Annotated in this window: 852 protein-coding genes, 6 tRNA genes, 5 pseudogenes and 2 riboswitches (2 of these 865 only partly in view); of the genes and pseudogenes, 452 read left to right on the top strand and 411 right to left on the bottom strand. The window is 64.5% G+C overall.

From position 1 onward, the window contains the following. Positions 1–618, bottom strand: partial view of an exodeoxyribonuclease VII large subunit gene (gene xseA, locus FNV92_RS30560; protein WP_168213481.1) — the 5' end (the start) only. Its footprint begins 1,005 nt before the window's first position; 618 of the gene's 1,623 nt are visible here — the first part of the coding sequence; the start codon lies at positions 616–618; its stop codon lies beyond the left edge, outside the window. A gap of 137 nt (positions 619–755) precedes the next feature. Here xseA and FNV92_RS30555 point away from each other — a divergent pair, with 137 nt between their 5' ends. The 5 genes from FNV92_RS30555 (at position 756) to FNV92_RS30535 (ending at position 4,538) form a co-directional block, all read left to right on the top strand. Beyond that, on the top strand, positions 756–1,865 hold the full coding sequence (locus FNV92_RS30555) for an alpha/beta hydrolase (protein ID WP_168213482.1): 1,110 nt from the start codon (positions 756–758) through the stop codon (positions 1,863–1,865). Positions 1,866–2,153: 288 nt separating this feature from the next. Next, positions 2,154–2,708, top strand: a complete 555-nt coding sequence (locus FNV92_RS30550) for a hypothetical protein (RefSeq protein ID WP_143843311.1) — start codon at positions 2,154–2,156, stop codon at positions 2,706–2,708. Next, a complete protein-coding gene (locus FNV92_RS30545) occupies positions 2,708–3,007 on the top strand; it encodes a winged helix-turn-helix domain-containing protein (protein WP_100176495.1) in 300 nt (99 codons plus the stop codon). The genes FNV92_RS30550 and FNV92_RS30545 overlap by 1 nt, the downstream gene beginning before the upstream one ends. A gap of 247 nt (positions 3,008–3,254) precedes the next feature. Further along, positions 3,255–3,485, top strand: coding sequence for a hypothetical protein (locus FNV92_RS30540; RefSeq protein WP_143843312.1), 231 nt, complete (start codon positions 3,255–3,257; stop codon positions 3,483–3,485). Positions 3,486–3,809: 324 nt separating this feature from the next. Further along, positions 3,810–4,538 carry a hypothetical protein gene (locus tag FNV92_RS30535; RefSeq protein ID WP_143843313.1) on the top strand — a complete coding sequence of 243 codons (729 nt, stop codon included), beginning with the start codon at positions 3,810–3,812 and terminating at the stop codon, positions 4,536–4,538. Between the two features lie 85 nt (positions 4,539–4,623). On the opposite strand, the gene FNV92_RS30530 is transcribed toward FNV92_RS30535, so the two are convergent. Together FNV92_RS30530 and FNV92_RS30525 are read right to left on the bottom strand one after the other, a co-directional pair. Further along, positions 4,624–5,118: a nucleoside 2-deoxyribosyltransferase gene (locus tag FNV92_RS30530; RefSeq protein WP_143843314.1), complete on the bottom strand. Its 495-nt coding sequence runs from the start codon at positions 5,116–5,118 to the stop codon at positions 4,624–4,626. Positions 5,119–5,132: 14 nt separating this feature from the next. Further along, complete coding sequence (locus FNV92_RS30525) at positions 5,133–5,750, bottom strand: hypothetical protein (RefSeq protein ID WP_143843315.1); 618 nt, start codon at positions 5,748–5,750, stop codon at positions 5,133–5,135. Between the two features lie 725 nt (positions 5,751–6,475). On the opposite strand from FNV92_RS30525, the gene purD reads away from it, so the two are divergent. Next, positions 6,476–7,759 (top strand): phosphoribosylamine--glycine ligase, encoded by a 1,284-nt coding sequence (gene purD, locus FNV92_RS30520; protein ID WP_143843316.1) that lies wholly within the window; start codon positions 6,476–6,478, stop codon positions 7,757–7,759. 192 nt (positions 7,760–7,951) lie between these two features. After that, positions 7,952–8,857, top strand: coding sequence for an alpha/beta fold hydrolase (locus FNV92_RS30515; RefSeq protein ID WP_143843317.1), 906 nt, complete (start codon positions 7,952–7,954; stop codon positions 8,855–8,857). Here FNV92_RS30515 and FNV92_RS30510 read toward each other — a convergent pair. Further along, positions 8,854–9,312 carry a nucleoside deaminase gene (locus FNV92_RS30510; protein WP_143843318.1) on the bottom strand — a complete coding sequence of 153 codons (459 nt, stop codon included), beginning with the start codon at positions 9,310–9,312 and terminating at the stop codon, positions 8,854–8,856. The genes FNV92_RS30515 and FNV92_RS30510 overlap by 4 nt on opposite strands. Before the next feature lie 119 nt (positions 9,313–9,431). Between FNV92_RS30510 and FNV92_RS30505 the strand changes: the two genes are divergently transcribed. After that, positions 9,432–11,597 (top strand): pseudouridine synthase, encoded by a 2,166-nt coding sequence (locus tag FNV92_RS30505; RefSeq protein WP_168213483.1) that lies wholly within the window; start codon positions 9,432–9,434, stop codon positions 11,595–11,597. Positions 11,598–11,737: 140 nt separating this feature from the next. Further along, positions 11,738–12,292, top strand: coding sequence for a 16S rRNA (guanine(966)-N(2))-methyltransferase RsmD (rsmD, locus tag FNV92_RS30500; RefSeq protein ID WP_143843320.1), 555 nt, complete (start codon positions 11,738–11,740; stop codon positions 12,290–12,292). 116 nt (positions 12,293–12,408) lie between these two features. Here the strand turns inward: rsmD and mutL are convergent, their stop codons facing one another. Beyond that, on the bottom strand, positions 12,409–14,220 hold the full coding sequence (gene mutL, locus FNV92_RS30495; protein ID WP_143843321.1) for a DNA mismatch repair endonuclease MutL: 1,812 nt from the start codon (positions 14,218–14,220) through the stop codon (positions 12,409–12,411). A gap of 248 nt (positions 14,221–14,468) precedes the next feature. Between mutL and FNV92_RS30490 the strand changes: the two genes are divergently transcribed. Continuing rightward, positions 14,469–14,777, top strand: a complete 309-nt coding sequence (locus FNV92_RS30490) for a ribbon-helix-helix domain-containing protein (protein ID WP_143843322.1) — start codon at positions 14,469–14,471, stop codon at positions 14,775–14,777. 226 nt (positions 14,778–15,003) lie between these two features. Here FNV92_RS30490 and FNV92_RS30485 read toward each other — a convergent pair whose 3' ends face one another. The 11 genes from FNV92_RS30485 to FNV92_RS30435 all read right to left on the bottom strand — a co-directional run bounded on the left by FNV92_RS30485 (position 15,004) and on the right by FNV92_RS30435 (position 27,129). Beyond that, positions 15,004–16,572 (bottom strand): GMC family oxidoreductase, encoded by a 1,569-nt coding sequence (locus tag FNV92_RS30485; protein WP_143843323.1) that lies wholly within the window; start codon positions 16,570–16,572, stop codon positions 15,004–15,006. A gap of 30 nt (positions 16,573–16,602) precedes the next feature. After that, complete coding sequence (locus FNV92_RS30480; protein ID WP_015688574.1) at positions 16,603–17,151, bottom strand: hypothetical protein; 549 nt, start codon at positions 17,149–17,151, stop codon at positions 16,603–16,605. A gap of 35 nt (positions 17,152–17,186) precedes the next feature. Beyond that, complete coding sequence (locus FNV92_RS30475; RefSeq protein ID WP_143843324.1) at positions 17,187–17,582, bottom strand: VOC family protein; 396 nt, start codon at positions 17,580–17,582, stop codon at positions 17,187–17,189. Further along, on the bottom strand, positions 17,583–17,969 hold the full coding sequence (locus FNV92_RS30470; RefSeq protein ID WP_186355523.1) for a c-type cytochrome: 387 nt from the start codon (positions 17,967–17,969) through the stop codon (positions 17,583–17,585). 154 nt (positions 17,970–18,123) lie between these two features. Further along, positions 18,124–18,540: an alternative ribosome rescue aminoacyl-tRNA hydrolase ArfB gene (gene arfB, locus FNV92_RS30465; RefSeq protein WP_143843326.1), complete on the bottom strand. Its 417-nt coding sequence runs from the start codon at positions 18,538–18,540 to the stop codon at positions 18,124–18,126. A gap of 115 nt (positions 18,541–18,655) precedes the next feature. Then, the gene (locus tag FNV92_RS30460; protein WP_168213484.1) at positions 18,656–20,023 is read right to left on the bottom strand and encodes a M16 family metallopeptidase; all 1,368 of its coding nucleotides are present in this window, start codon (positions 20,021–20,023) and stop codon (positions 18,656–18,658) included. After that, positions 20,020–21,414, bottom strand: coding sequence for a M16 family metallopeptidase (locus tag FNV92_RS30455; RefSeq protein WP_416377739.1), 1,395 nt, complete (start codon positions 21,412–21,414; stop codon positions 20,020–20,022). The genes FNV92_RS30460 and FNV92_RS30455 overlap by 4 nt, the downstream gene beginning before the upstream one ends. 202 nt (positions 21,415–21,616) lie before the next feature. After that, positions 21,617–22,345 carry a hypothetical protein gene (locus tag FNV92_RS30450; RefSeq protein WP_015688568.1) on the bottom strand — a complete coding sequence of 243 codons (729 nt, stop codon included), beginning with the start codon at positions 22,343–22,345 and terminating at the stop codon, positions 21,617–21,619. A gap of 106 nt (positions 22,346–22,451) precedes the next feature. Then, a complete protein-coding gene (lspA, locus tag FNV92_RS30445) occupies positions 22,452–22,946 on the bottom strand; it encodes a signal peptidase II (RefSeq protein WP_143843328.1) in 495 nt (164 codons plus the stop codon). A gap of 9 nt (positions 22,947–22,955) precedes the next feature. Continuing rightward, entirely contained in the window at positions 22,956–25,955 is a 3,000-nt protein-coding gene (gene ileS, locus FNV92_RS30440; RefSeq protein WP_143843329.1) for an isoleucine--tRNA ligase, read from the bottom strand. Positions 25,956–26,157: 202 nt separating this feature from the next. Next, positions 26,158–27,129, bottom strand: a complete 972-nt coding sequence (locus FNV92_RS30435; RefSeq protein ID WP_143843330.1) for a bifunctional riboflavin kinase/FAD synthetase — start codon at positions 27,127–27,129, stop codon at positions 26,158–26,160. A 227-nt stretch (positions 27,130–27,356) separates the two neighbouring features. Between FNV92_RS30435 and FNV92_RS30430 the strand changes: the two genes are divergently transcribed. Continuing rightward, entirely contained in the window at positions 27,357–27,752 is a 396-nt protein-coding gene (locus tag FNV92_RS30430; RefSeq protein WP_007596883.1) for a response regulator, read from the top strand. Between the two features lie 174 nt (positions 27,753–27,926). Here FNV92_RS30430 and FNV92_RS30425 read toward each other — a convergent pair whose 3' ends face one another. The 3 genes from FNV92_RS30425 to FNV92_RS30415 all read right to left on the bottom strand — a co-directional run bounded on the left by FNV92_RS30425 (position 27,927) and on the right by FNV92_RS30415 (position 32,006). Further along, positions 27,927–28,781 (bottom strand): TIGR01459 family HAD-type hydrolase, encoded by an 855-nt coding sequence (locus FNV92_RS30425; protein ID WP_143843331.1) that lies wholly within the window; start codon positions 28,779–28,781, stop codon positions 27,927–27,929. A 15-nt stretch (positions 28,782–28,796) separates the two neighbouring features. Further along, positions 28,797–30,284, bottom strand: coding sequence for an EAL domain-containing protein (locus tag FNV92_RS30420; protein ID WP_143843332.1), 1,488 nt, complete (start codon positions 30,282–30,284; stop codon positions 28,797–28,799). A gap of 159 nt (positions 30,285–30,443) precedes the next feature. Then, positions 30,444–32,006, bottom strand: coding sequence for a winged helix-turn-helix domain-containing protein (locus FNV92_RS30415; RefSeq protein WP_168213485.1), 1,563 nt, complete (start codon positions 32,004–32,006; stop codon positions 30,444–30,446). A 120-nt stretch (positions 32,007–32,126) separates the two neighbouring features. Here FNV92_RS30415 and FNV92_RS30410 point away from each other — a divergent pair, with 120 nt between their 5' ends. Next, the gene (locus tag FNV92_RS30410; protein ID WP_015688561.1) at positions 32,127–32,966 is read left to right on the top strand and encodes a class I SAM-dependent methyltransferase; all 840 of its coding nucleotides are present in this window, start codon (positions 32,127–32,129) and stop codon (positions 32,964–32,966) included. Between the two features lie 42 nt (positions 32,967–33,008). On the opposite strand, the gene FNV92_RS30405 is transcribed toward FNV92_RS30410, so the two are convergent. The 7 genes from FNV92_RS30405 to uvrC form a co-directional block, all read right to left on the bottom strand. Continuing rightward, positions 33,009–34,133, bottom strand: coding sequence for a YihY/virulence factor BrkB family protein (locus FNV92_RS30405; RefSeq protein ID WP_143843333.1), 1,125 nt, complete (start codon positions 34,131–34,133; stop codon positions 33,009–33,011). Further along, complete coding sequence (locus FNV92_RS30400; protein ID WP_143843334.1) at positions 34,133–34,732, bottom strand: phage holin family protein; 600 nt, start codon at positions 34,730–34,732, stop codon at positions 34,133–34,135. The genes FNV92_RS30405 and FNV92_RS30400 overlap by 1 nt, the downstream gene beginning before the upstream one ends. 90 nt (positions 34,733–34,822) lie before the next feature. Next, positions 34,823–35,782 (bottom strand): 50S ribosomal protein L3 N(5)-glutamine methyltransferase, encoded by a 960-nt coding sequence (gene prmB / locus FNV92_RS30395; protein WP_143843335.1) that lies wholly within the window; start codon positions 35,780–35,782, stop codon positions 34,823–34,825. Further along, positions 35,782–36,264 (bottom strand): molybdenum cofactor biosynthesis protein MoaE, encoded by a 483-nt coding sequence (locus tag FNV92_RS30390; protein ID WP_143843336.1) that lies wholly within the window; start codon positions 36,262–36,264, stop codon positions 35,782–35,784. Before FNV92_RS30390 ends, prmB begins: the two co-directional genes overlap by 1 nt. Before the next feature lie 3 nt (positions 36,265–36,267). Next, complete coding sequence (gene moaD / locus FNV92_RS30385) at positions 36,268–36,519, bottom strand: molybdopterin converting factor subunit 1 (protein WP_143843337.1); 252 nt, start codon at positions 36,517–36,519, stop codon at positions 36,268–36,270. Further along, entirely contained in the window at positions 36,516–37,133 is a 618-nt protein-coding gene (pgsA, locus tag FNV92_RS30380) for a CDP-diacylglycerol--glycerol-3-phosphate 3-phosphatidyltransferase (RefSeq protein WP_041748548.1), read from the bottom strand. Before pgsA ends, moaD begins: the two co-directional genes overlap by 4 nt. Before the next feature lie 96 nt (positions 37,134–37,229). Then, the gene (uvrC, locus tag FNV92_RS30375; RefSeq protein ID WP_143843338.1) at positions 37,230–39,293 is read right to left on the bottom strand and encodes an excinuclease ABC subunit UvrC; all 2,064 of its coding nucleotides are present in this window, start codon (positions 39,291–39,293) and stop codon (positions 37,230–37,232) included. Between the two features lie 255 nt (positions 39,294–39,548). On the opposite strand from uvrC, the gene FNV92_RS30370 reads away from it, so the two are divergent. Continuing rightward, a complete protein-coding gene (locus FNV92_RS30370; protein ID WP_168213486.1) occupies positions 39,549–40,172 on the top strand; it encodes an outer membrane protein in 624 nt (207 codons plus the stop codon). 83 nt (positions 40,173–40,255) lie between these two features. Here FNV92_RS30370 and FNV92_RS30365 read toward each other — a convergent pair whose 3' ends face one another. The 4 genes from FNV92_RS30365 to FNV92_RS30350 form a co-directional block, all read right to left on the bottom strand. After that, on the bottom strand, positions 40,256–40,471 hold the full coding sequence (locus FNV92_RS30365; RefSeq protein ID WP_008544396.1) for a cold-shock protein: 216 nt from the start codon (positions 40,469–40,471) through the stop codon (positions 40,256–40,258). 253 nt (positions 40,472–40,724) lie between these two features. Further along, complete coding sequence (locus FNV92_RS30360) at positions 40,725–41,585, bottom strand: 23S rRNA (adenine(2030)-N(6))-methyltransferase RlmJ (protein WP_143843340.1); 861 nt, start codon at positions 41,583–41,585, stop codon at positions 40,725–40,727. A gap of 145 nt (positions 41,586–41,730) precedes the next feature. Further along, positions 41,731–42,435 (bottom strand): ribonuclease T2 family protein, encoded by a 705-nt coding sequence (locus tag FNV92_RS30355; protein WP_143843341.1) that lies wholly within the window; start codon positions 42,433–42,435, stop codon positions 41,731–41,733. Between the two features lie 119 nt (positions 42,436–42,554). After that, entirely contained in the window at positions 42,555–43,016 is a 462-nt protein-coding gene (locus FNV92_RS30350; protein ID WP_168213487.1) for a hypothetical protein, read from the bottom strand. A gap of 181 nt (positions 43,017–43,197) precedes the next feature. Between FNV92_RS30350 and FNV92_RS30345 the strand changes: the two genes are divergently transcribed. Continuing rightward, positions 43,198–43,491 carry a hypothetical protein gene (locus FNV92_RS30345; protein ID WP_015688549.1) on the top strand — a complete coding sequence of 98 codons (294 nt, stop codon included), beginning with the start codon at positions 43,198–43,200 and terminating at the stop codon, positions 43,489–43,491. Positions 43,492–43,536: 45 nt separating this feature from the next. Further along, on the top strand, positions 43,537–44,067 hold the full coding sequence (locus FNV92_RS30340) for a DUF3617 domain-containing protein (protein ID WP_143843343.1): 531 nt from the start codon (positions 43,537–43,539) through the stop codon (positions 44,065–44,067). A 13-nt stretch (positions 44,068–44,080) separates the two neighbouring features. Here the strand turns inward: FNV92_RS30340 and FNV92_RS30335 are convergent, their stop codons facing one another. From FNV92_RS30335 to FNV92_RS30325, 3 genes are read right to left on the bottom strand one after another with little or no spacing between them, the layout of a single operon-like run. After that, a complete protein-coding gene (locus tag FNV92_RS30335; protein WP_015688547.1) occupies positions 44,081–45,466 on the bottom strand; it encodes an ATP-binding protein in 1,386 nt (461 codons plus the stop codon). A gap of 22 nt (positions 45,467–45,488) precedes the next feature. Next, positions 45,489–46,220, bottom strand: a complete 732-nt coding sequence (locus FNV92_RS30330; RefSeq protein WP_143843344.1) for a response regulator — start codon at positions 46,218–46,220, stop codon at positions 45,489–45,491. Then, positions 46,217–46,759: a MarR family winged helix-turn-helix transcriptional regulator gene (locus tag FNV92_RS30325; RefSeq protein WP_051026618.1), complete on the bottom strand. Its 543-nt coding sequence runs from the start codon at positions 46,757–46,759 to the stop codon at positions 46,217–46,219. Before FNV92_RS30325 ends, FNV92_RS30330 begins: the two co-directional genes overlap by 4 nt. Before the next feature lie 338 nt (positions 46,760–47,097). On the opposite strand from FNV92_RS30325, the gene FNV92_RS30320 reads away from it, so the two are divergent. The 5 genes from FNV92_RS30320 (at position 47,098) to FNV92_RS30300 (ending at position 51,263) form a co-directional block, all read left to right on the top strand. Then, on the top strand, positions 47,098–48,180 hold the full coding sequence (locus FNV92_RS30320; protein WP_015688544.1) for a branched-chain amino acid aminotransferase: 1,083 nt from the start codon (positions 47,098–47,100) through the stop codon (positions 48,178–48,180). Positions 48,181–48,295: 115 nt separating this feature from the next. After that, positions 48,296–48,820, top strand: coding sequence for a YegJ family protein (locus FNV92_RS30315; RefSeq protein ID WP_143843346.1), 525 nt, complete (start codon positions 48,296–48,298; stop codon positions 48,818–48,820). Positions 48,821–48,868: 48 nt separating this feature from the next. Next, a complete protein-coding gene (gene hisS / locus FNV92_RS30310) occupies positions 48,869–50,389 on the top strand; it encodes a histidine--tRNA ligase (protein WP_143843347.1) in 1,521 nt (506 codons plus the stop codon). A gap of 99 nt (positions 50,390–50,488) precedes the next feature. Further along, positions 50,489–50,692 (top strand): tautomerase family protein, encoded by a 204-nt coding sequence (locus tag FNV92_RS30305; protein WP_008144861.1) that lies wholly within the window; start codon positions 50,489–50,491, stop codon positions 50,690–50,692. A gap of 178 nt (positions 50,693–50,870) precedes the next feature. Beyond that, positions 50,871–51,263, top strand: coding sequence for a thioesterase family protein (locus tag FNV92_RS30300; protein ID WP_143843348.1), 393 nt, complete (start codon positions 50,871–50,873; stop codon positions 51,261–51,263). A 3-nt stretch (positions 51,264–51,266) separates the two neighbouring features. On the opposite strand, the gene proC is transcribed toward FNV92_RS30300, so the two are convergent. Together proC and FNV92_RS30290 are read right to left on the bottom strand one after the other, a co-directional pair. Continuing rightward, the gene (gene proC / locus FNV92_RS30295; protein ID WP_143843349.1) at positions 51,267–52,091 is read right to left on the bottom strand and encodes a pyrroline-5-carboxylate reductase; all 825 of its coding nucleotides are present in this window, start codon (positions 52,089–52,091) and stop codon (positions 51,267–51,269) included. 175 nt (positions 52,092–52,266) lie between these two features. Then, positions 52,267–52,767 (bottom strand): type III secretion system chaperone family protein, encoded by a 501-nt coding sequence (locus FNV92_RS30290; RefSeq protein ID WP_015688539.1) that lies wholly within the window; start codon positions 52,765–52,767, stop codon positions 52,267–52,269. A 420-nt stretch (positions 52,768–53,187) separates the two neighbouring features. Continuing rightward, a riboswitch (FMN riboswitch) is annotated at positions 53,188–53,347 on the top strand. A gap of 74 nt (positions 53,348–53,421) precedes the next feature. Between FNV92_RS30290 and FNV92_RS30285 the strand changes: the two genes are divergently transcribed. The 9 genes from FNV92_RS30285 (at position 53,422) to FNV92_RS30245 (ending at position 63,010) form a co-directional block, all read left to right on the top strand. Continuing rightward, positions 53,422–53,982, top strand: coding sequence for a 6,7-dimethyl-8-ribityllumazine synthase (locus FNV92_RS30285; RefSeq protein WP_143843350.1), 561 nt, complete (start codon positions 53,422–53,424; stop codon positions 53,980–53,982). 236 nt (positions 53,983–54,218) lie between these two features. Further along, entirely contained in the window at positions 54,219–55,409 is a 1,191-nt protein-coding gene (locus tag FNV92_RS30280) for an MHYT domain-containing protein (RefSeq protein ID WP_143843351.1), read from the top strand. A 312-nt stretch (positions 55,410–55,721) separates the two neighbouring features. Then, a complete protein-coding gene (locus tag FNV92_RS30275; RefSeq protein ID WP_143843352.1) occupies positions 55,722–56,585 on the top strand; it encodes an FAD binding domain-containing protein in 864 nt (287 codons plus the stop codon). 13 nt (positions 56,586–56,598) lie between these two features. After that, a complete protein-coding gene (locus FNV92_RS30270) occupies positions 56,599–57,099 on the top strand; it encodes a (2Fe-2S)-binding protein (protein WP_015688535.1) in 501 nt (166 codons plus the stop codon). Further along, entirely contained in the window at positions 57,096–59,516 is a 2,421-nt protein-coding gene (locus tag FNV92_RS30265) for an aerobic carbon-monoxide dehydrogenase large subunit (RefSeq protein ID WP_143843353.1), read from the top strand. Before FNV92_RS30270 ends, FNV92_RS30265 begins: the two co-directional genes overlap by 4 nt. A 106-nt stretch (positions 59,517–59,622) precedes the next feature. Beyond that, the gene (locus tag FNV92_RS30260; RefSeq protein ID WP_143843354.1) at positions 59,623–60,489 is read left to right on the top strand and encodes an AAA family ATPase; all 867 of its coding nucleotides are present in this window, start codon (positions 59,623–59,625) and stop codon (positions 60,487–60,489) included. Next, positions 60,486–61,694: a vWA domain-containing protein gene (locus tag FNV92_RS30255; RefSeq protein ID WP_143843355.1), complete on the top strand. Its 1,209-nt coding sequence runs from the start codon at positions 60,486–60,488 to the stop codon at positions 61,692–61,694. The genes FNV92_RS30260 and FNV92_RS30255 overlap by 4 nt, the downstream gene beginning before the upstream one ends. A 10-nt stretch (positions 61,695–61,704) precedes the next feature. Beyond that, on the top strand, positions 61,705–62,544 hold the full coding sequence (locus FNV92_RS30250) for an XdhC family protein (RefSeq protein WP_143843356.1): 840 nt from the start codon (positions 61,705–61,707) through the stop codon (positions 62,542–62,544). 10 nt (positions 62,545–62,554) lie between these two features. Beyond that, on the top strand, positions 62,555–63,010 hold the full coding sequence (locus FNV92_RS30245; protein ID WP_015688530.1) for an SRPBCC family protein: 456 nt from the start codon (positions 62,555–62,557) through the stop codon (positions 63,008–63,010). On the opposite strand, the gene FNV92_RS30240 is transcribed toward FNV92_RS30245, so the two are convergent. The 8 genes from FNV92_RS30240 to FNV92_RS30205 all read right to left on the bottom strand — a co-directional run bounded on the left by FNV92_RS30240 (position 63,002) and on the right by FNV92_RS30205 (position 70,882). After that, entirely contained in the window at positions 63,002–64,036 is a 1,035-nt protein-coding gene (locus tag FNV92_RS30240) for a D-alanine--D-alanine ligase family protein (protein WP_168213488.1), read from the bottom strand. The two genes, FNV92_RS30245 and FNV92_RS30240, sit on opposite strands and share 9 nt — an antisense overlap. After that, positions 64,033–65,061, bottom strand: coding sequence for a putative zinc-binding metallopeptidase (locus FNV92_RS30235; protein WP_143843358.1), 1,029 nt, complete (start codon positions 65,059–65,061; stop codon positions 64,033–64,035). The genes FNV92_RS30240 and FNV92_RS30235 overlap by 4 nt, the downstream gene beginning before the upstream one ends. A gap of 257 nt (positions 65,062–65,318) precedes the next feature. Continuing rightward, positions 65,319–66,272, bottom strand: coding sequence for a ribose-phosphate pyrophosphokinase (locus FNV92_RS30230; RefSeq protein WP_168213489.1), 954 nt, complete (start codon positions 66,270–66,272; stop codon positions 65,319–65,321). A gap of 194 nt (positions 66,273–66,466) precedes the next feature. Continuing rightward, on the bottom strand, positions 66,467–67,075 hold the full coding sequence (locus tag FNV92_RS30225) for a hypothetical protein (protein ID WP_041748545.1): 609 nt from the start codon (positions 67,073–67,075) through the stop codon (positions 66,467–66,469). A gap of 122 nt (positions 67,076–67,197) precedes the next feature. Then, positions 67,198–67,965: a peptidoglycan editing factor PgeF gene (pgeF, locus tag FNV92_RS30220; protein ID WP_143843360.1), complete on the bottom strand. Its 768-nt coding sequence runs from the start codon at positions 67,963–67,965 to the stop codon at positions 67,198–67,200. Further along, a complete protein-coding gene (locus FNV92_RS30215; protein WP_143843361.1) occupies positions 67,962–69,080 on the bottom strand; it encodes a class I SAM-dependent methyltransferase in 1,119 nt (372 codons plus the stop codon). Before FNV92_RS30215 ends, pgeF begins: the two co-directional genes overlap by 4 nt. A gap of 21 nt (positions 69,081–69,101) precedes the next feature. After that, on the bottom strand, positions 69,102–69,947 hold the full coding sequence (gene lgt / locus FNV92_RS30210) for a prolipoprotein diacylglyceryl transferase (RefSeq protein ID WP_168213490.1): 846 nt from the start codon (positions 69,945–69,947) through the stop codon (positions 69,102–69,104). A gap of 203 nt (positions 69,948–70,150) precedes the next feature. After that, positions 70,151–70,882, bottom strand: a complete 732-nt coding sequence (locus FNV92_RS30205; protein ID WP_143843363.1) for a dienelactone hydrolase family protein — start codon at positions 70,880–70,882, stop codon at positions 70,151–70,153. A 155-nt stretch (positions 70,883–71,037) separates the two neighbouring features. Between FNV92_RS30205 and FNV92_RS30200 the strand changes: the two genes are divergently transcribed. The 4 genes from FNV92_RS30200 (at position 71,038) to ychF (ending at position 74,130) form a co-directional block, all read left to right on the top strand. Next, positions 71,038–71,289 (top strand): accessory factor UbiK family protein, encoded by a 252-nt coding sequence (locus FNV92_RS30200; protein ID WP_015688521.1) that lies wholly within the window; start codon positions 71,038–71,040, stop codon positions 71,287–71,289. A gap of 345 nt (positions 71,290–71,634) precedes the next feature. Next, positions 71,635–72,363: a 50S ribosomal protein L25/general stress protein Ctc gene (locus FNV92_RS30195; protein WP_015688520.1), complete on the top strand. Its 729-nt coding sequence runs from the start codon at positions 71,635–71,637 to the stop codon at positions 72,361–72,363. Between the two features lie 58 nt (positions 72,364–72,421). After that, a complete protein-coding gene (gene pth, locus FNV92_RS30190; protein ID WP_143843364.1) occupies positions 72,422–73,027 on the top strand; it encodes an aminoacyl-tRNA hydrolase in 606 nt (201 codons plus the stop codon). 5 nt (positions 73,028–73,032) lie between these two features. After that, on the top strand, positions 73,033–74,130 hold the full coding sequence (gene ychF / locus FNV92_RS30185; RefSeq protein ID WP_143843365.1) for a redox-regulated ATPase YchF: 1,098 nt from the start codon (positions 73,033–73,035) through the stop codon (positions 74,128–74,130). Positions 74,131–74,249: 119 nt separating this feature from the next. Here ychF and FNV92_RS30180 read toward each other — a convergent pair whose 3' ends face one another. Beyond that, positions 74,250–74,546 carry a DUF4282 domain-containing protein gene (locus tag FNV92_RS30180; protein ID WP_015688517.1) on the bottom strand — a complete coding sequence of 99 codons (297 nt, stop codon included), beginning with the start codon at positions 74,544–74,546 and terminating at the stop codon, positions 74,250–74,252. Positions 74,547–74,712: 166 nt separating this feature from the next. On the opposite strand from FNV92_RS30180, the gene FNV92_RS30175 reads away from it, so the two are divergent. The 3 genes from FNV92_RS30175 to FNV92_RS30165 all read left to right on the top strand — a co-directional run bounded on the left by FNV92_RS30175 (position 74,713) and on the right by FNV92_RS30165 (position 75,992). After that, on the top strand, positions 74,713–75,165 hold the full coding sequence (locus tag FNV92_RS30175) for a MaoC family dehydratase (protein WP_168213491.1): 453 nt from the start codon (positions 74,713–74,715) through the stop codon (positions 75,163–75,165). Continuing rightward, positions 75,165–75,647 (top strand): MaoC family dehydratase, encoded by a 483-nt coding sequence (locus tag FNV92_RS30170; protein ID WP_143843367.1) that lies wholly within the window; start codon positions 75,165–75,167, stop codon positions 75,645–75,647. The genes FNV92_RS30175 and FNV92_RS30170 overlap by 1 nt, the downstream gene beginning before the upstream one ends. Positions 75,648–75,845: 198 nt before the next feature. After that, positions 75,846–75,992, top strand: coding sequence for a hypothetical protein (locus FNV92_RS30165; protein ID WP_015688514.1), 147 nt, complete (start codon positions 75,846–75,848; stop codon positions 75,990–75,992). A gap of 65 nt (positions 75,993–76,057) precedes the next feature. On the opposite strand, the gene FNV92_RS30160 is transcribed toward FNV92_RS30165, so the two are convergent. From FNV92_RS30160 to FNV92_RS30135, 6 genes are all read right to left on the bottom strand, one after another. After that, on the bottom strand, positions 76,058–76,195 hold the full coding sequence (locus FNV92_RS30160; RefSeq protein ID WP_168213492.1) for a hypothetical protein: 138 nt from the start codon (positions 76,193–76,195) through the stop codon (positions 76,058–76,060). A 274-nt stretch (positions 76,196–76,469) separates the two neighbouring features. Continuing rightward, a complete protein-coding gene (locus FNV92_RS30155) occupies positions 76,470–76,895 on the bottom strand; it encodes a hypothetical protein (protein WP_015688512.1) in 426 nt (141 codons plus the stop codon). A 189-nt stretch (positions 76,896–77,084) separates the two neighbouring features. Next, complete coding sequence (locus FNV92_RS30150; protein WP_143843368.1) at positions 77,085–78,011, bottom strand: hypothetical protein; 927 nt, start codon at positions 78,009–78,011, stop codon at positions 77,085–77,087. 251 nt (positions 78,012–78,262) lie between these two features. Further along, the gene (locus tag FNV92_RS30145; RefSeq protein WP_143843369.1) at positions 78,263–78,703 is read right to left on the bottom strand and encodes a nuclear transport factor 2 family protein; all 441 of its coding nucleotides are present in this window, start codon (positions 78,701–78,703) and stop codon (positions 78,263–78,265) included. A 230-nt stretch (positions 78,704–78,933) separates the two neighbouring features. Continuing rightward, positions 78,934–80,970, bottom strand: a complete 2,037-nt coding sequence (locus FNV92_RS30140; RefSeq protein ID WP_143843370.1) for a YadA family autotransporter adhesin — start codon at positions 80,968–80,970, stop codon at positions 78,934–78,936. Positions 80,971–81,117: 147 nt separating this feature from the next. Then, positions 81,118–81,570 carry a nuclear transport factor 2 family protein gene (locus tag FNV92_RS30135; RefSeq protein ID WP_015688508.1) on the bottom strand — a complete coding sequence of 151 codons (453 nt, stop codon included), beginning with the start codon at positions 81,568–81,570 and terminating at the stop codon, positions 81,118–81,120. 282 nt (positions 81,571–81,852) lie between these two features. Between FNV92_RS30135 and FNV92_RS30130 the strand changes: the two genes are divergently transcribed. The 3 genes from FNV92_RS30130 (at position 81,853) to FNV92_RS30120 (ending at position 83,007) form a co-directional block, all read left to right on the top strand. Next, positions 81,853–82,101 (top strand): hypothetical protein, encoded by a 249-nt coding sequence (locus FNV92_RS30130; RefSeq protein ID WP_143843371.1) that lies wholly within the window; start codon positions 81,853–81,855, stop codon positions 82,099–82,101. A 149-nt stretch (positions 82,102–82,250) separates the two neighbouring features. Next, positions 82,251–82,637 carry a hypothetical protein gene (locus FNV92_RS30125; RefSeq protein ID WP_143843372.1) on the top strand — a complete coding sequence of 129 codons (387 nt, stop codon included), beginning with the start codon at positions 82,251–82,253 and terminating at the stop codon, positions 82,635–82,637. A 7-nt stretch (positions 82,638–82,644) separates the two neighbouring features. Beyond that, positions 82,645–83,007, top strand: a complete 363-nt coding sequence (locus FNV92_RS30120) for a hypothetical protein (protein WP_143843373.1) — start codon at positions 82,645–82,647, stop codon at positions 83,005–83,007. An 82-nt stretch (positions 83,008–83,089) separates the two neighbouring features. On the opposite strand, the gene uvrB is transcribed toward FNV92_RS30120, so the two are convergent. The 4 genes from uvrB to FNV92_RS30100 form a co-directional block, all read right to left on the bottom strand. Then, on the bottom strand, positions 83,090–86,047 hold the full coding sequence (gene uvrB / locus FNV92_RS30115; protein WP_143843374.1) for an excinuclease ABC subunit UvrB: 2,958 nt from the start codon (positions 86,045–86,047) through the stop codon (positions 83,090–83,092). A 93-nt stretch (positions 86,048–86,140) separates the two neighbouring features. Continuing rightward, positions 86,141–86,371 (bottom strand): hypothetical protein, encoded by a 231-nt coding sequence (locus FNV92_RS30110; RefSeq protein WP_015688503.1) that lies wholly within the window; start codon positions 86,369–86,371, stop codon positions 86,141–86,143. Between the two features lie 36 nt (positions 86,372–86,407). Continuing rightward, on the bottom strand, positions 86,408–86,632 hold the full coding sequence (locus tag FNV92_RS30105) for a hypothetical protein (protein WP_015688502.1): 225 nt from the start codon (positions 86,630–86,632) through the stop codon (positions 86,408–86,410). A gap of 117 nt (positions 86,633–86,749) precedes the next feature. Beyond that, positions 86,750–87,667: a LysR substrate-binding domain-containing protein gene (locus tag FNV92_RS30100; protein WP_015688501.1), complete on the bottom strand. Its 918-nt coding sequence runs from the start codon at positions 87,665–87,667 to the stop codon at positions 86,750–86,752. A 268-nt stretch (positions 87,668–87,935) separates the two neighbouring features. Here FNV92_RS30100 and FNV92_RS30095 point away from each other — a divergent pair, with 268 nt between their 5' ends. The 3 genes from FNV92_RS30095 (at position 87,936) to FNV92_RS30085 (ending at position 89,754) form a co-directional block, all read left to right on the top strand. Beyond that, positions 87,936–88,715 carry a sulfite exporter TauE/SafE family protein gene (locus tag FNV92_RS30095; protein ID WP_015688500.1) on the top strand — a complete coding sequence of 260 codons (780 nt, stop codon included), beginning with the start codon at positions 87,936–87,938 and terminating at the stop codon, positions 88,713–88,715. Next, positions 88,712–88,942, top strand: a complete 231-nt coding sequence (locus FNV92_RS30090; RefSeq protein WP_143843376.1) for a hypothetical protein — start codon at positions 88,712–88,714, stop codon at positions 88,940–88,942. Before FNV92_RS30095 ends, FNV92_RS30090 begins: the two co-directional genes overlap by 4 nt. A 113-nt stretch (positions 88,943–89,055) precedes the next feature. Beyond that, positions 89,056–89,754 carry a glutathione S-transferase family protein gene (locus FNV92_RS30085; protein WP_168213493.1) on the top strand — a complete coding sequence of 233 codons (699 nt, stop codon included), beginning with the start codon at positions 89,056–89,058 and terminating at the stop codon, positions 89,752–89,754. A gap of 18 nt (positions 89,755–89,772) precedes the next feature. On the opposite strand, the gene FNV92_RS30080 is transcribed toward FNV92_RS30085, so the two are convergent. The 3 genes from FNV92_RS30080 to FNV92_RS30070 all read right to left on the bottom strand — a co-directional run bounded on the left by FNV92_RS30080 (position 89,773) and on the right by FNV92_RS30070 (position 91,238). Beyond that, a complete protein-coding gene (locus FNV92_RS30080; protein WP_143843378.1) occupies positions 89,773–90,252 on the bottom strand; it encodes a hypothetical protein in 480 nt (159 codons plus the stop codon). Next, positions 90,249–90,845, bottom strand: a complete 597-nt coding sequence (locus FNV92_RS30075) for a hypothetical protein (RefSeq protein ID WP_244623605.1) — start codon at positions 90,843–90,845, stop codon at positions 90,249–90,251. Before FNV92_RS30075 ends, FNV92_RS30080 begins: the two co-directional genes overlap by 4 nt. A gap of 195 nt (positions 90,846–91,040) precedes the next feature. Beyond that, positions 91,041–91,238 (bottom strand): cysteine-rich CWC family protein, encoded by a 198-nt coding sequence (locus tag FNV92_RS30070; protein ID WP_143843380.1) that lies wholly within the window; start codon positions 91,236–91,238, stop codon positions 91,041–91,043. 114 nt (positions 91,239–91,352) lie between these two features. Between FNV92_RS30070 and FNV92_RS30065 the strand changes: the two genes are divergently transcribed. The 3 genes from FNV92_RS30065 to FNV92_RS30055 all read left to right on the top strand — a co-directional run bounded on the left by FNV92_RS30065 (position 91,353) and on the right by FNV92_RS30055 (position 94,520). Continuing rightward, complete coding sequence (locus tag FNV92_RS30065; RefSeq protein ID WP_168213494.1) at positions 91,353–92,900, top strand: DUF1800 domain-containing protein; 1,548 nt, start codon at positions 91,353–91,355, stop codon at positions 92,898–92,900. A 2-nt stretch (positions 92,901–92,902) separates the two neighbouring features. Continuing rightward, on the top strand, positions 92,903–94,120 hold the full coding sequence (locus FNV92_RS30060) for a DUF1501 domain-containing protein (RefSeq protein WP_168213495.1): 1,218 nt from the start codon (positions 92,903–92,905) through the stop codon (positions 94,118–94,120). Between the two features lie 76 nt (positions 94,121–94,196). Next, positions 94,197–94,520 carry an antibiotic biosynthesis monooxygenase family protein gene (locus FNV92_RS30055; protein WP_015688492.1) on the top strand — a complete coding sequence of 108 codons (324 nt, stop codon included), beginning with the start codon at positions 94,197–94,199 and terminating at the stop codon, positions 94,518–94,520. Between the two features lie 69 nt (positions 94,521–94,589). Here FNV92_RS30055 and FNV92_RS30050 read toward each other — a convergent pair whose 3' ends face one another. The 6 genes from FNV92_RS30050 to FNV92_RS30025 form a co-directional block, all read right to left on the bottom strand. Further along, positions 94,590–95,531 (bottom strand): aldo/keto reductase, encoded by a 942-nt coding sequence (locus tag FNV92_RS30050; RefSeq protein ID WP_143843383.1) that lies wholly within the window; start codon positions 95,529–95,531, stop codon positions 94,590–94,592. Between the two features lie 260 nt (positions 95,532–95,791). Beyond that, a complete protein-coding gene (locus tag FNV92_RS30045) occupies positions 95,792–96,247 on the bottom strand; it encodes a GNAT family N-acetyltransferase (RefSeq protein WP_143843384.1) in 456 nt (151 codons plus the stop codon). Between the two features lie 72 nt (positions 96,248–96,319). Continuing rightward, entirely contained in the window at positions 96,320–97,132 is an 813-nt protein-coding gene (locus FNV92_RS30040) for a PAS-domain containing protein (RefSeq protein WP_143843385.1), read from the bottom strand. A 129-nt stretch (positions 97,133–97,261) separates the two neighbouring features. After that, positions 97,262–97,420, bottom strand: a complete 159-nt coding sequence (locus FNV92_RS30035; protein ID WP_168213496.1) for a hypothetical protein — start codon at positions 97,418–97,420, stop codon at positions 97,262–97,264. Between the two features lie 85 nt (positions 97,421–97,505). After that, entirely contained in the window at positions 97,506–97,682 is a 177-nt protein-coding gene (locus FNV92_RS30030) for a hypothetical protein (protein WP_168213497.1), read from the bottom strand. Between the two features lie 153 nt (positions 97,683–97,835). Further along, on the bottom strand, positions 97,836–98,486 hold the full coding sequence (locus tag FNV92_RS30025) for a glutathione S-transferase family protein (RefSeq protein ID WP_015688486.1): 651 nt from the start codon (positions 98,484–98,486) through the stop codon (positions 97,836–97,838). A 588-nt stretch (positions 98,487–99,074) separates the two neighbouring features. Here FNV92_RS30025 and FNV92_RS30020 point away from each other — a divergent pair. From FNV92_RS30020 to FNV92_RS29980, 9 genes are all read left to right on the top strand, one after another. Then, positions 99,075–100,277, top strand: coding sequence for a pyridoxal phosphate-dependent aminotransferase (locus FNV92_RS30020; RefSeq protein WP_015688485.1), 1,203 nt, complete (start codon positions 99,075–99,077; stop codon positions 100,275–100,277). Between the two features lie 279 nt (positions 100,278–100,556). Beyond that, a complete protein-coding gene (locus FNV92_RS30015) occupies positions 100,557–101,039 on the top strand; it encodes a DUF992 domain-containing protein (RefSeq protein WP_015688484.1) in 483 nt (160 codons plus the stop codon). A 194-nt stretch (positions 101,040–101,233) separates the two neighbouring features. Then, positions 101,234–103,282 (top strand): elongation factor G, encoded by a 2,049-nt coding sequence (locus FNV92_RS30010; protein WP_143843387.1) that lies wholly within the window; start codon positions 101,234–101,236, stop codon positions 103,280–103,282. Positions 103,283–103,578: 296 nt separating this feature from the next. Next, complete coding sequence (locus FNV92_RS30005; protein ID WP_015688482.1) at positions 103,579–103,851, top strand: helix-turn-helix domain-containing protein; 273 nt, start codon at positions 103,579–103,581, stop codon at positions 103,849–103,851. A 110-nt stretch (positions 103,852–103,961) separates the two neighbouring features. Continuing rightward, entirely contained in the window at positions 103,962–105,722 is a 1,761-nt protein-coding gene (locus FNV92_RS30000; protein WP_143843388.1) for a SulP family inorganic anion transporter, read from the top strand. Between the two features lie 66 nt (positions 105,723–105,788). Further along, positions 105,789–106,433, top strand: coding sequence for a YoaK family protein (locus FNV92_RS29995; RefSeq protein ID WP_143843389.1), 645 nt, complete (start codon positions 105,789–105,791; stop codon positions 106,431–106,433). 53 nt (positions 106,434–106,486) lie between these two features. Beyond that, a complete protein-coding gene (locus FNV92_RS29990) occupies positions 106,487–107,326 on the top strand; it encodes a shikimate dehydrogenase (protein ID WP_143843390.1) in 840 nt (279 codons plus the stop codon). Between the two features lie 56 nt (positions 107,327–107,382). Further along, a complete protein-coding gene (locus FNV92_RS29985) occupies positions 107,383–108,009 on the top strand; it encodes a hypothetical protein (protein ID WP_143843391.1) in 627 nt (208 codons plus the stop codon). 13 nt (positions 108,010–108,022) lie between these two features. Further along, positions 108,023–108,643, top strand: coding sequence for a single stranded DNA-binding domain-containing protein (locus tag FNV92_RS29980; RefSeq protein WP_143843392.1), 621 nt, complete (start codon positions 108,023–108,025; stop codon positions 108,641–108,643). 111 nt (positions 108,644–108,754) lie between these two features. On the opposite strand, the gene FNV92_RS29975 is transcribed toward FNV92_RS29980, so the two are convergent. Next, positions 108,755–109,891, bottom strand: coding sequence for an alpha-hydroxy acid oxidase (locus tag FNV92_RS29975; protein ID WP_143843393.1), 1,137 nt, complete (start codon positions 109,889–109,891; stop codon positions 108,755–108,757). Between the two features lie 99 nt (positions 109,892–109,990). Between FNV92_RS29975 and FNV92_RS29970 the strand changes: the two genes are divergently transcribed. From FNV92_RS29970 to FNV92_RS29910, 13 genes are all read left to right on the top strand, one after another. Next, positions 109,991–110,158 carry a hypothetical protein gene (locus FNV92_RS29970; protein WP_015688475.1) on the top strand — a complete coding sequence of 56 codons (168 nt, stop codon included), beginning with the start codon at positions 109,991–109,993 and terminating at the stop codon, positions 110,156–110,158. Between the two features lie 221 nt (positions 110,159–110,379). Beyond that, a complete protein-coding gene (glmM, locus tag FNV92_RS29965; protein WP_015688474.1) occupies positions 110,380–111,723 on the top strand; it encodes a phosphoglucosamine mutase in 1,344 nt (447 codons plus the stop codon). Between the two features lie 292 nt (positions 111,724–112,015). Further along, positions 112,016–113,263, top strand: a complete 1,248-nt coding sequence (locus tag FNV92_RS29960) for an MFS transporter (protein ID WP_143843394.1) — start codon at positions 112,016–112,018, stop codon at positions 113,261–113,263. Between the two features lie 227 nt (positions 113,264–113,490). Beyond that, entirely contained in the window at positions 113,491–114,321 is an 831-nt protein-coding gene (locus FNV92_RS29955) for an outer membrane protein (RefSeq protein WP_015688472.1), read from the top strand. A gap of 138 nt (positions 114,322–114,459) precedes the next feature. Next, positions 114,460–115,350, top strand: coding sequence for an outer membrane protein (locus tag FNV92_RS29950; protein ID WP_334266075.1), 891 nt, complete (start codon positions 114,460–114,462; stop codon positions 115,348–115,350). 69 nt (positions 115,351–115,419) lie between these two features. Next, entirely contained in the window at positions 115,420–116,010 is a 591-nt protein-coding gene (locus tag FNV92_RS29945) for a glutathione S-transferase family protein (RefSeq protein WP_143843396.1), read from the top strand. 29 nt (positions 116,011–116,039) lie between these two features. Beyond that, positions 116,040–116,504: a GNAT family N-acetyltransferase gene (locus FNV92_RS29940; protein ID WP_015688469.1), complete on the top strand. Its 465-nt coding sequence runs from the start codon at positions 116,040–116,042 to the stop codon at positions 116,502–116,504. 159 nt (positions 116,505–116,663) lie between these two features. Next, positions 116,664–116,870 carry a hypothetical protein gene (locus FNV92_RS29935; protein ID WP_015688468.1) on the top strand — a complete coding sequence of 69 codons (207 nt, stop codon included), beginning with the start codon at positions 116,664–116,666 and terminating at the stop codon, positions 116,868–116,870. 79 nt (positions 116,871–116,949) lie between these two features. After that, positions 116,950–118,122, top strand: coding sequence for a phosphoserine transaminase (locus tag FNV92_RS29930; protein WP_015688467.1), 1,173 nt, complete (start codon positions 116,950–116,952; stop codon positions 118,120–118,122). Positions 118,123–118,291: 169 nt separating this feature from the next. Then, positions 118,292–119,881 carry a phosphoglycerate dehydrogenase gene (gene serA / locus FNV92_RS29925; protein WP_143843397.1) on the top strand — a complete coding sequence of 530 codons (1,590 nt, stop codon included), beginning with the start codon at positions 118,292–118,294 and terminating at the stop codon, positions 119,879–119,881. Between the two features lie 309 nt (positions 119,882–120,190). Further along, positions 120,191–121,363: a thiolase family protein gene (locus FNV92_RS29920; protein WP_143843398.1), complete on the top strand. Its 1,173-nt coding sequence runs from the start codon at positions 120,191–120,193 to the stop codon at positions 121,361–121,363. Positions 121,364–121,635: 272 nt separating this feature from the next. Next, positions 121,636–123,177 carry an FAD-dependent monooxygenase gene (locus FNV92_RS29915; protein WP_143843399.1) on the top strand — a complete coding sequence of 514 codons (1,542 nt, stop codon included), beginning with the start codon at positions 121,636–121,638 and terminating at the stop codon, positions 123,175–123,177. 148 nt (positions 123,178–123,325) lie between these two features. After that, positions 123,326–125,302: a methyl-accepting chemotaxis protein gene (locus FNV92_RS29910; RefSeq protein ID WP_143843400.1), complete on the top strand. Its 1,977-nt coding sequence runs from the start codon at positions 123,326–123,328 to the stop codon at positions 125,300–125,302. Positions 125,303–125,317: 15 nt separating this feature from the next. Here the strand turns inward: FNV92_RS29910 and FNV92_RS29905 are convergent, their stop codons facing one another. After that, the gene (locus FNV92_RS29905; protein ID WP_143843401.1) at positions 125,318–126,484 is read right to left on the bottom strand and encodes an AI-2E family transporter; all 1,167 of its coding nucleotides are present in this window, start codon (positions 126,482–126,484) and stop codon (positions 125,318–125,320) included. A gap of 152 nt (positions 126,485–126,636) precedes the next feature. Then, the gene (locus FNV92_RS29900) at positions 126,637–130,026 is read right to left on the bottom strand and encodes a PAS domain-containing sensor histidine kinase (protein WP_168213498.1); all 3,390 of its coding nucleotides are present in this window, start codon (positions 130,024–130,026) and stop codon (positions 126,637–126,639) included. Positions 130,027–130,676: 650 nt separating this feature from the next. On the opposite strand from FNV92_RS29900, the gene FNV92_RS29895 reads away from it, so the two are divergent. From FNV92_RS29895 to FNV92_RS29865, 7 genes are all read left to right on the top strand, one after another. Continuing rightward, positions 130,677–131,111 carry a phasin gene (locus FNV92_RS29895; protein ID WP_015688458.1) on the top strand — a complete coding sequence of 145 codons (435 nt, stop codon included), beginning with the start codon at positions 130,677–130,679 and terminating at the stop codon, positions 131,109–131,111. 312 nt (positions 131,112–131,423) lie between these two features. Further along, positions 131,424–131,500, top strand: a tRNA-His gene (locus FNV92_RS29890). 117 nt (positions 131,501–131,617) lie between these two features. Continuing rightward, the gene (locus FNV92_RS29885; RefSeq protein ID WP_143843403.1) at positions 131,618–132,241 is read left to right on the top strand and encodes a hypothetical protein; all 624 of its coding nucleotides are present in this window, start codon (positions 131,618–131,620) and stop codon (positions 132,239–132,241) included. Positions 132,242–132,367: 126 nt separating this feature from the next. Continuing rightward, positions 132,368–133,096: a hypothetical protein gene (locus FNV92_RS29880; protein WP_143843404.1), complete on the top strand. Its 729-nt coding sequence runs from the start codon at positions 132,368–132,370 to the stop codon at positions 133,094–133,096. A gap of 192 nt (positions 133,097–133,288) precedes the next feature. After that, a complete protein-coding gene (gene tenA / locus FNV92_RS29875) occupies positions 133,289–133,963 on the top strand; it encodes a thiaminase II (RefSeq protein WP_143843405.1) in 675 nt (224 codons plus the stop codon). A gap of 289 nt (positions 133,964–134,252) precedes the next feature. Then, entirely contained in the window at positions 134,253–134,549 is a 297-nt protein-coding gene (locus FNV92_RS29870) for a hypothetical protein (RefSeq protein ID WP_143843406.1), read from the top strand. 11 nt (positions 134,550–134,560) lie between these two features. After that, entirely contained in the window at positions 134,561–135,418 is an 858-nt protein-coding gene (locus tag FNV92_RS29865; RefSeq protein WP_143843407.1) for a hypothetical protein, read from the top strand. A 10-nt stretch (positions 135,419–135,428) separates the two neighbouring features. On the opposite strand, the gene FNV92_RS29860 is transcribed toward FNV92_RS29865, so the two are convergent. Then, positions 135,429–135,725: a hypothetical protein gene (locus tag FNV92_RS29860; protein WP_143843408.1), complete on the bottom strand. Its 297-nt coding sequence runs from the start codon at positions 135,723–135,725 to the stop codon at positions 135,429–135,431. 448 nt (positions 135,726–136,173) lie between these two features. Beyond that, complete coding sequence (locus FNV92_RS29855; RefSeq protein ID WP_143843409.1) at positions 136,174–137,118, bottom strand: AEC family transporter; 945 nt, start codon at positions 137,116–137,118, stop codon at positions 136,174–136,176. Positions 137,119–137,419: 301 nt separating this feature from the next. Here FNV92_RS29855 and FNV92_RS29850 point away from each other — a divergent pair, with 301 nt between their 5' ends. Together FNV92_RS29850 and FNV92_RS29845 are read left to right on the top strand one after the other, a co-directional pair. Further along, the gene (locus FNV92_RS29850; RefSeq protein ID WP_143843410.1) at positions 137,420–137,764 is read left to right on the top strand and encodes a hypothetical protein; all 345 of its coding nucleotides are present in this window, start codon (positions 137,420–137,422) and stop codon (positions 137,762–137,764) included. Between the two features lie 422 nt (positions 137,765–138,186). After that, positions 138,187–138,864: a ParA family protein gene (locus FNV92_RS29845; RefSeq protein ID WP_015688444.1), complete on the top strand. Its 678-nt coding sequence runs from the start codon at positions 138,187–138,189 to the stop codon at positions 138,862–138,864. Positions 138,865–138,936: 72 nt separating this feature from the next. On the opposite strand, the gene FNV92_RS29840 is transcribed toward FNV92_RS29845, so the two are convergent. The 5 genes from FNV92_RS29840 to trxB form a co-directional block, all read right to left on the bottom strand. Further along, positions 138,937–139,101, bottom strand: a complete 165-nt coding sequence (locus tag FNV92_RS29840) for a hypothetical protein (protein WP_143843411.1) — start codon at positions 139,099–139,101, stop codon at positions 138,937–138,939. Positions 139,102–139,231: 130 nt separating this feature from the next. Next, positions 139,232–139,381, bottom strand: a complete 150-nt coding sequence (locus tag FNV92_RS29835) for a hypothetical protein (protein WP_015688442.1) — start codon at positions 139,379–139,381, stop codon at positions 139,232–139,234. A gap of 306 nt (positions 139,382–139,687) precedes the next feature. After that, positions 139,688–140,596: a 4-hydroxy-tetrahydrodipicolinate synthase family protein gene (locus tag FNV92_RS29830; protein WP_143843412.1), complete on the bottom strand. Its 909-nt coding sequence runs from the start codon at positions 140,594–140,596 to the stop codon at positions 139,688–139,690. Between the two features lie 448 nt (positions 140,597–141,044). Further along, entirely contained in the window at positions 141,045–141,968 is a 924-nt protein-coding gene (locus tag FNV92_RS29825) for a LysR family transcriptional regulator (protein WP_041748541.1), read from the bottom strand. Between the two features lie 5 nt (positions 141,969–141,973). Beyond that, positions 141,974–142,939 (bottom strand): thioredoxin-disulfide reductase, encoded by a 966-nt coding sequence (gene trxB / locus FNV92_RS29820; protein WP_143843413.1) that lies wholly within the window; start codon positions 142,937–142,939, stop codon positions 141,974–141,976. A gap of 267 nt (positions 142,940–143,206) precedes the next feature. Between trxB and FNV92_RS29815 the strand changes: the two genes are divergently transcribed. Continuing rightward, positions 143,207–143,686, top strand: a complete 480-nt coding sequence (locus tag FNV92_RS29815) for an Lrp/AsnC family transcriptional regulator (protein ID WP_008135853.1) — start codon at positions 143,207–143,209, stop codon at positions 143,684–143,686. 275 nt (positions 143,687–143,961) lie between these two features. Here the strand turns inward: FNV92_RS29815 and greA (FNV92_RS29810) are convergent, their stop codons facing one another. The 3 genes from greA (FNV92_RS29810) to FNV92_RS29800 form a co-directional block, all read right to left on the bottom strand. Beyond that, positions 143,962–144,435 (bottom strand): transcription elongation factor GreA, encoded by a 474-nt coding sequence (gene greA, locus FNV92_RS29810; protein ID WP_015688438.1) that lies wholly within the window; start codon positions 144,433–144,435, stop codon positions 143,962–143,964. A gap of 209 nt (positions 144,436–144,644) precedes the next feature. Further along, a complete protein-coding gene (gene carB / locus FNV92_RS29805) occupies positions 144,645–148,109 on the bottom strand; it encodes a carbamoyl-phosphate synthase large subunit (RefSeq protein ID WP_143843415.1) in 3,465 nt (1,154 codons plus the stop codon). A 143-nt stretch (positions 148,110–148,252) separates the two neighbouring features. Then, the gene (locus tag FNV92_RS29800) at positions 148,253–149,422 is read right to left on the bottom strand and encodes an MFS transporter (RefSeq protein ID WP_143843416.1); all 1,170 of its coding nucleotides are present in this window, start codon (positions 149,420–149,422) and stop codon (positions 148,253–148,255) included. A 109-nt stretch (positions 149,423–149,531) separates the two neighbouring features. Between FNV92_RS29800 and FNV92_RS29795 the strand changes: the two genes are divergently transcribed. Then, positions 149,532–149,909, top strand: coding sequence for an ArsR/SmtB family transcription factor (locus tag FNV92_RS29795; RefSeq protein ID WP_143843417.1), 378 nt, complete (start codon positions 149,532–149,534; stop codon positions 149,907–149,909). A 288-nt stretch (positions 149,910–150,197) separates the two neighbouring features. On the opposite strand, the gene FNV92_RS29790 is transcribed toward FNV92_RS29795, so the two are convergent. After that, on the bottom strand, positions 150,198–150,899 hold the full coding sequence (locus FNV92_RS29790; protein ID WP_143843418.1) for a class I SAM-dependent methyltransferase: 702 nt from the start codon (positions 150,897–150,899) through the stop codon (positions 150,198–150,200). 112 nt (positions 150,900–151,011) lie between these two features. Between FNV92_RS29790 and FNV92_RS29785 the strand changes: the two genes are divergently transcribed. Beyond that, positions 151,012–151,536: a Dps family protein gene (locus FNV92_RS29785; RefSeq protein WP_143843419.1), complete on the top strand. Its 525-nt coding sequence runs from the start codon at positions 151,012–151,014 to the stop codon at positions 151,534–151,536. 92 nt (positions 151,537–151,628) lie between these two features. On the opposite strand, the gene FNV92_RS29780 is transcribed toward FNV92_RS29785, so the two are convergent. Further along, positions 151,629–153,083: a DUF1254 domain-containing protein gene (locus FNV92_RS29780; RefSeq protein WP_143846170.1), complete on the bottom strand. Its 1,455-nt coding sequence runs from the start codon at positions 153,081–153,083 to the stop codon at positions 151,629–151,631. Positions 153,084–153,442: 359 nt separating this feature from the next. Beyond that, entirely contained in the window at positions 153,443–153,970 is a 528-nt protein-coding gene (locus FNV92_RS29775) for a cupin domain-containing protein (RefSeq protein WP_143843420.1), read from the bottom strand. Between the two features lie 146 nt (positions 153,971–154,116). On the opposite strand from FNV92_RS29775, the gene FNV92_RS29770 reads away from it, so the two are divergent. Continuing rightward, a complete protein-coding gene (locus tag FNV92_RS29770) occupies positions 154,117–154,332 on the top strand; it encodes a hypothetical protein (protein WP_011090107.1) in 216 nt (71 codons plus the stop codon). A 39-nt stretch (positions 154,333–154,371) separates the two neighbouring features. Here FNV92_RS29770 and carA read toward each other — a convergent pair whose 3' ends face one another. Continuing rightward, on the bottom strand, positions 154,372–155,562 hold the full coding sequence (gene carA / locus FNV92_RS29765) for a glutamine-hydrolyzing carbamoyl-phosphate synthase small subunit (RefSeq protein WP_015688429.1): 1,191 nt from the start codon (positions 155,560–155,562) through the stop codon (positions 154,372–154,374). Positions 155,563–155,709: 147 nt separating this feature from the next. Here carA and FNV92_RS29760 point away from each other — a divergent pair, with 147 nt between their 5' ends. The 7 genes from FNV92_RS29760 (at position 155,710) to FNV92_RS29730 (ending at position 161,313) form a co-directional block, all read left to right on the top strand. Beyond that, entirely contained in the window at positions 155,710–156,438 is a 729-nt protein-coding gene (locus FNV92_RS29760) for an alpha/beta fold hydrolase (RefSeq protein ID WP_143843421.1), read from the top strand. A 33-nt stretch (positions 156,439–156,471) separates the two neighbouring features. Beyond that, entirely contained in the window at positions 156,472–156,927 is a 456-nt protein-coding gene (locus FNV92_RS29755) for a GatB/YqeY domain-containing protein (RefSeq protein ID WP_143843422.1), read from the top strand. Between the two features lie 131 nt (positions 156,928–157,058). Continuing rightward, the gene (locus FNV92_RS29750; RefSeq protein ID WP_143843423.1) at positions 157,059–158,195 is read left to right on the top strand and encodes an epoxide hydrolase family protein; all 1,137 of its coding nucleotides are present in this window, start codon (positions 157,059–157,061) and stop codon (positions 158,193–158,195) included. 120 nt (positions 158,196–158,315) lie between these two features. Further along, complete coding sequence (locus FNV92_RS29745; RefSeq protein ID WP_143843424.1) at positions 158,316–159,926, top strand: acyl-CoA synthetase; 1,611 nt, start codon at positions 158,316–158,318, stop codon at positions 159,924–159,926. Between the two features lie 25 nt (positions 159,927–159,951). Beyond that, positions 159,952–160,419 carry a MarR family transcriptional regulator gene (locus FNV92_RS29740; protein WP_143843425.1) on the top strand — a complete coding sequence of 156 codons (468 nt, stop codon included), beginning with the start codon at positions 159,952–159,954 and terminating at the stop codon, positions 160,417–160,419. Between the two features lie 79 nt (positions 160,420–160,498). Beyond that, complete coding sequence (locus FNV92_RS29735) at positions 160,499–160,867, top strand: YybH family protein (RefSeq protein WP_143843426.1); 369 nt, start codon at positions 160,499–160,501, stop codon at positions 160,865–160,867. Positions 160,868–160,869: 2 nt separating this feature from the next. Continuing rightward, the gene (locus FNV92_RS29730) at positions 160,870–161,313 is read left to right on the top strand and encodes a hypothetical protein (RefSeq protein ID WP_143843427.1); all 444 of its coding nucleotides are present in this window, start codon (positions 160,870–160,872) and stop codon (positions 161,311–161,313) included. On the opposite strand, the gene FNV92_RS29725 is transcribed toward FNV92_RS29730, so the two are convergent. Beyond that, positions 161,314–163,542, bottom strand: a complete 2,229-nt coding sequence (locus tag FNV92_RS29725; RefSeq protein WP_143843428.1) for an ATP-binding protein — start codon at positions 163,540–163,542, stop codon at positions 161,314–161,316. A 204-nt stretch (positions 163,543–163,746) separates the two neighbouring features. Between FNV92_RS29725 and FNV92_RS29720 the strand changes: the two genes are divergently transcribed. Together FNV92_RS29720 and FNV92_RS29715 are read left to right on the top strand one after the other, a co-directional pair. Beyond that, complete coding sequence (locus tag FNV92_RS29720) at positions 163,747–164,520, top strand: DUF2189 domain-containing protein (protein ID WP_168213500.1); 774 nt, start codon at positions 163,747–163,749, stop codon at positions 164,518–164,520. Positions 164,521–164,775: 255 nt separating this feature from the next. Continuing rightward, the gene (locus FNV92_RS29715; RefSeq protein WP_015688419.1) at positions 164,776–164,952 is read left to right on the top strand and encodes a hypothetical protein; all 177 of its coding nucleotides are present in this window, start codon (positions 164,776–164,778) and stop codon (positions 164,950–164,952) included. 18 nt (positions 164,953–164,970) lie between these two features. Here FNV92_RS29715 and FNV92_RS29710 read toward each other — a convergent pair whose 3' ends face one another. From FNV92_RS29710 to FNV92_RS29700, 3 genes are read right to left on the bottom strand one after another with little or no spacing between them, the layout of a single operon-like run. Next, positions 164,971–165,483, bottom strand: a complete 513-nt coding sequence (locus tag FNV92_RS29710) for an SRPBCC family protein (RefSeq protein WP_143843431.1) — start codon at positions 165,481–165,483, stop codon at positions 164,971–164,973. Then, positions 165,480–165,950 (bottom strand): SRPBCC family protein, encoded by a 471-nt coding sequence (locus FNV92_RS29705; RefSeq protein WP_143843432.1) that lies wholly within the window; start codon positions 165,948–165,950, stop codon positions 165,480–165,482. The genes FNV92_RS29710 and FNV92_RS29705 overlap by 4 nt, the downstream gene beginning before the upstream one ends. After that, positions 165,943–166,257 (bottom strand): ArsR/SmtB family transcription factor, encoded by a 315-nt coding sequence (locus FNV92_RS29700; RefSeq protein WP_015688416.1) that lies wholly within the window; start codon positions 166,255–166,257, stop codon positions 165,943–165,945. The genes FNV92_RS29705 and FNV92_RS29700 overlap by 8 nt, the downstream gene beginning before the upstream one ends. 112 nt (positions 166,258–166,369) lie before the next feature. On the opposite strand from FNV92_RS29700, the gene FNV92_RS29695 reads away from it, so the two are divergent. Continuing rightward, positions 166,370–166,990, top strand: a complete 621-nt coding sequence (locus tag FNV92_RS29695; protein WP_186355473.1) for a LysE family translocator — start codon at positions 166,370–166,372, stop codon at positions 166,988–166,990. 83 nt (positions 166,991–167,073) lie between these two features. Continuing rightward, positions 167,074–168,057, top strand: coding sequence for a DUF3592 domain-containing protein (locus FNV92_RS29690; protein ID WP_143843433.1), 984 nt, complete (start codon positions 167,074–167,076; stop codon positions 168,055–168,057). Here FNV92_RS29690 and FNV92_RS29685 read toward each other — a convergent pair. Further along, positions 168,054–168,860 (bottom strand): N-formylglutamate amidohydrolase, encoded by an 807-nt coding sequence (locus FNV92_RS29685; RefSeq protein WP_143843434.1) that lies wholly within the window; start codon positions 168,858–168,860, stop codon positions 168,054–168,056. The two genes, FNV92_RS29690 and FNV92_RS29685, sit on opposite strands and share 4 nt — an antisense overlap. A gap of 90 nt (positions 168,861–168,950) precedes the next feature. On the opposite strand from FNV92_RS29685, the gene FNV92_RS29680 reads away from it, so the two are divergent. The 3 genes from FNV92_RS29680 to FNV92_RS29670 all read left to right on the top strand — a co-directional run bounded on the left by FNV92_RS29680 (position 168,951) and on the right by FNV92_RS29670 (position 171,144). Next, positions 168,951–169,862 carry a transglutaminase family protein gene (locus FNV92_RS29680; protein WP_143843435.1) on the top strand — a complete coding sequence of 304 codons (912 nt, stop codon included), beginning with the start codon at positions 168,951–168,953 and terminating at the stop codon, positions 169,860–169,862. Continuing rightward, complete coding sequence (locus FNV92_RS29675; protein ID WP_143843436.1) at positions 169,863–170,678, top strand: transglutaminase-like domain-containing protein; 816 nt, start codon at positions 169,863–169,865, stop codon at positions 170,676–170,678. 67 nt (positions 170,679–170,745) lie between these two features. Further along, positions 170,746–171,144, top strand: coding sequence for a gamma-glutamylcyclotransferase family protein (locus FNV92_RS29670; RefSeq protein WP_143843437.1), 399 nt, complete (start codon positions 170,746–170,748; stop codon positions 171,142–171,144). Here FNV92_RS29670 and FNV92_RS29665 read toward each other — a convergent pair. Beyond that, on the bottom strand, positions 171,141–171,704 hold the full coding sequence (locus tag FNV92_RS29665) for a chlorite dismutase family protein (RefSeq protein ID WP_143843438.1): 564 nt from the start codon (positions 171,702–171,704) through the stop codon (positions 171,141–171,143). The two genes, FNV92_RS29670 and FNV92_RS29665, sit on opposite strands and share 4 nt — an antisense overlap. A 347-nt stretch (positions 171,705–172,051) precedes the next feature. Between FNV92_RS29665 and dnaG the strand changes: the two genes are divergently transcribed. Further along, positions 172,052–174,067 (top strand): DNA primase, encoded by a 2,016-nt coding sequence (dnaG, locus tag FNV92_RS29660; RefSeq protein WP_143843439.1) that lies wholly within the window; start codon positions 172,052–172,054, stop codon positions 174,065–174,067. Positions 174,068–174,445: 378 nt separating this feature from the next. Continuing rightward, positions 174,446–176,587, top strand: a complete 2,142-nt coding sequence (gene rpoD, locus FNV92_RS29655; RefSeq protein ID WP_143843440.1) for an RNA polymerase sigma factor RpoD — start codon at positions 174,446–174,448, stop codon at positions 176,585–176,587. A gap of 111 nt (positions 176,588–176,698) precedes the next feature. Here rpoD and FNV92_RS29650 read toward each other — a convergent pair whose 3' ends face one another. From FNV92_RS29650 to FNV92_RS29635, 4 genes are all read right to left on the bottom strand, one after another. Then, complete coding sequence (locus FNV92_RS29650; RefSeq protein ID WP_015688406.1) at positions 176,699–176,935, bottom strand: hypothetical protein; 237 nt, start codon at positions 176,933–176,935, stop codon at positions 176,699–176,701. Between the two features lie 551 nt (positions 176,936–177,486). Beyond that, a complete protein-coding gene (locus FNV92_RS29645; RefSeq protein ID WP_143843441.1) occupies positions 177,487–177,843 on the bottom strand; it encodes a hypothetical protein in 357 nt (118 codons plus the stop codon). Positions 177,844–177,909: 66 nt separating this feature from the next. Beyond that, positions 177,910–178,851, bottom strand: coding sequence for an OmpA family protein (locus tag FNV92_RS29640; RefSeq protein ID WP_168213501.1), 942 nt, complete (start codon positions 178,849–178,851; stop codon positions 177,910–177,912). Between the two features lie 121 nt (positions 178,852–178,972). Further along, complete coding sequence (locus FNV92_RS29635; protein WP_143843443.1) at positions 178,973–179,500, bottom strand: hypothetical protein; 528 nt, start codon at positions 179,498–179,500, stop codon at positions 178,973–178,975. Positions 179,501–179,674: 174 nt separating this feature from the next. On the opposite strand from FNV92_RS29635, the gene FNV92_RS29630 reads away from it, so the two are divergent. Further along, positions 179,675–180,481: a lytic murein transglycosylase gene (locus FNV92_RS29630; RefSeq protein WP_143843444.1), complete on the top strand. Its 807-nt coding sequence runs from the start codon at positions 179,675–179,677 to the stop codon at positions 180,479–180,481. A gap of 138 nt (positions 180,482–180,619) precedes the next feature. Here FNV92_RS29630 and FNV92_RS29625 read toward each other — a convergent pair whose 3' ends face one another. Continuing rightward, positions 180,620–181,450, bottom strand: coding sequence for an SDR family NAD(P)-dependent oxidoreductase (locus tag FNV92_RS29625; protein WP_143843445.1), 831 nt, complete (start codon positions 181,448–181,450; stop codon positions 180,620–180,622). Between the two features lie 129 nt (positions 181,451–181,579). Between FNV92_RS29625 and FNV92_RS29620 the strand changes: the two genes are divergently transcribed. The 5 genes from FNV92_RS29620 to FNV92_RS29600 all read left to right on the top strand — a co-directional run bounded on the left by FNV92_RS29620 (position 181,580) and on the right by FNV92_RS29600 (position 185,199). Continuing rightward, entirely contained in the window at positions 181,580–181,954 is a 375-nt protein-coding gene (locus FNV92_RS29620) for a response regulator (RefSeq protein WP_015688400.1), read from the top strand. 93 nt (positions 181,955–182,047) lie between these two features. Further along, complete coding sequence (locus tag FNV92_RS29615) at positions 182,048–182,659, top strand: LysE family translocator (protein ID WP_143843446.1); 612 nt, start codon at positions 182,048–182,050, stop codon at positions 182,657–182,659. A gap of 57 nt (positions 182,660–182,716) precedes the next feature. Further along, entirely contained in the window at positions 182,717–183,223 is a 507-nt protein-coding gene (locus FNV92_RS29610) for a hypothetical protein (RefSeq protein WP_143843447.1), read from the top strand. Between the two features lie 100 nt (positions 183,224–183,323). Continuing rightward, positions 183,324–184,535 carry a GGDEF domain-containing protein gene (locus FNV92_RS29605; RefSeq protein WP_143843448.1) on the top strand — a complete coding sequence of 404 codons (1,212 nt, stop codon included), beginning with the start codon at positions 183,324–183,326 and terminating at the stop codon, positions 184,533–184,535. A gap of 34 nt (positions 184,536–184,569) precedes the next feature. Further along, on the top strand, positions 184,570–185,199 hold the full coding sequence (locus tag FNV92_RS29600) for a peptidoglycan recognition protein family protein (RefSeq protein WP_143843449.1): 630 nt from the start codon (positions 184,570–184,572) through the stop codon (positions 185,197–185,199). Positions 185,200–185,261: 62 nt separating this feature from the next. Here the strand turns inward: FNV92_RS29600 and FNV92_RS29595 are convergent, their stop codons facing one another. Together FNV92_RS29595 and FNV92_RS29590 are read right to left on the bottom strand one after the other, a co-directional pair. Then, on the bottom strand, positions 185,262–185,537 hold the full coding sequence (locus FNV92_RS29595; RefSeq protein WP_244623606.1) for a hypothetical protein: 276 nt from the start codon (positions 185,535–185,537) through the stop codon (positions 185,262–185,264). 358 nt (positions 185,538–185,895) lie between these two features. Next, positions 185,896–186,237 (bottom strand): hypothetical protein, encoded by a 342-nt coding sequence (locus tag FNV92_RS29590; protein WP_143846172.1) that lies wholly within the window; start codon positions 186,235–186,237, stop codon positions 185,896–185,898. Positions 186,238–186,346: 109 nt separating this feature from the next. Between FNV92_RS29590 and FNV92_RS29585 the strand changes: the two genes are divergently transcribed. Further along, a complete protein-coding gene (locus FNV92_RS29585) occupies positions 186,347–186,868 on the top strand; it encodes a hypothetical protein (protein WP_143843451.1) in 522 nt (173 codons plus the stop codon). A 125-nt stretch (positions 186,869–186,993) separates the two neighbouring features. Here the strand turns inward: FNV92_RS29585 and rpoH are convergent, their stop codons facing one another. Together rpoH and FNV92_RS29575 are read right to left on the bottom strand one after the other, a co-directional pair. Continuing rightward, a complete protein-coding gene (rpoH, locus tag FNV92_RS29580) occupies positions 186,994–187,893 on the bottom strand; it encodes an RNA polymerase sigma factor RpoH (RefSeq protein ID WP_015688393.1) in 900 nt (299 codons plus the stop codon). A gap of 219 nt (positions 187,894–188,112) precedes the next feature. Further along, on the bottom strand, positions 188,113–189,120 hold the full coding sequence (locus FNV92_RS29575) for an RluA family pseudouridine synthase (protein WP_143843452.1): 1,008 nt from the start codon (positions 189,118–189,120) through the stop codon (positions 188,113–188,115). Here FNV92_RS29575 and FNV92_RS29570 point away from each other — a divergent pair. The 6 genes from FNV92_RS29570 (at position 189,119) to FNV92_RS29545 (ending at position 194,173) form a co-directional block, all read left to right on the top strand. Continuing rightward, positions 189,119–189,460: a hypothetical protein gene (locus FNV92_RS29570; protein ID WP_143843453.1), complete on the top strand. Its 342-nt coding sequence runs from the start codon at positions 189,119–189,121 to the stop codon at positions 189,458–189,460. The genes FNV92_RS29575 and FNV92_RS29570 overlap by 2 nt on opposite strands. Positions 189,461–189,517: 57 nt before the next feature. After that, positions 189,518–189,592, top strand: a tRNA-Glu gene (locus FNV92_RS29565). A 294-nt stretch (positions 189,593–189,886) separates the two neighbouring features. After that, entirely contained in the window at positions 189,887–190,102 is a 216-nt protein-coding gene (locus FNV92_RS29560; protein WP_015688390.1) for a hypothetical protein, read from the top strand. A 275-nt stretch (positions 190,103–190,377) separates the two neighbouring features. After that, positions 190,378–191,586 carry an alpha/beta hydrolase family protein gene (locus FNV92_RS29555; protein ID WP_168213502.1) on the top strand — a complete coding sequence of 403 codons (1,209 nt, stop codon included), beginning with the start codon at positions 190,378–190,380 and terminating at the stop codon, positions 191,584–191,586. A gap of 166 nt (positions 191,587–191,752) precedes the next feature. Continuing rightward, a complete protein-coding gene (locus tag FNV92_RS29550) occupies positions 191,753–193,243 on the top strand; it encodes an amidohydrolase family protein (RefSeq protein ID WP_244623608.1) in 1,491 nt (496 codons plus the stop codon). Between the two features lie 3 nt (positions 193,244–193,246). Next, complete coding sequence (locus FNV92_RS29545; RefSeq protein ID WP_143843454.1) at positions 193,247–194,173, top strand: CobW family GTP-binding protein; 927 nt, start codon at positions 193,247–193,249, stop codon at positions 194,171–194,173. Between the two features lie 19 nt (positions 194,174–194,192). Here the strand turns inward: FNV92_RS29545 and FNV92_RS29540 are convergent, their stop codons facing one another. Further along, complete coding sequence (locus FNV92_RS29540) at positions 194,193–194,570, bottom strand: tautomerase family protein (RefSeq protein WP_143843455.1); 378 nt, start codon at positions 194,568–194,570, stop codon at positions 194,193–194,195. A gap of 177 nt (positions 194,571–194,747) precedes the next feature. On the opposite strand from FNV92_RS29540, the gene FNV92_RS29535 reads away from it, so the two are divergent. After that, the gene (locus tag FNV92_RS29535) at positions 194,748–195,347 is read left to right on the top strand and encodes a TetR/AcrR family transcriptional regulator (RefSeq protein WP_143843456.1); all 600 of its coding nucleotides are present in this window, start codon (positions 194,748–194,750) and stop codon (positions 195,345–195,347) included. On the opposite strand, the gene FNV92_RS29530 is transcribed toward FNV92_RS29535, so the two are convergent. The 7 genes from FNV92_RS29530 to FNV92_RS29500 form a co-directional block, all read right to left on the bottom strand. Further along, positions 195,344–195,817, bottom strand: coding sequence for a hypothetical protein (locus FNV92_RS29530; RefSeq protein ID WP_143843457.1), 474 nt, complete (start codon positions 195,815–195,817; stop codon positions 195,344–195,346). The two genes, FNV92_RS29535 and FNV92_RS29530, sit on opposite strands and share 4 nt — an antisense overlap. Before the next feature lie 11 nt (positions 195,818–195,828). After that, on the bottom strand, positions 195,829–196,329 hold the full coding sequence (locus tag FNV92_RS29525) for a hypothetical protein (protein ID WP_143843458.1): 501 nt from the start codon (positions 196,327–196,329) through the stop codon (positions 195,829–195,831). Positions 196,330–196,527: 198 nt separating this feature from the next. Then, complete coding sequence (locus tag FNV92_RS29520) at positions 196,528–197,475, bottom strand: polysaccharide deacetylase family protein (RefSeq protein ID WP_143843459.1); 948 nt, start codon at positions 197,473–197,475, stop codon at positions 196,528–196,530. 2 nt (positions 197,476–197,477) lie between these two features. After that, entirely contained in the window at positions 197,478–198,287 is an 810-nt protein-coding gene (locus FNV92_RS29515) for an ABC transporter permease (RefSeq protein ID WP_143843460.1), read from the bottom strand. Continuing rightward, a complete protein-coding gene (locus tag FNV92_RS29510) occupies positions 198,277–199,134 on the bottom strand; it encodes an ABC transporter permease (RefSeq protein ID WP_143843461.1) in 858 nt (285 codons plus the stop codon). The genes FNV92_RS29515 and FNV92_RS29510 overlap by 11 nt, the downstream gene beginning before the upstream one ends. Continuing rightward, on the bottom strand, positions 199,135–200,184 hold the full coding sequence (locus tag FNV92_RS29505; RefSeq protein WP_143843462.1) for an extracellular solute-binding protein: 1,050 nt from the start codon (positions 200,182–200,184) through the stop codon (positions 199,135–199,137). A gap of 1 nt (position 200,185) precedes the next feature. After that, on the bottom strand, positions 200,186–201,310 hold the full coding sequence (locus tag FNV92_RS29500; RefSeq protein ID WP_143843463.1) for an ABC transporter ATP-binding protein: 1,125 nt from the start codon (positions 201,308–201,310) through the stop codon (positions 200,186–200,188). A 199-nt stretch (positions 201,311–201,509) separates the two neighbouring features. Here FNV92_RS29500 and FNV92_RS29495 point away from each other — a divergent pair, with 199 nt between their 5' ends. The 4 genes from FNV92_RS29495 to FNV92_RS29480 all read left to right on the top strand — a co-directional run bounded on the left by FNV92_RS29495 (position 201,510) and on the right by FNV92_RS29480 (position 208,346). After that, entirely contained in the window at positions 201,510–202,280 is a 771-nt protein-coding gene (locus tag FNV92_RS29495) for a GntR family transcriptional regulator (protein WP_143843464.1), read from the top strand. A 1-nt stretch (position 202,281) separates the two neighbouring features. Then, a complete protein-coding gene (locus FNV92_RS29490; protein WP_143843465.1) occupies positions 202,282–202,950 on the top strand; it encodes an aspartate/glutamate racemase family protein in 669 nt (222 codons plus the stop codon). Positions 202,951–203,076: 126 nt separating this feature from the next. Continuing rightward, positions 203,077–206,382 (top strand): acetyl-CoA carboxylase family protein, encoded by a 3,306-nt coding sequence (locus FNV92_RS29485; protein ID WP_143843466.1) that lies wholly within the window; start codon positions 203,077–203,079, stop codon positions 206,380–206,382. A gap of 95 nt (positions 206,383–206,477) precedes the next feature. Then, the gene (locus FNV92_RS29480; RefSeq protein ID WP_168213503.1) at positions 206,478–208,346 is read left to right on the top strand and encodes a sigma-54-dependent Fis family transcriptional regulator; all 1,869 of its coding nucleotides are present in this window, start codon (positions 206,478–206,480) and stop codon (positions 208,344–208,346) included. 198 nt (positions 208,347–208,544) lie between these two features. Here the strand turns inward: FNV92_RS29480 and FNV92_RS29475 are convergent, their stop codons facing one another. Both FNV92_RS29475 and FNV92_RS29470 read right to left on the bottom strand, forming a co-directional pair. Beyond that, a complete protein-coding gene (locus FNV92_RS29475; protein WP_143843468.1) occupies positions 208,545–209,099 on the bottom strand; it encodes a flavin reductase family protein in 555 nt (184 codons plus the stop codon). Positions 209,100–209,157: 58 nt separating this feature from the next. Then, positions 209,158–210,255 (bottom strand): LLM class flavin-dependent oxidoreductase, encoded by a 1,098-nt coding sequence (locus FNV92_RS29470; RefSeq protein ID WP_143846175.1) that lies wholly within the window; start codon positions 210,253–210,255, stop codon positions 209,158–209,160. A gap of 218 nt (positions 210,256–210,473) precedes the next feature. On the opposite strand from FNV92_RS29470, the gene FNV92_RS29465 reads away from it, so the two are divergent. The 3 genes from FNV92_RS29465 to poxB all read left to right on the top strand — a co-directional run bounded on the left by FNV92_RS29465 (position 210,474) and on the right by poxB (position 213,851). Beyond that, positions 210,474–211,388, top strand: a complete 915-nt coding sequence (locus FNV92_RS29465) for a 2-dehydro-3-deoxygalactonokinase (protein ID WP_334266074.1) — start codon at positions 210,474–210,476, stop codon at positions 211,386–211,388. 13 nt (positions 211,389–211,401) lie between these two features. Continuing rightward, positions 211,402–212,034 carry a 2-dehydro-3-deoxy-6-phosphogalactonate aldolase gene (locus tag FNV92_RS29460; protein WP_143843469.1) on the top strand — a complete coding sequence of 211 codons (633 nt, stop codon included), beginning with the start codon at positions 211,402–211,404 and terminating at the stop codon, positions 212,032–212,034. 80 nt (positions 212,035–212,114) lie between these two features. Continuing rightward, positions 212,115–213,851, top strand: coding sequence for a ubiquinone-dependent pyruvate dehydrogenase (gene poxB / locus FNV92_RS29455; protein WP_143843470.1), 1,737 nt, complete (start codon positions 212,115–212,117; stop codon positions 213,849–213,851). Positions 213,852–214,050: 199 nt separating this feature from the next. Here the strand turns inward: poxB and FNV92_RS29450 are convergent, their stop codons facing one another. Further along, positions 214,051–214,416 carry a hypothetical protein gene (locus FNV92_RS29450; RefSeq protein WP_015688368.1) on the bottom strand — a complete coding sequence of 122 codons (366 nt, stop codon included), beginning with the start codon at positions 214,414–214,416 and terminating at the stop codon, positions 214,051–214,053. A 67-nt stretch (positions 214,417–214,483) separates the two neighbouring features. Next, the gene (locus FNV92_RS29445) at positions 214,484–215,407 is read right to left on the bottom strand and encodes a PaaI family thioesterase (RefSeq protein ID WP_143843471.1); all 924 of its coding nucleotides are present in this window, start codon (positions 215,405–215,407) and stop codon (positions 214,484–214,486) included. 115 nt (positions 215,408–215,522) lie between these two features. Between FNV92_RS29445 and FNV92_RS29440 the strand changes: the two genes are divergently transcribed. After that, positions 215,523–215,843, top strand: coding sequence for a hypothetical protein (locus FNV92_RS29440; RefSeq protein WP_143843472.1), 321 nt, complete (start codon positions 215,523–215,525; stop codon positions 215,841–215,843). 40 nt (positions 215,844–215,883) lie between these two features. Here FNV92_RS29440 and FNV92_RS29435 read toward each other — a convergent pair whose 3' ends face one another. Together FNV92_RS29435 and atzD are read right to left on the bottom strand one after the other, a co-directional pair. Further along, a complete protein-coding gene (locus FNV92_RS29435; RefSeq protein WP_168213504.1) occupies positions 215,884–217,353 on the bottom strand; it encodes an amidase in 1,470 nt (489 codons plus the stop codon). A 108-nt stretch (positions 217,354–217,461) separates the two neighbouring features. Then, positions 217,462–218,568: a cyanuric acid amidohydrolase gene (gene atzD / locus FNV92_RS29430; RefSeq protein ID WP_143843473.1), complete on the bottom strand. Its 1,107-nt coding sequence runs from the start codon at positions 218,566–218,568 to the stop codon at positions 217,462–217,464. Between the two features lie 653 nt (positions 218,569–219,221). Here atzD and FNV92_RS29425 point away from each other — a divergent pair. Further along, positions 219,222–221,558, top strand: a complete 2,337-nt coding sequence (locus FNV92_RS29425; RefSeq protein ID WP_143843474.1) for a Tex family protein — start codon at positions 219,222–219,224, stop codon at positions 221,556–221,558. 10 nt (positions 221,559–221,568) lie between these two features. Here FNV92_RS29425 and FNV92_RS29420 read toward each other — a convergent pair whose 3' ends face one another. Continuing rightward, complete coding sequence (locus FNV92_RS29420) at positions 221,569–221,940, bottom strand: response regulator transcription factor (protein WP_143843475.1); 372 nt, start codon at positions 221,938–221,940, stop codon at positions 221,569–221,571. Then, entirely contained in the window at positions 221,937–222,803 is an 867-nt protein-coding gene (locus FNV92_RS29415) for a S1C family serine protease (RefSeq protein WP_143843476.1), read from the bottom strand. Before FNV92_RS29415 ends, FNV92_RS29420 begins: the two co-directional genes overlap by 4 nt. Positions 222,804–222,976: 173 nt before the next feature. On the opposite strand from FNV92_RS29415, the gene FNV92_RS29410 reads away from it, so the two are divergent. Continuing rightward, the gene (locus tag FNV92_RS29410) at positions 222,977–223,942 is read left to right on the top strand and encodes a VOC family protein (protein ID WP_143843477.1); all 966 of its coding nucleotides are present in this window, start codon (positions 222,977–222,979) and stop codon (positions 223,940–223,942) included. A 15-nt stretch (positions 223,943–223,957) separates the two neighbouring features. Here FNV92_RS29410 and FNV92_RS29405 read toward each other — a convergent pair whose 3' ends face one another. Next, positions 223,958–225,094 carry a GGDEF domain-containing protein gene (locus tag FNV92_RS29405; protein ID WP_168213505.1) on the bottom strand — a complete coding sequence of 379 codons (1,137 nt, stop codon included), beginning with the start codon at positions 225,092–225,094 and terminating at the stop codon, positions 223,958–223,960. Positions 225,095–225,282: 188 nt separating this feature from the next. Between FNV92_RS29405 and FNV92_RS29400 the strand changes: the two genes are divergently transcribed. After that, complete coding sequence (locus tag FNV92_RS29400) at positions 225,283–226,158, top strand: dihydrodipicolinate synthase family protein (RefSeq protein ID WP_143843479.1); 876 nt, start codon at positions 225,283–225,285, stop codon at positions 226,156–226,158. Between the two features lie 113 nt (positions 226,159–226,271). Next, positions 226,272–228,596 carry a xanthine dehydrogenase family protein molybdopterin-binding subunit gene (locus tag FNV92_RS29395; protein ID WP_143843480.1) on the top strand — a complete coding sequence of 775 codons (2,325 nt, stop codon included), beginning with the start codon at positions 226,272–226,274 and terminating at the stop codon, positions 228,594–228,596. Positions 228,597–228,823: 227 nt separating this feature from the next. Here FNV92_RS29395 and FNV92_RS29390 read toward each other — a convergent pair whose 3' ends face one another. The 3 genes from FNV92_RS29390 to FNV92_RS29380 are packed head-to-tail and all read right to left on the bottom strand — an operon-like array spanning position 228,824 to position 232,043. Beyond that, the gene (locus FNV92_RS29390; protein WP_143843481.1) at positions 228,824–230,020 is read right to left on the bottom strand and encodes an acyl-CoA dehydrogenase family protein; all 1,197 of its coding nucleotides are present in this window, start codon (positions 230,018–230,020) and stop codon (positions 228,824–228,826) included. A gap of 15 nt (positions 230,021–230,035) precedes the next feature. Beyond that, the gene (locus FNV92_RS29385) at positions 230,036–231,184 is read right to left on the bottom strand and encodes an acyl-CoA dehydrogenase family protein (protein WP_143843482.1); all 1,149 of its coding nucleotides are present in this window, start codon (positions 231,182–231,184) and stop codon (positions 230,036–230,038) included. 4 nt (positions 231,185–231,188) lie between these two features. Next, entirely contained in the window at positions 231,189–232,043 is an 855-nt protein-coding gene (locus FNV92_RS29380) for an enoyl-CoA hydratase (RefSeq protein WP_143843483.1), read from the bottom strand. A 158-nt stretch (positions 232,044–232,201) separates the two neighbouring features. Between FNV92_RS29380 and FNV92_RS29375 the strand changes: the two genes are divergently transcribed. The 6 genes from FNV92_RS29375 to FNV92_RS29350 all read left to right on the top strand — a co-directional run bounded on the left by FNV92_RS29375 (position 232,202) and on the right by FNV92_RS29350 (position 237,365). After that, positions 232,202–232,810, top strand: coding sequence for a LemA family protein (locus FNV92_RS29375; RefSeq protein ID WP_143843484.1), 609 nt, complete (start codon positions 232,202–232,204; stop codon positions 232,808–232,810). A 135-nt stretch (positions 232,811–232,945) separates the two neighbouring features. After that, positions 232,946–233,842 (top strand): TPM domain-containing protein, encoded by an 897-nt coding sequence (locus tag FNV92_RS29370; RefSeq protein ID WP_168213506.1) that lies wholly within the window; start codon positions 232,946–232,948, stop codon positions 233,840–233,842. Positions 233,843–233,847: 5 nt separating this feature from the next. Further along, entirely contained in the window at positions 233,848–234,345 is a 498-nt protein-coding gene (locus FNV92_RS29365; protein ID WP_015688350.1) for a TPM domain-containing protein, read from the top strand. 242 nt (positions 234,346–234,587) lie between these two features. After that, entirely contained in the window at positions 234,588–235,547 is a 960-nt protein-coding gene (locus tag FNV92_RS29360; RefSeq protein ID WP_168213507.1) for a hypothetical protein, read from the top strand. Positions 235,548–235,640: 93 nt separating this feature from the next. Then, a complete protein-coding gene (locus tag FNV92_RS29355) occupies positions 235,641–237,176 on the top strand; it encodes a P-loop NTPase family protein (RefSeq protein ID WP_143843487.1) in 1,536 nt (511 codons plus the stop codon). 24 nt (positions 237,177–237,200) lie between these two features. Then, on the top strand, positions 237,201–237,365 hold the full coding sequence (locus FNV92_RS29350) for a hypothetical protein (RefSeq protein WP_168213508.1): 165 nt from the start codon (positions 237,201–237,203) through the stop codon (positions 237,363–237,365). Positions 237,366–237,492: 127 nt separating this feature from the next. On the opposite strand, the gene FNV92_RS29345 is transcribed toward FNV92_RS29350, so the two are convergent. Next, the gene (locus FNV92_RS29345) at positions 237,493–238,140 is read right to left on the bottom strand and encodes a glutathione S-transferase family protein (protein WP_143843488.1); all 648 of its coding nucleotides are present in this window, start codon (positions 238,138–238,140) and stop codon (positions 237,493–237,495) included. A gap of 95 nt (positions 238,141–238,235) precedes the next feature. Between FNV92_RS29345 and FNV92_RS29340 the strand changes: the two genes are divergently transcribed. Next, on the top strand, positions 238,236–238,826 hold the full coding sequence (locus FNV92_RS29340) for a TetR/AcrR family transcriptional regulator (protein ID WP_244623610.1): 591 nt from the start codon (positions 238,236–238,238) through the stop codon (positions 238,824–238,826). A gap of 6 nt (positions 238,827–238,832) precedes the next feature. Here the strand turns inward: FNV92_RS29340 and FNV92_RS29335 are convergent, their stop codons facing one another. Further along, a complete protein-coding gene (locus FNV92_RS29335) occupies positions 238,833–240,038 on the bottom strand; it encodes a CaiB/BaiF CoA transferase family protein (protein WP_143843489.1) in 1,206 nt (401 codons plus the stop codon). A gap of 116 nt (positions 240,039–240,154) precedes the next feature. Beyond that, complete coding sequence (gene putA, locus FNV92_RS29330) at positions 240,155–243,151, bottom strand: bifunctional proline dehydrogenase/L-glutamate gamma-semialdehyde dehydrogenase PutA (RefSeq protein WP_143843490.1); 2,997 nt, start codon at positions 243,149–243,151, stop codon at positions 240,155–240,157. Positions 243,152–243,265: 114 nt separating this feature from the next. Between putA and FNV92_RS29325 the strand changes: the two genes are divergently transcribed. Beyond that, positions 243,266–243,727 (top strand): Lrp/AsnC ligand binding domain-containing protein, encoded by a 462-nt coding sequence (locus FNV92_RS29325; RefSeq protein WP_015688342.1) that lies wholly within the window; start codon positions 243,266–243,268, stop codon positions 243,725–243,727. Positions 243,728–243,897: 170 nt separating this feature from the next. Here FNV92_RS29325 and FNV92_RS29320 read toward each other — a convergent pair whose 3' ends face one another. The 4 genes from FNV92_RS29320 to FNV92_RS29305 all read right to left on the bottom strand — a co-directional run bounded on the left by FNV92_RS29320 (position 243,898) and on the right by FNV92_RS29305 (position 247,901). Further along, positions 243,898–244,098 (bottom strand): cold-shock protein, encoded by a 201-nt coding sequence (locus FNV92_RS29320; RefSeq protein ID WP_008134691.1) that lies wholly within the window; start codon positions 244,096–244,098, stop codon positions 243,898–243,900. A 208-nt stretch (positions 244,099–244,306) separates the two neighbouring features. Next, positions 244,307–244,615: a SorB family sulfite dehydrogenase c-type cytochrome subunit gene (sorB, locus tag FNV92_RS29315; protein WP_168213509.1), complete on the bottom strand. Its 309-nt coding sequence runs from the start codon at positions 244,613–244,615 to the stop codon at positions 244,307–244,309. Positions 244,616–244,627: 12 nt separating this feature from the next. Beyond that, the gene (gene sorA, locus FNV92_RS29310; RefSeq protein ID WP_143843492.1) at positions 244,628–245,827 is read right to left on the bottom strand and encodes a SorA family sulfite dehydrogenase catalytic subunit; all 1,200 of its coding nucleotides are present in this window, start codon (positions 245,825–245,827) and stop codon (positions 244,628–244,630) included. Positions 245,828–246,164: 337 nt separating this feature from the next. After that, positions 246,165–247,901 carry an adenylate/guanylate cyclase domain-containing protein gene (locus FNV92_RS29305; RefSeq protein WP_143843493.1) on the bottom strand — a complete coding sequence of 579 codons (1,737 nt, stop codon included), beginning with the start codon at positions 247,899–247,901 and terminating at the stop codon, positions 246,165–246,167. Between the two features lie 193 nt (positions 247,902–248,094). Between FNV92_RS29305 and FNV92_RS29300 the strand changes: the two genes are divergently transcribed. Then, positions 248,095–249,762 (top strand): glycosyltransferase family 39 protein, encoded by a 1,668-nt coding sequence (locus tag FNV92_RS29300; protein WP_244623823.1) that lies wholly within the window; start codon positions 248,095–248,097, stop codon positions 249,760–249,762. 11 nt (positions 249,763–249,773) lie between these two features. On the opposite strand, the gene FNV92_RS29295 is transcribed toward FNV92_RS29300, so the two are convergent. Both FNV92_RS29295 and FNV92_RS29290 read right to left on the bottom strand, forming a co-directional pair. Continuing rightward, on the bottom strand, positions 249,774–250,802 hold the full coding sequence (locus FNV92_RS29295) for a YcjF family protein (protein WP_143843495.1): 1,029 nt from the start codon (positions 250,800–250,802) through the stop codon (positions 249,774–249,776). Beyond that, positions 250,799–252,268, bottom strand: a complete 1,470-nt coding sequence (locus tag FNV92_RS29290; protein WP_143843496.1) for a YcjX family GTP-binding protein — start codon at positions 252,266–252,268, stop codon at positions 250,799–250,801. The genes FNV92_RS29295 and FNV92_RS29290 overlap by 4 nt, the downstream gene beginning before the upstream one ends. A 177-nt stretch (positions 252,269–252,445) precedes the next feature. Here FNV92_RS29290 and trhA point away from each other — a divergent pair, with 177 nt between their 5' ends. Further along, positions 252,446–253,141 carry a PAQR family membrane homeostasis protein TrhA gene (trhA, locus tag FNV92_RS29285; protein ID WP_015688335.1) on the top strand — a complete coding sequence of 232 codons (696 nt, stop codon included), beginning with the start codon at positions 252,446–252,448 and terminating at the stop codon, positions 253,139–253,141. Positions 253,142–253,191: 50 nt separating this feature from the next. Further along, complete coding sequence (locus FNV92_RS29280) at positions 253,192–253,986, top strand: SDR family oxidoreductase (RefSeq protein ID WP_143843497.1); 795 nt, start codon at positions 253,192–253,194, stop codon at positions 253,984–253,986. Positions 253,987–254,159: 173 nt separating this feature from the next. Here the strand turns inward: FNV92_RS29280 and FNV92_RS29275 are convergent, their stop codons facing one another. Next, positions 254,160–254,621, bottom strand: coding sequence for a MarR family winged helix-turn-helix transcriptional regulator (locus FNV92_RS29275; protein WP_143843498.1), 462 nt, complete (start codon positions 254,619–254,621; stop codon positions 254,160–254,162). 75 nt (positions 254,622–254,696) lie between these two features. Here FNV92_RS29275 and FNV92_RS29270 point away from each other — a divergent pair, with 75 nt between their 5' ends. After that, positions 254,697–255,473: an SDR family NAD(P)-dependent oxidoreductase gene (locus FNV92_RS29270; protein ID WP_143843499.1), complete on the top strand. Its 777-nt coding sequence runs from the start codon at positions 254,697–254,699 to the stop codon at positions 255,471–255,473. A gap of 171 nt (positions 255,474–255,644) precedes the next feature. On the opposite strand, the gene mdlC is transcribed toward FNV92_RS29270, so the two are convergent. The 4 genes from mdlC to FNV92_RS29250 all read right to left on the bottom strand — a co-directional run bounded on the left by mdlC (position 255,645) and on the right by FNV92_RS29250 (position 260,528). Then, the gene (mdlC, locus tag FNV92_RS29265) at positions 255,645–257,267 is read right to left on the bottom strand and encodes a benzoylformate decarboxylase (RefSeq protein ID WP_143843500.1); all 1,623 of its coding nucleotides are present in this window, start codon (positions 257,265–257,267) and stop codon (positions 255,645–255,647) included. Positions 257,268–257,378: 111 nt separating this feature from the next. Continuing rightward, complete coding sequence (locus FNV92_RS29260) at positions 257,379–258,230, bottom strand: HTD2 family dehydratase (protein ID WP_015688330.1); 852 nt, start codon at positions 258,228–258,230, stop codon at positions 257,379–257,381. Positions 258,231–258,245: 15 nt separating this feature from the next. Further along, positions 258,246–259,349 carry a CaiB/BaiF CoA transferase family protein gene (locus FNV92_RS29255; protein WP_015688329.1) on the bottom strand — a complete coding sequence of 368 codons (1,104 nt, stop codon included), beginning with the start codon at positions 259,347–259,349 and terminating at the stop codon, positions 258,246–258,248. Between the two features lie 9 nt (positions 259,350–259,358). Next, the gene (locus tag FNV92_RS29250; RefSeq protein WP_143843501.1) at positions 259,359–260,528 is read right to left on the bottom strand and encodes an acyl-CoA dehydrogenase family protein; all 1,170 of its coding nucleotides are present in this window, start codon (positions 260,526–260,528) and stop codon (positions 259,359–259,361) included. Positions 260,529–260,653: 125 nt separating this feature from the next. On the opposite strand from FNV92_RS29250, the gene FNV92_RS29245 reads away from it, so the two are divergent. After that, a complete protein-coding gene (locus FNV92_RS29245; protein ID WP_143843502.1) occupies positions 260,654–261,574 on the top strand; it encodes a LysR substrate-binding domain-containing protein in 921 nt (306 codons plus the stop codon). A 227-nt stretch (positions 261,575–261,801) separates the two neighbouring features. Here the strand turns inward: FNV92_RS29245 and FNV92_RS29240 are convergent, their stop codons facing one another. Together FNV92_RS29240 and FNV92_RS29235 are read right to left on the bottom strand one after the other, a co-directional pair. After that, entirely contained in the window at positions 261,802–263,076 is a 1,275-nt protein-coding gene (locus tag FNV92_RS29240) for a cytochrome P450 (RefSeq protein WP_143843503.1), read from the bottom strand. A gap of 240 nt (positions 263,077–263,316) precedes the next feature. Further along, positions 263,317–264,582, bottom strand: coding sequence for a cytochrome P450 (locus tag FNV92_RS29235; protein ID WP_143843504.1), 1,266 nt, complete (start codon positions 264,580–264,582; stop codon positions 263,317–263,319). Positions 264,583–264,895: 313 nt separating this feature from the next. On the opposite strand from FNV92_RS29235, the gene FNV92_RS29230 reads away from it, so the two are divergent. Both FNV92_RS29230 and FNV92_RS29225 read left to right on the top strand, forming a co-directional pair. Then, the gene (locus FNV92_RS29230; RefSeq protein ID WP_186355524.1) at positions 264,896–266,041 is read left to right on the top strand and encodes a YjgN family protein; all 1,146 of its coding nucleotides are present in this window, start codon (positions 264,896–264,898) and stop codon (positions 266,039–266,041) included. Between the two features lie 3 nt (positions 266,042–266,044). Continuing rightward, the gene (locus FNV92_RS29225) at positions 266,045–267,154 is read left to right on the top strand and encodes a M48 family metallopeptidase (protein ID WP_041748532.1); all 1,110 of its coding nucleotides are present in this window, start codon (positions 266,045–266,047) and stop codon (positions 267,152–267,154) included. A gap of 3 nt (positions 267,155–267,157) precedes the next feature. On the opposite strand, the gene upp is transcribed toward FNV92_RS29225, so the two are convergent. The 4 genes from upp to FNV92_RS29205 form a co-directional block, all read right to left on the bottom strand. Further along, entirely contained in the window at positions 267,158–267,787 is a 630-nt protein-coding gene (gene upp, locus FNV92_RS29220; protein ID WP_143843505.1) for a uracil phosphoribosyltransferase, read from the bottom strand. A gap of 136 nt (positions 267,788–267,923) precedes the next feature. After that, positions 267,924–269,162, bottom strand: coding sequence for a URC4/urg3 family protein (locus tag FNV92_RS29215; protein WP_143843506.1), 1,239 nt, complete (start codon positions 269,160–269,162; stop codon positions 267,924–267,926). A gap of 7 nt (positions 269,163–269,169) precedes the next feature. Further along, positions 269,170–270,426 (bottom strand): GTP cyclohydrolase II, encoded by a 1,257-nt coding sequence (locus FNV92_RS29210; RefSeq protein ID WP_143843507.1) that lies wholly within the window; start codon positions 270,424–270,426, stop codon positions 269,170–269,172. A gap of 276 nt (positions 270,427–270,702) precedes the next feature. Further along, positions 270,703–271,347 (bottom strand): VOC family protein, encoded by a 645-nt coding sequence (locus tag FNV92_RS29205; protein ID WP_244623611.1) that lies wholly within the window; start codon positions 271,345–271,347, stop codon positions 270,703–270,705. A gap of 101 nt (positions 271,348–271,448) precedes the next feature. On the opposite strand from FNV92_RS29205, the gene FNV92_RS29200 reads away from it, so the two are divergent. Next, on the top strand, positions 271,449–272,576 hold the full coding sequence (locus FNV92_RS29200; RefSeq protein ID WP_143843509.1) for a threonine synthase: 1,128 nt from the start codon (positions 271,449–271,451) through the stop codon (positions 272,574–272,576). A gap of 26 nt (positions 272,577–272,602) precedes the next feature. Here FNV92_RS29200 and FNV92_RS29195 read toward each other — a convergent pair whose 3' ends face one another. The 3 genes from FNV92_RS29195 to FNV92_RS29185 form a co-directional block, all read right to left on the bottom strand. Next, positions 272,603–274,663 (bottom strand): glycosyltransferase, encoded by a 2,061-nt coding sequence (locus FNV92_RS29195; RefSeq protein ID WP_334266073.1) that lies wholly within the window; start codon positions 274,661–274,663, stop codon positions 272,603–272,605. Positions 274,664–275,108: 445 nt separating this feature from the next. Continuing rightward, the gene (locus tag FNV92_RS29190) at positions 275,109–275,945 is read right to left on the bottom strand and encodes a DUF2927 domain-containing protein (RefSeq protein ID WP_416377738.1); all 837 of its coding nucleotides are present in this window, start codon (positions 275,943–275,945) and stop codon (positions 275,109–275,111) included. 91 nt (positions 275,946–276,036) lie between these two features. Further along, a complete protein-coding gene (locus FNV92_RS29185) occupies positions 276,037–276,615 on the bottom strand; it encodes a L,D-transpeptidase (protein WP_143843512.1) in 579 nt (192 codons plus the stop codon). Between the two features lie 281 nt (positions 276,616–276,896). Between FNV92_RS29185 and FNV92_RS29180 the strand changes: the two genes are divergently transcribed. The 3 genes from FNV92_RS29180 to FNV92_RS29170 all read left to right on the top strand — a co-directional run bounded on the left by FNV92_RS29180 (position 276,897) and on the right by FNV92_RS29170 (position 280,034). Beyond that, positions 276,897–278,444 carry an acetolactate synthase large subunit gene (locus FNV92_RS29180; RefSeq protein WP_143843513.1) on the top strand — a complete coding sequence of 516 codons (1,548 nt, stop codon included), beginning with the start codon at positions 276,897–276,899 and terminating at the stop codon, positions 278,442–278,444. Between the two features lie 41 nt (positions 278,445–278,485). Then, positions 278,486–279,004: a hypothetical protein gene (locus tag FNV92_RS29175; protein WP_143843514.1), complete on the top strand. Its 519-nt coding sequence runs from the start codon at positions 278,486–278,488 to the stop codon at positions 279,002–279,004. Between the two features lie 139 nt (positions 279,005–279,143). After that, complete coding sequence (locus FNV92_RS29170) at positions 279,144–280,034, top strand: L,D-transpeptidase (RefSeq protein WP_143843515.1); 891 nt, start codon at positions 279,144–279,146, stop codon at positions 280,032–280,034. Between the two features lie 10 nt (positions 280,035–280,044). On the opposite strand, the gene FNV92_RS29165 is transcribed toward FNV92_RS29170, so the two are convergent. From FNV92_RS29165 to FNV92_RS29150, 4 genes are all read right to left on the bottom strand, one after another. Continuing rightward, positions 280,045–280,572 carry a hypothetical protein gene (locus tag FNV92_RS29165; RefSeq protein ID WP_143843516.1) on the bottom strand — a complete coding sequence of 176 codons (528 nt, stop codon included), beginning with the start codon at positions 280,570–280,572 and terminating at the stop codon, positions 280,045–280,047. Positions 280,573–280,618: 46 nt separating this feature from the next. Next, positions 280,619–281,113, bottom strand: a complete 495-nt coding sequence (locus tag FNV92_RS29160; RefSeq protein ID WP_143843517.1) for a DUF302 domain-containing protein — start codon at positions 281,111–281,113, stop codon at positions 280,619–280,621. Next, the gene (locus tag FNV92_RS29155) at positions 281,110–281,997 is read right to left on the bottom strand and encodes an alpha/beta fold hydrolase (RefSeq protein WP_143843518.1); all 888 of its coding nucleotides are present in this window, start codon (positions 281,995–281,997) and stop codon (positions 281,110–281,112) included. Before FNV92_RS29155 ends, FNV92_RS29160 begins: the two co-directional genes overlap by 4 nt. A gap of 79 nt (positions 281,998–282,076) precedes the next feature. Continuing rightward, the gene (locus FNV92_RS29150) at positions 282,077–282,847 is read right to left on the bottom strand and encodes an alpha/beta fold hydrolase (protein ID WP_143843519.1); all 771 of its coding nucleotides are present in this window, start codon (positions 282,845–282,847) and stop codon (positions 282,077–282,079) included. Positions 282,848–283,060: 213 nt separating this feature from the next. Between FNV92_RS29150 and FNV92_RS29145 the strand changes: the two genes are divergently transcribed. Then, positions 283,061–284,023: an AraC family transcriptional regulator gene (locus tag FNV92_RS29145; RefSeq protein WP_168213510.1), complete on the top strand. Its 963-nt coding sequence runs from the start codon at positions 283,061–283,063 to the stop codon at positions 284,021–284,023. Between the two features lie 100 nt (positions 284,024–284,123). Here the strand turns inward: FNV92_RS29145 and FNV92_RS29140 are convergent, their stop codons facing one another. The 3 genes from FNV92_RS29140 to FNV92_RS29130 all read right to left on the bottom strand — a co-directional run bounded on the left by FNV92_RS29140 (position 284,124) and on the right by FNV92_RS29130 (position 287,413). Further along, positions 284,124–285,662 carry a peroxidase family protein gene (locus FNV92_RS29140; protein ID WP_143843520.1) on the bottom strand — a complete coding sequence of 513 codons (1,539 nt, stop codon included), beginning with the start codon at positions 285,660–285,662 and terminating at the stop codon, positions 284,124–284,126. 267 nt (positions 285,663–285,929) lie between these two features. Further along, the gene (locus FNV92_RS29135; protein WP_143843521.1) at positions 285,930–286,874 is read right to left on the bottom strand and encodes a hypothetical protein; all 945 of its coding nucleotides are present in this window, start codon (positions 286,872–286,874) and stop codon (positions 285,930–285,932) included. 305 nt (positions 286,875–287,179) lie between these two features. Then, positions 287,180–287,413, bottom strand: coding sequence for a DUF3551 domain-containing protein (locus FNV92_RS29130; protein WP_041748529.1), 234 nt, complete (start codon positions 287,411–287,413; stop codon positions 287,180–287,182). 295 nt (positions 287,414–287,708) lie between these two features. On the opposite strand from FNV92_RS29130, the gene FNV92_RS29125 reads away from it, so the two are divergent. The 4 genes from FNV92_RS29125 to FNV92_RS29110 all read left to right on the top strand — a co-directional run bounded on the left by FNV92_RS29125 (position 287,709) and on the right by FNV92_RS29110 (position 289,955). Next, entirely contained in the window at positions 287,709–288,056 is a 348-nt protein-coding gene (locus FNV92_RS29125; RefSeq protein WP_143843522.1) for a hypothetical protein, read from the top strand. 150 nt (positions 288,057–288,206) lie between these two features. Further along, positions 288,207–288,731: a hypothetical protein gene (locus tag FNV92_RS29120; RefSeq protein WP_143843523.1), complete on the top strand. Its 525-nt coding sequence runs from the start codon at positions 288,207–288,209 to the stop codon at positions 288,729–288,731. Positions 288,732–288,768: 37 nt separating this feature from the next. Beyond that, positions 288,769–289,281 (top strand): transcription elongation factor GreA, encoded by a 513-nt coding sequence (greA, locus tag FNV92_RS29115; RefSeq protein ID WP_143843524.1) that lies wholly within the window; start codon positions 288,769–288,771, stop codon positions 289,279–289,281. Then, a complete protein-coding gene (locus FNV92_RS29110) occupies positions 289,278–289,955 on the top strand; it encodes a hypothetical protein (RefSeq protein WP_143843525.1) in 678 nt (225 codons plus the stop codon). Before greA (FNV92_RS29115) ends, FNV92_RS29110 begins: the two co-directional genes overlap by 4 nt. Before the next feature lie 369 nt (positions 289,956–290,324). Here FNV92_RS29110 and FNV92_RS29105 read toward each other — a convergent pair. The 3 genes from FNV92_RS29105 to FNV92_RS29095 all read right to left on the bottom strand — a co-directional run bounded on the left by FNV92_RS29105 (position 290,325) and on the right by FNV92_RS29095 (position 292,581). Continuing rightward, positions 290,325–290,399: transfer RNA gene (locus FNV92_RS29105), tRNA-Val, on the bottom strand. Positions 290,400–290,555: 156 nt separating this feature from the next. After that, complete coding sequence (locus FNV92_RS29100) at positions 290,556–291,854, bottom strand: coiled-coil domain-containing protein (RefSeq protein WP_143843527.1); 1,299 nt, start codon at positions 291,852–291,854, stop codon at positions 290,556–290,558. Between the two features lie 118 nt (positions 291,855–291,972). Further along, positions 291,973–292,581, bottom strand: a complete 609-nt coding sequence (locus FNV92_RS29095) for a DUF1134 domain-containing protein (RefSeq protein ID WP_015688296.1) — start codon at positions 292,579–292,581, stop codon at positions 291,973–291,975. A gap of 139 nt (positions 292,582–292,720) precedes the next feature. Between FNV92_RS29095 and FNV92_RS29090 the strand changes: the two genes are divergently transcribed. Beyond that, a complete protein-coding gene (locus FNV92_RS29090) occupies positions 292,721–293,206 on the top strand; it encodes a YHS domain-containing (seleno)protein (RefSeq protein WP_143843528.1) in 486 nt (161 codons plus the stop codon). Here FNV92_RS29090 and FNV92_RS29085 read toward each other — a convergent pair. After that, on the bottom strand, positions 293,200–294,030 hold the full coding sequence (locus FNV92_RS29085) for a 3'(2'),5'-bisphosphate nucleotidase CysQ family protein (protein ID WP_143843529.1): 831 nt from the start codon (positions 294,028–294,030) through the stop codon (positions 293,200–293,202). The two genes, FNV92_RS29090 and FNV92_RS29085, sit on opposite strands and share 7 nt — an antisense overlap. Before the next feature lie 171 nt (positions 294,031–294,201). On the opposite strand from FNV92_RS29085, the gene chpT reads away from it, so the two are divergent. The 6 genes from chpT to FNV92_RS29055 all read left to right on the top strand — a co-directional run bounded on the left by chpT (position 294,202) and on the right by FNV92_RS29055 (position 300,929). Next, the gene (gene chpT / locus FNV92_RS29080) at positions 294,202–294,855 is read left to right on the top strand and encodes a histidine phosphotransferase ChpT (protein ID WP_143843530.1); all 654 of its coding nucleotides are present in this window, start codon (positions 294,202–294,204) and stop codon (positions 294,853–294,855) included. 197 nt (positions 294,856–295,052) lie between these two features. Then, positions 295,053–297,857 carry a hybrid sensor histidine kinase/response regulator gene (locus tag FNV92_RS29075; protein ID WP_143843531.1) on the top strand — a complete coding sequence of 935 codons (2,805 nt, stop codon included), beginning with the start codon at positions 295,053–295,055 and terminating at the stop codon, positions 297,855–297,857. Positions 297,858–297,878: 21 nt separating this feature from the next. Next, entirely contained in the window at positions 297,879–298,349 is a 471-nt protein-coding gene (locus FNV92_RS29070; protein WP_015688291.1) for a chemotaxis protein CheW, read from the top strand. Between the two features lie 73 nt (positions 298,350–298,422). Beyond that, positions 298,423–298,788, top strand: coding sequence for a response regulator (locus FNV92_RS29065; RefSeq protein WP_007600538.1), 366 nt, complete (start codon positions 298,423–298,425; stop codon positions 298,786–298,788). Between the two features lie 75 nt (positions 298,789–298,863). Next, entirely contained in the window at positions 298,864–300,060 is a 1,197-nt protein-coding gene (locus FNV92_RS29060) for a protein-glutamate methylesterase/protein-glutamine glutaminase (protein ID WP_015688290.1), read from the top strand. Further along, positions 300,057–300,929, top strand: coding sequence for a CheR family methyltransferase (locus FNV92_RS29055; RefSeq protein WP_143843532.1), 873 nt, complete (start codon positions 300,057–300,059; stop codon positions 300,927–300,929). Before FNV92_RS29060 ends, FNV92_RS29055 begins: the two co-directional genes overlap by 4 nt. A gap of 56 nt (positions 300,930–300,985) precedes the next feature. Here FNV92_RS29055 and FNV92_RS29050 read toward each other — a convergent pair whose 3' ends face one another. The 4 genes from FNV92_RS29050 to ctrA form a co-directional block, all read right to left on the bottom strand. Then, positions 300,986–302,146 (bottom strand): glutathionylspermidine synthase family protein, encoded by a 1,161-nt coding sequence (locus FNV92_RS29050; protein ID WP_143843533.1) that lies wholly within the window; start codon positions 302,144–302,146, stop codon positions 300,986–300,988. 3 nt (positions 302,147–302,149) lie between these two features. Continuing rightward, positions 302,150–302,524 carry a hypothetical protein gene (locus FNV92_RS29045; protein ID WP_143843534.1) on the bottom strand — a complete coding sequence of 125 codons (375 nt, stop codon included), beginning with the start codon at positions 302,522–302,524 and terminating at the stop codon, positions 302,150–302,152. A 14-nt stretch (positions 302,525–302,538) separates the two neighbouring features. Further along, positions 302,539–302,943 (bottom strand): DUF350 domain-containing protein, encoded by a 405-nt coding sequence (locus tag FNV92_RS29040; RefSeq protein WP_039146000.1) that lies wholly within the window; start codon positions 302,941–302,943, stop codon positions 302,539–302,541. 168 nt (positions 302,944–303,111) lie between these two features. Continuing rightward, on the bottom strand, positions 303,112–303,813 hold the full coding sequence (ctrA, locus tag FNV92_RS29035) for a response regulator transcription factor CtrA (RefSeq protein ID WP_015688285.1): 702 nt from the start codon (positions 303,811–303,813) through the stop codon (positions 303,112–303,114). A 427-nt stretch (positions 303,814–304,240) separates the two neighbouring features. Between ctrA and fliI the strand changes: the two genes are divergently transcribed. From fliI to FNV92_RS29010, 5 genes are all read left to right on the top strand, one after another. Further along, positions 304,241–305,566, top strand: a complete 1,326-nt coding sequence (gene fliI, locus FNV92_RS29030) for a flagellar protein export ATPase FliI (protein WP_015688284.1) — start codon at positions 304,241–304,243, stop codon at positions 305,564–305,566. A 126-nt stretch (positions 305,567–305,692) separates the two neighbouring features. Further along, positions 305,693–306,112 (top strand): flagellar export protein FliJ, encoded by a 420-nt coding sequence (fliJ, locus tag FNV92_RS29025; RefSeq protein WP_008138882.1) that lies wholly within the window; start codon positions 305,693–305,695, stop codon positions 306,110–306,112. Between the two features lie 311 nt (positions 306,113–306,423). Next, the gene (locus FNV92_RS29020; RefSeq protein ID WP_143843535.1) at positions 306,424–306,969 is read left to right on the top strand and encodes a sigma-70 family RNA polymerase sigma factor; all 546 of its coding nucleotides are present in this window, start codon (positions 306,424–306,426) and stop codon (positions 306,967–306,969) included. A 37-nt stretch (positions 306,970–307,006) separates the two neighbouring features. Further along, a complete protein-coding gene (locus FNV92_RS29015; RefSeq protein ID WP_143843536.1) occupies positions 307,007–308,077 on the top strand; it encodes an anti-sigma factor in 1,071 nt (356 codons plus the stop codon). A gap of 204 nt (positions 308,078–308,281) precedes the next feature. Further along, a complete protein-coding gene (locus FNV92_RS29010; protein ID WP_143843537.1) occupies positions 308,282–309,241 on the top strand; it encodes a helix-turn-helix transcriptional regulator in 960 nt (319 codons plus the stop codon). Positions 309,242–309,348: 107 nt separating this feature from the next. Here FNV92_RS29010 and FNV92_RS29005 read toward each other — a convergent pair whose 3' ends face one another. Both FNV92_RS29005 and FNV92_RS29000 read right to left on the bottom strand, forming a co-directional pair. Beyond that, positions 309,349–309,498 (bottom strand): hypothetical protein, encoded by a 150-nt coding sequence (locus tag FNV92_RS29005; protein WP_168213225.1) that lies wholly within the window; start codon positions 309,496–309,498, stop codon positions 309,349–309,351. A 153-nt stretch (positions 309,499–309,651) separates the two neighbouring features. Next, positions 309,652–310,575: a LysR substrate-binding domain-containing protein gene (locus tag FNV92_RS29000; RefSeq protein ID WP_143843538.1), complete on the bottom strand. Its 924-nt coding sequence runs from the start codon at positions 310,573–310,575 to the stop codon at positions 309,652–309,654. 371 nt (positions 310,576–310,946) lie between these two features. On the opposite strand from FNV92_RS29000, the gene FNV92_RS28995 reads away from it, so the two are divergent. Together FNV92_RS28995 and FNV92_RS28990 are read left to right on the top strand one after the other, a co-directional pair. Further along, positions 310,947–311,765, top strand: coding sequence for an alpha/beta fold hydrolase (locus FNV92_RS28995; RefSeq protein WP_143843539.1), 819 nt, complete (start codon positions 310,947–310,949; stop codon positions 311,763–311,765). Positions 311,766–312,214: 449 nt separating this feature from the next. Further along, positions 312,215–313,294 carry a transglycosylase SLT domain-containing protein gene (locus FNV92_RS28990; protein WP_143843540.1) on the top strand — a complete coding sequence of 360 codons (1,080 nt, stop codon included), beginning with the start codon at positions 312,215–312,217 and terminating at the stop codon, positions 313,292–313,294. Positions 313,295–314,320: 1,026 nt separating this feature from the next. Here the strand turns inward: FNV92_RS28990 and FNV92_RS28985 are convergent. The 8 genes from FNV92_RS28985 to FNV92_RS28950 all read right to left on the bottom strand — a co-directional run bounded on the left by FNV92_RS28985 (position 314,321) and on the right by FNV92_RS28950 (position 321,779). Continuing rightward, positions 314,321–314,521 (bottom strand): hypothetical protein, encoded by a 201-nt coding sequence (locus tag FNV92_RS28985; RefSeq protein ID WP_143843541.1) that lies wholly within the window; start codon positions 314,519–314,521, stop codon positions 314,321–314,323. Between the two features lie 293 nt (positions 314,522–314,814). Then, positions 314,815–316,956: a flagellar biosynthesis protein FlhA gene (gene flhA, locus FNV92_RS28980; RefSeq protein WP_168213511.1), complete on the bottom strand. Its 2,142-nt coding sequence runs from the start codon at positions 316,954–316,956 to the stop codon at positions 314,815–314,817. A 239-nt stretch (positions 316,957–317,195) separates the two neighbouring features. Beyond that, entirely contained in the window at positions 317,196–317,498 is a 303-nt protein-coding gene (locus FNV92_RS28975; protein ID WP_168213512.1) for a copper-binding protein, read from the bottom strand. 15 nt (positions 317,499–317,513) lie between these two features. Beyond that, on the bottom strand, positions 317,514–317,966 hold the full coding sequence (locus FNV92_RS28970; RefSeq protein ID WP_168213513.1) for a cupredoxin domain-containing protein: 453 nt from the start codon (positions 317,964–317,966) through the stop codon (positions 317,514–317,516). 32 nt (positions 317,967–317,998) lie between these two features. Continuing rightward, positions 317,999–319,330 carry a copper oxidase gene (locus FNV92_RS28965; protein ID WP_143843545.1) on the bottom strand — a complete coding sequence of 444 codons (1,332 nt, stop codon included), beginning with the start codon at positions 319,328–319,330 and terminating at the stop codon, positions 317,999–318,001. Positions 319,331–319,343: 13 nt separating this feature from the next. Further along, positions 319,344–320,768: a TolC family protein gene (locus FNV92_RS28960; protein ID WP_143843546.1), complete on the bottom strand. Its 1,425-nt coding sequence runs from the start codon at positions 320,766–320,768 to the stop codon at positions 319,344–319,346. Between the two features lie 9 nt (positions 320,769–320,777). Beyond that, positions 320,778–321,059 (bottom strand): hypothetical protein, encoded by a 282-nt coding sequence (locus FNV92_RS28955; RefSeq protein ID WP_143843547.1) that lies wholly within the window; start codon positions 321,057–321,059, stop codon positions 320,778–320,780. A gap of 75 nt (positions 321,060–321,134) precedes the next feature. After that, entirely contained in the window at positions 321,135–321,779 is a 645-nt protein-coding gene (locus tag FNV92_RS28950) for a hypothetical protein (RefSeq protein ID WP_244623835.1), read from the bottom strand. On the opposite strand from FNV92_RS28950, the gene FNV92_RS28945 reads away from it, so the two are divergent. After that, a complete protein-coding gene (locus tag FNV92_RS28945) occupies positions 321,728–322,993 on the top strand; it encodes an MFS transporter (RefSeq protein WP_143843548.1) in 1,266 nt (421 codons plus the stop codon). The two genes, FNV92_RS28950 and FNV92_RS28945, sit on opposite strands and share 52 nt — an antisense overlap. Here the strand turns inward: FNV92_RS28945 and FNV92_RS28940 are convergent. Both FNV92_RS28940 and FNV92_RS28935 read right to left on the bottom strand, forming a co-directional pair. Beyond that, the gene (locus tag FNV92_RS28940; RefSeq protein ID WP_143843549.1) at positions 322,990–323,397 is read right to left on the bottom strand and encodes a DUF4864 domain-containing protein; all 408 of its coding nucleotides are present in this window, start codon (positions 323,395–323,397) and stop codon (positions 322,990–322,992) included. The genes FNV92_RS28945 and FNV92_RS28940 overlap by 4 nt on opposite strands. Before the next feature lie 66 nt (positions 323,398–323,463). Further along, positions 323,464–324,102, bottom strand: a complete 639-nt coding sequence (locus FNV92_RS28935) for a TetR/AcrR family transcriptional regulator (protein ID WP_186355525.1) — start codon at positions 324,100–324,102, stop codon at positions 323,464–323,466. Between the two features lie 239 nt (positions 324,103–324,341). On the opposite strand from FNV92_RS28935, the gene FNV92_RS28930 reads away from it, so the two are divergent. The 3 genes from FNV92_RS28930 to FNV92_RS28920 are packed head-to-tail and all read left to right on the top strand — an operon-like array spanning position 324,342 to position 328,145. After that, positions 324,342–324,839, top strand: coding sequence for a (2Fe-2S)-binding protein (locus tag FNV92_RS28930; RefSeq protein ID WP_015688268.1), 498 nt, complete (start codon positions 324,342–324,344; stop codon positions 324,837–324,839). Then, positions 324,836–325,891 carry an FAD binding domain-containing protein gene (locus FNV92_RS28925; protein WP_143843551.1) on the top strand — a complete coding sequence of 352 codons (1,056 nt, stop codon included), beginning with the start codon at positions 324,836–324,838 and terminating at the stop codon, positions 325,889–325,891. Before FNV92_RS28930 ends, FNV92_RS28925 begins: the two co-directional genes overlap by 4 nt. Next, a complete protein-coding gene (locus tag FNV92_RS28920; RefSeq protein ID WP_143843552.1) occupies positions 325,884–328,145 on the top strand; it encodes a xanthine dehydrogenase family protein molybdopterin-binding subunit in 2,262 nt (753 codons plus the stop codon). The genes FNV92_RS28925 and FNV92_RS28920 overlap by 8 nt, the downstream gene beginning before the upstream one ends. 42 nt (positions 328,146–328,187) lie before the next feature. Here the strand turns inward: FNV92_RS28920 and FNV92_RS28915 are convergent, their stop codons facing one another. Together FNV92_RS28915 and FNV92_RS28910 are read right to left on the bottom strand one after the other, a co-directional pair. Beyond that, entirely contained in the window at positions 328,188–328,340 is a 153-nt protein-coding gene (locus FNV92_RS28915; RefSeq protein WP_015688265.1) for a hypothetical protein, read from the bottom strand. Positions 328,341–328,486: 146 nt separating this feature from the next. Further along, a complete protein-coding gene (locus tag FNV92_RS28910; RefSeq protein ID WP_015688264.1) occupies positions 328,487–329,035 on the bottom strand; it encodes a cupin domain-containing protein in 549 nt (182 codons plus the stop codon). A gap of 149 nt (positions 329,036–329,184) precedes the next feature. Between FNV92_RS28910 and aptA the strand changes: the two genes are divergently transcribed. Beyond that, entirely contained in the window at positions 329,185–330,513 is a 1,329-nt protein-coding gene (gene aptA / locus FNV92_RS28905) for an omega-aminotransferase AptA (RefSeq protein ID WP_015688263.1), read from the top strand. Between the two features lie 70 nt (positions 330,514–330,583). Then, on the top strand, positions 330,584–331,849 hold the full coding sequence (locus FNV92_RS28900; protein ID WP_143843553.1) for a D-amino acid dehydrogenase: 1,266 nt from the start codon (positions 330,584–330,586) through the stop codon (positions 331,847–331,849). A gap of 102 nt (positions 331,850–331,951) precedes the next feature. Here FNV92_RS28900 and FNV92_RS28895 read toward each other — a convergent pair whose 3' ends face one another. Then, complete coding sequence (locus FNV92_RS28895) at positions 331,952–332,590, bottom strand: helix-turn-helix domain-containing protein (protein WP_168213514.1); 639 nt, start codon at positions 332,588–332,590, stop codon at positions 331,952–331,954. A gap of 180 nt (positions 332,591–332,770) precedes the next feature. On the opposite strand from FNV92_RS28895, the gene FNV92_RS28890 reads away from it, so the two are divergent. From FNV92_RS28890 to FNV92_RS28875, 4 genes are read left to right on the top strand one after another with little or no spacing between them, the layout of a single operon-like run. Further along, entirely contained in the window at positions 332,771–333,529 is a 759-nt protein-coding gene (locus FNV92_RS28890; protein ID WP_143843555.1) for an ABC transporter substrate-binding protein, read from the top strand. Positions 333,530–333,574: 45 nt separating this feature from the next. Further along, positions 333,575–334,228, top strand: coding sequence for an amino acid ABC transporter permease (locus FNV92_RS28885; RefSeq protein WP_143843556.1), 654 nt, complete (start codon positions 333,575–333,577; stop codon positions 334,226–334,228). Next, a complete protein-coding gene (locus tag FNV92_RS28880) occupies positions 334,225–334,956 on the top strand; it encodes an amino acid ABC transporter ATP-binding protein (protein ID WP_143843557.1) in 732 nt (243 codons plus the stop codon). Before FNV92_RS28885 ends, FNV92_RS28880 begins: the two co-directional genes overlap by 4 nt. Positions 334,957–334,968: 12 nt before the next feature. Next, positions 334,969–336,255, top strand: coding sequence for an NAD(P)/FAD-dependent oxidoreductase (locus tag FNV92_RS28875; RefSeq protein ID WP_143843558.1), 1,287 nt, complete (start codon positions 334,969–334,971; stop codon positions 336,253–336,255). Between the two features lie 90 nt (positions 336,256–336,345). Here FNV92_RS28875 and FNV92_RS28870 read toward each other — a convergent pair whose 3' ends face one another. Then, a complete protein-coding gene (locus tag FNV92_RS28870) occupies positions 336,346–337,935 on the bottom strand; it encodes a gamma-glutamyltransferase family protein (protein WP_143843559.1) in 1,590 nt (529 codons plus the stop codon). Between the two features lie 89 nt (positions 337,936–338,024). Here FNV92_RS28870 and FNV92_RS28865 point away from each other — a divergent pair, with 89 nt between their 5' ends. Further along, the gene (locus FNV92_RS28865) at positions 338,025–338,798 is read left to right on the top strand and encodes an enoyl-CoA hydratase-related protein (protein WP_143843560.1); all 774 of its coding nucleotides are present in this window, start codon (positions 338,025–338,027) and stop codon (positions 338,796–338,798) included. Between the two features lie 22 nt (positions 338,799–338,820). Here the strand turns inward: FNV92_RS28865 and FNV92_RS28860 are convergent, their stop codons facing one another. Both FNV92_RS28860 and FNV92_RS28855 read right to left on the bottom strand, forming a co-directional pair. Then, entirely contained in the window at positions 338,821–338,997 is a 177-nt protein-coding gene (locus FNV92_RS28860) for a hypothetical protein (RefSeq protein ID WP_168213515.1), read from the bottom strand. 9 nt (positions 338,998–339,006) lie between these two features. Next, positions 339,007–339,240: a DUF6894 family protein gene (locus tag FNV92_RS28855; RefSeq protein WP_015688253.1), complete on the bottom strand. Its 234-nt coding sequence runs from the start codon at positions 339,238–339,240 to the stop codon at positions 339,007–339,009. A 207-nt stretch (positions 339,241–339,447) separates the two neighbouring features. Here FNV92_RS28855 and FNV92_RS28850 point away from each other — a divergent pair, with 207 nt between their 5' ends. From FNV92_RS28850 to FNV92_RS28840, 3 genes are all read left to right on the top strand, one after another. After that, positions 339,448–341,523: a PQQ-dependent sugar dehydrogenase gene (locus tag FNV92_RS28850; protein ID WP_143843561.1), complete on the top strand. Its 2,076-nt coding sequence runs from the start codon at positions 339,448–339,450 to the stop codon at positions 341,521–341,523. Next, complete coding sequence (locus FNV92_RS28845) at positions 341,480–342,421, top strand: SMP-30/gluconolactonase/LRE family protein (RefSeq protein WP_168213516.1); 942 nt, start codon at positions 341,480–341,482, stop codon at positions 342,419–342,421. Before FNV92_RS28850 ends, FNV92_RS28845 begins: the two co-directional genes overlap by 44 nt. 133 nt (positions 342,422–342,554) lie before the next feature. Then, entirely contained in the window at positions 342,555–343,580 is a 1,026-nt protein-coding gene (locus FNV92_RS28840; RefSeq protein ID WP_143843563.1) for a histone deacetylase family protein, read from the top strand. Positions 343,581–343,625: 45 nt separating this feature from the next. On the opposite strand, the gene FNV92_RS28835 is transcribed toward FNV92_RS28840, so the two are convergent. From FNV92_RS28835 to FNV92_RS28820, 4 genes are all read right to left on the bottom strand, one after another. Then, entirely contained in the window at positions 343,626–344,606 is a 981-nt protein-coding gene (locus FNV92_RS28835; RefSeq protein WP_143843564.1) for an LLM class flavin-dependent oxidoreductase, read from the bottom strand. Next, the gene (locus FNV92_RS28830; RefSeq protein ID WP_143843565.1) at positions 344,603–345,334 is read right to left on the bottom strand and encodes a 4'-phosphopantetheinyl transferase family protein; all 732 of its coding nucleotides are present in this window, start codon (positions 345,332–345,334) and stop codon (positions 344,603–344,605) included. Before FNV92_RS28830 ends, FNV92_RS28835 begins: the two co-directional genes overlap by 4 nt. Positions 345,335–345,551: 217 nt before the next feature. Beyond that, positions 345,552–345,719, bottom strand: coding sequence for a hypothetical protein (locus FNV92_RS28825; protein WP_015688246.1), 168 nt, complete (start codon positions 345,717–345,719; stop codon positions 345,552–345,554). Between the two features lie 139 nt (positions 345,720–345,858). Continuing rightward, positions 345,859–352,308: a non-ribosomal peptide synthetase gene (locus FNV92_RS28820; RefSeq protein WP_143843566.1), complete on the bottom strand. Its 6,450-nt coding sequence runs from the start codon at positions 352,306–352,308 to the stop codon at positions 345,859–345,861. Between the two features lie 136 nt (positions 352,309–352,444). Between FNV92_RS28820 and FNV92_RS28815 the strand changes: the two genes are divergently transcribed. From FNV92_RS28815 to FNV92_RS28805, 3 genes are all read left to right on the top strand, one after another. Continuing rightward, complete coding sequence (locus FNV92_RS28815) at positions 352,445–355,909, top strand: ATP-binding protein (RefSeq protein WP_143843567.1); 3,465 nt, start codon at positions 352,445–352,447, stop codon at positions 355,907–355,909. A gap of 1 nt (position 355,910) precedes the next feature. After that, positions 355,911–356,705 carry a protein-L-isoaspartate O-methyltransferase family protein gene (locus FNV92_RS28810; RefSeq protein ID WP_143843568.1) on the top strand — a complete coding sequence of 265 codons (795 nt, stop codon included), beginning with the start codon at positions 355,911–355,913 and terminating at the stop codon, positions 356,703–356,705. A gap of 95 nt (positions 356,706–356,800) precedes the next feature. Next, positions 356,801–357,751, top strand: coding sequence for a DUF6492 family protein (locus tag FNV92_RS28805; protein ID WP_143843569.1), 951 nt, complete (start codon positions 356,801–356,803; stop codon positions 357,749–357,751). Between the two features lie 20 nt (positions 357,752–357,771). Here the strand turns inward: FNV92_RS28805 and FNV92_RS28800 are convergent, their stop codons facing one another. Next, a complete protein-coding gene (locus FNV92_RS28800) occupies positions 357,772–358,839 on the bottom strand; it encodes an endo-1,4-beta-xylanase (RefSeq protein WP_143843570.1) in 1,068 nt (355 codons plus the stop codon). A gap of 104 nt (positions 358,840–358,943) precedes the next feature. Next, positions 358,944–360,029 (bottom strand): glycosyltransferase, encoded by a 1,086-nt coding sequence (locus FNV92_RS28795; RefSeq protein WP_143843571.1) that lies wholly within the window; start codon positions 360,027–360,029, stop codon positions 358,944–358,946. A gap of 286 nt (positions 360,030–360,315) precedes the next feature. Here FNV92_RS28795 and FNV92_RS28790 point away from each other — a divergent pair, with 286 nt between their 5' ends. Further along, on the top strand, positions 360,316–361,752 hold the full coding sequence (locus FNV92_RS28790; protein ID WP_143843572.1) for a lipopolysaccharide biosynthesis protein: 1,437 nt from the start codon (positions 360,316–360,318) through the stop codon (positions 361,750–361,752). Between the two features lie 454 nt (positions 361,753–362,206). Continuing rightward, a complete protein-coding gene (locus tag FNV92_RS28785; RefSeq protein WP_168213517.1) occupies positions 362,207–362,377 on the top strand; it encodes a hypothetical protein in 171 nt (56 codons plus the stop codon). Between the two features lie 30 nt (positions 362,378–362,407). On the opposite strand, the gene FNV92_RS28780 is transcribed toward FNV92_RS28785, so the two are convergent. The 3 genes from FNV92_RS28780 to FNV92_RS28770 form a co-directional block, all read right to left on the bottom strand. After that, the gene (locus tag FNV92_RS28780; protein ID WP_015688237.1) at positions 362,408–362,635 is read right to left on the bottom strand and encodes a hypothetical protein; all 228 of its coding nucleotides are present in this window, start codon (positions 362,633–362,635) and stop codon (positions 362,408–362,410) included. Positions 362,636–362,689: 54 nt separating this feature from the next. Further along, positions 362,690–363,367: a Crp/Fnr family transcriptional regulator gene (locus FNV92_RS28775; RefSeq protein WP_143843573.1), complete on the bottom strand. Its 678-nt coding sequence runs from the start codon at positions 363,365–363,367 to the stop codon at positions 362,690–362,692. 130 nt (positions 363,368–363,497) lie between these two features. Continuing rightward, positions 363,498–363,773: a hypothetical protein gene (locus tag FNV92_RS28770; protein ID WP_143843574.1), complete on the bottom strand. Its 276-nt coding sequence runs from the start codon at positions 363,771–363,773 to the stop codon at positions 363,498–363,500. A gap of 966 nt (positions 363,774–364,739) precedes the next feature. Between FNV92_RS28770 and FNV92_RS28765 the strand changes: the two genes are divergently transcribed. From FNV92_RS28765 to FNV92_RS28725, 9 genes are all read left to right on the top strand, one after another. After that, positions 364,740–365,768, top strand: coding sequence for a fatty acid desaturase (locus FNV92_RS28765; RefSeq protein ID WP_143843576.1), 1,029 nt, complete (start codon positions 364,740–364,742; stop codon positions 365,766–365,768). A gap of 261 nt (positions 365,769–366,029) precedes the next feature. Beyond that, positions 366,030–367,262, top strand: coding sequence for a branched-chain amino acid ABC transporter substrate-binding protein (locus tag FNV92_RS28760; RefSeq protein ID WP_015688232.1), 1,233 nt, complete (start codon positions 366,030–366,032; stop codon positions 367,260–367,262). 114 nt (positions 367,263–367,376) lie between these two features. Beyond that, positions 367,377–368,324 (top strand): branched-chain amino acid ABC transporter permease, encoded by a 948-nt coding sequence (locus FNV92_RS28755; protein WP_015688231.1) that lies wholly within the window; start codon positions 367,377–367,379, stop codon positions 368,322–368,324. Then, entirely contained in the window at positions 368,321–369,613 is a 1,293-nt protein-coding gene (locus FNV92_RS28750; RefSeq protein WP_143843577.1) for a branched-chain amino acid ABC transporter permease, read from the top strand. Before FNV92_RS28755 ends, FNV92_RS28750 begins: the two co-directional genes overlap by 4 nt. Continuing rightward, positions 369,610–370,359 (top strand): ABC transporter ATP-binding protein, encoded by a 750-nt coding sequence (locus FNV92_RS28745; RefSeq protein ID WP_143843578.1) that lies wholly within the window; start codon positions 369,610–369,612, stop codon positions 370,357–370,359. The genes FNV92_RS28750 and FNV92_RS28745 overlap by 4 nt, the downstream gene beginning before the upstream one ends. Further along, positions 370,359–371,054, top strand: coding sequence for an ABC transporter ATP-binding protein (locus FNV92_RS28740; RefSeq protein WP_015688228.1), 696 nt, complete (start codon positions 370,359–370,361; stop codon positions 371,052–371,054). Before FNV92_RS28745 ends, FNV92_RS28740 begins: the two co-directional genes overlap by 1 nt. A 222-nt stretch (positions 371,055–371,276) precedes the next feature. Continuing rightward, positions 371,277–372,482: an ABC transporter substrate-binding protein gene (locus tag FNV92_RS28735; RefSeq protein ID WP_143843579.1), complete on the top strand. Its 1,206-nt coding sequence runs from the start codon at positions 371,277–371,279 to the stop codon at positions 372,480–372,482. 103 nt (positions 372,483–372,585) lie between these two features. Continuing rightward, the gene (locus tag FNV92_RS28730) at positions 372,586–373,782 is read left to right on the top strand and encodes a CaiB/BaiF CoA transferase family protein (RefSeq protein ID WP_143843580.1); all 1,197 of its coding nucleotides are present in this window, start codon (positions 372,586–372,588) and stop codon (positions 373,780–373,782) included. 303 nt (positions 373,783–374,085) lie between these two features. Further along, complete coding sequence (locus tag FNV92_RS28725) at positions 374,086–375,651, top strand: L,D-transpeptidase (RefSeq protein WP_143843581.1); 1,566 nt, start codon at positions 374,086–374,088, stop codon at positions 375,649–375,651. A gap of 31 nt (positions 375,652–375,682) precedes the next feature. On the opposite strand, the gene FNV92_RS28720 is transcribed toward FNV92_RS28725, so the two are convergent. From FNV92_RS28720 to FNV92_RS28700, 5 genes are all read right to left on the bottom strand, one after another. Then, a complete protein-coding gene (locus FNV92_RS28720) occupies positions 375,683–376,492 on the bottom strand; it encodes a class I SAM-dependent methyltransferase (RefSeq protein ID WP_143843582.1) in 810 nt (269 codons plus the stop codon). A 76-nt stretch (positions 376,493–376,568) separates the two neighbouring features. Beyond that, entirely contained in the window at positions 376,569–377,105 is a 537-nt protein-coding gene (locus FNV92_RS28715) for a VOC family protein (RefSeq protein ID WP_143843583.1), read from the bottom strand. Between the two features lie 25 nt (positions 377,106–377,130). Then, complete coding sequence (locus FNV92_RS28710) at positions 377,131–378,099, bottom strand: Bug family tripartite tricarboxylate transporter substrate binding protein (protein ID WP_168213519.1); 969 nt, start codon at positions 378,097–378,099, stop codon at positions 377,131–377,133. An 11-nt stretch (positions 378,100–378,110) separates the two neighbouring features. Continuing rightward, positions 378,111–379,004 carry an MBL fold metallo-hydrolase gene (locus FNV92_RS28705; RefSeq protein ID WP_143843584.1) on the bottom strand — a complete coding sequence of 298 codons (894 nt, stop codon included), beginning with the start codon at positions 379,002–379,004 and terminating at the stop codon, positions 378,111–378,113. 4 nt (positions 379,005–379,008) lie between these two features. Further along, positions 379,009–380,217, bottom strand: a complete 1,209-nt coding sequence (locus tag FNV92_RS28700) for an ABC transporter substrate-binding protein (RefSeq protein ID WP_143843585.1) — start codon at positions 380,215–380,217, stop codon at positions 379,009–379,011. Positions 380,218–380,374: 157 nt separating this feature from the next. On the opposite strand from FNV92_RS28700, the gene FNV92_RS28695 reads away from it, so the two are divergent. From FNV92_RS28695 to FNV92_RS28645, 11 genes are all read left to right on the top strand, one after another. Further along, complete coding sequence (locus FNV92_RS28695; protein WP_143843586.1) at positions 380,375–381,073, top strand: TetR/AcrR family transcriptional regulator; 699 nt, start codon at positions 380,375–380,377, stop codon at positions 381,071–381,073. Then, positions 381,051–381,602 carry a carboxymuconolactone decarboxylase family protein gene (locus FNV92_RS28690; protein WP_143843587.1) on the top strand — a complete coding sequence of 184 codons (552 nt, stop codon included), beginning with the start codon at positions 381,051–381,053 and terminating at the stop codon, positions 381,600–381,602. Before FNV92_RS28695 ends, FNV92_RS28690 begins: the two co-directional genes overlap by 23 nt. Positions 381,603–381,612: 10 nt before the next feature. Continuing rightward, a complete protein-coding gene (locus FNV92_RS28685; RefSeq protein ID WP_168213520.1) occupies positions 381,613–382,458 on the top strand; it encodes an SDR family NAD(P)-dependent oxidoreductase in 846 nt (281 codons plus the stop codon). A gap of 155 nt (positions 382,459–382,613) precedes the next feature. Beyond that, entirely contained in the window at positions 382,614–383,111 is a 498-nt protein-coding gene (locus tag FNV92_RS28680; RefSeq protein WP_143843589.1) for a (2Fe-2S)-binding protein, read from the top strand. Continuing rightward, positions 383,108–385,360 carry a xanthine dehydrogenase family protein molybdopterin-binding subunit gene (locus FNV92_RS28675; RefSeq protein WP_143843590.1) on the top strand — a complete coding sequence of 751 codons (2,253 nt, stop codon included), beginning with the start codon at positions 383,108–383,110 and terminating at the stop codon, positions 385,358–385,360. Before FNV92_RS28680 ends, FNV92_RS28675 begins: the two co-directional genes overlap by 4 nt. A 16-nt stretch (positions 385,361–385,376) precedes the next feature. Further along, positions 385,377–385,958, top strand: coding sequence for a hypothetical protein (locus tag FNV92_RS28670; RefSeq protein ID WP_143843591.1), 582 nt, complete (start codon positions 385,377–385,379; stop codon positions 385,956–385,958). A gap of 144 nt (positions 385,959–386,102) precedes the next feature. After that, the gene (locus tag FNV92_RS28665; protein WP_168213521.1) at positions 386,103–386,687 is read left to right on the top strand and encodes a HutD/Ves family protein; all 585 of its coding nucleotides are present in this window, start codon (positions 386,103–386,105) and stop codon (positions 386,685–386,687) included. A gap of 77 nt (positions 386,688–386,764) precedes the next feature. Then, a complete protein-coding gene (locus FNV92_RS28660; RefSeq protein WP_143843593.1) occupies positions 386,765–387,955 on the top strand; it encodes an adenylate/guanylate cyclase domain-containing protein in 1,191 nt (396 codons plus the stop codon). Positions 387,956–388,190: 235 nt separating this feature from the next. After that, a complete protein-coding gene (locus FNV92_RS28655) occupies positions 388,191–388,925 on the top strand; it encodes an outer membrane protein (RefSeq protein ID WP_143843594.1) in 735 nt (244 codons plus the stop codon). Between the two features lie 646 nt (positions 388,926–389,571). Continuing rightward, entirely contained in the window at positions 389,572–389,853 is a 282-nt protein-coding gene (locus tag FNV92_RS28650; RefSeq protein WP_143843595.1) for a hypothetical protein, read from the top strand. Positions 389,854–390,000: 147 nt separating this feature from the next. Next, entirely contained in the window at positions 390,001–390,273 is a 273-nt protein-coding gene (locus FNV92_RS28645; protein ID WP_143846183.1) for a hypothetical protein, read from the top strand. 22 nt (positions 390,274–390,295) lie between these two features. Here FNV92_RS28645 and FNV92_RS28640 read toward each other — a convergent pair whose 3' ends face one another. Beyond that, on the bottom strand, positions 390,296–390,802 hold the full coding sequence (locus FNV92_RS28640) for a hypothetical protein (RefSeq protein WP_143843596.1): 507 nt from the start codon (positions 390,800–390,802) through the stop codon (positions 390,296–390,298). A gap of 152 nt (positions 390,803–390,954) precedes the next feature. On the opposite strand from FNV92_RS28640, the gene FNV92_RS28635 reads away from it, so the two are divergent. After that, the gene (locus tag FNV92_RS28635) at positions 390,955–391,752 is read left to right on the top strand and encodes an adenylate/guanylate cyclase domain-containing protein (RefSeq protein ID WP_143843597.1); all 798 of its coding nucleotides are present in this window, start codon (positions 390,955–390,957) and stop codon (positions 391,750–391,752) included. A gap of 32 nt (positions 391,753–391,784) precedes the next feature. On the opposite strand, the gene FNV92_RS28630 is transcribed toward FNV92_RS28635, so the two are convergent. The 5 genes from FNV92_RS28630 to FNV92_RS28610 all read right to left on the bottom strand — a co-directional run bounded on the left by FNV92_RS28630 (position 391,785) and on the right by FNV92_RS28610 (position 395,038). Then, a complete protein-coding gene (locus FNV92_RS28630; RefSeq protein WP_143843598.1) occupies positions 391,785–392,450 on the bottom strand; it encodes a nucleotidyl transferase AbiEii/AbiGii toxin family protein in 666 nt (221 codons plus the stop codon). After that, complete coding sequence (locus tag FNV92_RS28625; RefSeq protein ID WP_244623612.1) at positions 392,434–393,213, bottom strand: helix-turn-helix domain-containing protein; 780 nt, start codon at positions 393,211–393,213, stop codon at positions 392,434–392,436. The genes FNV92_RS28630 and FNV92_RS28625 overlap by 17 nt, the downstream gene beginning before the upstream one ends. Before the next feature lie 154 nt (positions 393,214–393,367). Continuing rightward, on the bottom strand, positions 393,368–393,496 hold the full coding sequence (locus FNV92_RS28620; RefSeq protein ID WP_007600646.1) for a hypothetical protein: 129 nt from the start codon (positions 393,494–393,496) through the stop codon (positions 393,368–393,370). A 351-nt stretch (positions 393,497–393,847) separates the two neighbouring features. Further along, positions 393,848–394,201 (bottom strand): hypothetical protein, encoded by a 354-nt coding sequence (locus FNV92_RS28615; RefSeq protein WP_143843599.1) that lies wholly within the window; start codon positions 394,199–394,201, stop codon positions 393,848–393,850. Positions 394,202–394,495: 294 nt separating this feature from the next. Beyond that, positions 394,496–395,038 (bottom strand): globin domain-containing protein, encoded by a 543-nt coding sequence (locus tag FNV92_RS28610; protein ID WP_244623613.1) that lies wholly within the window; start codon positions 395,036–395,038, stop codon positions 394,496–394,498. A 273-nt stretch (positions 395,039–395,311) separates the two neighbouring features. On the opposite strand from FNV92_RS28610, the gene FNV92_RS34660 reads away from it, so the two are divergent. Both FNV92_RS34660 and FNV92_RS28605 read left to right on the top strand, forming a co-directional pair. Then, complete coding sequence (locus FNV92_RS34660) at positions 395,312–395,473, top strand: type II toxin-antitoxin system RelE/ParE family toxin (protein ID WP_416377737.1); 162 nt, start codon at positions 395,312–395,314, stop codon at positions 395,471–395,473. After that, positions 395,470–395,703 carry a hypothetical protein gene (locus tag FNV92_RS28605; RefSeq protein ID WP_143843600.1) on the top strand — a complete coding sequence of 78 codons (234 nt, stop codon included), beginning with the start codon at positions 395,470–395,472 and terminating at the stop codon, positions 395,701–395,703. The genes FNV92_RS34660 and FNV92_RS28605 overlap by 4 nt, the downstream gene beginning before the upstream one ends. An 818-nt stretch (positions 395,704–396,521) precedes the next feature. Here FNV92_RS28605 and FNV92_RS28600 read toward each other — a convergent pair. From FNV92_RS28600 to FNV92_RS28585, 4 genes are all read right to left on the bottom strand, one after another. After that, positions 396,522–396,803: a restriction endonuclease subunit S domain-containing protein gene (locus FNV92_RS28600; protein ID WP_143843601.1), complete on the bottom strand. Its 282-nt coding sequence runs from the start codon at positions 396,801–396,803 to the stop codon at positions 396,522–396,524. Between the two features lie 38 nt (positions 396,804–396,841). After that, positions 396,842–397,699 carry a type I restriction enzyme HsdR N-terminal domain-containing protein gene (locus FNV92_RS28595; protein WP_143843602.1) on the bottom strand — a complete coding sequence of 286 codons (858 nt, stop codon included), beginning with the start codon at positions 397,697–397,699 and terminating at the stop codon, positions 396,842–396,844. Positions 397,700–398,146: 447 nt separating this feature from the next. Further along, positions 398,147–398,222, bottom strand: a tRNA-Ile gene (locus tag FNV92_RS28590). Positions 398,223–398,566: 344 nt separating this feature from the next. After that, complete coding sequence (locus FNV92_RS28585; RefSeq protein ID WP_168213522.1) at positions 398,567–399,541, bottom strand: Bug family tripartite tricarboxylate transporter substrate binding protein; 975 nt, start codon at positions 399,539–399,541, stop codon at positions 398,567–398,569. Positions 399,542–399,649: 108 nt separating this feature from the next. Here FNV92_RS28585 and FNV92_RS28580 point away from each other — a divergent pair, with 108 nt between their 5' ends. After that, positions 399,650–400,639, top strand: coding sequence for a TAXI family TRAP transporter solute-binding subunit (locus FNV92_RS28580; RefSeq protein WP_143843604.1), 990 nt, complete (start codon positions 399,650–399,652; stop codon positions 400,637–400,639). 124 nt (positions 400,640–400,763) lie between these two features. Here the strand turns inward: FNV92_RS28580 and FNV92_RS28575 are convergent, their stop codons facing one another. After that, positions 400,764–401,993, bottom strand: a complete 1,230-nt coding sequence (locus FNV92_RS28575; RefSeq protein WP_143843606.1) for an ABC transporter substrate-binding protein — start codon at positions 401,991–401,993, stop codon at positions 400,764–400,766. A 104-nt stretch (positions 401,994–402,097) separates the two neighbouring features. After that, on the bottom strand, positions 402,098–402,991 hold the full coding sequence (locus FNV92_RS28570) for a helix-turn-helix transcriptional regulator (protein WP_143843607.1): 894 nt from the start codon (positions 402,989–402,991) through the stop codon (positions 402,098–402,100). Between the two features lie 387 nt (positions 402,992–403,378). Between FNV92_RS28570 and FNV92_RS28565 the strand changes: the two genes are divergently transcribed. From FNV92_RS28565 to FNV92_RS28550, 4 genes are all read left to right on the top strand, one after another. Further along, complete coding sequence (locus FNV92_RS28565) at positions 403,379–404,212, top strand: ABC transporter substrate-binding protein (protein WP_143843608.1); 834 nt, start codon at positions 403,379–403,381, stop codon at positions 404,210–404,212. Positions 404,213–404,266: 54 nt separating this feature from the next. After that, positions 404,267–405,373 (top strand): molybdopterin-binding protein, encoded by a 1,107-nt coding sequence (locus tag FNV92_RS28560; protein ID WP_143843609.1) that lies wholly within the window; start codon positions 404,267–404,269, stop codon positions 405,371–405,373. Between the two features lie 13 nt (positions 405,374–405,386). Continuing rightward, a complete protein-coding gene (locus FNV92_RS28555) occupies positions 405,387–407,351 on the top strand; it encodes a molybdopterin biosynthesis protein (protein ID WP_168213523.1) in 1,965 nt (654 codons plus the stop codon). Positions 407,352–407,500: 149 nt separating this feature from the next. Then, the gene (locus FNV92_RS28550) at positions 407,501–407,821 is read left to right on the top strand and encodes a hypothetical protein (RefSeq protein WP_041748522.1); all 321 of its coding nucleotides are present in this window, start codon (positions 407,501–407,503) and stop codon (positions 407,819–407,821) included. Here the strand turns inward: FNV92_RS28550 and mobA are convergent. After that, positions 407,815–408,510 (bottom strand): molybdenum cofactor guanylyltransferase MobA, encoded by a 696-nt coding sequence (mobA, locus tag FNV92_RS28545; protein ID WP_244623614.1) that lies wholly within the window; start codon positions 408,508–408,510, stop codon positions 407,815–407,817. The two genes, FNV92_RS28550 and mobA, sit on opposite strands and share 7 nt — an antisense overlap. Beyond that, on the bottom strand, positions 408,455–409,345 hold the full coding sequence (fdhD, locus tag FNV92_RS28540) for a formate dehydrogenase accessory sulfurtransferase FdhD (RefSeq protein ID WP_143843611.1): 891 nt from the start codon (positions 409,343–409,345) through the stop codon (positions 408,455–408,457). The genes mobA and fdhD overlap by 56 nt, the downstream gene beginning before the upstream one ends. 209 nt (positions 409,346–409,554) lie before the next feature. On the opposite strand from fdhD, the gene mobB reads away from it, so the two are divergent. The 13 genes from mobB to FNV92_RS28475 all read left to right on the top strand — a co-directional run bounded on the left by mobB (position 409,555) and on the right by FNV92_RS28475 (position 423,780). Beyond that, positions 409,555–410,082 (top strand): molybdopterin-guanine dinucleotide biosynthesis protein B, encoded by a 528-nt coding sequence (mobB, locus tag FNV92_RS28535; RefSeq protein WP_143843612.1) that lies wholly within the window; start codon positions 409,555–409,557, stop codon positions 410,080–410,082. 9 nt (positions 410,083–410,091) lie between these two features. After that, positions 410,092–411,348, top strand: coding sequence for a molybdopterin molybdotransferase MoeA (locus FNV92_RS28530; RefSeq protein ID WP_143843613.1), 1,257 nt, complete (start codon positions 410,092–410,094; stop codon positions 411,346–411,348). Positions 411,349–411,394: 46 nt separating this feature from the next. Then, positions 411,395–411,658 carry a sulfurtransferase TusA family protein gene (locus FNV92_RS28525; protein WP_143843614.1) on the top strand — a complete coding sequence of 88 codons (264 nt, stop codon included), beginning with the start codon at positions 411,395–411,397 and terminating at the stop codon, positions 411,656–411,658. A 317-nt stretch (positions 411,659–411,975) separates the two neighbouring features. Next, a complete protein-coding gene (locus FNV92_RS28520; RefSeq protein ID WP_143843615.1) occupies positions 411,976–413,631 on the top strand; it encodes an OFA family MFS transporter in 1,656 nt (551 codons plus the stop codon). 91 nt (positions 413,632–413,722) lie between these two features. Continuing rightward, entirely contained in the window at positions 413,723–413,998 is a 276-nt protein-coding gene (locus FNV92_RS28515; RefSeq protein ID WP_143843616.1) for a hypothetical protein, read from the top strand. 245 nt (positions 413,999–414,243) lie between these two features. Further along, a complete protein-coding gene (locus FNV92_RS28510) occupies positions 414,244–415,953 on the top strand; it encodes an NADH-ubiquinone oxidoreductase-F iron-sulfur binding region domain-containing protein (protein ID WP_143843617.1) in 1,710 nt (569 codons plus the stop codon). Next, positions 415,950–418,718, top strand: a complete 2,769-nt coding sequence (gene fdhF / locus FNV92_RS28505; protein ID WP_143843618.1) for a formate dehydrogenase subunit alpha — start codon at positions 415,950–415,952, stop codon at positions 418,716–418,718. Before FNV92_RS28510 ends, fdhF begins: the two co-directional genes overlap by 4 nt. A gap of 110 nt (positions 418,719–418,828) precedes the next feature. Further along, a complete protein-coding gene (gene ybaK, locus FNV92_RS28500; protein WP_143843619.1) occupies positions 418,829–419,302 on the top strand; it encodes a Cys-tRNA(Pro) deacylase in 474 nt (157 codons plus the stop codon). A 297-nt stretch (positions 419,303–419,599) separates the two neighbouring features. Then, positions 419,600–420,004 carry a hypothetical protein gene (locus FNV92_RS28495; RefSeq protein ID WP_244623615.1) on the top strand — a complete coding sequence of 135 codons (405 nt, stop codon included), beginning with the start codon at positions 419,600–419,602 and terminating at the stop codon, positions 420,002–420,004. Further along, complete coding sequence (locus tag FNV92_RS28490; RefSeq protein WP_143843621.1) at positions 420,001–420,858, top strand: alpha/beta fold hydrolase; 858 nt, start codon at positions 420,001–420,003, stop codon at positions 420,856–420,858. Before FNV92_RS28495 ends, FNV92_RS28490 begins: the two co-directional genes overlap by 4 nt. A 16-nt stretch (positions 420,859–420,874) precedes the next feature. Next, positions 420,875–422,071, top strand: coding sequence for an ABC transporter substrate-binding protein (locus FNV92_RS28485; protein WP_143843622.1), 1,197 nt, complete (start codon positions 420,875–420,877; stop codon positions 422,069–422,071). Between the two features lie 63 nt (positions 422,072–422,134). Continuing rightward, positions 422,135–423,016, top strand: coding sequence for an NAD(P)-dependent oxidoreductase (locus tag FNV92_RS28480; RefSeq protein ID WP_143843623.1), 882 nt, complete (start codon positions 422,135–422,137; stop codon positions 423,014–423,016). Between the two features lie 8 nt (positions 423,017–423,024). Beyond that, on the top strand, positions 423,025–423,780 hold the full coding sequence (locus FNV92_RS28475) for an IclR family transcriptional regulator (RefSeq protein ID WP_143843624.1): 756 nt from the start codon (positions 423,025–423,027) through the stop codon (positions 423,778–423,780). 5 nt (positions 423,781–423,785) lie between these two features. Here FNV92_RS28475 and FNV92_RS28470 read toward each other — a convergent pair whose 3' ends face one another. Next, the gene (locus FNV92_RS28470) at positions 423,786–424,469 is read right to left on the bottom strand and encodes a GntR family transcriptional regulator (protein WP_143843625.1); all 684 of its coding nucleotides are present in this window, start codon (positions 424,467–424,469) and stop codon (positions 423,786–423,788) included. A 161-nt stretch (positions 424,470–424,630) separates the two neighbouring features. Between FNV92_RS28470 and tcuA the strand changes: the two genes are divergently transcribed. The 4 genes from tcuA (at position 424,631) to FNV92_RS28450 (ending at position 427,916) form a co-directional block, all read left to right on the top strand. Beyond that, positions 424,631–426,022 (top strand): FAD-dependent tricarballylate dehydrogenase TcuA, encoded by a 1,392-nt coding sequence (gene tcuA, locus FNV92_RS28465; protein WP_143843626.1) that lies wholly within the window; start codon positions 424,631–424,633, stop codon positions 426,020–426,022. Further along, entirely contained in the window at positions 426,009–427,115 is a 1,107-nt protein-coding gene (tcuB, locus tag FNV92_RS28460; protein WP_143843627.1) for a tricarballylate utilization 4Fe-4S protein TcuB, read from the top strand. Before tcuA ends, tcuB begins: the two co-directional genes overlap by 14 nt. Before the next feature lie 71 nt (positions 427,116–427,186). Then, complete coding sequence (locus tag FNV92_RS28455; RefSeq protein WP_041749040.1) at positions 427,187–427,345, top strand: DUF5993 family protein; 159 nt, start codon at positions 427,187–427,189, stop codon at positions 427,343–427,345. 19 nt (positions 427,346–427,364) lie between these two features. Next, positions 427,365–427,916, top strand: a complete 552-nt coding sequence (locus FNV92_RS28450; RefSeq protein WP_143843628.1) for a disulfide bond formation protein B — start codon at positions 427,365–427,367, stop codon at positions 427,914–427,916. Here FNV92_RS28450 and FNV92_RS28445 read toward each other — a convergent pair. Beyond that, entirely contained in the window at positions 427,909–428,586 is a 678-nt protein-coding gene (locus tag FNV92_RS28445; RefSeq protein WP_143843629.1) for an esterase/lipase family protein, read from the bottom strand. The genes FNV92_RS28450 and FNV92_RS28445 overlap by 8 nt on opposite strands. A 5-nt stretch (positions 428,587–428,591) precedes the next feature. Then, positions 428,592–431,996 carry an acyl-[ACP]--phospholipid O-acyltransferase gene (locus FNV92_RS28440; protein WP_143843630.1) on the bottom strand — a complete coding sequence of 1,135 codons (3,405 nt, stop codon included), beginning with the start codon at positions 431,994–431,996 and terminating at the stop codon, positions 428,592–428,594. Between the two features lie 679 nt (positions 431,997–432,675). On the opposite strand from FNV92_RS28440, the gene FNV92_RS28435 reads away from it, so the two are divergent. Further along, positions 432,676–433,296: a TetR/AcrR family transcriptional regulator gene (locus FNV92_RS28435; RefSeq protein ID WP_168213526.1), complete on the top strand. Its 621-nt coding sequence runs from the start codon at positions 432,676–432,678 to the stop codon at positions 433,294–433,296. A gap of 14 nt (positions 433,297–433,310) precedes the next feature. Here the strand turns inward: FNV92_RS28435 and FNV92_RS28430 are convergent, their stop codons facing one another. The 3 genes from FNV92_RS28430 to FNV92_RS28420 all read right to left on the bottom strand — a co-directional run bounded on the left by FNV92_RS28430 (position 433,311) and on the right by FNV92_RS28420 (position 437,172). Then, positions 433,311–434,618, bottom strand: a complete 1,308-nt coding sequence (locus tag FNV92_RS28430) for a GGDEF domain-containing protein (RefSeq protein WP_143843632.1) — start codon at positions 434,616–434,618, stop codon at positions 433,311–433,313. 251 nt (positions 434,619–434,869) lie between these two features. Beyond that, a complete protein-coding gene (gene pncB, locus FNV92_RS28425) occupies positions 434,870–436,174 on the bottom strand; it encodes a nicotinate phosphoribosyltransferase (RefSeq protein WP_143843633.1) in 1,305 nt (434 codons plus the stop codon). 80 nt (positions 436,175–436,254) lie between these two features. Next, positions 436,255–437,172, bottom strand: coding sequence for a LysR family transcriptional regulator (locus tag FNV92_RS28420; protein WP_168213527.1), 918 nt, complete (start codon positions 437,170–437,172; stop codon positions 436,255–436,257). A 102-nt stretch (positions 437,173–437,274) separates the two neighbouring features. Between FNV92_RS28420 and pcaH the strand changes: the two genes are divergently transcribed. Continuing rightward, the gene (gene pcaH / locus FNV92_RS28415; protein ID WP_015688161.1) at positions 437,275–438,063 is read left to right on the top strand and encodes a protocatechuate 3,4-dioxygenase subunit beta; all 789 of its coding nucleotides are present in this window, start codon (positions 437,275–437,277) and stop codon (positions 438,061–438,063) included. Between the two features lie 4 nt (positions 438,064–438,067). Next, a complete protein-coding gene (pcaG, locus tag FNV92_RS28410; protein ID WP_143843635.1) occupies positions 438,068–438,694 on the top strand; it encodes a protocatechuate 3,4-dioxygenase subunit alpha in 627 nt (208 codons plus the stop codon). A gap of 67 nt (positions 438,695–438,761) precedes the next feature. Here pcaG and FNV92_RS28405 read toward each other — a convergent pair whose 3' ends face one another. Next, positions 438,762–439,151, bottom strand: a complete 390-nt coding sequence (locus FNV92_RS28405) for a nuclear transport factor 2 family protein (RefSeq protein WP_143843636.1) — start codon at positions 439,149–439,151, stop codon at positions 438,762–438,764. Positions 439,152–439,183: 32 nt separating this feature from the next. Further along, positions 439,184–439,897, bottom strand: a complete 714-nt coding sequence (locus FNV92_RS28400) for a DJ-1/PfpI family protein (RefSeq protein WP_143843637.1) — start codon at positions 439,895–439,897, stop codon at positions 439,184–439,186. A 60-nt stretch (positions 439,898–439,957) separates the two neighbouring features. Between FNV92_RS28400 and FNV92_RS28395 the strand changes: the two genes are divergently transcribed. Then, the gene (locus FNV92_RS28395; protein WP_143843638.1) at positions 439,958–440,986 is read left to right on the top strand and encodes a GlxA family transcriptional regulator; all 1,029 of its coding nucleotides are present in this window, start codon (positions 439,958–439,960) and stop codon (positions 440,984–440,986) included. An 18-nt stretch (positions 440,987–441,004) separates the two neighbouring features. Here FNV92_RS28395 and FNV92_RS28390 read toward each other — a convergent pair whose 3' ends face one another. Continuing rightward, positions 441,005–441,907 carry a helix-turn-helix domain-containing protein gene (locus FNV92_RS28390; protein ID WP_143843639.1) on the bottom strand — a complete coding sequence of 301 codons (903 nt, stop codon included), beginning with the start codon at positions 441,905–441,907 and terminating at the stop codon, positions 441,005–441,007. Positions 441,908–441,956: 49 nt separating this feature from the next. Between FNV92_RS28390 and pobA the strand changes: the two genes are divergently transcribed. Further along, complete coding sequence (gene pobA / locus FNV92_RS28385; RefSeq protein ID WP_143843640.1) at positions 441,957–443,129, top strand: 4-hydroxybenzoate 3-monooxygenase; 1,173 nt, start codon at positions 441,957–441,959, stop codon at positions 443,127–443,129. Between the two features lie 18 nt (positions 443,130–443,147). Here the strand turns inward: pobA and FNV92_RS28380 are convergent, their stop codons facing one another. The 3 genes from FNV92_RS28380 to FNV92_RS28370 all read right to left on the bottom strand — a co-directional run bounded on the left by FNV92_RS28380 (position 443,148) and on the right by FNV92_RS28370 (position 447,312). Continuing rightward, positions 443,148–445,298, bottom strand: a complete 2,151-nt coding sequence (locus tag FNV92_RS28380; protein ID WP_143843641.1) for an adenylate/guanylate cyclase domain-containing protein — start codon at positions 445,296–445,298, stop codon at positions 443,148–443,150. 18 nt (positions 445,299–445,316) lie between these two features. Then, on the bottom strand, positions 445,317–445,985 hold the full coding sequence (locus FNV92_RS28375) for a hypothetical protein (RefSeq protein WP_168213528.1): 669 nt from the start codon (positions 445,983–445,985) through the stop codon (positions 445,317–445,319). 187 nt (positions 445,986–446,172) lie between these two features. Further along, positions 446,173–447,312 carry a response regulator gene (locus FNV92_RS28370; RefSeq protein WP_143843643.1) on the bottom strand — a complete coding sequence of 380 codons (1,140 nt, stop codon included), beginning with the start codon at positions 447,310–447,312 and terminating at the stop codon, positions 446,173–446,175. 286 nt (positions 447,313–447,598) lie between these two features. On the opposite strand from FNV92_RS28370, the gene FNV92_RS28365 reads away from it, so the two are divergent. From FNV92_RS28365 to FNV92_RS28310, 12 genes are all read left to right on the top strand, one after another. Next, a complete protein-coding gene (locus tag FNV92_RS28365) occupies positions 447,599–447,922 on the top strand; it encodes an STAS domain-containing protein (protein ID WP_063692297.1) in 324 nt (107 codons plus the stop codon). Continuing rightward, positions 447,922–448,287, top strand: coding sequence for a response regulator (locus FNV92_RS28360; RefSeq protein ID WP_143843644.1), 366 nt, complete (start codon positions 447,922–447,924; stop codon positions 448,285–448,287). Before FNV92_RS28365 ends, FNV92_RS28360 begins: the two co-directional genes overlap by 1 nt. Next, a complete protein-coding gene (locus FNV92_RS28355) occupies positions 448,284–450,359 on the top strand; it encodes a chemotaxis protein CheA (RefSeq protein ID WP_143843645.1) in 2,076 nt (691 codons plus the stop codon). The genes FNV92_RS28360 and FNV92_RS28355 overlap by 4 nt, the downstream gene beginning before the upstream one ends. Next, positions 450,359–450,820 carry a chemotaxis protein CheW gene (locus tag FNV92_RS28350; protein WP_143843646.1) on the top strand — a complete coding sequence of 154 codons (462 nt, stop codon included), beginning with the start codon at positions 450,359–450,361 and terminating at the stop codon, positions 450,818–450,820. Before FNV92_RS28355 ends, FNV92_RS28350 begins: the two co-directional genes overlap by 1 nt. A gap of 40 nt (positions 450,821–450,860) precedes the next feature. Beyond that, positions 450,861–452,558, top strand: coding sequence for a methyl-accepting chemotaxis protein (locus tag FNV92_RS28345; protein WP_143843647.1), 1,698 nt, complete (start codon positions 450,861–450,863; stop codon positions 452,556–452,558). A 47-nt stretch (positions 452,559–452,605) separates the two neighbouring features. Beyond that, on the top strand, positions 452,606–453,094 hold the full coding sequence (locus FNV92_RS28340; RefSeq protein WP_015688146.1) for a chemotaxis protein CheW: 489 nt from the start codon (positions 452,606–452,608) through the stop codon (positions 453,092–453,094). Between the two features lie 54 nt (positions 453,095–453,148). Beyond that, positions 453,149–454,951 carry a methyl-accepting chemotaxis protein gene (locus FNV92_RS28335; protein WP_143843648.1) on the top strand — a complete coding sequence of 601 codons (1,803 nt, stop codon included), beginning with the start codon at positions 453,149–453,151 and terminating at the stop codon, positions 454,949–454,951. 140 nt (positions 454,952–455,091) lie between these two features. Next, a complete protein-coding gene (locus tag FNV92_RS28330; RefSeq protein WP_143843649.1) occupies positions 455,092–455,946 on the top strand; it encodes a CheR family methyltransferase in 855 nt (284 codons plus the stop codon). Positions 455,947–455,963: 17 nt separating this feature from the next. Then, the gene (locus FNV92_RS28325; RefSeq protein ID WP_041748515.1) at positions 455,964–457,055 is read left to right on the top strand and encodes a protein-glutamate methylesterase/protein-glutamine glutaminase; all 1,092 of its coding nucleotides are present in this window, start codon (positions 455,964–455,966) and stop codon (positions 457,053–457,055) included. Between the two features lie 5 nt (positions 457,056–457,060). Next, positions 457,061–458,788: a chemotaxis protein gene (locus FNV92_RS28320; protein ID WP_143843650.1), complete on the top strand. Its 1,728-nt coding sequence runs from the start codon at positions 457,061–457,063 to the stop codon at positions 458,786–458,788. 151 nt (positions 458,789–458,939) lie between these two features. Further along, a complete protein-coding gene (locus tag FNV92_RS28315) occupies positions 458,940–459,386 on the top strand; it encodes a hypothetical protein (protein WP_015688141.1) in 447 nt (148 codons plus the stop codon). A 179-nt stretch (positions 459,387–459,565) separates the two neighbouring features. Then, on the top strand, positions 459,566–459,781 hold the full coding sequence (locus tag FNV92_RS28310) for a hypothetical protein (RefSeq protein ID WP_240536089.1): 216 nt from the start codon (positions 459,566–459,568) through the stop codon (positions 459,779–459,781). A gap of 22 nt (positions 459,782–459,803) precedes the next feature. Here the strand turns inward: FNV92_RS28310 and FNV92_RS28305 are convergent, their stop codons facing one another. The 3 genes from FNV92_RS28305 to FNV92_RS28295 all read right to left on the bottom strand — a co-directional run bounded on the left by FNV92_RS28305 (position 459,804) and on the right by FNV92_RS28295 (position 461,097). After that, on the bottom strand, positions 459,804–460,169 hold the full coding sequence (locus FNV92_RS28305) for a VanZ family protein (protein ID WP_015688139.1): 366 nt from the start codon (positions 460,167–460,169) through the stop codon (positions 459,804–459,806). A gap of 267 nt (positions 460,170–460,436) precedes the next feature. Then, positions 460,437–460,703 carry a hypothetical protein gene (locus FNV92_RS28300; protein WP_015688138.1) on the bottom strand — a complete coding sequence of 89 codons (267 nt, stop codon included), beginning with the start codon at positions 460,701–460,703 and terminating at the stop codon, positions 460,437–460,439. 220 nt (positions 460,704–460,923) lie between these two features. Beyond that, entirely contained in the window at positions 460,924–461,097 is a 174-nt protein-coding gene (locus FNV92_RS28295; protein ID WP_015688137.1) for a hypothetical protein, read from the bottom strand. A gap of 716 nt (positions 461,098–461,813) precedes the next feature. Here FNV92_RS28295 and FNV92_RS28290 point away from each other — a divergent pair. From FNV92_RS28290 to FNV92_RS28280, 3 genes are all read left to right on the top strand, one after another. Further along, the gene (locus tag FNV92_RS28290) at positions 461,814–461,969 is read left to right on the top strand and encodes a hypothetical protein (protein ID WP_168213530.1); all 156 of its coding nucleotides are present in this window, start codon (positions 461,814–461,816) and stop codon (positions 461,967–461,969) included. Between the two features lie 266 nt (positions 461,970–462,235). After that, complete coding sequence (locus FNV92_RS28285; RefSeq protein ID WP_143843652.1) at positions 462,236–462,538, top strand: hypothetical protein; 303 nt, start codon at positions 462,236–462,238, stop codon at positions 462,536–462,538. Between the two features lie 51 nt (positions 462,539–462,589). Next, entirely contained in the window at positions 462,590–463,012 is a 423-nt protein-coding gene (locus tag FNV92_RS28280) for a hypothetical protein (protein WP_143843653.1), read from the top strand. Positions 463,013–463,058: 46 nt separating this feature from the next. On the opposite strand, the gene FNV92_RS28275 is transcribed toward FNV92_RS28280, so the two are convergent. Together FNV92_RS28275 and FNV92_RS28270 are read right to left on the bottom strand one after the other, a co-directional pair. Beyond that, a complete protein-coding gene (locus FNV92_RS28275; RefSeq protein ID WP_143843654.1) occupies positions 463,059–463,793 on the bottom strand; it encodes a metallophosphoesterase family protein in 735 nt (244 codons plus the stop codon). A gap of 165 nt (positions 463,794–463,958) precedes the next feature. Then, a complete protein-coding gene (locus FNV92_RS28270; protein WP_244623616.1) occupies positions 463,959–464,237 on the bottom strand; it encodes a hypothetical protein in 279 nt (92 codons plus the stop codon). Between the two features lie 347 nt (positions 464,238–464,584). Here FNV92_RS28270 and FNV92_RS28265 point away from each other — a divergent pair, with 347 nt between their 5' ends. Continuing rightward, complete coding sequence (locus FNV92_RS28265) at positions 464,585–466,009, top strand: undecaprenyl-phosphate glucose phosphotransferase (RefSeq protein ID WP_143843656.1); 1,425 nt, start codon at positions 464,585–464,587, stop codon at positions 466,007–466,009. 85 nt (positions 466,010–466,094) lie between these two features. Here the strand turns inward: FNV92_RS28265 and FNV92_RS28260 are convergent, their stop codons facing one another. The 3 genes from FNV92_RS28260 to FNV92_RS28250 form a co-directional block, all read right to left on the bottom strand. Further along, positions 466,095–466,694, bottom strand: a complete 600-nt coding sequence (locus FNV92_RS28260) for a hypothetical protein (RefSeq protein ID WP_244623617.1) — start codon at positions 466,692–466,694, stop codon at positions 466,095–466,097. 181 nt (positions 466,695–466,875) lie between these two features. After that, entirely contained in the window at positions 466,876–469,101 is a 2,226-nt protein-coding gene (locus tag FNV92_RS28255) for a GNVR domain-containing protein (RefSeq protein WP_143843658.1), read from the bottom strand. A 21-nt stretch (positions 469,102–469,122) separates the two neighbouring features. Further along, complete coding sequence (locus FNV92_RS28250; protein ID WP_143843659.1) at positions 469,123–469,677, bottom strand: hypothetical protein; 555 nt, start codon at positions 469,675–469,677, stop codon at positions 469,123–469,125. A 245-nt stretch (positions 469,678–469,922) separates the two neighbouring features. Here FNV92_RS28250 and FNV92_RS28245 point away from each other — a divergent pair. After that, positions 469,923–470,683, top strand: a protein-coding gene (locus FNV92_RS28245; protein ID WP_416377736.1) for an IS5 family transposase whose coding sequence is annotated in 2 segments (ribosomal slippage) — positions 469,923–470,261 and positions 470,264–470,683 — 759 coding nt in all. Because the reading frame shifts where the segments join, the coding sequence is not laid out codon by codon here. A 222-nt stretch (positions 470,684–470,905) separates the two neighbouring features. Here the strand turns inward: FNV92_RS28245 and FNV92_RS28240 are convergent. The 3 genes from FNV92_RS28240 to FNV92_RS28230 form a co-directional block, all read right to left on the bottom strand. After that, complete coding sequence (locus FNV92_RS28240; RefSeq protein ID WP_143843661.1) at positions 470,906–471,553, bottom strand: transglutaminase-like cysteine peptidase; 648 nt, start codon at positions 471,551–471,553, stop codon at positions 470,906–470,908. A 151-nt stretch (positions 471,554–471,704) separates the two neighbouring features. Continuing rightward, the gene (locus tag FNV92_RS28235; protein WP_168213797.1) at positions 471,705–472,352 is read right to left on the bottom strand and encodes a hypothetical protein; all 648 of its coding nucleotides are present in this window, start codon (positions 472,350–472,352) and stop codon (positions 471,705–471,707) included. Between the two features lie 37 nt (positions 472,353–472,389). Further along, a complete protein-coding gene (locus tag FNV92_RS28230) occupies positions 472,390–473,895 on the bottom strand; it encodes an O-antigen ligase family protein (RefSeq protein WP_244623618.1) in 1,506 nt (501 codons plus the stop codon). A 198-nt stretch (positions 473,896–474,093) separates the two neighbouring features. Here FNV92_RS28230 and FNV92_RS28225 point away from each other — a divergent pair, with 198 nt between their 5' ends. The 5 genes and pseudogenes from FNV92_RS28225 to FNV92_RS28205 all read left to right on the top strand — a co-directional run. Beyond that, positions 474,094–475,329 carry an acyltransferase family protein gene (locus tag FNV92_RS28225; RefSeq protein ID WP_244623619.1) on the top strand — a complete coding sequence of 412 codons (1,236 nt, stop codon included), beginning with the start codon at positions 474,094–474,096 and terminating at the stop codon, positions 475,327–475,329. 132 nt (positions 475,330–475,461) lie between these two features. Continuing rightward, complete coding sequence (locus FNV92_RS28220) at positions 475,462–476,484, top strand: acyltransferase family protein (RefSeq protein WP_143843662.1); 1,023 nt, start codon at positions 475,462–475,464, stop codon at positions 476,482–476,484. Positions 476,485–476,779: 295 nt separating this feature from the next. Continuing rightward, positions 476,780–478,042, top strand: a complete 1,263-nt coding sequence (locus FNV92_RS28215) for a hypothetical protein (RefSeq protein ID WP_244623620.1) — start codon at positions 476,780–476,782, stop codon at positions 478,040–478,042. 95 nt (positions 478,043–478,137) lie between these two features. Then, a complete protein-coding gene (locus FNV92_RS28210) occupies positions 478,138–479,238 on the top strand; it encodes an acyltransferase family protein (protein WP_143843664.1) in 1,101 nt (366 codons plus the stop codon). Further along, positions 479,235–480,143: pseudogene (locus FNV92_RS28205) on the top strand (acyltransferase family protein); the annotation flags it as partial. The gene FNV92_RS28210 and the pseudogene FNV92_RS28205, both read left to right, overlap by 4 nt. Before the next feature lie 192 nt (positions 480,144–480,335). Here the strand turns inward: FNV92_RS28205 and FNV92_RS28200 are convergent. From FNV92_RS28200 to FNV92_RS28175, 6 genes are all read right to left on the bottom strand, one after another. Further along, positions 480,336–481,727, bottom strand: a complete 1,392-nt coding sequence (locus FNV92_RS28200) for a hypothetical protein (protein WP_143843665.1) — start codon at positions 481,725–481,727, stop codon at positions 480,336–480,338. A 242-nt stretch (positions 481,728–481,969) separates the two neighbouring features. Next, positions 481,970–486,310: a toxin-antitoxin system YwqK family antitoxin gene (locus tag FNV92_RS28195; protein ID WP_143843666.1), complete on the bottom strand. Its 4,341-nt coding sequence runs from the start codon at positions 486,308–486,310 to the stop codon at positions 481,970–481,972. A gap of 347 nt (positions 486,311–486,657) precedes the next feature. Further along, positions 486,658–487,860 (bottom strand): glycosyltransferase family 4 protein, encoded by a 1,203-nt coding sequence (locus FNV92_RS28190; RefSeq protein WP_143843667.1) that lies wholly within the window; start codon positions 487,858–487,860, stop codon positions 486,658–486,660. 53 nt (positions 487,861–487,913) lie between these two features. Continuing rightward, on the bottom strand, positions 487,914–489,116 hold the full coding sequence (locus tag FNV92_RS28185) for a glycosyltransferase family 4 protein (RefSeq protein WP_143843668.1): 1,203 nt from the start codon (positions 489,114–489,116) through the stop codon (positions 487,914–487,916). Between the two features lie 40 nt (positions 489,117–489,156). Beyond that, positions 489,157–490,497, bottom strand: a complete 1,341-nt coding sequence (locus FNV92_RS28180) for a glycoside hydrolase family protein (protein ID WP_334266071.1) — start codon at positions 490,495–490,497, stop codon at positions 489,157–489,159. Between the two features lie 113 nt (positions 490,498–490,610). Next, positions 490,611–491,672, bottom strand: coding sequence for a polysaccharide biosynthesis/export family protein (locus tag FNV92_RS28175; protein ID WP_244623621.1), 1,062 nt, complete (start codon positions 491,670–491,672; stop codon positions 490,611–490,613). A gap of 705 nt (positions 491,673–492,377) precedes the next feature. Between FNV92_RS28175 and FNV92_RS28170 the strand changes: the two genes are divergently transcribed. Beyond that, the gene (locus FNV92_RS28170) at positions 492,378–492,521 is read left to right on the top strand and encodes a hypothetical protein (protein ID WP_168213531.1); all 144 of its coding nucleotides are present in this window, start codon (positions 492,378–492,380) and stop codon (positions 492,519–492,521) included. 11 nt (positions 492,522–492,532) lie between these two features. Here the strand turns inward: FNV92_RS28170 and FNV92_RS28165 are convergent, their stop codons facing one another. Both FNV92_RS28165 and FNV92_RS28160 read right to left on the bottom strand, forming a co-directional pair. Then, on the bottom strand, positions 492,533–493,696 hold the full coding sequence (locus FNV92_RS28165; RefSeq protein ID WP_143843669.1) for a glycosyltransferase: 1,164 nt from the start codon (positions 493,694–493,696) through the stop codon (positions 492,533–492,535). Between the two features lie 65 nt (positions 493,697–493,761). Continuing rightward, positions 493,762–494,877 carry a glycosyltransferase family 4 protein gene (locus tag FNV92_RS28160; RefSeq protein ID WP_168213532.1) on the bottom strand — a complete coding sequence of 372 codons (1,116 nt, stop codon included), beginning with the start codon at positions 494,875–494,877 and terminating at the stop codon, positions 493,762–493,764. A 287-nt stretch (positions 494,878–495,164) separates the two neighbouring features. Between FNV92_RS28160 and FNV92_RS28155 the strand changes: the two genes are divergently transcribed. From FNV92_RS28155 to FNV92_RS28145, 3 genes are all read left to right on the top strand, one after another. After that, positions 495,165–496,184, top strand: coding sequence for an NAD-dependent epimerase (locus FNV92_RS28155; protein ID WP_143843670.1), 1,020 nt, complete (start codon positions 495,165–495,167; stop codon positions 496,182–496,184). Positions 496,185–496,352: 168 nt separating this feature from the next. Then, entirely contained in the window at positions 496,353–497,450 is a 1,098-nt protein-coding gene (gene glf, locus FNV92_RS28150) for a UDP-galactopyranose mutase (protein ID WP_143843671.1), read from the top strand. Next, complete coding sequence (locus FNV92_RS28145; RefSeq protein ID WP_143843672.1) at positions 497,447–498,403, top strand: glycosyltransferase; 957 nt, start codon at positions 497,447–497,449, stop codon at positions 498,401–498,403. Before glf ends, FNV92_RS28145 begins: the two co-directional genes overlap by 4 nt. Positions 498,404–498,477: 74 nt before the next feature. Here the strand turns inward: FNV92_RS28145 and FNV92_RS28140 are convergent, their stop codons facing one another. Next, positions 498,478–499,476: a glycosyltransferase family 2 protein gene (locus tag FNV92_RS28140; RefSeq protein ID WP_143843673.1), complete on the bottom strand. Its 999-nt coding sequence runs from the start codon at positions 499,474–499,476 to the stop codon at positions 498,478–498,480. A gap of 232 nt (positions 499,477–499,708) precedes the next feature. Here FNV92_RS28140 and FNV92_RS28135 point away from each other — a divergent pair, with 232 nt between their 5' ends. Continuing rightward, the gene (locus FNV92_RS28135) at positions 499,709–500,785 is read left to right on the top strand and encodes an acyltransferase family protein (protein ID WP_143843674.1); all 1,077 of its coding nucleotides are present in this window, start codon (positions 499,709–499,711) and stop codon (positions 500,783–500,785) included. Between the two features lie 87 nt (positions 500,786–500,872). On the opposite strand, the gene FNV92_RS28130 is transcribed toward FNV92_RS28135, so the two are convergent. Next, positions 500,873–502,312, bottom strand: a complete 1,440-nt coding sequence (locus FNV92_RS28130; RefSeq protein WP_143843675.1) for a lipopolysaccharide biosynthesis protein — start codon at positions 502,310–502,312, stop codon at positions 500,873–500,875. 1,012 nt (positions 502,313–503,324) lie between these two features. Here FNV92_RS28130 and FNV92_RS28125 point away from each other — a divergent pair. Then, a pseudogene (locus FNV92_RS28125) lies at positions 503,325–503,585 on the top strand (capsular biosynthesis protein CpsI); the annotation flags it as partial. On the opposite strand, the gene FNV92_RS28120 reads toward FNV92_RS28125, so the two are convergent. Further along, complete coding sequence (locus tag FNV92_RS28120; RefSeq protein WP_244623836.1) at positions 503,516–503,692, bottom strand: hypothetical protein; 177 nt, start codon at positions 503,690–503,692, stop codon at positions 503,516–503,518. The pseudogene FNV92_RS28125 and the gene FNV92_RS28120 overlap by 70 nt on opposite strands. An 11-nt stretch (positions 503,693–503,703) precedes the next feature. Between FNV92_RS28120 and FNV92_RS28115 the strand changes: the two genes are divergently transcribed. Together FNV92_RS28115 and FNV92_RS28110 are read left to right on the top strand one after the other, a co-directional pair. Beyond that, positions 503,704–503,985, top strand: a complete 282-nt coding sequence (locus FNV92_RS28115; RefSeq protein WP_244623837.1) for a Rossmann-fold NAD(P)-binding domain-containing protein — start codon at positions 503,704–503,706, stop codon at positions 503,983–503,985. A 146-nt stretch (positions 503,986–504,131) separates the two neighbouring features. After that, positions 504,132–505,448 carry a UDP-glucose dehydrogenase family protein gene (locus FNV92_RS28110; protein WP_143843676.1) on the top strand — a complete coding sequence of 439 codons (1,317 nt, stop codon included), beginning with the start codon at positions 504,132–504,134 and terminating at the stop codon, positions 505,446–505,448. Positions 505,449–506,558: 1,110 nt separating this feature from the next. On the opposite strand, the gene FNV92_RS28105 is transcribed toward FNV92_RS28110, so the two are convergent. Both FNV92_RS28105 and FNV92_RS34655 read right to left on the bottom strand, forming a co-directional pair. Next, complete coding sequence (locus FNV92_RS28105) at positions 506,559–506,867, bottom strand: hypothetical protein (RefSeq protein WP_143843677.1); 309 nt, start codon at positions 506,865–506,867, stop codon at positions 506,559–506,561. 353 nt (positions 506,868–507,220) lie between these two features. Then, positions 507,221–507,397: a hypothetical protein gene (locus FNV92_RS34655; protein WP_416377735.1), complete on the bottom strand. Its 177-nt coding sequence runs from the start codon at positions 507,395–507,397 to the stop codon at positions 507,221–507,223. 581 nt (positions 507,398–507,978) lie between these two features. Here FNV92_RS34655 and FNV92_RS28100 point away from each other — a divergent pair. After that, the gene (locus tag FNV92_RS28100; protein ID WP_143843678.1) at positions 507,979–509,211 is read left to right on the top strand and encodes a hypothetical protein; all 1,233 of its coding nucleotides are present in this window, start codon (positions 507,979–507,981) and stop codon (positions 509,209–509,211) included. On the opposite strand, the gene FNV92_RS28095 is transcribed toward FNV92_RS28100, so the two are convergent. Next, positions 509,175–515,651, bottom strand: a complete 6,477-nt coding sequence (locus FNV92_RS28095) for a type I polyketide synthase (protein WP_143843679.1) — start codon at positions 515,649–515,651, stop codon at positions 509,175–509,177. The two genes, FNV92_RS28100 and FNV92_RS28095, sit on opposite strands and share 37 nt — an antisense overlap. 384 nt (positions 515,652–516,035) lie before the next feature. On the opposite strand from FNV92_RS28095, the gene FNV92_RS28090 reads away from it, so the two are divergent. Further along, positions 516,036–521,612 carry a MupA/Atu3671 family FMN-dependent luciferase-like monooxygenase gene (locus tag FNV92_RS28090; protein WP_143843680.1) on the top strand — a complete coding sequence of 1,859 codons (5,577 nt, stop codon included), beginning with the start codon at positions 516,036–516,038 and terminating at the stop codon, positions 521,610–521,612. Between the two features lie 1,575 nt (positions 521,613–523,187). Here FNV92_RS28090 and FNV92_RS28085 read toward each other — a convergent pair. Next, positions 523,188–523,388 (bottom strand): hypothetical protein, encoded by a 201-nt coding sequence (locus FNV92_RS28085; RefSeq protein WP_240536085.1) that lies wholly within the window; start codon positions 523,386–523,388, stop codon positions 523,188–523,190. 586 nt (positions 523,389–523,974) lie between these two features. Between FNV92_RS28085 and FNV92_RS28080 the strand changes: the two genes are divergently transcribed. Beyond that, positions 523,975–524,742 carry a sterol desaturase family protein gene (locus FNV92_RS28080; RefSeq protein ID WP_143843682.1) on the top strand — a complete coding sequence of 256 codons (768 nt, stop codon included), beginning with the start codon at positions 523,975–523,977 and terminating at the stop codon, positions 524,740–524,742. 721 nt (positions 524,743–525,463) lie between these two features. Then, positions 525,464–526,348 (top strand): aldose 1-epimerase family protein, encoded by an 885-nt coding sequence (locus FNV92_RS28075; protein WP_143843683.1) that lies wholly within the window; start codon positions 525,464–525,466, stop codon positions 526,346–526,348. An 8-nt stretch (positions 526,349–526,356) separates the two neighbouring features. On the opposite strand, the gene FNV92_RS28070 is transcribed toward FNV92_RS28075, so the two are convergent. Together FNV92_RS28070 and FNV92_RS28065 are read right to left on the bottom strand one after the other, a co-directional pair. Next, complete coding sequence (locus tag FNV92_RS28070) at positions 526,357–527,205, bottom strand: MBL fold metallo-hydrolase (RefSeq protein WP_143843684.1); 849 nt, start codon at positions 527,203–527,205, stop codon at positions 526,357–526,359. A 74-nt stretch (positions 527,206–527,279) separates the two neighbouring features. Next, entirely contained in the window at positions 527,280–528,437 is a 1,158-nt protein-coding gene (locus FNV92_RS28065; protein ID WP_143843685.1) for an acyltransferase family protein, read from the bottom strand. A 290-nt stretch (positions 528,438–528,727) separates the two neighbouring features. Between FNV92_RS28065 and FNV92_RS28060 the strand changes: the two genes are divergently transcribed. Continuing rightward, positions 528,728–529,543 carry a response regulator transcription factor gene (locus tag FNV92_RS28060; RefSeq protein ID WP_143843686.1) on the top strand — a complete coding sequence of 272 codons (816 nt, stop codon included), beginning with the start codon at positions 528,728–528,730 and terminating at the stop codon, positions 529,541–529,543. Positions 529,544–529,577: 34 nt separating this feature from the next. On the opposite strand, the gene FNV92_RS28055 is transcribed toward FNV92_RS28060, so the two are convergent. Continuing rightward, positions 529,578–530,711: an alpha/beta hydrolase family protein gene (locus FNV92_RS28055; protein ID WP_168213533.1), complete on the bottom strand. Its 1,134-nt coding sequence runs from the start codon at positions 530,709–530,711 to the stop codon at positions 529,578–529,580. A gap of 127 nt (positions 530,712–530,838) precedes the next feature. On the opposite strand from FNV92_RS28055, the gene pgm reads away from it, so the two are divergent. From pgm to FNV92_RS28035, 4 genes are all read left to right on the top strand, one after another. After that, on the top strand, positions 530,839–532,527 hold the full coding sequence (gene pgm / locus FNV92_RS28050) for a phosphoglucomutase (alpha-D-glucose-1,6-bisphosphate-dependent) (RefSeq protein WP_143843688.1): 1,689 nt from the start codon (positions 530,839–530,841) through the stop codon (positions 532,525–532,527). A 296-nt stretch (positions 532,528–532,823) separates the two neighbouring features. Further along, positions 532,824–533,873 (top strand): aromatic ring-hydroxylating dioxygenase subunit alpha, encoded by a 1,050-nt coding sequence (locus FNV92_RS28045; protein ID WP_168213535.1) that lies wholly within the window; start codon positions 532,824–532,826, stop codon positions 533,871–533,873. Positions 533,874–533,876: 3 nt separating this feature from the next. Continuing rightward, positions 533,877–534,623, top strand: a complete 747-nt coding sequence (locus FNV92_RS28040; protein WP_015688081.1) for a GntR family transcriptional regulator — start codon at positions 533,877–533,879, stop codon at positions 534,621–534,623. Positions 534,624–534,633: 10 nt separating this feature from the next. Further along, entirely contained in the window at positions 534,634–535,614 is a 981-nt protein-coding gene (locus FNV92_RS28035) for a PDR/VanB family oxidoreductase (protein ID WP_143843689.1), read from the top strand. Positions 535,615–535,741: 127 nt separating this feature from the next. Here the strand turns inward: FNV92_RS28035 and FNV92_RS28030 are convergent, their stop codons facing one another. Together FNV92_RS28030 and FNV92_RS28025 are read right to left on the bottom strand one after the other, a co-directional pair. Then, entirely contained in the window at positions 535,742–537,703 is a 1,962-nt protein-coding gene (locus FNV92_RS28030) for a putative bifunctional diguanylate cyclase/phosphodiesterase (RefSeq protein ID WP_143843690.1), read from the bottom strand. 284 nt (positions 537,704–537,987) lie between these two features. Then, positions 537,988–539,481 carry an FAD-dependent oxidoreductase gene (locus FNV92_RS28025; protein WP_143843691.1) on the bottom strand — a complete coding sequence of 498 codons (1,494 nt, stop codon included), beginning with the start codon at positions 539,479–539,481 and terminating at the stop codon, positions 537,988–537,990. 50 nt (positions 539,482–539,531) lie between these two features. Between FNV92_RS28025 and FNV92_RS28020 the strand changes: the two genes are divergently transcribed. Then, positions 539,532–540,011 carry a MarR family winged helix-turn-helix transcriptional regulator gene (locus FNV92_RS28020; protein ID WP_143843692.1) on the top strand — a complete coding sequence of 160 codons (480 nt, stop codon included), beginning with the start codon at positions 539,532–539,534 and terminating at the stop codon, positions 540,009–540,011. Positions 540,012–540,335: 324 nt separating this feature from the next. Then, the gene (locus FNV92_RS28015; RefSeq protein WP_244623622.1) at positions 540,336–541,346 is read left to right on the top strand and encodes a hypothetical protein; all 1,011 of its coding nucleotides are present in this window, start codon (positions 540,336–540,338) and stop codon (positions 541,344–541,346) included. Here FNV92_RS28015 and FNV92_RS28010 read toward each other — a convergent pair. After that, the gene (locus FNV92_RS28010; RefSeq protein WP_143843693.1) at positions 541,319–541,684 is read right to left on the bottom strand and encodes a nuclear transport factor 2 family protein; all 366 of its coding nucleotides are present in this window, start codon (positions 541,682–541,684) and stop codon (positions 541,319–541,321) included. The genes FNV92_RS28015 and FNV92_RS28010 overlap by 28 nt on opposite strands. A 100-nt stretch (positions 541,685–541,784) precedes the next feature. Here FNV92_RS28010 and FNV92_RS28005 point away from each other — a divergent pair, with 100 nt between their 5' ends. From FNV92_RS28005 to FNV92_RS27990, 4 genes are all read left to right on the top strand, one after another. Then, positions 541,785–542,375 carry a TetR/AcrR family transcriptional regulator gene (locus tag FNV92_RS28005; protein WP_143843694.1) on the top strand — a complete coding sequence of 197 codons (591 nt, stop codon included), beginning with the start codon at positions 541,785–541,787 and terminating at the stop codon, positions 542,373–542,375. A gap of 53 nt (positions 542,376–542,428) precedes the next feature. Then, entirely contained in the window at positions 542,429–544,054 is a 1,626-nt protein-coding gene (locus FNV92_RS28000; RefSeq protein ID WP_143843695.1) for a GMC family oxidoreductase, read from the top strand. Positions 544,055–544,079: 25 nt separating this feature from the next. Beyond that, positions 544,080–545,060, top strand: coding sequence for a hydroxymethylbilane synthase (gene hemC / locus FNV92_RS27995; RefSeq protein ID WP_015688074.1), 981 nt, complete (start codon positions 544,080–544,082; stop codon positions 545,058–545,060). Between the two features lie 316 nt (positions 545,061–545,376). Continuing rightward, entirely contained in the window at positions 545,377–545,997 is a 621-nt protein-coding gene (locus FNV92_RS27990) for a response regulator transcription factor (protein WP_015688073.1), read from the top strand. Here the strand turns inward: FNV92_RS27990 and hemE are convergent. After that, positions 545,994–547,037 (bottom strand): uroporphyrinogen decarboxylase, encoded by a 1,044-nt coding sequence (gene hemE, locus FNV92_RS27985; protein ID WP_143843696.1) that lies wholly within the window; start codon positions 547,035–547,037, stop codon positions 545,994–545,996. The two genes, FNV92_RS27990 and hemE, sit on opposite strands and share 4 nt — an antisense overlap. Before the next feature lie 110 nt (positions 547,038–547,147). Here hemE and FNV92_RS27980 point away from each other — a divergent pair, with 110 nt between their 5' ends. Both FNV92_RS27980 and FNV92_RS27975 read left to right on the top strand, forming a co-directional pair. Beyond that, positions 547,148–547,363 carry a hypothetical protein gene (locus FNV92_RS27980; RefSeq protein ID WP_015688071.1) on the top strand — a complete coding sequence of 72 codons (216 nt, stop codon included), beginning with the start codon at positions 547,148–547,150 and terminating at the stop codon, positions 547,361–547,363. 186 nt (positions 547,364–547,549) lie between these two features. Beyond that, positions 547,550–549,454: a sensor domain-containing diguanylate cyclase gene (locus tag FNV92_RS27975; RefSeq protein WP_143843697.1), complete on the top strand. Its 1,905-nt coding sequence runs from the start codon at positions 547,550–547,552 to the stop codon at positions 549,452–549,454. Positions 549,455–549,460: 6 nt separating this feature from the next. Here the strand turns inward: FNV92_RS27975 and FNV92_RS27970 are convergent, their stop codons facing one another. After that, a complete protein-coding gene (locus tag FNV92_RS27970) occupies positions 549,461–549,661 on the bottom strand; it encodes a SlyX family protein (RefSeq protein ID WP_416377766.1) in 201 nt (66 codons plus the stop codon). Between the two features lie 7 nt (positions 549,662–549,668). Then, complete coding sequence (gene trhO / locus FNV92_RS27965) at positions 549,669–550,421, bottom strand: oxygen-dependent tRNA uridine(34) hydroxylase TrhO (RefSeq protein WP_143843698.1); 753 nt, start codon at positions 550,419–550,421, stop codon at positions 549,669–549,671. A 233-nt stretch (positions 550,422–550,654) separates the two neighbouring features. Between trhO and ggt the strand changes: the two genes are divergently transcribed. Continuing rightward, entirely contained in the window at positions 550,655–552,241 is a 1,587-nt protein-coding gene (gene ggt, locus FNV92_RS27960) for a gamma-glutamyltransferase (RefSeq protein WP_143843699.1), read from the top strand. 68 nt (positions 552,242–552,309) lie between these two features. After that, positions 552,310–552,774, top strand: a complete 465-nt coding sequence (locus FNV92_RS27955; RefSeq protein WP_143843700.1) for an FKBP-type peptidyl-prolyl cis-trans isomerase — start codon at positions 552,310–552,312, stop codon at positions 552,772–552,774. Positions 552,775–552,843: 69 nt separating this feature from the next. Here the strand turns inward: FNV92_RS27955 and FNV92_RS27950 are convergent, their stop codons facing one another. Beyond that, the gene (locus FNV92_RS27950) at positions 552,844–553,062 is read right to left on the bottom strand and encodes a CsbD family protein (protein ID WP_015688065.1); all 219 of its coding nucleotides are present in this window, start codon (positions 553,060–553,062) and stop codon (positions 552,844–552,846) included. A 128-nt stretch (positions 553,063–553,190) separates the two neighbouring features. On the opposite strand from FNV92_RS27950, the gene FNV92_RS27945 reads away from it, so the two are divergent. The 3 genes from FNV92_RS27945 (at position 553,191) to FNV92_RS27935 (ending at position 554,785) form a co-directional block, all read left to right on the top strand. Beyond that, complete coding sequence (locus FNV92_RS27945; protein WP_143843701.1) at positions 553,191–553,706, top strand: cupin domain-containing protein; 516 nt, start codon at positions 553,191–553,193, stop codon at positions 553,704–553,706. A 118-nt stretch (positions 553,707–553,824) separates the two neighbouring features. Beyond that, complete coding sequence (locus tag FNV92_RS27940) at positions 553,825–554,253, top strand: VOC family protein (RefSeq protein WP_143843702.1); 429 nt, start codon at positions 553,825–553,827, stop codon at positions 554,251–554,253. A gap of 43 nt (positions 554,254–554,296) precedes the next feature. After that, positions 554,297–554,785 carry a VOC family protein gene (locus FNV92_RS27935; RefSeq protein ID WP_143843703.1) on the top strand — a complete coding sequence of 163 codons (489 nt, stop codon included), beginning with the start codon at positions 554,297–554,299 and terminating at the stop codon, positions 554,783–554,785. A 185-nt stretch (positions 554,786–554,970) separates the two neighbouring features. Here the strand turns inward: FNV92_RS27935 and FNV92_RS27930 are convergent, their stop codons facing one another. Together FNV92_RS27930 and FNV92_RS27925 are read right to left on the bottom strand one after the other, a co-directional pair. Beyond that, complete coding sequence (locus FNV92_RS27930) at positions 554,971–556,101, bottom strand: hypothetical protein (RefSeq protein ID WP_168213536.1); 1,131 nt, start codon at positions 556,099–556,101, stop codon at positions 554,971–554,973. An 11-nt stretch (positions 556,102–556,112) separates the two neighbouring features. Beyond that, positions 556,113–556,814, bottom strand: a complete 702-nt coding sequence (locus FNV92_RS27925; protein ID WP_015688060.1) for a FecR family protein — start codon at positions 556,812–556,814, stop codon at positions 556,113–556,115. Positions 556,815–556,998: 184 nt separating this feature from the next. On the opposite strand from FNV92_RS27925, the gene FNV92_RS27920 reads away from it, so the two are divergent. After that, a complete protein-coding gene (locus FNV92_RS27920) occupies positions 556,999–558,291 on the top strand; it encodes a phospholipid carrier-dependent glycosyltransferase (RefSeq protein WP_186355474.1) in 1,293 nt (430 codons plus the stop codon). Positions 558,292–558,347: 56 nt separating this feature from the next. Here the strand turns inward: FNV92_RS27920 and FNV92_RS27915 are convergent, their stop codons facing one another. After that, on the bottom strand, positions 558,348–558,989 hold the full coding sequence (locus tag FNV92_RS27915) for an OmpA family protein (protein ID WP_015688058.1): 642 nt from the start codon (positions 558,987–558,989) through the stop codon (positions 558,348–558,350). A gap of 306 nt (positions 558,990–559,295) precedes the next feature. Between FNV92_RS27915 and FNV92_RS27910 the strand changes: the two genes are divergently transcribed. The 14 genes from FNV92_RS27910 (at position 559,296) to FNV92_RS27845 (ending at position 577,092) form a co-directional block, all read left to right on the top strand. After that, entirely contained in the window at positions 559,296–560,675 is a 1,380-nt protein-coding gene (locus tag FNV92_RS27910) for a caspase family protein (RefSeq protein ID WP_168213537.1), read from the top strand. 253 nt (positions 560,676–560,928) lie between these two features. Continuing rightward, positions 560,929–561,174, top strand: coding sequence for a hypothetical protein (locus FNV92_RS27905; RefSeq protein WP_143843707.1), 246 nt, complete (start codon positions 560,929–560,931; stop codon positions 561,172–561,174). 122 nt (positions 561,175–561,296) lie between these two features. Further along, positions 561,297–561,551 (top strand): hypothetical protein, encoded by a 255-nt coding sequence (locus FNV92_RS27900; protein WP_143843708.1) that lies wholly within the window; start codon positions 561,297–561,299, stop codon positions 561,549–561,551. 119 nt (positions 561,552–561,670) lie between these two features. Beyond that, entirely contained in the window at positions 561,671–562,831 is a 1,161-nt protein-coding gene (locus FNV92_RS27895; protein WP_143843709.1) for a winged helix-turn-helix domain-containing protein, read from the top strand. Positions 562,832–563,017: 186 nt separating this feature from the next. After that, positions 563,018–564,340, top strand: coding sequence for an MFS transporter (locus tag FNV92_RS27890; protein WP_143843710.1), 1,323 nt, complete (start codon positions 563,018–563,020; stop codon positions 564,338–564,340). Positions 564,341–564,549: 209 nt separating this feature from the next. Beyond that, on the top strand, positions 564,550–565,656 hold the full coding sequence (locus FNV92_RS27885; protein ID WP_143843711.1) for an efflux RND transporter periplasmic adaptor subunit: 1,107 nt from the start codon (positions 564,550–564,552) through the stop codon (positions 565,654–565,656). 178 nt (positions 565,657–565,834) lie between these two features. After that, positions 565,835–568,972, top strand: a complete 3,138-nt coding sequence (locus FNV92_RS27880) for an efflux RND transporter permease subunit (RefSeq protein WP_143843712.1) — start codon at positions 565,835–565,837, stop codon at positions 568,970–568,972. A gap of 33 nt (positions 568,973–569,005) precedes the next feature. Then, positions 569,006–569,605, top strand: a complete 600-nt coding sequence (locus tag FNV92_RS27875; RefSeq protein ID WP_015688050.1) for a TetR/AcrR family transcriptional regulator — start codon at positions 569,006–569,008, stop codon at positions 569,603–569,605. Positions 569,606–569,690: 85 nt separating this feature from the next. Next, positions 569,691–570,314: a flavin reductase family protein gene (locus FNV92_RS27870; protein WP_015688049.1), complete on the top strand. Its 624-nt coding sequence runs from the start codon at positions 569,691–569,693 to the stop codon at positions 570,312–570,314. 296 nt (positions 570,315–570,610) lie between these two features. Further along, complete coding sequence (locus tag FNV92_RS27865; RefSeq protein WP_168213538.1) at positions 570,611–572,878, top strand: acyl-CoA dehydrogenase; 2,268 nt, start codon at positions 570,611–570,613, stop codon at positions 572,876–572,878. After that, a complete protein-coding gene (locus tag FNV92_RS27860; protein WP_143843714.1) occupies positions 572,878–574,161 on the top strand; it encodes an acetyl-CoA C-acetyltransferase in 1,284 nt (427 codons plus the stop codon). The genes FNV92_RS27865 and FNV92_RS27860 overlap by 1 nt, the downstream gene beginning before the upstream one ends. 2 nt (positions 574,162–574,163) lie before the next feature. Further along, positions 574,164–576,260, top strand: coding sequence for a 3-hydroxyacyl-CoA dehydrogenase NAD-binding domain-containing protein (locus tag FNV92_RS27855; RefSeq protein ID WP_168213539.1), 2,097 nt, complete (start codon positions 574,164–574,166; stop codon positions 576,258–576,260). A 7-nt stretch (positions 576,261–576,267) separates the two neighbouring features. Further along, positions 576,268–576,678: an acyl-CoA thioesterase gene (locus tag FNV92_RS27850; RefSeq protein ID WP_143843716.1), complete on the top strand. Its 411-nt coding sequence runs from the start codon at positions 576,268–576,270 to the stop codon at positions 576,676–576,678. Between the two features lie 222 nt (positions 576,679–576,900). Further along, on the top strand, positions 576,901–577,092 hold the full coding sequence (locus FNV92_RS27845) for a hypothetical protein (protein WP_015688044.1): 192 nt from the start codon (positions 576,901–576,903) through the stop codon (positions 577,090–577,092). 57 nt (positions 577,093–577,149) lie between these two features. Here the strand turns inward: FNV92_RS27845 and FNV92_RS27840 are convergent, their stop codons facing one another. Continuing rightward, on the bottom strand, positions 577,150–577,632 hold the full coding sequence (locus tag FNV92_RS27840) for a nuclear transport factor 2 family protein (protein WP_143843717.1): 483 nt from the start codon (positions 577,630–577,632) through the stop codon (positions 577,150–577,152). Positions 577,633–577,786: 154 nt separating this feature from the next. On the opposite strand from FNV92_RS27840, the pseudogene FNV92_RS27835 reads away from it, so the two are divergent. Together FNV92_RS27835 and FNV92_RS27830 are read left to right on the top strand one after the other, a co-directional pair. After that, a pseudogene (locus tag FNV92_RS27835) lies at positions 577,787–578,471 on the top strand (HAD family hydrolase). A gap of 88 nt (positions 578,472–578,559) precedes the next feature. Continuing rightward, complete coding sequence (locus FNV92_RS27830) at positions 578,560–579,399, top strand: DeoR/GlpR family DNA-binding transcription regulator (RefSeq protein ID WP_143843718.1); 840 nt, start codon at positions 578,560–578,562, stop codon at positions 579,397–579,399. A gap of 11 nt (positions 579,400–579,410) precedes the next feature. Here the strand turns inward: FNV92_RS27830 and FNV92_RS27825 are convergent, their stop codons facing one another. After that, the gene (locus FNV92_RS27825) at positions 579,411–579,833 is read right to left on the bottom strand and encodes a type II toxin-antitoxin system VapC family toxin (protein WP_143843719.1); all 423 of its coding nucleotides are present in this window, start codon (positions 579,831–579,833) and stop codon (positions 579,411–579,413) included. Then, positions 579,833–580,084, bottom strand: coding sequence for a type II toxin-antitoxin system prevent-host-death family antitoxin (locus FNV92_RS27820; RefSeq protein ID WP_143843720.1), 252 nt, complete (start codon positions 580,082–580,084; stop codon positions 579,833–579,835). Before FNV92_RS27820 ends, FNV92_RS27825 begins: the two co-directional genes overlap by 1 nt. Before the next feature lie 291 nt (positions 580,085–580,375). Here FNV92_RS27820 and glpD point away from each other — a divergent pair, with 291 nt between their 5' ends. The 7 genes from glpD (at position 580,376) to FNV92_RS27785 (ending at position 588,016) form a co-directional block, all read left to right on the top strand. Then, the gene (gene glpD / locus FNV92_RS27815; protein ID WP_143843721.1) at positions 580,376–581,926 is read left to right on the top strand and encodes a glycerol-3-phosphate dehydrogenase; all 1,551 of its coding nucleotides are present in this window, start codon (positions 580,376–580,378) and stop codon (positions 581,924–581,926) included. Next, positions 581,923–582,999 carry an ABC transporter ATP-binding protein gene (locus tag FNV92_RS27810; protein ID WP_143843722.1) on the top strand — a complete coding sequence of 359 codons (1,077 nt, stop codon included), beginning with the start codon at positions 581,923–581,925 and terminating at the stop codon, positions 582,997–582,999. The genes glpD and FNV92_RS27810 overlap by 4 nt, the downstream gene beginning before the upstream one ends. A 12-nt stretch (positions 583,000–583,011) precedes the next feature. Then, positions 583,012–584,097 (top strand): ABC transporter ATP-binding protein, encoded by a 1,086-nt coding sequence (locus tag FNV92_RS27805; RefSeq protein WP_143843723.1) that lies wholly within the window; start codon positions 583,012–583,014, stop codon positions 584,095–584,097. After that, positions 584,097–584,999 (top strand): carbohydrate ABC transporter permease, encoded by a 903-nt coding sequence (locus FNV92_RS27800; protein ID WP_015688035.1) that lies wholly within the window; start codon positions 584,097–584,099, stop codon positions 584,997–584,999. The genes FNV92_RS27805 and FNV92_RS27800 overlap by 1 nt, the downstream gene beginning before the upstream one ends. Continuing rightward, complete coding sequence (locus FNV92_RS27795; RefSeq protein ID WP_143843724.1) at positions 584,999–585,805, top strand: carbohydrate ABC transporter permease; 807 nt, start codon at positions 584,999–585,001, stop codon at positions 585,803–585,805. Before FNV92_RS27800 ends, FNV92_RS27795 begins: the two co-directional genes overlap by 1 nt. 10 nt (positions 585,806–585,815) lie before the next feature. After that, a complete protein-coding gene (locus FNV92_RS27790; protein ID WP_015688033.1) occupies positions 585,816–586,145 on the top strand; it encodes a DUF2160 domain-containing protein in 330 nt (109 codons plus the stop codon). 77 nt (positions 586,146–586,222) lie between these two features. Then, the gene (locus FNV92_RS27785; protein WP_143843725.1) at positions 586,223–588,016 is read left to right on the top strand and encodes an ABC transporter substrate-binding protein; all 1,794 of its coding nucleotides are present in this window, start codon (positions 586,223–586,225) and stop codon (positions 588,014–588,016) included. Between the two features lie 202 nt (positions 588,017–588,218). Here FNV92_RS27785 and FNV92_RS27780 read toward each other — a convergent pair whose 3' ends face one another. From FNV92_RS27780 to FNV92_RS27770, 3 genes are all read right to left on the bottom strand, one after another. Continuing rightward, on the bottom strand, positions 588,219–589,319 hold the full coding sequence (locus FNV92_RS27780; protein WP_143843726.1) for an alkene reductase: 1,101 nt from the start codon (positions 589,317–589,319) through the stop codon (positions 588,219–588,221). A gap of 179 nt (positions 589,320–589,498) precedes the next feature. Continuing rightward, positions 589,499–590,002 (bottom strand): DUF1993 domain-containing protein, encoded by a 504-nt coding sequence (locus tag FNV92_RS27775; RefSeq protein ID WP_143843727.1) that lies wholly within the window; start codon positions 590,000–590,002, stop codon positions 589,499–589,501. Between the two features lie 110 nt (positions 590,003–590,112). After that, positions 590,113–591,429: a lytic murein transglycosylase gene (locus FNV92_RS27770; RefSeq protein WP_143843728.1), complete on the bottom strand. Its 1,317-nt coding sequence runs from the start codon at positions 591,427–591,429 to the stop codon at positions 590,113–590,115. Between the two features lie 175 nt (positions 591,430–591,604). Between FNV92_RS27770 and htpX the strand changes: the two genes are divergently transcribed. Both htpX and FNV92_RS27760 read left to right on the top strand, forming a co-directional pair. Then, positions 591,605–592,549 (top strand): zinc metalloprotease HtpX, encoded by a 945-nt coding sequence (gene htpX, locus FNV92_RS27765; protein ID WP_143843729.1) that lies wholly within the window; start codon positions 591,605–591,607, stop codon positions 592,547–592,549. 135 nt (positions 592,550–592,684) lie between these two features. Next, positions 592,685–593,326, top strand: coding sequence for a tetratricopeptide repeat protein (locus FNV92_RS27760; RefSeq protein WP_143843730.1), 642 nt, complete (start codon positions 592,685–592,687; stop codon positions 593,324–593,326). A gap of 65 nt (positions 593,327–593,391) precedes the next feature. Here FNV92_RS27760 and FNV92_RS27755 read toward each other — a convergent pair whose 3' ends face one another. The 6 genes from FNV92_RS27755 to FNV92_RS27730 all read right to left on the bottom strand — a co-directional run bounded on the left by FNV92_RS27755 (position 593,392) and on the right by FNV92_RS27730 (position 597,558). Next, positions 593,392–593,742, bottom strand: coding sequence for a hypothetical protein (locus tag FNV92_RS27755; RefSeq protein ID WP_143843731.1), 351 nt, complete (start codon positions 593,740–593,742; stop codon positions 593,392–593,394). A 162-nt stretch (positions 593,743–593,904) separates the two neighbouring features. Next, positions 593,905–594,141, bottom strand: a complete 237-nt coding sequence (locus FNV92_RS27750; protein WP_143843732.1) for a hypothetical protein — start codon at positions 594,139–594,141, stop codon at positions 593,905–593,907. A gap of 198 nt (positions 594,142–594,339) precedes the next feature. Continuing rightward, the gene (locus FNV92_RS27745; protein ID WP_143843733.1) at positions 594,340–595,140 is read right to left on the bottom strand and encodes a zinc-dependent peptidase; all 801 of its coding nucleotides are present in this window, start codon (positions 595,138–595,140) and stop codon (positions 594,340–594,342) included. A 164-nt stretch (positions 595,141–595,304) separates the two neighbouring features. Then, positions 595,305–595,766, bottom strand: coding sequence for a hypothetical protein (locus FNV92_RS27740; RefSeq protein ID WP_186355475.1), 462 nt, complete (start codon positions 595,764–595,766; stop codon positions 595,305–595,307). Between the two features lie 12 nt (positions 595,767–595,778). Then, positions 595,779–595,997 (bottom strand): hypothetical protein, encoded by a 219-nt coding sequence (locus tag FNV92_RS27735; protein ID WP_041749017.1) that lies wholly within the window; start codon positions 595,995–595,997, stop codon positions 595,779–595,781. A gap of 115 nt (positions 595,998–596,112) precedes the next feature. Next, positions 596,113–597,558 (bottom strand): helix-turn-helix domain-containing protein, encoded by a 1,446-nt coding sequence (locus tag FNV92_RS27730; RefSeq protein ID WP_015688021.1) that lies wholly within the window; start codon positions 597,556–597,558, stop codon positions 596,113–596,115. 233 nt (positions 597,559–597,791) lie between these two features. Between FNV92_RS27730 and FNV92_RS27725 the strand changes: the two genes are divergently transcribed. The 3 genes from FNV92_RS27725 to FNV92_RS27715 all read left to right on the top strand — a co-directional run bounded on the left by FNV92_RS27725 (position 597,792) and on the right by FNV92_RS27715 (position 600,405). Further along, positions 597,792–599,426 (top strand): isocitrate lyase, encoded by a 1,635-nt coding sequence (locus FNV92_RS27725; protein ID WP_143843734.1) that lies wholly within the window; start codon positions 597,792–597,794, stop codon positions 599,424–599,426. A gap of 30 nt (positions 599,427–599,456) precedes the next feature. After that, the gene (locus FNV92_RS27720) at positions 599,457–599,666 is read left to right on the top strand and encodes a DUF4170 domain-containing protein (RefSeq protein WP_015688019.1); all 210 of its coding nucleotides are present in this window, start codon (positions 599,457–599,459) and stop codon (positions 599,664–599,666) included. Between the two features lie 184 nt (positions 599,667–599,850). Continuing rightward, positions 599,851–600,405, top strand: coding sequence for a hypothetical protein (locus FNV92_RS27715; protein WP_143843735.1), 555 nt, complete (start codon positions 599,851–599,853; stop codon positions 600,403–600,405). A 103-nt stretch (positions 600,406–600,508) separates the two neighbouring features. Here the strand turns inward: FNV92_RS27715 and FNV92_RS27710 are convergent, their stop codons facing one another. After that, the gene (locus tag FNV92_RS27710) at positions 600,509–601,390 is read right to left on the bottom strand and encodes a metallophosphoesterase family protein (protein ID WP_143843736.1); all 882 of its coding nucleotides are present in this window, start codon (positions 601,388–601,390) and stop codon (positions 600,509–600,511) included. Between the two features lie 128 nt (positions 601,391–601,518). On the opposite strand from FNV92_RS27710, the gene FNV92_RS27705 reads away from it, so the two are divergent. Then, positions 601,519–602,010: an NUDIX domain-containing protein gene (locus FNV92_RS27705; protein ID WP_143843737.1), complete on the top strand. Its 492-nt coding sequence runs from the start codon at positions 601,519–601,521 to the stop codon at positions 602,008–602,010. 4 nt (positions 602,011–602,014) lie between these two features. Here the strand turns inward: FNV92_RS27705 and FNV92_RS27700 are convergent, their stop codons facing one another. Together FNV92_RS27700 and FNV92_RS27695 are read right to left on the bottom strand one after the other, a co-directional pair. Further along, on the bottom strand, positions 602,015–602,392 hold the full coding sequence (locus tag FNV92_RS27700; RefSeq protein ID WP_143843738.1) for a DUF2304 domain-containing protein: 378 nt from the start codon (positions 602,390–602,392) through the stop codon (positions 602,015–602,017). Between the two features lie 64 nt (positions 602,393–602,456). Further along, positions 602,457–603,155: a glycosyltransferase family 2 protein gene (locus FNV92_RS27695; RefSeq protein WP_244623623.1), complete on the bottom strand. Its 699-nt coding sequence runs from the start codon at positions 603,153–603,155 to the stop codon at positions 602,457–602,459. A 174-nt stretch (positions 603,156–603,329) separates the two neighbouring features. Here FNV92_RS27695 and FNV92_RS27690 point away from each other — a divergent pair, with 174 nt between their 5' ends. The 3 genes from FNV92_RS27690 to FNV92_RS27680 are packed head-to-tail and all read left to right on the top strand — an operon-like array spanning position 603,330 to position 605,550. Then, positions 603,330–604,502, top strand: coding sequence for a hypothetical protein (locus FNV92_RS27690; RefSeq protein ID WP_244623624.1), 1,173 nt, complete (start codon positions 603,330–603,332; stop codon positions 604,500–604,502). Further along, positions 604,499–605,017 carry a GNAT family N-acetyltransferase gene (locus FNV92_RS27685; protein ID WP_015688012.1) on the top strand — a complete coding sequence of 173 codons (519 nt, stop codon included), beginning with the start codon at positions 604,499–604,501 and terminating at the stop codon, positions 605,015–605,017. The genes FNV92_RS27690 and FNV92_RS27685 overlap by 4 nt, the downstream gene beginning before the upstream one ends. Positions 605,018–605,067: 50 nt before the next feature. Next, the gene (locus FNV92_RS27680; protein ID WP_143843740.1) at positions 605,068–605,550 is read left to right on the top strand and encodes a GNAT family N-acetyltransferase; all 483 of its coding nucleotides are present in this window, start codon (positions 605,068–605,070) and stop codon (positions 605,548–605,550) included. 74 nt (positions 605,551–605,624) lie between these two features. Here the strand turns inward: FNV92_RS27680 and FNV92_RS27675 are convergent, their stop codons facing one another. Continuing rightward, the gene (locus tag FNV92_RS27675) at positions 605,625–607,271 is read right to left on the bottom strand and encodes an ABC transporter substrate-binding protein (RefSeq protein ID WP_143843741.1); all 1,647 of its coding nucleotides are present in this window, start codon (positions 607,269–607,271) and stop codon (positions 605,625–605,627) included. 78 nt (positions 607,272–607,349) lie between these two features. After that, positions 607,350–607,787, bottom strand: a complete 438-nt coding sequence (locus FNV92_RS27670) for a DUF3830 family protein (protein WP_143843742.1) — start codon at positions 607,785–607,787, stop codon at positions 607,350–607,352. 257 nt (positions 607,788–608,044) lie between these two features. Between FNV92_RS27670 and FNV92_RS27665 the strand changes: the two genes are divergently transcribed. Next, positions 608,045–608,965: a LysR family transcriptional regulator gene (locus FNV92_RS27665; protein WP_143843743.1), complete on the top strand. Its 921-nt coding sequence runs from the start codon at positions 608,045–608,047 to the stop codon at positions 608,963–608,965. Here FNV92_RS27665 and FNV92_RS27660 read toward each other — a convergent pair whose 3' ends face one another. The 9 genes from FNV92_RS27660 to FNV92_RS27620 all read right to left on the bottom strand — a co-directional run bounded on the left by FNV92_RS27660 (position 608,966) and on the right by FNV92_RS27620 (position 621,700). After that, the gene (locus tag FNV92_RS27660) at positions 608,966–609,709 is read right to left on the bottom strand and encodes an SDR family NAD(P)-dependent oxidoreductase (protein ID WP_015688007.1); all 744 of its coding nucleotides are present in this window, start codon (positions 609,707–609,709) and stop codon (positions 608,966–608,968) included. A gap of 15 nt (positions 609,710–609,724) precedes the next feature. Further along, positions 609,725–610,867, bottom strand: a complete 1,143-nt coding sequence (locus tag FNV92_RS27655; RefSeq protein ID WP_143843744.1) for a Rid family hydrolase — start codon at positions 610,865–610,867, stop codon at positions 609,725–609,727. Between the two features lie 26 nt (positions 610,868–610,893). Further along, complete coding sequence (gene cnbZ, locus FNV92_RS27650; RefSeq protein WP_143843745.1) at positions 610,894–611,646, bottom strand: 2-amino-5-chloromuconate deaminase CnbZ; 753 nt, start codon at positions 611,644–611,646, stop codon at positions 610,894–610,896. A gap of 168 nt (positions 611,647–611,814) precedes the next feature. After that, a complete protein-coding gene (locus tag FNV92_RS27645; protein WP_143843746.1) occupies positions 611,815–614,175 on the bottom strand; it encodes a TonB-dependent receptor in 2,361 nt (786 codons plus the stop codon). A gap of 143 nt (positions 614,176–614,318) precedes the next feature. Continuing rightward, entirely contained in the window at positions 614,319–614,723 is a 405-nt protein-coding gene (locus tag FNV92_RS27640; RefSeq protein WP_015688003.1) for a DUF2946 domain-containing protein, read from the bottom strand. A 153-nt stretch (positions 614,724–614,876) separates the two neighbouring features. After that, on the bottom strand, positions 614,877–616,940 hold the full coding sequence (locus FNV92_RS27635; protein WP_143843747.1) for a hypothetical protein: 2,064 nt from the start codon (positions 616,938–616,940) through the stop codon (positions 614,877–614,879). 7 nt (positions 616,941–616,947) lie between these two features. Continuing rightward, positions 616,948–619,761 carry a DUF4159 domain-containing protein gene (locus tag FNV92_RS27630; RefSeq protein ID WP_143843748.1) on the bottom strand — a complete coding sequence of 938 codons (2,814 nt, stop codon included), beginning with the start codon at positions 619,759–619,761 and terminating at the stop codon, positions 616,948–616,950. Continuing rightward, on the bottom strand, positions 619,758–620,702 hold the full coding sequence (locus FNV92_RS27625; protein ID WP_143843749.1) for a DUF58 domain-containing protein: 945 nt from the start codon (positions 620,700–620,702) through the stop codon (positions 619,758–619,760). The genes FNV92_RS27630 and FNV92_RS27625 overlap by 4 nt, the downstream gene beginning before the upstream one ends. Then, positions 620,702–621,700: an AAA family ATPase gene (locus tag FNV92_RS27620; protein ID WP_143843750.1), complete on the bottom strand. Its 999-nt coding sequence runs from the start codon at positions 621,698–621,700 to the stop codon at positions 620,702–620,704. Before FNV92_RS27620 ends, FNV92_RS27625 begins: the two co-directional genes overlap by 1 nt. Before the next feature lie 244 nt (positions 621,701–621,944). On the opposite strand from FNV92_RS27620, the gene FNV92_RS27615 reads away from it, so the two are divergent. From FNV92_RS27615 to FNV92_RS27595, 5 genes are read left to right on the top strand one after another with little or no spacing between them, the layout of a single operon-like run. Continuing rightward, positions 621,945–622,556, top strand: coding sequence for a DUF1285 domain-containing protein (locus tag FNV92_RS27615; RefSeq protein ID WP_143843751.1), 612 nt, complete (start codon positions 621,945–621,947; stop codon positions 622,554–622,556). Further along, positions 622,553–623,248: a CoA pyrophosphatase gene (locus FNV92_RS27610; protein ID WP_244623625.1), complete on the top strand. Its 696-nt coding sequence runs from the start codon at positions 622,553–622,555 to the stop codon at positions 623,246–623,248. Before FNV92_RS27615 ends, FNV92_RS27610 begins: the two co-directional genes overlap by 4 nt. After that, a complete protein-coding gene (locus FNV92_RS27605; RefSeq protein ID WP_143843752.1) occupies positions 623,245–623,508 on the top strand; it encodes a DUF6111 family protein in 264 nt (87 codons plus the stop codon). Before FNV92_RS27610 ends, FNV92_RS27605 begins: the two co-directional genes overlap by 4 nt. Before the next feature lie 10 nt (positions 623,509–623,518). Continuing rightward, on the top strand, positions 623,519–624,775 hold the full coding sequence (locus FNV92_RS27600) for a CCA tRNA nucleotidyltransferase (RefSeq protein ID WP_143843753.1): 1,257 nt from the start codon (positions 623,519–623,521) through the stop codon (positions 624,773–624,775). Continuing rightward, positions 624,772–625,542, top strand: coding sequence for a sulfite exporter TauE/SafE family protein (locus tag FNV92_RS27595; RefSeq protein WP_143843754.1), 771 nt, complete (start codon positions 624,772–624,774; stop codon positions 625,540–625,542). Before FNV92_RS27600 ends, FNV92_RS27595 begins: the two co-directional genes overlap by 4 nt. A 91-nt stretch (positions 625,543–625,633) precedes the next feature. Here the strand turns inward: FNV92_RS27595 and FNV92_RS27590 are convergent, their stop codons facing one another. From FNV92_RS27590 to FNV92_RS27580, 3 genes and pseudogenes are all read right to left on the bottom strand, one after another. Next, complete coding sequence (locus tag FNV92_RS27590; protein WP_244623626.1) at positions 625,634–626,002, bottom strand: cupin domain-containing protein; 369 nt, start codon at positions 626,000–626,002, stop codon at positions 625,634–625,636. A gap of 127 nt (positions 626,003–626,129) precedes the next feature. Next, positions 626,130–626,441: a hypothetical protein gene (locus FNV92_RS27585; protein ID WP_015687992.1), complete on the bottom strand. Its 312-nt coding sequence runs from the start codon at positions 626,439–626,441 to the stop codon at positions 626,130–626,132. 235 nt (positions 626,442–626,676) lie between these two features. Next, positions 626,677–627,458: pseudogene (locus FNV92_RS27580) on the bottom strand (IS5 family transposase). Between the two features lie 122 nt (positions 627,459–627,580). Between FNV92_RS27580 and FNV92_RS27575 the strand changes: the two are divergent. Continuing rightward, positions 627,581–627,799, top strand: coding sequence for a hypothetical protein (locus tag FNV92_RS27575; RefSeq protein WP_143843755.1), 219 nt, complete (start codon positions 627,581–627,583; stop codon positions 627,797–627,799). A 168-nt stretch (positions 627,800–627,967) separates the two neighbouring features. Here FNV92_RS27575 and FNV92_RS27570 read toward each other — a convergent pair whose 3' ends face one another. Continuing rightward, positions 627,968–628,270, bottom strand: coding sequence for an antibiotic biosynthesis monooxygenase family protein (locus tag FNV92_RS27570; RefSeq protein ID WP_015687991.1), 303 nt, complete (start codon positions 628,268–628,270; stop codon positions 627,968–627,970). Between the two features lie 324 nt (positions 628,271–628,594). Here FNV92_RS27570 and FNV92_RS27565 point away from each other — a divergent pair, with 324 nt between their 5' ends. Continuing rightward, the gene (locus FNV92_RS27565; protein ID WP_143843756.1) at positions 628,595–628,987 is read left to right on the top strand and encodes a hypothetical protein; all 393 of its coding nucleotides are present in this window, start codon (positions 628,595–628,597) and stop codon (positions 628,985–628,987) included. A 99-nt stretch (positions 628,988–629,086) separates the two neighbouring features. Here the strand turns inward: FNV92_RS27565 and FNV92_RS27560 are convergent, their stop codons facing one another. Further along, on the bottom strand, positions 629,087–629,998 hold the full coding sequence (locus FNV92_RS27560; RefSeq protein ID WP_244623628.1) for a hypothetical protein: 912 nt from the start codon (positions 629,996–629,998) through the stop codon (positions 629,087–629,089). Between the two features lie 95 nt (positions 629,999–630,093). Between FNV92_RS27560 and FNV92_RS27555 the strand changes: the two genes are divergently transcribed. After that, positions 630,094–631,239, top strand: a complete 1,146-nt coding sequence (locus FNV92_RS27555; protein ID WP_244623629.1) for a c-type cytochrome — start codon at positions 630,094–630,096, stop codon at positions 631,237–631,239. A gap of 147 nt (positions 631,240–631,386) precedes the next feature. Here FNV92_RS27555 and FNV92_RS27550 read toward each other — a convergent pair whose 3' ends face one another. Together FNV92_RS27550 and FNV92_RS27545 are read right to left on the bottom strand one after the other, a co-directional pair. Beyond that, positions 631,387–631,953, bottom strand: a complete 567-nt coding sequence (locus tag FNV92_RS27550; protein ID WP_143843758.1) for a SlyX family protein — start codon at positions 631,951–631,953, stop codon at positions 631,387–631,389. Between the two features lie 90 nt (positions 631,954–632,043). Continuing rightward, positions 632,044–632,955 carry a LysR family transcriptional regulator gene (locus tag FNV92_RS27545; RefSeq protein ID WP_015687985.1) on the bottom strand — a complete coding sequence of 304 codons (912 nt, stop codon included), beginning with the start codon at positions 632,953–632,955 and terminating at the stop codon, positions 632,044–632,046. A gap of 102 nt (positions 632,956–633,057) precedes the next feature. Here FNV92_RS27545 and FNV92_RS27540 point away from each other — a divergent pair, with 102 nt between their 5' ends. The 6 genes from FNV92_RS27540 (at position 633,058) to FNV92_RS27515 (ending at position 641,286) form a co-directional block, all read left to right on the top strand. Then, positions 633,058–634,296: an NAD(P)/FAD-dependent oxidoreductase gene (locus FNV92_RS27540; protein ID WP_143843759.1), complete on the top strand. Its 1,239-nt coding sequence runs from the start codon at positions 633,058–633,060 to the stop codon at positions 634,294–634,296. After that, entirely contained in the window at positions 634,293–635,921 is a 1,629-nt protein-coding gene (locus FNV92_RS27535; RefSeq protein ID WP_143843760.1) for a hydantoinase/oxoprolinase family protein, read from the top strand. The genes FNV92_RS27540 and FNV92_RS27535 overlap by 4 nt, the downstream gene beginning before the upstream one ends. Next, entirely contained in the window at positions 635,921–637,555 is a 1,635-nt protein-coding gene (locus FNV92_RS27530) for a hydantoinase B/oxoprolinase family protein (protein ID WP_244623630.1), read from the top strand. The genes FNV92_RS27535 and FNV92_RS27530 overlap by 1 nt, the downstream gene beginning before the upstream one ends. Then, entirely contained in the window at positions 637,552–638,538 is a 987-nt protein-coding gene (locus tag FNV92_RS27525) for a Bug family tripartite tricarboxylate transporter substrate binding protein (RefSeq protein ID WP_143843762.1), read from the top strand. Before FNV92_RS27530 ends, FNV92_RS27525 begins: the two co-directional genes overlap by 4 nt. Before the next feature lie 305 nt (positions 638,539–638,843). Then, positions 638,844–640,877: a methyl-accepting chemotaxis protein gene (locus tag FNV92_RS27520; protein ID WP_244623631.1), complete on the top strand. Its 2,034-nt coding sequence runs from the start codon at positions 638,844–638,846 to the stop codon at positions 640,875–640,877. A gap of 67 nt (positions 640,878–640,944) precedes the next feature. Then, a complete protein-coding gene (locus tag FNV92_RS27515) occupies positions 640,945–641,286 on the top strand; it encodes a hypothetical protein (protein ID WP_143843763.1) in 342 nt (113 codons plus the stop codon). On the opposite strand, the gene mdoH is transcribed toward FNV92_RS27515, so the two are convergent. The 9 genes from mdoH to FNV92_RS27470 form a co-directional block, all read right to left on the bottom strand. Continuing rightward, positions 641,281–643,440, bottom strand: a complete 2,160-nt coding sequence (gene mdoH / locus FNV92_RS27510) for a glucans biosynthesis glucosyltransferase MdoH (protein WP_168213540.1) — start codon at positions 643,438–643,440, stop codon at positions 641,281–641,283. The genes FNV92_RS27515 and mdoH overlap by 6 nt on opposite strands. After that, a complete protein-coding gene (locus FNV92_RS27505; RefSeq protein ID WP_143843765.1) occupies positions 643,428–644,939 on the bottom strand; it encodes a glucan biosynthesis protein G in 1,512 nt (503 codons plus the stop codon). The genes mdoH and FNV92_RS27505 overlap by 13 nt, the downstream gene beginning before the upstream one ends. Positions 644,940–645,080: 141 nt before the next feature. Continuing rightward, positions 645,081–645,728: an Isoquinoline 1-oxidoreductase subunit gene (locus FNV92_RS27500; protein WP_143843766.1), complete on the bottom strand. Its 648-nt coding sequence runs from the start codon at positions 645,726–645,728 to the stop codon at positions 645,081–645,083. Between the two features lie 63 nt (positions 645,729–645,791). Next, positions 645,792–646,001, bottom strand: coding sequence for a DUF2158 domain-containing protein (locus tag FNV92_RS27495; protein ID WP_015687973.1), 210 nt, complete (start codon positions 645,999–646,001; stop codon positions 645,792–645,794). A 351-nt stretch (positions 646,002–646,352) separates the two neighbouring features. Beyond that, entirely contained in the window at positions 646,353–647,093 is a 741-nt protein-coding gene (locus FNV92_RS27490) for an HAD family hydrolase (protein WP_015687972.1), read from the bottom strand. Continuing rightward, positions 647,084–647,971 (bottom strand): oxygen-dependent coproporphyrinogen oxidase, encoded by an 888-nt coding sequence (hemF, locus tag FNV92_RS27485; protein ID WP_186355528.1) that lies wholly within the window; start codon positions 647,969–647,971, stop codon positions 647,084–647,086. The genes FNV92_RS27490 and hemF overlap by 10 nt, the downstream gene beginning before the upstream one ends. 16 nt (positions 647,972–647,987) lie before the next feature. Beyond that, positions 647,988–648,353, bottom strand: a complete 366-nt coding sequence (locus FNV92_RS27480) for a 6-pyruvoyl trahydropterin synthase family protein (RefSeq protein ID WP_015687970.1) — start codon at positions 648,351–648,353, stop codon at positions 647,988–647,990. A 17-nt stretch (positions 648,354–648,370) separates the two neighbouring features. Next, a complete protein-coding gene (gene queE, locus FNV92_RS27475; RefSeq protein WP_143843767.1) occupies positions 648,371–649,003 on the bottom strand; it encodes a 7-carboxy-7-deazaguanine synthase in 633 nt (210 codons plus the stop codon). Positions 649,004–649,022: 19 nt separating this feature from the next. After that, positions 649,023–649,481 carry a tRNA (cytidine(34)-2'-O)-methyltransferase gene (locus FNV92_RS27470; RefSeq protein ID WP_143843768.1) on the bottom strand — a complete coding sequence of 153 codons (459 nt, stop codon included), beginning with the start codon at positions 649,479–649,481 and terminating at the stop codon, positions 649,023–649,025. Between the two features lie 278 nt (positions 649,482–649,759). Here FNV92_RS27470 and petA point away from each other — a divergent pair, with 278 nt between their 5' ends. From petA to FNV92_RS27445, 5 genes are all read left to right on the top strand, one after another. Then, positions 649,760–650,290 (top strand): ubiquinol-cytochrome c reductase iron-sulfur subunit, encoded by a 531-nt coding sequence (gene petA, locus FNV92_RS27465; RefSeq protein WP_041748489.1) that lies wholly within the window; start codon positions 649,760–649,762, stop codon positions 650,288–650,290. Positions 650,291–650,352: 62 nt separating this feature from the next. Next, positions 650,353–652,416, top strand: coding sequence for a cytochrome b/c1 (gene fbcH, locus FNV92_RS27460; RefSeq protein WP_143843769.1), 2,064 nt, complete (start codon positions 650,353–650,355; stop codon positions 652,414–652,416). Between the two features lie 145 nt (positions 652,417–652,561). Beyond that, positions 652,562–653,236, top strand: a complete 675-nt coding sequence (locus FNV92_RS27455) for a dienelactone hydrolase family protein (RefSeq protein WP_015687965.1) — start codon at positions 652,562–652,564, stop codon at positions 653,234–653,236. Positions 653,237–653,464: 228 nt separating this feature from the next. Next, positions 653,465–655,630, top strand: a complete 2,166-nt coding sequence (locus FNV92_RS27450; RefSeq protein ID WP_143843770.1) for an anthranilate synthase component I — start codon at positions 653,465–653,467, stop codon at positions 655,628–655,630. Between the two features lie 9 nt (positions 655,631–655,639). Further along, on the top strand, positions 655,640–656,173 hold the full coding sequence (locus tag FNV92_RS27445) for an adenine phosphoribosyltransferase (protein WP_143843771.1): 534 nt from the start codon (positions 655,640–655,642) through the stop codon (positions 656,171–656,173). A gap of 4 nt (positions 656,174–656,177) precedes the next feature. Here the strand turns inward: FNV92_RS27445 and FNV92_RS27440 are convergent, their stop codons facing one another. The 9 genes from FNV92_RS27440 to FNV92_RS27400 all read right to left on the bottom strand — a co-directional run bounded on the left by FNV92_RS27440 (position 656,178) and on the right by FNV92_RS27400 (position 666,294). Further along, positions 656,178–656,510 (bottom strand): GIY-YIG nuclease family protein, encoded by a 333-nt coding sequence (locus FNV92_RS27440; RefSeq protein ID WP_143843772.1) that lies wholly within the window; start codon positions 656,508–656,510, stop codon positions 656,178–656,180. Positions 656,511–656,596: 86 nt separating this feature from the next. Beyond that, a complete protein-coding gene (locus tag FNV92_RS27435; RefSeq protein WP_143843773.1) occupies positions 656,597–657,265 on the bottom strand; it encodes a hypothetical protein in 669 nt (222 codons plus the stop codon). Positions 657,266–657,326: 61 nt separating this feature from the next. Beyond that, positions 657,327–658,076: a P-loop NTPase family protein gene (locus tag FNV92_RS27430; RefSeq protein ID WP_015687960.1), complete on the bottom strand. Its 750-nt coding sequence runs from the start codon at positions 658,074–658,076 to the stop codon at positions 657,327–657,329. A 193-nt stretch (positions 658,077–658,269) separates the two neighbouring features. Further along, on the bottom strand, positions 658,270–659,478 hold the full coding sequence (locus FNV92_RS27425) for a M48 family metallopeptidase (RefSeq protein WP_143843774.1): 1,209 nt from the start codon (positions 659,476–659,478) through the stop codon (positions 658,270–658,272). A 32-nt stretch (positions 659,479–659,510) separates the two neighbouring features. Beyond that, a complete protein-coding gene (locus FNV92_RS27420; RefSeq protein WP_015687958.1) occupies positions 659,511–660,071 on the bottom strand; it encodes a LemA family protein in 561 nt (186 codons plus the stop codon). Between the two features lie 138 nt (positions 660,072–660,209). Beyond that, entirely contained in the window at positions 660,210–661,190 is a 981-nt protein-coding gene (locus tag FNV92_RS27415; protein ID WP_143843775.1) for a small ribosomal subunit Rsm22 family protein, read from the bottom strand. Between the two features lie 131 nt (positions 661,191–661,321). After that, on the bottom strand, positions 661,322–664,786 hold the full coding sequence (gene smc, locus FNV92_RS27410) for a chromosome segregation protein SMC (RefSeq protein ID WP_015687956.1): 3,465 nt from the start codon (positions 664,784–664,786) through the stop codon (positions 661,322–661,324). Between the two features lie 217 nt (positions 664,787–665,003). After that, positions 665,004–665,675, bottom strand: a complete 672-nt coding sequence (locus tag FNV92_RS27405) for a DsbA family protein (protein WP_015687955.1) — start codon at positions 665,673–665,675, stop codon at positions 665,004–665,006. Positions 665,676–665,802: 127 nt separating this feature from the next. Next, positions 665,803–666,294 carry a DUF721 domain-containing protein gene (locus tag FNV92_RS27400; protein ID WP_143843776.1) on the bottom strand — a complete coding sequence of 164 codons (492 nt, stop codon included), beginning with the start codon at positions 666,292–666,294 and terminating at the stop codon, positions 665,803–665,805. Between the two features lie 122 nt (positions 666,295–666,416). Between FNV92_RS27400 and mutY the strand changes: the two genes are divergently transcribed. Beyond that, the gene (mutY, locus tag FNV92_RS27395) at positions 666,417–667,514 is read left to right on the top strand and encodes an A/G-specific adenine glycosylase (RefSeq protein ID WP_168213541.1); all 1,098 of its coding nucleotides are present in this window, start codon (positions 666,417–666,419) and stop codon (positions 667,512–667,514) included. A 6-nt stretch (positions 667,515–667,520) separates the two neighbouring features. Here mutY and FNV92_RS27390 read toward each other — a convergent pair whose 3' ends face one another. After that, positions 667,521–669,506, bottom strand: a complete 1,986-nt coding sequence (locus tag FNV92_RS27390) for a sensor domain-containing diguanylate cyclase (RefSeq protein ID WP_244623633.1) — start codon at positions 669,504–669,506, stop codon at positions 667,521–667,523. Between FNV92_RS27390 and FNV92_RS27385 the strand changes: the two genes are divergently transcribed. After that, positions 669,484–669,903: a PaaI family thioesterase gene (locus FNV92_RS27385; protein ID WP_015687950.1), complete on the top strand. Its 420-nt coding sequence runs from the start codon at positions 669,484–669,486 to the stop codon at positions 669,901–669,903. The genes FNV92_RS27390 and FNV92_RS27385 overlap by 23 nt on opposite strands. A gap of 3 nt (positions 669,904–669,906) precedes the next feature. Here FNV92_RS27385 and FNV92_RS27380 read toward each other — a convergent pair whose 3' ends face one another. After that, positions 669,907–671,184: a flavin-dependent oxidoreductase gene (locus tag FNV92_RS27380; RefSeq protein WP_143843778.1), complete on the bottom strand. Its 1,278-nt coding sequence runs from the start codon at positions 671,182–671,184 to the stop codon at positions 669,907–669,909. Positions 671,185–671,324: 140 nt separating this feature from the next. On the opposite strand from FNV92_RS27380, the gene FNV92_RS27375 reads away from it, so the two are divergent. Next, positions 671,325–671,945: a glutathione S-transferase family protein gene (locus tag FNV92_RS27375; RefSeq protein WP_015687948.1), complete on the top strand. Its 621-nt coding sequence runs from the start codon at positions 671,325–671,327 to the stop codon at positions 671,943–671,945. Positions 671,946–672,115: 170 nt separating this feature from the next. Here the strand turns inward: FNV92_RS27375 and FNV92_RS27370 are convergent, their stop codons facing one another. After that, complete coding sequence (locus FNV92_RS27370; RefSeq protein WP_143843779.1) at positions 672,116–673,039, bottom strand: LysR family transcriptional regulator; 924 nt, start codon at positions 673,037–673,039, stop codon at positions 672,116–672,118. A gap of 91 nt (positions 673,040–673,130) precedes the next feature. Between FNV92_RS27370 and FNV92_RS27365 the strand changes: the two genes are divergently transcribed. From FNV92_RS27365 to FNV92_RS27345, 5 genes are all read left to right on the top strand, one after another. After that, entirely contained in the window at positions 673,131–673,574 is a 444-nt protein-coding gene (locus tag FNV92_RS27365; protein WP_168213542.1) for a nuclear transport factor 2 family protein, read from the top strand. A 53-nt stretch (positions 673,575–673,627) separates the two neighbouring features. After that, positions 673,628–673,795 carry a YjiS-like domain-containing protein gene (locus tag FNV92_RS27360; RefSeq protein WP_143846200.1) on the top strand — a complete coding sequence of 56 codons (168 nt, stop codon included), beginning with the start codon at positions 673,628–673,630 and terminating at the stop codon, positions 673,793–673,795. Between the two features lie 110 nt (positions 673,796–673,905). Beyond that, a complete protein-coding gene (locus FNV92_RS27355) occupies positions 673,906–674,490 on the top strand; it encodes a biliverdin-producing heme oxygenase (protein WP_143846201.1) in 585 nt (194 codons plus the stop codon). After that, positions 674,487–677,030, top strand: a complete 2,544-nt coding sequence (locus FNV92_RS27350; protein ID WP_143843781.1) for an HWE histidine kinase domain-containing protein — start codon at positions 674,487–674,489, stop codon at positions 677,028–677,030. The genes FNV92_RS27355 and FNV92_RS27350 overlap by 4 nt, the downstream gene beginning before the upstream one ends. Before the next feature lie 270 nt (positions 677,031–677,300). Next, a complete protein-coding gene (locus tag FNV92_RS27345) occupies positions 677,301–679,310 on the top strand; it encodes a methyl-accepting chemotaxis protein (RefSeq protein WP_168213543.1) in 2,010 nt (669 codons plus the stop codon). Between the two features lie 53 nt (positions 679,311–679,363). On the opposite strand, the gene FNV92_RS27340 is transcribed toward FNV92_RS27345, so the two are convergent. Both FNV92_RS27340 and FNV92_RS27335 read right to left on the bottom strand, forming a co-directional pair. Then, positions 679,364–680,050, bottom strand: coding sequence for a glutathione S-transferase family protein (locus FNV92_RS27340; RefSeq protein ID WP_143843783.1), 687 nt, complete (start codon positions 680,048–680,050; stop codon positions 679,364–679,366). Between the two features lie 171 nt (positions 680,051–680,221). Further along, on the bottom strand, positions 680,222–681,352 hold the full coding sequence (locus FNV92_RS27335) for a site-specific DNA-methyltransferase (RefSeq protein WP_143843784.1): 1,131 nt from the start codon (positions 681,350–681,352) through the stop codon (positions 680,222–680,224). Positions 681,353–681,766: 414 nt separating this feature from the next. On the opposite strand from FNV92_RS27335, the gene ypfJ reads away from it, so the two are divergent. After that, positions 681,767–682,699, top strand: a complete 933-nt coding sequence (gene ypfJ, locus FNV92_RS27330) for a KPN_02809 family neutral zinc metallopeptidase (protein WP_015687939.1) — start codon at positions 681,767–681,769, stop codon at positions 682,697–682,699. Between the two features lie 163 nt (positions 682,700–682,862). Further along, positions 682,863–683,426: a molybdenum cofactor biosynthesis protein B gene (gene moaB / locus FNV92_RS27325; RefSeq protein WP_015687938.1), complete on the top strand. Its 564-nt coding sequence runs from the start codon at positions 682,863–682,865 to the stop codon at positions 683,424–683,426. Between the two features lie 8 nt (positions 683,427–683,434). Here moaB and FNV92_RS27320 read toward each other — a convergent pair whose 3' ends face one another. Continuing rightward, complete coding sequence (locus FNV92_RS27320; protein ID WP_015687937.1) at positions 683,435–684,364, bottom strand: bifunctional helix-turn-helix transcriptional regulator/GNAT family N-acetyltransferase; 930 nt, start codon at positions 684,362–684,364, stop codon at positions 683,435–683,437. A gap of 62 nt (positions 684,365–684,426) precedes the next feature. Beyond that, positions 684,427–685,002 (bottom strand): glycosyltransferase family protein, encoded by a 576-nt coding sequence (locus FNV92_RS27315; protein ID WP_015687936.1) that lies wholly within the window; start codon positions 685,000–685,002, stop codon positions 684,427–684,429. 332 nt (positions 685,003–685,334) lie between these two features. On the opposite strand from FNV92_RS27315, the gene FNV92_RS27310 reads away from it, so the two are divergent. Further along, positions 685,335–686,174, top strand: coding sequence for an RMD1 family protein (locus tag FNV92_RS27310; RefSeq protein WP_015687935.1), 840 nt, complete (start codon positions 685,335–685,337; stop codon positions 686,172–686,174). Here the strand turns inward: FNV92_RS27310 and FNV92_RS27305 are convergent. The 4 genes from FNV92_RS27305 to FNV92_RS27290 all read right to left on the bottom strand — a co-directional run bounded on the left by FNV92_RS27305 (position 686,157) and on the right by FNV92_RS27290 (position 693,453). Further along, positions 686,157–687,785 carry a PEP/pyruvate-binding domain-containing protein gene (locus tag FNV92_RS27305; RefSeq protein ID WP_143843785.1) on the bottom strand — a complete coding sequence of 543 codons (1,629 nt, stop codon included), beginning with the start codon at positions 687,783–687,785 and terminating at the stop codon, positions 686,157–686,159. The two genes, FNV92_RS27310 and FNV92_RS27305, sit on opposite strands and share 18 nt — an antisense overlap. A 68-nt stretch (positions 687,786–687,853) precedes the next feature. Then, a complete protein-coding gene (locus tag FNV92_RS27300) occupies positions 687,854–689,782 on the bottom strand; it encodes a hypothetical protein (RefSeq protein WP_143843786.1) in 1,929 nt (642 codons plus the stop codon). 82 nt (positions 689,783–689,864) lie between these two features. Further along, positions 689,865–691,061, bottom strand: coding sequence for an acetate/propionate family kinase (locus tag FNV92_RS27295; protein ID WP_015687932.1), 1,197 nt, complete (start codon positions 691,059–691,061; stop codon positions 689,865–689,867). Between the two features lie 4 nt (positions 691,062–691,065). Continuing rightward, on the bottom strand, positions 691,066–693,453 hold the full coding sequence (locus FNV92_RS27290) for a phosphoketolase family protein (protein ID WP_168213544.1): 2,388 nt from the start codon (positions 693,451–693,453) through the stop codon (positions 691,066–691,068). Positions 693,454–693,664: 211 nt separating this feature from the next. Between FNV92_RS27290 and FNV92_RS27285 the strand changes: the two genes are divergently transcribed. The 4 genes from FNV92_RS27285 to FNV92_RS27270 all read left to right on the top strand — a co-directional run bounded on the left by FNV92_RS27285 (position 693,665) and on the right by FNV92_RS27270 (position 697,789). Then, positions 693,665–694,840 carry a PA0069 family radical SAM protein gene (locus FNV92_RS27285; RefSeq protein WP_015687930.1) on the top strand — a complete coding sequence of 392 codons (1,176 nt, stop codon included), beginning with the start codon at positions 693,665–693,667 and terminating at the stop codon, positions 694,838–694,840. Between the two features lie 23 nt (positions 694,841–694,863). Next, positions 694,864–695,319 carry a VOC family protein gene (locus FNV92_RS27280; RefSeq protein WP_143843787.1) on the top strand — a complete coding sequence of 152 codons (456 nt, stop codon included), beginning with the start codon at positions 694,864–694,866 and terminating at the stop codon, positions 695,317–695,319. A 76-nt stretch (positions 695,320–695,395) separates the two neighbouring features. Beyond that, positions 695,396–696,181, top strand: coding sequence for a ribonuclease HII (locus FNV92_RS27275; RefSeq protein ID WP_143843788.1), 786 nt, complete (start codon positions 695,396–695,398; stop codon positions 696,179–696,181). Between the two features lie 99 nt (positions 696,182–696,280). Next, on the top strand, positions 696,281–697,789 hold the full coding sequence (locus FNV92_RS27270) for a glycosyltransferase family 39 protein (RefSeq protein WP_143843789.1): 1,509 nt from the start codon (positions 696,281–696,283) through the stop codon (positions 697,787–697,789). A 148-nt stretch (positions 697,790–697,937) separates the two neighbouring features. Here the strand turns inward: FNV92_RS27270 and FNV92_RS27265 are convergent, their stop codons facing one another. Further along, a complete protein-coding gene (locus FNV92_RS27265) occupies positions 697,938–698,744 on the bottom strand; it encodes a uracil-DNA glycosylase (protein WP_143843790.1) in 807 nt (268 codons plus the stop codon). Positions 698,745–698,881: 137 nt separating this feature from the next. On the opposite strand from FNV92_RS27265, the gene FNV92_RS27260 reads away from it, so the two are divergent. The 3 genes from FNV92_RS27260 to FNV92_RS27250 all read left to right on the top strand — a co-directional run bounded on the left by FNV92_RS27260 (position 698,882) and on the right by FNV92_RS27250 (position 703,548). Further along, positions 698,882–700,543, top strand: coding sequence for an electron transfer flavoprotein-ubiquinone oxidoreductase (locus FNV92_RS27260; protein ID WP_143843791.1), 1,662 nt, complete (start codon positions 698,882–698,884; stop codon positions 700,541–700,543). 291 nt (positions 700,544–700,834) lie between these two features. Continuing rightward, positions 700,835–702,634 (top strand): tetratricopeptide repeat protein, encoded by a 1,800-nt coding sequence (locus FNV92_RS27255; protein WP_015687924.1) that lies wholly within the window; start codon positions 700,835–700,837, stop codon positions 702,632–702,634. 29 nt (positions 702,635–702,663) lie between these two features. Then, positions 702,664–703,548 carry a 4-(cytidine 5'-diphospho)-2-C-methyl-D-erythritol kinase gene (locus tag FNV92_RS27250; protein ID WP_143843792.1) on the top strand — a complete coding sequence of 295 codons (885 nt, stop codon included), beginning with the start codon at positions 702,664–702,666 and terminating at the stop codon, positions 703,546–703,548. On the opposite strand, the gene FNV92_RS27245 is transcribed toward FNV92_RS27250, so the two are convergent. The 4 genes from FNV92_RS27245 to FNV92_RS27230 all read right to left on the bottom strand — a co-directional run bounded on the left by FNV92_RS27245 (position 703,545) and on the right by FNV92_RS27230 (position 707,721). Further along, the gene (locus FNV92_RS27245; protein WP_143843793.1) at positions 703,545–704,420 is read right to left on the bottom strand and encodes an alpha/beta fold hydrolase; all 876 of its coding nucleotides are present in this window, start codon (positions 704,418–704,420) and stop codon (positions 703,545–703,547) included. The genes FNV92_RS27250 and FNV92_RS27245 overlap by 4 nt on opposite strands. A gap of 143 nt (positions 704,421–704,563) precedes the next feature. Continuing rightward, positions 704,564–705,826, bottom strand: a complete 1,263-nt coding sequence (gene fabF / locus FNV92_RS27240) for a beta-ketoacyl-ACP synthase II (protein WP_143843794.1) — start codon at positions 705,824–705,826, stop codon at positions 704,564–704,566. A gap of 1 nt (position 705,827) precedes the next feature. After that, the gene (locus tag FNV92_RS27235; protein WP_143843795.1) at positions 705,828–706,343 is read right to left on the bottom strand and encodes a winged helix-turn-helix transcriptional regulator; all 516 of its coding nucleotides are present in this window, start codon (positions 706,341–706,343) and stop codon (positions 705,828–705,830) included. 370 nt (positions 706,344–706,713) lie between these two features. Next, positions 706,714–707,721, bottom strand: a complete 1,008-nt coding sequence (locus FNV92_RS27230; RefSeq protein ID WP_015687919.1) for a polyprenyl synthetase family protein — start codon at positions 707,719–707,721, stop codon at positions 706,714–706,716. A 130-nt stretch (positions 707,722–707,851) separates the two neighbouring features. On the opposite strand from FNV92_RS27230, the gene FNV92_RS27225 reads away from it, so the two are divergent. The 7 genes from FNV92_RS27225 (at position 707,852) to FNV92_RS27195 (ending at position 714,910) form a co-directional block, all read left to right on the top strand. Further along, positions 707,852–708,079 (top strand): putative signal transducing protein, encoded by a 228-nt coding sequence (locus tag FNV92_RS27225; RefSeq protein WP_015687918.1) that lies wholly within the window; start codon positions 707,852–707,854, stop codon positions 708,077–708,079. Next, positions 708,072–708,839, top strand: a complete 768-nt coding sequence (locus FNV92_RS27220; RefSeq protein ID WP_143843796.1) for a tRNA1(Val) (adenine(37)-N6)-methyltransferase — start codon at positions 708,072–708,074, stop codon at positions 708,837–708,839. Before FNV92_RS27225 ends, FNV92_RS27220 begins: the two co-directional genes overlap by 8 nt. A 216-nt stretch (positions 708,840–709,055) precedes the next feature. Beyond that, positions 709,056–709,964, top strand: coding sequence for a S49 family peptidase (locus FNV92_RS27215; protein ID WP_143843797.1), 909 nt, complete (start codon positions 709,056–709,058; stop codon positions 709,962–709,964). 107 nt (positions 709,965–710,071) lie between these two features. Further along, the gene (locus FNV92_RS27210) at positions 710,072–710,263 is read left to right on the top strand and encodes a hypothetical protein (RefSeq protein WP_015687915.1); all 192 of its coding nucleotides are present in this window, start codon (positions 710,072–710,074) and stop codon (positions 710,261–710,263) included. A gap of 229 nt (positions 710,264–710,492) precedes the next feature. Next, positions 710,493–711,428, top strand: coding sequence for a glycine--tRNA ligase subunit alpha (locus FNV92_RS27205; RefSeq protein WP_015687914.1), 936 nt, complete (start codon positions 710,493–710,495; stop codon positions 711,426–711,428). Beyond that, positions 711,428–713,533, top strand: coding sequence for a glycine--tRNA ligase subunit beta (gene glyS / locus FNV92_RS27200; RefSeq protein ID WP_143843798.1), 2,106 nt, complete (start codon positions 711,428–711,430; stop codon positions 713,531–713,533). Before FNV92_RS27205 ends, glyS begins: the two co-directional genes overlap by 1 nt. Before the next feature lie 279 nt (positions 713,534–713,812). Continuing rightward, a complete protein-coding gene (locus FNV92_RS27195; protein ID WP_143843799.1) occupies positions 713,813–714,910 on the top strand; it encodes a hypothetical protein in 1,098 nt (365 codons plus the stop codon). Between the two features lie 190 nt (positions 714,911–715,100). Here the strand turns inward: FNV92_RS27195 and FNV92_RS27190 are convergent, their stop codons facing one another. Continuing rightward, positions 715,101–715,454, bottom strand: coding sequence for a DUF1236 domain-containing protein (locus FNV92_RS27190; protein ID WP_162005913.1), 354 nt, complete (start codon positions 715,452–715,454; stop codon positions 715,101–715,103). Between the two features lie 222 nt (positions 715,455–715,676). On the opposite strand from FNV92_RS27190, the gene FNV92_RS27185 reads away from it, so the two are divergent. From FNV92_RS27185 to FNV92_RS27175, 3 genes are all read left to right on the top strand, one after another. Next, on the top strand, positions 715,677–715,832 hold the full coding sequence (locus tag FNV92_RS27185) for a DUF3096 domain-containing protein (protein WP_007607177.1): 156 nt from the start codon (positions 715,677–715,679) through the stop codon (positions 715,830–715,832). A 96-nt stretch (positions 715,833–715,928) separates the two neighbouring features. Next, the gene (ppdK, locus tag FNV92_RS27180) at positions 715,929–718,856 is read left to right on the top strand and encodes a pyruvate, phosphate dikinase (protein WP_168213545.1); all 2,928 of its coding nucleotides are present in this window, start codon (positions 715,929–715,931) and stop codon (positions 718,854–718,856) included. 461 nt (positions 718,857–719,317) lie between these two features. Further along, positions 719,318–720,772 carry a cell wall hydrolase gene (locus tag FNV92_RS27175; protein WP_168213546.1) on the top strand — a complete coding sequence of 485 codons (1,455 nt, stop codon included), beginning with the start codon at positions 719,318–719,320 and terminating at the stop codon, positions 720,770–720,772. A 116-nt stretch (positions 720,773–720,888) separates the two neighbouring features. On the opposite strand, the gene nadC is transcribed toward FNV92_RS27175, so the two are convergent. The 3 genes from nadC to nadA are packed head-to-tail and all read right to left on the bottom strand — an operon-like array spanning position 720,889 to position 724,501. Next, complete coding sequence (gene nadC / locus FNV92_RS27170) at positions 720,889–721,767, bottom strand: carboxylating nicotinate-nucleotide diphosphorylase (protein WP_143843803.1); 879 nt, start codon at positions 721,765–721,767, stop codon at positions 720,889–720,891. Positions 721,768–721,778: 11 nt separating this feature from the next. Then, positions 721,779–723,386, bottom strand: a complete 1,608-nt coding sequence (locus FNV92_RS27165; protein ID WP_143843804.1) for an L-aspartate oxidase — start codon at positions 723,384–723,386, stop codon at positions 721,779–721,781. Between the two features lie 8 nt (positions 723,387–723,394). Continuing rightward, positions 723,395–724,501, bottom strand: coding sequence for a quinolinate synthase NadA (nadA, locus tag FNV92_RS27160; RefSeq protein WP_143843805.1), 1,107 nt, complete (start codon positions 724,499–724,501; stop codon positions 723,395–723,397). A gap of 329 nt (positions 724,502–724,830) precedes the next feature. On the opposite strand from nadA, the gene FNV92_RS27155 reads away from it, so the two are divergent. The 6 genes from FNV92_RS27155 to FNV92_RS27130 all read left to right on the top strand — a co-directional run bounded on the left by FNV92_RS27155 (position 724,831) and on the right by FNV92_RS27130 (position 732,274). Next, positions 724,831–726,084: an MFS transporter gene (locus FNV92_RS27155; RefSeq protein ID WP_143843806.1), complete on the top strand. Its 1,254-nt coding sequence runs from the start codon at positions 724,831–724,833 to the stop codon at positions 726,082–726,084. Positions 726,085–726,123: 39 nt separating this feature from the next. Beyond that, the gene (gene acuI, locus FNV92_RS27150; protein WP_143843807.1) at positions 726,124–727,110 is read left to right on the top strand and encodes an acrylyl-CoA reductase (NADPH); all 987 of its coding nucleotides are present in this window, start codon (positions 726,124–726,126) and stop codon (positions 727,108–727,110) included. Between the two features lie 113 nt (positions 727,111–727,223). After that, on the top strand, positions 727,224–727,826 hold the full coding sequence (locus tag FNV92_RS27145; RefSeq protein WP_015687903.1) for a hypothetical protein: 603 nt from the start codon (positions 727,224–727,226) through the stop codon (positions 727,824–727,826). A gap of 154 nt (positions 727,827–727,980) precedes the next feature. After that, positions 727,981–728,214 (top strand): DUF6894 family protein, encoded by a 234-nt coding sequence (locus tag FNV92_RS27140; RefSeq protein ID WP_143843808.1) that lies wholly within the window; start codon positions 727,981–727,983, stop codon positions 728,212–728,214. Positions 728,215–728,443: 229 nt separating this feature from the next. Next, positions 728,444–730,186, top strand: coding sequence for a methyl-accepting chemotaxis protein (locus tag FNV92_RS27135; protein ID WP_143843809.1), 1,743 nt, complete (start codon positions 728,444–728,446; stop codon positions 730,184–730,186). Between the two features lie 399 nt (positions 730,187–730,585). Beyond that, positions 730,586–732,274: a methyl-accepting chemotaxis protein gene (locus FNV92_RS27130; protein WP_168213547.1), complete on the top strand. Its 1,689-nt coding sequence runs from the start codon at positions 730,586–730,588 to the stop codon at positions 732,272–732,274. A 4-nt stretch (positions 732,275–732,278) separates the two neighbouring features. Here FNV92_RS27130 and FNV92_RS27125 read toward each other — a convergent pair whose 3' ends face one another. The 6 genes from FNV92_RS27125 to ygfZ all read right to left on the bottom strand — a co-directional run bounded on the left by FNV92_RS27125 (position 732,279) and on the right by ygfZ (position 738,918). After that, positions 732,279–734,999 (bottom strand): DUF2339 domain-containing protein, encoded by a 2,721-nt coding sequence (locus FNV92_RS27125; protein ID WP_143843810.1) that lies wholly within the window; start codon positions 734,997–734,999, stop codon positions 732,279–732,281. A 51-nt stretch (positions 735,000–735,050) separates the two neighbouring features. Next, positions 735,051–736,019, bottom strand: a complete 969-nt coding sequence (locus FNV92_RS27120) for an NUDIX hydrolase (protein WP_143843811.1) — start codon at positions 736,017–736,019, stop codon at positions 735,051–735,053. Positions 736,020–736,164: 145 nt separating this feature from the next. Further along, complete coding sequence (locus tag FNV92_RS27115; RefSeq protein ID WP_143843812.1) at positions 736,165–736,671, bottom strand: tyrosine phosphatase family protein; 507 nt, start codon at positions 736,669–736,671, stop codon at positions 736,165–736,167. 131 nt (positions 736,672–736,802) lie between these two features. Then, positions 736,803–737,417, bottom strand: a complete 615-nt coding sequence (locus FNV92_RS27110) for a YfbR-like 5'-deoxynucleotidase (protein WP_143843813.1) — start codon at positions 737,415–737,417, stop codon at positions 736,803–736,805. Then, a complete protein-coding gene (locus tag FNV92_RS27105; RefSeq protein WP_143843814.1) occupies positions 737,414–738,040 on the bottom strand; it encodes a DNA-3-methyladenine glycosylase I in 627 nt (208 codons plus the stop codon). Before FNV92_RS27105 ends, FNV92_RS27110 begins: the two co-directional genes overlap by 4 nt. Continuing rightward, on the bottom strand, positions 738,037–738,918 hold the full coding sequence (gene ygfZ / locus FNV92_RS27100; RefSeq protein WP_143843815.1) for a CAF17-like 4Fe-4S cluster assembly/insertion protein YgfZ: 882 nt from the start codon (positions 738,916–738,918) through the stop codon (positions 738,037–738,039). The genes FNV92_RS27105 and ygfZ overlap by 4 nt, the downstream gene beginning before the upstream one ends. 101 nt (positions 738,919–739,019) lie before the next feature. Between ygfZ and FNV92_RS27095 the strand changes: the two genes are divergently transcribed. Both FNV92_RS27095 and FNV92_RS27090 read left to right on the top strand, forming a co-directional pair. After that, positions 739,020–740,354 carry a dihydroorotase gene (locus FNV92_RS27095; RefSeq protein WP_143843816.1) on the top strand — a complete coding sequence of 445 codons (1,335 nt, stop codon included), beginning with the start codon at positions 739,020–739,022 and terminating at the stop codon, positions 740,352–740,354. A 212-nt stretch (positions 740,355–740,566) separates the two neighbouring features. Further along, complete coding sequence (locus tag FNV92_RS27090; RefSeq protein WP_143843817.1) at positions 740,567–741,433, top strand: sulfurtransferase; 867 nt, start codon at positions 740,567–740,569, stop codon at positions 741,431–741,433. Positions 741,434–741,673: 240 nt separating this feature from the next. On the opposite strand, the gene FNV92_RS27085 is transcribed toward FNV92_RS27090, so the two are convergent. The 4 genes from FNV92_RS27085 to FNV92_RS27070 all read right to left on the bottom strand — a co-directional run bounded on the left by FNV92_RS27085 (position 741,674) and on the right by FNV92_RS27070 (position 743,476). Then, positions 741,674–741,940: a hypothetical protein gene (locus FNV92_RS27085; RefSeq protein ID WP_015687891.1), complete on the bottom strand. Its 267-nt coding sequence runs from the start codon at positions 741,938–741,940 to the stop codon at positions 741,674–741,676. Between the two features lie 162 nt (positions 741,941–742,102). Further along, positions 742,103–742,480: a TIGR02301 family protein gene (locus FNV92_RS27080; protein WP_015687890.1), complete on the bottom strand. Its 378-nt coding sequence runs from the start codon at positions 742,478–742,480 to the stop codon at positions 742,103–742,105. Positions 742,481–742,527: 47 nt separating this feature from the next. Continuing rightward, positions 742,528–742,962 carry an NUDIX hydrolase gene (locus FNV92_RS27075; RefSeq protein ID WP_143843818.1) on the bottom strand — a complete coding sequence of 145 codons (435 nt, stop codon included), beginning with the start codon at positions 742,960–742,962 and terminating at the stop codon, positions 742,528–742,530. A 16-nt stretch (positions 742,963–742,978) separates the two neighbouring features. After that, positions 742,979–743,476, bottom strand: a complete 498-nt coding sequence (locus FNV92_RS27070) for a hypothetical protein (protein ID WP_015687888.1) — start codon at positions 743,474–743,476, stop codon at positions 742,979–742,981. Between the two features lie 61 nt (positions 743,477–743,537). Here FNV92_RS27070 and FNV92_RS27065 point away from each other — a divergent pair, with 61 nt between their 5' ends. Next, a complete protein-coding gene (locus FNV92_RS27065; RefSeq protein WP_143843819.1) occupies positions 743,538–744,302 on the top strand; it encodes an SOS response-associated peptidase in 765 nt (254 codons plus the stop codon). Positions 744,303–744,508: 206 nt separating this feature from the next. Here the strand turns inward: FNV92_RS27065 and FNV92_RS27060 are convergent, their stop codons facing one another. Together FNV92_RS27060 and FNV92_RS27055 are read right to left on the bottom strand one after the other, a co-directional pair. Continuing rightward, complete coding sequence (locus FNV92_RS27060; protein ID WP_143843820.1) at positions 744,509–745,702, bottom strand: CaiB/BaiF CoA transferase family protein; 1,194 nt, start codon at positions 745,700–745,702, stop codon at positions 744,509–744,511. Between the two features lie 38 nt (positions 745,703–745,740). Beyond that, positions 745,741–746,670, bottom strand: a complete 930-nt coding sequence (locus FNV92_RS27055; RefSeq protein WP_015687885.1) for a glycine reductase — start codon at positions 746,668–746,670, stop codon at positions 745,741–745,743. A gap of 292 nt (positions 746,671–746,962) precedes the next feature. On the opposite strand from FNV92_RS27055, the gene FNV92_RS27050 reads away from it, so the two are divergent. Beyond that, the gene (locus FNV92_RS27050; protein ID WP_143843821.1) at positions 746,963–747,826 is read left to right on the top strand and encodes an outer membrane protein; all 864 of its coding nucleotides are present in this window, start codon (positions 746,963–746,965) and stop codon (positions 747,824–747,826) included. Positions 747,827–747,948: 122 nt separating this feature from the next. Here FNV92_RS27050 and FNV92_RS27045 read toward each other — a convergent pair whose 3' ends face one another. The 4 genes from FNV92_RS27045 to FNV92_RS27030 are packed head-to-tail and all read right to left on the bottom strand — an operon-like array spanning position 747,949 to position 751,418. Continuing rightward, complete coding sequence (locus FNV92_RS27045; RefSeq protein ID WP_143843822.1) at positions 747,949–748,530, bottom strand: NUDIX domain-containing protein; 582 nt, start codon at positions 748,528–748,530, stop codon at positions 747,949–747,951. 12 nt (positions 748,531–748,542) lie between these two features. Continuing rightward, positions 748,543–748,983, bottom strand: a complete 441-nt coding sequence (locus FNV92_RS27040; RefSeq protein WP_143843823.1) for a GNAT family acetyltransferase — start codon at positions 748,981–748,983, stop codon at positions 748,543–748,545. Continuing rightward, positions 748,980–750,407 carry an FAD-binding oxidoreductase gene (locus FNV92_RS27035; protein ID WP_143843824.1) on the bottom strand — a complete coding sequence of 476 codons (1,428 nt, stop codon included), beginning with the start codon at positions 750,405–750,407 and terminating at the stop codon, positions 748,980–748,982. Before FNV92_RS27035 ends, FNV92_RS27040 begins: the two co-directional genes overlap by 4 nt. Positions 750,408–750,428: 21 nt before the next feature. Next, positions 750,429–751,418, bottom strand: coding sequence for an L-threonylcarbamoyladenylate synthase (locus tag FNV92_RS27030; RefSeq protein ID WP_168213548.1), 990 nt, complete (start codon positions 751,416–751,418; stop codon positions 750,429–750,431). Between the two features lie 68 nt (positions 751,419–751,486). On the opposite strand from FNV92_RS27030, the gene FNV92_RS27025 reads away from it, so the two are divergent. Both FNV92_RS27025 and FNV92_RS27020 read left to right on the top strand, forming a co-directional pair. Continuing rightward, a tRNA-Pro gene (locus FNV92_RS27025) sits at positions 751,487–751,563 on the top strand. A 514-nt stretch (positions 751,564–752,077) separates the two neighbouring features. Next, a complete protein-coding gene (locus FNV92_RS27020) occupies positions 752,078–752,920 on the top strand; it encodes a tripartite tricarboxylate transporter substrate binding protein (RefSeq protein WP_168213549.1) in 843 nt (280 codons plus the stop codon). 12 nt (positions 752,921–752,932) lie between these two features. Here the strand turns inward: FNV92_RS27020 and FNV92_RS27015 are convergent, their stop codons facing one another. Together FNV92_RS27015 and FNV92_RS27010 are read right to left on the bottom strand one after the other, a co-directional pair. After that, on the bottom strand, positions 752,933–753,259 hold the full coding sequence (locus FNV92_RS27015; protein ID WP_143843827.1) for a hypothetical protein: 327 nt from the start codon (positions 753,257–753,259) through the stop codon (positions 752,933–752,935). A 290-nt stretch (positions 753,260–753,549) separates the two neighbouring features. Then, positions 753,550–753,774, bottom strand: coding sequence for a hypothetical protein (locus tag FNV92_RS27010; protein WP_143843828.1), 225 nt, complete (start codon positions 753,772–753,774; stop codon positions 753,550–753,552). Between the two features lie 237 nt (positions 753,775–754,011). Here FNV92_RS27010 and FNV92_RS27005 point away from each other — a divergent pair, with 237 nt between their 5' ends. The 5 genes from FNV92_RS27005 (at position 754,012) to FNV92_RS26985 (ending at position 758,080) form a co-directional block, all read left to right on the top strand. Continuing rightward, entirely contained in the window at positions 754,012–754,968 is a 957-nt protein-coding gene (locus FNV92_RS27005; RefSeq protein ID WP_143843829.1) for an N-carbamoyl-D-amino-acid hydrolase, read from the top strand. Between the two features lie 352 nt (positions 754,969–755,320). Further along, positions 755,321–755,941: a TetR/AcrR family transcriptional regulator gene (locus tag FNV92_RS27000; protein ID WP_143843830.1), complete on the top strand. Its 621-nt coding sequence runs from the start codon at positions 755,321–755,323 to the stop codon at positions 755,939–755,941. A 52-nt stretch (positions 755,942–755,993) separates the two neighbouring features. Beyond that, positions 755,994–757,187 (top strand): MFS transporter, encoded by a 1,194-nt coding sequence (locus FNV92_RS26995; RefSeq protein WP_143843831.1) that lies wholly within the window; start codon positions 755,994–755,996, stop codon positions 757,185–757,187. A gap of 136 nt (positions 757,188–757,323) precedes the next feature. Continuing rightward, the gene (locus FNV92_RS26990) at positions 757,324–757,743 is read left to right on the top strand and encodes a DUF4118 domain-containing protein (protein WP_143843832.1); all 420 of its coding nucleotides are present in this window, start codon (positions 757,324–757,326) and stop codon (positions 757,741–757,743) included. Between the two features lie 127 nt (positions 757,744–757,870). Continuing rightward, positions 757,871–758,080 (top strand): hypothetical protein, encoded by a 210-nt coding sequence (locus tag FNV92_RS26985; RefSeq protein WP_015687872.1) that lies wholly within the window; start codon positions 757,871–757,873, stop codon positions 758,078–758,080. A 10-nt stretch (positions 758,081–758,090) separates the two neighbouring features. On the opposite strand, the gene FNV92_RS26980 is transcribed toward FNV92_RS26985, so the two are convergent. Next, positions 758,091–759,053 carry a class I SAM-dependent methyltransferase gene (locus FNV92_RS26980; RefSeq protein WP_143843833.1) on the bottom strand — a complete coding sequence of 321 codons (963 nt, stop codon included), beginning with the start codon at positions 759,051–759,053 and terminating at the stop codon, positions 758,091–758,093. A 23-nt stretch (positions 759,054–759,076) separates the two neighbouring features. On the opposite strand from FNV92_RS26980, the gene FNV92_RS26975 reads away from it, so the two are divergent. Then, positions 759,077–759,352 carry an NAD-dependent epimerase/dehydratase family protein gene (locus tag FNV92_RS26975; protein WP_244623635.1) on the top strand — a complete coding sequence of 92 codons (276 nt, stop codon included), beginning with the start codon at positions 759,077–759,079 and terminating at the stop codon, positions 759,350–759,352. Between the two features lie 204 nt (positions 759,353–759,556). Here FNV92_RS26975 and FNV92_RS26970 read toward each other — a convergent pair whose 3' ends face one another. Next, positions 759,557–760,534 (bottom strand): LysR family transcriptional regulator, encoded by a 978-nt coding sequence (locus tag FNV92_RS26970; RefSeq protein WP_015687869.1) that lies wholly within the window; start codon positions 760,532–760,534, stop codon positions 759,557–759,559. 118 nt (positions 760,535–760,652) lie between these two features. Here FNV92_RS26970 and FNV92_RS26965 point away from each other — a divergent pair, with 118 nt between their 5' ends. The 10 genes from FNV92_RS26965 to FNV92_RS26920 all read left to right on the top strand — a co-directional run bounded on the left by FNV92_RS26965 (position 760,653) and on the right by FNV92_RS26920 (position 771,885). After that, positions 760,653–761,690, top strand: a complete 1,038-nt coding sequence (locus FNV92_RS26965) for a class 1 fructose-bisphosphatase (protein ID WP_143843834.1) — start codon at positions 760,653–760,655, stop codon at positions 761,688–761,690. Between the two features lie 12 nt (positions 761,691–761,702). Beyond that, positions 761,703–762,578 (top strand): phosphoribulokinase, encoded by an 876-nt coding sequence (locus tag FNV92_RS26960; protein WP_143843835.1) that lies wholly within the window; start codon positions 761,703–761,705, stop codon positions 762,576–762,578. A gap of 12 nt (positions 762,579–762,590) precedes the next feature. Next, a complete protein-coding gene (gene tkt, locus FNV92_RS26955) occupies positions 762,591–764,612 on the top strand; it encodes a transketolase (protein WP_143843836.1) in 2,022 nt (673 codons plus the stop codon). 14 nt (positions 764,613–764,626) lie between these two features. Next, a complete protein-coding gene (gene fba, locus FNV92_RS26950) occupies positions 764,627–765,712 on the top strand; it encodes a class II fructose-bisphosphate aldolase (RefSeq protein ID WP_143843837.1) in 1,086 nt (361 codons plus the stop codon). A 36-nt stretch (positions 765,713–765,748) separates the two neighbouring features. Continuing rightward, the gene (locus FNV92_RS26945) at positions 765,749–767,209 is read left to right on the top strand and encodes a form I ribulose bisphosphate carboxylase large subunit (RefSeq protein ID WP_015687864.1); all 1,461 of its coding nucleotides are present in this window, start codon (positions 765,749–765,751) and stop codon (positions 767,207–767,209) included. An 11-nt stretch (positions 767,210–767,220) separates the two neighbouring features. Continuing rightward, positions 767,221–767,628 (top strand): ribulose bisphosphate carboxylase small subunit, encoded by a 408-nt coding sequence (locus tag FNV92_RS26940; protein ID WP_143843838.1) that lies wholly within the window; start codon positions 767,221–767,223, stop codon positions 767,626–767,628. Positions 767,629–767,724: 96 nt separating this feature from the next. Further along, on the top strand, positions 767,725–768,639 hold the full coding sequence (gene cbbX, locus FNV92_RS26935; protein WP_143843839.1) for a CbbX protein: 915 nt from the start codon (positions 767,725–767,727) through the stop codon (positions 768,637–768,639). Continuing rightward, positions 768,636–769,373, top strand: coding sequence for a ribulose-phosphate 3-epimerase (gene rpe / locus FNV92_RS26930; RefSeq protein ID WP_143843840.1), 738 nt, complete (start codon positions 768,636–768,638; stop codon positions 769,371–769,373). Before cbbX ends, rpe begins: the two co-directional genes overlap by 4 nt. 263 nt (positions 769,374–769,636) lie before the next feature. Then, the gene (locus tag FNV92_RS26925; RefSeq protein WP_143843841.1) at positions 769,637–771,493 is read left to right on the top strand and encodes a putative bifunctional diguanylate cyclase/phosphodiesterase; all 1,857 of its coding nucleotides are present in this window, start codon (positions 769,637–769,639) and stop codon (positions 771,491–771,493) included. A gap of 179 nt (positions 771,494–771,672) precedes the next feature. Then, on the top strand, positions 771,673–771,885 hold the full coding sequence (locus tag FNV92_RS26920) for a hypothetical protein (RefSeq protein WP_015687859.1): 213 nt from the start codon (positions 771,673–771,675) through the stop codon (positions 771,883–771,885). 21 nt (positions 771,886–771,906) lie between these two features. Here FNV92_RS26920 and FNV92_RS26915 read toward each other — a convergent pair whose 3' ends face one another. After that, positions 771,907–773,274, bottom strand: a complete 1,368-nt coding sequence (locus FNV92_RS26915) for an NAD(P)/FAD-dependent oxidoreductase (protein WP_143843842.1) — start codon at positions 773,272–773,274, stop codon at positions 771,907–771,909. Positions 773,275–773,315: 41 nt separating this feature from the next. Continuing rightward, positions 773,316–774,005: a GntR family transcriptional regulator gene (locus tag FNV92_RS26910; RefSeq protein WP_143843843.1), complete on the bottom strand. Its 690-nt coding sequence runs from the start codon at positions 774,003–774,005 to the stop codon at positions 773,316–773,318. A gap of 111 nt (positions 774,006–774,116) precedes the next feature. Between FNV92_RS26910 and FNV92_RS26905 the strand changes: the two genes are divergently transcribed. Then, the gene (locus FNV92_RS26905) at positions 774,117–775,004 is read left to right on the top strand and encodes a transporter substrate-binding domain-containing protein (protein ID WP_143843844.1); all 888 of its coding nucleotides are present in this window, start codon (positions 774,117–774,119) and stop codon (positions 775,002–775,004) included. 26 nt (positions 775,005–775,030) lie between these two features. On the opposite strand, the gene FNV92_RS26900 is transcribed toward FNV92_RS26905, so the two are convergent. Next, on the bottom strand, positions 775,031–775,867 hold the full coding sequence (locus tag FNV92_RS26900; protein WP_143843845.1) for a universal stress protein: 837 nt from the start codon (positions 775,865–775,867) through the stop codon (positions 775,031–775,033). 210 nt (positions 775,868–776,077) lie between these two features. Between FNV92_RS26900 and FNV92_RS26895 the strand changes: the two genes are divergently transcribed. Continuing rightward, on the top strand, positions 776,078–777,613 hold the full coding sequence (locus tag FNV92_RS26895) for a Do family serine endopeptidase (RefSeq protein WP_168213550.1): 1,536 nt from the start codon (positions 776,078–776,080) through the stop codon (positions 777,611–777,613). A gap of 261 nt (positions 777,614–777,874) precedes the next feature. After that, on the top strand, positions 777,875–778,237 hold the full coding sequence (locus tag FNV92_RS26890) for a hypothetical protein (protein WP_143843847.1): 363 nt from the start codon (positions 777,875–777,877) through the stop codon (positions 778,235–778,237). Between the two features lie 7 nt (positions 778,238–778,244). Here the strand turns inward: FNV92_RS26890 and FNV92_RS26885 are convergent, their stop codons facing one another. Together FNV92_RS26885 and FNV92_RS26880 are read right to left on the bottom strand one after the other, a co-directional pair. After that, positions 778,245–778,529 carry a DUF6496 domain-containing protein gene (locus FNV92_RS26885; protein WP_143843848.1) on the bottom strand — a complete coding sequence of 95 codons (285 nt, stop codon included), beginning with the start codon at positions 778,527–778,529 and terminating at the stop codon, positions 778,245–778,247. Between the two features lie 68 nt (positions 778,530–778,597). Continuing rightward, complete coding sequence (locus tag FNV92_RS26880) at positions 778,598–778,792, bottom strand: DUF3072 domain-containing protein (RefSeq protein ID WP_143843849.1); 195 nt, start codon at positions 778,790–778,792, stop codon at positions 778,598–778,600. A 115-nt stretch (positions 778,793–778,907) separates the two neighbouring features. Between FNV92_RS26880 and FNV92_RS26875 the strand changes: the two genes are divergently transcribed. Then, entirely contained in the window at positions 778,908–779,129 is a 222-nt protein-coding gene (locus tag FNV92_RS26875) for a hypothetical protein (protein WP_143846204.1), read from the top strand. 18 nt (positions 779,130–779,147) lie between these two features. Continuing rightward, positions 779,148–779,342 (top strand): hypothetical protein, encoded by a 195-nt coding sequence (locus tag FNV92_RS26870; RefSeq protein ID WP_015687849.1) that lies wholly within the window; start codon positions 779,148–779,150, stop codon positions 779,340–779,342. A 100-nt stretch (positions 779,343–779,442) separates the two neighbouring features. Here FNV92_RS26870 and FNV92_RS26865 read toward each other — a convergent pair whose 3' ends face one another. Next, the gene (locus FNV92_RS26865) at positions 779,443–779,682 is read right to left on the bottom strand and encodes a hypothetical protein (protein ID WP_143843850.1); all 240 of its coding nucleotides are present in this window, start codon (positions 779,680–779,682) and stop codon (positions 779,443–779,445) included. 95 nt (positions 779,683–779,777) lie between these two features. Next, entirely contained in the window at positions 779,778–780,035 is a 258-nt protein-coding gene (locus tag FNV92_RS26860) for a hypothetical protein (RefSeq protein ID WP_143843851.1), read from the bottom strand. A 144-nt stretch (positions 780,036–780,179) separates the two neighbouring features. Here FNV92_RS26860 and FNV92_RS26855 point away from each other — a divergent pair, with 144 nt between their 5' ends. Continuing rightward, complete coding sequence (locus FNV92_RS26855) at positions 780,180–780,401, top strand: hypothetical protein (RefSeq protein ID WP_015687846.1); 222 nt, start codon at positions 780,180–780,182, stop codon at positions 780,399–780,401. Here FNV92_RS26855 and FNV92_RS26850 read toward each other — a convergent pair. The 3 genes from FNV92_RS26850 to FNV92_RS26840 all read right to left on the bottom strand — a co-directional run bounded on the left by FNV92_RS26850 (position 780,398) and on the right by FNV92_RS26840 (position 788,919). Then, complete coding sequence (locus tag FNV92_RS26850) at positions 780,398–781,888, bottom strand: HWE histidine kinase domain-containing protein (RefSeq protein ID WP_143843852.1); 1,491 nt, start codon at positions 781,886–781,888, stop codon at positions 780,398–780,400. The genes FNV92_RS26855 and FNV92_RS26850 overlap by 4 nt on opposite strands. Positions 781,889–781,902: 14 nt before the next feature. Beyond that, positions 781,903–788,196 carry a HAMP domain-containing protein gene (locus tag FNV92_RS26845; RefSeq protein ID WP_143843853.1) on the bottom strand — a complete coding sequence of 2,098 codons (6,294 nt, stop codon included), beginning with the start codon at positions 788,194–788,196 and terminating at the stop codon, positions 781,903–781,905. A 213-nt stretch (positions 788,197–788,409) separates the two neighbouring features. Next, a complete protein-coding gene (locus FNV92_RS26840) occupies positions 788,410–788,919 on the bottom strand; it encodes a DUF305 domain-containing protein (protein ID WP_143843854.1) in 510 nt (169 codons plus the stop codon). A gap of 95 nt (positions 788,920–789,014) precedes the next feature. Between FNV92_RS26840 and FNV92_RS26835 the strand changes: the two genes are divergently transcribed. The 3 genes from FNV92_RS26835 (at position 789,015) to FNV92_RS26825 (ending at position 789,749) form a co-directional block, all read left to right on the top strand. Next, a complete protein-coding gene (locus FNV92_RS26835; protein WP_015687842.1) occupies positions 789,015–789,209 on the top strand; it encodes a hypothetical protein in 195 nt (64 codons plus the stop codon). A gap of 107 nt (positions 789,210–789,316) precedes the next feature. Then, positions 789,317–789,451 (top strand): hypothetical protein, encoded by a 135-nt coding sequence (locus FNV92_RS26830; RefSeq protein ID WP_283805814.1) that lies wholly within the window; start codon positions 789,317–789,319, stop codon positions 789,449–789,451. Positions 789,452–789,533: 82 nt separating this feature from the next. Beyond that, positions 789,534–789,749, top strand: a complete 216-nt coding sequence (locus tag FNV92_RS26825) for a hypothetical protein (RefSeq protein ID WP_143843855.1) — start codon at positions 789,534–789,536, stop codon at positions 789,747–789,749. Between the two features lie 192 nt (positions 789,750–789,941). Here the strand turns inward: FNV92_RS26825 and FNV92_RS26820 are convergent, their stop codons facing one another. Then, positions 789,942–790,202 (bottom strand): hypothetical protein, encoded by a 261-nt coding sequence (locus FNV92_RS26820; protein ID WP_168213551.1) that lies wholly within the window; start codon positions 790,200–790,202, stop codon positions 789,942–789,944. A gap of 173 nt (positions 790,203–790,375) precedes the next feature. Here FNV92_RS26820 and FNV92_RS26815 point away from each other — a divergent pair, with 173 nt between their 5' ends. Then, positions 790,376–790,534: a hypothetical protein gene (locus tag FNV92_RS26815; RefSeq protein ID WP_168213552.1), complete on the top strand. Its 159-nt coding sequence runs from the start codon at positions 790,376–790,378 to the stop codon at positions 790,532–790,534. A gap of 148 nt (positions 790,535–790,682) precedes the next feature. Here FNV92_RS26815 and FNV92_RS26810 read toward each other — a convergent pair whose 3' ends face one another. From FNV92_RS26810 to FNV92_RS26790, 5 genes are all read right to left on the bottom strand, one after another. After that, positions 790,683–791,171, bottom strand: a complete 489-nt coding sequence (locus tag FNV92_RS26810) for a DUF3147 family protein (RefSeq protein WP_143843857.1) — start codon at positions 791,169–791,171, stop codon at positions 790,683–790,685. After that, a complete protein-coding gene (locus FNV92_RS26805; RefSeq protein WP_015687837.1) occupies positions 791,171–791,518 on the bottom strand; it encodes a DUF3147 family protein in 348 nt (115 codons plus the stop codon). Before FNV92_RS26805 ends, FNV92_RS26810 begins: the two co-directional genes overlap by 1 nt. After that, the gene (locus tag FNV92_RS26800) at positions 791,515–792,099 is read right to left on the bottom strand and encodes a phosphatase PAP2 family protein (RefSeq protein ID WP_143843858.1); all 585 of its coding nucleotides are present in this window, start codon (positions 792,097–792,099) and stop codon (positions 791,515–791,517) included. Before FNV92_RS26800 ends, FNV92_RS26805 begins: the two co-directional genes overlap by 4 nt. Before the next feature lie 78 nt (positions 792,100–792,177). Continuing rightward, positions 792,178–793,176, bottom strand: a complete 999-nt coding sequence (locus tag FNV92_RS26795; protein ID WP_143843859.1) for an SDR family oxidoreductase — start codon at positions 793,174–793,176, stop codon at positions 792,178–792,180. A gap of 93 nt (positions 793,177–793,269) precedes the next feature. Next, a complete protein-coding gene (locus FNV92_RS26790) occupies positions 793,270–793,821 on the bottom strand; it encodes a DUF4142 domain-containing protein (RefSeq protein ID WP_143843860.1) in 552 nt (183 codons plus the stop codon). A gap of 161 nt (positions 793,822–793,982) precedes the next feature. Between FNV92_RS26790 and FNV92_RS26785 the strand changes: the two genes are divergently transcribed. From FNV92_RS26785 to FNV92_RS26770, 4 genes are all read left to right on the top strand, one after another. After that, entirely contained in the window at positions 793,983–794,357 is a 375-nt protein-coding gene (locus tag FNV92_RS26785) for a PRC-barrel domain-containing protein (protein WP_143843861.1), read from the top strand. 27 nt (positions 794,358–794,384) lie between these two features. Next, positions 794,385–794,543, top strand: a complete 159-nt coding sequence (locus tag FNV92_RS26780) for a hypothetical protein (protein ID WP_015687832.1) — start codon at positions 794,385–794,387, stop codon at positions 794,541–794,543. Between the two features lie 188 nt (positions 794,544–794,731). Next, a complete protein-coding gene (locus FNV92_RS26775; RefSeq protein ID WP_143843862.1) occupies positions 794,732–795,886 on the top strand; it encodes an HlyD family secretion protein in 1,155 nt (384 codons plus the stop codon). Further along, positions 795,883–797,496, top strand: coding sequence for a DHA2 family efflux MFS transporter permease subunit (locus FNV92_RS26770; RefSeq protein ID WP_143843863.1), 1,614 nt, complete (start codon positions 795,883–795,885; stop codon positions 797,494–797,496). Before FNV92_RS26775 ends, FNV92_RS26770 begins: the two co-directional genes overlap by 4 nt. On the opposite strand, the gene FNV92_RS26765 is transcribed toward FNV92_RS26770, so the two are convergent. Next, the gene (locus tag FNV92_RS26765; protein WP_143843864.1) at positions 797,493–797,960 is read right to left on the bottom strand and encodes a winged helix-turn-helix transcriptional regulator; all 468 of its coding nucleotides are present in this window, start codon (positions 797,958–797,960) and stop codon (positions 797,493–797,495) included. The two genes, FNV92_RS26770 and FNV92_RS26765, sit on opposite strands and share 4 nt — an antisense overlap. Before the next feature lie 159 nt (positions 797,961–798,119). Between FNV92_RS26765 and FNV92_RS26760 the strand changes: the two genes are divergently transcribed. The 4 genes from FNV92_RS26760 to FNV92_RS26745 all read left to right on the top strand — a co-directional run bounded on the left by FNV92_RS26760 (position 798,120) and on the right by FNV92_RS26745 (position 802,218). Further along, positions 798,120–798,857 carry an SDR family oxidoreductase gene (locus tag FNV92_RS26760; protein WP_143843865.1) on the top strand — a complete coding sequence of 246 codons (738 nt, stop codon included), beginning with the start codon at positions 798,120–798,122 and terminating at the stop codon, positions 798,855–798,857. Between the two features lie 62 nt (positions 798,858–798,919). Then, positions 798,920–799,921, top strand: coding sequence for an NAD(P)H-dependent flavin oxidoreductase (locus tag FNV92_RS26755; RefSeq protein WP_143843866.1), 1,002 nt, complete (start codon positions 798,920–798,922; stop codon positions 799,919–799,921). 109 nt (positions 799,922–800,030) lie between these two features. Further along, a complete protein-coding gene (locus tag FNV92_RS26750) occupies positions 800,031–800,450 on the top strand; it encodes a hypothetical protein (protein ID WP_143843867.1) in 420 nt (139 codons plus the stop codon). A 202-nt stretch (positions 800,451–800,652) separates the two neighbouring features. Continuing rightward, positions 800,653–802,218, top strand: coding sequence for an alkaline phosphatase D family protein (locus FNV92_RS26745; RefSeq protein ID WP_143843868.1), 1,566 nt, complete (start codon positions 800,653–800,655; stop codon positions 802,216–802,218). Here FNV92_RS26745 and FNV92_RS26740 read toward each other — a convergent pair. Beyond that, the gene (locus FNV92_RS26740; RefSeq protein ID WP_143843869.1) at positions 802,215–802,505 is read right to left on the bottom strand and encodes a hypothetical protein; all 291 of its coding nucleotides are present in this window, start codon (positions 802,503–802,505) and stop codon (positions 802,215–802,217) included. The genes FNV92_RS26745 and FNV92_RS26740 overlap by 4 nt on opposite strands. A 181-nt stretch (positions 802,506–802,686) precedes the next feature. Between FNV92_RS26740 and FNV92_RS26735 the strand changes: the two genes are divergently transcribed. Then, the gene (locus FNV92_RS26735; protein WP_143843870.1) at positions 802,687–803,505 is read left to right on the top strand and encodes an aldo/keto reductase; all 819 of its coding nucleotides are present in this window, start codon (positions 802,687–802,689) and stop codon (positions 803,503–803,505) included. A 70-nt stretch (positions 803,506–803,575) separates the two neighbouring features. Here the strand turns inward: FNV92_RS26735 and FNV92_RS26730 are convergent, their stop codons facing one another. Both FNV92_RS26730 and FNV92_RS26725 read right to left on the bottom strand, forming a co-directional pair. Beyond that, positions 803,576–803,797 carry a hypothetical protein gene (locus tag FNV92_RS26730; protein ID WP_015687822.1) on the bottom strand — a complete coding sequence of 74 codons (222 nt, stop codon included), beginning with the start codon at positions 803,795–803,797 and terminating at the stop codon, positions 803,576–803,578. Positions 803,798–803,896: 99 nt separating this feature from the next. Continuing rightward, positions 803,897–804,349: a hypothetical protein gene (locus FNV92_RS26725; RefSeq protein WP_168213553.1), complete on the bottom strand. Its 453-nt coding sequence runs from the start codon at positions 804,347–804,349 to the stop codon at positions 803,897–803,899. Positions 804,350–804,506: 157 nt separating this feature from the next. On the opposite strand from FNV92_RS26725, the gene FNV92_RS26720 reads away from it, so the two are divergent. Beyond that, entirely contained in the window at positions 804,507–804,779 is a 273-nt protein-coding gene (locus FNV92_RS26720; protein WP_015687820.1) for a helix-turn-helix domain-containing protein, read from the top strand. A 6-nt stretch (positions 804,780–804,785) separates the two neighbouring features. On the opposite strand, the gene FNV92_RS26715 is transcribed toward FNV92_RS26720, so the two are convergent. Both FNV92_RS26715 and FNV92_RS26710 read right to left on the bottom strand, forming a co-directional pair. Continuing rightward, positions 804,786–806,018 (bottom strand): aminotransferase-like domain-containing protein, encoded by a 1,233-nt coding sequence (locus FNV92_RS26715; protein ID WP_143843872.1) that lies wholly within the window; start codon positions 806,016–806,018, stop codon positions 804,786–804,788. A 285-nt stretch (positions 806,019–806,303) separates the two neighbouring features. Next, the gene (locus tag FNV92_RS26710; protein ID WP_168213554.1) at positions 806,304–806,831 is read right to left on the bottom strand and encodes a DUF3124 domain-containing protein; all 528 of its coding nucleotides are present in this window, start codon (positions 806,829–806,831) and stop codon (positions 806,304–806,306) included. 67 nt (positions 806,832–806,898) lie between these two features. Here FNV92_RS26710 and FNV92_RS26705 point away from each other — a divergent pair, with 67 nt between their 5' ends. From FNV92_RS26705 to FNV92_RS26690, 4 genes are all read left to right on the top strand, one after another. Further along, positions 806,899–808,629, top strand: coding sequence for a cation:proton antiporter (locus FNV92_RS26705; RefSeq protein WP_143843874.1), 1,731 nt, complete (start codon positions 806,899–806,901; stop codon positions 808,627–808,629). A 169-nt stretch (positions 808,630–808,798) separates the two neighbouring features. Further along, the gene (gene ribB / locus FNV92_RS26700) at positions 808,799–809,875 is read left to right on the top strand and encodes a 3,4-dihydroxy-2-butanone-4-phosphate synthase (RefSeq protein WP_143843875.1); all 1,077 of its coding nucleotides are present in this window, start codon (positions 808,799–808,801) and stop codon (positions 809,873–809,875) included. Positions 809,876–810,035: 160 nt separating this feature from the next. Beyond that, entirely contained in the window at positions 810,036–811,250 is a 1,215-nt protein-coding gene (locus tag FNV92_RS26695; RefSeq protein ID WP_015687815.1) for an acyl-CoA dehydrogenase, read from the top strand. Between the two features lie 181 nt (positions 811,251–811,431). Continuing rightward, on the top strand, positions 811,432–812,355 hold the full coding sequence (locus FNV92_RS26690; RefSeq protein ID WP_143843876.1) for an MBL fold metallo-hydrolase: 924 nt from the start codon (positions 811,432–811,434) through the stop codon (positions 812,353–812,355). A gap of 7 nt (positions 812,356–812,362) precedes the next feature. Here FNV92_RS26690 and FNV92_RS26685 read toward each other — a convergent pair whose 3' ends face one another. Together FNV92_RS26685 and FNV92_RS26680 are read right to left on the bottom strand one after the other, a co-directional pair. Continuing rightward, positions 812,363–813,217 (bottom strand): DUF1499 domain-containing protein, encoded by an 855-nt coding sequence (locus FNV92_RS26685; protein ID WP_143843877.1) that lies wholly within the window; start codon positions 813,215–813,217, stop codon positions 812,363–812,365. Between the two features lie 261 nt (positions 813,218–813,478). Continuing rightward, complete coding sequence (locus FNV92_RS26680) at positions 813,479–815,107, bottom strand: fatty-acid--CoA ligase (protein ID WP_143843878.1); 1,629 nt, start codon at positions 815,105–815,107, stop codon at positions 813,479–813,481. A 64-nt stretch (positions 815,108–815,171) separates the two neighbouring features. On the opposite strand from FNV92_RS26680, the gene FNV92_RS26675 reads away from it, so the two are divergent. Then, on the top strand, positions 815,172–816,257 hold the full coding sequence (locus tag FNV92_RS26675; protein ID WP_143843879.1) for an extensin family protein: 1,086 nt from the start codon (positions 815,172–815,174) through the stop codon (positions 816,255–816,257). A gap of 35 nt (positions 816,258–816,292) precedes the next feature. On the opposite strand, the gene FNV92_RS26670 is transcribed toward FNV92_RS26675, so the two are convergent. Further along, complete coding sequence (locus FNV92_RS26670) at positions 816,293–816,979, bottom strand: L,D-transpeptidase (protein ID WP_015687810.1); 687 nt, start codon at positions 816,977–816,979, stop codon at positions 816,293–816,295. A 317-nt stretch (positions 816,980–817,296) separates the two neighbouring features. Between FNV92_RS26670 and FNV92_RS26665 the strand changes: the two genes are divergently transcribed. Both FNV92_RS26665 and FNV92_RS26660 read left to right on the top strand, forming a co-directional pair. Further along, on the top strand, positions 817,297–818,274 hold the full coding sequence (locus tag FNV92_RS26665; protein WP_015687809.1) for a magnesium transporter CorA family protein: 978 nt from the start codon (positions 817,297–817,299) through the stop codon (positions 818,272–818,274). Positions 818,275–818,480: 206 nt separating this feature from the next. Next, complete coding sequence (locus tag FNV92_RS26660) at positions 818,481–818,714, top strand: hypothetical protein (RefSeq protein ID WP_143843880.1); 234 nt, start codon at positions 818,481–818,483, stop codon at positions 818,712–818,714. A 147-nt stretch (positions 818,715–818,861) separates the two neighbouring features. Here FNV92_RS26660 and FNV92_RS26655 read toward each other — a convergent pair whose 3' ends face one another. Both FNV92_RS26655 and pdxH read right to left on the bottom strand, forming a co-directional pair. Beyond that, on the bottom strand, positions 818,862–819,614 hold the full coding sequence (locus FNV92_RS26655) for an SDR family NAD(P)-dependent oxidoreductase (RefSeq protein ID WP_143843881.1): 753 nt from the start codon (positions 819,612–819,614) through the stop codon (positions 818,862–818,864). Positions 819,615–819,652: 38 nt separating this feature from the next. Then, positions 819,653–820,294, bottom strand: coding sequence for a pyridoxamine 5'-phosphate oxidase (gene pdxH, locus FNV92_RS26650; RefSeq protein WP_015687807.1), 642 nt, complete (start codon positions 820,292–820,294; stop codon positions 819,653–819,655). 113 nt (positions 820,295–820,407) lie between these two features. Between pdxH and FNV92_RS26645 the strand changes: the two genes are divergently transcribed. Both FNV92_RS26645 and FNV92_RS26640 read left to right on the top strand, forming a co-directional pair. Next, a complete protein-coding gene (locus tag FNV92_RS26645) occupies positions 820,408–820,815 on the top strand; it encodes an RT0821/Lpp0805 family surface protein (protein ID WP_041748476.1) in 408 nt (135 codons plus the stop codon). Positions 820,816–820,980: 165 nt separating this feature from the next. Further along, complete coding sequence (locus FNV92_RS26640; protein WP_015687805.1) at positions 820,981–821,949, top strand: DnaJ C-terminal domain-containing protein; 969 nt, start codon at positions 820,981–820,983, stop codon at positions 821,947–821,949. A 317-nt stretch (positions 821,950–822,266) separates the two neighbouring features. Here the strand turns inward: FNV92_RS26640 and FNV92_RS26635 are convergent, their stop codons facing one another. Then, positions 822,267–823,040: an anti-sigma factor family protein gene (locus FNV92_RS26635; RefSeq protein WP_015687804.1), complete on the bottom strand. Its 774-nt coding sequence runs from the start codon at positions 823,038–823,040 to the stop codon at positions 822,267–822,269. 106 nt (positions 823,041–823,146) lie between these two features. Continuing rightward, positions 823,147–823,635: a sigma-70 family RNA polymerase sigma factor gene (locus FNV92_RS26630; RefSeq protein ID WP_015687803.1), complete on the bottom strand. Its 489-nt coding sequence runs from the start codon at positions 823,633–823,635 to the stop codon at positions 823,147–823,149. A gap of 172 nt (positions 823,636–823,807) precedes the next feature. On the opposite strand from FNV92_RS26630, the gene fabI reads away from it, so the two are divergent. The 4 genes from fabI to FNV92_RS26610 all read left to right on the top strand — a co-directional run bounded on the left by fabI (position 823,808) and on the right by FNV92_RS26610 (position 827,769). After that, positions 823,808–824,635 carry an enoyl-ACP reductase FabI gene (fabI, locus tag FNV92_RS26625; protein WP_143843882.1) on the top strand — a complete coding sequence of 276 codons (828 nt, stop codon included), beginning with the start codon at positions 823,808–823,810 and terminating at the stop codon, positions 824,633–824,635. 14 nt (positions 824,636–824,649) lie between these two features. Beyond that, positions 824,650–825,249 carry a histidine phosphatase family protein gene (locus tag FNV92_RS26620; RefSeq protein ID WP_143843883.1) on the top strand — a complete coding sequence of 200 codons (600 nt, stop codon included), beginning with the start codon at positions 824,650–824,652 and terminating at the stop codon, positions 825,247–825,249. A 188-nt stretch (positions 825,250–825,437) separates the two neighbouring features. Beyond that, complete coding sequence (gene aroC / locus FNV92_RS26615; protein ID WP_143843884.1) at positions 825,438–826,523, top strand: chorismate synthase; 1,086 nt, start codon at positions 825,438–825,440, stop codon at positions 826,521–826,523. Between the two features lie 52 nt (positions 826,524–826,575). Further along, the gene (locus FNV92_RS26610; protein WP_143843885.1) at positions 826,576–827,769 is read left to right on the top strand and encodes an adenylate/guanylate cyclase domain-containing protein; all 1,194 of its coding nucleotides are present in this window, start codon (positions 826,576–826,578) and stop codon (positions 827,767–827,769) included. Between the two features lie 7 nt (positions 827,770–827,776). Here the strand turns inward: FNV92_RS26610 and clpS are convergent, their stop codons facing one another. From clpS to FNV92_RS26595, 3 genes are all read right to left on the bottom strand, one after another. Beyond that, positions 827,777–828,082: an ATP-dependent Clp protease adapter ClpS gene (gene clpS, locus FNV92_RS26605; RefSeq protein WP_015687798.1), complete on the bottom strand. Its 306-nt coding sequence runs from the start codon at positions 828,080–828,082 to the stop codon at positions 827,777–827,779. 139 nt (positions 828,083–828,221) lie between these two features. Next, the gene (crcB, locus tag FNV92_RS26600; protein ID WP_015687797.1) at positions 828,222–828,605 is read right to left on the bottom strand and encodes a fluoride efflux transporter CrcB; all 384 of its coding nucleotides are present in this window, start codon (positions 828,603–828,605) and stop codon (positions 828,222–828,224) included. 31 nt (positions 828,606–828,636) lie between these two features. Then, positions 828,637–829,842, bottom strand: a complete 1,206-nt coding sequence (locus FNV92_RS26595) for an MFS transporter (protein ID WP_041748475.1) — start codon at positions 829,840–829,842, stop codon at positions 828,637–828,639. Positions 829,843–829,946: 104 nt separating this feature from the next. Then, positions 829,947–830,024, bottom strand: a riboswitch (Fluoride riboswitch). A 265-nt stretch (positions 830,025–830,289) separates the two neighbouring features. Between FNV92_RS26595 and FNV92_RS26590 the strand changes: the two genes are divergently transcribed. The 3 genes from FNV92_RS26590 to FNV92_RS26580 all read left to right on the top strand — a co-directional run bounded on the left by FNV92_RS26590 (position 830,290) and on the right by FNV92_RS26580 (position 832,672). After that, positions 830,290–831,168: a DUF1194 domain-containing protein gene (locus FNV92_RS26590; RefSeq protein WP_143843886.1), complete on the top strand. Its 879-nt coding sequence runs from the start codon at positions 830,290–830,292 to the stop codon at positions 831,166–831,168. A 177-nt stretch (positions 831,169–831,345) separates the two neighbouring features. Continuing rightward, positions 831,346–831,978: a hypothetical protein gene (locus tag FNV92_RS26585; RefSeq protein WP_168213555.1), complete on the top strand. Its 633-nt coding sequence runs from the start codon at positions 831,346–831,348 to the stop codon at positions 831,976–831,978. A 97-nt stretch (positions 831,979–832,075) separates the two neighbouring features. Beyond that, positions 832,076–832,672, top strand: coding sequence for a hypothetical protein (locus FNV92_RS26580; RefSeq protein ID WP_015687793.1), 597 nt, complete (start codon positions 832,076–832,078; stop codon positions 832,670–832,672). Here the strand turns inward: FNV92_RS26580 and FNV92_RS26575 are convergent. The 9 genes from FNV92_RS26575 to FNV92_RS26535 form a co-directional block, all read right to left on the bottom strand. Further along, entirely contained in the window at positions 832,669–833,748 is a 1,080-nt protein-coding gene (locus FNV92_RS26575) for an Acg family FMN-binding oxidoreductase (RefSeq protein WP_244623637.1), read from the bottom strand. The genes FNV92_RS26580 and FNV92_RS26575 overlap by 4 nt on opposite strands. A 96-nt stretch (positions 833,749–833,844) precedes the next feature. Continuing rightward, a complete protein-coding gene (locus FNV92_RS26570) occupies positions 833,845–835,092 on the bottom strand; it encodes a class I SAM-dependent RNA methyltransferase (RefSeq protein WP_143843889.1) in 1,248 nt (415 codons plus the stop codon). Then, positions 835,085–835,819 (bottom strand): TlyA family RNA methyltransferase, encoded by a 735-nt coding sequence (locus FNV92_RS26565; RefSeq protein WP_143843890.1) that lies wholly within the window; start codon positions 835,817–835,819, stop codon positions 835,085–835,087. The genes FNV92_RS26570 and FNV92_RS26565 overlap by 8 nt, the downstream gene beginning before the upstream one ends. A 25-nt stretch (positions 835,820–835,844) precedes the next feature. Next, a complete protein-coding gene (locus FNV92_RS26560) occupies positions 835,845–836,399 on the bottom strand; it encodes a nucleoside 2-deoxyribosyltransferase (RefSeq protein WP_143843891.1) in 555 nt (184 codons plus the stop codon). 191 nt (positions 836,400–836,590) lie between these two features. Then, entirely contained in the window at positions 836,591–838,519 is a 1,929-nt protein-coding gene (dxs, locus tag FNV92_RS26555; protein WP_015687788.1) for a 1-deoxy-D-xylulose-5-phosphate synthase, read from the bottom strand. 585 nt (positions 838,520–839,104) lie between these two features. Then, entirely contained in the window at positions 839,105–839,356 is a 252-nt protein-coding gene (locus FNV92_RS26550) for an exodeoxyribonuclease VII small subunit (RefSeq protein ID WP_008132970.1), read from the bottom strand. Between the two features lie 73 nt (positions 839,357–839,429). Continuing rightward, positions 839,430–840,359 (bottom strand): histone deacetylase family protein, encoded by a 930-nt coding sequence (locus tag FNV92_RS26545; protein WP_015687787.1) that lies wholly within the window; start codon positions 840,357–840,359, stop codon positions 839,430–839,432. Between the two features lie 134 nt (positions 840,360–840,493). Then, positions 840,494–842,155, bottom strand: a complete 1,662-nt coding sequence (locus FNV92_RS26540) for a bifunctional metallophosphatase/5'-nucleotidase (protein WP_143843893.1) — start codon at positions 842,153–842,155, stop codon at positions 840,494–840,496. Between the two features lie 111 nt (positions 842,156–842,266). Further along, on the bottom strand, positions 842,267–843,025 hold the full coding sequence (locus FNV92_RS26535) for an enoyl-CoA hydratase-related protein (RefSeq protein ID WP_143846206.1): 759 nt from the start codon (positions 843,023–843,025) through the stop codon (positions 842,267–842,269). A gap of 276 nt (positions 843,026–843,301) precedes the next feature. Here FNV92_RS26535 and FNV92_RS26530 point away from each other — a divergent pair. Continuing rightward, positions 843,302–844,536 (top strand): annotated as a pseudogene (locus FNV92_RS26530) (MFS transporter). Between the two features lie 165 nt (positions 844,537–844,701). Here the strand turns inward: FNV92_RS26530 and FNV92_RS26525 are convergent. Beyond that, entirely contained in the window at positions 844,702–846,480 is a 1,779-nt protein-coding gene (locus FNV92_RS26525) for an acyl-CoA dehydrogenase (protein ID WP_143843894.1), read from the bottom strand. 235 nt (positions 846,481–846,715) lie between these two features. Between FNV92_RS26525 and FNV92_RS26520 the strand changes: the two genes are divergently transcribed. Further along, positions 846,716–846,790: transfer RNA gene (locus tag FNV92_RS26520), tRNA-Gln, on the top strand. A gap of 89 nt (positions 846,791–846,879) precedes the next feature. Here FNV92_RS26520 and FNV92_RS26515 read toward each other — a convergent pair. Then, positions 846,880–848,124: an APC family permease gene (locus tag FNV92_RS26515; protein ID WP_143843895.1), complete on the bottom strand. Its 1,245-nt coding sequence runs from the start codon at positions 848,122–848,124 to the stop codon at positions 846,880–846,882. A 341-nt stretch (positions 848,125–848,465) separates the two neighbouring features. Here FNV92_RS26515 and FNV92_RS26510 point away from each other — a divergent pair, with 341 nt between their 5' ends. Next, a complete protein-coding gene (locus FNV92_RS26510; protein ID WP_143843896.1) occupies positions 848,466–849,536 on the top strand; it encodes an AI-2E family transporter in 1,071 nt (356 codons plus the stop codon). A 133-nt stretch (positions 849,537–849,669) separates the two neighbouring features. Beyond that, positions 849,670–849,897, top strand: coding sequence for a hypothetical protein (locus tag FNV92_RS26505; protein WP_143843897.1), 228 nt, complete (start codon positions 849,670–849,672; stop codon positions 849,895–849,897). A gap of 288 nt (positions 849,898–850,185) precedes the next feature. Here FNV92_RS26505 and FNV92_RS26500 read toward each other — a convergent pair whose 3' ends face one another. Next, positions 850,186–850,725: a hypothetical protein gene (locus FNV92_RS26500; RefSeq protein ID WP_015687779.1), complete on the bottom strand. Its 540-nt coding sequence runs from the start codon at positions 850,723–850,725 to the stop codon at positions 850,186–850,188. Positions 850,726–850,839: 114 nt separating this feature from the next. Here FNV92_RS26500 and FNV92_RS26495 point away from each other — a divergent pair, with 114 nt between their 5' ends. The 4 genes from FNV92_RS26495 to FNV92_RS26480 all read left to right on the top strand — a co-directional run bounded on the left by FNV92_RS26495 (position 850,840) and on the right by FNV92_RS26480 (position 857,742). Next, positions 850,840–852,105, top strand: a complete 1,266-nt coding sequence (locus FNV92_RS26495) for an NHLP bacteriocin system secretion protein (protein ID WP_143843898.1) — start codon at positions 850,840–850,842, stop codon at positions 852,103–852,105. Beyond that, entirely contained in the window at positions 852,098–854,263 is a 2,166-nt protein-coding gene (locus FNV92_RS26490) for an NHLP family bacteriocin export ABC transporter peptidase/permease/ATPase subunit (RefSeq protein WP_143843899.1), read from the top strand. Before FNV92_RS26495 ends, FNV92_RS26490 begins: the two co-directional genes overlap by 8 nt. Next, entirely contained in the window at positions 854,260–856,329 is a 2,070-nt protein-coding gene (locus tag FNV92_RS26485; RefSeq protein WP_244623638.1) for an ABC transporter transmembrane domain-containing protein, read from the top strand. Before FNV92_RS26490 ends, FNV92_RS26485 begins: the two co-directional genes overlap by 4 nt. A gap of 225 nt (positions 856,330–856,554) precedes the next feature. Next, positions 856,555–857,742, top strand: coding sequence for a CaiB/BaiF CoA transferase family protein (locus FNV92_RS26480; protein ID WP_143843900.1), 1,188 nt, complete (start codon positions 856,555–856,557; stop codon positions 857,740–857,742). A 65-nt stretch (positions 857,743–857,807) separates the two neighbouring features. On the opposite strand, the gene FNV92_RS26475 is transcribed toward FNV92_RS26480, so the two are convergent. Next, positions 857,808–858,320 carry a YciE/YciF ferroxidase family protein gene (locus FNV92_RS26475; RefSeq protein ID WP_143843901.1) on the bottom strand — a complete coding sequence of 171 codons (513 nt, stop codon included), beginning with the start codon at positions 858,318–858,320 and terminating at the stop codon, positions 857,808–857,810. Positions 858,321–858,411: 91 nt separating this feature from the next. On the opposite strand from FNV92_RS26475, the gene FNV92_RS26470 reads away from it, so the two are divergent. Beyond that, positions 858,412–858,600 carry a hypothetical protein gene (locus tag FNV92_RS26470; protein WP_143843902.1) on the top strand — a complete coding sequence of 63 codons (189 nt, stop codon included), beginning with the start codon at positions 858,412–858,414 and terminating at the stop codon, positions 858,598–858,600. A 1-nt stretch (position 858,601) separates the two neighbouring features. Here FNV92_RS26470 and FNV92_RS26465 read toward each other — a convergent pair whose 3' ends face one another. From FNV92_RS26465 to FNV92_RS26450, 4 genes are all read right to left on the bottom strand, one after another. After that, entirely contained in the window at positions 858,602–859,750 is a 1,149-nt protein-coding gene (locus FNV92_RS26465) for an amidohydrolase (protein WP_143843903.1), read from the bottom strand. Positions 859,751–859,935: 185 nt separating this feature from the next. Then, a complete protein-coding gene (locus tag FNV92_RS26460; protein ID WP_143843905.1) occupies positions 859,936–861,024 on the bottom strand; it encodes a mandelate racemase/muconate lactonizing enzyme family protein in 1,089 nt (362 codons plus the stop codon). A 73-nt stretch (positions 861,025–861,097) separates the two neighbouring features. Next, positions 861,098–862,303: a M20/M25/M40 family metallo-hydrolase gene (locus FNV92_RS26455; protein WP_015687766.1), complete on the bottom strand. Its 1,206-nt coding sequence runs from the start codon at positions 862,301–862,303 to the stop codon at positions 861,098–861,100. A 139-nt stretch (positions 862,304–862,442) separates the two neighbouring features. Further along, a complete protein-coding gene (locus FNV92_RS26450; protein ID WP_244623639.1) occupies positions 862,443–862,784 on the bottom strand; it encodes a response regulator in 342 nt (113 codons plus the stop codon). A 138-nt stretch (positions 862,785–862,922) separates the two neighbouring features. Between FNV92_RS26450 and FNV92_RS26445 the strand changes: the two genes are divergently transcribed. Continuing rightward, positions 862,923–864,113 (top strand): GAF domain-containing sensor histidine kinase, encoded by a 1,191-nt coding sequence (locus FNV92_RS26445; RefSeq protein ID WP_143843907.1) that lies wholly within the window; start codon positions 862,923–862,925, stop codon positions 864,111–864,113. 35 nt (positions 864,114–864,148) lie between these two features. Here FNV92_RS26445 and FNV92_RS26440 read toward each other — a convergent pair whose 3' ends face one another. The 3 genes from FNV92_RS26440 to FNV92_RS26430 all read right to left on the bottom strand — a co-directional run bounded on the left by FNV92_RS26440 (position 864,149) and on the right by FNV92_RS26430 (position 866,080). Beyond that, positions 864,149–864,325: a hypothetical protein gene (locus tag FNV92_RS26440; RefSeq protein ID WP_015687763.1), complete on the bottom strand. Its 177-nt coding sequence runs from the start codon at positions 864,323–864,325 to the stop codon at positions 864,149–864,151. Positions 864,326–864,388: 63 nt separating this feature from the next. After that, positions 864,389–865,663 (bottom strand): MFS transporter, encoded by a 1,275-nt coding sequence (locus tag FNV92_RS26435; RefSeq protein ID WP_143843908.1) that lies wholly within the window; start codon positions 865,661–865,663, stop codon positions 864,389–864,391. Positions 865,664–865,801: 138 nt separating this feature from the next. Continuing rightward, positions 865,802–866,080, bottom strand: a complete 279-nt coding sequence (locus FNV92_RS26430; protein ID WP_334266069.1) for a hypothetical protein — start codon at positions 866,078–866,080, stop codon at positions 865,802–865,804. Between the two features lie 350 nt (positions 866,081–866,430). On the opposite strand from FNV92_RS26430, the gene FNV92_RS26425 reads away from it, so the two are divergent. Further along, positions 866,431–867,642: an efflux RND transporter periplasmic adaptor subunit gene (locus tag FNV92_RS26425; protein ID WP_143843910.1), complete on the top strand. Its 1,212-nt coding sequence runs from the start codon at positions 866,431–866,433 to the stop codon at positions 867,640–867,642. A 1-nt stretch (position 867,643) separates the two neighbouring features. Beyond that, the gene (locus FNV92_RS26420; protein WP_143843911.1) at positions 867,644–870,793 is read left to right on the top strand and encodes an efflux RND transporter permease subunit; all 3,150 of its coding nucleotides are present in this window, start codon (positions 867,644–867,646) and stop codon (positions 870,791–870,793) included. A 65-nt stretch (positions 870,794–870,858) separates the two neighbouring features. Here FNV92_RS26420 and FNV92_RS26415 read toward each other — a convergent pair whose 3' ends face one another. Beyond that, entirely contained in the window at positions 870,859–871,122 is a 264-nt protein-coding gene (locus tag FNV92_RS26415; RefSeq protein WP_143843912.1) for an HGGxSTG domain-containing protein, read from the bottom strand. After that, entirely contained in the window at positions 871,119–871,718 is a 600-nt protein-coding gene (locus tag FNV92_RS26410) for a hypothetical protein (RefSeq protein ID WP_143843913.1), read from the bottom strand. Before FNV92_RS26410 ends, FNV92_RS26415 begins: the two co-directional genes overlap by 4 nt. Positions 871,719–871,852: 134 nt before the next feature. On the opposite strand from FNV92_RS26410, the gene FNV92_RS26405 reads away from it, so the two are divergent. Both FNV92_RS26405 and FNV92_RS26400 read left to right on the top strand, forming a co-directional pair. Beyond that, positions 871,853–872,131, top strand: coding sequence for a hypothetical protein (locus FNV92_RS26405; RefSeq protein WP_168213556.1), 279 nt, complete (start codon positions 871,853–871,855; stop codon positions 872,129–872,131). A gap of 40 nt (positions 872,132–872,171) precedes the next feature. Then, positions 872,172–873,155, top strand: a complete 984-nt coding sequence (locus FNV92_RS26400) for a Bug family tripartite tricarboxylate transporter substrate binding protein (RefSeq protein WP_143843914.1) — start codon at positions 872,172–872,174, stop codon at positions 873,153–873,155. A 33-nt stretch (positions 873,156–873,188) separates the two neighbouring features. Here FNV92_RS26400 and FNV92_RS26395 read toward each other — a convergent pair whose 3' ends face one another. From FNV92_RS26395 to FNV92_RS26385, 3 genes are all read right to left on the bottom strand, one after another. Then, a complete protein-coding gene (locus FNV92_RS26395; protein ID WP_143843915.1) occupies positions 873,189–873,464 on the bottom strand; it encodes a hypothetical protein in 276 nt (91 codons plus the stop codon). Between the two features lie 78 nt (positions 873,465–873,542). After that, entirely contained in the window at positions 873,543–874,400 is an 858-nt protein-coding gene (locus FNV92_RS26390; protein ID WP_143843916.1) for a VOC family protein, read from the bottom strand. A gap of 158 nt (positions 874,401–874,558) precedes the next feature. Further along, entirely contained in the window at positions 874,559–875,749 is a 1,191-nt protein-coding gene (locus FNV92_RS26385; RefSeq protein WP_143843917.1) for a urate hydroxylase PuuD, read from the bottom strand. 234 nt (positions 875,750–875,983) lie between these two features. On the opposite strand from FNV92_RS26385, the gene FNV92_RS26380 reads away from it, so the two are divergent. Further along, positions 875,984–877,321, top strand: a complete 1,338-nt coding sequence (locus tag FNV92_RS26380; protein ID WP_143843918.1) for a PQQ-dependent sugar dehydrogenase — start codon at positions 875,984–875,986, stop codon at positions 877,319–877,321. A gap of 51 nt (positions 877,322–877,372) precedes the next feature. Here FNV92_RS26380 and FNV92_RS26375 read toward each other — a convergent pair whose 3' ends face one another. Genes FNV92_RS26375 through FNV92_RS26365 form a run of 3 tightly spaced genes read right to left on the bottom strand, consistent with a single transcriptional unit; the run spans position 877,373 to position 879,555 of the window. After that, positions 877,373–878,173 carry an SDR family NAD(P)-dependent oxidoreductase gene (locus tag FNV92_RS26375; RefSeq protein WP_015687752.1) on the bottom strand — a complete coding sequence of 267 codons (801 nt, stop codon included), beginning with the start codon at positions 878,171–878,173 and terminating at the stop codon, positions 877,373–877,375. Position 878,174: 1 nt separating this feature from the next. Further along, on the bottom strand, positions 878,175–878,729 hold the full coding sequence (locus FNV92_RS26370; protein WP_015687751.1) for a carboxymuconolactone decarboxylase family protein: 555 nt from the start codon (positions 878,727–878,729) through the stop codon (positions 878,175–878,177). 13 nt (positions 878,730–878,742) lie between these two features. Further along, positions 878,743–879,555, bottom strand: a complete 813-nt coding sequence (locus FNV92_RS26365; RefSeq protein WP_143843919.1) for an SDR family NAD(P)-dependent oxidoreductase — start codon at positions 879,553–879,555, stop codon at positions 878,743–878,745. Positions 879,556–879,787: 232 nt separating this feature from the next. Between FNV92_RS26365 and FNV92_RS26360 the strand changes: the two genes are divergently transcribed. The 4 genes from FNV92_RS26360 to cyoD are packed head-to-tail and all read left to right on the top strand — an operon-like array spanning position 879,788 to position 883,635. Next, positions 879,788–880,621 (top strand): cytochrome ubiquinol oxidase subunit II family protein, encoded by an 834-nt coding sequence (locus tag FNV92_RS26360; protein ID WP_143843921.1) that lies wholly within the window; start codon positions 879,788–879,790, stop codon positions 880,619–880,621. Beyond that, the gene (gene cyoB / locus FNV92_RS26355) at positions 880,611–882,608 is read left to right on the top strand and encodes a cytochrome o ubiquinol oxidase subunit I (RefSeq protein WP_143843922.1); all 1,998 of its coding nucleotides are present in this window, start codon (positions 880,611–880,613) and stop codon (positions 882,606–882,608) included. Before FNV92_RS26360 ends, cyoB begins: the two co-directional genes overlap by 11 nt. Beyond that, positions 882,608–883,249 (top strand): cytochrome (ubi)quinol oxidase subunit III, encoded by a 642-nt coding sequence (locus FNV92_RS26350; RefSeq protein WP_143843923.1) that lies wholly within the window; start codon positions 882,608–882,610, stop codon positions 883,247–883,249. Before cyoB ends, FNV92_RS26350 begins: the two co-directional genes overlap by 1 nt. Then, the gene (gene cyoD / locus FNV92_RS26345) at positions 883,246–883,635 is read left to right on the top strand and encodes a cytochrome o ubiquinol oxidase subunit IV (RefSeq protein ID WP_143843924.1); all 390 of its coding nucleotides are present in this window, start codon (positions 883,246–883,248) and stop codon (positions 883,633–883,635) included. The genes FNV92_RS26350 and cyoD overlap by 4 nt, the downstream gene beginning before the upstream one ends. A 240-nt stretch (positions 883,636–883,875) precedes the next feature. Here the strand turns inward: cyoD and FNV92_RS26340 are convergent, their stop codons facing one another. Continuing rightward, the gene (locus FNV92_RS26340) at positions 883,876–884,664 is read right to left on the bottom strand and encodes a thermonuclease family protein (RefSeq protein ID WP_143843925.1); all 789 of its coding nucleotides are present in this window, start codon (positions 884,662–884,664) and stop codon (positions 883,876–883,878) included. 204 nt (positions 884,665–884,868) lie between these two features. Between FNV92_RS26340 and FNV92_RS26335 the strand changes: the two genes are divergently transcribed. The 4 genes from FNV92_RS26335 (at position 884,869) to FNV92_RS26320 (ending at position 889,825) form a co-directional block, all read left to right on the top strand. Beyond that, the gene (locus FNV92_RS26335) at positions 884,869–886,467 is read left to right on the top strand and encodes a GMC family oxidoreductase (RefSeq protein ID WP_143843926.1); all 1,599 of its coding nucleotides are present in this window, start codon (positions 884,869–884,871) and stop codon (positions 886,465–886,467) included. A 7-nt stretch (positions 886,468–886,474) separates the two neighbouring features. Further along, the gene (locus FNV92_RS26330) at positions 886,475–886,924 is read left to right on the top strand and encodes a gluconate 2-dehydrogenase subunit 3 family protein (protein WP_143843927.1); all 450 of its coding nucleotides are present in this window, start codon (positions 886,475–886,477) and stop codon (positions 886,922–886,924) included. A 91-nt stretch (positions 886,925–887,015) separates the two neighbouring features. Next, positions 887,016–888,035 carry a S1C family serine protease gene (locus FNV92_RS26325; RefSeq protein WP_143843928.1) on the top strand — a complete coding sequence of 340 codons (1,020 nt, stop codon included), beginning with the start codon at positions 887,016–887,018 and terminating at the stop codon, positions 888,033–888,035. Positions 888,036–888,094: 59 nt separating this feature from the next. Then, positions 888,095–889,825 carry an FAD-dependent oxidoreductase gene (locus FNV92_RS26320; protein WP_143843929.1) on the top strand — a complete coding sequence of 577 codons (1,731 nt, stop codon included), beginning with the start codon at positions 888,095–888,097 and terminating at the stop codon, positions 889,823–889,825. Positions 889,826–889,957: 132 nt separating this feature from the next. Here FNV92_RS26320 and FNV92_RS26315 read toward each other — a convergent pair whose 3' ends face one another. Then, complete coding sequence (locus FNV92_RS26315) at positions 889,958–893,434, bottom strand: indolepyruvate ferredoxin oxidoreductase family protein (protein WP_143843930.1); 3,477 nt, start codon at positions 893,432–893,434, stop codon at positions 889,958–889,960. 569 nt (positions 893,435–894,003) lie between these two features. On the opposite strand from FNV92_RS26315, the gene FNV92_RS26310 reads away from it, so the two are divergent. Next, positions 894,004–894,702 carry a cysteine hydrolase family protein gene (locus FNV92_RS26310; RefSeq protein WP_143843931.1) on the top strand — a complete coding sequence of 233 codons (699 nt, stop codon included), beginning with the start codon at positions 894,004–894,006 and terminating at the stop codon, positions 894,700–894,702. Between the two features lie 10 nt (positions 894,703–894,712). Continuing rightward, a complete protein-coding gene (locus tag FNV92_RS26305; protein WP_143843932.1) occupies positions 894,713–896,365 on the top strand; it encodes a regulator in 1,653 nt (550 codons plus the stop codon). 55 nt (positions 896,366–896,420) lie between these two features. Here the strand turns inward: FNV92_RS26305 and soxA are convergent, their stop codons facing one another. From soxA to FNV92_RS26270, 7 genes are read right to left on the bottom strand one after another with little or no spacing between them, the layout of a single operon-like run. Next, complete coding sequence (gene soxA, locus FNV92_RS26300; RefSeq protein ID WP_168213557.1) at positions 896,421–897,200, bottom strand: sulfur oxidation c-type cytochrome SoxA; 780 nt, start codon at positions 897,198–897,200, stop codon at positions 896,421–896,423. After that, a complete protein-coding gene (soxZ, locus tag FNV92_RS26295; RefSeq protein WP_143843934.1) occupies positions 897,197–897,514 on the bottom strand; it encodes a thiosulfate oxidation carrier complex protein SoxZ in 318 nt (105 codons plus the stop codon). Before soxZ ends, soxA begins: the two co-directional genes overlap by 4 nt. Then, the gene (locus FNV92_RS26290; RefSeq protein WP_143843935.1) at positions 897,514–897,981 is read right to left on the bottom strand and encodes a SoxY-related AACIE arm protein; all 468 of its coding nucleotides are present in this window, start codon (positions 897,979–897,981) and stop codon (positions 897,514–897,516) included. Before FNV92_RS26290 ends, soxZ begins: the two co-directional genes overlap by 1 nt. Before the next feature lie 8 nt (positions 897,982–897,989). Beyond that, complete coding sequence (gene soxX, locus FNV92_RS26285) at positions 897,990–898,436, bottom strand: sulfur oxidation c-type cytochrome SoxX (RefSeq protein WP_143843936.1); 447 nt, start codon at positions 898,434–898,436, stop codon at positions 897,990–897,992. Further along, positions 898,429–899,700 carry an NAD(P)/FAD-dependent oxidoreductase gene (locus tag FNV92_RS26280; protein WP_143843937.1) on the bottom strand — a complete coding sequence of 424 codons (1,272 nt, stop codon included), beginning with the start codon at positions 899,698–899,700 and terminating at the stop codon, positions 898,429–898,431. The genes soxX and FNV92_RS26280 overlap by 8 nt, the downstream gene beginning before the upstream one ends. A 52-nt stretch (positions 899,701–899,752) precedes the next feature. Then, positions 899,753–901,939 carry a xanthine dehydrogenase family protein molybdopterin-binding subunit gene (locus FNV92_RS26275; RefSeq protein WP_143843938.1) on the bottom strand — a complete coding sequence of 729 codons (2,187 nt, stop codon included), beginning with the start codon at positions 901,937–901,939 and terminating at the stop codon, positions 899,753–899,755. A gap of 11 nt (positions 901,940–901,950) precedes the next feature. Beyond that, a complete protein-coding gene (locus FNV92_RS26270) occupies positions 901,951–902,400 on the bottom strand; it encodes a (2Fe-2S)-binding protein (RefSeq protein ID WP_015687731.1) in 450 nt (149 codons plus the stop codon). Positions 902,401–902,710: 310 nt separating this feature from the next. Here FNV92_RS26270 and FNV92_RS26265 point away from each other — a divergent pair, with 310 nt between their 5' ends. Then, a complete protein-coding gene (locus tag FNV92_RS26265) occupies positions 902,711–904,330 on the top strand; it encodes a B12-binding domain-containing radical SAM protein (protein WP_143843939.1) in 1,620 nt (539 codons plus the stop codon). A 5-nt stretch (positions 904,331–904,335) separates the two neighbouring features. On the opposite strand, the gene FNV92_RS26260 is transcribed toward FNV92_RS26265, so the two are convergent. After that, positions 904,336–905,464: the 3' portion of an MFS transporter gene (locus tag FNV92_RS26260; protein WP_143843940.1), read on the bottom strand. Its footprint extends 260 nt past the window's final position; 1,129 of the gene's 1,389 nt are visible here — the last part of the coding sequence; its start codon lies beyond the right edge, outside the window; it ends in the stop codon at positions 904,336–904,338.

Raw genomic sequence — 905,464 nt, 5'->3', positions numbered from 1 at the left:
CCGCGGAATCTTGCCGCCCTCCGGCAGCGCGTTGAAGCCGCGGATCGCGGCGGCGACCTGCTCGGCCGAGCCTTCGCCTTGCACCTTCACCGGCCACACCAGCACATGGCGCGGGAAGCGATCTTCCAAGCGGTGCAGGATGTCGCGGATCACCGCGCCGGTCGGCGAGGTCACCACGCCGATCACGTCCGGCAGCCAGGGCAAGAGCTGCTTGCGCGCCTCGTCGAACAGGCCCTCGGCGGCGAGCTTCTTCTTGCGCTCCTCCATCAGCGCCATCAGCGCGCCGATGCCGGCCGGCTCCAGCGCCTCGATCACGATCTGGTATTTCGAGGAGCCCGGATAGGTCGTCAGCTTTCCGGTGGCGATGACCTCGAGCCCCTCCTGGGGCTTGAAGCGCATCCGCCCGTGCACGCCCTTCCAGATCACCGCCTCGATCTTGGCGCTCTCGTCCTTGAGCGCGAAATAGCAGTGGCCGGAGGAATGGGCGCCGCGGAAGCCGGAGATCTCGCCGCGCACCCGGACATGGCCGAAGGCGTCCTCCACCGTCCGCTTCAGGGACTGGGAGAGCTCGGAAACGGTGAATTCGGGGGCGTTCAGCAGGGGTTCCGCAGGCGGCATCGGCAAACGATTCGGCAGGGTGGGGTCAGATCCAACGTTAAGGATTTTCGCGGCGCGGCGCCAATCCCGGGGTTGATATGGAGAGTACTCTGTAATATAGAGTTCTCTATTGATGGTGCATCGAGGGAGATCGAGCCATGGCGATCCGGTTGCTGCGCGGCATGTTCAACGCACTGAAATGGGCCCTGTGTGCGGTCGGCGCCGTCGCGCTGGTCCTGACCGCGATGATCGCGACGCCGCTGCAGCGGCCGCCCGAGATGCGGTCGGTCTCCGACTCATCCAAGGGCATCGACTGGTCCACCCTGCCGCCACTCGAGCGCTTCCAGGCGCGCGACGGCACCTGGCTCGGCTTTCGGCACTACGCCGCCAAAGCGTTTTCAAGCGAAGTGGAAGCCGGTTCGCGTGAAGAAAACGCGTCAAAACAAGAATCAGGAGCCCCGTTCCGATCCCATCGGAACGGAAACGGCTCCGGTGCTGCGACCGGCCGCGGCGCGATCTTCATCCATGGCTCCTCCGGCTCCAGCGCCACCGTCAACCACGCACTGACCCATGCGATGTCAGCGCACGGGGTGGAGACCTGGGCGCTCGACATCCGCGGCCACGGCGGCTCTGGCACCCGCGGCGATATCGGTTACGTCGGCCAGCTCGAGGACGATCTCGTCGATTTCGTCGCCGAAGTGCGCAAGACCGCGCCGGATCTGCCGCTGACTCTCGTCGGCCACTCCGCCGGCGCCGGCTTCTCGCTGCGCGTCGCCGCGACGCCGATCATGCAGGACATGTTCGTGCGCACCGTGCTGCTCGCGCCCTATCTCGGCTATGACGCGCCGACCAACCGTCCGAATTCCGGCGGCTGGGCCAGTGCCGACATCCCGCGCTTCCTCGGCCTCGCTGCATTGCGCAAGCTCGGCATCGACTGCTGCGCGCAGCTCCCGGTGCTGGCCCTGGCGGTGCGCCCGAACATGGAGAAGATCCTCGTCTCCACCTATTCCGATCGCCTGATGCGCAATTACGCGACGCGCGGCTATCGCCTCGATTTGCCGGCGGTGACCCATCCGATGACGATCTTCGGCGGCGCCGAAGACGAGATGATGATCTCCGACAAATATGCGGAAACCGTGCAGGCCATCAAACCGTCGGTCGACGTCAAGCTGCTCGACGGCATCAACCACATGGGCATCGTCACCAACCCGAAGGCGGTCAACGCGATCGCCGAGGACGTCGCCACGCGCGGGGCAGGGCAGTCATGATACGATCCGCCACGCCAGGCGCCTATGAGAGCGAACGATGGAGCGTCATCGGCGGCGGGCTCCCTCCCCCGCCTGCGGGAGAGGGCTGGGGAGAGGGTTGTCTCCGTACAGGGATTGTCGAGAATTGTGGAGACTGTCCCCGCATGGTGAGAACCCTCACCCGCCGCGCGCGGGACGATGCTTCGCATCGCCCGGGGCGCGTCGGCCTCTCCCGCAAGCGGGAGAGGCGGGAGCAAGCTCCGCTGCCACCGCGCAGAACCCGCCAGCCCCGCACCTGAAAGAGCCGACATGATCGACAGCAAGGAAGCCTCCGCGGCGCTGGCCGACATCGACGACATCGTCCAGCGCGTCAAGCAATCGCAGCTCTATGAGCTGGCGAGCCTCGCGGCGATCTGGTGGGGCATCCTGGTGTTCGCAGGCAACCTCGTCACCTGGCTCTGGCCGGTCTGGGCGGTCCATGCCTGGGTCGCCGTGGACGTCGTCGGCGTCCTCGGCATGGTTGGGCTCCGCCTGCTCAACCCGCCGCATCACCCGCGCGCAGCCGGCTTCGACGTCCGCTTGCTGCTGGTCTTCGCGTCGTTCTTCGCCTTCGGCTACCTCTGCACTGACGTCATCGGCCATTTCGGCCCGCGCCAGCTGGGCGCGTTCTGGCCGCTCTACTTCATGCTGTTCTACACTCTGGCGGGCCTCTGGTTCGGCACTGCCTTCGTCGCGATTGGCCTGGGCATCTCCGCACTGACGCTGATCGGCTTCTTCTATATCGGCGAGGCCTTCCCGCTCTGGATGGCCTTCGTCAACGGCGGCGGCCTGATCCTCGGCGGCCTCTGGATGCGGCGGATCTGATGGCCGAACTCGACGACATCATCCACCAGCCGTTGCGGCTGAAGATCATGGCGGCGCTGAACGCGCTGCCTGCGACGGCAGGACTGGAATTCGCGCGGCTGAAGAAGCTCACCGGCGCCACCGACGGCAATCTCGGTGCGCATATCGAGACGCTGGCGAAGGCGGGCTATGTCTCGGTGGAGAAGGCGTTCGTGGGGAAGAAGCCGCAGACGACGGTCACCGCAACGGCTGCGGGTCGCGGCGCGTTCGCGCGGCATGTGGCGACGTTGCAGGAGATTATTGCGGGGAAGCAAGGGTAGGCCCTTTGGCAAGTCCGGCAAAGTTGGGCGGGGACCGCAAAATACCCAAAAGCATTGAAGAAATTGACTTATTTGCCAGCAATCCTTCGTCTTTTGTAGCCGATTTTTATAGTCGCAGTGACACCCAATTTTTTGCGCTGGGGGACATTTTTTTCACGTCGGTGGATTGCCCGCAAGGGGCCGTGATTCCTCTGGACTGTCCCGGCTCGATCCCTCAACTTCCAGTACGAACGGGATGGGGATTGCCATGGTCGACACGGTCAAAATCCGCCTTAGGTCCGGCGACGCAGAAATTGAGCTTGAAGGCCACGAGCCAATGTTGACCAACTCTTGGAGCGGTGGTGGGAGAAGCAAGGAACACCGTACTCCGCTCACCAGCAGCCTGCGCGCGCATCTGAAGGAGCCGGTGGACGCAAGGCCGCTCGACGTCGCAGTTCCGATCAATCCTCTGACGAAATTAAGAGACCAGAGGGTATAGACCCAAATGAAGTCGCCAACGAAGTAAAGGAAAGCGACCAATTCCATCTGATTGAGCGAAAAATCCTTCACACACCGCGCGACAGCTACAATAAAGCTGCATTCGTACTTTGGTTCGTTGGGGACGCCCTTACGTCCGGGGCAGTCCACCGTGTACTCGATGCGCTTGGAGTGCGAATTGATCCAGCTGCGGTCTCGCGCATTATGAAAAAACACTTGCAGCAATTCACCACCACGGGAAGGCGCAAGCGGGGAGGCCCGCCTCCAGCCTACCGACTGACGGCGAAGGCCCACGCTGAATTCGAAAAATGGCTGAACGCTAGCGATGCAGGCTAATTTGCAGCAGTTCGCGCAGAAGATTTCGAGACTGGGCCTCAGCGAAGTTGGCTGCGCAGTCGCTCTCTTGTGGTTTATTGAACGAGAAGGTGTAACTGACGTAACGCCTGCTCGACTGGCAGACCTGATGCACGATTTGGCTTTAAAGGGAAAAATTAATCTGTCCCGCTTCACTCGCCAATTGCTCGAAAACGCGGATGTCATTCGCGGAAAGGTGCGTGGCACAGTGAAACTCAGACTGGTGAGCAAGTCTCGCTTAGACGGTAAATACTTGCCGTTTTGCGGGAGCGCCACACCGACTCTGACTGATGATCACATCCTCGCATCAGACCTCTTCTCGGCGGGTCCAACCTACCTCGCGCGAATAGTCGCTCAGATCAACGGCTGTTACCATTATGGCTTTCACGATGGTTGCGCAGTGCTCTGTCGGCGCCTCATGGAGTGTCTATTGATACTTGCATTTGAAAAAAGGGGGCATGGTTCTGTAATTCGGGATGGTTCGGGCGAGTACAAGGGCCTTGGAGACATCATCCGCCTTGCCGCGTCTGGACAATACCTCAAACTGACCCGCGGGACCGATGCTTCGATGACAGCCATTAAGAAGCTAGGCGACACGGGCGCCCACCACCCTGTCTACGTCACGCGTCAGAAGGACATAGACGCCTATCGGCTCGACTATGCGAAACTGATCTCGGAGCTCGCACATTTCGCGGCCTAGCGCCCCTCCACGTCTTTGCCGAGCCCGCAATTACGGTGACAGTCCACAGCGGCTCTTAGGAGGTGCCCTTATTAAGGCGGCGCAACTAGTCCGCCGTCGGTTGTCCGTACAACTGATGCGACATCAATTCGAATCGATCAGTTCGCGTCGTACGGCCAGCCGCGAAGTCTTGTAGCCAATTATATAGATCATGCTCCGCCTGAAAGACGGCAGTCAAAGACTTGCTCAACATCGGATTGTTACCGGTAGGAAGTTGACGACGCGCATCAGTCTGAAGTCCTACACACGGCTTGCCCAGCGCGTATGCAAATCCCACCTCGAAGGCGACGCCCTCATCGATGTGCGCTCCGTCCAAGACTGTAACCACAACATCAGCCGCGGCGATTGCGCGCAGATCTGTTTCAAAAACGAGACGTTCAGCTGCATCGACCGGCATCCCCTCGTTAACGAGTTTCGTCAATAAGCCGCCATCGCGCTGTGGCAAAAAGACTTTCAGCCAAGCCTCAATATGCTCGACTATTTCTAAGTTGTGCCGTCTCTCCATTGCATTGAAGAGAGGCGCCGCGAAATAGGCGCGCATTCGCTTCTCAACCATCACTTTGCTGCCCCGGCAAACTGCTCGAGGCGATCTTCCAAACTGATGTCGCAGTAGTTATCAAGAAAGATCACTTTCGCCATCTCGCGCGCAACTTGAGCCGCGCTTCGGCCTCTTGTGCAGATTGTCGTTTTTGGAACGTCTTGGTAGACCGAGTCGATGTTGCCCATGAGTTCTTCGATTTCGGCCTCAGTCCAATATTTATGCTTATAGGTGTTTCGCTGCTGAATGTCACCGACATCGCCATCGAGAAATATCAGATGGCCCTTCTCAATTGCGTGTGAGCGTGAGTCCGTAATTGTGTTCAAAAGACTCTTCGCTTTTGCTCGCCGCTCCGACTTTGCTCCGAACGTCAAAGGGTCAAGCGGGCATCGATCGACCAGATGTATCCCGCTTCTATTCTTCTCTAGAGCAAGATTCTTCTTTCTAAACTGCTCAGCTGTCCAAACATTGATCTCCGTGACATGCTTCTTCCTTTGTGAAGCAGGCAAACGCTTCTCTGGGACAGCCATGTCGGAACGACGCTCGTCGATCCATTCGTCGTACGTTGTAAGATTTCGAAAGTTGGAGATTGCTGTCGATTTGCCTACTCCCACGGAGCCAATCAGATAGTACACAAATTTTCGCCGCATCGCGGCATCACGCCACTACCTGCTGACGGCTCGATGGTGGCCTATGCGCGAGCGCCCTCTTTCGTTCGAAGACAGCGGACCAAGTCCGATCCATTAGTTCGACCTTTCGATTTGCACACCATCGGCTCTCGAAGACTCTTGTCATTGCGTCGGCGCGACTGAGCCTATTTCCAAAAATGTGATGTTATTCAAGGAGATGGGACCTCCGATAGTTAATAAGATCTATCAGGGCATGCGCGTGCTTGAGTTGGGGCGGAACAGCAGCCGCCAACGGCACCTCCATGCTATCGAAGGGTATGCCAAGCGCGCCGCTGTTGAGTTGGTGGGCACGTTAAATGATGAGGCATTGAGGGTGATCCCGTCAGCCTATATCGATCCCGGACGACACGCCGACCGCGCTGCTCCCGAGACAGGCGCTAGGAGCTGTCTCTGGGTTCGAGAAGGCATGGACGTCTTGCGAGCAACTCAGCGGACTGTAAGGGGTAACCACCTTTCGGCATAGCAACCGGCTGGGGACAGGCAGCAGCTTCGGCAACGTTCATTATTTCGCCGAAAGCCGAGCGTCGCCAACCCGGTCTGCGCATGGCACGGCGGGTCGCGCGCAAGCGGCGCGCCCCGGAGTGGCGGTGAGTTCGGCGTCCAGCCCCTTGAGCCTCACCCAGATTCGTGCGACCTCCGCTCCAGCCAAACCCCTCATTTCTGAGCCTCTGATGCACATTCTCCTCCTCGGTTCCGGCGGCCGTGAACATGCCTTGGCGTGGAAAATCGCAGCCTCTCCCCTGGTGACCAAATTCTGGTGCGCGCCCGGCAATGCCGGCATCGCGCGCGAGGCGGAGTGCGTGGCGCTCGATGTGGCCGACCATGCCGCCGTGATCGCGTTCTGCAAGACCAATGCGGTCGAGCTCGTGGTGGTCGGGCCGGAGACGCCGCTGGCGGCCGGCATCGTCGACGATCTCACCGCCGCCGGCATCAAGGCGTTCGGGCCGAACAAGATCCCCGCCCAGCTCGAAAGCTCCAAGGGGTTCACCAAGGCGCTCTGCACCGAGTTCGGCATTCCCACCGGCGCCTACAAGCGCTTCACCAATGCCGATGATGCGCGCGCCTATGTGCAGAGCCAGGGCGCGCCGATCGTGGTGAAGGCCGATGGTCTTGCCGCCGGCAAGGGCGTCGTCGTCGCCAAGACCGTGCGCGAGGCCGAGGACGCCATCGCCATGATGTTCGAGGGCGCGTTCGGCGAGGCCGGCGCGGAAGTGGTGATCGAGGAATTCCTGGCGGGCCGCGAGATCAGCTTCTTTGCGCTGTGCGACGGCGAGACCGCGATCCCGCTGGCCTCCGCGCAGGACCACAAGCGCGTGTTCGACCACGATCTCGGCCCGAACACCGGCGGCATGGGCGCCTATTCGCCGACGCCGCTGGTCACGCCTGCGGTCCACGACGCCATCATGGCGAAGATCATCCTGCCGACCGTCGCCGGCATGAAGCAGCGCGGCACGCCGTTCCGCGGCATTCTCTACGCCGGCATCATGCTGACGACGCAGGGCCCAAAACTGTTCGAGTTCAACGTCCGCTTCGGCGATCCCGAGTGCCAGGTGCTGATGCTGCGCATGATGTCGGACATCGTGCCGGCGTTCCTCGCCGCCTGCGACGGGCAGCTGAAGAATTTCGATCTGCGCTGGCATCCGGACGCCGCGCTCACCGTGGTGATGGCGGCGAAGGGCTATCCCGGCGACTACCAGAAGGGCACGCGCATCGAGGGGCTCGATGACGCCGCCAAGGTCGAAGGCGCCGAGATCTTCCATGCCGGCACCGTTGCGAAAGACGGCGCGATCCTCGCCAATGGCGGCCGCGTGCTCAACGTCTGCGCGCTGGGCGCGACCGTGACGGAGGCGCAGCGCCGCGCCTACCAGGCCGTCGACCGCATCCGCTGGCCGGAGGGCTTTTGCCGCCGCGACATCGGCTGGCAGGCGGTGGAGGCGGAGAAGGCGAAGCTCTGAGCCCGTCATTCCGGACGGCGCCGGCAAGGCGCCGATCCGGAACCTCGATGTGGGCGGAGCGATCTCGACATCCCGGAAATGCACAATTAACTGTTGGGGTTAGCCGCCCCGCTGATAATACCGCTACTGTGCATGGGGTTGTTTTCGACGTCTTTTGTTGAGGCCCCCCGGAACGACAAGTGGGAGTAACCCATGTCCGATCTCGCCGACCTCTATCCCGGCTTCGCCTCCGAGTGGATCAACACCTCGTTCGGCCGCATCTTCGCCCGCGTCGGCGGCAGCGGCCCGCCGCTGCTGCTGCTGCACGGCTTCTCCGAGACCAACGTGATGTGGCACCGCGTCGCGCCGCAGCTGGCCGACGCCTTCACGCTGATCATCGCCGACCTGCCGGGCTATGGCTGGTCCGACATGCCCGAGAGCGACGCGCTGCACATCCCCTACAGCAAGCGCGCGATGGCGAAAGCGATGGTCGAGGCGATGGAGCAGCTCGGCCACGTCCACTTCGCGCTCGCCGGCCACGACCGCGGCGGCCGCGTGTCGTACCGGCTCGCGCTCGACCATCCCGGCCGGCTGTCGAAGCTCGCCGTGCTGGATATCCTGCCGACCTATAATTACTGGGAGCGGATGAACCGCGCCTACGCGCTGAAGATCTGGCACTGGACGTTTCTGGCCCAGCCCGCCCCATTGCCGGAGACGCTGATCGCGGCTGAGGGCGAGTTCTTCCTGCGCTTCAAGATGGCGAGCCAGACAAAGTCGAAGACGCTGGACGCCATCGACAAGCGCGCGCTCGAGCACTACATCGCCCCGTTCCGCGACCCCGCCCGCATCCACGCGATGTGCGAGGACTACCGCGCCGGCGCCACTTTCGACTACGAGCTCGACAAGGCCGATGTCGAAGCCGGCAAGAAGATCACGGTGCCGATGCTGGCCCTGTGGGGCAACGCCGGCATCGCCCAAGCCGCCGCGACGCCGCTCGACACCTGGAAGCAATGGGCCACCAATGTCGAGGGCATGCCGGTGGACTCCGGCCACTTCCTCACCGAGGAAAACCCCGATGTGACAGCGAAGGCCCTGCGCGAGTTCTTCCTCGCGCCCTAACGCCGCTCGCGAAAGAAGTCCTTGAGCAGACGCGCCGCCTCGCTCTCCCCGACCCCGGAATAGACATCCGGCGCGTGGTGGCAAGTCGGCGAGGTGAAGAACCGCACGCCCGACTCCACCGCGCCGCCCTTGGGATCGGCCGCGCCGTAATAGAGCCGCCTCACCCTTGCAAAGGAGATCGCGCCCGCACACATGGTGCAGGGCTCGAGCGTCACGTAGAGGTCGCAGTCGACCAGGCGCTCGCTGCCGATCTTCCTGGCCGCCTCGCGCAGCGCCACGATCTCGGCATGGGCCGTGGGGTCGTAATCGGTCAGGGTCCGGTTGGCGGCGGTGGCGATGACCTCGTAATTGCGGACCACCACGCATCCGATCGGGACTTCGCCCGCCTTTCCGGCATTTTCGGCCGTTTTGAGCGCCAAATCCATGAAAGAGGGGGCTTTCAAGCCTCGTATCATCCGAAGAAACCTGCTAGTAGCTGCGCCTTCAGCAGAAGTGCTTATCGAATTTGCCTGAGCATGCGGCCCGCAATGAGCGCGCGCAATGCTTTCCGGCCACCCCCTGAGTGAGATCATTCATGCCTCGCGACAGCGACAAAGACAACGATTCCCGCGGCCGGCGAGGCCCGTCCAGGAACGGCCCGCCGAAGGGCCGATCCGGCAAGCCGCGTGGCCCCGAGAAGAAGTTCGCCAAGCGCGGCCCCGAGGGCCGGGGCGACGCCCGCCCGCCCCGTGGCGACAGCCGCCCGCCTCGCACCGATCGCGGCGACCGTCCGTTCCGCCCTCGCGCGGACGGCGATGCCCCGCGCCGCGACTTCAGCGACCGGCCGAAATTCAATCGCGACGACCGGCCCCGCGAGGATCGCGGCGAGCGCAGCTTCAAGCCGCGTGGCGACCGTCCGTTCTCCGATCGCTCCTCGCGCGATGGCGAGAAGCGGCCGTTCAAGCCGCGCGGTGATCGCCCGTCCTACGGCCGTGACGACCGTCCGCCGCGCCGGGATCGCGACGACTCCCGCCCGGCCGGCCGGACCGGTGACAGGAAGTTCGGCGACAAGAAGCCCTATGCGCCGCGCGGCGACCGCCCGGACCGCAAGTTCGACGGCGAGCGGAAGTTCTCGCGGGGCGCACCGGATCGCGAACGCGACCGTGGGGATCGCGGGCCGCGCGAAGATCGTGGCGAGCGCAGTTTCAAGCCGCGTGGAGATCGCCCGAATTTCGATCGCGGTGATCGCGCGCCGCGTGGCGACCGTCCGGAGCGCAAGTTCGACGGCGAGCGGAAGTTTTCGCGAGGCGCACCCGATCGCGGGCCGCGCAAGGAATTTGGCAAGGATTTCGGCGGTCGTGACCGCGGCGGGGACAAGCCCTGGCAGAAGCGCGAAGGCGGCGAGGACCGGCCGCGTTTCCAGCGTTCGCGCGACGATCGCCCCTCGGGGGATCGTCCGTTCCGCGAGCGTCCGAAATTCGATCGTCCGCACGGGGATCGGCCCAAGTTCGATCGGCCCCGTCGCGACGGCGATGGTAACCGCGGTGAGCGCGGCGGCGACCGTCCGAAATTCAGCCGGCCGCGCGAGCGCTCCGAGGGGCGGTCCGACTGGCACGAGCATCCGCGCAATGAAGGTGGCTTCGGCGATCGTCCGCGCCGGGAAAACGAGGACGAGAGCCGGATCTTCGAGAAGCGCCCCGCGTTCGGCGGCCGCGGCGCCTATCGCGAGCGCGATCGTGATTTCGATCGCCGGCCGCGCCGGGAAGAAGAACCGAAGCCGAAGAAGGCCGGCGAGCGCATCGCCAAGGTGCTGTCGCGCGCGGGCCTCGCCTCGCGGCGCGATGCCGAGGAGATGGTCACGCAGGGCCGCGTCACCGTCAACGGCCGCGTCATCAACTCGCCGGCGCTCGATATCACGCCGAACGACGTCGTCACCATCGACGGCAAGCCGTTGCCGGAGCGTGAGCGCACGCGGCTGTTCCTCTACCACAAGCCGCGCGGCCTGATGACGACGCATGACGACCCGGAAGGGCGTCCGACCGTGTTCGACAATCTGCCCGAAGGCCTCCCGCGTCTGATCTCGGTCGGCCGGCTCGACTTCAACACCGAAGGCCTGCTGCTGCTCACCAATGACGGCGGGCTCGCGCGCACGCTCGAATTGCCCGACACCGGCTGGCTGCGCCGCTACCGCGTCCGCGCCCATGGCGCCGTCACCCAGGCGCAGCTCGACGAGCTCAAGAACGGCGTCGAGATCGAGGGCGTCAAATACGGCCCGATCGATGCGACGCTGGAGCGCGACCAGGGCGCCAATGTCTGGCTGGTGTTCGCGATCCGCGAAGGCAAGAATCGCGAAGTTCGCAACGTCTGCGCCCATCTCGGGCTCGAGGTGAACCGGCTGATCCGCGTCTCCTACGGCCCGTTCCAGCTCGGCGAGGTCCCGGAAGGCGAGGTCGAGGAGATCAAGTCCCGCGTGCTGCGTGACCAGCTCGGCGACAAGATTATCGAGAAGTCGGGCGCGCAGTTCGACGTGCCGCAGAAGTCCGCCTCGACCGGCGACGATGGCGCACCGCGCGAGAAGAAGCCCGCCAGCAAGCGCGACGTGATCGCCGACCGCAAGGGCCGCCGCGTGCTGGTGCAGCGCACCGGCAGCGAGGAGGCGCGCGAGCGCAACGAGGCCGAGGCGAGCGGCTACGGTCCGCCGCGCCGTCCCAAGCGCGGCTATCACGGCAAGCGCGACCTGACGCCGAAGGACGGCGAGTAAGGCCGATGGTTGATACGACGCCGACGCCCTACCTCAGGTCGTCATGGCCGGGCTTGACCCGGCCATCCACGTCTTGCTTGCGTCCACGGCTGAAGAACGTGGATGCCCGGGACGAGCCCGGGCATGACGGAGACATCTAGATGCGCGTCGTCGGCGGTCGTTTGAAGGGGCGCAATCTGGCCTCACCGTCCTCGCGTGACATCCGCCCCACGGCGGACCGCCTGCGCGAGTCCGTGTTCAACATCCTCGTGCACGCCTATGAGGATCCGATCCAGGACGCGCGCGTGCTCGATCTATTCGCCGGCACCGGCGCACTCGGCATCGAGGCGTCCTCGCGCGGTGCGAAGTTCGTGCTGTTCGTCGACAACGGCGCGGAAGCGCGCGCTTTGCTGCGTAACAATGTCGAGTCGCTCGGCCTTGGCGGGGTGACGAAAGTCTACCGCCGCGATGCGGCCGACCTCGGCCCGGCGCATCCGGTCGAGCCATTCTCGCTGGTGTTCCTCGATCCGCCCTACGGCAAGGGTCTTGCGGAGAAGGCGCTGGCGAGCTTGCGCGACGGCGGCTGGCTGACGCCGGGTGCGCTGCTGGTGGTGGAAGAGGCGAAGGCCGCGCAGTTCGCGGCGCCTGAGGGCTTCGAGGAACTGGAGCGGCGCGCGTACGATGATACGGAATTCGTGTTTTTGAAGAAGCCGTAGTCTCGAACTCGGTGTGTAGGGTGGGTTAGCCGAAGGCGTAACCCCCCTCTTTGATCTCCGCGGTGGCAGAAGTGGTGGGTTACGCTGCGCTGACCCACCCTACGCAGATTCCAATCTCACCGCCGCCCGAACAGCTTCTCCACATCGCTCAGCTTCAGCTCGACATAGGTCGGACGGCCGTGATTGCATTGGCCGGAGTTCGGCGTCTCCTCCATCTCGCGGAGCAGCGCATTCATCTCTTCCGGACGCAGTCTCCGTCCGGCGCGCACCGAGCCGTGGCAGGCCATGGTGGCGGCGACATGCATCAGGCGGCGCTCCAGCGGCAGCGCCTCGTCCCATTCGGCCATGTGCTCGGAGAGGTCGCGGAGCAGGCCGCCCGCATTGGTCTTGCCGAGCAGCGACGGCGTCTCGCGCACCGCGACCGCACCGGGGCCGAAGGATTCGATGGCAAGGCCAAACGAGGCGAGCTCTTCGCTGCGCTCCAGCAGGCGCTCCACCGTGGATTCGTCCATCTCGACGATCTCGGGGATCAAGAGGATCTGCCGCTGCACGCCGTTAGCGGCCAGCGAGGCCTTCAGCCGCTCGTAGACGATGCGCTCATGCGCGGCATGCTGGTCGACGATGATCAGGCCGTCGCGGGTCTGCGAGACGATGTAGGTCTCGTGGATCTGGGTCCGCGCCGCGCCGAGCGGACGGTCGACGAGGTCGGCTACCGGCTGCGTCTCGAACCTGATGTCAGCGCTGGGCCCACCGACATCGAACGCAGCCTGCGCGCGCTCGGCAAAGGCGGGCGCGGCGCTGCCGTCGAATGACGGCATCGGTGCGACCGGGGCGGATGGCGAGGCCCGCCAGTCCCAGCTTGCAGGGCGCGGCGTGAAGGCGGGCCGGAACGAGGACAATGCGCTCTCGCCGCTGTTGGCGGCGGTGCGCCGCCCCTCGCGCGCCAGCGCCTCCTTCAATCCGTGCACGATCAACGCACGGACGAGGCCGGAATTGCGGAAGCGCACCTCGGTCTTGGCCGGATGCACGTTGGCGTCAACCTCGCGCGGATCGAGCGTGACGAACAGCGCCAGCACCGGATGGCGGTCGCGCGGCAGATAGTCGGCATAGGCCCCGCGCACCGCGCCCAGGATCAGCTTGTCGCGCACCGGGCGGCCGTTGACGAAGAGATATTGCCCGAGCGCATTCGCCTTGGTCAGCGCCGGCGCTGCGGCATAGCCGGCGACCACGACGCCCTCGCGCTCGGCATGGACCTCGATGGCGTGGCTGCTAAACTCGGCGCCGAGAATGTCGCCGAGCCGCGTCAGCCGCCCGGCGGCGCCGGGCAATGCAGCGGCCCAGGTCACCGGTGCGCGCTCCTCGCCCGCGAGCGTGAAGGCGACGTCCGGCCGCGCCATCGCCAGGCGTCGCACCACCTCACGGATGGCTTCCGCCTCGGTGCGGTCGGTCTTCAGGAATTTCAGCCGCGCCGGCGTCGCATAAAAGAGATCGTTGACCTCGACGCGGGTGCCATGGGCCAGCGCCGCCGGCATGATCTCGGACTTCTCGCCGCCCTCGACGGTGAGCGCCCAGGCATGCGGCTCGCTGGCATGCCGCGTCGTGATGGAAAGCCGCGCCACGGAGCCGATAGATGGCAGCGCCTCGCCGCGGAACCCGAGGGTGCGGATTTGCAGCAGGTCCTCGTCGTCGAGCTTGGAGGTGGCATGGCGCTCGACCGCGAGCGCGAGGTCCTTCGCGGTCATGCCGCTGCCGTCGTCGGTGATGCCGATGCGGCGGCGGCCGCCCCCATCGGTGAAGACGTCGATCCGGCTCGCCCCGGCATCGATCGCGTTCTCGACCAGTTCCTTGACCACGCTCGCCGGGCGCTCGACCACCTCGCCGGCGGCGATGCGGTTGACGACCTGTTCTGGAAGCTGGCGGACGGGCATTAACTCGATCTTGGGCTCGATTGGGATTCGCTGCAGCGCTATTCTAGGCTGTGTTGCGTCAAAAGCATGTGTTGGGCAACAGGAACGTACCGGGCTGGGGAAGAACGGCATCTATCACATTGAAGATATTGGACGTTCGCGAAAATCCTTCCCCACACGCGATCCGCTCGTCTCCCTCGGTCCCGATTGTGAGCCGCCGGGCCGCGGTGTAGCATCGCGAAAAAACGGCAACAGGACGGGAGGACGCCATGTGCCATCTCTTCGCGCATCAGCCCCAACGCGACTACGAATCCCAGACCCGCTCTCTGCGGATCGGCGGACACTGCACGTCGATCCGGCTGGAAATGGCGTTCTGGGACACGTTGGAGGAAATCGCGGCCAAGGAGAACATGAGCGTCGGCAAGTTCCTGACCACGCTCTATAACGAAGTGCTCGACCATCACGGCGAGGTCAACAATTTTGCCTCGCTGCTGAGGTGCTCCTGCCTGATCTATCGATCGAAGACGATGGCACCGGTGCAGCAGTTCAAGGCGCCTATCCTCGATGCGGCCGAATAGCCCCAACCGCGAGAGCCAGCATCCGCATTCTCGATGTCGTCCCGGCGAACGCCGGGACCCATACCGAGGAACCTATCGGGCGTAGGTGATCTGAGTACCGAACGCTTGGACTTCGTCAAACTGCTCCCTGTGGTTATGGGTCCCGGCGTTCGCCGGGACGACACCGTGAGTGTGGATACGCAATCCTCCTCAACGTGGTCCCGGCGAGCGCGTAGGCAACGTAAGATCAAATCTCCTTCTTCTGCATCGCCCCGGCGATGTAGTCCGCCTGCCGGATCGCCAGCGCGACGATGGTCAGCGTCGGGTTGCAGGCCGCGCCGCTGGTGAACTGGCTGCCGTCGGAGACGAACAGGTTCTTGACGTCGTGGCTTTGCCCGAACTTGTTGACGACGCCGTCGCGCGGCTTCTCGCTCATCCTGTTGGTGCCGAGATTGTGCGTGCTCGGATAAGGCGGCGTCGGATAGGTCACGGTAGCACCGACGGCGTCGTAGACCGCCGCCCCCTGCTTGTAGGCATGCGCGCGCATCGCAAGATCGTTGGGATGATCGTCGAAATGCACGCTTGCGACCGGCTGTCCGAACTTGTCCTTCACGACGGGATCGAGCGTGATGCGGTTGGTCTCCTGCGGCATGTCCTCGCCGACCAGCCACATGCCGGCCATCCTGGGATAGCCGTCGAGTGCTGCGGTGAACGGGCGGCCCCAGGCGCCGGGATTGAGGAATGCCGCCATGAACGGCAGTCCGAGCGACAGCGTCTCCATCTCATAGCCGCCGACGAAGCCGCGCTTCGGGTTGTTGGCGGCCTCGTCGCGGATGATGCCGGCCATGGTGGTGCCGCGATACATGTGCACTGACTTCTCGAACACGGCGTAGACGCTGCCGGTCATGTGCCGCATGTAGTTGCGGCCGACCTGGCCCGAGGAGTTGCCGAGGCCGTCGGGGAACATGGTCGAGGCGCTGTTGAGCAGCAGCCGCGGGCTTTCGATCGAGTTGCCGGCCACCGCGACGATACGTGCCTTCTGGCGTTGCATTGCACCGGCCTCGTCGGCGTAGACCACGCCGGTGACCTTGCCGCTGGCGTCGTGCTCGATCTTGATCGCCATGCTGCCCGGCCGCACCTCGAGATTGCCGGTCGCCTCGCCCTTGGGGATCTCGGTGTAGAGCGTCGACCATTTCGCGCCGGATTTGCAGCCCTGGAAGCAGAAGCCGATCTGCTGGCAGGCGCCGCGGCCGTCGCGCGGCTGGCTGTTGATCGCCATGTTGCCGGTGTGCACGGTCTTGTAGCCGAGCTTCTTCGCGCCGGCCTCCAGCACCTTGAAATTGTTGTTGCCGGGAAGTCCGGGAATGCCGTTGGTGCGGGTCACGCCCATCTTGTTCTCGGCCTTGGCGTACCACGGCTCGATCTCCGCCAGCGTCACAGGCCAGTCCAGCAGGTTGGCGCCGGCAATGTTGCCATAGGTGCTCTTCACCTTGAACTCATGCTCGTCGAAGCGCAGCGACGCGCCGGCCCAGTGCGTGGTCGAGCCGCCGACCGCCTTGACGATCCAGGCCGGAAGACCCGAGAAGTCTTTCGCGACGCGCCAATTGCCCGACGTGGTGCGCGCATCGGTCCACGCGAGCTGGGAAAAACTCTCCCACTCGTCGTTGACGAAGTCCTGGTTCTCGATGCGCGGCCCGGCCTCGAGGATGACCACCTTGACGCCCTTCTGCGCGAGCTCGTTGCCCAGCGTGCCGCCGCCGGCGCCGGAGCCGACGATCACCACAACGCTGGAGTCGTTCAGATCGAATTTTGCCATATGCGTTCTCCTGAACCGTTGGGGTGGCCCTTAAGCCTTGGGCAGCCAGTCGATGTCGGCAAAGCCGCGGTTGATGTAGCCGCCGTGTTCGGCGGAGGAGCCCTCGTAGCCGAACCGCGGCCAGACCTCTTTCTGGTTGTAGAGCGAGACGACGAGGTCGCCGCGCACCTTCTGGAAGAAGTCGCTCTGCTCGATCTCCTTCAGCAGCACGACGCGATCGGTTTCCCACGGCACCTCGGCGTAGGGCACCTTGTGGCGATCCCGCGCATTCTGATCGAGCCGCGTGACGCCGTCGCTGATCAGCGACTTGACGGCGGGATCCTTGGCCGCCTTGCCGTCCCACGGCTTGATCGCGGTGATGTAGTAGCTGTCGCCGAGCACATCGTGCGGATAGATGTCGCGCGCGACCTTCAGCAGTGTCTTCATCGTCGCCGGTGACAGCGTGCCGGCCTCATCGGCCCAGGCGTCTTCGATGTTGACGGTGACGCCGGTCGCGACGGCGGCGACCGGCACTGCGGCCGCCGCGCCCTTGAGAAAGACGCGGCGGCTGTGCTTGCTTCGACGATCGACTTCTCTCATGGTTTCCTCCGTTAATTTTGGTTTTTTGATTTTGGCTAGTTGAAACGTCCGCCCCGCTGGATCACCTCGATCTTGTAGCCATCGGGATCGCTGACGAAGAAGAAGCGTGCCAGCGTCCTGCCGTCGTGCTTGAAGTCGCGCAGCGGACCCGGCGCCAGCTTCTCGCGCTCGAAGCGGGCATGTTCGGCATCGAGATCCTCGACCACCACTGCGAGGTGGCCGTAGCCGTCACCGAGCGCGTAAGGCTCCTTGCGATCGAAATTGACCGTCAACTCCACCTCGAAAGGTGACGAGGGGTGACGCAGGTAGATCAGGGCAAAATCGGGAAATTTCAGATGGTCGGCGACCTCGAGGCCGAAGGCGCGTCTGTAGAAGTCAAGCGAACGTGCCTCGTCGGACACGCGGATCATGGAATGAACAGGCTTTGCCATTCAGTTCTGCTCCTTCAGAAAGGCGATGATGGCGGCGCGCGTCTCCGGCTTGGCCTGCCGGTAGACCATGACCACGCCGGGAATGACGGCTTGCGGATTGGTCAGCCAGGCGTCGAGCTTCGTCTCGTCCCAGGCGAAGTCGGCTTTGGCGAGGTTCTCGGAATAGCGAAAGCCCTCGACCTTACCGGCGGGCCGCCCGACGACCTTGACCAGCGGCGGGCCTTGTCGCATCGGCTCCGACGAACTCAACGTGTGGCACACGGCGCATTGCTGCTTGAACAGCGTCGCACCATCCGGCGGCTTTGCGGCCGGCAATGGCATCTGCGCGCCGGCAACCCGCACCACCAGCATCACTGCAGTGCACAATCCCAGCACGACCGCGCGCATCGCCAAAAGCTCGCCCATCCACGTCAAATTCAGCGTGCGCAAACTCTAGGCGCCGCCAAACATGCGGTGGTAGTAGCGGGCTGTTTTGGATGGGAACAAACGTGAAGCGTCCGATGTGCCTCGCACCGATCTGCGGTGCGATCGACTGCCGCGATCAATCGTCGAAATGTCCGCCGCGCTTCGACTTGATATCGCTGCGGCGCTTCTTGCCCTCGAGGCGGCGTTGCTTGGAGCCGAAGGTCGGCTTTGTCGCACGTCGCGGCTTCGGCCGTATCATCGCCTCGCTCAGGATCTCGGTGAGGCGGTCGATCGCATCCTGCCGGTTGCGCTCCTGGGTGCGGAAGCGCTGAGCCTGGATCACGATGACGCCGTCCTTGGTCATGCGCTGGCCTGCGAGACGGGCAAGGCGCAGTGCGGCATCCTCCGGCAAGGTCAGCTTGCGGGTGTCGAAGCGCAGTTGCGCCGAGGTCGCGACCTTGTTGACGTTCTGGCCGCCGGGGCCCGAGGCGCGAACAAAGCCGATCTCGATGTCGTCCTCGTCGATGACGAGATCGCGGGATATCCGCAGCATGGGAACACCATTCGTGATGTCCGGACATATCCCGGACGTCACCATTCGGCAATGGCGCCCATGCCAAACGCAAATGGCCGGGCGAGCCCGGCCATTTCAGGAAACCTAAGGGTCGTCAGTTGGACTTCGTCGCCGGTGCTGCTGCCGGCTGCGCGGCGGCCTGCGGGGCGCGGCCGACGACGACGGTCAGGAGGCCCTGGCCCCAGAGCCGCTTGGCGGCCGCCTTGGCGTCATCGAGCGTCACGGCATCGACGATGGCGTTGCGCTTCTCGATGTAGTCGATCGGCATCTTGTCCTGCTGATATTGCAGCAGCGCCTGCGCCAGCTTGGAGGAGGTGTCGAGCGCCAGCATCTGCGAGCCCTTGAGGTAGGACTTGGCCTCGTCGAGCTCCTTCTGTGTCGGGCCCTCCTCGGCGATGCGGCGCACCTCCTTCTCGATGGCGTCGATGGTGTCGCCGGCGCGGTCGGAGCGCGTGCCGGTATTGCCGATGAAGATCGCCGAATGCTCCATCCAGAGCAGCGATTCGAAGACCGAATAGGCCAGCCCGCGCTTCTCGCGGACCTCGCGATAGAGCCGGGAGGAGAGGCCGCCGCCGCCGAGAATGTGGTTGACGACATAGGCTGCCATGAAGTTCGGATCGCTGCGCTTCACGCCGGGGCCGCCGAAGGTGATGACGGTTTGCGGCACGTCGAGCGGCACGAAGGCGCGCTGCGGCGGCTTGGCCGCCTCGACGTCAGCGACCGGCGTGAGGTTGGCCTTGGCGGGCAGGCTGCCGAAGGTGTGGTCGAGCAGCTTGCCGAGCGTGGCCGGATCGACGTCGCCGACGACCGCGATCTTCAAGGTGTCCCTGGCGAGCACGCGGCCGACATAATCCTTCATGTCGGCGACCGTGATGGTCGGCACGCTGTCGAGCGTGCCGTTGGTCTGCCGTCCGTAGGGATGGTCGCCGAATGCAACCTCCAGGAACTTGCGGCTCGCCAGCGAGGTCGGGTTGGTGGTCTCGCGGCGCAGGCCCGAGATCACCTGCGAACGGATACGCTCGACGTCGGCGGTGTCGAAATGCGGCGAGGTCAGGGCGCTCCGGAGCAGGTCGAAGGCCTCGTCCTTGTTGTCGCGCAGCATGCGCAGGCTGCCGCGGAAGGTATCGCGGCTGGTGCTGAAACTGAGCTCGATGGCGCGGCGGTCGAGCCGTTCGTGGAAGGTCTTGGAATCGAGATCGCCGGAACCTTCGTCGAGGAGGTCGCCGACGAGGTTGGCGACACCCGACTTGTCCCTGGGGTCCTGGGACGAGCCGCCGGCAAAGGAATATTCCATGGCGATCAGCGGCACGGTCGCATCCTGCACGAACCAAGCCTCGATGCCGCCAGGCGAGACCAGGCGCTGGATCTTTGCTGCGGCTTGCGATGGCGAGACGGTCGCGAGCGCGAACGCGGTGCCGGCGGCAAGGGAGAATGCAATGCGTCGAAGGAAGGGATAGGTCACGAACGCTTCTCCTCGCGCTTGGCGGCGCCGGTGTCCTTGATCAGATAGCCCGTCACCGAGCGCTTCTTCTCGAGCCATTTCTGCGCAGCCGTGCGAACCTGCTCGGCGGTGACGGCACGGATGCGGTCGGGCCAGCTTCGGATGTCCTCGATCGACAGGCCCGTCGTCAGTGCGCCGCCATACCAGCGCGCCAGCACCGCCTGATTGTCCTGCGCGTAGATCGCTTCAGCGATCAGCTGCGTCTTGACCCGCTCCAGATCCTCGGCGCGGATGGGATTCTGCGCCACGTCGGCAATGACGCCGTCGATCACCTGCTCGACTTCGGCGAAACTGACGCCGGGTTTCGGCGAAGCCGACACGGCGAATTGGGTCGGATCGAGCGAGATGCTCGAATAGCTGGCGTTGGCCGAGACCGCGAGCGGCTTGTCGACCACGAGCGCGCGGTAGAGATAGGAGTTGCTGCCGCTGCCCATCAGCTGCGCCAGCACATCGAGGGCCGCGCTTTCGCCGGCTGCGGCCGTGGTTGCGGAAGGAACGAGATAATAGCGGCGCAGGCTTGGCTGCTCGACGCGGGGATCGGCCAGCGTGACGGTGCGCGGCGCGGCCGGCTCCGGCTCCTGCGGGCGGACGCGGCGTGCCGGGATCGCGGGCTGGGCCGGGATCGAGCCGAAATTGCGTTCGACCAGCGGACGGATGTCGGCGGCCTCGACGTCGCCTGCGATGACCAGGATCGCGTTGTTCGGCGCGTAGAAGCGGCGGTAGAAGGCGAGCGCGTCCTCACGGTCGAGCTTCTCGATCTCCTGGTGCCAGCCGATCACGGGCCGGCCATAGGGATGATTGAGATAGAGCGCGGCCATGATCTGCTCGTTGAGCCGCGCATCCGGATTGTTGGCGACGCGCATGTTGTATTCCTCGAGCACGACGTCGCGCTCGGGCAGCACGTTCTCGTCCTTGAGGATCAGGCCAGTCATGCGATCGGCCTCGAACTCCATCATGGTCGGCAGCTGCTCTTTCGGCACGCGCTGGTAGTAATTGGTGTAGTCGACCGAGGTCGAGGCGTTCTCGTTGCCGCCGACGCGGAGCACGGTCTGTGAGAATTCGCCGACCGGATGCTTCGAGGTGCCCTTGAACATCAGATGCTCGAGGAAGTGCGCGAGCCCGGACTTGCCCGGCGTCTCGTCGGCCGAACCGACCTTGTACCAGATCATCTCGGTGACCACGGGCGTGCGGTGGTCCGGGATCACCACGACCTGCATGCCATTGCCGAGCGTGAAGCTGGCGGGCGGAGCCGATGTCACCGTGGTCTGGGCGAGGGCCGCGCCGGCTGTCAGGACACTCGTCGAAAGCAGCGCGGCAAGGAGGCAGGCAACCGATCGGTTAGCGGACATCATGATCCCTGGTGAAAGGCCGAGCCCGGACGTCCGGCTCGAAAGGCACGGCATGCTACACCGTGCGGCTGAGGCTTCGCGTCACGAAGCAGAGAACTCAACGCGGTGGCAAGTTACTGATAGGCAATCTAGATCGCGCCCCGGCGTGCATCCGCCGGTGGCGCCGGATTCGCTGCGGTCAGGATACCGCGGCAGGGCGGGAACGCTATTGTTCCTTGTCCTTGCCCGACATGATGTCGAAATAGGTCCGCCGCGACTTGTCCTCTCCAGCGCCATAGGCGTAGCTCGGAGACGGCGTCTGGTAGCCCGGCGGCGGCTCGACCAGCGACTGGCGCGGGGGCTCGGTCGTGAACTGCTTGGTCTCGCCCTTGCCGCCGACGCCCCTCATCATATTCCACAGGCCGCCGGAAAAACCCAGCTCGGCAGGGCTGAGCGACGGGTTGCCGTTGGTGCCCGGCTGGATCGGGTCGTTGCTGGTGCGAGGGGCAGCGGCGACCTCGCCGGCCTTCATCTCGGCGGGCGTCAGCGGCTGGGCCGCCTGCCAGTTCTCGGTGGCCTTGGTGGCCTTCTTGCGCGCGGCGATGGCTTCCTTGCGGCGCTTTTCCTCGGGGTCCTTGGGCCAGTTCGGCGCATTCTTGGCCTGCGTCGCGGGCGGCGGCAGGTCCAGCTTGGGCGGCACGACCAGCGGCGAGCGCTCGCGGTATTCGATGCCGGGCTTTTCCATGCTCTTGGCGCCGATGCCGGACATCAGATTGTCAATGATCTTCTCTTCGAAGGTCATCCCATCGTCGTCCTCGTCGTCGTCACCGGCGCGCACCGGGCCTGCCGACATGACGAGACCGATGCCGAGCACGACAGCGGACAATTTCAACGCCCGCCAGAACCCCGCTTTGGGGTCTCGAACCATCGAACCGCTGGTCTCGGAGCTGCGCATTACTGTACCTGTTCCATATTGTGGCAGATAGCTGCTCTTTGCCGCTCAAACGCGGCCAACCCTCGCAAAAAGCAAGGTTCCACCTGCCAGCCCGTATCGGCCGGGATCAGGGCGCTTTTGCGGCGGGTACCCCCAGGAAGGAATCATACAATAGCCCCGCCACCCCGACAACGATGGCCACGTCCGCGAGGTTGAACACGTACCAATTATAGGTATTTCCGCCGATCTCGATATGGAACAGGGCGAAATCGACCACCGCGCCATAGGCGAAGCGGTCGATGCCGTTGCCGATGGCGCCGCCAATGATCAGGCCCAGCGCGACCGTCGCCAGCAGGGTGTGGGAGCGGACCATCCAGATGGCGAGGGCGACCACCGCAACGGCCTTGACCGCCATCAGCGCGATCTGGGCGGCCTGGCTGTCGTTCTGGAGCCAGCCGAAGCTGATGCCGATGTTCCAGGCCAGTACCAGGTCGAAGAACGGCGTCACCGTCACCACGCCCTTGCGGGCGAGGTCGAACCCGTTCAGCAGCCAGAGCTTTGAGGCCTGGTCGGCCACGAGCGTGACCAGGGCCGTGAGGATGCCGGCGCGGAGCGGGGCCATGGCCGGGGATCAGACGCCCACCCCCAACGCCTTCCATTCGCGCAGCGCCTTGGCGTCGCGCGGGGTGACGTCGGGGTATTCAGCATCTTCGCCGACCGTCGGCGAGATCTTCCAGGACCGGGCGCATTTCGTGCCGACCGCTTTCTCGACGATCACCGCGACACCCGGCACGGCATCGAGACGGAACGCCGATGCCGGTGCTTCACCCTCGCGCACCTCGTAATTCGAGGTGATGCAGATTTCGGCGAGATCGATGTCGAACAGCGTCGCCAGCATGTCGCGGTCGGCGACATAGATCACCGGCGATGCCTCCAGCGACGAGCCGATGTTCTTGGCCGCACGCTCGAGTTCGAGCGCGCCGGTGACGACGCGGCGGACGTTGCGAATGATCTCCCATTTCGCGGCGAGCCTTGCGTCACGGAATTGTTCGAGGCCCTCGGGGAAGAGGGTCAGATGGACGGAAGGCGCCTCATTCGGCCGGAACATCCGCCAGGCTTCGTCGGTCGTGAAGCTGAGGATCGGGGCGAGCCACTTCAGGATGGCGTCGCACAACAGGTCGATCGTGGTGAGCGCTGCCTTGCGGGCCACCGAGGACGGCGGATCGCAATACAGCGTGTCCTTGCGGATGTCGAAATAGAACGCGGACAGCTCGGAGTTCATGAAGGCCGAGAGGCTTGCGACGACGGTCTTGTAGTCGAACGCGGCATAGGCCTTGCGAATGGTTTCGGCATGCCCGGCCAGTTCGTGCAGCATCAACCGCTCGAGCTCGGGCATGTCGGCATGGGCGACCTTCTCGCTCGGTTTGAAGTGATGCAGCGTTCCGAGCATCCAGCGCGCGGTGTTGCGCAGCTTGCGATAGGTCTCGATGGTGTTCTTCAGGATCTCCGGGCCGATGCGCTGGTCGTCGGCATAGTCGGTGGCGCAGACCCACAGGCGCAGGATGTCCGCGCCCGAATCCTTGATTACCTTCTGCGGCTCGACGGTGTTGCCGATCGACTTCGACATCTTGCGGCCGTTCTCGTCGAGCGTGAAGCCGTGGGTCAGCACGATGTCGTAGGGCGCGCGGCCGCGGGTGCCTGCGCTTTCCAGCAAGGAGGAGTGAAACCAGCCGCGATGCTGGTCGCTGCCTTCGAGATACATCACGGTGTCGCTGCCGCCGTCGACCTTGCGGACGATGTTGCCGAGCTGCGGGAAGTTTTGGCGATCCTCGAGCACGAAGGCGTGGGTGGAGCCGGAATCGAACCAGACGTCGCAGATGTCGTCGACCTTCTTCCAGTCCTCAGCCGCACGGGACCCGAGGAAGCGCTCGCGGGCGCCGTCCATGTACCAAGCATCGGCGCCTTCTTCCATGAAGGCCTCGGTGATGCGCTGGTTGACGATCTCGTCCTGCAGGATTTCGGCCGAACCGTCGGCCTTCTCGCGCACGAACACGGCGATCGGGACGCCCCAGGCGCGCTGGCGCGAGATCACCCAGTCCGGGCGATTGGCGATCATGCCGTTGATGCGATTCTCGCCCGACGGCGGTACCCATTGTGTGACCGAGATCGCGTACAGCGCGCGGGCGCGCAGCGTGTCGCCCTTCTTCGCGTGGCCGTCCTCGCTGATGTCCTTGTCCATCGCGATGAACCATTGCGGCGTGTTGCGGAAGATCACCGGCTTCTTCGAGCGCCAGGAATGCGGATATTGGTGCTTGAGGCGGCCGCGCGCGAGCAGCTTGCCGGCCTCGATCAGCGCCTTGATCACGGCCTCGTTGGCATCGCCCTTCTCGCCCTTGTCGGTGAGCACGCGCTTGCCGGTGAAGCCCGGCGCGTGGTCGGTGAGGGCGCCATTTTCGTCGACGGTGTAGGGGATGGTGGTGTTGATGCCGCGTGCTTCCAGTTCTCGCGCATTGGCCATCCAGACGTCGAAGTCTTCGCGACCGTGACCGGGCGCGGTGTGCACGAAGCCGGTGCCTGTGTCGTCGGTGACGTGATCGCCAGGAAGCAGTGGGACCGTGAACTCGTAGCCGCCGCCGACGCCTTTCAGCGGATGCGCGCATTCCACCGCATCGAGCGTGTCGGCCGGGATGTCGCGCACCTTCTTGAAAGCGGTGACGCGGGCCTGCTTGAACACGCCGTCGGCTAGTGCATCGGCCAGGATCAGCAGATCGCCGGTCTTCGCCCAATTGTCTGCGGGCGATTCCGTCACCTCATAGAGGCCGTAGGCGATCTTCGGCGAGAACGAGATGGCGCGGTTGCCAGGCAGCGTCCATGGCGTGGTGGTCCAGATCACGACGCTGGCCGAGGCGAGCGCGCCATGTGCCGGAGACGTGACGGGAAACTTCACCCACACCGTGTCGGAGGTGTGGTCCTCATACTCGACCTCGGCCTCCGCAAGCGCGGTCTTCTCGACCACGCTCCACATCACCGGCTTGGAGCCGCGATAGAGCGTGCCGTTGGCCGCGAACTTCATCAGTTCGCGAGCGATCTGCGCCTCGGCGGGATAGCTCATCGTCTGGTAGGGATGATCCCAGTCGCCAATGATGCCGAGCCGCTTGAACTCCTCGCGCTGGACGTTGATCCAGTGCGTCGCATAGGCGCGGCACTCTTTACGGAACGCCACCATCGCGGCGGAGTCGCGGAAGTCCGGCTTCTGCTTGCCCTTGGAGCGGTAATTCTCCTCCTCGATCTTCCATTCGATCGGCAGGCCGTGGCAGTCCCAGCCGGGCACGTAATTGGAATCGTAGCCGAGCATCTGCTGGCTCTTGGTCACGACGTCCTTGAGGATCTTGTTCAGGGCGTGCCCGATATGGATGTTGCCGTTGGCGTAGGGCGGGCCGTCATGCAGCACGAACTTGGCGCGGCCCTCGGCTTCCTTGCGCAGCTTGTCGTAGAGGCCGATGTCGTTCCAGTATTTCAGGATCTCCGGCTCGCGCTGCGGCAGGCCGGCGCGCATCGGGAATTCCGTCTGCGGCAGGAACAGGGTCTTCGAATAGTCTTTGGCGTCGGACTTTTGCGGCTTTTCGGACATGATGCTGACTGGCTCGGAATGGCGCGGAAACGGATGGCGATGCGGAATCGCGGGGCGGAACGACGAAATCCCGGTCTTGCGCCGAGCCGAAAGCTCAGGCGGAAGCCGGGCCGCTAATCCCTATGATGCGCCGCGCAAACATGGCCCTCCATAGCAGCCGGCCGGGGGAAGCGCAAAGGCCCGGCGGGCCGGTCTTTCGGCCTCAATCAACGGCGCCAAGCCGCGGAAAGGCGTCCGGGGCGGCGGCCAGAATGGTGCGGGCGCGGATGGAATCGTCGTCCATCTGGCGGATCAGGGCCTCCAGATTGTCGAATTTCAGCTCCTCGCGGATGAAGCCGACGAAGGCGCAGTCGAGTGCCTGGCCGTAGAGGTCGCCCTTGAAGTCGAACAGGAAGATTTCCAGCAGGGGCGCGCCATTATCAAAGGTCGGGCGGCGGCCGAAGCTTGCCACCCCGTCCAGCCGCTCGGCGCCGCGCCCGACCCGCACCGCGTAGATGCCGTGCTTGAGGCCGCAATTGGCATCGAGGCGGATGTTGGCGGTGGGATAGCCGAGGTCGCGGCCGCGCTTCTCGCCGTGGATCACTTCGCCGGTGATGAACCAGGGGGCGCCCAGCATGGTGGTGGCCTCGTCGATCTGGCCTTCGGCGAGTGCGATCCGGATGGCGCTGGAGGAGACCGGCCGCTCGTCGATGTCGACATGCGGCTGCACGTCGACCTCGATGCCGAGCCGGGGTGCCTCGTCGGCGAGCAGGCTCGGCGAGCCGACCCGTCCCTTGCCGAAATGGAAGTCGTAGCCGACCGCTATGCCGCTGACACCCAGACGTCCGATCAGGTCATGGTGAATGAAGTCTTGCGCACTGGTGCCGGCCCGCGCCTTGTCGAAGGTCATGACCACGGCGCCGGCAAGCCCGGTGCCGGCCAGCAGCCGCAGCTTCGCCGGCTCGTCCGTCAGGCGGAATTGGGGTGTGTTCGGGCTGAAAAACCGGCGCGGATGCGGCTCGAAGGTCAACGCCAGTGCAGGACGGCCATGCGCTCTGCCCATTTCCAGGGCCGCCGCGATCACCGCGCGATGGCCGAGATGAACGCCGTCGAAATTGCCCATCGCGACCACGGCGCCCCTTAAAATCGCGGAATCCGGCGTGGTGTCGCGAATAACGGTAAAATGCTGGGCCATCAGGGGAATTCTCGAAGCGGCAGGACCTTCGCGGACCGTGGCTTGACCGGCTGGATGAAGTCAAGCGGGAGGGGCGGCCGCATTGAATGCGATTTCAGTACTTCGAGGGCGCCCGCGATTAACGCGCTGTTTAACGCCTTGGTGCTAGTGCTTGAAACGTGGAACCGCGGGGCTAGAGCTGGCGGGTTCTGATTGTAACATTCCTGGTTTGCGTTGGGGGAGTCGAGATGGCGGTTGATTTGTCGATGTCGGTTCTGGTGGTTGACGACTACAGCACCATGATCCGTATCATCAGGAATCTGCTGAAGCAGCTTGGCTTCGAGAATATCGATGATGCCAGCGATGGTTCGGCGGCGCTGAACAAGATGCGCGGCAAGAAGTACGGCCTCGTGATCTCCGACTGGAACATGGAGCCGATGACGGGCTACGATTTGCTGCGCGAAGTGCGCGCGGATCCGAACCTCGCCACCACGCCCTTCATCATGATCACGGCCGAATCGAAGACCGAGAACGTGATCGCGGCCAAGAAGGCCGGCGTGAACAACTACATCGTCAAGCCGTTCAACGCGGCGACGCTGAAGACCAAGATCGAGGCGGTTTTCCCGGACATGGCGAGCGCGTAAGCGCGCTCTTCGCCGGACAATCATTTTCTATTTGGAACGTCATGCCCGGGCTTGTCCCGGGCATCCACGTTCTTGATGCTGGAAGCAAGACGTGGATGGCCGGGTCAGGCCCGGCCATGACGGCGTCTGGAGCTTGGCAATTCGTCTAAGCCTGAGTCGCTGAGAGCTCCACCCTCACCACTTCAGTTCGCGCATCAGCGCCTTCGGCGGGTGGCCGAACAATTCCATCACCGATGCCGGGTCGAGCTGGTCGAGCCCCTCGAACTCCTCGGCATGGATGCCGCGGGTGACGAACAGGCAGTCGATACCGAATTCGCGCGCCCCGGTCAGGTCGGTGCGGACGGAATCGCCGATCGCCAGCACCTTTTTCCGGTCGATCGGGTGGCCCTGGCGCTCGCCGGCGAGCGCCATCGCGCGCTCGTAGATCGGCCGATGCGGCTTGCCGTAGAAGATCACCTCGCCGCCGATCTCGCGATAGAGTTCGGCAATCGCGCCGGCGCAATAGATCAGCCGGTCGCCGCGCTCGACCACGATATCGGGGTTGGCGCAGACCAGCGTCAGCTTGCGCTCGCGCGCCTGCAGCATCATGCCGCGATAGTCTTCCGCCGTCTCGGTTTCGTCGTCGTAGAGCCCGGTGCAGACGATATAGTCGGCCTCTTCCAGCGGCGCGGTCACCGCATCCAGGCCGCGATAGATCGAGTTGTCGCGTTCGGGCCCGAGCCAGAACATCTTGCGGCCGGGATGCTCGGCGACATAGAGCCTCGTCAGGTCGCCGGACGAGACGATGGCATCATAGGTCTCGTCCGCGACGCCGAGCTTGCGGAGCTGCCGCTGTACCGAATCCGCCGGGCGCGGCGCATTGGTGATCAGGATCACCGTACCGCCACGGCTGCGATAGGTGTGCAGCGCCTCGCAGGCCTCCGGGAAGGATTCCAGGCCGTTATGGACCACGCCCCAGATGTCGCTGAGCACGACGTCCACATCGCCCACGAGCTCGCGCAGGCTTTCGGCAAAATGCAGCGTCGTCATGATGCGCGCGGCCGATCAGATACGCCGCGCGAGAGCGGCGCTGCCGGTGGTGATGCGTTGGGCTGGAGGTGCTGAAGACGTCGCACCTGGGCTGGGGGGAGCGGAGCCATTGGATCCCTGAGTGTCCTGCACCTGGTTCGGCGCGGCCCCGCCGGTAGCAGATGCCCCTTCCGGCCGCAATGGCCGGGGCGGCGCGAACAGGAAGCCCTGGCCGAACCGCACGTCATAGTCGAGCAAATCGACCACCGCGCGCTCGCCTTCGATGCGCTCGGCGATTAGGTCGATGCCGAAGCGGCCGAGCAGATCGGAGAGGTCGGAGGGGTGGATGTCCGAGGTCGAGGCCTGCCTGGGGTCGAGCAGGAGCGAGGCCGGCACCTTGATGAAGCGCACGCCGCGGTCGGCGAGCTCGCGCGGCTCGATGCGCAGATCCGTGACGTGGTCGATCGAGAAGCGGAAGCCGCGCTGGGCGAGAGCTGCGAGATTCTCGGTTTCCGCCGGGCCGAGATTGCGGAAGGTCGATTGCTTGAACTCCAGCACCAGCGACGGCGCCAGTGCCCGGTTGGCTTCGAGGAAGTCGAGGCACTGCGCGAAGCTGGTCGAATTGCCGAGCGTGGAGGCCGCGACGTTGCAGAATACGCCGACATCCTTGTTGCGCACCATCAGGCGGCGCAGCACCTGCACGCAGCGCAGCATCACCATGTTGTCGATGCGCCCGATCAGCCCCGAGGCCTCGGCGATGCTGATGAACTCCTCGGCGGCAATCAACTGGTCGCGACCGTCACGTACCCGCGTTACCGCCTCGTAGAACCGCACCTTGCGCTGCGGCAGCGTCACCATCGGCTGCAGGAAGATGTCGATGCGGTTCTCGTCGATCGCGTTGCGCAGCGTCGCCAGCATCTGGGTCTGGTTGCGTCCGTCGACCGCCTGAACCGCGTTGGCGGTCTTGGTCTGAACCGCTGGCGGCGTCGGCCGCGGTGCCGCTGCCGGGAGCGGGGGAGGCGCAAGCGCGCGCTCCTCGGACGTTGCAATCAGGTCGATCGGCGCCTCAGGTTCCGGCATCGGGACCGGAGCGGGAGCAGGAGAGGTGACGGGTGCGTTGCCCGCCAGAAGATCCTCATGGGCCGACACGGTGGTCGCGAGCTGCCTGACGAGCCCGCCGAGCTCGTTAATCTCGCCCGCCACCGACTGGATGCGGTCGGTGTTGGTCGAATTGGACGAGGCGATGCGCCCCTCGATCGCAGCCAGCCGTCGGCCGAACTCGGCGACCTGACGGGCGAGGTCGGCGGTGCCGCGCGAGAGGTCGGCGATCTGACCGCCGACGTCGTTCCGATCGCGCAGCCGCATCGACACCGCGTTGTACAGGATCAGGAAGGTCAGCGCGGTCAGTGCCACGATCGCGGATTCGGTTCCGCTGATGCCGGCAACCGAGTAGAGGACGAGCCCGAGCGAGGCCGCGACCAGAACCATGCAGATGGCGATGAAGATCGTCGAAATGCGAATCATGCCGCGCGTTACGCCTCAAAGAGCTGACTGCCTCACCCCGGGAAAACACGGGCTGCTGTGCGAACCCGTTACGCCTCATGCTCCCCCAAGCGGCATGACCCTAACATCATTGTTGATTCGAGGGGATAGCTGCCTCTGTAAGGCTTATGTCAGCAAAGCTTATGTCAGGCCTGCCCGGCGAAAGCCCTCGAGATAGCGCTCGCGGTCGGGGGCGAGTTTGACCGGTATGAACTCGGCGATCCAGGCGAGCGACACGTTCGGCTGGGCGCGGCGGAGCTCCTTCAGGGCCGCGTGAGCGATCTCGGTTTGCCCGGCCATGCCGGCGGCTGCGGTCAGCACCCGATGCGCGCCGACGAAATCGCTGCGTTGGCGCAAGGCCTCCTGGGCCAGCCGGATTGCCTCTGCGTCGTCGCCGCCGAGGAAGCGGGCATAGGCGGCGATGCCGAAATACACCGGGGCATAGGGATCGCGCGGGCTGAGGCGGATCGCCCTGCGCGCGGCCTCGTCGGCATCCTGCCAGCGGCCGCAATAGCCCAGCGTCAGGCCGTAATAGCCTTGCGCCAGCGCGAAGTTCGGATTGAGCCGCAGCGCAGTCTCGAATTCGGCGAGCGAGTCTTCAAAGCGCCGCGCGAACAGGTGGACATGGCCAAGCGCGTTGTGCGCCCAGGCATCCTCGTCGTCGGCCCGGGTCGCCGCACGCGCGGCGCGCTCGGCGGCGGCTATTGCGCTGGCCATCTCCATCCAGCCCATATGCGCCGTGAACATGTAGCTGGTGCCGAGCAGGCCGAGCGCCTTGCCGTAGTTCGGGTCGAGGGCGATGGCCTTTTCGAGCAGCGCCTGCGCCACGACATGATCCTGCCGCGTCACGCGCCAGTAATGTGATAGCGCGCGCATCACGAGATCCCAGGCGTCCATGCTGTCCGGCGGCTTGCGCTGGGCGCGGAAGTTTTCCGCGGCGTAGAGCTGCGGCTCGATCGCGGCGACGATCGCCTCCGTGATCTCGTCCTGCACCGCGAAGACATCGGCAAGTTCGCGGTCGTACCGCTCGGCCCACAGATGGCTGCCGGTGGCAACGTCGTTGAGCTGGGCGGTGATGCGGACGCGGTCGCCGTCCTTGCGGACGCTGCCCTCGACGACGTAGCGCACGCCGAGTTCCTCAGCGACCTGCCGCAGATGGACCGTGCGGCCCTTGTAGATGAAGGACGAGTTGCGCGCGATCACGAAGAACCAGCGCAGCTTCGACAGCGCGGTGATGATGTCCTCGCTGATGCCGTCGGAGAAATAGTCCTGCTCGGCCTCGCCGCTCATGTTGGTGAACGGCAGCACCGCGATGGCCGGACGATCCGGCAGCGGCAATCCCGTTGGCGGCGCGCTGGACGCCTTGCCTGGCGCTGCGGGCGTGATCGCCGCGGGAATCTCCGTGACTTCGCCGACGAAGCGCATGCCCTTGCGCGCGATGGTGCGGATCAGCCGTTGCTCCTCGCCATTGTCGTTGACGGCACGGCGTGCCGCGTTGATCCGGCTGGTCAGCGTCGATTCCGAGACGACACGGCCGTTCCAGATCGCGTCGAGCAGATTGTCCCGCGTCACGACGCGCTCGCGGTTGCGGACCAGATAGAGCAGCAGGTCGAACACCTGGGGCTCCAGCGCGACATGCGTCTCCATCTGCCGCAATTCGCGGCGTTCGGGATCGAGTACGAAGTCCTCGAAATGGAATGTCACGCTGCCCTCGGCTCCCGCGGGGAAATCAAGGCAGTCTCAGCGTAAAATAACGCCGCTCTCAAGGCCAGCGAGCCGCATGCGCCCTATCGTCCCGGCGTTTTCAACCCCAGGAGAATTGCCATGTCGACATCCGCAGCGCTCAAGCCGGCTCCCGCCCAACCCGATCTCGCCGCCGTCAAGCAGCGCCAGCAAGGCGCCTGGTCGTCCGGCGACTACGCCGTCGTAGGCACCACCTTGCAGATCGTCGGCGAGCAGCTCTGTGAGGCACTCGACTTGCGCGCCGGCAGCAAGGTGCTGGACGTCGCCGCCGGCAACGGCAATGCGACGCTGGCGGCGGCGCGGCGCTGGTGTGACGTCACATCGACCGACTATGTGCCCGCGCTGCTCAAGCGCGGTCAGGAGCGCGCGGCAGCGGATCATCTGACGGTCGAATTTCGCGAGGCTGATGCCGAGGCGCTTCCCTTTGCGGATTCGAGCTACGACGTCGTCGTCTCGACCTTCGGCGTGATGTTCACGCCGGATCAGGACAAGGCGGCCTCCGAGCTCGCGCGGGTCTGCAAATCCGGCGGCAAGATCGGCCTCGCCAACTGGACGCCGCAGGGGTTCATCGGCCAGCTCTTCAAGACCATCGGCAAGCATGTGGCGCCACCGGCGGGTGTGAAATCGCCGGCCTTGTGGGGCACGCAGGCACGGCTCGAGGAGATGTTCATCACCAAGGCCTCGGAGATATCAGCCGAACCGCGCATGTTCGTGTTCCGCTATCGCTCGCCGGAGCACTGGCTCGATGTCTTCAAATCGTACTACGGACCGATGCTGAAGGCCTTCGCCGCGCTCGACGAGACCGGCCAGGCGGCGCTGCGGCGCGATCTCATGACTTTGCTGGGCGAGTTCAACCATGCCGACGACGGCACGGTGGTCGTGCACAGCGAATATCTGGAAGCCGTCATAACCAGGCGCTGAGGGCTGGGTTCGGTCAGGCCGGCTTCGGCCTGACCATCGCCATCAGGACGGCGCGGCGGCGCCGACCGTGTCGGCGGAGACGGCCTCACGGCTGCCGAGCGGCTTCGGCTGCCCGGTGGTCGTGTCGTGCAGGGTCTGCCGCTCGATCTCCGAGTTCAATTCGGCCCCGAACATGATGACGATGACGGACATCCACATCCACATCATCAGGCCGATCGCAGCGCCGAGCGAGCCGTAGGTCGCGTTGTAGTTGGCGAAGGCCGACAGATACCAGGACAGCAGCGCCGAGCCGGCGATCCAGAGCACGGCAGCGGTCAATGCGCCCACACTCAGCCACTGCCAGCGCGGTGCGTCCCGGCTTGGCGCGAACCGATACAGCAGCGCCAGCGCAGCAAGCAGGAACACCAGCAGGAGGGGCCAGCGCGCAATCGCGATGATCAGCTTGCTTTCGGGCGCGAGCCGGAGGTGATCAAGCGCGAGCGGGAAGGCGACGACGGCGCCGACCATCAGCAGGAGTGCCATGATGCCGCCGACGGTAAACGCCAGCGACACCATGTTGAGCCGGATGAAGCTGCGCTTCTCGCGCTCCTCATAGGCAACATTGAGGGCGTCGATGATGGCCTTGACGCCGGCATTGGCGCTCCAGATTGCGAGCACGAGGCCGAACAGGAAGGTCGTGCCCAGCTCGGCGTTGCCGCTGGAGACGACGCGGGTGACCTGGTCGCCGATGATCTGATAGGTGCCTTCCGGCAGCATCACCGCGAGGGTCTGGAGATTGTCGCCGATGGTCACGGGATCGGCAAACAGGCCGTAGAACGAGACCAGCGCGGTGACGGCCGGAAAGATCGCGAGCAGGCCGAAGAAGACGACACCGGCCGCCGTGGCGAGCAGGCGATCATCGTCGATCCGGGGATAAGTCCGCCAGAGGATGTCCTTCCAGCCGGCCCAGGGGATCGTGAACGGGTTGTTCGAACGTCGGCCACGGCCGGGCTGCGCAGCCGCATACGCTGGATTCGTTTCGGGGGAACTGGTTTCAAGGTTGCGGCGGGTCTCGGCCGGCTTCGGCGGAGCGAAGCCCTTGAGATACCGTTCCGCGGTCAGCACGAACACGGTCGTGGCGGCGACCAGGAGCCAACTGTCGAACTGTCCTGATCGCGGCGTGGACATCATATGTCCAGGCGGTGGTGACGGTACTTCCGCCGCACCACGGTCACGCCCAGCAATCCGGCGGCGGCGACCATCAGGCCAAGCTGCAGTGGCCGGCTGTTGCGAGCCGGCTTCGTTCGGCCGTCATGACGTCCTGCGCCCGGTTCTTCGTCTGGCCCGAGCGGCACCAGGGGAATCGCGGTCGCGACCTCCTTGACCGCCTGCTGGACAGTTCCACGGGGGATCCGCGGCGTGGCGATCGCCACGCGCAGACGACTGGCGAGGGGGACGATGGGCCTGGTCTTGCGATTCATCTGCGCCACCGCCACGCCGGCACAGGCACCTGCCAGCACCAGCAAGACGGAAGCAACGGCGCCAAAACCCCAAAATTGCCCGTAGGCGATGGCGACCCAACGGTACAGGGCGATCAGGCCGACAAAGAAGGTCGCAATCACGAACAGCCCGGCCGCGGCAAACAACCCCGCCGCGACCGCATAGGTGGTCACGTGTCCGGTGGCTTGATTGGTGCGGTCACGCAGATAGGATTGCGTGGCCCGCTTGAGATGGTTGAGTTTCAGCGCCATGCCGGCGCGCAGCAATTCGCCCGATGGCGCGAGCATGCGGATATCCTCCGAAAGCGAGAACTTCGTCCGGGGGATGAACGTGGCGGAATTTGACTTGTTCCGCCGGAGCTCGATTGTCGTGACGGATCAGCCGAGATCGGCGGCCGCGATCCAGAACACCTCGCCCTCTGACTCCTCGGTGTCGAGCCAGAGCAGCGGCAGTTCCGGAAACGCCTCGTCGACCAATTCGCGGCCGCGGCCGATCTCGCAGAGCAGCCCGCCATCCGGCGTGAGATGATCGGGCGCGTCGTGCACGATGCGGCGCACCACGTCGAGACCGTCGGCGCCGCCGTCGAAGGCGAGCTTCGGCTCGGCCCGGCATTCCGGCGGCAATGCCGCCATGCCCTCGGCATCGACATAAGGCGGGTTGGTGATGATCAGATCGTATTTGTTGTCGCCGAGCGGGGCGAACAGATCGCCGCGGTGGAGCGTGATCCGCTCGTCGAGCCCGTGTTCGCTGACATTGCGCGCGGCGACTTCGAGTGCGCCCTTCGAGATATCGACGGCATCAATCGTCGCGTTCGGGAAATGATGCGCAGCGAGGATCGCCAGGCACCCTGAGCCGGTGCAGAGGTCGAGCACGCGCTCGACGGCCGTGGGGTCGTCGATCAGGGACCCCACTTCGCCGTCGCCGCCGAAATGCGACTCCAGCAGCTCGCCGATGAAGGAGCGCGGAACGATGACGCGCTCGTCGACATAGAAGGGCAGGCCGCGCATGTAGATCTTGTTCACGAGATAGGCGGCCGGTTTGCGCGTGGTCACGCGCTTATGGATGAGGTCGAGAAGGATCTTGCCCTCCGCTGTCGTGACGCAGGCATGGGCAAAGATCTCGAACTGGTCGGGGTGCAGGTGCAGGGCCTCGCTGACCAGGAAGACGGCTTCGGCGACCGGATCCGTCGTGCCGTGCGCAAAGGCGAGCTTGGCCTCGGTGAAGCGGCTCACTGCATAGCGGACAAAATCGATCAGCGTGAGCAGCTCGCCGCGGCCGACCTTCGCGAGTTTCGGGGCGGCGCGGCCGCGCACGGTCTTCTTGGATGCTCTTGCCATCAGGATCGGGTCCAGCGTGCGGCGGCCTCGTCGTCACGGGCGTGGGCCTCGACCCAGCCGGTGCCGGTGGCGCTCTCTTCCTTTTTCCAGAACGGCGCGTTGGTCTTGAGATAGTCCATCAGGAACTCGGCGGCCTGAAAGGCTGCCTGGCGGTGCTGCGAGGCGGTGAGCACCAGCACGATGTTCTGGCCGGGCATGAACCGTCCCACGCGATGGATTACCGTGACGCCGTTGAGCGGCCAGCGCGAGGTCGCCTCGTCGGCGTGGCGCTTGATCTCTTCCTCCGCCATGCCGGGGTAATGTTCGAGCGTCAGTGACGCGATCTTCGCGCTGTCCTCGTCGCCGCGGCAGATGCCGGAGAAGCTGACGACGGCACCGATGTCGGTACGGCTTTTGGTCAGGACCGCGATCTCGCGCGCGATATCGAAATCGTCCTCCTGGATGCGGATGGTGACGGGGCAGGTGGTGGCAGCGGATGTCATGGATTAGCCGCCGGTCATCGGCGGGAAGAACGCGATCTCGCGGGCGCCGGCGATGGCGGCGTCGGACTTGACGTGGGCGTGGTCGATCGCGGTGCGGATCACCTTCGGCTTCTCGAAGGCATAGGCATAAGCCTCGCTCCGGCCGGACAGCCAGGTGATCAGCTCCTCGACGGTGCGCACGGTCGCCGGCGGCTCGATCGTCTCCTCGGCCTTGCCGACGCGCTCGCGCACCCAGGCGAAGTACTTCACCTTCATGCCTCATCCTCCTTGATGAGGTGATGGATGCCGGAGCTGAAATAATCGTAGCCGGTGTACATGGTGAGGATCGCCGAGGCCCATAGCAGCACCAGTCCGATCATCGAGACGATCGGCACCACCTCGTCGCCGGCCGGGCCGGCGATCAGGAAGCCGATGGCGACGAGCTGGACCGTCGTCTTCCACTTGGCAAGCTTGGTCACGGGAACGCTGACGCGCAGCGCGGCGAGGTATTCGCGCAGGCCCGAGACCAGGATCTCGCGGCACAGGATCACGATCGCGGCCCACAGCGACCAGCCATGGATGATGCCGTCGGCGGCCAGCATCAGCAGGCAGGAGGCGACCAGCAGCTTGTCGGCGATTGGATCGAGCATCCGGCCGAACGCCGATTGCTGATTCCATATCCGGGCGTAATAGCCGTCGAGGTAATCGGTCACTGCTGCGGCGATGAAGATGGCGACCGCCACCCAGCGCAGCCACAGCGGCTGATCCAGAATCGATTGCGCGTAGATGCACCCGACCACGACCGGGATCGCGGCGATCCGGCCATAGGTCAGGATATTCGGGAGGGACATCGCGCGGCTGTTCGTCCCTCGTGTCGTGGCGATGTTCATCCGTCCTACCAATACCGCTGGTGCCTGAAGGTCAACCGTCCCGATCCCAAATGGGGTGCGGGATGCGACGACCATATGACCGCGGCTCCCTTGAGTTCACCCCGGCTGGGGATGGAAAAAGTCGAAAATCCTGCGCGCGCTCTCGGCGCTCACCCCCGGAACCTTGCCGAGATCGGCGATCGAGGCCCGTTCGATCTCCTTCAGGGTTCCGAAATGATGCAGCAAGGCACGTTTGCGTGACGGGCCGATGCCCGGAATCTCCTGCAAGCCGGCCTCGCGAATGTCCTTCTTGCGCAGCTTGCGGTGCGAACCGATGACGAAGCGGTGGGCCTCGTCCCGCAGCCGCTGGATGAAATACAGCACGGGGTCGCGCGGCTCCAGCTTGATCGCCTCGCGCTCCGGCATGAACAGGGTCTCGCGGCCGGCATCCCGGTCCGGCCCCTTGGCGACCGACATCAGCGACACCTGGGTCAGGCCGAGATTCGTGAAGATCTCCCGGACCGCATTGAGCTGGCCGCGGCCGCCGTCGATGATGACGAGGTCGGGCCATTGCGGGAAATCGTCCTCCTTGGTCTTGGCTGCGCCCTCTTCAGGCGGATTGACCAGGCGCTTGAAGCGGCGCTCCAGCACCTCCTTCATCATGCCGTAATCGTCGCCGGGCGTGAGCCCTTCCGACTTGATGTTGAACTTGCGGTACTGATTTTTGACGAAGCCGTCCGGGCCGGCGACGATCATCGCGCCGACCGCGTTGGTGCCCTGGATGTGGCTGTTGTCGTAGACCTCGATGCGCTTGGGCGAATGCGGCAGGCTCAGTGTCGCGGCCATGGCATCCAGCAGCCGGCTCTGCGTCGCGGTATCCGCGAGCTTGCGGCCCAGCGCCTCGCGCGCATTGGTCAGCGCGTGGGTGACCAGCTCCTTCTTCTCGCCGCGCTTGGGCGTCGTGACCTCGATTTTGTGGCCAGCCTTGATCGACAGCGCATTGGCCAGCAACTCGCTCTCCTCGATCTCGTGCGAGAGCAGGATGTGCTTGGGCGGCGGCTTGTCGTCGTAGAACTGTGCGAGGAAGGACCCGAGCACTTCCTCCGGCGTGTAGGTCTTCTCTGCGCGCGGGAAATAGGCGCGGTTGCCCCAGTTCTGGCCGGTGCGGAAGAAGAACACTTCGACGCAGGAGAAGCCGCCTTCCTGGTGGATGGCGAACACGTCGGCTTCTTCCACGGTGCGCGGATTGATGCCCTGTTGCGACTGGATCGCCGACAGCGCGGCGAGGCGATCTCGGTAGAGCGCGGCGCTTTCGAATTCGAGTTCGCCCGAGGCCTTTTCCATTTCGCCCGCGAGCTCCTGCTTGACGGCCTGGCTCTTGCCGGACAGGAAGTCGGTCGCCTCGCGCACCAGCGTCGTGTAGCCGGGGAAGTCGATTTCGCGGGTGCAGGGACCGGCGCAGCGGCGGATCTGGTAGAGCAGGCAGGGCCTGGTGCGGCTCTCGAAGAACGAGTCGGTGCAGGAGCGGATCAGGAACGCGCGCTGCAGGGCCGTGATGGTGCGGTTGACGGCGCCGGCGGAAGCGAATGGGCCGAAATAGCGGCCGGGCCGCGACTGGGCGCCGCGGTGCTTGAGGATTTGCGGCGCCCAATGGTCGCCGGTGATCAGGATATAGGGAAACGACTTGTCGTCGCGCAGTTGCACGTTGAAGCGCGGCCGGAGCTGCTTGATGAGGTTGGCCTCGAGCAGCAGCGCTTCGGTCTCGGTCGTGGTCGAGATGATTTCCACGGTTACGGTGGCGGCGATCATGCGCAGGATGCGCGCCGGCTGCGGCGCACTTTGGCGCGCATAGTTCGACAGGCGCTTTTTGACGTTCTTGGCCTTGCCGACATACAGCACGTCGGCATTCGCACTGAGCATGCGATAGACGCCGGGCGAGGTGGGGGCGAGCCGGACCGCGCGCTCGATCGCCTCATGACCCGTCGCCAGCGGCTCCTCGCCGACCGCGCCGCTCTCCTCCAGGATGTCCGGCAGCCGCGCCTCGTCCTCGTCGTCGCCGCCGGCGGCCGCAGGATCGAGATCCGGCGGCGTCAGCCCCTCGGGCGGCGTGTCGGTCGCAGTGGCCCGCGGCGATTTGCGCGCGCGCGCCTCATCCGGATTGTCGGTGGAATCGTGAACCATGGTGCGAATTTAAGCGCTGGGGATGCCGATTTGAAGTTCCGGCGGTGCGGCACGCACAGGGATGGCGGGCGCGGTTCCCGGTAACGCTTCCTTAAGTCTGTTAACAGCGCGGTAACCCGCCTTAACAGCCCTTTAACTTAAAACTCTCGATAAATCTTACGCGAAAAGTTCTTGGTTCCGTAACCATGCGTTTTTGGCCCGGCGCGGCGGCGCAAGGCAGCATCCGGTGACGGCAGTTGCGTTGGAGAGTGTGTGATGAAGGGGTTCGTCGTGGGCGCAGCCGCGTTGGTTGCTGCCGGCTGGACAGCTTCGGCAGAGGCCGCCGATCTCAGTTACGGGCAGCGTGCGCCCTACACGGTCAATCAGCCGCTCAACGCCTATAGCTGGGCGGGCCCCTATCTCGGCGCCAATCTCGGCTACGAGTGGGGCTCGGTGAGCAACAGTCCCGTGAAGCCCTCCGGCTTCGTCGGTGGCGCGCAGGCCGGCTACAATTTCCAGAACGGTCCGTGGGTGTTCGGTGTCGAGGGCGACATCCAGGCCGCAGGCGCCGACGACACTTTCGCGCCGTGGAAGTTCTCCAATCCCTGGTTCGGTACCCTGCGCGGCCGCGCCGGCTATGCCTTCAGCAACGTGCTGTTCTACGGCACCGCCGGCCTCGCCTTCGGCGAACTGCGCGCGCAGACGTTCGGCTGGACGGAGTCGCACACCAGCGCCGGCTGGACCATCGGTGCCGGCGCAGAGCTCGGCCTTGCGCAGAACTGGAGCGTGAAGCTCGAATATCTCTACATCGACCTGTCGACCAGCCAGTTCGGAATTACGGGCGTGTCAAACGGCTATAGCGCCAGCGTTGTGCGCGCAGGCGTGAACTATCACTTCTGATAGCAACAAGAAAATACCGGACAACAACCTCCCGGCCGCTCGCGGCCGGGATTTTTTTGCGCCAGGTGGTTTGCGCCAGGCCGCTAGGAGAGGATGACCAAATTGACCGCCTTCGGTCCCTTCCCTTTCTTGTCCGGTTCGACTTCGAATGTAATACGCTGTCCTTCGGCAAGGTCCTTCAATCCTGCCCGCTCCACAGCGGTGATGTGAACGAACACATCGCGACCGCCGTCGTCCGGCTTGATGAAACCGTAGCCGCGCTCGCCGTTGAAGAACTTAACCGTTCCCGTCATGGCCATCGGGAAACTCCCCCTCATTGCTCCTCCGTCGCGACGCAGACGCACGCCACGACATGACCGGGCCTTACGGAGCCCGGGAGAGCTGGCCATCCTTGAACGGACCTTGTCGGTCCGGCCGGATCTTTCTTAGGCCTTCACTCCGCCGCAACCATTCGCGGAAGCGGAACGTAAAGCCAGTCACTGAAACAGCATAATACGGTTCTCTGCAGATTGACTACCGCTACTGCATATTTTTCCCAAGAATGCCGGAGCGTTACGGCCGCGGCACTTCTAATCGGAATCTGGCAGCTCCGCCCTGGCCGAGCGGCATTTCCAGCTCGGGCAGGATCGTCTTTAGCTCGCCGTGCAGCGTGTAGGGCGGGTTGACGATCAGCAGGCCGGTGGAGGTGAGGGCGGCGCCGTCGAGCTGCGGCGCGACACTGAATTCGAGGCGCAGACATTTTCCCGGCGGCTTTGCTGCGGCTGCGAGCCGCGCCACGAGCTGCGACAGCGCGTCGGTGGCGCGCCGGCTCTTGGCCGGATACCAGATTACATAGATACCAGTCGGCCATTTCGCGAAGGCCGCTGAGAAGGCCTCGCCGAGCCTTTCGAACTCGTCCTTTGCCTCGAACGGCGGATCGATCAGCACGATGCCGCGCCGCTCCTTCGGCGGCACGAAGGCAGGGAGCGCAACCCAGCCATCGAGATCGACCACGCGGGCCTGTTCGTCGCGGCGCAGCACGCCGATCAGCGCCTTGCGGGCCTTCGGCTCGAGCTCGCAGGCGACCAGACGGTCCTGCGGCCGCATCAGGCTGCGCGCGATCAGCGGCGAGCCCGGATAGGCCTTGAGCTCGGCCTTCGGATTGAAGGCGCGAACGATGTCGAGATAGGGCTTGATCAGCGCGATGGTGTCGTTCGACAGCCGTGCCTGCATCAGCCGCGCAATGCCCGTCAGCCACTCGCCGCTGCGGCGCGCCTCGTCGCTGTCGAGATCGTAGAGCCCGGCGCCGGCATGGGTGTCGATGACGCGGAACGCCCCCGGCTTGTCCTGCAGATAGGTGATGATGCGCGCCAGCACGATGTGCTTGATGACATCGGCGAAGCTGCCGGCGTGGAAGGCGTGACGGTAGTTCATGGAAGGATCTGCGGCTCATGAGAGAAGATGCGCAGCATCTTCTACTCGTCACGGCCGCGCTTGTCCCGGCCATCACGCGAAACCGCACGCAGGAAGGACGTGGATGCCCGGGACAAGCCCGGGCATGACGGAGGCCGTACTGACCTCAACCACCCCTGATCGGCGGCATCGTGACTTGGTCGCGGCGGCAGGCGCGGCGGTCGGTTTCCTCGCAGGCGCGGAACTGCAGATCCTTGCTGAGGCAGATTCGGACTTCGGAGAGCCGTGTCCGGTTGCAGGTGACCGACACGGCCGCATTGCTCAGGCCCGGATTGGCCTTGACGAAGGCCTCTTCCACCTCGCTTGGCGCCACGGTCTTGGCCTGCGACAGGTCGAGATATTCGGCCGGGATCTTCACCACGGCGCGCGCTTTGCGGATCGTCTCGAAATAATTGCGGCCGTCGAGCCCGGAGCAGGTGCCGTGCTTGTCCCACTCGTTGAAGATCAGGCCCGGCGCCGGCATGAGGTCGAGCATCGAGGAGACGATGTTGCGGTTCAGCCGCGGCGACGGCCGCTGGCAATATTCGGGGAAGCCGTTCTCATATTGAGGCCATAGCCCGTGCACCACGAAGGCATAGGGCCGCCCGCCGCACTGCATCTGCGAGCGCCCGCCGCGCTCGACGGCCTCCTCGCAGAACGAGGGCGACCACGACAGCGACAGCACATAGAAATCGAATTCGCCGGGCGCGTTCTGCCGCTTGTCCTGGGCCTTTGCACCGCTCGCGAAGACGACCAGCCCGGCTGCAAGGGGCAGGGCAAGCGTCAGTGAGATCATCAGGCGGGAGAAAGATTGCAATCTGGAATGAAACATGGCGACGCCCCTCAACTAGACTGTGCAATCGAGCCTAGCAGGCGAAAAGAACATTTCAAGAACAAATTTCGAGCGGCGCTGGCTTGGCTCCTGATCGGTCCGAATCAGGGCTGGTCGAATTACGGCTTGGCGGCGCGGCAGGCCGGATTGTAGGCCCAGTTGCGATCGACCCCGACCACGCACCATTCGACACCGTTGCCGTAGCCGGCAAAGCCGCCGTCCTCGATGATCGAGAAATGCACCTTGCGTGCCTTGCCGTCATTGAGCATGGCCTCACCGGTGCAATAGCGGCGCGGAATGTTGTCGGACTGCCAGGGCCGGAAAGCGACCTCGTGAACAGCGGCGAAGCCGGTGATCTTCAACGAGGAATTCCAGAACGAGCTTTCCTTTTCCCAGAACTGGGTGGCGATGGTCGGCAGCGCCTTGTCGCAATCGGCGACGGCGCCGTCATAGCGCGGCCCGCTGAGCCAGAAGTTCAGCTCCAGTGGATTGGCGGCCCTGGCCTCGCCGAGCGACAGCGCTCCGAACATGAGGCCGAACACGGCGGCAAAGCGGAGCGATTTCAGGGAGGGGGCGCGCATGGGCAATCCGGACAGCTGGGTCTTGAAGGCTGGACGGTGCCGCGAAGGCCCGGGCAGGTCAAGTGCAGCGCGGCAACACTTACCCAAGAGTTGACCATAACGTCGCAGCCGGCAGGGCTTCAGTTCTTTTCACTTCCATTCCGGCACCGTAAACTGGCGCCAACCAATTGGAGTAACGGGAATGCGAATCATTGCGGCCGCGGGCATTCTTGCCTTGGGTATTGTGGCGAGCCAGTCGGCGCGCGCCGATCTCCTTCCGGTGCCGCCGTTCAAGGGCAACGACACCGGCGGCATCATCGCCTATTCGATGGCGACCCAGGTCGATGCGCGTCAGGTCGCGGTCGATCACTGCGCGCGCTACGGCAAGGTGGTGAAGTTTCTCGCGGTGCAGGCCTATGAGGGCGGCTACATCTCGTTCTCCTGCCGCTGGGTGCCCTATGGCGCCGCCGAGCAGCCGATCCGCACGCTCTACTAAAGCGCTCTCATCGCGCCGCAATCTCTCAGCCGGGAGCATCGAAACATGACGCGCAAACTCGCTTTGCTCGGCTCGGCCCTTTGCGTCGTTCTGTCGGCAGGCGCGGCTTGCGCGGATGATCTGCCGGTGCGCAAGGCCGGTCTGTGGGAATTGAAGATGGTCAGGACGGGCACGCCTGTCCCTGAGATGACCATGCAGCACTGCACCGACGAGACCGTCGACAAGGAGATGAACAACAACGTCTCCCCGATGGCCAAGCAGATCTGCGCCAAGCAGGAGATCAAGAAGACCGCGACCGGCTATGTCAGCGATTCCGAGTGCAGCGTCGCCGGCATCAGCACGACCTCGCATGCCGAGATTACTGGCGATTTCAACTCGGCCTATACGGTGAAGACCTCGTCGCATGCGCAAGGCGGCGCTGTCGGTGCCGCGGGGCGCGACACCACCATGACCCTCGAAGCCAAGTGGCTCGGCGCCTGCAAGCCGGAGCAGAAGCCCGGCGACATCGTGATGCCCGGCGGCTTCAAGATGAACGTGCGCGACATCGACAAACTGAAGAATTTGCTGCCGAAGTAGGTGGGATCGTAGCCTACACCGGAATCCTCACACTCGCCCTCAATCCCCCCATCGGGCTGTCGCCGAGAGTGATGTCGCCGCCGTGTGAACGGGCGATGTCGCGGGCGATGGCGAGGCCAAGGCCCGTGCCACCTTCGTCCTGGTTGCGCGCGTTGTCCAGCCGCAGGAACGGCTTGAACACGTCTTCGCGCAGATGGACGGGAATGCCCGGCCCGTCGTCGTCGACCGTCACGGTCAAATAACGGTGATCGCGCTGGCCGGTGATGGCGATGCTCTTGCCGTAGCGCGCGGCGTTGGTGACGAGGTTGGCGAGGCAGCGCTTGAACGAGGCCGGCTTCACCGTGACCACAGGCAGGCCGTGGAACGCGACGGTGGCGGTGTGGCCGTGGCGTTCGGCGTCGCTGCGCAGCTCTTCGAGCGCCTGCGCCATGTCGGTCGGCTGCGACTGCTCGCCGGAATCGCCGCGGGCGAAAGCGAGATAGTCCTCAAGCATCATCGACATTTCGTCGACGTCCTTGCGCATGCCCTCGAGCTCGGGACTGTCGCCGATCAACTCCAGCTCGAGCTTGAAGCGGGTCAGGATGGTGCGCAGATCGTGGCTGACGCCCGCAAGCATCGCGGTGCGCTGCTCCATCGTGCGCTCGATGCGCGATTTCATTTCCAGGAAGGCGACCGCTGCGCGCCGCACCTCGCGCGCGCCGCGCGGCCTGAAGTTTGGCGCCTCGCGGCCCTTGCCGAAACTCTCCGCGGCATCCGCAAGGCGCAGGATCGGTTTGATCTGGTTGCGCAGGAATAGCACCGCGACGATCAGCAGGATCGATGACGTGCCGACCATCCAGAACAGGAAGATCTCCGAGTTCGAGGCATAGGCGGCGCTGCGCTGCGCGAACACGCGCATCACGGCATCGTCGAGCTGGATGCGGATCTCGACAAGGTTGGAGCGGCCGACGGTGTCGATCCAGAACGAGCGTCCGATCTGGCGGCCGAGCTGCACCGACAGCGTCTGGTCAAGCAGCGAGAAGAACGGTTTTGGTCCCGGGGGTGGCATGTCGCCGGGGGGCAGAAAATCGACCACCAACTGCAATCGCTGTCCGATGCTCTTGAGCTGGGCGCGGTCCTTGTCCTGCGGATAGCTCTTGTAGACGTCGATCAGCGCGGCGATGTCCTGCACCACCGCGGCTGATAGCCGTCGCGTCACCGTATTCCAGTGCCGCTCCATGAACACGAAGGCGACCACGGTCTGCAGGATCACCATCGGCACGATCATGATCAGCAGCGCGCGGGCATAGAGGCCGGTCGGCATCCAGCCCTTGAACGCGTTGCCCATCCAGCCATTGGCGGCTGAAACGCGGCCGGCAGCGCTCTTGAGCAGCGTCAGGCCGGTATCGATCGTGCTCATCGGTCGCGCTTCACTGATCTTTTTATGGCGAGGCCACCAGGCGATAGCCGATGCCGCGCACCGCCTGCAGGAACAACGGATTGGCCGGGTCGGTCTCGATCTTGCGCCGCAGGCGGTTGATCTGCACGTCGACGGCGCGTTCGTTGACGCTGCCATTGCCGGTCAGCGCGCTGCGCGGAATGGTCTCGCCCGGCGTCTCCGAGAGAATGCGCAGCATCTCGCGCTCGCGGTCGGTGAGGTGGATGACCTCCTCGCCCTGGCGCAATTCGCCGCGGTCGAGATGGTAGACGTAGGGACCGAACGCGATCTTCTCGACCGCCGCGGTTTGCGGCGGCGGTGCGGCACGCTTGAGGATGTTGTTGATGCGCAGCGCCAGCTCGCGCGGCTCGAATGGCTTTGCCACATAGTCGTCGGCGCCGATCTGCAAGCCCTCGATGCGGGCTTCGGCTTCGTGCCTTGCCGTCAGCATCACGATCGGCACCGAGGAGGAGGTCCGGATGAAGCGGGCGAGATCGAAGCCGGTCTCCCCGGGCATCATCACGTCGAGGATCAGCAGGTCGAAATGCAGGCCCAGCAGCTTCGAGCGCGCATCGCCGGCGCTCGCCGCGGTGGTGACGCGATAGCCTTCGCTGGCGAGGAAGCGCGACAGCAGATCGCGGATGCGGCGGTCGTCATCCACCAAAAGCAGATGAGGCGCGTCATCGGCCGGTTGCACCGGTGGGCGGGCGAGCGTGGCAGCGAGTGGCACGGTCACTCCTTTCCGTCTTGATTGACGTTGGCGAAGATCGTCTCCAGCACCTTGTCCGGATCGTCGCGGTCGATCATCGCGCGCAGGAAGCGCTTGACGGTCTCGGCATCCTCCGGCGCCATCTCGGCCAGCGCCCTGGTTATCCGCGTGGTCTGCAGACCGGCGAGCTTCTGCACCAGCGCCTCGCCCTTCGGCGTCGCGTAGAGCAGGCGCTGGCGGCGGTCATTGTCGCCGGTCTTCTGCACGATATAGCCCTCGTCCAGCAGCTGCTTGAGCACCCGGCCGAGCGACTGTTTTGTGATGCGCAGGACGTCGAGCAGGTCGGCGACCTTGAGACCGGGATAGCGATAGACGAAATGCATGACCCGGTGATGGGCCCGGCCGAAGCCAAAGGCCTCCAGCTCCTGGTCGGGATCGCCGACGAAATCACGATAGGCGAAGAACAGCAGCTCGATGATATCCCAGCGCAAATTGCCTCCATCGCCTGCGGCCGGCCGAGGCTCGGCAGCGTCTTGAGGGGGAGTCGCGAAATTTATGTCAGGCATATTGACGTATCTTGGGTTCAATGTTACAAAACGATCGACCCGCACGAAATTTTAGATCGTTTCGCGTGGGGGCGCATCGAAGCAGGCGGCCGGAGTGAGCCGGACAGGCGGCGACGGCCGAAGCAGATCTACCGTGCGATTGTCGAGCGGCATTTCGGCAAAACATACTGGACTTCCGCCTTCCGCAAAAGCATGTCCTCGGCGACATGCTGGCCACGGAAACCGGCCGTAACAAGGCTGGCGGTGGTCCGGCCAGAAACCACATCAAGCCAGCCGGGCCCGAAACAGGGTAGGCAGGCGCCAGGACAGCCGCCACCGGCAGCGGGAGGCCTAAGGACATGAGCATGAAATTCGACATCCAGCCCGCATCCAACCCTACGCCAGAAAAGGACCGCGTCGCCAAGCTGGTGGACCCCGGCTTCGGGCGGGTCTTCACCGATCACATGGCGATCGTCCGCTACAACCAGGCCAAGGGCGGCTGGTACGAGGCCAAGATCGAGGCCCGCACCAACTTCCAGCTCGATCCGGCCGGCGCCGTCCTGCACTATGCCCAGGAAATCTTCGAGGGGCTCAAGGCCTACAAGCGCGACGACGGCGGCGTGAACCTGTTTCGCCCCGACGCCAATGCGCGGCGCTTCAAGGACTCCGCCGATCGCATGGCGATGGCGCAACTGCCCGAGGACGTCTTCATCGAAGCGGTCGAGCAGGTCGTGCGCATTGACCGCGCCTGGATGCCGGGCGGCGAGGGCAGCCTTTACTTGCGGCCCTTCATGATCGCGAGCGAGACCTTCCTCGGCGTCAAGCCGTCGTCCGAATACATCTTCGCGGTGATCGCCTCGCCGGTCGGCTCGTATTTCAAGGGCGGACCCGCGCCCGTCTCGATCTGGGTGTCGGAGAACTACACGCGTGCGGCCGTCGGCGGCACCGGTGCCGTCAAATGCGGCGGCAATTACGCGGCGAGCCTGCGTGCGCAGGCCGAAGCGATCCAGCACGGCTGCGATCAGGTCGTGTTCCTCGACGCGATCGAGCGCCGCTACATCGAGGAGCTCGGTGGCATGAACGTGTTCTTCGTGTTCGAGGACGGCTCGCTGTCGACGCCGCCGCTCGGCACCATCCTGCCCGGCATCACCCGCGACTCCATCATCACGCTCGCCCGGGATGCCGGTAAGACCGTGCGCGAGGAGCCGTACTCGCTCGACCAGTGGCGCAAGGACGCGGCCTCCGGCAAGCTGAAGGAGGCGTTTGCCTGTGGCACTGCCGCCGTGATCTCGCCGATCGGCAAGGTGCGTTCGGTGAGCGGCGATTTCGAGATCGGCGGCGGCGCCGCCGGCCCCGTCGCCATGGGCCTGCGCAAGCAGCTCGTCGACATCCAGTACGGCCGCACCAACGATCCGCACAACTGGATCCGCAAGGTGTTTTGATTTCTTCTCCCTCTCCCCGATTGCGGGGAGAGGGAGAAGAGCGAGCGCCATGAACGCCTCGCCATGATCCTGCGACAAAGCCCGGAGATATCAAGGCATCCCGGACACCGCGATCATGGCATCCACGCTCCCCCAGCCCCTGAAATGGGCCATTCTCGCCGCACTTACCGGCGTCACCATCTTCGGCCTCCTGACCATCGGCCCCGTGCCGGAGGTTGCCGCGGAGGACCGTTCGCCAATCGTCGACGTGCGCACCACCGATCCCGAAATGAACACGGCGATCGCGCGCGCCCGCGGCACGCTCCCGACCTTCTGGGCCTCCTATGAAGCACCAAAGCCGTCGGAAACCGGCCACGCCCTGAAAGTGCGCTTTTCGACCCGCAGGGGCGGCGAGCACATCTGGATCGCCGAGGTGAAGAAGCTGCCGAACGGGGCCTATTCCGGCCGCTTCGCCAACGAGCCGCGCGATCTGCCCGGTAAGCGGGCAGGCGACGAGGTCAAGTTCAGCGAGGCCGACATCTCGGACTGGATGTTCATGCGCAACGGCAAGATCGTCGGCGGGGAAACCATCAAGCCGACGCTGAAATCGCTGCCGAAGGCGGATGCGGATGCGCTGAGGGCCCGGATGGAGCAGCCGTAAGGCAAGCCGCCGGTTGCCGCGTCCCGCGCCGGCTGGTAAACGCCGCGCATGGCCGAAAAACCCAAAAAACCCCAGAAACTGAAGGCGCGCCTGCCGCGCGGGCTCGAGGATCGCGACCCCGCCGCGATCCGGGCGACCCGCGAGATGGTCGAGAAGATCCGCGCCGTCTACGAGCTCTACGGCTTCGAGCCGGTGGAGACGCCGGCGATGGAATACACCGACGCGCTCGGCAAGTTCCTGCCTGACCAGGATCGTCCGAACGAGGGTGTGTTCTCGTTCCAGGACGACGACGAGCAGTGGATCAGCCTGCGCTACGACCTGACCGCGCCGCTCGCCCGCTATGTCGGCGAGCGCTACGGCACCGACGGTCTGGTGTTGCCCTATCGCAGCTACCGCGTCGGCTACGTCTTCCGCAACGAGAAGCCCGGCCCCGGCCGCTTCCGCCAGTTCATGCAGTTCGACGCCGACACGGTCGGCTCGGCGACGCCGGCGGCGGATGCCGAGATCTGCATGATGGCGGCGGATACGATGGAAGCGCTGGGCGTGCAGCGCGGCTCCTATGTCGTGAAGGTGAACAATCGCAAAGTGCTGGACGGCGTTCTGGAAGCCATCGGGCTCGCCGGTGACGAGAATGCGGGCCGCAGGCTGACGGTGCTGCGCGCAATCGACAAGCTCGACAAATTTCCCGCCGACGAAGTCCGCAAATTGCTTGGTCCCGGACGGTGGGATGGGGGCGAAGAAGGCAAGGGCGACTTCACGAAGGGCGCCAATCTGAGCGCGGCGGAGGCCGACGTCGTTCTCGCCATCACCAAGCCGCGGGACGATTGGAAAGAGGCCATTGCCGCGGCAGAAACCTTTCTCGCCAGGAGCGATGTCGGTCAGGCCGGCGTGAGCGAGCTGGAAGAGATTGCCAAGCTGGTCGCGGCGTCGGGTTACGGTGCGGATCGCATCAAGATCGATCCCTCCGTCGTGCGCGGCCTCGAATATTACACCGGCCCCGTCTACGAGGTCGAACTGTTGCTCGAGACCAAGGACGAGAAGGGGCGCCCGGTGCGCTTCGGCTCTGTCGGCGGCGGCGGTCGTTACGACGGCCTCGTCTCGCGCTTCCGCGGCGAGCCGGTGCCGGCGACCGGCTTCTCCATCGGCGTGTCGCGGCTCCAGGCGGCGCTGACGCTGCTCGGCAAGCTCGACACGCGGCCCGAGTTCGGTCCCGTCGTCGTCACCGTGTTCGACCGCGATCGCGTCGCCGACTACCAGAAGATGGTGGCAAGCTTGCGCACCGCCGGCATCCGCGCCGAGCTCTATCTCGGCAATCCCAAGAACATGGGCAACCAGCTCAAATATGCCGACCGCCGCAATGCGCCTTGCGTGATCATCCAGGGCTCCGATGAAAAGGCGCGCGGCGAGGTGCAGATCAAGGATCTGATCGAAGGCGCCAAGGCCGCCGCGGCCATCGCCTCCAACCAGGAATGGCGCGAGAGCCGCCCGGCGCAGTTTTCATGCAGCGAAGTCGATCTCGTCGCGAAAGTGCGCGAGGTGCTGGCGCGCCATGACGTAAAGTGGGGATAGCCATTCCGGCAGGCGTCATGCACGGGCTTGTCCCGGGCATCCACGTCTTGTTTGATGGCGACCGTCAATGGCCGGTGTTCGGCCGCAAGGGAGAGAACGATGCCTGAGATTACTGTCAGCATGGCCGAAGGCCGCACCGACGAGCAGAAGGCCGGCATGATGCGCGACATCACCCAGGCGCTGGTGAAGAATCTCGGCGTCGATGCCGATGCCGTCGTCATCCAGATCAACGAAGCCCCGCTCCGCCATAAGATGAAGGGCGGCAAGACGTTCGTCGAGCGCGCGGCGGCGGCGAAGAAATAGCCACCGGTATATCGGCAAGCACCACTGTCGTCCTCGTGAAAGCGGGGACCCATAACCACAGAGAGTGGTTGTGGAAGCGAACCGGTAACTCCGAGTCTTCGCCAAACTCAATCCTGTGATGATGGGTCCCGGATCGGCGCTTCGCTTGTCCGGGACGACAGCGGAGTTTCAGGCACCCATGGACGCACGCGATTTCATCAAGGTCGGCATGAGTGCCGAGCGCATGCTGGTGGTCCCGGCGGAGCGCACCGTCGGGCATTTCGTGCCGGGTATGCCGATGGTCTATGCGACGCCGATGATGATCCTGGAGATGGAGATGACGTCGGGCGATGCGATCCGCGCGGCGCTGCAGCCGGGCTGGGTCACGGTCGGCACAGAGGTCGACATCCGCCATCTTGCCGCGGCGCTGGTCGGTGCAACGGTGCGGACCACCGCGAAGGTCGTTGCGGTCGAGCGCCGTGTCATCCGTTTCGAGGTTGAGGCGTTCGAAGGCACCCGCAAGCTCGGCGAAGGCCGCCACGCCCGCGGGCTCGTCAATGTCGAGATGTTCAACAAACGACTCGAGGCGTAGCCGCTACTTCGCCAATTCCTTCGACCGCAGCGTCGCCGCGGCGATCGCGCGGATCATCAGGTCACGCAGGCCGGGCTCGCCCATCAGCACGCCGAGGGCCGCGGCAGTGGTGCCACCGGGCGAGGTGACGTTCTGGCGCAACGTGCTGGAGGCAAGCTCCGACTGGTGCAGCAGTTCGCCGGAGCCGGCGACCGTTTCGCGCGCGAGCTTCGTCGCCAGCGCCTCGGGCAATCCCGCCTCGACGCCGGCACGCGCGAGCTCTTCGGCGAGCAGGAACACATAGGCCGGGCCCGAGCCGGAGACGGCGGTCACCGCATCCATCAGGCCTTCATCCTCGACCCATTCGACCGAGCCGGTGGCGCGCAGCAGCGCATCCGCCACCGCGCGCTGCTGTGCGCTGACATCGTTCGCGGCGACCGCAACGGTGATGCCGCGGCCGATCGCGGCCGGCGTGTTCGGCATCGCGCGCACGACGGCGCCGCCGCAGGCCTCCTGAAGCGAGGCGATCGTGGTTCCCGCCATGATCGAGACGACCGAGGTTGTCTCCGAAACGAACGATCTCAGCCTGGCGCCGGCCTCGCGGAACATCTGCGGCTTCACAGCGACGACCATCGTCTCGACGGCACCGGCCGCCTTCACATCGGGATTGAGCGCCACGCCCCTGCCGGCAAGCGCGGTGATCTCGGGCGAGATGTGCGGATCGACCACCGCGACGCGGCGCGGGTCGAGCCCGCCCGCCAGCCATCCGGTCAGCAGCGCGCCGCCCATCTTGCCGGCGCCGGCGAGCAGGATGGTGCCGGAGATGTTTTGGAGAGTGCTGTTTGCCATCGCTGCTGCCACATACTCGTGTCGTCCCCGCGAAGGCGGGGACCCATAAACACAGGCGGTTCTAATGGACGAAGGGCAGAGCAACAAGCGTCGCGAGACAAAGCGAAATTACGCGGTATGGCTCCCGGATCTGCGCTTCGCTTGTCCGAGACGACGGCGGAGAGCGAGGCCGGGCCTACGCCTCTCCCACCGTGTCGAACATCGCGGCGTCCATCGCCTGCGCGGTGGTCTTGCCGGCCCACACCACGAACTGGAACGCGGGGAAGTAGCGCTCGCAGGCGTGGATGGCGCCGGCGAGCATGGCTTCGCATTGCGCGGTCGAGGCGGTGAGGCCGCCCGGCAGCACCAGGGCCTGACGATGCATGATCATGCCGCTGTTGGTCCAGAGGTCGAAATGGCCGACCCACAATTGCTCGTTGACCGCGGCGACGAGCCGCTGCACCTCGCTCCGGCGCGCGACCGGAATCTTCATGTCGAAGGCGCAGGCCAGATGCAGCGCCTCGATCTCGCCCATCCAGGTGAAGGAGATCTGGTAGTCGGTCCATTGTCCCTTGGAGACAATCGTGAGTTCGTCTTCGCCGGAGCGTTCAAACGGCCAGTTGTTGCTGGCAGCAATATCTTCGACCACCGCGAGCGGGTGACTTCTGGAATCGATAGTGCCTTCGAGCAGGGACATGCCGTCTCGACCTCTTGCCTTTTTGTTGTCTTTGATACGCACGCGGTTGGTCCGGCGCGCGCTCCCCCAGTTATCGCTGGGACGATCCCTCGGAGTCGCTGTTGCGGTCCCGGGATCAGCGCGGCTTGTCGCGGATCAACTGATGTGATTTGCGGAATCTGCGCAACTGGCTGCCGAGTCCGTCCACAAGTCAGGACTCGTTCGTCCACAGCTCATCTCACGGCCACAATTCTTAACGAAGAGAACAAACAGGAATCGGATTCGCCAAAGGCGCCAATCGTTAATTCCGCCGCGGGAGGCCCGGACCTTCAGGAGCACCCCCAGGCCGGCATGGGACCATGCGTTTTTCCATGCGGAACACGCTTGCTGCAGCCCCGAACCGGCGTCATATTTCCATCCAGGCCGTTCATTCCGGACGGCCGATGTTCTCAGGGCGGGGTGAAAGTCCCCACCGGCGGTAAGGGCCGAAAGGCCTAAGCCCGCGAGCGCCTTCCCCAAGGTTTCTTGCCAAGGGGAGGGGTCAGCAGATTCGGTGCGACTCCGAAGCCGACGGTTAAAGTCCGGATGAAAGAGAACGGTCGGTGGCAGACGCATCGCGAGGTGCGGCTGTTTGTCGTTCCGTGTGCCCTGATTCTGGTCCTTTAAGGGAAAGCCATGAATCAGATGTTGCAAGACCCCCAAGCTGAAACCTCCAAAGCCGAAACGTCCCAGACACAGCCGCCGGTTCCAGTCACCGAACATCCGCGTTTTGCAAAACCGCAGCGGGTGGCCTTCGTGCAGGCCTGCTGGCACCGCGACGTCGTCGAGGAAGCCCGCATCGCCTTCGTCAGGGAGGCCGAGGCGCGGCATCTCACCCATGTCGACGTTTTCGAGGTGCCGGGATCGTTCGAGATCCCGCTGCATGCGCAGGTCCTGGCCAAGACACGGCGCTACACCGCGATCGTCGCCGCCGGCCTCGTCGTCGACGGCGGCATCTATCGTCACGAGTTCGTCGCCGACACCGTGATCAAGGCGCTGATGGACGTGCAACTGCGCACCGAAGTGCCGGTGTTCTCGGCCGTGCTGACGCCGCAGCAATTCCACGAGACCGAAGTGCACTACGATTTCTTCCGCAGGCACTTTGCGATCAAGGGCGTCGAAGTTGCGGCAGCCTGTGCGGAGACGTTGCTCGGCCTCGAGCGCCTGCGCGGCCAGGTCGCGGCGGGAATTGTGTGAGGACGCAACAGCTCTCATCCCTCATCCTGAGGAGCGCGTAGCGCGTCTCGAAGGATGAAGGCCCGACTATTGCTTCTCGGCCTGCATGGTTCGAGACGGCGCTCGCGCGCCTCCTCACCATGAGGGTCTAGCACCGTGCCAAGTCACGCGCCGCTGATTGTCAATCCCGCCGCCGTCCCTATAAAGTCGGCGGCGGGAGGAGGCCGTGCCGTGGAGACGGGGCGGCCAATAAGATCATGTTCGAAGGACACGATCCCTATCTCGTCGCGCTCTCTGTGGCGATCGCGAGTCTGGGTGGCTATACCGGCTTTGCGCTTGCGGCTCGCATCCGCAACACGCCCGGCGTCAGCAACCGGGTTCTGCTCGCGGGTGCGGCCGCGTTTCTGGCCGTCGGCATCTGGACCATGCATTTCGTCGGCATGCTGGCCGCGCCGCTGCCGCCCGACACGGCTTACCTCGTCCTGCCCACCATCATCTCATTCCTGATCTGCGCATTGGTGGTCGGCATCTCACTGTTCTTTGTCTCCATCGGCGAGCCGTCTTTGAGAAGGGTAGCCTCCTCGGCCGTGCTGCTCGGCGTCGGCATCGCCAGCATGCATTATGTCGGGATTCACGGACTCGCCGGGCCGTTTGCCATCGTGCACGACCGAACCATGGTGCTGCTGTCGGTTCTGGTTGCGATCGTCACCGCCTATGGCGGCCTGCGCGCCTTCCTCGCGCAGCAGGAGGGCGTTCGCCTGATCGTCAGCTCGGTCGTTTTCGGCGTGGCTGTCTCGGGAATGCACTACACGGCGATGCTGGGCATGCATTTCGAGCCGCTGACGGGCGCGGCGCACCACCATGTCGGCGGCCTTGCCGCGTCGCAGCAAATTCTCTCGATCGTGGTCGCCGTGCTGTGCTTCGTGATTGCGGCCGGCTTCTTGTTGTCTCTGGTTCCCGATTCACGGCGGCAGGCTCCGGCGTTAATTGCCGCTGACCCGGCTCCCCCTCCGGCTGAACCTGCCGCTGCGGAGCCGGCTGCCGCACCTGCGCGACCGCTGGGGCCGCTCGGTGGCCTTGGTCAACCGCCCCGCGCGCCCGCGCCGCGGCTTCCGGTCGAGAGCGCCGATGGCACGCACTTCATAGACACCGCCAATGTCCGCAGCGTTCGCGCCGACGCTCATTACACCCGCGTCCATGACGGCACCCGCGAGCGGATGTGCCCGTGGTCGATCTCGGAGGCCGAGGCGCAACTCGATCCCTCGCTGTTCCTCCGCGTGCACCGCAGCCATATCGTCGCCCTCCCCCATGTCGCGCTGGTCCGGAAGGAGGGCGATGGCGCCGTGCTCGAGCTCGACGGCCCGTCGCCGCACCGGGTTCCCGTAAGCCGGGCCAAAATCGCCGAAGTGAAGGCGCGGCTGGGTCTGGCGAACCGGCGGCAGGCGTAGCTGCATCGGAGGTGCGCTCCCTCCCCCGCTTGCGGGGGAGGGTCGGGGAGAGGGTGTCTCCGCAGAGAGATTCCCCAAGAGGAGGGAGCCCCCACCCGGCGCTTCGCGCCGACCTCCCCCGCAAGCGGGAGAGGTTGCAGCGGAGCAAGCTGCCCATACGTCCCCACCCCTGACGCAATTCGTGCGTGCCCACCCGCAATTCGTGCAAAAACCCCCTCTTTGTGCCCGAATGATTGCGGGCCGCCCTGCCGGGAGTGACCTTTCCCGTCAACGTCCGCGCCGTCACGCGCAAAGGACGACGAGGAGGAGATGATGATCCCGGGCTCATTCAGCTATCACCGGCCGGCGAGTGTCGCCGACGCCGTCAAGCTCTTGGCAGACCTCGGCGAGGATGCGCGGCCACTGGCCGGCGGGCACAGTCTGGTGCCGATGATGAAGCTGCGACTCGCCAGTCCCGCCCATCTGATCGACCTGCACGGCATCGCCGGGTTGAAGGGCATCAGCCGCAACGGCGATACTGTCGTGATCGGCGCAATGACCACCCAGCACGATTTGCTGGCCTCCGACGAGATCGCCAGATCGGCGCCAATCCTGCACGAGACGGCGCTCCTCATCGCCGACCCGCAGGTTCGCTACCGCGGCACGATCGGCGGCAATGTCGCCAATGGCGATCCAGGCAACGACATGCCGGCGCTGATGATGACGCTGGGCGCGAGCTACCGGCTCGAAGGTCCCGGCGGCGCCCGTGACCTGCCGGCCGCGGATTTCTACCAGGGGGCCTACTTCACGGCGCTTGAGCCCGGCGAAATCCTGACCTCCGTCTCGTTCCCGGCGCTCGCCGCCGACCACGGCTACGCCTACGAAAAGCTCAAGCGCAAGGTCGGCGATTACGCGACCGCGGCCGCCGCTGTCGTGCTGACCATGGCCGGCGGCAAGGTCGCGAGCTGCACGATCGGGCTCACCAACGTCCACGAGACGCCGCTGCTCGCCGCCGACGCGGCCAAGGCGGTGATCGGCACAAGTCTCGATGCTGCCACGCTCAAGAAAGCGGCCGCAGCCGCGGAAGCGATCATGGCGCCGGCCGCCGATGCTCGCGGTCCGGTTGAATACAGAAAACATGTCGGCGGCATCATGGTGACGCGTGCGCTGCAGCGCGCCGCCGCCAGGGCGAAATGAGGGGAGAGGATCGATGGCAAAAACACACGTAACCATGAAGGTGAACGGCGCCGAGGTCGAAGGCCTCGTCGAGCCGCGCACGCTGCTGGTGCATTTCATCCGTGAAAATCTGCAGTTGACCGGCACGCATATCGGCTGCGAGACCACCCATTGCGGTGCCTGCACCGTCGATATCGACGGCATGTCGGTGAAATCCTGCACCATGTTCGCCGTGCAGGCCGACGGCAGCGACATCATCACGGTGGAAGGTATCGCCAATGCCGACGGCACGCTGTCGGCGCTGCAGGAAGGCTTCCGCATGATGCACGGCCTGCAATGCGGCTTCTGCACGCCCGGCATGATCGTCCGCGCGCATCGGCTGCTCAAGGAAAATCCTTCGCCGAGCGAGCCGGAAATCCGCATGGGCATCTCCGGCAACATCTGCCGCTGCACCGGCTACCAGAACATCGTCAAGGCAATCCAGTACGCGAGCGCCAAGATCAACGGCGTGGAATTCCAGGAGGCCGCAGAATGAATGACCTCACTCCCACGCGGGAACAACGCACCGCCGCGCTCGAAGGCATGGGCTGCAAGCGCAAGCGCGTCGAGGATATCCGCTTCACGCAAGGCAGGGGCAACTACGTCGACGACGTCAAGCTGCCGGGCATGCTGCATGGCGACTTCGTCCGCTCGCCGCATCCGCATGCGCGCGTCAAGACAATCGATGACAGCGCGGCGCTGAAGGTCCCCGGTGTGCTCGCGGTGATCACCGCGGAGACGCTGAAAACCGTCAATCTGGCCTGGATGCCGACACTCGCCGGCGACGTGCAGATGGTGCTGGCCGACGGCAAGGTGCTGTTCCAGAACCAGGAGGTCGCCTTCGTCGTCGCCACCGACCGCTATGCGGCGGACGACGGCATCAACGCGGTCATCGTCGAATACGAACCGTTGCCGCCGTTGGTCGATCCCTTCAAGGCGATGGATGCCGGCGCCCCGGTGTTGCGCGAGGACCTCGTCGGCAAGATGTCCGGCGCGCATGGTCCGCGCAAGCACGACAACCATATCTTTGAGTGGACCGTCGGCGACAAGGACCTCACAGACGCCGCCTTCAGAAAGGCGGAGGTCACCATCAAGGAGATGATCTCCTATCACCGCACCCATCCGTCTCCGCTCGAGACCTGCCAGTGCGTCTGCTCCTTCGACAAGATCAAGGGCGAGCTGACGATCTACGGCACCTTCCAGGCCCCGCATGTGATCCGCACGGTGGTGGCGCTCATCGCGAAGATTCCGGAGCACAAGATCCACGTGATCGCGCCCGATATCGGCGGCGGCTTCGGCAACAAGGTCGGCGCCTATCCCGGCTATATCTGTGCGGCGGTCGCCTCCATCGTCACCGGCAAGCCGGTGAAATGGGTCGAGGATCGCATCGAAAACCTCACCTCGACCTCGTTCGCGCGCGACTATCACATGACAACCGAGATCGCGGCGACCAGGGACGGCAAGGTTACGGGGCTGCGCGTCCACGTGCTGGCCGATCACGGCGCGTTCGATGCCTGCGCCGACCCGTCGAAATGGCCGGCCGGCTTCTTCAACATCGTCACCGGCTCCTACGACTTCCCGACCGCGCATCTGGCTGTCGACGGCGTCTACACCAACAAGGCGCCGGGCGGCGTCGCCTACCGCTGCTCGTTCCGCGTCACGGAGGCGGCCTATTGCATCGAGCGCGCCATGGATATTCTGGCGCAGAAGCTCAAGATAGATCCGGCCGAGCTGCGGCTGAAGAACTTCATCAAGCCGGAGCAATTCCCGTATCACTCGGCTCTGGGGTGGGAATACGATTCCGGCGACTACCACACCGCCATGCGCAAGATGATGGAGACCACCGGCTACGCCGCGCTTCGCAAGGAGCAGGCGGACAAGCGCGCCGCCTTCACGCGCGGCGACACCCGCGAGATCATGGGCCTCGGCATCTCCTTCTTCACCGAGATCGTCGGTGCCGGGCCGTCGAAGAACTGCGACATCCTCGGCATCGCCATGTTCGACTCTTGCGAGATCCGCATGCACCCAACGGGCGCCGGGATCGCGCGGGTCGGCTCCAAGAGCCAGGGCCAGGGCCATGAGACCACCTGGGCCCAGATCATCGCGACCGAAATCGGCATTCCCGCCGACAACATCATGGTCGAGGAAGGCAATACCGACACCGCACCTTACGGGCTCGGCACCTACGGTTCGCGCTCCACGCCGGTGGCGGGCGCCGCGATCGCCATGGCCGCGCGAAAGATCAAGGCCAAGGCGCAGATGATCGCGGCCTACAAGCTCGAGGTCCACGAGGACGATCTCGAGTTCGACATCGACGGCTTCCGCGTGCGGGGCCTGCCGGAGAAATTCATGTCGATGAAGGATATCTGCTGGGCGGCCTACAACTCGGTGCCCCCCGGCATGGAGCCGGGGCTGGAGGCGGTGAGCTACTACGATCCACCCAACATGACCTATCCGTTCGGCGCCTATCTCTGTGTGATGGACATCGACGTCGACACCGGCGTGTACAAGGTCCGGCGCTTCTACGCGCTCGACGATTGCGGCACCCGTATCAACCCGATGATCATCGAGGGCCAGGTCCACGGTGGCCTCACCGAAGCCTTCGCCATCGCGATGGGCCAGGAGATCCGCTACGACGAGGTCGGCAACGTCGTCACCGGCTCGTTCATGGACTTCTTCATGCCGACCGCGGTGGAGACGCCGCATTGGGAGACCGACTTCACCGTCACCCCGTCGCCGCATCACCCGATCGGTGCCAAGGGCGTCGGCGAAAGCCCGAATGTCGGCGGCGTGCCGGCCTTCTCCAACGCCGTCAACGACGCGTTCTCTTTCCTGGGGTCCACGCACATCCAGATGCCGCACGATTTCTGGCGCAACTGGAAGGCCGCGAAGGAGCTCGGGGCGGTGGCGTAATGTTGTCGTCATTGCGAGGAGCGAAGCGACGAAGCAATCCAGACTTTCTCTGCTGCGGCATTCCTGGATTGCTTCGCTTCGCTCGCGATGACGGAGGAGTATGGCGATGAAAGGCCGGGACGAGATCGCGCAAGCTTTGGCCGCATCGGGCTATATCGCCGATGCGGATCTCGCGACCGCGATCTCGCTGATGCAATTGTTGCGGCGTCCGCTGCTGCTCGAAGGCGAGGCGGGCGTCGGCAAAACCGAGGTGGCGAAGGCGCTGGCCAAAGTGCACGCGACCGAGCTGATCCGGCTGCAATGCTATGAAGGCCTCGACCAGTCCTCCGCGCTCTATGAGTGGAACTATCAGCGCCAGCTGCTGGCGATTCAGGCGCATCGCGGCGTCGACAGCATCGAGGACCAGGTGTTCTCGGAAAAGTATCTGCTGGAGCGTCCGCTGCTGGCCGCGATCCGCCGCCCGAAGGCGCCGGTGCTGCTGATCGACGAGATCGACCGCGCCGACGACGAGTTCGAGGCGTTCCTGCTGGAGCTGCTGTCCGACTTCCAGGTCTCGATTCCCGAGCTCGGCACCATCCCTGCGGTCACCATCCCGCATGTGGTGCTGACCTCGAACGGCACGCGCGAGCTGTCCGACGCGCTGCGCCGGCGCTGCCTCTATCACTATGTTGACTATCCCGACGTCGACCGCGAGACCCGCATCATCCTGGCGCGGGTCAACGGCGCAAGCCCATCGCTGTCGCTCCAGATCGCCCGCATGGTCGAGGGTATACGCAAGGAGGAGCTGCGCAAGGTGCCGGGCGTCGCCGAGACGCTGGATTGGGCGGCGGCCCTCGTCGGCCTCGACATTCGCGATCTCAACGATGCGCCCGAGTCAGTGCATGAGACACTGATCTGTCTTTTGAAGACGCATGAAGACCGCGCGCGGGTCACGCCGGAGGTGACACAGCGCTTGTTGGGGAAGGTCGCATGAGTTGCTGCGGATCCAGCCCCGGATATGACGACCTCGACCAGGTCTCCCGCCTGGTCTCTGCAAGGCTTGCCGCCTTCCTGCGTACCCTGCGCGATGCCGGCTTTCGCGTGGGACTGGCCGAAGGGCAAGACGCGGCGACGCTGATGTCGTCAGGCTACGCGGGGCGGCCCGGCCTCTTGCGCGCCGCGTTCAAGCACCTCTTCTCGGCGCGCAAATCCGACTGGGACAAGTTCGACGGTCTGTTCGATGCATTCTGGCTGGGCAAGCGCGTGCGCTCGCGCTCCCGCACCATCGGTTCTGCGCCCGGCGCCAGCAATCCCTCGCTGAAGAGCTTGCAGGATGCGGCAGCGGAGCAGGGCGGCAGCCAATCCATCACCGACCAGCTTCCGTCCTCCGACGACGCGCCGGAAGGCCGCTCCGGCGACGGCCGCATGGAAGGTGCTTCGCCGGCGGAGAATATCGCCGAGGTCGATTTTAGAATGCTCAGCGATCCCGATCAGGTCGCAGAGGCCCACGAGGCCGCAGCGCAGCTCGCACGGGCGATGCGCACACGCCTGACCCGGCGGGATCTGGCGCGCCGGCGCGGCTACCGGCTCGATCTCCGGCGGACGATTCATCGCAACATCAGCCATGGCGGCGTGCCGATCAGCCTGGTGAAACGGCAACGCAAGGACAAGCCGCTGCGGCTAATCGTGCTGCTCGATGCGTCCGGCTCGATGAGCATGTACACGTCCGTGTTCCTGCGCTTCATCCACGGCGTGCTCGACCAGTTCCGCGAGGCCGAGGCGTTCCTGTTTCACACGCGCCTTGCCTATGTCTCCGATGCGATGAAAGAGAAGAACGCCGCTCGCGCGCTCGACCGGCTCTCGATCATGGCGCAGGGCGCAGGCGGCGGCACCAAGATCGGCGAGAGCCTGCAGACCTTCAACCGCTGGCACGCCCGGCGGGTGATCCATTCGCGCAGCTGCGTGATGATCGTGTCGGACGGCTACGAGACTGGCGATGCCGCCTTGCTCGGGCGGGAGATGGCCGTGCTGTCGCGGCGCTGCCGTCGCATCGTCTGGCTCAACCCGATGATGGCCTGGGAAGGCTACACGCCCGAGGCGAGGGGCATAAGAGCGGCACTGCCGCATGTCGATCTCTACGCGCCCGCGAACTCGCTGCAAAGCCTGCGCGCGCTCGAACCCTATCTGATGAAGCTCTGAGGAGGCACCGGTGACCGCTCAAGTCGAAGTGCTGGATCTCGTGGCGCGGATGAAGGCCGCCGAGCGCGCCTTCGTTCTTGCGACCGTCGTGCGCACCGTTTCGGTCACCGCAGCCAAGGCCGGAGCCAAGGCGATCATTGCGGCCGACGGCACCATTGTCGCGGGGTGGATCGGCGGCGGCTGCGCCAAGGGTGCGGTACTGAGGGCGGCGCGCGAGGCGCTCGCCGACGCCGAGCCTCGCATGGTCTCGGTGCAGCCGGAGAATCTCCTGGCCGAGCTCGGCGTCAGCGCCGGCGAGAGCCGCGACGGCATCCGCTTTGCCAGCAACATGTGCCCGAGCAAGGGCACCATGGACATTTTCGTCGAGCCGGTGTTGCCGCATCCCTCGCTGGTCGTTCTCGGCGCAAGTCCGGTGGCGCTGTCGCTGGCGGCGCAGGCGCGCGTGCTCGGCTATCACGTCACGTTCGCCGCGCCCGCCGCCGATCTCACGGCGCAGCCGGATGCCGACACCCTCATCGATGGCTACCAGCTGGGTGAGCTCAACGACGCCAAGCGCTTCGTCGTGGTCTCGACACAAGGCAAGGGCGACGAAGCCGCCTTGCGCGCGGCGGTCGCGACCAAAGCCGACTATCACGCCTTCGTCGGCAGCCGCCGCAAGATGGCGTCGCTACGTGCAAAGCTGATCGCGGAAGGCGCCAGCGCCGCTGCGATCGACGATTTCAAGGCGCCGGCCGGGCTCGATCTCGGCGCCATCACACCGGAGGAGATCGCGATGTCAATTCTCGCCGAGATCACCCGGGAACGGCGGCGCGGCCAGCGTGCCGCCAATCAGTCAGCAAGCAGAGAGTGAGACACCGATCATGCAGATGAACGACAGCCAGCGTATTCCCGCCTCACGCGAGCAAGTCTGGGCGGCGCTGAACGATCCCGCTGTGCTGAAGCAGTGCATCCCCGGCTGCCAGTCGCTCGAGGTGACCGCGCCGAACGAGATGACGGCGACGGTGGTCTTCAAGGTCGGTCCGGTGAAGGCGACGTTCAGCGGCAAGGTGACGTTGTCCGATTTCGATCCGCCCAACGCCTATCGCATCTCGGGCGAGGGCTCCGGCGGTGTCGCCGGCTTCGCCAAGGGCGGTGCTCTCGTGCGGCTGGAGTCCGAAAGCACGGAGGTCACGGTACTGCATTACGAGGTCGACGCGCAGATCGGCGGCAAGCTCGCCCAGCTCGGCGCGCGACTGATCAACTCGACCGCGACGAAGCTGGCGGGCGAGTTCTTCAAATCGTTTGCCGAGGTGGTGAGCGCGAAGGCCTCAGCCTAGCGACACCCCTGCCTTCGCCCGGCTGATTCCAAGCATCAGGATGCGCTGCAGGAGAGCCGGATATTTGAGCCCGGCATGGAGAGCCGCCGTGGCGAACTCCTGGCTCTTGGCAATCTCGGGGTTGGGATTGGCTTCGATGAAATACGGCGTGCCGTCGGCGGCAAGACGAAAATCGATCCGCGCGTAGCCGTCGAGGCCAAGCGCCCGGTAGATGCGTTTCGCGGCCCGCTGGATGCGGGCGGTCACTTCGGGCGGGAGATCTTTTGCCGGCCCGTCGACGATGCCGAGCTTCTCCTGATAGTCGGTGTCGTGCTTGGCTTTCTCCGTGGCGATGTGGCGTGACCTGCGCCCGCCCATGCTGCCGAACTTCAACTCCCACACCGGCAGAACGCGCAGGCGATTGTTGCCGAGCACGCCGACATAAAGCTCGCGTCCCTCGATGAATTGCTCTGCGATGGCGGCGGTTTCGCTCCGATCGTGGATGAAGGCGACGCGCTCCGCGAGCTTTTCGTCGGTATCGACGATGGAGGCCTGAGAAATGCCGGCAGACCCATCCATGTTGAGGGCCTTGACGATCAGCGGCAGCGCAAGATGCTTCGGCCGCTTGACCTTGCGTCGCATCGGGAAGACGGCGAAGGCGGGCACCGCGATGCGGCGATGGTGCACCAGCGTCTTGGACAGATCCTTGCCGCGCGCCAGAATCAGGCCGCGCGGATTGCAGCCGGTATAGGGGACCTTCATCAGCTCGAGATAGCTGGCGATGTGCTGGTCGTAGGCGACGTTGTTGTGGAATTCTTCCAGCAGCGTGAAGGCCACGTGCGGCTTGAACTGCTCGATCGCTTCGCGGACCGGTCTGATTTCCTCCTGGGCACCGAGGACCCGGACCTCATGGCCGGCCGCGCGCAGGGTGCTGACGACGTCGTATTCCGTCTTCCAGTTGTTGATTTCCTGAGGGGTATAACCCTCGGAGGAGTCCGGAGGTATGAAGTCCGGATGCATCAGCACGAGAATACGCAGTCGTCTCATAGCGCGATCCATTTGCGCCGAGACGGGCCGAACATCGTGTGCATCGTCTTGGCGGTCACGAGGACGGTGAAATCGAGAACGAGCTTCTGTTCGGGACCGACTGCGCGCAGGTCGAGCTCGCGGCAGCGGGAGATCATCTCGTCGAGCACGGCATCGAGCGTCAACTGATTCTCGCCCGTCCATCGCGCCACCAATTGCCTGATGTGGGCGCGGTGCCGCCTGATCAGGGCAGAAGCCGGCTTCGACCGGTGATGCCGTGGATCGGCTGAAAACAGCCGGGAGAGATCGCGGTCGTAGGTCTTCGGAGGCGTGAAGGCGTAGAACGCCTGCTTCTTCTTGTAGTGCTCTTCGAGCGTCTGGCTGAGCCGACCCAGCGGGTCGACACGCTCTCGCGTCGTGATCAGCGGTCGCTTTCCCGCGATCTCGCTCATCAGCTCGTCGACATATTCGAGCTTCTTCAGTGCCGGCCAACCCTCATATCGCGTCCGCCAGTTCGAGCGCGGCCGCAGCCACACCGCAAAGGTCTCGGCGAAATCTTCATCCGGATGGCTCTGCGCATACCATAGCCTGAGATGCTGGACGTAGCGCCGGCTCGCCGGATTGGGCCGGTAGTAGCGCGGATAGTGTTTCGATGACGGGCCGAACAGCTGCTGCCAGCGCCGCCGGCGCTGCAGCTGGTAGCCGTGCTGGATGGCGTGGCCCGCTTCGTGACGGAGGATGGCCATGCACTCGCGCCAGGTTCCCCCCTCGACGTCGAACATCATCTTCTTCTCCAGCTTCATCAGGCGGGGATGAGCGAGATAGAACGGAATGGCGATGCCGGGCACGCCGCCCGGACTGAACCATTCGCTCGACATCCAGGTGTGCGGTCGCAGCCGGATGCCGCGCTCTTCCAGCTCCTCGTGGAGCGTACTGACGCAATCCTCCAGCCAGGTGCCTTCGACCGTGACCCTCAGGCTGGAGAGGCGTTGCTTGAGCAACTCGTCATCCGGCAGTTTCTCCCAGGCAAATTTCCGGCTCGGCATCAGGCATCCAGAGGGCAGAGATGACTCGGCATCCGGATGATGTCACGGGCGGCGGCAGGCAACAACCCGTGGGGGCTGCGTAAGGGACGCAAGGAGTTCTCGCTCCCTCGCCCCGCTTGCGGGGAGAGGGTGGGGTGAGGGGGAGTCTCCGCGAGAGAAGTGAGAGTTGGACTCATGAAGAGTCCCCCTCACCCGGAATCCGCGCTTTGCGCGCATTCCGGCCTCTCCCCGCAAGCGGGGAGAGGCGAACAAGAAAATCAGTCGAACAGGCTCGACACCGACTCTTCCGCAGCGGTGCGGGCGATGGCGTCCGAGATCAGGCTGGCGATCGGCAGCGTGCGGATGTTCGGCGCCTTGCTCACCGCGTCCGTCGGCAGGATCGAGTCGGTGATCACGAGCTCCTTCAGCCTGGAGTTGGTGATACGGGCGGCCGCGCCGCCGGAGAGCACGCCGTGAGTGATGTAGGCGTAAACGTCCTTGGCACCCTTGGCGATCAGCGCATCGGCCGCGTTCACCAGCGTGCCGCCGGAGTCGACGATGTCGTCGATCAGGATGCAGGTGTAGCCGGCGACGTCGCCGATCACGTTCATGACCTCGGATTCGCCGGCGCGCTCGCGGCGCTTGTCGACGATCGCGAGCGGGGTGTTGATACGCTTGGCGAGGCCGCGTGCACGGGCCACGCCGCCGACGTCGGGCGAGATCACCATCGTCTTGGAGAGGTCGAACTTGTCCTTGATGTCGCGCACCATCAGCGGCGCGGCGTAGAGGTTGTCGGTCGGGATGTCGAAGAAGCCCTGAATCTGGCCGGCGTGCAGGTCGAGCGTCATGACGCGGTCGACGCCGGCCTGCGTGATCAGGTTGGCGACCAGCTTGGCCGAGATCGGCGTGCGCGAACCAGATTTGCGGTCCTGCCGGGCGTAGCCGAAATAGGGCAGCACGGCGGTAATCCGGCGCGCCGAGGAGCGGCGCAGCGCATCGGTGATGATCAGCAATTCCATCAGATGGTCGTTCGCCGGGAACGAGGTCGACTGGATGATGAAGGCATCCGAGCCGCGGACGTTCTCCTGGATCTCGACGAAGATCTCCATGTCGGCGAAGCGCCGGACCACCGCCTTGGTCAGCGGCAGGTCTAGGCCCTGCGCGATGGCCTGCGCGAGGGCTGGATTGGAGTTGCCGGCGACGAGCTTGATGGAGCCGTTCTTGCCCGACATGGACGCTTCCTCCCGCGCTTTGCTGGATACGACGTTCAACATCCTAGAATACCCACTGGAAGCACGGTTACCGACGGGCGAGCAAATATCAGGCCGGGGGCTCCGATGGCAACCCGGGATGCTACGTTTTCCCTCTGAAATCCTGAGTCGGGCCAACGGTTTGGCCGATAGTTGGGCCTGTGGTTTAGCGGCGGTTATCGTTCGGCGTAGCCGAGCGCGGAGGCCGGCAGGCCCGGCCCGTCCGGGGTCACGCTTGCCACCGCTGGTCCGCGCAGGCCGGGAACAGCGCTCGGGGTATCCGGCGTCCCGGTGATCATGTTGGAAAGTCCACTGAATCCGGCCTGGGCGATCTTCCGCAGCACGAGGTCGTCGGCGGCCGACCAGGGATCGCGCCCACCCTTGGCGGAGGTCGGTTCCTCGCCCGAGACCCGCAGTGCCCGCTGCTGGTTGGCATCGTAGACGTCCCAGACCCAGGCGATCACGGTCTTGCCGCGCACCACCTGCGCGGAGAGGTAGCTGCGCACACGATAGGCAGCCGTCCCCTCGCGAGAGACGACGGACAGGCTGCGCAGCTTGGATTCGCTGTCGAGCACACCGACCATGCGGTCGAACACTTGCGGCGGCGGCCCGTCGATCGATTCGAAGGCGACCGTCGCTCCGGAGCCGGCGCTCGGCGCCATTGCATAGGAATTGGCGGCACCGCCACCGCCGGCACAGCCGGCCAGTGCGGTTGCTGCCGCCAGCAGCATGACCGCCAGCACGCGCGAACCCGCGCGGCGCAAGATGGATGACGCGTCCCTCATTATGGAGGGCAGCGATATCGTTAAAACGCATTAACGTCTAGGGCGGGGGCGACACAGATCCGGGGCATTACGGGCGCGATTTGTGTGCATCGCCCCGGAATGACACGAGGTTGCTCTTGTGTTCACCCTTCCAGCGCGATCGCGTGGACGTGGCGGCCGTAATCCGGCTCCTTGCGATGCACCGAGCGGCGATAGCTGAAGAAGCGCTCGTCGGCGTAGGTGTCCAGGCCAAGATCGTCGATCATCAAGATGCCGGCCACCTCCAGCCGCTTGCGGATGAACCCGGCGAGATCGAACATCGCGTGGCCCTCGCGAACCGACGGGATGAAGAACACGGCGTTGTCCGCATCAGCCTCGATGAAGCGCGCTACGAATTCGTTGCCGACCTCGTAGCTGTCCTGCCGGATCAAGGGCCCGATCGCAGCGATGATGCCGCTGCGCGCGGCGCCGAGCTTCTCCATCGCCAGGATCGTCGATTCCAGCACACCGGTTAGCGCGCCCTTCCAGCCGGCATGTGCGCCGCCGATCACGCGGGCGTTGGGATCGACGAACAGCACCGGCCCGCAATCGGCGGTGGAGACGCCGAGCGCGATCCCCGGCGTCTTCGTCACCAGCGCATCGCCCTTCGGCCGCGGCCCGCTTGGCCATGGCGCATTCGCGACGAGCACGTCGGGCGAATGGATCTGGTGCAGGCTGAGGAAGCGCTCCGGCGCGACGCCGACATGCTCGGCCATGCGGCGGCGGTTCTCCGCGACGAGGGTCTGATCGTCGTTGGAGCCGAGCCCGCCGTTCAGCGCGGAGTAGATGCCGCCGGAGACGCCGCCCTCGCGCGTGAAGAAGGAATGCCGCAGCCCGGGCACGGCCGACAGCAGCGACGAAGCAAGGGTCATGAAGCGTCTCCGGCATGTTCGAGATCGCTGAGGCCCGCAAGGCCTGTCAGCCGCGGCTCGGAGATGCCGAGCACCTTGAACATCGAGCCCATGCCGCTACGCCCGGTGTCGGTCAGGCGCTTGAGCGCGATCGAGATATCGGTGGCGATTTCAGGCGAGGCCTTCTGCATCAGAGCGTTTGCGCGCGTCTCGATGCCGACGCGCTTGAGGAAATCGCCCTGCGTCACCGGGCCGTGCACGCGGGCGCCGACGTCTTCGGCGGCGCGCGCCAGCGCCTGGAAGTCGACATGGGCGGTGACGTCGGCCTGGCCCGGCGCCTTCAGGGGATCGGTGAAGGTGTGGCGGGCGATGGCCTGGAAGGTGTCGCCGGCATCGCTGCGCAGATGTCCGTAGTCGATGATCAGCGCCGCGCCGTCCTGGTCGCGCACGCGCGTGGCGAGCTTCATGATCTCGCTGTCGGGCCGCCATTCGAACACGGCGCCGACGGGCGCGGCCCGCACCAAAGGCGGCAGCAGCACGTCGAAACGCGGCGTCGGCTCGGCCGCCGCGCCGAATTGAAGCTTGCCGTTGGAGTCGACCTCGATCACGCGCTCGTGCCAGCCGTGTTCGCGCTTCACCATCTGGTGAATCGGCAGCACGTCGAAATATTCATTGGCGAGGATGATGCTCGGTCCTTCCGGCACGTCATCGATGCTGTCGTGCCAGGCGATGTTGCGCACACCCGACAGCGTCGCATTCTGCCGCTCGCGCAGGACGGGATTGACCTCGACCATGTGGATGTGAAGCGCCTGATAGAGCGGCGGCAGCACGCGGAGCGCGCGCAGCGCATCCGCCATCATGGTGCCACGTCCGGGGCCGAGCTCGATCAGCCGCAGGAATTGCGGCGAGCCCATCTGCTTCCAGACCGAGGCGGTCCACAACCCCAGGAGCTCGCCGAACATCTGGCTGACCTCCGGCGAGGTGGTGAAGTCGCCCTCGCGCCCGAGCGGATCGCGCGAGATGTAATAGCCATGGCGCGGGTGCATCAGGCACAGCTCCATGTACCGCCAGACCGGCATGGGGCCTGAGGATTTGATCAGCGCCTTGATCTCGTTGAGTAGCGGCTGTTCGGTCACGGTCTGTCTTCTCGAAAGAAATTAACGAATGGCCTCTGCGGGCTTCGGCGCACCGCGCCTCACAGCCAATACAATAAGCATGAGGCCGACAATAAGCATCGGGATCGACAACAGCATGCCCATGGTTAATCCGCCCCAGAGGAAGCCGAGCTGGGCGTCCGGCTCGCGAAAATGCTCGCCGGCGATCCGGGACAGGCCATAGATCAGGATGAAGGCGCCGAGGATCATGCCGGGTCGCTTCAGGGCGCCGAGGCGGATCATGATCGCGAGCACCGTGAACAGCAGGATGCCTTCCATGCCGGCCTCGTAGAGCTGGCTCGGATGGCGCGGGAGCTGTGTGGGGTCGTTGGGGAAGATCATCGCCCAGGGCAGGCTGGGGTCGGTGGCGCGGCCCCACAATTCGCCATTGATGAAATTGGCGATGCGCCCGAGCAGGAGGCCGACCGGAGCAACCGCGGTGGTGATATCGCCGAGCGACAGGATCGAGATGCCGCTCCGGTAGGCGAACCACATCACCGCGACGACGCAGCCGAGGAAACCGCCATGGAAGGACATGCCGCCCTCCCACAATTTGAAGATCGCGGCGGGATGATCGATGAAGAAGGGCAGGTTGTAGAACAGCACGTAGCCGGTGCGACCGCCCAGGATGATGCCGAGCGTCACCCAGAGGATGAAATCGTCGATCTGCACCAGCGACATCGGCGCGGGGCCGCCCCACAGCCGTTCTTTTTTCAGCAGCGACCGCGCATAGAGCCATCCGAACACGATGCCGCTGATATAGGCCAGCGCATACCAGCGGATCGCGAACGGACCGATCTCGATCGCGATCGGCTTGAAGGCGGGAAAGTCGATGAGCAGGAAAAGCATCAGGCCTTCTTAGTGGTGAGTGTCGTTCGCGGCCACGCCGGAAGTGCGCTCCCTCCCCCGCCTGCGGGGGAGGGGTGGGGAGAGGGTGCTTCCCCAGGCGAGAACCCCCAAGAGGAGAAAGCCCTCACCCGCGCCTTCAGCGCGACCTCTCCCGCAAGCGGGAGAGGTGGACCGAGTTCGCGGATGCGTATGGTCCATACAGCTCACACGAGATTGCGGCGATAGAGCGCCAGCAGGCGCTCCCAATGTCGCTCGGCGGCGTCGCGGTCGTAGACCGGGCGCTTGGGAAAGGCGAAGCCGTGATGCGTGCCGGGATAGATCTCGACCTCGGCCTTGGCACCGCTCATGCCCTGCTTGACCTTCTCGATGATCTCCGTGGGTGCGTAGATGTCGGTTTCGGCGCAGGCGAAATAGAGTTCTGCCCTGGTCTTGCCTCCGGCGAGATGCGGGCTGTCGTCCTGGTCGGTCGCGAGCTGCGTGCCGTAGATCGAGGCGGCGGCCTTGACGCGATCGGGGAAATGCGTGGCGGCGTTGACGGCGTAGCGGCCGCTCATGCAGTAGCCGACGGTCCCGACAATCTTCGTGTTCGCGGCCGCCTGGCCCTCGGCATAGGTGAGCAGCGCCCTGGTGTCGTCCATGATCATCGGAATCGTGAGCGAGCCCATCAGCGCGAACATGCGCTTGCGCTCCGGCGCGTTCGGATCGGCCGGCAGCGCGCCGAGCTCCATCACGCCGGAGCGGTAGTAGAGGTTCGGTAGCATCACGTAATAGCCTGACGTCGCGAGCCGCCGCGCCATGTCGCGAAGCTCCTCGCGGATCGCCGGCGCGTCCATGTAGAACAGGATGACCGGAAACGGTCCGCCCCGTTCGGGATGGCTGATGAAGGTTGCGGTGTGGCCGTCCTTGGTGGGGATCGCGATCTGCTGGTCGATCATCTCGTGCGCCTTGTGATTCTTCTTATTCAGGGACGTTGAATACGATTGCAAGGAAACCGGGGCATGACAAGGATACCGCCAATCGGCCCTTGAACCGTTCCGCTCGGATTGCCATTGTCTCCTGCAAGTTCGCGCAAAGTTTATCGGAGGCCGACATGACCCAGACCAACAACCGGTTTTTCGACGAGATCGGCCGCCTGATGAACGACGCCGCTGGTGCCGCCCAGGGCGTCAAGCGTGAGTTCGACACGGTCTTGCGCACTCAGGCAGAAAAATTCCTGCGCGACATGGACCTGGTCAAGCGTGAGGAGTTCGAGGCGGTCAAGGACATGGCCCGCCTGGCGCGCGAGGAGAACGAGACGCTGAAGGCGCGCATCGCAGCGCTGGAAGCGAAGCTCGGGGGGTAGGGGCGGTCTAGGACGTTTCTTACCCTCCCCTGGAGGGGGAGGGTCGCTGCGCATGCAGCGAAGCTGAATGCGTAGCGGGGTGGGGTGATCTCTCCACTCGGGCAGCGCCTCCGTGGAGAGACTGTCACCCCACCCCACCCCGCTCGCGCTGCGCGCGATCGACCCTCCCCCTCTAGGGGAGGGTGGGAAAGCCCGCCCGGCGGCCCAATCTCCTTGTCATTTCCGCGTCTTCCGGGTAAAAGCCCGCCACGTCCGCGGCCCCCGCACCCCTGGAGGCTTGCTGCGGCGAACGCGATGGGCCGCCTTGCGGCCCATTAACTTTTGCAAAAACAAGGACTTAACGTTATGGCGACGACCGTCAAGGAATTGAAGGCGACCGCACGTCCGAAGAGCGGCAAGGGGGCCGCCCGGGCTGAGCGTCGCGCCGGGAAAGTGCCCGGAGTGATCTATGGCAACAAACAGCCCCCGCTTCCGATCTCGGTCGACGACCGTGAACTGCGCCAGCGCATCCTCGCCGGCCGGTTCCTGACGACGCTTGTCGACATCGACCTCGACGGCAAGAAGCACCGCGTGATTCCGCGCGACTATCACCTCGACCCGGTCAAGGACTTCCCGATCCACGTCGACTTCATGCGGCTCGGCGAAGGCGCCACCATCCGCATCAGCGTGCCCCTGCACGTCGTGAAGTCGGAATCCTCTCCGGGCGTGAAGCGCGGCGGCGCCGTCAACATCGTCGCCCACGCGATCGAGCTCGAGTGCGGTGTCGAGAACATCCCGCAGTTCATCGAGGTTGATGTCGGCACGCTCGAAATCGGCCACTCGCTGCATCTGTCCGACATCAAGCTGCCGGCCGGCGTCAAGGCGCTGACCGCCGAGGACGCAACCCTCGTCACCATCGTGCCGCCCTCCGGCTACGCCGAAGAGCAGAAGGCTGCGGCTGCTGCCACGGCTCCGGGTGCTGCTGCGGCTCCGGCGGCTGGTGCTGCTCCGGCGGCTGGTGCTGCTGCTCCGGCGGCTGGCGCGAAGGCTCCGGCGGCGGCTGCCAAGGCTCCCGCCGGCGACAAGAAGAAGTAATCTCTCAAAGCTGGCGCGCGGTCTCTGATCGCGCGCCGAGCGAGGGGCGCGCCGCGTCATGCGACTGTTTGTTGGGCTCGGCAATCCCGGCGCGAAATACGCACGTAACCGGCACAATATCGGCTTCATGGCCGTCGACGAGATCGCGCGGCGTCATGGTTTCGCACCGTGGCGCCGCAGGTTTCAGGGCGAGACCGCGGAAGGTGCGCTCGGCCCTGAGCGCGTGATCCTGCTCAAGCCCACGACCTACATGAACGATTCCGGCCGCAGCGTTCAGGAGGCGACAGGCTTCTTCAAGATCGCGCCCGGCGACGTCACCGTGTTCCACGACGAACTTGAGCTGCCCCCGGGCAAGGTGCGGGTGAAGATCGGCGGCGGCATCGCCGGCCACAACGGCCTGCGCTCGATCTCGGCGCATATCGGCAACGACTACCGCCGGGTCCGGCTCGGCATCGGTCATCCCGGCGTCAAGGAATTGGTGCACGGCCACGTGCTGTCGGACTTCGCCAAGGCCGACAATGACTGGGTCGCGACCCTCTGCGACGCTGTTGCCGAGCACGCCGGATTGATCGCCAAGGGTACCGACGCGACCTTCGCCAACAGGGTGCATCTCGCGATGCAGGCGAAGGGATTTTTGACCAAGGACGACAACGGCAAGGAATAACGCTCGTGGGATTCAAATGCGGGATCGTCGGATTGCCCAATGTCGGCAAGTCGACCTTGTTCAACGCGCTGACCGAGACGGCCGCGGCGCAGGCCGCGAACTATCCGTTCTGCACCATTGAGCCGAATGTCGGTGAGGTCGCCGTGCCGGATCCGCGGCTGGACAAGCTCGCCTTGATCGCCAAGTCCGGACAGATCATTCCGACCCGGCTGACCTTCGTCGACATCGCGGGCCTCGTGCGCGGCGCTTCCAAGGGTGAAGGCCTCGGCAACCAGTTCCTCGCCAACATCCGCGAGGTCGACGCCATCGCGCATGTCGTGCGCTGCTTCGAGGATTCCGACATCACCCATGTCGAGGGCAAGATCGCCCCGCTCGCCGACATCGAGACCATCGAGACCGAACTGATGCTCGCCGATCTCGACAGCCTCGAGAAGCGCGTCGACAACCTCACCAAGAAGGCCAAGGGCAACGACAAGGACGCCAAGGAGCAGCTCGACCTCGTCAACCGCACATTGGTGCTGCTGCGTGAGGGCAAGCCTGCACGCCTGGTCGAACGCAAGGCGGAGGAGGAGCGCGCCTTCGGGATGCTCGGCCTGTTGTCGTCCAAGCCCGTGCTCTATGTCTGCAACGTCGAGGAAGGGGCGGCCGCGACGGGCAATTCGTTCTCGAAGGCGGTGCAGGACCAGGCCGCCAGGGAAGGCGCGATTGCCGTCGTCATCTCCGCCAAGATCGAATCCGAGATTGCCACCCTTTCACGCGAAGAGCGTGCTGACTTCCTCGAGACGCTGGGCCTCGAAGAGGCCGGCCTCGATCGCCTGATCCGCGCCGGCTACACGCTGCTCGACCTCATCACCTATTTCACGGTGGGTCCGAAGGAAGCGCGCGCCTGGACCATCCATCGCGGCACCAAGGCGCCGGGCGCAGCCGGTGTGATCCACACCGACTTCGAGAAGGGCTTCATCCGTGCCGAGACCATCGCGTTTGAGGATTACGTGGCGTTCAACGGCGAAGCCGGTGCCCGCGATGCCGGCAAGCTCCGCCTCGAAGGCAAGGAATACGTCGTCGCCGACGGCGACGTGATGCATTTCCGGTTCAACACGTAAGGTCTCTTCGTCATTCCGGGGCGCGCCTCTTGGCGCGAACCCGGAATCCATTTGTCCGTTAACTCCGAGGCCCGATGGATTCCGGGCTCGCCTCTTCGAGGCGCCCCGGAATGAGCTCCTCACCGCATCCCGCCGCCCTGGTCCCGGATCGCGCCGAGATGCTCGTTGATGCGGAAGATGATCAGGATCAGTTCCGCGATGATGCGCGAGAACACAATGCCGACCACGACACTGGCGATCGACGACAGCAGTAGCAGGAAGCCACCGAACGGGCTGATCGCCATCGCAGCCAGGCCGGAAAAGATGCCGGAGAGGCCGAACAGGCAGATCAGCGCGATCACCAGCCAGTAGAAGGTCTTGATGATCGTCGGCGTGATGAACCGGTCCCACTGAAACAGGTCGCTGAATGAAAACATTGCTCTCCCCAGGGCAAATCGGGCCTTGGCCCTCGGTCGGTCCAGCTCTGGCCACCGACTCAAGGCTAGGCGGCTGCGTCGAATGTAGCACGAGCCATGCGGGCCGGCGGGTTGAGATTGCCGCAAACTGCGGCCACAATCTGTCATTCCCTCAAGCAATCACAAGATGACCCTGACCTTCGAAGATTTTCCGCCCGGCCGCTTCGGAACGTTCGGCCCGCGCCATGTCACCCGCGACGAGATCCTGGCCTTTGCCGCCGAGTTCGATCCGCAGCCGATGCACCTCGACGAGGAGGCGGCGGCCAAGAGCATGCTGCGCGGCCTGTCCGGCTCCGGCTGGCACCTCTGCTCGCTGATGATGCGGATGATGGCCGACGGCTTCATCACCCGTGCCGCATCGCTCGGCTCGCCCGGCGTCGACGAGGTGCGCTGGCTGTCGCCCTTGCGGCCCGGCGACGACCTCATGCTCGACGTCGACGTCGTGGAAGCCCGCGCCTCGAAGAGCCGCCCCGAGCTTGGCATCGTCAAGTTCAAATGCACCGTGCGCAACGCGGCCGGGCAGGCGCTGTGCGAGATGACCTCGCCGATCCTGATCAAGCGGCGCGAGGGGGCGGTCTGATGCGGTTCTTCGACGACATCGAGATCGGCCACCGCCGCGAGATCGGCGCCTACATTTTCACCGCGGACTCCATCAAGACCTTCGCCGCAAAGTTCGATCCGCAGCGCTTTCACCTCGACGAGGAGGAAGGCAAGAACTCGCTGTTCGGCGGGCTCGCGGCTTCGGGCTGGCATGTCGGCTCGGCCTGCATGAGCCTGCTTGTCGCGGACGGCCAGCGTCTGGCGCGTGAGGCCGCGGAACGCGGCGAGGAGATCGCGGTGTGGGGTCCGTCGCCGGGCTTTCGCGATCTGCGCTGGATCAGGCCGGTGCTCGCCGGCGACACGATCAGCTACGTCAACGTCGTCGTCGACAAGCGCATCTCCGCCTCGCGTCCCGGCTGGGGCATTCTGACGGCCCGCACCACCGGCACCAACCAGCGCGGCGAGGAGGTCTATTCCATCACCGCCAGCGCCTTCGTGCCGATGCGCGCAAAGAGCGGTTAGATTCGTTCCAGGATGAACGGCTGAAAACAGCGCGCGAGTGTTGCCCGCGCGCTATGGACGCGATTCGGGGCGGCTGGCATAAGCCTGCGCAACATGGTGACCCGCGAAGAGTTGGCGGAACCATCGAGTTGCTAACCAATTATGAACCTGTCGCTGTCTATTTGAACGAACTGGGCAGAGTACAGGGGAACGAGGACCATGGCAGATCGCGGCGCACTCAAGCTGGTCGGATTTATCTTTGCTACCGCCACGCTGGCCGTGATGCTGGTCGCCGGCATGGTGGTGAAGGGCTATGCCGATGGCGGCTACACCCTGGAAGCCTCGAGCGTCGACGCGAGCCGTTAACGGTTCGTTAACTCCGCGGCGCCGCGACGCGGCGTCCGCGCGGGGCCACAAAGCGGTCTCCGCCCTCAGCGGCTATAGACGAACGCCAATATCGCGATCGCAACCGCCAGCAGTCCGACAAAGCGCAGCATGATCGTGCCGAACTGGTTCGGCGCCGGCTGCATCGGTATCGGGTCCGTGGTGTCGGGCCGTATGCTTTCCATCTGAAATGTCCCCAGGCCCGGCCGTCGGTGGTGCGGGCGCTTGGCGTTAGTCGGTGCGAGGGCGGGCAGGGTTCAATATCGAAGCCCTCCGCCGTCATGCCCCGCGCAGGCGGGGCATCCAGTACGCCGCGACGTCTCGGTTCAATCACTGCCGTCTCTGGAATACTCGGTCGTCCGGTCAAGCCGGACGACCACAGCGAGAATATGGCGACAGAATCAAAACCGCCGCGCCCCTGTCGGAACGCGGCGGCCCGTGATGCGTGACGTTAAGCGATCAGCTGTTGCGCAGGCCGTCGGCGGCGCGCTTCCATTGCGCGACGTTGTCGGCGATCATGCGGGTCGACTTCATCGCGGCCTGGCTGAGCTGGGCGTAGCCGGAGATCTCGCGCTGGACGCGCTGGCCTTCGGCGTGCAGCAAATCGCGCAGGCTCTCGAGCTCGGAGATCAGGTTCTCGATCTCGGCGAGCGAGGTGCCCGCGACGCGCTGGATCAGCGAGTTGACGTTGGTGACGGTGGCCTCCGCGCTCGGATCGAGCGGCGGCGCGTCGGTGGTGGCGGTCGCCGCCGGCCTGCGCAGATAGGCGATGTCGTTGCGGACGAAGTCGCGGATGCCGGCTTCGACCTCGGTGACGGCGGCGAGGTTGGTGTCGACCGTCTCGGTCTCGGTGGTCTCGGTCTTTTCCGGACGCATGGCGTTCATCGTTGTTCCCCTGTTCGCGTTGAGCGCAGCGCGAGTGTCCCCCGCACGACGACGTCTGTAAGGCCGTCGCATCAGGGCGCCGGATTTTGGCCGCAACTTGGCCGAGGTGCGGCAAGGTCGGTCCATTCGGGGGCTTTGCCGTGGCGTATGGTTAGCAGAGCGTGAACGCCATGCGCATGGCGCGTTGAGCTACCAGCTCTTCTTGAAGCCCGCCGACAGGCTCTTGTTGATCGCGCCTTGCGAGGTCTCGCCGACGGAGCCGGAGACGGTGACGTTGTCGAACAGCTTCTGCTCGGCGCCGACCTTGCGCAGCCATTTGTCGTCGGTGGTCGACAGCGTCTGGCCGGCGGTGATGCTGGTGCCGGTGTCGGTGATGGTGACCTTGGCGGATTGGTCGGTCCCGTAATTGCGCGTGATGTGCCCGCCGACGCCGGGCAAGGCCGTCGTGCCTTGCTGGTTGACGCTGTAGCCGTTCTGTAGCGTCAGCGATGTGTCGCCCGACAGCGGCACCGATTTGGTCAGCGATGCCCCGATCTTGCTCTGCTCGGCGCCGGGATCGACGCGGGCTTCCACCGCGGTCTTGTCCCAGATCACGCCCGCCCCCGGCGCGGTCGCCGCCGCCCAGGCGCTGCCGGAGGATTGCGGCACGTTGCCGCCATTGGTGGCCTTCTGCGCCAGCAACTCGGACATCGTTCGCGGCTCGCTCGTCACCGTCATGTCGGCGCCGATGCGGGCGTCCCAGAACGAGGAGACCGACTGCTTCACCGTCACGGCCGAGGAGCCGTTGGCATTGGCGTTCGACGACCAGTCCATGCCGTCCTTGGCGGCGGCTTGGGCGCGCTTCTTGGCGGCTGCGATTTCGCTCGCGGTGCCGGCATCGACCGCGAGCTGGCTCCAGTCGAGCTTGTCGACGTCGATGCCTTTGAGCACGTCGGGGTCGTTGACGTCAGGGGTCGCCTCGGCGGTCTCCGCGGCCTCGGCCTCATCGTCGGGCACGGCCGCGGCGGGGGAGAAGGGCGGAATGATCTGCGCAGAGACCGTCAGCACCGAGCCCAGGACGAACACAACCGCCAGCGCCGGCAGCCTGGTCCAGCCAAAACCTGTCGAAAATTCCATCGTCCTGCCCGCGAGCCCAGTTCGCGCCGAGGATGCGGAACTATCGTTGCAAAATTGTGGCGTGGTGCTGCCTTGCACAAGTACGGGATGCCGCAGCCTCCCCAAAAAATGACGAACCAACGGGCCGCGCGAAAGGCGCGCGCCCGGTGACGAGCTTCTCCACGACGGCGTCCGGCGGGGCTGGAGGCCAGGACGCGCCGCGGCGAGCATCAAGTCGCCGGTCCCGAACTGCGGGGCCCGTTGGTGTCCCTTCAGCCGACGCTGGTCATCCTTGGCAGATGAATGGCGCGGCCGAGTGCCTGCTCGACCAGGTCGAAGCTGTCGACCAGCACGCGCATGCCGATCAGCTTGCCGGCCCTGAACTGGGCGAACTGCGCCACCCGCAAGCTGATCGGCTTGTCGGAATCCAGCGCGGTCAGCGAATACCGCAGCATCGAGGCGGCGGAATCGACGCCGAGCATGATGCTCTCGCGGTCGAAGCGGCGGACACGGAAATTGTCGGCGAGCTGGTGGATGACGTCGAGCACGGCGTCCTTGCCCTGGCGCGCGCCGAGGAACGGAAACATGTCGATCGGGCCGTAGATCGCCCACTCGACGTCCTCGTCGATCAGGGCCTCGATATCCTCGAAATGCCGGTCGTTGATCGCGCGGTGCAACGCGCGCGAGAAACGCCAGAGGCTGTGCTCTGTCATTTTGGGCGTCCTGAAACTGGCTCGCAAAAACGAAAAACAACCCCATGCACAGTAGGCGCCGCGGGGTTGCTTCAATTCGTTCGTGTACAAACAGATAGACTCGATTTGCGGAAATGCAAATCACGATATTGCAATGCACAATTGAGCGCTGTTTGGGGGATTTACAATAGATCCCCGTATTTTACCGGGCCGTATCGCGCGCCGGTTCCCGCTGGGACGAGTGCGGGTGATCAGAACTCGACCGCGACGCCCGCGCGTCCGACATTCATCCCGCCGGAATTGGCGAAGCTGCCATGAACCATCAACGGAATGGCCGAACTCAGGTTGAGGCGATGCGCGACCGCCACGCCGGCGCCGGTCTGCCCCTGAAAAAAGCCGGAGTTGAGCGACACGGTCGTGCGGCCCGGACCCGAGGGCATGGCGGCGACCGCGAGCGCCGCGGTGGCGGCGATCCCGCGACGTGCCTCGGTCTGGTTGGTCGTGATCTGGTTTTGCAAGCCGTTCAGCTGGCCCTGGACTCCGGACGTGATGCTGCCGAGCTGGCTGACATTGACCGCATCGGTCGGCGCGATGCCGGCCGCGACATTGCTGACGCGCCGCTCATTGCCTGCGGACCCGACCGACACCGTGTTCGCGGCGGTCGCTACCGAGCCCGTACCGATCGCCACTGAATTCGTTGCTGCAGCCTGCACGACCGCACCGGCGCCAACCGCCGTGCCTCCGACCGCGGCGACCGTGGCGCTCTGGCCGACCGCGACCGCGTTGGCCGTCGTTGCGCTGGCCGAATTGCCGAGCGCGGTCGCGGACGACACGTTGGCGGTGCCGCCGGTTGCCACGGCAAAGTCGCCGAACGCCGCGCCGCCGTTGGCCGCTTGCGCGGCGTTGCCGACCGCGACCGATCCGGTCGCCACCGCACCGGTGCCGAGCGCAATGGCGTTGGCACCGCTGGCGACGGCGCCGGTGCCCTGCGCGATGGCATTGACGGCGGTCGCCTGCGCGCCGTTGCCGATCGCGATGGCGTTGCTGGCGGACGCAAAGGCGGCATTGCCGGCACCTGTCGCGGCATTGCCGCCGATCGCGATCGCGTTGGCACCCTGCGCCTGGGCGTTGCCGCCGACCGCGGTCGCGTAGGTCTGTCCGGCGGCAGTGCTGCCGGCCTGAGCACCGGCACCGAGCGCGGTGGTGCCTTCGTTGCCGAACGCGCCGCCGGCATTGGCCAGGGCGCCGAATGCGGAAGCAATGCGGCCGGACGCGGTCACGGTGTCGCCGATCGCGATGGCGCTGGTGCCGGTCACAGTCGAGGTGATGCCAATGGCAATGGCGCGGGAGGCATCGACGGTGTTCGACGCGCCGACGGCGGTCGATCCTGCCGAATTGGCGGTGGCGCCGACCGTGTTGGAATTTCCCATCACCTGCACGGCGTTGCCCCAGCCGGCCTGGCTGGTCCCATTGACTGTGTTGCCGTCCCCGAACACGAAGCTGTTGCTGCCGTTGATGGTGTTGGGATCTCCGATGGCGAAACTACCACTGCCGTTGACGGTCTGGCCCGTTCCGAACGCCCCGCTGTTATTGCCGGTCACGCTGTTGTTGCTGCCGGTCGCGATGCTGGACGAGCCGGTGACGGTGTTGGCGGTGCCGAACGCCCCGCTGCTCGCGCCGGTGACGGTCGACACCGACCCCACCACGGTGGAGTCGGTGCTGTTGGCGAGGGTGCTGCCGCCGATGGCCACGCTCCGCGTTCCGAACGACCGAGCCGGCGTTGCGCCGACGCCGTCGCCGCCACCGATAGCCACACTGTAATCACCGCGGGACAGGACTTCGACCAGGCTGGAGGGATTGGAGCCCGCGCCGATCGCCGTCGAGTATACCCCGATGACACCGGTGGTTGAATTGGCATTGGCCCCGATGCTGGTCACGCCCGAAACGTTGGTGGTCGTGCCCGCGAAGCTGCCGATGGTCGTCGTGTTGTCGCCGATCGCGAAAGCGCCATAGCCCGATGCGGTGGCGCCACCCGAAATGCCCGAGGCCGCGCCGGTGGCGATCGCCCCCGTGCCGCAAGCCGTATCGTGCGGGTTGGTGGCGGTCGCACCCGAGCCACCCTGCGGCTCGCCGCCTGTCGCGCTCCCTCCGCAGACGAATTGCGCCGCGGCCGGGCGGATCGCCTCCAGCGAGGCAAGCCCCAGGACGGCGGCTCCGATCATGAAGGCAGCGACAATGTCACGGCGCCGCGCGCCGGCCGAGCGCGAGGACGGAGGCGTGAAGAACATGGTGTTTGCTCCCTGGGACCATCAAATCTGCGGTCACGTGGGGCGAATTTAGCTGTAACGTTTCCCGCAAGAAACATCCGGCAATCCGGACGGCACACGCGCCGGACGAGTGTGGCTGGCCCGACACAGCCAGGCCCGGCCTCCTGCCTAGTCCCGCGGCACTAGCGCCCCCAGGATCAGCGGTCCGATCTCGCGCTCCAGCACCTGCTGCACCAGGTCATAGGAATCGATGATTTCGCGGATCTGCGCCACCAGCCCGCCGCGGAAGCTGTAGAACACGGCCATGTCGAATTGCACGATGCGGTCGTTGCTGCGTTTCCTGAAATAGGTGTGCATGTAGGTCGCGACCTCGTCGCCGTCGGCGAGGATATGCGGCGCCTTGTAGCGGATGTCCGAATAGCGCGACCAGATCGTCTCCCAGAGCGCACGCAACTCGGCCTTGCCATGGCGCGGCACCATGTGGGGCAGCACGTCGATCGGCGCGTGGGTGAGAAAGTCGACGTCGTCGGTGCAGCACGACAGCGCGGCCTCGATATCGCCGCGCGCAAAGCTGTCGAGCAGGTGCAGCACGCGTTGCCTGTTCAGCGATTCAACCGTCATGCCGCTCCCGCCCCATTGGCCGTGGAATGCAACGCTATCGTGCAGCTTGCGGGTCCAGCAATCCGCAAAAAGACAGAGCCCTGTCGCGATTGGTCATGTGTCGATGGACCGCGGTTCACATGCTGCAAGGGCGGGCTGCGCATGCATCCGCCCGCTGGAATTTGCAGGGACGCGATGACGCCGCGCGCACAGCGTCCGGCGCGATCCGCATGCGGCACGCGCTGGAACCGGAACCGCTTGCGCTCGTTGAGATGCCGATCATTCATCCGGAGACACCGATCCATGAAATCCCCGCTTCTCGCCGTCGCCGCCGCGGTTCTCATGCTGGGCGCGACCTCCGCCGCCAATGCCAAGGGCTGCATCAAGGGCGCCATCGTCGGCGGCGTCGCCGGCCACTATGCCGGCCATCATGGCGTCCTCGGCGCCGCCGCCGGCTGCCTCTACGGCCGCCACCACGCCAAGGAACAGCAAGAGCAACAGGAAAAGCAGCAGCAACAGCAGAGCCAGGTCAACGGCCAGGGCAAGCTGTAGCCCCTGTCATTCCGGGGCGCGCCACTTGGCGCGAGCCCGGAATCCATTGCACCACAGTTCCGGCAGCCGATTGGAGCGCGTGACCCATCTCACATCACGCCCGTCCCGGCGCGGCTAACGTCATCGGCATGTCATCAGGGAGACGTGCCATGGCTTCCATCGCCGCCGCAAGAAAGTCCCGCCTGCACAACGCCATCGAAGGCCTCGCGCTGACGACGGTTCTGCAGAGCTTCCCGACCTTCGCCGCCGCCGCCTTCCTGCTCAAGCTCTGCGGCAACCACGACTTGGTCGGCGACCCCGGCGTCGCCATCTTCGTCGCCGTCGCATCGCTCGCCCACGCGATGCTGGCCGTGACTTTCGGCCCGAGCTTCCCCGCCTTCTTCAAGACCGTCTACGAGCCAAAATTCTTCGAGGCTCATCTGTCGCTCGCCGACAAGATCACCGCCTGGCGCACCCAGCCCGTCGCCTCGCTCCAGCTCATGACCATCGTGCTGCTGTTGTCGGTGATGGCCGTGGTGACGGCGAGCGTGGGGTGAGCGCGTCATGGCCTCGATCACCGCGCCGAAATCTGGCCCGCTCAACTGGCTCGAAGGCTTTGCGCTGACCGCAACGCTCCAGGGCTTCCCGATCTTCGCGGCAGCCTCGCTGATGGTGAAGCTGCTCGGCGATGATCGCGGGGGCCAGCGCGTGCTCACCGTTGTCATGGCGACGCTGCTCTACAGCGTCCTCGTCATCTGGCTCGGAACAAAATTCCCGAAATTGAAGAACGGCTACGAGGCGAATTTCTTCGACGCCAGCCTGTCCTTCTCCGAAAAGATCGCGCGCTGGCGCGCCAAGCCCGCGACGTCGGCGCAACTTGTAGCCTCAGTGCTGCTGCTGTCGCTGTTGGCGGTGAGTGTGGGGTGAGGGCTACTTGTCATTTCCGGGCGCCGCAACGCGGCCAGCCCGGAATCCATAGCCACGAATGGCGAGGATGATACCGCGCATCCTACCTCTTCTTCCACCCACCCCTTCGCCCCGGCATCCCGCCCGTCGACTTCGGCGCGGGCCCGAACTCCGGCCCCGACTGCCTTGAGTCCGTCGGCTGGATGATCCGGCTTTCGCCGCCGAACGGCTTTGACGGCAGCGCGCGGTTTTCGCGGTAGGGCAGCGATTCCGGCCCGTGCATCTCGTCGAGATGCGGCTTGTGCACCTTCGAGCCGCTGCCGCCGCCGCTCGCCTTCAGCGCGGAGCTCACTGTCTTCTTCTTCATGGCGCTGACGGGCAGATTGGCGGCGTCGCCGTACTTCTTCGCCCCGGCATAGGCGCCGGCCTTGCCTTGCACGGTACGCTGCTTGGCGGTGGGGTCGTCGACCACCGCGAGCTCGGTGGCGCGCAGGCGCTTGACCTCGTCGCGCAGGCGGGCGGCTTCCTCGAAGTTCAAATCGGCGGCGGCCTCGCGCATGCGGGTTTCGAGATCGGCGAGCACGGCCTCGAAATTGTGGCCGATCGAGATGACGTCGTCGGTCATGTCGTGGCCGCCGATCTCGACCAGCACGTGGTCGCGCTCGTAGACGCTGTTCATGATGTCGCCGATCGACTTCTTGACGCTCTCCGGCGTGATGCCGTGCTCCGTGTTGTACTCGACCTGCTTTTCGCGGCGGCGGTTGGTTTCGGCGATGGCGCGCTCCATCGATCCGGTCATCTGGTCGGCATAGAGGATCACCTTGCCGTCGACGTTGCGCGCGGCGCGGCCGATGGTCTGGATCAGCGAGGTCTCGCTGCGCAGAAAACCTTCCTTGTCGGCGTCCAGAATCGCGACCAGCGCGCATTCGGGAATGTCGAGGCCCTCGCGCAGCAGGTTGATGCCGACCAGCGCGTCGAACGCACCGAGGCGGAGATCCCTGATGATCTCGATGCGCTCGATGGTGTCGATATCAGAGTGCATGTAGCGGACGCGAATACCCTGCTCGTGCAGATATTCGGTGAGGTCCTCCGCCATGCGCTTGGTCAGCACCGTGATCAGCGAGCGATAGCCGGCCTGCGCGGTGGCGCGGACCTCGCCGACGAGATCGTCGACCTGGGTGCGGGCGGGGCGAATGTCCACGGGGGGATCAATCAGGCCGGTGGGGCGAATGACCTGCTCGACGAACACGCCGCCGCTCTCGTTCAGTTCCCAGCTGCTCGGCGTCGCCGACACCGCGACCGTCTGCGGCCGCATCATGTCCCATTCCTCGAAGCGAAGCGGGCGATTGTCCATGCAGGAGGGCAGGCGGAAGCCGTATTCGGCCAGCGTCGCCTTGCGGCGGAAGTCGCCTTTGAACATCGCGCCGATCTGCGGCACGGTGACGTGGCTCTCGTCGGCGAACACCAGCGCGTTGTCGGGCACGTATTCGAACAGCGTCGGCGGCGGCTCGCCGGGAAGGCGACCGGTCAGATAGCGGGAATAGTTCTCGATGCCGGCGCAGCTCCCCGTCGCCTCCATCATCTCGATGTCGAAGGTGGTGCGCTGCTCCAGGCGCTGCGCTTCCAGCAGGCGGCCCTGGTTGTTGAGCTGGTCGAGCCGCATCTTCAACTCGGATTTGATCGACTTGATCGCCTGTACCAGCGTCGGACGCGGCGTCACATAGTGCGAGTTGGCGTACATCTTGATGAATTCGAGCTCGTCCTGCTTGTGGCCGGTGAGCGGATCGAACTCCTCGATGGTCTCGATGGTGTCGCCGAACAGATTGACGCGCCAGGCCCGGTCCTCATAGTGCGCCGGGAAGATGTCGATGACGTCGCCGCGCACGCGAAACGTACCGCGGGTGAAATCGGCCTGGGTGCGCTTGTACTGGAGCGCGACGAGGTCGGCGATGAGCTGGCGCTGGTCGATGCGCTCGCCCTTCTTCAGCGCGAACGTCATCGCGGTGTAGGTCTCGACCGAGCCGATACCGTAGATGCAGGACACCGAGGCGACGATGATGACGTCGTCGCGTTCGAGCAGCGCGCGCGTCGCGGAGTGGCGCATGCGGTCGATCTGCTCGTTGATCGAGGAGTCCTTCTCGATATAGGTGTCGGTGCGCGGGACGTAGGCTTCCGGCTGGTAATAGTCGTAATACGAGACGAAATACTCGACCGCGTTGTCCGGGAAAAAGCTCTTGAACTCGCCATAGAGCTGGGCGGCCAGCGTCTTGTTCGGGGCGAGGATGATGGCAGGCCGCTGCGTCGCCTCGATCACCTTGGCCATGGTGTAGGTCTTGCCCGAGCCGGTGACACCGAGCAGCACCTGCGAACGGTCGTTCCGGTTGATCCCTTCGACCAGTTCCGCGATCGCGGTCGGCTGGTCGCCGCGCGGCTCGTAGGACGACTTGATCTCGAAGCGCACGCCGCCTTCGGACTTTTCCGGGCGCGGCGGCCGGTGCGGCGTCCACACCTTCAGCGAGCCGTCGTTCTTGCGGAACTCGGGACGGCCCTCGCGGATCAGCGATTCCAGCGCATCGGCGGTCGCCTTGACGCCGAGCGCCTCCATCTTGTTGCGCGGCGGCCGCGCCAGCGCCTCGGCGTCGTCCTCCTCGGTGGGAAAACCGAGCTGCCGCGCCAGTTCCGGATCGAGCGTCGGGATCGTGGCCGCGGTGCCGTAATTGGCCTGCGGCGCTTCGTCGAAACCGCTGCCTTCGCGGGCGCCCGGCGGCTGCGGATTGGGACGCAGCGGCATCGGCCGCGCCGCATCCTGCGGAAACGCCTTCGGCGTCGAGGCGCGCGCACGGTGCGCGGCGGCCTCGCCCCCGGAGCGGCGATCGCGCGAATTGTCCGGCGGCGGCTGCAGGCCAGTGCCTGAGCCAAGTCCGGCATCGCCGCGATTGATCGCGGGATTTAGCAGTTCGGCCAATGCCGGCCCGATCGGCTGCACGTCGGGCCGATGAGCCTTGGAGTTCGGCGTCTTGGATTTTGGGGTTTTTGCGGGGGGAGCAGGTTTCTTCGCCATGTCCCGAATATGGGACGAGTCCGCCCCTCAGAAAAGGGCGAAGGACGGTCCGTGATCAGGCTGCTGACAGCAGGTTGGCAGCAGGCCTTTCGATCACGCCGCTGGCCGCGGCCCGTCGTCGTCCTCGGCCACAACGCGCGGCTCGAGGATGTCGAGATGGAGACCCCCGCAATCGGTGCAGCGCATGGCCCAGTACTCGCAGCCGGCACGGCCGGGGATCACGCGGAGCACCGTGAGGTCGCCGTCGCATTCCGGACAATTCGACAGCACATTGCGGGTATAGATCCGCGGCCGCGGCGTGTCCCCGCATTCGATGGCTGACATGACCGGTTCCCCCTGTTGCGCTGCGCTGTCTGCTGCTTATTCGTCGTCGCTGTCGGCGCGCCGGCGGAAGCGATCGATGTGATGCTTGGCGTCGGCGATCGCCGCGTCGGGATCAGGCCAGGCGAAGCCGACTTCCATGGCCGGAAACAGCACGCCGTCGATGGCAACCGGGCTGAAATCGGCGCGCCGGATGCGGGCGTGCCACAGCCCTTGCCCAGCTTCGAAGGATTCGATGTCAAAGCCGTCGTAAAGCGTCGTCATTGGTAGTCCCCAAAAGGTGTCTTGTCGGAGGGTCAGGGGACCACGTTTGCCGGTTTCAGTATGTGAAGCCGTTCACAAGTGGCCGGCTTTTTTGCCCGGCAGACCACAGCAGGGGCGTCACTTCCGCGGCGAGGCGCGACCGATCCGCTTGACGGGGCGGGCAGCGGGCTCCGAGGCCGCACGCATGATCCAGCGGCGGAACGCGGCAAAGTCACGCTGCTCGGTCTGGAAGCTGCGATAGACCAGATACCAGCGCATGCCCTTGGGCACCGAAAGGTCGAACGGCGCGACCAGCCGTCCGGCGGCGAGGTCGTCGTCGATATAGGGCCGGATGCCCATGGCAATGCCGAGCCCGTCGGCGGCGGCCTGCAGCGCTTGGCCGTAGAACTGGAACTCCGGCCCGCGCGGATTGATACGGGGGAGGTTCGCGGCCTTCAGCCAGATCGGCCAGTCCTCGGGCGAATGTTCGACGCGGATCAGGCTCGGGCCCTTCAGGTCGGCCGGCCGTTTCAGCGAGGCGGCGAGCCGCGGCACGCAGACCGGCGTGAGATCGCCGGCGAACAGCGGCTCGGCCACCAGCCCCGGCCAGTCGCCGGTGCCGAGCTTGATGCCGCAACTCCAGTCCTCGCCGAACGGCACCGAGGCGCCGCCGGTGGTGAAGCGCACCTCGATGTCGGGCTCCTCGCTGCGAAATTCCGACAGCCGCGGGATCAGCCAGCGCATCGCAAACGTATGTCCGACGCCGATGGTGAGCACGCGCACGCTGGAGGGCGCCGTCACCTGCGCGGTGAGGCTCGCCAGCGCATCGAAGATCGGCGTCAGCCCGCTCTGATAGGCGCGCCCGGCCTGCGTCAGCACCAGCTTGTTGGCCTTGCGCTCGAACAGCGCGACGCCGAGCCGGTCCTCGAGCAGATGCACCATGCGGCTGACGGCGGCTGCCGACACGCTGAGCTCGAGCCCGGCCGCGGCAAAGCTGCCGGTCCGCGCGGCCGCCTCGAACGCCTTGATGCCGTTGAGAAACAGCAGTCGCCGCAAATGACTGACCCTCAGGAAAGCTGATGCCAGGCCAAGATAACTCAGTTTGCGAAGCCACGGCAAGCGAGGCACGTTTCCCTTCGCCTCTCCCCGCGTGCGGGGAGAGGCCGACGCGCAAAGCGCGGCGGGTGAGGGGCAGTCTCCGCGAGTCTCGCTGCTACCGTCTTTGCGGAGACTCCCCCTCACCCCACCCTCTACCCGCAAGCGGGGCGAGGGGGAGCTGGCAGCTCGCGTCCCTAACCAAGCGCGGCAACCACCGGAGACCTTCGTGACGCCCTTCATGATCGCTGCCCTCGGATTGCTGATGGTCGGCACCGCGTTCCTGTCGGGGCTGTTCGGCATGGCCGGCGGGTTGATCCTGATCGGCGTGCTGCTGGCCCTGATGCCGCTGCCGACCGCGATGGTGCTGCACGCGATCACGCAGATGGCGTCCAATGGCTGGCGCGCGTTGCTCTGGCGCGCGCATATCCGCTGGCGGCCGGTGGCCAACTATATGGTCGGCTGCGCCGTCGCGCTCGCGGCCTGGTCGCTGACCCGCTACGTGCCTGACAAGCCGATGGCGCTGCTGCTGCTCGGCGTCACCCCGTTCATGGCGCGGCTGCTGCCCGCGAATATCAAGCCGGATCCCGACCGTCTCTGGCAGGGCACGGTCTACGGCACGATCTGCATGGGCCTGATGCTGATGACCGGTGTCTCGGGGCCGCTGCTCGACACCTTCTTCCTCGGCGGTGATTTCGGCCGGCGCGAGAAGGTGGCGACCAAGGCGATGTGCCAACTCGTCAGCCACTTCACCAAGCTGATCTATTTCGGCGGTGTGATCGACCAGGCCGCCAGCCTCGATCCCGTGCTCGCCGGCGTCGCGATTCTCGCCTCGATGCTCGGCACCACGCTGGCGCGGCGCATCCTCGAAGCCATGACCGACCAGCAATTCATCGCCTGGTCGAACAAGCTGATCACCACCATCGCCTGCTACTACATCGCCTATGGCGGCTGGCTGCTGCTCCGCACGGACGTCGCGGCCGCCTTCGACAAGGGAGGATTGCAATGAGCGAGACGGCCGATCCGCTGGTGCTGGACTTCGTCGAATGGGTCGCCCGCGAGCCGCGCGCCTATGCCGAGGTGATCGCGACCTGGAAGACCTCGTGCCCGCGCCTCACCATCTGGGAGGACGCCGCGGACCGCGGCTATGTCGCCCGAGAAACGCGGCCCGGTGTGGGGCTGATCATCGCGGTAACGGCGGACGGCGAGAAGCTACTGCAAACGCACCGCCGGTGAGGCGCCCGTCCGTATCAACAACGTCATTGCGAGCGCCAGCGAAGCAATCCAGAATGCTTCCGCGGCGGCAGTCTGGGTTGTTTCGCTGCGCTCGCATTGATGGAACACCAGCCATGTCACTCAAACTCTACGAACTCGTCGGCACCGACGCCGCGCGCCCGTTCAGCCCGTTTTGCTGGCGCACGCGGATGGCGCTCGCGCACAAGGGCCTTTCGGCGGAAACGCTGCCCTGGCGCTTCACCGAGAAGAGCGCGATCGCGCCGCACGGCTCGGAGAAGGTCCCGGTGCTGCTGCACCACGACAAGCCGGTGGTCGATTCCTGGACGATCGCGAATTATCTCGAAGACAATTTTCCAAACCAGCCGTCGCTGTTCGGCGGCGAGGGCGGCCGCGCCATGGCGCGCATGATCAACGCCTGGGGCGACATCGCCATCGTCGGCGGCATCTTTCCGCTGATCATCGCTGACATCCCGAACAACCTCGCCGAGGTCGACGCAGCCTATTTCCGCCAATCGCGCGAGGCGCGCTTCGGCGGCAAGACGCTGGAACAGGTGATGGCGAGCCGCGATGCCGGTGTGGTCGCGTTCCGCAAGTCGCTCGAGGTGATGCGGCAGACCCTGAAGAAGCAGCCCTTCATCGGCGGCAGCGCGCCGAACTATGCCGACTACATCGTGTTCGGCGGTTTTCAGTGGGCGCGGGTGGTGAGCCCGTTCAAGCTGCTGGAGACGGATGATCCGGTGTACGCCTGGCGCGAGAAACTGCTCGACGCATTCGACGGCATGGCGCGGACATCGCCGGGGCATGCGGTGTGAGCCCGCGAGCGCCTCTTCTCACCCGCAGGCTTTCGCCGTGACGCGCTCGTTTTTGACGACGTTTTCGACCATTTTGCGCGCGACGCTGCCCAAGTCGGAGAGCGTGAAATAGCCTTGCGCGTATGCTTCCTGAGTCAGGCGCTCGATGCGCCTGTCCTCGCCCGTCGACCATTGTTTGGCAATGTAGTCGGCACCGGGCTTGCCGAACGTCTCAGGATAGCGCTCCATCTGGTTCTGGCGATGATAGTAGTATGAATCAAGGCCGCCGATGAACTGCTTTCGGCCCTCGCCCGTGCAGCGGGCGCCATAAGGCCGCTCCAGCGCGGCGATCACGCTCTCGCGCTTTATCGCTCTGCCGTCTACCGAATATTTCTCGCTGGTGCCGTATCCAGGGCCATCGATCGGGGCCGCTGGCCGGGCCTTAGGCTCGGGCGCGAACGCCCAGGCTGCGATCTGCCAGATGACGATCGCCCAAACGATAATCCAGATGCGGCTCATTTGCGGCTCGCCGTCGCGCGTTGCCGCGGCAGGCAAATCGGTGATGGATCTGACCACAGACCCGGACCCGCGAATTGCTGGACGGTAAGACGGATGTCCTCCGGGAAATCCTCTTTGACCACGCCCTTCTGTTCGAAGGCCTCCGCGAGCGCGGTCCTGACGCGCATGTCGAGCGGCGTCGAATATGCCGCGTTGGCCTGGTCGCGCTTCTTCTCGCTGCAGAACATTCCCATGGCCGGGGTCGAACAGTCGTAGATCTCGGCGTAGCCGCGCGCATAGGCCGAGGTGGCCGCGATGAGATTGGCTTTCATCGTGTCATCGCAAGGCGACATGGCGTAGGCAGTGCCGGCCTGCAACGCGTCCATGCGCAACGCGTCGAGCTTCGGATTCTTGTCGCTCATCGCGGTGTGCTCCGCTTCCCACATCTTGCGGTCACGTGCCTTGGAGCTTTCGTCGCCGAATGTTGTGGTGAGCGTCGGTCTCAGTTCGCCGATCAGCGAAAAGGAATAGGTCGGAAATCCGCGCAATGCCCAGGAGATGCCGACGAAGGCGGAGGCGAACGCCATGCAGGTCAGGAGAATGAAGCGGCTCATGCGCGGCGTACTCGAATTGACGGGTCGCAACTTAGCCGTGTCTGGTTAAGAGATGTGGTATTTTACGGGCCTCGCCGTGCGAAGGTAAATGGAGCTCTAAGAAGATGGTCTGATCTGGCTTTCATGCGCTTGCTGCACGAGCGGTCGGTGGCGCAGGTCTTCGTCAGGCGCGAGACGCGCCATGGTCACCGCCGGCTATTTCGCGGGAACCGCGGCTGCCTTGCGCAGACACTCCCGGCACAGACAATCCTCGCCCTTGACCGGCATCGGCAGCTTTGCCGTTTCCTCCGCGCACCAGCACGTGCCCGAGAGATCGCAGCCGAACTCGGTGCCGCAGCGGGAACAGGCGAGGCGGCGCGGTTCCGGCGTCGCGGATTCTTTCGGATTTGTCATGATTGCCGCAAAAACTTCGCCGTCATTTTCATGTCGGGTTCATCTCCCGCTGCGGTATATTATGCGCTGCGCATGGACTCGCAAAGCGGTTGGCAACGCGCGAAGGACAAATCGATGGCCCGCGATTCGCAAGCCGCGCTCGTCGCGCTCAACCGTTTCGGCTTCGGGGCCCGCGGCGGGGCGTCCGGCGATCTGATCAACGCAGCCAGCGATCCGCGCGGCTTCGTGAAGGCGGAGCTGGCGCGTCCGAACGGCGTGCTGCTGGAGGCGCCCGGCCTGCAATCGACGCCGCAACTCGGCCAGGCCGTGTTCGCCTATCAGGACCAGCTCAAGCAGGCGCGCGAAGCCGCCAAAGAAACGGCCAAAGCCGCCGCGCCCGCTGAAGCGCCGCAACAGGCGCCAACCGATCCGAAGCCCGCGTCACGCCGCAATCTCTCGCTGAATACGGTCGCAACCGAGATCGCCGGCCAGATGACCGAGGCGAAGCCGGATACGATGCAGCCGAATACGGCCGCGCCGCCCGCCGCAAAACCGGCGCCGCAGCCGCTCAACGTGATCCAGAAAACCTTTCGCGCCGAGGCGCTGGCGCGGCTGCAGCGCGCGACGCTGGCGGAGTGCGGCTTCACCGAGCGGCTCGTCGTATTCTGGTCGAACCATTTCTGCATCTCCGCGAGCAAGGGCGAACTGGCACGGATCTGGGCCGGCGCGTTCGAGCGTGAGGCGATCCGGCCGCATGTGCTCGGGCGGTTCGCCGACATGCTCAAGGCGGTCGAGCAGCATCCGGCCATGCTGTTCTTCCTCGACAATCAGCAATCGCTCGGACCGGATTCGCGTGCAGGGCAGAACCGCAAGCGCGGGCTGAACGAGAACCTCGCGCGCGAGATCATGGAGCTGCATACGCTCGGCGTCGGCGGCGGCTACACACAGGAGGACGTGACCTCGCTCGCGCGCATCATCACGGGCTGGACCTTTGCCGGACGGCAGGGGCAGCTCGGCACGCCCGGCTCCTTCGCGTTCAACGCCAATGCGCACCAGCCGGGGGCGCAAATGCTGCTCGGCAAGACCTACGAGGCGACGGGGCTGGCACAGGGCGAGGCCGCGCTCGCCGACATCGCGCGCCATCCATCGACCGCGAATTTCGTCGCCACCAAATTCGTCCGTCACTTCGTCGCCGACGATCCGCCGCCGGCCCTGGTGGCGCGCCTGCGCGATGTCTTCGTCAAGACTGACGGGGATCTCAAGGCGCTGGCGACGGCGCTGGTCGATTCCGACGAGGCCTGGAAGGCGCCGCTGACCAAGATGCGGTCGCCGTATGACTTCCTGGTCGCGAGCGGCAGGCTGCTCGCGCGCGTGCCGGAGGATCCCGGCGCCTATCTCAGCAGTCTCAATCTGCTCGGCCAGCCCTTGTGGACACCGGCAGGGCCGAACGGTTTCCCCGACACAAGCGCCGCCTGGGCCGCACCTGAGGGCATGAAGCTGCGGCTCGACATCGCCGCGCAATTGGGGGCGCGGCTCGGCAACAACATCGATCCGCTCGACCTGCTGGAATTCGCCGCGGCGGACGCGGCCTCGATCGAAACCCGCAAGACCATCGAGCGCGCGGAATCGCGGCAGCAGGCCCTGGCCCTGCTGTTGATGTCGCCGGAAATGCAGCGGAGATGAAGATGATCGATTGCGTCGAGAACCGCCTCCTCACCTCGCGCCGAGGGCTGCTGCTCGGCGGCGCCTCCTTCGCGGCCTGGGCCTATTTGCCGAAATTCGCGCGCGCGGCCGACGGGCGCGATCCCAGGCTGGTCGTGGTGATCCTGCGCGGCGCGCTCGACGGGCTCTCGACCGTCGCGCCGGTCGGTGACCCCGACTATGCCGGCCTGCACGGATCGATCGCGCTGACGGCGGAAGGTGCGCATACCGCGCTCATGCTCGACAGCTTCTTCGCGCTGCATCCGTCGATGCCCGAGTTCGCGCGCATGTATCGCGATCAACATGCCGCGGTGATCCATGCAGTCGCGACGCCCTATCGCGACCGCTCGCATTTCGATGGCCAGGACGTGCTCGAAAGCGGCTATGCCGGGCCGGGCCGGGTGCAATCCGGCTGGCTCAACCGCGCGCTGGAAGCGCTGCCGCGCGGCGAGCGTGTATCCAGCGGCCTCGCGGTCGGTCCGACCACGCCGCTGGTGCTGCGCGGCAATGCGCCGACCGTCGGCTGGGCCCCGGTCGCGCTGCCGCAGGCCGATGACGACACCGCGATGCGGCTGGTCGATCTCTATCGTCACCGCGATCCCGCGCTGGCTTCGGCGCTGTCGCAGGGCCTCCAGCTCGACAAGGTCGCGAGCGGCGACGACATGAAGCCGAAGCCCGGCAACCAGGTCGCGCAGATGCGGCAGGTGGCGCGCGGGGCGGCAAAGCTGATGGCGGCCGATGACGGCCCGCGCATTGCCGCGCTCGCATTCGACGGCTGGGACACGCATGCCAATGAAGGCGGCCCCGTCGGGCGTCTCGCCTTCCTGCTCGGCGGGCTCGACGGCGCGCTCGCCGAATTCGAAAGCGGTTTGGGCGAGCGCTGGCGCGACACCGCAATCGTGGTCGCCACCGAGTTCGGCCGCACCGCGCGCATCAACGGCACCGACGGCACCGATCATGGCACCGGCACCATCGCGCTGCTCGCCGGCGGCGCCGTGAAAGGCGGCCGCGTCATCTCCGACTGGCCTGGCCTGAAGCTAGCGAACCTTTATGAAGGCCGTGACCTCAAGCCGACCACCGATTTGCGTTCCGTGATCAAGGGCGTGCTGCAGGGTCAGTTCGGCCTGTCTGATCGCGTGCTCGCGGAGACGGTGTTCCCCGACAGCGCGAGCGCAAGGCCGATGAAGGGATTGGTTGCCTGACCGTCATTCCGGGGCCCGCGCCTTGCGGCGCGTCCCGGAATGACGACATGATGTGCCGGGCATCAGGAGACCACCCATGTACATCGCCATGAACCGCTTCCGCGTCGCCAAGGGCTCCGAGTCCGCCTTCGAGCAGGTCTGGCTGACGCGCGACACGCACCTGGACAAGGTGCCGGGCTTCGTCGAATTCCACTTGCTGAAGGGGCCGGAGCTCGAGGACCATACGCTCTATGCCTCGCACACGATCTGGGCGAACCATGCCGCATTCGAGGCCTGGACCAAATCCGAGGCGTTCCGTGCGGCGCACGCGCGGGCCGGGGATCACAAGCCGTCCTATCTCGGCCATCCGCAATTCGAAGGCTTCGAGGTGATCCAGACGGTCGGCGGCGGCGCGAAGTAGCGCCGCGCCGGCTTATTGTTTGAGCATGATCTTTCCGGAAAACCGCTTCACACTTTTCCGGATCATGCTTTAAGCTTGCGTGATCTTGTCGATCTCCGCCATCTCCTCGGCGGTCAGCTTCCACGCGATGGCCTTGACGTTCTGCTCGATCTGCTCGGCGCGGGTCGCGCCGGCGATGACGCTTGAGACCTGCGGGCGGCCGGCGAGCCAGGAGAAAGCGAGCTCGAGCATGGAGTGGCCGCGCGCCTGCGCGAAGGCCTGCAGCTTCTCGACGATGGCCTCGTTGCGCGGCGTGACGTAGCGGTCGCGGAGCCGCGGCGTCTGGCCGAAGCGGGTGTCGCCGGGTGCGGCCTCGCCCTTCTTGTACTTGCCGGTCAGGAGTCCGCTGGCGAGCGGGAAGAACGGCAACAGGCCGAGCTTGTATTCTTGCGCAGCAGGCAACAGGTCCTTCTCGATGTCGCGCACGACCAGCGAATATTCGTCCTGGCACGAAACGAAGCGGCTGATATTCATCGCGCGAGCGACGTACTCCGCCTCCGCGATGCGCCACGCCGGAAAGTTCGAATTGCCGATATAGCGGACCTTGCCTTGCCGGACGAGATCGTCGAGCGCGCGCAGGCTTTCCTCGATCGGCGTCAGCGGATCGTAATCGTGCTGCTGGTAGAGATCGATGTAATCGGTCTTCAGCCGCTTCAGGCTCGCTTCCACGGCCGCCATGATGTAGCGGCGCGAGGCGCCCTGCTTGGTGCCGTCCTCGGCCATCGGCTTGGAGTATTTCGTCGCCAGCACGATGTCCTTGCGGCGATCGCCGAGCACCGCGCCCAGCACGTTTTCCGAGCCGCCCATGTTCGAATAGATGTCGGCGGTGTCGAACAGCGTGATGCCGCTGTCGAGCGCGCGATGGATCACCTTGCGCGAGGCTTCGAGGTCGATGCGCTGGCCGAAATTGTTGCAGCCGAGCCCGACGGCGGACACGCGCAGGCCGGAGGCGCCGAGATTACGAATTTCCATGGGAAGTCCTGTCAGGAGAAAGCAGCGCTCATTGTGACCGCGGTGCGCCGCAGCAGCAAGGCGCCGGCCGCGCTGCTGCCATGCTTGGCAATCGCGGGCAAAAAAATGCGGCCCCTGTCAGACGCGGCGACTGACGGGGACCGCTTTGGGGCGCTTGATCGGTGACGGGGGGCCTGACCAGACGCAGCTGCAACCTAGTCCCGGAGTGTTACGCGCCGGTGACAGGCAAAGTTATCCACAGGGCGTCCGGCTGGCGAAGATCAGAACACCTTGCGATAGACGATGAAGCCCGAGCGCTCGGCAACCTGGTCGTACAGGCGCTGCGCCGTGACGTTGGTCTCGTGCGTCTGCCAGTAGACCCGCGGCGATCCCGCGAGCCTGGCGCGCTCATAGACGCCATGGATCAACGCCGAGCCGACGCCCTTGCCCCGCGCGGCTTCGCTCGTGAACAGGTCCTGCAAATAGCACGACGGCTCGATCGCGGTGGTGCTGCGATGAAACAGATAGTGCGTCAGCCCGAGCAGCTTGCCGTCGCTCTCTGCGACCAGCGCATGCACCGGCTCATAGGCATCGAAGAAGCGCTGCCACGTCATCCTCGTGATCTCGGGCGCGAGCGCGGTCGGGCCCGAGCGGCCGTAAAAGGCGTTGTAGCCGTCCCACAGCGGCAGCCACTGATCGTAGTCCTGCTTGGTGACGGAGCGAATGCTGAGCGACATCTGAAAATTCCCGCGGCCGATGGAGGCCCTTCATACGTGATGATGGGCGCGCCAATCAATCGTGCTCTCGCATCACTCCGCGACGCGCAGATACCGGATCAGCCTGCGGCCGGTGGGATCGCGCAGCGATCGGTAGTAGTCGGCGCGCGAGGGCGCGTCGGTGTGGCGCACGAGGTCGGTCACCGGCGTGTAGCTCAGCATGCGGCCGCCGTCGGGCAGCACGGCGCAGACGAAGCGCAGCACCTCGCCATTGCGCAGATTGACGTTGATCGGTGTGGCATCGCCGATCCGCACCGTTTCCATGCGCTGCGCGATGAAGGTGCCGAGCTCGTCTTCCGGGAGCTCGAATGCGCCGGTGTCGCGGCCGTGATACATCAGCGCGACGAACGGCGGCTTTGCGTCGGCGATTTCGTCCGGCAGCGCGAAATAGTCGCGAAAGGCGCGGTTGATGAATTCGGCTCGCGTCTCCGCATCGAGCAGCACGATGCCGATGTCGACCTCGTCGAGCGCGGCCGACAGCCGCGTGGCGGTGGCGTGGCTCTTTCGCTCGGCGGCGAAGGTGTCGAGCAGCCGCTCACGCATCAGGCCGGTGATGCCTGCGGTGCCGAAGGCTGTCATGGCGAGCAGGCCAAGCCGGACCAGATCCGCTGCTGCGCCGAAGGATACGCCGTGATGGCTGAGGAAGAACAGCCCAGCGCCGATCACGGCGAGCGCCGCGCTGGTCATGGCCGAGGCGAAGCCCGACAGCGTTCCCGCCAGCGCGACGATACCGACGAGCAGCGGCGCGGGCGAGGGGATGGGGACATGACGATCGAGCAGGATCGCCAGCAGCGCGACCGCTGCCGTCAGCACAGGACCGGAGATCGCACGCCATCCGAATCGCATGGGCCTGACTCGTTCCTTCCTGAACGAGATAAGGCCGCGACACTGACTGATCGTTGCGCGGTTGCAGTGCGAAATCGCGCGGAACGCTTAAGAAGCGGCTGTGAGGGCGCGCAAAGCTTTCGGAAGATTTTAGACCAAATGCGTGTGTCTGAGGCGCTGCTGCTGCGCAGGCGCATTCAGCGTCGAGGTCCCCGAGCTTTTGCGCATGCCGGTGAAAATCAGCAGCGATGCCGCGACCAGGATGGCCGCAGTCAGGGTGATTGCAACGACGACCACAGGTGATTTCATCGAAATCCTGTCGCGATACCGGTCGGCGCGGGCCAGATCTAAGGTTTCTTGGCGCCGTGAAGCATGATCCAGGATGAAACGGGGATCAGACCGGCAGACCCATCGCCATGGTCGCTTTGGTCGACAGCACCGTCAGGGTGACGATCAGACACAGCGACAGCGCGGCGATGGCGAGCGAGGCCGCGACCGCGTTGGTTAACCGGGTAGATGCGACGGTATCGGGACGGCCTTGAAAGCCGGCCGTGCCGGACGCCCGAATCATGGTCTAAATCCTTCAACGTGCGGGCGAATCACCCGCGACGCCGAACAACTTCACAATTTCAACCGGCAATATTGCGGCGGCTCATGTGATGAAAATGGCGGGATTGCGGCAAAGATTGGCGATATGCCCGCTATTCCCTAACGACGGAGCCTTTCAGGCGCCCGCCGCGATGCTGGCGGGGTTATCGATGTCGGCCGGCCGCCAGTCCATCGCCACGAAGCCGGGAGCGGCTTCGACGCGCTTCAGCCAGTCCCGGATCGCCGGGAAGGCCACGAGGTCGAAGTCGCAGCGGTCGGCAAGATGGGTGTAGCCGTACAGCGCGATGTCGGCGACCGTGAGTTGGCGGGCCGCGAAATAGGCGTTGGTCTTGAGATGGTTCTCCATCACCTGGAGCGCGCCATAACCGCGCTCCATCCAGTCCTCCAGCGCGTGGGTCTGCAGGTCGCGGCCGCCCTTGACCAGCGACAGCCAGAAATAGGCAGCCCCGATGTTCGGTTCGAGCGCGTGCTGCTCGAAGAACATCCACTGCAGCGCCTCGGCACGGTCGATGCGGTTCTCCGGCGCCAGCGGCGTGCCGACGGCGACGTACCAGAGGATGGCGTTGGACTCGGCGAGATAGCGGTCGTCGCCGACCTCGAGCAGCGGCACCTGGCCCGACGGGTTCTTGGTCAGAAAGTCCGGCGTGCGGCTCTCGCCGCGCAGAATGTCCACCTCGACCGCTTCGTAAGGCACGTTCAACAGCGCCAGCGCAAGGCGGACCTTGTAGCTGTTGCCGGAGCGCTGCATCGAATAGAGCTTGTACATTCTGAAGATGATTCCGGGCACGGGAAGACGCGGCGCTTGTTGCCCCGCAACGCGGCTAAACAATGATGCCGATGCGAATCCGCTGCAAGGGCCAGCCCATAGAAAAACTCGAAAACCCTACCGCATTGCAATGCGGCGGAAGATCATTTCCGTGCGGACATGCAACTCAGTTCACGCTTGCGTCAATGTTCACGACGCATCGCTTCGCGCGATTGTGTGCGTGACGGGCCATAGCGCGCTGGCGCACCCACATCGTCATGCCCGGGCTTGTCCCGGGCATCCACGTTCTTCGCGCCCTAAGGCAAGGCGTGGATGGCCGGGACAAGCCCGGCCATGACGGCGGAGAAACTTCAGCGCGCAATACGCAAAATTGCTCCGAGGACAGGCCTTGCGGGATATGAGCGATTCCGGCGGCAAAGTTTCGGAAAATTGCGGCAAATCGCACCTTGAAACGCTCCAGATCCGCAAACTTTTGCGAGATCGGGCCGAAGTTTCTTGCGGTGCAGCGGCACACGTTTTAGGGTGTCTGCATTCCCACAATCGGAGTCGTGAGGCCAAAGGGTTCACGACGCTTGTCAGGAGATGACGATGTCCTTCCTTGCCGCTGCGCTCGACCGTGTGAAGCCGTCCGCGACCATCGCGGTCACGGATAAAGCACGCGCGCTGAAAGCGGCGGGCCGCAACGTCATCGGCCTCGGTGCCGGCGAGCCCGACTTCGACACGCCGGCCAACATCAAGCTGGCGGCGATCCACGCCATCGAAGCCGGCAAGACCAAGTACACCGCGGTCGACGGCATTCCCGAGCTGAAGGAAGCCATCATCGGCAAGTTTCAGCGCGAGAACGGTCTCACGTACAAGCCGAACCAGATCATCGTCGGCACCGGCGGCAAGCAGGTGCTCTACAACGCGCTGATGGCGACCATCAATCCGGGCGACGAGGTGATCATTCCGGCGCCGTACTGGGTCAGCTATCCCGAGATGGTGGCGCTCGCCGGTGGCGAGCCGGTGCCGGTGGTCTGCACCGCCGCGACTGGCTTCAAGCTGCAGGCCGATGCGCTCGAGCGCGCGATCACGCCGAAGACCAAATGGGTCATCCTGTGCTCGCCGTCGAACCCGACGGGAGCCGCCTACACCAGGGCCGAGCTGAAGGCGCTCACCGACGTGCTGGTCAAGCATCCGCATGTGTGGGTGATGACCGACGACATGTACGAGCATCTCGTCTACGACGACTTCCAGTTCACCACCGTCGCGCAGGTCGAGCCGAAACTCTACGACCGCACCCTCACCGTGAACGGCGTGTCGAAGGCCTATTGCATGACCGGCTGGCGCATCGGCTATGCCGGTGGTCCCGCGCAGCTGATCAAGGCGATGGCGACGATCCAGTCGCAGTCGACCTCGAACCCGTCGTCGATCGCGCAATGGGCCGCGGTGGAAGCGCTGAACGGTCCGCAGGACTTCATCCCCGCCAACAACAAGGTGTTCAAGGAGCGCCGCGACCTCGTGGTCTCGATGCTCAACCAGGCCAAGGGCATCGAGTGCCCGCGGCCCGAAGGCGCCTTCTACGTCTATCCGTCCTGCGCCGGCACGATCGGCAAGACCGCGCCGTCGGGCAAGGTGATCAGCAATGACGAGGACTTCGTCACCGAGCTGCTCGAGACCGAGGGCGTTGCGGTCGTGCAGGGTTCGGCCTTCGGCCTTGGACCTGCATTCCGCATCTCCTACGCGACCAAGACCTCGGACCTCGAAGACGCCTGCAAGCGCATCCAGCGCTTCTGCGGTAATCTGCGGTAGGCTTGTAGCGATAGACTCCGAAAGGGCCCGCTTCGAGCGGGCCTTTTTTGTTTTTGCAGGTGAAGATCTACTCACGGCAAGAGGCGCACCGCTCTATCCCCGTCATTGCGAGCGCAGCGAAGCAATCCAGAATCTCTCCGCGGAAAGACTCTGGATTGCTTCGCTGCGCTCGCAATGACGGAGGATCTGGCACCGTCATCACTCTTGTGGCATAGACCATCGCGCAACGCGGGTGGGGCGCTCTCTCTGCTCGCATCACATTCATCGCCGGAGATATTCATGCGCCGTTCGTTCATCCTCGCCGGGCTCGTCGCAGCCAGCCTCGTTGCCTCTGTCGCCGGCAGCGGCGCACAGCAGCAGCGAATGGTGCGGGTCGGTGTGCTCGAATGCCGCGGCGGCGCCAGCGTCGGCTTCATCGTGGGCTCCGTGACCCATCTCGGCTGCGTGCTGCGCGCTGACGGCCTGCCCGAGGACCGCTACGTCGCAACCATTCGTAAGGTCGGTCTCGACATCGGCATTACCCAGGAGACGGCGCTGGCCTGGGGCGTGTTCGCGCCGGTCGACCGGCTCGGCCCCGGCGACCTCGCCGGCAACTACGCCGGCGCGCAAGGCAGCGCCTCGGTAGGCGTGGGCGGCGGCGGCAACGTGCTGGTCGGCGGCTCCAACAATTCGATCTCGCTCCAGCCGCTCAGCCTGCAAGGCCAGGTCGGCCTCAACGTCGCTGCCGGCCTCGAAAGCCTGGAACTCCGTCCGGGCCGTTAAGCGCGCGCCAGCGGAGGTGTTGCTTCACCTCTCCCGAAGGGAGAGGTGAGACCCGCGCCCGCGCGATAGTGCTAGCAAACAACTGACGACGCACCGCAGCGATTTTTGACGCTTGCCAAATCTTGGGGACGGGCAGAGCATCTGCGTTTGCCGACCCAATCATGGGCCGAGCTCCACACCAAGGAGGCGGCGAAATGGGACAAGACGTCAGAAGTCCCCGAGGTCCACGGTGCATCGCGCTGGTGGGCCCCTTCCAAAGCGGTAAAACCACACTTCTCGAAGCGATCCTGGCGCGAACGGGCGCAATCCCCCGCGCCGGCAGCGTGGACGCCGGAACCTCCGTCGGCGACGCAACGCCCGAGGCCCGTCATCACAAGATGACCGTCGGCCTCACTGCCGCCACCACGAGTTTCATGGGCGACAGCTACACCTTCCTCGATTGTCCCGGTTCCGTCGAATTCGCCCACGACATGCGCGCCGCGCTGCCCGCGGTCGACGCCGCCATCGTGGTCTGCGAGGCGGACGAGAAGAAGCTGCCGCAGCTTCAGATCATCCTGCGTGAGCTGGAGGAACTGAAGATCCCGCGTTTCCTGTTTCTCAACAAGATCGACCGCGCCAACAAGCGCATTCGCGAGACGCTCGCAACGCTTCAGCCCGCCTCGCGCGTGCCGCTCGTGCTGCGCCAGATCCCGATCTGGAAGGACGAGCTGATCGAGGGCTTCGTCGATCTCGCGCTGGAGCGCGCCTTTATCTATCGCGAGCACAAGGCCTCCGAAGTGGTCGCGCTCGAAGGCGGCGATCTCGATCGCGAGAAGGAGGCCCGCTTCTCGATGCTGGAGAAGCTGGCCGATCACGACGACGCGCTGATGGAGCAGCTGCTCGAGGACATCCAGCCGCCGCGCGATGCCGTGTTCGACGACCTCGCCCGCGAATTGCGCGAGGGGCAGATCTGTCCCGTGCTGCTGGGCGCCGCCGCACGCGAAAACGGCGTGCTGCGCCTGATGAAGGCGCTGCGCCACGAGGCGCCTGGCGTCGAGGAGACCGCGAAGCGTCTCGGTGTGCCCGCCGGCAAGGACGCGCTCGGCTTCGTCTTCAAGACGCTGCATTCGCAGCATGGCGGCAAGCTGTCGCTGACGCGGCTGCTCGCCGGCCATCTCGACGACGGCGCCACGCTGCAATCATCCTCAGGCGGGCTCAGCCGCATCTCCGGCATCCTCGCGGTCAACGGCGCCTACGACACCAAGCGTGCCGCGGCGGAGGCCGGCGATACGGTGGCGCTCGCAAAGCTCGATCCCGTCAAGACCGGCGACACGGTCTCGACCGGCAAGACCCCGCCGGACGCGCTGGCCGCCGCGGAGCCGACGCCGCCGGTGCTGGCGATCTCGATCGCCGCCACCGACCGCAAGGACGACGTCAAGCTCGGCCAGGCGTTGGCGCGGCTGCACGAGGAGGATCCCTCGCTCGTCGTCGTGCAGAACGCCCAGACACACGACACCGTGCTGTGGGGGCAGGGCGAAATGCACCTGCGCGTTGCGAGCGAACGGCTCCGCGACCGCTTCGGTATCAAGCTCACCTCGCATCCGCCCGCGATCGGCTATCAGGAGACCATCCGCAAGCCGATCACCCAGCGCGGCCGCCACAAGAAGCAGTCCGGCGGCCACGGCCAGTTCGGCGACGTCGTGCTCGACATCAGGCCGATGCCGCGCGGCGACGGCTTCAAGTTCACCGAGAAGGTGGTCGGCGGCGCGGTGCCGCGCAATTACATCGGCGCGGTGGAGGAGGGCGTCGTCGACGGATTGATGCGCGGTCCGCTCGGCTTCCCCGTCACCGACGTGCAGGTGACGCTGACCGACGGCTCCTATCACAGCGTCGATTCCTCCGACCTCGCTTTCCGCACGGCGGCGCGGATCGGATTGAACGAGGGCCTGCCGCTGTGCCAGCCGGTACTGCTGGAGCCGATCCACGTCGTCGAGATCGTCTGCCCGACCGACGCTACCGCCAGGATCAACGCGATCCTGTCGGCGCGGCGCGGACAGATCCTCGGCTTCGACACCCGCGATGGCTGGAGCGGCTGGGACTGCGTGCGCGCCATGATGCCGGAGGCGGAGATCGGCGAGCTGATCGTCGAGCTGCGTTCGGCCACCGCCGGCGCCGGCAGCTTCACCCGCCAGTTCGACCACATGGCCGAGGTCACGGGCCGCGCCGCCGACCAGATCATCGCCGCGCATCAGCACGCGGCGTGAGCTGGTAGGGACGCAAAGCTCTCTCACTCCCTCGCCCCGCTCTCGCGGGGTGAGGGTCGGGTGAGGGGCTGTCGCCGCGAGCACGATGGAAGTTGAACTCACGCAGTCTCCTCCCCACCGTCATTGCAAGGAGCGAAGCGACGAAGCAATCCAGACTGTTTCCGCGGAGGGATTCTGGATTGCTTCGCTGCGCTCGCAATGACGGGGAGACACTTGCGTTTGGCTCGAAATGATGTATTTTACATCATTGTACATGCGTCAGATATCAATTATAAGATTTGATACGTGAGGCCAAGGTGATCACGTCATTCCAGATGCGGGCAGCCCGCGCGCTGCTCGGCATCGACCAGAAGACCTTGGCAGAACTCGCAGGCGTGTCGCTGCCGACCATCCAGCGGATGGAGGCGAGCACCGGCAACGTTCGTGGCGTGGTCGAGACCTTGATGAGGGTGGTCGATGCGTTCGAGCGGGCGGGCGTCGAGCTGATCGGCGAACAGGCCCGTAGCGAAGGCGGCGGACGCGGCGTTCGGCTGAAAGAGCCGGGGCCGCCACGCCGGGTGGGGGCGTGATCCCGCGATGATCATGCTCGGGAGCCAATTGGACTAACGCACCGGGCGCGCCGAAGCACGCGGCCGCACGATGCATCGGAGCATTGTGGGCAGCGGAGCAATTTGCTGAAATGAGCATCACGGGCGAACACGCAGGCAAGCTGCACCAGCTTCGTCGGCCGACCTTTACCGAACTCTATCTGCCAAAGCTCGTGACCGTATGGCGCGAGGGCTATGGCCTTGCCGATCTCCGCGCCGATGTGTTCGCGGGCCTCACGGTCGCGATCGTCGCGCTGCCACTGTCGATGGCGATCGCGATCGCCTCGGGCGTGACGCCGGACCGGGGTCTCTACACCGCCGTCGTCGGCGGCTTCATCGCATCGCTGCTCGGCGGTAGCCGGTTCCAGATCGGCGGCCCCGCCGGCGCCTTCATCGTGCTGGTCGCGGCGACCGCCGACCGTCACGGTGTCGACGGCGTGATCCTCGCCACCCTGATGGCGGGACTTCTTCTGGTTGCCGCCGGCTTCCTGCGGATCGGCACCTATATCAAGTTCATTCCCTATCCGGTAACGGTCGGCTTCACCGCCGGCATCGCCGTGATCATCTTCGCCAGCCAGCTTCGCGATCTCGGCGGAATCACGCTCGCGGGGAAAGAGCCAAGCGAGTTCGTTCCGAAACTCGTCGCGCTGGCCGGGGGCCTGCCCACCATCAATCCGTCCGCCGTGGCCGTTGCGATCGTCAGCATCGCCATCATTGCCGGCCTGCGGCGCTGGCGGCCGTCCTGGCCGGGCATCCTGATCGCGGTGGTGCTCGCGGCGATCGCCTGTAGCGTGCTGTCGCTGCCGGTCGAGACCATCGGCTCGCGCTTCGGCGGCATTCCGCGCGAATTGCCGTCGCCGGCCTTGCCGGCATTCTCGCTTGCGAAGGCGACGGCGGTGCTGCCGGATGCGATTGCGTTCGCGCTGCTGGCCGCGATTGAATCGCTGTTGTCCGCCGTGGTGGCCGACGGCATGACCGGGCGCCGTCACCGCTCCAATTGCGAATTGGTGGCGCAGGGCGCCGCCAATATCGGCTCGGCGCTGTTCGGCGGCATTTGTGTCACCGGCCTGATCGCGCGGACCGCCACCAACATCCGCGCCGGCGCGCGCGGCCCGCTTGCGGGCATGCTGCATTCGGTCTTCCTGCTGCTGTTCATGCTGATCGCGGCGCCGCTGGCGAGCTACATTCCGCTGGCCGCGCTCGCCTCCGTGCTGGTCGTGGTGGCCTGGACCATGGCGGAGAAGCACGAATTCGCCACGCTGCTGCGATCCTCCTGGGGCGATGCCGTCGTGCTGCTGGCGACCTTCCTGCTCACCGTTTTCCGTGATCTGACCGAAGGCATTCTGGTCGGCTTCGCGCTCGGCGCGGTGCTGTTCATTCACCGCATGTCGGAAATGACCGGGATCGAGGAGCGCACCCCGCTGGTGGCCGACGATCGTCCCGATGACGGCAATGGGACGCGCGTTCCTTACGATCCCGCGCTCGCGGTCGATCGCGATGTGCTGGTCTACCGCATCACCGGCGCGTTCTTCTTCGGTGCGGCATCGGCCATCGGCAGCGTGCTCGACGGCGTCGCCGACGGGCGCAAGGCCTTCGTGGTCGATTTCGCCGCGGTCCCCTTCCTGGATTCGACGGCGGCCAACGTGCTCGGCCGCGTCGCCGCCAAGGCGCACCGCCAAGGGATAAAGCTGTTCATCACCGGGGCATCACCCGCGGTTCGACGCGCGCTGCTGACCCATGGCGTGACGCCGCGGCGCGCGCGCTATCGCACCACGATCGAGCGCGCCGTCGCCGACATCAAGCAGGCCGCGGGCACGACTGCCCCCGCCGCCGAGGATGCTGCCGCGAATTAGCGGCGCTCCCTTCTCAAGCCGGCCGAATTGACCGACACTGCCGCGTCACGGCGGTGGTGGATCGGAATGCTCAATTCGACTCGCAACGTTGCGCTGGCCTGCGCGCTCAGCCTGCTCGCGGGCTTTGTCGACGGCATCGGCTTCCTGCAGCTTGGCGGCCTGTTCGTCTCCTTCATGAGCGGAAACTCGACGCGACTCGGCGTCAGCCTCGCGGAGGCCCAGTGGTGGCAGGCTGCCGGCGCCCTGGGCCTCATCGCGCTGTTCGTCGCCGGAGCGGCGGCCGGAAGCCTCGTCGTGCTCGGCGGCGGCACCGAGCGGCAGCCATGGCTGCTTCTCATCGAAGCAGTGCTGCTGGCGGGGGCTGGACTCTGCCATGCTTACGGACTGCCGAATCTCGCGATCGCGGGAATCGTGCTCGCGATGGGGTTGGAGAACGCCGTGTTCCAGATCGACGGCGGCGCGGGCCTCGGCCTCACCTATGTCACCGGCGCGCTGGTCAAGGTCGGCCAGCTCCTCGCGGTGAGCCTCACCGGGGGGCCGCGCTGGAGCTGGGCCTCGAATTTGTTCCTGTGGGTGGCGCTGGTTGCCGGCGCGGCAGCCGGCGCGCTTGCCTATGCCTGGATCAACCTCGCCGCGATCTGGTTCGCTGCAGGCGCGGCGCTGGCGCTGGGCGCAATCGTGGCCGTGCCGATGCGGCGCCACCGCGCTTGACAGAGTCTGCGGGACGCGAAATGGATCGCCCTCGACCAACGCCCCGAGGGAAGATGACCGCGCCCAAAGCTCCCGCAGCCTGCTTGATCGGATGGCCGGCTGCGCATTCGCGCTCGCCGCTGATCCATCATTACTGGCTGCGCACGCTCGGAATCGAGGGCGGCTATGTCATCGAGGCGGTGCCGCCGGAGGATCTCCGCGACTTCGTGCTGCGGCTGCCGCTGCGCGGCTTCGTCGGCGCCAACGTCACCATCCCCCACAAGGAAGCGGTGCTGGCGCTGTCGACGCCCGATGCGCGCGCCAAGGCGGTCGGCGCGGCCAACACATTGTGGTTTGCCGACGGCGAGCTGCGTTCGACCAACACGGACGTCGAGGGCTTTATCGGCAATCTCGACGCCAGCGCACCCGGCTGGGACAAGGCGGACGAGGCGCTGGTGCTCGGCGCCGGTGGTTCTTCGCGTGGCGTCGTATTCGGCCTGCGCGAGCGCGGGATCAAGCGCATCCATCTCGCCAATCGCACCATCGCGCGGGCCGAGACACTTGCAAACCAGTTCGGGCCGAACGTGCGTCCGGTGACTTGGGACGGCCTGAGCGATGTCCTGCCGCGTGCAAAACTTCTCGTGAACACGACCTCACTCGGCATGCACGGCCAGCCTTCACTCGATGTTGATGTGGCCCATCTGCCGCAGGATTCCGTCGTCGCCGATCTCGTTTACGTTCCCCTGGTCACGCCGCTGCTGGCGGCCGCACAGGCGCGCGGCCTGAAAACCGCCGACGGGCTCGGCATGCTGCTGCACCAGGCGGTCCGCGGCTTCGAGCTGTGGTTCGGCCGGAGGCCGGAGGTCACGGCCGAGTTGCGCGCGCTGGTCGAGGCCGATCTCACGAAGACTTGAGAGAATAGTAAGCGGTCCGCGGCGTTCACCATTCGTGGGGACAATCGGAGACCGTCATGACCATCCACCGTGCAAGTTTCACACGTCCGCTGATCGCCGTCGCGATGGTGGCCGCTTCTACTCTTTGTGCCGTCGCTCAAAGGGCACCGGTGCCGACGCGTGTGCGCGGCACGATCGAGAGCGTCAACGGCGATATCATGCAGGTCAAGTCGCGCAGCGGCGAGGACGTCAAGCTGCATATTGCACCCGACGCGCGCGTGGCCGGCGTCACCAGGATTTCGCTCGCGGACATCAAGGTCGGCTCCTTCGTCGGGGCCACCACCGTGCCGGGACCTGATGGCGGCGACAACGCCGTCGAGGTTCACGTGTTTCCGGAGAGCATGCGCGGCACCGGAGAAGGCTCGCGTCCGTACGACCTCAAGCCGAATTCCAGCATGACCAATGCCACGGTGTCGGAGAGCGTGGTCGGCAATGACGGCCATACGCTGCTGGTGAAATACAAGGACGGCGAGAAGAAGGTGTTCGTCGCCGACAACACGCCGGTGGTGACCTTCGTGCCCGGCGACAAGTCCGAGCTGAAGGCCGGCGCCAAGGTCATCGCCTTCATGAAGCAGCTCCCGGACGGCTCGTTCGAAACCAACCGCGTCAACGTCGGCCGCGACGGCCTGACGCCGCCGATGTGAGGGAGGAAAGAGCATGTCGAAAACAACCTGGATGCCACGCCTGCTCGTGGCCGCGTTCGCTTCCGCTTTGATCGTCTCTGCCTCGGCGCAACAGGCGCCGACGGTCCGCATCCGCGGTACCATCGAGAGCGTCGACGGCAACACGCTCGCCATCAAGACCCGCGAGGGCACTGACGTGAAGGTGAGGATGACCGACAACGTCGCCGTCTTCGCCGTCGTGAAGACCTCGCTGTCGGAGATCAAGGACGGCTCGTATATCGGCGTCACCGGCATGCCCGAGCCCGACGGCACGCAGAAGGCGATCGCAGTGCACATCTTCCCCGAAAACCAGCGCGGCGCGGCCGAAGGTTTCCGCCCCTGGGATGCGCGTGCCAACTCGACCATGACCAACGCCACGGTGGCTCAGACGGTGAAGGGCACCGACGGCCAGAACATCACGGTGAAATACAAGGATGGTGAGAAGAAAGTCGTGGTGCCGCCGGATACACCCATCGTCACCTTCATCGCCAGCGACAAATCCGAGATCAAGCCGGGCGCCAAGCTGATCATCTTCGGCGCCGCGAAGAAGGACGACGGCTCGCTGGAAGCGAACCGGGTCAATGTCGGGCGAGATGGGATCACGCCGCCGATGTGAGGCAGATACTGCCCTCACATCCTCGCTGTCGTTCCGGATCAGCGCTCCGCTTCGCTATGCTTGTCCGGGACGACACCTATGATTGAGGCGCGCTTTTCGCGCCTCAATGCCTCACGCCGCAATGATGTGCTCGTCGATCTCGTCGATCCGGTTGACGCCGCACAGGCCCATGGTCGTGAGCAATTCCTTCTGGATGATCTCGATCGCCTTGGCGACGCCGGCCTGGCCGCCGGCACCGAGGCCATAGGCGTAGGCGCGGCCGATCATGCAGGACTTCGCGCCGAGCGCGAGCGCCCGCGTCACGTCCTGGCCGGAGCGGATGCCGCCGTCGAACATGATCTCCACCTTGTCACCGACGGCGTCGACGATCTCGGGCAGCACCTCGATCGATGACGGCGCGCCGTCGAGTTGCCGGCCGCCATGGTTGGAAACCACGATCGCCTGGGCACCGGTCTTCGCGGCGAGCTCGGCATCCTCGACGTCGAGAATGCCCTTCAGGACCAGCTTGCCCGGCCAGATCGAGCGGATCCAGTCGATGTCCTTCCAGTTCAGCGAGGTGTCGAACTGCGAGTTGATCCAGGTCGACAGCGAGGTGATGTCGTCGCTGACCTTCAAATGACCGGCAAGATTGCCGAAGGTGCGGCGCTTGCCCTGCAGCACGCCCGACACCCAGGCCGGCTTGGTGGCGAAATCGATCAGCTTCGACAGCGACCATTCCGGCGGCACCGTCATGCCGTTCTTGATGTCCTGGTGGCGCTGGCCGATCACCTGCAGGTCGACGGTCAGCACCAGCGCCGAGCATTTCGCCGCGATCGCGCGCTCGATCAGCGCCTTGATGAAGCCGCGGTCCTTCATCACGTAGAGCTGGAACCAGAACGGCTTCTCGACATTTGCGGCGATGTCCTCGATCGAGCAGATCGACATCGTCGACTGCGTGAACGGGATGCCGGCGGCCTGCGCGGCGCGGCAGGCGTGGATCTCGCCGTCGCCATGCTGCATGCCGAGCAGGCCCACGGGCGCCAGCATCAGCGGCATGGTCGAGGGCTCGCCGAGGATCGTGGTCGAGGTGTCGCGCTTGGAGACGTCGACCAGAATGCGCTGGCGGAACTTGATGTGCTGCATGTCGTCGCGATTGGCGCGCAGCGTTTCCTCGGCGTAGGAGCCGCGGTCGCAATAGTCGAAGAACGCCTTCGGCACGCGACGCTGATGCAGGGTGCGAAGGTCGTCGATACAGGTGATGTGCTTCATGGATGTTTTCCCCGGCCCGTCTTGCATCTTGCATCGGAAGATCGAGGGGTCATCTAGCATGGTTGGATGCACAGCCAAATCGTTTGAGAAGAGGGCGCCATGAGCAAACCGCACAGCCAGCCCACGCCGGAAGAGATCAAGGAGAAGCAGGATCTCGAGGATGCGCTGGAAGAAGGCCTCGAGGAGACCTTCCCGGGCTCCGATCCCGTCAACGTCACCCAGCCCGCACCGAGCCGTCAGGACGGCCATGTGAAGCGCTCCAGCTAGGGGCAGGGTTCCGCGCGAAGTGGGCGCATGGGCCGGAAATATAACGTTAACAATACGTTACCGGGGTGCCTTTTCCCCGGGTTCCGTAATGATTCATCATATTTTTTGAAGCCAATTTAGTCTCGCAGGCATTATAAGACCCCAGCAAATCAGGGATGCGGGGCCCATTATGGCACCCGGAGGTTGTCGCGGGGATTCCTGGTTGTTGCGTGGGGGACGATATGAGCCGCAAATATTTCGGGACGGACGGGATTCGGGGCCGCGCCAACGGACTGATCACGCCGGAGCTCGCGCTCAAGGTCGGCCAGGCCGCAGGCCTTGCGTTTCAGCGCGGTGACCACCGCCACCGGGTCGTGATCGGCAAGGATACCCGCCTATCCGGCTACATGATCGAATACGCCATGGTCGCGGGCTTCACCTCGGTCGGCATGGACGTGCTGCTGGTCGGCCCGATGCCGACGCCGGCCGTCGCGATGCTGACCAAGTCGATGCGCGCCGATCTCGGCGTGATGATCTCGGCCTCGCACAATCTGTTCGAGGACAACGGCATCAAGCTGTTCGGCCCGCAGGGCTTCAAGCTGTCCGACGACGTCGAGAAGCAGATCGAGCTGCTGCTCGACGAGCCGATCGAGAAGCGGCTGGCCCAAAGTGCGAGCCTCGGCCGCGCCCGCCGTATCGACGGCGTGCACGACCGCTACATCGAATTCGCCAAGCGCACGCTGCCGCGCGATCTGTCGCTCGACGGCCTGCGCGTCGTGATCGATTGCGCCAATGGCGCCGCCTACAAGGTGGTGCCGGAAGCGCTGTGGGAATTGGGCGCCGACGTGGTGCCGATCGGCGTCGAGCCCGACGGCTTCAACATCAACAAGGATTGCGGCTCGACCTCGCCGGAAGCGCTGTCGCGGAAGGTGCGCGAGATGCGCGCCGACATCGGCATTGCGCTGGACGGCGACGCCGATCGGGTCATCCTGGTCGATGAGCGCGGGCATGTCGTCGACGGCGACCAGCTGCTCGCGGTGATCGCGCAGAGCTGGAAAGAGGACGGACGCCTCTCGCGTCCCGGCATCGTCGCCACCGTGATGTCCAATCTCGGGCTCGAACGTTTCCTGAAGGGCCACGGGCTCGATCTCGTGCGGACGCCGGTCGGCGACCGCTACGTGCTCGAGCAGATGCTGAACGGCGGCTACAATCTCGGCGGCGAGCAGTCCGGCCACATCATCCTGTCCGACTACGCCACCACCGGCGACGGCTTCGTGGCCGCCTTGCAGGTGTTGGCCGTGGTGCAGAAGCTGCGCCGCCCGGTGTCGGAAGTCTGCCACCGTTTCGATCCGCTGCCGCAGATCCTCAAGAACGTCCGCCACAAGGGCGGCAAGCCGCTCGATGATTCCGACGTCAAGTCGGCGATCTCGGACGGCGAGAAGCGCCTCAACGGCCACGGTCGCCTGCTGATCCGCTCCTCGGGCACCGAGCCCGTGATCCGCGTCATGGGCGAGGGCGAGGACCGTATCCTCGTCGAAGACGTCGTCGACACCATCGTCTCCGCGCTCGGACAGGCGGCTGCGTGAGCCTCTCTTACCCTCCCCTGGAGGGGGAGGGTCGATCGCGCGAAGCGCGAGCGGGGTGGGGTGATCTCTCCCCACGGGCACTGTACGAGGTGGAGAGACCGTCATCCCACCCCGTCCCACATTTCGCTGCGCTCAATGTGAGCCGACCCTCCCCCTCCAGGGGAGGGTGAAGCGATCCTGAGCGGCCGAAGATACGCGCATTCCAGCCATCGACGATTGGCGGTGGTTCGGCCGCCGCTATCATTGTACCCAGCAGGTCGCGACCGTTCGCCGCGCCTGCCGGGATGCTCCAGTGAACAAGTCCGTCGTCGTCTCCGAGGAAACGCTGACCGAACCCGTTGTCGTCAGCGACGTCGCGCCCGTCGCCAAGGCGGCGGGGCCGGCCTATGTCGTCCTCGCCGGCATCAGCTTCTCGCACTTCCTCAACGACACCATGCAGTCGCTGATCGCTTCGGTGTATCCGATCCTGAAAGACACCTACGCGCTCGACTTCGCGCAGATCGGCATGATCACGCTGGCGTTCCAGTTCACGGCTTCGCTGCTCCAGCCCGTGGTCGGGCACTACACCGACAAGAAGGCGCAGCCTTACTCGCTGGCGATCGGCATGGCCTCGACCTTCTTCGGCCTGCTGCTGCTCAGCGCCGCGCATCAGTATCTCGTCATCCTCGTGGCTGCCGCGCTGGTTGGTCTCGGCTCGGCGGTGTTTCATCCGGAGTCCGCGCGCATCGCGCGGCTTGCGTCCGGTGGCCGCTACGGCTTCGCGCAATCGGTGTTTCAGCTCGGCGGCAGTTTCGGCACCTCGATGGGACCGGTGCTGGCCGCGCTGATCGTGGTGCCGTTCGGGCAGGGCAGCATCGCATGGTTCTCCTCGATCGCGTTCCTCGCCATCGTTATCCTCTGGCGCATCGGCCGCTGGTATGAGCCGCAGATCAAGGCGAAGAAGACGGCCGCGGTTCAGGTCCACCCCGACGCGCCGAGCTCGCGCCGCGTCGGGGTCGCGCTGCTCGTGCTGGTGGCGCTGCTGTTCTCGAAGCAGCTCTACGTCTCCAGCCTGTCGAGCTACTACATCTTCTATTTGATCGACCGTTTCGGCGTGTCGACACAGACCGCCCAGATCTATCTCTTCATCTTCCTCGCGGCGAACGCGGTCGGAGCGTTCTTCGGCGGTCCCTTGGGCGATCGCTTCGGCCGCAAGATCGTGATCTGGATCTCGATCCTGGGCGCGCTGCCGTTCACGCTGGCGCTGCCCTATGCCGGGCTTTATTCGAGCGCGGTGCTGAGCGTGATCATCGGCATCATCATTTCCTCGACGACATCGTCGATCATCGTGTTCGCGCAGGAACTGGTGCCGCACCGCTTCGGCATGATCTCCGGTGTGTTCTTCGGCGTCGCCTTCGGCATCGGGGGACTGGGCGCCGCCGTGCTCGGCAAGCTTGCCGACCACACCTCGATCGAGTTCGTCTATCAGGTCTGCGCCTATCTGCCGGCGATCGGCCTGCTTGCGGTGTTCCTGCCCAGACTGCCGCGGCACACACGTTAACAAATCTTCTTCGCCGCATTGCGGCTTCATCAATCGTTAGCAATTGCGGCGCCTCGCCGCCGCAATTTTGCAACGCTCGCGCCCCACGCGCGCGAGCGTAGAGAAAAAATCAACCTTAAAAATTAGGGTTAAGTGGCGCTTAAACATTTGGTGCGATCGTCCCTCCTGTGAGTTTCCAGAACGTGAGGCATCTGCATTTTGCCTCACCGGCCATAAGGACGAAGCCAATGCGTAGCGTTAAGTCTCTCCTTGCCGCGGGTGCGGCAACCCTGATCTCGTCGATGGCGTTTGCCGCCGATATGCCGATCGCGGCGCCCCCTCCGATGTACGCGCCGGCGGCTCCGCCCGCCGATTTCGGCGGCTGGTATCTCCGCGGCGATGTCGGCATGACCAACCAGCGCGCCAAGAGCATCGACAGCGCTTTGCCGGCTGGTTATTCGAAGTCGACGGAAGGCCTCGGTTTCGACTCAGCGTCGCTGTTCGATCTCGGCGTCGGCTATCGCTTCAACAACTGGTTCCGCGCGGACGTGATCGGCCAGTACCGTGGCAAAGCCAATCTGCACGGCAGCGACAACGTCTTTGGACCCGGCTTCGTCGGCGTCAACAACTACACCGGCAGCAAGTCCGAGTGGGTCGTGATGGCCAACGCGTATGTCGACCTCGGCACCTGGTGGTGCATCACCCCGTTCATCGGCGCCGGTGTCGGCGGCTCCTACAACAAGATCAGCGGCTTCCGCGACGACGGCGTGTCGTACAGCCCGGGGCTCAACAACAGCGTCGCCTACTTCGCCGACAACGGAAAGTGGAACCTCGCCTGGGCCGCCCACGCCGGTCTTGCCTACAAGGTCAATCCCGGGTTCACCGTCGAACTGGCCTACAGCTACATGAACCTCGGCGATGGCGCGCCAGGCAACTACCGCCTGTTCGACAACAGCGCCTCCGGCCCGACCTCGATCAAGATCAAGGACATCACCTCGCACGACGTGAAGCTTGGCGTGCGCTGGGAGCTCAACAGCCCGCAGCCGGCCTATATGCCGCCGCTCGTCACCAAGGGCTGATCGTCAACTGATCGCTTAAGATTTCTTAACGGCGCGGGATCATCCCGCGCCGTTTTGCTTTGCGTATTTTTCATGGCGCGACGGCGACGAAAGCGTCCGGCGCAACCATTGGTTAAGGTTAACGAGCCATGATCACGAGTGAAAGTTCGAGTTCGATGGAGCGTTGCGATGCGTAGGCTTTTATTGGCTGCGGTGATGTTTGGGACGGTGTCTGCCGCACACGCGGCCGACCTTTCCGATCTGCCCATCCTGCGCGGCAGCTTCACCGACGGTCTGTCGAAGTCATCCCATAATTGGGACGGCTTCTATGTCGGCGGCCAGTTCGGCTTTGCCACGTCGGAAATCGATTTCAGCCACGCCCCGAAATCGATGACCGATTTCATGCTTCGCGACAGCATCCTTCAGGCGCCGGTCGGCGGCTGGTCGCTGCTGCCGAAAAATCACGTCCAGGCGACCGGGTTCGGCGCCTATGTGGGCCGCAACTGGCAGCTCTATGATGCCGTGATGGGCGTTGAGGCCAACTACAGCTACATGAACAATCTCGCGAGCAGTGCAAGCGATTCCATGGCGAGATTGATCCCCGGGGAAACAGCCCCGACGAATCACGCCTATATTTACGATACGACGCTCGGCGGCGGTGCCTCGTTGCAGCTCAAGGACTATGCGACTTTCCGAGGTCGGATCGGATGGGCCGGTGGGGACTTCATGCCTTACGCGTTTGGCGGCCTTGCGATCGGGCGCGCCGAGGTGTCGAGGTTTGCGACCGTGTCGTACGTGAAAAACGACATCTTCACGGATCCCAACAGTGGCGCGACGTCTACCACGGTTGCCGGCACCGGCACGATGACGCAGTCCGAGCGGCGCGCGAACAGCTTCATCTACGGATGGACGGGGGGAATCGGAATCGAATACGCGTTGCTCGACTGTGTGATCCTTCGCGGCGAGTGGGAGCACGTCGGGTTCTCGAACGCCAAGGATATCTCCGTCAACCTGAACAACTTCCGATTGGGCGCCGGCTACAAGTTCTGAGCCGCCCGCTGCCTGTTGACAGGTTCCTTCCGGCCTGATGCTCTGTCGCCCGTAAATGGGGCGGCAGCGATGCAGATCTACGGCGATAGCAATTCCGGCAATTGTCTCAAGGTGAAGTGGGTCTGCGACAAGCTCGCGCTGCCTTACCAGTGGATCGAGATCGACACCCGCAAGGGCGAGACGCGCACGCCGCAATTCCTGAAGATGAACGGCGCCGGCCAGGTGCCGACGGTCGCATTCGACGACGGCCGCACGCTGGCGCAGTCCAATGCCATCATCCGCTATCTCGCCCGCGACAGCGCGCTGATCCCGCGCGATGCCTTCGCTGCGGCCAAGATGGACGAATGGCTGTTCTGGGAGCAGTACAGCCACGAGCCCTACATCGCGGTGTGCCGCTTCCAGCTGGTTTATCTCGGCAAGGATGCATCCGAGCTCGATCCCGAGAAGGTCAAGCGCGGCTATGCGGCGCTCGACCGGATGGAGCGGCACTTGGCCGCAAACCGCTTCTTCGCCGGCGAAGAGGTTTCGCTCGCCGACGTCTCGCTGCTCGCTTATACGCGCCTCGCGCATGAAGGCGGCTTCGATCTCGGCCGTTATCCGGCCGTTCGCCGCTGGATCGGCGAGGCCGAGGCCTCTCTCGGCCTGCCGCCAGCGCGCTGAGTCCCTGCGCCGAGCCTGGAGTTTCCCGTATGAACGATAAGTCCGTTTCCATCCGTCCCGCGCGGCGCGAGGACGTCCCTGCGATGATCGCAATGCTCGCCGACGATCATCTCGGGCGCGCGCGCGAGCGCGTGGAGGATCCGCTGCCGGCGTCCTATTACGAGGCATTCGCGCGGGTCGAGCGCGATCCAAATCTCACGCTCGTGGTTGCCGAGAGCGAGGGCAGGGTAGTCGGCTGCCTGCAACTCGCAGTGCTGCCGGGCATCAGCTCGCAAGGCGGCATCCGCGGCCTGCTCGAAGATGTCCGCGTTGCTTCCGATTGTCGCAGCCGCGGCATCGGCGAGCAATTGGTGCAATGGGCGGTGACTGAAGCAAAAGCGCGCGGCTGCATCCTGGTCGAACTGCTCACGCATGCGAGCCGCGTCGACGCGCAGCGCTTCTACAAGCGGCTCGGATTCACATCGAGTCATGTCGGCATGACTGTCCGCTTTTGAGGCAGCATCCAGCGGCCGTTGCGCGATCAGCGAAAACGGATCGCGCGTTCGTTCATATTAAGAGTGGGTAAACTACCCAGCCGTCGTTCACGTGGAACCAGGAACGAACGGTGCTACGTCAGCGTCTGAAAGCCGAGCTCGGTCGGTTCGGGGATTTCGATGACAAGCTATTCCATGATCAAGGTCGGCAACGACTACGTTGTGCAGGCCAATGACAAATGCATTTTGAAAGTCGGCAGCCGTCGCCGAGCCGCGCAATTGATCAGTGATGCCACGGACTTGCTGAACGCGCTTGCCGTGGTCGAATCCCCTGATATCGCACCGGATGAGCCATCACTCGCGCGTGAGGCCCCGGAACTTCCTTGACGACTCTTCCTGTTTCCCGTATCAGCCGCGGCGGGACACCTCCCCCCAACGGGAGGCTTACTATCTGGAAGGGTAGAATATGACTGTAGCGAAGCCCGCTTCGCGGCCCAACGTGCCGCATTTTTCCTCCGGCCCCTGCGCCAAGCGCCCCGGATGGAACGCCCAAAATCTCAAGGACGCAGCGCTCGGCCGTTCGCATCGCGCGAAGGTCGGCAAGACCAAGCTCAAGCTCGCGATCGATCTGACGCGCGAAGTGCTTGAAGTGCCCGCCGATTATCGCATCGGCATCGTTCCGGCGTCGGATACCGGCGCGGTCGAGATGGCGCTGTGGTCGCTGCTCGGTGCGCGCCCCGTCACCACGCTCGCGTGGGAATCTTTCGGCGAGGGCTGGGTCAGCGACATCGTCAAGGAATTGAAGCTCAAGGACGTCACCAAGCTCAACGCTGCTTACGGTGAGATTCCCGATCTGTCGAAGGTCGATCCGAAGTCCGACGTGGTCTTCACCTGGAACGGCACCACCTCCGGCGTCCGCGTGCCGAACGCCGACTGGATCAGCTCAGCCCGCGAAGGCCTGACCATTTGCGACGCGACGTCCGCCGCGTTCGCGCAGCCGCTCGACTGGCCCAAGCTCGATGTCGTCACCTTCTCCTGGCAGAAGGCACTCGGCGGCGAAGCCGCGCACGGCATGCTGATCCTCTCGCCGCGCGCGGTGGAGCGGCTTGAGACCTACAAGCCGGCCTGGCCGTTGCCGAAGATCTTCCGCATGACCAAGGGCGGCAAGATCAACGAAGGCATCTTCGTCGGCGAGACCATCAACACGCCCTCGATGCTCTGCGTCGAAGATTATCTCGATGCGCTGAACTGGGCCAAGTCGATCGGCGGCCTCAAGGCTTTGATCGCGCGCGCCGACGCCAACACCAAGGTGCTGGCCGACTGGAAGGCTAAGACGCCGTGGATCGACTTCCTGGCCAAGGACGCCGCGATCCGCTCCAACACCTCGGTGTGCCTGAAGTTCACTGACCCCGCACTCACCTCGCTCTCGGACGACGCGCAGGCCGACTTCTCCAAGAAGCTGGTCGCGCTGGTCGAGAAGGAAGGTGCCGGCTACGACTTCGCGTACTACCGCGACGCGCCGGCCGGCCTGCGCATCTGGTGCGGCGCGACCGTCGAAGCGAAGGACGTCGAGCTGCTGACACAGTGGATCGACTGGGCTTTTGCCGAGACCAAGGCCGCGCTGGCGAAGGCCGCTTGATTTCTGACCCTCCCCTGGAGGGGGAGGGTCGACGCACCGCGAGGTGCGGCGGGGTGGGGTGATCTCTCCACACGGCGCACCGGCGATTTGCTTTTTTTGCAGCTTCACCCCACCCCGGCGCTGCGCGCCGACCCTCCCTCTCCAGAGGAGGTGTGAAGGACACATTCCCATGACCAAACCCAAAGTTCTCATCTCCGACGCGCTCTCTCCCGCCGCCGTGCAGATCTTTAGGGATCGCGGCATCGAGGTCGACTTCCAGCCCAACCTCGGCAAGGACAAGGACAAGCTCGCCGAGATCATCGGCAATTACGACGGCCTGGCGATCCGCTCCGCGACCAAGGCGACCGCCAAGATCCTGGAGAAGGCGGCGAAACTGAAGGTGATCGGCCGCGCGGGCATCGGCGTCGACAATGTCGAGATTCCTGCCGCCACGGCCAAGGGCATCATCGTGATGAACACGCCGTTCGGCAATTCGATCACGACCGCCGAGCACGCCATCACCCTGATGCTGGCGCTGGCCCGCGAGATCCCGCAGGCCGACGCCTCGACCCAGGCCGGCAAGTGGGAGAAGAACCGCTTCATGGGCGTCGAGATCACCGGCAAGGTGCTCGGCGTGGTCGGTTGCGGCAACATCGGCTCGATCGTCGCGGATCGCGGGCTCGGCCTGCGCATGAAGGTGATCGCGTTCGATCCGTTCCTGTCGCCGGAGCGTGCCAAGGATATCGGCGTCGAGAAGGTCGAGCTCGATGACCTGCTCAAGCGCGCCGATTTCATCACGCTGCACACCCCGCTCACCGACAAGACCAGGAACATCATCGACGCAGCCGCCATCGCCAAGATGAAGATGGGCGTGCGCCTGATCAACTGCGCCCGCGGCGGCCTCGTCGACGAGCAGGCGGTGGTCGATGCGCTGAACTCCAAGCATATTGCGGGCGCCGCCTTCGACGTCTTCGTCGAGGAGCCCGCCACGTCGAACGTGCTGTTCGGCCATCCCAACGTGATCTGCACGCCGCATCTCGGCGCCTCCACCACCGAGGCGCAGGAGAACGTCGCGCTCCAGGTCGCCGAGCAGATGTCGGATTATCTGCTTACCGGTGCAATCTCGAACGCGGTCAACTTCCCCTCGATCACGGCGGAGGAGGCGCCGAAGCTGAAGCCGTTCATCGCGCTCGCCGAGAAGCTCGGCTCGTTCGCCGGCCAGCTCACCGAGAGCGGCATCCTCAAGGTGCAGATCACCTATGAGGGCCACGTCGCCGAGATGAAGATCAAGGCGATCACCTCCGCCGTGCTGTCGGGCCTGCTGCGGCCGATGCTGGGCGAGATCAACGTGGTCTCGGCGCCGGTCGTCGCCAAGGAGCGCGGCATGGAGATCGACGAGATCGTGCGAGCCGCCCAAAGCGACTATGAAAGCCTGATCACCGTCACCGTCACCACCGAGCGGCAGGAACGGTCGGTCTCGGGCACCGTCTATGCCGACGGCAAGCCGCGCCTCGTCGACATCAAGGGCATCCGCGTCGATGCCGAATTCGGCAAGTCGATGATCTACGTGACCAACGAGGACAAGCCGGGCTTCATCGGCAAGTTCGCGAGCCTTCTGGGCGACGCCAAAATCAACATCGCGACCTTCCACCTCGGCCGCGTCGCGCCGGGCTCCGATGCCATCGCGCTGATCGAGGTCGACGGTGCGGTGCCGGCGGACCTGCTGACCAAGGTGCAGGCCCTGCCGCAGGTCAAGCAGGTCAAGGCGCTGACGTTCTGATTGCGCTTTCTCTGCTTGCCGTCATGGCCGGGCTTGACCCGGCCATCCACGCCTTGCCACTCGGCAGCAAGAACGTGGATGCCCGGGACAAGCCCGGGCACGACGGGGAGTCCCGCCTGGAAATGACGGGCATCATATCATAAATTCCGACCTGCGGAACAACGGCGCCGCCTTCCCTCGAAGGCGGCATTTTTGTTGATGCAGTGCCGCGCTTTATTCTTCCCGTGGCCGCCCAACTTTGTGTACCAATGGCGCCGAGAACACCTTCGTTCCAACGCCTCCGTACCACTGTTCGAAAGGGAGAAAACAATGCGTGAAGCCGTCATCGTATCCTACGCGCGCACGGGCCTCGCCAAGTCCGGCCGCGGCGGGTTCAACATCACGCCGCCGATGTCGCTGGCCGCCCACGCCATCCACCACGCGGTGGACCGCGCCGGCGTCGAGAAGGACTATGTCGAGGATTGCTACCTCGGCAATTGCGCCCATGGTGCGCCGAACATCGGCCGTCAGGCCGCGCTGCTGGCGGGTCTTCCCAAGTCGACCGGCGGCGTCTCGGTGAACCGCTTCTGCTCGTCGGGCCTCCAGACCATCGCGATGGCCGCCAATTCGATCCGTTCGGACGGCGCCGACTGCATCGTCGCCGGTGGCGTCGAGAGCATTTCGATGCCCGCCGGCACGACGGCGAAGGAGACGGTCGATCCGGAGCTGCTCAAGGTCGCGCCCGATATCTTCATGGCGATGATCGACACCGCCGACATTGTCGCCGAGCGCTACAAGCTCAGCCGTGAATACCAGGACGAGTATTCGCTGGAGTCGCAGCGCCGGATGGCCTCCGCGCAGCAGGCGGGCAAGTTCAAGGACGAGATCGTCCCGATGAAGACCAAGATGAAGGTGGTCGACAAGGCGACCAAGGCCGAGAGCATCGTCGACTACGTCGTCGACCGCGACGAGTGCAACCGTCCCGAGACCACGCTGGAGGGCCTCGCCAAGCTCGAGCCGGTACGGGGCCCCGGCAAGTTCGTCACCGCCGGCAATGCCAGCCAGCTCTCCGACGGCGCTGCCGCCGTGGTGCTGATGGAAGCCAAGGACGCCGAGAAGCGCGGCCTCAAGCCGCTCGGCCGCTTCGTCGCCTGGGCGGCGGCGGGCTGCGAGCCCGACGAGATGGGCATCGGCCCGATCTTCGCCGTGCCGAAGCTGCTCAAGCGTCACGGCCTCAAGATCGACGACATCGATCTGTGGGAGCTCAACGAGGCCTTCGCCAGCCAGTGCCTCTACTCGCGCGACAAGCTCGGCATCGATCCCGCCAAGTACAACGTCAACGGCGGCTCGATCGCGATCGGCCATCCCTTCGGCATGACCGGCGCGCGTCTCACCGGCCACCTCCTCCAGGAAGGTGCGCGCCGCAAGGCGAAGTGGGGCGTGGTGACCATGTGCATCGGCGGCGGCCAGGGCGGCGCCGGCCTGTTCGAGATCTACAGCTGATCGAGGCCACGTGAACGTGAAAGGCACGGCGCCGCAAGCGCCGTGCCTTTTTCGTTGCGGACGGACCGGCGCGAAACTATAAGCCCCGTGTCGGAAAAGGCAGATTTGGTCTGGTAAGCCCAAATCCTTTCGGTAACGAAAGCTCTGGTCTTTGGCCTTGTGGTCGAGATCCCCGCGACGAACATCGGACGCTCAGGCGTCCCATCGTTCGTCCGTGTGATTCTCGCATCTCTGGGAACGCTCCGGTCGAACATCGACCACAGGAGCGTCTCATGCAAAATCAATCCCCTGATCTCTACGACGTCGTCATTGCCGGTGCCGGCCCCGTCGGCCTGTTTCTCGCCTGCGAGCTGCGGCTCGCGGGTCTCTCGGTGCTGGTGCTGGAGCAGGCACAAGACCCGCGTTCGCCGCTGAAACAACTCCCGTTCGGCCTGCGCGGTCTTTCGGTCCCGACATGCGAGGCCTTTCACCGGCGCGGTTTGCTGGAAGATATCGCGGCCGCACAGCGCGCGAGTTCAGGTGCGATCAAGTCCGCGGCGCATTGGATGCAGCAGACACGGCGGCCCGCAGGTCATTTCGCCGGCATCCAGTTCTTTCAGGACGACGTCGATGTCGCGAAGTGGCCCTGGCGCCTGCCGACGCCGGCCGATGCGGCCGTCGCCGTCGATATGCAAACGCTCGAAACCGTCCTGGCCGCGCGCGCATGCAGCCTCGGCGTCGAGATCCGGCGCGGCGTCGGCCTCACGACCATTGTCGCTGCAGACGACGACGTGACCGTGCAAGCAGGCAGCGAGACCTTCCGAGGACACTGGCTGGTCGGCTGCGACGGCGGTCGCAGCACGGTGCGCAAAGCCGCCGGCTTTGACTTCGTCGGCACCGAGCCCGAGTTCACGGGCTATTCCGTCGAGGTCGAGCTTGCCGATCCCACAAAACTCCATGCGGGCCGCAATTACACGCAAGCGGGCATGTACACCTATGCGCCATCAGGGACCATCGCGATGGTCGACTTCGACGGCGGCGCTTTCCATCGAACTGAGCCGATCACATGCGAGCATGTGGAGAGCGTCCTGCGCCGTGTCTCCTGCACGGACGTCACCGTCACGGCGCTTCGGCTCGCCGCCACCTGGACGGATCGCGCGCATCAGGCAACGACCTATCGCAAAGGGCGCGTGCTGCTCGCGGGCGATGCCGCCCACATCCATTCGCCGCTGGGCGGGCAGGGCCTCAATCTCGGTCTCGGCGATGCGATGAACCTCGGCTGGAAGCTGGCGGCGACGATCCGCGGGGCAGCACCCGCCGATCTGCTCGATAGCTATTCGCGCGAGCGACATCCTGTCGGCGCACAAATCCTCGACTGGTCGCGCGCGCAGGTCGCGCTCATGCGGCCGGCGCCGGGCAGTCGCGCGCTCAAAGCCATCATGAGCGATCTCATCGAGACACGTGATGGCGCGACGTATTTTGCGGAGCGCGTGCGCGGCGTGTCGCTCCGCTACGATCTCGGCGGCGGTCATCCGCTCGTCGGCCGCAGCGCTCCCGATTTCGAATGGCGCGATGGGACGACGGTCGGAGAACGCCTAAGGCGTGCGAAGGGGATGTTGCTGGACTTCGATGCGCGTGCGCCGCTTCAGGCGCTTGCCGGAAGCTGGGACGGTCGCATCGACTATGTCGGCGTTGACGTGAAGAACCGGTTGGGCCTCAACGCGGTGTTGCTGCGCCCCGATGGCATCGTCGCCTGGGCCAGTGACGGCGCGGCCGATGAGGAGGGGGTGGCTCAGGCCGCGTCGCGATGGTTCGGTGCGCTCCGGTCCGATTGAGCGCTTTTTGAGCAGCGTTGTGCACGCCAAAGTGCACAACGCGTGCATTTTGGTAAAACACACGTAATCCTACGTGCCCGGAAATTAACGGAAGATTTGGTGCGTTAGCGCTTCATCAACCGTATCGGCCACAACCAGCTCCGGCATCATGATGCGGCTTTTCTCTCTCAGGCTCACGCACAAGATCACCGCGATCGGCGTCATTGGCGTCATCGGCGTCGTCCTGATCGGCGGCATTCATCTCTACGGCGAGCGAACGATGGGGGTCTATCGCAACGCCGCCGAAGACGCGCGCGCCGTGTTCGAGCTGAACGGCAGGATCGCGGTCGAGCTGCTCGAGGCGCGTCGCGCCGAAAAGGATTTCCTCCTGCGCAGTGATCCGGCCAAGGCGCAGCGGCAGGCCGAGATCAGCAGGCAGGGGGCCCCGGATATCGAGACGCTGCGCGGCAAGGTCGCAGCGCTCGGCAAGCCGGAGCTGGCCCGGCAGATCGAGGCGATGAACGCGTCGCTGCAGACCTATCAGGCGCGTTTCGCCGCGGTGGTCGAGGCGAGGCAGCGTCTTGGCCTCGACGAGAAGTCAGGCCTCGAAGGCCGCCTGCGTGCTTCGGTCCACGGCATCGAGAGCCAGGTCGACCAGCTGCAGGACTCCTCTCTCAAGGTCATCATGCTGATGATGCGCCGGCACGAGAAGGATTTCATGCTGCGCCGCGACGCCAGATATGGCGACGACATGAAGAAACGCGCGGCCGAATTCGCTGGCACGCTCAGTGCCGCTTCCATCCCCGACAACGCGAAGGCCGAGCTGAAGCAGAAGCTCGCCGACTATCAGCGCGACTTCTCCGCATGGATGGAGACTGCGCTGAAGCTGGCGGCCGAGCTGAAGGCCATGTCGGATGCCTTCTCCGCGGTCGAGCCCGTCATCGAGCAGGTCTCGAAATCGGTCGACCAGATCCGCGTCGAGGCCGATCGTCTCAACGACGCCGAGCGCGACGGCATCCAGTTCTGGATCGCGGTCGCGATCGCGCTGATCGCATCCGGCGTGCTCGGCCTCGGCATCTTCATCGGACGTTCGGTCTCGAAGCCGCTCTCCGCGATGCGGATCGCGATGATCGAGCTCGCCAACGGCAATTTCGCCATCGTGCTGCCCGGGCTCGGCCGTCCCGACGAGATCGGCGAGATCGCGCAGGCCGTCGAGACGTTCAAGATCAATGCCGAGCAGAAGGCGCGTGACGAGGCGGAAGAGAAGATCCGGCAGGACAAGCTCGCTGCGGAACTCCGCCGCGCCGACATGATCCGGATGGCCGACAATTTCGAGCATGCGGTCGGCCAGATCGTCGATGCGGTGTCGTCGGCGGCGACCGAGCTCGAGGCGTCGGCGACGTCGCTCACCACGACCGCCGGCCGCTCGACCGAACTGGCGACGCTGGTGGAGGCGGCCTCCGAAGAGGCGGCGACCAACGTGCAGTCGGTGGCCTCCGCGGCGGAGGAGCTGACCGCGTCCGTCAACGAGATCAGCCGCCAGGTGCAGGCCTCCGCGCGCATGGCCGGCGAAGCCGTCAGCCAGGCCGGGCAGACCAACGACCGCGTCAGCGAATTGTCGCAGGCGGCGGCGCGCATCGGCGACGTGGTCGAGCTCATCAACGCGATTGCGGGCCAGACCAACCTTCTGGCGCTGAACGCCACCATCGAGGCCGCGCGCGCGGGCGAAGCCGGGCGCGGCTTTGCCGTGGTGGCCTCCGAGGTGAAGGCGCTGGCCGAACAGACCGCGAAGGCGACCGGCGATATCGGTCAACAGATCTCGAGCATCCAGGGCGCAACCACCGAGTCGGTCGGCGCGATCAGAACCATCAGCGGCACGATCGAGCGCCTGTCCGAAATCTCGTCTACCATCGCAGCCGCGGTGGAAGAGCAGGGCGCTGCGACCAGCGAGATCTCGCGCAACGTCCAGAACGCGGCGGCCGGCACCACGCAGGTGAGCGCCAACATCAGCAGCGTGCGCCAGGGCGCGACCGAGACCGGTTCGGCCTCCTCGCAGGTGCTCTCCGCGGCGCAGTCGCTGTCGAACGACAGCAACCGGCTGAAGATCGAGGTCAGCAGGTTCCTGGACACGGTACGCGCAGCGTGAGGCCGGGGCGCCGCGTTACGGCGCCTCTCGAACCACGGCCCTCTCGGGGACCGGCCTGAAGATCCATTCGCGCCAGACCACCAGCAAGGCGGCCATGATCACCGGCCCGAGGAACAGGCCGAGCAGACCAAAGGCAGCAAGGCCGCCGAAGATTCCGACGAACGCGAAGAGAAATGGCAGCCGCGCCGAGTCGCCGACCAGGGTCGGCCATACGAAATGATCGCCGGCAAACATGACGATCGCGCCCCAGAAGAAGACCCCGGCCGCTGCTATGCCGCTGCCTCCGCCCGAGATCAGGACCAGCGCCGCAACCGTGAAAGCCAGCCAGGCGCCGAACGGAAGCATCGCGAAGGCGGTGGTGAGGATTGTGAAGACGATGGCATTCGGCACGCCCGCGACGAGATAGCCGACGCCGATCAACAAGCCTTCGCCCGCCGCGACCAGCACCGTGCCGTTCACGGTGCCGCGGGTCGCATCGACCATCTTCTCGGCGAGACCTTCTCCGGCCTCGCCAAACAGTCGATCGCACGTCTCAAGGATGCGATCCGCGATCGACCGGCCGTTGCGCAGCAGGACGAACAGGGCCAGCAGCGAAAACAGCAGAAGAAAGAGACGGTGAAGCAGCTGTCCGCCGAAGGTGCGAAACAGCTCCGATGCGTTGTCCGCATTGACGGACTTCAGCCATTCGGTCGCGGCCTTGGGATCCGACAGGTTGCTGCGCCACCACTGCTGCACGCTCTCCGCCGCGATCGGCAGGCGGGCCAGCCATTCGGGGACCTCGATCCCGCTCTCCCCGGCCTTCTTCAACCAGCCGACGAGCAGATCGCCTTGCTGCGCGATCTGGTAGATCGCGAGCGACATGGGCGTGAACAGGATCAGCGCCACGATGAGAGTGAAGACGAACGCCGACAGACTGGACGGGCTGGAGCTGACGCGAGTCGAAAACTTGACGTAGAGCGGCCACAACGTCGTTGCGAGAATGGCGGCCCAGATCAACGCCGGCAGAAAACCCGCCGCCGTCCATAGCGCGAGTGCGACGAGGACGAGGGCAAGCACGACCCGTGCGTTCATGCGGGCGCCCGCGCCCGTGGGCAACGGCTTTCGTTCGGCGGCGGTCGGCACCGCGTCGTTCCGCTTGGGCGGAGCCTTCTTCGCTGCCGTGGATTTCAGTCGTTCGGACATTGGGATCACACCAGTGCGAGTGCTGCGGCAGCGAATTGGCGTGCAGGAATAGCAAGCTACGCCCAGCTTAAGCCGCAAGGGCGCCTTCGGTTCCGAATCGGGAATAAGCTGCAATCTGGTGGCGGCGCGGCCCGGCAACGCGGGCCGGCCGTTTACGCTCCCGCCACCACCGGTGCGAACACCACCTCGATCAGCGTGCCGGTGTTGGCCGTGGTCTTGATGTTGAACCGGGCGCGGTTGGCTTCGACCAGCGCCTTGGTCAGCGACAGGCTCAGCGCCGAGCTGTCCGAGGCGTCCCCGGGCGGCGGCGTGCGGAACGGCTCCATCGCGGCGGCGACCTCGCGCTCGGTGAGGCCATGGCCGGTGTCGCGGATGCGCAGCGCGATCTCGCCGCGGTCGGACAGCGCGGTCGAGACGATGACCTGGCCGCCGGCGCTGGCGAGCCGGATCGAGTTCGAGATCAGGTTCATGGTGATCTGCCGCATCGCGCGCGCGTCGGCCGTCACCTGCGGCAGCGCATGGGCGAGCGAGGTGCGGATGATGATGCGCTCGCGATTGGCCTGCGGCTGCATCACCGTGACACAGGCCTCGACCAGATCGTTGAGGTTGAGGTTGGCGAAGTTGAGGTCGAGCTGGCCGGTCTCGATCCGCGACAGCTCCAGCAGATCGTCGATGATGGTGATGACGCGCTCGCCGGAGGCGCGGATGTCCTTCATGTATTCGCCGTAGCGCTCGTTGCCGAGCGTGCCGAAGCGTTCGGAGATCATCACCTCGGCAAAGCCGATGATGGCGTTGAGCGGCGTGCGGATCTCGTGGCTGATCCGCGCCAGCATGTCGGCCTTGGCGTTGGCGGCGCCGTCGGCGAGGCGCCGTGCGCTCTTCAGCTCGCTCTCGCCCTTCTTGCTCTGCGACAGGTCGCGGAACACGGCGAAGAAGTTCGGGCCGTCGGGCCGGGTGCGGCCCAGGATCATGGCGAGCGGAATCACGCCGCCCTTCTTCTCGCGTCCCAGCACCTCGCGGCCGTGGTCGAGCAGGCTCGCGATGTCCTGGCTCTTGACGCTTTCGAGATAGTCGATGACGACATGCTGGCTCTCCGGCGCGAACAGCGTCACCAGATTGTGCTGCATCAGCGCTTCGCCGTCATAGCCGAACAGCGCTTCGGCGCTGCGGTTGCAGGCGTGGATGTTGCCTTCGGCATCGAACATCACGATGCCCTCGGCCGTGGTGTCGAGGATCGCGGCGAGATCCTCCGCGTCCGCATCGCCGGCCTCGGTCTCCGGCTCGAGCTCGGGCGCGTAAGGGAAGGACTCCGCGACGACAGATTCAGTGGCAACGGGCGGCGCGAGAACGGGCGCGGCCGCGACAGGCGCGGGTTGCGGCAGCGCGCAGATCAGTGCATGCGCGCTCTCGCCGTCCCAGTCGATCGTGTGCAGATGTGCTTCGGTGGTCGCCAGCGGTTCTTCGCCGTTGGCAAGCGTCGCGCTGATCGTCACCGGCGTGCCGGCCTGCGACGTGCTGCTGACCGGAGACACGCCCGGCTCGATATAGAGCGCATCGAGCCCGCCGGCATCTTCCAGCGCGCTGATGCTGGCGTAGCCCATGCGCGCGAGGAAGGCGGGGTTGGCGTAGAGCAGGCGGTCGAGGCGATAGATCAGCATGCCCGTCGGCACCAGGTCGAGCAGCGCGCGGTCGCGCGCGCTGTGGCCGTGCGCGGGCGGCGCGGGTTCGGTCAGCCACTCGGCCGGCGCGTGCGGCGGCTCGGGCTCCGGCGGCAACGGTTCTGGTGTGGTCTCGGCAGCCGGCGGCTCGACGGTGACAGAAGCGATCGTCTCGCGATCGCGTTCGAGCCGTTCGGACAATTGCCGGGCGAGCTCGTTGAACGCGCTGTTCTCGACGGGCGTCAGCGTCGGCGACGACCGGGGATCACCGGGCGGGCGGAACGGCACGACGTTGGGAGGCGTTTCCACTGGCGTTTCCGGTTCGGTTGGGTGTGAATTCGCTTCGTTGACGGGCTCGGGCAGTTCAGGTTCAGGTGTCGGCTCAGGCGCAGGCGGCTCGGCCGGCGGAGGCGGCGCCTCCGCGACGGGCTCAGGCTCAGGCTTCTCTTCAGGCTCAGATGCGACGATGCCGGCGGAGAGACTCTGCGGCGCCGGCGGTTGGACCAGCAGCTCATAGCGGCGCAGCGCTTCGAGCCGGTTGAGGCCGTCGAGATCGCGGCAGACGCCAAAGCCCCTGAAGCCCGCGAAATTGCGATTCTGGTCGTAGACCGGCAGGCCGGCGAGCTCGACCGGCAGATGCTCGCCGCCGTCGGCCGGCCAGTTCACGGTGATCCCGGCCCAGGTGTCGTGGCTGGCAAGCGCCTGCGCGACGCGGCCCTCGGGATCGAGCGAAAATTCATCGGCGATCTCGCGCCAGGGGCGGCCGAAGCCGGCCGCCGTGTGCGCGCCCATCAGGCGGATGAACTCGTCGGAGCCGAGCACGAAGCGGCCGTCCGCATCCATCTGCCACAGGAAGCGCAGCGGATGCTGGCGCGGTGCAGGCGGCTCCGCTGAGGGCGGTTCGACCATGCCGGATGTGATCGGCGCGGCCTGCGGCGGCACAATGGCTTCGGCCAAGTTTTCAACCGGAGAATCTGGCACGGCCTCGCTCGCCTCGACAGCCTCTGCGATCTCGGGCGTCGTCTCCCGCACCGGCGGCTCAGGCGCAGGTGCGATCGCCTCAGCCGGAGCAGGCGTTTCGACCGGCTCGGCGAACGCATCGAACAGCGCGATCCCGCTGGCAGCCTCGTCCGAGGGCGGCGCCTCGACGCTGTCAGGCGCGTGGTGAACCTGCGCCTCGGGCGCGCTCTCCGTTGGCCTTTCGGAAGCTTCCGCGGCCGGCGCGGCGTGCACGGCCGCAGGCTCGATCAGCGCGATCAGTCCGACATCGGCGCCCGTGCCGACCCGTTGCAGCACCATCTGGCCGATGCCGATCGGCGTCTCGACGCGGCCTTCGCGCAGCGCATCGCTGCGCGCCTGTTCGAGCCCGGCCTCGCCGAGATCGCGAAAGCCGAGCAGGGCGCGCGCGGCTTCGCTGGCGCCGGCGAACATGCCGTCGGGCCCGAACGCCGCCATCGGCACCGTGGCGCCGTCGACCAGGCGATGCAGCCGCTCGATCAGCGGCATGGTGCGCAAGGTGGGGTCCATCGCGGTGACCAGCACGGCACGGCTGCCATCGGCAAACTCCAGCCGCGCGCAGCCGCAGGTCATCAGCGTGCCGAGCCGCGCGCCGAAGCCGCGCAGCCGTTCCAGTCTCATGGCACCGCTCGCGGGCAGCTGCAGGGCGAGCCGGACGATCTGGCGGCGATGGCCGTCGGCGGGGCCGAAGGTCTTGGCCGCCAGCGCAGTCGCATTGGCTGCGCCGAACAGTTTTGCGCCGACCGGATTGGCCCAGAGCACGCGCGTGCCGTCGATCGACCAGAGCCAGGCGGGCAGGGAAGAGGTCGCGTGCACGGCCAGCCGCGGATCGCCGACGCCTCGCAACTGGAAATCCGAACTTGTCATCCGACCGGCTTCAAGTCTCGCTGTCACGCATGTGGGTGCCCGGCTGCCGGGAATGACAGCCTTAAGAAAGGGTTAGTATCGCCCGCCCCCGCGGGCAGGTCCACGGCCCCGGTCTACAGGGAAGCTCCTAAAGCCGCGATAACCTTAATCCCTCCGCCCCCGCAAGCCGCAGCCGGGCCGCATCCGCAGGATTCGGGTGGGGTCGATGCCAGTCACAGGTGCCCATCCTCCCCTGGAGGGGGAGGATCGGTTCGCACGGCGCGAAGCGACATGCGAACCGAGGTGGGGTGACAGTCTCTCCAGCGAAGCGGTGCCCGAGTGGAGGGATCACCCCACCCCGCTCGCGCTGCGCGCGATCGACCCCCGAGCGAGCTACGCTCGTCTCGCCCCCAGGGGAGGGTCAGCACCTCAACCCCCGGTTCCCCCCAGCCCGGAACCTCACCCTCCCCGGGATTAAATTTTGCGTCGCACCCCTGCATCGCGTTGCGCTGCACAATGTTGACATGTTAGGCAGCGATACTACCCGGCGTTGGGCGAGCCGTTTTGTTTCGCGTATCCGGTTTCCGCACCGCTGAATGCAGGCCCAGATTGGGGCCCGGCGGGCGCGCCAGATGGCTCACCACATTTTTCAATTAGCGTGAGGGACAACCATGACAGGTGCGACTGATCCATTCTCTGCCTCCGTCATTCCGTTCGAGGTTCCGGAGCAGGTGCGTGCGTTCGCCGAAAAAGGCGTTTCGCAGGCGCGCGAAAACTACGCCAAGTTCAAGGACGCCGCCGAAACCCATAACGGTACCGTCGAGGCCGTGTTTTCCTCCGCCCACAAGGGCGCGAGCGAATACGCCGCCAAGGTGATGGAGTTCATGAAGGCCAACACCACGGCGCAGCTCGAGTTCACCCAGCAGCTGTTCAGCGTGAAGTCGCCGTCCGACGCGTTCGCGCTGTGGACCGGCCACTCCAAGACCCAGCTCGAGACCTTCCAGGCCCAGGCCAAGGAGCTCGCCGAGATCGCCCAGCGCGCGGCCACCGCCGCCGCCGAGCCGATCAAGGCCAGCGCCGCGAAGTACTACCCGCCCGCCGCCTGAGCGGATCGGCTGTTTGAGTTGAGAAACCCGGGCCCGCAAGGCCCGGGTTTTTTGTCACCTCTCCCACAGGGAGAGGTCGGAGCGGCCCGGCGATGCGCAGCATCGTCCGGTGCGATCCGGGTGAGGGGATCAGGTCTCCTCGGTCAGTCGCGGACAGCCGATCGAATCCAGGGATTTATCGCTCTCAAGAGAGGCAAATAACGGGTTTTGCGGCCTTGCCAAAAACGCCCGTTGCACCTAGTTTCCGCCCCGTCCAGCCCCCCTTAGGTCGCCGGCCCGTCAGGGCGCCCCCAAGGCGCGGCTCGCAAGGATGCAGTTGTAGCTCAGTTGGTTAGAGCGCCTGTCTGTGGAACAGGAGGTCGGTGGTTCGAGCCCACCCAACTGTACCAGTGCCGATTCCATCACCGATCAGCCCGCGCGCCGGTAGTTTGGCTCTTTCAAATATCGAGCGAAGGGCCTGCCTACCTTCGCGTATGTTTCGGCTCTAGGCGAAGAGGGAGAGGGAGTTGAAGATACTTATCATCGAGGCAAGCTACCCTAAGGACTTCTACAAGGACCAGCTCGATGGCCATGTTACGCGGGCATTAACTCGGCTCCTTGGCGTCCAGTCTGATTTGCTCTACGCACTGGATAAGCCCCACTTTGAGAAGGCCATCGCGCACGCGGCGAAAGGTGACTACGACGTTGTGCATATCTCATGTCACGGCGACGAAATAGGAATTGCGGTCACCAATAACAAACCTATCAACTGGCCGGAATTTGTAGGCTTGTTTTGCAAACACAATTGCAATCCCCGGGCTCTGGTCATGTCGTCCTGCTGCGGCGCGACAGACGAACTTGCGAACGAATTCGAGAAGGTGCCGAACGGCCCTTACATCATCTTCGGCTCAATCGACGAGCGGAACTACAACGAGTACGCCGTTGCTTGGACCATTCTCTACAATTTGTTCAAGACCAAGGGCGTGCATCGTGACGTTGCGATGGAGGCATTGCGCGCTATCAAGGCAGTCGCGCACAACAACTTTCGATATTTGCGGTGGAAGGACAACAAGAAGAAATATGTCCAGTATCCGCCAGAAGGACGGCGCTACGTGGTGATGGAGAAACCTAAGAAGGCGAAAGCAGCATAGCGATACTTGCGAGCCGCCACGTCCCGGGCCTAGAGGCTCCGCATTTGTCGTGGTTAAACGCGACCGGCTACTTGTATCCAGGCACTCGTCCCCCAAATTTCTGTCAAACCGCCTAGGAGGGGCGAAATGATTACCGAGGAAGATTTTGCGGCCGTGGCTGACTGCCCGCCGGATTTGGCGTTTGCCCGACTTGAGAAGAAATTCCGCGACCGGCTCGAAACGAACATTGAGCACTCCCAGAATAACAATAGCTGGGCGCACTATGTCATCGAGTATATGAACTACACCCACGCCGCCGCAGAAGCGCTCCGGTTGGATTTCCTTGACTCCTTTTCGGTGCCGGATGAGGACCAAACCTCAAATCTCAACGACATACACAACGCATTCCTTAGGGCTGTCGACAACTACACGGTCCGCGCCCATATTCGAAATGTTCGCCATGGACCCTCAAACTCGCTCCCCCTCGACGAGCATGACAAGAAACACATTCGAGCCTACGTCACGAAGATCAAGGAAATTGTCGAAGCCTCCGCGCTAGAGATCGGCAAGAAAGAAACCTTGATGAATACGCTTAACGCGTTCCTGGCTGAAGTCGATCGCGACCGTACTTCAATGCAGCGGTTCAGCGACTTCATGATGGGGCTAGCCAAGACCACGGCCGATGCAACTGAAGAGTTGGAGCCAACGTGGAAATGGGCGCGCCTTATCGCCGCGATTTTCGGCGCCCGCTATGACGCTGAGAACGCAAAGCTGCCGCCGCCACAGAAAAAGATCGAGTCGCCGAAGCCGAAACTCCCGCCGCCGAGAAGCACAAATGGCAGAAATGCCGACATGGATGACGACATTCCTTTTTAGATCCTGCCTCACATAATCTAGATTCTTGGGTTACGGTGACCGTGCACAAAACTCTCATCGCGGAGAGTGCGCCATCCGCAGCGCTGGTCAAAGCCAATTTTGTTCGCTGTCACCGTAGCTCCTAGGTTCCCAATCCGCTATCGGTGGCGAGCCAAGGACATTCATAGACAAGCCAACTAGGCGAACAAGATCGTGACCTTCTTCGATCGTCTCAAGACAGCCGCATCCGTTGAGTGGCGGGCTTACACCGAGCATCCCTTCACGAACGGATTGGCAGACGGCTCGCTCCCTGAAGCTGCGTTTCGTCACTACCTCGTTCAGGACTATCTGTTCCTGATCGAGTTTGCGCGCGCCTACGCGCTCGCGGTCTACAAGTCGCCCCGGCTTGCCGACATGCGTGAAGCAGCTAGCGGCCTTTCGGCCATCCTCGATGTCGAGATGAACCTGCATGTCAAACTCTGCGGCGAATGGGGGCTGTCTCCGGCCGATCTTGAACAGGCCGCTCCGGCCGCCGAGATGCTGGCCTATACGCGCTACGTGCTGGATGCGGGAATGCGCGGCGACCTGCTGGCCCTCAAGGTGGCGCTTGCGCCCTGCGTGATCGGCTACGCGGAGATCGCAACGCGGCTCGCCGCGCTTCCCCTCGCGGACGCCTCAGCGAACGCCTATCGCGTCTGGATCGCCGAATATGCCGGCGCGCCGTACCAGGAGGTCGCGGCCAAGGCGCAAGCGCACATGGAGCAGCTCGCCGATCGCTACGCCACGCCGGCCCGCGAGGCGGAACTGATCGCAATCTTCAAGGAGGCCACCCGGCTCGAGGCGGACTTCTGGGAGATGGCCTGGCGCGCGGGCCAGCCTGTTCAATAAGCCTTTCGGCCGTCGTCAGGCCATGACGTGAAGGTTCTGCAATGAGGGTGGATGACGGCGACAATACTCGTAACGCCACGACACTACGGGGGATCGAAGCCAGCTCGCTGGGAGTAATTCTATAGCCCGCTCTAGAGGGCTCGGGTTACCTGCAGTAGTTAAGAGGTGTGTTGTAATTTAGAGACAACTAAAGATTTTGAACTTTGATACGCTACTTGTGCTTGCATGGGACGCTTGGTCCGTGGCCTGATTGTACCTATTGCAAAGGAGACATACTCAGGAGAAGAACATGCCCCCTCATCCACCACCGTGTTTGCCTGATGAAAGACAATGGGGAAACTTGTGTTACCCAAAGATCGATGCGCTCCGCATCATGAAGTCCGGCGACAATTTTGATTTTATGCTTGGCGATGTGCCAAGCGAACTGCTTCCTGAGCTCGCCAAGTCGGCCGGTGATCAGGGCGCACTGGTCGTAAAGAAGAACGATCCGGGCTTTGAAGTGACCATCAAGTCCTTGCCGCGAGGCGAAGCAACCGAACTGCTGAAGCGGCTCCAGCCCGATTCCGGCGTCAAGCTGCCCGATTGAGGCGTCGCAAAATGTCCAATCTCTCCTCAAGGACGACCGCAATGGCGCTCATCCTAACTATCCCGCTTGCCGGTTGTGGCTTTACGCCACCCAGGCTCACCGAGGGGTGGGAGGCCCAGGACATCGGCACCGACATGGTGTTCAACATCAAGCGCAACATTTTCTGCGAGACCATTAGGGCCATACGCGAGGTCAACAAGATTCCGACCAGCTTTGGGCCGGCGATACCGTCGGACTATGGTGTCCAACTGCAGATGACATTGACGATCGCGGAAAGCTCGGCCGTCACTCCCAACCTCACCTACAACCGCACGCTGACGGACGGAATGGAATCCGGCAATTCGATCGGTCGCAGCTGGGGCGTCGGCCTTTCGGGCGAGCTGTCATCGACGGCGACGCGTACGGATACGACCTATTCTTATTGGGGCGTCGCCAACATCGCTGGTCCGGGCAAAAACAAGAAGATGTGCGATGTGGTGGATTGGCCAATCGATCAGAATATGAGCTCGCTGTTCGTGAAGTCAGATCTGGGAATCGAGAGGTTTTTGCGGGATCACGTAATGGCCGCGGATCTGCTTTATTCATCGAAGCCAATGGGCGACAAGAAGCCCGAAAAGGTCGATGTCTATAGCTACGATCTGAAGTTCGTAGTGGTATCGAGTGGTGGTGTCAGTCCTCAATTCAAGCTCATTCCGCTCTCTGGAGGAGGGACGCCGATACTTAATGTGAACCGAACGCGGACGCATGAATTGCTGCTGACCTTTGGGCCGACTGGCCCCAACGGATATACGCCCTCGGACATCTCGTTCAGTCAGCACCTCACGAACCAGCTCAATTCCTCGCTCGGCAGAAGAAGGCTCTTGCCTTGACTAAACCGACTTAACGATGGTTAGGAGGTGCGACCGCAGTCCGCGATTGCGAGGCGTACCCGACGCCCGCCTCCCGGATTGGATTGAGCCCCGCGGGTGCGAATTCCTGCTGCTCGCGCTGAGGGCTCAGCCGAGCTAACCCGGCATCGATGATCTCGATGTCTTCCGCGAGCGTGGCAATCGTCCTGCTGGTGTCCATTCCGGGGATGGCCTTCGCCGAGTCCAGCATCGCGGCACGGTGGGCTCGCAGCGTCTGCAGCGCCTCGCGATCTCCCAGTCGCACATAGCCGTCCACGCGATATGGCAAACGACATCCGGGGCCGGCTCAATGCGCGTGCAGCGCGCGATATCCCGCGTTTCGCAGCTTCATCACTTGCAAGGTTGCGGATTCGGCCGCGGATGCGCGCGAGGTCACGTACATCTGCGACGCCATGAAGAGACAAATCGAAAATGCAATCGTCGTCGTCGCACTCGCGATCTGGTGCCAGGCCCGCATCGATTTCTCTCCCGTCGAATAGTTCCGGATTCAGAAGCGGCAGAGCGGCCATTCGTTCCTTCATTCGGGAAAAATCGGCAATTTGCGCGCGGACCTTTTCGGTATCCAAGGGGTTTGTCACTACGGCAGGGACAGACAACGCTGAGGAGCTGAACAATGAACGGAATTATCTATATCGTCGGTCTCGTCGTGGTGGTTGGCGTCATTCTGTCGTTCCTGGGACTGCGTTGATCCCGGCGAGCACGACCTGTCTGGCGGCCTAGTTGAGACGTGCCACCACCATCACCACCACCGGCAACGTCACCGCCGCCAGCAGCGTGCCCAGCGCCACCGCGCCAGACACCGGGTTCACCAGCCGCTTGTACTGAACCGCGAAGATGTAGGCGTTGGCGCCGGTCGGCATCGCCGCGAACAGCACGATCACGCCGGCAGCTATCGGCGGCAGGCCGAGCAGTTTTGCCAGCACGAACGCGGCCGCCGGCATCGCCAGCAGCTTGAGCGCGCACAGCACGACCACGCTCAGCATCTCGCCCTTCACCTCGAACCGGAACAGATTGATGCCGAGCGCGATCAACGCGGCCGGCGATCCCGCCTGCGCCAGCAGCTCGATCGTCCGGTCGACGACGGGGTTGAGGCCGAGGCCGGTGAAGCGCCAGAGCACGCCGAAGCCGATCCCCAGCATCAGCGGATTGCGCGCGAGATCCGCGAGCACGGGCCGGATCACCGACAAGGGCGAGCCGCTCCCTTTGCGGCTGACGAGTTCCATCTGCAGGATTCCGCAGAGCCAGAGCAGTGGCGTGTTCACCGACAGGATCAGCGCCATCGGTCCCGCCGCCTCGTTGCCCAGCGCCGAGAGCACCAGCGGAATGCCGAGCATCACGATGTTGCCGTAGACCGAGCCGATCGCGAACACGACGCCGTCCTCGTTGTCTTCGCGGCGCGCGCGCAGCAGCGTTGAGATCGCCAGCGCCGCGATCCAGATGATCGCGAGCGCGCCGTAATAGGCGCCCCACATTCGCCAGGGGCTGACGTCGGGGAATTCCGATACGACGATGGTGCGGAACAGCAGCGCGGGAATCGCGATGCTGAAGGCGAATTCGGAGATGCCCTTGTGCGCGGTCTCCGAGACGAAGCGGAACAGCACCGCCGCATAGCCCGCCGCGATCAGGGCGAACACCGGCGCGACGATCAGAACGGTGGCCATGCGCCCCTCGCTTCACGGGGACTTGGACTGGCCACCCCTCACAACTCTCGATGATCGCATTATGCCGGTGTTTTGCCCGACGTGTCAAAGGCAAATTCGTAAAATCCGCAGGCGCCTCCGGAATTCGCAGCCTTCGCCTGGGCTTGGCTACTGTGCATGGGGTTGTTTTCGCGGCTTTGTGTTGGAGGGCGCCCGCCTGTTGCCGAGAGCGCACACGTCGCGCCTTTCGCATTCCCGCGCGTTGCCAACGAACCGCCGTTCACCCACACTCCGCCCCGACTCGACATGCAAGGGGGTATCGATGCCGGCGTTCCGTTTTCAGAAGTGCGTTCTTGCGGCCGTCTTCGGGCTTGCCCTGGCCGCTCTGGTCCAGCCCGGCGCCGGCTTTGCCTACACGCAGGAGGAGCAGCAGGCCTGCTCGCCCGATGCGATGCGGCTGTGCGGCGAGTTCGTGCCGAACGTCGATGCCATCACCGCCTGCATGATCCGGAAGAAGGCGCAGCTCTCGCCGCAGTGCAAGGTGTTCTTCCGCCAGGGCCCGGAGCCATCCGAAGCCCGCGCCGGCAAGCCGACCAATATCGCTCCCAAGGCCGCGAAGACGAGCGCCAAGCCGAAGGCGACCAAGAAGAAGAAGACCGAGGGCTGAGCCCGCTTCACCCGTTCCTTTCCTGAAACTCATTCATGCCCGGGCCCGCCCGGGCATTTGCGTGTCGGCCGCCGCGCGTCGAAATGTCCCGGTATCAGCCCCGCGCCAGCCACTGGACTCCTTTTGTTCGCCTGCGCATGCGGACGACTGCGACAATTCCAGACGCGTGCGATGGCGGGCAGGTTTTGCGCGGGGAGGTTGCGTCGCGGTTTTTCGTGGATGACGGCCCGGCAAACGCATGAATGCCTGCATGTAAGGCACTTCGTTGCAGTTTGTATCTCCGTCGCGGGCGGCAGTGTGACTCAAAAGCCAACACGTCTTGTTATTTCGTGGCCGTAACGCAACTCCCGACAAATTTTTCTTTCACGAATCAGAGAGGTGATTCATTTTCGCGGCCTGGGGTCAATCTGGAGGCCAAGGGTATGAACGTTATTGTTTTCGCATCGCGTAAAGGCGGCTCGGGCAAGAGTACCCTCGCCGCACATCTCGCCGCGCAGATCAAGGCGAGCAAGCAGGTGATGCTCGTGGACGCGGATCCGCAGGGCTCGCTCACGCTGTGGCACAAGCTGCGTGGCACCAACGAGCCGCCGATCAAGGCTGCCGTGAACTCGGTCAGCGGCATCGTCTCCGCTGCCAAGCGCGACGGTTATGAATGGGTGTTGATCGACACGCCGCCGAACCTGTCGGCCGTGGTCGACGACGCCATCCGCAACGCCACCATGGTGGTGATCCCCGCCCGTCCCGGCGTGTTCGACGTCAACGCGGTGCAGGAAACGATTCAGATGTGCCGCGCGGCGCGCAAGCCCTACGCGGTCGTGCTCAACGGTGCTCCGGCGCGCCGCGACGAATCCGAAAGCCCGATCGTCACCATCGCCCGCGAGGCGCTTGCCAAATTCCGTGCACCGGTGTGGGGCGGCCAGATCACCAACCGTACCGACCTGCTGATGGCGCTGAGCCACGGCGAAGGCGCGCGGGAATATCAGGCCGAGAGCCGTGCGGCTCAGGAAATCGCAAGGCTGTGGGCGGCGATCGAGCGTTCGGTGAAGGCCATTCGCGGCACGGCGTCGACATCCGGAGCGATGCACAAGCAGGCCGCTTAACTTCAACCAACAATCCCCGGGCGAGAACGCGCGGCGCTCCGCGCGTTTTGCGTTTCAGGGGGTGTTATGAAGTCAAGCCACCATCAGCATGTAGAACACGATCACCGGCGACAGCGTCAGGATCACCGACCAGATGCCGACGGCCCAGAGGATGTCCGCGGTGGTGAAGCTCTCTTCGGTGGGATAGGCCTGTTGTCCGGCGCCGTAATGCGACGCCACTTCGTTCCGACTATTCACTAAACGCCCCCGCGATTTCTTCGCTTATGAGCGTGGACGATACGCACGATGTTTTAAAATTCCGGGTCGCAATCCCCTGCGTATTTGGAGCGCATTCGTGACCTCCGTTTAACCATCGCGCGGGATGTGGTCAGCCGACGAGCCAGACCCGAACCAGCAGCACCGGGATCAGGCCGAGCATCACCGCCCAGAACCCGAACGACGACACGACTAGAATTCCCTGCAAGAGATCGGCGGGCGCGAACTGGCTCGCGGCCGTAGGCCGGGTGCGATGCCCCATGGTCATTCCCCCTTTTGAAAGACTTCGAACGGGAACGATAGGCGCGACCTCGTAAACGAGACGTGGACGCGCCATGCGGCGGCTGCGAAGGCCGTTGGGGCGGGGTTAACCAAGGGCGGCTCTGACCCTCCCCTGGAGGGGGAGGGTCGGCACGCGATCGAGCAAAGCGAGATTGCGTGACGGGGTGGGGTGATCTCTCAACGCGGGCTGTGTTCAATGCGGAGAGACCGTCACCCCACCCCGCTCCACATTCCGCTTCGCTTCATGAGGAGCGACCCTCTCCCTCCAGGGGAGGGTTAAGCGCGACTACGCCGCGACCTTCATCCGCCGCTCGATCTCGCGATCGATCGTGGCGGCAAGCTCGCTGCTGGTCTCCACCATCGGCAGGCGCACTTCGGGGCTGTCGATCAGGCCGCTGCGCCACAGCCAATACTTCGCCGGCGCCGGGCTCGGTTCGGTGAACAACAGGCGCGTCAGCTCGGATACCTCGTGCCAGCGCGCCAGCGCCGCATCATGGTTGCCGCGCGTCAGCTCGGCCTGCACGGCCGCGAACGTCGCGGTCTCGACATGGGCCGACAGCACGATGCCGCCGTCGGCGCCGTCGACGAGCGCCTCGAAGTAATTCGCGTCCTCGCCGGTCAGCACGCGGAATCCCTTCGGCCGGTCGCGCAGCAGCGCGATGGACTGCTCGCGGCTGGCGCCGCAATCCTTCAGCCCGACGATGTTCGGATGCTCGGCAAGCCGCAGCAAGGTCTGGTTGGTGATGTTGACCGAGGTCCGGTAGGGGATGTTGTAGAGCGCCAGCGGCCAGGCGGCATGATCGGCCAGCGCCTCGAAATGCGCCAGCAGGCCGCGCTGCGACGGCCGGACGTAATAGGGGCTCGCGATCAGATATCCATCGATCGGCCAGTCCGCGGTTTCATCCAGCCGCTCCTTCAGCCGCGCGGTGTCGGCGCCTGATAGTCCGAGGCAAACAGGAACGGAGCGCCGTCCGGCCGCCATCTCGTCGCGCACCACTGCAACCAGCCGTTCGAGCTCGGCATCGCGCAGCGTCATGCCTTCTCCGGAGGTCGCCCCGAGGACGAAACCGTCGACGGCGTGTGCGCTGTAGTGCCGCGTCAGCCGCCGCAGCGACGTCTCGTCGAGACGTCCGTCGCGAAACGGCGTCACCAGCGGCAGCCACAGTCCGTGCAAATGATCTTCCAGGCCGGTCATGTTTGTTCTCCTTCTCGTAAAAACCTGAGACGGAGGGCACATGAAAAAACCCCGTCCAGGTGGCGGGGTTTTCGGGATTTGGCTCGCGATGACGAAGTCGATACTAGCGCGCGCAAAAATCCGAGGCCCCGGGATGGGGGCCTTTTTTCGAAACGATTGCGCACGACTTCGTGATCATTTGTAAATGATGCTGGCTAGGCCCAAAACTGTCAATACACGCGGAAAGCGAAGGCCTGATTGAACAGAAAAAAAGCCGGACCCAAAGGGCCCGGCTTGAGGTATTGGCCACGTGAGGCCGACACAATCACCTTCCAAGAGGGATTACTGAACTCCCGCGCCACTGGAGGAGGGGGACAAATGCGCAACGCGAAGGCTCAGCGTGCAAGCAGTATGGGCTTGACGAGCGCCATGCAGCAAGCGTCCAAGCCGCATGTCAGACATGCGGAAATCAGGAAGGCCAGCGCTGCGCCTTGCTCACCACGAAGTCGCGGAATACCTGCACGCGCGCAACCGTCTTCAGCTCCTCGGGATAGACGAAGTACGTGTCGAGCTGGATCGAATCGGATTCACCGAACAGTTGTACGAGCCGGCTCTGTTCTTCGATCAAATAGTCCGGCAGCGCGGCAATGCCGAGGCCCTGCTGGCAGGCGCGCACGAGACCGAGGATGTTGTTGACCTTGAAATAGGCCTCGCGCGGACCCGAGCCGTTGCGGCCGGCCTCGACCAGCCAGTTGCGGTTCTGCAGATGCGGCGCGAAGCTGCCGTCCGAGAGCGTGATGATGCGGTGAGCGTCGAGCTCTTCCAGCGTGCGCGGCGTGCCGAAGCGCTTGATGTAGTCCGGCGAGCAATAGGCGTGGAAGCCCATCGCGAACAGCTTGCGCTGGATGAGATCCGGCTGGGTCGGCTTGCGGGTGCGGATCGCGACATCGGCCTCGCGCATCGACAGGTCCAGCTCCTCGTCGGTGACGATCAGCGAGATCCGGATCTCGGGATAGAGCGCGGTGAATTCGCCGAGCCGCGGGATCAGCCAGTTGATGCCGACGCCGGGCGTGGTGGTGATCTTGAGGTCGCCGCTCGGCCGCTCGCGGCTGTCGGTCAGCTTGGCGCGCGCCGCCTGCAGCTGCATGAACACATCATGCGCGGTGCGGAACAGCAGGTCGCCCTGCTCGGTGAGGATCAGGCCGCGGGCGTGGCGGTGGAACAGCGAGACCGAAAGCTCCTGCTCCAGCGCCGAGACCTGGCGTGACACCGCCGATTGCGACAGGCCGAGCTGCTCGCCCGCATGCGTGAAGCTGCCCGCTTCCGCCGCCGCGTGAAACACCTTCAGCTTGTCCCAATCCATATCCGTAAATCCGTCGCGTGTTCGAGGCATGATCTTTATTCCGCTGCCGCGCGCTCGCTGGCGCGCAGGGCCAAGAATCGTTCGGCCTCGAGGGCTGCCATGCAGCCGAGGCCGGCGGCCGTGACGGCCTGGCGATAGGTTTCGTCGGCGACGTCTCCGGCGGCGAATAGGCCGGGCACGGAGGTCGCGGTCGAATTCGGGGCGACCTCGACATAGCCGGAGGGTTTGAGCTTGATCTGGTCCTTCACCAGCTCGGTTGCCGGCGCATGGCCGATGGCGATGAAGACGCCGTCGGTCTTCAGGTCGGTGAGCGCGCCGGTCTTGACGTTCTTCAGGCGCACATGGGTGACCTTGTTTGGGTTCTCGGTGCCGCAGATCTCGTCGACGGCGGCGTCCCAGACCACCTTGATCTTCGGGTGCTTGAACAGGCGCTCCTGCAGGATGCGTTCGGCGCGGAAGTGATCGCGACGATGCACGATCGTGACCTGCGAGGCATGGTTGGTGAGGTACAGGGCTTCCTCGACCGCGGTATTGCCGCCGCCGATCACCACGACCTCCTTGTTGCGATAGAAGAAGCCGTCGCAGGTGGCGCAGGCCGAAACGCCGCCGCCCTGGAATTTCGCTTCGGACGGCAGTCCGAGCCAGCGCGCTTGCGCGCCGGTGGCGAGGATGACGGTGTCGGCGAGATAGACGTCGCCGCTGTCGCAGGTGAGGCGGAACGGCCGCTGCGTCGTGTCCAGCTTGATGACCAGGTCGGAGACGATCTTGGTGCCGACATGGACCGCCTGCTTCTCCATCTGCTCCATCAGCCAGGGGCCCTGGATCACGTCGGCGAAGCCCGGATAGTTCTCGACGTCTGTGGTGATGGTGAGCTGGCCGCCGGCCTGCATGCCCTGGATCAGGATCGGTTCGAGCATGGCGCGCGCAGCGTAGATCGCGGCGGTATAGCCAGCGGGCCCGGAGCCAATAATGACGACCTTTGCATGAACAGGAGCGGACATTTCGACGGACGCCTTTGTCACGGGGAACTGCAGCGCGGTTGCGGAAAGAGCCAGGAGGCCTCGCGGTGGCGCTGAAATATCAGAGCTAATCTAAGCCTTCTGGTGAGCTATGCAAGAATTGCATTCCCATTCGGCGGATTTTTCCAACAGGGAACAAAAGTCGTCCGAAGTGAACGCGCAATAAAATTGCGCTGGCGGGTGCGACTGGGTATGAGGATTGCACCAAATCCATCCGATACCGCCATAAAGGCCAGGAGTTCCAGTCACGTGTCGCGGAACCTAGACGAGATCGACCTGAAGATTCTCACCGAAATCCAGGCCGACGGTCGAATCACCAATGTCGAGCTAGCCAAGCGGGTCGGTATTTCGCCCCCGCCGTGCCTGCGCCGCGTCCGGGCACTGGAGGAGGAGGGCTACATCCACGGCTATCGTGGGCTGCTGGACGCGCGAAAACTGGGCTTTGACGTCACCGTGTTCGCCGCTGTGCACCTTTCCAGCCAGGCCGAGGCGGATTTGCGCGCCTTCGAGGAGTTCGTCCGCGCCGAGCCCCTGGTGCGGGAATGCTGGATGCTGTCGGGCGAAGTCGATTTCATCCTGAAATGCGTCGCGCCCGACATGGCCACATTCCAGGATTTCGTGACGCACCTGACCGCCGCGCCCCATGTGCGCAACGTCCGGACCTCGCTGGTGCTGCATAATTCGAAGTACGAGGCCGCCGTGCCGCTGGAAGTGAAGGGACGGAGGTAGGGCGCCGACGCGGCCTATCAATTCCGTCATCCTGATGCGCGAGTGATGGGCGCGGATCGTCCCGTCGGTAGCCTCGAAGGATGCTCGGCCCGCGTACATCCACGTGCGGCAACAGCCGGCCGTCGCCCTTCGAGGCTCGCCGAAGAGGCGAGCACCTCAGGGTGACGGTAAAAGAGTTGTGCTCGCAATGACGCGGAGCGACAGCAACACGCCGAAACAAAAAGGCCGCGCATCGCGCGGCCTTTTCGAAACCTCATAACCGCAGCGGCAAATCCTTACCGCCACTCCACCTTGGTGATCTCATACGCCTTGGAGCCGCCGGGTGCGTTGACCTCGACGGTCGAGCCTTTCTTCTTGCCGATCAGCGCGCGCGCGAGCGGCGAGGTGATGGAGATCCGGCCTTTCTTGGCGTCGGCCTCGACCTCGCCGACGATCTGCCACACGGCCTTCTTCTCGGTGTCCTCGTCGATCAGCGTTACGGTGGCGCCGAACTTGATGGTGTCGCCGGAGAGCTTCGAGATGTCGATGATGTCGGCGCGCGCGAGTTTGTCCTCGAGCTCGGCGATGCGGCCCTCATTGTGGGACTGCTCTTCCTTCGCGGCATGATATTCCGCGTTCTCCGAGAGGTCGCCGTGCGAGCGGGCCTCCGCAATGTGCTCGATGATGCGCGGACGGTCCTCGGACTGGCGCTTCTTCAATTCTTCCCCGAGCGCGGCAAAGCCGCCCGCAGTCATCGGAACCTTTTCCATCTCTTCTCTCGTCCTTCGGCCGCGCGCCCGACCAGACAGTGGGCGCGGCAGCCCTGATTCGTCAGTGCTTCCGGCGACTGAATACATGCCCGCCGGAACCGTTATGTGGGGCTGGCGCCGGAACAGAACAACCACATGGCCGGACAGTTCCTCCGGCCATTGTAGCTTCATTGCCAGTCACTTAGCGGAAGCTTCGCCGCCGCTAGCGATCAGGTTTCCGAAAAGTAGCTCTGCAGGGTCCGAACCTCAAGGTCCCCGCCCAGATAGGCGCGGATGCCCTGCGCGGCCGCCACGGCCCCGGAAAGAGTGGTGTAATACGGCACTTTATGCAAGAGGGCCGCGCGCCGCAGCGAACGGCTGTCGGCGAGCGCCTGCGGGCCCTCGGTGGTGTTGAAGACCAGCTGGACGTCGCCATTGGTGATGGCATCGACGATGTGGGGCCGGCCTTCCAGCACCTTGTTCACCTTCTCGGTCGGGATGCCCTGGTCGGTCAGGAAGCGCGCCGTGCCCGATGTCGCCAGCACCTTGAAGCCGAGCGAATGCAATTCGCGAACGGCCTCGGCGATGCGCGTCTTGTCGCTCTCGCGCACCGAGACGAACACCGTGCCCTTGCGCGGCACCCTCGTGCCGCCGCCGAGCTGGCTCTTGGCAAAGGCGACCTCGAAATTGCGGTCGATGCCCATGACCTCGCCGGTCGAGCGCATTTCCGGACCGAGCACCGTGTCGACGCCGGGGAAGCGCGCGAACGGGAAGACCGATTCCTTGACGCCGACATGCTTGAGCTGCGCCTTCTTCAGCTTGAAGTCGGCGAGCTTCTCGCCGGCCATGATGCGCGCGGCGATCTTCGCGACCGGCGTGCCGACCACCTTGGCGACGAAAGGCACCGTGCGCGAGGCGCGCGGATTGACCTCGAGCACGTAGATATCGCCGTCCTTGATGGCGTATTGCACGTTCATCAGGCCGACGACGTCGAGGCCGAGCGCGAGCTCGCGGGTCTGGCGCTCCAGCTCCTCGATCATCCTGGCGTCGAGCGAATAGGGCGGCAGCGAGCAGGCACTATCGCCGGAGTGAATGCCGGCTTCCTCGATGTGCTCCATGATGCCGACGATGAAGGTGTCCTTGCCGTCGGAGAGGCAATCGACATCGACTTCGGTGGCGTCCGAGAGATAGCGGTCGAACAGCAGCGGGTTCTTGCCGAGCACCGTGTTGATCTGCCCGGTCTTGTCATTCGGGTAGCGGGCCTTGACGTCGGCTGGCACCAGCTCGGGCAGCGTGCCGAGCAGATAGTCGCTCAGCTGGTTCTCCTCGCGGATGATCTGCATCGCGCGACCGCCGAGCACGTAGGACGGGCGCACCACCAGCGGCAGGCCGAGATCGGTCGCGACCAGGCGGGCCTGCTCGACCGAATAGGCGATGCCGTTTTTCGGCTGCTTGAGGCGGAGCTTGTCGAGCACGCGCTTGAAGCGGTCGCGGTCTTCGGCAAGGTCGATGGCGTCGGGTGAAGTGCCGAGGATCGGCACGTCGGCAGCTTCCAGCGCGCGCGCCAGCTTCAGCGGCGTCTGGCCGCCGAATTGCACGATCACGCCATGCAGCGTGCCGTTGGTGCGCTCGGTCGCGATGATCTCCAGCACGTCCTCGGCCGTGAGCGGCTCGAAATAGAGCCGGTCGGCGGTGTCGTAGTCGGTCGACACCGTTTCCGGGTTGCAGTTGACCATGATGGTCTCGTAGCCGGCATCGGCGAGCGCGAAGCAGGCGTGACAGCAGCAATAGTCGAACTCGATGCCCTGGCCGATGCGGTTCGGGCCGCCGCCGAGGATGATGACCTTCTTCCGGTCGGAAGGCTGGCTCTCGTCGGCGACGGTGCCGGCGAAGGGCGACTCGTAGGTCGAGTACATGTAGGCCGTGGGCGAGGCGAATTCGGCCGCGCAGGTGTCGATGCGCTTGAACGCCGGGCGAACGCCCAGCGCGTGACGCTTGGCCGTGACGTCGGCATCCGCGATCTGCGCCAGCACCGCGAGACGCGCGTCCGAAAAGCCCATGGCCTTCAGCGTGCGCATGCCGAAGGCATTGCTGGGAAGGCCGCTCTTCTTGATTTTCTCTTCCATGTCGACGATGCCGCGCATCTCGCCAAGGAACCACGGGTCGATCTTGCAGGAGTTGAAGATCTCCTCGTTGGACCAGCCGAGCCGCATCGCCTGCGCGACCTGGAGCAGCCGGTTCGGCGTTGGCGTGCCGAGCGCGGCGCGGATCGCGTTCTTGTCGTCGCCCTGGCCGAGGCCGTCGATCTCGATCTCATCGAGGCCGGTCAAGCCCGTCTCGAGCCCGCGCAGCGCTTTCTGCAGGCTTTCCTGGAAGGTGCGTCCGATCGCCATGACCTCGCCGACCGACTTCATCGATGTCGTCAGCGTGGTGGAGGCGCCGGGGAATTTCTCGAAGGCGAAACGCGGGATCTTGGTCACCACGTAGTCGATCGTCGGCTCGAACGAGGCCGGCGTCGCGCCGCCGGTGATGTCGTTGGCGATTTCGTCGAGCGTGTAGCCGATCGCGAGCTTGGCCGCGACCTTGGCGATCGGAAAGCCCGTTGCCTTCGAGGCCAGCGCGGACGAGCGCGACACGCGCGGGTTCATCTCGATCACGACCATGCGGCCGTCTTCGGGATTGACGCCGAACTGCACGTTGGAGCCGCCGGTCTCGACCCCGATCTCGCGCAGCACCGCCAGCGAGGCGTCGCGCATGATCTGGTATTCCTTGTCCGTCAGCGTCAGCGCCGGAGCCACCGTGATGGAGTCGCCGGTATGCACGCCCATCGGATCGAAATTCTCGATCGAGCAGACGATGATGCAATTGTCCTTCTTGTCGCGCACCACCTCCATCTCGAACTCCTTCCAGCCGAGGACGGATTCCTCGATCAGAACTTCGTTGGTGGGGGAGGCGTCGAGGCCGCGCTCGATGATGTCGAGGAATTCTTCCTTGTTGTAGGCGATGCCGCCGCCGGTGCCGCCCATGGTGAAGGAGGGACGGATGATCGCGGGCAGGCCGATCTCGGACAACGCCATCATCGCCTGGCCCAGCGCATATTCCTGGTAGCGCTTGCGGCGGTCGCCTTCGCCGAGCGTCCATTGCCGGTCGTGCTCTTCCAGAGCCGCGCCCGACAGCTTCTCGCGCTCGGCCTGGTGCTTGTCGCGGAAGGATTTCTTCAGCGCGGAGGCGTTGGCGAGCCGCGACTTCGGCGTCTCGAGCCCGATCTTGGTCATGGCCTCGCGAAACAGCTGGCGGTCCTCGGCCTTGTCGATGGCGTCAGCGGTCGCGCCGATCATCTCGACATCGAACTTGTCGAGCGTGCCCTGCCGGCGCAGCGACAGCGCGCAGTTCAGTGCGGTCTGCCCGCCCATGGTCGGCAGCAGCGCGAAGCCGCCGGGAATGACGTGACGTTCCTTCTCGATGATCTTGGCGACGATCTCGGGCGTGATCGGCTCGATATAGGTCGCATCGGCCAATTCCGGATCGGTCATGATGGTGGCCGGATTGGAATTGACGAGGACGATGCGATAGCCCTCTTCCTTCAGCGTCTTCACCGCCTGCGTGCCCGAATAGTCGAACTCGCAGGCCTGGCCGATCACGATGGGGCCGGCGCCGATGATCAGGATGGTGGTGATGTCTGTACGTTTGGGCATCAACTCTCGCCGAAGTGGAATTTGGGCACAAAAAAAGGGCGCGCTTGCTGCGCGTCCCCTGTGGCCGAGAGCGCGTGGTCTCCCTCGCGCGCGGACGGGTCTTAGACCAGTTTTCGGGGCGGCGAAACCCCGAAAAGCGCCCATCAACCAGCAATTTTGACGGGTTTTGGCCGCGCCTGCCAGCCACGGGCGAGATGCACCAGAAGCGCTGCGGAAACGCTCAATCCGCCGACCCAGCCGAGATCGGTCGGGCTCCACCCCGCAAGCACGGCGCCGCCCAAGACTCCCCCGATCGCGAAGCCGAGATACATGGCAGAGGCGTTGAGCGAGAGTGCGACCATCGAGGCCTGCGGGTCGATCCGGATGATGCTGGCGATCTGGGCCGGATAGAACGCCCAGCCCGAAACGCCCTGGAGAAAGATCGGGCCCAGGATCGCATAATGCGCCTGGCCGGGGAGGAATTTCAGCACCAGTGAATGCAGGAAAAGCGCGCTGGCCATGCCGGTCAGGCCGAGCGCCGCCGTGGCGAGGGCGCCGAGCCGGTCGGCCAACAGGCCGCCGAGCATGTTCCCGATCGCGGCGGCCGCGCCGAAAACCAGCAGCGCGAGGCTGATATGCGAGGCATCGAAGCCGAGCGCGCGCAGCGGAACGGCGAAATAGGTGAACATGGTGAAGCCGCCGAGCGCCCATAGGATCGTGATGAGCAGCGCGATCAGGACGTTGCGGTGGCGCGCTACGGCCAGCCGTTCGGCGAGCGAAGCGGTGTTGCGCGGCAGGCCGCGGGGCAGGCCAAAAAGCAGGCCCGCCATCGCGATTCCGCCGAGCAGGGCGACCATGGCAAAGGTCGCGCGCCAGCCGAACAGGCTGCCGATCCAATTGCCGAGGGGGACACCGATCACGGTTGCGATCGTGAGGCCGGAGGTGACCAGCGCCACGGCGCGGCCGCGCCGTTCTGGGGAGGAGACCGCCACGGAGACACCGAGCGCCGTTGGCATGCACAGGCCGGCGCCGAGTGCCATCAGCATCCGCGCCGTTAGCAGCAGCGCAAACCCGGAGGCGGCCACCGCCAGCAGATTGCCGGCGATGAAGGCCGACAATGCCAGCATCAACACCGTGCGCCGGTCGATATTGTTGAGGGTTACGGCGAGGATCGGCGACCCCACGGCATAGGTGAGCGCGTAGACGCTGACCAGCTGCCCGGCCGCCGGCACCGAAATCTGCAGGTCGGCCGCGATCGTCGGCAGCAGGCCTGCGATAACGAAGGCTTCCGTCCCGATCGCAAATGCCGCGACCGCCAGCCAGAACACGCTCATGCCCGTCATTCCTATGTTCAATAATCATTGAACTATTGAATGGTAGCCTGCTAATGTCAATTAGTTCAAGAACTATTGAACATGCCGGCCGCATCGCTATGATTGCACTATGAGTCGTACACCCCATCATCCCGCGCGCGAGCAGATCGAGCTGCCGATGGTTCTGGATTGCTTGAGTGATCCGATCCGGCTCGCGATCGTCTACCAGCTCGCCCAGCAGGAACGCGTCAGCAGCGAATTGCGCTGCGGCGACTTTAACGGGCTCAGCGGCAAGTCGAACCTCGCCTATCATTTCGCCAGACTGCGCGAATGCGGCGTCATGCAGACGCGCGTGGCCGGCACAAACCGTTTCATGCGGCTGCGCCGCGAGGACCTCGATGCGCGCTTCCCGGGGCTGCTCGACGCGGTGCTAAGTTCCGCGGCCAGGGACGCCGACCGGCTTCAGCTGTTGCCCGGGTGCGAAATGGTCGCTGCGGACCCGAACTGAGTCGATTGCGCGCCGGCCGCTGATTTGCCTGCCGCATCAAAGCCTTCAGAAGATCCAACGCGGGGCACGCCGGCCATCGCCGGCTACTGTGCATGGGGTTGTTTGCGAGCTTTTTGCTTGCGGGGCTGCGCCACGCGTAGCCCCGCAGGGGCGAAGCGTGGAGACCCGGCCTGGATTTGAACCAGGATGAAGAGCGATGCACTGCTCTCGCGTAGACGCTTCCGCCACCGGGCCGCGGAGATCATGTCCGATCGAGGTGCGACAAGCCACCTCAGGTGGTGGTTATGCTTAACGCACCAGAGGCGGCCGCGCGATGAAGGTCATGCGCCAGCGATTATGGCCGATATTGGTATGCGCGCGCTGGACTGCGAAGCCCGCCGCTTTGAGCTTAGCGGTAATTTCGTCCTCGCTGTAGCGCTGCAGCCCGATGCGTGTTCGCAGATGCCGGTAGTCCGATAGAGCGGTGCTGATCAGTCCGATCAGCGCGTCCTTGAGGAAGCCGTGGCGCAGGCCGAAGCTGAGCAGCGCCATCACATCCCTAAACATGCCGACATTGGGCTGGAGAATATCGCCGAGCACCAGCTTGCCCGACGGGGTCAGCAATCGCCGGACGTTGCGGAGCGCGTCATCGAGTTCCTCCGGCGTCATGTATTGCGCGACCGAGTTCATCACGACGAGGTCGATCGACTGGTCCTGCATCTTGCGGACGTCGTCGAGCGAGCGGACGCGGATTTTCGTGTTCGGGGCAAACCGCGCGATCAGCCGGCCGCGCACGCCTGGCGCGGGTTCGGCGAGGATCAGCTTGCCGCAGGCGGCCGCCACTTGGCTCGCCGACAGCGCCTCGCCGCAGGCGTAGTCCAGCACGGTTGCCTCGGGCGAAGTGATGTAGCCGATGATGTCCCGCGCGATGATCTGGAAGTGCAAATCGCGATGCAGCTTGCTGACATAGATCGTGTGCGTGGAGTCGTAGTAATCGATCCAATCGTCCATGATATCCGACGTCCCGGCCAAACGGTTCCTGCACTGGAACCGGCGCTGCCTGTCTGCGTTAGGGGTGCGGCGGCGCGCCGTCAATGTCCGCGTCCTAACAGGAAGGTTTCCCGTGAGCAAAGCCCCCAGCAAGGTCTCCCCCGACCTCGACACCCCCACCGATCTGTCGCCCCAGGCGGTCAAGAAGGTTTCCGAGGCGCTCAACGTGCTTCTGGCCGACGCCTTCGCGCTTTATCTGAAGACCAAGAATTTCCACTGGCACATCAGCGGCCGGCATTTCCGCGACTATCATCTGCTGCTCGACGAGCAGTCCGACAAGATTTTCGCAACCACCGACCAGCTTGCCGAGCGCGTCCGCAAGATCGGCGGCACGACGCTGAAGTCGATCGGCCAGGTCGCAAAGCTCCAGACCATCAAGGACAACGACGAGGACTACGTCCCGCCGCGCGAGATGCTGCGCGAGCTGATGCAGGACAACAAGCACGTCGCCGCGGCGATGCGGAAGGCTCATGAGGTCTGCGACGATGCCGGCGACGTCGCCAGCGCGAGCCTGCTCGAGAACTTCATCGACGACACCGAGCGCCGCACCTGGTTCCTGTTCGAAGCCACCCGTCAGGAAGGCGGCAACGAGGCGTAGCTTTCGTCGCAATGCTTCGACGATGTCGTCCGGGCGCGCATTGGCGCGGGCCCGGAACGACGGTGGTCTGACAAGTGTCCGCTGCAGCGCGCCTACTGCGCCGACAAGCCAACCGTGCCCTGCGTCCTCACGACCGGCGGCGGATTCCATTTTCCGGTGAGCGCCTCCGACTTCGGGCTGTAAAGCCGCATGGTCAGATTGAAGGCCCCCTTCGGTGCCGGCAGCCAGTTGGCCTCCTTGTCCTTTCCGGGACTGTCGTTCTGGAAGTACAGGTCGAGCGAACCGTCCGCATTGTATTTGAACGGCATCCAGCTGCTCACGGCGAAGCGGTTCAGGATGTTGCCGACCTGGAATCCTTCCTGATCGTACAGGGTGATCGACCAGAAGGCATTGACCGGCGGGGTGGCGCCTTTCTCGAATGTGATGGTGTACCTGTTGGCGCCCTCGAGCGGCTTGCCGGATTCGTCACCGAGGTTGAGCGGATAAATGGCGTCCTCGGGCAGGTTGGCACCCAGCCCCATCTGCGAGACGATAGCCCGCTTCAAATAGTAGTTGCCGTAAACGCCCATCGTGTCGGTGTTCATCGACCAGCCATTCGCCACTCGTGCCAGCGTCGGCACTTTCCATGCCATCAGCTTCTGTCCGCCCTGCGGCGCGGTTTCCATCGCGCGTTGCACCACCGGATCCAGCTTGCTGATATCAAAGCTCTTGCCGGGCTCAATGCCGATTCTCCGCATCCGCGCGATGATCGGCTGATCGGTGACATGAGGCGGATGAAGCTTGAGCAGCTCGGCGGCATAGGCGAAATAGATGCCAGACGTCATGCTATCGACCTGGAGTTTTGGCGGCGTCTTCATGTCGATGCTCGGGTCCGGCTTGAATTCGACCGGCTTCGGCGACCTCCCATATTCGGAAAGCAGCGTGACTTTGTAACCGGCCTGGATCTTGTGAACGGCATCGTAGTCTGCCGGTCCGTCCGTCTTGGTGCGGCCGATCACCCAGACATACGGCGTAGGTACTTCGATCCGCTGCGTGTTCTTCGGAAGCTTGAACTCCTCCGCAAACCTGTCGCGCAAATCCGGCCTCCATCCAGCGGGCGTCATCAGGAAAGTCCCCGCTTGGCTGCCCGTCGTCCGCCAGCCCGGCGATGCAAAGACATCGGTCCACATATCGAGCATTAGCAGCAGGTAATATCGCCCGTCGGTATCGGGAACAGAGATGACGACGGGCTCCTTGGTCATGTCCACCCAGGAAACCGAATACAAAGTATCGAAGTTGGAGCGCACGACACCTTTGAAATCTGCCGGCGGGTACTCGGGCACGTTGACGAAGGTGTTCATCGGCCCCTTGAAATCGGTTGTTCCGTTGGTGAACTGCTTCCGCGACACGTCCATGGTTATGATGGGGTAGAAATAGACATAGGCGTCCACCGCGATCGCGTGCGCCTCCTGCTCTGTGATTGCTTGCGCCCCTTGGGCGAGCGCGGCGGGCATGGCTGCCGCGCCCAGGCAAATAGACATTGTCAGGGTCAGAATTTCCCGGAACATATCCAATTCTCCTAATCTGATGTGTACGGTCGTGGTTGAGGCCTCATCTTCGTCATGTTGGAGGTTTTCGACTTCGAAGCGTTCGCGCAGCCGCGCGAGAGACGTCGCGTATGCAAGAAGACCTGCGGCAATGAACGCCACTTGGCGTCTGCAGGATCGAGACGCCGCCGGAATCAAATGTCGGGCCAGCGGCAGGAGAGCGAACTCCAGGGTGCTACTTTAGCACGAGCGGGAAACGAGGGACAGTGATGGTGGTCATTTGATTCGTGACGCCATTCCGTCGCGCGATGCGTGTGGTTAAGCTTGTTTCTCGCAACAGTTTCGGGCATCGCACGGCATTGAGCCGTTCGGCCGCACGGTCAGCCGCGCCGCCACAATCTGACCAGGGCACCGTTGGCCCCCGTCACTGGATCGGTCTCCGGCAGCCTCACTGCAGGAATCGTCTTCAACGCCTTCGCGTGGTTCTCCGGCGTCGGGCGCGTGATCTGCATTCTCGAGCCGGGCGGATAGGCGCCGACCACGCAGAAATCCTTGGCCGCGGACACGAGCTGGTGCCCGGTGCCGGCGGGCAGGATCGCGACGTCGCCGGCGGAAATTTCCAGCTCCTGGCCGCGATTGCCGCCAAAGCGCACGCGAGCGCGGCCGCGTGCGACGCCAAGCGCCTCATGCACGGTCGCATGATAATGCAGATAATCGTAGACGCCGTTGCGCCACATTCCGCCCCAGCCGTTAACGCCAAACAGGTCTTCGACGGTCTCTTCAGGACGTTTTGGATCGAGCGTCACCGCGCCCTGGTAGACCAGGAAGGGGAGAACGTTGTTCGGCACGAGCCCGTCATCCTCAAACGAGATGGCGAGCGGCTCGGCCTTGTCGCGGACGACGGACATGACAGGGCTCCGGTAGCAATCGACCGGGACTCAAGACGGCACAGGCCCCCTTGTTCCTGGCACCAGTCCGCACGCCGGCTTGACGGAGATCAAGGCGCAGGCGGCTATTCAGGGGCACGCAACCCGGATCGAAGAGGGGGACCGCCATGTACGCATCCGACGTTGCGCAGCGTCATTTTTCCGCCGCCGTCGACGAGGCCGAGACGGCCGGCCTCGGACACGAAGCGGTCTGCCGCGCCCTGCTCAGCCTCGTGATTTCGAAATATCTCGAGACGAGATCGGTTGCCGACATCCAGGCGGAGCTGCGCTTCATCGCCGAGAATTGCGATCCCGACACGGACTTCATGTTCATGCGTCCGTGACGGATAGCCGGCGGTCTCGTCCGCCGGCGTCTTTTGGACTTACGCGCTCTTCTTCTGCCGCATCAGATCGGCGAAGCGCTGGAACAGATAGTGAGAGTCGCGCGGGCCGGGCGAAGCCTCGGGGTGGTACTGCACCGAGAACACGGGCTTGCCGTCGAGCTGGATGCCGCAATTGGACCCGTCGAACAGCGAGATGTGGGTCTGCGTCGCGCCCTTCGGCAGCGTGTTCTCGTCCACCGCAAAGCCGTGGTTCATCGAGGTGATCTCGACCTTGCCGGTGGTCTCGTCCTTCACGGGATGATTGGCGCCGTGATGGCCCTGATGCATCTTCTTCGTCTTCGCGCCAACGGCGAGGCCGAGCATCTGGTGACCGAGGCAGATCCCGAATGTCGGCGTGCCCGACTTGATCACGTCCTGGATGACAGGCACGGCGTATTTGCCGGTCGCGGCCGGATCGCCCGGGCCGTTCGACAGGAACACGCCGTCCGGCTTCATCGCCAGAATCTCCTCCGACGAGGTCGTCGCCGGCACCACCGTCACCTTGCAGCCGACGCCGGCGAGAAGGCGCAGAATGTTGCGCTTGATGCCATAGTCGATGGCGACGACGTTGAACTCCGGCTTGTCCTGCCGGCCAAATCCCTTGTCCCACAGCCAGGGCGTCTCGTCCCAGGTGAAGCGCTGGCCGGAGGTGACCATAGGCACGAGGTCCATGCCCTCGAGGCCCGGCCATTCGCGGGCTTCTTCCTTCAGACCATGAAGGTCGAACTCGCCGGTCCTGGAATGCACGATCACGGCATTGGGCATGCCCTTGCTGCGGATCAGCGCGGTCAGCGCGCGGGTGTCGATGCCGGACAGGCCGATGATGCCGCGCGCCTTGAGCCAGGCGTCGAGATGCTTGGTAGCGCGGTAGTTCGAAGGGTCGGTGATCGCGGTGCGCAGGATCACGCCGCGCGCACCGGGCGTCGCGGCCATGTTCACCGTCTCGATATCTTCGTCGTTGGTGCCGACATTGCCGATATGCGGGAAGGTGAAGGTGATGAGCTGCCCGGCATAGGAGGGATCGGTGAGGATCTCCTCATAGCCGGTCATCGCCGTGTTGAAGCAGACTTCACCCACGGCATGGCCTTCGGCGCCAAGACCAAAGCCTTCGAGCACCGTGCCATCGGCGAGCACAAGGAGCGCGGTCGGTTTATGGTCCGGCCAGGCGGTATCGTTTTCATGTTGTGTCATGAGCCCGCTTCATAGTCTCCGCGAGCGCCGCCGTCAAAGCGCAGATGCGCCGATTCACATGCGTTTTTGCATATTTGACAGGTGGTCTCAGGTACTTAAGCTTGCCGGGAATAATTTCCGGCAAATCCTGGGGCTTGCGAGGCAATAATGGACCAGACCGTCCCCATCCTGCTGGTTCCGGGGCTGGCGTCCTCGGCCCGGATTTATGCCCCGGTGATCCCGGTGCTGTGGCGGTTCGGCCCGGTGATGGTCGCCAATCATATCCGCGACGACAGCATGGCGGCGATCGCCCGCCGGGTCCTGAGCGAGGCGCCGCCGCGCTTCGCGCTCGCCGGCCATTCCATGGGCGGCTACATCGCGCTCGAGATCATGCGCCAGGCGCCCGAGCGGGTCGTCAAGCTCGCGCTCATCAACACCCAGGCGCGGCCTGATACGCCTGAGGCGACCGCGCGCCGCCGCGGCCTGATGGAGCGGGCGAGACGCGGCGAGCTGCGCGCGGCACGCGAGGAGATGTTTCCCGAACTGGTGCATCCCTCGCGCCGCGACGATTCCGGCATTCGCCGGCTGGTAGACGAGCAGGGCGAGGATGTCGGCGTGGAAGGCTATCTCCGGCAACAGACCGCGATCATCGCCCGCGTCGACTCGCGGCCCACGCTGGCGACGATCAAATGCCCGACGCTGGTGCTGACGGGCGATCAGGACAACACCATTCCCAATGCATTCTCGAAGGAGATGGCGGAGGGCATTGCGGGCGCGAGGCTGGTGATCCTCGACCGTTGCGGGCATCTGCCGCAGCCGGAGCAGCCCGAGGCGACGGCGCGGGCGCTGGCCGAATGGCTTCAAACCCAGGTTGTCTCAGGGGCGCGAACGGCCTAGATCAGGCCTCGGATATGCGAAGGGATCACGATCATGCTGCGCGACGACATCAACAATGCGGTCAAGGAGGCCATGAAGGCCAAGGACGAGCGTAAGCTCTCCACGCTGCGCATGGTCAACTCCACCATCAAGAACGCCGACATCGAAGCCCGCGGCAACGGCAAGCCGCCGCTCTCCGATGCCGACCTGCTTGGCGTCTTTCAGAAGATGATCAAGCAGCGCCAGGAGTCGGTCGCACTCTACGAAAAGGGCGGCCGCGCCGAGCTCGCCGCGCAAGAGCGCGAGGAGATCGCGGTGATCTCGGCGTACCTGCCGAAGCAGATGTCGGATGACGAGGTCAAGAAAGCGATCGCCGATGCGATCGGCGAGACGGGCGCCGCCGGCATGAAGGACATGGGCAAGGTGATCGCAATGTTGCGGGCGAAATACGCCGGGCAGATGGATTTCGGCAAGGCCAGCGGCTTGGTGAAGGCTGCGCTGACGGGCTAGGTCGTCATTCCGGGGCGACGCGAAAGCGTCGGACCCGGAATCCATCGCGCCGCTGAATCCCTTGCTTAAGGGATTCCGGGCTCGCGCTTCGCGCGCCCCGGAATGACAAAAAGAACAAGGGGAGGCAACCGATGACCGCCATCAAGCCGTTCCGCATCGCCATCAGCGAGGACATCCTCACCGATCTCAAATCGCGTCTTGCCCGCACGCGCTGGCCCGAGGCCGAACTGGTCGATGACTGGAGCCAGGGCGCGCCGCTGAAGTGGATCAAGGAGATTTGCGGCTATTGGGCGAACGACTATGACTGGCGCGCCCGCGAGGCGAAGCTCAATCGCTTCGACCAGTTCACCACCGAGATCGACGGGCTTGACATCCACTTCCTGCATGTGCGCTCGAAAGAACCGTCGGCACTGCCGCTGATCATCACCCATGGCTGGCCCGGCTCGATCGTCGAATTCCAGAAAGTGATCGCGCCGCTGGTCGATCCCGCCGCGCATGGCGGCGATCCCGCGGATGCCTTCCACGTTGTCTGCCCGTCGCTGCCGGGCTTCGGCTTCTCGGCCAAACCCAAGACCACCGGCTGGGGCGTCGATCGCATCGCTGCAACCTGGGCCGGGCTGATGGACCGTCTCGGCTACGCACGTTACGGCGCGCAAGGCGGCGACTGGGGTTCGGCGGTGACGACCTCGCTCGGCGGGCAGGACCCGGAGCACTGCGCCGGCATCCACATCACGCTCGCCTTCAACGCCGCGCCGAAGGTCGAGGGCGAGCCGACGCCGGAGGAGAAGCGCGCGCTCGCCGGCCTCAAGCACTATGTCGATCTCGATTCCGGCTATTCAAAACAGCAATCGACGCGGCCGCAGACACTTGGCTATGGCCTGACGGATTCGCCGAGCGGGCAGGCGGCCTGGATCCTGGAAAAATTCTGGGCCTGGACCGATTGCGACGGCCATCCCGAGAACATCTTCAGCAAGGACGAACTGCTCGACAACGTCATGCTCTATTGGGCGACGGAGACGGCGACGTCATCGGCGCGGCTGTATTGGGAGAGCTTCGGCAAGCGCCGGACGACGCCGAAGGTCAACGTGCCCACAGGCGTTGCAGTGTTCCCCAAGGAGATCATCACGCCGGTGCGGCGCTGGATGGAGCCGAACTTCTCCAAGATCACGCATTGGAGCGAGATGGAGAAGGGCGGTCATTTCGCCGCATTCGAGCAGCCGGAGCTGTTCGTGCGCGATGTCAGGAAGTTCTTCGCGACGGTGCGGTGAAACGCTCTCTCCGTCATGCCCGGGCTTGTCCCGGTCATCCACGCCCTTAAACTCAGGGCCAAACAAGAACGTGAATGGCCGGGACAAGCCCGGCCATGACGCCGCTGCCGGGAAACGACCATGCTCACCGAAGCCGCCACCTACGACGAACTCTACCGCAATTTCCGCTGGGACGTCCCGGCGCGCTTCAACATGGCGGAGGCGTGCTGCGACCGCCATGCCGACGGGACCGGCCGCCTCGCGCTGGTCTATGTCGACGAGAACGGCGCTACCATGCGCACTTCCTTCGACGAGGTCGCGGAGATGTCGCGCCGCTTCGCCAATGTCCTGAAGGCCGACGGCCTTGCGCGCGGCGACCGCGTTGCGGTATTCCTGTCGCAATCGCTGGAATTGCCGGTCGCGCACATGGCGGCGCTCCGTTCGGCGATGATTTCGATTCCGCTGTTCGCATTGTTCGGTGAAGACGCGCTGGAATTCCGTCTTTCGAACTCGCAGGCCAAGGCGATCGTTACCGACGAAGCGGGCTGGGAGAAACTGGCAAAAATCCGTGATCGCCTGCCGGACCTGAAGAACGTCTATGTCGTCGGCGAAAGCGCGCCGGCGGGGACGAAATCATTCTGGGATGCAGTCAAGGCCGCATCGCCCGACTTCGCGCGGGTCGACACCTCGGCCGACGATCCCGCACTGATCATTTACACCTCGGGCACGACGGGCAATCCGAAGGGCGCGCTGCACGCGCACCGCGTCGTGCTCGGCCATCTGCCGAATGTGGAGATGTGTCACAACTTCCTGCCGCGCCCCGGCGATCTCATGTGGACGCCGGCGGACTGGGCCTGGATCGGCGGCCTCGTCAACGGGCTGTTCGCGTTCTGGTATCACGGCATTCCGCTGGTCGGTCATCGCGCCCGAAAATTCGAACCGCAGGCGGCGATGCAGATGATGGCCGAGCTCGGCGTCCGCAACGTCTTCCTGCCGCCGACCGCGCTCAAGCTGATGCGGCAGGCCGGCGTAAAGCATTCCGGTGTGAAACTGCGCAGCATTTTTACCGGCGGTGAATCCCTCGGCGGCGAACTGCTCGGCTGGGTGCGCGAGACCTTCGGCATCGATGCGCATGAAGTGTTCGGCCAGACCGAGTGCAATCTCGTGATCGGCAGCAACTCGAACCTTTTCCCGATCCGCCCGGGCTCGATGGGAAAGGCGACACCGGGTTTCGATGTCCGCATCGTCAACGACAAGGGCGAAGAGCAGCCGAGAGGACAACGTGGCATCATCGGCGTGCGCCAGCCATGCCCCTGCACGATGATCGAATACTGGCGCAATCCCGAGGCGACGGCGAAGAAATATGCCGGCGAGTTCCTGCTGACCGGCGATCTTGGCGTGCAGGATGAGGACGGCTATTTCTGGTACGTCAGCCGCGAAGACGACGTCATCACTACCGCCGGCTATCGTGTCGGCCCGTCCGAGATCGAGCACACGCTGATGAAGCATCCGTCGGTGGCGATGGCTGCGGTGGTCGGCATTCCCGATCCGATCCGCACCGAATCGATCAAGGCCTGGATCGTGCTGCGCCCGGGCTTTGCCCCTGGCGCAGCACTCGCGCGCGAGATCCAGGAGTTCGTCAAGGTGCAACTCGCCGCGCACGAATATCCCCGCTTCGTGGAGTTCGCCGAGACGCTGCCGATGACGGCGACGGGCAAGGTGCTGCGGCGCGAGCTGCGGGCGAAGGGCTAGGTTTTCACTTCAACGCAATCGGATCATGGCAAAGACCTCCCAAGCCGCGGGGCTGCACCGAGCCTCGCTTCCCAAGCTGCACGATCTCGATGCTGCGCTGGAGCTCATGTATTACGGCTGGCGCGGCATGACGCTGGAGGCCGACGAATATCTGGCGAAGCAGGGTTTGTCGCGTCCGCACCACCGTATCCTCTACGTCGTCGCACGCCGCCCGGACATCGCGATCGGCTCGCTGATCGAAGTCCTCGGCATTTCCAAGCAGGCCCTCAATCGGCCGCTCAATTTGCTGCTGGAGCGCAAGCTTCTGACCTCGAAGCGAGCACCCGAGCAACATCGCTCGAAGCTGCTTCGCCTGACGGAAGCCGGACGACGGATCGAGCAGAAGGCCTCGGATCACGAGCGCAAGGTCCTGCGCGAGGCGTTTGATCGCGTCGGAGCACCGGGCGCTGCGGCGTGGATGGCGGTCATGGGCACGATCGCCGACGGCAACTGACAGATCTTAATGTCAATGTAGTTGACATGAGAGGGCGACTTTGCCATTTTCCCGGCAACGAGCCGGGGAGGGCAGCGTCATGAGCGCAACGAAAATGGATCGCGAGGCCGCCGAGCGCTTCGTCGCGGCCTGGCGTGCAAGCTGGTGCAAGGTCGATATCGACGCGGTCGTTGCACATTTTGCCGACGATGCACAGATGCGCAGTCCTTTGGCGTTGACGCTGACCGGTTCTCCGGTCGTCGCGGGGGCCGAGAACATCCGCGCCTATTGGCAGAAGGCCTATGGCCACATCAAGAGCGCCGACCTGAAGATTCTGAGCTGGGGCTGGGACGCGACGATCGCGCGCCTCACGGTGTGGTGGCAGCTGGGCGAGGCCCGCGCCAGTGAATTCATGGATTTCGACGGCGCGGGCCGTGTGGTGCGCAGCGAAGCTTTCTACGGAAGATGACCATGCGCCCTTCTGATGTCGTTCTGCTCCTCAATGCGCTCTGGTTCGGCGGCGCCTTCATTCAGTTCAGCATTGCCCAGAGCAATACGCTGAAGATACTTTTGCCGCGTGAAGAGCGGGGCAATCCGATCGCGCCGACGCTGGCAGCCAGCGTGGCATTCCTGGGCGGGATGAACCTGCCGATCGGACTGTTGTCGCTCTATCTTCTCGCGGCGCGTCCGCTCTTCTTCCAGCCGATCGAGGCGCAGCTTGCACTGTTCCTGTTCTTTGCCGCCTGCCACTTCAGCCAGTTCGCCTATAACCTGCCTGTCCTGATGCGCGGCGGACGTATCGGCGTGGCTTACTGGCCCGTGCTGAAAGGTCCCATGCTCAGGATATTCGTCGTCGACGCGGTTTTGTTCGCGGCCAATCTCGGCGTGGCGCTTCTGCTCGTGTCTCGTTCCTGATCATCGCGGCGGCGCCGACAGGGTGGACCGCAGCATCGCGGCGAGGTCCTGCCGCTTGAACGGCTTCGTCAGAACGCGGGCATCGATTCCGTCAGGCGTCTTGACGGGACTTTGGCTGTAGCCGGAGGTGAAGAGCACCTTGAGGCCGGGCCGCAGGACGAGGGCTTGCCTTGCAAGCTCCGGCCCGAACATGCCGCCGGGCATCACGACGTCGGTGAACAGCAGATGGATATCTCCGGGCTGGCGCAGCACGTCGAGCGCTGCGGGCCCGTTCGATGTCGCGATGACGCGGTAGCCGAGCGTCTTCAGCTCGCTCTCGACATAGGCTCGGACCATGTCGTCGTCCTCGACCAGGAGAACGGTTTCGCTTCCATCGAGGGTGGTGAGCCGCTCCGCTTGTGGCGGATCCTCGCTCAGCGTTGCTGCAATGCGAGGAAAGAACAGCCTGACGACGCTGCCTTGCCCCGGTTCGGACTGCAACTGCACGAGCCCGCCGGATTGCTGCGCAAATCCGTAGACCATGCTCAAGCCGAGGCCGGTGCCCTTGCCGACCTCCTTGGTGGTGAAGAACGGCTCGAACGCGCGGCTTGCCACCTCGCCGGTCATGCCGCTGCCGGTATCGGTCACGGCCACCATGACGTAGTCGCCTGGCCGCGGCTCGCCGTTGACGTCGAGGTCGGATGCACTGAGCGAGTTGTTGCGGACCTCGACCGTCAGCTTGCCACCGTCGGGCATCGCGTCGCGCGCGTTGAGCACGAGGTTGAGCAGGGCCGTTGCCAGCTGGCCGGGATCGACGCTGGTCAACCACAGATCTGGTCCGAACACGAAGCTGCACTCGATGTGCTCGCCCAGCGACCGGCGCAACAACTGCTCCATGCCGACGACCTTCTCGGCGATGTCGATCTCTCGCGGTCGCAGCGGCTGCTTGCGTGCGAAGGCGAGCAGGCTCCGTGTCAGGTCGGCCCCGCGCTCGGCGGCGGTCGCGATGTCGCCGGCGATCCGGTGCAGCTCCTTGTTTCCCGCCAGCCTGTCGGCAAGATGCTCCGAATTACCGAGGATGACGGTCAGCAGATTGTTGAAATCGTGCGCCACGCCGCCGGTGAGCTGCCCCATCGCTTCCATTTTCTGGGACTGGCTGAGCTTGTGGCTGAGGTCGGCGATGGCGGCGCGTTGCTGCTCGAGCGACTCGGCGGTGCCGTTCAGCAGGGTCATCAATCCGCCGAGCTCGCCGCGCGGATAAGGAGGCGGGATTCGTGCACCGAGCTCGCCGAGCCCGAGCTTCTTTGCCATCGTGGCGAGCCGTCCGACCTGGCGCCCGACGCTCATGGTCGCAAGGATCCAGACGCCCGCCAAAAGCAGCAGCGAAGCCACGGCGAGGATCGCCATGTCCTCGTAAAGCCGGCGGCTGGCGGCCGCGACCAGTCCCTCCTTGGAACGTCCGACCATGATGTAGAGGCCGGCGTTGCGGATCGAAGGCGAGCGGGCGACGGCCCAGACCTGCGTGCGGCCTTCGCGATCAGTTACCTCCCGAAACGCTTCACGATCGGGGTTTGCGGCGAAGCGGAACAGGTCGGACCCTGCGATCGAGGCGCCGACGGGCGCACTCCGGCCGCCTTCCTTGGGGGCGACCAGAACGGTCCCCTTGCCGTCGGTGAGGAGGATCTCCTTCTCGGTGAGCAGCCGCTTGTGGTGGTATTCCGCGAACTTGTTGAGGTTGAAGGAGGCAAGCAGGATGAATTTCAACGCGCCCGCCTCCGATCGCACGGGGTAGGCGATCTGGAGCACCGATAGTCCGGTCAGCCGGCCGAACACCGGCTCGATAGCGACGCCGCCGTGCAAGCCCTGGACCTGCTTGAAATAGGCGCGATCCCTCAGATCGAGGGTGCGGTCGGTCCGCAGCGAGTCGCAGAACAGGCTGCCGTCCGGATTGATGGTCAGTATCCCGGTAAACTGCGGGTATTCTTCGCGCACGTCCGACAGAAAGGCCGAACACGCCGCCTTGTCGCGCGTGTCGAGGTCGCGCGCTCGGGCGAGGCCATAGTGAAGTTGGGCGGTGCCCTGGATCTTCTCGTCCAGATCGCCGGCGATGTCGTCGGCCGTCGCAGCCAGATTGGCGAGGGCCGCGTTGATCTCGCTGCTCCTGTTCTGCACGAAGCGCAGCCCGACCAGGCTCGCCGGCACCAGCATGGCCGCGATCACCAATATCAGTAGCCGGGTACGCAAGCTCATCGGTCGGGTGGTCCGCTCTGGTGATCGCATGTGCTGGTCGGAAGGGGCAATCTGCGGCACCATCCTCTGCTCAGTCCATAGGCATCGCGCCGAAAAGCCACCCATGGGGAAAGATTCTGAAGTCGCGCGCGGCGCTCAAGGGCGCTACAATCGAGGTCGATCCGCGTGCGACGAAGATTGCAACGGCAGAGGAGGAGGGAGCCGATGTCCATCTCGGGCAAGGTCGATCCGGTGGTGCGTACCGTTGCGACGACCGACATTGCCGAGGCGCTGGTCGAGGGCCTGCGCGATTTCCAGGCGGTGCCGCTTTACGGACTCTGCTTCGGTGGGCTCTATGCGGCCGGCGGTATCGCCATCATGCTCTGCCTCACCGCCTTCGGCATGGTCTATCTGGTCTATCCCCTCGCGGCGGGTTTCGCGCTGATCGGCCCGTTCGTGGCGATCGGGCTCTACGAAGTCAGCCGCCGGCGCGAGCGCGGCGAGCCGGTCTCGTTTGCTGCGATCTGGTCGGCGATACGCTCGCGCAGCGAGATCGGCTGGATGGCGTTCGTCACGCTGTTCGTGTTCGTGATCTGGATGTACCAGGTGCGGCTCCTGATCGCGCTGCTGCTCGGCCTGCACGCCTCGTTCTCGAGCCTCCAGGAATTCATGACGGTGGTTCTGACGACCAACGAGGGCCTGCTGTTCCTCGCGATCGGCAATGCGGTCGGCGCGGCGCTGTCGCTGATCTTGTTTTCGTTGACCGTGGTGTCGTTTCCGCTGCTGCTCGACCGCGAGGTCGATTTCGTCACCGCCATGGTCACGAGCGTGCGCGCCGTGGTGACGAGCCCGCTGCCGATGATCGGCTGGGCCGCCGTGATCGTGATCCTGCTGATCGTCTCGGCGCTGCCGTATTTCCTGGGGCTGATCGTGACGCTGCCGGTGCTCGGGCATGCGACGTGGCATCTCTATCGGCGGCTGGTGGCGCCGATGGCTTAGAGGGAGCCGGACTCATCGGCAGCGAGCTATTCGCCCCTGGGCGAGAAAACGATAGCTAATTGCCGTGATTGCGCGCACGGTGCGCCAATGTCGGAAAGAGCGGTCGTCCCCGCGCCCACGTGGCGCCACGACTACACGCGCGCGACGTGAAATGGCGCAATCCCCGCACCTCTTGCCGCGGATATCCGAAAGATTCCACTGCGTTTCGATATGAGATCGAACGCCAACCGAAAGCACCTGATGCAAGCTCAACCGATGCAAGCTCTCTCCCCACGGCACGTCAAGACAGACGAAGCGCTCCGGCTCGGCGTGGAGTCAGGCTGGTACGCGATCAAGGTCAGCGGGACCTTCGTCTCGGGCCCGCACGAATCGGAAGGGGATTGCCGCAGCAAGATCGACGAGATTCAGCCGCCGGTGAAGAAGAAGCGATGAAGGCGCAGGTTCCAATCGCTACGGCGTCCTGATCCCCATCGCCTTCAACGCCGCCAGCATCTGCGCTGGCGGCGCCATCGTTATCTGCGGCGCCTTCCCCGTCTCGAGCAGGCTCTTGAGCCCGGACAGGATCGCCGGCCAGCCCGTGCGGCCGCCGGAAAGGATATCGTCGCTCAGCGGACGGTCGTGGCGTTCGCTCATGGTGAGACGGACGGCTTCGCCGGCTTCCTCGATCTCGTAGGTGACGAGTGTGGTGCCGAGTTTTGCGACGAGGTCGGGCCAGTTGACGTCCCACGTTACCGTCAGCTTCCTCGGCGGATCGTATTCGAACACCTCGCCGGAGATGTGTTCGGAGCCGTCGGGCGCGCGCACGATGAAGCTGCCGCCGAGCTTCGGCTCCATCTCCACCGCAAAGCCGGAAAAGTATCTGCGGCTGAACTCGGCCGATGTCAGCGCCTCCCACACCTTGTCCGGCGTCGAGGCGATGTAGATGGTGTAGACCGTCAGCGGCTTGAACTGCTCGAAATTCATGTTGCGTCGAATCCCTTGTTGAGGGCCGCGCGCGGGATGGCGAGCACCTGGCCCCTCTCCAGCAGGCTCTTGAGCCCGGAAAGGATCGCCGGCCAGCCATTGGAGACGGCGCCGAGGTATTTGCCGCCCTCGACAAAGCCGTCATGCAGCACGGTCAAACGCACGAGCGAGCCGAACGGTTCGATGGTGAAGACGACGCGCGAAATCGGCTCGCCGCGGAGCTCTTCGAACTTCTGGTGCTTGAAGCTGTAGGACAAGCGCCGCGGGGGATCGGCCTCGAGGATTTCGCCGGAATCGGTGATCTCGCCATCGAGCGTCAGCGCGAAGGGGGAGCCGACCTTCCAGTCGGATCGGACCTCGGCGCCGAACCAGTATTGCCTCGTGAACTCGCTCGATGTCAGCGCTTCCCACAGTTTTTCCGGCGTGGTCTCGATATAGCTCACATAGACGAATTGCGGCTTACTCATCGCGCTTCTCCAACTGGCGTTTCAATTCGCCGAGCGCGGCGAGCTTGCCGCGCTCGAATTTCCTGATCCAGCGTTCGCCGATCTGATGGATCGGTACTGGATTGAGATAGTGCAGCTTCTCGCGGCCGTGCCTGATCGTCGTGACCAGGTTGGCCTCTTCAAGAACGACAAGGTGCTTGGTCACCGCCTGGCGCGTCATCGCGAGGCCCTCGCAGAGCTCGTTCAGCGTCTGGCCGTTCCTGGCGTGAAGCCTGTCGAGCAGCGACCGTCGTGACGCATCGGCGAGCGCTTTGAAGACTTCATCCATAGTAGCGATAATAGGCAACCAAATGGTTGCATGTCAAGTGCGAGGTCGTGACTTCCGTTGCCGCCGTCGCCGTGCATTAATGTCCCCGAACCACCCTCAGCGAGTCCTTCTCATGATGTCCATGCAAGCCTATCTCGCCTTCGTCGCCGCCTGCGTTGCGCTGGCGCTGCTGCCTGGGCCGATCGTGACCCTCGTCATCGCCAACGGCCTGCGCCACGGTACGCGCGCGGCGCTGACCAATGTCGCGGGCGCGCAGGCGGGCCTTGCCATCGTCATCGGCATCGTCGCGGTCGGCCTGACCTCGCTGATGGCGACCATGGGTTACTGGTTCGACTGGGTGCGCTTCGCAGGCGCGGCCTATCTGATCTGGCTCGGAATCAGGCTGATCTGGGCGCCGGTCGAAGGGATCGATGTCGACGAACCGCCGGCACCGCCGCGCGGCGGGTTCTTCCTGCAAGGCTTTCTGGTGCTGCTGTCGAACCCGAAGGTCCTGATTTTCTTCGGCGCCTTCATTCCGCAGTTCATGGACATGAACCGCGACCACTTCCCGCAGGTCGCGCTGCTGGGCGCGACCTTCATGGTCACTGCGGCGATGACCGATGCGCTCTACGCCATCGCGGCCGGGCGGGCGCGAAAGTTCTTCTCCGCCCGCCGCACCCGTCTGATGTCGCGCGTCTCCGGCGGCTTCATGATCGGCGGCGGCATCTGGCTGGCGCTGACCAGGGCGAAATAGGCCGCTTTCGCGCTTGTTCTGCTTGAACCTTTGTCGGCGGCGATGCGTCCAATCGGGCATTGCCGTTGACGAAGGATATTGCCGTGCCCGATCTGCCCTGGTTCGTCTACGCGATGCTGCTTGCACCGCTCGGACTCATCCTGGTCGCCGCAATCGTCAAGACCTGGCAGGTGCGCGAGGCGCGAAGCTGGCTGCAGGCGCCGGGCAAGGTCGTCACCTCGGTCGCAGAGGTGCGCGAGGTCAAGGTTTTCGACGACGACCGCGAGGGCGGCTCACGCCTCGAGAGCCGCAATTTTGCGAATGTGACTTACGAGTATTCGGTGGGCGGCAGGAAGCTGCGCAACAACCGCATCTCGATCGGCGAGGACCTCGGCAATTTCCAGGTCGCCGAAAAGCTCGCGAAATATCCGGCCGGCAGCATCGTCACGGTCTACTACAATCCGCGCCATCCCGATCAGGCCGTGCTGGAACGCGACCTGCCCAAGGGCCTGTGGGGCTGTCTCGGCATTGGCACGGTGATCGTGCTTGCCATCGTGTTCGGCTCGGTGTTCGGGTTCAATCAGGCCTATGCCTATCTCGCGCATCATATCGGACGGCCCGATCTTGCGGGCCTTGTCGTCGCCTTCGGCGCGTTCGGCCTCGTCATCGCGCTGATGGGGTTTGCCGTGCGAAAGCAGGCGTCGATGGCGACGCGTTGGCCTGTGGTGCCGGGCACGATCAAGCTGTCGGGAATGGAGGAATATCACGCGGCCAGCGAGCCCGGCGAGGCGCGCGGCGTCGAGATGTTCGGCAAGCGCGTGACCTATACCTACCGCTATCAGAACGTCAGCTACACCAATGAATGCGCGCGTGTCGCGGCCGGAACGCCGTCGGCCTCCGAGGAGATGCTGCGGAAGCTGATGTCGCGCTATCAGGACGGCGCGACCGTCGAGGTCCATGTCAATCCCGACAACCCGGCCGAGGCGACGCTGGATGCCCGGGGCGACGGCCGCATGGCCTGGGTGCTGTGGGGCATCGCCGCGATCTTCGCCGCGCTGGCGCTGTTCGTCGCGACGCGCGGCGGCTAGTCGACCACTCTCTCCGCCCTCAGCTCCACCTCGATCTCCGCGAAGATCCGCGCCAGCCGGTCGGCCCATTGTTGCTCACCGGACTGATCCGCGATCAGATCCTGGCGGATCTCGATGCCGGTGTTGACGAGGCCGCGGGCTTCGCCGTGCACGGGGATGGTGTAGTCGGTGAGGTCGTTCACCGCATAAGGCTCGTTGTCGCCGACGACGAGATCGCTCTCGGCGCGGAGATGTTTCAGCAGAAGGTGCGGCAGCACCGTGTCGCGGTTGTAGAGCGTGCCGATGTGCCAGGGCCGCTCCACCCCGGCATAGACCGGCGTGAAGCTGTGCAGCGACACCAGCACCGTGGGTCGCTTGTCGTGCAGCCGGCCGTCGATGACGGCGTTGATGCGGCGATGATAGGGCTCGAAAATCTCGCGCCGCCGCGCCTCGCGCTCGTGCTCCGAAATGCCCTCGTTGCGCGGGATTGCCGTTGCCTCCGAAATGACCGGAATCGAGCTCGCTGCGCCCGGCGGGCGGTTGCAGTCGATCACGAGTCGCGAATAGCGCTGCGCGATCAGATGTGCGTCGAGCATCCTTGCCAGCCGTTCGGCGACGCCGGCGATGCCGATATCCCAGGCGATGTGCCGCGTCAGCTCGGTCCCGGCGACGCCGAGATCGCCGAGCGCACGCGGCAGAATCCGCCCGTAATGATCCGAGGTGAGCAGAAAGGGCGATGCTCCCCCGGCATTCACCTCATGCACCGGCGGAATGTCGCCCTCATCCAGCAGTTGATCGGTCGCGTCAGCCGTATCTAAAGCCATCCAGATTGCCTATGGAAAGAGCAGTCACCCTCACAATTGGGCAGAATCGCTGTAGATTGATCCCCCCAATATCACCATGATTGCCCCACGATGCCGCTGCTGACGATTCATCACAAGACCGAATATCGCTACAACCGCCCCGTGGCGTTCGGCGAACACAGGATCATGCTGCGTCCGCGCGACGGGCACGATCTGCGTGTGCTCGCCTCCAGGCTCGATATCTCGCCCACGCCGATGTCGCTGCACTGGATTCACGACGTGTTCGGCAACTCCGTCGCGATCGCCAATTTCGACGAACGTGCGGAGACGCTGAGCTTCGAGTGGCATGTCACCGTCGAGCACAACCCGGTCGAGGAATTCGCGCTGACGCCGGACGATACCGCCTATTTCTACCCCTTCGCCTATGACGACGAGGAATTTCCCGATCTCGTCCAGTACATCACGCCGCAATACACCGATCCCGGCGGCGAGATCGCGGAATGGGCACGCGGCTTCCTCGACGAGGACGCGCCGACGCCGACTTTCAAGATCCTGAGCGGCATGACGCACGGCATCCGCAAGCAGTTCAAATACCGCAAGCGCCATGAGCTCGGCACGCAGCATCCGCTCGATACTTTGCAGTTGGGCACGGGAACTTGTCGGGACTATGCGCTGTTTATGATCGAAGCGTTGCGCCACCTCGGTATCGCCGCGCGATTTGTCTCCGGCTACATCTTCGTGCCGGAGGATATCGAGCAGCGTCACGTCGGCGGCGGATCGACCCACGCATGGGTGCAGGTCTATCTGCCGAGTGCGGGTTGGATCGAGTTCGATCCGACCAACGGCATCGTCGGCACCCGCGATCTCATTCGCGTCGCGGTCGCCCGCGATCCGCGCCAGGCGATCCCGTTGCACGGGGTCTATATCGGCGCCGGGAATGCCTTCGAGGCCATGGACGTGACCATCAGGGTGGTCTCGGACGACCAGCAGAGCGACGAAGAGATGGAGGCAGAGGTCTTATAGATGGAAATCAGGGTCGGCTTCGAGATCACCTACGCGGCAGAGCAGCCGACCCCGATGGTGATCATGCTCAACATCCACCCCTCGCGGCAGGCCGACATCATCGGCAAGGAGACGGTGGTCGCTGAGCCCGACGTTCCGATCCGCTTCTATCACGACAGCTTCGGCAACGTCTGCGGCCGCCTCGTCGCTCCTGCCGGCGGCGTGACCCTGAAGGGCCGCGCGCTGGTCCGCGATACTGGCTTGCCCGACGAGGTGATGCCGACCGCGCAGCAATCGCCCATCGAGCAATTGCCGAACGAACTGATGCTGTACCTGATGCCGAGCCGCTATTGCGAGACCGACAAGCTCACCGACATCGCCTGGTCGCTGTTCGCCAAGACCAAACCTGGCTGGGCGCGTGTCTGCGCGATCACCGAGTTCGTGCACAAGCACGTCACCTTCGGCTACGAGCACGCCCATCACATGAAATCGGCGCACGACGTCTACGAGCAGAAGACCGGCGTCTGCCGCGATTTCGCGCATCTCGCGCTGACCTTCTGCCGCTGCATGGGCATCCCGGCGCGCTATTGCACCGGATACATGGGCGACATCGGCATTCCGCCGGATCCGGCCCCGATGGATTTTTCCGGCTGGTTTCAGGTCTGGCTGTCAGGCAAATGGTTCACCTTCGACGCCCGCCACAACATTCCCCGCAGGGGCCGCATCCTGATGGGCACCGGCCGCGATGCCGCCGATGTCGCGCTCTCGACCAGCTTTGGCCGGATGGAGTTGAAGAAGTTCGTGGTGGTGAGTGATGAGGTCGTGAAGGCCGGGTGAGTTGTTGCTGCAGGTTCGTCGCAACGGCTCCTCGCAATGACGGAGTTCAGAGGCTATAGACATTTCTATGACCTCCGATCGTCTCTTCGTCTACGGCACCCTGATGCGCGGCTTCGACCATCCGATGGCGCGGCTGCTCGCGGGCCACGCGGATTTCCTTGGCGAGGGGACCTGTCGCGGCCGGCTCGTTCTGGTGAAGCATTATCCGGGATTGCTGGTGTCGGACGCGACCTCCGAGGTCGTCCATGGCGAGCTGTTTCGCCTTCATGTGCCGGACGAATTGCTGCGCGAACTCGACATGTACGAAGCCTGCGGCGAGGGCTTTGCGGAGCCGACGGAATATCTGCGCAAGCTGATCGACGTGACAGGCGCGGACGGCGTCACGTCGAAGGCGTGGACCTATATCTATAACTGGCCCGTGACCGATCTGCCGCGCATCGAGTCAGGCCGCTTCCTCGATCATTAGGCCGACAGCACTTCCTTGACGGCGCGCACGTCGACCTCGCGCTCGACGTAAGTCCATTCCTCGGTTCGCCTGAGCATCCCTACCAGTTCCTCGAACAGCGAGGCGTGCGCGGGGGCGAATTCGAACCAGGTGAGAAAATCGAAGGGCTCGCCGAGGTCGCGGCTATGATAGAGCTGGCGCGCGATCGCAGGCAGGAAGCGCAGGCTGCTGGCGATGTGGTGCGACTTGTCCTCGAAGATCCTGCGCCGCTCTTCCTGCGTCAGCTCCCACCAGGCCTGCGACTTGCGGATCGGGATCAGCGCCGCGGAGGTCGCCTCCAGCCGGCCGAGCCCGGCCTGCACCGCGGTGAGCTGCTGCTTCTCGGCGCGCTCGGTATAGCGGAGCGAGCTCGGCGCGCCGACCAGCCGCCACGCATTGCGCGAGGGCACCAGCGGCAATGAGATGGCCTCGCTGTCGGTGACCGACAGCGCCGGCATGAAGGGCAGGGGCTCGCCCGTCACGGGTGAAATCGAGGTCACGCGCCAGCCCCCGCTGTGGCCGCCTCGAAAGGTCCTGAACATGGCGGTATGGAAGCGTGGAACCGGGCGCGGTTCAAGCTTTTCCCGTCATACGCCGGCCACCTGTTCCGTCATGCTGAGGCGCTCGCACTGCAAAGCAGTGTGAGCCTCGAAGAATGAATCGGCCCGGATGCAGCCGGGCCGTCGCCCTTCGAGGCTCGCCGGAGAGGGCGAGCACCTCAGGGTGACGGTGAAAAACGATCGGTCTCGGCCGCGCTCCGCGCGCCCGGAAGGAGGGAAGGGGCCTGTGAACAGCGCGGATAACCCGCCTAAACCTGACTTCTGGGCAGGCCGCACCTATATCCCTGATCCTTCGCCCGACTCACCCTGGTTCGCGCTAGACACATCCCATGCGCTTCACGCCCCAATTCCTCGACGAGCTGCGTGCCCGGCTTTCGGTCTCCGAAGTCGTGGGCAAGCGCGTCAAGCTGAAGAAGGCGGGGCGGGAGTGGAAGGGGCTGTCGCCGTTCCAGCAGGAGAAGACGCCGTCCTTCTACGTCAACGACCAGAAGGGTTTTTACCACGACTTCTCCTCCGGCAAGCACGGCGACATCATCACCTTCGTGATGGAGACCGACGGCCTGCCGTTCGCCGAGGCGGTCGAGCGGCTCGCCGGCATCGCGGGCCTGCCGCTGCCGGCGGTGACGCCCGATGCGGCGCGGCACGAGCAGCGGCGCCGGACGCTGCACGACGTCATGGATCTCGCCGCGAAATATTTCGCCGAGACGCTGGCCTCGCGCGTCGGCGCCAAAGCGCGCGGCTACCTCGCCGACCGCGCGATCTCGCCGGCGACGCAAGTGCAGTTTCGCCTCGGCTATGCCTCGCCCGATCGCTTCGCGCTGAAGGAGCATCTCGGCAAGCTCGGCGTCTCCGTCGAGGACATGGTCGAGACCGGCCTGCTGGTCGCCGGCGATGACATTCCCGTGCCCTATGACCGCTTCCGCGACCGCGTGATGTTTCCGATCACGGACTTGCGCGGCCGCGTCATCGCCTTCGGCGGACGCGCGCTGGAGAAGGACGTTCCGGCCAAATATCTGAACTCGCCGGAGACGCCGCTCTTCCACAAGGGCGACAATCTCTACAATCACCAGACCGCGCGCAAAGCCACCTATGACGGTAGCCCGCTGATCGTGGTCGAAGGCTATGTCGACGTCATCGCCATGGTCACCGCAGGCTTTGCGGGCAGCGTGGCGCCGCTCGGCACTGCCCTGACCGAAAACCAGCTTCAACTGCTGTGGAAGATGGCGGACGAGCCGATCCTCTGCTTCGACGGCGACAAGGCCGGGCAGAAGGCGGCTTATCGCGCCGCTGATCTCGCGCTGCCCTTCCTCGCGCCGGGCAAGAGCCTGCGCTTTGCGTTGCTGCCCGAAGGGCAGGATCCCGACGATCTCGTGCGCGCCGGCGGCCGGGGGGCGGTCGAGGAGGTGATCGCGGCGGCGCGGCCGCTTGCCGACATGCTTTGGTCGCGCGAGCTCGAAGGCGGCAATTTTGCCACCCCCGAGCGGCGCGCCGCACTGGAGGCAAGCATCAAGGAGCTCTCGAACGGCATCCGTGACGAGGTGGTGCGGCGCTATTATCGCCAGGATCTCGCGGAGCGGCTTCAGCGGACCTTTGCGCCGGACAGCGGCCGCGGCGGCTTTGCCGGGCGGGGCAATTTCCGCCCCGGCGGCGGCGGCCGGCCGTTCCAGCCCCGCGGCGGGGGGCAGGCGAATCGATTCGGCGGCCAGGGATTCGGTGGTCAGGGACGTCGCGGCCCGCCCGGTCCCGCCATGCTGCCCTCCGGCCCCTACCAGGCGGCAAGCCCCCAGCTGGCGACAAGCCCGATCATGCAGGGCCAGCGCAGCGCCATTTCCCGCCGCGAGGCGCTGATCCTGCAAATTCTGATCAACCACCCCTGGCTGCTGCATGAGCACCTCGAGGAGGCCGCGGCCCTGGAGTTCATCCACTCCGACGTCCACAAGCTCCGGGCCGGAATTATCGCCGCCTTCGCCAACGACCATCACCACAGCCCGGACCCTTCCGAGCAGGCCGAGAAGATGCGCGACGATCTCGAGAAGGGCGGATTTTCACAGCTTATTCAAAAGGTTGAGGGGCGCATCACGACCCAGGCGGTGTGGGGCGCCCGCGAGGGCGCGGCCCAGGACGACGTTCTCGCCACCTGGCACCAGCTCGTTGCCTTGCATCGGCAGTACCATTCACTACTTAGAGAACTGAAGGACGCCGAGTTGGCCTTGGGGGACGATCCCAGCGAGGCCAATATGGCGTGGCTTCGTGACGTGAAGGCTCGGTTGGCCGAAGTTGACGGCACCGAGGCCCTGATCGAGGGTTTTGGCGAGCTGTCGGGCCGGTTCCAGAAGAGCGTCTGATGAAAGAATCATGCGGACGGCCGGGGCGGGAACCGCTAAAAGACTCGCCAAATCCAAGGTTTGGCGGCAAAAACAGGGTTAATCGAGGCTTAACGGTCTTGTAGCACTTTGGCCCCCAGGCGGCCGCAGGCAGAACAGACGCGTCAGGAATGAATCCGCGCAATAGCTGTTGGCACTTCACCTGCATCCGCTGTGACAAAGAGGCTCACGAAGCGTTAGGCAAATCCGGCGAGAGAAAGGTCGGGGTGGCGAGAGATATGCGCGCCGCCCTTTCCGTGTCGAGATCTGGCGAAGCGAGAGCGTCGAGCAACAGGTTCAAGTGATTTCACGCGGGCGGGCCGATGTGCCTTCCGCATGAAGCGCGTTTAGGAGCAATGGATGGCCACCAAGGCAAAGACGCTGCAGGCGAAGGACAAGGAAAAAGACGACAAGGCAGCGGACGCTCCGGAGAAGGATTCCCAGGACGCGCCGTCGCCGTTGCTCGATCTGTCCGACGCGGCAGTGAAGAAGATGATCAAGCAGGCCAAGAAGCGCGGCTTCGTGACCTTCGATCAGCTCAACGAAGTTTTGCCGTCCGACCAGACCTCCCCCGAGCAGATCGAGGACATCATGTCCATGCTCTCGGACATGGGCATCAACGTCACCGAAGCCGACGATAGCGGCGACGAGGAGGAAAAGGACGAAGGCGGGGAGGACGAGACCGACAACGAACTCGTCGAGGTCACGCAAAAGGCCGTCACCGAAGTCAAGAAGAGCGAGCCGGGCGAGCGCACCGACGATCCCGTCCGCATGTATCTGCGCGAGATGGGCACGGTCGAGCTGTTGTCTCGCGAAGGCGAAATCGCGATCGCCAAGCGCATCGAGGCCGGCCGCGAGGCGATGATCGCAGGTCTCTGCGAAAGCCCGCTGACCTTCCAGGCCATCATCATCTGGCGCGACGAGCTCAACGAAGGCAAGATCTTCCTCCGCGACATCATCGATCTCGAAGCGACCTATGCCGGCCCCGATGCCAAGGCCGGCATGAACACCGCGATGATCGCCGGTCCCAACGGCGAAGCGTCGGCCGAAGGCGGTCAGGCCGCTGCGGCCGTGGGCGCGCATGTCGCGCCGCCCGCCGCACCGCCGGCGCCGACCCCGTTCCGCGCCGCGCCTGCGTCGGGCAATGCCGGCGAAGCCGAGAAGGATCCCGGCGAGGCCGCCGCCGAAGCCGACATGGACGATGACGACGAGTTCGAGAACCAGATGTCGCTTGCGGCAATCGAGGCCGAGCTCAAGCCGAAGGTCGTCGAGATCTTCGACAAGATCGCCGAGAGCTACAAGAAGCTGCGCAAGCTGCAAGAGCAGGACATCCAGAACCAGCTCGAGAGCACCTCGCATGGTCCCTCGCTCTCGCCGCACCAGGAGCGCAAGTACCGCAAGCTCAAGGACGAGATCATCGTCGAGGTGAAGTCGCTGCGCCTCAACCAGGCGCGTATCGACAGCCTCGTCGAGCAGCTCTACGACATCAACAAGCGTCTCGTGTCCCACGAAGGCCGCCTGATGCGTCTGGCCGACAGCCACGGCGTCGCGCGCGAAGACTTCCTGCGCAACTACACCGGCTCGGAGCTCGATCCGCGCTGGCTCAACCGTGTCTCGAAGCTTTCGGCCAAGGGCTGGAAGAATTTCGTCCACCACGAGAAGGACCGCATCAAGGACCTTCGCCACGAGGTGCATCAGCTCGCAGCCCTCACCGGCCTCGAGATCGTCGAATTTCGCAAGATCGTGCACTCGGTGCAGAAGGGCGAGCGCGAAGCCCGCCAGGCCAAGAAGGAGATGGTGGAAGCCAACCTCCGTCTCGTGATCTCGATCGCCAAGAAATATACCAACCGCGGTCTGCAGTTCCTCGACCTGATCCAGGAAGGCAACATCGGCCTGATGAAGGCTGTCGACAAGTTCGAGTACCGCCGCGGCTACAAGTTCTCGACCTACGCCACGTGGTGGATCCGGCAGGCGATCACCCGCTCGATCGCCGACCAGGCGCGCACCATCCGCATCCCCGTGCACATGATCGAGACGATCAACAAGATCGTGCGTACGAGCCGCCAGATGCTCAACGAGATCGGCCGCGAGCCGACCCCGGAAGAGCTCGCCGAAAAGCTCGGCATGCCGCTGGAAAAGGTCCGCAAGGTCCTCAAGATCGCCAAGGAGCCGCTCTCGCTCGAAACGCCCGTCGGTGACGAAGAGGATTCGCACCTCGGCGATTTCATCGAGGACAAGAACGCGATCCTCCCGATTGACGCCGCGATCCAGTCGAACCTGCGCGAGACTACCACGCGCGTGCTCGCCTCGCTCACCCCGCGCGAAGAGCGCGTGCTGCGCATGCGCTTCGGCATCGGCATGAACACCGACCACACGCTGGAAGAAGTGGGTCAGCAGTTCAGCGTGACGCGCGAACGTATTCGCCAGATCGAGGCGAAGGCGCTGCGGAAGCTGAAACATCCGTCGCGGTCGCGGAAGCTGCGGTCGTTCCTGGACAACTAAGTCGGGTCGTCATGCCCGGGCCTGACCCGGGCATCCATCCAAACGAAAACGGCGGGCCTAGGCCCGCCGTTTTTGTTTGTACTTGACGCTTCGCGTGTCCGGCGCGCAGCGCTATTTCTTCTTCGCCCCGACCCGCTCAAGATCCTTGATCTCCAGCGGCGGACGGCCGGATTTTTCGGCGATCTCGCGGTCCTGCTCCATGATGAAGGCACGGGCGGGCTCGTCGCCGTCGAGGCCTCCGAGCAGCTCCGACGGTACGCGCCGGTTGGAGCGCTGGGAGCCGTCTTCATAGAAGACGTTGAAAAAGGCGAATTCGCCTTTGGGATTGGTTCCGGGTTTTTTGGCCATGGCGGGCTTGTCGTCGATCAGGGCGCCATAGTCAAATGACTTTGGCGGGTTTCCGGGTGTCAGCTACGGCCGCTGCGGCGCCGGAACCGGTTGCGGGATCGATCGACGGCGTCCGTTGGCATTTCGGGGCAGGAGGAAGCGTCCAGCGCTTCGTGAAATCCGATATATCCGGTTGATGGGCCCCGACCTCAATAAACGGCGGGCCGCAAAGCCCGCCGTTTATTTTTGGCTTTCAGCGTCGCCCGGGGCTGGCAGGGCAACAACCTAAAATAGAAGGCTAATACCATCGCCGTGCCATGGCAAGGCAAATCATGACGGCGTTGATGTCGCAGCGTGCGCATCAGATATGCGTCGATCGCGAGCGCGGCCTGTACGAATTTCGAAGCAAATGATCGGATCGTCAAAGCAATTTACTCAACATCTTCGCTCTCGCGATGCAGCGGGAACTCGTGCGGCATGCGTTGAAGCGCGTAGAGTTGCATCTTTTCCGAATGCGCGCGGAGGGTTCTCATTTCCTGCACGCGAGCGCATTCGAATTCGCGTTGTGTATCTCAACGCGTGTGCGTGCGCTGCGCCAGTTCGTGCACGGCGAGCCGCGATCCGTGTCCGCCGCCGCGCTGGCCGTCATCCTCATTATCTTCCTTGCGTCCATGCAGCATGATCGCGCTGCCCATCGCGGCGGAGCCGAAAGTGATGAGGAAGGAGCCGAGCAGGACGAGAAGCGCAATGCCGGGGGCGCGGTCGGCGAAGATCAATTCGCGCAGATGTCCGGGATTGAGCCAGAGCAGCCCGCCGACGAGCAGCGCGGCGGCGCAGGCGCCGATCGCAAGGTTGATGGCGAGCAGGCGGAACAGGGGGATGCGAAGGAGGCCAAGACGTGATGGAAGAGAATGCTGATTGTCGGGCATGGCGTTTCGCCTCCTGCGCAAGCATCGACATCATAGCAGCAGCGCCCAGGAATGACGAGCAAGGCCTCACGGCGCCACCAGTTCCACCCGCCGGTTCAACGCGCGGCCGCTATCCGTTGCATTCGAGCCGACCGGGGCCAGCAATCCGACGCCGGCGGTGCGCAGTCGTGTCTGGGCGATGCGAAAGCTCTTCACCAGCTCGGCTGCGACGGCTTCGGCGCGACGCTTCGAGAGGTCGAGATTGTACTCATAGGCGCCCTGGCTGTCGGTGTGGCCGACGATGAAGACGTTGAGCTGCGGTTGGCTGGCCAGCAGCTTGGCGATCTGCTCCAGCGTCGGGCGGCTCTCGGGTTTCAGCACGGCCTTGTCGGTGTCGAAATAGATGCCGTAGAGCGCGATGTGGCCGGTCTCGCCGAGGCCCTTGGCCATCGCGGCGGCATCGACCATCTTGTTCGCGATCGCCCCCAGCTCCGCGACGGTGACCTGCGCATAGATTTCCTGGTTGTTCTGGCTGACGAGGACGCTGGCCCAAATCTCGCGCCCGCCCTCGGTCTTGCGGCCGGCAACATAGCGGTAGCTGAAGCCGTCGATCCACATCTGCGGGATCGGCAGCGTGTCGATGCTTTCCGTGAACGGAATCGCGCCGCAGGCGTCGGTGTCGCAGGCCAGCAAGGTCTCGAAGCCGGCCTTGGCAAGCTGCGTCTCGAAATTGCGCGACACTTCCAGAATCGAGGGGCCGGGATTGGTGCGGTAGGCGATGCGGACGATGCGGCCCTCGAGCCGCCGCGCATCGGTCGGCTGGCCGTCCTTGAAGCTTGCCGCCTGCATCCGTGCCGCGTCAAAATCCTTCACCACATAGCCGGTGATGATACTGCCAGCGAAGCGGCCGATGCCGGGATAGTCGCGTCCGCCTGCGACGTCACGCGTCTGTGCCAAGGCGGTGACGGCGTGAGCGAACAGCAGGGCGGCAAGGAGAAGCGATCTGGAGATGTTTTGCGGCGCGGGCATCGGCACTCTCTGTCGGTTGAGGAGACGGGGGCGCAGGGATTAGTCGCCTGCACCGCGCCGCCGGTTCTCTCCGCAGGCCGATTTCCTCGCCGAGCGCTCGTAAAGCCGGGGATCCCCCGCTTCAGGCCGCCGGCGCAATCCTGCTGCCGGCCTGATGCTCCCGCGCGGCCTGCTGGCGTTCCATCATGGTCTGCCACAGCATCGCGATGCTGGCCTGGGTCTGCGGCGCGATCAGGCAGTGCCCTTCATTGTCGAAGCCGCAGAACAGCACCGACGGATCCTTCCTCACCTCGGTCAGGGCCCGGTTGATCATCTCCAGGCAGGTCATCACCTGGCCGATGTCCTGCAAGCGGGTGTGATGCAGGATGTCCATCAGGCGGAACGTCATCACCGCAGGCTGCCCGAAGCTGATGCCCGGTCGACCGAGCTCGAACAGCACGTTCACCGCGGGAAGCGCGCCGCGGATATGCTCCAGCACGCCGGCCATGTCGTCCACGCTGCAGGCAACGAGATGGGCCGCCTGCGGCGGAGCGGCCATGGGTGTCCGCGACGCAAGGCCGAGCGAGGTGATCACCTCCTGCTCGATCCATTGCCGCACCGGTGCGGGTGCGTTGCGGATCTGTTCGGCGGTCAAGGTAATTCCGGTCATGGCGGCTCCTGCTCGGCTCGGCTGTTTTGTCCAGTCTAGGAAGGAGGACGTGAGACACGTTGATGCGGATCAAGCGGGCCACTTTGACGGTGGCGGCTTTCCCGGGCATGATCACGCACTGCTTCGCGCTGGGATCGCGTTGCTTCGCGCAAGAATTCTGGGGGATCGCTCCATATGCTGAGATACGCTCTGGCCGTTGCCGGTTTCGTCTGTCTGGCCGGCGGCTCGGCCGAGGCTGCGCGCTGCGGCGGCGACTTCAACAGCTTCGTCGCCAGCATGGCCTCGGAGGCGCAGGCGGCGGGCGTCTCGGCGAGCGTGACCAATGCGGCGCTCAGCGGCGTGCAGCAGGACGGCGCGGTGCTCGCCTTCGACCGGCGGCAGCGCCACACCTTCAACAAGAGTTTTGAACAGTACGTCTCGACCCGCGTCGGCCCCGGCCGCATCAATGGCGGCAAGGCGCTGTTGCAGCGTCACGCCGCGCTGCTCTCGCGCATCGAGCAGCAGTTCGGCGTGCCTCGCCATATCCTGGTTGCGATCTGGGGCCTGGAGAGTGATTTCGGCAAGGGAGACATCGGCAAGATGCCGGTGGTCCGCACGCTGGCGACGCTCGCGCATGATTGCCGCCGCACCGAGCTGTTCCAGGGCGAGCTGCTCGCCGCCCTCAAGATCGTGCAGCGCGGCGACCTGCCGCTGCGCGACCTGATCGGCGCCTTTGCCGGCGAGATCGGCCAGACCCAGTTCCTGCCGTCGTCCTACATCAAGTACGGCGTCGATTTCGACGGCGACGGCCACGTCGACCTCCGCCACAGCGTCCCCGACGTGCTTGCCTCGACCGCGAACCTGCTCCACAGCAACGGCTTCAAGATGGGTCAGCCCTACGGCGAAGGCACCGCCAATTTTGAGGCGATGCGAGAGTGGAACCGGGCGGTGATCTACCGCAAGACGATCGGGTATTTTGCGGATCGCCTGGCGGGGCAGTGAGAGGCGGCATGCCGCCAACCACGGCCGTCATTGCGAGCGCAGCGAAGCAATCCAGAATCCCTCCGCGGAGATAGTCTGGATTGCTTCGTCGCTGTGCTGCTCGCAATGACGGCGGAAAGACGCTGTTGCGTTCCCACCTCACTTCCCCTTCGCCATCTTCTCCAGCTTCCGCTGCAGCGGCGCCCAGTATGTCCCCGGCCGGAAGCGCTGCAGCAGGTCCATGAAGCGGGCGTCGTTGCCGATCAGGATGCGCGGCTCGTTCTTCTCGATGCCCCTGATGATGCGCAGCGCGGCGTCTTTCGGCGTCGTCTTCGCCGCGTTCTCGAACCGCTCGATCGATTGCGCGCGGCGGGCATTGTCGGTGACGCCGACCCCGGTGCGCGAGTTGCGCGCGATGGCGGTGGCGACGCCGCCGGGATGCACGACCGAGAGCCTCACCGGGCTGCCCGCGACTGCAAGCTCATGGCGCACGCTCTCGGAAAAACCGCGCACCGCGAACTTGGCCGCCGCATAGGCGGACTGTCCCGGCGGCGCGATGATGCCGAAGATCGAGGAGAGGTTGACGATATGCGCCTCGCCTAGCGTTTTCAGATGCGGCAGGAAGGCGCGCGTGCCGTGCACGACGCCCCAGAAATTGATGTCGAACAGCCACTCCATCTGCGCCTGGTCGATCTCCTCGAACGATCCCATCAGAGCCACCCCGGCATTGTTGATGACGATGCCGAGCGCCGGATGTGCCGCGATCGCATCGGCCGCGAACTGCGCGATGTCGCCGGCTTCGGCGACATCGACGCGATGCACGCTGATGTTGCGATCCCGTCCGATCTCGGCGGCGAGCATCTTCAGCCCAGCCTCGTCGCGATCGGCGAGCGCGAGGTCGCAGCCGCGGCGTGCGAGTTCGATGGCGAGGGCGCGGCCGATGCCGCTGGCCGCTCCCGTGATGGCGGCCGCGCCGCGAATCGTCGTCATGGATTCCCCCGTCAACCTCTGGATGGGGAACTATGATTTACATTTTTTCAGAATGGAACCGAACTGTATCGGATTTGGCCCCTTAACTTACGCGACTTGAGCGGAGGCGAGCATTCTGGGAGCAGTCAAATGGGACAGGCGCAGCCATATCAAGCGACCGCGTTGATCGTTGAGGACGATGCCATGCAGCGGGAGATGCTGAGTCTCCTGCTGGAAGAGAGCGGCTACCTGGTCATCCAGTGTGAAAGCGCGGAGGCCGCCGAACGCGTGCTGGACAAGAACGCCGGCGCGCTGTGCCTGATGCTCACCGACGTGCAGCTCGCGGGCCGCATGACCGGAGTCGAATTGGCGCACGTCGCCAAGGGCCGGAATCCCAGGCTCGATGTCGTCGTCACCTCCGGTCGCCCTCTGATGCAGCCCTTGCCCGACGGCGCAAAGTTCTGGGCCAAGCCATGGGCGCCGCTGGACGTCCTGCGCGAGGCCGAGATCGCCCAGTTGAATTAACGCAGCACGTGTGGCGGTCGGTCCAGTCGTGCCGGCCCGCATTGATCGGGGCGTGACTTCCCGGTCAGCGTCGGGGGTGATAGGCTTGAGACCATGTCCTGGTCCTTCCTGCTCACCTCGCTCATCGTCGTCGCTTCGCCCGGCACAGGCGTGCTCTACACGCTGGCCGCGGCGCTCACGCGCGGCTCGCGTGCGAGCGTCGCGGCGGCGTTCGGCTGTACTCTCGGGATCGTGCCGCACATGATCGCGGCGACGCTGGGCCTCACCGCCGTGCTGCACACCAGCGCGCTCGCCTTTGCCGTGTTGAAATGGGGCGGGGTGCTCTATCTGCTCTATATGTCCTGGCAGGCGCTGCGCGAGCGAGGTGCGCTTTCGGTCGAGGGCGGGATCAAGGAACGCTCCAGCGGCCGGGTCATCGTGACCGGCTTTCTGATCAACATCCTCAACCCGAAGCTCTCGATCTTCTTCCTTGCCTTCCTGCCGCAATTCATCGCGGTGGACGACGCCCATGTGCTGGCGCGGATGCTGGAATTGAGCGGCGCCTTCATGGCGATGACCTTTGCCGTGTTCGTCGTCTACGGCCTCTGCGCCGCCTCCGTGCGGGAACGCGTCATCTCGCGCCCCCGTGTCATGGCGTGGCTGCGCCGCAGCTTTGCCGCGGGCTTTGCCGCCCTCGGCGCCAAGCTGGCGTTCGCGGAGCGGTAGGCTCTCTCATCTGCGATATCGAAAGGTCGTCACGGCGGGGACAAGCCCGGCCAGGCCATGACGCTGTGGAGCGTTCGTGTCTCCACCACTCAGGCAATAAAAAAGCGGGCCTCGAGCCCGCCATCTTCAAAGTCGCTGACCCGACGCCCGGGCGGAGCGAAACTCCACCCGGGCAAAGAACATGCTGGCTACTTCTTCTTCGCGGCCTTCTTGGCCTTCTTCTTCGTCGCCTTCTTCGCCTTCTTCGCTTTCTTAGCCATAGTATCCTCTCAAGGGTTCATGGTTAAACGCGACACGAGGGATGCTCGGCGGAGGGCCAGCCTCGCAACATCCTCGACGGCAAGCTCAGCAGATTCGCAGGTCTCTGCCCCGCACTGTCACATCTGTGTCATTGCGTTATCCACAGTTCAGATGCCTTTTCGGGTGATTTTTGCCCGCGAATCCGCCTTGCAGCGCGCCGCGGCCGGCGAGGCGACATGGCTAACGATCCGGCAATCACCGGGCGCCGTTCATGATTCCAAAACCAAGGGCGGACTTTCGCAGATCTCAGTGAGGTTCCGTTAAGTGCAACCCGCGCATTCTTCCCCGCAAGAAAACGGGGACGGGTCATGGACGAACGGCTGCCAGAAACGGGGGGCGCGACGCTGCGCGGGCTGCGATCGCCATGCTGAACTTGCCGACACTCTGGACCGTCTTCGTCGTCAACTTCCTGGCGCTCGGTTTGATCTGGGCCTACGTGACGCGCTCCTATCCGAAATTTGCGGCCGCGCGGTTCTGGATGGCATCGTGCTTCGTCGGCGCGACGGGTGCGATGACGGCACTGGTGCGCCTGTTTGTCGATTCCCCCCTGCCGCTTCTGATTGGCGCTGCCGGTGTCATTGCGGCGAGCTGCCTCGCCGCCATGGGCATTCAGCGCTTCTATGATCGGCCGGTCTCATGGCGAGTGCTGACCGCAACGGGATGCGCGAGCCTCGCCGGCGTCGCGGTCTTCATGGTCGGCTTCGAACAGATGCAGCTGCGCATGCTCAGCTACACGCTCGGTCAGGCGCTGCCGCTGGTGCTGGCGCTGCGTCTGCTGTTGTCGCCGCCGAAGGGCCGCGTCAGTCCGGGTGCCCGGCTGTCCGGCATCGTGATCGTCATCATCATCGCGATCTTCTCGGCGCGTTCAGTCGGCAACCTGCTCGGCGGCGACTTCTCGTCGGTGGCCGGCGGTCAGGCCCACGCCGTGATGGTGCTGGGGCTGCTGTTCCTGTCGATGACGCTCAATTTCGGCTTCCTGCTGATGGCGATGGACCGGCTGCGCAACGAGGTCGCCGACCTCGCGCTGCTCGACGACCTCACCGGCGTCGCCAACCGGCGGCATCTGCTGCAGCGCCTGTCAGAGGAATGCGCCCGCTCGGAGCGCAGCGGCGAGCCATTCTCGCTGCTGGTGATCGACCTCGACGGCTTCAAGACCATCAACGACACCCACGGCCACGCCGCCGGCGACGACTGCCTCCGGCACTTCACCCTGATGGCGCAGACGCGGCTGCGGCCGGGCGACATGCTCGCGCGTACCGGCGGTGACGAGTTCTGCATCGTGCTGCCGTCATCGTCCTTACGCGAGGCAGCAATGATCGCCCGCCGCGTGCTCGAGGTCTGCCGTCAGGATGCCGTGGCTTGCGCCGGCAAGGACATCGCGATCGCGATCTCGATCGGCGCCGCCGAATGGGACCGCGGCATCGGCCAATTCCCGGACCGGCTGATCGCGCACGCCGATCACGCCCTCTATGCCGCCAAGAAGAACGGCAAGAACGACTTCGCCGTCTACGACCCGGCACCGCCGCTTTCGCCCGAGTCGCCCGGGCTCGGCGAGGCCGCACGCAAATTCGCTTAGAGCCGTGCTAGGCTCGGTCCGTGATTGGACCTGCATGATGATGTCTCGCCTGCTTCTCGCGGCTGTTCTCGCTGCCTCCGCCCTGGTCATTCCCGCCGCCGCAACCGACGTCGGGCTCGCAAAGCTCGCGCGCAGTCCCGGCACGCCTGATATTCCCGGCCTGAAGATCGTCTGGCTGGCGCCGTGGGGCGACGTCCAGAACGCCCACCCCTGGCGCAACATCATCGTGCACCAGACCGAGGGACCGGCGGGCTCGGCGCGCGGCGGCGCGCAGGAGCAGTCGAAGAATCCGACGCGGCGCGGCGTCACGGTGTGGGTCGAGACCGACGGCACCGTCTATTGGGCGGTCGCGGAGAATCTGGTGCCGACCCATGGCGACGGCGCCAATCGCAACGACAACAAGTATATCGACAACAAGCCGACCTACCGTCAGGTCGTGCGCGGCAATTCGATCGGCGTCGAATTCGCGGGCAACTATCCCGATGTCAACGCCGGTCCGACCGAGGCGCAGGTCGCGGCGTGGAAGATCCTCGTCCAGGTTCTGCGTGCGCGCTACGGCATCCCGCTCGACCACGTCTATGCGCACAACTGGATCGACTACAAGGACGCGCGCTATTGTGAAGGCTGCTCGCTCGCGACCATGGCGAGGACCTGGGGGGAGTAGAGGGGATTCGGATCCTCCCCGGCCGCATCCGGGCAACCGGCGGCAGAAGCCGCCGGTGCCGTTCAGGGGAATGCTTTCGGAAGATCGGCCGAAGGCTTGGTGACGATCTGATGTGCATCGCGCCAGAGCACTTCGCGCTGGCGCGAGGTCGTGATCGTACGCACCGGCAGGCCGCCCTCCTCGAGCAGCCAGGCGCAGTAACGTGCGCGGCTCACCGCCTCGCGGGCCCGAGGGTCGAACCAGCAAATGCCCCAGATCGAATCGCGCCGCTTGAAGTGCCGCGCGATGCGCCCGGGAATAGGCAGATGCTGCGCGAACCAGGCGAACTGGTCGGCCAACTCCTGCCGAATCCAGTCGGGACAGTTGTTCCGCTGGATGTAACAGGACGCACGAAAGAAGCCGCTCTCCACGCGGCTGTGCGGGTGGATGAGCGGTGTAACGAACCGCAAATACATGACGACATGGCGCGCCGCCGTGTTGCGTCACGCCCCTCGTAACCAGATTGAATGAATGGAAGAACAGCCGCGAAGCGGCGTTCAGCTCATGACCGGTCGCCGGTGACTGACAGGCGGCGGTCGGAACGTGTCGATCTCAACTTCATGCCGCCTCCCTCGAGAGCGTGAATATAGCGGCGCGGTACTGCGCCGGGCCGCAGCACATACACCAGCCGTCGTCTTGCGACAAGCGGGGCGAGTTTCACACCGGCTGCGCCATCCAGCCGAAAAACCGCCGGATCAATCCCGGTCGCCGCGGCACTTCCGGCGGTCCGTCCGCCGCCAGGACGCGTCTGAAGAAGTAATCCAGGAACACCATATCGTTCGGCTCGGTGACGGTGAATGTCTCCGCGCCGAAGAACACGCTGTAGTTGAAGAAGAATGGACCGATGATCGGGTACGCCGCGGTGCTCGCATAATCCTTCGAGATCACGAACTCCGCGGGGTCGAGCCCGTGCTCGCGCATCGCCTGCTCGACCAGCGGCAGCTTGCGCATGAACTGGGCGGAGAAGCCGCCGACGGTGGATTGCAGGATGATCGACACGATGGTGTCCATTCAATGGATGCGGCGGCCGGTCCTCGTGGGTCGGTTGACCGGCAGCGCGGGTTCAAGGCAAGCTCGGTTGTAGGACAGGCAAGGAGAGCGGAATGTGATGGCCGTCTCAGTCGTCAGCACGGCGCGCGTCGATTTTCGCGAAGCCGCGGAATCGCGCCGCGCATCGGCGCGGGCCTTGCGCGCCATTGGCGCGATGCCGGCGATCGTGCTTTCGCTGTGCGCCTCGCTGCTGGTGGCGCTGGAGACGCCGAGCAAGCCGTTCCTCGACAAGAACAGCTTCTATCTCGCCTCCGCCGGCTTTCGCGTGCAGGTCGCCAATGACGCCGCGGGCCAGAAGGCGCTGCGCGCGCTGCCTCCGCATCGCTTCGTGATGCACCGGGACGGCGGCGATGTCCGCTATCTCTACGCCGAGCCGCAGCATTGCGTCTGCATCTTCATGGGCACGCAGGCCGCCTACGAAGCCTATCGCGGCATGCTCAGCCGCGGCGCAGACCAGCCCGACGTCGTCTCCGCCGATTACAAGACCCAGGCGAGCGCGCTACTCGACGAGACACCGGCGCAGCTGGACTCGCTGGCTGAGCCGGACACGCTCGCGGATTACTTTCGGGCGTTTTATTGAGTCCTGTCTTCTCCCCCTCCCGCAAGCGCGGCAAGGTGAAGACCATCAGCCAAACAAAAAAGCCGGCGTCACCGCCGGCTTTTCCGTCTCGTTCGATCCGCCAATTTCTGGCGCCGAAGCCTCGCTTAGTGCGCGGCTTCCAGCGCGGCCTGTTCGGCCTTTGCGATCGTGCCCTTGACCGCGGCCTGCACCTTTTCGAAGGCGCGGACCTCGATCTGGCGGACGCGCTCGCGCGACACGCCGAACTCGGCGGCAAGGTCTTCCAGCGTCATCGGGTCATCGGCGAGGCGACGGGCCTCGAAGATGCGGCGTTCGCGCGGGTTGAGCACGCTCATGGCGCCGTTCAGGGCGTCGCGGCGTTCGTCATATTCCTCGTGCTCCGCCAGCATGGCTTCCTGGTTGGGCGTATTGTCGACCAGCCAGTCCTGCCATTCGCCGGCTTCGCCGTCGTCGCGGATCGGTGCGTTGAGCGACGCGTCGCCACCGAGACGGCGGTTCATGTCGATCACGTCCTGATCGGTGACGCCGAGGCGTTTGGCGATGATCTTCACCTGGTCGGGGCGGAGATCGCCTTCGTCCAGCGCGTTGATCTTGCTCTTCGCCTTGCGCAGGTTGAAGAACAGCTTTTTCTGGTTCGCGGTGGTGCCCATCTTCACGAGCGACCAGGAACGCAGGATGTACTCTTGAATCGACGCCTTGATCCACCACATCGCGTAGGTAGCGAGACGGAACCCCTTTTCGGGTTCGAAACGCTTCACCGCCTGCATCAGGCCGACATTGCCTTCCGAGACGACCTCGGAGATCGGCAGGCCGTAGCCGCGATAGCCCATGGCGATCTTGGCCACGAGGCGGAGATGGCTGGTGACGAGTTGGTGCGCCGCGTCGCGATCGTCATGCTCGCGCCAACGCTTGGCGAGCATGTATTCCTGCTGGGGTTCCAGCATCGGGAACTTGCGGATCTCGGCGAGGTAGCGAGAGAGGCCGGATTCTCCATTGAGCACCGGCAAAGCAGCGGTACGGGCCATAGGCGAGCCCTCCAAAGGTTCAGGCCCCCGATAGCGGCGGGCCAGGCAGACGACCGCTTTGTTAAAGCCGGCCGTAGCTGCGATGTTCCGCGTTGGTCATTTCCAACGCAGGCGCAATATACCCTATCGGAGGGCAAAAAGGGAAGGATTGCTGACGTCACGTCCCCGTGTGGCAGCTATAACTTTTTGTAATGTAACGCTTTTCTTAAGAGGCCTGCGTCATAGCGCCGCTTTCAGCGTGCTCTGCAAGAGAAGCAAATCCTCCGGTAGAGCCGCCTCCCAGTGAAGAAGTTCTCCGGTCCTCGGGTGCTCTAATACCAGAAGATAAGCGTGCAGGGCCTGCCGGCCAAGGCTGGCCAGGGCGGCCTGCGATTCCGGTCCGAGCTGGTTCGCCTTGGTCTTGAAATGCGGGCCATAGACCGCGTCGCCCATCAGGGGGTGCCCGATATGAGCGAGGTGGACGCGGATCTGGTGGGTGCGGCCGGTCTCGAGCTCGCAGGCGAGCAGCGTCGCGATCGGCTTTCCGTCGCGCCCGGCAAAGCTCTTGAGGATCTCCCAATGGGTCACCGCCTCGCGGCCGCTCTGGCGCACCGCCATCTTCTCACGCGCATAGGGGTGGCGGTCGATCGGTGCATCGACGGTGCCGCGGTGCCGGCCGGGCACGCCCCAGGCAAACGCCATGTAGCCGCGCCGCATCGGTCCGGTGCGGCCGTGATCGGCGAATTGCGCGGTGAGCGAGGCATGGGCGAGGTCGTTCTTGGCGACCACCATCAGCCCCGTCGTGTCCTTGTCCAGCCGGTGCACGATGCCGGGCCGGCGGACCCCGCCGATGCCCGACAGCGACGTTCCGCAATGGGCGATCAGTGCATTCACCAGCGTGCCGGTCTCGTGGCCGGCCGCGGGGTGCACCACCAGACCTTTCGGCTTGTTGAGGACCACGATGTCGTCGTCCTCGAACACGATATCGAGCGCGATATCCTCGCCCTTCGGCTCGGCGGGCACAGCCTCCGGCACGTCGATTGTGATCGTATCGCCGGAACTGACGTGATAAGCGGGGTCGCGGATCGCGGAGGCCTTGAGGGTCACCGCTCCCGCGAGAATTAGGGCTTTCAGCCTCGATCGCGACAGGTCGGTGAGGTGCGCCGCCAGCACGCGGTCGAGCCGGGCCGAGCCCTCGGAGCCTTCGACGACAACCTCCAACTTTTGCGCAGAGCCTGAGTTTTCCATGACGACGTCTGATACCGCTGTTCCCGAACCGAGCCCCGAGCAAGCCGCGCTGTTTGCGCGGGTGCGGCGGATGATGCTGATCGCGGGGTTGACCACGGCGCTGGCAATCTGCGCCGTCCTGATCGCGGTGGGCTACCGCCTTTTCAAGTCCGAGGGAAGGGCGCCCGAGCCGGTCGGCGACACCGCCACCCTGCCGAAGGGCGCCAGGATCGTCTCGACCGGGGTTGCCGGCGACCGCCTCGTCGTCACCCTCGATGTCGGCGGCATCACCGAGATCCGCACCTTCGACGCCCACACCCTGAAGCCGGCTGGAAAGCTGAAATTTGCGAATGAGCCGTAAAAGGCCCGCCCGGGTCCTTGCGGCGGACAAATTTCGAGGTTATTGGCTAGCCCGCACGCTCCCTTCGTCTAGCGGTTAGGACGCGGCCCTCTCAAGGCTGAAACAGGGGTTCGATTCCCCTAGGGAGCGCCAACTGGCTCCATCGAGCGTTGATATATGCTTCTGGTTGGTCCCAGGCTCTCGCCACACAAAACATAATTTCATCCTGAGGGCCCGCCGCAGGCGGGCGTCTCGAAGGATGCCGCAGGCGAGCCTCCAGCCACGCTTGTCTCTACATGCGATAGCCCCGCCTCGCTGCCCCCCGACTGAAGCGACAATTCACCGCTCGTCGCGACCGGGGTGATCATCGTCACAGCTCTCGCCGGGCGTGTGCGCGCATCCTGTCCGTGCTTGCGGGATGGCCCGCATCACCAACTGGAGACGCCAATGAAAAATCCTGACGACGCCGGTTTTGAAAACCGCGAACTGTCCATCGAAGAGCTCGACGTCATCGCGGGAGGCGGCGTCTGGGGCTGGATCAAGCATGAAGCCGCTTCGGCCGCGAAGTGGGTCGGCGAACAATGGGGCAAAGGCACGGTAGCCGTGGCCTCTCTTCTCGGCGGCGGTGGCCACATCAACATCACCATTCACCGGCAGAACTGAGTAGGCGGCTTGTCCGGCATGCAACCTCCGGGCCTTCGGCCCGGAGGTTTTGAGTACTCGGTAAAGTCAGCCGACGATTTCGATCTCATTCAGCACACACCAGTCGCGTAACGCTCGCTCCGTGGCCTTCGCCTCGAACGCATGCCAGCGATCGATCGCACCTCGTCTGGCGAGCTGCGCCTTGAATTTCGGGCCAGCACCCTGAGGCTAGCCCGAAACAGAATCTCAACCCAAACCGCTTAGGCCTGTCACGTCCTCATCAACGGGTCTTTTGCATGAAATTAGTTCGGTGCTTCTCGCTGCTGCTTCTTGTCCAGCTCTTCCCGGGATTTTCGGCCCGGGCGCAGGATAGCCAGGTCGTCAAATTGTCGGCCAACATCGAATACCAGCGCATCGGTCGCTGGGATTCCGCCCAGCTGAACAAGATCCTGCAGGTCGATACGCCCGCCTTCGCCGGTATCACGGTAACCTATAGCCCGGCGCGCAATGCCGTCAGCCTCTATCGCGTGACGTATGCGTCCGTGGTGCCGGAGCGGGGCAACAAGCCGACGGTCACGTCCGGACTGCTCGCTGTTCCCGATGTCGAGGGCACGTCGTTTCCCATGGTGACGTACCAGCACGGCACGGTTTACGGGAAGCAGGAAGTCCCGTCGTTTCCCGAACAGTCACCGGAGACGCAACTGATGATCGCGCAGTTCGCAGGCCAGGGATATGTCGTGATCGGCGCCGACTATTTCGGACTGGGCACGTCGACCGAGCCGGAAGGCTACATGGTCAAGGCGAGCCACCAGCAGGCGACCTACGACATGCTGATCGCAAGCCGCGCCGTGCTCGATCACCTCAAGCTCACCACGACAAAACTGTTTCTCGCCGGCTGGTCGCAAGGCGGGTTCGTGACCATGGCCATGCTCGAGAAGCTCGAGCAATCGGGCATCAAGGTCAACGCCGCCGCAACCGCGAGCGCGCCGGTCGACGCGTTCGTGGCGCTGAACGGCTTTCTCAGCTTCCCGCGCAAGAACGATGCGAGCTGGGTGAATTCGCTGTTCATCCTGACGGCGTTCTCCTTCGAGAATTATTACGGCGTGCCAGGGCTCGCGCGCTCGCTGATCGCGGATGCCTATTACGACGTGTCGCGCAAGGCCTACATGCGCGAGCCTTTCAACGCCGCGGACGTGCCGACCGATCTGCACAAGCTGATCCGTGCCGACTATTTCGATCCGCAGTTCTTCGCAACTTCGGCCTACGGGCGGCTCGTCGCGCAGACACAGGCTTATCGCTGGATCGTCAAGAGCCCGGTGCGCAACTATTACGGAGAGACCGACGAAGCGATCAGCGTCGGGCTCGGCCAGCTCGCCATGACCTACCAGCGCGCGATCGGCAGCGGCAACCCGGCCGTCGAAGCCGTCTCGACCGGTAGAACGAGCCATCGCGGCACCTTTGCGACGGCGGTGCCGAAATGGAAATCGTGGTTTGACGGGCTCTGACCGCGCGCGCGATTCCGCATGATGCGTCGGCATCAACGGCGGTAGTCGTTCCCCCCAAAATCTGCATCTATGCGCGCCGGGACGGTGCGCGATGCGGCCGGTCTCCGCTTCCAAAGCTGCTGCCGGGCCTTTGGAGGTTTTGGCAATAGCTTTTCGGAGTGACGATATGAGCGGTTTGGTGATCAGCGGCGGCCGGGTGGTGGATCCCGCGAGCGGGATGGACGCCGTTGGCGATGTGGCGGTAGTGGACGGCAAGATCGCTGCCGTCGGCACGGGCCTCGGCGGCGCCGAGCGGGTGATCGACGCGACCGGCCTCGTGGTCGCCCCCGGTTTCATCGATTTGCATGCCCACGGCCAATCGATCCCGGCCGACCGCATGCAGGCGTTCGACGGCGTGACGACGACGCTCGATCTCGAGGCCGGCGTGCTGCCGGTCGGGTCGTGGTATGAGCGGCAGGCCAGGAAAGGCCGTGTGCTGAACTATGGGGCCGCCACCAACTGGGCCTTTGCGCGCATCGGCGCGATGACGGGCTCCAATGCGGAGAGCTCGCTGGAGGCGTTCGGCAACGCCATGCGCGACCGGCGCTGGATCGACAACGTGGCGAGCGATGCGGAGGTCGCCGGCATTCTCGAACGTCTCGAGCGCGGCCTGAACGAGGGCGGCATCGGCATCGGCATCCTGAACGCCTACGCGCCGGGCGCCGGCGTGCAGGAATTGACCGCGGTCTGCCAGCTCGCCGCAAAGCAGGACGTGCCGACCTTCACCCATGTCGCCTACATGTCGCGCGTCGACCCCGAGAGCGCGGCCGAGGCCTATATCCGCCTGATCGGCTATGCCGGCGCTACCGGCGCGCACATGCACATCTGCCATTTCAATTCGTCGAGCAAGACCGACATCGAGCGCTGCCGCGAGCTGATCGCGAAGGCGCAGGCGCAGGGCCTGCCCATCACGGTCGAGGCTTATCCTTATGGCACCGGCTCGACCGTACTGGCCGCGGCCTTCTTCAGCGATCCTGAATTCGTCGAGCGCAACGGCACCGGCTATGATTCGGTGCAGCGCGTGACCGACGGCTATCGTTTTCACGACCGCGAAGAGCTGCTCAAGGCGCAGGCCGAGGAGCCGTCCTCGCTGGTGCTCTGGCACATCCTCGACACCGAGAACAACGCGCATCACCGCGACCTCCTCGACATGTCGGTGCTGTATCCCGGCGGAGCCATCGCCTCCGACGCGATGCCGTGGACCACGTCGGACGGCAAGACTTACACCGGCGATGCCTGGCCGCTGCCGGACGACGCCACCTCGCATCCGCGCTCGGCCGGCTGCTTCACGAAATTCATTCGCGAATGGGTGCGCGAGCGCAAGACCGTGTCGCTGCTGGAAGGCGTGCGCAAATGCGCGCTGATCCCGGCGGAGATCCTGTCGCAGAGCACGCCGGCGATGCGCGCCAAGGGCAGGCTCACGAAGGACGCCGACGCCGACATCGTCGTGTTCGACTACGAGAAGCTCAGCGACTGCGCGACCTTCACGGCGATGAACCGTCCGTCGGCGGGCGTGCGGCATCTGGTGGTCAGCGGCCAGCCGCTGATCAGTGACGGCATTCTCGATATCGCGGCGCGGCCCGGGAAGCCCGTCCGCCGTCCCGTCGTCGAGGGTTGAGACATGCCGGTCCCCGTTATCCTGGTGACGGGCTTTCTGGGGGCCGGCAAGACCACGGTCGTGAACCATCTGCTGGCGCATGCGGAAGGCCGCCGCATCGCCGCAATCGTCAACGATTTCGGTGCGATCAACATCGATGCGGAGCTGATCGCGGGCGCCAGCGACGGCGTGGTGAGCCTAGCCAATGGCTGCATCTGCTGCTCTCTCGAAGGCGATCTGCTACGCACGCTCTCGACGCTGCTTCGGCGCGATCCGAAGCCGGAATATGTCGTCATCGAGACCAGCGGCGTCGCCGATCCCGCCGACATCGTCCGCAATCTGATGGACCCGGTGATCCTGCGCGAGGCGCCGCTGGAAACCGTGCTCTGCGTGATGGACGCGGGCACGCCGCCGGCCGCCCTGGACGACGCGCTGATGCGCTCCCAATTGCGCGTCGCCGACATCGTGGCGCTGAGCAAGCTGGATCTGGCGGAGGAGGGCGCGGGCGGGCGGCTGCGTGAAGCCATCCGCGCCCTGCGCGTCCCCGCCGTGGTGGTGGATGCGAACCACGGCGAGATCCCATCCGCGCTGCTGTTCCCGGCGACCGTCGATCGCGCGCCGGCGCCGCGCGAGCCCGGGCCGAAACGCCCGGCAGAGGAGCGCTTCGAGACGCTGAGCTGGACCTCGGACCAGCCGCTCTCGTTGCCGCGGCTGCAGCAGGCCATCGGCCGGCTTGCGCCCAAGCTTGCGCGCGCGAAGGGCCTGTTCGAGACCGTCGAGCAGCCGGGACGCCTGATGGTGTTTCAATTCGCCGGCGGCCGCGCCACGCTCGCGCCCGGCGATGCGCCCGCGCCGGGTGTGCCGCGCGCGAGGATCGTCTTCATCGCCGAGCTCGGCGTGCTGTCGAAGGCCGAGCTCGACGGGGTCATGGCGGCGTGCGTTGCGGGCTGACCTAACAGCCCGCGCCGCCTCACGCGAATTGCGCGATGCCGTGGCCGACGGACCAGTTCTCCGCGGGGGCGTCGAGCACGTTCACGAACACGTCCTCAGGGCGGATGCCCGGGTTTTCGCCGAGTAGGTCCGCGATCCGGCGGTACAGCGCCTTCTTCTGCTGCGCGGTGCGCGTCGCGAACACGGTGATCTGGATTAGGACGGCGTCCTCGCTGCGCTTGACGCCATAGGCATTGCCGCAGCGGAAGTTTGCAGGCGAAAGCTCGCTGATGGTCATGAACTCGTCGCCGTCAGGCACGTTCAGCGCCTCGCGCATGGCGCGATAGAGGCCGTCGAGGATCGCCTTCCGGTAGGCTTCCGGCTTTCCGGCGCGCATCGAGATGTGAAGGAGAGGCATCGCGAGACCCTTTGCATGCTGTCCGACCGGACAAGGCAAATCGCCCGCGCCGGCGGTTCAACCCATTGACGAAACGGGCTATCAATCCCCTTAGTTTTTGACACGATGTCTAGAAGCATGTTCTTGACGTCGTGTCAAATACTTCGAGCCACCCTCCTTCAAGCCGGGAATTGATCTGTGAGACCGCGCGAATTCGACCACGACGATGTCCTGCGCATCGCGTTCGACCAGTTCTGGCGCAAGGGCGTGCGCGGCAGCTCGCTGTCGGACATCGCGCGCGACGCCGGTGTCCAGCGCGGCAGCCTCTACAATGCCTTCGGCAGCAAGGAGGCGCTGTTCCTTCAGGCCTATGAACGCTACGCGGACGATTATCTCCTTGCCCTGCAAAAGGCGCTCGGTGCCGGCAGCTTGCGAAAACGTCTCACCGCGTTCTTCGACCTGACCATCACCAATTTCCGCTCCGGCTCGCCACCTCGGGGATGTCCGACCACGCGCGGCCTGATGGAGCTCGGTGCGGTCGAAGGCGAGGGGCTGGACGAAGAGGCGCGCCGGGCCTTCGCGAACCTGATCTCGCGCATCACCGCCCTGGTCCAGGACACGTTGACGGCAGGCGCCGAACGCGGCGAATTCAGCGGCAACCCCGCAGCCGCAGCGCTCCACATCATCACGGTGACGCGGGGCCTTGGGGTGCTCGAACGTGCCTATGGCGACGAGCCGCAGCTGCGCAAGATTGCCGCGCACACGATCGATCTCTTGCTCGGCAAGAAGGGCGGCTAGCAGACCGCGAGCGCGTTGACCGCCCGCGTCGTCGCAATCTCGTTCCCGCTGCCGACGAACTGGCAGACGACCGATTCGAGTTCACCCGGCTGCTTGCCGCGGGCGACCGCGAGCAGTCGCATCAATTCCGTCTCGTCCTTCGACAGGCGCCGGCAGGACGGCGGCATGAAGCAGAGATCGCACGGCCGGCCGCTCCGCAAGATTCTCACCAGCGCAGCCGCCCGCGCAACCAGCAGCGGGCTGTCGGCAATGCCGGGCGCCTCGTCGGCAAAGCGATAGGCCGCTTCCCAGCAATCGGAGGCGCCGGTCGCATAGGCGGCGCCGATGAAGCGGAACAGCGACAGCGCAACGCGACAAAAATCATCGTAGTTCTCGACGCAGGGGCGCGTCGCAAGCGCGGCCTGGAGCGGGCAGAGCCGTGACTTGCCGTCGTCCGGGTCGGGCACAAAGCCGCACGCATCCTGCGTCATGAAGGATCTCGTCAGTGCAGGGTGGGGCTTCCGACCAGCCAGCTCTTCATCGCCATCGTCCGGCCATGGTCGAAAGACCGAACCTGCCGGTCGGGCAGGATGAGACCGGCCATGCGGAAGATCGTTGCAAGACCCCGGACCGGCGCCAGCGCCCAGTCGGCACCGACAGGCGGAAGCCAGCTCTCGAATTGCGCGCGCGCAACATCGATGCGGTCCTGCTGTGCCGCTGCGATGGCGTGAAGGATGCCGTGCTCGCTGTCGGACATCTTCGGACAGGTCGGGCAATGGACCTCGATCGCCGTGTGCGCCGTGCAGGCAAAGATCTCGATGATGGAGTCCAGCGAGGGCACGGCATCGCCGACGCGAAAATAGTCAAACACCTCCCGGATATCGGCCGCCGTCGGAACGGCGCCTCCGCTGCGGGCCTTCGCCCGAAATCCCCAGATGAACAATCGCTCCGCGGCGCTCAGCGCGGGGAGGTCGAGGGGTTTGGCGTATGTCGATTGGTGCATGGAGCCTCTTGTCGCTGGCTGCGCTCACGCCCCCGCTGGCGCAAAATATCTGCGCCGATCGTTCCGCCAGAGGCTGGTGCAAGTCAACGCTGGGAAGGCCGATATCGAGGTCTTCTAGATTTGCAGCCACGTGAATGTCGACGAATTCTAAGTCCGTTCACGCCAACGCGACGTCGATCTTGTTGTCCGATCTGGGCATCATCCGGCAGGTTTCGATGCCGGCTGTGATTGGCATCTGCCTTGTCTTGCGAGAGCGGCCTCGCGAAAATGCGCCGCGATGTCGGCGCGTGTCGCAACCCAGACGCGGCTATCGAGCCGCTTGAGCTCGGCGAGAATGGCCTTCACGGCGCGGAAGCGCGCAGGCCGGCCGCAGATGCGCAGGTGAAAGCCGATCGACAGCATCGAGGAGCGGCCGCGCTCGGCCTCCTCGACCAGCGTCGCGAGCGCCGCGCTGACATAATTGGAAAAATCCTCCGGCTGCACGAAACCGTTGGGATGGAAGAACTTCATGTCGTTGGTGTCGAAGCCGTAGGGCAGGACCAGCATCGATCCCTTCGGGGTCCGGCTCCAATAGGGCAGGTCGTCGTCCAGCGCGTTGGAATCGTAGGCGAAGCCGAGCTCGGCCAGCAGATCGCGGGTCCACGCGCTCTGGCTGCCGCGCGTCATGAAGCCGACAGGCGTGACGCCGGTTGCGAGGGTGATGACGTCGCGCGTCCTCTCGATGTCGCGGCGCTCGGTCTCGGCATCGCCGTAGAGCGCGTGCGGCAGCCAGCGCCAGCCATGCACGGCCGGCTCGTGTCCGGCCTCGGTCACGGCGCGCGCAAGGTCCGGCACGCGCTCGACCGCGCGGCCGCACATCATGAAGGTCGAACGGACGTCGGCCTCGGCGAAAGCGTCGAGGAAGCGCCACAGCCCGGCCCGCATGCCGTAGTCGAAGACCTGCTCCTGCACGAGATCGCGAACACCCGGCGGGGATGTCGAAGCGACCTCGCCATAGCGTTCCGTCTCGGCATCGTCCTGCTCGACGGCGAGCTCGGCGCCCTCCTCGAAGTTAACCACCAGCGAGACCGCGACGCGGGCGCCATTGGGCCAGACGATATCCGGGCGCGCCGGGCCGTATCCACGGAGATCGCGTTCGATCGGCATGATCAGCGCTTCCCGATCTGGCGGCTGATGCCGCCGAAGATCTCGGCACAGACGAGGCCGGCCAGTGTCACCAGAACGATCACGCCGGAGACGGCGGCGACGCGGACGTCAAGGCTGCCCTCGAGGATCGCCCAGAGCTTGATCGGCAGCACCTCGGTGCGCGCATCCGCCAGGAACAGCGACACCGGAACGTTGTCGAACGAGGTGAGGAATGCCACGAAGCAGCTCGCGACGATGCCGCGACGGATCAGCGGCAGCGTGATCCGGCGAAAGGTGTACCAGCGGCTTGCGCCGAGGCTGAGCGAGCAGGTGATCAGCACCGGATTGAGCTGCTGCACCGACGCGCCGACCATCCGGATCACGAACGGCACGCAGATGATGGTGTGGCCGAGCACCAGCGTTGCCGCCGACAGGCGGATGCCGAGCAGGTTGAAGACCAGCAGCAGCGACAGGCCGAACGCCATCGCGGGCAGCACCATCGGCGACATGAACAGCGCATCCAGCGCCCGCGCCATCTTCAGCCGGCTCCGGGCGAGCCCAAGCGCCGCCGCGCCGCCCAGCACCGCGGAGAGGAGCGTCGCGGCCGCCGCGACCTTGAGGCTGGTCAGCGCAGGTTCCACGATCTCTCGCGATTGCAGCAGCTCGACATACCAGCGCAGCGACCAGCTCGGCGGCGGGAACTTCAGCGTGATGCCGCCGGTGAAGGAAATGACAAGGACGACCAGCGTCGGCGCGAGCAGCAGAAGCATGCCGAAGCAGGTGATGGCGCCGATGACGGTCGAATAGATCCTGTCGATGAGGCTACGCTGCATCGACGCCTCGCACGAAGCGGCGCGACAGCGCGCCGATCGCAAACACGATGCCTGTCACGGCCAGCGTGAAGATGAGCGACAGCGCCGCGGCGAATGGCCAATCCTGCACGCCGACGGCCTGCTGGTAGATGTAGGACGGCATCAGGATGATGCGCCCGCCGCCGACCAGCGTCTGGGTGATGAAGGCGGTCGCGGCGGCGGCAAAGACGAGCAGCCAGCCGGCGATGGCGCCGGGCAGTGTCAGTGGCAGGACGACCGTGAGGAAGATGCGGACGCGGCTCGCGCCCAGTCCCTCCGCCGCCCGCGTCAGATTGCCGTCGAGCCGCAGCAGGCTGTTGATGACAGGCAGTGCCATCAAGGGGAGCTGGATCTGCGTCAACGCCAGCACCATGCCCTCCCAGGTGTAGAGCAGCCGCGCCGGCGACTGCCAGAGTCCCAGCGACAGCATCGCCGAGTTGACGATGCCGTCGCGGCCGAGAATGACGATCCACGCAAAGGTGCGCACCACCGTGCTGGTCAGGAGTGGCAGCATGATCAGGAAAGTGATCAGGGTGCGCATGAACGGGCCGCTCGCGACATAAACCAGCGCGAGCGGATATGAGAGGACCAGCGTTGCCAGAGCGACCTCCGCGCCGAGCCACAGCGTATCCGACAGCACCTTGATGCTAAATGGGTCCGACAGGAATCGCAGATATTGCAGAAGCGACAGCTCCGCGGACTGCGGGTTCCGGAACAGGCTGATCGCGACGAGCGCGGCCAGCGGCAGCACGAAGGCTGCAAGGAACAGCGCCGCCAGCGGAACCACCGGCAACAACTGTCTTGATGCATTCGTGCTGGCCGGCGTCATCTAGATCTTCACTTCCTTGCTGAAGCGGGTGATCCATTCGCCGCGCAGCGACTGGAATTTGGTCCAGTCCAGCAGCACATTGTTGGCGACGAGGTCGTCGACGCTCTTGGCGACGGTGAGGTTCGCGCCGGTCAGCGGCACCTTGGCGTTGGTCGGCATCATGACCCATGGCGCGGCTTCGATGCCCTTCTGCGTGTCGACCGACATGACCGTGTCGAGATAGTCGAGCACCAGCTTCGGGTCCTGGTTGTTCTTCACGATCTGCGCGCTGGTGCGGATCACGACGGCGCCGGACTTCGGCTTGGCGAAGGCGATGTCGACGCCCTTGGCGGCGAGCAACGCCACGTTGTTCCAGAAGTTGAAGGCGATATCGATCTCGCCCTGTTGGAACAAGGCCGCCAGTGCGCCGGGCGATGCCGCGATCGCGCCGACATTCGGCAGCAGCTTCTTGATGGCCTCGAAGGCCGGCTCGATATTGGTCTCGGAACCGCCGTTGAGCTTGGCGATCTCGACCATGAAGGCAGTGCCGAGGCTGGAGCCGAGCCCGGTGATGCCGACGCGCCCCTTGTATTCCGGCTTCCACAAATCCTCCCACGAGGTCGGCGGCGTCGTGATCTTCTTCGGATTGTATGCGATGCCGATCAACTGACAGGTGATGACAGGCGCGTAACCGTCGGGATGACGGAATGCGCTTGGAATGTCGGCATAGGACTTCGATTGCTCGACGGGGAATTTCTCCAGCACACCACTCGCGATCGCCGGGATCAGCGGGCCCTCGTCGAACAGCACCACGTCGAACGGCGGGGCGTTGCGCGAGGCCTGGATCTTGCCGATCTGATCGACGCCGAGCAGCGGGGTGAAAGTGACGCTGCTGTCGCTGGCCTTCTTGAAAGCCGGCCCGACCACCGAGCGGAAAGCTTCGTCGAAGCTGCCGGGATAGGTCGTCGCCACGATCGAAGTCGCCGCGCGCGACGACCTCGGCCAGCCGAGCCCTGCCGTCACAAGTGCGGCCGAACCTGATGTGAGCAGCGATCTCCGGGATAGCCTCATGTCAAACACTCCTTTGCTGATGCTTTGAAACGTCTTCGATCGGCGTGCTGAAAACGCTGACGCGCGAAGTATCGGAGATCGCGAGCCAGGCCGTTTCGCCCGCCTGCGCCTTCGCGATGCCGGCGGCGCGTGCCTGACTTATCTTCACGGCCTCGCCGCTCGCGGTGACGCCTTCGGTGACGCTGACGGCGCCGAGCGGCACCGTGGCGCGGATCGTGACGGGAATTGCGCCCGGTTGCTCTGCGGCGCCGAACGCGATGTTCTCCGGGCGCACCGAGATCGTCACGGGCGTGCCGCGCCTGCGCTGCACGGATCGTCCGAGGTCGATCTCTGGCCCGGAGTCCAGCAGCACGCGATTCGCCTCGGTGACGGTGCCGCGCAAGAGATTAGTGTGGCCGATGAAGCTCGAGATGAAGAGGCTCGCCGGGCGATCGTAGAGCGCGTCAGGGTTGTCGATCTGCTCGATGCGTCCCTTGTTGAGCACGACGATGCGGTCGGCCATCGACAGCGCCTCCTCCTGGTCGTGCGTGACGATGATGGAGGTGACGCCGAACGTCTTCAGCAGGCTCTTGATCTCGATCTGCATGTCGAGGCGCAGATTCTTGTCGAGCGCCGAGAACGGCTCGTCGAGCAGGACGAGGCCCGGATCGATCGCGAGCGCGCGCGCCAGCGCCACGCGCTGTTGCTGTCCGCCCGAGAGTTCTCCGGGTAGCCGGTGTGCAAATGACACCATCTGGGCGAGGCCGAGCATCTGCTCGACCTTTGTCGTGACCTCGGCGCCCGGCCTCTTGCGCGCGCGGAGCCCATAGGCGACGTTTTCAAACACGCTGAGATGGGGAAACAGCGCATAGTTCTGGAATACCATGCCGATGCGGCGCCGGTTGGCGGGGATGTGCTCCACCCGTGCGCCGTCGAAACGGACTTCGCCCCTGGACGGGCGCAGGAAGCCGGCGATGATCTGGAGCATCGTGGTCTTGCCGCAGCCGGACGGCCCGAGCAGCGCGATCAGCTCGCCGGCGGCAACAGTAAGATCGATCTCGTCCAGCGCGACCGTCGCACCGAATGCGTGGCCTATGCCCTTCAGATCCAGCGAATGTCCGCGTGCATCACTCAACGCCAGCTCCATCCTTTGCGATGTCCTCCGCGAGGGGGATAGCAATCGGCGTGCCAGCGTCGCTCGCCTGCCAAGGTGTTGCAGACGCAGCGATAATTTTTAGGCGCCAAATATTGGCGCCAATACAATGATTATATTGTAAACATTATCGTGGCTGGTTTGTGCAAAAAATGGGCTGCGGCAACATTCCAGAATCCTGTAAAAGCGGCGCATGAAGCGAACCAGCCCCCTCAAGCGTAAGCCGAAGCGACCGGCGCCGAAACCCAGGGAGTCCGATGCCGTCGATCCGCGCAGCATCGACGACGATCCCGTGGTTCAGGGTATCCTGACCGCGATCAGCCAGAAGCGGCTCAAGCCCGGCGCCAAGCTCGGCGAGGACAAGCTCGCGGCGGCGTTCGGCACCACGCGGATCCACATCCGCCAGGCGCTGGCCCATCTGGCGTCGCGCAAGGTCGTGATGCAGATCCCGAACCGCGGCGCGTTCGTGTACAGGCCGAGCTGGGAGGAAGCCCGGGACATCTTCGCGGCCCGACGTCTTATCGAGACAGCAACGGTCGCCGCGGCGATCGACCGGCTGGACAAATCGGGCAAGGCCGCGCTGAAGGCGCATATGGAGCTCGAAGCGCGTCACGACCGCAACGACCGTTGGGCCTCGCTGTCGCTCACGGCGGAATTCCACATCCTGGTCGCCAAGCTCGCCGGCAACCAGGTGCTGCTGGACATGTCGCGCGAACTGATGCTGCGGACGTCGCTGGCAATCGCGACATTCGAGCAGCCTGGCGAGCCGGATTGCTCGCCCGACGCGCACCCCGACATCGGCGCGCTGATCCTCGCGCGCGACAGGGCCGGCGCGGTCCATGCCATGCGCCATCACATCGAGGAGATGGAGCAGCGGATCAGGCCGAGGGAGGGCAAGGACGAGGTCGACGAGCTCACCGCGATCTTCCAGGAAATCGGCGCGCGTGCGCGGGCGGGCAGCTAGCATGGCCGGCCGCCGCATCCTGCTGATCAATCCGAACAGCAACGAGGCGACGACCGCGATGATGGTCGCGATCGCGGCGTTTGCGGCTGGCAACGGCTTCGACGTCGTTGGCGCAACGGCGACGCGCGCGCCGAAGATGATCGTGTCGGCAGAGGCGCTGGAGGCGGCTGCACCTGAGGTCGAAGAGATAGCGCTGGCCCGCAGTGCCGGGTGCGACGGCATCATCGTTGCCGCGTTCGGCGATCCCGGTCTCGCCGGGATCAAGGCGGCATTGAGCTTGCCCGCGGTCGGCATCGGAGAGTCATCCATGCTTGACGCAGCCGAAAGTGGCCGCCGCTTCGGCGTCGCGACCACGACGCCGCTGCTGGGCGCGAAGATCGACGCCTTGCCGGAAGCGCTGGGATTGCAATCGCGTTACACCGGCACCCGCTTTGCCGAGGGCCATGCACAAGAGCTGATGCGCGATCCGGCTCGGCTGCGCGAAGCCCTCGCCGGCGCGGTCGAGGCCTGCATCGTGCAGGACGGTGCCGAGGCCGTCATCATCGGCGGCGGGCCGCTCGGCGAGGCTGCACGCGAGCTGCAGCCGATGTTCACTGTCCCCGTCATCGCATCGATCCCGTCTGCCGTGGCGCGGATTATTCGCCTCATCGGGGCGCGCGAGGCCGACTGATATTCCGGCCGACGGGAGCGGTCGTCGCGTCCGGTATTCCCTCCCTTGACGGCTGCAGCCAAAGCGAAGATGCAGGACCACGAACCTGCTGCCCCTGCGCTCGGCTGCGGGCATGGAGATCGCTGCATGTCGTTCAAGAAACTCCTGATCGCCAACCGTGGCGAGATCGCCATCCGCATCGCACGCGCGGCGGCCGATGCAGGCATCGCGACGGTTGCGGTCCACCCCGCGGATGACGCGCTGTCGCTGCATGTACGTGTGGCCGACGAGGCGGTCGAAATCCCCGGCCGCGGTGCGCGGGCCTATCTCGACATCGGGGCGGTGGTGAAGGCTGCCGGGAGTGCCGGCTGCGATGCCGTGCATCCCGGCTACGGCTTCCTCAGCGAGAACGCGGCATTCGCCAAGGCCTGCGCGGAGGCGCGCATCGCCTTCGTCGGACCGAAGGTGACGGCGCTCGAGCTGTTCGGCGACAAGGTCGCGGCGCGGCAATTGGCAAAGCGCTGCGGCGTACCGATCATCGCTGGCACCAGCGGCCCGTCGAGCCTCGAGGAGATCACCGCATTCTTCGAATCCCTGGGCAAGGGCGCCGCGATCGTGATCAAGGCGATGGCCGGCGGCGGCGGCCGCGGCATGCGCGTGGTGGAGAACGCAGGCGATCTCGCCGAGGCCTACGCGCGCTGCCAGTCCGAGGCCAAGGCGGCATTCGGCTTCGACGGCGTCTATGCCGAGCGGCTGATCCGGCAGGCGCGCCACATCGAGGTGCAGATCATCGGCGACCGTCATGGCGCGATCTCGCATCTCTGGGAGCGTGAATGCACCATCCAGCGCCGGCACCAGAAGCTGATCGAGGTGGCGCCGAGCCCGTCCCTGAGCGAGACCTTGCGCGGCCGGATCATCGAGGCGGCGAAGCAGCTCGCGGCTGCGGCGTCGTATGACAATCTCGGCACGTTCGAGTTCCTGGTCGATGGCACGGCCGAGGACAGCTTTGCGTTCATCGAGGCCAATCCGCGGCTCCAGGTCGAGCATACCGTGACGGAAGAAGTACTTGGAATAGACCTCGTCCGTGCCCAGCTCGCGGTCGCATCAGGGGCGACGCTGGCCTCGCTCGGCCTCGCGCAGAGATCGATTCCGAAGCCGCGCGGCTATGCCATGCAGCTCCGCGTCAACATGGAGACGCTGGACGAGATGGGCGCCACGCATCCGACCGGGGGCGTGCTCGCGGTGTTCGAGCCGCCGTCGGGGCCCGGTGTGCGCGTCGATAGCTTTGGCTATGCCGGCTACAAGACCACTGCCGCGTTCGACTCGCTGCTCGCCAAGGTCATCGTTCATACGCCGGGCGAGGCCTGGCATGACGTCGTCGCGAAAGCCTCGCGAGCCCTCCGCGAGTTCCGGATCGACGGCGTCGTCACCAACATGGCTTTCCTCCAGGCGGTGCTCGCGCATCCCGATTTCAGGACCAACCGCATCGCGACCGACTTCATCGATCACAACATCGCAAAGCTCGTCGAGGCCGCCGATGGCGCGGCCAAGCCGCTGTATTTTGCCGCAACTGAGCGCAGTAGCGTTCACGCTACTGAGGCACCCGTCGCGCAGGTGGTGCCTGAAGGCGCTTTGATGGTCGCGGCGCCCTTGCAGGGGACCATCGTCACCATCCAGGTCAAGGAGGGCGAGATCGTGCGCCCCGGCCAGCAGCTCGCCGTGATCGAGTCCATGAAGATGGAGCATCTCGTCACGGCCGAGCAGGGCGGCCGTGTCATGAAGCTCGTTGCCGGCGACGGCGTCACCTTGATGCATGGCGAGCCGATCCTGTATTTGGAGCCGCTCGACGTCGCGGCCGACGCATCGGCGGCGGAGGTGGAGATCGATCTCGACCACATCCGTCCTGATCTCGCTGAGCTGATCGCGCGCCAGGCCAATACGCTCGATGCCAATCGGCCGGCCTCGGTCGAGCGCCGCCGCAACACCAACCAGCGCACCGCGCGCGAAAATGTCGCCCAGCTCGTCGACGACGGCTCGTTCATGGAATATGGTAGTCTCGCCATCGCGGCGCAGCGCCGCCGGCGCAAGGTCGACGATCTCATCAAGAACACGCCGGCCGATGGTCTCGTCATGGGCGTCGCCACGGTGAATGCCGATAAGTTCGGCCCTGAAGGCGGCCGCTGCATCGTCGTGGCCTACGACTACACCGTGCTCGCGGGCACGCAGGGCCACATGAACCACAAGAAGATCGACCGCATGCTGACTTTGGCGGAAGATTGGCACGTGCCCCTGGTGTTCTACGCCGAGGGCGGCGGCGGCCGGCCCGGCGACACCGACCGGCTCGGCATGACCGGCCTCGACGGTCCGTCCTTCGTGCAGTTCGCACGGCTCTCGGGCCTAGTGCCCGTGATCGGTGTGGTCTCCGGCTATTGCTTTGCCGGCAACGCCGCGATGCTCGGCTGCTGCGACGTTATCATCGCCACCAGGAACGCCTCGATCGGCATGGGCGGCCCCGCGATGATCGAGGGCGGCGGGCTCGGCGTGTATCATCCGGCCGAGGTCGGCCCTGTCTCGTTCCAGTCGCCCAACGGCGTCATCGACATCCTTGTCGAGGAGGAGGAGGAGGCGACGGCCGTCGCGCAGAAATATCTGTCCTATTTCCAGGGCGCGGTGACTGAGTGGCAGGCGGCCGACCAGCGGCTGCTGCGCCGCGCCATCCCCGAGAACCGTTTGCGCGTCTACGACATCCGCAGCGTGATCGACCTCGTCGCGGACAAGGACAGCGTGCTGGAGCTGCGCCGGGAGTTCGGCGTCGGAATGATCACGGCGCTGATCCGGATCGAGGGCAAGCCGTTCGGCCTGATCGCCAACAACCCACGCCATCTCGGCGGCGCGATCGACGCCGACGCCGGCGATAAGGCCGCGCGCTTCCTGCAGCTCTGCGACGCCTTCGACCTGCCCATCGTCTCGCTGTGCGACACGCCCGGCTTCATGGTCGGTCCCGAAGCCGAGAAGACCGCGATCGTGCGCCACGTCTCGCGCATGTTCGTCACCGGCGCGAGCCTCACCGTGCCGCTGTTCGGCATCGTGCTGCGCAAGGGCTATGGTCTCGGCGCGCAGTCGATGATCGGCGGCGGCTTCCACGCCTCATTCTTCACCGCGGCCTGGCCGACCGGCGAGTTCGGCGGCATGGGCCTGGAGGGTTATGTCCGGCTCGGCTTCCGCAAGGAGATGGAGGCGATCGCCGACCCCGAGGAGCGCGAGACCTACTACCGCAACAAGGTCGCCGAGCTCTACGCCAACGGCAAGGCGGTCTCGATCGCCTCGGTGTTCGAGATCGACAACGTCATCGACCCCTCCGAGACGCGGCGCTGGATCATGGCGGGCCTGCGCTCGGTCCCGAAGCCAGCGCTGAGGACGGAGAAGAAGCGGCCGTGCATCGACACGTGGTGAGCGCAGTGCAGCAATAGCTGCGTCCCGGTTCCCGATTGACATCCCCGCCTGTGGTGCCAGACTTTGCACAATAATACAGGGTGGAGACGTCCGCGATGGCCAGCCTTTCGGCCTCGAACCATGTCGCCCGTGTCTTGTCGGTCGCCAATCAGGTTACAGACCGGTTGGCCGACGTCGATGCCTCGTCGCGCATTGCCAGTTCGTGGCGGCGATGCGTCATCAGCCACAAGCTCGATCCGGCCCGCCAGGGCCCGCCGCAGACGCTGACCGAGGCAGAAATCCGCCACGTCGCCGAGCCCATGGAGGAGACGATCAGGTTCGTCACGCCCGAGCTCGATGATCTCGCCCGCGTGCTGCGCGACGCCGGCTATTGCGTCAATCTGGCTGATGCGAACGCGACCATGCTGTTCAGCCGTCTGCCGGGCGAGGCCGACGCGAGACTGTTCATGGACTGGAAGATCTATACCGGCTCGAACTTCGCCGAGGCTTTCGAAGGCACCAACGGGCTAGGCACCGCGCTGGCCGAGCAGAAGCCGATCCTGGTGCATCGCGACGAGCATTTTCGTGCGCAGTGGCACATGTTCTCCTGCGCAGTGGCGCCGCTGTTCGACCAGGCCGGCCGGCTCGCCGGTGCCGTCAACATCACCTCGTGCCGCGAGGATCTCGAACGGACCGCGCACCAGCTTGCGCTTGCGGTGACCATGGAGGCGACCCGGCGGATGGAGGGGGCGATCTTCCGCGGCCATTTCCGCAACGCCTGGATCGCCACCGTACCGGGCGATGGCGGCAGTGGCCTGCTCGCCTATGACGACGATCGCCGCATCGTCGGTGCCTGCCGCTCGGCGCGGGCGCTCTTGGGCCTCACGGACGGATTGATCGCATCCGGCATCGGCCTGTCGCGCTATGTCAAGTTCGACCATCACGCCGCGCGTGGCGCGGACGAGACCGTCGAGCTGCGCCGTGCCGATGGCCGCGTATTAGGGCGGGGACACGTCGCGCCGCCGCTGCGCACGAGATCTCCTGCGCCGCGTCGTGACGCGCCTATCGATCGCTACGACGCGATGCACCGGCTCGCCGGCCGCGACCCCGGCCTGATCAAGAGTGTCAGGCGGCTGCGGAGCATCGGCGATCACAATCTGCCGGTGCTGCTGCACGGCGAGACCGGCGTCGGCAAGGACGTGTTCGCGCGTGCGATTCACGCCGCCAGCAGCCGCGCCCGCAACAACTACGTCGCGCTGAACTGCGCGGCGATGCCGGAGAGCCTGATCGATGCCGAGCTGTTCGGCTACGAGGCGGGCGCCTTCACCGGCGCGCGGCGCGACGGCTCGAAGGGCCTGATCGTGCAGGCCGACGGCGGCACGCTGTTCCTCGACGAGATCGGCGACATGCCGATCGCGCTGCAGACGCGTCTCTTGCGCGTGCTGGAGAACCGCGAGGTCTGGCCGCTCGGTGCGCTGAAGCCCGTGCCCGTCGACATCCGCCTGATCAGCGCCACCCACCGCGATCTCGGCCGCATGGCCGAAGAGGGCGCTTTCCGTGCCGATCTCTATTTTCGTCTGCGCGGCATGGAGGTGCGATTGCCGGCTTTGCGCGAGCGCGCCGACCGCGACGACATCATTCGCCAGATTGCGCGCGAGGAGGCTCCGGACTGTCGCTTGTCTGACGATGCGTGGGTGTTGCTCTCGGCCTATCCCTATCCCGGCAACATGCGCCAACTCCGCCACGTGCTCAGGCTTGCGGGCTGCACCGCGGAGGATGGAATCATCACCGATGCCGATCTCGATCTGCCGCCGTTTGGCGGGCGGACGGCGGAATCGGATCTCGCGGCAGCCGAACGCGCGACGATCGTCGAGGCATTGCGCAAGCACGGCGGCCGCGTCACCGAGGCGGCGCGTGCCCTGAAGCTCAGCCGCGCCACGCTGTACCGGAAGATCAAGCTGCTGAAGATCGAGACGACGCAGTAGGCTCTCTTTCTTCGCCTCTCCCCGCGTGCGGGGAGAGGCCGACGCGCGCCGAGCGATGCGAAGCATCGTCCGAAGCGCGGCGGGTGAGGGGCACTGTCCACGAGTCCAATTGCTACCTTCTTCGCGGAGGCTCCCCCTCACCCCAACCCTCTCCCCGCAAGCGGGGCGAGGGAGCGCACCGCTGCCGCCGCCGCTCCCTTACGAAAAATCGCTCCAGCTCAGATGTCGCGAATCGCGATCGCCGACCGTCACGGTGCCGCGGATCTCGTGGGGCATGTGGAAACTGCTGCGCAGGTACACGAGCGGCGAAGCCCCGTCGGAATGCGACGCGCCGCGGACCTCGCCGACGAAGATCGAATGCGTCTTCGTCTCGAACTCCTGCGCCAGCACGCAGTCGAACGCGGCGACCGCATCCGTCAACACCGGCGCGCCGGTCGTGCCGCGCGTCCATTGGCCGAAAGCAAAACGGTCATCGCCGTTGACGCCTTTCTGGCCGCTGAAGGTCAGCGCCAGCGCCGCGTGGTCCTCGTGCAGGAAGTTGATCGCAAAAGCCCTTTCCTCGCGGATGCGCGCATGCGCGCTGGCGTTGCGGTTGACGCAGACGATCAGCGACGGCGGATTGTCCGACAGCGAACAGGCCGACGTGACTGTCAGTCCCGTGCGCTTGCCGTGTTCGGCGCCCACCGTGACCAGTGCGACCGCGCCGGCGCATTGGCGCATCGCCTGCTTGAAATCCTTCGCGTCCACGCTCACGCCAAAAATCTCCGAAATGAATGCGGGTGCGGCACGATCGCGCCGCACCCGCTGTCGGTCAAGCTGCCTTCTTCGCGGAGCCGAGATGCTTCAGGCGCGGCATCACCTCGTTCTTGAGCAGCGAGAGCGAGTGGTGCCAGGCTTCCGGCTTGTGCTTGTAGTCGAAGCCGAACACGCAGAGCACGCCGAAGCCGCCGACCTCGTCGTAAATCTTCTCGATCTTCTCGGCGACGGTGGCCGGCGAGCCGACGATCCAGTTCCGCTTGGCGCAATATTCGACGGTGACGTCGCTGTCGGGCACGTCGGGCGCGTGCTTCAGATAGTCCTTGAAGCCGAAATGGCCGAGCAGCGGCAGGAAGTACTCGCCCATCATCCGGCCCATCATGTCGCCGGTCGAGAGCTTCCATGCCTCCTCGTCGGTGTCGGCGACGAACACCTCGCGCACCAGGCGCCAATCGGCGCGGTTCGGCTTGCGCCCGGTCTTGGCGGCGCCGATCTCGACCGAGTCCCAATGGCTGCCGACATAGGCCGGGTTGAGGTTGAGGCTCATCGGGATGAAGCCGCGCTCGCCGGCAAGCTTCAGCGTGTCCGAGTTCTTCGACAGGCCGGCGACACCGATCGGCGGATGCGGTGTCTGCAACGGCTTGATGTGCGGCTTGAGGAAGTCGAACATCGTGTCCGGCTTGGAGACCGTCCAGAACTTGCCCTTGTAGGTCCAGGGCGCGGGATCGCTCCACATCTTCAGGATGATCTCGAGCGCCTCGCGGGTCATGTCGCGGTTCTGCCCGCTCATGCCGTCGACGTTGAACATCGCCCAGTCGCTCGGCAGGCCGGATGCGGCGACGCCGAAATTGAGCCGGCCTCCGGAGAGGTGGTCGAGCATGGCGACGCGGTTGGCGAGCTCGGCCGGGTGATGATAGGGCAGCAGGAACCCGCCCGGTCCAATGCGGATATTCTTGGTCTGCATCAGTGCCTGCGCGATCAGCAGGTCGGGGGTGGGATTGGGTTCCCAGGGCGCGGTGTGGTGCTCGCCGATCCAGGCTTCCTGATAGCCGAGCTCGTCGAGCCAGCGCAGGACCTGCAGGTCCCAGTCGTGTCCTTCCTTCAGGCCGCACTCCGGCGGATGCGAAGGCATCGTGAAATAGCCGATCTCCATGGGTTTCCTCATCTGATGTTGACGCGTCTTGTTGCGCGGTTCACGGACGTGAGCGGAGGCAATTCAGCAAGCGCTGTGCCAGCGCGGCGGGCGGCTCAGACCTGCGAGAAAGCGCTGGTTTGCGGCGGCAATTGCCGATATTCCGGGGCGGATTTGCAGGACGTCGTCTCATTGTCGCGAGACGGCGTCTTGCCGGTGAGACGAGGACAAGAGTCGAGATGACCGCACCCGCCTATGTCGCGGTGGACTGGGGCACCAGCAGCTTCCGGCTGTGGCTGGTCGATCGCGCCGGCCAGGTGTTGGCGACGCGACGCAGCGACGAGGGCATGCTGGCGGCGGCCAAAGTGGGTTTTGCCGGCGTGCTGCAGTCGCATCTGGCGGCCGTCGAGGCTCCCGCCCGGCTGCCGGTTCTCATCTGCGGCATGGCCGGTGCCAAGACCGGCTGGGTCGAGGCCGGCTATGTCGATACGCCGGCGCCGCTCGCTGCCGTCCTGAAGCAGGCCGCGCGCGTGGGGGGCGAGGCGCGCGACATCCGCATCCTGCCCGGCATCGCGCAGCGCGACGCCAGCGCACCTGACGTGATGCGTGGCGAGGAGACGCAATTGCTCGGCGCACTCGGCCTTGCGGCCGCAGGCGAGGCGCTGGTCTGCATGCCCGGCACACATTCGAAATGGGTGCGGGTGAAGGACGGCGCCGTCGCACATTTCTCGACCTTCATGACCGGCGAGCTGTTCAGCGTGGTCTCACGCGAGACGATTCTGTCGCTTGCGGTTGCCGGCGCCGACGATGCCGAGGATGTCGCGAGCTTCAAGGCGGCGGTGAAAGCCGCTTACGACGCGCCGGCCTTCGCGGCCAATCTCCTGTTCACCGCGCGGTCGCGGCAGCTGCTGTTCGGCGGCACGCCGGCCGCCGCGCGCGAAACGCTGTCGGGTACGTTGATCGGCGCCGAGCTGGCGGCAGGACTCTCCGGCGCGGTACCGAAGGCAGGCATTACGCTGATTGCCTCAGGGCGGCTCGCGGCGCTGTACCGGCACGCCTTCGATGCGTTGTCGATCGCCGTGCAGCCGATCGACGCCGATGAAGCCGTCCGCCGCGGCCTGTCGATGGCGGCGGCCGCGATCTGGACGAGATAGAAGGACACCGAAGATGAGCGTTCCCTTTCCGCCGATGAAGCGACCGTTGGTCGCGATCCTGCGCGGCGTCAAGCCCGAGGAGACCGAGGCTATCGTCGGCGTGCTGATCGAGGCCGGCATGACCGCGATCGAGATTCCCCTCAACTCGCCCGATCCGTTCCGCTCGATCGCGACCGCCGTGAAGCTGGCGCCATCAGGCGTGCTGATCGGCGCAGGCACCGTGCTGACCACCTCGGATGTCGATCGCCTCAATGACGTCGGCGGCAAGCTGATGGTCTCGCCGAATGTGGATACGCAGGTGCTCGCGCGTGCGCATCAATACGCCATGGTGACGTTGCCGGGCGTGTTCTCTCCGACCGAGGCGCTGCTCGCGGCGCGCTCCGGCGCCTCCGGCCTTAAGTTCTTTCCGGCCAGCGTGCTCGGCGCCTCCGGCATCGCCGCCATTCGCGCCGTGCTGCCATCAGGCGTGCTGATCGCCGCCGTCGGCGGCGTCTCCGACCAGAATTTCGCGGAGTACATCAAGGGCGGTGTGACTGCGTTCGGGCTCGGCTCCAGTCTCTATAAGCCCGGCATGTCGGCCGCCGACGTCGCGGCGCGCGCCAGGGTGACGATCGCGGCCTACGATCGGGCGATTGCGAAAGACTGAAGCAGCAATAAACAAGCCGTGATCTGGTCGCCGCCGCGCGTTATCCTATCGTGCATCACTCGCGGAATCAGGAGACCGACATGGCGATCAACAACGTGGCCGAACTGTTCGTGGCAACGCTCGAACAGGCCGGCGTCAAGCGCATCTATGGCATCGTCGGCGACAGTCTGAACGCGTTCACCGAGGCGCTGCGCCGCCGCGGCACCATCGAATGGATCCATGTCCGGCACGAAGAGGTCGCGGCGTTCGCCGCCGCCGGCGAAGCCGAGATGACCGGAAGCCTCGCGGTCTGCGCGGGCTCGTGCGGCCCCGGCAATCTGCATCTGATCAACGGCCTGTTCGACGCGCATCGCAGCCGCGTTCCGGTGCTGGCGATCGCGGCGCAGATCCCATCGGCCGAGATCGGCGGCGGCTACTTCCAGGAAACCCATCCGCAGAACCTGTTTCGCGAATGCAGCCATTATTGCGAGATGGTCTCGGACCAGAGCCAGCTGCCGTACGTTATTGAGAACGCAATCCGCGCGGCCGTGGGCTTGCGCGGTGTTGCGGTCATTGTCATGCCCGGCGATGTCGCCTTCCGCGACCCGCCGAAGCGTGCGCTGTCGACGGCGCGCGGGCTCGCGCTGGCGGCCCCGAAGGTCGTGCCCCAGGCCGATGAGCTGAAAGCACTGGCGGATCTCCTCAACGGCGCCGAGCGCATCACGCTGTTCTGCGGCCGCGGCTGCGCCGGCGCGCATGCGCCGCTGATGCAGCTCGCAGAAAGCCTGAAGAGCCCGATCGTCCATGCGCTCGGCGGCAAGGAGCATGTCGAGTACGACAACCCCTACGACGTCGGCATGACCGGCTTCATCGGCTTCTCCTCCGGCTACGCCGCCATGCACGCCTGCGACGCCCTCGTGATGCTCGGCACGGATTTTCCCTACAAGCAGTTCTTCCCGACCGACTGCCAGATCGCGCAGGTCGACATTCGCCCAGAAAATCTGGGGCGGCGCTGCAAGATCGATCTCGGCCTCGTCGGCGACGTCAAGCTCACCATCGAGGCGCTGCTGCCGCTGCTGAAGAGCAAGACGCAGCGCAAGCATCTCGACGACGCCATCACGCATTACAAGAAGGCACGCGAAGGCCTCGATTCGCTCGCCAAGGGTACGCCGGGATCAAAGCCGATCCATCCGCAATACCTCGCAAAAGTCATCAGCGACCACGCCTCCGACGATGCCGTGTTCACCGCCGATGTCGGCACGCCGACGGTGTGGGCGGCACGCTATCTCGACATGAACGGCCGGCGCCGGCTGATCGGCTCGTTCGTGCACGGCTCGATGGCCAACGCCATGCCGCAGGCGATCGGCGCGCAGGCCTCTCAACCCGGCCGTCAGGTGATCTCGCTGTCGGGCGACGGCGGCTTCACCATGCTGATGGGCGATCTGATCACGCTGACGCAGATGAAGCTGCCGGTGAAGGTCGTGGTCTTCAACAACGGCGTGCTCGGCTTCGTCGCGCTGGAGATGAAGGCCGCGGGCTTCGTCGACACCAATGTAGATCTGGAAAATCCCGACTTCGCCGCCATGGCGCGTGCGATGGGCATCTTCGCCAGGCGGGTCGAGGACCCCGGCGAGCTTCCGGGCGCCGTCAAGGAGATGCTGGCGCATAACGGACCGGCATTGCTCGACGTCGTCACCGCCAAGCAGGAGCTGTCGATGCCGCCGACCATCACGGCCGAGCAGGTCAAGGGCTTCAGCCTGTGGGTGCTGCGCGCGGTGATGAGCGGCCGCGGCGACGAGGTCATCGATCTCGCCAAGACCAATCTGCTATCGCGCTGAAGCGCACCGAATTTTGGTTGAATTCAGTGCAAGCCAAGAAGGCGGTTCACCTCTCCCGCTTGCGGGGGAGGTCGGCGCGAAGCGCCGGGTGGGGGTTCTCTCGACACGGGGAGTGTCTCGATCGTGGAGGCACCCCCGCCCCAGCCCTCCCCCGCAAGCGGGAGAGGGAGCGCACCAACATCGCGGGAGCAAGTGCGAGCTAACCCCGCTTCGCCGATGGCACCGTCAGCCGCTCGTGGCGGCGCTGGAAGCGTTGCCAGTGCAGCACGATGCCGATCAGCAGCGCCGGCACGAAACCGAGCGCGATCAGGAAATGCGGCAGCTGGGTCGGCGAGATGAACGCGATGGCGATGTCGGAGATCAGCCAGAGCGCTGCGAACATCACCGCAAAATCCAGTCGCGGGCAGCGGAGATAGTAGAACACGGCGGTGATGACGATGGCCGGCCCGATCGCGATGCCGATCATCACCGCCGTCAGCTCCTTCGGCGTCAGCGCATCGAGCACCATCGATGCCAGCAGCCAGAGCGCGGCGAACATGGCGATGATGTCGAGCGGATGCCGCAACCCAATACCTCTCGCAGAAAGCGCGCTATCGTTGTTGCCCGGTCCCCGGTCGTCAAGGGAAAATAGCCTATTCCTCGTCGTTTCCGGGCGTTGGCCGCAGCATGAAATGACCGAAGGCGGAGGCGATCGGCTTGTTCGCGTTGTCTTGCCAGGCCCGCGCCTCGAAGGCGACGATGCGCCGGCCCTGCTTCACGATCGAGACGTTGGCGAAGGTGTCGAGCGCGCGGCCGGAGCGGAGATAGTTGACGGTGAGGCCGATCGGCTTGGGCAGCGCGGCGATGCCGAGCTCGCGCCTCACGCCGAAAATCGCGGTGGTTTCGAGGAAGGCGCCGGTCATGCCGCCATGGATCGCGGGCAGGATCGGATTGCCGATGATCTGCGGCGAGAACGGCATCGTCAGCGTGCCGTCGTCGTTGACGCGAATGCCGAGGGCGCGCGCGAACGGGCTGCTCGCGAACGGGCCGTCCGGATCGTCCGGCGCCTCCAGCGTCGGAATGCTGCGCGCATCCATCCTGCGGTCGGCCAGCATGTTGGTGCGGTTGGCGCCGATCATGAAGCAGGCGGTTGCGGTGGCGACTGGATCGTCCTCGGACTCCTGATAGGCGGTGGAGCGCACGAAGGCGATCGAGCGGGTGGTGCGGTAGCAGACCGAATGCGCCTTGATGTCGAGACCGGGCGTGGCCGGCTTCTGGTAATCGATGCGCAGATCGAGGGTTGCGATCGCGCTCGTGCCGTCGAGCGCGAGTTGCACCGCCATGCCGCAGCTCTCGTCCAGCATCGCGGTGACGACGCCGCCATGCAGCACGCCGGTCTCGGTGTCGCCGACGAACACCGGACGGTAGGGCAGGCTGGACCAGGCCTCGGCCGGCGCGAAGCGGTCGAGCTGGAGCCCGCTGATATGGCCGTAATCGGAGCGGCGGCCCTTGATGGCTTCGGCAAGTTCCTCGAACGGGAGCGTGGCCGGAGAGTTCGACGTCGATGAGCTGGACATGCCAACGTTCTAGACCAGTGTCGGGCGTCGCGCAAAAGCCCGAACAGGCCTCGACACGGCGGGCCGAAGCAACGATGGTGGGCGCTTCGTCCGTCGACCAGCCCAAGGAGAGCCCATGGCCGATCCCGAAACGCCCGCCACCAGCCAGGGGCCAGTCACCATTTCGAGCTCCAGCGCCGAGCGGGCGCCGATCATCTATTTCGACGGCGCCTCCTGCTTCGGCCATCACAACGGCGCGATCCAGATCGAGCTCGCCGCGAACTTGCTGATGCCGGTCGGCGCCGCCGTCAGGGTCGATGTGGTCCAGACCGCACACTTACGTTGCAGCGTGGCCGCGGCGCTTGCCCTGCGCGAGGCGCTCGACAAGGCGCTGGCGATGTTCAGGCAGGGGCAGCAGCAGCCGACAGCGGAGGAAATTCCGATGGTGAAGAACTGAGGTGGGAGGCGCGATCGCTTCTCGATGCGATCGCGGTCTTTCAGCTCACATGCACCTTCGGCTTCTTGCCATCGTTCCACTTGCCGTCGAGCGCGCGCTCGATCTGGGCGGCGAGTTGCAGCAGGAGGCCGTCATTGGCCTGCTTGGCGATCGCCTGGATACCGAGCGGCAGGCCGTGATCCTGGCTCGCCATCGGCATCGAGATCGCGGGCATGCCGCAGAGGTTTGCGAGCGGGGTGAAGGCGAAGAAGCGCCAGAGATTGCCGAACCAGTCGAGCACATCAGGATTGTCGGAGATGGTGAGATATTCCCTGGTGCCGACCTTCGGCGTCGGCAGCGCGGTGATCGGCGTCAGGATCACGTCCCACTGCTCGAAGAACGCGCCGAAACCGCGCGAGGTCGTGTTGAACACGCCCTGCATCTTCGCCCGCTCGGCGAAGCTGGTGTTGCGGCCGGCTTCCCAGATCCGGATGTTCATGGGCTCGATCAGATCTTCCGGCGGCTTGTCCAACCCACGTGCGGCGAGCATGTTGGAGATCACCACCGCGAAGTTCGAAACGTAGCACATCGTCTGCGCCTCGAACGCGGCGCGGAAGTCGAGCTCTGGCAGAGCGTAGTCGACGTGATGGCCGAGACCTTCGAGGAAGCGGCCGGTCTTCTCCAGCTCGGCGGCGATCTCCGGCGTCGCGGTGTAGTCGCCCCAGGTATGCGACAGCGCGATGCGCAACTTCGACGGATCGCGCTTGATCATCTCCGAATAGGGCTGCGCCGTGGTCCAGAACGGCATGAATTCGCCGGGCGCAGGTCCGCGGGCGTGGTCGACGAAGGCGGCGGTGTCGCGCACGCTGCGCGACTGGCAGCCCTGGATCGAGACGAGGCCGGTGAGATCGGACATGTGCGGGGCGAGCGAGAACACGCCGCGCGACACTTTCAAGCCGATATTGCCGTTGACCCCGGCGGGAATGCGGATCGAGCCGCCGCCGTCGGTCGCATGCGCGATCGGCACCACGCCGGCCGCGACCATCGCGGCACTGCCTGCCGACGAGCCGCAGGTGGTGTAGTCGGTATTCCAGGGATTGCGCGTGACGTACACGGCGGGATTGTCGGCCGAAGAGCACACGCCGAATTCCGGCGTCGTTGTGCGGCCGATCAAATTGAGGCCGGCCTGGCGGAATTTACCGGTCAGGAACGTGTCGGCCGCAGCGCGATTGCCGCGCATCAGCAGCGAGCCCATCTCCTGCAGCCGGCCCTTCATGGTCGGCCCGAGGTCCTTCATCAGGAAGGGCAGGCCGGCGAACGCGCCGCCGAGATTGGCGCCGTCCTTGGCCGGATCGGCGATCACGTCCTCGAACAGCTCGACCACGCCCGACAGCGCCGGATTGACCTTGGCCACGCCTGCGGCCGCCTGGCGCGCCAATTCCTTCGCCGTCAGCTCACCCTTGCGGACGCGCGCCGCCAGCCCAACGCCATCGTGCTGCGCCCATTCGTTCCAGCTCATCGGCAAAGTCATGAAGTCATAATCCCTTGAGGTGCGGCATCACCTTTTTCGCAAGGGCCCGCGTGAATCAACTGAGCCGGCGCGAGGGGCAGGGTTGCGCCGGGCGGAGAGGTCTCTGCGTCAGTAAGCCAGTCGGGCGACCACCGCAACCGGCCCACCGCCAGCCGGACCCTGATGCTCGGCGCCGCCGGAAACATAAATCGCGCCGGTGCCGGCAAGGCCCGCGATCAGGCCGCCGACCGCAGCGCGGGCATGGCGTGTCGAACTGATGTCGGTATCTTCCAGCATGGTGTGGCGGAAGCCGCGCACGCTGCCATCAGGCGACGCCTCGGCCTTGGCGAAGATGTTGACGAGCTCGCGGCCCGGCTGCGGATCTGCACCGAGCCCGACGCTCCTCAATGCCGCCATCACCGCCGCGGCGTCGATCGCATCGCCCATCACAGCATGCCCGATCTCGAATTCGCTCGCCGAAGATGCCGAATTGCCGAGCACGATGACGACGTTGTGCATCAGTTCGATCCCGGACGAGGTCGAGGCGACCTTCGAGAACAGATCATAGCGGCGCAGTACGTCGTCGTCGCCGATGTCGGAGGCGATTTCGCCGAGCGCGACCGCAACCCCGAGCGCGGAAGCACCCCGCGAATAGGCCATCGAGCTGTACGCACTTGTCGTTGCGGTCTTGTTGCCGCGCGCGTTTGCCGCCGCGACGCGGTCGCTGGTGAGCAGCGGGCACTTGATCTGCACGAAATGGACGTCGGCCGGTTCGGAAATGCCGGCATCCGCCATCGCGGCCTTCACGGCTTTCGCCGTCTCGGCGATCTGTGCCGAGCGGCCGAGCTCTTCGGGCAGGAAGTCGCGGGTGTGGGCCATGCCGATGCTCAGGCGCTTGCCGGACAGACCCGCTGCTGGCCGATCGATCTCTTGCCGCGTGAACACGGTGATATGCGGGCTGAGCACCCCCTCGGTGCCGCCCGACATCACGAAGGCGATGCGCTGCTCGACCTCGTGCGCGGAAAGGCCGAGCCGCGGCGACAGCGCCGTGCACAGCGCGGCCACCGCATATTCCCGGGTAAAGTCGTTGACGCCGCCATTGCCCTCGGTCTTGCCGAGGATCGCCAGGATCGATGCCGCGTCGATCGCGCCTGAAACGATCATGGCCATGAGGCCGGAAACGTCGCCGGGGCCCCTGGTGGCGATCTTGAAGACGCCGACCGATGTGGCTGGCATGACTGGTCCTCGGAGTGTGGTGGTCCGGCCGGAGCAAACAGGCGTGGAACGGAGGCGTCTGTCAAGTGCAACAGTATGGCGCGCATCCCGGCTTATGAACAGGCAAAGCTCGAGCGAAACACGCCGCGAGGATGCGAAGGCGTGTCTGAGATTCAAGGTGCGAACCGAAAGAGCGGCGCCATTGCCTCATGCTCAGTCATTGCGAGCGCCGCGAAGCAATCCAGAGTCTTTCCGCAGAGGGATTCTGGATTGCTTCGCGGCGCTCGCAATGACGAGGGGGAGAGTGCGCGCGACCCACTCCGCTCTCGCGCCCCGGACGCAGCGCAGCGTCTCCCCGGCGATGCGAAGCATCGTCCGGTGCGACGGTGCGCTGCAGAGCCGGGGCCCATCTCGCCGAGTGCACCCGTGTCGCTTCCTGGCTCCCGGCTCTGCGCCGCAACGCAAGAGCGTTGCAGCGCGTCCGGACACGAACACAATGACCGACGCAGCGGCAAATTCACGATTATGGCGAGATCGCATCGATTCGACAAAAATTCCTCTGTCGACGGTTACGCGCCGCACCTTGATGAATCAACCTTGGTTGGTCCATAAGCGGCGTCCCGCAGCCGGTGGTTCGCCGCCGCCTTGCGTGCTTGGAATAGAGGGATTCTCGCGTGGCAAATATCAACCAGAAAATTGCGCAGGAGCTTGGGGTCCGGGCGGAGCAGGTCGAGGCGACGGTGACGCTGCTCGACGGTGGCGCCACGGTTCCCTTCATCGCGCGCTACCGCAAGGAAGCGACCGGTGCGCTCGACGACGCGCAATTGCGCACCCTGGAGGAGCGCCTGGGTTACCTGCGCGAGCTGGAAGACCGCCGCAAGGCCATCCTCGAATCGGTCCGCGAGCAGGGCAAGCTCGATGCCGCGCTGGAGGCCGCCATCCTCGCCGCCGACAGCAAGGCGCGTCTGGAAGACATCTATCTGCCGTTCAAGCCGAAGCGCCGCACCAAGGCCGAGATCGCCAAGGAAGCCGGCCTCGAGCCGCTCGCCAATCAGCTCATGGCGGAGCCCGGCAACGATCCGAAAGTCGTAGCCGAAACCTTCGTCAATGCCGAGAAGGGCGTCGCGGATGCCGCCGCCGCACTCGATGGCGCCCGTGCTATCCTGGTCGAGCGCTTCGACGAGGACGCCGACCTGATCGGTGCGTTGCGCGAAGATGTCTGGACCAATGCGCGCATGGCCTCCAAGGTGCGCGACGGCAAGAAGACCGACGGCGAGAAGTTCGCCGACTATTTCGAATTCTCTGAGCCGCTGACCAAGCTGCCCTCGCACCGCATCCTCGCGATGTTCCGCGGCGAGAAGGAAGAGATCCTCGATCTGCAGATTCAGGCCGAAGAGCCGCCGCCGCCGGGCGTGCCTGGAGTCTACGAGCTGAAGATCATGAAGCGGTTTGGCATCGCCGACCTCAAGCGCCCCGGCGACCGCTGGCTGATCGACACCGTGCGCTGGGCCTGGCGCACCAAGATTCAGGTGCACCTCAACATCGATCTTCGCATGCGGCTGTGGAACGCGGCCGAGACCGAGGCGGTGCGCGTGTTCGCGTCGAATTTGCGCGACCTGCTGCTGGCCGCGCCGGCCGGCACCCGCGTCACCATGGGGCTCGATCCCGGCTTCCGCACCGGCGTCAAGGTCGCCGTCACCGACGCGACCGGCAAGGTGGTCGATACCGCCGTGATCTATCCGCACGAGCCACAGCGGCAGTGGAACGAGGCGCTCGCGATCCTCGGCAAGCTGGCGCTGAAGCATCGCGTCGAGCTGATCGCGATCGGCAACGGCACCGCCTCGCGCGAAACCGACAAGCTCGCGGGCGATCTCGTCAAGGGCCTCGCCGAGCTGAAGATGACCAAGATCGTGGTGTCGGAAGCCGGTGCGTCGGTGTATTCGGCCTCGGCTTTCGCCTCGGAGGAACTGCCCGGTCTCGACGTCACCCTGCGCGGCGCGGTCTCGATCGCGCGCCGCCTGCAGGATCCGCTCGCCGAGCTCGTCAAGATCGAGCCCAAGGCGATCGGCGTCGGCCAGTATCAGCACGACCTCGGCCAGGCCAAGCTTGCAAAATCGCTCGATGCGGTGGTGGAAGACTGCGTGAACGCGGTCGGCGTCAACGTCAACACCGCGTCCGCGCCGCTGCTGGCGCGCGTGTCGGGCGTCGGCTCGGGTCTCGCACAGAGCATCGTGGCGCATCGTGACGCCAACGGCCCGTTCAAGTCGCGCAAGGCGCTGAAGGAGGTGCCGCGGCTCGGGCCGAAGGCGTTCGAGCAGTGCGCCGGCTTCCTGCGCATCCTCGGCGGCGAAGACCCGCTCGACGCCTCCGGCGTGCATCCGGAAGCCTATCCGGTGGTGCGCCGGATTCTCGCCGCGACCAAGAGCGACATCAAGGCGCTGATCGGCTCTAGCGAGATCGTGCGCACGCTGAAGCCGAAGGATTTCGTCGACGAGACTTTTGGTTTGCCGACCGTCACCGACATCCTGCGCGAGCTGGAAAAGCCCGGCCGCGACCCGCGTCCGGCGTTCAAGGCCGCGGTGTTCAAGGAAGGCGTCGAGGAGATCAAGCATCTCCAGAAGGGCATGATCCTCGAGGGTACCGTGACCAACGTCGCCGCCTTCGGCGCCTTCGTCGACATCGGCGTGCACCAGGACGGCCTCGTGCACATCTCGGCGATGTCGAAGACCTACATCAAGGACCCGCGCGAGGTGGTGAAGCCCGGTGACATCGTCAAGGTCAAGGTGCTGGATTTCGAGGTCGCCCGCAAGCGTATCTCATTGACGCTGCGGCTCGACGACGAGGTCGGCGCCAAGAAGGACGCGCCCGGCATGCAGCGCGACAACAGCACGCGCAATCCCGCCCGCATGACGTCGTCGGCGCCGCGCAAACAGGAGTCCTCCGGCGGCGGCGGCGCCCTCGCCGAAGCGATGCGGCGCGCGGCCGAGAAGAACGGCGGCAAGCGCGCGTGAGGCGCGCTGCCTAGAGCTCGATCACGCCGCGGCGCGCCGCATGCGCCACCGCGTCGGTGCGGCCGGTGGCGTCGAGCTTGTCGAGCAGCGAGCCGACGTGGAATTTCACCGTGTGCACGGAGATGCCGAGCCGGCGTGCGATCATCTTGTTGGAGGCGCCCTCGGCCATCAATGCGAGCACGTCGAGTTCGCGCTGGGTCAGTGTGATGTCATCGGGCATGCTGCGCGGATCGCGGGCAACGATCGTCGCCGCGGCGGTCTCGCCGGGCGCGGCAAGGCGAAGTCCCGCGACACTGCCGAGCAGAGCCGCGAGGCGATCGGAGAGGGCCGGGTCGTCGATCTCCAGCGACAGCACGATCTCCGGCGTGGTGTCGCCGCTCACGCCTCCGGCCTCTCGCCGACCGTGACCTTGAAGCTGACCGGCTCGCCGCCGCGGCGTGCAGAGACATCGACCACGGCGCCGACGCTTGCCGGGCCGAGCGTGCGTGACAGCGCGCGCACGCCGGATAACTTCTGATCGTTGACCGCGATGATCACGTCACCCTGGCGAATGCCGGCGGTGGCGGACGGCCCGGCCTGGTCGACATTCATCACCATCGCGCCCATGCCGTCGTCGAGCCGCACCGGCTGCAGCCCGAGGCCGAGATAGCCGCGCGCGATACGGCCGCGCGTCTCGAGCTGCGCCGCAACGCGCGCGATCGTCGCCGTGGGAATGACGAGCACCCGCCGCGGTCCGAGCACCGCCATGCCGTAGGCCTCGCCCGCTGCATCGAGTGCAAGCCCGCCTTGCTGGCCGAAGCGCAGGCGCGCGTCGAGTTCGATCCGGGCATCGATGTCGCCGCCACGCAAGGAGCGCCAGCCCTTGCCGGATGCCGACACCATGCCGAGCGCCGCGCTCGGCGCGTCGCGATCGGTAGCGACCACGACCGACAGCGTACCGAGGGGCGGGACCGTGGCGGCGAGCTTGACCGGGGCCAGATCGGTGTCGGCGCGCAACAGCGCGATGTCGGTGGTGTGGTCGCGGCCGGCGATCGTCGCGGCGACCGTGCTGCCGTCGGGGAGGCCGATCTGTACCTCGCCCTCGTCGGCCAGCGCTTCGTCGGCGGTGACGATCAGGCCGGGCTTCCAGACGAAGCCGGTGGCGCGGGAGCGATGCGAGTGCACGGAGACGACGGACGGCGCGGTGCGCGCCACGACATCCGCGAGCGCGGACGACAATGAAGACAGAGGCGTGGAATCGGCCATGGGATGCTCCTTTAAGCTGCCTCCAATCTGGGATGCCGCGAAGGATTGCGAAACTGCCCTTGTGGCCAGTGCCCCGCAGGGCTACGGCCGACGAACATGTGATTGGGAGGCGCTCACGGGAACGTGTAGCAATGCCGATACTGCAGCAAATGGCCTCAAGCGAGCCCTGACTGATGACCATCGACCTCACCCGCCGCACCCTGCTTCAATTGACCGGCGCGACATCGCTCGCAATGGCGGCCGCGGCCGCGGCGCGTGCCGAGGGGATGCCGCAGGGCGGCGGACCGACCTATGCCAGCCGGACGCCGATGCGGGTCGGCATGGTGACGCTGCGGGTGAAGAACCTCGACAAGGTCGCCGACTACTATCGCGACGTGATCGGGCTCACCGTGATGGAGCGCTCCGCCGGCGTGGCCAGGCTCGGCGCAGGTGGTGTTGCGCTGCTGGTTCTGGAAGCCCGCCCCGATGCAGTGATCGAGCCGCGCAACGCCGCCGGCCTCTACCACACCGCCTTCCTGATGCCGACGCGAAAGGACCTCGCGCGCTGGCTGGTCGCAGCCGCCTCGCATCGCGTGCCGCTGTCGGGCTTTGCCGATCACCTCGTCAGCGAGTCCGTCTATCTCGACGATCCCGAAGGTAACGGCATCGAGGTCTATGCCGACCGCGATCCCTCGCAATGGCAGTGGAGCGAGGGCAGCGTGAAGATGGCGACCGACGAGCTCAATATCCCCGACCTGCTGTCGCTGACCAACACGCGCGTCGCCGACTTTGCCAGGGCGCCGGAGGGCTTGCGCGTCGGCCACATGCATCTGCGCGTCGGCGATCTCGCGCAGGCCGAGAGCTTCTATCACGGCACGATCGGCCTCGATCCAACCCGCAAGCGCAACGGCGCCGCGTTCCTGTCGTCGGGCCGCTATCATCATCACCTCGGCATGAATGTCTGGCAGAGCCAGGGCGCCGGCCAGCGCGACGATGCCACCACCGGCCTTGCCTGGTTCTCGCTGGTGACGGCGAAGCAGGACATCCTCGCCGCGCAGGAGGAACGCCTGCGCAAGGGCGGTGCACAGCTCACCACGCTTGCGAACGGCGTGGAGGCCGTCGATCCCTGGGGCACGCGGGTGCGGCTGCTCAAGGCGTGATCGAACGCGGCAGCTTCAGCCTGCTGCGCGTTCGAGGCTCAAATCCTCATCCGCCCATGCGAAGCGGCTGCCTCCGGCGCGTTTCGCCGCGTAGAGGGCGCGGTCGACCTGCTCGAGAAGCTGCGCGGTCGCACCGGCGGTCGCAGCGCCGGCGCTGACGAGAATTCCTGCGCTCGCGCCAATGCGGACCGGGATGTCGGTCAGCAGGAACGGGATCGAGAGATCGAGAATGGCCCGGCGCGCCAGGGCGAGTGCTTCCTCGCGGCCGTCTTTGCCAGCGGCAACCGGCTTGAGCATCATGAACTCGTCGCCGCCGAAGCGCGCGGCAAGTCCGGTACCGCCGATGCAGAACGACAGCCGCTCCGCTACCTGGCGCAGCAGATCGTCGCCGGCGTGATGGCCGTGACGGTCGTTGACCGGCTTGAAGCCGTCGAGATCGATGGCGATGATGGCGAAGTCGCCGCGCGTGTCCGCCAGCGCCTGGAGAAACGCGGCCCGGTTCGGCAATCCCGTGAGGAAATCGTGGGTGGCCTGCCGCGCCAGCCGATACTTGGCTTCGAGGCGTTCGACGAAGGCGGCGCTGAGGTGCTTGGAGGCTTCGCGCAGGGTCAGCCAGAAGAACACCAGCATCACCGCGCCGAGCTTGTAGGCGAGCTCGGGCCGCAGCAGGCCAGCCGCAATGGTTGGTGCGAGCAGGATTGCGGCAGTCGTCAGGATAATCCAGGGACGGATTGCCGCGCGTGAGACCATACCTACGCAGAACGACATCGAAAGCCCGAATGCTATCCACGCTCCCGGGTCGTCGTCGATCTGGAGCGCCCGATACGACAGGATGCCGAGGGCAAGGCCGAACGCTGAAGCGCCGGCGCCGTAGAGCCGCTCCCAGCGGATCACGTCGGCATCGGAGAACTGCGCGGCGCGGGACTTGTAGCGGAACAGGGAAAAGATCCGGGCCGCGGCCGTGATGAAGATGAAGGCCGCGATGACGGCGTAGCCGGTATCGGCGCTCATGATGGCAAGCGCCACGGCCCCCGTCACCGACGTGATGCCGATGGCGGACACTTGCGGCAGGGACGTGTACAGGAGATCGACGAGCTCGCGCCGGATGCGCGGATCGGGATGCAAATGCCTGGACAACATTGTAATGGGCATGGCCGGCACCATCACCATCACTCCCTAACAAGGTGTGGGGGAAGGGCGCGACATGATGGCTGGCGCGCAACGTCGTTAAGGAGTGGTCAATGCGCGAGCTTGCTGGCAATTTTGTTGCGTGTTAGCAGCAGACAGGGCGCACGACGCCTGTTTGCCGATATGCTCCAGCCTTCTGCATCGGACCCGCCATGACCGAATTTCACGGGGTGTTTCCCTATCTGGTCTCGCCCGTCGATGCGGACGGCGCTGTCCGCACGAAGGTGCTGGCAAAACTCTGCGACGATCTGATCGGCGCCGGCGTGCACGGGCTGACGCCGCTGGGCTCGACCGGCGAGTTCGCCTATCTCAACGCCGCGCAGCGCACGGCGGTCGTGCAGACCACCATCGAGGCCGCGAAGGGCCGCGTGCCCGTGGTGGCCGGCGTCGCTTCCACGTCGACGGCTGATGCGGTGGCGCAGGCGAAGGCGTATCAGAAGCTCGGGGCCGACGGCATTCTGGCGATCCTGGAGGCGTATTTTCCGCTCGCGGACGCGCAGGTGGAATCCTATTTCCGCAGCATCGCCGACGCAGTGGATATTCCCGTCGTCATCTACACCAATCCGCAATTCCAGCGTTCCGACCTGACTCTCGACGTCATCGCGCGCCTCGCCGCGCATCCGCGCATCGGCTACATCAAGGACGCCTCGACCAATACCGGCCGGCTGCTCTCGATCATGAACCGTTGCGGCGATGCCTTGCGCGTGTTCTCGGCCTCCGCCCATATTCCGGCCGCGGTGATGTTGATCGGCGGGCTCGGCTGGATGGCGGGCCCGGCCTGCATCATCCCGCGCCAGAGCGTCGCGCTCTACGAGCTCTGCAAGGCCGGCCGCTGGGACGAGGCCATGGCTCTGCAGCGCAGGCTGTGGCGGATCAACGAGGCCTTCGCGCGCTTCAATCTCGCCGCCTGCATCAAGGCCGGGCTCGCGAGCCAGGGCTACGAGGTCGGCGACCCCGTCCCGCCGCAGGCCCCTCTGACGGACGACGCGCGCAAGGTCGTGGAGGCGGCGCTCAGGGAGCTAGTTTAGACCCCCGGGCATGACGAATCCACGGTCCCGCCGCCCAAAACCGCGGCTGGTCTCGCCTGCCCCGATCCGCTAAAAGGCTGCCGCATTTCAAGAGACTCTGAGGACCCAGCGGAATGAACATTCTTCCCGGCAATTTGCGTTTCGGAGCGGGCCAGCCCGTCAAGCGTTTGGAAGACCAGCGGCTGCTCACCGGGAAGGGGCAGTTCATCGACGACAAGCCGGAGGAGGGCGCGCTGTGGTTGCATGTGCTGCGCTCGCCACACGCCCACGCGAAGCTTGTCTCGATCGACACCAGCGCCGCGGCCGAGATGCCCGGCGTTGCCGCGATCTACACCGGCGCCGACCTCGTCAAGGACGACATCGGCACCATCCCGACGCTGAGCATCTTCAAGCGTCCCGACGGCAAGCCGATGACGGTGCCGCCGCGCCGCCTGCTCGCCCATGAAATCGTGCGCTATGCCGGCGAAGCCGTGGCCGCCGTGGTCGCATCCTCGCGCAGCGAGGCGCAGAGCGCGGCTGAAGCCATCGTGGTCGAATATGACGTTCAGCCTGCGGTGGTCGATCCCGTCGAGGCCGTCAAGCCGGGCGCGCCCGTGGTTTGGCCGGAGGCGCCCGACAACATCGTCGGCGCGATGAGCTATGGCGATGCCGCCAAGGCGGATGAAGCCTTCGCCAAGGCCGCGCATACCGTCGAGCTGGATATCGTCAGCCAGCGTCTCGTGCCCTCCGCGATGGAGCCGCGCTCGACCATTGCCGAGATCGACAAGAAGACCGGCCGTCTCCTGCTGCATGTGCAGTCGCAGACCCCGGCCTCGACCCACGACGTGCTGGCGGAAGCCGTGCTGAAGCGACCCAAGGACAGCGTCCGCGTGCTGGTCGGCGATATCGGCGGCGGGTTCGGCCAGAAGACCAATCTCTATCCGGAAGACGGCATCGTCGCCTACGCCGCGACCAAGCTTAGCAGGAAGATCCGCTGGCGCGGCGACCGCACCGACGAATTCGTCGGCGGCACCCACGGCCGCGATCTGACCTCGACCGCGTCCTTCGCGCTCGACGAGAAGGGCAAGGTGCTGGCCTATCGCGTCAAGTCGATCGGCTGCACCGGCGCGTACTCTTCGGGTGCGGCGAACATCATTCCGCTGGTGCTCGGCCCGTTCGTGCAGACCGGCGTCTACGATCTACCGCTGGTGCATTTCGAAGTGAAGTCGGTGATGACCCACACCGCGCCGGTCGGTGCCTATCGCGGCGCGGGCCGCCCCGAGGCGGTCTTCATCGTCGAGCGCCTGTTCGACGCAGCCGCGCGCAAGATCGGCATGGATCCGCGTGCGATCCGCAAGGCCAACTACATCAAGCCGGCGCAGCTGCCCTACACCAATGCCGCCGGACAGGTCTACGACTCCGGCGCGTTCGCGCACATGCTCGATCGTGCCGTAAAGCTCGCCGACTGGGACGGCTTTGCCGCGCGCAAGAAGGCCGCGAAGAAGAAGGGCCTGCTCTACGGCCGCGGCCTCACCTCCTACATCGAATGGACCGGTGGCCGGGCCCACACCGAGAAGGTCAGCCTGCACGCGACTTCGCAGGGCCGCGTCATCCTGCATTCCGGCACTATGGCAATGGGGCAGGGGCTGCAGACCACCTACACCCAGATGATCTCCGATACGCTCGGCATCCCCATGGACAAGATCGACGTCGTGCAGGGCGACACCGATCTCGCGCAGGGGTTTGGCAGCGTCGGCTCGCGCTCGCTGTTCGTCGGGGGTACGGCTGTTGCGGTCTCCTCCAATGATCTGATCCAGAAGGCGCGCGAGAAGGCGGCGAACGTGCTGGAAACCTCGGTCGAGGACATCGAGTACCAGGGCGGCATGCTGACCGTGGTCGGTACCGACCGCCGCATCAGCCTGTTCGATTTGGCCGAGAAGGAAGGCGGCGCCAAGCTCAGCGTCGATTCCGAAGGTGAGGTCGACGGTCCGAGCTGGCCGAACGGCACCCATATCTGCGAGGTCGAGATCGATCCGGAGACCGGCGTCTCCAAGGTGGTGCGCTACACCACCGTCGACGACGTCGGCGTGGCCGTGAACCCGATGCTTGTTACCGGCCAGATCCATGGCGGCGTCGCGCAGGGCATCGGCCAGGCGCTGTACGAAGGCGTGTCCTACGATGCGGACGGCCAGCTCCTGACCGCGAGCTACCAGGACTATTGCATCCCGCGCGCCGACGACGTGCCGCCCATCGTGGTGACGCTGGATGATTCCGCCCCCTGCCGCACCAACCCGCTCGGCGCCAAGGGCTGCGGCGAATCCGGCGCCATCGGCGGCCCGCCCTGCGTCACCAACGGCGTGATGGACGCGCTCGCCGAGCTCGGCATCACCCAGCTCAACACGCCCCTGACGCCGCAGAAGATCTGGAAGGCGATCCGGGACGCGAAGGCGGCGGGCTGAACGCAGCCGTTGCGACACATTCAACTGTCGTCCCGGGGCGCGCGACTTGTCCGCCGAAGCTCGAAGAGCGAAGGCGGAAGCGCGAACCCGGGATCCATAACCACAGGGAGTGGTTGTGGCGGAAGCTGACAACTCCGAGTCCCCGTAACCACGTCCGCCTGTGGTTATGGGTCCCCGCCTTCGCGGGGACGACAGCGGAGAATGTCGCTCCATCCGGGCTACAGCCCTCAAATCCCCAGCATCATCTTCGCGATGATGTCGCGCTGGATCTCCGAGGTGCCGCCGAAGATCGTATAGGCCCGGCCGTTGAGATATTCCGGCAAGACTGTCAGCATGTCCTCGGGTGTCGGCGGCTCGTGGTTGAGCCTGTAGAGCGGGCGCATCGGCTCGACGGCGAGCGCGTCGTGGCCGATCACGTCGACCCCGAGCCGCGTCACGGCTTGGCGGATCTCGCTGTTGCGCAGCTTCAGGATCGACGACACCGCGCCGGGATTTTGGCCAGTCTGGAGCGCCGAGAGCACCCGCAGCTCGGTCATCTCCAGCGCGTCGATGTCGACCTCGACCTCCGAGATGCGCGTCGCGATGTCGGGGCTGTCGATCGCGCGTCCCGTCAGGTCCGACTCGGCAAGATCCGCAATCGCCTTCAGCCCCTCGCGCAGCTTTGCCGAGGCGATCCCCGAGCCGCGCTCGAACTCGAGCAGATATTTGCCGTAGGTCCAGCCCTTGCCTTCATCGCCGACGCGGTTGGCGACGGGCACGCGCACGTCGTCGAAGAACACCTGGTTGACCTCGTGGTCGCCGCCGATGGTCAGGATCGGCCGCGTGGTGATGCCTGGCGTCTTCATGTCGATCAGGATGAAGCTGATGCCGTCCTGCTGTCGCGGCCCGTCGCTGGTGCGCACCAGCGCGAACATGCGGTTGGCATGATGGGCATGGGTGGTCCAGATCTTGGTGCCGTTGATGATGTAGTCGTCGCCGTCGCGCACGGCGCGCGTCTTCAACGAGGACAGATCGGAGCCCGAGCCTGGCTCGGAATAGCCCTGGCACCAATAGTCTTCGCCGGAGAGAATCCGCGGCAGGTAGAAATTCTTCTGCTCGGGCGAACCGAAGCCGATGATGACGGGCCCGACCATCTTCACGCCCATCACGTTGACATTCGGCGCGCCGGCCCGCGCGCTTTCCGTCTCGAAAATCCAGCGCTGCGCCGGCGTCCAGTCCGGGCCGCCGTATTCGACCGGCCAGCCCGGCGCGCCCCAGCCGCGGCTGTGCAGTACGCGCTGCCAGGCCATGCCGATGTCGGGGTCGGAGAACACCGAGGGCGTCAGCGCGGTGGCGCGCTTCATCTCCTCGGTGAGATTTTTGGCAATGAAACCGCGCACCTCGTCCTGGAAGGCGCGCTCCTCGGCATTGAACGACAGGTCCATGATGCGCTCCTGGTGTCAGGCGGGGACGATGGTGCGGCCAAGCCGGGCGTGGCGGCCATAATGATGCGCGCTGCCGCCGAACAGGGTGTCGAAGGCGACCAGCCGCTTGAAATAGGCGCCGACCTCGAGCTCCTCGGTGACGCCCATGCCGCCGTGGAGCTGGATCGACTGCTCGCCGACGAAGCGCGCGCATTTGCCGATCTTCGCCTTCGCGCCCGACGCCGCCCGTGCGCGCTCGACCGGCGGACTGTCAACCTTCAGCGCGGCGCGCAACGCCATCGAGCGTGACTCGTCGACCTGCATCGCCATATCGGCGAGCCGGTGACGGATCACCTGGTTGGCGGAGAGCGGCCGGCCGAACTGCTTGCGGATCTTGGTGTACTCCAGCGTGGTGTCGAGCAGCACCTGCATGATGCCGACGGCCTCTGCGCCGAGCGCGGCCATGGCGCGATCGACGGCCCATTCGATCGCCGGTAGTGCGTCGTGCCCATCGCCGAGCAGCGCATCCTCCGGCAGATGCACGTCGGACAGTTCGATGTTGCAGGCGCGCCCGCCGCCGAGGCGCTCATAGTCGCTGACGGCTACACCCGGCGCCGTTGCCGTCACCAGGAACAGTCCGATCCGTCCCGATGGCCCCTTGTGATCGTGAATATGCGCGGAGACGATGATCTCGTCGGCGGCGTGGCCGTCGAGCACGGCGATCTTGCTGCCGGAAAGACGCCAGCCTTGCGCCGTCTTGCTGGCAGCGGTCGCGACCTTGGCGAGGTCGAACCGCGCCGCGCGCTCGGAATGGGCGAAGGCAAGCTTCAATGATCCGCCCGAGATCTCAGGCAGGATTGCCTGCTTCTGAGTTGGGCTGCCGCATCGGTCGATCAGTCCGGCTCCGAGCACCACCGTCGCGACATAAGGCTCGGACACCAGCCCGCGGCCGAAGGCTTCCATCAGAATACCGATCTCGACCGCGCCGCCGCCGAGTCCGCCAAACTCCTCAGGGATCGGCAGCGCCAGCCAGCCGAGTTCGGCGAACTGCTTCCACACCGCAGGGCTGAAGCCGAGCGGATCGTTCGCCGTCTTGCGACGGTGATCGGCATCGTAGCTTTCGGCAACGAAGCGCTCCGCGCTCTCGCGCAACAGGCGTTGCTCGTCACTGAGATTGAGGTCCATGGCTCTACTCCGCGGCCGCCGGCGGCTTGCGCACGGAGGGATGCAGTCCGGATGGATCGACCACCATGCCGAACTCCTGAAGATTGTGAGCGTGACAGAGCTGATGCAGCGCAAAGGCCTGGTCGATCGCGGCCGGCTGGCCCATCACATCGACCGAGCGGTTGACGGCTTCCTTGGTCAGCTTCAGTGCAAACGACGGCTTCGATGCGATCCGGCGCGCCAGATCCAGCACGCGCGCCGACAACTCCGCGCGCGGCACGACCTGGTTCACCATACCGAGCTGATGCGCCTCCTCGGCGCTCCAGCTGTCGGCGGTGAACAGGAATTCCTTGGCTTTGCGCGGCCCGAGCTCCCAGGGATGCACGAACCATTCGACGCCGCAGACGCCCATGGTGACCACGGGGTCGCAGAACTGCGCATCGTCGCTGGCGACGATGAGGTCGCAGGCCCATGCCAGCATCAGGCCGCCGGCGATGCACTTGCCGTGCACCTCGGCAATGGTCGGCTTGGCGAGGTTGCGCCAGCGGCGCGTGATCTGGAGATAGATTTCCTGCTCACGTGCGAAGCGGCCGTGCGCGTTGGGTTCGGCAAAGCCGCCCCAATTTCCCACCGGCGGAAAATCGACGCCTGCGGCATTCTTGCCACCGGGGCGGAGGTCGTGGCCGGAGGAGAAGTGCGGCCCGTTGCCGGCGAGGATGATGACCTTGACCGCGTCGTCCTGCACCGCGTCGTCAAAGGCGGCATTGAGGTCGTAGGTCATTTGCAGGTTCTGCGCGTTGCGCGCATCGGGCCGGTTCATCACGATCCGGGCGATCGCCGGCTCCGGCCGTTCCACGAGGATGGTATCGAACGAGGACATCGCGTTCCCCCTCAGCGTTTCCAGTCTGTCTTATTGTTCCGTCAAGTTGACTATGTCGGCCAGAGATAGGCAAGGGGATAGGCAGGAGGCTTGCGTAAATCGGCTGCTTTTCGTGCGCAATCTGCTAGGTTGCCCCCGATTCCACCGGGAGAAATTTGATGCGCAAGATCCTCACCATGCTGGCGGCGCTCGCCTCGCTCAGCTTGACCAATTGCGGCTACAACGCGATCCAGAGCGAGGACGAGCAGATCAAGGCCAACTGGTCCGAGGTCGTGAACCAGTATCAGCGCCGCGCCGATCTCGTGCCCAATCTCGTCAACTCGGTGAAGGGCTTTGCCCAGCAGGAGAAGGACGTGCTGCTCGGCGTCACCAATGCGCGCGCCAAGGTCGGCAGCATCCAGGCGACGCCGGAGGTGCTGAACGACCCCGCAGCCTTCCAGAAATTCCAGGCCGCCCAGGGCGAACTCTCCAGCGCGCTCTCGCGCCTGCTCGTCGTCACCGAGAATTACCCGCAGCTCAAATCGGACGCGCTGTTCAAGGACCTGATGTCGCAGCTCGAAGGTACCGAGAACCGCATCACGGTGGCGCGCAACCGCTACATCAAGGCGGTGCAGGAGTATAACGTCACTATCCGCTCCTTCCCGAGCAACCTTACCGCGATGGTGTTCGGCTACAAGGAGAAGCCGAATTTCTCGGTCGAGAACGAGAAGGAAATCTCGACCGCGCCGAAGGTTGATTTCAACCCGGCCCCCGCGCCGTCCAAGTAGCGCGCCGTTTTGCGGATGCGCCTCGCCCCACCCACCACTGTCATTCCCCGCGAAGGCGGGGAATCCAGTACGCCGCGGCTTCTCCGCATCCCGCCGGCGTCCCTGGAATACTGGATCGCCCGGCCAAGCCGGACGATGACAGCGAGGTTGTGGCGGGCGATAGCCGTCGTCACACTCCTCCTCACCTTCGCCTTCGTCCTCCCCGCCGCGGCCGACGTCGCCGTCCCCGAGCTCACTGGCCGCGTCGTCGATCAGACCGGCACGCTCTCCAGCGGCGACATCGCCGCGCTCGCGCAGAAGCTGCGTGACTTCGAGACCCGCAAGGGCAGCCAGATCGCCGTCCTGATCGTGCCGACGACGCAGCCGGAGACGATCGAGCAATTTTCGATCCGCGTTGCCGAGGCATGGAAGATCGGCCGCAAGAAGGTCGACGACGGCGCGATCCTCGTTGTTGCCAAGAACGACCGGCATTTGCGCATCGAGGTCGGCTACGGCCTCGAAGGCGTGCTCACCGACGTGACCTCGCGGCGCATCATCGACGAGATCATCACGCCCAAATTCAGGACTGGCGATTTCGCCGGCGGCATCTCCGATGGCGTCGATCGGATGATCCGCGTGATCGACGGCGAGCCGTTGCCGGTTCCCTCGCCGACCGTGAATTTCGGCAATCTGGACGATCTCGCACCGCTCTTCATCGTGACGCTGTTCGCCTCTCTGGGCGTGGGCGGGTTCTTCCGTGCCATGCTGGGGCGGTTGCTCGGATCGTTGGCGACCGGCGGCGTCATCGCCGTGCTGAGCTGGTTCATTCTCGGTTCCTTCTCGATTGCCCTTGCTCTCGGCGCGCTCGGTTTCGTCATCGGGTTCATTGCCGATCTGTTTGCAGCGATCGGCCCAAGCTCGGGATCCTCGCGCCGCGGCTCGTGGTCGAGCGGTTCTTCGGGAGGCGGCTGGAGCAGCGGCTCGTCGAGCAGCGGCGGCTTCAGCGGCGGCGGGGGCAGTTTTGGCGGCGGCGGCGCCTCGGGGAGCTGGTAGCGGTCATGAGCATCAAGCGTATTGCCAGACATCTGGTGCAGCATCATTGGCGAGCGAAGCAGATCTTTCCGCCCGCCGTGCTCGCCCGCATCGAGCAGGCGATCAGGCAGGGCGAGGCCACCCATTCCGGCCAGGTCCGCTTCGTCGTCGAAGGCGCGCTCGATGGCGCGCCGCTGTTCCGCAACCAGCCGGCCCGCGCGCGTGCGCTCGACGTGTTCTCGCATCTGCGCATCTGGGACACCGCGCACAACAACGGTGTCCTCATCTATCTCCTGCTCGCCGATCGCGACGTCGAGATCGTGGCCGACCGCGGCATTCACGCAAAGGTCGGCGGCGAGGGTTGGGAGAGCATCTGCCGCGCCATGGAAGCCGAGTTCGCCTCCGGCCAGTTCGAGCGCGGCGTGATCGGTGGCATCGCAGCTGTATCGCGCGAGCTGTCGCGGCATTTCCCGCCGCAGGGGCCGCATGTGAACGAACTGCCGGATGCGCCGCTGGTCATGTGAGCGCGGGCCGGTCATCCAAGCCGTCAATGACGATGTGGAGGCAGCTATTCCGCGGCCGTTCATCTTGCCCCGGTTACAAACTGTTTCACGCCCGCCACACCGGTTCCACTTTCCCGGCCTAATTCGGCCCCGGAAGACTTCCTAAAATTTCGGTAAGCGGGTCCTAAGGTAAGGATTTCGCAAGCAATGAAAGTTACCAAAAGGTCAATCCAGTGTGGAGTATTTGAGCCGTGAGCGAACCAATGGCTGAGCAGGCTGCCCAACAGACCGGTGAGCAGACCAGCGTCGACGAAGCTGCGAGCGCGCCGCAGGCTTTCGAAGCTGCCGGGATCGAGGCTCCCTCGATCGCCCCTGACCACGAGGCGCCGCCCAAGCCGGATCCCGTCAAGGTCGAGCCGCCCAAGCTCGAGGCCAAGGTGGAAGCGAAGGCCGAGACCAAGCCCGAACCGAAGCTCGGCAAGCTCATCGTCATGGCGCCGTCCGAGCGTTCCTGGGATCGCGAGGAGTTTGCCCCGCATGTGAAGGCGGATGCGCCGCGCGAGACTGGCGACAAGCGCCGCCTGTCGGCGATGGCTGCGGTGGTGGCGATTGCCGCCAGTGTCGGCGCGATCAGCGGCGCGCTTGCGACCGCCGGCATGATGCATTTCGCAGCCCCTGCGCCGGCGCAGGTGGCCGACACCAGCGCGCTGGAATCCTCCGTTGCCCGGATTGACGCCGATCTCGTGGCGCTGAAGGCGAATGTCGAGCACACCTCCAAGACCGGCCTTGGTCAGTTCAACCGGACCAACGACCGACTCGACAAGCTCGAGAAGGCGCAGGCCGAGCCGATGGCCAAGATCGCAAAGCTGTCAGAGACCGTGGACAAGCTCCGTGCGACGCCGCCCGCCGCCGCTTCGCAGGCCGCAGCGGCTCCCGCCAGGGAGACCACCGGCTCGATCGCGCCGACCCAGGTTGCGACCGCTGGCGCTGCATCGGCCCCGGCGCCCGCCGCGCCCAGGACCGAGGTCGGCCGTCTGCCGACGGTCGAAGGCTGGGTGCTGCGCAACGTCGCCAACGGTGGCGCGCTGATCGAAGGCCGCGGCGGCCTCTACGAGGTCTATGCCGGCGACCCCATTCCTGGCGTCGGCCGTGTCGATGCGATCCGCCGTCAGGACGGCCGCTGGGTGGTGGTCACCAGCAAGGGCCTGATCGTCGCGCGCTGAGCGTTCGATATCTGATTTCCAGAGGGGCGCTTCACCACCATGTGAAGCGCCTTTTTGCTTGAATAGGCCGGCACGCGCGGTGTTACTGGAAGCATGAGCCGCGCGTTGCGAATTCTCGTTGCCGTCGTCGCCGTGTTGGGCGGCGCTATTTCGCTTTCGGCCGCGGAGAACGCATCGTACACGCGCGGCACGGTGATCACCGATCCCGATTTCCTCCGCAAGCTCGATCAGGGCGACACACTCACGATCTCGCGGCTGCTGTGGCCGGAGCGGAACGCAAATTCTCCGCTCGCGACCGACTTGCTGTTCGCGTCGCTGCCACAGCTGAAGGACATTCCCCCAGCGATCGATGCTGAGTTCGAGCGCTATATCACCCGGCAGACAGCGGCCTATCCGACCGAGACCATCGGCGTCGGCGAAGGCTTCGACGTCCAGCTGTTCGACCGCGCCAACCTGACATCCGCCAACACGCGTTTCGTGCTCGCCGGTATCGTCAATCGCATGGACCGCGCTTACGTGTCGGAAGAGTCCTGCGGCGAGATCCGGCTGATCTACCGTCTGGCACGTTTCGACGCCGGGCCGGATGGGATCACGACGGCAACGCGCCTGCCGATGACGTTCAATCTGGTGCTGAAGGCGCGCGATCCCCGCCAGGTCGCTTCGAACGGCAAGCCCGTGAGTTGCACCGAGGTCGCGCGGCGCTGGCTCGACAATGGCGACTGGCAAGGGCTGATCGGCAGCAGCTCGCATCCCGACGATGCCATGCTCGACCGCATCGAGACCAACATCCAGATCTCGATCGCGCCGAAATCGGCGCTGCACGATTTTCGTTCGGACTATCTGCTGAAGGTCTTCAAGTACAATGCCGCCACGAAGACATTCGAGGAATCGACGCTGGAGAACCAGATCGACCGTAACAGGATTTTGGTCGACAATGACCTCCGGCGCGATTTTAGGGATTGGCTGCTTGCGCCGGAAAATCTTCGCGCATTCGATCGCGGCACGGTGCTGATCCCCGAAAAGTTTCTGGCCAGGGCCGCGGTCGTGCCGACGCCCGCCGGCCTCGATGCTTCCGCGATGCAGCCGGAGTTCGGCATGATGCAGGGGGAAGGCAAAGGCGAGCCCGTCTTTACCGACAGCGACGTGGTCAACGCGCTGAAGCAGGCTGCAGCGCGCGGGGACATGCAGAACGTCCGCTCGGTCGCGGGCTTCCAGCGTCGTCTCAACGACGTCACCTGTGCCGGCTGCCATCAGACCCGCGGCATCGGCGGCTTCCATTTTCCGGGCGTCGACTGGCTGGCGGACAAACCGTCCAATTCCACCATCGTGCCGGCCTCGCCGCATTTTGTCGGCGACCAGCTCCGTCGCCGCGACATCCTGACCGCGTTCGCCGCGGGCAAACGCCCTGATTTCTCACGCGGATTTGCGAGCCGGCCGCAAACGCGCGGCAGCCGGGAGCTCGCCGGCACCGAATATCAGGACGGCTGGGGCGCGCATTGTTCTTTGCCAGACGCGGGATCGGAAACGGGCGACAGGAGTTTCATGTCATGGAGCTGTGCTAAAGGTCTCGCCTGTCAGGCTGCCGCGGCCTCGCGCCGCATCGGCATGTGCTTCATCAAGACGCGTTAGCAAGAAAACCGATTTGGATGACCCATGACGGATACCAGCGGCGCCAACAAGGAGCGTAATCTCGAGATTGCGCGCAATGAGGAAGCCAAGCAGGTCGCTGGCAGCGCTCGCGTCAGCATCTCGGCCATCGTGGCGGTCGTGATCGTCGGCGGGATCCTGTTCACGCTCGGCTGGCTGGCGTTGAGGTAGCGACGCTTTCTCGTCGTCATGCCCGGGCTTGTCCCGGGCATCCACGTTCTCGTATCCGCGCTCAAGATCGTGGATGGCCGGGACAAGCCCGGCCATGACGTTTCTGAGCGTCCAACGCGAGCCCCTTTCACTTCGCGTATTTCGTCATCCGCCGGCCCGGCAGCAGCTCATAGGCCGGTTTCCAGCCGGGAAGTGCGGCCATGCGGCCGAGCCAGGCATGAATGGCGGGATGGCTCTGCGCGAAATCGTAGCCGTGCTCGTCACTCGGATAATGCAGATAGGCCATCATGGAAAAGTCGGCGACCGTCGGGTTTCCGCCGATCGCAAAAGCGTTGCGGGCAAGGTGCTGCTCGAGGATGCCGATGAAATCGTCGAGCCTGCGCCGGAAATACTTCAGCACCTGCGGATCGCCATCGGGTATGAACGTGCGCATGTAACGGTAGGCCGCCATGTAGCCCGTGAGCTTGTGGTTGTCCCAGAACAGCCAGCGCATCAGCTCGAATTTCTCCTCCGGCGTCTCGCCGCCGAAACGGCCGTATTGGTCGGCGAGCTTGAGCAGGAGCGGCGCGGTCTGCGTCATCTTCAGATTGTCGATCTCGAGCACCGGGATTTCACCCATCTCGTTCACGGTCCTGCGCCAGTCCGCCGTGCGGGTGATGCCGCCGGCAAAATCGGTCCAGACCGGCTCGAACCGCTTACCGCACATCGTCAGCATCAGCGCGAGCTTGTAGCTGTTGCCTGACTCGGGGAAATAGTGAAGGCGGTAGCTGGGCATTTGTACGCTCCTTGCCGACGAAGCCTGGATAACGGTATTACATACGATCCGTATAACAGAACATTTGTTCTGTAATCGGTCAAGAGCGGGGCTGGATGAGCAGAAACCCAAAATCAGAGTCGGGCCAGCGGCTCCTGATGGGGGCAACTTTACGCATCATCGGGCGACATGGGCTCGACGGCGTGACCCACCGGGCGGTCGCGGCCGAGGCAGGGGTTTCGCTCGGTGCGGTCACGCATCATTTCGGAACCCGAGATGCGCTGGTCGAGGCGGCGCTGCAGTTCGCCCTGGCGCGCGAGGTGGGCCGGCTGCGTGCGTTGGCCCTCAGCCTTCAGGACAAGGCATTCGAGGTCGAGGCCTGGATCGATGCCCTGGTTGACTTCTACGTCCGCGAGCTCAGCACCGAAGCCGAGACGCATATCGCATGCTATGAGGCCTTCCTGGCCGCGGCGAGGCAACAGCGCTATCGGCCGGTCGTTGCCGAGTGGTTTGACACGTGGCGGCAGAGTGCCGAGCTTGCGTTGAAGGCGGCGAAGTCACCAAACCCACGCCGCCACGCCGAGTTGTTCGTCTCGGCGTTGATCGGCTTGCTGTTTCGTCAACTCGCCACGCCCAAAGCCGGCTTTCGCCGTGAGGCGAAGGCGGAGCTGTTGGAGTTGGTGGGCGGCTTGATCGCGCTGAAGTAATGCGGCTTATCCCACGGCGCCCGACGACTTCAGCTGCTTGATCGCGGCCTCGTCGTATCCCGCCCCGCGCAAAATCTCGTCACTGTGCTCGCCGACGCCGGGCGGCTTGCGCGGCTGGACTTTCTTGGCGCCGTCGATCCAGATCGGACTGGAGATAGTGAGCATGGTGTCGTTCTCGAACGGCACCAGCACCTCGTTGTCGAGCATCTGCTTGTCGTTCGGGATGTCGTCCAAAATGCCGACGATGCCGAACACGAGGCCGTTGCCGTCGAGGATCTTGCGCCATTCGGCGAGATCCCTGGTCGCAAAGGTCTCGTCGAAGATCTTGATCAGCTCGACCGAGCGGGCGTGACGATCGGCCTTGGTGGCGAAGCGCGGATCGGTGATGAGGTCCTCGCGGCCAAGGCACCTGGCCAACGTGGGAAACTGTTTCTCCTCGCTCAGCAGCGACAGGATCAGCCAGCGGCCGTCCTTGCACTGATAGTGGTTGGCGACCGCATTGAGCGCACGTTCGCGAGGCCGCCGCTCGGCGAACTTGGCGCCGCACAGCTTTGCCTGCGCCAGCACGCTCGCGGCCCACACCCCGTTCGCCATCAAATTGGAGGCAACATGCGAGCCCTTGCCCGTCTTCTCGCGCTGATAGAGCGCGGTGACGATGGCGCCGTAGAACGCCATGGCGCAGGGATGATCACCCATGCCGGCCACCGAGCGGGCCGGCGTGGTGTGGGTGTCGGCGCGGACGAGGTCCATCAGGCCGGAGCGCGCCCAATAGGCGTTGCTGTCGAAGCCGGGCTTGTTGGCCTCCTCGCCCTTTTCGCCGTAGCCGGTAAAGGAGGCGTAGATCAGCCGGTCGTTGAGATGGGCGAGGTGGTCATAGGTGATGCCGAGCTTGGCGCGCACCGGCGGCGGCATGTTGGTGATGAAGACGTCGGCCTCCTCCACCAGCTTGTAGAGCACGGCCTGCGCCTCGGGCTTCGCGAGGTCGAGCGCGATGCTCTTCTTGTTGCGGGCCTCCAGCAGCCAGGCGAAATTGTGCTCGCTGCTTGGATAGCCTGGAATGTTGGGCAGATTGCGGTAGGGATCGCCGGCGCCGGGCGGCTCGATCTTGACGACGTCGGCGCCGAAATCCGACAGCACGGTCGCGGCCGCGGGCGCTGCGATGAAGCTCGCGCAGTCCAGAACCTTCAGGCCTGCAAAAATGCCCTTTTCCATCGCGGCGTAGCTCCCTCGCTCTTGTTGTTTCCCGCGCGCTGGAATTGGCGCGGGCCAGATCATGGCAGCATTAGACCGATGTTTTGCCGGGATGCAACGGCGTCAGGCGCAGGGCTTCACTCACCCCCCGCAAGCAGGGCGGCGTTGCCGCCGGCGGCTGCGGTGTTGATCGTCACGGTCTGTTCCGTGGCGAAGCGCGACAGATAGTGCGGTCCGCCGGCCTTGGGGCCGGTTCCCGACAGGCCGTTGCCGCCGAATGGCTGCACGCCGACCACGGCGCCGATCATGTTGCGGTTGACATAGATGTTGCCGACCTGGACCCGGTCGATGATCGCCTCGACCGTGTCGTCGATGCGGGAGTGGATGCCGAGCGTGAGCCCGTAGCCGGTGCGCTCGATCGCGGTCAGGACGCGCTCGAGGTTTTCGGCGCGGTAGCGCACGACATGCAGGATCGGACCAAAGACCTCCTCGGTCAGCTGGCCGGCGTCCTTGAGTTCGAAGATGTGCGGCGCGACGAAGCAGCCTTCCGGCGCGGTGCCGGCAAAGTGCAGCTTCGCCTCGGCCGTCATTCGCGCGATATGCGCATCAAGCCGCTGCTTGGCTTCCATGTCGATCACCGGGCCGACATGGGTTGCGACGTCGGAGGGATCACCGATCTTCAATTCGCGCGCAGCGCCGGCGATCATCTCGATCATGCGGTCGGCGACATCTTCCTGCACGAACAGCAGCCGCAGCGCCGAGCAGCGCTGGCCGGCCGAGCGGAACGCAGATGTGACGACGTCGTCGGCGACCTGCTCTGGCAGCGCGGTCGCATCCGCGATCATGGCGTTGATGCCGCCGGTTTCCGCGATCAGCGGCACGATCGGCCCGTCCTTGGCGGCGAGCGACCGGTTGATGGCGCGCGCCACCTCGGTCGAGCCGGTGAAGACGACACCGGCGATATTCCGGTGTGCGGTCAGCACCGCGCCGATGCTTCCGTCGCCGGTGACGAGGTGCAGCGCGCTCGCGGGGATGCCGGCCTCGTGCAGCAGGGCGACGGCCTCGCGCGCGATGCGCGGGGTCTGCTCGGCAGGTTTTGTCACGACGCTGTTGCCGGCCATCAGAGCCGCCGTGACCTGCCCGAGGAAGATCGCCAGCGGGAAATTCCACGGCGAGATCGCCACGAAGACGCCGCGGCCGCGCAAGGCGAGCGCATTGCTTTCGCCGGTCGGGCCCGGCATCGCCGTCTCGCTGCCGAACAGCTTGCGGCCTTGCGCGGCATAATAGCGGCAGAAATCGACGGCCTCGCGCAGCTCCGAGAGCGCGTCGTCGAGCGTCTTGCCGCCTTCGGCTTGCAGCAGCGCGATGAAATGCGCGCCGCGGCTCTCCAGCAAATGCGCAGCCTGCTCCAGCGCGGCCGCGCGCGTGCCCGCTGGCGTCCGGCTCCAGGCGGCAAAGCCCGCGCGCGCAGCAGTCACAGCTGCGTTGGCCTGATCCGGCGTTGCATCGGCGATCGGCTTGAGGTCGGCCGTCTCCGCCTTGACGTCCGTCAGCAACTGGTGGAGCGCGGCGCGCGCGCCGAACTCGACGCCGCGCGAATTGCGCCGCTCTGGCGCGAACAGGTCGGCCGGCAATGGAATCTTCGGATGCGTTGCCGCTTGCGGCCGGACGATGGCATCCGCGGGACGCTGCAACAGCGCCGTTACAGGCACGCGTTCATCGGCGGCCTGCGCCACGAAGGAGGAGTTGGCGCCGTTTTCCAGGAGCCGCCGCACCAGATAAGCGAGCAGGTCCCGATGGCTGCCGACCGGCGCATAAGTGCGGTAGGCAATATCGGGGTGATCCTTGGCAAGCTGCTCGTAGAGCGCTTCGCCCATGCCGTGCAGGCGCTGGAATTCGAAGCCGCCAAAGTCCCCGGCGAGTTCCAGCACGGTCGCGACCGTCAGCGCGTTGTGGGTGGCGAATTGCGGGAAGATGCGCGGCCGCAGGGCGAGCAGCTTTGCAGCGCAGGCGACGTAGTTCAGATCTGTCATCGCCTTGCGCGTGAACACGGGATAGCCGTCGAGCCCGCGCTCCTGCGCGCGCTTGATCTCGGTGTCCCAATAGGCGCCCTTGACCAGCCGCACCATGAGCTTTCGATCGTGGGCGCGGGCGAGCGCATCGACATGGTCGATCACGGCGCTGGCGCGCTTCTGATAGGCCTGGATGGCCAGGCCAAATCCGTCCCAGCCGCTGAGCGAGGGATCGGCGAGCGTTGCCGCGATCACGTCGAGCGACAGCTCCAGCCGGTCGGCTTCCTCGGCATCGACGGTGAAATTCAGGTCATGCGCCTTGGCGCGCTGCGCGAGGTCCAGCAGTTGCGGCACCAGCTCGCGCATCACGCGGGCGTGGCTGATCGCCTCGAAGCGCGGATGCAGCGCCGAGAGCTTGACGGAGATGCCGGGCCGGTCGGGCAGGGGATAGCTGCCCGCGGCCTTGCCGATGGTCTGAATCGCGCTGGCATAGGCTTCGAAATAGCGCGTGGCGTCGGCCGCCGTGCGCGCGCCTTCGCCGAGCATGTCGAAGGAGTAGCGCGACTGGCCGGAGCACGGCCGGCCCCGCTCCAGCGCCTGCGCGATGGTCTCGCCCAGCACGAAATGATTGCCCATCAGCCGCATTGCCTGGCGCGTCGCGGTGCGCACGGCCGGCGCGCCGAGCCGCTTCACCAGCCGGCCGATGGTGCCGTCGGGCGTCTCGCCGGGCTGGATCACCCGCGCCGACAGGCCGAGCGCCCAGGCCGAAGCGTTGACCAGGAAAGCCGTGGACCTGGTCTCGTGGTGGATGAAATCGCCCTCGCCGAGCTTGTCCTCGATGAACCGGTCGGCGGTGCGCGCGTCGGGCACGCGCAGCAGCGCCTCCGCCAGCACCATCAGGGCGAGGCCCTCCTTGGTCGAGAGCGCGAACTCCCGCAGCATGTCCTCGACCCCTCCAAGCCGGTCGTCGCGCTTGCGGATCGCCTCGATCAGCCGCGTCGCGGTGCGGTTGATCCGCGCCTCCTGCGGCGGGCTGAGATGCGACGCCGGCAACAGGCGCGCGGCGATCTCGGCGTCATCGGATGCGTAGGGGGCGGTGAAGGGGGGCGGGATGTTCGGCATGGCGTGTCCTGTGACCTGAATTCAGGATAAAGCCGGTGCGACCGTAGTTCGATAGACAAGTTAGCCATATTGCCTTAGGAAATTAACACCATTGGATATTTAGCCGTATAAAATATGGAACTTGATCGAACCGACCGGAAGATCCTCGCGATTCTGCAGCAAGACGGACGAATCGCCAATGTCGAGCTCGCCGAGCGCATCGGGCTGTCGCCGACGTCGATCGGCGAGCGGCTGAAGCGCCTGCAGCGTGAGGGCTTCGTCGAGGGGTATGGGGCACGGCTCAATCCGCACCGCCTTGGCCTCGGCTTGCTGGTGTTCGTCGAGGTGCTGCTCGACAAGACCACGCCCGACAATTTCGAGCGGTTCGCCCGCGCGGTGAAACTCGCGCCCGAGGTGCTGGAGTGTCACATGGTTGCAGGCGGCTTCGACTATCTTGTGAAGGCGCGGCTTGCGGACATGACCGCCTATCGACGCTTTCTCGGCGAGACCCTGCTGTCGATGCCGGGGGTGCGCGAGACGCGGACCTATGCAGTGATGGAAGAGATCAAGCGCGACGCACCGTTGCCGGTGGAGTAACGAAATGCTGTCGCGATTGTCATTGCTGCGGCGTCGAACAAGCGGTCTTCAAAGGCAAAATAGCTATCCTCGTGCAGTCGCAACGCCCGTCGTCGAATGCACTGGCCGTCTTCTGAAATCTTCTTGGCCCGCTCCCGGTTCAATCCGGGAGGCAGCATAGGCTGCCGGGCTTATACTTTGAGGTTTTCTGCGGAGGTCTTGCCCCGGTTTGCGATCTCTTCGTATTCCACCGTCTGTCCTTCGTTGAGCGAGGACAGGCCGGCTTTCTGCACTGCCGAGATATGCACGAACACATCCTTGCCGCCCGACGCAGGCTGGATAAATCCATAACCCTTCGTCGGGTTGAACCACTTGACCGTACCTTTAGCCATCACGACTTCTCCGCGGGTCTTCCTCCGAGATCTCGAACCGCCAGTCCCCGCCAACCGGCCGGTTCGGTCCTAATAAGATACGCGGAATGTTGCGGCCTTCATAGATCAAACCACATTGGCCTTTCGCCGAATTCCGCTCAACTTCGCGGCGTTTTTGCCTATTTTGCCCGTTTCGCGGTCAATCGGCCCGCGCGCCGCAAGCCAGCCATCAATACGTCGCGGCGAGATAATCGACGATCTTGCCGACATCGGCATCGTCGATCGGCGCGCCATAGACCTTGATCATCTTGGTCACCTCGGCTTGCCAGAAGCCCTTCCTGTCTTTCATCGGCGGCTGTGTCGCGATGTAGTCGGCCGAGTGGCACGCCGTGCAATTGCCCTGCACGACGTCGAGGTTGGGGCCGGGCTTGAAGGCGGCGACCTCGTCGGGTGTCTTGTAATTGACCGGTGCGGCAAGTGCCGAACCCACGACGGCGGCGAAGGCGAGTGAGATCGCGAGGAGAACGGTGCGCTGCATGATCATTCTCCTTCAGGCCACGCTGACGCGGACGGTTTCGACGACGTTGCGCAAATAGCCTGCGGGATTCCAGCGCGGCGTATCCGGCTGCGTCTCACCGCCATTGCCGGTGGCGCGGACCTTGAGCTCGTAGCTACCTGCCGCGAGCTTCACCGGCAGCTTCCATTCGCGGAACGAGTATTTGCCGAGGTCCTTGCCGAGCCTGGCGCTGGTCCAGGTCTTGCCGCCGTCGGTGGAGACCGCGACGTCCTTGATGCCCTTGCCGCCGTCGAAGGCGATGCCGCGTAGCGTCGTGCGTCCCGCCTTCAGCCTGGTGCCGTCACTGAGGTTGGTGATGAAGGAGCGGATGGTGAAGCGATTGATCGGGATGGTCGCCTTCGGCGCCGTGCCGGGCTCGATCGCATTGTTCGGCGTATCCGGAATGCGATAGGCCGACTTCATCCAGAAGCCGTCGAAGACGTTGTCGACGACGGTGATCTCGTTGAGGTGCTTGACCCAATAGGTGCCGTAATAGCCCGGCACGATCAGGCGCAGCGGGAAGCCATTGAGGAACGGCAAATCCTCGCCGTTCATGCCATAGGCCAGCATCACCTCGCCGTCGGTGGCGTGATCGAGATCGAGCGCCTTGACGAAATCAGGCGTCTTGTCGCTGACCGGGCCGTCCATGCCGTTGAAGGTGACCTGCTTGGCGCCGCTCTGCACGCCCGCCATCTCCAGCACCGCCTTGAGCGGCACGCCGCGCCAGCGCGCATTGCCCATAGCGCCGTTGGCGAGCTGACCGCCGGCGACGCGCGGCTCGACGAAGCCGCGGCTGTTGCCGGAGCACTGGTTGACGGCGACGATCTCCGTCGCCTTCATCTTCCGGATGTCCTTCAGCGACAGCTTCAGCGGCCTGTCGACCTTGCCCTTGACTTGAAGCGTGAACGTGTCGGGGTCGAGATTGTAGGGCAGATCGGAGAGGTGATAGCGCACGAAGAACGCATTGTTCGGCGTGATCGGGCCGTCGTTGAACACCGCGAACGGCGTCTCGAGCTGCGGCGGCCGGCTGGTCAGGCCGATCATCGGCCGTTTCTGCGGATATTTCACCAGCGGCCGCTCGCCATTGGCGAACGGGAGCGTGACGGTGTCGAGTGCTAGCGCTTTGGTGGAATTCAGTGTGGCCGCAAGCGCGGCAAGCCCCGCTCCTTTGAGCAGGTCGCGTCGATCGAACATTCTGGTCTCCTCCCGGAGCTTTTCGTTGAGTCGCGGTCATCACCGCGATCCCGTGTCCATCTGTCGCAACGAGCGGGATGAAGTCAATTCGTGCTTTCGCAGCAGCCCCATGCCGTTGCGGCGCAACAAGCCGGTGTTACGGTTGGAATGCAATGGGGCCGAGTCCTAGCCCCGCGGGCGGTGCGCTCCCTCGCCCCGCCTGCGGGGAGAGGGCTGGGGTGAGGGGGAGTCTCCGCAAGGGAGGTGAGAGCTAGACTCGCGGAGAGTCCCCCTCACCCGGATTGCATCTACGATGCAATCCGACCTCTCCCCGCAAGCGGGGCGAGGTGAAGAAGAATCACGCCGCCACGCGCGCGCTGCCATCGACGAGTCCCGACAGCATCCTCGCATCCGCAACCACCCGCACGGCCATCGGCTCGTCGCGGCCGCGGATCGCGACGTCCTGCTGCGGCAGCGAATCGTCCGCAAGGCCGGCGGTGCGGCGGACCTCGTCCGAGACGATCGCCTCGCAAGCCAGCATCTTGGTCATGTCCTGGAGGCGGGCGGCGACGTTGACGGCATCGCCGAGTGCGGTGAAGACGATGTGATCGCGATAGCCGATGTCGCCGATGATGACCTCGCCGCAGTGAACGCCGATGCCGAAGCGGATCGGCTGGCGCAGATCATGACTCAGGAGCTGGTTCAACTCGTCGATGTTCGCGGCGATGCCGCTGGCTGCCTTCAGCGCCTGCCGGCAGGCTTCTTGCGGATCGGCCGACAGGCCGAACAGCGCCAGCATGCCGTCGCCGACGAATTGGTTGGGCTGGCCGCCGTTCTCGATCACGGCCTGCGACACCGCGCCGAGGAAGCGGTTGACGATGAAGACGGTGTCGAACGGCAGCCGTTTCTCGGCAAGCTGCGTCGAGCCGCGCATATCCACGAACAGGCTGACCAGATAGCGCTCCTGGCCGATTCTGGTGGGCGCCGAAGCATGCGCGTTGGCCGACAATGTGTGCGGCATGAAGAGCTGGAAGAAGGAGAGGTCGGTCTCCGGCCGCAGCTGGCAGGCGAGCCGGATCGAGGGATCGGCGGTGCCGACCCGCGCGAGCACGAAAGCTTCGCGCTGCGACGGCTCGGGCAGGGAGGCATGATCGCCGATGATGCGGATACGGCAGGTCGAGCAGCGGGCGCGGCCGCCGCAGACGCTGGCATGCGGCAGATTATGGCGCAGGCTTGCTTCCAGCACGGAGAGGCCCTTGGGCACGCGCACCGTCTTGCCGTTGCCGTAGGACAGCGCGATCATGCCGCCGCGGCGTTCGCGCAAGGCGCGTACGCCGCGCGCCGCGAGCGCCAGGGCGAGCAGGCCGAGATAGCCGATGGTGAGGCCGCCGGAGATGCGGTCGAGCGTGTCGGCCTCGGCGACCGTTCCAACCTGGCGCCGCGTCAGATTGTGCGTGCGCCACTCCCCATCGTCGGCTTCGATCGCGACGCTGCGGCCGCCCTGGTAGATGCCGAGCAACGCCAGCGTCGGGATCAGCACGGCGGCCGCCAGCAGGTAGGGCGCAGCGCGGGCGAACAACGGTTTCAGGCGGAGCCAGAAATAGATGCCAATGCAGCCATGGATCCAGGCGATGACGAGCAGGATCGTCATCAGCCAGAGCCGGCCGGGCGCCGCGACGAAGAAGAGGTAAAGCTCCTGCGGATAGAGCTTCTCGTGTCCGTACAGCGTCTGACCCAGCCGCACCCCGATCACATGCGCCATGACGAGCGCTGGGATGCTCAGCCCCAGCACGAGCTGGAGCGGCTCGATCGTCCGCCAGCGGAACTGTCGGCGCTGATACAGCGCGTAGATGCCCAGACCCATATGGGTGAGCGCGGCGGTGTAGAACACGAGCGCTACGGGGAGGAACTGCCAGAACAGGGTATGGTAGATGACCCCGACCTCCATGGCATCGACCGAGATATTGCCGAGCGCATGGTTGAGGAAATGGCTGACCACGTAAGCGAACAGGATGATCCCGCAGACCAGCCGCACCTGGCGCGCGCTGGTCGCACGGAGGAGTTCGGACAATCGTGAAGCGGCGGTGGCGGCCATGATTCGGTTGTATCAGTTCATCAAGGAGAACAGCCAGCCCGGCGTTTCATTCCCGGGGGTGACCGCGGGCCCGATCACATGCGCGACAAGCCCCGCATTGACTCCCCCTCCCAGGTTGGCGAAAAGCGCGGCCGTGACGACAGCTTCCGACATCACCACGCCCACCCGCGGCGCCGCGCGCCGTGTCCTCGTCATGGCCGTGCTCGTGATCGCGGCGATGACCGTGCTCCGCATCGTCTACGCCTCCGCGATCGAGCTGCGCACCGACGAGGCCTATTACTGGACCTGGTCGAAAGAGACCGCGCTCGGCTTCCTCGACCATCCCCCCATGATCGCCTGGTTCATCCGCGTGGGCACCGCGATCTTCGGCGACACCACGCTCGGTGTGCGCTTTGGAGGCATCGTCGCGATGCTGGTGACGCAGCTGTTGCTCGCCGACATCGTCCGCCGCCTCACCCATGATGCACGCGCGATCATGTTCGCGGTGCTGATGCCGGAGGCCGCGCTTTATTACGGCCTGCTGATGGCCAAGGTCGCGCCCGACGTCGCCATGATCCCGTTTGCGATGGCGATGATGTGGTCGCTGGTGCGGCTGGCGCAGAGTGGCGACGGCCGCTGGTGGCTGGCGGCCGGATTGTTCGCGGGCCTGTCGATGCTGTCGAAATTCACCGCGATCATGTTCGCGCCGGCGGTCGCCGCCTTCCTGCTGGTGCCGGATTGGCGCTGGCGCTGGTTGCGCAGCCCCTATCCTTACCTCGCGGTGCTGGTCGCCATCGCGGTGTTCTCGCCGGTGCTGATCTGGAACGCGCAGCACGACTGGGCCTCGTTCCGTTTCCAGGGCGTGCGCGCCACCGCCAATTACGGCATCTCGCTGCGGACGATCGGCGATTACATCGGCCTGCAATTCGGCCTGGTCGGCTTCGTGATGCTGCCGGTGGTGTTGACCGGGCTGGTGACGACGGCATGGCGCGGCTATCGCACGCGCGAGCCGGTCGCGATCCTGCTGTCGACTGCGGTGCTGGTGCCGTTCCTCTATTTCCTTGCCAAATCGACGACGCTGAGGGTCGGCGACACCTGGCCGATGTTCATGTGGCCGGTCGGTTTCGCCGCGGCCGCGGTGAACCTTGTGATGCTGTCGCGTGAGAATCGATCGGCGCGTTTGATCCGGTCGAGCCTGTTCTGGCTCAACACGGCGGTCGTCTCGGGCATCGCCTTCGTCGTGATCGTGTTCCTCTATTACGTCGCCGCGCCCTGGAATTTCCTCGGCAAGATCGATCCGATCGGCGCCGAGGCCGGCTACGAGCAGGTCGCGGCGCGCGCGCAGGCCGCACTCGACGAGACCGGCGCGACCTGGATCGCCACCACGGACTACCGCACCTTTGCGATGATGCGCTGGCTGTTCCGCGGCCGCGTTCCCGTGATCGAGATCAACGAGCGCGGCCGTTTCCAGGATTTTGGCGATCCCGGCATGGACAGGATCAGGGGCCACGCCGGCATCTATGTCGGCCGCGAGCCTGACGATCGCGCCCCGGTGTGGGACGCGATCCCTGCCAGGCGCGAGCAGCTTGGCCAGGTCGAGCGCCGCTGGCGCGGCCTCGTGATCGACACGTATGCGATCGAAAAACTGAGCGGCTGGACCCCGGAGCTGTCACCGCCGAAGGATTCGCCGCTATTCCAGTGGAAGGTGCTGGCGGGGGCTTACCCTCCCCTGGAGGGGGAGGGTCGATCGCGCGAAGCGCGAGCGGGGTGGGGTGATCTTTCCACGCGGGCAGTGTTGGAGGTGGAGAGACCGTCACCCCACCCCGCTACGCATTGCGCTTCGCTCCATGCGCAGCGACCCTCCCCCTCCAGGGGAGGGTAAGCGCGAGCCGCTTACGCCTCGTCGTCTTTCTTCCGCAACAGATCTGTCGCCAGATCCGACAGCTTCGGCGGCGGCAGCGCCGCGAACGGCAACGGCCTTGTGACGTCGATCGCGGCCAGGCCCAGCCGCGCCGTCAGCAGTCCGTTGAGGATCCCTTCTCCCAGCCGCTGCGACAGCTTCGCCGCGATACCGTGGCCGAGCATCTGCTGCACCAGGCTGTCGCTCGCGGCCATGCCGCCGGTGATGGCGAGATGGGCGATGACATGGCGGAGCAGGCGGATCATGCCGAGCGCGCCGGGCCGGCCGCCATAGAGATAGGCGAGCTGGCGGATCAGCCGCAGCGCGGCGACGAACACGAACATCACGTCGATCGCCGCGCGCGGGCTCACCGCCGTGACGATCGAGACTTTCTGCGCGGCTGACGACACCAGCCGACGCGCCTCCGCATCCAGCGGCGACATCAATTCGCGTTCGGCGAGCCGGATCATGTCGGCGCCGTCGATGATTTCGCCGGTATGGCTCTCCAGCGCGGCGCGGGCGCGCGCGAGCTGCGGGTTCTGGTGCGCGAGCTTTAGCAGGTCCTGCACGATGGCGCGGCTCTCCTTGCGGTCGTCGCTGGCAAGCACCGCAGCCGCGCGCGCATGCAGCTTCTCGATGGTCGCGAGGCGCGCGAGCCCGAACGCCTCGCGCCCGATCACGACCGCAAGTGCCAGCGCGGTGACGAAGGCAAAGGCAACGCCGACGAAGCCGAGCGTTTCGCTGCGTGCGAACAGATCCTCGATCAGATGGACCACGCCGAGCCCGGTGCCGAGCAGCGTCAGCCCGGCGAGCCCGGACCAGAACAGTGCGCCCCAGGGGAAGCCGCGCCGCGCCGGCAGCGTGGCTTCGATCGGCACCGGCAGCGCCTGAGGATCGTGCTCCGGCGTGATCTGGATCGTGGTGCGGCCAAGTCGCGCCGCTTCGTCGGCCTCGGTGACGACGACGCCGGGATCGTCGAGCCGGAACGTCGCCGGCCGCCGTGGCGTGGATCGCTCGTTCATGACAGCTTGTCTCCGATCAGGAACTGCAACGCCCGGTCGAGGCGGATGTGAGGCAGTGTCGGTTCGTCCGCGCCCACGCGTTCGAGCTTGGGCGGACGGAAGCGCAGGAAGCGGAAGTCGCTTGTCCCGGCGGTTTCCGTCGACAGACCGCGGAACGCATCCGTGCCGTTGAAGAGCGCCTCGGGATCCAGAGGCAGGTCACCCGGAAAGGTCGCGACCTCCGTGGTGCCGTCGAAAAACTCGCCGCCGGCGCTTTCGCCCGCGGCCGGCGTTCCCAGGATCGACGGCAATTTGTCGCGGCCATGCGCGACCTGCGCTTCGCGCGTGGCGCGTACGGCCGCCAGCGCGACGACGTCGATCGCCGCGCCAGTATCTTCCGCGCGCGCCACGGCGCGGCCGACCGCACGCCGCAGCACGGCCTCTAGCCGGTCGTGGCTGGAATGATGCAGATGATCCGCTTTGGTTGCCGCGAACAGGATGCGGTCGATGCGCGGGCGGAACAGGCTGGAGAGGATCGTGCTGCGGCCGATGTTGAAGCAGTCGAGAATGCCGGCAAGCGCGGCTTCGAGATCGTGCAGCGCCTCGGGGCCCGCGTTGAACGCGGCGAGCGCGTCGGCCAGCACGATCTGGCGATCCAGCCGGGCGAAGTGATCACGAAAGAACGGCCGCACCACCACGTCCTTGTAAGCCTCGTAGCGGCGCACCATCATCGCCCACAGCGAGCCCTCCGGCGCCTGCCCGTCGATGGGCACGTCGAGCGGCGCAAAGGTCAGCGCCGGCGAGCCTGCGAGATTGCCGGGCATCAGGAAGCGGCCAGGCGGCAGCAGGCTCATCGCGAACCGCTCGTCGCGGCAGGCGCGCAGATAATCGGTGAACAGCTTTGCCGCTGTGAGCGTGGCCTGCTCGTCCTCGCGTGCCTCGGGCTTGAGCGTTGCAAGGTGTGCGTGCCATTCGGCGGCGACGTGCGCGCGCGGCGCCTCGCGCGACAGCGCCAGGCTCTCGATGGACCATTGCTCGAAGCTCTTCTGGAGCAGCGGCAGGTCGAGCAGCCATTCGCCGGGATAGTCGACGATGTCGAGCGTCAGGGTGCGGTCGGCGCCGTTCGGGCGCTGGTAGTCGATCACGAGGCGCAACTCGCTGATATCGACGGTCGAGCTCGGCCAGTGCCGATCCTCGATCAGTGCGTGCAGATGGCTTTCATAGGCAAAGCGCGGCACGGCATCGTCAGGCTGTGGCGCCAGATTGGTCCGCGCGATCCGGCCCGAAGCATAGGCCTCGAATACCGGAAACCGGCCACCGCGGGTCAGACCGTGGATCAGCGCGGTGATGAACACGGTTTTACCGGCCCGCGACAGGCCGGTGACTCCGAGCCGCACCGTGGGATTGAAGAAATGCTCGCCATAGTCGATCAGCGCCCGGGCCGACAGGCGCGCCTCTTCGACCATATCCTGAAAGGTGAATGCCATATGAACGCTGGAAATCCCAGGCGGGGAACTGTGAGACTGTTCACAAAAGTGGCAATTGCATCAGGAAAATCAAGCTTCATACTTCCACCGCCATTGTCTGCAATCAACCGATTGAACGACGCGCGGGTGCCGAAAGACCCATAGAAGAGGGCATTGTCTTAGCCTTTACGGATTGTCATGACCGTCTTCCAACTGAAGCAGCTTGCCTCTAACTCCGTCCATGCCGCGGCCGACGCGATCGGCTGGCACTACGACCGCGCCGAACTGATCGCCGACGGCATCATCCACGCCATCGGTGTACTGTCGGGGATCATCGCCGCGACGGTCCTGGTGGTGCTTGCGGTGGTCTATGCCGACGCCACCGACATCGTCGGCGTCTCGATCTATGTCGCCGGCCTGCTCTCGATGCTGGTGCTGTCGGCGACCTATAATCTCTGGCCGGTCTCGCCTGTCAAATGGCTGCTGCGCCGGTTCGATCATTCCGCGATCTATCTTCTGATCGCTTCCACCTACACGCCGTTCATCCTGGAGTTGAAGGACAGCGTGTTTGCGCTGGTGCTGCTGGTCTGCGTCTGGTGTGTCGCGATATCAGGCATCGTGTTGAAGCTTCGCTTTCCCGGCCGGTTCGACCGCGTTGCGGTCGGCATCTATCTTGCGATGGGATGGAGCGGCATCATGCTGTACGACGCTGTGGTCAAGGCGCTGCCCGCGCTGGTGCTGGGCTTCATCCTTGCGGGCGGGCTGCTCTACAGCTTTGGCGTGATTTTCCACGCCTGGCGGCGGCTGCGCTTCCAGAATGCGATCTGGCACGGCTTTGTCTTGGCCGGCGCGGCATGCCATTATACCGCGGTGCTCGACCTCGTGTTGAGCTGAGGAATTCCGCGAAGCGGTACAAGGCAAGATAAGACAAGAGGAGACGTCGCATGCAGGTGACCGACAAGGTCGTGGTCGTCACGGGCGGCGCTAATGGCATCGGCAAGGCGATGTGCGAGGCCTTCCACGCCGCCGGTGCGGCCAAGGTCGTGGTCGCCGATATGGACGCCGACAACGCAAGGGCGGTCGCCGCCACGGTGGATGGTGCCGCCTTCAAATGCGACGTCGCGCAGGAAAGGGATATTTCCCACGTCATCGAGGAGACCGAGAAGCAGTTCGGGCCCATTGCCCTGTTCTGCTCCAACGCCGGCATCGGCGGCGGCTTCGATCCGATGTCGCAAAATGCCGGCGGCGCTTCGGACGAGCCGTGGCAACGGAGCTGGGCGATCCACGTCATGGCCCACGTCTATGCCGCGCGGCATCTCATCCCCCGCATGAAGACGCGCGGCGGCGGCTATTTCCTCAACACCATCTCCGCCGCGGGCCTGCTCTCGCAGGTCGGCAGCCCGGCCTATTCCACCACCAAGCACGCCGCAGTCGGCTTTGCCGAAAACCTCGCGATCTCGCACAGGGCTGACAACATCAAGGTCTCGATCCTCTGCCCGCAGGGCGTCGACACCAACATGCTGCGCTCGATCCCCAAGGGCCCGCAATCCGGCGATGGCGATCTGACGCCCGAGCAGGTCGCAAAGGACGTGCTCGCCGGCCTCGATCAGGAGACGTTCCTGATCCTGCCGCACCCCCAGGTGCTCGGCTACATGCGCAAGAAGACCGAGAATTACGACCGCTGGATCGGTGGCATGGCCAAGATCCAGGCCAGGATGCGGGAAGAGTTCGGGAACTAGATAAGACAGGCGCCAAAAACTCGGTGTCGTCCCCGCGAACGCGGGGACCCATAACCACAGGGAGAAGTTTGGCGAAGACGGGTGGTTGTTCCTTCCCGCGGTACTGGCACTTCCGCTTTACTTATAAATCACGCGGTATGGGTCCCCGCGTTCGCGGGGACGACAGCCGTGGGCTACGCCACCGACTCCACCCCTTCATCCACCCGGCTCTCCCGCAACGCCCGCGCATAGAGCATCATCCCCTCGCGCACCTTGCGCTGTTCGGCCTCCGTGAGCACCGCCAGAGCGCCACTCACCTGCTGCCGGCCGAATGCATGCAGCGCCGCCATGGTGCGCTGGCCTTTCGCCGTCAGCGACAGCCTCTTGCTGCGTGCATCATCCGCGTCCGGCGTCTCGCTGAGCTCGCCGCAATCGATCAGCTTGCGCACCAGGCGGCTGACGCTGGATTTTTCCAGCCGCAGGAAATCGCCGAGCTCGCCTGAATTCATCGGCCCGCGGATTCCAATCTCCAGAATGGTGTGCACGGCCGAGGGCGGATAGTCCGACGCCGCCACCGTCGCATCCATGAAACCGAGCTCGCGCACCATCAGGCGCGAGGCGGCGCGGATGTCGTCGATCAGCGAAAGCCCGGCCATATTGACTTCCTGAGTATAGTTGTATCATACAACTATATGCGCGCAGCGGCGCGCGCAAGCGTTTTGGAGTGAGCCATGAGCGAAACCTTGCCGGCCGGAATGCGGATGAGAGGCAAGGTCTGCCTCGTCACGGGCGGCGGCAGCGGCATCGGCCGCGCCACGGCCCTGCAGATGGCGGCCGAAGGCGCGGAGGCGATCTTCGTTGCGGGCCGGCGTGAGGCCGAGATCGAGGCCACCGCCGCGGCATGCCGCGAACTCGGTGCGAACGCGATCGCGATCCAGACCGACATCACGCGGGAGGACGACGTTGTGCGCCTCGTCCGTACCGCGGTCGAGCGTTGCGGCCGGCTGGATGTCGTCTTCAATAATGCCGGTTTCCAGGAACGCCGCGCGCCGCTGGAAGAGCAGGGCATGGAGATCTACGACAGCGTGTTCGACACCAATGTCCGCGCGCTGTTCCTGTGCCTGCGCCACCAGCTGCCGGCGATGCTCGCGCAAGGCCGTGGCAGCATCGTCGTCAACGCCTCCGTCAGCGGCGTGCGCAATCCCAATCCCGGCTTTTCGCTCTATTCGGCCTCGAAGGCCGCCGCGATCTCGCTGACCCGCTCTGCGGCGATGGAGAACGCCCCGCGCGGCGTCCGCATCAACGCCATCGCGCCGGGCCGCGTCGTCACCGACATGATGCTGCGCGCCGGCGTCGGCGACATCGCAACCGTCAGTGCGGGCCTGCCGCTGCGGCGGATGGGAACGCCGGAGGAAGTTGCGGAGGCCGTGGTGTGGCTGTCGTCCGACGCATCGTCATACGTCGTCGGGCATGTGTTGGCGGCGGATGGAGGATTCCTGGCGTCTTAGTTGGCGGCGCGCGCAACAAACTCAGTGTCGTCCCCGCGAACGCGGGGACCCATAACCACAGGGAGTTATTGTGGCGCGAAGCTGCCCACTACGAGTCTTCGCCAAATGTCTTCCTGTGGGTATGGGTCCCTGCGTCCGTGCGCAATTGCGCACCCGGCAGGGACGACATCTTCAATGCTTCTGCCCGTAAAGCACCGGCACCGCCGAGTCCACGACAACTTCCACCAGGCTGGTGCCCTCATGCGCCATCCCGCCCTTGAGCGCCTCACCCAGCTCGTCCGCCTTGCTCACCCGTACCGCGTGGCAACCCATGCCTTCGGCCAGCCGCACGAAATCGATCCCCGGCAACTCCAGCCCGGGCACGTTCCTCACCTGCATCACCTGGCTGAACGAGCGCATCGCGCCGTAGCCGGAATTGTTGATGACGACGATGGTGAGCGGCAGCTTGCGTTGTGCGGCCGTCCATAGCGCCTGGATCGAATACATCGCCGAGCCGTCGCCGATCAGGCAGACGGTGCGGCTGTTCGGCTTGCCGAGCGCCATGCCGACGGCGGCGGGGAGCGAATAGCCGAGGCCGCCGCTCGCCATGGTGTAGAAACTGTCCTGGCCGCGCATCGGCATGAACTTCTGCATCGCCGGCCGGTGCGAGGGCACTTCCTCGACCAGTGAGCTACCTTCCGGCATCGCCTGCGATAGCGAGTGGAGCAAAAACTCCACCGGCAGCGGATCGGCCGCTTGCGGCGCCGGCGGCAGCGTGCGCCCTTTCGGCGTCGCGCGCTTGCTCTCCGGCAGCAAGTCGAGCAGCAGGCTCAGCGCGGGCTTCATCGTCGCGATGATGCTGGTGCCGACCGGTGTCACCGCCGCCGCATCCGGATCGTCCGTGATCTGAAAGATGGTCGCGCCGCCGTCGAAGATCGCGGCATGGCCCTCGACATGGAAGGTGAACACCGGTGCGCCGACCACGACGACGAGGTCGTGCTCGCGCAGCGCATCGGAGAGTTGCGCGGGCGAGGCGTGCAGGAAGCCCGCGAACTGCGGATGCCGTTCGGGAAACGAGCACCGCGCCGAGAACGGGCTGACCCAGACGCTGGCCTTGGCCTTCTCGGCCACGCGCACCATCAGATCGACAGCGCCGGCGCGATCGACGCCGGGGCCGACGACGAGGGCAGGGTTCTTTGCTGAGCCGAGCGCCGCAACCAGCGCCTTCATCGCGTCAGGCTCGGGTCCGATCTCGCGGCTGACCTTGCGCGCCTCGATCGGCGCTGCGGCATGCGCCCAGTCGTCGACCGGGATCGACACGAAGGTCGGCCCGCACGGCGGCTGCATCGCGGTGTAATAGGCGCGTGCGATCGCGGCCGGCACGTCCTCGGGCCGCGCCGGCTCGACGCTGTACTTGACGTAAGGTCGGGGAAACTCGGAGGCGCGCTCGGCATAGAGAAACGCCTGCAAGGGGAGGATCGAGCGCGCCTGCTGGCCGGCGGTGATCACGAGCGGCGTCTGGTTGCGATGCGCGGTGTAGATGTTGCCAAGCGCGTTGCCGACGCCGGCCGCCGAATGCAGATTGACGAAGCCCGCATTGCGCGTCGCCTGCGCATAGCCATCGGCCATGCCGACCGCGGAAGCCTCCTGCAGCGCCAGCACATAGTCGATGTCGTCGGGCCAGTCGCTCAGGAACGGCAGCTCGGTCGAGCCGGGATTGCCGAACACCCTGTCGATGCCGAAGGAGCGCAGCAGGTCGAGGGTTGCCTGCTTGACGGTGACGGATTTGGTGCCGCTCTTGCCGTTCTTGGCCATGGTCTCCGTCCCCTGATGCCTATTGTTTGGTTCGTCATTCCGGCGCGCGAAGCGAACCCGGAATCTCGAGATTCCGGGTTCGATGCTTCGCATCGCCCCGGAATGACGAACCTACCACACCGCCGTCCCCTTCATCGTCGGCTGCCCTTCGGCGTTCGCGGTCCACAGCTCCATGCCCGCCTCGGTCTCGTTGGCGTTGATGGAGAACTCCGTGCCCTCGAACAGCGGCTGCAAGCCGCGATAGGTGAACTTCCTGGGTGCCTTGCCGCCGCGCAGCTTCGCCGCCAGCTCGACGATGAACGCCGCCTGCAGCGGGCCGTGGAAGATCAGGCCCGGATAACCCTCGACCTTGGTGACGTAGTCGCGGTCGTAATGGATGCGGTGGCCGTTGAAGGTCAGCGCGGAATAGCGGAACAGCAACACCGGATCGGAGACATGGGTCTCGCGATGCTGCGCCTTCGGCGGCGGAGGCGGCGCCTTCGCACTTGCGGGCGCGCTGCTCGTCATCTCGCGATAGACGATGTCCTGCCGCTCGCGGATGGCGACACCGCGCGGCGAGGAAATGCTGTGCTCGACCGACACGAAGCACAGCGTGCCGGTCGATCCTGTCTTCACCTGCACGTCGGCAATGCGCGAGGTTCGCGTCGATTCATCGCCAACCTGCAGCGGCTGCAGGAATTCGATCTCGCCGCCGGCCCACATCCGGCGCGGCAGCGGCACCGGCGGCAGGAAACCGCCGCGGGTCGGGTGGCCGTCGGGCCCGAGCATCGCCATCGGAAACACCGGCTGCGCCAGGCACCAATGCACCGTGAACGGTGCGGCGTCGCCCCTTTTGGGCTCGCCAACCTCCTGGAACAGCGTCGCGCGCAAACCCATGACGAGCTGCGCGGTGACGATGTCGGTGGCCTCGGTGCTGCGGCCGATCCATTGCCGCAAATGGTCGATGTCGAGCTTCTCGCTCATGACGCCTCGCTCTTGTTATGACTTCTTGGCTGGTTTCTCGCCGATCGCGGGCACAGCGCCGTAAGCCCGCGTCTCGCCGACGATGATCGGCGCCGGCGCAGGATAGCTGACACGGCCGTTCGGCGTGTCGACCTCGATGCGGCGCAGATGCGGATGGTTGGTGAGGTCGGCCATGGTGTTGACCTCGGCAAAGGCGATGTCGGCCGCGGAGAGCCGCTTCAGCAGCTCGTCGCGGGTCAGGCTGCCGAAGGCATCGCCCACCGTCTTGTCGGTGAAGTCGCGGTTGCGCACGCGCTCGACGCCATTGGCGACGCGCGGATCGTTCGGCAGGTCGGGGTTATCCAGCACCTTCGCGCACAGCGTCTTCCACTCGCGCTCGCTCTGGATCGAGATCAGGATGTCCTTGCCGTCCTTCGAGGTGAACACGCCATAGGGCGCGATCGAGGGATGGCGCAGCCCCATGCGCTTGGGCGGATTGCCGGCCTCGGAGTTGAGCAGCGGCACGGTGCACCAGTCCGCCATCACGTCGAACATGGAGATGCGGATGTCGGCGCCCTTGCCGGTGCGCGCGCGCCCGATCAGCGCCTCCAAAATCGCGGCATGCGCGGTCGCGCCGGTCGCGACGTCGACGATCGACATGCCGACGCGCGAAGCGCCATCGGGATTGCCGGTGATCGAGGCAAGTCCGCTCTCGGCCTGGATCAAGAGGTCATAGGCCTTGCGCTGCGCGTAGGGGCCTTCGTCGCCATAGCCGGTGATCGTGCAGGAGATCAGCCTGGGATAGTCCTTCAAGAGCCGCTCGCGCGAAAAGCCGAGCTTGTCCATCGAGCCCGGTTTGAGGTTCTGCAGCAGCACGTCGGCGCTCGCGATCAGCTTCTCGAGCTCGGCGCAGCCCTCTTTGGTGGCGAGATCGACCACCGCCGATTGCTTGCCGCGGTTGAGCCAGACGAAATAGCTGCTCTGGCCCTTGGCGGCCGCGTCATAGCCGCGGGCGAAATCGCCTTCAGGCCGCTCGATCTTGATCACCTCCGCGCCGGCATCCGCGAGGCGCGACGAGCAGAACGGCGCCGCCACCGCCTGCTCGACCGCGATCACCCTGATCCCGTCCAATGCTCCCATGGCGAGACCTCAGTACGAGCGGGGCATGCCGAGCACGTGCTCGGCGATGAAGGACAGCACGAGGTTGGTCGAGATCGGCGCGACCTGATAGAGCCGCGTCTCGCGGAATTTGCGCTCGACGTCGTATTCCTCGGCGAAGCCGAAGCCGCCATGGGTCTGGACGCAGGCGTTCGCCGCTTCCCACGATGCATCGGCCGCCAGCATCTTGGCCATGTTGGCTTCCGCGCCGCAATCGAGTCCGGCCTCGTATTTGCGCGTGGCCTCCTTCACCATCAGCTCGGCCGCGCGCATCGCGGCGTAGGCCTTGGCGATCGGGAACTGGATGCCCTGATTCTGGCCGATCGGCCGGCCGAACACGGCGCGCTCCTTGGCGTAGTTCGTCGCCTTGGCGATGAACCACTTTGCGTCGCCGACGCATTCAGCCGCGATCAGGATGCGCTCGGCATTCATGCCGGAGAGGATGTAGCGAAAGCCCTTGCCTTCCTCGCCGATCAGATTCTCCGCCGGCACCTTCATGTCGGTGAAGAACACTTCGGTGGTGGCGTGGTTCATCATGGTGCGGATCGGGCGGATCTCCAGGCCCTTGTTCTTGGCCTCGCGCATGTCGACGATGAACACGGAGAGACCGTCGGTGCGCTTCTTGACCTCGTCCTTCGGCGTGGTCCGCGCCAGCAGCAGCATCAGGTCGGAATGCTCGGCGCGGCTGGTCCAGATCTTCTGGCCGTTGACAATGTAGCCGGCATTGCCGTCCTTGCGCGCGAAGGTCTTCAGCGAGGTCGTGTCGGTGCCGCTGGTCGGCTCGGTGACGCCGAACGCCTGCAGCCGCAATTCGCCGCTCGCGACCTTCGGCAGATATTTCGCCTTCTGCTCGTCGCTGCCGTGCCGCAGCACCGTGCCCATCGTGTACATCTGGGCATGGCAGCCGCCGCCGTTGCAGCCGGCGCGCTGGATCTCCTCGAGGATTGCCGCGGCTGCCGAAAGTTTCAGCCCCGCGCCGCCATATTCCTCGGGGATCAGCACCGAGAGATAGCCGGCCTCCGTCAGCGCGTCGACGAAGGCCTTCGGATAGGCCATCTCGCGATCGAGCTTGCGCCAGTATTCGCCGGGAAACTGCGCGCACAGCTTTGCGACGGCCTCGCGGATGTCGGCGTGATCTTCAGTGTGGTGGTCTTCACTCATGGCGTTTCCTAATGGGTGCGGCAGTCAAGATAACGCCGGCCGATCCCCTGGCGTTGTGAAAACAATGCCAGCCCCCTATGCTCATTTGCTATAGCGTATGGAGTAGCCTTCCAGGATTGGCAAGCATGGATTTCCGTCAGCTCAGGACCTTCAGTTGCGTAGCGGAGCTCGGCAGCCTCTCCAAGGCCTCCGACACGCTGCGCGTGGCGCAGCCCGCGCTGAGCCGGCAGATCAAGCTGCTGGAGCATGAGCTGCGTGTCGAGCTGTTCACGCGCAACGGCCGCGGCATGGTGCTGACCGAGGCCGGCCGCCTGCTGCTGGCGCGCACCTCCGGCATCGTGCGCCAGATCGACCAGATCCGCGACGACATCCAGTCGGCCAAGGGGCCGCCGTCCGGCCAGGTCGTGCTGGGCCTCGTCCCGACCGTGAGCTGTGTGCTGTCGGCGCGCTTTGCGCGGCGCTGCGTCGAAAAATTTCCCGGCATTTCGCTGCGCATCGTCGAGAGCTACAGCGGCCATCTGGTCGAATGGCTGCATCGCGGCGAGATGGACCTCGCCATCCTCTACGGCCGCTCCGCCGATCTGCATCTCAACGTCGAGAGCCTTGGCCGCGACAACATCGTCGCGGTCGGCCCGCGTGGCTGCGGCCTCGCGCGCAAGAAGAGCGTCGAGATCGGCTGGCTGCTGCGGCAGCGGCTGGTGCTGCCCAGTCATTCCCATGGCCTCCGCGCGCTGATCGAGCACGCAGCCGCCCAGCGCAAGATCAAGCTCAACGTCCAGCTGGAAGCGGATTCTTTTCGCGTGCTGACCAGCCTGGTCGAGGAGGGCCTTGGCTTTGCGCTGCTGCCGCCGTCGTCGGTGCACGGCGAGGTCGCCGACGGGCGGCTGGAAACCGCTGTCGTCTCCAGGCCGATGACGCGCGAGCTCATTTTCGCCTCTCCGATCGACCGCCCGGCCTCGACGGCGTCGCTCGCCATCACTGCCCTCCTGCGCGACGAGGTCGCCGCCTGCCGCAAGGAAGGCCTGTGGGACATCAAGCTGAGCTAGATGCTTGCAGTGTCGTAGAACAGCCGCGCGCCATCGTGCCTTCGCATCTGGCGCGACCTGTCATGCCGGAATTTTATAGCTGGGCCGGCACCGCGTTCACCGCTGCGGCCGTGACGCGCATGTGCGGCCAAAACCTCGTCATTGCGAGCGCAGCGAAGCAATCCAGACTGTCTCCGCGGTGGGATTCTGGATTGCTTCGCTGCGCTGGCAATGACGGTGGATAGAGCCTATCCCGGTATCCGCACCGGCAGCGACTCATATCCCTTGATGAAGCTGGAATAGATCCGCTTCGGCTCGCCGACCACCTCGATGCGGTCGAACCGCTTCAGCATCTCCTCCCAGACGATTCTGAGCTGCAGCTCGGCAAGGCGCATGCCGACGCAGCGGTGGATGCCGAAGCCGAAGGAGAGATGGGTGCGCGGCCGCGGGCGGTCGATGATGAACTCGTTCGGCTTGTCGAACATCTCCTCGTCGCGGTTGCCGGAGACGTACCACATCACGACGCGGTCGCCCTTCTTGATGTGCTTGCCGCCGATTTCAGTGTCCTGCAATGCGGTGCGGCGCATATGCGCCAGCGGCGTCTGCCAGCGGATCACCTCCGGCACCATGGAATCGATCAGCTCCGGATTGGCGCGGAGCTTGTCGTACTGCTCGGGATTCTCGTTCAGCGCCAGCACCGAGCCCGTCATGGTGTTGCGCGTGGTGTCGTTGCCGCCGACGATGAGCAGGATGATGTTGCCCATGAGGTTGTCGGGGTCCATGAAACGCGTGGCGTCGTTGTGCGCCATCAGCGACAACAGGTCGTTGCGCGGCGCGGAGTTGACGCGCTCGTTCCAGAGCTTCGACATGTAGGCGTAGCACTCGTCCATCTCGCGGCGGCGCTCTTCGGCGGAGGCGACGATGCCGCTCTTGGGCAGCGCGGTCGCGACATCAGACCAGCGCGTCAGCTTGCGCCGCTCGTCCCAGGGGAAGTCGAACAGGGTCGCCAACATCTGCGTCGTCAGCTCGATCGAGACCCGCTCGACGAAGTTGAAGGTCTCGTTGCGCGGCAAATTGTCGAGCACGGTCTGCGAGCGCTGGCGGATCAGTTTTGCCAGCTCGTCCAGATGCGCCGGCGTGAACATCGGCGACACCGTCTTGCGCTGCGACGAATGACGCGGCTGGTCCATCGCGATGAAGCTCGGCCAGTCATAGCCCTGCGGCACGTCGCGGATCCCGATGCCGCCGAGCGTCGAGTCGGATGAGAAGATGCCGTGATTGGTGTCGACATGCATGATGTCGTCGTACTTCACCACCGACCAGTACGGTTCGATCGGCGCGTTGGTGCAGTGATGCACCGGCTCTTCCTCGCGCAGCCGTTCGAACCACGGCCACAGCGTGTCGTCCTGGAACAGCCTGGGCGCGCCGGGGTGAAACTGCGCCAGCGGCGTCGCATAGGCCTCCTCGCGGGCCCTGCGCATGCGTTCGGCCTTGTCGGTCTTGACCGGAGTCTGGATGTTCATTGGTGGTAGCTCCAGTGTTGGTTTCTAACCTCTCCCGCTTGCGGGAGAGGCAGCGGCCGCCACCGGCGGCCGACCTCTTAAGAAACGCCGAGGCAAAGCCTCGGCTATGGCGCAGCGCCGGGTGAGGGTTTTCTCCTCTTGGGGGCTCTCGATTGAGGAGACACCCTCTCCCCAACCCTCCCCCGCAAGCGGGGGAGGGGGCGCAGCTTCCCCGTGGATTTCATTCGGGCTCATCGTTCCTCACGCCGCAATCTTCACCGGCAGAGCTTCAAAACCCTTTACGAAACTCGAATAGACCCGCTTGGGTTCACCGACCACGTCGATATGGTCGAAACGCTTCAGGATCTCTTCCCAGATAATCTTGAGCTGGAGTTCGGCAAGCCGCAAGCCGACGCAGCGGTGGATGCCGAAGCCGAAGGACAGATGCGTGCGCGGGCGGGCGCGATCGATGATGAAGTCGTAGGGCTTCTCGATCGCCTCCTCGTCGCGGTTGCCCGAGACGTACCACATCACGACCTTGTCACCTTTCCTGATCTGCTTGCCGCGGAACTCGAAATCGGCGAGCGCGGTGCGGCGCATATGCGCCAGCGGCGTCTGCCAGCGGATCACCTCCGGCACGAAACTGTCGAGCAGCGCCGGATTGTCGCGCAGCTTGCGATACTGCTCCGGATGCCGGCTCAGTGCGTGGAGCGAGCCTGACATGGTATTGCGGGTGGTGTCATTGCCGCCGACGATCAAAAGAATGAGATTGCCGAGGAAGTTCTTGGCATCCATGTCGCGCGTCGCGGCGCCATGCGCCATCATCGAGAGCAGGTCGCTTTTCGGCGGCTGCGCGATGCGCTCCTTCCACAGCCGGGCGAAATAGCCGGCGCATTCCGCAAGCTCGGCCTGCCGCTCGTCTTCGGTGGCGACGAGGCCGTCGGGCCCGGGAATGGTGGTGGCGATATCGGACCAGCGCGTCAGCTTGCGGCGGTCCTCCCAGGGAAAGTCGAACAGCACCGCGAGCATCTGAGTGGTGAGCTCGATCGAGACGCGATCGACCCAGTCGAACACTTCACCGCGCGGCAGATTGTCGAGGCACTCCGCCGAGCGCTTGCGGATGTTGAGGGCGAGATTGTCCAGATGCGTCGGCGTGAACATCGGCGCCACGGTCTTGCGCTGGGCGGCATGGCGCGGCGGGTCCATCGAGATAAAACTCTCGCGGCGCAAATCCGGGTCGATGTCGCGGATGGTGATGCCGCCAAGCGAAGAGGCCGAGGAGAACACGGAATGGTTGGTCTCGATCTCCATGATGTCGTTGTAGCGCGTCACCGACCAGTACGGCCCGAACATCGAGTCCTTGCAATAGTGCACGGGATCTTCCCGGCGCAGGCGGTCGAAATAGGGCCAGAACGTATCGGTCCTGAACAATTCGGGATCGCCCGGATCGAACTGCTCCAGCGGCAGTGATGACGCACGCTCGCGCAATGCGTCGAGCTTGGCCGCGCTCTCGATGGTCCCATGCATGACCGTTCTCCCTGACATTTCCCCGCGCGCCTTTTTATGAATTCTGCGCTGCGGTATTTGATTTGCAATTACAGCCCGTTGTCGGCGCCGGAGCAAGGGTGAGTTTCGCCACATCCAACCTTTGCGAGAGGGTTGGATGGCCGTCACGTCGGTCTGTCAACGTGATCTCCCGCACGCCGTTGCCCGTGGAATCATGCAAGAAGCGGACGGAAATCGAGCCAAATCGAACCCGCCCGTCTTGGGGCTCGACTAATCTTTGATCTATAGTTTGAACGCAACAGATCCGCATCCCGAGGTTGCCGCCGTGAACGACATGCAATGGGCCCCGATCGGCTCCGAACCGCTCCCGCCGCCGCTGCCGCCCACGCGGGTCGACTTCACCGGCAACCGCTCCGAATTCCGCAAATTGGTCACCAAGGGTGCCTTGCTGGAGCTCGTCACCTTCGGCTTCTACCGGTTCTGGCTCGTCACCGACATTCGTCGTCATCTGTGGTCGCACACCGCGATCGACGGTGACGCCGCCGAATATACCGGCCGGGCCAAGGAGCTTTTGATCGGCTTCCTGTTCGCGCTCGCGATCCTGGTGCCGATTTACCTCGCTTATTTTCTGGTCGGTATCGAGTTCGAGCGCTGGCAGGGCTTTGCCTCGACGCCGCTGTTCATCAGCTTCTACGCCTTCGGCCAGTTCGCGATCTTTCGCGCGCGGCGCTATCGGCTGACGCGCACGGTCTGGCGCGGCGTCCGGTTCTGGATGGACGGCTCGGGCTGGGCCTATTCGTTCCGCGCCATGGCGTGGGGCTTGCTGGTGTTCCTCACCCTCGGCCTGGCGCTGCCCTGGCGCGAGGCCTCGCTCGAACGCTACAAGATGCGGCACACCCATTACGGCGATCTCTCCGGCGATTTCGAGGGCGACGGCTGGACCTTCTTCAAGCGTGCGTGGTGGCTGTGGCTGCTGAGCCCGATCGCGCTCCTCATCTTCCCGCTCGCGCCGTTCGTCTATGCCGAGTTCAAGGCGCGCGAATGGCGCTGGTGGCTCGACGGTATCCGCATCGGCGAGGTCAGCCTGTCCTCGCAATTGCCGCATGACGCGTTCTATGGCCTGTACTGGAAAGTGATCGGCTGGTGGATGCTGCTCACGACCGTGTTCGCCGCCTATATGGGCGGCGCCGCGTTGCTCGTCGTCCAGCTGAGCGGCGTTCCGGCCGATCAAATGTTCGAAGCCGGCAATACTGCCAGGAGCATCCCGATGGTCGTGATGATGGTCATCGGCTATTTTGCCCTCGCGCTCGCGATCAACATCGTCATGCGGGTCTATCTGCAGCGTGATATCTGGGCCAAGGTGCTGGAGACCGTCGAGGTGCACAACATCGGAGCCGCGGCGGACGTGCGTGGCAGCGGCGAGCTTGCCAGCGCGCTCGGCGAGGGTTTTGCCGACGGGCTCGATGTCGCGGGATTTTGATCTGTGAGTGAGTTGTCACCTGAGTCCCCCAGGCAGTCCGCCAGGCCGACGATCTTCTTCGATGGCGTGTCGAGCCGCAGGCGGCAGGTGACGCTGGCGCTCGGCGACGCGCTCGAGATTGCCGAGGAGGGCGTCGCGCCCGTTCGCTGGGCCTATGCCGACATCCGCCGCGCCGACAGCCCGGCCGGAGTGTTGCGTCTTGCCTGCACCTCCGCGCCGTCCCTGGCGCGGCTCGAAATCCGCGACGCCGCGCTGGCCGCCGACGTCACCGCCCGCTGCCTACGTCTCGACGAGCACCAGACCTCGCGTCGCGGCATCGCAAAAATCGTCGGCTGGTCGGTGGCGGCCGCCGTCTCCATCGTCTGTGTCGTGCTGTTCGGCGTGCCGCTCGCCGCGGACCGTCTCGCGCCGCTGGTGCCGAAACCGATCGAGCGGCGCATCGGCGATGCGTCGGAGGTCCAGGTCAAGACCGTCTTCGGCGGCAAGGCATGCGAGGATCCGGCCGGGAAAGCCGCCTTCGTGAAGCTTGTCAACCGCCTGCGTGATGCCGCCGGTCTCGACGACGATGCCATGACGGCGGGCGTGCTGCCGACTTCGGTGCCAAACGCGTTCGCGCTGCCCGGCGGCAAGGTCTACGTGCTGAAGGGCCTGCTCGACAAGGCGGAGAACCCGGACGAGATCGCCGGCATCCTTGCCCATGAGCTCGGCCATCTCAAGCATTACGACAACATGCGCGGGCTGATCTACAACGGCGGCACCTCGTTCCTGATCGGCCTGCTGTTCGGCGACGTCACCGGTTCCTCCGCCGTGATCTTCGCCTCGCGCAGCGTGGTCGAGGCCTCCTATTCGCGCGAGGCCGAGACCGCTGCCGACACGTTCTCGATCGAGATCATGCACAAGCTCGGCCGCTCGCCGAAGCCCGCGGCCGAGCTGATGTACCGCATCACCGGCAAGGAAGGCGGCGGCCTCACGTCGATCCTGGCGAGCCATCCGCTCACCGAGGACCGGCTCGCCCGCATGACGAAAGAGGACCGCCCCGCCAGCGGCCCGCCGCTGCTGACGGACAAGGAGTGGCAGGCGCTGAAAGGAATTTGCGGCAGCGGGAAGATCTGAAAGTTATCGCGTCCCGTAAGCGCGGTCGCCGGCGTCGCCGAGGCCCGGCAAAATAAAACCGTTCTCGTCGAGGCCTTCGTCAACCGCCGCCGTCCAGATCGGTACGTCCGGATGCAAGCCGCGCAGCCGCTCGAGCCCTTCGGGCGCGGCGATCAAACAGGCGAGGCGGATGTCTTTCGCACCGCGCTCCTTCAGCCGGTCGATTGCGGCCACGGCCGTGTTGGCGGTGGCAACCACCGGCGTCACCACGATCGCCAGGCGCTCGCTGAGATCGGATGGCGATTTGAAGAAATACTCGACCGCCGCAAAGCTGTGCGGCTCGCGGTAGAGCCCGATATGCGCGACCCGCGCGGTCGGCACCAGATCCATCATGCCGTCGACGAAGGTCGTGCCGGCACGCAGCATCGGCACGAACACCAGCTTCTTGCCGGCGATCTTGGCCGAGTGCATCGTCGCCAGCGGCGTCTCGATCACGGTGTCGGCGAGCGGCAGGTCGCGCGTGACCTCGTAGCACAAGAGCATGCCGATCTCCTTGATCAGCTCGCGGAATGATTTGGTCGAGATGGACTTGTCCCGCACCAGCGTCAGCTTGTGCTGCACCAGCGGATGATCGACGATCGTGACGCCTTCCATGATCGGATGCTCCTGAAATTCATCGAGTCGTCATTGCGAGCGCAGCGAAGCAATCCAGAGTCCCACCGCGGAAAGATTCTGGATTGCTTCGCTGCGCTCGCAATGACGTGCGTGGTCGCAAATCTCTGTTCATGATCTAAAACACCGTGCCGTCGCTGATCACCTTGAGCGGCGGCGAACCATCGGGGCGGCGCGCAAAGGCAATGGCGCGGCCTGCGGCCCAGGTGCCGCCTTCCAGGATGCTGGCGAGCGGCAACGAGGCCGGCGTGCGGTCGAGTTTTGCGCGAACGATTTCAGCCAGCCGGTCGAGCAGCGCCACAGTCAGTGCGCGCCACTCGACGACGAGCAGCGAGTCCACCGCATGCGCGCGCCCGGCGTCGGCGGGATCGCGCAGGCGCAGCACCGCATGATCGACGAACAGGCCGCCGTTGCGATATTCGGCAAGCCCAGTCAGGCCGTCGATATCGGTGACGTCGAAGCCGGCACGCTGGAGCGGCTCGATCAGCGAATAGCTCAGCCATTGCGACAGCTTGTGCAGCGGCACCAGGCCGGTGGTCGCATCATCCGTCTGAAGCGCGGGATGGCGCCAGCAATCGCCGAGCGGAATCCCGGCGAGTTCGAGTCGCGACGGCCAGATCGGCCCAAGCTGGTTCAATACCGCGGAGAGGATTGCGGGCGCGGCGATGGCGCCGTCCTTGGCTTGCGCTGCGATGTAGTCGAACAGGCCGCCCGGCCGTGGGCTGTCGTGCAGGCCGAAAACATCCGCGCGCTCCGCGACGAGCCGGCCGAGACGCTGCAGGAGATCCGTACGGCCTTCGAGGCCGAGCAGGGGATTGGCGTCCGTCACCTGAAACGCGGATGTCAGTGCGGCGAGCGGCAGCGTTGCGAGCACATCCGCATCGACCCTGAAGGGGGCGCGCGGATCGCCGGAAAACAGGCCGCTTGCGAACATATCGAGGCTCGCGATCGCGAGCCCCTCGGACCGGCCGATGCCTTCTCCCGTCACCGCGTCGCGGTAGCGCCACACAGCACCCGCGCCGGCATCGAGCAGAACGCTGACGATGGCGAGGTCGAATTCCGCGCGCGCACGTGTGGCGCGGTCAGGCCACGATGCGGCATCCGCCAGCCGCGCCCAGCGGTCGATGCCGCCGAGCACGAAATGCCGCCACCGCGCATGGAAGGGAATCTCCAGCGTCGGATAGGCCTTTCGCGTCACCGCGAGCACGGCTTCCGCGACGGCGTCCATGTGATCGAGATCGACGGTGAAATGCGTGAGACCGCCGTTCAGGCCGATCTCGAGCATGTCGCCGGCCCGCGCGCGAACCGCTTCTGCACTGAGCAGCGAGCGGGCCTGCAGTTCCAGAGCGTCGGTCATCGCTTGATCAATATTTTTCCAGCGATCGCCCGACCACGCCGTTGACGTCCGTCTCGGGCGCGATGTCGGTCGAGTAGTAGCCGGCAGCCTTCTTCGCGGCGATCTCGACATGGGCGTCGGCCGGAATGAGCTCGAGCGGGATCGGCACGCGCTCGACGATATCGATGCCCTGCGATGTCAACGCGTCGTGCTTCATGTCGCTCATCGAGAGGAACCGGTCGATGCGCTTCAGGCCGAGCCAGTGGATCGTATCCGGCATCAATTGCTGGAAGCGCGCATCCTGGACGCCGGCGACGCATTCGGTGCGTTCGAAATAGGCGGCGGCCGCATCGCCGTCCTCCTGCCGCTTGCGCGCATTGTAGACCAGGAATTTGGTGACCTCGCCGAGCGCGCGGCCTTCCTTGCGGTTGTAGATGACGAGCCCGAGCCCGCCCTCCTGCGCGCCGCGCGCGGATTCCTCGATGCCGTGGATCAGGTAGGGCCGGCAGGTGCAGATGTCGGAGCCGAACACGTCGGAGCCATTGCACTCGTCATGCACGCGGCAGGTGATCTTGGTGCGATGATCGGGCAGCTTGGTCACGTCGCCGAACATGTAGACCGTGGTGCCGCCGATCGGCGGCAGGAACACCTTCATGTCCGGCCGGGTCACGAGCTCGGGGAACATGCCGGCGGTCTGCTCGAACAGCGTGCGGCGCAGCTCGGTCTCGCCGATGCCGAAGCGCTCGGCAAGGCCGGGCAGATACCAGACCGGATCGATCGCGATCTTCACCACGGAGACGCTGCCATTGGCATGCACGACCTCACCGTCGGCGCGCAGCCGCTTTGCCGCCAGCGCCTCGCGGATCTCCGGCAGGTCCAGCCGCGCGCGGGTCACCGCGATGCTCGGACGGATATCGATTCCCTCGGCGATGTCCTTGCCGAAATTCTCCGCGACCAGATGCCCCCAGGGATCGAGCGCGACGATCTTTGCGGGATCGCGCCATTGCTCGAATGGCCCGATGGTCGCTGCCGGAAACGTGTTGGTGAGGTCAGGGCGCCGGATCGGATCGAGCGCGCCGGCGGAAACGGCGAGCGCGCGGTACATCGCATAGGAGCCGCCATGGCTGCCGATCACGTTGCGATCCCCGGCGCGCGACACCGTGCCGATGATTGGCCCGCGGGCACGCGCATCTGCGGCACCCCAATGGATCGGGAAGGCGGCCTTCCGGCCCGGCTCTGGATGGGAGGTCAGGCGGATGTGGTCGGTACGGTTCGCGCGGCTCATGACCAAACTCCCAAAAAGCCAACGGCCCGCCGCTCGGACGGGCCTGGCTCGGTCGCGCCGCTACCGGCGGCGCAAGATCAATCCAACATATTGTAGCGGCGAGCCGCGACAGACAAGTTAATGGTGTCGCATGACAGCGCCGTCTCATGGCCGATGCCGTTCATGTGAGCATCGCCATGCCGACCCCGAATGGCGCGCCGGCACCGGCCGTGGCCCCCAGGAATGGCTCACTACATATATGAATTTGTTTGTGTTTTTTAAGGGGGCGGCCTGTGGCTAAACCAACTCCCGCTCACCCCAGGGCGTCCGGATCACCGCGTGAAACGATGGTTTCGGGTCGGGGCGGAAGCGGATGCGGGGGTCGTCCAGAACGCCCGAAAGCGCCGTCCGGATCGTGTCCGCGGCGGGGTGCCGGATCTCGAACGCCACCAGCGCGCAGCCGAGGTCAGGCATGCGCGAAGCTGGATGCGGGCCTTCCGGCCATTCGATCAGGGTTGGAAACGCGCCACCGAACGGCATCGAGCCGTCGGGCGGAACGGAGATCAGCCATTCGAGGTTGCCGCGCGTCACCGTGATCGCCGGCCGGGCGGCCTGCGGGATTTTTACAAGTGCCGATGTGATGTCGGACGTGCTCACGACCCAGGTCATCAGCTTCGGCGAGGATGCGAGCGCCGCGTGCGTCTGCGGATCGTCCAATGCGAACCAGCGTGGCCGAGTCGGCGCGGAGGCCTGTGGGTCCGGCGCGATGACTTCGAGGAAGCTCGTCTCGCTCAGCCGCAGCAGATGATTGTGCGTCCCCATCAGCGGATGCGCACCGCCGGCCGGCGGCGCAATGCCGAGCGCTTTCTCGACATAGGCAACGCCCTCGGCAAGGTCGTTCGCGGCGACGGTGATGTGGTCGAGATGAAGCACGGCCGCCATCTTACACAAATTGCCCGCGTCCACACCCTCCAAACAGGTGACTGGATAAAACGTGCATATTCGGACATATCGACGGGATCGGCTCTGCCCCGGAGACCCCCATGCCCGCCGCCAGCTACATCGATCCCCGCAACGGACAGCTCTATCCGCTCGACCAGCCGCGCTGGTGCTCGGACCAGCGCACGCCGCTGCTGGTGATGCCGGGAACAGGCATTTCGCGCGAGGACATCGAGCCCCGCTCGCGCTCGCTCTGGCGCTACCGCGCAGCGCTGCCGGTCGAGATCGCAAAGCCGATCACGCTCGGCGAAGGCTGCACGCCGCTGGTCCAGCAGGACTGGGGCGACCTGCGTCCGTTCTTCAAGCTCGAATGGTTCAACCCGACCGGCTCCTTCAAGGATCGCGGCTCGGCGGTGATGCTGTCCTTCCTGCGCCAGATCGGCGTCGACGCCATTCTGGAGGACTCCTCCGGCAACGGCGGCTCGTCGATGGCCGGGTTAGGCGCCGCCGGCGGCCTCCGCGTGAAGATCCTGGCGCCGGCCTCGACGTCGCCGGCCAAGATCGCGCAGGTGCGCGCTTACGGCGCCGAGGTGCAGCTCGTCGAAGGCCCGCGCGAGGAGTCGGAAGCCGAGGCGATCCGCCAGTCGAGCCAGACCTTCTATGCCAGCCACAACTGGCAGCCTCTTTTTCTCGAAGGCACCAAGTCGCTCGCCTATGAAATCTGGGAAGACCTCGGTTTTCACGCGCCCGACAATGTCATCGTGCCCGTCGGCGCCGGCAGCAGCCTTTTAGGGTGCGCCTTCGGCTTCCGCGAGTTGTTGAAATCAGGCCAGATCGCAAAGCTGCCGCGCCTGTTCGCGGCGCAGCCGCTGAACTGCTCGCCGATCGATGCGAGCTTCAAGGCCGGCGTCGACACGCCTGTCGTGCGCGAGGTGAACAAGACCATCGCCGAAGGCACCGCCATCAAGGCTCCGCTGCGCCTGCGCGAGATCATCGCCGCTCTGCGCGAGAGCGGCGGCGGTACCGTTGCGCTCACCGAGGACGAGATCGTCGCCGCCTTGCGTCGTCTTGCGCGCCAGGGCCTGTTCGCCGAGCCGACCAGCGCCAGCGCGGCGGCCGCGCTGGAAAAGCTCTCCGCCATCGGCGCCATCAAGGCGAGCGAGACCACGGTCGCGGTCCTCACCGGCACCGGCCTGAAGGCTGCGACCACCGTGGCCGATCTCGTGCAGTAAGAGACGATCCTGGAGGCAGTTGGCGCTCAGGCGTTGGTTGGCTGAAACAGCGCTTTGTCGCCGAACATCTTGCGCGCTCTTGCGACGAGCGCGGCGTGCCAGGGCAGAGGGACGACCTCGATCGTGCGGATGTGCATGCCGAGCACTCGCTCGTCGTTGCCGATGCCGTTCTCGCTGGGGCAGAAGGCGGCCGGACACGACATCTCCAGCTCCACGAAATCGTCGTGGGCGCGATCCTTGAGGTCGAGATTGAATGTCATCGCGCCGGGCGACCTTACCCTTCCCTTAAGAGAGACGCCGCGATGTCTGAGCGTGATCTTCGTGCATTGGAACGACTCCATGAACGTGATCTTGAGCCGGCAGGCCTGCGTCATCCAGGCGCCTGGAAGCCTGACGGTCGCCGACGATCCGTCGCTCCATCGCCCCCCCGGTTCGTCGTTGAGCCAGTTGAGGCCGAGAAAAGGGCGGTCGTTGCCGCCGGCGCCGAAGCGAATGCGCCTCTCATTCAGGTCGATTGGAGGAGGGGGCGATTCCTGTCCGAGCGAGGCCAGGAAGTCCGCGCGACGTCGCGACGTGTCGGGTCCGGCTTCCATCGCCATGCTCAGTGCCCGCCCGTGACCCGTCGCAGGCCAGAGCAGACCGGCCGCGACGGCAACGGCGTTGCTTCGCTGTTCCAGCAGGCTCTCGTCGCTCAACAGCGTCCGAATCTGATCCTGCATTCGGGCAGCGCCAATCGCTGGCGGAATCAGCTCGAGAATTTCGTCGGGCAACCCGCGCAGCGCGGTGGGCGTGGCGACGATGGGGTGGCCGGCCGCCATCGCCGTCAGCGTCTTGATCGCGATGCCCGTGCCGTGCTCGTCGGGGCACACCGAGATGCGGGATGAATCGCGCAAGGAATCGATGTCCGGGACAAAGCCGAACCATCGCGTCGCGGGCAGCCTGTTCTTCCAATGCGCTTCGAGGACCTCGTTGACGCGGCCCACGATGGCGATCCTGAGTTTTGCCAGTTGGGGATCGCATGCGATGACGTCGTTGAGGAAGCGATCGAGCGCCGGGACGTTGAAATGGTGAGGGTTCATCACGATCAGGATGTCCCAGGGGGCATCGGGTCCGGCCTTGAGGGCCGGGCGCGCGTACGGTCTCGGCAGAACGAAGACGAATCGGGACGCGTGCCGCCGGATTTTCCTGAGGTCCGAGAGCGACAGCGCGATGCAGACGTCGACGGTGTGCCAGGCGAGCCGCTCCAGCCTGAGATGCCTCTTCAAGGTTCCGGGGGCGGAGAATGCGGGCGCTTCGGGCAGCACGCGCCACTGTGTCAACCGCATGCAGGTGATGTCGTCGTGGGTTTCCAGGACATATTTCGCGGCGGGACACGCCGTGAGTGCGAAGCCCATGTGATAGACATAGTTGATGACGGCAATGTCGGCGCGCGCGACGAGATCCGACATCAGATCGTCGGGAATAACGAGATTGATCCGGCCACGGATCGCATGGCGTAAATATTCGTCCGCCTCGCGATCGTCGACGATTGCGGGCAAGCCGGTGGCGCATGCCAGCGTGTCGATGTGCGTTGTCGCATCCACGTTTGTCTCCGCGACGAACTTCGCAATGCGCCGCCGCATCGTCGGGCCGGGGCAGCCTTCCGGTTCGACGATGACGCGCAGGACGAACCATCCGCGGTCGAGCATCGCCTCGACCTGGTTGGAGAAAACCGTATGGCTGCCCCCATAGAACCAGGCCGGCTGGAACTGAACAGCGAGCACTTGATCCGCCAGCATGCTCTCGAATGCACCATCCCCACGTTCGAGCAGCGCAGCAAGGCCGTACCGGTTCGCTTCCGCGCGCTCGAGGGCGACCAGGCCCTCGTTGCGCAGTCGTTCGACACAGTCTGGATCTCCGACGAAGAGCGCCGACCGGAACGGCCAGCCGCTGCGCATTCGGTCACCGAGGCGGTGAAAGAACGCCGGTGACGATCCCTGTTCGAGGATGATGATCGAGGGCACGTCATACCGCGCCTGGCGACCGAGCAGCTGCAGCGCGCGGAGATTGAAGAGGGATTCGACTTCCGTGAGCGATAGTCCCGACACGACGAAGCCGTCATGCGACGACGCGACGGCGTCGATGGCCTGAAGCGCCTCGCGATCATTCCCGAATGCAAAGCGGGACGGCGTCCAAGGAAATATTCGCCGCTGGCCCTCCGTCAGCCCCGATGAGAGAGCAAGCTCATCGGCCTCGGTGCTGGGGGATATCCACCCGACTCGGACGGAATCGTCGTGCATGCGTAAATTGCCTGATCATTCTGGAAATGTCGTGTCGTGGCGGCATCGATCCTTGGCGATGCCTTAAATCGTCGTTCTGCAACGGTTCGCGGCCGGGACTAAAAACCAGGTAGCCCGCCGAACAAAGTCATGTCTGCTGGTCTCTCGCAACAGTCGCATTCTTCTGCCGCGACGTCCTGCGTCGGTCACGACGCAAGCCTTTGCGGAGGATACACACTCCCGGCAGATGGGCAACCGGCGGGCGAGAGGCCGCTCACTCTCTCAAATCATTCACCCGCTTCACCCAGCTGCGCACATCGGTGAGCACCTGGGGCAGCACCGCCTTGACCTCGGCGACCGTCATGCCGGGCTTGATGCGGGGGTCGTAGAGCAGGTTGAGGATGTACTGGTCGTAGACGTCGAAATAGCCCATCGAGACGTTGTCGTTGAACATCGTCCACGGCACGCTCGCGGTGTCGTTGATGGGTCCGAGCGATTGCAGCAGCTCCTCATAGGCGCAGTCGAGGAAGGTGAAGTCGCCGTTGTCGACGGTGAGGATGACGTCGGAATGCTCGATCTCGAAATTGTCGTTCTTGCGGAAGCCGGACAGGCATTGCGGATCGAGCGAGGTGCGGATCTCGCGCGCCTTCTCGGCGCCGTAGAAGCTCGAGATGGTGCGGAACAGGTCGCGGTCGCGCACCAGCTTTACCCGCACGTTCGCGGCCTCGTTGGTCTCGATCATGGCAATGTCGAGATGCTGCACGCGCTTGCCGATGTCGGCTACGACCTTGGCCAGCTGCGCCTTGCGGTCGGCGCGGTCGCTCTCGGCGAACACGCGCACCGGCGCGTCGAATTTGCGGATGCGGTCGACGCGGCCGGCGAGGTGGTATTCGGCGCCGAACGCGGTCTTCAGGAAGCCTTCGACGATCTCGCCGTCGGTGAAGTTCTTCTTCTCGGACCGCTGGCGCGCGGCGATCGCGGGCACTTCCCCCGCGACAGCCATGGATACGGTGTCAGGCACAGATGCGAACGTTGCGAGCGCCAGCAGGGCGGTGCGCAGGGAAGTCGAGGGCGAGTTCAATGCGCTCATCGTGTTGCGACGCTGCCGCATTCGCGCCCTGCGCACAAGTCCGCAAATCCACGCCCCACGGGTTCCTAACCTCTCCCACAAGCGGGAGAGGGAGTACAGCGCCTGCGTGGCTCTAGTTGTTCAGCACGACCACGGTGGTGCCGACCCCGACGCGGCCGTAGAGGTCGCTGACGTCGTCATTGGTCATGCGGAAGCAGCCCGAGGAGACTGCCTGGCCGATCGTCTCCGGCTCGTTGGAGCCGTGGATGCGGTAGAGCGTCGATCCCAGATACATGGCGCGCGCGCCGAGCGGGTTATCGACGCCGCCCTTCATGTGGCGCGGCAGGTCCGGCCGGCGGGCCAGCATCTGCGATGGCGGCGTCCAGTCCGGCCACTCCTTCTTGGCGGTGATCTTGTGCACCCCGCCCCAGCGGAAGCCGTCGCGGCCGACGCCGATGCCGTAGCGCAGCGCCTGGCCGTTCTGCAGCACCAGATAGAGGCGGCGCTCGCTGGTGTTCACCACGATCGTTCCGGGCGCATAGGCGCCGTTGTAGTTGACGGTGGTGCGGGGGACCGGGTTTGCGCCGGAGCGGAAGAAGTTCGGGCCGCCGCCCATGATGTCGCGCGAGTCGAACTCTTCGGCGCGCGCGCCGCCCGTAATGGCCGACAGCAATGCGATGGCGGCAATCGGCGCGGCAAAGAACCGGATCATTGTTTCCCCCAGCAAAAAATCGATTCAACGACAGCCAGAGGCCATATTCGCCGGCTTTTCGCAAGCCACGGCCGCGTGAGGCAGGCCCGTTCCGAATGGGCCATCGTTAATGAATGCCGTTCCCGGATCGGCAACCGCGCCAATTTGCCAGAAAGAATTAGCCAAAACGGCGCATCGCCGCGCGGGGCAGGGCGGCGATGCCTCCTATTGCTTTGACGGCACGAGCGAACAATGATTGATCGGACGGATCATTGGAAATTGCCGGTTGCAGGAGCTTTGGGATGAACGGTGCGGAAAGCCTGGTGCGGACGATGGTCAAGGGTGGGGTGGACATCTGCTTCTCCAACCCCGGCACCTCGGAGATGCATTTTGTCGCAGCGCTCGACCGGGTGCCGGGCATGCGCTGCGTGCTCGGCCTGTTCGAAGGCGTGGTGACGGGAGCAGCCGACGGCTATTACCGCATGAAGGGCACGCCGGCCTCGACCCTGTTGCATCTCGGCCCCGGCCTCGCCAATGGCCTCGCCAATCTGCACAACGCCAAGAAGGCGAATTCCGGCATCGTCAACATCGTCGGCCAGCATGCCGTCTACCACATCGGCTACAACGCCCCGCTCACCTCCGACATCGAGGGCCTTGCCCGGCCGATGTCGTCCTGGGTCCGTACCTCGCCGGATTCGAAATCGGTCGCCGCTGACGGGGCCGCGGCGATTGCCGCCGCCAAGAGTGCGCCGGGGCAGATCGCGACCCTGATCCTGCCCGCCGACACCGCCTGGAACGAGGCCGACGGCATCGCCGAGGTGCCCGACGAGCAGCAGCGCGCGAGCTATTCGCCGCAGGCGGTCGAGCAGGCCGCAAAGATCCTCCACGGCGACGGCGAGGGCACGCTGCTGCTGATGACCGGCAGCGCGCTCTCCGAGCAGGGCCTGGCGCTGGCCGAGCGCATCGCGGCCAAGACCGGCTGCACGGTGATGGGCCCGACCTTCCGCCCGAGGATGGCGCGCGGCCGTGGTCGTTACGCGATCGACCGCATCCACTATGTCATCGATCAGGCGCTGCCGATGCTGGCGAAGTTCCGCCATATCGTGCTGGTCGAGTCCGACGATCCCGTGGCGTTCTTCGCCTATCCGAACAAGCCGAGCGTGCTGCGGCCCGAAGGCTGCGACGTGCATCGCATGACGTCGTGGGGCGAGAATTCAGTCGCGGCGCTCGAAGCGCTCGCCGGCGCCGTCAAGGCCAGCGCCAAGGACGTCAAGCCGCAGGCTTTGCAGGAACTGGTCAAGCCGACCGGCGCGCTGACCCATGCCTCGATCGCGCAGGCGATTGCCTACGCGATCCCCGAGAACGCGATCATGGTGGACGAGTCGCTGACCACCGGCCGCGCCTTCTTCCCGCCGACGGCGGCGGCCGCGCCACACGATTGGCTGCAGAACATGGGCGGCTCGATCGGCTTCTCGACGCCGCTGTCGATCGGCGCCGCGATCGCCTGTCCGGATCGCAAGGTGATCTGCATGGTCGGCGACGGCAGCGCGATGTACACGATTCAGTCGCTGTGGACGCAGGCCCGCGAAAACCTCAACATCGTCACCATCGTGTTCGCCAACCGCATCTACCAGATCCTGCGCGGCGAGTTCGACAATGTCGGCGCCGGCGAACCCGGCCAGCGCGCCAATGACATGCTGAAGCTCGACCGGCCGACGCTGGATTTCGTCGCGCTGGCCAAGGGCATGGGCGTGCCCGGTCGCGCCGTCACCAATGCGGACGAGTTCAACAAGGCGCTGGCCGAAGCCGTCGCCGAGCCGGGTCCGCGGCTGATCGAAGTCGTGATGTAGGGCGCTCTTTCGAGGCGGAGCGCCAAAGGCCCGGAGGCGACATGCAGACCGAGCTGAACAAGGTGATCGCGGCGCTCCGGGAGTTCTACGCCCACGAAGGATTTTTGTTCGAGAAGGACATCGGCGAGCGGGCGATCACGCATCGTTTCGCCGTCCATCTCGAGCGGCAGTTTTCGGGCTGGGCGGTCGATTGCAACTACGACCGGCTGGGCGAGCGCACGCTGCATCTGCCGCACGGCACCATCATCTCGACCGACGATCATCTCGGCAAGTCGATCTACCCCGATGTCGTCGTGCATCAGCGCGAGATCCCGAACAATCTGCTCAGCGTCGAGATCCGCAAGGCGAGCAATCACACGTCGCTCGAGCACGACCAGCACAAGCTGAGTGCGCTGACCGATCCGGATGTCTGGTTCGCCTATTGGATCGGCGTGCTGCTGGTGCTGGACAGGCAGCATGTCACGATGTCGGAAGTCTATGTCAGCGGCAGCCTCGATCAGCCGCTGTCGCTCTGGTTCGCGGCGCGGCTTGAAGAGAGCGGTCTGGCGGCGACGCGTTAGGGCCAAGCGGACGTCGCCGCCTCTCGCCAACGGGAATCCGCGTTAACCATCGCCAACGGTTCCAGTCCGGACCCAATCGCTTCGAAGTTTCTTAAATGTTGCTGGTTACCTCTTGAGGCATGGTGACCTGGGACAAGATATGAAGAAGCGGACCAAGCGCGGAAAGGCAAAGCCAGAGACGCTCGCGCTCCCGATGGCCGCGCGAGTTGCAGTTGGCGCCGTCGCCATCGCCGCATTGGGCTACGGTTTGCTGTCCGGACCGATGAGCGTGCAAACGACACGAAAGCCGTCCGCGCGCGAAGCCCAGGCGTCGTCAACCCCGGTGTACGTGGCACCGCCTGTTCGTGTCGCAGCGCCGGTTCCGGCTCCAGCCCCGGCTCCGGTTCCGGCCCCCGCGCCTCTGGTCGAACCGCCCAAAGCCGCCGATGGTCCCGGAGCATTGGTTCGGCAGGTGGTCGACTACGCCAGCCGCCAGACGCCGGGCACCGTGATCATCGATACCAAGAACACGTTCCTCTATTTCGTTCTGAACGACACGCAGGCCCTGCGCTACGGCATCGGAGTCGGCCGCGAAGGTTTCACATGGTCCGGCGAGCAGACCGTGGCCCGCAAGGCGGAATGGCCGGATTGGCATCCGCCCGTGGAGATGATTGGGCGTCAGCCTTATCTGCCGCGCTTCATGGCAGGCGGTCCCGGCAATCCGCTCGGCGCCCGGGCGATGTATCTCGGCGAGACCGAATATCGCATTCACGGCACCAACAACCCCGATACGATCGGGAAGAAAGTGTCGTCCGGCTGCATCCGGCTGACCAATGACGACGTCACCGACCTCTATGAGCGGGTGAAGGTCGGAGCCAAAGTGATCGTGCTTCCGGCAACCGCTGCCCGCCGGCCATTCCAGCCAGCGCCGGCCGACGCCGCTCTGCGATTGCCGGACCCCGCATCGCTGCCGAAACGGCTCTCTTCAGCCAACGCGCAGATGCCGTCATCCGGACCGAAGCTCGCCGAGGCGTCGATGCCGAACAGGTGAGGCCTCGCGCCTAGCCCTTCGCGGCGGGTGCGGGCGGCACCGGCAGAATGATTTCGGAAGCCACCTTCCAGTCGTTCCCGACGCGAAGCCAGTTGATGATCATGAGAAACGGCCTCGCTGTTCCATCCTGCCCCGCATAAGAGACCGTGATGTTCATCGGCACGTAGGACTCGGCGACGTCGCGCGTCAGGCCGACAACCTTCAGCTTCGAATAATCCGGCTCGAGCACGACCGGACCGGAGCTGCCGATATCATGCAGCTTCTGATCGATCGCTTCGTTGCCCCAAAAGCCGGCCCAGTTTCCCTCGGACGGGATCGCGCTCTTGGCTACCAGCAGGGCCGAGGGCGATTGCCAGAACATCTCATGCAGAGCCTTGAAATCGTGCTTGTTGGCCAATTCCATCAGCCTGCCGAACTTCGATTTGATCGCGCCGAGGGTCGCAGCATCCAACGGCTCTTGGCCGGCGGCGGGAGCAGACGCCACAGACCCGGTGGAAAGAGCCGCAGCAGTCAGAGTGACAAGAAGTGTCTTGTACATGCAGGAATGTCCCTTCCGATGTCGAGCTCGCGTCATGGCAACGCTCTTAGCTTGCACATTCGCTTAGCAAGGTCGTGATTTTCGTATCGAGATTGCGGGCGACGGCAAGCGCTTCCGGGCTGCCATAAGGCAGCAGATAGCTCTCCATTTTGTCGTAGGAGACGTGCACGCCATCGGGACGCTCATCAATGAGCACCGTGACTGGAGCATAGGACCCGGCATCCGGCACGTGCTTGACCATCTCTTTCATGATGAGTGGATTGCCGACCACAAGCCGTATGATCCTGGGTGTTCTGGATCCAGTTTCGCGACGCAGAATGTCGCCCAAGTCGAATTCCGCGAAGAGCATGAGGTCCGTCCGACCGAGGCCGCGTCGTACGACGCGCTCCAGATCCGCGAAGGAATTCGTCGCCCGCGTCTCCTTGAAAAATTCGACCATGTTGGGTTGCCCGACCGCCGACTTCAACGCGGCGACCACGGCGTCGAATGGTTTCGAGCTCGTGAGGCTGAAACGCTCGACTTCGACTTTCGCGATTGTCATTTGTCCTCCGTTACAGCCACCGGCTGTGCATCCAGGAAGGTCCGGACGTGGCTGACGAATGTCTCGTGGTATTGAAACAGGGCGCCGTGCCCTGAATCGGGATAGAGGATCAGCTGAGCGTTGCCGAGTTCCCTGGACATGGCATAGGCGTTGTTCGCGGGCAGCATGGTGTCGTGACTGCCGCTGACCACAAGAGCGGGTTGGCGGATGGCGCGCAGAGTGGCGTGCCCGGGGTCGGGTGTGGCGCACCAGGTGATCAGCGCCTTGGCCTGCGGATCGGTGACCGCGCTGCCGTTATCAGTGTCCCGATCGTCCTTGCGCAGCTTGGTCCGCTTCAGGAACGCCAGGCCGGACGATCGGCTGGCGGACGAATTCGTGAAGAACAGCGGCAGGCGTGGGTCCGGCACATCGGTCTGGGAGAACGCTTGCTGCAGAACCGCCAGCAGGTGTTCTTCCCCGCCTTTCGGCGCGGTGCCGACGAGGATGAGCTTCCGAACCAGCCCTTGGTGCTCGGCGGCGATCTGTTGGGCGACGCAGCCGCCGAGGGAAAAGCCCAGCAGGTCGACCTCGGAAAGGCCAAGCAGATTGATGAAGGCAACTGCATCTCTCGCCATCTCCGCGATGTTGTCGGGCGTTTGGCCCGTCGAGCGACCGACCCCGGCGTTGTCGAAGGCGATGACAGGGCGATCGGTGGCGAGAGCGTTGACGACGGCGGGATCCCACGCGTCGATGTTGCCCGAGAAGTGCTGCAGGAGAACCAGCGGCGTTCCGGTCGCGGGGCCGAGGCGACGATAGGCGAAGCGGATTCCGTGGCCTTCGATGTAACGGGTCGGCGCCGTTTCGAGCGTGGCGGCGTCCTGGCTCGCGATGTCGAGTTGAGTCACGTCATCTCCGGATGCTTGGCTTGAAATAATCGAGTGGTGCGTGCGCGCTCCCGGCGCGAAGGCGCCGGGAGCCGTGCCGTCACTTCGCGAGCGCGGCCTTCTCGATGACCTCGGCGACCTGCTTGGCATGGACGACGAGCGAGGCATGGCTGCCGGCGACTTCCGTCGTCTGAGCCTTGATCCTGGCTGCGAACGACTTCTGGGCCTCGGGCGCGAGGACCTTGTCCTTCGTGCTGATCACGTAGAACGTCGGCTTGTCGTGCCAGGCCGCAACATCGACCGGGGCTTCGAACGCAACATGGTTCAGAGGAAGCTGCGAGTTGGCGAGGTGCGTGGCGATCTCCGGAGGAAGGTCAGCCGCGACGGCCGACGGAAATACCTTGGGGTCGATGTACAGATTGCCCTTCGCGTCGGGATGGATCGCGCTGCCGCCTTCGGTCGGCGGGCCGGCCTTGGCCAGCGACGCCAGGGATTCTCCGACCTCCGGCGCGAAGGCGGAGACATAGACCAGCGCCGAAACCTTGGGATCGTTGCCGGCTTGCGTGATCACCACGCCGCCCCATGAATGGCCGACCAGCACCGTTTTGCCATCCTGCTTCGCGAGCGCCTGCTTGGTGGCATCGACGTCGGCGGCGAGCGAGGTGAGCGGATTTTCCACCAGCGTGACGCGGTAGCCTTTCTTGGTGAGAATATCGGCAACCGGCTGCCAACTCGTCTGGTCCACGAAGGCACCGTGCACGAGCACGATGTTGTGGGCTGCTCCCTTGGGCGGTTCGGCGGAATGAGCGGAGCCGACCAATGTCGTTCCGGCCAGGAGCACGCTGGCGGCTGAGAATAGGAGATTTCGCATTGATTGTTCCTGTGGCAGTCGGACGAAATAAGGTCCGGGGGAATGGACAGGCGTTTCCGGTCAGGTCGCGGTTTTTCCATCCGCCGTTGGCGAAATGGTTGCCGCACTGACGTCGGCCCGCCGCGACATCACCTAGTTCGCTGACTTTCCGGACGATAGGGATTGATCGTCCGGATGTTGTGTCCGATCGTCCACCGGATTAGCTTGGGCGGCATGGATATCCTCGCCCAAGTGCTCGATCGCGTTCGCCTCGGTGGGACCCTGCTTTTCCATTTCGAGCTCGGCCATCCCTGGAATCTGGCGCTGCCGGCGCGGCCCTATGCGCTGTTTCACTATCTCAGCCGGGGCTCCGCGACGCTCGCGCTCGAACAGGGAGAGGAAATCCAGATGACCGAGGGCGATTTTGTCGTGATCACACGCGGCGAGCCCCACGTGTTTTATTCGGATCGCCGGGCCAAGCCCTTGCAGATCATGGATATCGATCGATCGTCGCCACGTCTGGGCGTCGTTCGTCATGGCGGCCGTGCAAAGCCGCTCTCCACGATGATCTGCGGCAATTTCACGGTGTCACGTCCGCTGTTTGGCAGCGTGCTGGAGCTGCTTCCGCCCGTGCTCCTGCTGAAGCCGACGGCGGACAGTGGCTGGCTTGAAGCCATCCTGCGCCGCATGGTCAGCGAGTCGGCGCTCGAGCGTCCCGGCCAAAGCGTCGCGCTCTCACGACTGACGGAAGTGCTGTTTGTCGAGGTGCTCCGAAGCTGGATAGCGTCCCTCAGTCCCGGACAAGGCGGCTGGCTCGGGGCCATATCGGACCCGCATATCGGACCGGCGCTCAAGTTGATCCACGAAAACCCGGAACGGCCCTGGACGCTGAGCGACCTTGGCCACCGCGTGGGGCTTGGCCGCTCGGTATTTTCCGCCCGTTTTACCAGGCTCGTCGGCCAGTCCATGCATCGTTATGTGGTCGAACGCCGGATGGCGGAAGCGGCGTTCCTGCTCGAAACCACCGATGAGCCGATCGCACGGATTGCGAGCCAGGTTGGCTACGAGACGGCAGCGGCGTTTTCAAAACTGTTCCACCGGCATCACGGATTGTCGCCCGGCCGCTACCGGGCCGCGCGATACATTGATGCAAGCCACCTGCCGCCGGACTGTTCGGCAGCAACAGTTTCCGATTGATCTCGACCCGGCGTGCCTTGTGGCCCGCCGTCGGAGCGAGGTGGGCCACCAGGCCGCTCGCACCACGCGAGCGGCCCTTGTCTCATCTCACATCACCCGCTCAATGCAGCGGATCGCCCTGTCCCAGCGCGTAGGCGACGAGATCCTTCAGCGCGAAGTTCGATCCGGTCACCGGCGTCCATTGCGGGTCCTGCGACAGCACTGAGGAATTGTCGCCGAACATCATGCCGAGGAAGACTTCGGCGACGATGCGGCCGCCGACGGGGCCGAGCTGCGGTGTGTTGATTCCGCCGGCCGGCGCGCCGGTGGCCGGGATCGTCACCGCGACCTGGAACTGCCTGGCCTCCGCGAGGATGTAGGCCCAGAGCGGACAATTGCCGGCGAACACACCGTTGGCGATGTTTGCGATCTTGGTCTGCGGATCGCCCGCGCCGGGCTCGTCGACCGCCTTGCCGATGATGATCTGATCGTCGGTCAGCGGCGTCAGGTTCATCGCTTTCGCGACGGCCTGTCCGGACGGCAGGCCGAGCCGCCAGCTGCGTTCGAGGTTGCGCAGCGCCAGCGACGACGGATTGGACGCGACCTCCGGCGGCAGCTTGCGCAGCGGGTCGACCAGCGATGCATCGATGCGATAGGCGAATTGCAGCCGCCGCTTGTTGTCGGGATTGGTGTCGTCGTCCTCGACGCCGTAGGCGCGCGTGTCGAGATCGATGAAGCGGCCCCAATCCATCGCGCGCCCGGGGCCCATCGCGCGGAAGCCGGTCAGCGCGTTGTGGTCGGGGTTGTTCGGATCGGGGAAGATCTGCAGCAGCATGTTGTCCGAATCGTTCAGCCGGTAGCCGGGGCGGATCATGGAGTGACCGAGCCGGTAGGCCGCGACCGAGAACTCGACCGGCATGAACGGAAAAGTCTTCCAATGGTAATAGGCGAGCTTGCCGCGGTCGTAGTGGCCCGCGGTCTTCAGCTCGTCGAGCACGCTGGCGTGAACGATGCGCGGCAGGAAGTCGTTCAGCACGACGTATTGATAGTGGAAGCGGACGCGCTGCTGCACCTCCTCGAACGACAGGCTGTCATTGTCGTCGACCATGCGGTTGTGAAAGCGCAGCATCAGGGCCTGGAATTGCGAGACGATGCTGTTCTCGTCGTTGCGGGGATCGCCGATCAGCGCGCGGCCCTTGAAGCGCGGCAGGTCGCTGGCATCGGCGACGCCCGCGCCGGTCAGCTTCTCGCCGAGCCGGAACTTGATGCCGTCATACATGTAGGGCTGGTCGTTCGGACCACGGCCGTAGAGATTGTCGAGGTCGAGCGACGGGGTGCGGAAGTCGACCAGCCCGTCGGGATCCTGCTGCTTGGTCAGCGAGCTGACCGGATCGAACGTGATGTCGTGGTCGATGAACTGGCCGAAATAAGTGTAGAGCGAGGGAATGCCGCTCTCCTCCGCGTCCGGTCCGTCCTTCGGCCCATCGAAGCCGGCGACCATCTTGTCGGCCAGCGCCGAAAGATTGGCGACGGTGTTGGCATCGTTCGAGCCGAATTTAGCCGGTGCGAGCTTGCGGAACATGCGGCCGAAGCGGCCTTGGGAAAGCGACGAACGCGTGGCGTTCAGACCGCGCGGAACAATAGCGTGGCGGCTGCTCATGAAGAACCTCCCTGAAAAGTCGAGATGAAACAGATCGGGCCTGGGTTTTCTGCGCTGGAGTTTGCAGCCTAGGAGCGATCACGCCCGCCACGAGCGAGATGGATCACAATTGCCCGGGGTCAACGACTTTTCGGAGGGAGGTGCCTGCAAACAAGCCACGGCGGCGCATCGTGAATTTGCTGCGCGGCGGTGACGGATAACATTCTCGTCATCGACCGGCGAACAGCGCGTGCTTGCCGGTATAGACGCGAGTCCGCGCTTCCGCGGTCAGAACTTGAAGCTGCTTTGGATGAAGGTGCCGTATCGGTCGACCTGATAGGTCTCCGCCTGCCCCGCTGTGCCGCTCGCAGGCTCGGTGAAGTTGTTGATTCCGGTGTACCAGTACCGGGCGCCAATTCCGACATTTGCGTTGGGCGTCACGGCGTAGGAAATCACCGTCTCGAGCTGGAAGCCATGGCCGTAGCCGCGAGAGGGCTCGGTGCCGAAGGTGAAGTAGTGCGTGTCGAAAGCTCTCACGTCGGAATAAGTGTAGGCGGCGTCGACCGTCAGCTTGAGTGCCGGCGTAAACCAGAGATCGGCCACGGCGCCCGCGCGGGCGGAGTGCAGGATGTCGCGCTCGGTGATGACCTTGACGTTGCCGGCGAGGACGCGGGCGCCTTCGCAGATATCGCCGCCAGGCTCGGTCTGTCGACAGCCCCATGCATTGGCCATTTCGCCGAGGTAATGGTAGCCGACGAAGGCACCCAGACGAAGGCGCGGCTCCGCATTGACGGGGTGGGACTCGTAGAATGAATAGCCGAGATCGAGATTGGCGTAGCCGAGGAATCCGCGCGTCTGGCTCTCCGTCTTCGTGTACGGCCCGTTGAAGAACGGCGGAAAATCCTCGTCGTTCATGGTGCCGCCGGTGATGCCTCCATAGCCTCCGTAGCCCTTCACGAAGAACTTCGTGGGGCTGTCGATCCGGAAGAAGACTTCTCCCGAATGCGTGCTCATGTTGTGATAGTCGAGCCTCGAGATGACCGGGGAAGATCTCGCGCCGCTGGTGTGCAAATCGTAAGCGGTGCGGCCGATGCTGTACCAGTACCGTGCGCCGACCTCGATCTGCCAAAGATTGGGCGGCTCGGGCCTGACGGCCTTGATCGGCAGATCGGCGGCGATTGCCGGAGCGGTGAGCAGGAAGAGGCCGGATGCGATGAATGCTGCCCTGTGCACGACGACGTCCTCAGCCTGCCTGTCATGATGCCCTGCGAATCGGAATGAGCATCCTGATGCCGATTGTCATGACTTGCAGAAACGGGACAACCCGCAGCCTCGAGCGCGCAGGGTTTTCGCGCCCGGTTGTGGCAAGTTCGCACCATACCTGCCCACGACGATATGGCTTCAGCGCCGGTCAACAGCTCGCGGAGGCGCTCGGCGGTGGTGTGGAGATGAAGTGTACGGCGCAAGCCTGAGCCTTGGCCCGCCTGGCGAGCGGCGTGCGCTATCCGGCACGCCGCATGTTTTCAGGCGTCGTCTCGTCAGTAAGCGCGCTGCTGTGAGTAAGCGTAGCGCGGATTGACGCCGCAATAGGCCGACGTGCCGGAGGCCGTGGCCTGACACTGCTGGTAGCTCGCGAACTGGCAGTTGCCGGGATAACCCCACATGCGGCCTTGCAGGCAGTATCTGTCGTTGGCGGCGTGGGCCTGGGTTGCCGGGACGGTCGCGGCGATCAGGGCCGCGAACGATGCGAGGGTGAGGATGGTGCGACGCATGTCGATCTCCTTTGGAGTGGGTGCAAGAACGCTTGAGGACAGGAATGTTTGAATGTGGAACATCAGCTCAGTCCGCATGTTCCAGGGCGAGCCCGACACTTTGTCGTGCTTGTCTTGGTGTCCGCAGTGGGCGCGGCGTTCGACATGAGTCTATGATGGAGCAAGCCGCGGTGAGCTATGTGATCTCGGCCACAGTTCGCGGCCGGCTTCCGCCCTATCGTGGCCGGGCTTGAACAATTCGATCCCGGGGCCGACGCTTTGCCTCATTCGGGATCAGGTCATTTTGGAGGTTTTGATGCAAAAATCATATGTGCTGGCTGCGACCGCAGCGCTGGCGCTTCTCGTGCAAACATCGTTCGCGCTGGCGCAGACCGCCCCGGCCGCCGGAGCAACGGCAGCGCCCGCGGCGACCGCTGCGCCGGCCGCGACCTCCACGCCGACGACAGCGGCGCCGGCTGCAACCACCGACACCTCGAGCCAGCCGACCGACTCCAAAAAGAGCGCGTCGAAGAAGCAGCCGAAGAAGAAGATGACCCGGCAGCAGGAGATCGATCATTCGGTCGACAGCGGCACCGTTCCGGCGCGCTACCGCAGCTCGGTGCCCAAGCAGTACCAGCAGTATATTCCGTTCGATAAGCAGTGACGGATCGCACGGCGGCGCGGCGTGACCAGACGCCGCACTGCCGATGCCATCGAGGACCTGAAGACGGCCTTGGACAGGCGGGGCCCGGCCACACATCCGTTGTGGCGGTCCGCCAGAGGAGTGTAGAATAGCCCGAAGCCGGGGGGAGTAATGAGTGACGACGTGAAGGATGCTGGCCTTGTGGCCATGATCAGCAGCATCCTGGGTGGCAACAAGCGCGCAGATACCATCGCACCGCCGCCGCTGACCGAGGTTCCACCGACAGCGCCGACCAACGGATTTGAGCAGGTCGCGGCCGCCATTCCCGATGAGGCACCGGCCGAATCCGGGAACGCCCCCTCCGAGAACGCCCCAAGTTTCGCGCCAAGTGCCACGCCGGTCGCCACGGGGCCGGTCGAGAAGCCGGTCGAGCCGCCGCCGAAAATCGCCACGACTGCGGACGGCAAGCAGTTGCTGCCCGCGGACGCGATTGCCGATCTCGTGCTTGGCGAGCTGCGCAAGCTGGAGGATTTTCCGGCGACCGGCGCTTCCGTCACGGTCTACGGTTACCGGAACTGGAACGCGATGATCACCTTCGCGCCGTTCTCGACCAGTTTCCCCAACGCGACCCGGTTCCGCCAGGCCCTGCCGGATATCGTGTTCAAGCTGCGCCGCTTCGTCGAACTTGAGGTATAGTCCGCACCTTACGAAACTGTTCGACGGGATTTTCGAGTTGAGCGTCGCCTTTACCAAGGAAGAGAGCGCCGAGACTGCGTCAGAGACGCTGTTGCCGGATCGGCCGATCTCGCCGCATCCAAACCTCGTGACGGAAACGGGCCTGCAGGCATTGCAGGCGCAGCTCCAGGCGGCGCGCGAGGCTTATGAAGCCGCGCAAGCCATCGAGGACGTCAACGAAAAGCGCCGGCAGTCGGCGGTGCCGTTGCGTGATGCCCGCTATCTCACCGAACGGCTGCGCACGGTGCAGCTCATGCCCACCCCTACGTCGACCGATATCGTCGCCTTTGGCAGCAGCGTCACCTTCAGCCGCGCCGACGGCCGCGTGCAGACCTATCGTATCGTCGGCGAGGACGAGGCCGATCCGAAGGAAGGATCGATCTCGTTCGTGGCGCCCGTCGCGAAGTCGCTGATGGGGAAGGCAGTCGGCGATGTCGTGGGCTCCGGCTCGCAGGAGATCGAGATCTTGTCGATCGGGCTGCCCGCGCAACAAAGCCCGATGACTGAATGAGACGGTTTCTGTCGGGGGCATTGCCGTTCTATGCGCTGGCCGGATTGGCCACCTGCATGTACCTCGTCCTGTACAGGACGAACCTGTTCGACCTGAACGCCATCGTCCAGGGCGCGACCGGGTCGTCGTGGTTTCTGGTCTTCATGTTCGTCTGCGTGCTGCTGGAGTCGGTCTTCCCGTATTTCGGCTATTTTCCCGGCACTGCCCTGATCCTGATGTCCGTGGCGCTCAATCCGAAGCCCGCGGATACCTCCGTGTTCATCGTGGCGTGGCTCGCCATCATCGCGGGCGCCATTCTCAGTTACGGACAGGCGCGTTTTTTCAGGCCGCTCCTGCAGCGGGTGGCCTCGAAAGCGGCACTGCACCGCTGCGAGTCTCTCCTCGACGCCTACGGCCGCTACGCGCGCGTCGCCCTGTTCGTTCATCCCAACGCCTGCGCGATGTATTTCACGGCACTCGGACTTCTCGGCCGCAGCCTGACGCGCGAACTCGCCTATCTCAGCGTGGGCGCAGCAGCCGCCGTGGGCATCCTGTTCGTCGTCGTAACCAGACTGGTGTCGTCGGTCGGCACGACCGATGATGGCGAATTGCAGGTGCTGCTGGCGGCAGCGCTGGTCGGGATCGGAACGCTGGTCGGTCTCTACGCGGCCCTGCGGCCGCAGCGGGTTGGTTGAGGCGGTCTCGACCCTTGCTCCGTCATTGCGAGCGCAGCGAAGCAATCCAGTCTGTCTCCGCGGAAAGAATCTGGATTGCTTCGCTGCGCTCGCAAGACGACGAAGCCTCATGCGCAAAACAAAAAGCCGATGTACCACGACACTTCCCGGACGATGCCATCATGCCCCTGTTTCGCCCGACGGCGCAAGCAAATTTCGGAAAATGCGCAATATCTTGATCCGACGGATGTCGGCTACTGTGCATGGGGTTGTTTTCGACATTTTGAGCGGGAGCAAGACGCACCAGTCCGTCGACGCTCTTCGAGCTATGCCGGACACGCTTCGCCATCATTGGCGTGGCTGCGCCACGCGAAGCCTTTTGGCGAAGCGTGGTGGGCGCACAAGGGATCGAACCTTGGACCTCTCCCGTGTGAAGGGAACGCTCTCCCGCTGAGCTATGCGCCCGGGACCATCATGCAGGCGGCCGGACTTTGGCCCGGCCGGCGCATCGAGCCCGCGATTTAGAAGTGCGGGCCGAAAGTGTCAAGTTTCCAGGCCGTCCGAGGCCCGGAAAAGCTGCCGTCAATTGTGCAATCCGCAGGAAACCGGGGTTCGGCCGGCTCACGCGCCCTGCTGGCGGGCGCGGGAGGCGTGGGCCTGCAGTGCGCGGATGCGGTCGGCCAGCGTTCCGCCGCCTTCGGGCAGGCTGGGGGTGGCCGCGCCGTTGGTCGCGGCGTCATTGGCCGGGCGAGGCGCCGGCCGCGGCGGCTGGCCGGCTTCGGCGGCGAGCAGCGCCTCGATCGGCGAGTTCGGGCCTTCGAGCTGCATCGCGAGCTTGGCCACTTCGGCGGCGATGTCGTTGATGCGCTCGCGCAGCAGCGCGTTCTCCATGCGCTCGGTCGCCCAGGAGCTTTCCGCCTGCTGCTGGATCGCATTGAGGTCGCGCTGCAGCTTTGCGCGCTCGTCGCGGGCGGTGCCGAGCTGTTCCTCCAGCGCGGCCTTTTCCGCGCGAAGCGCTTCGACCGCAGCCGAGGACCTGCCGCCGCTCAGGGCCGCGATCTCGACGCGCAGCTCCTTGATGGTGCGTTCGGAGTTCTCGCTTGCCTGGCGGAGCTGGTTGTTCTCGTAGTCGCGCTCGGCGAGCAGCTTGCCCTGGGTGGCAAGCCGGCCCTCGAGGTCGGCGACGCGGCTCGACAGCATCTCGGCTTCCTTGACCTGCAGCATCAGCTGGCGGTCGAGCTCGGTGACGCGCTGGCTCAGATTCTCGACGCGGCCGCGGGCCTCGCCGAGCTCGCGCGAGGCGGTCTCGGATTCGGTCCGCTCCTGCGCGAGGCGCGCCTGCGTCGCGGTGAATTCCTTCTCGGCATCGCCGACGCGGTTCTTGAGCTCCTCGATCTGCGCGCGCACGGCGACCAGCTCGACCTGGCGGGTCTCCGCCATCATCGAGCGGTCGGACAGTTCGGAGTTGATCTTGGCAAGCTCGCTCTGCTTGTCGGTCAGCGCGATTTCGGCGGCGCGGAGCGCCTCGGTCTTGGCGTTGAATTCCTCCTCGGTGGCGCGGAGCTGTTCCTTCACCGCCTTCTCGCGCGCCTCGAGCGCGAAGATCGTGGCGTTCTTCTCGCCGAGCTCGATCTTCATGCGGTTGATGGCGTCGCTCTTCTTGCCGAGCTCGGCGAGCTGGCTCGTGGTCTTGTTCTTGAGCTGGTCGACGCTCATCTCGAGCCGCCGCGCCGACATGGCGAATTCGGCGCGGAGCTGGTCCTTGTCGGCCTGGATCTCCGCCATCGACAGCGGCGTGGCGGCCTCGAGCCGCCGCGTGGTCAGGCGGACTGCGCGGTTATGCACCAACGGCACGATGGCGAGCCCGCACAGCATCGAGAGCAGGAAACCGATCGCAAGGTACATGATCGGTTCGACCATGGGCCACAACTCCCAGACTTTAGGAAAAATTCACCAAGGACAATGCATGGCGGGCCGGCAAAAAGCCAGCCCCGCCCTGTTGTTAACGTGAATCCGGAACTTGAGCGGAGGAGGACGCCTAGAACGGGTTCCAGGTCGCGCGCGGGGTGAATTTCAAATAGCCGATATTGGCTCCCAGGCGCAGGCCGAGGCCCGAGCGGATCGGCACCAGCACGATGTTGTTGGCGGTCAGCGCCGTCATGCCGAAGCCGCCGATGATATAGGCGGAGCCGTCGAGGCCGGCGAAGCGCTGGTAGATCGCATTGGTGGCGGGCAGGTTGTAGACCAGCGTCATGGTGCGCGCGCCGTCGCCGCCCCAGTCGAAGCCGAGCGAGGGGCCCTGCCAGTAGACGCGCAGGTCGCCGGCGTTCTTGGTGTAGAGCGTGCCTTCGCCGTAGCGCAGGCCGGCGACGAAGGCGCCGGAGCCTTCCTCACCCAGGATGTAGCCGTTCGGCAGGCCCCATTGGCTGACCGCCTTCTCGATGATCGAGGCGAGCCCGCGCGAGACGTTGCCGAAGAAGCGGTGGCCGGCGTTGACGAGTTCGTCCGGCCCGTAGGTGCTGGGCGTCGGGGTCCGCTGCGGCGGCGGCAGATTGGGCGCCGGCTCGGCCGTCTGGGCGGAAGCCGGCACGATCCAGCCAGCCAGCGCGATGAGCGCCACTGCGGCAAGGCGTGATGCGAAAGTCATAAAAGAACCCCTGGTATCGAATCCCGCCGCTTCCTTAACCTGACGCCAACAGGCACGGCCCTAGGTTGCGCCGGATGTCCCCTCGACTCGGATGTTATCCGCAGCAACTATGACGGCACAACGGCAGGAAGATAGCCCTTTGCGCCCCGGAATTGCCTTGATCGGCTTCCTGGTCTGCCTGCTGGCGGGCATTGGGCTCACCTGCGCGGGGTTGCCGGCTCAGGCCGCCACCACCGAACGGATCGTCGTCAACCGCTTCAGCGGCGTGGCCATCGAGGGCTTCGACCCGGTCGCCTATTTCGTCGACGGCGCGGCCGTGCAGGGGACGGCGGAGTTCGAGGCGAACCTCTGGGGCGCGGTCTGGCGCTTCCGGAACGAGGGCAACCGCGCGTCCTTCCTCGCCCATCCCGAGGTCTATGGGCCGCAGTTCGGCGGCTACGATCCGGCCGACATCGCCCGCGGCATCGCCATCGCGGCCAATCCCCGCTTCTACGTGATCTCGGCGCAGCGGCTCTATCTGTTCAGCCGGGAGGCCAATCGCGACGCCTTCGCCGCCGATCCGGAGCGCTTCCTCTATGAAGTGCGCAAGCGCTGGCCGGCGCTGCAGAAACAACTCAGTCAGTAGCTGCCTGCCGCCTGCGGGTCGCCCCAGGCGATGAAGTCCGGGATGATAAAGCCGGTATCGCCACGCTGGCCGAACCGGAGCTCGCCGCCCTTGCCGTCGGTGACCCGGCCGCCGGCGGCGGTGACCACCGCGCAGCCGGCCCCGACGTCCCATTCACAGGTGGGTCCGAAACGGGGATAGATGTCCGCGCTGCCCTCCGCGATCCGGCCGAATTTCACGGCCGAGCCGACGGTCTTTCTGACCGCATTGGGCCGGCCATCGATGAACGCCTCGGTCTTCGGGTCGCCATGCGAGCGGCTCACCGCCGCGATCCAGGGCTCGCCCGCAATCGGCAGCCGGCGGGTATGGATCGGCTCGGCGGCACCGATGGTCGCGCCGTCGAATCTGACGCGCTCGGCGCCGCGGCCGACGATGCCGCGCCAGAGCAACCCGAGCGCGGGCGCGCTGACGATGCCGAGCAGCGGCACGCCCCGGGTGACGAGAGCGAGGTTGACCGTGAACTCGTCGCGGCCGGCGACGAACTCCTTGGTGCCGTCGAGCGGATCGATCAGGAAGAAGCTGTCCAGAAATGGCGGCGAGGCGAGGTGGGTTCGCTCTTCCGATAGCGTCGGCACGTCGCCCGCAAGCTGCGCCAGGCCGTCCGCGACGATGCGGTCGGCGGCAAGGTCGGCCTCGGTCACGGGCGAGCCATCCTGCTTGCCGTCGACCCGCATTGCGGAGCGGTTGACCGCGAGGATCGCTTCGCCCGCCTTCACCACCAGCGCGGTGAGCGGCTCCATCAGGCCGGATGCGGCTTGGCCGTCGATGATCCGCTTCACCTGCATGCCTCATTCATCGGCAATTCCATCCCACGCAACTGATTCGCCCGCGGCTTTAGGGCCGCTTCGAACCGATCGCAAGCTAGCTGCCACGGGCTTGCGAATGTTAGAACCTGCGGCATTCGTCAAGCATGCGTGATTCGCCGCGTCCGCGCCGTGCAATTCCAGGAACCCTTTATGTCTGACGTTTCGTCACCCGCTACCGCTACCACCCCAGATGCGCTCGAACTCGCGGCGTTGCTGTGCTCGCGGGTCTGCCACGATCTCATCAGCCCGGTCGGCGCCATCGTCAATGGGCTCGAAGTGCTCGACGACGATCCCAAGCCCGAGGATCGCGAGTTCGCGCTCGACCTGATTCGCAAGAGCGCCAAGACGGCGTCCGCCCGCCTCCAGTTCTGCCGCCTCGCCTTCGGCGCGGCCGGCTCGTCCGGCGCCCAGATCGACCTCGGCGATGCCCAGACCATGGCGCGCGGCCACATCGAGGACGGCAAGTGCACGATCACGTGGAATCTGCCGCGGCTGCTGCTGCCGAAGAATCGCGTCAAGCTGCTGCTCAATATGCTGGTCGTCTCCCAGCATACGATCCCGCGCGGCGGCACGCTGACGGTCGATCCGATCGGCGACGGCGAGACCATGAGCTTCCGCATCACCGCGACCGGACATAATGCGCGCCTGCCGCAGAACATCTCGGAGCTCCTGAGCGGCGAGCGCGGCCCGGCTGCGGATGCGCACGCGATCCAGCCTTATTATACGCGGCTGTTGGCACAGGCTTGCGGGGTCACCGTGAAGCTTGCGCATGAGGGCGAGGCCATCACCGTTACCGCTTCGTAAACGCGCCTGACGCTCGCAAGTCGTTAACCCATCCTTTACGAGGCGCCTCGGCTTGTCCGTGGCGCCTTATCTCTTTGTTGGTCCCGTTCTTTTCCACATACTCAACCAATATTAAACGCTTTGCGGTGAAGCTGGCCTCATTCCGAAATGGCGCATCACACATCGTGCGCGCCCTCCCTGTATGAAGGCCTGTTTTCATGGATGATCTGTTGCGGGAGTTTTTGACGGAGACCAGCGAGAGCCTGGACACCGTCGACAATCAGCTGGTGAAGTTCGAGCAGGAGCCGAACAACGCCAAGATCCTGGATAACATCTTCCGCCTGGTCCACACCATCAAGGGTACCTGCGGCTTCCTCGGACTGCCGCGGCTGGAAGCGCTGGCGCATGCCGGCGAGACCCTGATGAGCAAATTCCGCGACGGCATGCCGGTGACGGCGGACGCGGTGTCGCTGATTCTGGCTTCGATCGACCGCATCAAGGAGATCCTGGCGGGCCTCGAGGCGACCGAAGCCGAGCCCGAGGGCACCGACCGAGATCTCATCGACCAGCTGGAGGCGATGGTCGAGCAGGGCATGGCGGCGATGGCTGCTGCAGCTGCTGCTCCCGTGGCTGAGGCGCCGCCGCTGGTGCCGGAAGCGCCGGCCGCCGCTGCGGCTGCGCCTGCAAAGGAAATGACGCAAGGTTCGCTGATCGACCAGACGTTGGAGCGTCCGCTGCGTCCGGGCGAAGTGTCGCTCGACGAGCTCGAGCGCGCCTTCCGCGAGACCGCGATCGAAGCGCCCGTTGCCGAGGTCAAGGCCGAGCCCGTCGCTGAAGCGCCGGCGCCGGTTGCCAAGGAAGTCGTCAAGGAAGTCGTCAAGGCTTCCAGCGAAAAAGCGCCCAAGGACAAGGCCGCGCCGAAGAAATCGGTGGCCGACGAGGCCGCAGGCGAGGGCGACCGCGTCGCCAACCAGTCGATCCGCGTCAACGTGGATACGCTGGAGCATCTGATGACCATGGTCTCCGAGCTGGTGCTGACCCGCAACCAGCTGCTGGAGATCTCCCGCCGCAACGAGGACACCGAGTTCAAGGTGCCGCTGCAGCGCCTGTCCAACGTCACCGCCGAGCTGCAGGAAGGCGTCATGAAGACGCGCATGCAGCCGATCGGCAATGCCTGGCAGAAGCTGCCCCGCATCGTCCGCGACCTCTCGAGCGAACTCGGCAAGCAGATCGATCTGGAGATGCACGGTGCCGACACCGAGCTCGACCGGCAGGTGCTCGACCTGATCAAGGACCCGCTCACCCACATGGTGCGCAACTCCGCCGACCATGGCCTCGAGACCCCGGCCGAGCGGCTGGCGAGCGGCAAGGGCGAGCAGGGCACCATCCGCCTGTCCGCCTATCACGAGGGCGGCCACATCATCATCTGCATCGCCGACAACGGCCGCGGGCTGAACACCGAGAAGATCAAGGCCAAGGCGATCTCCTCCGGTCTGGTCACCGAGGCCGAGCTCGAGAAGATGAGCGAAGCCCAGATCCACAAGTTCATCTTCGCGCCGGGCTTCTCGACCGCGGCCGCCATCACCTCGGTCTCCGGCCGCGGCGTCGGCATGGACGTGGTCCGCACCAATATCGACCAGATCGGCGGCACCATCGACATCAAGTCGGTGGCCGGCGAGGGCTCCTCGGTCACCATCAAGATCCCGCTGACGCTCGCCATCGTCTCGGCGCTGATCGTGGAAGCGGCCGGCGACCGCTTTGCGATCCCGCAGCTCTCGGTGGTCGAGCTCGTCCGTGCCCGCGCCAACAGCGAGCACCGCATCGAGCGCATCAAGGACACCGCGGTGCTTCGCCTGCGCAACAAGCTGCTGCCGCTGATCCACCTCAAGAAGCTGCTCAAGATCGACGACGGCGCGGCCAGCGATCCCGAGAACGGCTTCATCGTGGTGACGCAGGTCGGCAGCCAGACCTTCGGCATCGTCGTCGACGGCGTGTTCCACACCGAGGAAATCGTGGTCAAGCCGATGTCGACGAAACTGCGTCACATCGACATGTTCTCGGGCAACACCATCCTGGGCGACGGCGCCGTGATCATGATCATCGACCCCAACGGCATCGCCAAGGCGCTCGGCGCCGCCGGCTCCTCGGCTCACGAGATGGGCGACGACGCCTCGGCCCACCACGCCTCCTCGGGCGAGCAGACCACCTCGCTGCTGGTGTTCCGCGCCGGCTCCAGCCAGCCCAAGGCGGTGCCGCTCGGGCTCGTCACCCGCCTGGAAGAGCTTCCCGCCGACAAGATCGAGTTCTCCAACGGCCGCTACATGGTGCAGTACCGCGAGCAGCTGATGCCGCTCGTCGCCATGGAGAGCGTCACCATCGCCTCGCAGGGCGCCCAGCCGATCCTGGTGTTCTCCGATGACGGCCGCTCCATGGGCCTGGTCGTCGACGAGATCATCGACATCGTCGAGGAGCGGCTCAACATCGAGGTCGGCGGCGCCAGCCAGGGCATCCTGGGCTCGGCCGTGATCAAGGGCCAGGCCACCGAAGTGATCGACGTCGGCCACTTCCTGCCGATGGCGTTCTCCGACTGGTTCACCCGCAAGGAGATGAAGCCGTCGATGCACTCGCAGTCGGTGCTGCTGGTCGACGACTCTGCGTTCTTCCGCAACATGCTGGCGCCGGTGCTCAAGGCCGCCGGCTACCGCGTCCGCACCGCGCCGACCGCGCAGGAGGGCCTGGCTGCGCTGCGTGCGCAGAGCTTCGACGTGGTCCTGACCGACATCGAGATGCCCGACATGAACGGGTTCGAGTTCGCCGAGACCATCCGCTCGGACAACAATCTCGGCTCGATGCCGATCATCGGCCTCTCCGCCCTGGTGTCGCCGGCGGCGATCGAGCGCGGCCGTCAGGCCGGCTTCCACGACTATGTCGCCAAGTTCGACCGTCCCGGTCTGATCGCGGCGCTGAAGGAACAGACCGCGGGCGCTGCCGGCGCCTCCGAGCTGAGCCGGGCTGCGGCGTAACGGGACCAGGGGAACACGCACATGACCAACAAGATGCAGACCACCGAAGGCGCCATGGTCGAATACGTCACCGCGATGATCGGCGGGCAGCTGTTCGGGCTGCCGATCTCCCGCGTCCAGGACGTGTTCATGCCCGAGCGCGTCACCCGCGTTCCGCTGTCCTCGCGCGAGATCGCGGGCGTGCTGAACCTGCGCGGCCGCATCGTCACCGTGGTCGACATGCGCGCCCGGCTCGGCCTGCCCAAGCCGGAGGATGGCAAGACCCCGATGGCGGTCGGCGTCGACCTCCGCGGTGAATCCTATGGCCTGCTGATCGACCAGATCGGCGAAGTGCTGCGGCTCGCCGAAGACGGCAAGGAAGAGAACCCCGTCAACCTCGATCCCCGCATGGCGAAGCTTGCCGGCGGCGTCCATCGCCTCGACGGACAGCTCATGGTCGTCCTCGACGTCGACCGCGTCCTCGAGCTTGCACCTGAGATGATGGCGGCCTGATACGGCGGCACCGCCGCCGACGTGCCAGTAATTGGAAGTGCCCCCGCAAAGGGGACAGGAAGCAGAGGTTCACATGCGAACTTGTCTCGTCGTTGATGATTCCAGCGTCATCCGCAAGGTTGCGCGCCGGATCCTGGAGGGCCTCGACTTCCAGATCCTCGAAGCCGAGGACGGTGAGAAGGCGCTGGAGGCCTGCAAGCGCGGGCTTCCCGACGCGGTGCTGCTCGACTGGAACATGCCGGTCATGGACGGCTACGAATTCCTCGGCCATTTGCGCCGCATGCCGGGCGGTGACCAGCCCAAGGTGGTGTTCTGCACCACCGAGAACGACGTCGCGCATATCGCGCGTGCGCTGCATGCCGGCGCCAACGAATACATCATGAAGCCCTTCGACAAGGACATCGTGACGGCGAAATTTCAGGAAGTCGGACTAATCTGAGCGAACATCCGGAGGCTGAACGGATCCTTCGGCGATTGTTTTCAACTGAACCGTTTCAGTCTGAGTTGGTGAGTAATGAGTGTTGCGTTCGCAGGTAATTCGACCACCAGCCCGTCGCGCGAAGCCGGGCCGCTGCGGGTGATGATCGTCGACGACTCCGTCGTCATACGCGGCCTGATTTCGCGCTGGGTGGGAGCCGAGCACGACATGGAGGTCGCAGCTTCGCTGCGCACCGGGCTCGAGGCGGTCAACCAGATCGAACGCATCAACCCCGACGTCGCCGTGCTCGACATCGAAATGCCCGAGCTCGACGGCATCTCGGCGCTGCCGCAACTGCTGGCGAAGAAGCGCGATCTCGTTATCATCATGGCCTCGACGCTGACGCGCCGCAACGCGGAGATCAGCTTCAAGGCGCTGTCGCTCGGCGCGGCCGATTACATTCCGAAGCCGGAGTCGACGCGCGAGGCGTCGGCCGCGGACATTTTCCACCACGACCTGATCCAGAAGATCCGTCACCTCGGTGCACGGCTGCGCCGCAAGCCCGCCGTTGGGAGCCCGCCGCTGGCGCCCGCGAGCCCGAGCCCGGCTCCGGCCGCACGCGGACCAGTCGCGCGGCCCGCTGCGCCGGCGCCTGCCGTGCCCGCGCCGTCGTCGGGGACACTGTCCACGCGCCCGTTCTCGAGCCAGGCACCTAAGGTGCTGCTGATCGGCTCCTCGACCGGCGGCCCGCAGGCGCTGATGGCGCTCGTCACCGAACTCGGCCCGGTGATCGACCGCGTCCCGGTGCTGATCACGCAGCACATGCCGCCGACCTTCACCACCATTCTTGCCGAGCATCTGGCGCGCTCCAGCCGCAAGCCGGCAGCCGAGGCGGTCGACGGCGAGCTGGTCAAGCCGGGACGGATTTATCTGGCGCCCGGCGGCAAGCACATGCGCGTCGTACGCAACGGCGCGGACGCAGCGATCGCACTCGACGACGGCCCCGCCGTTAATTTCTGCAAGCCCGCGGTCGATCCGCTCTTCACGTCCGCCATCGACATCTGGCACGGCAACATCCTCTCCGTGATCCTGACGGGCATGGGCTCGGACGGCATGCGCGGCGGCAAGGACATCGTCGCGGCCGGCGGCAGCGTGATCGCGCAGGATGAAGCCTCCAGTGTCGTCTGGGGCATGCCGGGCGCGGCTGCCAATGCCGGCATCTGTTCGGCGATCCTGCCGCTCAACCAGATTGGCTCCAAGGTCAATCGCCTGTTCGCGGGGGACCGCACGTGACGCCCGCGGACTACGAATATCTGCGCAAGTTCCTGAAAGAGCGCTCCGGCCTCGATCTGTCCGCCGACAAGCAATATCTGGTCGAGAGCAGGCTCCTGCCACTTGCTCGCAGGGCAAGTCTTCCCGGCATTCCCGATCTCGTGTTGAAGATCAGGAATGGCGATGGCCGGCTTGCGACCGACGTGGTCGAAGCGATGACCACCAACGAGACCTTCTTCTATCGCGACAAGATCCCGTTCGATCATCTGCGCGAAACCATCCTGCCGGGCCTGCTCCAGGCCCGGGCGGCGCGCAAGTCGTTGCGGATCTGGTCGGCGGCGTCGTCGACGGGGCAGGAGCCTTATTCGATCGCGATGTGCGTGAAGGAGATGGGCGCAGCCTTCGCCGGCTGGCGCATCGAGATCGTCGCCACCGATCTGTCGCAGGAGGTGCTGGAGAAATCCAGGGCGGGGGTCTACAGCCAGTTCGAGGTGCAGCGCGGGCTGCCGATCCAGCACCTGGTGAAGTATTTCTCGCAAGCTGGCGAAATCTGGCAGCTCAATGCCGATATCCGCGCGATGGTGCAGTTCCGCCAGCTCAATCTGCTGCAGGACTTCTCCCATCTCGGCACGTTCGACGTCATCTTCTGCCGCAACGTGCTGATCTATTTCGACCAGGACACCAAGGCGGTGATCTTCGAGCGCATGGCGAAGTGCTTGGAGGCCGACGGCACGCTGCTGCTCGGGGCCGCCGAATCCGTCGTCGGTATCACCGATGCATTCCGTCCCATCTCCGACCGCCGCGGTCTCTATCAGCTCAACCCCGCGCGATCCGGCCGTCCCATGGGCGGATTGATGCCGCAAGCGCTGAAGATTGCCGCCGCAAGGTGATTTTCTCCTCGTCATTCCGGGCCGCGACTTTGTCGCGCCCCGAATGACCGAGCGCCTCACAAGATCGCGTGCGGCAGAAACCGCGAGCGGTTGCCCGTGATCGGGCTCTCGTCTTCGCGGATCGACAGGCCGCACGGCTGGTGGTTCACCAGCCAGCTGCCCACCACGACATAGAAGCCGGAAAAATTCGGCAGCGGCGACAATGCCTGCCGCACGAACCCTTCTGCGCCATAGGGACCTTCCTGTTGGTCGAGCGGCATGCCGCCGGACACCAGCGTGACATTGGCGCCTTCGCGCGACAGCAGCGGCTTGCGCACGTAGGATGTCCCGAGTTCGGCGGCGCGCGGATCGTCCTCGAAGAAGGCCGGCAGCAGATTGGGATGGTTTGGAAACATCTCCCAGAGCAGTGGCAGGATGCCCTTGTTGGAGAGCACCGCCTTCCACGGTGGCTCGATCCAGCGCGTCGGCGCGCATGCGAGCTTTGCGCCGAAGGCATCGTGGAACATCCATTCCCATGGATAGAGCTTGAAGGCGAACGCGATATCGCGATCGTCGAGATCGACGAAGCCGGCGGACTCGTCGCGCCAGCCGACCTGCTCGATGTCGAGCAGCGTGGTCGATAGCCCCGCCTGGCGCGCGGTGTCCTCGAGATAAGCGAGTGTGCCGGCGTCCTCCTCGTTGCCGGTGGTGCCGGTGAGATGGACATGGCGGCCGGCGGCAATCTCTTTCCACGCCGCGATCAGCCGCTCGTGGATGGAGTTGAACTGGTCGGCTCGTGCCGGAACGATGCGGCGTTCGATCGCCTGCTCGAGCCAGATCCATTGAAACACGGCGGCCTCGAAGATCGAGGTCGGTGTATCCGCATTGTATTCGAGCAGCTTGGCCGGCCCCTTGCTGTCGAACTTGAGGTCGAGCCGGCCGTACAGGCTGCGATCGTGTCGCTTCCAGCTCTCGGCGATCAAGCTCCAGAACGCTTCCGGTATTTTCAAACGCCGCAGATGGCGCTCATCGCCGATCACGCGGCCGGCAAGCTCAAGGCACATTGCGTCGATCTCGCCGGTCGGCGTCTCGACGCCGCGCTCGATCTCGTCGAGCGTGAAGCCGTAATAGGCACTTTCGTCCCAATAGCGCTCGCCGTCGATGGTATGAAAGACGAAGCCGCATTGCGCGGCGGTCTGCCGCCAATCGTCGCGCTCGGGACAGACGATGCGCCGCATGGATCAGCCGCCGCCCGAGAAGCCGTGGCCAAACGAGCCGAAGCCGCCACGGCTCACGCTGCTATGGCCGGAATCGGACGACGTTCCCGACGAGGAGTGGCTCGAGGAGTCGCTGCTGAAGAAGCTCGATCGCGACGAGCCGCCGGAGGGGCCGCGGCCGCTGCTACTGCTGCACGTCGTCTGCACCGTTGGATCCGTGCCGGCGGGCGCGGGCTCGCAATGCTGCCGCGGCATCAGCGTGTAGGCGGTGGTGCCGACCGCGATCGTGCCCATCACCAGCAGCGCGACATGGCCGGAGCGCTTCGCCGAAGGGCGCGGCGGCGGCTCGGCCGGCGGCCGGCGTTTGCCGAACTGTTTGCTGGAGGGTTTGTCAGCCATGTCAGTTGATCACGTCAGTAGATCATGCAGGCGGCGTTCAACAGGCCGGCGGCGAGCGAGGACAGTCCGAGCCAGATCGCCGGGGCAAGCTCGCCGGCGGCGATCCGCGCCGACAGGTTCGGCACCGGCACCTTCACCAGGAACAGCACGATGATCTGCACGATCAGGGCGATCACGGCCCAGATCAGGCAGTCCAGCACATTGGCCGAATGCGCGATCGCGCTGACCAGCGGCGCCACGAAGCCGAGCAGGCTGAGGCCGAGCGCGATCGCCGCGGCCGGCTCGTTGTCGCGGATGAGCTGAAATTCGTCGTGCGGGGTGATGCGGGTGTAGACGAACAGATACGCCACGATCGCGATCAGGCCGGTGCAGAAATAGACCAGGAAGGCGGGCAGGCCGGCGAGTGATTGCAGGATCATCGTTTCCCCATCGTGCAGCGACCATTCGTCGGCTGGGGGAGGGTGGCGGTTCAATTCAGGGAGGACGACGAGGCCGCGTTGGCGTCCAAAAAACAAAACCCCGCCATTTGCGGCGGGGTCCAGGCTGGGAGGAGCGAGCCCCTGGGGGCTCGCGGGTAAACGTAAGGATCAGGCGGGAATGCGCTCTTCCTGCTCGTGCGGCTCGCGCAGCACGTAGCCGCGGCCCCACACGGTCTCGATGAAGTTGCGGCCTTCGGAGGCGTTGGCGAGCTTCTTGCGGAGCTTGCAGATGAAGACGTCGATGATCTTCAGTTCGGGCTCGTCCATGCCGCCATAGAGATGGTTGAGGAACATCTCCTTGGTGAGGGTGGTACCCTTGCGGAGCGAGAGCAGCTCCAGCATCTGGTATTCCTTGCCGGTCAGGTGCACGCGCTGGCCGCCGACTTCGACCGTCTTGGTGTCGAGGTTGACGACGAGGTCGCCGGTCTGGATGACCGACTGGGCGTGACCCTTGGAACGGCGCACGATCGCGTGGATGCGGGCAACCAGCTCGTCCTTGTGGAAGGGCTTGGTCATGTAGTCGTCGGCGCCGACGCCGAGACCCTTGACCTTGTCCTCGATGCCGGCGAGGCCGGAGAGGATCAGAATCGGTGTCTTGATCTTGGAGACCCGAAGCTGCTTGAGCACGTCGTAGCCGGACATGTCGGGCAAATTGAGGTCGAGAAGGATAATGTCGTAATCGTATAACTTACCGAGATCGACGCCTTCTTCCCCCAAATCGGTCGTGTAGACGTTGAAGCTCTCAGACTTCAGCATCAGCTCGATCGACTGCGCGACGGCGCTGTCATCTTCAATCAGCAAAACGCGCATGCCAGTTCCCCATAGTCGCCGCTCCTGGGCGTCAGGTCGGCCGCATTCGCGGCACTCACAAAACGCCTTTGAACAACTGATTCGGATCCTGACAACAGATGGTTAACAAATCCTGATTCTGGAACGCAAGTCCCCCCGGTGCAATTTTTATCGAATCGCCCTAAGGTCTTGCGTACGAAGCAGCTTTCGTCACCCGGTTCCGTTCAAGTTCCACTTTAAGAGACGGGACTAACCGACTCCCGCGACTCAGCCTTCTTCTGAAGGGGAGCCACGCTCAGTCACAAAGACAGTGACGCAATGATTAACGATGCGGGTAAACACGAAGTTAAGCGCCGTTCAGAAATATGGCGAAACTTAAGGCTTTCGCCTCAAAGGCCCTTGGGATGAAGGCACGCACCTTAATGAAGGCCCTCATGAAGGCGGTCCGATGAAGGCTCTTGCCGAACAGATCGGCGATATCGACGGCATCAACATTTACGGCCGCGTGGTCGGCGTTCGCGGCCTGATGGTCGAGGTGGCCGGCCCGATCCACGCGATGTCGGTCGGTGCGCGGCTGGTGATCGAGACCGGCGCCGGCCGCGACATTCCCTGCGAGGTGATCGGCTTCTCCGGCAACAACGCCGTCGTGATGCCGTTCGCCGGCCTCGATGGCGTGCGCCGCGGCTGCAAGGCGGTGATCGCCAACGCCGCCAACCAGGTGCGGCCCTGCGCGGCCTGGCTCGGCCGCGTCGTCAACGCGCTGGGCGAACCGATCGACGGCAAGGGGCCGTTGCCGCAGGGGCCGGCGCCGATGCCGTACCGCAATTCGCCACCGCCGGCGCATTCGCGCAAGCGCGTCGGCGCGCCGCTCGATCTCGGCGTGCGCGCGATGAATACCTTCCTCACCTGCTGCCGCGGCCAGCGCATGGGTATCTTCGCAGGGTCCGGCGTCGGCAAATCGGTGCTGCTGTCGATGCTGGCGCGCAACGTCGATGCCGCGGTCAGCGTCATCGGGCTGATAGGCGAACGCGGTCGCGAGGTGCAGGAGTTCCTGCAGGACGACCTCGGCGAAGAGGGCCTGGCGCGCTCCGTTGTCGTCGTCGCGACCTCGGACGAGCCGGCGCTGATGCGCCGTCAGGCCGCGTATCTCACGCTCGCGATCGCCGAGTATTTCCGCGACGAGGAGAAGGACGTCCTCTGCCTGATGGACTCGGTGACGCGCTTTGCCATGGCGCAGCGCGAGATCGGCCTGTCCGCCGGCGAGCCGCCGACGGCCAAGGGCTATACGCCGACCGTCTTCACCGAACTGCCGAAGCTGCTGGAGCGTGCCGGACCGGGTCTGGGGGAGGGCGCGATCACCGCGATCTTCACCGTGCTGGTCGACGGCGACGATCACAACGAGCCGATCGCGGACGCGGTCCGCGGCATCCTCGACGGCCATATCGTGATGCAGCGCTCGATCGCCGAGCGCGGCCGCTACCCCGCCATCAACATCCTCAAATCCGTCTCCCGCACCATGCCGAAATCGGCCGATCCGCAATTCTGGCCGGTCATCCAGAAGGCGCGGGCGGTGATGGCGACCTATGCCGACATGGAGGAGTTGATCCGGCTGGGTGCCTACCGGGCCGGGTCAAGCCCCGAGGTGGACGAGGCGATCCGCCTGCACGAGCCGCTGGAAGCGTTCCTGAAGCAGCGCAAGGACGAAAATGCCTCGCTCGCGGACGGCTATCGGCAATTGGCGCAAATCCTGGGCAATTTGGAAACGGAACGCTAACTTTGTCAGGTCATCATCCCCAGAGTAGCAGAGCCGGTCTTGGCCTATCAGGGCCTGTGGCGAGACCGGTGACGTCCCAATGTACGTCTGTCTTGCAGCCAAGGGACTTCTGGGGAGTATGAGTCGATGAAGTCACGTGATACCCTCATCCGCCTGAAGAAATTTCAGGTCGACGAGAAGCGCCGCCGGGTCACCCAGATCGAGACCATGATCGCGGACTTCCAGCGGATGTCGACCGATCTTGAACGCGAGATCACGACCGAGCAGGAGCGCGCCGGGATCAACGATCCCTCGCATTTCGCCTATCCGACCTATGCCAAGGCCGCGATCCAGCGCCGCGAGAACCTGACGCGCTCGGCCGACGAGCTGAAGGGCCAGCTCGACGAAGCCAAGGCCGCGCTGGCCGAGGCCTTCGAGGAGTTGAAGAAGGTCGAGCTCCTCGACGAGCGCGACCAGGCCCGCGAACGCGCCGAGGAAAACGCCCGCGAGCAGGCCGACCTCGACAGCATCGGTCTGATGCGCGCCCGGATCGGCGCCGTCGCCTGAGGCGCTCGCCGCCTGAACCTGCAAAAATCTGCAAAACCCGGACCCGCAAGGTCCGGGTTTTCGCATCTGCTATCCACAGCGTGGCGCCCGGCCCCTTGGTGACGGGCTTTGCCGCGCGCTATGGTAGTGGTTGGTTCACCTCGCCCCGCTTGCGGGGAGAGGTCGGATCGCATCGCAAGATGCGATCCGGGTGAGGGGGACTCTCCGCGAATCCGTCTGCAAGCTCTCTTGCGGAGGCTCCCCCTCACCCCAACCCTCTCCCCGCAGGCGGGGAGAGGGAGAAAACGGCGATGGGGCGCATTGGGGGCTGAATGCTGACGCCAGCAGAGCTGGTCGGGCTGATAGAGGCGGTGGCGAAGGGCGATCAGGCCGCGTTCGAGCGCCTTTACGTCGCCACGCGCGCGAAACTCTACGGCGTCGTGCTCCGTATCTTGCGCCGGCAGGATCTCTCGGAGGAGGTCATTCAGGAGACCTACGTCAAGATCTGGAACAGCGCCGGCCAGTTCAATCCGGCTTTGTCGTCGCCGATCACATGGATGGCGTCGATCGCGCGCAACCGCGCCATCGACATCGTCCGCAAGAAGACGGAAGTCTCCATCGAGGAAGAGCCGCAGGCGATGGAGGTCGCGAGCGACAGCCCCGATCCGCTGGCGCGGAGAGAGATGACCGAGGAGTTGAAGCGGCTGCTGGAATGCATCGGCCGGCTTGAGCCGGACCGTCAGAGGCTGGTGCTTCTCGCCTATTACAACGGCTGGAGCCGCGAGCAGCTGGCGGAGAAATTTGCAGCGCCCGTCAACACGGTGAAGACGTGGCTGCGGCGCAGCATGTTGGATATTCGCGAGTGCCTTGGACTATGAGGGTTTCTGTTGTGAGGGTGGTTCTGGACCGCATGTGATGGCCTACACGGAGGACCATATCGCGCTCGCCGCGGAATATGCGCTCGGTACGCTCGACGCCGACGAGCGCGCGCAGGTCGAGACCATGATGGCGGTGGACAAGGCGTTCGCCGACATCGTGCAGGGGTGGGCCTTCCGGCTCAGCGTCCTCAACCAGATGGTCGGCTCGATCGAGCCGCGTCCGATCGTGTGGGAGAACATCAGGCTGGAGCTTGCGCGCACGGCCTTCGCGCAGGAGCCGCCTGCGCTTTCGGAAGCATCGCCATCGCCGCCACCCGCACCGGAGTTTTCCTCGCTCGACGCTGCGCTGCCGCAGTCGTCATTGGACGGCACACCGCAACCGGAGCCGCAGCCTTCTGAGCCGCAGCCTCCCGAACAGGATCAGATAACGCGACCGGCGTCCGAGGCGCTCTCCGACGTCACGCCGATCTTCATGCCGCAGGTCCACGCGCCTGATCCTGAAGTCGTGCGTACGCCGCAGGCGCCGGCCGCCGACAACACCAACGTGGTCTATCTCGAGAGCCGGGTGAAGCGCTGGCGGACGATCGCATCCGCCGCAGGTGCGCTCGCGGCCGCGCTGCTGGTGACGCTGTCGCTTCAGATCTTCCAGCCCGACGCGCTGCCGGGCGGCTTGCGTCCCGCACCGCGCATCCAGAGGGTCGAGGTGAAGACGCCGGCGCCGCTCACGGCGTCGTCGCAATATGTCGCGCTGTTGCAGGGCCAGGGCGGCGGCCCCGCCTTCATTCTCACCATCGACGGCACCACCAAAAACTTTACCGTGCGCAAGGTCGGCGCGACGCCGGAGCCCGGCAAGAGCTTCGAGCTCTGGCTGATCTCCGACAAGCTGCCGCGTCCGCGTTCGCTCGGCGTGATCGGGTCGGACGATTTCACCGCGCGTCCGGTGCTCGGCTCCTACGATGCCGACGTCGTCAACGGCGCAACCTACGCCGTCACCGTCGAGCAGGCCGGCGGCTCGCCCAATGGCCAGCCGACTTCGGCGCCGGTGTTTTCCGGCAAGCTGATCGAGACCGTGCCCCCGTCTCAGCCGCAGGCGCCCGCAAAGAAATAGGTGTCCTGATGTCGTAGCCCGGTGCTCCATCTGGGCTACGATAAGCGCGCAAAGCTGTCGCCACGGTCCATCTTGCCGTCGCATCCCGACAAGCCTCACTGAATCCGCCCCGGATTTGAACCTGCATCCATTTCGCGGCGTCAAATGCCCGGAATTTGCAGTCGGTGCCGACGTTCATGGTGCCGGAGAGGGGCTAGAACTCAGATGGATGCAGCAAGGACGCCGGGCATCTTCGTCCACCAATATGCAGGCCTGCCGAACGGTCCGGCCTTCGAACATTGGCGCGAGCGGGCCTTCGGGTCCTGCGGCCTCGACATCGGGCCGAGCCATGGCGACAGCATCGATTGCCGGCTTCAGGTCAGTGTGGTCGACAACATCGCGCTGGCCATTCCGGAAGGCGCCTCGGCGCAATATTCGCGCACGCAAGGCGGGCTGGCCGACGGCAGCGACGATCTCGTCCTGATCGCGGCCCATGCCGGCCTCGTCTGTGTCGCGCAGAACGGCCATACCGTGGAGCTTGCGCCCGCGCAGATGGTGCTCGTCGACATGGGCGTCACCGGTACCGTCGGCCACACCGAGGAAGACCGCTTCACCAGCATCCGCATGCCGCGCCGCGCGCTGCTCGACATCAATCCGCGTGCCGAGGACAAGCTGTCGCAGCCGCTCTCCGACGGGGCGCTCGCCGAGACGATCTTCCGCTATCATGCGCTCGCCGCCAACCACGCGCCGCATCTGGACGCCGTCGGCCAGCGCCTGACCGCGCAGCACATGGTCGATCTCGTCGGTCTCCTGCTCGGCACCGATGCCGAGCATGCCAGTCTCGCACGCGGGCGCGGACACGCGGCGGCGCGTCTCGATCTCATGCGCGCCGACGTGATGGCCGCGCTCGGGCGCAACGATCTCTGCCTCTCCGAGGTCGCGACGCGCTCTGGGCTCAGCCCGCGTCAGGCCCAGCGTCTGTTCGAGCAGGCCGGCACGACCTTCACCGAATTCGTGCTCGAGCAGCGCCTTCTCCTGGCGCGAAAACTGCTCGGCGATCCCCGCGCGCGGGCGCGCAAGATCAGTGACATCGCGCATTCCTCCGGCTTCTCTGACCTGTCCTATTTCAACCGCGCCTTCCGCAAGCGCTTCGGCGCGACGCCGTCGGAACTGCGCGAGGCCTGAGCTGCGAATTTGTGCAGCAGCCTGGCACCCGCCACAGTCGGTCGCGCGGGGTGATTGCCCATATTGACCGCGCGGGCAGGTCGCAGGATTTTCATCGGAAAGCGAAGTCAGCGGACATGGCGCGTATCGTCGTGCTCGGTGCCGGGTTTGCGGGCTTGTGGGCGGCCATCGGCGCCGCGCTTGATCTTCCAGCCAGTGTTCTTTTCCAGTTCTTCATATAGGGCGTCGAAGCCCCGGGTTTTGCCATAGCCCGTCACGCTGACATATCGAACGGGCCCATTCGTCGAAATAGAATTCAATCGTGCCGCCGCCCAAACTTTCCGCAGGCTTCTGCAATTGGCCTCAAGGCCGACACTTGATAACAAATTGTCCCATCATCAGCCTTCTGCCCCGAAGTCGAACGCCGCCAGCTATTGAGCTTCAACGTAGCGGATGAGGCTCTGGTTCTGGACGTTTGCGACCAGTTCATCCGTGCGGGATAAAAGACGGCGCAGCAAGGGCGACGGATTTATCCGACTGTATCCCAGCGCCAGATCGACCGTTGGCGTGCCGCCATCGAGCGCTCTGGCGACGACGTTCGGTGCCAGCATGTTCTGCGCATAAAGGGGTACGAGGCTGATTCCGCCCGTGGAGGCCACGAGCGACATAGCCGATGAGATGTTTTCGCCTTCGTACTTCGCTTTGAGGGTAATACCGACCCGCGATGCGTAGTTCTGGATGACCTCCTGCAAAACCGGCGACGTTCTTGCCGAGCTGACATAGATCTCGCGGGCGAGATCCTGCGGACGAATCTTCTTCCGCGATGCCAGGCGGTGTTCGGCCGGCAGCACGGCAATCAAGGGCTCCTTCGCCAAGATCTTGAACACGACGCCCTCGTTGTCCTTCTCGGGGCGAAGGAATGCGATGTCCAGCTTTCCCCGCATCAATGCGAGCGCAAGTTCTGGCGACGACTGCGTGCTGAGCGTCACGTCAACATCGGGGGCTTCCTCGCGGAGGATGCGCAGCAGCTGGGGGAGCCACATCACCTCCAGCCCGACGAGAAACCCCATGGAGAGGACCGGCCTTTGCGGTTGCGCCGTCTGCCGGGCGCCTTCCGTTGCCGCCTCGACCTGCAGAAGCGCCAGCCGCGCATGATCGAGAAACACGCGTCCGGCGGCGGTCAGCGCCACGCCGCGCGCCTGACGCTCCAATAACTGAACGCCGATCTCGGTTTCCAGATCGCGGATCTGCCGGCTCAGCGATGGCTGGGACGTGTGCAGTCGCCGCTCGGCCGCGGTCAGCAGGCTGCCTTCTTCAGCGACGGCAACGAAATAGCGCAGGTGCCGGAGCTCCATGGTCCCTCGTATATCTTCCAGGCATAGCTCGAAGCGTACAAGGTCTTGGTCAGCGGCCAAAGCGGGATTTACCGTTTCGCACGCAAACCGAGAAGGGACAAACAGCAATGTCGAGTACGAAAGCCAGCATCGTCTTCTGCCGTGGACCGAGCAGCGCGATCATTCAGCAGGAAGCGCGCACAAATGCGCAGGACCGTCGAATACTGTCGCGCCAATTCGGTTGATAGCGCGTCGGCGATCGGGTGTTGAAGGCAAGGGCTCGCCGGGGCCTTTAATTCGAAAACGCCCGAAAATTGAGTCACGCGTGGCTCAATGGATCAATTGACCGCCATCTTCAATAAAATGTCCAACAGCACAGATGGAGCTACTCGATGGCCACGATCACGACGACAGACGGCGTAAACATCTTCTACAAGGATTGGGGATCAGGTCGGCCCATCGTTTTCAGCCACGGTTGGCCGCTGACGGCGGACGACTGGGATGTCCAGATGACGTTCTTCCTTCGCCACGGCTACCGTGTGATTGCCCACGACCGTCGCGGCCACGGCCGGTCCGATCAGCCCAGCACCGGCAACGACATGGACCACTGGGTTGCCGACCTCGCTGCCCTGACCGAGCATCTCAACCTGCGCGACGCGATCCACATCGGCCACTCCACAGGTGGCGGTGAGGTGGCTCGCTATGTCGCCCGCCACCAGGCGCGCGTCGCGAAGGCGGTACTGGTCGCATCCCTGACGCCGAACATGTACCGGAGCGAGGACAACCCGTCCGGTCAACCGCCGGAGTGGTTCGAAGCGATCCGGGCAGGCGTGCTGGGCAACCGGTCGGAGTTCTACCGTTTCGTTCCTGAGAATCCGTTCTACGGCTACAACCTGGACGGAGCGAAGCCATCGGAGGCTATCATCGCGAATTGGTGGCGCCAGGGCATGGCCGGCGGTGCCCTTGCCCACTACGCCACTGTCGACTCCTGGCTTGAAGATTATACCGAAGACCTCAAGAGGATCACCGTGCCGGTGCTCGTGATGCATGGCGAGGCCGATCAAGTAGTCCCCTTTGCGAGTGCCGTGCCGCGTGCGGTCAATCTGCTCAAGAACGGCTCGCTGAAGACCTATCCCGGTTATCCCCATGGCATGCTGACGACGCATGCGGATGTCCTCAACCCCGATCTGCTCTCGTTCATCAGGTCGTGACGACATCCCTCCTCCGTCATCGCCCCATGTGTCTGGGGTTGTAGATGGAGGAGGGGTCGGGTTTCGTCGTCGTGACTGCCCGTAGCTGACCTTGCAGTGCGGTTCGTTGACGGGGCAGCTTTGATTCCAATTCTGGAAATCTGACATGGAGACGGCTGACCGCGACTTGTTCGGGGGTGCCCAGCCACAAGCCTTTGCGTTGCCCGACGGGAAAAAACTCAGCCTGTCGGTCAATCCGCATCGGTTTGTGGCCCATCGGCGACCTCATGCATGTCTCCCCCGAACGACCGCTTTGACCCAAAGCGGGACAGGTCCGATGAGCGGCGAGGCAGAAGCCTGCTCTCGTTCACCACATTTAAACCTTAAGATTTTACGAAGGAGGCTGACCACAGGCCCTATGGAAACATGCGAACCCCCTTCGTACAGCAGCGATCCGTGGACTTCGGGCCATGAAGGTTTGGCAGACCAGCTGCGTCGTGGGTGTCATCGCATCCGTGGGACTCTATCTGGCCGCCGGAAACAGATCGGCTGCGACGGCGCCGGATGTCATGCGGGAAGCGGCAGCGAACTTTGCAGCATCTGCGAACGTGGCGGCTCCCGCCAACATTGTGACTCCTGCGAACATGGTGACGCCCGCGCTGTACGCGGAGGCATCCGCCAGGCTCGCGGCAGCGCTTCGGGCAGGACGAGCAGAGCTTGACGCAGTGACGTCAGCAAGCTCCGCGCCGTTGAGCGCCGGAGCCGAGATCGCCGATCATCCCGTCGGGCCGAAATTGGCGTCGTTGGGAGATGACATCGTCCAGTCGCTGCCGCCAGCGCGCGATGTGTCCGATGGTGCTCCGAAAGCGGCGTCGACGCCGGATTTCCGTTATCTCATCTACTACGTCTGGTCCGAACTGCCGCCCGCCGAGAAACCGGCGGAGATCGTCTTGCGTGCGTTGAAGGACATTCCGGTCGGAACGCCCGCCGAAGAGATCAAACGCGCGTCCGACGCGTTTGGTCTCGATTTCAATTTCATGATGGCGGTTGCCAAGATCGAATCCGGTTTCAACCCCAATCAACGCACCGGATCGTATATCGGCCTGTTTCAGCTGAGCCAATATGAGTTCGGGAAGTTCGGCTTCGGGCAGATTCGCAATCCACGGGACAACGCCGTTGCGGCCGCCTACAAAATCATGACCGAAGGCGTCCAATTCGGGTGGATCACGCACCGGACGCCGGACATGAGTGATCTTTACCTGATCCATCAGCAGGGCTGGGAAGGTGCCGCCGAGCACATCAGCCGGCCTGCTCGCACCGCCTGGAAATCAATGTGCGCCACCAGCGAGGGCAAGGAGAAGGGTGAGAGGTGGTGCAAACGCGCAATATGGGGCAATGCGCTTCCGGCGTTCAAGCGCGCCTGGAAATCGGTGGACAACGTGACGTCGGAGGCGTTCGTCGGCATGTGGCGCGGCCGGGTCGCCGAGTTCTACACGAAATATGCAGCGACCGCCGCTGCGGCGGCAAGCCAATCCGTTCCTGGCCCGTAGCTGATCTTGCAGTGTAGTTCGCTGACCGTCAGCTTTGCTTCCAGTTGCAGGCATTTGACATCGAGGCGGCTGATCGAGACCCGTTCGGCGGGTTGGCCAGCCACAAGCCCTTGCGTTGCCCGACGGGCAAAACACCCAATCATCGGGTCAACTTGCTTCACCAAAAATATTCCACTTTACCGAAATTCGGAAACGGCGTATGTGTCGCTTCAACCCGGCCCAAGGAAGAGGGGCGTATCGCGATCGTCACGAACGCGGGCCGGGCGGCGGTGGACGTGGGCCACACTGGTGCGACGGTGATCGCAGGGCGGGAAACCGTGAGCGAGGCGCATCGCACGCACGACCAGTGTGATCTGCGTACGGCAAAATCGTGTGGTCCTGGCGCCCGCAGGCTGGCGTCAAGCGTTGCGGTGATGTGGCGGCCCGACCGGGCGCGCGCATCGTCAGCCGCAAGGCGACGGGGGCAATAGTGCATCGCTCCCCGAGGAGAGTACGACATAAGCCGTAAGACCACTGCGCAGGGAAGGCCGGATGTTTGGCTTCACCTGTATGCCGCTGTGCAAATTCTTGTTGCCACCTTTCGCACAGTGGACCGTGGGTGCCCGGCCGGCACCCGGTCTTCCCTGCGCCCTCTTTCAATCGAGGGTGAAATGATGGGCAAAGCTCGGGCGAGATGAGCCGCGAGAGGGCGAACGTATGTCAGCGGTAAAGATGCGAACGATGAAGCGATCAGTGCTAACCCCACACTCCGTCATTGCGAGCGCAGCGAAGCAATCCAGAGTCTTCCGCGGAGGGATCTGGATTGCTTCGCTGCGCTCGCAATGACCAGGATGATGCAGTTGCGCGCTGACAGCGCGTCCGGGAAAACGAGGGGAGATTGCCGCACCATACCCCAGACATGAGAAAGCGCCCGTGGGGGGCGGGCGCTTTCTGTAGTCGACTTGGGGTTGGGGTCGTCTACATATCCACGTGGCGACTTTGGGGGGCTGGTAAAGAGCCGCGTGAATTCCTGAAACTCATGTCTCCTTAGCGAACGAGCGAAACGTTCGAGCTGGTGATGGCAACCGGCTTGCCGGCCTTCATGACGCGAGCGGTCTGGGTCAAGCCTTCGTCTGAACCCGTACGCGCGGTGATGCCGAAGCCCGCCACCGTGATGCCGGCAACGAGCGCAACTATCACGATCTTCAGGTGGGTCGAGCGATCTGCGCTGTAAATCGAGTGGTTCATGGAAGGCTCCTGCCGCCATCTACCCGAAGTAGTCGCCGCCTTGTTGAGGCAGGTTCATACTTCCGATGCCCAACAACCTAATATTGGGGGGATTCGTTCCCAAGAGGCGATCACAAGAGCGTGACGCGGCGTGAAAAGCCGCGATCAGAATCCTTCCTTAGTTGTGCAATTTCGCAATTATTTCAAAGCTGTATCTGTCTCTCACGGGCCCTGTGGGCATTTGGTCGACAGGGCGCCCGGAACTCAAAAACCATTTGCCTGTGGCCGAAAAACACACGGCTTCTTAAGGCAAATCAGATGCTTCCGACCGTTTTCAACCGCGCCCGCGGATGGATCTCGGCCTGCGACAGCACCGTGGTCTGGGCCCGGAACCGCTCGACCAGGGAGCGGACGAAGGGACGAATTGCCGCAGAGGTGACCAGCACCGGCGACTCGCCTTCGCGGGCGGCGCGCTCGAACGCCTCGCGGACGCCGGTCATGAACTCCGACAGCTTCGAGGGCTGCATCGCGAGGCTGCGCTCCTCGCCCTGGCCGATAATGGATTCGGCGAAGGCTTGTTCCCAGCGCGCCGACAGCGCGATCAGCGGCAGGTAACCGCTGTAGGAGGTGTTCTGCGCACAGATCTGGCGGGCCAGGCGGGCGCGGACGTGCTCGACCATGGTGGCGGGATTGCGCGAGAAGGCGAGCGAGTCGGCGATGCCTTCGAGGATGGTCGAGAGGTCGCGGATCGAGATGCGCTCGGCGAGCAGCAGCTGCAGCACGCGCTGGATGCCGGAGACCGTGACCTGTCCGGGCACGATGTCCTTGACCAGCTCGCCCTGCTCCTTCGGGAGCTCCTTGAGCAGCTTCTGGACCTCGCCATAGGAGAGCAGGTCCGACATGTTGGCCTTGAGCAGTTCGGTGAGATGGGTCGAGAGCACGGTCGCGGCGTCGACGACGGTGTAGCCCTTGAGCGAGGCCTCCTCCTTGAGGCTGGCGTCGACCCAGGTCGCGGGCAGGCCGAAGGTCGGCTCGGTGGTGTGGATGCCGGGCACCTGCACCTGGCTGCCGCCGGGGTCCATGACCATGAACTGGTTCGGCCAGATCTTGCCGGTGCCGGCGTCGACCTCCTTGATCTTGATGATGTAGGTGTTGGCTTCGAGCTGGACGTTGTCGAGGATGCGCACGGCGGGCATCACGAAGCCCATCTCGATCGCGAGCGAGCGCCGCAGCGCCTTGATCTGCTCGGTGAGACGATCGGTGCCGTCGGGGCCGTTGACCAGCGGCAGCAGCGCGTAGCCGAGCTCGATCTTGAGGTCGTCGATCTTAAGCGCCGCGGAGATCGGCTCCTCCGCCGCGGCGGCGCCCGGCGCGCCGGGCGTGCCGGCGGCGGGCGCGGACTTGGCGACCTGTTCGGCCCGGGCGGTCGCGCGGTTGCGGTTGCGCGCGTTCCAGGCGAGGAAGCCGGCGCCGCCGCCGAGCGCGAGGAAGGGCAGGGTCGGAATGCCGGGCAGGGCCGCCAGCACCAGCATGACCGCCGCGGACATCGCAAGCGCCTGCGGGTAGCCGGAGAACTGCTTCATCAGCGCCTTGTCGGCGGCGCCGGAGACGCCGGCCTTGGACACGAGCAGGCCGGCCGCTGTCGAGACGATCAGCGCCGGTACCTGGGTGACGAGGCCGTCACCAACCGTCAGCAGCGTGTAGCTGCGACCGGCGTCGGCGAACGACATGCCCTGCTGCGCCACGCCGATGATCATGCCGCCGACGACGTTGATGAAGACGATCAGCAGGCCGGCAATGGCGTCACCGCGGACGAACTTGGAAGCACCGTCCATGGCACCGAAGAAGCCGCTTTCGTCCTCCAGCTCCTTGCGGCGGTGCTTGGCGGTCGCCTCGTCGATCAGGCCGGCGCCGAGGTCGGCGTCGATCGCCATCTGCTTGCCCGGCATGGCGTCGAGGTGGAAGCGGGCGGCGACTTCGGCGATACGGCCCGAACCCTTGGTGATGACGATGAAATTGACGATGATCAGGATGGCAAAGACGATGATGCCGATGACGAAATTGCCGCCCATCACGAAGCTGCCGAAGGCTTCGATGACGTGACCGGCGGCCGCCGTGCCCTCGTGGCCGTGCGACAGGATCAGGCGGGTCGAGGCCATGTTCAGCGACAGGCGCAGCATGGTCGAGATCAGCAGGACGGTCGGGAAGGCGGAAAATTCCAGCGGCGCCTGGATGAACAGCGACGTCATCAGGATCAGGATCGAGAGCGTGATCGAGATCGCCAGGAACAGATCCAGCACGATCGCGGGCAGCGGCAGGATCAGCACCACCAGGATGGTGAGAACGCCCAGCGCCAGCGCGATATCGCCGCGCTTGAGGATGTTCCCGACCTCGGCAAGGGTGGGGAAGCCGGCGTTCGTGCTGCCTACGCCCTGTCCGGCGGTGACGTCGACCATGGTAGCTGCTCCCCCGCGCGAGTGCCGTCCGCGCGCCCCAATTGTCTGCGCGGCGGCCGAAGGGCCGCCGTTCCGAAAGTGAGGCACCGCACTGGCGTCCACGGGGGACCTCCCGTTCTACGCGGCTGACGACACTCGACTTCACTCGGCAATTCTTGCCGGGTGTATGGTTAGCAAAGGGTTAACGGCGGGTGCGGCAGGAGTGCGGGGAGGCGGGGAGCCCGGAAGACCGGGCGTCCCTACCTGGCCTTCTCCATTTTCGTCACCGTATATCCCGAAGCCGCCTCCTCGGCCTCGAAGGTGACCTTGTCGCCGACCTTCACCTGCTTGAGCAGAGCGGGATCCTTGACGCGGTAGACCATGGTCATGGGCTCCTCCATGCCGAGGCTCTTGGCCGGGCCATGCTTGAGCGTGATCTTGCCGGTGCCCTCGTCGATTTTCCTGACCTCGCCGCTGATCGCGGCGCCTCCCGCCGCCAGGGCTCCAGCGGTAAAGCTCAGCGTCAGCGCCAGAGCGGTTGCGAGGCGAATGATGCGGATCATGGGAAGCTCCATCGCTTACTTCACGGTGACGTGGCCGACCATGCCGTAGTCGCGATGGTCGGGGATCAGGCAGGAAAATTCGAAGGTGCCGGCCTTGGTGAATTTCCAGAGGATCTCGGCTGTCTTGCTGGGTGCGAGCCTCACTCCGTTGGGATCGTCGTGCTCCATGTGCGGATGCTTTTTCATCACCTCCGCGTGCGCCAGATTTTCCTTGGGCGTAGCGAGCAGGAATTCATGATCCTCCTTGCCGACATTGCGCAGCACGAAGCGGATCTGCTCGCCGCGTTTGACCTCGATCCGCGAGGGCGTGTAGTCCATCTCGTTCATCACGATCTCGATGGTGCGGGCGGGCCTTTTGGGATTGCCGGGCTCGCCGGCCGAAAAGGTTTCGTGCGCATGATTTTCATGGGCGAGCGCGGGCGCAAGCGGCAACGCCACCAGCGCCAAAGCGAGTTTGATCGTCTTCATCCTGGTCTCCAGTTCGTGGTTCATCAAAACCTTCACATCTTCATTTTGTGCGAGGGCCTGCCCGACTCCCGTACCGGCGCCGCATCGGGCGCCTCGACCTCGTAGGCGACGGTGCCTTGCGGAAATTGATACGGGCCGGGATCGCGATAATCGTCGCGCGCGAGGCCCTCGCGGATCTTCATCACCGTGAACATGCCGCCCATCTCGATCGGGCCGAACTGCCCGGTGCCGCTCATCATCGGCAGCGTGTTGTCGGGCGCGGGCATCTCCATGTTGCCCATCGCCATGCCTGTCGAGCCCATCGCCATGCCATCGGGGGCAAGCTTGCCGACGGCCTTGGCGAGATCCTTGCGCGACACCCCGATCAAATTGCGCATGTCGTGGCCCATCGCATTCATGGTGTGGTGCGACTTGTGGCAGTGGAACGCCCAGTCGCCGGGATTGTCGGCGAGCACGTCGAACACACGCACCGCGCCGACCGGCACGTCCGTCGTCGTCTCCGGATATTGCGCGCTCTCCGGAATCCAGCCGCCATCGGTGCAGGTCACCGCAAAGCTGTGGCCGTGCAGATGGATCGGATGGTTGGTCATGCTGAGATTGCCGATGCGCACGCGCACCTTGTCGCCGAGCCGCACAGGCAACGGATCGATGCCTGGAAACACCCGGGCATTCCAGGTCCACATGTTGAAATCGGTCATCTCGTTGACCTTCGGCAAGTATGTGCCGGGATCGACGCGATAGGTGCTCATCACGAACACGAAGTCGCGATCGACGGGCCGGAAGCTCGGGTCGCGCGGGTGCACCACGACCATGCCCATCATGCCCATCGCCATCTGAACCATCTCGTCGGAATGCGGGTGGTACATGAAGGTCCCGCTCTTCTTCATCTCGAACTCGTAGACGAAGGTCCTGCCGGGCTGGATGTGCGGCTGGGTCAGTCCGCCGACGCCGTCCATGCCGCTCGGAATGATCATGCCGTGCCAGTGCACGGTGGTGTATTCGGGCAGCTTGTTGGTGACGAAAATGCGGACCCTGTCGCCCTCTACCGCCTCGATGGTCGGGCCGGGCGACTGGCCGTTATAGCCCCACAGATTGACCTTCATGCCCTCGGCGAACTCACGCACCACCGGTTCGGCGACGAGATGGAATTCCTTCCAGTCGCCGTTCATGCGGAATGGCAGCGACCAGCCGTTCAGCGTGACGACCGGGCGATAGTCGGGCCCGCTGATCGGGTGCAGCGGCGGTTGCATCACCACCTTGTCCATGACAGGCGCTTCCGGAATCGAAGCGGCCTGCACGCGGCCGCTGACGGCGGACGCGCTGGCAAGCGCGGCGGTGCCCAAAAATCCTCGGCGGGAAAACATCGTGGCCTCCATGTCAGTGACCTCCGTCGGCAGGTGCTGCCGTGGCGATGGTGGCCGAATTGTCGCCCCCGGACGCAGGCGCGCCGCCGCCATTGACCGCGGTTTGCAGGTCGGACTGGGCGAGAAAGAATTTCTGCCTGGCGTCGATCGCGCCGCGCAGCGACGCGAGCCGCTGCCGTGCTTCGGTAAGCAGCGCGAAGATGTCGACCTGCATGCTGGAGAAGCGGAGCTGCATCTCCTCGGTGATGATCTTGCGCAGCGGCAGGATCTCGCGCTGGTAGTGTCCGGCGATGTCGTATGCGGACCGGTAGGTGCGGTAGGCATCGCGCGCCTCGGACCGCACATTGACGGCGCGCTCGGTCAGACGGTTGAAGGCGAGATTGTAGATCTCGGCCGCCTGCCGCACCCGCACCTCGCCGCCGTCGAAGATCGGAATCTGGAACTGCACGTCGAAGCCGCGCTCGCGGAACGGTGCGCCCTCCGGATCCTGGGTGCGACGGGATATTCCGGCGAGATCCAGCAGCGTCACGAAGCGCGTCGCCTCGGTGAGATTCAACGACTTCGCCAGCGCCGTCAGCTCCAGCCGCGCGATCTGCAAGTCGATGCGATGAGCAACCGCGTCGGCTTCGATCGAAGGCAATGCCTGCGGCCGGCGCGGCAATGGCGGCAACTGGTTGGGCAGACGGAAGTCCAGGCCGTCGTCCCACAGCCCCATCAGGCGCGCGAGCCTCTCGCGGGCGCTCGCCGCGGTCTGCCGTGCGGCTGCGAGGTCGGCGGTGGTCTCGGCGTAGAATACCTGCTCGCGGGCCTGGTCGAGCTTGTTGAGCGCGCCGGTCTCGCCGAGCTTGACCGCAAGCTGGGCGGTCGATTCCGCCGTCGCCTTCGCGTCCGTCAGCAGCACCACCATCTCGTTGGCGGCAACGCTGCGGACATAGGCGCGGCGCACATCGGCGGCGAGCCGCAGCGTCGCCAGCGCCGCGCGCAATTGCGCCTGGCGGAAGCGCTCGCGGGCGATGTCGGATCGGAATGGCAGGGTCGCCAGCGCCAGGATGTCGCCGACCACCTGACGCTCGATCTCGCTGGCGCCATTGCCTGAAATCCGGGAGATCGAGAAGACGGGATTGGGCGGCAGGCTCTGCTCGACGAGATCGGTCTCGGCGAGTGCGAGTTCGTTGTAGGCGGCTTGCAGCCCCTTGTTGTTGAGCAGCGCGATCTGGACGGCCGTCTCCGCGTTCAATGTCCGCGAGAGCAATTGGCGAACGCGCGCGTCGACCGCGCCGGCGCCCTCGGGCGTTCGCACGAAGGCGACGTCCTTGTTGATGGTCTGGCTCGTCAGGTCGGAGACCGCGTTCATGCCGCTATCGGGCGAGAAGGCGGCGCAGCCAGAGAGGCCGAACGTCGCAACGAGGAGCAGGTTGCGCGCAAGATGGGGTGCCATGGCGCGCGCCTACCGGTCTTGCTTCGGCTGCGGCGTAACGGCGTCGTTGCGGTCGCGCCATGGTGCCGGCGCCGCAGGCCGCAGGCCGGTGTAAGGCGCGATCGTCGACCGATAGCCGGCAGCCGCGACCTTGGCCGCGGGATCGGCAGGGTCGGCGGTGGCCACGTACGTCGTTGCCGGTATGCAGCCAGTGAGCGCCAGCGCGGCCGCGGCCAGCAGGCAACAGGATAGGAAGTGTCGTCCACGCGCTGTCGATGCAGCGGCGAACTCCGCCCCGAGAAGCGTAATCATGATTGATCCCTGATCTGTCCGAAGACCAAAGGCGCACGCGCGCGGACGCGCGGAGCCTCAATTCCTCTTGTCAGGTCAGGCGATGGGAGGGCGGTAGAGCAGGGGCGGCGCCTCGCTGTGGAGACTCACAACGATATCCGGCGCGCAGGCGGAGATGGGCAGGACCGGCTTGGCGACGGCAGGCAGATCGGCCGGCAGCGCGCTGACGCACATCATCGCGCAGCAGGGGCCCGCTTTGCCCTTGTCGTCATGATGATGCTGGACCGGTGCGTCCTGCGCGGCGATCTGGTGATGCGCGTGCGGTCCCGAATGGTCATGCGACGCGACGCCAGGCATGTGGTCGGCCTGCATCTGATGATGCGCCGGTACCAGGTCGGCGAGGATTGCGCCGTCGAGGCATGGCGCCGCACCGGCGCCCCAGGCGAGGCTTGCCGCCGGCGCGAGCACGCAGAACAGATAGGCGAGGGCGATGATCCGCCCCACCCTGATCCGCATCGATCGCGTCAATTGCAGCAACATACCGTCGATTGGCCCAATGCGCGGCAATGTTGCACACGCAGATTGCAAACTAATGGCAAAACGCCATTTCGCCAAGCTCTTCTTACCGCAGTGCACCGCGCATGCCCAATATCGCGGCACGATGCTTGACCGCAGGGCGATCAGCGAACATGGTTCGCGCCGTGCACGCACCAAATCACCCCGGACAAATACCTGAAACATTCACCCCTGATTCGCGTCAGGCCTGGGTGCGCCTTGTCATTGCGCTTCTGATCGGCTCGATCGGCGGCGTCGGCATGTGGGCGGTGGTGGTCGTGATTCCCGTGGTGCAGACCGAATTCGCCGCCACGCGCGGCGCGGTGTCGCTGGCGTTCACGCTGATGATGTTCGGCTTCGGGCTCGGCGGTGTGATCGCGGGCAAGATCACCGACAAGTTCGGTATTGTGCCGGCGATGGCGATCAGCATCGCGTTTCTGGGCGTCGCCAATGTGCTGGCAGGGCTCTCGACCCAGCTCTGGCAGTTCGTCGCGGCGTATTTCCTGATCGGGCTCGGCACGTCGGCGACCTTCGCGCCGCTGATGGCAGAGGCTTCGCACTGGTTCGAGCGCTATCGCGGGCTCGCCGTGACCATCGTCGCGAGCGGCAATTATGTCGCCGGCACGATGTGGCCGCCGCTTATCAGCACGGGGATGGCGACGATCGGCTGGCGCTACACCCATGTCGGGATCGCCCTCGTCTGCGTCAGCCTGATGACCATCCTCGTGCTGGTCCTGCGCGCGCAGATCGGCGACGACAAGGTCCACGACCACGCCAATGCGCCGCCGCCACGGGTCGATCTGAAGCTTTCGACCAACACGCTGACGGTGCTGCTCTCGATCGCCAGCATCTCCTGCTGCGTCGCGATGGCGATGCCGCAGGTGCATATCGTCGCCTATTGCGGCGACCTCGGCTATGGCGTGGCGCGCGGTGCCGAGATGCTGTCGCTGATGATGGCCTGCGGCATCGTCAGCCGGATCGGCTCGGGCTATCTCGCCGACAAGATCGGCGGCATCCGCACGCTGCTGGTCGGGGCGTTGGCGCAAGGCTTTGCGCTGGTGTTCTATCTGTTCTTCGACAGCCTCACCTCGCTCTACATCATTTCCGCGATGTTCGGCCTGTTCCAGGGCGGCATCGTGCCGAGCTACGCCATCATCGTGCGCGAGGCGATGCCGGCGAGCGAGGCTGCGACCCGCGTCGGCATCGTGATCTTTGCGTCGGTATTCGGCATGTCGTTCGGCGGCTGGGTCTCCGGCATCATCTTCGATGCCACCGGCTCGTATGCTGCAGCCTTCGCCAACGGCGTGGCATGGAACGCGCTCAACATTGGCATCGTCGTGACGCTGCTGATCCGGTCGCGGATGAACGCGGTCAAGGCCGGACCGGGTTTTGCGACCTAGACTTCCCGTCCCACCTTCAATAGCGAGCAGCCGGTGATCTTGTAGCTGCCATTCGGCTGCAACTCGAGCGTATAGAGCGCCTCCCAGGCCTCACCATTGGCATCGACGATGTGAACGTGCTGCGAGATCGAGCCGCCTTCGCTTTTGCTGTCGCCGAACTCGAAGCTCTTGTGCCGGTAGACCGGCGCGTAACCGTTCTGCACCATCGACATGAAGATGTCCGGCGCGGGGAAGATCTCCCGGATCGCCGGCGCGGCATGGGAATAGGCTCCGGCCGCATCATCGCGCGCAAAGGCCTGTTCCTGGGCGCGGATGACGCCTTGTGCCGCGGTGACGTCGTCGGCGTATGCCGCGACGGAGCTGAAGATGACGCTGATAGTGACGAGCAGGGCGGCGATGCGCATGACAGGCTCCGCGTTGAAATCCCGGCGATGCCGATCCTAGCATGGCCTTTTGGAAATACGGGCGCGCTATCGCTTGCGTTTCACCGCCGGCTTCGCGGATCTGGCTGTGCGGGGCCTGGCCCTGGCGGCGGGCTGCACCCGCAGCCCGTCCACGAACACGTCGAGCATGCGCAGCACCGACGATTGCCAGCCGGGCTGGTCGTGCATGTAGCACATGCCGACGAGAGCCCGCAGCAGGTCCTCCGGGCTGACGTCGCCACGCATCTGGCCGGCTGCAACCGCGCGGTCGAGCAGCGAACCGATCGCCTTGGTCAGCCGGTCCATCGAGAACGCCGCGAGTTCCGAGGAACTCTGGAACGTCAGCGCCAGCGCCGCCGACATGCCTTTTTTCGTGGCAACGAATTCGACGTTGGAGCGCAGCCAGCGCCGCAGTGCGTCGACCGGATCCTTGGCGTTCTTCAACTGCTCGGCGAGCTCGCTGAGCTGCTCGACCTCGCGCCGGTACACCGCCTCGAACAGATCCTCGCGCGTCGGAAAATGCCGGTAGAGCGTGCCGATGCCGACGCCGGCGCGCTTTGCCACGGCCTCCAGGCTCGCCTCGGGGCCACCGGCGTTGAACACGGCCTTGGCCGCTTCGAGCACGCGCTCGCGGTTACGCACGGCGTCGGCGCGGGGCTTCCGGGTCTGGTCGGTGTGGTCGTCCATGCCGGCAATGTAGATCACGAATTGGTTAGATTGAACCCTTGCCGGGCTCCATCGCGTTGGTGGCGCACGGGCTTTTGACGAATTCCAAATATTTAGCGGCAGCCCTTGTTAAGCGGAGGGTGCCTCCGTATCTTCGCTGGGATGTTGGCCGGGCTCTGCCTCGCCGACACATGTCGACGGCGGCCACGGAGGTGGCACGCTGGCCGACGACTCATGTCCATATCTGATCGGAGCCTTGTATGAACCACTCCATCAGCCTCACCGTGAACGGTGCGCGGCGCGACTTCGTCCTCGACGATCCGCGCGTCACGCTGCTCGATCTCCTGCGTGAGCGCCTCGATCTGACCGGAACCAAGAAGGGATGCGACCGCGGCCAGTGCGGCGCCTGCACCATTCTCGTCGACGGCAAGCGGATCAATTCCTGCCTCGCCCTCGCCGTCAGCCACGACGGCGCCGACATCCTGACCATCGAAGGTGTTGCGCGCGGCGACCAGCTTCATCCGGTGCAGGCAGCCTTCATCGCCCATGACGGATTCCAGTGCGGCTTCTGCACGCCAGGCCAGATCATGAGCGCGATCGGCATGATGCAGGAGGCCCAGGCCGGCAACGACCCCGAGCGCATCCGCGAATGCATGAGCGGCAATCTCTGCCGCTGCGGCGCCTATGCCGGCATCGTCGATGCCGTGCTCGAAGCGCAGGCCGGCGCCGATGAATCCAACCAGAGGCGCTCCGCATGAAACAGTTCGACTATGTCAGGCCCGCCACGGTTGCCGAAGCCGTCGCCGCCGCCACCCAGCCGGGCGCTGTCTATCTTGCCGCCGGCACCAATCTGCTCGATCTGATGAAGGGCGGCGTGAGCCGGCCGGATCGTCTGGTCGATGTCACACATCTCGACGGGCTCGATCAGATCGAAACGCTCTCCGACGGGTCATTGCGCATCGGCGCGCTCGTGAGCAACGCGGATCTCGCTCATGATGCTGGCTTTGCAAGGTCCTATCCGGCCGTCGCCGAAGCGCTGCTCTCTGGCGCCTCGGCGCAACTGCGCAATGCCGCCACCGTCGGCGGCAATCTCCTGCAACGGACGCGCTGCGCGTATTTCTACGACACGGCCAGCCGTTGCAACAAGCGTGAGGCCGGCTCTGGCTGCGACGCCCGCGACGGCGAGAACCGCACCCACGCCGTGCTCGGCTGGAGCGAGAGCTGCATCGCGACCAATCCGTCGGACTTCTGCGTTCCGCTGCTCGCGCTCGACGCCATCGTCGAGATCGAGGGGAGGAACGGCCGCCGCGAGATCGCCCTCGATGCGTTGCATCGCCTGCCGGGCGATACGCCCGAGCGAGACTTCGCGCTGGAGCCCGGCGATCTCATCGTCGCGGTGCGTCTGCCGCCTGCCGCGCGCGGCTTCGCGGGGCATGCGCGCTACCTCAAGGTTCGCGAGCGCACGTCTTATGCCTTCGCTGTCGTCTCGGCTGCCGCTGCGTTGCAGATCGAGAACGGCAAGATCGCCGAGGTGCGGCTTGCGCTCGGCGGTGTCGCTGCAAAGCCCTGGCGCGCACGCGCCGCGGAGGACGTGCTTAGGGGCGTCGCCCCCACAGCTGACGCTTTTCAGGAAGCCGCTTGGCGTGCGCTCACCGACGCAAAGCCGTCCGGCGACAACGCCTTCAAGATCGAGCTCGCGCGCCGCATCGTCGTGCGCGCGCTGACTCTCGCCGCCGCCGGCACGCCCGCGCGCATTCCCGCGCTGCCGGCGTCTCCCTTTGCCTCGACCTCCGGAGCCATCCATGCCTGAGCTCAATCTCACCAGCGCTCCCGCCCATCTGCGCCACGGCTCGAGCATCGGCCAGCCGCTGACCCGCCGCGACGGCGTCTTCAAGGTCAGGGGGCAGGCGACCTATGCCGCCGACAATCACCCGCCCGGGATGCTGTTCGCCGTGATCGCGGCCGCCAGCATCGCGCACGGCCGCGTGACCTCGCTCGATGTCGCCGCGGCCAAGCGCCATCCCGGCGTCGTCGACGTCATGACGCCGGACCACAAGCCACAGCTCGCCATCGATCCCGAGATCAAGACCAATCCGTTCGTGTTCCGGATGGAGGTCTTGCAGAGCAATGAGGTCCGTTACGCCAACCAGCCCATCGCCGTCGTGATCGCCGAAACGCTGGAGGCGGCGACGGAAGGCGCGGTGCTGCTGGCGCCGCGTTATGAGGTGCTGCCTGCGCTCGTCGGACTCGACGCCGGCGAAAGTTTCGTGCCGCCGGTCGTCGGTGTCGGCAATCCCACGGAGAACCACCGCGGCGATGTCGAGGCGGGCCTTGCCGCGGCCGACAAGCAGATCGACGCGGTTTACGAGACGCCGCCGCAATATCACAACGCCATGGAGCCGCATGCGATCGTGGCTGCCTGGGACGGCGACAATGTGCAAATCGACATGCCGACCCAGGGTCTCATGCTGTCGCTCGCGCGCGTTGCCGAGCTGTTCGGCATCGCGCATGACAAGATCCACATCCGCAGCCCCTTTCTCGGCGGCGGCTTCGGCTCCAAGGGATTGATGGCGGGCCCCCCGGTCCTCGGTCTCATGGCGGCAAAGCTGGTCGGCAAGCCGGTCAAGCTCGTACTGCGCCGCGAGCAGATGTATGGCCCGGTCGGCCACCGCGCGCCGACGCGTCAGCGGCTGCGCATCGGCACTGACAGCGAGGGACGCCTGACCGCGCTCGATCATCATGCGAGAACGGTGTCGAGCACGTTCGACGACTTCTACGAGCCTGCCGCCGATGCCTCGCATACGCTCTATGCGGCGCCTTCGATCCGCACCTCGCACGACGCCGTGCGCGTCAACACCGGCACGCCGCTGTTCATGCGCGCGCCGGGCGAGGCGACAGGCTCCATCGCGCTGGAGAGCGCGATCGACGAGATGGCCTGGGCGTGCGGCATCGATCCGCTTGCCTTCCGCTTAAAGAACTATGCCGAGGTCGAGCCGATCACGGGAAAACCGTTTTCGTCGAAGGCCCTGCGCGCCTGCTACGAGCAGGGTGCAGCGCGGTTCGGCTGGTCGAAGCGGTCGCTGCAGCCGCGGCAGATGCGCGACGATGCCGGCCTCCTGGTCGGCTGGGGCATGGGTACAGCGACCTTCCCGGCGTTGATGTTCCAGGCCGAGGCGCGCGCGGTGATCCGGCGCGACGGCAGCGGGGCGATGGAGATCGGGGCGCATGACATGGGGCAGGGCGCGTGGACGGCGCTCGCCCAGATCGCGGCCGATGAACTCGGTCTCGATATCGACCGCGTCGAGTTCAAGGCCGGCACGTCCGACCTGCCCGATGCCGGCATCGCCGGCGGCTCCGCACACACCGCGACCGCGGGCGCGGCGATCCATAGCGCCGGTGCGGCCGTGGTCGCAAAGCTCGCCGATCTCGCGACCGGCGACGAGCGCTCGCCGCTGTTCGGCGCGGGGAATGCCGGCGTGATCGCGCGTGACGGCAGGTTGATCCGGCGCGACGACGAGAGCCGCGGCGAAAGCTACGTCGAGATTCTCGCACGGGCCGGCTTCGCCGAGGTCGAGGCGCGCGGCACCGGCGCGCCGAACCCCGCGGCGATGGAGGAGTATGCGATGCACGCGCATGGCGCTGTGTTCGCGGAGGTGAAGGTCGATCCCGAGCTCGGCCAAATCCGCGTCAGCCGCATGGTCGGCGCCTTCGCGGCGGGACGTATCGTCAATCCGCGCATGGTGCAGAGCCAGCTGTTCGGCGGCATGATCTGGGGCATGTCCTTCGCGCTGCATGAGGAGGCCGTCACCGACCGCCGCAGCGGGCGGATCATGAACGCCAATCTCGGCGAGTACCACATCCCCGTGAATGCCGATGTGCCGCCGCTCGATGTGATCACGGTCGAGGAGCACGATCCGCATGTCAATGCGCTCGGCATCAAGGGCGTCGGGGAGATCGGGATCACCGGCAGCGCCGGCGCGGTCGCCAATGCGGTCTGGCATGCGACCGGCGTGCGGGTGCGTCGTTTCCCGATCCGGATCGAGGACTTGCTGACGCAGCTTTGAGGCAGCAGGCGGGGCGAGACCGTCTCGCTCCGCCGCGTGCCGTCAATGCAGCTTCTTGCGGAGAGCCTTCAGCGCCTCGCGCTGCGTCTCGATATACTCGGCGATGACCTTGCGCAGCTCCCGTGAATGGAGCTTGTCGGTGTCGCGCAGCACTTCGTCGAGTGCGGCTTCAGCATTGGCGAGTGTGATCTTCATCTGCGAGCCTCGTTGCGAAGCGGCCCCGGAATGCCTCTCGGCTACGGCTCGCAACATATAGAGGTTTCGCGCGTGGAAATTGAGCTGCGTCAAGCTCCGTAAGACACCGGGGGACTCCGTAGGATCCCGGATAACGCGGACGAAATTCAAAACGTCGGCGGCGTGCAGGCCGAGATCACCTCGCACGGCTTGCCGCCGACGCAGCGGAAGCGATGCGGGCGGCGGCTCTCGAAATAATAGGCATCGCCGGGATTGAGGATGCGGCGTTCGTCCTCGACGGTGACTTCGAGCTTGCCGGAGATGACGATGCCGCCTTCCTCGCCGTCATGGACGAGGTGAACGCGCCCGGTGTCGCTGCCGGGCTCGTAGCGTTCCTTCAGGATCTGCAGGCTGCGGCCGAACAGATTGTCGCCGATCTGCCGGTACGAGATCGGCTTCTTGCCGACCTCGGTCAGCTCTTCGGAGCGGTAGAAGATCTTGCGGCGGCTCTCCGGCTCCAGGGCGAAGAACTCGGCGAGCCCCATCGGGATGCCGTCGAGGATGCGCTTGAGCGCGCCGACCGAGGGGTTCATCTGGTTGGATTCGATCAGCGAGATCGTCGAATTGGTGACGCCGGCGCGCTTGGCGAGTTCCCGCTGCGACAGCTTGTGGTGCGCCCGGATGAATCGCAGCCGTCCACCGATGTCGACGCTCATGCCCCTGGTCCCTGTTGCAGGTGTTGCGGATCGCGCAAATATGGACCTGCAGCCCCAGTTAAATCAATGGCTTGCAGCTTACCAGAAAAGGACTTGTTGCGGTTCCGAAGCCGTGCCTCTGCTGTCAGGTCAGCAAAGGAGCGTGGCCCGTGACCCTTCATCAGATTCCGAACACCATCAAGACCGACTCGTTCTGGATGCCATTCACGGCCAACCGGCAGTTCAAGAAGGCGCCGCGCCTGTTCTCTTCCGCCGAGGGCATGCATTACACCACTGTCGACGGCCGCAAGGTGATCGACGGCTCCGCTGGCCTCTGGTGCGTCAATGCCGGCCACGGCCGCAAGCAGATCGCCGCCGCGGTCGAGCGGCAGCTGATGACGCTGGACTTCGCACCGTCGTTCCAGATGGGTCATCCACTGGCATTCGATTTCGCCGAGCGCCTCGCCGAGATCGCGCCGAAGGGCCTCGACCGCATCTTCTTCACCAACTCCGGCTCCGAGTCGGTCGATACCGCGCTGAAGATCGCGCTCGCCTATCACCGCGCCAATGGCCAGGCGAGCCGCACCCGTTTGATCGGCCGCGAGCGCGGCTATCACGGCGTCGGCTTCGGCGGCACCTCGGTCGGCGGCATGGTCGCCAACCGCCGCGCCTTCACGACCCTGTTGCCGGGCGTCGACCACATCCGCCACACCCATGATCTCACCCGGAACGCCTTCGCCAAGGACCAGCCGGAGCATGGCGCCGAGCTCGCCGACGATCTCGAGCGTCTGGTGGCCCTGCACGGCGCCGAGACGATCGCCGCCGTCATCGTCGAGCCGGTGCCGGGCTCGACCGCGGTGCTGCCGCCGCCGAAGGGCTATCTCAACCGCCTGCGCGAGATCTGCGACAAGCACGGCATCCTCCTGATCTTCGACGAAGTCATCACCGGGTTCGGCCGCCTCGGCACGCCGTTCGCCGCCAATTTCTTCGGCGTCACGCCGGACCTGATGACGACGGCCAAGGGCATCACCAACGGCACCATTCCCTGCGGCGCGGTGTTCGCGCATCGCAAGGTGCACGACGCCATGATGATCGGCCCCGAGAACGTCATGGAGCTGTTCCACGGCTACACCTATTCGGCGCACCCGACCGCCTGCGCCGCCGGCATCGCGACGCTCGACATCTACAAGGACGAAGGCCTGCTCACGCGCGGTGCGTCGATCGCCGAATACTGGCGCGACGCGCTGCATTCGCTAAAGGGCCTGCCCAACGTCATCGACATCCGCAATTGCGGCTTGATGGGCGCGGTCGAGCTGTCGCCGCGCGACGGCGCGGTCGGTGCGCGCGGTTACGACGTGATGGTCGACTGCTTCAATCGCGGGCTCTACTTCCGCATGAGCGGCGATAGCTTCGCGCTGTCGCCGCCGCTCATCGTCGAGAAGAGCCACATCGACGACATCGTTTCGATCCTGGGTGATGCCATCAAGCGGGTGGCCTGATAATTGCTCTCGCCGTTGCGAGTTGTTTCCTTGCAGCGGCGAGCGTGATGCCGCGGGAGTTTGACGTAGCGTGAAAGTTCTGATCCTCGGCAGCGGTGTCATCGGCGTCACCTCTGCCTACTACCTCGCGCGTGCCGGCCATGAAGTGACGGTCGTCGACCGTCAGCCCGAGCCGGCACTGGAGACCTCTTTCGCCAATGCCGGCGAGGTGTCGCCCGGCTATTCCTCGCCCTGGGCCGGCCCCGGCGTGCCGGTGAAGGCGATCAAGTGGCTGCTGATGAAGCATGGCCCGCTGGTGATCCGGCCGAAGCTGGATCCCGTGATGTGGGTCTGGCTCACCAAAATGCTGCGCAATTGCACCAGCACGCGCTACGCGGTCAACAAGAGCCGGATGATCCCGATCGCGGAATACAGCCGCGATTGCCTGCGCGATCTGCGCCGCGACATCGGCATTCAATATGACGAGCGCGCGCAGGGCACGCTGCAGCTGTTCCGCTACCAGGCCCAGCTCGACGGCACCGGCGAAGACGTCGCCGTGCTCAAGCAGTATGGCGTGCCTTACGAGACGCTGAACCGCGAGGGTTGCATTGCAGTCGAGCCGGCGCTCGCCGCCGTGAAGGAGAAGTTCGTCGGCGGCCTTCGCCTGCCGCAGGACGAGACCGGCGACTGCCACATGTTCACGCAGGCGCTGGCCAAGCATGCCGAAGCGCTGGGCGTACGCTTCCTGCTCAACACCGGGATCGACCGCATCGTCACCGACGGCGCGCGTGTCACCGGTGTCGCGACCAGTGCGGGCGTGCTGCAGGCCGACGCCTACGTGCTCGCGCTCGGCAGCTATTCGTCGCAGATGGTCGCGCCGCTCGGCATCTCGCTGCCGGTCTATCCGGTGAAGGGCTATTCGATCACGGTGCCGATCAAGGACGCCTCGGGCGCGCCGGAATCGACCGTGATGGACGAGAGCTACAAGGTCGCGATCACCCGCCTCGGCAATCGCATCCGCGTCGGCGGCACCGCCGAAATCTCCGGCTTCTCGACCAAGCTCTACGACGCCCGCCGCGCCACGCTCGATCACTCGCTGACCGATCTGTTCCCGCGCGGCGGCGATCTTGCCAAGGCGACGTTCTGGAGCGGCCTGCGTCCGATGACGCCGGACGGCCCGCCCGTGATCGGCGCGACCAAGTACGCCAATCTCCACCTCAACACCGGCCACGGCACGCTCGGCTGGACCATGTCCTGCGGCTCCGGCCGGGTGCTCGCGGATTTGCTGTCAGGCAAGAAGCCGGATGTCGATGTCAGTGCGCTGACGGTGGATCGGTATCAGCACCGGTTTGGCTAAGACTCCATCCCTCGTCATTGCGAGGAGCGCAGCGACGAAGCAATCCAGACTATCTCCGCGGAGGGATTCTGGATTGCTTCGCTGCGCTCGCAATGACGGGAGCTACCCCGCCCCCGTCACGCAATTCACCCACAGCACCACGGCCTTCGCATCCTCAGCCGGATTGGAAAACCGGTGCGGCCGCCGGCTCGCGAAGCGAAAACTGTCGCCCGTCTTCAGCGACCACGTCTCGCTGTCCACCGTCAGCATCATCTCGCCGTCGAGCACGAGGCCGGCCTCCTCGCCGTCATGGGTGTAGAGCTCGTCGCCGGTGGAGCCGCCGGGCTCCAGGTGCACAAGGAACAAATTGAGCTTATTGTCGGCGCTGGCCGGGCTCAGCAATTGCTTCGAGACGCCGGTGCGCCATAGCTTCAATTCCGGCCGCTGCAGCCCGCGCGTTACCACCTGATCGGATGCTCCGTCGGCGCTCGGGCTCGCGCCGAACAGCGCGGCGATGCCGACGCCGAGCACGTCGGCGAGCGTTGCCAGCACGCGCAGCGATGGTGACGACAGGCCGCGCTCGATCTGGCTGAGGAAGCCGATCGACAGTTCGGTGCGCGCGGCGACCGTCTCCAGCGAGAATTGCCTGACCCGCCTGAGATCGCGGATGCGGCGGCCGACTGCGACGTCCATTGCCGGCTCCGCCGGCTTCGCGCTAGCCTTCGTCGTCTTCACCGCTTTCGCGGCGGCCGGTTTGCGCATTCTTTTGCCACCGCTCACGTCAAACCGCTTCCTTCATGTGCATGAAAACCGCTTGCATCGCCCGCGAAAGTGTGACCAAATTTTCATATTGGTGAAAATAGGCCGAAACGGCTCGGCCCGCAATGTCTGCGATCACGACATTTGCGAGCGCCGCATCGGCCGGACCCAAAGGGGAATGCGATGAAGCGTTTTGGTTTGGCCGCGGTCGCGGCGCTCGCGATTTCGGCCGCTATGCCGGCTTCGGCGCAGCAGGTGCTGAAGGTCGGCTCGACGCCGACGGGCATTCCCTTCACCTTCCTCGACACCAAGACCAATACGATCCAGGGCATCATGGTCGATCTCGTGACTGAAGTGGGCAAGGATGCCGGCTTCAACGTTCAGATCGAACCGATGCAGTTCTCGGCGCTGATCCCGTCACTGACCTCGAGCAAGATCGACATCATCGCCGCCGCGATGTTCATCACCGCGCCGCGCAAGGAAGTCGTCGACTTCTCCGATCCGATCTACACCTATGGCGAAGGCCTCGTGGTGCCGAAGACCGACACCAAGGCCTATGCGACGCAGGACGATCTGAAGGGCGAAACGGTCGGCGCCCAGGTCGGCACCGCCTTCGTCGATGCGTTGAAGAAGTCCGGCCTGTTCGCGGACGTGAAGGCGTACGACACCATTCCCGACATCCTGCGCGACGTGAACACCGGCCGCCTCAAGGCCGGCTACGCCGACTATCCGATCCTCGCCTACAATCTGAAGCAGGGCGGTTTCCCCGAGGTGCGTCTCGTCGACGGTTACAAGCCCGTCACCGTCGGCTCGGTCGGCATCGGCGTGCGCAAGGGCGAAAGCGCACTGCTCGGCAAGATCAACGCGTCGCTGGCCAAGCTCAAGGCCAACGGCACCATCGACAAGATCCTCGACAAATGGGGCCTGAAGGCACAGGGCTGATCCTCAAGGGCCGATCGATGAAGGGTCTTTAGTGAAGGCTTGCCGATGAAAGGCTTCTGGCACGACGCCGTCGAGTTCTTTCCGATCCTGATGAGCGGCGTCGCACTGACGATCGTCGTCACCATCGGCTCGCTGCTGCTCTCGACGGTGCTCGGCCTGGTCTGGGCGATGATGCGGGTCTCCGGCATCAAGGCGCTGTCGCTGCTCAGCGCCAGCCTGATCAACGTGATCCGCGGCATCCCGATCATCGTGCTGCTGTTCTATCTGTACTTCGTGATGCCAGATCTCGGCGTCACGCTGTCCGCGTTGCAGGCGGCGATCCTCGGGCTCGGCATCGCCTATTCGGCCTACCAGGCGGAGAACTTCCGCGCTGGCATCGAGGCGATTGACAAGGGGCAGATCGAGGCGGCGCAGTCGATCGGCATGGGCTGGTGGCTGACCATGCGCCGCGTGGTGCTGCCGCAGGCGGTGCGGATCGTGCTTCCTCCCTACGGCAACGTCATGATCATGATGCTGAAGGATTCTTCGCAGGCCTCGACCATCACGGTCGCGGAGCTCGCGCTGCAAGGCAAGCTGATCGCGTCCTCGACCTTCAAGAACACCAACGTGTTCACGATGGTGGCGCTGATGTATCTCACCATGAGCATCCCGCTGATCCTGCTGGTTCGTCATTTCGAGAAGCGGGCCGGCAAGAAATGATCGAGCTCAACGACGTCCACAAGAGCTTCGGCCAGAACGAGGTGCTCAAGGGCATCACGGCGTCGGTCCAGAAGGGCGAGGTGGTCTGCGTCATCGGCCCGTCCGGCTCGGGCAAGTCGACGATCCTGCGCTGCATCAACGGGCTCGAAAGCTACGACCGCGGCGAGATCAGTATCGAAGGCCTCAAGGTCGATCGCGATGCCTCGTCGATCGTGAAGGTTCGCACCCAGGTCTCGATGGTGTTCCAGCGCTTCAACCTGTTCCCGCATCGGACAGTGCTCGAAAACGTCATCGAGGGGCCGCTCTACGTCAAGAAGGAAGCCCGCGCGCAGGCGCTTGAGCGTGGCCGCGCGCTGCTTGCGCAGGTGGGCCTCGCCGAGAAGGCCGATGCGCATCCGCCGCAGCTCTCCGGCGGCCAGCAGCAGCGCGTCGCGATTGCGCGGGCGCTGGCGATGCAGCCCAAGGCGATCCTGTTCGACGAGCCGACCTCGGCGCTCGATCCCGAGCTCGTCGGCGACGTCCTCGGTGTCATGCGCAAGCTCGCTGACGACGGCATGACCATGGTGGTCGTCACCCACGAGATGGGCTTTGCCCGTGACGTTGCCGACCGCGTGCTGTTCATCGACGGCGGCGTCATCGTCGAGCAGGGGCCGGCCAAGGCGCTGCTCAACCAACCACAGCATCCGCGCACGCAGGATTTCCTGCGCCGCGTGCTGCATCCGCTCTGATCGGTCCTCGCCATGACTGCGCGCCTGCCTCTGCCACCCTCCCTCTATGCCGACACGGCCGTCGCCCCGGTCGCCACGCCGCCGCTCGATGTCGACAAGACCGTCTCCGTCGCGATTGTCGGCGGCGGCTACACTGGCCTGTCCACGGCACTGCATCTGGCGGAGCAGGGTGTCGAGGCCCTCGTGCTGGAGGCGCAGGAGCCAGGCTGGGGCGCATCGGGCAACAATGGCGGCCACACCAATCCCGGCTTGAAGCACGATCCCGACCAGATCGAAGCAGATTTCGGCGCCGAACTCGGCCGCCGCATGATCGACTTCGCCTACGGCACCACGAACTTCACGCACGATCTGATCCGCCGCTACCAGATCCCGTGCGAGGCGCGGCAGAACGGCACGCTGCGCACGGCGTATAACGAGGCCAGCGCCGCTGCGATCGAGGCGACCGCGAAGCAGTGCATCCGTCGCGGCATGCCCGTGACCTATCTGAACCGCGAGCAGCTGCGTGAGATGACCGGCACCGACCGCTATATCGGCGGTATGCTGGACAGCCGCGGCGGCGATCTGCACCCGCTCAGCTACGCGCGCGGCCTCGCGCGCGCTGCGATCTCGGCAGGGGCGAAGGTGCACGGCGAAACGCCGGCGCTGTCGCTCCGTCGCGACGGCAGTCGCTGGCGCATCGAGACGCCGCGCGCGATCGTGCATGCGGACAAGGTGCTGCTTGCCACCAACGGTTTCACCGACGACCTCTGGCCCGCGCTCCGCCGCACCATCGTGCCGGTGTTCTCGTCGATCGCCGCCACCGCGCCGCTCTCGGACGAGGTTGCCCGTTCGATCATGCCGACGCGCCCCGTGCTCTACGAAAGCGGCCACATCACCGTCTATTACCGCATCGACCAGCATAACCGGCTCTTGATGGGCGGCCGCGGCCCGATGCGCTGGATCAGCGCGCCGAACGATGTCGCCTATCTCATGCGCTATGCCGAGCGGCTATGGCCGCAGCTCAAGGGCGTCGCTTGGACCCATGGCTGGAACAGCCGGCTCGCGATCACCGGGGATCATTACCCGCATGTGCACGAGCCCGCGGAGGGCGTCCTGATCTCGCTCGGCTGCAATGGCCGCGGCGTCGCGCTCTCGACCGCGATGGGCGCCCAGCTCGCGCGCCGGCTGATCGGCGGCGCCAGGGCCGAGATCGACATGCCCGTCACCGGCATCAAGCCGATCCCGATGCATGCGTTCTGGCCCGTTGGCGTGACGACCGCCGTGATCGCGGGGCGTGTCAGGGACCGGCTGGGGATCTGAAGCGGATAGATTTACTGTTGCTGTAACGCAAGTGCGCTCCCTCTCCCGCTTGCGGGAGAGGTTAAGGAGCCCGCGGCTGACCGAGTCTGCTCAGCCTTCCGCCACCGCATCGGCCCAGGGCTGGAAGATTTCGACAGCGCCGGAATTGACGTCACCCTCGCGCATCACCACGCTCGGGCAGGCGAATTTCTGCGGCAAGGCCTGCACCTGGGTCTCCTCGTAGTCGAAGCGCGCGGCGAGCGCCTTGCGGGCGTCCGCCGGCAGTCGGGCGTCGCCGATCACGATCGCGCCTTCGCTGGCGTCGATGCGCGGCTGGTGGATGGCGGCATCCAGGTCCATGCCGAAATCCATCACGAACGACGCGAGCTGCATCACCGACGGCAGGATGCGGCGGCCGCCGGACGCACCGATCGCGAGGCGTTTGCCATCCCTGGCCTCGGCGATGACAGGGGTGTAGTTCGTGAGGCAGCGCTTGCCGGGGGCGAGCGAGTTGGTGGTGCCGGGCGTCGGATCGAACCACATGATGCCGTTGTTCATGGCAATGCCGGTGTGCGGCGTCACGTATTTCGAGCCGAAGGACGACAGTAGCGTCTGCGTCACCGCTGCGATGTTGCCGTCGCGGTCGACCACGGAGAAATGCGTGGTGCAGGCCGGCGCGAGATACTCCGCGCCGAGCGAGCGCTTGCCGGCGGCATCGCCCATGTCCTTGAGCCGTTCGGCATAGGCAGCTTGCAGGGCGAGCGCATATTCGCCATAGGCGGCCGCATCGGGCGCGCCTGCCGGTTTCAGATTCTCCTGCAGCAGGCGCAGCGCATGCGCCAGCGTCGGTCCGGCCGTGAGTTCCGGCGTCGCGATGACCTTGCCGCCACGATAGGGGATTGCCAGCGGCTCGCGCGGATGGGCGCGGAATGCGGCGAGATCCTCCACCGAGAGCGAGCCGCCGTCGGCCTTGATGTCCGAGGCGATGCTCTTGGCGAGATCGCCCTGGTAGAAATCGCGCGGGCCGGCTTCGGCAAGATGCGACAGCGTCGCCTTCAGATTGTCCAGCCGCAGCCGCGTCTCGGATTTGATGCCCCATGGCGCGCTCGGCGGCAGGCCGTCCTTCAGGAACGTGGCTGCGCTTCCTGGGTAGCGCCTGAGATCGGCGGCCGAGTTCGCGATCGTCAGCGTGGTCCACCAATCGACCAGCATGCCTTCGCCCGCGAGCGCGACGGACGGCGCGACCAGATCCTTCCACGGCAGCTTCGCGTGGTGGCGATGCGCCTCCTCCATGCCGGCGACGACGCCGGGCACGGCGACCGCGCCGGGGCCGTGGATGTTGCGATCGTCCTTCACCCGCGGCCACGGGAAGAGATCGGAGGCAGCGCCCTCGCCGCTGAGGGGGTAGTCGGCGGTGCGCAGGCTTTGCGGCGCACACATGCCGTAGTCGATCACCTCGTAGCGATTTTCCTTGGCGCGGTAGAGCACCATCGCACCGCCGCCGCCGATACCGCTGTTCCAGGGCTCCAGCACGTTCAGCGCGAAGGTGGTCGCGACGATCGCATCCACGCAGTCGCCGCCCGCCGCCAGCACTTGCGCTCCCACTTCGGCCGCCCTGCGCGATTGCGCGGCGACGATGCCGCCCTTGGACGTGACGGCGGGTTTGCGAACGGTTTGGGCGAGGCTGAACTGATGAGGCATGATGTCGTCTTGTCTGTTGTCTTGGTTGGCGGAGCGCGCGGACAATGGCACATTGCGGCAAACGAGAACAATCCAAAGGGAGAAGCGACATGGCAGGTGTGAAACAGGCGCGGGATGGCGCGGTCGGGATATTGACGCTGGACGAGCCGGCGAGCCTGAACGCGATGACCCCGGACCTGCTCGGCGCGCTCGCCGCTGCGGTTGCCGGGATGACGCGGGACGAAAGCGTTCGCGCCCTGGTCCTCACCGGCGCCGGGCGCGGCTTCTGCTCAGGACAGAATTTGAAGGCATCCGAGGCGCTCGGCGAGGACATCGCCGCCGGCGTGATGCGGTTCTACTGGCCGGCCTTCAGGGCGCTGCGCGAATGCCGCGTACCGGTCGTCGTTGCCGTCAACGGCGTCGCGGCCGGCGGCGGCTTCAGCCTTGCGATGGCCGGCGATATCATTGTTGCGGCGCGGTCCGCGAGCTTCATCCAGGTATTCAGCCGTATCGCGCTGGTGCCGGATCTCGGCTCGACCTGGCTGCTGCCGCGCCTGATCGGCCGGCAGCGGGCGCTCGAGCTGATGCTGCTGAACGAGCCGCTGACGGCCGAGCGCGCCCAGGAGATCGGCCTGGTGCGGCAGGTCGTCGATGATGCGAAGCTGATGGAGGAGGCGATGACGCTGGCGCGCCGCCTGGCGGAGGGGCCGACGCGCGCTTTGGTCGCGACCCGCGCGCTGATCGAGGAGAGCGAGCATGCGACCTACGAGGCGCAATTCCGCCGCGAGATCGAGCTTCAGGCCACGATCCGCAGGAGCGCCGATGCCGTCGAAGGCCGCAACGCCTTCGTCGAGAAGCGCAAGGCGAAATTCACGGGCAAATAGGGGAGGGGGTGGCGGACGGCGCTCAGCGCGTGCGGTCGAGCCGGCTGGCCTGATACTTGGCGTGCCATTTCGGGCCGGGCCCGCGCATGTAGTGAAGCTCGGGGCGGTAAGGGTTGCCGGCAATCCGCACCAGCTTCTGCCATTTGGTGGCGATGAAGCTCAGGGGCTGGCAGAGCAGGGTCAGTGAAGCGAACAGCACGGCATCACCTCAATGCGGCTTGCCGAGCATGGCGGTGAAGGGGAGATCGAAAATCTCCTCGCCGTCAGAGCCGCTGACATGAATCACCCAGTCGCGCCAGTCCTCGGTGCCGGGCGTCTGGATCATCGAGCTCATGATCTGGGCGGCACGGTCGCGCGCCTCGGTCAGGCTGGTTACCGCGGTGCCGCTGCGATCGATCAGCGTGCCGTCGGTATTGGAGCAGTGAAAATAGACCTGAACCATATTCGTCTCCTGTAGGGAGCGATCGGGATGGCAGACCGATACCATCCGAAGCATGCGCGAAACATTCGGGTCGAGCCCGGTAAGGGAATGTACGGATATTGGTCGGCACCAAGGTCGTTACAGGTTTAATCACAGGCGGGTGATGGCCAACTGGACGGCGTTCCCTCGACATGGAACAAGTCTGCACGGAAAGTTTGGGAGGCTGCCGTGCATCACCTCACATTCTGGCGCGAATGCCGCTACAAGCGCCTGTTTGTCGCTGTAGCCACTGGGGTGCTGCTCAGCGTTGCAACGGGAGCCTCCTCCGAACCGGTGAGGAAAAGCGGCTACGCGATCGGCGCGGAGATCTGCGGCAGCGGCGATCTCGCCTTTCCCAAACTCCAGATCGACATGAAGGCGGGATTTTGCGCCGGCCTCGTCGCCAGCGAGGAAGATCACCTCAAGTTTCCGCGTTCGATCGTCCAGGTGCCGGGCCGTGAGCTGTTCGTCGTAGCCGACATGGGCGGCTGGGGCCACACCGATGGCAGGCTGCTGCTGCTCGATCCGCATGCGCCCCAAGGGCAGAGATTCAAGGAACTGCTGACCGGCATCGAATATCCGTTCGGTCTGGTGATCGGTCCGGACAGGAAGCTCTATGCCTCGACCGCCGAGACGATTTTCCGGTTCGACCCGCTCGCGGACAATCCGCGCGGCACGGTCGAGACCATCATCCGTCACATGCCCGGGCGCCGGATCCGGCTGCCTGACGGCACTAGGCTCGACGAGAGCGCGCATCCGCTGAAGCAGTTCGTCTTCGACAGGAACGGGCGGCTGTTCGTCAACATCGGCTCGCACAGCGACGATTGCATCACGCCGGCGCCGATCACGCGGCCTTGCGCGGCCGCCGAAGGCGGTGCCGCGATGGCGTCGATCTGGCTGTTCACGCCGCCCGCGGGCGGCGTCTTTCCATCGTTGAAGCTGAGCGATCCGGATCCGCCTCATCTGGTTTACGCGCGCGGCTTGCGCAATTCGATGGCGCTGGCGCTGCATCCGAACTTTCCCGATGCCGGCTACGCCTTCCTGCAAGGCGAGAACGGCCGCGACCTGCCTGATATCTTCAAGCCGAACGAGGAGATCAACGCGATCGAGCAGGGCAAGCATTATGGCTGGCCCTATTGCTATGATCTGTCGACGCCGAGCCCCGAATTCAGAACCGTGCTGCAGTCCGGCGTCTACAAGTCGCTGTGCACGGCCAACGCGCTCTACAGGCGACCGCTCTCACTGATGCCGCCGCACGGCGCCCCGCTCGCGATGCTGTATTATCACGGCGCCAAATTCCCGGAGCTGGAGGGCAGGCTGCTGGTCGGCCTGCACGGCTATCGCCCGACCGGCAGCCGCGTCCTCGTCTACGACGTCGACGACCACGGCTTCCCCAAGCCGAGCCCTCCGCCGGTGCGCTATCGCGTCAGCTGCGCAGCCGATCCGACCCGCAGCTTCCAGACCGACGCGGGGGAGGTTGCCGCAGCGCCGTTCGAGGAGCTGATCGCCGGCTGGCACCGCGTCAACGGCGCGCGGCCGCAGGGCGCACCGGTCGGCATGACGGTTGCGGAGGACGGCGCGATCTGGCTGGTGGAGGACAAGAACCAGACCGTGATCCGGATCGATCGCGCCGCGGAGGACCCGCCGCCGCCGCTGCCCTGCGATACCCGCAGCCAGGCGGTGATCGACCAGCTCGCAGCCTTCGTCGCCAGGGACGCGCAGAACCGGATTCGGCTGACCACGCTGCGCAAGGGCCTCGTCGAGAAGCACTGCCTCGGCTGTCATTCGGATTTTGGTCTGAAGCCGGGACAGTCGGACGCGGAGAAGGACGCAATGGTTCTCCGCTTCATGCTGGCGCAGGACGGCTGGATCTACCCCGGCGATCCCAACTCGGGCAGGCTGCGCACGCGGCTGCGCGGGATCGGCGCGGAGAAGCTGATGCCGCCGGGCGGCGAGACATTGCCGAAGACCGAACCCGGCTATGCCGGCTTGCTCGATACCGCCGACATGCTCGTTGCGAGAATGGTCCCCGGCACGCGGATGTGGATCAAGGCAGGACCGCCGCAGCGCAAGTTCTTCAGCAGAACCAACAAGGAATGCGGCGAAATACCGGCCTCCAAGGTCGTCGTCGTGACACAAAGGAGCGCTGTAGACAAACCCGGCTTCAGCCGATTCTTCCGGCCGGCCGATCCCTATTTGAATGGCGAGTGCAGCGACGACGATGGCTATTACATCCGGCAGGAATTTCTGGTGCCTGTGCAGTAGCGTTTGTCTCATTCTCGCGGTCTCGTCGGCCCGCGCGGAAACGAAACTGTTCGAAAGCGTGCAGGTCACGCCCGCCAGCGAATACACCTTCGGCATCGAAGGGCCCGCCGCCGATCTCGATGGCAATCTCTTCGTCGTGAACTTCGGCAAGCCCGGCACTATCGGCAGGCTGCCGGCGGGCGGCGCGGCCTCGGAGCCGTTCACGGCACTTCCTGAGGGCAGCGTCGGCAACGCGATCCGTTTCGATCGAAGCGGCGCGATGTTCATCGCCGACTACAAGAAGCATAACATCTTCATCATCCCGAAGGGCGCAACCGAGCCCTCGGTCTGGTTTCATTCCGACGAGATGAACCAGCCCAACGACATCACCATCGCGCGCGACGGCACGATCTATGCGAGCGATCCGAACTGGAAGGGTCGCGAAGGCCACATCTGGCGGATCGCGAGAGCCGCCGACGGTTCGGTGCAGGGGCAGGTGATGTCCGCGCCGCGCGCGATGGGCACCACCAACGGCATCGATCTCAGCCCCGACGGCAAGACGCTTTATGTCGGGGAATCCAGCAGCGGCCAGATCTGGTCTTATGCGATCAACGGCAACGAGCTCACAGGCGCAAAGCTGATCAAGACGTTCCAGCCCGACACCGTCGACGGACTGCGCACCGACGTCGCCGGCCGTCTCTATATCGCTCGCATCCTCAAGGGTACGATCGCGTTGATGAAGCCGAATGGCGCAGTGGAGCGCGAGATCGCGCTGAGGGGCAAGGAGCCGACCAACCTCGCGTTCGGCGGCAGCGACGGCAAGACCGTTTTCGTCACCCAGCGCCAGGGCGGCTTCATCGAGTCTTTCCGCACCGATCAGCAGGGCCGCGAGCACTGCCTCCTGCGCGGGCGCTGCTGACCATCAGAGGCGGTCTGCCTCCGGCGCAGGACAGCGCGGCAGGGACGGCATTCTTCTTGCTTGCATCTCGCCGCCGCAGGGATTTAGACATCTGTGGGCACCGTTAGAGAGCACGTGACCACGGAGTGTTTGAGTGAAAGCCGTCCATACTGAGCTGCATCGCAGCCACGATCCGCAATTCTTCCTGGTTCGCGGTGTCGTCAAGCGCACCACCGAACAGCCCGAGCGCGCCGATCGCCTGCTGAAGGGGTTGAAGGACGGCAAGCATCAACTGGTCGAGCCCACGACATTCGGGCAGGGGCCGCGTGCGCGCATTCACAGCCCGGAATACCTGTCGTTCCTGAGCGAAGCCTGGGACGCCTGGACGGCGCTCGGCGATTCCGGGCCGGAGATGATCGGCAACATCCATCCCGTGCGCCACGCCGCGACCTACCCCACCCACATCGTCGGCAAGCTCGGCTGGCACACCGCCGACACCGCAGCACCGATCGGTCCCGGCACCTGGGCCGCGGTATGTGCGGCCACCGATGTCGCAACCACGGCGGCGCAAATGGTGATGGACGGCGAAGACGCCGTCTATGCGCTCTGCCGTCCGCCCGGCCATCACGCCTATCGCGACATGGCCGGCGGCTTCTGCTTTCTCAACAACAGCGCGATCGCCGCCGCACATCTGCGGCTCAAACACGAGCGCGTCGTGATCCTTGATGTCGACGTCCATCACGGCAACGGCACGCAGGGCATTTTCTACGCGCGCCCCGACGTCTACACCGTCTCGATCCATGCCGATCCCGTCGCGTATTACCCTTATGTGTGGGGCTACGCGCATGAGCGCGGCGAGGGGCCGGGCCTCGGCACCAATCTCAATATCCCCCTGGCGATCGGCACCGGCGATGACGGTTACATCCAGGCCATGGATGTCGCACGCAAGGCGATCGAGTCCTTTGCTCCCGGCGCCCTCGTCATCGCACTTGGTCTGGACGCCTCCGAGCACGATCCGCTGAAGGGCCTCGCCGTCACCACGCCCGGCTTCCGCCGCATCGGCCAGGCCATCGCGAAACTGGGCCTGCCGACCGTGTTCGTGCAGGAGGGCGGCTATCTCTCGGATATCCTTGGGGCGAACCTGACCTCGGTGCTGGCGGGATTCGAAGAGGCGCGGTGAGGCGAGCTCTCCACCTCGCCCCGCTTGCTGGGAGAGGCGAAGAGTTCAGAACATCCCGCTTGTCGCGAGCGCCTTGCAGACATGCTGCATCTCGAACTCGTCCGCCACCATGTCGAGCATGATCGTGGTGAGACCTTTCGCTGCAAACGCCTTCAGCTTGACGCCGATTTCGGCATAGCTGCCGACGAGGTAGGGGCAGTCGGCCTGGAAGGTGAGGAACGGCAATAGCCAGTAGCCGTTGTCGGCGAGCTCGCCGCTCTGGCCGTCGTAGAGGCGCCGCTTCCACACGGAGTCGCTGTTCTCCACGGTGAGTGCGAGCAGTTCGCGATCGTCGGGGTTGTCGCGGAAGCGCGCCTTGGCCGCCTGCCGCGCCTCCTCACGGCTCTCGCGTGCGAAGATGCCGAAATTTATTCCGGGCGCATCCAGCCCGCGGTCGAGATCGGGCGGCAGCATCTGCATCTTGATGCAGCCCGTCTCCTTCGCCACGCGCTGCGCTGCGTCCGATTGACCGGCGATCAGGAATTCCGGCATCAGCTCCGCCGGCAGGCGCGGGCGAAGCTGCAGATTGTGCGCACGGTAGAACCGGCCCTCGAAATTCACCGGCCGCGGGCTCGTCAGCAACTGGCGCATCAGCTCGACGAACTCGCCGAGCCTGACATAGCGGTCTGCATGCGATTGCTCGTCGCCCAGTCCCTGCAGATCACTGACCGCGGTCCCCGTGATCATGTTGAGATAGACTTTGCGGCCGTGGAGCTGGGCAAGCGACGAGACGAACTTCGCGGCCGTGAACGGGTGCATGTAGACCGGGTTGACCGCGATCAGCGGCGAGCTTCGCGTCGTCGCAGCCATGATGTGCTGAGCCATTGCCCAGGGCTCGACGAACACGTCGTTGCCCTCGAACAGCAGGATGCCTTCAAAGCCGTTGCGGTCGGCGAACTGCGCCACCCGCGTTAGCTCTCCGACATATTTGCTGGCATCGCGGTTGCGCGAAATCGCGGGAAAGACGCGCAGCCGCGGGGGCTTCATTCAGCCGCTTCCTGGAGCGGCCAGGGATTGCGGGTGATGGGAAGGCCGCCGTCGGCGCGGGAGCCGTCGGCGATCGCGAGACGATGCGACGGCGACGGCGAGCACAGCGAGAAGCGCCAACCCTGGGGATCGTCGGTGATGTCGGGCTTGAAGCTGATCTCGATGGCATCCCGCGACACCTGCATCGCGAAGGCGTCGAGCGGCAGATTGAGCCCAAAACCCCTGGCCTTCAGGTAGGCCTCCTTGAGCGTCCAGTAGTCGAAGAAGCGCTCGATCGCAGCGGGCTCCGGCAGTCCGCGCAAGGCTTCGACCTCCTCCGGCGCAAAGAAGCGAAGCGCGGTCGACAGCGGCGCGACCCGCCGCGACACGGTTTCGACGTCGATGCCGACAGCCTCATGCTGCGACACGACGCAGGCAACGCAGCCGTCGGCATGGGACAGGCTGAAATGCAGCGCGGCCGATGTTGCGGGCGCTGCGACGAACGGTCGCCCGTAGCGGCCGGCGGCAAAGGACCAGTCGGACGGCGCGACGTTGGGCGCGACCCTGGACAGCGCCAGGCGCAGCATCGCGTGGGCGAAGATATACTGCCGCCGATGCCGCTCGAACATGAAGCGGTCGGCACGGACCCTTTCGTCGACCGAGAGCAAACGTCGGCACGCGTCGACTGCGCCCGGCGCGTCAAAGGTCTCGATCAGTCCGACAAACAGTTCAATTCTATCGTTTGCCATCAAAAGGGCCCATGGCGTCAGGCGGCGGAGGCAAAACTCCGGCTGACAGAAGAATCAACTGAGCAAGAAGCAACTGAGCGAACGCTTCTAGCGATCCACCCGGGCAAATTCTTGTCGATTGCTTGACGGTTTACGGACGCAAGCTTGTGCGAGCCCCCCAGCTCGGCTGGCGTGCGACCGTTGTCCGAAGATTCGTGCGGCGTCTCGCCGACTAATCTTACTTTTTCTTCTTGGCCTTCTTCGACCCGCCCAGCACCGAAAGGCTGGCATCGACATCCTTGAGCGCGGATTGCAGCTTCTTCTTCTCGGCGGCGAGCAGCTTCTGCAGCGCCTTGCGGTCCTTGTCGCTCAACGAGGTACCTTTGGTAAATTTGATGAAACCCATAACACTCCCCCGGTTGAAATAATCGTCCAAATCAAAACGCGAGAATAATCTTGCGCGCTGGAGCCGAAGAATCAAGATGCAACTTGATCATTCACAGCTTTGGCGAGTGAACTCCTATTCGCTCGTTTTGTACAGCGGATCATGCCGCCCTGCGAGCGACCAACCGGCCGAGCGGCGTGTTGGGTTGGGCGATGGCCCTCCCGAGCAGCGCGACGAGATCCGCCATCCACTCGCCGACCATGCGGCCATCGAACGACTCCCTCTTGTAGTTGCATGAGCCGGTAATTCCGGTCGGCCGCTCCTTGAGCATCAACGACAGCCAGGTCTGGTCGATCGGTAGCACCGGCTGGCCCTCGCGCGCGATGTTTCCGATCGATTGCACTGCAATCTCCGGCAACTCGAGCGGCTGGCGTAGTGGATTTTGCAGCGTGAAATAGACCTGGAGCAGCGAGGACGGGGCGATTCCCTCCTGCTCGAGATGCTCGGCCAGGATATTGAAGGGCAGTTCCTGCCGCGCATGCGCGTCGAGCACGCTCTGGCGTACCCGGGCAAGGGCTTCCGCGAACGACAACTCCGGCGTGATTCGCGTGCGGACGATGACCGTGTTCTCGAACGGGCCGACGATCCTGTCGGTATCCGGCTGCGCGCGATTGGCCATGGCGGTGGCGATCGAGATGTCGTTACGGCCGGTTCTTGCCACCAGCAGGGCCTTCAGGCCGGTGAGGAGGCACATGAAGAGCGTGCAATTGTGCTGGCCGGCAAAGGCGGTGAGCCGGCCAATCAACTCGCGCTCGAGGTTGACTGGATGATATCCGGTGGACGCGCCGGGGCTGGCTTCGCCGTCGAAGACGGGCGCGGCGCCGCGTAGATTCTCCGCCCAGTCCGCGGCCTGGCGGCGGGCTGCGTCGGTGCCGCACCACCAGCGCTGCCAGCGCGCGATGTCCGCAAAGGCCAGCGGCAGTTTCGGCAGCGGCACGGACGGACGTCCGGCCAGCGCCGCATAGCGGTTCGACAACTCCTCGAACAGCACGCCGATCGACCAGCCGTCGGCAATGGCATGATGCAGCGTCAGCACCAGCACGTGGTCGTCGGCATGAAGCCGCAACAGCCGTGCCCGCAACAGCGGCGGCCGCGCGGTGTCGAACGGAGCATAGGTCTCCTGCTGGATCAGGAGATCGATCTTCCTGAGCTCGAGCGCTCTGCGCCGCTTGTTATTGTGCGGATGCCCGTCGCCGATGACCTCGACGGTGAGGACCGGTCCGAGCTCGCTGGGTGTGGCGACGCGGCTGACGGGCTCCTCGCCGTTCCAGCCGAATCCCGTCCGTAGCGATTCGTGGCGGCGCACGATGTCGCCGAACGCCTGCGCGAGGGTGGCCGGATCGAGCGGACCCTCGAGCCGGAAGGCGAAAGGCAAGTTGAACAGGGGCAGCCCGGGCAGGTTCTGCTCGATCCTTATCATCTGGTCCTGCGCGAAAGAGAGCGTCGGCCGGCCGCTTTCGGCCAGCCGCGGCACGGTTGTCGTGAGCCCGCGCGGCTTCGCCGTCACGGCTTCGTCGACCCGTCGGGCCAGCTCTTCGATCGTCGGCGCCTCGAAGATGGTCTTGATCGGCAGCGACACGCCGAGTGCTCGGGCGATGCGCGCCATCACCTGGCCCGCCAGCAGCGAATGGCCGCCGAGATCGAAGAAATTGTCGGTGACGCCGAGGCTCTCGACCTTCAGCAGGTCGATCCATATGTCGGAGAGCACCTTTTCGGTGAAGCCTCGTGCCGAAACGGCGGTGTCCGGCGCGGAGACGTCCTGCTGCGGCGGCGCGAGCAGCGCCGATCGGTCGATCTTGCCATGGGCATTGAGCGGCATCTGATCCAGGAACAGGAAAGCGGACGGGATGGCGTAACCCGGCAGCCGGCTCTTCAGGAATTCGCGCAACTCGCTGGCGCTGCTCCGGCTGCCGGACCTTGCGACGATATGGGCGATCAGCCTGACATCGCCGCTTGCCTCGCGGCGCGGCTCGACGATAACGGCCCGCACGCCCGGATGGTCGGCAAGCGCGTTCTCGATCTCCTTGAGCTCAATACGGTAGCCGCGGATCTTGATCTGATGGTCGGCGCGGCCGAGGCATTCGATCGTGCCGTCGGCGAGGCGGCGGGCTAGGTCGCCGGTCCGGTACAGGCGCGCGCCGGCCTTGCGTCCGAATGGATCGGGAATGAAGCGCTGCCGGTGTTGCGCGGGATCGTTGATATAGCCGCGGCCGACGCCGGCGCCGCCGACGCAGAGCTCGCCGGTCACACCGACCGGCAGCGGCTGAAGGTTCTGGTCGAGCACGTAGAGCTGGGTGTTGGGCAGCGGCGCGCCGACCGGGACGTTGGCCGTCGTCGTCGCCGGCGCCTTGGTCAGGCGGTGCAGCGACACGTCGTCGGAACATTCCGACGCGCCATAGGCGTTGATCAACGGCACCTTCGGGCAGCGGGCGAACCATGCACGGCAGAGATCGACCGGCAGCGGCTCGCCGGTCGAGATCAGCAGCCGCAACCCTGCAAAGGCGCGCTGGACCTGCGCTTCGTCCATGCGATCGAGGATCACGCGCAGCAGCGAGGGGACGATCTCGAGCACGGTGATTCCTTCGCGCTCGATCTCCCGAGCAAGCAGGATCGGGTCCTGCACCGTCGCGTTGCCGCAGATATGGACGCGCGCACCGACCATGGGACCGGCGAGGAACTGCCAGACCGAAATCACGAAGGTCTGCGGCGCGGTCTGCGCGATCACGTCCCTGGCCGAGAGGTCAAGCTCGGCAATGAGCGACGCCAGATGGTTCGACAGTCCGCGCTGCTCGATCATGACGCCCTTCGGCGCGCCGGACGAGCCGGACGTATAGACGAGATAGGCAAGGCTCGAAGCAGCGCGGCGCGCCGCACGCGCTGGCTTGGCCGATCCGGGCGGCGTAACCGCATCGTCGATCTCGGCCACATGGATGCGCTCGACCAGCGGTTCGAGCAGCGCTTCGACCTTCTTGGGTGACTGCGCCCGTCCGGTCAGCAGCATGCGGGCGCAGCTCGATCCGAGGATGGTCGCGAGCCGTGCCGGCGGCTGGTCGGGATCGAGGTTCAGGAAGGCCGCGCCCGCGCGCTGCACCCCGATCATCGTTGCGAGCAGATCGGGTCCACGGTCTGCCAGCAGGGCGACGACGCTCTCGGCGCCGATGCCCTCGCGGGCCAGCCAGCGGGCCGCCGCCTGGCTGCGACGGGCGAGCTCGCGATAGGTCAGGGATGTGTGTCCGTCCGACACCGCGATCGCATTCGGTCTCTTCCTCGCCTGGCGGTCGAATCGTTCGCCGAGATTGCCGTCTTTGGTGAAATCGGCCGGAGCGCCGTAGCCTTGCGCCAGCAACTTCCGGCGTTCGGTCTCGGTCAGCAGCGGCAGGCGCGAGATGCGCTGCTCGGGATTGGCGACGACGGCCCTGAGCAGCGTCTTGAACTGCGCCGCCATGGCTTCGATCGTCGCCGCGTCGAACAGATCGGTGGCGTATTCGAAGAAGCCGGTGAAGCGGCCGTCGGCCTCGACCAGTTCGAGCGTGATGTCGAAGCGCGCGACCCTCGGGTCCACTTCCAGCCGCCGTGCCGACAGGCCGGGGAAACGGGCCGCCTCGATCGAGGCGTTCTGGAGAATGAACATGATCCGGAACAGCGGATTGCCGTCGCTCCGGCGCGCGACCTGCAACGCGCGCAGCACCTCCTCGATCGGCAGGTCCTGGTTGCGGTAAGCGTCCAGCGTCACCTGACGTACCCGCCGCAGCACTTCGCCAAAGCTCGGATCGCCGCCGAAATCGTTGCGCAGGATCAGGGTGTTGGCGAACAGCCCGATCAGGCGTTCGCTCTCGATCTGGTTGCGGTTGGCGATCAGCGATCCGGTCGCGACGTCCTCGTGCCCGGTGTGCCGGAACAGCAGGCACTGGAAGGCCGCAAGCAGCGTCATGAAAGGCGTGACGCCCTGGTCCTGGCTCAGCGCGCGCAGATCGGCCGACAGTGCCTTGGAGAATTCGAGATAGTGACGGGCGCCGTGGCCGCTCCAGACCTCCGGCCGCGGCCGGTCGGTTCGCAGCGGGAGCGTGGTGACGCCGTCGAGTTGCGCCCGCCAGTAGTCGAGTTGTTCCTTCGCCGCTTCTGTCTGCGCCCAGCTCTGCTGCCAGAGCGCAAAGTCGCGATACTGGAAGGCAGGCAAGGGCAACGCCGCCGCACTCGTCTTGCGCGCGGCGGCATAATGGGCGGCGAGCTCCTCCCAGAACAGGCGCTGCGACCAGCCGTCGGTGACGAGGTGGTGGACGTTGACAACCAGCGCGTGGCTGGATTTTTCGAGTGACAGCAGCGTGACCTTCAGCGGCGGCTCCTTCGCCAGATCGAACGGATATTGCGCAAGCTCGAGCGCCGCGCGCCTGATCGCCGCTTCCCGCTTGTCCGCGGGGCAGGGCTTCAGCTTGATCCGCTCGAACTGCGGCGGCGACTGCAGCACACGCTGCGTCGGCTCGCCGTGGCGTTCGACGAAGACCGAGCGCAGCGCCTCGTGGCGCGCGCAGATCGTCGTCAGACTCGCCTGGAGCGCGGAGACGTCGACCAGGCCTTTGAGGACGGCGACTTCGACGACGTTGTAGTTATAGCGCGTCTTGTCGAGCCGCGAGAGCAGGTACATTCGCTGCTGCTGGAACGACAGCGGCGCCTCCGGTGCCGCCGCCTGACGCCATGCCGGCAGCATCGTTTCGCGATGCGTTGTCGCGGTCTCGATCCGGGCCGCAAGCGCGGAGACCGTGGCGCAATCAAAGATGTCTTCGAACGAGAAGTCGACGTTGAAGCGTTCGCGCAGGCGCGAACGCATCTGGGTCGCCGCGAGCGAATCGGCACCGAGCGCAAACACGTCCTGGTCGACGCCGACCCGCGGCAGCTCCAGCAGGCCGGCCCAGATTTCCGCGAGCTGGGTCTCCAGCGCGGTGCGCGGCAGCCGCGCCTCGTCGCCATCCTCGGCCCTTGCGATCAGATCGACCAGTGCATTGCGCTTGACCTTGCCGCTGGCGCCCTTCGGCAGCGCCGCCACGGCGCGGATCAGGCTCGGCACCTTGTAGGCCGCGAGGCGCTTGCGCGCGAACTGGCGCAACTGGTCCGAGCTCGTCTCGGAATTCGGCCGCAGCACCACGACGGCGGCGACGTTCTCGCCGAGCTTTGGGTGCGGGACGGCAAACACGCCGGCCTCGAGCACCGCCGGATGGCTCAGCAGGACCTCTTCGACCTCCAGCGGTGAGATCTTCTGGCCGCCGCGGTTGATGACGTCCTTGATACGGCCCACGATGTAAAGATAGCCGTCGGCATCGAGGTAACCGAGATCGCCGGTCCGGAACCAGCCGCCGCGAAATGCGGCCTGCGTCGCAGCGTCGTCGTTGTAATAGCCGCGCGTCATGTTCGGTCCGCGCAGCATGATCTCGCCATGCTCGCCGCTCGCAAGCGCCCGGCCTGTCTCGTCCATGATCGCGATTTCGGGGCCCGCGGCGCGGCCGACCGATCCGACCTTGCGCAGCTCGAATGGATTGGCGGCGATCTGCGAGGCCGCCTCGGTCATGCCGTAGGTCTCGAGCACGGGGACGCCAAACACGGCCTCGAGCCCGCTCAGGATCGCAGGCGCGAGCGAGGACGAGGCCGAGCGGATCACGCGCAGCGACGAGGACCGGGCGCGATCCGGGTCGGCTTCCGCCGCCGTCAGCAGCGCGCGATGAATGGTCGGCACCGCCGTGTACCAGGTCGGCTGCAGCTCTCGCATCCATCCGAAGAAGGACGATGCATCGAACCCGTTGGTGCAGATCACGCTGGAGCCCGCGGCCAGTGCCGTCAGCAGGCCGGAGATCAGACCATGGGCGTGAAACAGCGGCAGGACGTTGAGCAGGCGATCATGGGGAGCCAGCGACAGCCCGCGGCCCGCATTGTGAGCGGACAGGCACACATTGCGCTGGGTCAGTGGTACCATCTTCGGCCGCGCCGCGGTGCCCGACGTCAGCAGGATGAAGGCGTCATCGTCGCCCCGCGAGGCGCCGTGGGCGTTTGCCGGACCAACCGTCGGTCCGGTCAATGTGCATGTGCCGAGATGATCGTCCGGCCCCGGCACGAAATCGATCACCGCGATATCCAGCGCCCTGGCGACGTCGCGACTCGTCGAGTTCATATCGGCGCGGGTGACCAGCCCCCTCAGCTTCAATTCGCTGAAATAGCGTTGCAGCTCGTCTGCAGTCAGATCGGGATTGACGGGGACACAGGCACAGGCCGATGCGACGGCGATCAGCGCAAGCGCACTGTCGGCGCCGCGCGGCAGTGCGACCGCAATCCGGTCGGCCGGGGTGATGCCAAGCCCGCGCAAGGTGCGGACCAAATGCCGGATCAGCTTGTCCAGCTCGCCGTAGGTGAGAGCCGGCCGCCCCGGTGCGAGGAGCGCGGGCGCCGCCGGCGTCTTCCGCCCATGGAAGTCGAGAAGGCCGCTGATATGGGCAAAAGTCCCGGTTTCGGCGCCTCTGCCGTCCGATTCCCCACCCGCTCCGGATGCAATGTCCGACAATGCCATTCCCTTTTGATCTGATTGAGCTATTCTTCCCAAGAGTTAGGGAACGCGTCCAGTCTGAGGTGAAGTTCTGGCCCCAAAATCTGTGGTTGAGGGGCCTAAAGCCCTTCGACGGAGTGATGGGTCGGGCAGAATCACCATGCTGGAGAATGAACCGGGCACGGGGACGGAAGGCGGGCTGAATCGCTGGCTCGAAGGCGTCGGTCTTGGTCACTATACCGATCTCTTCGCGCAGCACCGCCTCGATCTCGATGTCATGGCGGACCTGACCGAGCCCGATCTGGTCGAGCTCGGATTGCCGCTGGGCGATCGCAAGCGGCTGCAGCGGGCCATGGCCGCGCTGTTCCAGGCCGAGACTGCGGAGAAGCCCGAACCGGCGGCACGCCCGCAACCGCGGACGGAGGTCGGCGCCGAACGGCGTCAGCTCACCACCATGTTCTGCGACATGGTCGACTCCACCTCGCTCTCGGTGCAGTTCGATCCGGAAGACGTGCGCGACATGATCGCGAGCTTTCGCGAGACCTGCGTCCGGGTGGTGAAGCATTATGAAGGGTTTGCCGCGCGCTTCGTCGGCGACGGCATCCTCGTCTATTTCGGCTATCCGACCGCGCATGAGGACGACGCCGAGCGCGCGGTGCGCGCCGGGCTCGAGATCGTGCGGGTGCTGTCGACCGCGCGCGCGATCGAGCCGCGCGGCGCGCTGAGCCACGCACCAGCCGTCCGTATCGGCATTGCGACCGGCCTCGTCGTGGTCGGGGACCTCGTCGGACAGGGCACCGAGGAGCGCGATTCCGCGGTTGGGGAAACCGTCAATCTGGCCGCGCGCCTTCAGAGTCTGGCGCCGCCCAATGGCGTCGTGATCTCCGCGTCGACGCAGTCGCTGCTGAAAGGGAAGTTCGACTACCGCAATCTCGGTGCCCATGCGCTGAAGGGCATCTCTGAGAAGGCGCAGGCCTGGCACGTGATGCGGGCATCGCGGGTGGAGACCCGCTTCGCCGCCGCCATGGGCGGGCGGTTGACGCCGCTGGTCAATCGCGAGGAAGAGATCGCACTGCTGATGGGGCGCTGGCAGCAGGTCAAGGACGGCGACGGCCAGGTCGTGGTCAAGTTCGGCGAGCCCGGTATCGGCAAGTCGCGCATCATCCAGGAGATCTTCGAGCGGATCTCGGGAGATCGGCATGGGCAAATCTCGTTCCAGTGCTCGCCCTACTACACCTCCACGGCGTTCTATCCGTTCTCCGAGCAGCTCAAATTTTCGCTCGGCCTCGATCGCGAGGACACGTCCGCGTTGTCGCTGGCCGGCCTGGAGACCGCGATCGCCGCCGCCCATGGTAATATCGAGCAGGTCACGCCGCTGTTCGCCGCGCTGTTGTCGATCCCGACCGGAGATCGCTATCCACCGCTCGACATGTCGCCGCAGCAGCAGAAGGATGCGACCGTCGTGGCGCTGGTCGATCACTTCCTCGGCCTTGCGCGCGAGATGCCGCTGGTGATCGCGTTCGAGGATCTGCACTGGATCGACCCAACCTCCCGCGAGGTGATCGATCTCCTGGTCGACCGGGTGCAGAACCGGCCGATCCTGGTCGTCATGACCGCGCGATCCGAGTTCCAGCCGAGCTGGAGCGCGCACTCGCATATCACCACGCTGGTGCTGAACCGCCTGAGCCGGCAACTGCGCACGACGCTGGTCGAGCGCGTCGCGGGCCGCGAGCTTCCCAAGGAGGTCGTGGAGGAGATCATCGTCAAGACCGACGGGGTGCCGCTGTTCCTGGAGGAATTGACCAAGACCGTTCTCGAATCCAACCTGCTGACCGAGCGGCATGGGCGGTACGTGCTGTCGGGCCCGTGGCGGCAACTCGCGATCCCGGCGACGCTGACGGATTCCCTGATGGCGCGGCTGGACCGGATGGGACCGTTCAAGCGCATCGCGCAGATCGGCGCTACCATCGGCCGCGAGTTCTCCTATGAGACGCTACACGCCGTCGCGAACACGCCGGCGGAGCAGATCGAGGCCGCGCTCGATCATCTGGAAGAGGCGGGGCTGATCATGCGGCGCGGCCATCCGCCCGACGCGCTGTATTCCTTCAAGCACGTGATGATCCAGAACGCCGCGCATGACAGCCTGCTGCACAGCGAGCGGCGCAAGCTGCATTCGCGGATCGCGCAGTTGCTCGCCGAGATGTATCCGGAGAAGACCGAGCGCGAACCGGAGCTGCTCGCCCATCACCTCACCGAATCCGGCCAGAGCGAGGGCGCCGCGAGCTTCTGGCTCAAGGCCGGCAAGCAGGCGGCCAGGAGCGGCGCCAATCTGGAGGCGATCGGCCATCTGCACCGGGGCTTGAGCGTCGTGCAGGCCAATGCGCGCATGCAGGGCGCCGACGAGATCGAGCTCGAGCTGCGCATTGCGCTCGGCAACGCGCTGATCGCAGCCAAGGGCTATGCGGTGCAGGAGGTCGAGGAGAACTACATGCGCGCGCTCGAGCTTGGCCAGCAGCTCGACGACGATGAAAAGGCCTTCGCCGCCACCCGCGGGCTCTGGGTCTGCCATTTCATCCGCGCCGACCTGACCCGCGCGCACGATCTCAGCGTCGAGCTGTTGAAGTTCGCCAAGCGCGAGCGGCTGAACGAGCGAACGCAGCCGGCGCAGCAGACCGGCTACCTGATCGAGGCGCACCGCTCCATCGCGATGACCATGCTCTATCGCGGGCGCTTTGCTGCCGCACAACATCACCTCCACCGTTGCATCAATCTCTACAGCCCCGACCTGCACTCCGATCTGATGGAGCGGCACGGCACCGATCCCGGTGTCGTCTCGCTGTCCTATCTCGGCTATCTCCTGTGGTTCCTCGGCCGGCCTGACGCGGCGCGCCAGCACAGCGAGCAGGCGATTTTGCATGCGGAGAGGATTCGCCATCCCTTCTCGCTCGCTTTCGCGCTGGTCTTCGGCGCCTATCTCTGCCAGCACCTGCGCGATATCGAGGGCACGCGCGACTATGCCAACCGCGCCATGATCATCGCCACCGAGCACAATTTCCTGCACTGGAAGCAGCAGGCCGCGATCCTGCGCGGCTGGGCGCTGACGCAGTTAGGCGAGGCCGATGAAGGCATCAGCCAGATGCGCCTCGGCCTCGACGAATACGAGGCGATGGATTCCTGGCTTGCCGGCTGCTGGTTCCGCTGCCTGCTCGCGGAAGCCTATGCCAAGGTCGGGATGCGCGATGCCGCCTTGCGCGCGCTGGATGGCGCGCTCGCGACCGCGAGAAGGACCGGTGATCATTCCTATCTTGCCGAAGTGTACCGTCTGCAGGGCGAGATCACGCTGTCGGACGGCGATCCCGCATCCGCGCAGGAGGCCGAGGACCTGTTCGCCCTGTCGCTCGAGACCGCGCGCAGGCAGGGCGCGCTGTCCTGGGAGCTTCGCACCGCCGTCAGCCTCGCACGCCTGTCGCATGTGACAGGCAAGCGTGAGCACGCAAGCCTCCTGCTCGTGCCGATCGTCGCCAAATTCAGCGAAGGCTTTTACACGTCGGACCTGAAACAGGCGATGGAGCTGGTCAACGAACTCGGTGCGAGCGCGCCCGTTCGCGAACAGGCCGCTCCCTGACATGAGCGGTGCCGCCGCCGCGCGTGCGCGCTACGTCGCGCTGATTGCCAGGCGGGAGCGGATTTCCTCGCCGCGCCTGCTGGCGGCGCTCGGTGCCGTGCCGCGCGAGGACTTTTTGGCGAAGGGTCCTTGGCGCATCAAGAGCGAGGCGGCGCGCAGCTACCGGCTGACGCCTGACGCCGATCCGGTTCATCTCTACGACAACGTGCTGGTCGCGATCGACGCGCGCCGCAAGCTCGACACCGGGCTGCCGAGCCTGTGGGCGCATTTCGTCGATCTGCTCGACGTCGGAGAGAAGGACCGCGTGGTCCAGATCGGCTGCGGGCTCGGCTATTTCTCGGCGGTGCTGTCGAAGATCGTGGGTCCCAGGGGCAGGGTGCACGCCATCGAATGCGATGGGCGGCTCGCCGCTCGCGCCGCGACCAACCTTCGCGCCTATGGCAATGTCGAGGTCGTGCACGGTGACGGATGCCGGCATCTCGGCGAACCGGCCGACGTGATCATCGTGCATGCCGGCTTCTCGCAGCCGCATCCGCTCTGGCTCCAGTCGCTCCGCCCGCGTGGCCGCCTTCTGGTGCCGCTGACCCAGCGCGACCGCGAAGGCGCCGCGCTCAAGATCACGCGCAAGGGCAAGGTGTTCGAGGCCGAAGCGGTGCAGCAGATCCGGATCTTTCCCGGCAGGGGCCGCGGTAAGACCGCGCTGGATGACCGCGTCGCCGACTGGTGGCAGCGCGCCTCCGCCCTGGCGCCGCTGCGTTTTCGCGGAATAGAGCAGGGGCTGCCGTCGGATGGCTAATGCTTTGATTCATTTTACCTTGATTCAGATTGTGAGTTTCCGGCGTCACCCGGCGCTTGTATGAGTGCTGGGTCATGGCCATTTGAGCACGCATTATGCATTCCGTTGCCCTGCTGACAGCAAGCTACGCCAAGGATATCGAACGGTTTTCGCTGCTCAGCGAGAGCATCGACACCTGGCTGACGGGATATACGCGGCATTATGTTCTCGTTAACGATGAGGACGTGCCGCTATTCGCACCGTTCGCGTCCGACAAGCGCGTCATCGTTCCGGCCTCGTATTATCTGCCGAAATGGCTGTTCGCGGTGCCGCCGGCGCTCCAGTTCATGAGCAGCCGCCGGGTCTGGCTGTCGCTGCTGTCGTCGCCCGTCCACGGCTGGCACATCCAGCAGATCCTCAAGATCGCCGGCGTCCTCAATGCGCCGGAGCAGCGTGTCTGCATCCTGGACTCTGACAATCTGTTCTTCCGCGAATTCGACGTCAGCCGATATGCCGGTGCCGAGAAGACGCCGCTGTTCGTCACCCGCAAGGACATCGACGCCGATCACCCCTTGCATGTGCTGTGGCTCCACACCGTCGATCAGCTTCTAGGCATCAAGGATCGCTCCTTCCCCGCTGACGACTATGTCGGCAACGCGCTGGTCTGGGACAAGGACACCGCGCGCGCGATGACCGACGCCATCAAGTCGGCGACGGGATCGAACTGGGTTCTGGCGCTGTGCCGCAAGAAGAAGTTTTCCGAATATCTGCTCTACGGTCACTTCGTCGCCAATTCGCCGAAGCATCTGGCCGCCCATCGGGTGACGGAAGACAGCATCGCGGTCTCGCACTGGGACGATACGCGTCTCGACCGTCCTGCGATCGAGGCGTTGATGCGTGCCGCTTCGCCCGAGCAGGTCGCGCTCTGCATCCAGTCCTATTCGTCGACCTCGATCGACGACATCCGCGACGTCTTCCGGCTGAATTCGCGCGACCGGCGCGGCCCGAGCCTTTCTCCCGATCACATCGGGGACGTGGCCGAGTTCGAGACGCCGAAGACGCGCTAGAGCTGGACTAAAGCCGCAGCTCAAGCATCCCTGGTGAACTTGCTGATGACGTCCATGAACGGCTTCGGCTTGAACTCGCCGTCGAGCGGCAGCGGGCGGTTCGGCTGCTTGTCCGCGCGGGCGAAGGTGCCGTTGATCCAGCTGTAGCGATCCGAAAGGCCCCAGGTCAGGATCGAGCGAACCGGTCCGCTGGTCGAAACCGCCGTCAGCAGATCGTTGACGCGCTTGGCGACGATGGCGTCGCGCTCCGCCGGACTGCCCGCCAGCTTCTGGTCGTCGACGTCGAGCTCGGTGACGAGGACGTCGAGGCCCCAGGAGCGCAACTCGGTGACGAATTCGGCCAGCCCATGCGTGTCGATCTCGAGCTCGGCATGCAGATGCGATTGCAGTCCCACGGCGTGCAATGGCACGCCCCGGTCGAGCAGGTCCATGATGAGATTGCGGTAGGCCGCGCGCTTGGCGATGAACGAGTCCTTTGCCGACTCGATGTCGTATTCATTGATCGCGAGCTTGACGAAGGGATCGGCCGCGGCCGCCGTGCGGAAGGCCAGCGGAATCCAGTTGCTGCCCAGGTGCTGGGTCCAGAACGTGTCGCGCCGGTCGGTGATCTTCTTGGGATTGTCCGGGATCGGTTCGTTGACGACGTCCCACGACGTCAGCTTGTCCTTGTAGTAGGAGACGACCGTGCCGATGTGGTCGACATAGGCGCGCTCGACGCCCTTAGTATCCTTGATCTGCTTGGTCCAGTCCGGAATGTCGTGATACCAGGCGAGCGTGTGGCCGCGCATCGTCAGATCGTTGTCCCGCGCGAAATCCAGGATGGCGTCGGCGCGCTCGAAGTTGAACGTGTGCGCGTTCGGCCGCAGCATCGGCCATTTCAGCTCGAGCACCGGCACTACCTGCGTGCAATAGGTGCTGATGGCTTCGCCGAGCCTGGGGTCGGCCTGCAGGTCCCAGAGCGTGGCTGCGGCACCAAAACCCGGACGGCGCTGGGCAAGTTTCGACGCTGGCACCGCAGACGCCGATGCGCTCGCCGCAAGCGTTGCGGCGCCGCCGATCAGAAATTCGCGTCTGTCGAGCTTGACCAATTTGGGACGTTCCTTTGGGAGGCAACACGCCAATGTACCAAGCGTCGCGTTGCGACGCCGGTGTTTCCCGTGGTTGGGTTAACCGTTGCCCGCGGCGTCGCGCATCAACGCGCGTGAGGCTGCATCACGGCTTCCGCGATCTCGCAATAGTGAAGCGCGCCCTTTTCGAGCGTCAGATTGTCCATCACATAATCGCGAGGTGCGAAGTCGCCTGCGCCGACATGCGACCAGAAGCCGTTCCAGCCGGCGGCGAAGCCATCCACATCGGTGAAGGTCATGCCGCAGCGGGCGTCGAAATAGGGAACCGATGACACGCCGCCTTCATATCTCACCTTGTCCGGAAAATACTGGGGGTCCTGCCACGGCCCGCCACGGTCCCAGGCGAACACGGGGACGCCGCTCGACAATGCCTGCTGGCAGGCGATGCCCTGGCTCTCATGCTCGCAGAGGAAGATCATGCTGCGGCTGCGCGCCAGCGCCGCCTTGTAGTCGTCTTCCTTGTAGTGGCCGTAGCGGATCACCTCGACCGTGCGGCCGCTTGCTGCAAGATGTCTGCGGATCGGCTCGATCAACTCGGTCTCGTAGCGCGCGTGGTCCCAGCGCACCTTGTCGTAGAGCAGCACGTCGACGCTCTTTTGTTCTGCAGGCGCGGGCGGCCACAAATCCGTCTCGATGCCGACCGGCCAGGCCTCGACATGGGGCCAATAGGGCCGGCACATGTCGGCATACCAGGTGCAAGGCACCAGGATGGCCCTGACGTCGAGATCTTTCAGGCTGTCCAGTGCCTCGATCGGATGGTCGTACATGGCCACTCCGAGCAGGAGCGGGTTCTTCCATGCGAACCAGTCGAGCACGAAGGGGCGCCCGATGATGCAGGCGAGTTCCTCTGGATGCTTGCGGATATGGCCGTAATCGTTGACCCGGTAGCGGACGCCGATCCTGTCGAGCCCGGCGCAGAGATTGAGGAACACGCGCCTCTGACCGCTGATCCAAGACCTGCCGAGCAGCACGCGTCGCAGCAGCGGCCGGATGTAGCGGTCGCCCGGAAACCAGCGGTCGTCCCGCTCCTCGAAGAACAGGTTGAGCATCATCCGCTCGCCGCCGCCTGTGGCCGTCGGAACCAGGGAAGCTTCGGTGCCGCCGCGCGGCAGCGAGGCCAAGTTTGCCTCAATTCGCTCGGCAACATCCATGTCAGTCAATTCCAGGCACCGGAAAACGTCGGACGACGTTTAAAATCATGGTTTCTTTTCTGTGATCGCGCCATGCCGTGCAAGGAAAGGGCAAATTTAACACTAACGCGCGAAATCCCCCGGCTGGTCCCGTTCGCGGCCCGATTTGCAGACTTATGTGACACTCTTCGGGGATGCTGCGCCGCAGTCCGATTGCCAAGCCCCTGATCGTCAAGGCCACCGATCGTCAAGCCAAGCTCCAACTGATGAACGGCCGCGACAGTCGCGCCGCCGGTCCCGTGTCCGCATGCTGAACCGACATTTTTCGATCTATCTCGTCGCCTATATCCTGCCTGCGGCGGTGGGCTTCTTCGCGGTCACGGCGTACACGCGTCTGCTGACGCCGGCGGAGTACGGCGTCTATGTCGTCGGCATCAGCCTTGCCGGCATTCTGGGCGCGATCTTCTTCGCCTGGATCAAGCTGTCGGTGTCGCGTTATCAGGCGATGTCGGCGGAGGTGGATTTTCGCGGTACGGCGATGGTCGCCTTCGGGCTCACGGCTGCGGTCCTCTGTGCCACCACGCCGCTGGTCTTCCTGTTCCGCAGCGATGTCAGCGTCGAGCTGCTGCTCGCCAGCATGTTCGTCGCGATCATGGCCAATGCGGTCGATGTCGGCCAGGAGTTCGAGCGCGCCAAATTGCGGCCTTATCGGTTTGCCGCGATCTCGATCGTGCGCAGCGTGGCGAGCGTCGGCTTCGGCCTGCTCGGCATCTGGCTCGGCTGGGGTGGATTGGGGCTGCTCGCTGCGTTCGGTCTCGGCTCGCTCACCGGCATCGTCCTCAACCTCGTCGGCGATCGCACCAGGATCGCACGCTTCGAGCGCAGCCAGTTCATGCAGTTGGCGCGCTATGGCCTGCCCCTGACGCTGGCCGGCTTGTCCGTCGCGGTCTATTCGGCCTGCGATCGGCTGATCGTCGCTTATCTGCTCGGCAAGGATGCCGCCGGCATCTTTGGTGTGGCCGCCGACCTGCCGCGCCAGTTCATGGTCATGATCGCGTCCAGCGTCGCCGCGGCGACCGTGCCCCTGGTGTTCCGGTCATTGTCGGAGAAGAACAACGAGACGACGCGGCAGCGGCTGACTGAAAGCCTCGAGCTGCTGCTCGTCGTCGTTGCGCCGGTCGCGGTGTGGCTCGCGCTTGCGGCGGACCAGGTTGCGGGCACCCTCGTCGGTATCGACTTCCGCGCCGGCGTGTCGGCGCTGCTGCCGACCCTGGTGCTGGCCCGGCTGTTCGGCATCGCCAATCAGTTCTATGTGCAGATCAGCTTTCAGCTCGCCGAACGGCCCTTCATGCTGGCGGCGCAATCCTTCCTCACGCTCGTCGTCAGCGTGGTCCTGATGTTCGCACTGGTCGCCGGCTACGACCTCTACGGCGCGGCGCTTGCGACGCTCGCGACCGAGGCGATCGGCTTCGTCGTCGCCGTCGCCCTGATGAGGCGCGCCCATCCCGTGCCGTTCGATTTCAATCGGCTCGCCGGCGTCGCGGTTTCGGCCGCAGCGATGGCAGGCGCCATCCTCGTTGCGCGATCGCAGGTCAACGGCACCGGCATCGTCTCGCTCATCGTCGTCAGCCTCGCGGGCGGACTCGCTTATGTCGCCGCGGCGTGGCTCCTCAACGTCGCGAATGTGCGGACGCTCTCGCTGCGCTTCCTGCGGACGTTCAACCGCAAGGCGCTGGGCGTCTAGCCGCCTTCTGCCGCCACCCGCATGGCAATGTCGGCGGCACGGTCCCGGGCACCGACAGTCTGGCCTGCCCGGCGGAGTGAGCAATATTGACCAGAAATGTCCGGTCTGACGGCACATAATGTGTTTATCACCGTCCCTTATCGGTATCTATCGGTGACTGAGAGCGTGGTAGGGCTCCCGCCCGTGATCAGGGTGCATCGCATGCAGTTGCAATATTCCCACCCATTCGGTCCGCCACTGACGCCAGTCCAGCGAACCCATTGTCCCGACTGCGGCGAACGCCTGAGCCGGACGAGAAGCTCGAGCCTCTCCGCATTTGACGTCGGTGCGTTCGCGTGTGCCGGCTGTCATCCCGTCCATACCGCCGCAGGCGAGACAGACCCGATGAAATCCACCGCCGTTCTCTGGCTCGCGAGTCACGATCTCAGGCCGCCGGCCTGAACGAGTGCCCCGAATGGAAAATCTGGAAGAATTCGTCCACCGCGAAAACCTGAGAATCTTCAGGAGGCAGCTCGAACTGGCGAAAGACGACGTCAGACGGCAATGGCTCACGAAGCGTCTCGCCGAGGAAGAGGCGAAAGGCTCGGTCGCGACCGGATTGGCGACGAGCGTTCAATCGTCGTGAAAGAGGACGACCGCGCGCAGGGCGCGGCGACTATTGCAGCGGGGATCTCGTCCTGGTCGCAGCGTCGTAGATCAGGACCTGCAACATGGGAAACCTGCCCAAAAGCTCGGCGCCGGCTTTTCGAGCGGCATCGGCGTCGTCGTAATGCGTCTTGAAGTGACCGTCGACCACCAGCGAGAAGCCGCTGGTCGGCGCGATGTCAGCCCTTTGGATGATTCTCGGTTCAATCTCGTCTGCGGTTATAAGCGGCTTTTTCATCGGTACCTTCATTTCATTGCAGGAGGCGGCTCGAGGCGCTTGCCCAAAACTGTCTCAGTCGTCCCTCACGATCTCGGGTTTGTCATACAAGACCGCGTTCAGGAGAGAATTGTGAACCTCGATCTTGCCGTTGTAGCTAATGAATCCGAGCTTGCGAAACTTGTTCATGAAGAAGCTGACCCGGGATCGGGTTGTCCCGATCATCTCGGCGAGCGTCTCCTGGCTGATCTGCACCGCAATCGGCTGAGGGGCGCCTTCCTTGCCGAAATTGGCCAGCAGCAGGAGCAGACGCGCAAGCCGCTTCTCGCTGGAATTGAACAACTGGTCGATCAGGTCTTCTTCAATGCGGCTGTTTCGGCTGAGAAGATAACCCATGAACAACTCGGAAAACTTTGGTTCGCTCTTGAGCGCGTCGAGCATCGCGGATTTCGCGATGGCCGTGACCACACATTGCTCCATCGCCACCGTTGTTGAAATCCGCAGCGGATGCCCGTTCAGGCAACCTTCGCCGAAGAATTGCCCGGGCTCCATGATTCCGACCACCGCTTCCTTGCCTTGCTCGGAGACGACGAGAACCTTGATCTTCCCCTTCTGGATATAGAAAACGGCATCCGCAGCGTCGCCTTGTGAAAACACGACCTGGTTCTTGTCGAATTGCAATATGGCTTTGCCGTCGCCGACCTTGGCGAGAAAGATCTTTGGATCAAACGTGTTTTTCGGCGCTTTTGGCATGAAGGCCTGATGTGGGGATCCTATTGCAGTTTAGCAGGGCCGGTGCCGGGCGCGTTAGGCAAATCTTGTCTGCCGTTTGTGGTCCAAGCCCCCTTTCGGAACTATTTCGGGCTCGCCGGGCCGTCTTCGCTCAATGCCGCACGATGGTCTGATCCCGATCTTTCATCAGTGCGGCATCCAGTTCCGTTTGGCTGATCGAAAACGACTGGATTCCCGGTCGGGAGGCCGACGTTGCGGGCGTCTGAAATAGCGTTGCGACGCGCCGGTAGGCGATCCTCGACAGCCCTTCAATCTGCTCGTCGTCGACAACGACGACATATTCGCCGGCGGGTTGAACGCCATCGAGATTACAAAGTGTAAAGGCGTTGGCGAATGAAACGGTCGTTCGTGTTGTTCTGATGGTCAAGGCTAAGTCTCCTGGACGAGCCCGCATTGGCGGCCGCCGCGCCATGTGGCAATCCGGCTCATTTCCGGTCGTGAGCGCCGTCAATCAACCTATCGGTTGGGTGGCTTCTCGGCAGAGCAAGATTGATCAAGTCTGTGAGATGAGAGCTGGCAACAGCGGCGAGTGGGGCGGGCTCAGATGATTGGCGTCTGGGCCGTTTTGCCCATCACGTGCCATCACTCAGGGTCTATTGTGATGAGCGGCAGAAGTTCCTCTGTCTGCATCTGAGAGCGCGAAAATGAACGATCCCAAGGCGTGCGCGCACCGCCTCCCTTAGGGCTCTGCTCGGAACGACGTCGCGGGGGTCGCTTGATGATGGCGACCGGATATGTTGCCTGGTCATGATATCCGTTGATGGCGGCCCCGGTTCGCACCCCCGTGCTGGGACCGCTTCCAGATCTTGGCCTATTTGGCCCAGATCACAGGATCGCCGGCAGGTTGTCCGCAAACGTGGCCGCAGCCGGAGCATTCGAAGATGCGCAGGTCTGGAGCGTTGCAGCTTGATCCGATGCGAACCAGCATCATGCGGCGTTGGCACGCGGGGCAGAGTGGCCGGGGGATCGGGATCAGTGTCGGTTCCGGACGAGCATAGACATTGGACATGTGAAGCTCCTGTCCATATGGCGGGGTATGCTGTACCAGAAGCCGCCGATGGCAGCCGATTCGCCGGCTGCGACGGCGTGAGCATGCCGCGAACCGGCGTCAGCCACTGTTCATTATAGCTCATACTCGGGAAAATTTGCTTGCGGTTCGGGACATGCGGAGGTGAATGCTGGACCTTGGACTGTGCAATATTGCTCAGCAAGACGTCCTCGCACGGCTCATTATGAGAGTGCGTGGGGAGCGCGACCTCAGAGCCTCTGCCGAAGGCGTCCATGTGCAAGGACCATGCTTTCCTGGGCGGGCAAATTCAGGAGCCTGCCAGATATGACCCAAAACACGCCGGATATCCGCGCATTGGCGCAGCTGCTCGCCCGCTATCGCGAGCCCGATAGCGCTCGCGGCGTCCTCGAACTCGTAATCACTGCGGTGCCGTTCCTGGCCATCTGGGCTCTGGCTTGGCATGCCTTTGACAGCGGTTACTGGCTTGGCTTGTTGCTCGAGGTCCCGGCAGCCGGCTTGCTCGTCCGCCTCTTCATGATCCAGCACGATTGCGGACACGGCTCGTTCTTCCGCAGCCGGTTCGTGAACGATTGGGTCGGACGCGCCATCGGCGTCGTGACGCTGACGCCCTATGATTACTGGCGGCACAACCATGCACATCATCATGCGGGCTCCGGCAATCTCGATCACAGAGGTCTTGGCGACATCGATACATTGACCCTGCGCGAGTTTCACACACAGTCGCGATGGCGCCGGATGCTCTATCGTCTCTATCGGCATCCCCTGGTCATGTTTGGCGTCGGTCCCACCTACCTGTTCATCTTGAAGCATCGATTGCCGGTGGGGATGATGCGTGGCGGCTGGAAGCCCTGGCTGAGCACAATGGGCACCAATGCCGGGATCGCGATTTTCGTCGCCGGGGCGATGTGGCTGGTCGGATACGGTCCGTTCCTGCTTGTGCATCTGCCGATCGTGGTCCTGGCGGCGTCGATCGGCGTCTGGCTGTTCTACGTCCAGCATCAGTTCGAGGACACGTACTGGTCCCACGGTGAAGACTGGAGCTTCCACGAATCTGCGCTGCATGGCAGTTCCCATTATCATTTGCCGGGCGTGTTGCGGTGGTTCACGGCGAATATCGGCATCCACCACATCCATCATTTATCCAGCCGGATTCCCTGCTATCGATTGCCGGACGTGTTGCGTGACCATCCGCAGCTTGCGAACATCGGACGAATGACGCTGCTGCAGAGTTTGAAGTCCGTGCCGCTGGTTTTGTGGGATGAGGAGCGGCTGCAGCTCGTCTCCTTTGCCGAAGCGCGCGCTCGGGTCCACGCCCGATCCGTCGGGACCTGACGCCCGCCCGTATCCTGGTAAGAGGCCAGTGCGATCCGGCCTGCGATCCATTTCTCAATGCGGAAATTCCTGCAAAAGAGCGGAAATTCTTGCAAAAGAGATGGGCAGTCGCCTTTACATTTTGCCGTAGCGGCGGCCGGAGCCATGTCATGTTGAGCTTGTCAATCAAAGCTCGTTCTGCTCATTAGGGGTCTGAAATTGCGCTGCAATATGCGCATGCACTATCGACTAAAGTCGAAATCCAGCGAGGAAACAAGAACAATGCGCAAGCTCACTTTGGCCATTGCCGTGATCGCCCCGATGCTCGGTCATGCCGCGTCGGCCGAGGATACCATCAAGATCGGCTATATCGATCCGCTCTCCGGCGGCGGCGCCAGCGTCGGCGAAGGTGGCCTGAAGACATTCCAGTATCTGGCCGACGAGCTCAACGCCAAGGGCGGCATCCTCGGCAAGAAGATCGAGATCATCGGTCTCGACAACAAGACCAATCCGCAGGAGAGCCTGGTGCAGGCCCAGAAGGCGATCGACGCCGGGGTTCACTACATCACGCAAGGCAACGGCTCGTCCGTCGGCGCCGCGCTCTCGGACTTCGTCACCAAGAACAATTCGCGCAATCCCGGCAAGGAAGTGCTGTACTTCAACTACGCCGCGGTCGATCCGAGCCTGACCAACGAGAAGTGCAGCTATTGGCATTTCCGTTGGGATGCGAGCTCCGACATCAAGATGGAAGCGCTCACCAACTACGTGAAGGACGTGCCTTCGGTCAAAAAGGTGTACCTGATCAACCAGGACTATTCGTTCGGCCAGTCGGTGCGATCAGACGCGCGCAAGATGCTGGGTGCCAAGCGGCCCGACATCCAGATCGTCGGCGACGAACTGCATCCGCTGCTGAAGGTCACCGACTTCTCGCCCTACATCGCCAAGATCAAGGCGTCCGGCGCCGACAGCGTCATCACCGGCAATTGGGGCCAGGACATCGCGCTGCTGCTCAAGGCCGCCGCCGATGCCGGGCTGAAGGTCAACTGGTACACCTATTATGCCGGCGGCGCCGGCGGTCCGACCGCGATCAAGCAGACCGGCCTCGACCACCAAGTCTTCCAGATCACCGAAGGTTTTGCCAATTCCGGTAACCAGACCGCGATGGACTTCGAGAAGGCGTTCCGCGCCAAGGTCGGTATCTCGCTGTGGTATCCGCGTGCGGTCAACGAGATGCGGATGTTCAAGGCGGCGGCCGAGAAGGCCAACTCGATCGATCCGGTGAAGGTCGCAGCTGCGCTCGAAGACCTGAAGTTCGAGGTTCTCGACGGTGGCCAGGGCATCATGCGCAAGGATGACCACCAGTTCTTCCAGCCGATCTACATCTCCTCCTTCGGCAAGCTCGCCGCCAACGAGCCGTTCGACGAGGAGAACACCGGTTGGGGCTGGCATCTGGTCTCCAAGGTCGACACGCCGCAGGCCATGGTGTCCACGACCTGCAAGATGGCGCGGCCGTAATCGCTGAGCTCGTCGTTCTCCCGCGGCCGTCATGGGCTGCGGGAGGGTGACGGCCGGACGACGTTTGATCGGATTCACCGGGACCGCCGGGCCCCGGCCAGAGACGAGTGCACTGTGCTTGAACTGATTGTCATTTCGACCCTGAACGGCGTGCTGTTCGGCATGCTGCTCTTTCTGCTGTCGAGCGGGCTCACCGTCATCTTCAGCATGATGGGCGTGCTCAATTTCGCCCATGCCAGCTTCTACATGCTCGGCGCCTTCTTCGGCTTCCAGCTCACCAAATGGATCGGTTTCTGGCCCGCGCTGGTGCTGGCGCCGCTGCTGGTCGGCGCCATCGGCATGGCGGTGGAGCGCTACGGGCTGCGTAACACCCACAAGCACGGCCATGTCGCGGAGTTGCTGCTGACCTTTGGTCTTGCCTTTGCGATCGAAGAAATCGTGTCGATGATCTGGGGGAAGAGCCCGGTCGACTACCGCGTGCCGGCGCTGCTCGACTTCCCGGCCTTCACGATCTTCTCGACCAACTATCCCGCCTACAAGATCTTCATGCTGGCCGTGTCGGTCGTGATCTTCGTGGCGCTGCTGCTCGTGCTCAAGCGCACCCGCGTCGGCCTGATCGTGCAGGCGGCGCTGACGCATCCCCACATGGTCGGGCATCTCGGCCACAATGTCGGGCGCGTCTTCATGGCGGTGTTCGGCGTAGGCAGTGCGCTGGCCGGCCTTGCCGGCGTCATTGCCGGTCCCGCTCTGGTGACGCAGTCCGACATGGCCGCATCGCTTGGACCCATTCTGTTCGTCGTCATCGTGTTCGGCGGCCTCGGCTCCTTGCCCGGCGCCTTCATCGCCTCGCTCGTCATCGGGCTGGTGCAGACGTTCGCGGTGGCGCTCGATGGCTCGCTGGCCAGCGCATTCGGCCCGCTCGATCCGTCGTCGGGACCGTCCGTTCTCACCGACATCTGGAACGTCACGATCGCGCAGGTCGCGCCGATCGTTCCCTATATGCTGCTGGTGCTCATTCTGATCGTTCGCCCCCTGGGCCTGATGGGGACGCGCGAGTCATGACGACTGCAACGACTTCGACATCGAACATGACGGGCAAGCCCGCTGGCGACGGCCTGCGCTTCTACGGCGTATGGCTGATCGGCGTGATCGCCCTGATCGTCCTGCCGATGATCTTCTCCTCCGGCGGCTCGCTGACGTCCTTCAGCCTGATCGGCATCGCGATCGTCTTCGCGCTGTCCTACAACATCCTGCTCGGCCAGACCGGCCTCTTGTCGTTCGGCCACGCCGTTCACTACGGCCTGGGCGGCTTCGCGGCCTGCCACATGATGAATGCGGTGGTGTCGCACGGCTGGCCGATCCCGCTGCCGTTCATTCCACTGTTCGGCGGGCTCGGCGGCCTGGTCTTCGCTATGATCATCGGCTGGGTCATGACCAAGCGCGCCGGCACCGTGTTCGCGATGATCTCGCTCGGCATCGGCGAGCTGGTGGCGTCGTCCTCGCTGATCCTGCGCTCGGTGTTCGGCGGCGAAGCCGGCATCACCACGGACCGCACCGCGCTGCCGAAGATGTTCGGCTGGTCGTTCGGGCCGCAGCTCCAGGTGTACTATCTGATTGCGTTCTGGCTGGTGCTGGCGGCGATCGCGATGTACGCGCTGACGCGGACGCCGCTCGGGCGCATCAGCAACGCGGTCCGCGACAATCCGGAGCGCGTCCAGTTCATCGGCTACGATCCCCATGTGGTCCGCTATCTCGCCTTCTGCTTTGCCGGCTTCTTTGCCGGCATTGCCGGCGGATTGGCCGCGATCAATTTCGAGATCGCCAACTCCGCCTATCTCGGCGCGATCCAGTCCGGCCTCGTGCTGTTCTCCACCTTCATCGGCGGCACCGCCTATTTCTTCGGCCCCATCCTCGGCGCGATCCTGGTGACGTATCTGCAGCTCGGCCTGACCAGCGTCACCAGCGTCTGGCAGCTCTATTTCGGCATCATCTTCATCGGCATCGTGATGTTCTCGCCCGGCGGCATTGCCGGCCTGTTGATGATGCACCGGCCGCTGGTTCGCGCCGGGACGCTGTGGACTGTGATCCCGTCCTATTTCGTCGCCGTCGTGCCGACCGTGGCCCTCGCATGCGGCGTCATCCTGACCATCGAGACGGTTGCGCGCTATTCCGGCGGGGAGGCCATCAACCTGTTCGGCATTGCCTTCAATCCGAAATCACCGATGACGTGGCTCAGTGCTGCGGTTCTGGTCTTCGGCGGCGCGTTCCTCGCGCGGCTCACCTGGCGGCGGATCGCCGATGCGTGGGATCGTGCGGCTACGGTTGCTCGCGACCGGGGGTATCTCGCATGACCGCAGCGATCGAAGTCCGCGCCGTCGAGAAGCGCTTCGGCAATGTCAGCATCATTCGCGATCTCAATCTCAGCGTCGCCAAAGGCGAGCGGCACGCCATCATCGGTCCGAACGGCGCGGGAAAATCCACGACGTTCAATCTGATCAGCGGCCATATCAAGCCGACCTCGGGCGAGGTGAAGCTCAACGGCGACGTCATCTCCGGCCTGCAGCCGTTCGAGATCAACCGGCGTGGCCTGTCGCGCTCGTTCCAGGTCACCAACGTGTTTGCCCGCATGTCGGTGTGGGAGAACGTGCGTTGCGCCGTGCTCTGGGCCACCGGACATCGCTATGCCTTCTGGAAGAACGTCGACAGCCTGCCCGAGGTACGCGAGCGCACCGCGCAGATCCTGGACGACATCCATCTGACGCACCGGCGCGATGTCCCGGCCGGTCTCTTGACCTACGCCGAGCAGCGCGAGCTCGAGATCGGCATCACCATCGCCAGCGGCGCCACCGTCGTCCTGCTAGACGAGCCGACCGCCGGCATGAGCAATGCGGAGACCGAGCGCGCCATGGCGCTGATCCGGCGGCTGACCGAGGGCAAGACCCTCGTCATCGTCGAGCACGACATGAGCGTCGTGTTCGGCCTTGCCGACCGCATCTCGGTGCTGGTCTACGGCCACATCATCGCCTCGGGCACGCCGGAAGAAATCCGGCGCGATCCGAAGGTCAAGGAAGCCTATCTCGGCGAGGAAGCGCACTGATGCTCGAGGTCAGGGATCTCCACGCCTATTACGGCAAGAGCCACATCCTGCAGGGCGTCGACCTCGACGTCGCCGCCGGCGAGGTCGTGAGCCTGCTCGGCCGCAACGGCGTCGGCCGCTCCACCACGGTCAAGGCGATCATGGGCGAGGTCGCGCCGCAGGGCACGATCCGCTTCAAGGGCAAGGACATCGTCGGCCTGCCGAGCTACAAGATCGCGCGCCTCGGGCTCGGCTATGTGCCGGAGCATCGCGACATCTTCCCGAGCCTGACGGTTCGCCAAAATCTTCTGCTCGGCGTCAAGGACACACGCCGTCCCGGCAAATGGCGGCTTCAGGACATGCTCGACATGTTCCCTAATCTCGCGGCGCGCGCCGACACCGCGGCGGGCGTGCTGTCCGGCGGCGAGAAGCAGATGCTCACCACCTGCCGCACGCTGATGGGCGATCCTGACCTGATCATGATCGACGAGCCGACCGAAGGTCTGGCGCCGCTGATCGTGCAGCAGGTCGGCGATCTCATCGCACGCATCGCGCAGGCCGGCGTTGCCATTCTGCTGGTAGAGCAGAAGCTGTCGATCGCGATGCGGATCTCCAAGCGCGTCTACATCATGGGCCACGGCCGCGTCGTGTTCGAGGGCACGCCGGACGAGCTCAAGGCGAATGCCGCCGTGCGGCAGGAATGGCTCGAGGTCTGACCTTTCCTTCAGGCGGCGGGCTCGCAGAATAGAACGGCTGCAAGCTGCGCATACGCACCTGAATTCTTCGCTACATCTCCCGCGCCCTATTCGGGCTATCGTCGCAATCGCCGACATCGCGATCGATGCGGCCGATGATAACCAAGAACAGAAGCAGAGGACGTTGGCGACGGCCTTTCGGGCCCGCGTCGATGCGCTCTGCCAGGGAAGGAGATGCCGGGCATGCCTGGAAAACAACTGGTCCGTGGAGCTGTTGCTCTGGTCGCAGTCCTGAGCGGCGTTTCGGCCGCGATGGCCGGAAACTACGACACCGGCGCGACCGATACATCCATCAAGCTTGGGCAGACCATGCCCTATTCGGGGCCGGCCTCGGCCTATTCGGCGATCGGCCGCGCCGAGATCGCCTATTTCAAGATGCTCAACGACAAGGGCGGCATCAACGGCCGCAAGGTCGAGCTGCTCAGCATGGACGATGCCTATTCGCCGGCAAAGACGGTGGAGCAGGTGCGGCGCCTCGCCGAGAGCGACGAGGTCTTTGCGATGTTCTCGATGCTCGGCACCGGCCCGAACATCGCCGCGCAAAAATACCTCAACGCCAAGAAGATCCCGCAGCTGTTCCCGTCGAGCGGCGCCAGCCGCTGGAACGATCCGCAGCATTTTCCGTGGACCACCGGTTCGCAGCCGACCTACCGGACCGAAGGCCGCATCTACGCCAAGTGGATTCTGGCCAACAAGCCGGACGCCAAGATCGCCGTCATCACGCCGAATGAGGATCCCGGGCGCGACTATCTCGCGGGCTTCAAGGAAGGTCTGGGGAAGCACGTCAGCCAGATCGTGGCGGAGGCCACCTACGAGACCTCCGATCCGACCGTGGACTCCCAGATCGTCAAGTTCAAGGCCGCCGGCGCCGACGTTGTCTTCAACGAATGCACGCCGAAATTCGCGGCGCAGGCGATCAAGAAGATCGCGGAGCTCGGCTGGAAGCCGCAGATCATCCTGCCGGCCGTCTCGAACTCCGTCGGTTCCGTGCTGACGCCGGCCGGCCTCGACAATGCCGTCGGCATCGTCACCGGAGCCTTCCAAAAGGACCCCGGCGATCCACGCTGGGAGAACGATCCCGGCATGAAGGCCTGGCGCGAATGGATGAAGACCTACAATTCGGGCGCTGATCCCGCCGACATCTTCAACGTCACCGGCTACACCATGGCGCAGATGATGGAACTGGTGCTGCAGCGCGCCGGCAACGATCTGACGCGGGCGAACTTGATGAAGCAGACGCAGTCCTTCAAGGACGTCGAGCTGCCGATGCTGCTGCCGGGCATCCGGCTCAACACCTCGGCCGAGCAGGTCACGCCGATCCGCCAGCTGCAGATGGCGCGCTTCAACGGCAAGTCATGGGAGCTGTTCGGCGATGTGATCGGCGAATAGGATCGATACATCATGACAGGCGGGCAGGGTGCGGACCTTGCCCGCTTGTCCTGCCCGCTTGCAATTGCCCGCCTTGTTCGCTTGCTCCAGCCCGAGTGAAGACATGACGACACCGACCGGTCCCCTCAGTGGCATCCGCGTGCTCGATCTGACGAGCGTGCTGTTCGGTCCCTATGCCGCGCAGATGCTCGGCGACTGGGGTGCCGACGTCATCAAGATCGAGCCGCCCGCCGGCGACACCTGGCGCTACACCGGCGTGTTTCGAAACCGCGGCATGAGCGGCCAGTTCATGGCGGTCAACCGCAACAAGCGCAGCCTCGCGCTCGATCTCAAGCATCCGGACGGCAAGGCGGCGCTGGCGAGGCTGATTCCGACGGTCGATGCCCTCGTCACCAATGTCCGGCCGGCCGCGATGGCGCGCCTCGGTTTCGGTTATGAGGCCTGCGCGAAGCTCAATCCGCGGCTGGTCTACGCCGCGGCGACCGGCTTCGGCCAGGACGGCCCGTGGGCCTCGCGTCCCGCCTTCGACGAGATCATCCAGGCCGCCTCGGGTATCGCGTCGTCGATCGGATCGGACGAGGAACCGGCGTTCGTCCCGAGCCTGATCGGCGACAAGATCTGTGCGATGGCGATGGTCGGCGCGGTCTCTGCCGCCTTGTTCCGGCGCGAGCGCACCGGGCAGGGCCAGATGGTCGAAGTGCCGATGCTGGAAACCATCGCCGGCTTCAACAGCATCGAGATGCTGGGCGGGCACGCGTTCGATCCGCCGATCGGCCCGACCGGCTATAAGCGGATGAAGAACCGGCGCCCGGTCAAGACCAAGGATGGCTGGCTGACCATGCTGCCCTATTCGGGCGACAATTGGTGCGCCTTCTTCGAGGCCGTTGGCCGCCCCGAATTGAGCGACGAACTCGGCGTGCGCGATCCCGTGCTGCGCTCGCAGAACATCGACAAGATCTACGACCGCATGAGCGAGATCGGGCCGACCCGCACCACCGCGGAATGGGAGGAATTGCTGCTGCGGCTGGACGTCCCGCACACGGCATTCGCCAAGCTCACCGAGATCGGCGAGCAGCCGCATCTCGCCGCCGTCGGTCTGTTTGCGGATATCGATCATCCCACCGAAGGCCGGATCAGGCAGGCGCGCCCCGCGACGAAATTCTCGGAAAGCCCGGCCGGCCTCCATCGCATGGCGCCGCGCCTCGGCGAGCATTCGCGCGAGGTGCTGCGGGAGGCCGGCTTGAGCGATGCGGAAATCCAAGCAGCGATCGACAGCAAGGCGGTCGGCGTCGCGTCGTAAGCTGTTCAGGAACCGGTCACACAATTCTCTGTGATGGCCGTCACATCGCGCTGCCCAAAGCACGGGCCTGACACGCCGTTCATTGTACCAGCGGACATTGTGCCGCAGCGATTCGTGACCAGCCTCGGGCCAGCCTCGGCCTCACGCCACCTTCCGCCTGTGCGAGCCCTCGTATATGAGAGATTTGCCGCCTGACAGGTCCGAATCTTGCCGGATACGGAACGCAAGGTGGCTGCGATTTCTTAATCCAAAGATCGCAATCTGACGAGATTGGCGCGGACTGGTATCGGACCGGGGTATGGCATGAAAGACCTGATGACGACGGCGCAATCCACCCCGGCGATGCGGCGTTGGCGGCCTTCCGGACTCGTGGCGCTCATAACGGTCGCCGCCCTGACGGCGCTGACCGGCAGTGCCGAGGCGGCCAAGCAGGCGCGCCAGCCGGCCGAGGCGGTGGCGCCGCGCGAAGCCGGCGAGCCGATCATGGCGATCGTGTCGATCAAGAGCCAGCAGGTCACCTTCTACGACGCCGACGGCTGGATCCTGCGCGCCCCGGTGTCGACCGGCACCACGGGGCGCGAGACGCCGGCTGGCGTCTTCGCCATCGTCGAGAAGGACAAGGACCACCGTTCGACCATGTATGACGATGCCTGGATGCCGAACATGCAGCGCATCACCTGGAACGGCATCGCGCTGCATGGCGGCCCGCTGCCCGGCTATGCCGCCTCGCACGGCTGCGTGCGCATGCCCTTCAACTTCGCCGAGGGCCTGTTCGACAAGACCAACATCGGGATGCGCGTGATCATCTCGCCGAATGATGCGGCTCCGATCGATTTCACCCATCCCTCGCTTTTCGTGCCGAAGCGGGAGGCCATCGCGGCCGTGCCGGGCCGGGCCGACAAGCTCTCCGCTGAAGCCGAGGAGGCGACCCAGGCTGCCGCCGAGGCCAAGAAGGCTGCGGCAGCGGCCGTGAAGGAGGCGGCGTCGCTTCCTGCATCCCTGCGCAAGCTGGAACAGCAGAAGGCCAAGGCCGATTCCGAGCTCGCCTTCGCCGACAAGAAGATCGCTGCCGCCAAGACCGATCAGGCGCGTGCGCAGGCCGAGGAGCTGAAGCAGAAGGTCGCCACCAAGGCTGCCGACGCTGCGTCGGCGCTCGATGCCGCCAAGGCCGCTGCGCAGCCGAAGCGCGACGCCGTGGCGGCGACGAAGGAAGCCGCCAAGGTCGCGGCGACCCGGAAGGCCGAGGCCGTGACGGCTGCGACCGACGCCAAGCTCGCGCTCGAGCCGGTCTCGGTCTATATCAGCCGCGCGACGCAGAAGCTCTACGTGCGGCGGAACACGCACAAGCCGGCGCCGGACGGCGGCGGCGAGGTGTTCGACACCAGCATCGAGGTTCCCGTCACCATCCGCAATCCCGACCAGCCGCTCGGCACGCATATCTTCACCGCGATGGCGAAGAACGATACCGGCCTGCGCTGGAGCGTGGTCACGATCGAGAACGGCGATGACGCCAAGGATGCGCTCGATCGCATCACTATCCCGCAGGACGTGTGGGATCGCATCGGCCCGACCGCGTTGCCGCGCTCGTCGATCGTCATCTCGGACGAGCCGTTGAGCGCCGAAACCAACTACCGCACCGAGTTCGTGGCGGTGCTGAGCAATCAACCGCAGGGTGGCTTCATCACCCGCAAGCCGACCGCGCCGCCGCCGATGGAAATGGCGAGCGACGACGGCTGGGGCAATGGCGGCAACGGTTTCGGCTTCTTCTTCCAGCAGCGCGACCCGAACCCGCAGCCGGTCAATCCGCGACGCCGCGGCCAGTATCAGTATTACCAGCCGGCGCAGCCGATGCAGCGGAGCTTCTGGTAAGTTGCGCGGGAGCTGAAGCTCCTCGCGACTTCTACCGTGCCTCGATCACCACAGCCTGAATCTTGCCTTCGACCGGTCCGGACCCATGGCGTGTCCGGATCGCCTCGGCAACGATGTCGGTTGCAGCCTGCAGCTTGCTGGCATCCCTTGCCTCGATCTCGTTGCGCAACGGTGTGCCCTGGCAGAGAGCGATCGCGACATATTCGGCCGACGGCGCGTGGCTGATGTCGGATCGCGTTTCGATCGCGATGTCACGGAAGCCGGCACGTTCGAGGTCGGATCTGATGACGTCCCCGTCGTAATAGCCGTGCGGTGTCCGGATCATGAAACGCGGCGGATCGTCGGGAAACATCGTGCCGAGCGCCATGGTCGCCTCGTGCGTCAGCACATTGTCCTCGATCCGGTCCCAGACGTTGAACACGAACGTGCCGCCCGGCTTCAGGACGCGCTTCACCTCGCCATAGGCCTTGACGCGGTCCGGAAAGAACATCGCGCCGAACTGGCAGCACACCACGTCGAACTCGGCGTCGCCGAAGGGCAGGGCCATGCCATCCGCCTGGCGCCAGGTGATGCGGTCGTCGTCCGCCTGACGTTGGGCTGCGATCGCGAGCATCGGCTCGTTGAGGTCGGTCGCGACATAGCGGATGCCGCCCGGCAGCGCCGCCGCCACGGCGCGGGTCACTGCACCGGTGCCCGCGGCGATCTCGAGCAGCGCCGACGGCGAGAGCGCGGCGACGCGCCTTGCGATGTCGTCCGCATAAACGGCGAAGATCATCGGGACCAGATACTCGTCGTAAAGCTTTGGGATGGAACCTGCAAAAACCTTGTCAGTGCTGGACATGATGGCCTCGCTGAAGGTTCAGACACGAGGCTCACGCTAGCATGGATCGCTGTCCAGCGTGCAGAGGTGATCCGTCCTACGACTTCGCGACGACCTCGCGGATCGGCCGCGTGCCGTCCCAGCTCAAAGCCGCCTGCCTGACTTTTTCGAAGAACGGGCCCTTGGTGCCGCTGATGTCGGATATCTCGATGACGGTTCCCGGATGCGCCTGCGTGTCGAAATAGGCAAAGCGCCCCTTGTCGCCGCCGATCTGGCCCTCATGGCCGATCCTGTAGCCGAGCCCCAGTGCCTTGTCGTAAAGCGCCTGGTAGTCGTGACTCCAGTAGGACATATGCTGGAGGCCTTCGTGCCCGGCGTCGAGGAATTCCCTGTACAGCGAGGGCGCGTCGTTGCGCTGCTGGATCAGCTCGATCTGGAGATCGCCCGAGTTCGCCAGCGCGATGCTCATCTCGACGGCGGATTCCTGGCCGCGATGGCGGAACCAGTCGGTTTTGACGCGGTCCATGTAGTACCACGGGCCGACGCCCATGGTTTCGATCCAATGCTTCATCGCGGCGTGGATGTCCCGCACCACATATCCATTCTGGCGTACCACGCCGAAGATGCGGCTCATGCCCGCGCTCCTGTTTTCACCTTGTTCACTTGACCTCGATGCCTGCGTCCTTGGCAACCTGCTTCCAGGCCGCGATGTCGCGGGCGTTGATGTCGCGCTGCTCGTCACCCGGCACGAATTGCGGCGTGATGCCGAGCGCCAGCAGCTTGTCTTTCACCACGGCATCGCCGAGCGCGTCCTTCAGTGCCGCCTGCAATTTCTGTGCGATCGGCGGAGCGAGGCCAGCCGGCGCATACATCGCCCAGGACAGGCTGCGGTCGAACGACACGCCCTGTTCCTTGTAGCTGGCGACATCCGGCAGGCTCGGTGAGCGCTCGCCGCAGGCGGCCAGCGCCTTGATCGAGCCGTCCTTCACCAGCGGCGTCGCGGTCGCCACGTCGAGCGTCGCCAGCGAGATGTGGCCGCCGAGCAGGTCGCCGGCGAGCTTGGCGATGCCGTTGAACGGCACGTGTTCCATCTTGATGCCGGTCTGCTGCATCAGGATTTCCGCACAGAACTGCCCGGTCGAGCCGATGCCCCAGCTGCCGTACTGGATCGGTTGGCCCTTCTTGGCGAGCGCAATCAAATCCTTGATGTCATTGGCGGCGAAATCCTTGGTTGCCACCAGCATGATCGCGGAGACACCGACGCGCCCGAGCGTCGTAAAATCCTTGATCGAATCGTAGGGCAGCTTCGGATAGATCGCGGGAGCCAGCACATGCGTGGTCATGCCGCCGACGGTGATGGTGTAGCCGTCGTTCGGCGAGGTCGCGACCATCTGCGTGCCGAGCGTGCCGGCAGCTCCCGTGTGGTTCTCGATATAGATGCTCTGCCCGAGCGTCTTGCCCATCTTGTCCGCGAGCAGCCGGCCGACCACGTCGCCGCCGCCGCCGGCCGCGTAGGGCAGAAGCATGCGGATTTTATGCGTGGGATAGGCGGCGGGATCTTCGGCGCGCGACGGCAAGGTCGCCGACAGCAATGCGAGAAACGAAAGCGTGACCGTGCGCAGCATCATGATGGCATTCCCTAATCTTCGAAACGAAATCGGTAGGCCTCGCCGTGCCTGACAACGCGGCCTGCGGTCGGTGCCGGAAAATGGCCGGTGAGCAGATAGCTCGGTGTATCCGCGAGCTCTTCCAGCAGCGCCATCCGGGTCGCGAGCGCCGCGGCGGGATCGACGTCGGCGGCATTCGACAGCCAGGGCGCGGCGCACTGGATCGGATGGTGGATGACGTCGCCGGACATCACCGCGTGGTCGTGCCCGCCGTTGAGATGGATCTGCATGTTGCCGGCGGTGTGGCCAGGCGCCGGCGCGAAGCGCAGGGCCGCGTCGCGATCATCGAACAGGCGATGGTCGGTCTCGACAAGCTCGGCGAGGCCCGCCGCGACCACCGGCAGCACCGAATCCTCGAACGAGCCGTGGTTCACTGGGGTCTTCGGCGCAGCGTTGTGCATGGCCTCGAAGGTGCGGTACTCCTCGCGGCCCATCAGATAGCGCGCATTGAGAAAGGTCGGCACCCAGCGGCCGTCGAGGAGCCGCGTGTTCCAGCCGACGTGGTCGACGTGCAGATGCGTGCACATCACGAAGTCGACCTGTTCGGGCGTGACGCCCAGCGCCCGCATGTTTTCGAGATAAGGCTGGTTGAGGTCATTCCACGCCGGCACGCGCGGCCTTGGCTTGTGGTTGCCGCAGCAGGTGTCGACGATGGCGGTACAGCGCGGCGTGCGAACGAGATAGGAGTGGTGGCTGAGGATGAAGCGCCCGGTCTCCGGCTCGATATAGCGGTGGTCGAGCCAGCTGCGGTTCTCCGCGATCACGGCGTCAGTGACGTTGGCGAACAGCCAGCTCTTGTCGAACGCAAGCGAAGCGATCTCGCTGACGAGATCGATCCGCATGCTGCCGATCTTGACCTGCCGCATCGGTTCAGTTCTTCAGGAGATCGCCGAACGGCACCCAGCGCGTGCCGTCGAAACGAATCAGCTGAAGGCTCGTCATCGGCGTATAGTGCTCGGGCGAGTTGTTCACCGCGGTGCCGTTGATCAGCATCGGCAGCTTGACGTCCTTGAGCGTCGTCGCCTGCTTGATCACATTGGCGCGGGTGAGGTCGTTGCCGGAGGCCTTCAGCACCGTGACCAGCGTCTGCGCGATGGTGTAGCCATAGACGTTCAGCCAGTCGTTCTTGTTGGCGTCCGGCATGTACTTGTCCATGAACGCCAGCCATTCCTTGTATCCGGCATCGTCCTTGTTGGCCGGGTCGGTCGCGTCCTTCAGATACTGGCTGGAGATGACGCCGGTGGAATTGTCCTTGCCGGCCGGCTCCAGCACGCCGCTGATCGAGGCCGAGACGTTGGAGATGATGGTCGTGGGCTTCCAGCCGATCTCGCCGATCTTGCGGATCGCTTGCGCCGCGAATTTCGGCGTCGCCGCCACCAGCACCACATCGGCGCCCGCGGTCTTCAGTTGCAGGATCTGGGTGTCGACCGTCGGCGCCGAGGTCTCGTAGGCCGCGCGCACGACGATCGCCTCGCCGCTGCCGAGCCCTTCCTCCAGCGCCTTCAGATAATCCTTGCCGAGATCGTCGTTCTGGTAGAGCACGCCGATCTTCGCCTTGGCGTGGCTCGCCTTGATGTATTTGGCATAGGCGATGGCCTCGTCGCGATAGGTCGGCTGCCAGCCGACGGTCCACGGAAAATTCTTCGGGTCGTCCCACTTCGCCGCGCCCGAGCCCAGGAACAGCTGCGGCACCTTGCGGTCGTTGAGATATTTGTGCACGGCGCTGTTGGTGGGCGTGCCGACGCCGCCGAAGATCAGCAGCACCTCCTCGCTCTCGACCAGCCGCCGCGTCTGCTCCACTGTCTTCGGCGGGCTGTAGGCGTCGTCGGCGATGATCATCTGGATGCGCCGGCCGTTGACGCCGCCGTCGTCGTTCACCTTGCGAAAATAGGCTTCGGCGGATTTCGCGATCTGGGCGAAGGCCGAGACCGGCCCGCTCAGCGGCGCGGTGGTGCCGATCTTGATGGTCTTGTCGTCGGCGCCGGGATCGTACTTGCTTTGGGCAGAGGCGGTGCTGGCCGCAAGCAGCGGCAACAGGATGCAGGCCGCACCCAGGCGAAGGCGGGCAAAGCGCGCCATGACGTCATCTCCCAAAATTGCTCTCCGCCTCTCGAATGAGCGGAGTTGAAACGCGATAACCTCGCCCTTGCGGGCCGCGACCGTTGCCGCCACACTGGCAAACGAACGATCGTTCGGACGGTTGACTAGCGAACGATCGTTCGTTAGTCAAGCCGTCATGGCTGTCCACACCTCCAGCACGGCGGAAACGGCTGCGCCCACCACCCGCGAGCGCATCCTGAGCGAAGCACTCGATCTGTTCGCGCAGAGCGGCTATGGCGGCGCCTCGATGCGCGAGCTGGCGCGCCGCGTCGGCATCCGCGAGAGCAGCCTCTACAACCATTTCTCCGGCAAGGCCGCTATCTTGGAGGCGATCGTCAGCGAGCACGGCCCGGCGAGTTCGGCGAGCCGGCTGGAAGAGCCGCGCTACAAGCAGCTTGCGCGCCAGCCCGCCGCGTTCTGTCGGCAGTTTGCATTGGACCTCGTCGAGCAATGGTCCGATCCGCGCGAGCACCAGTTCCAGAAGGTGATCACCGCCGAGCGCAACCGCGTGCCCGGCATCCGCGCCAAGTTCGCCGATCATTTCTACGCGCGCGAGCAGAGCATGATGACGGACTATTTCCGCGGCTTTGCGCTCGCTGGCCTCGTCTCGACGCCCGACCCGCGCGAGACCGCGCGGCTGTTCGCCGCCGGCCTGATCTACATCCGCCTCGAACATTACGTGATGGGCGCGGCGCCGTCGCCGCGGGCCAAGGTGATCGAGGCGATCGACCGCTACCTCGCCTTCTTCCTGTCGCTGATCGCGGCGGGCAACGACGAAGCCAACAAGAAAAGAAAACCCAAGGGAGAAACGCGTGGCAAGGCTGCCCCTGATTGATCCGGAGACGACGAGCGGCGACATCCGCGCCTCGTTCGACCGCATGCCGGTCAAGCTCAACATCTTTCGCATGATGGCCCACGCCGAGGCCAACATGATCCCGGCGATGCGGCTCGGCAATTCGATCCTGCACAAGCAGAAGCTCAGCGCGGTCAACCGCGAGCTCTTGATCCTCCAGGCCGCCCAGCTCGAGGGCGGCGCCTATGAATGGCGCCAGCACGTGCCGATCGCGCTCGGTGTCGGCTGCACGCAAGGCCAGGTCGATGCGGTGGAGCGCAGCGAATACGATTCCGCAGCGCTGAGCGAGTCCGAGCGTGCGCTGCTGAAGTTCGGCCGCGAGGTCGTCGAGAACGTCCGCGTGCCCGAAGCGACCTTCGCCGCGGCGCGAAAACATTTCAGCGATCAGGAGATCGTCGAATCCATCGTCGCTCTCGGCTTCTACATGATGATGGCGCGCCTGACTGAAGCGACCGAGACCGATCTCGATCCCGCGGCCGGCATGAAGGTCTATGACGGCGGCAAGAAGTAAGGCGGCTGAGATGACGGACAGCGAGAGCAAGACGGAGCGCTACGTCCGCCCGCCCAGCGCGGAGTCGCTGGGCGAAGCGCCGGGCCGGGGGCGCATGAAGGGACGCCGCATTCTGATCGTCGGCGGTGGCCAGCGCGTGTTCGATCCCGCCACCGATCCGGTCGGCAACGGCCGCGCCATGAGCATCCTGTGTGCCCGCGAGGGCGCGAAGGTTGCGGTCGCCGATCTCAACCGCAGCTCGGCCCAGCAGACCGTCAAGCACATCACCGACGAAGGCGGCGAGGGCTTCGCCATCGCTGCCGACGTGACGAACGAAGCCGACGTCGTCCGCATGATCGAGGAAGCCCACCGCGCCATGGGCGGTCTCGACGGCATGGTGCTGAACATCGGCACCTTCGGCAAGGTTGGGCTCGACAACGTCAGCCCCGAGGAGTGGAACGGGATCTACGACGTCAACGTCCGCGGCCCCATGCTGTGCTGCCGCGCCGCGCTACCGAGATTCGATAATGGCGGTGCCATCGTCTTCATCTCGTCGATCGCCGCGCTGAAGGCGGGATCCCAGATGGCCGTGTACGATTCCTCCAAGGCCGCGCTCGGCGGCCTGATGCGCAACATCGCCCATCTCGGATCGCGCCGCGGCATCCGCGCCAACCTCGTCTATCCCGGCCTCGTCGACACCCCCAACGGCCGCGAAGCCGGCGCCGGCCGTCCCAACCGCGGCAAGGGCCACGTCCCCTTCGGCCGCCAGGCCACAGCGTGGGAGATCGCCTATGCGGTGCTGTTCTTCCTGTCGGACGAAAGTGTCTACGTCACGGCACAGACGCTGGCGGTGGATAGCGGCCTGAGCGGGATGTAAGACGCGAGAATTCGGCAGCGGGAGCGCCAGATCCGCCTCCTTGCCATCGCGACCTTCCCGCGCGATAATGCCACCCATATTAAAGCCTTAAGTTGAGGCTGCGCCGGTGGTCCGGCGATCCGTTTTGTCAGAACCATCTGTTTTCCGGAGCCCCCATGCGCGTGATTTGGGTCGACGGAGAGTCGCACAGCGTGGATGTCGAGGACGACATGCCCCTGTTGTGGGTGCTGCGCGACGAGCTTGGTTGCACCGGTCCGAAATATGGCTGCGGCATCGCGATGTGCGGCGCGTGCACGGTGCATGTCGACGACCGGCCGGTGCGGTCGTGCTCGCTCAGGATCGGCGACCTCGCGAACGAGGCCAAGGTCGTCACGATCGCTGGGCTGGGAACGCCGCATGCGCTGCATGCCGTTCAGGCGGCATGGATCGAGCATCAGGTGGCGCAATGCGGCTATTGCCAGCCGGGGCAGATCATGGCTGCCGCCGCTCTGCTGAATGCCAGGATCAAGGGCAAGCCGCTATCGTCTGACCGACAGCTCGACGATCAGATCGATCGCGTGATGTCGGCAAATCTTTGTCGCTGCGGCACCTACACCCGCATTCGCGCCGCGATCAGGACCGCAGCTCGGAAGCTGCAGGAACAACAGCCGTGAGCCGCCTCGGCATGGTCTCTCGGCGTGCCGTGCTCGTCGGGGCGGGCGCGGTCGCCGGCGGCCTCGTTGTCGGCGTTTATTTTTTCGAGCGATTTCGCGTAAATGCGCGGTTGAAGGACGGTCTGGACAAGGGGCAGCTCATGCTGACGCCCTATGTGCGGATCGGAGAGGACGGTGTCACGATCATCACGCCGCGTGCCGATCTCGGCCAGGGAGCCTATTCCGTGCAGGCGGCACTGGTCGCCGAAGAGCTGGATATCGCGTGGAGCGACATCAAGGTCGATCCGGGGGCGCCGAGCTCGGTCTACTACAACGGCAAGGTTCTCAAGGAGGGGCTTCCGATTGCGGCGACCAGCGTGCTTCTCGGTCCGGTGGCGGAGGCGATCAGCCAGGCCGGCGGCAAGTTCCTCAGTCTTCAATGGACCGGCGGCTCGTCGACGGTGGCCGATGCTTACGACCGGCTGCGCATCGCCGGTGCGACCGCGCGCGAACTGCTGCTTCGCGCGGCGGCGAAGCAGACCGGTATTGCAAGGGCTGATCTCAAGACGCGGGACGGTGCGGTCATCGCGCCGAATGGTCGCGCGCTCAGCTATGCATCGCTGGCCGGGATTGCGGCCACGCTGGAGGTGCCGGCCGACGTCAAGCTCAGGGAACGCAAGGATTGGCGTTATCTCGGCAAGTCCATGCCGCGGCTCGACATGGTCGCCAAGTGCACGGGCACCGCCACCTTCGGCATCGATATCCGCCTGCCCGGCATGGTCTACGCCACGGTCTGCACCAATCCCCATCTCGGCGGCACCCTGCGGAGCTACGACGCTTCCAGGGCTGCGAAGGCGAGGGGCGTCCTCAAGATCGTGCCAGTCAAGGGCGGTGTCGGTATCATCGCCGACAACACCTGGCGCGCCTTCCAGGCGGCGAAGCTCATCGGGTTCGATTGGGGCGAGGCGTCCTATCCAGCGAGCAGCGCGGCGATGTTCGAGGAGGTGAGGGCCTCCTTCATCCCGGAGCGCCGCGACAGTCGCTGCAAGGACGACGGCGACGTCGATGCCGCGCTCGCCGGCGCGAAGGTGATCGAGGCCGAATACTGCGTGCCCTATCTCGCCCATGCGCCGCTCGAGCCGATGAACGCAGTAGTCCAGCTCAAGGACGGTCGCCTCGACATCTGGACGGGGACGCAGGCTCCCGTGTTTCTGGTGAAGATGGCGCGAAAGCTGACCGGGCTTGCCGCCGAGGACATTCATCTTCACGCTTTGCCGAGCGGCGGCAGCTTCGGCCGGCGCCTGGAAAACGACTATGTGCGTCAGGGCGTCGAGCTCGCGATGGCCTATCAGGGCCGGCCGATCAAGATGACGTGGACGCGCGAAGAGGACATGACGCACGATTTCCCGCGTCCGCTCGCTGTCGCCCGCATGCGCGGAGCGGTGAAGGACGGAAAGCTCGACGCCTGCGACCTCGCCATCGCCGCGCCATCGGTGACGTCGTCGCAATTCGGCCGGCTGGGCCTGCACATGCCGGGACCCGACATGGCGATCGTCGCCGGTGCCTGGGATCAGCCGTTCAGGATTCCCAACTACCGGGTCACGGGCTATCGGGTGCCCGAGTTGGTGCGCGTCAGTTCCTGGCGCTCGGTCGGCGCGTCCGGCAACGCCTTCCTGCACGAATGCTGTCTCGACGAGTTGATCCAAATAGCCGGCGCCGATCCGCTCCACGAGCGGCTCCGGCTGTGCTCGCACGCTCCGTCGCGCAGGGTCCTCGACGAGGTCCGCAGGATGTCGTGCTGGGACAGCAAGCCCGGCCCTGGCCGCGCCCGGGGCCTCGCGTTTACGCTCTCGTTCGGTGTGCCCGTCGCCGAAGTGATCGAGGTCGAGAAGATCAATGATGCGATCAGGATTGCGCGTGTCTTCGTCGCGGCCGAGGTCGGGGTGGTGCTCGATCCCGATAATCTGAAAAATCAGGTCGAAGGCGCCGTGGTCTGGGCTCTCGGGCATGCGATGAACGCCGAGCTCACCTTTGCCAACGGCCGTGCGGTTCAGACCAATTATCACGAGTACGAGGGCATGCGCCTCTACCAGGCTCCAGAGATCGAGGTCGTGGCGTTGGAGACCACCGGCGAGACGGGAATCCGCGGCATCGGCGAGCCGGCTGTTCCTCCGGCCGCGCCCGCGCTTGCCAACGCCATCTTTGCCGCGACCGGAATTCGTGCGCGCCAATTGCCGCTGATCAAGACCGAGGGCATCAGGTTCGTCTGAGGGAGGGCCTCGCCGTATGATCCGCTACGCGCTCCTCATCCTGCTGATCGCCTGTCCCGCGCAGGCGGTCGCCGAGGCTCAGCCGCCCGCCCGGGATCCAGCGCCCGGCCTCGCGCTCTGGAGCAGGATCAACGAAGTCTTCTCGCATCCGCGCTGCGCCAATTGTCATGTCGGAGAGGACGGTGTGCCGATGTGGTCCGGCGCTAGTAACGGGCGGGTCGCGCGGCCCCATGGCATGAACATCGTTGCCGGCGACAGCCGCAACGGCGCAACCTATCTCGCCTGCACGGCGTGTCACACGCCGCGAAATTCGGAGATGCCGCATGGCCCGCCCGGCGCGGTGGACTGGAAGCTTCCGGCGCCTGAAAGACAATGGTTCGGCAAGTCCAGCGCCGAGATCTGCAGGCAGTTCAGGGATCCGAGGCTTCGCGGCATGGCCTCGATCGATGACGTGGTCGACCACATCCGGAATGACGGCAAGGTCAGATGGGGATGGAGTCCGGGCCCGGGCAGGGCCGCGCCACCTTATTCTGCCGATCAACTGGCCGCCTTCGTCGCGCAATGGGACAAGAGCGGCGCGCCATGTCCGGAGCAATAGCGCGTCAACGAGCTGGGCACCCGGCTGCAGCGGGATGCGAAGGCGTGAGGCCGTCCATCAAATCGGCTGGCAAATCCGCTCCATCGCACGCATGATGCGTGGGCCATATCGGCCCACATGCGCTTCCCGGACGGCTCCCACCACATGAAAACCACGCTGCTCAAATCCGAACACTACACCCGCTCGCCCTGGAAGAACGGCGGCGGCATTTTCACCGATATCGCGGATGCCCATCGTGAAGGAAGCCCGGCCAGGGACTGGGACAGCCTGCTGTGGCGCTTTGCCTCGACGCCGATCGTCGCACCCGGGCCGTTCTCCTACATGCCCGGCATCGATCGCCTGCAGATGGTCGTGGGTGGGCGCGGCCTGGTATTGAAATCGCCGACGCAGGAGTTCGACGAGCGTGAACCTTTCACGACGGTGCGCTTCACCGGCGAGATGGAGATCGTGACCGCGCTCGAGGCTGGCCCGGTCGAGGTGGTGAACCTGATGGCCCGGCGCGGTGCGGCGGAGATCGAGCTTGCCGCGCTGACGCAGCCCGGCGACCTCCCGCTTCCCGCCGGCACGCATCTGGCTTACGCGGCGCGCGGCGATTGCCGCATCCGCCTCGGCGACGAGGATTTTGCGATATCGCACGAAAATACGCTGAAGATCGATCTGGCCGAGGCGTCAAAGCTCGCGCTCGTTTCGGGCCTGGTCGTGCTGGCATCGATCCGGCTGGTCGGTTAACGACGACCAGTCGCTGCGTACAATCCGGGCAATCGGCCAGGTTGACGCCGCGTCGCCGGCGCACGATATCTGCGGCTATGACCTCCCCCGACAAAAATGCCCCCACGCTGTCCGACGGCGTCGTCGACTGGCTGACCAACGGCACCCGCGACGAGCGCTTCATCGACAACATCTTCGCCCAGATGTGCATCCGGCTGCAGCAGGCCGGCATTCCCCTGCAGCGGTCGACGTTTCACGTCCTGATCCAGCATCCGCAATGGCTGGGGGCCCGCTTCATGTGGGCCGACGGCATGCGCGAGGCGGAGATCGCCCTGGTCGATTTCGACGTACGGGAGCGCTCCGAATACATCGGCAGTCCCGCCAACGAGATCCAGGACGGCGCAGCCGAGTTGCGCGAGAACCTCGAGCGCGACGTCGCGCTCGGCCGCAAGCACGCGCTCTATGACGAGATGCGGGCGAAGGGCCTGACCGACTATGTCGCCTGGCCGCTCTACCACACCCTCGGCAAGCGTCATCTCATCACCTTCGCGACCGATCGCCCCGGCGGTTTCGACGAGGCACATATCGCTGCGCTGAAGCGCGTGCTGCCGGTGCTGGCGCTGGTCAGCGAAATCCGCATCAAGAACCGCCTGGCGCGGACGCTGCTGGAGACCTATGTCGGATCCCATGCCAGCGAGCTGATCCTGGCCGGCGCGACACGGCGCGGCACCGGCACCACGGTGCGCGCCGCGATCATGATCTGCGACTTGCGCGATTTCACCAAGATCTCCGACAACTGGCCGCGCGACGACGTCATCGATCTGCTCAACGATTATTTCGACGCGATGTCGGAGCCGATCGCGAAGCACGGCGGCGAGATCCTGAAATTCGTCGGCGACGGCCTGCTCGCGATCTTCCCGCTTCATGAGCCCGCCGCCTGTGCCAATCTGCTGCGCGCGGTGACCGAGGCGCGTCAGGCCATGGCCGCCCTGAACGAGCGCAACGGCGCGACCGGACGCGCGCCGCTCAACTACGGCATCGGCGTTCACGTCGGCGACGTCATGTACGGCAATATCGGATCATCCACGCGGCTGGACTTCACCGTGATCGGCCCCGCCGTCAACATGGCCTCCCGCCTCGAAGCGCTCACCAAGCAATTGGGACGCAACGTGCTGCTGTCACGCGCGTTCGCCGAACTGGTGGAGCGCGAGTTCGAACTGGAGCATGTCGGCAAACATGAAGTGCGCGGCTTCATCGACCCGATCGAGCTGTTCGCATTTCAGCCATAAGGGCTGTTCGCGCGCGATGTGACGGGCGCTTCGGCCGACAAAGCCTCTGACGACAACGGCTCGCCGCTGGCGACATTCGAAACGACGATATGTTGCTTTGCGGCGCGTCACGCTGTTGGACGGCGCGAGGCGCATGCCTGGCAATTTCTGATGTGTCCTTCGAACTACAGCACGTTCGGGAAAACGCGACTATGAGTCGGTCATCGCCTGAATCGAACTGCTGGGAAGTCGAAACATGAAAAAATTCCTTATTGCATTCGTTGCAACCACCGCTCTGACCTCCGCCGCATCCGCGGCAGACCTCGCGGCGCACTACACCAAGGCTCCCGTGGCCGCGCCGATCACCGACTGGACCGGCGTCTATCTCGGCGTCTCGGCCGGCGGCATGTGGGGTACGAACGAGTGGTCTTCCGACGAAACCAATCCTCTTCGGCCGGGCTCCTACGACAATTCGGGCTGGACGGCGGGCGGCCTGGTCGGCGCCAACATCCAGGTCCGCAACACGGTCATCGGCGTGGAGTTCGACGGCAACTGGGCGGACGTGACCGGTTCGAAGACGATCGGGACGCCCTACAACGGGATCGCCAACAATATTTCGTCGATCAACAACAAGATCGACTGGACGGCGCATGCGCGTGCGCGTCTCGGCTACTCGTTCGGAAACTGGCTGCCGTTCATTGCGGGTGGTGCTGCGATTGCCGGCGTTCAGGACAACCTGAACTTCATCGTGCCTCAGACTTTCAACGGCGCGATCTATCCCGGCTACAGCAACAGTGCGACGCGCGTCGGCTTCACGGTCGGCGGCGGCATCGATTTCAAGGTCACGCCGAACTGGATCGTGCGCGGTGAATATCTATACGACAATTTCGGAACCACGGCCGGCCGGTCGAGCCCGGCCACCTTCAACACGGAACAGTTCACACTCGACACGCACACGGTCCGCGCCGCGGTGATGTACAAGTTCGACTGACGCTGGCGACCCCGAATCCATCGAACGAGCCCGGTCTCCTGCGAGACCGGGCTTTCTTCGTTCACGGGACCTTGTCGATGCGGAAATGCCCGCGAACTGTCACGCCTCAAGTGAACGTGGCGAAGAAGCGGATGACGAAGAACGCTGCTGCGGCGACCGCGGCGGTGGCGCCGATCGCGAACACGACCCTCAGGCTCTCATCCATCGAATGCTGATTCCTTGAGGCGGCCCCGGACTCCGCAGGGGTGGGCTAAGAGCCGGAGCCGCCAAAGTGCCGGTTTTTGTGGGACCCGGCGTTCACCAATCTCCGGCCGATGCGCCGGTTCCTATCTGAATTGAAGGCGGCGGCCCCATCGTGGGCGCGACCAATCTGGTCCGGTGGGACCGCCGGTCGGCTTCGCGCGTGAGGAGGTCCGCTCGCCGACATCCAAGATACGTGCGGCGCGCGCCGGGATTTCCAGGTCGCCACCTTAAATTCCTGTCATGTGAATGGAACGCGCGCGGCTACGACATGCGTCGCCCAAGGTTTCAAACCATTGCCGAGAATGTTTTGCCGCTCGATGGCGCTCGTTAGGAACGAGGCGACTCGATGCGACGTTGCCCCCGCACAAATGACGTTGCCCCCGCACAGATGAAGGAGTTTCCCATGAAGAAGATCATGATCGCGGCCGCCGCCCTCGCCCTGATGTCCGGCTCTGCTTTCGCCCAGAACACCGGTCCGGCGCCGCAGTCCGACAACATGCAGAAGCCCGGCATGCACACCACCGACAAGGGCTCGAAGATGAAGGGCACCACCGGCATGAGCAATGACGGAATGTCCAGGGATGGGATGGCAAAGGGCGGCATGATGAAGCCCGACGCATCCGGCCAGGGTGGTTCCGGCCCGGGTAGCGACCAGGGCGGCACCAAAGCCGGCAACATGAAGTAACCCGGTCGACACAACGCGAGATCAAGGGCTCCGCAAATTGCGGGGCCCTTTTTGCTTGATGGCCATGCGCGTCGCTGATGCCGCGACCGAGTCGCCCGGCGCTGACATCAATGCGGTATATCAAGCATCGGAGAGGCCACGGCGATGATGTCCCAGTTTCTGCAATGGTTCTTTCGAAGCCGGACGACGGGCGAGATCACCATCGCCCAGGCGCCCAATCTCGTGCTCTGGGTCGTCATCGTGGCCGGTGCCCTGCGCTGGGTCTGGCCTTCGCCGGGCACAGTCGCCACGGCTCTGGACATCGTGTTCAGAGGCGGCCTCGTCGTCTGGGCGCTCGACGAGATCTTTCGCGGCGTCAATCCATGGCGGCGCTGTCTCGGGGCGGGCGTCCTGATCTATGAGCTCGCGACCATGCTGTGATCGATCGCCGTAAGGCGTCGTCCTACTGTTTCGATCCGGTCCAGCTTCCGATGCATCCATCGGATCGCTGGAATGTGCCGGAGCCGTTGCGGCCCGAGAACCGGCCGGACATGGTCCAGCTCAGGCTGCCGGCGGCTCCGGTTCCGGACACGGCGCCATTCGGACGGACCTGGCCTGTGCCGTATTTCCCCACCATCGTGCCGCTGGTGACGACCACCGTGTCGGTGGAGCCGTCGCAGGTCTGGCCCACGCTGGTCAGGACCCATGCGCCGTCATAATTGCCGCCGCCGCCGCCGCTCCGTCGCGGCGCGCGGCTCGGCGCATCGTCCGCGGGCCTGCTGCGCCGCGCCGGCTTCGAAGGCTCGGCGGCGCGAGGGCTCTCGCGCGAACCCGACAGCGACTTCTCGTCATTGCCGATGCTGCCGCCGGCGCTGCCCGATTGCGCACGCGCCATGTCGGGCGAGGCGATGATGGCGAGCGTGGCTGACAACAGGGCGGCTTCACAAAAATTGCGAAATGGGTTTTGCATATGGCACGGTTTTCAAATGAACTTGTCATGACGGCGGATCGTATTGCCAATGCCGGAGTGTATCACTACGCTTGACGCTGGGTAGCCCCAAGGTTGCTTTGAAGGCTGCTTTGAAGGTTGCTTTGAAGGTAGCGTCGACTGGCCGCGCGTTCATGCCGAAATTTCTCCGCATCGGAATCCATTGGTCGAACGTCTCCGGATACACGTCGAAGGCGTGGTGCGTCCGGCGCGTCGGCTCGGTGGTTCACCTGAAGTGGGGCGCCGTCGAGGTCCATGGCGCCGGCGACGGCCGCAAGGTCTGCTGGTCGCGCCTGCCGCAGGAGAAGACCATTCGCTGCGGCACCGCGCAGCGCGCCCAGGACTACACCAGGGCCGCGATCGCGCGGCGGCGCAGCCATCGCTATGAGCCGCTGACCGGGCCGATCACGAACCGGCGCCCGTCGGCCGGGCGCAGCCCCGAGCCCAAGCAGGCGCTTGCCACCATCCTGATCGTCGACATCGTCGGCTCCACCGCAAAGGCCGCCAAGCTCGGCGATGCGCGCTGGACCAAGATCATCGGCCATTATTACGCCGCCGTCCGCAAGGAGCTGAAGACCGCGCGCGGCAAGGAGGTGGTGACGACAGGCGACGGCGTGCTGGCGACGTTTAAGGCGCCCGCGGCCGGCATCGCCTGCGCGACCGCGATCCAGAAGGCGATGCGCACGCTCGGCCTCGAGATCAGGGTGGGCCTGCATGCCGGCGAATACACGATGAGCGGCGGCGAGATGGTCGGCCTCGCCTTCCACATCGGCACCCGCGTCGCCGCCAAGGCGCGCGCCGGCGAAGTGCTGGTGTCGAGCGCGGTGAAGGATCTGTTGAAGGCGCAGCCGGCGATCAGCCTGCGGGATCACGGCATGCATCAGCTCAAGGGCGTGCCGGAGCGGTGGCGGCTTTATCGGGTGGAAGGGTGAGGGGACTTCGGTTCGCCCCCGGTATCACGCACCTAACCGGCTGCTGGAATTTGCGCCACGAGCGAGCGAACGGTTTCGAGACAGGTTTCCTTCTCGCGCTCCCATCCAGGCTGGATGTCCAGTTCGGCAAGGTCGGATTTGAGGTAGTCGACACGAATGCCGGCGACGCGGCGAACGAGGTCGTCCTTCCTGGAAGCGATCTTGCCCAGGTTTGCGGTGAGAGAGTCACCGGCGATCTTCATGATGACTGCGATGTCGAAGATGTCGCGAGGCTTCAGCATCGTCGCTCGATGGTACATCTTCTTGAGGGCGATCTCTGCTGGTGGCTCCACCTTGATCGTCGGCGTCCACCCCGCTCGAACTGAGGTCAGGTCGATCTCCTTCTCGGCAGGATCGAGGTCCGAGATTGCGCCGCTGACGATGAAATCAATCTCGCCCTCGGGATATCTGAGTTTGAGGTAATGGGCCGCCTTGTCCCAATCTTCGCAGTTCCATACGTCCGTAGTCTCCGGCGACAAGAAGCCGAGATATTGGGGATCGTCGATGAACGCATCGATGTCCCGGCTAAATCGATGGTTGGCGTAAAGCATCAGGGCGGTGCCACCACCCAGTACCCAGTCAGGCACCGGCTGGCCCAGTTGCTCCAGGCTTGAGAGCCCATCGAGCGTTCGGCCAAGTAGGCTAAGCCAGCCGCTCAAGCGCGCGCTCCAATGCAGGGTTGGTTTCGCCGGTGGCCGACTTCATCGATCGATAGGCGGCGGTCAGATCCCGCGTGGAAATGGCGTGACGCCGGGCGAACTGCAAGACGAGTTCAGGTCGTACTTCCGTGAAGAATGTGACGACATGCGCGATCCAGTTTTGCCAATCTCTCGATGCGATGCGAGCAACGAGATCAGTCGAACTGATCGTCCGGCGATAAGGAGCGTTGGTTGTGCCAAGAACGATTTGATCCACGTTCTTCGGTGCGGAGCCGCGGTTGGAGGCGCTTCCGGCGCTCTTCGATGTCTTCGCCGGGCCTGCGCCATCGCGAGGTGCGACGTTTTCGGCATCCTCCACGAGCGCCTTGAGCGCGGCTTGCCGGGCGTCCATCTGCGACTTCAGCGCCAATACATCCCTGAGCTTCGTGCGGCGATGCTTGCCGACATACCGGAATGGCAAGTCGTGCGAGTCCATCCGCTGCACGACCAGCGGTCGGGAGATGCCGAGTATGTCTGCCGCATCGTTCGGACTGAGTTCCTGATCCTCTGCGAGAACAGCGACGCGCTCTCCCTGGAGAAGACGGCCGAGCGCCGTTTCGATCAGCGCCGCAGCTTTCGGCGGCAACCTGACGACCTGATCTTCACCCGACTTGCGGCGGATCCGGACCTCGACATGATCGCCCTTGCCAGGCTTGGCGAAGTCCTTCGCCGCCTTGCGGTCCCGGTCCGAGAGCTCGACGAATTGCAGCACATGGGTGGTCATGGCGCAGGCCCTTTTCAGGGTTCGAATATAGGGGTTAACCTATCTAACTGCAATATCTGAAACGATGAAGGGGCTCGGTGAAGATGCGTCTCCCCATGTGGTTGCGCAGGCGGGTGGTCTAGCCTTGGTCCTCCAGAGGCCATCACCCTCGACATCACCGCACCCCCGTGCCCTTGCAGCGCTGGCACTTCACCACCTTGTCGCCCTTCTTGAGCAGGCCCTTGCCTTCGCAGTTCTTGCATTTCTGCTTCTTCTTGATGTTCGGGCCTTTTTCACTGGTCATGATGGTCTCCTGGCGCCAGAGGGCGGTCGTAGGCGCACAATGCCGAAAACGCCAGCGGACCGGCGCCTTCCCCGATGGAACGGCGGCATCGCGCCCGCAACCTTCCGTATTCTGCCTGCACGGAGTCAATAAGGCGACGCGCCATTTGACTCGGGGCACCCGGGGTGCACGACGATCCAAAGAAGGTCAAGCTGCGGATTTTTCCGCAGAGGTCGTGCCGGCGCCCGCTGCAAGCTGGCTTGAGGGGAGACATCCCGGATTGGCAGCCCGAGTGCCAATGTTCGCCGATTTTCCAATCGTCACCGGCGAGCACCGGGGAAGCCGGGCAATCCCGTGAGCAGAATCCGGTCGTTACGCCGATAGATCGACGAGACTGCCGGTTTTTTGGCCCTGCTTTTCGAGCTGCTTTTCAATGGCATCTCTGATCTTCTCCTCGACGGCTTTTCGCTGGTCCGGAGACATTTTGGCGAGATCGTCCTCGGTGAGATTCATGCTCTTCAAGATGCCGGCCCGCATACGGTCGAAAGGAGTCATCTTGGCGTACTTCAGGAAGTCCGCCTCGACGCTGCTCTTCTTCGACGCGCTGTCCTCGTTCGCTTGCGCGATCCCGCCATCGTTCGCCGCCGGCGTCTTCGTGCCGCTGGTGGATGAAGCGGCCTTGGTGGCCTGGTAGCCGAGGATTGATGTTCCGCTTCCGACTTGCATGTTCGGTCCTCAAGACGATCCCCGATAAGCAACGTGCATGCCAAAGCGTTTCCCATGATTTCCCGGTGTTTCCGGTACGAGCTGTCCTGACTGGCGAGAAAAAATTGCCGATGCCCCCTCGCGGTGCAGGCAAAGTTTGCCCGGTTGGTTTCGCCATTCGCGGGGCTGGTGCCCGGGCCGTCGAGCTCGTGAATCAAGTGCACCATCACCGATATGCGCCGTCTCACGGCACTCGGTCCATGAGCCTTCGGGGCAAAGCCGCGCAGTGGAAGTCCGCGCCCAGGCTGGCGAAAGTCACATCCGTTGTGACGGGCCGGCGGACGGCGCGGGTGGAGCATTGCCAACGTCGACCATGCGCTGCGCAACGACGCCGTAAACCTTGCGCCAGGCCTGCTCCAGCTCATCGGTCCAATGTGGCCCAAGACCGCGCGCAAGGCTCCAGAGGAGTGCCTCGCCGACCACCGGATAATGCTCGGCCTTCGCGCCATATTTCTGGTGATTGCGGCCGAGAATGTCAGCGCCTCCCAGCAGCCCTGTCGTCGGATCGAGGCTGCCGACCAGCATGGCAAGCTTCGAGATGAAATCCTGCTTCAGAACGCTCAAGTCAGCGGGAAACATCGGCCGGATTTCCGGCGCAAGCTCGAATATGCGGTCGTAAAACGCCGTCATCGTGTCGTTGGCATTGGCGAATACCATGTCGAACGAGGTTCTGACGCGGACGATCTCTTCTGCAGTCAACATGCGTATTTCCGATGGTGCCAAGTTCGACGTTGCCAAGTTCGATCGACGGCGCAACGCGTAGGCCCGGATGCAATGGACCGCGTGCTCGTCAATCATCGGTTCGCCCGGCACCGATCATGATTATCGCACTGACATTACGACGCGCGTCCGGAAATTTCCAGACATCCGGCAATCTCGTTCGGGGGAAGGCTGGGCACGTCGCGCGCCGGGCGAGGGCTGTTGCCGACGGCGCCAAAACAACGGTGCCCATCACTGTCCGCGTAATCTTGTCACAGGACTGACCTGACCGGCGCGGTTCTTCTGTTAGGCAAGGCGGCTCATCTGTTAGGCAAAGCTGAAAACCGTGGATCGGCGACCGCGCCCGCGGCCTTGCCGCCAGCGCTCGCCGCCGAGCAATCGGATCGCCGTGCCCTGTTCTGCGCGCGGCGGGGCCGCATTCTGGTCCCGCACGGGTTCATCAAGAAGACCCGGAAGACGCCGCCCGATGATCCGGCGCTGGCGTACCGCAGAAACCGCGAATTCGAGACATGAAGGAGACCGACAAGGGCAAAAAAGCAGTTGCGAAAAAGAAGAAGGCAGTCCGTTCCGTCGCCAGGTTCACCACGCTCGATGATGTCCTCGGCGAGGAAGGCAAGCGCATAAAGACCTCGCGCAGCCAGATCGGGCGACTGCTCGACCCCAAGGACGGCAACGTCCCGCTGGCAACGCTTCGGCGTGCCGCGCGCATGGTCGGGCGGTCATTGTGGCTGGAACTGGTTTGAGCCGGCAGCGCGCCCTTCACCAGGGCACGTAACTCACTGCGGCGATGGGATACTGAGTTCAGTCCAGTGCTGTCACCGAATGTTGGCGGACATTCCGTGGCTCCCTTGCTCGCCGAACAAGTGGTGTCCGGCCAATATGCTGGTGCCTTCTCGATGGTCTCCCCGTCACGGCTTTGAAAGCACCACGCACGAGGCGAACACGTCTGGTTGTCCAGCTAAACTCTTATTCACGTTGGGAATAAGAGCGCGCCAACGCACGTCTAGGGTGGTGATCGGATCTCTTGCCTCGCGGGGGCAGCCAATCGAAAGGAACCGCTACGATGACGCCATTCAGAAATCCCTCAGTCCTGTCCAGGGCCTTGCTGGCCGGACTGCTCGTCACCACAATCTTCAGCGCGCCGCTCCAGGCGCGTGAGAACCACGCCGGCGATCGAAACACCGAACAGAGCGTGGGGGCGAGCATCCTTCACGCCGAGGGCGCTCGGCCGATCGCTGCGCCGGCCCACAACGCATTTGCGCCGGTGCCCTCGGAGCAGACGGAAGGCGTTTGCGATCACGGGGATAACCCGATGATATGCTGAGGAGCGGAGCCTGCTGGCTCGAATTAAAGTGACGGTGCACTTCATTCACGAGCACTGGAACCGCGAAAGCGCCCAAGCCCATCGAGTGCACCGTCACCGTACCCCGCGGTTTCTCAACACGTCTTGGAGGATCGCGGAGCCAGTTGGGTCACAGAACCTCTGCCATGTTCAGGGTCTGAATAATATCGTTTGAAAATTCACGATACTTGTCGCAAGCCGCCTTCAGCTTAGACCCAATCATTTAACGTTCTCTTGCTCGCCAAAGGGAACCCAAAGACGCGCGATATCTACCGGATAGATTTCTACTTGCCCACTAGATCCGTTGATATAGCGATAAATTTGCCGTTGCCCCTGCGTTGAGAGCAGATAGGCTGCGATGTACCAGGCCAATTTCGGATTCTTCAGCCTCACAATCGTGATGTGCCCGTCAACGACCGCGGGGAATTGTTCGTCGTACACTGCTACTCGGCCGATGGTGCCGTCGCCGGTGGAGTTGATAAGCAAATCTCCAGCAATCACACCGGCTTTAGCCTTTCTCTTTTCGTAGAACGCCCTGCTTATGCCTTTTGAAGCGCAGAGACACAGAACGCTAAGCTGTCATCAGACAGTAGTAGTTCTTCCGCGTCCTCGAAGACTCCTTTCCAGTTCTTTTTCGCGTCGGAAAAGAGCTTCTGAATGCGGCGCTTTGCGTCGGCTGCATTTTCAAATGCGCCAACTCGGAAGACCGCAGGCGAATTGTCGTTCTTTAGATTCTTTCTCTCGTCATAGAGTTTAGCGAAGATCAGCTTGAAAACTTCTTGAAATACGCTCTCGCCCTGATGCGCTTTGATGTAGTTTTCACACTCGCGCATCACACTGAGAAAGTCTTTTACTGGCGTCAGTTCCCCTCGGAGTATTGGCGTGTCGACATCAGCAAGCTCTTGGCTCTTTTTCGGGATGTCTCTCAGCTCTCGCCACGTGGCCTCCTCTTGGGAAGCTGTGGGCTCCATTCGCAGGAGGTAGACGTGCGGAGGGTCGCCATTGCTCCACAAGCCGATACGGCAGCCAGTCGCGTTCATGTACACGCGTAATTGATCTAATCCGTCTTTCCGATTCTGCTTCTTAACCTCTACGAAGATGCGAGCCTGGTTTTTTGTCGCATTCGTATAAACGACAACGTCCGCGGCCTTCTTGGCTTCGGCATGGCCTACCTTTACGGGTACCTCGACTGACATCTGATCGAAGGGGTATCCGTATTGCTCCTTGAGCCGATAGAGCCACCACTGGCGGACTATCTCTTCGGGTTTTCCGTTGACTTTATAGGCGCGATTGCGAACAGGGCAATAGATGTACTCGTCAGTGCCAACTTCATAAACGGTGAAATGGGCTGGAGCTTCTTTTGGACGTTCTGTCGCCTTCGACTTGGAAAATTCCATCTTCGCTCTTGCTTGTTTTTAAACCGCTCGTCATTGCAGCCGCGCCGCACCTTCGGGCGCGCTCTGGTCCTCGTGTCCCGCCCCAGACCAAGGCTGCAATATCTGATTCTTTGAGCTCGGTGCGTCCCTGCACGACCTGGTACTTTTCCAGGTGTTTAGTGCCAATCTGTGATCGAGAATATGCCGAGAAGTCCCTAAGCGCGGCGCTATACTGCAATTCGCTCTGCACTTCCAATACCCGGAACACGCTTTCCTTGCAACGCGCTGATCTGACTACCCTGTCTCGGGATGGTTGGGTAGGAAGATTTCAGCGAGGAAAGGGCTTCGACCGGGCCACGGGGATTTCCCATCTGCCAAATGGGAGATTTGTTTCGATGCTCTTTTGGGGTCGCGCGTCTGCTAAGTTTAGACGTGGCGAACGAAGCGAGATAGAGCCATGCAACCAGCTGGTGGGCCCGGCAGGACTCGAACCTGCAACCAGACCGTTATGAGCGGCCGGCTCTAACCATTGAGCTACAGGCCCCGCCGCGGGACGGCCCGCGGGAACGCGCGGCCGGCAACGGTGCGCGGTTCGTTTACAGGGATGGAGGCGGGGGTGCAATGCTGGCCCGGGCGGAGGGAAACGCCCGGCGCGGCATCGCGGGGGAGTTCCGAATACCCGAAATTTGCGATGATGCCCTTATGCTCCTGTTTTGCCCGACGGGTCAACCGATTTTTGACGGGGCGGGGCGCCTTCGTCGGTAACCCCTTGTAATCATTGGTATCGTCTACTGTGCATGGGGTTGTTTTTGCTTTTTGATCGGAGGGGGTCTTTTGATCCCCTCCGATGTCTCGCCGGTGAGCTGCAGGCGCGGGGCGGGGACGGCCTCAGTCCACCGACACCCCCGCGAACTCCACCACCTTGCGCCACTTGTCGGTCTCATCACTGACCAGCTTGCCGAACTCGGCCGGCGTCATCGGCTTGGGGATGCCGCCGGTCTCGGCGAGGCGCGCCACCAGCTTGGGGTCCTTCAGGGCCTCGTTGACGGCCTTGTTGAGGATCTCGACCACCTCGGGCGGCGTGCCCTTCGGCGCGGAGATGCCGTAGAAGCCGACCGATTCGAAGCCCGGCACGGTCTCGGCGATCGCGGGCACGTCGGGCACGATCGGCCAGCGTTGCGGCGAGGTGACGCCGAGCGCGCGGACATTGCCGCCCTTGGCCTGCTCCAGCGCGCTAGGCAGGTTGTCGAAGATCAGCTGCACCTTGTTGGAGATGATGTCGGGAAAGGCGATCGCCGAGCCGCGATAGGGCACGTGCACCATGTCGCACTTGGTCATCGCCTTGAACAGCTCGGCCGACATGTGCACCGAGGTGCCGTTGCCGGACGAGGCATACGAGATCTTGCCGGGATTGGCCTTGCAGTAGTCGATGAACTCCGCAACCGTCTTCGCCGGCACCGCGTTGGAGACGACCAGCATGTTGGTGAGCTGCATGATGCTGGCGACCGGCACGGTGTCGCGCAGGAAGTCGTAAGGCAGCTTCTTGTAGAGCGAGGTCGAGATCGCGTTGTTGGGCGCGACGAACAGCAGCGTGTAGCCGTCGGGCGGCGAACTGATCGCGGCGGCGGCGGCAATGTTGCCGCCGGAGCCGGCCTTGTTCTCGACGATGAACTGCTGGCCGAACTTGTCCGACAGCCACTGCGCCATGATCCGCGCCACGATGTCGACCGGCCCGCCGGCGGCGAAGCCGATCATCCAGTGCACGGGGCGGTCGGGGTATGCCGCGGAGGCGGGAGCGGCGGCGCCGACAAGACCTGAAAGAAAGACCAGCCCGAAAAAACCGTTACGCAAAATTCGCAACATGAAGCCTCCCATTGTTCTATTGTCGTTGGGGCGCATGCTTTCACAAAATCGGGCCGCTGCCTACATCGCCGCAAGTCGGTGTTGACGCAGCTCCGCCGGGACTCATCAATGAGATTCGCTTCACTCGTCCTTGTCGCCGCGGCGCTGCTCGCCAGCCCCGCCGCCGCCCAAACCGGAGGCAACGCCATTTCGGCCACGACACCCAGCCGTACAATCAGCCTTACGATCAGCCTTGGCACCGCGACGCCTGGCGGCGGCTTTCCGCTTTATGGCAACGCCTTCGCGCAGGCGATGAACGCGGCCGATCCGTCGCTGGCCATCGCCCCGCGCAACACCAAGGGCAGCAACGAGAACATCCCACTGCTGGAGAAGGGCGAGCTCGATCTCGCGCTGGTCGCGGGCGAGCCGGCCTATGAGGCCTTCGCCGGCATCGGCCGCGCGCCGGTGCGGCTGAAGATCCTCACCGCGATCTATTCCAACCCCGGCATGTTCGTGGTGCGGGCCGACAGTCCCTACCGGACCATCCGCGATCTGGTCGGCCAGCCCGTCGCGTTCGGCGCCAAGGGCTCCGGCCTGCCGATCCTGGCGCGCTATGTGCTGGACGGGCTCGGCCTCAAGCAGGACGAGGACTTCAAGGCCATCTATCTCGACCGCGCCGGCGACGGTCCCGCGATGGTCGAGGACGGCCGCGTCGCCGCGCTCTGGGGCGCCGGCATCGGCTGGCCCGGCTTTGCCGCGGTCGCATCCAGCGCGTCAGGCGCGCGCTTCATCGCGCCCAGCGCTGAGGAGATCACGCGCATCCGCGCCAAGCACACGTTCCTGAAACCGCTGCTCGTGCCGGCCGGCTCCTATCCAAAACAGTCCGAACCGATCGCCTCGCTCGGCTCCTGGAGTTTCGTCCTCACCCGCGAGGATCTGCCCGACGATGTCGCCTATCGCCTCGCGAAGACGCTGCACGGCGTCGAGGCGACCTTCTGCAAGCAGCTCGCCCAGGCCTGCGAGACCACGGCGTCGAACACCGTCGCCGCCGCGCCGCGACCGGAGCTGATCCATCCGGGCGTGATGAAGTATTTTCGCGAGATTGGGGTGGTGAAGTAGGACGCGACTGCATCGACATCGTCATGCCCGGGCCTGTCCCGGGCATCCACGTTCTCAGCGCCGCACCAGAGATCGTGGATGGCCGTGACAAGCCCGGCCATGACGACGACCTCTCACTATGCGGTCACTTCTTCACCATCGCGCAGGCCGGGTCCGGCGGCCCAAACGCCTTGTCGCCGGAGATGGTCGTGAGGATCTTGTAATAGTCCCACGGATATTTGCTCTCCTCCGGCGTCTTCACCTGCACCAGCCAGAGGTCGTGCACCATCAGATTGTCCTCGCGAAGCTTGCCGTTGCGGGCGAAGAAATCCTCGACCGGCTTCTCGCGCATCTTGGCGGCCACCTTGAGCGGATCGTCGGTACCGGCCTCCTTGATGGCGTTGAGATAGTGCATCACGCTGGAGTAGACGCCGGCCTGCCACATCGACGGCATCTTGTTCAACTTGGCGAAATAGCGCTTTGACCATGCGCGGGTCTTGTCGTCCATGTCCCAGTAGAACGAGGTCGTCAGCAACAGGCCCTGGGCTGCCTGCAGGCCGAGGCCGTGGATGTCGGTGATCAGCGCCAGCAGCGCCGCCATCTGCTGGCCGCCCTTGAACACGCCGAACTCCGAGCCGGTCTTGATCTCGTTCATGTTGTTGGGCGGGCCCGCCGCAATGCCGATGATCTTGGCCTTGGAGGCCTGCGCCTGCAGCACGAAGGAGGACAGATCCGGCGTCGCCAGCGGCGGCTTCACCGAGCCCAGCACCTTGCCGCCATTGGCGGTGATGACGCTGGAGGCGTCGCGTTCGAGGGAGTGGCCGAAGGCGTAATCGTCGGTGATGAAGAACCAGCTGTCGCCGCCGCGCTTGACGACCGCGTCCGCGGTGCCGACCGCGAGCGCGCGGGTGTCGAACACCCACTGCATGGCGTAAGGCGAGCAGAACTTGCCGTGGAAATCCGCGGTCCCGGTGGAGTGGGTGATGAACAGCCGCTTCTTCTCGTTGGCGATGTTCTGCACCGCGAGCCCGACCGCCGAGACCGGCACGTCGACGATCAGATCGACCTGCTCGACGTCGTACCAGCGCCGCGCCAGCGAGGCGCCGATGTCGGCCTTGAGCTGGTGGTCGCCGACCACGATGCTGATCGGCTTGCCGAGCACGGTGCCGCCGAAATCGTCGATCGCCATCTGCGCCGCCGTCACCGAACCCTGGCCGGTCGGCGCGGAGGCGGGACCGTTCATGTCGGTGAGCACGCCGATCTTGACGATTTCGTCGGAAACCTGCGCCATCGCGGTATCAGGCAGCAGCGATGCCGCCAGGAATGTTGCGGCAAAGCCGGCCGCGACCGGCAGTCCAAATCTCGTTGGATTCACGCTTGTCCTCCCCTGATCCGGCTCGTTGGCCGAAGTTGCTTGTCCCCGGGTATGGCCCGGCTGAATTGGTTTCTTTTGCAACTATTGAGGGGTGGGCGTCAATGTCAGGCCGCGAAGCGGATCTGTCCGGCCGGCGAGGGATCGTAGCCGGTCAGCTCCTCGGCGCGCTGCCGCAGCCGTCTTTCGCTGAGGAACCGGATCAGGGCCTGCATGGCGGGGCGGAAATAGCTGCGCTGCCGCATCGCGAGGTCCAGATTCTCCCAGACCAGCGGCACGAAATCGAGCCCGGCCGAGCGCGCCGCCGCGCGTGTTGCCACGCCGCAATCGGCCTGTCCGGCCCGGACCATTTCGGCGAGATCCGGTCCGGTGAGGGCCGGCGGCTCGATCCGGCGCAGATCGCGCGTCGAGGCGCCGGCGCGCTTCAGCAGCACGTCGAGCAGCATCTGCGCGCCCGTGCCCTGTTGCCGCATCGCCATCCGCGCGCCGATCGCGAGCACGTCGGCGATGCCGCGCAGCCGTTTGGGATTGCCCGGCGGCAGCACGAGGCCCTGCTCGCGGCGCACGAACGCAACCAGCACGGCGTCATGCAGGTCCGGCGCGTCACGCAGCGCCGTCGCGCTGGCGTTGGAGGCAAGATTGCCGTCGGGGTCGAGGCTGTGGAAGTGCACCGCGGCCGCCATCACCTCGTTGCGCTGCAGCCGCTCGAGCCCGCGCGCGCTGCCTTCGCTCATCGATCCCAGGCCCGAGCCGGATTCGCGCAGGCTCCAATCCAGCAGTTCGTCCTGGCTGCCGCCGACGACCGGCGGCGGCTCCGCCGTCAGCATGCCGGCCGGACGCGCGAGTCCTGACAGCACCCAGAGATCGAGTTCGTGCCTTGGAAACAGCCACTTTCCGGTCACCTTCGTGCACGGAATCGCACCGGTGGTCACGAGCTCGTAGAGCTTGCGTTCGCCCAGTCGGAGATAGTCAGCCGCTTCACTCGTCGTCAGGAATTCCATCCTGCATTCCTATGCAAATTCTTGCTTCTTTTTGGACGTTCGTCGCAGGTGGAATTCTGCATTTCAATTTCAGTCCGCGTGGACCATGCCCGATCATCTCGCTGCTTTGCAACACATGCTGATCAGCGATTTCGCATTGGGTTTACAATCTGCAGCGCTCCAATGGTGCGAGCCTTGCGATCGCTCGATATGAGCGCCGGTGCGTTGCCGAACTTTCCCGAGCGCGCACCTCCACGCGATGCGCGGGCCGCCCCGCGAACCTGCCGTTGGTGGTGGTTATGTTTCCACTCTATCTCTTGTTGTCGCGTCGCGCTGCCGGCAGGCAATCCGTCATGAGTGCGGCGTAATCGATCAGCATGATCGCGCCGGATTCAAGGGAACCCGCTCATGGCCGTACGCCGCCTGCTCGTTGCATTGGCGCTTCTCACTGGCCTCGCGGCCGGCATTGCTGTGTCGTCCGCGCAGGACCGCGCGATTGTCCTGGCATCGACCACGTCGACGCAGGAGTCCGGTCTGCTCGATTATCTCCTGCCGATATTTCGCAACAAGACCGGCATCGACGTGAAGGTGATCGCGCGGCGCGCCGACGAGGTGCTTGACGGGGCGCGCAAGGGCGAAGCCGATGTCGTGCTGATGCACGCGCGGCCACAGGAGGAGAAATTCGTCACCGAGGGTTTCGGCGTGAAGCGTCTCGACGTGATGTACAACGACTATGTGCTGATCGGACCGAAGAGCGATCCTGCCGGCGTAAAGGGCAAGGACATCGCGACCGCGCTGAAGGCGATCGAGGCCAAGGGCGCGCCGTTCGTGACGCGCGGCGATCGCTCGGGCACCCATGCCGCGGAGCTCGCGCTCTGGATCGTCGCCGGCATTGACATCGCCGCCGCCAAGGGCGCCTGGTATCGCGACGCCAAGGAGGGCATGGCCGCGGCGCTCGAGGCGGCACGCAAGGCGAATGCCTACGTGCTGTCCGACCGCGGCAGCTGGATCGGCTTCAGGGAGCGCGGCGATCTCGACATCGTCGTCGAAGGCGACAAGCGGCTGCTCAACCAATACGGCGTGATGCTAGTGAACCCGGGAAAATTCGCGAACGTGAAGAAGGAGCTGGGACAGACTTTCGTCGACTGGCTCACCTCGCCGGAGGGGCAGATGGCGATCGCCGGATACAAGGTCGACGGACAGCAATTGTTCTTCCCCAATGCGGGCAAGTCGGGCGGTTGATCTCGGCATCACCTGCGGTTGCCAAACCGGGCGATGCGTGGTCCATCATGGCGCATGACCCAACGCCTGCCGTCCTCGCTCACGCCGCTCGACGCCGCGCTCGCCGCGTTGCTGCGAGACGTTGAACCGGTCGCACCGGAGGAGCTCTCGCTGGCCGAGGCCGCCGGCTGCATTGCTGCAGGCGCGCCGCTGATGGCGGCCTGTCCGCCTCATGACATTGCCGCCGCCGACGGCTGGGCATTGCGCGCCACCGATCTCGTCGGAACCTCCGCCTATTCGCCGCTGGCGCTGGCGGAGGCCCCGGAATGGGTCGAGGCTGGCGACGCCATGCCGGTCGGATGTGATTGTGTCCTTGATGCCGACGCAGTGGATGCGTCGGGGGCGCTGATGCAGGTGCTGGCGGAGGGTGTGCTTGGGCAGGGCGTCAGGCGCGCCGGCAGTGATATCGGCGAAGGGACGTTCGCCGCGGCAGAGGGGCATCCGATCAGTCCGGCCGCTCTGTTGCTCGCACGTGTGGCCGGTGTCGAAAAGCTCAGCGTGCGGCGTCCCCGGCTGCGCATCGTCAACGTGCCGGGGGCGACGGCGGCCATGCATCTGATCGCGGAGACCGCGCGCGCCGCAGGGCTGGACGTGCAGATGCGCGAAGCCGCCGCGCGCGACGTGGCATCGATCGCAGAGGCGCTCGGCGATTCCGCCTGCGATCTCGTCGTGACGATCGGCGGCAGCGGCGTCGGCCGCCGGGACTATGCTGTCACCGCGCTGGCTCAGCACGGCGCTGTGCTCGCCCACGGCCTTGCAATCCTGCCAGGACGCACCGCCGCTGTGGGGCGGGTCGGAGGAGTTCCCGTCGTCGCGTTGCCCGGCTCGCCGGATCATGCGCTCGCGGCCTGGTTTGTGCTCGTGCTTCCGCTCGTCGATCGCCTGTCGGCACGGCACCCGCGCCGGCAAATGACCCTGCCGCTCGCACGAAAAATCGCATCCAGTGTCGGCATCGCCGAAATCGCTCTGCTGGTCAGGGAACATCAGGCATGGCTGCCGCTTGCCGTCGGCGAATGGTCGCTCCAGGCGATCGCCCGTGCGGATGCATGGCTGCTCATTCCCGCCAGCCACGAAGGGTTTGCGGCGGGCGCGCCGGTCGATGCTTATCTCATGCCGGAATGATATGGGTTCCGGCATGACGATGATTCCGCAAACGCCAGACAGCGGCAGGCTCGAGCAGGAGCAGTTCCTCAAGATCCTCTCGCGCGAGGATGCGCTGGCGCGTTTTGAAACTGCGTTGTTCCCGCGCGCGATCCCCCGCGAAGCGCGCAAGCTGGCTGATGCACTCGGCGCAGCGCTCGCCGAAGACATCACAGCGCCGGTGGACGTCCCCCCGTTCGACCGTTCCAATGTCGATGGTTTTGCCGTCCGCTCGGCCGATCTTGCCGCGGCCGGCGAAGGCACGCCGGTGCGTCTCGCAGTGAACGGTGAGACCATCCACTGCGGCATCGCCCCCACGCTGCAGGTCGTGGCAGGAACCGCAACGCCGATCGCCACCGGCGGCCCTTTGCCGCGCGGCGCCGATGCCGTGGTCATGGTCGAGCACACCCAGCCGGCCGGCCCGGATGCGATCGACGTCCGTCGTGCCGCGTCTCCCGGGCAGTTCGTCTCCTATGCAGGCTCCGACATCGCGCGCGGCGAGGCGCTGCTGCGCGCCGGCACGATCATCGGCTCGCGCGAGATCGGCATGCTGGCGGCCTGCGGTATTGCCGAGGTGATTGTCGCGCGCAAGCCGCGGGTTGCGGTGATCTCCACCGGCGACGAATTGGTTCAGCCGGGTCAGCCGCTTGCGCCCGCCGCGATCTACGACACCAACGGTGCGATCGTCGCCGCGGCCATCGATGAGAACGGCGGCGAGGCGATCTTCCTCGGCGCCATTCCCGACGATGAAGCAAAGCTCGAAGCCGCCATGCGGCGTGCATTGTCGGACGCGGACATGCTGGTGCTGTCGGGCGGCACGTCGAAAGGCGCCGGCGACCTGTCCCATCGTATCATCGGCCGGCTAGGCCAGCCCGGCATCATCGCGCATGGCGTTGCGCTCAAGCCCGGCAAGCCGCTGTGCCTTGCTGTGTGCGACGGCAAGCCGGTGGTGATCCTGCCGGGCTTTCCGACCTCGGCGATGTTCACCTTCCACGACATGATCGTGCCGGTGCTGCGCAGGATGGCCGGACTGCCGGTCCGCTCCGATGCCAGGGTGAACGCGACAGTGCCTGTGCGCATTTCTTCCGAACTCGGCCGCACCGAGTTTGTCATGGTCTCGCTGGTGGAAGGTAGGGACGGCCTGATCGCCTATCCCTCCGGCAAGGGCTCTGGCGCGATCACGTCCTTCGCGCAAGCCGACGGCTTTCTGCGCATCGATGCGATGGCCGACCAGATGCCGGCCGGGACCCATGCCGAGGTGACGCTGTTCACGCCGCATGTGCGGGTGCCCGATCTCGTCATCGTCGGCAGCCATTGCACCGGCCTTGATCTCGTCACCGCGCAGCTCGCCCATGCGGGCCTATCCGTGCGCTCGATCGCGGTCGGCAGCCTCGGGGGACTTGCGGCGGCCAAGCGCGGCGAATGCGACCTCGCGCCGATCCATCTGTTCGACGACAAGAGCGAGACCTACAACACGCCCTACCTCGTCGACGGTATCGAGCTCGTCCCGGGCTGGCGGCGGATGCAGGGCATCGTCTTCCGCAAAGGCGACATGCGTTTCGAGGGTCTTGGCGCGAAGGAAGCGGTCGCCGCCGCGCTCGCGGATCCCGCCTGCATCATGGTCAACCGCAACCAGGGCGCCGGCACGCGCATCCTTATCGACCGGCTGCTCGGCGGTGCGCGCCCGGAGGGCTACTGGAACCAGCCGCGTTCGCACAACGCGGTGGCCGCGGCCGTCGCGCAGCATCGCGCCGACTGGGGCATGACCATTGCGCCGGTCGCCGATGCGGTCGGCCTCGGTTTCATTCCGTTCGCGGAAGAGCATTATGATTTTGCGTTTGTGACGGCACGCAAGCAGCGGCCGGCGGTGCAGGCTTTCCTCGATGCGCTGCTTTCGGAGGAGGCCCGTACGGCACTGGAGCGTGCCGGATTTCGTCCGGCCTGGCCGCTCGTGGACTGAGCGGCTGCCTCGCGGCTGCGCTCACGTGCTTCGGCCCGCCGCACGGCGGTGCGGTTGTCCCGTTCCCTATGGTCGCCGTTGACCCTGACCCAGTTCAAACCAGCGTTCCAGTCAATGAACTGACGCAGCTGCCGTTGCGACAAAGGGGCATGAGAAGCCCCACGCCCACTTTGAACTCCATGAATTTTCGCAAAATCGCCGCCTTCGTGGCGGCTACCGGCACGTTGTTCTGGCTCTACACTTTCTATTTCATCGCTCATGTCCCACAGGGCGACGGCAGCGGGTTTCAATGGCTCGCGGTTTTCCCGCTCGGAATGATCTTTGCGTTCTTTTTCCTGCCGGCGTGGCTACTCGTCGCGATCGGGCGGCTGCCGCGATTTACGATGGTGTTCGGCCTCTGCGGCCTCATCGCCTTCGCGATTATTTGGGCGCAGCTCTTGGGCGAATTTCCAAGAGCGCAGCTTCATTGAGAAACCTCATCCAGCGCCGCGAGCCGTTCGGCCTCGGTGATATCCTCGACCGTGTTGGCATTGAAGAACGGATCGAGCGGCTGGGTCGACCACGTCACCGTGGCGAGCGGGTAGCGTGCGGTCCAGCGGTCGATCCTGCGGATGTCCTCGACCACCAGCGCGTGGCGCAGCTCAGTGCGCAAGGCGACGTGCCACAACCCGATCACCGGATGCGCCTGGTCGCCGGATGCGGCGACCGCAAGCTGCGCATTCTCTCGCTCTCGCGCTTTATGCAGGCGCGCAACGAGATCACGCGGCAGGAAAGGGCAGTCGCCGGCGGCACTGAGCACCCATTCGATCTCTGGCCGGTTTGCCGCGGTCCAGTCGAGCGCGGCGAGGATGCCGGCAAGCGGGCCGGGAAAGCCGGGCACGTCGTCGGCGATGACCTGCAAACCGAACGCGGCGAAACGCGCGGGATCGCCATTGGCGTTGAGGATCATTCCGCTGCACTGGGGCGAAAGGCGCGCGATCACGCGCTCAAGGATGGTCCGGCCGCCAATGGTGCGCATTGGCTTGTCGCCGCCGCCCATGCGACGCGCCAGGCCGCCGGCGAGGAGCACGCCAAGAGTCGATGGAATGCTCGTTGCCGGAATGCTAGTCGTCACCACCTTCACCCTTGCGCTTGTGTTTGGCTGACTCCTCCTCGACATAAGCGAGGTTCTGGTCGTAGATGATACGTTCTTCGCCCGCGAGCGCGATGAAGCGCTTGCCGCGCGCGCGGCCGACCAGTGTCAACCCGACTTGCCGCGCCAGATCGACACCCCAGGCGGTGAAGCCGGAGCGCGACAACAGAATCGGAATGCCCATGCGCACCGTCTTGATCACCATCTCGGAGGTGAGGCGCCCCGTGGTGTAGAGGATCTTGTCCGATGGATCGACGCCGTGGCGGTACATCCAGCCCGCGATCTTGTCGACGGCGTTGTGGCGCCCGACATCCTCGGTGTAGCAGAGCGGCTCGCCCTTCTTGCACAGTACGCAGCCATGGATCGCGCCGGCCTCCAGATAGAGCGACGGCATGGTGTTGATGGTCTGTGTCATCTGGTAGAGCCAGGAGGTGCGCAGCTCGGCCTTCGGCAACGCGACGCTCTCGACTGCTTCGAGCAGGTCGCCGAACGCGGTGCCCTGCGCGCAGCCCGAGGTCTGGGTGCGCTTCTTCAGCTTGGCTTCGAAATTGGTGTGGTGCTGGGTGCGCACCACGACCACCTGGAGATCGTCGTCGTATTCGACCTCGGTGACCGCATCGTTATATTTCAGCATGTTCTGGTTCAGCAGATAGCCGAGCGCCAGATATTCGGGATAGTCGCCAATCGTCATCATGGTGACGATCTCCTGGGCGTTCAGGTAAAGCGTCAGCGGGCGCTCCATCGGCACCTTGATCGCGACCCTGGCACCGGACTGGTCGGTCCCGGTCACGCTCTGAGTCAAGCGCGGGTCGTCAGGATTCGGGAGGATCAGGGGCACCGGGGCTTTGTCGATCTTCATCATGGCCGCGACGTTAGCATGACATTCGGGTCAAGCCGATATAAGCATGGCGGGGAATAGGTGAAATGCCTCGTTTCGTCATTGCGAGCGCAGCGAAGCAATCCAGAATTATATCCGCGCTGGCAGTCTGGATTGCTTCGCTGCGCTCGCAATGACGGGGAGGGGATAGCGGTTCCATCGGCCGGCGAGCCGTTGGTGGAGAGTGAACGGTCATGAAAGTCATCGGCCTTGCGGGCTGGAGCGGTGCGGGCAAGACCACCCTGTTGACGCGGCTGATCCCGTATTTCAAGGCGCAAGGCTTGCGCGTCTCCGTCATCAAGCATGCGCATCACCAGTTCGACGTCGACGTGCCCGGCAAGGATTCCTGGCGCCATCGCGAGGCCGGAGCAGCCGAGGTGCTGGTCGCTTCGTCAAACCGATGGGCGCTGATGCACGAATTGCGCGGAGCGGCGGAGCCGCAGCTGCCGGAACTCCTGAGCAAGCTGTCCGCCGTCGATCTCGTCGTGGTCGAAGGTTTCAAGCGCGAGCCGCATCGCAAGATCGAGGTGCATCGCGTCGGCAACGACAAGCCGCTGCTGTTTCCCGACGATCCCGGAATTGTCGGAATCGCGACCGACACCGCCATTGAAACGCGGCTGCCGACGGTCCATCTCGATGACATCGAGGCCGCTGCGGCCTTGCTGCTGCGCGCGGCCATGCCGGTCGAGGAAGCGGTCGCGAAAAGCGACGCACTGCGCTGACGAGGCACCATGGCGCAACTGTCGGACGATTGCTTTGCCTTCGGCGGACCGATGATGTCGGTCGACGAGGCCGTTGGCCTGATCACGGCGCGTGTCAATGCGATCGCCGATATCGAGACCGTGGCGCTTGTCGATGCCGACGGGCGCGTGCTGGCGCGCGATATCGCGGCGCCGCTGCCGCTGCCGCCCTTCACCAACTCCGCTGTCGACGGCTATGCCGTGCGCGACGCGGACCTTCCGCAACAGGAGGAGCGCGCACTCCCGCTCGACGGTCGCATCCAGGCCGGCGGCTCTGCGCAAGCGCCGATCAAGCCCGGTCACACCGCGCGCATCTTCACGGGCGCGCCGATGCCCCCGGAAGCCGGAACCGTCTTCATGCAGGAGGATGTCCGCATCGACGACGCCGGCAACATCGTGCTGCCGGCGGGGCTGAAGCGGGGTGCCAATGTCCGTCCTGCCGGCGAGGACATTCCGGAAGGACGCGTGGCGCTGCGCGCCGGCCAGCGCTTGCTGCCGCAGCATGTTGCGCTCACGGCGGCATTCGGCCTGACCAGGCTCGACGTCATCAGGCGCATCCGCGTTGCGGTGTTCTCGACCGGCGACGAACTGGCGTCGCCCGGCGAGCCGCGCGCGCCGTCCCAGCTCTACGATTCCAACCGCTTCATGCTGATGGCGATGCTGCGCCGGCTCGGCTGCGAGGTGAGCGATCTCGGCATTTTGCGCGACGAGCGGGCCTCGCTTGCGGACGGCTTGAAGCAGGTTGCCGGCAGTCATGACCTGATCCTCACCACCGGCGGCGTCTCGACCGGCGAGGAGGACCACGTCAAGGCGGCGGTGGAGAGCATCGGATCGCTGGTGCTGTGGCGGATGGCGATCAAGCCCGGCCGCCCCGTGGCGATGGGCATCATCGACGGCACGCCGCTGATCGGCCTGCCCGGCAATCCCGTCGCGAGCTTTGTCACCTTCGTCCACGTGGTGCGACCGACCGTGCTGGCGCTTGCGGGTGGTCTGCCCGAGCCGCTGTTGCCGATTCCGATCCGCGCGGCCTTCGCCTACGGCAAGAAGATCGGCCGCCGCGAATATGTCCGCGCCACCTTGCGACGTGGAGAGGACGGCGCCCTGGAAGCGGTCAAGTTCCCGCGCGAGGGGGCCGGGCTGTTGTCATCGCTGGTCGAGACTGATGGCCTTGTCGAGCTCGGCGAAGACATCAAGCGCGTCGAGCCCGGAGAGAGCGTAGGTTTCTTGTCCTATGCGGACCTGCTCTGAAGTTCGTTGCGTTGACGCCATCAACCCAGCCCGCCATGTTGCGCCCATGACTAAGACAACGCTTGATCTTACCGGGCTCAAGTGCCCGCTTCCGGCCTTGAAGACGCGCAAGGCGCTGAAACCATTGCAGCCCGGCGACCAACTCGAAGTGCACTGCACTGATCCCTTGTCGGTGATCGACATTCCGAACCTGATCCGGGAGACGGGCGATACGGTGGAGATCACCGAGCGCAACGAGGCGCGCATCGTGTTCTTGATAGAAAAAGCGAATGACTCGATAGAGCGAGCCAATGGTGCGCTGCATCCGTGAGCGCGTTACCTCGCTGATACCGACCTTTTGTCTATCGACATCGAACACAGCTTCTGCCCAGATTGACTTTCTCTGTGCAGGCGCGGAGGTTGAGTCTTGTCTGCGATACGCGGAACAACGGGCCACGCATGAAGCCTGCACGTCGTATCGGGGCATAGAGCCCCGCTCGAGGGGTTAGTGTTTCGAACGCGCGTGACGATCCTGGCGCGCGTCGGGTGACTGTGCGGAGCAGCAGGGACAACGGCTGCACTGCAAGGGCTGAGGACCAGGATAGTAGCGGCAGGCTGCTCAGAAGGGCGGCTGCAGGGGAGGAATGCATGGCTTCAATTGAGAGCGCTGGAGCACTTTCGGGTGCTGGCGCAGGTTTCCTTGATCGCGAGCGGACCATCGCGACCGCCGGCTTCAACCGCTGGCTGGTGCCGCCGGCGGCGCTGTGTATCCATCTCTGCATCGGCATGGCCTACGGCTTCTCGGTGTTCTGGCTGCCGCTGTCGCGCGCGATCGGTCTGAACGCGCCGAAGGCCTGCGGGGATATTTCGCTATTCCAGGAACTGTTCACGACCAGCTGCGACTGGAAGGTCGCCAGCATGGGCTGGATGTACACGCTGTTCTTCGTCTTGCTCGGTATCGCGGCCGCGGTCTGGGGCGGCTGGCTGGAGCGCGTCGGCCCGCGCAAGGCCGGCTTCGTCTCGGCGCTGTGCTGGTGCGGCGGTCTCTTCCTCGGGGCGATCGGGGTCTACACCCATCAGCTCTGGCTGTTGTGGCTGGGCTCGGGCGTGATCGGCGGCATCGGTCTCGGTCTCGGCTACATCTCGCCGGTGTCGACGCTGGTGAAATGGTTTCCGGATCGCCGCGGCATGGCGACCGGCATGGCCATCATGGGCTTCGGCGGTGGCGCCATGATCGGCGCGCCGCTTGCGAACCTGCTGATGAACTACTTCAAGACCCCGACCTCGGTCGGCGTCTGGGAGACCTTCGTCGCGATGGGCGTCATCTACTTCGTGTTCATGATGATCGGCGCGTTCCGCTATCGCCTGCCGCCGCCCGGCTGGCAGCCCGAGGGCTGGACCCCGCCGAACAAGGCCAACGCGATGATCTCGAAGGCCAACGTCCATCTCAACGACGCGCACAAGACGCCGCAGTTCTGGCTGATCTGGTGGGTGCTCTGCCTGAACGTGTCGGCGGGTATCGGCGTGATCGGCATGGCTTCGCCGATGCTGCAGGAGATCTTCGCCGGCAAGCTGATCGGACTGCCGGACGTCGGCTTCAACGCGCTCGATGCCGGGCAGAAGGCGCAGATCGCGGCGATCGCCGCGGGCTTTGCCGGATTGCTGTCGCTGTTCAACATCTTCGGCCGCTTCGCCTGGGCTTCGCTGTCGGACAAGATCGGGCGCAAGAACACCTACTACACCTTCTTCATCCTCGGCATCGTGCTCTACGCGCTGGCGCCGACCTTTGCGGCGATAGGCTCGAAGCTGCTGTTCGTGCTCGGCTTCGGCATCATCCTGTCGATGTATGGCGGCGGCTTCGCCACGGTGCCGGCCTATCTTGCCGACATGTTCGGGACCCAGTTTGTCGGCGCGATCCACGGAAGGCTGCTGACGGCATGGTCGACCGCAGGCATCATCGGCCCCGTCGTGGTCAACTACATCCGCGAGTTCCAGCTCGCGGCCGGTGTGCCGCGCGACCAGCTCTACAACACCACTATGTACATCCTGTGCGCGATGCTGATCGCAGGCCTGATCTGCAACTATTTGATCAAGCCGGTCGATCCGAAGTGGCACATGAAGGACGCCGATGTCGCCAAGCTGCAGGCGGCGAGCGCCAGCGCCGCTGCGGCGGGACCGCACGGCTCCTACGGCATCGGATTTGGCGGGCTTGACGCCAAGGCCGCTTTGTTCTGGGCCTTCGTCGGCATTCCCCTGCTCTGGGGCGTCTGGAAGACTCTGGAGAGCGCGGTCAAGATATTCTGACTGCAGTCCACATTGCCGCGGGATGTTGATGACCAGCGTCCCGCGGCGTTCGTCTTTCAAAATTGATCAAGAATGGATTGAGGGGGATCTCATGGTTCGCACCCGAATTAGCCTTGCTGCCGTGTTGCTCGTGGCCGGCCTTCATGCCGTCTCGGCGCAAACCGCGGCAACACCGACGGCACCTGCGGCGACGACCGACGCCAAGCCGGGCAAGATGAAGCTGACGATGCAGAAGCTCAAGGACATGAAGGCGAAGTGGTCGGCCAACAAGCCGAAGCTGAAAGCCTGTCGCGCCGACGTGAAGTCCAAGGGCCTCGCCGGCGACGACCGCTGGTTCTACATCGAAGAGTGCATGGGCAAGACCTGAGGCCGGGTTCCGTTTGTTTTTGCGTGAGGGGGCGTGGTGGTACGACCGCCTGCCCCTAAATCACGATAGAGACGTCCTAAATTTTCTTGCATCTGGCATACCAGAGACTAGAGTCGCGTCGATCGAGGGTTGATCTGAGGGACAGAGGCAATGCCGTTCCCGATGATCAAGCTTGGAAGTGCGCCTCGGAAGATGAGGGCGGTTCCGCTGGACTGCATCGGTTTTGAGGAGAACGCGACGTTTCCATGAGCAGCAACGACGACGTTCACAAGGTCAGGGAATTCGAACATCCGGGCGAAGGGCGCCGGCGCGCCAAGGCCACGCCCAAGGGGCGGCAGGTCGACCCGACCGCGGCCCACGAGATCGAGCAGCTGCTCGGCGACAGACCGCGGCGTCGCGACCTGCTGATCGAATATCTGCACCTGATCCAGGACAAGTATCACCAGATTTCGGCCGCGCATCTCGCTGCGCTCGCCGACGAGATGAAGCTCGCTTTCGCCGAGGTGTTCGAGACCGCGACCTTTTACGCGCATTTCGACGTGGTGAAGGAAGGCGAGCCAAGCATCCCGCCGCTGACCATCCGGATTTGCGATTCCCTCACCTGTGCGATGCTGGGCGGCGAACAGCTGCTGCAGGACTTGCAGAGCAGTGCGGGTCCCGGCATTCGCGTGGTGCGCGCGCCCTGCGTCGGACTGTGCGACGCCGCGCCGGTCGCGGAAGTCGGCCACCATTTCGTGCATCAGGCGACAGCCGCCGAAGTGCTGGCCACGGCAGAGCGCGGCGACGTCCATGCGCACCTTCCCGCCTATGTCGACTACGACGCCTATGTGAAGGACGGCGGATACAAGCTGCTGTCGAAGCTTCGCTCGGGGCAGATCACCCGGGACGAGATCCTCAAGCCTCTGGAGGATTCCAGCCTGCGCGGTCTCGGCGGCGCAGGCTTTCCGACAGGACGTAAATGGCGCGCGGTGCTTGGCGAACCCGGTCCACGGCTCATGGCGGTCAACGGCGACGAGGGCGAACCGGGCACCTTCAAGGATCGCCTCTACCTCAACAGCGACCCGCACCGTTTCCTCGAAGGCACCCTGATCGGCGCGCACATCGTGGAGGCGTCCGACGTCTACATCTACATCCGCGACGAATATCCGGCGGCGCGCGCCATCCTCGAGCGCGAGATCGCGAAATTGCCGGCGGGCGGACCGACGCTGCACATGCGTCGCGGCGCCGGCGCCTATATCTGCGGCGAGGAATCCTCGCTGCTCGAAAGCATCGAGGGCAAGCGCGGTCTGCCCAGGCACAAGCCACCTTATCCTTTCCAGTCCGGCCTGTTCGGTCTGCCGACGCTGATCAACAACATCGAGACGCTGTGGTGGGTGCGCGACATCGTCGAGAAGGGCGCCGACTGGTGGAACAGCCACGGTCGCCACGAACGCCACGGCCTGCGCAGCTTTTCGGTGTCGGGGCGCGTGAAAAATCCCGGGATGAAGCTGGCACCCGCCGGCATCACGGTGCGCGAGCTGATCGACGAATATTGCGATGGCATGGCCGACGGCCACCAGTTCTACGCTTACCTGCCGGGCGGCGCGTCAGGGGGCATCCTGCCGGCGTCGATGGACGACATCCCGCTCGATTTCGGCACGCTGGAGAAATACGGCTGCTTCATCGGTTCCGCGGCGATCGTGATCCTGTCGCAAAAGGACAGCGTGCGCGCGGCGGCGCTGAACCTGATGAAGTTCTTCGAAGACGAGAGTTGCGGTCAGTGCACGCCGTGCCGCGTCGGCACCCAGAAGGCGGCGCTGCTGATGCAGAAACCGGTCTGGAACCGCGCGCTTCTGGAAGAATTGAGCCAGGCGATGCGCGACGCCTCGATCTGCGGGCTTGGACAGGCGGCATCGAATCCCCTGGCCACCGTGATCAAATATTTCCCTGACGAGTTCAAGGAAGCGGCCGAATGACCAAGGTTACATTCGAACTCGACGGCAAGCAGGTCGAAGCCAATCCCGGCGAGACGATCTGGCAGGTCGCAATGCGCCAGGGCCGCGAGATCCCGCATCTGTGCTATTCGCCGGCGCCCGACTATCGCCCCGACGGCAATTGCCGCGCCTGCATGGTCGAGATCGAGGGTGAGCGCGTGCTGGCTGCGTCCTGCAAGCGCACGCCGTCGGTCGGCATGAAGGTGAAAACCGAGAGCGCGCGCGCCGTGTCGGCGCAAAAGATGGTGATGGAGCTGCTCGTCGCCGACCAGCCGGCGCGCGAGACCTCGCACGATCCGGACTCGAAATTCTGGCATTGGGCCGAGACGACAGGCGTCACCGAGAGCCGCTTCCCCGCCGCCGAGCGCTGGGCGACCGACGCCAGCCATCCGGCGATGCGCGTCAATCTCGATGCCTGCATCCAGTGCGGCCTGTGCGTGCGCGCCTGCCGCGAGGTTCAGGTCAACGACGTCATTGGCATGGCCTATCGCAACCACGGCTCGAAGATCGTGTTCGACTTCGACGATCCCATGGGCGAGTCCACTTGCGTTGCCTGCGGCGAATGCGTGCAGGCCTGCCCGACCGGCGCGTTGATGCCGGCCGTGATGCTCGACGAGAAGCAAACGCGTGTCACCTATGCCGACCGGAAGGTCGACTCGCTCTGCCCGTTCTGCGGCGTCGGCTGCCAGGTCACCTACGAGGTCAAGGACGAGAAGGTGATCTATGCTGAGGGCCGCGACGGCCCCGCCAATCACAATCGTCTCTGCGTCAAGGGCCGCTTCGGCTTCGACTACATCCACCACCCGCATCGGCTGACAAAGCCGCTGGTGCGGCTGCCGAATGCGAAGAAGGATTCCAACGACCAGGTCGATCCCGCCAATCCCTTCACCCATTTCCGCGAGGCGAGCTGGGAAGAGGCGCTCGACATCGCCGCAAAGGGTTTGGTCAAGATCCGCGACGAGAAGGGCGTGAAAGCGCTGGCCGGTTTCGGCTCGGCCAAGGGCTCCAATGAAGAGGCCTATCTGTTCCAGAAGCTGGTGCGCACCGGCTTCGGCTCCAACAATGTCGACCACTGCACCCGTCTGTGTCACGCCTCATCGGTGGCGGCGCTGTTCGAGGGGCTGAGCTCAGGCGCGGTGTCGGCGCCGTTTGCGGCCGCGATGGACGCCGAGGTCATCATCGTGATCGGCGCCAACCCGACTGTGAACCATCCCGTCGCTGCGACCTTCATCAAGAACGCCGTCAAGCAGAACGGTGCAAAACTGTTCGTGATGGATCCGCGCCGGCAGACGCTGTCGCGGCACGCGACCAGGCATCTGCAGTTCAAGCCGGGCTCCGACGTCGCCATGCTGAACGCCATGATCAACACGATCATCACCGAAGGCCTGACCGACGACCAGTACATCGCCGGCTACACCGAAGGGTTCGAGGACCTCAAGGAGAAGATCAAGGAGTTCACGCCGGAGAAGATGGAAGCGATCTGCGGCATCCCGGCACAGACGCTGCGCGAGGTCGCGCGGATCTATGCGCGCGCAAAGTCGTCGATCATCTTCTGGGGCATGGGCATCAGCCAGCACGTCCACGGCACCGACAATGCGCGCTGCCTGATCGCGCTCGCGCTGATCACCGGCCAGGTTGGCCGTCCCGGCACCGGCCTGCATCCGCTGCGCGGCCAGAACAACGTGCAGGGCGCCTCCGACGCCGGCCTGATCCCGATGTTCCTGCCGGATTATCAGCCCGTCAGCCGCGACGATTTGCGCGGGGCTTTTGAAAAGATGTGGGACCAGGATCTCGATCCCGTCCGCGGTCTCACCGTGGTCGAGATCATGAACGCGATCCATGCCGGCGAGATCAAGGGCATGTATATCGAGGGCGAGAACCCCGCGATGTCGGATCCCGATCTTCAGCATGCGCGGCAGGCGCTCGCCATGCTCGATCATCTCGTGGTGCAGGATCTCTTCGTCACCGAGACCGCGTTCCACGCCGACGTCATCCTGCCGGCCTCTGCCTTCGCGGAGAAGGAGGGCTCGTTCACCAACACGGATCGCCGCGTGCAGCTCGCGCGCCAGGTCGTCAAGCCGCCCGGCGATGCGCGGCAGGATCTCTGGATCATCCAGGAGATCGGCAAGCGCATGGGCCTGCCCTGGAATTATGCCGGTCCGGGCGATGTCTTCACCGAGATGGCAGAACTGATGCCGTCGCTGAAAAACATCACCTGGGAGCGGTTGGTGCGCGAAGGCGCCGTCACCTACCCCGTCGACGGTCCCGACGTGCCCGGCAACGAGATCATCTTCACCACGGGCTTCCCGACCGCCAGCGGTCGCGGCAAGATCGTGCCGGCCAAGGTCATTCCGCCCGACGAGGTGCCGGACGCCGAATATCCGATGGTGCTCTCGACCGGCCGCGTGCTCGAGCATTGGCACACCGGCTCGATGACGCGCCGCGCGCAAGTGCTCGACCAGATCGAGCCGGAGGCGGTCGCCTTCATGTCGCCGAAGGACATGCGAAAGAAGAAGCTCGCGCCGGGCGATTTCATCCGGCTCGAGACCCGCCGCGGCGCCGTCGAGGTCAAGGTCCGCTCCGACCGCGACGTGCCGGAGAACATGGTGTTCATGCCGTTCTGCTACGCGGAGGCGGCGGCGAACCTGCTCACGAACCCGGCGCTCGATCCGTTCGGCAAGATCCCGGAGTTCAAATTCTGCGCGGCGAGAGCCGAGCGGGCCGAGATGCGGGACGCGGCGGAGTAGCACTCCGTCGTCATTGCGAGCGAAGCGAAGCAATCCAGACTGTCTCCGCGGTGGGTTTCTGGATTGCTTCGTCGCTTCGCTCCTCGCAACGACGGTGGTAAACACCGTTCATGTCCAAAGTCACCCCAGCCACGCGCGCGCTCGATGCCGCCGGAGTCTCCTTCTCCGTTCACACATACGACTACGACCCTGATGCCGAGAGCATCGGGCTCCAGGCGGCGGCCGCGCTCGGCGAGGACCCGGCGCGCGTCCTGAAGACGCTGATGGCGCTGGTGGACGGCAAGCCGGTCTGCGTCGTCGTTCCGTCCGACCAGGAAGTCTCGATGAAGAAGCTTGCCGCTGCTGCCGGCGGAAGGTCCGCACAGATGATGAAGCCGCCCGAAGCCGAGCGCGTCACCGGCTACAAGGTTGGCGGCATCAGCCCGTTCGGGCAGCGCAAGCTTGTGCGCACTGTGATCGAGCAGAGCGCGCTCGCGCATGACCAGGTCTTTCTCAACGGTGGCCAGCGCGGCTTGCAGGTGCGGCTCAAGCCCACCGACGTGCGGGATGTCCTGAAAACGGTCGTGGCGGATGTGCTCGCCTGAAGAAGCTTGATGGCGAGTTGCGATTGTCTCGATCGCGCTCTCGGTGCCCGGCGCGGTGAGGGGCTGATTCCTTAGCCAAGTCACTCAGTCGGCAAGCGTGGTTTGATTCCCTCGAACATCGGCCCGTGTCTGGTCGCTGTCGCACCATCCCACAACATCGGTCGGGACTTGAGTTCACGCGCGGGGTCTGTATAGGTCTACGACAGAAATAGAATATCGTTCTATCTAACAGAACAAAAAAGTCCGAGGGACGAAACGATGGAATCCCAACGCGTCCACCCAAACGCTGATCCGCCGGTGACGTACACACAAGAGGCGATCTTCGAAGGCTTCAAGGCGATCCCGGAATTGCTGGCGCGCGATGCCTCGCTGATCGCGCGCGGCCGCTGGCTCGACGTCGATTGCCTGCTCGGGCCGACCACGCAGCCGTTTCATGTCGCGATCCGCGCCGGACAGATTGTCGACATGACGCCTGCGCCGGTCCTGATGCGATCCTGGCGTTTCGCATATCGCGCGACGCCGGCCGCATTCGCCGCCTATTGGCAGGCAATGCCGCCGGCCGGCTGGCATGATTTGCTGGCGTTGACCAAGCGCGGGCAGGCGAGCCTCGAAGGCGATCTGCATCCCTTCATGGCGCATCTTCAATACTTCAAGGATTTGCTCGCCTTGCCCCGCCAAAGCGGCTTTGGGGGCGCGTCATGAGCGGCATCATCGAACCGATCGTCGGCCGTTACGTACACGTCGAGATCGACGGCGAGATCAACCGGATCTATTTCGAGGAGAACGGCAGCGGCATTCCGCTGGTCTGTTTGCACACGGCAGGTTCCGACGCCCGGCAGTGGCGCCATCTGCTCGCGGATGAGGAGTTCACAAAAAACTTCCGCGTCATCGCCTTCGACATGCCTTGGCACGGCAAGTCCAATCCGCCCGATAGCCAATATGGCAGCGAATATCGCCTGACCACCGCGAGTTACACCGCAACCATCCGCGCCTTCTGCAAGGCGCTCAAGCTGGAGCGGCCGGTGGTGATGGGCTGCTCGATCGGTGGCCGCATCGTGCTCAATCTTGCTATCGAACATGCGCGTGAATTTCGCGCGCTGATCGGGCTTGAGTCAGCGGACTTCCAGCAGCCCTGGTACGACACGGCCTGGCTCAACCGCCCTGACATTCACGGCGGCGAGGTCTGCGCGGCGCTGGTCTCCGGGCTGATCGCGCCGAATGGTCCCGATGCCTCACGTAACGAGACGCTGTGGGGCTACAAGCAGGGCGGCCCCGGCATCTTCAAAGGCGACCTCTATTTCTACCGGGTCGATGGCGATCTGCGCGGACGCACCAGCGCTATCGAAGTCGACCAGTGCCCGCTTTATCTCTTGACCGGTGAGTACGATTTTTCCTGCACGCCGGAGGACACGCTACGCACCGCTGCCGGCATCCCCGGTGCCAAGGTGACCGTGATGGACCGGCTCGGCCATTTTCCGATGAGTGAGAACCCGGCGCAGTTCCGTCGCTACATCGGGCCGGTGCTGCAAGAAATCCTAGGCAAGCAAAATTGGTAAAAGGGAGGCGTATGTTATGAAGTTGCGTTGGATGATGGCGGCCGTTCTGGCCGTCCAGACGGGCACCGTGTTTGCGGCGGACAATGTGATCAGGATCGGCGTGCTCAACGACCAGTCCGGCGTGTTCGCCGACAATGGCGGGCGCGGCTCGGTCGCCGCGGCAAAGCTCGCAGCGGAAGACTTTGGCAACGAACTGCTCGGCAAGAAGATCGAGATCATCTCGGCTGATCACCAGAACAAGCCGGACATTGCCTCGGCCACCGCGCGAAAATGGTTCGACAATGAGGGTGTCGACATGATCGCGGACGGCGCGGCCTCCTCGGCAGGTTTTGCCATCCTGGAGGTCGCCAAGCAGAAGAACAGGATCTTTGTGATCTCGGGTCCCGGCTCGTCCGATTTCACCGGAAAGTCCTGCTCGCCCGTCAGCTTTCACTTCAACTACGACACCTACGCGCTGTCGAAGCTGACTAGCGATGCGATCACGCGTGCCGGCGGCAAGACCTGGTATTTCGTCACGGCCGACTACGCATTCGGCCACGCGCTCCAGCGTGACGCCACCAAATTCATCGAAGCGGCGGGCGGCAAGGTGATTGGCTCGGCCGCGCATCCGCTCGGCACCGCCGACTTCGCTTCGTTCCTGTTGCAGGCGCAGGGCTCGAAAGCCGACGTGGTCGGGCTCGCGACCTCGGGCGCGGACGTGCAAACCGCAATCAAGCAGGCCGGCGAGTTCGGCGTCGTCGAGGGCGGCCAGAAGCTCGCCGGTCTCCTCGTCTTCATCACTGACGTGGATTCGCTGGGACTGAAGGTTACCCAGGGCCTGCAGGTGACGACCTCGTTCTATTGGGATCTCAACGAGGAGACCCGCGCCTGGTCGAAGCGCTATGCGGCACTGATGAACGGCAAGGTCGCGAGCATGGTGCAGGCCGGCGTCTATAGCGGCGTCCATCACTATCTCGCCGCCGTTAAGGCCGCGGGCACCACGGATGCGACGGTCGTCGCTGCAAAGATGCACGAGATGAAGGTCAACGACGCCTACAACAAGGACGTTGCGATCCGTCCTGACGGGCGCGTGCTGCACACGATGTATCTGGTGCAGGTGAAGAAGCCGGAGGAGTCCAAATACAAGTACGACTACTACAAGGTCGTCAGTTCCAAGCCGGGCGAAGAGGTGTTCCGGCCGATGAGCGAAGGCGGTTGTCCGCTTGTGAAGTAAACAGAGTCGACCGGACGGGCACTCGTGCCCGTCCGGCGGCGAGATTTTCGAGGAGAATACGGAATGTCTGGTGTGATCGGGTTCATCGGTCTCGGCGTCATGGGCGAGCCGATCTGCCGCAATCTGTTGCGCAAGAGCGGACGGGCGATGGTTGCGTTCGACCTCGCCGCGGAGCCCTTGGCGCGGATCGTGGCCGATGGTGCGACAGCGGCGAAGTCGGTCGAAGATCTGGTCGGCGGCAGCGAAACAATCTTTCTTTGCCTACCCAGCGCCAAACACGTGATGTCGGTATTCTCCGGCATCCTGCCGGCGATCAGGAGCGGCCAGACCGTGATCGATCTCGGCACCTCCGACGTCGGCCTGACGCGGTCCTTCGCCAAGCAGCTCGCGGACAAGGGCGCGCTCTGGATCGATGCGCCGATCGCGCGCACCCGTCAGGCAGCGCAGGACGGCACGCTTAGCGTCATGGTCGGCGCGACACCCGAGCAATTTTCGAAGGTCGAGCCGCTGATCCGGCATTTCGCCACCGACGTCACTCTTTGCGGCGGCACCGGGGCGGGGCAGGTGACGAAGATCCTCAACAACATGGTGCTGTTCGAGACGGTGAACGCGCTGGCCGAGGCCGTCGCGATCGCCAAGCACAGCGGCGTCGAGCCGAAGCTGTTGCTGGAGACGCTGTCCAAGGGCTCGGCGGACAGTTTTGCACTCCGCAACCACGGCTTGAAGGCGATCGTCGCTCAGGAGTTTCCGCTGCGCGCCTTCTCGACCGAATACGCGATGAAGGATCTGTCCTACGCACTGGAGCTGGGTGCCCAAGCCGGGCTGAATTTGCGCGGCGCAACGCTGATGCGCGAGATCTTCGAGGAGACGATCGACAAGGGCATGGGCGATGCGTACTTTCCGATCATCGCCAAACTGATCGATCCCTCCGGATTCCCAGATTAGGAGACTGTATGCCTTCGCCCGGTGTCGCCGCCGTCGACCGTGCCTTGACCATCCTCGCGGCCTTCGAGGATGCGCCGGAGCCGATGACGCTGGCCGAGCTCGCGCGTCGCACCAAGATGTACAAGAGCACGCTGCTGCGGCTGATGACCTCGCTCCAGGAGTTCGGCTATCTCGTTCAGCTCGCCGACGGCCGTTACCATCTCGGCCCGACGCCGTTCCGGCTCGGCGCGATCTACCAACGCAGCAACAGTCTGCATGATCGCGTCATGCCGCTGCTGCGCCAGCTCGTGGCCGACGGGACCGAAAGCCCGTCGTACCATGTGCGGCACGATTCCAGGCGCAGGCTGTGTGTCTTTCGCGTCGATTCCCAGCATTCGACGCTCGACCGGGTCGAGGCGGGCGCTCTGCTGCCACTCGACCGGGGAGCGGCCGGCCGGGTCATTCTGGCCTTCGACGGCGAAAAGGGCGACGCCTATGACGAGATCCGCGAGGGGTGCATTGCCGTGTCGTTCGGTGAGCGCGATCCGGATTGCGCCGGGCTGGCCTGTCCGGTGTTCGGTCCCGGCGGAAAATGCGTTGGGGCGTTGTCGCTCTCGGGCCCGAAGCCGCGCTTCACGGGGGATACCATCAAGACGATGACATCGCTGCTGCTGAAGGCCGCCATCCGCCTGACGCGTGCGCTGGGCGGGCCGACCGACCTGCTCGACGCTGCCCTCGCAGCCTCGGTCGATGATGCGCGTCCTGCGCGGCGGGCGCGGCGATAAGCGGTCTACTGCTTCTGCAGCAGCTTCAGCCGGCAGCGCAGCGCTTCGCGAATATGCGCGCGCGCGAGCTGTTCGGCCTTGTCGCCATCGCGCGCTGCAATGGCCTCGATGATGGCCTCATGCTCGCCGTGGCTTGTCGAGGGGCGTCCCGTCACGGTGAAGGTGGTAGGGCCGAGCAGGGCGATCCAGTCCTGCAATTCGCGAGAGGCGTTATCCAGATAGCGGTTGCGCGCCGCGCGGCAGATGGCCTCGTGGAAGACGCGGTTGAGCCTCGCCATCTCGGCCGCATCGGTCTCGGAGGCCTCGACAAAAGCCTGCTCGATATCCCTGAACGCGTCGATCTCCGTCGCCGAGGCGTGTTCGGCGGCGAGGCGCGCGGAGGCGCCCTCCATGATCTCGCGCATGGCGTAAAGCTCGAGCACCTCGGAAATATCGAGGTTGCGCACGATCACCCCGCGGCCACCGGCGGGCTCAACGAAGCCGCGGGCCGCGAGCCGGCCCAAGGCTTCTCGAACCGGCGTGCGGCTGACCTTCAGCCGCTGCGCGACCTCTTCCTCGCGCAGGCGGTCGCCGGCGCGGTAGCTGCCGGCCTGAAGCGCTTCGCAGAGCGAGCGGAACACCACTTCTCCCAGCGCCACGCCGCCGCCACGTGCGATTGATCCGCCTGCCTTTGCCGGGCGTCTGGCCATGTGTCCTCTTGGGCTGCCAAGCGCATTCTGCCTATGCACAGATTGCTGCTTGCGCCAGATCTGTATATCTTTGTATACAAACGTGCGCAATGGCGGTTCGGTTGACCGGAGCCGTCGGCGGGCAGAATGTCTCTAACTCTTCGTCGCATTGGGCAGACGGCATGAGCAGCAAATACGACGTGCTGGTGATCGGCGGCGGCAACGCGGCGTTGTGCGCGGCGATTTCGGCGCGCCGCGGCGGCGCCTCGGTGCTCGTGCTCGAAGGCGCGCCGAAGTTCTATCGTGGCGGCAACACCCGCCATACTCGCAACATGCGCTGCGCTCACGACGCCGCGACCGAGATCCTGACCGGCCCCTATACCGAAGAGGAGTTTTGGGAGGATCTGCTGCGCGTGACTGGCGGGAAGACCGACGAGGTGCTCGCCCGTCACATGATCCGGGAGTCCAAGGATATCCTGAACTGGATCGTGGAGCAGGGTGTACGCTGGCAACCCTCGCTCGGCGGAACACTGAGCCTCGGCCGCACCAACTCCTTCTTCCTCGGCGGCGGCCGGGCGATGCTGAACGCATTATATTTGACCGCGGAGCGGCTCGGCGTCGACGTCGAGTACGACGCCGAGGTCACCGATCTCGTGATCGAGGACGGCATGTTCCTTGCCGCGCGCCTCAAGCGGCCGATCAACGGCGAGACCGAGATTCGCGCGACGTCGCTGGTCGCCGCGGCCGGCGGGTTCGAGGCCAACATCGAATGGCTGAAGCAATATTGGGGCGAGGCCGCCGACAACTTCCTGATCCGCGGCACGCCCTATAACCGCGGCTCGGTCCTGAAAATGCTGCTCGACAAGGGTGTGCAGGAGGTCGGCGACCCCACGCAGTGTCATGCGGTGGCGATCGACGCCCGCGCGCCGAAATTCGACGGCGGCATCATCACGCGCCATGACTCCGTCGTGTTCGGTATCGTCGTCAACAAGCACTCCCAGCGCTTCTATGACGAGGGCGAGGACATCTGGCCGAAGCGTTACGCGATCTGGGGTCGGCTGGTCGCCGCGCAGCCCGATCAGATCGCCTACATCATCTTCGATTCGACCGTTGTTACGAGCTTCATGCCGACGCTGTTTCCGCCGATTGCGGGGCAGACGGTCGCCGAACTCGCTGGCAAGCTGGAACTCGATCCGGTTGCGCTGGAGAAAACCATCACCGAATTCAACGCTGCGGTGCGCCCCGGTACGTTCGATCACACGGTCCTGGACGATTGCGTCACTGAGGGTATCACGCCGGCCAAGACCCACTGGGCGCGGCGTATCGAGACGCCGCCTTATCTCGCCTATCCGGTCCGGCCCGGCATCACCTTCACCTATCTCGGCACGCGCGTGAACAAGGAATCGCGCATGCTGATGGCTGACGGCAGGCCGTCGGCCAACATGTTCGCGGCCGGAGAGATCATGGCGGGCAATGTGCTCGGCAAGGGCTACGCGGCCGGCATGGGCATGACCATCGGCAGCGTGTTCGGGCGGATCGCAGGACGGGAAGCGGCGAAACATGCACGGAACTAGGATTCTGGACGAAGCCGACCGTCTGATGACGGTCTGCAATTCCTGCCGCTATTGCGAGGGACTCTGCGCGGTGTTCCCGGCCATGGAGATGCGCCGCGCCTTTTCCGACGGCGACCTCAACTATCTCGCCAATCTCTGTCATTCCTGCGGCGCCTGCTACGTCGACTGCCAGTTCTCGCCGCCGCACGAGTTCAACGTCAACGTCCCGCGGACGCTGGCGGTAGCGCGAGCCGAGTCCTACGCGGCCTATGCGTGGCCGCAGGCGCTGTCCGGCGCCTTCACCCGCAACGGTCTCGTCATCAGCATCGTCGCTGCGCTCAGCATGGCGGCCTTCATCCTCGGCTTTGTCGCCTTGAACGACCGCGCCGTGCTGTTCGGCGTGCACACCGGCCCCGGCGCCTTCTACAGGCTGTTGCCGCACAATGCGATGGCCGCCTTGTTCAGCGCCGCCTTCCTCTACGCGATCTTCGCGCTGGTGATGAGCGTGCGCGCGTTCTGGCGCGACATCGGCACGCCGATCGGCGGTCGCGCCGACGGCGGCTCGATCTTTCAAGCGATCCGCGATGCGGGCGAGCTACGCTATCTCCATGGCGGGGGCGTCGGCTGCTACAACGAGGACGAGAAGCCGACCGACCGGCGCAAGCTATATCATCACCTGACGTTCTATGGCTTCCTGCTGTGCTTTGCCGCCACCTCGGTCGCTACGCTGTATCACTATCTGCTCGCCCGCGAAGCGCCGTATCCCTGGTGGGACCTGCCCGTCGTGTTGGGCACGCTCGGCGGCATCGGCCTTATCGTCGGCCCGATCGGTCTGTTCATCGCAAAGTCACGCCGTGCGCCTGAACTGCTCGACGCGCAGCGTTACGGCATGGATGTCGGCTTCATCGCCATGCTGTTCCTGACCGGTCTCACCGGCATGCTGCTTCTGCTCCTGCGCGAGACGGCGGCCATGGGGCCGCTGCTGGCGCTGCATCTCGGCGCCGTGTTCGCGCTGTTCATCACCATGCCCTACGGCAAGTTCGTCCATGGCATCTATCGCTTCGCGGCCCTGGTGCGCTATGCGCAGGAGCGGCGCGGCGAAGCCGGCTCTTGAGGGGCGTGCGGGGCTGACGTATCTCTTGGGCCATTCGCGCGATGCGCGAATCGCTTGGGGAGCCCGCGCTCATGTACATGTTTCTGCCGTTTCTGTTGGCGCTTGCAGCCTGTAGCTGCGTCTGGCGTTCGCGCGCGGGGCTGAGCTACGCGCTCTGGAGCGCAACGACCGTCGTTACGGTCGCATGGTTCTTCCACCACGCGACCGATCCGCTGAAGTTTTCGTTCTGACGAGATGAGCACTTCACAGATGAGCGAACAACGATCGGTCGGGGCGAGCCTGAACATGCTGGGGCTGCTCGGGATCTCGCTGATCCTGACTGTCGCGTTCTATTATCAGCTTGCGCTGGGCGAGTTGCCCTGTCCGCTTTGCCTGCTGCAACGGGCCGGCTTCGCCGCGATCGGCATGGGTTTCTTGTTCAACTTGCGCCTCGGCGAGCGCGGCTCGCACTACGCGATGATCCTCATCGCCAGTCTCGTCACCGGATTCATCGCGATCCGGCAGGTGTCGCTGCATCTTGCGCCCGGAGATCCCGGGTACGGCACGATGCTGCTGGGGCTGCATTTCTATACTTGGGCGTTGATTGCGGCGATCGGGGTCGTCTGCTACGTCGCGCTTGTCCTTGTGATAAAGGATGTCACCGGCGCGCGAGATGGCGATACTGCCTTCAACGGGCTTGCATCGAATGCGACATTCGCGATCTTCGTGCTGCTGGTTGCCTTAAATCTCCTGTCGACCGTACTTGAGTGTGGCGCGGGTCAATGCGACGACAACCCGGTCCGTTATCTCCTGCTCAGGTAGCCGAAACTGCGCGAAAGTGGCCATCGCGCAGGAAAGCGATCGTCTGTTCGATCGCAACAGCGTGACGTGGAAGTCCGGTATGGGAGGCTTTCACGACGATGTGGTCGGTCATGCCGGCAAGCATCGCACTTTGTACGGATACTCGTCCGTCGTTCGGCTTCGGGAGAACGAAGAGGCCGGCGATGGGGTCAATGAAACGGTTTCCTGCGATCACGCCGACGGGATAGTCCACGGCGGTCGCGGCGTTAGATCGGCTTGCGGTCGTGAGTTCGCACCCGGCAGGTCCGTAGAATGAACCATAGGGCCAAGATCCGCTCAGAAGATCGGCGACCTCGCTGCCGCCGTTCGGCGTGCCGAGCATCACGACGCGGGCAAGCCTGCCTGGCCGGTATTTCGCGATATAGGCGCGCGTCACCAGACCACCCATAGAATGGGCCACGAAATGCAGCGGCGCACCACGTTCGGCGAATCGGGCGATCGCCGGGTGGATATCGTCCGCAAGGGCCGCGATCGGTTTGGTGCGACTGGCGTAGTCGATGTTGAGCGTGGCGAAGCCACTCGCCTGGAGCGACCGCTCGAGGCCTTTCAGGGATGCCGAGGTGCGCGCGATGCCGTGGAGCAGAACCACGCCAGGGCATCGCGCGCCAACCGAATTCGGCGCCTCGCGCATCGTACTTACGCCACCTCGCGCTCCGGTGCCGAAGCCTGCTCGCGGGCCATCGTGGTCGCGGTGACGTAGTCGGTCTTGCCGGTGCCGAGCAGCGGCACCTTGTCGACCACCAGGATCGCCGCGGGAACGGTGAGCTCGGACGCACCGATCGTCTTGGCCTGGCCCTGCATCGCGCTGCGCTCGGCGTTCTTCTCCGTCGTCAGCAACACGATGCGCTCGCCCTTGCGCTGGTCGGGGATCGACACGGCGACAGATGCGGCCTGCGGCCACAGCGAAGTCGCGATTGCCTCAACCGCCGACAGCGAGACCATTTCGCCCGCGATCTTGGCAAAGCGCTTGGCGCGGCCCTTGATGGTGATGAAGCCGGCGGCGTCGATCGCGACGATGTCGCCGGTGTCGTGCCAGCCCTCGGGAAGCACCTCGAGCACGCCGGGATTCTCAGCCCTGAGGTAGCCGAGCATCACGTTCGGACCGCGCACCGACAGGCGGCCACCTTCCTCGATGCCGGGGACCGGATCGAGCTTGCTTTCCATCAGCGGCGAGAGGCGGCCGACGGTGCCGGGGCGGTTGGCCATCGGCGTGTTCATCGCCAGCACCGGCGCGGTCTCGGTGACGCCATAGCCTTCGAGGATGCGGATGCCGTAGCGCTCCATGAACACCTGGCGTGTCCGATCCTTCACCGCCTCCGCGCCGGCGATCACCAGGCGCAGGGTGCGGAAGTCGTAGGCATGCGCCGAGCGTGCGTAGCCGGAGAGAAACGTGTCGGTGCCGAACAGGATGGTTGCGCCGGTCTGGTAGATCAGCTCGGGCACGATCCGGTAGTGCAACGGCGAGGGATACATGTAGATCGGAATGCCCGCGAGCATCGGCATCATCATTCCGCCCGTCAGGCCGAAGGAGTGGAACACCGGCAGCACGTTGAACACCTTGTCATTGGCGTTGGCATCGACCCGCGCCAGTGCCTGGGCCGCGTTGGCGAGGATGTTGCGGTGGGAGAGCACGACGCCCTTCGGCGTGCCTTCCGAGCCTGACGTGAACAGCACGACGGCCGGATCGTTGGGCTGGCGGACGACGCGCGGCGTCGTGCCGGCAAGCAGCCCCTTGATCTTGTCGGCCGTGCCGATCGAGGCGCGGACATCCTCGAGATAGACGACGCGGGATTCAGCGGAGATCGCGGCCATCAGCTTGTCGAGCTTCCCCTTCTCGATGAAGGCTTTCGACGTCAACACGGTCTTGACCTGCGCGGCCTTCATGGCGGCGAGCACGTTGACCGGGCCGGCCGAGAAATTGAGCATCGCCGGGACGCGGCCGATGTTCTGCAGCGCCATGAAGACCACGGCGACGCCAGCGGAATTCGGCAGCAGCACGCCGATATTCTCGCCGATGGCGGTTCCGGTTTCGATCTTGCGGCTCAGAACCTGCGCGCCGAGAATCAGCTTGCGATAGGTCAGCTTGGTGCCGAGCGCGTCCTCGATGATGACCTTGCCGGTATCGCGGTCGCGATAGGCATGGCCCAGCGCTTCGAACAGGGTGTGATCGAGCATGGCGTTCTTGACCATCGCATCGATCATGACGTCCTGGAGCGCGGCGCCCGCGGCATTGCGGCGCGCCTTGCCCTTCAGCGCCGGATCGACCGGCAGCTTGATCGGCGGCAGGATGGTGACCGTCACCCGCGGAAACCACGATCGCTTGATCTGGCTGGAGTTGAGGTAGCTGAGATGCGAGCGCTGGGCGCCTTCGATACGAACGGGCACGACCACCGCGTCGGCCTTGTCCGCGATCATCGCGGTGCCGTCATAGACCTTCATCAGCGAGCCGGAGACAGTGATGCGTCCTTCCGGGAAGATCACCACGGGCTCGCCCGCGGCGACAAGCTTGATCAGGTCGCGCGCGGCCAGCGGCTTGGTCGGGTCCATGGTGTAATGCTTGACCACGCGCAGGAATGGCCTGGCCCACCAGGCCTTGGCGATGCCGGTATCCACCGCGAAGCTGGCATCGATCGGCAGCACGGCGTGCAGCAGCGGGCCGTCGATCAGGCTGACATGGTTGGGCGCGATCAGCATGCGCGTGCCCGGAGGCGGCAGGTTTTCCAGGCCGCGAACCTCGGTGCGGAACAGCGCGCGGAACAGCAGTCCGCCGAAATCGCGCACGCCTTCCTTGCCCCACTTCGTCAGTACGAACCACACCGCGCCGAAGCTGGCGACGCCGAGGCCGAAGAAGATCCAGCCGATGTGAAGGCCGGTTGCCTGCAACAGCGCCACGAACAGCGAGCCGACGACCATGAAGGCGGCCTGCAGCACGTTGCCGGCGGCGATGATGCGGGCGCGCTCGGACGGTTCCGACCAGGCCTGCACGGCGGCGAAAGAGGGAACGACGAACAAGCCGCCGCCGAACGCGAAGGCGACGAAGTCGATCAGCATGCGCAGGCCGGCGAACGAGGTTGCGAAGTCGACCGCAGCGATGTCCTGGCCCTTGGCGGTCACACCGATGGCCCAGGCGAGATCAAGGCCCGCAAACCCCATGATGATGGCGCCGATCGGCACCAGCGCGAGGTTCGGGCGAACGTGACTGAGGCTGGCCGCGAACAGCGAGCCGATGGCGATGCCGATCGCGAAGATCGCAAGACACAGCGTGACGACGCCCTCGGTGCCGCCGACGACGTCCTTGACCAGCGCCGGCAGCAGCGACAGCACGACGGCGCCGACCAGCCAGAACCACGACACGATCACGGTGCCGTCCCACAGCCGGTGGTCTGCATGCAGAGTCTTCAACAGGCCGAGCGTTGAGGTCCAGGGATTGGCGTTGACGGGCAGATCGGGGGCGGACGGCGTCGTCTGCGGAATACGGGACGCGAAGGCCCAGGACATCAGGGCCAGCACGACCACGGCCGATGCGACCCAGCCCATGTGCGCGGATCCGGCCACGAACTGGCCGCCGGCGACGGTGCCGAGCAGGATCGCCATGAAGGTCGCACCTTCGACCAGTGCGTTGCCGGTTGCGAGCTCACCGAGCTCGAGCTGGTCCGGCAGCATGGCGTATTTCACGGGGCCGAACAGAGCGGCGATGACGCCGAACAGCGCCAGCGCTGTGAACAGCAGCGGCACTGAGTGCAGGAAGAAGCCGGCGGCAGCAAAACCCGCGGCGAAAATCTCGGCGAATTTGAGTCGCCGCGCGACGACGGATTTGACGTATTTGTCGGCGAGCTGCCCGCCGAGCCCGGACAGGATGAAATAGGGGAAGATGAAAACGGCGCCTGCCACCGTCACCAGGGCATCGCCGTGGCCGGTCGCGGCACTGTAAAGCAGGATGATGACGAGTGCGTTCTTGAGCACGTTGTCATTGAGCGCCGAGAAGAATTGCGCCCAGAACAGCGGCGCGAAGCGGCGTGACGACATCAATTCCCTGATCATGACGAGTCCTGTTTTGGAAAAACGGCCTGAAGTGCTTGTGCTGTCGGTGCGACGTCACGACCGGATTTGCGTAGGGCGAACGATGGCGGGGCGGGACGCCCGCCGGTCTGCTCTGTCCCTTCGATCCTTCCGATCCTGTTGGTCTCCAAGTGGTCTCGTTAGGTTCGCAAATATCTGGTCGCAGCTGTGGTTAGGCGCGGAAGCGCCGCACCTGCCGGGATACCGCGCCGGGCGATGAAGAAAGGTTGAGCCTCATTGCGAAGAGCCGCAAAATCGGCTGCCGATGCCGGGACATGGTAAGCCCTTCGTTGCAACCAGATATTGTGTTTGATCTGATCGGAACGCGCCGGGTGAGCCCGCCTTACGTGAGATGGGCGAGGTGCCGAAAGGGCGAGAGGCGGCCGAGCAGGCTGAACCGGCCGCCCTCGCGACGGGCACGGGCACGGTTGGCCCGCCACATCCGGAAGGTCGCGCGGCGCTCAGTGAGCACGCCGGCAATATCGCAGGCATTGGCAATGCGATCGACCGGGGTCATGGCGAACCGCCAGATGGTTCGGCCCAATCCGGTCACGAGAGCCGCCGCGTCATCGACGAAGGTGGTGGCAATATCAACAGCGAGCGTTTGCATTTTGCAGTCCTCCGGGTTAATTTGAACAATGTTCAAGTGAGTAGCTTGAAAATGAACAATGTTCAAGAAGAATCGCCGCGCGACCATAAAAAATTTCGGAGGCGGCTCCAGATCCTGGAGATCGCCCGGAGCATTATTGCGGCTAAAGGACTGAAATCGTTGAAGGTTCGGGACGTTGCGGAGGCCGCCGGCTGCTCGGTTGGTAGCGTCTATAACGAGTTCGGAGACTTCGACGGGGTGATCCTGACGGTCAACCGGGAGACGGTGCAGGCTCTGACGGTACGGCTAAGCGGGGTTCCGGCAGAGGATCCTGTTCGCCAGCTCTATGGGCTTGCGGCGACATATCTAGAATTCTTCTCCGAGCACGCCAATTTACTGCGCTCGCTGTTCGAGCATCGGATGGAGGACGATCGTCCTTACCCCGATGACATCCTTCAGATGGTGATGGATGCCTTCGCGCTGATGCATCCGCCTCTGCTACGACTGTTACCGGATGCGGATGACGTGAAGATCGCGCTGCTGTCGCGCACCCTGTTTTCCGCGGTGCACGGCATCATCTCGCTCGGTCTCGAGGAGCGCATGATCGCCGTGCCGCCGCAAATGTTGCGCCAGCAGCTCGACCAGTTTCTCGACGCGCATCTGGCAGGTCTCGGGATCATACCGGCCCGCTGACAGGGCAGGCAACGTTACGCGCGTGCAGCTTCGCGATGTCGCGAGGCAACAAGAACGCCGTCCGGCCGTGTACTTTCGACCTGAACCCGGTTGCGCCCTTTCTCCTTGGCGCGATAGCAGGCGGCATCCGCCCGCCGCATCGCCTCCTCAAGCGTGGTGTCCCGTTCGGCGATGCAGGCAATGCCGATGCTGGCGGTCACCGCAAAGCAACGATCGTCCCAGGGGAAGCTGAACAATTCGAGTGACCGGCGCAGACGTTCAGCGATATCGACCGTGTCGACGGGCGAACGCTGCGGCAGGATCAGGCCGAATTCGTCGCCCCCGAGCCGGGCCACCAGATCATGCGGCTGGCGGTCCTGCCGCAACAGCTCGGCGACGCGGCAGAGCAGGCGATCGCCCGCGAGATGGCCGCAGGTGTCGTTGACGTTCTTGAATTGGTCGAGATCGAGCAGGACCAAGCCCAGCGAACCGGCTGCAATACTTTCCAGCTCGCTTTGCAGACGCGCCTCGAAAGCGCGGCGATTGGCAAGCCCGGTGAGCTGGTCATGCGAGGCCTGAAAGGCCAGTCGCTCCTTCTCAGCGTGCAATGCATCCTCGAACGCCTGCCGCTGAAGCACCAGACGTCGCGTGTGCCAGACCAGGAGCAGGATCAACGTCATAGCGGTGACGATGTTGATGCAGGTCAAGATCACCTTGATCGCGCGGGAACCCTCGCCAAGCACAGTCGAGAACCGCTCGGCATGCCACGTGAATTGCCTATTCAGCTCCGAGAGCCGCGACGAGAGAAATTGCAGGCGGCCCCTATCCTGGATGGGGCCGCTCTTCAGCTCGTTCCGGATGACCTCGCCGAAGACGCTGAGCTCGAGCAACATCGGATCGGTCGCGGCCCACTCCCGGATCGCCTCCCTGAGGAAGCTGACCTGATTGAAATAGCGAAACAGCCAGATCAGGCCGGGGACGTCGTCGGGATGGTTGCCACCTTGCAGGAATCCGACTCGGGCGGTCTCGACGTCTACTGGATCGCGTTCGAGCGCCCATCTTGCATATTCATCGCCGATGGGGATGGCGAGCGAAGACTGGTATTGTACAAACTGGCTCGCTTCGCCCGAATGCAGATAGAGGTTGAGGAAATAGACGGCGTTCTTCTGCGAGCGCGACCACAGCGCTTCGCCCGCGACATAGGCGCGGACCGATGACATCACCTCGAGGCTCAAGCCCGCAATCGTCGCCTGAAGGACGACGACCATGACAAAAGGCGAGACGAGCTTGATGACGTGAAGGAAGCTGTGCCCCTTCGTTGAGGGCGCTGTTCTACGAACCACCGTCAGTTCCCCAAATCGATCAACGATCCCAGCCAGCGGAGCGTTGCGCCTGCAACGCCAAGTAGAGGAGATGGTTGCTTAACTCGACCTGAAAGTGTCGGGGGACTGTATCGCAGGGTGAAGGCGTCGTGACAGGAATGCGCGCGAATCGTTGCAAATGACGACAAACCGGAACCAGCGAGGCATTGACGAGCCAATGCTTCGCAATCGTCCTGCGCGGTTTACTCGATCGATAGAGTTGGGGCGTGGCCCTAGACCAGCACCGGTTTGCGCACGCGGCCGGCGTCGCCGAAAACGCGTAGATAGCGTTCGATCTCGGAGGGAAGGCCGGTTGCCTTTTCAGGATTGTCCGAGAGCTTGACGGCCGGGTGGCCGTCAACCGACGTCACCTTGCAGACAATCGAGATGGGATCGAGATTGATCGAGCCGTCAGGCGGACAGCCGACGAAATCATTGGTGAGATTGGTGCCCCAACCGAACGAGAGGCGCGAGCGGCCGGCGAAGTGATGATAGGTCTCCTCGATCGAGCCGACGTCCATCGCGTCGGAGAACACGAGCAGCTTGTCCCTGGGGTTGCGGCCTTTCTTCTCCCACCAGGCGATGATCTCCTCGCCGGCCTGGATCGGCGGCGCGCTGTCGGGACGGAAGCCGGTCCAGTCGGCCACCCATTCCGGCGCATCGCGCAGAAAGGCTTTCGTACCGAAGGCGTCGGGCAGCGCGATCAGGAGGTTGCCGCCATAGGTCTGCCGCCACTGGTCGAGAATCCGATAGGGCGCCCAGCGCAATTCCTCGTCGTCCCTGGCGAGCGCGGCCGCCACCATCGGCAGCTCATGCGCGTTGGTGCCGATGGCCTCGAGGTCGTTGTCCATCGCAAGCAGTACGTTCGAGGTGCCGATGAAGGACGAACCCAAGCCTTCCTTCACGGCCTCGACGCACCAGCGCTGCCACAGGAAGCCGTGGCGGCGGCGCGTGCCGAAGTCGGAAAGCCTCAGATTCTCGAGCTTGCGCAGACGCTCGACCTTGGTCCACAGCTTGGCCTTGGCGCGGGCATAGAGCACGTCGAGTTCGAACCGGCCACGGCCCTTCATTGCAGCGCGTGAGCGCAGCTCGTTGAGGATGGCGAGCGCCGGAATCTCCCACATGGTGGTGTGGCTCCACGGCCCGTGGAAATGCAATTCATACTGCCCCTCGACCTTGCGAAGCTCGTATTCGGGCAGACGGAATTCGGCGAGCCAGCGGATGAAGTCCGCCGAGAACATATGGGTCTTGCCGTAGAAGGTGTTACCGGCGAGCCAGATCAGCTCCTTCTTGGCGAAGCGGATGGTGCGGGCGTGGTCAAGCTGGGCGCGTAACTCGTCCTCGTCGATGATCTCGGCGAGCCGCACATGGCGCGAGCGGTTGATGACCGAAAAAGTCACCTGCTGGGCAGGGTACGATTCCCGAATCATCTGCAACATCAATAACTTGTAGAAATCGGTATCAAGCAGGCTGCGGATGATCGGATCCAGCCGCCAGCTGTGATTGTAGGTCCGGCTCGCAATGTCGGTCACTGTCATGGGGCAACTCTAGCGTGACCGACCCTGCGCAACCAGTGGGTTTGGCGGGGATCAGGTTTTCGCGGGGCCGGGCCCGTCGCTCAGGCGGCAGCCGTCGCCGCCACGGTCTCGAGCTGCGCTCGGATCCAGCGATGCGCCGGATCTTTCTGGTAGCGCTGGTGCCAGACCATGAACATCGGCAGCTCGGCCAGCGTGCGGGTGCGCGAGGCCAGCGGAATGCGGGTTTGCGAGAAGCCGCGCATGACGCCCGATGCGAGCAGGCTCGGCATGCTCGCGAGCATCTGCGAGCCGCGCAGGAATGACGGGACACCGGAGAAGCTCGGCACGGAGATTGCGATGTCGCGGTGAAAGCCGTTTGCCGCCAGCCGCCTATCGAAGTCGAGCCGCTCGTTGTCCGTGTAGACCACGGTGACGTGGCGCGCCGCGAGATAGGCGCTGCGGCCGGATGGTGCCGCACGCGCCTTGGGATCGAAGTAGCAGACGTAGTGATCGCTGAGCAGGCGCTTCTGCACGATGTCAACGCCGGACGGCGGCAGCGGCGTGATCAGGAGATCGCAGCGGTCTTCGCGCAGCATCGCCGGCGAGGGCGACTGCGAGGGGATCACCCGCAGGTTCAGGCTCTTTACCTGTGTGGCGACATGCGCGAAGAACCGTGGCAGCAAGAGATCGCGTTGGAAGTCATTGGCGGCGATCGTGAGCGAGAGCTGCGCTCCGGCCGGCTCGAACGTGACGCCGCCGGCAAAGCTCCGCATCTCGTCGATCAGCGCGCGCGCTTTCGCGGCCAGTGCGTGGGCATGGGCGGTTGCGACGATGCCGCGGCCGGACTTGGCGAACAGCGGGTCGCCGGAGATCCGCCGCAGCTTGTTCAGCCCGTGGCTGACGGCCGATTGCGTCAGGCCGAGCCGCGTTGCGGCCGCCGTGACCGAGCCTTCCTCCAGCACGGCCAGGAACAGCTCCAGCGCGTGACCGTCGAGAGCCAAATGATCGATTTTTTTCATGCAATATATTATAATCAATCTATTTATCTGTGGAATAGGCCGGCCCATGATCTCCCGATAAGCCGCGCGCCCGGACCAGGCGCCAAGGGAGAGACAACGCCGATGAACGCTCAGGCGCCAGCCTTGCAGGATCCCCGCCTCAACCGCCCCGAGCCCCTCACGCCGCCGCTCGGTGATGGTGGCTTCTTTCAGCGCGACCGCTCCATCCATCCGCCGGCGCATGCGCCGGGTTACAAATCCTCGGTCCTGCGGTCGCCACGCCAGTCGCTGTTGTCGCTGGAGAACTCGGTCTCGGAAATCACCGGTCCGGTGTTCGGCCACAACGATCTCGGCCCGCTCGACAACGACCTGATCCGCAACTACGCCAAGGACGGCGATCCCGTCGGCGAGCGCATCATCGTCCATGGCCGTGTGCTGGACGAGACCGGCCGCGGCGTGCCGAACACGCTGGTCGAGTTCTGGCAGGCCAATGCCGGCGGTCGTTACCGGCACAAGAAGGATACGTATCTGGCGCCGATCGACCCGAATTTCGGCGGCTGTGGCCGCGCGCTGACCGACGACACCGGCTACTATTACTTCCGCACGGTGAAGCCGGGACCCTATCCCTGGCGCAACTTCGTCAATAGCTGGCGTCCCGCCCATATCCACTTCTCGGTGTTCGGCTCGGGCTTTGCGCAGCGCCTGATCACGCAGATGTATTTCGAGGGCGATCCCCTGATTCCGGTCTGCCCGATCCTGACGACGATCCCGGACAAGGACGCGCTCGACCGTCTCGTCGCGCCGCTCGACCTCAACGCATCGACGCCGTTCGACTCGCTCGCCTATCGCTTCGACATCGTGCTGCGCGGCCAGCGCTCCACCTATTTTGAAAATCGCACCGCGGGGAACTAAGTCCATGCCGCAGCCGCTCAACTACCTCAAGGAAACCGCTTCGCAGACCGCCGGACCCTATGTCCACATCGGCCTGATCCCGGCCATGGCCGGATTCGACATCTTCGAGAAGAACTTTTCCAACGTGCTGGTGACGCCGAGCACGCAAGGCGAGCGCATCACGCTGGAAGGCAAGGTGCTCGACGGAACCGGCTCGCCGCTGCGCGACGTGCTGCTCGAAATCTGGCAGGCCAATGCGAGCGGCCGCTACAACCATCCGGCCGATCGTTCGGCCGGCACGCTGGACGGGGATTTCCGCGGCTGGGGCCGCGCGGGATCGGATTTCGACAGCGGTCTCGTCACCTTCGACACCATCAAGCCCGGCGCGATCGCGGACAAGGCAGGCCGCAAATGCGCGCCGCATGTCAACGTCTGGATCGTCGCGCGCGGCATCAACATCGGTCTCAACACGCGGCTCTACTTCTCGGATGAGGAGGCCGCAAACGCCGCAGATCCCGTGCTCAACCTCGTCGAACCGGCGGTGCGTCGCAAGACCCTGATCGCAACCCGCGGCGATCGTGCCGGGAAGGTCGTGTATTCCTTCACGATCAATTTGCAGGGAGCGGACGAGACGGTGTTCTTCGACGTCTAAGCCCCGCGATCGGCCTCACCGAAAGATGAGGCCGATCCTGTCGTCGCGACCAGGCGGATGTCGCAGGCTAGAATCCCGTTGGGCCCACGGCCCCGATCCAGTGCCTGACCTTGGCGGGATCCCTTTCGTCCATATAGAAGAAATGGACCATTGTCGGCCGCACGGGCGCAACGTTGGGATCGTCGAAACGCATCGAGACCTCGCCGCGAAAGATCTTGAGCATTGGGCTGTCCCAGTACTCGATGACATCGTGGAGCGCGGTGAAGCCGCGGTCGACGAACTGCCGCAGATTGTTGCGGATCGTCTCACGGCCGTGCCAGTCCGCGACGCCGAGATTGCAGATCGCATCCTCGGCGAAGCAGTCGAAACCCTTGCCGAAGGTCTTGTCGTCGATCTCTCTCCACATCGCGAGTAGCCAGCCCGGCGGCGGGGTCCGTGTGAATGTCCTCGTGCTCATCGTCTCCTCCTTCGGATGTGAGGCCTTGCGGACTAACCTTTGGCGGCGTCGATCCCGAGCCGTCCGGCCACACGCCGGGCCGTTGCCTCGCGCCGTGCGGTGATGTCGGCCACTGCGCGCCTTGCCTGGTCGAGGATGGCGCCCGGCGCACGCTCCGGTGTGCCGCTATCGAACGGCGGCTCCGGCGCATATTGCATGTAGAGCTGGATCGCGCGCGCGACGTCATCTCCGCGCAGCTCGGCCGCGAGTCGTAGCGCGCCGTCAATTCCGGCGGTGACGCCGGCGGCGAAGACCCAGCTGCCATCGACGACGACGCGCTCGTTGACGGCCGTGGCGCCGAATAACGGCAGCAGGTGAAACGAAGCCCAGTGCGTCGTGGCCCGCCGTCCCCTCAAAAGTCCGGCCGCGCCAAGCAGCAATGCGCCGGTGCAGACGGAGAAGACGCTGCCCGCACCTGCGGCCTGTTGCTGGAGCCAGCCCAGAACCTCTTCGTCGTCCATCAGGGCCTCCTGACCAAAACCGCCCGGTACATGCAGGACGTCGAGCTGCGGCGCCTCGGCAAGCGTCGCATCCGGGGTCAATTTCAGGCCTTTGACGTCGCGCACAGGGTCGGTCGTCTTGGCGTAGACGCGATAGGTCGCGTTCGGAATGCGCGACAGCACTTCGAACGGGCCCGTCAGATCGATCTGGTCAAGACCGTCAAACAATAGGGATCCGATCTGAAGGTGGGTCTCTGGCGGGATCATAGGGTCACTCCCAATTCGAAGCTGGACAGTAACAATTTAGCGGGGCACGCTGTGGCTGAGATGCCAAAGTCCCCTCGTTTCCCGCCAAGCTCGCGTTCGCGTGCCGTGCGCTTCGCCGGGGCCCACGCCCCCCGCGTCATCGAAGTGCTGGCCTATCCGGCGGTGCAGCTGCTCGACGTGACAGGGCCGCTCCAGGTGTTCGCCACCGCCAACGAGCAGGTCGTGCAGGCCGGCGGAACCGCGCCTTACGTCCTGCGGGTCGTGGCAAAGGATCGCTCGCGCGTGGCGGCTTCGTCGGGGCTGGAAATCGTCACCGATGCGCTGCCACGCAGCGCCGCCGCGCTGGACACGCTCGTGGTCGCGGGCGGCCCGGGCGTTGACCTCGCTGCTGCCGATCCGGCGTTGCTGGCTTGGCTGCGCCAGCGCCTCAGGAAGGCGCGCCGTGTGGCGTCAGTCTGCACCGGAGCATTCCTGCTCGGCGCATCGGGTGCGCTCGACGGACGGCGCGCGGTGACGCATTGGTCATACTGCACCGAGCTCGCGCGACGCTTCCCCGCCGTGCGCGTCGAGTCCGATCCGATCTTTGTGCGCGACGGCGGGATCTGGACGTCGGCAGGCGTGACGGCCGGCATCGATCTGGCGCTGGCCCTGGTGGAGGAGGATCTGGGTCGCACGACGGCGCTGGCAGTGGCGCGCTATCTCGTCGTCTTCCTCAAGCGTCCGGGCGGGCAGGCGCAGTTCAGCGAGACACTGTCTCTGCAGTCGGCCGAGGACGAATTCGGCGCGCTGCACGACTGGATCGTCAAGCATCTCGCCGGCGATCTTTCGCTGTCCAGACTGGCCAGTCAGGCCGGCATGAGTGAGCGCAGTTTCAGCCGGCATTATGCCAGAGCCACTGGACAGACGCCGTTGCGCGCCATCGAACGGCTGAGGGTGGAAGCCGCCCGACGGATGCTTTCGGAGACGCGCCTGCCGGTGAAGCGGATATTCCAGCGCTGCGGCTTCGGGTCGGAAGAGACCATGCGCCGTAGTTTCCTGCGCGTGCTGGCCACCGCGCCGCAGGACTATCGCCGCCGGTTCGGCGCCTGAGCCGATCGGTCGAGGCTTCTATTTGCGGCCGTGGAGCTGTGCGCGGAAGGCGCGCGGCGATAGCCCCGTGGCCGCGGCATAGACCCGGCTGAAATAGGCGGGGTCCTCGAAGCCGAGCGTGTAGGCGATGGTCGAAACAGGCAGGTTGGTATAGACGAGGTTGCGGCGCGCCTCGCGGATCAACCGGTTGAGGATCAGGTGCGAGGCGGTGTCGCCGGTCGCCGTACGCGTGATCCGGTTGAGATGGGTCGGTGTGATCGACAGCGCGCTTGCGTAGTCGGCAACGCTCCAGCGTTGCAGGTGATGCTGTTCGAGCAGCGCTTCGAAGCGGCGAAACAGTCCGCTTTCCGCCGTGCCGTTGCCGCTGCTCTCGCCGGTGAGCGCACGCGCCACCAGCCCGATCATGGCCGCCGACAAGGCGCGCAGCACGTGCGCGCGGCCAAAATCGCGCGCGGCATGCTCGGCAAAGATCTGCTTCATGGTGGTGCGGATCTGCGGCGTGCCGCGCACCACGGCCGATCGCGACAGGGTCCCGCGCAGCCCTTCCGAGGCAAGCAGCGCCTCGTCCAGGATTTCCGCGGCCATGGTCAGCACCCAGCCCTGTGTGTCAGGCACAAAACGGAAGCCGTGGACGTGACCGACCGGCACGTTGACGATCTGCATCGGCCTCAGCGGCACCACGCGTCCGTCGAGCGTTGTCTCGCCGCCGCCGCGCTCGATCAGCAGCACCTGGTGCAGCCGCGCATGGCGGTGCACCGCCAGCGTCCAGTCGTGCAGCACCGAGCGCGCCGCGATCGTCTCGCAATGCACGACGTCGGGCAGGTCGCCGGACTCGCCGAACAGGTTGTAGACCCGGATCGCCGGGGCGGAAGCTGCGGTTCTCATGTTCGAATTGTACAAGATAATGGCGAAAGCCTCCATCGGTTTGCGGCGCTCCGTCTGCAAAAAGTACCAGTGGGAGGACGCAAAAATGAAAGTTCAGGTCTGCATCATCGGCGGTGGACCGTCCGGGTTGTTACTGTCGCAGCTCCTGCACCTGAAGGGCATCGACACTGTCGTGCTGGAGAAATACAGCCGCGACCACGTACTGGCCCGCATCCGCGCCGGCGTGCTCGAGCACGGTTTTGCCAAGCTGATGCGCGAGGCGCAGTGCGGCGAGCGGATGGACCGCGAAGGCGAGATCCACAACGGATTCGAGATAGCTCATGACGGCGTGCTGTCCCACATCGATCTGCACAGGCATTCCAGCGGCAACTCGGTTCTGGTCTACGGCCAGACCGAGCTGACGCGCGACCTCTACGAGGCGCGGGACCGGTTCGGCGGCAAGGTCGTGCACAACGCGGAAGACGTGACGCCGCATGATCTGACGTCGGACCGGCCGTATGTAACTTATCGCTCCAACGGGGAAGCCATCCGCGTCGATTGCGACTACATCGTCGGCGCCGACGGCTTTCACGGCGTCAGCCGCAGGTCGATCCCGAAGGACGTGCTGCGCGAATACGAGAAGGTCTATCCGTTCGGCTGGCTCGGCGTGCTGTCGCGCACAAAACCGGTTTCGCCGGAACTGATCTACGTGAAGCACGAGCGCGGTTTTGCGCTGTGTTCACTGCGTTCGCAGGTGTTGAGCCGCTACTACGTCCAGGTGTCGCTGACCGACAAGGTGGAGGACTGGAGCGACGATGCGTTCTGGGCCGAGCTGAAGCTACGCCTGCCGGAGGAGGTCGCCGGCCGCCTGGTCACGGGACCGTCGATCGAGAAGAGCATCGCGCCCCTGCGCAGCTTCGTCGCCGAGCCGATGAGCTATGGTCGCCTGTTCCTCGCCGGCGATGCCGCCCACATCGTGCCGCCGACCGGCGCGCGCGGGCTGAACAGCGCTGCGTCCGACATCTACTATCTCTATCACGCCATGCTCGCGCACTACCAGAGCGGCGACGATTCCGGCCTTCAGGGCTATTCCGCCAAGGCGCTCGCCCGCATCTGGAAGGCACAGCGTTTCTCCTGGTGGATGACGATGCTGCTGCACCGCTTCCCCGACCGCTCCGAGTATGAGGACAGGCTTCAGCAGACCGAGCTGGGCTATCTGCTCTCGTCCGAGACAGCGCAGCGGCTGCTCGCGGAGAATTACGTGGGGCTGCCGTTCTAGCGCGAGAGGAAAGGGACGCTACTTGCCTTCGAGCGTGTTGACCGGCGTCCAATCCGGCGGTGGCGGGTCGATGGAATACGCCTTGGCGCGTCTGGCGAACAGACTTGACGCCGGATCGTTCATTGCCGCGCCTTCAAACGCATCGACCGCCTTCGCAAACTCCCGCGCGCGCCAGCATGCCAGTCCTTCCGCATATGTTGCGGCCACGGTCTTCTGCTCCGCTTTCTCCGCGCCCTTCTCGGCGAGCGGCTCGAATACCTTGATCGCCTCGCCGCGCCCCAAAACCCTGATCGCGTCGAGCTCGCGCCATGCGAAGCTGTCGCCAGTCTGCGCGACCGTCGCCGCCGAGGCCATGATCGCTGTGCCGTAATATTTGTTGGCACCCTCCAGCCGCGAGGCGACGTTCACGGTATCGCTCATGACGGTGTAATTGAAGCGGCGGCGCGAGCCGATATTGCCGACAACGGCCTCGCCGCTGTTGAGCCCGATGCGATGTGACAGGCCGTGGCCGACGAAGGCGGGATTGTTGGCATTCAGCTCTGCGAGCTTCTCGTGGCACTTCAGCGCCGCGCGGACCGCGCTACGCGCGTGCGCGGGATCGTCAGCCGGCGCGCCGAACATGGCGACGATGGAATCGCCGATATATTTGTCCACATAGCCGCCATGGCCTTCGATGATATCGGTCATCGCCGAGAGATATTCGTTCATCAGGGTCACCAGTTCGCCCGGTGTCATCGTCTCCGCGATGGAGGAGAAGCCGCTGAGGTCGGAAAAGAACATGGTGACGTTGCGCATTTCGCCGCCGAGCGCCGGCATCTTGCCCGAGGCCACCATGGTGTCGATCACTTCCGGGGCGAGATAGAAGGCAAAGCTCCTGCGCAGGAAACGTTCGTCGCGATCGGCCAGCACGAAACGGTAGCCGATCATCATCGCGAGCGCAGCTAGGCTCGCGAGTGCAGGCTCAGTGAGCGGCAGCGCGAGGGCTTGAACGAAGGCGCCGACGGCCATGGCGGTGTACGCGGCAGTGAGGGCGAACCAGGCGATCAGTGCGCCGCCAGGGGCGAGCATGCAGCCCGCAACGGCGATGATCGCCGCAAACACGATCGTGAAAATGGCCCGCATGGGAAAGCCGAGTTCGGTCACGACGTCGCGCTCGATCAGGTTTCGCACCGCGGTGGCGTGCACGAATACGCCGGCGATGTCGCTGCGGACCTTCGGCGCGGCGCTCGCCGGGGCGGGCAAGACGCATCGTGCGGCTGGTGTTCCGTCGTAACCGCCTGCAAGGCGCATCGACGTGAGCTTGCGATCCTCGAAGTTCAGCACGCTGCCGAGCAGCACCACTTTGCCGGCGAAGGTGCGGCGGAAGAAGTCGCGGTCGCCCTTCTCGACGCAGGCCCGCAGGTCGGCAAAGGAAAAGGTCGGAACGTCGCGGCCAAGCCCTCGAAAATTGAGCGTCAACGTGTTCGGCACCGCGCTCGGAATCGCATATCCAGAGAGCTTGGCCGCACCGGACGGCGCGATCTCGGGCGTTGCGTCGAGCGCGCGTGCGGCGAGCTCGACGGCCATGGCGGGCACCGGCTTGCCGTCGATGGAGAAACCGAGTGGCATCCGCCGGATGACGTCGTCCGCATCAGTATGGACATTGAGCGCACGGATGTTGGTTCGCACCGCCAGTTGCTGCGCGCGGTAGGGCCTGTCGGGGTGGTCGTTGCTGAGGATTTCGCCGAGCACCAGTTTGCCGCTGTCGGAGATCTGACGCAGCGCGATCAGATAGTCCCGGTCGAATCCTCTCATGCGGCTGCCGAGCGGCGCGTCTCCAAAGGGGATTTCCGACTGTTCGATCGAGCTCGGAAAGATGACGTCGAAGCCGATCGCCTTGGCGCCGCCGTCGGTGATGCCAGTGAGCACCCGGCCGATCTCGCGCGTCCAGGTCAGCGTCGGCGATCCCTTGAAGGGCGGCGTGTCGTAGGTCTCCCCGTCGATCGCCACCACGACGACCGGCGACGTCGCGGGATCGCGGCGGTCGCCGACTAGCTTGCCGCGCAGCGCCGTGAGGATGTCGAGCGAGAGGCCCTGCAGCACCTGCAGCGGCGGAGACGTGAAGACGGCGCCCGCCAGGAGCGCAATCAGCATCGCCGCAACGATGTCCCGCCTGCCGATCCGCCGCATCGCCCCGTCGCTGGCCGCCTATTCGAGTCGCAGCAGCCGGCCGACGATCGGCGTCGGCGATGACGTGGCGCTGGCGTCGACCTGAAAGGCGTAGCGCTTGGCGCCGAGGATCGCCAGATAGCTGCCGCCGGGGGTCAGCGCCTTCCCGGCCTTGGCGAAGTCGTAGAACTTGCCTGCGATCATGACGTCATTCCTGAGCGGGATGCTGATCGTCGGCTCCTTGCCGTCGGTGCGCTCGATCACCAGCGTGCTGCCGCTCTTGGCTTGCACCAGCGGTGCGACGCCGTAGAGCGTCGGCAGCTTGGCCGGCGCGCCCTTGGCGTCCGATCGCATCGTGCGGAACGTCGTCGCGGCGCTCTGGTTCGCCTCGCGCTCCGACAGTTTCGCTGCGTTGGTATCGCAGGGCACCTTTTCCCGTTTGACTTCGCCGAGTTGCACCGTGCTCTGCTCCGTGCCGACCAGGACGACGCCTTCGCTGATGGTCTCGCGCTGGCAGGATTTGAGATAGCTAAGCGTGATGCTGGCCTTCGGCCCGAGCTTGATGATCTTGCCCGGCGCCACGTAATCCATGAACGCGATGCCGTCGACCTTGCCCTGGACGTCCTCGACGATCGCGGCCGGGGTCTCCGCCAGGGCAGGGGCGGCAAGACAGAACGCGCCGACAACGGTGCCGATCAGGCTTTTCATGGGAGTTCTCATCCAATTCGACCGATGCTCTGCCGGTCCCCGTCCTGGTTCGACGCTTAGCAGCGGATCGCCCAGGCAAGTGTGACCGGAATCACTCTTAGATATTGGTGCACTCTATCAGGAACAGGTTCAAACCGGCGACCGGAGAAAGCAGAGCTACGGCAAGCTGTTGCGCGGATGGGCCATATCAGGTGGCTGGGACCGGCTCAGGCGAGCGGTCCACGGCCGGACGGCTCTCAGCCGCACTCTCTATAGTAGGAGCCAGAGCAGCTTCGGTCTTGTGATATGGCGTCGCCTGCTGTCCGGCGGCGATCTCCACGACCTCGTCCCAGCGAGACAGGAAGGCCTCGACGCAGGTCGGGTCGAATTGCCGGCCCTGGTTCTCGATCAGATAGTTGCGCGCCATGTCCAACGGCATCGGCTCTTTATATGGCCGCCGCGTGGTCAGGGCATCGAAGACATCGGCGACGGCGACCACGCGCGCTGCGACCGGGATTTCGTCCGCCTTGAGGCCGTTCGGATAGCCTGCGCCGTCCCAGCGCTCGTGATGGCCTGCCGCAATCTGCGCACCGAGCTGGATCAGCTCGCAACCGGAGTCCGCCAGGATTTTCTCGCCGATCGCGGCATGGGTGCGGATCACCGCCATCTCCTCGTCGGTCAGCTTGCCGGGCTTGAGCAGGATGTTGTCGGGGATGGCGACCTTGCCGACGTCGTGCAGGGGGGCGGCAAGATAGATGTCACGGCAGAGCCGGGCCGGCAGGCCGAGCTGCTCGGCAATGATACGGCTGTAGCGGGCGACCCGCAGCGTGTGCTCGCCGGTGTCGTTGTCGCGGTACTCGACGGCCAGCGCGAGCCGCAGGATGATCTCCTCCTCGCGCTCGCCGAGTTTCTGGGTCGCGGCGGCAACTGCGCTCGCCAGGTCGGCAGCCCGGTCGTTCTGCTTGCGCACGGCTGCACCCAGCCGCACCAAATTGCGCAAGCGGACATTCATCTCGAGGCTTTGTGCTTGTTTAGGTAAGAAATCGGTTGCACCAGCCTGCAGCGCTTCCATCTTGACGTCATCGGTCTGTCGCGAGGTGATCATCGCGATCGGGACGTCGGCGCAGCCGGGCAGGGCGCGGAAGGCGCGGATGAAGCTGATGCCGTCCATATGGGGCATCTCGTAGTCGACAAGTACGATGTCGAAGACACGCTCGCGCGCGCAAGCGAGCGCCTCGACGGGATCGAGGAACGTCGTAGCCTCGACCTGTCCCTCGGCCTCGATGTGCCGTTGCAGGAATTTCAGGACAGAGCGGCTGTCGTCAACCAGAAGCGCTTGGGTCAGCATCGGCGGCTGGGCTCGTTCGGACGGCGAGGCATGACCTCAACCAGTAGCCTTTGCGGTTTAACGTGGAGCAAACGTCCAGCCGCGCCGAACTGCCCGAACACTGCGCGCAACGCATGAGAATTGGGCGGGCCATGCATGACTGCATGCAAACGCGAAGTTATTCGGTATGTGACCCGTAGTTGTACGGGGATGCCCATTAGGGGTTTGCATACTCTCCGTTGCGAATAGTCATCGTGCGGGATTCGCGCCATGCGTGCAGCGAATCCCGAGGGAATTTGGGGGACGAATGTCGTCAGATGTGACTGAGCCGAAGTGGTCCCTGCGGCTGCCGGCGGATTGCAGCATCGCCGCGATCCGCAGCGTCTATGACCTGATCCGGGAAGCTTTCGGCCGGCAGGACCGGCTGGAGATCGATTGTTCGAGCGTCGACAAGGCCGACGTGACGTCGATCCAGCTTCTGCTGTCGACCGCCAAGACAGGCGAGGCCCAGGGCCGCCCGGTGGTGCTCACCTCATTCTCCCAGTCTCTGCGCAACACCCTTCGCCGCGCCGGCTTCGCCAGCGATGCGATGATCGATCAGCATTTCCCGCAAAAGAAAGATGGCACCTAATGGCCACGATTCTCACGGTGGACGATTCCCCCAGCATCCGGCAGATGATCAAGGTTGTGCTCGAGCCGGCCGGTCACAACGTGATCGAGGCGGGCGACGGCGCACAGGGGCTCGCAAAGGCGCAGGCCGGCAAGCTCGACCTCGTCATCACCGACCTCAATATGCCCGTCATGAACGGGTTGGAGCTCATCCGGGCGCTGCGCAAGCTGCCGAGCGCGGTCGGCATGCCCATCGTGTTTCTGACCACCGAGTCCAGCGATACGGTGAAGCAGGAAGCCAAGAGCGCCGGCGCCACCGGCTGGATCACCAAGCCCTTCAAGCCCGAGCAGCTGCTCGCTGTCGTCGGCAAGCTGGTGCGTGCATGAGTACAATGGACCCGACCGAGGTCTTTCGTCAGGAAGCCAGCGAGCTGTTCGAGGTCCTCGAAGGGGCCCTGCTTGATCTCGGCCAGCGTCCCGACGACCGCGAGCTGGTCGATTCCGCCTTCCGCGCCCTGCACACGATCAAGGGCTCCGGCGCCATGTTCGGCTTCGACAAGGTCGCCTCCTTTACCCATGAATTCGAAACCGCGTTCGACCGCGTCCGCAAGGGCGAGATCAAGCCGACGCAGGAGTTGATCTCCGTCGCGCTTGCGGCCAAGGATTACATTCGCGCGCTGATCGAGGATCCGCAATCGACCGACGACGTCATCGGCGACGCCATCCTCGCCGATCTCAAGCGCTTCGTGTTTCCCGACCAGCCTGCCACTCCGGTCGCGGAGATCACCGATGCGCCTTCGCTGGTCCCTAGCGAGAACAAGCAGGCCGGCTGGCACCTCTATCTGGAATTCGAATCGCACATCCTGCGCAACGGCTCGAACCCGCTCGACCTGCTGGAAGATCTCTGCAAGCTCGGCCCGTGCTTCGTCGTGCCTGTGACCGACGGCATCCCGTTCCTCGACGAGATGGAGCCGGAAGACTGCTATCTGAAGTGGGACGTCAAGCTGCATGCGGCCTGTGACAAGGACGCGATCGACGACGTCTTCATGTTCGTCCAGGACGAGATGAAGCTGACGCTCTCGCCGCTGGAGCAAGTCGAGGCGCCCGCGCCGATGCCGCTGTTCCCGCTTCTCGACGAGGAGCCTGCCGCCGTGGCCGAGATGACCGCGCCGGTGGTCGAGGTTGCTGCCGCACCGGTCGCCGCGCAGCCCGCCGCGAAGGTGGAACCCAAACCCGACGCGAAGCCGGAGCCGAAGCCTGACGCCAAGCGCGACGATCGCGGCATCGCCACCGTCCGCGTTCAGGCCGAGCGCCTCGACGAATTGATGGACCGTGTCGGCGAACTCGTCATTGCGCAGGCGCGTCTGACTCAGCTCGCATCCTCCGGCTCCGACCTCTCAATCAAGATGATCGCCGAGGAGATCGAGCGTCTCGCCTCCAGCCTGCGCGACACCACGATGGGTGCCCGCATGGTGCCGATCGGTTCGCTGTTCGGCCGCTTCCGCCGCTTGATCCATGACCTGTCGCGGGACTTGTCGAAGCCCGTCGAATTCGTCACCACGGGCGAGGACACCGAACTCGACAAGACCATGATCGAGTGCTTGGCCGATCCGCTGGTACACTTGATCCGCAACGCGATCGACCACGGCATCGAGGACACCGCCTCGCGCGCCGCCGCCGGCAAGACCGAGCAGGGCCGGATCGAGCTCGCCGCCGTCCATTCCGGTGCGCAAGTGCTCGTCACCGTGAAGGACAATGGCGGCGGACTCAACACCGCGCGCATTCGTGCAAAGGCGGAAGAGCAGGGGCTGATCGCGGCCGGCGCCGTGCTGACCGACCACGAGATCCATCAGTTCCTGTTCCACCCGGGCTTCTCGACCGCGCAGACCATCTCGGCATTGTCCGGCCGCGGCGTCGGCATGGACGTGGTCAAGCGCACCATCGAGAACATGCGCGGCACGATCGACCTGTCGACCAAGCCGGGCCAGGGCACCACGGTGACGCTGCGCCTGCCGCTGACGCTCGCTATCATCGAAGGCCTCCTGATCCGGGTGGGCGAAGGCCGCTACATCATTCCGCTGTCTGCGGTGGAGGAGTGCATCGAACTGACGGCAGAGGACGAGCGTTCGCGTGGCCGAAACTTCCTCAACGTGCGCGGCAACCTCGTGCCCTTCCTCAGGCTGCGCGAGGTCATGGCCGCGTCGGGCACGCCCGACCGGCACCAGAAGACGATCATCATCTCGACCGGCGAGACTCACGTCGGCCTCGTCGCCGACCAGATCATCGGCAACCACCAGACCGTGATCAAGTCGCTCTCCAAGCTGCACTCCGACGTCACGATCTTCTCCGGCGCGACGATCCTGGGCGACGGCACGGCGGCGCTGATCCTCGACGTCGCGCAGCTCGTCGCGCTGGCGCAGTCGAAGGTCGAGAAGCAGCATATCAGCGAGGCGGCGTGATGAACGAAGGTTTTACTGATGGGCATCAGGCCGGCGCAATGCAGGTCGTGATGATCGGTCTCGGCGAGGAGAAATTCGCGCTCGACGCCGGCCTCGTGCGTGAGATCATCGATCCCGTGCCGGTGACCAAGGTCGCTGGCGCGCGGGCCTTCGTTCCCAGCGTGATCAACGTGCGCGGCAACGTCATTCCGCTCGCGGACCTGCGCATCCGTTTCGGCATGCCGCAGCCCGACAACTCGGCCGACACGCGCGTCGTCGTCATCGAGCTCGAGCTCGACGGCGAACCGGTTCTGGTCGGCGTCACCGCCGACAAGGTCTACGAGGTCACGGAGATCTCGCAGACCGACGTGCAGCAGACGCCGCGCGTCGGTATGCACTGGAAGCCGGAGTTCATTCGTTTCATCGCCAAATGGCGTGAAGAGTTCGTCATCGTTCCCAACATGGAACGCATCCTGAATTGAAATGGGGTCTCGGGCGGGACCTGGGCTTTAGGGGCTGAAGATGAGATTTACGGTCAAGGCAAAGCTTGCCATCGCGTTCGGTGTGGTCCTGTTGCTCTCGATGGCGGCGGGTGGTCTCGCTTACGTCAAGCTGAGCGATATGATCGACACCGCGGATAGCCTGGTTTCGCGCGCCGGCCGGATGGACCGGGCGGCGGAAATCGAGAAGGGCATCCTGCTCCAGGTTCGCGCGGAGAAGAACCTCCTTCTCGCGCCCGAGAGCGAAGCGGACCGTTTCCTCGCCGACATCGCCAAGCAGCGGGAAGCGCTTCTGAAGCTGAAGGAAGAGATTCACGCGGTGGCCTCTCCCGAGGGCAAGAAGCTCATCGAGAGTTTTGGCGCCGCCTATGCACGGATGAATGCCGTTCAGGATGACGCCCTCAAGACTGCGCGTACCGACAAGGCAAAAGGTGCCGAACGCTCCATGACGGAGGTCCGCAAGGCCGTCGGCGAGGCGATGGAAGCCGCCAATACTTATGTCACCAACGTCAAGAAGAACATGGCCGACCAGGCCGCCATGGCTCATGAGGACGGCAATCGGGCCCACATGATGCTGATTGCGGCCGTGATGGCGTCGCTCGTGATCGGCCTGATCGCCGCGATCTGGATTTCCATCAGCATTGCCCGTGGTCTCGGCCGAGCGGTCGGCCTTGCCGGTGCGGTGGCGGGCGGCGACCTCACCCAGACGATCAGCATCTCCAGCAATGACGAGATCGGCGACCTCGTCAAATCGTTGAACATGATGGTCGAAAAGCTTCGGCAAGTCGTCGAGGAGGCTCTCACCGCGTCACACAACGTCTCCGCCGGAAGCCAGGAGCTCTCCGCCAGTGCCGAACAGCTGTCGCAGGGCGCGACTGAGCAAGCTTCCTCTGCCGAAGAAGCCTCCTCCTCGATGGAGGAAATGGCCTCGAACGTGAAGCAGAACGCCGATAACGCCAACCAGACCGAGAAGATCGCGGCGCAGTCCGCCAAGGACGCCGAAGCCAGCGGCATCGCCGTGGGCCGTGCTGTCAACGCGATGCAGACCATCGCCGAGAAGATCACGATCGTGCAGGAGATCGCGCGCCAGACCGACCTGCTTGCGCTCAACGCCGCGGTCGAGGCCGCCCGTGCCGGTGAGCACGGCAAGGGCTTTGCGGTGGTTGCCTCCGAAGTGCGGAAGCTCGCCGAGCGCAGCCAGGCCGCGGCCGCCGACATCGGCACGCTGTCGACGGAAACCGTCAAGGTCGCGCAGGAAGCCGGCGACATGCTGTCCAAGCTGGTGCCCGACATCAAGAAGACCGCCGAGCTGGTCCAGGAAATCACCGCCGCCTGCCGCGAGCAGGACGTCGGCTCGGCCCAGATCAACCAAGCGATCCAGCAGCTCGACAAGGTCGGCCAGCAGAACGCCAGCGCGTCCGAGCAGGTGTCCTCGACCTCCGAGGAACTCGCCTCGCAGGCCGAACAGCTTCAGTCGACCATCTCGTTCTTCCGCATCGAGCATTCCGGCCGCGGCGAGAGCGGCGCACCCGCACCTATCGATCGCGCCGTCACCCAGCTCCGGGCCAAGGCCGCCCACATGGCCGCGGCGGACCGGGGCACGAAAAAGCCCACGCCTGTCCGCAAGCCGGCCCGCGCGATGAAGGTCGCCAATGGCGGCGGCTTCGCTTTCGACATGCATGACGGCGAAGACGACCGCGACGCCGACTTCCAGCGCTGACACCGATTTGAAACCGATCTGACCCGGATCTCACCCTGGACTTCATCATGGCCGCAACCTCGCAATATCTGACGCTCGGGCTCGCCGGCGAGACGTTCGGCATCAGTATCCGCAATGTCCGTGAGATCCTGGACATGAGGCCGATCTCGCGGCTTCCGCACGCGCCGAGCTTCCTGCTGGGCATGATCGACGTGCGCGGCAGCGGCTATCCGATCGTCGATCTCAGGACCAAGCTCGGCCTTCCGGCCGTGGCGGCGACCGAAGCGACCCGCATCATCATTCTCGACGTGCCGATGAAGGACCGTCTGGTCGGTGTCGGCTTCGTCGCCGATTGCGTGTTCGAGGTGACCGACATCGACGAGCAGGCGATCGAGCCCATCCCTGAAGTCGGCGGCAAATGGCAGTCGGACTATGCGGCCGGCATCGGCCGCAAGGGCGAGAAATTCGTCGTAATCTTCGACCTCGCCAAGCTGATGGCGCATGACGAGATTCCGGAGGGACGTAACGCGGTCGCGGATACGTCCCGCGCCGCCTGAGTTTGTACGTGCGTGGTCAAGCGTAAGCACCCCAATTCGAACAACGAGACTGACATGAGATTCACCGTCAAAGCCAAGCTTGCCAGCGCCTTCGGCGTCGTCATCCTGCTGTCCATGATCGCCGGTGCGGTCGGTTATATGAAACTGTCCGACATGGTCGGCACCGCCGAGCTTCTCGTCGCGCGTGCAGGCCGAATGGAGAAGGCCGCAGAACTCAAGGAGGGTATCCTGTTTCTTGTGCGGGCCGAGAAGAACTCGATCCTCGCAGCGTCCGATGCGGAATACGATCAGTTCGTGGCCGACCTTGCCAAGAACCGTGAGGCGGTCACCAAGTCCAAGGACGAGATTCACGCGGCGGCCAGCGAAAGCGGCAAGAAGCTGATGGATGGTTTTTCCGCAGCGTTTGCCAAGATGACCGCCTATCAGGACGAGACGGTCAGACTTGCGAAGGTCGACAAGCCGAAGGCGCTCGACCGTTCCATGCGCGACGGCCGCAAGGTCGTCGCGGACGCGCTGGAAGCGGCCGACGGCTATATCAAGAACACCAAGAAGAACATGACCGATCAGGCCGATCAGGCGAAGCAGGACGGCGCGCGCGCCGAGATCCTGCTGCTCAGCCTGGTCATCGCCTCGCTCCTGATTGCCGCAGTTGCGGCGACCTGGATCGCGATGAGCATCAGCCGCGCGCTGGCGCAGGCGGTGGGCCTCGCGGACGCGGTGGCGATCGGCGACCTCAGTCACAAGATCGAATCTTCCAGCAATGACGAGATCGGAGATCTCATCAAGTCGCTGAACGCGATGACGGTCAACCTGAACGCGACTGCAGCGCTAGCCAATAAGATCGCGCAGGGCGATCTCACGGTCGAAGCCAAACCGTTGTCGGACAAGGATACGCTCGGTCTCGCGCTCGAGCGGATGGTCGAAAAGCTCCGGCAGATCGTGTCCGAAGCGCTGACGGCCGCTCAGAACGTCTCCGCCGGCAGCCAGGAGCTCTCCGCGAGCGCCGAGCAGCTGTCGCAGGGCGCGACCGAGCAGGCTTCGTCGGCCGAGGAAGCCTCATCCTCGATGGAGGAGATGGCCTCGAACGTGAAGCAGAACGCCGACAACGCCAACCAGACCGAGAAGATCGCCGCGCAGTCGGCGAAGGACGCCGAAGCCAGTGGCGCCGCGGTCGGCCGCGCCGTCAATGCGATGCAGACCATCGCCGAGAAGATCACGATCGTGCAGGAGATCGCGCGGCAGACCGACCTGCTTGCACTCAACGCGGCGGTCGAGGCCGCGCGCGCCGGTGAGCATGGCAAGGGCTTTGCGGTGGTGGCGTCCGAAGTGCGCAAGCTCGCCGAACGCAGCCAGGCGGCCGCTGCCGAGATCGGCACGCTGTCGACCGAAACCGTCAAGGTCGCGCAAGAAGCAGGCAATATGCTTTCCAAGCTCGTCCCTGACATCAAGAGGACCGCAGAGCTTGTCGAGGAAATCACCGCCGCCTGCCGCGAGCAGGACGTCGGCTCTGCCCAGATCAACCAGGCGATCCAGCAGCTCGACAAGGTCGGCCAGCAGAATGCCAGTGCGTCCGAGCAAGTGTCCTCGACCTCCGAGGAACTTGCGTCCCAGGCCGAGCAGCTTCAATCGACCATCGCCTATTTCCGGATAGAGCAGGGACGCAGCCAGGCACCCGCGCCGATCGACCGGGCGGTGAACCAGCTTCGCGCCAAGGCTGCCACGATGGCCGCCGTCGAGCGTCCGGCCAAGAAACCGCAGACCAAGCCGACGCGCGCGATGAAGGTCGCCGGCGGCGGCGGCTTCGCTTTCGACATGAACGACGGCGAGGACGATCGAGACGCCGAGTTCCAGCGCTAGGACTCATCGAAGGACCGGCCCATCCTTTCACCGGTGGGCCGGTCCGTCTTCAGTAACTGGCGTAAACGCGTGGGATTCAAGATGGCCCGTTCGGCCCGACATTCAGTGCAGGCGGCCATCGCGGAACGGGGCATTCAGCCATGATGCCCGCCGTGCAGGATACGGCTGTCCATTTGTCCGACCGCCACTTCCGGACCATTGCTGAGTTGATCGAGGGGCAGGTCGGCATCAAGCTGCCGCAAGGCAAGCGGCTGATGCTGGAGGGCCGGCTGCACAAGCGCGTGCGCGCGCTGAACTTCTCCGATCTCAACGAATATGTCGACAACCTGTTCGAGGCCGAACATTTCGACAACGAACTCACCCATCTCATCGATGTGGTGACGACGAACAAGACCGACTTTTTTCGCGAGCCGCAGCACTTCGCCTTCATGCGTGACGTCGCCATTCCTGCCTTGCTGCGATCGCGCGGCCGGAAGAACGCGAACCTCAAGATCTGGAGCTCAGCGAGTTCCACGGGCATGGAAGCCTACACCATTGCCATGGTGCTGGACGACATGGTCCGCAACGGCTCGCGTTTCCAGTACCGCATTCTCGGCACCGACATCTCGACCGCGGTGCTGCGTCTCGCCAAGACCGCGATCTACACCCGGGATGTCCTGGGGCCGGTGCCCGAGAACTTCGTGAAACGATATTTCCTGTCATCACGGGAGAAGTCGAGCGGGGAGGTGCGAGTCGTGCCCGAGCTTCGGCGCCTGACGCACTTCATGCGAATGAACCTCATGGACAAGTCCTACCCCGTCGACCGCGACGTCGACATTATTTTCTGCCGCAATGTCCTGATCTATTTTGAACGGGAGACGCAGCGCAAGGTGGTGGAGCAATTGTGCAGCCATTTGCGGCCCGGCGGCTATCTGCTGGTTGGGCATTCGGAATCGATGATCCACAGTGCAGTACCCGGTCTGAAGCAAGTTCAGCCAACCATTTTCCAAATCTAGCCGGAGCGCCGCCTAAAATGCCGAAGCAGAAAGTTCGCGTGCTGATCGTGGACGATTCGGCGTCGGTGCGCCAAATCCTTCTGACGATCCTGTCCGAAGACCCCGATATCGAGGTGATGGGAACGGCCTCGGATCCGTTCGTGGCAGCGAAGCGTCTCCAGGACGAGATTCCCGACGTCATGGTCCTCGACCTCGAAATGCCGCGCATGGACGGCATGACGTTCCTGCGCAAGATCATGGCGCAGCGCCCGATCCCGGTGATCATCTGCTCCTCGCTGACCGAAGAGGGCTCGAACGTGATGTTCGAGGCGTTCGAGGCCGGCGCGGTCGACATCGTGCCGAAGCCGAAGATCGACACACGCCAGGCACTGCTCGAATGCTCGACGCGGCTGCGCGAGGCGGTGAAGTCGGCTGCGCGCGCGCGGGTACGGCCGCGTGCGGAACGCCGGGCTATCGAGAAGAAGCTGACTGCCGATGCCATCATCCCGCCGCCGGTGCAGGGCAAGGTCCGGCCGACGACGGAGCGTATCGTGTGCATCGGTGCCTCGACGGGCGGTACCGAGGCGCTCAACGACGTCCTCGAGATGCTGCCTGCGAATTGTCCGCCGATCGTCATCGTCCAGCACATGCCGGCAGGCTTCACCGCGGCCTTTGCCAAGCGTCTCGACGGCGTCTGCCAGATTCGGGTCAAGGAAGCCGAGGACGGCGAACCGGTGCTGCCGGGCTGCGCCTATATCGCGCCCGGGGCCCGGCACATGCTGCTTCAGCGCATTGGTCTGCGCTACCAGATCGCGATCAAGGACGGTCCGCCGGTGTCGCGGCATCGCCCCTCCGTCGATGTGTTGTTCCGCTCGGCGGCCCAGCATGCCGGCGCCAACGCGCTCGGCGTCATCATGACGGGCATGGGCGATGACGGCGCGCGCGGGATGCTGGAAATGCGCAAGCTCGGCGCTTCAACGCGGGCGCAGGACGAAGAGAGCTGCGTGGTGTTCGGCATGCCCAAGGAAGCCATCGCCCACGGCGGAGTCGAGAAGGTGGTTTCGCTGCATCACATTCCACGAGAGATCATGCTCTGGTATCAGGCCGGGCACGCCGCGGTGGCAGGCTGATGGCCATGTCGCCCGTTCCGGCCAACACGCTCACCGAGGCAACCGCCGCGATCGAGGACGTTTCCTCGCGCATCGAGGACGTCTTCGCGCGGGTCGGCCACGAACTCGGACGCGGCCACCTCATCTTCAAGGAGCTGAACCAGGGCCTCGCGACGCTTTCCGGTGAGCTCTCCGGCGCCGAGATCGAAGGCGCAGCAACGGCGCTGCAGGAGATCGCCGCGCGGCTGAGCGAGCTGGCGCGGGCGCTGCCGGCGGAGAGCGCGCTGCTGGAAACGATCGGCAAGAGCACGGCGGAGGCGTCCTCGCTGCTCAAGCCGTTGTTCAAGCATATCGGGATGATCACCATCATCGCGCGCAGCGCGCGGATCGAGGCGGCCTCGCTCGAGGGCGACCGCGAGGGCTTTCTCGCTTTCACGCAGGAGGCCTACGATCTCGGCAAGGCCGTGCAGGGCTCGATCGAGGGCTGCGCGCGGGACCAGCAGCGCCTGTCGGAAGCGGTGGCTACCGCATCCGGCCGGCAGAAGGAGTTCGAGAGCCGTTACCGGAATAAGCTGGTGTCGGAGAGCGCCGAGCTCGGTGAAGCCTATTCAGGCCTGCACGACCAGCGCCGCAGCGGCAGCCAGCTCGCCGACCTCGCGGGTGACAGCACCAGGAAGATCGCCGAAGCGGTCGGCAGCGCGATCATTGCGCTGCAGGCCGGCGACAGCACGCGCCAGCGCCTCGAGCATGTCTGTCACGGCCTCGGCCTTGCCTCGGGATCTTCGCCGAGCCTCGTTCCAGAGCCGGTCGCGAGCGACGATGGCGCGCGCGCGATCTGTCAGTTGCAGGCGGCGCTGCTCAGGGATGCCCAGCGCGAATTCGGCGGCGACATCGGCCAGATCGTTCGCGCGCTGACCGCCATTCTTCACGATGCCGGCAATGTCGTCGGCCAAGGCCGCACGCTGTTCGGCGGCGGGGACGGCGGCTCGTCCTCGTTCCTGTCGCGCATCAAGCAGACGCTGGCGCATGCCTCGACCCTGATCGCCAGCTGCGAGAGCGCGGGCCGCTCCGTCGACGAGGCGCTCGCGATCGTCGAGGATACGCTGACGAAATTCCGCCTGGCGATTGCAGGGCTCGCTGAGGCGTCCGTCGACATCACGCTGATCGGCATGAATGCGGGCCTCAAGGCAAGTCATCTCGGTAGCCGAGGCAGCGCTTTCGTCGTGATCGCCAACGAGCTCAAGGCGACCGCCGACCAGGTCTCGGCAGGCGCGGGACGCTTGCGGCCCGTGCTCGACGGCATCGAGCGGTCGGCCAACGAACTGAAGGAACTCCGCGTGCAGGGCGATCCTACGCAGCTCGCCAAGCTCGAGCCGCAGATCCTTCAGGCGCTGCGCGAGGTCGAGGTCGGCAATGAGCGGCTCGGCAAACTGATGAGCCGGCTCGTCGACGAAGGCGCGGAGTTCGAGGGCCTGATGAATTCGGCCCAGGGCCTGATGAACTCGCTCGGTGAAAGCTCCGCTGCCTTGCCCGCGGTCGCCGCGCGTCTCGAGACCGCGAGTGGCGGCGCTCAGCGGCCGCAACCTGAGCCACAAGATCAGGCGATGCTCGACGGTCTCTTCACGCGCTACACGATGGAGCGCGAGCGGGAGGTTCACCGGGAATTTTTGCAAACGCTTGGCCTCGCTTCGATTGCCGCCGCGCGCCGCGTCGAGGCGATCGAGACTGCGGATGACGGCATAGAGTTATTTTGACTCTTTCGTCGCCGGCGTCATGCGTTGGCGGCAATTCGATGGATTGGGTTTTCGGGGCGTTAACCTTGCCCAAAGGGTTGGCAGGTCGGTCATTGTCGCGCCCCAGAGTTGGTCGCAAATACAAGTCAATTTCCGCGTCGAGAAATGCTCCATGTTGAAGGACGGCAAATACGCTGCCTGGTTCAGGACCCCGCGTGGTCAAGGCACGGGCATGGTGGATCTGATCGAGGGGCGGATCTCGGGCAACGACAGCTTCTTTACTTATGGTGGCTCCTACCGTGTTGATGAACAGCATTTCTCTGCTGTCCTGACCGTAAATCGGCACGCTGATGGTCCGCCGAGTGTGTTTGGGCCGGACGAGGTCGAGGTCAGACTCACGGGGGTGTGCAACGGCCTGGTGGCGAACTGTTCGGGCACGGCCAGGGAAGTTCCCGACGTCAAGTTCGAGGCGACGCTGATCTACAGCCAGGACGACGCGCCGGCCGCCGACGCCCGGTGCGCGGTCGTGAAGCTCAATGTCGACAGGCTGCCCAAGGGCCTCGACGGCCGTTCCCGGCCGCGCCATCCCTTCACGCCGCCCAAAGCCCCGATGCCTTAGCGTTGCATTGACGCTGTTGTCGCCAAAACGCGCCGCACGCGCACCGCGGCAAGAGTGCGTTTAGACGTGAAATCTAGGTTGAGGCCCATAACAAAAAGGCGGACAGGGACATGCCTCAGATCTGGATGACATATGACGAACTCGCGGCACTCAGCGGCTGTAGCGCTGCAGAGGCCAGGATGCAGGCGCTGCATCTTTCGCTTGATCGCCGCAAGAGCCGTGACGGAAACACCCGCGTCAAGTTGAACCTCGCCTTGATGGCCCGGTTCTTCGAGACCATTCGTGAAGCCGAGTTCGACCTCGACGATGCGATCACGGCATTGCGCGATGCCCATCGGCAGATGTCCAGAGTTCTCTCGACGGATGAGCCCGGATCGCGGCGCGGAGTTGCGTGATCTGGCCGTGTCGTCGGCCGTCTCAGGACGGTGGCCTCGGCAGGAAAGCCAGGATGGTTTGGGCCAGAAGGACGCCGACGGTGCCGCCGGCGGCCTTTTGCAGGACATCGATGAACTCTGGATGACGATCCGGCGTCATCGTCTGCAAAACCTCTAACCCGACTGCGACGGCGACCACGAACGCGCAAGCCAGTTTGAACCGCCCCGGTAGCAGGAAGGACAGCAGGAAACCCAACAGGCCGTAGGCGCTGAAGCGTTCAATGACGACGACCCAATAGGCCTCTGCATGGCCCATCAGCGCCGGCCTGCCCGCGAGCTTGGCGAGCGTGGCGTAAATGATGAGCGCGAGGCAGATCCCCGCAGCTGCGATGAGATGGTTGTGGCGCATGGCGCCAGCATAAACGGTCGACCGGCCTGTCACTCTCGAAAGCCAATAACATCGTTAAGGTTCATGAACCTTCGAGGGCATGAACCTGGGAACACATGGCGTGTCGCGGATCGGTCGCGATGACCCATGCGCGAGGGTTCCACTTCCAGGGAGCGGGCAGACGATCGTTCCTGCCCAAATTCCTGGCATCAAGGAACCATGCCGGCGCATTCAGGCGCGATGCCGCGCGCCTGATGGCTTCACAAATCCGTTTGCCGGGTTCGACGATCAACGGCGATTGTACGACCAGCCCTTGTCGACATTGGTCGGGTAGTGAGCCGCGAAGTACGGATTCTTAAGACAATTTCGTGCGGGGTCGAAGATCCAGTCCGCGCATTCCCGGTAATTCAGGAAGCGGCAGTCGAAACCAAAAGCGCACCATGGTGCGCCGTTCGGAAATCCAAACCGCACAGGGACTTGCGCCGCCGCCACCGAGGGCAGAGCCACGGAAGGCAGAGCCAGAAGCAAAGCTACGGCGAGTGCGCGGGACAACATGGTGCATTTCTCCAACAACCATCGAGCGGAGACCGAAGCCGGTCCGGCGGCCGTTCTCCGTCGAAAAGGGATCTTCATCGTTGGATAGTCTAACATCCGGACGCGGAGAGATCGAGAGCGCTGAAGGCTTTCGGACTGTGTCGATCGGCGTCTTCCATTGATCGATTAAGAGGAAGGCGCGCCCGTCCATGAAAAAGTCGTGCACAACCAGCAACGGATGCTAGGTCTTCTTGGATCCCTTGGATTTCAGCGTCAGGCCGAGGCGCAAGGCCATGCGCTTGACCGCATCGGGCGAGCGCCCGAGGGTTTTCGCCGCCTCTTCCAGCGAAGCCGAGGACTTGGCCAACTCCATCAGCCGGCGGTCTTCCTTGAACGACCAGGGCCTGCGCGCCATGACTGAATTCATCCTCTCGTCGACACAACGGCAAGCCGCCAAGCGGACCCACGTTCGCTCGACGGCTTTGCCTGGGTGGGACCGGGCCTGGGGAGCCCGGTGAGGGGATGGATATGCGATCTCGCGACGTTCGCAACAGACAACGCGGATTAAGCTAACTGCTCAACCTTACCGGGACAAAATAGCTGCGCGGCGCTCCGTAGTACCACGGGGTTTCGCCAGCCAAGACCGATGCGTGCGCTCCGATGGCCGCGATCGAGCATGTTCCGATGCCACGTCCGGTTGCCGCAGAACCAGCGCGCGGTCGCGCAATCCTGGCGTGCGGCTTCTCCGATGGACCATGCACGTCCGGTTGCATCAAGTTCGACCACGCATGTTGCTCGGAGTGTTGACGGAATATCCGAACATCCTGGCCGGGTGCCGCCTGCGGTGGCCTCGCTCGGTATCTCCGGCTGTCTGTTGCCGCAAGAGATGTTGTCGCCGAGCAGCGACGGCTGATGCGGGGGCGCGGCGCGAATTCGGAGATCAACTTGAATTGAGTTGCGGCGCTGCTTGATCGCAGAGACTTCGAACGAGAATGGACCCAACGCAATGCATGCGTGCACCGTCGATTCCGACGAGCACCATTGCGCGTCTCTGAGACAACGCGTCACGAGATCGTCGAATTTGTTCGGCTATGGTCGCGCATACGGCCACAAAAAAATCAGAAGACCGAGATGCTTCACAAGGCGCGCGCGGCACTTCCTCTCACGAAGATCAGAGAGCGGGCGTTGGAAGGCGCCTTTTTCAGCGTTGCGCTGATCGCGATGGCGGGCTGGGTGTATTTCATCACGCTGTTGCTGGTGAGGTTGTTCTTCTGGTTGTTCGGTTGAAGCGCGTCGGTCACTTCTCGTGCAAGGTGCTGCCCAAAAAATCCCTGGCATGACGAGAAAATCAGCGGCGCTCTTCATGATCTCGACACAACTCGAAGATGAGATTGTCGCGGCATGAGACAACACGCTCGGTCACTGGGTCGAATCCCGAATGATGCTGGTTGCGATCCTGATTTCGCTCGTCGCCGCGGCGTGCATTTTAATGGGTTGCAACCGGAGTGTCGGCGTTCCGTTGCGGCGAGAATGACGGTAGAGGGGAGCGGATCATGACGAGGCTGCGGGCAGGCACCATGACGAGCCCGACGAACAACGCGCCGCGACGGTATTTCGTCGATGGGGGAGGCCGCCGCGTCCTGATCGGCCTCACGCCCGAGGAGACGTTCGAATTCGAGCGGCTCGATAGTGAGCAGGTGTCCGACCAGGGGCAGGCTGCCACCGACAGCCGCGATGTGTGGCCGAATGCCGGCGAGCAGCGCCGGCAGGAGCTTTATGAGAAGCACGAGGGCGCCTGGAAGTCCTGGATGGCGCAAAGCCGCACCGGGCGGCGCGAAGGATTCAACCTTTATTAACCATCCCGGGCCCATTTTCCGGTCTGGCGCCTCGAACCGGAAAACGCACGCATGTTTCAGCTCTTCCTGCGGGCCCGCACCCATAATTTCCTGAAGGACCGTTTCGGGGGAGAACAGACGTTCCGCGCGCGCTCGCCCGAGCGCGACGCTGAAACCGATCGCGCGCGCATCGAAGCCATCATGATCGCGATCGATGACGCCCTGCATGCGGCGGAGCGCGAGCAGTCGGGCTTGAACCGCCGGGTCGAGGACGTGCTGGCGCGTGCGGCCGTGACCTTCGGCAACGGCGACGACGAATATCTGGAGCGCGAGGCGCTCGACAATCACCACCAGGATCTGTTCGACAAGGAAATCCTGAACGGCCAGCGCCGGCTCAAGGAGCTCGGCGCTTCGATCGCGCATTTCAAGTTCTTGAAGGCGGCGATGCTGAGTCGCTTTCCGGAATTCCGGCCTCCGGCAAGCTCCACCAATTAGCAAGCTCCCCCAATTGGAAGGTCGGCGCGGCGCGTGAGCGCGGCGGCTAGATCGCCAGCATGCTGTTGCCCTGAATGGAGAGCAGCGTCAGATTGCCGGTGGCATAGGCCCCCGTATCGATGTTGGCGCGGTTTTCCAGCAACTCGGCCTGCCGAACCGGCGTATGGCCGTGCACGACATATTTGCCGAAGCGCCGCTTGCTCTGGAGGAATTCGTCCCTGATCCACAGCAGGTCCTGCTCGCTCTGTTCGGAGAGCGGAATTCCCGGACGCACCCCCGCATGGACGAAGAAGAAGTCCCCGCATGTGAAGGTCGGCCGCAACTGGCGCAGGAACGCGATGTGCTCCGGAGGCATCGCGGATGAGAGCTCGCGCACCAGGCCGGACAACTCGTCCTTGCCGAGACCAGGCGCGGCCGACACGCCGTACGACATCAGGGTTTGGAGCCCGCCGAACTGAAGCCATTCGGCGGCGCGGGAGGGATCTTCCAGCACCGAGGTCAAATAGGCCTCATGATTGCCCTTGAGAAAGACCGTGTTGCGGCGGCGGCTGCGTTCGATCAGGAGATCCAGGGTTCGACGCGAATCAGGTCCACGATCGATGTAATCGCCAAGAAAGACCTCGATCGCGCGATACGGCCGGCTGTTCGCCATGTCGGCATCGATGACCGCGAACATCTGCTCGAGCAGATGCGCGCAGCCGTGGATGTCGCTCATCGCGTAGATGCGCACGCCGTTCGGTAGCTTCGGCCGGGGCGAATTTTGGGGCGCGATCATTGGCATGGGGTCCAAACTCTTTCAGGGAGCTTCGCCCGTGATGTCAATATGCTATCGGCGAAATCGGGGCGCCATGAGTGGCTTTTTTCCCACCCGGCCGACAGACGCCCATTTGCGTGCCCGGCCGATCATCGGCTCTGCGAATCACGGGTTTCCGCGTTTGCCGCCCCGTTAGCCGAAGCTTTGGCTGTCGAAGGATTGCGCGGCCTTGCCGCGAAAGGCCGATGCGCGCACGCGGACCAGAACCGCGCCGCAGAAATAGCCGAGCTGGAGCACCGATGCGAACACGAGGATCGTAACAACGATGTGAGCTGACGTCTGCCCTTGCCAGGCGGAGATCGCGCCGAGGATTGCGGCGCCGAGAACGATGAAGGGCGGCAGGATGAAGATCCGGAAGCGCCCTCCCAGCAACGATCCGATCAGCAGACTGAAAATGGCAACCGTACTCACGACACAACTCCCCGAGTTGGTCACGAGTGTTAACGGCTGCGGCCTAATACCGGCTTAAGCGGCATGGTTGAACAGCCGTTCAAATGCGCGCGAAATTGCTGTGCGAATTTGACGCGATTTGGTGCGAAACGCGGCGCAATGCCCGCATAATTGTCACGTGTGTGACAGTAGCTTGAGCATTCATTTGCGACGAAGCTGCGTTGCATAAAAATCGATTTGATTTTTTCGCTGCACTGCCGCAATGTCGCTTTGTTTAGTTAAGATATACTTCGACGCACGTCGAAAATTTGGATCGATTTGCTCGCAATTCTTTATTGCGAATTGAGCGGCGAGGCAGCGAGGTTCGGATGGCTGTAGCAACTTACGGTTCGGAAAATTACTATTCGGCAGTATCGAACCGGCGCGGTGCCCTCCAACGGCCTCTCCAGGTCGCCTTGATCGCCGCAGACTTCGTTGCGGTTCTGCTCAGCTATTTCGTGGCGAGCGGTCTGTATCGTGTGCTCGTGGCCGAGCAGGATTCCTCCGTCGGAGCGGGGCTCGTCGTCGGCGCTGTGTTCGTGACGATCGCGTATTTCCAGGGCGTGTACGACCACCACCGCCTGTTGAGCACGGTCTGGCAGCTGCGCAAGGTGCTGGCGGTCTGGCTGATCTCGCTGACGATCCTCGCGGTCGAGGCTTTTCTACTCAAGTCATCCGCGGATCTGTCGCGCGGAACCACGCTGCTTTTTGCCGCGACCGGCGGCGTCGCGCTGGGCGGGCTGCGCGTGGTGTGGCGCATGGCCCTGACTTCAAGCTATGCGAAGGGCCGGCTGGTCGACCGCAAGGTCGTGCTGCTCAGCCTCAAGCCGCTAGATTTCACCTCCACTCGCTTCAAGGACCTGCGCAAGCACGGCTTCAACGTCGTCCGGCATTTCGTGCTCGAACCGTCCGAAGAGGGCGCCAACTGGGATCGCGAGATCCGCGACATCACCCGCCAGGCGCGGGCAGCTGACGTGGAAGAATATCTCCTGGTGATCGACTGGGATGAAATGCCCCTTCTCCAGAAGTTGAGCCAGCAACTGCGCGTGGTTCCTCAGCCGATTCGCCTGCTTCCGGACTTCCCGATTGCCGATCTGGTCTCGCGTCCGTTCCAGCCTGTCAGCGGCACGGTCGCGATCGAGATCCAGCGCGCACCATTGAATGCATTCGAGCGGGCGCAGAAGCGCTGCCTCGACATCGGGCTGGCATCGTTTGCGCTTCTGTTGCTGGCGCCGCTGCTGGTAACGGCCGCGATCATGATCAAGCTCGATTCAAAGGGCAAAGTGATCTTCAGGCAGTCGCGGCGCGGCTTCAACGGCAAGCAGTTCGAGATCTGGAAGTTCCGCTCCATGACGGTGGCAGAGAACGGTCACACCGTCACGCAGGCGACAAAGAGCGATGCGCGGGTGACGCGCGTAGGCCGTGTGCTGCGGCGGACCAGCATCGACGAACTGCCGCAGCTCTGGAATGTGCTTCGCGGCGAGATGTCGCTGGTCGGGCCGCGCCCGCATGCGCTGGCGCATGACAACTATTACGACCAGATCATCAGCAATTACGTGTACCGTCATCACATGAAGCCAGGCCTGACCGGTTGGGCCCAGGTCAACGGCTTCCGCGGCGAGACTCCGACCATCGATCTGATGGAAAAGCGGGTCGAGTACGATGTCTGGTACGTCAGCAACTGGAGCATATGGCTCGACATCAGGATCATCCTGAAGACCGCGCTGGCGCTGCTTCATCAGGAAGCGTACTGAGCGTCTCCCTGAATCGCCTCCTGAATGCGTCGGTCGTTCTACGCTGGCGGTACTGGAATTTTCTCCTATTCACGGCAGCAAGTTCTTAATCCTTCAGATATGCAGGCCGTTCGTCATTCTGGTAACAGGGATGGCGGAGCTGCAGTCCCTTGTCCGTGACATAACGCTGAAATAGTCGCCGGTCAGCTTCCGGGGCGGCACAAGTCCGGTCAAGAAGATCAGCGCGGGCGCCCGCGGCGGCTGCTTGATAGAAGGCGGCAGCGCTCGGAAAAAGCCGCGCCTTGAAGATGTCCGCGAAGTCCTCGACCGCATTGGTCTTCAGTTCTGGCGGCAGCGCGCGGTAGACCCGAAGGGCTAGCGGTGCACGAATAAGTTGGAGCCAGGCTTCATGAGGTGCGAGCTGGTAGGAAAGGCCGAGGAAGGCCGACGTTCGCGGTCCGAAGCCTTCCTGACGGATTGCCGCCCAATAACTGCCAAGCCAGCCGAGGCCTTCGGACGGAGCGCAGAGCAGAAGTGCGCGGCTGGAGGAGGCAACGGCCTCGATATCGGTGTCAGCCTGCTTCAGGTTGCTGCTGCGTATCGACTCATCTGCGATAGCAAGTTGCAGCAACAGAAGTTCTCGCATGGTCTTGGCGCCGCATTGGCGTCGCGCAGACGGCAGATTCTCCGCAATGATCTGTCTCAACTGATCCGGATCGTATCGCTCGCCACGCGAGATCCGCCCGGCGACCTGTGGGATCGCTGGGGAGGTTAGATTGGGCGCAGTATATGAGACCCACGCCAGCGCACAGACTGCAAAAGCGACGTTTGAACCGAGCAGGATGCGGCGGTGAGCTCGATCCGAACGCTGTCGCGCATTCGGCCCGCTAGGTTCCTTCGACATAGTAGCTGCCGTAGTGCGAACCCTTGTAGGCCTCGATCCGCTTCAGCATCTTCGGATTGGCACGATTGAGCACGGCGCCTAGCACCTTCTTCTGGATGCCTTCGGAGCTTGCCATCGACTCCTGCAGCGCATTACGGCTGGTGCGTCCCCACTCGATCACGTAGACCATCGCGTCGACGAGGTGGCTGACGGCCTTGGCGTCCGACACCGGCATCACCGGCGCCAAATCTATGATGATGTATTCGTATTCTTCGCGCACCACTGCGAGAAGGTCCGCCATCGACTTGGATGCGATCACGTCCGCCGAGTTCACCATTCGTGATGCGACGAAGGACGGCAGGAAGTCCAACCCGCTCTCCTTGCTGCGCTGGATATGATACCCAAAAGAGCGGGGATCCTTGAGAGCTTCGACCAGACCGGACTTGGCGTGCGGCGCGAGTTCTCGCGTGAGCGAGCGGGTATGGAGGTCGCCATCGATGAGTAGCGTGCGGTGGCCGGTCAACGCGGTCAGATGGCCGAAATTGGCTGCGACCGTCGTCTTTCCCTCCTTTGGCAAGGACGACAGGATTCCGATCACCTTGACATCACGCGACAGCCGCGCCACGTCGATCGAAACCTTGATATTTCGAAGCGTCTCGGCAAATCGCGAGAAGGGATGGTCCACGACATAGCTGGAAACCGCAACATTCGCGGCATCGCCGCCTGCCGTTCTCAGCGATTGGCCTGCGTCCCGAATATCGGGAAGGACGCCAAGGCATTTCACACCGAGCAGGTCCTCGACGTCGCTAGGAGACCTAAGTACGTCGCTCAGTAATTCCCTTGCGAAGGCAGCGCCGAAGCCGAAGCACAACCCGCCGAACAGGCCGCCGATCAACGCAAGCATCGACTTGGGCGAGCTCTTCTTGTCGGGCTTGACGGCGGTGCCGATGATGCGGGATTCGCTGATTGGGAAGCTCTGGTTCTGCGTGGCATTCTGTAGCTTCTCGAGGAAGCTGTTGTAGAGATTGCGATAGGCGTCGGCTGCACTCTCGAGGTCGCGCAGCTTGACCTGGGCCTGACTCGTGCTGCCGGCCTGGGATACGAGATTGTTAAGGTTCTCCTCGAGCGATTTCTCGCGGCTCTTGGCGATCTCGTATTCGCTGCGATACGCATCAGCGATGCGACGCACCTCGTCGGCCATCGCCTTGCGCAACTCGTCCATGCGATTCGCCAGATTAATCGCCGCCTGGTGAGTCTTGCCGTAGCGGTTCGACCAGTCGGCATATTGAGCCGCCAGATCGAGATACTGCGCCCGCAGACGCGTGATCACGGTATTGTTGAGAGCGTCGGTCACAGTCGGCTGGACCAGATCCTTATCGAGCACCCCTTCGATGCGGTCCAGGCGAGCCTTTGCCTCTGCGGTCGAGGCACGCGCCTGGATGAGCTGTGTGTTGACGTCGGTCAGCTGCTGCTCGCTCATCAGGCCGCGGCTGGTGCCGACGATGTTGTTTTGGGCCTTGAATGTCTGCACGGCACGATCGCTAGCGGTCGCCTGCTCGCGCAGCTCGGCGCTGCGCTGCTGCAGCCATTCGCCGGCGCGCTTGGTCGACTGGTACTTGGCCTCGAGCGCTCCGACGATATAGGCGTCCGAGATCGCGTTGGCGACGAGGGCGGCCTTGTCGGGATTCGCCGAACGGAAGGAGACCGAAAGCACATAGGTGGTCAGAACGCGCTCGACCTTGAGGTTCTTCTGAACGCCCTCGACAACGCCGTGTTCGATCCGCTCCTTCGACGGAGGACCGTCGGACCCGAACAGCGACATGACCCTGCCGATGACCATGGCGAGCATGCCCGGGTTGGAGCCGTTAAAGTCCGGGTCTTCAGTGAGCTTCAGACGGCGGACGACCGAAAGAATCAAGTCGTCGGATTGCAGGATCTCGACCTGGCTGTCGACGAAACCGGTGTCGATCAGGGCATTCGACATGCCGCTATCCTTGTCGAGCACCTGGGTCTGCCGAGTGTCCATCAGGATGCGGGCGTTGGCCGTGAAGATCGGGGTCGCCACCAGAAGGTAGATCACGACGCCTGCCAGCGCGGTTCCCGTGCTCGCGACGATCAACGGCCACTGGCGGCGCAGAATGTCGATGACCCGGTCGACACTCAGAGTCGTGCCGCCGAGCTCAATGGCGTATTTCGCGCGGGGCTGGAATTGATCGCGAGGTTGGAACATTGTGTCGGTGCGCTCGAATGGCTATTCGGGAAGCGGCATGCTTGCGAAGGGGTCGGCAACGTCGGTCTTGTACTCGCCGGACATCAGGCCCGTGCCGGACCTGGTGGGCATGTTGGCCTTGATCGGCGGCGGAGCCGGCACGTCGTCCGGCTCGGACGAATATCCGGCGACGACGGCGCTGTCATGCAATTTGCCGACGAAGTCGCTGATCTTCTGCGCAACCTCCGGCTTGGTCGAGCGACAGAGGATTTCGGCCCGGTGCAGCGCAGTCCCGATCGACGTTCGGTCGGCCTGAGTCGCCGCTCGTGTCAGGCTCTGCACCGCTTTGAGGACCGAAACGTCGGTGACGATATAGCCCTGAAGCCGCCCCGCCAGCTTCTCGCGCTCGTTGCGCAACTGGACCAGGAGCGAGGACGGCTCAGCGACGAAGGCATCGAGCGCGATCTGCGGCACGCGCTCCGAACGCGCGACGCACTGTGCCTGTGCAATGCCGTTTAGTCCGCAAAACATCGTGACTGACACGACAATGCGAACGATCCACCAGCGGCCAGCTTCGATCATGTTCAACTGATGCAAGTTATCTTCCATCTCGCTTACGACAACCGACTATGCTGGAAGGACTTAACTAGAAACCCTTGATGAACATAAAGTATGTCAAATTTTTGTGCGGTGCAAAAATAGCTGGAAACAATGCGCGCCGCCAGTCATTTTTCGATGAACTGCAATCCCTTAAGCGGTATGCAACGCTAGGGTCCGTACTCAACAAGGTCTGGCGGCGGAGCTGAGTTGCTGATTCAAGGATTCCGGAAGGAGCCTTGAAGATGGCGAAGCAGGTTCGGTGGCTTAGCGATGAGGAGTGGGCTCGGATCGAGCCGCTGCTGCCGCGAGGGCGCAAAGGCGCGCATCGGGTGGACGACCGCCGAGTGATCTCCGGGATCGTGCACATGTTGAAGAGCGGGGTGCGATGGCGCGATTGCACCCCGGAGTTTGGGCCTTACACGACGGTCTATAATCGCTTCAACCGCTGGAGCCGGCAGGGTCTGTGGCTGCAGATGTTCGAAGCTCTGACAGGGCATAACGGCATCTTTGACGGGGCGGCGATCGACGCCACCCACGTCAAAGCCCACCGCTCCGCCGCCGGCGCAAAAGGGGGGCCTTCGCCCAAGCGATAGGCCGCTCGCGTGGCGGCCGGACGACCAAGATTCACGGCCAGGTCGATGATCGCGGCAGGCCTCGCGTCCTTCTGCTCAGCGCCGGAAACATCAACGACATCAGCATGGCTGAGGCCCTCATCAAAGCCGCAGGCCCTTTCCGAAGGCTGCTGGCCGACAAGGGGTATGACGCAAATCACCTGCGTCGCCGCCTCGCCGAACGCGGCACCGAGGCCGTCATCCCCTCAACAACATCGCGCCGCACCCCAATCCCCTACGACACCATCGCATATAAGGATCGCAATCGTGTCGAGCGCATGTGGTGCAGGCTTAAGGACTTCAGACGCGTCGCAACCCGATACGACAAGCTCGCCGCAAACTACCTCTCAGGCGTCTTGATCGCAGCAGCTTGCGCTTACTGGCTCAATTGAGTCCGGACCCTAGGGCAGCAATCTCAAGGCAGGCCTCTTAACAGAGCAGCAAAATCTGCGCCACACCTAGCGTACGCAGATGACAGAATTTCGAAAGCCTGGTTGTTTTCTCGGCGCGCACGTCCGCAGGCTGCGTTGAACGAGCGTGCACCATGCCTTCCAACGAATTGATCGGCCCCGATGGGAATCGGGACCGATCAGCGACGTGTTGGAGCTTGCGCTTTAGGAGGGCGTCCGCAGCGAGGCGAGGCGGCTGGCACGTAGATGCTGGCCATGCTCGCCAACAGCCACCCAATAGCGCGGGTTGCTGCCGGACTGCATCGAGATCCACTGATAACCGGCGGCGTTCCAGGGGCGAACGGCGGAGGCTAGGTTGTCGAGCACCATGTCTCCATCGCTCAACCGGGCCACCAGCACGAGATGGCCTTGTCCTCCGCCCGCGAGGACAACTGCAAGTCGCAATGCCGACTTCGGCCAGCCCATTTCGATCAGGCGATGCCGCTTGGTCACCGCGTAGTCGTTGCAGTCGCCGGCGTCGGGCGACACCGTCCAGCGCGCGAGCAGCGGGCTGGTCGATTTCTGCATCGGGGTGATGGCATCGTTCACTGCGCGATTGACCTCGCGAAGCATGTCCCGCGCCTGCTCGCCCGAGGGCAGCGCGTGCTGCTCCGAGGCAGCCTCGGGGTCGCACTCGGTGCGGTAGTTCATGCAGAATTTGACAAACTGCAGCGGCGCGAGCGCGTTATCGTATTCGCTGATGAAGGAGCCCGCCACAACCGTGGAGGGGGCCTCGACGATCGTGTCGGCCTTGGCAGCACCAGCGGCGCAGGCGATCCCGGCCGCCAGGAAAGATCTAAAAATCCAGCTCATAGTTGTCCCCATTATTCGCCATTCTTCTTGACGCTAGGGGTACAACGAACCCATTAGGTTCGGGTTTTGCAGGCAGTTACAATTTTAGCAACTCCCGGGAACCGGTTCCCGGAACAGCCGCTTTTGGTTAAAAATTCCGACTCGGAGCGCCTTAGCGGGACGGGCTGACCGAAGTCAGCGTCGTTGTCGTGGCGGCGGCCGCGAACAGCGTCTGGGTCTGCGACGCGGCGCCGGGCCCAGCGGTATTGACAACGGTCGGGTTGGTGTTCGACGCCGCACCGCCGCGCTCGGGCGCGGCTGTATTGGCTCCGCCGCCGCCGGTGCTCGTCTCGCCGGTGGGATCAGCGCCGTTGGTGGCTTCGGTCTTGATGTCGCCAGTGATGCTGGTGAAGGACTCGATCAAGGGCGCATTTTCGGTTTTCAACACCGCTTCCTGAATGCGCTGGGCCACGTCCGGCTGCGACAGCACGCAGACGGAAGCCGCGGTTCCGAGACCCGAACCAATGGCACGGCTCTGCGCCTCGCTGCTGGCCCTCGCCAGTGAAACGATACCATCGACGGTTTCCGGCCGCGACGTCAGAAAGTCTCGAATCTGCGAGGCGAGCCCACCCTGGCCTTCCTTGAATTGATCAAGCAGGGCTTCAGGGTTCGAGAGAAAGGCGTTCGCAGTCTCCGCCGACACCAGATTGGCATTGGCTCCGCAGGGCGAGCTGTTTCCCGTGGCCGCGAATAGTGGAGAAGCAGTGCCAAGCAACGCGGTCGCGCCGAGGATAACTGGCAAAGATTTTCGAAAATGCATAATGACCACCGGACTTTCTTACCTCTTATAGTTCATTCTATTCAAACTTGCCATGTTCTTTCCGCAGTTCGGACGTAAGCGACTGGGCAAGCCCGCAACCAGCAATAGCAGCAAAAAAGACCCCGAAGCCGGGTATCTGCAACGAAAAATCGATGCAGCTATGGACCAGCCCGAGCGCCGCCACGCTGACGCCGACAATCGGTATGTAGCGATCACGCTTTCGCCGCAAGCTGCTTCTTAACAATAGGTAAACATACCAGAGGCAGCATAACACGATGAGGCTTGCAGCAGGCAGGCCAAGCTCCACCGCGAGCTCCAAGGGGGTCGAATGGGCGCGATCCCACACACCGAGACTGCCGAGCTCCGCGGTCCGATAGGCCGGGAACGCCGTTTCGAAGTTGCCCCAGCCGACACCGAGCAGTGGATGGTCGCGGATGATAGCAAAGCTTACTCGATAAGCGCTGAACCTTTGCTCGTCGATTAGGCCATAAGTGCCTATTCGTCCGGCAACGGCGCCCCCAACAGTCTGGAGGATCAGCAGCGCCGCGACAGCTGTGGCTCCGACAAGCCCCCATCTCCGCATTTTGCCGAGCGGCAATGGCGCAAGATAAAGCCAGCAGGCCTGCAGGAGCGCAAAGATCGACAGCAATAGCCCTGCGCGAGAGCCGGTCATAGCAGTCGCGATCAGGCAGATGACAAAACCGGCGCCGAGCGCTGTCGGCGAGGACGAATAATGTAGGACGCGATCCGCGAATCGAGGCGATGGCGGCTTGTCAGGACGGTCACGGCGGTGCGCCATACGCAGCAACGGGACCAGAAACAGCACGGCACTGCTGCCCCAGAACACCGCGGCCGTATTGCGGTTGACGAATGTGCCGGTAGCATAGCCGAGATACGCTTCCTTGCGTCTCGACAACAGTCCATTGGGGTCGCTGACTTCAGCCAGGGCTCCGTAGATGGCGTAGGCACACCCGGCCCAGGCGAGGATCAGGAGGAGACGGCGAGCACTGCTCGCGTCGGTTGAGATCAGGAACGCGCGAATGAAGACCGTCGCGAGGAGGAGCGGATAGCCCGCTGCAAGCCATGGGCCGTTGACCGTCGTTGATATGCGATGGGAAGCCTGCGATCCGAGCCATTTCGAAGAGATTTGCCAGACCGGATTGCCAGGTGCAAAAGGCTGGTCCCGCCATTGCTGGACGATGATGATCGCTGCAACCACCGCGAGCGTTCCGAGCAGCGGCGTCAATAGTCGCACATCCTCACGGACGACGCCGTCGAGATTCGCCGTGACGAGGCTTGCCGCGATCAGCGCGGACCAGACGCAGATCCAGATCTGGTCGGTGGACCCAAGCGGCAGGGGCGCCAACACGAAGACTGCAAGCGCCATCATCTTGGAGACGGTGTTCAGTTGGCATTCCCCAATGGTATCGACGTCGCCGCCGGAACGGCTTGTCGCAACAACGCTCGATAAAGCATCAATTCGGCGGTTCCGGAAGTGGCTGGACCAGGAAAAATGTACTGATCGCAGACTCGATTTTGTCAACAAAGCGCCTTTGAAACTTCGGGTGACACGCGCCTCTGCGTTTGAATCCGCTGCAGCCGATAACGTTATTTTGGGATGGGACTGCGTGTGGAGCAGTTTGCGCGGAAACCGCACAGGCACCGTCGACTTTCGGCGTTGTCAACCCGAGTAATGCCAATTAGAAACAAATGCTGCAGCGCAAGAGGCTCCGAGGTCGATTTGGCGAGAGAAGTTCACCAAGAAAAAGAACATGTGCTGTCGCTGGATAGCGTCCGCGGTATAGCTGCGGTCACCGTCGTTGTGCACCACGTGATACTCATGCCTACCTTTCTCGCCGCTTTCAGTTCGCCTTCGTGGGTCGACTGCTCTTTTTTCAGGAGCGGCGGGTTTCTCGTCGATCTCTTTTTCGTTCTCAGCGGCATGGTGATGTCGATGAGCTACGTGCAATCGGATTTTGGGCGGTTCTCCCTCCGCGAATTCATGGTGCGTCGGTTTGCCCGCATCTATCCACTTCACTTTGTCATGCTGATCGCTCTGCTTCTCTTCCGTTTGTTGCGAATTGGCCTCTTGAGTCTCGGCGTCATCGCTGCCGTGCCGGTCGCGTTCGAGGTCAACAATGCCTATTCCTTCATTCTGAACGTATTCTTGCTGCACTCCCTCGGCTTCCTCGACTACCTGAACTGGAATGCGCCGAGCTGGAGCATCAGCGTGGAGTTTTACACGTATCTGGTGTTCGGGTTGATTGTGCTCGGTGCGCAGCGACTTGGTTCGCTACGATGGTTGTATGTCTCGGCGGCCGTGTTTGCTGTCGTGAGTTGGTTGACGCTGGCGGCGTGGATCCGTTTGAAGGAAATAGACACTCAGGCCGATTTTGGCTTGCTGCGCTGCTTCACAAGTTTCTTTCTCGGCGTATTGACTGTGAAGGCGGTGTCTTACGTGCCGCGCACAATGAGTTCGATGGCTAAAGGCGCGTTCCAATTCGCCGCGTTGCTTGTCGTTGTCGTGAACGTCTGCGTCATCGAGTCTTGGCCTTGGCTCAGCTATCTTGTGCCGTTGACATTTGCGGTGTTCCTGGGAGCTCTTCTGGCGTTTCCAGACGCCGCCGTCTTGCCTCGGCTGCTAGCGACGAAGACTCTGGTATGGGCCGGCAAACGTTCCTATTCGATCTACATGGTGCATGCTTTTGTCATCTTGCTGGCTGAATATGGCATCAGGGCACTTGGACATCGGCCGATCAACTGGCTCGACACGATCTATCCCGGTCTTGCTGCTACGCTAAATCTTGTGGTCCTGATTGCGGCCGTCCTTGCGCTGTCTGACCTGACCTATCGCTGGGTCGAGATTCCCGGCGGCAAGCTGATCAAGCGCTGGCTGCAAGACGATCGTTCTTTCGCCGTTGCGCCGGCAACAGTTCCAGCCGAGGTCAACGCCAGTCCTCGCCTGGAAGCGCGGTAGTCCATTGACTTGTTTTCGAGTGAATTCTCTCGAGTTCTAGAGTGAGCGCGGGACTCGAAGAAGGGACGAATTTTGTCGGGATCTCGATCAACGTTACGGTCGCTTCAGTGCGGGCGCGGCCTGGCGGCGCTGATGGTCGTGATCTATCACACGTCCGTCATCTTCCGTGTGCCGACTTATTGGGGATCAACTCCTTTTGGAGATGTGCCGAGGTTCCTCGATTCGGGCGTGGACTTTTTCTTCGTCCTGAGCGGGTTCATCATTTTGAACGCGCATTCCGGCGATATTGGCGCACCCACGTGCCTGGCAAATTTCATATGGCGGCGATTTGTACGCATCTACCCGCTCTATTGGGCGGTTTTCTGCGCGGTTCTGGTTCCCCTCCTGATGACCAAGTCCAGTATCGGCTTCGAGCGTATCGTGCGCGAATTCTTCCTGCTTCCGACTTCGGGAATGGTGACCGATCCAAAGATCGTTGTGGTCTCGTGGACGCTTTGCTTTGAGATCGCCTTTTATGCGGTATTCGGTCTTGCAATCTACAATCGAACCCTTGGCATCGTGATCGGCTCGCTATGGGGCCTGGCAGCAATCTATTCCCTTGGCGAGTTGAATCCTTTCCGATGGACGATTCTCAGCTCGCCTTATCCTTTTCTTTTCCTGATCGGGATGCTTGTCCAGCGTGTCTGGAGTTCCGGCAAGTTCGGCCTGCCGCTGTTGCCGACGTTCCTCCTTGGCGTATTTGTTTTTGCCGTCGCTGCGGTCAATCGGGTTAATTTACTCGGGTTGCCGCCCGCACTGATGCAGTGGTTGTATGGAGCCGGAGCGGGGCTGATGATACTTGCGGCGGTGGAGACGGAGCGTCAGGGGAAGCTCGGGTTTCCGCAGTGGCTGACGCGCCTTGGCGACGCCTCCTACAGCCTCTATCTGGTTCATTTCACGATACTGTCGATGCTGGCGAAACTGATTGTGGCAACCGGTTTCCTGAAGGGATTGCCGTTGCAGGTCATCTTCTTCGCAATGGTTGTCGCGACCGTTGCCGTCGGATTGGCCGTGCATGCGTTCGTTGAGAAGCCGCTGCTCAAATGGTGCACCGGGTCTCGCAAGCCGATGCGAACGGAGAACCCCCCCGGTCATGGATCGCGAATACAACCGTGAGAATGTGAAGGGTCAGCTATCTTCCTCGGAGTAGTGGACGGCTTGATTTCGCAAAGGCAGGGCGAGACGGAACAGGACGCCACAGACCGATGAACGGACGAACATTCAGCGTTGAAATGAACGGAATTTGCAAGTATGCTGCATTGCAGCAAGTAACGCAACGTCTTGCGGCGCGCGTCAATTCGACAAGATTTCGTTCCACTTGGCGTCTCTCCCTTGCGGCAGTTCTTCGCAAAACCCCCCAGATCAGGCGGCGACCGGCGTGACATTTAGCGAACGAGATAGAACGATTTCCGTGGGGATTTCGCTCGAGGCTGTCGGGTTCTGCCTCTACGTCATCCGAGACGCGTTCGCCGGCGCGATGAAGTTCTACTTTGCCTCGTTTCATCTCGACGTGTTGTGGTTTTCTCCGGACTTCGTTGCAATTGCCTGCATCGTGCTTTTCCTCAAGCGATCCATTGTCGACAATGGAAGCATGCTGGGGCTGCTTGTCTTCGCCCAGATCTGCATCTCGCTCGCAATTGGATTTTTCTTCCTCGATAGCGCGACGGCGCTGGCATCGTCGATCAAGATGATCTTCCCGCTCTTCGTCGGCTTCTGTTTCGCCGATCGAAACCTTGCCGACTATCCCAAGTCGCTGGCGGTGGTTACCGGCACGCTGTATTTGACTTTGTTCGGGATTTTTCTCTCCAAATACTGGTCGATGCCGTGGGTCGGCTTCAAGTACGAGTCGTTTGGAGCGACCCGTGAGGCGCAACGATTGTGGTGGTCCTTTGCCGAGCAGCGTCTGGCCGGCTTCGCCGCTGATAGTACGATGGCGGCCTATTTCATTCTCGTCGCCTTCGTTATGACGTCTATCCGCAGGAGCATCCCCTGGTGCCTGGTCGTCGGAGGGATGTCGATCTATGCGATCCGGCTCACAACCAACAAGACGGCCATGGGTGTGCTGGTGATCTACGTGGTTGCATTGCTATTCGTCCGGGCTCTTCCGGATGAGAAACGTCTGAATACGCTGCGCAGGCTGACCATCTGGTCCTTCGCATCGATCCTGGTTCCGATCGCGCTCATCCTGCTGCTCACCGGCGTCGACCTCGCTCCGGGACAGAGGGGCTTTTTCTTTAGTATTCAGGATCGTATCAACAACAGCTGGCAGATGCCGTTCGTATATCTCAGCCAGCTCATGCCGATTGGAATAGTTACGGGATGCGGGGTGGGCTGCTTCAATTACCCTCAACAGCTGTTCTCGAATCTGAGGGACTTGTGGGTTCCGGTCGATAATTTCTACATCGGTACCTACGTGATGTTTGGTTTCCCCTTCGTCATCTTCATGTGGATGGTGTTCAGGTCGATGCTCATCGTCACCGACGTCTACAAGCTGTCGCTGGTCTTCGTGACGAACATCTTCACGATCACCGTGCTCAGCTATGGTCCGGCGACGGGTCTGCTCGTGATTGCGCTCGGCTTCAGCGAGGTTTTCTCGAAGAGGGCGACCGCTCTATTCCAGACTGGAAAGCGCGAGGGGGTCGTTCCATCCGAGACGCGATTGTCCACCGGATGAGCGGAGGGCACACGTGCATCGGCCGCGCAGCTGGTAACGGCATGTGGCGCCCGTGGAATTCGGCAATGGCCTGATGGCGGCGAGACTGGCAAAGCATGCACAAACGCCTTGCGTTCATTGACACGTTGCGCGGGATTGCCGTTCTCTGTGTGCTGATCCAGCACGTGCTGGAGCAGATCGTGCTCACGGGGCAGACCGGCGCCTATGAGGGCGTGCTGCACGGCTTGATCGGGTACTATTTCAACTTCGGTCGCTATGGCGTCGTGCTCTTCTTCTTCGTCAGCGGCTTCGTCGTGCCCTATAGCTTTCCCAACAGCACCGCGCCGGTGCGGGATTTCGCGGTGAGCCGCTTCTTCCGGCTCTATCCCATGTATTGGCTGTCCATCGTCCTTGCGCTCGCGATCCTGCCCAGGACGGAGGCGAAGGTCTTTCCGGCATGGCAGGTGCTGGTCAATCTGACGATGTTCCAAAATCTGCTTGGGTTGCCCAACATGGTGGTGGCGCACTGGACGCTCGCGATCGAGTTGATCTTCTATATCGGTTGCGTCGTGCTTTTCGCCGCGGGCCTGCTCCGTCGCAGCACAGCCGTTTTCGGGATCGTGGTCCTGATCTCGTGTGCCGGCATCCTTCTGCCGATGCTGTTCGAGCAGCGGATCGTGTCGCGCTTGCTGGAGGTCGCGCTAAATATCGATGCGATGCTGATCGGCAAGATCACCCGTGACACGTTGATTGGGCGGAAGCTGCGGTGGTGGCACGTGGCGGTGTCTCTCGGCCTCTACTGCGTGTTTGCGATGGTGATTTTCAAGCGCCTGTACGGCGGAGATTACGAAGGCAATTTCTTCCACAGCTATTCGATCGCATCGGCCTATATCCTGGCGGGATTCACCTTCGTCGTTTTTGCGAGCTACGGTGATCGGCTTGCATCGCGTAGCCTCACCTTCGTCGGGATGATCAGTTATTCGGTGTATCTGATGCAGGTCTACGTGCTGACCCTGGCGGAGCACTATCTGGGTGTCGGTGGCAACCTGCCGCATTGGATGGTCTTTGCGGCCGTTGTCTTCTCGGTCACGCTCCTGGTCTCCTGGGTCAGTTATTACGCCATCGAGAAGCCCGCCGTCGCTTATGGTCGAAGCTATCGCTCGCGACGAAACGCCGACGTCGAGGTCATGTCGGTGCCGGAGCGGGGTACTGCATGACCGGAGCAGCGATACCGGGTGCGGCAGGCGCCGCGCGCGCGGGCTTCTTTCCGCCGATTCAGGGCTTCCGGGGTCTTGCGGCGCTGACGGTGGTCTTCGCGCATCTCTATGCGATGCCGATGCTTGCCGGATTCCTGCCGGCGCTACCTGGATGGCTGCACAAGGTGTTCGACACCGGCGGTCACGGCGTCGAGCTGTTCTTCATGATCAGCGGCTTCCTGATTCCGGCAAGCCTGGTTCGGCACGGCAAGGTGTCGACCTTCATGTACGACCGTTGCCTTCGGATTCTGCCGGTCTTCGTCGCGCTTCACCTTGTCGTGTTCACGCTCGGTCCGATCGCCGGATACAAGTTCTTCAACGGCATCAACGTCGGAACCTATATCCAGCTGTTCCTCGTCAACTTGTTTTTCCTTCCCGATGCGCTCGGCCTTCCGATCGCCCAGCAGAATGCTTGGACGCTGAGTTACGAATGGGCCTTCTACATCTGGTTTGCCGCGATCTTCGTCGCCTATCGCGCGCAGAGCTGGTGGGCCATGGTCGTGTTCGGATTGGTCGCGCTAGCTGCGGTCGGCTATCGTCCGAACACCGCCTTTTTCGGCATCGGGATTATCTTCGGTCTGCTGTCGGTCCGCTTGCCGGTGAAGGGCTGGTTGGGATTAATCATGGCGATCGCCTGCTTTGCGCTGATGTTCGGCCTGCTCGATTCTGTCGGCGCGTGGGCCGCGCTCCTTCCGGGGTTTCTCCTGTTCGCGGCCGTCCTGACGCCGGAGTCCGGGTTTGCGAGGGCGCTGAGCGTCTCCGCCCTGCAGTTCGTCGGCAAGATCAGCTACAGCATGTATCTCGTTCATCCCTTCGTGCTCTACCCCCTGCAGATGGTCGGCAGGAAGCTCGCCGAGCACGGCGTGAATTCCTGGCTGCTGTGGGGCGGATTTGTCTTATCGGGTCTCACGCTGACCCTGATTGCATCCTCATTGAGCTTTGAGATTATCGAGGTCCGCCTTCGCTCTGCCATCGATCGCTTCCTGAAACGTCGCGCAGAGCGAAGTCAGCGATGCACCGCAGCCACGCTGGTTAAATGTCGGGCAGATCAAGAGTTCTCACGCCCGGTCATGGTGCAGGAAGTCGCCGAACCACACGATGATCAACGTGATCACTGCCGCGATAACGATCTTGCCGACGAGCCACGCCGACGGTTCGGACGGCGATGCTGCAAGGCCCCCGATGACAGCGGCTCCGACCGTCGTTAACAGTACGAGGCCGGGACGCGGATAGGCGCCAAATCGTATCGTTGGCCCAGAGGTTGCTAAGATCACCAGCGCGGTTGCGAGAGCGGCGCTGGCCAGCGCCTTCGTTGGCGTCAGGCTCGCAAGGCTGCTGGCCAGAACGAGACCGGAGATAAGAGCCAATTGACCTACGGCGATCAGGATGAGGCGCAGCGCCGCCTTCTGAAGGTGCGGGACGAGCGCCAGCGTCGCCTGAAGATGCGTATGCAGAAAATAGAAAGTCGCCACGCTCGGCGTTGCGGCGAGGAAGCTTGCGGCTAGCGCGGGCGGAACGAAGAACGTCGCAGCGTCGGGGATGAATGCGATCAATCCACCGAGCATAAGCGCGGTGGAGCAGAATGCCAGCTCGAACAGGCCGGCTGCGGCTTGCTGGGCGTCTCGCCTCGTCCCTGTATCGTAGCGCAGCACCACTTCGGGATAGCTGATGGTGTGAATGGCCGACAGCAGTACGGAGAACGGTCGCTGCAGCAGGTCGATTGCCATGGAGAAGCCGGCGCTTGCGCTCGATCCGATTCCGAAACGATCGACGATCATGAAGCGCATCATGATCGGGACGGACAGGTGGACCACCGACGCCCCCGAGGCCAGCATCCCGTAGCGGGCAAAGGCGGACAGGTCCGACTTCCTGGCGATTCGGGGAGACCAGTGCAGCAAGGTGCGGTCGATCAGCGAGCCGAGAACCAGGCCAAGGGCGTGCCCGACGAGGATGCCGGCAAGCGCGGCTTCCGCTGTCCCGTGGAGCTTCGCACCGGCGATAGCGCCCACGAGGAGAAACGTGGCGCGGAAGATCATCAGCATCGAGGCCGAGGGCAATCTGCCCGAGACCCGGATCATCATGTAATGCAGGTCAACGGTCCCCTGCGCGATCGTGACTGCGAGCCCTGTTGCGATCAGGGGCAGCGTAATCCGGCCGGACAGCAAGGCAAGCCCTGCGGCCGCGATCAGGGCGGCAATGCTGAGTGCGAGTGCGGTGATCAGGGATGATTGGAGTCGCGGCGTCTCGTCTCCCTGGCTCGATGAGAGGAAGCGCTGCCCTGCTAGTTGCAGCCATTCAAAGGCAACCACGGCGGCTAGCTGGCTCACGGCTACGGTCAGCGAATACGTCGTGTAAGACGCGGGCTCCAGCACATGGCTGAGGGCAAGAATGAGAAGGATCGCGACCAGGCTTTGGTAGAAATAGCTGCCAAGAGCGAGGAGGCGAAACATGACGCGTCCGGTCTTTTCCGGTTTGCCCGGATACCGTCTGATACGACACCGCCGGCGCTGACTATTGGCCATGTGGATAGGCCAGCTATCTTAGAACATGTGAAACATCGGGACGCAACGACTTTGCGGCGGTAACCGCTCCGACGCGGAGGCATCATCTTGCCGTGGCGTATTGCAACCGGGAAGACGGGCTGCGCGTTGCAGCCCGTCTTCCCGGTTGACAGCTCGTGGAGCCTGCCGACTTACGCGAACAGGAAGTTGCCGTGGTCGAGGTTCTGGATGTTGATCCCCTGCAGTACGATCGAGTCGGTCGCCGAAATCTGGATGACGGCGTTCGAGCCGCTCTGCGTCATTTGCAGGTGAGCGTAGTCTGCAACCAAGGCCTTCGAGATCTCGATCACATCGTGGTTCGCCGCCGTTCCTGCGTGGAAACCGATGACCGTGTCCTTACCGTGATCGTAGACGACCGTGGTCGATCCGGGCGATATCTGGAACTGGTCGTTGTTGGCGGATCCTTGGACCGTCTGGCCGGCGGTCACAGCTGTGACGGTGTGAGTTCCGTCGGCGTTCTGCATGTCGATCTTGAGCAGCGTGCCGCTGGCGTCGCGGCTGTCGTGCTCGATCGCGCCTGGCTTGCCCGTCACGGCGAAGTTGAACAGGTCGGCGTTACCGTCCGCATACTTGATCACCTCCGACGTCTTCACGCCGGTGCTGTCGTACACGTCGGTGGTCTTGGTGCCGGCGCTATTGGTCACCTGGGTGTAGTCGAACGTGCCGTCGGCATGCAGCCTGATGTCCGAAAGCACCGTTCCGGCCGCATTGGTGTGCTGATACTCGGTGACGTAGCTCTTGCCGGTGATGTTGAAGAACGAGTTGTCGTGAGTGCCGTCGGCGTTGGTGACGTAGCTTGCGGTCTTGACGCCGGCCGAATACACCGACGACGACGTCGAGCCGTCCGTGTTGTAGACGGTGTCGTTGGTGAGCTTGCCGCTGGAGTCGAACAGCTTAGTTTCCTTCCAGCCGTCGGTGTGAGTGATGTACATCGACGTCGGGTTGCCGCCCGAATAGTTCGTCGTCGACGCGTCGCCGTTGGCAAATTTGGTCACTTCCTGCGTGAGGGCACCCGACGTGTTGTAGAGGTCGGTCACGGTCGAACCGTCGGCGTTGTTTTTCACCTCGCTAAGCTTGTGACCGGTGCTGTCGTACACGTCGGTGATCTTGCTGCCATCGCTGTTGATCACCTGCTTGTAGTCGAGAGAGCCGTCGGCATGGGTTCGGACGACCTGGGTCACGGCCCCGGAGGCGGTGCTGTGCTGCGCTTCCGTGACGTACGATTTCCCGGTGATGTTGTAGAAGGTGCTGTCATGGCTGCCGTCGGCATTGGTGACATAGAGAGCAGACTTGACCCCGGCGGTATAGGCGGTGGTTGACAACGATCCGTCCGTGTTGATCAGGGCATCGGTCGCGAGCTTGCCGGCGCTATCGTAGAGCTTGGTTTCCTTCGAGCCGTTGGCATTGACGATATAGACCGATACGAGCAGCGCTCCGTTGTAATTCGTGGTGGTCACCGAGCCGTCGGTCTTCTGAACGACTTCCTTCGTGAGCACGCCCGAGGTGTTGAAGCTGTCGGTCGTCGTGACCGTCGATGTCGTTGCGATCGAGGTCGTCTTGCGTCCGGCGGAGTCATACAGCACCGTGACCTTGCTGCCGTCGCTGTTGGTCACCTGGGTGTAGTCGAGCGTGCCGTCGGCGTGCTTGCGGGTGTCCGAGGTCACCTTGCCGGAGGCGTCGATATGGAACGTCTCCGTGACATAGCTCTTGCCGGCGATGTTGTAATAGGTGTTGTCGTGGCTGCCGTCCTTGTTGTTGACGTACATCACGGTCTTCACGCCGGCGGTATAAAGGGTCGTCGACGTCGAGCTGTCGGTGTTGTAGACGGTATCGTTGGCAAGCTTTCCGGCCGCGTCGTAGAGCTTGGTTTCCTTCGATCCGTTGGCGTTGACGATGTACACCGACGTCAAAAGCGGGCCATTGTAGTTCGAGGTCGTGACGGCCCCGTCGGTCTTCTGAACGATTTCCTTCGTGAGCGTGCCCGAGGTGTTGAAGCTGTCGGTCGTCGTGGCCGTCGAGGTCGCCGTGATCGAAGTGGTCTTGCGGCCTGCGGAATCGTACAGCACCGTGACCTTGCTGCCGTCGCTGTTGGTCACCTGGGTGGAGTCGATCGTGCCGTCGGCGTGCTTGCGGATGTCCGATGTAACCTTGCCCGCGGCGTCGACGTGCGTCGTTTGGGTGACGTAGGACTTTCCGGTGATGCCGTAGAATGTGTTGTCGTGGCTGCCGTCGGCGTTGTTGACATAGAGCGCGGTCTTGACCCCGGTGGTATAGACGGTCGTCGAGGTCGATCCGTTGGTGTTGTAGACGGTGTCGTTGGCGAGTTTCCCGGCCGCGTCGTAGAGTTTGGTTTCCTTCGATCCGTTGGCGTTGACAATGTACACCGACGTCAGCAGCGCGCCATTGTAGTTCGTGGTCGTGACGGACCCGTCGGATTTCTGCACGACCTCCTTGGTGAGCGTTCCGGAGTTGTTGAAGCTGTCGGTCGTCGTGACGGTCGAGGTCGCTGTGATCGAAGTGGTCTTACGGCCTGCGGAATCGTACAGCACCATGACCTTGCTGCCGTCGCTGTTGATAACCTGGGTCGAGTCGAACGTGCCGTCGGCGTGCTTGCGGATGTCCGATGTCACCTTGCCCGCGGCGTTGACGTGCGTCGTTTGGGTGACGTAGGACTTTCCGGTGATGCCGTAGAACGTGTTGTCGTGGCTTCCGTCGGCATTGTTGACGTAGGAAGCCGTCTTGACTCCATTGGTATAGAGCGTGGTCGAGGAGGACCCGTCCTTGTTCTGGACCGTGTCGTTAGTCAGACCGCCGGTTCCGAAAGTCTTCGTTTCCTTGGAGCCATCGGTCTTGACGATGACCTCTTGGAGGACGACGCCGGCCTTGTAGCTGATGCTGTCAGTCGATCCGTCAGCGTTGACCGTGACCTTGCTGGTGGCAACGCCATTGCTGAAATTGGTCGTCGTGGTCGAGGTCAGGGTGCCTGAGGAATTGAAGACCTTGGTCAGACTCCAGGTGCTGCTCGAGGTCGTGACGGAGAACGAATAGCCGCCCTGGATTGCCGCCAGCGCCTTCGCATAGTGCGAGATGATGTAGGTCATCGTCGATTCGGAGGCGACGGGAAGAACGTGCGTGTCCGTCAGGGTGATCGTCTTGAGCGTGGTCGAGGCGTTGAGATCGGACAGCTGATCGACGATGTCGGCCGCGGTGTCACTGACACTGACGACTCCCTGGGAAGGAGCCGAGACCTTCGCGGGTGCATCGATCTCGATGATCAGCGGATGATCGCTGAGCGGCAGGACGATCTGGCTGACATCGGTGTAGGTTGCGATCGGCGCCGTGCCGCTCATTGGATCGTAGACGACGACGGAATGATGCAGGCCGCCGAGGTTCACCGTGACCGATTGGGTCGCGACTGCGACCTCGCTGTCGGTAGCATCGTCCCAGATCTTCGGTTCCGCCCAGACCACGAGGTCATAGGCACCATTGCTTTTGGTGAGGACCATGCTGCTGCCCGTGGTGGGCAGACCGGACAGCGAGTAACCGAGTTGCGCGGTCGGCGTGTGACCGCCGGTACCGTCGTCGGCGAGGATGGTCGTCAGATTGTGGATCGCGGTTGCCGCCAGCTTGGGGGTGCCGTCGGCGTTGAACAAGCCCATCTGGGAGCTGGAGTCGCTGCCGTGATCGAGCAGCTCGTAGAGATAGGTGGTGGCGACGCCGCCCTTGAAGGCATCCACCAGCGTATTGAGGATCGACTTCGCCTGCACGGTCTGATCGACGCCGAGATAGGGGGTGCTGCTCAGGGTGCTGTAGCCGGTCTCGGTGATGACGATCGGCTTTCCGGAAGCGACCGAGCCTGCTTCACTGAGATATCCGGTGAGCGCGGCTGCGGTTGTGGTGCCGGTTCCGACATAGGCGTGCGAGTTCGCGTAGTCGGTGTAAGCGGACAGATTCCCGAGCTTGGCGTAGTCGCTGGTGTCGGTGTAGCCGAGCGAGAGGTTGTAGACCTGCACGCCCGCCAGCGTCGCGTCGCCCTTGATCGCAGTGTAGAGCGTCGCCTGGAACTGGGCTGCGGCCGAGATGTCGGCACTGCCGTTGTACGAGAACGGCTGCATGTTGGCTTCGTTCAGGCCTTCGACGGCGATCACGCTGCCCGGATGGGCTTTCACGAAGCTGTCGAGCGTCGCCAGATACTGCGCGAGGCCTGCCGAACCGCTCGCGGGCAAACTCGACGATACGATCAGGTCGAACTTGTAGCCGTCTGCCGCAAGTCCGTTCATCACCGGCTGGCTGTTGGGCGACGTCGAGAGTCCATCGCGCAGCTTTGTCACGCCGAGATATTTGAGGTCTTCTTCCAGCAGAGCGAGGTTGCTGTAGCCACCCCAGGAGTAGGCCACGTGAGTGTTGACACCGATGGATCCCGTGAAGGAACTTGCCGAGAGGAGAGTCTGATCGACAGGAGACGTGGTCATCTGTTGCTCTGCATGTGAGTTCAATTGCGTCGAGCAGTAGCTCCGACGTTTGTGTTTCAGGTTTTTTATTCAGATAAAAGTCGACACATCGCTCACGCTGCGCGCGAAGCGCTTCGTCGACTCGCTTGAGCAAATGTAGTGGCTGTCGATGTCAGCCGTGTGCGTGAACGATGTCACGACGGAGGCGCGATGCTGTTCCGCGCAACGTTTGTTGTGCAGGTTGCATGCGGCGTAGGCAACGTCCCGCAGTTCCACGGAGATTGCGTGAGTTTGTTAGGAGGTTGCAAACCAGCGTCGTCACCATCGCGCCCGCGATGGTTGATCGACACCGGATCGTCAATCTTCTGTCATACCGATCGTCGGCTCTCGACGATGCCTGCAAACAGGGCACGGTATTCGTCGACGACGCTTGTGAAAGTATATTCGTTCTTTTGCAGCGACAGTTGCTTAACCATCGCCGCGATTTCGTCCGGCTTCGACAGCAATTGGCGGATGCTGGCGGCGAGGGATTCCGGATCCGGTTCGGTAAGCCAGCCCTTCGCGCCGCGGGCTACGGCCTCGGGGATGCCGCCGAACTTCGTTCCAAGGAACGGCTTTCCGGCGGCCCGCGCGTCGGCAACGACGATGGGACCTGGTTCTTCCCAAATCGGCGGAATGACGACGACGTCGATCTGCTCGTAGAATTTCTCCGGCGCGACGAAGCCGAGGAACTCGATCGTCGCGCGAGGAGCCAGATCTCGAAGCTCCTGCTTAATTTCATCGCTGGCGTGTCCGGCAATGACAAGCCGGACGGAACTGGGCGGCAGCACTTCGATGGCCTTGACGAGGTTGTAGATACCCTTCTCCTCGGTCAGCCTGCCGATGAAGCCCAGTCTCAGCGTGCTCGAGGGAGGCGTAGCGATGGGAGCGATCGGTCCGAGTGCCGAAGCATGCCGGATAACTTTCCGCGTCGCGTTCGCAAACAGCCCAAGTTCGGTGTGGATGTCCAGGATCCGCTGGCTCACGCCGACGACTGCACTGAGATGCCTGGTCGCGCTACGGCGGCTGAGGGTTAACAAGTTGCAGCTGAGGCACGTATGCTTGCAGGCGCGGCCGTTGGAGAATCGTGAGCAACGGGGACAGGTCAGATAATAGTCGTGCAGGGTGTGGATGACCGGAATGCCTCGGTCGAACGCGGCCTTCCAGACGGCCGTCGTCAGGCCTGAAAGGTTGTTGGAATGCAGCAGGTCGGGTTTGAACGCGTCGATGCGCGCGCCCACGACATCCGCCGTCCGCTGCCAATCCTCGATCGCATGCCAGATGCCGCGCACGGGCGCGCTGCGCTGCTCGGTAAACGGCAGGTATATATTTCGGTTGGGCGCGGAATAGACGTCGACGTCGTTGTGTCGCTCGGCTCGCTGGTCCGGCAGGGAGGCGGCTCGGACGACCTCAATCGCATCACCGCGCGCGACGAGACTCTCGACCAGTCGGCGCACGAATATTTCGGCGCCGCCGACAACTTTCGGCGCGCCCGGCGTCGGATAGAGCGAAGAGGTGACGAGGACCTTCATTAAGAATGTGTCTCAATATCCATTGTAGCATTGTTACTGAAGCTTTGCGCCCTTTATTCTTGTGAAGAGGTCCCGGTCTCGCCAGCGTACATCTCCAGGATTTGCCGCGTAATCGTCTCGGGGGTGAATTTCTCCGCAAAATCTGGTCGTGCCGGTGCGCTCATTTTCCATCGGGCGGTTTGGCGAATTGCCTCCTGCATCAGTTCGGCGAGCCCCCGATGGTCGTGCGGCTCGTACTTCCCTACTAAATTAGAAAACTCTGATATCTCCGGTATTCCACCTGCTGTGGAACAAATTGTGGCCTTGCCGGCCCCGATCCCCTCGATCAGCGTCCGCGGCAACGGCTCCGGCCAGACGGAGCTGATCAGGCAGACGTCGATGCCGGCGTAGAAGTCGGCGGACTTGGCGAATCCCAGCCATTGCACGCGGTCGTTTGGCGTAGCTGCCTTCAAATCGTGCACATAGGCTTCGAGGCCTCTGCCGGCAATTTTGAGCTGCCAGCCGGCATCCGGCAGCAGCTCCGCCGCCTTGAGGACGACGTCGATGCCCTTTTCAGGCTCCAGGCGTCCGATGAAGCCGAAGACCAGGTCGCTACTGGCAGGCCCCGGGGTCGCGGCCAGGTTGGTCGTATCGGCGATATTGAAGATGACGCGGCGAGGAATGTCCGTGAAATAGCCTGGTGAGAGGTGGCGTTCCAGCACATACTGGCTGTTGGACGTCACGGCATCGACCATGCGCGAGGCGCGGCGATACGGCGCGGTCATGGTGGCGCAGGCCGCACAACGCTTCATGCAGGTCGCGCCTGCCCGAAAGAGCGTCGATCGTTTGCAGATCAGCGAATAGTCACGCAAGGTGTGCACGATCCGGATGTTGCGACGCTTGGCTTCCGACCACAGCGAGACTGAAAAACCCGTAAGATTATTTGTGTGGACCACATCGGGCTTTTCGATGTCGAGAATCTCGCCGAAACGTGCGGCGGCCTTGCGATTCCAGGTATCCTGCAAATGCCACTTCAGGCGCTGCACCGACGAGGGCTTGGCGTCGCGGCCGAACGGCCAATAGTCGTTGTCCAGCGGCATGCGATAGACGCGCACGCCGTTGCGGTCGCCGACCGACCGCTCTCCCTTGTCCTGAAGGCAGACGACGGACACCCCGTGGCCACGCTGAGCCAGTGCTTCGGCGAGCAGCGATACCGATACTTCGGCGCCACCGATGATTTCCGGCGGATAGAGGGTGTTGACGATGAGGATTCTCAAGCAGTGCCTCGATTAGCGGCCCGTGGCTTGGCTGACGGCCTCAGTTGGCCGGCCTGATCTCAAAATCGAGCGCCGCGCTTCCTTTCGCCGTGACCAGCACCGGCGTAGTTGATAATTCGGTCCAGGCGCCGGGCGCGGGGCTGGGCCCCTGCTGGCATACATGGCTGACCACAGCATTTGATTCTGCGCCTTTCAGTCTAACTTCAAACCGTTTGGTCGGACTCTCTGACCAGAGCGCGGCCTTGGTTTCTGAGCCGTTCTGGCTGCGGATAAGGACAACGCCTGGAACGGGTTTTGTTCGCTCCGCCTTCTGGCTCGTACGAATGAATGCCCAGCTTTCCCGGACAAAGCATACAGCGGGCTTCGGCGTGTTGTCGAAATGGTAGAGGCCGAAATTGTGCTCGAGCTCGTCTAGCTTGGTGCCGCTGTCCTTGAGTTCATAGAGCCATATTCCCTTGAGCCACGGTCCGGCGGTCGACGACCACAATATAATCTGCGCCATATTGTCGGCGGAAAGCTGCTCGTTGACGCTGCACTTGGCCTCGCCGGTCGGCCAGCCGGTCTCCGTTAGGTAGACGGGATAGTTGGGATCGCCGGTTGCCTGGGCCACCCGTTGTTGAAACGTCTCGAGGCGCTGGATAGCTTCGGCTGCGATGCGCCCGGAGGGCGCGGCACAATGGTTGTAGATATGGATCGATATGCCGTCGGCGATCTTGAGCAGGTCGGACTTGAGCAGGGCGTCGGTCCATTTGAACCCCGGATCGTCGCCGAGCACGCCGACCACGAACGGCGCCGTGGGCACCGCGCGCTTGACGGCCGGTTGAACCGCCTTGGCGAGCGCGACGTAGTTCTCGATATTAAAGTCCGGATTTCTGCGCGCGCTGAGGTTGTACTCGTTCCACATTTCAAAGATCGGGCGCTGAGGCGCCACTGACAGTGCAGCTGCGGTCGCATAGTTGACGAACCGACGCCGCGCCTCGTCCGTCGTCGGCGGATCGGAATTCGGCACGAGGTGGTGACCAAACCCGAGAATCAGCACGGGCCGCCCGACGCCGGACTTGACCTGCGCCTCGAGACGGGCGAGCTGCGGATTGAAACCGAACGCGCGGCCGGGAATCTCGAAATCCGACCAGGGAAAATCATCGCGGAAAGAGGTGACGCCCAGGTCCTTTATCTGCTTCACGGCGATGGAGGGCACGTAGCCACGCCCACCGATGGGACCGCCGAGACCCTGGTGCGTGCCCACGCCCAGCAGAATGCGCTGGTCCAGCGGCTGTGCGGTTTGCGCATCGGAAGGCGATGAAGAAGCGCCGATCGCCGCGGTCAGCGCAACGGCAAGCACTCTTAACCTGCACGGGATGGATGTGGTCGGTTCGGTCACTCTCGTGCTCCAGTTTGCCCTTGCTGACCGAACGATTAACTTCCCCTTATGGTTCAAATCGGGCGAAGCTGCCGCTGCTGGTCCGCGCGCGGCAACTCACTCATAGACCGCCGTCACTTCGAATTCACAACGACTGAGCTGATATTGGCGGCGTTTGTCGACGCCGAATTCAACGGATTCATGACCTTGATGAATTCGGTCGACGGCGATTCCGCGACCGAGATCACGTCGTGATCGCGCATCTTGAAGGTGTCTGCCTGGAACCAGCCGTCAGGCTTGCTCATGTCGAACTTGTAGACGGCCGGAACGGTCTTGGTCGGAAACTGAGACACGTCCACGCCGATTTGCTGGAGCAGCGGCTTCGGCTCGAAGCGATAGACGAAGATCGACTTTGAATCGGCGCGGTTGCTGTCGAGGCCACCAGCCTTCGCCAGCGCCTCGGCCAGCGACATGTTGTCGTTCTCAAACGTGAAGCGGCGATTGTTGGTGCCGCCAATCGAGCCCGGTGACGGCGTCGATCCGAACGCCATGTACACCCTGGGAATGCGCGTAAGGAAGACGACGTCGCCAGGAGCGAGCAAGACGTCCTCGCTGGGGCGATGCACCACCGTCGACATAGACTCGTTGTAGGTGCGGCCCTCGCGCTTGATCGTGACCGTGCTCTCGTATGAGGGGTACTTGGGACCGCCCGCGCGCGCGATGGCGCCCATCAGGCGGATGCCGCCCGGGTCGACCGGGAAGCGCTGCGGCGAGTTGACCTCGCCAAGCACGCTGATCTGGTTGCCGCGTTGCTCGGTCACGCTGACGACGGCCTGCGGGTCGATGGCGCGGTCCTTGAGGCGCTCGCGGATGATGTTGGACACCGCGCGCGGCGTCAGCCCGGCGACCTTGATCGATCCAGCGTAAGGAATGTTGATGTTGCCGGACTGATCCACCTGCTGCCGCGGAATGTCGACATAGTTGCCCGGCCGGACGCCGGCCTCGCGCGGAATGAACAGGCCGCCTGCCTGCGCCTCGTAGACGGTCACGGTGACGACGTCGCCGACGCTGATCGTGACGTCGCGGTAGTTGCCGCCAGGGAGGCGCGAGAACACGATATCGGAGGACTCGGTGAATCCGTTGGTCGCCTGGAGGATCGCCGGATTGACCGGCATCAGGGCATAGGCGAGCGGCACGGTCGACTCGGTGATGAGCGCTGCATTTGTTTGCGTTGAGACCGCATCCGGAGCGTCTAAGGGAATGAAGCCTGCGCAACCCGCCAAGGATGCACCGATCGCAGCGACAGCCAAGATTCGGCTAATCCCGAAATCAAAATTCAATCGTTCGGTTTTAGCCACCACTATTCCCTCGTACTCATCTAAAATCGGAATCACCGTACAAATCCCAGTGTGCGGAGTCACTGCTGCCTCTTCGAGTTTATGGTAAAGCACTTATGGCTGTGACCTTATTGCAACTTGTGAACCTCGATATACGCCCAAATCGCTGTTTAATTTTTGTGCGGAGCGTCCTCTTTAACAAGCAGTTCGCAAACTGGACATACACGTGACAGATCGATGTCACGATTGAGGCTGAGGTTGAACTCGTGAGCGGTGTGCGATGATGGACCTGACATGCGACGGCATCGTCGCGAGATGAGATCGCTGTAGACTTCCAGTATCGGATTCGATTTTGGCCGACCTTGCGTTGTGTTTTCGCCGTCCTGCGGCAGGCATGACGCCCAAGCGGACGTTCTCGCAGGGGCATCGGACTAATTTTCCGCGACGGGATTCCACCTCCATTAACGCTTAGATTTGGAAGCTGGCGTCGCGCTGGTGCCCGTAAGGTCTTCCTAATCCTGATCCGGCTAGTGGTCGGTCAAGCAAAAAGGGAAGGCGAAGACGATGTTGCACACCGGATCACTGCTGTTCGCGGCCGGTTTTCTCGTCTGCACGATGATCGTCATGTTCGCAATCGCGTGGTCATTCTCGGACAAGCGCGTCATCGACGCCGAATTCGCGCCAGACGAGGCTCGTCGGCTGGCCTGATCGGCCGGTCGCTACGATCGCAGATTGTTCGGAAGGTCGGATTGCAGCTTCGTCCGCTGCCCGGATTCGCTGACCCGAACATGCAGCACGTCGGAATAGACCTGGCTCAGGGTACGGTGGGTCTGCTCGATGTCGTAGAGGCGGGTAAAGCGCTCATATCCGGCCCGGCCGACCGCGGGCAGGTCAAGCCTGGTTGCGCGCTGAAAACCCTCAACCAGTTTTTCGGCCGAAACCTCGTCGCACAGCACGCCGGTCGCATTGTCTTCGATGATCTCCGGCAGCGCGCCGATGCGGAAGGCGATGATCGGCTTGGCCGCGCGCATCGCCTCGATCGCGACGAGGCCGAATGCCTCCCAGCGCGAGGGAATGGCGACCATGTCGGCCTGCGCGAGCTCGGCCTCGATCTGGTTGCGGCTCATCCAGCCCAGAAACGTTATGTTGGCCGGCAGGTCGCTTCCGCGGAATTTGCTGACGACGGAGGCGCCGATCAGGCGCACGTCGAGCTTGTCGCCGAGCGCGCGCGCCGCCTCGATCAGCAGATCATACCCCTTCTGGCGGTCGAGCCGGCCGATGAAGAGAACCTTGATCTTGTCAGACCGCCACGGCGCCGCGCCCTTGTCGTCGAGCGCCGGGCGCTGCTTGGAAATCCCATTGTGCACAAGAACCAGGCGATTGTCCGCGATTCCGACCTGTTTTGCATCCGTCAGCTCGCTTTCGGAGATGCAGACGATGCGATGGGTGAGTTTCGACAGCACGAGCTCGGTGAACTTGGTGACTTCGCGGCTGAGGCGACCGGTCTCGCGGCCGAACGCCCATCCGTGCGGGCAATAGACGATGCGCGAACGCCGATAGGTGAGCCAGAGCACCGGGCGCACCACGAGCCCGGCGAACGACGAGTGAAGGTGGATGATGTCAGGCCGCAACTGCCTGACCGCGCGCATGGTCGCAAACAGCATGCGGAACAGGCCGATCGCGTTGCGGCCGTCGCGCGGGAACGTGGTGACGGCATCATCCTCGATGTTCACCAGATCGCCGCGATGGTCGGATGGAACGACATAATTGACGTTTCCACGTCCGAAGCTCGCGCTCTGATGCGGATGCAGCTCGTTGAGGTAGGTGGCGATGCCGCCCCTGACCGTTTCGGCGACATGCAGAACTTTCAGGCCGCTGGACAACGGTTAGTCCTTCCTTCTTGCAGACAGCGCGTGTAACGCCTCTAAGCAGCAATATTTGGGCCGCGTCATCGTGCCGTGCGGCCGGATGCGGTGTGGGAAGCGGGTCTGGCAAGGAATTCGAGCATCGCTGCGGCGGACTTGGCCCAGGAATATGTCGACAGTCGCTGTCGCTGCTTCTCCTGTTCCGCCGGCGAAATCCTGCCGAGTTCAATTCTTTCGCGCATCCGGGCCGATAGCTCATCCGCGCTGAGCGGATCGAAATAGACGGCAGCATCGTCGCAGGTCTCGCGCACGGCATCGGCGGAACTCGCAATGACCGGGCAGGCGAAGAACATCGCTTCCAGGGGGGGCACCCCGAAGCCCTCATAGAGGCTCGGAAACACGAACGCAGTTGCCCGGGAGAACAGCGCCGCGATCTCCTCGTCCTTCAGGCGGCCCGCAATGACGATTCCGGCTTTCTGCGCGGCGGCGCTGCCTCCAAATACCTTGCTGTTGTCGCCGCCGACGACGACCAGCGGAAAATCGGGGCGGCCGAGCCGCTCGGCCGCTCGAATGGCAGTGTCGACGTTCTTGTTCTTCGTCATCGAGCCGACGAAGAGGAAGAACTGATGGGGTACAAGATGCAGTCGATCGATGATCGAGACGTCGGGCTCGACGGTCGCGAAATGTTCTGCGCTGTTCGCAATGACGGGAATCGAAGCGGGATCGAGCGACAGCATGTCGGCAAGTTCGTTGCGCGAAAACGTCGAAACTGTTGCGATCGTTGCCGTGCGCGCCAGTAAATGGCCGAGCGTCCGATGCAAAGCGAGGTAGCGCCAGCTGAAGAAGTCCGGCCGCCTGAAAACCTGCGCATCGTGGATCACGACGAGATGGTCGCGGTGGAGGACCGGTCCGGAGTTGGCGAGGCTGACGAGGCGCGTCCCGGCGGCCGCACGCGCCAGATCGACCTGGTCCCACGCGTGTCCCTGCAGCGATCCGACCTGCTTGATTTGAATACGGCTAAGACCGGCGAGCGTCTGCGCATTCTTGGGCGCAAGGATCTGCCATTCTGCATCCAGCAGTTGCTGCGGGGCCTCTCCGCTCGCGAGCAAGCGGTCCATCGCTTTGACGATTTCGGCAGCGTAGCGTTGCACGCCCGTGAGCGATTGTGACAGGAACCTGCCGTTGATGGAGAGTTTCAAAGCCGATCTTTTTCTTCGTGGGTGTCTTGTTCTTCGCAGGTGTCCTACGCGAGCATTGCCTCAAGACTAAGCATTCGCGCCGAATATACGATCTATGACGTGTAGCACATGTGGCGCTATCGTCCGAGCATCCTCGCAGGCGGATAGCATGCGAGGATGCATGACGCCATCATGTTTCCTACACATTTCGATGCGCTTAGATGGGCCGCCTGATTTGATGATTTTCGCAATCGTCCAAACCTTGCCTCTCATGTCCTGGTCTGGCATTGCTTCGCGGAATGAACGAGATGACAACTTTGCGGCCAGTGATCGTTACCGGTGCTGCCGGCTTTATCGGAATGCACGTTTGTGAACGGCTGTTGGCACGTGGAGAGCAGGTCGTCGGCATCGATGCGATCACGCCCTATTACGATCCCGCGCTGAAGCGCGCGCGCCTCGCAACGCTCGAGCACCGTCCTGGGTTCAGATTCTACGAGATCGATCTCGCAGACTTTGCCGCGGTGACGCGCGTTTTCGACGAGGTCTCGCCCGACCGGGTCGTGCACCTGGCGGCGCAGCCCGGCGTGCGCGCGTCGATCGACGATCCCATTACCAGCATCCGCGCCAATTGTGACGGCTTCGTCACCGTGCTCGAGGCCGGCAGGCGTCATGGTCTGGCACATCTCGTGTACGCCTCGTCGAGCTCCGTGTATGGCGCCAACCGCACCTTGCCATATTCGACTGAGCATTCGGTGAACCATCCCGTCAGCCTTTATGCGGCCAGCAAGAAGGCCAACGAACTGATGGCGCACACGTTCGCGCATGTTCACAAGCTGCCGGTGACTGGCCTTCGCTTCTTCACCGTCTACGGCCCGTGGGGTCGGCCCGACATGGCTGCTTGGCTGTTTACGCGTGCGATCTTCGCCAATGAGCCGATCAAGATCTTCAATAATGGCGAAATGTGGCGCGACTTCACCTATGTCGATGACATCGTCGAAGGCGTGATCCGCACGCTCGATCGTCCCGCGACGCCGAATCTCGAGTGGAACGCCGAGCTGCCGGAAAATTCGTCGAGCTATGCGCCGTATCGCGTCTACAACATCGGCAACAACCGCTCGGTCAATCTGATCGAGTTCGTCGAAACGCTGGAGAAACTCATCGGCAAGCCCGCGATCCGCAAGCTGTTGCCGATGCAGGCAGGCGACGTCCTGGAGACGCGCGCCGACATTTCCGCGCTCCAGCGCGACGTCGGTTTCGCGCCTTCGACATCACTCGCAGATGGCCTCGGCCGCTTCGTCGAATGGTATCGGACGTATCATTGTGTGTGATCCATTGATAGGAGTGTCCTCGCTTCTGGGGCTCAGCGCATCTGTGTCGTTGGCACGCGCGGGATATGACGAAATTTCTCAATTTCGGAACGACGACGGTGCGCTCTATTGCGCTGCACAAGAAAAGATTCTAACTAGGAATTGAAGCTTCACTGCAGAGAGAGGCGTATGAGCGGTCACTACCTAATCATCGGTGCGGGATTTGCCGGAGCCGTGTGCGCGGAACGCCTCGCAGCGTGCGGCAACCGTGTTCTGATAGCAGACAAGCGGCCTCACATTGCCGGCAATGCCTACGATGAATACGACTCGAATGGCATCCTGATCCATCCATACGGACCGCACATCTTCCACACCAACTCGAAGCGCATTTTCGAGTACCTTAGTCAATTCACTCACTGGCGCTTCTACGAGCATCGAGTGTTGGCGAGGGTGAATGGTGCTGAGCTGCCGATACCCATCAATCGAACCACCATCAACAAATTGTACGATCTCGATCTCAGCGAGGCCGATGCGAAGGCTTACATCGAGAACGTTCGGGTCAAATTGGACCGCGTCGCGACGAGCGAGGACGTGGTGCTGTCGAGCGTCGGGCACGATCTCTGTGAAAAGTTCTTTCGCGGCTACACACTGAAGCAGTGGGGTCTGGATCTTTCGCAATTGTCCGCAGGAGTAGCCGCGCGCATTCCTACCCGGTCGAACGATGACGATCGCTATTTCGGCGACACCATGCAGTTCATGCCCGCGGACGGCTACACGTCCATGTTCAAGAAGATGCTGGCAAACCCGAATATCGAGGTTCGTCTGGACACTGACGGGCTCGAGTTGAAGCGTAAGGGCGACTTCTCACATGTGATATATACGGGGCCGCTCGATGCCTATTTCGACTACCGGCTCGGTCGTCTTCCCTACCGTTCCCTTCGCTTCGAGCATGAGCACTTGCCCACAACGGAGCGCCTTCAAAAGGTCGGCACCGTCAACTACCCCAACGACGAGCAGTTTACCCGGATTACCGAATTCAAGCACCTGACGGGCCAGAGCCATCCCGGAACGTCGATCGTCAGGGAATATCCGCAGGCCGACGGCGACCCGTTCTATCCAATCCCGCGGCCGGAAAACGAAGCCAAGTTCCAGGAGTACAAGGCGATGGCGGATACCGAGCAGGGCGTCACGTTCGTCGGCCGGCTCGCGCAATACCGCTACTACAATATGGATCAAGTCGTCGGAGCTGCGCTCGTGGTCGCTGATGAGCTGACAGGCGAAAAATGACCCGGATCGCCGCTGTCGTCGTCACCTTCAATCGCTCGGAGCTTCTTCTCGGCTGTCTCCGCGCCCTGAATGAGCAGACTAGGCGCCTGGATGCGATCTACGTGGTCGATAACGCCAGCACGGATTCGACGGAGGACACTGTCTCTCGATTCTCCCGAGAGGCCGCGATCCCAGTGCTCTACCGACGGCTGGAGAAAAATCTGGGCGGCGCCGGCGGCTTTTCGTTCGGAACCAGATTGGGCATGCAGGAGGGATTCGACTGGCTCTGGTTGATGGACGACGACGGCGTGCCCGCTGCAACGGCGCTCGCCGAGATCATGGCCGTCGGGAGCGAGATGGGGGTGGTGAACTCTCTGGTTGCCGACATCAAGGGTGACAATGATCTCGCGTTCCCGCTTGAAAATTTTCCCGGGATTCAGAGCGTCCAGCAGGCGCAAGCGGCCGGTCCGGTCATTCAGGGGTCTGCCAGTCCCTTCAACGGGACGCTGGTCAGCGCGAAGGTTTTCGGCAAGATCGGATATCCGTCCCGCGGGTTCTTTATCTGGGGCGACGAGGTGGATTTTCTACAGCGTGCCAAGCGCGCTGGATTTGCGGTGGGGACAGCCACCCATGCGTTGCACCGTCATCCCAAGAACAAGAAATCGCAAAAATCGCTTCTCGGCGTTGCGAATGTTCAATACGTGGCCGACAACGGCAGGCTGGCGATATTTATCCGGAACTACGTCTATATCATGCGGCAGTACGAAGGCGTCCTGAACTGCGTGAAGTTCATCGCCAAGCAATTTGCGCTCGAGCTGATCTCTGTCCGCGACGTCGCTCGGTCGTGGATTGTCCTGAAATCCGCGTTTACGGGGCTGGTTTACTTTCCTGAAACGGTGCGGGTTCAGCGAACCGATTCATTCGTCCCGGACATTGCGAAGTCGACCGATTTCTCTCCCGCTCCTGCCAAGTGACTTGCGATCTCGGTTGGGTTGCGTCGGGCTCGCTTGGGCTGATGCAGTTGTGAGGTGGCCGGGATCAAATTTGGTCAACGTCCCCGCAGTCTTCTGGCTGCAAGAACGATAAGCTCATTGGTAAAAAACTGAACAGCAGTGCGTTTGCTCAGCAGGCTCCGCGTCGCTCCCATGAAGTGCCGCTTCCTGAGTTCGCCCATGGCGCGCTCGAACGCCTGCATTCCTTGCGCTTCTCTCGCGCGCCTGTGCAGCAGCCGGAGCTCGCCTGGCTTCAGGGAATTGCCTCGCCTCAGGATGAGCTCGTTGACCGCCTTGACGATCAGCGAACGGTCTCGAGGCGTTCTTGCCAAGTCGGAATTTTCGCGGGAGATTTCGCCAAAACCCTGGGTGTAGACGTACATTGGTGAGTTGTAGAATGCAGCCCTGGCCCCGGCAATGAGACATTCGGAATAGAATATGAAGTCCTCATTGTCGCGATATTCCTTGTCGTAACGTAAGTTGGCCTGTTCGACGAATGATCTGCGGAAACAAAACTTCAACAGCGCGAATTGAGTGAGTTGTCTGCGTGATCGGCTAAAGATCGGCGGAAGGTAGAGGCTATTCTTCAGAAATAGCTCCAGTGTCAACGGCGTGAGTTCTGTTTCGAACGGCACGGTTGCCGGCCTGACGTCCTTGCCGGCGCGGATGTCATGATAGACGATGTTATCGCAGATCATGTCGAGCTTGTGCTCGGTCGCGAGGCGGATCAAGGTCGATACGCGATCTCCGCGGTAGGCATCGTCCGCGTCGAGGATAAGTATCCATTCGCCACGCGCAGCAGAAAAACCAAGGTTCCGCGCCGTCGATGGGCCGCCATTCTGGGGCGACGTTATGAGACGTATCCGAACATCGAGCTGAGCTGCCCGCTCCACGATCGATACGGTTTCATCCGTTGAGCAGTCGTCGACGACGATGATCTCGAGGTTCTTCTCGCTTTGGTCGTCAATCGACTTCAAGGCACGCTGTATGCAATCGGCGGCGTTGTATGCAGGAATGACGATGGAAGCCAATGGTGTGGAGTCGACGCCGGCCATACAGATACCTACGAGCTTTGCAGTGCGCCGATCTATCGCATTGAAGTTCAATCTGTTCAACCAGATCGCAATGGCGGTGGAACAGGAGATTCCGCTCGCCCGATCGTGATGCAATCCGCTCGGAGCGCTTCAAGCGACGTGTGCCGCGGTTGGGTTTCTGCGAAGCTTGACCCGCTTGTTCGCACTTGCAATAAGTGTTCCCACCATCAGGGAAAACAGGAAGTACCGGAGTATGAGCAGCGCGCATATTCGCACCTTGGATGGGCTGCGCGGCGTTGCTGCACTGGCCGTCGTATTTTTCCATCTTGGGCTATGGGCAAAAATGCCGTTGCTCTTTTCCCACGGATATCTTGCCGTTGACTTTTTCTTCTGTCTCAGCGGTTTCGTTATTGCTTACGCATTCAAGAAGCGCTTCGAGCAAGGGCTTGGGTTCTGGGAGTTCGTGGCGCTTCGAATGATCAGGCTGTATCCGATCATCGCAATCGGCATGGTTCTCGGTCTTTTGTATACCGGCGTCGTTTCGCTGGTATTTCGCAACCAGCCTTTTGCCATCCGTGACGTGATTTCCGCGTTCAGTTTGAATATTTTCCTGATTCCATATCTGGGTTTTGAAAGCAAAGTTGGCGGCGCGATCTATCCTCTTAATTCGCCGTTCTGGTCGATCTTCTACGAGATCTTGATCAATTTCGCCTGGGCCCTCTTCCTGCGCCGAATTCCCGCTTGGGTATTTTTCCTGGCATCCGTCATTGCGGCACTGATTTTCTTCCCTCTGTTGCCCGACTTTGAAGTTGGAGGAGGGTGGGATCAGTTTTACTGGGGGCTCTTGCGAGTGTGCCTGGGGTTCGGCGCGGGGCTTTGGGTCTTCGAGCTTTACAGCAAGGGCATACGCCTGCCCGCCGTGAACTCAGTTTACATATTGGGCGTCTTGACGATTATTCTGGCCGTCCCTGAGTGGCACAATGTGTGGTTCGATCTTGCGGTCGTTATTGTCGCCTGTCCGCTCTTGACGCTTTTTGGAATCACCGCCGTTGCGGGCAATACGTCTCTCCGCTTCATGACGTTTGTCGGAGAGATATCGTATCCGATCTATGGCATTCATCGTCCCATATGCTTGGGTCTCACCAGCGTGGGAACGAAAGCTGCACTAGGCGTGTTCGCCATGAGCGGGATCATTGCTTTTGCTTTCGTCGCCTCCATTGTGGTGGCTGTCGTCGTGAGCCGATGGTTTGACGAGCCGGCGCGCAAGTATTTATTGGCGCGGTTCAGGGGTTTCATGACTTCAAAGGTCGAGGCTCGTTCTCGACCTTAGAAGCCCGGGAAAGTCCGGCTTCCTGGCGCGCTAGATCCTGATGCGACGACATGTCCGTCGTCTGCGCATTCTTGTCGGAAGCTTCCGCTAGCGTCTTACAAAGCGCTTTATGTCCGTCAGGATGGTCCTATCGAGGAGGAGCATGACGATGGCGTAAATCATCGCGCCTGCAAAGACTTTGAATATGAGTCCGACGTAGATCAGTTTTGGAGCTTGAAAGGCGACGCCAAGGCCGAGGATCGCCGAGAACATGGCAACGGACGCGGTGGTCGGGGGAAGCGTGACCCGGATGGTTTCCCAGATCGAAACGCCGAGTAGCCTTTGCAGGTAGATCAATATGAACGGCGTGGCGATCGCGGTTCGTACGACGTTGCCAATCGCTGCGCTGACAAGGCCGAAAGGCGAGAAAATGGCCACGACGACAACGCTCAGGAGAAATTCGACGGAGTTGACGATGATCACGTGCCGAAACTGCCCGCTCGCAATCAATATATTGCTCTTGAACCATATGAGCGGAACAAGAAAGCCGACCAGCGCCAAGTATGACAGAAGCTTGGCGCTTTGATTCCATTGCGGTCCGAACATGATCTCCACGAGTTCGACGGATATCGCCGCGCATCCGATGAAGACGGGAATGATGAATATCGCGCCATAGCGGATGGTGGAGACGTATGCCTTCGCGAGGTCGCCGCCGTCTTGCTTGGTCCTGGCAAGCGTCGTCAGCGTGACGTTGGCGAAGGGGCGCACCACAAGTTCGTTCAGGAGATCGAGAATGCGCCAGGCTATTCTGAGATAGCCAAGCGCCGTCGCACCTAGAAAGTATCCAATGATGAGGTCAATCAGACGCTGGTTTCCTGCGCCGAGCAGCGCGGAGATCGATATCGAGAATCCATCTTTGAGTTGTTTGACGATGTCATCGAATTCGAGATCGAGTCTGGGCATCCATCTCGCCGCAACCACCATTGCCATCAGGCCCCAGGCCGTGGATATCAAGCGCTGCGCAATGAGAGCGTAGATGCCAAAGCCGGTCAGCGCCATCACAAGCGCCACGCTCCCGCTCACGAGCGTGGCGGTGACATTGCGTACGGCGAGTTGCTTGAACTGGTAGTCCCTTCGCAATTTTGCTTCATAAACGGCGCCGGCCGAAAATAGAAGGCAAGTCGGGGCGAGGATCAATACGACTTCATAGAGATCGCTGATACCGAAGGCGTACGAAACATACTTGGATGAGAATATCATGCTGGCGGTCATCAATAATCCGAGGATGACACTGGCAAAGAATGTGGCGTTAAGTGTTCGTTCGCTGACAGTCTGCCGCTGAACGACAACTTCGACCAATCCGCCTCGACCGATGAGATTGAGGATGTCGATCATCGCGGTCGCAATGGCGACAATACCAAAAATCTCGGGTGTCAGCGTCCTGGCGAGTGCTACGAAAATCGCGAGCTGGAAAACTGTCTGCCCCGCGGTTCCGCCCATGCTCCAAAGGACGGCACCTATCGTTTTGTCGTTCGGCGATTTGAGCAAAGTGTTCTTCCGAGGCTGCCAAATACAATCAGCGATAGCGGCGCTTATGCGGTTTGCCGCAGCATTTCATACGGTTATCGATGTTGCATGGGCTCGTCAAATGAAGTTCGTGTTCGCCCGGTCGCTGACTGTAGCGTCTGCTGAAGGAGCGATTGGGAGTTCCCGAGTGCGTCATCGAGTGTTGAATTCGTCCGCGTTGTCCACGCGGTCGTCGGTACTGCGCAGGGCGGGATTCGATACCTCGCGGCTCGACGACGCCCACCACAGTCTGAGAGGCGTCCGCAACGCCTATCATCTGCAGTGGCTAGGTGTCGAACAACCGTCTTCAGCGGAAAGAGTATTCATACGGAATTCGACGATCGGTGTGGGATCGGCATCCAGGGCCCGCTTTGCGGACTTCGGCCCACAGCGTCACCCGCGTCGACGACGAGAAGATCGTGACGCTCCGTCGCGGCGAGACTCCACCCTACGGGGGTCGCTCTCGACGAGCTGCTCGCGACAACTTCAGGGCCAGGTGACAAGCTCGACGATTTCGTGCTCACCAAGGGCGACACGCGCTCGGTGCGCGCGCTGGTCGAGCTGTCCTTGGCGCCTGTCGGCCGCCGTGTCGAACGGCGTGGCAAGGGCGTCGACGAGACCGGTATCGGCACGGAGATTGGCGAGGCCGTTTCGACACCTAGCAACGTGGAAAGCAGGCGGCGGCAGAGAGGCAAGAGAATGCTGCGGCAAGTCGCCCAACGCGTAGTTCGCCGCAGACCGTGCAGGGCACGTTTTGTAGTTAGGTTTGCGCCTTCTGCATAGAACCCATGTCTCGGCAACGCTCTCACATCGCACCCGAGCGCGCTGCGTCAGAGTTCCATCATCTTGAGGACTTGCGCGGATAAGCGAGGCCCCATGGGCCCTTTCTTGGGCAAACACCTTTCGATACGCTTGCATGAGTTGCCTGATTTGATGATTGTCGCAACCGTTCAAACTTTACCTCTCATGTCCTGGTCTGGCATTGCTTTGCGGAATGAACGAGATGACAACTTTGGGGCCTGTGATCGTTACCAGTGCTGCCGGCTTTTTCGGAATGCAAGTTTGCGAACGGCTGTCGGTGCCTTGCGTGCAGGTCATTGGTATCGACGCAATCACGCCGTATTGCGATCTCACACCGAGACTTGTATGCCTCGCAACTCTCGAGCGCCGTCCTGGGTTCAGCTTCTACGAGATCGATCTTGCAGACTTCGCCCGGGCGACGCGCGTTTTCGACGAGGTCGCGATCGACCGGGTCGTGCATCGGGCGGCGCGGCCTGGCGTCTGCGCGTCGATCGACGATCCCAATGCCAGCATGGCCGCCTGCCCGTTCACGCGCGCGATCTTCGCCAGCGAGCCGATCAAGAGTTTAATTAATGGCGTGGAACGCCTTGCAGCCGGAAAATTCGTCGAGTTACGCGTATCGCGTCTACAATATCGGCGACAATCGCTCGGTCAATCTGATGGAGTTCGTCGAAAAAGTGGAGAAGATCCTCGGCAAGCCCGCGATTCGCAGGCTGCTGCCAATGCAGGCCAGCGACGTCCTGGAGACGCGCGCGGACATTTCCGCGCTCCAGCGCGACGTTGGTTTCTCGCCTTCGACGTCGGATGGGCTCGGCCACCTCGTCGAATGGTATCGAAAGTACCAAGGCGTCTGATCGCGTGATCGGCGGCACTTGCATGCCGTCTGGCTCGTCTGCCTTTGGTCACGCAGCAATCTGCCCTAAAGTTGGGCGCGCGGTCGAATAGAGAAATCGTCTAGGGTGTTCGGTGGAACATCCGCCTTCAACGGAAAGAGTTTTTCATGCGCATCGCGATGATCGGAACGGGTTATGTGGGACTGGTGTCCGGAGCCTGCTTTGCGGATTTCGGTCACGACGTCACCTGCGTCGACAAGGACGAGAAGAAGATCGCGGCGCTTCATCGCGGCGAGATCCCGATCTACGAGCCCGGCCTCGACGAGCTGGTCGCGACCAACGTCAAGGCCAAGCGCCTGGACTTCACCACCGACCTGTCGAAGCCGGTGGCGGATGCCGACGCCGTATTCATCGCGGTCGGTACGCCCTCGCGCCGCGGCGATGGTCACGCCGATCTGTCCTATGTCTACGCCGCGGCGAAAGAGATCGCGCAGTCGCTGTCCGGATTCACCGTGGTGGTGACGAAATCGACCGTGCCGGTCGGCACCGGCGACGAGGTCGAGCGCATCATCCGCGAGACCAATCCCAAGGCCGACGTCGTCGTCGCCTCCAACCCTGAGTTCCTGCGCGAAGGCGCTGCGATCCGCGACTTCAAGTTTCCCGACCGCGTCGTGGTCGGCACCTCCGACGAGCGCGGCCGCAAGGTGATGGGCGACATCTATCGCCCGCTGTCGCTGAACCAGGCGCCGCTGATGTTCACGGAGCGCCGTACTGCCGAGATGATCAAATACGCCGCGAACGCGTTCCTTGCGACCAAGATCACTTTCATCAACGAGATCGCGGACCTCTCCGAGAAAGTCGGCGCCAACGTCCAGGAGGTCGCACGCGGCATTGGCCTGGACAACCGCATCGGCACCAAGTTCCTGCACGCCGGTCCGGGCTTCGGCGGCTCGTGCTTCCCGAAGGACACCAAGGCGCTGATCAAGATCGCGCAGGACTACGACGTCTCCTTGCGCATCGTCGAATCGGTGCTGGCGGTCAACGAGAACCGCAAGCGCGCGATGGCGCGCAAGGTCAGCCAGGCGCTCGGCGGTAGCTTGCGCGGCAAGACCATCGCCGTGCTCGGCCTCACCTTCAAGCCCGACACCGACGACATGCGCGATGCGCCGTCGATCCCGCTCGTCACCGGCCTGATCGACATGGGCGCGAAGGTCAGGGCGTTCGACCCCGTCGGCATGGAGCAGGCCAAGGGTGAACTCCCCAGCATTACCTATTGCGAGGATGCCTATTCCTGCGCGCAGGGCGCCGACGCGATCGTCATTGTCACCGAGTGGGTCCAGTTCCGCGCGCTCGATCTCGACCGCTTGAAGGCGACCATGGCTCAACCCGTCGTCGTCGATCTCCGCAACATCTACCGCCCCGAAGAGATGGCTGCGGCTGGCTTCGTCTACGAGAGCGTCGGGCGCAGGAGCGCACGCCGCTGAGCGCCAAACGCGCATCAAAAAGCTCAGTTGCGCTTAGCGCACGCCATTGCCTTGGATCGGTGCTATGTACGCTAGACCAATAAGGTTTGTCATACTCCATGGTTGCGCAGCTGTTGATGATATATTCCGGCACAAAGCCGCCGTAAATTAGAACTCTACGACCAGAAATCATGGGGCGCGCGAGTTTCACGTGATTCGGCCGGAGGCTTTGCCGGTAGTGTTAAAGCAGCTTGTGCGCGATGCCTGATGTCGGGTTTGGTAAGTGCGGTTTGTGGCCCAGCCAACGCCGCCGCGATTGCGTCAGTCCGCTAACTGGACTGTCTTAAGCACACTCCGAGGAATTACTTTGGCATCATTCCGTTGACAACTGCCTCCTTGGCATCTTCCGGGGCATACGTCTTCAATCTAGATCTCGCGAGTTCCTTCTGCCCGTTAGCCTAGCGGTCCCAGAAGTTGCCGACATCTTGGCCCGAGAGCCATCGAATTGTCGGAGAACTCATATTTCTGGGCCCATAATGTCTCGATTCGGCTCCACGGTATCGACGCAACGGCAGATCGTCTCCGTCGTTTGGAGCTGTTAGTACGGCAGATCGGCGTGTCCGATGACTGGTGTACTCCCGAAAATGGAACTCGTCATGCCGCCGCCTCTCACCCATCGTCGATTGGCCCGAGCACGGTTTGACCGCCACTGCCGCTATCTTCTTCTGACTGCATCCGAGCAGGTCAGCGCGATCCGGGCTCTTAGAGCCAGCGCTATTCGTGCTTCCGCCGAATCATCAGTGGTCACGTTCTGCTTACTGGATTTTAGGGAGGCAAGTTTGCTGAGCTGTCATCATCACTCCGTCGCCGCTGCTTCTCCCCAGAACTGGAATGCCGCTTCTAAATCTATCTCGATCCTACGATTGCGAATTTGTCACTCAGGGTAATTGCCTTATCCCTTTTGACCTCATCAACACGAGATCGCTCCAGACTCTGGGAGCCTGACGATGAAGTTTGCGGCCGGTAGCCCGAGCGTGAAATTAGCCAATACGAGCAGCGCAGGAAATCCCAAAAAAGCACTCGCAACAATTCGCGAGGTTGGTCTTTCGTCTGTGAGGGAATGGCGCTCGCTCATACGACAAAGCTGCGTCCAAAAACATACTTGCTGATGATGACGTTGCTTTCCAAGAGCCAATGAACGCACACAGGAGCAATCAATGCGACAATCGCAAGCAAATACCGATTTCCTATAAGGGCCGCTCCATGAACAAGGAACAATGCGTGTAAGAACATGATCGTGATGGATGCGCGCCCAATAGCGGCAAGTGCGTACCCCACATAGGCCACTCTATCGAGGTGGTAGCTCACGCCCAACCAGCAAGCGCTCAGAGAAAACGCAGCAACGATGTTAGCCAAGTTACCCACCGCGGACATCTTCATGTCGAATGCGCCAACGAATGGCAGACTAAGAATTGATAAAATCGCACAAATAGCGAGATCAAATGCCTCCGATGTCGTTGCTCCGCCAAAACGCGTCCACTCCACAAAAACACAACGGCAATTGGAACGCTGGCGATTCCCTGTGGAGACAGTAGTCCCGGATGCTCGATCATCGCAATCGCAATAAATCCAACAATTATTATCGCTGCTGACCAGCTGGTGGGTTTCCAGATACTACCTATAGAATTCAGCACGACTAACGAAATCCATAGGCAGCCAACAAACCAGAACGCAGCGTATGCCCCGTAGAGACTTGGACCTCCATAAAAAAACGAAGGATGATCTGACGTGGGTCAGCCAAATTCAATGATGGAGCAACGCCGCTCACCTGAACGAGCGTTGTCGAATAGCAGTACCACAGCAAAGAAAACCAAATACGGGAGCATCAACGATCTGGTGCGACCCATCGAATATGACCACGGGGAGCGTGGTTTGAACAAAATGCCACTCACGATAAAAAATAGCGGCATGTGAAATAGGTAGATCTAGAACTTCGCCGCGGCGAACTGAGGCATGTGTCCAACTACGACAAGGAGCATTCCGCCGCCCCGTGCAGTATCTAGATCGCGAAATCGGGCGATCGCGTCAGGGCCTTTGACATCAGTCATTAGTAGAATTCCCACGCTACCAAGTATCCATCATCACGCTCGCCGATTAGCTCAGAACCTCTGTGGCGTATAGACCATCGTTATTAGGCTTCTTGAGTAAGTCTGACGCGAGGGCGCGACGGGCAACGAACACGGTCTTGCCTTGCGGCATCATCTGAGGGGTAAGAGAGTCGAGCCAAGTGCAGCCTGGACGCGCCACCCGAGCAGACGTCGATATGCGAGAGGCGACTTCGCCGAAGGGGAGCAAAAGATATATCAGCCTGCCCGTGGCTCGGTTTTGGGTCGTCAAGAAAGTCCTCCGTCAACTCGGTGGCGCCGATTGTAGTACCGACGCGAAGTGAAGCTTGCGAATAAAGCGGTGCCGCCGATGGTAGAGGTAGGTCGCCGGCAACATTGGCAAGATACGGCACCCGGGCAAGACCCACGAGCTGCCGCAGCACGTCTTGGCGCGTCACATCCGCTATGAGTGGGTGAGCACGGCCAGTTCGCAGAACAGCAGCATTTGTTATAACTTAGCAACAGGGGTGGTTAGGCGCGGATATGTCTGCTGGCTTGCGATGATTGCGGCGTCGATCATCTTGAATAACGAGGAAGGCATAGTGATGAGCGAGCAAACGTGTGATGTGGCGGACATGTCGTCATGGCCAAGCAGGAATCACGTCCGGGCCTTCTACTCGGGCCACAGCCTCAGCGAGGGGGTTCCGGAGGTTGTCGCGCAGATTGCGGGCTCACTGGGCTATCAACTTGATTTCGAGACGCAAGTCCTGGGTTACTCGCTGTTGCGTCAGCGTACAAAAGGGGAGGTGCCTTCGGCTTCCGACTGGCCGGGCTATCGATCCGGTCAGAACCGCGAAGGCGCTGGACTGGATGTCGCCGAAGAGTTGCGCCAGCCGCGGCGACTCGCACCGGGCGATACCTACGACGTCCTCGTCGTCACCGAGCGTCACGATCTGCCCGCCGTCGCGCGCAAGGAGCGGACAGTTTTCTATCTGACCGACATGGCGAAACACCTTTTAGCGGGCAATCCCGAGGCGGAGGTGTTCCTTTATCAATCCTGGCTTCCTGTGAATCTCGAAGTACCGCTACGCTGGATCGACTACGAGCGGGCGGTCTCGCCGATGTGGGAATGCATCGCCAGTCGCGCGAATCTGGAGCTGCAACCGCGCGGCGATGCGCCGCGCGTTCGCCTGCTGCCAGGTGGAAGTGCTCTAGCCGAGCTCGCTGCTGCGCTGTGGGAAGGCAGCGTGCCAGGCGTTGCGAGCGCTTCTCCCGCTGGGCGCGTGCGCCTGCTGTTTTCAGACAATGTGCACATGAGCGATTTCGGCCGCTACTTCATCGGGCTGGTGAACTATGTGGTCCTGTTCGGCGACCGTCCTGACGGCGCGGTAATCCCGACAGGATTATCGCAGGCGACAGGTCGGCACCTTCAAGCGTTGGCATGGCAATTTGCCGTCTCCTACGGCAAGCGGGCGAATGCCGTCGCGGGTCGAGATATGGCAGCTTGCCGAGCTCTGATGCAGAAGCAAATCTGTCCGGCCTATGCAGCCTTTCGGTACGGCAACGGTATGCCGATGCTCGCCACGCTCAAGCGCTTGGTCAAAACTTATTCTTGCCGGCGGGACTACGCTAATGCGCGCGATCACGAAAATCCCTTTGCTTCGCTCGAGGACGAATGAAGCGTTTTGGCGCATGCCATCAGCGGGTCTGCCTTGTCGAGGGCTTCGTTCAATGGACCCATCAACACCTTCGCGTTGGCGCCAAGCAGCAACGTGTCATGATTGCCGGGAATCATGACCGTCTTCAATCCACCTGTGATCACGCTGTCCCATCCGTAGTAGGGCCCTCCGCCGCCATAGATGTAAGGGACATTCTCGGCCCGGAAGAGAATCGCTTTTCCATGCCATGGCTGAGGTCGGTAGCACGCTGCGGCATGGCCAAAATTGTCGGTAAGCTGACGGTCTCGCAGCGCGTGTGGAACGGGCTTGTTTCCGCGGACGTACAACCTGATTTGTAACCGCTCGCGCGCCACATGAGCATGCTCGCGTCTTTTGCGGACGATCTCTTTGATGTAGCCGAGGCCTTCGTTGCGCAAACGTAGGAGCATCCGGTCCAACGAGACCGTTCGCACCGGCATCTGAGGGTGGAAAGTGTCAAAGAATACAAGGAGCGGAACTTCTTCACCTAAGGCTGTCAGTTGTTGCGCCATCTCGAAAGCAACGACACCGCCACCCGAGTAGCCGGCTAACAGGTAGGGACCGTGTGGACGCAACTCGCGGATCTCCGCAATATAGGCGCGGGCCATTTCCTCAATCGACTTATGCGGGCTGCACTTGCCATCGACGCCACGGGCCTGCAGCGCGAAGAACGGTTGGTCATGGTGAAGTCCCCAGGACAGGTCGCGAAAATTAAGAACATTGCCTCCGGCGCCATGAACGCAAAACAACGGCGTCCGATCGCCACCGCGCGCGATTTCGACCAATGATCGAGGCACTGTCGGAAGCCCCTCGGAATGTATATCCTGTGTTGGCCGAGCTTCGGGGGCCTCAAGATCGATGGTCGCCGACGCGACATGGGACAAGGGCAGGTCCTGGCCGCTCCGCTGCGGGAGCACACTGGTACTATCTGCTGAACGATCGATCGCGGCCAAGCCCTTGGCCTCACGCAACAGCGCCGCGGTCGCAGCAATGGTCGGCGCTTGGAACAGCACCGAAAGTGGCAGTTCGACTCCATGCTCTTTGCGAATCCGGTTGAAAAGCCGCATCGCGATCAGCGACTGCCCGCCCAGTTCAAAGAAGTCATCTTCAATCGAGACCCGCTGAACGCCGAGCATGTCCTGCCAGATAGACGCCAGGTCGCGCTCGATTGCATCTCGGGGGGCTCTAAAGCCGACATCGCCACCGGGGCGCACGAGGCCCGGAGTTCCAATGGACCAATTGGCCTCCTCCGCCGGTGTTCCGCGGCCGCCGTGGTCCAACCGGTCGAGCCAGAGGTCGAGGTCGAGGGTGGAGGCGGCGATCTGCGGCGAGAGGTCGTAGGCGAGAATGCGATCAAGCGCTTCAAGACCTTCCGCAGTGGTCATACCCTCGCGCAGGAAGCTTTCCTCGGCTGTCTCGGGGCCATCCGGCCGTGATGGCTTGGGGGAGGCCGGTATGGCAGCAAATGCCTTGACCCGGCGCATGGTGAACCGTTCGATCGAGACCAGTTCGTTGCCGTTTTCGTCGAGCAGGGTGACATCGAAGATTGCGCTTTTGCCGTCCGCGGCCTGCAGACGCACATGACTGGAGAACGTCGCCGGCACCGGTTGCCTCACCAGCACGCGGCCATAAGAGAATGGCACGTAGAAATCATCATCGCTTGCAAATCCCGGGATTAGCTTTTGGGCTGCACCGGTCGCCATATCGAGCAGCGCCGGGTGCAGCGCATAGGTTGCAAGATCGGAGGCGAAGGCGGCCGGCAACGCGAGATCGATCAGCGCTTCGCCCTCGCCGAGATTGATCGCCCGGAGGTTAGCCCAGCGCGGGCCGAAATCCATGAAGTTCTGGACCAACCGTCCGTTTATTACCTCGACATGCTCGCGGCAGCGTCCGCGAATTGTTGATAGGGAGTGCCTTGGAGCCGATGGGGGATCGGCATAGGCGACACGCGCCGTGACGTATGGCTGCTCGTCGGACTCGCCGTAGATTACGAGGCTATGATCGCCTGCGCGATTCAATCTGATATTGAGCGTGCGCACCTCGCTAGGCCCGACGGCGCAAGGCTGGAGGAAGATGAGGTCGCTAATATCGATGGGCCGGTTTTCGGGCCGGTAGGCAAGCGCCGCGCGAGCAAGCTCCAGGAAGCCTGTACCTGGAATGACCGCTTGGGCGTTCCTAACGACATGCTCTCCCAACGGCCAATGTGTTTTGGGATGCAGCAAGGAATGAAACACTGTCTGCTCGACATCGTCACGGACGCAGTCGCCAAGGAGAGAGCCGGCGCAGGCGAGATCGCCACCAGTCGTGCCGTGACGCTCGCGGACCAAGGTCGCAAGCATGCCTACCTCTTTCCAGGCATTCCAATTAATGCTGACGATACGTGTACGGCTGCCCCGAGCCGTGCGGGCCTTCGCCACCGCGTCCAGAACAGCGTTGGCGGCTGTATAGTCGACCTGTCCGGCCAGTCCGAGAATCGAACTAACCGAAGAGAAATTGATCAGGACATCCAAGTCGCCATCGCGGAACAGTGATTGCAGGACCAGGGCACCCTTGGCCTTGACCGAAAGCACGGCCGATTGGGTCTCGGGCGAGCGAAGCGCGATCAATTGATCTTTGAGGACGCCCGCGCAATGGAAGACACCGTTGATACGGCCGAAGCGTCGCGTTGCCTGGGTGACCACATCGGCCATCGCAATCCGGTCGGTGACGTCGGCGGCGGCCAGCATCACCTCGGCGCCGAGCGCCCGCAATGCCCATATCTTCTCGATTTTCCGCGAGGTGCTGTCGTTCGCGCCATGGTCTTGGACCCAGCGCTCCCACGCCGATTCCTCGGGCATCGCCGACCTGCCGACGCACACAAGACGGGCTTTGGCGTGCAGCGCCAGATGCTGCATCAGTTCGAGACCTATGCCGCCCAGTCCGCCGGTGACGAGGTAAACCCCGCTGGGCCGCAGCCAAGTGCGCGCGCCCGGTGCGGGATCCAGCACCAGCCGATCGAAACGCTGCACCCATCGCCCACCGTCGCGCAGGATCACAAGTGGATCGCGCTTGCTGCCGTAGAGCTCGTCGACCAGGCGATCGGCCAGGAGCGCTTCCTCGTTGGATCTGGCCCGCGGCATGACCACGTCGACGACCGAACATGATGCGCCTGGCATCTCGCGGGGCAACACGCGGCAGACGCCCCACAAGGTGGACTTTTCGGGATGTAGCTCGTGCTCGCCGGGAAGCGCCTCGATTGCAGTTCCGATCGCAGTCAGCCGGATCTGATCGACCTCGAAGGTCAAGGCTTGCGCCAAAAACAGCAGGCTGTAGAAATTGCGAACCGCACCGTTGTCCCAAGCAGCAAGGTCGCCATCAGCGGACGACCCGAAGAAACGCATTGGCCTTGGAGCGAGTGCCCAGAGGTGGACAATATGCCCCGGCAGCGCGTCCAGCCTTCTTAGCCGCTCTAGCAGTCTGGAGTAATCGGCGGCGCTTTCTGGATCGATCGTGAAGCTGAGTGCGCCGCGCTCTGCAAACTGGGGCGCGGCTGTGACCGTGGCAACCCGTGCGCCGGATGCGCGCAGGCGTTTGACGATTGCGGTAGCCAGCGGTGAATTGTCGGTGATAACAAGCCACGGCTTGCGAAGCTCTTCTTCCGGAAGCTGCGCGGAGGGCGCGGAACGCACGAACGAGGGCGCCGAGAACCATCGGCCCAGATCGGGCTGCCGCGTCAGCGAGGTGCTGTGTGGGGCCTGTACGCCCTTATCGATCCAGTACCGCTGCCTTTCGAAGGGATAGGTTGGCAGCGGCACTCGGCGTTGTGAAGTCCGCGCGAAGAAACTGGAGGGATCGATCTCGATGCCGGCGACCCAGAGTCGGCCTATCGCCTCCTTCAGGAAGGCAACGTCCGACGCCGCTTCGTTGGGATGACGTAGCGAGGTCGTAACCACCGCGGCTTTGCTGGGCTGCTGCCTGCAAAGGCTGGCAAGCGTGCGGCCAGGTCCGACTTCCAACAGCGCTCGACTGCCGCTCCCCAGCACCATCCGGGCGCCCTGGTCGAACCGAACAGTGTTTCGCAGATGACGGACCCAATAGGCCGGGTCCATCGCTTCGGCGTCGGTGATCCAGGTCCCTGTCAAGTTCGAAACGAACGGGATCGCCGGCTTCTGGAACCGAATAGTTCGGCAGAAGCGCTCGAACTCCGACAGGACCGGCTCAAGCATCGATGAGTGTGCGGCGACGTTGATGTGAATGCGAGTATGTTCGATCTGCTCCGCAGCAAGCTCGGCCTCAAGCTGCGTGATCGCGTCTATCGGGCCTGATGCGACGCAAAGCGAAGGTCCGTTCACAGCAGCCAGCGAAAGGTCGTTTCCAAGTCGCGACCGTACCTGCTCCTCGGATAATGCGACCGACAGCATCGCGCCGCGAGGTAGCGTCTCGAATAACTTACCGCGCAGCGCAACCAGCGCCATCGCATCCGGCATCGTGAGCACGCCCGACGCACAGGCGGCGGCGTACTCGCCGGCGCTGTGGCCGATCAGAGCAGCGGGGATCAGGCCCCATGATCGCAGCAGCATCGCCAGGGCGTACTCGACGGCCAACAGTGCAGGAAGCGCCAGAGAGGGAGCCTCCAGCTGCTTGTCCGCCACGGCCACAGCCTCGGGAGGTGGAAACATCAAGCTGCGCAGATCGACAGTGAGGCGGGGTTGAACGACCGCAAGGCAGGCATCCAATGCGTCGCGGAAAACCGGTTCCTTCTCATAGAGCTCGGCGCTCATGCCGGCGTATTGTGCTCCACCGCCGGGGAAGAGGAATACCGTCGAAGTGTGTTCGCGCGCGGCCTTACCCGTGAAGACGCGCTGCGGATCGCAGGCCTCCAATTGATCTGCCGCCGAGGCCGCGTCGCGCGCCACCAAAGAGCGACGAACCTCGAAGGCCTCGCGACCGGCCATCAGCGTGAATGCGACCTCATCGAGCGGCTGTCTCGGGTTCGTCCGCAGATGGTTGGCCAGATTCCGGGTCGCAGCGTCGAGGGCCGCGTTGGTTCGCGACGACACAAGAAGCAATTGCGGTCCGGCATCCCTAGGCGTGTGCAGTGGCCTGGGCGGGGCCTCTTCCAGGATGAGGTGGGCGTTGGTGCCGCCCGCGCCGAGGCTCGTGACACCTGCAATCCGCGTCCGGCCAGGAGCCGCCGGCCACGGCCGCAGGCTGGCGTTGACGAAGAATGGCGAGTCGGAAAAACCGGCCTGCGGATTGGGCGTTTGATAGTGCAGCGTTGCCGGCAATTCGCGCTGCTCGAGCGCGCAAACGGTCTTGATCAGGCTGCACATGCCTGCGGCCTCGCCGGCATGGCCGATGTTGGATTTGACCGAACCGATCGCGCATGACTGGCGTTGGACGTTGGGGCCGAAAGCCTGTACTAGCGCCGTGATCTCGATAGGGTCGCCGATCATCGTGCCTGTGCCGTGCGCCTCAATATAGGACACCTCTTCGGGCGCGACACCGGCGAGATCAAGCGCCTCGGAAATGACCCGAGCCTGCCCGCTGATGCTGGGGGCAAGGTATCCCACCTTGTCAGAGCCATCATTGTTGATTGCTGAGCCGCGGATCACCGCACGGATACAGTCCTCATCGCGCAGGGCATCCGAGAGCCGTTTGAGAACGACACAGCCGACGGCGGATGCCATTACCGTGCCGCCGGCCTGGGCATCGAATGGACGACAGTGTCCGTCGGGAGAGAGGATTTCTCCCGGCCTGTACAAGTAGCCTTTCTGCTCTGGGTAAATGGTGGAGGCGCCGGCCAGCGCCACGTCGCATTCGCCGTTGAGCAGACTTTGGCAGGCGAGATGAACCGCAACGAGCGATGAAGAGCAGGCCGTTTGCACATTCATGCTCGGACCGACCAGGTCGAGTTCGTAAGATACACGCGTTGCGAGGAAATTCGGATCGTTGCCGGTGTGTCGCAGTAGCCAGGCGCCGATTGAGCGCAGGATCTCTTCATTGGTCGTGAGGTTGTAGCTAAAATATTCGCTTGCGCCTGATGCGGCAAAGACGGCGACCGGGCCGCCGATCTTTCCGCCGACATAGCCAGCATCCTCGAAAGCTTCAGATGAGCATTCTAGAAAAAGGCGATGCTGCGGGTCGAACACGGCGGCGTCGCGGGGGGAGATGCCGAAAAATGATGCATCAAATTGATCGATGCCATCTAGATAGCCGCACGCCTTGACGTAGGACGGATCGCGCAGCACTTCGGGGCGCTCGCCGACGGCAAGTAGCTCCTGCTCGGTGAAGACACGAACGCTTTCACGACTCTCGCGAATGTTCTCCCAGAATTTTGTCACGCTGGGTGCGCCGGGGAATCGTCCGGCCATGCCAATGATCGCGATTGAAGACACTTCGCTGTCGCTTTTGCCTCCAGCTGACATCACTTGATCATGCACTGGGCTCGCTCCGAAGGGGGCTTAAATCAGCTGCAAATGTTTGAATAGTTTAAGATGAAATACGGATTGACTGGCGAGGTGCCATGCAATGCCGGCCGGTTGCAATCGTTATGCATTTGTCACACTCCGTCCATGGGACGCGATTAATAAACTCGATATTTTTTCAAACGGCGGAAAGTAAGGTAAATTCGCCGACGACGTTTTTGCCCCCGGCGTACGGACCGTAAATCAAGCTCGTTTTAATTGCTTGCGGCCATGTCGGCTATAATGGATATATTGGGGCTGATTTAATGTTATTTCTGGCAATTAATATACCCCGCTGACGCTGCGCTCTCTTTTATTCGCGATCCAGGCGGCCGGCGGCGGTGATCTCTTGGGAGTACCATGCCTCAGGACAGTTATCCTCTCTCGCCGCTCCAGCAGGGTATGCTGTTCCATCACCTCGAGGCGCGTACTCCGGGCGTGGACGTCGAACAGCTTGAGATATGGCTCGACGAGCCGATCGACGACAACCTCTTCCCCGAAGCTTGGGCCATGGTCGCGAAACGACACCCGATCCTGCGGACTCGGTTCCGTTGGGAAGGCATGAAGGTTCCGCAACAAGAGGTCGTGGGCGAGGTCGCGGTGCGGTTCGAGACGCGTGACTTGTCGGGGATGACGGCCGGGCAGCAGGAAGAGGCGCTAAGAAGTTTCCTGGCCGAGGATCGATCGCGGGCCTTCGCTCTCGACGTTGCGCCGCTCTGGCGCGTGACGGTGCTGCATCTCGCCGCCGATCGCCGCCGACTAGTTTTCACATATTCGCACGCCATCCTGGACTCCTGCTACGCCTTCGTCGTGAAGGAGGTGTTTGACGTTTATGCAGCGATGGCGCGCGGCGCGCAGCCGTCGTTCGAGCAGCGTCTGGCTTACCGCGAGCATATCGCCTGGCTTCAGCGGCACCTTGCAACGAACGCATCGGCCGCCGAGGCGTACTGGCGCAGCTTTCTGGCCGGCTTCCGCACTCCGACCAATCTCGAAACGCTGCGGATTGCTACTTCGGATGCGCGGGCCGCCGCAAGTCACGCCACGCTGGAATTCGCGCTATCGCTTGCCGACACTGGGAAACTGCATGATCTCTCCGCGCGGGCCTCACTGCGGACGTCCGTCCTTGTCGAGGTCGCCTGGTCGCTCGTGCTTTCGGCGTTTTCGGCCCAGGAGGATGTCGTTTATGGACTGACCAGGGCCGGCCGCCGGTCGTCTATGGAAGGCGCAGATCGTGCTATTGGGCTGTTCATCAATACCGTGCCGATCCGGGTCAAATTGCCCTCCGAACTGCCGGTGCTGGAGTTATGCTGCCAACTGCGTGAGCAGCACCTCGAACTGCGCCAGTTTGAACACACGCCGCTCGTCGATATCCTTCGCTTCAGCGAGGTGCCTCGCGGACAGTCGCTTTTTGACACCATAATCGTCTTCAATTCGCAAACGGACGATGCGCGCCTGAAGTCGTTCGGTCCGGAATGGCGGCGTCGGGACTTCGCCCTGCACGACCAAACCAATTTTCCGCTCAACGTGATGGCCTATGACGGCCCTCAACTGACCTTCAAATTGTCATACGACACGAACTCTTTTGAGCCGGTCGCCGCTGAGCGCATCGGCGATCTGTTTCAGGCGATCCTTATCGCTATTGCCGATCAGCCGGAGGCCAGGCTCGGCGACCTGCCGCGGCTGCCGTCGCAGGACGTCGGTTCGATATTCGGGATCTGGAACAATACCGAGAGACCGCTGCCGGAGCCCCACTGTGTGCATGAGGCGTTTGAAGCGCAGGTTGATCGTACACCTGACAAGGTGGCGCTGGTTGACGGTTCCCGCTCGCTGACCTACCGCGAACTTGATCTGCGCGCAAACCATGTCGCCCAAGCACTGATCGCTAATGGTGCGAAACCGGACCAGATGATCGGAATCTACGTCGAGCGATCAGCCGAAATGATGATCGGTATGCTTGGCGTCCTAAAGGCCGGTGCAGCCTATGTGCCGATGGATCCTTCGTACCCCGGTGAGCGGATCGCGCTCATGATCGAGGACTCCCGCGCTGACGTGGTGGTCACGACGGCGAACCTGGTCAGCGCGCTGCCGCCGCACACCCGCGCTCTGTGCGTTGACGCGGGCAGGGAGGCGGGGGAGGCGGATCGGCCGCACGTGGCGGTGTCAGGCGAAAATCTTGCCTATGTCATCTTCACATCCGGCTCCACCGGACGTCCCAAGGGGGTGATGCTCGAGCACCGCAACGTCACCAATTTCTTTGAAGCCATGGACCAGGCATTGGGGACGGAGCCGGGCGTGTGGCTCGCGACCACCAGCATCTCGTTCGACATTTCGGTATTGGAGCTGTTCTGGACGCTGGCGCGCGGCTTTAAAGTGGTCATCCAGCATGAGCCCGAGCGGCTCGCGCGCGGGGCGGCAAGCACGGCATCGAGCGCCAGACCGATCGATTTCAGCCTGTTCTACTTCGCCGCCGATGCGGCCGAGGGTGGCGGCGGCAAGTACCACCTGTTGCTCGAAGGCGCCAAGTATGCCGATGAGCATGGCTTCTCCGCCGTGTGGACGCCGGAACGCCACTTCCATCCCTTCGGCGGCCTGTATCCGAATGCCGCGCTGACCGGCGCAGCAGTCGCAGCTATTACCCGGCGCATAGGCATCCGGGCCGGGAGCGTGGTGTTGCCGCTGCACAACCCGATCCGTGTCGCGGAAGAATGGTCCGTCGTCGACAACCTTTCCAACGGCCGCGTCGGACTTAGCTTCGCGTCCGGATGGCACGCCCGCGACTTCGTGCTGTATCCGGAGAATTACAAAAACCGCCGCGAACTGCTGGCCAGCGGCATTGAGACCGTGAAAGCGCTCTGGCGCGGCGAGGCGGTCAAGGCGGTTGGTGGCGACGGCCAGATTGTCGAAATAAAGACTTTTCCGCCTCCGGTGCAGCGCGAGCCCAAAATGTGGGTGACCGCGAGCTCGCATCCGGACACTTTCGCGCTGGCCGGACGGTTAGGCGCCAACGTGCTGACAAACCTACTGGTGATGAAGTCAGAGGAACTCGTCGAGAATATCGCGGTCTATCGCAAGGCTTGGATCGACGCCGGCCACGACGGAGCAGGGGTCGTTACCCTCATGCTGCACACCTTTGTAGGTCCCGACGCGGCAGCGGTCCGCAGCAAGGTGCGAGGTCCGTTCCTGGAATACCTCAAGACCTCGACCGACCTCATCTCCAAGATGCGATGGGAGTTAACGGCATTTGCGAAGGGCGATGATCGGCAAGCAACGGCCGCGCAACCGATGAACCTCGCGGAACTCGACGCCGAGGAACTCAATGTCATCATGGAGCACGCGTTCGAGCGATACTTCAAGACCGCGGGCCTGTTTGGATCACCGAGCTCGTGCCTGGCGATGATCGATAAGCTGAAACAGTTCGGCGTCGACGAGATCGCCTGCCTGATCGATTTCGGTGTTTCGGCCGACGATGTGCTGGCGAGCCTTCCCTATCTGGATGAGTTGCGTCGCCTGGCCAATCCGTCCGTCACAGAGATCCCAACCGAGCCCGATCAGGATATTGTTTCGCAGATTCGTCGCCATGGCGTTTCTCACCTTCAGGCCACGCCGTCGCTCGCGAGCATGCTGGTATCTGACGACGCTTCGCTCGACGCGCTGAGCTCGCTGCGCATGCTGCTCCTGGGCGGCGAGCCGCTGCCGCAGACATTGGTCGAGCGATTGAGACAACGCTATCAGGGCGAAATCCGTAATATGTACGGCCCCACGGAGACATGTATCTGGTCAACGATCAGTCCAGTGAGGGATGCCGGTGACGCCATTACGATCGGAAGACCGATTGCGAATACCAGGGTGTATGTCGTCGATCGAGCCTTGCGATCGCTGCCAGTCGGCGTCCCAGGTGAGATCGTGATTGGCGGCGCAGGTTTGGCCAGGGGCTATCTCGAACAACCGCAGCTGACCAAAGAGCGCTTCGTCCCTGATCCTTACAGCGATTCTGGAGCTCGTCTATACCGAACCGGGGATCTCGGGCAGTGGTTGCCCGACGGCACGCTTGCGCACCTCGGACGTCTCGACCATCAGGTTAAGATCCGCGGCCACCGAATCGAGCCGGGCGAGATCGAGGCCGCATTGAACCGCCATCCCTCGGTGCGACAGAGTGCGGTAGTGGCCAGACCCGACGCGACTGGCGTGCTGCAGCTCGTCGCTTACATCGTCGCGTCCACTCAGGGCGGTGCTCCAACAACTGGTCACTGGGGAACGATCTGGGATGAGACCTACCAGTATGGCGGCGACTCCGAGACCGCCGGGTGGCGGAGTAGCTATACTGGCGACCTGATTCCCGAAGCGCAGATGCGCGAATGGATTGAGTGCACGACCGGGAGGATCCTGCAGCTGCAGCCCCGCCGGGTATTGGAGGTCGGCTGTGGGACGGGGATGATTCTCTTCCGTGTCGCGCCGAACTGCGAGCTTTATTACGGCATCGATCTGTCTGCCGCAGCCTTGGCGCGAGTAAAGGCCGAAGTTGGGCGGCGAGGTCTGGCCGACGTGGTTTTGGAGCAACGGGCCGGCGACACGCTGGCTGCCGTCGAGGGCGGCCCCTTCGACACGATCGTCATCAATTCGGTCGCCCAATATTTTCCGAACGTGGCGTATCTCATGGACGTGCTGGCGGCCGCCCTGAAAAAGCTGAGTCCAGGCGGCGCGATTTTTGTCGGCGATGTGCGCCACCGCGCGCTGCTGGAGGTGATGCTCTGCGAGATCGAATTGCAGAAGACCACGGCCGACGCTTCGGCAGGCGAGCTTCAGGCCCGGCTGCGCAAACGGCTCGAGGAGGAGCCCGAACTGGTGTTGGATCCCCAACTGTTCTCGTCCCTTCGACACTGGCTTCCTGACATCGAGACCGTGCAGGTCGAGCTCAAGCACGGCCGCGAGCCGAGCGAGATGACTCGCTTCCGCTATGACGTGGTGATCAGAAAGCGCGGCGGGATACCGCGAAGGCCAATAGTCACGGGCAGCCGGAAGGCGCCCGAGCCGTGCACGCTGGAGAGCTTGAGGACGATGGTGCAGTCCGAGGCGACCGCGCTGCGCATCATCGGTATCCCCAACGCCCGGGTCGCACCGCCGCTGGCCGCGTTGCGCGCGCTGCAGGCGCACCTCCCCTCCAATCGCCTAGGAGCGATCAGCCCGTCATCGGGCATCGATCCAGAGGACGTGCGCGTGCTCGATGCGAATTATGAGGTGGCCATCGAGTGGTCTGCCGCAGGACCGGGATATTTCGATGCCATCTTCAGACCCGCACAAGTAACAGGAGAGATCGGCGCGGCAGCAGAAATTGCGGTGACGGACGATGCTCCCGCCGCGGCTGACGTGTCCGCCTACGCAAATCGCCCCGCGCTCCGCGTCGCCTCTGGGACGAATGTTCTGCCCTCGCTGCGACAACATTTGCGCAGCATGTTGCCGGAGTACATGATTCCTTCGGCATTCGTGCTGCTAGAGATGCTGCCACTGACTCCTAATGGCAAACTGGACCGCCAAGCCTTACCAGAACCCGATGGTGTGCGTCATGAGACCGCCACGCCGTTCATTCCGCCTGCGACAGACGTGGAGCGCAAGCTTGCAGCCATCTTTCAGGACCTGCTGAGCGTCAATGAGATTGGAATCGACGACAACTTCTTCGAGATGGGAGCGAATTCCCTGATGATGGTGCGAGTGGTTGAAAAGATCCGCGCGGAGTTGGGATTGAAGATGTCGGTGGTTAGTGTGTTCCAGTATCCAACGTTGGGCAGCTTAGCTGCTGCCATCGCCAGTTCCGGGACCGATCCCGGTCTCGTTGCGGGGTCGCCGGAGCAGAGCCGGGGACAGCTTCGGAGAGACATGATGCAGCGCAGACGCGAAACACGTGGCAGCTCCAAGGCCATCCAGAGACTTGAACATCATTGATGCGCAGCATCCGATGCCGTGGTGGCCGAAGCCCCGCCAGAACCAGCCGAGTTGCGGAAAGGCAATTCGAGTCGTGGAACAACGATACCCATTGCAATCCATGCCGTCGATCGTGCGGGCGAGCTGCCTACAGACTACAATGCGCACAAGGGGCTTATTTCGATGTCAGCGGTTGGCGCTAAGGTCGCACCGCGAGACGACACAGGCCAAAGATTGAACCGGGTTTGCCGGAGGCCATTTGGTCCAAGTTGTGCCCGCCATGGCGGGTTGTTCATGCTCGCTGCGTGATCAAGAACCACCTGAACCGCACGGGCGCAGACCTCGGCGAGAACTTGTTCGTCGTCTTGCTTGTCGTGGCCCCACCTTCTCAAGTGGATCCTCGGGCAATCCCGTGGCGGTCGTGCGGCGCATGATCGTGACTTACGCCGAAGAGCAACTGCAGAAGCAGCAGATGAAGCCGACCGAATCGCCGCCGCAAGATTCGGCTTAACTCGTGAGCAGGCCTTCGGGCGCTAGTAGCCGCACAAAGGCGCCGGTTTCGTGCAGCTCGAGCCAGTCTTTCTCGATCGCGTACTTGATGCCTGCGCCAACCCTGGCCCGGTGGCCTTGAACAGAAACGAGGCATTGATTTTCTCGATGTGGACACGGTCATCCTGGACCAGGCACCATCCCGGGCTTGGATAGGTGCGGATCCCGAGGTCAGCGCCGGTCGTTTCCGGCACATTTTCGCCAAATTCGCATTAACAACTTCGTTCGGGGCAGGCTCATCAAGGAGCACTGCATGTTTAGAAGAGTAGCTGTTGCGTCGATTTTCATTGGACTTAGTTGTTTTGGTTCGGAAGCCCGCCCAAGCCAGACCGTTCACCCGCGCGAATGCAATGTGACGATGCCTTGCGACTTCTCGTCGTCACCACGCCAGGAGACGGGCATCGGGCGCCCTCGGCTTGTGCAAAGGACCGCTGTCATGCGCAGCTCTTTCGCTAGTGCTGACGCCGCGGAAGCTCAAATCGTAGGAGGCCGTCCCACCGGATGTCCGCGCTCTTTCTGCGGCTGCGGCGCTGCAATTCGCGTGTTCGGCCGCATAGTTCCAGAGCTGAACCTCGCCTCAAACTGGCTTCGCTTTCCACGCACGTCACCGGCCCCTGGAATGGTCGCGGCCCGGCATGGGCATGTCTTCGTCCTGGAAAAGCACGTCGAAGGAGACCTGTGGATGGCATACGATGCCAATTCCGGCGGCCACGCGACGAGAATTCACGCCCGCTCACTACGGGGGTATACCGTCGTCAATCCTCACGCAGCGTAACTCGCTCAGCGAGTGGCGGAGCGTCGCTCTGCCGCTCGCTGATGGTTACTTTACGTGCATCTTCTCGACGATCGCGTAGAGCAGCACAAAGATCGGCAGGAATACGAAGAACCAAATCGCCGTTTGATCCGTTCGGGCAAATTCGCGGTTTGGGTTGCTGTCGGTCGCGTGAGGCGTTGTCGAATGCCCCCGAACGGGCCGCCGCCGTCTCGCGAACCCACCTAGCAGGCGGCGAACCGCCACTTCCGGGGGAGGCTTGTCCATAGCTACGCTTAAAGCGCTAGCATCAGCGGAAATATGCGCACGAGCTCGAGGTCGACGTAGCCGGTGCTATTGATCCATTCGCGCGGACAGAACGCGAGCGAGGCGGCATCGATCTCCAGGCCATCACCTCTAATAGCGTCGCGCGTGCCCATGCGGCCAGCGCCTTCCTTGTCACCGCTAGTTGGATCGACGCGAAGGGCGTCATACACGGCTGTATCGTTCGTCAAGGCAATCCCTCAAGATGAATTAAACGGACTTCGTCAATGCGAGAACATTATCGGAAGACCGACTTTGAGCAATGAGGATCGTTGCTGCGGGTGCGAACACCAAACCGGTTTTTCCAGTCCGCTGTGCGCGTGCTGTTGTCCGCGCTTCTCTCAGCGGCGCCGAGCAGCGGCAGCGAGAGCTGCAGGTCGAACGCGGCACCACTCTGTCGGTCTCCAACGCCTCTCGTACATAGGCCCGCTCCCTCAGGCGGGAGCCCCGGCCGACCTGTGAGATCGAAATTATGCACCCAGCCTGCTGGCGACCGACGGTCTGTTCGCGCGAGTTCGATGAAACCATACCGCTTGCCCGACGGGAAGCCGCTGCAAGACCCTCGTACACTCGTCTTAGGACTGTTTTCGCCAGAAAGTGTTACAGGGCGGAAGCGCTGCCTTGGCAAAATAGGCAAAACCTCCTACCTTCCGACAATTATTGTCCCGCTGCCCCATTTTGCAGAACTGCATCTGCGGGAAATTATCGGAAATTTCTTGAATCTCTGTTTTCTGCTCAGCCGAATTTCAGGAGCCGAAGATGCAGGATTTTCTGCACCAGCTTTCGCACCTAATATCTTGGAAGATTACGTTAGTAGGCATCGCGCTCTTCTTAATTCGGGTGGTCATATTGACCGCTTTGGAAAACTTGAATCCAGCCCACGTTGTCGAGTATCGTAAAGTACTCCCCCGAGACTTCCTTGTTGCGCTCGTATTTTTCTTTTTTGTCTTACCAGCTGCGGATTTTCTCGATCGGCGGATCGTCTACCAGCCATCTCTGCCTGAATGGATATCCGAATGGCCGTTAGCGCTCCGAATCCTTCTGTACCTTGTTCTGGCGGACTTTGGACACTATTGGGTTCACCGATGGCTGCACACACCGATGTTATGGCCATCTCATCGGTGGCATCACTCACCGACGTACATGTATTGGCTGGCCGGTACACGGGGCTCCGTCATCCAGCAAGCCTTGGTCAATATCCCATACATTGTATCAGCTGCTTTCGTTGAAGTGGCCCCGTGGTGGCTTGCATGGGCAATTCTATTAAAGAACGTGGCCCAGAACGACTTCATGCATATTAACTTGTGGTGGGGTCATCGGTGGCTGGAGTGGATTATTGTGACGCCCCGCTATCATCACATTCATCATAGCGTCGACCCAGCTCATTTCCGCGGAAATCTGGCAGCACTGTTTCCAGTCTGGGACCACTTGTTTGGCACGTTCATTGATCCCGACAAAGTTTCGAGAAACCTCGTTTTCGGCACCGGTGAGTCAATTGCACCAATCCGCCTTGCTATCGGAATATAGATGGGGTTGCGAACGGCGTACTGAACTCTCCTGCCTATTGCGCTTACAGACGGGAGCACTTCAGGCGATGCGTCGCATCGACGCCGAAGTTGTTTGCGCTAATTCATCCCGTCGAACCGGACAACGCGCCGAGGTCCACGCCAAAGCTCAACCCAAAAATGCACTTCCTGGCTCGGCGCGCTGCTGCTTCGACAACTTTTGAACCGTCTTCGAGCGCGGCGATAACAGAAGAGGGTTGGTTATGCTCACTCCTTTCAGGGGCAGTGCGTTCCCCCCCCCCTGAATTATGGACATCTTGTCGTCCGAACATCCAGAGCGAGCCAGTGATGACAAGCCCGATGAACGGTCGCAAGTCTGGGTTTGGGCGCCAGCCAGATTCACCGGTTAGCAGCGCTGGAAATGGCACAGGCCCAATCACAGTTGCTGCGGGTTGCGGCTGTGCGGAAAGACTTGCTCGCAAAGTTGGATCTGGAGTCTCTGTCCCTTGAACAAGTAAAACGGTTAGCGGCATTGGAACGCTACGAATCTCGCGCCAACAGCCAACGCCGTCGAGCAATAGGCCGGCTTCGCGACGGAACCGATAGATGACGGAGCAAAGGGAGCATGCGCGAAATTTGGCAAAACGAACCCAATTTGAGCGACCAGCGGCACTGATAAAGAGTAAGTTGCCTCATCAAGGGCGCCGGAGTGACGAGTTAGGGATGTCTGGAGATTGATTGTCATGACAGACGACACGCACACGATCCGCAGCGCCGGCCTCACCGCGACGATCAAGGCGCACGGCGCCGAGCTATGCTCGTTGAAGGATGGCAGCGGCACCGAGTTCATCTGGCAAGCTGGCCCCGCCTGGCCGCGCCACGCACCGTTGCTGTTTCCGATTGTCGGGCGCCTCGCCAATGACGAGATGCGGCACCTCGGCAAGACCTACCGGATGACCCAGCACGGCTTTGCGCGTGACAGCCGCTTTGCGTGGGTGGAGCGCGGCGAGAACCGTTGCACGCTGGCGCTCGAGGACAGCGAGACGACACGCGCGCTCTATCCGTTCGCGTTCCGCCTGACGGCCAGCTATGCGATCGACGATCAAGGTCTCGATCTCTCACTCTCGGTCATCAACACCGGCGGTGAGACATTGCCGGTGTCGCTCGGTGGTCATCCCGCTTTCAACTGGCCGCTTCAGGCTGGCGTGCCGAAGGAGAGCTACGCGTTGACGTTCACGACCGAGGAGCCGTCTCCGGTCCGCCGGGTGGAGGGCGGCCTCCTGCTCGCGGCAACGGATCCGAGCCCTGTCCAAGGCACGGTGCTTCCCCTGTCGGAATCCCTGTTCATCAACGATGCGGTGATCCTTGATCCCGTCAACAGCCATGCGGTCCGCTATGCGGCGGGGACGGGCGCTGGTCCATGGCTGAAGATGTCATGGCGCGGCTTTCGCGAACTCGGCGTCTGGTCGAAACCGACAGGCGCGCCGTTCCTCTGCATCGAGCCGTGGCGCGGCTATGCCAGCCCCAAGGACTTCGACGGTGAGTTCAGCGACAAGCCGGGCCTGATGCATATCGCGACCGGCGCCAAGGAAGAGCTGTCGTACCGGATCGAGGTGGGATCGTCCTGAGATGGTCCTCAGACCTCGATCCGCGTCAGGTCTTCGCCGAGCACGACGGGGCCCGAATAGTCTCGTCGCACGTCCGCGAGCAGTGCGTTCAGCATGGAATCGTCGGTGCGTGGCCGGTGGTGGGTCAGCGCGAGCTTCTTGACGCCGGCCCTGGCCGCGACCTTGCCGACCGTATCGCCGCAGGCGATCGTGAATTTCGCAAGCCGGCGGAGGTGCTCGTTGTTGATTTCCGGTGTCGCGAGAAAACAGCACTGGACCAGCAGGTCGGCTCCCTGTGCCAGCCGCTCGAGACCGGGGCAGGGGACTGTGTCGCCCGAAATCGCGATGACCTTGCCGTCCGCTTCGAAGCGGAAGCCGAGACACATCCAGCGCGCAAGGAACGCCGGGGCCATGTCGAGGCCGTCGCCATGCGAGACAATCTCGGCGTTGATCTTCCAGCGGCCGGTGTCGAGTACGGGGCCGGGAACGATGTCGGTTGCGACGACCGGTTTCCAGCCGCCGAAGGTCGGCTCGCCCTGATCGCGCCAGGCGATGTCCTTGTCGTAGACCTGCGTGACCAGCGTGTTGACCAGCCGCTCGGTATCGGGCGGACCGTAGATGCGCAAAGCGTCCTTGCGCCCGTGCATCCACGAATTCAGCATCACATCATAGAGGTCGCCGATGTGGTCGAAATGGTGATGCGTAAGAAAGACCGTGTTAATGGCGCCGAGCGCCACGCCGGCCTTGTGGAGTTGCACCATGACGCCGCGGCCGGCGTCGAACAGGATGTTCTCCTCGCCGAGCCTGATCAACGTGGTCGTCGCCATGCGGCGCGGGTCCGAGCGTGGGCCTCCGGTGCCGAGCAGGATGACGTCCATGTGCCTACTCCGGTGTGAAGAGTCGAAGAGTAGATTCCAAGCTGGCGGCGAGGCAAGCCGCATCGGGCCTGCGGTCAGGACGTGCCCGTCGCAGTGGCGGCGGTGTTCGGCCGGAGGGGCGAGCGGTCTGGTGCGGCGGAGGTCAGGCGATGCGCGAGATCCTGCGCGTGCCGCTCGACCAGGTGCCATGTCGCGCGCGCCACGAGATAGCTGAGCGCCGTCGTGACGGCATAGACGATCAGCAGCGAGACCAGTCCGTCGGCGAGCGGCCAGATCTGGCGCAGGCCAAGGATCACCGCGAAGTGCGACAGATACATCGAATAGGAATTGCGGCCGAGCGCCTCGATCGGCTGCCAGCGGATCGCGAAGCGGATGCAGCCGGCCACACCCGCGCCGAGCGCGAGGTTGATCATCAGATAGTTGAATTCATGCGCGCCGGACGCGCGATTGGCCATGAAGGACAGCGCCATGAAGGCGGCGTAGATCGCGGCGTCCGACTTCGCAACGCCGTCGCGCAGCGAGAAGAACAGCGCGCAGCCGACGAGGAAGACCGGCAACTGGTTCAGGAAGCTGATGTGCAGCGTGCCCCAGACGAAGGATTCGTTGCCCGGTCCGTAATAGGCCGAGAACAGCTCGAAAGCCCACGGCTTGAACAGGTCGACATTGACGAGATGCAGCGCGATCGCCAGCGCAAGATAGAGATGGCGGCGCGATCCGAATGCCGTGATCACGAAGGGGAAGACGAGATAGAAAGTCATCTCCGCGGCGATCGACCAATCGCCCGGCACGACGCTGTTGACGCTGTCAGGCCAGAAGCCGTGCAGGAAAGTCGCGGTGAGGATCACCTGCAGCGGGCCGATGCCGTTGGGAGCGTTGGCACTGGGCCCCGTGCCGTTGACGACGAGGTAGAGCGGGATTGCGAGCCAGAACAGCGGCGCGATCCGCAAGACACGGCGGATGTAGAACTTGCGCGTGGGGTTCGCCTCAACGCGCCGCGTCCACATCAGGCACATCGTGATGGCGCTGACGAAATAGAACACGTTGACGCCGGTCCAGCCGCACATGAAGGCGTAGTCGACGGCGTGGATGCTCGAAGGAAAAGACTGCAAAACGTGGATCGCCACCACGCCGAGGATGGCGAGACCGCGCAGGAAGTCGAGGCTGTGGGAACGACTGAGGCGCGTTGCACCGTCCTCGATTTGACCGGCGGCCAACCGGGCCTGCCCCTGCATCACGCCTGCTCCTGATTTCGGGCCTGCCGGGACAATAGGGGTGCGGCCTGCTTTTCCGAAGCCAAACGCGTTCTTTACGTTAACCGTCGGTTGCGTCCGGGGTCGAATGTACGGAATTGGCGGTTTGGGTAGTTCGACGGCGCTGGCGCGAGCCAAGCCTGCACGATGATGCGCGGGATGAGAATTGTGGGGCAACTCATACTTAATGCGCGCAAGCCATGCCCAATATTGTTTGGCCAGCACAACCCGCCTAGTATTCTGGCAGGCAATTTCGGGGGCTCGAATAAGTCGTGAATGTTCGTTCACAGGACAGCGCGCTGCGCGGCGACTTGAATTTTCAGGCCGGGTCGCAAGCACACAGGACATCCAACAACGTGACTGATTCCGCACTTCAGGAATTGCGTCCCGCTGGCCGCGAGCGGCTGATCGTCGTCGAAGACGATCCAGTGACGCGCACGATGCTGGTCGGTTATTTCAGCGAGAACAATTTCGACGTGGTCGGTGCCGGCTCATGCGCGGAATGCCGCCAGGCGCTGCGTGCGCGCACCGATCTCGTCTTCCTCGACGTGCAGTTGCCCGACGGCGACGGCTTCGAGCTCGCCAAGGAGATCCAGGCGACCAGCAACGCGGGCATCATCTTCGTGACCCGCCGCGACACAGACGTCGATCGCATCCTCGGCCTCGAGATCGCCGGCGACCATTACGTCACCAAGCCGATCAATCTGCGCGACCTGCTCGCGCGCGCACGCAGTGTGCTGCGGCGCCGCTCGATCGACCGCAAGGCGGCGCGCAATCACAATTCGATCGCCTTCGGCGACTGGATTATCGACCTGACGCGGCGCGAGCTGCTCGGCAGCGACGGCAAGCCGGTGGCGCTGACGCGCGCCGAATTCGACCTGCTGGCCGCGCTGGTCGGTGCCGACGGCAGGCCGCTCAGCCGCGACTATTTGATCGAGGTCGTCAGTAACCGCCAGGCCGAGGTCGACATCCGCACCGTGGATGCGCTGGTGGCGCGGTTGCGCCGCAAGCTCGTCGGCAGCGGCACGCCCGTGATCGCGACCGTCACCGGCGTCGGCTACAAGCTCGCGCTCAGCGAGCGGCTCTAGCGTCACCCATTGAAAGACTGGATCGCACTCGCGCCTATCGCGCGCGAGCGCTCTGGTCCGTCGACGTCCTCTGCGCAGCCCCTGCGAGTCGGTCGTCGACCGCGTAGAGCGTGCAGGTGGGCGACCATTTCATGCAGGCGTTCAGCGAATCCCGTTGCGCGTCCTCGGCCGTGGTTCGGCCCGAACGCCAGCCGTAGCCGCCATTGGGCGACACGGCGAAAGCCTTGTGCGGCATCGTGCTGGCGAGATAGCGCGAGAATTCGGCGCGCGCGGCCGCATTGAGCTGGCCCGGCGGCGGCAGCGAATCGGGCAGACTCAGGATGTCATGGCTGAGTTCGCTCTCGCGCAGGAAGGCGTCGAGATACGGGGTCCATTGCGGCCGCCCCACCACCGAATAGAGATAATGGCCGTCGTCGCCGTAAGGCGGCGCCGCAATGAATTTTGCGTGACCGCCGCTGCCGCGAAACCCGTCATAGAGACGGCGTGCGAGATCGGGTCCGAAGAACGAATCGTTGCTCGCATAGACCCACAGCGTCGGCACGCGCGATGTTTTTCCGAACGTGGCGAAGGCTTGCACCAGTCCGTCCGGATTGCAGACATCGTCATCGTCCCGCGAGCCGCGGCCGCCGGCAAAGTTGATCGCCGCAACGAGGCCGGGCGGCGCCTGCGCCGTCAGCGCGACGGTGGCGAGCCCTCCGGCGGAATGGCCGGCCGCGATCATGCCCGTCGTCGTCACGTCCGACCTGCGCCCCATCGCATCGATCGCGGCGCGCAAATCCGCGACCGCAACGGCGGCTGCAGGCAAATAAGCCGCATGGGCACAGCCGCCGACGCTGTCGACGCGCCCGCCCGGCGAGGTGCCGTAGCCGCGACGCATCACGATCAGCGCGGCAAAGCCGCGCCGGGCATATTCGAGCGCGATGCCGTAATATTTGTGTGCCGACATGGCCGCGCGGTCGTCGAAGCTGCGCGGCGAGCCGTGGCTGAGCAGCGCCAGCGGATAGCGCTTCGCGCCTACGGGGCGGACCAGGAACGCCTCCAGCCCCTGCGGCCCGGCCTCCGCCATCGGAATGCGAAGGTCTTCGGTGTAGAACTCCGCGGCGCCCGCCGGCATGCCCGCCACGACGAGGCCGGCGACCAGCAGAAGCAGTTTTCGCGGGAGGATCATGGGACGATTCGAAGGGCCTCGATGGTCGCGAAGCATAGCATGATCGCCGGACTTGTTCTCGCCACTCTCTCAAGGAACGCCGTCCCATCACCGATGTTGTGCCCTTGGCGGTGGCCCGGCCAATGCTATGCTGCTGCGCAATCTCTGTAGGCAGGACGAGGATATTTCAGTGGCTGATGTTCATCCCGAAGCGGGCAAGCTGGTCTCGCCGGACGCGCTCACCAACGTTCCGCGGCTGGTGACCGCCTATTTCGCCGGCAAGCCTGACGTCGCGGATCCCGCGCAGCGGGTCGCGTTCGGCACCTCCGGCCATCGCGGCACCTCGTTCAAGAACACGTTCAACGAAGGCCACATCCTCGCCACCACGCAGGCGATTTGCGACTACCGAAAGGAAAAGGGGCTGACCGGTCCGTTGTTCATCGGCATCGACACCCATGCGCTGGCCGAGCCGGCGCTGGTCAGCGCGGTCGAGGTGTTCGCGGCCAACGGCGTCGACATCATGATCGACAAGGACGGCGGCTACACGCCGACGCCCGTCATCTCGCACGCGATCCTCACCTACAACAAGGGCCGCACGTCTGGTCTGGCCGACGGCGTCGTCGTCACGCCCTCGCACAATCCTCCGGAGGATGGCGGCTACAAATACAATCCGCCGCATGGCGGGCCGGCCGACACCGACGTCACCGGCGTCGTCGAGAAGCGCGCCAACGCCTATCTCGCCGACGGCCTCAGGGGCGTCGCGCGGATGGACTACGCGAAGGCGAAGAAGTCCGGGAACGTGCACGCCTACGACTTCACTACGCCTTACGTTGCCGATCTCGGCAACGTCGTCGATCTCGATCTCGTCAAATCCGCCGGTATCAATATCGGGATCGATCCGCTCGGCGGCGCCGCCGTGCACTACTGGCACCCGATCATCGAGCGCTACGGCCTGAAGGCCACCGTCGTCAACGAGGCGATCGATCCGACCTTCCGCTTCATGACGGTGGACTGGGACGGCAAGATCCGGATGGACTGCTCCTCGCCTTATGCGATGGCGAGCCTGATCGCGATGCGCGACCGCTTCGATGTCGCCTTCGCCAACGACACCGACGCCGACCGCCACGGCATCGTGACGCGCACCGGCGGCTTGATGAACCCCAACCATTATCTTGCGACGGCGATCTCCTATCTGTTCGCGCACCGCCCGAACTGGGGCAAGGATGCCGCGATCGGCAAGACCGTGGTGTCGAGCTCCATCATCGACCGTGTTGCCAAAAAACTCGGCCGCAAGCTGGTCGAGACGCCGGTCGGCTTCAAATGGTTCGTCGACGGCCTCGTCAGCGGCGGCTTCGGCTTCGGCGGCGAGGAGAGTGCAGGGGCCTCGTTCCTGCGCCGCGACGGCACGGTGTGGACCACCGACAAGGACGGCATCATCCTCGGCCTGCTCGCCGCCGAGATCATGGCCAAGACCGGCCGCGATCCGAGCCAGCTGTTTGGCGACCTCACTGCCGAGCTCGGGGTGCCCCATTACGCGCGCATCGACGTCGCCGCCACCACGCCGCAAAAGAACATCCTGAAGTCCGTCACGCCCGAGCAGCTCGGCCTGAAGGATCTCGCCGGCGATCCGGTCCGCGCCACGCTGAGCAAGGCGCCCGGCAACGGCCAGCCCTTCGGCGGCATCAAGGTCGAGACCGATTTCGGCTGGTTCGCCGCGCGGCCGTCCGGCACGGAGGACGTCTACAAGATCTACGCCGAGAGCTTTCGCAGCACCGAGCACCTGAGACGGATTCAGGACGAGGCCCAGGCAGGGCTGAAGAAGGTGTTCGGGGCCTAAGCCACCGAGGCGTGCGCTTTCCGACCCTCCCCTGGAGGGTGAGGGTCGATTGCGCGCAGCGCGAGCGGGGTGGGGTGATCTCTCCACTCGAGCAGTCCCCGTGGGCAGAAATCACCCCACCCCGTCCACCATCTCCCCGGTCTGAACACCCTCCAGGGGAGGGTGGCAAATCAGCCTTCAATTTGTATACAGTTTATCGAGCAGGGGTAGTAAAATACGCCAAATTATGGCCTTGAACGATTTTCGATCCCCGTTATTGTATACATAACGCATACATAAGCCTTGGGAGATCGCCGGTGACAAAACCTTTCCCCATGAACGCCTGGTACGCCGCGGCCTGGGACGCGGAGGTGAAGCCGGCGCTGTTGCCGCGGACGATCTGCGGCAAGCACGTCGTGATGTACCGCAAGGCCGACGGCGCGGTGGCCGCGCTGGAAGATGCCTGCTGGCATCGGCTGGTGCCGCTGTCGAAGGGCCGGCTCGAGGGCGACACCGTCGTCTGCGGCTATCACGGCCTGAAATACAATGCGCAGGGCCGCTGCACCTTCATGCCCTCGCAGGAGACCATCAACCCGTCGGCCTGCGTCCGGGCCTATCCCGTGGTCGAGCGCCACCGCTACGTCTGGCTCTGGATGGGCGATCCCGCGCTGGCGGACCCCGCGCTCGTCCCTGACATGCACTGGAATCACGATCCGGCCTGGGCCGGCGACGGCAAGACCATCCACGTCAATTGCGACTATCGCCTCGTGCTCGACAATCTCATGGACCTCACCCACGAGACCTTCGTGCACGGCTCCTCCATCGGCAACGACGCGGTCGCCGAAGCGCCGTTCGACGTCACCCATGGCGAGAAGACCGTGACGGTGACGCGCTGGATGCGCGGCATCGAGCCGCCGCCGTTCTGGGCCAAGCAGCTCGGCAAGTCCGGTCTCGTCGACCGCTGGCAGATCATCCGTTTCGAAGCGCCGTGCACCATCGCCATCGACGTCGGCGTCGCGCCAACGGGCACCGGCGCGCCGGAAGGCGACCGCTCGCAGGGCGTCAACGGCTTCGTGCTCAACACCGTCACGCCGGAAACCGAGAAGACCTGTCACTATTTCTGGGCCTTCGTCCGCAATTACCGGATCGGCGAGCAGCGCATCACCACCGAGATCCGCGAAGGCGTCTCCGGCATCTTCCGCGAGGACGAGCTGATCCTCGAAGCGCAGCAGCGGGCGATGGACGAGAACCCGGATCGCATCTTCTACAATCTCAACATCGACGCCGGCGCGATGTGGTCGCGCAAGCTGATCGACAAGATGGTCGCAAAGGAAACCGCGCCGCAGCGCCTCCAGGCCGCGGAGTAAATCATGGCCGAGGTCGACCGCTCCGTGTCGCAGACCGTGAAGGCGCAGCTCGCGCTACGCGACCAGATCCTGTCCGGCACGCTGCGTCCCGGCGAACGCATCTCCGAGCTGCAGGCGGTGGAGACCACCGGCGCCTCGCGCACGCCGGTGCGCATGGCGCTGGTGCGGCTGGAGGAGGAAGGGCTGCTGGAGGCGATCCCCTCCGGCGGCTTCATGGTGAAGGCGTTTTCGGAGCGCGACATCTCCGATTCCATCGAGCTGCGCGGCACGCTGGAAGGCCTCGCCGCGCGCTTCGCCGCCGAGCGCGGCGTCTCCGCGCGCGAGCTCGAGCCGCTGAAGGAATGTCTTGCGGCGATCGATGAGCTGCTGCGGCAGGTGCCGATCTCGGTCGATGCCTTCTCCTCCTATGTCACGCTGAACGCGCGCTTTCACGCGCTGCTCACCGAATTGTCGCGCAGCCCGCCCTTGATCCGCCAGATCGACCGCGCCTCGGCGCTGCCGTTTGCATCCCCAAGCGGCTTCGTGATGGCGCAGTCGGCGCTGCCCGAGGCACAGCAGATCCTGATCATCGGGCAGGAGCACCACCGCGTCGTGATCGACGCGATCGAGAACCGCGAAGGCGCGCGCGCCGAGGCCGTGATGCGTGAGCACGCCCGGCTCGCCGTCCGCAATTTGCGGCTGGCGTTGCGCAACCGTACCCATCTCGACCTCCTGCCGGCGCTTGCGCTGATCAGGACCGCAACCGACTAGGGCAGTCACCATGCGCTTTATCGAAACCTGGATTCCGGCCACGCTTCTCTCGACGCGCGACCGCGCGCCCGGCATCCGCGAATTCCTGATCCTGCCGGAGCGGTTCGACGGCGCGGCCTATCCGGTTGGCAGCCACATCAATGTCGCCGTCACCATCGACGGCCTGCCGGAGACGCGATCCTATTCGCTGGTCGGTGAAGCCACCTCGCGTGGCCTCAGGATTGCGGTGCGCCGCGCCGAGGATTCCCGCGGCGGCTCGCGCTACATGTGGTCTCTGCAGCCGGGCGCGCGGCTCGACATCACCCAGCCCGCCTCGCTGCTCGCGGTCGATTGGACGCGCGAAAGCTACTGCCTGATCGCCGGCGGCATCGGCATCACGCCGATCCTCGGCGCCGCGCAGGCGCTGGCGCGGCGCGGCGCCGACGTCACGCTGCATTATGCGGTGCGCTCGCGCGGCGAGGCCGCCTATCTCGACGACCTCGCAGCGATGCTCGGCGACCGCCTGATAATCCATGCCAGCGACGAAAGCAGCCGGCTCGATCTCGACGCCCTGTTTGCTTCGCTTCCGCGAGGTGTGCTGGCGCTGTTCTGCGGCCCGATGCGGATGCTGGATGCCGCGCGCCATGCCTGGATCGGTGCCGGTCATCCGCTCCCCGATCTCCGCTACGAGACCTTCGGCTCCAGCGGCACGCTCCCGACCGAGACGTTTCGCGTGCGCCTGAAGGACTCCGACGTCGAACTCGAAATCCCCCGAGAGCGCTCGATGCTGGATGTGCTCAACGCCAGCGGACACGACGTGATATACGATTGCAAACGCGGCGAATGCGGCCTCTGCGCCATCGACGTCGTGGCCGTCGACGGCGAGATCGACCATCGCGACGTCTTCTTCAGCGATCACCAGAAAGAGAGCAACCAGAAGATCTGCGCGTGTGTATCCCGCGCAAGGGGCACCATCACGGTGGATACGCTGCTCCGGGCGGATGCGGTCTAAGGCGGGACATCTGCGCACAGGTCGTCATGCCCGGGCTTGTCCCGGGCATCCACGTTTTTTGTGCCAGTGGTTGAGGCGTGGATGGCCGGGACAAGCCCGGCCATGACGCTTGCGGAAGCTTTGGTGCCTACGCCGCAAACGTCGCCCGAACCTGCTTCGTATCCAGCAGCGCCAGCACGCCATCGGCCGGCACCGGCCGGCTGATCAGATAGCCCTGCACTTCGTCGCAATTGAACTGGCGCAGATATTCGAGCTGGTCCGCGGTCTCGACACCCTCCGCGACCACGCCGATGCGCAAGTCGCGGGCCAGCGAAATCACCGACTTCACGATGGCCGCACAGTCGGGCTGCACCAGCATGTCGCGGATGAAGGACTGGTCGATCTTGATGCGGCTGAACGGCAGCTTGCGCAAATAGGTCAGTGACGAAAACCCGGTGCCGAAATCGTCGAGCGCCACCGTTGCGCCGAGTTGCAGCAGCGCGTTGAGGATCGACGCGGCCGAGCCGTATTTCGACAACAGCATCGATTCCGTGATCTCGATCTCGAGCCGGTGAGGTTCAACCCTCGCGTCCGCAAGCGCCTGCACGATGGTCTGCAGAATGCCGGCGTTGTGAAACTGCGCTGCGGAGAAGTTCACGGCGACCCTGATGTCTTCCGGCCAGTCGGCCAGCGTCATGCAGGCGCGCCGGATCACCCATTCGCCGATCTCGTGGATCAATCCGGTTTCTTCCGCGATCCCGATGAATTCGCTCGGCGGAATCAATCCGCGCTGCGGATGCTGCCAGCGCAGCAGCGCCTCGAAGCCGGTGATGCGGTTGCCGTCGAGATCGAGGAAAGGCTGGAACACCAGGAACAGCTCGTCGCGCGCGATGGCGCCTTCGAGATCCGCTTGCAGCGCCTTGCGGTCGCGCGAGGCCTTGTCGTCGGCTTGCTCGAAGAAGCACACCGTTCCTGGTCCGGCCTTCTTGGCGCGATAGAGCGCGGTGTCCGCGTTCTTCATGATATCGAGTTGCGTGTCGCCGTCGCGCGGCGCCAGCACGATGCCGACGCTCGTCGCCCCCGGGATCTCGCAGCCCTGGATCATGAACGGTTCGGTGAAGGCGCTGACGAACCGCTCGGCGATATCGAGGGCGTCTTCGGGCCGCGCCAGATTGGCCATCACCAGCGCGAACTCGTCGCCGCCGATGCGCGCGACGTGTTCGGCTGCGCGCGTGCAGCGTTGCAGGCGGCTTGCAACCTGGACCAGGAATTCATCGCCGGCCGGATGGCCGAACTTGTCGTTGACCTCCTTGAAGCGATCGAGGTCGAGCAGCAGCACCGCGAATTCCTCGCCGGACAGGCTGAGACGCTTCAGCGCGGCATCGAGCGTCTCGTTGAAGGCGAAGCGGTTGGGCAGGAGCGTCAGCGGATCCTGCCGCACCGTGCGCTCGGCCTCGACCTGCCGGATCACGCGCCGCGCAAACCCGATGGAATTGACGAACACCGCGCGCAGCAGCACCGACCCGTAGACCACCACGAGGATGGCCATCAGAACATAGGCGGGGTCGCCGTCCCGGCTGAGGCAGATCGCGATGCCGATGAAGATCGGCGTCGTAAAGGCGATCGCCGCGATCGGGATCGTCGCGAAGGCGAGCGCGCCGCCGGCCAGCATGCCCGAGCAGAGACAGGTGATGACGAGCTGGCCGCCGGTGGCGGCATTCGCAAAGAAGGCGACCGGAACGATGCCCCAGGCAGAACCGAGGACGAAGGCGTTGCGCACCAGCCTTTGCATCGCCCGGCGCGAGACGAATTGCGGCTTGGTGATGCGGCGCGAGGCGTGGGACTGCAGACCGAACGCGATCGCGGCGCCGGCCACGATCACGGACCAGGCCAGCGCGAGTGCCCAGTCCGGTGAATGCCACAGCGCGATGGCAAGCACGGCCGCGTTGCAGGCATTGGCGAGCATGATGCCGACCGAATAGCCGAGCACCAGCGACATCTGTTCGGCGCGGATATGGCCGGCGACGGCTTCGTCGGTTGCAGGACCGCCAAAGGCCGACAGATCGCCGGCGAATAGCCGCGCGAAATAGCTGGTCAGTTGAGTCCGCATTCCAGAGCCTGCAGCAACATGGGCCGTGTGTCCGGCTCGATCCGGAGAATTCGCCGCAAACATTTGACGAACTATGAATTATCCCTGTTTGCCACGCTGGCCGCGACCACTTCTGCGTGTTGGTCACGGAGTATCGATAACAAATCGATACAAATGCGGCGCCCGGCGTTACGGCTGTAACCGTCTCCGTTGTTCTGCTCCGGCTTGAGCCAGGCGATGACACCTGTGCTCGGGGGGCGCGCGTTCAGCGCCGCATTTGCCTCGGATCGCAATCGAGCGATTCGTCAAACCACGCCCTGTTCGTCCAGGAAGCGGGCGAGCTCACCGGTCCTTTGCGAACCTAAGAAGGCGCTAATGTAGCCGTCTGGGCGCACCAGCACCCAATCTCCAGGGGACACCGTGTAGGCGCTGCGGAAGTGCTCGCTTTCGTCGATGAGCTCATCATCGGGGCCGATGCAGTGGACGTGCAGTCCGGTGCGTGCCGGCATGGCTCCGCGCTTCACCCGATAGCCAAGCAGTGTCCAATGCGGCCCCCTGAGCAGTTCGAACAGCCGCGTGGCTTGTCCGGCGGCCCCGCGCAGCGGCGCATCCGGGGCACGGTCTCCCGCGACGAGACCGTCCAGCCGTCCCGGATTTTCCAGCGCCAGCACCGAGCCGGGATAGCCGATGTCGAGTTGCTGCACCTCGCGGCCGCGCTTCATGTCGCCGCGCTTGGCGGCATCCAGCAATTTTGTGGCAAGGCCGAGCATGCTTGCAGCGACGGGACGTCGTTCTTGTTCATAGCTGTCGAGCCGACCTGCCGAGGCCCCACCGATAACCGCCGCGAGCTTCCAGCCAAGATTGTAGGCATCCTGCACGCTGGTGTTGAGACCCTGTCCACCGGTCGGGGGATGGATGTGAGCGGCATCGCCGATCAGGAACGCGCGGCCGTCCCTGTAGCGATCGGCGAGGCGCGCGTTCATCTGATAGGCCGAAACCCAATGCACGGCATGAATGCGGATATCGTCGCGTCCGGTGCGTTCCGCGATCATCGCCGAAAGCCCTTCGGCCGACAGGTCGACCTCGCCTTCGAGCGGGACCGGCGCCTGCAATTGAAAGAGTTCGGTTCCGGCCAGCGGACACAGCGAAATCTGGCGGTCCATCGCGCCCTCGTTGAAGCGGTGCCACGCTGAGCGATCCAGCCCCGTCAGAACGACATCGGCCACCACGGCGCGCACACCGAGGGTCTTGCCTTGAAAGCCGATATCGAGGGCGTGACGCACGAAGCTGCGGCCGCCATCGGCACCGACGAGGTAACGCACCCGTATTGTCTCCTCGCCGGTCTCGCCTGAAAGGCGCGCAGTCACGCCGTCCTGATCCTGCTCCAGGCCGACCAGCTCGCGGCCGAATTCCACCCGCTGCCCGAGCTCGAGCAGGCGCTCGCGCATCACGCCCTCGGTCAGAAATTGCGGGATCATCAACGCCATGTGGTAGGGCTCGGCGGGTGTCGGGTCGATCTGCTCTGCGACCGCGGACTCGGTGAAGCTGCCGTCGTCGCGGTATTCGCGCTGCGGCGGGTAGAGACCGCCGGCCGCGACGACGCGGTCGATCATGCCGAGATCCTCGAAAATCTCCTGAGTTCGCGGCTGGATCCCCTTGCCGCGAGACCCGTGGAACGGACCGTCCATCTTCTCGATCAACCGAAAAGAGACGCCTCGCCGCGCGAGATCGATGGCGAGTGTGAGGCCGGCCGCGCCTGCTCCGCAGATCAGAACATCGGCCGTGAATTGCTTTGTCATGGGACCCTCAATATGTGTAATATGCACACATTAAGGGGAGGTCTGCCGTGATGTCAAGAAGGGTGCAAAATACACATATTAAAAAGCAGGTGCGCTCGCTTCACGAATCGCTGATCGACATCATCAGCGTCATGAACCGCCGCCAGGGCGACGAGATGATGATCCGCGAGGCGGGCATATCGCTCGATCGCGCGCTGTTTCCGCTGCTGGTCGGCATCGAGCGGCGTGGTCCGATCGGAGTCGTCGACCTCGCCGATCGCATCGGGCGCGATTACACGACGGTCAGCCGGCAGGTCGCGAAACTGGAAAATCTCGGTTTGGTCAGGCGCCACGCCAGCGAAGCGGATCGCCGCGTCAGCGAAGCCACCATCACCCCCAATGGCAAAGCCATGACAGACGCGGTCGACAGGGCACGCGAACGGATCGTCGGAGGGATGTTTGCAAGCTGGGACGATCAGGATATCGAGGATCTGGTGCGTCTGATGCGCAAGCTCGCAGACTCAATGATCGCGCCGGGAGAGCCGGCCTAGAATCGATCCCCTAACGGCGCTCGGCAAGATCGACGAACCGGTGCAGCTGCTGCTCAATAACTTATAGATTTAACGCCCCGTCACCGGCCAAGCTGCTTAGGATCGTAATTTAATCGCTCCTCAACTAGCCGATCGGCACGCCGGGTCTGTGAGGTCCAGCTTTCGGATGACCTCTTCGGCATTGGTGAAGCTGAAGCTCCGCACGTCGCGACTAGAACGCCGCCGATCGGCTTTTTGCCGCACCCCGTTCGGATCGAACGCCCCCTCGATCGCGTGATACGTTTCGTCGGCCGAGCAGTCCACCGTGCGCCGCGTCGGTACTGGATGGATTCGAAATCCGAGGGCCTGTTCATGAGCGAGCCTTCTGCCGACGTGTCGGCAACGGTCGAATACACGATGGACAAATGGCGGATGGACCGGGTTCCCTGGGCCATGTGGGCCTGCGTCGCGGGCGTTGCAATCGTACTTCACGCCGAGAACCGCGGCCAGAATGGAGCGGCTTTGGCGGCCGTCTATCTGGCTCTCCTGGGGCTGGCGTTCGCAGGCTATGCACTGACGACCCTGATCGGACGGTCCGGCCTGCCATTGCTTCTGGACTTGTTGATCGGTGCCCTCGTTATGGTCATCGTCTCCGGCGTCATCGGCGCCATCAGCCTGATGGCCGGCGGGTCGAACGGCCGCTCCAGCTATGTCGGCACCATACACGGTCTCTATTGGAGCCATCTCGTGAACCCATCGCCGAATGTTTTCGGCTGGATGTCGCTCTACTTGGGCTTGGGATGGATCGCGTTTTCGTCTTATCGGCACTTCTATGCGGATCGAGCAATCGTCTCCTTGTCGTCCGCGGGCATCCAATTTCACAGGCCCTGGCTGAGGCGTCTCTTCATTCCCTGGCATGAGGTGCGGGGGGTGGGCCACCTGGAGGTCCCCAGCATTTCGGGGGTGCCGTTTGTCAGTCCGTATTCTGCGGCCGTCACGGTCGGCCAGGAGTTCTATGAGCGGCACGTCGCACCGAAGCGCAGCTTCTTCGCGCCGCCCGGGGCCGAAGCGATGTTCCGGCCGAAGGGCGAGATGATGCAGGTGGTGCTGAATAGCGCCGACATGACGGTCAAGCCCGAGGATTTTCTCGGGCCTGCCGAGATACGCTGGAAGGCATTCCGCGATCGACCCGGGTCGTCAACCCGGCATGGCGGCACCATCGTCTACGGACGCTGGTCGATCGACGGCTCCCGGTGGCAGGCCGTTCAGTTCTTGCGCCGCTCGTCGGCATGGCCGTGGTCATGCTGTATCGATAAGCGCAATCCTGCTCAGCGTCCGAGTTGCTTCGGATCGTAGAAGAACCGCTCCTCGACGATCTCATTGCCTCGCCAGGTCTGCCACGCGATCTCCTCCAGCGTTCGCGTCACGCCCTCGGTGTTGGTGAAGGAAAATTTCCAGCGGCTGGCGACAATGTCGCCCTCGATCAGGCTCGGGCCGAGGCGCACGGCAGTGACCTCCTCGAACGCCGCCAGCACGCCGCGCTCCTTATCCGCGAGCTTGTCCCGCCCGACCACCGGGGCGGCGAGGTTCTCATAGGTTGCGGCATCAGGGGTGTAGTAGTCGAGGATCGCTCCGACGAAGTCGCCCGCCTCCAGCCGCTGCGCAAACGCTTCGACGATCTCACGGCTCGGCATGGCACACCCCACGATTAAAACCGACCAATGGTCGGTAAATACCGACCGACAGTCAAAAAGTCAACTGGCCGCGTCCGGCGAATCCGACTAGACGAGAGCGATGGCCAAACAGGCGGAGCGGCGGGCGGCGACATCGGAGGCGATCCTGACAGCGGCGCGCCGCCTGTTCGGGAAGGACGGCTTTGCCACCACCACCATGGATGCGATCGCGGAGGCCGCCGGCGTCGCCAAAGGCGCGGTCTATCATCACTTCAAGACCAAGGAGGCGGTGTTTGAGGCCGTGTTCGAGCAGGTCTCGCGCGACCTCGTCGCCGAGATCGACCGCACCGCGCGCGCCGAGAAAGACGTGCTCGCCGCAATGGTCGCCGGCGCCCAGCATTACTTTGCCGCGACCGCCAAGGGGCCGACCGGCCAGATCATCCTGCGTGACGGCCCCGCCGTGCTCGGCTGGGAGCGCTGGCGCGAGATCGACGCGCGGCACTTTGGTGGCAAGCTGCCCCGTGCGATCACGGCTGCGATGGACGCCGGCCTGATCGCGCGCCAGCCGGTCGAGCCGCTGGCGCGGCTGCTGCTCGGCGCGGTCACGGAAGCCGCGGTCGCCTGCGCCGGGCGCGCCGATATCGCAAGGGCGGGCGCGGAATACGGCCGTGCGTTCAAGTCGCTGGTCGAGGCGCTGCGTCTGCGCGCATGATTGTGCTAATCACGTAATGGAAACGCCCACATCAACAAGAAGACTCTTAGCGCATGAACGCAAATTCCTCCCTCGCGCCGTCAGATCCCGAGTTCGACTACATTATCGTTGGCGCCGGCTCCGCCGGCTGCGTGCTCGCCAACCGGCTGTCGGCGAACGGCAAGCACAGCGTGCTGCTGCTCGAGGCCGGCCCGAAGGATTCGAACATCTGGATCCATGTGCCGCTCGGCTACGGCAAGCTGTTCAAGGAAAAGACCGTCAACTGGATGTACCAGACCGAGCCGGAGCCCGAGCTGAAGGGACGCCAGGTGTTCCAGCCGCGCGGCAAGACGCTGGGCGGTTCGAGCTCGATCAACGGCCTGCTTTATGTCCGCGGCCAGCACGAGGACTATGATCGCTGGCGTCAGCACGGCAACACCGGTTGGGGCTATGACGACGTGCTCCCCTATTTCAAGAAAGCCGAGAACCAGTCGCGCGGCGCCGATCAATATCACGGCGCAGATGGCCCGCTGCCGGTCTCCAACATGGTCGTGACCGATCCGCTGTCGAAGGCTTTCATTGATGCCGCGGTCGAGACTGGTCTGCCCTACAATCCCGACTTTAACGGCGCCAAGCAGGAAGGCGTCGGCCTGTTCCAGACCACCACGCGCAACGGCCGCCGCGCCTCGACGGCGGTGGCCTATCTCGGCCCTGCCAGGACGCGCAGCAATCTCAAGGTCGAGACCGAGGCGCTCGGCCAGCGCATTTTGTTCGAAGGCCGCCGCGCGGTCGGCGTCGAATATCGGCAGGGCGCAACCGTGCGCCGCGCACGTGCCCGGAAGGAAATCGTGTTGTCGAGTGGCGCCTACAACTCGCCGCAGCTTCTGCAGCTCTCCGGCGTCGGCCCCGCCGATCTCCTGCGCCAGCACGGCATCGACGTCGTGCTGGACGCGCAGGGCGTCGGCCACGATCTTCAGGATCACATGCAGGTCCGCATCGTGATGCGCTGCTCGCAGAAGATCACGCTGAACGATACCGTCAACAATCCGATCCGCCGCACGCTTGCCGGCGCACGCTACGCGCTGTTCCGGAAAGGTTGGCTGACGATCGCGGCCGGCACCGCCGGCGCTTTCTTCAAGACCAGTCCGCGGCTGGCTTCGCCCGATATCCAGGTGCACTTCCTGCCGTTCTCGACCGACAAGATGGGCGAGAGGCTGCATGACTTCTCCGGCTTCACGGCGTCGGTGTGCCAGCTCCGCCCCGAGAGCCGCGGCTCCCTGCGCATCAGGAGCGCGGACCCGACCGTGCCGCCGGAAATCCGCATCAACTACATGTCGACCGAAACCGACCGCACCACCAATGTCGAAGGCCTGAAGATCCTGCGCAAGATACTGAATGCGCCGGCGATGCAGCCGTTTGTGGCTGGCGAGTACGATCCCGGGGCGAAGGTATCTACGGATGCCGAGTTGCTCGATTATTGCCGCGAGCGCGGCAGCACCATCTACCATCCGACCTCGACCTGTCGTATGGGCAACGACGCACTTTCGGTGGTGGACCAGCGGCTGAAGGTGAGGGGGCTCGAAGGCCTTCGAATCGTCGACGGCTCGATCATGCCGGACCTCGTGTCGGGGAACACCAACGCGCCGATCATCATGATCGCCGAAAAGGCCTCGGACATGATATTGGAGGATGCGCGGTAAACCCGCGCGAGAAGGAGCAGGCGGTTTGGCTACGCGACTGAAGATCGGCACACGCAAGAGCGCGATGGCGCTGGCACAGACGGAAGAGATCGCGCGCCGCCTGACCGCCGCCATGCCCGATCTCGATGTCGAGATCGTCAAGTTCGACACCACGGGCGATCTCGATCAGACCAGCAAGCTGCTGCCGCACGGCGGCAAGGGCGGCGCCTTCGTGGCGCAGATCCGCGCCGCGGTCCTGTCGGGCGAGCTCCAGGCGGCGATGCATTCGCTGAAGGACATGCCGGGTAACGAGGACACGCCAGGGCTCGTCATCGGCGCCACGCTGTCGCGTGATCCCGCCAGCGACGCGCTGGTGCTGCGCGATGGCGTGACGCTGGAGGCGCTGCGCCAGTCCGGCGGCAAGGGTTTCAAGATCGGTACCAACGCCGTCCGGCGCGCGGCCTATGCGCGAAGGTTGTTTCCCGCGATCGAGGTAATCCATTTCCGCGGCGCCGCCGACACGCGCGTGCGAAAGCTCGACAATGGCGAGAAGCAGCGCCTGCCGGATGGCGGTACGGTTGGGCCCGCGGATGCGCTGATCATGGCGCGCTCGGGCCTCGATCGCGTCGGTCTTTCCCATCGCATCGCCTACGAGTTCACCGCGGCGGAAATGCTGCCGGCGGCAGGGCAGGGCATCGTCGCGGTCGAATGCGCGGCGCAGGATTGGCAGACGCGGCGCATTCTTGCGTCGATCGACGATCTTGCGGCGCGCGCCTGCGCCGATGCCGAGCGCGAGGTGCTGTGGGTGCTCAACGGTCACTGCAATTCGCCGGTGGCGGGTTTTTCGACCATCACCGGCGATCAGATGTCGCTCACCGCATCCGTGCTCGACCTCTCCGGCAACACCATCATCGAAGCCTCGCGCACAGGGGCCGCCAACCGTCCTCGCGAGCTCGGCCGTGCGGTGGGGCTGGATCTGCTGGGCAGGGGCGCCGCCGAGATCATCGAGCGCAGCCGGCCGCGGTAAGCCGCCTGCGGGTGAGATCGGTGCGATTATACTATCGTGCGCCTGTTTTGCCCGACGTGTCAAACGTCGTCGCTCCGGGGCCTGGAGTCAGGCCGGACTAGATTCTTCAATAATTTCTACTTTGCATGGGGTTGTTTTCCCGTCTTTTTGCGGAGCGGCCCAGTCTCCGGCGGAGGGGCTTTAATTTCGAGCTAATGCGAGGGGGCCCTGCACACGCTCGTCGTTATCCGATGGAGAACTGTCCTGGCATCTTCTGCTTTTCCCGGCGACCTGATCGGCGCATAGCGATCCCGGTTACAGCGCAGGGACAAGAACGATGAGTACCAACGACGTCTTCATTCTCGAAGATGATTTGACGATGCGTATGATGCTGAAAGCCCTTCTGGAGAGAGCCGGATATCGATCCGTTTTCTTTGCGGACGGCGAGGCGCTTCAGGCCGAGGCCCGGCAGAACTCGCCGGTCTGTATTCTCCTGGATGTGTGCGTGCCCGGCAAATCGGGCCTGGAAACATTGAGCGAGCTGCGCGATCTGGATTATCCGGCGCCGATCCTGATGATGTCCGGTCACGGCGATATCCCCACGGCGGTGCGTTCGCTCAAGTCCGGCGCGGCTGACTTCATCGAGAAGCCGTTCCGGCCGGATACCCTGGTGGCGCGGATCGAGACCGCCTGCGCGGGCGCGCGTTCCGCAGCGAGTCCGGCCGCGCATTTCAAGCACGCGAAACGGCTGACGAGGCGTGAACGGGAGGTCTTGGATCACATGCTCGCGGGCTCGTCGACGAAGATCATGGCGAGACAGTTGGGTCTCAGCCCGCGCACGGTCGAGGACCATCGGGCCAATATCCTGCGAAAGGCCGGCGTCAAGACCAGCGCCCAACTCTTGCTGGGGGTGTTCGGCGCAAGACAGGCGCCGGGGGAGCGAGCCGCGGCGGCTTAGCCGCGATAACTCCGGACCCGCTTCAGCATCTGCTCGACATGGGCGACCGGCGTTTCCGGCTGGATGCCGTGGCCGAGATTGAAGATGAAGCGCCCCTGCGCAAAATTCGCCAGCACGTCGTCCACGGCGCGGTCGAGCGCGGCGCCACCGGTGATCAGCGCCAGCGGATCGAGATTGCCCTGCACCGCGACGCGGCTCTGCACGCGCTCGCGGATGAAGGCCGGCTCGGCGGTCCAGTCGATGCTGACGGCGTCGACGCCGGTCGCCTCGACGTAACCAGGCAATTGCGCGCCGGCTCCGCGGGGAAAGCCGATGATCTTCGCATCAGGCACCTTGGCGCGCACGCCCTCCACGATGTGCCGGGTCGGCTCCACTGACCAGCGCGCGAATTCGGCCGGTGGCAGCACGCCGGCCCAGGTGTCGAAGATCTGCAAGGCATTGGCGCCGGCGGCGAGCTGCGCCAGCAGGTATTGAATCGAATTCTCGACCAGCACGTCGATGATTTTTGCGAACGCCTCCGGATGCCGATAGGCCATCATCCGTGCCGGTGCCTGGTCGGGCGTTCCGTGGCCGGCGACCATGTAGGTCGCGACCGTCCATGGCGCGCCGCAGAAGCCGATCAACGCGGTCCTGAGGTCGAGCGCGCTGCGCACGATCTTCAGCGCATCGAATACCGGCTGGAGCTTGCCGAAGTCGGCAAGCGGCGCCAGCGTCGCGACCTTGGCGGGATCATCCAGCGGCTCGAGCCGCGGACCTTCGCCGACCTCGAAGCGCACGGAGCGGCCGAGCGCATACGGGATGACCAGGATGTCGGAGAAGATGATCGCGGCGTCGAAGCCGAATCTCCGGATCGGTTGCAGCGTGACTTCGGCGGCAAGCTCCGGGTCGAAGCAGAGATCGAGAAAGCCGCCGGCCCTGGCGCGAACCTCGCGATATTCAGGCAGGTAGCGGCCGGCCTGCCGCATCATCCACACTGGCGGGACGGCCTGGCGCTGGCCGGAGAGCACGTCGATGAAGGGCTTTGTCGCAGACTGGGGCACGGACCGTCCTGATGCAAGTTGAGGTTCCTGATACACCGCCGGAGGCCCGAGCGGAACAGTGGAACCAGTGCTAATGCCCCGCGTTGTCCCACCAATCGAGGAGGACTTCCATGGCTGAGACGTTCAATCCCGCGCCGCACGACAAGCACGCCGACGATCTGCACACGGCGCTGGCCGCCGATCGACATGCCAGGCTCGAAACCGGGCTCGAAGATTCCTTCCCGGCGTCAGACCCCGTGAGCGCCACCCAGCCGACGCCATCGAAGGCTGACGCGGATGCCGAGAACCCCTCGCTCTGGGACAAGGTTAAGGCGATCTTCAGCTGAGGCGATCGTGAGCCCGGATCGGTCGCCGGTTTCCGATAGGATCGCTAACGCATTGTTAGCGATCCATCGACGCTCCAGTCCGTAGGAGTACGGGAAAACCGGCATATCCCTGGGAATGCCGGCAAGCGTTTCAGGGTTCAATAACAGAAGCGGCAGAGTTTCCGAACGATCGGAGAAGTCTGCCGTATGAACGTTGCTACCCAGAGAGCCGGATGGAGCCGCCTGCCGCTGCGCGCGGCTGCTTTCGTCGTGCTGACTTGCGTGACGATCCTCGGCGTCACCGGTTGGCGCGAATGGGCTGCCCGCGATGCGGTGCTCAAGGGCGCGGAAACCGAGATGGCGAACGTCGCCCGCTCGCTCACTCAGCATGCCGAAGACAGTCTCGACCTGCTCGATTCCGGCGTCGTCGGCACCGTCAGCCGGCTGGAAATGGACGGCACCGATTCCGCAACGATTACGAAGCTGCGCAACCTCCTGGAGGTACGCAAGAAGGCGATGCAGCGCGTCCACAGTCTCGCCGTCATCGACGACCAGGGCAATTGGCTGACCTCGCCGGGGACGATCGCCTCGACGCTCAGCGACGACGCGTTCTTCCGCTATCATCAGCTATCCCCGAAGCGGGAGGCCTATGTCGGCCGTCCCGTGAAGAGCCTGCTTGACGGCGAATGGGTCGTCACCCTGTCGCGCCGCTTCAACAAGCCGGATGGCAGTTTCGCTGGTGTCGTGCTCGCGACCATCAGCTCCAGATATCTCTCGCACTTCTATGAGCAGTTCGAGATCGGCCGCAACAGCTCGGTTTCGCTGATGTATGGCGACGGCACCATCATCGCGCGCAACCCGAACAACGAGAAGTTCGTCGGCCGCAGCGTTGCCGACACGTCATTGTTCCGCGATGCGAGCCTGCAGGGGCCGAGCGGCACCTATCATTTCAAGTCGTCGCTGGACGGCGTCGAACGGGTCAGTTTCTTCAAGCGCAGCGGCCGCTACCCGCTCGTCCTGCTCGCCACCGTCGACAAGGACGAGCTGTTGGCACCGTGGCGCGCCGCGGCAATCTCACGCATGCTCTTCGTGCTCGCACTGGTCATGCTGATTGCCATCATAGGCGCGGTTCTGGTGCGGCATCTGCAACGGGGCCAGCGCATGGCAGCGGCGCTGGTGGAGAAGGAAGCCCATTTTCGCCTGCTTGCGGAGGGCTCCAGCGACATGGTCACGCGTATCGGGCTGGACGAGCGGCTGCGCTATGTCTCCCCCTCGTCGGTCCGTGTCGTCGGCTGGCGCGCCGCTCAACTGATCGGAACCCCCGCGCTCGCCGGCATCCATGCCGAGGACCTGCCGCAGGTCCGGGCCATCGTCGACGCCATGAAGCGCGGCGAGACCGAGGAGGCGCGTGTCACCTACCGCAACACGCACCGAAAAAATGGCGAGGTCTGGCTCGAATCGAACATGCGGGTGACGCGCAAGGACAACGGCTTGGTCGACGGCGTGGTCGCGATCTCGCGCGATATCACCGAGCAGAAGAAGCTGGAGACCCGGCTCGAGACGCTCGCGATAGAGGATAGTCTCACCGGGCTTGCGAACCGCCGCGGTTTCGACGAACGGCTCAGGGAAGAATGGGCGCGCGCCTATCGCGAACGTTCCAGCCTCGCTCTGCTGATGATCGATGTCGATCACTTCAAGTCCTACAATGACGAGTACGGCCATCCCGCAGGCGATGCCTGTCTGCGCGTAGTGGCGCAGACCATCGCGGCCGAGATGCATCGCGCCGGCGACCAGGCTGCGCGCTATGGTGGCGAGGAATTCGCCGTGCTGCTGCCGAACACCGACGCGGCGGGCTGCGCCCGCATCGGCGAGCGGCTCCGGAAGGCTATCCGCGGCGCGGGCCTCGTCCACAGCACCAATCGCCCGTCGGGTTGCGTCACTGCGTCGTTCGGCGGCGCGGCCTGCCGGCCGGCGCTGGAGCGCACCGCCGGCGTAGGCACGCTCGTGGAGGCCGCGGATCAGGCGCTCTATGCCGCCAAGGATGCCGGCCGCGACCGGCTGATGATGGCGGGCGAGGTCGCTCGTCTGCTGCCGAAGGCGTCCGGCCAGTAGATTCGTTCAATAATGCGGCGGGCGCTCGTTGGCCGCTCCCGGCGCGTTCGCCTCGGCTTCCTGCAGCCGCTCGCCAAGCTCGGCGATCTTCCGCGTCAGCACGTCGATCTGCTTCCACTGCGCGGTGATGGTCTGGTTCAGCGTCTCGATGGTGTCGTCCTGATAGGCGATCCGCATCTCCAGCGCGTCGACGCGCTCGCTGAGCATCTTGGTCTCACTCGTCACGGCCGTGCCCCTTGTCCCGTTCGCGCAAACCGTGGCCGAGCGCGACGCGCTCGTCGAACACGAAGCATTCGCCGCGCCAGCGGCTCTCCGCCTCCGGCACCTCCTCGAGATATTTCAAGATGCCGCCCTTGAGGTAATAGACCTCGGCAAAGCCGCGCGCGAGCAGATGGGCGCTCGCCTTCTCGCAGCGGATGCCGCCGGTGCAGAACATGGCTATCCTGCGGTGCCTTGCCGGATCGAGCTGCTCGGCGGCAAAATCCTTGAACTGGCCAAAGCTCTTGATATCAGGGTCGACCGCGCCCTCGAACGTTCCCATCGCCACCTCGAAGGCGTTGCGGGTGTCGAGCAGCAACGTATCGGGCGCCGAGATCAGCGCGTTCCATTCACTCGCATCGACATAGGTCCCGACCTGCCGCGTCGGATCGGCGGCCGCGTCGCCGAGCGTGACGATTTCCTTCTTCAGCCGCACCTTGAGCCGGCCGAACGGCATGGCTTCCGCGGTCGAGAACTTCAATTCGAGATTGTTCAGCCGGCCACCGAACATTTCGCCGTGTGCTAGCTCATGGGCGAAGGCGTCGATCGCCTCAACTGCTCCGGCGATCGTGCCGTTGATACCTTCACTGGCCAGCAGCACGCTGCCCTTCAATGCCAGCCTAGCGCAGAACGCGCGCAGTGGGTCGCGCAGCTCGCGGTAATCGGGCAGGGCGGCGAATTGGTAGAAGGCGGCAACCTTGTGGATCATGTCGGCTCGTTTAGCAGGCGGCCGGCGCCCGGAAAACCCGCATCGCGCGGGGCGCGAAAGGTCCATACGCCCAGCGGATGGCAGCCATTTCTCTGGTATGCCAGCATTGCCCGGACGGGCCGGAATGTGTCATGTAGGCGCGGTTTTTCCGAGGTGGCGCGACCCGCGCGCGCCTCAAGACTTAGCCCGGGCCAACAGAGCCTTACAAGAGCGCCTTGAGAGAGCAGAATTCGATGAGAAACTTCCACTTCCCCGGCAGGTCCACTGTCCACGCCACCAACGCAATGGTGGCAACCTCGCATCCGCAGGCGTCGCTCGCCGCGATCGAGGTGCTGCGTGAGGGCGGCACGGCGGTGGACGCAGCGGTGGCGGGTTCTGCCGTACTCGGCGTGATCGAGCCGCAATCGACCGGTATCGGCGGCGACTGCTTTGCGCTGATCCAGCCGCGCGGCGAGGGCAAGATCATCGCCTATAACGGCTCCGGCCGGGCGCCGAAGGCGGCCAACGCCGACTGGTACCTCGAGCGCAAGATTACCTCCGTGCCGCTGACCTCGGCGCACGCGGTCTCGATCCCCGGCGTGATCGACGCCTTCGCCACCGTGCTGCGCGACCACGGCAAGTTCGGCTTCGACCGCCTGCTGCAGCCCGCGATCAAGGCGGCGGAAGAGGGCTATGTCGTTGCCCCCCGCATCGCCTTCGACTGGAAGAACCAGTTCGAGAAGCTCAAGAACGGCACCAACACCGCGCGTTACCTGTTGCCGGGAGGCAAGCCGCCCGTGGCCGGCGACGTCATCCGCCAGGCCGAGCTCGGCAGGACGCTGCGCGCGATCGCCAAGGACGGCCGCGATGCCTTCTACAAGGGCGCGATCGCGGAAGATATGGTCGAGACCCTGCGGGGCATCGGCGGCCTGCACACGCTCGACGACTTCGCCGCGCACACCACCGAGACGACGACGCCGATCGGCACCATGTACAAGGGCCATGACGTCTGGCAGTGCCCGCCGAACGGCCCGGGCGTCACCGCGCTCTTGATGCTCAACATCCTGTCGCGCTTCGACCTGACCAAGTATGCGCCCGTCAGCGTCGAGCGCTTCCATCTCGAGGCGGAAGCCGCGCGCATCGCTTACATGAACCGCGAGATGCATGTCGCCTCGCCAGAGCACATGAAGATCAACGTCGCCGAGATGCTCGAAAAGAGCTTTGCCGACGAGTACATCAGCAAGATCCGCATGGACGGCATGCTCGACCTGCCGAACGTCGCGCCGCCGATGAACCCCTCGACCATCTACATCACGGTCGTGGACAAGGACCGCAACGTCTGCTCGTTCATCAACTCTGTCGCGCATTCCTTCGGCTCGGCGATCGTCTCGAACAAGACCGGCGTGCTGTTGCAGAACCGCGCCGGCGGCTTCCGCATCCAGCCGGGCCATCCCAACTGCATCGAAGGCGGCAAGCGCCCGCTGCATACGATCATGCCGGGTCTGCTCACCAAGGGCGGCCGCTCCGTGATGCCGTTCGCCGTGATGGGCGGCCAGTACCAGCCGACCGGCCAGACCCATGTCCTGACCAACATCCTCGACTACGGCTGCGACGTGCAGGAAGCGATCGACATGCCCCGCGGCCTGCACTACGAGGGCCAGTACCAGCTCGAGGACAGCGTGCCGGCTGACATCGTCGAGGGTCTGAAGAAGCTCGGCCACAAGACCGCCAGCGTGGTCGGGCCGCTCGGCGGCGCCCAGGCGATCTGGATCGACTGGGACAAGGGCACGCTCACCGGCGGTTCCGACCCGCGCAAGGACGGCTGCGCGCTCGGCTATTGATGGGCGCGGGGCTGGAAACGGTATCCTTGTTGGGCTAGACACCTCCCGGCTCAAACGGAAGGTGCCTAATGCAGCGTTTCCAGCGCGCACTCCTCGCCATCATGTCGGCTCTCGCGATCACCGTGATCGGCGGCGTGTCCGGCTTCGTTTCCACCACGGCCTCGGCCCAGACCGCAGGAAAGACCATGACCACAGCTTCAGGCTTGCAGACCATCGACAGCGTTGTCGGCACCGGCGCCTCGCCGAAGCCCGGCCAGATCTGCGTGATGCACTACACCGGCTGGCTCTATGAGAACGGCCAGAAGGGGAAGAAATTCGACTCGTCCGTCGACCGCAACGAGCCGTTCGAGTTTCCGATCGGCAAGGGCCGCGTCATTGGCGGCTGGGACGAGGGCGTTGCCACGATGAAGGTCGGCGGCAAGCGCACGCTCATCATCCCGCCACAGCTCGGCTACGGCGCCCGCGGCGCCGGCGGCGTGATTCCGCCGAATGCGACCTTGATGTTCGACGTCGAATTGCTCGCGGTGAAGTGACCTCGGGGTCACCCCGTAAACAAAAAGACCGGCCGCGAGGCCGGTCTTTCGCTATCGAGTTGACGTGCGTTACTCCGCCGCGCGCTTTGCCGCCGCTGCGGCGCGATCGATCGCGTCCTTCGCGGCGTCCTTGGCGTCGCCCATGGCCTGCTGGCCCTTGCCCTTCACTTCCTGGACCACGCCTTCACCCTTGAGGCGGTCGGAACCGGTGGCTTCGCCGATACCCTGCTTGGCCTTGCCGATCGCCTCGTTGGCGGTGCCCTTGATCTTGTCGCTGGTGCTACCCATGAAACTCTCCTTCCAGTTTGCTCGGGGGGACAACACCTGACGGCTGTCTGGGTTCCCGTTTTGGGTATGGCTTGATGTCGCGGCTTTGGTTAGTTTCGCGCGCACGGAACCAACAGAAAGCAAGTCCCATGACCGGCCATGATCACACGCATTCCCACCATGACCACGATCATCACGACGATCGCTGGAAACATGACGGCGTGCGCGTCATCCCCGGCAACCAGCTCGATACCAACGTGCCGTCGACCAAGGGCATGGACCGCGCCGCCGCGATCAATTTCGCACGCGTCGGCGCGCAGAAATTGTGGGCGGGCACCGTCAGCATCAAGCCTGACGCCAAGACCGGCGCGCATCATCACGGCCATCTCGAAAGCGTCATCTATGTGGTGAAGGGCAAGGCGCGCATGCGCTGGGGCGAAAGCCTGCAGTTCACCGCAGAGGCCGGCCCCGGCGATTTCATCTTTGTGCCGCCCTACGTGCCGCATCAGGAGATCAACGCCAGCCCGGACGAGGTGCTGGAATGCGTGCTGGTGCGCAGCGACGGCGAGGCGGTTGCGATCAACCTCGACATCGAACCGGTCGAAAAGCCCGAGACAGTGCTGTGGATCGACCCGGTGCATCGGGACCCCAACGAGAAGAAGTAGGCTGCTCGGGGCCGCGGGGGTGTCTCACCCCGCGGCTCCAGAAAAAATTTCCGGAAGCCGTGTCGGATCGGCGCCACGCCGTCCGTCCTCGGGCAGAACCCCGCCCAAGGAGCTTCCGATGCCGAGGATGATCTTCCTCAATCTGCCGGTGACCGACCTCGAACGCGCGACCGCCTTTTACGAGGCGATCGGCGCGGTCAGGAACCCGCAATTTTCCGACGACACGGCGAGCTGCATGGTCTTTTCCGAGGCCATCTACGCGATGCTGACGACCCACGACAAATTCCGTCAATTCACGCCGAAGCCGATCGCAGATGCAAAGCTGTCGAACCAGGCGCTGTTCTGTCTGTCAGCGGACAGCCGCAATGAGGTCGACGAGATCGTCGGCAAGGCCGAGGGCGCCGGCGGGGTGGCGGATCCCGGCCCGAAGGACGAATACAGCTTCATGTACGGCCGCAGCTTCGAGGATCCGGATGGCCACATGTGGGGCGTGAACTGGATGGACATGGCCGCCTTCGCAGCGCAGTCCGACATGACGAACGCCTGACCAAACTCCACCCATTTCGAAACGCCAGAGAGGAGAGCCCACGATGTCCAAGGTCGTCCCCTGCATGTGGTTCAACGGCGATGCCGAGGAAGCCGCGAAGTTCTATGTCTCGCTGGTCCCGAACTCGGAGATCACGCACGTCCAGCGCAACGTCTCGGATGGCCCGTCCGGCAAAACAGGTTCCGTGCTCGTCGTCGAGTTCACGGTCGCTGGACAGCCGCTGGTCGCGCTCAACGGCGGCATGAAGGTGGAATATACCCACGCAATCTCGCTGATGATCCATTGCGACGATCAGGCCCAGGTCGACAGCGTCTGGGGTGCCTTCCTCGCTCATGGCGGCAAGGAGCAGCAGTGCGGCTGGATCAGCGATCGCTGGGGCGTATCCTGGCAGGTGGTGCCGAAGGTGATGTTCGATTTCCTGTCGAGCCCCGACAAGGCGGCGGCTGCGCGTGCGATGCAGGCCATGATGAAGATGGTGAAGTTGGATGTTGAGGTTCTGCGTCGCGCGTTTGAGGGCAAGTCTGCGGCGTAGTCGTGATGCTCTCGCTACCCGACAAGCGTCATCGCCCGCCTTGTGCGCATTTGCGCAATGGGGCGGGCGATCCAGTATTCCGAGGCGATAGTGATTGAACCGAAAGGCCGTGGAGTACTGGATGCCCGGTCAAGCCGGGGCATGACAGCGGAATTTGAGGCTGCTTTGCGCGTTCGAAACCGCCGCTAGTAATTGATCCTCAGCCCCACGCCGCCATGGATCGTATTCCCTACCGGCTGCGGGCCGAGCGTGCCGTTGGCGAAGAGATCCACGATCCAGCCCTTCTGCACGCGGAAGCCGAGGCGGCCGCCATATTCGAACCAGCCCTGGTTGCCCATGGTCGGCACCACAGTGCCGTCGCCGGTCACGGTGGCGACGATGCCGCTATGGCTGGCGAAGGACTGCACCCAGCCGCCGTTGATGTTGGTCTCGATGTTGCCGCCGAAGAGATGGGTCCACTGGCCGCCGATCTTGACCAGGCTGGTGCGGTCGGTGCCCGTCGCGATGGTGGCGTCGAACGGATTGAACGCCACGGCGCTGTCGCTGTAGCCGGACACGCGTTGCCAGAGCTGCCAGACTTCAATGGAAGCCGCGACCTCGTCGCGTGGCGACACCCGGCTCATCCAGCCCGCGCGGCCGTAGACCGCGTAGTTCGAGGCGTTGGTCGAACCCGTGACGCTCACCGGGCCGAGGCTGGTGTTGTAGCTGCGGGTGTAGCGCGCCTTCTCCCACGGCGTCAGGATCGTGCCGACGTCGAAGAACGGCCGTGACGAGCCCCAGTCCGTGAAGTCGTAGCGCAGCGCGAAGGCGCCGATCGGGGCGCTGGTGATCTTGTAGCCGCCCTCGTTGTATTGCGTGTAGGCGATGCCGGCCAGCAGCGACAGATTGTTGGTCAGCTCCTTGCGGCCGTGGATGCCTGCCGAGAACGAACCGGCAGAGCCGAACGCGCTGATGCAGTCGCTGCAATTGACCTGCTCGTTGACCCCGAGCAGCACCGTGCCGAGCACCCGGTTGGTGATCATCTGGTTGAAGCGCTGGTCGGCGAGGCCGCCGATCGAATTGCCGCTGGAGTCCGCACCGGTCGGGCCCGACGGTGGCGGATAGGGGCTCGGCGAGGGCGACGGGTAGGGGCTCGGCGACGGAGAGGGCGTCGGTGTCGGCGATGGGTACGGCGATGGCGAATAGGTCGGCGTGGGAGTCGGCTCGCAATAGCCGGCATCGCATTCGTCTGCCGCGGCCGGCCGCGCATCGAACGCGAGAGAACAGACGAGGACAGCCGCCGCGAGCGCCGCCCAGGCCATGAGCCGTTTTGCCATTCCTGCCATCGTCACCGCCCGCACAGCATGCCGTCGTCATTGACGGCGGGCGTGATGGTCGGCGAGGCGCCGGCATATTGGTTGACCGAGCATAGCCCGGCACTCGCGGCGCAGTTGGCGGCAAAGGTCCAGGGCGGCGTGTTGGCCTTGGTGATGCTGACCTTGCCGCCGGCCGAAACGATCACCGCGGTGTCGCCCGGCTGGGTGAGCTGCACGCATTGGCGGCTGGTCGTGCAGACGCTGGCCGCACCGTCCTGAAGCACGACGACGGAGCGCCCGCGCTGGGACAGGATGTCGAGCGTTGTGCCGCGCACGCCGATGGTCGCGAGCGGCGTCGTGATCTTGTAGGCGGTTTTTTCCGAATGTCCGGTGACGAAACGGAAGGCGCCCGTGGTCATGCGGATCGCGACGTCGCGATAGCTGTGCTCGTCGTTGAAGACGGTGCGGTCGAGCTTGAGCGTCGCGCTCGGCCCCAGCGACAGGTTGGTGCTGTCGGCCATGACGAAGCGCGCCGCGCTGTCGGCGCCGGTGCGCACGGTCTCGTCGCGCAGCATGCTGTCGCCGACATTGATCGGCGTCGTGCTCGCGGCCACGCGCACCACTTCGTTCTGGATCACGACGGCTTCGCCGACGCGCGTCTGCGCCTGCGCGCAAGGCGCCACGCATGCAACGACCGCCAACAGAGTGGGGAAAAGCCAGAAACGCAAATTCATTTCACAACCGATCGATGGTCCCTGATCGTACCGGACCGCGCGCGCTTCGTGGCGGAATTATCACAAAGGGCGCGGGACGAGCGTTATCCTTAGTGACAGTTGCGGCAGAATGCGTTCAATGAAAAGTGCCAGCCAGATTTTTCTCCACGGTGAAGCAGATTTGCCACGCAAAACGTCCCCACACATGTCGCTCGATCTGCCTGCGGTTCCGAAGATGTCGCGGAGCGCAGTGTTGGCTGTCGCGATTTTCCTGGTTGCCCATCTTGCACTGCTGATCGGCCTGACGACGCCGGAGAAGTTCGTTTTCGACGAGATCCATTACGTGCCCGCGGCACGGCAGATGCTCGCACCAGCGATGTCGCAGCCGATGCTCAATCCGATGCATCCGCCGCTGGCCAAGGAGCTGATGGCGGCGTCGATCGCGGCCTTCGGCGACAACGCGCTCGGCTGGCGCTATCCGGCGACGTTGTTCGGCGCGCTCGCGATCGTCGCGATCTATCTGTGCGGGCTGGCGCTGTTCTCGGCACATGGACCGGCGATCGCAGCAGCGCTGATCGCGGCCTTCAACCAGATGCTCTACGTGCAGGCGCGTATCGCGATGCTCGACATCTTTGCGCTCGGCTTCAGCCTACTCGCGATCGCGGCCTTCATGCATGGCTTTCGAAGGCAGCGCCCGCATGCGTTGTTCGCGCTGGCGGGTACGTTGTTCGGTCTTGCCGCGGCCTGCAAATGGAGCGGGCTGTTCCCGCTCGGAATCTGCATCGTCATCGTTGCGGTGATCCGCCTGATGCAGGGCTGGCGCACGCTGTTCGCCGACGCGAAGCCGGGCGATTGGTATCGCCCCGATCTCTGGACCGATTTTCGCGTGCAGCATGCCGCGCTCTGCTTCGCCGTTCTGCCGGCGGTGACTTATCTTGCCACATTCGTTCCCCTCTATGGGTTGTCGCTAACCGACCTGATCGAGGCGCAGCGCCGGATCTTTGCCGACAACACCACCACCGCGATCGCCGGCCATACCTATATGAGTTCGTGGCCATCCTGGCCGCTGCTCGCCCGACCGGTGTGGTTCCTGTTTGACAAGACGACGGAGGGCAACGTCTCCGCGATCGTCTTTCTCGGCAACCCGCTGGTGCTGTGGCCGGCGCTGGCCGCGCTCGCGATCGTGCTGCGCGATTTCATCGTCACGCGCCGCTGGGATGCATTCCTGATTGCGATGTTCTATTTCGGCTGCTGGCTCGCCTGGGCTTTGCTGCCGCGTACGCTGGGCTTCATCTACTACTATCTGCCGGCCGCAACGATCGCGTCGCTCGCGCTGGTCTATGTGTTGCGTCGGGAGGGCCTGCCGCACTGGCTGCTATGGGCCTATGTCGCTGTCGCCGCCATCGGCTTTGCGGTGATGCTGCCGATCTCGGCGGCTTTCGTCGGGACGTCGATGCAGACCTTCAACCGGCTAATGCTGTTCCAGAGCTGGATATAAAATCGCCGCCTGCCGGGTTACGGCAGGCGGCGCGTTTCATTGGCGATCAATTGGGGTTACTTGGACGCCGTCGTCTTGGCTTCCATGTTCACCACCTGGACGCGGCGATTGATCGGGTCGGCGCCGTTGGCGGTGTCCTTCAGCTTGGTCTTGCCGTAGCCGACCGTGACGAGATCGGTGCCCGCGAGGCCGTAGTTCTGCATCAGGTATTTCTTGATGGTGTCGGCCCGACGTTCGGACAGGCCTTGATTGTACTCTTCGGTGCCGACCGCATCGGTGTGGCCGGCGACCACGAAGGTCGAGCCCTTCAGCGACGGGTCGGACAGCGCCTTGCCAAGCGCCTGCACCGACGGCACCGAGGTCTTGGCGATGTCGGCCGAGTTATAGTCGAACTGGATCTCCAGATCGATCTTCGGCTTGGTCGCAGCCAGCTCGGCGATCTGCTCACGCTCGCCCGTCGAGAGCGACCGGGTGGAGCGGTTGCGCACTGTGTTCAGGAAGGTCGATTCCTTGGCCTGCACCGCCGGATCGGCCTGCGGCCCGACGGACAGGCCGCGCGTCACCGGCTTCGGCTTCAAAGCATCCAGGATCTTGTCGGACGAGACATTGTCGCCGGCCAGGGCCAGGCCCGCCGTCATCGACAGCGCTGCCGTCAGAGTGATCGCCTTCAGTGCAAAGAACTTATCAAAACGGGTCATCGTGGTATCCTCGCTGTTACGCCTGATGGCGATTTGATGCCGCGAGCATAGGGAAGGTTCAAAGGCCTTGATGTGATCCTGGTCACGCAGGTCAGAAAGGCCTCCTAACTCATTCTAGCGCATTTGGGGGCGTTCGGGCGCTTCCACAGGGAAAGGCCGGCGCTACGGCGCGAACGCCGGTAGTCGCGTTTTTCTTGAGGTCGGTTTGAGCCGTTGCGATCCCTAACGTGATCTAGATCACATTCGGCTTCCGTGGAAGAGATCACACTGCGGTCATCGGTGGTTCTTGATCTGGGGAGAAAGACCATGCGTTTCCTGTTCGCGGCAATGTCTCTCGCAGCCTTCGTCTTTGGCAGCAACGTGGCGCTCGCCGAAAAGCGTGTCGCCTTCGTGGTCGGCAACGCTGCCTACAAGAATGTCCCGCAGCTCCCGAATCCAGCGATCGACGCCAAGTCGATGGCGCGGGTGCTGCGCAATGTCGGCTTCGACGTGGTCGAGGGTGCCAATCTCACCCGCGACGCCATGACGGCGAAGCTGCTCGAGTTCGGCAAGAAGAGCGAGGGCGCCGATGTGGCGCTGTTCTTTTATGCCGGCCACGGCATCGCGGTGAACGGCACCAATTATCTGCTGCCTGTCGACGCCGACCTCAAATCCGAGATGGACGTCAAGCTGGGCGCGGCGATCAATGTCGATCTCACGCTCGAGCAGACCATGGCGGATGCCAAGGTGAAGCTGGTGTTCCTCGACGCCTGCCGCGACAATCCCTTCGCCGCAAAGATCCGTTCCGCCAAGGCGACGCGCTCCGTCAACGTGGCCAGCGGTCTTGCCGAGATGAAGTCCGGAGAGGGCACGCTGATCGCGTTCGCCACCGGTCCCGGCCAGACCGCCCTCGACGGCGAGGCCGGCACCAACAGCCCCTTTACCCGCGCGCTCCTTGCGAACATCGCGTCTCCCGGCCTCGAGATCCAGCAGGCCATGACCAAGGTTCGTGCCCAGGTCAACGACGAGACGGGCAAGGCGCAGCTGCCCTGGGGCCACACCAATCTCACCGGCACAGTCTATCTCAACCCGGCCGCCGCGACGGCGTCCGACGCGGCGGCTCCGGTAGCTGTCGCCCAGGCCGGCGAAGTCGAACTCGAGTTCTGGCGCTCGATCAAGGACACTAACAAGGTCGAGGAGCTCAACGCCTATCTCACCAACTATCCGAACGGCACCTTCAAGCCGCTGGCGCTTGCTCGCATCGCCGCGCTCCAGGACGGTCCGTCCACGATGACACGCAACCTCAGCGCAGGAATCGATCCCGCGATCTTCACGGATACGGCTGACCAGATCGCCGAAGACCAGGTTGGTCTCGACAAGAACCAGCGCCGCGACGTGCAGCGCCGCCTCACCGGTCTCGGCTTCGACATCAAGGCGACCGGCAAGTTCGACGAGGAGACCCGGTCCGTGATCAGGCGCTGGCAGGCCGCGCGCGGCTACCCCACGACCGGCTATCTCAACAAGCTCCAGCACAAGGCGATGCAGTCCGAGATCGTCTCCAGCCGCGTGGCCTCTGAGGATTCCACTGACGAGCCCGCGCGCCGCCGCTCCTCCGGCGGTGGCAGCCGCCGCGCGCACGGCGGAGGCGGCATGGGTGGCCCCGGCAATCTCTTCGGTCACATGATGGGCGGCCTGTTCCGGCGGTGACGTGAAGAGCCGCAAGATGCGAAGCGGCCCGAGATCGGGCCGCTTTTGCTTTGGAAACCTGCGCACATCGATCGTCGCAAAGCGGTCGCGGCATGGCCTGCCCGTGAACAAGCTTTCGGCCAGATGCACGCCTAGCAGAGCCTTTCACCGCTAGTCGCGAACAAGTGGAGCAGAGTTCCGCCCAGTGCCGAGGCCGAGTGACTACCAGTTCTATCGCAGCGGCCCGCCGGATCGGACTGTGTCCCTGAGTTCGATGCCCATCTACGTGGGAGCGGCGATGATTGCGGTGGCGATCTTGCTGTCGACGCTGATCAGCGGGTTGACTGGTCGCTATGTCGGCCTCGATGGCCCGAACGACGAGAACATGTGGCTGGTCGACCGCCTCACCGGCAGCGTCTATCGCTGCCAGGCGGAGGCGCGCGGCAAGGCCTCGTGCGAGCAGGACATGGCTACGGGAAGCGTTGGCGACCGCTCCGGGGCACCCAAGGGCGTGCGCTGATCCCTCCACCTTCGCACCGCAGCGACGAGAAATTTTATTCTCCGCGAAACGTTCTCTCTGGAGAAACGTACTAACGAATATCGGCATGGCGCCGGTTTGGTTTTTACGGAGGAGACTTTTCGATGAGGATCTTGCTCACCGCCGCAGTCGTTGGTGCATTCGCTTTTTCCCTGTCGCCCGCATCCGCCGCGATGATGGCATGCACCAAGGACAACATGATGAAGTCTGCCGCCATGATGGGCGGCACACCCGACACGCCGGCCAAGATGGCGGCGAACAAGGAAATGGCCATGGCCAACACCGACATGAGCAATGGCAAGATGAAGAGCGCCTGCATGCACTACATGAAGTCGCAGAAGGCGATGTCGATGAAATAGGCGCGGGGCGCGCGCATGATCCTGCCGCGCTGTCAGCAGTTGGCAGCGCGGCTTTTCTTGGCCCGCCTCCTTGGTCCCTGCTTTTCCGTCGCGCGAATCCAGCTACATTGCCTTCCGCAATGTCACGCGCGCTGAAACCGATCCCGCTCACCACGACACAGGCCCGGCATATCTGGCTGCATGCCCAGCGGCTGGATGCGCGTACGCCGTTCGGGGAGGGGGCGCAGGCCGTGGCGGATGCAGTTGCCCATCTCGGCTATGTGCAGATCGACACCATCAATGTGATCGAGCGCTGTCATCACCACATCCTGTTCAGCCGCATTCCGTCCTACCGTCGCGCCGACCTGCGCCAGGCCCAGAGCGTCGACAGGAGCGTGTTCGAATACTGGACGCATGCACTCTCCTACGTTCCCTCGAACGATTTTCGCTTCTTCCTGCCGGCGATGCGCGAGCACCGGCGCGAGGGCCACAGATGGTACGCCTCGGTGACGCCGGCCGACACGCGCAAGGTGATGCGGCTGCTGCGCGCCGGCCCGCTGACGATCCGCGACATCGAGGACGATGTGCTCACCGAGAAGGCGCACCTCTGGCAGAGCCGAAAGCCCTCGAAGCGCGCGTTGCAGCTCGCCTTCTATACCGGCGTCGCGACCGTCAGCGAGCGCCAGGGCATGCTCAAGACTTACGAGCTGATGACGCGTCATTTCGGTTGGGACAGGCTGCCGAAGCCGGCGTCGGCGCGGGAGCTCACGGCCTATCTGCTCGATCGCGCGCTGCGGTCACAGGGCGTGGTCAGCCTGGATTCGATCTGCCACCTCGATGCGCCCAGCAAGCAGGCGGTGGCGGGCCTGATCGCCTCACGTGTCCGCCGCGGCGACCTCGTGCCTGTCGCGATCGACGGCGCCGGCAAGCAGGAGCATTGGGCAGCGCCCGCGGCGCTGGAGCCCGGCGAAGTGTCGCCGGATCTCGCTCATATCCTCTCGCCGTTCGATCCCCTGATCATCCAGCGCAAGCGCACCAATCTCATCTTCGGCTACAATCACCTGTTCGAAGCCTATGTGCCGAAGGCCAGGCGCAAGCTCGGCTATTTCGCACTGCCCGTGCTGGTCGGTGACGAGATCGTTGCCGCGCTGGACCTCAAGACCGACCGGCAGGCAAAGAAGCTGCTGATGCAGAAATGGACCTGGGTCGGGCAGGGGAAGAAGACCGCGGGGCGCAGGGAGCTGAAGCGTGCGATTGAGGAAGAACTTGATCGCTTTGCGCGGTTTCAATTGGCGGAGTGAAGGCTGCTCGCCACGGCGCCGGTCTCGTAGGCGGTAAAGCGGAGCGTGCCCACCATCGTAATAAGTGAAGAGAAATAGTGGGCACGGCGCTAGCGCGCCTTTGCCCACCCTTGCTCCATTGACTCTTTGCCCGCGATGCTGAAAACCCCGGATCAGCTCACAAAAGCAATAACCCGGGGGAAAGCCATGAGCCAGACCACGACCTATTCCGGCGCTGCCAAGAGCGCCATCGAGACCTCGACCATCCGCGCCATCTCCTGGCGCCTGATACCGTTCCTGGTGCTGGCCTACTTCTTCTCCTATCTCGACCGCGTCAATCTCGGCTTCGCCGCGCTGACCATGAATGCCGAGCTGAAGTTCACGCCGCTGATCTTTTCCTGGGGCGCTGGCATCTTCTTCATCGGCTATTTCATCTTCGAGGTGCCGAGCAATCTGGCGCTGGAGAAGTTCGGCGCCAGCCGCTGGATCGCCCGCATCATGGTGACCTGGGGCATCATCTCGGCGTTGATGGCGCTCACGAGCGGCGTCACCAGCTTTTACGTGTTGCGCTTCCTGCTCGGCGTCGCCGAAGCCGGATTCTTCCCCGGCATCATCCTGTATCTCACCTACTGGTATCCGGCCGAATATCGTGCCCGCTTCCTCGCGGCCTTCGCCATCGCCGTCCCGGTCTCGACCGTGATCGGCGCGCCGGTCTCGGGCCTGCTGCTCGGGCTCGACGGAGCGATGGGCCTGAAGGGCTGGCAGTGGCTGTTCATTCTGGAGGGCATCCCCTCGGTGCTGCTCGGCATCGTCACCTGGTTCTATCTCACCGACAAGCCGGAGAAGGCGGACTGGCTTTCGCCCGAGCAGAAGGCCTGGCTCAAGGCGAAGCTTGACGCCGAGATCGCGGCCAAGCAGGCCGTGAAGCATCTGACGCTCGGCGAAGCGCTGTCCTCGCCCAAGGTGATCACGCTGAGCCTGATCTATTTCGGCTTCGTCGGTGCGCTCTACGGCATGCAGTTCTGGCTGCCGCAGATCGTCAAGGCGTTCGGTCTCACCAATGCGCAGACCGGTTTCGTCACCGCGATCCCCTATCTGTTCGGCACCATCGCGATGATCCTGTGGGCGCGGCATTCCGATGCCACGCGCGAGCGCGTGATGCATGTCGGCGCGCCGCTGCTGCTGACCGCCGTTGCGCTTGGCGTGTCCTCCTATCTCTCCGATCCCGCCATGACGATGGTGGTGCTGACGGTGGCCGCGATCGGCGTGTTCTGCTGCTTCGGCGTGTTCTGGACCCTGCCGACCGCCTGGCTCTCAGGCACGGCCGCCGCCGGCGCCATCGCCCTGATCAACTCGATCGGCAATCTCGCCGGCTTCTGCGGGCCCTATCTGATCGGCTGGGTCAAGGAAGCCACCGGGCAGACCTCGAACGGCTTGCTCGTGCTCGCCGTGCTGCCCCTGATCGCCGGCATTCTGGTCTTCATCGGCGGTCACGACAGCAAGCACGAGTTTGCCGGACAGGGGCGGTAGGGACGGCCCGTCTGCGAGTGTGCAGGCCCGGATTGCGCTGCGCGATCCGGGCTGCCGGCTTTTGCCGGCCCTACAATCGGACCCCAATGACGTTCATCCCAATCCTTACTCCTCCTTAACGATCACGCTTTCCTGATGACTGACGATTATTGACTTTCGTCAGTAGTTAGTCGACATTCTTGGCATTGCAGCCGCAGGAGTGTCCTCAGATGTTCGTTCGGTCAGTTTTGTCCAGCTATTCCAAGCTCTTGGCGGGTGTGTCGCTGGCCCTGATGGCCGCCGCGCTGGCCGGGTGCAATGACACCGTCGCTGAAAAGGCCGAGCCGCCGCGGCCGGTTCTGGTCGCGACCGCGCATTATGATGCCGAGACGCCGGAGCGCAGCTTCGTCGGCACCGTCAGACCCCGGATCGAGAGCGATCTCGGCTTCCGTGTTGCCGGCAAGGTCGCCAAGCGCCTGGTCGAGGTCGGTCAGACCGTCGAGATCGGCCAGCCGCTCGCCACCCTCGACGAGGTCGATTTGAAGCTCCAGGCCGAGCAGGCCGTCGCCGAGCAGACCGCCGCGACCGGCGTGCTGGCCCAGGCCGCCGCCGCCGAGCAGCGCGCCAAGGATCTGAAGGCCAAGGGCTGGACCACCGATGCCCAGCTGGATTCGAGTCGCGCCGCGGCCGACGAGGCCCGGGCGCGTCTGAACCGGGCCGAGCGCTCGGTCGAGCTGACCAAGAATTCCCTTTCCTACGCGACGCTCAACGCCGACGCCCGTGGCGTCGTCACCGCAACGCTGATCGAGCCCGGCCAGGTGGTTGCCGCAGGCCAGACTTCGATCCGCGTCGCCCGCTTTGCCGAAAAGGAAGCGGTCGTCGCGATCCCTGAGACGCTGGTCGGACGTGCCAAGTCGGGCGCCGCCAGCGTCACTCTTTGGTCGGAGCCGGGCAAGAAGTACGCGGCCAAGCTGCGCGAGATCGCGCCCACCGCGGATTCCGCGACGCGCACCTATCTCGCGAAATTTTCGCTGCCCGAGGCCGACGACAAGGTGTCGCTCGGCATGACCGCGACGCTGACGCTGTCGGATGCCGCCACCGAGCGCGTCGCACGGCTGCCGCTGTCGGCGCTGTTCAACGAAGGCGGCAAGCCTTCTTTCTACGTCGTCGACGACAATGGCGCCGTCACGCTGAAGCCGGTCGTTGTGAAGTCCTACGAGAGCAACGACGTCATCATCACCAGTGGTGTGGATGAAGGCGCCAAGATCGTGGCCCTCGGCGTGCAGAAGCTCGATCCGGGCCAGAAGGTGCGGATCGTCTCGTCCCTTTCGTTCTAAGGCGTTTTTACGAGTTTCGTCGTGTGAGGTGAGTTTCGGCCCGAGCGCAAATGCGAAGGCTGAAGCGGCGAAGCGATCCAGAACCTGCCCAGCCCCCTGGATTGCTTCGCTGCCTCGCGACGACGGCTGAACAGAGCGGCTGTCGTTTTTTGCAACTGGATCGTCTTCGGAGAGAGCGATGAAGCGCTTCAACCTTTCGGCCTGGGCCGTCAGCCATCAAACGCTGGTTCTCTTCCTGATGCTGGTGCTCGGAGTCGCCGGCTTCTTCTCCTATCAGAAGCTCGGACGTGCCGAGGATCCGTTCTTCACCGTGAAGGTGGTCAACGTCTCCGTGATCTGGCCGGGCGCGACCGCGCAGGAGATGCAGACGCAGGTCGCCGATCCCATCGAGAAGAAGATCCAGGAACTGCCCTATTTCGAGAAGGTGCAGACCTATTCCAAGCCCGCTTTCACCGCGCTCCAGGTCACCTTCCGCGATTCCACGCCGCCGAAGGACGTGCCGTATCTGTTTTATCTGCTGCGCAAGAAGCTCGCCGACGTGCAGGGCCAGTTGCCCTCGGGCATCCTCGGTCCGGTCGTCAACGACGAGTTCTCCGACGTCGATTCCATTCTCTACATGATGACCGGCGACGGCGCCGACTACGCCCAGCTCAAGAAGGTCTCAGAAGGCTTCCGTCAGCGCCTGCTGAAGGTACCCGGTGTGACCAAGGTCGACGTCTACGGCAATCAGGACGAACGCATCTTCGTCGAATTTTCGCACGCCAAGCTCGCCACCCTCGGCATCACGCCGCAGGCGCTGTTCGACTCGCTCGCCAAGCAGAACAACGTGACGCCCGCCGGCACGGTCGAGACCTCGTCGCAGCGCGTGCCGCTGCGCGTCACCGGCGCGCTCGACGGCGCCAAGGCCGTCGCCGAAACGCCGGTCGAGAGCAACGGCCGCGTATTCCGCCTGGGCGATATCGCCACCGTCACCCACGGCTATGTCGACCCGCCGAGCTTCATCGTGCGCCAGGAAGGCAAGGCCGCGATCGGCATCGGCGTCGTCACCGCCAAGGGCGCCAACATCCTCGAGCTCGGCAAGGAGGTCGAGAAGGCCACCGCCGAGTTCATGAAGGCCGTGCCGCAGGGCATCGACGTCAAGCTGATCGCCGACCAGCCGAAGGTGGTCGAGCATGCCGTCGGCGAGTTCGTGCACTCCTTCATGGAAGCGCTCGTCATCGTGCTGTTCGTTTCGTTCCTGGCGCTCGGCTGGCGCACCGGCATCGTGGTCGCGCTGTCGGTGCCCTTGGTGCTCGGTATCGTCTTTATCGTCATGAACACGATGTCGCTCGACCTGCACCGCATCACGCTCGGCGCGCTGATCATCGCGCTCGGCCTGCTGGTGGACGACGCCATCATCGCGGTCGAGATGATGGTGGTGAAGATGGAGCAGGGTTGGGACCGTTTCCGGGCTGCGTCCTTTGCCTGGGAATCGACCGCGTTTCCGATGCTGACGGGAACGCTGGTCACGGCCGCCGGCTTCCTCCCCATCGGCTTTGCCAATTCCGCGGTCGGCGAATATGCCGGCAGCATCTTCTGGATCGTGGCGATCGCGCTGGTCGCCTCCTGGTTCGTGGCGGTGATCTTCACGCCCTATATCGGCGTCATGCTGCTGCCCAACATCAAGGTGCACCACAATCACGATCCGCACGCGGTCTACGAGACCCGGATGTATCGCGGCCTCCGAGCCATCGTGCAGTGGTGCGTCAACCACCGCATCACCGTGGTGGTCGCGACCGTCGGTGTGTTCATCGCCTCGATCGTCGGCTTCGGCCATGTCCAGCAGCAGTTCTTCCCGCTGTCGGAGCGGCCCGAGCTGTTCCTCCAGCTGCGCCTGCCGGAGGGCACCGCCTTCAACGTCACCGAGAAGTCGGTGAAGCAGGCCGAGACGTTGCTGAAGGACGACAAGGACATCGAGACCTATACGTCCTATGTCGGCCAGGGCTCGCCGCGCTTCTGGCTCGGCCTCAACCCGCAACTGCCGAACGAGGCCTTCGCCGAGATCGTCATCGTCGCCAAGGGCGTCGAGGCGCGCGAGCGCATCAAGGCCAAGATCGAGAAGGCCGCCGCCGACGGCATGTTGAGTGAGGCGCGGGTCCGTGTCGACCGCTTCAATTTCGGCCCGCCGGTCGGCTTCCCCGTCCAGTTCCGCGTGATCGGACCCGATGCCAACAAGGTGCGCGAGATCGCCTACCAGGTTCGCGACGTCATGCGGCAGAACAAGAACGTCAAGGACGTCCAGCTCGACTGGAACGAGCAGTCGCCCTACCTCAAGCTGGTCGTCGACCAGGACCGCGCCCGTGCCATGGGCCTGACCCCGCAGGACGTGTCGCAGGCACTCGCGATGCTGATCTCGGGTGCGCAGGTCACGACCATCCGCGACGGTATCGAGAAGGTCGCCGTGGTCGCCCGCGCGATCCCGTCCGAGCGCCTCGATCTCGGCGGCGTCGGTGATCTCACCATCACCTCGCGCAACGGCGTTGCCGTACCGCTGCAGCAGATCGCCAAGATCGAGTATTCCCACGAGGAGCCGATCATGTGGCGGCGTAACCGCGACATGGCGATCACCGTGCGCTCCGACGTCGTCGACGGCGTGCAGGCGCCCGACGTCACCAACCAGATCACGCCGAAGCTGAAGGCGATCAAGGATCACCTCGAGCCGGCCTACCGCATCGAGCCGGGCGGCGCGTTCGAGGAATCCGCCAAGGGCAACGCCTCGATCTTCGTCCTCTTCCCGCTGATGGTCATGGTGATGCTGACGCTGCTGATGATCCAGCTGCAGAGCTTCTCGCGCCTGATCCTGGTGTTCCTGACTGCGCCGCTCGGCATCGTCGGCGCCTCGTTCGGCCTCAACATCGCCAACGCCCCGTTCGGCTTCGTGGCGTTGCTCGGCCTGATCGCGCTCGCCGGCATGATCATGCGCAACACGGTCATCCTGGTCGATCAGATCGAGACCGACGTCTCGCACGGATTGACCCGCCGCGAGGCGATCGTGGAGGCGACCGTCCGCCGCGCCCGTCCGGTGGTGCTGACGGCGCTCGCCGCGATCCTCGCCATGATCCCGCTGTCGCGCTCGGCGTTCTGGGGCCCGATGGCCATCACGATCATGGGAGGCCTGTTTGTCGCGACATTCCTGACTCTCCTGTACCTGCCGGGCCTCTATGCACTTTGGTTCAGGAGGAGCTTGGATGAGGCGGGGACTCCCGACAAGTCCGCTGCGTCGCAGCATGGCAGCGATGAGCATCCCGCAATTCCGCTTGCTGAAGCGGCTGAATAAATGAGAAGACTGCTGACGAACGAGTCCTGACTGATGGCCCTTATTTCGGAACATATCGAAGGCGACACCCGGGATCGTATTCTCGAGGTGGCCGAGCGGCTGTTCCGCCAGATCGGCTACCAGAAGACCACGGTCGGGGACATCGCCAAGGAGCTCAGGATGAGCCCCGCCAATGTCTATCGCTTCTTCGAATCGAAGAAGGCGATCCATCAGGCGGTGGCCCGTTCGCTGATGGGCGAGGTCGAGCTGGAGGCGCAGCGGATCGTGGCGCGGCCCGGTCCCGTGCTCCCGCGTTTCCGCGAGCTGCTCACCACCATCCATCGCATGAACACCGAGCGCTATGTCGGCGACAACAAGCTGCATGAGATGGTGGAGATCGCGATGCAGGAGGACTGGGAGGTCTGCGTCGCCCATATGGAGCTGATCACCACGACGATCGCCCAGATGATCGCGCAAGGCGCGGCCTCCGGCGAGTTCGCCGCGCCGGATCTGCAACTGGCCTCGATGTGCGCCTGCACCGCGATGATGCGCTTCTTCCACCCTCAGATGATCGCCCAGTGCACCACCAAGCCCGGCCCGACCATCGACCAGATGATCGATTTCGTCATCGCGGGTCTGTCCCCGCGCCCCTGACGGGCGGGGAATTTCTCCTGTAAGCAGGCTGAGCGCCCCAGACCGACCGGCTGGTGGCAGGCGAGGACGGGCAGGGGAAGCCAGCGTGACCGACAAAGATCTGTACTTCTACGAGCCATCCAAAGGCCACGGCCTCAAGCACGATCCCTTCAACGCCATCATCGCGCCGCGGCCGATCGGCTGGATCTCCTCACGCGACACCAAGGGCCACGTCAATCTGGCGCCCTACAGCTTCTTCAACGCATTCTGCTACGTGCCGCCGATCATCGGCTTCTCCTCCACTAACTGGAAGGACACGGTCTCGAACATGGAGCAGACCAGGGAGTTCGTCTGGAATCTGACCACCATGGACCTCGCCAAGCAGATGAACGCGACCGCCGCGCATGTCGGACCCGAGGTCGACGAGTTCGAGCTCGCCGGCCTAACCGCCGTACCGGGCAAGCTCGTCAACGTGCCGCGTGTCGGCGAGAGCCCGGTCGCCTTCGAGTGCAAGGTGTCCGATATCGTCCGCCTCAAGGGCGCCGACGGCAAGGAGGCCGACGCCTGGCTGACGCTCGGCGAGGTCGTCGCCGTCCACATCGACAAGGCCATGATCAAGGACGGCGTCTACCAGACCGCCGCTGCTCGCCCGATCGTGCGCGCGGGACGCCGCGGCGATTATTTCGAGATCAAGCCGGAAAACATGTTCGAGATGGTCCGGCCGGATTAAGGCCGGCGCTTCTCTCTCCACCGTCATTCCGGGACGCGCCGTCAGGCGCGAGCCTGGAATCCATACTCCTGATCGTGGTTCTGGATTCCGGGCTCACGCTTCGCGTGCCCCGGAATGACAGCTGGGCCTCCCACCCCAACCCCTCCCCGGAACTGCCCCCACGCCCTGGCCGTTATGGTCCCCGGGGCGGCCGCCCGGCCGCGTCAATTCGCTTCTTTTTGCCGGCGAAGTGTTCACTTACCCCCGTCACTTTCCGCTAAAATGCCCGACAACCGCGCCGTTGCATGAGGTCCGCCATGAGCTTCCGCCGCGACACCATCACCAAGCCGATCTTCTCCTGGGCGCGCGGCGTGCTGCCGGCGATGTCCGACACCGAGCGCGAGGCGCTGGAGGCCGGTGACGTCTGGTGGGACGCCGATCTCTTCACCGGCAATCCCGATTGGTCGAAGCTGCTCAAAATCGCACCGGCCAGATTAACGGACGAGGAGCAGGCCTTCCTCAACGGTCCCGTCAACGAACTCTGCGCCATGCTCGACGAGTGGAAGATCTTCTGGGAATGGCGCGACCTGCCCCAGGACGTCTGGGCTTTCATCAAGCGCGAGAAGTTCTTCGGCATGATCATCCCGAAGGAGTTCGGCGGCCTCGGCTTTTCGCCCTATGCGCATTCGGAAGTCGTGCGCAAGCTCTCGACCCGCTCGATCGCGGCGGCCGTCACCGTGATGGTGCCGAACTCGCTTGGACCCGGCGAGCTTCTGCTGCACTTCGGCACCAAGGAGCAGCAGGAGCGCTGGTTGCCACGCCTCGCCGATGGCCGTGACATTCCCTGCTTCGGCCTCACCAGCCCCGAGGCCGGCTCCGATGCGGCGTCGATGATCGACACCGGCATCATCTGCAAGGGCACCTTTGAAGGTCGCAAGGTCGTCGGCCTCAGGCTGAACTGGCACAAGCGCTATATCACCCTGGGCCCTGTCGCGACGCTGCTTGGGCTGGCGTTCAAGGCCTACGATCCCGATCATCTCGTGGGAAGCCAGGAAGAGCTCGGCATCACCGTGGCGTTGATCCCGACTCATTTGCCCGGCGTCGAGATCGGCCAACGCCATCTGCCGTCGATGCAGGTGTTCCAGAACGGCCCGAACCGGGGCCGCGATGTCTTCATTCCGCTCGACTATGTCATCGGCGGCCAGGAGCGGCTGGGGCAGGGCTGGAAGATGCTGATGACGGCGCTCGCCGCCGGCCGCGGCATCTCGCTGCCGTCGCTGTCGGCGGCCGGCGCCGCCTACGCGGCGCGCACCACCGGCGCCTATGCCCGAATCCGCGAGCAGTTCGGCATCTCCATCTCCAAGTTCGAAGGCGTCGAGGAGCCGCTGGCGCGCATTGTCGCCACCGCCTATCAGCTCGACGCGGCGCGGCGGCTCACCTGCGCGGCGCTGAACGCCGGCGTTCATCCCGCCGTCATCTCCGGCATCATGAAGCTGCATGCGACCGAGCGAATGCGCACCGCTGTCGACGACGCCATGGACATCCATGGCGGCAAGGCCGTGATCGACGGACCGCAAAACTATCTCGGCAATCTACACCGCGCCGTTCCCGTCGGCATCACGGTGGAGGGCGCCAACATCCTGACCCGCAACCTCATCGTGTTCGGGCAGGGCGCGATTCGCGCGCATCCCTATCTGCTCGCCGAGATGACCGCGCTTGCCGACACCGACCGCGACCGCGGGCTCACCGCGTTCGACAAGGCGTTCTGGAAACATGTCGGCCATAGCTTCGAAACGCTCTTGCGAGCTTTCGGCCGGAGCTGGACATTCGGTGCCTTCGCTCCGGCACCGAACGCAGGCGACGCCACGCCGTTCTATCGCCAGCTCTCGCGTTACTCCGCCGCGTTCGCGCTCTGCGCCGACATGGCGCTGCTCACGCTCGGCGGTGCACTCAAGCGCAAGGAGATGCTGTCGGCGCGCTTCGGTGACATCCTGTCCGAGCTGTACCTGTTATCGGCGGCGCTGAAACGCTGGCAGGACGAGGGCCGCCAGAAGGAAGACTTCGCCGCGCTGGAATGGTGCATGGCGACCGGCTTCAAGACAATCGAAAACAGGCTTGCGGAAATCCTCGCCAATCTGCCCAACCGTTTCGTCGCCGGCTTCCTCAAGCTCGTGATCCAGCCGTTCGGCGCCCGCGTGCTCGGCCCGTCCGACCGCGTCGTGCACCAATGCGCTGGCATCGTGCTGGAGCCCTCGGCCGCGCGTGAGCGGCTCACGCCGGACCTGGCCCATGTCGATGACGACGGAGGCTTCGCCCGGCTGGAGCGCGCGTTCACGCTGGTCACGGGCACCGACGCCATCGCCAAGCGCATGCGCGCGGCGCACATCCGCGACTGGAAGGACGCCGTGGCCAAGGGCGTGATCACGCAGGCCGAAGGCGAGCAGCTTGCCGAGGCTCACGAAGCCGTCACAAAAGTAATCGAGGTCGACGATTTTGCGCCGGAGGCGCTGTCGCCGATTTACAAGAAAACCGGAGATGTGCATCAGTTCTTTCAGGAACTCGGTGAACAGAGGGCGGCGAGCTGATGGCACGACCGGTTTTCATCGTCGACGGCAGCCGGACGCCGTTCTTGAAGGCGCGCTCGGGGCCCGGGCCGTTCACGCCGGTCGATCTTGCCGTGCAATGCGGACGGCCGCTGCTGGCGCGCCAGCCGTTTTCGCCGGATGATTTCGACCAGGTCATCCTCGGCTGCGTCAACGTGATCGCGGACGAGATGAACCCGGCTCGCGTCGCCGCGCTCCGGCTCGGCATGGGCGAGGACATGGTCGCCTTCACCGTGCAGATCAACTGTGGCTCCGGCATGCAATCGATCGATACCGCCTACCGCTACATTCGCGAGGGCCACGCCGACATGATCCTCGCCGGCGGTACCGAGGCGCTCAGCCACGCGCCATTGGTCTGGCCGAATTCCGGCGTGCGCTGGTTTGCCGGCCTTGCCACGGCCAAGGGCATCGCCGCGAAGGCCGCCGCCGCCTTCAGGCTGCGGCCGCGCGATCTCAAGCCCATCATTGGCCTGGAGCGCGGTCTGACCGACCCCATCACCGATCTGAACATGGGTCAGACCGCCGAAGTCGTCGGCCATCTCTTCGGCATTACCCGCGCACAGTCCGACGCCTACGCCGCCGAGAGCCATCGCCGGCTCGCACATGCGCAGACGGAGGGCTATCTCAAGGGTGAGGTCGAGACCGCGTTCTCCCGTAATGGAAAATTCTTCGACCACGACGACGGCGTACGTCCGGACTCGACGGCCGAGACGCTGGCAAAGCTGAAGCCGGTGTTCGAGCGGCCCTGGGGGCAGGTCACCGCCGGCAATTCCTCGCAGATCACCGACGGCGCCTCCTGGGTGATCGTCGCCTCCGACGCGGCGGTGGCAAAGCACAGACTGACGCCGAAGGCCGCCATCGTCGACAGCAACTGGGCCGCGCTCGATCCCAGCATCATGGGGCTCGGCCCGGTGATGTCGGCGACGCCGCTGCTTCAGCGTAACGGCCTCACTGTTCAGGACGTCGAGACCTGGGAGCTGAACGAGGCTTTTGCGACGCAGGTGCTCGGCTGTCTCGCCGCCTGGAACGACGACAAATTCTGCCGTGATATCCTGGGCCTCGACGGCGCGGCCGGCGAGATCGACCGTGACAAGCTCAATGTCGATGGTGGCGCGATCTCGCTCGGCCATCCCGTCGGCACCTCCGGCAACCGCATCGTGCTGCACCTCGTCAACGCGATGAAGCGGCTCGGCACGCGGCGCGGAATTGCCACCGAATGCATCGGTGGCGGCCTCGGCGGCGCCATGCTGATCGAGGCGGTGTGACCATGGATTCGAAGATCATGACCGCGCTCGGCGATCGCGTGCTGGAGCTGGGACCCAAGCCTGCGGCCGATGGCCCTTACAAGCATTTCAAGCTGACGCGCGATGCCGACGGCGTCGCCTGGCTGCTGTTCGACCGCGCCGAGACAAGCGCCAACACGCTGTCCTCGGACGTGATGGAGGAATTCGACGCCGTGCTCGCGGCGATCGAGACCGAGCGCCCCGCCGGCCTCGTGATCCGTTCCGCAAAGCCGTCCGGCTTCATCGCCGGCGCGGACGTCAACGAATTCCGCGGCGCCAGCGATCCTACGATGGTGGAGACACGCATCCGCGCGGCGCATGCCGTGGTCGATCATCTGGAAGCACTGAAGCTGCCGACGGTTGCGGTGATCCACGGCTTCTGTCTCGGCGGCGGCCTCGAGGTCGCGCTCGCCTGCCAGTCGCGCATCGCCATCGACGGCGCGCGCTTCGGCTTCCCCGAGGTGATGCTCGGCCTGCATCCCGGTCTCGGCGGCACCGCGCGCTTCACCGCGCTGGTCAATCCGGCCCAGTCGATGGCGCTGATGCTGACCGGCCGCACCATCGATGCGCGCCGCGCCAAATCGCTCGGCCTCGTCGACACCGTGACGCAGGAGCGCCATGTCCGGGGCGCGGTGAAAGACGTCCTGTTCGGCCGGCTGAAGCGGGCCAGGCCCGGCCTGCTTACGCGCGCGGCCAATCTCGGGCCGGTGCGTGGCTTGCTGGCCAAGCGGATGCGCTCGGAGGCGGCGAAGGCCGCATCCCGGGAGCATTATCCCGCGCCTTACGCGCTGATCGATCTCTGGGAGACCCATGGTGGCAGCAAGGCCGCGATGCTGAAGGCCGAGCAGGCCTCCTTCGCCAAATTGATGGTGACGCCGACCGCGCAGAATTTGATCCGCGTGTTCTTCCTGCGTGAGCAGATGAAGAAGACGACGGGCGGCGGGAATACGATCAAGCAGGTCCACGTCATCGGTGCCGGCGCCATGGGCGGGGATATCGCCGCCTGGGTAGCCGGGCAGGGGATACGCGTCTCGCTCGCCGACATGAAGGCGGAGCCGATCGCCGGCGCGGTGAAGCGCGCGGCCGAGCTCTACGGCAAGATCATCCGCAAACCGACCGAGGTGCGTGACGCGCTCGATCGGCTGATCCCCGACATGGATGGAGAGGGCGTCCGCAACGCGGATCTCATCATCGAGGCGGTGCCGGAAAAATTGGAGCTCAAGCAAAAAGTCTATGCCGGCCTCGAGCCGAAGATGAAGCCAGGCGCGATTCTTGCGACCAACACGTCGAGCATTCCGCTTCAGGACCTGCGCACCACGCTGGCGCGGCCGGAGCGGCTCGTCGGCCTTCACTTCTTCAACCCGGTCTCGCGGCTGCAACTGGTCGAGGTTGTCAGCCATGACGGCAACGATGCACAGGTCCTGAAAGAGGCGCTCGCCTTTGTCGGCGCGATCGACCGTTTGCCGCTGCCCGTGAAGAGCTCGCCCGGCTTCCTCGTCAACCGCGCGCTGACGCCGTACATGCTGGAAGCGATGGTGATGCTGGACGAGAAGATCGACCAGCGCCTGATCGACGCCGCCGCCGAGCAATTCGGCATGCCGATGGGGCCGATCGAACTGGCCGACCAGGTCGGGCTCGACATCTGCCTCGACGTCGGCGACATGCTGCGCACCAGGTTCGGCGATCTCTTGCCGCCGACACCGGCTTGGCTGCGCGAGAAAGTCGCCAGGGGCGAGCTCGGCCGCAAGACCGGCAAGGGCTTCTACACCTGGAAGGACGGCAAGGCGGAGAAGGCACCGCTGGCCGAGACCGGCCCGCGCGTCACCGACCAGATGATCGACCGGCTGGTGCTGCCGATGTCCAATGTCTGCGTCGCGGCCCTTCGCGAAGGCATCGTCGATGATCCCGACGCCGTCGACGGCGCGATGATCTTCGGCACCGGCTACGCGCCCTTCCGCGGCGGGCCGCTGAATTATGCGCGCACGCGCGGGGTGGAGAATGTCGTATCCACCATGCGCGCGCTGGCCGAGCGGTTCGGCGCGCGCTTTGCGCCCGATCCGGGCTGGGACAATTTCAAGTGAGGACCATATGACTGACGAGTCCGACACCGAACCGAGCGGCGATCTCTGCATCCGCACGCTGGCGATGCCCGCCGACACCAACGCCAATGGCGATATCTTCGGCGGCTGGCTGCTGAGCCAGATGGACGTCGGCGGCGGTGTGTTCGCATCGAAGGTGGCGAGATCTCGCACCGTGACGGTGGCGATCGAGGCGATGAATTTTCGTAAAGCGGTCTATGTCGGCGATCTCGTTTCCGTCTACGCCAATCTCGTGCGCGTTGGTCGCACCTCGATGACCGTGCACCTCGAAGCCTGGGCGCTGCGGCGCAGGGAGCTTCGGCCGATCTTGGTGACCGACGGCAATTTCACCTATGTCTCGATCGACGACGAGGGACGTCCGCAGGCGATCCGTCGGGATGATCCGCCGATCGCGACGTAGTCGCGCGCGGCGCTCTGTCCCATCTCACGAAGATGTGCAGGGCGGCCAAACGCGGCGTGACTGAGTCAACGCGTCGCGGCTTCGCCAACAACCAGTCATAAAACGGATGAGGTCCCCAAGTACTTAATTGCACGTCGATTCGGGGTGGAAACCGGCTGATTTGCCTGAGGAACTTTTGGGCAGAGATCCGGTTATTTGCCCGCATTGAGGAATCTACGGGCCATGCCGGACAGCTACATCATCGAAGTCAATTCACAGACCGCGGGTATCGTCGTTCGCGGCCAGGGCGGATACTGCTTCTTCGCCTCGTCCCACCAGTTCAACCGCCTTGAAGGCCAGCTCTTCCGCAACGCCCGCGAAGCCGAGCGCGCCGCGCGCAAGCTGGTTAACGGCGATGTGAGGGAAGCGGCGTAATAGTCGATGTCATTCCGGGCCCGCGCCTTTCGGCGCGTCCCGGGACGACACCGCCCATCACAACTTCGTCGCAGCCCGCGACAACAGCTTCCAGTCGTCGCCCTGCTTCTGCCAGTTCATCAGGATGTGAAGGTTGGTCGGCACTTTTTTCCCATCGGCCGCCATCTCTTGTTCCGCGATCCAGTGAAAGCGCACGATCGCGGCGGGACCGACGACCTTGATGGTCGGCTCCTTGTATTCAATCGACAGGAACTTCGACTTGCCGTCGGTGGCATTTGTGATGAAGGTCGCCTTGTCCTCGACCTTGCCGCTGGAATGGCTGTAGCTGAGATCGTCCCAGCACAGCGCGGCGAGCGCCTTGGGGTCTGCCGCGATCTGGGCGAGGCGGAAGGCCTCGACCTTCTTTGCCACGGCGTCCTCGTCGGCCGAGGCCGCCAGTGCTGGTGTCGTGACAGCGAGCGCTGAGACGGCAAAAGCTGAGACGGCAAGCGCAGAGACTGCGAGAGTCGAGAGAACCAGATCGCGTCGATTGATCGTCATCGTTTCCTCCTTTTTTGATCTTGCATGGAGTGTTGCAGCCGTGCGCCGCTTTGTCGAGTGTCCGTGACGGTCATATCGATGTGTCATTGCGCGATGGAGCCTGTATTGATACGTCTTTCGCATTGATGCATCGCGCATCGGGGAAAGTACGGAAATGATCGAGGCTCTCGGCAAGCACATGAGCAAGGCATTGCTGTTCGACATCGACGGTACGCTCGCCAATACCGACCCGCTGCACCTGAAGGCCTTCAACCAGGTGCTGGGGCCGTGGACATGTGTTCGATCACGCGCGCTTCTCAAGGGAGCTGCAAGGTTTTTCCAATGTATCGATCGGCGAGCGCTTCCTGGCCGATGAGGCGCTGGACAAGCGCGCGGAGATCCTCGGCGAGAAGGAGCAGGTCTTCCGCACGCTCGTCGCCGGGCAGATCGAGCCGCTGCCTGGTCTGATGGCGCTGCTCGACCTGGCGGATGGCGCGGGCATTCCTATGGCCGCGGTAACCAACGCGCCGCGCCTGAATGCCGAACTGCTGCTTTCCGGTCTCGGCATCACGCATCGCTTCAAGGCGATCGTGATCGGTGACGAGCTGCCGCACGGCAAGCCGCATCCGCTGCCCTATCAGGAGGGACTGCGCTTCGTCGGCGCCATCGCGGCCGCCTCCATCGCGTTCGAGGATTCCCGCTCCGGCGTGCAATCGGCGGCCGCCGCGGGCATTCCGACCATCGGAATCCGCACCAGCCTCAGCCATGCTGACCTTGTTGGATCAGGCGCAGTCGCGTCCGCCAGCGCCTTCGACGATCCGGATCTGCTCGCGCGTCTCGCCGCCGCGATGGCATGGTGAGAGGCGGCCGTTAACCGTGATCGGCGTCCGCATTGACCGCAGCTGCGAACCGCCGCACCATGCGGCATCCTGATTTGAGGCCATCGCCGTGACCGGATTGACCCATCGCCAAGCAGAAATCCTCAACATCGCGCGTGCTTCGGGCCGTGTCATGGTGGAGGAGCTGGCGCGCAAGTTCGAGGTCTCGGCGCAGACCATTCGCAAGGATCTCAACGATCTCTGCGAGCGCCGCTCGCTGACCCGCATCCATGGCGGCGCGATCATCGCGTCCGGCGTCGAGAACCTTGCTTACGAGGCGCGGCGCTTCGTCGCCGCCGACGAGAAGAAGGCGATCGGGATTGCGGCCGCCTCGCTGATCCCGAACGGTTGCTCGCTCTTCATCAACATCGGCACCACCACCGAGGAGGTGGCGAGCGCGCTGACCTCGCACGAGGATCTCCTCGTCATCACCAACAACCTCAATGTCGCGATGCTGCTCTACCGACATCCTCGCATCGAGGTGGTGGTCGCCGGCGGCACGGTGCGGCGTGCCGACGGTGCCGTGGTCGGCTCGACCGCGACGCAGCTGATCGGACAGTTTAAGGTCGATTACGCCATCATCGGCGCGTCGGCGATCGACGAGGAGGGCGCGCTGCTCGACTTCGACTATCGCGAGGTGCAGGTCGCGCAAGCCATCATCGCCAACGCCCGCAGCGTCATGCTGGTTGCCGATTCCACGAAACTCCGTCGCAGCGCGCCGGTGCGCATCGCCCATATCAGCCAGATCCAGACCTTCGTGACCGATCAGGAACTGCCCGAGCGCCTCGCCACGATTTGCCACAGCAAAGGCATCGAGGTGATGGCGGCAATGCCGAAAGGGGCGGGGGAATCGGATGAGACAGCAGCGGAGCCACCTCAAGACCCGGGTTCGGTCGTCCGCCTGCGATAGCGGGAGGCGTCCTAACCTGCTGCTGGTTTCCACGGGTTGAGTAGCGTCACACCCGTAGGTTCGAAATCCCCAACATTGCGCGTAACAACCGTCAAGCCGTGAACAAGCGCGGTTGCCGCGATGAGAGCATCGCGTTCAGCCTTCGGATTGGGAATGTGAAGTTGCGCACAACGCTGTGCCACCACCGTATCAATGGCCAGGATTCGCCCTTCGAAACGAGCTAGAACCTGATCGTCGATCCACGTGCGCAAGACAGCCCCCTGCGCCGCGTCCTTGCGCGCGATCAGGCGCGCGCCAAGTTCGATTTCGAGAATCGAGATCGCCGACATGAAAAAATTCGCAGCGGGAATCGCATTGGCCCAGGCGACGACATTGCGATCCGCTTTGTCAGGTCGCCTCAGTTCGGAGATGACATTGGTGTCCAGCAGAAACATCAGTCGAGATCGGCGGGCTTCAAGACTCCGCCGGACACGCGGGGCGGATCGAACTCGAAGTCCGTGTTCGCCTGCGCCAGAGCTTCGGCAAGGCTCATGTGCCCGCCGCTCAGGCGCAAATAATCCTCGATCGTCAGCAGGACATGAGCCGGGCGGCCGCGATCCGTAATGAAGACGGGTCCCTGCGAGGCGGCTTTCTTGGCGCCGCTTGTATCCTGGTTGAACTCTCGGCTGGTCAGGGTGGTCACCATCTTCAGCTCCTCCACGCCGTGGTTAGACTTACCAGCGCGAATTATATGTAGATATGTTGCTACATTCAATATCCGCATCGGGCCGCGGGATGGTCATGCCCCCCATGCCGATCCATCGGACCATTTGCTCTCGAATTTGGCCATTTCTCTGCCGATTTCTCCGCCAGCCGCCCATAAAAAATGTTTTGCTTTCACTTCCCGTCTCCTGTCTTTCATCTTGCTTTCGGTTTTCGGTGTGATCTAATCAAAAACGAAAGTAGCTGCTCGAAGGAACGAGCGGTGCGCCGGGGGATGCGTCTGTTGGAGCGGATATTCGACCTCGCCATCATCGGAGGCGGCGTTAACGGCTGCGGCATCGCGCGCGACGCGGTGGGCCGCGGCAACAGTGTCTTCCTGTGCGAAATGAACGATCTGGCGAGCGGGACGTCGTCCTGGTCGACCAAGCTGGTGCATGGCGGACTGCGCTATCTCGAATATTACGAGTTTCGCCTGGTCCGCGAGGCGCTGATCGAGCGCGAGATTCTCTGGGGCATCGCGCCCCACATCATCCGTCCGCTGCGTTTCGTTCTGCCGCATCATGCCGGCCTGCGCCCGGCCTGGCTGCTGCGCCTCGGCCTCTTCCTGTATGACCACATCGGTGGCCGTCACCTGCTGCCCGCAACCCGCTCGGTCGATCTGCGGCGCGACGAGGTCGGCCGCCCGCTGATCCCCAATCGGTACAGCCGCGCATTCGAATATTCCGACTGCTTCGTCGATGACGCGCGCCTCGTGGTGCTGAACGCACGCGACGCCGCCGACAAGGGCGCCGAGATTCGCACCCGCACCCGCGCCACCGAAATCCGCCAGTCCGACGGCATCTGGACGGTCAGCATGGTCGATACGCTGACCGGTGCACGCTCGCAGGTCCAGGCGCGCGCGCTGGTCAATGCGGGCGGTCCCTGGGTCGAGGACGTGCTCGGCCGTGGCGCCGGTGTGAATGCGAAGGCCAAGGTGCGCCTGGTGCAGGGCTCGCACATCGTCGTGAAGAAACTCTACGACCACGATCGCGCCTACATGTTCCAGAACGCCGACGGCCGCATTATCTTCGTGATCCCGTACCAGGACGATTTCACGCTGATCGGGACCACCGACCGCGACTATGACGGCGATCCTTCCAAGGTGAAGGCGACGGTCGAGGAGATCGAGTATCTCTGCAAGGCCGCCAGCGAATATCTCGCCAAGCCGGTGACGCCCGAGGACGTGGTCTGGACCTATTCCGGTGTGCGTCCGCTCTATGACGACGGCGCCAGCGAGGCCAAGGCTGCAACCCGCGACTACGTGTTCGAGCTCGACATGCCCGGCAACGCGCCGCTTCTGTCGATCTATGGCGGCAAGATCACGACCTATCGCCGTCTCGCTGAAGAGGCGCTGGAACGGCTGGCACCCTATCTTCGCAGTGCGAAAGCGCGCGAGGGCTGGACCGGCAAGGCGCCGCTGCCCGGTGGCGACATGGGTGTGTCCGACGTGGACGGCCTGATCGCCGAGCTCCAGCGCGGCTATCCCTTCATCAGCTACGAGCACGCGCGGCGCCTTGCGCGCGCCTATGGCACCAGGGCGTCCAAGCTGCTCGGCGACGCGAAATCGGCCGCCGATCTCGGCCAGGCCTTTGGCGCGACGCTGACCGAGCGCGAGGTCCGCTACCTCATGGCCAACGAATGGGCCGTCACCGCCGAGGACGTCGTCTGGCGCCGCTCCAAGCTCGGCCTGCGACTATCTGCCGACGAGATCGCGGCTTTGAGCGACTGGATCGCAGCCCATGGTGTGCGGCAAAGTCCCCTGCTGGAAGCAGGAGGTCGCTCATGACCGTGACACTCGATCACGTGACCCGGACCGTCGACGGTATCGAGCACATCCGCGACGTCTCGCTGACGCTCGAGAGCGGCACGCTCAACGTGCTGCTCGGGCCGACGCTGTCGGGCAAGACCTCGATTATGCGGCTGCTCGCCGGTCTCGACAAGCCGACTGCGGGCAAGGTGCTGGTCAACGGCAAGGACGTCACCGGCGTCGACGTGCGCAAGCGTTCGGTCGCGATGGTCTATCAGCAGTTCATCAACTATCCCTCGTTGACGGTCTACGAGAACATTGCCTCGCCGCTGCGCGTGCAGGGCAAGCCGCGTGACGAGATCGAGACGCGCGTGGCGGAAGCCGCAAGGCTGCTGCGGCTCGAGCCGTTCCTGAAGCGCACACCGCTTCAGCTCTCCGGCGGTCAGCAGCAGCGTACCGCGATGGCGCGCGCGCTGGTCAAGGGCGCCGATCTCGTGCTGCTCGACGAGCCGCTCGCCAATCTCGACTACAAGCTCCGCGAAGAGCTGCGCGCCGAACTGCCGCGCATCTTCGAGGCCTCGGGCGCGATCTTCGTCTATGCCACCACCGAGCCGACCGAAGCGTTGCTGCTCGGTGGCAACACGGTCTGCATGTGGGAAGGCCAGGCGCTCCAGATCGGCGAGACGCCGAGCGTCTACCGCCGGCCGCAGACGCTGCGCGTCGCGCAGGTGTTCTCGGATCCGCCGCTCAACCTCGTCGGCATCGAGAAGAAGAACGGCTCCGTGCAATATGCGGGAGGCATCGCCGCGCCTGCCTCCGGCCTCTATTCCTCTCTCGCCGACGGCGCCTATCGCGTCGGCTTTCGCGCCCATCAATTGGCGCTCGCCAACGGCGAGGCCGACCGCCACGCCTTCCACGCCACGGTGACGGTAACCGAAATCACCGGTTCGGAGAGCTTCGTGCATTTGACCCGCGACGGATCGAACTGGGTTGCGGTGTTGCATGGCGTGCACGAATTCGAGCCCGGCCAGACGTTGGATGCGGTGCTCGATCCCAATGATGTCTTTGTGTTTGATGCCGCTGACCGGTTGGTCGCGGCACCAAGCTCGTGAGGGAGATGCGACATGGCCCGCATTGACCTCGTCGATCTCGCCCACTCCTACGGCGGCAACGACGCGCCGCAGGACAGCTTTGCGCTCAAGCCGGTGACCATGACCTGGCGGCAGGGCGGCGCCTATGCGCTGCTCGGCCCAAGCGGCTGCGGCAAGACCACGCTGCTCAACGTCATCTCCGGCATCATCACGCCGTCGCGGGGAAAAATCCTGTTCGACGGGCAGGACATCACTCCGCTGTCAACCCAGAAGCGCAACATCGCCCAGGTGTTCCAGTTCCCGGTGATCTACGACACCATGACGGTGGGGCAGAACCTGGCGTTTCCTCTGAAGAACCGCGGCGTGCCGAAGGCCGAGATCGACAAGCGCGTCACCGAGATCGCCCGCCTACTCGATCTCGAACCCTATCTGAACCGCAAGGCGACGCGGCTCACCGCCGATGCCAAGCAGAAGATCTCGCTCGGTCGCGGCCTGGTCCGTTCCGACGTGGCCGCCGTGCTGTTCGACGAGCCGCTGACGGTGATCGACCCCGAGCTGAAATGGCAGCTGCGCTCCAAGCTGAAGGCTCTACATCGCGAGCTCGACCTCACGATGATCTACGTCACCCACGACCAGACCGAGGCGCTGACCTTCGCCGACACCGTCGTCGTCATGCATGACGGCCGCGTGGTGCAGAGCGGCACGCCCGCCGAGCTGTTCGATAAGCCGGCGCACACATTCGTGGGCTATTTCATCGGCTCGCCCGGCATGAACATCATTCCGGCCGAGGTGAGGGGTCGCGAAGCCAAGGTCGGCGGCCACGTCATTGCGCTGGGCCGCAGCTATGACAAGCTTCCGGCGGGCGCGAAGATCGAAATCGGCGTTCGTCCCGAATTCGTCGACGCGGTCGCGCCGGCTCCCGGCCTGCTTACGGCAAAGATCGAGCGCATCGACGATCTCGGGCGCATCCGTTTCGCCCGCACGCGCCTCGGCGACGCAAAGCTCGCGGCGCGCGCACCTGCGGGATTCACCAGTTCGGACGGCACCGCCGGGCTGAAATTCGACCCGTCGCATATCCACGTCTATGCCGACAGCCTTCTGGTGGAGGGAGCCGCCTGATGGACAAGACCGTCAACCAAAAAGCCTGGTTCCTGGTGCTGCCGGTGTTCCTGGTCGTCGCCTTCTCCGCGGTGCTGCCGCTGATGACGGTGGTGAACTATTCGATGCAGGACACCTTCGGCAACAATCAGTTCTTCTGGAACGGTGTCGGCTGGTTCAAGGAATTGCTCGATCCCTCGACCGACCTCGGCGGCCGCTTCCTCGCCTCGCTCGGACGCAATCTTTTCTTCTCGCTGGTGATCCTCGCCATCGAGGTGCCGCTCGGCATCGTCGTCGCGCTGTCGATGCCGCGCCAGGGCTGGACCGTCGCGGCCTGCCTCGTCATCCTCGCGCTACCGCTGCTGATTCCGTGGAACGTGGTCGGCACGATCTGGCAGATCTTTGGCCGGCCCGACATCGGCCTGCTCGGTTACGTCCTCAACGCCATCGGCATCGACTATAATTACGTCTCCAACGAATTCGACGCCTGGGTCACGGTCATCGTGATGGACGTCTGGCACTGGACCAGCCTCGTCGCGCTGCTCTGCTATGCCGGCCTGAAGTCGATCCCGGAAGCCTATTACCAGGCCGCCCAGATCGACGGCGCTTCGCGCTGGGCCGTGTTCAAGGCGATCCAGCTGCCGAAGATGAACCGCGTGCTGCTGATCGCGGTGCTGCTGCGCTTCATGGACAGCTTCATGATCTACACCGAGCCGTTCGTCGTCACCGGCGGCGGGCCCGGCAATTCCACCACCTTCGTGTCGATTGAGCTGGTCAAGATCGCGCTCGGCCAGTTCGATCTCGGCAAGGCGGCGGCGCTGTCGCTGGTTTACAACCTGATCATCCTGATCGTCTGCTGGATCTTCTACACGGTCATGACCAATGCCGGCACCGACCGGAAGCCGCAGGAAGGAGCCGCGTGATGCACTCGATTCCCGGCCGTCGCGTCATCATGGCGCTGTTCCTCATCTTTCTCATGTTGCCGATCTACTGGCTCGTCAACATGAGCTTCAAGACCAACGCCGAGATCGTCTCGACGATGACGCTGTGGCCGCATACCCCGACGCTGCAGCACTACAAGCGCATCTTCACCGACGAGAGCTGGTATTCCGGCTATATCAATTCGCTGGAATACGTCGTCCTCAACACCATCATCTCGATCTCGGTGGCGCTGCCGGCGGCCTACGCCTTCTCGCGCTACCGCTTCCTCGGCGACAAGCATCTGTTCTTCTGGCTGCTGTCGAACCGCATGGCGCCGGCGGCGGTCTATGCGCTGCCGTTCTTCAATCTCTATTCGGCGATCGGCCTGTTCGATACGCCCTGGGCGGTCGCGCTCGCGCATTGCATCTTCAATGTTCCCTTGGCGGTCTGGATCCTCGAAGGCTTCGTCTCCGGCGTGCCGCGCGAGATCGACGAGACCGCCTTCCTCGACGGCTATTCGTTTCCGCGCTTCTTCATCAAGATCCTGGTGCCGCTGATTGCGAGCGGCATCGGCGTCGCCGCCTTCTTCTGCTTCATGTTCTCCTGGGTCGAGCTCCTGCTCGCGCGCACGCTGACCTCGGTACAGGCCAAGCCCATCGCCGCGATCATGACGCGCACGGTTTCGGCGGCCGGCATGGATTGGGGTCTGCTGGCCGCGGCCGGCGTGCTCACCATCATTCCGGGGGCGCTCGTGATCTGGTTCGTCCGCAATTACATCGCGCGCGGTTTCGCGCTTGGTCGGGTCTGAGGAGGCTCTCATGGAATCCATCGCATGGATGGCCTGGACGCTGCCGACGGCGATCTTCTTCGTCGCGCTCGCATGCACGCTGGCCGTGATGACGTACTTGGCCGCGGTCTATCCCGAAGCCGAGCGCGTCGGCGTGCTCCGCATTCCGACCACACGCGGCGACCGCCTGTTCATCTCGCTGATCACGGCGGCCGTGATCCACCTCTTGTGGATCGCTTTCATGGGCACCGACGCGCTCGCCACGGTGCCGATCGGCGAGGAAGGTTTTGAAATCTCGAGCCTGTGGCTCGCATCAGGAATTTCGCTGGTCACGGCCGCGCTCATCTTCCGCACGGTCTGAAACTCGCGAAGGGACGGCCAGATCCGGGACCAACCCGGGCCTGTACAAAAGTTTGTCGCTGCAACGGAGGAAACAACATGCGACGGTCTAGAAGCAAAGGTCCGCTGACCAAGGTCGGCTTGCTGAGCGTATCAAGTGCGGCAGCCATCATTGCGGTAGCGTTCGCCGTCTCGGCGCCGGTCCGCGCCGCCGACGATGCCGTCATCCAGAAGTGGATCGCGGAATTCCAGCCCTCGACGCTGTCGAAGGACGACCAGAAGAAGGAGCTGGAGTGGTTCGCCAAGGCGGCCGAACCGTTCAAGGGCATGGAGATCAACGTCGTCTCCGAGACCATCACGACCCACGAATACGAAGCGCAGACGCTGGCCAAGGCGTTCTCCGAGCTCACCGGCATCAAGCTCAAGCACGACCTCATCCAGGAAGGTGACGTCGTCGAGAAGCTGCAGACCCAGATGCAGTCCGGCAAGAACGTCTATGACGGCTGGATCAACGATAGCGATCTGATCGGCACCCACTTCCGTTACGGCCAGACCATCGCGCTGTCGGACTACATGACCGGCGAGGGCAAGGACGTCACCGATCCCCAGCTCGACGTCAACGACTTCATCGGAAAGTCGTTCGGCACCGCGCCGGATGGCAAGCTCTATCAGCTGCCGGACCAGCAGTTCGCCAACCTCTACTGGTTCCGCTACGACTGGTTCACCAACCCCGACTACAAGGCCAAGTTCAAGGCCAAGTATGGCTACGAACTCGGCGTTCCCGTGAACTGGTCGGCCTACGAGGACATCGCCGAGTTCTTCACCAACGACATCAAGGAGATCAACGGCGTCAAGGTCTACGGCCATATGGACTATGGCAAGAAGGACCCGTCGCTCGGCTGGCGTTTCACCGACGCTTGGCTGTCGATGGCCGGCAACGGCGACAAGGGCATTCCGAACGGTCTGCCGGTCGACGAGTGGGGCATCCGCATGGAAGGCTGCCGTCCCGTCGGCTCCTCGGTCGAGCGTGGTGGCGACACCAACGGTCCGGCCGCGGTCTACTCGATCACCAAGTACCTCGAGTGGATGAAGAAGTATGCTCCGCCGCAGGCCCAGGGCATGACCTTCTCGGAGTCCGGTCCCGTGCCGGCGCAGGGCAATATCGCCCAGCAGATGTTCTGGTACACCGCCTTCACCGCCGACATGGTGAAGCCGGGCATCGCCGTGATGAACGCGGACGGTACGCCGAAATGGCGTATGGCTCCGTCGCCGCATGGTGCGTACTGGAAGGAGGGCATGAAGCTCGGCTACCAGGACGCCGGCTCCGTGACGTTGCTGAAGTCGACCCCGGCGGATCGCCGCAAGGCAGCCTGGCTCTATCTCCAGTTCATCGTCTCCAAGACGGTGTCGCTGAAGAAGAGCCATGTCGGTCTCACCTTCATTCGTGAATCCGACATCTGGGACAAGTCGTTCACCGAGCGTGCGCCGAAGCTCGGTGGCCTGATCGAGTTCTACCGCTCGCCCGCGCGCGTGCAGTGGACCCCGACCGGCAACAACGTGCCCGACTATCCCAAGCTCGCGCAGCTGTGGTGGCAGAACATCGGCGATGCGTCGTCCGGTGCGAAGACGCCGCAGGCCGCGATGGACTCGCTCGCCGCCGCCCAGGACTCCGTCATGGAGCGTCTGGAGAAATCGGGCGTGCAGAAGGAGTGCGGTCCGAAGCTGCACAAGAAGGAGTCGGCCGAGTACTGGTACGCCAAGGCCCAGAAGGACGGTACCCTCGCTCCGCAGCGCAAGCTCGCCAACGAGAAGCCGAAGGGCGAGACGGTCGACTACGACACGCTGATCAAGTCGTGGCCGGCCCAGCCCCCGAAGCGCGCCTCGCTTCAGTAAGCGACGGCTCATAACGACGAAAGGCCGGGAGCGATCCCGGCCTTTTTTCTTTGTGGCGCATACGTTCCACATTCTCGGTGTCATCGTCCGCGAAGGCGGACGATCCAGTATTCCAGAGACCGGGGTGATTGAACCGAGAAGCCGCGGCGTACTGGATGCCCTGCGTTCGCGGGGCATAACACCGTCATGTGTGGAGAGAAAATTACTCCGCCGCCTGCGCCGCCAGCGTCGGGTAATCCGTGTACCCCTTCGCGCCGCCGCCGTAGAACGTGTTCTTGTCCCAGTCGTTCAGCGCAGCACCCTTCTTCAGCCGCTCGACCAAATCGGGGTTCGAGATGAACGGCTTGCCGAACGCGATGAGGTCGGCGGCGTTGGCGTCCAGCACCTTGGTCGCGAGATCGAAATCGTAGCCGTTGTTGGCGACATAAGCGCCGGAGAAGCGCTTGCGCAGGCCGGCATAGTCGAACGGAGCGATGTCGCGCGGACCGCCGGTGGCGCCTTCGACGACGTGGAGATAGACCAGCTTTAGTGCGCTGAGGCCGTCGACGATATGGTCGTATAAGGCTTGCGGGTTCGAGTCCGAGATGTCGTTGGCCGGCGTCACTGGCGAGATGCGGATGCCGGTGCGGTCGGCGCCGGCCTCGGACACTACGGCCTCGGAGACTTCCAGCATCAGCCGCGCGCGGTTCTCGATCGAGCCGCCATAGGCGTCGGTGCGCTTGTTGGTGCCGTCCTTCGCAAATTGCTCAAGCAAATAGCCGTTGGCGCCGTGGATCTCGACGCCGTCGAAGCCGGCTTCGAGTGCATTCTTCGTGGCGCGCTTGAAGTCGTCGATGATGCCCGGAATTTCGGAGAGCTCGAGCGCGCGGGGCTCGGAGACGTCGGCGAAGCCGCCGTTCACGAAAGTCTTGCCCTTGGCGCGGATCGCGCTCGGCGCCACGGGAGCTGCGCCATTGGCTTGGAGATCGACATGCGAGATGCGGCCGACATGCCAGAGCTGGATATAGATCTTGCCGCCGCGCGCATGGACACCGTCGGTGACCTTGCGCCAGCCGGCGACCTGGTCCTTGGTGTAAATGCCGGGCGTATCCTGGTAGCCTTGGCCCTGCTGCGAGACCTGGCTCGCCTCGGTGATCAGAAGCCCTGCGGAAGCGCGCTGGGCGTAATAGTCGGCGGCGAGTGCACCGGGTACGAAAGTGCCGGGAACGGCGCGGTTACGCGTCAGTGGCGCCATCACGAGGCGGTTGGCCAGCGTGATCGGGCCAAGCTTGTAGGTCTCAAACAATTTGGTCGGACGACTCATGGGAATGCTTCCAGGCGGTGAGAGGTCCGGAACACTTGTGCATTGCGGCAATCAGCGCAAGGGAGGAGCCATACGGAAAGTGCAGGCGAGCTACGCGGGGGCGACCGCGTAGCATGATTCATGTGCAATTCCGGCCACGGCAGCGGAATCCTGCTGCCGCGGCCGCGCGATGGCGCAAATCAGTTCAGGCCCATGAAATCCCGCTTGCCGATCTCCACGCCGTTGTGGCGCAAAATTCCGTGGGCGGTCGCGCAGTGGAAATAGAAGTTCGGCAGCGAGAACGCGCTCAGGAACTGCTGGCCCTTCAGGGTCGTGGTCTTGTCGGGTCCGCTCGGGAAGGTGACGTCCTTGCTCTCAGCCCCCTCGAACTGCTCCGGCTTGAACGACTTCACGTAGTCGATGGTCTTGGCGAGCCGCTGCTTCAGCTCCTCAAACGTCTTTTCGGTGTCGGGCGTGGTGGGCACGTCGCTGTGGGTTAGCCGGGCACAGCCCTTGGCGGCGAAATCGCTGACCAGCTGGATCTGCTTCGACAGCGGCAGCATGTCCGGGAAGAGGCGGGAGCCAAGCAGGACGCTCGGGTCGACCTTCTTCGCCGCGCAATGCGCCTCAGCCTTGGTGAGGAGGCCGGTAAGGCTGTTCAGCATTTGCAGATACGCGGGGACGACGGCGTCGTAGAAGGACATGTGATGCTCGCTTCAATGAGGGGAAAAATCAGGAGAAAACCTGAGCCACTCACATGGGAACGTCATGGAAAAATACAATCGCGGACAGCGGCCTGTGCAGCGCGAAAAATCTACCGGACCATCCCCGCCGGCTGCGCCTGCGCCGTGCCGCCGCGCATCTTCGCCAGCAGCTCGGCGGTCGGCCAGGAATCCGCGGGCAGGCCGTATTTGATCTGCATCGCCTTCACCGCTGCGCGGCTCTGCTGGCCGAGCACGCCGTCGACCTTGCCCACATTGAAGCCGGCCTGGACCAGAAGCTGCTGCAATTGCTTGAGCTCGTTGAACGGCAGTTGCGCGACCGGCGTTGCCGGCTTGCGCATCGGGGCGGCGCCCGCGATGCGGGTGGCGAGATAGCCCGCGGTGGTCGAATAGATCAGCGAGTTATTCCATTCGGTGTAGGCCGCGAAATTCGGGTAGGCCATGAAGGCCGGCCCGAAGCGTCCCATCGGCAGCAATACCGAGCCTGCGAGATTGTCGCTCGGCAGCGGCCGTCCGTCGGGATAGGTGACGCCAAGCTGCGCCCATTTCGAGCGCGGCTGCTGCACGGTGAGATCGGTCTGATCCCACGGCAGGCTCGAGGGCACCTTGATCTCTTCCAGCCACGGCTCGCCGCGCCGCCACTTCAGTCCGTTGGCGATGTAGTTCGCGGTCGAGCCGATCACGTCGTCCTCGCTGCGGAGCAGGTCGCGCCGCCCGTCGCCGTCATAGTCGACGGCATAGTTGACGTAATGGACCGGCAAAAACTGCGTCTGGCCGAGCTCACCGGCCCAGGAGCCGATCATCTCGTCCGGATGCAAATCGCCGCGGTCGATGATCTTCAGCGCGGCGATGGTCTCGCCCACGAACATCTCCGAGCGCCGGCAATCATAGGCCAGCGACACCAGCGATTTCAGTGTCGGCAGATTGCCCATGTTGACGCCGAAATCGCTTTCGAGGCCCCAGAACGCCGCGATCACCGCCGGCGGCACGCCAAATTCCTTTTCCGCGCGCGCGAACGCGGCTGCATGTTGCTTGATGTGCTGCTGGCCGTTCTGCATGCGATAGGGCGCGGCCATGCGGCCGGCGAATTCGGTGAAGAGCTGGCCGAACACGCGCTGGCCGCGGTCGCGGTTGACGATGCCCTGGTCGTAGACGAGGTAGGGCGAGGCCTCCGCGATCGTCCGCTGCGACACGCCGGCGGCAACGGCCTGCTGTTTCACATCGGCCAGGAAGCGATCGAAGCTCGCGCCATTGTGGCACGAGGCCGCGCGCGGCGAGGGGGCGGTGGCTTTGGGGGCCGTGGTTTTGGGAACGGCGGGCTTGGCGGGCGGCGGCGCGAGCTGGGCGGAGGCGGGAACGGCGAGCGTGAGCAGAGCGGCGGCCGCGATCGCAAATCGGGTCTGGAGCATGAGGTTTCCGGGGGGAGGGAGACGCTTGGATTCTTGACGAAGTTTAATGGAATGATCGGGCGCAAACCAGTGCCGCGGCTCCGCGACGCACCCTGAAACCTTGCGCCAGGGCCGGGGTCATCCCTACCTCAAGTGCGCTGGCCGAGGCTCGCCCGCGGCCGCCCAGGAGACGGCCATGAACTATCTTCGTACCGCAATGCTGCTCGCAGGCCTCACCGCCCTGTTCATGGGCGTGGGCTATCTGATCGGCGGCGCCTCAGGCGCCATGATCGCGCTCGTCATTGCCGCCGCGACCAATCTCTTCACCTACTGGAATTCCGACCGCATGGTGCTCTCGATGTATGGCGCCCATGAGGTCGACCGTAACAGCGCGCCCGAGCTGGTCGGTCTCGTCGCCGAGCTTGCGGGCCGCGCGGGGCTGCCGATGCCGCGCGTGTTCCTGATGGACGAGGCACAGCCCAACGCGTTCGCGACCGGCCGCAATCCCGAGAACGCGGCCGTCGCCGTCACCACCGGCCTGATGCGGCAGCTCAGCCGTGAGGAGCTTGCCGGCGTGATCGCGCATGAGCTTGCCCACGTCAAGAACCACGACACGCTGCTGATGACGATCACCGCCACCATCGCTGGTGCGATCTCGATGCTGGCGCAGTTCGGCATGTTCTTCGGCGGCCACCGCGACAACAACAACGGTCCGGGAATCGTCGGCTCGATCCTGATGATGATCCTCGCTCCGCTCGGGGCCATGCTGGTGCAGATGGCGATCAGCCGCACGCGCGAATATGCAGCCGACGATCTCGGCGCGCGCATCGTGGGACAGCCGATGTGGCTGGCCTCGGCGCTGGTCAAGATCGAAGGTGCCGCGCATCAGGTGCCGAACTATGATGCCGAACGAAATCCTGCGACCGCGCATATGTTCATCATCAATCCGCTGTCGGGCCATGGCGTGGACAATCTGTTCGCCACACATCCTTTGACGCAGAACCGCGTCGCGGCGCTCCGGCAACTCGCGGGCGAGCTTGGCGCGCGGGCCGCGCCGTCGGTCGGCGCCAACGAAAACTATCCGCCGCGGGGCCCGTGGGGCCGCTCGTCGCGCGGTCCTGCTCGTGGTCCCTGGGGTTGAGGGAACAGGCCGGAAATTGGGTCCCGCTTTGTGACTTGGCGCACACAGAATCGCCCGCAGCGGTGGTAACAGCGCGAGGAGATTGTTTCTTCGAAAGGGGATGCGTGGCCGGCCCAATGCCGGTCGCCGTCGAAGATGACCAAAGCCGCGGTACCATTGCTGATCGTCCTGGGCGTGCTCGTCGGCCTGTCCACGCATACCGTCGTCAATTGCGGGGACGAGGACGAGCCCGACATCTGCTCGGCCGTGATCGGCTTCTCGCCGCTGCGCGGCTCGCTGATCGCTTTCGCCTATGAGGGACGCGGCCGGATCGCGCTCCGCCACGGCGACTGGCGGCGGGCGATCGCGGATTTCGACGAGGCCATCCACCTCAATCCCAACCGCGCCACGCTCTATCGCGACCGGGCGCTGGCGCGCCGGCAGAACGGCGACCTCGCGCTTGCCATCGAGGATTACGATGAGGCGATTGCGCACAATCCAAAGCTCGCAGCGCCCTATCACGAGCGCGGTCTGGCGCTTGCTGGCAGCGGCGATCTCGATCGCGCGATCCTGAGCTACAACACGGCGATCCGCCTCGATCCGTCGGTTGCCCAGCCCCGCCTCGACCGGGGTCTTGCCTTCCTCGCCCGCGGCCAGGCTGATGATGCCCGCGCCGATTTCGAAGCCGCGCTTGCGCTGCCGGCCGGCAAAGACGCCCGCACCCACGATGCGGCGCGCGCCAAACTCGCCGAACTCGCGAGCGCCGAGCCGACCCAGGGGGCCGCGCCCCGTCGGTGATGATATCTAGAGCTGCATGCGCCGCTGCAACCCTCTCCCACAAGGGAGAAGGAAGAACCTCGCGCCTACTTCGCTTTCTTGGCCTTGGCCTTCTTCGCCTTGGCAGCCTTCTCAGGCTTTTCCTTCGCCTTCTTTTCCGCCTTCACTGCGATCGGCGTGCTGGCGGCGAGGCGCATTGCGCGGGCGTAGCTGTCGGCGACGTTGTCGGCGGACATCTGCAGGCGTTTTGCCGCGGCGGTAGCTTGCTCCATGCTGGCCTTGGCCAGCATCTTGAAGCGCTCGCCCGTCTCCTTGCCCTTGGCCTTGGCCGCGAGGCCGTTGAAGCGATCCCGACGCTCCTTGGCGCGGGTCATCAGGCCCGTATGCAGCTGTCTGGCCAGTTGCCGGATCACGACATCCAGGTCGGCGTCCGCCATGTTCTTCTATCCTCTTGAAACAGTCCTACCAAATCGGCGCGCGGGACTATGCAGATCGGGCCCCGGCTTGGCAATTCCCCGGCGTGGGGTGATCAACATCTCCCGTATCCAAAACGAAAAGGCCGCGCTGTTCGCGCGGCCCCGGTGTCGTCGGCGCCCGGCTCAGTACTGGCCGCCGGGGCGTCCCGGGAAATATTGCCGGTTGCAGAACCTGCGGCCCTGGTCATACGCAGCCCCATCGCCGTGGGCGCGGATGCTGAAATACTGGAGGCAGCGCATGTAGTTTTGGTTGCTGAGAAAGTCGAGGTTGCCGGCGGAGGCCGGCGAGACGCTCGCGGTGCCGGCGAGAAGCGTGGTGGCGAGAAGAGCGGCGGAGGCGAAGAGCGCGATCTTTGTCATGGTCGTTGACTTTCGATTTGTGGCTGCCCGATGCAGTCCCCATGACGCGAACGATGCCTGATCCTCCATGGCGCGGCTGTGCGTGACGTCACATTGCGTCATCGAGGCCTGTCGCAGGGGGATATCCTCGACAAAAACGTCAGGGCCGCGCTGTTGGCGCGGCCCTTGGTCCTGTCTGGCCTGGAAACGGTAGGCCTTTTATTTCAGCGAGGCGACCGGGCCGTTGGACGCCGCCGGCTCGGGGTCGAAGCCGAACACGCCGACCAGATATTTGTAATAGTCCGGCATCTTCTCCTTGAGCGCCTCGCGCGACTTCGGGTCGTGGAATTCGCTTTTTCCCGCCAGGAAAATGCTGGAGGTCACGGCAAAGAATTCCATGGGATTCTTCATCGCATAGGAGTCCTTGGGCAGCTGGTCCTTGGACTTGGCCAGGGCGTAATAGCCGATCACGCCCTTGTTGGCGTAGCCGTCCGGCAGCAGCCGCGCGTGAAAGGCGTGCAGCATCTCGTGCAGCAGCACGGCTTCCTTCTCGTAGCGCATCATGTCCGGGCGCAGCATGATCACGCCGAGGCCCGAATCGACCGCGAGGTCGACGGCATTGGGATTGCTCCAGCGCTGCTTGGCGGGGTCCCAGACCGTCAGCGTCCGCGGCGCGGTGCGCTGGATATCCGGTGTGACCCGGCCGTAGCACGCCGTCGCGGCGCCTTCGTCGAGGCAGGCGAGCTCGCTCGCCACGATCGGAACGGTATGGAAGAAGCGCAGCACGCGCGGCGAGAGGCCGGCGCCTTCGACGACGTCGATCTGGCTCTTCAGATTGTCCATGAGCTTGTCGACGTCCTTGCGGTCACGGTTCTCGGACACGTCGAACATGTAGCCGCGGTAGCTCTGGAAGCCCGGCGGCAGCGGCTGCGCTGCGTCGGCATCGAGCGATCCGGCACTGGATGGACTGGTGAAGAGCGCGCCGACGATGGTTGCGGTCAGCAGCAACGCAATGCGCATGATGGACCCCCTGGTGTCACTTCGCCCGGCAGGATAGGCCGCCGTTGTTTGCGAAAAGTGAGTGGGGCGAGACTATGGGAGCGATGTTGAAGCGTGCTTAATCCTGGGTTGCAGATCGCGTGGGCGGATTAGCGCTGGGTTAACCAAACAGAGCCGCGAGGGCGTCAGCTGCCGCCAAGGCTGTGGCTGACCCTGGTCACGACGGGGTCCCACTGGCGCTTCTCGGCTGCGGGATAATTGATCAGCACGCAGTGGACGTAGCGGACCGAAAAGTTGCAGCGGTCGTACCAGATGGTGTCGCGCTTGACGCTCGACACGACGAAGAAGTGCGGCGTGATCCGCTTGTAGACGATGCCGGACGGTGGATTCTTCCGGGCCAGGAAGGCGGCGGGAGATTCGCCCGTCCTGGGCACCGCTTGCACGGTCAGATCGGCTCTGCCGTCAGCCGAGCGAAACCGCTGCCCGTGGCCGTCCGGCTTGCCGGCGTCCTCCGTGAAGATCGAGGCGGGGATGTCCACCGTGGTGCCGGTTTCAGGAATGCGATAGGCGGCCCAGCTCTCCGCGTGAGCAACCGCAGAGCCGCAAAGCGCCAGAACGGCTGCTGCAACGCCCGCCTCAACTCTCATGGGTTCACCTCGTCATGTTCCCGGCGTAAGGCTGAGCTCCATCAGCGCAATCCGCTGCAAGACCGCAACGTTGCGCTCGCCCGTGCTGGCCGTGCGGAGAATGGATTGGGCAATGGTGTCGACGTGCCCCGAATGCACCGGCTCCGGCAGGGTGGCGACCGCAGCGCCAAGGGCGGCCGTCATGGCCTCGATCACGTCGGGTGCGAAAGCCGCATTTGAAAAGTTCTTCATGTCGCCGACCGGCGTCAAATAAGCCGCGCCGCCCTTCTACAGCGATAACGTGGGGGAAAAACGGAAGTTCCTTCATCTGCGAGGGCCGTTATGGTGACGGCGCCAATGGCAACCCTCAGAGCTCCCGTGCATTCGAGAACGCAAACGAACTCACCCGCCGTGTCGTCTCGTCCAGGATCAGCGTACGCGTGATCGGCGGCTCGGCGCGCTGGGCGCAGTTTTCGCGCTCGCAGAGGCGGCAGTTGACGCCGATCGGCGTGCCTTCGGTCTTCTCGAGGTCCATTCCGGCGGCATAGACGAGGCGGGAGGCGTGGCGGATTTCGCAGCCGAGGCCGATGGCGAAGCGCGGCTGCGGCAGCGGATGCGGTGCCACCGGCCGGCGCACCATCTGCGCGATCGAGAAATAGCGCGTGCCGTCGGGCAGCTCGATCACCTGCTTGAGCAGGCGATCCGGCGTGTCGAAGGTCGAGTGCACGTTCCACAGCGGGCAGGTGCCGCCGAATTTCGAGAACGGGAACGTGCCGGAGGAAAACCGCTTCGAGACGTTGCCGGCGTTGTCGACGCGCAGCAGGAAGAACGGAATCCCGCGCGCGTTCGGCCGTTGCAGCGTGGTGAGGCGATGGCAGACCTGCTCGAAGCCGGAATTGAAGCGCTGCGCCAGCAGATGGATGTCGTAGTTCAAGGCCTCGGCGGCGGCCAGGAACGCCGGATAGGGCATCATCACGGAAGCCGCGAAATAGTTGGCGAGCGTGATGCGGAACAGCCGGCGCGGCGCGTCGTCCAGCGGGCCGGCGCGGCCGATGATGGTCTCCAGGGCCTGCGCGCATTCCCCCAAGCCCAGCTGGAAGGCGAGCTGGAATGCGCGGCCGGGCGGGTCGACCAGTTCCGAGATCAGCAACTGGCGGCGGTGACGGTCGAAACGCCGCAGCGTTTCGCGCATCACGTCGACGGGCATGATGCGGGTCTGGATCGAGTGCTTTTCGCGCAGCCGCGCGGCGAGCGCGGCATAGAGCCCTTCGGCCGGCACGTTCAGCTCGTCGCGCAAGGTTTCGGCGGCCTGTTCGAGCTCCGGAAAATAGTTGCGGTTGGCCTCGATCAGCTCGCGCACGCGCTCGACCGGATTGGCCTCGTAGCGCGTGCCGACATCGCGGTCGGCCATCTGCGCTGCGGCCAGCGTCTCGCCCTGGCGGGCCTCGGTGTAGGCCGCGTAGAGCCGTTGCAGCGCGTGAGTCACGCCCGGGCATAGCTCGGCGAGGTCGCGCAGCTCCTGCTTGGGCACGTCGATCTGGCGGAACAGCGGATCGGAAAAGATCTCGTTCAGCTCGGCGAAGAAGCGGTCCTCGTCCGCGGTGGCGAGGTCGCGCAGGTCGAGGTCGTAGGTCTCGGCCAGCCGCAGCAGGATCTGTGCGGTCACCGGACGCTGGTTGCGCTCGATCAGGTTGACATAGCTCGGCGAGATTCCGAGGCCCTCGGCCATCTGGGTCTGCGACAGCCCCAATTGCTGCCGGATCCTCCGGAAGCGCGGGCCGACGAACAGTTTCTTCCCGGGCTCGGCGGGCATCTTCAGGGCTCCAGAGTCGCGAAGGACAGTATTGCTGTCCTATCTTGTTACAAGATTTACAAAATAACATCTATTACATGTTCCGATGTTACATGACATCACCATTCAAATACAAGCCCTCTATACGAACTTCCCTTTCTCGCGTTTAGCTCAGGACACGCATTTCGCAATGCACTGTCAAAAATGTCGATGACAAGGCCAAGCGCTTTGTCATCAGCGAAAGGATCGAGCACATGAACTACCAGCCCCGTGGCATCAACGCCCTGCAGCGCCCGGCCTCGTATCAGAGCGAGATCGAGGCCGCCCAGGCGCTCCTCGAAACCAAGCCGACCTGGAACGGGGTGAAGGCCGAGGCCGTCGCGCGCATGCGCCTGCAGAACCGCTTCAAGACTGGCCTCGACATCGCCCGCTACACCGCGGCGCTCATGCGGGCCGACATGGCGGCCTATGATGCCGATCCGACCAAGTACACCCAGTCGCTGGGTTGCTGGCACGGCTTCATCGCGCAGCAGAAGCTGATCTCGATCAAGAAGCACTTCGGCGGCAAGACCGATCGCCGCTACCTCTATCTCTCCGGCTGGATGATCGCGGCGCTGCGCTCCGAGTTCGGACCGCTGCCCGACCAGTCGATGCACGAGAAGACCTCGGTGCCGGCGCTGATCGAAGAACTCTACACCTTCCTGCGTCAGGCCGACTCGCGCGAGCTCAACGACATCTTCCGCAACCTCGACAAGGCGCGCAAGGAAGGCGACAAGACCCGCGAGAAGGAGCTGATCGAGAAGATCGACAACTTCCAGACCCATGTCGTCCCCGTCATCGCCGACATCGACGCGGGCTTCGGTAACGCCGAGGCGACCTATCTGCTCGCCAAGAAGATGATCGAGGCGGGCGCCTGCGCGCTGCAGATTGAGAACCAGGTCTCTGACGAGAAGCAGTGCGGCCACCAGGACGGCAAGGTCACCGTGCCGCACGAGGTGTTCCTGGCCAAGATCCGGGCCTGCCGCCATGCGTTCCTCGAGCTGGGCGTCGAAGACGGCGTCGTCGTGACCCGCACCGACTCACTAGGCGCCGGCCTCACGCAGCAGATCGCCGTCAGCCACAAGCCGGGCGATATCGGCGATCAGTACAACAGCTTCCTCGATTGCGAGGAAGTGACGCCGGAGAACGCCCGCAACGGCGACGTCATCATCAATCGCAACGGCAAGATGCTGCGTCCGAAGCGCCTGCCCAGTAATCTCTACCAGTTCCGCGCCGGAACGGGCGAAGATCGCTGCGTGCTCGACAGCATCACCTCGCTGCAGAACGGTGCGGACCTGCTCTGGATCGAAACCGAGAAGCCGCATATCGAGCAGATCGCCAAGATGGTCGATCGGATCCGCAAGGTGGTTCCGAACGCCAAGCTCGCCTACAACAACTCGCCGTCGTTCAACTGGACCCTCAACTTCCGTTGGCAGGTCTACGACGCGATGAAGGAAGCGGGCAAGGACGTCAGCAAGTACAACCGGGCCGAGCTGATGAAGCCGGAATACGACGATACGCCGCTGGCCATCGAAGCCGACGAGCGCATCCGCACCTTCCAGGCCGATTCCGCCAAGCGTGCCGGCATCTTCCACCACCTGATCACGTTGCCGACCTATCACACGGCAGCGCTCTCGACCGACAATCTCGCACGCGAGTATTTCGGCGAGCAGGGCATGCTGGGCTACGTCAAGAACGTCCAGCGCGCGGAAATCCGCCAGGGCATCGCCTGCGCCAAGCATCAGAACATGGCCGGCTCCGACATCGGCGACGACCACAAGGAATACTTCGCCGGCGAGGCTGCCCTGAAGGCGGGCGGCGCTCACAACACGATGAACCAGTTCGGCTAACGCATCACGCTACCAAACAGGAGACTGACAATGACCAAAGGCAGCAATTTCTGGGTGATCGGCGGCGAGTTCGGTTCGATGAATTTCCACAAGCTCGTGGAAGGCTCGGCCCAGGTGCAGGGTCCGTTCAAGACCCGCACGGAGGCCGAGGACGCCTGGCGCACCGTCTCGGAAGAGAACCGCCACAAGGCCGGCGTCCGCTTCTCGATCGTGGAAGAGCCGGCGCGCGTCTCGGCCTGACGGTCTCAATTCAAGAAGACGTCCAAGGACGGATGGTCCCATCCAGGCTCTGCCTGGGTGGGATCGTCTGTTTTTGGCACAGGTGAGCCGGCTGCGGCGCCGTAAGTCTCTGGAATTGTGAGGCCTTTGCGGAGGGATTGGTTGCTGATAGGTTAACGGAGGATAGTCGAGGACGAGGCCGACAATGTCAGAGCCCGAGACCAGCGGGACCCATCCCAGCCAGCCGCGCCCGGTGCGGCTGCGCGACGCGCTGCTGCGCGCACGGATCGAGGCTGCGGACCGGACCGGCGTGGTCGTCGATCTGCGCGACGCCGAGGTGGCGCGGCTCGAGATCCTCAACGACGCGCTCGATCCCCTGTTCGCCCAGGTGCCTGATAAGATCGACCTGTTCGACCGCGGTGTCAGCCAGGGCGATACGCCGAGGCTCTGGATCGACGTCGTCGCGCACATCCTGATGGGGCGCGACAAGCGGATGTACCGCTTCGTCCAGGACACCCGCTTCGGCCGCATCGTGCTTGCCGAATCGCACGACATTGCGGTGATCGTCGAAGCCGTCACCGACTATGTCGCCCGCCGCATGATCGAACGCGAGCGCGCGCTGGTGGTGCCATCGGAGCCGAAGTTCGAGGCCGCGCCGCCGCCACGCCGCTCGCGAATCTGGCCGTTCGTGTTCGGATTCGTGCTCGGTGCCGCCGCCTTGTTCGGGGTTGCCGTGCTGGCGGCCCTGCGGAGCTGGTGAATTTCTCTGCGCGGTCATTGCGAGGAGCGAAGCGACGAAGCAATCCAGAATCTTCCCGCGGAGGGACTCTGGATTGCTTCGCTTCGCTCGCAATGACGGAAAGCTAAACCAGCCTCGTATGCTTGATCTGCCGGATCTGAAATCCGGACTCCAGACTCCGCACCGTCTGCTCGCAGCGCCAGCCGGCATTGTCCTTCTCGATCGTGAACAGATTATACGCCGCGGCCGGGTAGCCCCCGTGCGCGAGCGCGGAGGCCGACGGCACGCCGACCGCGGGGATTTTGCCGTTGGGGCCCTCGAACCACATCGTCGAATGAATGTGGTCGTGCCCGTGCAGGATCAACTCGACGCCGTGGCGTCTCAACAGTGCCAGCAGATCCGCCGAATCCGTCATCCGCTTCTGGCGCGCGTCCGACTTCAGCGGATGATGCACCAGCAGCACCCGGAAAACATCCTCGGCCGAAAGCCGTTCGAGCACCTGTTCGAGGGCCGCGAGCTGCTCGCGGCCGAGCGTGCCCGTGGCCATCAGCGGCAAGGTCGGCACCGCCGTGGACAGGCTGATCAGCGCCAGCGGCCCGCGCCGGCGCAGACTGGGAAAACCCGTGCTGCCGTCGTCGCCGGCAAGATAGGGAGCAAAGGTCTCGCCGAAGCGATGAAAGGTGGCGCGGACATAGGCGTCGTGATTGCCGGGTATCGTGGTGACCCGGTCGGGCGGGCCGACATCGTCGAGCCAGGCCCGCGCGGGCGCGAACTCCGCCTCGAGCGCCAGATTGACGAGGTCGCCTGTGACGGCGATGTGGTCGGGTGCCTGCGCCTTGACGTCGGCGACGAGTACGTCGAGCACCTCGCGGCGCTGGTACTTGTGGCGGTTGCGGGCCCAGTTGACGTAGCCGAGCGCGCGCTTGCCCGCGAGTTCGATCAGCCGCGGCTTCGGCAAGGGCGGCAGATGCGGGTCGGACAGATGGGCGAGCGTGAAGGGGGCCATGACGCGCGATTGCCTCGCTATTCGTTTGCTGTAATGGCAAGGTCGCGGGCAACGTGCAAGCGGGGTCCGGGCAGGGGCCTGTTGGGAGTTTTCTTGCGAGTTTTATTGCGAAGTCTCTTGGGAGCCTGATGGGGGATCGTCTGAACCGCGTCCGACGGAAATTCGAGCCGCTGCTGCGGCGAATCTTCCACGCCTATTTCCTGCTGGCTCGCGGCATGACGCTCGGCGTTCGCGCCGTGGTGCTGGACGACGAGAACAGGGTGTTCCTGGTCAGGCACAGCTACATCAGCGGCTGGTATCTGCCCGGCGGCGGCGTCGATCTCGGCGAGACCATGGAGCAGGCGATGCGGCGCGAGCTCAAGGAGGAGGGCGATATCGATCTCACCGGGGAGGCTCTGCTGCACGGCATCTTTCTCAACAGCCACGTCTCCCGCCGCGACCATGTCGCGGTCTACGTGGTCAGGCAGTTCACGCAGGATCGTTTGCCCGAACCGAACCACGAGATCGTCGAGTGCGGCTTCTTCGCGATCACGGCGCTGCCGGATGGGACCACGCATGGCACGCGGCAAAGGCTCGCGGAAGTGCTGGATGGCAAGCCGCTGATGGCGACGTGGCGTTGAGCATTCAACCGCCCGGCCGCCCGCTCTCTTTCGCCTTCAGTTCCAGCGCCAGCAGGCTCTGCTCCTGGATCAGCGCGCAGTTCTGCCGCTCCAGCCGGTGCAGCCGCGCCGTCATGTTGTGCATGAAAGCGAACACCACCAGGAACAGCGCGCCGAACATCACGACGAACGGAAACACGACGCCGGTCAGATGGCTGACCAGATAGGCCAGGTTTGGAAACAGCGCGAAGCCCGCCGGTATGATCGCCACCATGGACAGCATCATGAAGTCATAGAGATCGAACTTGCCCTGCAACGTCTTGCGCAGCAGTACCAGCATGTAGATCGACGCGAAGGCGGAGATGATGACGACCGTCTCCGGGCTCGGAAGGGCATTTGTCACGGCTGCCTCCTCGGAAGGTTCGATGGAATGATGGGATTGCAAATCATCGCTGGAAGTCTGGGCGTCATGGCGCTCTCACCAGGCGCGCGAGCAGGATGTAACCGAGGACGCGGATCATGTAACTTGCCGACTTCAATCCGTCGATCGAGCTGACGCCGGCCTTCCGCGCCCGCATCTCGACCGGGACCTCGCTGACGGTCAGCCCCGCGCGCATCGCCCAGGCGAGCGAGATTGGCTCCGGAAAATCAGCAGGATAGGACCTGGCGAAGAAGGCGATGGCCGAGCGGTCGAGCAGCCGCATGCCGCTGGTCGGATCGGTGATGCGGCCGCCAGTGAAGAGCCCGTTGAGCGCAAGCACGATCAGCCTGATGCCGGCGCGGCGCATCGGCGTCGAGCAGAAGCCGGAATGGTCGATGAAGCGGCTTCCGATGGTGATGTTGGTCGGGTGGCTGCGATAGGCATCGAGCAGCGTTTCGATCGCGCGCGGATCATGCTGTCCGTCGCCGTCGATCTGGATGCAGAAATCGAAATCCTGCCGCGCCGCGTATTTGATGCCGGTCTGCACGGCGCCGCCGATGCCGAGATTCTGCGCGAGGCGGGCGACGGGCGAGCGGCAGGTTGCCACCGCGCACGTCGCGTCGGACGAGCCGTCGTCGACGACTAGGGTGTGGTAGCCGCGGCCGATCGCGGCGATCTCGCTGAGGAGACCGCCGATCGAGGCCTCCTCGTTGAAGCAGGGAATGATGAGCAGGATCCGCGGCACGCCGGCCTGCCCTGCGGCGCTTCGGCACGTGTCGCTTGAACCCAAGCTCGGACCCAAACTCATGTCGGCCACGGCCGCTTCACCTCCAAAATCCCCACCTTGCTATACTTGCCGGTGCTTTTCCTGTACAGGCGAACCATTTCCAGGCTAGGCCGGCAGGCCCGGCGAGAGCCCATGAGAGCTGTCAAAGTATTTTTTTCAATTGTGTTTCTGGCAATTCTGGCCAGCAACGTCAGGCTGATCTCGCATTGGAGCGAGAGCCGCGGCGTCTATGACGACATCTGTTATCTCAGGCAAGCGCATCTGTTCCAGCGGTTCGGATGGCAAGGGCTCGACACCAGCCTCGCCCGTGAAACCGACGGCTATCTCGCGGGCAAGTTGCGCAGCATCGATTTTCCGAACTGGCCCGATCCGACGCGCGCGCCTTGCCACACCCAGACCGCCGACGGCAGCAAATGGGTGATGACACCGCCGCCGGGCACGGGCTTCGCGCTGGCGCTTTTCCCGGAGGGATTCCAGGTCATTCCGCTGTATGCGCTGGCGAACATGATCGTCGCCGGTTTTGCGCTGTACGGTCTGTGGCGGGCGCGGGAGCCGGTGTCGTTGACGGCGGCCGCAATGTTGGGCGTGCTGTCGATCTACTTCATGATCAACCCGGCCAAGGCGAGCTATTCGATCGCGCCGACCATGGTCGTGTGCGTGCTGGCGGGCCTGTTCACCGCGAGGCTGTTCGTCGATGACGGCCGGCGCCGCCTGCTCGCGGTCGCGGCCGTCGGCCTTCTGCTCGGCCTGTCCGCGAGCTTCAGGATCGCGAACGTGGTTCTGTCGGCCGGCTATTTCCTGTTCTTCGGGCTGTCGTTCCTGATCTGGCGCAGCCGCGAGGCTTTCGTGTCGGGTCTGACGCTCGGCGTTGCGTTCCTCGTCGGTCTGTTGCCGGTGTTCGCGGCCAACCTTGTCAATTCGGGTAACCCGCTGGTCTCGGCCTATGGCGGCCAGGATACGGCTCCGCGGAGCCTCGATCCTGCCGTGCTGCGGGCCTATCTCGGCGACACGCAATTCCCGTTGATCGTGATCGCCTGTGTCTGGACCGCGCTGTTGTGGCGTTTCGCAGGCCATGCTGGAGTCAGGAAACTCGCGCTGCTGGTCGCCGGCAATCTCGTGCTGAATCTCGGTTTCTTTGCCACGCATCCCGTCTTCACGCCGTATTACATCACTCCCATCCTGATGCTGACGCTCTGGACGCTGCTGTTCACGGTCGTCTTTACCCGCGGCATGTCACAGGGGTCGATCGCGCAAGAGCCCGGTGGACCACGGCCCGCCGAGATGTTATCCCGCCGGTCAACATGACCGATCTCTCGCTCACCATCCATCCCGAAGCCGCCGGCGACGCCCAGGCGATCGAACGGCTGCACGAACGTACCTTCGGCCCCGGCCGCTTCGTGCTCAGCGCCTACCGTATCCGCGAGCATGTCGACCATCTGCTCGAATTGTCCTTCACGGCGCATATCGGCACGCTGCTGGTCGGCTCGGTCAGGCAATTGCCGATCCTGATCGGCGAGACGCCGGCGCTGATGCTCGGGCCGCTCACCGTCGAGCCGCCGTTCCGCAGCCGCGGCGTCGGCCGTCTGTTGCTGGAGCGCGCGCTGAAGGACGCCAGGGAAAAGGGGCACCGCCTCGTGCTGCTGGTCGGCGACGAGCCCTATTACAGCCGCGTCGGCTTCAAGCGGGTCGACAAGGGCCGCATCACCATGCCGGGCCCGGTCGATGCCGCCCGCATCCTGGTGTTCGAGCTGGTCGACGGCGCCTTCGCAGGCGTATCGGGACCGGTCGGACCCGACTGGAGCAAGGCGCGGGCAGGCTAGGTTGGTTCGCTCGACAAGGGCTGCAACACATGCCTTTCGGAGTGTCGACAATGCAGGTGCGTCCCGCTGCTGCCGGTGAGGTCGATCATCTCGCGCTAGTCTGGCACGACGCCTGGCATGAGTCGCATGCGCATCTGGCGCCGCCCGAGCTGGTCCGGCTCCGGACCGTTCCAAGCTTTCGCGACCGGCTCGCGGTCAAGCTTCCCGATGTCTGCGTCGTCGGCCCAGCCGGTGCGCCACTCGGCTTCTGCGCCCTCAAGGGAGACGAACTGAATCAGCTCTTCGTGTCGGCCGAAGCCCGCGGCTCGGGTGTGGCCGCGGCGCTGATCGCCGATGCGGAAGCGCGGCTCGCCGCGCGTGGCGTGGAGCTGGCCTGGCTGGCATGCGCGGTCGGCAACGCGCGGGCCGCGCGATTCTACGAGAAGAGCGGCTGGCGCAATGCCGGCACCTTCATGATGTTCTCGGAGACCTCGAACGGGCCGTTCCCGGTCGAGCAGTGGCGCTTCGAGAAGCGGCTTACACCTTCCGCGTGAGCCTTTCAGTCCGTAGTCCGGATTTCGCTGCACGCCATCCGGGCTACGCGGTTACGACGCGCGCCTGCGTTCTGCTATTCCGGCTTCATGTCCAGTGCCGCCCAGTCGATGTAATAGCCATTGGGCGCCGAGAAGCCGGTGATGCGAGGCGACAGCACTCTTGGTGCGACCTCGTGCACGAAGAAGATGAACATGGCTTCGTCCACGAGCCGTTCATGCACCTTCGAGAGAGCAAGATCGCGCGCCTCGGGCTCGAACGTCGTCCGTGCGGCTCTGGACAGACGATCCAGTTCCGGATCGTTGATGGAGCCCCAATTGTTCGACACCGGGGGCGCCATGCGTGAATCCGCAAAGCGCGCCAGCGCGAAGAACGGATCGATGGTCGCGATCGACACGTTGGTCGTGTTGGCGCCGCGCGCAGAGGCGGCCGTCGGACCTTCACGCCAGTTCGTGAACAGCGTGCCCCATTCGAGAACCTCGATCTTGACGTCGATGTAGCACTTCCGGAACGCTTCCTGGATCAGCTCGTTCATCGGCAGCGGCTGCATCATCGCAGAACCGGAGATCGCCGTGATGACCTTGACGGTTGCGAGCTTGCCGTCCGAATAGCCGGCGTCCTTCATGAGACGGCGGCCTTCGTCGGGATCGTAGCGCAGCTTGAAGGTCGGCTTGCCGAACCAGGGATGTCCGCTGCGCATCATGCCGAGCGCCGGCTCCGCAATGCCGCCGTTCAGCGCGACAAGATCGTTGCGATCGATACAGAGATTGGCCGCCTGCCGCACGCGCTTGTCCTGCCAGGGCGAACCGGGCAGCAGGGATGGCTGCCAGGGCCACACATGAGCGCTTTGGCTGGTCGCGATGTTGAAGCCGCGGGCGCGGATCGACGCCACGGCATCAGGTGCCGGTGCTTCCACGAAATCGACTTGGCCGGCGAGCAGCGCAGCCGTCCGCGACGTGACGTCCGGCAGCGGGATCATGACGATGCGATCGATCTTGGGCACGCGGCTCTTGTCCCAATATTTGTCATTGCGGACGAGCTCGAGCCGTTCCCGCGGCACGAAGCGTGCGAGGGTGAACGCGCCGGTGCCTGACGGATCCTTGGCAAATTGCTCCCAGGCTTTTGCAGAGCGCTGCGCCGGGTCGGTGACCTCAGCCGGCACCGCGGCCAGCTTGGCGCGCCAATGCGCAGGCGAGGCCATGAACAGATTGGCGAGGTTGAGCGGCAGGAAGGAGTCCGGCTCCGAGGTCGTGAATTCGACCGTCGTGTCGTCGATCTTGCGAGCGGATCGCAGCGTCGGCATGCGCGGAACGGTCCAGCCGACCTGGCTCTGGTCGAATTGCTGCGCGGTCTTGTCCAGAACCTTCTGGACGTTCCACACCACGGCGTCGGCGTTGAAGGGAGAACCGTCCTTGAACGTCACGTCGGACCGCAGCTTGAAGGTCCATTTCGTCTTGTCGTCCGGGCTCACCGCCCATTCGGTGGCGAGAACCGGCATGATCTTGGTGCCGGTCTTGTAGTCCCAGGCGGTGAGGGCGTCGTACATCGTGAGGCCGGTCAGGCGGTTGCCCTCGAAGGCCTGGTCCGGCTGGCCATGAGTCTTCGGAATGTCGCTGGCCGTCATTCCGATCCGGAGAGTCTTGCCCTGTGCAAAAGCCGACGTCGACGTGGCAAGCGTGACCGCCATGGCGGCGAGGACGGAAATGGTGCGACGGGAACTCATGTGGCCGACTCCAAATTCTGGTTTCAGAGATCTGCGAAGATGCGCCGGCGCCGCATCACGACGCCGGGCGCCTGACGACTAGTCCTCGACGACGGTGACCGTGCAATCTTCACCGCCCTCGCGCCACGTGCGCAGGCCCACTTCCTCCAGGAACGGCCACTGGCTCTGATTGACGCGGGCGAAAAGGTTGACGCGCGACTCGCCGCGCCAGTCGCGCACCGTCTCGGTCCCGTAGAACCAGCCGATGGCCTCGAAGCCGGTTACGTCGCGATCGGACCACTCGCACGCGTAGATGACGTCCCCGAGCCCCGCGTTGAGGATCTGGTTCTCGCGCGGCGGCTTGTTGGGCACGTCGAGCTTGATGTGGGTCTCCCGCCCCGTCCAACGCGCGTTGTAGGCCTTGACGGTGACGGGGAGGTGGGCGCGCAGCGTCGCCCAGGTCTTGGGAGCCTTGTCGGCCATCACGTTCGCCGTGAAGCTGCCCCCGCGGGCAAAACTGAATAATAGCTTGGGCATTCCCGTTGGCGCTCCCCATACGATCGATGGGAGCCAGTCTCTCGCAATGAACCGTACTCACAAGATCAATCTTACGAATGCATTGTTGCCGCCTGCGCAACGCACATGCCGCGGGCAATTGCTGCCCTGAGGACTTCCAGAGTGCTCGAAATAACTGCAGACATTAGGTTTTTATCGGCTGCGTTCCGGTAGCGGCGATTTTTGGGTTGCCCGCATTGTCGTCTTTCACTGATAATGTTTCCCTGGAGGCAACTCTCTTGCAGCTTGAGTCAACGCTCATCCGCTATTTCCGGGAGGTGTATCGGCTGAAGTCGATACGGCACGCATCGTCCTCCCTGAATGTCGCGCCCTCGGCCGTCAGCAGGCAGATCTCGCGGCTGGAGCAGATGGTCGGTGTGCCGCTGTTCGAGCGGCTGCCGCGCGGCGTGGCCCCGACCGAAGCGGCTGACACGCTGGCGCGCTTCTCCCGCAATTTCCTGCTGGATGTCGAGCGGCTGCGCGGCGAGATCGACTCGCTGCGCGGTCTGCAGCGCGGCCATATTCGCATCATGGCGAACGAGGGACTCGTCGACTATTTGCTGACCCGGACTGTCGTTTCGTTTCACAAGCGGTTTCCGGGCATCACTTACGAGCTCGAGGTCGCCGGCACCTCCGCCATCACGCGCAGCCTGCACGACGGCACCGGCGACATCGGCCTCGTCTTCAATGCGGAGGCCGACGAGCTCCTGAGCTTCGCCGCGCACATTCACGACCCGCTCTGTGCCGTGGTGGCGCCAGGCCATCCGCTTGCGCGGGCGCCGTCGCTCGACCTGTCGGAAGTGGTCGGCCACACCTTGGCCGTACCGGAAAAGACCTTCGGGATTCGCCGGCTGATCGACTCCGCCGTCAGCGCAAGACGGCTGCATTTGTCGCCGACGCTGGAAACCAATTCCATCGCGGCCTTGAAGGGCTTCGCCCGCTACGGCGGCGGCGTCACCTTCCTGCCGACATTGCCGACCCTGCAGGAGCTCGAAAGCTGCGCTCTCGTCAGCATTCCGATTGTCGAGGACTCCTTCCAGCGCGCATCGCACGACGTCTGCGTCATGGCCGGCAGGCGGCTGCCTCTGGCGGTCAGTGCGTTCGTTGACATGCTGAAGGTGGAAGCCGATCGTGCTTCGGCGTCGGATCGACCGCACTAATTACATGTAGGCGCCGCCGTTGATCGCCAGCGTCTGTCCGGTGATGAAGCTTGCTTCGCTTGAGGCCAGGAACAGCGCCGCGCCGTTGACCTCGTCTGTCGTTCCGAACCGGCCGAGCGGCGTCATGGCATTCAGCCTGTCGCGCAACGCGGCCGGCCAGCCGGCGGTCATGTCGGTTTCTATGTCGGCGGGCGCGATGCAATTGACGCGGATGCCATGGGGCGCGAAGCGCCGCGCCAGCGACTTGGTCAGGCCGATCACGGCGGCCTTGGACGAGGCGTAGGCCGGGCTGCCGGCGACTCCGCCATGTTGTCCGGCAATCGACGACACGTTGATGATGCTTCCGCCGCCATTGTCGCGCATCGACCGCGCGGCGTGCTGGGCCACGAAGAACGTGGCGCGCAAATTGACGGCGTGAACGCGATCCCATTCCGCGGGCGTGATCTCCCACTCGTTCAGGATGCTGCCGACGCCCGCGTTGTTGATCACGACGTCGATCCGGCCGAAACGATCGAACACCGCCTGCACGAGGTCCGGGCCGGCATCCGGATGCGCGAGATCGGCAACGATGCCGCAGGTTGCTTCAGGAGCGCCGAACTTCACCAAAGCCTCGGCAATGCCGGCCTCGCTCGTGCCGGAGAAGCCGACTGCCGCCCCTTCTTTCAGGAACGCGCCGACGAGGCCCGCGCCGATCCCGCGCGTGCCGCCGGTGACGAGGACGACCTTTCCGCGAAAACGTTCCATGATCCTTCCTGACGCTCAGGCACCGGTCTGTTCGACCAGCGGCGCGACTTGCACGATCTTCGAATGACTTCCGTTGCGATGGGCGATCCCTTCGGTCTGCACCCGCGCGCGCCGGTCGGGGAGGGCACCGACTACCGTCGCCCGGGGCACATAGGGTTTGGCCACGTTGGGGCCGTAACCGCGGTTGAAGCCTTGGAAGTCGCGCCAGTCGGTCAGCACGTTGTTGGTGCGCAGCAGCGAGTCCTTCGGAAAACCGGCGGCCTCGATCAGCGCATGAAGCCGCTTCCAGATCGCTCTCGCCTGTTGCTCCGCGCTCAGATCGGCATCGTCAGGCGTGCCCTGTCCGCTCAGGAACAGCGTATCGCCCGCCAGCATGGCCGGCGCGGGGCGTCCGGGCAGATGAGGCGAGAGTTCGCTCGAAATCACCTGTCCGCCACCCTTGATGGCCACCGACTCAATGCCGATGCAAAACTCCGGCCGTTCGAGCGGAGCGCCGACCACGGTCCATGTCGGGAAGCGGTCGCCGAAGAACCGCGTGCACGCGTCCACGACGAGGTCGTAGTCGCGAATGTCCGCGATGGTGACGTGGAGATTGCAGACATCGCCAAGGCCAAAGCCCGCATCCTCGAGCATCGTTTTGAGGTTCTGCAAGGTGGCCGCGACCTGCCGGTCGGCGCCGCCATTGCTGCCGATGGGCAGCGCGGTGGCGTGGTGCCACTCTCCCGCGACCATGGCGCCCGCCGGTGTCGCGCGGGCTTGGCCGCCGACGATCGCGGTGGTGTCGATTTCCACGGCCGCCTGCGGCAGCGGAAAATCCCAGGAGCCGACCACGCTGTGCGCCGGCCGCAAGCCCGGGAACTCCTCGGCATAGATAGCGAGATACTTTGGGATATCCCTGGTGTCGGCAACGTAGGCCTTGAGCCGAACGACATCCGACATTTGTCCCCCGAGCAGGTCAAGGGTCGTCTTCAGATTGGCGAACATGCGGCGCGTCTGCGCCTCCATGTCGACCTGGCCCGGAGCCTCGCCGGCGAGGCGCAGATCCGGAAAGACACCCGCCGATGCGCCCACGTGGATCAGATTGTCGATGCGCGAGGCATGCGAGAAATGCGCGATCGGGCGCATCAATTGATCGGTGTAGATGACTTCACGGGGCATGTGCGTCGACCTTCAGGAGAAACTCGTCAGATCACGACCTCCGCGGAGACGCCACGAACGTCCATCTCGTAATCGAGGCCTTGCACGGGCGGCCTTGCGAAATGCCAGCTGAGGCCGTTCGCCGCGGCCCCGCGCGGGGCGATCTCGCGCTTCATCAATGCCTGAAGTTCGTATGCGGTGTAAACATGCGCGCCGGTCGCATCTACCCATCCTGCGCCCAGCGCGCTCATGCGCCGTTCCATCTCGCCGAGCACAAAGCGGCATTTCTCGAGCATGCCCTCGGTCGACTGGTCCCCGGGCCTGATTGCGAAATCCCGGTAGCTCGCCTTGCCCTCCGGGGCCTCGCCGCTGCCCGCGACGACAAAACCACCGCCGTCTTTCGACGATGTCGGGCGCGTATAGCAGAAGGCATACATGCTCACCGTCTTCGGAGGATCGACCTCGGGGCACACGTTGGTGCGTGCGACCGGATTGATGCCATCCTTCGTCAGCCCCCATCTGTCGAGCCAGCCGACATATTCCTTGTTGAAGTCGAGGAAACCCTGCTCGGTGAAAGGCGCCGGCGACCTCAGCTCGCAGGAACAGAACGCCTGGACGCCGCGATTGACCGACTTCAAATGATCAGCCGCAGCGGAAAATCCCTCTGAGAGAGCCAGTGGACGCCGGAATCGAGCGCGGACGATCTCGAATCCATCGTCGGGCTTCACCCCGGCGGAATACTGGAACACGCCGGGAATGAATTGATACGATCCCGCGCGGAACGATCCCAGCTCTGTCATTGCCCACTCGCCATTCGAGGTCTGCATCGCGAGCAACGCAACAGGGTGCTCACACCGCCGGCGAGAGTGAAGAGGCGGGCCGGATCTCACAAGATCATTCTTGGCACCTGATTGTTGCCGATGAGGCAACGGCTGTGCCGGGACCCTTTGGGCCCCGGCTCGAGCAACCTAGAACTTGAAGTTCGCAAACGCCCGCACGCCGATGCCTGGCATCAACACCTCGTCCTTGGTGTAGGACACCGAGTTGCGGATGTTTTCGTTGAGCAGGTTGTTGCCGACGATGCCTGCCGTCATCTCGCGCGCGCCGAACCAGTTGCGATCGAGCCTGGTCTTGTAGCTGACCTCGGCCTTCAACAGATTGTAGCCCGGTGTCGGCGTCTCCGCGATCACGGCGACATTGTTCTGGGCGAAGGCGTGCAACAAATTGACGCGCATCAGCCAGTTGTCGTCGCGCCAGAACACGCCGCCGCCCATCCGCAGCGGCGGAATGCGCGGCACGTTGGTGCCGTCGGTGAAGGTGGCGCGGACCATGTCCAGCTGGTTCTCGATGCCCCAGATGCCGCCCTGGAACGCACCGACATCGAGTTGCGACTGGAATTCGCCGCCGCGGAAGTTGGCGTTGCGTTGCGAATAGACCGCCTGGTTCAGTTCGGCGCCCGGCGTACCGCACGAAGCGAAGTCGTCATCGCACATCACGCCGGTGAGCCGGCGATAGATGAAGTTGTCGAAATGCGTGTAGTAGACGGTCGCCTCGAACCGGAACGGCCCCGTCGCCCTGCGCACGCCGAGCTCGACCGACTTGGCGGTCTCGATGGTGAGGTTGGGATTGCCGATATCGAAGGTCGCAGTCGCATCATGGCCGCCGCGGGAAAACAGCTCGGCCGCCTTCGGCGCGCGCTCGACATATTGCGCGGTGATGCTGCCGACCATGCCGCCCGGCAAATCCTGCAACAGGCCGATGCTGCCGCTCTTCGGCGTGAACGACGGATTGCGTGCGATTCCCACCTGCGGCGTGCCGTCGGGCAGATAATCCGCCGGGAAGTTCGGCGTCGTGCCGTGCAGCTCGACATGCTCGATGCGGCCGGCGATCTGCGCCTTCGTTTGCTCGGTGAACTTGAACTCGTTGAAGGCGTAAGCCGCAACGCGCGTGCTGTTGTTGGGGTCCCACAGCCCATTGAACAGCGTGCCGGGATTGTCCGGGCTCGGCGCGCTCAGCTCCTGATGTCCGACCTGGAAGCCGAGCGCCGTCGTCACCTCGGCGAAGCGCGCGTTGAACGGCATCAGTTGCACCTCGGTGCGGATCTCCTGCTCCTTGTTGGTGAAGGTCTGCCGCACGCCGTCGCTGGTGGGATCGGCGGGATCGGCAAGCCCGATCTCGTTGTGCCGGTAGTCGGTCGCGCCGGCCCAGAAGCGCACGGTGTCGATCGCGGCGGCGTCGGGATGATACTCGCCCTTGACGTTGATCTTGGTCTGGTGGCCGTCGATCCGCGTGTTGTGGTCGGCGCCGTCGATGCCGGGGATGTGGTAGAGCGCATCGTTTTGCGTGATCGACGCGCCGATATAGCCACCCTGGAAGAAGTAGGAGCCGCCGATCGAGGCGCCGTCCGAGCGTGTCGCCGAGTTCGGCTGGCGCCCGTTCACCGATCGCGTCTGGTCGTTCAGGTAGGGATAGCTCGGAATCGAATAGTCCGAGGTCGTGCGCCCGTAGACGTCGGCATGGAACGCAAAATTGCCGCCGCCGGTGTCGAGCAGCACGCCGCTCTCGACGCCGCGATCGACCGAAGAGAACGCGGTGCGCGTCTCGGCCGTCACGCAGGGCGACGTCGCGGCCGCAGCGAGCGGGGCCTTGGCCGGCAGGCCGTAAGCCTGGAACGACGGTGCGCAAGCAGGCAGCGCGTCCGGAATCCGGTTGTTGGTGGCGCTGACGACGCCGCCGATCGAGGTCGAGCCGTAGCGCAGCGCAGCCGGGCCGCGCACCACTTCGATCTGGTTGGTCGCGAGCGGATCGATCGGGACGAAATGATCCTCGCCGAGGTCGGAAGCGCCGCCGGCATTGGTGCCGTTCTCGACGATACCGACGCGGTTGACGTCGAGACCCCTGATGATCGGGCGGCTGGAGGCGCCCGGTGCGAAGCTCGATCCGGTGATGCCGGGCTTGGAGAACAAGAGATCGCCGAGCTGACCGCCGCCCTGACGGCGGATCTCCTCGTTCGGGATCACCGTGACGGTGGCGAACTGGTTGGTCACGACAGGCAGCACACCCGGCTGCGGCGTGGCGGATGCCGGCGCTGCTGGCGCGGCTTCGGCGGTGCGCTCGCGGTCGCGCGCCGGCGCGGGACGCGTGGCGCGGCTCGCCGTGCGCGACGGCACGATGGCCCGGCGCACGATGGGGCTGGGCGCCGTCACGGTGACGGCGGGAAGCTCGGCGGCCGCGGGCTTGTCCTGGGCCAGCGCCGGAGTGGCGGCGGCGCCGAACAGGAGCAGGCTTGCTCCACCCAGACGCTGCGCGCGTCGCAATTGAAATGACATGGTCCTGATTCCACTCAGGCGCCGTCCGCAGATGTGGTTGCTGTTCGGAGGCGGCCTGCCGTCGCGGTGCGACGGAATTCGACTTCAACGTTTCCCGGGCATTCGCCGACATGGCGAGCCCAGGCATGATCAAGCGTTGGAGATCAGGACGCGGGAGGGGCGCGCGGCTGGAACGCCGATGCGGCCGACTTCAGATGGACGAATTCGGCGTCTGTGGTGAGATAGAGCAGCTCGATCGCCTGCGGCAGCAGCAGCAGGGGCGGCGTCGCGGAGACGATGGTACCCGCCATCGCGACGACGGCGCAGATCGCGCAATTGTCGTCGCCCGGCTGCTCGCGGTCGGGGCCCGCGGGCGATTGCTTCTGGACCGCAGCGCGGTCGATCGAGGAGATTTTGCTGGTGCTGTCGGTCTGCTGAAGCGAGGACTGGGCGAGCGTCGTCGCCTGGGCGAACCAATGGCTGTGGCCGAACGTCAGCGCGAGCTGCACCAGCATCGCGAACAACGCGAGCCGGGCACCGTGCCTGATATTCGACCGGAACCACTTCATCTGGAAACGCCACCCCGCATCGCGAGGCACCGATCCCCTCGGCCTTTCGCGATGTTATAATGTAACATCGCGCGATCGGTGAGTGAATGTCAACCGCCGCCGAGCTCATGCGCGCAGGCCGCCACGCGATGTGTCGTTCCTGCCACTGGGAGATCAGCGCCCCTCGCGCACCCACGTCGCGGCGAAGGCGCCGAGCAGCAGCAGCAGGCCGATCAGGCCGGCGAAGATCGGCAGCACGCCGACGCCCTTGACGACGCTGGCGTCGCGCATCCGCACGCCCATCCAGCCGTCGCCGGCGAACATGCCGGTCGAGCGCACCGGCACGATGCGCGGCAGCTCGACGCTGGCGCCGTCGACCACGCGCACGGCGTTGCCGCCGGTCGCCTGCGTCAGCGGCTTCAATGTGTCGATGGTGGAGGTGACCTCCGAAAACTCCTTCGGATTGGTCGGGCCGACATTGATCAGCGCCTTCAGCGTGCCGTCGGTGGCCTGCCACAGGCCGAGCTCGTTCGCGGGAAGGCTGGCGCGCCACTCGCCGGGATCGCCTGCGCTCAGCGTCAGATCGTGCGCCACGCCCGACGGCGAGGTCACGCTGACCGGCTGGACGCTGTCCGCCATGGTCTGGCGCACCACCACGAGGTCCTTGCCCTGCACCTGCAGGCGCAGCGCCTCCTCGTCGAGATCCGGCTGCTTCATCAGCCAGTGCGACATCCGCCTGAGCAGGTCGAGATGCGGGCCGCCGCCCTCATATCCGCGCGCCCACAGCCAGATGTGGTCGGAGAGCAGCAGCGCGACGCGGCCTTCGCCGAAGCGCGACAGGAACAGCAGCGGCTTGCCGTCGGCGCCCGTCATCACCGGCGGGTTGACGGAGTTGCGGGTGTCGACGGTGCGGAAGAACCGGCTCCAGCGCGGCGGCTCGCTTGCGGCGCCTTCCAGACCGCGCGTGACCGGGTGGCGTTTGCCGACATCGGACAGATGCGCATAGAACGGCTTCTCGGTCACGCCGACGGGTTCTGCCGGCAGCACCGAGTCCAGCGGCGTACGCCAGATGCTGGTGTTCGACGCATAGTCGGGACCGGCCGAGACCAGCACGGCGCCGCCCGCGCGGACATAGCGCGCGATGTTGTCGAAATAGGCGATCGGCAGCACGCCCTGGCGGGCGTAGCGGTCGAAGATGATCAGCTGGAATTCGTTGATCTTCTGTTGGAACAGCTCGCGGGTCGGAAACGCGATCAGCGACAATTCGTTGATCGGCGTGCCGTCCTGCTTCTCCGGCGGACGCAGAATCGTGAAATGCACCAGGTCGACGCTGGCGTCGGACTTCAGCAAATTGCGCCAGGTGCGCTCGCCCGAATGCGGCTCGCCCGAGACCAGCAGCACGCGCAGCTTGTCGCGCACGCCGTCGATGGCGACGACGGCGCGGTTGTTCACCGGCGTCAGCTCTCGCTCGAGCGGCGAGGCCTCGATCTCGACGATGTTCGGTCCGGCATGCTTGATGTCGACGTCGACGCTTGCGGACTGGCCGCTTCCCAGCGTGCGCTCGCTGAGGACTTCGCCGTCCCGGCGGATCGTGACCTTGGCGCGCTCGCCGGTGACCCCCTGATCGTCGAGGCGGTAAGTGATGGTCTGGTTCTGCCCGACGATGCCGAAGCGCGGCGCGGCCGTGATCGCGATGCGGCGATCGCGCTCGTCCTTCTGCCCGGTGATCAACGCGTGTACCGGCGCCTGGAAACCGAGCGCTGCGGCGTTGGCCGGAATGTCGTGGACGCGGCCGTCGGTGATCAGGAACGCGCCGGCGACGCGGTCGACCGGCACGTCCGACAATGCCGAGGCCAGCGCGCCGAACAGCTTGGTGCCGTCAGTCTCGCCGTCGGCCTGGCCGGCATCGACGACGCGGACTTCCAGCCCCTTGATCTTCTTCAGGCCGTCGACCAGCGCCTCCTGCGCCTTCGCGGCTTCCTCGTTGCGCTTGCCGAAATTCTGGCTCGGGCTCTTGTCGACGACCACGGCGGCAACCGAGGTGAGGGGATCGCGGTCCTCGCGCGTGAAGGAGGGATTGGCGAGCGCCAGCAGGAACAGCGCCAGCGCGGCCACGCGCACGGCGGCGCCGCGCGCACGCGCCACCAGCAGCACGATCACAATGACCACGATCGCGGCGAGCGCGAGCCACAGGACGATGGCGGGGACGAGCGGCGTGAACGCGATGCCGTAATTCATGGCGATCCTATTGCCCCAGCCGCTCGATCAGGGCCGGTGCGTGCACCTGGTCGGCCTTGTAGTTGCCGGTCAGCGTGTACATCACGATATTGGCGCCGGCGCGGTAGGCGAATTCGCGCTGGCGGGCGTCGCCGCCGGCCACCGGCAGCATGTACTGACCGTCGAGCCGAACCGCCCAGGCGCCGGCAAGATCGTTCGAGGTAATGATGATCGGCGAGACGCCGTCGCCGCCGCGCGCGGGCCGCTGCGCGCTGTCCTCGTCCTCGTCGCGCGGCAGCGCTTCGACCCAGGTCTGGCCGGTGCTGAAGCGGCCGGGAAAGTCGCGCAGCAGATAGAAGGTCTTGGTCAGCACGTGCTCGCGCGGCACCGGCTCGAGCTCCGGCACGTCGAGCGACGACAGGATCTCGCGCAGCGTCTGCATGGCCGGGGTCTGCGCGGCGCCGTTCTCGCCGGGCGGCGCTTCGATCGCGTCGCGGGTGTCGAACAGCACGGTGCCGCCCTGCTTCATGTAGGCGTCGATCTTGTTGATGGCATCCTGCGGCGGCTTGGGCGCACCGGGCACGATCGGCCAGTAGATCAGCGGAAAGAAGGCAAGCTCGTCGCGGCCGGGATCGATGCCGACGGGGTCGCCGGCCTCGAGCGCGGTGCGCTGCGCCAGGAACTGCGTCAGTCCTGATAACCCGGACTTGACGATGGAATCGACTTCGGCATTGCCTGTGACGACATAGGCGAGGTGGGTCTGCGACACCGCCTTCATGGCGAACTCGTCCGAGGCGCTGTCGGCGCGCGACGGCGTCGGCGTGACCACGCTGAGACCCGCGAGCAGTAGCCCGAGCACGATCATGGCCGGCGCGGCGCGCCGGCGCAGCAGCGCGGCGATGCCGCCGCCGAGCACCGCGACGATGATGGCGTCGATCAGGAACAGCGCGAGCGCCGTTGACAGCAGCCAGCCGCGCAAATCGCGCGGCTCGGCATTGGTGTAGGTGGCGTGCCGGGCGCGCAGGCTCGCGGTGTTCAGCGCGGCGATGCGGTCGGCGCTAGCAAGGGTATTCACGGCGAGCGGTCCTTCTGCCGGACCGTAGAAGCCGGGCGGATGATCGGGTGTGGCGCGGTCGCGGTAATCCGCGGGCAGCGGCTTGGCGGTGGCCGGCGGCGGACCGAAGGCGCCGAAGCCGTCGAGGATGTGCAGCGGCGCCACCGTCTCGGCGGTCGCCTCGCCGGCGACCCCGGGGCCGGGCTTGGCGGTGTAGCCGGACATATCGACGATCCGCCGTAGCATTTCGACGAAAGTGCCGGACATCGGCAGATCGGACCAGCGCATGTCGGCGCTGACGTGGAACAGGCTGACCAGGCCCTTGCCGCGATGCTCGCCGGTGACGAGCGGCGTGCCGTCTTCCAGCGAGGCCCAGCTCTTGGTGGCGAGCACGGCGTCGGGCTCGGCCAGCACCTGCCGGCTCACGGTGATGTCCTTGGGCACGACGACGCCTGAGAACGGCCCGTCGGCCGCGAAGGATGCAAGATGCTGCGGCTTCTCCCAGGTCAGGCTGCCGCCGAGCGTTCGACCACCCTTGCGCAGCTTGACCGGAACGAGATCGTCCTCGGCCTGCGCCAGACGAGGGCCTGCGAACCGCACCAGCACGCCGCCCTGCTCGATCCAGGCGTTGAGGCGCTCACGGATTTCGGGGGCGACGGTGCCGACATCGGCGAGGATGATCATCGGCAGCTTCTGGTCGAGGAATTGCGTGATGCCCTGCTGCGGCGAGCCCTTGTCAGCCAGCCGCACGTCGGCGAACGGCGCCAGCGCGCGGGTGAGGTAGAAGGTCGGAGCCAGCAGCGGCTGCGCGGTCTCGCTGGTCGTGCCGGTGACGATGCCGATGGCGCGGCGGCGCCAGCGCTTGTCAAGCAGCTGCACCGCGCCGGCCGAACGCTCGCCCGTGATCTCGAGCCGCGTGATGTCGTTGCGCAGCTCGACCGGCAGGTCGAACGCGGCTTCGGTCTCCTTGTCCTGCGGGCCGAACGAATAGCGTGCTTCGCCGATCGGCGAGGCCTTCTGGTCCAGCGCGCGCACGGTACCGATGGTGATGCCGCTGTCGGTGCGCAGCACCTTCACGGTCATCTTGGCGGCGGCGTTTTCGGCCGCGACCAGCGCCAGCGGCGACGACGTGCCACCTTCGAACACGGTCAGGCTGCGATCGCCGACGGTCTTGCCGAGAGCCTGCACGAAGTCCTCGCCGCGCCCGGTGTCGATGCCGTCCGACAGCCAGGCGATCTCGCAGTCGCCGGTGGCCTTCAGGAAACGGTCGACGGCGGTCAGCGTGTCGACGCGATCGATCGAATAGGGCTTTGGCGCCAGCTGCCGCAGCGCCACGCGCGCCGCGCCTGCCGGCATCAGGGTGATGTCGCGGTTCGGCTCGGACAGCGGCACCAGCGCGATCGCGCGGCGGTCGGTGTCGGCGCTGGCGATCAGTTCGTCGGCGGCCCTGATCCTGATGTCCCAGTGCGATGCCGCGCTCCAGCCGTCGTCGAGCATGATCATCAGCGGCGCCTTGCTGCCCGCAGCGCCTGTTGGCGGATTCCAGATCGGGCCGGCGGCGGCGAAAATCACGAGCGCCGCAGCCAGCAGGCGTAGCGCGGTCAGCCACCACGGCGTCCGCGAAGGCGTCTCTTCCCTTGGCGCGATGTCGAACAGCAGGCGCGTCGGCGGAAATTCGATGCGGCGCGGCCGCGGCGGCATCACGCGCAAAAGCCACCACAGCACCGGCAGGCTGACGAGGCCGAGCAGGAGCAGCGGTTCGGTGAAGGCGAGCGGCAATCCCATCATGCGGCGGGCCCCGCCTTGATGGAGGTGGTACGGGCGCCGGACTTGCTCACCTGCATGCCGGCGTGCAGAAACAGCAGCAGCTCGGCGGCGGAGCGGTCGGTCGCATGCGTCGTGAACAGCCAGTCGAGCTTGCGCGTCTCGGCGCGGATCTGGTCGCGGTGCAGCGCGAGCCGCGCGGTGTAATCCTGCGCCCAGCTTTCGGCGCGGCCGGCGGTAATCACGCCGAAGCCCTCCGGCTCGACGAACTCGACGCGTCCGGAATAGGGGAACGATTCCTCGGCGGGATCGACGACCTGCACCAGCGTGCCATGCGCGCCGGAACCGGACAGTCCGGCGAGCGTGGTCCTGATCTCCGAGATCGGCGACCAGAAATCCGACAGCACGATCGTCTCGGCCAGTGCCGCGGGCACGAAGGACGGCGGCAGGCTCAGCCGATCGGCATCGTCATGCAGCATCGCCTGCGCCATCTTGTCGATAATGCTGCGGCTCGTGGTCGGCGCCATCAGGCCGGGAATGCCGACGCGTTCGCCGCCGGCGACCAGCAGCTCGGCCAGCGCGAAGGCGACGATCAGCGTCCGCTCCAGCTTGGATTCGCGCGCGGTCTTCGAGGCGAACGCCATCGACGGCGAGCGGTCGGGCCAGATCCAGACCGTGTGCGAGGCTTCCCATTCGAGCTCGCGGACATAGAGATGGTCGTCCCGCGCCGAGCGCCGCCAGTCGACGTTCTGCGCAGGCTCGCCGGAGACGAAGCGGCGGTACTGCCAGAAATTCTCGCCGGAGCCGGCGCGGCGCCTTCCGTGCAGGCCGTGGATGACGTTGGCGGCGATACGGCGGGCTTCGAGCACCAGGCGCGGCAGCGAAGCGGCGAGCGTACGGCTTTCGCCATCGGCACGTCGGATCGCAACTGTCTCCTTCGCTGCGCGCCCGTTTTCTGCGGCCATCAACCGATCCGCGTCTTCAATTGCTTGATCACGTCCGGAATCGTGCGGCCTTCGGCGCGCGCCTGGAACGTCAGCGCCATGCGGTGCTTCAGCACGGGCTCGGCAAGATCGAGCACGTCGTCGATTGACGGTGCGAGGCGCCCGTCGATCAGCGCGCGTGCGCGCACGGCAAGCATCAAGGATTGGCTGGCGCGCGGGCCGGGGCCCCAGGCGATGAACTTGCCGGTCTCGCCGCTCTCTTCGCCCGGACGGGCCGAACGGACCAGCGACAGGATCGCTTCCACCACGGAGTCGCCGACCGGCAGGCGGCGGACCAGCCGCTGCGCGGTGATCAGCGCATCCGCGCTCATCGAGCCCTTGGCCAGCGTTTCGTCCGCGCCGGTGGTCTCGAACAGGATGCGGCGCTCGGCGTCGCGATCGGGATAGTCGACGTCGATCTCCATCAGGAAGCGGTCGAGCTGCGCTTCGGGCAGCGGATAGGTGCCTTCCTGCTCCAGCGGGTTTTGCGTGGCGAGCACGTGGAACGGCTTCGGCAAGTCATGGCGCGCGCCGGCAACGGTGATGTGCTGCTCCTGCATCGCCTGCAGCAGCGCCGACTGCGTGCGCGGGCTGGCACGGTTGATCTCGTCGGCCATCAGGAGTTGCGCGAACACCGGGCCGGAGATGAAGCGGAAGGCGCGCTTGCCCGCGGTGCTCTCGTCCAGCACTTCGGCGCCGAGAATGTCCGACGGCATCAGATCGGGCGTGAACTGGATGCGCTTGGCGTCGAGACCGAGCGTGACGCCGAGCGTCTCGACCAGCTTGGTCTTGGCAAGACCCGGCACGCCGATCAACAGCGCGTGGCCGCCGGAGAGGATGGTGACCAGCGTATTCTCGATCACGCGATCCTGGCCGAAGATCACCGAGGCGATCGCGTCTTTCGCCGCGCGTACCTGGGCCGACACCTGCTCAGCCGAACGGACTATACCGTCTTCGAGCTTCTCGACACTCTCCGCCATCCGTCAGCTCCTTCAGCCTGCCGCGCTTTCCTGCGTCGTCATTCCCTCACATGGGCCTTATGCTAGACTTGCAGGAAGACCATGTATTCGTTGAATTAACCTATCCCCACCTTATCGGCTTAGGCATATGTAGGGCATCACGAAGTGGCGACCTCCACACCGGACTAATCCGGGGGTGGAACCCAATCGCGACATACAACGTAGACCTGCACCAATCGTGCCAAAGACAAAGTCAGGGCAAACCATGGCGAACCAAGGGCAGAGCGCCGATCGTGGACTTGAGGGGCTGACTGCCGCCGCCAAGAGTGCTGCCAGTGCCGAAGGCGCCAAAAAGGGCCTGCCTCCGGTGCATCTGTGGAATCCGCCGTTTTGCGGCGATCTCGACATCCGAATCGCTGCCGATGGTAGTTGGTTCTACATGGGGACGCCAATCGGGCGTCCTGCGCTGGTGCGCCTGTTCTCGACCGTCCTGAAGCGCGAAGGCGACAAGTATTTCCTCGTCACGCCCGTGGAGAAGGTCGGCATTCGCGTCGACGACGCGCCGTTCATGGCGGTCGAGATGCAGAAGGACGGCGAGGGCAGCCATCGCGTGCTGAGCTTCCGCACCAATGTCGACGACTGGGTCACCTGCGATGCTGCGCACCGGCTGCGCTTCAAGCAGGCCAAGGACGGCGGGCTGACGCCCTATCTGCATGTTCGTGCCGATCTCTGGGCCAAGGTCACCCGTGCGCTCTATTACGATCTGGTTGACATGGGCGAGGAGCGGATGGTCGATGGCCAGCCGATGTTCGGCGTCGAGTCGGCCGGCGAATTCTTCGCCATGGCCGACGCGGAACAGGTGAGGGCCGCGCTTTGAACAAGCCTATCTCCAGGAACGAGGCTGGTCGCGAGCCTGGTCACGAGCCCGTCGTGCTTGGCGCTGCGGATTTCTTCGCCCGCTCCAGGGCAAAGCTCGGCTTCGACGTTCCGTCCGGCCTGTACGATCCGAACATCATTCCGGCCTCGGGCGATCCCGGCACCGACAAGATGCTCGAGATCATCGCGCGCGAGCAGCCGGTGCGGCCGGCAGCGGTGCTGATCGCGGTGGTCGATCATCCCGAGCCGACCATCCTGTTGACGCAGCGCGCGGCGCATCTCAACGACCATGCCGGCCAGATCGCCTTTCCCGGCGGCAAGATCGACGCGACCGACACCTCGCCGCTCGATGCGGCGCTGCGCGAGGCCGAGGAGGAGGTCGGGCTGTCCAGAGACTTCGTCGAGCCGCTCGGCTATCTCGATCTCTACGGCACCGCGTTCGGCTTCCGCATCCTGCCGACGGTGGCCAGGGTGCGTCCCGGTTTCGAGCTCACCATCAACCATTCCGAAGTTGATGACGCCTTCGAGGTGCCGCTATCCTTCCTGATGAACCCGGCGAACCACCAGGTGCACAGCAAGGAATTCCGCGGCATGGAGCGGTCGTACTACGCGATGCCGTTCGCGGAACGCTACATCTGGGGTGCGACGGCCGGAATGCTGCGTGTGCTGTATGAGCGGATCTATTCATCATGATCCGGCCGGTTCTGACCGAGATCGGAATTTTCCTCATCCCGTTTGCCGTCTATGCGCTGTTTCTGGCCGCCACCCGGTCCGGCCTGTTCGCGCGGTCGTCCTGGCCGGTCACCGTCGTCGCGCGCCTCGTTCTGGTCGCTCTCGTGCTGGTCATCGCGGGGCTGATCGGCTTTGCGCATTTCTCCGGCGCCGCGCCGGATTCGACCTACGTTCCAGCCCATGTCGAGAACGGCAGGCTGGTGCCGGGCGTGGAAAAATAGGGGCGGCACGATGAGCGCGAAGCCGTTACTCGCCGACGCGCCCTGGCTGACCGCAGGCGGGACCGCGCGCGTGCTGGAACTGCTCAACGCCAATGGCGAGGAGGGGCGGGTGGTCGGCGGCGCCGTGCGCAACGCGCTGCTCGGCCTGACGCCCGGCGATATCGACATCGCAACCACCGCGTTGCCGGACGAAGTGGTGCGGCGCGCCAAGGCGGCCGGCATCAAGAGCGTGCCGACCGGCATCGACCACGGCACCGTCACGCTGGTCATCGACGGTCAGCCTTACGAAGTCACGACGCTGCGCGAGGACACCGAAACTTTCGGCCGCAAGGCCAGGGTCGCGTTCGGCCGCGACTGGGTGAGGGACGCCGAGCGGCGCGACTTCACCATGAACGGCCTGTCGGTCGATGCGTCAGGTGTCGTCTACGACTATGTCGGCGGCATCGCCGATGCCGCTGCCCGCCGCGTGCGCTTCATCGGCGATCCCGACCAGCGCATCGCCGAGGATTTCCTGCGGATCCTGCGCTTCTTTCGCATCCATGCCGCCTTCGGGGCAGGCGCGCCCGATCGGGACGGATATCTCGCCTGCATCCGCGGACGTGCGGGGCTTGCCAGCCTGTCGGCCGAACGCGTGCGGATGGAGATGCTGAAGCTGCTGGCGGCCGGCGGCGCCTCCGACGCGGCGCTGGCGATGGCCGAGGGCGGGTTGCTGCAGGCGCTGATCGGCGGTGTCGCCTATACCGGGCCGCTCGCGACCATGATCGCGATCGAGCGCGAGCTCGGCCTGCGGCCAAGTCCCACGCGCCGCCTCGCGGCGCTGACGGTGGCGGTCACGGAAGACGCCAGGCGCGTCGCGCTGCGCTTCCGGCTCTCCAATGCCGAAGCCAAGGCGCTGGATTCGATGGGACATCGCTGGTGGCGTTTCGTCGCCAAGGACGAGGCCAATGCGCGGCGGCTGCTCTACCGGCTCGGCCCGGAGCGCTATCACGATCGCGTGTTGCTCGGTTGGGCGCGGGCGGAGAGCGACGTGCGTTCGCCGCACTGGCGCGCGCTTGCCGAGCTGCCGCAGCGCTGGACCGCGCCGAAATTTCCGCTGAAGGCCGCCGACTTCATCGCGCGCGGCATGGCCGAAGGGCCCGCGCTCGGACATGTGTTGACGCTCGCCGAGGACGCTTGGCTTGCGGCGGATTTTCCACTAGAGGAAGCGGCGCTCGCTTCCATCGCAGATCAAGCTGCGGCACGAATCAGCCGCGACCAGAAACATTGACCATCGTCTCAGGCTTCGCCGACATCTCGATTTTCCAGCTCCTGCTGGTCGCGTTGATGGCGTTGTTCGCTTCGATCATCGGTGGTCTCGCCGGTTACGGCACGGGCGCCCTGATGCCGCTGGTGCTGGTGCCGCTGGTCGGCGCCGAGCCCGTGGTGCCGATCATCGCGATCTCCGCGATTTTCACCAATTCCAGCCGTGCGCTTGCCTATCTGCGCTATGCCGATCGCCGCCGTGCGCTGATCGTGCTCGCCTGCGCCGCGCTGACGACCGCGCTCGGTGCCTACGGCTACACGCGCCTCACCAATGCCGGTGCTGCGCTCGTGATCGGCTCGATGCTGATCCTGAGCGTGCCGCTGCGCCGCGTGCTTCGCCGTCGCCAGGTCAGGATCGGCGACGCGGGCCTCGCGGCCGGTTCGGTCGGCTACGGCGTGCTGGTCGGCGGCACCTCGGGCTCGGGCGTGATCCTGCTGTCGCTGCTGATGGCCGCGGGCCTTGAGGGCGCCGCCGTGATTGCGACCGACGCGATGATCTCGCTCGGCACCGGCCTCATCAAGATCTCCGTGTTCGGCCTTGCCGGCGCCGTCACCGCCCAGGTGCTCGCCTTCGCGCTCTTGATCGGCGGCATCGCGATCCCCGGCGCATTCCTCGCCAAGGCCTTCGTCGAGCGGATGCCGGTGCACATCCACACCGCGATCCTCGACGCGGCGGTGATCACCGGCGGGCTGGTGATGATTTCGGCCGCGGCAAAGCAGCTGATCGCGTAGAGGCTCCCGGATCAACCGGCATTCGCGCCAGTCTGAAGAGAGCAGGAGACGGCACGTCCCCTGGACGCACCGCCGATCGTCCTCGTGTGAATTACTTGCGTTCGACGAAAATGGCCTGGCAATCGGACGCGCCGACATTTTCAGCGGTGTGCGAAGGTGTGATTGGTCCCGAAAAGGCCGTGCCGGCCACGCTCTTGGTCTCGTGAATCGTGCCGTCCGGATTGCGAAGCCGCAGGGAGCAATCATTGAGCGCATAGACGACGAAGGGAACGGGATGGGAATGCGGCTTGTCGGTCGTGCCCTTCTTCCAGGTGCCGGCGATCACCCGGAAGTTCTGATCTTCGTAGATGATCTTATAGGTCGTCGCGTCGGCCTGATAAGATGGAGCTGACTCCTGCGCGGCGGCAGACACGATCCAAATTGTCGCGAGGCCTAAACCAAGCGCTGTACGTCGAGCCATAACGAAATTCCTTGCTAATGAGGGGATCGAGAAAACAAACGGGGACCGGGGCACGGGATCCCGTGCCGGACAATGTGCGGGTCGCGAAACGCGACATATGGCGATGACGGTCGCCGCGAGAGGGTTGCTAGAGAATGCCCTGAGCGGCCGCGTTGTCACGATCGACCTGCTTTTGGCGGATGATCGTCAGCTCTTTGCTGCAGGTGGTGAACGCAGCGCTCGTTGGGGACACGCCGAACGTCTCGCAGAATTGCCGATTCTCGTCTGCGATCGCCCGTTCAAGGTCGGCGCGAGCGGCGTCACGCATGGCAGGGCCGGAGATCAAAAGCGCGTACAGTCCGTAGGCCGCCAGGCCGGCAAAGAGGAGCGCATAGCCGGTTGCAGGGAGCGGGAAGCGGTCGGGACGGGATGTATCGATATTGGAATTGGCTTTGGCCATGAAAATCTCTTGAACAATGAGGGCGCTGAGGAAATCGGGTTGCTTGCGAGCGGATATTCCGGATGCGACCGATATCCCGGACGCGACCGCAGAATAACCTTGGGATCGCGACCCGCGCTTGGAAAACCTTGCGCATATGTCCTCGCGACCGAAACATCGGCGCGGGCAGGCGGAAAACATCGGTGGCTCGCCGGCCGCCATGAGGCGGCCGCGAAATCAAGCTGGGGCTTTTGATCTAGGCGGCGTGGACAAATTTGAGCCAGTATCTGGCGGTGGCGAGATGGACCATGCCGAGGAAGCTGTTGGCCAATTGATCGTAGCGGGTGGCGATGGCGCGATTGATCTTGAGGTGGCCGAACATGCGCTCGATGCGGTTGCGCTGTTTGTAGAGCGTCCGGTCATGCTCGATCTTCACGCGACGGTTTGATCGGCCGGGAATGACAGCTTTGATCTTCCGTTCGGAAAGGTCGGTCCGGATGGCGTCCGCATCGTAGCCCTTGTCTGCAAGCAACGCGTCGGGCGTTTTCTCGGGCAGGCCGATCAGAGCATCATACGCCTTGCAGTCTGCCGCCTCACCGACGGTCAGGTGGAAGGCGAGCGGCCGCCCGAGGGCGTCAGTCAGGCAGTGAAGCTTACTGGTGAACCCGCCGCGCGAGCGGCCAAGAGCGCGTCGATGAGCCCCCCTTTTCCGCCCGCTGCCGAGACATGGGCGCGGACTGTGGTGCTGTCGATGCTGTAGTGACCGCTGTCCGCCATGATCTCGGCCAACGTCACTGCCACGGTCTCCCAGACCCCGGCTTCGCTCCATCGTCGGAATCGGCGATAGATGGTGTTCCAGCTCCCATATTTGGGCGGCACGTCGCGCCATGGAGCACCGCACCGAAGTCGCCAGAGTATGCCGTTGACGATAGAGCGGTTCTGCTCGGGAGGACGTCCTCGACCACGGTTCGCAGGCCCGATGGGTAGCAAGTCTTTCAGGATGCGCCATTCCGCTTCAGTGAGATCGCCCCGACTCAAGCCTGCCTCCAAAAAGCAGCCTTGAATCAACCCACTGGCTCCACGTCAATCGCCTTGGCCGATCGCCATCACTTACAGCGGAATTTATGGCGCATCGGGCCCGCAGGCGATAAGCTCGTACTATGGGCACGCTAAAACTCGAAGATCGCACGATAGAATATCAGTGGGCGTCGGATGTAGACTTCGACGGCATACGCCTGGAGGTGCTCTCAGACGAAGGGAATGAACTCTTTGACGTCAGCATCACAGATGATGGTCACATCGCCATCAACACGTTTGGCAAGGAAGTGCCCGCGGACCTGATCGAAGCCGCCGTCGAGATCGCCCGCCGCCCGCGATAGGCTCGTGCCCAGCAAATTTGTCCACGCCGCCTAGGACGTGTCCTCCATAAACCCGCGCTGCACCTCGTATGAGGTCCGCTGTGCCTCTGATAGCGGCGCATTTGGCGCGCTCGCCCTAGGTCCGAATTGGGCCAACAGCGGAAGTTCGATTCGCGCGCGGGGCGAGGCCTACCTATCAATGGGCGAGAATGTGCGCACGACCTCATACATGCCCGGCTCAAATTTCGCGATCGTGAGCGCCTCTTCGAGAAAGGGTAGCGGTCCAGGATCCTGGCGCATGGACTCATAGTCTTCCGCGCTGCGCCACTGCGCATACATGGTCACCTTCGTGCCGTCGAGGCTCCGATGAAGGGTCGAGGAAACAAAGCCAGGTGCCCGGCTGACGAATTCATCGGTCGCGCGCGCAAGCAAATCGAGGAGCCGGTTCTGGTTGGCTGGATCTACCGTGAAGACATTTATTAGGCTGATCATACGGCTCGGTCCTCTCCTTTGTTGCCTGATGCCTTGCCTATCACGAAGGGGGGAGTTCCAATAGGACCGTCACCATTTCAGCCTCGCGCCGGATCGACCGCCCGAGGTCGTTGCTGGACGCAAATGACGCGCCCCTGAGAGAACACTATCAAACCAAAGGTAGGCCGCACCGGGTCAAGGCCATTGATGCCCGTTGCGGGTCAGAAGCGCCGGTTTGAAAGGCGCCCTGTCACTTCCGGTGTGCCCCGATCACTGACCATATCAGAGCCAACCCGGACTTCGCCATCGGGCCAGAAGCTGACGTATTGAGTGTTGCCTGCTACAATGACAATTGAGGGCGACATAGTTCATCGTTTGATGATCGTGAGGCAAGGCGTGTGGGCAGAAATCTCAAAAGCGTCGTTCATTTCTATTCCGATAGTCGGAACTCTATCCGGGCTGCTGAGCATGCGAACGGCCTATTCGACATACAAGTTGGTCGGAGCCCGCTTCGACGGCGCGAACTTTCCATGGTTCTACACCGTGTTGCAAAGCCGTTGGTACGCGAAGCAATTTTGGGGACAGGACGATATTGCTAATGGGCTTCCTGATGACCTGAAGACGACGGTCACTCGCGCGAGAGCCCAGATTAACTACGGAATGGCCGTAGTGATTCTGTGGGCCATCTTCGCTCTCTGCGTCGGTGCTACAGCAGCCCATTTCGGGATCGGCACATAGGCGATACGCGCTGTCCGCTCGGGGTCACAAGCCGCCGATCCGCGCAAGGCGGCAGACTTCCGCTCTGCCTTCGTAGGCCGACGTTTAAGAGTACACGCCCTAGGACGAGTGACTGGCTGTCACCGTGAGATCAGGCAGGGGCGTCGTGCCGCTATCCTTGTGGGACTTGGCCCACCGGTTCATCGCGACGACATTGACCGCGTCGTGCAGATACATCCCCACGGCCAGTCCGCGGTCGTAGCCGGCCCAAAAGCGCGGCAGGATGAGGATGCTGCGACCACCCTGCCCGGTGATCCTGACCAATCCAGCCTTTTCCGCATCCTTCATCAGGTTGCGGACATGGGTTCGGGAGACGCCGAAGCGATCCGCGGCTTCCATGTAGGGGACCGCCGCGTTCGGATCGGCCGCATCCATTGCAGCCTTCAGCACCGCGTTCTGGATGAGCGGTCCCGCTGCGTGCATGAAAAACAGCATGGTGTCCGGCAGCGTCATCATCAGGCGGGCGGACACGGCGTTGAATGGCAAACATTCACGGCAGTGCAGGGCGTGAAATGCGTGATCGCGCGACAGCACCGGGCTGTAATCATGATCGGGGAACAGCGTCGCAAGCGGGACGTAGTGCGTTGCCAGCCATTCGGCGTGATGTGCGCGCAGCTTGTGCGTGGACGCAAGTAGCCGAACGCGCCCGTCGCCGGGCGCTGCATGCTGCTCCAGAAATCCAACCTCGCGCAAGCGAGCGACGAGATGATCCACTTGCCGGCCACTCGCATAGCCGTAAACGGAGAGTTGCTGCTTCAGCGCAGCCACTGTGAACCAGGTCTCGCGTCGCGATAAATCCTGCGCGGCCTCGAGCACCGCCACGCTATGAAAGACGAGAAATCGTCCGGCCTGAAGCAGCAGACGAACCAGAAAAGGGTCGCCCTGGTAGAGGCCGACGAAGCTGTCCAGATAGGCGTGACGCGCTTCCGGCAGGCGGGGATGGTTCAAAATCTCGTCGAAGCTCAGCCGCAATCGGCCACCGACAAGGCGCTCGAGTTCGTCACGTTCCACGGCCGCCCCTCAGCTAGAGCCTCCGGAGAACCTATTGGCTTGCCGCGATCCACGCAATGTTTTCCGCGAACCATGCCGGCGATTGCGCCTATCTTGCGGACAAGTCAGCCCAACCGGTCGCCTTTGGTTTTCAAAGCGCGATGGCTGCTCGACTCGGGAGACCCGGGTCATCGTCATTGTTCATCGCCATTCTGTTCGATCCATTTGAAGAGAGAGCCATTGCCGTGAATTTGCCCGCGCTGATGCTATCGATCACAGTCATCTTCATTGCACCGTCTGCTTTTGCGCAGCAAACCAACGCCGCCTCTCCGTCTGAGGGATTTCCGGCTTGGGCGTTCCTGTGGGACCCGTCCGTCAAGGTGCCCCCGCCGGACGACAAACCCAACCAACTCGCCGGCAGCAACGCCTCCTTCAGTTGGAAGCAGGCGAGAGATCTTTTCCTTGCGCTGGATTGGCATCCGGATGACCACCCGGCCATGCCGGAGATCGTTGCCACCGGGCGCAAGCCGGACGTCCGCGCCTGCGGAGCTTGCCATCGCGTCGAGGGTACTGGTGGTCCTGAAGGTGCGAGTCTGGCGGGGTTGCCGGTGGACTATCTGGTCCAGCAACTCGCCGACTTCAAAAGTGGCGCCCGAAAGATGTCGGGGCCGGAGAGACCGCCCAAAACCATGGTGGCCTCGGCCAAGGCCATGACCGATGCCGAGATGCACGCCGCGGCAGAGTATTTTGCCGGGCTGAAGCCCAGGCGTTTGATCAAGGTCGTCGAAAGCGAGATCATTCCCAGGACCGGGCCATCTCGCATGTTTTACGTCAAGAGCCCGGAGGGCGGCTCCGAAGCGCTCGGCGAGCGCATTGTCGAGATGCCGGACAACGCAGATCAGTTCGAGCTTCGTGACTCACGAGCGACCTTCACGGCGTATGTGCCGGTCGGAAGCCTGGCGAAGGGAGAAACACTCGCGAAGACCGGCGGGGCGGGCACCACCGTTGCCTGTGCCGGCTGCCACGGATCCGATCTGAGAGGTGCTGGCGAGATTCCATCAATTGCAGGACGATCGCCGACCTACATCGTGCGACAGCTTCATGAATTCCAGACCGGGGGACGCGCCGCAAGCGCGAGCGCTCCGATGAAGCCGACCGTGGAAAAGCTGTCCGCGAACGACATGATCGCGCTGGCCGCCTATGTGGCATCGCTGGCGCCATGACGAGAGCGCCTTCTTGCTCCTGCTGGTCTCGCCGGTTAGGGCACCGGCGGCATGGTGCCGCTGGTGCTGGTGCCGCTGATCGTGCTCGCCTGCGCCGGCGATGATCTCGGCTGCAGCGCGGCAGCTGATAGGGTCGATGATCGCGGCTCAGCGCACAGGCGTATCGGGCGTCGGGGGCAACGGCGCTCCTCCGACCGAGATCGGACCCGTCGGGGTCGCTGCGCGCGGCGGCTTCTTTTGCTTCGGGACGACGCGCGCTGCCGGAGCTGGCGCGACGGGAGGCACTGAAGCCGATGGCCTCGCGACAGTGGGTCCGGGAAAAGGAGACGGTGCGACCGGTGGCTGCGGGGCCGGGCTCTTCAGAGCGTCAATTTTCGAACTGAGCTCGGCAAGTTGACTGACGATTGCCTTCAACTGCTCCTGTTGGTCGGCGATAGTCCTGTCGATCGCCGCCAGATCGTCGGCTGTCTTCTGTTGCGCGGCGAGCAGGTCGGTCATGACCGCGCTGTCATTGGCGCCTGCGTCAGCTTCCGCGGCCGCGCGCCCCGCGGACGGAATGAAAAATCCCGGGTTCAGCCAGGCATAAGCCGCCGCTGCGGCTGCGAGTGCCAGGACAACGGCCACGAAGAGCGCGAACGGCCATCGGCGGCGAGGCGGGGGAAGAAACGGCGGTGGGTCCACGACCGGCCAACTCGGAGGCGATTCGATGCTCATCCGAACGTCCTAGTCAGCCTTTTGGCCCAACGCAATTGGCGCGTGGGCGATCGGCATTGCACTGTTCGCCCGCAATTCGCGGGCACGGCTTCATCCATCGCTGCGGGCCGCGCTGCGCAGCAGCTTGACGAACGCCTCCGCGGGCGGCGAGAGCACGAGTCCCCGCCGTTGATAGATATAGTAGCGGCGGCGGATTTCCGGCGCGCGCAGCTTGATGAAACGCACGTCGAAATTCGGCGCGAACAGCCGTCCGTAGTCGGGAACGGCGGCGAGGCCGGTCCCGACGCCGACCAGCGCCAGGGCGGTGGTGAGATATTTGACCTCGGCGGCGGTCTGCATCGACAGCGAGCTGTCATGCGCATGCAGCAGGCTCTCCAGGTGCCGGTTGAACTCGCTGGAATAGATCACCCAGCGCTCGTCGCGCAGCTTTTTCCACGAGACGGCGCGTTGCTGCGCCAGCGGATGCTTGGCCGAGCAGACCACCCGGATCGGCACGTCCATCAGGAACGTGCTGGTGACATCCTCGCCGGTGGCGCGCTCCGGGCCGACGCCCAGCTCCGCCTCGCCCCGGCGCACGATGCTCACCACCTCGTCCGCCATCGCGTCGGTCACGCGCAGGCCGACATCCGGATGAGCCCGCTCGAATTCGCCCAGCACGGCCGCCACCCACGTGCAGGCCAGCATCTGCGGCGCAACCACGCGGAGCAGGCCGGTGCGAAGCGAGCGAAGGTCCGAAGCGCCCTCCGCGATCTGTTGCACATCGTCCAGGATGCGGCGCGCCAGCGGAAGCAATTGCTCGCCGGCGGCGGTCAACAGCACCGCCGCGCCGCGGTCGAACAGCTTTAGCCCGAGCGTCTCCTCGAGCTGCTGAACCAGCATGCTGACGGCCGACTGCGTCAGGTTGATCTGCCGCGCCGCCGCCGTGAAGCTGCCCGCGCGAGCGACCGCGGCAAAGGCGCGCATCTGGCGCAGGCTGAGAGTGGAGAGAACGGGGGGCCGCATCACATATCCTCGCGCGAATGGACCGCTTATCAGAAAACCTGATGATCGTATGAAAAGAATTGGCTTGTGTGATGGGGGAATTATTTTTCACAATTCCCTCCCATGCATATTGTCGTCATAGGAACCGGAATCGTCGGCGCTTGCACCGCGGCCTGGCTGCAGCGCGACGGCCATGCGGTGACGTTCGTCGATCCGCTGGAGGCGGGCGAGGCCTGCTCGTTCGGCAATGCCGGCTCGCTGTCGCCCAGCGCCTGCCTGCCGGTGGGCATGCCCGGCATGTGGAAGAAGGTCCCGCGCTGGCTGCTCGATCCCCTGGGACCGTTGACGGTGCGCTGGTCCTATGCGCCGCTGGTGGCGCCGTGGCTGCTGCGCATGCTCAGTCATTCGTCACGCGAAGAGGTGACGCGTATCGCCACCGTGCTGCGTTCGCTGCTGGCGCCGATCTTCGACTGCTACGATCCGCTGCTCGCCCATGCCGATGCAAGCGAACTGGTGCGACGCAGCGGCTGCCTCTACGTCTTTTCCTCGCGCGAGACGGCGGCGCAGTGGGCCTGGGGCATGAACCTGCGGCGATCGCTGGGCGTGCGGATGCAGGACGTCGAACAGGACGAGCTGGAAAGCCTTGAGCCCGACCTGAAGGGACGTTTTCGCTTCGGAATTCTGGCGCCCGACAACGGCTCGACGTCCGACCCGTCCGCCCTCGTCAAGGCGATCTACAATCGCTGCATCGCCGACGGCGCGCGTCACGTCCGGGACCGCGTCCGCGGTTTCGAGCGTCAGGGCCGGCGCGTCACCGCAGTGCTGCTGGAGCGCGGCGAGCCGCTGGCGGCGGATGGCGTGGTGGTCGCGGCCGGTGCCTGGTCGGGCGCGTTGGCGGCTCAGCTCGGCAGCCCGGTGATGCTGGAGACCCAGCGCGGTTACCATGTCACCGTGCAGAGCTCGAACCTCGCGCTGCGCCACACCGTGATGGCGGTGGAGCACAATCTGATGGTCAACCCGATGGCCATGGGCCTTCGGCTGGCCGGCACGGTGGAATTCGCCGGCCTGAAAGCGCCGCCCAACATGGCGCGCGCCGACGCTCTGCTGCGTCAGGGACAGCAGCTGTTCCCGCACCTGGACACATCGTCCGTCACGCGCTGGATGGGCCATCGTCCCTGTCATCCCGACAGTCTGCCCGTGGTTGGCCCAGTGCGCGCGGCCGACAACGCCTGGCTGGCCTTCGGACACGGCCACATGGGCATGTGCATGGGTGCGGCGACCGGCCGCGAGATCGCGCATCTGGTCGCCGGACGTCCGACGCAGGTGGACCTGACGCCGTTTTCGCCGGAGCGATTCCGTTGAACGCGTCCTGGTCGCTCGCCGTGGACATGGGGGGCACCTTCGTCGATGCAGTGGCCCTGCGCAGCGACGGGCACATCACCGCGCTCAAACATCCGCGCGCCGGACGCCGGCTGGCGGAGCCGGTCGTCGAGGCGCTCGATCTGCTCTGCGCGCAGTCCGGCATCGGGCCCAGTGACATCGACCGCGTGGTGCACGGCTCCACTGTCATCACCAATCTGCTGCTGGAGTTGAACGAGCCGCCGGTGGCCCTCGTGCTGACGCGCGGCATGCGCGACGTGCCGGTCCTGGCGCGCCAGGACCGCAAGGAATTGTATGAGCCGGTGATCGCGCCGGCTCTGCCGGAAGCCAAGCTGTTTCCCGAACCGCTGCGCTTCGAGATAAGCGGGCGGATCGATGCCGGCGGACGTGAGGTCGAGCCGCTCGACCTGTCGGCCGTGGAGGCCATTGCCGATGCGGTGGTTGCAGCCGGCGTGCGCGCGCTGGCGATCGGTCTCTTATTCTCGCACCGCAATCCCGCGCATGAGCGCGCGCTGCGGGCTGCGCTGCAGACGCGCCTTCCGGACATTTACATCTCCCTGTCCAGCGAGGTCGATCCGCAACCGCGCGAGTTCGAGCGCTGGCTGACCACGGCGCTGGATGCCTATGCCAAGCCGCTGGCCGCGGATTATCTGCACGCCTTGGCCGAGGCCCTGACGGTGCGCGGCCTGCCGGCACTGCGCCTGATGCGATCGGCCGGCGGCACCGCGCCCTGGCGCGATCTTGCCGAGCAGCCGATCGGACTCGCGATGTCCGGTCCCTGCGCGGCGCTGCAGGGCGTGGCGGCCTGCCTCGGCGCTTCCGCTCCCGGTCCTGCGATCATTCTGGACATCGGCGGCACCAGCGCCGACATCAGCATCCTCCTGGACGGCAGGCCGACCTTCACCGATGCGCTGGACTGCGGCGGCTTGCCGGTCCGCCAGCGCTGCGCGGATATCACCTCGATCGGCATCGGCGGCGGCAGCGTGGTGTCGGTGCTGCCGGGCGGCGCGCTGCGCCTCGGTCCGCGCTCGCAAGGCGCCTGGCCCGGGCCGGCCGCCTTTGGTCTCGGCGGTGACTTGCCGACGTTGAGCGATGCGCTGTGCGTGCTGGATCGCTTGCCGCCCCAATTGGCCGGCGGGATGGTGCTGGACCGCGCCGCCGCGGAGCGCGCGCTCGGCGATGTCGCCGGTGGGCTCGGCCTATCGGTGGCTCGAACAGCCGAGGCCGTTGTGAGCGCGGCCGCCGCGGGGATGGCGGAAGCGCTCAAGACTCACGCCTTCCAGCGTAATCTCGATCCGGCGGACGCGGTGCTCGTCGCCATCGGCGGCGGCGGCGCGCAGCATGCGGCCGAGATCGCCGAACTCGCCGGCATGCGCCGCGTGCTGGTGATGCCGCATGCCGGCGTGATGGCGGCGCTGGGCATGCTCTGCAGTCCTGGCGAGGGCGACGTCCGCCTGGCGGCGAACGAAAGCCCGTGGGAGCAGCTGCCGCCGCAAGGCGAGGGCCCGTACGCGTTGTTCACGCCGATGACCTCCGCCTTTGTGCCGCCGGGCTGGTCGTGGCGGCTCACGCCGGATCAAATGCTGACGCTGGAGGCGAGGGCTTGATGCCGCGCGCGGGCGACGTTGCACCCGATCCGGCGATCGCGCTCCGCATGGAGCCGCTGCGTCTGGCGCTGCAGGGCACGGCCGACCGCATGCAGCACGGCATGATGCGTGCCGCGGTGTCGTCCATCGCCCGCGAGAGCGGCGACTGTGCTGCGGCGTTGTTCCTGCCGGACGGACGCTTGCTTGCGCAGGCGCGCTCGCTGCCGCTGTTGCTGGGATCGCTGATTCCGGCCGTTTCAGGCGTGCTCGCGCGCTTTCCGCTCCACACGATGTCCGAGGGTGACGCCTATCTGCTCAACGACCCCTGGTCCGGCGGCACGCATTTGCCGGACCTCGTCCTGGTGCATCCGGTTTTCAACGACGGCGAAGTGATTGCGTTGGCTGCGGCCAATCTGCACCATCAGGATGTCGGCGGCATGGCCGCAGGCTCGATCCCGCCGGACGCCACCGAAATATACCAGGAGGGCCTGCGCCTGCCGCCGGTGCGCTGGCGCAGCGCCGACGGTTTGCTGTCAGACATCGACGCCATCCTGGCCGCCAATTCGCGCACGCCAGACAATTTGCGCGGCGACCTCGAGGCGCAGTGGACGGCGCTGACGCAAGGCGCGCGCGAACTGAGGCAGCTCGCGCGTCACACCGGCCCGCGTTTCCCCGAGGTATGCGAAGCCCTGATCGCGCAGACCGAACGCATGACCCGCGCGGCGCTCAGCGCCGCGCCCGATGGCGAATGGACCTGGCGCGATCAGCTCGATGGCGACGGCGTCGATACCGCGCCGGTGGCCATCGTCGTGAGCCTGCGCAAGCAGGGTGATGCGCTGGTGATCGACTTCGAGGGCAGCGCGCCACAGGTGCGCGGACCGCTCAACGCCTCGCCGGCGGCGATGCTGTCGGCCGCTCTGTTCTTCATGCGCACGCTGGCGCCGGAGGCACCCAACAATGCCGGTTGTCTCGCGCCGCTCACGCTGAAGCTTCCGCCCGGCAGCCTGGTCAATCCGGCGCTGCCGGCGGCGGTCAATGCGCGCACGGCGACCGTGAAGCTGGCCTGCAACGCCATTCTCGGTGCCTGGTCGCAGTCGGCCAGCGGGACGGGCGTGGCGCCGCATGCCGGCGTGGCCACCGTGCTCGCGCTCAGCGGCACGCGGACGGACGGGCGGCGCTGGATGTTCACCGAGATCATCGCCAGCGGCGCCGGCGCCAGCATCCATGCGCCCGGCCGCGCCGGGGTCTCCACCGACGTCGGCAACGCGCGCAATACGCCGGTCGAGGTGATCGAAGCCGAAGCGCCGCTGCGGGTGGAATGTTACGAGATCCGCCGCGGCAGCGGCGGCGCCGGCCTGCAATGCGGCGGCGACGGCGTACGGCGAGCCTATCGCTTGCTCGAAGGGCAGGGCTGGATCGCCTACCGCGGCGAGCGCCATGTCGGCCGTGCGCGCGGTGCGAGAGGCGGCGGGGCCGGCGCAAATTCAGTGGCCCGGGTCTTGCGTGTGTACGGGGCCATCGAGCACTTGCCTGCGCGCGCCCGCATCGCGTGGTCCGCCGGCGACCTGCTGATCATCGAAACCGCCGGCGGGGGCGGCTGGGGGCATCTCGCCCCCGCTGAATCCGCCAACCCATTCGCAAGGAGTTGCCCATGATCCGTTTCCCGATTTCGCGCCGCGCGACGCTGGCGCTCGCCAGCCTCGCGATGCTGCTGCCTGTGCCGGGGCATGCGCAGGCAACCTACCCGAACAAGGCGATTCACATCGTCGTGCCGTTCGCACCCGGCGGCAGCACCGACGTGCTGGCGCGGCGTCTGGGCGACAAGCTCGCCGCCGCCTGGGGCCAGCCGGTCGTGGTCGACAATCGCCCCGGCGCCGGCGGCGCCCTGGGCGCCGACTTCGTGGCCAAATCCGCACCCGACGGCTACACTCTGCTGGCGGGCGTCACCGGCAGCAACGCCATCGCGCAGGCGCTGTATCCCAAATTGCCCTACGACGTGATCAAGGACTTCGCGCCGCTGACGATGATGGTGAGCGCGCCGCTGGTGCTGGCCGTCAATCCCGACGTGCAGGCGAAGACGCCGGCCGAGTTTCTCGCTTTGGCCAAGTCGAAGCCGGACGCTTTGAGCTTCGGCTCGGCCGGCAACGGCACCTCGATGCATCTCACCGGCGAGATGTACAAGCAGGTGACCGGTGTCTCGATGGTGCACGTTCCCTACCGCGGCAGCGCTGCCATGCTCACCGACCTCATGGGCGGCCAGATCCAGGTCACGTTCGGCGACGTGCTGGTGCTGATGCCGCAGATCCAGGCCGGAAAGGTTCGCGCGCTGGCCGTCACCTCGAAGACCAGGCATCCCCTGCTGCCCGATGTGCCGACGCTGGACGAAACGGGATTGAAGGGTTTCGAGGCGCTGTCATGGCAAGGCCTGTTTGCGCCGGCCGGCACCCCGCCCGAGATCGTCGAAAAGCTGAGCGCGGAAGTGAACAAGGCCATGCAGTCTCCCGACATCAAGGACTACTTTGCTGCGCAAGGCTTCATCATCCAGGGCTCGACTCCCGAAGCCTTCAAGGCCTTCGTCGCGAGCGAGGTCGAGAAGTGGACGCCGATCGTGAAGAATTCGGGCGCGCAGGTGAATTGACCTGGTGCGGGCGGCGCGCTGCGGCGAAGCGCGATTGCGGCGTATCGCCGCGCCGTATCGGCCGTTAACGAATGCGGAAAAAAGGGAATGCTGATTTTCGATAAACGTGTGGTGCAGGGATACGGCGCCTATCGATAACCGGCAAGACTGCGACCAGAAATCGCGCGCCGCTTTCTTCGGGATTTGATCCGGATCAATTCTTCCTCCGTAGTTGCACGGCCGTCTGCGTTAACGGCCACCGGTCCGAGGGGACATATGTTGAGGTGGAAAGTCTCCACCCGTCTTTTTCGTCAGGATCGATTTCAATGATCAAGATCAACCGCATTGGTTACAAGCTTGGCGCCGTCGGAATTTTGGGCGTCGTGCTCGCGGGCGGAATGCTCGTCAATCAGATGCTGTCCGAAGCGTCGATCACGCGGTCGAACCGGCGCGCCGACGCCCAGGAGACGATTGCCAGTCATTCGCTGCGGGCCGATGTCGGGCTGCGGAGAATGCAGCTGGCGGTCCGCGACATCCGCTTGTCGACGACTCCCGCCGACGTGGAGAAGTACGGAAAGGCACTCGACGAAGCGTATGCCAGGACAAGGAAGGAGCTGGGGATTGCGCTCGAACGCGTCGTCCGGCCCGAGAACAAGGAACGATTGGTCAATATCGACTCGCTCGCCGCACAATACCACAAGGCCGCCTCGGAGCTTGCCGGCACGCAGACGAAGATCTTCGCCATCCTGCAAAAGCGGAATGGTCTCAGCACCGACTGGGCCAAGGCGATGGACAATGCGATGGCGTCGCCCGCGCTGGCTGGTGCGGCGAACCGGTTCGAGATCGAGAGGACGCTCATGGAAGCGGATTCCATGTTCAACGCAATGCGTGCGGCCACTTGGCGTTTTGCCGCGACCGGCGAAGAGAACCAGAAGAAGACGATTGAGGCGCGCGGCGTGCGACTGACCGGTGCGCTCGGAAAGGCGACGAAGATTGCTTCCGACTCGAAGGAGCTGTTGGCCTTCGTCGATGCCCTGTCGGCGGACGCCAAGGGCTTCGCGGCGGCAACGACTGAGGCTCTCCAACTGGAGGCCGTCAAGAAGGATCTGGCAGAGGTCCAGACGCTTCCCCGCGCCAATCAGGCCGTCGAGCTGATGCGAACCGCGGTGGATACCGCCGAGAAACTGGCTGCGGACGCGAAAGAGCAGGCGGCCGCGGAACTCGTGCAAGCGAACCGCATCGCGTTTGCTGCTGCAACTGCCGTCATCCTCTCCCTGATCGGTGCGGTGATCTTCACCTTCGTCGGCGTCGCCCGGCCGCTGACGCGGCTGAACGGCGCTCTGGCGAGGCTGGCTGGTGGCGAATTGAATGTCGAGATCCCCGGGTCGAGCCGCGGCGACGAAGTCGGCGACATCGCCAAGACGGTCGTGGTGATCAGCCGCAATGCCGAGCAGAAGGCGCGCGAGGAAGCCGAGGCCCAGGCCCGGCAGGAGCAGGCGGCCGCGCAGCGGCGCAAGGCCGACATGATCAAGATGGCCGACGACTTCGAGGGCGCAATCGGCGAAATCGTCGATACCGTATCCTCTGCGTCGACGGAGCTGGAGGCATCCGCAGCCACGCTGACGACGACGGCGGAACGTGCCCAGGAACTGACGACGGCGGTGGCTGCGGCCTCGGAAGAAGCTTCGACCAACGTCCAGTCGGTTGCATCCGCGACCGAAGAGCTCACCAGTTCTGTGGTCGAAATCAGCCGTCAGGTCCAGGACTCGGCGCGGATGGCCAATGAGGCGGTCGAACAGGCGCGCAGAACGAACGATCGGGTGTCGGAATTGTCGCGGGCAGCTTCGAGGATCGGGGATGTCGTCGAGCTGATCAACACCATCGCGGGCCAGACCAACCTGCTGGCGCTGAATGCCACCATCGAGGCCGCGAGAGCCGGCGAGGCAGGGCGTGGTTTTGCAGTCGTGGCTTCCGAGGTCAAAGCTCTCGCAGAGCAGACCGCCAAGGCGACCGGCGAGATCGGCCAGCAGATCGACGGCATCCAGCGCGCCACGCAGGACTCCGTTGGCGCCATCAAGGAGATCAGCGGGACCATCGAAAAGCTCTCGGAGATTTCCGCGACGATCGCCTCGGCTGTCGAAGAGCAGGGCGCCGCAACCCAGGAAATCTCACGCAACGTGCAGCAGGCCGCCGTGGGTACCCAGGAGGTGTCGTCGAACATCGTCAGTGTTCAGCAGGGGGCCACCGAAACTGGATCGGCGTCGACCCAGGTGTTTGCCGCCGCGAAGTCGCTGTCGGGCGACAGCAACCGGCTCAAGCTCGAGGTCGGCAAATTCCTGAACACGGTTCGCGCCGCATGACCCTCTAGTTTGGCCCGGCTCGCCGCAATCGAGCCGGGCCGAAAGATTGTTTCGACGAGGTTGGAATATGGGCGAAGTGATACCTTTTCTGGTTCACGGCGTTTCTCATCAGGCATCCAAGGACGAGGCTTTGGTGGATGCCACGATCGAAGTGCTCGGAACCAACGCGAAACTTGCACAGGCGGTCCAGGATCTGGCGGACGTCTTCGTTCGCCTGGATGGCGCCATTGCGGAGAATCCCGTCAATGCCTGCGTCCGCCGGCCCATCGATGCCATCGTCGAGCAGGATCGGCAGAAGCTTCTGCTCAACATGCGCGATTTGCTGGAAAGCATTTCAGAATATACCGGCGGCGTGAGGGACAGGATGCGATGCGCCATTGAAGGCCGGGCTGACTCAACTCGGCTATGAGGTCACGGCGTTTCGCTGTGGCGCGCCCGGAGGCAACTCGAGAACCTGTTTGAGCAGTCCGGGATGGCCGAGAACTGCGTGCAATTCCGATCTGTCGAGCCAGGCAGCGGCATCCTCCAGGCTTTCGCATTGCTCGACCTTGGCGGTTGCGGTCGCCAGAGGCACGTCGATCGGACCAAACCTGCGCGGGCTGGCAAGCGAAAGCGAGTCCAGATGCTCGACCAGCAATTCAGGATCCCGGCCGAGCTGGCGGAGAGCCCCGGTCATGTCGGTGCGCTCCGATGCGGCGAGCTCGTTCGCGCGCAGCACCACCGCAGGCGGGCTGTTGGTTTCCGGCGTGGCAAAGACCCCGGGCGCGCTTAGCCGCGACGACGTTATGATTCCCAGCGGGATCGAAAGCAGCAGCCCCAGCAACACCGGCGACATCCAGAGCAGCAGAGGCAAGGAGACTGCATAGGTGCAGAGCGACAGGGCGAGGCCGCACAGCGTCGGCCCGGCGAGCTTTCGATAGACTTCGCCGCGGGCAGGCTGTCCATCGCCTCTGCGCTGCACTTGCCAGCCTGCGTCCCGGCCAGCGAGAATTTCCACGACGGCCTTGGTCTGGAGGATCATCATGCTGGGAGCAAGCAAAGCCGCCACGAACGTCTCGCAAACGACTCCTGCCAGAGCACGAAAGCTTCCTGCAAACCCGCGCCGCTCGTCGCGATTGCTGACCAGAACCAGATAAGCCAGCAGCTTCGGCAGGATCAGAAGCCCCATGGTCGCGGCAAAGACCCAGGCCGCAAGCACCGGGTCCTGCTGCGGCCAGGTGGGAAACAGACTGAAGCCCTTCGGAAAGTATTCGGGCCGGATGAAGTGCGCCTGCAGCGAGATGAGCAGACCGAGCAGCAGGAACAGAAGCCAGAGCGGCGCCGTCACGTAGGAGCCGATGCCGGTGAGCAGATGCAGCCTCGAGACCCAGTGCAGCCCGCGCGCCGGCAGGACCGCGAGATGCTGCAGGTTTCCCTGGCACCAGCGGCGGTCTCTCCCCGCAAAGTCCAGCAGCGACGGCGGGACCTCTTCGAAGCTGCCGCGAACCGCCGGGACCATGTAGATCGCCCAGCCGGCGCGGCGCATCAACGCGGCCTCGACAAAATCATGGCTGAGAATGTGTCCTCCGAACGGTTTGCGACCGCGCAGTTCAGGCAGGCCGGCCTCCGCAGCGAAGGCCTGTATCCGGATGATGGCGTTGTGGCCCCAATAGTTGCTGTCGCCGCCGTGCCACCAGGCATTGCCCGCCGTGATGAGGGGGCCGTACACGCGCCCCGAAAATTGCTGCAGCCTGCTGAACAGGGTGCGCGCGTTGACGATGACGGGCTGCGTCTGGATCAGCGCGCAAGTAGGGTGGCGTTCCATCGCGTGGACGATGCGAACGATCGTGTCGGCCTCCATGAGGCTGTCGGCATCGAGGACGATCATGTGATCATAGGCCGCGCCAAACCTTGTGACCCAGTCGGCGATGTTGCCGGACTTGCGCGCGGTATTGTCGGAACGATGCCGGTAGTACAGCCGATCTCCGCCGCAGGCGCGGCGCAGCTCGATGAAGGCCATCTCTTCGCTGATCCAGATATCCGGGTCGGTCGTATCGCTCAGCAAGAACCAGTCGAACTGTGCGCCATATCCGGTGGCTTCGACGGATTCATACATTGCGCGCAGCCGGGCCATCACATGATGCGGGTCCTCGTTATAGGTCGGCAGCAGCATGGCGGTGCGCGTGGTGATGGAGGGGAGCGGGCCTGTCGTGTCGATCGGCAGGCTGACCTGTCCGCGCGTCAGGAGCACGAAGAATCCGGCAAGGGCGGACATGAACGAAAACGCGACCCAAGCGAGCAGCACGAGGAACAGACCGAGCAGCAGCGCCTCGAGAAAGGTCACGCCGCCGACCTTCACGACGTCGTACATGCCGTAGCCGCCTGCAAGCGTCAGCAAGCCCGTACCGACAAAGATGAAGAGACGGCGAACCGTCAGGCTGGCGCTTGTCAGCGTGTGCGATTGCCTGACGTCGGCCGCGCGGTCCAACCGGCACGGCAGCATCGACAGCGGGCTTTCCTGCGGCAGAAACGGGCGGGCGGGGGTGCCTGGAAGCGGCGCCTGCGACTGCTTCAGGGCGTCCATCGATAGATCCATACCTCGGAGACCGGCGCATCGTTCTGCGCAAGGAACGCGCGCAGCTCGATCGAGGCCTGCCCCTTGACCGCGCATTGGAAGCTGAGACGCCATCCGCCGGTCACGGGATTGGGTTGCGTGACGATGTTGCTGATGTCAGCTTTCTCAGCGGTCACCATCCCTTTGATGGCCTTGGGATCGATACCTTTGAGGCGGTCGCCCATCAGTTCCAGAACGAACAGCTTGCTGTCATCTCCGCGGCTGCCGATTCCCGTTCGCGTGAATCGCGCGAGCGCGTCGGCCTTCGGCGCGTCCGGCCCCCAGTGCAGGCGATAGGTGAAGATGTGCTCGCTCTTCGCCGTCAGGGGCTGCTTCGGCTGCCAAAGCGCCGCGATATTGTCGTGGACCTCCTCCTTGGTCGGTATCTCGAACAGTTTCACCGCGCCTTCGCCCCAATCGCCGATCGGCTCGAACCAGAGGCTTGGGCGTGTTTCGAAACTGGATTCCAGATCCTGATAAGCGAGATAGTTTCTTTCCCGCTGCATGAGGCCGAAGCCGCCCGGATTGACATCACCAAAGCTGCTGACCTGCAGATCGTGCGGATTGTTGAGCGGTCGCCAGAGCTGCTCGCCTCTGCCGTTGAAGATCGAAAGTCCGTCCGAGTCGTGAACCGAGGGACGAAAATCGTCGAAGTCCTTTCGGTCGTTCGGACCGAAGAAGAACATGCTGGTCATCGGCGCAAGCCCGGCATGTGCGACATCGACCCGCGGATAGAGCGCCATCTCGACGTCGAAGACCGTGGTCTGGCCGGGTCGAATGGTGAAACGGTAGCTTGCTGCCGCGCTCTTGCTGTCGAGCAGTGCGTGAACCACCATCGAGGAGGCATTCTGCGCCGGCTTCTCCAGCCAGAATGCCTTGAACACCGGAAACTCTTCGCCTTTGCTTTCACCGGTATCGATCGCGAGCCCCCGCGCGGACAGGCCATAGGTCTGTCCTTTCGCAACGGCCCGGAAGTAGCTCGCACCAAGGAATACGCAAAGTTCGTCGTAATAATCGGGTTTGTTGATCGGGGTATGGATACGGAAGCCGGCGAACCCGAGGTCCGCATCCGGCCATTGCCCGAGCCCTTCGCCAAACGAAAAGTCAGCGCGCCGATACGAGACCGGTGTGACGCTCCGGTTTGCCACCTGGAAGATGTCGACCCTGTTCTTGTAGAAGAAGCCGCGGTGGAAGAACTGCACCTCGAACGGCAATTTCTCGTCACGCCACAGCGCCTTTTCGGGGGCGAACCGAATGGACCGGTATTGGTCGTAGTCGAGATTCTTCAATGCATCCGGAAGCTTCTCGTCCGGAGCCACGAACGGCTTGGTCGCAAGCGCGCGCGCCAGCTCCCGCACGGTGGCTGGGCTGAAGGGCGTTGCATCGGCGGCTTGGGCGTCCGCAGCCCGCGGCAGTAGAGCTGCGGCTGACACTGCAGCCGATGCGCGAAGAAGGTCTCGGCGGTTCACGCACGCGTCTCCCAGTTTTGGAACGGATGGAAACGACTGATGTTCGCGGGAGTTCCATCGCGCGGCCCGGCCGTCGACATCCAGCGAGGTCCGCCGCTGTGCGCCGTTATGGTCGGCGCGACGTCCGGATATCTGCCGGCGTCAGCGGGGGCACTCGGCGCCGCTATCGATCCAGGCCTGCACCAGTTCGCCCGCCGCCTTCTGGCTGCCCGGAGCCGGCTTGCGGCCTTCGCCCGGATTCCAGCCCCACGCGACGAGATCGTCCTTGGCGATGTGTTCCTGCAGCGCGGCGAGGTCACGACCGCCATTGCGCTGGACGTCCTTCAACTGGCGGCAAATGTCGCCCAACGACTTGCCTTCCCACGCCATGGACAGCGGCGCGAAGCCCCATCGCGGATGACCGGGAATGCTTCGATAGGTGGCTGCTTCGTGAAGCGGGAAGTTCTTTCCGCTATGGCAGCCGGAGCAACTGACCTCCAAATGCCCCGTCTCGCCACGCCATATGGGCGGTACATGCTCGTGGCTATCGTCGCCCTGCAACGGATGATCGCCGGCCGGGTGGCAATTCATGCAACGCGGATTGGTGAGCACCTTGCCGATTTCTTCGAACAGCGCGCGCGAGCGATCGGCTTGATTTGAAATCGACGAAAACTCAGCGGCGTTCCGCAGTGTCGTGGAAGCAGATGACGGGTCCGCACCGCCCGGGCGAGAGCCAGCTAGCGCCGCGACAAGCGCGATCATCGCAAGGCTTCCGGCCCGAACGGCGAATTGAGGCGTGCGGAGGATCATGACATCCTAATCGACGCCTCTTGTTTTGGTTCCCGCGCTTCCAGGATGAGGTCCTGGCCGCGCCTATTCCTCGTCTTCGTCGTCTTCTTCATCCTCGTCGTCCTCGTCCAACTCTTCGAGTTGCTCGAGCACGGCGAGCGGCAGTGTCTCGCGAAACAGATCGCCTTCGACGCCCATCCAGATACAGACCGCGTCGTCGCCCTTCACTTCGGCGACGGTGAGCGGCTGGCCGCCGGATTTCAGCATGACGATATCGCCGGCTTTTAGTTCCATGGATGGTCCTTTCGGGTTGATTGACGAGAGACGCTAGCAGGCCGGCATGACATGCCGATCACGAACTGCGGGATCAGTGGATGTGATGCGGCAGCGCGCATCCGCTGTCAGGCTGTTGAAACACCAATGAAAGAGCTTCATGCCGGGAGCGGGACCATGGCGGAGGCGATGGCGCCTGCGCGATGGGTTGCGCAGGGGCTTATCCGTCCCATGCGCCGCGATGATGGCAATATGCACCTGTTTTGCCCGACGCGTCAAATGATTTCGTAAAATCAGCAATCGCGCCTGCGTTCGTGGCAAGCTGTTGAAATTGCAGCAGCCGGCTACTGTGCATGGGGTTGTTTTCGCGATCTAGCCCGGCACCAGCTCGGTCAGCGAGCGTATGATGCGGTCGGGTTTGACCGTCGAGCCCTCGGGCAGGCCGTCGCCATGCACGTCGATCCAGATCGAATAGATGCCGAGGCGCTGCGGCGTCACGACTTCCCATTCCAGATTGTCGCCGATCATCCAGGTGTCCTCGGCGGTGACGCCGAGCGCGTCCATCGCGTGCAGATAGGCGCGCTCCTCGGGCTTGCCGAAGCCGTGCTCGCCCTCGATCTGGATGTGGTGGAAGCGGTGCGCGAGCTCGAAGCGCTCGACCTTGGCGCGCTGAGTATCGGCGGCGCCGTTGGTGACGAGCGCAAGCTTGATGCCGAGCGCCTTCAATCGGTCGATCGCCTCGTGCGCGCCGGGGAAGACGAACATCTCCTCCTCGCGATAGGTGGTGAAGCGATCGGCGAGGCGGATGGCAAGATCGTCGGGCAGGGCGCGATGGCCGGCGGCGGCAAGCGCGGCAAAGCCGCCCTTGACCGTGAGGTGCCGGGCTTCGGCGAGCTTGAGCCGCCAGGAGGCGTCCGCATTGGCCCAGAAGTTCTTTGCGAACGCCAGCACGGTGGATGCGACCTGTTGCGGCGGCAGCGGCGCGAGCTCTTCGGCAAACTCCTGCGCGATCGTGTTCCAGGCGATCTCGGGCCGGCCATAGGCCGACAGGATGGTGTCGTCCATGTCGATCAGCATCGCGCGGGGCAATGGCTTGATTGCGCTCATGGCCATTTCACCTCCGGCGGCAGCGACGACAGGATCGAGTCCACATTGCCGCCGGTCTTAAGCCCGAAGATGGTGCCGCGGTCGTAGAGCAGGTTGAATTCGACATAGCGTCCGCGGCGGATCAATTGCTCCTCGCGATCGTCGGCAGTCCAGGCGCTCGCGAAATTGCGCCTGACGATGTCGGGGTAGACATTGAGGAAGGCGCGGCCGACATCCTGGGTGAAAGCGAGGTCGGCGTCCCAGTCGCCGCTGTCGTGCCAGTCGTAGAAGATCCCGCCGATGCCGCGCGCCTCTTTCCGGTGCGGCAGATAGAAATATTCGTCGCACCACTTCTTGTACTTGTCGTAGTCGGCAACGCCGTTCGGCTGGTCGCAGGCCGCTTTCATCGCGGCGTGGAAGGCGAGCGTGTCGGTATCGTCCTGCGTGCGCCGGCGGTCCAGCACCGGCGTCAGGTCGGCGCCGCCACCGAACCAGGCCTTGGTGGTGACGACGAAGCGCGTGTTCATGTGCACGGCCGGTACGTGCGGATTGCGCATGTGGGCGATCAGCGAGATGCCGGAGGCCCAGAAGCGCGGATCGTCGGCGGCGCCCGGAATCTGGGCGCGAAACTCGGGCGCGAACTCGCCGTGCACGGTCGAGCAGTGCACGCCGACCTTCTCGAACAGGCGGCCCGACATCATCGACATCACGCCGCCGCCGCCGGCCGCGCCGCTGTGATCGGTGCGTTGCCACGGCGTGCGTTTGAAGCGGCCGGCCTCGCCGGCATAGAGGCTGTGCGGCGCGTCGTCCTCCAGCCGCTCGAAGCTGGCGCAGATGTCGTCGCGCAGGGATTCGAACCAGGCGCGGGCGCGCGTCTTGCGGTCGTCGATCAAGCTCGGGTCCATCGTCGATGCCATGCGGTTAGCCCTGCGGACCGTAATAGGTGCAGCTCTCGTTGCAACTGTCGCGGTGGATGCTGACGCGGGTCAGCTTGCCGATATGTTGCAGCCGCTCCCAGACGAAGCGCGACAGGTTTTCCAGCGTCGGCTTGCCGAGCGCTTCGATCTTGTTGAGGAACTTGTGGTCGAGCGACAGCCGCACGTCCTCGATCGCGCGCTGGACGAGGCCGAGATCGACCACCATGCCGGTCGCAGGGTCCGGCGTGCCGCGCAAGGTCACTTCGGCGCGGAAGGAGTGGCCGTGGATCTCTTCGCTGGCCGCACCGAACGTCGTGCCCGACAATGAATGCGCCGCCTCGAAGCGGAACGATTTCGTCAATTCCCACATCTGTTCGAAAACCAATCCTATCTGATGCCGAGCGATTTATGCGTCTGCACGCTGAGCCGCCATTGCGGATGGCGCAGGCAATAGTCGATCGCAAGTGCGGTGTTCTGGGCGGCCTCGGGGCCATCCATCGGTTGCAGCGAGAAGCGCTCGAAGGCGAGGCCTTCGAAGGCCTCGGGCGCGGCGAGCGTCTGCGGATACACCAGCTTCAGCTCGTGACCGTGGCGCAGCACGAGCTCGCTGCCGCCCTTGGGGCTGACGCAGATCCAGTCGAGCCCCTCCGGCGGCGCGATGGTGCCATTGGTCTCGACGCCGATCTCGAAGCCACGCGCATGGAGCGCGTCGACCAGGGCGGCGTCGACCTGCAGCAGCGGCTCGCCGCCGGTCAGCACCACGTAGCGGTTGTCGCCCTTGGCGGTCCATTGCGCGGCGATGGTGTCGGCAAGCTCCGCGGCGGAAGCATAGCGGTCGCCGAGCGTGCCGTCGGTGCCGACGAAATCCGTGTCGCAGAACTTGCAGGTCGCCGCTAGGCGGTCGGCCTCGCGCCCGCTCCAGAGATTGCAGCCGGCGAAACGGCAGAACACCGACGCGCGCCCGGCATGGGCGCCTTCGCCTTGCAGGGTCAGGAAGATTTCCTTGACCGCGTAACTCAATCGTCTCTCCTCAGCCTTATCAAACTTGCGGGTTCCGGAGCTGCCGCAGCGCCTCGCCTGCGGCCATCGCCGCGGTCATGGCGACATTGAGCGACCGCAGCCCCGGCGTGATCGGGATCACCAGCCGCGCATCGGCGGCCTCGACCACAGCCTCGGTGACGCCGGCGCTCTCGCGCCCGAATAGCAGGATGTCCGAGCTCTGGTAATGAAAATCGCGGTAATCGGTGGCTGCCTTGGTGGTGAACAGCAGCAGCCGGTAGCCCTGTGCCGCGCGCCAGTCCTCGAATCTCGGCCAGGAATCGTGGCGGGTCACGCTGACATGGTCGAGGTAGTCCATTCCCGCCCGGCGGAACAGGCGGTCGGAGAAGGGGAAGCCCGCCGGCTCGATGATATGGGCGGCCATGCCCAGGCAGGCGCAAAGCCTGAGAATCGTGCCGGTGTTCTGGGCGATGTCGGGTTGGAAAAGTGCGATCTGCATGGGGGGCGGGCGGGTTGTTGAGCGCGGGAAATGTCTCAATAAAACATCGCCGGCGCGGGAATTCGTGCATTGCACGTCTCCCCGCCGTTAGCGGGCTTGCGCTCGCCCGGCAAGGGTGCCAATAGAACGATTCTGGACTGCTGTTTTCGCCTTGTTTTGGCGGGGACACGCGAAGTTCTGCCGCCGCGGGGGGCCGCGGGCGCCGGCAGCCTGTTCTGGGGACCTTGGGGGCCTCCGGAGCGGTTCCACCGGTAGCATAAGAAGAAAGGGTTGGAATCGTGACGACAGCGTCTTCGGCGGACCATCCGACACGCCGTGATTTCTTATTCGTTGCAACCGGGGCAGCTGCAGCAGTAGGGGGCGCGGCTGCGCTCTGGCCCTTTATCTCCCAAATGAATCCTGATGCGTCGACCATCGCCGCCGGTGCGCCGATCGAGGTCGATCTCAGCCCGGTCGCCGAGGGGCAGGACATCAAGGTGTTCTGGCGCGGCAAGCCGATCTACATCAGCCACCGCACCAAGAAGCAGATCGACGAGGCGCGCGCCGTCAACGTGGCGAGCCTGCCCGATCCGCAGAGCGACGAGGCCCGGGTCAAGTCCGGCCACGAGCAGTGGCTGGTCGTGATCGGCATCTGCACCCATCTCGGCTGCATCCCGATCGCTCATGAGGGCAATTACGACGGGTTCTTCTGCCCCTGCCATGGTTCGCAGTACGATTCGTCCGGCCGTATCCGCCAGGGGCCCGCGCCCGCGAACCTGCCGGTGCCGCCGTACACTTTCGTTTCCGACACCAAAATCCAGATCGGCTGAGCTTCGGACCCGCGTCCGAAGCTTCGCGCCGTCTCGTCGTATAATTTCCTCAGGATCGCATCATGAGCGGACCATCCGACTACCAGCCGAGCAATCCGGCCCTGCAATGGCTCGAACGGCGCCTGCCGATCCTCGGCCTCATGCACTCTTCCTTCGTCGTCTATCCCACCCCGCGCAACCTGAACTACTGGTGGACCTTCGGCGCCATCCTCTCCTTCATGCTGGGGATGCAGATCCTGACCGGCGTGATCCTGGCGATGCACTACACGCCGCATGCCGATCTCGCCTTCAAGTCGGTCGAGCTGCTCGTCCGTGACGTCAATTACGGCTGGCTGCTGCGCAACATGCACGCCTGCGGCGCGTCGATGTTCTTCTTCGCGGTCTACATCCATATGCTGCGCGGCCTCTATTACGGCTCCTACAAGGAGCCGCGCGAGGTGTTGTGGATTCTCGGCGTCATCATCTACCTCCTGATGATGGCGACGGGCTTCATGGGCTACGTGCTGCCGTGGGGCCAGATGAGCTTCTGGGGCGCCACCGTCATCACCAATCTATTCTCCGCCATTCCCTATGTCGGCGAGAGCATCGTGACGCTGCTGTGGGGCGGCTATTCGGTCGGCAACCCGACGCTGAACCGCTTCTTCTCGCTGCACTACCTGCTGCCGTTCCTGATCGCGGGCGTCGTCGTGCTCCACGTCTGGGCGCTGCACGTCGCCGGCCAGAACAACCCTGACGGCGTCGAGCCGAAGACGGAAAAGGATACGGTTCCGTTCACGCCGCACGCCACCATCAAGGACGGATTCGGCGTTGCCTGCTTCCTTCTGCTCTACGCCTGGTTCATCTTCTACATGCCGAACTATCTCGGCGACGCCGACAACTACATTCCGGCGAACCCGGGCGTGACGCCGCCGCACATCGTGCCGGAATGGTATTACCTGCCGTTCTACGCGATCCTGCGCTCGATCCCGAACAAGCTCGCGGGCGTGATCGGGATGTTCTCGGCGATCATCATCCTGTGCTTCCTGCCCTGGCTCGATGCTGCCCGGACCCGGTCGTCGAAGTACCGTCCGCTGGCCAAGCAGTTCTTCTGGATCTTCGTCGCGGTCTGCATCCTGCTCGGCTATCTCGGCGCACAGCCGCCGGAAGGCATCTACGTGATCGCCGGCCGGATCCTCACGGTCTGCTACTTCGCCTACTTCCTGATCGTGCTGCCGCTGCTCTCGCGCATCGAGACGCCGCGGCCGGTGCCGAACTCGATCTCGGAGGCGATCCTGGCCAAGAGCGGCAAGGCGGTGGCTTCGATCGCCGTCGCGCTCGTTGCCGCCGGTGCGCTGTTCCTCGGCAGCCTCGGGGATGCCCGCGCCTCCGAAGGCAGCGACAAGCCGCCCGGCAATAAATGGTCCTTCTCGGGCCCGTTCGGCAAGTACGACCGCGGTGCGCTGCAGCGCGGACTGAAGGTCTACAAGGAAGTCTGCGCCAGCTGCCACGGCCTGTCCTACATCGCCTTCCGCAACCTCGCGGAAGACGGTGGCCCCGGCTATTCCGTGGCGCAGGCTGCGGCGTTCGCCTCCGAGTACAAGGTCAAGGACGGTCCGAACGATTCCGGTGACATGTTCGAGCGTCCGGGCCGGCCGGCGGACTACTTCCCCTCGCCATTCCCGAACGAGCAGGCGGCTCGTGCGGCGAACGGCGGCGCGGCGCCGCCCGACCTGTCGCTGATCACCAAGGCGCGCTCCTACGGCCGCGGCTTCCCGATGTTCATCGTCGACTTCTTCACCCAATACCAGGAGCAGGGCCCGGACTACGTCTCGGCGGTGCTCCAGGGCTTTGACGATCACGTGCCGGAGGGGGTGACCATTCCGGAGGGGTCCTACTACAACAAGTACTTCCCGGGCCACGCCATCAAGATGCCGAAGCCGCTCAGCGACGGCCAGGTGACCTATGACGACGGCTCGCCGACCACGGTCGCGCAATACGCCAAGGACGTCACCACGTTCCTGATGTGGACCGCCGAGCCCCACATGGAAGCGCGCAAGCGCCTCGGCTTCCAGGTCTTCATCTTCCTGATCATCTTCGCCGGCCTGATGTACTTCACCAAGAAGAAGGTCTGGGCCGACTCGCACTGAGCGGCGCAAGGCGAGAATTGAAAAGCCCCCGCAAGGGGGCTTTTTTGTTGCACACGCGTGTGTGTTGCCGAGTGCGATTGCCTATCGCGCTCCCAGCGGCCAAAATACCTTCAACCGCTTCCCCAGAAACTCATCGGAGGACACCATGGGAACCGCCATCACCTTCAAGCGCCCGGACGGCAAGGACGCGTCGGGCTATCTCGCCAACGCTGCGCGCGGCAATGCGCCGGGCGTGGTCGTGATCCAGGAATGGTGGGGCCTGTCGGACCAGATCAAGGGCCTGTGCGACCGCTTCGCGCTGGCCGGTTTCGATGCGCTGGCGCCCGATCTCTACAAGGGCAAGGTGGTGCCGTATCACGACACGGACGCCGCCGGCAAAGAGATGAACTCGCTCGACTTCATGGACGCCACTACGCAGACCGTGCGCGGTGCCACGCAATATCTGTCGCGCAACGGCGCCAAGGTCGGGCTGACCGGCTTTTGCCTCGGCGGCGCCGTCACCATCATCGGCGCCACAAAGATCCCGGAGCTTGCTGCCGGCGTGGTGTTCTACGGCATCCCGCCGGAGCAGGCGGCCAAGCCCGCCGACGTCAAGATCCCGCTCCAGGCCCATTTCGCCAACAAGGACGATTGGTGCACGCCGGAGCTGGTCAACGGCTTCGAGAAGGCGATGAAGGCCGCCGGCAAGTCGCTGGAGCTGTTCCGCTATGACGCCGAGCACGCCTTCGTCAACGAGCAGCGCCAGGCCGTCCACGACCGCGAAGCCGCCGAGCTCGCCTGGGGACGGGCGACGGAGTTTTTCCGGAAGCATCTGGGGTAAACGCCGAAAGCCGCGTGGGGCGGCCGCCCTTGACGCCGCCCCCTCGCCATGGTGAGTATCCGCCCATGAGCACCGCCGTCCGCCCAACCCGTCTTTGGTGGCGCACCTCCTAAAGAGGTGGCCGGTGCGATTTTCCTTTCCCAAATCGTCTGAGGTCGCCACGCAGTGCGGCGGCCTGATCGTTTGTCCTGTGTGGCGTTTCCTCGGCAAGTTTCGTAAGAGGACCACATGAACAGGACAGTCTTTGCGCTCCCGGCTCGAAGCGAATACGTGACCCGCGCAGGTCTCGCGATCACGCGCGTGGCGGAGCAGTTCACCGGCGGCGCCAACCGGCTCGACGACCTCGTCAGTCTGCTCGACCGCCGCCGCGGCGTGGTGCTGTCCTCCGGCACGACCGTGCCCGGCCGCTACGAGAGCTTCGACCTCGGCTTCTCCGATCCGCCGCTCAAGCTCGAAACGTCAGGCGTCAACTTCAAGCTGGAAGCGCTGAACGAGCGCGGGCAGGTGCTGATCGCCTTCCTCGCGGACGTGCTGCAAGAACCCTGCGTGGTGATTTCCGAGAAGACCGCCACGCATCTGTCGGGCCATATCATCCGCGGCGACGCGCCGGTCGAGGAGGATCAGCGCACCCGCCGCGCCAGCGTGATGTCGCTGGTGCGCGACATCGTCGCCGCCTTCTCGGCCAATGACGACGGGCTGCTCGGGCTGTTCGGCGCCTTCGCCTACGACCTCGTGTTCCAGATCGAGGATCTCGTGCAGAAGCGACCGCGCGAACAGGACCAGCGCGATATCGTGCTCTACGTGCCCGATCGCCTGCTGGCCTACGACCGCGCCACCGGCCGCGGCGTGGTGCTGACTTACGATTTCGCCTGGAAGGGCAAGTCCACCGCAGGCCTGCCGCACGAAACGGCCGAAAGCCCGTACCAGAAGACGCCGCGCCAGGGCTTTGCCGATCACGCGCCCGGCGAATATCAGGCCACGGTCGAGACCGCACGCGCGGCCTTCGCGCGCGGCGATCTGTTCGAGGCGGTGCCGGGCCAGCTCTTCGCCGAGCCCTGCGACCGCTCGCCTGCCGAAGTGTTCCAGCGGCTGTGCATCATCAACCCGTCCCCCTACGGCGCGCTGATGAATCTCGGCGAGGGCGAGTTTCTCGTCTCGGCTTCGCCCGAAATGTTCGTGCGCTCCGACGGGCGTCGCGTCGAGACCTGCCCGATCTCGGGCACGATCGCCCGCGGCACCGACGCGATCGGCGATGCCGAGCAGATACGCCAGCTCCTGAACTCGGAAAAGGACGAGTTCGAGCTCAACATGTGCACCGACGTCGACCGCAACGACAAGGCGCGCGTCTGCGTGCCCGGCACGATCAAGGTGCTGGCGCGCCGCCAGATCGAGACCTATTCGAAACTGTTCCACACCGTCGATCATGTCGAGGGCATGCTGCGTCCCGGATTCGACGCGCTCGACGCCTTCCTCACCCATGCCTGGGCCGTCACCGTGACCGGCGCGCCGAAGCTCTGGGCGATGCAGTTCGTCGAGGATCATGAACGTTCACCGCGGCGTTGGTATGCCGGCGCGATCGGCGCGGTGAATTTCGATGGCAGCATCAACACCGGCCTCACCATCCGCACCATCCGCATGAAGGACGGTCTCGCCGAGGTCCGCGTCGGCGCCACCTGCCTGTTTGACTCGGACCCCGCCGCGGAAGACCACGAATGCCAGGTCAAGGCCGCGGCGCTGTTCCAGGCGCTGCGCGGCGATCCGCCGAAGCCGCTGTCGGCTTTTGCGCCCGACGCCACGGGGTCGGGCAAGCGGGTGCTGCTGATCGACCACGACGACAGTTTCGTGCACATGCTCGCCGACTATTTCCGTCAGGTCGGCGCCAGCGTCACCGTCGTCAGGCATGTACATGCGCTCGACATGCTCAAGCAGAAGAGGTGGGACCTGCTGGTGCTGTCGCCCGGTCCCGGTCGCCCCGAGGATTTCGGGATCAAGAAAACCATCGACGCGGCGCTGGAGAACAAGCTGCCGGTGTTCGGCGTCTGCCTCGGCGTGCAGGCGATCGGCGAATATTTCGGCGGCGAGCTTGGGCAGCTCACGCATCCCGCCCACGGCCGGCCGTCACGGGTGCAGGTGCGCGGCGGGCGCTTGATGCGCAATTTGCCGAACGAGATCGTCATCGGCCGCTATCACTCGCTCTTCGTCGAGCGCGACAGCATGCCGGAGGTGTTGAGTGTCACCGCCAGCACCGAGGACGGCGTCGCCATGGCGCTGGAGCACAAGACCCTGCCGGTCGCCGGCGTGCAATTCCACCCGGAATCGCTGATGTCGCTCGGCAACGAGGTGGGCTTGCGTATCGTTGAGAATGCGTTCCGGCTCGATGCGCCGGCCAATTGAGAGGCACGAATGACCTTTGATCTGAAGGCGAGCGTCCGCACCATCCCCGACTATCCTAAGCCGGGGATCCAGTTCCGCGATATCACCACCTTGCTCGCGGACGCGCGCGCGTTCCGCCGCGCGGTGGACGAGCTCGTCAATCCCTGGGCCGGCAACAAGATCGACAAGGTCGCCGGCATGGAAGCGCGCGGCTTCATCATCGGCGGCGCGGTGGCGCACCAGCTCTCGGCCGGCTTCGTGCCGATCCGCAAGAAAGGCAAGCTGCCGCACACCACCGTGCGGATCGCCTATTCATTGGAGTACGGCATCGACGAGATGGAGATGCATGTCGACGCCATCGCGCCCGGCGAGCGCGTCATCCTGGTCGACGACCTCATCGCCACCGGCGGCACCGCGGAAGGCGCGGTGAAGCTGCTGCGCCAGATCGGCGCCAACGTCGTCGCGGCCTGCTTCATCATCGACCTGCCCGAGCTCGGCGGCGCAGCCAAACTGCGCGCCATGGACGTGCCGGTGCGCACGCTGATGACGTTCGAGGGGCACTGAGACGTCAGATCGCCTCGGCCTTCAGCTCGGCCCGCCAGTGCAGCATGCGCTCCTTCAGGAGCGCGTTCCTGACGTAGGGGCTCTCCTCGTCTCCCAGACGCTCACATTCGCCAAACGTCAGTCCCGCCTCGCCATGGGCGTTCCAGGCGGCCTGAAGGCTGCGGCAGGTGTGGTTGCCCTGGCGCAGCGAGAACCAGATGCGGTTCTGGATCGTTTCGAGGTTCGGCGCCTGGCCGACCCAGGCCTCGCTCGAGGCCGCGCAGCGGACGACGAAGATGCCCGCGATGGTCTTGCGCTCCTTGTAGGCGGCGATGGCTGCTTTCCGGTCGATGCTCACGGGGAAGACCTTGTTGAAGGACGCGATTGGCGTCCTCAATAGACGCGGCGTGGCGCGCAGTCAATAATATCCGGGTAAAATTATCACTACGACCTCTGCAGGATCAGGCTGAGCTCGAGTTCGCGGAAGGCGAGGTAGTTGCGCCGTATCCACTGGTGCAGCTCGGTCGAGGAGTCCTTCTCCTGGCGCAGATAGCCGGTGAAGGAGAAGTTCAGCCGGTCGATATAGGTCTTGAGGAAGCCAGGCAGCGCGGGCAGGCGGAACACCCGTCCGGCTGCCATCGCCGCCGGCAGCTCGCCGCGCACGATGTACTCGTTGTCCACCGTGATCAGGTTCATCCGCGGTATCCGGTCCCGCAGCATCTCATGGGCCCGAGCCGAGGCGCGGTCGGTGTCCGCCATGAACAGGATCATCGGCGCGACGTGACGGCGTGCCGCCTCCTTGAGCAGGCCGATCTCCTCAGTCATCTTGAAGAACTCGTCGAAGGCGTGGAAGCCGAGGTCGATCACTTTGGCAAGGCCATCATCGAGGATGACGCGGTCCATCAGCTGCATCTTGCCGAACGTGTCGATCACATCGGCCGTCTCGGTGACCTTGGGCAGGAAGTCGAGCAGCGACGGCTCCTTCAGATTGACATCGAAGGCCGCGACGTCGCCGTTCTTGAGCAGTAGAAACTCGGTCAGAAGCCGCGCCAGCAGCGTCTTGCCGACCTGCGGACGGGGCGAACAGATGATGTAGAGGGGCGTCGCGGGCATCGACAGCTATATCTGCGCGGATTCACCGCTCAATCCAGCCGCATCCACCCGGCTTGCGCAACTATTTTTCGCTGTTGCGGCCGGGCTTCGCACCGACGATGTCGGTCAGGTGGATCCGGTCGAATTCACTCCAGACGTTCGCAAGCCAGTGCCGGACATAACCGCGAAGCACGAACGAATAGTTCGCGGCCTCGTCGTGAATGCCCTTGTTGGCGACGAATTTCAGGAACGGGACGGAGGACACCTCGACCTGTTCATAGGCCATTTCGTTGAGCTTGGGGATGGTCAGCTCGGTCGCGTCCTTGATCCGGTTGAAATACGATTGGTAGGTTGCCTGGTCCCACTGGAAGAACTGGGTGTCGTTGATGAAGTTCTTCACCAGGAAATATTTCGCGCCGCCCATGAAGCCCGCGGTCTCGGCGATCTCGTCCAGCGAGGCGATCGAGGGGCCGAGGATGTGGAACACCGCGAAGGTGATCTGGCCGGCCTTGGCGGCGTCGAGGAAACCGATATCGCGTAGCGAGGCGAGCGCCGGCGAGAGCAGGCCGGCGCGGACGTCGATCACGGTGACCGACGGACTCGTCGCGTTGAGCGTGTCGAAGATCTTCATCTGATCGGCCGTCGTCGTCATGTCGACGATTTCGGTGATGTCGGGGTGGAAGCGCTTCAGGGTTCCGCGCGGCGACTCCGTGTCGAACGCGCGCGTCGGCACGTTGTTGGCGGAAAAATAATCGAGCAGGGTGCGCGATACCGTGGTCTTGCCGACCCCGCCCTTGTCCGCGCCCACCACAACCACTGCCGGCTTTGCCATTGCTGTCCCCTAACGCGCCCTCCGATCGCAGCTGCAATCGGCCGGGCCCCAAATCGATGTCCCGAGTCTGCTGTTGGGCGCGAACATGGCAGAAACAAGGGAGAATTCAAATCTCTGGCAGCCGGCTGCGGCAATTTCCGGAGTTTTTCCCAACCGTCGCAAAACCTGCCGCGCGCGGCGGTAAATCACGCGCTCAATGGCGGCCCCAGGGGCCCATCGGGTTGATAGGACTTCCCGCCGCAGTCCGGGCCGGGTTGGGTGCGGGGACGGGCGGCGGACTGGCCGAGCCGCCGGCATCGTTCCACGGTCCCTTCGCCGGCGGGGCGTCAGGCTGGTCGGCTTGCGGCTCCGGCTCGTCGGGTTCGTCCCCGGGCGGCGGCAGCGGACCGGGATCGCGGCCCCCGGCGAACTTGACCAGCGCGTCAACGCGGGATTGCACCGACGGATGGGTCGCGAACAAATCGGCAAAGCCCTCGCGCGGATTGTCGACGCACAGCTCCATCACCGCCGATGTCGCGCCCGGCAGCTCGCCGCGGTTCTCGATCTTGCGCAGCGCCGAGATCATGGCGTCGGGATCTTTCGTCAGCTCGACCGAGCCGGCGTCGGCGAGATATTCGCGCGATCGCGACAGCGCGAGCTTGACCACCTGCGACATCAGCCAGGCCACCACGATCAGCACGACCGCGATGATGATCACGATCACCGCGCCGCCACCGGAGTTCTTGCTGTCGCTGCTGGACGAGGACGATCGCGACGACGAGGAGGAGCCAGAGGACCACGAGCCGCCGGAACTCCAGCTGAAATTGGTGAACAGGCGGAAGAACAATTCGCCAAAGAAGCCGACCACGCCCGCGATGATGACGGCGACGACCATCAGCTGCACGTCGCCGTTCTTGATGTGGGTCAGCTCATGGCCTAGCACCGCCTCGATCTCCTTGTCATCAAGCGCTTCGAGGAGGCCGGTGGTGACGGTGATCGAATATTGCCGCGGGTTGAGGCCGGTCGCGAACGCGTTCAGCGCCGGGCTCTCCATGATCTTCAGCTTCGGCATGGTGATGCCGCGCGAGATGCAGAGATTTTCGAGCAGATTGTAGAGCCGCGGCTCCTCCTGCCGGGTGACGTCATGGCCGCCCGTGACGGCATCGATCATCGACTGGTGGAAGAAATAGGCGATCACGATCCAGACCGCCGCCACGATCGTCGCGACCGGCGCGGCGACTTTCAGGTCACTGAACGCACGGCTCAGATAGTAGGCAACGGTCTCGTTGCCGTCGATGACGACTTCGGCGACCAGCGCGCCGGCATAGACCAGCACGTAGACCAGCGCGAACAGGCCGGCGAGCAGCAGCATCGAACGGAACTTGTTCGAGGCGATGTGCGTGTAGAGACCATACGCGGCCATGACGCGATGCCCTGCCGGCCTATCGGCTCAAATCAGAACTTCACCTGCGGCGTCGCCTCGACCTCGGTGCGGCTGGCGCCGAGATCGAAGAAGTCCTTCTTGGTGAAACCGAACATGCCGGCGAACAACGCCGCGGGCATCTGCTGGATGCCGGTATTGTATTCCTGGACCGCGCTGTTGAAGAAGCGGCGGCTCGCCGCGATCTTGTTCTCGAGGTCGGAGAGCTCGCTGGCGAGCTGCTGGAAGTTGGCGTTGGCCTTGAGGTCGGGATAAGCCTCCGACAGCGCGATCAGCCGGCCGAGCGCGCCGGAGAGCTGGTTCTCGGCGGCGGAGACCTGCGCCGGGCCCTGCGCCGACATCGCCGAATTGCGCGCCTTGATGACGTCGTCGAGCGTGCCGCGCTCGTGCGAGGCATAACCCTTCACGGTCTCGACCAGGTTCGGGATCAGGTCGTGGCGCTGCTTGAGCTGCACGTCGATATCGGCAAAGGCCTGGCCCACGCGCTGGCCCAGCGCCACCAGGCGGTTGTAGGCGCTGAACGCCAGGAACACGAGGACGACGATGACGCCGAGAACGATCCAGCCGGTCGACATGGAGAACTCCTGAAGGGGGAAGAAGGCGGGCGCAGCCTAGACCAAATTGGCGCGGAGCGAGAGCCCCGGTGCAGGGGGAAGGTCAGATTTGGTCGGATTGGAAGCCATCCGAGTTCAAGGCAAAAGCGCCGGGCGAGGTTAACTTTCGGCAATGACGGCATCGCCCCAGCGCCAGCGGCGGGCACTGGCATAGGCGGCCTTGTCACGTCGCGGAATCCTGCCGAGCTCAACGCCGTGTTCGGTGCAGAGCTTGGCCGTGATCTCGGCCTTGCCGACATCCGGCGGTGCCAGCACACGCGAGGCGCGGCTCGCAGGCGCCGCGCGGGTCAGGGCGACATAGATGAAGCGCTCGTCCTCGAATGGCACGTCGGCGCCCTTGATCTGGCGATGAGCCTGGGAGCGCGGCAGGCGCTGGCTGAAATGGCACCAGTCGGGCGGGGTGAGCGGGCAGGGTTTTTCGTGTGGGCACGGCGCGGCGACGTGGGCGCCGGCTGCGATCAGTTGCTGGCGCAGCGCGAGGATGCGGGCGTAGCCTGCGGGCGTGCCGGGCTCGATCACGATCAGCGCGTGGCGTGCCTTGGCCCACATGGCCTCCGCGAGCTTGCGCTGATCAACTTCACTGAGTTCGCCGATGATGTAGCTTGCAACGACCAGATCGGCCTGCAAGACCTCGGCGAGGTTGCCGCCGGCATCGCCCGGCAGGTAGCGGCACTCTGCCAGGCGCGTGCTGTCGCGGGCGAGTTCGAGCGCGAGCCGGCTGAGCGTGGCGTTGGCATCGAGCAGCGTGAAATCCTGCAGCGACGGAAAGGCCTCAGCGGCAGCCCAGCTTGCCGTGCCGGGGCCTGCGCCGACGTCGAGCAGTGTTTTCGGGGCAAGGTCCGGTGCAATCTCGGTCAGTGCATTGAGGCTTGCGGCTACCGCCGCGTAGGTCGCAGGCATCCGTGCAAGCGCATAGGCGAGCGCATCGGCCTCCGACTTGATGGTGCCGGAGCCGCCGCCAGCCCGATAGGTGGTCGAGATCTTCTGCGAGCGCTGTGCCGCGTCGGTGCGCGAGAAGCCCTGAAGCTTGCCGTCGAGGGCCGCTTTCAGTTCAGGTGGAAGTGTGGGCGAGATCATCATCCGCTGTCATGCCCCGCGAAGGCGGGGCATCCAGGACTCCGAGATAGGGCCGTCAAACCGAGAGGGGGCGGCATACTGGATCATCCGCCTTCGCGGATGATGATGTCGATGGTTTCGGGACGACCCCGGCCTCACGCCACGTTCTGGTCGAGAATGTCTACCGCCTCTGACAGGCTCACCGACACGAGCTGCGAGACGCCGCGCTCGGCCATGGTGACGCCGAACAGCCGGTTCATCCGCGCCATCGTGATCGGGTTGTGCGTGATGATGATGAAGCGCGTGTCGGTCGAGCTGGTCATCTCGTGCAGGAGGTTGCAGTACCGTTCGACGTTGTGGTCGTCGAGCGGCGCGTCGACTTCGTCCAGCACGCAGATCGGCGAAGGGTTGGTGAGGAACACCGCGAAGATCAGCGCCATCGCGGTCAGCGCCTGCTCACCGCCCGAGAGCAGCGACAGCGTCTGCGGCTTCTTGCCGGGCGGCTTGGCGATGATCTCCAGACCGGCTTCCAGCGGGTCGTCGCTCTCGATCAAATGCAGTGCCGCTTCGCCGCCGCCGAACAGCTCCACGAACAAGCGCTTGAAGTGGTTGTTGACGACCTCGAACGAGGTCAGCAGGCGCTCGCGCGCCTCCTTGTTGAGGCTCTGGATGCCCTGGCGCAGCCGCTTGATGGCTTCAACCAGATCGTCACGTTCGGTAACCAGACTGGTGTGCTGGGTCTCGACCTCGCGCAGCTCTTCCTCGGCGCGCAGGTTGACTGCGCCGAGGCGCTCGCGGTCGCGGCGCATCTTTTCGAGGTCTTCCTCGATGTCGTGCAGCGGCGGCAGCTCCGCGCCGGGCTCGATCTCGGCAAGGCCGGCGACGGCCTGCGGCTCGACCTCCAGCATGTCGCGAATCTCGCGCTCGATATCCTCGAGCCGACGCCGCGCGCTTTCCATGCGCTCCTCGGCGCGGGCCGTGGCTTCGCGGGAGGCGGAGAGCGCTTCCAGCGTCAGCTTGGCGACGCGATCGGTCTCCGCCATCGCGGCTTCCGCGGTGGCGAGCGCGTCGGCGGCCATGCGGCGGTCGTTCTCGGCGTATTCGATCTCGGTGATCAACGCGCTACGCTTCTCGGCAAATACCTGCGGCGCATTTTCGAGATCGCTGCGCTCGATCGAGACCTCGGTGATGCGGGTCTGGATGGTGTCGATGTGGGAGGCCGCGCTCTCCTTGCGGTTCTGCCACTCGGTGCGTTCGGCGAGGATCGCCTGCACGCGGCGGTCGGCAAGCTCGGCCTCGCGCGCCAGCGCCTGCGCCTCGGCGCGGACCTGGGCGGCCATGCGGCGGTGGCCCTCGATGTCGCTGCGGACGGCGGCAAGACGGGTCTCGGTATCCTCGCTCGACGGCAGCTCGGTGATGCCGGCCTCGGCGTACTCGTACGCGGCCTCCGCTTCGGCGCGGTCGGCGGCGAGACGGCTGTGAGCTTCCGACAGCGTTGCCTTGCGTGCGGCGCGACGGCTGATCTCGCGCTCGGCGGTGGCATGGCGCTCGCGCGCGACGTTCAGTTCGCGTTGCGCGGCGCGCCAGGCTTCACGCGAGGCGGCTTCGGTGCTGGCCGCCATCTGCAGCTCGGCTTCGGCATTCTCCAGCGCCTGACGCTTGATCTGCGCATCGATGCGGGCCTGCTCCAGCTCGTTCTCGATGTCGACGAGGCGGGCGCGCTCGGCAAGCCGCCGTGCAGCGCCGGTCGGGGCGTGGGCGGCGGCGACAAAGCCGTCCCAGCGCCAGACGTCGCCCTCGGGTGAGACCAGCCGCTGGCCGGTCTTGAGCTGCGAGACCAGCTCGGCACCGCGCTCGCGCGGCACTACGCCGATCTGCGCCAGACGGCGGGCCAGCTCGGTCGGCGCCTGCACATGGTTGGCGAGCGGCACGACGCCTTCGGGAAGCTCCGGATCGCCCTCGGTGACGCCGGCATTGGTCCAGCGCATCGGCGCCGACGGATCGACCGGCGCGTCGAGATCGTCACCGAGCGCGGCGCCGATCGCCTTCTCAAAACCCTTGTCGACAGTGATGCCGTCGATGATCGGCGGCCACAGGTTCTTGGTTTCGCCGTTGACGATCTTGGAGATCGTGCGCGCCTCGGTGTCGAGCCGCTGCACGCGCTTGTCGGCTTCGACAAGCGGCGAGCGCGAGGATTCCAGGGTCTGGCGGGCGGCGAGATGCGCCGCTTCGCTCGCCTGCGCGGCGGCTTCCGAAGCAGCCAGCGTCTGTTCGGCGGTCTCGACAGTCGCGGTCAGCTCGTCGAGATCGCCGAACCCGCCGGTTTCATCCGCGAGCTTCTGCTCTTCGGCCGCGACGTTCGAAATTTCCTGGTCGAGCCGGGCGAGCTTGTCGCGGTGGGTACGGACATTGGCCTCGAGCTGGTTGCGCTTGGCGGTGAGGTCGGCGAGTGCGGTGGTCAGCTCGGCGAACTGCTGCTCGGTCTCGGTCAGCGTCGCCTCGGCTTCCGCGACGCGCTCGTCGACGCCGGAGCGCTTCTCGACGCGCGACTTGATCTCTTCCTTCAACTCGGCGTCTTCGGCGTCGAGCCGCTGCAGCGCGACGTCGGCGTCCATGGTCTGCTGCTGGGCGCGCGAGATGTCGCCTTCGAACTGCGCCAGGCGGCGCTCGAGCTCGGCCACGCGTTCCTTGGCGCGCTCTTCCTCGCGATCGAGCAGCTCGCGCGCATTGGTCAGGCGCTGCAGCCCGGCCGCGGCGCGCGCCTCGGCATCGCGCAGCGCCGGCATCTCGGTGGCTCGGATGGCCTGGATGCGGGCCGCCTCGGCCTGGTGCTGGGTGCGCTCGGCCATCTCGCGCACGGCGAGATCGTGGGTCTGGCCGGATTCGCTGACGTCGGCATGGGCGCCGATCCAGCGCAGGTGGAACAGGGTGGCTTCGGCCTTGCGGACCTTGGCCGCGACCTCGCGATAGCGCACGGCCTGGCGGGCCTGCTTTTTCAGGCCTTCCATTTGCCCCGCGAGCTGGCCGATCACGTCCTCGACGCGGGTGAGGTTGGTTTCGGCGGCCTTGAGCCGCAGCTCGGCCTCGTGGCGGCGGGCGTGCAGGCCGGCGACGCCGGCGGCGTCTTCCAGCACGCGGCGGCGCTGCTCGGGCTTGGCCTGGATGATCTCGCCGATCTTGCCCTGGTGGACGAGGGCCGGCGAGCGCGCGCCGGTGGCGGCGTCGGCGAACAGGATCTGCACGTCGCGGGCGCGCACGTCGCGGCCGTTGATGCGATAGACCGAGCCGGCCTCGCGCTCGATGCGGCGGGAGATTTCCAGGAGCTGGCTGTCGTTCATCGCCGCCGGCGCGGTACGATCGGAATTGTCGATCGTCATCGTCACTTCGGCGTGGTTGCGCGCGGGACGGTTGCCGGAGCCGGCGAAGATCACCGCGTCCATGTCGGCGGCACGCAGCGACTTGTACGAGGTCTCGCCCATCGCCCAGCGCAGCGCTTCGACGAGATTCGACTTGCCGCAGCCGTTGGGGCCGACCACGCCGGTCAGGCCGGGCTCGATGACGAAGTCGGTGGCCTCAACGAAGGACTTGAAGCCGTGAAGGCGCAGGCGGGTGATTTTCATAAGCACGCATCTCTGTTGGCAGGCGCGAATCCCCCTGCCGGGACAATACCATGGAAGGCAATGTCGATATCCGGGCGAGTCGCGCGAGGCGCCTCATGCGGCTGGACAATGGCCGCGGTGCGTCGCGAGGGCAACCGGCGAAAGCCGCTTTTCCCAAGGGATTTATGACAGGAAAGATACGGCTTTCGAGATGCGAATCTGAATCTTGACGAGCGAATCAGCTCTTCAGCAGCGGATTGATCTTCTTGGCGAATTCCTCGAACGAGGTCTCGCCCTTGATCTTCTCGCCGTTGATGAAGAAGGTCGGCGTCGAATCCACTTTCAGCACGTCGCTGGCATATTTCTGGTCGGCGGCGATCTTGTCGAGCAGCGCCTGGTCCTTCAGGCAGGCCTCGACCTGGCTCTGGGTGAGGCCGGCCTGCTTGCCGATCCGGGTCAGGGTCTCGGTGGTGTTCTTCAGCACCCAGTCGTTCTGCTGGCGGAACAGCATGTCGGTGACGGCAAAGTATTTCGGCGCGTCGTCCTTGGCGATGCAGCGCGACAGCATCGAGCCGGCAGCGGCTTTGATGTCGAGCGGGAACTCGCGGAAGATGTAACGCACCTTGCCGGTGTCGATGTATTCCGACTTGATCTTGGGGAACACCTGCTCGTTGAAGGCCGCGCAATGCGGGCAGGTCATCGAGGCGTATTCGGTGATGGTGACCGCGGCGTCCTTCGGGCCGAGCGCCATGTCGGGCAGCGAGACGGGCTTGGCCACATCGCCGGCGGCCTGCGCCATGGCTTCAGGGATCATGGCTTCGGAGACGAACCGCAGCGGCGACAGTCCGGCGAGCGCGGCAAGCCCGGTCAGCGACAGCATCGTGTTGAAGGCGCGGCGGGTGATGATCAAGGTCGGCTCCCGGATTGGCGTGGTCTCGCCCGAAGTTCCAGTTCAGGCGGCCTGTCGCTAGCTTGAAACGTCGTTTGTGGCAATGGCGCGCCGCAAGGACAGGTCCAGATTGACCGCAAAATGAGGCTCAATTTCGCTTGATGGCGGCCCCGAGACGGGCCAGCGCCGTCTTCAGTTCTTCATCTTCGATCTGGCCAAGGCTCTCCGCCACCTTGGCGACGGCCTGCGGGTCCGGGGGGCCGGGCCGCTTCCGGGCCCGGGGCCGCGACAAGGGGGCCTGGCGGAAAGCCAGCTTGCCGACCGCGCTCCAGCCGAAGAAGCGGTTGACCCGCTCCAGGATCACGTCGGCGGAGTGCTGGATCTCCAGCGCCATCGGTCCTTCGACCCGCAGCACCAGGGTTGCCGGCTCTTGCGGCTGGCCTTCGACCGGCCGCGGCCATTGCATTTTGAGCGGCTCGGCATGGGCCGCGATCTCCGGCCCGGCAATCTGCGCCCACCGCGTCACCAGCTCGCGCGAGGCAAAGCCCTGCTTGGCGTAGGCCTCCGCAAAGACGTCGTTGAGCAGCATCGCGAGCGGCTTGGCGCTGATGGGGCCGGGCTTTGGAGGGAATTTGGACATGGACCCTTATAGCACTTCGGGGCGCGACCCACAGGCTCCTCGTCGTGAAGAAAGGCGTGGATGCCCAGGACGAGCGCAGGCCTGACGTGGAGAGATCGGAGCGACATCGCTACAGTGTGAGCATGAGCCACAAATCCGCGCTGAAGGCGAAATCGGAACCCGGTCAGGCGGAGATCTCGTCGCGCCCGATCGCACTGCTTGCCTGGTACGACCGCCATCGCCGTCGTCTGCCCTGGCGCGCGATGCCTGGGGAGGCGTCGGATCCTTACCGGGTATGGCTGTCGGAGATCATGCTGCAGCAGACCACCGTCAAGGCGGTCGGCCCCTATTTCGAGAAATTCGTCGCGCGATGGCCCGACGTCACCGCGCTGGGGCGGGCGTCGCAGGACGACGTGCTGCGGATGTGGGCCGGGCTCGGTTACTACTCGCGCGCGCGAAATCTCCACGCCTGCGCGGTCGCGGTGACGCGAGAGCATGGCGGGGTGTTTCCCGACACCGAGGAAGGCCTGCGCGCGTTGCCGGGGATCGGGCCTTACACGGCAGCGGCGATTGCGGCGATCGCGTTCGATCGTCACACCATGCCGGTCGACGGCAATATCGAGCGCGTGGTGTCGCGGCTCTTTGCCGTTGAAGAAGAACTCCCGCAGGCAAAACCACTGATCCAGCAATTGGCGGCGACGCTGCTCGCCAACTCCCGCGCCGGCGATAGCGCGCAGGCGCTGATGGATCTGGGCTCTTCGATCTGCACGCCGAAGAAGCCGGCCTGCTCGCTGTGTCCGCTGAACGAGGATTGCACCGCGCGGGTAAAGGGAATCCAGGAAAGCTTCCCGCGCAAGGCGCCGAAGAAGAGCGGGACGTTGCGGCGGGGCGCGGCCTTCGTCGTCACGCGCGGTGACGAACTGCTGGTTCGATCCCGTCCCGAAAAGGGCCTGCTCGGCGGCATGACGGAAGTGCCGGGCTCGGACTGGACCGCCGGACAGGACGACGCTGCAGCGAAACAGCAGGCGCCGGCGATGAAAGGGCTGTCGCGCTGGCAGCGCAAGGTGGGCGTCGTCACCCACGTCTTCACGCACTTTCCGCTGGAACTGGTGGTCTACACGGCGAAAGCCGAGGCCCGCACCCGCGCGCCCGTGGGCATGCGCTGGGTGCCGATCGCAACCCTTGCCGGCGAAGCGCTGCCGAACGTCATGCGCAAGGTGATCGCGCACGCGCTCGACTGAAAATCTTCAGGCGGCCCGCGCGGCGCGCTCGTCCTCCGCCGGCATCAGGAAAGTACGGTTGCGCCCGGACGTCTTCGCGACATAGAGGCCCTGATCGGCGCGCTCGATCACATCCTGCACATCGCGGTCACTCTCGTCGAACAGTGCGAGCCCGACGGAAACAGTGATGGGAAGGGCGACATTGCCATGCGTCACTCGCGCGGCCTCAATCGACGTTCTGATGCGGTCGGCGAGCAATACCGCAGTTTCCTGATCGATCTCGCGTAGCAGCACCACGAACTCCTCGCCGCCGAAGCGCGCAGCCTTGTCGGTGGTCCGGATCGACTGGCTGACGATTTCCGCGACGCGCTTGATGGCGTCGTCGCCGGCGGCGTGGCCGTGGGTGTCGTTGATCTTCTTGAAATGATCGATATCGATCATCAACGTCGCCATGTTGCGCTTGTAGCGGCGGCAGTACGCGACGGCGTCGTCGGCAATTGCGAGGAAGGAGCGGCGGTTCATCAGGCCGGTCATGAAGTCGGTGTCGGCAAGCTGGCGCAGCTTCAGCATGTCCTCCTGGAGCTGGATCGCGTTCTCGGTTGCACGCAGTTCGGCTTCCTTGGTGCGCTCCTCGGCAAGGCCGATGCGGCGCAGCAGCGAGCGCAGCGCGCGCGAGAGCTGGACCACCTCGGCAGAGCCGCGCTGCCGCGCGAGCATGGTCGGGCCGTGAGCGCGCCCGATGCGATCGGCTTCCCTGGTAAAGGCGATAATCGGGGCGGCGATCCGGCGCGATACCAGCACGGCCAGCGATAGAGCGAGGATGGCCGTGGCGGCGCCAATCGCCAGAATCATCTGCGCCGACGAGATTGCTGCTGCGAGTGCCACGCTCGCCGGCTGACTCGCGGTGACGATCCAGTTCAGGCCCTGATAGTCGCGGTGACCCTTGCCGACGTGGAATGCGGTCAGCATCTGCTGGCCATTCTCGGTTTCCCTGAATGTACCCGCGCCGGCCTTCACGATGCGGGCGAGTTCATCGCCGCCATAGCGGATGGTCTCTTTCTGCGCACCCAACAGGACCATGCCGCCTTTGCTGAGGATGGACAGCGTCGCTTCGGCGTTGCCGTCATTGGCCTCGACGTCCTTGATCAAATTGCTCGCCCAATCCCAGTTCAGATGACCGCCGAGCACGCCGAGGAGATCGCCGTTGGTGTCACGGACGGGAATGGCGATGTCGACGAAGCGGTAGGGCTCACGATTGGCGCGTTGTGTCAGGAGCGATGACAGCAGCACGGCCTCATGGACGTCGCCGACGGCGTCTCGTTCTAACCCCTGCTTGAACCAGGGGCGGGCGGCCACGGACTTGCCTTGAAGGAGGCCGCCGGTGGCGGCGACAACGGTGCCGTTGACGTCGGCGAAGCCAATCCAGGCGAATTCAGAGAATGAGCGCTGGAGGCCTTCCAGCGAGCTGCGCAAGGCCGCCGGATCACCCTGCCACTGTGTTTGCATCGGCTGCATCTCCGCGAACAGCTTCATCTCCTGCTGGCGCGTTGCCATGAAGCGATCGAGCCGCCCGGAGGCCGTCGACGCTGTTCCCGTGAGGCTGTTCTCGACGAGCGCGGCAGTGTTTCTGTAGCTGATGAGGGCAGCACCGGCCGCGAGTGTGCCCACGAGCACGATGGACATGACGGCCACGGCCGCAGCAATCTGCGTCCTCACGGTCAGCTGGTCTTCAACCGCGTGCAGACGGTTTGCGACCTGCTGCAAAAGGGCTTGCATGGGTAGAGCTCCGGTTAGGCCGTCCCTGATGCCATGTGGTAACTGCCAACCGCTTACCGGCGGATTGCCCTTTGGATCCTTGGTTGAGAAAGCCTGAACAATCGTCCACGTCGCAGATGCGTTGTTCCCGTGATGTTGCCCCGCGGCGTGTGCCGCCTGCTGACGCTGCCCTGTCAGCAGGCCTACGCTATGAACGGCCGCAACGGAGGTCCGAATGGTGAAGACCGCGCTCGACAATTTTCGTAGGCCGCCTTGTGCGGAATTGCTCGGATGGCGCCTGCTGGACGCCCGTCCGGACGAAGGCTGGATCAGGCTCGGCTTCGAGGGCAAGCCGGAGTTCTGCAACCCCGCCGGCTTCATCCAGGGCGGCATGCTCTCGGCCATGCTCGACGATACGATGGGGCCTGCGGTGCTGGTGATGAGCGAGGGCCGGCTCTACACCACAACCATCAGCATGACCGTGAATTTCCTCAGCCCCGCAAAGCCCGGCCCGATCATCGGCGAGGCGAAGGTGACGCAACTCGGCAAGACCATCGCGTTCGTCGAGGCCAGGCTGATGGCGGAAGACGGCACGGTGCTGGCCACGGCCAGCGCGAGCGAGCGGCTGCTGGAAGCGGCGAGGGTGGTGCGGTAGCCTTTACGTGCCCGCGCGCGCGTCCTTGCTCACGATCGGCGGCTTCGCATTCAGCGCTTCGACCTGGAATCCCGCGACGCGCTTGTAGTTCGCGGCGACGTCTTCCAGCTCCTGTTGCGACAGCACGTCGGTGACGATGTTGTAGCCGTCAGGCGCGCGCTCCTCGACGAGCTGCATCACCTGCTCGGGGCCGTTCTTGCGGTTGAGCAGCACGAGGTCGGTGGTCGCCGGCCGCCGCTCGGCCTCATAGGCCAGCAGCGCCGCCTGCGTCGGTCCATGCGCGAGGATCTCGCGCGTGATGGTGCGAGCATCGAGGATCGCCTGCGAGGCGCCGTTCGAGCCGATCGGGTACATCGGGTGCGCGGCATCGCCCATCAGCGTGACCTTGCCGAAGGTCCATTGCGAGACCGGATCGCGGTCGACCAGCGGATATTCGTAGGCGTGCGGGCAGTTCCTGATCAGGCCGGGCACGTCGAGCCAGTCGAACTGCCAGCTCTCGAACCAGGGCAGAAACTCCTCCAGCCGCGCGGTGCGGTTGTAGTCCTCGCGCCGCCACTGATAGGTCGGCGGCATGTGGCGCTCGGCGACCCAGTTGATGAGCAGGTTCCCGTTTGCATCCGGCGCCTTGCTGATGGGATAGCAGACGAATTTCAGGATCTCGTGGCCGGCCATGATCATGGTGCGGCCGGTGAGGAATGCCTTTGACGGCGTGACGCCGCGCCAGAGGATGCGGCCGTTCCAGATCGGCGGTCCCTCGTTGGGATAGAGCTTTTCTCGTACGGCGGAATGAATGCCGTCGGCGGCGATCAGGATTTGCCCTTCGTAGGTGCCAGCTGCCTTGCCGCTCGCCTTGTTGATGAAGTCGGCGCGCACGCCGTTGGCCGTCTCGGTCCATCCGGTCAGGTGATGGCTGGTCAGAATGTTCTCGCGGCCGAGCCGCTCGACCGCGGTGTCGAGCAAGATCTGCTGCAGCGTGCCGCGATGGATCGAGAATTGCGGCCATTTGTAGCCGGCCTCGAGCCCGCGCGGCTCGCTCCAGATCGGCTTGCCGTGCTTGGAGAAATAGGCGAGCTCGCGGGTGCGGACGCCGCTGGCATCGAGCTTGTCCATCAGCCCGAGCTCGATCAGCTCGCGCACCGCATGCGGCAGCACGTTGATGCCGACGCCGAGCGGCTTCAGCTCGCCCACGCTCTCGAACACTTTTACGGGAACGCCGATGCCGTGCAGGCTGAGCGCGAGCGTCAGCCCGCCGATGCCGCCACCGGCGATGAGTACGGTCATGACAAAACCCCTCCGATTGCGGGCGTCTTGGCACAGGCGGGCGGCAGTGGGCAACTGCGAAGAGCAAAGCACGTAGAATAGCGTGCTATAGACCGTAGGGACGACAGCCGTTATTTTCCAGCTTTCCCATGAGGTCAGACATGCTCAAGCTCTACTACGCCACCGGGACCTGCGCGCTCGCCACCTACATGACCCTGGAGGAGGCCGGCGCCGACTACACGGCTGAACGGCTGAGCTTCAAGGACAGCCAGCAGACCAGTCCGGACTATCTCGCCATCAACCCGAAGGGGCGCGTGCCTGCGCTGGTGACCGATCGGGGGGTCCTTACCGAGACGCCGGCGATGCTGGCCTACATCGCGCAGACCTTCCCCAAGGCGAAGCTTGCGCCGCTGGACGATCCCTTCGACTTCGCCCAGGTGCAGTCGTTCAACTCCTATCTCTGCTCGACCGTGCACATCAATCATGCCCACAAGATGCGCGGCGCGCGCTGGGCGACCCAGGAGAGTTCGTTCGCCGACATGAAGGCGATGGTCCCCAAGACCATGGCCGCCTGCTTCGCCCTGATCGAGCAGAAGATGTTCAAGGGGCCCTGGGTGATGGGCGATCAATTCACGATCTGCGATCCCTATCTCCACACGCTCTCGCTCTGGCTCGAAGGCGACAGCGTCGACATCAACGCCACGCCGAAGATCGCCGACCACTTCAAGCGCATGTCGGACCGCCCCGCCGTGCGTAAGGTGATGGACGCGCAGAAGGCGTAACAAACTCGGTGTCGTCCCGGGCAAGCGTAAGCGCAGACCCGGGACCAGCTCGGTCGTAGTGCCGAGCGACCGGTCTTCGTCAAACTACACCCTGGGGCTATGGGTCCCGGATCAGCGCTCCGCTTCGCTGCGCTTGTCCGGGACGACACCATTTGTTTTGAAGCTGTGTCCTACCCAGCACGCCGTTCTTTCTTCTCCAGCTCCCGGCCCGTCTCCAGCATCAGCCGCCGCAGCCAGATCGAGCCGGGGTCCATCTGCGCGCGGGTCGGATGGAACATGAACTGCTCGTCGATGCCAGGGTCGAGCGGCGGCTTCACCGTGACGAGGCCGAATTGCTTGGACAGCGCCGCGATCAGCCGGCGCGGCACGAAGGCGACGAGATCGGTGCGGGCGGCGACGTGCAGCGCTTCGAGATAGCCCGACACCACCAGCGAAATATGCCGCTCGATGCCCTTGGCTCGCAGCCAGGTGTCGATCAGATCCTCGGGCTGTCCGCGAATGATCACGCCGACATGGCGCGCGGCCAGGAAGGTCTCGCGCCGCATTAGTTTCGCGGCTTGCGGATGGCCGTGCCGCACCGCCAATGCGTCGCTGTCGGTATAGAGCAGTTGGCGATGAAAACCCTTGAAGGCATTGCCGATCGAGATCACGAAATCGATGGTGCGGGCGAACTCGGCGTGAAAGATCGCTGGCCCCCGCCACGGCACGACATCGATGCGGACATTGGGCGCTGCCCGCGTCACCTTCTCCATCAGCGGCGGCATCAACAGCTCGACCGCGAGATCCGGCATCATCAGGCGGAACTGCCGCTCGCTGCGCACGGCGTCAAACTCCTCCGGCACGAACAGCCCGCGCACCTGGTCGAGCGCCTGTGCCAGCGGCGCGCGTAGCGCCTGTGCCCGCGGCGTCAGCTCCATTCGCGCGCCGGTGCGCACCAGAAGCGGGTCGCCAAAAATGTCGCGCAGGCGCTGCAGCGCGTGGCTCGTTGCCGGCTGCGAAAGGCCGATTCTCATGGCCGCGCGGCTGACACTGGCCTCGCGCAGCAGTGCGTCGAGTGCGGTCAGCAGGTTCAGGTCGAGCGAATGCAAATTCATGAGATGAATAGATATCATATTCATTATCGATTTGAAGAATGATCGTCGGCCCGCGATGATCTCCGTGTTGCCACCAAACGGAGATGCCGCCATGAGCGCGAGCGCCAACAAGATACTGATGCAGGATATCTTCGCCGCCGCCGCCGATCCCGATCCGGCCGCACGCGACCGCGCTTTGTTCACCGCAAGCCTTGCCGACGACGCCAGATGGGTCGTGACCGGCCAGTATTCCTGGTCGCGCACTTTTTCCGGCAAGCAGGCGATCCTCAACGATCTGCACGCCTATGTGCGCACCCGCCTGGCCGACCGGACCCGGACGGTGGCCCACCGCTTCGTCGCCGACGGCGACGTCGTCGTGGTGGAGGCCAAGGGCGACAACGTCACGCCGGAGGGCGTCCGCTACGACAATGACTATTGCCTGGTGTTTCGTTTCGAGGACGGCAAAATCAAGGAGATCCGGGAATACTGCGACTCGATCCTGACCGAGAAGGCGCTCGGTCCGTTTCCGCAAACGTCGGCAAGGGCTGGGGGCTGACCGGGTTGGACGACGTCGCTTCCGCCGGCCGGGCCTGTTCGCTACCGCGACCGATGGTCATACGCGCTTGGCGGACGCTGATGGACATCATGCGGATCAGGCAGGAGCGGTCCCGGGCCCGCTATCAGCTCGCAGCCATGACTGAACGGGAGCTGCTGGACTGCGGGATGAGCCGGTCCGAGATCGAGTACGAGCTGAGGAGGCCCCGTCGGCGGCGATAGGGACACGCCGGTCCCAATTTTGATGCGTGGCGGGAACCTTTGGGTTTCCGCCGGCGTTTGGTCGGTTCCGGGGCAATAGTGCCCACGGTATTGCGCGCGTCGGGAATTTCATGCTGGCTGGGGCTTCGGACGTTTCGACACATGTGGGCCGCAGCTTCCCCGGATTCCGCGAAAGATTAAGAGACGCCACTGCGACGGCGCACCGGGACCTCGATGCGCAGCTGACGTCGTTCGATCTTGCCGCCTTGTCCGGCTATCGTCGTTTTCTGCAAGCCAGTGCCGGCGCGCTTCTGCCGCTCGAGGCGGCGCTCGTCGACGCTGGCGTTGCCAGAATGTTTCCTGATTGGCCGGTCCGGTCGCGCAGCGCCGCGATTACGGCAGATCTCGGACGGCTCGGCAGCGCCGCGCAATCCATGGTGCGGGTGCAGCCCCTGACGCGTAGCGGCGTGCTCGGCACGATGTATGTGCTGGAGGGCTCCCGGCTCGGCGCCAAATTCCTCCTGAAGACGGTGGCCGACGCGGCGGATCCGCGCATCGGTGAGGCCACCACCTATCTCGCCCATGGCGCCGGCCAGTGGCTCTGGCAGAGCTTCCTGACGAAGCTTGAAGCCGAACAGGCCTGCGACGAGGACGAAGCGATCGAATCGGCGAGCGCGGCTTTCGCCGCGTTCGAGCAGGCGGCGGACCGCGCATGAACGAGGCGGTCGATCTCACCAATTGCGATCGCGAGCCGATCCACATTCCCGGCAGCGTGCAGCCGTTCGGCTTCCTGCTGACGCTGCTGTCCGATTTCACCATCTGCATGGGGTCGGCCAATGTCGGCAGCTTTCTTGGCGTCGAGCTTTCCGATCTTCTGCGGCGACCGATCGCCGATGTCTTTTTACCAGCCGCGATCGAGACGATCCGCAACCGTGTCGACCAGCTGAGCGGTCCCGACGCGACCGAGCGCGTGTTCGGCGTCGAGATCCAGCCCGGCAAGCCGCTCTACGATCTGTCGATCCATTTCTCAGGCGTCTATCTCGTCGTCGAGGCCGAGCCCAGCGTGATCGAGCCCGGCGTCAATTCCGGCGAGCTCGTGCGCCTGATGCTTGAACGTGTCCGCAAGACCCGCGGCATGACGGAGCTCGCCCGCGAAGCGGCGCGCCAGCTCAAGGTGCTCACGGGCTTCGACCGCGTCATGGTCTACCAGTTTCACCCGGACGGATCGGGCGAGGTGATCGCGGAAGCCGCGGAAGCCGGGCTCGAACGGTTTCTCGGGCTGCACTACCCGGCGTCCGACATCCCCAGGCAGGCGCGCATCCTCTACGAGCGAAACTGGCTGCGCATCATCGCCGACATCAACGCCAAGCCGGCCGCGCTGTTCTCGACTGCCACGCACAATGCGGGTCTGCTGGATCTCTCAATGAGCGTGCTGCGCTCGGTCTCGCCAATCCACATCGAATATCTGCGCAACATGGGCGTCGGCGCGTCGATGTCGGTGTCGATCCTGCGCGATGGCAAGCTCTGGGGTTTGTTTGCCTGCCATCATTACTCGCCGCGCTACATCTCGTTCGAGAAGCGCACGGCCTCCGAGCTGTTCGGTCAGATGTTCTCCTGGATCGTCGAGGGACGGGAGCGTGAAGGTGGTGTCGCCTACGAGGCTCGCGCCCACAAGGTCCAGGAGCGGTTGATCGAGACCGCCGCGACCCATGAACACAGCCGCCGCGCGATCGTCGATTTCGTCGGCGACTATCGCAAGATGATCGAATGCGACGGCGTCGCGGTCTGGTCCGACAACAAGATCACGCTCGACGGCGAGACGCCGACCGAGGAGGAGGTGAAGGAGCTCGTCACCTTCATCAACCGGACTTCGCCGGGGCGGATCTTCGCCAGCGCCGAAATCGCCAAGGTCTACGCGGCCGGCCAGTCCTTCCGGGACCGGGCCGCGGGCTTCCTCGCCATCCCGATCTCGCGGACCCCGCGCGATTGCCTGATCTTCTTCCGGCGCGAGGTGCTGCGGTCGGTCAACTGGGCCGGCGCCCCCGAGAAGGTCTACCAGGAGGGCCCGAACGGGCCGCGCCTGACGCCGCGCAAGAGCTTCGAGCTCTGGCAGGAGACCGTGGCAGGCCAGTCGAAGCCGTGGTCGGCGGCCGATATCCGCATCGCCGAGAGTCTTCGCGTCACATTGCTCGAGGTGATCCTGCAACTGTCCGATCTCGCCGCCCGTGAGCGCCGCGGCGCCCAGGAGCGGCAGGAGCTGATGATCGCCGAGCTCAATCACCGCGTCCGCAACATCCTCAGCCTGGTCCGCGCGCTGGTGGCGCAGAGCAAGGACACTGCCAAGAACGTCGAGGAGTTCGCCAGCGTGCTCGGCGGCCGCATCCAGGCGCTGGCACGCGCCCACGACCAGATCACCAATCTCAACTGGGCGCCGGTGGCGCTGCGCACGCTGCTCGAATCCGAGGCCGGCGCCTATCTCGGCGCGCGCGCGGACCGGGTGAGGATCGAGGGACCGGATGTGTCGCTCGACCCCCGGGCGTTCGCGACGCTGGCTCTGGTGGTCCACGAGATGATGACCAATTCCGCAAAATACGGCGCGCTCGCCGATTCCACCGGTCAGGTCGAGGTGGTGTGGCGCGTGGACCCGAATTCGAACCTGGAGATCGAGTGGAAGGAGAGCGGCGGTCCGCCGGTGCAGCCGCCGTCGCGCCGCGGCTTCGGGACCACCATCATCGAACGCTCCGTGCCGTTTGACCTCAAGGGCGAGGCCGAGATTCGCTTCGACCTGCTCGGGGTGCAGGCGAAGTTCGTCATTCCACCAAACTTCGTCGAGTTGATGCCAGCCATCGCAGGAGCCGCAATGCGCGTCGAGGAACAGCAATCCACCCGTCCGCGCATTTCCGACACGGCGTTGATCGTCGAGGACAATCTCATCATCGCCATGGCGGCGGAGGTCATTCTGCTCGATCTCGGCGCCCGCCACGTCGACACCGCGGCGAGCGTCGACCAGGCGCTGCGCGCGATCGAGCGCGCGCGGCCGAGCTTCGCATTGCTCGATCTCAACCTCGGCAGCGAGAACAGCATCAAGGTGGCGCAGAAGCTGAAGGAGATCGGCGTGCCCTTCATCTTCGCGACCGGCTATGGCGAGCGCGCGCCGATCCCGGCGGATCTGGCCTCGGCGCCGGTGGTTCAGAAGCCCTATACGCTGGAAGTGGTCGAGCACGCACTCGGCAAATTGGTGCCTGCGGGCAGCTAGCAAACGTTCACCCGACGGGGTTTGCAGCGGGCTGCATACACATGCGGAGGTGCGCCGCGTCCTTGCGCAACTGTCCATAAAATCAGCAAACATTGCGCCATTCGCTGCGAGTCTGCGCGAAAATTTGGAAGGTTCAATTAACGAGTGTCCCGCATTGTGTCGCAGTGCAGCGTGGGTCGCCGAAACGACTCGCGGCTGCCAGGGTGGCTGTGACGATCGCCTGACGCGTTCGGCCGCTCGAATTCACATGCTTTTGGGTGGACAGTGGGAATGCCGAACTTTCGTTTGCGGATCAGGGGACGCCTGTACGCTGGTTTCATGGCCTTGGTGGCGGTTGGTCTCGTGATGGCGGTGGTTGCCGTCTGGAATTTGAAGGCGGTTCAGGACCAGGTCACAAGGCAATCCGCCCTGTCCGACAGCACCGCGCGGGTCCTGGAAATCTCAACCCATCTCCAGGCGATCCAGCGCGCCAATCTGCGCTACGTGTACGATGCCAACGAAGCTGCGATGCGCGAGGCGGCAGAACGGGAGGCCGCGGCGACCGAATTGTTGCAGGTCGGCGCCAAGACGACGCAGTCTGCGGAGCGGCAGAAGCTCTATAACGATCTGATCGACGACATCGCAAAGATGCGACGGTTGCGTGACAATCTCGGGGACGCCGTCAACGAGGCGAGAACCGGCAAGGCGACGTTGCTGCCGAGCGGGGAGGACCTGACCGCCAAGATGGCCAAGCTGGTCGATACGGCGCGCGCTGCCGTCGATGAGGATACTGCGGCCCTGGTCACGGACCTGGAAACCAGGATCCTCCTGGTTCGGATCGCCAACTGGCGATTCCTGGCCTTGCGCGATACTCAGGGGCCGGCGAATTTCAGGGCGAGTGTGGACAGGGCGGCACAACGGCTCGCGGGGATCGAAAAGAGCCCGCAGGCGAACGAATTGCGAGCCACGCTCGCGCCGGTCAGGACCTCGCTCGGCATCTACAAATCCGCGTTCGAGACCACGTCCGCCGCGATGCTCCAGGCCGACGAGATCTACCACAAGAACCTCGCACCCCTCATCGTCGACAGCATCGCCAAGCTCAAGGTCGTGGAAGCCGCCTTGAAGAAGGAGCACAAGGATTCCCGCGCCGCCGCCGAAGCGGTCATCGAGGGGACGACGACGATCCAGCAGATCGCAGGCGGGCTCGCCATCCTGTTTGGCGTGATCGTCGCCTTCCTGATCGCCCGCAGCATCGTCGGTCCGCTGACTTCGATGACGCGCGCGATGGGGATGCTTGCCGGCGGCAATCTCGAGGTCGAGATCCCCGGTCGCGGCAAGGCCGACGAGATCGGCGACATGGCCAAGGCGATCGAGGTGTTCAAGACCAACATGATCGACACCGAGCGCATGCGCGCGGAGCAGAGCGATGTCGAGGCGCGTCAGGCGGAAAGCCGCAAGGCGGACATGGTCCGGCTCGCCGATCAGTTCGAGCAGGCGGTTGGCGAGATCGTGAACACCGTATCGTCGGCGTCGCACCAGCTCGAGGCGTCCGCCGGGACGCTCACATCGACCGCGACGCGTGCACAGGACCTGTCCACCGAGGTCGCCTCTGCCTCGCAGGAAGCCACGGCCAATGTGCAGGCCGTTGCTTCCGCGACCGAAGAGCTGTCCTCCTCGGTCAGCGAGATCGCGCGCCAGGTGCAGGAATCCGCGCGCATCGCCAGCGACGCCGTCGGCCAGGCGAGCAGGACAAATGAACGCGTCGGTGAGCTCTCCAAGGCGGCAGCCCGCATCGGCGACGTGGTCGAGCTGATCAGCACCATCGCCGGCCAGACCAACCTGCTGGCGCTGAACGCCACCATCGAGGCCGCGCGCGCCGGCGACGCCGGCCGGGGCTTTGCCGTGGTCGCTTCCGAGGTCAAGGCGCTGGCCGAGCAGACTGCGAAGGCGACCGGCGAGATCGCCCAGCAGGTCTCCGGCATCCAGGCCGCGACCGAGGAGTCGGTCGGCTCCATCCGGGAAATCAGCGGCACCATCGCGCGGCTGTCGGAAATCTCGTCGACGGTTGCGGCGGCGGTGGAAGAGCAGGGCGCCGCCACGCAGGAAATCTCTCGCAACGTCCAGCAGGCCGCTCACGGCACGCAGCGGGTGTCGACCAATATCGGTGACGTGCAGCGCGGCGCGTCCGAGACCGGCTCGGCCTCCTCGCAAGTGCTCTCGGCGGCGCGCTCGCTGTCTTCCGACAGCAACCGGCTGAAGCAGGAAGTCGCCAGGTTCCTGAACTCGGTCCACGCCGCCTAGAAAAGCCAGAGGCCACGCGCATGCGCGTGGCCTCTCATAGCGGCGCGATGAGATCAGGCGACCTTGGTTGCCAAGTGCCTGAACATGTTGGCGCGGGCCTCGTCGTCCATCTCGGCCTTGAAGGTGAACTTGTCCTTCAGCGCGATCGCGCGCGCCGCAGCCGGCCGCGCCGAGATCTCGTCCACCAGCCGCTTCACGTTCGGGTATCGCGCAAAGGCGTCGTCGCCGAGCTTGAACGGCACCATCCGCGCCCAGCCCCACAGCGCCATGTCGACGATCGAATAGCTGTCGCCGACCATATAGCGGCCGCCTTCGAGGTGACCGTCGAGAATCTTGTAATGGCGATCGGTCTCGTACTGATAGCGGTTATGGGCGTAGTCGTGGTTCTGCTCCTTCGGCGCGAAGTGCTTGAAGTGCACGGCCTGGCCTGAATAGGGCCCGACGCCGGTGGCGATGAACATCAGCCAAGACAGCGTCTCGCCGCGCACGCTGGCGGCGGGCAGGAACTTGCCGGTCTTCTCGGCGAGATAGAGCAGGATGGCGTTGCTGTCGAAAACAATCGTGCCGCCGTCGTCGATCGCCGGCACCTTGCCGTTTGGATTGATCTTCAGATAGTCCGGCGCGAACTGTTCGCCCTTGCGGGTGTCGATCTTGACCGGCTCGTAGGGCAGGCCAGCCTCTTCCAGAAAAAGCGCGACCTTGGTCGGGTTCGGCGATCCGTTGAAATAGAATTTGAGCATCGAGCATCTCCCTAGAGTTGGCGGCCGAGAGCGGACGCGGCCTCGTTGCCGCGAGGCACTCTTCTCTTGCCCGAACCTTGTCCGGAGACGCAACCGGCGAGATTGCCGTGCGGCATCTGCACGCCGCGCAGGTCAGCCGGCGTAACAAAGGCCAATGGTCGACGTAGAAGCCTATTCCGCCGCCATGCCGGCGCGGATCTCGGCGCGGAGCTCGTCGATCAGCTTGAGGCCCTTCTTGGTCTCGATATGCCAGAAAGTCCAGCCATTGCAGGCTTGCGCGCCTTGCGCCACGGCGCCCATGCGGTGGATCGAGCCGACCTTGTCGCCGAACATGATGGCGCCGTCGGCACGGACCAGCGCGCCGAACTTCTTCTTGGCGTCGAACAGCTTTGCGCCGGGCATGATCATGCCGCGTTCGATCAGTTCGGAGAACGCCACGCGCGGGGCTTCGCGCGCGGTCATGAACGGGGCGAGGCTTGCTTCCGGCAGCGGCTCGACCGCGGCAATGCGGGCTTCCGCGGCCTTGGCGTAGGTCTTGTCGCGCTCGAAGCCGATATAGGAGCGGCCGAGGCGCTTTGCGACCGCGCCGGTGGTGCCGGTGCCGTTGAAGGGATCGATCACGAGGTCGCCGGGCTTCGACGACGACAGCAGCACGCGCGCGAGCAGGCCTTCAGGCTTCTGCGTCGGATGCACTTTCTTGCCGTCGGCGCCCCTGAGGCGCTCCTCGCCGGTGCAGAGCGGGATCAGCCAGTCGGAGCGCGCCTGCACGTCCTCGTTCGCGGCCTTCAGCGCCTCGTAATTGAACGTGTAGCCCTTGGCCTTCTCGTCGCGCGCGGCCCAGATCATGGTCTCGTGCGCATTGGTGAAGCGGCGGCCGCGGAAATTCGGCATCGGATTCGACTTGCGCCAGACGATGTCGTTCAGGAGCCAGAAGCCGAGGTCCTGCATGATCGCGCCGACGCGGAAGATGTTGTGATAGGAGCCGATCACCCAAATCGTCGCCGACGGCTTCATCGCGCGGCGGGCGGCAAGCAGCCAGGCGCGGGTGAAATCGTCGTAGGCAGAGAATGAATCGAACTTGTCCCAGTCGTCGTTGACGGCATCGACATGGGATTCGTCGGGGCGCTTGAGATCACCCTTGAGCTGGAGGTTGTAGGGAGGATCTGCGAACACCAGATCGACCGAACCAGCCTGAAGCTTCGACATCTCGGCGACGCAATCACCGAGGATGATGCGATGCGACGAAGACTCGAAATTTGTGCGGGGCGCCCTTGCAGACGCCCCGCGACGCGACTCTACCATGACTCAAGAACTCTGACTCAGGCGACGCTGTCGGCGACGCGGGACCAAACAACCGACTGACCGTTACAATGAAGCGGCAAAGTAAAAATCGACTTAACCCGCTACTTTTGTAAGCAGGCCTCGTATCGCGCGTTGGGCGTGGTTCGTTGCGCATATTCGCCGAGTTTTGCAGCGTATTTCGCGCTTCTTCGCGCTGCGGGAGTGGCCCGAGCACCGGAAAGACTCCAAATCTCTCTCGGAAAAAACTGCACGACCCTCGGAAAAAATTGCTGGCATCGGCATGCCGCCGCACTAGGCAATTTTTGCCGACCACGATATTGATAAAGGCAACGGAAATTTTACGTATGTGGCGCGTTGAGCTTTCGCGCTCCTGCGCGCCAGATTGACGCCATCAAGGACTTGAGGGAAGCCGCCATGCGCTACGATGATTTCCGCCGCAGCGACGACATCGAGGATCGTCGCGATGATGGCGGCGGCGGCGGTGGCGGAGGCGGGTTCGGCCTGCCGATGGGCGGCGGCGGGCTCGGCATCGGCACCATCATCGTGCTCGGCCTGATCGGCTATGCCTTCGGGATTGATCCGCGCATCCTGATCGGCGGCGCCGAGATCCTCACCGGCGGCGGCCAGGCGCCCTCCTACCAGACCGACCGCCAGTCGACCTCCGCCAAGCGCGGCGCGCCGACCGACGAGATGGGCAGCATGATCTCCGGCATCCTCGGCGAGATCGACGACCGCTGGAGCGAGATCTTCCAGGCCAGCGGCCAGAATTACACCGGTCCGAAGATCGTCCTGTTCCGCAATGCCACCAATGGCGGTCGGTGCGGCATGGCGCAGTCGGCGATGGGGCCGTTCTATTGTCCGCCCGACCGGACCATCTTCCTCGACACCGGCTTCTTCCGGGAGGTCGAGACGCGCTTTCGCGGTTGCTCCGGCAAGTCGGCATGCGACTTCACCACCGCCTACATCATCGCGCACGAGGCCGGCCATCACATCCAGAACCTGCTCGGCATCATTCCGCGCGTGACGCGGATGCAGCAGCAGGCCGGCAGCAAGGCCGAGGCCAACGCGCTCCAGGTGAAGGTGGAGCTGCAGGCCGACTGCCTGTCCGGCGTCTGGGTCAATCGCGAGGCGAAGAAGCGGCCGAACTTCCTCGAGCCGGGCGACATCGACGCCGCGCTGACCACGGCCAGCGCGATCGGCGACGACACGCTGCAGCGCCAGTCCACCGGACGCGTCGTGCCCGATTCCTTCACCCACGGCTCGGCGGCGCAACGCAAGCAGTGGTTCATGACCGGCTACCAGCAGGGCACGGTGCAGGCCTGCAACACGTTCGGCAGCGGATCGTAGGAGTTATCCGTCATCCTGAGGTGCTCGCCTCTTGGCGAGCCTCGAAGGATGGCGAGCCCGTAACCCATGCTTCGAGGCGCGCTTGCGCGCGCACCTCCCGAGCGAACGCGAATGCGTTCGTCCGGGGATGACGGCGGTGGGTTGGGAAAGAAAGTGTGACGCAATGGCCTCCATCGACGAAACGAAGCAGTTCATCCCGCTCAACATCGCGGTGCTCACCGTCTCCGACACGCGCGCGCTCGCCGATGACAAGTCCGGTCAGACGCTAGCCGATCGTCTCACCGAGGCGGGCCATCATCTTGCCGCGCGCGAGATCGTCACCGACGATGTCGAGGCGATCCGGGCCGTGATCCGCCGCTGGATCGCGGATGCCGGCATCGACGTCGTCATCACCACCGGAGGCACCGGCTTCACCGGGCGCGATGTCACGCCGGAAGCGATCGAGCCCTTGTTCGAGAAGCGCATGGACGGCTTTTCGATCGCCTTCCACATGATGAGCCACGCCAAGATCGGAACGTCGACGATCCAGAGCCGCGCCACCGCGGGCGTTGCGGGCGCGACCTACATCTTCTGCCTGCCCGGTTCGCCCGGCGCCTGCCGCGACGGTTGGGACGGCATCCTCAAACCCCAGCTCGACTACCGCACGCGTCCCTGCAATTTCGTCGAGATCATGCCGCGGCTGGACGAGCATCTGCGCAGGCCCAAGGCGCAGGGCGCGACGGTGTAGTTGGACCGTCAGAGATCCCGCTCCCAGGTCTCGCCCACCAGATCTTGCCCGAAGCTGTGATGCGGCTCAGTGGCAACCAGCCTGAAACCCGCACTTTGATAGATGCCGCGTGCGGCGACCAGGATGCTCTGGGTCCACAGCGTCATCCTGCTGTAGCCTCGCTCGCGAGCGCCCTGGATGCATTGCTCGACCAGCGCGCGGCCGACCCCGAGCCCGCGCGCTTTCTTCTCGACCTGCAACAGGCGGAGCTTGGCGATCTCGTCCGTGGCCTTGACCAGAAAGATCGAGCCGATCGGCTCGCCACCGGCTTCCGCGATCCAGCAGTGCTCACGCGCCGGGTCGTAGTTCTTGATGAAATGCGCGCAGATCTCGGCGACGAGCGCCTCGTAGCTGATGTCCCAGTTGTAATCCGCGGCATAGGCGGCGGCCTGCCGCGAGATGACCCAGCCCATGTCGCCGACGCGGTGGCTGCGCAGCATGAACGCTGCGGGCTGGCTTCGCCGCGGCTCCAGCACGTCCTCGATGGTCGCCATGGCTTGCGTGAGCCGCGTCGCATCGCCGGCCGAAAGCGGAGCCAGCATTGCGGCGACCTCGTTTTGCGAGCCGAGGTTCAGCTTGGCGAAGGTCTGGCGTCCCTTGGCGGTGAGGCTGAGCTGGTATTGCCGGCGGTCTGCGGGCAGGGGCCTTCGCGTGATCAGTCCCTTCTCCTCGAAGCTCTGGACGATGCGGCTGAGATAGCCGGGATCCAGACCAAGCTCGTTTCCGATCTCTTTTGCCGCAAGGTCGTCGCGATGCGCGAGCTCGTAGAGCACGCGGGCTTCGCTGAGCGAAAACGGACTCTTGCCGAGATGCTGGTCGAGCACGCCAAGCTTGCGGGTGTAAAACCGGTTGAAGGCGCGCACCGCTGCGATGTGGTCGTCGGTACCGTTGGTCGGCATGGTTCACCTCGATACTTGCCATAGTCAAATAATTATTTGACGTTGGCAAGTATCTGGTGGTCTCAGCCGACCATGACGATCCGGCTGCGCAGCATGGTCCGGGATGAGCGGCCGAGCCGCCGCAGCAGCCGTGCCTCGGAACGGCGGGCCTGGGGCGGGTAGCCGCCAATCCGGTCATAGTGGTCACGCGCGATCAAAAGTCCCTGATCGCCCAGCGGACCAACCAACCTGCGCGCGACGGCGCGGAGCATGTCGCGGAATCCGGTATCGGCGTAAGGAGAGCGCGCATAGCGGAAGACCGCGGCACGGTCCCGGCCGCTGGTGGACACGGCCTGTATGAACTGGGTGGTCTCCTCGATCCAGCCGGTTTCCAGCACTGCGCCGGCGGGGAGGAACATCAGCCAGGGCGAGCGGGCCTGGAGCGCGCCGGCGGCCAGCGCCGCGCCCTGCGAGGAGCCCTCGAAACCGACGAAACGGCAGCCAGCGACGTCGGCAACGCGCTCGATGACGCCGTTGCGGGTGCCGTCGATCAAAAGCACTTCCCGGATGATGCCGGCTGCGGCACCGGGGACCAGCGCCGCCAGGGTGGCGACCGCCGTCTGCTCGACGCCTTCGGTCGGTATGATGACGCTCAGCATGATTGAGGCTTCGGTGTCTGCACTTCGGGAGAAGCGTAGCTTGTTATGATGCTGTCATAAACACGCGGCCTTGCCGAGTGCAACTTTTCGGCGGCGCTTCGGGGGGCGATGGTAAACTGCCGGAGCAATCGCATCCAAATATGTCCCGCGCGGGGTGGCAATGTTGCCGAATATTTCGGCGTAAGCCCCGTCTTAATGATCTTAACTCGGAATTTCCTTCCTATATTGCGCGACATGCAGGCAGATCGCAATCCTGCAAGAAGAGGATGCGAGTGGGACGAAAGCCGGAAATGGGAAAATCCTGCAATCCTTGTTGCTGACGAGAGCTTCGCATGAACGCCGATCAACTTGCTGTCAGCCTGACGTCCACGTCCCCGAAGCCGGATGCCGCGCCGACTTTGCGGATCCGCGCCGTGATGCTGGGTGAACGCATCAATCCCTCCGGGCTCGAGATCGGTGCGCCTGTCTCCTCGACGCCCGCCGCCTTTCGCGTCCATGCCGGACTCGCCGTCATCTTCCGCTACGGCGTCGTGGTGCTGATCGGCCTGCTTCCTTCCGAAGAGAAGGTTCTGATCGACAGCCTGAAGTCCCGCGTGACCGGCGAGCTCAGCCCCTATGAGGAAGAGATCGCACAGGCGCAGCTCTGCAAGGATGAAAGCACCGAGGTGATCCAGCCGGGCGGGCCGATCTGCCTTGCCAAATTCTCCGACGATCGGCTGCTGATCGTTGCAGACGCGCTCGCCAAGAGCACCTCGCTCGCCCGCGACGAGCGGCGCGTCGCCGCGGTCTTCGACGTGATCGAGCCATTTGCGCGGGAGCTTGCCGAGCATGGCCGCACGCCGCGCCGCCGCAAGGCCATTCTGCAACTGATCGGCAACGCGCTTCTGGTCCAGCAGCGCGTCGCGGGCCGTGTTGCGGTGGCCGAGAAACCCGACGTGCTCTGGGAGAAGCCCGAGCTCGACCGGCTCTATGCCCGTCTTGAAGACGAGTACGAATTGAAGGAGCGTCTCGACACGCTCGAGCGCAAGCTCACCGCGGTGTCGGAGACCGCCAACGCGCTGAGCGACATCATCGACACCCAGCGCTCGCTGCGCCTCGAAATAGCGGTGGTGGTTCTGATCGTGATCGAGGTCGCGATCGGCTGCTTCCAGATCCTATCGGGGACTCACTGAGCCGCTCGCTGCGTGCGGGCGGCGCTTGTGCGGGGCGGACCGCGCATGCCACGCGGCGATCTCGGCAAGCTCGGCCTCGGGCCGCGTCTCGACCGTCTCGCAGCGTCCGAGATGAAGCTCTCCGGCATCGCCGTCGATCGTGACCCATTCGTCCTCGCACAGCAGGGCACCGGCGAGCTGGGCCCGCCGCGCGACGGGATCGATTTTCAGTTCGCGGCAGCCGACCACGCAGGGCTTGCCCATCTGCCGGGCCACCAGGGCTGCATGCGAGGTCCGCGCGCCGACCGCAGTGACGATGCCCGCCGCCAGCGCGAAGCCTGCGACATCGGCGGTGCTGGTGTCGGGACGCAGCAGGATGATCGGCTCGCCCGCGGCCGAGAGGCGCTCGGCGCTTTTGGCATCGAACGCCGCGCGGCCGATGCCGATGCCGCCGGACGCTCCGACGCCGGCGGTTGCGGGCTTGCCGGGAGAAACCAGCCTGATTTCCGTGAGCGCGGCGAGATCGATGTCTTCAATGCGCGTCAGGGCCTCGTCCTGCGTGATCAGGCCTTCATGCACGAGATCGATCGCGATCCTCACCGCGGCGCGCGGGGTCCGCTTGGCGGCCCGGGTCTGCAGGATCCAGAGCCTGCCGTCCTCGACGGTGAATTCGACGTCCTGGACGTCGGTGAACTCGCGCTCGAGCCGCTTCAGCACGTCGCCGAGCTCGGCCTCGGTTCGCGGCAGTGCGCGCGCGATCGCGTCGGCCGAGTCAGGCGCGCGGCGGCCGGATACGACGTCCTCGCCCTGCGCATCGAGGACCAGATCGATCATCGGGCGTGGTGCCCCGGTCGAAGGATCGCGCGAGAAGGCGACGCCGGCGCCGGAGGCCAGCCCACCGTTGCCAAACACCATCGCCTGGACCGTGACGGCGGTGCCCTCGAGCTCTTCGAGCTGCTGGAGCTTTCGGTAGGTCTGGGCACGCTCGCTCATCCAGGACCGGTAGACGGCCTGCGCAGCCGCTTCGAGCTGGGCGACCGCATCGTCGAGCCAGCCATCGGCGCGATCCTCGACCAGCGCCTGTTCGTCGCCGGCAAGCCGCTCCAGCGCTTCGCTGTCGAGCTCGCGATCGTTGTCGGCCCCTTCGGCTCCGACCAGTTCGGCGATGCGGGCGGCGAATGCGTCGGCGTCCAGTCCGAGCACGGTTTCGCCAAAGCTCTCCAGGAAGCGGCGTCGGCAGTCCCAGGCGAGCCGCGGCCGGCCCGTCGCCCGGATCAGGCCGTGCACGGCATCCGGTGTGCAGCCGACATTGAGGACGGTGTCGAGCATGCCCGGCATCGATCGGGCGGCACCCGAGCGTACCGAGACCAGCAGCGGCTGCCGTCGGTCGCCGAAGCGCTTGCCGGTCGCGTCTTCCAGGAACGCAATTCCTTCCTTGAGCCCGTCGCGCAGACGACGTTCGGCATGGGCGTGGCGGGAGATGATATCCGCGCACAGCTTGACCGGCAGCACGAAAGCGGGCGGCACCGGCAGGCCCAGCGCCGCCATCCGGGCGAGGTTGGCGGCCTTGGCGCCGATCTCGTCGGCGGAATGCAGCTCCGTCGCGCCGGCGCCGATACGCACGATATGCATGGTGGTTCTCCAGGTGCATGATCCCGGAAAGCCGCGAAGCGGTTCTCCGGAAGATCTTGCGCAAACAACTAGGCTGCGAGGTCGATCATGATGTGACGGCGCAACAGGTGGCCGAAGCCGGCGAAACGATCGGTGGCGCGCTCGATCGCACGCGCGAGTTCGAGCACCGAGAGCGAGATCGCGACGTCGAAGCCGCCGCCGAACACCAGAGCGGTAGTCGCGCGCTCCAGGCTGTCCGCGGCATGTTCGGCATCGATCAGTCGGGTCACCGCGGTCAGCGCGTCCTCGGAATCCGCGCGCCGTCCTTCCGGTACGTCGGTCGCTGCGGCGATCCCGCTGGCGGCGACCTCGGTCGCGGTCATCGCGACTGCGCAGAGCTCGGCGAGCGCGGTCAGCAGCGACGGGGCCGCCCGATCGGGCATGAGGGACGCAATGAAGGCGGCCTGTTCGAGTTCGTCGACGGCTTCTTCGGCGCGATCGATCAATTGCCCGATCGTTGGCCGGGCATTGAGCCGGTCGATCTCCTTGCGGGTTTCGAGCGCGATGCGATCGGCCTTTTGCTCGATCGCACCGCAGCGTCGCGCCAGCAGCTTCGGGTCGGCCGGCCGGCCGACCCGAAGAGCGTCAATATGACGAGAGATTGCCGCGACCAGATCATGGGCCAATCCGATCTGGCGCAGCACGGCGGCGAGCAGGGCGCCATCGACGCGCTCCAGGTGTCGCACCAGATCGGCCTCGATCTGGTCGCGTACCGTCCTGACAGAGCGCCCCGTGAGCAGCGCGCCGGTCGAGGCGCGCAGCGCCGCCTTCAGGAAATTGATTGCGGCGGTACGACCGAGTGCCTGGTCGAGCCGCTCGCCGAAGCCGATCCGCGCGGGGGCGGCGTTGCGGACCGCGGATCCCAGAAGTTCGTTGCCGCCGAGCTCGAGGAAGCCGCGGTGTCCGATCCGGTGACGCGCCGCCCATTCCAGGATCCTTGCCGCGTCGTCCTTGGCGACCCAGGTACGCAACAGCTTGCGCGCCTTGTTCCAGTCGATCAGGAACACCAGTGCGCCGCCCACGGCCGTGAGGAATTCGTTGCGATGGGCCGCATGAGAGGCCTGGAACTGCCCGGTGACGAGATAGAACGAGTTGTCTTCACCAAGGCCTGCGGCGGTGTGACGGTCGAGCCCGCTCCAGGTCGCCTCGAACTTGTCGAACAGCGAGATGAAGAACTTGGCCCGCGCCAGGTGCACGTCGGTGTAGGTGACGGTGACCGCGTTCTTCTTGACCGCGATCACCACGACATGGGCATCGGTGGTGCCGATGTCGTTCTGGATCAGCAGCCTTCCGCCCGAGCGGGTCGCCATGGTGTCGAGGCCGGGGTGGTTGAACTTGAGGCCGCGCGTCTCGTTCAGGCCCTTCATGAAGGCCTCGACCGCGCTGCGATCTTCGCCGTGCAGGCCGAACACATGGGCGCCCTCGAGCGTTTCCTCCGAGCAACTCGCCGCGAGCTTGTTCAGCGCCTTGTGCAGATCCATCACCAGGCGATGGAGACTGTCGCCGGCCGCCTCGGTGACGCCGGTGAGACGGGCGATGCGGGCAAGATCGATGTCGTTGGTCGCATCGAGCAGGCCGGCGCTGCGCACGGCCGACAGCCGCGCATTCGCCTTCTCTCCCTCCGAAGGCGCGCCGGCGCTGACGGCGCGGATCATGGCCGCGGCGTCGTCCTGGATCTCCTTCATCAGCTTGGCGAGGTTCGGTGCTGCTAGCCGCGACGGTCCGATCAGATGGGCGCCCCCGATCAGTGTTGCGATCGCCGCAGGCGCGATCCCGGCGGCGTGGCTCTCGACCGCAAGCTCGCTGGCCGGACGATCCGGGTTCTGTGCATGGCTCACCGCCGCCTGCAACGCGCTCATTCGCACCTTGATGCGGTCGTTGGCGGCAAGCCCTTCCGCCACCAGAGCGGGCAGAAGGATGCCGCCCTGTCCGAGCTCTTCGATGATCTGGGTTTTCATGGTCTGTCCGCACAGCGATTGATGCGTTCTTTATGCCGCGAAGTCGCGACGGCATCATTGCGGCAGATCATTCATAAAAATGTCATGCGGTATGCCGCTTGCGGAGCAGCGCGGCGCAATGGCGCGCGATGGTGATCTCTTCGTTGGTGGGAACGACGAAGACATCGACGGCGCTGTCGCTGCGGTTGATGCGCTCGCGCGCCGTGTCGTTGGCGACGGGATCGATGTGCACGCCGAGCCACGCCAGCCGCTCGCCGATCGCGCCGCGGATCTCCTTCGCATGCTCGCCGATGCCACCGGTGAACACGAGGCAGTCCAGCCCCTGAAGCGTGTTCGCCATCACCGCGATCCCTTGCGCCGCGCGGAAGGTGAAGAGGTCGATCGCCTCGCGCGCCGCGGGCTCGCGGCTTGCGAGCAGCGTGCGCATGTCGGAGGAGAGGCCGGATACGCCGAGCAGGCCGGACTCGTGATAGAGCAGGTGCTGCACCGCCTCGACGGACATCTTCTCGTGCTGTTGCAGATAGAGCAATACGCCGGGATCGATCGCGCCGCAGCGGGTGCCCATCACGAGGCCGTCGAGCGGCGTCAGGCCCATCGTGGTGTCGACGCTGCGGCCATCGCGCAGCGCGCACAGGCTCGCGCCATTGCCGAGATGCGCGATGACCGTGCGCCGGGCTGCGAGGTCCGGCGCGATTTCGACGAGACGGCCCGCGACATATTCGAACGACAGGCCATGAAAGCCGTAGCGCCGGACGCCGCGCGCCTCGAAGCGCCTGGGAATCGCGAAGCTGCTCGCGGGCGGCGCGAGGCCGTGGTGAAAGGCGGTGTCGAAGCAGGCGATCTGCGTCAGCGCGGGTTGGACCGCTTTGAGGGTGTGGACCGGCGCGAGGCAGCGGGGCTGATGCAACGGCGCCAGCGGCGTCAGCGCTTCCAGCTTCGCGGTGACCTCTTCCGTCAATTCGACCGGACCGGAATAATCCGGCCCGCCATGAACGACGCGATGGCCGACGGCACCCAAACTGCCTTTGCCAAAATGGTCCTCGATGAAACCGAGCACGTCGGCGAACAGATGACCGCTGTCCGCATCCGACGCTTCCCTCCGCGTCTCGAACAGGTCTTCGCCGGCGGGGTCTTTCACGACGAGCCGGGGCCTGGCTTCGTGCTCGTCGAGCAGGCCCTTGCAGAGCAGGACAGGCTCGGCCGCCGAGATGTCGAACAGGCCGAACTTGATGCTCGACGATCCCGAATTGAGGACGAGAACTGAGGCCGACGCCGGCATGATGTCAGCCTGTCTTGCCTGGCCAGACCCAGTCGCGGATCTCGGGCATGTCCTCGCCATGCTCGCGAATGTAGTGCGAATGTTCGATCAGTGCGTCGCGGAACTGCTGTTTTACAGCCGCGGCCCTGGCCGCAAGCCCCGGCACGCGTTCGATCGCCTCGATCGCGAGGTGATAGCGGTCGAGCTCGTTGAGCACGACCATGTCGAACGGCGTCGTCGTGGTGCCTTCTTCGATGAAGCCGCGCACATGGAGTCCGGCATGGTTGGTGCGGTTATAGGTGAGGCGGTGGATGAGGTGGGGATAGCCGTGATAGGCGAAGATGACGGGCTTGTCCGACGTGAACAGGCTATCGAAGTCGCGATCGCTGAGCCCATGCGGATGCTGCTCCTTCGGTTGCAGCGTCATGAGGTCGACGACGTTGACCACGCGGATCTTCAGATCGGGCAGTGCCTTGCGCAGGAGGTCGACGGCGGCAAGCGTCTCCAGTGTCGGCACGTCGCCGGCGCAGGCCATCACCACATCGGGCTCGCCGGTCGCGTCCTCGTTGCCCGCCCAGCTCCAGATGCCGATGCCGGCATCGCAATGCGTGGCGGCGTCCTGCATCGACAGCCATTGCGGCGCCGGCTGCTTACCGGCCACGATCACGTTGATGCGGTTGTAGGTGCGCAGGCAGTGATCGGCGATCCAGAGCAGCGTGTTGGCATCCGGCGGGAAATAGATGCGGACGATATCGGCCTTCTTGTTGGCGACGAGATCGACGAAGCCGGGGTCCTGATGGCTGAAGCCGTTGTGGTCCTGCCGCCAGACATGCGAGGTCAGGAGATAGTTGAGCGAGGCGATCGGGCGCCGCCACGGCAGATGCCGCGTCACCTTCAACCATTTGGCGTGTTGGTTGAACATGGAATCCACGATGTGGATGAAGGCCTCGTAGCAGGAGAAGAAGCCGTGGCGACCGGTGAGGAGGTAGCCTTCGAGCCAGCCCTGGCAAAGATGCTCGCTCAAGACCTCCATCACGCGGCCATCCTGCGCGAGATGCACGTCGTAGGGTTCGATCGGCTCCATCCAGACCCGCTCGGTTTCCTCGAACACCGCGTCGAGACGGTTTGACGCCGTCTCGTCCGGACCCATGATGCGGAAATTGCGCTCGGCGGCGTTGAGGCGAATGACATCGCGCAGGAATTTGCCGAGCTCGCGCGTCGCTTCTCCCGTGACACTGCCGGGCTGCGGCACTTCGACCGCGAAGCTGCGGAAATCCGGCAGCTTCAGCTCTTTCTTCAACAGCCCGCCATTGGCGTGCGGATTGGCGCCCATGCGGCGATTGCCCTCGGGTGCCAACGCCTGGAGCTCGGGGATCAGTGCGCCGCTCGTGTCAAAGAGCTTTTCCGGCTCGTAGCTGCGCATCCAGTCTTCGAGGATTTTCAGATGCGCCGGATTCTCACGACAGCTTGCAACCGGCACCTGATGCGCGCGCCAGAAGCCCTCGACCTTCTTGCCGTCGACTTCCTTCGGGCCGGTCCAGCCCTTCGGGCTGCGCAGCACGATCATCGGCCAGCGCGGCCGCTCGATCTCCTTGCGGCCGTCGCGGGCGTGCTGCTGGATCGAGCGGATGCTGGCGAACGCGACGTCGAACGCATCCGCCATGGCCTGGTGCATCAAGATGGGATCGTCGCCTTCGACGAACAGCGGCTCGTGGCCGAATCCGCGGAACAGATCGCGGATCTCCTCGTCGCGCATCCGCCCGAGCACGGTCGGGTTGGCGATCTTGTAGCCGTTGAGGTGCAGGATCGGCAGTACCGCGCCGTCGTGCACGGGATTGAGGAACTTGTTGGAGTGCCAGGACGCCGCGAGCGGGCCGGTCTCGGCCTCGCCGTCGCCGACGACGCAGGCGACGATCAGATCGGGATTGTCGAACGCGGCGCCATAGGCGTGCACCAGCGCATAGCCGAGCTCGCCGCCCTCGTGGATCGAGCCCGGCGTTTCCGGCGCTGCATGGCTCGGAATGCCGCCGGGGAAGGAGAACTGCCTGAACAGCTTGCGCAATCCGTCCGTATCGCGCGCGATGTTCGGGTAGATCTCGCTGTAGCTGCCTTCGAGATAGGTGTTGGTGACCATGCCGGGGCCGCCATGGCCGGGACCGCAGACATAGAGCACGCTGAGATCCAGCGCGCGGATGACGCGGTTGAGGTGGGCGTAGATGAAATTCAAACCGGGGGTCGTGCCCCAATGGCCGAGCAAACGCGGCTTGATGTGCTCGGGCCGCAAGGGCTCGCGCAGCAGAGGGTTATCGAGCAGATAAATCTGCCCGACGGAAAGGTAGTTCGCGGCGCGCCAGTAGCGATCCAGCAGATCGAGGTCGCTGCGCGCTAAAGCCGATTGTTGTTGATTTTTCATATTCCTGCCGACTTTCACCCCAGCGACCGTCACCAACTTTGTTCCGGCACGATTGATCCCCGTCCGACATCAAACGGGATGGCCATGACGGGCGTGTTGCGTGATGTCAAAAGACCGCGCCCGAAATTTGGGCGGCTCCTGTGCATGGGGTTGTTTTCCAGCTTTTCGTTCTTGTTCTTGATTTGTTCCGGGCGCGTGCTATCTTGGCTTCATGAGTCGAGCATCCTCTCGTGCCCTCAAGCACCCGCCGGTCACGGCGCCCTCCGAGCCGGCGGGTGCGCCTTCCGATTTTCCCGCCGCTTTCCCCGAGCTGGCTGTCGCCATCGACAGCCAGCGCAGGCGCGGGCGGGGCGCGCAATCCAACGCCAGCGGCCGCTATGAGGCCGAGGCGCGGGTCGCCTTCGACGATGGCTGGCAGAGTCTGGAAGAGCTGCCGCCGTTCAAGACCACTGTGGCCGTCGACACCTCGCGCAAGGTGATCACCCGCAACGAGTCGCCCGACATCGGCTTCGACCGCTCGATCAATCCCTATCGCGGCTGTGAGCACGGCTGCGTCTACTGCTTCGCGCGCCCGACCCATGCCTATCTCGGCCTGTCGCCGGGGCTCGACTTCGAGTCGAAACTGTTCGTCAAGCCGGAGGCGCCCGCGCTGCTCGAAAAGGAGCTCGCCGCACCCGGCTACGAGCCGCGGATGATCGCGATCGGCACCAACACCGATCCCTATCAGCCGATCGAGCGCGAGCGAAAGATCATGCGCGGTATTCTGGAGGTGCTGGAGCGCGCCGGCCATCCCGTCGGCATCGTCACCAAATCGGCGCTGGTGACGCGCGACATCGACATTTTGTCGCGGATGGCCAAGCGCAACCTTGCCAAGGTTGGTATCTCCGTCACCTCGCTCGATCCGAAACTGGCCCGCACCATGGAACCGCGAGCGTCGACGCCGTCGAAGCGGCTGGAGGCGCTGAAGCAGCTCTCGGACGCAGGCATTCCGACAACCGTGATGGTCGCCCCGGTGATCCCTGCGCTGAATGATTCCGAGATGGAGCGCATTCTGGATGCGGCGGCCCACGCCGGCGTCAAGGAAGCCTCTTACATCCTGCTGCGGCTGCCGCTGGAGGTGCGCGATCTCTTCCGTGAATGGCTGATGGCGAACTATCCGGACCGCTACCGCCACGTCTTCACGCTGATCCGCGACATGCGCGGCGGCCGCGACTACGACGCAAAATGGGGCGAGCGGATGAAGGGCACCGGCCCGATGGCCTGGACCATCGGCCGCCGCTTCGAGATCGCCTGCGACAGGCTCGGACTCAACAAGCGCCGTGCGAAGCTGACGACGGATCACTTTGCGAGGCCGAAGCCGGACGGCGCCCAGCTCAGCCTGTTCTAGTAGGAATGCAAACGAGGCGTAGCATGAGTAAAGACGTCCCCGGTCCGATTCCGCGGCTCACGGTCATCACGCTGGGCGTGAGCGACATCAGCGCCAGCATCGCCTTTTACGACGCGCTCGGTTTCTCGCGCCGCCTGAAGGCGACCGGCGAGGCTGTTGCCTTCTTCGACACCGGCGGTCCGGTGCTCGCGCTGTTTCCCTGGGATCAGCTCGCGGCGGACGCCGTCTCGCCCGACAAGCCGAGGCCAACGACCTTCCGCGGCATGACGTTGGCCTGGAATTGCGCCACGCGCGAGGAGGTCGACACGGTGCTCGCCTTCGCCGTTGGCAAGGGCGCTGCGCTGCTGAAGCCCGCGCACGAGACCGACTATGGCGGCTATTCCGGTTATTTTGCCGATCCCGACGGCCATCCCTGGGAAGTCGTGGTCGCGCCGGGCATCGAGGTGGGAGAGGACCGTCGAGTGCATCTGGCAGAGTAGGCTGCTGGCCTGAATAGCGGGAATTGTCCGGGGTTCCCGGTTGCGCGAGCAACGCCTCTTGCGCAGGATCCCGGTCATGATTCGGGACAAGTCCGCCGGGAAGCCAGCCAAAGACGCGCCAAAGAAGGACGCCGGCAAGAGGGCCGCGCCGGCGAAGGCGAGCTTTCGCCGCGAGCGCGCGCTGATCAAGCGCGGCGTGTGGCCGATCGCGGGCTGCGACGAAGCCGGCCGCGGGCCGCTGGCAGGTCCCGTGGTGGCGGCGGCCGTCATTCTCGACCCCGACCGCATCCCCCGCGGTATCGACGATTCCAAGCGGCTGACGGCGGAGGAGCGCGAAAAGCTGTTCGACAGGATCTGCGCGACCGCGCAGGTCTCGGTCGCCGTCGCCTCGCGCGCCCGGATTGACCGCGACAACATCCTGCGCGCCTCGCTATGGGCGCTGAAGCGCGCCGTGGTGGCGCTGCCCGAGCAGCCCAGGCATGTCTTCGTTGACGGCCGCGACCGGCTCGACACCGAATGCGATTGCGAGCCCGTAATCGGCGGCGACGGTATCGTGCTGTCCATCGCCGCGGCCTCGATCGTCGCCAAGGTGACCCGCGACCGGCTGATGTGTGCGCTGGCGCAGGACTGCCCGGGCTACGGTTTCGAGCAGCACAAGGGTTACGGCGTTCCCGAGCATCTCGACGCGCTGAACCGCCTCGGTCCGACCGTCCACCACCGCAGCTTCTTTGCCCCGGTTGCCGCTGCGCGCGCCAAGCACATGCCCTGGACCGTCGAGCCGGTGGGGGACCTGTTTGCCGTCACCGAGGTCGAGCTGCAGGTGGAAGCAGGCGTTGAGATCGATGCGTCCCTCGGGCTCTAGAGCAGACTGGCGTTGCCACGACGCGTCACGCCCTTTATCAAAACAGACGTGAGCGAATAGGGCCGGCTGGACGGGTTGGCTGCATCTTTCAGGCGTTGCATGCGGTTTACCTCCCTGGTCATCGAGCTCATTCGCGCCCGGCCGCGGCTGATCGTGTGGATCGCCGTGCTGCTGCAGGCCGCGATGTGGCTGTTCGTGGCGCTGGTGTTTTACCGCAGCCCGCCCGGCAGCCTTGCGACGCTGCTGGCGTTCGGTCGCGAGTACCAGGTCGGCACGGATCTTGGGCCCCCCTTGCCGGTCTGGCTGGCCGACATCGCCTATCGCGCCGCCGGCGGCCACATGTTCGGCGTCTATCTGCTGGCCGAGCTCTGCGAGGTCGCGACCTTCATCGCGCTCTATCATCTCTCCCGCGCCGTGGTCGGCTCGCAGCAGGCGGTGCTCGCCGTGCTCCTGACCATGACGGTGCTGGCCTTCTCTTCGTCCGCACTCGACTTCGGCCCGCTGGTGCTGGCGCGGCCTCTTTGGGCGCTGCTGCTGCTGCATTCCTGGCAGATCATCGGCCAGCGCCGCGGCAATGCCTGGTTTGCCTGGTCGATCGAGGCCGGCCTGCTGCTGCTCACCACGCCCGCGGCGATCTACCTTCTCTTGTTGATTGTCGTCTTCGCGCTCGCGACCGCCGGCGGCCGTCGCACGCTGCGCGCGCTCGATCCGCTGTTTGCCCTGATCGTCGTCGCCGTGCTGGCGCTGCCCTATGCGGTCTGGCTGATGCGGGCCGAGACGCTCGTCCTGCCGGCCCTGCCTGAGGTCGCGGAGCTGAACGCCCGCGCGATCCACGCGGCATGGCTGCTCGGTGGCCTTGTGCTCGGGGCCGCTGCGATCCCGGCGCTGACCTTCCTCAACACCGGCCTGTTCGTCGCCAAGGGCGAGGAGGCGCCGATCATCTACCGCCCGCCGGTCGAACCGCTCGCGCGCAACTTCGTCTACTTCTTCGCGCTGGCGCCTGCGCTCGGCGCGGTGCTGATCTCGGGCCTGCTCGGGCTCGATTCCGTCGTCGGCGGCGCCGGTGTCGTGCTGATCCTTTCCGGGCTGGCAGTGGTCGTGGCGGCCGGCGACCTCATCGCGATGCGCCGCGCGCGGATGCTGCGCATGGTGTGGGCCGCCGCCGTCGCGGCGCCCGCCGCCGGCGTCGTGCTTGCCGTGCTGTTCCTGCCATGGACCGGCGCAGGCGAGATCGCGACCTCGATGCCGGCGCGCGCGATCTCGGATTTCTTCGACGAGAGCTTTGCCCGCCGCACCAACCATCGCCTGCGCGCGGTCGCCGGCGAGACCCAGCTTGCGAGCCTGATCACGCTGCATTCCGGCCGCCCGCACCTCTTCATCGATGCCCAGCCCGCGCGCACGCCGTGGATCAACCAGGCCAAATTCAGCGAGACCGGCGGCGTCGTGGTCTGGCGCGCCTCCGATACCGCCGGCACGCCGCCGCCGGAAATCCTCGCGCGCTTTCCCGGCATCGTGCCGGAGGTGCCGCGTGCGTTCGAATGGCTGGTGACCGGCCGCCAGCAACTTTTGCGCGTCGGCTGGGCCATCGTGCGGCCGAAGGGGACGTAGCGCTCTCGTGCCCCGGACGCCGCGCAGCGCGAAGCGGTGCGCTGCAGAGCCGGGGCCCATCCTTCCACATCGTATTCTATCGCTTTCTGGATCCCGGCTCTGCGGAGCGTCACTGCGTGCCGGACCGCGTCCGGGACACGAGAGCTCTCTATCCCGCCAGCACCTTCGCGATCGCCCGCAGATCCTGCCAGGCAAGCCGCTTGTAGGATGGCGAGCGCAAGAGATAGGCCGGGTGGAATGTCGGCAGTGCGCGGATCGTGCGCCCGCCCGTCTCGTAGTCGAACCAGCGGCCGCGGGTGCGCATGATTCCCTCGCGGGTCGAGAGCAGTGTTTGCGTCGAGGGATTGCCCAGCGTCACCAGGACATCCGGATTCACCAGCTCGATCTGGCGCTGGATGAACGGCAGGCAGATTTGCGTCTCCTGCGGCGTCGGCGTGCGGTTGCCGGGCGGGCGCCACGGAATGACGTTGGCGATATAGGCGGTGGTGCGGTTGAGGCCGATCGCGCCGATCATGAGGTCGAGCAGTTTGCCGCTGCGTCCCACGAACGGGAGTCCCTCGATGTCCTCGTCGCGGCCCGGCGCTTCGCCGACGAACATGATCCGCGCCTGCGGATTGCCGTCGGCGAACACCAGCCGCGTTGCAGTGTGCTTCAGCGCGCAGCCCTCGAAGCTCTGCATCAAATCGCGTAGCGCCTCCAGCGTCGGCGCGGTACGCGCGGCCTCGCGCGCCGAGGCAATTGCGACGTCGGGCGCGGGTGCTGCCTCGCCGCGCATCACCGCGGGCGCAGCAACAGGCCGTGGCGCCTCGACCGGTGGTGCCGCGCGCAGGACTGGAGGAGGAGCGTCCAATTCCGCCAGGCGGTCGATCGGTTCCTCCGCGAGCGCGCAATCGACTCCAGCCTCCAGATAGAAGGCGAGCAGCTCGCGGACGGTGGGTGCGGGTTCGGGGATCATTTGGAAAGTCAGACTTTTATATCACTTTGGAGCGCCTTGCATCCCAGCGAAATGCATTTCCGAGGTTGTCCTACCCGGAAAAATCGGAAACAAGAGGGCGCAATCGACCCAAGGACCGTCTCAAGGGCTGAGATCAGATGAGCACCGAAGAACTTCCCCCGCGCGAATCCATGGAATTCGACGTCGTCATCGTCGGCGCCGGCCCCTCGGGCCTGGCCGCGGCGATCCGGCTGAAGCAGATCAACGCCGATCTCAACATCGTCGTGGTGGAGAAGGGCTCCGAGGTCGGCGCGCACATTCTCTCCGGCGCCGTGATCGATCCGGCCGGGCTCGACAAGCTGGTTCCGGACTGGCGCGAGGATTCCGACTGCCCGCTGAAGACGCAGGTCAAGGATGACCGCTTCTACTGGATGACCGCTGGCGGCGCGATCAAGCTGCCGGGCTTCATGATGCCGCCGCTGATGGACAACCATCACTGCTACATCGGCTCGCTCGGCAATGTCTGCCGCTGGCTGGCGCGCAAGGCCGAGGCGCTCGGCGTCGAGATCTATCCCGGCTTCGCGGCGACCGAAGTGCTCTATGACGAGCAGGGTGCGGTCAAGGGCATCGCCACCGGCGACATGGGTATCGGCCGCGACGGCAAGCCGAAGGACTCCTTCACCCGCGGCATGGAATTGCTCGGCAAGTATACGCTGTTCGCCGAAGGCGCTCGCGGCAGCCTGACCAAGCAGCTCATCAACAAGTTCGCGCTCGACGCCAACCGCGAGCCAGGGAAGTTCGGCATCGGCCTGAAGGAGGTCTGGCAGATCGATCCCGCCAAGCACCAGAAGGGCCTGATCCAGCATTCGTTCGGCTGGCCGCTCGACCTGAAGACCGGCGGCGGCTCGTTCCTCTATCATTACGACGACAATCTCGTCGCGGTCGGTTTCGTCGTGCATTTGAACTACGACGACCCGTATCTGTCGCCGTTCGACGAGTTCCAACGCTTCAAGACCCATCCGTCGATCCGCGGCACGTTTGAGGGCGCGAAGCGCCTCGCTTATGGCGCGCGCGCCATCACCGAGGGCGGCTACCAGTCGGTGCCGAAGCTCACCTTCCCCGGGGGAGCGCTGGTCGGCTGCGCCGCCGGCTTCGTCAATGTGCCGCGCATCAAGGGCGTGCACAATGCGATGGGCACCGGCATGCTTGCGGCCGAGCATGTTGCAGCGGCGCTCAAAGCCGATCGCGCCAATGACGAGATCGTCGACTACGAGAACGCTTGGCGTTCCTCGCCCGTCGGCAAGGATCTGTTTTTGGTCCGCAACGTCAAGCCGCTGTGGTCGAAGTTCGGCACCGTGCTCGGCGTTGCGCTCGGCGGCATCGACATGTGGTGCAACACGCTGTTCGGCGGCTCGCTGTTCGGCACGCAGTCGCATGCCAAGCCTGACCGCGCCACGCTCGATCCGGCCAAGCAGCACGCGCCCAAGGCCTATCCGAAGCCCGATGGCAAGATTTCCTTCGACAAGCTGTCTTCGGTGTTCCTGTCCAACACCAATCACGAGGAGGACCAGCCGGTCCATCTCCGGGTTGCCGACATGAACCTGCAGAAGACGTCCGAGCACGACGTCTTCGCCGGTCCCTCGAATCGCTATTGCCCGGCCGGTGTCTATGAATGGGTCGAGGAGGGCGCGAGCCCGCGCTACCAGATCAACGCCCAGAATTGCGTCCACTGCAAAACCTGCGACGTGAAGGACCCCAACGGTAACATCACCTGGGTTCCCCCGGAGGGCGGCGGCGGTCCGAACTACGAAGCGATGTAAGAGCGAGCAGAGCGGACCAGGTCACAAAAGGTGATCTGACGCACGTTCGCGTGAGGACCCGCCTGCGGCTACCCGTCGCGGCCACGATACGGCCATACTGGCGGCGTCTTGGGGCTCTGTTGGCCGATTTGGGGCGTGCGGAGGGGATCGCCCGGCCCGAATCCTTGCGGCGAAGCGCCAAAAGCGGCATTGTCGGCCCGACGGTTCCGGGTCCGATGCCACCGGCCGCGTTCGCATGCGATACGGCCTTCTGCTGCAAACCCAGGCACTACCAACTCAAGGCGAGCCCTGATGTTCTCAAATCGTTTCAACCGCTGGACTGTTGCCGCCATCGCCCTGATGGGCACAGCGATCGCGACGGTCCCCGGCGCGGTCCTGGCGCAGACGCCGGACCATCCGTCCGATACGGCGGCGCAATTCCCCAGCCGAAACGATCTGAAATCGCTCACCACCGCCGGCAGCTATCTCGCCGCCCGCCACGCCAGCGTCGAGCGCGACGCGACATCGGCCGCGGCCTTCTACCGTTCGGCGCTTCGCACCGACCCCAAGAACAACGAGCTGCTCGACCGCGCCTTCATCTCGTCGGTCGCGGACGGTGACATCGACGAAGCCGTCAAGCTCGCCGAGCGCATCCTCACCATCGACAAGACCAACCGCGTCGCGCGCCTCGTCGTCGGCGTGCATGATCTCAAGGTCAAGAAGTACGCGACCGCGCAGACCAACATCAATCAGTCGATCCGCGGTCCGATCACCGATCTGGTCGCCACGCTGCTGTCGGGCTGGGCCGCCTATGGCGCGGGCGATGCCAAGGGCGGTGTCGCCACCATCGACAAGCTCGCCGGTCCGGAATGGTATCCGCTGTTCAAGGACCTCCACGCCGGCATGATCCTCGAGCTCGCCGGCAAGGAAAAGGACGCCGGCATCCGCTTCGAGCGCGCCTACAAGCTCGACGATTCCATGCTGCGCGTCACCGAGGCCTATGCGCGCTGGCTGTCGCGTAACAAGGACTCGGCCGCCGCGACCAATGTCTATCAGGCGTTCGACAAGAAGCTCGCCCGCCACCCGCTGATCGTGGAAGGCCTGCGCGACACCAAGGCCGGCAAGAAAATGCCGCCGCTGGTCGATTCCGCGCAAGCGGGCGCCGCCGAGGCGCTCTACGGCATCGGCGCGACGCTGACCCGCCGCGGCGGCGAGGATCTGGCGCTGGTCTATCTGCAGCTCTCGCTCTACCTCCAGCCGACCCATCCGCTGGCGCTGCTATCGCTCGCCGATCTCTATGAATCGGTGAAGCGGCCGCAGATGGCGATCAAGGTCTACGAGCGCGTGCCGTCGACCTCGCCGCTCAAGCGCAACGCGCAGATCCAGCTCGCCATCGATCTCGACTCCGCCGATCGCACCGAAGAGGCAATCAAGATTCTCAAGGGCGTCACGACTGAGGATGCCAAGGATCTCGAAGCCATCATGGCGCTCGGCAACATCGAGCGCGGCCGCAAGCGGTTCGGCGACTGCGGCGCAACCTATTCGCGCGGCATCGACGTGCTGCCGCCCGGTGCCGACAAGGCCAACAGCGTCTGGTACTATTATCGCGGCATCTGCGAGGAGCGCTCCAAGGAGTGGGCCAAGGCCGAAGCCGACATGAAGAAGGCGCTCGAGCTGCAGCCCGACCAGCCGCATGTCCTCAACTATCTTGGCTATTCCTGGATCGACCAGGGCGTCAATCTCGACGAAGGCATGAAGATGATCAAGCGCGCCGTCGAGCAGCGTCCCGACGACGGCTACATCGTCGACTCGCTCGGCTGGGCTTACTACCGCATCGGCAATTACGAAGAAGCGGTGAAGAACCTCGAGCGTGCGATCGACCTCAAGCCTGAGGATCCCACCATCAACGATCATCTTGGCGATGCCTATTGGCGTGTCGGCCGCACGCTGGAAGCCAAATTCCAGTGGGCCCATGCCCGCGATCTCAAGCCCGAGCCGGAAGAGCTTCCGAAGATCGAGGCCAAGATCGCCAACGGCCTCGCCGCCGAGGACAATTCGAACTCTTCGGCCGCGCAGGCGGACAAGAAGAAAGACGACGGCAAGGGCGGCTAGTCTGAGTGAGTTCTGGGGGCTGATCGCCGATGCCGGCGTTGATTGAAGAAGGACGGGCGAAGGTCAATTTGAGCCTTCGCGTCGTCGGCCGTCGTACGGACGGCTATCATGATCTCCAAAGCGTGGTGGCCTTCGCCGACTGCGCAGATCGTTTGACGCTCGATCCGGGCGCCGAGTTGAAGCTCGCCACGACCGGACCGCTGGCGGCGGCCTGCGGCGAGACCTCCGACAATCTCGTGCTCAAGGCCGCCAGGCTTCTGGCCGAAGCCGTGCCGAACCTGAAGCTCGGGGCCTTCGCGCTCGACAAAGTGCTGCCTGTTGCGGCCGGTATCGGCGGCGGCTCGGCCGATGCCGCGGCGGCGCTTCGGCTGCTGGCGCGTCTCAACGATCTGTCGCTCGATGATCCCCGGCTCCAGAAGGTCGCGCTCGCAACCGGCGCCGACGTGCCGGTGTGCCTGTTCTCGCGCGCCTGCGACATGACCGGTGTCGGCGAGCAGCTGCTGCCTCTGGCGCTGCCGCGCATGCCCTGCGTCATGGTCAATCCGCGCGTGCCTGTTGCCACCAAGGACGTGTTCAGGGAGTTGGGCCTGCGCAACGGTGAACTGCTGGTGGGCGCCACCTCGGTCCTCGAAGCTCCGGCCTGGCCGGACGAGGGCGGGTCGATTGCGGATTGGGTCGAAGTCCTCGAAACCGTCCCCAACGATCTGGAAGCCCCTGCGCTGCGGATCGAGCCCGTGATCGGTGAGGTGCTGGAAGCCTTGCGCGACACCGCGGGCGTCAAGCTTGCCCGCATGTCCGGCTCGGGTGCGACCTGCTTTGCGATCTATGGCGCGCCCACTGATGCGCACGCCGCCGCCGAAAAAATCCGGCGTGATCACCCCGGCTGGTGGGTGCATTCGGGGACGTTGAGCTAGCCGCTGCTGTCTTCGGCGAGCCCGAGAAACCGCCGGATCTCGCTCAACACCTCTTGCGGCTTATCATGCTGCAGCCAGTGCCCGGCGCCGGCGATGGTCTCGGTGCGCGCTTGCGGGAAATAGCGTTCCAGGCCTGCTGCCTTGGCGCCGGCGAGAAAGCTCTCGCCCGCATTGAGCAGCAGCGTCGGGCAGGCGATGCGCGACCACAGCGCGACGTGATCGTCCGGCCAGAGCCGGTGCGGTGCGGAGGCGCGCTGGTAGGGATCGAACTTCCAGCTATAGGTTCCGTCCTCGTTCCGCCGCGCGCCGTGAGTGGCAAGATGCGGCGCGAGCTCGCGGGACAGCCGCTTGTTGTGAAGCACCATCTGCGCGGCCGCGTCCTCGAGGGTCGCATAGCGGCGCGGCGTGCGGTCGTGCAGTCTGTCGAGCTGGCTGACCCATTTGCCGATGCGCTCATGCGCCGGCGGTTTGGGCGCATCCGGCAGCATGGTCACGCCGTCGAGCACGACGAGCTTTGCGACCTGCTCGGGGAATGATCCCGAAAAAATCAGGCTCACCATGCCGCCCATCGAATGACCGATCAGGGTCACCTGGGGTGCCGCGATGCTGCGCAGGAGCCGGGTGAGATCGTAGACATATTCGGTCAGCGCGTAGCTGCCGCCCTTGGTCCACTCGGAATCGCCGTGACCGCGCAGGTCCGGCGCGACCACGTGAAAGTGTGGTTGCAGCGATTTGGCGATCACGTCCCAGCTGCGGCAATGATCGCGGCCGCCGTGGACCAGGATGAGGGGCGGCGCGCCCTCGTTGCCCCAATCGGCATAATGCAGCCGCAGGCCGTGCGATTCATAGAAGCGGCTTTGCGGAACAGGCATCTTGCTACGATCCTCACGTTTTGGAATAGGCGCTTGAGCGGATGAAGTAGCCCGCCGTGGGACACCCGACAAGCGCGCTGGCTGAGTGCTACGTGAGTCGCGGCCGAGAGTTCGCGGAACGAGGCTTGCGCGGTGGATCCTGTTTAGTCCATTCCGCGGAAGATCACGCTGGCATTCACCCCGCCGAAGCCGAATCCGTTGGAGATGGCGTGCCGCATCGGCATCGGCCGCGCGCTGCCGGAGACGATGTCGATGCCGTCAGCACTCGCGTCGGGGTTTTCGAAATTGAGCGTCGGCGGCGCAATCTGGTCGCGCACAGCGAGGATGGTGAAGATCGCTTCCAGGCCGCCGGCGGCGCCGAGCAGATGGCCGGTGGCCGATTTGGTCGCGCTCACCGCGATGTTTCGATTGCGGCCGAACAGGGCTGCGATGGCGCCAAGCTCGCTCTGGTCGCCGGCGGGGGTCGACGTTGCATGAGCGTTGAGGTGCTGCAGATCCCCGGGCGCAAGGTTTGCCTGCCGCAGTGCGATCTCCATAGCGCGGCGGGCGCCGTCGCCATCGGGCGGCCCCGACGTCATGTGATAGGCATCCGCCGTGGTGCCGTAGCCGATGACCTCCGCGATCGGCCTGGCGCCGCGCGCGAGCGCGTGCTCCAGCTCCTCGATCACCAGGATGCCGGCGCCTTCGCCCATGACAAAGCCGTCGCGGTCGCGATCGAACGGCCGCGAGGCGCGTGCGGGCTCGCCGTTGAAGGAACTCGACAGCGCACGCGCCGCCGCAAAGCCGCCGAGGCTGACGATGTCGATGCAGGCCTCGGCACCGCCGCAGATCGCGACATCGGCTTCGCCCGCGCGGATCATGCGCGCGGCATCGCCGATCGCCTGGACGCCGGCGGCACAGGCCGTGACCGGCGTTCCCAGCGCGCCCTTGTAGCCGTATTTGATCGAGACGTGACCCGCCGCGAGATTGGCGAGGAACGAGGGGATTGTGAACGGCGAGAGCCGGCGCGGCCCGCGCTGTTCGGTGATGCGGACCGCCTCCGCCATCGCCGGGAAGCCGCCGACGCCGGAGGCGATGATGGTCGCGGTCCGCTCCAGCGCCGCCGCATCCTGCGGCGTCCATCCGGCCTGCGCGACCGCCTCCGCGGTCGCGAGCAGCGCGAACAGGATGAAGCGGTCCATCTTGCGCTGGTCCTTTGGCGCGGCGGCCTGCGCCGGCTCGAAGCCGCCTTCGGCATCGTCGGCCTTGTCGGGTACAAGGCCGGCGATGCGCGCGGGCAGCGCCTGCGACCATTCGGGCAGAGGACGCAGCCCGCTTTGGCCGGCGAGCAGCCGGCGCCATGAGAGTTCGACACCGCAGCCGAGCGGCGACACCGCGCCCATTCCCGTCACGACGATACGACGCATGTCAGTCTCCGGCCGGCGCGACCGCCGGGTTCATGGCCTTGAGCGAGGCGAGCCGCGCGCGCATTCCGCGGCTTGCGCGCGGCCCCGCGATGACGACCGCCTCGGCAAGTGTGATGGGGCGCATGTCGGTGGCATCGACGACCACCGGATCGAGCGGGCGACGATCGTCGCGGTTCGCCAGTACGATGGATTCGCCCTTCGGCGCCAGATGCCTGTTGCCCCAGGCAAGCAGCGCCACGATCACGGGAAAGAAATCCCGCGCCTTGTCCGTCAGCACATATTCGTAGCGCGGCGGCCGCTCATGATAGCGCCGTCGCACGAACATGCCGCTCGCGGTGAGATGCGCCAGCCGCCGCGACAGGATGTTCGGCGCGATTCCCAGACTCTGCGAGAACTCGTCGAACTTCGTGGCGCCCTGGAACGCATCCCGCAGGATCAGGATGCTCCACCATTCGCCGACCGTCTCCACGGCGCGGCCGACCGGGCATTCCAGGGTGGAGGGCGATTTTGGGTGCATGGCGGGAAGGTAGGGGAGTGACTTGCAAAAAGCAAGTGACTCGGCCGCCAGCAGCAAGTGCGGGGGAGCGGGCCGCGAATGCGAGACCATATCTGATGAGACATGAGGTGGCCGTCCAGCAAACCACGCGGTGCGCTGCAGAGCCGGGGCCCATGGCGCAGATGGTTGCGGATGCTGCATGGGTCCCGGCTCTGCGCAGCAACGCGAAGGGCGTTGCAACGCGTCCGGGACACGAGAGGGAGCGCGTAGTCGCTCTATACTCCGTCATTGCGAGCGCAGCGAAGCAATCCAATGTCCTCCCGCGGAGACAGACTGGATTGCTTCGCTGCGCTCGCAAAGACGAGGTGGAGAGAGCGCCAGGCCATCGACCTTAATGCGACCGTGCCAGGCAGAACGCCACGACCTGCTCCAGCGCGCTCTTCATCGGCGAGGACGGGAACAGCGCCAACGCATCCACGGCCATGGCGCCGTAATGGTGGGCGCGGCTGATCGTGTCCTCGAGCGCGCGGTGCTTGTTCATCAGGCCGATGGCGTGGTCGAGGTCGGTGTCGGCGATCTCGCCGCGCTCCAGCGCCTTGATCCAGAAAGCGCGCTCGGTGTCGTTGCCGCGGCGGAAGGCGAGCACCACCGGCAGGGTGATCTTGCCCTCGCGGAAATCGTCGCCGGTGTTCTTGCCGAGTTTTGCGCTCTTGCCGCCATAGTCGAGCACGTCGTCGACGAGCTGGAAGGCGATGCCGAGATTCATGCCGACCGAGCGGCAGGCGGTCTGCTCGGCCTTCGGCCGGTTGGCGATCACGGGGCCGACCTCGCAGGCGGCGGCGAACAGCTCGGCGGTCTTGCCGCGGATCACGGCGAGATATTCGTCCTCGGTGGTCGCGGTGTTCTTGGCAGCCGCAAGTTGCATCACCTCGCCCTCGGCGATGGTGGCGGCGGCCGCCGAAAGAATATCGAGCGCGCGGAGTGAGCCGACCTCGACCATCATGCGAAACGCCTGGCCGAGCAGGAAGTCGCCGACCAGCACGCTCGCCTCGTTGCCCCAGAGCATGCGCGCCGACAGCTTGCCGCGGCGCATCTCGCTCTCGTCGACGACGTCGTCGTGGAGCAGGGTCGCGGTGTGCATGAACTCGACGCTGGCTGCGAGCTTGATGTGGCCGTCGCCGGTGTAGCCGGCGAGGTTGGCCATGGCGAGCGTCAGCATCGGGCGCAGACGCTTGCCGCCGGAGGAGATCAGATGGTTGGCGACCTCCGGGATCATGGTCACGTCAGAACCGGTCCGCGACAGGATCGTGGCGTTGACGCGCTCCATGTCACCGGCGACAAGGGCAACCAGCTCTTCGATCGACGCGCCGGGAGTTTCGAAAGGTACGATGACGGCCACGCCGGTCTCCAATATTTGCCCCGAAGGGGCTATTCTGATGGAAATACAATAGAAACTGGAGGCGGATGCGGCAAGTGCTGCGGAACCATTGACATTTGCCGCTTTAACCCCTTCAGGCAGGAGACCTGCTTTGCGTGAACTGGTTCGGACCAACGATATGGTGCTGGTGTCAGCGATCGGCGCGCTGCTCGACGGCGCCAATATCCATCATCTGGTGCTGGACCAGAACATGAGCATCATCGAGGGCTCGCTCGGCATCCTGCCGCGGCGGATCCTGGTCCATGAGGACGACGCCCTCGAGGCGAGGGCGCTCCTCACCGAGGCCGGCCTCAGCCACGAATTGCGCGGCGATGATTGAAACGCTGGCAGACATCACCGAGGACGCCTTTCTCGGCGGCCAGTTGCGGCTGAAGCAGAAGCGGTCGGGCCACCGCGCCGGCCATGACGCCATCCTGCTCGCAGCGGCGACGGAGGCGAGGGCCGGCGACCGCGTGGTCGATCTCGGCGCCGGCGTCGGCACGGCCGGGCTGGCGCTCGCCCGGCGCGTGGCGGGACTCAGTCTCGGCCTGGTCGAGATCGATCCGGAACTTGCGCAGCTTGCGCGCGCCAATGCGGCGGCGAATGCGATTGCGGCCGAGACGATCGTGCTCGATGTCACGGCCGATGCGTCGGCGTTTGCGGAGCACGGGCTATTGCCCGACAGCGTCGATGCGGTGCTGATGAACCCGCCCTTCAACGATCCCGCGCGTCACCGCGGCTCGCCGGATCAGGCCCGCCATGTCGCACATGTGGCAACGAGCGAGACGCTGGATGCCTGGGTGCATGCGGCGCGGCGCATCCTCCGATCGAATGGCGCGCTGACATTGATCTGGCGCGCAGATGGGATCGCGGAGATTTTGGCAGCGCTGTCACGCGGCTTCGGCAGCCTGTCGATCCTGCCGGTTCATGGCGAGGCGGGACGGCCGGCGATCCGCGTGCTGGTGCGCGCAGTCAAAGGCGGCAGGGCCCCGACGCGATTGCTGCCGGGCCTCATGCTTAACGAAGAGTCGCGCGTGCCTAAAAAAGAGGTCAGGGAAGTTCTGGAGGGGAGGGCGGTTTTGCCGCTGGCGGAGCCGTGAAAGTCTACTGCGGAAGCGATTCCGGCTGCTGTTCCTGCGCGGACGTCAAGCGAATCGCCGTGAAAAGCGCACCGATCAGCAGCATCAGCAGATAGATCTTCATGGCGTTTCCTCCGCTGCTTCATTGCAGCTTCCCTATGGGCAAACTGCAAAACACGTTCCAGGCACTTCCAATGACAGTCGCGTGATAAAAAATGGTTAAACAGAGGTAACGGCATGGCCGAACAATTGAACGATCGTGAGAGTTCCGGCCTGGCCGACAAGCTGCTGCAATATCTGCCGGCACGCTTTCGGCCGGGGACAGCGGTCGTGCCGGTGGTGCGGCTTTCGGGGGTGATCGGCGCGGTGACGCCGCTGCGCCCGGGCATGTCGCTCGCGGGAGTCGCGCGGGTGCTGGAGCGGGCCTTCTCGATGCGCAACGCCAAGGCGGTGGCACTGGTGATCAATTCGCCCGGCGGCTCGCCGGTGCAGTCGCGCCAGATCTATTTGCGCATCAAGCAGCTCGCGGCGGAGAAGAAGCTGCCCGTGCTGGTCTTCGTCGAAGACGTTGCAGCGTCGGGCGGCTACATGATCGCCTGCGCCGGTGACGAGATCATCTGCGATCCCTCCTCGATCCTCGGCTCGATCGGCGTGGTCGGTGGCAGCTTCGGTTTCCAGGAGGCGATCAAGCGGCTCGGCATCGAGCGGCGTCTCTATACCGCCGGCGCAAACAAGGCGATGCTCGATCCGTTCCTGCCCGAAAACCCGGACGACGTCGCCAAGCTGAAGGCGATCCAGCGCGAGATCCACCAGATCTTCATTTCGCTGGTGAAGGACAGCCGCGGCGCGCGGCTGAAGGGCGCGGACGACACCCTGTTCACGGGTGAATACTGGGCCGGCGACAGCGCGGTGGCGCTGGGGCTCGCCGACAGCATCGGCGATCTCCGCTCAACTCTTCGTGCCCGCTATGGCGAGAAGGTTCTCACCCCCGTGATTGCGCAGCCGAGCGGGCTCTTGTCCGGCCTTCTCGGACGAAAACCGGCTGGCGCGGGCCAGCTTTCGGCCATGGAATCAATGGCCGGGCTGCCGGACGAGTTGATCTCGGCGGTCGAAACGCGCGCGATTTGGGCAAAATTCGGGTTCTAGGCGGAGCTGCTCCCGCGCCATTTGGTCCGGCCCGAGCCAATTGCGGTGCGGCCCGGTCTGCGCAAGAATGCGCGTGGGGGCTGAGCACTGTGAACAAGGAACGACCGATGCCGCCGTTCGTCGCTTTTGCGGGCGTCCTGGGCGGGCTTGCCGTGGTCCGCTGGGCCTACAAGACCGCTGTCCGGATCAACCATGAGCTGGAGGAGATGCGCCTCTCGCGCGTCGCCGAGGCCGCCCATGCCGGGGATATTCAGACGTTGAAGCGTGACCCCGTGACCGGGGCTTACCGGCCGGGTTAGGGGTCCCTTCCGCTCAATCGTCATTCCGGGGCTCGCGAAGCGAGAACTATGGTGCGCAATTGCGCACCTGAGAATCCATCGAACCACGGAGTGAGCGGCACAATGGATTCCGGGCTCGCCCTTCGGGCGCCCCGGAATGACGGCCAATCCGGCCCCTTTGCCTTGATTCCCACCCCCGCCGTCGATACGGTCCCGCGCGATTCAAACCCCCGCGAGAGCTGATCTGACGATGGACGCCTCATTGCCCGCCCATATGCGCCCGGAACGCTCGTTCCAGGGCTTCATCCTCGCGCTCCAGCGGTTCTGGGCCGAGCAGGGCTGCGTGATCCTGCAGCCCTACGACATGGAGATGGGCGCGGGTACCTTCCATCCGGCGACTACCTTGCGCGCGCTGGGCCCGAAGCCCTGGAACGCGGCCTATGTGCAGCCTTCGCGCCGGCCCAAGGACGGCCGCTACGGCGAGAATCCGAACCGGATGCAGCACTACTATCAGTTCCAGGTGATCATGAAGCCGTCGCCGCCGAACCTTCAGGAGCTGTACCTGAAGTCGCTCGCCGCGATCGGCATCGATTCCGCCGTGCACGACATTCGCTTTGTCGAGGACGACTGGGAGAGCCCGACCCTGGGCGCTTGGGGCCTCGGCTGGGAGTGCTGGTGCGACGGCATGGAAGTCAGCCAGTTCACCTATTTCCAGCAGGTCGCGGGCTTCGAATGCGCGCCGGTTGCAGGCGAGCTCACCTACGGGCTCGAGCGTCTCGCGATGTATGTGCAGGGCGTCGACCGTGTCTACGATCTCAACTTCAACGGCCGTGACGGCGATGCCAAGGTCACCTATGGCGACGTCTTCCTGCAGGCCGAGAAGGAATATTCGAAGCACAATTTCGAAGTCGCCGACACCGCGATGCTGTTCGAGCAGTTCAAGATGGCGGAGGCGGCCTGCAAGAAATATCTCGACGCCGGCTGGCGGGAGGGTAACCGCAAAGAGCATCTGATGGCGCTGCCGGCCTACGACCAGTGCATCAAGGCGAGCCACGTCTTCAACCTGCTCGATGCCCGCGGCGTGATCTCCGTGACCGAGCGGCAGAGCTACATTCTTCGCGTGCGCGAACTGGCCAAGGCCTGCGGCGAGGCCTGGATTCATACTGAAGCGGGCGGAGCGGCCTGATGCCCGATCTTTTGCTTGAACTGTTCTCGGAAGAAATCCCCGCGCGCATGCAGGCCAAGGCGGCCGACGATCTGCGCCGCATGGTCACCGACAAGCTCGTCGCCGAAGGCCTCGTCTACGAAGGCGCCAAGGCATTCGCGACGCCGCGCCGCCTCGCGCTGACCGTGCACGGCATTCCCGCGCGCCAGCCCGACCTCAAGACCGAGCGCCGCGGACCGAAAATGGGTGCGCCCGATGCGGCCGTGCAAGGCTTCCTCAAAGCCACGGGTTTGCAGTCGCTGGACGAAGCCAAGATCCAGCGCGACCCGAAGGGTGATTTCTACATAGCGCTGATCGAGAAGCCCGGCCGCGCCGCGATTGACGTGCTCGCCGAGATTCTGCCGGTGATCATCCGCACCTTCCCCTGGCCGAAATCGATGCGCTGGGGTGCGCGTTCCGGAAAACCGGGATCGCTGAACTGGGTGCGTCCGCTGCACGCGATCACGGCGACCTTCGGCATCGAGACCGAAGAGCCCGATGTGGTGAAGTTTGCGGTGGATGGCATCGAGAGCGGCCAGACCACCTACGGCCATCGCTTCCTCGCGCCGGGTGCGATCAACGTGCGCCGCTTCGAGGACTACGACGCCAAGCTGCTCGCCGCGAAGGTCGTGCTCGACCCCGAGCGCCGCAAGGACGCCATCCTCACCGACGCCAAGCAGCTTGCGTTCGCGCAAGGCTTTGACCTCGTCGAGGACCAGAACCTGCTCGACGAAGTTGCGGGCCTCGTCGAATGGCCGGTCGTGCTGATGGGCTCGTTCGAAGAGGAATTTCTGGCGACGCCAGCGGAAGTGATCCGCGCCACCATCCGCAACAACCAGAAGTGCTTCGTCGTCCGCGATCCCAAGAGCAATCAGGGCAAGCTCGCCAACAAGTTCATCCTGGTCGCCAACATCGAGGCCACCGACGGCGGCAAGACCATCATTGCCGGCAACGAGCGCGTGATCCGCGCGCGGCTGAGCGATGCGAAGTTCTTCTACGAGACGGACCTGAAGACGAAGCTCGAGGATCGCCTGCCGAAGTTCGAGCAGATCGTGTTCCACGAGAAGCTCGGCACGCAGGCTGCGCGCATCAAGCGTATCGAGCGGCTTGCGGCGGAGATCGCGCCGCTGGTCGGCGCCGATGTCGCCAAGGTCAAGCGCGCCGCGCATCTGGCAAAGGCGGACTTGCTGACGGAGGTTGTCGGCGAATTCCCGGAGGTGCAGGGCCTGATGGGCAAGTACTACGCACTGGCCCAGGGCGAGGACGCGTCCGTCGCTGCGGCCTGCGAGGAGCATTACAAGCCGCAAGGGCCCGCCGATCGCGTGCCGACCGATCCGGTGAGCGTGGCGGTGGCGCTGGCGGACAAGATCGACACGCTGGTCGGCTTCTGGGCGATTGACGAGAAACCGACGGGAAGCAAGGACCCGTATGCGCTGCGTCGCGCCGCGCTTGGTGTGATCAGGCTGATTGCCGAGAACGCGCTACGCCTGTCGCTGGTGAGGGTGGCTGCGTCGGCACTCGCCGGTTTGTCGGTGGAGCCGGCCGATGCCCAGAAGCTTCCGAGCGATCTGCTCGCCTTCTTCGCCGACCGCCTGAAAGTTCAGCTGCGCGAGCAGGGCGCACGCCACGACCTCGTTGACGCCGTGTTTGCGCTCGGTGGCCAGGACGATCTTCTGATGATCGTTCGCCGCGTCGATGCTCTCGGCAAGTTCCTCGAGACCGACGACGGCAAGAACCTGCTCGCCGGCATCAAGCGCGCCAGCAATATCCTCGGCATCGAGGAGAAGAAGGACAAGCGCAACTTCGAAGGAGCGCCCGAGCCCGCGCTCTACGGCCTCGATGAGGAGAAGTCGCTGGCGAAGGCGATCGGCGAGGTGACGGCGGAAGCGAGTGCCGCAGTCGCCAAGGAAGACTTTACCGCCGCGATGACCGCTATGGCCAAGCTGCGTCCGCCGGTGGATGCCTTCTTCGAAAAAGTTCGCGTCAACGACGACGATCCCAAGGTGCGCGAGAACCGCCTGAAGCTGCTGGGCGAGATCCGCAGCGCCACGCGTGCGGTGGCGGATTTCTCGAAGATCCAGGATTGATCTCTCGTGCCCGGACGCTCTGCAGCGCCACTTGGCGGTGCGCTGCAGAGCCTGGCCCAGGCTGCCCCTTTCCCGGAACTTCCGGGTCCCGGGTCTGCGCTGCGCTTGTCCGGGACACGAGATGAAGAAAGCTCGACTCGGCATTGGCCGCTCCCGGTTGAACAGGGAGCGCTCAACCCGGAAACATCCGGAAACATTCATACTTGGTTAACCATGCTCTGAAATGGTGCGGGTCGGGATAACGCTTCGTTAACCCCAACGTGCAGCGACGAGAGCTGAGTGACCTCGATCAACAACAATCCCTACGCGTATCTCGGCTCGGCCTATGCCCGGGCCGGTTCGCCACAGGCGTCTTCGGCCAATACCCTGTTGAACGCCGCGGATTCGTCCAGTCAGTCTCAGGGCAATGGGGCGACCAACCTGACGCTGTCGGAGGCCGCTCGCGCCCGGCTCACCGACGCCCCGGCGCAGCCCGACTTCGCGACGCTGACCGGAAACATGCGGGCGGCACTCGACAAGGCCTATACCGCCGCCAAGGTGACCGGGCCGATCGGGGCCGACGGCAAGACCACGGTGGATCTGTCCTCATTCGATCGCCGTTCGCTGTTTGCGGTGTCAACCAACAATGGCGGCAAATTCAGTCCCGACGAACAGAAAGCGGCCAGCACCGAACTCTCCAACCGCTTCAACGACGCGCTGGCGCCGGCGGTGGCCACGTCGAAGCTGACGGGCAATTTCAACGCGGTCTACAACGCGGCACTCGATTATCTCGATGGTGCGAGTGGAGAGGAAAAGGCGACCGCTGTCTGGTCAGCGCTGCACAGCGCGGTGTCGAAGGGCGTCCAGGCGACCCGTCAGGATCCCACCAAAGCGCCGACCTCCATCGCGAACGACCCGGTTGCCGCTTATCTCTCCAGCAATGGCGACGGCGATACGTCGACGCCGGCGGATTTTTCGACCGTCGCCAAACGCGTCCGCGCTACTCTCGATGCACAGGCAAAGGCTGCCGCCGCCACCGGCAAGGACCCGGTGTTCGATCCGGGGCGCAACGCCGGGCAACAAGCCGACTTCAGCGGGATGGACAGCCGTTCCCTCGCGGCGGTCTCGCTCAATCAGGACGGACTGTTCTCCAAGCAGGAGAGCTTCGCCGCCAAGCAGACGCTCGATGCGCGCAACCGCGCCAGCATTCTCGCGGCGCTCAATCGAAGCCAGTCCACCGGCGACCCGACGCAGCTCAGCCTGGGCATTCTCAATACCTATTCGTCGATGAGCGCCGAAGAGCGCCAGGCGTCCAACTGGACGCCTACGTTCCGCGATCATGCGTTGGCGAACTATAAATCCAGCAGCCACATCATGGCGATGCTGAGAGGACACTAGGCCCCTGTTCTTCGGAAGCGCGCGCAAAAGAGCCCCGCCCGGCGGGGGGAAGACCGGGCAGGGCCTGATGTCCGCTACTCAGCTCTACGCGTCAGCCTGATTTTTTGACGCGCCGGACATCGAGTTGTGCAGAGCGTTTTCGAGCGAAGTGGGTACCGGTTCGCGTGAAGAAAACGCGTCCAGATAAGAGTTAATCCATCACCTCGACGATGCGCCGCGAGCGCGGCTCGACCAGCACGGTTGCGCCGTTCACGACGGTGTAGCGGTAGGTGGTGGCGCCGAAACGTTGCGGTACGTCATAATAGGTGACGCCGCTCTCGGGTAAGGTGCTGCCGACCACCACGCGATCTGGAATGCTGAAGGCCGGTACACGTTGCTCGACGACATAGTCTCGGAAGGCCGGCCGCTGTTCGACCGCAATCGTCGGGCCACTATCGACCACGACGGGCGCGCGTCCCACTGTGATTCCGGTTTGCGCCTGCGCCGCGACGGGCGAACCGATCGCGGCCGCGAGCGCTGCAAGAGCAAGAATCCTGTTCCGCATGCAAAACTCCTTCGACATGATTCAGCCGGCGCCAGCGGCGCGACCGCTTGGCCAATGCATGCCCCCTTCGCAATGTTCCGGGAAAGCCTTGCCGCATCAGCGGCAATTTCGGGCAGTTTTCGCGAAGCCGGGAACCTGCTCGCCTGTTGCGCGTCTCTACCCGCGGAACCCGGTCGGCTATGATCCGCCGGCGATTCGCCTCACGTTACGGAAAGACAATTCATGCACATCACCGTCGCCCACATTTCGCCGATCCTGTCGCTGCTTGCGGGCGTGCTGATCCTGATCATGCCGCGCCTGCTCAACCTGATCGTTGCGATCTTTCTCATCGTAAATGGCGCGATCGGGCTCGGATTGTTGAAGTGGCTCCATCTCTAGGCCTTCATTTTCCGGAACTCTTCGACTTGCGCGACCCTGCCCAAAGTGGTGTAAGGCGCGCGATTTCCCATTCCTCTCGCAGGTTGTGTGCAAGCTATGGCCAAAGCCGCCTCGAAGCCCAATAAAACTGCAGCGAAATCAAAGGCCTCTGCCAAGGCGAAAGCCGCGCCGGCAGCTCGCAAGACGCTCCCCAAGAGCGCCTCCAAGCCTGTCCCTAAGCCGGCTGCGAAGCCCGCAGCTAAGCCTGCTGCGAAAGCTGCGGCCAAGCCGGTTGCTCCGAAGGTCGCTGCCAAGCCAGCGCCGAAGAAGGCAGCCCCCGCCAAGGCGGCGCCAGTCACGGCCAAGGCCGGTAAGTGGGTCTTCACATTCGGCGACGGCAAGGCCGAAGGCCGGACCGAAATGCGCGACCTGCTGGGTGGCAAGGGCGCCAATCTCGCCGAGATGGCCAATCTCGGCCTGCCGGTACCTCCTGGCTTCACCATCCCGACCTCGGTCTGCACCTACTTTTACGCACACGACAAGTCCTACCCCAAGGAATTGAAGTCGCAGGTTGAGAAGGCGCTCGACCATGTCGGCAAGTTGACCGGCAAGATCTTCGGCGACACCAGGAACCCGCTGCTCGTCTCCGTGCGCTCCGGTGCACGCGCCTCGATGCCGGGCATGATGGACACCGTGCTCAACCTCGGCCTCAACGACCAGACCGTGGAAGCGCTGTCGGAGCTGTCGGGTGACCGCCGCTTCGCCTATGACAGCTATCGCCGCTTCATCACCATGTATTCGGACGTGGTGCTCGGCTTCGAGCATCATCACTTCGAGGAAATCCTCGACACGTTCAAGGACAGCCAGGGCTATACGCTCGACACCGATCTCTCCGCCGAGGATTGGGTCGATCTGGTCGGCAAGTACAAGGACGCGGTCGCGCGCGAGACCGGCAAGGACTTCCCGCAGGACCCGCATGACCAGCTCTGGGGCGCGATCGGTGCGGTGTTCTCATCCTGGATGAACGCACGCGCGGTGACCTACCGCAAGCTGCACGACATTCCGGAATCCTGGGGCACCGCGGTCAATGTGCAGGCCATGGTGTTCGGCAACATGGGCGAGACCTCGGCCACCGGCGTCGCCTTCACGCGCAACCCCTCGACCGGCGAGAGCAAGCTGTACGGCGAGTTCCTGATCAACGCGCAAGGCGAGGACGTGGTGGCGGGCATCCGCACGCCGCAGGACATCACCGAAGAAGCGCGCAAGGAATCGGGCTCCGACAAGGCGTCGATGGAAGCGGCGATGCCGGAGGCCTTCAAGGAGCTGACGCGGATCTACACGCTGCTCGAGAAGCACTACCGCGACATGCAGGACATGGAGTTCACGGTCGAGCAGGGCAAGCTGTGGATGCTGCAGACCCGCGGCGGCAAGCGCACCGCGAAAGCGGCGCTTCGCATCGCGGTCGAGCTCGCCAACGAAGGCCTGATCACCAAGAACGAAGCGGTGATGCGGATCGATCCCGCCTCGCTCGATCAGCTGCTGCATCCGGCCATCGATCCCGGCGCCAAGCGCGACGTGATCGCGACCGGACTGCCGGCCTCGCCTGGTGCGGCCTCCGGCGAGATCGTGTTTTCCTCGGACGAGGCGGCCAAGCTTCAGGCCGACGGACGCAAGGTCATTCTGGTCCGCATCGAGACCAGCCCCGAAGACATCCACGGCATGCACGCAGCCGAAGGCATCCTGACCACGCGCGGCGGCATGACCTCGCACGCCGCCGTGGTCGCGCGCGGCATGGGCAAGCCCTGCGTCTCCGGCTGCGGCACCATCCGCGTCGATTACGGTCGCGGCACGATGAGCATCGGCTCGCGCAGCTTCAAGACCGGCGACGTCATCACCATCGACGGCTCGCTCGGCCAGGTGCTCAGCGGCCGCATGCCGATGATCGAGCCGGAGCTGTCCGGCGAGTTCGGTACGCTGATGAAGTGGGCCGACCAGGTCCGCAAGATCGGCGTTCGCGTCAATGGCGATACGCCGGACGACGCCCGCACCGCGATCAAGTTCGGCGCCGAAGGTATCGGCCTCTGCCGTACCGAGCACATGTTCTTCGAGGAGACGCGCATCCGCACGGTGCGTGAGATGATCCTCTCCGAGGACGAGCAGTCCCGCCGCGCCGCGCTCGCCAAGCTGCTGCCGATGCAGCGCGCCGACTTCGTCGAGCTGTTCGAGATCATGAAGGGCCTGCCCGTCACGATCCGGCTTTTGGATCCTCCCCTCCACGAATTCCTGCCGCACACCCATGCCGAGGTCGAGGAAGTGGCGCGTGCCATGAACACCGACCCGCGGCGCCTCGCTGACCGCGCGCGCGAGCTCTCGGAGTTCAATCCGATGCTCGGCTTCCGCGGCTGCCGTATCGCGATCGCCTATCCGGAGATCGCGGAGATGCAGGCGCGAGCGATCTTCGAGGCGGCGGTCGAGGCCGAGAAGCGCACCGGCAAGGCCGTCGGCCTCGAGGTGATGGTGCCGCTGATCGCGACCAAGATGGAGCTCGACCTCGTCAAGGCGCGCATCGATGCCACCGCGAAGGAGGTGATGCGCGACGCCAACACCAAACTGACCTATCAGGTCGGCACCATGATCGAGCTGCCGCGCGCCTGCCTGCTGGCGGCCGAGATCGCGGAGAGCGCGGAGTTCTTCTCGTTCGGCACCAACGACCTGACGCAGACCACCTACGGCATCAGCCGCGACGACGCCGCGAGCTTCCTCGGCACCTATGTGTCCAAGGGGATCCTGCCGATTGATCCGTTCGTTGCGCTCGACCAGGAAGGCGTCGGCGAGCTGGTCAAGATCGGCGTCGCGCGTGGCCGCAAGACCCGCCCGAAGCTCAAGGTCGGCATCTGCGGCGAGCACGGCGGCGATCCCGCCTCCGTCGCCTTCTGCCACAACATCGGTCTCGACTACGTCTCCTGCTCGCCCTACCGCGTGCCGATCGCCCGCCTCGCAGCGGCGCAAGCCGCGCTCGGCAAGGCGGTCGCGAGCCAGGCGTAAGCGAAACGCAGGATCGAGTTGAGAGAGGCGGGGCCAAGCCCCGCCTCTCCTCATTTCAGGCGATGTTGTTCCCACGTACTCGCTGTCATCGCCCGGTTCGACCGGGCGATCCAGTACGCCGAGACAACGGTGATCGAGAAGCTGCGGCGTACTGGATGCCCCGCCTTCGCGGGGCATGACAGCTGTTGTCGGCGTGACGATGGAACCGCGCGCGTCCTGCTATGAGACGCGCGCGCAAGGGTTCCTTCACCATTCGCGTTGACCGATTGTTTACCGCTTGACGTCAGCCCGCATTTACCACGCCTGCAATCCCTCCGTGAAAACACCTGAGATCGCTTGAGTGTGCCGCGCGCGCAACGTCGATTAACGCCCCGGCAACCTAAATTAGATACTTACGATAAAGATCGAATTGCACGGATGTACTGCATCTCGATTTTTGTAAGCGTAGCGTGAGCGTATCGATGTCTGTGTTGCGTAACCATCCGAAGGGCGCGCGGTTCGCGTCCTTCGGCATCGGTCTCTGCATCTTCGCATTGATGCCGAGAGAGACCGGCTATCAGGATATTGCCTCCCTGCTGGCGCGTCAGCCCGGCGTCGCCGAGCGTTGGCAGAAGCAGGTGTTCTCTGCGGCGTCCTCGATTCAGCTCGCCACCTACAGTTTTTCCCGTCCCATCGGCACGTCGGTTCCGCAGAGCGCGATGGTTCGCCTCGCGAGCCTCGACGGTCGCGACGTCACCGGCGCGCTCGGCCGCAATCCGGCGCTGCAGGCGCCGCCGCGCTACCAGGCCGCCGATTTTCCCAAGGTCGATCGCTCCATGAAGGGTGATCGCCTCGCGACCGTGACGCCGACGCAGGCACCCGAGACGGTCGCGCCGGTCACAGCACCCGCGGGCCAGGATCCCGCGACCTCGAACAGCTCGGTGTTCGGCGCCAAGACCGCTGCGTTGCCACAGGCAATGTCACCCGAGTCCGCGGCCGCACTCGATCCCGAGCTCGCGGAAGCACTGCGCGCGCCGCCGCTGTCGCAATACACCAATGCGCCGCAGGCCAGCGAGCTCGCGCGTTCATTCGCGGTGCAGCCGCTGGAGGCGCTGAAGCGAGCCACCGCGCCGACCACGCCCGTGCGCGATCCCTTCAGCGTCAAGACCTCCAACCTGTTCTTCGGCAGTTCCTCGCTCGGCGGCAATGTCGAGAGCATCGAGAGCTGGCAGCCCGGCGCCGAGCCGCTGATCGTGATGCCAGATCCGGACATGAAGGTGACGGCCTCGCTGTCACCGCCGACGGAGGCGATCGCCAGGGATATCGAGAGCGGCGAGAGCGTCGCCCCCAAGGGCGAGGTCAACGCTGACAACCAGCGCGCCAGATCGCCGGCCGAGCGGCTGGCACTCGACGACAAGTCGCGTGCCAAATCCGAGAAGTGTCTCGCCGAAGCCGTCTATTTCGAGTCCCGCGGCGAGGCGGTGCGCGGCCAGATCGCGGTGGCGCAGGTGGTATTGAACCGCGTGTTCTCCGGCAAATATCCCGACACCGTGTGCGGCGCGGTCTATCAGAACAAGCACCGCCATCTCGCCTGCCAGTTCACCTTTGCCTGCGACAACAATGCCGACGTGATCCGCGAGCCCGAGATGTGGGAGCGCGCGAAGAAGATCTCGAAGGCGATGCTCGACGGCCAGATCTGGCTGCCCGAGGTCGGCAAGTCGACGCACTATCACGCCTATTGGGTGCGCCCGTCCTGGGTCGCCGAGATGAAGAAGATGTACAAGACCGGCGTGCACACCTTCTACCGTCCGCGCGCCTGGGGCGACGGCAGCGAGGAGCCGAGCTGGGGCAGCCCGGCGCAAACCGCCGCGCTCTCCGCCGAGCTCGCGCAGGAAGCCAAGAGTTCTGCCGAGATGGGCGTGAGCGAGCGAAGGTAGCATTCACAAAAGTTCGTCATGGCCGGGCTTGTCCCGGGCATCCCCGTTCTTTGTAACGAGTTGCAAGGCGTGGATGGCCGGGACAAGCCCAGCCATGACGGAGAGGGAAGCCGGCCTCACGCCGCGATATCCAGCGCGCAGTCGAAGTTCGGCGCCGAATGCGTCAGCGCCCCTGCTGACGCGTAATCGACGCCGGTGGCTGCGATCGCCGCGATCGACTCCAGTGTGACCCCGCCGGATGCTTCCAGCTTGAGGCGGCCCTCGTTGAGCTTGACGGCCTCGCGCAGGGTTGCAAGATCCATGTTGTCGAGCAACACGGCGTCCGCCATTGCGCTATCGAGCACCTCGTGGAGTTGCGCAAGCGTATCCACCTCGATCTCGATCTTGACGAGGTGTCCGGCATGGGCGCGCGCGCGCTCCAGCACCGGGCGGATGCCGCCGGCGACCGCGATGTGGTTGTCCTTGATCAGGATCGCATCGTCGAGGCCGAAACGGTGGTTGAAGCCGCCGCCGCAGCGCACCGCGTATTTCTCCAGCGCACGCAACCCCGGCGTGGTCTTTCGCGTGCAGCAGATGCGCATCCTGGTGCCTTCGGTGCGCGCGACGTAATCGGCCGTGAGCGTCGCGATGCCTGACAGGCGGCCGACGAAATTCAGCGCGGTCCGCTCCGCCGTCAGAATGGCACGCGCCGGGCCTGTGATCGTCAGCACCTGCTGACCGCGGGCAACGCGTGCGGCGTCGCGAACATGCGCGCGCACCTCGATCTCTGGCGAAAGCCTTTGCAGTGTCGCCAGCGCCAGCGGCAGGCCGGCGATCACGCCGGACTGCCGCGCGACGAGGATCGCCTGCGCTCTGGCCGCTTCCGGAATCGTCGCGAGCGAGGTGATGTCGCCGGCACGGCCGAGATCCTCGTCGAGTGCGCGCCGCACGGCCTCGTCGATCGCGAGCGGCGAGAGGAAGGCATCGGGATAGAGCAGTGAGGTCGGATTGATCATGGGGGCCTCCCTCAGGCGATCATGGGTTGCGCGGTGCGCGGCTGGAGATGCTCGCTCAAGCTCTCCGCGACCGCGCGCGCTGCGGTGAGCGTGGTCATCGTTCGCTGCGCCAATGCGGGGTCATCCGCCGGATGATCGATGCGGAAATGCGCGCCGCGGCTCTCGCGCCGGCTCCACGCCGAGGCGGCGACGAGCAGGGCCGATGTCGCCATGTTGCGGACAGCGATGCTCGTGCCTTCGTGCTCGAGCGCGGCGAAGCTGCGCACCGCCTCTGCAAGTCCCTCGTCGTCGCGGATGACGCCGACGCGCGCGCTCATCATCGCCCGCAGCTGCTTCACGGCCGCAGCATCCGGCGCCTCGCCGCGCGGCGTCACCAGCACGTCGGCGAGGCAGGCAGACGAGGGGATGGCGCGACCGGCGATGTCGTCGGCGATGCGTGCGGCATAGACCACGGCTTCCAGCAGCGAGTTCGATGCAAGCCGGTTGGCGCCGTGGGCGCCGGTCGACGACACTTCGCCGCCGGCCCAGAGCCCGTCGATCGAGCTGCGGCCGTGCGCATCCACCGCGATGCCGCCCATGTGGTAGTGCGCGGCCGGCGCGATCGGGATGGCCTGCGTCGCGGGATCGATCCCGGCGGCAATGCAACTCGCATGCACCGTCGGAAGCCTGTCAGCGAAGCGCCTGCCCAGCGCCTCGCGCGCATCGAGGAACGCTCCCCGTCCGGCCGCGATCTCCGCGAACACGCCGCGGGCCACGATGTCGCGCGGCGCGAGTTCGGCGAGCGGGTGGAGTGCCAGCATGAAGCGCTCGCCATTGCGATTGACCAGCGTCGCGCCTTCGCCACGCAGGGCTTCGGTTGCGAGCGGTGCCGGGTCGCGCCCCACCATGATGGCCGTCGGGTGGAATTGGACGAACTCGGGATCGACGATGACGGCGCCGGCGCGGGCTGCAATCGCGAGGCCGGAGCCGCCGGCCTCGGGTGGATTGGTGGTGACGGCGTAGAGATGGCCGATGCCGCCGGTCGCGAGCACGATCGCGCGCGAGGCGATCAGGACCGGCCTTGCGCCTGGGTTGCCGGCCTCTCGCAATTGCAGGCCAGCGATGGCGCTATCTTCGGTCAACAATGCCTCGGCGACAAAACCCTCGATCAGGCGGATCGACGGCGTGCGGCGCACCGCGTCACTGAGGGTGGCGATGATCGCAGCGCCCGCGCCGTCGCCGCGCACATGCACGATGCGGCGCGCCGAATGCGCGGCCTCACGGCCGACGGCGAGACGGCCTTCGAGATCGCGGTCGAACGGCACGCCATAGGCGAGCAGGTCGTGAATTCGCGGCGCGGCCTCGCGCGCGATCCCGAGCGCAACCGCTTCATCGACGAGGCCGCCGCCGACGGCGATGGTGTCAGCAGCATGCGCTTCCGGCGTATCGCCCTCGGCCACCGCCGCGGCGATACCGCCTTGCGCCCATGCGGACGATGCGCCTTGTCCGAGCGGCGCGGCCGAGATCAGCGTCACCGGCCGCGGTGCGAGTTTCAGCGCGCAGAACAGCCCGGCGAGACCGCCGCCGACGATGACGACGTCATTGCTACTGCGGGTGAGGTTATGGATGTTGTTCTTCATGTTCGCTCTCAATTCTTCAGATTGATCATCCGCTCGACCGAGCGCCGCGCACGCTCCGCAAGCGCCGGATCGATCGTCACTTCCTCGCGCAGCGTCAGCAGGCTCTCCAGGATATTGGCGAGGGTGATGCGCTTCATGTGCGGGCAGAGATTGCAGGGGCGCAGCATCTCCACATCAGGCAGCTCGGCGCGCAAATTGTCCGCCATCGAGCATTCCGTGATCATCACGAGCCGCCGCGGCCGCTTTTCGCGCACCCAGTTGATCATGTGCGCGGTCGAGCCGGTGAAGTCGGCCTCCGCCAGCACGTCCGGCGGGCATTCGGGATGCGCGATGATCTGCACCGACGGATCGGCCTCGCGGTAGGCGCGCAGCTCCTCACCGGTAAAACGTTCGTGCACCTCGCAGGCACCCTTCCAGGCGATGATCTTCACGTCGGTCTTCGAGGCGACGTAGGTCGCAAGATAGCGATCGGGCAGGAAGATCACGCTCGGCGCGTTCAGGCTCTCGACCACCTGCACCGCGTTCGACGAGGTGCAGCAGATGTCGACCTCGGCTTTCACCTCCGCCGACGTGTTGACATAGGCGACCACAGGCACGCCCGGAAATTTTTCGCGGAGCAGACGGACGTCCGCACCCGTGATGCTGGCCGCGAGCGAGCAGCCGGCGCGCGAATCCGGGATCAGCACCGTCTTGTCCGGATTGAGCAGCTTCGAGGTCTCCGCCATGAAGTGCACGCCGCACTGGACGATGATGCTGGCCTTCACCTTGGTTGCTTCGACGGCGAGCTGGAGCGAGTCGCCGGCGATGTCGGCAACGCCGTGAAAGATCTCCGGCGCCTGGTAGTTGTGCGCGAGGATCACCGCGCCGCGCGCCTGCTTAAGCTCGTTGATCGCCTTGATGGTCGGCGCCATCAGCGGCCATTCGATCGGCGGGATCACATGCTTGATGCGCTCGTAGAGCGGCGCGGTGGCCCGCTCGACCTCGGGCGTCCATTCCAGCGAGGGCATCGGCAGGGCGGGGCCCGACCGTGCCGGCGCGGGGCGGGGTGGGGTGGTGGATTGGCCCTGAGGCCGGTTGGCAAAGTCGTCGGGCCCGTAAATTCCAGTGATCGGCATCGGAAGCCTCCCGTGCATGTCAATTATGCTCGTTTTGAGTATATATGAAGCCCGAGAAATCCGGCCGAGAGGCCGGGTAGGACCTAGATATACTCAATATGAGTAAATCGAAGTTAACACGCCACTGACGCGGCTGCCAGCCCTCGCCACACACATTCTCGTCAAAACGCGATCGCGATCTCCGGGCGAGGCCTCGAAGAAACGCAATGCTCCGGCAACAGCTCTTCGTAGGACGCAATCATTTTCGGCTTGGGAGTTTCATGCACTTGCATTAAACGCCTGACTGGCGGCTGCCTATTCCGGACCGCCTGCGACAGATGAGGAAGCGCATGTCGACACAAGCGGGCGAGCTCGGTCCGGTTTCCCGGCCTTCCTCCTGGCGCACGCCGGCGATCATCATTCTCTGCGGCTGCGCCATCGGCATGCTCGGCTTCGGACCGCGTTCGGCACTCGGCTTCTTCGTGCAGCCGATGAGCCATGAATTCGCCTGGGGCCGCGACGTGTTTGGCCTCGCCATTGCCTTCCAGAATCTGTTGTGGGGATTGGGCCAGCCGATCGCCGGTGCGGTCGCCGACCGCTTCGGCCTGTTCCGGGTGATGTCTGTCGGCGCTCTGCTCTATGCCGGCGGCCTGCTCCTGATGCGATACTCCTCGACGCCGCTGTCGCTCGACATCGGCGCGGGCGTAATGGTCGGCTTTGGCCTCGCCGGCTGCTCGTTCAATCTGGTGTTGTCGGCGTTCAGCAAGCTGTTGCCGGCCGAGAAGCGCGGCCTCGCGCTCGGCGCCGGCACCGCGGCGGGCTCGTTCGGCCAGTTCCTGTTCGCGCCGATCGGCGTGGCGCTGATCGACAATTTCGGCTGGCAGCAGGCGCTCACCGTGTTCGGCTTCCTGATGCTGCTGATCATCCCGCTGTCGCTGGCGCTCTCGACACCGCCGGTCGCAAGCACGGCCAACGCTGTGCCCGCGGAGGAACAGTCATTCACCAAAGCGCTTTCCGAAGCCTTCGGGCATCGCTCCTACGTGCTGCTGGTGCTCGGCTTCTTCACCTGCGGCTTCCAGCTCGCTTTCATCACCGTGCATCTGCCGGCCTTCCTGGTCGATCGCGGCATCTCCACGCAAACCGGCGGCTGGGTGATCGCGGCGATCGGTCTGTTCAACATCATCGGCTCGCTCAGCGTCGGCTATCTCCAGAACTCGCTGCCCAAGCGCTACATCCTCTCCGTCATCTATTTCACCCGCGCGCTTGCGACGCTGGCCTTCATCTCGTTCCCGATCACGCCGTTCTCGGCGATTGCGTTCGGCGCGATCTCCGGACTGACCTGGCTGTCGACGGTGCCGCCGACCTCGGCGCTGGTGGCGCTGATGTTCGGCACCCGCTGGCTCGCCACGCTTTACGGCTTCGCCTTCGTCAGCCATCAGGTCGGCGGCTTCCTCGGCGTATGGCTCGGCGGCATCGTGTTCGAGAAGTTCGGTTCCTATACGCCGATCTGGTGGCTCTCGATCCTGTTCGGCGTGCTCTCGGCGCTGATCAATCTTCCGATCGTGGAGAAACCGGTTCAGCGAGCGGTTGCGCAGCCTGCCTGATCGGCTAAACATCGCCTGAAACAAGTCAGGGAGTTTGCTGTGGCCACGTTCAAGGCGATCCGGATCGACAAGGCGGACAAGGGCACCACCGCGCAGCTGGCGCAGTTCGACGAGGCCGAGCTGATGGACGGCGACGTCACCGTCCGCGTGGAATGGTCGACGCTGAACTACAAGGACGGCCTCGCGCTCACCGGCAAGGCGCCGGTGGTGCGCCGCTTCCCGATGATTGCCGGCATCGATTTCGCCGGCACCGTCGAAGCGTCCTCGCATCCGCAATGGAAGGCCGGCGACCAGGTCGTCTGCACCGGTTGGGGCATGGGTGAGACCCATCTCGGCGCCTATGCGCAGAAGGCGCGGGTGAAAGGCGACTGGCTGGTCGCTCTTCCGCAGGGCCTGTCGGCGCGCGACGCCATGGCGATCGGCACCGCCGGCTTCACGGCGATGCTGTCCGTACTGGCGCTGGAGAAGCACGGACTCTCACTGAAGGGCGGCCCCGTGGTGGTCACGGGCGCGGCGGGCGGCGTTGGCTCGGTCGCCATCGCCGTGCTGTCGAAGCTCGGCTACCACGTCATCGCCTCGACCGGCCGTGCTGCAGAAGCGGACTATCTGAAGGGGATCGGCGCGGCCGAGATCATCGACCGTAATGAATTGTCGGCGCCGGCCAAGCCCCTGGCCAAGGAGCGTTGGGCGGGCGGGGTGGACAGCGTCGGCTCGACCACGCTGGCGAATCTCCTGTCGATGACGAAATACGGCGGTGCGATCGCGGCCTGCGGCCTCGCGGCCGGCATGGACCTGCCGTCTTCTGTCGCACCCTTCATTTTGCGCGGGGTGTGCCTTCTCGGCATCGATTCCGTGATGTGCCCGATCGAACCGCGCAAAGCCGCCTGGCAGCGCCTGGCGTCCGATCTGGATCGGACGAAACTATCTGAAATTACTCATGAAATTTCACTCGATCAGGTTTCGGAGTGGGGCGCGAAAATCCTGGCCGGTCAGGTCCGCGGCCGCATCGTGGTAAAAATTGTCTAACGACGTTCAGACTTTACCAACCAAGCTGCTTCAATGTCGCCATGGTTAGTATGGTAAGCAGCGGGTAAAGAGATAAGGCATCGCCCGCTGCAAGGGTTGGTTCGGAGTAGAGCATGCTTGCGCGTATTGTGTTGGGGGCTGTCACGGCGGCAGTGACGATTGCGCCGGCCGTTGCCGGAGGCATGAACGCCGACGAGGCGCGCCGTTTCGTGGCCGGTAAGGTGTTCGCCTTCACCTGTTTCGACGGCACCCGCGGCGCAGGCCGCATCCTGGAAGACCTCGGTGCCGCCGGCGCGGTGCAGTTCTCGGGCGCAGGTCCGGTGAAACACCTCCGCCTGCCCGGCAACACGCTCCAGATCCGCGGCCAGAACGTCTGCGCCTCGATCAAGGGCATCCCGTTCGAGCCCTGCTTCAATCTGGAGAAGACTGACGATCGCAGCTTCCGCGGCTCGGTGTCGGGCATGGGCTTCGCCTATTGCGACTTCCACCATCAGGGCGGCAATCAGATGCTGATGGCGCGTGCCGTGGCGCGTCCGCGCTCGCTGCGCGCGTCGGAGCACACCGGCTCCGTCGGCGCGCCCAACACCGAAGTCGCCGCGCGCGTCGAGACACCGCGTGTCGAGAGCACCCGGCTCGAGCCGGTGAAGTCTGAGCCGGCAAAGTCCGAGCCTGCCAAGAACGACGCTCCGCTGGAACTGCGTCGTTCCACCCAGTGATCTGGCTGTGCGGCCTTCATCGCACATGTTCTCGTTGAATATCTTCATCCTTGGTGAAGCCGCCGCGCCGTAGTCCTACGGACGGCAGTTTTCATGCGTTGGTAGCGACTCGCGCTCCAGTTTACGTAGGGCCGCGGGGCACAAGGTTTCCACGATGTCGCTGTACTTCTTTCGCATCAGTACCGGTCGTTATTCCGGCGCCGCCGATCAGCCGTACGAGTTCGAGGATCGCGCGGCTGCGTGGACCGAGATGACCGAGGTCTGCGCCAATCTGCTCGCCAGCATCGCGCGCGGCCTCAAGCGCGATGCCGAGTGGCGGATGGAGCTGCTCGACGAGAACAAGACGCCGGTGTTTCGCATCAGCCTCGTCGGCGAAACGATGGGCTGAGGCGCGAGAACGGAGCGATGGCCTCGACGGGCCGAAAGGCCTGCAAATTCGCGAAGCATCTACGCTCTGCACGTGAAAGCTGCGCAAGTTCGACAATTTGAGCAGCGATTTCCGTATTTCTACCCGGAGTCCGGCGGCGGCACTTAACGTTAACGAGTGGCCTGCCGGTTAGCCTTCCCGGGCTGTTCACGCGCTTCGTTGCGGCAATGCGTATCCCGGGAATACTTCAATGATGTTCATTCAGAACCTGCGAATTGGCACCAAGCTCGCCATCACCTCCGCGCTCACCATCGGCCTGGTCGCGCTGATGATTTTTCTCCAGATGAGCGGAGACGCCGACGTCCAGAAGCTCGGCGCGGCCGCATCGCAGCAGCAGACGATCGCGCAAAACGCAGCGGAGGCAAAGGCGTCGGTCCGCGGGATGCAAATCGGCATTCGCGACATCCTGACGTCGTCCTCTCTCGCCGAATTGCAAAAGACCGTCGCCTATTTCAACGATCGGCAGAGGTCAGCCCTGCAGTACGCGGGCGAGATGGCGAAGCTCTCCCGTTCACCGGAGAACCGCAAGCGGATCGACCGTCTGACCGAGTTGGTCGGCAATTTCGGCAAAGGCCAGCAGCAGATCGAGGCGATCCGCAGGCAGGAGCTCGCGCTCGAAGGAAAGAAGGACGGCGAAGCGGCGGCGCAATTCGCGAAGCTGGTGGCCGAGGTCGATGGCATCCGCAAGGGGACTCTGGCGCCGATCAATCAAGAGATATCGGAGCTGACAGACCAGATCACTGGTTTCTCCAAGAAGAGGAGTGCCGATACTCGCGCCGAAGCGGAAGCAGAAGCTGAATCGGTGGCTCGGACATCGTTCATCACCGGCGTGCTGGTTGCGCTGGTCCTGATCGGCGCCTGTATCTTCTCCGTCTTCACCATCGCGCGTCCGATGCGCGCGCTGACGTTGGCGATGGAGAAGCTTGCCAGCGGCGATTTCTCGGTCGTGCTGCCCGGCCTCGGCCGCAAGGACGAGGTCGGCGAAGTTGCCGGTGCCGTCGAGAAATTCAAGATCGTGTCGGAGCAGAAGGCGCGGGAGGAAGCGGAAGCCAAGATGCGGCAGGATCAGATCGCAGCCGAGCAGCGCAAGTCGGAGATGCGCAGGCTCGCCGATAGTTTCGAATCCGCGGTCGGCGAGATCGTCCACACGGTGTCGTCGGCATCGAACGAGCTCGAAGCGTCGGCCACCACGCTCACCTCGACTGCTGAGCGCGCGCAGGGGTTGACGGCCGTGGTTGCCGCGGCCTCCGAGGAGGCGTCCACCAACGTTCAGTCGGTCGCGTCGGCGACCGAGGAGCTGTCATCCTCGATCACCGAGATCAGCCGGCAGGTGCAGGAATCCGCCCGCGTCGCCAGCGAGGCCGTCGGCCAGGCCCGTACCACGACCGATCGCGTCAGTGAGCTGTCGCAGGCGGCAACGCGGATCGGCGATGTCGTCGAGCTGATCAACACCATCGCAGGCCAGACCAACCTGCTGGCGCTCAATGCCACGATCGAGGCGGCGCGCGCCGGCGAAGCCGGCCGCGGCTTCGCGGTCGTCGCCTCCGAAGTCAAGGCGCTGGCGGAGCAGACCGCGAAGGCAACCGGCGAGATCGGGCAGCAGATTGCGGGCATTCAGACCGCAACCGAGCATTCGGTCGGCGCCATCAAGGACATCAGCGACACCATCGAAAGGTTGTCGGAAATCTCCTCGGCGATTGCGGCGGCGGTTGAAGAGCAGGGCGCGGCGACGCAGGAGATCTCCCGCAACGTCGCGCAGGCCGCGCAAGGCACCCAGCAGGTCTCGTCCAACATCACCGACGTGCAGCGCGGCGCAAGCGAAACCGGATCGGCGTCCTCGCAGGTCCTGTCCGCGGCGCAGATGCTGTCCAGCGACAGCGATCGTCTCAAGCTCGAGGTCGGCAAGTTCCTGGAGACGGTACGCGCGGCCTGACCCGTCCACGCTCAGTTCCGATTTGATCCACCGACCGTCGTGCCTGAAGCGCGGCGGTCGCTTGCTTTATATTTCAGTGTGGCGACGAGTAGCGCGCCCTCCGTGAAGGCGGGGCGTGACGCGCCGTGTGTAGATGCCGCGAAGCGGCATCCGTGCCGCCGCGTTGCAGCACGAGATTTCGGTCTGGCTGCAACGCATGATTGCGGAACATCTAACGCCGGCGATAGCGAAGCCGTAATTTTACGTAGGCTCCTGTTAACGGCTGTTTGCAATTATACGCGTAATCCTACTGCATAAGAACCAGCCAGCATTGTTGGAATGACTTCCGTCTCATCGCACGTCGTTGCGATCGCGGCGCAGGTGACTTGCGCGTGCCAGGTGTCATCGGGATTTGTTGTGATGTCGAAATTATCGATCGTCTTCAAGCTTCTGACCGTGTTGTCGGTCCTCGTGCTCTCGCTCGCCGGCGTCGGCGTGACGGCCATCGGCACCATGCAGAACATCAATGCCCATACCGTCGAGATCGCGGAGAGCTGGCTGCCGAGCGTGCGCGCACTTGGTTCGCTGCGCGCCGACATCAATGAGCTGCGTGTCGCGCTTCGCCTGCACCTGATGCAGGACACCCCCGAGGGCAAGGAGGCCGCCGAGAAGCGCCTTGCCTCGCTACGGGCGCGCATCGACACGACCCGCAAGGTCTACGAGCCGCTGATCACCTCCGCCGAGGAACGCTCGCTCTATGAACAATGGACCAAGGCGTGGGGCGAGTATCTGAACGGCGTGCAGGACGTCATGGCGCTGTCGCGCAAGAGCCCCGGCAAGTTCCCGACCGATGCCAACGAGTTGTTGCAGACCAAGGTCGCGAAGATGGCCCAGGCCGCCGATCCGCTGCTCCAGAAGGGCATCGAGATGAACAATCGCGGCGCCGAGCTCGAGACCAAGCAGGCGGCCGATAGCTACGCGATGATCTTCCGCGTGCTGGTCGGCATCATCGTTCTCTCGGTCGTGATTGCGATCGGTGCCGCCTATTATCTCGTGCGTGACGTCTCGCGCGGCATCGCATCCATCATCACGCCGATGCAATCGCTCGGCGAGGGCGACCTTTCGGCCGAGGTGCCGCATCGCGGCGAGAAGACCGAAATCGGCTCGATGGCCGATGCGCTCCAGATCTTCAAGGAGGCGCTGATCGCCAAGCGGGCTGCCGACGAGGCCGCTGCGGCTGATGCCGATGCCAAGATCGAACGCGGCCGCCGCGTCGACGCCATTACCCGCAAGTTCGAGGCGATGATCGGCGAGGTCGTCGGCACCGTGTCATCGGCATCGACCGAACTGGAGGCGTCGGCATCGACGCTGACCAGCACCGCGCAGCGCGGGCAGGAGCTCGCGACCGTCGTGGCGGCTGCGTCCGAGGAAGCTTCCACCAACGTTCAGGCCGTGGCCTCCGCCTCGGAGGAGCTGTCCTCCTCCATTACCGAGATCAGCCGCCGGGTGCAGGATTCGGCGCGAATGGCGGCGGAAGCCGTCGAGCAGGCGGCGCGGACCAACGACCGCGTCAATGCGCTGTCGCAGGCGGCCTCCCGCATCGGCGACGTCGTTGAGCTGATCAACACCATCGCGGGCCAGACCAACCTGCTGGCCCTGAACGCGACCATCGAGGCGGCGCGCGCCGGTGAAGCCGGCCGCGGCTTCGCCGTCGTCGCCTCCGAGGTCAAGGCATTGGCCGAGCAGACCGCGAAGGCGACCGGAGAGATCGGCGCGCAGGTGTCGGGCATCCAGTCCGCAACGCAGGAATCCGTAAGCGCCATCCAGGAGATCGGCGGCACCATCGAGCGGCTGTCCGAGGTGTCTGCGGCCATCGCCGCCGCCGTCGAGGAGCAGGGCGCGGCCACGCAGGAGATCTCGCGCAACGTCCAGCAGGCCTCGATCGGCACGCAGGAGGTCTCGGCGAACATCACCGACGTGCAGCGCGGAGCGATCGAGACCGGCGAGGCCTCGACCGAGGTGCTGTCCGCGGCGAAATCGCTGGCGACCGACAGCACGCGACTCAAGGTCGAGGTCGCGCAGTTCCTGGAGTCGGTCCGCGCGGCCTGATCCTTCAACCGCCCGTCTGTGGCGCCGGCGGCGGTACTTGCCGCCGGAACAGGATGCGCTGGTAGAGCCAGCCGATCGCGACCAGCACGACGCCGAGGCACATGAACGACAGCGCGCGGTAGACCCCCGTCAGCGTCGACATGTCGATGACGAAGGCTTTGAGGATCGTCAGCGCGATCACGGCTGCGGACGCCAGCCGCGCCCGCTCCGAGTTGACGAGGATGCCGACGCCGAGCAGTACCACGCCGAAGGCGAGCCAGCCGATCGAATAGCTGTACTGCTCCGCCCCCGTGGTCGGTCCGGTCGAGAGGATCGGACCGTGATGGAAGCGGCGGATTTCCAGCGTGACATAGGCGAGCGCGAACAGCAGCGCGCCGCTCGCAATCGCGTTGGCGTAGACCTTGCCGCGCTGGCCGGCCACCGCATAGGAGAGCAGCAGCATCAGCACCGCCGGCAACGCGTAGCCGAGCAGCAGCAGGTTGAACACCGGGCCGCCGACATCGACGCGCCAGATCAGCGGGTTCTCCAGGATGAAGAGGCCGAACACGCTGATGAGCCCGGCGATCACCGTCAGAATGACGGCGCCGACATTGTGAACGACGCTGCGGCTGCGTAGCCGCAGGCGCTCCAGCCCGATCGCCATGGCGAGCATGACGCAGACCTGAAGCGCGCATTCGAGCAGTGACGGAGCATCGGCCATGCGGCCGCCGGTTGCAAAGTGTCGGATTTCCGTGAACGCCAGCAGCGCGGTGAACAGGATCGCGGCGGCCTCGACGATACGCAGCGGCGGATCGTCGCCTTGGCGGCGCAGCAGGATGCTCGCGCCCCAGAACGAGGCCGCCGGCAGGCCGTAGCCCCACAGCAGCCAGTTGAAGATCGGCGTGGTGCCGACGGCATCGCCGACGATGCGCGGGTCATAACCGATGCGCGCGGTGACGATTGCGGCGAAGATGGCGGCGAGCCGCCGCAGCACCGGGATCGGCCGCTGCAACGAGATCCAGGCGGTGCCGAGCGACATCAGCGCCAGCGCGATGGTGAGCCAGCCCTTCTCCAGCGCGAAGGTCAGCGCCAGCGCCAGCGCGCCAAGCGTACCGGTCGCGAACAGCGCGACGGAGGTCGCTACGCCCGGTCGGTCTTCGCGGCGGTTAAGGGTCTCGGTCGCGGCGCCGAACGCAGCGGCGAGCAGCACCGCAAGGATCGCGAATGGGATCGAGCGGTCGAGATGGGCGATGCGGGCGTAAAGCGCAACGAGGATCGCGATCGGCGTCGCGACCGCCGCAGCCGACCACACGACAGGGATGATCGGGGAATTCGACCGGCCCTGTGCGAAAAAGCCCGCGATACCGAAGCCGGCGGCGAAGATCGCGGCCATCACCAGATGCAGCGTCACCGCGCTGTCGGTCGCGACCGGTCCCACGCCGGGCATCGGCCCGCCCGGCAGCACCAGCATGTCCGGATTGGCGCGTACCGCCCATTCGGCGAACACGATGAAGACGGTCGCCGCGGCGGCGCCGAGCGCGCCGGTGGCCGCCGGTGCGCGCCAGGCCACGAATAGCGTCCCGCCGACCAGTAGCGTGAAGGCGATCAGCGCCAGGTCGGCATGTGCGCTCGACAGCACGACCAGCATCGCACCGAACAGATAGGCGCCGAGCGAGCTCGACGACACCGGCTCGATCTCGCCGTCCGCGATGGTCGGGCCGAACATGAAGCCGCAGACGACCAGCAGCGCGGCGAGCACGAAGCCCGCGACCGCGTGGAAGGCGTGCGGGGCCACCTGCAGGTCGCCCGTGTCGAGGCCCGGGAAGATCCAGAGCACGGCGAAGGCGATGGTGGTCACGGCGAGCCAGCGCCACAGCCGGATGCGGGCGAGGCCGAAGCTCGCGGCGGTGACAACGGCCAGATAGATGTAGAGCGCCCAATAGTCGGGCTTGCCGCTGGAGACGAGGACCGGCGTCACGAACGCGCCGACCACGCCCAGACCTGCCAGCGCGGGTCCGTGCAGGAGCGCCGCGGCCAGCGTGCCCATCGCGACGATGCCGAGCAGCACGAAGGCGGTGGCGGGCACGAGGAAGCCATAGAGCGCATAGGCCGCGTAGATGGTCGCGAACGCCACGGCTGTTCCGGCCGCGGTGAGGATCGCGGGGATATTGGCGATCGGCAGCGCCGCGATGTTGGAGATGCTCTCCTTGCGCCGCGACCATTCGCCGGCACCCAGCAGCGCGGCTGCGAACAGGCCGCCGAGGAACACGCGCACGCCGGGACCGACGAGGCCGGCCTCGATCGAATAGCGCACCATGAAGAAGCCGCCGAGCGCGAGCGCAAGGCCGCCGATCCACACCACCCAGCGGGTGCCGAGCCGTTCTTCGAAGCCGGGTGCGGCGGCGGGCGCGGGCAGCGGCGGTGCCGCAGCCTCCGCGTTGCTTGCCGCGAGCGGGGGTGGCGAGACCTCCTCGGTGATGAGCGGAGTGACGAGCGGGGGCGGCGCTGTTTCGGTCTCCGGCGCAAGCGGCGGTGGCTCCGTGGTCGTTGCCACGGGCGCTTCGGGCTGTATCTGCGCAGGCATCAGCGGCGGCGGCTGCACCACCCGCCGCTGCGCGTAAAACATCTCTTCGAGCGTGTTGAGCTTTCGGCGCAGCTCGGCCGCCTGGCTGGAAGCCTTGATCGCGATCAGGACAGCGATGATCGCAATGATCAGCGCAAAGACGTCAAACGGGCCGTCGAACATGGAGCCTCCAGGCAACCGGCGGGCAGGGGCCGGTCACGCATATCTTTTGGGTTAGCGCCGGGAGCGCACGCGCAAGCCCGGCGCGGGCCGCTCCTGGAGCACGTCGCGGCGGAAGCGGTAGAGCGCAGCCGGCCGTCCGCCGGTCTGTGTCGACATCACCCCGGTCGGTTCGACCAGGGCTTCCATTTCGACCAGGCGGCGGAAGTTCTGCTTGTGCAGGTGCCGGCCGGAGATCGCCTCCACCGTATACTGCAACTCAGTGAGTGTGAATTCGGCGGGCAAAAGTTCAAACACCACAGGACGATACTTCAGTTTTGCACGCAGCCGCGCGATCGCGGTGGCGAGAATCCGGCGATGGTCGTAGCGCATGGAGGTGCCGAGTAGCGGGAGCGCCTTGCGCGCTAATGCCGCAGGACGGCCGTCGCGCCGCGCCTCCTCGATCAGGCCTGCCTCATAGAGCAGCTCGTAGCGGTCGAGCACGCGCTCCTCGTCCCAGGGCGCGCCGTCGAGGCCGAAGTAGAAGCGCATGCGATCCCTGCGCGGCAGCGCGCGCGTGGTCTCGGGCGTCTCCTGCTCGGCCCAATCGGTCAGCGCCGGGATGATGTCGCGCGCGATGATCGCGGGTGGCTCCTCGCGCCAGTCTTCCCAGGGCAGGAAGCGATACCATGGCTCGAAGCTTGCCCCCGTCGCCGCGAGCTCGCCGCCGACCGCGCGCGTCAGCGCGAGATAGCCGATCGACACCATATGCGCGCCGGTGTCGCCGGCCTCCGCGTGCCGGCCACGATCGCCGAAGGTGTAGAGCTGCTCGACATAGCCGAGCCGCAAGCCTGCCTGCGCCTCGACCCAGGCGCGCAGGCCGATCTCGAAGGTGCGATGCGTCAGCGCGTCGAACGGACCGAACGGCAGGCCGGCCAGCCCGTCACCAGCGCGCGCCGTGAGGATCAGCGGCTCATGATCCTCGATCGCGACGATCGCGGCGGTCAGGCCGATCTCGATCGGCGTGAGGAGCTTGTCGCTCATTCGGCTGAAGGTCGCAGGTGTTGCCGCAAACCCGTCATGCCCGGGCTTGTCCCGGGCATCCACGTTCTTCGTGCTACGAGAAAGTCCGTGGATGGCCGGGACGAGCCCGGCCATGACGCCGCACCTGGGTTGTGGCGGGCAGCTGTCATTCGAGTTCGATCACGAAGGGGCGGCCCTCGACCATCATCGCGCCCGGGCCCATCTCGTCGAGCGCGCGCAGCATGCGGCCGTTGCGCCCCAGCGCGCGGTCGGCGAGGCCGACGATGCGCCGGTTCGGCGAGGCGATCGGGGAGGCCGCGCGGATCTTCCTCGCGATCTCGATCTCGTCGCGATCCGGATTGAGCGCGCATACGGCCGCGAACGCGCTCGCGGTGGAGCGGCTGATGCCGGCATAGCAATGCACCACCAGCGGCGCGCCGCGGTCCCAGCCGCGCACGAAATTCAGCACCTGCTCGATATGCGCCTCCGACGGCGCGGTGAAGCCATCCATCTCCTCGGTGATGTCGTCCATCGACACCTTGAGATGGTTGGCCGGCAGCACCGATACCGGCCGCGCCACCTGCTCGACATTGGCCATCACGGTCAGCACGTGGCTGGCCCCGGTGAGGCGGACGGTTTCGGGCAAGGCGGCAAGGGAGCAGACATGAATCATGAGGGGACCTTTCGCCAGCGATTATAGCCGCGGCCGTAGGGTGGGCAAAGCGAAGCGTGCCCGCCGCATGTGTCGCAAACGCGAAAACCTGGAGGGCACGGCGCGTTGCGCCTTTGCCGATCCTCTGGGAGCTACGCAAACACCGCGCCAAACCGCTCCAGAAACTGCTTCTCGGCCCGCGCGGCGGTCCAGGGCGTGAGATAGTCGCGCCGGACGCTGTCGGAGAGGCCGGGATCCTTGCCGAACAGGCGCTTGGCCTCGGCATCGCCGAAGCCGGCGAGCTCGGTGGCCTCGAGGTAGGCCGCGCCGCGATCGGCGGCCTTGATGGCTTGCGTGATCTCGTCGGGCAGCACCGGCGGAAGGCCGAAGCGGATGTGGATGGCACCGAGCAGGCGCTTTTCCACCGCCTTGTAGTGGCCGTCCAGCACGGCCTTGAACGGCGAGATCATGTCGCCGATCACGTATTCGGGCGCATCGTGCAGCAGCGCAGCGAGCCGCAGGCGCTGGTCGGCGCGCGGCATCTCGTGCCGCAACACGGTCTCCACCAGCAGCGTGTGCTGAGCGACCGAGAAGATGTGTGCGCCGGTGGTCTGCCCGTTCCAGCGCGCGACGCGCGCCAGCCCATGCGCGATGTCGGCGATCTCGACATCGAGCGGCGAGGGATCGAGCAGGTCGAGCCGCCGGCCCGACAGCATGCGCTGCCAAGCGCGGGTGTCGGTGCTGCGTGCCGTCTTCTTCGCGCTCATTTGACCTTGAGGCGCGGCTTGCGCTGCGTCTTGCTGCAGCTCGCGTGGCAATGACAGTCGACGAGATGGTCGTTGACCATGCCGGTCGCCTCCATGAAGGCATAGACGATGGTCGGGCCGACGAACTTGAAGCCGCGCGACGACAGCTCCTTGGAGATCTGCACGGAGAGCGGTGTCGATGTCGGCACGCTCGCGGTGGTCTTGAACTGGTTGACCTTGGGCCGTCCGTCCATGAAATCCCACAGCAGCTTCGAGAAGCCCGGCCCCTTCTCCATGATGTCGAGATACGATTTGGCGCTGAGGATCGCGCCGTCGATCTTGGCGCGGTTGCGCACGATGCCCGCATCGTTCATCAGCGCGTGCACCTTCTTGTCGTTGTAGCGCGCGATCTTCTCAGGCTGGAAATCGTCGAAGGCTTTGCGGAAATTGTCGCGCTTGCGCAGGATCGTGATCCAGGACAGGCCGGCCTGGAAGCCGTCGAGGATCAGCTTTTCATATAGCGCGCGGTCGTCATATTCCGGCACGCCCCATTCGGTGTCGTGATAGGCGACATAGAGCGGATCTTCGCCCGGCCAGGGGCAGCGCGTCTTTCCATCGGGATGCAGGCGGGGGGCACGGCTCATGCGATGGGTTGCTTCGTCGGAATGCGCACGACCTCGGGTTCGGCGAGCGTCAGGGCGAGGCCGCCGGCAGTGAGCGGTTGGCCGGCATCGAGCGCGTCGGCGACGCGGTCGATGCGCACCAGTGCGATGCCCTTGCCCTGCGCCGACGAGCCCATGGTGCCGACCGGCTTGTCGCCGGCGAGAATGCTGACACCGGCCTCCGGCGAGAAGTCATCGAGCAAAACCTTGACGCTGCGGGTGCGCGCAGTGCCGCGATGCTGCATGCGCGAGACGACTTCCTGACCGACGTAGCAGCCCTTGTCGAAATCGACGCCGGCGAGACGGTCCATGTTGGTCTCGTGCGGGAACGCATCGCTGTACGTGAAATCCAGCCCGCCGCGCGGCACGCCCAGCGCGATGCGATGCGCCTCGTAGGCGGCCGCATCGACCAGCTCCGCGCCGATCAGGTCGGAGAGCTTCTGCTTGAGATCTTCGGGGATCAGGATGCGCATGCCGAGCTCGGCATTGCGCGGGTCGGCGAAGGCGAGATCCGGCTGCGCCGCCGGCGTGCCGTCCCAGGCCGCGAGAACGCCGAGATCATCGGAGAGGTTTTCCACCGTGACCTTGGCGCGCAGCTTGTAGAATTTAAGCTTGGTGGCGAGGCCGTCGGCCAGCGCCTTCGGGCAGTCGATCAGGAACCCGCCGCCATGACCGGCGGGCGCTTCCGTGATCAGGAAGTCCACGATGATCTTGCCCTGCGGCGTCAGCAGCGCGCCGAATCGGCCCAGACCCGGCTTGAGCTTGTCGAGATCGGTCGTGATCAGGCCGTTGAGGAAGTTGCGTGCATCCTCGCCCGCGACCTTGACCACGCCCCGGTCGGGAAGAAACGCTGATTTCATGCGAAAATCTCTTGCGACATGGTGCTCCGGAACGTAAGCCCGCGAGGCATAAACGACAAGACCTCAAGCCCCGCGCTTGGGGACGAGAGAGGCATTCAGCCATGACCCAGCGCTTCGACGTGATCCTCAAGGGCGGCACCGTCGTCAACCAGGACGGCGAGGGTGCTCGCGATATCGGCATCGCCAACGGCCGTATCGCGGAGCTGGGCTCGCTGTCACAGGCCTCCGCGGCGGAGGTGATCGACTGCAAGGGCCTCCACATCCTGCCCGGCGTGATGGACACGCAGGTGCATTTCCGCGAGCCCGGGCTGGAGCAGAAGGAAGATCTCGAAACCGGCTCGCGCAGCGCCGTGATGGGCGGCGTCACCGCCGTGTTCGAGATGCCCAACACCTCGCCGCTCACGGTGACCGAGGCCACCTTCACCGATAAGGTCAAGCGTGCCCATCACCGCATGCATTGCGATTTCGCCTTTTTCATCGGCGGCACCCGTGAGAACGTGCAGGACCTGCCCGTGCTGGAGCGCGCGCCGGGCTGCGCCGGCGTCAAGGTGTTCATCGGCTCCTCGACCGGCGCGCTGCTGGTGGAGGACGACGAGAGCCTGCGCCGCATCTTCCAGGTGATCCGCCGCCGCGCGGCCTTCCATGCCGAGGACGAGTACCGCCTCAACGAGCGCAAGCCGCTGCGCATCGAGGGCGATCCGCGTTCGCATCCGGTCTGGCGCGACGAGACCGCGGCCCTGATGGCGACGCAGCGTCTGGTCAAGCTCGCGCACGAGACCGGCAAGCGCATCCACGTGCTGCACATCTCGACCAAAGAAGAGATCGAATTCCTGCGCGACCACAAGGATGTCGCCTCCTGCGAGGCGACGCCGCATCATCTCACCCTGGTCGCGCCCGAATGCTACGAGCGGCTTGGCACGCTGGCGCAGATGAATCCGCCGGTGCGCGGTGCCGATCACCGCACCGGCATCTGGCGCGGCATCGAGCAGGGCATCATCGACGTGCTCGGCTCCGACCACGCCCCGCATACGCTGGAAGAAAAGCAAAAGACCTATCCGGCTTCGCCGTCGGGCATGACGGGCGTCCAGACGCTGGTGCCGCTCATGCTCGACCACGTCAATGCCGGCCGCCTGTCGCTGGCAAGGTTCGTCGACCTCACCAGCGCCGGCCCCGCGCGTCTCTACAACATGGCCTGCAAGGGCCGCATCGCCGCGGGCTACGACGCCGACTTCACGATCGTCGATCTCAAGCGCAGCGAGACCATCACCAACAAATGGGTCGCGTCCAAGGCCGGCTGGACTCCCTATGATGGCGTCCGCGTCACCGGCTGGCCCGTCGGCACCTTCATCCGCGGCCGCCGCGTGATGTGGCAGGGTGAGCTCGTGACGCCGTCGCAGGGCGAGCCGGTGCGGTTTCTGGAGACGCTGAAGCAGTAGGGGCGCGGGTATTGTTATCCGTCATCCTGAGGTGCGCGCCATGCGGTGCTTTGCACCTTATGGCAAGCCTCGAAGGATGAGCGGCCCCGCTGGTGGCCGTCGCCCTTCGAGGCCTCCGCTGCGCTCCGGCACCTCAGGGTGACGGGGGAACATTTGCGGGTTGCTTGCTGGTGCAGAAGCGGGCTCGTGATTCACGAAGGGAGACATGACCCATGAGTGAGAACGCCATCATCACCACCGAGCAACTCGCCGCCATCCTCGGCGATCCCAATCTCCGCCTCTACGACTGCACGACCTATAACGAGCCTGTGCCGCCTGGCAGCGACGTGCCCTATCGCGCGGTCCCCGGCGACAAGACCTTTGCGGCCGGCCACATCCCGGGCGCGGATTTCCTCGACCTGCAAGGCCAGTTCTCCGACACCTCGGCGCAGCAGTTCTTCATGATGCCCGGCGTGGCGCAACTCGAAGCCGCCTTCGGCCGCCACGGCCTCGATGCAAGCAAGACCGTCGTGCTTTACAGCATCGGCACGATGATGTGGTCGACCCGGTTCTGGTGGATGCTGCGCTCGCTCGGTGTCGACGCGCGCGTGCTCGACGGCGGTTTCGACAAATGGAAGGAAGAGGGGCGGCCGATCGAGACGGGCGCGCCGAAGGGCTATCCGGCCACGACCTTCAAGGCCGCGCCGCGCGCGGGCTTCTTCGTCGACAGGAACATCGTGAAGGCACGCATCGGCGATCCCTCGACCGTGACCGTCAACGCGCTTGGGCCGCAGTTTCATCGCGGCCTCGAGCCGAGCCGCTATGGCCGGCCCGGCCGCATTCCCGGCAGCGTCAACGTATCAGCCGCATCGCTCACCAATGCCGACAAGACGCTGGCGAATCTTGCGGATGCCGAAGCCAGGTTCGCGGCCCAGGGCGTCACGCGCGACAAGAACGTGATCTGTTATTGCGGCGGCGGCATCTCGGCGACGATCGACCTGCTGCTGCTGACGCAGCTCGGCTACGACAAGCTATCGCTGTATGACGCCTCGATGGGGGAGTGGGCAAGAGATCCGGCGCTGCCGATCGAGACCGACTAGAGCATGATCCGGAAAAGTGTGACGCGGTCTTCCGAAAAGATCATGCTCAAGAAATAAAGTCGCGCGTTCCCGATCGTTCTGGGAAAATGTCCCGGTCGTCGCCAGACTAATGCTTGTCTACGGCGAAATGCTTCCGTGCGATAAATCCGGCAGACTTCGCGAACTCGCAAAACCTGTTCGCAAAGTCATTCATCCGTAGACTGGCCCCGCCCGTGTGGCGGGGTCATTTTCGGAGGATGCTTACTGCCGGGAGATGTCGACGGAGAATTCGCCGTTGCGGATGCGGCCGGGAAAACCCTCGACGAACTTCGCCACCGCGTCTTCGCCATAGGTGCCGACGAGCTCGGCGAGCGCCGCGAACAGGCTCGCCTGCGCCAGGCAGTCGCCGTCGACACCGTCATGGCGCGCTTCGGCCCAGGCTTCGTTGAGATAGCTCAGTGCGGCCTGTTTCTGCTCGTGGTCGGGCAGCGGCGCGCGGGCGGGGGCGTAGGAAATCGGCTGGCTCATGAAACTCGATCAGGGCTGGGGCGCGATCCACGGCGATGCGCTGTGCCAGAGGTGTAGCACGCACATTAACGGCCGCTAGGCCACATCTTTAAGAACGGTTAATGGCGGTGGACAAAGACGATGACAGGGTTCCCGTCGCCGCCCCGGAACGACGGAGAGAGACTAATTCGCGTAACGCGCCGTGAGATCCCGCGAGATCTTCGAGCCTTCCTCGATGTAGCGGCGGATCGCCACCGTCGCCGCCGGCGTGCAGCTCCGGTAGGTCTGCTGAAAGCCATTATAGCCGCGGTTGAAGCCGGCGATCATGCGGGTGCGGCGCTCGCCCGAGGGGGTTTCGGCATCGATCAGCGCCTGCATCTCGTTGCGCCATTTGTTGCCCTCGTTGGCCCCGCAGATGCCGCGCAGATAGTGCAGTCCCCCGAGGATCTCCGCCAGCCGCTGCAAATCGGCGTCAAACGGCGCGGCCACGCTCTGGGCCCTCGCGGGCACGGAGGCGCAGGCGAGAATCAGGGCAAAAATGGCCAGAAATCGCGTGGACATCGGCGGGCTGTATGCCCCCTCGGGGCTGATGACGCAAGGCGGGGCCGTCAGGGCTCGAGCAGCCTGTAGGCTGCCTGGATGACCTCCTCCAGCCCCCCGGTGAGCTGGAGATCGCCGAGGTCCGCCAGAGCGCCCGGGGCTATCCAGCGGAGGTCGTCGAGCTCGTCGTTGAGAGCCGGCTCCTCGGCCACCCAGCGGGCGGCAAAGGACATGATCAAATAATGCCCAGCGCCGGCCGTGGCCGGCAGCACTTCGCGCCAGCCGGCAAGGCCGATGATCTCGATCTTCAGCCCGGTCTCCTCGTCGATCTCGCGTGCCAGGGCCTGGTGCAGCGATTCGCCGAACTCGACCCGGCCGCCCGGCAGCGAATAGAACCCCTTGGCGGGCGAGCGGGCGCGGCGGGTCAGCAGCACCTTGCCGTCGCGAAAAATCGCGGCGCTGACCGCGATCTGGGGATGGGTGGGCTGGGCGGCCGCTGACATATCTCAGCTACCTGGCTCAATTTGCCATGATGGTGTCGACGTCGGCGTCCGCGCCGCCATGGATGACGCCGCCGCAGGCCGCGATCAGCGGCTGGACCCAGAGGGTGGCCTGCTCGGCGAGCTTGACGCGAGTCTCGTCCTTCTCGACCTCGCGCATGGCTGTGCCGACCGCGGTCAGGATCGAGTGCAGGGTCTGGGTGATGTTGTCGAACTGGGCCCGGACGGACGGTTCGGCCTTCTCATAGGCTTCGATTGCCAGATCCCGTGCCTTGAAATTCGAAGCCGTGAAATGCTCGGCATAGGACAGCGGCGTCCAGGTCAGGAAGTCTTCGGCGCATTCCGGCATATCGGGAATCATTTCGAGCAGCATCACGGCTTCGTTGAAATGATTGAGATAGTCAGTGGCAAGTCCGGTTCGCGGGTTGATGTTGGCCACGCGCAGCCGCTCGGCCCAGGCCGCGGCCTCGGGGCCCGTCCTTGCATGCGTCGCGGGTTGGGAGGCCGTTGAGCTCATCTGCTGCAGTGTTAACGTTCGGGGTTAAAAGGACCTCAACGGACCCTATATTGGCCTCAGGATGTGTGGACGCTTTGTCATAACTTCGGCCCCCGCGGCTTTACGGCAACTGTTCGGCTATATCGAGCAGCCCAACTTCCCGCCACGGTACAATGTCGCCCCGACACAACCGATTCCTGTCGTTATGGTCGAGAGCGGTACCCGTCATTTTCGGCTGATGCGCTGGGGCCTGTTGCCGAGCTGGGTCAAGGACCCCCGTGGATTTACATTATTGATCAACGCCCGTTCCGAGACGGTGCTGGAGAAGCCGGCGTTCAAGAACGCGATTCGCCGGCGCCGCGGCCTGATCCCGGCCGACGGCTATTACGAATGGAAGACGGAAGGCGGTCGCAAGCAACCTTATTTCATCCATCGCGCCGACGGCACGCCGCTCGGTTTCGCCGCCTTGTTCGAGACCTGGGCCGGGCCGAACGGCGAGGAAGTCGATACCGTCGCAATCGTCACGGCGGCGGCGAGCGAGGATCTCGCCGCGCTGCATGACCGCGTGCCCGTGACCATCAGCCCGCGCGATTTCGAGCGCTGGCTCGACAGTCGCGGCGACGAGATCGATGCGATCCTGCCGCTGATGACCGCCCCGCGCATCGGTGAATTCGTCTGGCACCCCGTCTCCACCCGCGTCAACCGCGTGGCTAACGACGACGACCAGCTGCTGTTGCCAGTCAGCGCGGAGGAGATGGCGGCGGAGGCGGAGGCGATGAAGCCGAAGAAGGCGGCGCGGAAGGTTGCGGCTGGATCGGCAGACGACGGGCAGGGGTCATTGTTCTAGCTGCGTGCGTCTTGGGCAAGCTGGCGCCATTTACTCCGCTGTCGTCCCGGACAAGCGAAGCACAGATCCGGGATCCATAGCCACAGGCCGGAGTGTGGCGACGACTCGTCGCTATCGCCTCGCGCCATAACCGCTCCCTGTGGTTACGGATCCCGGGCTCGCGCTACGCGCGCCCCGGGATGACGGGAAAATGCGAAGCGCTGCCTTCACACAATCTCCCGTTCCCGCAACCCTGCGATCTCCTTCGCATCGAATCCCAATTCTCCCAGCACCGCATCCGTATCCGCGCCCAACTCCGGCGCCATCCGGTCGAGCTTGCCGCCGCCATGGGCGAGCTTGAAGCCGCTGCCGGCGAAGCGCAGGCGGCCGTAGGACGTATCCAGTTCCTGGATCGCGCCACGCGCCTTGATCTGGGGATGATCTATGACCTCCTCGATCTTCCAGATGCTGGCGCAGGGCGCGCCGGCGTCTTCCAGAATCGTCTCCCATTCGCGCGCGGTTTTTGCTGCAAGGGCCTCCTCGATGATGGCGCGCAGGGCCGGCTCGTTCTCGTTGCGCGAAAACCAGTCAGCGAAGCGCGGATCGGACAGCGTGTCTTCGCGGCCGAGCGCGGACATCAGCGCGCGATATTGTTTTTCGTTGTTGACCGCGAGCAGGATGTGGCCGTCGCCGCATTTGAACAAATTCGCCGTGGTCCGGCGGCTCACCGCCTGGTTGCCCGACAATTGCTGGCGGTGACCGGCAACCGACCAGTCCGCAATCTGCCCGGAGAGAAACGCCATCGTCGCCTCCAGCATGGAGACATCGACGAACTGGCCCTTGCCGGTGCGGTCGCGCTGGTACAGTGCGCTCGACACGCCGAACGCGGCCGTGGCGCCCGAGAGCACGTCGCAGACCGCAAAGCCGGCGCGCGTCGGGCCCGTTTCGTGATGGCCCGTGATCGCCATGATACCCGACAGCGCCTGCATCTTGCCGTCATAGCCGGGCCGCAGCCGGTCCGGGCCGGTCTGGCCGAAGCCCGACACCGCGCAATAGATCAGCTTCGGATTGATCGCCGAGAGCGCCTCGTAGCCGATGCCGAGCTTGTCCATCACGCCCGGCCGAAAATTCTCCATGACGATGTCGACCTGTGCGGCGAGCTTCTTCACGATCGCGATCGCGTCCGGCTTTTGCAGGTCGAGCGTCAGGCTGCGCTTGTTGCCGTTGATCGCCTGGAACGCCGGCGCAAGCCCGCGCTCGGCCCATTCGCGGCTGAGCGGCGTGCGGCGCATGTCCTCGCCTTCGCGCCGCTCGACCTTGATGACATCCGCCCCCAGCAGCGCGAGCTGGTAGCTTGCGTAGGGGCCGGCCAGCACTTGCGTGAAGTCCAGGATCTTCACGCCCTCGAACGGTCGCGTCACGTCGTTCTCCCTGTTTTTGTTTTCGTTATCGGAGGACGTCAGGCGGCGCGGTTGCCGCGGGCGATCTCCTTCTGCTTGTCGAATTCGGCGCGGCGGCGCGCCAGCTCTTCCGGCGAAAGCTGCGCGACGTTGTTGTAGTCGAGCTTCCAGGAGGCGTCCTCGCTCCAGCGCAGCGGCGACTGCATCGTGGTCTGCGGGCCGCTGGCGGTCTCCAGCAGTTTCAGCGCGAGCTCCAGCGTCTGCGCCTGCGAGGCGACGTCATGCGGTTTGCCGGCGGAATTGCCCAGCGGGAAATCCGAGAACAGGAAGCGCGGCACGGCGGCGTGCTCGATGATGTCCTTGGCGCAGCCCATGATCACGGTCGGAATGCCGTTCCGCTCCAGATGCCGCGCCACCAGCGCGGTGGTCTGGTGGCAAACCGGGCAGTTCGGCACCAGCACGGCGACGTCGACCTTGTCGGCAAGACAGCGCGCCAGAATCTCCGGCGCGTCGGTGTCCAGCGTGACGCGATGGCTGCGGTTGGTTGGCGCGCCGAAGAAGCGCGGGGCGACCTCGCCGATCCGTCCCGCGGCGCTCGCCTTCAGGAGCTGCGGCAGCGGAAACCAGGTGCCGTTGTCGGTGGCCGTGGTGTGCTTGCGGTCGTAACCGATGTGCGAGATGCGCAGATCGTGCTGTTGCGACGTGTCGCCGTCATAGACCTGGTAGAATTTCGCGCCGCCATTATACGCTGCGCCCGGCCCCTGGTCGCCCTTGGTGGGATCGTACGGCGCCGCCGTCGTGATGATGGTGATGCGCGATTGCGAAAGGGGCTTCTTCAGCGGCTGGAATGGCGCCTCGACATGATGCGCCCAGCGATACGGTGTGGTGTAGCCGATCGCGGCGTAATAGTCCCGCGTGCGCTGCATATAAGGAACGGGGGTATCATAGTCGGGCGCAAAGCCGAATTCGTCGTCGCGCGGCGCGGACATGGGCGCATCCCTCTTTATTTTACCGGTCTTGTTCCGGGCCAGACTAAAGACAGTCCACTCGTTGCTCAACAGTCCAATCTGCAGCCTCGCAGACGTGTCCGCGGATTGTAAGCAGGTCTGTGCAGGCGCGTGCGCGCTTCAACAGGCGCGACTGTGAGAGAATTGCAACATTTGGAGGGATTTCCTCGCCATCGAGCGATCTCGGGAACCCGCGTCTTGTTGTCCGCTGTCGCGCAAGGCAAGTTCCGGTCGTCAAAATCCGAGTCGCAACGAAGGCGCATCGTTACAAGTCATGATCATTGTACCTCACTGTTTTTCTTTTAAATCCTTCAGGGTCGGCGCGACCGCAGCGGTGCTGCTGGCAACGGCCTGGAACGAAGCTGCCTTTGGTGCTGCTCTGATTGCAGACCCTGCGGGCTTTGGTCCCGCGAGCAGTTCGAGCTGGCTGGCGACAGCGGTTGCCGGCTACAATTGGCAGAGCGGCAGTCTCGTCTACGGCTTCGAAGGGGACATTTCCTGGGTCGGCCTCAAGAGTGATACGAGCGGCCAGTTTGTCCCGCGCAGTCCCACCGCCTTTGTGTATCCGTCGGAAGTGACCAGCGCGAACATCGACTGGTATGGAACGGTTCGCGGCAGGCTTGGATGGACGTACGGTTCGTTCCTGTTCTACGGGACGGGCGGTGTGGCCTACGGCAATGTCAACCTGACCAACAGATATGATCTTGGCACTTCCGGTCAGACTGCCGGGCTGGGTCCCGTGATCACGCAGACCTCCGGCGTGAAGTTCGGCTGGACCGCTGGCGTCGGTGCCGACTACATGCTGCGCCCGAACCTCATTCTCAACTTCGAATACCGGTACGTCGATCTCGGAACGGTCAGTCTTCCGGCAACGCCGGCGCCCGCCCCGCTACAGGCGCTGGTTTCGTCCAGCGTGAGTGCACATGCGCAGTTTCAGGCGGTCACGATCGGGCTGAGCTACAAGTTTGCGCCGCCCTCCGGCCCGAACGCCGCTTATGCCAGCATGAAAGGCCGCGCAGCGGCGCCGGTGCCGCCATCCGATCCGTGGCAAGGACTTTACCTCGGTGGTCGCACGGGCGGCGCCTGGGGCAATAATCTGAGCGTCACCACGCCGACCGGATTCCGGCCTCCGGTATAAGGTCCGATCCTCGTGATCGGACGGGGACTGCGCTACCTCTCCCGCTTGCGGGAGGGGGAAACGGCTGAGGCCTGATCCGGACCCGAAGGGCCGCTTCAGCGAAGAACGAGCAAGCCTCCGCCTCAGCGAAACACGTGCAGCGCCGCATATTGCAGCAGCATGATCGCCTTGGCGTCGATGATCCGGCCGTCGGCGATCATCGCCAGCGCCTCGTCGATGGAAAGCTCGAGCACCTCGATGTCCTCGCCCTCATGCTCGAGGCCGCCGCCGGCACTGACCCGCATCTCCGGCTCGTACTCTGCGACGAAGAAATGCAATTTCTCGGTTACCGAGCCGGGGCTCATGAACGCCTCGAACACTTTGTGGACGTGGTGCAGGCGGTAGCCGGTCTCCTCCTCGGCCTCGGCGCGAATGCGCACCTCGGGGGAGGCGTCGTCCAGCACGCCAGCGGCCGCCTCGATCATGAGATCGTCGTAGCCGCGGATGAACGCCGCAAGGCGAAACTGGCGCACCAGGATCACGGTCCGTCGTGCGCGATTATACGGCAGCACCGCGGCGGCGTTGTCGCGCTCGTAGGTTTCCCGGTGCTGCGTCTGCCACTCGCCATTGGCGCGCCGATACTCGAACGTCGTGTTCTTCAGCGTGGTCCAGCCGTCCGAGAGCACGCGGACGTCCTTGATGCGGACGCGGTCGGAAATGGTCATTGCTGTCTTCCGCTAACGGGGCTGCTCGCGGCCGTCGAGCCACTTCTGGAACATCACCGACGTCGATTCCTCGAAGCCGAGCGACTGGTAGAACGCATTGGCCTGCGCGTTCTCGCGGCGGACCAGCAGCTGCAGCTTTGCGATTCCCGCCGTGCGCAGCCAGTCTTCCGCGGCCGTCATGATGACGCGGCCAAAGCCGCGCTTGCGGCCATCGGGATCGACCGCGACGTAGTAGACCCAGCCGCGATGGCCGTCATGGCCGACCATGACGGTGGCGACGATGGCGCCGTCGTCGCGGCCGACCAGCACGGTGGAGTTCTCCCGCCGCCGCGCCAGCGCGATGTCGGCATAGGGATCGTTCCACGGGCGCGTCAGGCCGCAGCGCTGCCACAGCGCGACGACCGGCTCGACATCGGCATCGCCGATCGCATCGATCGTGAGGGAGGTGCTCACAGCACCTTCCCGGGATTCATGATGCCGAGCGGATCGAGCATCGCCTTGATCGCGCGCATCAGCTCGATCGCGGTCTTGTCCTTGACGTCGGGCAGCTCGTCGCGCTTGAGCACGCCGATGCCGTGCTCGGCCGAGATCGAGCCGCCCATGCGCAGCACGATCGCGAACACCACCGCGTTCATCTCGTGCCAGCGGGCGAGGTAATCCGCCGTATTGGCGCCGATCGGCTGGCTGACATTGTAATGCAGGTTGCCGTCGCCGAGATGGCCGAACGGCACCGGCCGCGCGCCGGGGATCAGCTTCACCACGGCGGCGTTGGCTTCCTCGATGAATTCAGGCACGGCGGCGACCGGCACGGAGATGTCGTGCTTGATCGAGCCGCCCTCCGGCTTCTGCGCCGCCGACATCTCCTCGCGCAGCTTCCAGAAATTGTTGCGCTGGGCGAGGCTGGCCGCGATCACGGCGTCGTCGACGATCTCCTCCTCCATGGCGCGGCCGAGGATCGTCTCCAGCGGCGTGCGGGCGTCGTCGCCCGGAGAGGACAATTCCATCAGCACGTACCAGGGATGCTTCTGGCCAAGCGGATCGCGCACGTCGATGGAGTGGCGGACCGAGAAATCGACCGCCATCTCCGACAGCAGCTCGAAGCTCGTCAGCAAATTGGCGGCCTCGCTCTGTGCGATCGTCAGCAGCTTCAGCGCCGCTTGCGGCGACTTCAGCCCGACATAGGCGGTCTCGACCGATCGCGGTTTTGGAAACAGCTTCAGCGTCGCCGCGGTGATGATGCCGAGCGTGCCTTCCGCGCCGATGAAGAGGTTGTGCAGATTGTAGCCGGTGTTGTCCTTCTTCAGCTTCGACAGCGTGTTGAGCACGCGCCCGTCGGCGAGCACCACTTCGAGCCCCAGCGCCATCTCGCGCGCTACGCCATAGGCGAGCGCGGCGGTGCCGCCGGCATTGGTCGAGAGGTTGCCGCCGATGGTGCAGCTGCCTTCGGCGCCCAGCGACAGCGGAAACAGCCGGTCGACGTCGGAGGCCTTCTGTTGCGCGACCTGCAGCACCACGCCGGCTTCGACCGTCATGGTGTTCGACGCCGTGTCGACCTCGCGGATCTTGTCGAGCCGGCGCAGCGACACCACCACCTCGCCATTGTGCGGCGTCTGGCCGCCGACGAGGCCGGTATTGCCGCCCTGCGGCACCAGCGCGATTCTGTGCGCGGAAGCGAGCTTGCAGATTTCGGCGACCTCCGCGGTCGTGCCCGGGCGCAGCACCAGCGGCGAGCGGCCGTGGAACAGATTGCGCTCCTCGGTGACGTAGGCCTCGATGTCGGCCGCATCGGTGATCGCGTGGCGCTCGCCGACGATCTTGCGGAATTGGTCGATCAGTTCGGGCGCAAGCGGAGGGGTGGCGGGCTTGTTGATGTTCATTGTCTCGTCTCTTGCTTGATCTTATCTCGCCACGGCCGCCCGGCGCAGCCGGTCGTTGATCGCCTCGCCAAGTCCCTCGCCAGGGATCGTCATCACCGCGATCGTCCGCGCTCCCTTCGCATCGAGGCTGCGAAGATGGCCGAACAGGTTCGCGGCGGCCTCATCGAGATCACCGGCGGGCGACAAATTCATGACCGCCGACGCGGCGTCAAGGCCGGGCAGGCGCGCAGGGCCAAATGCCAGCAGCGCCTCGCCCGGGGCGACATCGCGCGCGTCGAGCCGCACCTGGGCGCGCGGCGCGTAATGCGAGGCCAGCATGCCCGGCGCCAGCGGCTGGCTGTCGTCGCTCCCGGCCTCCACGGGCGGCCGGGCCAGCGGCGCGCCGAGCACCGCCTCGATCCGTTCGCGCGACAACCCGCCCGGCCGCAGCAACATCGGCGCCTCGAAGCATCCGACGATGGTCGATTCGACGCCGACCGCCACCGGCCCGCCGTCGACGATCAGGTCGATCCGCCCTGTAAGGTCGCTTGCAACATGGGCGGCCAGCGTCGGCGAGACATGGCCGGAGATGTTGGCCGACGGTGCCACCACGGCCTCGCCAAAGGCCCGCAGGATGGCTTCCGCCACCTTGTGGGCGGGAATGCGGATCGCGACCGTGTCGAGGCCCGCGGTGGCGAGATCGGCGACCGGGCAGCCCTCCGTCTTCGGCACCACCAGCGTCAGCGGCCCCGGCCAAAACGCCTCCGCCAGCCGCAGCGCGCGGGCGTCGAACCGGCCGATGGCCTGCGCGGCGGCGAGGTCGGCGACGTGGGCGATCAGTGGATTGAACGCCGGCCGGCCCTTGGCGGCGTAGAGATGGGCGATGGCGGTCGCATTGGCGGCATCTGCGCCGAGCCCGTAGACCGTCTCGGTCGGGAACGCGACCAGCCCGCCGGCGGCCAGTGTTCGGGCCGCAGCCTCGGCGGCGGCCTCGCCGGCCGGCAAAATCAGCGTTTCAAGACCCGTTTTCACTGGGACGAAATTCCTCAAACCGGCCGCTTGCGGTGCGCCACACCCGACGCTATAAGCCGGCCTCTTGTCGGAGTGTGGCTCAGCCCGGTAGAGCACTGCGTTCGGGACGCAGGGGTCGCAGGTTCGAATCCTGCCACTCCGACCAAGATTTCAAAAGTTGACGTTTTCCAGAGGCTAGGCGGACCGGCCGCCGGGTGCCTCGAGAGCGCCCTTTCTGCAACGAATTTCCGGACGGGTCCACGGCCGATTTGGCCGGGCAGGGGCGTCTGTGTGCGTGGCATGGCTTGTCATTCGCCGCATCGGTGGTCGCGACTTGTGCGGTAGGTCAGAGGACGACGGTCTGGCCATTCGAAGCGATCCCTCCTGACGCCTGCATGCTTTGCTGCGCGAAACGCCGCTGCCCATCGAGCGCCTGGTCCCGGGATAATCGGTTGCCCTCTGGTCAAGCCGACGGCTAGATGACCCCTACAGTCGATCGCAGCTTCGACGACGCGATCGGCCAAAAACAAAAAACAGGGCTGGAAATCATGACCAAGAAAATCATCGCGCTCGTTGCAGCGTTTGGCTTCGCCGCTTGCGGGCCGGCATGGGCCGCGTGGCCGGAGGACAAGCCGATCGAAGTGGTCGTCGGCTTTGCGCCCGGCGGCGGCACCGATGTGATGGCGCGCAAGCTGCTTCCCTTTGTCGAGCGCGCGCTGGGCGGCAAGGCGAAGTTCGTCGTCCTCAACAAGCCCGGCGCCGGCGGCGAGATCGCGTTTGCGTCGATCGCGCGCGCAGCGCCCGACGCCTATGCGATCGGCGTCGTCAACGTGCCCGGCTACAACTTCCTGCCGATGACGCGCAAAACCCAATACAGCACGGACGACATCCGGCTGGTCGCGCGGGTCGTCGAAGATCCGAACGTGGTCGTGGTGCCCGCCGGCAGCCAATTCAACGCTCTGCCGGATGTCATCGCCGCACTGCGCAGCAAGCCGGGCTCGGTGACGTTCGGTCATAATGGCGCCGGCACCAACGGACATCTGGCCATTCGCATGCTCGCGGCAGCCGCGAAGGTCGAGCCCAACGAAATCTCCTACCGGGGAACGGCGGCACAGCGGACCGATCTGCTCGGCGGGCATCTGCAAGTCGGGATGGTCAGTCTCAGCGAGATTCCGGAACTGCACGGCAGCAACAGGGGGCCGCTTCGCGTCATCGCGATCCTGTCGAAGAAGCGCTTTGCATCGCTGCCCGAGGTTCCCACAGCCGAGGAAGTCGGCTTTCCAGTCACGTCGACGGCAGAACGCGGCTTCGCTGTCCCGAAAGCCGTGCCGGACGAGATCGTCAGGAAGCTGGAAGCGGGGATCGCCGAAGGCCTGCGCAATCCCGAGTACCTGGCGGGCTCACCTGGCGACGAGCCGGTGATCGCCTTTCTGCCTGGTGCCGAGTGGCAAAAACGCCTCGACGCAATGTCCGACGCGTTGCGTCCTTATGCCGAGGAGATGAAAGCGAACGAGCAGAAGTGAGCGGCTCGTAGCCTACCGCCGCGCCACCACCACGCCAAGCATGAATGCCACCATCAGCGCCGGCAGCGGCGCCTCGCGCACCATGCCGCGAACGATGTGCGTCCAATGCTGCTGCGGGACGAGCTTCGGCGACCTCACCTCAGGCGCCGGCGTGATGCCCCATTCCGAGGCGAGTTCGGCAATCTCGCTCGAAGCCAGCCGCACGTCGTCGCGGACGCGGAAAATCGCGGCATCGGCGCGTTCGCGCGGCGCAAGCAGCATCAAGGTCGTGACGGCGGTGCGCAACGTCATCTCGCCATAGCCTTGCAGCCGTACCGACTCCTCGGGATCCGAACTCATGCGAAATTCCTCACAGCGCCAGATTCTACAACGCGAAGTGGCGCGCAATGGTGAATGCCATCGTCGCGCACAGGACCAGCGTGGACACCGCGCCGGCCACGCCGCGCGCGAGATGGGCTCGCGTCAGGTGCCTGGTCATGATCTTGCTCCATGCTCAGCATGGCAATGGCGGTGCACAGCGTTGGTTCCACGCACCCCTCGCGAATCATCGCTCCGCAGGACAGGCAGAGCCCTTGCGAAACTCATCATTCGTCTGCGCCGACGAGAGCGTCCTACACGCGGCGCACCGGCTACTTCCGCAGCAGCTCGCTCAACGCCGCAGTCGCCTCGGCGCAGCGGATGTCGTCGATCTCGCGCGACAGGTTGAGCGCGCTCGATCTCAGTTCTTCGACCTTCCAGCTCTCCGGATGCCGGCTTTCGAGCTGGCTGAGGCGCTTGTTCAGATCGTCCAGCCTGGATTGGAGATGCCCGATGCTGGCGTCCCCATTCACTTTCCAAATGCGTTGTGCGCGCATCGTAGTTCCCCTGCATGTCTCACGGCGTTGTGAGAGCCGTTCATGGCCGGAATGGGAGTTTGTTTTGTCCGGCTTCAGACAGTGGGGAACCGTTGCATATTGGCAACGATAGTTCCCCGATTTGATCTGCAGGTCGTCTGGTCCTTGCGTAGGTAGCTCCACAGGCGCGGAATCTGCATGTGCGGCGCCGCGCGCGAAGGTGCTTGGCGACGCAAGAGGCGAACGAAGGAAAGACGCGTGGCGAGATTTGTGAATGTCGCGGCTGGCCAGCTTGGCCCGGTGGCGAGAAGCGAGACGAGAACCGAGGTCGTGGCGCGGCTGATGGCCTTGATGCGCCAGGCGCACGCCAACGGCTGCGACCTGATCGTCTATCCCGAGCTCGCGCTGACCACCTTCTTTCCGCGCTGGTATTTCGAGGATCAGGCCGAGATCGACAGCTTTTTCGAGCGCGAGATGCCCGGGCCGGCGACGCAGCCCCTGTTCGACCTCGCACGCGAGCTCGGCATCGGCTTCTGCCTCGGCTACGCCGAGCTGACGGTCGAAGCCGGCGTTGTCAGGCGCTACAACACCTCCATCCTGGTCGAGAAGAGCGGCGCCACCGTCCTGAAGTACCGCAAGGTCCATCTGCCCGGCCATGCCGAGCACGAGCCGTGGCGTGAATTCCAGCATCTGGAAAAGCGCTATTTCGAACCCGGTAGCGGTTTTGGCGTGACCAAGGCGTTCGGCGGCGTGATGGGGATGGCGATCTGCAACGATCGCCGCTGGAGCGAGACCTACCGGGTGATGGGCCTGCAGGGCGTCGAGATGGTGATGATCGGCTACAACACGCCGGTGCACAATCCGCCCGCGCCCGAGCACGACGATCTCTCGCTGTTTCACAATCATCTGGTGATGCAGTCCGGCGCCTACCAGAACGGCACCTTCGTGGTCGGCGTCGCCAAGGCGGGCGTCGAGGAGGGCGTCGATCACATCGGGGGCAGTTGCATCGTCGCGCCCTCCGGCGAGATCGTCGCGCGGTGCACGACCAAGAGTGACGAGATCGCACTCGCCCGCTGCGACCTCGACCTCTGCAATTCATACAAGCGCACGACGTTCAATTTCGACGTTCACCGCCAGCCGAAGGCGTATGGGATGATCGTGGAGCGCAAGGGCGTGACGACGATGGCGGACGGCACGCCGGTGCGGAAGGGGTAAGGCTGTAACCTCGTCACTCCGGGGCGCGCAAAGCGCGAGCCCGGAATCCATCGTGCCACGTGCATGCGAGCAAATGGATCCCGGGCTCGCGCTGCGCTCGCAACGACGGGGAGTATCTGCGACCCACCCCACTCCCGTGCCCCGGACGCAGCGCAGCGTCTCTTCGACGGTGCGCTCCAGAGCCGGCCCATGTCGCCGAATTGTGCCGTGTTGCTTTCCGGGTCCCGGCTCTGCGCAGCAGCGCGACGAGCTGCAACGCATCCGGGACACGAGACCCGGCAACTTTGCCCGAACATCCCCCATCACAACCACGTGTCTTTATTCGGAAACGATCATTCCCTATTATCCCGCAATGCAAAAAGCATCTCGCCGATCGCAGCCATCTGCCCGTCCGCCCGGTCGTCCCCGGGAGTTCGACATGGACATCGCGCTGGACCGCGCCGTGCGGGTGTTTCGCGAGCGCGGCTATCACGCCACGTCCATTGGAGACCTCGCCGCGGCGATGCGGCTTGCCACCGGAAGCATCTACAAGGCGTTTCGCGACAAGCATGCGGTGTTTCTTGCCGCCTTCGAGCGCTACACGGCGCGGCGCCAGGAGCAGACCCGCAGTGCCGCGGCGCGCGGGGCGAATGGGCGCGAGCGGCTGCGCCAGGTGCTGCTCTCCTATGTCGAGCAGTCCCAGGGTAGCGAAGGCCGTCGCGGCTGTCTCGTCGTCGGCAGCGCGGTCGAGTTGTCGGCGGTCGATTCCGTCGTCGGGGCCCGCGTCAGCGCGCAACTGCAGACCAACGAGAGCTTCATCGCCGGCCTCATTCGCGAGGGGCAGGCCGACGGCTCGATTCCCCGCCACGTCGCGGTCGACGACACCGCGCGGCTGATGATCTGCATCACGCAGGGGCTGCGCGTCGTAGGCAAGGCCCGCCTGCCGCTCAACGGGGACCGCCTCGTCGGCGCCGCGATGAAGCTGCTTGCCTGAATTTCTGTCTTGTTAGGGAACGGTTGTTCCCGATTGTTCGGAGACCATGTGAATGACGATGAATGCCACGATCGAGACCGCGCCGGAGCCGGATGCGGTGTCGCAGCGACTGACCTTCGTGCTGGCCGCGGCCTGTGGCATGATCGCCGCCAACATCTATTACGCCCAGCCGCTGATCGCACCGATCAGCGCCGCGCTGGGCCTGTCGCACGCTGCGGCCGGGCTGATCGTCACCATGACGCAGATCGGCTACGGTACCGGATTGCTGTTCATCGTGCCGCTCGGCGATCTCGTCGAGAACCGCGCGCTGATCTGCTCGATCATCATGCTCGGCGCTGCGTCGTTGCTGGCGGCGGCCTTTGCCACCCATGCGCTGCCGTTCCTGGTCGCGGCGCTGTTCATCGGCGTCGGCTCGGTCGCGGTGCAGGTGATCATTCCCTATGCGGCACATCTGGCGCCGGAGGCGATCCGGGGCCGCGTCGTCGGCAACGTCTCGACCGGCCTGATGCTCGGCATCATGCTGGCGCGCCCGGTGTCGAGCTTCGTCACCGCGGCGTTGTCGTGGCATGCGGTGTTCTTCGCCTCCGCCGCGCTGATGATCGTGCTCGCTGCCGTGCTGTGGACGACGTTGCCGAAGCGCAAGCCGGTCGTGCGCATGCATTACGGCACGCTGCTGCTGTCGATGCCGCATCTGGTGCGCACCACGCCGCTGCTCCGGCGCCGCGCACTGTATCAGGCGAGTCTGTTCAGTTGCTTCACGCTGTTCTGGACGGTCGCGCCGCTCCAGCTCGCGCGCGAGTTCGGCTTCACCCAGCGCGGCATCGCGCTGTTCGCCCTTGCCGGCGTCGCAGGCGTGTTCTCGGCGCCGATCGCAGGGCGGCTCGCGGACCGTGGTCACAGCCGCGTCGCAACGCTGGTCGCGATGCTGCTTGCGGCCTTTGGCTTCCTCGTCAGCTATGTCGGCGCGGCTGGATCGGCGCTAAACCTCGCCTGCCTGATCCTGGCCGCGATCGCCATCGATCTCGGCGCCCAGGGCAATGTCGTGCTTGGCTTCCGTGCCATCTTCCTGCTCGGGCACGAGAACCGCAGCCGCCTCAACGGCCTCTATATGGCGACGTTCTTTGCGGCCGGCGCGGCCGGCTCTGCGGTCGGCGCCTGGGCCTTCGCGCAAGGCGGCTGGACGCTGGCCGCGGCCATCGGTCTCGCGCTGCCCGTTGCGGGCCTGCTCTATGCCGCCACCGAATAATCGCCGACCCCTCCGGATTGTGCGCTGCGGCGGTTTACCAAGCCCGCCGTGGCGCAATTTCCGCCTCGCGGTTTGCCTGCGGCTGTAGTACTTTGGTCGCAAGCGGGCCTGGTTAACAGGTAGCAGGGGGAGGCTGATGAGGCGTGCGGAATTGTTCGGCGTACCGCGAGTACGGCCATGGTCGTGGCAGGCGTTTCTGCTCGGGTTCGTCGTCGTCGCGGCATCGGCCGCGCTCCAGGGCGTCTGCGTCGCGCTCGGTGCAAAGCTCTATTTCGCGGCATTCTTGCCCAGCATCTTCGTGGTCGGGCTCGTCGCCGGCGCGCCGGCCGCGACGTTCGCAGCGCTGCTTGCCATTGCGCTGGTGTGGTGGGCGTTCATGCCGCCGTTCTTCCAGTTCAGCGCACTGACCAGTGCCGATGCGGATTCCATCAATTTGTTCTTCCTGCTCGCGGTGTTTCTGATCGGCCTTGCCGACCTCTGCCGCAAGACGGCGGCGATCGTCAGCCGCGGCGGGCTGCAGTCCTCGAGCGAGAGCGCGGCAACGAATCCGCAATAAACGGCATGCGCGCGTTGCGCCCGGGCAACAGTCCGGCAACCATCCGCGCATCTGCCGCGCGCCGCTAACTTTTCGAAAAAGATTTGGCCGCAATTTCTCCCCCGGGAATGACGAGGGAGTTTTCGACATGAACGGCCAGATCAACGGTCACGCCATCTTTGAGAACGTGCGGCGCTACCGCGGCATCGCATCGCTCTATCGCCAGACCGCTGCATTCCGCCCGGGCCAGCGCTGGTCGCTGCTGGAGCAGGCCAGGGAATGGGAAGAACGGGCGCTGTCGGAGCTGGAAACCTATTTCGCGACGCGCGCGGATTGCGCCACCCCGCTCGCTGCCTGATCGTTAACCATCAGGACACGATCGAAAGAACCGGCGCGGGCACCACGAACTGTCCGCCCCAGGCGCGAACCTCCGGCAATTGGGCGATGATCTCGTCTTTCAGATTCCAGGGCAGGATGAAGACGTAATCGGGCGTGGCCGCGAGAAAGGCCGCGGGATCGCGGATCGGCAGATGCGTTCCCGGCAGCAGCAGGCCCTGCTTGTGCGGATTGCGATCCACGGTGAACGGGATCAGCTCGCGCGTGACGCCGTAGTAATTCAGCAGCGTGTTGCCTTTCGCCGGCGCGCCATAGGCGAGCACGGACTTCCCCGCGCGCCGCGCCGTGACGAGAAAATCGCGGATCGCCGCGCGCTTGGCCGCAACCCTCTCCCGGAAATCACGATAGGTCTCAGCCTGGTGGAGCCGCGCCGCAGCCTCGCATCGGCGCAGCCTGTCGAGTGCCGGTGAGGGCATAGGAGATGCAGCTTCGTGGCAAACGTGCAGACGCAGCGAGCCGCCATGCGTCGGCAGTTCGTCCGCATCGAAGACCCGCAAGGCATGCGCGCGAAAAATCGTCTCGGCCGTCGCGAGCGAGAAATACGACAGATGCTCGTGATAGATCGTGTCGAACTGGATCTGCTCGATCAGGTGCAGGAGAGAGGGATGCTCGAGTGTGATGCGCCCGGTCTCGGGCAGGAGGACGCGCAGGCCCGCGACGAAGTCGTTGAGATCGGGCACGTGCGGCAGCACGTTGTTGGCGACGATCAGGCCGGGCCTGTGGCCCTCGGCACGGAGCATTGCAGCGGTGTCGCGGCCGAAATAGCAGGTCCGGGTGGGAATGCCCTTGGCGAGCGCGACCGACGCGGGTCCGCTGGCCGGCTCGACGCCGAGCACGCGGATGCCGGCGCGCCGAAAATACTGCAGGAGATAGCCGTCATTGCTGGCGATCTCGATCACTTCCGATGTTGCTCCGAGAGCCGTCCGCGCAATCATCTCCGCGGCGTAGGCCTGCCGCCGTGCTCGACAGCGATCTGACGGGCGTGATCAATCTTGCCAGTGGCACGCCGCGCAGCCTGCGCAGCGTGATCGAGCATCTCGCCGATCGCCTCGACGCGCGGCACCTGGTCAGGTTCGGCGCCATCGCCGCAACGGGCGTCGACGCCGAGCCGATCATTGCCGCCGACATCGGCCGTCTCCGCACGGTGACCGCTGGAGTCCAGTCTATCGGATTCGATGAGGGCGCCGCGCGCAGCGTTGCATGGTGGATCGATCGTCTTGCCGCGAAGGCGTAAGCAGGCCACACGGAACCCGTGACGTTCCGGAGTTGTCCAGGTCCGCACCTATGCTAGCAATGTGCGGATCGAAATCTCCTTCACGCCGGCCGGGGCGAGCAATGACCACCTTCAACCGCATCTTCACGACGGAGCGCCTGCTTCAGATCGTCGTCATTCTGGCGGCAACGGTCGCGATGAAGCTGATGGGGTGAGTATCCCGGGCTATTGCCCGCCGAACTCGGGCAACTCGGGCAGGTAGTTCGAACCTTCCGAGCCGAGAAAATCGAACATCGCCTGCGCTGGCGGCAGCAGCACCTTGTCGCTGCGGCGGATCACGTACCATTGCCGGACGATGGGAAGGCCCGCGACGTCGAGCACGATGAGGCGGCCTTCGGCAAGCTCATGCGCCACCGTGTGGGCCGAGATGAAGGCGATGCCGAGCCCGGCAATGACGGCCTGCTTGATGGTCTCGTTGCTGCTCATCTCCATGCCGACGATCGGATCGAGATCCGACTTCTGGAACATGCCCTCCATCAGCGTGCGCGTGCCCGATCCCGGCTCGCGGGTGAGGAAGGTCTCGTGCACGAGATCGGTGAGGCTCAGGCCTGAATCCTTCTCCAGCCAGTGCCCCTTCCGCGCGACGATGATGTGCGGATTGCGCCCGAGCTGACGCACGTCGACGCTGACGTCAGCCGGTGGCCGACCCATCACGGCGAAATCGAGGTCGTAACCGTGCATGGCCTCGCGGATCTCCTCGCGGTTGCCGATGGTCAGCTTGATCTCGATCTTCGGATGCCGCTTGGAGAAGGCCGCGATCGCATGCGGCACGAAATACTTTGCGGTCGAGACCGCGCCGAGATGCACAGTGCCGCCGGTTTTGCCTGCGAGGAGATCCAGCGCGCCCTGGCAGTCCATGATCGCGGCTTCGACGCGCTCGGCGAGCGTCAGCACCTCCCTGCCGGCCTCCGTCAGCACCATGCCGTCGCCGGTCCGCTGCACCAGCGGCAGCCCTGCAAGGTCCTGAAGCTGCCGGAGCTGCTGCGTGACGGCCGGTTGGGTCAGGCCAAGCTGGCTCGAGGCTGCCGTGACGCTGCCCTTGGCCGAGAGCGCCGCGAGCGAGCGGAGCTGCCGGATCGTCAGATGCCGGAGCTGGGCCGCCGCATGGCCGGAGGCATTATAAGGAAATTCTTTGTTGCTCATTATGAATAGAAATTTTCCTTATTAAGCCGCCCCTGTCAATCTTCGCGTGCCGGGACCGATCGCACCGACCTCCGCTGGGAGGGAACTGGATGCGGCGTCCGCAAAGGGATGGACGCAGATGATCGGGCAACTCAAGCTGGACGAGCACCTTCAACGGTATTCCGAGACCGCACCCCATGCCCTGGCAGTGGCGGCCGCAGTCGATGCCATCGCATCAGCCGCGATCGAGATTGCCGACCTCATCGCGACCGGAGATCTCGCGGACGCCTCGGGCTTGACCACCGGCCGCAACAGCGACGGCGACCTCCAGCGCGATCTCGACGTCCAGGCGGACATGATCCTGCGCCGCTGCCTCGGCAAATTGCCCATCGCGGCGCTGGCGTCCGAGGAGATGCGGGAGCCGCAGATCGGCGATCGCACCGCAAAGATCTGCGTCGCGATCGATCCGCTCGACGGCTCCTCCAACATCGATATCAACATGACGGTCGGCACGATCTTCTCGATCCTGCCGGCGCCGGACGACCTTGATCTCGCCTTCCACCAGCGCGGCTCGGCGCAGCTTGCGGCGGGCTTCGTCACCTACGGTCCGCAGACCTCGCTGGTGCTGACGCTCGGCGAGGGCGTCGATATCTTCACCCTTGATCGCAGGTCCGGTTGCTTCCGCCTCGCGCGCAGCGGCGTTCAGATCGCCGAGGCGTGCGACGAGTTCTCGATCAATGCGTCGAACCGCCGGCATTGGGATCCGCCGGTGCGCGCCTTCGTCGACGAATGTCTTGCCGGCGTCGACGGGCCCGCCAATCGCAATTTCAACATGCGCTGGATCGGCTCGCTGGTCGCGGAGGCCTATCGCATCCTCACCCGCGGCGGCGTGTTCCTCTATCCCTCCGATGCACGGCCCGGCTATGGCGATGGCCGCCTGCGCCTCACCTACGAAGCGCATCCCATGGCGATGATCATGGAACAGGCCGGCGGTTCTGCCTCAACGGGGCGCGAGCGCATCCTCGACCTCTCGGCGCAAAGCCTGCACCAGCGCGTGCCGCTGGTCATGGGCTCCAGCGCCGAGGTGTGCCGCGTCGAGGAATTGCACTGTGATCCGCTGCTGGTGGCGAGCGGCTCCGCGCCGTTGTTCGCGCGTCGCGGCTTCTTCCGCGTGTAAGAGGAACGGCGCATGTCCAGAAAGCATCCGATCATCTCCATCACCGGCTCCTCCGGCGCCGGCACGACCTCGGTGAAAAAGACCTTCGAGCAGATATTCTTCCGCGAGAAGGTCAATGCCGCCTACATCGAAGGCGACGCCTTCCACCGCTATGACCGCACCGAGATGCGCACGCAGATGGCCAGGGAGGCCGATCGCGGCAACAAGCATTTCAGCCATTTCAGTCCCGAGACCAATCTGTTCGAGGAGCTCGAGCGGGCGTTCCGGGACTATGGCGAGACCGGCACCGCGACGACACGGCACTACGTCCACGACGCCGAGGAGTCTGCGCTGCACGGCGCAGCGCCAGGCACCTTCACCGAATGGGAACGGCTGCCGGAGAATTCCGACCTGCTGTTCTACGAGGGCCTGCACGGCGCAGTCGTTACCGACAAGGTCAATGTCGCGCGCTATGCCGATCTCAAGATCGGCGTCGTGCCCGTCATCAATCTCGAATGGATCCAGAAGCTGCATCGCGACCGCAGCGCCCGCGGCTATTCGACCGAGGCCGTCACCGACACCATTCTGCGGCGGATGCCGGATTACATCCACTACATCTGCCCGCAATTTTCCGAGACCGACATCAACTTCCAGCGTGTTCCGACGGTGGATACCTCCAATCCGTTCGTCGCGCGATGGATCCCGACGCCGGACGAATCGATGGTGGTGATCCGCTTCAAGAATCCACGCGGAATCGACTTTCCCTATCTGCTGTCGATGCTGCCGCACAGCTTCATGTCGCGCGCAAACTCCATCGTGTGTCCCGGTGCGAAGCTGGACCTCGCGATGCAGCTCATCCTGACGCCGCTGATCATGCAGCTGATCGAGCGCAAGCGAAACCTGAAGTAAGGGGAGGATCCGATGAACATCTCCGTCCGTGCCGAAGCCGATCTCACGGCGGTCGCGCATAGCGATCTCGCCAACGCCGTCCGCTTCCTCGCGATCGACGCCATCGAGACCTCGCAGTCCGGCCATCCCGGCCTTCCCATGGGCATGGCCGACGTCGCGACCGTGCTGTTCTCGCGCTTCCTGAAATTCGACTCCGCGCATCCGAACTGGCCGGACCGCGACCGTTTCGTGCTGTCGGCGGGGCACGGCTCGATGCTGCTTTATGCACTGCTCTATCTCACTGGCGGCGATGTCAGCCTCGATGACATCAAGGCGTTTCGGCAGTGGGGCTCGAAGACACCGGGCCATCCGGAATACGGCCACACGCCTGGCGTGGAGACCACGACGGGGCCGCTGGGGCAGGGGATCGCGACGGCCGTGGGCATGGCGCTCGCCGAGCGCATGGCCAATGCGCGGCATGGCGATGGCCTGGTCGATCACTTCACTTATGTCATCGCCGGCGACGGCTGCCTGATGGAAGGTATCAGCCAGGAGGCGATCTCGCTCGCCGGCCATCTCGGACTAGGGCGGCTGATCGTGCTGTTCGACGACAACGGCATCTCCATTGACGGTCCGACCTCGCTCGCGACCTCGGATGATCAGCTCATGCGCTTCGCCGCCTCAGGCTGGTCGGTGCGCCGCGTCGACGGACACGATCCCGAAGCCGTCGCGCAGGCGATTGCCGAGGAGCGCGAGAGCGCAAAACCGTCACTGATCGCCTGCCGCACTATCATCGGCTATGGCGCACCGGACCGGCAAGGCACCGAGAAGGCGCATGGCGCGCCGCTCGGCACCGAGCAGATCGCGGCCGCGCGCCGAACGCTCGGCTGGGACTACCAGCCCTTCGTGGTGCCTGTCCCGATCATGAAGGCGTGGCGGATGATCGGGCAGCGCGGGCAGGTCGATCGTCTCGCTTGGCTCGATCGCTACGAATGCGCGACGCCCGAGCAGCGCGATCTGTTCGTCGAGGGCAAGGCCGTTGCCCTGCCGGCCGCCTATGCGCTGGCCGCGGCGAAACTGCGCGAGCGCTTTGCCAGCGAGCGCCCGAAGCTCGCGACACGACAAGCCTCGCAACAGGTGCTCGACCATATCGCTGCGACCATTCCCGGTCTGGTCGGCGGCTCTGCGGACCTGACCCATTCGAACCTGACGCACGCCAAGGCGCAGACGCCTGTGAAGCGCGGGGCGTTCGACGGCGACTACATCCACTATGGTATCCGCGAGCACGGCATGGCAGCCGCGATGAACGGTCTCGCGCTGCACGGCGGCTTCATTCCCTATGGCGGCACCTTTCTTGCCTTCTCCGATTACAGCCGGCCGGCGATCCGCCTTGCGGCCTTGATGCGGTTGCGCGTCATCCATGTGATGACTCACGATTCCATCGGTCTCGGCGAGGACGGTCCGACGCACCAACCGGTCGAACATCTCGCGGCGCTACGCGTCATTCCGAATCTGCTGGTGTTCCGCCCGGCCGACGCGGTCGAGACGCTGGAGGCCTGGGACTGCGCACTCGAGTCCGAGCATCGTCCCTCCGTGCTGTGCCTGTCGCGGCAGGCGCTGCCGACCTTCCGCAGCGACGCCCGCGGCCGGAACCGCGTCGCGCGGGGCGCTTATCTCGTGGTCTCGCCGGACGGCGGCCGTGACGTGACGCTGATCGCAACAGGTTCGGAAGTGTCGATCGCGCTGGAAGCCGCCCGCCTGCTTGCGACCGAGCACGTCCGTGCGGCCGTGGTCTCCGCGCCTTGCTTCGCGCTGTTCGACGAGCAACCGGAGGACTACCGCGCGGCTGTTCTCGGCACCGCGCCGCGCGTCGGCGTCGAGGCGGCCATCGTCGGCGATTGGCATCGCTGGATCGGCTTCGACGGCGAGTTCGTCGGCATGCGCGGCTTCGGCGCGTCGGCGCCTGCACCTGTGCTCTACCGCGAATTCGGCATCACTTCGCAAGGCATTGCGGAAGCCGCCCGGCGGGCGATCGCCCGCGCCCGCAAGCCATAACAGGAGGACTCTTCGTGGCCCGTATCACTCTTCGCCAATTGCTCGATCACGCCGCCAGTCACGGCTACGCGGTGCCGGCGTTCAACATCAACAACATGGAGCAGGGCATCGCCATCATGCAGGCGGCGGCCGAGGTCGATGCGCCCGTGATCATCCAGGCCTCGCGCGGCGCGCGAAGCTATGCCGGCGACATCATGCTCTCGCACATGATCGACGCGCTGGAGCGGACCTATCCCGACATCCCGCTCTGCATGCACCAGGATCACGGCAATGACGAGGCGACCTGCGCCAGCGCCATCGCCCACGGTTTCACCTCGGTGATGATGGACGGTTCGCTGAAGGCCGATGCCAAGACCGCGGCCGACTACGACTACAACGTCGCTATCACCCGCCGCGTCGTCGATCTCGCCCATTGGGTCGGCGCCTCTGTCGAAGGCGAGCTCGGCGTGCTCGGCTCGCTCGAGCATGGCGGCGGCGAGCAGGAGGACGGCCATGGCGTCGAAGGCAAGGTCAGCCACGACCAGCTGCTGACCGATCCCGACCAGGCCGTGGACTTCGTCCGCGCCACCAAGGTCGACGCACTTGCGATCGCGATGGGCACCTCGCACGGCGCCTACAAGTTCAGCCGCAAGCCGGATGGCGACATCCTGGCAATGCGGGTGGTCGAGGAGATCCACCGCCGGCTGCCGAACACGCATCTCGTGATGCACGGCTCCTCCTCCGTGCCCCAGCCGCTTCAAGACATGTTCAATCAGTTCGGTGGCGAGATGCCGCAGACCTGGGGCGTACCGGTCGAGGAGATCGTCCGCGGCATCAAGAGCGGCGTGCGCAAGGTCAATATCGACACCGACTGCCGCCTCGCAATGACCGCTGTGTTCCGCAAGGTCGCCGCGCAGTCGCCCTCTGAGTTTGATCCGCGCAAGTTCCTCAAACCGGCGATGGACGCGATGCGCGACCTCTGCCGCGAGCGGTTCGAGCAGTTCGGCACAGCCGGCCACGCCAGCAAGATCAAGGTTGTGCCGATGAGCGAGATGGCGCGGCGTTACCGCGCCGGCGAACTCGATCCGCGCATTGACACCCGCGAGCACGTCGCAGCCTGAGCAGAGTCAAAAGAGAGAGAAACGAGGGAGAGAGCCATGAACGCACATACAGGAACCGTCCGCGGCAAGGAGCGCTATCGCTCGGGCACCATGGAATACGCACGCATGGGCTATTGGGAGCCCGACTATGTGCCGAAGGACACCGACGTCATCGCACTTTTCCGCGTCACACCGCAGGAGGGCGTGGACCCGATCGAAGCGTCCGCCGCGGTGGCAGGCGAATCCTCGACCGCGACCTGGACGGTGGTGTGGACCGATCGCTTGACGGCAGCCGAAAAGTATCGCGCGAAATGCTACCGCGTCGATCCGGTGCCGGGCACGCCGGGCTCCTATTTCGCCTACATCGCCTATGACCTCGACCTGTTCGAGCCGGGCTCGATCGCCAACCTTTCCGCTTCGATCATCGGCAATGTGTTCGGCTTCAAGCCACTGAAAGCGCTGCGGCTGGAGGACATGCGCTTCCCGGTCGCCTATGTGAAGACGTTCCAGGGACCGGCGACCGGCATCGTGGTCGAGCGCGAGCGGCTCGACAAGTTCGGCCGGCCGCTGCTGGGCGCAACGGTCAAGCCGAAGCTCGGGCTGTCGGGCCGCAATTACGGCCGCGTGGTGTACGAGGCGCTCAAGGGCGGCCTCGACTTCACCAAGGACGACGAGAACATCAACTCGCAGCCGTTCATGCATTGGCGCGATCGCTTCCTCTATTGCATGGAGGCGGTGAACCGCGCACAGGCGGCATCCGGCGAAGTGAAAGGCACTTACCTGAACGTCACCGCCGGGACGATGGAGGACATGTACGAGCGCGCGGAGTTCGCCAAGGAGCTCGGGTCGGTCATCGTCATGATCGACCTCGTGATCGGCTACACCGCCATCCAGTCGATGGCGAAATGGGCTCGGCGCAACGACATGATCCTGCATCTGCATCGCGCCGGTCACTCGACCTATACGCGGCAGAAGAGCCATGGCGTGTCGTTCCGCGTCATCGCCAAATGGATGCGTCTGGCGGGCGTCGACCACATTCACGCCGGCACGGTGGTCGGCAAGCTCGAAGGCGATCCCAACACCACGCGCGGCTATTACGACGTCTGCCGCGAGGACTTCAATCCGACCATGCTCGAGCACGGCCTGTTCTTCGACCAGTCCTGGGCGAGCCTGAACAAGATGATGCCGGTGGCGTCAGGCGGCATTCATGCGGGCCAGATGCATCAATTGCTCAACTTGCTCGGCGAAGACGTCGTGCTTCAATTCGGCGGCGGAACCATCGGTCATCCCATGGGCATTGCGGCCGGTGCGATCGCCAACCGCGTGGCATTGGAGGCGATGATTCTCGCCCGTAACGAGGGGCGTGACTACGTCCACGAAGGGCCGGAAATCCTGGCCAGGGCGGCCGAGACCTGCACGCCGCTGAAGGCCGCGCTCGAGGTCTGGAAGGACGTCAGCTTCAACTACCAGTCCACCGACACGCCGGACTTCGTGCCCACCGCGCTGGAAACCGTTTGAGGAGACTGAACATGAAACTGACCCAGGGTTGCTTCTCGTTCCTGCCTGACCTCACCGACGATCAGATCACCAAGCAGGTGCAGTACTGCCTGGCCAACGGCTGGGCGGTGAACATCGAGTTCACCGACGATCCGCATCCCCGCAACACCTATTGGGAGATGTGGGGCCTGCCGATGTTCGATCTGCAGGATGCAGCCGGCGTGATGATGGAGCTCGCCGAATGCCGCCGGGTGTATGGCGATCGTTACATTCGCATCAGCGGGTTCGATTCCAGCCATGGTTGGGAGTCGGTGCGGATTTCGTTCCTGGTCAACCGGCCACCGCAGGAGGCGGAATTCGAGCTGGTTCGGCAGGAGATCGGTGGGCGCGCCATCCGCTACAGCACCATCCGAAAGAACGCCGCGCACGCGCTGCAATAGCCATTCGTCTCCGCGCGGAGCCTTGCTGCTCCAGATCCTTGGCGGACAACTGCTTCGCCGCCGCCCCGCGGCGAAGCCATTTTATTCGAGGCGCCAATGCTTGATGTGCCCACCACCGAAACCGCGTTCGATCTCCGCAAAGAGGCCGAAGCCGCCGGGATCACCGACACGCTGCAACAACTCGAACAGGAGTTGATCGGCCTGCGGCCGGTCAAAGACCGCGTGCGTCAGATCGCGTCGCTGCTGCTGATCGAGCGCATCCGTCAGCGTGCCGGCCTGGCATCGTCGCCGCCGACGCTGCACATGTCGTTCACCGGCAATCCCGGCACCGGCAAGACCACGGTGGCGATGCGCATGGCCAAGATCCTGCACGGCCTCGGCTTCGTCCGGCGCGGGCAGGTGATCTCGGTGACGCGCGACGATCTCGTCGGGCAGTATATCGGGCACACCGCGCCGAAGACCAAGGAGATCCTGAAGAAGGCGATGGGCGGCGTGCTCTTCATCGACGAGGCCTATTATCTGCACCGGCCCGACAACGAGCGCGACTACGGCCAGGAGGCGATCGAGATCCTGCTCCAGGTGATGGAGAACCAGCGCGAGGACCTCGTCGTGATTCTGGCGGGCTACGGCGAACGAATGACGAGCTTCTTCGCGTCCAACCCAGGCTTCCGTTCGCGGATCGCCCACCACATCGATTTTCCGGACTATGCGGAGGCCGAGTTGCTGGTCATCGCCGAGCTGATGCTCAGGGAGCGCGGCTATCGCTTCTCGACTGCCGCGCGCGAAGCATTCGAGAAATACATCGCGCTGCGCCGAACCCAGCCGTTCTTCTCCAACGCGCGCTCGATCCGCAATGCGGTCGACCGCATCCGATTGCGGCAGGCCGATCGCCTTGTCTCTGATCTCGATCGCATGCTGGACATCGCGGACCTCGAAAGCATCGATCCCGCTGACGTGCTGGCGAGCCGTGTTTTCAGCGGCGGAGCCGATGCGCGGAGTGCCAAGCCATGACCAAGGAGATCATCATTGCCCCGTCGATCCTGGCGGCCGATTTCGCACGCCTCGGCGAGGAAGTCGCGGCGATCGACGCGGCCGGCGCTGACTGGATCCATTGTGACGTCATGGACGGCCATTTCGTTCCGAACATCAGTTACGGTGCCGAAATCATCAAGGCGATCCGGCCGGTGACGTCGAAGATATTTGACGTGCATCTGATGATAGCGCCTGTTGATCCCTATCTGGAGGGCTTCGCAAAGGCGGGGGCGGACGTCATCACGGTCCATGCCGAGGCCGGTCCGCATCTCGACCGCTCGCTGCAGGCGATCCGCGCGCTCGGCAAGAAAGCCGGCGTCAGCCTGTGTCCGGCAACTCCCGAGGGCGCGATCGAGTACGTGCTCGATCGTCTCGATCTCGTGCTGGTCATGACCGTCAATCCCGGCTTTGGCGGCCAATCCTTCCTCGACTCCCAGCTCGAGAAGATCAGGCGGGTTCGACGCATGATCGGCGACCGGCCGATCCGCCTGGAGGTCGATGGCGGCATCACGCGGGACAATGCCGCTGCTGTCGCCGCCGCGGGCGCCGATACACTCGTGGCAGGCTCCGCCGTTTTTCGCGGCAACAGCAGCGCCGATTATACCGGCAACATCGCGGCCATTCGGGTCGCGGCGGAGGCCGCACGGGCTCCCGTCCTGCGGGACGGTCCCGCGCGGCCGATGCAGCTCCGAGAGGGCGCGCTCATCCGGTAGACTACGGATGAGACGCGTGAAGAGGAAGTCCCGGCGCTGGCTGTACCAAGGTGCGCCACTATTCTCCGGGGTTCTACGGAGGTACCGCGCAAATCGATCGACTCCTTCAGGCCGGGGTAACCAACGCGCCCGACGCGAAAATTCGATTAACGCCCGCGCAATGCTACGCATCGCAATCTGCGGTTAGGAACGCGAGAGAGCGCGGGGATGCGGACCGAAGAGAATTGCAGGCATGAGGCCTGCACGCGGCGGGGAGCGACGGCATGAGCATGCATCGCTTGTTCGCCGAGCAGCTTCGCTGCGCCACCGATGCGGCCGGTCAGGTCCAGCTCGTCAAGCTGGGTGAACTCGTCAGCGCCGCCTATGAGGCGAGCGACCGCGATCGCCAACGGATGACCGAGGCGCGCGCGAAGACGCAGGGGCAGGTGGAAGAGGACCTTCTGCGTACGCGCGAGTTCCTCGACACCATCGTGGACAACATCCCGATCGCCGTGTTCGCAAAGTGTGCGAAGGATTCGCGCTACATCCTGCTCAACCGCGCCGGCGAGGATTATTACGGCCTGCCGCGCGAGCAGATGCTGGGCAGGACGCCCGAGGAGGTCTTTCCGGCGGATGTCGCCCGCATTGTTAACGAACAGGACCGCCGGGTCGTTGCCAGCGGTATGCCGATGTTCCTCGAGGAGCATCTGCTCGAAGTCGGCGTCAAGGGGCACGACCGCGTCATCAACTCACGCAAGATGCTGATCACGGACGCCGCGGGGGAGCCGCAATATCTGGTCGGCGTGATCGAGGACGTCACCGAGCGCATCACCACCCAGGAACGCATCAGCCACCTCGCACATCACGATGCGCTGACCGACCTGCCCAACAGAAGCGCATTCAATGCGGCACTGAGCGAGCGGCTGGAACGTGCCCAGGAGGCGTCGACCAGCTTTGCGGTGCTCAGCCTCGATCTCGATCGCTTCAAGGAAGTGAACGACGTGTTCGGCCATCCCGTCGGCGACATGTTGATGCGGGCAGCAGCCGGACGCCTTTCCGAGGAAGCCGACGGCGGCTTCGTCGCCCGTATCGGCGGCGACGAGTTCATGATCCTGATGCCGGACGATGTCTGCCGCGAAGAGGTGCTGGCGCTCGGCGAACGCCTGGTCGAGGCGATCGGCAACGAACTCGAGGTCGACGATTATCTCCCCCATGTCGGCTTGAGCGTAGGTATCGCGATCTATCCGGATGACGGCGTGGACGCGGTGACGCTGCTCGCCAATACCGATTCGGCGCTCTACCGCGCCAAGCGTGAGGGCCGGGGCCGGGTCTGCTTCTTCGAATCCGAGATGGACCGCGAGCTGCGCGACCGCAGGCTGCTGTTGCACGATCTCCGGCAGGCGGTCGAGCAGAACCAGCTCCTCGTCTACTTCCAGCCGCAGGCGCGGATGGACGGCGAGATCATCGGTTTCGAGGCGCTGGTGCGCTGGAACCACCCGACCCGCGGCTTCGTGCCGCCGGACCAGTTCATTCCGCTCGCCGAGGAAAACGGACTGATCATCCGGCTCGGTGAATGGGTCTTGCGCGAGGCGTGCCGCGAGGCGGCGTCCTGGCCGCGGCCATTGCAGGTCGCGGTCAATCTGTCGCCGGTCCAGTTCCAGGCCGGCGACCTCGAACGTTCGATCCACCAGATCCTGCTGGAGACGGGGCTGGCGCCCACGCGGCTCGAGGTCGAGATCACCGAGGGCGTTCTGATCGGCGATTTCACCCGCGCGCTCACTCTGCTGCGGCGCCTGAAGGCGCTCGGCATCCGCATCGCGATGGACGATTTCGGCACCGGCTATTCCTCGTTGTCCTATCTCCAGTCGTTCCCGTTCGACAAGATCAAGATCGACCGCAGCTTCATCTCCGATCTCGAAGCGACGCCGCAATCGGCCGAGATCGTCCGCGCGGTTTTGAGCCTTGCGCACGCCCTGAAGATCCCAGTGGTCGCGGAAGGGGTGGAGACCGAAGCGCAGCGGGTGTTCCTCGCGCGCGAGGCTTGCGAGGAGATGCAGGGCTATCTCATTGGCCGGCCTGAACCGATCGAACGGTATCTCGATCTGATCGGGGTGACCGTGGAACAACGCCTTTCCGCTTAGCCAGCGCCATGCCTGACGAGACCGGTTCCACGGTGCGATAGGAACCAACACCCGTCTGCGCATTTCTCAAATGCCGATCGCGGTCGGGCGCGCTGTGCATACAGCAAATGTTTTGCACAACCGCCATCCGCCTGACGTAAATAAGGACCATAAGGTCTGTGAATGCGAGGGAGGGTCTCATGGAGAACGTACGTCGCTACCGGGCGCTGGCGTCCCTCTGTCGTCAGCAGGCGGCCTACCGGCCGCTGCAGAACTGGGAACTTCTTGGCCAGGCCGAACATTTCGAACATCTCGCCGAAATTGCGCTGAAAGCGCATTTCGACGCGTGCAATGCCCAGCGCGAAGATGACGCCGCAGCAGCCGCAGTCTGGGAGACGCCGGTCGCAGCGTGAAGACGCCCGACATGTGGGCGATCAGAGCAGGCCGCGGCTCTCCGCGCTATCGAGTTCGCCCATGAGCACCTTGTCGTCGTAGCGCGCGAGCGAGAGCACGTCCGCGAAGGCTTGCGAGGGCGCGCCGACCACGGCACGCGCGCAAAGATCGCCAGCGGCGCAGGCCGACATGGTTCCATAGCCCGACAAGGCGGCTGTCAGGAAGACGCCCGGGGTCTTGGCCGCGCCAATCAGGGGCCAGTTTTCCTTCGTCATGGGATAGTAGCCGCCGTAATGCACCCGGTCGCGCGGAAGGGCGCCGAGATATTGCCTGAGTGCGGGCTGGAGCCGGCTTGCGGCGCGAAGCACGATCTCCGGGAAATAGGGATTCAGTTCGGGTTCCCGCGTGGGTTCGGACGGCTCCGCATTGAAGGCCCAGCCAAGCTTGATCCATTGACCGTGATCGCCTCCGTCGGGTCGGCAGTGAATGCCGCCCGGCATCGGTTCCAGCAACCGGGCCATCTCGGGGGCCGCGGCCAGCGCCTCGCGCTCCTCAGGAGACCAAGCGAGCGTCTGACCGTCGAGATCAATCGCAAATGGCATCTTGCGGTCCACCGCGCGATTGCGATCGACGAACGCGATCTTCTGCTGAAGCACATTCTGCATCGGCAGCTTTTCGCCATGCATCGCCGCAATGTACGCAGCAAAGGGGCCCGCTGCATTGACGATGATATCAGCCTTGATCGTCTGGTGTGCGCCGTCGACGACGACATCAACCAGGAACCGGTCGGCCTTGGCGATGCCGACCACCCGCGCCTGCTGAAACTGCGCACCGAGTGGGCGCATCGTTTCCAGCATGTACTGTCCGAGCTGCTGACCGCTGATGTCGCCGGCCCTGCGGATGTGAAGCGCGGTGGCGACCTCCTTGTCGAACGCCGGATAGGTACGCTGGATCAGGTCCCGGCCGAGCAGCACATCGACGCCGTCGGGCGCGGTTTGCCAGTCTGCCGACAGCGGGGCCGCATAGTTCTGGCTCGTGCCCTCGTGTTGGCGGATCAGCTTCGAGGCTGAAGTGCCGTAGCCGGTATGCAACTGCCGCAGCAGCTCTTCCGGTTTCTCTTCGCGCGTCACGAGCAGATATCCGCGCCGCGTCATGTGGATGCGGTTGTCCGTGCGGCGCGCAATATCCTCCATCAGGTCCGTGCTGTGATCGGTGAATGCCGCCATGGTCGGATGCGGCCACCAGTTGCGATAGTTCTCGCCCGACTGAGCTGATGTCAGCGCCATCGGCTGCCCCTCATCCACGATCAAGAGGCGCGAGCGCTTGTGCTCGACGGCGAGGTAATAGGCCGTGGCAAGACCCGCCATGCCCGCGCCGATAACCAGGATCTCAACGTCGTTCGTCTTCAAGCGTACTCTCCTCAACCCGGTGGGGCCGATCGGCTTTCACATCAGCCGGCCGTGTCCCGCGATGCGTGACGCTGTGCAGATCGCAGCGTCTTCTGGGTCTGCACGATGTGCTCGCGCAGCAAGCGCACGGCTTTCTCGACTTCGCCGTCGCGGCAGAATTCCAGCAATTGATAGTGCTCGCGCTGCGGCCGGTCCTTGCCGGTGGCGCGTGAGACCAGCGCACGCGTGAAGCGGCCGACATGGCCGTAATTGGCCTCGATCATCGCAAGCAGGCGCGGACGATTGCAGGGCGCATAAAGCGATTTGTGGAAGCGCCAGTTGAACGCGCCCCATTTTTCTGGATCCGGCTCCTCGTCGTAGGAGCGGAGGATCGCCCTGGCATCGTCCAGGTCGATGTCGCCCATCGCGGGGATCGCGAGGCGTAGCGCGTGGCATTCGAGCGCGATGCGAATCTCGAGCAGCTCCACGACTTCGTCGATGGAGAGATCCGAGACGACGGCCCCGCGATTGGGCAGGAATGTCACAAAACCCTCGGCTTCCAATTGCCGCAGCGCCTCTCTCACGGGGATGCGGCTGGTTCCGAATTTCTCGGCCAACTCGTCCTGCCGGAGTTGAAGGCCGGGGGCGAGTTCACCCGCGCTGATCGCGCGGCGCAGCGCCTCGCGAACGGTGTCCGGCGTGGAGCCGTGACTGCCGCTCATCCGTTGCTTTGCCACATCTCCCGATTTCATCCGGCCTCTCGTCCCATCTGAGTCAAGACAGATTGTATAAAATCAGTTTGCTGATTATGCAATCGTGTGTATAAAATATTGAGTGATTGTATCCATTTGGGGAGTAAGGCCATGAAGGGTCTGTTGTATTCGCTCATGTTTCTGACTGCGGTCGCAAGTCCTGCATCCGCGCAAACCCCTGGCGGGACGTTGGCGAAGATCAAGGATGCCGGCGAGATCCGCCTTGGCCATCGCGATGTATCTGTGCCGTTCTCCTATCTCGACGACAGTCAGAAGCCGGTCGGCTTCGCGATGGATCTCTGCGCGCGGATCGTCGATGCGGTGAAGGACGAGTTGAAGCTCCCGGCGCTTCGGACCAAGCTGCAGCCGATCCAGCTCAGTACGCAAATCCCGCTGATCGAGAACGGCACCATCGACATCGTCTGCGGTCCCGCCACCAACACGCTGGAGCGTCAGAAGGTGGTGGCGTTCAGCAACACCATCTTTGTTTCGAGCATTCGCGCCGTGGTCCGAAGGGACGCGCCGATCAAGATGTTCGAGGATCTCAAAGACAGGCCGGTCGCGCTGACCACCGGCTCTACGTCGATCACCCTGCTACTGGGACGCAGCCAGGAGAAGAAGTTTGAGGTCAAGCAGGTGCTGTCGCCGGACCACGCCGCGTCGTTCCTTGCGCTCACGACCGGCCGCAGCGACGCCTTTGTCATGGACGACATCCTGCTCGCTGGCCTCATCGCCAACAGCCAGGCGCCGGACAGCTGGCGGATCATCGACGACAGCCTGCGTACCGAGCCTTACGGGCTGATCATCCGCAAGGGCGATCCGGAGTTCAAGGCTCTGGTCGACAGGACTCTGGTCGTCACGATGAGGAGCGGCCAGTTCGCAGAACTCTACGCGAAATGGTTCACAAACCCCATTCCTCCGAAGAACGTGAACCTGAACTTCCCGATGCCTGCGCCGCTGAAGGATGCGGTTGCCAATCCGAACGACAAGGGCGTGTAATCGGGTTTGCTGCTGATGCTCCGCAATCAATGCGACATCAGCGTCGGGACCGTCATGGCTTCGAGCATGGCGCGGGTGACGCCGCCGAGCAGGCGTTCCTGCAATCGCGAATGGCCATAGCCGCCCATCACGAGGAGATCGAGGCTCTCGTCGGCCGCCAGGGACAGGATGGTCGGTTGAATGTCGGCGCGCGCGGCCGACAGGCTGGCCGTGCGGGTCGACAATCCGCGTCGGCCAAGATGCTTTGCCAAATTGCGCGCCGAGACGTCGTCGGGAACCGCGTCGGCCTCGTTGATAGTGATGATCACGATCTCCTCGGCCCGAGCCATGAACGGTGCGGCATCGCGCATTGCACGGGCGGCGAGGCGGCTGCCGTCCCAGCAGATGCCGATTCGTTTCGGCTTGAATGCGCCACGGAAATTGTACGGCAGGAACAGCACCGGGCCGCCCGCCTGGAAAAGGATCTCGCTGGGCACGTCGTTGTCGAATGAGCCTCGCGCTGGTTCGGGCTGCAGCACGATGCTGAGATCGTGCAGCCGCGCCATCTCGCCGAGCAAGGCGGCTGCATCCGCCGGGATCGCGCCGAGTGGGTGGCAAGCAAAGGAAAGACCGGCGTTCGCGGCTTCGGTCTTGAACACCGTCAGCGCCGCTTCAGCCCGCTCCACCGCACGCTCGCGTTCCATCTCGAACACGGCTGCCACTGCGGCACCGCCTTCCATCACGTAAGCCGTGCTGGTTGCAACATAGCCGACGGCGACGGCGTCGACATGGGCGTTGAGCTGCGCGGCCAGCGAAATCGATCCGTCGATCACGGGGCGCATGGGGCGTTCGGTTGGGACGTGAACGAGAATGTCTTTGTACATGGCGCGCCTCCGATGGACTTCATCCTGTGGTCACAGTCTGGCACTTCGCGCGGGGCCTGTGTTGAGCTGCATCAAATCTGCAACTGCGACTTCTGGCCGTGCCGCCGGTCGCAGCAACTTTGCCAAGATTTAATCGGGTGGACGGGACCCCGTAAGGTGACCACGTCCATGTTGGGTGCAAGGCGACTTACCCAACATGGACATTTCGACATGAACGACCGCGTCAATTCCGACACCACCTCGTCCCGCACGATCCTGAAGCCGCGCCGGCTTGCGCTGCTCGGCACCGTGGCCGCGCTTGGCGTGGCCGTGCTCGCCAGTTCTCCCGGCTCTTCGCCGCTCGGGATGGCCTCCTTCATCGCACCGGCGCGGGCCGCCGAGGCTGCCGCGACGCCGCCGGGCTTCGGCGATCTCGTCAGCAAGGTCAAACCCGCCGTCATCTCGGTGCGAGTCAAGATCGACCAGGACAACGACAAGAGCGCAATGCTGCAGCAGAACCGGATGGACTCCGACGAGGATTCGCCGCTCGACCAGTTCTCCCGGCAGTTCGGTTTCCGTGGCCCGGGCGGCATGAACGGCATGCCGCGTCAGCGTCACCAGACGATCACGGGTGAAGGATCCGGTTTCTTCATCTCCGCCGACGGCTATGCCGTGACCAACAACCACGTCGTCGACCACGCTACGTCGGTGCAGGTGACGATGGACGACGGCACGGTCTACACCGCGAAGGTGGTCGGCACCGATCCCAAGACCGATCTCGCGCTGATCAAGGTCGATGGCAAGAAGGACTTTCCGTTCGTCAAATTCTCCGACCAGAAGCCGCGGATCGGCGACTGGGTGGTCGCGGTCGGCAATCCCTTCGGCCTTGGCGGCACCGTGACCGCCGGCATTGTCTCGGCCAGCGGCCGCGACATCGGCAATGGTCCCTATGACGATTTCATCCAGATCGACGCGCCGATCAACAAGGGCAATTCCGGCGGTCCGGCCTTCGACATGAGCGGCAACGTGATCGGCGTGAACACCGCGATCTTCTCGCCGTCGGGCGGTTCGGTCGGCATCGGCTTCGACATTCCGGCCTCGACCGCAAAACTCGTCGTCGCGCAGTTGAAGGACAAGGGCGTGGTGACGCGCGGCTGGCTCGGTGTGCAGGTGCAGCCGGTGACTGCTGACATTGCCGACAGCCTCGGTCTCAAGGAAGCGCGCGGCGCGATCGTCGACACTCCGCAGGATGGAAGTCCGGCGGCGAAGGCGGGCATCGAGGCGGGTGATGTCATCACCGCCGTCAACGGCACGGCCACCAAGGACTCCCGTGATCTCGCCCGCACCATCGCCACCTTGGCGCCGGGGAGCTCGGTGAAGCTCGATGTCTTCCACAAGGGGGACAGCAAGACCGTGACGTTGGCGCTTGGCGAGTTGCCGAACGAGCAGCACGCCAAGTCCGGTGAGGGCAAGGCGCAGCCCGGCGCCGGCACACCGCGCCTTGGGCTCAGCCTGGCTCCGGCCGGCGACGTCCAGGGCGCGGGCCAGAAGGGTGTCGTCGTCACCGAGGTCGATCCGGAGGGGCCGGCCGCGCAACGTGGCATCCAGACCGGCGACGTCATCCTCAATGTCGGCGGCAAGCCCGTCGCCAATGTCGGCGAGGTCCGGTCCGAGCTGGCGCAGGCTAAATCGTCCGGCAAGAACAGCGTGCTGTTGCAGGTGAAGAGCGCGGAGGCGACCCGGTTTGTCGCGGTACCGCTGGCGTAAGTCGAGCTATTCCAGCGCAAACGCCAAAAGGCGGCCTTCGGGCCGCCTTTTCTCGTTCGCATCCGAGATACCCACAGGCCGCCGATAACATTCGCGTTAACGGCAGCAATGATGACGGGTTCGTCCGAAAAAGCCGCGTTCGCTCGTCACTGTGCGTGTTGCGCTTTGGCGCCAATGACGGTGCCAGGCAAAGGACGGAGTAGAACTCCGGACGTCGGGCCGTCTTGTGGAACCTGACGTTTGCATTTGATCGGTGCCGACATGGATCGATTGAAGCTCTCGCTGACGTGTGCGCTGCTGGTGGCGCCGATCGTGATGACGAGCGGAAGCGCCCTCGGGCGCGACGATGGCCGCTACGCCAACTCAGCCTTGAAACCCTGGTTCGATAGCCTTCGCAGCCATCTCGGCCCGTGCTGCTCGGATGCAGACGGATTTGCGGTGTCCGATCCCGATTGGGAATCGCATGACGGGCACTATCGCGTGCGGCTCGACGGGCAGTGGGTCGACGTGCCTGACGAGGCCGTCATCACCGAGCCGAACCGTGCCGGCCGCACCATGGTCTGGCCGGTCAAAACCGCGTTCGGGATATCGATCCGCTGCTTCATGCCGGGCAGCATGATCTGACGCTGCGTCACCGTTTGCTGGATTTGCGCTTCGCGCTCTTCTTCGCCTTCTTGGTTGTCTTGCTTGCCGTTTTCTTGGTCGTCTTTCGCTTCGACGCCTTCTTCGGGACTTTCTTGCCCTTCGCGCGTGCTTCCGACAGGGCGATTGCAATCGCCTGCTTGCGGCTCTTCACCCGTCCACCGCGGCCGCCCGGGCCGCTTTTCGCGTTGCCCTTCTTGTAACGACGCATTTCGCGCTCGACATCATCGCCGGCGCTGCGGGAATAGCGGCGTTTCGTTGCCTTACGTGCCATCGACTCTCTCCCTTGGCATCGGGAAAGAACCGTATCGCTGACGCAACGTTCCAGGCGCGAGGCGCGCCTCAGAACGAGTTCGCCAGCTCGATCTCCGCCTCGAGCACCTGGATGCGGCGCGCCGCCTCGGCGGAGGACAGATCCCGATTGTATTGCCCGGGTTGATAGGCCTCCTCGCTCAGCCGCTTCAATCTCAGGCCTTGCGCCCGCGTCATCTGCTCCGCGAGGAAAGCCCTGGCGTCATATTTACCCTGAACCTGCATCTGACCTCTCCGTTCTGGAATCTCGGCTTGACTATATGTTCTTATTTTGTTCTAACAAGCCATGGACAACAGAATTAATGAAATTAGACGTAAAATCAGTGCCTTGAGGCTGGCAATGGCCGATATGGAGGCGTCGGTGCGCGACCTCGTCAATCGCGATCGCGACTGCACGGAAAAGGCCCTGGCGCAGATGGATCTGCGCCGGAACATCACCTTGCTGATCGGCGAATGGAAGGCTGCCGGCGGCGGTGATGTCCTGCCTGACGTCCGCGACCGGGTGAGCCTTCGTCCCGTCAAGACAGCCAGCAATCCCCCGCGTGCGATCGCGCGCCGCTGAAAGCTTTGGGAGCGTGCGGTGGAGGAAGACCCGGACGCGTACCGGATTCTAAAACTGCGCGCCGAGATTCTCGAGCTCGGCTCAGCCATCCGGCAGTTGCAGCGTGCGGGCCTCGACGATGCCGCAGCCCAGCTCCTGATCGCACGCAAGCGTGCGCAGCTCGATCACCTCGTGAAGACAAGCTCCGCAGTCGGTCGTCCAGGCAATCACTGACATCCAGGGTGGCTAAGGCCCACGCGTGCTCAATTGATCGTCGAAGCAAAAAAAGCCCCGCGTCACCGCGGGGCTCAGTGATTGCATCGTCTTCTGGCACTCACTTGCTGTTGGTGGTGCCCTTGTTGTTCGTCATGGTGCCGCCCTGATCTGAACCGGGGCCGGAGCCGCCTTGACCGGAGGGATCGGCGCCCTTGGATTTCGTATTCGCGCCTGTCGTCTGCGACGACTGGGTCGCGGATTCGTGCTTGGCTTTGTGCGACTTCGCCTGCGCGGCGAACGGGGCGGCGGCGACGCCGGTGGCCAGCATCACGGCGAGAGCAAGCTTGGTGGTCTTCATGCGCGGGAACTCCCTGAGTTGAATTGACGCAGGCAGCCAACCGCCATTCACCGCGGGGGTTCCGATTGAACGGCCCCATGCGCTTCACGCGCGCTTCAAAATTCCTTGTCCTCGGCGATCATGAACACGATTCCCGTGAGCGTCGCGCCGATCGCGAAGGTGGTCACCAGCGTGACGACGAAGACGACCGCCGCGGACCTTCCGCCGTGGCTCAACAAGTTCCCGACCGCCGGATTGGACAGGATGAGAGCAAGACCGAAGGCGAGGCCGAGCGCGGCGCCCATGAGCGCATGCGTCATCAGCCTGATAATGCCAGTGGAAGAGAGGAGGCTCGGCGACTTCTTTGCGCGCATGGACCGCCTCTGAATATGGCGAAAAAACGCGAGTGATGATTGCGGGTTCCATTCTGATCAAAGATTTGTCATTCGCCGCTTCATCCGACGTTCATGCCTGTCTTGCGAGGATGAACCCTATCAACACGACACGGGAACTCCGATATGGGTAAGGTCGTCTTTCTCTATCGCTCGCTCGCCTATCGCAACGCGGCCGCGGACATGCTGCGCAAGGCACGCACGCTGCCGCGCGGCGCCGAGCGGAGCGCAGCCCGACGCTACGCGCGGGCGCTGCGCGATCTCTCGCAAACGGAAGCATGGCTGGAAGGACGTCTGGCTGACGAGTCTCGGCCGATGACGCGTATCAGGGTCGTCGCGTCGCGCTAACCTGAAGCCCGCTGAAGAGCCTCGGAGCGAACCGCGTCGAACTTTCCCGCGCTGGTCGGCGCTGCACCCTTTATCGTCAGCGGCACCTTGAGGCGGCACAACAGGCCTTCGGGCCGCCAGTTGAACTCCGCCTGTCCGCCGAGCTGGGATTCGACGCTGGCAAGAAGGCTCCGTGTGCCGAAGCCGCGGGACTTCGGCGGCCCGACCAGCGGACCGCCGGTTTCGTCCCAGGTCAATGTCAGGTGGTCGTCCTCGACCTGCCAGCCGATCGCAAGCCGACCCGACCGCGCCGACAACGCGCCGTACTTCGCCGAGTTGGTGAAAAGCTCGTGCAGGGCCAGCGCCAGCGTCTGCGCGGTCGCCGGCAGCAACTGAACCTCGGGACCCGCCAGCTTGATCTGGCCTCCGAGCGAATAGGGTGCAAGTTCCTCCTCGATCAGCTTGGAGAGCTCCGCGCCTTGCCAGCTCGACAGCGACAGGATCGTGTGGACGCGCGCCAGCGCATTGATGCGTCCCTCGACGGCATTGACGTAAGCCTTGACCTCGTCGGCACGTGTGAGGCGCACGATCGACTGCGCCAGCGCCAACGCATTTTTGGCGCGGTGGTCGACCTCGCGCGCCAGCAGATTCTGTCTCTCCTCCGCGCGCTTGCGTTCGGTGATGTCCACGGTCACGCCACTTACCCGCACGACGCGGCCGCTCGAGTCCAGCGTGGCAGCCGCCGTGCCGACGCACCAGCGCACCTCGCCGTCGGGACGGCTGACGCGAAACTCGCCTTCATGGGCGTGCACCCCCGTGTTGAACGCCGCGATGGCCTGGGTGAACTGGTCGGCATCATCGGGGTGCAGCAATGCCTGGATGTTCGCCGAGGTGACGTTGAAGGTTTCGGGCGTCACGCCAAAAATGCGATACTGGCCGTCGTCCCACATCCAGTCGCCGTTGACCCAGTCCCAGTCCCAGGACCCCATATTGCCGGCGGCAATCGCCATGCTGCGCCGCTCTTCGCTTTCACGCAGCTTTGCGGTGGAGTTCTCCAACTCCGCCGTGCGGGCGCGCACGCGGTCCTCGAGATCCTGGTTCAACCGTTCGAGCTCGCGGGTCTTGCGATAGAGCTCGGCGAAAACCTTGACCTTGGCGCGCAACACCTCCGGCACGACCGGAACCGGAACGTAGTCGACCGCGCCCATTTCGTAGCCGCGCAACCGATCGATGTCGCTGACCTGGATGGCCGAGATGAAGATCATCGCGGTCTTCTGGAAGCGCGGATGCTCGCGGATCATCGCGGCGAGTTCGAAGCCGTCGAGCTCGGGCATGCAGACGTCGACGAGGATCACCGCGATCTCGGTCTTGAGCAGCACCTCGAGCGCCTCGCGGCCCGACGAGGCGGTCACGAGGTTCTCGCCGAGCTCCTTCAGGATCACCTCATAGGCGAGCAGCTTGGCCGGCTGGTCGTCGACGAGGAGGATGTTGACCTTTTCGTGGTCCATTCGCAGATCCAAACTCAACGGTGCAGCCACATGCGGATCGCAAGCAGCAATTGATCGGTGTTGACTGGTTTGGCGAGGTAGTCGGACGCGCCGGCCTCCAGGCATTTCTCGCGGTCGCCCTTCATCGCCTTGGCGGTCAGCGCGATGATCGGCAGGCGGGCGAAGGCTGGGTTTTCGCGAATGACGCCGATGGTCTGGTAGCCATCCATCTGCGGCATCATGATGTCCATCAGCACGATGGCGATCTCCGGATTGGACTCCACCAGTGTGACCGCTTCGCGGCCGGTCGTGGCGGTGAGCACCTTCATGCCGCGCCGTTCCAGCACGCTCGACAGCGCGAAAATGTTCCGGGCGTCGTCGTCGACCAGCAGGGCGGTCTTGCCGATCAGGTCCTCGTCGGAACTGTTCAGCTTCTCGAGCATGCGCTGCTTCTCGACCGGCAGTTCCGTGATCACGCGATGCAGGAACAGCGCGGTTTCGTCGAGTAGGCGCTCCGGCGATTCCACGCCCTTGACCACAATGCTGCGCGCCATGGTGTGAAGCTCGGCATCCTCTTCCGCCGAGAGTTCCCGGCCGGTGAAGACCACGACCGGAATGTTCGACAGCGTCTCGTCGTTGCGGATCTGGTCGAGCACCTCAAAGCCGCTCATGTCGGGCAGCCGCAGGTCGAGCACCACGCAGTCGCAGGGTTCCTGACGCAGCGTCGAGAGCGCGCCGGCACCCGTATCGGTCGTCACGATCTCGATGTCGTCGTGATGCAGCAGCTCGCGGATCGACATCCGTTCGGCCTCGTTGTCCTCGACGATCAAGAGCCGCTTGCGCCGCGGTCGCGCATATTCCTTGATCTGGGACAGCGCGGCGGAGACCCCTTCGGTCGTGGTGGGCTTGTTGACGAAGGAGAAGGCGCCGCGCGCCAGGGCGTGCTGGCGGTCCTCGTCGAGCGTGATGATCTGCACGGGGATGTGGCGGGTCAGCGGATTGTGCTTGAGCTGGCTCAGCACCGTCCAGCCCAGCATGTCAGGCAGGAACACGTCGAGCGAGACGGCCCGCGGCTGGTACTGCTTGGCAAGCTCCAGCGCCTCCGCGCCCTGCGCGGCGACCAGAACCTTGAATCCCTTGTCGCGGGCGAGGTCGACCAGAATGCGCGCATAGTGCGGATCATCCTCGACGATGAGCAGGATGCTGTCGCCGGGCTCGAGGTTGAGGCGATCGTCGGGCAGCTGCTCGATCACCCGCGGCAGGTCTTGCGCGGTCGGCTGCAGTGCCGGTGGCTGATTTTGCTGCTGCGGGGCGGGCGGACGCGGCGCCAGCGTCGGGCCGGAATATTTCAGCGGCAGATACAGCGTGAAGGACGAGCCCTTGCCGGGCGCGCTGCGCAGATGGATTTCACCGCCGAGCAGGCCTGCGAGCTCGCGGCTGATGGCAAGGCCAAGGCCGGTGCCGCCATATTTGCGGCTGGTGCCTGCGTCGGCCTGCTGGAACGCCTCGAAGATCAGCTTCTGCTTCTCCAGGGGAATGCCGATGCCGGTGTCGGACACTTCGAACGCGATCACGGCCGGCGCCGAGTTCAGCACCGGATGATCCGTGCCCCAGCCGCCGACCGCGGCGGCGACCTTCAGGCGCACCTCGCCTTCGGCGGTGAACTTGAAGGCGTTGGAGAGCAGGTTCTTCAGGACCTGCTGCAAGCGCTTGGAATCGGTGACGATGCTGCGCGCGAGGTTCGGATCGACGTCGATCTTGAACGAAAGATTGCGGTTCTCGGCCTCGTGCCGGAACGGCCGCCCGACGGTCTCGAGCAGGTTCGCCGTCAGGATTTCTTCGGCGTCGACCGTCACCGTACCGGACTCGATCTTTGAGAGATCGAGAATGTCGCTGATGAGGTTGAGCAGGTCGGTTCCGGCGCCGTGGATGGTGCGGGCGAATTCGACCTGCTTGGCGGAAAGATTGCCGTCCGGGTTATCGGTGAGCTGCTGTCCGAGGATGAGGATCGAGTTCAGCGGCGTACGAAGCTCGTGGCTCATATTGGCGAGGAATTCGGACTTGTATTTCGAGGTCAGTGCGAGCTCGGTCGCCTTTTCCTCCAGCGCGCGGCGGGCCTGCTCGATTTCCTGGTTCTTGCGCTCGACCTCGACGTTGCGCTCGGCGAGCTGTTGCGCCTTCTGCTCGAGCTGGTCGTTGGTCTGCTGCAATTCGCGCTGCTGGGTCTGGAGTTCGCCGGCGAGCTGCTGCGACTGCTTGAGCAGGCCTTCGGTCTGCATCGTCGCCTCGATCGAGTTCAGCACGATGCCGATGGAATCGGTGAGCTGCTCAAGGAAGGTCATCTGCGAGGTCGTGAACGAGGTGAGGGAGGCGAGCTCGATCACGGCCTTGACCTGGCCTTCAAACAGCACCGGCAGCACCACGAGGTTCTTCGGCGCGACGCGGAACAGCGCCGAATTGATCGGTACCACGTCGGGCGGAATGTCGGCGATGACGCGCGGCCGCTTGTCGAGCGCGCACTGGCCGATCAGGCCCTCGCCGAACGGCAGCACGCGCTGGTACGGGTAGACGCCGTCGCCAGCATAGGAGGCGAGCAGCAGGAGCTGCGGATTGTCCTCGTTCTCGACCTGGTAGATCACGCCGGTATGCGCGTTCACCAGCGGCGACAATTCAGTGAGCAGCAGCCGGCCGACAGTGGCGAGGTCGCGCTGGCCCTGAAGCATGTTGGTGAATTTCGCGAGATTGGTCTTCAGCCAGTCCTGCTCGGTGTTCACGTCCGTCGTCAGACGGAGGTTCGTGATCATCGTGTTGATGTTGTCCTTCAACTCGGCGACCTCGCCGCGGGCATCGACCTGGATCGATCGTGTCAAATCGCCTTTGGTCACGGCGGTTGCCACTTCCGCGATCGCGCGCACCTGCGAGGTGAGGTTGGCCGCCAGCAGGTTGACGTTGCCGGTGAGGTCCTTCCAGGTGCCGGCCGCACCCGGCACGTCGGCCTGGCCGCCGAGCCGTCCCTCGACGCCGACCTCGCGCGCCACCGACGTCACCTGGTCGGCGAAGGTCGCAAGCGTCTCGGTCATGTTGTTGATGGTGTCGGCGAGCGCGGCGACCTCACCCTTCGATTTCACGGTGAGATTTTGTTTCAAATCACCGTTCGCAACAGCGGTCACCACCTTGACGATGCCGCGGACCTGCTCGGTCAGGTTCGCCGCCATGAAGTTGACGGTGTCGGTGAGGTCCTTCCAGGTGCCGGCCACGCCGGGCACCTGGGCCTGGCCGCCGAGCTCGCCTTCGGTGCCGACTTCGCGCGCCACGCGCGTCACTTCGCCGGCGAAGGCGTTGAGCTGGTCCACCATGGTGTTGATGGTGTTCTTCAGCTCGAGGATTTCGCCCTTCACGTCCACGGTGATCTTGCGGGACAAGTCGCCGCGTGCGACGGCCGTGGTGACCTCGGCGATGTTGCGGACCTGCGTCGTCAGGTTCGCGGCCAGCAGGTTGACGTTGTCGGTGAGGTCCTTCCAGGTGCCGCCGACGCCGGGCACGACGGCCTGACCGCCGAGACGGCCTTCGGTGCCGACCTCGCGTGCCACGCGCGTCACTTCGGCGGCGAAGGAGCGCAGCTGCTCGACCATGGTGTTCAGGGTGTCCTTGAGCAGCAGGATCTCGCCGCGCACGTCCACCGTGATCTTCTTCGAGAGGTCGCCGCCGGCGATCGCGGTGGCGACCTCGGCGATGTTGCGGACCTGGGCCGTCAGGTTCGAGGCCATGAAGTTGACGTTGTCGGTGAGGTCCTTCCAGGTGCCGGCGACGCCCGACACCTCGGCCTGGCCGCCGAGCTTGCCTTCGGTGCCGACCTCACGCGCCACGCGGGTGACTTCGCCGGCGAAGGCGTTGAGCTGGTCCACCATGGTGTTGATGGTGTTCTTCAGCTCGAGGATTTCGCCCTTCACGTCCACGGTGATCTTGCGGGACAAGTCGCCGCGCGCGACTGCGGTGGTGACTTCGGCGATGTTGCGGACCTGGGCGGTGAGGTTGCCCGCCATCGAGTTCACGGAGTCGGTCAAGTCCTTCCAGGTGCCGGCGACGCCGGGCACGTTGGCCTGGCCGCCCAGCCGTCCTTCGGTGCCGACCTCGCGCGCGACGCGCGTCACCTCACCCGCGAAGCGGTTGAGCTGGTCGACCATCGTGTTCAGCGTGTCCTTGAGCTGAAGAATCTCGCCGCGCACGTCCACCGTGATCTTGCGCGACAGGTCGCCGCCGGCGATCGCGGTCGCGACCTCGGCGATGTTGCGGACCTGCGCGGTGAGGTTGCCGGCCATCGAGTTGACGGAGTCCGTCAAGTCCTTCCAGGTGCCGGCGACGCCGGGCACGTCGGCCTGGCCGCCGAGCTTGCCGTCGGTGCCGACCTCGCGCGCGACGCGCGTGACTTCGCCGGCAAACGCGTTGAGCTGGTCGACCATGGTGTTGAGCGTTTCCTTCAACTGAAGGATTTCGCCCGACACGTTCACGGTGATCTTCTTGGACAAATCGCCCTTGGCGACCGCGGTCGCGACTTCGGCGATGTTGCGGACCTGGCCGGTCAGGTTCGACGCCATCGAGTTGACGGAGTCCGTCAGATCCTTCCACGTGCCGCCGACGCCGCGCACGACGGCCTGACCGCCGAGCTTGCCTTCGGTGCCGACCTCGCGCGCGACGCGCGTGACTTCGCCGGCGAAGGCGTTGAGCTGGTCCACCATGGTGTTGATGGTGTCCTTCAGCTCCAGAATCTCGCCGCGCGTGTCCACGGTGATCTTCTTGGAAAGATCGCCGCCGGCGACCGCGGTCGTCACCTCGGCGATGTTGCGGACCTGTGCGGTCAGGTTCGACGCCATCGAGTTGACGCTTTCCGTGAGGTCCTTCCAGGTGCCGGCGACGCCGAGTACGTTGGCCTGACCACCGAGCCGGCCCTCGGTGCCGACTTCGCGTGCCACGCGCGTCACTTCGCCCGCGAAGGCATTGAGCTGGTCCACGCAGGTGTTGAGCGTTTCCTTCAGCTGAAGGATTTCGCCCGAGACGTTCACCGTGATCTTCTTGGAGAGGTCGCCGCCTGCGATCGCGGTGGCGACGTCGGCGATGTTGCGGACCTGCGCAGTCAGGTTCGACGCCATGAAGTTGACGTTGTCGGTGAGGTCCTTCCAGGTGCCGGCCACACCCGGCACCTGGGCCTGGCCGCCGAGCTTGCCTTCGGTGCCGACCTCACGCGCCACGCGCGTCACTTCCGAGGCGAACGAGTTGAGCTGGTCCACCATCGTGTTGATGGTGTCCTTCAGTTCCAGGATTTCGCCGCGCACGTCCACCGTGATCTTGCGCGACAGGTCGCCGCGCGCCACGGCGGTCGTGACGTTGGCGATGTTGCGCACCTGGGCGGTGAGGTTGCCGCACATCGCGTTGACGGAGTCGGTGAGATCCTTCCAGGTGCCGGCCACGCCGGGCACGATCGCCTGGCCGCCGAGCTTGCCGTCGGTGCCGACCTCGCGCGCCACGCGTGTCACTTCGGAGGCAAAGGAGCGCAGCTGGTCCACCATCGTGTTGATGGCTTCCTTGAGTTGGAGAATCTCGCCGCGAACGTCGACGGTGATCTTCTTGGACAAGTCGCCGTTCGCGACCGCGATCGTCACCTCGGCGATGTTGCGAACCTGGTTGGTCAGATTGTTCGCCATCGAGTTGACGCTCTCGGTGAGGTCCTTCCAGACGCCGGTTACTTCCGGCACCTGGGCCTGGCCGCCGAGCTTGCCCTCGGTGCCGACCTCGCGCGCCACGCGCGTCACCTCGGACGTGAACACGCCGAGCTGCTTGATCATGGTGTTGACGATGGTCGCCGACTGCAGGAATTCGCCGCGCAGCGGGCGACCGTCGACATCGAGCTTGACGGTCTGGAGCAGGTCGCCTTGCGCCACGGCGGCGACCGCACGCGTGACCTCGCGCGTCGGCCACAACAGATCGTCGATCAGCGTGTTGACCGAGCCTTCCATGTCGGCCCAGGAGCCGGAGGCAAGGCCGAACTTGACGCGCTGGCGGGTCTTGCCCTCGCGCCCGACCACCTGACCGACCAGTTCGAGCTGCTGCGCCATACGCTGGTTGGCGGCGATGATTTCGTTGAGCGTGTCGGCGATCTTGCCGTCGATGCCGAGATAGTCGCCGCTCATCCGCACCGAAAAATCACCGCTGCGCATCGCCTGCAAGGCGAGCAGCAATTCCGGCCGGGAATCCGGCTCCGACGTACCGTTGTTTTTTGGCTTTGGGACGCGACGACCGGAGCGTGATGCAGTTCCGGGATCGAGGTCGCTCATAGTAATTCCCCCGCGGCGTCGGCCGAATCCACGGCGCGACGCGATTGATCAAACTAGAGCGGTAGCCAAATTCGAAATCAAGCGCCAAGGCGGCGGCGCGAGAAATTGGAACCTGCTTTGCTCAGCCCGGTCAAAATAACCGCAAGGGCTATGATTGGTTCCATCCAATTCCAGAAAAATTTCCGACCCTTAGCAGGGTTCCCGCCCTGCCAATTACTTGTCGGCCATCGTGCGTTCAGCGTCCTTCACCTGCGAGCGCAGCAAGGGGAGCTGCTCGCGGGCAAAAGCAGCAAGCGCCGCATTGTCGGGCGCCTTCAGATAGCGCTCCAGCAGGCCGATAGCGGACTCGTATTCAGGAATTTGCGCGGCGAAGAAGGTGCGAATGTACGCAGGTCCTTCCGAGTCGTCGGGCTCAGCGAGGCTTGCGCCGGCCGTGGGCTTACCGACGTGTGGCTCGGCACCGATCGCCACTTGGATTTCCTTCAGGGCCTTGTCGCGCCTGGCTGCCTCGTCGGCGCGCAGGGCGGCGAGGTTCTTCACCTCCGCATTGCCCTTCAGGTCCGCACTCTCCAGCAAACCTTGCTGGAAGCGGCCAAACGTATAGAGGCCGACGATCACATCCGTTGCGGTCGGCGGGCGCTGGCCGTCTGTTCGCTCACCGGCGTTGTCGGCGAACGCCGCGGTGCTGACGAACAGCAGGATGATTGCGACAAAAATCCTCATCGATTTGCAATGATCGAAGGCGCGCGAGGTTCCCTTTACGTTACAATGCGGTAAGGGCGGTTGCGACGCGAGGGTTCCGTCCCCAATTGTCCTTCATGAAACAGTCTGACATCTTCAGAGATAACGCCGACAACTGCCTTCAGCTCGCCGAGCGAGCCGAGGGCCAGCCCACCCACAAGCGCTATTCGCGGATGGCGGAGGCGTGGATGGCGCTTGCAAACGAGCAGGACTGGCTCGACGGCGAAATCCCGCCCGTCAAGGTTCGCGTACTCCAAATGCAGGGTGCCTGATCTCGTCCTCGTGACTTTGCGTGTGAGACCGCTCACGGACTGCAATCGAGCAACTTAGGATCATCCGGAATAGTCGATCTCATTGCTTTTCCAGAAGGAGGTTTGCAATGGCTCCACGTCTGGCTCTTCTCTCTTTTATTCTCGCCTTTGGCGTCTCGGTCGCGTTTGCGACGGTGACAACGGTTCGGCAGGTGCATCAGGAAAATGCATCTGCAACGACGACCCACGCCGTGCGCAGCTAGCGAAGCCTCTCCCGCGTCCCGGAACATTCGACGCGTCCGCGCGTAAGCGCTTCGACGCAATCCACAAACGCGAGAGGACATCATGGCCCATTCCGACCACGGCATCGTCAAGGACAAGCGGGCGGAGGATCAGCCGCGCGACAAGCAGCGCGCGCAGACCGCGCACAAGACGGATGAGACGGATGAAAAAGGCTCGCCGTCGCGTGAGGCGACGCGCGATCCCAAGTTGAACGACAACAGCAAGACGCCGGGCTCCGGCATGACGCCGGATGATTCCGGCGACGCGCCGAGCGGCTAGAGCATGATCCGGAAAAGTGCGAAGTGCCTTTCCGAAAAGATCATGTGCCACAAATAGCGCGGGGAACGAATCCTCGCGCGAAGAGTCGATAGATTGCTTTCGGTTATCATGCCCCCGGTGAGCCGGAAGCAATCTCCAAGGACGGCCCTGGCACCCACCGTGCCGGGGTCGTTTGCTTGTGTGGGAGCGCAATCAGTCCTCGGCGTCTCCCTCGGGCTTTCCCGGCGCGTGTCCTTCCGGACCGCGGCCGAAGACACCAAATTCGCTGGATTTGATGCCCGTGGATGAGCCGATGTTGGTCTCGATGCCTGCGGATGCGAGTCCGAATTTGAGCAGCTCGCGAACAGCAGCGGCGCGCGTCGGCATGCGGTGCTTGAACCGGAAATCATCAACCGCGGCCAGTTCATCTGGAGAGAGCATTACTTGAAGCCGCTCGGCGCGGAGGTCGTTCATGGTCATCACGCAAGGTGAGTAATTTGAGCAACTTGCTAAACGCGCCAACTTGCTGCGAGTTCCCTAGGAGTCCGAAAAGGTGTCGATTGAGCAATATAATATAATAAAATCAATAACTTATATCTTGAAATGACTTGGGCTCAAGCGCATGTTTGGGGAAAGGGAGACAGCCGATGACAGACAAAGTCAGGTTACCCCGCAAGCTTTCCGAAGAGCCCGAACCGCCGCAGCCGGTGCGTCCGAGCCATCAGAAGGTGATCGAACAAGTCGAGCGCTGGGCCAATAGCCCGGGCCTGCAACCCCCGAGGACGGACGATGCGACGACGATCTGAGCCCCACACTTTCGAACAACGTCTCGAAGCCCAGAGACTGCGACTCAAGCAGGAGATGGCGAACCTGCCCCACGGCGCGGAGCGTGACGCTGTCGCGACGCGTATCGAGCGGCTTCAGGCAGCTGCCGAGATGTACGACTTCCTGACGCTACGGGAGGATGCCTCGGCTTTGCGCTGACCGCGCCTCGCCGTGTGGCTGCGCGGCGCCGCGAGAGGTCCTGCGAAGCGCTCGCCTCAGTCTCCACGCCGCCACGGATACCACGATCCACGCAAGGATGGCGGCGAGGAACGCGCCGACGATGCTTGCTGGAGCCGCGACGTAGAAGGCCGCGGCGAATGCAGCCAGACCAATGCCTCCCAGGCCAGCGCCCGCGGCATCGAGCGCTGCAGCCTGCTGACCGCGCCTCCGTCCGCTAAGGCCAGCCTTCTCCTTGGCTCGGCGCTCATGGCTCTCGATCAACGTCGCGCTGGCGCAAAAGATGGCGGGGAGCGCGAGGAAAAGCCCTCCGATAGAGACGCCGAAGCGCGCGCCGGCGAGTCCAGCGGCAACCGTCGCCAGTCCGCCCAGCAAAAAGCGAACTCCGTATTCGTACCAGCGCGTTCGCTTGAATGATGACGAAGACAGGTTGACCAGCATCAGGCGGCGCCTCCGAAACTTGCGAGCAGGCCGAAGGCAACCGCAAGCCATACGGCGAAGGCGATTATGGTGGCGGGCAGGGCGGCGAACTGAAATCTCATCAGGAGATGGCAGACGGCAACGCTGTAGCAGGCGAGAGCGACCGCCCCGTAGATCATCGTCCAGCTTTCGGCCGCTGCATATTGCGGGCCGTGCTGAACGACTGCGATGGCCAGTGTGGCAAGCGCGACCGACGGCGCTGCCCCGAGGAGCCCGCCGAAGCTCCTGGGTCTCAGCATGTCGCCGAGGATCGCGAAAGCGGACACGATCAGCCCGCCCGCAACGAAGCGCACGGCATATTCGATCATGACCGCCCCCGAGGGGCCCCGGGCTTGCGCGCGGCTCCTTCAAGAGTCCACGGTCTCAGCGTCCGCTCGACGAGAACGCCGAGGGCGAAGCCTGCGACGACGTCGCTTGCCCAGTGGGCGAGCAGAGCGACGCGCGTCAACGACAGCGCCGCAGCGATCGAGCGCACCAGACGACGCCTGGCGGGCGGCAGCAGGCCAGCCGCGGACGCCAGCGCACCCATATGGACGGCGTGGCCAGACGGAAACGCATCGCGTGGCAGCCCCGAGAAGGGAATGCCGTGCCGATGACCTCGCACTATCAATCGGTCTGGCCTGACCTGATCAAACGCTGATTTCAGAATGTGGGGAAGCACCGCCGCCGCCAGTGAAACCGCAAGGATGTGATCCGCCGCACGTCGCTCGTCGCGAGGGAGAAGCCGGGCGTAAAGCCAGCCCGCAGCGGCGAGCGGAAGCAGCACATGCTCGTCCGCGCCCCATGTCAGCGCTGCGGCGGTCTGCTCGAGATCCGGGTTGGTGCGGGCGGCGATCTCGTTCGCGATCGCGATATCGATCCGTGTTGGTCTGACTGTTGTGAACGCCATCGGTCTGCGGCTGGCAAAACGATTTTCGTGACAAGCTCGTAAAGCGCAGGAACCGTTGATGGTTCCTCAGCCGAGATACTACGGTTGTCCAGATCCGCCCGCGGCACCATACACCTGGCCGGTCGCGTAGCTCGCGTCCGCCGCGGCGAGCTGCACGTAGATCGAGGCAAGCTCGACGGGCTGGCCGGGGCGGCCGAACGGTGTCATGCCGCCGAACTTCTCCAGCTTTTCCATCGTGGCGCCGCCCGACACCTGAAGCGGCGTCCAGATCGGTCCGGGGGCGACGCCGTTGACGCGGACGCCCTTCGAGGCGAGCTGCTTCGCCAGCGACTTCACATAGCTCATCGTTGCGGCCTTGGTCTGCGCATAGTCGTAGAGATCGGGGGAAGGATCGTAAGCCTGTTCGGAGGTCGTGCCGATGATGCAGGAGCCCGGCTTCAGGTGAGGCAATGCAGCCTTGATGGTCCAGAACGGCGCATAGACGTTGGTCTTCATCGTTGCGTCGAAGTCCTCCGAAGACACATCGAGGATCGAGGCGCGGGTCTGCTGCCGCGCCGCATTATTGACGAGGATGTCCAGACCGCCGAGGCCTTGCACCGCCTGCTCCACCAGCTTTCCGCAAAAGGCCTCGTCTTTGAGGTCGCCGGGAATGGCGAGGCCCGTGCGCCCTTCCTTCTTGATGAGCGCGATCACCTCCTGGGCGTCCGGCTCCTCCGCCGGCAGATAGTTGATGGCGACGTCGGCGCCTTCGCGCGCATAAGCGATCGCGGCGGCGCGACCCATCCCGGAATCGCCGCCGGTGATCAGCGCCTTGCGACCAGCGAGGCGTCCGGACCCCCTGTAGCTGGTTTCGCCATGGTCGGGCCGCGGTTCCATCTTGCCGGCAAGGCCGGGCCAGGGCTGCGACTGCTTCTTGAACGGCGGCTTCGGATATCGGTTGACGGGATCGATCAGCTCATCGGCCACTGTCGTATCTCCTTTCGCTGTTGAAGATGCCAGCGACGACGCAGCAAGCGTCGCGCTTGCTGCGTGAATCACGTGCCGGCGGGATAGCGGGGTGTTGGTTCGATGCGTCATGGCTGGCTCCGCAATTTGCGGATCAACGCGCGCAGACGGGCTTCGTTGCTAACGGGCGAGGGACGCCGGCGGGCCGGCGTCCCCGGTCGAATGCTACTTTGACTGGCCGACGCTCGGCGACTTGCCAAGCTCCTTGGCCATGTCGAGATGATGCTTCAGCGCAGGCAGCGTCTTGCCGGCCCAATCCTTCAGCGTGGAATTGTCCCCGCCTTTGGAATAGCGCTCGAACAGCGAGACCGCATCTTCATGCGCACTGACCTGATAGGAATTGTAGTCGGAGCTGAAGTCCTTGCCTGAGGCGTTCTTGAGCTTGTCGAGCTTGCTCTGATGCGAGCTGTCGAGCGCGGTGGGCAGAGTTGCCTCGACCTTGCCGCCGCTGACCAGTTCCTTCAGTTCGCTGCTGGTCTTGGTATGGTCGGTGACCATCTGCTGCCCGAAGGTCTTTTCCTGCGCATTGCCCCTCTGCACGGCCAGCTTGCTCGATTCGATCTCGAACATGTCGCTGACGGCAACTTCCTTGACGAAGTCGGCGGTGGTCGGCGCCACTCCAAGGGTGGAGTTGATGCCGGTCTTCTCGCCGAGCGACTGGGCGAGCGCGGGGCCTGCGAGAAGCACGCAACTCAACGCAATGATGGTTCGTTTCATGACTGGGTCCTCCGAAGTGGCGCGGCCGACGGGCCTGCGCGTTCGAGCCGACCAACACGGCCCAAATGCCCTTGTTCCAAACCGTGTCCTGCGTTTCGAGCAGCAGGAACGATCGCTTCGTCAGCCGGTTGATCTGAGCATGAGCTGATCGGAGAATTCAGATGATGAACCAAGGTGAGCTGGACCAGAACGAGATGGGTCGGTTGATCGGCAGCGACAAGGTCGAGGGAACATCGGTCTTTGGCGCGGACCGCAACAAGATCGGTTCGATCGAGCGCGTGATGATCGACAAGGTCAGTGGCAAGGTGTCCTACGCCGTGCTCGGCTTTGGGGGCTTCCTGGGCCTCGGAAACGATCACTATCCTCTGCCCTGGCAGTCCCTCAAATATGACACCGAACTCGGCGGCTACCTGACTGGCATCACTGCCAAGTCCCTGGAAGGTGCGCCGAAATACGGCGACCGCAGCGACTGGAACTGGGGCGATGATGCCGCCGTTCGCGGTATCAACTCCTACTATGGCGTTCCTTTCGCGTAAGCACTGTTACAACCCAACGGAGATCTGATGAGCAAGGAACGGCCGACCGACGATCCCAGGCATCAGACCGACTGGGGATCGCATAAACAGACGGACGAGCCCTGGAAGGGCAATCCGGAGAAAGAGCAGAAGTCCGACAAGACAAAACCGGACCTCGAAAAATGGCATGAAACCAAGACGCATTGAATAAGGTGCGCTGACAACGACCAATCAGGCGCGACACCAATCGGTGTCGCGCCTGTTTTTTGGGTTGGCTTTTCCGAGTGACAGCGGTGCGCTGGAGTCCGGAACCATGTTTTGGCGTTGCGGTTGGGAGTCCGGCGCGGCGGGATGGCCCGATTTGACGCCAGCTTAGTCCCGACCGAGGTATTCACGTGGATGCTCAAACCCGGGAGCGTGGGCCGTACGCGGAGCAACCGCAGAAGGCGAAAGAAGCTCCAAGACCTTCTCCTGATCAGAACCGAGACACCAAGGAGCCGAAGCCGGCGCAAACGCCCTCGCTGCGTGATCGGATTCGCGAGCATTGGCTGCTCGCAGCCGTCGGCGCCGTCGTGCTCGTCGCGGCGCTCATCGGCGGCCTGCTCTACTGGCTGGAGGTCCGCCACTACGAATCCACGGATGATGCTTTCATTGCCGCGCGCAGCTTCTCCGTGGCTTCGAAGGTGGGCGGATACGTGACCGATATTCCGGTCACGGACAACCAGCACGTCAACGCCGGCGACGTATTGGCGAAGATCGACGAGCGCGACTACCGCATCGCCATCGAACAGGCGGCTGCACAAGTCGCAGTCTCGAAGGCCAACATCGCCAACGTCGAGGCGCAGATCGTGTCCCAGCAGGAACAGATCAAGCAGGCTCAGGCGCAGCTCGAACAGGCGCAGGCGCAGCTTCAGTTTTCGCAGGAGGAGTTCAAGCGCGCGGAAGATCTCGTCGAGAAGGGGGCCGGCACCGTTCAGCGGCAGCAACAAACGCGCTCCGATCTGCAGGCGCAGCAAGCCAACACCGAACGTGCGAAGACTGCGGTGACGGCGGCCCAAGTCGGCATCAAGACGCTTCAGGCCCAGCTCGAAGGCGCAAAGGCGCAGCTTGATCAATCGCAATCGCAGCTCGACCAGGCGAACCTGAACCTGCAATACACCAGCGTGGTTGCCGCGCAGTCCGGTCGCGTCGCCAAGCTTTCGGGCGCCAAGGGCACTTTCGTCACGGCAGGACAGAGCCTGATGATGTTCGTGCCGGACGAGACCTGGATCGTTGCCAACTACAAGGAAACCCAGCTCAACGACATGCGCCCGGGCCAGCCGGTCGAGATCCGCATCGATGCCTATCCCGGCCGCAGGCTGACCGGTCATGTCGACTCTGTCCAGCCGGGTTCGGGCACTGCATTCAGCCTGCTGCCCGCGGAGAACGCCACCGGCAACTACGTCAAGGTGGTGCAGCGCGTGCCGGTGAAGATCGTGGTCGATAACTGGCCGGCCGATCTTCCGGTCGGTCCCGGCATGTCTGTCGTGCCCTGGACCCGGGTGCGGTGACCGACGCGGTGGAAGGCAGCGCAGGTGGGTGGTCGCCGGAGCGCTCGGCGGCCGGCGGGCACAACCCCTATCTGATCGCGTTCGTCGTTTCGATCGCGACCTTCATGGAAGTGCTCGACACCACCATCGCCAACGTCGCGCTGCGCCACATCGCGGGCGGTCTGGCGGTCGGTATCGACGAGAGCACCTACGTCATCACCAGCTATCTCGTCGCCAATGCCATCGTGCTGTCGATCTCCGGATGGCTCTCGACCGTGATAGGGCGCAAGCGCTTCTACATGATTTGTGTCGCGATCTTCACACTCTCATCGCTGTTGTGCGGCTTTGCCTGGAATTTGGAATCGCTGGTCGTCTTCCGCATCCTGCAGGGCCTCGGCGGCGGCGGCATGGCGACGAGCGAGCAGGCGATCCTGGCGGACTCCTTCCCGCCGCAGAAGCGTGGGCAAGCCTTCGCGATCTACGGTGTGGCCGTCGTGGTGGCGCCCGTTGTCGGGCCGACGCTCGGCGGCTGGATCACCGACACCTACACCTGGCACTGGGTCTTCCTGATCAACGTGCCGATGGGGCTGCTCTCGCTGTTCCTTGTCGGCATGCTGGTCAAGGAGCCGTCGGGCGCAGCGGAGGAGCGGCAGAGGCTGCTGAAGAACGGCCTTCGCGTCGACTACATCGGGTTCCTGCTGGTCGCAATAGGGCTCGCCTCGCTTGAATTCGTGCTCGACGAAGGTCAGCGCAGCGACTGGTTCGGATCGAACATGATCGTGTTCTTCGCCGTGCTTTCGGCGGTGTCGCTGCTTGCGTTGATTCCCTGGGAACTGACGCGCGACGATCCCATCATCGACCTTCGTCTGCTCGGACGCCGCCAGTTCGCGGCCTGCTTCCTGGTCATGCTCGGTACCGGCGCAGTCCTGATCTCCACCACCCAGATGCTGCCGCAGCTGCTGCAGACCGAATTGAATTATACGGCATACCTGGCCGGTCTTGCGCTGTCTCCTGGGGGTATCGCGACGTTGGTCCTAATGCCGGTGGTCGGCCGCCTCGTCAGCACGGTGCAGCCGAAATATCTCATCATGTTTGGCGCCGCCATCGTTGCCTTCTCGATGTGGCATCTCACCGGGCTGACCGGCGACATCACCTACGGCTACGCAGCGTTGTCACGCATCTTCCTGGCGCTTGGCCTGCCGTTCCTGTTCCTGCCGGTGACGACTGCGTCCTATGACGGCGTGCCGCCGGACAAGACCAACCAGGCTTCCGCCCTCATCAACGTCGCGCGCAACATCGGGGGATCCATGGGTGTCGCGCTTGCGCAGACGGTTCTGGCGCAGCGCCAGCAATTCCATCAGAGCCGCCTGATCGAGCATGCTGCGCCGTCTGATGTCGGCTATCAGCAGACCATCGATGCACTGACGCGCTACTTTCAGGGCCAGGGTTCGAACGCAAGCGATGCGGCGTCACAAGCGGTTGCCTGGGTCGGCCGGACCCTGCAGCAGCAGGTCGATTTCCTCGCCTATATCGATGTGTTCTGGACGCTTGCGATCGTCGCGATGTTGATGATCCCGACGGCCGCCGTGTTGCGTCCGATCGATCTCGGTGCGCCGGCGCGAGGACATTAGGGCCTGACGGCTTCTCTCCGCCCCGGTCCTGCATGCACATGCACTTGCTTGGCATGCAGCGACTCGCCGCATTCCGAGCACACCATCACGGGATCGAACAGCTTGCCGCAGGTCTTGTGCTCGTGCAGCAGTGGGCGGCCGCGCTCGTCGCCCATGTGGGCGTCGCCCCAATGCACCATCGCCATGATGATCGGGTAGAGGTCGAGCCCCTTCTGCGTGAGGATGTACTCGTAGCGCTTGGGCGCCTCGGAATAGGGCACGCGCCGCAGGATGCCGAAGCGGACCAGCTTCTTGAGCCGCTCCGAGAGCAGATGCCGCGTGATCTGGAGCGAGGACTGAAATTGCTCGAACCGGCGCACGCGCAAGAAGCATTCGCGCAGGATCAGCAGCGTCCAGCGATCGCCGATCACGGCGACGGTGCGGGAAAGCGAGCAGGGCTCTTCGTCCAGCGTGTCCCACTTCATGGTCCGATCTCCGGCCTCGCTAGTCAGTCAGAAAAAGGAACTGACTTGAACGGTCAGCGATATTTCAGCCCAATTTAGCGTTCGGCCTCCAGGTTTGACAGTTCTATTTTGGAACTATAGCTTCTTTCTCAATCAATGCTCTCTCCGGAGGAGGCAACCTTGCCCAAGCGAAACGCGACAGCCGCCGTGATCGGGGCCGGCGATTTCATCGGCTCCGAGATCGCCAGGAAATTCGCCGCTGAAGGCTTTTCGATCTTCGCCGGCCGCCGCAACGGCGACAAGCTGGCGCCGCTGGTGAAGGACATCGAGGCCGCCGGCGGCGAGATTCACGCCCGTTCGCTCGATGCGCGCAAGGAAGAAGAAGTCATCTCCTTCCTCAACGACGCCGACACGCATGCACCGCTGGAGGTCTGCATCTTCAACGTCGGCGCCAACGTCAATTTCCCGATCCTCGACACCACCGAGCGCGTCTTCCGCAAGGTCTGGGAGATGGCCTGCTATTCCGGCTTCCTGGCGGGGCGGGAAGCTGCGCGGCTGATGCTGGCGCGCGGTGGCGGCAAGATCTTCTTCACCGGCGCGACCGCGAGCTTGCGCGGCGGCAGCGGATTTGCCGCATTCGCCAGCGCCAAGTTCGGCTTGCGCGCGGTGGCGCAGGCGATGGCGCGCGAGCTCGGGCCGAAGAACATTCACGTCGCCCATCTCATCATCGATTCCGGTGTCGACACCGAATGGGTGCGGCAGCGCCGGCTCGAGGCTCTCGGCCCGAATGCGCTCGACAATCCGGATCTGCTGATGCCGCCGTCGGCGGTGGCGGACTCCTATTGGCAGCTCTATCAGCAGCCCAAAAGCGCCTGGACTTTCGAGATGGAGATCCGCCCCTTCGGCGAGAAATGGTGACCGCGGCACAGAAGTCCGGCTAGACTGATCTCAACTTAGGCAAAACTCCGGGAGGTATTGAAGTGAAGACCGCGATCACCGAACTGTTCGGCATCGAGCACCCCATCATCCAGGGTGGCATGCATTTCGTCGGCTTTGCCGAGCTGGCCGCCGCCGTCTCCAATGCCGGCGGGCTCGGCATCATCACCGGTCTCACGCAGAAGACGCCGGAGCTGCTCGCCAAGGAAATCGCGCGCTGCCGCGACATGACCGACAAGCCGTTCGGTGTGAATCTGACATTTCTGCCGACCTTCTCGGCGCCGCCCTATCCGGAATATATCGCCGCGATCGTCGAAGGCGGCGTCAAGTCCGTGGAGACCGCGGGCCGCAGTCCGGAAGCCTACATGCCCGCGCTGAAGGCGGCCGGCATCAAGGTGATCCACAAATGCACATCAGTTCGCCATTCGTTGAAAGCCGAGCGCATCGGCTGCGACGCCGTCAGTGTCGACGGTTTTGAGTGCGGCGGTCATCCCGGCGAGGACGACATTCCCAACATGATCTTGCTGCCGCGCGCGGCGGAGGAACTGAAGATCCCGTTCGTCGCCTCCGGCGGCATGGCCGACGGACGCAGCCTCGTCGCCGCGCTCGCGCTCGGCGCGGCCGGCATGAACATGGGGACGCGCTTCATCGCCACCAAGGAAGCACCGGTGCATCAGAACGTGAAGAATGCGCTGGTCGCGGCGACCGAGCTCGACACCCGCCTGATCATGCGCAGCTTGCGCAACACCGAGCGTGTCCTGAAGAACGCCAATGTCGATCGCCTGCTCGAGATCGAGCATGCCAAGGGCGACAAGCTCACCATCGACGACATCCACGACCAGGTCGCAGGCGTCTATCCCAAGGTCATGCTGGACGGCCAGATGGACGCGGGCGCCTGGAGTTGCGGCATGGTCGCCGGCCTGATCCACGACATCCCCAGCTGCAAGGAACTCGTCGATCGCATCATGGCCGAGGCGGAACAGATCATCCGCAGCCGCCTGATGGGGTTCCTGGAGGGGACGGGGGCCACGCGAAAGGTCGCCTGACACCGCCAAACTTCTTAACCACGGCGGCACTTGGCCGCTGGAATTGCGCGCGACGCCTCCTAAATAAGGGTAAATTGACCCTTTCATAAATCAATTTCAGGAGGCGTCCGTGGTCCTGAAGAGCGTTTATCTTGCTGCTGCCGTTGCCCTCGTTCTCGCGGGCAGCGGCGCCGTGCGTGCAGACGACTACAAGCCCGGTGAATATCTCGGCCTCGATCTCTCCAAGGCGGTGCTGTCGCCGAAGCGGCTCGGGCCCGAGACGCAATTTGCACCGGTCGCACTCGAGGCGCGCGGCGGCAACGACGCGCAAGCGCGCGCCGAGCCGGTCGACGTGCCGAAGAAGGTTGCCGCCGAGCGCGTGCATGTGTCCGAGCCAAAGATCGCGCATGCCAGAAACGCCCAGCCGCGCGGCGCAGCGCGCGCCAGGCTCGCGCATCGCCACGGCAACCCGCTCGACGCGCAGGCGATGGACACCCGGATCCAGACCTGGCCGTGTCGTTCCGGCGGCATCTGCAGCTGGAAGCGCTAGAGCCGAGGGCGATGCCCTTCACCTCTCCCCGCAAGCGGGGCGAGGGAGATCACCTTCTCCGCGGCGACTGCGCGACATCCTCTCGCCGGTCGTCCAATGTCATCCGCGCGTCGCAAAACCGTAGGCCTGGGGTCAAGAAACCGTAAGCCGGGAGTCAAGGAGCGCAGGCACCTTCCGTCACGATTCGACGAAGGTTTCCTGAATGGCAACGCTCCGCGCCCCGCGCGCCTGGACCCGGCGGCAGTTCCTGGTCCGCTCCACCTCAAGCCTCGCCATCGCTGCGCTTGCGAAACCCTCGATCAGTCGTGCTGCCGACCGACCGCAGATCGCCGGCGGTATCCAGTCCGGCGACGTCTCGGACGGCTCAGCGGTGATCTGGGCACGCGCCGATCGGCCGGCACGCATGCAGGTGGAATGCTCGACCGTCGAGAGTTTCAGGATCATCATTGCGTCTGCGTCGCGCGATGCGTTGCCGGATTCTGATTTCACGTCAAAGCTGCTGTTGAGCGACCTGCCGCCCGGGCAGGACATCTTCTACCGCGTGCGCTTTGACGACACCGCCGCCGGCATCACCGGCGAAAGCCGGGTCGGGCATTTCCGCACCGCGCCGGCCGAAGGCCGGTCGATTTCGTTCCTGTGGTCCGGCGATGTCGCAGGGCAGGGCTGGGGCATCGACATCGCGCGCGGCGGCTATCGCAGCTATCGCACCATGCTCGACAACCGCCCCGATTTCTTCATCCACTCCGGCGATCACATCTACGCCGACTGCACGATTCCTTCCGAGCAGAAACTGCCGAACGGCGAGGTCTGGCGCAACATCGTCACCGAGGAAAAGGCCGAGGTCGCGCATACGCTGGCGCAGTTCCGCGGCAACTACAAATACAATCATCTCGACGAGCACTTCCGTGCCTTCCATGCCGAGGTGCCGATGTTCGCCCAGTGGGACGACCACGAGGTCACCAACGACTGGTCGCCGGCTGCCAGTCATGACGACGCAGGTTACGAGGACGACGGCACGCCGCGGCTCGTCGCGCGCGCCCGCCGCGCCTTCTTCGACTTCATGCCGATCCGCGACGTCGGCGCCCGGCAGGGGCGAATCTATCGCAAGATCGCCTACGGTCCGCTGCTCGACGTCTTCCTGATCGACATGCGAAGCTATCGCGACGACAACTGGAACAAGGGCGACGATCATCGTGGCTGGATCCTGGGCGCCGAGCAACTCGCCTGGCTGAAGCGGGAGCTCGCCGCCTCGCGTGCGACCTGGAAGGTGATCGCGGCCGACCTGCCGATTGGCCTCGTCAGCATGGATGCCGTCGCGCTCGGCAATGGGCCGCCCGATCGGCGCGAGCATGAGATTGCCGATCTGCTTGCCGCCATCAAGCGCGCGGGCGTCCGCAACATCGTCTGGCTCACAGCCGACATGCATTACACCGCCGCGCATTATTACGATCCGAGCAAGGCGCAATTCCAGGATTTCGAGCCGTTCTGGGAATTCGTCTCCGGCCCGCTGCATGCCGGCACCTGGGGGCCGGGCGAGCTCGACGACACCTTCGGCCCGGTCGCGATGTACCAGCACGGTTGCAGCGAAGCGCAGGGCGAGAACCTGGCGCCCTGCTTCGGTTTGCAGTTCTTCGGCCGTGTCGACATCGACGGCGCCAGCGGCGTCATGACGGTGACGCTGAAAGACGTCGACGATCGCGATCTCTGGTCCGTCGATATCGTGCCGCAGCCGCAGGCGCGCCCGGCCGTGGTGGCGCAGCATTCCTAGGGCATTCGCAGGCCGATGCCGCCGCGCACGGGCCGGGGCGCCGGTTGCGGGGCCTCTGCGCGCGCGTTCATCCAGTCAGGGGCTCGTGGCGCGGCGAGTTGCCGGACAAAGAATTCGCCCTGTTTGGGCGAGCCCGTATAGGCAAAGCCGTCGGCGTGCGCGGGAACCGCACCGGAAAGAGCTGCTGCCACAAAGACCATCGTCCAAAGCGCTTTCATGATCGTCTCCTGATTGCCTGCGGCCGGAATGACCGCGATGGTTCGACGTTGGCAGGAGAGGGCGCTCATCTGAAATGCCGTTTGACTGTCACGGCGATGCCCGCCGGCTATCAGCTAACCGGATCTTGATTTGGTCTCCTTCGGGCGGCGCGTATAGTGCCCTCCCGCCATCTCTTTTCCATCACCAAAGAGTCTGTCCCCGCGGCCACCGCGTGCATCCGGCGGGCTGAAATGCGTCAGGAGCTAACTCATGGACAATCTGAAGACCCAGGGCATTTCCATGCCCAAGCTCGGCCTCGGCACCTTCCGCATGCAGGGCGATGCCTGCCGCGCCGCGGTCGAAAGCGCGCTGTCGATCGGATATCGCCACATCGACACCGCCGAGATGTACGCCAACGAGGAACCCATCGGCGCCGCGCTCGCGGCCGCCCGCCTGCCGCGCGGCGAGCTGCATGTCACGACCAAGGTCTGGCACGAGAACTTGAGCCCCGACGCGATCCGCCGCGCCTTCGACGCCAGCCTGCAGAAGCTCAGGCTCGACCACGTCGATCTCTATCTCGTGCACTGGCCGTCGAAGTCGGCGAACTGGGGCGCGGTGTTCGAGACCCTGATGAAGCTGAAGCAGGAGGGGCGCACGCGCGCGATCGGCGTCGCCAATTTCACCACTGCGCTGCTCAAGATCGCGGTCGAGGACATCAAGGCACCGATCGCCTGCAACCAGATCGAATATCACGCCATGCTCGATCAATCGAAGGTGCTGGCCTATCTCAACGCCAAGTCGATTCCGCTGGTCGCCTACTGCCCGCTGGCGCAGGGGCGCATCGCCTCCGATCCGGTGCTGGCCGAGATCGGCGCCAGGCACAATGCGACCGCGGCTCAGGTCGCGCTGAAATGGTTGCTCGACCAGGACGGCGTCGCGGCGATCCCGAAGGCGTCGCGCCGCGAGAGCCAGCAAGCCAATCTCGACGCGCTGAAGATCACGCTCGACGATGCCGACCGCAAAAAGATCGCCGAGCTGCCCAACGACAAGCGCTGCGTCAATCCTGGCTTCGCACCGGCGTGGGATTAGCGTCGCCCGCACGCTCTTGAGACGCAAAGAAATGGCCCCGCGAGGGGCCATTTCCATATTGCGTTACGCATCAATCCCAGTGGTGACGGTGGCCGCGCTTGACCACGACGACCCGGTCGCGATGATGCCAGCCGCGATGCCAGCCATGGTCACGATGCTCGCGCATTTCGGCGCGGGCGCCGTAGCCATGATGATGACCGCGCTTGATCACCACCGTTTCGGCACTCGCCATCGTCGGCGCAACGATCGCGAGCGCGCCGAGAGCCGCAACCACATAAGCAAGCTTCTTCATGATGTCCTCCTCCTCCAATTCAATGCCAATGAGAACCGCGCATCGGCGTGAACGTTCCGGAGCAACGGAAAGAGAATTCTGAACGCTTGTTCAGGGTGGTTAATCGCAACGTTGCTGTGGCGGGGTTGGCGCGCCGGTGGCGACGTATTTGCCGTCCCTGATGGTGTACTCGCCGCGCTCGCTGCGATTGTAGATCGCGCGCAGGCTACCTTGCTTTGAGAGCAGCAGGCCGAACTCACGCGTCTGCTTCAGCGAGGGGAAGTACACCATCACATTGAGCACGCCTTCGGCATTGACCGTGGCGGATACGACTTCGCTCTCGTCCCTGGCGTCGCCGAAATTGCGCCGGTACATCACCCGGCCGTCCTTCCGGATTTCGTAAGTCAGGAGAGCGCCCTTGTCGCGATCGGGCCGGGCTGCACAATCGACCGCCCATGAGCCGAGCAGACCCCATTGCTCGACCGTCGTCGAAAGCGTCTCGGCGCCGGCCGCGGGCGTGAACGCAACCCACAGCAGCGCCGCTGTCGTACAGCGGCTCAAACAACGTGTCATGGCTTGCAAAACCCCGCCTCGAACCATTCCAAAGTGTAGCATTCCGCGCGCCGCCGTCCACGCCAGGTGCCAATCGCGCGCGAATTTGATCCGCGTCAATGAGACCGGTCGTAGCAAGGGTAGGATGGCGCTCCCGAAGGCGAACGTGGATAGACCGATGCTGAATCAAGTCATGGATTTTGCGGGTGAAGTGCTGCCGGGGAGCCGTGCCCTGCCGCCTCATTCTGAGACCGCGTTTCTGGCCGAACTGGGCGAACGCTTGAGATCCTCGCGCGCCCGCTGCGAGCTGTCGCGCCGGGAGCTGGCCCGCCGCTCCGGGATTTCCGAGCGCTACATCGCGCAGATCGAGGCAGGCAAGGGCAACGTCTCGATCGTGCTGTTGCTGCGGCTGGCGTCCGCCATTCACGGCAGCCAGCCTCAGGCTGCGTAATAACCGCTAGACCTGCTTCTCGACATTGGCGCTGCGGGCCGGCACGCCGAACTCCTTGCGGCACACTTCGGCCAGCACGGCGACGCCCTCGCGGATCTGCTGATGCGACGGGCTCGCAAAGCACAGCCTGAGGCGCGAGCTGGAATGGCTCTTGTCGGTCGACCATTCCGGCCCCGGATTGATCGAGACGCCGGCGGCGAGCGCGGCCTGATACAGCTTGAGCGTATCGACCTGGTCCGGCAGCTTGACCCACAGGAAGATGCCGCCCTTGGGCTCCTCGAATTCCGCCGCCGTGCCGAACTGCTCGTTGAGGGCCTCCATCAGCGTATCGAGCTTGGTGCGCAGCGCCTTTGTCAGGGCCGGCACATGGCTTGCGAAATGCGGCTTGCAATAGGCGGCAAGCACCATCTGCTCCAGTGCGCCGGAGCCCGCGTCCGTCTTCAGCGCCAGCATCCGCGACATCACATCCCATGGCGCGACGATGAAGCCGACGCGCAGTGCCGGCGCGATCGATTTGGAGAACGAGCCAATATGGATCACGCCGCCGTTCGGGCTCATCGCGTAAATCGCCGGTGGCCGCTGCCCCGACCAGACGAGATCGGCATAGCAATCGTCCTCGAAGATCGGCACGCCATATTCGGCTGATAACCGTATCAACTCGGCGCGTCGGCTCTCCGGCATGATGCTGCCGGTCGGGTTCTGCACGGTCGGGATGGTGTAGATGTATTTGGGACGGATGCCGCGGCTCTTCAGGTCCGCCAGAGTCGAGGCCAGCACGTCCATGCGCATGCCATCCTCGTCGAGCGGAATACCGACGACATTGACGCCGAGCCGCGCCAGGCGGGTCAGCGAGCCCTGATAGCTGTCCTGCTCGAAGATCACGGTGTCGCCGCGCGTCAGCAGCGTCGCGTTGACGAGATCGAGCGCCTGCAGTGATCCCGAGACGATCATGAGATCGTCGACCGTGCAGTTGATGCCGGCATCGCGCCTGAGTTTCGTCACCAGGAATTCGCGCAAGGGCAGGTAGCCTTGCGGCCCATGCGCCAGACCGTAAGTGGCGAGCGATCGACCCTCCTTTTGCAGGGCGGAATTGGCAGCCTCGATCAGGCCTTCGAGCGGCAATTGCTCGGAATCATTGTTGCCGCCGACGAAGCTGTATTTCGCGAGGCCCGTCCAGCGCGCAGTGGGGGCCGGCAGCCCTGCGGGGAACAGGGGCGCGAAATCGAAGCTGGACGTCATGAGAGCGTTCCTCGTTTTGTTCTTGTTGAGCAGCCGGCCGTGGGGTGGCGACCGCGCATGCCGATTTGGATGATGCCATCATGCCAGTGTTTTGCCCGACGCGTCAAACGAAATTCGTAAAATCCGTATTTTTGTCGCGCCCTTCCGTAACCTGCTGATTTTGCTCGCGCGGGCTACTGTGCATGGGGTTGTTTTCGGGAGTTTCAATCGGGGCGCGACCGCAAGCCCGAAGCCGTGGCCGATGACGTCTTCGATCCGGGGCGCCTCGACCTGATCGGACGGCCTCTACTTCCTTGTGGCCGTCCGGGTCGGGCGGCCCTGGCTGATGAAAGCGTAATGCGCGTTGGCGATGCCGCCAACCATCAAGGCTTCGACCACCGGCTCGGTTATCTCGCCGGTCGCGCCCCAGTCGACGATGAAATTGGCTCCGGTCCCGCCGCGCACATCGTCGGTCGGGATGAAGATCGAGACGGTGGCCAGCGGCTTCAAGGCGACCGGCGCCTTCAGATAGGTCTCGACCTGCTTGCCTGCGGTGTCGAAATAGGCGATGCGTTTGAGCACCAGCGGCTGGCTCTCGGAGGCGTTGTGCACGCTCAAGGTCACCGAGAAGTCGACGCGCAACTTGCCCTGGCTCATCGCAACGCTGGAATAGGCGGGCACGTAGAACCCCCCGGAGACGGCGAGTTCCTCCTTCGGCAGAGCGGCGAGCGAATCGGCAAAGTTTTGTTCGATATTGACCTTGGATTGCGCGACTGCGGGCGCGGCGGAGGCGAGGGGGCATAGCAGCATTGCTGCGAAAAGCGCCGTTCGCATGTGACGAATTGCTCGCTTGCCGCGCCGCAACCTGCCTCTAGGGTGCGGCAAAACGGACCAATTTGGTATGCACGAGCTCATTCGCGACATCACTCTCTGTATTCTGTTTGCCTGGATGCTGGGCCTGCTCGCCCATTTCACCCGGCAACCGCTGATCCTGGCCTATCTTATCGCCGGCTTCTGCATAGGTCCATTCGGCGCCGGCTGGGTCCATTCGCAGGAATCGATCAGCGTCATCTCCGAGCTCGGGCTGATCTTCATGCTGTTCATGATCGGGCTCGAGATCGACCTGAAGAAGATCGTGCGGGCGGGAAAGGTGATCCTGTTCGCCGCCGGCGCCCAGCTGATCGGGGGCTGCCTGCTCGGGGTGCTGTTCTTCATCGGAATCGGCCTGTCGCTCGGCGGCGGCCACTTCGATGCGGTCTATCTCTGCGTCGCCTGCGCACTGTCGAGCACGGTGATCATCGTCAAGGTGCTCTACGAGAAGCGCGAACTCGACACGCTGCCCGGCCGCATCACCCTCGGCGTGCTGGTGCTCCAGGACATCTTCGCCATCCTGTTCCTGGCGGTGCAGCCGAGCCTTGCCAATCTGCAGGTCAGCGTCATTTTGCTGTCGATCGGCCGCGTCGCGGTGCTGGTCGCAGCAGCCCTGCTGGTCAGCCGCTACGTGCTGCCGCGCCTGTTTCACCAGATCGCCCGCCGCCCCGAGCTGATCCTGCTCGGCGCGCTCGCCTGGTGCTTCCTCGTCGCCGAGACCGCCGAACGGCTCTCGCTGTCGCGCGAGATGGGGGCGCTGATTGCCGGCGTCTCGCTCTCGACCTTTCCTTACGCGCTCGACGTTACCGCCAAGGTCACCACGCTCCGCGACTTCTTCATCACGCTGTTCTTCGTCGCGCTCGGCATGACCATTCCCGTGCCCGGCCTGTCCGTGATCGGGCTGGCGCTGATGATCGCGGCCTTCACGGTGGTGAGCCGTCTCGTCACGACCTTCACCCCGCTCTATCTGATGAAGCAGGGCCTGCGCGCCAGCCTGTTGCCGGCCCTCAACCTCGCGCAGATCTCCGAGTTCTCGCTCGTGGTGATCCAGACCGGCGTCGCCGACCACCACATCGCGGCCGAGACGGCCAATGCGGCCTCCTTTGCCTTCGTGGTGCTCGCCGTGCTCTCGACATTCGCGATGAGCCGCAGCGACGAGATCACCCGCTGGGCGATCGGCCCGCTGAAGCGGATCGGCCTGCGCGATCTCGACCATGGCAACGGCCATGGCGAGGAAGGACACGAAGGCGGCCATGGCGAGGCCCGCCGCATCGTCATTCTCGGCTTTTTCCGTGCGGCGAGCGCGCTGCTCGCGGAGATCGAGCGGCAGGCCCCGGTGCTGCTCGAGCAGATCACCGTGATCGACTTCAACCCCAATGTGTACCAGACGTTGCTGTCGCGCGGCCTGCACGTGATCTATGGCGACATCAGCAGCGCCGACACGCTGCTCCATGCCGGTGTCGGCAAGTCCGAGATGATCATCCTCAGCGTGCCCGACGCGCTCCTGAAGGGCGCCAGCAACGAGAAGCTGGTCCGCCACGTCCGCACCCTCAACCCGACCGCCATGATCGTTGCCACGGCCGATCTCTTGTCGGATGTGGGCGAGCTCTATGCGGCCGGTGCCAGCTACGTCACGGTGACCCGGCTCAGCGATGCTCATGAGCTGTTTACCGTGATCGAAGCCGCCCAGGCCGGTCTGCTGCCCGACAAGCGCGCCGAGCTGGATCAGCGGCTCGGCGAGCGGCGCGAAGTGCTGCCCTGACGGTGCCCGGCGGCTTCTTTCCGAGCCCGTTGGCACCCATATCCCTGGTATGACCGGTGCAAGCCCTCTGGCAGGCTTGCGGTCCGGCATATGTGGTTGCGCCGGGGAGACTAGCGCTTGGCCCCAAGTCCGGCTAAGCCTCCGACTCATAACCGATAGAGATTGGGAAATGCCCGATAGCGTTCAGGAAGTCTTGCAGGCCTTCGCCCGGGGTGAACTCGTGGTCGTCACCGACGACGAAGACCGCGAGGGTGAAGGCGATCTGATCGTCGCCGCCTCGCTCTGCACCGCGGAGAAGATGGCGTTCATCATCCGGCATACCTCCGGCATCGTCTGCGCTCCGATTACCTCTGAGGATGCGCGCCGGCTGCGGCTCGACCCGATGGTCGCCCACAATGATTCCGCGCACACCACCGCGTTCACGGTCTCGATCGACTACAAGCCCGATGGCGGCACCGGCATCTCGGCCGAGGAACGCGCCTCGTGCTGCCGCGCGCTGTCCAATCCCAATGCCGGCGCCAACGACTTCGCCCGTCCGGGCCACATCTTCCCGCTGATCGCCAAGGACGGCGGCGTGCTGCTGCGCTCCGGCCACACGGAAGCCGCGGTCGACCTCTGCAAGCTCTCCGGCTTGCCGCCGGTCGGCGTCATCAGCGAATTGATGAACGACGACGGCAGCGTGATGAAGGGCGAGCAGGTCGCCCGCTTCGCGGCCCAGCACAAGCTGAAGCATGTCACGATTGCCGATATGATCGCCTATCGCCAGGCGCGCGAAAAGCTGATCGAGCGGGTTTCGACCTTCGTCACCGAGAGCCCGATCGGCCCCTTGCAGGGCTATGCGTATCGCTCGCCCTTCGATTCCATCGCCCACGTCGCCTTCGTCTACAATGGGGTCGGCGACGGCAAGAACGTGTTGACGCGCTTTCACAAGCCGAACATCGTCAAGGACATCTTCACCGGCCACAAGCGGATGGTGGCCGTGCTCGAACATTTCAAGAAATCCGGCCGTGGCGTTCTGGTTTACCTGCGCGACGGCGCGGCTGGTGTGCCTGTGGCGGCGCTGCCTGATGAGAGCGCGACGGAGGCTGACCGCAACCGCCAGTGGCGCGAGGTCGGTGTCGGCGCGCAGATCCTGCGCGATCTCGGCGTGACCTCGATCCGTCATCTCACCTCGTCGGTGCACGATTACAAGGGCCTGTCGGGCTTCGGCATCGAGATCGTCGCCAACGAGCAGCTTGAGAGCTAGCGCTGTCATTTCGGGGTGCGCGAAGCGCATCCCCCGGCGCGCGATGCGCATCCCCGGGATCCACGCAGACCCGTACATCTGCAACGCAATTGCACTTGTTGCCGCGGCGCTTTAGTTTGTCGGGCAATTCTTGACGGAACCAGATGCGAAAGGACGTTTCATGAGCGCGCGCCCCCAGGCCAAGGACAAGCCGGCTGCGGCTTCTTTCCAGTGGGACGATCCGTTCCTGCTCGACGAGCAACTCACCGAAGACGAGCGCATGGTGCGTGACACCGCCCGCGCCTACGCCCAGGACAAGCTGCTGCCGCGCGTCACCAAGGCCTATCTCGAAGAGAAGACCGACCGCGAGATCTTCAACGAGATGGGCGAGCTCGGCCTGATCGGCATCACGCTGCCGGAAGAATATGGTTGCGCCAATGCGAGCTACGTCGCCTATGGCCTCGTGGCGCGCGAGATCGAGCGGGTCGATTCCGGCTACCGCTCGATGAACTCGGTGCAGTCCTCGCTGGTGATGTACCCGATCTACGCCTATGGCGACGAGAACCAGCGCAAGAAGTACCTGCCGAAGCTCGCCAGCGGCGAGTGGGTCGGCTGTTTCGGCCTGACCGAGCCGGACGCCGGCTCCGATCCGGCCGGCATGAAGACCCGCGCCGAGAAGGTCTCGGACGGCTACCGCCTGACCGGCAGCAAGATGTGGATCTCGAACGCGCCGATCGCGGACGTGTTCGTGGTCTGGGCCAAGTCGGCCGAGCACGACAACCAGATCCGCGGCTTCGTGCTGGAGAAGGGTATGAAGGGCCTGTCCGCGCCGAAGATCGGCGGCAAGCTCTCGCTTCGTGCCTCCATCACCGGCGAAGTCGTGATGGACGGCGTCGTGGTCCCGGAAAGCGCGCTGCTGCCGAACGTCTCCGGCCTGAAGGGCCCGTTCGGCTGCCTCAACCGTGCGCGCTACGGCATCTCGTGGGGCGTGCTCGGCGCCGCCGAGGACTGCATGCACCGTGCCCGCCAGTACACGCTCGACCGCAAGCAGTTCGGCAAGCCGCTCGCCGCGACCCAGCTGGTGCAGAAGAAGCTCGCCGACATGCAGACCGAGATTGCGCTCGGCCTTCAGGGCTCGCTTCGCGTCGGCCGATTGATGGACGAGGGCAAGTTCGCCCCCGAGATGATCTCGATCATGAAGCGCAACAATTGCGGCAAGGCCCTCGACATCGCCCGCGTCTCGCGCGACATGCACGGCGGCAACGGCATCTCGGCCGAGTACCACGTGATGCGCCACGTCCACAACCTCGAGACGGTCAACACCTACGAGGGCACCCACGACGTCCACGCCCTGATCCTGGGCCGCGCGATCACGGGCATTCAGGCGTTTTTCTGAGAGCCGGCAATATCGTGGCGATTGTCTTGCTCAACTGTCATCGTCCGCCTTGTGCGCACTTGCGCACTGGGGCGGACGATCCAGTATCCCAGAGACCTCGCTTTTGTCTCGATGCCGCGGCGTTCTGGATGCTCCGCCTCCGCGGAGCATGACAGCAGAGAGTGCGGCTACAGGAAGTCCCATGTCCGACAACGACGACGTCCCGTTCAACCGCAACTTTCCGCTTCAAGCCGGCATCGTCGAGGAAGTCCGTCCCGGCGTGCGGCGAGTGCTCTGTAACAATCCGAGCCCGTTCACCTTCACCGGCACCGTCAGCTACATCGTAGGTACCGGTAATGTTGCCATCATCGATCCCGGCCCGGACGATGCGGCGCATGCCGCGGCTCTGCTCGATGCCGTGCGCGGCGAGACGGTGAGCCATATCTTCGTCACCCACACCCACCGCGACCATTCGCCGAACACCGCGCGGATCAAGCAGGCGACCGGCGCGCCGGTGTATGCCGAAGGCCCGCACCGGGCCTCGCGCCCGCGCTTCGAGAGCGAGAAGCACAATCCGGAATCCGGTTCTGACCGCGACTTCGTGCCGGATGTCAGAATCGCCCATGGCGATATCGTCGAGGGCGACGGCTGGCGTCTGGAGGCCGTGGCGACGCCCGGCCACACCGCCAATCATCTCGCCTTCGCCTGGCCCGAACGGAAGGTCAACTTCGTCGGCGATCACGTGATGGGCTGGTCGACCTCGATCGTGGCGCCCCCCGACGGCTCGATGATCGACTACATGGAGTCGCTCGACCGCTTGGCGAGGCGCGAGGAGGATCTGTATTTCTCCGGCCACGGTCCCGAGATTCCGGACGGTCCGCGCTTCGTGCGCTTCCTGATCCGTCACCGCAAGGCGCGCGAGGCCTCGATCCTGCACCGCCTCGCCAAGGGCGAGACCGACATTCCTACCATGGTGCGGGCGATCTATATCGGCATCGATCCCAGGCTGACCACGGCCGCCGGCTACTCCGTGCTGGCGCATCTGGAAGACCTGGTTGCCCGAGGCGTGGTGGCGACGGATGGCGACCCCGTGATTGGCGGGACGTACCGAATGGCGGGCGCCTAGCCCGCCGTCACTTCTTCACCGTCTTCGCCGGGGCCTTCGGCGGCGTCACCGGCGTCTTCTTCACCGGCTTCAGCGCATCGGCGTCCGCGGCGGTGTTGAGATCTTCGATGAATTTCGTCACGCGCGCCGCGTTGCTGCCGAGGTCGCTGTCGAAATAGCGCGAGGCCGAGCGGATATCGACGCGGGAATCCTCGCCATCGGGCGCAACCCTGATGGAAATGTCTTCACGCAAGCCCATGATCGGCGAGCGCGCCACCGCCTCGATGCGGCCGATGCGGCGCGGCGGCTGCGGCGCGCGCTCGTCGATGACGAGCCATTTGCGCTTGTTGACGAGCTGGAGCGCGATCGCATAGGCGCGGTCGACGGTGATCTCGAGCTCGATCGGCTCGATATCAGGATAGAACTGGCGCTGCTGTTCGGCCGAGTAGAGGCCGGCATAGACCGCGCTGTTGGCGCCGTCGCCGGTGCGCAGACGCGCCAGCGCGTCGAAGCGGGGCGGGTCGATCGGGTCGGTGGTGATGTCGTGGATCGCCGGCAGCTTGCGATATTGCAGGCCGAGATAGGCGGGATAGGCGAGGATCGCCCCGTCGATCAGGAAAGCGAGCAGGATGCGCGCCATGCCGCGCGAGCCGTTCTGCCAGATCGCCGCAAAGCCGGCGAGCCCGAACAGGATCGAGAGCGCGGCGATCGCAAGTCCGCCGAAGAAGGTGACGAGCGCCGGCTTCGGCTCCAGGAAGCCGAAGCGGACGATGAGGATCGACACCACCACCGCCACCACCGCGAACACGGCCAGGTTGCGCGCCCAGCTCGCGAGGCTGGACACGGGCTCCGTCTGATAGGGAGCGGAAAACCTGCGGGCCATCGGGTGGAGCTCTGGTTTTGAGTCGGTGCCGCGCGAAACGGCGCGACGATGGGCCGTTGAGACCACGGCCCGGAGGCAAATTCAAGAGTCGTTCACCCTCCTCTGGGGGGGAGGGTCGATCGCGCGAAGCGCGAGCGGGGTGGGGTGACAGTCTCTCCACCGAGGGGGGGCCCGTGCGGAGGGATCACCCCACCCCGTCTCACAATCTCGCTTTGCTCGATCGCGAGCCGACCCTCCCCCTCCAGGGGAGGGTGGCACTCCTTACGCCGCCGCGTTCGGGAAGCGGTAATCCTTGAACTGGTCGCGGAGCGCCGTCTTCAGGATCTTGCCTGTGGCGGTGTGCGGGATGCCATCGACGAAGGCGACGTCATCGGGCATCCACCATTTGGCGATCTTGCCGTCCATGTATTTGAGGATGTCCTCGCGCGTGGTCTGCTGGCCCTGCTTGAGCTGCACGATCAGCAGCGGACGCTCGTCCCATTTGGGATGATAGACGCCGATCACGGCGGCCTCGGCCACCGCCGGATGGCCGACCGCGAGGTTTTCGAGGTCGATCGAGGAGATCCACTCGCCGCCGGACTTGATCACGTCCTTGGAGCGGTCGGTGATCCGCATGTAGCCGGCCTCGTCGATGGTCGCGACGTCGCCGGTGTCGAAGAAGCCGTCCTCGTCGAGGATGTTGCTGTCGACCCGGTAATAGGCCTTGGCGACGGCCGGTCCGGAGACCTTGAGGCGGCCGAATGTCTTGCCGTCCCAGGGCAGCTCCTTGCCGGCATCGTCGGTGATCTTCATTTCCACCGCGAAGGGCGCATAGCCCTGCATCTGAAGCACGTCGAGCCGCGCCTCGCCGGTTGCGTCCGTGAACGGCGGCTTCAGCGCCGCGACGCTGCCGATCGGACTCATCTCGGTCATGCCCCAGGCGTGGCGAACGTTCGAGCCCATGTCGAGGAAGGCCTTGATCATGGAGCGCGGCATCGCAGAGCCGCCGCAGATCACCATCTTCAGGTCCGGCAGCTTCAGATTGTTGGCGGCCATGTGCTGCAGCAGCATCAGCCACACCGTGGGTACGCCCGCGGTGTGCGTCACCTTCTCGGTCGAGAGCAGTTCGTAGACCGAGGCGCCGTCGAGCTTGGCTCCGGGCATCACGAGCTTGGTGCCCTGCGAGGGCGCGGAGAAAGCGATGCCCCAGCTGTTGGCATGGAACAATGGAACCACCGGCAGCATTGTCTCGGAGGCACTGGTGCCGAGCGCATCGACATTGTTGGCCATCAGCGCGTGCAGCACGTTGGAGCGATGCGAGTACAGCACACCCTTCGGGTCGCCCGTCGTGCCGGACGTGTAGCACATTGCGGCCGCCGTGTTCTCGTCAAAGTCCTTCCATTTGAACTTGCCGTCGGCCTCCGCGATCCAGTCCTCGTAGGCGACAACGTTCTTGAGCGTGGTCTTGGGCATATGCGCCTTGTCGGTGAGCACGACGTAGCGCTCCACGCTCGGCAGCTTGTCGGCGATCTTCTCCAGGATCGGAACGAAGGTGATGTCGGTCATCACGATGCGATCCTGCGCATGGTTGATGATCCAGGCGATCTGCTCGGGGAAAAGGCGGGGATTGACGGTATGGCAGATGGCGCCGATCCCCATGATGCCGTACCAGACTTCGAGATGGCGCCAGGTGTTCCAGGCGATCGTTGCGACGCGGTCGCCGAACTTGATGCCATCGCGGTCCAGCATCTGCGAGACCTTGAGGGCACGCTGGTGGATTTCGCCATAGGTGGTGCGATGGATCGGTCCCTCGACCGATCGCGTGACGACCTCCTGCTTGCCATGAATCCTGGCGGCGTGTTCGATGATCCGGTGGCAGAGCAGGGGCCAATCTTGCATCAAACCAAGCATTCCGTCGTTCCTCCGAGGTGGGCTGGACTTGTTATCGCTCTCAGCGCTGGGCCAAAGAATTGTCATGGGTTTTAGCCTGCTGGACTTTCGCCGCAAATGGTCTTGTCGCGGCTATATGTCCGCCGGCGCGGCAATGGTTACCGCTGCGCTCGGGCTGTCGCTCGTGCTCCCGGAGCGGGCAGAGGCGCGGAAATATGCTGCGCCGCTGGATATCTTCGGCCTTGGTACACCACGACCGCGCCCGACGGTTCATTCCGCCAAGATCCCGCTACCGAGACCCCGTCCTGAAGAGGCCCCCAAGGCATCGGACGAGCCTGCTCCGGACGCCGAAGGGAAACCTGCCCCCGACAAGTCCAACGCCAGCAAGCCCGCGGAGGCCGCGCTGCCGCCCGAGAAGCAGGCTTCGGCCTGCCGCCTCGCGCTGACTGAGGAGATCGCGGTGGCGCCGTCCGTTCCGGATATCCGCGGCCCCGGTGCCTGCGGTGGCGAGGATCTGGTGCGGCTGGAGGCCATCGTACTGCCGGACAAGCGCAGGGTGGCGGTCAAGCCCGCGGCGATCCTCCGCTGCACCATGGCCTCCGCGATCGCCGACTGGGTCCGCAAGGACATGGTGCCCCTGGCTGCGAACCTCGGCTCGGCGATCAGCGATCTCGATAATTTCGATAGCTTCGAGTGCCGCGGCCGCAACCGCGTCGCCGGTGCGCTGCTGTCCGAGCACGGCAAGGCCAACGCGCTCGACGTGCGTGCCATCAAGCTTGCCAATGGACAGTCGATCGGCTTCACCGACCGCACGATGTCCCGCGACATCCGCGAACGCGTGCTGCATTCGGTCTGCGCGCGCTTTTCCACCGTGCTCGGGCCGGGCTCGGACTGGTACCACGAGGACCACATCCACCTCGACCTCGCACAGCGGCGCAACGACTACCGGATCTGCCAGTGGAATGTCTGGGATCCCCTGCCGCAGGTCGCTCCGCTGCTGCCGGCGGAAAGGCCGGAAGAAGCTCCGCCGCGCGAGGTCGCGGCCAGGCCGGAGGCAAAGGAGGGGGCTGAAGATCAGGAGACTGCGAGGCCCACAGCGCCCGCGGACAAGCCGGCGGCCGAAGGCGCCAAAGTCGAGCCGCACAAGCCGGCCACAAAAAAGCGCCGGTAAAACCGGCGCTTTTGGATGTCAGATATCTGAAGAGATCAGAAGCTGCCTGCCTGGCCAGTTCCGTTGTTGCCAAGAGCCAACCGCGAATTGTAGGGCGAGTCGCCGTGCTTCGGCTCGAGCACCACGACGAGGGTCCCGACCTTGACGCGATCATAGAGATCAATCGCGTCCTCGTTGGTCAGGCGGATGCAGCCCGACGAGATCGAAGCACCGATATATTCCGGCTGGTTGGTGCCGTGGATACGGAACAGCGTGTCCTTGCCGCCGGAGTAGAGATACATCGCTCGGGAGCCCATCGGATTGTCCGGGCCGGGGGCGACATAGGTCGGCACGCCCAGACGCGAAATTTCGCCGGGGGTGGGGTGCCAGGCCGGCCACTCGGTCTTGCTGCCCACCTTGGCGATGCCCGACCAGGCCATGGCCTCTTCGCCGACGGTGATGCCGTAGCGGATCGCCTTGCCGCCATCCAAAACGTAGTAAAGATAGTGGTTGTCGGAATCGACCACGATCGAGCCCGGCGATTCCTTGCGGTGGTAGTCGACAATGGCGCGGCGGAACGGCTCTGCGACCGCAGTATTCTCGTACCTGACCTTGGCGAGGAGTTCCTTGTCCTTCGGCTTGAACGCTTTGGTGTCGGTCGCTTCGTAACGCGTGGCCTGCATGCAGCCCGACAGCATCAGGCCAGCGGCCAAAACACCCAGCATAACTTTCAGCGACGACATGATTTGGTTCCAATCGACAATAACAAGCTTTCGCGGAGCTTGGGCCAAGCCCAAACCACGACTCCGTTGGTCCCCATTATCGTTGAAATCTGCCACAATTCCAGCGTCTCGGACCTTTTCCCGCGCTGCGAGGTCCCAGCTGTGGCTTTTTTGCCGCAAGTTTAGCGGCCTTGGGCGGATTTTCGAGCGAACTGTCGATTTCGTGCCACGGTGCGGCCACAAATGCCGACGCTCCGTAATGTGCTTGTCATCATGAACTTGTCAGAATCGCGCTAAGGGCTGTCATTCGGTCGCAGGGCCCCCCGCTGGAGTTGTGCATGTTTTCTGTGTTCGTTCCCTCCGACACCTCCCTCAAGAAGGCCGTCATCGACGATCTCGCCGCGGTGCCGGAGCATGCGGTGTGGATCGACCTCGTCAACCCGACCGCGAACGAGGACAAGGCGGTCGAACGGCTCTCGGGCATCGCGATTCCCACCCGGGAGGACATGCAGGAGATCGAAATCTCCAGCCGCCTCTATATCGAGAACGGCGCGCGCTACATGACGGCGACGCTGATGTGCCACTCCGATACCGATATGCCCCGGACCACGCCGGTCACCTTCATTCTCGGCGACCACCGACTGGTCACGGTGCGCTACGACCAGCCTAAACCGTTCGCCCTGGTCGAGGCCAAGCTCGCCCGCGCCTGCACGCCGGCGATCACCGGCGAGATGGTGCTGATGGAGCTGCTGGACGCGGTGATCGACCGCTGCGCCGACATTCTGGAAAAATGTGGTGCCGACATCGACCAGGTCTCGCACGACATCTTCGAGCCGGAGCAGGATCGCCACGGCCACGCTAAGTTGTACGCGCAGATCCTGGCCGCGATCGGCCGCAAGGGCGACCTGACCTCCAAGGTTCGCGAGAGCCTGGTGTCGATCGGCCGCGTCGTCGCCTTCCTTTCGGCAGTGGTCGAAGGCGTGAAGTGGTCGAAGGACATGCGCGAGCAGCTCAAGACCATGCAGCGCGATGTCGTCTCGCTGACCGACCACGCTTCCTACCTCTCCAGCAAGATCACCTTCGTGCTCGACGCCATGCTCGGCGTCGTCAACCTCGAGCAGAACAACATCATCAAGCTGTTTTCGGTCATGGCCGTTGTCCTGATGCCGCCGACGCTGATTGCCTCGATCTACGGCATGAACTTCAAGGCGATGCCGGAACTCGAATGGGCCCACGGCTATCCATTTGCGCTGGTGTTGATGCTGATCGCAGCCATCGTCCCGTACTGGATCTTCAAGTGGAAGAAATGGCTCTGAGTTCGTAGCACTCTCGCCGAATGGCTACCGAGACCTTACGCTGTTCGCAGACACACCGTGTTTGGTGTCGCAGAATAGAGCGGGATTGAGGCCGTGCGGTGATGTGTGCTCTGCGCCCCAATTCCTCCGGTAAAATTTGAGCGGTGGGCTGAACGTTTGCGCGAAACTTGTCTGCGATAAGCAGCGTGTAGCCGCGAGGAACAGCCATGGTTGAGAAACACATAACGTCGCTCCGCAACGTCATCGATCTGGCGAACTATCGTCAGGTCCTGGCGAGCGGCAAGGCGGCGTCGATGTCGGCACGCATGTGCCGGCACTGTGGTGCTCCGCTGCTCGACGGTGAGAACGACGACGACTGCTCGACTGCAATCAATGCCGCAGCTCCAGACGCTGCGGCACCAAGACTGCGCGATCAGCCGCGTCGGTTTCGCGCCGATTGAGAACGGAAGGTAAGGGCGATCCAGGTCTTGCGGCGGCTTTGTCTGGATCGCCTCGCTTCCCCAGAACCATCGAATTCAGTCATTGCGAGGAGCCCACGACAAAATTGCAAAGCAATTTTGCGCGTGCGCTCGTAATGACGTCAGCATCTACACGTGCTGGCCACCGTTGATGTGGATCTCGGCGCCGTTGACGTAGGACGAGGTGTCCGTGCACAGCACGTAGATGATCTTGGCGACCTCGTCGGGCGTGCCGAGGCGGTGCAACGGAATCTGCTGCTCGACGATCTTGTCGGTGCCCGGCGAGAGGATCGAGGTGTCGATCTCGCCCGGCGCGATCGCGTTGACGCGCACGCCGACGCGGCCGAAATCGGAGGCCATCTCGCGCGTCAACGATGCCAGCGCGGCTTTCGAGGTGGCATAGGCGGCACCCGCGAAGGGATGCACGCGCGAACCCGCGATCGAGGTGACGTTCACGACCGAGCCCTTGGCCGCCTTCAATTCCTCGATCAGCCCGCGCGCGATCATGATCGGCGCGAAGAAATTGACGTGAAACACATGGGTCCAGGTGTCCAGGTCGGTGTCGACCGAGCCGAGCCGCGAGCCACCCGGGCCCTTCGGCGAGATCGCGGCGTTGTTGACCAGCGCATGCAGCATGCCGCCTTCGAGGCGGTCGCGGATGTCGGAGATCGCGCGCGTCGTGTCCTGGGGATTGCCGAGGTCGACCTGGATGTGATCCTCCGGCCCTGCGTCCCAGGGACAGTCCTCCGGGAACGGATGCCGCGAGCAGGTGATGACACGCCAGCCCGCCGACGAGAAGCGGATCACTGTGGCGTGGCCGATACCGCGGCTGGCTCCGGTCAGGAGCAGCGTGCGGCGCGGCGCATTGGACGAATGCGACATGGACATCTTTCAGGTCGGCCCGAAGCTCGAGGTAAGGCTCACGGGTACATCCGCGTCTTGGACCACGGCCCGCCGGCCGCGTCACGGCGAAATTCGATGCGGTCGTGCAGGCGGAACGGGCGGTCGTGCCAGAACTCGATCCGCGAAGGGGTGATGCGCCAGCCGCTCCAGCCCGGCGGCCGCGGCACTTCGCCGATGACATGCCTTGCAGCGACCTTCGCGATGGCCTGCTCGAAGGCGAAGCGGCTTTCCAGCTCCTGCGACTGCTTGCTGGCCCAGGCGCCGATCTGCGCCTGCTTGGGGCGGGTGGCGAAATAGGCGTCGGCCTCGGCGTCGGTCACCGGCGTCACGTTGCCGCGGATGCGGACCTGACGGCGCAGCGACTTCCAGTGAAAAAGTAACGCCGCCTTAGGATTTGCGGCGAGTTCGCGGCCCTTCTGGCTCGCGATGTGGCTGTAGAAGACGAAACCCTCGGTATCGAAGCCTTTCATCAGCACCATGCGCACATCAGGCAGCCCGTCGGGATCGACGGTTGCGAGCGCCATGGCGTTCGGATCGTTCGGCTCGCTCTTGATCGCCTCGTTGAGCCAGGCCTCGAACAGCGCAAATGGTTCGTCGGCAGCGGTAAAATCACCGGATGTTAAGGGTGTCTGGTGTTTGATCGAGGTCGTGTCGGTCATGTCTGGAGTCCGAGTTGCGTCCCGCGGCCCAAAACGCGTTGTTGTCCGCTTCCGCCCTATATAGGGCATGGGGACGCGTTGGCCTATCGGCGATCGGGCCGTCCAGCTTTGTCATGACGATGATTCTGATCGGGCTCGGCACCGGCGGCTGCAGCTTTTCCCGCAATGACACCAGTGCCTATGCCAAGGCCGACGACAGCGACCTCACGGGCTCGATCGCGCGGCCGGCAAAGGACGCCCCGCCGACCGAGACCGATCTTGCCTTCGCCCGCAACGCCGCCTCCGACGTCCTCAGCAAGGGCGACAGGGATTCGAGCCAGCACTGGGAAAATCCGGAAACCGGGGCGCGGGGCTCGGTGACGCCGATCGCGCAATCCTATGCCGCCGAAGATGGGCGCAAGTGCCGCGATTTTCTGGCCAGCTACGTCAACGGCAGCACCGAGAGCTGGCTCCAGGGCGCCGGCTGCCAAAGCAGCCGTGGCCGTTGGGAGATTCATACGCTAAAGCCATGGCGGAGCTGAGCATGATCCGGACCAGTGGGAACCGGTTTTCCGATAAGATCGGGCTCGAATCGTAACGGATCGGCTCGCCCGACTAGTTGCAAAAATGCCACTCGCCCCCACATGAGGCTCAGGTGGGCGGGGAGCCCTTTGAACATATCGATATTCCAAGAGGAGACGTGACGGATGCGCGACCCCTATGAGGTCTTGGGGGTGCAGCGGGGCGCTAGCGCTGCCGCGATCAAGAGCGCCTATCGCAAGCTTGCCAAGAAGCATCATCCCGACAGCAACAAGGACGACCCGAAGGCCGCCGAGCGCTTCTCCGAGATCAACTCGGCGAACGAGATCCTCGGCGACGAGGACAAGCGTAAGCAGTTTGACCGCGGCGAGATCGACGCCGAGGGCAAGCCGCGCTTCCAGGGTTTTCCGGGCGGCGGCGGCGGTGGGCCGCGCGGACGCGCGGGTCCCGGTGGATTCGAGTATTCGTTCCGCGGCGGCGGTGGAGGCCCCGGTCAGGGCGCGGGCGCGTTCGAGGATATCCTCAACAGCATGTTCGGTGGCGGGGTGCGCGGCGCGCGGCCCGGGGCCGGCGGCGGTGCCCAGTTCGAATTCGACACCGGCGGGATCGGGCTTGATCTCGACGTCAACGTCGCCATGTCGGTCTCGCTGGAAGAGTCGGTCAAGGGTGGCGAAAAGCGGGTCCGGCTGCCGAACGGCAAGGAATTGAACGTCAAGATTCCGGCCGGCGTCACCGAGGGCCAGCAGATCCGCCTGCGCGGGCAGGGCGAGAGCGCCCAGGGCCATCCGCCGGGCGATCTCCTGATCACCATCAACGTCGCGCCGCACGCGTTCTTCAAGATCGAAGGCGCCGACCTCAGAATCGACCTGCCGGTCACGCTCTATGAGGCGGTGCTCGGCGGCAAGGTCCGCGTGCCCACCCTCGGCAATGCCGTCGAGCTTTCGGTCCCGAAAAACACCTCCAGCGGCCGGACCTTTCGCCTCAAGGGCAAGGGCCTGCCGAAAGCCGGCGGAACCGGGGATCTCTTCGTCACCATCAGGATCATGCTACCGGACGGGAACGACGCCGAGCTTGAGGCATTGATGGAGAAGTGGCGGGACCAGCACCCTTACAATCCACGTAGCGGGCTGGGCTGAGGTGCGATCGAACTGAAGGGGTTTCTCCAAAGGCCCAGGGCATCGTCGAGGAGATGATGCTCATCATATCGCTGAAGCGTGGTAGCGCTTCATGTGCTCGACGTGTCGGCTGTCCGGCGGGGCAGCCGATAATAAGGTGCGGCCTCGAGAGGGGGACCAGCGCGGTACCAAAAACCCCAATCGAGGCCGCCCGCGTCGATCGGCGGATCGAACGCCGCTCATAATCGCGTGAACAGTCGGTGCGATAATGAGACGCACCGATGTTTTGATTCCAGATTTTCAATGACAGAATCGAGGCACCGCGCTTGCGCGGTTGTCTAGCCGCCGCTTTTCTCGGCCTGGTCGTACACGGCCTGCGCCACCTTCGTCAGCCGATCGCGGTCGGTACCGCCTCCGCTGACGACATAGCCGACGCCGCGCTCGGCCCAGAACAGCGCCCCGTCCTTGTCCGTTTTGGCGTAGCGCATCTGCGTCGCGCCGTTCTCGGTTTTGGAGGTGTAGATCGTGTAGCGCTCGCCCGAGGCGCCCTCATACATCAGGAACGAGGCCGGACCGTTCGGCCCCGGCAGGAGCCGGCCGCCGACCAGCTTCAGTCCGCTCGCTTCCAGGTTCGGCGCGAACACGGTCCAGCCGCAGCGCCGGGTCAGCCAGGCTTGGAGGTGGTCCCGCTCGTTGCCGCCGACCTCGACGGGGTGGCGAACCTCGACGACATAGAGGCGGTGGGCATCGAGCGCGTCCGCCGTAAGGCTCTGGAAGGTCGAGGGCGCATTGGCGGCGCCATGCGCCACCCAGCCGGCGGTGCCGCCGGCGACGAAGGCAACCAGCACAGCCGCGGCGGCGCCATAGAGCCATTGCCGGGGACGGCGTTCCAGCCGTTCGAGCTCCAGCCGGGCCGGCACCGGCTCCTGCGCGACGGAATCGTAGCGGGCGTGCAGCATCTCGGCCATGGCGCGCCAGGACTGCACGCGCTCGGCATCGTCGGGGTGCGCGTCAAGCCAGGCCTCTACGTCGGCGCGGCGCTCAGCCGGCAGCTCGCCGTCGACATGGGCGTGCAGCTCGTCTTCGGTCACTGAAATCCTGTGGTCGTTCATATCGATCGTCTCTGGCTCTGCGGCCCCAAAAATCTGACGCGGTTCAACTGCACTGCTTCTCTTTCCGTGCAGGGAACGCGGGTCGCGCGACGCATCAATCCTGCCATCATTTCACCCGCCTGAGCGCGGGGCGCTCGCCCTCCAGCGAGGCCTTGACGTGGGCACGGGCGCGGGCCAGGCGGGACATCACGGTGCCGATCGGCACGCCCTGGATGTCGGCGACCTCGCGGTAGCTCATGCCCTCCAGCATTACCAGCAGCAGCACCGAGCGCTGCTCCTCGACCAGCGTTGCCAGCGCCCTCTCGATGTCGCGCCCCTCGGCCTCGGTCCCGCTGGCATCCGGGTTGTTCTCCGTCAGCTGCGTGAATTGCGGGCGCCTTGCCAGCGAGCGCCGCCGGTTCTTGTTGAGATTGGTCAGGATCGTGTAGAGCCAGCTCCTGACGTCGCCTCCGAGGAACAGGCGCTCCGAACGCAGCGCCCGCACCAGCGTATCCTGCACCAGATCGTCGGCCGCGTCCGCATCGCGCGTCAGCGCGCGGGCGTAACGGCGCAACGCCGGGATCATGGCTTCCACACTCTGGCGAAACGCACTCATGGCGTGTTTGATGTCCTGCCGTTCGGCGCAAGCGCCACAATCATCATAACACCCGAACGGAACGGCTATTCCGGCGCTCGAAACAGCGTTAACGCCGCGTATTAGGACTGTACCGCAGGGGAGGGCTGGTGTACCTCCAGACCTCAACGAAAGCTCGACGGGACGTTCGGAAATGGCGCAGGATTCAGGACTGATGCAGGGACTGATGCAAGGCAAGCGCGGGGTGATCCTCGGCCTCGCCAACAACCGTTCGATCGCCTGGGGCATCGCCAAGGCATGCCACGCGGCCGGTGCCGAACTCGCCTTCACCTATCAGGGCGATGCGCTGAAGAAGCGCGTCGAGCCGCTCGCCGCCGAGATCGGCGCGCTCGTGCTCGGCCATTGCGACGTCACCGATGCCGCGACCATCGACGCCGCCTTCGCGGTGCTGCAGGAGAAGTGGGGTAAGATCGACTTCCTGGTGCACGCGATCGCCTATGGCGAGCAGCTCGACGGCCGCTACGTCGACACCACGCCGGAGAATTTTTCCAAGTCGATGCTGATCTCCTGCTACTCGTTCACGGCGGTGGCGCAGCGCGCCGAGAAGCTGATGACCGACGGCGGCTCGCTGATCACGCTGTCCTATTACGGCGCCGAGAAGTGGATGCCGCATTACAACGTGATGGGCGTGGCCAAGGCGGCGCTGGAGGCCAGCGTGCGCTATCTCGCCGCCGATCTCGGCGAGAAGAACATCCGCGTCAACGCGATCTCGGCGGGGCCGATCAAGACGCTGGCCGCATCCGGTATCGGCGACTTCCGCTATATCCTGAAGTGGAACGAGTACAACGCGCCGCTGCGGCGCAACGTGTCGACCGAGGACGTCGGCGGCAGCGCGCTGTATCTCCTCTCTGATCTCTCGCGCGGTGTCACCGGCGAGGTGCATCACGTCGATTCCGGCTATCACGTGCTGGGCATGAAGCGTCCGGACGCGCCGGACATTTCGTTCGGCAGCAAGGACTAGTCTCTGAGTTTGGAATATCCGTGCCCACGATCTATTATCTTCGCCACGGCGAGACCGATTGGAACGCGCTCGGCAGGCTTCAGGGCACCAGGGACATTCCGCTGAACGCGCGCGGCCGCGATCAGGCCATCCAGGCCGGCGGCATTCTCGTCGATCTCTTCAAGCGCGACGGCCGCGACAAGGCGGCGCTGCCCTACGTGTCGAGCCCGCTCGGACGGGCACGCATGACCATGGAGCTCGCGCGCGGCAAGCTCGAACTGCCGGTCGCGGACTATGCGCTCGACGATCGCCTGCGCGAGATCGGCTACGGCGTCTGGGAGGGGCTGACGCTGGCCGAGAGCGAGGCCAAAGATCCCGAAATCTACGCCAGGCGCCTCGCCGACAAATGGACGGTGGGTCCCGCCGGCGCGGAGACCTATGCCGACGTGCAGGTCCGCGTGCGCGCCTGGTACGATCAGCTCCAAACCGACACCGTCGCCGTCGCCCATGGCGGCACCTGCCGGGCCCTGATGGTCTCGCTCGGCCTGGAGACGCCGGCGAGCGCCGCCGAGCTCTATATCGAGCAGGGCGCCGTCTACGTGTTTCGTGAGGGGCGGCTCGAGAAGTTCAGTTAAGCCGGGCGCGTTGCCCCATCCTCCGCCGTCATGCCCGGGCTTGTCCCGGCCATCCACGCACTTACTCGCTCGTGGCGGCCCAGAATGTGGATGGCCGGGACAAGCCCGGCCCTGACGACTGGGGGCATATTTGACGCATATTTCGGGGCGAGCTAAGTCAGCACTGACTTACGAGCCAGCGAGCAGCGATGTCCTTCAACACCTTCGGCCACATGTTCCGCGTCACCACCTTCGGCGAGAGCCATGGGGTGGCGATCGGCTGCGTGGTCGATGGCTGTCCACCGATGATCCCGCTCACCGAGGCGGACATCCAGCAGGACCTCGATCGCCGCCGTCCCGGCCAGTCGCGCTTCACCACCCAGCGCCAGGAGGCGGACCAGGTTAAAATCCTCTCCGGCGTGATGGCGCATCCGGAGACCGGCGTGCAGGTGACGACGGGCACGCCGATCGGGCTCCTGATCGAGAACACCGACCAGCGCTCGAAGGACTATTCGGAGATCAAGGACAAGTTTCGTCCGGGCCATGCCGACTTCACCTATGAGGCCAAGTATGGCCTGCGCGACTATCGCGGCGGCGGCCGCTCCTCCGCGCGCGAGACCGCGACACGCGTCGCCGCCGGCGCTATCGCGCGCAAGGTGCTGCCCGATGTGAAGGTGCGCGGCGCGCTGGTGCAGATGGGGCCGCACAAGATCGACCGCGACAAGTGGGACTGGGACGAGATCGCGAAAAATCCGTTCTTCTGTCCGGACAAGGACAAGGCCGCGTTCTTCGAGACCTATCTCGACGGCATCCGCAAGAGCGGCTCATCGATCGGCGCGGTACTGGAGATCGTCGCCGAGGGCGTGCCGGCCGGCCTCGGCGCCCCGATCTACGCAAAACTCGATTCCGATCTGGCGGGCGCGATGATGACCATCAACGCGGTCAAGGGCGTCGAGATCGGCGCCGGCTTTGGCGCGGCGGAATTGACCGGCGAAGAGAATGCCGACGAGATGCGCACCGGCAATGACGGCACGCGCTTCTTGTCCAACCATGCGGGCGGCATTCTGGGCGGCATCTCGACCGGGCAGCCGGTGGTGGTGCGCTTCGCGGTGAAGCCGACCTCGTCGATCCTGCAGCCGCGGCGGACCGTCGATCGCCAGGGCGCCGACACCGAGATCTTCACCAAGGGCCGCCACGACCCCTGCGTCGGCATCCGCGCCGTCCCCGTCGGCGAAGCCATGATGGCCTGCGTGCTGGCCGATCACTTTTTGCGGGATCGCGGACAGGTCGGCTGACCGCCTCATCTCCACGCTGGCGGAACTGCCTTCGATCCGGCACGATGCGCACATGACTGCCGTTTCGTATCAGAATGTCGTCGACTGGCTCATCTCGACCCAGCATCCTGTCGACAGCCCCGACGGCTGGATGATCGAGTGCTGCGAGCGCATGGTCGAGGCCGGCCTGCCGCTCTGGCGAGTCGGCGTTTTCGTCCGGACGTTGCACCCTGAGATCTTCGGCCGCAATTTCATCTGGAGCCGGGGCGTGTCCGGGATACAGATGGGCACCGTCGATTTCGAGATTCAGAACACGCCGGAATTCCAGGCAAGCCCCCTGAGCATCGTGTTCAGCGATGCCGTTGAAGTGAGGGGCAATCCGTATGGTCCGGAGGCCGAACGCTTTCCCGTTCTGGTCGATCTCAGGGACGAAGGTGCGACCGACTATCTGGCGCTGCCACTTCGTTTTCTCGATGGCACGGTTCATGCGATGAGCGTGAGCACCACTCAGCCGGGAGGCTTCAACTCGGACCAGGTCGCGGCGCTGCGCGTCATCATCGAACCTCTGGCGCGCATCATCGAGATCATCTCGCTTCGCCGCACCGCCGAGATGCTGCTCGACACCTATGTCGGCAACCGCGCCGGCGCGCGCATCCTCGGCGGCCAGATCCGCCGCGGCCACAACGACACCATGCAGGCCGCGATCTGGCTGTCGGATTTGCGCGGCTTCACCGCGCTGTCGGACCGGCTGCCGGCCGAGACCGTGGTCGAAATCCTCAACCAGTATTTCGACTGCCAGGTCACCGCGATCCGGGGGCATGGCGGTGAGGTGCTGAAATTCATGGGCGACGGTCTGCTCGCGGTGTTCCCGATCGACGAATATGTCGGCGATGCCGCGCATGTCTGCGAACGCGTGCTGGAAGCGGCGCGCGAGTCCCGCGCCAGCGTCGAGGCGCTCGCTTTTCCGGTCGGTGACGTCATCGAGCGCTTTCGCTTCGGCGTCGCGCTGCACGTCGGCAACATCCTCTACGGCAATATCGGCGGCGGCAACCGGCTCGACTTCACCTGCATCGGCCCTGCCGTCAATCTGGCGGCACGGCTGGAGAAGATCGCAGGAAGGCTCGGCCGCACCGTCGTGGTCTCGGAAGTCTTTGCGAAGGCCTGCCGCCACGACTGGCGCGAGCTCGGCGAATTTCCGATCGCAGGGTTTTCCAAGGCGCAGCTCGTGTACGGGCTGGCGGAAGAGACGCCGGCGTTGATGGCCTGATGAAGCCCTATTCCTCCGGCTCCGTCGTGAACAGTAGCGGATAGCCCTTGGTGCGGGCGGCGTCGGTGGCGCGGGTGGCCTTGGTCTCGGCTACGTCCTTGGTGAACACGGCGACCACACAGGCGCCCAGCTTGTGCGCGGTGATCATCACCTTGTAGGCCTGATCCTCGGTCATGCGGAACTCGGCCTTCAGGATCATCGTGACGAACTCGCGCGGCGTGTAGTCGTCGTTGATCAGGATGACCTTGTGCAGCTTCGGCCGCTCGACCTTGGTTTTGGTCCGCGTCTTGGGTGTGGTGACGGTGTCGTTCATCGTGTCCTGAAACGCCCCGGCCCTGACGGGCTTCGAACCCGCCTATTATATTGCAGGACCCGGGGCCTCTCCAAGATGGTCAGCCCCTCGTCATCATGCCCAAGGGAATGGCAGGAATGCGCCGGTTGTGCAGGTGCCTTCACGGAAGCGCGCGCACCAATTGCATCGCGGCAATGAGCGCGCCCACGGACAGCACGACTGATCCAATCATGTAGGCCGCGGAGGCCCATGTTTGGCCGCGCTCGATCAGGTACCAGGCATCCAGCGAGAACGTCGAGAATGTCGTGTAGCCGCCGCAGATCCCGACCGTCAGGAAAATTCGGGCCGTCTGCGGCAGGTTCCATCTGGTCGCGAACAGCGCCGCGAAAAGGCCGATCAGGAACGATCCCGTCACGTTGATGATCAGGGTGCCCCAGGGAAAATCGGTGCCGAACAGGCGGCCCGAGCCGATCGCGACGAGGTAGCGTACGACCGCACCGAGCGCTCCGCCCGCTGCGACGGCCAGAATATATTGAATGTTCAAGGTCTCGTTCCCCAATTTGCGTCGTGTACGATCATTTCTTCTCCGCTGTCAGCCCGTTGCCGACGGCGAGCAGCCCCACCAGCGAGACCAGCGCGAAGCCGAGCCCGGCGAAGAAGGTCACGGCAGGGCCATAGGCATCCCAAAGCGCTCCGGCGATTACGCTTGCGGCCAGCAAAGCGAGGCCGGTGAACAGGTTGAAATAGCCGAATGCCGTGCCGCGCAGGCTCGGCGGCGCTGCGTCGGCGACGAGGGCCGAGAGCAGGCCTTGCGTCAATCCCATGTGCAGCCCCCACAGCACCACGCCGAGCGCGAGGCCCGGCAGGGTAGGCAGCAACGCGAGCGCGAGATCGGCGCCGGCGAGACAAACGAGGCCGACCGCGAGCAGGCCGGTGCGGTTGATGCGGTCCGACAGCACGCCGGCCGGGTAGGCGGACAGCGCGTAGGTGATGTTCATCAGCACCAGCACCGCCGGCACCCACATCGCGTTGAGCCCGATGTTCTGGGCGCGCAGGATCAGGAAGGCCTCGCTGAAGCGCGCCAGCGTGAAGACGATTCCGATCGCCACGACGCGCCAGTAGACCGTTCCAAGCTGCCGCATCGCGGCGAGATTGAGCGGATTCTTCGCAGGCTCCCGGCTCGGGTCCGGTTCCGGCTCGCTCACCGCGAACGCGATCAATCCGAAGGACAGAAATGCCGGCAGCACCGCCACCCAGAACACCGCGGCAAAATTGTCCGCGGTCCACCACATCAGGCCGATCGCCGCGAGCGGCCCGACGAAGGCGCCGATGGTGTCGAGCGATTGCCGCAGGCCAAAGCTCGCGCCGCGCACGCCGGCAGGCGCGATATCGGCGATCAGCGCATCGCGCGGCGCACCGCGAATGCCCTTGCCGACGCGGTCGACAAAGCGTGCCGCCACCAGCCATCCGACACTGGGGGCGAGCGGGAACAGCGGCTTTGTAAAGGCGGCAAGGCCGTAGCCGAGCGCGGCGAGCAGCTTGCGGCGGCCGAGCCAGTCCGACAGCGCGCCGGAGAAGATCTTCGTGATCGAGGCCGTCGCCTCGGCGAAACCTTCGATGAAGCCGACGGTGAGCGTGGAGGCCCCGAGCACGGTGACGAGATAGACCGGCAGCAGCGCGTGGATCATCTCGGAGGAGATGTCCATCAGCATCGAGACGAAGCCGAGCACCCAGATCCCTCTGGGCAGTGCGGCGCGCGCAGTATTCGGTGTCGTCGTCACGTCCTCGCCCTTGTCCCCGGCCTTCGCTGTCAGGCAACAAAAAACCCGCCATCGGCGGGCTTGTCCATGCTCCCGCCAAAGGCAGAGGCTCAAAGATTGCCTCGCCTCGAGCAGGAGTCATCAGCCCAGTACGGTCACGGGCCGTCGGGCGGTTATCGGGGGACTCCATCCCCATCTGTGCGTCCAGCCTAGCATGGAAATTGCGCCGGACAAATGGGCGGGAAAGCTCCGTCCCATGAGTCGTCGTTTTGCATCTCGATGCGGGAGACACTTGCGAAGGATGCCGCAGATGATCGCGCGAGGCCCGGTGGCGCGAAAGCGGCGAGACGACGGCCGCTTTGCGCAAGACGCCTCAATTGCTGACCTGAATGTGAAGCGCGATCGATCTTCGCACTTTGCGGCAAGGCGATTGCATGTCACCATCGCGTCATACGACGGGAGACTGCGATGCGCATGCTGTTCTCGATCGGGGTTGTGCTGGTGGCCGGCGTTCTCGCCGGAGGGGACGTCGCGGGCATCGCGGCACCAGGGCCCAAATTTGAACCATCCAAAGCCGACCCGCTCAAGCATCGACCGCAGCGGCTGGCGGCCGACAGGGACGCGCAGACGGTCGATGTCGAACTGATCCTCGCGGTCGACGTCTCATACTCCATGGACATGGACGAGCTCGCGATCCAGCGCGAGGGCTACGCGCAGGCGATCCAGTCGAAGGAATTCCTCCAGGCGTTGAAGCTCGGCCCGAACGGCCGGATCGCGGTGACCTACTTCGAATGGGCCGCCTCGAGCGACCAGAAGATCATCATCCCTTGGCGGCTGGTGGACGGACCCGAGACCGCGGATGCGGTCGCCGCCGAGATCATGAAGACGCCGATCCGTCGCGCCTCGCGGACCTCGATCTCCGGCGCGATCAATTTCGCGATGCCGCTGTTCGACGAGGATCCCTATCGCGGCCTGCGCCGCGTCATCGACATTTCCGGTGACGGTCCCAACAACAATGGCGGGCCGGTCACGGCGGCGCGCGACGCGGCACTCGAGAAGGGCATCGTCATCAACGGCCTGCCGATCATGGTCAAGGAGCCGTCCTATTCGACCATGGATATCGACAATCTCGACTACTACTACGAGGACTGCGTCATCGGCGGCCCAGGCTCCTTCGTCATCTCGATCAAGGACCGCGACAAGTTCAAGGAAGCGATCCGCACCAAGCTGCTGATGGAGGTTGCAGGCCGCACGCCCGAGCGTCCCGTGGTGCGCGTCGCCGACAAGGAACCGCGCGTCAACTGCATGATCGGCGAGAAGATCTGGTCGGATCGCTGGGGACGCTGACGGCGCTGCTGCAAATGGGGCGTTTTGCCTCGTCTGGCCGGACGTTGAAGTTAACCGCTCGTTAACGAGTGCCGGGCCTAATTGGACTGTGTCTGATTGTTTCCAGTCGGTGTCTTGTCATTGCTGACCGGCGAGCGACCGAAACGGGATTGTCAGACTCGTCCGCTGAGCAATCCGATGGCCATCGTCACGCAGAGCACCAGCCAGATTTCGCCCGCCAATGAGCGGGTATATCACCAGAGCAGATTGCTCGGTGAATGGAAGGGGAATTGGGCGGGCAACAACCAGGCCGTCGGCTTCAAGGTGGTCAATATCCGCGGCGCCCGGGCGCAGGTCGAGTACACCCATAACGGGCACACCGAGCGCGGTTTTGGCCAGGTCAGCGGCGCGCTTATCACCTTCGGCACGATCACAGTCGGCACCAAGGACGGCAAGAGCCTGGTGCTCCTGTCTTCCGCGGGCGCTGGCAAGCAAACCGCCAATCTCGAGAAGCAGGCGCCGCCGGCTTCCGACAACCGCTTGATGGGAAGCTGGGGCGGGTATTCCAGCGACAACGGCAAGAGTGCGAGCTTCAAGGTCCTCGCCGTCAACGGCAAGGAAGCGCAGGTCAGCGTCACCACCGACGGCATCACCCGTCAGGGCACCGGCATCGTCTACAACAACGTCATCATGTTCGGGCAGTCGCAAATTTCGACCAAGGACGGACAGAACGGTACGATCATCTACCAGGTCGGGACCAAGTCCTTCTCGGTGCCCGTGACGAAATATCCGCCGGCGGATTCGTCGTCGTCGGTGGACAGGACGGCCTGAACTTCAGCGAGGCTGACCAAGCGGTCCCCGGCATCGCTCCTCTGGCCTTGGTGTGGTCCCGAGGGTATAATCAGCCAGCTGTTTCACGGTCATCGGAATGTTGAACCTCGCTTCGTCACGCGCCCTTGCGTTTCTGTTCACCGTGCTCTTGCTCAGCGGAGCGCCGGTTCATGCGCAAGTTGCGCCCCTGAGGTATTGGATCCCGGGTGGAGGTTTCGGCTTTGGCGGCGGTGCCGGTCAGAGTTCCGACAGCTACGGCAACTTTCCGGGCTTCAATGCTGGCAACGAAGGCTACGGTTTTCGTCCCGGCTTCTTTGTCGGAAGCGAGCGCGGCAATCTTGGTCTGAGCGGTCTCGGCCAGCCTGCCTCGGGCGGCAATTTCAGCGCGCTCTCTTATGACAGCACGCAGTTCGGCTACAACACCAAGACGGCGGGCGGCATGCCCGTCACATTCTTTGCCGGCTTCGACACGCTGAAATACAACGGCGGCATCGGCAGCTCGCTTGCGCCACTCACCTCCGGCGTTTCGCCCGGCTACGGTGCGTTTGCGGGTGTCGAATTCAAGCCGACGTCTAATCTCAGCCTGTCTTTTGGCGCCGGTTTCATGCAGCAGGACGCGGGCCGCATGGACAGCGATATCAGATCGAACATGCTGCCCGGCGAGTCGCCGGCGTTGAGCGGCTTGCGTCGCTAGCGCGGCATCACCAGTTCCGGGGGACGCCGCAGCGATTTCGGCAGTGTCGGGCCGGTGCCGAAGCGCATCACGATATCGGGGCGTCGGTCGCCCAGTCCGAGCGAGGTCGCGAATTGCGGCCGCAGTGCCGCCACCTCGACCGGTTGGTTGACGAAGGAATATTTGAGGCCGAGCGCAGTCGCCTGCAAGCCAAAACGCTGGCAGGCCCGGCCGACCGAGATCCAGTGCGATGTGTCGCTGCGATCGGCCGCGAGCACGACAACCCCTGCAGAGCTGTCGAGCTCCTCGCGATATTTCTTGTTTTCCCCGCTTTCGGTGAGAACGAACGTCAGGAGCGGGCGCGCGAGCCACGCGGGCAGGGTCGGATTCCCCGAGGCACCCGAGAACAGCCCGTCCATGGTCGCGAGTGCATCGGTCTCGTTGAAACGAAGCCAGCTTACGAGCTCGCGCATGAAGGCCTTGTCGCGCATTTGTGCTGAATTTCCCTCGATCACATAGTTGGTGACGTTGGAGATTGCGGTACGTTCGGTCATCAGGATCGCCGTGACGTCAGGTTCGCGGCAGGCGTTCTCGAGCTGGCGCAAGATGTCGGGCGCAACTGTCCTGCCGTCGAAAACCGCGCGGGTGCTTTGCCTGACGGGGATCGCGTCGGCCAGCGCGGAGGTTGCCGGCGGCGCCTCCTCGAGTGCGATCACGATCCGGTCGCCGTCGATTGTGGGATGGGCACGCCAGCCCAATATCGACGCAGCGAGAATGAGGTTTTCCGCGGCGCAGCCGAGGCTGACGAAGAGGTGATGATCGTCAGGATCGACGGTCGGACAGCGCCGCGCGAAGTCGGGGGCAATCGCGATTTCGTTGCCGCGGGCGGTGAAAATCCACGGCTGGGTGTTGTGGCTGTTGGCCGCCAGCGTCGCAAAGCGCACCAGCTCGCGATCCCTCGGCGCGGCCTGTAGCGGGGCCCGTGACGTGCTCACCGCCTCATCATAGGTCATCGTGGCCGCAGGGGCAGGCAGACCGCTGAAAGCGGTCGCGCACAATCCGAGCGCCGTCGTGATGAACTGCCGTCGGTCAACCACAGACGTCCACTCCACATTGCACATGACGCTTGTAGCGCCGACGGGCATCGAGGCGATTGACCGGAATCAAGGTTGGTGACACGGACGTTGACGGCCTTACCGCGTGAACTTCGCCACCAGCTCCACATGCGGCGTGTGGCGGAACTGGTCGACCGGCACGACCGTGTCGATCCTGTAGCCGCCATCGATCAGCAGCCGCGCGTCGCGGGAAAACGTCGCGACGTTGCAGGACACCGCGATCACCACGGGCACCTTGCTCGCGGCGAGCTTCAGCGCCTGCGCCTGTGCGCCCTGGCGCGGCGGGTCGAACACCACGGCGTCGAAGTCGCGCAGCTCCGGCGGCACCAGCGGGCGGCGGAACAGGTCGCGCGGCTCGGCCTTGACCGGCTTCAGCCCGGGCGTGCGTGCGGCTTTCGCGAGCGCGTCGATCGCGCCGGCGTCATTGTCATAAGCGGTGACGCGGGCCTTCTCGGCGAGCCTTAGCGCAAACGGCCCGACGCCGCAGAAGAGGTCGAGAACCTCCTTGGCCTTGCCCACGCGCTCTGCGACGAGCGCGGCCAGCGTTTCTTCGCCGGCGATGGTCGCCTGCAGGAACGAGCCCGGCGGCAGCGTCACCTCGGCGCGGCCCATCTTCACCGTTGGCGGCAGGCGTTGCAGCACCAGCTCGCCGTGCCGGGTCAGCCGCGCCAGCCGATGTTGTTCGGCGACGCGCGACAGCGCCGTGACCAGCGGGGTCGGCAGCGGGCCGGAGCCGCGCACGTCGACATCGAGGCCGTTGGCGGTGGCGGTGACCTGGATGTCCAGCGGCTTCGTCACCGGCATTCTGGACGTCAGCGGTTCGGCAATTGCCCAGGCGGCCTCGAGCGCGCCGTTGAGCGCCGGGTCGAGAATGGGGCAGCGGTCGATCGGAATGACGTCGTGCGAGCTCGTCGCGGAGAAGCCGACCTTGAGGACGCTATGCGTGCCGAACCGCCCGTGCAGCGTGACGCGCCTGCGCCCCGCGCCATGGGCATCGACCAGCGGCGCCACCTCGCAAGCGATGCCGGCCTGCGCCAGCGTCTCGACCACGATGCCGCGCTTCCAGGCGCGGTATGGCTCGGCCGCCCAGTGCTGGATCGCGCAGCCGCCGCAGACGCCGAAATGCGGACAGAACGGCGCGATGCGCTCAGGGCTCGCGATATCGACCGCCAGCAGCTTGCGGCGGTCGGGGTGGTTGCCGAGGACATGATCGACCTCGACGGTCTCGCCGCCGAGCGTATAGGGCACGTAGACCGCTTCGCCCGCGGCGAGGCAGACGCCATCGCCGCGGTGGCCGACGTGATCGATGGTCAGGCGCTCAACCACGGCGGGCGCCCAGGAAGAACTCGATGTTGCCGTCGCCGCCCGTGATCGGGGAGGGAAACACCTCGATGTCGGAGCAACCGAGCGAAACGGCAAAGGCCGCGATGTCGTCGCAGATCTCCTGGTGCACGGCGGCGTCGCGGATGATGCCCTTCTTGTTGTGTTTCCGGTCGGCCTCGAATTGCGGCTTGATCAGCGCCAGCAGGCTCATCGGCGCGGCCGCCAGCGACAGCGCCACCGGCAGCACGGTTTTCAGCGAGATGAAGCTGACGTCGATGACGACGACATCGGGCCGTGCCGGCAGCCGCTTGCCGTCATAGCTGCGGATGTCGGTCTCCTCCATCGACACGATCCTGGGATGACCGCGTAGCGAGGGATGCAGCTGGCTGGTGCCGACATCGACTGCGAACACCAGGCTCGCGCCGTTCGCCAGCAGTACCTCGGTGAAGCCGCCGGTGGAGGCGCCGACGTCGAGACAGACATGGTCCTCGATCTCGATCGGATAGCGCTCCAGCGCGCCGGCGAGCTTGACGCCGCCGCGCGAGACATAGGGGTGCGCGGGCTCGGCCTGGATCACCGCGTCCTCCGCGATCGTCTCCGACGGTTTTGCGACCTGCTTGTCGTTTGCGGTGACGAGGCCGGCCTCGATCGCCGCGCGCGCCCGCGCACGGCTCTCGAACAAGCCGCGCTCGACCAGCAAGACATCCGCACGCTTGCGGGCAGGGGACATCGGGTCTCCGACAGAGAACGAGTGCTCAGGATGCGATCAATCGCGCGGCTGCCATCCGGACGCAAGCCTCGAATGCAGCAAGATCGTGCCAGACGTCGGCAGGCATTTCCGCGGGCGTCACCAGCGGGTAGCCGTGCAGCTCCAGCGCATGGATCATCATGAGATTGTCGGAGTGGCCGAAATCCTCGACCGTCAGCCCGTGCGGATCGACCAGCCGCCCGCCCTCGGAGGTGACGGTCAGGAAACGGCCGACGCGGTCGGCATAGACGGCGCCGTCGTTGGAGTAGGCGAGGCAGAACTTGCGGCGGCCGGCCATGTAGCCGAGTTCGTAGACGGTGCCGGGATCGGCCCCGGCGCCGCGGAACGGGGTGAGATTGGCGATGATGGCGTCGGCCTGGTCCATCATCGCCTCGTTGCCGCAAAAGATCTGCCGCGAGGCATCGGGGGCGGTGAGATCGACGATGTTGTCGAGCGGATAGAGGCCGGTGAGGCCGTAAGCCGCGCAGATATCGACCTTGCGCCGGCCGATCTCAACCGCATCCGGCAGGAACACGTCGGGGCCTGCCAGATAGATTTTCATGGGAAGAGAACCGAGAAAATTTGGATCGAGGTGCGAGCCACGGCATGTGCTCTGCTCCCTCCCCCGCCAGCGGGGGAGGGTCGGGGAGAGGGTGTCTCCGCAATCGAGAACCCCCGAAAGAGGAGAAAGCCCTCACCCGGATCGCTTCGCGATCCGACCTCTCCCGCAAGCGGGAGAGGTGAAGCTAAACCTCAAGCCAGCTTGACCGTCTCGGCCTTGACGTCCTTGCCAAGCGCCTCGAACACCTTGGCGACGATGCCCTTGGCGTCGAGGCCGGCGCGGCCGTACATCGCGGCCGGGGTGTCGTGGTCCTGGAACACGTCGGGCAGCACCATGGAGCGGAAGCGCACCATGCCGGTGTCGAGCGCGCCCTGATCGGTCAGGTACTGTGCGACATGCGAGCCGAAACCTCCGACCGAGCCTTCCTCGATCGTGATCAGGACGTCGTGGTCGCGGGCCAGCTTGAGCACCAGTTCGGTGTCGAGCGGCTTCATGAAGCGCGCATCGGCGATCGTGGTGGAGAGCCCATGAGCGGCGAGCTCGTCGGCCGCCTTCTCGCATTCGGCCAGACGCGTGCCGAAGGAGAGCAGGGCGATCTTGTTGCCCTGGCGGATCACGCGGCCCTTGCCGATCTCGAGGGGAACGCCGACGTCGGGCATCTCGATGCCGCGGCCTTCACCACGCGGATAGCGCAGCGAGCTCGGACGGTCGTTGATCGCGACCTGGGTCGCCACCATGTGCACGAGCTCGGCCTCGTCGGCCGCGGCCATGATCACCATGTTCGGCAGGCAGCCGAGATAGGCGTTGTCGAACGAGCCGGCATGCGTCGCGCCGTCAGCGCCGACGAGGCCGGCGCGGTCGATGGCGAAGCGCACGGGCAGGTTCTGGATCGCGACGTCATGCACGATCTGGTCGTAGCCACGCTGCAGGAAGGTCGAGTAGATCGCGCAGAACGGCTTGTAGCCTTCGGTCGCAAGACCGGCGGCGAACGTCACAGCGTGCTGCTCGGCGATGCCGACGTCGAAAGTGCGGTCCGGGAACGCCTTGTTGAAGATGTCGACGCCGGTGCCCGACGGCATCGCCGCGGTGATGGCGACGATCTTGTCGTCCTTCTCGGCTTCCTTGACGAGGCTCTGGCCGAACACGTTCTGGTAGGCCGGCGCGTTCGGCTTGGACTTGGCCTGGGTGCCGGTCGCGACGTCGAACTTGACCACGGCGTGGTACTTGTCGGCGGACGCTTCCGCCGGGCCGTAGCCCTTGCCCTTCTGCGTGACGACGTGAACCAGGATCGGGCCAGTCTCCATGTCGCGCACGTTCTTCAGCACGGGCAGCAGATGGTCGAGGTTATGGCCGTCGATCGGGCCGACGTAGTAGAAGCCGAGCTCCTCGAACAGCGTGCCGCCGTCCATCATGAAGCCGCGCGAATATTCCTCGACGCGGTTGGCGCGGTTGGCGATGACCTTGGGCAGCCGCTGGTTGATCTGCTTGGCCGCCTCTCGCAGCGTGCGATAGGTCTTGCCGGAGTAGAGGCGCGACAGATAGGCGCTCATGGCACCGACCGGCGGTGCGATCGACATGTCGTTGTCGTTGAGGATGACGATCAGGCGCGAATTCATCGCGCCCGCATTGTTCATGGCCTCGTAAGCCATGCCGGCCGACATCGCGCCGTCACCGATCACTGCGATGACGTTGTTGTTGCCGCCGGCGAGGTCGCGTGCGACCGCCATGCCGAGGCCGGCGGAGATCGAGGTCGAGGAATGCGCGGCGCCGAACGGATCGTAATCGCTCTCGCTGCGCTTGGTGAAGCCGGACAGGCCGCCGCCGGTACGCAGCGTGCGGATGCGGTCGCGCCGGCCGGTGAGGATCTTGTGCGGATAGGCCTGATGGCCGACGTCCCAGATCAGCCGGTCGCGTGGCGTGTCGAAGACATAATGGATTGCGGTGGTGAGCTCGACCACGCCGAGACCCGCGCCGAAGTGACCGCCGGTCACCGAGACGGCATCGATCGTCTCCTGCCGGAGCTCGTCGGCGACCTGGCGAACCTGCTCGACGTTGAGCTTGCGCAGGTCGTCCGGCGTCCGGATGGTGTCGAGAAGCGGCGTCTTACTGTATGCGTTCACGGCGATTTCCAATTTGTCAGCGCCGGAAGGTCGTTCCGGTGCGCGATGGGTTTGCACAATATCGGCGCAGCGCGAGTCCTAAAACCGTCGGAGCCACCTGCATGGGGCAAAGCCCCGTCTTCAAGCTTAGGTGAGCTTAAGTGCGCTCCGGTTCAGTCTCTGTGATCCCTGTCACTTAGATCGGCTTCGTCCGTCCCAGCCAATTTCATCAGCAGTTTGAAGCGCTTGTCGTCGGTAATCGGTGCCCACGCAAGGCTTGCAAAAAGCCACACTCCGCGCAGCTTTACACCAAAGCTTGGGCCAAAGCCAACCCACTGGGCTGACTACCGGCATGCACGTGCAACCCGCGGACCAGGTTGGTTAACTGGGGCGCCTTGCGGGAGGTTCCGGCTTTGCCCGGTTCCTTCGCAGGTTTTGGGCGAGATCGAGGCTCTTTTGGACGGATTCAGAGAGCGGGAATGCCTGGCGACACCAATCGTGACCGCGTCAGACCTAAGCCCCCACGGGGTTTCGCCGGCGGAACCCGTGCAATCATGAAAAAAAGCTGACGGCCACCGCTCGAAATGGGCGGCTCGGTGGAGGTCGTTACTGCACGTCGAGCGGCGCGGTGCCGGTGGCCTGGCCGCTGGCATCGGTGGTGATCTTGTCGACGCGCGCTTCCGCCTGGCGCAGCAGCTCCTCACAGCGGCGCTTCAGCGCCTCGCCGCGCTCGTAGATCGTCACGGATTCCTCGAGCGGCACCTTGCCGTCCTCGAGCCGCTTCACGATCGTTTCGAGCTCCTCGATCGCGCGCTCGAAGGTGAGCCTGGAGACGTCGACTTGGGTATTTTCGGCCATATCCGTTTCCGATTGCCCGATTCGCTTCACCTGAAGAGAAGCCGAGTTTTGCGGGCTTAATGTGGCGGGTGCGTCAAGCGCCCATCAGGGCGCCGACATGCGCCGTAACAGATTCTTTCAGTCCTTGCAGGTCATAGCCGCCCTCGAGCACCGAAACAATGCGGCTGCCTGCGGTCTTGTCGGCGAGGTCCATCAGCTTGCGCGTGACCCAGGTGTAATCCTCCGCGCGCAGGTTCAGCGAGGCCAGCGGATCGCGGTAATGCGCGTCGAAGCCGGCGGAGATGATGATCAGCTCCGGGCTGAACTTCGTCAGTTGCGGCAGGATCAGATTCTCGAATGCGGAGCGGAATTCGGGGCCGCCGTCTTCGGAGGCGAGCGGCGCGTTGACGATGGTGTCGTGGTCGCCGCGCTCGCCCTTCGCGCCGGTGCCCGGAAACAGAGGCATCTGGTGCGTCGAGCAATACATCACGGTCGGGTCCGACCAGAAGATGTCCTGCGTGCCGTTGCCGTGATGCACGTCGAAATCGACGATGGCCGCGCGCGTGATCCCGTATTTGCGCTGGGCGTGGCGCGCGGCGATCGCGACATTGTCGAAGAAGCAGAAGCCCATCGGCTTGCCGATCTCGGCATGATGTCCGGGCGGGCGCACGGCGACGAAGGCGTTGCGGTGCTCGCCATTCATCACGGCTTCGGTTGCGGCCACCGCGCCGCCGACGCCGCGCATCACCGCTTCCCACGTGCCTGGCGACATCGAGGTGTCGCCGTCGATATAGATCAGGCCGCTGGTCGGCGCCATGTGGCGCAGCTCGGTGACGTAATGCTCGTTGTGGCAGAGCGTGACGAGATCGAGATCGCCTTCCGGCGCCTGGTCGCGCACCAGGAACTGGAAGCGCTCGTGGGACAGCGCTTCCTCCACCGCGCGCAGGCGGTCGGGCCTTTCAGGATGACCCGGGGGCGTGTCGTGGTCGAGGCAGGCCTTGTGGGAGAGGAGAAGCGTGCTCATCAGGTCGGCCTCACGGGATACGGGCTCTCGACGTCGCTTGGCGCATCCGGCGCCAAAACGCAATGCAAAACCCAATCTAGGCGTTCGGCCGAGAATGGCAAAGGGTGGTCCCGTTCCGGTCCGTTTGATCCGGATCAATTCACGCGCAGGATGCGGCTCAGCGGCAACGGCCCGATCGGCCCGTGCGCCCTGAAGAACGCGAACAGGGCATCCGCATCGTAGCTGCCATATTGCGCCGCCGTCCCCTGTTTGGCGACGGTGAAGCCGTCGCCGCCGACGGCGAGGTAATCGTTGAGGGTGATGCGGTAGCCGCTTCCAGGCTCGATGGGCCGGCCTTTCAGCGTCATCTTTTCGATCATGACGCGCTCACCGAACGGCTTTGTTGCGTCCCAAGTATAGCTGAATCCGTTCGAGACCTGGAGGATTCGCGGGCGCTTCGGATCGAGCCATTGCTGCTCCAGCATGTCCTTGAGCTGGCTGCCGGTCAGCGTCATGGTGACGAGGCGGTTGCGGAACGGCTGGCTCGCGAACAACTCGCCGAACGACACCGCGCCGTTCTCCTTCGGGACGATGTCGGTGCGGATGCCGCCGGGATTGGTGAGCGCGATGACAGCGCTGCCATCCTGAGCCGCCCTGGTCGCGGCGAGTTGCGCGTCGGCGATGACGTCGCCGAGCGCGCTCTCGCCGGCCTCGTTCGGAACGCGCGACAGCGTCTGCGTTACCGATCCCGCCGGGCGGTTGGCGATGGGTGCCGAGAGCTTGTCATAGGCGTCGATCAATGCAGTCTGCTCGGGATCCTTGGCCAGCGAGGCATTGGCGACGATGACGTTCTCGGCCCTGGCTTTGATGATGTCGCGCGTTGCCGGATCGAGCGTGAGGTCGATCGCGGTCACCAGCGTGCCGTATTTGTCGCCGCTGGTGACGAGCCGCCCGTCGATATTGCAGATATAGGCGCGGTGGGTATGGCCGCTGACGACGACGTCGACGGCGCGGTCGAATTTCTTGACGATATCGACGATCGGGCCCGTGATAGCAGGGCATTCATTGTAGTCGCCCGAGGGCTCGCCGCCTTGGTGGATCAGCACCACGATCGCCTCGACGCCGCGCGCCTTCAACTGCGGCACGAGTGCGTTCACCGTCTCGGCTTCGTCGCGGAATTCGAGCCCGGCGATGCCGGATGGCGAGACGATGCCCGCGGTCTCCTTCAAGGTCAGTCCGATGAAGGCGACGGGGATGCCCTCGAACTCCCTGATCTCATAGGGCGGCAGCACGCTCTTGCCGGTCGCGGTCTCCACGGTGGAGGCGGCGAGATAATGGAATTTGGCGCCCGTGAACGGACGCGGTCCCTGGCAGCCGTCGACGGGATGGCAGCCGCCGTTCTGCATCCTCAACAGCTCGGTCTTGCCTTCGTCGAATTCGTGATTGCCGACGGAGGTGATCGCAAGCCCCATCATCGACAGCGACTCGATCGACGGCTCGTCGTGAAACATTGCCGACAGGAACGGGCTCGCGCCGATCAAATCGCCGGCGGCGACAAAGATCGTGTTCTTGTGCCCCTCGCGCAGCTGTTTCACCAGCGTCGCCATGTATTCGGCGCCGCCGGCGGCCACCATCACCTTCCCGGTCTTGTCCTCGGGATCATTGATGCGGATGCCGCCGGGCGGCGGCCGCAGATTGCCGTGGAAATCGTTGATCGCGAGCATGCGCAGCTCCACGGGCGCGGCGGTCTGGGCCAAGGCGGGGAGGGCGGAGGTCAGCGCGAGTGCGGCAAGGATCGATTGAAAGGCGTATCGCATGGAACCAGATTAGTCGTTCCAGGCGAAGATTTCACGAAAGTTCTCGCCGTCATTCCGGGGCGCGACGACGTCGCAAGCCCGGAATGACGGCGGTCGGCCGGGTGCCGACCCCTACCGCTTCTTCCGGCTCGCGAACGCGTTGAACGCGGCAATCGCGTCATCCGATTTCAGCCGTTCGCCGAACAGATGGGCTTCCTGGTCGATGCGGCGGGTGAGCTCTTCGGGCGGGGCGCGCAGCAATTTGCGCGAGGTCGCGACCGCCTCGGCGGGCAGCCGGCAGATCTCGCGCGCCACCTTGCGCGCCTCGACTTCGGTATGTCCCGGCGAGACCACGGTGTTGACGAAGCCGGCATGATGCGCCTCCGCCGCGGTGAAGGTCCGCCCCATCACCAGCATCGCAAAGGCGCGCTGATACCCCATCGTGTTCGGCATCAGGAGGCTGGCGGCGCCGACCGGTACGAGCCCGAGATGGATATAGGGCGCGGAGAAGGTCGCGGCGTTCGAGGCGAGCACGTAGTCGCAGTGGAACAGCATCACCGTGCCGATGCCGATCGACGCGCCGTCCACGGCGGCAATGATCGGCTTGACGTTGAGGGCCAGCGAATAGAGGAATTTCGCGCCGTCCGACAGGGTCTCCGGGCGCGAGGCGTCGGCCTTGAGAAAATCGTCGATGTCGTCACCGGCAGTGAACACTCCGGAGCCGCCGGTGACGATCATGCAGCGGATATCGGGATTGTTCTGCGCGGTGTCGATCGCGCGGCTCATCTCGCGATACATGTCCTGCGTGATCGCGTTCTTCTTGCCCGGGCGGCGCAGGGTGATGACGCGCGTTCCCCGCTCCTCGGTGACGATGATGTTGCCGTTCGGCATGTAGCCCCCTGCGGTCGCCGCGACGCCAAGCATTTGGCGAGTCCCGCAAGCGTCAGCCTACATGATCTTGCAGACGTGCCAATCCGCCCACGCGACCTTTTCGGGGACGGCCCCGGCGCATGACGCCTGGGAACCACCGCTTTGGATCCCGCCGGCCGCACCATTTCCACATGCAATTACGCATTGCAACAAATGGCTACAATGTTTCATTTGAAAAACCGGTGGTTGTGGGGCACGATTGCCCGATGCCGTTTCCTTTGGCCGATTGCTCGATCGATGATTGCCGCAACGGACGTTGACGAATCCTCGCTGCACTACCGCGGCTGGCGGGTCGTGCTGGCCTGCTTTCTGATGGCCTTCTTCATGTTCGGCTTCGGCCTCTACGGGCAGGGGGTCTATCTCGCCGAGCTTCAGCGCGCCCATGGCTGGCCGGGCACGCTGGTCTCCGCGGCCAGCACCTTCTCGTTTCTGCTCACCGCCGTCCTCGTCATCTTCACCGACGATCTGCTGGCCCGCATCGGGCTGCGGTCGTTGATCCTGTGCGGCCTGGCGGCGCTCGGCGCTTCGAACGTGCTGCTGGCGCTGATGCAGACGCCCTGGCAGCTCTATTTGGCCTATGCGCTGATGTCAGTCGGCTGGACCGGCATGGGGACCGTGGTGATAGCGACCGTGCTGAACTCCTGGTTCGAACGGCGCCGCGGGCTCGCGCTGAGCCTCGCCTTCAACGGCGCGACCTGCGGCGGCATCGTCCTCGTTCCGCTGCTGCTGTCGCTGACCGGCAGCATCGGCTTCCGCTCGGCCATGCTGGTGGCTACGATCGTGATGGTGGTGCTGGTGCTGCCGGTGGTGGTTGGCTTCATCGGTTGGCCGGCCGAGAGCTTGCGGACAACGGGCGGGCGCTCCGGTGGGGCCGCGGCCGCACCGGCTCATTCCCGCAAGACGCTGCTCGCCAGCGCCGCGTTCTGGACCATGGTGTTGCCGATCGCGATCGCGCTGCTGGCGCAGATGGGATTCATCATCCACCAGGTGACATTTCTGGAGCCGCTGATCGGGCGTGCCAGCGCTGGCCTTGCCGTCACCATCATGGCGGCGATGGCGGTGGTCGGCCGCCTGTCGCTCGGCCTGTTCGTCGACAGGCTGGATCCGCGGCTGGCCTGCGCGGCGTCGATGACGAGCCAGGCGGCGGCGCTGTTCGTGCTTCTCCAAAGCACGAGTCCTGCGTGCTGCTGGTGTGCTGTGCCGTCTACGGCTTTTCGATCGGCAACATGATCACGTTCCCGCCCTTGATCATCCAGCGCGAGATCGGTTCCGCCGCCTTCGCCGCGGCGATGGGATTGGGCACGTCGATCAGCGGCATCGTCAGCGCCTTCGGCCCCGGCATCGTCGGCCTCGTGCGGAGTTTCACCGGCAGCTACACGATGGCGTTCGCGATGTGCGTGGCGCTCGATCTCGTGGCTGCGGGGATCGTGCTGTGGCGGCCGGGAGCAAGGACGAAGCTCGCCGCGTTGTAGTCCGGATGGATTATGCGTCCTCGTGCCCCGGACGCAGCGCAGCGCTACTTCAGCGGTGCGCTGCAGAGCCGGGGCCCATGTCGCCGCGACCGCCACTTTGGAGTGGGTCACGGCTCTGCGCAGCAACGCTACGCGTTGCAGCGCGTCCGGGACACATTCGGCGGCTCACCCCAGCAACACCGCATCCGCCGCCGCGACCGACTCCGCGCTCTCCGTCACGGTACGCTCCAGCGCGCCGGCCTGCACCGTGATGTTCTCGGCGAAGAATCGCGCGAGCGAGACGTAGCGCGCCGCGTCCGCGTTGCCCTCGGCCTTCGCCGCGAGCGCCTCGGAGGCCAGCATGCAGCCGCCGAGCGTCGCGCCGAACTGCTGCAGATACGGCGTCGCGCCGGCGAGCGCGTCGTTCGGTGCGGACGCAACGCGCTCCAGCAGCCATTTGCTGGTGCGCGTCAGGGCCTCGAGCGCCTCGCGCAGCTTTGTCCCCGTGGTGCCGAAGGCGGGATCGTTGGAGGCCTCGACCTGTTTGACGGTGGCCGAGAGCTCGTCGAGCAGCGCCCACACCGATGCGCCGCCATTGGCCGCCAGCTTGCGCGTGACGAGGTCGATCGCCTGGATGCCGTTGGTGCCCTCGTAGATCGCGGTGATGCGCGCATCGCGGTAGTGCTGCGCGGCGCCCGTTTCCTCGATGAAGCCCATGCCGCCATGCACCTGTACGCCGAGATAGGCGACCTCGTTGCCGATATCGGTGGAATAGCCCTTGGCCATCGGCGTCAGCAGCGCCGCGCGCGCGGCGGCGTCAGCCCTCACCTTCGGATCCTTGGCGCGGGTCGAGACGTCGAGCGCAACCGCGGTCGCATAACAGATGGTACGCGCGGCCGCGGTCTGCGCCCGCATCCGCATCAGCATGCGCTTGACGTCGGGATGCACGAAGATCGCATCCGAGCCGTCGCTCTTCTTGCCGATCGCGCGGCCCTGCTTGCGCTCCTGCGCATAGGACAGCGCCTGTTGATAGGCTCGATCGGCGACGCCGACGCCTTCGAGGCCGACGCCGAGCCGGGCCTGGTTCATCATCGTGAACATGCAGCGCATGCCCTGGTTCTCTTCGCCGATCAGAAAGCCGATCGCGCCGCCATGATCGCCCATGGTCATGGTGCAGGTCGGCGAGGCATGCATGCCGAGCTTGTGCTCGACGCCGCTGGCGAAGATGTCGTTGCGCTGCCCCAGCGAGCCGTCGGCATTGACCATGAACTTCGGCACCAGGAACAGTGATATCCCCTTGGTGCCGGCGGGCGCGTCGGGCAGGCGCGCCAGCACGAAATGCACGATGTTGTCGGTCATGTCGTGCTCGCCATAGGTGATGAAGATCTTCGTCCCCTTGAGGCGATAGGTGCCGTCGGCCTGCTTGTCGGCGCGGGTGCGCAGCGCGCCGACGTCGGAGCCGGCCTGCGGCTCGGTCAGCTGCATCGTGCCGGTCCATTCGCCGGAGACGAGCTTTTCGAGATAGATCTTCTTCAGTTCGTCGCTGCCATGTGCATCGAGCGCCTCGATCGCCGAGGCCGTCAGCAGCGGGCAGAGACCGAAGGCGACGTTGGCGGCGCTCCAGATCTCGGTGCAGGCGGCGTTGATCGCGATCGGCAGGCCCTGACCGCCGAAATCCTCCGGGCCCGACACCGCGTTCCAGCCGCCCTCGGTCCAGCGCTTGTAGGCATCGGGCCAGCCCGGCGCGGTCGTGACCTTGCCGGCATCGAGCTTGATACCGTGCTGGTCGCCGACCTTGTTGAGCGGGGCCAGGACGTCGGTTGCGAACTTGCCGGCTTCCTCCAGCACGGCGGCCGCGATGTCGGCGTCGAAATCGCCGTAATGGCCGGCCTCCACGGCGGCCTTGAGGCCGGCACCATGGTTGAGCGACAGCAGCATGTCAGAGATCGGCGCGCGGTAGGTCATGACTCACTCCCGGGGACGGATATTGGCGCCGTATTCCCATGAAACGGCGGAGGTCTCAATGGGCGGGAACGGGCCAGGGCCGGGACTATAATAGAGTGTGGCGGGAGTCGGCCCCGCCCGGTGGTATTTTGCCCCTCCGGGCGGTTGAAATGCCGCGCCGCTCCCTATAGACCGGCTGCGACTGAAGGGAATCCGCGGGTGCCGGTTCTTCCGCCCCGTTCCGTTCGTCGCCTGTTGGGGCGTAGCCAAGCGGTAAGGCAGCGGATTTTGATTCCGCCATTCGGAGGTTCGATCCCTCCCGCCCCAGCCAGGAGCTCCCCTCCCGCTGAAATTGCGTGCAAAACCGATCTGGCTGGCTGCACAGCTCTGCGACACGCTGGACCAGGCCCTTCGATGGCATCATCGAATGATGAGATCAAGCGCAAGAAGCAGAAGACTGGAGATCAGGCCCGCGAACGGCACCCAGCGCGGGCAGATGAATGTACCCAGCGGCGGCACGTTGTTGCCGCTTTTGATCTTGATGAGCGCGAGATTGATGGTGGCGAAGACCACGAGCGTGAAGCGCGCCGTCAGATCCGCAAGGCCAGCAAGAGGAACCGCCAGCGCGAGCGATAAAATAGCCGCGACGCCAATCGCGGTCGCCAGAAGAGGCGTGTGCGTGACCGGGTTCAGTCTTGCGAGGACCCTCGGCAGGTTGCCCTGGTCGGCAAGACCGTAGATCACCCGGCCAATCATGATCATATGGACAATGATGCCGTTGAGTGTCGCCACCACGGCAATTGCGCTCATGGTGATGAGCGGCATGCCGGTGAGACGTTCGAAGACGAGAGCAAGGGGCGCTGAGGACTGCGAGAGTTCCTGTGGAGGCACTGCCGTCACGGCGATCCATACGACCATGGCGTAGATGAGGGCGGTCAGACCCAGGGTCAGGAACAGCGCGCGCGGCAGGGTCCGACTGGGATCCTTCAGCTCTTCTGCAACGTTGACGACATGCTCGAACCCGATGAAGGCAAACACCGCGATGAGTGATGTCCCGGCGATTCCGGTCCAGGCTGCGGCATCACCGACCGAAGGCCAGAGCTCTGGAAGGCGGGTGACAACGTCGGTGCCGTGGCCGAGGCCGGCAACAATGATCAGCACCAGGCCGCCGACTTCGACAAGCGTCATGGCACCCGCGAAAGTGACCGATTGGACAGTAGCGAGGCATGCCAGGCCGCCCATCGCCAGGACAACCGCACCAATGATCCAGGACGCCGGTGCAGAGACAAAGACCGCAATATAACCTGAACTGCCAACGCTGATCGTGGCGGCCGATACCGATGCGGTCGCGACCACGAGAAGCCCGACGGCCAAACTGAGCCAGTCGCGCTTGAATGCAGCCTGTACATAAGCCGCCTCGCTGGCGCTCACCGGCATGCGCGTACCCAATTCCGCAAATGATGCCGCGCTAAAGGCCATGACGAGGGCTGCGCCAACGAAGGCAAGAGGCGCGTGCATGCCACTGCGTCCGGCAGCAATGCCGACGAGAACGTAGATGCCGGCTCCGATGGTGACGCCCATCCCGTACAGAACCGCGTGTGGCAGTGTCAGCGCCCGGACAAGGCGTGGTGAGGCCTCTTGTGCTGGCGCAGGAAGGGCAGACATTCAAAGTTCTCCTCAGCGAGATAGTCGCCCTGGGTTCTGCAGCGGTCGTTGGCAGCTTGGACGATGTCACGCTCAGAAGCGCCAATGCAGCGGTGCCCCGCTTGTGGCATCGCGCGTGCTGCGCGGGTTGATCCAGCGCAATCCAGCGCGTCCAGTCGTCTCATGGGGCATCTGCCTGTCCCGGCCGCCAACCGGGACCCGTTCCACGGAAATCAGCCACCGTTGCGATCCGGCGCAAACCAGCGCTTAAGTGCTACCAGTCTCGTGCCGAGCGTCCCTCCTCTTGAGATCGCCGCAAAAGCGGCCTTAGTGTCATACACTTGGTACAGCGGGAAGCCGATATGAGCACCTTCGAAGACAGAGTTTTCCTTGCCTTGGTCGCCGCTGTCTCCGTGGCCTTCGGCTGGATCCTCTGGCCATTCTACGGTGCGATTCTCTGGGGCGTCGTCGCGGCGATCGTATTTGCACCGCTTTACCGGAGACTGTCGGACGCCCTGCAGCAGAGGCGAGGCTTGGCTGCGACCGCAACGGTAATGATCATTGTGACGATGGTCATTCTGCCATTGGTGTTGGTCGGCGCCGCGCTGGCCCGGGAGGCATCCGCCGTCTATGGGCGCATTCAGGCCGGCGAACTGGATCTGGTGCGGTCGTTTCAACAGGTTCTCGACGCGCTTCCCCTGTGGGTCACCGGTCTGCTCGACCGCTTCGGCCTCGCAAGCCTGGGCGGGGTCCAGGAGAAACTCTCCGCTGCCCTCTTGAAGGGAAGCCAGTTCATTGCCGCGCAGGCGCTCGACATCGGCCAAAGCACGTTCGGATTCTTTGTCGACCTCTTTGCGATGCTGTACTTGCTGTTCTTCCTGTTTCGGGACCACACCACCCTGTCGAAGCGGGTGCGAAGTGCAATACCGCTGCGCTCCGAACAACTGAATGCTCTCCTGCTCAAGTTCACCATTGTCATCCGCGCGACGGTGAAGGGAAACCTGCTCATCGCGCTTCTGCAAGGTGCTCTCGGCGGCGTGATGTTCTGGTTCCTGGGCATCAACGCCTCACTGCTTTGGGCCGTCTTGATGGCCTTCCTCTCTCTGCTTCCGGCGATAGGATCCGGCTTGGTCTGGATGCCGGTGGCAATCTATCTTCTCGCAACCGGCGCCACCTGGCAGGGAATCGTCCTGATCGCCTATGGCGCCTTCGTCATTGGCCTGGTGGACAATTTCCTGCGGCCGATGCTCGTCGGCCAGGACACCAAGATGCCCGATTATGTGGTGTTCTTTTCCACCCTTGGCGGGATCGAAGCGTTCGGTCTGAACGGCTTCGTCATCGGCCCTGTCATCGCGGCCATGTTCATCGCGCTGTGGGACATATTTTCGGCAACCAGACAGACGAATGACCCTGCCGCCACAATAGCCCCGTGAGATCTTTCGGATCGCAGCGACAAGACACCGCCCATGACGACCGGGTGACCGGGATCACAGCAGCTCCGGCCGCGCGCCGACATGTTGCCCGTGGTTGCGGGATGGACTCGCAGCGTCAACGGGAGACACGACGATGAGCGTTCCTGAGAACAACGACCTTGCAAGTTGCGAACTGTCGCTTGAAGAACTCGACTCGGTCGCTGGTGGCGGACTGTGGGGCTGGATCAAGCACGAAGCGTCCTCGGCCTGGGACTGGCTCAAGCACGATGGGCTGAAAGTCGCGGAAGCCATCATCAAGGTGATTACGCATCCCCCGACGGGCCCCGGCCCGGGTCCGACCGTGCCGCGCAGAATGTCCTGACGGCCATCCTGGTCCACAGCTGTTCAACTTGCGCATCCCGGGCCTTCGGCCCGGGATATTCAATTGAAGGATGTGCGTCCGCCCAGTGTGACGACGGTCACCGCGCAATTGAGCCTGTCATGGAATATTTCGCCGGACAGGCCAGTCAATAATTCGCAGCGCATCGTCCGATCGGATGACCTCTTTCAGCTCACGATCCGGCAAGGTCCGACCCTATGCGACACGCCTGTCAGCCGTCACCGCCATCGGCGGTCTCCATTCCGTCGTCGCGCGCGGCGGTCGGGCGGCTCAAAGCCGGGAGCGAATAGAACCAAGAATCCCGGCCGTCGTGTCCACGACTTGAAGCGCCTGTTGGGACTTGGTCAGCGCCAGCGCGGATCTCGTACATTGATCGGGAAGCTGCGCAATCTTCTTACGCTGGCTTGCAAGGATACTGGTCGACTGATCGATGGCAAATCTCACCACATCGCGGGTCGGGTCGTTTTCGCCGACGTTGGTCAGCTCCTTCTCGATCGTGATCAGATACTCGTAACTGGACAGCTCTTGCGAAATCTCGACAAGGTTCTGCATCGTGGACTTGACGCAATCTGCATCGACGGCGGTGATGTCGGACCGCTTCGCGGTCTGGACCAGATCGCCCATCAGGCCCGCGAACATCGGCCGGAGATCCTCGACCTTCTTCAAATCGGCCTGGCTGAGAACGCCGGCCAGGCCCACGTTCACGCACACATTGGTGGCGAGCAGAACGCCGAGGCATCGCCATGCGCACCGTGCGGCGAGCATGCGTGCCGTTGCGACAGGTGTGATGCGATCCGTTTGCCATCTCATCAGCTGCGTCCGATCTCTTCTGCCTCGACAGGTTCAATCCGGTCTCGTCGCAAGCTTAACGCCGCCGGCCAGATCGCTCAATCGCATTCTCGGACGGCGATGGGGGATTGAACTGTGACCACAGCTGCCGAACAGATTTTTCGCGCCAGCGCGTTGCAGCGTGCGGCATCGCCTGACGAACTCGACCATCTCGTCGCGATCACCAGGCCGGCCGACTGGATCTTCGCCGCCGTCGTCACGGCTGCGCTGATCGCGGCGATCGTCTGGGGCATCTTCGGCCGGATTCCGTCGCGTGTGTCGGGGCAGGGAATCCTGGTCGGCAGCGGTCGCGTCGTCGATGCGGTCTCCGCCGCGGAAGGACGGCTTGCGTCGCTCGGCGTGTCGGTCGGCGACCATGTCGAGCGCGGGCAGGTGATCGCGCAGATCTCGCAAACCGAGATCGAGCAGAAATACGGCAACGCCGCGGAAACCTACAAGGAGCGCCAGCGCGAGCACGACGACATGGCCGCGAAGGTCGCGGCCGAGCTTGCCGTCAAGGCCTCCAACTTCGAGAAGCTGGAGGCCGCCTTCAACAAGGTGATCGAGGCAACGGGCCAGCGCGTTCAGTCGCTCGATATCGACGTGAAGAACCTCGAGCAGCTGATGGCGAAGGGCCTGACCACGCGCAAGACGCTGGAGGACCGCCGCCTCGAATTGACCGAAGCCCAGCAGCGGCGGACCGATTCGCAGAACGAAATTCTCAAGCTTCATGCGCAGAAGACCGATCTCGAAACCCAGCGCGCGCGCGAATTGCAGCAGGCCGAGTTCGCGGCCAACAATGCCCGCCGTGAAATGCAGACGCTGGCGGGAACACTGGGGCGTAATTCGCAGGTCTTGAGCCCGATTGCAGGACGCGTGCTGGAGATCAAGACATCGACCGGCTCGGTCCTTGGCGTCGGCACGCCGGTGGTCCTGATCGAGGACGAGGGCGCCAAGCTCGAGGCGGTGGTCTATATCCCCGCGGATCAGGGCAAGAGCGTCAAACCGGGCTTTCAGGTGCGCGTCGCGCCCAGCACCGTCAAGCGCGAGGAATTCGGCACGATGATCGGGGTCGTCTCGAGCGTCTCCGAATTTCCGGTGACGCCCCAGGGCATGACGGCCGTGCTCCACAACGATCAACTCGTCAAGGTGTTCTCGCATGACGGCGCGCCTTACGCGGTCGCCGTGTCGCTGAACCAGGATGCGTCGACGGTGAGCGGATATCGATGGGCGGTCGGACGGGGGCCGCAGGTTCACCTGACCAGCGGCACGCTGGCCCAGGCCGAAATCACCACCCGGAACCGGCGCCCGTTGGATCTCGTCGTCCCCCTTCTCAGGAAGCTGACCGGGGTCGATGGATAGTCAGGCTTCACCGATCTCTGGAATCACGAAGACGCCGACGATTCTGCAGATGGAAGCGGCGGAATGCGGCGCGGCCTGCCTCGCCATGGTGCTGGCGTTCCACGGCCGGTGGGTGCCGCTCGAACAACTGCGCGTCGAATGCGGCGTCTCGCGTGACGGCAGCAAGGCAAGCAACGTCGTCAGGGCGGCGCGGCGCTTCGGCCTGTCCGCCAAGGGATTCCGGCAGGAGCTCGCGACGCTGCGCTCGGCGCCGACGCCGTGCATCATCCACTGGAACTTCAACCATTTCGTCGTCCTCGACGGGATCGAGGAGAAGCACGCTTACATCAACGACCCTGCCTTCGGCCGGCGCCGCATCGGCATCGACGAGCTCGACAGGAGCTTTACCGGCGTCGTGCTCACCATGGAGCCGGACGCCGGCTTCGTTCCGCAAGGCAGCAAGCCCGGTGGGCTGCGCCTGCTGGTCCGCGAGCTGCGCGGCTCGAAGGCCGCGGTCGGACTGCTTGTCCTGCTCAGCTTCGTTATGGTCATTCCCGGCCTCGTCGCCGCGAGCTTCTCGAAGATCTTCATCGACGATATCCTGATCCAGCATCTGACGGGGTGGCTGCGTCCGCTGCTGGTCGGCATGGCCATCACCGCGCTGATCCGCACGATCCTGACGCTGCTGCAGCAATCGCTGCTGCTGAGGCTGCAGACCAAGCTCTCGGTGGTGATGATCAGCCGGTTTCTCTGGCGGGTGATGGCGTTGCCGATGGAGTTCTTCACCCAACGCCACGCCGGTGACATCGCAACGCGCGTCGCCGCCAACGAGCAGATCGCGCGGCTGCTCGCGGGCGGAATTGCAGCAAACGTGCTCAATCTCACCTCCGTCGTATTCTTTGCCGCCGCGATGGCGATCTACGATGTGTGGCTGGCCGCGATCTGCATCGGCCTGTCGCTGCTCAACGTCCTGTCTCTGCGGCTCTCACACCGGCGCCGGGAGGATCTCAGCCGCGGACTGTCGCAGGAGCGCGGCAAGTCGCTGGGCGCGGTCGTCAGCATCGTCAGGTCGATCGAGACGATCAAGGCGAGCGGCCTCGAAGACGAGGCGTTCGGGCAATGGTCCGGCATCCAGGCCAAGGTCCTGAATGCCGAGCGTGACCTGGCCTCGTCCTCGATCATGCTCGATATGGTCCCGACCCTGATCTCCGGCGTGACCATGACGGCGATCCTGATCCTCGGCGGCCTGCGGGTCATCGAGGGATCGCTGACGCTCGGCAGCCTCGTCGCCTTCCAGTCGCTGATGGCCAGCTTCTCCGAGCCGGTCGCGACGCTCGTCAATCAGGCCGGCGGATTTCAATTGATCCGAGGGGCGCTCGACCGCCTCGAAGACGTCTACAACTATCCGCTCGGTGACACGGCGAAGGACGATGGATCGGGCCAGCGCTTCCCGGCGAAGCTCGCAGGACACATTGAGCTCCGGAACGTGCAGTTCGGCTATTCGCTGCTCGAGCCGCCGCTGATCGCCGATCTCTCGATCGCCGTCAGTCCGGGATCACGCGTGGCGCTGGTCGGCGCGTCCGGCAGCGGAAAGTCGACGCTGGGCCGCCTGATCTGCGGGCTCAACAAGCCGTGGGCCGGGGAGATCCTGATTGACGGCGCTCCGCTCCAGGATGTCCCGCCCGAAATCCTCGCGAACTCGATCGCCTATGTGGATCAGGACATCTTCCTGTTCGAGGGAACGGTGCGCGACAATCTCACGCTGTGGGACCGGACCGTTGCAGATGTCGACCTGACCCGGGCGCTGAAGGACGGCGAGATCCAGGACGAGATCGCCATCAGGGCCGGCAATTACGAGTCTTATGTCAACGAGGGCGGGACGAATTTCAGCGGCGGGCAGCGTCAGCGCATCGAGATCGCCCGCGCGCTCGTCGGCCGTCCCTCCATCGTGGTTCTCGACGAGGCGACCGCCGCGCTCGATCCGGTCACGGAGAAGGCGATCGACGACAATCTGCGCCGCTCCGGCTGCACCTGCATCATCATCGCGCATCGGCTGAGCACGATCAGGGATTGCGACGAGATTGTCGTGTTGCGGCAGGGAAAGGTCGCCGAGCGCGGAACGCACGAGACCCTGCTGGCGCTGGGCGGCGAGTATGCCCGACTGGTGTCGCAGGAATGACGGGGCACGTCGAAAGCATTGTGTCGGGTGCGAGCCTTGTCGCGTCGGCGGAATTGCCGATCGAGCTGGCGCTGGATAGCCGCCGTCCCATCCTGCTCGATCACCATGGCTGCGTGCTCGAGATTGTCGCCGGCCATGTTGACATTTTTGCCGTTGATGTCGGCGACGGCGGATACGGCGGCAGACATCATCTGTTTCGGGTCGAGAGCGGAGACATCGTTCCCGATCTGCCGTCCGCCGGCGGCTTGAGCTTCATTGCGGTCGGAACCGACGGCTCGCGCGCGTCGGCGCGTTGGAGAGCCGAGCTGTCATCAGAGGCCCAGGCGACGCGCTGGATCGAGCGGCTCGCGCGCTTCGTTGCGGGACCGGCGCCGCTGTGGCAGATGGCCGAGCTGCCGGAAGGCGAGGCTGCATTGCCGCCAGGCGTGTGCGGCCGCGGTCCGATGCGGGGCCAGCTCTGGCTGACCGTGGAGCGCGGTCAGCTCAGGCTGATGGGAGCAGGGACGGCTTGCGCGGCCGGAAGCCATCCGCTGCCGTTGACGTCCGGCCTGTGGGTCGAGGCGGGCGAGGAGGGGTGTGCCGCGATCGCCACCAGCGCAGGACCGGCGGTCGGCGCGATCTGGCCGGCGATCGATCAGTTTCACCAGAGCTTCGTCGCATGCGTGCAGGGCAGGCTGGCCCGCGAGCGGCTGGACGAAAGCGAGCGTCTGGCCAACCGGAACGCGCTCGCGGCCGCGCAATCGATCGAAGCCTTCGATCGCCTGTCCGGCATCATCGTGCGGCGCTTCGATCACGACGCGGACGATGCATCCCGGTCGGACCGGCTGGCCGGCGCCTGCCAGATCGTCGGCAGCGCGATGCGCACGCCGATTGCGATTTCCGGACGGATCGACGGCGCCCGGCAGGATTTCACCGGCCTTGCCCAGATCGCGCAGGATGCCCGCCTGCGGCTGCGGCAGGTGCTGCTCCGGTCGGATTGGTGGCGAACCGATGCCGGACCGCTGGTCGGCTGGCTCGGCGAGCAGCGCGAGCCCGTCGCCTTGGTCTACGAGCCGGGCCGTGGATATGTCATGATTGATCCGTTGACGAGAATTCGTCGGCGGGTCGATCGCTCCGTGGCGATGCAGATCGCTCCGGAAGCGGCGATGTTCTATCCGCCGCTGCCGTCACGATCCCTCAAGTCTTCCGATCTTCTTCAATTCGCGCTGCGCTACGCGCGCGGCAGCGGCCTGCGCATCGCGCTCGCGGTCGCCGTGATCGGGCTTTTGTCCCTGGTGACACCCTTCGTCACCAATCTGCTGATCAGCTCGATCATCCCGAGATCGGAGCTCGACCAGCTCGTGTTCTGCGCGCTGGCGCTGGGTTTGACGGCACTGTCGGTGGCCGGTGTGCAGGTCATGCAAGGCCTCGTCATGCTCCGGATGGAAGCGACGATCGACTGGCGATTGCAGGCGGCGATGATCGATCGTCTGCTCAGGCTGCCGACCGCGATCTTCCGGGAGTTCACGGCCGGCGAGCTGGTCGACCGCGCCATGGGCATCGACGCCGCGCGGCGTGCCCTGACGGGCCACGCGCTGCGCGGGATGATCGCCGGCCTGTTCTGCGTGTTCAGCCTTGGCCTGATGCTCTACTACAGTCCCAGATTGGCGTTGATCGCGCTTGCGCTGACGTCGGTCAGGGCGGCTGCGATCGTCGGCACCAACCTGATCCGGCTGCATTTCGAGACCAAGCACTTCAATCAGCAGGGCAAGGTCAGCGGATTTGTTCTTCAATTGCTGACGGGCGTCGGCAAGCTGCGGGTCTCTGGGGCGACGCAGCGCGCGCTCGGAATCTGGTCGAGGCAGTTCGCGACCCAGAAACAGTATTTCGTGTCGACAGATGCTGTGAGATGCACCGCACCGTCGTCCGCGAGGGGTGCGCCGAAAGCAAAACTCCCGGACCGGCAAGATCGTCGAGACCGGAACGTTCGCCGAGCTGAGCGCCGCCGGAGGAACCTTCTCTTGACGCTGCGGGATCATCCTCGCAACTGTGGACAGGATGCCGCACGCGTCCGCTGCTCGCCGTGACTGGAGTCACGCTGTTGCATGCGATCATGATTTTGTCGCGGGCGTGCCAGTCTTGTCAGGAATGTCCAGGTAGCTCGCATCCCTCGTGCGGGTCCGAGCAGCACAATTTCCGCCAGCCGAAACCGGCCGCCGATCACATCTCGAGAGCAGGCGCAATGTCCGTTGCCGGCTTGCCGTGGCAGCCAGTCCCTGTAATCTGGCAAGAACATGGAAGGGATGGGATCGATGGGAGGAGTTCTGGAGGGCGTGCGCGTCCTCGATTTCGGGCGCTATATCGCCGGGCCCTATTGCGCAACCTTGCTGGCCGAATTCGGCGCCGAAGTCATTCGCGTGGAGAAGCGCGACGGCAGCGAGGACCGCTTCGTGGCGCCGGTCGGCGAAGGCGGCGAGGGCGCGCTGTTCCTCCAGGTCAACCGCAACAAGAAGTGCATCACGCTCGATCCGATGAAGCCGGAAGGGCAGGAGGTGATGCGCCGGCTGGTCAAGACCGCCGATGTCGTCGTCGCCAACCTGCCGCCGCAGACGCTGCAGTCGATGAAGCTCGACTACGATTCCCTGAAGGCGATCAAGCCGGACATCATCCTGACAACGGCGACCGCGTTCGGCGGTCCGGGGCCATGGTCCGACCGGGTCGGCTTCGACGGGGTCGGGCAGGTGATGTCGGGCTCGGTCTACATGACCGGCGCCGGCGATCCGCCGTATCGGGCCGCGGTGAACTGGGTCGATTTCGGAACGGCGCTGCATTGCGCGTTCGGAACGCTCGCCGCGCTGATCGAGCGCGGCAAATCCGGGCGCGGGCAGATCGTCGAGGGCGCGCTGCTTGCGACCGCGCTGTCCTTCACCAACGCCACGCTGATCGAGCAGGCCGTCATCAACGTCAACCGCGTGCCATCCGGCAATCTCGGCCAGACCGCGGCGCCGGCCGACATCTACCGCACCAGGGATGGCTGGGTGCTGTGCCAGGTTACGGGTCATCCGCTGTTCAAGCGCTGGGCGAAATTGATGGGCGAGGAGGAGCAGTGGCTGAACGATCCACGCTTTGCCGACGACATCAGCCGCGGCAACAACGGCCCCGTCATCAGCGAGCGCATGGCGCGCTGGTGCGCCGATCGCACCACGCAGGAGGCCGTCGACGCACTGGGCAAGGCGATGATACCGACGGGGCCCGTGCTGAGCCCGCAACAGGCGCTTGATCATCCCCACATCCGCGCCGCCGGCTTCCTGCAGGACGTCGATTATCCCGGCTTGCCGAAGTCGGCGCCGGTCGCCCGCGCCGCGGTCCGTCTGTCGGAAACGCCGGGTGAAATCGCAAGTCGCCCGCCGACGCTCGGCGAGCATACCGATCTCGTGCTGGCCGAGCTCGGCTACGACCAGGCTGCGATCGCGGCGCTTTGGCAACGCGGGATCATCTAGCCGAGCGGATTGGACCAAGCCAAGCGGCCCCGCTATTTGCGGAGCCGCTCCGGTCTTGCGGGTTTCTACGCCGCGGACGCCTTGGCGTTGACGCCCTTGCGCAAAGCCACCGTGTTAAGCTTGGTGTTGGCAGCCTTCTCTTCGTTCAGGTTCGTGGTCAGGAAGCGCACGATCTCGTCGTGTCCGAGCTCTTCGGCCCAGGCGATCAGCGTGCCGTAACGGCACATCTCGTAATGCTCGACGGCCTGGGCGTTGGCGACGATGGCGGCGTCCAGCACGGCCTTGTCCTCGATCTCGCCCGCAGTCTCGTTGGCTTCCTTGATGATGCCGTCGATGGCCGGGCACTGCGTCCCGCTCGGCTCCTTGCCGAGCTTTGCGAAGGCCTTCTGCAGCCGTTCGACCTGCTTGTTGGTCTCGTCGAGATGGTTCGTGAGGCCGGCCACGAGGTCACGGTTGGTGGCCTTGTCGATCATCGTCGGCAGCGCCTTCAGGATCTGCTGCTCCGCATAATAGATGTCCTGCAGACCATGGATCAGCAGGTCTTCCATCGATTTGATGTCCTTGGTGAAGAGTCCCATTTCAGACGGCTCCATATTTCATGGTGAAAGGGAGTGGAACGCCGGCAGGCGGGAGCCGTTCCTATCTCGGAGCCGGACAGGGAGCATCGACATGGCCGAAGCACGTTTTGCCGAATTGTTGGGGCAGGCCGCCATGGACGTCTGGGGCGACATGCCGCGCGACATCCAGGAGGCGCTGTTCGAGACGGCGATGAAAGGCCATGCGGGCGAACGCGAGGCCCTTGCGCGGCTGCTGCACGATCGCCACCCGCGAACCGCCCATCCCGCCAAGCCGGCTTGACCTAGTTCGACGCCAGCGCCGTCCTGGCGACTTCCGCCATCCAGCCGGACGCGACCGGCAAAATGGCGTCGTTGAAATCGTAGCGCGGGCCGTGCAGTTCGGCGCCGTCGCGGAGTTCGCCGTTGCCGATCCAGACGAAGGCGCCGGGGCGCTTTTGAAGATAGAAGGCGAAATCCTCGCCGGCCATGCTGGGCGCGAGATCGCGCCGCACCTCGGCCTGCACCTTCTCCGCGGCGAGCCGCGCGAGGCCCGCTTCGTCAGGTGTATTGACCACTACGCCGACGCCCATGACGATCTCAGGCGTGACCTTGACGTCGAAGCTGGTGGCAATGCCGGCGCAGATCTGTTCGATCCGCGCCACCATGATGTCCTTCACTGCGTCGCGGTGATACCGCAACGTGCCGCCGATTTCGACGCGTCCTGCGATCTGGTTGCGCGCCTTGCCGCCTTCGAGCGTGCAGAGCGAGAGCACGGCGGTATCGAGCGGATCGATTCCGCGCGCCACGATCGATTGTAGCGCCACGATTAGATGTCCCGCCGCCATCACGGGATCGCGGGTCAGATGCGGCATGCCGGCATGTCCGGCATGGCCTTCGATGGCGATGCTGACGCGCCCGCCGGAGGCCATGACGACGCCGTCATGGACCGCGATGGTGCCGGCAGGGAGCCCCGGCCAGTTGTGGAAGCCGAACACCCGCGTCATTGGAAAGCGCTCGAACAGGCCCGCGCCGACCATCGCGCGCGCGCCGCCAAGTCCTTCCTCGGCCGGCTGGAAGATGAAGTCGACGGTGCCGCTCCAGCTGGTGTCGGCGACCAGCAGCGCGGCCGCGCCGAGCAGCGAGGCGGTGTGCCCGTCATGCCCGCAGGCATGCATCACGCCGGGATTTTTCGAGGCGTAGTCAAGCCCGGTATCCTCGGTGATCGGCAGCGCATCCATGTCGGCGCGCAGGCCGACGCGGCCCTGCGCAGACCCGCGTGTCAGCGTCGCAACGACCCCATGGCCGCCGATGTCAGCCTCGAAGGGAATACCGAGCTCTGCGAGCCTGTCCTGCACGAAGGCGGCAGTGGCCTTCTCGTGGAGGCCCAGTTCCGGATGGGCATGCAGGTGCCGGCGCCACTGGGTCAGTTTCTCGTGCAGTTCGGGGGTCAAGGCGGGTCTTTCGAATGATGACGGCTGCTGCCACCATAGCCGATTATTCGCCGGCTGCACCCAGCGCCTCGGAATGCCTCGCGTGCAGCTACATCGTCATGGCCGGGCTTGACCCGGCCATCCACGCCTTTCGTTGCAGTACAAAGAACGTGGATGCCCGGGACAAGCCCGAACATCACGGAGCCCTACGGCGCCAGCTTTTCCAGCCCCTTCCAGTCGAAGCCGAGGCCGTGGCCCGGGCGGTCCGGCGCCACGGCTTTGCCGTCCTCGAGCACCAGCGGATGCTCGATATATTTGTCCAGGCCGAAGCCGTGGGCCTCCAGATACGACCGGTTCGGGCAGGCCGCGAGCAGATGCACGGTGATGTCGTGCGCGCCGTGGCTGGTGACTGGCAGGTTGAAGGCCTCGGCCAGCCGCGCGATCTTCATGAAGGCGGTGACGCCGCCGCAATTGGTGACGTCAGGCTCGGGATAGGACACCGCGCCTGCGACGATGTAGTTCTTGAACTCCCACAGCGAGCGCAGGTTTTCGCCGGCCGCGATCGGCACGCCGCCGGCCTGCATGATGCGGGTGTGGCCCGCGACGTCGTCCGGGATGATCGGCTCCTCCAGCCAGGTGAGGTCGTAAGGCACGAACGCGCGGGCGGCGCGGATGGCTTCCTCCACGGTCCACTTCATGTTGGCGTCCGCCATCAGCGGAAAGCCGTCGCCGAGATGCTGTCGCATGGCTCGCACGCGGGCCACGTCGGAGGCTAGATCGGGCCGACCGACCTTCATCTTGATGGCGCGAAAGCCCTTGGCGAGATTGCCGTCGGTCTGCGCCAGCAGCGCCTCGACCGAGAGATCGAGGTCGATGCCGCCGGCATAACACGGCACGCGGGCGTCGAAGCCGCCGAGCACGCGGAACAGCGGCAGCTTGGCGCGCTGTGCCTTCAGGTCCCACAGCGCGATGTCGAGCGCGGACAGCGCCAGCACCGCCGGCCCGCCGCGGCCGCCATAGTGCAGGCCCCACCAGACGTGATGCCAGATCGCCTCGGTGTCGTCGGCCTCGCGGCCTTCCGCCAAGGGCGGAATCTCGCGCCTGAGGATATCAGCGGTCGCGCCGCCATTGCGTCCCACGGTGTAAGTGTAGCCGACGCCTTCCGCACCATCCGCGTCGCGCACGCGGCAGGTGATCAGCTCAAACGCCGCGATCTCGCCATGCGTGGAGTCCGACAGCGTGATGGGGAGGGGGATCCGGTAGAGTCCGGACTCGATTGTCGCGATGCGTGCCATGGGGCCTCCCTGTCTTTTTCAAGAGGCTAGGCCGACGGGCGCTGCTCGGCAACCGCGAGCAGCGCAACGCAGCTCACCGCATCGTCGCCAGCTGCACGGCCAGCGCGCAGGCGCGGTCGTATTCGTCGAGATTGATCCACTCGTCGATCGTGTGCGCCTCGTTCTGGCCGGCACCGAAGGTCACGGTCGGAATGCCGTGGCGGACCATCCAGTTGGCGTCGAGGCCGCCATTGGCCGTGCGCACGTTCGGCGTGCCGCCGACCGCGGACACGGCCTCGACCGCGCGCTTGATGACGGGCTGGCTGTCCTTCATGCGGAACGGAAAATAGTCGGTCTCGGCCTTGAACTTGACCTTGCCGGACTTGCCTTGCGCGTTGGTTACTTTCTTGGCGGCCTTCTCGAACGCGGCCTTGTAGGCCTTGGTGATCTCCTTGAAGAACTTTCCGTCGTGGCTGCGGCTCTCGCCGCGCACATGGACGTAATCGGTGACGACGTTGGTGGCATCGCCGGCCGGGCGGCCTTCGCCGCCGGTGACGGGGCCGACATTGCTGGTGCCCATCCGCGCGCTCGCGCCCTTGCCCTTCACCACCTTGCCGAACCAGCCGCCGGCTTGCACGTCGGCGAGCGCGAGCGACATGATCATGGTCGAGGAGATGCCGCGCTCGGGCGCGACGCCGGCATGTGAGGCGCGGCCGAAGATCTCGACGCTCCAGCGGTCGGCGCCGACGGCGCCGATCACGACGTTGGAGGCCGCGCCGCCGTCATAGTTGAACGCCATCACCGGCGAGCCGAGCTCGTCGAGCTTGACGTGGCGCGCGCCGTAGAGCCCGCTCTCCTCGCGCACGCAGAACAGCAGCGTGATCGGCGGATGGTCGAGCTTCTGCTTTTCGAGTTCGGCGGCCAGCGTCACCAGCACGCCGCAGCCGCAGCGGTTGTCGCCGCCGAGCGCGGTCTTTGCCTCGTTGACGATCTTGCGGCCGGACTTCTTGGGCTTGGCGCCGGCGCAGAGCGGCACGGTGTCCATGTGGGTCATGAACATGATGCGCGGCTGGTTATGCAGCGCGCCGCGGCCGGGCAGGTCGACGATGAGGTTTCCGGTCTCGGTCGGCACGGGAATGCGCGTGTTGGCGTCGTCGAGCCGGATCGCCTTGGCCGGCACGCCGCTCTCCTTCAGCGCGGCGGTGAGTTCCCGCCCGATCGCCGCCTCCTGTCCGGTCACGCCCTCGACGGCGAGGAAGCGCATGAGGCGGTCGGTAGCGGCTTTGGTGTCGACAGGCATGGCAGGTCCCTTGGATGCTGGTACGCCGCAGCATCCTTCGCGGAACAATCTTGTGCAAGTCTCCCGGGGGCTTCAAGAGCATGGCCGCCCGCCGCTGAGCGCAGTCGTCAACAGGAACCGCGACGAGGTCAGGCCGTCTCTACCAGACGCCGACGGTTTGCAGGAGCTGGGATTGGCTGAACGGCTTGGGGATGAAGCGGGCGTGTGGCGGCAGCTCGTCGTCGGCTGGGCGTCTCTTTCCCGACATCAGCACGATCTTCACCGGCGGCCAGCCGTCGCGCACCGCAGCCGCCAGCTCGAGTCCATCCATGGAACCCGGCATATCGATGTCGGTCAGGATCAGGTCCACGGCTTGTGCCCGCAAGATGGAGATTGCCCTGTCCGCATTGCAGACCGAGATCACCGTATGATCCGCCTGCTGCAACCCGAGCTCGACGTCCAGAAGGATCAGCGGCTCGTCTTCCACAAGTAGTATTTTCAACCCGGGGCTCCCATCTGCTGTGGACCCAAGTGATGAAGACCATGCTTGTTCCTTGGCCATTCAATCATGAGCACCGATTTGAGTTCGCCTGCGCGATTAAGGCATTGACCGCGCCCGGCTGGTGCGCAATGGAGCTTTATGGACCACGACTTCAAAGCCGATATCGACGCCATCGAAGCCATTGCGGCGGTCCCGACGATTCTCGCGGTCGTGTCTCAAGTCACGGGGCTGGGATTCTCGGCCGTGGCTCGCGTCACCGGGGATCGCTGGGTCTGTCTTGCGGTCAACGACCAGGTCGGGCTCGGCCTCGGCGCCGGCGGCGAGCTCAAGGTCGAAACGACGATCTGTCACGAGGTACACCAGGCCCGTGAGGCTGTTGTGATCGATCACGTCGCCCAGGATGCCTGCTACGCGGATCATCATACCCCGGCGATGTATGGTTTTCAGTCCTACATCTCGATGCCGATCTTCCTTGCCGACGGAAGCTTTTTCGGAACGCTCTGCGCCCTCGATCCGGAGCCGGCGAAGCTGAAAAATTCCGGCGTCATCGGCATGTTCCGGCTGTTCGCCGACCTGATTGGCGTTCATCTCGATGCCGCAAGACGGGTCGCGACGGCCGAGGCAAATCTGTTGGACGCCAAGGCGGCCGCAGAATTGCAGGAGCAGTTCATGGCGGTGCTTGGTCATGACCTGCGCAATCCGCTAGCCGCGATCGCGGCCGGCACGCGCCTCCTTGCAAGGATGCCGCTCGACGAAAAGGCGAAGTCTCTCATCGCCATGATGGAAACCAGCACCATTCGCATGTCTTCGCTGATCGAAGACGTCATCGATCTCGCGCGCAGTCGCCTCGGGGGTAGAATGTCGTTCGCACCGTCGATGGAGCCCCTGGAGCCCTTGCTCAAGCAGGTCGTCGACGAGATGCGCGCCACGCATCCCCAGCGGCGGATCGAAGCCGAGTTTGCCATCACAAAGCCGGTTTTCGCCGACCGCCAGCGGATTGCCCGCCTGCTTTCGAATCTTCTCGGCAACGCCATCAGCTACAGCGCGGCTGAGACCCCCGTATTTGTGCGCGCGCAAACCTATGGTAGCTTTTCTCTTTCGGTCATCAATCGGGGGCCGGCCATTCCCGCGGCCACGCTGGACAAGCTGTTCATGCCATATGTACGCGGGCAGGATACCGGGAACCAGCAAGGACTGGGTCTGGGGCTCTTCATCGTGTCGCAGATTGCCTCGGCCCACGGCGGCACCATCGACGTGACCTCGACGGACGATGAGACCCGCTTTACTTTTCAAATGCCGCTTTTGATCGACGCTCCCTCAGCCCCGTAGAGCTGCCGGTCCCTCACATTCGCCGCGCGGACGGCTTAATTCCGGCCGTCCGAGGGGGTCTTACCGGGCTGAGTGCTGCTCGGCGGGTCGGATGCCGGAAAGCTGTCCTTCAAACCCTTCTCAAGAGCGTCGTCGGCCTTGTCGACGCGGCGGTCCTTCCGGGCCGGGTCAGCGTGCTTGTCGGCAGGCGCAGGATCGAATTTTTCGGCCATTTGGCGCTCCTCGGTTGCACGCCAACGCAGGGGTCCCCACTGCGTTCCAGATCGGCCGCGCTTTCAAGCGCTCGAGGTGGACGACCCAATCGCCCGCGTCGGCGACGTGTAAGCCAGGAAGATCAGCACCCCGACGAAGAGCGCCGCAGCCATGAACAGCAGCACCGCCGGCAGTCCCGCGAACGCGGCCACCGCGCCCGTGGTCGACTGCATCAGTGCGGTGCCGAGAAAGAAGGCGAGGTTCACCGCGGCCAGCGCCTTGCCTGCGGTCTGCGCGTCGACCAGTTGACGGCACATGCCGAACAGCAGCGGCTGCGCCGAGGTCGCCAGGCCGATCAGCACGAACAGCACGAGATCGTATTGCGGCGGCATGACGGATACGCCGAACAGCCACGCAACCGCATAATGTGGTGCCCCAAGCGCCAGCAGCGCCACCAGCAGCGCCGCGATCGTGTGCGTGCCGGCCACCAGCTCGCGGCGGCGGCCGATTTTGCGGTCGATCACGCCCATGCACAGCGGGCCCGCGATCATCGCCAGCGTGTACGCGCCGAGCAAATTGCCGGCCTCGACGCGCGTCAGGCCCTTGACCTGCATCAGCCACGGCCCGCCCCACAGGCCCCGCAGCACCAGCGAGGTCGCAAGCGATACCAGCGCGAGCGCGATCAGCCCGCGCAGCGGCCGTGACAGGCCGAGCCTGAGCACCTCGATCATCTGCGACAGCGGCGAAGACTCGTCCTTGTGATCAGCCTGCTGGTTCGGCACCAGCGCGAACACCGCGAGCGCGACAGCGACGGCACCGAGCGCGGCGATCCAGAATCCGGCGCGCCAGCCGTAATGATCGACCACGAAGGCGAGCGGGCTCGACGACAGCAGCATGCCGATATTGCCGATCGAAAGGATCGCGCCCGACCACAGCCCGAACCGCGCCGCCGACAATTGCTTGGCCGCCAGCGTCATCGGGCACATCAGCATGCCCGAGGTGGCGATGCCCAGCAGCAATTGTCCGATCGCAAAGCTCTCGGGGCCCGTCGCAAAGCCCGACGCGATGGCGCCAACCACGGTTCCCGCGAGCAGGCTCAGCGACACCGGCCGCACGCCAAAGCGATCCATCGCCGCGCCAACCGGAATCTGCGACGCCGCAAAGGCGAAATGGTAGACCGAGGTCAGGCTCGCCAGCGCCTGCGGCTCGAGCTTAAAATCCGCCGCCATCAGGTCGAGGCTCAGTGCCGGGATGGTGCGCAGCAAGGTCGACAGCATGTGCCCGCAGGCCAGCGCAACCAGCGCAAAGATCAGCGCGCGGGTGCCATCTCCCGCGTCTTCATTGGCGACCGCACTCATCAGCGTTCCGTCCCAGCAAGGGTTTTGGCCGGGTTACACGATCGGGGCAGGCCTGCCAATGGGGAAGGACAGGTCCGTTGCGCGATGGTTTGCGTCTTGCGGTCCGTCGTTGATGTTGTCGTCGATGACGAGCGTCATTCAATGGCCGCCGCACTCTGATTTATCGAAACACAAATTCGATTGCTCGAGCCTGGAAAAATCCTCCGTCGCAACAAAGACGAGAAGCCCGAGCAGAATCATCGCCGCGATGTTCGAGCGCATGCGGTGGCCGTTGCCGGCAACGGGACGATCCCGTTCGAACTTCGAGAGGTCGAGCATGCGCAGGATGTTGTCAGACCCGATATCGACGATGGGACCTCTCGATCGCGTTCGAAATGGTACGACGCTTCGCCGGTGGTTCGATTGATCAGCTTTCATCTTGCGCCTCGTCCCATCAAGCAGCGCTGTTGATTTTTCAACATAAGGCCTGCGCTGGGACGGACGTTCCTCAAAATCCCGATCGTCGATGCAATTCGGCGTGATGCCGCGGCGGTCGTTCGCGTCTCTTCATCTTGTTTCTGCCTGTTTCTGTCGTTCCCGCGTCGATCGTATTCGATTTGAGTTGCCGTGATCCGTAGGAGAGCGAACATGAAAAAAATGATAGATTCTCGCACGTAATCGTCATTTTGACCCCCGTGTCTTGTCCGCGATACTTCCTATCTGGACGGCAGTTCACTGCAATCAGTCAGTTCACTGAAGCAGGCTCAGACAGTTAGAGGGCTATCGATTTGACACGGCGACCGAAGCTTGGCGTTGCGCTGTTTGGGATCCTTGCGATAGCCGCTGTCGCCTTTGGTCTCTGGTATGAGCTCATCGGCGGCGTGAAGCCCGTCGAGGCGGCCGCGCAAAGTGCTTCCAGCCAGGCTGCGGCAAAAATCCCCGTGACCTCGTTCGTGGTGAAGAAGGCCGACTTCCCCGTACACACCTACGGTCTCGGAGTCGTCTCACCGTTCAAGACCGTCACGGTCAAGAGTCGTGTCGACGGGCAAATCACCAAGGTGTTCTTCAAGCAGGGCCAGATGGTGAAGGAGGGCGATCCGCTTCTGGAGATCGACCAACGCCCTTTTACCGCAGCGCTCGAGCAAGCGGTGGCGAAGAAGGCCCAGGACGAGGCCAACCTGAAGAACGACCAGTTGAACCTGGAGCGATTTCAGAAGCTCGCCAAGCAGCAGTTCGAGACGCAGCAAAACCTCGATGCCCAGCAGGCGCTGGTCGATCAGATGACCGCACAGGTGAAGGGCGATCAGGCCGCCATCGACAACGCGCAGACCAATCTCGGTTACACCTCGATCAAGGCGCCGATCTCGGGACGAACCGGTTTTCGCCTGGTTGACCCCGGCAATATCGTCCATGCCGCCGATACGACCGGGATCGTCACCATCGCCCAGTTGCAGCCGATCGCGGTGCAGTACACCGAACCGGAAGAGCAATTGCAGGCCATCGACAAGGCCTATGATTCCGGCGAGGTGCCCGTGGAGGCGCTGACCTCGGACGGAACCAGAACGCTGTCGCGCGGCCGGCTTGCGATCATGGACAATTCGGTGAGCCAGGCCACCGGCACCATCAGCCTGAAAGCGCGCTTCGACAACAAGGACAATGCGCTGTGGCCCGGGCTCTCCGTCACCACGCGGATGCTGATCGACACGCGCAAGGACGTCATTGTCGTGCCGCAGGATGGCGTGCAGCACGGGCCGGCGGGTCTGTTTGCCTATGTGATCGGCGCGAACGGCAAGGTCAGCGCGAAGCCGATCAAGGTCAGCCAGAGCGGCGATGCCAATGCCGTGGTCTCCGAAGGTCTGAACGTCGGAGACAAGATCGTTGTGGCCGGCCAGTCGCGCCTGTTCGACGGCGCGCTTGTCGACGACAAGCCGCAGGTCGCAGCAGCCGCGCCGCCGACAACTACGAGCGCGTCCCAAGCCAAAATCGGACCGGCGGACTGACATGGCCGGCGGCATCTCGGCTCCCTTCATTCGCCTTCCCATCGCGACGTCGCTGCTGATGGTCGGCATCGTCTTCATCGGGATCATCGCCTATCCGCAATTGCCGGTGGCGCCGTTGCCGGAGGTGGACTTCCCCACCATCCAGGTCTCCGCCAGCCTTCCGGGCGCCGACCCCGAGACGATGGCGTCCTCGGTGGCGCAGCCGCTCGAATCGCAGTTCGCGTTGATCCCGGGCGTCTCCGAGATGACGTCGCAGAGCCAGACCAGTTCGACCCAGATCGTGCTGCAGTTCGACCTGTCGCGCAGCATCGACGGTGCGGGATCCGACGTGCTTGCGGCCATCAACGCCGCGAGCGGGCAACTGCCCAAGACCATGCCGACCCCGCCGACCTACAGAAAGGTCAATCCGGCCGACTCGCCCATTCTCACGCTCGGCGCCACGTCCACGACACTGCCGATGACGCAGGTGTCCGACGAGACCTACACCAAGCTCGCGCAGGCGATCAGCCACATCAGCGGCGTCGGCCAGGTCAGCGTCGGCGGCCAGCAGGCGCCCTCGATCCGTGTCCAGATCGATCCCGCCAAGCTGGTTGCCAAGGGGCTGTCGCTGGAGGACGTGCGCACGCCGCTCTCGGTGATCACGGTCAATAATCCCAAGGGCACTCTCAACGGCGACACCCGCACCTACACCGTCTATGCCAACGACCAGTTCACCAAGGCGGACGCCTGGAACGACATCGTCATCGCTTATCGCAACGGCAGCCCGATCCGTGTCGGCGACATCGGCCATGCCGTGAGCGCGCCGCTGGACAACACCCAGTACGGCTGGGTCGACGGCAAGCCCGGCGTGTTCCTGGTCATCTTCAAGCAGCCCGGTGCCAACGTCATCAACACCGTCGACAGCGTCATGAAGCAGCTGCCGCATCTGCAGGCGGGCATTTCGCCGGCCATCAAGATCTCCGTGTTGTCGGACCGCACGCAGACGATCCGTGCGGCGGTGAAGGACGTGCAGTTCACGCTGCTGCTGACCATCGGCCTCGTCGTGATGGTGATCTTCGTCTTCCTGCGCAGCGTCTGGGCCACCATCATCCCGTCGATCACGGTACCGCTCGCCTTGCTCGGCGCCTGCGCGCTGATGTGGATGGCCGGCTACAGCCTGGACAATCTGTCGCTGATGGCCCTCACCATTGCGGTCGGCTTCGTCGTCGACGATGCCATCGTGATGCTGGAGAACATCACCCGCTATATCGAGGAAGGCGAGACACCGATGGCCGCCGCGATCAAGGGCGCCGGTGAAATTGGCTTCACGATCATCTCGATCTCAGTCTCGCTGATCGCGGTGCTGATCCCGCTCTTGCTGATGAGCGGCATCATCGGCCGCCTGTTCCGCGAATTCGCGGTGACGCTGGCGATGACGATCGTCGTCTCCGCCTTCGTGTCGCTGACGTTGACGCCGATGATGGCCTCGCGCTTCCTCAAATCGCACGATGAGGAGCATCATGGCCGGCTCTACATGCTCAGCGAGCGGATGTTCCAGGGCCTCGTGAACGGCTATGCCCGCGGCCTCGACCTCGTGCTGCGCTTCCGCTTCGCCACCTTGATGGTGTTCTTCGCCACGATCGCGCTGACGGTCTATCTGTTCGTGATCATCCCCAAGGGCTTCTTCCCGCAGCAGGATACCGGGTTGATCACCGGCATCGTCGAGACCTCGCAGGACGTGTCGATCGCGGATATGGCGAGGCACATGCAGGCGATCGGCGAGATCGTCCGTCAAGATCCGGCGATCGATCATGTCGCCATGCGCATGGGCGGCAGCGGCAATACGCTCAACGACGGCACGATGTACATCACGTTGAAGCCGCGCGATGACCGCACTGCCTCGGCCGACCAGGTCATCCGCCGCTTGCAGGTGCAGACGGCGAAGGTTCAGGGCGCGCGACTCTACCTCCAATCGGCGCAGGACGTGCGCGTCGGCGGCCGTGCCTCCCGGACGCAGTTCCAGTTCACCTTGCAGTCGACCGACATCGACCAGCTCAACACCTGGGCGCCCAAACTGCTCGACAAGATGAAGGCGATGCCCGAGCTGCGCGACGTCGCATCCGACCAGCAAACATCAGGCACCACGCTGACGCTGTCGATTGACCGCAATCAGGCGGCGCGTTTCGGCATCACCCCCGACGTCATCGACGCGACGCTTTACGACGCGTTCGGCCAGCGGGAAATCGCGACCTATTCGACGCAGCTATCCACCTACTATGTTGTGCTCGAGGTGCTGCCCTCGCTGCAGAAGAATCCGTCCACGCTGCAGCAGATCTACTTGCATTCGCCGACGACGGGCGGTGAGGTGCCGCTGTCGGCCTTCACCAAATGGACCACGGCGCCGGTCCGTCCGCTCGCCATCAATCACCAGGGCCAGTTTCCGGCGGTCACGATCTCCTTCAACCTCGCGCCCAACGTCGCGCTCGGCCAGGCGACGCAGGCGATCGACGCGATGGAGCGGCAGATGAACGTGCCGGCGACCATCACCTCCACCTTCGCGGGAACGGCACAGGCGTTCCAGCAGTCGCTGTCCTCCGTGCCCCTGCTGATCGTGGCGGCGCTGATCGTGGTCTATCTCATTCTCGGCGTGCTCTATGAGAGCTACATTCATCCGCTGACGATCCTGTCGACCCTGCCGTCGGCCGGTGTCGGCGCGCTGGCGACGCTGCTGCTCTTTCATATCGAGTTCAGCCTGATCGGTCTCATCGGCCTCGTCTTGCTGATCGGCATCGTCAAGAAGAACGGCATCATGCTGGTCGACTTCGCGATCGTGGCGGAGCGGGACCAGGGCCTGGCGCCGGTCGAGGCTATCAGGCGGGCCTGCCTGCTGCGCTTCCGTCCCATCCTGATGACCACGATGGCAGCCGTGCTCGGCGGCGTGCCGCTGATGCTCGGCCATGGCACCGGCTCGGAGTTGCGCCAGCCGCTCGGCTACGCCATGGTCGGCGGCCTACTGGTCAGCCAGGTCCTGACGCTCTTCACCACGCCGGTGGTCTATCTCTATCTCGACCGCGTTTCGCAATGGTTCGGGCCGAAGCGGCACGACGCCGGCGATCTGGAAATCGTTGACGAGACAGGCCGGGCAAAATCCAAGGTCCTTGCAGCGGAGTGACCGTTCGGAATGGGGCCGGGGTCGCCCGGCTCCATTTCGTTCAGCAACCTCTGCATGTCGCCGATCTACTTCAGTTCCAGCAGCAGGCGTTCGGCTCGATCCAGCAACGCATGGATGTGCCTCCGTTCGTCGACCGCCTCGCTGGTGAAGAAGCCGTGCTTGAGCGCATTCCGGTTTCCGAATGGTGCTCCGGATCCCGCTGTTCCGCCATGCATGCGGCAGCGCGTCTTGCCAAGCAACGCCGGCGCACGGCAGTGGCCGCTGCTGCGTGTTCGCGCGCCGCAGCGCGGACTCGCTTGCATCGGGCCGGTGTTGCGGGCGTGGCTCATGCGGTGATGGCCTCCGCATCCGCCAGGCCGGGCTGCGCGGCGACCAGGCTCGCATGCTGCGTGAAATTGCCGACGACGGCCCGGCCACCATCTTGCACCGACAAATTCTGCACCGTGATCGCACACGCGCCGTTGCTGCGATGACGGTTCAGGGCTTCCATCTGGGCTGCGAAGGTGCGGGCCAGCCTGGTCTGTGCGCGCGTGAGGCTCTCCTGCTGCTGCACGTCGTCGGTGCAGGCGAGGCGACAGGCGCAGCGCATCGCCGCGACGTGGATGCTCACCATCTGCGCCGCCAGCATGGACTCGAGCGAGTCCTTCGGCGCGATGCTCTTCAGCGTCGAGACCATGAAGGCGAGATTGCCCTGGTCCGGCTTCCGCGCAACTGCGCTGGCTTTCGTCAACTGGCTCAGCAGTCCATGCAGCGCGTCGCGGTCGACCGCGCCCAAAGCCTCGGCCAGCAGCAGTTCGCCGGCTCGCGGATCCGGATGCTCGATCACGATGCGCCTGCGGCGGAGCTTGACCTTTGGGCTTGCGACAAGAGTCGCGCGATCTGCTGTGGTGATGGCCGTGTCGCCATGTGTCGGTAATGTCGTCATGCGATGTGTCCTTTGCCGGCGCAGGCGCGCGAAGCCTCGCGGCGAGCGAAGCCAATCGTGCGCCTGCTGCCGCAGCGGTTGCGATTTTTCGGATGTCGGTGAGGGGCTGACGCGCGCAGCCGGGTCGAGGCCCCTTGACCGGGACGGCATCCACACCGGCGATTGTCGCGATGATGCCATTCTGCTCCTGTTTTGCCCGACGTGTCAATGGATTTTCGGGATACACGAAGTCGCTGCCGCGCAACTCATTGTTTCGACTGGCCTCGGCTACTGTGCATGGGGTTGTTTTCGCGCTTTGTCTGGATACCGGCGCTCGCGTGCCGCGCGACGGAATGCCGGCCACTCCGCAGCCGGAAATGCGATTGCCAAAATCGGCGCGGTCGCTATTCATGATCGGCGAACGCGCCGCATAACAACAAGCACGGGCGGCGCGGAGGTCTGGGGAGAGAACCAATGCAACGAACGGTCCGCCTGCTGGCAGTCATCGCAGGATTATGCGCTTGTGCGCCGTCGACCGAGGCCTTGGCGCAAAAATATCCGACGCGGCCGGTGAAGATCATGGTCGGCTTCAGCGCGGGCGGTCCGGTCGATGTCGTCGCGCGTATCGTCGCCGACCGCTTGAGCAACAAGCTCGGGCAGCCCTTCGTGGTCGAGAACCGCGCCGGCGCCAACGGCATGATCGCGGCTGAGGGCGTGGCGCGTGCGGATGCGGACGGCTACACCATCCTCGCCTGCAACTCGTCCACCATCACGCTCAACAAGACGTTGTTCAAGGAGGCCCGCTACGATCCGATAAGTGATTTCGCGCCGCTGACCACCGTCGTGTCGGCGCCGCTGGTCCTCGTGGTCAACCCCGAGAATCCCAAGACCGCCGACATCAAGACCGTGGCCGATCTGGTTGCCGCGGCCAAGGCCAGGCCGGGCGAGCTCGCCTACGGCTCCGGCGGCAACGGCAACCTCGCCCATCTCGCCATGGAGCTGCTCAGCCAGAAGGCCGGTATCAAGCTGATCCACGTGCCCTATCGCGGTGGGGCCGCATCCGAGGTCGGCATCCTCGCGCAGGAGGCGCTGGCGGTGTTCGATCCGCTCTCCGCCGTGCCGCTGGTGAAGGCCGGCAAGCTGCGCGCGCTCGCGGTGTCCTCCGCCGAGCGGCTGCCGTCGCTGCCTGACGTGCCGACCGTCGCGGAGGCCGGTTATCCCGGCTTCGACCTGTCGTTCTGGGTCGGCTTCTTCATGCCGAAGGCGACGCCAGCGCCGATCTTGGAGACGTTGCATCGAGAGATCGTCGCCGCCGCCAAGGACCCGACGATGCAGGAGCGGCTGGAGACGCAAGGCGTCGTGAGCGTGCTCAGCCCAGCCGAGTACGCCGCCAAGATCGCAAAGGAGACCAGGGAGCTTGCCGAGGTGGTGACGGCCGCGAACATCAAGGCGGAGTAGGTCGGCAGCGCCGTCACGACAGGCGGACGGCGCTTACGCCTTGGGGAAATCCTTGCGCATCGCGATCTCGGCGGCATCGCCGGGCGACAGCACGGTCTGCTCGAAAGCCGGCTGCGGTCTCGTCATGATGTCGTAGAGCGAGATGCCCTTGATTGGCTTGTCCATGAGCTCGCGCACGCAGTCGGCGAGCGTGCCGTTGTAGACGAGATAGGGCGGACCCCGGTCCTTCTGTCTCTCGCCCTTCAGCGACGGCCACTTCTTCAGTTCGGCCGGCGCGTCATAGGCGATCGGAGATCCCTCTTTGAACATGTGCTTGATCCCGGACGGCTAGGATTGCCGGGAATCCTAGGGCCGCCGGGTAAACACACGTTAAAGAATTAGTTAGAATCAGCCGGCAACGAAGGCGAGCAGGGTGCCGTTGGCCTTGGCCGGCGGCACGCAGATCGCTGCGCCGCTGCGCACGGCAGCCGAGCCCAGCGCCTTTTCGGTCGCGGCGAGATCGCCGCTCACCAGCACCAGCGCCGCGCCGCCGCGCTCGGAGAGGCCTGCGAGCGGAACGCCGGGATAGCGTTTGCCGAGCTGATCCAGCGTCAGATAGACGAAGTCGGCACGGTCGCCGCCGGAGGGCACCGTGACCGCGCCGTCGGCCTCGTTCTTCGGCTCGCGGTCGATCAGCCGGCCGAGATGGGCGGCTTCGTTCGCAGGCTCCGGCGTTGCGATCAGCGCCTGCCTGATCCGCTTCGCCGCATTGGCGTGCGTCATCAGCTCCGGGATCCACACGGTGTCGCGGGTCTTGTGCTGGCAGGCGAAGATGCGCACGCCGCCGGGCGCCTCCGCGGTCGGCCACATGAAGGTGCGGAACTTGGCTGCCGACACCGTGCCGTCAGGCAGCGTGACGGGACGTTCGAAATCGGTTGGGCCGATCGGTATCAGGCCGCGCGCGCGAATCTCTTCGGCGCCGGCAGCGGAATCCACCGCGGTGAAGGCGATGCGCTCGATGCCTTCGCCGCGCTTGTCGAGGAAGGCGCGCGCCGGCGCATTGTGCTCGGTCGCAGCCAGCACGCCGAGCAGCTCCATATAGTCGGGGTCGAACATGATGGTGTAGTTGCCGGTGCCCATATGCGCGCTGTGGGCGCCGCGCGGCGAGATGGTGAAGCCGAGCTGGCGATAATTCTCGGCGGCCTTGTCGAGGTCCTGAACCATGACCACGGCGTGGTCGATACCGATGATGTTCTTGAGGGCCACTGTGATTTCCCCGGATGCAAACTGACTTGTAGAGACTGACTTGGCCCGCGTTGGCGGACGCTGCCCCTGTCTACGCCGGATAGGCGGTCAAGTCATTTTCAAATCGGCGGGAGATGCGGATTTCATTCCGCGAAACTCAGCATCGTCGCGTCAAGGCGTCAGCGCGCCTGCTCGATATAGGCGGCGAGGATGGCGCGCTCCTCGCTGGTCATCTCGGTGATGTTGCCGGGTGGCATGGCGGTCGACCAGGCCGCGACGCGGCCGATCAGGCGGATGTTGCGATGGATATGTTCGGGGGCATCGAGCAGAATGCCCTTCGGCGCGGTCACGATGCCGGCCCACACCGGCTCGGTCGCGTGGCACATGCTGCAGCGGGACATTACGATGTCCTCGACATTGGCGGCCGTGACCGGCGCCGACAGCGCGCCTGTCTTCACCTCGCGCGGGCCGGCGGCGGAAAGGAAAAGGATCGCGAGCGCGCCGGCCGAGGCGACGCCCCACACCCACCACGGCGATTTGCGCCCGGCATGGCGCTCGTTGAAGAAGTGGCGGATCACAGGGCCGAGCGCCAGGATGATCGCGACGATGATCCAGTTGAATCGGGTGGCGTAGAGCAGGGGATAATGGTTGCTGATCATCAGCACGACGACGGGGAGCGTCAAGTAGTTGTTGTGGACCGAGCGCTCCTTGCTGGTCTTGCCGAGTTTCGGATCGGGTGCCCGTCCCGCGATCAGGGCCGCCACGATCTTCTTCTGGTTCGGGATGATCACCGCGAAGACGTTGGCGACCATAATGGTGCCGATGATCGCTGCGATCTGGTTGAAGGCGCCGCGACCGCTCAGCACATGGGTGAAGGCGTAGGTCAACGCGACCAGGAACAGATAGCCGCCGATGGCAAAGGGCAGCTCGCGCTGCGCGAGCCCGGTGCGACATGCGGCCTCGTAGAGCAACCACGCCAGCGCGAGGCTGCAGAAGCTGAACAGCCCGGCCTGGAATGGCGTGAGGTCGAGGATCGACTTATCGACCAGGAACAGATCGGCCTCGAGATAGTAGACCACCACCATCAGCGCGAAGCCGGACAGCCAGGTGGTGTAGGCCTCCCATTTGAACCAGGTCAGTTCGTCCGGCATCTGGGTGGGCGCGACCAGATATTTCATGATCCGGTAGAAGCCGCCGCCATGGACCTGCCAGGCCTCCCCCTGCACGCCATCAGGCAGGTCGGACTTCGGCTTCAGGCTGAGGTCGAGGGCGATGAAATAGAAGGAACTGCCGATCCAGGCGATCGCCGCCACCACGTGCAGCCAGCGGAGCAGCAGGCTCGCCCATTCCGATATGATGGATCCCCACATGATCACCCCATCAATGCGGCACCGATGCCGCAGCCTTGATGACCGCAACCGGCGGCCGTGCCCTTGCAATCTGTCGCACCGATCAGCCGTATTTTCCAGTACGATGGGCCGCGGCCCATGCACATCGTGCGGGCATGAGCTGACGTGGGATTCGGCAGGCATTTTGCCTGTTGTAGAACGTTTGTGGTCAATCGACGTTGACGCTTGAGACGTGCAGGACGGGAGGAAGACGACGTGAAAAGCAGGATTTCGTCCGTGCTGATAGCCGTGGGATTGCTGATGGAGGCTGCGACATTTGCGCAGGCCGAGCCGGTGCTGCAAGGCAAGGACGCCTATGGCGATTGGCAGACCGACAAGCCCGGCACCGTCAGGTTGATCCGGCCGGAGGATCTCATCAGGCCCGGCGCCACGCGGTCGGTCGCGAGCTCCTCGCGCGTGGTGCCGCGTCCGCCGCAGGCCGCGCTCCAGGTGCCGGTAGGTTTCAAGATCGAGCTGTTCGCCGAAGGGCTGCGCGCGCCGCGCATCGTGCGCGTTGCACCGAACGGCGATGTCTTCGTCGCGGAAACGCGCGCCGGCAGCATCCGTGTGCTTCGCGCGGGCGGGGACGGCAAAGTTGCGACCGATGAAGTCTTCGCCAGCGGACTGAGGCAACCTTTCGGCATCGCCTTCTTCCCGAACGGCAACAATCCGCAATGGGTCTATGTCGCCAACACCGACAGCGTCGTCCGCTTTCCTTATCAGGCCGGCGATCTGCACGCCCGCGGCAAGGCCGAGACGATCGTCGCAAGCCTGCCGCATGACGGCGGCCATTCCACCCGCGACATCGTCTTTACGCCGGACAACAAGCGCATGCTGATCTCCGTCGGCTCGCTCAGCAACGTCGCAGAAGGCATGGGCACGCCGCCGGGCGGTCTGGAAGCCTGGTCGAAGGCGCAGCCGCTTGGCGCGGCCTGGGCGAGCGAGACCGAACGCGCCACCGTTCTGGCCTTCAACCCGGATGGCAAGGAGCGGAAGATCTACGCCACCGGCATCCGCAATTGCGTCGGCCTCGCGATGCAGCCGCAGACCGGGCTGCCCTGGTGCTCGACCAACGAGCGCGACGGTCTCGGCGACGATCTCGTGCCCGATTACGTGACCAGCGTGAAGGAGGGCGCGTTCTATGGCTGGCCGTGGTTCTACATCGGTGGCAATGAAGACCCGCGCCATGCCGGCGCGCGGCCGGACCTCAAGGACAAGGTGACGGTGCCTGATGTGCTGGTGCAGCCGCACTCGGCGTCGCTCGGCATGACCTTCTACCAGGGCACGCAGTTTCCATCCGAATACCAGGGCGATGCCTTCGCCGCCGAGCACGGCTCCTGGAACCGCTCGAAGCGCACCGGCTACAAGCTGATCCGCATCCGGATGAAGGACGGCAAGCCGACGGGGGAGTACGAGGATTTCGTCACGGGGTTCGTAATGAACGACACGGAAGTGTGGGGCCGGCCGGTGGGCGTCGCGGTGGCGAAGGATGGAGCGCTGCTGATCTCGGAGGATGGCAATGGCACGATCTGGCGGGTGACAAGCGGTCGCTGAGCGGGCCGTCTTCCGCCTCTCCCCGCAAGCGGGGAGAGGCGGAAGAAAGAACTACCCCCGCCTCACGCTCGCCCCGCCATCCACCGGCAGCGTTACGCCCGTGATGAAGTTCGCCTCGTCCGACGCCAGGAACAGCGCGGCGTTGGCCACGTCCCACCCTGTCCCCATCTTCTTCCGCAGCGGTACCTTGCTGTCGCGTTCGGCTTCGACTTCGGCGCGGGTCTTGTGCCATTCGCGGGCGCGGGTATCGACCGCCATCGGGGTGTTCATCAGGCCGGGCAGGATGACGTTGGCGCGGATGCCGTATTCGGCGTTCTGGTAGGCGAGTTGCTCGGTAAAGGCGATCATCGCCGACTTCGTCGCCTTGTAGGCGACGTAAGGGTAGGTGGTGATCGCCGCCATCGAGGAGATGTTGATGATGGCGCCGCTGGTCTGCGCGCGCATGATCGGGATCACTTCCTTCGCGGCAAGAATGCAGCTCTTCAGATTGATGGCGACAACCCGGTCGAACGCCTCTTCGGTAATCTGCAGCAGCTCGGCGTCGCCGCCGGACAGGCTGACGCCGACATTGTTGTGCAGCACGTCGATACGGCCCCAGCGCACCTGCGCTTCCGCCACCATTGCCTTGATGTCTGCGGATTTCGTGACGTCGGCCCTGAAGGCCACGGCGGTGCCTTGCTTGGCCGCGATCATGGCCGCGGTCTCCTGCGCGGATTCCAGATGATGGTCGACGCACAGCACCTTGGCGCCCTCGCGCGCGAAGGTGAGCGCGGTGGCGCGGCCATTGCCCATGCCTTCGCCGGGGCTCTGGCCGGCGCCGACGACGATCGCAATCTTGTCCTTCAAGCGCATCTCAGTTCACTCCCGGGATCGGGTACTGCTCGAGTACCTCTTTGTAATAGGGCTCGTTGTCGATCTTCATGGTGGCGAGCACGCGTACCACGCCGCAATAGAAGGCGATGGTCAGGACCAGGTCGACCATCTGCTCGTCGCAGAGGTGCTGCCTGATCTCGGCGAAGGTCGCATCCGACATCGCCAGTTCCCGCACCATCTCGCGGGCGCCTTTCAGGATCGCCTTCGCCAGCGGTTCCAGCTTAGAGGGCTTGCCGTCGGTCTCCGCCATCAGGCCGGCGATGTCCTCGTCGGTGACGCCGAACTCCTTGCCGATCTTCACGTGATGCGTGAATTCGTATTCCGACTTCTCCATCCAGCCGACCTGGAGGATCGCAAGCTCGCGCAGGCGCGGGTCGAGCTTGCTCTTGAAGCGGATGTAGCCGCCGATGCCATTGAAGGCGCGCGCCATCTCCGGCGAGTTGACCAGCAGCTTGTGCAGATTGGTGTTGCGCTTGAGCATGTCGCGATATTCGGGCGCGACCTGGTCGGCCTCGAGATAAGGCAGGCGGGCCATTGGTGTGTTTCCTCTAGTGTTCTTGTGACTCGCGTTCGGGGGCTTGCAGCGTGACGCCGCCGTCCACCACCAGCACCTGGCCGGTGATGTAGCGGGCAAAGTTGCTGAGCAGGAATTTGATGGCGTGGCCGACGTCCCAGCCGGTGCCTTCGGTCTTGAGAACGGACGCCCTGGCCCGTTGTGCGCGAGCCTGCTCGCTCATGCCGCGGGCATAGACCATCGGCGTGTAAATCGGTCCCGGGCAGATGCAGTTGACGCGGATATTGTCGCGGCCGTGATCGACCGCCATCGCGCGGGTCAGACCGATGATCGCGGCCTTCGAGGTCGTGTAGGTCGTGAGCCCGCGCGGCCGCAGTGCCGAGATCGAGGAGATGTTGACGATGGCGCCACCCTTCGCCGTTCTGATCATCGCGGGGATCGCGTGCTTCGAGAGCAGGAACATGGTCTCGACATTGACCTGCATGACGCGGCGATATTGCTCGGGCGCCTCGTCGACCACGCTGCCGCGGCTGCCGATGCCGACGTTGTTGTCGAGGAAATCCAGCCGGCCCCAGCGATCAAGCGCCCCTTCGACCAGCTTCTTGCAATCATCTTCGCTGGTGACGTCGCCACCATGGGCAGCGGCGGTGCCGCCTTCGGCTGTGATCATCTCCACGGTGCGTTCGGCGAGCTTGAGGTCGCGATCGGCCACCAGCACGTATGCGCCGGCGCGGGCCAGCAGAATTGCTGCAGCGCGGCCGTTGCCGATGCCATCGCCCGCGGCGCCGCCGCCGCTGATCAGCGCCACCTTGCCGGCGAGGCCGGCATCGTCCTCAGGGCCTCGCATGTCATTTCATCCCGCTGCTTTTCGCCGACGATAGCATGCTGCACAGGGGGGTGAAGGGCGGCGGTCCCGCGCAGATGTCATTGACATCGCGTGGAAATGCATGCCGTAGCGCGGCACGGCGTTCGGCCGACCTGAGGTGGTGCGGTACTGTGTTGGTGCGGCCGCGTTTGTTGTTGGACCTTTTCCGCGCTAGACTCGCGTCCGGGGTTTCCCAATCGCCAGTGGCTTGCCGATGAATCTGCTCGATCCACAAGGGCCGGTGGCTGCCGCCAACAGCACCATCCTGGTCGACTCCGTCTTCATCATGCTCGCGATCGTGGTGCCGACCATCATCGCGATCCTTGCGTTTGCGTTCTGGTTTCGCGCCTCAAATCCGAAAGCGCGGTACCAGCCTGACTTCGTCTATTCCGGCCGTGTCGAGATGGTGGTGTGGGCGATCCCGGCGCTCACCGTGATCCTGCTCGGCGGCGTCGCCTGGATCGGCTCGCATCAGCTCGATCCCGCAGCGCCCGTGCCGGGCACCGGAAGTCCGGTGCGGATCCAGGCTGTCTCGCTCGACTGGAAATGGCTGTTCATCTATCCGGACCAGCGCATCGCCACGGTCAATACACTGACGGTGCCGGCCGGTGCCGAGCTGAATTTTCAGCTGACCTCGTCGAGCGTGATGAACACGTTCTTCATCCCGCAGCTCGGCAGCATGATCTACACGATGAACGGCATGGTGACGAAGCTGAACCTGCGCGCCGATAACGAGGGCAAGCTCAAGGGTCTGTCGGCGCATTTCTCCGGCGACGGCTTTCCCGACATGATGTTCGACGTCAACGTGATCTCGCCGCTCGCCTTTCCGGACTGGGTGGCGGAGACGGCGAAGTCCGACGCCGTGCTGAACGAGGAGAGCTACAAGAAGCTGATGCAGCAGGGCATCGAGAAGGGGAGGCGGAGTTACCGTCTCGAAGATCCCCGGCTGTTCGACCTGATCGCGACCCAGCACATTCCACCCGGGCCCGGACCCGAGCTGATCTCGGATGCGGGCCGTCCGCGCAGTGGAGGCCACGATGCTCGGTAAGCTCGATTGGTCGGCCATTCCGTTCGATCAGCCGATTCCGCTGATCGCGGGCGCTGTGGTGCTGGTCGCGATCCTCGCCGTGCTGATATGGGTCGTGGTGAAGGGGCACCTGCCTTATCTCTGGCAGGAATGGATCACCAGCGTCGATCACAAGCGGATCGGCGTCATGTACATCCTGCTGGCCTCCGTGATGCTGCTGCGCGGCGGCAGCGATGCCATCATGATGCGAATCCAGCAGGCGGTGGCCTTCCAGTCGCAGGGCTATCTCCCGCCGGAGCATTACAATCAGATCTTCTCGGCCCACGGCACCATCATGATCTTCTTCGTGGCGATGCCGTTCGTGATCGGATTGATGAACCTGATCGTACCGCTGCAGCTCGGCGTGCGCGACGTCGCATTCCCGACGCTCAATTCGGTCGGCTTCTGGCTGACCGCAACCGGCGCGCTGCTGGTCAATCTCTCGCTCGTGATCGGCGAGTTCGCGCGGACCGGCTGGCTCGCCTTTCCGCCGCTGTCGGAACTGTCCTATTCCCCGGGCGTCGGTGTCGACTATTACGCCTGGTCGCTGCAGATCTCCGGCGTCGGCACGCTGGTAGCCGGCATCAATCTCGTCACGACGGTGCTGAAGCTGCGTACCAGGGGCATGAACTATCTGCGCATGCCGATGTTCTGCTGGACCACGCTGGCTTCGAACCTCCTGATCGTCGCGGCGTTTCCAATCCTCACCGCCACGCTCGCGATGCTGCTGCTCGACCGCTATCTCGGCTTCCATTTCTTCACCAACGAGGCCGGCGGCAACGTCATGATGTTCATGAACCTGATCTGGGCTTGGGGGCATCCGGAGGTCTACATCCTCGTGCTGCCTGCGTTCGGCATCTTCTCCGAGGTGGTCTCGACCTTCTCCGGCAAGGCGCTGTTCGGTTACCGCTCCATGGTGCTCGCGACCATGGCGATCTGCGTCATCTCCTTTATGGTCTGGCTGCATCATTTCTTCACGATGGGCGCGGGTCCGGACGTCAACGCCATCTTCGGCATCGCCAGCATGATCATCGCCGTGCCGACGGGTGTGAAGATCTACAACTGGCTGTTCACGATGTACGGCGGCCGCGTCCGCTTCACGACGCCGATGCTGTGGGCGGTCGGATTCATGGTCACCTTCATCATCGGCGGACTGACGGGCGTATTGCTCGCGGTGCCGCCCGCCGACTTCATGCTCCACAACAGCATGTTCCTGGTAGCGCATTTCCACAACGTCATCATCGGCGGCGTGCTGTTCGGCGCCTTCGCCGGGTTCGAATACTGGTTCCCGAAGGCGTTCGGTTTCCGTCTCGACGAGCGCTGGGGCAAGGCGGCGTTCTGGTTCACGTTTCTCGGTTTCTACGTCACCTTCGTGCCGCTCTATGTCGCCGGCATGCTCGGTATGACCAGGCGCATGCAGCATTACGATGTGGCGGCGTGGCGGCCGTGGATGCTCATTGCCGCGGCCGGCATGGCCGTGCTGACGATCGGGGTGATCTGTCAGATCGTGCAACTCGTGGTCAGCATTCGCAACCGCGAGGCCCTGCGCGACCGCACCGGCGATCCCTGGGACGGGCGCTCGCTGGAATGGGCGACGTCGTCGCCGCCACCGGTGTTCAATTTCGCTTTCCATCCCGACGTGCGCGGCGAGGATGCCTATTGGGACATGAAGGCCCATGCGCAGCAATCGCTCGATTCCTCGCCGCCTGAATATCACGACATCGAGATGCCCAGGAACTCGCCGACCGGCTTCGTCTGCGCGTTCTTCGCCACGATCATGGGCTTCGCGCTGATCTGGCACATCTGGTGGATGGTGATTTTGGGCGGCATCGGCGCGTTCGCGACCTTCGTCGTATTCGCCTGGCGCGACCATGACGAATACATCATTCCGGCCGACGAGGTCGCGGCGATCGAGCGCGTCAATCTCGAGGAACGGCACAGCCTCGTCAGCATGGCGGGAACCGTCTGATGTCGATGACCGTAGCCGCCGACCGCGCGACTTCCGATCCTCATCACATCGGGCTCGTCATCGAGCATCCGGGGCCGGCGCCAAAGCGGACCGTCACCGCCTACGGCTTCTGGGTGTTCCTGCTGTCCGACATCGTGATGTTTTCCTGCTTCTTCGCGGCTCACGCGGTGCTGGCCGACCAGACCGCGGGCGGCCCCAAGGGCTCGGAGATCTTCGAGCAGCGCAATGTCGCGATCGAGACCGTGTGCCTGCTGTTGTCGAGCTTCACCTGCGGCATGGCAAGCATTGCCGCCGATGTGCGCAACCGGTTCTGGTTCTACCTCGGCATGACCGTGACCTGCGTGCTCGGGTTAATTTTCCTCGCCATCGAGTTCCGCGAATTCGCCGGCCTCGTCGCGCGCGGCTATGGCCCGTCGCGCAGTGCGTTCCTGACCTCGTTCTTTTCGCTGGTCGGATGCCACGGCCTGCACGTCTCGGCTGGCGTGCTCTGGCTGCTCACCATGATGGCGCAGGTCTTCGCCAAGGGCTTTCGTGCCGACGTGCTGCGCCGGATGATGTGCTTTGCGCTGTTCTGGCACGCGCTCGACATCGTCTGGGTCGGGGTGTTCTCCGTCGTCTATTTGCTGGGGAGTGGCGCATGAGCGATCATATGCAGGTGAGGGCGGACCATGACATCGCACCGGGCGATGAAGAGCAGCACAACGTCGGCCAGCGTATTCTCGGCTATGTCGTCGGCCTCGGCTTGGCGCTGCTGCTCACCGCGACGTCGTTCTTCATCGCCGGCACAGATCTGGTCTGGCAGCCGTCCATCCCGGTCGCATTGATCGTGCTCGCGATCGCGCAGATGGGCGTGCACCTGGTGTTTTTCCTGCACATCACGACCGGGCCTGACAATACCAACAATGTGCTGGCTCTGGCGTTCGGCCTTCTGGTCGTGTTCCTGGTGGTCGGCGGCACCGTATGGATCATGGGGCATCTCAACCAGAACATGCTGCCAATGGATCAGATCATGCAAATGCATCGCTAGTGCGAGCATGAATGCGGAAATGGCTTGTACAAAAAAGAAGAGCCGCTTGTTTGTGACAAGCGGCCCAAGTCTAGGGAGGAAACGCCCGAGCAAAGCAATCGGACCGAGGCCGGATTGCTGCCAAGGAGGCGATAGCGAAAAAGGCGCTACCGCACGCTCTTAGAAATGCCGCAACTCCCGATAGAGATCAATTCCGGATCAATACTGTCTCGGCTCTCTCTCGGATGGTTGACGTTTCCTTCATTTCGGCCGGCGGCAATTATAGGCCTTGCGGAAGCCCGCGGCCTGCGCGTCGTCCTCGGAGCAGAACCAGCGGTCCGGCTTGGTGGTCGCGGGATAGCTCGGGCAGCCCCTCAAGTGATAGATGCCGACATTGCCGGTGACGCGCGCGCGCACCGCGAGCTTGCCCTTGATGCTGCAGCTTGGCGGCATGGTCAGCTCTTCCGGAAACAGGACCGCGCGAATTTCCTTGTCGCGGTCTGGGCGGCAGGCCGCGCCGAGCAGCGCGCCGTCCTTCTTGCCCATGCGGAATTCTTGCGGTGCAACAAAACAGCCCTTCCAGAGGCCGGCCGATGCCGCCTTGGCTTCGGCGGCTGCCGGCTTGACGTTGGCCTTGATCGGCTCGCGGGCGATGGCGTAGCCGAGCTTGATCAGTTGCTCGTTCAGGGTGACCTTGTCGCCCTCGGCCGTGCAGATGGCGCGATGCCGCTTGCCAAAGCTCTTCTCCGGTCCGACGTCGTCGCAGCGCACGGAGCGCTTGTTGATCAGCTTCGCCAGCTGGTCGCGGGCCTCGATGCCGCAGGTCCAGGGATCGGCGTGATCGTCGATGCAGACCTGGTCCAGTTCGGGCGCGTCGACGCCGTCCAGCCGGTAGGTGACGTCGCCGAGCTGGATGGAATTGGCATCCCGCACGGTCGCGGCCGCGGTCAGGGCGGAAGCCGGTCCCGAGAGCACCGCAAATCCCGACAGAGCGAGAAATAAAACCAGCGCGAATGCGCGGATGGCGGCAAATGAATTCTCGAAGGGCATAATTTCTCGCTATCGATGGTTCTTGCGCCTCGTTCCTAGCATCCGGGCGTCGCAACACCAATGGTCTGCGCCCTGCGAAGTGCGACATTCCCCGCCGGTGGCTTTACTCAGCCGTGGCTCTGATCCTATCGTTTGCGGAAGCCTTGCGAGCCGTGATGGCCGAATCGCCCCGGGAAGCGGCGAGGGCGGGAGGACGATGTTTCGATGAAAGACCCCGTGGACGTCCTGATCATCGGCGCCGGCGCTTCAGGCGCTGCAGTGGCGTGGTCGCTGGCGGAGACCAAGATGCACATTCTCTGCCTGGAGCAGGGCGGCTGGATGAACCCGGCGGAATATCCGAGCACCGGCCGCGATTGGGAGGCCAAATTTTACGGCGAGTGGGCGACCAGCCCGAACATCCGCGGCCGGCCCGAGGACTATCCGATCAACGACGACAATTCGCCGATCAAGGTCGTCAACTACAATGCCGTCGGCGGCTCGACCGTGATGTACACCGCGCACTGGCCGCGGCTGCATCCGTCCGATTTCAAGGTCAAGACGCTCGATGGCGTCGCCGACGACTGGCCGATCGACTATGACGCGCTGACCCCGTTCTTCGAAGAGAACGACCGCATCATGGGGACGTCAGGCCTGTCGGGCGACCCGCTGTCGCCGCTGACGCATCCGCCGATGCCGCAGCAGCCGCTCGGATTGTCCGGTGCCATCCTCGGCAAAGCCATGAACAAGCTCGGCTGGCACTGGTGGCCGTCGGATACAACGGTCGCGACGACGGACTACGAGGGCCGCGCGCGCTGCATCAACCTCGGCCATTGCACGCCGGCATGTGCGCAAGGCGCAAAGTCCTCCACCGACATCACCTATTGGCCGCAAGCTGTGCGCGCCGGCGTCGAGCTGCGCACCCACTGCCGGGTGCGCGAGATCACCACCGACGAGAACGGCATGGCCACCGGCGTGGTCTATTACGATAAGGACGGCGTCGAGCATTTTCAGCCCGCGCATGTCGTCATCATCGCCTGCAACGGTGTCGGCACGCCGCGCCTGTTGCTGAACTCGGCGTCGAGCCGCTTTCCGAATGGCCTCGCCAATTCGTCGGGCCTCGTCGGCAAGAACCTGATGTTCCATCCCTATGCACAGATCTACGGCTATGTGAAGGAGCCGACCGACAGCAACCGCGCGCCGCCGACCTGCCTGTGGAGCAAGGAGTGGTACGACACGGACCTGTCGCGCGGCTTCGTGCGCGGCTACGGCGTCCAGTTCGTGCGGGGCGCCGGGCCGGTGTTCGAGGCCGTCGTCAGCGAGCAGAAGGGCATTTTGCCGTGGGGGGCCGATCATCACCGCGTGTTCCGCAAGCTCAACGGCCATCGGCTCGGCTTCTCCGCGATCTGCGAGGATTTGCCGGAGGAGCACAATTGCGTCACGCTCGATCCGGTGCTGAAGGACAGCCACGGCATTCCCGCGCCGAAGATCAACTACACGATCAGCGAGAACAGCCAGAAGATGATGGACCACGCGCTCGCGCGCGGCCGCGAGGTCCTGGAAATGGCGGGCGCGACCGACCTCTGCATCAACTCGCCGATCCCGTGGGGCGGCTGGCACCTGCTCGGCACTGCGCGCATGGGCTCCGACCCCGAACGCTCCGTCGTGAACGAATGGGGCCGCACGCATGACGTGAAGAACCTCTTCATCGTCGACGGCAGCATCTTCGTCACCTCGGGCGGCGTGAACCCGACGTCCACCATCCAGGCCCTCGCGCTCTACATCGCCGACCAGATGAAGCAGCGCCTCGCCAATCTGTTCGATTGAGGCCGTCATGTCCGAAAGCTATCAACTCACGCGCGCCCAACGCGACGACCTCCGCACTATCGCCGCGATGATCGTTCCCGCCAGCGACGAGTACAAGGTGCCGGGCGCCGACGATCCCGCCATCCAGGCCGACATGCTGGCGACGCTCGGCCGCGACGCCAAATTGGTCGTCGCCGCGCTGGATCATCTGGCGCGGCTGGCAGGTCAGCCGCTCGCCGAGCTCGATGCCGCCAGGCGCGATGCGGTGGCGCAGGAGTTTCGCAACAACGGCGGCGCGGCGGCTGCAACGCTCGTCCGCGTCGTCCTGCAATGCTACTACCGCGACGACCGCGTGCTGCGCTCGCTCGGGCTCGAGCTGCGTGCACCGTTCCCGAAGGGCTATGTGCTCCCGGATGGCGACTGGTCGCTGCTCGACCCGGTCAAGGCGAAGGCGGGCACGCTGCGGCGGGCGCCCTAGCCACCTGGGTAGCCCAGTCTCGCGCCCCGGGCGGGCCACTTGCGCCAGCAGGAGCAGGCCACCATCTGTGTGAGCCTCAAGGACTGCTATCATGCTGGATTTCACCTCAGACATCGTCGATGACGCCTCGTCATCGCGGGCGGCGGCGGCTGCCCCGGACAATGACCGGGCTCTGCTGGACGCCTATTCCAATGCCGTGATCGACGTCACCGACCGTGTCGGCCCTGCGGTGGTGCGCGTCGAGACCGGACCGAAGGTTCCGAACGGACGCGAGCGCGGCGGGCTCGGCTCCGGCATCGTGATCTCGCCGGACGGGCTCGTGCTCACCAACAGCCACGTGGTCGGCGCCTCCAGGGAGATCCGGCTGCGCGACGTCGAAGGGAATGTCGGCGATGCCCGGGTGCTCGGCGTCGATCCCGATACGGATCTGGCGCTGCTACGTGCCAATGGGGTGCGCGACTTGCCTTATGCCGCGCTCGGCAACTCCCAAAGCCTGAAGCGCGGCCAGCTCGTGATTGCGATCGGCAATCCGCTCGGCTTTGAATCGACCGTGACCGCCGGCGTGGTCTCGGCGCTCGGACGTTCGATCCGCTCGGTGAGCGGGCGCGCCATCGAGGACGTGATCCAGACCGATGCCGCGCTCAATCCCGGCAATTCCGGCGGCCCGCTGGTGTCGTCGAATGCCGAGGTGATCGGCATCAACACCGCGATCATCAATGGCGCGCAGGGCATCTGCTTCGCGGTTGCCAGCAACACCGCGCAATTCGTGCTGTCGGAGATCATCCGCCATGGCCATGTGCGCCGTGCCTATATCGGGGTCGCCGGACAGACTGCGCCGATTCCCCGCCGACATGCGGTGCTGGCCGGGGTCGACAACAAGATGGGCGCGCTGCTGGCGCAGATCGAGCCGGACGGGCCGGCGGCGAAGGCGGGCTTGTTGCCCGGCGACGTCGTGATCAGGCTCGACGGCGTCGCGATCAACGGAGTCGACGATCTGATCCGCGTGCTCGACCGTGACCGGATCGGCCGGCGGCTCGCCATGGACGTGCTGCGGCTCGGCCGTCTGCGGGCGATCGACATCGATCCGATCGAGCGCAAGCCGGCCCGCTAGCGCTGGGCAGGCGGGGCGAGGTATGACGGTGTCATGCCTTGTCCCGGGAAACCCACCACATGATGCCGGCGCACGAGACCTACGACGTCATTGTCATCGGTGCGGGTGCCGGTGGCATGACGGCGGCGTCGGTGGCTGCCGCCGAAGGGCTGCGCGTGCTGGTGATCGAGAAGACCGCCTTCGTCGGCGGGACCACCGCCTGGTCGGACGGCATGGTCTGGATCCCCGCCAATCCGAAGATGAAAGAGGCGGGACTTTCGGACAGCGTCACGGATGCCGTCCAGTACCTCGCGCGTACCGTGCCGGAGCCCGCCAATGCCGGCTTGCGCGCTGCCTTCCTTGCGCGCGGGCCGGAGGCGGTCGCCTATCTCGAAGCCAACACGGAGGTCCGCCTTCAGCCGGTCAAGGCCTATCCGGACTATTATCCGGAGCGGCTCGGCGCGACATCAGGCGGGCGCGTGCTGGAACCGGTCGCGTTCGACGGCACCCGGCTCGGCGCGCATTTCGTCCGGCTGCGCGCTCCGCTGCCGGAGTTCATGCTGTTCGGCGGCATGATGGTCAACCGTCTCGATATCCCGCATCTTCGCCGGATCGGAAAGTCGGTGCGTTCGACCCTGCGCGCGGCGCGTCTGGTCTCTGAATACGCGCTGCAACGGCTCCGCAGTCCGCGCGGGGCTACGTTGCATCTCGGCAATGCGCTTGTGGCGCGGCTCTATGCGTCGCTATTGGCGCGGCATGTCGAGATCCTGTTCAGCGCCGACGTCGAGGATCTGTCGATGCAGGGCGATCGCGTCGCTGGCGTGGCGATCCGCCATGGCTCCCGCGATCGCCTGATTGTCGCGCGCCGCGGCGTCGTGGTCGCGACCGGCGGCTTTTCGCACGATGCAGCTTTGCGCAAACGCTTTTTCCCCGCGGCAGCCGGTCTCGTCTCGGCGACCAGCACATCCGGCACAGGCGACGGACTTCGGCTTGCGGCAACGGTCGGTGCTGCGCTCAATACGGATGCGACGAGTCCGGCCTATTGGGTGCCGGCCTCGCTGTTCCGCCGCGCCGACGGCAGTCGCGGTGTCTTCCCGCACACGGTGACGGACCGCGCCAAGCCCGGCGTGATCGCCGTCAATGCCGCGGGCCGGCGCTTCGTCAACGAGGCGCTGTCCCACCACGAGTTCGTGCTTGCCATGCTGCGTGACGGCAAGGGCGAGCCGGACCGTCCGTTCTATCTGGTCTGCGACCGCCAATTTCTGTGGAGCTACGGCCTCGGCCGCATCAAGCCGTTCACGCGCGGGATTCGGCGTTATGTGGCAAGCGGCGAACTGATCGAGGCTCCGGATATCGCACAGCTCGCGGCGCAGATCGGCATCAATCCCGCCGTGCTTGCCGCGACGATCGCGACCTACAACGACGACGCGAAGGAGGGCCGTGATCCCGAATTCGGCCGTGGCAGCACCATCTATCAGCGCCATCTCGGCGATATCAGCCACAAGCCCAACCCCTGTGTCGCGCCGATCGCGCGTGCGCCGCTCTTTGCGATGCGCATCTATCCGGCCGACCTTGGCACGGCCATCGGCATGAAGGTCGACGCCCAGGCGCGCGTGCTGCGCGAGGACGGTTCGCCGATCGCCGGCCTGTACGCTTGCGGCAACGACATGGGCTCGATCATGAACGGGAATTATCCGGCGCCGGGAATCACGCTCGGGCCGGCGCTGACGTTCGGGTATATCGCGGGGCGGCATCTGGCGGAGGGGGCGGTGGTTGCGGCGAGCGCCGCGAAGGCGACCGTCGAGTTGTAGCCTCCGCCGTATCTCCAATCTCCGTCATTGCGAGCGCAGCGAAGCAATCCAGACTGTCTCTGCCGAAAGACGCTGGATTGCTTCGTCGCAAGGGCTCCTCGCAATGACGGGAGAGAGTGTGCGCTCCAATCGCTACTCCGCCGCGGCAGCAAACCGGCTGTTCTCCAGCTCCGCCTCCAGCCGCGCTTTCTCGGCTGCTGCCAGCTTGATGTTGGCTTCCTTGACATGGCCGAAGCCGCGGATGGTCTGCGGCACGCGGGCGAGCCGTGTCAGCAGCGGGATCTGCTCAGCCTTCAGCCCAGCCATCCGCTGGTCGATCATGCCGAGATAATCCTCGACCAGCCTCCGCTCGGTCCTGCGCTCCTCGGTGCGGCCGAACAAGTCGAGCGCACCGCCGCGCAGGAATTTCAGCTTTGCCAGCAAGCGGAAGATGTGGATCATCCAGCCGCCGAATTCCTTCTTCTGGAGATGTCCGGTCGTCTTGTCGCGCTGCGCGAAGATCGGCGGTGCGAGATGGAATTTCAGCGAGAAATCGCCGTCGAACTTCTCCGATACTTTCCTGGCAAAGCTGCCGTCGGTATAGAGCCGCGCGACCTCGTACTCGTCCTTGTAGGACATCAGCTTGAAAAGGTTCTTTGCGACAGCTTCGGTCAGCTCCGTGGACGCGGGCGAAGCGGCGCTCTCCGCTTTGCGCACCTTGGCGACAGCCGCGCGGTAGCGATCTGCATATGCTTTGTCCTGATAGCCGGTCAGGAACTCCGCGCGGGTGGCGATGATGTCGTCGAGGGACTTCGTCGGCGCGCTCGCCCGGCTCTTGAACTGAACCACGCTGCGCACCCGCGACATGTCGTGGGCTGCCAGGCGCCCCCAGGTGAAGGCGAGCTTGTTCATCTCGATCGCGGCGCCGTTGATCTCGATGGCGCGGAGCAGGGCCTCCAGCGACAGCGGAATCGCGCCCTTCTGGAAGGCGAAGCCGAGCATGAAGGGATTGGTTGCGATGCTGTCGCCCATCAGAGCGGCGGCAATGCCTGTCGCGTCGATGATGTCCAGGTTCTTCTCGCCGATCGCGTCGCGCAGCACGGTCTGCATCGTGCCCATCTCGAAATCGAGATCGGGGTTTTGCACGAAGCTCGCGGTCGGCTGCAGGTCGGCGTTGATGTAAGCCTTGGTGACGCCGCGTTCGGCGCGGCTGAGCGCGCTGGGACCTGCCGAGACGATCATGTCGCAGCCAAGAATGACGTCGGCACCGCCCGTGGTGATGCGTACGGCGGAGATGTCCTCAGGCCTCGGGGCGATGCGCACATGGCTCATCACCGCGCCGTTCTTCTGCGACAGGCCGGTGAAGTCCAGCGCCGAGCAGCCGCGGCCGTCGACATGGGCAGCCATGCCGAGCAGGGCGCCGATGGTGATGACGCCGGTGCCGCCGATGCCGGTGACGAGGATGTTGTAGGGACCGTCCAGCTCGCGCGCCGGCGGCAGTGGCAGGTCGGCGAACAGCTGGCCTGAATCGACTGACGAGGTCTTGATGCGCTTCAGCGTGCCGCCATGCACGGTGACAAAGCTCGGGCAGAAGCCTTCGACGCAGGAGAAGTCCTTGTTGCAGTTCGACTGGTCGATCTGGCGCTTGCGGCCGAACTCGGTTTCCAGCGGCTGCACCGAGACGCAGTTGGAGGCCTGCGAGCAATCACCGCAGCCTTCGCAGACGAGCTCGTTGATGAAGGCGCGCTTGGCGGGATCGGGATAGAGCCCGCGCTTGCGGCGGCGGCGCTTTTCCGCGGCGCAGGTCTGGTCGTAGATGACGACGGTGAGACCCTTGATGTCGCGCAGCTCGCGCTGGACGGCGTCGAGTTCGCGGCGGTGATGGATGGTCGCGCCCTGCGGGAAGTAATTGCCTTCCGGGTACTTGCCCGGATCGTCGGAGACGATCGCGAGCCGCTTGACGCCCTCGGCCCAGACCTGGTGCGCGATCTGCGCGACGTTGAAGGCGCCCTCGGCCGGCTGGCCGCCGGTCATCGCCACGGCGTCGTTGTAGAGGATCTTGTAGGTGATGTTGATGCCGGCAGCGGAGGCCGCGCGCAGTGCGAGCAGCCCGGAATGCGTGTAGGTGCCATCGCCGAGATTCTGGAAGATGTGCTGCTCGGTGGTGAAGGGCGACTGGCCGATCCAGTTCACGCCCTCGGCGCCCATATGCGAGATCAGATCGGTTCGGCGGGTCGGCATGCTCAGGGCCATGCCGTGGCAGCCGATGCCGGCCATGGCGCGGCTGCCTTCGGGCACTTTCGTCGAAGAGTTGTGAGGGCAGCCCGAGCAGAAGAACGGCGTGCGCGCGAGCTTGATCTGCGTGGCGGCGGCGATGGGGTGGTCGAACGCCTCGAGCCGGGCGAGACGCTGCTCCAGCACCGGGCTGTGATGGCCGAGCTTGCGAAGCCGCGCCACCAGCGCGCCTGCAACGATGGTCGGCGTCAGTTCGCCTTCGCTCGGCAGCAGCGGCGCGCCGCTCTCGTCGCGCTTGCCGGTGACGGTCGGGCGCCTCGACGCATCGATGTTGTAGAGGATGCGCATCAGCTGGTCTTCGATAAAGCCGCGCTTCTCCTCGACCACGAGCACGTCCTGCAGACCTTCCGCGAAGCGCTTCGCGCCGCTCTCTTCCAGCGGCCAGGTCATCGCGACCTTGTAGATGCGAAGGCCGAGGTCCTGCGCGTCCTTGTCGGTAATGCCTAAGTCGGCCAGCGCCTGGCGCAAATCGAGATAGGCCTTGCCGGTCGCGACGATGCCGAGCCGAGCCGGCTTGGAATCGAGCACGATGCGGTCGAGCTGGTTGGCACGGGCGAAAGCCTGGACCGCGGCCATCTTCGGGCCGAACAGGCGCCGCTCGGCGTCCAGCGGCGGATCGGGCCAGCGGATGTTGAGGCCGCCGGGCGGCATCTCGAAATCATCGGGCAGCTTGATCTGAATGCGCTCGGGGTCGCTGTAGATCGACGCCGAGCTCTCGACGGTCTCGCTGATCGCCTTGAAGCCGACCCAGCAGCCGGAGAAGCGCGACAGCGCGAAACCATAGAGGCCGAGGTCGAGATAATCCTGCAGCGTCGCCGGATTGATCACGGGGATCAGCGCCGCCGCGAACACCTGCTCGCTCTGATGCGCCAGTGTCGAGGACTGGCAGCCATGGTCGTCGCCCGCGAGCGCGAGCACGCCGCCATTGAGCGATGTGCCGGCCGCATTGGCGTGCTTGAGCGCGTCGACCGAGCGGTCGACGCCGGGACCCTTGCCGTACCAGATGCCGAACACGCCATCGACCTTGGCGCCGGGAAACAGGCCGACCTGCTGGCTGCCCCAGACCGCGGTTGCCGCGAGGTCCTCGTTCAGGCCGGGGACGAAGGCGATGTCGTGCTGCTGGAGGTGCGACTTCGCGCGCCACAACGCGTGGTCGTACATGCCGAGCGGGGAACCGCGATAGCCGGAGATGAAGCCGCCGGTGTTGAGCCCCTGGAGCCGGTCGCGTTCGCGCTGCAGCATGGGCAATCGAACCAGGGCCTGGGTGCCGGACAGGAAGATCCGCTTCGATTCGAGCCTGTATTTGTCATCCAGCTCGACCTGCATCAGCGTCATTTCAGAAGTCCTCGTCTCGATGTCCAGCGTGGAATTTTGCGCTGCGGGAGGGATTGCGGCTGCGCGACGCTAATTGTGACAGTCAAGAGCATGGGCCGGCGAAGTCAATACGGCTAGCCGCATCCGTGTCGCTCCTGCTGGTCATGGCTGCTTGTGGAGGACGCTCGTATTCGACAAGGCGACGCTGAGGGATTCGCACGCGCCGTATGAGGGAGAGTATCGGCGGGGGCGCAAGGCGTCGCCAAGCCTTCTCCTCGTCATTCCGGGGCGCGCGTCGCGCGAGCGCGGAATCCATCGGGCCACAAACGATGACGTGAAATGGATTCCGGGCTCGACGCTTGCGCCTCGCCCCGGAATGACGGCGAGCGACACGCCGCTTCGCCGCTCATCCTTTGAGCAAATGCACGTCGCAAAGCCGTCGCACAGGGAATAAGCAGCGACCGGTTGCGGGCGTAAGTTTCTGAGTAAGCAACGAAATCCATCGCACCGCATGCTCCAAAGCTATTGTACACAATGGCACGGCGTTTGCAGAACTCCTGGCAAGAGAGTTCTCGCGGGGGCCTTGAGTCATGTTGAACTCAACCAAGCCGACACTGGGCGTCATCAGCGCCGAGCCCGATCCGATCAAGCTCGATTGGGCGAGTACCGCGCTTCTCATTATCGATATGCAGCGCGATTTCATGGAGCCCGGCGGGTTCGGCGAGACCCTCGGCAATGACGTCAGCCAGCTTGCGCGCGCCGTGAAGCCGATCGGTGCCGTACTGCAAGCGGCGCGCGACACCGGCATGCTGGTGGTCCACACCCGCGAAGGACATCTGCCGGATCTCTCGGATGCGCCGCCGGCGAAAGTCGAGCGCGGCGCGCCGAGCCTTCGCATCGGCGATCCCGGCCCGATGGGGCGTATTCTCATTCGCGGCGAAGCCGGTCACGACATCATCCCCGAGCTCTATCCGCTCGACAGCGAGGTCGTGATCGACAAGCCCGGCAAGGGTGCGTTCTACGCTACCGAGCTCACGGACGTACTGGAGAAATACGGCATCGAGAATCTTCTGGTGTGTGGCGTGACCACAGAAGTCTGCGTCAACACCACCGTGCGCGAGGCCAATGACCGCGGCTATCGCTGCGTCGTCATTTCGGACGGCTGCGCATCCTACTTCCCCGAGTTTCACGAGATGGGCCTGAAGATGATCAAGGCCCAGGGCGGCATCTTCGGCTGGGTCGCAAGCTCAGCCGCGGTTTTGGAGGCAATGAAGGTTTCGACCACATAGGGGAAATATCATGAGCACATTGACGGGGACGGCCGGCAGGTCTGAGTTCAAGCCGGCACTATGGACATCGGGCGACTGGAACGCATTTTTCGGCTTCGGCACCAACATCCTCGTCAACATGCTGGTGCTCACCGGGTTGTTGCGCTTCGTCCTGAAGATGCCGGACAGTCTCGTGTTCGGCCGCATCCTGCCCGCGCTCGGGCTGATGATGTGCCTGTCGACCTTCTATTACGCATATCTCGCCTATCGCCTCGCTCAGAAGACCGGCCGCACCGACGTTTGCGCGCTGCCCTCCGGCGTCAGCGTGCCGCACATGTTCATCGTCACCTTCGTGATCATGCTGCCGATCACGATCAAGACCGGTGATCCGCTGAAGGGCTGGTCGGCCGGCCTCGTCTGGGTGTTCTTCCAGAGCTTCATCCTCATGATCGGTGGCTTCATCGCGCCGTTCATTCGCAGGATCACGCCGCGCGCGGCGCTGCTCGGCACGCTCGCAGGCGTCTCCGTCACCTTCATCTCGATGCGGCCCGCACTCGAAATGTACATGACGCCGCAGATCGGCCTCGTCTGCTTCGCCATCATCCTGGTGAGCTGGTTCGGCGGCGTGAAATATTGGCGCGGCATTCCCGCCGGTCTTGTCGCGATCGCGGTCGGCATGGTCATCGCCTGGGGCTCGAACCTGTTCGGCCTCGGTCTTGGCGGCTTGAGCGTCAAGGGCGTCGGAGACGCTTTCGCAAACTTCGGCTTCTCGGTGCCGATCCCGGCGGTGGGCTACGTTTTCTCCGGTTTCGAATTCCTCGGCATCATCCTGGTCACCGCCATTCCCTTCGGCATCTACGACCTCGTCGAGGCCATGGACAATGTCGAGAGTGCGGAAGCGGCCGGCGACGAATATCCGACCACGCGCGTGCTGACCGCCGACGGCGTCGTCAGCCTGATCGGCTGCCTGATGGGCAACCCGTTCATCAACGCCGTCTATATCGGGCATCCCGGCTGGAAGGCGATGGGGGGGCGCATCGGCTATTCGGCCGCGACCGGCATCATGGTCGTGGTGCTGGCGTGGCTCGGCATCATCTCGGTACTGCTGGCACTCGTGCCCGTCGTCGCGATCTCGCCGATCCTGCTCTATATCGGCATGCTGATCGGCGCGCAGGCCTTCCAGACCACACCGGTCAAGCACGCGCCAGCGATCGTGCTCGCGCTGACACCGCACCTGGCGGCCTGGGCCAAGCTCCAGATCGATACGATGCTGGGCTCGACCATGATGGCGGCGACCTCGGTCGGTGGTCTTGCCGCCGACAAGGCCGATGCGGTCAAGGCCGCGGCGATCGCAGCGCTGCCGCAGCAGGGCGTGTTCTATCACGGGCTTGAAGTGATGGGCGGTGGCTCCATCCTCGGCGGCCTCATCCTCGGCGCGATCGGAGTGTTCATCATCGAGCGTGATTTTGAGAAGGCCTCGGCGTTCGCCCTGGTTGGCGCTGTGCTCACCTATTTCGGCTTCATGCATGGTGAAGCCGTCGGCATCGGCGGCGGCTTCGGCGTCACGCCCGCGGTGGCGCTCGCCTATGCCGCGATGGCGGCCGGCCTGTTCGCGGCCAGCAAGCTCGGCGCCACCGAGCACTATGCCGCACATCCGGAGCTGCACGCCGCACCGGCGGAATAGACGTCGACTTAGGGTGCTCGCGAGACGGCCGGGAAATATCCCGGCCGTTTTCGTCTCAGGGCCGGACGGCCGGTGTTTCCATCGGCAGGCCGCGCGCCCGCGACATCAAATAGAGTTCGAGCGCGACCAGTTCTGGCGAGCCGTAATCAAAGGCCTGGGCGCGAACGCCGGTCATGCAGCTGCGCAAGCGCCGCTCCAGCGATCCCAGCGTCTGCCATTCGAGCCGGTAGAGTGGATAGCCGGTCGGCTGCGCCTGCGTGATCGGTGCGCCGGCGAGGCGCTTGTCGAAATTGTCGTCGTGGCAATTCGCGCAGGCGAGGTTGAGCTGACCCTCGCGCTGCATGAAGAGGTCGCGGCCCCGCGCAACGAACGGTCTCAATTCGGGGGCATCGCCAGCCGTGATCGCGACGCCGCGGGACTGGTGGGCGACGAAGCCGGACAGTGCCAGGAGGTCGCGGCTCTCGTAAGGCAGTGGCGCAGCCTGCTGATGATCAGCGCGGCAGAGATTGATGCGCTGGTCGAGCGTTACGGGGCGGCTGAGTGGTTTGTCGAAGGCGGGGTAGCGTGCCGCGACGCCCTTCATGCTGGTGCGCGCGTCGCCATGGCAGTCGGCACAGGATTTGTCGGCGCCGCCGGTCTTCCTTCCCCACAGTGCTTCGCCGTCGAGCACGAACAGCATGCCCGGATTGGACGTGTCGTCGTCCTGCATGGCGCGCGTCTCGGGCCCCATGAACGAATAGCCGGAGCGTCGTGCATCGCGCGGGATTTCGCCGGCGAGCAGGGCAGGGGTCACAGTCAGCAGTGCCGCCGCCGCTATCGCGCGCCAAAAAATCATTCGACCGTGATCGATGCCGATGCGGTGGATGAATAGCCGTTGTCGCCGATCCATTCGAACTCGAACTTGCCGCTCTCCTGCACGACTGTGAAGAAGGACAGATAGGGGTTGGCGGCGATCGCCGGAAACAGATCGGCACGAAAGATCTCGGTGCCGTTGTAGCGGCAGGTAAAGCTGGTGATGATGTCGCGCGGCACCAGCGCGCCGTCCATGGTGTGGCGAAAGCCGGTTTCCATGATGTGCGAGGTCAGCGTGCGGATCTCGATGACGTCGCCGCGTCTGGCCTTGGCGGGAACGTTGATGAGGGCGGTCATCAGTTCACCTCCTCGGTGCAGGCCGCCAGCGTCACGACCACGTCGGCGGCAACCTGCCAGAACGTATCGTCGGAGAGCCGGGCGATCGCCACCACCTTCTGGGTGTCGGCGAGCCGGATCCGGGTTGAGAACTGGGCACGTCCGGAGGAGGGGTTGAGATAGAAATTGCCGATGTTCGGCTGCGGGTTCTTCTCGTTGAAGACGTGGATGCTCTTGACGTAGTCGGTCGCCGTCATCGGGCTCGCGACGCTCACCGTCATCGGCACCGTGTTGCCGTTCTCGACCAGCGGCGGAATGTCGAGCTTCACCTTGCCGTTGCGGATCGACGCTTCACCGACGACATTGCGGATCGCGGTGCTGAGCATTGCCGGTGTCGCCTCGAGCGGACGCATCGTGACGATCGGAATCGTCCCGGCCACCGTCACGCTCCCGGCAAGGCTCAAGAATTGTCGTCGCGTGGCTGGCATGAACAGTCCTAGTCCCGAAGCGTTGCAAGAAAGGCCACGATGTCCTCGATTTCCGCAGCCGACAATATCGGCTTGCCATCGAAATTGCGCCCGACGCGGAGGAGGCCCGCGTAGCGATAATAGGACGGCATGATGGTCTCCGCGTTGAAGCGCGAGGCGTCAACCAGCCGAAGCCGCAACTGGCTCGCCGTCCAGCGGTTCCCGGTACCGGCAAGATCGGGCGCGAGGTCGCCCTGGAACCGCGCTTCCGGAAACGGACCGGAATGGCAAAGGATGCAGGTCGTCGTGCGGGCCAGCACCAATGCGCGGCCGCGTATGGCGTCACCGGGTGAGCCGGTGAGCGAGTCTGCGATGCCGTCGCCGGCGATCTTGTAAGGCACAAGCTCGTCCGCGTTCGCAGCGCAGGCAATGCTGGCAGCGATCAGCGCTGCGATATGGACGGATGCTTTAGCCAAAGGTGTCCGCCGTGATGGTGCGAAACCAGCGCTCGGCCTCCGCCGCCTCACGGGCGCGCGTCTCGCGCGGCGCATCGACCGGGCTGGTCGCGCCGCCCTCGACCTCGGCAAAGATATCGCCCTTGGGCTGGTAGTTGCCGGCAAGGGAGAAGCCGTAACCGGGTGCGACGGTGTTGTAGCAGACGCCGTTCAGGCGTGGCGTTTCCGGCGCACGGCCCGCGAGCAGGTTGACGATGGTGGCCGCGCAGGCCTTGCCTTGCGCGCTCGCGGCGGAGGCCGATTTGGGGATACCGCCGCCGAGACAGGCGTCGCCGATGACGTGGATGTTTGGGACGAGTTTTGACTCGAAGGTCACAGGATCAATCGGGCACCAGCCGGTCGCATTCGCAGCGCCCGCGACCTCGGCGATGTGCCCGGCGCGCTGCGGCGGGATGACATTGGCGACGTCGGGCGTGTAGTTGCCGAACTCCGTGACGATGGTCCGGGTCGAAGGATCGACCGAAGTGACGCGACCGCCCTGCGACAGTCCCACGCGCTCGATCATGTCGCCGTAGAGCTCTTTCCAGGCCTGCTCGAACAGCCGCTGCTGCGAAAAATTGTCCTTGGCATCGAGGATCAGCACCTTCGAGCGCGGCTTCTTCGTCTTCAGGTAGTGGGCGATCAGGCTGGCGCGCTCGTAAGGTGCCGGCGGACAGCGTGACGGATTGGCGGGGATCGCGATGGCGACCGTGCCGCCATCATCCATCGCCTCCAGTTGCCGGCGCAGCAGCAGTGTCTGCGGGCCGGCCTTCCAGGCGTGCGGCATTTTCTCCGAGGTGGTCGCGTCGTAGCCGGGCAGGGCTTCGAAGTTGAAGTCGATGCCGGGAGAGAGCACGAGACGGTCGTAGGGCAGAGCAACGCCATCAGCCGTCATGACGCTGCGTTGCTGCGGTTCGATCGTGGTCACGGCCTCGCCGATCACGATGATGCCCTCCGCGGCGAGCCTGTCATAGTCAAACTGTTGGGCGTGAATATCGCGCAAGCCAGCGACCACCTGGTTGCTGAAAGGGCAGGAGGTGAAGACCGCGTTGGGTTCGATCAGGATGACCTGCAAGTTGGCCTGCGCACGCTTGAGCGCACGAGCACAGGCTGCTCCGCCAAAGCCGCCGCCGACCACGACGATGCGGCCCGCCGATTGTGCGCGCAGGATCGAAGGTGTGGCGAGCGATGTGGCTACAGCGGTGATGCCGAGGAGGGCATCCCGCCGTGTCACCGGCACATTCATGAGTCTTGTCCGGAAAATGCCGCGGCGACCGATCTGGCCGCCGCGGCGTCTCTCACGCGAAGGTGATGTTCTGGTCGCGCAGCGGCACCGAGCGGATGCGCTTGCCCGTCGCCGCGAAATAGGCGTTGAGCACCGCCGGCGCCGCGACGCCGATGGTCGGTTCGCCGACGCCGCCCCAGAATCCGCCGCTCGGCACCATCACCGATTCCACCTTCGGCATCTCGTTGATGCGCATCGAGTTGTAGGTGTCGAAGTTGGTTTGCTCGATCTTGCCGTCCTTGACGGTGCAGCCGCCGTAGAACAGCGCGGATAGGCCGTAGACGAAGGAGCCGGCGATCTGCCGCTCCACCTGCGCCGGGTTGACGACGTAGCCCGGATCGGTGGAGGCGACGATACGATGCACCTTGATCTTGTTGCCGTCGGTCACCGAGATTTCGGCGGCGCCTGCCACATAGCTGCCATAGCCCATGACCTGCGCAATGCCGCGATAGACGCCTTTCGGCGCCGGCGTGGTCCAGCCGATCTTCTCGGCCACGGCATTGAGCACCGCCAGATGCTTGGGATGGTTGCCCATCAGCTTGCGGCGGAATTCGAGCGGGTCCTGACCTGCGGCCTGGGCCAGCTCGTCCATGAAGCATTCCGTGTAGATCGCGTTGTGGTTGACGTTCACGCCTCGCCAGAAGCCGGGCGGAACGTGCGGGTTGCGCATCGCATGCTCGACCAGGAGATTGGGCACCGAGTAGCCGAACGCGGCCTCGCCGGACTGGGCGACGCCCTGGAATGCGGCCGGATCCATGCCGTTCTGCAGCGCTTCGGGACGCAGCGAGAACAGGATCGACTGTCCGGACAGGCGGTAGTGCAACGCGACCAGATTGTTGTTGGCGTCGAACGCGCCGGTCATCTTGCACTGGGTGATCGGGTGATACCGACCGTGCGCCATGTCCTCCTCGCGCGACCACACCAGCTTGATCGGCGTGCCCGGCATCTGCTTGGCGATCATGACCGCCTGGCGGACATAGTCGGTCTGGCCGCGCCGGCCGAAGCCGCCGCCGGGCATCACCTTGTGCACGTCGCACTTCTCCGCCGGCAGGCCCGAGGCTTCGAGCGTGGCCGCGAAGGCCGCCTCGCCATTCTGCGTGCCGCACCAGACCTCGCATTTGTCCGCAGTGTAGATCGCGGTGGCGTTCATCGGCTCCATGGTGGCGTGGTTCTGGTAGGGATAGCTGTAGACGGCCTCGATCTTCTTGGCGGCGCCAGCGATCGCCGCCTTCGCGTCACCGTTCTTGTTGCCGACATAGGCGGGCTGGTCGTTGTCGAGACCCTCTGCCAGCCACTTCGCGATCGACTCGCTGGAGACCTTGGCGTTGTCGCCCTCGTCCCAGACGATCGGCAGCGCGTCGAGCGCGGTCTTGGCGTGCCACCAGGTGTCGGCAACGACCGCGACCGCGGTATCGCCGACCTTGACGACCTTCTTGACGCCCTTCATGCCGGCGATCTTGGCTTCGTCATAGCTCTTCAGCTTGCCGCCGAACACCGGGCAGTCCTTGATCGCGGCGTTCAGCATGCCCGGCAGCTTGACGTCGATGCCGTAGACCATCGTGCCGGTGGTCTTGTCGGCGGTGTCGAGCCGCAGCAAGCCCTTGCCGATGATTGTCCAGTCCTTGGGATCCTTGAGCTTGACCTCGGCCGGCGGCGTCATCTTGGCGGCGGCTTCGGCGACCTTGCCGTAGGTCGTCGTCTTGCCCGATGCCTTGTGCGTGATGACGCCCCTGGCGACGGTGCATTCGGAGGCCGGCACCTTCCACTCGTTCGCGGCAGCCTCGATCAACATCACGCGCGCGGTGGCGCCGCCTTTGCGGACATAATCTTGCGAAGAGCGGATGCCGCGGCTGCCGCCGGTCGAGAAATCGCCCCAGACCCGCTTGCGGGCGACGCTCTGGCCGGGTGTCGGATATTCAGTCGTCACCTTCGACCAGTCGCATTCGAGCTCTTCGGCGACGAGCTGGGCGAGGCCGGTGAGCGAGCCCTGGCCCATCTCGGAGCGGGCAATGCGGATCACCACGGTGTCGTCGGGCCGGACCACGACCCAGGCGTTGACCTCGGGCGAGCCGTCGGCCGCGCGGACCACGGCGGGTCCGCCGAAGGGCAGGTCAAGGCCGATTGCGAGGCCGGCGCCAACAGCGGCGGTGCCGACGACGAAGGCGCGGCGGTTCATCCTGGGAGAGATGTGCTTGTTCATGTGACGGCTCCTTATGCGCTGGCGATCGTGTGGATCGCTTCGCGCACCTGCTGGAAGGTGCCGCAGCGGCAGATATTGGTGATGGCCTCGTCGATGTCGGCGTCGGTCGGCTTCGGCTTCTCATTGAGGAGCGCCGCCACGGCCATGATCATGCCGCTCTGGCAATAGCCGCATTGCGGAACGTCCTTGGCAATCCAGGCTGCCTGTACCTTGTGCAGCGTGTCGCCGGACGCGAGCCCCTCGATCGTGGTGATCTTCTTGCCCTCGGCCTCGCTGACCGAAATGCCGCAGGAGCGGGTGGCGACGCCGTCCATGTGAACGGTGCAGGCGCCGCATTGTGCAATGCCGCAGCCATATTTGGTTCCGGTCAGACCGGCATTCTCGCGGATCGCCCAGAGCAGGGGCGTATCCGGCTCGACGTCGAGCGTGAAGGTTTTTCCGTTGATTGTTAGGTTTGCCATCGCAAGTCCCCTGATTGGCCCAATCCACCGAATGGACTCAGGGGCGCAATGTGTCCGGCATATTGGAACTGTTCAAATCAATAGTCCGCGGGGTGGCTATCGAAGATTCGCGTGGCTGAGGGAAGATTATGGGGACTGCGGTGTTTGGCCCCGGAACTCGTCGGGTGCGCGACGTCTCTCAAGGCGCCAATGCCCGGCTTGGGACGACGCTCCGGCGTGTTCCGCTGCGCTGCGGCGACAGTTTGTCCGCTTTGCCGGGATGCAAGACCGAAACGCTTTGCTACACTGCAGCCGAGTCAAAAGGAGTTCCATGAACTTGGCAAGCCCTTGCAACGTGCTGATGCTCTATCCGCTGTTTACGGCGGAGTCTTTCTGGAGCTTTGGCGAGTCCTGCAAATTGATGGGCGTGAAGCGCCCCGCCGCGCCCCTCGGCCTGATCACGGTCGCCGCGATGTTGCCCGAGGACTGGACTGTCCGGCTGATCGATTGCAACACGGCGTCCTTCGGTGAGGACGATCTCGCCTGGGCTGACGTCGTCTTCACCGGCGGAATGATGCCGCAGCAAGCCGACACGCTGCGCCTGATCGACGTGTGCCGCGCAGCAGGCAAGCCGGTGGTGGTCGGCGGTCCCGACCCCACCTCCAGCCCGCACGTCTACGAGAAGGCCGACTTCCGGGTGCTCGGCGAGGCCGAAAGCGTCATCGACGAATTCATCGCGGCCTGGGAGGGCGGTGCGCGCGCCGGCCTTTTCATCGCGCCGAAGTTCCAGGCCGACGTCACCACGACGCCGGTGCCGCGGTTCGATCTGCTCAAGTTCGAGGACTATCTCTATCTCGGTGTGCAGTATTCGCGCGGCTGCCCGTTCACCTGCGAGTTCTGCGATATCATCGAGCTTTACGGACGCGTGCCGCGCACCAAGACCAACGAGCAGATGCTGGCCGAGCTCGAGAGACTCTACCAGATGGGCTATCGCGGCCATCTCGACTTCGTCGACGACAATTTCATCGGCAACAAGAAGTCGCTCCGCCTGTTCCTGCCGCAACTGGCCGAATGGCAGCGCGCGCACGGCTATCCGTTCGAATTGTCGACCGAGGCCTCGGTCAATCTCGCCGACGATCCTGAATTGCTCGACCTGATGGGGGCCGCCAATTTCTTCGCTGTCTTCGTCGGCATCGAAAGTCCGGATCCCGCAACCCTGGTCTCGATGCGGAAGAAGCAGAACACACGGCGCAACATCGCCGAGAGCATCCACAAGATCTACGCCGCCGGAATGCTGGTCACCGCGGGGTTCATCGTCGGCTTCGACAACGAGAAGCTCTCGATGGCCGATGCCATGGTCGACTTCATCGAGGAGGCCGCGATCCCGGTCGCGATGGTCGGCCTGCTCTATGCGTTGCCGAACACGCAGCTCACGCGGCGTCTCGCCAAGGAAGGCCGGCTGCACGCGGGTCACGATATTGCCCCGGTCACGGGCGGCGATCAGTGCACCGGCGGTATCAATTTCGATCCGGTCCGGCCGTTGCGCGATATCCTGACCGACTACAAGACGGTGCTGGAGCGTATCTACAGCCCCGCGGCCTATGCCGGCCGTGTCGATAAGTTGATGACCCTGCTCGATCGCTCCAGGCAGCGCGACGACCTCGTCGAGGGTGATATTCGCTCCAAGATCGGCGCGATGGAGACCGTGCACCGCGTGGTCACCGCGCTTCCCGAGGCGCGCGGGCCGCTGTGGCAAACCTTCATGAACTGCGCCAAGCGCGACACGTCATCGGCGCGCATCGCGGTGCAGATGATCGCGGCCTATGCGCATCTCGGGCCGTTCTCGCGCAAGGTCATCGAAGCCATCGACGTGCGGCTGGCCGAGTTGGACGATCAGACCGTGATCCCGGCGGCGACGATCGACGTGGCGGCGGCCCGGCATCTGGCCTGATAGCCCTACTTCACGGCGAGCCGCAGGAAGCTCATGACGCTGCCGAGTGCGGCAAAGCCGGCGCCGAGCGCGAGCGCCACCGTTGCACCCTCGTGGCCGGCGAGCCCGAAGCAGGCCGCGGCGAGTGCCGCGCCGGTCGTCTGTCCCGTCAGGCGCGCGGTGGCGACGATGCCGGAGGCGCTGCCGCTGCGATGGGGCGGTGCGCTCGACATCACCGCCTTCATGTTCGGCGCCTGGAAGAAGCCGAACCCCATGCCGCAGATCACCATCCGCCAGATGATGTCGGGGATGGCGGGATTGGCCGGAAGCATCGCAAGCAGCGCCATGCCGAGGCCGAGCAGCACGAGGCCGATGCCGCCGAGCAGGCCGACGGCATAGCGGTCCGAGAGGCGCCCGGCGATCGGCGCCATGATGCCGACCACCAGTGGCCACGGCGTCATGAAGAATCCGGTCTCGACCTGCGAGCGGCCCAGCACGTCCTCGAAGTAGAACGGCAGCGAGACGAAGGCGAGGCCTTGAACCGCGAAGGAGCACACAGCGGTCGCCGCCGACAGGGCGAACATCGGTCGGCTGAACAAATCGATCGGAAGCATCGGCGCAGGATGGTCCGCATGGCGGCGAGTCAGAACGAAGCCGAGCGCGAGAGCCGCGACCAGCTCGATTCCCACGATAACAGGCGACAGATTGTGAGCGGCGCTGCCGATGCCGGTGATGAACAGGCCGAGGCAGGCCGACGCCAGCAGCGCGCCGAGAAAATCGAAGCCGTGATCGGCGCGCGGCGTCTTCGGCAGCATCGCAAAGCCAATGCCGGTGGCGACGAGGCCGAACGGGATGTTGACGGCGAACAGCCACGGCCACGGGCCGAGCGCGAGAATGGCCGAGGCGACCGAAGGCCCGAACGTGAACGCCGTCGCGACCACCAGCGCGTTGTGGCCGAAGCCGCGGCCGAGCATGCGTCCGGGATAGACGAAGCGCACCAGCGCGGTGTTGACGCTCATGATGCCGCTGGCCCCGAGGCCCTGCAGCGTGCGTGCGACCAGCAGGCTGTCGAGCGACCATGCCACCGCGCAGAACAGCGAGGCGATGGTGAACAGGATCAGGCCGCCGAGATAGATGCGCTGGTGCCCGACGATC

Source organism: Bradyrhizobium cosmicum (genome assembly GCF_007290395.2).
In the GTDB taxonomy this organism is placed as follows: Bacteria; Pseudomonadota; Alphaproteobacteria; order Rhizobiales; family Xanthobacteraceae; genus Bradyrhizobium; species Bradyrhizobium cosmicum.
This window is presented reverse-complemented; position numbering and strand designations above follow the sequence as displayed.

Excerpts from the sequence above, each read along its gene's own strand:
- FNV92_RS27470 (WP_143843768.1), bottom strand. The coding sequence starts at position 649,481 with ATGCAGATCGCACTTTTCCAACCCGACATCGCCCAGAACACCGGCACG.
- FNV92_RS29280 (WP_143843497.1), top strand. The coding sequence starts at position 253,192 with ATGCAGGTGACCGACAAGGTCGTGGTCGTCACGGGCGGCGCTAATGGC.
- FNV92_RS27360 (WP_143846200.1), top strand. The coding sequence starts at position 673,628 with ATGGTCATACGCGCTTGGCGGACGCTGATGGACATCATGCGGATCAGG.
- FNV92_RS27920 (WP_186355474.1), top strand. The coding sequence starts at position 556,999 with ATGTCGCTCGATCTGCCTGCGGTTCCGAAGATGTCGCGGAGCGCAGTG.
- FNV92_RS28595 (WP_143843602.1), bottom strand. The coding sequence starts at position 397,699 with ATGGAATTTTCCAAGTCGAAGGCGACAGAACGTCCAAAAGAAGCTCCA.
- FNV92_RS26885 (WP_143843848.1), bottom strand. The coding sequence starts at position 778,529 with ATGGCACGTAAGGCAACGAAACGCCGCTATTCCCGCAGCGCCGGCGAT.
- FNV92_RS27370 (WP_143843779.1), bottom strand. The coding sequence starts at position 673,039 with ATGAATTTGCATTCGCTCGACCTGAACCTGCTGACCGCACTCGACGCA.
- FNV92_RS30450 (WP_015688568.1), bottom strand. The coding sequence starts at position 22,345 with ATGCGCAGCTCCGAGACCAGCGGTTCGATGGTTCGAGACCCCAAAGCG.
- FNV92_RS27885 (WP_143843711.1), top strand. The coding sequence starts at position 564,550 with ATGTTCGTTCGGTCAGTTTTGTCCAGCTATTCCAAGCTCTTGGCGGGT.
- FNV92_RS29510 (WP_143843461.1), bottom strand. The coding sequence starts at position 199,134 with ATGACGCCGGCCAGCACGAATGCATCAAGACAGTTGTTGCCGGTGGTT.
- FNV92_RS26290 (WP_143843935.1), bottom strand. The coding sequence starts at position 897,981 with ATGCCAGCCACGCGACGACAATTCTTGAGCCTTGCCGGGAGCGTGACG.
- FNV92_RS29495 (WP_143843464.1), top strand. The coding sequence starts at position 201,510 with ATGAAGCGAACCAGCCCCCTCAAGCGTAAGCCGAAGCGACCGGCGCCG.
- FNV92_RS27990 (WP_015688073.1), top strand. The coding sequence starts at position 545,377 with ATGAGTACCAACGACGTCTTCATTCTCGAAGATGATTTGACGATGCGT.
- fliJ (WP_008138882.1), top strand. The coding sequence starts at position 305,693 with ATGAAGTCACGTGATACCCTCATCCGCCTGAAGAAATTTCAGGTCGAC.
- FNV92_RS30230 (WP_168213489.1), bottom strand. The coding sequence starts at position 66,272 with ATGTCGGGCAAGAACGGCTCCATCAAGCTCGTCGCCGGCAACTCCAAT.
- FNV92_RS28645 (WP_143846183.1), top strand. The coding sequence starts at position 390,001 with ATGTCCCAGTTTCTGCAATGGTTCTTTCGAAGCCGGACGACGGGCGAG.
- FNV92_RS28740 (WP_015688228.1), top strand. The coding sequence starts at position 370,359 with ATGCTCGAGGTCAGGGATCTCCACGCCTATTACGGCAAGAGCCACATC.
- FNV92_RS26325 (WP_143843928.1), top strand. The coding sequence starts at position 887,016 with ATGCTGGATTTCACCTCAGACATCGTCGATGACGCCTCGTCATCGCGG.
- FNV92_RS28005 (WP_143843694.1), top strand. The coding sequence starts at position 541,785 with ATGGCCAAACAGGCGGAGCGGCGGGCGGCGACATCGGAGGCGATCCTG.
- lgt (WP_168213490.1), bottom strand. The coding sequence starts at position 69,947 with ATGCTTTTCCTGCTCATCGACTTTCCCGCCTTCAAGCCGATCGCGATC.
- FNV92_RS30470 (WP_186355523.1), bottom strand. The coding sequence starts at position 17,969 with ATGCGCGCGGTCGTGCTGGGATTGTGCACTGCAGTGATGCTGGTGGTG.
- FNV92_RS28550 (WP_041748522.1), top strand. The coding sequence starts at position 407,501 with ATGAGAAGCCCCACGCCCACTTTGAACTCCATGAATTTTCGCAAAATC.
- FNV92_RS28135 (WP_143843674.1), top strand. The coding sequence starts at position 499,709 with ATGAGCAGCGCGCATATTCGCACCTTGGATGGGCTGCGCGGCGTTGCT.
- FNV92_RS27420 (WP_015687958.1), bottom strand. The coding sequence starts at position 660,071 with ATGTCGACCGGCTGGATCGTTCTCGGCGTCATCGTCGTCCTCGTGTTC.
- FNV92_RS28170 (WP_168213531.1), top strand. The coding sequence starts at position 492,378 with ATGTTGCACACCGGATCACTGCTGTTCGCGGCCGGTTTTCTCGTCTGC.
- FNV92_RS26375 (WP_015687752.1), bottom strand. The coding sequence starts at position 878,173 with ATGCGCTTGAAGGACAAGATTGCGATCGTCGTCGGCGCCGGCCAGAGC.
- FNV92_RS27515 (WP_143843763.1), top strand. The coding sequence starts at position 640,945 with ATGGGCGAAGTGATACCTTTTCTGGTTCACGGCGTTTCTCATCAGGCA.
- FNV92_RS30540 (WP_143843312.1), top strand. The coding sequence starts at position 3,255 with ATGGTCGACACGGTCAAAATCCGCCTTAGGTCCGGCGACGCAGAAATT.
- fdhD (WP_143843611.1), bottom strand. The coding sequence starts at position 409,345 with ATGATGAAGATCGACAAAGCCCCGGTGCCCCTGATCCTCCCGAATCCT.
- FNV92_RS27570 (WP_015687991.1), bottom strand. The coding sequence starts at position 628,270 with ATGATCAGCCTAATAAATGTCTTCACGGTAGATCCAGCCAACCAGAAC.
- FNV92_RS27645 (WP_143843746.1), bottom strand. The coding sequence starts at position 614,175 with ATGTCATTTCAATTGCGACGCGCGCAGCGTCTGGGTGGAGCAAGCCTG.
- FNV92_RS28790 (WP_143843572.1), top strand. The coding sequence starts at position 360,316 with ATGCTGAACCGACATTTTTCGATCTATCTCGTCGCCTATATCCTGCCT.
- FNV92_RS29405 (WP_168213505.1), bottom strand. The coding sequence starts at position 225,094 with ATGCCCATTACAATGTTGTCCAGGCATTTGCATCCCGATCCGCGCATC.
- FNV92_RS26895 (WP_168213550.1), top strand. The coding sequence starts at position 776,078 with ATGAACGACCGCGTCAATTCCGACACCACCTCGTCCCGCACGATCCTG.
- hisS (WP_143843347.1), top strand. The coding sequence starts at position 48,869 with ATGGCCGAAAAACCCAAAAAACCCCAGAAACTGAAGGCGCGCCTGCCG.
- putA (WP_143843490.1), bottom strand. The coding sequence starts at position 243,151 with ATGCCGAACATCCCGCCCCCCTTCACCGCCCCCTACGCATCCGATGAC.
- FNV92_RS28490 (WP_143843621.1), top strand. The coding sequence starts at position 420,001 with ATGAGCGGCATCATCGAACCGATCGTCGGCCGTTACGTACACGTCGAG.
- FNV92_RS29615 (WP_143843446.1), top strand. The coding sequence starts at position 182,048 with ATGTCCTGGTCCTTCCTGCTCACCTCGCTCATCGTCGTCGCTTCGCCC.
- FNV92_RS27865 (WP_168213538.1), top strand. The coding sequence starts at position 570,611 with ATGAGCTTCCGCCGCGACACCATCACCAAGCCGATCTTCTCCTGGGCG.
- FNV92_RS26865 (WP_143843850.1), bottom strand. The coding sequence starts at position 779,682 with ATGAAGACCACCAAGCTTGCTCTCGCCGTGATGCTGGCCACCGGCGTC.
- pobA (WP_143843640.1), top strand. The coding sequence starts at position 441,957 with ATGAAAGTTCAGGTCTGCATCATCGGCGGTGGACCGTCCGGGTTGTTA.
- FNV92_RS27905 (WP_143843707.1), top strand. The coding sequence starts at position 560,929 with ATGCCCATCTACGTGGGAGCGGCGATGATTGCGGTGGCGATCTTGCTG.
- FNV92_RS28010 (WP_143843693.1), bottom strand. The coding sequence starts at position 541,684 with ATGCCGAGCCGTGAGATCGTCGAAGCGTTTGCGCAGCGGCTGGAGGCG.
- FNV92_RS28365 (WP_063692297.1), top strand. The coding sequence starts at position 447,599 with ATGTCGTCAGATGTGACTGAGCCGAAGTGGTCCCTGCGGCTGCCGGCG.
- FNV92_RS27125 (WP_143843810.1), bottom strand. The coding sequence starts at position 734,999 with ATGTTCGACGGCCCGTTTGACGTCTTTGCGCTGATCATTGCGATCATC.
- FNV92_RS26475 (WP_143843901.1), bottom strand. The coding sequence starts at position 858,320 with ATGGGACTCTTCACCAAGGACATCAAATCGATGGAAGACCTGCTGATC.
- FNV92_RS28145 (WP_143843672.1), top strand. The coding sequence starts at position 497,447 with ATGACCCGGATCGCCGCTGTCGTCGTCACCTTCAATCGCTCGGAGCTT.
- smc (WP_015687956.1), bottom strand. The coding sequence starts at position 664,786 with ATGAAAATCACCCGCCTGCGCCTTCACGGCTTCAAGTCCTTCGTTGAG.
- FNV92_RS26460 (WP_143843905.1), bottom strand. The coding sequence starts at position 861,024 with ATGGCACGCATCGCGACAATCGAGTCCGGACTCTACCGGATCCCCCTC.
- FNV92_RS28370 (WP_143843643.1), bottom strand. The coding sequence starts at position 447,312 with ATGCTGACCCAAGCGCTTCTGGTTGACGACAGCCGCTCTGTCCTGAAA.
- FNV92_RS27085 (WP_015687891.1), bottom strand. The coding sequence starts at position 741,940 with ATGAGCCAGCCGATTTCCTACGCCCCCGCCCGCGCGCCGCTGCCCGAC.
- FNV92_RS27655 (WP_143843744.1), bottom strand. The coding sequence starts at position 610,867 with ATGCCCCGTGAAGTCATCTACACCGATCAATTGATGCGCCCGATCGCG.
- FNV92_RS30020 (WP_015688485.1), top strand. The coding sequence starts at position 99,075 with ATGTCCTTCCTTGCCGCTGCGCTCGACCGTGTGAAGCCGTCCGCGACC.
- FNV92_RS30390 (WP_143843336.1), bottom strand. The coding sequence starts at position 36,264 with ATGACATCCGCTGCCACCACCTGCCCCGTCACCATCCGCATCCAGGAG.
- dnaG (WP_143843439.1), top strand. The coding sequence starts at position 172,052 with ATGCGCTTCACGCCCCAATTCCTCGACGAGCTGCGTGCCCGGCTTTCG.
- FNV92_RS28975 (WP_168213512.1), bottom strand. The coding sequence starts at position 317,498 with ATGATCCGCATCATTCGCCTCGCAACCGCTCTGGCGCTGACGCTGAGC.
- FNV92_RS29255 (WP_015688329.1), bottom strand. The coding sequence starts at position 259,349 with ATGGGAGCATTGGACGGGATCAGGGTGATCGCGGTCGAGCAGGCGGTG.
- FNV92_RS28820 (WP_143843566.1), bottom strand. The coding sequence starts at position 352,308 with ATGGCATTGTCGGACATTGCATCCGGAGCGGGTGGGGAATCGGACGGC.
- FNV92_RS26970 (WP_015687869.1), bottom strand. The coding sequence starts at position 760,534 with ATGAGCAACAAAGAATTTCCTTATAATGCCTCCGGCCATGCGGCGGCC.
- FNV92_RS26590 (WP_143843886.1), top strand. The coding sequence starts at position 830,290 with ATGCGCATGCTGTTCTCGATCGGGGTTGTGCTGGTGGCCGGCGTTCTC.
- FNV92_RS27275 (WP_143843788.1), top strand. The coding sequence starts at position 695,396 with ATGATTCGGGACAAGTCCGCCGGGAAGCCAGCCAAAGACGCGCCAAAG.
- FNV92_RS29630 (WP_143843444.1), top strand. The coding sequence starts at position 179,675 with ATGCTGAGATACGCTCTGGCCGTTGCCGGTTTCGTCTGTCTGGCCGGC.
- FNV92_RS30510 (WP_143843318.1), bottom strand. The coding sequence starts at position 9,312 with ATGATACGAGGCTTGAAAGCCCCCTCTTTCATGGATTTGGCGCTCAAA.
- FNV92_RS29145 (WP_168213510.1), top strand. The coding sequence starts at position 283,061 with ATGGATATCCTCGCCCAAGTGCTCGATCGCGTTCGCCTCGGTGGGACC.
- FNV92_RS29795 (WP_143843417.1), top strand. The coding sequence starts at position 149,532 with ATGAGTCGTACACCCCATCATCCCGCGCGCGAGCAGATCGAGCTGCCG.
- FNV92_RS27860 (WP_143843714.1), top strand. The coding sequence starts at position 572,878 with ATGGCACGACCGGTTTTCATCGTCGACGGCAGCCGGACGCCGTTCTTG.
- FNV92_RS30120 (WP_143843373.1), top strand. The coding sequence starts at position 82,645 with ATGGCCTCGATCACCGCGCCGAAATCTGGCCCGCTCAACTGGCTCGAA.
- FNV92_RS26265 (WP_143843939.1), top strand. The coding sequence starts at position 902,711 with ATGAACTTGGCAAGCCCTTGCAACGTGCTGATGCTCTATCCGCTGTTT.
- FNV92_RS30290 (WP_015688539.1), bottom strand. The coding sequence starts at position 52,767 with ATGTCCCTGCTCGAAGGCACTATCGATTCCAGAAGTCACCCGCTCGCG.
- FNV92_RS29585 (WP_143843451.1), top strand. The coding sequence starts at position 186,347 with ATGGCCGTCTCAGTCGTCAGCACGGCGCGCGTCGATTTTCGCGAAGCC.
- FNV92_RS28035 (WP_143843689.1), top strand. The coding sequence starts at position 534,634 with ATGCGCTTTATCGAAACCTGGATTCCGGCCACGCTTCTCTCGACGCGC.
- FNV92_RS27340 (WP_143843783.1), bottom strand. The coding sequence starts at position 680,050 with ATGCTCAAATTCTATTTCAACGGATCGCCGAACCCGACCAAGGTCGCG.
- FNV92_RS28665 (WP_168213521.1), top strand. The coding sequence starts at position 386,103 with ATGAAAACCACGCTGCTCAAATCCGAACACTACACCCGCTCGCCCTGG.
- pncB (WP_143843633.1), bottom strand. The coding sequence starts at position 436,174 with ATGACAGTGACCGACATTGCGAGCCGGACCTACAATCACAGCTGGCGG.
- FNV92_RS30240 (WP_168213488.1), bottom strand. The coding sequence starts at position 64,036 with ATGAGACGACTGCGTATTCTCGTGCTGATGCATCCGGACTTCATACCT.
- FNV92_RS29760 (WP_143843421.1), top strand. The coding sequence starts at position 155,710 with ATGGACCAGACCGTCCCCATCCTGCTGGTTCCGGGGCTGGCGTCCTCG.
- carA (WP_015688429.1), bottom strand. The coding sequence starts at position 155,562 with ATGACACAACATGAAAACGATACCGCCTGGCCGGACCATAAACCGACC.
- FNV92_RS29940 (WP_015688469.1), top strand. The coding sequence starts at position 116,040 with ATGAACGATAAGTCCGTTTCCATCCGTCCCGCGCGGCGCGAGGACGTC.
- FNV92_RS28030 (WP_143843690.1), bottom strand. The coding sequence starts at position 537,703 with ATGCGGACTCAACTGACCAGCTATTTCGCGCGGCTATTCGCCGGCGAT.
- FNV92_RS28070 (WP_143843684.1), bottom strand. The coding sequence starts at position 527,205 with ATGGACGTCATCCTGCTCGGCACCGGAGGCCCACGCTCGGACCCGCGC.
- FNV92_RS26435 (WP_143843908.1), bottom strand. The coding sequence starts at position 865,663 with ATGAGTGCGGTCGCCAATGAAGACGCGGGAGATGGCACCCGCGCGCTG.
- FNV92_RS29725 (WP_143843428.1), bottom strand. The coding sequence starts at position 163,542 with ATGAGCTTGCGTACCCGGCTACTGATATTGGTGATCGCGGCCATGCTG.
- FNV92_RS28105 (WP_143843677.1), bottom strand. The coding sequence starts at position 506,867 with ATGAAGATGTCCGCGGTGGGTAACTTGGCTAACATCGTTGCTGCGTTT.
- FNV92_RS28960 (WP_143843546.1), bottom strand. The coding sequence starts at position 320,768 with ATGGCACCCCATCTTGCGCGCAACCTGCTCCTCGTTGCGACGTTCGGC.
- FNV92_RS29350 (WP_168213508.1), top strand. The coding sequence starts at position 237,201 with ATGACGGATACCAGCGGCGCCAACAAGGAGCGTAATCTCGAGATTGCG.
- FNV92_RS26500 (WP_015687779.1), bottom strand. The coding sequence starts at position 850,725 with ATGAGATGGCAAACGGATCGCATCACACCTGTCGCAACGGCACGCATG.
- FNV92_RS29730 (WP_143843427.1), top strand. The coding sequence starts at position 160,870 with ATGCGCCCTTCTGATGTCGTTCTGCTCCTCAATGCGCTCTGGTTCGGC.
- tcuA (WP_143843626.1), top strand. The coding sequence starts at position 424,631 with ATGAGCAGCAAATACGACGTGCTGGTGATCGGCGGCGGCAACGCGGCG.
- aroC (WP_143843884.1), top strand. The coding sequence starts at position 825,438 with ATGTCCTTCAACACCTTCGGCCACATGTTCCGCGTCACCACCTTCGGC.
- FNV92_RS27450 (WP_143843770.1), top strand. The coding sequence starts at position 653,465 with ATGAACAGGACAGTCTTTGCGCTCCCGGCTCGAAGCGAATACGTGACC.
- FNV92_RS28880 (WP_143843557.1), top strand. The coding sequence starts at position 334,225 with ATGATCGAGCTCAACGACGTCCACAAGAGCTTCGGCCAGAACGAGGTG.
- FNV92_RS30425 (WP_143843331.1), bottom strand. The coding sequence starts at position 28,781 with ATGACGACGCTGCATTTTGCCGAAAGCCTGCGCGAGCTCGTGGGCGAT.
- FNV92_RS27280 (WP_143843787.1), top strand. The coding sequence starts at position 694,864 with ATGAGTAAAGACGTCCCCGGTCCGATTCCGCGGCTCACGGTCATCACG.
- FNV92_RS26330 (WP_143843927.1), top strand. The coding sequence starts at position 886,475 with ATGTCCGAAAGCTATCAACTCACGCGCGCCCAACGCGACGACCTCCGC.
- FNV92_RS27770 (WP_143843728.1), bottom strand. The coding sequence starts at position 591,429 with ATGCTCCAGACCCGATTTGCGATCGCGGCCGCCGCTCTGCTCACGCTC.
- FNV92_RS27575 (WP_143843755.1), top strand. The coding sequence starts at position 627,581 with ATGGGCACGCTAAAACTCGAAGATCGCACGATAGAATATCAGTGGGCG.
- FNV92_RS26985 (WP_015687872.1), top strand. The coding sequence starts at position 757,871 with ATGAACGGCCAGATCAACGGTCACGCCATCTTTGAGAACGTGCGGCGC.
- FNV92_RS29740 (WP_143843425.1), top strand. The coding sequence starts at position 159,952 with ATGGCAAAGACCTCCCAAGCCGCGGGGCTGCACCGAGCCTCGCTTCCC.
- FNV92_RS29920 (WP_143843398.1), top strand. The coding sequence starts at position 120,191 with ATGCGTGAAGCCGTCATCGTATCCTACGCGCGCACGGGCCTCGCCAAG.
- FNV92_RS29440 (WP_143843472.1), top strand. The coding sequence starts at position 215,523 with ATGGCCGATCCCGAAACGCCCGCCACCAGCCAGGGGCCAGTCACCATT.
- FNV92_RS26830 (WP_283805814.1), top strand. The coding sequence starts at position 789,317 with ATGGCTCCACGTCTGGCTCTTCTCTCTTTTATTCTCGCCTTTGGCGTC.
- hemF (WP_186355528.1), bottom strand. The coding sequence starts at position 647,971 with ATGGACCCGAGCTTGATCGACGACCGCAAGACGCGCGCCCGCGCCTGG.
- FNV92_RS28530 (WP_143843613.1), top strand. The coding sequence starts at position 410,092 with ATGGCGCAACTGTCGGACGATTGCTTTGCCTTCGGCGGACCGATGATG.
- FNV92_RS29390 (WP_143843481.1), bottom strand. The coding sequence starts at position 230,020 with ATGGACCTGTCGTTCAATGCCGAGGAGCGCGCCTTCCAGGACGAGGTG.
- FNV92_RS26800 (WP_143843858.1), bottom strand. The coding sequence starts at position 792,099 with ATGGCGTTCACAACAGTCAGACCAACACGGATCGATATCGCGATCGCG.
- FNV92_RS29180 (WP_143843513.1), top strand. The coding sequence starts at position 276,897 with ATGAACGGTGCGGAAAGCCTGGTGCGGACGATGGTCAAGGGTGGGGTG.
- FNV92_RS29295 (WP_143843495.1), bottom strand. The coding sequence starts at position 250,802 with ATGAACGAGCGATCCACGCCACGGCGGCCGGCGACGTTCCGGCTCGAC.
- FNV92_RS26535 (WP_143846206.1), bottom strand. The coding sequence starts at position 843,025 with ATGCCGAACGGCAACATCATCGTCACCGAGGAGCGGGGAACGCGCGTC.
- FNV92_RS30055 (WP_015688492.1), top strand. The coding sequence starts at position 94,197 with ATGTACATCGCCATGAACCGCTTCCGCGTCGCCAAGGGCTCCGAGTCC.
- FNV92_RS26455 (WP_015687766.1), bottom strand. The coding sequence starts at position 862,303 with ATGCCTGTCGACACCAAAGCCGCTACCGACCGCCTCATGCGCTTCCTC.
- FNV92_RS28455 (WP_041749040.1), top strand. The coding sequence starts at position 427,187 with ATGTACATGTTTCTGCCGTTTCTGTTGGCGCTTGCAGCCTGTAGCTGC.
- FNV92_RS30405 (WP_143843333.1), bottom strand. The coding sequence starts at position 34,133 with ATGTCCACGCCGCGATCAGGACAGTTCGACAGTTGGCTCCTGGTCGCC.
- FNV92_RS27955 (WP_143843700.1), top strand. The coding sequence starts at position 552,310 with ATGCAGCGTTTCCAGCGCGCACTCCTCGCCATCATGTCGGCTCTCGCG.
- FNV92_RS29945 (WP_143843396.1), top strand. The coding sequence starts at position 115,420 with ATGCAGATCTACGGCGATAGCAATTCCGGCAATTGTCTCAAGGTGAAG.
- FNV92_RS30315 (WP_143843346.1), top strand. The coding sequence starts at position 48,296 with ATGGCATCCACGCTCCCCCAGCCCCTGAAATGGGCCATTCTCGCCGCA.
- FNV92_RS27400 (WP_143843776.1), bottom strand. The coding sequence starts at position 666,294 with ATGTCCAAATTCCCTCCAAAGCCCGGCCCCATCAGCGCCAAGCCGCTC.
- FNV92_RS27375 (WP_015687948.1), top strand. The coding sequence starts at position 671,325 with ATGCTCAAGCTCTACTACGCCACCGGGACCTGCGCGCTCGCCACCTAC.
- FNV92_RS30015 (WP_015688484.1), top strand. The coding sequence starts at position 100,557 with ATGCGCCGTTCGTTCATCCTCGCCGGGCTCGTCGCAGCCAGCCTCGTT.
- FNV92_RS30175 (WP_168213491.1), top strand. The coding sequence starts at position 74,713 with ATGACCCTGACCTTCGAAGATTTTCCGCCCGGCCGCTTCGGAACGTTC.
- FNV92_RS28985 (WP_143843541.1), bottom strand. The coding sequence starts at position 314,521 with ATGAACCACTCGATTTACAGCGCAGATCGCTCGACCCACCTGAAGATC.
- FNV92_RS28420 (WP_168213527.1), bottom strand. The coding sequence starts at position 437,172 with ATGAAAAAAATCGATCATTTGGCTCTCGACGGTCACGCGCTGGAGCTG.
- FNV92_RS29995 (WP_143843389.1), top strand. The coding sequence starts at position 105,789 with ATGCTCAATTCGACTCGCAACGTTGCGCTGGCCTGCGCGCTCAGCCTG.
- FNV92_RS27755 (WP_143843731.1), bottom strand. The coding sequence starts at position 593,742 with ATGGCGGACGCCGACCTGGATGTCGTGATCCGGCAACTGGCCAGACAG.
- FNV92_RS27010 (WP_143843828.1), bottom strand. The coding sequence starts at position 753,774 with ATGCGCGCACAACGCATTTGGAAAGTGAATGGGGACGCCAGCATCGGG.
- FNV92_RS30300 (WP_143843348.1), top strand. The coding sequence starts at position 50,871 with ATGGACGCACGCGATTTCATCAAGGTCGGCATGAGTGCCGAGCGCATG.
- FNV92_RS28765 (WP_143843576.1), top strand. The coding sequence starts at position 364,740 with ATGACCCAAAACACGCCGGATATCCGCGCATTGGCGCAGCTGCTCGCC.
- FNV92_RS27540 (WP_143843759.1), top strand. The coding sequence starts at position 633,058 with ATGCATATTGTCGTCATAGGAACCGGAATCGTCGGCGCTTGCACCGCG.
- FNV92_RS27750 (WP_143843732.1), bottom strand. The coding sequence starts at position 594,141 with ATGACAAAGATCGCGCTCTTCGCCTCCGCCGCTCTTCTCGCCACCACG.
- FNV92_RS27155 (WP_143843806.1), top strand. The coding sequence starts at position 724,831 with ATGTCGACACAAGCGGGCGAGCTCGGTCCGGTTTCCCGGCCTTCCTCC.
- pgsA (WP_041748548.1), bottom strand. The coding sequence starts at position 37,133 with ATGAACATCGCCACGACACGAGGGACGAACAGCCGCGCGATGTCCCTC.
- FNV92_RS30085 (WP_168213493.1), top strand. The coding sequence starts at position 89,056 with ATGTCACTCAAACTCTACGAACTCGTCGGCACCGACGCCGCGCGCCCG.
- FNV92_RS30170 (WP_143843367.1), top strand. The coding sequence starts at position 75,165 with ATGCGGTTCTTCGACGACATCGAGATCGGCCACCGCCGCGAGATCGGC.
- FNV92_RS27565 (WP_143843756.1), top strand. The coding sequence starts at position 628,595 with ATGACAATTGAGGGCGACATAGTTCATCGTTTGATGATCGTGAGGCAA.
- FNV92_RS28395 (WP_143843638.1), top strand. The coding sequence starts at position 439,958 with ATGCCAAAGTCCCCTCGTTTCCCGCCAAGCTCGCGTTCGCGTGCCGTG.
- FNV92_RS30245 (WP_015688530.1), top strand. The coding sequence starts at position 62,555 with ATGCAGATGAACGACAGCCAGCGTATTCCCGCCTCACGCGAGCAAGTC.
- FNV92_RS29380 (WP_143843483.1), bottom strand. The coding sequence starts at position 232,043 with ATGTCCTCGTTCGATACCATCCTCGTGGAACGGCCGGAGCCGGCGATC.
- FNV92_RS27185 (WP_007607177.1), top strand. The coding sequence starts at position 715,677 with ATGCACATCACCGTCGCCCACATTTCGCCGATCCTGTCGCTGCTTGCG.
- FNV92_RS28510 (WP_143843617.1), top strand. The coding sequence starts at position 414,244 with ATGAGCAGCAACGACGACGTTCACAAGGTCAGGGAATTCGAACATCCG.
- FNV92_RS28440 (WP_143843630.1), bottom strand. The coding sequence starts at position 431,996 with ATGATCAGGGAATTGATGTCGTCACGCCGCTTCGCGCCGCTGTTCTGG.
- FNV92_RS28885 (WP_143843556.1), top strand. The coding sequence starts at position 333,575 with ATGAAAGGCTTCTGGCACGACGCCGTCGAGTTCTTTCCGATCCTGATG.
- FNV92_RS29020 (WP_143843535.1), top strand. The coding sequence starts at position 306,424 with ATGCTGACGCCAGCAGAGCTGGTCGGGCTGATAGAGGCGGTGGCGAAG.
- FNV92_RS27615 (WP_143843751.1), top strand. The coding sequence starts at position 621,945 with ATGGCGAACCAAGGGCAGAGCGCCGATCGTGGACTTGAGGGGCTGACT.
- FNV92_RS26305 (WP_143843932.1), top strand. The coding sequence starts at position 894,713 with ATGAGCACATTGACGGGGACGGCCGGCAGGTCTGAGTTCAAGCCGGCA.
- ybaK (WP_143843619.1), top strand. The coding sequence starts at position 418,829 with ATGTCCAAAGTCACCCCAGCCACGCGCGCGCTCGATGCCGCCGGAGTC.
- FNV92_RS27715 (WP_143843735.1), top strand. The coding sequence starts at position 599,851 with ATGTCAGAGCCCGAGACCAGCGGGACCCATCCCAGCCAGCCGCGCCCG.
- FNV92_RS29755 (WP_143843422.1), top strand. The coding sequence starts at position 156,472 with ATGCTGCGCGACGACATCAACAATGCGGTCAAGGAGGCCATGAAGGCC.
- FNV92_RS26515 (WP_143843895.1), bottom strand. The coding sequence starts at position 848,124 with ATGTCTGCCCTTCCTGCGCCAGCACAAGAGGCCTCACCACGCCTTGTC.
- FNV92_RS29240 (WP_143843503.1), bottom strand. The coding sequence starts at position 263,076 with ATGAACATCCAGACTCCGGTCAAGACCGACAAGGCCGAACGCATGCGC.
- FNV92_RS26945 (WP_015687864.1), top strand. The coding sequence starts at position 765,749 with ATGAACGCACATACAGGAACCGTCCGCGGCAAGGAGCGCTATCGCTCG.
- FNV92_RS28110 (WP_143843676.1), top strand. The coding sequence starts at position 504,132 with ATGCGCATCGCGATGATCGGAACGGGTTATGTGGGACTGGTGTCCGGA.
- FNV92_RS29400 (WP_143843479.1), top strand. The coding sequence starts at position 225,283 with ATGACCGAATTTCACGGGGTGTTTCCCTATCTGGTCTCGCCCGTCGAT.
- FNV92_RS29150 (WP_143843519.1), bottom strand. The coding sequence starts at position 282,847 with ATGCGAAATCTCCTATTCTCAGCCGCCAGCGTGCTCCTGGCCGGAACG.
- FNV92_RS30125 (WP_143843372.1), top strand. The coding sequence starts at position 82,251 with ATGGCTTCCATCGCCGCCGCAAGAAAGTCCCGCCTGCACAACGCCATC.
- FNV92_RS29305 (WP_143843493.1), bottom strand. The coding sequence starts at position 247,901 with ATGGCCGCCACCGCCGCTTCACGATTGTCCGAACTCCTCCGTGCGACC.
- carB (WP_143843415.1), bottom strand. The coding sequence starts at position 148,109 with ATGCCCAAACGTACAGACATCACCACCATCCTGATCATCGGCGCCGGC.
- FNV92_RS27970 (WP_416377766.1), bottom strand. The coding sequence starts at position 549,661 with ATGCTCAGCGAGCGCGTCGACGCGCTGGAGATGCGGATCGCCTATCAG.
- FNV92_RS29170 (WP_143843515.1), top strand. The coding sequence starts at position 279,144 with ATGAAGAAGCGGACCAAGCGCGGAAAGGCAAAGCCAGAGACGCTCGCG.
- FNV92_RS27035 (WP_143843824.1), bottom strand. The coding sequence starts at position 750,407 with ATGAACATCAACAAGCCCGCCACCCCTCCGCTTGCGCCCGAACTGATC.
- moaB (WP_015687938.1), top strand. The coding sequence starts at position 682,863 with ATGGCCTCCATCGACGAAACGAAGCAGTTCATCCCGCTCAACATCGCG.
- FNV92_RS27705 (WP_143843737.1), top strand. The coding sequence starts at position 601,519 with ATGGGGGATCGTCTGAACCGCGTCCGACGGAAATTCGAGCCGCTGCTG.
- FNV92_RS30275 (WP_143843352.1), top strand. The coding sequence starts at position 55,722 with ATGATCCCGGGCTCATTCAGCTATCACCGGCCGGCGAGTGTCGCCGAC.
- cyoD (WP_143843924.1), top strand. The coding sequence starts at position 883,246 with ATGAGCGATCATATGCAGGTGAGGGCGGACCATGACATCGCACCGGGC.
- FNV92_RS30000 (WP_143843388.1), top strand. The coding sequence starts at position 103,962 with ATGAGCATCACGGGCGAACACGCAGGCAAGCTGCACCAGCTTCGTCGG.
- FNV92_RS30555 (WP_168213482.1), top strand. The coding sequence starts at position 756 with ATGGCGATCCGGTTGCTGCGCGGCATGTTCAACGCACTGAAATGGGCC.
- FNV92_RS30130 (WP_143843371.1), top strand. The coding sequence starts at position 81,853 with ATGAAATCCCCGCTTCTCGCCGTCGCCGCCGCGGTTCTCATGCTGGGC.
- FNV92_RS30325 (WP_051026618.1), bottom strand. The coding sequence starts at position 46,759 with ATGCCTGACATAAATTTCGCGACTCCCCCTCAAGACGCTGCCGAGCCT.
- FNV92_RS29780 (WP_143846170.1), bottom strand. The coding sequence starts at position 153,083 with ATGTTCCGGGAAATTCTGACCCTGACAATGTCTATTTGCCTGGGCGCG.
- FNV92_RS27525 (WP_143843762.1), top strand. The coding sequence starts at position 637,552 with ATGATCCGTTTCCCGATTTCGCGCCGCGCGACGCTGGCGCTCGCCAGC.
- FNV92_RS26370 (WP_015687751.1), bottom strand. The coding sequence starts at position 878,729 with ATGGCCCGCCTGCCTTATCTCGAGGCCGACCAGGTCGCGCCCGAATAT.
- FNV92_RS28910 (WP_015688264.1), bottom strand. The coding sequence starts at position 329,035 with ATGAGCGTCGACATCGGTGGACGGCTGCGATTCATCCGGGCGCACCAC.
- FNV92_RS30150 (WP_143843368.1), bottom strand. The coding sequence starts at position 78,011 with ATGGAATTTTCGACAGGTTTTGGCTGGACCAGGCTGCCGGCGCTGGCG.
- FNV92_RS28775 (WP_143843573.1), bottom strand. The coding sequence starts at position 363,367 with ATGCCAAAAGCGCCGAAAAACACGTTTGATCCAAAGATCTTTCTCGCC.
- mobB (WP_143843612.1), top strand. The coding sequence starts at position 409,555 with ATGAAAGTCATCGGCCTTGCGGGCTGGAGCGGTGCGGGCAAGACCACC.
- FNV92_RS27625 (WP_143843749.1), bottom strand. The coding sequence starts at position 620,702 with ATGGCCGCAGAAAACGGGCGCGCAGCGAAGGAGACAGTTGCGATCCGA.
- FNV92_RS27070 (WP_015687888.1), bottom strand. The coding sequence starts at position 743,476 with ATGAGCTCAACGGCCTCCCAACCCGCGACGCATGCAAGGACGGGCCCC.
- FNV92_RS26675 (WP_143843879.1), top strand. The coding sequence starts at position 815,172 with ATGGGTTTTAGCCTGCTGGACTTTCGCCGCAAATGGTCTTGTCGCGGC.
- FNV92_RS27790 (WP_015688033.1), top strand. The coding sequence starts at position 585,816 with ATGGAATCCATCGCATGGATGGCCTGGACGCTGCCGACGGCGATCTTC.
- FNV92_RS30080 (WP_143843378.1), bottom strand. The coding sequence starts at position 90,252 with ATGAGCCGCATCTGGATTATCGTTTGGGCGATCGTCATCTGGCAGATC.
- FNV92_RS28935 (WP_186355525.1), bottom strand. The coding sequence starts at position 324,102 with ATGGACGACCACACCGACCAGACCCGGAAGCCCCGCGCCGACGCCGTG.
- FNV92_RS29075 (WP_143843531.1), top strand. The coding sequence starts at position 295,053 with ATGGATGATCTGTTGCGGGAGTTTTTGACGGAGACCAGCGAGAGCCTG.
- FNV92_RS27745 (WP_143843733.1), bottom strand. The coding sequence starts at position 595,140 with ATGCGCATTGCGTTGCTGCTGACCGCAACCATCGTCGGCGCGCTCTTC.
- FNV92_RS27850 (WP_143843716.1), top strand. The coding sequence starts at position 576,268 with ATGACTGACGAGTCCGACACCGAACCGAGCGGCGATCTCTGCATCCGC.
- FNV92_RS28725 (WP_143843581.1), top strand. The coding sequence starts at position 374,086 with ATGAAAGACCTGATGACGACGGCGCAATCCACCCCGGCGATGCGGCGT.
- FNV92_RS29085 (WP_143843529.1), bottom strand. The coding sequence starts at position 294,030 with ATGCAGGTGAAGCGGATCATCGACGGCCAAGCCGCATCCGGCCTGATG.
- FNV92_RS26630 (WP_015687803.1), bottom strand. The coding sequence starts at position 823,635 with ATGAGTGCGTTTCGCCAGAGTGTGGAAGCCATGATCCCGGCGTTGCGC.
- tkt (WP_143843836.1), top strand. The coding sequence starts at position 762,591 with ATGAACATCTCCGTCCGTGCCGAAGCCGATCTCACGGCGGTCGCGCAT.
- FNV92_RS27635 (WP_143843747.1), bottom strand. The coding sequence starts at position 616,940 with ATGAATTACGGCATCGCGTTCACGCCGCTCGTCCCCGCCATCGTCCTG.
- FNV92_RS29800 (WP_143843416.1), bottom strand. The coding sequence starts at position 149,422 with ATGAGCGTGTTCTGGCTGGCGGTCGCGGCATTTGCGATCGGGACGGAA.
- FNV92_RS28640 (WP_143843596.1), bottom strand. The coding sequence starts at position 390,802 with ATGCAAAACCCATTTCGCAATTTTTGTGAAGCCGCCCTGTTGTCAGCC.
- FNV92_RS27430 (WP_015687960.1), bottom strand. The coding sequence starts at position 658,076 with ATGGCAAAGCCGGCAGTGGTTGTGGTGGGCGCGGACAAGGGCGGGGTC.
- FNV92_RS27915 (WP_015688058.1), bottom strand. The coding sequence starts at position 558,989 with ATGACCCGTTTTGATAAGTTCTTTGCACTGAAGGCGATCACTCTGACG.
- FNV92_RS27000 (WP_143843830.1), top strand. The coding sequence starts at position 755,321 with ATGCAAAAAGCATCTCGCCGATCGCAGCCATCTGCCCGTCCGCCCGGT.
- FNV92_RS27220 (WP_143843796.1), top strand. The coding sequence starts at position 708,072 with ATGATTGAAACGCTGGCAGACATCACCGAGGACGCCTTTCTCGGCGGC.
- FNV92_RS27620 (WP_143843750.1), bottom strand. The coding sequence starts at position 621,700 with ATGGCGGAGAGTGTCGAGAAGCTCGAAGACGGTATAGTCCGTTCGGCT.
- FNV92_RS28895 (WP_168213514.1), bottom strand. The coding sequence starts at position 332,590 with ATGCGCAAACCGGCCGCCGCGAAAGCGGTGAAGACGACGAAGGCTAGC.
- FNV92_RS30160 (WP_168213492.1), bottom strand. The coding sequence starts at position 76,195 with ATGGAAAGCATACGGCCCGACACCACGGACCCGATACCGATGCAGCCG.
- FNV92_RS27825 (WP_143843719.1), bottom strand. The coding sequence starts at position 579,833 with ATGTTTCTGCTGGACACCAATGTCATCTCCGAACTGAGGCGACCTGAC.
- FNV92_RS28400 (WP_143843637.1), bottom strand. The coding sequence starts at position 439,897 with ATGATCCCGCCAGAGACCCACCTTCAGATCGGATCCCTATTGTTTGAC.
- FNV92_RS29215 (WP_143843506.1), bottom strand. The coding sequence starts at position 269,162 with ATGACCGACGCTCTGGAACTGCAGGCCCGCTCGCTGCTCAGTGCAGAA.
- FNV92_RS28715 (WP_143843583.1), bottom strand. The coding sequence starts at position 377,105 with ATGAGCCGCATCTTCGGCGTGGTACGCCAGAATGGATATGTGGTGCGG.
- FNV92_RS28115 (WP_244623837.1), top strand. The coding sequence starts at position 503,704 with ATGGCGTGGAACGCCTTGCAGCCGGAAAATTCGTCGAGTTACGCGTAT.
- FNV92_RS30180 (WP_015688517.1), bottom strand. The coding sequence starts at position 74,546 with ATGTTTTCATTCAGCGACCTGTTTCAGTGGGACCGGTTCATCACGCCG.
- htpX (WP_143843729.1), top strand. The coding sequence starts at position 591,605 with ATGAACTATCTTCGTACCGCAATGCTGCTCGCAGGCCTCACCGCCCTG.
- FNV92_RS28285 (WP_143843652.1), top strand. The coding sequence starts at position 462,236 with ATGACGAGGCTGCGGGCAGGCACCATGACGAGCCCGACGAACAACGCG.
- FNV92_RS29445 (WP_143843471.1), bottom strand. The coding sequence starts at position 215,407 with ATGTCCAGCTCATCGACGTCGAACTCTCCGGCCACGCTCCCGTTCGAG.
- FNV92_RS28635 (WP_143843597.1), top strand. The coding sequence starts at position 390,955 with ATGCCGAAATTTCTCCGCATCGGAATCCATTGGTCGAACGTCTCCGGA.
- FNV92_RS28930 (WP_015688268.1), top strand. The coding sequence starts at position 324,342 with ATGAACCACTCCATCAGCCTCACCGTGAACGGTGCGCGGCGCGACTTC.
- FNV92_RS29140 (WP_143843520.1), bottom strand. The coding sequence starts at position 285,662 with ATGAGCAGCCGCCACGCTATTGTTCCGCGCGGTCTGAACGCCACGCGT.
- FNV92_RS29360 (WP_168213507.1), top strand. The coding sequence starts at position 234,588 with ATGGCTGAGCAGGCTGCCCAACAGACCGGTGAGCAGACCAGCGTCGAC.
- sorB (WP_168213509.1), bottom strand. The coding sequence starts at position 244,615 with ATGCAGCGCACCGTTCTCCTCGCGATCTCACTCGCCTTCGCCGCCGTC.
- FNV92_RS28735 (WP_143843579.1), top strand. The coding sequence starts at position 371,277 with ATGCCTGGAAAACAACTGGTCCGTGGAGCTGTTGCTCTGGTCGCAGTC.
- FNV92_RS26900 (WP_143843845.1), bottom strand. The coding sequence starts at position 775,867 with ATGTACAAAGACATTCTCGTTCACGTCCCAACCGAACGCCCCATGCGC.
- FNV92_RS28520 (WP_143843615.1), top strand. The coding sequence starts at position 411,976 with ATGGCTTCAATTGAGAGCGCTGGAGCACTTTCGGGTGCTGGCGCAGGT.
- FNV92_RS27350 (WP_143843781.1), top strand. The coding sequence starts at position 674,487 with ATGAACGAGGCGGTCGATCTCACCAATTGCGATCGCGAGCCGATCCAC.
- FNV92_RS29895 (WP_015688458.1), top strand. The coding sequence starts at position 130,677 with ATGACAGGTGCGACTGATCCATTCTCTGCCTCCGTCATTCCGTTCGAG.
- FNV92_RS28845 (WP_168213516.1), top strand. The coding sequence starts at position 341,480 with ATGGCTATTACATCCGGCAGGAATTTCTGGTGCCTGTGCAGTAGCGTT.
- FNV92_RS28390 (WP_143843639.1), bottom strand. The coding sequence starts at position 441,907 with ATGGAGGCTTTCGCCATTATCTTGTACAATTCGAACATGAGAACCGCA.
- FNV92_RS28200 (WP_143843665.1), bottom strand. The coding sequence starts at position 481,727 with ATGTTTCGCCTCCTCGCTCTTGGCAGCTATTTCTACCAAAGCCTGGTC.
- FNV92_RS26960 (WP_143843835.1), top strand. The coding sequence starts at position 761,703 with ATGTCCAGAAAGCATCCGATCATCTCCATCACCGGCTCCTCCGGCGCC.
- FNV92_RS29275 (WP_143843498.1), bottom strand. The coding sequence starts at position 254,621 with ATGGCCGGGCTTTCGCTGATCGACGACATCCGCGCCGCCTCGCGCCTG.
- FNV92_RS28580 (WP_143843604.1), top strand. The coding sequence starts at position 399,650 with ATGAGATTCGCTTCACTCGTCCTTGTCGCCGCGGCGCTGCTCGCCAGC.
- FNV92_RS28700 (WP_143843585.1), bottom strand. The coding sequence starts at position 380,217 with ATGGCGCGCTTTGCCCGCCTTCGCCTGGGTGCGGCCTGCATCCTGTTG.
- FNV92_RS27735 (WP_041749017.1), bottom strand. The coding sequence starts at position 595,997 with ATGAAGAACTTTTCAAATGCGGCTTTCGCACCCGACGTGATCGAGGCC.
- FNV92_RS29915 (WP_143843399.1), top strand. The coding sequence starts at position 121,636 with ATGCAAAATCAATCCCCTGATCTCTACGACGTCGTCATTGCCGGTGCC.
- FNV92_RS30105 (WP_015688502.1), bottom strand. The coding sequence starts at position 86,632 with ATGACGACGCTTTACGACGGCTTTGACATCGAATCCTTCGAAGCTGGG.
- FNV92_RS26505 (WP_143843897.1), top strand. The coding sequence starts at position 849,670 with ATGAGCGTTCCTGAGAACAACGACCTTGCAAGTTGCGAACTGTCGCTT.
- FNV92_RS27140 (WP_143843808.1), top strand. The coding sequence starts at position 727,981 with ATGTCGCTGTACTTCTTTCGCATCAGTACCGGTCGTTATTCCGGCGCC.
- FNV92_RS26610 (WP_143843885.1), top strand. The coding sequence starts at position 826,576 with ATGACTGCCGTTTCGTATCAGAATGTCGTCGACTGGCTCATCTCGACC.
- FNV92_RS28055 (WP_168213533.1), bottom strand. The coding sequence starts at position 530,711 with ATGATCCTCCCGCGAAAACTGCTTCTGCTGGTCGCCGGCCTCGTCGTG.
- FNV92_RS26940 (WP_143843838.1), top strand. The coding sequence starts at position 767,221 with ATGAAACTGACCCAGGGTTGCTTCTCGTTCCTGCCTGACCTCACCGAC.
- FNV92_RS30075 (WP_244623605.1), bottom strand. The coding sequence starts at position 90,845 with ATGAGCCGCTTCATTCTCCTGACCTGCATGGCGTTCGCCTCCGCCTTC.
- FNV92_RS29505 (WP_143843462.1), bottom strand. The coding sequence starts at position 200,184 with ATGAGGCTATCCCGGAGATCGCTGCTCACATCAGGTTCGGCCGCACTT.
- rpoH (WP_015688393.1), bottom strand. The coding sequence starts at position 187,893 with ATGGCCCGTACCGCTGCTTTGCCGGTGCTCAATGGAGAATCCGGCCTC.
- FNV92_RS27805 (WP_143843723.1), top strand. The coding sequence starts at position 583,012 with ATGGCCCGCATTGACCTCGTCGATCTCGCCCACTCCTACGGCGGCAAC.
- FNV92_RS28655 (WP_143843594.1), top strand. The coding sequence starts at position 388,191 with ATGAAAAAATTCCTTATTGCATTCGTTGCAACCACCGCTCTGACCTCC.
- FNV92_RS27065 (WP_143843819.1), top strand. The coding sequence starts at position 743,538 with ATGTGTGGACGCTTTGTCATAACTTCGGCCCCCGCGGCTTTACGGCAA.
- FNV92_RS26445 (WP_143843907.1), top strand. The coding sequence starts at position 862,923 with ATGGACCACGACTTCAAAGCCGATATCGACGCCATCGAAGCCATTGCG.
- FNV92_RS26665 (WP_015687809.1), top strand. The coding sequence starts at position 817,297 with ATGTTTTCTGTGTTCGTTCCCTCCGACACCTCCCTCAAGAAGGCCGTC.
- FNV92_RS29175 (WP_143843514.1), top strand. The coding sequence starts at position 278,486 with ATGCAGACCGAGCTGAACAAGGTGATCGCGGCGCTCCGGGAGTTCTAC.
- fliI (WP_015688284.1), top strand. The coding sequence starts at position 304,241 with ATGAAGGCTCTTGCCGAACAGATCGGCGATATCGACGGCATCAACATT.
- FNV92_RS29705 (WP_143843432.1), bottom strand. The coding sequence starts at position 165,950 with ATGAGTAAGCCGCAATTCGTCTATGTGAGCTATATCGAGACCACGCCG.
- FNV92_RS27455 (WP_015687965.1), top strand. The coding sequence starts at position 652,562 with ATGGGAACCGCCATCACCTTCAAGCGCCCGGACGGCAAGGACGCGTCG.
- FNV92_RS28585 (WP_168213522.1), bottom strand. The coding sequence starts at position 399,541 with ATGTTGCGAATTTTGCGTAACGGTTTTTTCGGGCTGGTCTTTCTTTCA.
- FNV92_RS29550 (WP_244623608.1), top strand. The coding sequence starts at position 191,753 with ATGAGCGGTTTGGTGATCAGCGGCGGCCGGGTGGTGGATCCCGCGAGC.
- FNV92_RS29650 (WP_015688406.1), bottom strand. The coding sequence starts at position 176,935 with ATGGCCAAAAAACCCGGAACCAATCCCAAAGGCGAATTCGCCTTTTTC.
- FNV92_RS30200 (WP_015688521.1), top strand. The coding sequence starts at position 71,038 with ATGACCCAGACCAACAACCGGTTTTTCGACGAGATCGGCCGCCTGATG.
- rpoD (WP_143843440.1), top strand. The coding sequence starts at position 174,446 with ATGGCCACCAAGGCAAAGACGCTGCAGGCGAAGGACAAGGAAAAAGAC.
- FNV92_RS29675 (WP_143843436.1), top strand. The coding sequence starts at position 169,863 with ATGGAAATCAGGGTCGGCTTCGAGATCACCTACGCGGCAGAGCAGCCG.
- pcaH (WP_015688161.1), top strand. The coding sequence starts at position 437,275 with ATGAACGCTCAGGCGCCAGCCTTGCAGGATCCCCGCCTCAACCGCCCC.
- soxA (WP_168213557.1), bottom strand. The coding sequence starts at position 897,200 with ATGATTTTTTGGCGCGCGATAGCGGCGGCGGCACTGCTGACTGTGACC.
- FNV92_RS29200 (WP_143843509.1), top strand. The coding sequence starts at position 271,449 with ATGCCCGCCGCCAGCTACATCGATCCCCGCAACGGACAGCTCTATCCG.
- FNV92_RS27775 (WP_143843727.1), bottom strand. The coding sequence starts at position 590,002 with ATGTCCTTCTACGACGCCGTCGTCCCCGCGTATCTGCAAATGCTGAAC.
- FNV92_RS29480 (WP_168213503.1), top strand. The coding sequence starts at position 206,478 with ATGGCCAGCCTTTCGGCCTCGAACCATGTCGCCCGTGTCTTGTCGGTC.
- FNV92_RS29560 (WP_015688390.1), top strand. The coding sequence starts at position 189,887 with ATGAAAAATCCTGACGACGCCGGTTTTGAAAACCGCGAACTGTCCATC.
- FNV92_RS30265 (WP_143843353.1), top strand. The coding sequence starts at position 57,096 with ATGAATGACCTCACTCCCACGCGGGAACAACGCACCGCCGCGCTCGAA.
- FNV92_RS28875 (WP_143843558.1), top strand. The coding sequence starts at position 334,969 with ATGACTGCGCGCCTGCCTCTGCCACCCTCCCTCTATGCCGACACGGCC.
- FNV92_RS27190 (WP_162005913.1), bottom strand. The coding sequence starts at position 715,454 with ATGCGGAACAGGATTCTTGCTCTTGCAGCGCTCGCGGCCGCGATCGGT.
- FNV92_RS26840 (WP_143843854.1), bottom strand. The coding sequence starts at position 788,919 with ATGAGGATTTTTGTCGCAATCATCCTGCTGTTCGTCAGCACCGCGGCG.
- FNV92_RS30065 (WP_168213494.1), top strand. The coding sequence starts at position 91,353 with ATGGCCCGCGATTCGCAAGCCGCGCTCGTCGCGCTCAACCGTTTCGGC.
- FNV92_RS27310 (WP_015687935.1), top strand. The coding sequence starts at position 685,335 with ATGAACGCCGATCAACTTGCTGTCAGCCTGACGTCCACGTCCCCGAAG.
- flhA (WP_168213511.1), bottom strand. The coding sequence starts at position 316,956 with ATGGTCGACGTCACCGCCGGACAGGGCGTAGGCAGCACGAACGCCGGC.
- FNV92_RS26385 (WP_143843917.1), bottom strand. The coding sequence starts at position 875,749 with ATGTGGGGATCCATCATATCGGAATGGGCGAGCCTGCTGCTCCGCTGG.
- FNV92_RS29415 (WP_143843476.1), bottom strand. The coding sequence starts at position 222,803 with ATGGCCGATTCCACGCCTCTGTCTTCATTGTCGTCCGCGCTCGCGGAT.
- FNV92_RS29880 (WP_143843404.1), top strand. The coding sequence starts at position 132,368 with ATGATTACCGAGGAAGATTTTGCGGCCGTGGCTGACTGCCCGCCGGAT.
- FNV92_RS26795 (WP_143843859.1), bottom strand. The coding sequence starts at position 793,176 with ATGACGCATCGAACCAACACCCCGCTATCCCGCCGGCACGTGATTCAC.
- FNV92_RS27900 (WP_143843708.1), top strand. The coding sequence starts at position 561,297 with ATGAGGATCTTGCTCACCGCCGCAGTCGTTGGTGCATTCGCTTTTTCC.
- FNV92_RS29570 (WP_143843453.1), top strand. The coding sequence starts at position 189,119 with ATGACGACGTCTGATACCGCTGTTCCCGAACCGAGCCCCGAGCAAGCC.
- FNV92_RS30070 (WP_143843380.1), bottom strand. The coding sequence starts at position 91,238 with ATGACAAATCCGAAAGAATCCGCGACGCCGGAACCGCGCCGCCTCGCC.
- FNV92_RS27445 (WP_143843771.1), top strand. The coding sequence starts at position 655,640 with ATGACCTTTGATCTGAAGGCGAGCGTCCGCACCATCCCCGACTATCCT.
- FNV92_RS27630 (WP_143843748.1), bottom strand. The coding sequence starts at position 619,761 with ATGATGGGATTGCCGCTCGCCTTCACCGAACCGCTGCTCCTGCTCGGC.
- FNV92_RS28210 (WP_143843664.1), top strand. The coding sequence starts at position 478,138 with ATGCACAAACGCCTTGCGTTCATTGACACGTTGCGCGGGATTGCCGTT.
- FNV92_RS29750 (WP_143843423.1), top strand. The coding sequence starts at position 157,059 with ATGACCGCCATCAAGCCGTTCCGCATCGCCATCAGCGAGGACATCCTC.
- FNV92_RS28825 (WP_015688246.1), bottom strand. The coding sequence starts at position 345,719 with ATGGGTTTCATCAAATTTACCAAAGGTACCTCGTTGAGCGACAAGGAC.
- FNV92_RS28995 (WP_143843539.1), top strand. The coding sequence starts at position 310,947 with ATGGCCACGATCACGACGACAGACGGCGTAAACATCTTCTACAAGGAT.
- FNV92_RS29865 (WP_143843407.1), top strand. The coding sequence starts at position 134,561 with ATGTCCAATCTCTCCTCAAGGACGACCGCAATGGCGCTCATCCTAACT.
- FNV92_RS26790 (WP_143843860.1), bottom strand. The coding sequence starts at position 793,821 with ATGAAACGAACCATCATTGCGTTGAGTTGCGTGCTTCTCGCAGGCCCC.
- FNV92_RS28680 (WP_143843589.1), top strand. The coding sequence starts at position 382,614 with ATGCGCGTGATTTGGGTCGACGGAGAGTCGCACAGCGTGGATGTCGAG.
- FNV92_RS26980 (WP_143843833.1), bottom strand. The coding sequence starts at position 759,053 with ATGATTGCGCGGACGGCTCTCGGAGCAACATCGGAAGTGATCGAGATC.
- FNV92_RS26400 (WP_143843914.1), top strand. The coding sequence starts at position 872,172 with ATGCAACGAACGGTCCGCCTGCTGGCAGTCATCGCAGGATTATGCGCT.
- FNV92_RS28525 (WP_143843614.1), top strand. The coding sequence starts at position 411,395 with ATGACTAAGACAACGCTTGATCTTACCGGGCTCAAGTGCCCGCTTCCG.
- FNV92_RS29045 (WP_143843534.1), bottom strand. The coding sequence starts at position 302,524 with ATGGCTGACAAACCCTCCAGCAAACAGTTCGGCAAACGCCGGCCGCCG.
- FNV92_RS27810 (WP_143843722.1), top strand. The coding sequence starts at position 581,923 with ATGACCGTGACACTCGATCACGTGACCCGGACCGTCGACGGTATCGAG.
- FNV92_RS26490 (WP_143843899.1), top strand. The coding sequence starts at position 852,098 with ATGGATAGTCAGGCTTCACCGATCTCTGGAATCACGAAGACGCCGACG.
- FNV92_RS28310 (WP_240536089.1), top strand. The coding sequence starts at position 459,566 with ATGCAGGCGCTGCATCTTTCGCTTGATCGCCGCAAGAGCCGTGACGGA.
- FNV92_RS29935 (WP_015688468.1), top strand. The coding sequence starts at position 116,664 with ATGACAAGCTATTCCATGATCAAGGTCGGCAACGACTACGTTGTGCAG.
- FNV92_RS26430 (WP_334266069.1), bottom strand. The coding sequence starts at position 866,080 with ATGAAAGCTGATCAATCGAACCACCGGCGAAGCGTCGTACCATTTCGA.
- FNV92_RS26725 (WP_168213553.1), bottom strand. The coding sequence starts at position 804,349 with ATGACACGTTGTTTGAGCCGCTGTACGACAGCGGCGCTGCTGTGGGTT.
- pgm (WP_143843688.1), top strand. The coding sequence starts at position 530,839 with ATGCTGCTGCGCAATCTCTGTAGGCAGGACGAGGATATTTCAGTGGCT.
- soxZ (WP_143843934.1), bottom strand. The coding sequence starts at position 897,514 with ATGACCGCCCTCATCAACGTTCCCGCCAAGGCCAGACGCGGCGACGTC.
- FNV92_RS30280 (WP_143843351.1), top strand. The coding sequence starts at position 54,219 with ATGTTCGAAGGACACGATCCCTATCTCGTCGCGCTCTCTGTGGCGATC.
- FNV92_RS27530 (WP_244623630.1), top strand. The coding sequence starts at position 635,921 with ATGCCGCGCGCGGGCGACGTTGCACCCGATCCGGCGATCGCGCTCCGC.
- FNV92_RS29485 (WP_143843466.1), top strand. The coding sequence starts at position 203,077 with ATGTCGTTCAAGAAACTCCTGATCGCCAACCGTGGCGAGATCGCCATC.
- FNV92_RS26510 (WP_143843896.1), top strand. The coding sequence starts at position 848,466 with ATGAGCACCTTCGAAGACAGAGTTTTCCTTGCCTTGGTCGCCGCTGTC.
- ppdK (WP_168213545.1), top strand. The coding sequence starts at position 715,929 with ATGGCCAAAGCCGCCTCGAAGCCCAATAAAACTGCAGCGAAATCAAAG.
- FNV92_RS28075 (WP_143843683.1), top strand. The coding sequence starts at position 525,464 with ATGACAGACGACACGCACACGATCCGCAGCGCCGGCCTCACCGCGACG.
- FNV92_RS29060 (WP_015688290.1), top strand. The coding sequence starts at position 298,864 with ATGAGTGTTGCGTTCGCAGGTAATTCGACCACCAGCCCGTCGCGCGAA.
- FNV92_RS30225 (WP_041748545.1), bottom strand. The coding sequence starts at position 67,075 with ATGAGGGACGCGTCATCCATCTTGCGCCGCGCGGGTTCGCGCGTGCTG.
- FNV92_RS27550 (WP_143843758.1), bottom strand. The coding sequence starts at position 631,953 with ATGAGCATCGAATCGCCTCCGAGTTGGCCGGTCGTGGACCCACCGCCG.
- FNV92_RS26905 (WP_143843844.1), top strand. The coding sequence starts at position 774,117 with ATGAAGGGTCTGTTGTATTCGCTCATGTTTCTGACTGCGGTCGCAAGT.
- FNV92_RS28330 (WP_143843649.1), top strand. The coding sequence starts at position 455,092 with ATGATGCCCGCCGTGCAGGATACGGCTGTCCATTTGTCCGACCGCCAC.
- FNV92_RS27670 (WP_143843742.1), bottom strand. The coding sequence starts at position 607,787 with ATGCCCAAGCTATTATTCAGTTTTGCCCGCGGGGGCAGCTTCACGGCG.
- FNV92_RS29270 (WP_143843499.1), top strand. The coding sequence starts at position 254,697 with ATGAGCGAAACCTTGCCGGCCGGAATGCGGATGAGAGGCAAGGTCTGC.
- FNV92_RS29710 (WP_143843431.1), bottom strand. The coding sequence starts at position 165,483 with ATGAATTTCGAGCAGTTCAAGCCGCTGACGGTCTACACCATCTACATC.
- FNV92_RS26560 (WP_143843891.1), bottom strand. The coding sequence starts at position 836,399 with ATGAAAATCTATCTGGCAGGCCCCGACGTGTTCCTGCCGGATGCGGTT.
- rpe (WP_143843840.1), top strand. The coding sequence starts at position 768,636 with ATGACCAAGGAGATCATCATTGCCCCGTCGATCCTGGCGGCCGATTTC.
- mutL (WP_143843321.1), bottom strand. The coding sequence starts at position 14,220 with ATGCCCGTCCGCCAGCTTCCAGAACAGGTCGTCAACCGCATCGCCGCC.
- FNV92_RS26340 (WP_143843925.1), bottom strand. The coding sequence starts at position 884,664 with ATGCCCTTCGAGAATTCATTTGCCGCCATCCGCGCATTCGCGCTGGTT.
- FNV92_RS28780 (WP_015688237.1), bottom strand. The coding sequence starts at position 362,635 with ATGAAAAAGCCGCTTATAACCGCAGACGAGATTGAACCGAGAATCATC.
- FNV92_RS29050 (WP_143843533.1), bottom strand. The coding sequence starts at position 302,146 with ATGCGGCGCATCGTCTGTCCCGAGCGCGACGATTGGCGGCAGACCGCC.
- FNV92_RS27590 (WP_244623626.1), bottom strand. The coding sequence starts at position 626,002 with ATGGCTCGACGTACAGCGCTTGGTTTAGGCCTCGCGACAATTTGGATC.
- FNV92_RS29435 (WP_168213504.1), bottom strand. The coding sequence starts at position 217,353 with ATGACTTTGCCGATGAGCTGGAACGAATGGGCGCAGCACGATGGCGTT.
- FNV92_RS29460 (WP_143843469.1), top strand. The coding sequence starts at position 211,402 with ATGAGCGTTCCCTTTCCGCCGATGAAGCGACCGTTGGTCGCGATCCTG.
- FNV92_RS30285 (WP_143843350.1), top strand. The coding sequence starts at position 53,422 with ATGAATCAGATGTTGCAAGACCCCCAAGCTGAAACCTCCAAAGCCGAA.
- cnbZ (WP_143843745.1), bottom strand. The coding sequence starts at position 611,646 with ATGACAGAGCTGGGATCGTTCCGCGCGGGATCGTATCAATTCATTCCC.
- FNV92_RS26690 (WP_143843876.1), top strand. The coding sequence starts at position 811,432 with ATGTCCGACAACGACGACGTCCCGTTCAACCGCAACTTTCCGCTTCAA.
- FNV92_RS29165 (WP_143843516.1), bottom strand. The coding sequence starts at position 280,572 with ATGTACAAGACACTTCTTGTCACTCTGACTGCTGCGGCTCTTTCCACC.
- pgeF (WP_143843360.1), bottom strand. The coding sequence starts at position 67,965 with ATGACCCTTGCTTCGTCGCTGCTGTCGGCCGTGCCCGGGCTGCGGCAT.
- FNV92_RS28280 (WP_143843653.1), top strand. The coding sequence starts at position 462,590 with ATGTTTCAGCTCTTCCTGCGGGCCCGCACCCATAATTTCCTGAAGGAC.
- FNV92_RS28685 (WP_168213520.1), top strand. The coding sequence starts at position 381,613 with ATGACGGACAGCGAGAGCAAGACGGAGCGCTACGTCCGCCCGCCCAGC.
- FNV92_RS27495 (WP_015687973.1), bottom strand. The coding sequence starts at position 646,001 with ATGGAACTAAAAGCCGGCGATATCGTCATGCTGAAATCCGGCGGCCAG.
- FNV92_RS29345 (WP_143843488.1), bottom strand. The coding sequence starts at position 238,140 with ATGCCCAGCTACCGCCTTCACTATTTCCCCGAGTCAGGCAACAGCTAC.
- ggt (WP_143843699.1), top strand. The coding sequence starts at position 550,655 with ATGAGAAACTTCCACTTCCCCGGCAGGTCCACTGTCCACGCCACCAAC.
- FNV92_RS26685 (WP_143843877.1), bottom strand. The coding sequence starts at position 813,217 with ATGGCCCGCAGGTTTTCCGCTCCCTATCAGACGGAGCCCGTGTCCAGC.
- FNV92_RS29600 (WP_143843449.1), top strand. The coding sequence starts at position 184,570 with ATGATGATGTCTCGCCTGCTTCTCGCGGCTGTTCTCGCTGCCTCCGCC.
- FNV92_RS27270 (WP_143843789.1), top strand. The coding sequence starts at position 696,281 with ATGCGGTTTACCTCCCTGGTCATCGAGCTCATTCGCGCCCGGCCGCGG.
- FNV92_RS29870 (WP_143843406.1), top strand. The coding sequence starts at position 134,253 with ATGCCCCCTCATCCACCACCGTGTTTGCCTGATGAAAGACAATGGGGA.
- FNV92_RS26715 (WP_143843872.1), bottom strand. The coding sequence starts at position 806,018 with ATGACGTCCAGCTTCGATTTCGCGCCCCTGTTCCCCGCAGGGCTGCCG.
- FNV92_RS34655 (WP_416377735.1), bottom strand. The coding sequence starts at position 507,397 with ATGCCGCTATTTTTTATCGTGAGTGGCATTTTGTTCAAACCACGCTCC.
- FNV92_RS27255 (WP_015687924.1), top strand. The coding sequence starts at position 700,835 with ATGTTCTCAAATCGTTTCAACCGCTGGACTGTTGCCGCCATCGCCCTG.
- FNV92_RS26705 (WP_143843874.1), top strand. The coding sequence starts at position 806,899 with ATGCACGAGCTCATTCGCGACATCACTCTCTGTATTCTGTTTGCCTGG.
- FNV92_RS28305 (WP_015688139.1), bottom strand. The coding sequence starts at position 460,169 with ATGCGCCACAACCATCTCATCGCAGCTGCGGGGATCTGCCTCGCGCTC.
- mdoH (WP_168213540.1), bottom strand. The coding sequence starts at position 643,440 with ATGGACGCCCTGAAGCAGTCGCAGGCGCCGCTTCCAGGCACCCCCGCC.
- FNV92_RS29525 (WP_143843458.1), bottom strand. The coding sequence starts at position 196,329 with ATGCACCAATCGACATACGCCAAACCCCTCGACCTCCCCGCGCTGAGC.
- FNV92_RS27710 (WP_143843736.1), bottom strand. The coding sequence starts at position 601,390 with ATGGCCCCCTTCACGCTCGCCCATCTGTCCGACCCGCATCTGCCGCCC.
- FNV92_RS28915 (WP_015688265.1), bottom strand. The coding sequence starts at position 328,340 with ATGAAGATCACACTCGCCAATGCTGAAGCCGCACTCGACGAAGTGCTG.
- FNV92_RS29625 (WP_143843445.1), bottom strand. The coding sequence starts at position 181,450 with ATGACGACGATTCGCGGCGCGGCCGCCATCACGGGAGCGGCCAGCGGC.
- FNV92_RS30475 (WP_143843324.1), bottom strand. The coding sequence starts at position 17,582 with ATGGCAAAGCCTGTTCATTCCATGATCCGCGTGTCCGACGAGGCACGT.
- atzD (WP_143843473.1), bottom strand. The coding sequence starts at position 218,568 with ATGCCAGCCACATCGGTCGGCGTCTTCAAGATCGCCACCAGGGGCCCC.
- FNV92_RS27875 (WP_015688050.1), top strand. The coding sequence starts at position 569,006 with ATGGCCCTTATTTCGGAACATATCGAAGGCGACACCCGGGATCGTATT.
- FNV92_RS30435 (WP_143843330.1), bottom strand. The coding sequence starts at position 27,129 with ATGGCCCAGCATTTTACCGTTATTCGCGACACCACGCCGGATTCCGCG.
- FNV92_RS26875 (WP_143846204.1), top strand. The coding sequence starts at position 778,908 with ATGGCCGATATGGAGGCGTCGGTGCGCGACCTCGTCAATCGCGATCGC.
- FNV92_RS30110 (WP_015688503.1), bottom strand. The coding sequence starts at position 86,371 with ATGTCAGCCATCGAATGCGGGGACACGCCGCGGCCGCGGATCTATACC.
- FNV92_RS27115 (WP_143843812.1), bottom strand. The coding sequence starts at position 736,671 with ATGATTCATGTCTGCTCCCTTGCCGCCTTGCCCGAAACCGTCCGCCTC.
- FNV92_RS30255 (WP_143843355.1), top strand. The coding sequence starts at position 60,486 with ATGAGTTGCTGCGGATCCAGCCCCGGATATGACGACCTCGACCAGGTC.
- FNV92_RS29620 (WP_015688400.1), top strand. The coding sequence starts at position 181,580 with ATGGGACAGGCGCAGCCATATCAAGCGACCGCGTTGATCGTTGAGGAC.
- moaD (WP_143843337.1), bottom strand. The coding sequence starts at position 36,519 with ATGAAGGTGAAGTACTTCGCCTGGGTGCGCGAGCGCGTCGGCAAGGCC.
- FNV92_RS29855 (WP_143843409.1), bottom strand. The coding sequence starts at position 137,118 with ATGGCCACCGTTCTGATCGTCGCGCCGGTGTTCGCCCTGATCGCGGCG.
- sorA (WP_143843492.1), bottom strand. The coding sequence starts at position 245,827 with ATGTTCGATCGACGCGACCTGCTCAAAGGAGCGGGGCTTGCCGCGCTT.
- FNV92_RS29930 (WP_015688467.1), top strand. The coding sequence starts at position 116,950 with ATGACTGTAGCGAAGCCCGCTTCGCGGCCCAACGTGCCGCATTTTTCC.
- FNV92_RS28945 (WP_143843548.1), top strand. The coding sequence starts at position 321,728 with ATGGTTCGCGCCGTGCACGCACCAAATCACCCCGGACAAATACCTGAA.
- FNV92_RS28335 (WP_143843648.1), top strand. The coding sequence starts at position 453,149 with ATGAGATTCACCGTCAAAGCCAAGCTTGCCAGCGCCTTCGGCGTCGTC.
- FNV92_RS28695 (WP_143843586.1), top strand. The coding sequence starts at position 380,375 with ATGGCTGTCCACACCTCCAGCACGGCGGAAACGGCTGCGCCCACCACC.
- FNV92_RS30340 (WP_143843343.1), top strand. The coding sequence starts at position 43,537 with ATGACGCGCAAACTCGCTTTGCTCGGCTCGGCCCTTTGCGTCGTTCTG.
- FNV92_RS29260 (WP_015688330.1), bottom strand. The coding sequence starts at position 258,230 with ATGAGCGAGAAGCTCGACATCGACCATTTGCGGCAATGGATCGGCCGC.
- FNV92_RS29645 (WP_143843441.1), bottom strand. The coding sequence starts at position 177,843 with ATGCCCGACAATCAGCATTCTCTTCCATCACGTCTTGGCCTCCTTCGC.
- FNV92_RS27690 (WP_244623624.1), top strand. The coding sequence starts at position 603,330 with ATGAGAGCTGTCAAAGTATTTTTTTCAATTGTGTTTCTGGCAATTCTG.
- FNV92_RS27680 (WP_143843740.1), top strand. The coding sequence starts at position 605,068 with ATGCAGGTGCGTCCCGCTGCTGCCGGTGAGGTCGATCATCTCGCGCTA.
- greA (WP_015688438.1), bottom strand. The coding sequence starts at position 144,435 with ATGGAAAAGGTTCCGATGACTGCGGGCGGCTTTGCCGCGCTCGGGGAA.
- FNV92_RS29110 (WP_143843525.1), top strand. The coding sequence starts at position 289,278 with ATGAGACGGTTTCTGTCGGGGGCATTGCCGTTCTATGCGCTGGCCGGA.
- fabF (WP_143843794.1), bottom strand. The coding sequence starts at position 705,826 with ATGCGTCGTATCGTCGTGACGGGAATGGGCGCGGTGTCGCCGCTCGGC.
- trhA (WP_015688335.1), top strand. The coding sequence starts at position 252,446 with ATGACCGTCTTCCAACTGAAGCAGCTTGCCTCTAACTCCGTCCATGCC.
- FNV92_RS29830 (WP_143843412.1), bottom strand. The coding sequence starts at position 140,596 with ATGACCGGCCTGGAAGATCATTTGCACGGACTGTGGCTGCCGCTGGTG.
- FNV92_RS26480 (WP_143843900.1), top strand. The coding sequence starts at position 856,555 with ATGGGAGGAGTTCTGGAGGGCGTGCGCGTCCTCGATTTCGGGCGCTAT.
- FNV92_RS26670 (WP_015687810.1), bottom strand. The coding sequence starts at position 816,979 with ATGTCGTCGCTGAAAGTTATGCTGGGTGTTTTGGCCGCTGGCCTGATG.
- FNV92_RS26860 (WP_143843851.1), bottom strand. The coding sequence starts at position 780,035 with ATGCGCGCAAAGAAGTCGCCGAGCCTCCTCTCTTCCACTGGCATTATC.
- FNV92_RS28450 (WP_143843628.1), top strand. The coding sequence starts at position 427,365 with ATGAGCGAACAACGATCGGTCGGGGCGAGCCTGAACATGCTGGGGCTG.
- FNV92_RS27015 (WP_143843827.1), bottom strand. The coding sequence starts at position 753,259 with ATGAGTTCGGATCCCGAGGAGTCGGTACGGCTGCAAGGCTATGGCGAG.
- FNV92_RS26360 (WP_143843921.1), top strand. The coding sequence starts at position 879,788 with ATGAATCTGCTCGATCCACAAGGGCCGGTGGCTGCCGCCAACAGCACC.
- FNV92_RS30515 (WP_143843317.1), top strand. The coding sequence starts at position 7,952 with ATGTCCGATCTCGCCGACCTCTATCCCGGCTTCGCCTCCGAGTGGATC.
- FNV92_RS29300 (WP_244623823.1), top strand. The coding sequence starts at position 248,095 with ATGGCCGTGCTCGTGATCGCGGCGATGACCGTGCTCCGCATCGTCTAC.
- pth (WP_143843364.1), top strand. The coding sequence starts at position 72,422 with ATGCGACTGTTTGTTGGGCTCGGCAATCCCGGCGCGAAATACGCACGT.
- FNV92_RS28290 (WP_168213530.1), top strand. The coding sequence starts at position 461,814 with ATGCTTCACAAGGCGCGCGCGGCACTTCCTCTCACGAAGATCAGAGAG.
- fdhF (WP_143843618.1), top strand. The coding sequence starts at position 415,950 with ATGACCAAGGTTACATTCGAACTCGACGGCAAGCAGGTCGAAGCCAAT.
- FNV92_RS30040 (WP_143843385.1), bottom strand. The coding sequence starts at position 97,132 with ATGCGATTCGGATGGCGTGCGATCTCCGGTCCTGTGCTGACGGCAGCG.
- FNV92_RS27945 (WP_143843701.1), top strand. The coding sequence starts at position 553,191 with ATGACCGGCCATGATCACACGCATTCCCACCATGACCACGATCATCAC.
- FNV92_RS26395 (WP_143843915.1), bottom strand. The coding sequence starts at position 873,464 with ATGTTCAAAGAGGGATCTCCGATCGCCTATGACGCGCCGGCCGAACTG.
- FNV92_RS27305 (WP_143843785.1), bottom strand. The coding sequence starts at position 687,785 with ATGCATATCGTGCGTATCGGCGCCGGCGCGACGGAGCTGCATTCCGCC.
- FNV92_RS28090 (WP_143843680.1), top strand. The coding sequence starts at position 516,036 with ATGCCTCAGGACAGTTATCCTCTCTCGCCGCTCCAGCAGGGTATGCTG.
- FNV92_RS26990 (WP_143843832.1), top strand. The coding sequence starts at position 757,324 with ATGAGGCGTGCGGAATTGTTCGGCGTACCGCGAGTACGGCCATGGTCG.
- FNV92_RS28865 (WP_143843560.1), top strand. The coding sequence starts at position 338,025 with ATGGCAGGTGTGAAACAGGCGCGGGATGGCGCGGTCGGGATATTGACG.
- FNV92_RS28315 (WP_015688141.1), top strand. The coding sequence starts at position 458,940 with ATGTTGAAGGACGGCAAATACGCTGCCTGGTTCAGGACCCCGCGTGGT.
- FNV92_RS27545 (WP_015687985.1), bottom strand. The coding sequence starts at position 632,955 with ATGCGGCCCCCCGTTCTCTCCACTCTCAGCCTGCGCCAGATGCGCGCC.
- FNV92_RS29775 (WP_143843420.1), bottom strand. The coding sequence starts at position 153,970 with ATGTCCGTCGTCCGCGACAAGGCCGAGCCGCTCGCCATCTCGTTTGAG.
- FNV92_RS29290 (WP_143843496.1), bottom strand. The coding sequence starts at position 252,268 with ATGGCATTCACCTTTCAGGATATGGTCGAAGAGGCGCGCCTGTCGGCC.
- trxB (WP_143843413.1), bottom strand. The coding sequence starts at position 142,939 with ATGTCCGCTCCTGTTCATGCAAAGGTCGTCATTATTGGCTCCGGGCCC.
- FNV92_RS27480 (WP_015687970.1), bottom strand. The coding sequence starts at position 648,353 with ATGTGGGAATTGACGAAATCGTTCCGCTTCGAGGCGGCGCATTCATTG.
- FNV92_RS28610 (WP_244623613.1), bottom strand. The coding sequence starts at position 395,038 with ATGATTGACGAGCACGCGGTCCATTGCATCCGGGCCTACGCGTTGCGC.
- FNV92_RS26965 (WP_143843834.1), top strand. The coding sequence starts at position 760,653 with ATGATCGGGCAACTCAAGCTGGACGAGCACCTTCAACGGTATTCCGAG.
- FNV92_RS27675 (WP_143843741.1), bottom strand. The coding sequence starts at position 607,271 with ATGAGTTCCCGTCGCACCATTTCCGTCCTCGCCGCCATGGCGGTCACG.
- FNV92_RS28275 (WP_143843654.1), bottom strand. The coding sequence starts at position 463,793 with ATGCCAATGATCGCGCCCCAAAATTCGCCCCGGCCGAAGCTACCGAAC.
- FNV92_RS27245 (WP_143843793.1), bottom strand. The coding sequence starts at position 704,420 with ATGCCTGTTCCGCAAAGCCGCTTCTATGAATCGCACGGCCTGCGGCTG.
- FNV92_RS29370 (WP_168213506.1), top strand. The coding sequence starts at position 232,946 with ATGACAGCGAGGTTGTGGCGGGCGATAGCCGTCGTCACACTCCTCCTC.
- cbbX (WP_143843839.1), top strand. The coding sequence starts at position 767,725 with ATGCTTGATGTGCCCACCACCGAAACCGCGTTCGATCTCCGCAAAGAG.
- FNV92_RS26470 (WP_143843902.1), top strand. The coding sequence starts at position 858,412 with ATGGCCGAAGCACGTTTTGCCGAATTGTTGGGGCAGGCCGCCATGGAC.
- FNV92_RS28295 (WP_015688137.1), bottom strand. The coding sequence starts at position 461,097 with ATGGCGCGCAGGCCCTGGTCGTTCAAGGAAGACCGCCGGCTGATGGAG.
- FNV92_RS28435 (WP_168213526.1), top strand. The coding sequence starts at position 432,676 with ATGAACAATGTTCAAGAAGAATCGCCGCGCGACCATAAAAAATTTCGG.
- FNV92_RS30550 (WP_143843311.1), top strand. The coding sequence starts at position 2,154 with ATGATCGACAGCAAGGAAGCCTCCGCGGCGCTGGCCGACATCGACGAC.
- FNV92_RS27845 (WP_015688044.1), top strand. The coding sequence starts at position 576,901 with ATGCCGGACAGCTACATCATCGAAGTCAATTCACAGACCGCGGGTATC.
- FNV92_RS29845 (WP_015688444.1), top strand. The coding sequence starts at position 138,187 with ATGAACGTTATTGTTTTCGCATCGCGTAAAGGCGGCTCGGGCAAGAGT.
- FNV92_RS28405 (WP_143843636.1), bottom strand. The coding sequence starts at position 439,151 with ATGAGCACGAGGACATTCACACGGACCCCGCCGCCGGGCTGGCTACTC.
- FNV92_RS30145 (WP_143843369.1), bottom strand. The coding sequence starts at position 78,703 with ATGACAGAGCACAGCCTCTGGCGTTTCTCGCGCGCGTTGCACCGCGCG.
- FNV92_RS30420 (WP_143843332.1), bottom strand. The coding sequence starts at position 30,284 with ATGATTCGCATTTCGACGATCTTCATCGCCATCTGCATGGTTCTGGTC.
- FNV92_RS26780 (WP_015687832.1), top strand. The coding sequence starts at position 794,385 with ATGAGCAAGGAACGGCCGACCGACGATCCCAGGCATCAGACCGACTGG.
- FNV92_RS29120 (WP_143843523.1), top strand. The coding sequence starts at position 288,207 with ATGAGTGACGACGTGAAGGATGCTGGCCTTGTGGCCATGATCAGCAGC.
- FNV92_RS28925 (WP_143843551.1), top strand. The coding sequence starts at position 324,836 with ATGAAACAGTTCGACTATGTCAGGCCCGCCACGGTTGCCGAAGCCGTC.
- FNV92_RS29355 (WP_143843487.1), top strand. The coding sequence starts at position 235,641 with ATGAGCCGCGCGTTGCGAATTCTCGTTGCCGTCGTCGCCGTGTTGGGC.
- FNV92_RS26925 (WP_143843841.1), top strand. The coding sequence starts at position 769,637 with ATGAGCATGCATCGCTTGTTCGCCGAGCAGCTTCGCTGCGCCACCGAT.
- FNV92_RS27940 (WP_143843702.1), top strand. The coding sequence starts at position 553,825 with ATGCCGAGGATGATCTTCCTCAATCTGCCGGTGACCGACCTCGAACGC.
- purD (WP_143843316.1), top strand. The coding sequence starts at position 6,476 with ATGCACATTCTCCTCCTCGGTTCCGGCGGCCGTGAACATGCCTTGGCG.
- FNV92_RS29680 (WP_143843435.1), top strand. The coding sequence starts at position 168,951 with ATGCCGCTGCTGACGATTCATCACAAGACCGAATATCGCTACAACCGC.
- glf (WP_143843671.1), top strand. The coding sequence starts at position 496,353 with ATGAGCGGTCACTACCTAATCATCGGTGCGGGATTTGCCGGAGCCGTG.
- FNV92_RS30045 (WP_143843384.1), bottom strand. The coding sequence starts at position 96,247 with ATGTCGCTCAGCATTCGCTCCGTCACCAAGCAGGACTACGATCAGTGG.
- FNV92_RS27215 (WP_143843797.1), top strand. The coding sequence starts at position 709,056 with ATGGCCGAACAATTGAACGATCGTGAGAGTTCCGGCCTGGCCGACAAG.
- FNV92_RS26525 (WP_143843894.1), bottom strand. The coding sequence starts at position 846,480 with ATGACCTACCGCGCGCCGATCTCTGACATGCTGCTGTCGCTCAACCAT.
- FNV92_RS27295 (WP_015687932.1), bottom strand. The coding sequence starts at position 691,061 with ATGCCGGCGTCGGCCTCAGTTCTCGTCCTCAATTCGGGATCGTCGAGC.
- arfB (WP_143843326.1), bottom strand. The coding sequence starts at position 18,540 with ATGCTGCGGATATCCCGCGATCTCGTCATCGACGAGGACGACATCGAG.
- FNV92_RS28560 (WP_143843609.1), top strand. The coding sequence starts at position 404,267 with ATGACCCAACGCCTGCCGTCCTCGCTCACGCCGCTCGACGCCGCGCTC.
- FNV92_RS28380 (WP_143843641.1), bottom strand. The coding sequence starts at position 445,298 with ATGCGGCGGATCGGCAGGCGGGACATCGTTGCGGCGATGCTGATTGCG.
- FNV92_RS28730 (WP_143843580.1), top strand. The coding sequence starts at position 372,586 with ATGACGACACCGACCGGTCCCCTCAGTGGCATCCGCGTGCTCGATCTG.
- serA (WP_143843397.1), top strand. The coding sequence starts at position 118,292 with ATGACCAAACCCAAAGTTCTCATCTCCGACGCGCTCTCTCCCGCCGCC.
- FNV92_RS30350 (WP_168213487.1), bottom strand. The coding sequence starts at position 43,016 with ATGCGCGCCCCCTCCCTGAAATCGCTCCGCTTTGCCGCCGTGTTCGGC.
- FNV92_RS29520 (WP_143843459.1), bottom strand. The coding sequence starts at position 197,475 with ATGCCGATCGAACGCGATCTCCGTGGATACGGCCCGGCGCGCCCGGAT.
- FNV92_RS26320 (WP_143843929.1), top strand. The coding sequence starts at position 888,095 with ATGATGCCGGCGCACGAGACCTACGACGTCATTGTCATCGGTGCGGGT.
- tcuB (WP_143843627.1), top strand. The coding sequence starts at position 426,009 with ATGCACGGAACTAGGATTCTGGACGAAGCCGACCGTCTGATGACGGTC.
- FNV92_RS28805 (WP_143843569.1), top strand. The coding sequence starts at position 356,801 with ATGCATTCCGTTGCCCTGCTGACAGCAAGCTACGCCAAGGATATCGAA.
- proC (WP_143843349.1), bottom strand. The coding sequence starts at position 52,091 with ATGGCAAACAGCACTCTCCAAAACATCTCCGGCACCATCCTGCTCGCC.
- FNV92_RS29515 (WP_143843460.1), bottom strand. The coding sequence starts at position 198,287 with ATGCAGCGTAGCCTCATCGACAGGATCTATTCGACCGTCATCGGCGCC.
- ctrA (WP_015688285.1), bottom strand. The coding sequence starts at position 303,813 with ATGCGCGTTTTGCTGATTGAAGATGACAGCGCCGTCGCGCAGTCGATC.
- FNV92_RS27425 (WP_143843774.1), bottom strand. The coding sequence starts at position 659,478 with ATGGCCGCGTATGGTCTCTACACGCACATCGCCTCGAACAAGTTCCGT.
- FNV92_RS26710 (WP_168213554.1), bottom strand. The coding sequence starts at position 806,831 with ATGCGAACGGCGCTTTTCGCAGCAATGCTGCTATGCCCCCTCGCCTCC.
- FNV92_RS29325 (WP_015688342.1), top strand. The coding sequence starts at position 243,266 with ATGGAACTTGATCGAACCGACCGGAAGATCCTCGCGATTCTGCAGCAA.
- FNV92_RS29610 (WP_143843447.1), top strand. The coding sequence starts at position 182,717 with ATGACGCTGTGGAGCGTTCGTGTCTCCACCACTCAGGCAATAAAAAAG.
- FNV92_RS27250 (WP_143843792.1), top strand. The coding sequence starts at position 702,664 with ATGCCGGCGTTGATTGAAGAAGGACGGGCGAAGGTCAATTTGAGCCTT.
- FNV92_RS26785 (WP_143843861.1), top strand. The coding sequence starts at position 793,983 with ATGATGAACCAAGGTGAGCTGGACCAGAACGAGATGGGTCGGTTGATC.
- FNV92_RS29530 (WP_143843457.1), bottom strand. The coding sequence starts at position 195,817 with ATGACGCAGGATGCGTGCGGCTTTGTGCCCGACCCGGACGACGGCAAG.
- FNV92_RS30035 (WP_168213496.1), bottom strand. The coding sequence starts at position 97,420 with ATGAAATCACCTGTGGTCGTCGTTGCAATCACCCTGACTGCGGCCATC.
- FNV92_RS27080 (WP_015687890.1), bottom strand. The coding sequence starts at position 742,480 with ATGTCCACGCGATTTCTGGCCATTTTTGCCCTGATTCTCGCCTGCGCC.
- FNV92_RS29395 (WP_143843480.1), top strand. The coding sequence starts at position 226,272 with ATGAACATTCTTCCCGGCAATTTGCGTTTCGGAGCGGGCCAGCCCGTC.
- FNV92_RS29575 (WP_143843452.1), bottom strand. The coding sequence starts at position 189,120 with ATGGAAAACTCAGGCTCTGCGCAAAAGTTGGAGGTTGTCGTCGAAGGC.
- FNV92_RS26540 (WP_143843893.1), bottom strand. The coding sequence starts at position 842,155 with ATGCGATACGCCTTTCAATCGATCCTTGCCGCACTCGCGCTGACCTCC.
- FNV92_RS28015 (WP_244623622.1), top strand. The coding sequence starts at position 540,336 with ATGGATTCGAAATCCGAGGGCCTGTTCATGAGCGAGCCTTCTGCCGAC.
- FNV92_RS30360 (WP_143843340.1), bottom strand. The coding sequence starts at position 41,585 with ATGAACTACCGTCACGCCTTCCACGCCGGCAGCTTCGCCGATGTCATC.
- FNV92_RS26550 (WP_008132970.1), bottom strand. The coding sequence starts at position 839,356 with ATGGCCGAAAATACCCAAGTCGACGTCTCCAGGCTCACCTTCGAGCGC.
- FNV92_RS26365 (WP_143843919.1), bottom strand. The coding sequence starts at position 879,555 with ATGCGAGGCCCTGAGGACGATGCCGGCCTCGCCGGCAAGGTGGCGCTG.
- FNV92_RS27050 (WP_143843821.1), top strand. The coding sequence starts at position 746,963 with ATGATCATTGTACCTCACTGTTTTTCTTTTAAATCCTTCAGGGTCGGC.
- FNV92_RS27730 (WP_015688021.1), bottom strand. The coding sequence starts at position 597,558 with ATGCCCGCCGAGCCCGGGAAGAAACTGTTCGTCGGCCCGCGCTTCCGG.
- FNV92_RS30270 (WP_015688535.1), top strand. The coding sequence starts at position 56,599 with ATGGCAAAAACACACGTAACCATGAAGGTGAACGGCGCCGAGGTCGAA.
- FNV92_RS29970 (WP_015688475.1), top strand. The coding sequence starts at position 109,991 with ATGAGCAAACCGCACAGCCAGCCCACGCCGGAAGAGATCAAGGAGAAG.
- FNV92_RS27925 (WP_015688060.1), bottom strand. The coding sequence starts at position 556,814 with ATGAATTTGCGTTTCTGGCTTTTCCCCACTCTGTTGGCGGTCGTTGCA.
- FNV92_RS29100 (WP_143843527.1), bottom strand. The coding sequence starts at position 291,854 with ATGGTCGAACCGATCATGTACCTTGCGATCGGTTTCCTGCTCTCGATG.
- FNV92_RS27800 (WP_015688035.1), top strand. The coding sequence starts at position 584,097 with ATGGACAAGACCGTCAACCAAAAAGCCTGGTTCCTGGTGCTGCCGGTG.
- FNV92_RS29545 (WP_143843454.1), top strand. The coding sequence starts at position 193,247 with ATGCCGGTCCCCGTTATCCTGGTGACGGGCTTTCTGGGGGCCGGCAAG.
- FNV92_RS26275 (WP_143843938.1), bottom strand. The coding sequence starts at position 901,939 with ATGAACAAGCACATCTCTCCCAGGATGAACCGCCGCGCCTTCGTCGTC.
- FNV92_RS27320 (WP_015687937.1), bottom strand. The coding sequence starts at position 684,364 with ATGCCGACCAACGGTACCGACGACCACATCGCAGCGGTGCGCGCCTTC.
- FNV92_RS27640 (WP_015688003.1), bottom strand. The coding sequence starts at position 614,723 with ATGAAGTGGTTCCGGTCGAATATCAGGCACGGTGCCCGGCTCGCGTTG.
- FNV92_RS29975 (WP_143843393.1), bottom strand. The coding sequence starts at position 109,891 with ATGAAGCACATCACCTGTATCGACGACCTTCGCACCCTGCATCAGCGT.
- FNV92_RS27555 (WP_244623629.1), top strand. The coding sequence starts at position 630,094 with ATGTTTTCCGCGAACCATGCCGGCGATTGCGCCTATCTTGCGGACAAG.
- FNV92_RS27260 (WP_143843791.1), top strand. The coding sequence starts at position 698,882 with ATGAGCACCGAAGAACTTCCCCCGCGCGAATCCATGGAATTCGACGTC.
- FNV92_RS28475 (WP_143843624.1), top strand. The coding sequence starts at position 423,025 with ATGCCTTCGCCCGGTGTCGCCGCCGTCGACCGTGCCTTGACCATCCTC.
- FNV92_RS26645 (WP_041748476.1), top strand. The coding sequence starts at position 820,408 with ATGACGATGATTCTGATCGGGCTCGGCACCGGCGGCTGCAGCTTTTCC.
- FNV92_RS27145 (WP_015687903.1), top strand. The coding sequence starts at position 727,224 with ATGCTTGCGCGTATTGTGTTGGGGGCTGTCACGGCGGCAGTGACGATT.
- FNV92_RS28480 (WP_143843623.1), top strand. The coding sequence starts at position 422,135 with ATGTCTGGTGTGATCGGGTTCATCGGTCTCGGCGTCATGGGCGAGCCG.
- FNV92_RS29230 (WP_186355524.1), top strand. The coding sequence starts at position 264,896 with ATGCAATGGGCCCCGATCGGCTCCGAACCGCTCCCGCCGCCGCTGCCG.
- FNV92_RS28040 (WP_015688081.1), top strand. The coding sequence starts at position 533,877 with ATGGCCGAGGTCGACCGCTCCGTGTCGCAGACCGTGAAGGCGCAGCTC.
- FNV92_RS28890 (WP_143843555.1), top strand. The coding sequence starts at position 332,771 with ATGAAGCGTTTTGGTTTGGCCGCGGTCGCGGCGCTCGCGATTTCGGCC.
- FNV92_RS29000 (WP_143843538.1), bottom strand. The coding sequence starts at position 310,575 with ATGGAGCTCCGGCACCTGCGCTATTTCGTTGCCGTCGCTGAAGAAGGC.
- FNV92_RS28080 (WP_143843682.1), top strand. The coding sequence starts at position 523,975 with ATGCAGGATTTTCTGCACCAGCTTTCGCACCTAATATCTTGGAAGATT.
- nadA (WP_143843805.1), bottom strand. The coding sequence starts at position 724,501 with ATGCCGATCACTGGAATTTACGGGCCCGACGACTTTGCCAACCGGCCT.
- FNV92_RS26415 (WP_143843912.1), bottom strand. The coding sequence starts at position 871,122 with ATGAGCCACGCCCGCAACACCGGCCCGATGCAAGCGAGTCCGCGCTGC.
- FNV92_RS28760 (WP_015688232.1), top strand. The coding sequence starts at position 366,030 with ATGCGCAAGCTCACTTTGGCCATTGCCGTGATCGCCCCGATGCTCGGT.
- FNV92_RS26890 (WP_143843847.1), top strand. The coding sequence starts at position 777,875 with ATGGATCGATTGAAGCTCTCGCTGACGTGTGCGCTGCTGGTGGCGCCG.
- fbcH (WP_143843769.1), top strand. The coding sequence starts at position 650,353 with ATGAGCGGACCATCCGACTACCAGCCGAGCAATCCGGCCCTGCAATGG.
- FNV92_RS28670 (WP_143843591.1), top strand. The coding sequence starts at position 385,377 with ATGATCCGCTACGCGCTCCTCATCCTGCTGATCGCCTGTCCCGCGCAG.
- FNV92_RS26880 (WP_143843849.1), bottom strand. The coding sequence starts at position 778,792 with ATGCAGGTTCAGGGTAAATATGACGCCAGGGCTTTCCTCGCGGAGCAG.
- FNV92_RS26580 (WP_015687793.1), top strand. The coding sequence starts at position 832,076 with ATGTTGAACCTCGCTTCGTCACGCGCCCTTGCGTTTCTGTTCACCGTG.
- glmM (WP_015688474.1), top strand. The coding sequence starts at position 110,380 with ATGAGCCGCAAATATTTCGGGACGGACGGGATTCGGGGCCGCGCCAAC.
- FNV92_RS28625 (WP_244623612.1), bottom strand. The coding sequence starts at position 393,213 with ATGACCACCCATGTGCTGCAATTCGTCGAGCTCTCGGACCGGGACCGC.
- FNV92_RS27365 (WP_168213542.1), top strand. The coding sequence starts at position 673,131 with ATGAGCGCGAGCGCCAACAAGATACTGATGCAGGATATCTTCGCCGCC.
- FNV92_RS28970 (WP_168213513.1), bottom strand. The coding sequence starts at position 317,966 with ATGAAGACGATCAAACTCGCTTTGGCGCTGGTGGCGTTGCCGCTTGCG.
- FNV92_RS28360 (WP_143843644.1), top strand. The coding sequence starts at position 447,922 with ATGGCCACGATTCTCACGGTGGACGATTCCCCCAGCATCCGGCAGATG.
- FNV92_RS27020 (WP_168213549.1), top strand. The coding sequence starts at position 752,078 with ATGGCGCGCAAGCTGCTTCCCTTTGTCGAGCGCGCGCTGGGCGGCAAG.
- FNV92_RS27285 (WP_015687930.1), top strand. The coding sequence starts at position 693,665 with ATGAGTCGAGCATCCTCTCGTGCCCTCAAGCACCCGCCGGTCACGGCG.
- FNV92_RS28155 (WP_143843670.1), top strand. The coding sequence starts at position 495,165 with ATGACAACTTTGCGGCCAGTGATCGTTACCGGTGCTGCCGGCTTTATC.
- FNV92_RS30490 (WP_143843322.1), top strand. The coding sequence starts at position 14,469 with ATGTGCCATCTCTTCGCGCATCAGCCCCAACGCGACTACGAATCCCAG.
- lspA (WP_143843328.1), bottom strand. The coding sequence starts at position 22,946 with ATGGCCCCGCTCCGCGCCGGCATCCTCACGGCCCTGGTCACGCTCGTG.
- FNV92_RS28350 (WP_143843646.1), top strand. The coding sequence starts at position 450,359 with ATGAACGAAGGTTTTACTGATGGGCATCAGGCCGGCGCAATGCAGGTC.
- FNV92_RS29410 (WP_143843477.1), top strand. The coding sequence starts at position 222,977 with ATGACCATCGACCTCACCCGCCGCACCCTGCTTCAATTGACCGGCGCG.
- FNV92_RS28485 (WP_143843622.1), top strand. The coding sequence starts at position 420,875 with ATGAAGTTGCGTTGGATGATGGCGGCCGTTCTGGCCGTCCAGACGGGC.
- FNV92_RS30010 (WP_143843387.1), top strand. The coding sequence starts at position 101,234 with ATGGGACAAGACGTCAGAAGTCCCCGAGGTCCACGGTGCATCGCGCTG.
- FNV92_RS30485 (WP_143843323.1), bottom strand. The coding sequence starts at position 16,572 with ATGGCAAAATTCGATCTGAACGACTCCAGCGTTGTGGTGATCGTCGGC.
- FNV92_RS29990 (WP_143843390.1), top strand. The coding sequence starts at position 106,487 with ATGACCGCGCCCAAAGCTCCCGCAGCCTGCTTGATCGGATGGCCGGCT.
- FNV92_RS27780 (WP_143843726.1), bottom strand. The coding sequence starts at position 589,319 with ATGAGTCGTCCGACCAAATTGTTTGAGACCTACAAGCTTGGCCCGATC.
- FNV92_RS30195 (WP_015688520.1), top strand. The coding sequence starts at position 71,635 with ATGGCGACGACCGTCAAGGAATTGAAGGCGACCGCACGTCCGAAGAGC.
- FNV92_RS26440 (WP_015687763.1), bottom strand. The coding sequence starts at position 864,325 with ATGGCCGAAAAATTCGATCCTGCGCCTGCCGACAAGCACGCTGACCCG.
- FNV92_RS26350 (WP_143843923.1), top strand. The coding sequence starts at position 882,608 with ATGTCGATGACCGTAGCCGCCGACCGCGCGACTTCCGATCCTCATCAC.
- FNV92_RS27055 (WP_015687885.1), bottom strand. The coding sequence starts at position 746,670 with ATGTCCGCGCCGCGCGACGACGAATTCGGCTTTGCGCCCGACTATGAT.
- FNV92_RS26920 (WP_015687859.1), top strand. The coding sequence starts at position 771,673 with ATGGAGAACGTACGTCGCTACCGGGCGCTGGCGTCCCTCTGTCGTCAG.
- FNV92_RS29365 (WP_015688350.1), top strand. The coding sequence starts at position 233,848 with ATGAGCATCAAGCGTATTGCCAGACATCTGGTGCAGCATCATTGGCGA.
- FNV92_RS28815 (WP_143843567.1), top strand. The coding sequence starts at position 352,445 with ATGCTGGAGAATGAACCGGGCACGGGGACGGAAGGCGGGCTGAATCGC.
- FNV92_RS27930 (WP_168213536.1), bottom strand. The coding sequence starts at position 556,101 with ATGGCAAAACGGCTCATGGCCTGGGCGGCGCTCGCGGCGGCTGTCCTC.
- FNV92_RS28615 (WP_143843599.1), bottom strand. The coding sequence starts at position 394,201 with ATGCAAGTCGGAAGCGGAACATCAATCCTCGGCTACCAGGCCACCAAG.
- FNV92_RS29335 (WP_143843489.1), bottom strand. The coding sequence starts at position 240,038 with ATGGAAAAGGGCATTTTTGCAGGCCTGAAGGTTCTGGACTGCGCGAGC.
- pcaG (WP_143843635.1), top strand. The coding sequence starts at position 438,068 with ATGCCGCAGCCGCTCAACTACCTCAAGGAAACCGCTTCGCAGACCGCC.
- FNV92_RS26995 (WP_143843831.1), top strand. The coding sequence starts at position 755,994 with ATGACGATGAATGCCACGATCGAGACCGCGCCGGAGCCGGATGCGGTG.
- FNV92_RS30235 (WP_143843358.1), bottom strand. The coding sequence starts at position 65,061 with ATGCCGAGCCGGAAATTTGCCTGGGAGAAACTGCCGGATGACGAGTTG.
- FNV92_RS27205 (WP_015687914.1), top strand. The coding sequence starts at position 710,493 with ATGGACGCCTCATTGCCCGCCCATATGCGCCCGGAACGCTCGTTCCAG.
- FNV92_RS29040 (WP_039146000.1), bottom strand. The coding sequence starts at position 302,943 with ATGATCCTGCAATCACTCGCCGGCCTGCCCGCCTTCCTGGTCTATTTC.
- FNV92_RS26805 (WP_015687837.1), bottom strand. The coding sequence starts at position 791,518 with ATGATCGAATATGCCGTGCGCTTCGTTGCGGGCGGGCTGATCGTGTCC.
- FNV92_RS30135 (WP_015688508.1), bottom strand. The coding sequence starts at position 81,570 with ATGACGGTTGAATCGCTGAACAGGCAACGCGTGCTGCACCTGCTCGAC.
- FNV92_RS29320 (WP_008134691.1), bottom strand. The coding sequence starts at position 244,098 with ATGGCTAAAGGTACGGTCAAGTGGTTCAACCCGACGAAGGGTTATGGA.
- FNV92_RS27785 (WP_143843725.1), top strand. The coding sequence starts at position 586,223 with ATGCGACGGTCTAGAAGCAAAGGTCCGCTGACCAAGGTCGGCTTGCTG.
- FNV92_RS27045 (WP_143843822.1), bottom strand. The coding sequence starts at position 748,530 with ATGACCATTTCCGACCGCGTCCGCATCAAGGACGTCCGCGTGCTCTCG.
- FNV92_RS28605 (WP_143843600.1), top strand. The coding sequence starts at position 395,470 with ATGAAGGAGACCGACAAGGGCAAAAAAGCAGTTGCGAAAAAGAAGAAG.
- FNV92_RS29070 (WP_015688291.1), top strand. The coding sequence starts at position 297,879 with ATGACCAACAAGATGCAGACCACCGAAGGCGCCATGGTCGAATACGTC.
- chpT (WP_143843530.1), top strand. The coding sequence starts at position 294,202 with ATGTCTGACGTTTCGTCACCCGCTACCGCTACCACCCCAGATGCGCTC.
- FNV92_RS27210 (WP_015687915.1), top strand. The coding sequence starts at position 710,072 with ATGCCGCCGTTCGTCGCTTTTGCGGGCGTCCTGGGCGGGCTTGCCGTG.
- FNV92_RS28220 (WP_143843662.1), top strand. The coding sequence starts at position 475,462 with ATGGTCGTGATCTATCACACGTCCGTCATCTTCCGTGTGCCGACTTAT.
- FNV92_RS30050 (WP_143843383.1), bottom strand. The coding sequence starts at position 95,531 with ATGGAAATTCGTAATCTCGGCGCCTCCGGCCTGCGCGTGTCCGCCGTC.
- FNV92_RS30260 (WP_143843354.1), top strand. The coding sequence starts at position 59,623 with ATGAAAGGCCGGGACGAGATCGCGCAAGCTTTGGCCGCATCGGGCTAT.
- FNV92_RS26270 (WP_015687731.1), bottom strand. The coding sequence starts at position 902,400 with ATGGCAAACCTAACAATCAACGGAAAAACCTTCACGCTCGACGTCGAG.
- FNV92_RS26410 (WP_143843913.1), bottom strand. The coding sequence starts at position 871,718 with ATGACGACATTACCGACACATGGCGACACGGCCATCACCACAGCAGAT.
- FNV92_RS29375 (WP_143843484.1), top strand. The coding sequence starts at position 232,202 with ATGCGCAAGATCCTCACCATGCTGGCGGCGCTCGCCTCGCTCAGCTTG.
- FNV92_RS28340 (WP_015688146.1), top strand. The coding sequence starts at position 452,606 with ATGGCCGCAACCTCGCAATATCTGACGCTCGGGCTCGCCGGCGAGACG.
- FNV92_RS29900 (WP_168213498.1), bottom strand. The coding sequence starts at position 130,026 with ATGACAAGTTCGGATTTCCAGTTGCGAGGCGTCGGCGATCCGCGGCTG.
- glyS (WP_143843798.1), top strand. The coding sequence starts at position 711,428 with ATGCCCGATCTTTTGCTTGAACTGTTCTCGGAAGAAATCCCCGCGCGC.
- FNV92_RS27935 (WP_143843703.1), top strand. The coding sequence starts at position 554,297 with ATGTCCAAGGTCGTCCCCTGCATGTGGTTCAACGGCGATGCCGAGGAA.
- FNV92_RS27880 (WP_143843712.1), top strand. The coding sequence starts at position 565,835 with ATGAAGCGCTTCAACCTTTCGGCCTGGGCCGTCAGCCATCAAACGCTG.
- FNV92_RS26825 (WP_143843855.1), top strand. The coding sequence starts at position 789,534 with ATGGCCCATTCCGACCACGGCATCGTCAAGGACAAGCGGGCGGAGGAT.
- FNV92_RS29985 (WP_143843391.1), top strand. The coding sequence starts at position 107,383 with ATGACCATCCACCGTGCAAGTTTCACACGTCCGCTGATCGCCGTCGCG.
- FNV92_RS30530 (WP_143843314.1), bottom strand. The coding sequence starts at position 5,118 with ATGCGCGCCTATTTCGCGGCGCCTCTCTTCAATGCAATGGAGAGACGG.
- FNV92_RS29205 (WP_244623611.1), bottom strand. The coding sequence starts at position 271,347 with ATGGCGGCCGTGCTTCATCTCGACCACATCACCGTCGCCGCGAACGAC.
- FNV92_RS28990 (WP_143843540.1), top strand. The coding sequence starts at position 312,215 with ATGAAGGTTTGGCAGACCAGCTGCGTCGTGGGTGTCATCGCATCCGTG.
- FNV92_RS27820 (WP_143843720.1), bottom strand. The coding sequence starts at position 580,084 with ATGGTGACCACCCTGACCAGCCGAGAGTTCAACCAGGATACAAGCGGC.
- FNV92_RS26420 (WP_143843911.1), top strand. The coding sequence starts at position 867,644 with ATGGCCGGCGGCATCTCGGCTCCCTTCATTCGCCTTCCCATCGCGACG.
- FNV92_RS27110 (WP_143843813.1), bottom strand. The coding sequence starts at position 737,417 with ATGAGCGCGAAGAAGACGGCACGCAGCACCGACACCCGCGCTTGGCAG.
- FNV92_RS28795 (WP_143843571.1), bottom strand. The coding sequence starts at position 360,029 with ATGGATGTTGCCGAGCGAATTGAGGCAAACTTGGCCTCGCTGCCGCGC.
- FNV92_RS29910 (WP_143843400.1), top strand. The coding sequence starts at position 123,326 with ATGATGCGGCTTTTCTCTCTCAGGCTCACGCACAAGATCACCGCGATC.
- FNV92_RS27380 (WP_143843778.1), bottom strand. The coding sequence starts at position 671,184 with ATGACCGTACTCATCGCCGGTGGCGGCATCGGCGGGCTGACGCTCGCG.
- FNV92_RS27090 (WP_143843817.1), top strand. The coding sequence starts at position 740,567 with ATGAGTGAGAACGCCATCATCACCACCGAGCAACTCGCCGCCATCCTC.
- FNV92_RS26765 (WP_143843864.1), bottom strand. The coding sequence starts at position 797,960 with ATGAAGTGGGACACGCTGGACGAAGAGCCCTGCTCGCTTTCCCGCACC.
- FNV92_RS29835 (WP_015688442.1), bottom strand. The coding sequence starts at position 139,381 with ATGGGGCATCGCACCCGGCCTACGGCCGCGAGCCAGTTCGCGCCCGCC.
- FNV92_RS28195 (WP_143843666.1), bottom strand. The coding sequence starts at position 486,310 with ATGACCACGTCTCCTGTCGATCAGACTCTCCTCTCGGCAAGTTCCTTC.
- FNV92_RS29185 (WP_143843512.1), bottom strand. The coding sequence starts at position 276,615 with ATGATCCGGTTCTTTGCCGCGCCGATTGCCGCCATCGCATTGCTGTCG.
- FNV92_RS27075 (WP_143843818.1), bottom strand. The coding sequence starts at position 742,962 with ATGTCAGCGGCCGCCCAGCCCACCCATCCCCAGATCGCGGTCAGCGCC.
- fabI (WP_143843882.1), top strand. The coding sequence starts at position 823,808 with ATGGCGCAGGATTCAGGACTGATGCAGGGACTGATGCAAGGCAAGCGC.
- FNV92_RS26545 (WP_015687787.1), bottom strand. The coding sequence starts at position 840,359 with ATGAGCACGCTTCTCCTCTCCCACAAGGCCTGCCTCGACCACGACACG.
- FNV92_RS30165 (WP_015688514.1), top strand. The coding sequence starts at position 75,846 with ATGGCAGATCGCGGCGCACTCAAGCTGGTCGGATTTATCTTTGCTACC.
- FNV92_RS27660 (WP_015688007.1), bottom strand. The coding sequence starts at position 609,709 with ATGGAACGTTTTCGCGGAAAGGTCGTCCTCGTCACCGGCGGCACGCGC.
- FNV92_RS29735 (WP_143843426.1), top strand. The coding sequence starts at position 160,499 with ATGAGCGCAACGAAAATGGATCGCGAGGCCGCCGAGCGCTTCGTCGCG.
- FNV92_RS30320 (WP_015688544.1), top strand. The coding sequence starts at position 47,098 with ATGAGCATGAAATTCGACATCCAGCCCGCATCCAACCCTACGCCAGAA.
- upp (WP_143843505.1), bottom strand. The coding sequence starts at position 267,787 with ATGGAAGGCGTCACGATCGTCGATCATCCGCTGGTGCAGCACAAGCTG.
- FNV92_RS27500 (WP_143843766.1), bottom strand. The coding sequence starts at position 645,728 with ATGATCCTCCGCACGCCTCAATTCGCCGTTCGGGCCGGAAGCCTTGCG.
- FNV92_RS29980 (WP_143843392.1), top strand. The coding sequence starts at position 108,023 with ATGTCGAAAACAACCTGGATGCCACGCCTGCTCGTGGCCGCGTTCGCT.
- FNV92_RS30155 (WP_015688512.1), bottom strand. The coding sequence starts at position 76,895 with ATGAACGCCATGCGTCCGGAAAAGACCGAGACCACCGAGACCGAGACG.
- FNV92_RS27130 (WP_168213547.1), top strand. The coding sequence starts at position 730,586 with ATGTCGAAATTATCGATCGTCTTCAAGCTTCTGACCGTGTTGTCGGTC.
- FNV92_RS26660 (WP_143843880.1), top strand. The coding sequence starts at position 818,481 with ATGGTTGAGAAACACATAACGTCGCTCCGCAACGTCATCGATCTGGCG.
- FNV92_RS30480 (WP_015688574.1), bottom strand. The coding sequence starts at position 17,151 with ATGAGAGAAGTCGATCGTCGAAGCAAGCACAGCCGCCGCGTCTTTCTC.
- FNV92_RS26680 (WP_143843878.1), bottom strand. The coding sequence starts at position 815,107 with ATGCTTGGTTTGATGCAAGATTGGCCCCTGCTCTGCCACCGGATCATC.
- FNV92_RS30335 (WP_015688547.1), bottom strand. The coding sequence starts at position 45,466 with ATGAGCACGATCGATACCGGCCTGACGCTGCTCAAGAGCGCTGCCGGC.
- FNV92_RS28920 (WP_143843552.1), top strand. The coding sequence starts at position 325,884 with ATGCCTGAGCTCAATCTCACCAGCGCTCCCGCCCATCTGCGCCACGGC.
- FNV92_RS29700 (WP_015688416.1), bottom strand. The coding sequence starts at position 166,257 with ATGGATGAAGTCTTCAAAGCGCTCGCCGATGCGTCACGACGGTCGCTG.
- FNV92_RS29250 (WP_143843501.1), bottom strand. The coding sequence starts at position 260,528 with ATGAGTGAAGACCACCACACTGAAGATCACGCCGACATCCGCGAGGCC.
- FNV92_RS26485 (WP_244623638.1), top strand. The coding sequence starts at position 854,260 with ATGACGGGGCACGTCGAAAGCATTGTGTCGGGTGCGAGCCTTGTCGCG.
- ileS (WP_143843329.1), bottom strand. The coding sequence starts at position 25,955 with ATGTCCGAAAAGCCGCAAAAGTCCGACGCCAAAGACTATTCGAAGACC.
- FNV92_RS30370 (WP_168213486.1), top strand. The coding sequence starts at position 39,549 with ATGAAGGGGTTCGTCGTGGGCGCAGCCGCGTTGGTTGCTGCCGGCTGG.
- FNV92_RS30090 (WP_143843376.1), top strand. The coding sequence starts at position 88,712 with ATGAGCGAGACGGCCGATCCGCTGGTGCTGGACTTCGTCGAATGGGTC.
- FNV92_RS27490 (WP_015687972.1), bottom strand. The coding sequence starts at position 647,093 with ATGGCCATGAGCGCAATCAAGCCATTGCCCCGCGCGATGCTGATCGAC.
- prmB (WP_143843335.1), bottom strand. The coding sequence starts at position 35,782 with ATGGCAAGAGCATCCAAGAAGACCGTGCGCGGCCGCGCCGCCCCGAAA.
- FNV92_RS27795 (WP_143843724.1), top strand. The coding sequence starts at position 584,999 with ATGCACTCGATTCCCGGCCGTCGCGTCATCATGGCGCTGTTCCTCATC.
- FNV92_RS27725 (WP_143843734.1), top strand. The coding sequence starts at position 597,792 with ATGAACTACCAGCCCCGTGGCATCAACGCCCTGCAGCGCCCGGCCTCG.
- glpD (WP_143843721.1), top strand. The coding sequence starts at position 580,376 with ATGCGTCTGTTGGAGCGGATATTCGACCTCGCCATCATCGGAGGCGGC.
- FNV92_RS26735 (WP_143843870.1), top strand. The coding sequence starts at position 802,687 with ATGGACAATCTGAAGACCCAGGGCATTTCCATGCCCAAGCTCGGCCTC.
- FNV92_RS26315 (WP_143843930.1), bottom strand. The coding sequence starts at position 893,434 with ATGACGCTGATGCAGGTCGAGCTGGATGACAAATACAGGCTCGAATCG.
- FNV92_RS26280 (WP_143843937.1), bottom strand. The coding sequence starts at position 899,700 with ATGAATGTGCCGGTGACACGGCGGGATGCCCTCCTCGGCATCACCGCT.
- FNV92_RS29905 (WP_143843401.1), bottom strand. The coding sequence starts at position 126,484 with ATGTCCGAACGACTGAAATCCACGGCAGCGAAGAAGGCTCCGCCCAAG.
- uvrB (WP_143843374.1), bottom strand. The coding sequence starts at position 86,047 with ATGGCGAAGAAACCTGCTCCCCCCGCAAAAACCCCAAAATCCAAGACG.
- FNV92_RS27175 (WP_168213546.1), top strand. The coding sequence starts at position 719,318 with ATGTCTGTGTTGCGTAACCATCCGAAGGGCGCGCGGTTCGCGTCCTTC.
- FNV92_RS26835 (WP_015687842.1), top strand. The coding sequence starts at position 789,015 with ATGAAACAGTCTGACATCTTCAGAGATAACGCCGACAACTGCCTTCAG.
- FNV92_RS26820 (WP_168213551.1), bottom strand. The coding sequence starts at position 790,202 with ATGAACGACCTCCGCGCCGAGCGGCTTCAAGTAATGCTCTCTCCAGAT.
- FNV92_RS27720 (WP_015688019.1), top strand. The coding sequence starts at position 599,457 with ATGACCAAAGGCAGCAATTTCTGGGTGATCGGCGGCGAGTTCGGTTCG.
- FNV92_RS28000 (WP_143843695.1), top strand. The coding sequence starts at position 542,429 with ATGAACGCAAATTCCTCCCTCGCGCCGTCAGATCCCGAGTTCGACTAC.
- FNV92_RS29555 (WP_168213502.1), top strand. The coding sequence starts at position 190,378 with ATGAAATTAGTTCGGTGCTTCTCGCTGCTGCTTCTTGTCCAGCTCTTC.
- FNV92_RS27415 (WP_143843775.1), bottom strand. The coding sequence starts at position 661,190 with ATGATGATCTCGCCCACACTTCCACCTGAACTGAAAGCGGCCCTCGAC.
- FNV92_RS27980 (WP_015688071.1), top strand. The coding sequence starts at position 547,148 with ATGGCTGAGACGTTCAATCCCGCGCCGCACGACAAGCACGCCGACGAT.
- cyoB (WP_143843922.1), top strand. The coding sequence starts at position 880,611 with ATGCTCGGTAAGCTCGATTGGTCGGCCATTCCGTTCGATCAGCCGATT.
- FNV92_RS29745 (WP_143843424.1), top strand. The coding sequence starts at position 158,316 with ATGCTCACCGAAGCCGCCACCTACGACGAACTCTACCGCAATTTCCGC.
- FNV92_RS26720 (WP_015687820.1), top strand. The coding sequence starts at position 804,507 with ATGCTGAATCAAGTCATGGATTTTGCGGGTGAAGTGCTGCCGGGGAGC.
- trhO (WP_143843698.1), bottom strand. The coding sequence starts at position 550,421 with ATGATCCACAAGGTTGCCGCCTTCTACCAATTCGCCGCCCTGCCCGAT.
- FNV92_RS26740 (WP_143843869.1), bottom strand. The coding sequence starts at position 802,505 with ATGAGCGCCCTCTCCTGCCAACGTCGAACCATCGCGGTCATTCCGGCC.
- uvrC (WP_143843338.1), bottom strand. The coding sequence starts at position 39,293 with ATGGTTCACGATTCCACCGACAATCCGGATGAGGCGCGCGCGCGCAAA.
- FNV92_RS26855 (WP_015687846.1), top strand. The coding sequence starts at position 780,180 with ATGGGTAAGGTCGTCTTTCTCTATCGCTCGCTCGCCTATCGCAACGCG.
- FNV92_RS29670 (WP_143843437.1), top strand. The coding sequence starts at position 170,746 with ATGACCTCCGATCGTCTCTTCGTCTACGGCACCCTGATGCGCGGCTTC.
- FNV92_RS29850 (WP_143843410.1), top strand. The coding sequence starts at position 137,420 with ATGCCGGCGTTCCGTTTTCAGAAGTGCGTTCTTGCGGCCGTCTTCGGG.
- FNV92_RS30400 (WP_143843334.1), bottom strand. The coding sequence starts at position 34,732 with ATGCTCGCGCCATCGGGCGAATTGCTGCGCGCCGGCATGGCGCTGAAA.
- FNV92_RS30025 (WP_015688486.1), bottom strand. The coding sequence starts at position 98,486 with ATGTACAAGCTCTATTCGATGCAGCGCTCCGGCAACAGCTACAAGGTC.
- FNV92_RS27435 (WP_143843773.1), bottom strand. The coding sequence starts at position 657,265 with ATGCCCGCGACGCCCCTCTACATCATCTGTTCGCCCCGTCCGCAGGTC.
- FNV92_RS29065 (WP_007600538.1), top strand. The coding sequence starts at position 298,423 with ATGCGAACTTGTCTCGTCGTTGATGATTCCAGCGTCATCCGCAAGGTT.
- FNV92_RS29665 (WP_143843438.1), bottom strand. The coding sequence starts at position 171,704 with ATGTTCAGGACCTTTCGAGGCGGCCACAGCGGGGGCTGGCGCGTGACC.
- FNV92_RS30535 (WP_143843313.1), top strand. The coding sequence starts at position 3,810 with ATGCAGGCTAATTTGCAGCAGTTCGCGCAGAAGATTTCGAGACTGGGC.
- FNV92_RS29125 (WP_143843522.1), top strand. The coding sequence starts at position 287,709 with ATGCAAAAATCATATGTGCTGGCTGCGACCGCAGCGCTGGCGCTTCTC.
- FNV92_RS29635 (WP_143843443.1), bottom strand. The coding sequence starts at position 179,500 with ATGACCGGAATTACCTTGACCGCCGAACAGATCCGCAACGCACCCGCA.
- FNV92_RS29190 (WP_416377738.1), bottom strand. The coding sequence starts at position 275,945 with ATGCGGCAGCGTCGCAACACGATGAGCGCATTGAACTCGCCCTCGACT.
- FNV92_RS26635 (WP_015687804.1), bottom strand. The coding sequence starts at position 823,040 with ATGAACGACCACAGGATTTCAGTGACCGAAGACGAGCTGCACGCCCAT.
- FNV92_RS27385 (WP_015687950.1), top strand. The coding sequence starts at position 669,484 with ATGGTGAAGACCGCGCTCGACAATTTTCGTAGGCCGCCTTGTGCGGAA.
- FNV92_RS28940 (WP_143843549.1), bottom strand. The coding sequence starts at position 323,397 with ATGCGCATCGCCGCCCTGCTCGTCACTATCAGCGTCATCTTCAGCTCC.
- mobA (WP_244623614.1), bottom strand. The coding sequence starts at position 408,510 with ATGTCGAGGAGGAGTCAGCCAAACACAAGCGCAAGGGTGAAGGTGGTG.
- FNV92_RS28190 (WP_143843667.1), bottom strand. The coding sequence starts at position 487,860 with ATGAAGGTCCTCGTCACCTCTTCGCTCTATCCGACGCCGGGCGCGCCG.
- FNV92_RS29605 (WP_143843448.1), top strand. The coding sequence starts at position 183,324 with ATGCTGAACTTGCCGACACTCTGGACCGTCTTCGTCGTCAACTTCCTG.
- FNV92_RS28565 (WP_143843608.1), top strand. The coding sequence starts at position 403,379 with ATGGCCGTACGCCGCCTGCTCGTTGCATTGGCGCTTCTCACTGGCCTC.
- poxB (WP_143843470.1), top strand. The coding sequence starts at position 212,115 with ATGGCGATCAACAACGTGGCCGAACTGTTCGTGGCAACGCTCGAACAG.
- FNV92_RS27585 (WP_015687992.1), bottom strand. The coding sequence starts at position 626,441 with ATGGCCAAAGCCAATTCCAATATCGATACATCCCGTCCCGACCGCTTC.
- FNV92_RS28620 (WP_007600646.1), bottom strand. The coding sequence starts at position 393,496 with ATGACCAGTGAAAAAGGCCCGAACATCAAGAAGAAGCAGAAATGCAAG.
- FNV92_RS28570 (WP_143843607.1), bottom strand. The coding sequence starts at position 402,991 with ATGGAATTCCTGACGACGAGTGAAGCGGCTGACTATCTCCGACTGGGC.
- FNV92_RS28470 (WP_143843625.1), bottom strand. The coding sequence starts at position 424,469 with ATGGCCAGACGCCCGGCAAAGGCAGGCGGATCAATCGCACGTGGCGGC.
- FNV92_RS30060 (WP_168213495.1), top strand. The coding sequence starts at position 92,903 with ATGATCGATTGCGTCGAGAACCGCCTCCTCACCTCGCGCCGAGGGCTG.
- FNV92_RS28555 (WP_168213523.1), top strand. The coding sequence starts at position 405,387 with ATGACGATGATTCCGCAAACGCCAGACAGCGGCAGGCTCGAGCAGGAG.
- FNV92_RS29465 (WP_334266074.1), top strand. The coding sequence starts at position 210,474 with ATGACCGCACCCGCCTATGTCGCGGTGGACTGGGGCACCAGCAGCTTC.
- FNV92_RS27165 (WP_143843804.1), bottom strand. The coding sequence starts at position 723,386 with ATGAAGAACAACATCCATAACCTCACCCGCAGTAGCAATGACGTCGTC.
- FNV92_RS26745 (WP_143843868.1), top strand. The coding sequence starts at position 800,653 with ATGGCAACGCTCCGCGCCCCGCGCGCCTGGACCCGGCGGCAGTTCCTG.
- FNV92_RS26845 (WP_143843853.1), bottom strand. The coding sequence starts at position 788,196 with ATGAGCGACCTCGATCCCGGAACTGCATCACGCTCCGGTCGTCGCGTC.
- FNV92_RS28950 (WP_244623835.1), bottom strand. The coding sequence starts at position 321,779 with ATGTTTCAGGTATTTGTCCGGGGTGATTTGGTGCGTGCACGGCGCGAA.
- ygfZ (WP_143843815.1), bottom strand. The coding sequence starts at position 738,918 with ATGAAATCAGCGTTTCTTCCCGACCGGGGCGTGGTCAAGGTCGCGGGC.
- FNV92_RS28235 (WP_168213797.1), bottom strand. The coding sequence starts at position 472,352 with ATGCATTTTCGAAAATCTTTGCCAGTTATCCTCGGCGCGACCGCGTTG.
- FNV92_RS30030 (WP_168213497.1), bottom strand. The coding sequence starts at position 97,682 with ATGATTCGGGCGTCCGGCACGGCCGGCTTTCAAGGCCGTCCCGATACC.
- FNV92_RS29245 (WP_143843502.1), top strand. The coding sequence starts at position 260,654 with ATGGATTTCCGTCAGCTCAGGACCTTCAGTTGCGTAGCGGAGCTCGGC.
- FNV92_RS29095 (WP_015688296.1), bottom strand. The coding sequence starts at position 292,581 with ATGACTTTCGCATCACGCCTTGCCGCAGTGGCGCTCATCGCGCTGGCT.
- FNV92_RS28025 (WP_143843691.1), bottom strand. The coding sequence starts at position 539,481 with ATGACAAAGCAATTCACGGCCGATGTTCTGATCTGCGGAGCAGGCGCG.
- FNV92_RS28445 (WP_143843629.1), bottom strand. The coding sequence starts at position 428,586 with ATGCGCGAGGCGCCGAATTCGGTTGGCGCGCGATGCCCTGGCGTGGTT.
- FNV92_RS30430 (WP_007596883.1), top strand. The coding sequence starts at position 27,357 with ATGGCGGTTGATTTGTCGATGTCGGTTCTGGTGGTTGACGACTACAGC.
- FNV92_RS27315 (WP_015687936.1), bottom strand. The coding sequence starts at position 685,002 with ATGCTGAGCGTCATCATACCGACCGAAGGCGTCGAGCAGACGGCGGTC.
- FNV92_RS29160 (WP_143843517.1), bottom strand. The coding sequence starts at position 281,113 with ATGACAATCGCGAAAGTCGAAGTCGAGCGTTTCAGCCTCACGAGCTCG.
- FNV92_RS30410 (WP_015688561.1), top strand. The coding sequence starts at position 32,127 with ATGTCGACATCCGCAGCGCTCAAGCCGGCTCCCGCCCAACCCGATCTC.
- nadC (WP_143843803.1), bottom strand. The coding sequence starts at position 721,767 with ATGATCAATCCGACCTCACTGCTCTATCCCGATGCCTTCCTCTCGCCG.
- FNV92_RS29210 (WP_143843507.1), bottom strand. The coding sequence starts at position 270,426 with ATGAGCCGCGCGAACCGTACCGACCACATCCGCCTGACCTCCCATCCA.
- FNV92_RS27685 (WP_015688012.1), top strand. The coding sequence starts at position 604,499 with ATGACCGATCTCTCGCTCACCATCCATCCCGAAGCCGCCGGCGACGCC.
- FNV92_RS27235 (WP_143843795.1), bottom strand. The coding sequence starts at position 706,343 with ATGCACCCAAAATCGCCCTCCACCCTGGAATGCCCGGTCGGCCGCGCC.
- FNV92_RS28835 (WP_143843564.1), bottom strand. The coding sequence starts at position 344,606 with ATGAAGCCCCCGCGGCTGCGCGTCTTTCCCGCGATTTCGCGCAACCGC.
- FNV92_RS27605 (WP_143843752.1), top strand. The coding sequence starts at position 623,245 with ATGATCCGGCCGGTTCTGACCGAGATCGGAATTTTCCTCATCCCGTTT.
- FNV92_RS29470 (WP_143846175.1), bottom strand. The coding sequence starts at position 210,255 with ATGGAGATCGGCTATTTCACGATGCCTTCGCATCCGCCGGAGTGCGGC.
- FNV92_RS27910 (WP_168213537.1), top strand. The coding sequence starts at position 559,296 with ATGCGTTTCCTGTTCGCGGCAATGTCTCTCGCAGCCTTCGTCTTTGGC.
- FNV92_RS28325 (WP_041748515.1), top strand. The coding sequence starts at position 455,964 with ATGCCGAAGCAGAAAGTTCGCGTGCTGATCGTGGACGATTCGGCGTCG.
- FNV92_RS29540 (WP_143843455.1), bottom strand. The coding sequence starts at position 194,570 with ATGCCTCTCCTTCACATCTCGATGCGCGCCGGAAAGCCGGAAGCCTAC.
- FNV92_RS27345 (WP_168213543.1), top strand. The coding sequence starts at position 677,301 with ATGCCGAACTTTCGTTTGCGGATCAGGGGACGCCTGTACGCTGGTTTC.
- FNV92_RS26910 (WP_143843843.1), bottom strand. The coding sequence starts at position 774,005 with ATGAAATCGGGAGATGTGGCAAAGCAACGGATGAGCGGCAGTCACGGC.
- FNV92_RS27740 (WP_186355475.1), bottom strand. The coding sequence starts at position 595,766 with ATGAGAGTTGAGGCGGGCGTTGCAGCAGCCGTTCTGGCGCTTTGCGGC.
- FNV92_RS28745 (WP_143843578.1), top strand. The coding sequence starts at position 369,610 with ATGACCGCAGCGATCGAAGTCCGCGCCGTCGAGAAGCGCTTCGGCAAT.
- FNV92_RS27950 (WP_015688065.1), bottom strand. The coding sequence starts at position 553,062 with ATGGGTAGCACCAGCGACAAGATCAAGGGCACCGCCAACGAGGCGATC.
- FNV92_RS28255 (WP_143843658.1), bottom strand. The coding sequence starts at position 469,101 with ATGTTCCAACCTCGCGATCAATTCCAGCCCCGCGCGAAATACGCCATT.
- FNV92_RS27265 (WP_143843790.1), bottom strand. The coding sequence starts at position 698,744 with ATGATCCCCGAACCCGCACCCACCGTCCGCGAGCTGCTCGCCTTCTAT.
- FNV92_RS28515 (WP_143843616.1), top strand. The coding sequence starts at position 413,723 with ATGGTTCGCACCCGAATTAGCCTTGCTGCCGTGTTGCTCGTGGCCGGC.
- FNV92_RS28345 (WP_143843647.1), top strand. The coding sequence starts at position 450,861 with ATGAGATTTACGGTCAAGGCAAAGCTTGCCATCGCGTTCGGTGTGGTC.
- FNV92_RS27135 (WP_143843809.1), top strand. The coding sequence starts at position 728,444 with ATGATGTTCATTCAGAACCTGCGAATTGGCACCAAGCTCGCCATCACC.
- FNV92_RS27760 (WP_143843730.1), top strand. The coding sequence starts at position 592,685 with ATGACCAAAGCCGCGGTACCATTGCTGATCGTCCTGGGCGTGCTCGTC.
- FNV92_RS29385 (WP_143843482.1), bottom strand. The coding sequence starts at position 231,184 with ATGGACCTCAATCTCAGTGACGAGCAACGCCTGTTGCGCGAGAGCGCG.
- FNV92_RS26815 (WP_168213552.1), top strand. The coding sequence starts at position 790,376 with ATGACAGACAAAGTCAGGTTACCCCGCAAGCTTTCCGAAGAGCCCGAA.
- FNV92_RS28810 (WP_143843568.1), top strand. The coding sequence starts at position 355,911 with ATGAGCGGTGCCGCCGCCGCGCGTGCGCGCTACGTCGCGCTGATTGCC.
- FNV92_RS26655 (WP_143843881.1), bottom strand. The coding sequence starts at position 819,614 with ATGTCGCATTCGTCCAATGCGCCGCGCCGCACGCTGCTCCTGACCGGA.
- FNV92_RS30305 (WP_008144861.1), top strand. The coding sequence starts at position 50,489 with ATGCCTGAGATTACTGTCAGCATGGCCGAAGGCCGCACCGACGAGCAG.
- FNV92_RS26695 (WP_015687815.1), top strand. The coding sequence starts at position 810,036 with ATGAGCGCGCGCCCCCAGGCCAAGGACAAGCCGGCTGCGGCTTCTTTC.
- FNV92_RS28710 (WP_168213519.1), bottom strand. The coding sequence starts at position 378,099 with ATGATGCTGCGCACGGTCACGCTTTCGTTTCTCGCATTGCTGTCGGCG.
- FNV92_RS27300 (WP_143843786.1), bottom strand. The coding sequence starts at position 689,782 with ATGAAAACCCAGATCATCGAAGAGCTCGGACAGGGCGGCATCCTTCTG.
- FNV92_RS27600 (WP_143843753.1), top strand. The coding sequence starts at position 623,519 with ATGAGCGCGAAGCCGTTACTCGCCGACGCGCCCTGGCTGACCGCAGGC.
- FNV92_RS30505 (WP_168213483.1), top strand. The coding sequence starts at position 9,432 with ATGCCTCGCGACAGCGACAAAGACAACGATTCCCGCGGCCGGCGAGGC.
- mutY (WP_168213541.1), top strand. The coding sequence starts at position 666,417 with ATGAGCCACAAATCCGCGCTGAAGGCGAAATCGGAACCCGGTCAGGCG.
- FNV92_RS26850 (WP_143843852.1), bottom strand. The coding sequence starts at position 781,888 with ATGGACCACGAAAAGGTCAACATCCTCCTCGTCGACGACCAGCCGGCC.
- FNV92_RS29685 (WP_143843434.1), bottom strand. The coding sequence starts at position 168,860 with ATGGCTTTAGATACGGCTGACGCGACCGATCAACTGCTGGATGAGGGC.
- mdlC (WP_143843500.1), bottom strand. The coding sequence starts at position 257,267 with ATGGCCAAGAACGGCAAGAGCGGCACCAAATCCGTCACCGTCAAGCAG.
- FNV92_RS30205 (WP_143843363.1), bottom strand. The coding sequence starts at position 70,882 with ATGATCGACCAGCAGATCGCGATCCCCACCAAGGACGGCCACACCGCA.
- FNV92_RS27975 (WP_143843697.1), top strand. The coding sequence starts at position 547,550 with ATGAACGTTGCTACCCAGAGAGCCGGATGGAGCCGCCTGCCGCTGCGC.
- FNV92_RS27120 (WP_143843811.1), bottom strand. The coding sequence starts at position 736,019 with ATGAGCGACAAGCTCCTCACGCCGATCGAGATCGGCCTGACCGCCGCG.
- FNV92_RS29340 (WP_244623610.1), top strand. The coding sequence starts at position 238,236 with ATGAGCAGAAACCCAAAATCAGAGTCGGGCCAGCGGCTCCTGATGGGG.
- ypfJ (WP_015687939.1), top strand. The coding sequence starts at position 681,767 with ATGCGCTACGATGATTTCCGCCGCAGCGACGACATCGAGGATCGTCGC.
- FNV92_RS29720 (WP_168213500.1), top strand. The coding sequence starts at position 163,747 with ATGTCCATCTCGGGCAAGGTCGATCCGGTGGTGCGTACCGTTGCGACG.
- FNV92_RS29695 (WP_186355473.1), top strand. The coding sequence starts at position 166,370 with ATGATGTCCATGCAAGCCTATCTCGCCTTCGTCGCCGCCTGCGTTGCG.
- FNV92_RS28965 (WP_143843545.1), bottom strand. The coding sequence starts at position 319,330 with ATGTTTTCCCGCCGAGGATTTTTGGGCACCGCCGCGCTTGCCAGCGCG.
- FNV92_RS29715 (WP_015688419.1), top strand. The coding sequence starts at position 164,776 with ATGCAAGCTCTCTCCCCACGGCACGTCAAGACAGACGAAGCGCTCCGG.
- FNV92_RS29955 (WP_015688472.1), top strand. The coding sequence starts at position 113,491 with ATGCGTAGCGTTAAGTCTCTCCTTGCCGCGGGTGCGGCAACCCTGATC.
- FNV92_RS30345 (WP_015688549.1), top strand. The coding sequence starts at position 43,198 with ATGCGAATCATTGCGGCCGCGGGCATTCTTGCCTTGGGTATTGTGGCG.
- FNV92_RS28065 (WP_143843685.1), bottom strand. The coding sequence starts at position 528,437 with ATGCAGGGGCAGGCCCGGTTGGCCGCCGGTCAAATCGAGGACGGTGCA.
- FNV92_RS26310 (WP_143843931.1), top strand. The coding sequence starts at position 894,004 with ATGTTGAACTCAACCAAGCCGACACTGGGCGTCATCAGCGCCGAGCCC.
- FNV92_RS30355 (WP_143843341.1), bottom strand. The coding sequence starts at position 42,435 with ATGTTTCATTCCAGATTGCAATCTTTCTCCCGCCTGATGATCTCACTG.
- FNV92_RS27105 (WP_143843814.1), bottom strand. The coding sequence starts at position 738,040 with ATGAGCCGTGCCCCCCGCCTGCATCCCGATGGAAAGACGCGCTGCCCC.
- FNV92_RS28720 (WP_143843582.1), bottom strand. The coding sequence starts at position 376,492 with ATGTCCAGCACTGACAAGGTTTTTGCAGGTTCCATCCCAAAGCTTTAC.
- FNV92_RS27290 (WP_168213544.1), bottom strand. The coding sequence starts at position 693,453 with ATGAAAAATCAACAACAATCGGCTTTAGCGCGCAGCGACCTCGATCTG.
- FNV92_RS30365 (WP_008544396.1), bottom strand. The coding sequence starts at position 40,471 with ATGGCCATGACGGGAACGGTTAAGTTCTTCAACGGCGAGCGCGGCTAC.
- FNV92_RS30545 (WP_100176495.1), top strand. The coding sequence starts at position 2,708 with ATGGCCGAACTCGACGACATCATCCACCAGCCGTTGCGGCTGAAGATC.
- FNV92_RS28830 (WP_143843565.1), bottom strand. The coding sequence starts at position 345,334 with ATGGCAAACGATAGAATTGAACTGTTTGTCGGACTGATCGAGACCTTT.
- FNV92_RS29130 (WP_041748529.1), bottom strand. The coding sequence starts at position 287,413 with ATGCGTCGCACCATCCTCACCCTCGCATCGTTCGCGGCCCTGATCGCC.
- FNV92_RS26585 (WP_168213555.1), top strand. The coding sequence starts at position 831,346 with ATGGCCATCGTCACGCAGAGCACCAGCCAGATTTCGCCCGCCAATGAG.
- FNV92_RS26810 (WP_143843857.1), bottom strand. The coding sequence starts at position 791,171 with ATGCTGGTCAACCTGTCTTCGTCATCATTCAAGCGAACGCGCTGGTAC.
- FNV92_RS28320 (WP_143843650.1), top strand. The coding sequence starts at position 457,061 with ATGTCGCCCGTTCCGGCCAACACGCTCACCGAGGCAACCGCCGCGATC.
- FNV92_RS29235 (WP_143843504.1), bottom strand. The coding sequence starts at position 264,582 with ATGCATGGGACCATCGAGAGCGCGGCCAAGCTCGACGCATTGCGCGAG.
- FNV92_RS29790 (WP_143843418.1), bottom strand. The coding sequence starts at position 150,899 with ATGGACGATTGGATCGATTACTACGACTCCACGCACACGATCTATGTC.
- FNV92_RS28650 (WP_143843595.1), top strand. The coding sequence starts at position 389,572 with ATGAAGAAGATCATGATCGCGGCCGCCGCCCTCGCCCTGATGTCCGGC.
- rsmD (WP_143843320.1), top strand. The coding sequence starts at position 11,738 with ATGCGCGTCGTCGGCGGTCGTTTGAAGGGGCGCAATCTGGCCTCACCG.
- FNV92_RS28300 (WP_015688138.1), bottom strand. The coding sequence starts at position 460,703 with ATGTTGTCCCGCGCACTCGCCGTAGCTTTGCTTCTGGCTCTGCCTTCC.
- FNV92_RS26730 (WP_015687822.1), bottom strand. The coding sequence starts at position 803,797 with ATGAAGAAGCTTGCTTATGTGGTTGCGGCTCTCGGCGCGCTCGCGATC.
- FNV92_RS28265 (WP_143843656.1), top strand. The coding sequence starts at position 464,585 with ATGGCTGTAGCAACTTACGGTTCGGAAAATTACTATTCGGCAGTATCG.
- FNV92_RS28020 (WP_143843692.1), top strand. The coding sequence starts at position 539,532 with ATGTCAAGAAGGGTGCAAAATACACATATTAAAAAGCAGGTGCGCTCG.
- FNV92_RS28855 (WP_015688253.1), bottom strand. The coding sequence starts at position 339,240 with ATGGTTCAGGTCTATTTTCACTGCTCCAATACCGACGGCACGCTGATC.
- FNV92_RS27335 (WP_143843784.1), bottom strand. The coding sequence starts at position 681,352 with ATGGTAGAGTCGCGTCGCGGGGCGTCTGCAAGGGCGCCCCGCACAAAT.
- pdxH (WP_015687807.1), bottom strand. The coding sequence starts at position 820,294 with ATGACCGACACGACCTCGATCAAACACCAGACACCCTTAACATCCGGT.
- FNV92_RS27890 (WP_143843710.1), top strand. The coding sequence starts at position 563,018 with ATGAGCCAGACCACGACCTATTCCGGCGCTGCCAAGAGCGCCATCGAG.
- FNV92_RS29500 (WP_143843463.1), bottom strand. The coding sequence starts at position 201,310 with ATGGAGCTGGCGTTGAGTGATGCACGCGGACATTCGCTGGATCTGAAG.
- FNV92_RS29490 (WP_143843465.1), top strand. The coding sequence starts at position 202,282 with ATGGCCGGCCGCCGCATCCTGCTGATCAATCCGAACAGCAACGAGGCG.
- FNV92_RS27520 (WP_244623631.1), top strand. The coding sequence starts at position 638,844 with ATGATCAAGATCAACCGCATTGGTTACAAGCTTGGCGCCGTCGGAATT.
- FNV92_RS27895 (WP_143843709.1), top strand. The coding sequence starts at position 561,671 with ATGTCACGCGCGCTGAAACCGATCCCGCTCACCACGACACAGGCCCGG.
- FNV92_RS28375 (WP_168213528.1), bottom strand. The coding sequence starts at position 445,985 with ATGAAAAGCCTGATCGGCACCGTTGTCGGCGCGTTCTGTCTTGCCGCC.
- FNV92_RS28240 (WP_143843661.1), bottom strand. The coding sequence starts at position 471,553 with ATGAGCTGGATTTTTAGATCTTTCCTGGCGGCCGGGATCGCCTGCGCC.
- FNV92_RS28705 (WP_143843584.1), bottom strand. The coding sequence starts at position 379,004 with ATGCGGCAGGTCAAGATCGGCAGCATGCGGATCGATCTCGTCAGCGAG.
- FNV92_RS27355 (WP_143846201.1), top strand. The coding sequence starts at position 673,906 with ATGCTGGCTGGGGCTTCGGACGTTTCGACACATGTGGGCCGCAGCTTC.
- FNV92_RS29015 (WP_143843536.1), top strand. The coding sequence starts at position 307,007 with ATGGCCTACACGGAGGACCATATCGCGCTCGCCGCGGAATATGCGCTC.
- FNV92_RS26335 (WP_143843926.1), top strand. The coding sequence starts at position 884,869 with ATGAAAGACCCCGTGGACGTCCTGATCATCGGCGCCGGCGCTTCAGGC.
- clpS (WP_015687798.1), bottom strand. The coding sequence starts at position 828,082 with ATGAACGACACCGTCACCACACCCAAGACGCGGACCAAAACCAAGGTC.
- FNV92_RS30140 (WP_143843370.1), bottom strand. The coding sequence starts at position 80,970 with ATGTTCTTCACGCCTCCGTCCTCGCGCTCGGCCGGCGCGCGGCGCCGT.
- ribB (WP_143843875.1), top strand. The coding sequence starts at position 808,799 with ATGCCCGATAGCGTTCAGGAAGTCTTGCAGGCCTTCGCCCGGGGTGAA.
- FNV92_RS29010 (WP_143843537.1), top strand. The coding sequence starts at position 308,282 with ATGGATGCAGCAAGGACGCCGGGCATCTTCGTCCACCAATATGCAGGC.
- FNV92_RS29640 (WP_168213501.1), bottom strand. The coding sequence starts at position 178,851 with ATGCCCGCGCCGCAAAACATCTCCAGATCGCTTCTCCTTGCCGCCCTG.
- FNV92_RS27095 (WP_143843816.1), top strand. The coding sequence starts at position 739,020 with ATGACCCAGCGCTTCGACGTGATCCTCAAGGGCGGCACCGTCGTCAAC.
- FNV92_RS27840 (WP_143843717.1), bottom strand. The coding sequence starts at position 577,632 with ATGACGATCAATCGACGCGATCTGGTTCTCTCGACTCTCGCAGTCTCT.
- FNV92_RS29770 (WP_011090107.1), top strand. The coding sequence starts at position 154,117 with ATGTACGCATCCGACGTTGCGCAGCGTCATTTTTCCGCCGCCGTCGAC.
- FNV92_RS26565 (WP_143843890.1), bottom strand. The coding sequence starts at position 835,819 with ATGTCCCCTGCCCGCAAGCGTGCGGATGTCTTGCTGGTCGAGCGCGGC.
- FNV92_RS28955 (WP_143843547.1), bottom strand. The coding sequence starts at position 321,059 with ATGATTACGCTTCTCGGGGCGGAGTTCGCCGCTGCATCGACAGCGCGT.
- FNV92_RS28785 (WP_168213517.1), top strand. The coding sequence starts at position 362,207 with ATGGAAAATCTGGAAGAATTCGTCCACCGCGAAAACCTGAGAATCTTC.
- FNV92_RS28355 (WP_143843645.1), top strand. The coding sequence starts at position 448,284 with ATGAGTACAATGGACCCGACCGAGGTCTTTCGTCAGGAAGCCAGCGAG.
- FNV92_RS27855 (WP_168213539.1), top strand. The coding sequence starts at position 574,164 with ATGGATTCGAAGATCATGACCGCGCTCGGCGATCGCGTGCTGGAGCTG.
- FNV92_RS28870 (WP_143843559.1), bottom strand. The coding sequence starts at position 337,935 with ATGCCTCATCAGTTCAGCCTCGCCCAAACCGTTCGCAAACCCGCCGTC.
- FNV92_RS30455 (WP_416377739.1), bottom strand. The coding sequence starts at position 21,414 with ATGATGTCCGCTAACCGATCGGTTGCCTGCCTCCTTGCCGCGCTGCTT.
- FNV92_RS26640 (WP_015687805.1), top strand. The coding sequence starts at position 820,981 with ATGCGCGACCCCTATGAGGTCTTGGGGGTGCAGCGGGGCGCTAGCGCT.
- FNV92_RS28140 (WP_143843673.1), bottom strand. The coding sequence starts at position 499,476 with ATGGCCGGCGTCGACTCCACACCATTGGCTTCCATCGTCATTCCTGCA.
- FNV92_RS28750 (WP_143843577.1), top strand. The coding sequence starts at position 368,321 with ATGACGACTGCAACGACTTCGACATCGAACATGACGGGCAAGCCCGCT.
- FNV92_RS28660 (WP_143843593.1), top strand. The coding sequence starts at position 386,765 with ATGACCTCCCCCGACAAAAATGCCCCCACGCTGTCCGACGGCGTCGTC.
- FNV92_RS29825 (WP_041748541.1), bottom strand. The coding sequence starts at position 141,968 with ATGCCTCGAACACGCGACGGATTTACGGATATGGATTGGGACAAGCTG.